The sequence below is a fragment of the Wolbachia pipientis genome (assembly GCA_023052945.1).
GTDB lineage: Bacteria > Pseudomonadota > Alphaproteobacteria > Rickettsiales > Anaplasmataceae > Wolbachia.
In genome coordinates this window covers 346,029-1,268,774 of sequence record CP095495.1, presented here as the reverse complement: position 1 = coordinate 1,268,774, position 922,746 = coordinate 346,029, and the positions used below count along the sequence as shown (strand labels likewise).

The 922,746-nt window shown below is 34.8% G+C and carries 785 protein-coding genes, 19 tRNA genes, 3 rRNA genes, 2 other RNA genes and 119 pseudogenes (2 of these 928 running past the window's edge); 446 read left to right on the top strand and 482 right to left on the bottom strand.

What is annotated here, in order from left to right:
- On the top strand, positions 1-1,890 hold the 3' portion of the coding sequence (gene thrS, locus MWH06_06255) for a threonine--tRNA ligase (GenBank protein ID UPA54852.1). It extends 12 nt beyond the left edge of the window; the window shows 1,890 of its 1,902 coding nt (coding positions 13-1,902); the start codon falls outside the window, past its left edge; its stop codon occupies positions 1,888-1,890.
- A gap of 12 nt (positions 1,891-1,902) precedes the next feature.
- Positions 1,903-2,421 carry a translation initiation factor IF-3 gene (infC, locus tag MWH06_06250; GenBank protein UPA54851.1) on the top strand — a complete coding sequence of 173 codons (519 nt, stop codon included), beginning with the start codon at positions 1,903-1,905 and terminating at the stop codon, positions 2,419-2,421.
- Positions 2,422-2,449: 28 nt separating this feature from the next.
- Here infC and nuoF read toward each other — a convergent pair whose 3' ends face one another.
- Positions 2,450-3,703 carry an NADH-quinone oxidoreductase subunit NuoF gene (gene nuoF, locus MWH06_06245; GenBank protein UPA54850.1) on the bottom strand — a complete coding sequence of 418 codons (1,254 nt, stop codon included), beginning with the start codon at positions 3,701-3,703 and terminating at the stop codon, positions 2,450-2,452.
- Positions 3,704-3,977: 274 nt separating this feature from the next.
- Here nuoF and MWH06_06240 point away from each other — a divergent pair, with 274 nt between their 5' ends.
- Positions 3,978-4,316 (top strand): IS5 family transposase, encoded by a 339-nt coding sequence (locus MWH06_06240; protein ID UPA54849.1) that lies wholly within the window; start codon positions 3,978-3,980, stop codon positions 4,314-4,316.
- Here MWH06_06240 and MWH06_06235 read toward each other — a convergent pair.
- Positions 4,283-4,669, bottom strand: a pseudogene (locus MWH06_06235) (transposase). The gene MWH06_06240 and the pseudogene MWH06_06235 overlap by 34 nt on opposite strands.
- A 79-nt stretch (positions 4,670-4,748) precedes the next feature.
- Between MWH06_06235 and MWH06_06230 the strand changes: the two are divergent.
- Positions 4,749-5,129, top strand: a pseudogene (locus MWH06_06230) (transposase family protein).
- Positions 5,130-5,197: 68 nt separating this feature from the next.
- Here the strand turns inward: MWH06_06230 and MWH06_06225 are convergent.
- The gene (locus MWH06_06225) at positions 5,198-6,013 is read right to left on the bottom strand and encodes a transposase (GenBank protein ID UPA54848.1); all 816 of its coding nucleotides are present in this window, start codon (positions 6,011-6,013) and stop codon (positions 5,198-5,200) included.
- A 164-nt stretch (positions 6,014-6,177) separates the two neighbouring features.
- Positions 6,178-6,312, bottom strand: a pseudogene (locus tag MWH06_06220) (phage tail protein).
- A gap of 116 nt (positions 6,313-6,428) precedes the next feature.
- Between MWH06_06220 and MWH06_06215 the strand changes: the two are divergent.
- Positions 6,429-7,757: an IS4 family transposase gene (locus tag MWH06_06215; GenBank protein UPA54847.1), complete on the top strand. Its 1,329-nt coding sequence runs from the start codon at positions 6,429-6,431 to the stop codon at positions 7,755-7,757.
- A gap of 163 nt (positions 7,758-7,920) precedes the next feature.
- Here the strand turns inward: MWH06_06215 and MWH06_06210 are convergent, their stop codons facing one another.
- Positions 7,921-9,096 (bottom strand): aspartate aminotransferase family protein, encoded by a 1,176-nt coding sequence (locus MWH06_06210; protein ID UPA54846.1) that lies wholly within the window; start codon positions 9,094-9,096, stop codon positions 7,921-7,923.
- Positions 9,097-9,161: 65 nt separating this feature from the next.
- Here MWH06_06210 and MWH06_06205 point away from each other — a divergent pair, with 65 nt between their 5' ends.
- From MWH06_06205 to MWH06_06005, 41 genes and pseudogenes are all read left to right on the top strand, one after another.
- Positions 9,162-10,580, top strand: coding sequence for a HAMP domain-containing histidine kinase (locus MWH06_06205; protein ID UPA54845.1), 1,419 nt, complete (start codon positions 9,162-9,164; stop codon positions 10,578-10,580).
- 280 nt (positions 10,581-10,860) lie between these two features.
- Positions 10,861-11,138: pseudogene (locus MWH06_06200) on the top strand (IS630 family transposase).
- Positions 11,139-11,405: 267 nt separating this feature from the next.
- A pseudogene (locus MWH06_06195) lies at positions 11,406-12,727 on the top strand (IS110 family transposase).
- A 14-nt stretch (positions 12,728-12,741) separates the two neighbouring features.
- Positions 12,742-12,953, top strand: a pseudogene (locus MWH06_06190) (winged helix-turn-helix domain-containing protein).
- Positions 12,954-13,038: 85 nt separating this feature from the next.
- Positions 13,039-13,854 carry a transposase gene (locus MWH06_06185; GenBank protein ID UPA54844.1) on the top strand — a complete coding sequence of 272 codons (816 nt, stop codon included), beginning with the start codon at positions 13,039-13,041 and terminating at the stop codon, positions 13,852-13,854.
- A gap of 561 nt (positions 13,855-14,415) precedes the next feature.
- Positions 14,416-15,507: a glutamine-hydrolyzing carbamoyl-phosphate synthase small subunit gene (gene carA / locus MWH06_06180; protein UPA54843.1), complete on the top strand. Its 1,092-nt coding sequence runs from the start codon at positions 14,416-14,418 to the stop codon at positions 15,505-15,507.
- Positions 15,508-15,621: 114 nt separating this feature from the next.
- A tRNA-Tyr gene (locus MWH06_06175) sits at positions 15,622-15,703 on the top strand.
- A gap of 4 nt (positions 15,704-15,707) precedes the next feature.
- A tRNA-Gly gene (locus MWH06_06170) sits at positions 15,708-15,778 on the top strand.
- A gap of 78 nt (positions 15,779-15,856) precedes the next feature.
- On the top strand, positions 15,857-17,029 hold the full coding sequence (gene tuf / locus MWH06_06165; protein UPA54842.1) for an elongation factor Tu: 1,173 nt from the start codon (positions 15,857-15,859) through the stop codon (positions 17,027-17,029).
- A gap of 14 nt (positions 17,030-17,043) precedes the next feature.
- Positions 17,044-17,364 (top strand): 30S ribosomal protein S10, encoded by a 321-nt coding sequence (gene rpsJ, locus MWH06_06160; GenBank protein UPA54841.1) that lies wholly within the window; start codon positions 17,044-17,046, stop codon positions 17,362-17,364.
- A gap of 9 nt (positions 17,365-17,373) precedes the next feature.
- Complete coding sequence (gene rplC / locus MWH06_06155) at positions 17,374-18,093, top strand: 50S ribosomal protein L3 (protein ID UPA54840.1); 720 nt, start codon at positions 17,374-17,376, stop codon at positions 18,091-18,093.
- 2 nt (positions 18,094-18,095) lie between these two features.
- On the top strand, positions 18,096-18,710 hold the full coding sequence (gene rplD, locus MWH06_06150; GenBank protein ID UPA54839.1) for a 50S ribosomal protein L4: 615 nt from the start codon (positions 18,096-18,098) through the stop codon (positions 18,708-18,710).
- Between the two features lie 81 nt (positions 18,711-18,791).
- Complete coding sequence (locus tag MWH06_06145; GenBank protein UPA54838.1) at positions 18,792-18,995, top strand: 50S ribosomal protein L23; 204 nt, start codon at positions 18,792-18,794, stop codon at positions 18,993-18,995.
- A 1-nt stretch (position 18,996) separates the two neighbouring features.
- A complete protein-coding gene (gene rplB, locus MWH06_06140; protein UPA54837.1) occupies positions 18,997-19,821 on the top strand; it encodes a 50S ribosomal protein L2 in 825 nt (274 codons plus the stop codon).
- 3 nt (positions 19,822-19,824) lie between these two features.
- Positions 19,825-20,109 (top strand): 30S ribosomal protein S19, encoded by a 285-nt coding sequence (rpsS, locus tag MWH06_06135; GenBank protein ID UPA54836.1) that lies wholly within the window; start codon positions 19,825-19,827, stop codon positions 20,107-20,109.
- A gap of 5 nt (positions 20,110-20,114) precedes the next feature.
- A complete protein-coding gene (gene rplV / locus MWH06_06130; protein ID UPA54835.1) occupies positions 20,115-20,465 on the top strand; it encodes a 50S ribosomal protein L22 in 351 nt (116 codons plus the stop codon).
- Positions 20,466-20,504: 39 nt separating this feature from the next.
- Positions 20,505-21,118 (top strand): annotated as a pseudogene (rpsC, locus tag MWH06_06125) (30S ribosomal protein S3).
- An 11-nt stretch (positions 21,119-21,129) separates the two neighbouring features.
- Positions 21,130-21,543: a 50S ribosomal protein L16 gene (gene rplP, locus MWH06_06120; GenBank protein ID UPA54834.1), complete on the top strand. Its 414-nt coding sequence runs from the start codon at positions 21,130-21,132 to the stop codon at positions 21,541-21,543.
- Between the two features lie 11 nt (positions 21,544-21,554).
- Complete coding sequence (gene rpmC / locus MWH06_06115) at positions 21,555-21,758, top strand: 50S ribosomal protein L29 (GenBank protein ID UPA54833.1); 204 nt, start codon at positions 21,555-21,557, stop codon at positions 21,756-21,758.
- A complete protein-coding gene (gene rpsQ, locus MWH06_06110; protein ID UPA54832.1) occupies positions 21,751-21,987 on the top strand; it encodes a 30S ribosomal protein S17 in 237 nt (78 codons plus the stop codon). Before rpmC ends, rpsQ begins: the two co-directional genes overlap by 8 nt.
- A gap of 13 nt (positions 21,988-22,000) precedes the next feature.
- Entirely contained in the window at positions 22,001-22,360 is a 360-nt protein-coding gene (gene rplN, locus MWH06_06105; GenBank protein ID UPA54831.1) for a 50S ribosomal protein L14, read from the top strand.
- Complete coding sequence (gene rplX / locus MWH06_06100; GenBank protein ID UPA55766.1) at positions 22,357-22,677, top strand: 50S ribosomal protein L24; 321 nt, start codon at positions 22,357-22,359, stop codon at positions 22,675-22,677. The genes rplN and rplX overlap by 4 nt, the downstream gene beginning before the upstream one ends.
- Before the next feature lie 6 nt (positions 22,678-22,683).
- Positions 22,684-23,217 carry a 50S ribosomal protein L5 gene (rplE, locus tag MWH06_06095; protein ID UPA54830.1) on the top strand — a complete coding sequence of 178 codons (534 nt, stop codon included), beginning with the start codon at positions 22,684-22,686 and terminating at the stop codon, positions 23,215-23,217.
- A gap of 16 nt (positions 23,218-23,233) precedes the next feature.
- The gene (rpsN, locus tag MWH06_06090; protein ID UPA54829.1) at positions 23,234-23,542 is read left to right on the top strand and encodes a 30S ribosomal protein S14; all 309 of its coding nucleotides are present in this window, start codon (positions 23,234-23,236) and stop codon (positions 23,540-23,542) included.
- A gap of 21 nt (positions 23,543-23,563) precedes the next feature.
- A complete protein-coding gene (rpsH, locus tag MWH06_06085; GenBank protein UPA54828.1) occupies positions 23,564-23,959 on the top strand; it encodes a 30S ribosomal protein S8 in 396 nt (131 codons plus the stop codon).
- Positions 23,960-23,975: 16 nt separating this feature from the next.
- Entirely contained in the window at positions 23,976-24,521 is a 546-nt protein-coding gene (gene rplF / locus MWH06_06080) for a 50S ribosomal protein L6 (GenBank protein UPA54827.1), read from the top strand.
- Between the two features lie 5 nt (positions 24,522-24,526).
- Positions 24,527-24,898, top strand: coding sequence for a 50S ribosomal protein L18 (gene rplR, locus MWH06_06075; protein UPA54826.1), 372 nt, complete (start codon positions 24,527-24,529; stop codon positions 24,896-24,898).
- Between the two features lie 12 nt (positions 24,899-24,910).
- Positions 24,911-25,423, top strand: a complete 513-nt coding sequence (gene rpsE / locus MWH06_06070) for a 30S ribosomal protein S5 (protein UPA54825.1) — start codon at positions 24,911-24,913, stop codon at positions 25,421-25,423.
- 3 nt (positions 25,424-25,426) lie between these two features.
- Complete coding sequence (rplO, locus tag MWH06_06065; protein UPA54824.1) at positions 25,427-25,897, top strand: 50S ribosomal protein L15; 471 nt, start codon at positions 25,427-25,429, stop codon at positions 25,895-25,897.
- A gap of 3 nt (positions 25,898-25,900) precedes the next feature.
- On the top strand, positions 25,901-27,229 hold the full coding sequence (gene secY / locus MWH06_06060; GenBank protein ID UPA54823.1) for a preprotein translocase subunit SecY: 1,329 nt from the start codon (positions 25,901-25,903) through the stop codon (positions 27,227-27,229).
- On the top strand, positions 27,226-27,867 hold the full coding sequence (locus MWH06_06055) for a nucleoside monophosphate kinase (GenBank protein ID UPA54822.1): 642 nt from the start codon (positions 27,226-27,228) through the stop codon (positions 27,865-27,867). The genes secY and MWH06_06055 overlap by 4 nt, the downstream gene beginning before the upstream one ends.
- Before the next feature lie 59 nt (positions 27,868-27,926).
- The gene (rpsM, locus tag MWH06_06050; protein UPA54821.1) at positions 27,927-28,295 is read left to right on the top strand and encodes a 30S ribosomal protein S13; all 369 of its coding nucleotides are present in this window, start codon (positions 27,927-27,929) and stop codon (positions 28,293-28,295) included.
- A gap of 24 nt (positions 28,296-28,319) precedes the next feature.
- Positions 28,320-28,694, top strand: a pseudogene (rpsK, locus tag MWH06_06045) (30S ribosomal protein S11).
- Between the two features lie 32 nt (positions 28,695-28,726).
- Positions 28,727-29,795: pseudogene (locus tag MWH06_06040) on the top strand (DNA-directed RNA polymerase subunit alpha).
- Positions 29,796-29,802: 7 nt separating this feature from the next.
- A complete protein-coding gene (gene rplQ / locus MWH06_06035) occupies positions 29,803-30,231 on the top strand; it encodes a 50S ribosomal protein L17 (protein ID UPA54820.1) in 429 nt (142 codons plus the stop codon).
- Positions 30,232-30,254: 23 nt separating this feature from the next.
- A complete protein-coding gene (locus tag MWH06_06030; protein ID UPA54819.1) occupies positions 30,255-30,605 on the top strand; it encodes a YraN family protein in 351 nt (116 codons plus the stop codon).
- A gap of 41 nt (positions 30,606-30,646) precedes the next feature.
- Positions 30,647-31,207 (top strand): ATP synthase F1 subunit delta, encoded by a 561-nt coding sequence (atpH, locus tag MWH06_06025; protein ID UPA54818.1) that lies wholly within the window; start codon positions 30,647-30,649, stop codon positions 31,205-31,207.
- Positions 31,204-32,745, top strand: coding sequence for a F0F1 ATP synthase subunit alpha (gene atpA, locus MWH06_06020; GenBank protein UPA54817.1), 1,542 nt, complete (start codon positions 31,204-31,206; stop codon positions 32,743-32,745). Before atpH ends, atpA begins: the two co-directional genes overlap by 4 nt.
- Before the next feature lie 9 nt (positions 32,746-32,754).
- Positions 32,755-33,249, top strand: a complete 495-nt coding sequence (greA, locus tag MWH06_06015; protein ID UPA54816.1) for a transcription elongation factor GreA — start codon at positions 32,755-32,757, stop codon at positions 33,247-33,249.
- A 29-nt stretch (positions 33,250-33,278) separates the two neighbouring features.
- Positions 33,279-33,908, top strand: coding sequence for a 3,4-dihydroxy-2-butanone-4-phosphate synthase (gene ribB, locus MWH06_06010; protein UPA54815.1), 630 nt, complete (start codon positions 33,279-33,281; stop codon positions 33,906-33,908).
- Positions 33,909-33,979: 71 nt separating this feature from the next.
- Positions 33,980-35,260, top strand: a complete 1,281-nt coding sequence (locus tag MWH06_06005; GenBank protein UPA54814.1) for a M48 family metalloprotease — start codon at positions 33,980-33,982, stop codon at positions 35,258-35,260.
- A 21-nt stretch (positions 35,261-35,281) separates the two neighbouring features.
- Here the strand turns inward: MWH06_06005 and MWH06_06000 are convergent, their stop codons facing one another.
- Together MWH06_06000 and fabG are read right to left on the bottom strand one after the other, a co-directional pair.
- Complete coding sequence (locus MWH06_06000; protein UPA54813.1) at positions 35,282-35,623, bottom strand: TrbC/VirB2 family protein; 342 nt, start codon at positions 35,621-35,623, stop codon at positions 35,282-35,284.
- Positions 35,624-35,732: 109 nt separating this feature from the next.
- On the bottom strand, positions 35,733-36,467 hold the full coding sequence (fabG, locus tag MWH06_05995) for a 3-oxoacyl-[acyl-carrier-protein] reductase (protein ID UPA54812.1): 735 nt from the start codon (positions 36,465-36,467) through the stop codon (positions 35,733-35,735).
- 266 nt (positions 36,468-36,733) lie between these two features.
- Between fabG and MWH06_05990 the strand changes: the two genes are divergently transcribed.
- On the top strand, positions 36,734-38,254 hold the full coding sequence (locus MWH06_05990) for an HlyD family type I secretion periplasmic adaptor subunit (protein UPA54811.1): 1,521 nt from the start codon (positions 36,734-36,736) through the stop codon (positions 38,252-38,254).
- A 52-nt stretch (positions 38,255-38,306) separates the two neighbouring features.
- Here the strand turns inward: MWH06_05990 and MWH06_05985 are convergent.
- The 3 genes and pseudogenes from MWH06_05985 to MWH06_05975 form a co-directional block, all read right to left on the bottom strand.
- A pseudogene (locus MWH06_05985) lies at positions 38,307-39,203 on the bottom strand (HaeIII family restriction endonuclease).
- Entirely contained in the window at positions 39,200-40,072 is an 873-nt protein-coding gene (locus MWH06_05980) for a DNA adenine methylase (protein ID UPA54810.1), read from the bottom strand. The pseudogene MWH06_05985 and the gene MWH06_05980 overlap by 4 nt, the downstream one beginning before the upstream one ends.
- 482 nt (positions 40,073-40,554) lie before the next feature.
- On the bottom strand, positions 40,555-41,370 hold the full coding sequence (locus tag MWH06_05975; GenBank protein UPA54809.1) for a transposase: 816 nt from the start codon (positions 41,368-41,370) through the stop codon (positions 40,555-40,557).
- Positions 41,371-41,621: 251 nt separating this feature from the next.
- Between MWH06_05975 and MWH06_05970 the strand changes: the two genes are divergently transcribed.
- The 5 genes and pseudogenes from MWH06_05970 (at position 41,622) to MWH06_05950 (ending at position 46,247) form a co-directional block, all read left to right on the top strand.
- A tRNA-Arg gene (locus MWH06_05970) sits at positions 41,622-41,699 on the top strand.
- Between the two features lie 82 nt (positions 41,700-41,781).
- Positions 41,782-42,915, top strand: a complete 1,134-nt coding sequence (gene dnaJ / locus MWH06_05965; protein ID UPA54808.1) for a molecular chaperone DnaJ — start codon at positions 41,782-41,784, stop codon at positions 42,913-42,915.
- Positions 42,916-43,107: 192 nt separating this feature from the next.
- On the top strand, positions 43,108-44,742 hold the full coding sequence (locus tag MWH06_05960) for a ribonuclease J (GenBank protein UPA54807.1): 1,635 nt from the start codon (positions 43,108-43,110) through the stop codon (positions 44,740-44,742).
- Positions 44,743-44,751: 9 nt separating this feature from the next.
- Entirely contained in the window at positions 44,752-46,014 is a 1,263-nt protein-coding gene (locus MWH06_05955) for a Tol-Pal system protein TolB (protein UPA54806.1), read from the top strand.
- A 146-nt stretch (positions 46,015-46,160) separates the two neighbouring features.
- Positions 46,161-46,247, top strand: a pseudogene (locus MWH06_05950) (transposase).
- Between the two features lie 52 nt (positions 46,248-46,299).
- Here MWH06_05950 and MWH06_05945 read toward each other — a convergent pair.
- The 5 genes from MWH06_05945 to MWH06_05925 all read right to left on the bottom strand — a co-directional run bounded on the left by MWH06_05945 (position 46,300) and on the right by MWH06_05925 (position 50,982).
- A complete protein-coding gene (locus tag MWH06_05945; protein UPA54805.1) occupies positions 46,300-46,893 on the bottom strand; it encodes a Maf family nucleotide pyrophosphatase in 594 nt (197 codons plus the stop codon).
- Positions 46,871-47,134 carry a translation initiation factor IF-1 gene (gene infA, locus MWH06_05940; GenBank protein UPA54804.1) on the bottom strand — a complete coding sequence of 88 codons (264 nt, stop codon included), beginning with the start codon at positions 47,132-47,134 and terminating at the stop codon, positions 46,871-46,873. Before infA ends, MWH06_05945 begins: the two co-directional genes overlap by 23 nt.
- A gap of 96 nt (positions 47,135-47,230) precedes the next feature.
- Positions 47,231-49,390, bottom strand: coding sequence for a hypothetical protein (locus tag MWH06_05935; protein UPA54803.1), 2,160 nt, complete (start codon positions 49,388-49,390; stop codon positions 47,231-47,233).
- Positions 49,369-49,548, bottom strand: a complete 180-nt coding sequence (locus MWH06_05930) for a hypothetical protein (protein UPA54802.1) — start codon at positions 49,546-49,548, stop codon at positions 49,369-49,371. The genes MWH06_05935 and MWH06_05930 overlap by 22 nt, the downstream gene beginning before the upstream one ends.
- A gap of 156 nt (positions 49,549-49,704) precedes the next feature.
- Entirely contained in the window at positions 49,705-50,982 is a 1,278-nt protein-coding gene (locus MWH06_05925) for an adenylosuccinate synthase (GenBank protein UPA54801.1), read from the bottom strand.
- A gap of 180 nt (positions 50,983-51,162) precedes the next feature.
- On the opposite strand from MWH06_05925, the gene MWH06_05920 reads away from it, so the two are divergent.
- The gene (locus MWH06_05920) at positions 51,163-52,758 is read left to right on the top strand and encodes a hypothetical protein (protein UPA54800.1); all 1,596 of its coding nucleotides are present in this window, start codon (positions 51,163-51,165) and stop codon (positions 52,756-52,758) included.
- Positions 52,759-52,808: 50 nt separating this feature from the next.
- On the opposite strand, the gene ccmC is transcribed toward MWH06_05920, so the two are convergent.
- Positions 52,809-53,519 carry a heme ABC transporter permease CcmC gene (gene ccmC, locus MWH06_05915; protein ID UPA54799.1) on the bottom strand — a complete coding sequence of 237 codons (711 nt, stop codon included), beginning with the start codon at positions 53,517-53,519 and terminating at the stop codon, positions 52,809-52,811.
- Between the two features lie 135 nt (positions 53,520-53,654).
- On the opposite strand from ccmC, the gene MWH06_05910 reads away from it, so the two are divergent.
- From MWH06_05910 to MWH06_05900, 3 genes are all read left to right on the top strand, one after another.
- The gene (locus MWH06_05910; protein ID UPA54798.1) at positions 53,655-54,473 is read left to right on the top strand and encodes a kinase/pyrophosphorylase; all 819 of its coding nucleotides are present in this window, start codon (positions 53,655-53,657) and stop codon (positions 54,471-54,473) included.
- 69 nt (positions 54,474-54,542) lie between these two features.
- On the top strand, positions 54,543-54,671 hold the full coding sequence (gene ykgO, locus MWH06_05905; GenBank protein UPA54797.1) for a type B 50S ribosomal protein L36: 129 nt from the start codon (positions 54,543-54,545) through the stop codon (positions 54,669-54,671).
- A 49-nt stretch (positions 54,672-54,720) separates the two neighbouring features.
- Positions 54,721-55,035 carry a septum formation initiator family protein gene (locus tag MWH06_05900; GenBank protein UPA54796.1) on the top strand — a complete coding sequence of 105 codons (315 nt, stop codon included), beginning with the start codon at positions 54,721-54,723 and terminating at the stop codon, positions 55,033-55,035.
- A 158-nt stretch (positions 55,036-55,193) separates the two neighbouring features.
- On the opposite strand, the pseudogene MWH06_05895 reads toward MWH06_05900, so the two are convergent.
- Positions 55,194-56,008, bottom strand: a pseudogene (locus MWH06_05895) (transposase).
- A 378-nt stretch (positions 56,009-56,386) separates the two neighbouring features.
- Here MWH06_05895 and MWH06_05890 point away from each other — a divergent pair.
- The 8 genes and pseudogenes from MWH06_05890 to MWH06_05855 all read left to right on the top strand — a co-directional run bounded on the left by MWH06_05890 (position 56,387) and on the right by MWH06_05855 (position 62,127).
- Positions 56,387-57,139, top strand: a complete 753-nt coding sequence (locus tag MWH06_05890; protein ID UPA54795.1) for an ankyrin repeat domain-containing protein — start codon at positions 56,387-56,389, stop codon at positions 57,137-57,139.
- Positions 57,140-57,673: 534 nt separating this feature from the next.
- The gene (locus MWH06_05885) at positions 57,674-57,931 is read left to right on the top strand and encodes a hypothetical protein (protein ID UPA54794.1); all 258 of its coding nucleotides are present in this window, start codon (positions 57,674-57,676) and stop codon (positions 57,929-57,931) included.
- Positions 57,870-58,928, top strand: coding sequence for a group II intron reverse transcriptase/maturase (ltrA, locus tag MWH06_05880; GenBank protein ID UPA54793.1), 1,059 nt, complete (start codon positions 57,870-57,872; stop codon positions 58,926-58,928). The genes MWH06_05885 and ltrA (MWH06_05880) overlap by 62 nt, the downstream gene beginning before the upstream one ends.
- A gap of 393 nt (positions 58,929-59,321) precedes the next feature.
- Positions 59,322-60,137: pseudogene (locus MWH06_05875) on the top strand (transposase).
- Positions 60,138-60,248: 111 nt separating this feature from the next.
- Complete coding sequence (locus tag MWH06_05870; protein UPA54792.1) at positions 60,249-60,434, top strand: phage gp6-like head-tail connector protein; 186 nt, start codon at positions 60,249-60,251, stop codon at positions 60,432-60,434.
- Between the two features lie 217 nt (positions 60,435-60,651).
- The gene (locus MWH06_05865) at positions 60,652-61,053 is read left to right on the top strand and encodes a DUF3168 domain-containing protein (GenBank protein ID UPA54791.1); all 402 of its coding nucleotides are present in this window, start codon (positions 60,652-60,654) and stop codon (positions 61,051-61,053) included.
- Positions 61,053-61,307 carry a hypothetical protein gene (locus tag MWH06_05860; GenBank protein UPA54790.1) on the top strand — a complete coding sequence of 85 codons (255 nt, stop codon included), beginning with the start codon at positions 61,053-61,055 and terminating at the stop codon, positions 61,305-61,307. The genes MWH06_05865 and MWH06_05860 overlap by 1 nt, the downstream gene beginning before the upstream one ends.
- 64 nt (positions 61,308-61,371) lie before the next feature.
- Positions 61,372-62,127 (top strand): hypothetical protein, encoded by a 756-nt coding sequence (locus tag MWH06_05855; protein ID UPA54789.1) that lies wholly within the window; start codon positions 61,372-61,374, stop codon positions 62,125-62,127.
- A 328-nt stretch (positions 62,128-62,455) separates the two neighbouring features.
- Here MWH06_05855 and pth read toward each other — a convergent pair whose 3' ends face one another.
- Together pth and MWH06_05845 are read right to left on the bottom strand one after the other, a co-directional pair.
- The gene (gene pth, locus MWH06_05850; protein UPA54788.1) at positions 62,456-63,004 is read right to left on the bottom strand and encodes an aminoacyl-tRNA hydrolase; all 549 of its coding nucleotides are present in this window, start codon (positions 63,002-63,004) and stop codon (positions 62,456-62,458) included.
- A gap of 2 nt (positions 63,005-63,006) precedes the next feature.
- Complete coding sequence (locus MWH06_05845; GenBank protein UPA54787.1) at positions 63,007-63,615, bottom strand: 50S ribosomal protein L25/general stress protein Ctc; 609 nt, start codon at positions 63,613-63,615, stop codon at positions 63,007-63,009.
- 145 nt (positions 63,616-63,760) lie between these two features.
- Between MWH06_05845 and MWH06_05840 the strand changes: the two genes are divergently transcribed.
- The gene (locus tag MWH06_05840; protein UPA54786.1) at positions 63,761-64,060 is read left to right on the top strand and encodes an ETC complex I subunit; all 300 of its coding nucleotides are present in this window, start codon (positions 63,761-63,763) and stop codon (positions 64,058-64,060) included.
- A gap of 51 nt (positions 64,061-64,111) precedes the next feature.
- Here MWH06_05840 and MWH06_05835 read toward each other — a convergent pair whose 3' ends face one another.
- Positions 64,112-64,417, bottom strand: coding sequence for a hypothetical protein (locus MWH06_05835; protein ID UPA54785.1), 306 nt, complete (start codon positions 64,415-64,417; stop codon positions 64,112-64,114).
- A complete protein-coding gene (rsmH, locus tag MWH06_05830) occupies positions 64,414-65,304 on the bottom strand; it encodes a 16S rRNA (cytosine(1402)-N(4))-methyltransferase RsmH (GenBank protein ID UPA54784.1) in 891 nt (296 codons plus the stop codon). The genes MWH06_05835 and rsmH overlap by 4 nt, the downstream gene beginning before the upstream one ends.
- Positions 65,305-65,524: 220 nt before the next feature.
- Here rsmH and MWH06_05825 point away from each other — a divergent pair, with 220 nt between their 5' ends.
- Positions 65,525-66,736 (top strand): MFS transporter, encoded by a 1,212-nt coding sequence (locus MWH06_05825; protein UPA54783.1) that lies wholly within the window; start codon positions 65,525-65,527, stop codon positions 66,734-66,736.
- Between the two features lie 50 nt (positions 66,737-66,786).
- On the opposite strand, the gene map is transcribed toward MWH06_05825, so the two are convergent.
- The 4 genes from map to ftsA form a co-directional block, all read right to left on the bottom strand.
- Entirely contained in the window at positions 66,787-67,569 is a 783-nt protein-coding gene (gene map, locus MWH06_05820; GenBank protein UPA54782.1) for a type I methionyl aminopeptidase, read from the bottom strand.
- Between the two features lie 15 nt (positions 67,570-67,584).
- Positions 67,585-67,746, bottom strand: coding sequence for a hypothetical protein (locus MWH06_05815; protein UPA54781.1), 162 nt, complete (start codon positions 67,744-67,746; stop codon positions 67,585-67,587).
- A 356-nt stretch (positions 67,747-68,102) separates the two neighbouring features.
- Positions 68,103-68,390 carry a nucleoside triphosphate pyrophosphohydrolase gene (locus tag MWH06_05810; GenBank protein UPA54780.1) on the bottom strand — a complete coding sequence of 96 codons (288 nt, stop codon included), beginning with the start codon at positions 68,388-68,390 and terminating at the stop codon, positions 68,103-68,105.
- 41 nt (positions 68,391-68,431) lie between these two features.
- Complete coding sequence (gene ftsA / locus MWH06_05805) at positions 68,432-69,670, bottom strand: cell division protein FtsA (protein UPA54779.1); 1,239 nt, start codon at positions 69,668-69,670, stop codon at positions 68,432-68,434.
- Between the two features lie 138 nt (positions 69,671-69,808).
- Here ftsA and def point away from each other — a divergent pair, with 138 nt between their 5' ends.
- Positions 69,809-70,348 (top strand): peptide deformylase, encoded by a 540-nt coding sequence (gene def, locus MWH06_05800; protein UPA54778.1) that lies wholly within the window; start codon positions 69,809-69,811, stop codon positions 70,346-70,348.
- Positions 70,338-71,129, top strand: coding sequence for a uracil-DNA glycosylase (locus tag MWH06_05795; protein UPA54777.1), 792 nt, complete (start codon positions 70,338-70,340; stop codon positions 71,127-71,129). The genes def and MWH06_05795 overlap by 11 nt, the downstream gene beginning before the upstream one ends.
- Positions 71,130-71,225: 96 nt before the next feature.
- Here MWH06_05795 and MWH06_05790 read toward each other — a convergent pair whose 3' ends face one another.
- From MWH06_05790 to MWH06_05770, 5 genes and pseudogenes are all read right to left on the bottom strand, one after another.
- On the bottom strand, positions 71,226-72,392 hold the full coding sequence (locus tag MWH06_05790; protein ID UPA54776.1) for a porin: 1,167 nt from the start codon (positions 72,390-72,392) through the stop codon (positions 71,226-71,228).
- Between the two features lie 62 nt (positions 72,393-72,454).
- Positions 72,455-73,270, bottom strand: a complete 816-nt coding sequence (locus tag MWH06_05785) for a hypothetical protein (GenBank protein ID UPA54775.1) — start codon at positions 73,268-73,270, stop codon at positions 72,455-72,457.
- A 220-nt stretch (positions 73,271-73,490) separates the two neighbouring features.
- A pseudogene (locus MWH06_05780) lies at positions 73,491-74,305 on the bottom strand (transposase).
- A 1,152-nt stretch (positions 74,306-75,457) separates the two neighbouring features.
- Positions 75,458-76,387 (bottom strand): permease, encoded by a 930-nt coding sequence (locus tag MWH06_05775; GenBank protein UPA54774.1) that lies wholly within the window; start codon positions 76,385-76,387, stop codon positions 75,458-75,460.
- Between the two features lie 210 nt (positions 76,388-76,597).
- Positions 76,598-77,919: pseudogene (locus MWH06_05770) on the bottom strand (IS110 family transposase).
- 443 nt (positions 77,920-78,362) lie between these two features.
- Here MWH06_05770 and MWH06_05765 point away from each other — a divergent pair.
- Positions 78,363-79,691 (top strand): IS4 family transposase, encoded by a 1,329-nt coding sequence (locus tag MWH06_05765; GenBank protein UPA54773.1) that lies wholly within the window; start codon positions 78,363-78,365, stop codon positions 79,689-79,691.
- Between the two features lie 26 nt (positions 79,692-79,717).
- Here the strand turns inward: MWH06_05765 and MWH06_05760 are convergent, their stop codons facing one another.
- Both MWH06_05760 and prfA read right to left on the bottom strand, forming a co-directional pair.
- Entirely contained in the window at positions 79,718-80,266 is a 549-nt protein-coding gene (locus MWH06_05760) for an acetyltransferase (protein ID UPA54772.1), read from the bottom strand.
- Positions 80,267-80,419: 153 nt separating this feature from the next.
- Complete coding sequence (prfA, locus tag MWH06_05755; GenBank protein ID UPA54771.1) at positions 80,420-81,499, bottom strand: peptide chain release factor 1; 1,080 nt, start codon at positions 81,497-81,499, stop codon at positions 80,420-80,422.
- 95 nt (positions 81,500-81,594) lie between these two features.
- Between prfA and yihA the strand changes: the two genes are divergently transcribed.
- Both yihA and argB read left to right on the top strand, forming a co-directional pair.
- Positions 81,595-82,191: a ribosome biogenesis GTP-binding protein YihA/YsxC gene (gene yihA / locus MWH06_05750; GenBank protein UPA55765.1), complete on the top strand. Its 597-nt coding sequence runs from the start codon at positions 81,595-81,597 to the stop codon at positions 82,189-82,191.
- The gene (gene argB / locus MWH06_05745; protein UPA54770.1) at positions 82,166-83,107 is read left to right on the top strand and encodes an acetylglutamate kinase; all 942 of its coding nucleotides are present in this window, start codon (positions 82,166-82,168) and stop codon (positions 83,105-83,107) included. Before yihA ends, argB begins: the two co-directional genes overlap by 26 nt.
- 36 nt (positions 83,108-83,143) lie before the next feature.
- On the opposite strand, the pseudogene MWH06_05740 reads toward argB, so the two are convergent.
- Positions 83,144-84,465 (bottom strand): annotated as a pseudogene (locus MWH06_05740) (IS110 family transposase).
- Between the two features lie 843 nt (positions 84,466-85,308).
- Here MWH06_05740 and MWH06_05735 point away from each other — a divergent pair.
- Positions 85,309-86,124, top strand: a complete 816-nt coding sequence (locus tag MWH06_05735; protein ID UPA54769.1) for a transposase — start codon at positions 85,309-85,311, stop codon at positions 86,122-86,124.
- 448 nt (positions 86,125-86,572) lie between these two features.
- Here the strand turns inward: MWH06_05735 and MWH06_05730 are convergent, their stop codons facing one another.
- Positions 86,573-88,702: a transketolase gene (locus MWH06_05730; GenBank protein ID UPA54768.1), complete on the bottom strand. Its 2,130-nt coding sequence runs from the start codon at positions 88,700-88,702 to the stop codon at positions 86,573-86,575.
- A gap of 105 nt (positions 88,703-88,807) precedes the next feature.
- On the opposite strand from MWH06_05730, the gene rpsD reads away from it, so the two are divergent.
- From rpsD to MWH06_05690, 8 genes and pseudogenes are all read left to right on the top strand, one after another.
- Positions 88,808-89,422, top strand: a complete 615-nt coding sequence (gene rpsD / locus MWH06_05725) for a 30S ribosomal protein S4 (protein UPA54767.1) — start codon at positions 88,808-88,810, stop codon at positions 89,420-89,422.
- A gap of 10 nt (positions 89,423-89,432) precedes the next feature.
- Positions 89,433-89,519 (top strand) — tRNA-Leu (locus MWH06_05720).
- Between the two features lie 30 nt (positions 89,520-89,549).
- Positions 89,550-89,749, top strand: a pseudogene (iscX, locus tag MWH06_05715) (Fe-S cluster assembly protein IscX).
- Between the two features lie 801 nt (positions 89,750-90,550).
- Complete coding sequence (locus MWH06_05710) at positions 90,551-90,892, top strand: DUF721 domain-containing protein (protein UPA54766.1); 342 nt, start codon at positions 90,551-90,553, stop codon at positions 90,890-90,892.
- A gap of 37 nt (positions 90,893-90,929) precedes the next feature.
- Positions 90,930-91,244 carry a 50S ribosomal protein L28 gene (gene rpmB / locus MWH06_05705; GenBank protein UPA54765.1) on the top strand — a complete coding sequence of 105 codons (315 nt, stop codon included), beginning with the start codon at positions 90,930-90,932 and terminating at the stop codon, positions 91,242-91,244.
- On the top strand, positions 91,237-92,115 hold the full coding sequence (lipA, locus tag MWH06_05700) for a lipoyl synthase (protein ID UPA54764.1): 879 nt from the start codon (positions 91,237-91,239) through the stop codon (positions 92,113-92,115). Before rpmB ends, lipA begins: the two co-directional genes overlap by 8 nt.
- 38 nt (positions 92,116-92,153) lie before the next feature.
- The gene (gene ubiE, locus MWH06_05695) at positions 92,154-92,870 is read left to right on the top strand and encodes a bifunctional demethylmenaquinone methyltransferase/2-methoxy-6-polyprenyl-1,4-benzoquinol methylase UbiE (GenBank protein ID UPA54763.1); all 717 of its coding nucleotides are present in this window, start codon (positions 92,154-92,156) and stop codon (positions 92,868-92,870) included.
- The gene (locus MWH06_05690; GenBank protein UPA54762.1) at positions 92,867-93,982 is read left to right on the top strand and encodes an FtsW/RodA/SpoVE family cell cycle protein; all 1,116 of its coding nucleotides are present in this window, start codon (positions 92,867-92,869) and stop codon (positions 93,980-93,982) included. Before ubiE ends, MWH06_05690 begins: the two co-directional genes overlap by 4 nt.
- Positions 93,983-94,175: 193 nt before the next feature.
- Here MWH06_05690 and MWH06_05685 read toward each other — a convergent pair.
- From MWH06_05685 to MWH06_05650, 8 genes and pseudogenes are all read right to left on the bottom strand, one after another.
- Positions 94,176-94,415: pseudogene (locus tag MWH06_05685) on the bottom strand (transposase).
- Positions 94,416-94,417: 2 nt separating this feature from the next.
- Complete coding sequence (locus MWH06_05680) at positions 94,418-94,759, bottom strand: transposase (protein UPA54761.1); 342 nt, start codon at positions 94,757-94,759, stop codon at positions 94,418-94,420.
- On the bottom strand, positions 94,728-94,892 hold the full coding sequence (locus MWH06_05675) for a transposase (GenBank protein ID UPA54760.1): 165 nt from the start codon (positions 94,890-94,892) through the stop codon (positions 94,728-94,730). The genes MWH06_05680 and MWH06_05675 overlap by 32 nt, the downstream gene beginning before the upstream one ends.
- A gap of 52 nt (positions 94,893-94,944) precedes the next feature.
- Positions 94,945-95,259 (bottom strand): IS630 transposase-related protein, encoded by a 315-nt coding sequence (locus MWH06_05670; GenBank protein ID UPA54759.1) that lies wholly within the window; start codon positions 95,257-95,259, stop codon positions 94,945-94,947.
- Positions 95,260-95,663: 404 nt separating this feature from the next.
- Positions 95,664-96,425 (bottom strand): ankyrin repeat domain-containing protein, encoded by a 762-nt coding sequence (locus tag MWH06_05665; protein UPA54758.1) that lies wholly within the window; start codon positions 96,423-96,425, stop codon positions 95,664-95,666.
- 55 nt (positions 96,426-96,480) lie between these two features.
- Positions 96,481-98,187, bottom strand: a complete 1,707-nt coding sequence (gene argS / locus MWH06_05660) for an arginine--tRNA ligase (protein UPA54757.1) — start codon at positions 98,185-98,187, stop codon at positions 96,481-96,483.
- Positions 98,188-98,352: 165 nt separating this feature from the next.
- Positions 98,353-98,469: a DUF4423 domain-containing protein gene (locus tag MWH06_05655; protein ID UPA54756.1), complete on the bottom strand. Its 117-nt coding sequence runs from the start codon at positions 98,467-98,469 to the stop codon at positions 98,353-98,355.
- Between the two features lie 430 nt (positions 98,470-98,899).
- Positions 98,900-100,615 (bottom strand): ABC transporter transmembrane domain-containing protein, encoded by a 1,716-nt coding sequence (locus MWH06_05650; protein UPA54755.1) that lies wholly within the window; start codon positions 100,613-100,615, stop codon positions 98,900-98,902.
- Positions 100,616-100,873: 258 nt separating this feature from the next.
- Between MWH06_05650 and MWH06_05645 the strand changes: the two are divergent.
- Both MWH06_05645 and MWH06_05640 read left to right on the top strand, forming a co-directional pair.
- A pseudogene (locus tag MWH06_05645) lies at positions 100,874-102,082 on the top strand (IS4 family transposase).
- A 74-nt stretch (positions 102,083-102,156) separates the two neighbouring features.
- Positions 102,157-103,245, top strand: a complete 1,089-nt coding sequence (locus MWH06_05640) for an IS481 family transposase (GenBank protein ID UPA54754.1) — start codon at positions 102,157-102,159, stop codon at positions 103,243-103,245.
- A 460-nt stretch (positions 103,246-103,705) separates the two neighbouring features.
- Here MWH06_05640 and MWH06_05635 read toward each other — a convergent pair.
- From MWH06_05635 to MWH06_05610, 6 genes and pseudogenes are all read right to left on the bottom strand, one after another.
- Positions 103,706-104,521: pseudogene (locus tag MWH06_05635) on the bottom strand (transposase).
- 58 nt (positions 104,522-104,579) lie between these two features.
- Positions 104,580-104,897 (bottom strand): head-tail connector protein, encoded by a 318-nt coding sequence (locus MWH06_05630; GenBank protein UPA54753.1) that lies wholly within the window; start codon positions 104,895-104,897, stop codon positions 104,580-104,582.
- Between the two features lie 129 nt (positions 104,898-105,026).
- Positions 105,027-105,338 (bottom strand): hypothetical protein, encoded by a 312-nt coding sequence (locus tag MWH06_05625; GenBank protein UPA54752.1) that lies wholly within the window; start codon positions 105,336-105,338, stop codon positions 105,027-105,029.
- A gap of 417 nt (positions 105,339-105,755) precedes the next feature.
- A pseudogene (locus MWH06_05620) lies at positions 105,756-106,568 on the bottom strand (integrase core domain-containing protein).
- A gap of 39 nt (positions 106,569-106,607) precedes the next feature.
- Positions 106,608-107,489, bottom strand: a complete 882-nt coding sequence (locus MWH06_05615; protein ID UPA55764.1) for an IS3 family transposase — start codon at positions 107,487-107,489, stop codon at positions 106,608-106,610.
- Between the two features lie 14 nt (positions 107,490-107,503).
- A complete protein-coding gene (locus tag MWH06_05610) occupies positions 107,504-107,764 on the bottom strand; it encodes a transposase (GenBank protein ID UPA54751.1) in 261 nt (86 codons plus the stop codon).
- Positions 107,765-107,837: 73 nt separating this feature from the next.
- Here MWH06_05610 and MWH06_05605 point away from each other — a divergent pair.
- From MWH06_05605 to MWH06_05585, 5 genes and pseudogenes are all read left to right on the top strand, one after another.
- Positions 107,838-108,128: pseudogene (locus MWH06_05605) on the top strand (hypothetical protein).
- A gap of 245 nt (positions 108,129-108,373) precedes the next feature.
- Positions 108,374-110,245, top strand: a complete 1,872-nt coding sequence (locus MWH06_05600; GenBank protein ID UPA54750.1) for a hypothetical protein — start codon at positions 108,374-108,376, stop codon at positions 110,243-110,245.
- A 175-nt stretch (positions 110,246-110,420) separates the two neighbouring features.
- Positions 110,421-110,681: a transposase gene (locus MWH06_05595; protein ID UPA54749.1), complete on the top strand. Its 261-nt coding sequence runs from the start codon at positions 110,421-110,423 to the stop codon at positions 110,679-110,681.
- Positions 110,682-110,695: 14 nt separating this feature from the next.
- On the top strand, positions 110,696-111,577 hold the full coding sequence (locus tag MWH06_05590; protein UPA55763.1) for an IS3 family transposase: 882 nt from the start codon (positions 110,696-110,698) through the stop codon (positions 111,575-111,577).
- A gap of 40 nt (positions 111,578-111,617) precedes the next feature.
- Positions 111,618-111,812, top strand: a pseudogene (locus MWH06_05585) (recombinase family protein).
- A gap of 281 nt (positions 111,813-112,093) precedes the next feature.
- Here MWH06_05585 and MWH06_05580 read toward each other — a convergent pair.
- The 3 genes from MWH06_05580 to MWH06_05570 form a co-directional block, all read right to left on the bottom strand.
- Positions 112,094-112,480 (bottom strand): hypothetical protein, encoded by a 387-nt coding sequence (locus MWH06_05580; protein ID UPA54748.1) that lies wholly within the window; start codon positions 112,478-112,480, stop codon positions 112,094-112,096.
- Between the two features lie 113 nt (positions 112,481-112,593).
- A complete protein-coding gene (locus MWH06_05575) occupies positions 112,594-114,936 on the bottom strand; it encodes an ankyrin repeat domain-containing protein (GenBank protein ID UPA54747.1) in 2,343 nt (780 codons plus the stop codon).
- A 471-nt stretch (positions 114,937-115,407) separates the two neighbouring features.
- Positions 115,408-116,985 carry a hypothetical protein gene (locus MWH06_05570; GenBank protein UPA54746.1) on the bottom strand — a complete coding sequence of 526 codons (1,578 nt, stop codon included), beginning with the start codon at positions 116,983-116,985 and terminating at the stop codon, positions 115,408-115,410.
- A gap of 322 nt (positions 116,986-117,307) precedes the next feature.
- On the opposite strand from MWH06_05570, the pseudogene MWH06_05565 reads away from it, so the two are divergent.
- Positions 117,308-117,538, top strand: a pseudogene (locus tag MWH06_05565) (exopolysaccharide biosynthesis protein).
- Between the two features lie 46 nt (positions 117,539-117,584).
- Here MWH06_05565 and MWH06_05560 read toward each other — a convergent pair.
- Both MWH06_05560 and MWH06_05555 read right to left on the bottom strand, forming a co-directional pair.
- A complete protein-coding gene (locus MWH06_05560; GenBank protein UPA54745.1) occupies positions 117,585-118,025 on the bottom strand; it encodes an Hsp20/alpha crystallin family protein in 441 nt (146 codons plus the stop codon).
- A 163-nt stretch (positions 118,026-118,188) separates the two neighbouring features.
- Positions 118,189-118,932, bottom strand: a pseudogene (locus MWH06_05555) (transposase).
- A 460-nt stretch (positions 118,933-119,392) separates the two neighbouring features.
- Between MWH06_05555 and MWH06_05550 the strand changes: the two are divergent.
- The gene (locus tag MWH06_05550) at positions 119,393-120,223 is read left to right on the top strand and encodes a hypothetical protein (GenBank protein UPA54744.1); all 831 of its coding nucleotides are present in this window, start codon (positions 119,393-119,395) and stop codon (positions 120,221-120,223) included.
- 165 nt (positions 120,224-120,388) lie between these two features.
- Positions 120,389-120,558, top strand: a pseudogene (locus tag MWH06_05545) (IS982 family transposase).
- Positions 120,559-120,642: 84 nt separating this feature from the next.
- Here the strand turns inward: MWH06_05545 and MWH06_05540 are convergent.
- Complete coding sequence (locus tag MWH06_05540; protein UPA54743.1) at positions 120,643-121,134, bottom strand: P44/Msp2 family outer membrane protein; 492 nt, start codon at positions 121,132-121,134, stop codon at positions 120,643-120,645.
- 560 nt (positions 121,135-121,694) lie between these two features.
- Here MWH06_05540 and MWH06_05535 point away from each other — a divergent pair.
- The 4 genes from MWH06_05535 (at position 121,695) to MWH06_05520 (ending at position 125,593) form a co-directional block, all read left to right on the top strand.
- On the top strand, positions 121,695-122,282 hold the full coding sequence (locus tag MWH06_05535) for a hypothetical protein (GenBank protein UPA54742.1): 588 nt from the start codon (positions 121,695-121,697) through the stop codon (positions 122,280-122,282).
- Positions 122,283-122,424: 142 nt separating this feature from the next.
- On the top strand, positions 122,425-122,868 hold the full coding sequence (locus MWH06_05530) for a hypothetical protein (GenBank protein ID UPA54741.1): 444 nt from the start codon (positions 122,425-122,427) through the stop codon (positions 122,866-122,868).
- Positions 122,869-123,254: 386 nt separating this feature from the next.
- On the top strand, positions 123,255-124,439 hold the full coding sequence (locus MWH06_05525; GenBank protein UPA54740.1) for a hypothetical protein: 1,185 nt from the start codon (positions 123,255-123,257) through the stop codon (positions 124,437-124,439).
- Positions 124,440-124,504: 65 nt separating this feature from the next.
- On the top strand, positions 124,505-125,593 hold the full coding sequence (locus MWH06_05520) for an IS481 family transposase (GenBank protein UPA54739.1): 1,089 nt from the start codon (positions 124,505-124,507) through the stop codon (positions 125,591-125,593).
- A gap of 15 nt (positions 125,594-125,608) precedes the next feature.
- Here MWH06_05520 and MWH06_05515 read toward each other — a convergent pair whose 3' ends face one another.
- Both MWH06_05515 and MWH06_05510 read right to left on the bottom strand, forming a co-directional pair.
- Positions 125,609-125,830, bottom strand: a complete 222-nt coding sequence (locus tag MWH06_05515) for a hypothetical protein (GenBank protein ID UPA54738.1) — start codon at positions 125,828-125,830, stop codon at positions 125,609-125,611.
- Between the two features lie 215 nt (positions 125,831-126,045).
- Entirely contained in the window at positions 126,046-126,987 is a 942-nt protein-coding gene (locus MWH06_05510) for a helix-turn-helix transcriptional regulator (GenBank protein ID UPA54737.1), read from the bottom strand.
- A gap of 385 nt (positions 126,988-127,372) precedes the next feature.
- Between MWH06_05510 and MWH06_05505 the strand changes: the two genes are divergently transcribed.
- Positions 127,373-128,299, top strand: coding sequence for an Rpn family recombination-promoting nuclease/putative transposase (locus MWH06_05505; GenBank protein UPA54736.1), 927 nt, complete (start codon positions 127,373-127,375; stop codon positions 128,297-128,299).
- On the opposite strand, the gene MWH06_05500 is transcribed toward MWH06_05505, so the two are convergent.
- Complete coding sequence (locus tag MWH06_05500) at positions 128,288-128,644, bottom strand: hypothetical protein (protein ID UPA54735.1); 357 nt, start codon at positions 128,642-128,644, stop codon at positions 128,288-128,290. The two genes, MWH06_05505 and MWH06_05500, sit on opposite strands and share 12 nt — an antisense overlap.
- Before the next feature lie 144 nt (positions 128,645-128,788).
- On the opposite strand from MWH06_05500, the gene MWH06_05495 reads away from it, so the two are divergent.
- Positions 128,789-129,049, top strand: a complete 261-nt coding sequence (locus tag MWH06_05495; GenBank protein UPA54734.1) for a transposase — start codon at positions 128,789-128,791, stop codon at positions 129,047-129,049.
- 14 nt (positions 129,050-129,063) lie between these two features.
- The gene (locus MWH06_05490; protein UPA55762.1) at positions 129,064-129,945 is read left to right on the top strand and encodes an IS3 family transposase; all 882 of its coding nucleotides are present in this window, start codon (positions 129,064-129,066) and stop codon (positions 129,943-129,945) included.
- Positions 129,946-129,984: 39 nt separating this feature from the next.
- On the opposite strand, the gene MWH06_05485 is transcribed toward MWH06_05490, so the two are convergent.
- The 10 genes and pseudogenes from MWH06_05485 to MWH06_05440 form a co-directional block, all read right to left on the bottom strand.
- Positions 129,985-131,127, bottom strand: a complete 1,143-nt coding sequence (locus tag MWH06_05485) for a hypothetical protein (protein ID UPA54733.1) — start codon at positions 131,125-131,127, stop codon at positions 129,985-129,987.
- A 101-nt stretch (positions 131,128-131,228) separates the two neighbouring features.
- Entirely contained in the window at positions 131,229-131,879 is a 651-nt protein-coding gene (locus MWH06_05480) for an ankyrin repeat domain-containing protein (GenBank protein UPA54732.1), read from the bottom strand.
- 107 nt (positions 131,880-131,986) lie between these two features.
- Positions 131,987-132,199: pseudogene (locus MWH06_05475) on the bottom strand (IS5/IS1182 family transposase).
- 39 nt (positions 132,200-132,238) lie between these two features.
- Positions 132,239-133,120: an IS3 family transposase gene (locus MWH06_05470; GenBank protein UPA55761.1), complete on the bottom strand. Its 882-nt coding sequence runs from the start codon at positions 133,118-133,120 to the stop codon at positions 132,239-132,241.
- Between the two features lie 14 nt (positions 133,121-133,134).
- A complete protein-coding gene (locus MWH06_05465) occupies positions 133,135-133,395 on the bottom strand; it encodes a transposase (protein ID UPA54731.1) in 261 nt (86 codons plus the stop codon).
- A gap of 74 nt (positions 133,396-133,469) precedes the next feature.
- Positions 133,470-133,754 (bottom strand): annotated as a pseudogene (locus MWH06_05460) (helix-turn-helix domain-containing protein).
- A gap of 74 nt (positions 133,755-133,828) precedes the next feature.
- Complete coding sequence (locus MWH06_05455; protein UPA54730.1) at positions 133,829-135,349, bottom strand: ankyrin repeat domain-containing protein; 1,521 nt, start codon at positions 135,347-135,349, stop codon at positions 133,829-133,831.
- 794 nt (positions 135,350-136,143) lie between these two features.
- Entirely contained in the window at positions 136,144-136,722 is a 579-nt protein-coding gene (locus tag MWH06_05450; protein UPA54729.1) for an RlmE family RNA methyltransferase, read from the bottom strand.
- Between the two features lie 76 nt (positions 136,723-136,798).
- On the bottom strand, positions 136,799-137,374 hold the full coding sequence (locus tag MWH06_05445; GenBank protein UPA54728.1) for a DUF2497 domain-containing protein: 576 nt from the start codon (positions 137,372-137,374) through the stop codon (positions 136,799-136,801).
- A 19-nt stretch (positions 137,375-137,393) separates the two neighbouring features.
- Positions 137,394-138,616: pseudogene (locus MWH06_05440) on the bottom strand (TolC family protein).
- A gap of 132 nt (positions 138,617-138,748) precedes the next feature.
- Between MWH06_05440 and rplM the strand changes: the two are divergent.
- The 3 genes from rplM (at position 138,749) to MWH06_05425 (ending at position 140,131) form a co-directional block, all read left to right on the top strand.
- Complete coding sequence (rplM, locus tag MWH06_05435; protein UPA54727.1) at positions 138,749-139,207, top strand: 50S ribosomal protein L13; 459 nt, start codon at positions 138,749-138,751, stop codon at positions 139,205-139,207.
- Between the two features lie 10 nt (positions 139,208-139,217).
- A complete protein-coding gene (gene rpsI, locus MWH06_05430) occupies positions 139,218-139,673 on the top strand; it encodes a 30S ribosomal protein S9 (protein ID UPA54726.1) in 456 nt (151 codons plus the stop codon).
- 146 nt (positions 139,674-139,819) lie between these two features.
- On the top strand, positions 139,820-140,131 hold the full coding sequence (locus MWH06_05425) for an HU family DNA-binding protein (GenBank protein ID UPA54725.1): 312 nt from the start codon (positions 139,820-139,822) through the stop codon (positions 140,129-140,131).
- Here the strand turns inward: MWH06_05425 and MWH06_05420 are convergent.
- Positions 140,124-140,831 carry a pyridoxine 5'-phosphate synthase gene (locus MWH06_05420; protein UPA54724.1) on the bottom strand — a complete coding sequence of 236 codons (708 nt, stop codon included), beginning with the start codon at positions 140,829-140,831 and terminating at the stop codon, positions 140,124-140,126. The two genes, MWH06_05425 and MWH06_05420, sit on opposite strands and share 8 nt — an antisense overlap.
- Before the next feature lie 262 nt (positions 140,832-141,093).
- On the opposite strand from MWH06_05420, the gene odhB reads away from it, so the two are divergent.
- Entirely contained in the window at positions 141,094-142,266 is a 1,173-nt protein-coding gene (gene odhB, locus MWH06_05415) for a 2-oxoglutarate dehydrogenase complex dihydrolipoyllysine-residue succinyltransferase (protein UPA54723.1), read from the top strand.
- 67 nt (positions 142,267-142,333) lie between these two features.
- On the opposite strand, the gene MWH06_05410 is transcribed toward odhB, so the two are convergent.
- Positions 142,334-143,662 carry an IS4 family transposase gene (locus MWH06_05410; GenBank protein ID UPA54722.1) on the bottom strand — a complete coding sequence of 443 codons (1,329 nt, stop codon included), beginning with the start codon at positions 143,660-143,662 and terminating at the stop codon, positions 142,334-142,336.
- Between the two features lie 101 nt (positions 143,663-143,763).
- Between MWH06_05410 and MWH06_05405 the strand changes: the two are divergent.
- Positions 143,764-144,732: pseudogene (locus tag MWH06_05405) on the top strand (IS4 family transposase).
- 38 nt (positions 144,733-144,770) lie between these two features.
- Here MWH06_05405 and MWH06_05400 read toward each other — a convergent pair.
- From MWH06_05400 to MWH06_05385, 4 genes and pseudogenes are all read right to left on the bottom strand, one after another.
- Positions 144,771-145,094, bottom strand: coding sequence for a hypothetical protein (locus MWH06_05400; GenBank protein UPA54721.1), 324 nt, complete (start codon positions 145,092-145,094; stop codon positions 144,771-144,773).
- A complete protein-coding gene (locus MWH06_05395) occupies positions 145,063-145,245 on the bottom strand; it encodes a tetratricopeptide repeat protein (GenBank protein ID UPA54720.1) in 183 nt (60 codons plus the stop codon). Before MWH06_05395 ends, MWH06_05400 begins: the two co-directional genes overlap by 32 nt.
- Positions 145,227-145,496, bottom strand: a complete 270-nt coding sequence (locus MWH06_05390) for a tetratricopeptide repeat protein (protein ID UPA54719.1) — start codon at positions 145,494-145,496, stop codon at positions 145,227-145,229. The genes MWH06_05395 and MWH06_05390 overlap by 19 nt, the downstream gene beginning before the upstream one ends.
- A 4-nt stretch (positions 145,497-145,500) precedes the next feature.
- A pseudogene (locus tag MWH06_05385) lies at positions 145,501-145,553 on the bottom strand (hypothetical protein).
- Positions 145,554-145,663: 110 nt separating this feature from the next.
- On the opposite strand from MWH06_05385, the gene MWH06_05380 reads away from it, so the two are divergent.
- On the top strand, positions 145,664-146,479 hold the full coding sequence (locus tag MWH06_05380; GenBank protein UPA54718.1) for a transposase: 816 nt from the start codon (positions 145,664-145,666) through the stop codon (positions 146,477-146,479).
- Here the strand turns inward: MWH06_05380 and MWH06_05375 are convergent.
- Together MWH06_05375 and MWH06_05370 are read right to left on the bottom strand one after the other, a co-directional pair.
- A complete protein-coding gene (locus tag MWH06_05375) occupies positions 146,476-146,958 on the bottom strand; it encodes a tetratricopeptide repeat protein (GenBank protein UPA54717.1) in 483 nt (160 codons plus the stop codon). The two genes, MWH06_05380 and MWH06_05375, sit on opposite strands and share 4 nt — an antisense overlap.
- Positions 146,959-147,000: pseudogene (locus tag MWH06_05370) on the bottom strand (hypothetical protein).
- Between the two features lie 96 nt (positions 147,001-147,096).
- Between MWH06_05370 and MWH06_05365 the strand changes: the two are divergent.
- Entirely contained in the window at positions 147,097-148,185 is a 1,089-nt protein-coding gene (locus tag MWH06_05365; GenBank protein UPA54716.1) for an IS481 family transposase, read from the top strand.
- Between the two features lie 186 nt (positions 148,186-148,371).
- On the opposite strand, the gene MWH06_05360 is transcribed toward MWH06_05365, so the two are convergent.
- Positions 148,372-150,342 (bottom strand): NB-ARC domain-containing protein, encoded by a 1,971-nt coding sequence (locus MWH06_05360; GenBank protein UPA54715.1) that lies wholly within the window; start codon positions 150,340-150,342, stop codon positions 148,372-148,374.
- A 249-nt stretch (positions 150,343-150,591) separates the two neighbouring features.
- On the opposite strand from MWH06_05360, the gene secA reads away from it, so the two are divergent.
- Both secA and MWH06_05350 read left to right on the top strand, forming a co-directional pair.
- On the top strand, positions 150,592-153,243 hold the full coding sequence (gene secA, locus MWH06_05355) for a preprotein translocase subunit SecA (GenBank protein ID UPA54714.1): 2,652 nt from the start codon (positions 150,592-150,594) through the stop codon (positions 153,241-153,243).
- Between the two features lie 26 nt (positions 153,244-153,269).
- On the top strand, positions 153,270-153,590 hold the full coding sequence (locus MWH06_05350; protein UPA54713.1) for a hypothetical protein: 321 nt from the start codon (positions 153,270-153,272) through the stop codon (positions 153,588-153,590).
- On the opposite strand, the gene MWH06_05345 is transcribed toward MWH06_05350, so the two are convergent.
- From MWH06_05345 to MWH06_05310, 8 genes and pseudogenes are all read right to left on the bottom strand, one after another.
- Complete coding sequence (locus tag MWH06_05345; protein ID UPA54712.1) at positions 153,580-153,912, bottom strand: hypothetical protein; 333 nt, start codon at positions 153,910-153,912, stop codon at positions 153,580-153,582. The genes MWH06_05350 and MWH06_05345 overlap by 11 nt on opposite strands.
- 148 nt (positions 153,913-154,060) lie before the next feature.
- On the bottom strand, positions 154,061-154,408 hold the full coding sequence (locus MWH06_05340) for a hypothetical protein (protein UPA54711.1): 348 nt from the start codon (positions 154,406-154,408) through the stop codon (positions 154,061-154,063).
- Between the two features lie 19 nt (positions 154,409-154,427).
- Positions 154,428-154,910, bottom strand: coding sequence for a hypothetical protein (locus tag MWH06_05335; GenBank protein UPA54710.1), 483 nt, complete (start codon positions 154,908-154,910; stop codon positions 154,428-154,430).
- 466 nt (positions 154,911-155,376) lie between these two features.
- A complete protein-coding gene (locus MWH06_05330; GenBank protein ID UPA54709.1) occupies positions 155,377-155,856 on the bottom strand; it encodes an RDD family protein in 480 nt (159 codons plus the stop codon).
- 66 nt (positions 155,857-155,922) lie between these two features.
- Positions 155,923-156,192, bottom strand: a complete 270-nt coding sequence (locus tag MWH06_05325) for a hypothetical protein (GenBank protein UPA54708.1) — start codon at positions 156,190-156,192, stop codon at positions 155,923-155,925.
- A 112-nt stretch (positions 156,193-156,304) separates the two neighbouring features.
- A complete protein-coding gene (locus tag MWH06_05320) occupies positions 156,305-157,816 on the bottom strand; it encodes an RDD family protein (protein UPA54707.1) in 1,512 nt (503 codons plus the stop codon).
- Between the two features lie 83 nt (positions 157,817-157,899).
- Positions 157,900-158,946 carry an ATP-binding protein gene (locus MWH06_05315; GenBank protein UPA54706.1) on the bottom strand — a complete coding sequence of 349 codons (1,047 nt, stop codon included), beginning with the start codon at positions 158,944-158,946 and terminating at the stop codon, positions 157,900-157,902.
- A 939-nt stretch (positions 158,947-159,885) separates the two neighbouring features.
- Positions 159,886-160,759 (bottom strand): annotated as a pseudogene (locus tag MWH06_05310) (IS481 family transposase).
- A gap of 102 nt (positions 160,760-160,861) precedes the next feature.
- On the opposite strand from MWH06_05310, the gene mnmG reads away from it, so the two are divergent.
- From mnmG to MWH06_05290, 4 genes and pseudogenes are all read left to right on the top strand, one after another.
- On the top strand, positions 160,862-162,883 hold the full coding sequence (gene mnmG / locus MWH06_05305; protein UPA54705.1) for a tRNA uridine-5-carboxymethylaminomethyl(34) synthesis enzyme MnmG: 2,022 nt from the start codon (positions 160,862-160,864) through the stop codon (positions 162,881-162,883).
- Between the two features lie 5 nt (positions 162,884-162,888).
- Positions 162,889-164,556 carry an aminopeptidase P family protein gene (locus tag MWH06_05300; protein UPA54704.1) on the top strand — a complete coding sequence of 556 codons (1,668 nt, stop codon included), beginning with the start codon at positions 162,889-162,891 and terminating at the stop codon, positions 164,554-164,556.
- 119 nt (positions 164,557-164,675) lie between these two features.
- A complete protein-coding gene (locus MWH06_05295) occupies positions 164,676-165,041 on the top strand; it encodes a hypothetical protein (protein UPA54703.1) in 366 nt (121 codons plus the stop codon).
- An 865-nt stretch (positions 165,042-165,906) separates the two neighbouring features.
- Positions 165,907-166,226, top strand: a pseudogene (locus tag MWH06_05290) (transposase).
- Positions 166,227-166,305: 79 nt separating this feature from the next.
- Here the strand turns inward: MWH06_05290 and MWH06_05285 are convergent.
- Both MWH06_05285 and MWH06_05280 read right to left on the bottom strand, forming a co-directional pair.
- Positions 166,306-166,656: a hypothetical protein gene (locus tag MWH06_05285; protein ID UPA54702.1), complete on the bottom strand. Its 351-nt coding sequence runs from the start codon at positions 166,654-166,656 to the stop codon at positions 166,306-166,308.
- A gap of 155 nt (positions 166,657-166,811) precedes the next feature.
- Positions 166,812-167,375, bottom strand: a complete 564-nt coding sequence (locus tag MWH06_05280) for a hypothetical protein (protein ID UPA54701.1) — start codon at positions 167,373-167,375, stop codon at positions 166,812-166,814.
- A gap of 298 nt (positions 167,376-167,673) precedes the next feature.
- Between MWH06_05280 and MWH06_05275 the strand changes: the two genes are divergently transcribed.
- A complete protein-coding gene (locus tag MWH06_05275; protein ID UPA54700.1) occupies positions 167,674-168,489 on the top strand; it encodes a transposase in 816 nt (271 codons plus the stop codon).
- Positions 168,490-168,600: 111 nt separating this feature from the next.
- Positions 168,601-169,386, top strand: a complete 786-nt coding sequence (locus tag MWH06_05270; GenBank protein UPA54699.1) for an SDR family oxidoreductase — start codon at positions 168,601-168,603, stop codon at positions 169,384-169,386.
- Here the strand turns inward: MWH06_05270 and secD are convergent.
- Complete coding sequence (gene secD / locus MWH06_05265) at positions 169,383-170,741, bottom strand: protein translocase subunit SecD (GenBank protein UPA54698.1); 1,359 nt, start codon at positions 170,739-170,741, stop codon at positions 169,383-169,385. The genes MWH06_05270 and secD overlap by 4 nt on opposite strands.
- Here secD and MWH06_05260 point away from each other — a divergent pair.
- The 4 genes and pseudogenes from MWH06_05260 to murB all read left to right on the top strand — a co-directional run bounded on the left by MWH06_05260 (position 170,728) and on the right by murB (position 174,639).
- On the top strand, positions 170,728-170,982 hold the full coding sequence (locus MWH06_05260) for a hypothetical protein (GenBank protein ID UPA54697.1): 255 nt from the start codon (positions 170,728-170,730) through the stop codon (positions 170,980-170,982). The genes secD and MWH06_05260 overlap by 14 nt on opposite strands.
- Before the next feature lie 600 nt (positions 170,983-171,582).
- Positions 171,583-172,310: pseudogene (locus tag MWH06_05255) on the top strand (transposase).
- Between the two features lie 557 nt (positions 172,311-172,867).
- Positions 172,868-173,746, top strand: coding sequence for a hydroxymethylbilane synthase (gene hemC / locus MWH06_05250; protein ID UPA55760.1), 879 nt, complete (start codon positions 172,868-172,870; stop codon positions 173,744-173,746).
- Positions 173,737-174,639: a UDP-N-acetylmuramate dehydrogenase gene (gene murB, locus MWH06_05245; protein ID UPA54696.1), complete on the top strand. Its 903-nt coding sequence runs from the start codon at positions 173,737-173,739 to the stop codon at positions 174,637-174,639. Before hemC ends, murB begins: the two co-directional genes overlap by 10 nt.
- Positions 174,640-175,217: 578 nt before the next feature.
- Here the strand turns inward: murB and MWH06_05240 are convergent.
- From MWH06_05240 to MWH06_05220, 5 genes and pseudogenes are all read right to left on the bottom strand, one after another.
- Positions 175,218-176,032 (bottom strand): annotated as a pseudogene (locus MWH06_05240) (transposase).
- A gap of 162 nt (positions 176,033-176,194) precedes the next feature.
- Entirely contained in the window at positions 176,195-176,953 is a 759-nt protein-coding gene (locus MWH06_05235; protein UPA54695.1) for an FtsQ-type POTRA domain-containing protein, read from the bottom strand.
- Positions 176,934-177,887, bottom strand: coding sequence for a D-alanine--D-alanine ligase (locus tag MWH06_05230; protein ID UPA54694.1), 954 nt, complete (start codon positions 177,885-177,887; stop codon positions 176,934-176,936). The genes MWH06_05235 and MWH06_05230 overlap by 20 nt, the downstream gene beginning before the upstream one ends.
- 132 nt (positions 177,888-178,019) lie before the next feature.
- A complete protein-coding gene (locus MWH06_05225; protein ID UPA54693.1) occupies positions 178,020-178,175 on the bottom strand; it encodes a hypothetical protein in 156 nt (51 codons plus the stop codon).
- A pseudogene (locus tag MWH06_05220) lies at positions 178,175-178,861 on the bottom strand (TerC family protein). Before MWH06_05220 ends, MWH06_05225 begins: the two are co-directional and overlap by 1 nt.
- Positions 178,862-179,129: 268 nt before the next feature.
- On the opposite strand from MWH06_05220, the gene MWH06_05215 reads away from it, so the two are divergent.
- The 4 genes from MWH06_05215 (at position 179,130) to MWH06_05200 (ending at position 184,651) form a co-directional block, all read left to right on the top strand.
- Positions 179,130-180,296: a Fic family protein gene (locus MWH06_05215; GenBank protein ID UPA54692.1), complete on the top strand. Its 1,167-nt coding sequence runs from the start codon at positions 179,130-179,132 to the stop codon at positions 180,294-180,296.
- Positions 180,297-180,473: 177 nt separating this feature from the next.
- Positions 180,474-181,292 (top strand): ankyrin repeat domain-containing protein, encoded by an 819-nt coding sequence (locus MWH06_05210; GenBank protein ID UPA54691.1) that lies wholly within the window; start codon positions 180,474-180,476, stop codon positions 181,290-181,292.
- Positions 181,293-181,771: 479 nt separating this feature from the next.
- Positions 181,772-184,282: a DNA mismatch repair protein MutS gene (mutS, locus tag MWH06_05205; GenBank protein ID UPA54690.1), complete on the top strand. Its 2,511-nt coding sequence runs from the start codon at positions 181,772-181,774 to the stop codon at positions 184,280-184,282.
- Positions 184,283-184,441: 159 nt separating this feature from the next.
- Positions 184,442-184,651, top strand: a complete 210-nt coding sequence (locus MWH06_05200; protein ID UPA54689.1) for a hypothetical protein — start codon at positions 184,442-184,444, stop codon at positions 184,649-184,651.
- 75 nt (positions 184,652-184,726) lie between these two features.
- Here MWH06_05200 and MWH06_05195 read toward each other — a convergent pair whose 3' ends face one another.
- Positions 184,727-185,722, bottom strand: coding sequence for an IS481 family transposase (locus MWH06_05195; protein UPA54688.1), 996 nt, complete (start codon positions 185,720-185,722; stop codon positions 184,727-184,729).
- Between the two features lie 166 nt (positions 185,723-185,888).
- A pseudogene (locus MWH06_05190) lies at positions 185,889-186,704 on the bottom strand (transposase).
- Positions 186,705-186,811: 107 nt separating this feature from the next.
- Here MWH06_05190 and MWH06_05185 point away from each other — a divergent pair.
- Positions 186,812-187,807: an IS481 family transposase gene (locus MWH06_05185; GenBank protein UPA54687.1), complete on the top strand. Its 996-nt coding sequence runs from the start codon at positions 186,812-186,814 to the stop codon at positions 187,805-187,807.
- Positions 187,808-188,275: 468 nt separating this feature from the next.
- Here the strand turns inward: MWH06_05185 and guaA are convergent, their stop codons facing one another.
- The 4 genes from guaA to MWH06_05165 all read right to left on the bottom strand — a co-directional run bounded on the left by guaA (position 188,276) and on the right by MWH06_05165 (position 192,118).
- Positions 188,276-189,838 (bottom strand): glutamine-hydrolyzing GMP synthase, encoded by a 1,563-nt coding sequence (guaA, locus tag MWH06_05180; protein UPA54686.1) that lies wholly within the window; start codon positions 189,836-189,838, stop codon positions 188,276-188,278.
- A gap of 102 nt (positions 189,839-189,940) precedes the next feature.
- Positions 189,941-190,471, bottom strand: coding sequence for a DUF2924 domain-containing protein (locus tag MWH06_05175; GenBank protein UPA54685.1), 531 nt, complete (start codon positions 190,469-190,471; stop codon positions 189,941-189,943).
- A gap of 377 nt (positions 190,472-190,848) precedes the next feature.
- Positions 190,849-191,202 (bottom strand): Asp-tRNA(Asn)/Glu-tRNA(Gln) amidotransferase subunit GatC, encoded by a 354-nt coding sequence (gene gatC, locus MWH06_05170; protein ID UPA54684.1) that lies wholly within the window; start codon positions 191,200-191,202, stop codon positions 190,849-190,851.
- Complete coding sequence (locus tag MWH06_05165) at positions 191,192-192,118, bottom strand: ribose-phosphate diphosphokinase (protein UPA54683.1); 927 nt, start codon at positions 192,116-192,118, stop codon at positions 191,192-191,194. The genes gatC and MWH06_05165 overlap by 11 nt, the downstream gene beginning before the upstream one ends.
- A gap of 282 nt (positions 192,119-192,400) precedes the next feature.
- Between MWH06_05165 and sdhA the strand changes: the two genes are divergently transcribed.
- Positions 192,401-194,206, top strand: a complete 1,806-nt coding sequence (gene sdhA, locus MWH06_05160) for a succinate dehydrogenase flavoprotein subunit (protein ID UPA54682.1) — start codon at positions 192,401-192,403, stop codon at positions 194,204-194,206.
- A gap of 357 nt (positions 194,207-194,563) precedes the next feature.
- Here sdhA and MWH06_05155 read toward each other — a convergent pair.
- Positions 194,564-195,378, bottom strand: a pseudogene (locus tag MWH06_05155) (transposase).
- A 216-nt stretch (positions 195,379-195,594) separates the two neighbouring features.
- On the opposite strand from MWH06_05155, the pseudogene MWH06_05150 reads away from it, so the two are divergent.
- Positions 195,595-195,915: pseudogene (locus tag MWH06_05150) on the top strand (transposase).
- A gap of 60 nt (positions 195,916-195,975) precedes the next feature.
- On the opposite strand, the gene MWH06_05145 reads toward MWH06_05150, so the two are convergent.
- From MWH06_05145 to ychF, 7 genes and pseudogenes are all read right to left on the bottom strand, one after another.
- On the bottom strand, positions 195,976-197,064 hold the full coding sequence (locus MWH06_05145; protein UPA54681.1) for an IS481 family transposase: 1,089 nt from the start codon (positions 197,062-197,064) through the stop codon (positions 195,976-195,978).
- A gap of 73 nt (positions 197,065-197,137) precedes the next feature.
- The gene (locus MWH06_05140) at positions 197,138-199,078 is read right to left on the bottom strand and encodes an ankyrin repeat domain-containing protein (GenBank protein ID UPA54680.1); all 1,941 of its coding nucleotides are present in this window, start codon (positions 199,076-199,078) and stop codon (positions 197,138-197,140) included.
- A 376-nt stretch (positions 199,079-199,454) separates the two neighbouring features.
- Positions 199,455-200,269, bottom strand: a pseudogene (locus MWH06_05135) (transposase).
- Between the two features lie 160 nt (positions 200,270-200,429).
- The gene (gene gmk, locus MWH06_05130) at positions 200,430-201,038 is read right to left on the bottom strand and encodes a guanylate kinase (protein ID UPA54679.1); all 609 of its coding nucleotides are present in this window, start codon (positions 201,036-201,038) and stop codon (positions 200,430-200,432) included.
- Positions 201,022-202,827: a pentapeptide repeat-containing protein gene (locus MWH06_05125; GenBank protein ID UPA55759.1), complete on the bottom strand. Its 1,806-nt coding sequence runs from the start codon at positions 202,825-202,827 to the stop codon at positions 201,022-201,024. The genes gmk and MWH06_05125 overlap by 17 nt, the downstream gene beginning before the upstream one ends.
- Positions 202,820-204,028: a hypothetical protein gene (locus MWH06_05120; protein UPA54678.1), complete on the bottom strand. Its 1,209-nt coding sequence runs from the start codon at positions 204,026-204,028 to the stop codon at positions 202,820-202,822. The genes MWH06_05125 and MWH06_05120 overlap by 8 nt, the downstream gene beginning before the upstream one ends.
- A gap of 73 nt (positions 204,029-204,101) precedes the next feature.
- Positions 204,102-205,196: a redox-regulated ATPase YchF gene (gene ychF, locus MWH06_05115; protein ID UPA54677.1), complete on the bottom strand. Its 1,095-nt coding sequence runs from the start codon at positions 205,194-205,196 to the stop codon at positions 204,102-204,104.
- Between the two features lie 107 nt (positions 205,197-205,303).
- Between ychF and MWH06_05110 the strand changes: the two genes are divergently transcribed.
- Both MWH06_05110 and MWH06_05105 read left to right on the top strand, forming a co-directional pair.
- Positions 205,304-206,182, top strand: a complete 879-nt coding sequence (locus MWH06_05110; GenBank protein UPA54676.1) for a hypothetical protein — start codon at positions 205,304-205,306, stop codon at positions 206,180-206,182.
- Positions 206,183-206,264: 82 nt separating this feature from the next.
- Positions 206,265-207,437 carry a CCA tRNA nucleotidyltransferase gene (locus tag MWH06_05105; GenBank protein UPA54675.1) on the top strand — a complete coding sequence of 391 codons (1,173 nt, stop codon included), beginning with the start codon at positions 206,265-206,267 and terminating at the stop codon, positions 207,435-207,437.
- Positions 207,438-207,755: 318 nt separating this feature from the next.
- Here MWH06_05105 and MWH06_05100 read toward each other — a convergent pair whose 3' ends face one another.
- From MWH06_05100 to MWH06_05055, 10 genes are all read right to left on the bottom strand, one after another.
- A complete protein-coding gene (locus tag MWH06_05100; protein UPA54674.1) occupies positions 207,756-208,571 on the bottom strand; it encodes a transposase in 816 nt (271 codons plus the stop codon).
- Between the two features lie 42 nt (positions 208,572-208,613).
- Positions 208,614-208,979, bottom strand: coding sequence for a hypothetical protein (locus tag MWH06_05095; GenBank protein ID UPA54673.1), 366 nt, complete (start codon positions 208,977-208,979; stop codon positions 208,614-208,616).
- A 142-nt stretch (positions 208,980-209,121) separates the two neighbouring features.
- The gene (locus tag MWH06_05090) at positions 209,122-209,880 is read right to left on the bottom strand and encodes a hypothetical protein (protein ID UPA54672.1); all 759 of its coding nucleotides are present in this window, start codon (positions 209,878-209,880) and stop codon (positions 209,122-209,124) included.
- Positions 209,881-210,019: 139 nt separating this feature from the next.
- The gene (gene ltrA, locus MWH06_05085; GenBank protein ID UPA54671.1) at positions 210,020-211,267 is read right to left on the bottom strand and encodes a group II intron reverse transcriptase/maturase; all 1,248 of its coding nucleotides are present in this window, start codon (positions 211,265-211,267) and stop codon (positions 210,020-210,022) included.
- Between the two features lie 510 nt (positions 211,268-211,777).
- Positions 211,778-212,746: a reverse transcriptase N-terminal domain-containing protein gene (locus MWH06_05080; GenBank protein ID UPA54670.1), complete on the bottom strand. Its 969-nt coding sequence runs from the start codon at positions 212,744-212,746 to the stop codon at positions 211,778-211,780.
- 719 nt (positions 212,747-213,465) lie between these two features.
- Positions 213,466-214,482 carry a DNA polymerase III subunit delta gene (gene holA, locus MWH06_05075; GenBank protein UPA54669.1) on the bottom strand — a complete coding sequence of 339 codons (1,017 nt, stop codon included), beginning with the start codon at positions 214,480-214,482 and terminating at the stop codon, positions 213,466-213,468.
- A 5-nt stretch (positions 214,483-214,487) separates the two neighbouring features.
- A complete protein-coding gene (locus tag MWH06_05070) occupies positions 214,488-214,673 on the bottom strand; it encodes a hypothetical protein (GenBank protein UPA54668.1) in 186 nt (61 codons plus the stop codon).
- Between the two features lie 131 nt (positions 214,674-214,804).
- Entirely contained in the window at positions 214,805-215,605 is an 801-nt protein-coding gene (locus tag MWH06_05065) for a metal ABC transporter permease (protein ID UPA54667.1), read from the bottom strand.
- 1 nt (position 215,606) lies between these two features.
- Complete coding sequence (locus MWH06_05060; protein UPA54666.1) at positions 215,607-215,963, bottom strand: Mth938-like domain-containing protein; 357 nt, start codon at positions 215,961-215,963, stop codon at positions 215,607-215,609.
- Positions 215,964-215,967: 4 nt separating this feature from the next.
- Entirely contained in the window at positions 215,968-216,834 is an 867-nt protein-coding gene (locus tag MWH06_05055) for a 4-(cytidine 5'-diphospho)-2-C-methyl-D-erythritol kinase (GenBank protein UPA54665.1), read from the bottom strand.
- 81 nt (positions 216,835-216,915) lie between these two features.
- On the opposite strand from MWH06_05055, the gene MWH06_05050 reads away from it, so the two are divergent.
- Positions 216,916-220,272, top strand: coding sequence for a UvrD-helicase domain-containing protein (locus MWH06_05050; GenBank protein UPA54664.1), 3,357 nt, complete (start codon positions 216,916-216,918; stop codon positions 220,270-220,272).
- A 44-nt stretch (positions 220,273-220,316) separates the two neighbouring features.
- Here the strand turns inward: MWH06_05050 and radC (MWH06_05045) are convergent, their stop codons facing one another.
- Positions 220,317-220,991: a DNA repair protein RadC gene (gene radC / locus MWH06_05045; protein UPA54663.1), complete on the bottom strand. Its 675-nt coding sequence runs from the start codon at positions 220,989-220,991 to the stop codon at positions 220,317-220,319.
- Entirely contained in the window at positions 220,966-221,175 is a 210-nt protein-coding gene (locus MWH06_05040) for a hypothetical protein (protein ID UPA54662.1), read from the bottom strand. Before MWH06_05040 ends, radC (MWH06_05045) begins: the two co-directional genes overlap by 26 nt.
- Positions 221,176-221,740: 565 nt before the next feature.
- Between MWH06_05040 and MWH06_05035 the strand changes: the two genes are divergently transcribed.
- The 3 genes from MWH06_05035 (at position 221,741) to MWH06_05025 (ending at position 223,616) form a co-directional block, all read left to right on the top strand.
- On the top strand, positions 221,741-222,847 hold the full coding sequence (locus tag MWH06_05035; GenBank protein UPA54661.1) for a D-alanyl-D-alanine carboxypeptidase: 1,107 nt from the start codon (positions 221,741-221,743) through the stop codon (positions 222,845-222,847).
- A 108-nt stretch (positions 222,848-222,955) separates the two neighbouring features.
- Entirely contained in the window at positions 222,956-223,270 is a 315-nt protein-coding gene (locus MWH06_05030) for an SMR family transporter (GenBank protein ID UPA54660.1), read from the top strand.
- A 16-nt stretch (positions 223,271-223,286) separates the two neighbouring features.
- Complete coding sequence (locus MWH06_05025) at positions 223,287-223,616, top strand: multidrug efflux SMR transporter (GenBank protein UPA54659.1); 330 nt, start codon at positions 223,287-223,289, stop codon at positions 223,614-223,616.
- Here the strand turns inward: MWH06_05025 and MWH06_05020 are convergent.
- Positions 223,576-224,421, bottom strand: coding sequence for an ankyrin repeat domain-containing protein (locus MWH06_05020; GenBank protein ID UPA54658.1), 846 nt, complete (start codon positions 224,419-224,421; stop codon positions 223,576-223,578). The two genes, MWH06_05025 and MWH06_05020, sit on opposite strands and share 41 nt — an antisense overlap.
- A gap of 59 nt (positions 224,422-224,480) precedes the next feature.
- Positions 224,481-225,585 (bottom strand): peptide chain release factor 2 gene (gene prfB, locus MWH06_05015; protein UPA54657.1). Its coding sequence is split into 2 segments (ribosomal slippage): positions 224,481-225,509 and positions 225,511-225,585, totalling 1,104 coding nucleotides; the frame shifts between segments, so codons are not numbered across the junction.
- A gap of 154 nt (positions 225,586-225,739) precedes the next feature.
- Here prfB and mgtE point away from each other — a divergent pair.
- Positions 225,740-227,110, top strand: a complete 1,371-nt coding sequence (mgtE, locus tag MWH06_05010; protein ID UPA54656.1) for a magnesium transporter — start codon at positions 225,740-225,742, stop codon at positions 227,108-227,110.
- A 117-nt stretch (positions 227,111-227,227) separates the two neighbouring features.
- On the opposite strand, the gene MWH06_05005 is transcribed toward mgtE, so the two are convergent.
- Positions 227,228-228,661 carry a TrkH family potassium uptake protein gene (locus MWH06_05005; protein UPA54655.1) on the bottom strand — a complete coding sequence of 478 codons (1,434 nt, stop codon included), beginning with the start codon at positions 228,659-228,661 and terminating at the stop codon, positions 227,228-227,230.
- Positions 228,662-228,964: 303 nt separating this feature from the next.
- On the opposite strand from MWH06_05005, the gene MWH06_05000 reads away from it, so the two are divergent.
- Positions 228,965-229,669 carry an ankyrin repeat domain-containing protein gene (locus tag MWH06_05000; GenBank protein UPA54654.1) on the top strand — a complete coding sequence of 235 codons (705 nt, stop codon included), beginning with the start codon at positions 228,965-228,967 and terminating at the stop codon, positions 229,667-229,669.
- A 173-nt stretch (positions 229,670-229,842) separates the two neighbouring features.
- Here the strand turns inward: MWH06_05000 and MWH06_04995 are convergent, their stop codons facing one another.
- Positions 229,843-230,859, bottom strand: coding sequence for a substrate-binding domain-containing protein (locus tag MWH06_04995; protein ID UPA54653.1), 1,017 nt, complete (start codon positions 230,857-230,859; stop codon positions 229,843-229,845).
- Positions 230,860-231,000: 141 nt separating this feature from the next.
- Here MWH06_04995 and dcd point away from each other — a divergent pair, with 141 nt between their 5' ends.
- Entirely contained in the window at positions 231,001-231,558 is a 558-nt protein-coding gene (gene dcd / locus MWH06_04990) for a dCTP deaminase (GenBank protein ID UPA54652.1), read from the top strand.
- 5 nt (positions 231,559-231,563) lie between these two features.
- Here the strand turns inward: dcd and MWH06_04985 are convergent, their stop codons facing one another.
- Positions 231,564-232,598, bottom strand: coding sequence for a hypothetical protein (locus MWH06_04985; GenBank protein UPA54651.1), 1,035 nt, complete (start codon positions 232,596-232,598; stop codon positions 231,564-231,566).
- Positions 232,599-232,840: 242 nt separating this feature from the next.
- Between MWH06_04985 and MWH06_04980 the strand changes: the two genes are divergently transcribed.
- A complete protein-coding gene (locus MWH06_04980) occupies positions 232,841-233,104 on the top strand; it encodes a hypothetical protein (protein ID UPA54650.1) in 264 nt (87 codons plus the stop codon).
- Between the two features lie 16 nt (positions 233,105-233,120).
- On the opposite strand, the gene MWH06_04975 is transcribed toward MWH06_04980, so the two are convergent.
- Positions 233,121-233,936, bottom strand: coding sequence for a transposase (locus MWH06_04975; protein UPA54649.1), 816 nt, complete (start codon positions 233,934-233,936; stop codon positions 233,121-233,123).
- 162 nt (positions 233,937-234,098) lie between these two features.
- On the opposite strand from MWH06_04975, the gene MWH06_04970 reads away from it, so the two are divergent.
- The 4 genes from MWH06_04970 to MWH06_04955 all read left to right on the top strand — a co-directional run bounded on the left by MWH06_04970 (position 234,099) and on the right by MWH06_04955 (position 238,315).
- Complete coding sequence (locus tag MWH06_04970) at positions 234,099-235,421, top strand: phage tail protein (protein ID UPA54648.1); 1,323 nt, start codon at positions 234,099-234,101, stop codon at positions 235,419-235,421.
- Positions 235,422-235,659: 238 nt separating this feature from the next.
- Positions 235,660-235,995: a hypothetical protein gene (locus MWH06_04965; GenBank protein ID UPA54647.1), complete on the top strand. Its 336-nt coding sequence runs from the start codon at positions 235,660-235,662 to the stop codon at positions 235,993-235,995.
- Positions 235,996-236,019: 24 nt separating this feature from the next.
- A complete protein-coding gene (locus MWH06_04960) occupies positions 236,020-236,997 on the top strand; it encodes an ankyrin repeat domain-containing protein (protein ID UPA54646.1) in 978 nt (325 codons plus the stop codon).
- Between the two features lie 142 nt (positions 236,998-237,139).
- Positions 237,140-238,315: a multidrug effflux MFS transporter gene (locus tag MWH06_04955; GenBank protein ID UPA55758.1), complete on the top strand. Its 1,176-nt coding sequence runs from the start codon at positions 237,140-237,142 to the stop codon at positions 238,313-238,315.
- A 154-nt stretch (positions 238,316-238,469) separates the two neighbouring features.
- Here the strand turns inward: MWH06_04955 and MWH06_04950 are convergent, their stop codons facing one another.
- Positions 238,470-239,285: a transposase gene (locus tag MWH06_04950; GenBank protein ID UPA54645.1), complete on the bottom strand. Its 816-nt coding sequence runs from the start codon at positions 239,283-239,285 to the stop codon at positions 238,470-238,472.
- Positions 239,286-240,044: 759 nt separating this feature from the next.
- Here MWH06_04950 and coxB point away from each other — a divergent pair.
- The 5 genes and pseudogenes from coxB (at position 240,045) to MWH06_04925 (ending at position 246,821) form a co-directional block, all read left to right on the top strand.
- Complete coding sequence (coxB, locus tag MWH06_04945; protein UPA54644.1) at positions 240,045-240,809, top strand: cytochrome c oxidase subunit II; 765 nt, start codon at positions 240,045-240,047, stop codon at positions 240,807-240,809.
- Between the two features lie 15 nt (positions 240,810-240,824).
- The gene (gene ctaD, locus MWH06_04940; GenBank protein ID UPA54643.1) at positions 240,825-242,375 is read left to right on the top strand and encodes a cytochrome c oxidase subunit I; all 1,551 of its coding nucleotides are present in this window, start codon (positions 240,825-240,827) and stop codon (positions 242,373-242,375) included.
- 1 nt (position 242,376) lies between these two features.
- Positions 242,377-243,264: a heme o synthase gene (locus MWH06_04935; GenBank protein UPA54642.1), complete on the top strand. Its 888-nt coding sequence runs from the start codon at positions 242,377-242,379 to the stop codon at positions 243,262-243,264.
- A gap of 176 nt (positions 243,265-243,440) precedes the next feature.
- Positions 243,441-243,878 carry a ribonuclease HI gene (gene rnhA / locus MWH06_04930; protein UPA54641.1) on the top strand — a complete coding sequence of 146 codons (438 nt, stop codon included), beginning with the start codon at positions 243,441-243,443 and terminating at the stop codon, positions 243,876-243,878.
- Positions 243,871-246,821 (top strand): annotated as a pseudogene (locus MWH06_04925) (DUF3971 domain-containing protein). Before rnhA ends, MWH06_04925 begins: the two are co-directional and overlap by 8 nt.
- 286 nt (positions 246,822-247,107) lie before the next feature.
- Here the strand turns inward: MWH06_04925 and MWH06_04920 are convergent.
- The 3 genes from MWH06_04920 to MWH06_04910 form a co-directional block, all read right to left on the bottom strand.
- Positions 247,108-248,571 (bottom strand): hypothetical protein, encoded by a 1,464-nt coding sequence (locus MWH06_04920; GenBank protein ID UPA54640.1) that lies wholly within the window; start codon positions 248,569-248,571, stop codon positions 247,108-247,110.
- A 269-nt stretch (positions 248,572-248,840) separates the two neighbouring features.
- Entirely contained in the window at positions 248,841-249,608 is a 768-nt protein-coding gene (tatC, locus tag MWH06_04915) for a twin-arginine translocase subunit TatC (GenBank protein UPA54639.1), read from the bottom strand.
- Positions 249,605-250,702, bottom strand: coding sequence for a glyceraldehyde-3-phosphate dehydrogenase (locus MWH06_04910; GenBank protein UPA55757.1), 1,098 nt, complete (start codon positions 250,700-250,702; stop codon positions 249,605-249,607). The genes tatC and MWH06_04910 overlap by 4 nt, the downstream gene beginning before the upstream one ends.
- 547 nt (positions 250,703-251,249) lie before the next feature.
- Here MWH06_04910 and MWH06_04905 point away from each other — a divergent pair.
- Positions 251,250-251,390, top strand: a complete 141-nt coding sequence (locus tag MWH06_04905) for a hypothetical protein (protein UPA54638.1) — start codon at positions 251,250-251,252, stop codon at positions 251,388-251,390.
- A 65-nt stretch (positions 251,391-251,455) separates the two neighbouring features.
- On the opposite strand, the pseudogene MWH06_04900 reads toward MWH06_04905, so the two are convergent.
- Positions 251,456-252,777, bottom strand: a pseudogene (locus MWH06_04900) (IS110 family transposase).
- A gap of 526 nt (positions 252,778-253,303) precedes the next feature.
- Between MWH06_04900 and MWH06_04895 the strand changes: the two are divergent.
- The 7 genes from MWH06_04895 (at position 253,304) to pstB (ending at position 260,243) form a co-directional block, all read left to right on the top strand.
- The gene (locus tag MWH06_04895) at positions 253,304-253,837 is read left to right on the top strand and encodes an HK97 family phage prohead protease (GenBank protein UPA54637.1); all 534 of its coding nucleotides are present in this window, start codon (positions 253,304-253,306) and stop codon (positions 253,835-253,837) included.
- 127 nt (positions 253,838-253,964) lie between these two features.
- On the top strand, positions 253,965-254,525 hold the full coding sequence (locus tag MWH06_04890) for a hypothetical protein (GenBank protein ID UPA54636.1): 561 nt from the start codon (positions 253,965-253,967) through the stop codon (positions 254,523-254,525).
- Positions 254,526-254,928: 403 nt separating this feature from the next.
- On the top strand, positions 254,929-255,897 hold the full coding sequence (locus MWH06_04885) for a reverse transcriptase N-terminal domain-containing protein (GenBank protein UPA54635.1): 969 nt from the start codon (positions 254,929-254,931) through the stop codon (positions 255,895-255,897).
- A gap of 510 nt (positions 255,898-256,407) precedes the next feature.
- Positions 256,408-257,655, top strand: a complete 1,248-nt coding sequence (ltrA, locus tag MWH06_04880; protein ID UPA54634.1) for a group II intron reverse transcriptase/maturase — start codon at positions 256,408-256,410, stop codon at positions 257,653-257,655.
- 139 nt (positions 257,656-257,794) lie between these two features.
- Positions 257,795-258,553, top strand: coding sequence for a hypothetical protein (locus MWH06_04875; GenBank protein UPA54633.1), 759 nt, complete (start codon positions 257,795-257,797; stop codon positions 258,551-258,553).
- 149 nt (positions 258,554-258,702) lie between these two features.
- Entirely contained in the window at positions 258,703-259,488 is a 786-nt protein-coding gene (gene dapB, locus MWH06_04870; protein UPA54632.1) for a 4-hydroxy-tetrahydrodipicolinate reductase, read from the top strand.
- Positions 259,485-260,243 (top strand): phosphate ABC transporter ATP-binding protein PstB, encoded by a 759-nt coding sequence (pstB, locus tag MWH06_04865; protein ID UPA54631.1) that lies wholly within the window; start codon positions 259,485-259,487, stop codon positions 260,241-260,243. Before dapB ends, pstB begins: the two co-directional genes overlap by 4 nt.
- A 43-nt stretch (positions 260,244-260,286) precedes the next feature.
- Here pstB and MWH06_04860 read toward each other — a convergent pair whose 3' ends face one another.
- The 3 genes and pseudogenes from MWH06_04860 to MWH06_04850 form a co-directional block, all read right to left on the bottom strand.
- A complete protein-coding gene (locus MWH06_04860; protein ID UPA54630.1) occupies positions 260,287-261,543 on the bottom strand; it encodes a hypothetical protein in 1,257 nt (418 codons plus the stop codon).
- Positions 261,544-261,755: 212 nt separating this feature from the next.
- Positions 261,756-263,088 (bottom strand): annotated as a pseudogene (locus MWH06_04855) (DNA recombination protein RmuC).
- Between the two features lie 446 nt (positions 263,089-263,534).
- Positions 263,535-263,858, bottom strand: a pseudogene (locus MWH06_04850) (hypothetical protein).
- A 419-nt stretch (positions 263,859-264,277) separates the two neighbouring features.
- On the opposite strand from MWH06_04850, the gene MWH06_04845 reads away from it, so the two are divergent.
- On the top strand, positions 264,278-265,606 hold the full coding sequence (locus MWH06_04845) for an IS4 family transposase (protein UPA54629.1): 1,329 nt from the start codon (positions 264,278-264,280) through the stop codon (positions 265,604-265,606).
- Here the strand turns inward: MWH06_04845 and MWH06_04840 are convergent.
- The 7 genes and pseudogenes from MWH06_04840 to MWH06_04810 form a co-directional block, all read right to left on the bottom strand.
- Positions 265,593-266,195, bottom strand: coding sequence for a hypothetical protein (locus MWH06_04840; protein UPA54628.1), 603 nt, complete (start codon positions 266,193-266,195; stop codon positions 265,593-265,595). The two genes, MWH06_04845 and MWH06_04840, sit on opposite strands and share 14 nt — an antisense overlap.
- Before the next feature lie 547 nt (positions 266,196-266,742).
- Positions 266,743-267,480, bottom strand: a complete 738-nt coding sequence (locus MWH06_04835) for a phage major capsid protein (protein UPA54627.1) — start codon at positions 267,478-267,480, stop codon at positions 266,743-266,745.
- Positions 267,481-267,486: 6 nt separating this feature from the next.
- A pseudogene (locus MWH06_04830) lies at positions 267,487-268,302 on the bottom strand (transposase).
- 428 nt (positions 268,303-268,730) lie between these two features.
- The gene (gene pyrF / locus MWH06_04825) at positions 268,731-269,402 is read right to left on the bottom strand and encodes an orotidine-5'-phosphate decarboxylase (protein UPA54626.1); all 672 of its coding nucleotides are present in this window, start codon (positions 269,400-269,402) and stop codon (positions 268,731-268,733) included.
- Between the two features lie 13 nt (positions 269,403-269,415).
- Positions 269,416-270,795, bottom strand: coding sequence for a hypothetical protein (locus MWH06_04820; protein ID UPA54625.1), 1,380 nt, complete (start codon positions 270,793-270,795; stop codon positions 269,416-269,418).
- Between the two features lie 164 nt (positions 270,796-270,959).
- Positions 270,960-271,919 carry a hypothetical protein gene (locus MWH06_04815; GenBank protein UPA54624.1) on the bottom strand — a complete coding sequence of 320 codons (960 nt, stop codon included), beginning with the start codon at positions 271,917-271,919 and terminating at the stop codon, positions 270,960-270,962.
- Positions 271,920-271,987: 68 nt separating this feature from the next.
- Positions 271,988-274,525 (bottom strand): valine--tRNA ligase, encoded by a 2,538-nt coding sequence (locus MWH06_04810; protein UPA54623.1) that lies wholly within the window; start codon positions 274,523-274,525, stop codon positions 271,988-271,990.
- Between the two features lie 235 nt (positions 274,526-274,760).
- Between MWH06_04810 and MWH06_04805 the strand changes: the two genes are divergently transcribed.
- Together MWH06_04805 and MWH06_04800 are read left to right on the top strand one after the other, a co-directional pair.
- Positions 274,761-275,549: a hypothetical protein gene (locus MWH06_04805; protein ID UPA54622.1), complete on the top strand. Its 789-nt coding sequence runs from the start codon at positions 274,761-274,763 to the stop codon at positions 275,547-275,549.
- Positions 275,550-276,012: 463 nt separating this feature from the next.
- Positions 276,013-277,218 (top strand): MFS transporter, encoded by a 1,206-nt coding sequence (locus tag MWH06_04800; GenBank protein UPA54621.1) that lies wholly within the window; start codon positions 276,013-276,015, stop codon positions 277,216-277,218.
- 136 nt (positions 277,219-277,354) lie between these two features.
- Here the strand turns inward: MWH06_04800 and MWH06_04795 are convergent, their stop codons facing one another.
- The 4 genes from MWH06_04795 to secG all read right to left on the bottom strand — a co-directional run bounded on the left by MWH06_04795 (position 277,355) and on the right by secG (position 279,962).
- Positions 277,355-277,477 carry a hypothetical protein gene (locus tag MWH06_04795; GenBank protein UPA54620.1) on the bottom strand — a complete coding sequence of 41 codons (123 nt, stop codon included), beginning with the start codon at positions 277,475-277,477 and terminating at the stop codon, positions 277,355-277,357.
- Between the two features lie 156 nt (positions 277,478-277,633).
- Positions 277,634-278,041, bottom strand: a complete 408-nt coding sequence (locus MWH06_04790) for a nucleoside deaminase (protein ID UPA55756.1) — start codon at positions 278,039-278,041, stop codon at positions 277,634-277,636.
- A gap of 41 nt (positions 278,042-278,082) precedes the next feature.
- Positions 278,083-279,687, bottom strand: coding sequence for a CTP synthase (locus MWH06_04785; protein ID UPA54619.1), 1,605 nt, complete (start codon positions 279,685-279,687; stop codon positions 278,083-278,085).
- The gene (gene secG / locus MWH06_04780) at positions 279,687-279,962 is read right to left on the bottom strand and encodes a preprotein translocase subunit SecG (protein UPA55755.1); all 276 of its coding nucleotides are present in this window, start codon (positions 279,960-279,962) and stop codon (positions 279,687-279,689) included. Before secG ends, MWH06_04785 begins: the two co-directional genes overlap by 1 nt.
- Before the next feature lie 189 nt (positions 279,963-280,151).
- Between secG and MWH06_04775 the strand changes: the two genes are divergently transcribed.
- Together MWH06_04775 and MWH06_04770 are read left to right on the top strand one after the other, a co-directional pair.
- A complete protein-coding gene (locus MWH06_04775) occupies positions 280,152-280,667 on the top strand; it encodes a gamma carbonic anhydrase family protein (GenBank protein UPA54618.1) in 516 nt (171 codons plus the stop codon).
- 1 nt (position 280,668) lies between these two features.
- Positions 280,669-280,886, top strand: a pseudogene (locus tag MWH06_04770) (IS256 family transposase).
- 86 nt (positions 280,887-280,972) lie between these two features.
- On the opposite strand, the gene trpS reads toward MWH06_04770, so the two are convergent.
- The 5 genes from trpS to MWH06_04745 form a co-directional block, all read right to left on the bottom strand.
- The gene (trpS, locus tag MWH06_04765; protein UPA54617.1) at positions 280,973-281,965 is read right to left on the bottom strand and encodes a tryptophan--tRNA ligase; all 993 of its coding nucleotides are present in this window, start codon (positions 281,963-281,965) and stop codon (positions 280,973-280,975) included.
- Positions 281,966-281,982: 17 nt separating this feature from the next.
- Positions 281,983-282,552, bottom strand: a complete 570-nt coding sequence (locus MWH06_04760; protein ID UPA54616.1) for a nucleotide exchange factor GrpE — start codon at positions 282,550-282,552, stop codon at positions 281,983-281,985.
- 61 nt (positions 282,553-282,613) lie between these two features.
- Positions 282,614-283,600: a polyprenyl synthetase family protein gene (locus MWH06_04755; protein ID UPA54615.1), complete on the bottom strand. Its 987-nt coding sequence runs from the start codon at positions 283,598-283,600 to the stop codon at positions 282,614-282,616.
- Positions 283,601-283,620: 20 nt separating this feature from the next.
- A complete protein-coding gene (gene rpsP, locus MWH06_04750; GenBank protein ID UPA54614.1) occupies positions 283,621-283,932 on the bottom strand; it encodes a 30S ribosomal protein S16 in 312 nt (103 codons plus the stop codon).
- A gap of 225 nt (positions 283,933-284,157) precedes the next feature.
- Positions 284,158-285,957, bottom strand: a complete 1,800-nt coding sequence (locus MWH06_04745) for a peptidylprolyl isomerase (protein ID UPA54613.1) — start codon at positions 285,955-285,957, stop codon at positions 284,158-284,160.
- A 355-nt stretch (positions 285,958-286,312) separates the two neighbouring features.
- On the opposite strand from MWH06_04745, the pseudogene MWH06_04740 reads away from it, so the two are divergent.
- Positions 286,313-286,890: pseudogene (locus tag MWH06_04740) on the top strand (DUF1013 domain-containing protein).
- Positions 286,891-287,089: 199 nt separating this feature from the next.
- Entirely contained in the window at positions 287,090-288,493 is a 1,404-nt protein-coding gene (gene rho / locus MWH06_04735; protein UPA54612.1) for a transcription termination factor Rho, read from the top strand.
- 121 nt (positions 288,494-288,614) lie between these two features.
- On the opposite strand, the pseudogene MWH06_04730 reads toward rho, so the two are convergent.
- The 3 genes and pseudogenes from MWH06_04730 to MWH06_04720 form a co-directional block, all read right to left on the bottom strand.
- A pseudogene (locus MWH06_04730) lies at positions 288,615-288,767 on the bottom strand (IS4 family transposase).
- Between the two features lie 325 nt (positions 288,768-289,092).
- The gene (locus MWH06_04725) at positions 289,093-289,989 is read right to left on the bottom strand and encodes an aspartate carbamoyltransferase catalytic subunit (GenBank protein UPA54611.1); all 897 of its coding nucleotides are present in this window, start codon (positions 289,987-289,989) and stop codon (positions 289,093-289,095) included.
- 203 nt (positions 289,990-290,192) lie between these two features.
- Complete coding sequence (locus MWH06_04720; GenBank protein ID UPA54610.1) at positions 290,193-291,224, bottom strand: extracellular solute-binding protein; 1,032 nt, start codon at positions 291,222-291,224, stop codon at positions 290,193-290,195.
- Between the two features lie 782 nt (positions 291,225-292,006).
- On the opposite strand from MWH06_04720, the gene MWH06_04715 reads away from it, so the two are divergent.
- Positions 292,007-293,398, top strand: coding sequence for a hypothetical protein (locus tag MWH06_04715; GenBank protein UPA54609.1), 1,392 nt, complete (start codon positions 292,007-292,009; stop codon positions 293,396-293,398).
- 429 nt (positions 293,399-293,827) lie between these two features.
- Here MWH06_04715 and MWH06_04710 read toward each other — a convergent pair whose 3' ends face one another.
- The 10 genes from MWH06_04710 to MWH06_04665 all read right to left on the bottom strand — a co-directional run bounded on the left by MWH06_04710 (position 293,828) and on the right by MWH06_04665 (position 300,719).
- Positions 293,828-294,916 (bottom strand): IS481 family transposase, encoded by a 1,089-nt coding sequence (locus tag MWH06_04710; GenBank protein UPA54608.1) that lies wholly within the window; start codon positions 294,914-294,916, stop codon positions 293,828-293,830.
- 61 nt (positions 294,917-294,977) lie between these two features.
- The gene (locus MWH06_04705) at positions 294,978-295,862 is read right to left on the bottom strand and encodes an SGNH/GDSL hydrolase family protein (GenBank protein ID UPA54607.1); all 885 of its coding nucleotides are present in this window, start codon (positions 295,860-295,862) and stop codon (positions 294,978-294,980) included.
- Between the two features lie 207 nt (positions 295,863-296,069).
- Positions 296,070-298,013, bottom strand: a complete 1,944-nt coding sequence (gene rpoD, locus MWH06_04700) for an RNA polymerase sigma factor RpoD (GenBank protein UPA54606.1) — start codon at positions 298,011-298,013, stop codon at positions 296,070-296,072.
- 121 nt (positions 298,014-298,134) lie between these two features.
- Positions 298,135-298,461, bottom strand: a complete 327-nt coding sequence (locus MWH06_04695) for a cation:proton antiporter subunit C (protein UPA54605.1) — start codon at positions 298,459-298,461, stop codon at positions 298,135-298,137.
- A complete protein-coding gene (locus MWH06_04690; GenBank protein ID UPA54604.1) occupies positions 298,458-298,877 on the bottom strand; it encodes a Na(+)/H(+) antiporter subunit B in 420 nt (139 codons plus the stop codon). The genes MWH06_04695 and MWH06_04690 overlap by 4 nt, the downstream gene beginning before the upstream one ends.
- Positions 298,870-299,397, bottom strand: coding sequence for a DUF4040 domain-containing protein (locus tag MWH06_04685; protein ID UPA54603.1), 528 nt, complete (start codon positions 299,395-299,397; stop codon positions 298,870-298,872). Before MWH06_04685 ends, MWH06_04690 begins: the two co-directional genes overlap by 8 nt.
- Before the next feature lies 1 nt (position 299,398).
- The gene (gene mnhG, locus MWH06_04680) at positions 299,399-299,686 is read right to left on the bottom strand and encodes a monovalent cation/H(+) antiporter subunit G (protein UPA54602.1); all 288 of its coding nucleotides are present in this window, start codon (positions 299,684-299,686) and stop codon (positions 299,399-299,401) included.
- A 6-nt stretch (positions 299,687-299,692) separates the two neighbouring features.
- Complete coding sequence (locus MWH06_04675) at positions 299,693-299,893, bottom strand: monovalent cation/H+ antiporter complex subunit F (GenBank protein UPA55754.1); 201 nt, start codon at positions 299,891-299,893, stop codon at positions 299,693-299,695.
- A gap of 73 nt (positions 299,894-299,966) precedes the next feature.
- Positions 299,967-300,362 carry a DNA-directed RNA polymerase subunit omega gene (gene rpoZ / locus MWH06_04670; GenBank protein UPA54601.1) on the bottom strand — a complete coding sequence of 132 codons (396 nt, stop codon included), beginning with the start codon at positions 300,360-300,362 and terminating at the stop codon, positions 299,967-299,969.
- A 60-nt stretch (positions 300,363-300,422) separates the two neighbouring features.
- Positions 300,423-300,719 (bottom strand): helix-turn-helix domain-containing protein, encoded by a 297-nt coding sequence (locus MWH06_04665; protein ID UPA54600.1) that lies wholly within the window; start codon positions 300,717-300,719, stop codon positions 300,423-300,425.
- Positions 300,720-301,154: 435 nt separating this feature from the next.
- Between MWH06_04665 and purE the strand changes: the two genes are divergently transcribed.
- From purE to MWH06_04640, 5 genes are all read left to right on the top strand, one after another.
- Positions 301,155-301,646, top strand: a complete 492-nt coding sequence (purE, locus tag MWH06_04660) for a 5-(carboxyamino)imidazole ribonucleotide mutase (GenBank protein UPA54599.1) — start codon at positions 301,155-301,157, stop codon at positions 301,644-301,646.
- Between the two features lie 7 nt (positions 301,647-301,653).
- The gene (gene mutL, locus MWH06_04655) at positions 301,654-303,504 is read left to right on the top strand and encodes a DNA mismatch repair endonuclease MutL (GenBank protein ID UPA54598.1); all 1,851 of its coding nucleotides are present in this window, start codon (positions 301,654-301,656) and stop codon (positions 303,502-303,504) included.
- Between the two features lie 634 nt (positions 303,505-304,138).
- Positions 304,139-304,954: a transposase gene (locus MWH06_04650; GenBank protein ID UPA54597.1), complete on the top strand. Its 816-nt coding sequence runs from the start codon at positions 304,139-304,141 to the stop codon at positions 304,952-304,954.
- Positions 304,955-305,473: 519 nt separating this feature from the next.
- A complete protein-coding gene (locus tag MWH06_04645; GenBank protein ID UPA54596.1) occupies positions 305,474-306,670 on the top strand; it encodes an ankyrin repeat domain-containing protein in 1,197 nt (398 codons plus the stop codon).
- A gap of 77 nt (positions 306,671-306,747) precedes the next feature.
- Positions 306,748-309,393 (top strand): 2-oxoglutarate dehydrogenase E1 component, encoded by a 2,646-nt coding sequence (locus MWH06_04640; protein ID UPA55753.1) that lies wholly within the window; start codon positions 306,748-306,750, stop codon positions 309,391-309,393.
- Here MWH06_04640 and MWH06_04635 read toward each other — a convergent pair.
- Together MWH06_04635 and MWH06_04630 are read right to left on the bottom strand one after the other, a co-directional pair.
- Complete coding sequence (locus MWH06_04635) at positions 309,386-309,985, bottom strand: TIGR02217 family protein (protein UPA54595.1); 600 nt, start codon at positions 309,983-309,985, stop codon at positions 309,386-309,388. The genes MWH06_04640 and MWH06_04635 overlap by 8 nt on opposite strands.
- Positions 309,986-310,193: 208 nt before the next feature.
- Positions 310,194-310,943, bottom strand: a complete 750-nt coding sequence (locus tag MWH06_04630) for a DsbA family protein (GenBank protein UPA54594.1) — start codon at positions 310,941-310,943, stop codon at positions 310,194-310,196.
- 322 nt (positions 310,944-311,265) lie between these two features.
- Here MWH06_04630 and MWH06_04625 point away from each other — a divergent pair, with 322 nt between their 5' ends.
- The 3 genes and pseudogenes from MWH06_04625 (at position 311,266) to MWH06_04615 (ending at position 314,520) form a co-directional block, all read left to right on the top strand.
- Positions 311,266-312,735 (top strand): ATP-binding protein, encoded by a 1,470-nt coding sequence (locus tag MWH06_04625; protein ID UPA54593.1) that lies wholly within the window; start codon positions 311,266-311,268, stop codon positions 312,733-312,735.
- Between the two features lie 3 nt (positions 312,736-312,738).
- A pseudogene (locus MWH06_04620) lies at positions 312,739-314,225 on the top strand (UbiD family decarboxylase).
- A gap of 43 nt (positions 314,226-314,268) precedes the next feature.
- Positions 314,269-314,520 (top strand): annotated as a pseudogene (locus tag MWH06_04615) (phospholipase D family protein).
- 61 nt (positions 314,521-314,581) lie between these two features.
- On the opposite strand, the pseudogene MWH06_04610 reads toward MWH06_04615, so the two are convergent.
- Positions 314,582-315,397 (bottom strand): annotated as a pseudogene (locus MWH06_04610) (transposase).
- Positions 315,398-315,476: 79 nt separating this feature from the next.
- Here MWH06_04610 and MWH06_04605 point away from each other — a divergent pair.
- Both MWH06_04605 and MWH06_04600 read left to right on the top strand, forming a co-directional pair.
- Positions 315,477-315,758 (top strand): annotated as a pseudogene (locus MWH06_04605) (phospholipase D-like domain-containing protein).
- A gap of 109 nt (positions 315,759-315,867) precedes the next feature.
- Positions 315,868-316,425, top strand: a complete 558-nt coding sequence (locus tag MWH06_04600) for a hypothetical protein (protein ID UPA54592.1) — start codon at positions 315,868-315,870, stop codon at positions 316,423-316,425.
- Between the two features lie 81 nt (positions 316,426-316,506).
- Here the strand turns inward: MWH06_04600 and rnc are convergent, their stop codons facing one another.
- The 5 genes from rnc to MWH06_04575 all read right to left on the bottom strand — a co-directional run bounded on the left by rnc (position 316,507) and on the right by MWH06_04575 (position 322,064).
- Positions 316,507-317,205 carry a ribonuclease III gene (gene rnc / locus MWH06_04595; protein ID UPA54591.1) on the bottom strand — a complete coding sequence of 233 codons (699 nt, stop codon included), beginning with the start codon at positions 317,203-317,205 and terminating at the stop codon, positions 316,507-316,509.
- 90 nt (positions 317,206-317,295) lie between these two features.
- Complete coding sequence (locus MWH06_04590; GenBank protein UPA54590.1) at positions 317,296-318,354, bottom strand: quinone-dependent dihydroorotate dehydrogenase; 1,059 nt, start codon at positions 318,352-318,354, stop codon at positions 317,296-317,298.
- 365 nt (positions 318,355-318,719) lie between these two features.
- Positions 318,720-318,791: transfer RNA gene (locus MWH06_04585), tRNA-Cys, on the bottom strand.
- A gap of 5 nt (positions 318,792-318,796) precedes the next feature.
- The gene (locus MWH06_04580; GenBank protein ID UPA55752.1) at positions 318,797-319,693 is read right to left on the bottom strand and encodes a class I fructose-bisphosphate aldolase; all 897 of its coding nucleotides are present in this window, start codon (positions 319,691-319,693) and stop codon (positions 318,797-318,799) included.
- A gap of 64 nt (positions 319,694-319,757) precedes the next feature.
- Positions 319,758-322,064: an AAA family ATPase gene (locus MWH06_04575; protein UPA54589.1), complete on the bottom strand. Its 2,307-nt coding sequence runs from the start codon at positions 322,062-322,064 to the stop codon at positions 319,758-319,760.
- A gap of 220 nt (positions 322,065-322,284) precedes the next feature.
- Here MWH06_04575 and MWH06_04570 point away from each other — a divergent pair.
- Positions 322,285-323,099: pseudogene (locus MWH06_04570) on the top strand (transposase).
- Between the two features lie 127 nt (positions 323,100-323,226).
- On the opposite strand, the gene MWH06_04565 reads toward MWH06_04570, so the two are convergent.
- The 12 genes from MWH06_04565 to MWH06_04510 all read right to left on the bottom strand — a co-directional run bounded on the left by MWH06_04565 (position 323,227) and on the right by MWH06_04510 (position 335,683).
- Positions 323,227-324,453 carry a DEAD/DEAH box helicase gene (locus MWH06_04565; protein ID UPA54588.1) on the bottom strand — a complete coding sequence of 409 codons (1,227 nt, stop codon included), beginning with the start codon at positions 324,451-324,453 and terminating at the stop codon, positions 323,227-323,229.
- Between the two features lie 35 nt (positions 324,454-324,488).
- Positions 324,489-324,740: a cold-shock protein gene (locus MWH06_04560; protein UPA54587.1), complete on the bottom strand. Its 252-nt coding sequence runs from the start codon at positions 324,738-324,740 to the stop codon at positions 324,489-324,491.
- Positions 324,741-324,914: 174 nt separating this feature from the next.
- The gene (locus tag MWH06_04555; GenBank protein UPA54586.1) at positions 324,915-326,249 is read right to left on the bottom strand and encodes a TldD/PmbA family protein; all 1,335 of its coding nucleotides are present in this window, start codon (positions 326,247-326,249) and stop codon (positions 324,915-324,917) included.
- An 18-nt stretch (positions 326,250-326,267) separates the two neighbouring features.
- Entirely contained in the window at positions 326,268-327,140 is an 873-nt protein-coding gene (gene atpG / locus MWH06_04550; GenBank protein UPA54585.1) for an ATP synthase F1 subunit gamma, read from the bottom strand.
- A 209-nt stretch (positions 327,141-327,349) separates the two neighbouring features.
- On the bottom strand, positions 327,350-328,570 hold the full coding sequence (locus MWH06_04545) for a heme biosynthesis protein HemY (protein UPA54584.1): 1,221 nt from the start codon (positions 328,568-328,570) through the stop codon (positions 327,350-327,352).
- Positions 328,567-329,298, bottom strand: a complete 732-nt coding sequence (locus tag MWH06_04540; protein ID UPA54583.1) for a hypothetical protein — start codon at positions 329,296-329,298, stop codon at positions 328,567-328,569. Before MWH06_04540 ends, MWH06_04545 begins: the two co-directional genes overlap by 4 nt.
- Positions 329,291-330,520 carry a lipoprotein-releasing ABC transporter permease subunit gene (locus MWH06_04535; protein UPA54582.1) on the bottom strand — a complete coding sequence of 410 codons (1,230 nt, stop codon included), beginning with the start codon at positions 330,518-330,520 and terminating at the stop codon, positions 329,291-329,293. The genes MWH06_04540 and MWH06_04535 overlap by 8 nt, the downstream gene beginning before the upstream one ends.
- Positions 330,521-330,653: 133 nt before the next feature.
- Positions 330,654-331,952, bottom strand: coding sequence for a sugar phosphate nucleotidyltransferase (locus tag MWH06_04530; GenBank protein ID UPA54581.1), 1,299 nt, complete (start codon positions 331,950-331,952; stop codon positions 330,654-330,656).
- A 112-nt stretch (positions 331,953-332,064) separates the two neighbouring features.
- The gene (locus tag MWH06_04525) at positions 332,065-333,273 is read right to left on the bottom strand and encodes a hypothetical protein (protein ID UPA54580.1); all 1,209 of its coding nucleotides are present in this window, start codon (positions 333,271-333,273) and stop codon (positions 332,065-332,067) included.
- Positions 333,274-333,349: 76 nt separating this feature from the next.
- Positions 333,350-333,706 carry a succinate dehydrogenase, hydrophobic membrane anchor protein gene (sdhD, locus tag MWH06_04520; GenBank protein ID UPA54579.1) on the bottom strand — a complete coding sequence of 119 codons (357 nt, stop codon included), beginning with the start codon at positions 333,704-333,706 and terminating at the stop codon, positions 333,350-333,352.
- On the bottom strand, positions 333,703-334,011 hold the full coding sequence (sdhC, locus tag MWH06_04515) for a succinate dehydrogenase, cytochrome b556 subunit (protein UPA54578.1): 309 nt from the start codon (positions 334,009-334,011) through the stop codon (positions 333,703-333,705). Before sdhC ends, sdhD begins: the two co-directional genes overlap by 4 nt.
- Positions 334,012-334,179: 168 nt before the next feature.
- Positions 334,180-335,683, bottom strand: a 16S ribosomal RNA gene (locus tag MWH06_04510).
- A 153-nt stretch (positions 335,684-335,836) separates the two neighbouring features.
- On the opposite strand from MWH06_04510, the gene MWH06_04505 reads away from it, so the two are divergent.
- Complete coding sequence (locus MWH06_04505) at positions 335,837-336,454, top strand: hypothetical protein (protein UPA54577.1); 618 nt, start codon at positions 335,837-335,839, stop codon at positions 336,452-336,454.
- An 829-nt stretch (positions 336,455-337,283) separates the two neighbouring features.
- Here MWH06_04505 and MWH06_04500 read toward each other — a convergent pair.
- The 5 genes and pseudogenes from MWH06_04500 to MWH06_04480 all read right to left on the bottom strand — a co-directional run bounded on the left by MWH06_04500 (position 337,284) and on the right by MWH06_04480 (position 342,974).
- Positions 337,284-337,752, bottom strand: a pseudogene (locus MWH06_04500) (transposase).
- A gap of 52 nt (positions 337,753-337,804) precedes the next feature.
- Positions 337,805-338,619, bottom strand: a pseudogene (locus tag MWH06_04495) (transposase).
- Between the two features lie 470 nt (positions 338,620-339,089).
- Complete coding sequence (ubiH, locus tag MWH06_04490) at positions 339,090-340,238, bottom strand: 2-octaprenyl-6-methoxyphenyl hydroxylase (protein ID UPA54576.1); 1,149 nt, start codon at positions 340,236-340,238, stop codon at positions 339,090-339,092.
- A 504-nt stretch (positions 340,239-340,742) separates the two neighbouring features.
- Positions 340,743-341,753 (bottom strand): Mrp/NBP35 family ATP-binding protein, encoded by a 1,011-nt coding sequence (locus MWH06_04485; GenBank protein ID UPA54575.1) that lies wholly within the window; start codon positions 341,751-341,753, stop codon positions 340,743-340,745.
- A 405-nt stretch (positions 341,754-342,158) separates the two neighbouring features.
- Positions 342,159-342,974 (bottom strand): transposase, encoded by an 816-nt coding sequence (locus MWH06_04480; GenBank protein ID UPA54574.1) that lies wholly within the window; start codon positions 342,972-342,974, stop codon positions 342,159-342,161.
- Between the two features lie 62 nt (positions 342,975-343,036).
- Between MWH06_04480 and MWH06_04475 the strand changes: the two are divergent.
- From MWH06_04475 to MWH06_04460, 4 genes and pseudogenes are all read left to right on the top strand, one after another.
- Positions 343,037-343,557: pseudogene (locus tag MWH06_04475) on the top strand (transposase family protein).
- A gap of 118 nt (positions 343,558-343,675) precedes the next feature.
- Positions 343,676-344,173, top strand: a complete 498-nt coding sequence (locus MWH06_04470; protein UPA54573.1) for a hypothetical protein — start codon at positions 343,676-343,678, stop codon at positions 344,171-344,173.
- 73 nt (positions 344,174-344,246) lie between these two features.
- Positions 344,247-345,419 (top strand): 1-deoxy-D-xylulose-5-phosphate reductoisomerase, encoded by a 1,173-nt coding sequence (gene dxr, locus MWH06_04465; GenBank protein UPA54572.1) that lies wholly within the window; start codon positions 344,247-344,249, stop codon positions 345,417-345,419.
- A 98-nt stretch (positions 345,420-345,517) separates the two neighbouring features.
- Positions 345,518-346,082: pseudogene (locus MWH06_04460) on the top strand (IS4 family transposase).
- A gap of 41 nt (positions 346,083-346,123) precedes the next feature.
- Here the strand turns inward: MWH06_04460 and MWH06_04455 are convergent.
- The 4 genes from MWH06_04455 to MWH06_04440 all read right to left on the bottom strand — a co-directional run bounded on the left by MWH06_04455 (position 346,124) and on the right by MWH06_04440 (position 349,414).
- Complete coding sequence (locus MWH06_04455) at positions 346,124-347,212, bottom strand: IS481 family transposase (protein UPA54571.1); 1,089 nt, start codon at positions 347,210-347,212, stop codon at positions 346,124-346,126.
- A 61-nt stretch (positions 347,213-347,273) separates the two neighbouring features.
- Positions 347,274-347,501, bottom strand: coding sequence for a hypothetical protein (locus MWH06_04450; protein UPA54570.1), 228 nt, complete (start codon positions 347,499-347,501; stop codon positions 347,274-347,276).
- 57 nt (positions 347,502-347,558) lie between these two features.
- On the bottom strand, positions 347,559-347,930 hold the full coding sequence (locus tag MWH06_04445; protein UPA54569.1) for a hypothetical protein: 372 nt from the start codon (positions 347,928-347,930) through the stop codon (positions 347,559-347,561).
- 80 nt (positions 347,931-348,010) lie between these two features.
- Positions 348,011-349,414, bottom strand: coding sequence for a nitronate monooxygenase (locus tag MWH06_04440; protein ID UPA54568.1), 1,404 nt, complete (start codon positions 349,412-349,414; stop codon positions 348,011-348,013).
- A 96-nt stretch (positions 349,415-349,510) separates the two neighbouring features.
- Here MWH06_04440 and MWH06_04435 point away from each other — a divergent pair.
- Positions 349,511-350,372: pseudogene (locus MWH06_04435) on the top strand (DDE-type integrase/transposase/recombinase).
- A 229-nt stretch (positions 350,373-350,601) separates the two neighbouring features.
- Positions 350,602-351,225 carry an AAA family ATPase gene (locus tag MWH06_04430; protein UPA54567.1) on the top strand — a complete coding sequence of 208 codons (624 nt, stop codon included), beginning with the start codon at positions 350,602-350,604 and terminating at the stop codon, positions 351,223-351,225.
- Here MWH06_04430 and tsaB read toward each other — a convergent pair.
- Positions 351,220-351,816, bottom strand: a complete 597-nt coding sequence (tsaB, locus tag MWH06_04425) for a tRNA (adenosine(37)-N6)-threonylcarbamoyltransferase complex dimerization subunit type 1 TsaB (protein UPA54566.1) — start codon at positions 351,814-351,816, stop codon at positions 351,220-351,222. The two genes, MWH06_04430 and tsaB, sit on opposite strands and share 6 nt — an antisense overlap.
- Entirely contained in the window at positions 351,816-352,946 is a 1,131-nt protein-coding gene (locus MWH06_04420; protein UPA54565.1) for a dicarboxylate/amino acid:cation symporter, read from the bottom strand. The genes tsaB and MWH06_04420 overlap by 1 nt, the downstream gene beginning before the upstream one ends.
- 45 nt (positions 352,947-352,991) lie before the next feature.
- Here MWH06_04420 and MWH06_04415 point away from each other — a divergent pair, with 45 nt between their 5' ends.
- The 3 genes from MWH06_04415 (at position 352,992) to MWH06_04405 (ending at position 354,498) form a co-directional block, all read left to right on the top strand.
- Positions 352,992-353,195, top strand: a complete 204-nt coding sequence (locus MWH06_04415; protein ID UPA54564.1) for a hypothetical protein — start codon at positions 352,992-352,994, stop codon at positions 353,193-353,195.
- 146 nt (positions 353,196-353,341) lie between these two features.
- A complete protein-coding gene (locus MWH06_04410) occupies positions 353,342-353,602 on the top strand; it encodes a transposase (protein ID UPA54563.1) in 261 nt (86 codons plus the stop codon).
- A 14-nt stretch (positions 353,603-353,616) separates the two neighbouring features.
- Positions 353,617-354,498: an IS3 family transposase gene (locus MWH06_04405; protein ID UPA55751.1), complete on the top strand. Its 882-nt coding sequence runs from the start codon at positions 353,617-353,619 to the stop codon at positions 354,496-354,498.
- 43 nt (positions 354,499-354,541) lie between these two features.
- On the opposite strand, the pseudogene MWH06_04400 reads toward MWH06_04405, so the two are convergent.
- Both MWH06_04400 and MWH06_04395 read right to left on the bottom strand, forming a co-directional pair.
- Positions 354,542-355,863 (bottom strand): annotated as a pseudogene (locus tag MWH06_04400) (IS110 family transposase).
- 296 nt (positions 355,864-356,159) lie between these two features.
- The gene (locus MWH06_04395) at positions 356,160-357,149 is read right to left on the bottom strand and encodes a ribonucleotide-diphosphate reductase subunit beta (protein UPA54562.1); all 990 of its coding nucleotides are present in this window, start codon (positions 357,147-357,149) and stop codon (positions 356,160-356,162) included.
- A gap of 166 nt (positions 357,150-357,315) precedes the next feature.
- Here MWH06_04395 and MWH06_04390 point away from each other — a divergent pair, with 166 nt between their 5' ends.
- A complete protein-coding gene (locus tag MWH06_04390) occupies positions 357,316-357,618 on the top strand; it encodes an outer membrane protein assembly factor BamE (protein UPA54561.1) in 303 nt (100 codons plus the stop codon).
- Between the two features lie 104 nt (positions 357,619-357,722).
- Here the strand turns inward: MWH06_04390 and MWH06_04385 are convergent.
- Positions 357,723-358,342: pseudogene (locus tag MWH06_04385) on the bottom strand (hypothetical protein).
- 172 nt (positions 358,343-358,514) lie between these two features.
- On the opposite strand from MWH06_04385, the gene MWH06_04380 reads away from it, so the two are divergent.
- The 3 genes from MWH06_04380 (at position 358,515) to recO (ending at position 360,461) form a co-directional block, all read left to right on the top strand.
- Positions 358,515-359,237 carry a PDDEXK nuclease domain-containing protein gene (locus MWH06_04380; GenBank protein ID UPA54560.1) on the top strand — a complete coding sequence of 241 codons (723 nt, stop codon included), beginning with the start codon at positions 358,515-358,517 and terminating at the stop codon, positions 359,235-359,237.
- A 13-nt stretch (positions 359,238-359,250) separates the two neighbouring features.
- Positions 359,251-359,544: a DUF1016 domain-containing protein gene (locus MWH06_04375; GenBank protein UPA55750.1), complete on the top strand. Its 294-nt coding sequence runs from the start codon at positions 359,251-359,253 to the stop codon at positions 359,542-359,544.
- A 194-nt stretch (positions 359,545-359,738) separates the two neighbouring features.
- The gene (recO, locus tag MWH06_04370) at positions 359,739-360,461 is read left to right on the top strand and encodes a DNA repair protein RecO (GenBank protein ID UPA54559.1); all 723 of its coding nucleotides are present in this window, start codon (positions 359,739-359,741) and stop codon (positions 360,459-360,461) included.
- A gap of 136 nt (positions 360,462-360,597) precedes the next feature.
- Here recO and MWH06_04365 read toward each other — a convergent pair whose 3' ends face one another.
- From MWH06_04365 to MWH06_04340, 6 genes and pseudogenes are all read right to left on the bottom strand, one after another.
- On the bottom strand, positions 360,598-361,980 hold the full coding sequence (locus tag MWH06_04365; protein ID UPA54558.1) for a PleD family two-component system response regulator: 1,383 nt from the start codon (positions 361,978-361,980) through the stop codon (positions 360,598-360,600).
- A complete protein-coding gene (locus MWH06_04360) occupies positions 361,952-362,131 on the bottom strand; it encodes a hypothetical protein (GenBank protein UPA54557.1) in 180 nt (59 codons plus the stop codon). The genes MWH06_04365 and MWH06_04360 overlap by 29 nt, the downstream gene beginning before the upstream one ends.
- A gap of 122 nt (positions 362,132-362,253) precedes the next feature.
- A pseudogene (locus tag MWH06_04355) lies at positions 362,254-366,968 on the bottom strand (NAD-glutamate dehydrogenase).
- 27 nt (positions 366,969-366,995) lie between these two features.
- The gene (locus MWH06_04350; GenBank protein ID UPA55749.1) at positions 366,996-369,671 is read right to left on the bottom strand and encodes an AAA family ATPase; all 2,676 of its coding nucleotides are present in this window, start codon (positions 369,669-369,671) and stop codon (positions 366,996-366,998) included.
- A 119-nt stretch (positions 369,672-369,790) separates the two neighbouring features.
- A pseudogene (locus tag MWH06_04345) lies at positions 369,791-369,946 on the bottom strand (transposase).
- Positions 369,947-370,240: 294 nt separating this feature from the next.
- Positions 370,241-371,866: a recombinase family protein gene (locus MWH06_04340; GenBank protein ID UPA54556.1), complete on the bottom strand. Its 1,626-nt coding sequence runs from the start codon at positions 371,864-371,866 to the stop codon at positions 370,241-370,243.
- A gap of 348 nt (positions 371,867-372,214) precedes the next feature.
- Here MWH06_04340 and MWH06_04335 point away from each other — a divergent pair, with 348 nt between their 5' ends.
- Complete coding sequence (locus MWH06_04335; GenBank protein UPA54555.1) at positions 372,215-373,411, top strand: hypothetical protein; 1,197 nt, start codon at positions 372,215-372,217, stop codon at positions 373,409-373,411.
- Positions 373,377-374,489 carry a hypothetical protein gene (locus MWH06_04330; GenBank protein ID UPA54554.1) on the top strand — a complete coding sequence of 371 codons (1,113 nt, stop codon included), beginning with the start codon at positions 373,377-373,379 and terminating at the stop codon, positions 374,487-374,489. Before MWH06_04335 ends, MWH06_04330 begins: the two co-directional genes overlap by 35 nt.
- A 434-nt stretch (positions 374,490-374,923) precedes the next feature.
- On the opposite strand, the gene MWH06_04325 is transcribed toward MWH06_04330, so the two are convergent.
- From MWH06_04325 to MWH06_04305, 5 genes are read right to left on the bottom strand one after another with little or no spacing between them, the layout of a single operon-like run.
- Positions 374,924-376,987, bottom strand: a complete 2,064-nt coding sequence (locus MWH06_04325) for an AAA family ATPase (GenBank protein ID UPA54553.1) — start codon at positions 376,985-376,987, stop codon at positions 374,924-374,926.
- Positions 376,988-377,002: 15 nt separating this feature from the next.
- Positions 377,003-378,226 carry an AAA family ATPase gene (locus MWH06_04320; GenBank protein UPA54552.1) on the bottom strand — a complete coding sequence of 408 codons (1,224 nt, stop codon included), beginning with the start codon at positions 378,224-378,226 and terminating at the stop codon, positions 377,003-377,005.
- Entirely contained in the window at positions 378,223-378,711 is a 489-nt protein-coding gene (locus MWH06_04315) for a hypothetical protein (protein UPA54551.1), read from the bottom strand. The genes MWH06_04320 and MWH06_04315 overlap by 4 nt, the downstream gene beginning before the upstream one ends.
- A gap of 23 nt (positions 378,712-378,734) precedes the next feature.
- Positions 378,735-379,532: an ATP-binding protein gene (locus MWH06_04310; protein UPA54550.1), complete on the bottom strand. Its 798-nt coding sequence runs from the start codon at positions 379,530-379,532 to the stop codon at positions 378,735-378,737.
- A gap of 51 nt (positions 379,533-379,583) precedes the next feature.
- Positions 379,584-380,075: a sigma-70 family RNA polymerase sigma factor gene (locus MWH06_04305; protein ID UPA54549.1), complete on the bottom strand. Its 492-nt coding sequence runs from the start codon at positions 380,073-380,075 to the stop codon at positions 379,584-379,586.
- An 876-nt stretch (positions 380,076-380,951) separates the two neighbouring features.
- Between MWH06_04305 and MWH06_04300 the strand changes: the two genes are divergently transcribed.
- From MWH06_04300 to MWH06_04145, 32 genes and pseudogenes are all read left to right on the top strand, one after another.
- Complete coding sequence (locus tag MWH06_04300; protein UPA54548.1) at positions 380,952-381,422, top strand: Holliday junction resolvase; 471 nt, start codon at positions 380,952-380,954, stop codon at positions 381,420-381,422.
- 132 nt (positions 381,423-381,554) lie between these two features.
- Positions 381,555-382,034, top strand: a complete 480-nt coding sequence (locus MWH06_04295) for a hypothetical protein (protein UPA54547.1) — start codon at positions 381,555-381,557, stop codon at positions 382,032-382,034.
- Between the two features lie 18 nt (positions 382,035-382,052).
- On the top strand, positions 382,053-383,537 hold the full coding sequence (locus MWH06_04290) for an ankyrin repeat domain-containing protein (protein UPA54546.1): 1,485 nt from the start codon (positions 382,053-382,055) through the stop codon (positions 383,535-383,537).
- On the top strand, positions 383,534-385,366 hold the full coding sequence (locus tag MWH06_04285) for a phage terminase large subunit family protein (protein UPA54545.1): 1,833 nt from the start codon (positions 383,534-383,536) through the stop codon (positions 385,364-385,366). The genes MWH06_04290 and MWH06_04285 overlap by 4 nt, the downstream gene beginning before the upstream one ends.
- Entirely contained in the window at positions 385,359-385,583 is a 225-nt protein-coding gene (locus MWH06_04280; protein UPA54544.1) for a gpW family protein, read from the top strand. The genes MWH06_04285 and MWH06_04280 overlap by 8 nt, the downstream gene beginning before the upstream one ends.
- An 87-nt stretch (positions 385,584-385,670) precedes the next feature.
- A complete protein-coding gene (locus tag MWH06_04275) occupies positions 385,671-387,890 on the top strand; it encodes a phage portal protein (protein UPA55748.1) in 2,220 nt (739 codons plus the stop codon).
- Positions 387,883-388,254 (top strand): head decoration protein, encoded by a 372-nt coding sequence (locus tag MWH06_04270; GenBank protein ID UPA54543.1) that lies wholly within the window; start codon positions 387,883-387,885, stop codon positions 388,252-388,254. Before MWH06_04275 ends, MWH06_04270 begins: the two co-directional genes overlap by 8 nt.
- A gap of 33 nt (positions 388,255-388,287) precedes the next feature.
- A complete protein-coding gene (locus MWH06_04265) occupies positions 388,288-389,292 on the top strand; it encodes a major capsid protein (GenBank protein UPA54542.1) in 1,005 nt (334 codons plus the stop codon).
- Positions 389,293-389,375: 83 nt separating this feature from the next.
- Positions 389,376-389,696 carry a hypothetical protein gene (locus MWH06_04260; protein ID UPA54541.1) on the top strand — a complete coding sequence of 107 codons (321 nt, stop codon included), beginning with the start codon at positions 389,376-389,378 and terminating at the stop codon, positions 389,694-389,696.
- A complete protein-coding gene (locus tag MWH06_04255; GenBank protein UPA54540.1) occupies positions 389,689-390,186 on the top strand; it encodes a phage tail protein in 498 nt (165 codons plus the stop codon). Before MWH06_04260 ends, MWH06_04255 begins: the two co-directional genes overlap by 8 nt.
- Positions 390,167-390,640: a hypothetical protein gene (locus MWH06_04250; GenBank protein ID UPA54539.1), complete on the top strand. Its 474-nt coding sequence runs from the start codon at positions 390,167-390,169 to the stop codon at positions 390,638-390,640. Before MWH06_04255 ends, MWH06_04250 begins: the two co-directional genes overlap by 20 nt.
- Entirely contained in the window at positions 390,627-391,082 is a 456-nt protein-coding gene (locus MWH06_04245; GenBank protein UPA54538.1) for a phage baseplate assembly protein V, read from the top strand. The genes MWH06_04250 and MWH06_04245 overlap by 14 nt, the downstream gene beginning before the upstream one ends.
- An 8-nt stretch (positions 391,083-391,090) precedes the next feature.
- Positions 391,091-391,345 carry a PAAR domain-containing protein gene (locus MWH06_04240; GenBank protein ID UPA54537.1) on the top strand — a complete coding sequence of 85 codons (255 nt, stop codon included), beginning with the start codon at positions 391,091-391,093 and terminating at the stop codon, positions 391,343-391,345.
- A gap of 5 nt (positions 391,346-391,350) precedes the next feature.
- Entirely contained in the window at positions 391,351-391,686 is a 336-nt protein-coding gene (locus MWH06_04235; protein ID UPA54536.1) for a GPW/gp25 family protein, read from the top strand.
- A gap of 9 nt (positions 391,687-391,695) precedes the next feature.
- Positions 391,696-392,493 carry a baseplate J/gp47 family protein gene (locus MWH06_04230; protein ID UPA54535.1) on the top strand — a complete coding sequence of 266 codons (798 nt, stop codon included), beginning with the start codon at positions 391,696-391,698 and terminating at the stop codon, positions 392,491-392,493.
- Between the two features lie 6 nt (positions 392,494-392,499).
- Positions 392,500-393,717 carry a phage tail protein gene (locus tag MWH06_04225; protein ID UPA54534.1) on the top strand — a complete coding sequence of 406 codons (1,218 nt, stop codon included), beginning with the start codon at positions 392,500-392,502 and terminating at the stop codon, positions 393,715-393,717.
- Positions 393,718-393,738: 21 nt separating this feature from the next.
- Positions 393,739-394,422 (top strand): hypothetical protein, encoded by a 684-nt coding sequence (locus MWH06_04220; protein UPA54533.1) that lies wholly within the window; start codon positions 393,739-393,741, stop codon positions 394,420-394,422.
- A 16-nt stretch (positions 394,423-394,438) separates the two neighbouring features.
- A pseudogene (locus MWH06_04215) lies at positions 394,439-396,372 on the top strand (DUF4815 domain-containing protein).
- On the top strand, positions 396,344-397,564 hold the full coding sequence (locus tag MWH06_04210; GenBank protein UPA55747.1) for a hypothetical protein: 1,221 nt from the start codon (positions 396,344-396,346) through the stop codon (positions 397,562-397,564). The pseudogene MWH06_04215 and the gene MWH06_04210 overlap by 29 nt, the downstream one beginning before the upstream one ends.
- Before the next feature lie 4 nt (positions 397,565-397,568).
- Positions 397,569-397,763: a hypothetical protein gene (locus tag MWH06_04205; GenBank protein ID UPA54532.1), complete on the top strand. Its 195-nt coding sequence runs from the start codon at positions 397,569-397,571 to the stop codon at positions 397,761-397,763.
- Positions 397,760-399,235, top strand: coding sequence for a hypothetical protein (locus tag MWH06_04200; protein UPA54531.1), 1,476 nt, complete (start codon positions 397,760-397,762; stop codon positions 399,233-399,235). Before MWH06_04205 ends, MWH06_04200 begins: the two co-directional genes overlap by 4 nt.
- A 10-nt stretch (positions 399,236-399,245) precedes the next feature.
- Positions 399,246-399,806 (top strand): hypothetical protein, encoded by a 561-nt coding sequence (locus MWH06_04195; GenBank protein ID UPA54530.1) that lies wholly within the window; start codon positions 399,246-399,248, stop codon positions 399,804-399,806.
- Positions 399,799-400,983 (top strand): phage tail sheath subtilisin-like domain-containing protein, encoded by a 1,185-nt coding sequence (locus tag MWH06_04190; protein ID UPA54529.1) that lies wholly within the window; start codon positions 399,799-399,801, stop codon positions 400,981-400,983. Before MWH06_04195 ends, MWH06_04190 begins: the two co-directional genes overlap by 8 nt.
- 15 nt (positions 400,984-400,998) lie before the next feature.
- Entirely contained in the window at positions 400,999-401,505 is a 507-nt protein-coding gene (locus tag MWH06_04185; protein ID UPA54528.1) for a phage major tail tube protein, read from the top strand.
- 36 nt (positions 401,506-401,541) lie between these two features.
- A complete protein-coding gene (locus MWH06_04180) occupies positions 401,542-401,796 on the top strand; it encodes a phage tail assembly protein (protein UPA54527.1) in 255 nt (84 codons plus the stop codon).
- Positions 401,797-401,917: 121 nt separating this feature from the next.
- On the top strand, positions 401,918-402,178 hold the full coding sequence (locus tag MWH06_04175; protein ID UPA54526.1) for a hypothetical protein: 261 nt from the start codon (positions 401,918-401,920) through the stop codon (positions 402,176-402,178).
- A 17-nt stretch (positions 402,179-402,195) separates the two neighbouring features.
- Positions 402,196-404,202: a phage tail tape measure protein gene (locus tag MWH06_04170; GenBank protein UPA54525.1), complete on the top strand. Its 2,007-nt coding sequence runs from the start codon at positions 402,196-402,198 to the stop codon at positions 404,200-404,202.
- Complete coding sequence (locus tag MWH06_04165) at positions 404,202-404,549, top strand: phage tail protein (GenBank protein UPA54524.1); 348 nt, start codon at positions 404,202-404,204, stop codon at positions 404,547-404,549. The genes MWH06_04170 and MWH06_04165 overlap by 1 nt, the downstream gene beginning before the upstream one ends.
- Before the next feature lie 2 nt (positions 404,550-404,551).
- Positions 404,552-404,761: a tail protein X gene (locus MWH06_04160; GenBank protein ID UPA54523.1), complete on the top strand. Its 210-nt coding sequence runs from the start codon at positions 404,552-404,554 to the stop codon at positions 404,759-404,761.
- Positions 404,762-405,697 (top strand): phage tail protein, encoded by a 936-nt coding sequence (locus MWH06_04155; protein UPA54522.1) that lies wholly within the window; start codon positions 404,762-404,764, stop codon positions 405,695-405,697.
- 52 nt (positions 405,698-405,749) lie between these two features.
- Positions 405,750-406,286: an ankyrin repeat domain-containing protein gene (locus MWH06_04150; protein ID UPA54521.1), complete on the top strand. Its 537-nt coding sequence runs from the start codon at positions 405,750-405,752 to the stop codon at positions 406,284-406,286.
- A gap of 67 nt (positions 406,287-406,353) precedes the next feature.
- Complete coding sequence (locus tag MWH06_04145) at positions 406,354-406,572, top strand: hypothetical protein (GenBank protein UPA54520.1); 219 nt, start codon at positions 406,354-406,356, stop codon at positions 406,570-406,572.
- On the opposite strand, the gene MWH06_04140 is transcribed toward MWH06_04145, so the two are convergent.
- Positions 406,573-407,094, bottom strand: coding sequence for a phospholipase D family protein (locus tag MWH06_04140; GenBank protein ID UPA54519.1), 522 nt, complete (start codon positions 407,092-407,094; stop codon positions 406,573-406,575).
- Between MWH06_04140 and MWH06_04135 the strand changes: the two genes are divergently transcribed.
- Complete coding sequence (locus MWH06_04135) at positions 407,093-408,016, top strand: patatin-like phospholipase family protein (protein UPA54518.1); 924 nt, start codon at positions 407,093-407,095, stop codon at positions 408,014-408,016. The genes MWH06_04140 and MWH06_04135 overlap by 2 nt on opposite strands.
- Positions 408,017-408,062: 46 nt before the next feature.
- Here the strand turns inward: MWH06_04135 and MWH06_04130 are convergent, their stop codons facing one another.
- The 7 genes and pseudogenes from MWH06_04130 to MWH06_04100 form a co-directional block, all read right to left on the bottom strand.
- A complete protein-coding gene (locus MWH06_04130) occupies positions 408,063-408,395 on the bottom strand; it encodes a hypothetical protein (GenBank protein UPA54517.1) in 333 nt (110 codons plus the stop codon).
- A gap of 450 nt (positions 408,396-408,845) precedes the next feature.
- Positions 408,846-409,832: a helix-turn-helix domain-containing protein gene (locus MWH06_04125; protein UPA55746.1), complete on the bottom strand. Its 987-nt coding sequence runs from the start codon at positions 409,830-409,832 to the stop codon at positions 408,846-408,848.
- Between the two features lie 46 nt (positions 409,833-409,878).
- Positions 409,879-410,799, bottom strand: coding sequence for a helix-turn-helix domain-containing protein (locus MWH06_04120; GenBank protein UPA54516.1), 921 nt, complete (start codon positions 410,797-410,799; stop codon positions 409,879-409,881).
- Positions 410,800-410,873: 74 nt separating this feature from the next.
- Complete coding sequence (locus MWH06_04115; protein ID UPA54515.1) at positions 410,874-412,067, bottom strand: hypothetical protein; 1,194 nt, start codon at positions 412,065-412,067, stop codon at positions 410,874-410,876.
- A gap of 170 nt (positions 412,068-412,237) precedes the next feature.
- On the bottom strand, positions 412,238-412,708 hold the full coding sequence (locus MWH06_04110; protein UPA54514.1) for a JAB domain-containing protein: 471 nt from the start codon (positions 412,706-412,708) through the stop codon (positions 412,238-412,240).
- Between the two features lie 17 nt (positions 412,709-412,725).
- Complete coding sequence (locus MWH06_04105; protein UPA54513.1) at positions 412,726-412,911, bottom strand: hypothetical protein; 186 nt, start codon at positions 412,909-412,911, stop codon at positions 412,726-412,728.
- 171 nt (positions 412,912-413,082) lie between these two features.
- Positions 413,083-414,003 (bottom strand): annotated as a pseudogene (locus tag MWH06_04100) (helix-turn-helix domain-containing protein).
- Between the two features lie 113 nt (positions 414,004-414,116).
- Between MWH06_04100 and MWH06_04095 the strand changes: the two are divergent.
- Positions 414,117-415,040 (top strand): Rpn family recombination-promoting nuclease/putative transposase, encoded by a 924-nt coding sequence (locus MWH06_04095; GenBank protein ID UPA54512.1) that lies wholly within the window; start codon positions 414,117-414,119, stop codon positions 415,038-415,040.
- On the opposite strand, the gene MWH06_04090 is transcribed toward MWH06_04095, so the two are convergent.
- The 3 genes from MWH06_04090 to MWH06_04080 form a co-directional block, all read right to left on the bottom strand.
- Positions 415,022-419,605 (bottom strand): ankyrin repeat domain-containing protein, encoded by a 4,584-nt coding sequence (locus MWH06_04090; protein UPA54511.1) that lies wholly within the window; start codon positions 419,603-419,605, stop codon positions 415,022-415,024. The two genes, MWH06_04095 and MWH06_04090, sit on opposite strands and share 19 nt — an antisense overlap.
- Positions 419,606-419,976: 371 nt before the next feature.
- A complete protein-coding gene (locus MWH06_04085; GenBank protein ID UPA54510.1) occupies positions 419,977-422,166 on the bottom strand; it encodes an NB-ARC domain-containing protein in 2,190 nt (729 codons plus the stop codon).
- Between the two features lie 17 nt (positions 422,167-422,183).
- Entirely contained in the window at positions 422,184-424,175 is a 1,992-nt protein-coding gene (locus tag MWH06_04080) for an ankyrin repeat domain-containing protein (GenBank protein UPA54509.1), read from the bottom strand.
- 670 nt (positions 424,176-424,845) lie between these two features.
- Between MWH06_04080 and MWH06_04075 the strand changes: the two genes are divergently transcribed.
- On the top strand, positions 424,846-426,243 hold the full coding sequence (locus MWH06_04075; protein UPA54508.1) for a cytochrome ubiquinol oxidase subunit I: 1,398 nt from the start codon (positions 424,846-424,848) through the stop codon (positions 426,241-426,243).
- Positions 426,236-427,257, top strand: a pseudogene (gene cydB / locus MWH06_04070) (cytochrome d ubiquinol oxidase subunit II). Before MWH06_04075 ends, cydB begins: the two are co-directional and overlap by 8 nt.
- A gap of 360 nt (positions 427,258-427,617) precedes the next feature.
- Here the strand turns inward: cydB and MWH06_04065 are convergent.
- From MWH06_04065 to MWH06_03945, 25 genes are all read right to left on the bottom strand, one after another.
- Positions 427,618-429,102 (bottom strand): recombinase family protein, encoded by a 1,485-nt coding sequence (locus tag MWH06_04065; protein UPA54507.1) that lies wholly within the window; start codon positions 429,100-429,102, stop codon positions 427,618-427,620.
- Entirely contained in the window at positions 429,095-429,535 is a 441-nt protein-coding gene (locus tag MWH06_04060; GenBank protein UPA54506.1) for a DUF2924 domain-containing protein, read from the bottom strand. Before MWH06_04060 ends, MWH06_04065 begins: the two co-directional genes overlap by 8 nt.
- Before the next feature lie 4 nt (positions 429,536-429,539).
- Entirely contained in the window at positions 429,540-430,013 is a 474-nt protein-coding gene (locus MWH06_04055; protein ID UPA54505.1) for an ankyrin repeat domain-containing protein, read from the bottom strand.
- 25 nt (positions 430,014-430,038) lie between these two features.
- Positions 430,039-430,767, bottom strand: a complete 729-nt coding sequence (locus MWH06_04050; protein ID UPA54504.1) for an ankyrin repeat domain-containing protein — start codon at positions 430,765-430,767, stop codon at positions 430,039-430,041.
- A 168-nt stretch (positions 430,768-430,935) separates the two neighbouring features.
- Positions 430,936-432,096, bottom strand: coding sequence for a phage tail protein (locus MWH06_04045; GenBank protein ID UPA54503.1), 1,161 nt, complete (start codon positions 432,094-432,096; stop codon positions 430,936-430,938).
- A 286-nt stretch (positions 432,097-432,382) separates the two neighbouring features.
- Positions 432,383-433,183 (bottom strand): baseplate J/gp47 family protein, encoded by an 801-nt coding sequence (locus tag MWH06_04040; protein UPA54502.1) that lies wholly within the window; start codon positions 433,181-433,183, stop codon positions 432,383-432,385.
- 2 nt (positions 433,184-433,185) lie between these two features.
- Positions 433,186-433,521 (bottom strand): GPW/gp25 family protein, encoded by a 336-nt coding sequence (locus MWH06_04035; protein ID UPA54501.1) that lies wholly within the window; start codon positions 433,519-433,521, stop codon positions 433,186-433,188.
- A gap of 2 nt (positions 433,522-433,523) precedes the next feature.
- Positions 433,524-433,772 carry a PAAR domain-containing protein gene (locus tag MWH06_04030; GenBank protein ID UPA54500.1) on the bottom strand — a complete coding sequence of 83 codons (249 nt, stop codon included), beginning with the start codon at positions 433,770-433,772 and terminating at the stop codon, positions 433,524-433,526.
- 7 nt (positions 433,773-433,779) lie between these two features.
- Positions 433,780-434,244, bottom strand: coding sequence for a phage baseplate assembly protein V (locus MWH06_04025; protein UPA54499.1), 465 nt, complete (start codon positions 434,242-434,244; stop codon positions 433,780-433,782).
- Positions 434,231-434,707 (bottom strand): hypothetical protein, encoded by a 477-nt coding sequence (locus MWH06_04020; protein ID UPA54498.1) that lies wholly within the window; start codon positions 434,705-434,707, stop codon positions 434,231-434,233. The genes MWH06_04025 and MWH06_04020 overlap by 14 nt, the downstream gene beginning before the upstream one ends.
- A complete protein-coding gene (locus MWH06_04015) occupies positions 434,704-435,216 on the bottom strand; it encodes a phage tail protein (protein ID UPA54497.1) in 513 nt (170 codons plus the stop codon). Before MWH06_04015 ends, MWH06_04020 begins: the two co-directional genes overlap by 4 nt.
- Entirely contained in the window at positions 435,209-435,520 is a 312-nt protein-coding gene (locus MWH06_04010) for a hypothetical protein (GenBank protein UPA54496.1), read from the bottom strand. The genes MWH06_04015 and MWH06_04010 overlap by 8 nt, the downstream gene beginning before the upstream one ends.
- Positions 435,520-436,524 carry a major capsid protein gene (locus MWH06_04005; GenBank protein ID UPA54495.1) on the bottom strand — a complete coding sequence of 335 codons (1,005 nt, stop codon included), beginning with the start codon at positions 436,522-436,524 and terminating at the stop codon, positions 435,520-435,522. Before MWH06_04005 ends, MWH06_04010 begins: the two co-directional genes overlap by 1 nt.
- 16 nt (positions 436,525-436,540) lie before the next feature.
- Positions 436,541-436,915: a head decoration protein gene (locus MWH06_04000; protein UPA54494.1), complete on the bottom strand. Its 375-nt coding sequence runs from the start codon at positions 436,913-436,915 to the stop codon at positions 436,541-436,543.
- Between the two features lie 11 nt (positions 436,916-436,926).
- Positions 436,927-437,952 (bottom strand): IS110 family transposase, encoded by a 1,026-nt coding sequence (locus tag MWH06_03995; GenBank protein UPA54493.1) that lies wholly within the window; start codon positions 437,950-437,952, stop codon positions 436,927-436,929.
- Positions 437,953-438,274: 322 nt separating this feature from the next.
- On the bottom strand, positions 438,275-439,738 hold the full coding sequence (locus tag MWH06_03990) for an ATP-binding protein (GenBank protein ID UPA54492.1): 1,464 nt from the start codon (positions 439,736-439,738) through the stop codon (positions 438,275-438,277).
- A gap of 104 nt (positions 439,739-439,842) precedes the next feature.
- Positions 439,843-440,919, bottom strand: a complete 1,077-nt coding sequence (locus MWH06_03985; protein UPA54491.1) for a S49 family peptidase — start codon at positions 440,917-440,919, stop codon at positions 439,843-439,845.
- Complete coding sequence (locus MWH06_03980; protein ID UPA54490.1) at positions 440,916-442,334, bottom strand: phage portal protein; 1,419 nt, start codon at positions 442,332-442,334, stop codon at positions 440,916-440,918. Before MWH06_03980 ends, MWH06_03985 begins: the two co-directional genes overlap by 4 nt.
- Positions 442,331-442,936, bottom strand: a complete 606-nt coding sequence (locus MWH06_03975) for a glycoside hydrolase family 25 protein (GenBank protein UPA54489.1) — start codon at positions 442,934-442,936, stop codon at positions 442,331-442,333. Before MWH06_03975 ends, MWH06_03980 begins: the two co-directional genes overlap by 4 nt.
- Positions 442,937-442,950: 14 nt before the next feature.
- Positions 442,951-443,175, bottom strand: a complete 225-nt coding sequence (locus MWH06_03970; protein UPA54488.1) for a gpW family protein — start codon at positions 443,173-443,175, stop codon at positions 442,951-442,953.
- Positions 443,165-445,000, bottom strand: a complete 1,836-nt coding sequence (locus MWH06_03965) for a phage terminase large subunit family protein (GenBank protein ID UPA54487.1) — start codon at positions 444,998-445,000, stop codon at positions 443,165-443,167. The genes MWH06_03970 and MWH06_03965 overlap by 11 nt, the downstream gene beginning before the upstream one ends.
- Positions 444,997-446,478, bottom strand: coding sequence for an ankyrin repeat domain-containing protein (locus tag MWH06_03960; GenBank protein UPA54486.1), 1,482 nt, complete (start codon positions 446,476-446,478; stop codon positions 444,997-444,999). Before MWH06_03960 ends, MWH06_03965 begins: the two co-directional genes overlap by 4 nt.
- 3 nt (positions 446,479-446,481) lie before the next feature.
- Entirely contained in the window at positions 446,482-446,964 is a 483-nt protein-coding gene (locus MWH06_03955) for a hypothetical protein (protein UPA54485.1), read from the bottom strand.
- A gap of 15 nt (positions 446,965-446,979) precedes the next feature.
- On the bottom strand, positions 446,980-448,194 hold the full coding sequence (locus MWH06_03950; GenBank protein UPA54484.1) for a DNA modification methylase: 1,215 nt from the start codon (positions 448,192-448,194) through the stop codon (positions 446,980-446,982).
- Between the two features lie 109 nt (positions 448,195-448,303).
- A complete protein-coding gene (locus tag MWH06_03945; protein ID UPA54483.1) occupies positions 448,304-448,771 on the bottom strand; it encodes a Holliday junction resolvase in 468 nt (155 codons plus the stop codon).
- Between the two features lie 225 nt (positions 448,772-448,996).
- On the opposite strand from MWH06_03945, the gene MWH06_03940 reads away from it, so the two are divergent.
- The 4 genes from MWH06_03940 to MWH06_03925 all read left to right on the top strand — a co-directional run bounded on the left by MWH06_03940 (position 448,997) and on the right by MWH06_03925 (position 453,024).
- Positions 448,997-450,229 (top strand): hypothetical protein, encoded by a 1,233-nt coding sequence (locus MWH06_03940; protein ID UPA54482.1) that lies wholly within the window; start codon positions 448,997-448,999, stop codon positions 450,227-450,229.
- The gene (locus MWH06_03935; GenBank protein ID UPA54481.1) at positions 450,195-451,079 is read left to right on the top strand and encodes a hypothetical protein; all 885 of its coding nucleotides are present in this window, start codon (positions 450,195-450,197) and stop codon (positions 451,077-451,079) included. Before MWH06_03940 ends, MWH06_03935 begins: the two co-directional genes overlap by 35 nt.
- Positions 451,067-451,300 (top strand): hypothetical protein, encoded by a 234-nt coding sequence (locus MWH06_03930; protein ID UPA54480.1) that lies wholly within the window; start codon positions 451,067-451,069, stop codon positions 451,298-451,300. The genes MWH06_03935 and MWH06_03930 overlap by 13 nt, the downstream gene beginning before the upstream one ends.
- Positions 451,301-452,706: 1,406 nt before the next feature.
- The gene (locus tag MWH06_03925) at positions 452,707-453,024 is read left to right on the top strand and encodes a hypothetical protein (protein UPA54479.1); all 318 of its coding nucleotides are present in this window, start codon (positions 452,707-452,709) and stop codon (positions 453,022-453,024) included.
- 416 nt (positions 453,025-453,440) lie between these two features.
- Here the strand turns inward: MWH06_03925 and MWH06_03920 are convergent, their stop codons facing one another.
- The 7 genes from MWH06_03920 to MWH06_03890 all read right to left on the bottom strand — a co-directional run bounded on the left by MWH06_03920 (position 453,441) and on the right by MWH06_03890 (position 459,784).
- A complete protein-coding gene (locus MWH06_03920) occupies positions 453,441-453,599 on the bottom strand; it encodes a hypothetical protein (protein ID UPA54478.1) in 159 nt (52 codons plus the stop codon).
- Positions 453,600-453,709: 110 nt separating this feature from the next.
- Positions 453,710-455,839: an AAA family ATPase gene (locus tag MWH06_03915; GenBank protein UPA54477.1), complete on the bottom strand. Its 2,130-nt coding sequence runs from the start codon at positions 455,837-455,839 to the stop codon at positions 453,710-453,712.
- A 39-nt stretch (positions 455,840-455,878) separates the two neighbouring features.
- Positions 455,879-457,075 carry a helicase RepA family protein gene (locus MWH06_03910; protein ID UPA54476.1) on the bottom strand — a complete coding sequence of 399 codons (1,197 nt, stop codon included), beginning with the start codon at positions 457,073-457,075 and terminating at the stop codon, positions 455,879-455,881.
- Positions 457,072-457,575 (bottom strand): hypothetical protein, encoded by a 504-nt coding sequence (locus tag MWH06_03905; GenBank protein ID UPA54475.1) that lies wholly within the window; start codon positions 457,573-457,575, stop codon positions 457,072-457,074. Before MWH06_03905 ends, MWH06_03910 begins: the two co-directional genes overlap by 4 nt.
- 26 nt (positions 457,576-457,601) lie before the next feature.
- Positions 457,602-458,408, bottom strand: coding sequence for a helicase RepA family protein (locus MWH06_03900; protein UPA54474.1), 807 nt, complete (start codon positions 458,406-458,408; stop codon positions 457,602-457,604).
- A 22-nt stretch (positions 458,409-458,430) separates the two neighbouring features.
- Positions 458,431-459,243 (bottom strand): ATP-binding protein, encoded by an 813-nt coding sequence (locus MWH06_03895; protein UPA54473.1) that lies wholly within the window; start codon positions 459,241-459,243, stop codon positions 458,431-458,433.
- A gap of 52 nt (positions 459,244-459,295) precedes the next feature.
- Positions 459,296-459,784 carry a sigma-70 family RNA polymerase sigma factor gene (locus MWH06_03890; protein UPA54472.1) on the bottom strand — a complete coding sequence of 163 codons (489 nt, stop codon included), beginning with the start codon at positions 459,782-459,784 and terminating at the stop codon, positions 459,296-459,298.
- Between the two features lie 251 nt (positions 459,785-460,035).
- Here MWH06_03890 and MWH06_03885 point away from each other — a divergent pair, with 251 nt between their 5' ends.
- From MWH06_03885 to MWH06_03805, 17 genes and pseudogenes are all read left to right on the top strand, one after another.
- Positions 460,036-460,719, top strand: coding sequence for a hypothetical protein (locus MWH06_03885; GenBank protein ID UPA54471.1), 684 nt, complete (start codon positions 460,036-460,038; stop codon positions 460,717-460,719).
- A 6-nt stretch (positions 460,720-460,725) separates the two neighbouring features.
- A pseudogene (locus MWH06_03880) lies at positions 460,726-462,662 on the top strand (DUF4815 domain-containing protein).
- Between the two features lie 11 nt (positions 462,663-462,673).
- The gene (locus MWH06_03875; protein ID UPA54470.1) at positions 462,674-463,855 is read left to right on the top strand and encodes a hypothetical protein; all 1,182 of its coding nucleotides are present in this window, start codon (positions 462,674-462,676) and stop codon (positions 463,853-463,855) included.
- A gap of 4 nt (positions 463,856-463,859) precedes the next feature.
- Positions 463,860-464,054, top strand: a complete 195-nt coding sequence (locus tag MWH06_03870) for a hypothetical protein (GenBank protein ID UPA54469.1) — start codon at positions 463,860-463,862, stop codon at positions 464,052-464,054.
- On the top strand, positions 464,051-465,472 hold the full coding sequence (locus tag MWH06_03865; protein UPA54468.1) for a hypothetical protein: 1,422 nt from the start codon (positions 464,051-464,053) through the stop codon (positions 465,470-465,472). The genes MWH06_03870 and MWH06_03865 overlap by 4 nt, the downstream gene beginning before the upstream one ends.
- A gap of 6 nt (positions 465,473-465,478) precedes the next feature.
- Positions 465,479-466,042, top strand: coding sequence for a hypothetical protein (locus MWH06_03860; GenBank protein ID UPA54467.1), 564 nt, complete (start codon positions 465,479-465,481; stop codon positions 466,040-466,042).
- Positions 466,043-466,076: 34 nt separating this feature from the next.
- Positions 466,077-467,264, top strand: coding sequence for a phage tail sheath subtilisin-like domain-containing protein (locus tag MWH06_03855; GenBank protein ID UPA54466.1), 1,188 nt, complete (start codon positions 466,077-466,079; stop codon positions 467,262-467,264).
- An 11-nt stretch (positions 467,265-467,275) separates the two neighbouring features.
- Positions 467,276-467,782 (top strand): phage major tail tube protein, encoded by a 507-nt coding sequence (locus MWH06_03850; protein ID UPA54465.1) that lies wholly within the window; start codon positions 467,276-467,278, stop codon positions 467,780-467,782.
- Positions 467,783-467,819: 37 nt separating this feature from the next.
- Complete coding sequence (locus tag MWH06_03845) at positions 467,820-468,074, top strand: phage tail assembly protein (GenBank protein ID UPA54464.1); 255 nt, start codon at positions 467,820-467,822, stop codon at positions 468,072-468,074.
- A gap of 115 nt (positions 468,075-468,189) precedes the next feature.
- Positions 468,190-470,491: pseudogene (locus tag MWH06_03840) on the top strand (phage tail tape measure protein).
- Entirely contained in the window at positions 470,491-470,835 is a 345-nt protein-coding gene (locus MWH06_03835) for a phage tail protein (protein UPA54463.1), read from the top strand. The pseudogene MWH06_03840 and the gene MWH06_03835 overlap by 1 nt, the downstream one beginning before the upstream one ends.
- Entirely contained in the window at positions 470,832-471,041 is a 210-nt protein-coding gene (locus MWH06_03830; GenBank protein UPA54462.1) for a tail protein X, read from the top strand. The genes MWH06_03835 and MWH06_03830 overlap by 4 nt, the downstream gene beginning before the upstream one ends.
- A gap of 1 nt (position 471,042) precedes the next feature.
- Positions 471,043-471,993, top strand: coding sequence for a phage tail protein (locus MWH06_03825; GenBank protein ID UPA54461.1), 951 nt, complete (start codon positions 471,043-471,045; stop codon positions 471,991-471,993).
- A 54-nt stretch (positions 471,994-472,047) separates the two neighbouring features.
- Positions 472,048-472,662, top strand: a complete 615-nt coding sequence (locus MWH06_03820) for an ankyrin repeat domain-containing protein (protein ID UPA54460.1) — start codon at positions 472,048-472,050, stop codon at positions 472,660-472,662.
- Between the two features lie 60 nt (positions 472,663-472,722).
- A complete protein-coding gene (locus MWH06_03815; GenBank protein UPA54459.1) occupies positions 472,723-472,944 on the top strand; it encodes a hypothetical protein in 222 nt (73 codons plus the stop codon).
- 15 nt (positions 472,945-472,959) lie between these two features.
- A complete protein-coding gene (locus MWH06_03810) occupies positions 472,960-473,880 on the top strand; it encodes a patatin-like phospholipase family protein (GenBank protein UPA54458.1) in 921 nt (306 codons plus the stop codon).
- Positions 473,862-474,476, top strand: a complete 615-nt coding sequence (locus MWH06_03805; GenBank protein ID UPA54457.1) for a hypothetical protein — start codon at positions 473,862-473,864, stop codon at positions 474,474-474,476. Before MWH06_03810 ends, MWH06_03805 begins: the two co-directional genes overlap by 19 nt.
- Positions 474,477-474,551: 75 nt before the next feature.
- On the opposite strand, the gene MWH06_03800 is transcribed toward MWH06_03805, so the two are convergent.
- The 6 genes and pseudogenes from MWH06_03800 to mutL (MWH06_03775) form a co-directional block, all read right to left on the bottom strand.
- A complete protein-coding gene (locus MWH06_03800) occupies positions 474,552-475,547 on the bottom strand; it encodes a transcriptional regulator (protein UPA55745.1) in 996 nt (331 codons plus the stop codon).
- A 20-nt stretch (positions 475,548-475,567) separates the two neighbouring features.
- The gene (locus MWH06_03795; GenBank protein UPA54456.1) at positions 475,568-476,464 is read right to left on the bottom strand and encodes a helix-turn-helix domain-containing protein; all 897 of its coding nucleotides are present in this window, start codon (positions 476,462-476,464) and stop codon (positions 475,568-475,570) included.
- Positions 476,465-476,609: 145 nt separating this feature from the next.
- Complete coding sequence (locus tag MWH06_03790) at positions 476,610-477,803, bottom strand: hypothetical protein (GenBank protein UPA55705.1); 1,194 nt, start codon at positions 477,801-477,803, stop codon at positions 476,610-476,612.
- Between the two features lie 158 nt (positions 477,804-477,961).
- A complete protein-coding gene (gene radC / locus MWH06_03785; protein ID UPA55704.1) occupies positions 477,962-478,627 on the bottom strand; it encodes a DNA repair protein RadC in 666 nt (221 codons plus the stop codon).
- Positions 478,628-478,799: 172 nt separating this feature from the next.
- Positions 478,800-479,720, bottom strand: coding sequence for a helix-turn-helix domain-containing protein (locus MWH06_03780; protein UPA55703.1), 921 nt, complete (start codon positions 479,718-479,720; stop codon positions 478,800-478,802).
- A 67-nt stretch (positions 479,721-479,787) separates the two neighbouring features.
- A pseudogene (gene mutL / locus MWH06_03775) lies at positions 479,788-481,595 on the bottom strand (DNA mismatch repair endonuclease MutL).
- A gap of 239 nt (positions 481,596-481,834) precedes the next feature.
- Between mutL (MWH06_03775) and MWH06_03770 the strand changes: the two are divergent.
- A pseudogene (locus tag MWH06_03770) lies at positions 481,835-482,041 on the top strand (Rpn family recombination-promoting nuclease/putative transposase).
- Here MWH06_03770 and MWH06_03765 read toward each other — a convergent pair.
- Positions 482,039-482,197 (bottom strand): annotated as a pseudogene (locus tag MWH06_03765) (helix-turn-helix domain-containing protein). The pseudogenes MWH06_03770 and MWH06_03765 overlap by 3 nt on opposite strands.
- 121 nt (positions 482,198-482,318) lie before the next feature.
- Here MWH06_03765 and MWH06_03760 point away from each other — a divergent pair.
- Positions 482,319-483,236 (top strand): Rpn family recombination-promoting nuclease/putative transposase, encoded by a 918-nt coding sequence (locus MWH06_03760; GenBank protein UPA55744.1) that lies wholly within the window; start codon positions 482,319-482,321, stop codon positions 483,234-483,236.
- A 157-nt stretch (positions 483,237-483,393) separates the two neighbouring features.
- Here MWH06_03760 and MWH06_03755 read toward each other — a convergent pair whose 3' ends face one another.
- Together MWH06_03755 and MWH06_03750 are read right to left on the bottom strand one after the other, a co-directional pair.
- Positions 483,394-494,139: a hypothetical protein gene (locus MWH06_03755; GenBank protein ID UPA55702.1), complete on the bottom strand. Its 10,746-nt coding sequence runs from the start codon at positions 494,137-494,139 to the stop codon at positions 483,394-483,396.
- Between the two features lie 102 nt (positions 494,140-494,241).
- Positions 494,242-495,477: a hypothetical protein gene (locus tag MWH06_03750; protein ID UPA55701.1), complete on the bottom strand. Its 1,236-nt coding sequence runs from the start codon at positions 495,475-495,477 to the stop codon at positions 494,242-494,244.
- Between the two features lie 888 nt (positions 495,478-496,365).
- Here MWH06_03750 and MWH06_03745 point away from each other — a divergent pair.
- From MWH06_03745 to MWH06_03730, 4 genes are all read left to right on the top strand, one after another.
- Positions 496,366-497,727, top strand: coding sequence for a hypothetical protein (locus tag MWH06_03745; GenBank protein ID UPA55700.1), 1,362 nt, complete (start codon positions 496,366-496,368; stop codon positions 497,725-497,727).
- 9 nt (positions 497,728-497,736) lie between these two features.
- Positions 497,737-498,312: a hypothetical protein gene (locus tag MWH06_03740; GenBank protein UPA55699.1), complete on the top strand. Its 576-nt coding sequence runs from the start codon at positions 497,737-497,739 to the stop codon at positions 498,310-498,312.
- A complete protein-coding gene (locus tag MWH06_03735) occupies positions 498,309-500,213 on the top strand; it encodes a hypothetical protein (protein ID UPA55698.1) in 1,905 nt (634 codons plus the stop codon). The genes MWH06_03740 and MWH06_03735 overlap by 4 nt, the downstream gene beginning before the upstream one ends.
- A 328-nt stretch (positions 500,214-500,541) precedes the next feature.
- On the top strand, positions 500,542-501,996 hold the full coding sequence (locus MWH06_03730; protein ID UPA55697.1) for a hypothetical protein: 1,455 nt from the start codon (positions 500,542-500,544) through the stop codon (positions 501,994-501,996).
- Positions 501,997-502,690: 694 nt separating this feature from the next.
- On the opposite strand, the gene MWH06_03725 is transcribed toward MWH06_03730, so the two are convergent.
- From MWH06_03725 to MWH06_03710, 4 genes are all read right to left on the bottom strand, one after another.
- On the bottom strand, positions 502,691-502,867 hold the full coding sequence (locus MWH06_03725) for a hypothetical protein (protein ID UPA55696.1): 177 nt from the start codon (positions 502,865-502,867) through the stop codon (positions 502,691-502,693).
- Between the two features lie 298 nt (positions 502,868-503,165).
- Entirely contained in the window at positions 503,166-503,570 is a 405-nt protein-coding gene (locus MWH06_03720) for a helix-turn-helix domain-containing protein (GenBank protein UPA55695.1), read from the bottom strand.
- A 34-nt stretch (positions 503,571-503,604) separates the two neighbouring features.
- Complete coding sequence (locus tag MWH06_03715) at positions 503,605-503,937, bottom strand: helix-turn-helix domain-containing protein (protein ID UPA55694.1); 333 nt, start codon at positions 503,935-503,937, stop codon at positions 503,605-503,607.
- Positions 503,938-503,988: 51 nt separating this feature from the next.
- On the bottom strand, positions 503,989-504,912 hold the full coding sequence (locus MWH06_03710) for a hypothetical protein (GenBank protein UPA55693.1): 924 nt from the start codon (positions 504,910-504,912) through the stop codon (positions 503,989-503,991).
- A 198-nt stretch (positions 504,913-505,110) separates the two neighbouring features.
- Here MWH06_03710 and MWH06_03705 point away from each other — a divergent pair, with 198 nt between their 5' ends.
- Positions 505,111-506,184: a hypothetical protein gene (locus tag MWH06_03705; GenBank protein ID UPA55692.1), complete on the top strand. Its 1,074-nt coding sequence runs from the start codon at positions 505,111-505,113 to the stop codon at positions 506,182-506,184.
- Positions 506,185-506,483: 299 nt separating this feature from the next.
- On the opposite strand, the gene MWH06_03700 is transcribed toward MWH06_03705, so the two are convergent.
- From MWH06_03700 to MWH06_03670, 7 genes and pseudogenes are all read right to left on the bottom strand, one after another.
- Entirely contained in the window at positions 506,484-506,846 is a 363-nt protein-coding gene (locus MWH06_03700) for a helix-turn-helix domain-containing protein (GenBank protein UPA55691.1), read from the bottom strand.
- A 1-nt stretch (position 506,847) separates the two neighbouring features.
- The gene (locus MWH06_03695) at positions 506,848-507,141 is read right to left on the bottom strand and encodes a helix-turn-helix domain-containing protein (protein UPA55690.1); all 294 of its coding nucleotides are present in this window, start codon (positions 507,139-507,141) and stop codon (positions 506,848-506,850) included.
- A 103-nt stretch (positions 507,142-507,244) separates the two neighbouring features.
- Entirely contained in the window at positions 507,245-507,904 is a 660-nt protein-coding gene (radC, locus tag MWH06_03690; GenBank protein ID UPA55689.1) for a DNA repair protein RadC, read from the bottom strand.
- Positions 507,897-508,061: a hypothetical protein gene (locus tag MWH06_03685; protein UPA55688.1), complete on the bottom strand. Its 165-nt coding sequence runs from the start codon at positions 508,059-508,061 to the stop codon at positions 507,897-507,899. Before MWH06_03685 ends, radC (MWH06_03690) begins: the two co-directional genes overlap by 8 nt.
- Before the next feature lie 739 nt (positions 508,062-508,800).
- Positions 508,801-510,122, bottom strand: a pseudogene (locus MWH06_03680) (IS110 family transposase).
- 217 nt (positions 510,123-510,339) lie between these two features.
- Positions 510,340-511,098 carry an ATP-binding protein gene (locus MWH06_03675; GenBank protein UPA55687.1) on the bottom strand — a complete coding sequence of 253 codons (759 nt, stop codon included), beginning with the start codon at positions 511,096-511,098 and terminating at the stop codon, positions 510,340-510,342.
- Positions 511,099-511,188: 90 nt separating this feature from the next.
- Positions 511,189-512,004: pseudogene (locus MWH06_03670) on the bottom strand (transposase).
- Between the two features lie 135 nt (positions 512,005-512,139).
- Between MWH06_03670 and gltX (MWH06_03665) the strand changes: the two are divergent.
- Together gltX (MWH06_03665) and MWH06_03660 are read left to right on the top strand one after the other, a co-directional pair.
- Positions 512,140-513,510: a glutamate--tRNA ligase gene (gene gltX / locus MWH06_03665; protein UPA55686.1), complete on the top strand. Its 1,371-nt coding sequence runs from the start codon at positions 512,140-512,142 to the stop codon at positions 513,508-513,510.
- Positions 513,511-514,428: 918 nt separating this feature from the next.
- Positions 514,429-514,605, top strand: coding sequence for a hypothetical protein (locus MWH06_03660; protein ID UPA55685.1), 177 nt, complete (start codon positions 514,429-514,431; stop codon positions 514,603-514,605).
- Positions 514,606-514,621: 16 nt separating this feature from the next.
- Here the strand turns inward: MWH06_03660 and purH are convergent, their stop codons facing one another.
- From purH to MWH06_03635, 5 genes are all read right to left on the bottom strand, one after another.
- Positions 514,622-516,142: a bifunctional phosphoribosylaminoimidazolecarboxamide formyltransferase/IMP cyclohydrolase gene (gene purH / locus MWH06_03655; GenBank protein ID UPA55684.1), complete on the bottom strand. Its 1,521-nt coding sequence runs from the start codon at positions 516,140-516,142 to the stop codon at positions 514,622-514,624.
- Between the two features lie 80 nt (positions 516,143-516,222).
- On the bottom strand, positions 516,223-517,122 hold the full coding sequence (gene fmt, locus MWH06_03650) for a methionyl-tRNA formyltransferase (GenBank protein ID UPA55683.1): 900 nt from the start codon (positions 517,120-517,122) through the stop codon (positions 516,223-516,225).
- Positions 517,123-517,134: 12 nt separating this feature from the next.
- Positions 517,135-517,500 carry a 50S ribosomal protein L20 gene (rplT, locus tag MWH06_03645; GenBank protein ID UPA55682.1) on the bottom strand — a complete coding sequence of 122 codons (366 nt, stop codon included), beginning with the start codon at positions 517,498-517,500 and terminating at the stop codon, positions 517,135-517,137.
- Positions 517,501-517,520: 20 nt separating this feature from the next.
- Positions 517,521-517,727, bottom strand: a complete 207-nt coding sequence (gene rpmI, locus MWH06_03640) for a 50S ribosomal protein L35 (protein UPA55681.1) — start codon at positions 517,725-517,727, stop codon at positions 517,521-517,523.
- Between the two features lie 98 nt (positions 517,728-517,825).
- Positions 517,826-518,269: a PAS domain-containing protein gene (locus MWH06_03635; protein ID UPA55680.1), complete on the bottom strand. Its 444-nt coding sequence runs from the start codon at positions 518,267-518,269 to the stop codon at positions 517,826-517,828.
- Between the two features lie 305 nt (positions 518,270-518,574).
- Between MWH06_03635 and alaS the strand changes: the two genes are divergently transcribed.
- On the top strand, positions 518,575-521,184 hold the full coding sequence (gene alaS, locus MWH06_03630; GenBank protein ID UPA55679.1) for an alanine--tRNA ligase: 2,610 nt from the start codon (positions 518,575-518,577) through the stop codon (positions 521,182-521,184).
- 735 nt (positions 521,185-521,919) lie between these two features.
- Here the strand turns inward: alaS and MWH06_03625 are convergent.
- Complete coding sequence (locus MWH06_03625; GenBank protein ID UPA55678.1) at positions 521,920-523,704, bottom strand: ribonucleoside-diphosphate reductase subunit alpha; 1,785 nt, start codon at positions 523,702-523,704, stop codon at positions 521,920-521,922.
- A gap of 58 nt (positions 523,705-523,762) precedes the next feature.
- Positions 523,763-524,839: a methyltransferase domain-containing protein gene (locus MWH06_03620; protein UPA55677.1), complete on the bottom strand. Its 1,077-nt coding sequence runs from the start codon at positions 524,837-524,839 to the stop codon at positions 523,763-523,765.
- A gap of 335 nt (positions 524,840-525,174) precedes the next feature.
- On the opposite strand from MWH06_03620, the gene MWH06_03615 reads away from it, so the two are divergent.
- Positions 525,175-527,939 (top strand): 23S ribosomal RNA (locus MWH06_03615).
- A 66-nt stretch (positions 527,940-528,005) separates the two neighbouring features.
- A 5S ribosomal RNA gene (rrf, locus tag MWH06_03610) occupies positions 528,006-528,112 on the top strand.
- Positions 528,113-528,128: 16 nt separating this feature from the next.
- Here rrf and MWH06_03605 read toward each other — a convergent pair.
- The 3 genes and pseudogenes from MWH06_03605 to rpmH form a co-directional block, all read right to left on the bottom strand.
- Entirely contained in the window at positions 528,129-528,353 is a 225-nt protein-coding gene (locus tag MWH06_03605; protein UPA55676.1) for a hypothetical protein, read from the bottom strand.
- An 89-nt stretch (positions 528,354-528,442) separates the two neighbouring features.
- Positions 528,443-528,709 (bottom strand): annotated as a pseudogene (gene rnpA, locus MWH06_03600) (ribonuclease P protein component).
- A 75-nt stretch (positions 528,710-528,784) separates the two neighbouring features.
- Positions 528,785-528,919, bottom strand: coding sequence for a 50S ribosomal protein L34 (gene rpmH / locus MWH06_03595; GenBank protein UPA55675.1), 135 nt, complete (start codon positions 528,917-528,919; stop codon positions 528,785-528,787).
- Positions 528,920-529,026: 107 nt separating this feature from the next.
- Here rpmH and pstC point away from each other — a divergent pair, with 107 nt between their 5' ends.
- The 4 genes from pstC to fsa all read left to right on the top strand — a co-directional run bounded on the left by pstC (position 529,027) and on the right by fsa (position 533,038).
- Complete coding sequence (pstC, locus tag MWH06_03590; GenBank protein UPA55743.1) at positions 529,027-530,115, top strand: phosphate ABC transporter permease subunit PstC; 1,089 nt, start codon at positions 529,027-529,029, stop codon at positions 530,113-530,115.
- 101 nt (positions 530,116-530,216) lie between these two features.
- Entirely contained in the window at positions 530,217-531,644 is a 1,428-nt protein-coding gene (gene atpD / locus MWH06_03585; GenBank protein ID UPA55742.1) for a F0F1 ATP synthase subunit beta, read from the top strand.
- A gap of 12 nt (positions 531,645-531,656) precedes the next feature.
- On the top strand, positions 531,657-532,001 hold the full coding sequence (locus MWH06_03580; protein ID UPA55674.1) for a F0F1 ATP synthase subunit epsilon: 345 nt from the start codon (positions 531,657-531,659) through the stop codon (positions 531,999-532,001).
- 395 nt (positions 532,002-532,396) lie between these two features.
- Positions 532,397-533,038 (top strand): fructose-6-phosphate aldolase, encoded by a 642-nt coding sequence (fsa, locus tag MWH06_03575; protein ID UPA55673.1) that lies wholly within the window; start codon positions 532,397-532,399, stop codon positions 533,036-533,038.
- Between the two features lie 10 nt (positions 533,039-533,048).
- Here fsa and guaB read toward each other — a convergent pair whose 3' ends face one another.
- Complete coding sequence (gene guaB, locus MWH06_03570) at positions 533,049-534,542, bottom strand: IMP dehydrogenase (GenBank protein ID UPA55672.1); 1,494 nt, start codon at positions 534,540-534,542, stop codon at positions 533,049-533,051.
- Between the two features lie 31 nt (positions 534,543-534,573).
- Complete coding sequence (rsmA, locus tag MWH06_03565) at positions 534,574-535,392, bottom strand: 16S rRNA (adenine(1518)-N(6)/adenine(1519)-N(6))-dimethyltransferase RsmA (GenBank protein UPA55671.1); 819 nt, start codon at positions 535,390-535,392, stop codon at positions 534,574-534,576.
- Between the two features lie 78 nt (positions 535,393-535,470).
- Between rsmA and MWH06_03560 the strand changes: the two genes are divergently transcribed.
- Together MWH06_03560 and MWH06_03555 are read left to right on the top strand one after the other, a co-directional pair.
- Positions 535,471-535,543: transfer RNA gene (locus MWH06_03560), tRNA-Thr, on the top strand.
- A gap of 22 nt (positions 535,544-535,565) precedes the next feature.
- Complete coding sequence (locus MWH06_03555; GenBank protein ID UPA55670.1) at positions 535,566-536,294, top strand: triosephosphate isomerase; 729 nt, start codon at positions 535,566-535,568, stop codon at positions 536,292-536,294.
- 220 nt (positions 536,295-536,514) lie between these two features.
- On the opposite strand, the gene dprA is transcribed toward MWH06_03555, so the two are convergent.
- Positions 536,515-537,603 carry a DNA-processing protein DprA gene (gene dprA, locus MWH06_03550; protein UPA55669.1) on the bottom strand — a complete coding sequence of 363 codons (1,089 nt, stop codon included), beginning with the start codon at positions 537,601-537,603 and terminating at the stop codon, positions 536,515-536,517.
- Positions 537,604-537,664: 61 nt separating this feature from the next.
- Here dprA and MWH06_03545 point away from each other — a divergent pair, with 61 nt between their 5' ends.
- The gene (locus MWH06_03545) at positions 537,665-538,039 is read left to right on the top strand and encodes a ferredoxin family protein (protein ID UPA55668.1); all 375 of its coding nucleotides are present in this window, start codon (positions 537,665-537,667) and stop codon (positions 538,037-538,039) included.
- Positions 538,040-538,573: 534 nt separating this feature from the next.
- On the opposite strand, the gene MWH06_03540 is transcribed toward MWH06_03545, so the two are convergent.
- Positions 538,574-539,068, bottom strand: a complete 495-nt coding sequence (locus MWH06_03540) for a Smr/MutS family protein (GenBank protein UPA55741.1) — start codon at positions 539,066-539,068, stop codon at positions 538,574-538,576.
- A 92-nt stretch (positions 539,069-539,160) separates the two neighbouring features.
- Between MWH06_03540 and rlmB the strand changes: the two genes are divergently transcribed.
- The 3 genes from rlmB (at position 539,161) to MWH06_03525 (ending at position 541,272) form a co-directional block, all read left to right on the top strand.
- Entirely contained in the window at positions 539,161-539,916 is a 756-nt protein-coding gene (gene rlmB, locus MWH06_03535) for a 23S rRNA (guanosine(2251)-2'-O)-methyltransferase RlmB (GenBank protein UPA55667.1), read from the top strand.
- A 96-nt stretch (positions 539,917-540,012) separates the two neighbouring features.
- The gene (locus MWH06_03530) at positions 540,013-540,735 is read left to right on the top strand and encodes a Bax inhibitor-1/YccA family protein (protein ID UPA55666.1); all 723 of its coding nucleotides are present in this window, start codon (positions 540,013-540,015) and stop codon (positions 540,733-540,735) included.
- Positions 540,736-541,272, top strand: coding sequence for a cytochrome c oxidase assembly protein (locus MWH06_03525; GenBank protein UPA55665.1), 537 nt, complete (start codon positions 540,736-540,738; stop codon positions 541,270-541,272).
- A 243-nt stretch (positions 541,273-541,515) separates the two neighbouring features.
- Here MWH06_03525 and MWH06_03520 read toward each other — a convergent pair whose 3' ends face one another.
- Positions 541,516-542,331, bottom strand: coding sequence for a transposase (locus MWH06_03520; protein ID UPA55664.1), 816 nt, complete (start codon positions 542,329-542,331; stop codon positions 541,516-541,518).
- Positions 542,332-542,408: 77 nt separating this feature from the next.
- Here MWH06_03520 and MWH06_03515 point away from each other — a divergent pair.
- Positions 542,409-543,576 (top strand): annotated as a pseudogene (locus MWH06_03515) (IS4 family transposase).
- Between the two features lie 116 nt (positions 543,577-543,692).
- On the opposite strand, the gene MWH06_03510 reads toward MWH06_03515, so the two are convergent.
- The 5 genes from MWH06_03510 to rsfS form a co-directional block, all read right to left on the bottom strand.
- Entirely contained in the window at positions 543,693-544,169 is a 477-nt protein-coding gene (locus MWH06_03510) for an SWIM zinc finger family protein (GenBank protein UPA55663.1), read from the bottom strand.
- Between the two features lie 466 nt (positions 544,170-544,635).
- Positions 544,636-545,244 carry a hypothetical protein gene (locus MWH06_03505; protein ID UPA55662.1) on the bottom strand — a complete coding sequence of 203 codons (609 nt, stop codon included), beginning with the start codon at positions 545,242-545,244 and terminating at the stop codon, positions 544,636-544,638.
- A gap of 32 nt (positions 545,245-545,276) precedes the next feature.
- Positions 545,277-546,527 (bottom strand): tyrosine--tRNA ligase, encoded by a 1,251-nt coding sequence (tyrS, locus tag MWH06_03500; GenBank protein ID UPA55661.1) that lies wholly within the window; start codon positions 546,525-546,527, stop codon positions 545,277-545,279.
- Between the two features lie 15 nt (positions 546,528-546,542).
- Complete coding sequence (locus MWH06_03495) at positions 546,543-546,680, bottom strand: hypothetical protein (GenBank protein UPA55660.1); 138 nt, start codon at positions 546,678-546,680, stop codon at positions 546,543-546,545.
- Positions 546,671-546,997 carry a ribosome silencing factor gene (gene rsfS / locus MWH06_03490; protein UPA55740.1) on the bottom strand — a complete coding sequence of 109 codons (327 nt, stop codon included), beginning with the start codon at positions 546,995-546,997 and terminating at the stop codon, positions 546,671-546,673. The genes MWH06_03495 and rsfS overlap by 10 nt, the downstream gene beginning before the upstream one ends.
- A gap of 181 nt (positions 546,998-547,178) precedes the next feature.
- On the opposite strand from rsfS, the gene MWH06_03485 reads away from it, so the two are divergent.
- Genes MWH06_03485 through MWH06_03475 form a run of 3 tightly spaced genes read left to right on the top strand, consistent with a single transcriptional unit; the run spans position 547,179 to position 549,083 of the window.
- On the top strand, positions 547,179-547,796 hold the full coding sequence (locus tag MWH06_03485) for an ATP-binding protein (protein ID UPA55659.1): 618 nt from the start codon (positions 547,179-547,181) through the stop codon (positions 547,794-547,796).
- Entirely contained in the window at positions 547,789-548,277 is a 489-nt protein-coding gene (locus MWH06_03480) for an RNA pyrophosphohydrolase (protein UPA55658.1), read from the top strand. The genes MWH06_03485 and MWH06_03480 overlap by 8 nt, the downstream gene beginning before the upstream one ends.
- Entirely contained in the window at positions 548,274-549,083 is an 810-nt protein-coding gene (locus tag MWH06_03475; GenBank protein ID UPA55657.1) for a TatD family hydrolase, read from the top strand. The genes MWH06_03480 and MWH06_03475 overlap by 4 nt, the downstream gene beginning before the upstream one ends.
- Here MWH06_03475 and mdh read toward each other — a convergent pair.
- From mdh to MWH06_03445, 6 genes are all read right to left on the bottom strand, one after another.
- On the bottom strand, positions 549,058-549,954 hold the full coding sequence (gene mdh, locus MWH06_03470) for a malate dehydrogenase (GenBank protein ID UPA55656.1): 897 nt from the start codon (positions 549,952-549,954) through the stop codon (positions 549,058-549,060). The genes MWH06_03475 and mdh overlap by 26 nt on opposite strands.
- Before the next feature lie 68 nt (positions 549,955-550,022).
- Complete coding sequence (locus MWH06_03465; GenBank protein UPA55655.1) at positions 550,023-550,595, bottom strand: NADH-quinone oxidoreductase subunit C; 573 nt, start codon at positions 550,593-550,595, stop codon at positions 550,023-550,025.
- On the bottom strand, positions 550,588-551,103 hold the full coding sequence (locus MWH06_03460) for an NADH-quinone oxidoreductase subunit B (GenBank protein ID UPA55654.1): 516 nt from the start codon (positions 551,101-551,103) through the stop codon (positions 550,588-550,590). The genes MWH06_03465 and MWH06_03460 overlap by 8 nt, the downstream gene beginning before the upstream one ends.
- A gap of 3 nt (positions 551,104-551,106) precedes the next feature.
- Positions 551,107-551,460 carry an NADH-quinone oxidoreductase subunit A gene (locus MWH06_03455; GenBank protein UPA55653.1) on the bottom strand — a complete coding sequence of 118 codons (354 nt, stop codon included), beginning with the start codon at positions 551,458-551,460 and terminating at the stop codon, positions 551,107-551,109.
- A gap of 18 nt (positions 551,461-551,478) precedes the next feature.
- Positions 551,479-551,847 (bottom strand): HIT domain-containing protein, encoded by a 369-nt coding sequence (locus tag MWH06_03450; GenBank protein UPA55652.1) that lies wholly within the window; start codon positions 551,845-551,847, stop codon positions 551,479-551,481.
- A gap of 3 nt (positions 551,848-551,850) precedes the next feature.
- Positions 551,851-552,816: a hypothetical protein gene (locus MWH06_03445; protein UPA55651.1), complete on the bottom strand. Its 966-nt coding sequence runs from the start codon at positions 552,814-552,816 to the stop codon at positions 551,851-551,853.
- 179 nt (positions 552,817-552,995) lie between these two features.
- Between MWH06_03445 and MWH06_03440 the strand changes: the two genes are divergently transcribed.
- Positions 552,996-554,372, top strand: a complete 1,377-nt coding sequence (locus MWH06_03440) for a UDP-N-acetylmuramoyl-tripeptide--D-alanyl-D-alanine ligase (GenBank protein UPA55650.1) — start codon at positions 552,996-552,998, stop codon at positions 554,370-554,372.
- Positions 554,373-554,422: 50 nt separating this feature from the next.
- Positions 554,423-555,373: a complex I NDUFA9 subunit family protein gene (locus MWH06_03435; protein ID UPA55649.1), complete on the top strand. Its 951-nt coding sequence runs from the start codon at positions 554,423-554,425 to the stop codon at positions 555,371-555,373.
- 8 nt (positions 555,374-555,381) lie between these two features.
- Here the strand turns inward: MWH06_03435 and MWH06_03430 are convergent.
- Positions 555,382-555,455, bottom strand: a tRNA-Arg gene (locus MWH06_03430).
- Between the two features lie 397 nt (positions 555,456-555,852).
- Here MWH06_03430 and MWH06_03425 point away from each other — a divergent pair.
- A pseudogene (locus MWH06_03425) lies at positions 555,853-557,174 on the top strand (IS110 family transposase).
- Here MWH06_03425 and tmk read toward each other — a convergent pair.
- A complete protein-coding gene (gene tmk, locus MWH06_03420) occupies positions 557,163-557,768 on the bottom strand; it encodes a dTMP kinase (GenBank protein UPA55648.1) in 606 nt (201 codons plus the stop codon). The pseudogene MWH06_03425 and the gene tmk overlap by 12 nt on opposite strands.
- 102 nt (positions 557,769-557,870) lie before the next feature.
- On the opposite strand from tmk, the gene MWH06_03415 reads away from it, so the two are divergent.
- Together MWH06_03415 and MWH06_03410 are read left to right on the top strand one after the other, a co-directional pair.
- A complete protein-coding gene (locus MWH06_03415) occupies positions 557,871-558,443 on the top strand; it encodes a thioredoxin family protein (protein ID UPA55647.1) in 573 nt (190 codons plus the stop codon).
- Positions 558,444-558,448: 5 nt separating this feature from the next.
- Positions 558,449-560,167 carry a monovalent cation:proton antiporter-2 (CPA2) family protein gene (locus MWH06_03410; GenBank protein UPA55646.1) on the top strand — a complete coding sequence of 573 codons (1,719 nt, stop codon included), beginning with the start codon at positions 558,449-558,451 and terminating at the stop codon, positions 560,165-560,167.
- Here the strand turns inward: MWH06_03410 and MWH06_03405 are convergent.
- The 3 genes and pseudogenes from MWH06_03405 to MWH06_03395 form a co-directional block, all read right to left on the bottom strand.
- Positions 560,145-560,779 (bottom strand): annotated as a pseudogene (locus MWH06_03405) (SURF1 family protein). The gene MWH06_03410 and the pseudogene MWH06_03405 sit on opposite strands and share 23 nt — an antisense overlap.
- 1 nt (position 560,780) lies before the next feature.
- On the bottom strand, positions 560,781-561,257 hold the full coding sequence (gene bfr / locus MWH06_03400; GenBank protein ID UPA55645.1) for a bacterioferritin: 477 nt from the start codon (positions 561,255-561,257) through the stop codon (positions 560,781-560,783).
- A 544-nt stretch (positions 561,258-561,801) separates the two neighbouring features.
- On the bottom strand, positions 561,802-562,440 hold the full coding sequence (locus MWH06_03395) for an HAD family hydrolase (protein ID UPA55644.1): 639 nt from the start codon (positions 562,438-562,440) through the stop codon (positions 561,802-561,804).
- 157 nt (positions 562,441-562,597) lie between these two features.
- On the opposite strand from MWH06_03395, the gene MWH06_03390 reads away from it, so the two are divergent.
- Positions 562,598-563,416 (top strand): hypothetical protein, encoded by an 819-nt coding sequence (locus MWH06_03390; protein ID UPA55643.1) that lies wholly within the window; start codon positions 562,598-562,600, stop codon positions 563,414-563,416.
- A 583-nt stretch (positions 563,417-563,999) separates the two neighbouring features.
- Here MWH06_03390 and MWH06_03385 read toward each other — a convergent pair.
- On the bottom strand, positions 564,000-565,292 hold the full coding sequence (locus MWH06_03385) for a cbb3-type cytochrome c oxidase subunit I (protein UPA55642.1): 1,293 nt from the start codon (positions 565,290-565,292) through the stop codon (positions 564,000-564,002).
- On the bottom strand, positions 565,285-566,580 hold the full coding sequence (locus MWH06_03380) for a sodium:proton antiporter (protein ID UPA55641.1): 1,296 nt from the start codon (positions 566,578-566,580) through the stop codon (positions 565,285-565,287). Before MWH06_03380 ends, MWH06_03385 begins: the two co-directional genes overlap by 8 nt.
- A gap of 115 nt (positions 566,581-566,695) precedes the next feature.
- Between MWH06_03380 and MWH06_03375 the strand changes: the two genes are divergently transcribed.
- From MWH06_03375 to MWH06_03365, 3 genes are all read left to right on the top strand, one after another.
- Positions 566,696-567,511 (top strand): transposase, encoded by an 816-nt coding sequence (locus MWH06_03375; GenBank protein UPA55640.1) that lies wholly within the window; start codon positions 566,696-566,698, stop codon positions 567,509-567,511.
- Positions 567,512-567,730: 219 nt separating this feature from the next.
- A complete protein-coding gene (locus MWH06_03370) occupies positions 567,731-568,246 on the top strand; it encodes an ABC transporter transmembrane domain-containing protein (GenBank protein UPA55639.1) in 516 nt (171 codons plus the stop codon).
- Positions 568,247-568,342: 96 nt separating this feature from the next.
- Positions 568,343-569,521, top strand: coding sequence for an ABC transporter ATP-binding protein/permease (locus MWH06_03365; protein ID UPA55638.1), 1,179 nt, complete (start codon positions 568,343-568,345; stop codon positions 569,519-569,521).
- On the opposite strand, the gene lon is transcribed toward MWH06_03365, so the two are convergent.
- From lon to MWH06_03340, 5 genes and pseudogenes are all read right to left on the bottom strand, one after another.
- Entirely contained in the window at positions 569,518-571,971 is a 2,454-nt protein-coding gene (gene lon, locus MWH06_03360) for an endopeptidase La (GenBank protein ID UPA55637.1), read from the bottom strand. The two genes, MWH06_03365 and lon, sit on opposite strands and share 4 nt — an antisense overlap.
- A gap of 15 nt (positions 571,972-571,986) precedes the next feature.
- On the bottom strand, positions 571,987-573,264 hold the full coding sequence (gene clpX, locus MWH06_03355; GenBank protein UPA55739.1) for an ATP-dependent Clp protease ATP-binding subunit ClpX: 1,278 nt from the start codon (positions 573,262-573,264) through the stop codon (positions 571,987-571,989).
- A gap of 9 nt (positions 573,265-573,273) precedes the next feature.
- A pseudogene (gene clpP / locus MWH06_03350) lies at positions 573,274-573,891 on the bottom strand (ATP-dependent Clp endopeptidase proteolytic subunit ClpP).
- Between the two features lie 11 nt (positions 573,892-573,902).
- Positions 573,903-575,237, bottom strand: coding sequence for a trigger factor (gene tig / locus MWH06_03345; GenBank protein UPA55636.1), 1,335 nt, complete (start codon positions 575,235-575,237; stop codon positions 573,903-573,905).
- A 158-nt stretch (positions 575,238-575,395) separates the two neighbouring features.
- Positions 575,396-575,477, bottom strand: a tRNA-Leu gene (locus MWH06_03340).
- 140 nt (positions 575,478-575,617) lie between these two features.
- Between MWH06_03340 and MWH06_03335 the strand changes: the two genes are divergently transcribed.
- The 4 genes from MWH06_03335 to ltrA (MWH06_03320) all read left to right on the top strand — a co-directional run bounded on the left by MWH06_03335 (position 575,618) and on the right by ltrA (MWH06_03320) (position 578,982).
- Entirely contained in the window at positions 575,618-576,208 is a 591-nt protein-coding gene (locus MWH06_03335; GenBank protein UPA55635.1) for a BON domain-containing protein, read from the top strand.
- Between the two features lie 60 nt (positions 576,209-576,268).
- Positions 576,269-577,315, top strand: coding sequence for a glutathione synthase (gshB, locus tag MWH06_03330; GenBank protein UPA55634.1), 1,047 nt, complete (start codon positions 576,269-576,271; stop codon positions 577,313-577,315).
- Between the two features lie 412 nt (positions 577,316-577,727).
- Positions 577,728-577,985 carry a hypothetical protein gene (locus tag MWH06_03325; protein ID UPA55633.1) on the top strand — a complete coding sequence of 86 codons (258 nt, stop codon included), beginning with the start codon at positions 577,728-577,730 and terminating at the stop codon, positions 577,983-577,985.
- The gene (ltrA, locus tag MWH06_03320) at positions 577,924-578,982 is read left to right on the top strand and encodes a group II intron reverse transcriptase/maturase (GenBank protein ID UPA55632.1); all 1,059 of its coding nucleotides are present in this window, start codon (positions 577,924-577,926) and stop codon (positions 578,980-578,982) included. The genes MWH06_03325 and ltrA (MWH06_03320) overlap by 62 nt, the downstream gene beginning before the upstream one ends.
- Positions 578,983-579,059: 77 nt before the next feature.
- Here ltrA (MWH06_03320) and murG read toward each other — a convergent pair whose 3' ends face one another.
- Positions 579,060-580,091 (bottom strand): undecaprenyldiphospho-muramoylpentapeptide beta-N-acetylglucosaminyltransferase, encoded by a 1,032-nt coding sequence (gene murG, locus MWH06_03315; protein UPA55631.1) that lies wholly within the window; start codon positions 580,089-580,091, stop codon positions 579,060-579,062.
- Between the two features lie 61 nt (positions 580,092-580,152).
- Here murG and MWH06_03310 point away from each other — a divergent pair, with 61 nt between their 5' ends.
- Positions 580,153-580,545 (top strand): hypothetical protein, encoded by a 393-nt coding sequence (locus MWH06_03310; GenBank protein UPA55630.1) that lies wholly within the window; start codon positions 580,153-580,155, stop codon positions 580,543-580,545.
- A gap of 5 nt (positions 580,546-580,550) precedes the next feature.
- On the opposite strand, the gene lpdA is transcribed toward MWH06_03310, so the two are convergent.
- Positions 580,551-581,924, bottom strand: a complete 1,374-nt coding sequence (gene lpdA, locus MWH06_03305; protein ID UPA55629.1) for a dihydrolipoyl dehydrogenase — start codon at positions 581,922-581,924, stop codon at positions 580,551-580,553.
- A 749-nt stretch (positions 581,925-582,673) separates the two neighbouring features.
- Here lpdA and MWH06_03300 point away from each other — a divergent pair.
- Positions 582,674-582,736, top strand: coding sequence for a hypothetical protein (locus MWH06_03300; GenBank protein UPA55738.1), 63 nt, complete (start codon positions 582,674-582,676; stop codon positions 582,734-582,736).
- A 440-nt stretch (positions 582,737-583,176) separates the two neighbouring features.
- Here MWH06_03300 and MWH06_03295 read toward each other — a convergent pair whose 3' ends face one another.
- The 6 genes and pseudogenes from MWH06_03295 to MWH06_03270 all read right to left on the bottom strand — a co-directional run bounded on the left by MWH06_03295 (position 583,177) and on the right by MWH06_03270 (position 590,084).
- A complete protein-coding gene (locus MWH06_03295; GenBank protein UPA55628.1) occupies positions 583,177-583,857 on the bottom strand; it encodes a hypothetical protein in 681 nt (226 codons plus the stop codon).
- Positions 583,858-584,123: 266 nt separating this feature from the next.
- A pseudogene (locus MWH06_03290) lies at positions 584,124-584,938 on the bottom strand (transposase).
- A gap of 526 nt (positions 584,939-585,464) precedes the next feature.
- Complete coding sequence (gene gyrB, locus MWH06_03285; protein UPA55627.1) at positions 585,465-587,852, bottom strand: DNA topoisomerase (ATP-hydrolyzing) subunit B; 2,388 nt, start codon at positions 587,850-587,852, stop codon at positions 585,465-585,467.
- A 217-nt stretch (positions 587,853-588,069) separates the two neighbouring features.
- On the bottom strand, positions 588,070-588,669 hold the full coding sequence (locus MWH06_03280; protein UPA55626.1) for an SCO family protein: 600 nt from the start codon (positions 588,667-588,669) through the stop codon (positions 588,070-588,072).
- Between the two features lie 44 nt (positions 588,670-588,713).
- A complete protein-coding gene (gene dnaQ, locus MWH06_03275) occupies positions 588,714-589,409 on the bottom strand; it encodes a DNA polymerase III subunit epsilon (protein UPA55625.1) in 696 nt (231 codons plus the stop codon).
- Positions 589,410-589,433: 24 nt separating this feature from the next.
- Positions 589,434-590,084, bottom strand: a complete 651-nt coding sequence (locus MWH06_03270; protein UPA55624.1) for a Tim44/TimA family putative adaptor protein — start codon at positions 590,082-590,084, stop codon at positions 589,434-589,436.
- Positions 590,085-590,248: 164 nt separating this feature from the next.
- Between MWH06_03270 and secB the strand changes: the two genes are divergently transcribed.
- The 4 genes from secB to putA all read left to right on the top strand — a co-directional run bounded on the left by secB (position 590,249) and on the right by putA (position 596,912).
- On the top strand, positions 590,249-590,752 hold the full coding sequence (secB, locus tag MWH06_03265; GenBank protein UPA55623.1) for a protein-export chaperone SecB: 504 nt from the start codon (positions 590,249-590,251) through the stop codon (positions 590,750-590,752).
- Between the two features lie 76 nt (positions 590,753-590,828).
- Positions 590,829-591,065, top strand: a complete 237-nt coding sequence (locus tag MWH06_03260) for a hypothetical protein (GenBank protein ID UPA55622.1) — start codon at positions 590,829-590,831, stop codon at positions 591,063-591,065.
- A complete protein-coding gene (gene acnA / locus MWH06_03255; GenBank protein UPA55621.1) occupies positions 591,062-593,644 on the top strand; it encodes an aconitate hydratase AcnA in 2,583 nt (860 codons plus the stop codon). Before MWH06_03260 ends, acnA begins: the two co-directional genes overlap by 4 nt.
- Positions 593,645-593,771: 127 nt before the next feature.
- Positions 593,772-596,912 (top strand): bifunctional proline dehydrogenase/L-glutamate gamma-semialdehyde dehydrogenase PutA, encoded by a 3,141-nt coding sequence (gene putA, locus MWH06_03250; protein UPA55620.1) that lies wholly within the window; start codon positions 593,772-593,774, stop codon positions 596,910-596,912.
- Between the two features lie 373 nt (positions 596,913-597,285).
- On the opposite strand, the gene MWH06_03245 is transcribed toward putA, so the two are convergent.
- On the bottom strand, positions 597,286-598,101 hold the full coding sequence (locus MWH06_03245; GenBank protein ID UPA55619.1) for a transposase: 816 nt from the start codon (positions 598,099-598,101) through the stop codon (positions 597,286-597,288).
- A gap of 785 nt (positions 598,102-598,886) precedes the next feature.
- On the opposite strand from MWH06_03245, the gene MWH06_03240 reads away from it, so the two are divergent.
- The 11 genes and pseudogenes from MWH06_03240 to MWH06_03190 all read left to right on the top strand — a co-directional run bounded on the left by MWH06_03240 (position 598,887) and on the right by MWH06_03190 (position 611,349).
- Positions 598,887-599,528 (top strand): protocatechuate 3,4-dioxygenase, encoded by a 642-nt coding sequence (locus MWH06_03240; GenBank protein UPA55618.1) that lies wholly within the window; start codon positions 598,887-598,889, stop codon positions 599,526-599,528.
- Positions 599,529-599,625: 97 nt separating this feature from the next.
- Positions 599,626-601,128, top strand: coding sequence for a leucyl aminopeptidase (locus MWH06_03235; protein UPA55617.1), 1,503 nt, complete (start codon positions 599,626-599,628; stop codon positions 601,126-601,128).
- 245 nt (positions 601,129-601,373) lie between these two features.
- The gene (locus tag MWH06_03230) at positions 601,374-601,586 is read left to right on the top strand and encodes a hypothetical protein (GenBank protein UPA55616.1); all 213 of its coding nucleotides are present in this window, start codon (positions 601,374-601,376) and stop codon (positions 601,584-601,586) included.
- Positions 601,587-601,591: 5 nt separating this feature from the next.
- A pseudogene (nuoG, locus tag MWH06_03225) lies at positions 601,592-603,639 on the top strand (NADH-quinone oxidoreductase subunit NuoG).
- Positions 603,623-604,648 (top strand): NADH-quinone oxidoreductase subunit NuoH, encoded by a 1,026-nt coding sequence (nuoH, locus tag MWH06_03220; protein UPA55615.1) that lies wholly within the window; start codon positions 603,623-603,625, stop codon positions 604,646-604,648. The pseudogene nuoG and the gene nuoH overlap by 17 nt, the downstream one beginning before the upstream one ends.
- Complete coding sequence (gene hemB, locus MWH06_03215) at positions 604,641-605,645, top strand: porphobilinogen synthase (GenBank protein ID UPA55614.1); 1,005 nt, start codon at positions 604,641-604,643, stop codon at positions 605,643-605,645. Before nuoH ends, hemB begins: the two co-directional genes overlap by 8 nt.
- A gap of 137 nt (positions 605,646-605,782) precedes the next feature.
- Positions 605,783-606,541 carry a phosphatidylglycerophosphatase gene (locus MWH06_03210; protein UPA55613.1) on the top strand — a complete coding sequence of 253 codons (759 nt, stop codon included), beginning with the start codon at positions 605,783-605,785 and terminating at the stop codon, positions 606,539-606,541.
- Between the two features lie 44 nt (positions 606,542-606,585).
- The gene (locus MWH06_03205) at positions 606,586-607,425 is read left to right on the top strand and encodes a glycine--tRNA ligase subunit alpha (GenBank protein UPA55612.1); all 840 of its coding nucleotides are present in this window, start codon (positions 606,586-606,588) and stop codon (positions 607,423-607,425) included.
- A gap of 3 nt (positions 607,426-607,428) precedes the next feature.
- A complete protein-coding gene (gene glyS / locus MWH06_03200; GenBank protein UPA55611.1) occupies positions 607,429-609,522 on the top strand; it encodes a glycine--tRNA ligase subunit beta in 2,094 nt (697 codons plus the stop codon).
- Between the two features lie 7 nt (positions 609,523-609,529).
- Positions 609,530-611,212 carry an excinuclease ABC subunit UvrC gene (gene uvrC / locus MWH06_03195; protein ID UPA55610.1) on the top strand — a complete coding sequence of 561 codons (1,683 nt, stop codon included), beginning with the start codon at positions 609,530-609,532 and terminating at the stop codon, positions 611,210-611,212.
- Positions 611,212-611,349 carry a hypothetical protein gene (locus MWH06_03190; GenBank protein UPA55737.1) on the top strand — a complete coding sequence of 46 codons (138 nt, stop codon included), beginning with the start codon at positions 611,212-611,214 and terminating at the stop codon, positions 611,347-611,349. The genes uvrC and MWH06_03190 overlap by 1 nt, the downstream gene beginning before the upstream one ends.
- A 50-nt stretch (positions 611,350-611,399) precedes the next feature.
- Here the strand turns inward: MWH06_03190 and MWH06_03185 are convergent, their stop codons facing one another.
- From MWH06_03185 to MWH06_03150, 8 genes and pseudogenes are all read right to left on the bottom strand, one after another.
- A complete protein-coding gene (locus tag MWH06_03185; GenBank protein ID UPA55609.1) occupies positions 611,400-612,005 on the bottom strand; it encodes a CvpA family protein in 606 nt (201 codons plus the stop codon).
- Between the two features lie 57 nt (positions 612,006-612,062).
- The gene (locus MWH06_03180; protein ID UPA55608.1) at positions 612,063-612,659 is read right to left on the bottom strand and encodes a riboflavin synthase; all 597 of its coding nucleotides are present in this window, start codon (positions 612,657-612,659) and stop codon (positions 612,063-612,065) included.
- Positions 612,660-612,899: 240 nt separating this feature from the next.
- Positions 612,900-613,646, bottom strand: a pseudogene (locus MWH06_03175) (hypothetical protein).
- Positions 613,647-613,711: 65 nt separating this feature from the next.
- Positions 613,712-614,526: pseudogene (locus MWH06_03170) on the bottom strand (transposase).
- A 42-nt stretch (positions 614,527-614,568) separates the two neighbouring features.
- Positions 614,569-614,934 (bottom strand): hypothetical protein, encoded by a 366-nt coding sequence (locus MWH06_03165; protein UPA55607.1) that lies wholly within the window; start codon positions 614,932-614,934, stop codon positions 614,569-614,571.
- Between the two features lie 142 nt (positions 614,935-615,076).
- A complete protein-coding gene (locus MWH06_03160) occupies positions 615,077-615,835 on the bottom strand; it encodes a hypothetical protein (protein ID UPA55606.1) in 759 nt (252 codons plus the stop codon).
- 139 nt (positions 615,836-615,974) lie between these two features.
- The gene (gene ltrA / locus MWH06_03155; protein UPA55605.1) at positions 615,975-617,222 is read right to left on the bottom strand and encodes a group II intron reverse transcriptase/maturase; all 1,248 of its coding nucleotides are present in this window, start codon (positions 617,220-617,222) and stop codon (positions 615,975-615,977) included.
- A gap of 510 nt (positions 617,223-617,732) precedes the next feature.
- Positions 617,733-618,701 (bottom strand): reverse transcriptase N-terminal domain-containing protein, encoded by a 969-nt coding sequence (locus tag MWH06_03150; GenBank protein ID UPA55604.1) that lies wholly within the window; start codon positions 618,699-618,701, stop codon positions 617,733-617,735.
- Positions 618,702-619,175: 474 nt separating this feature from the next.
- Here MWH06_03150 and MWH06_03145 point away from each other — a divergent pair, with 474 nt between their 5' ends.
- The 6 genes from MWH06_03145 (at position 619,176) to MWH06_03120 (ending at position 623,472) form a co-directional block, all read left to right on the top strand.
- On the top strand, positions 619,176-619,730 hold the full coding sequence (locus tag MWH06_03145) for a hypothetical protein (GenBank protein ID UPA55603.1): 555 nt from the start codon (positions 619,176-619,178) through the stop codon (positions 619,728-619,730).
- A 96-nt stretch (positions 619,731-619,826) separates the two neighbouring features.
- Positions 619,827-620,333 (top strand): inorganic diphosphatase, encoded by a 507-nt coding sequence (gene ppa, locus MWH06_03140; GenBank protein ID UPA55602.1) that lies wholly within the window; start codon positions 619,827-619,829, stop codon positions 620,331-620,333.
- A 479-nt stretch (positions 620,334-620,812) separates the two neighbouring features.
- Positions 620,813-620,903, top strand: a tRNA-Ser gene (locus tag MWH06_03135).
- 172 nt (positions 620,904-621,075) lie between these two features.
- Positions 621,076-622,221, top strand: coding sequence for a SurA N-terminal domain-containing protein (locus MWH06_03130; GenBank protein UPA55601.1), 1,146 nt, complete (start codon positions 621,076-621,078; stop codon positions 622,219-622,221).
- Positions 622,222-622,316: 95 nt separating this feature from the next.
- Positions 622,317-622,937, top strand: a complete 621-nt coding sequence (locus MWH06_03125; GenBank protein UPA55600.1) for an oxidoreductase — start codon at positions 622,317-622,319, stop codon at positions 622,935-622,937.
- A complete protein-coding gene (locus tag MWH06_03120; GenBank protein UPA55599.1) occupies positions 622,921-623,472 on the top strand; it encodes a 5-formyltetrahydrofolate cyclo-ligase in 552 nt (183 codons plus the stop codon). Before MWH06_03125 ends, MWH06_03120 begins: the two co-directional genes overlap by 17 nt.
- Positions 623,473-623,523: 51 nt before the next feature.
- On the opposite strand, the gene MWH06_03115 is transcribed toward MWH06_03120, so the two are convergent.
- On the bottom strand, positions 623,524-624,513 hold the full coding sequence (locus tag MWH06_03115; protein UPA55598.1) for a hypothetical protein: 990 nt from the start codon (positions 624,511-624,513) through the stop codon (positions 623,524-623,526).
- Positions 624,514-624,660: 147 nt separating this feature from the next.
- On the opposite strand from MWH06_03115, the gene elbB reads away from it, so the two are divergent.
- Together elbB and MWH06_03105 are read left to right on the top strand one after the other, a co-directional pair.
- The gene (gene elbB, locus MWH06_03110) at positions 624,661-625,368 is read left to right on the top strand and encodes an isoprenoid biosynthesis glyoxalase ElbB (GenBank protein UPA55597.1); all 708 of its coding nucleotides are present in this window, start codon (positions 624,661-624,663) and stop codon (positions 625,366-625,368) included.
- Between the two features lie 170 nt (positions 625,369-625,538).
- Positions 625,539-625,847, top strand: a complete 309-nt coding sequence (locus MWH06_03105; GenBank protein UPA55596.1) for a hypothetical protein — start codon at positions 625,539-625,541, stop codon at positions 625,845-625,847.
- 2 nt (positions 625,848-625,849) lie between these two features.
- Here the strand turns inward: MWH06_03105 and MWH06_03100 are convergent, their stop codons facing one another.
- Positions 625,850-627,493, bottom strand: a complete 1,644-nt coding sequence (locus tag MWH06_03100) for a penicillin-binding protein 2 (GenBank protein ID UPA55595.1) — start codon at positions 627,491-627,493, stop codon at positions 625,850-625,852.
- A gap of 2 nt (positions 627,494-627,495) precedes the next feature.
- Between MWH06_03100 and ispH the strand changes: the two genes are divergently transcribed.
- Positions 627,496-628,425, top strand: coding sequence for a 4-hydroxy-3-methylbut-2-enyl diphosphate reductase (ispH, locus tag MWH06_03095; GenBank protein ID UPA55736.1), 930 nt, complete (start codon positions 627,496-627,498; stop codon positions 628,423-628,425).
- 229 nt (positions 628,426-628,654) lie between these two features.
- Here the strand turns inward: ispH and MWH06_03090 are convergent, their stop codons facing one another.
- Positions 628,655-629,632, bottom strand: coding sequence for a quinone oxidoreductase (locus MWH06_03090; GenBank protein UPA55594.1), 978 nt, complete (start codon positions 629,630-629,632; stop codon positions 628,655-628,657).
- Between the two features lie 118 nt (positions 629,633-629,750).
- Between MWH06_03090 and MWH06_03085 the strand changes: the two genes are divergently transcribed.
- The 3 genes and pseudogenes from MWH06_03085 to MWH06_03075 all read left to right on the top strand — a co-directional run bounded on the left by MWH06_03085 (position 629,751) and on the right by MWH06_03075 (position 631,032).
- Positions 629,751-630,149: a hypothetical protein gene (locus tag MWH06_03085; GenBank protein ID UPA55593.1), complete on the top strand. Its 399-nt coding sequence runs from the start codon at positions 629,751-629,753 to the stop codon at positions 630,147-630,149.
- A 139-nt stretch (positions 630,150-630,288) separates the two neighbouring features.
- Entirely contained in the window at positions 630,289-630,450 is a 162-nt protein-coding gene (locus tag MWH06_03080) for a hypothetical protein (GenBank protein ID UPA55592.1), read from the top strand.
- Between the two features lie 290 nt (positions 630,451-630,740).
- Positions 630,741-631,032, top strand: a pseudogene (locus MWH06_03075) (IS66 family transposase).
- A gap of 220 nt (positions 631,033-631,252) precedes the next feature.
- Here MWH06_03075 and MWH06_03070 read toward each other — a convergent pair.
- Positions 631,253-631,755, bottom strand: a pseudogene (locus tag MWH06_03070) (IS110 family transposase).
- A gap of 801 nt (positions 631,756-632,556) precedes the next feature.
- Between MWH06_03070 and MWH06_03065 the strand changes: the two are divergent.
- From MWH06_03065 to MWH06_03050, 4 genes are all read left to right on the top strand, one after another.
- On the top strand, positions 632,557-632,787 hold the full coding sequence (locus MWH06_03065; protein UPA55591.1) for a DUF4143 domain-containing protein: 231 nt from the start codon (positions 632,557-632,559) through the stop codon (positions 632,785-632,787).
- A 217-nt stretch (positions 632,788-633,004) separates the two neighbouring features.
- Positions 633,005-634,087 (top strand): Fic family protein, encoded by a 1,083-nt coding sequence (locus MWH06_03060; GenBank protein ID UPA55590.1) that lies wholly within the window; start codon positions 633,005-633,007, stop codon positions 634,085-634,087.
- A gap of 229 nt (positions 634,088-634,316) precedes the next feature.
- Positions 634,317-635,132, top strand: a complete 816-nt coding sequence (locus tag MWH06_03055) for a transposase (GenBank protein ID UPA55589.1) — start codon at positions 634,317-634,319, stop codon at positions 635,130-635,132.
- A gap of 179 nt (positions 635,133-635,311) precedes the next feature.
- Positions 635,312-636,640 (top strand): IS4 family transposase, encoded by a 1,329-nt coding sequence (locus tag MWH06_03050; protein ID UPA55588.1) that lies wholly within the window; start codon positions 635,312-635,314, stop codon positions 636,638-636,640.
- A gap of 103 nt (positions 636,641-636,743) precedes the next feature.
- Here the strand turns inward: MWH06_03050 and MWH06_03045 are convergent, their stop codons facing one another.
- From MWH06_03045 to MWH06_03035, 3 genes are all read right to left on the bottom strand, one after another.
- Positions 636,744-637,481 carry a hypothetical protein gene (locus MWH06_03045; protein ID UPA55587.1) on the bottom strand — a complete coding sequence of 246 codons (738 nt, stop codon included), beginning with the start codon at positions 637,479-637,481 and terminating at the stop codon, positions 636,744-636,746.
- Positions 637,482-638,475: 994 nt separating this feature from the next.
- Positions 638,476-638,548: transfer RNA gene (locus MWH06_03040), tRNA-Gly, on the bottom strand.
- Positions 638,549-638,715: 167 nt separating this feature from the next.
- A complete protein-coding gene (locus MWH06_03035) occupies positions 638,716-639,531 on the bottom strand; it encodes a transposase (protein UPA55586.1) in 816 nt (271 codons plus the stop codon).
- Positions 639,532-639,687: 156 nt separating this feature from the next.
- Between MWH06_03035 and MWH06_03030 the strand changes: the two genes are divergently transcribed.
- The 8 genes from MWH06_03030 (at position 639,688) to MWH06_02995 (ending at position 644,552) form a co-directional block, all read left to right on the top strand.
- Positions 639,688-640,308, top strand: coding sequence for a ribonuclease D (locus tag MWH06_03030; protein UPA55585.1), 621 nt, complete (start codon positions 639,688-639,690; stop codon positions 640,306-640,308).
- Between the two features lie 114 nt (positions 640,309-640,422).
- Positions 640,423-640,746, top strand: coding sequence for a thioredoxin (gene trxA / locus MWH06_03025; GenBank protein UPA55584.1), 324 nt, complete (start codon positions 640,423-640,425; stop codon positions 640,744-640,746).
- Positions 640,747-640,788: 42 nt separating this feature from the next.
- Positions 640,789-640,865 (top strand) — tRNA-Ile (locus tag MWH06_03020).
- 78 nt (positions 640,866-640,943) lie between these two features.
- Positions 640,944-641,603 (top strand): CADD family putative folate metabolism protein, encoded by a 660-nt coding sequence (locus MWH06_03015; protein UPA55583.1) that lies wholly within the window; start codon positions 640,944-640,946, stop codon positions 641,601-641,603.
- Between the two features lie 31 nt (positions 641,604-641,634).
- The gene (locus MWH06_03010; GenBank protein UPA55582.1) at positions 641,635-642,030 is read left to right on the top strand and encodes a dihydroneopterin aldolase; all 396 of its coding nucleotides are present in this window, start codon (positions 641,635-641,637) and stop codon (positions 642,028-642,030) included.
- Positions 642,030-643,319 (top strand): dihydropteroate synthase, encoded by a 1,290-nt coding sequence (gene folP, locus MWH06_03005; GenBank protein UPA55581.1) that lies wholly within the window; start codon positions 642,030-642,032, stop codon positions 643,317-643,319. The genes MWH06_03010 and folP overlap by 1 nt, the downstream gene beginning before the upstream one ends.
- A complete protein-coding gene (locus MWH06_03000) occupies positions 643,316-643,786 on the top strand; it encodes a dihydrofolate reductase (protein UPA55580.1) in 471 nt (156 codons plus the stop codon). Before folP ends, MWH06_03000 begins: the two co-directional genes overlap by 4 nt.
- A gap of 1 nt (position 643,787) precedes the next feature.
- Entirely contained in the window at positions 643,788-644,552 is a 765-nt protein-coding gene (locus MWH06_02995; GenBank protein ID UPA55579.1) for a putative folate metabolism gamma-glutamate ligase, read from the top strand.
- A gap of 80 nt (positions 644,553-644,632) precedes the next feature.
- Here MWH06_02995 and MWH06_02990 read toward each other — a convergent pair.
- Positions 644,633-644,959 (bottom strand): annotated as a pseudogene (locus MWH06_02990) (tRNA (guanine-N7)-methyltransferase).
- A 76-nt stretch (positions 644,960-645,035) separates the two neighbouring features.
- On the opposite strand from MWH06_02990, the gene MWH06_02985 reads away from it, so the two are divergent.
- Entirely contained in the window at positions 645,036-645,851 is an 816-nt protein-coding gene (locus MWH06_02985) for a transposase (GenBank protein ID UPA55578.1), read from the top strand.
- Between the two features lie 61 nt (positions 645,852-645,912).
- Here MWH06_02985 and MWH06_02980 read toward each other — a convergent pair.
- Positions 645,913-646,257 (bottom strand): annotated as a pseudogene (locus tag MWH06_02980) (tRNA (guanine-N7)-methyltransferase).
- Positions 646,258-646,404: 147 nt separating this feature from the next.
- On the opposite strand from MWH06_02980, the gene MWH06_02975 reads away from it, so the two are divergent.
- The 3 genes from MWH06_02975 (at position 646,405) to zapA (ending at position 648,764) form a co-directional block, all read left to right on the top strand.
- On the top strand, positions 646,405-648,057 hold the full coding sequence (locus MWH06_02975; protein UPA55577.1) for a 30S ribosomal protein S1: 1,653 nt from the start codon (positions 646,405-646,407) through the stop codon (positions 648,055-648,057).
- A gap of 29 nt (positions 648,058-648,086) precedes the next feature.
- Positions 648,087-648,365: an integration host factor subunit beta gene (locus tag MWH06_02970; GenBank protein UPA55576.1), complete on the top strand. Its 279-nt coding sequence runs from the start codon at positions 648,087-648,089 to the stop codon at positions 648,363-648,365.
- 72 nt (positions 648,366-648,437) lie between these two features.
- The gene (zapA, locus tag MWH06_02965; GenBank protein ID UPA55575.1) at positions 648,438-648,764 is read left to right on the top strand and encodes a cell division protein ZapA; all 327 of its coding nucleotides are present in this window, start codon (positions 648,438-648,440) and stop codon (positions 648,762-648,764) included.
- Here zapA and MWH06_02960 read toward each other — a convergent pair.
- Positions 648,739-649,017: a succinate dehydrogenase assembly factor 2 gene (locus tag MWH06_02960; GenBank protein UPA55574.1), complete on the bottom strand. Its 279-nt coding sequence runs from the start codon at positions 649,015-649,017 to the stop codon at positions 648,739-648,741. The genes zapA and MWH06_02960 overlap by 26 nt on opposite strands.
- A gap of 153 nt (positions 649,018-649,170) precedes the next feature.
- Here MWH06_02960 and rseP point away from each other — a divergent pair, with 153 nt between their 5' ends.
- The 10 genes from rseP (at position 649,171) to surE (ending at position 661,883) form a co-directional block, all read left to right on the top strand.
- Positions 649,171-650,235 (top strand): RIP metalloprotease RseP, encoded by a 1,065-nt coding sequence (gene rseP, locus MWH06_02955; protein UPA55573.1) that lies wholly within the window; start codon positions 649,171-649,173, stop codon positions 650,233-650,235.
- A gap of 7 nt (positions 650,236-650,242) precedes the next feature.
- Positions 650,243-652,579 carry an outer membrane protein assembly factor BamA gene (gene bamA / locus MWH06_02950; protein ID UPA55572.1) on the top strand — a complete coding sequence of 779 codons (2,337 nt, stop codon included), beginning with the start codon at positions 650,243-650,245 and terminating at the stop codon, positions 652,577-652,579.
- Positions 652,580-653,131: an OmpH family outer membrane protein gene (locus MWH06_02945; protein UPA55571.1), complete on the top strand. Its 552-nt coding sequence runs from the start codon at positions 652,580-652,582 to the stop codon at positions 653,129-653,131.
- Positions 653,132-653,135: 4 nt separating this feature from the next.
- Positions 653,136-653,576, top strand: a complete 441-nt coding sequence (gene fabZ, locus MWH06_02940) for a 3-hydroxyacyl-ACP dehydratase FabZ (protein UPA55570.1) — start codon at positions 653,136-653,138, stop codon at positions 653,574-653,576.
- A gap of 29 nt (positions 653,577-653,605) precedes the next feature.
- Positions 653,606-656,533 (top strand): FAD-dependent oxidoreductase, encoded by a 2,928-nt coding sequence (locus MWH06_02935; protein UPA55569.1) that lies wholly within the window; start codon positions 653,606-653,608, stop codon positions 656,531-656,533.
- Positions 656,534-656,877: 344 nt separating this feature from the next.
- Positions 656,878-657,999 (top strand): cation:proton antiporter, encoded by a 1,122-nt coding sequence (locus MWH06_02930; protein ID UPA55568.1) that lies wholly within the window; start codon positions 656,878-656,880, stop codon positions 657,997-657,999.
- Between the two features lie 188 nt (positions 658,000-658,187).
- Complete coding sequence (locus MWH06_02925) at positions 658,188-658,436, top strand: hypothetical protein (protein UPA55567.1); 249 nt, start codon at positions 658,188-658,190, stop codon at positions 658,434-658,436.
- A complete protein-coding gene (ffh, locus tag MWH06_02920; GenBank protein ID UPA55566.1) occupies positions 658,421-659,764 on the top strand; it encodes a signal recognition particle protein in 1,344 nt (447 codons plus the stop codon). The genes MWH06_02925 and ffh overlap by 16 nt, the downstream gene beginning before the upstream one ends.
- A 261-nt stretch (positions 659,765-660,025) precedes the next feature.
- A complete protein-coding gene (locus tag MWH06_02915; protein ID UPA55565.1) occupies positions 660,026-660,841 on the top strand; it encodes a transposase in 816 nt (271 codons plus the stop codon).
- A 289-nt stretch (positions 660,842-661,130) separates the two neighbouring features.
- On the top strand, positions 661,131-661,883 hold the full coding sequence (surE, locus tag MWH06_02910; protein ID UPA55564.1) for a 5'/3'-nucleotidase SurE: 753 nt from the start codon (positions 661,131-661,133) through the stop codon (positions 661,881-661,883).
- A gap of 20 nt (positions 661,884-661,903) precedes the next feature.
- Here surE and hisS read toward each other — a convergent pair whose 3' ends face one another.
- Together hisS and MWH06_02900 are read right to left on the bottom strand one after the other, a co-directional pair.
- Positions 661,904-663,130, bottom strand: coding sequence for a histidine--tRNA ligase (gene hisS, locus MWH06_02905; protein ID UPA55563.1), 1,227 nt, complete (start codon positions 663,128-663,130; stop codon positions 661,904-661,906).
- Positions 663,127-663,699, bottom strand: a complete 573-nt coding sequence (locus MWH06_02900) for a NifU family protein (GenBank protein UPA55562.1) — start codon at positions 663,697-663,699, stop codon at positions 663,127-663,129. The genes hisS and MWH06_02900 overlap by 4 nt, the downstream gene beginning before the upstream one ends.
- Before the next feature lie 196 nt (positions 663,700-663,895).
- On the opposite strand from MWH06_02900, the gene MWH06_02895 reads away from it, so the two are divergent.
- The 3 genes from MWH06_02895 to MWH06_02885 all read left to right on the top strand — a co-directional run bounded on the left by MWH06_02895 (position 663,896) and on the right by MWH06_02885 (position 666,192).
- Positions 663,896-664,120, top strand: a complete 225-nt coding sequence (locus MWH06_02895; protein UPA55561.1) for a DnaJ domain-containing protein — start codon at positions 663,896-663,898, stop codon at positions 664,118-664,120.
- Between the two features lie 108 nt (positions 664,121-664,228).
- Positions 664,229-665,431 (top strand): cytochrome b/b6, encoded by a 1,203-nt coding sequence (locus tag MWH06_02890; GenBank protein ID UPA55735.1) that lies wholly within the window; start codon positions 664,229-664,231, stop codon positions 665,429-665,431.
- Positions 665,431-666,192, top strand: a complete 762-nt coding sequence (locus MWH06_02885) for a cytochrome c1 (GenBank protein ID UPA55560.1) — start codon at positions 665,431-665,433, stop codon at positions 666,190-666,192. Before MWH06_02890 ends, MWH06_02885 begins: the two co-directional genes overlap by 1 nt.
- 224 nt (positions 666,193-666,416) lie before the next feature.
- Here MWH06_02885 and MWH06_02880 read toward each other — a convergent pair.
- Positions 666,417-666,845, bottom strand: a pseudogene (locus MWH06_02880) (IS5/IS1182 family transposase).
- An 80-nt stretch (positions 666,846-666,925) separates the two neighbouring features.
- Here MWH06_02880 and MWH06_02875 point away from each other — a divergent pair.
- Positions 666,926-667,741, top strand: coding sequence for a transposase (locus MWH06_02875; protein ID UPA55559.1), 816 nt, complete (start codon positions 666,926-666,928; stop codon positions 667,739-667,741).
- A gap of 16 nt (positions 667,742-667,757) precedes the next feature.
- On the opposite strand, the pseudogene MWH06_02870 reads toward MWH06_02875, so the two are convergent.
- Positions 667,758-668,622 (bottom strand): annotated as a pseudogene (locus tag MWH06_02870) (IS481 family transposase).
- A 761-nt stretch (positions 668,623-669,383) separates the two neighbouring features.
- On the opposite strand from MWH06_02870, the gene polA reads away from it, so the two are divergent.
- Both polA and MWH06_02860 read left to right on the top strand, forming a co-directional pair.
- Positions 669,384-671,966 carry a DNA polymerase I gene (gene polA / locus MWH06_02865; GenBank protein ID UPA55558.1) on the top strand — a complete coding sequence of 861 codons (2,583 nt, stop codon included), beginning with the start codon at positions 669,384-669,386 and terminating at the stop codon, positions 671,964-671,966.
- Positions 671,967-672,001: 35 nt separating this feature from the next.
- On the top strand, positions 672,002-673,108 hold the full coding sequence (locus MWH06_02860) for a hypothetical protein (protein ID UPA55557.1): 1,107 nt from the start codon (positions 672,002-672,004) through the stop codon (positions 673,106-673,108).
- A gap of 35 nt (positions 673,109-673,143) precedes the next feature.
- Here the strand turns inward: MWH06_02860 and MWH06_02855 are convergent, their stop codons facing one another.
- The 4 genes and pseudogenes from MWH06_02855 to MWH06_02840 form a co-directional block, all read right to left on the bottom strand.
- Positions 673,144-673,923: an exodeoxyribonuclease III gene (locus MWH06_02855; protein UPA55556.1), complete on the bottom strand. Its 780-nt coding sequence runs from the start codon at positions 673,921-673,923 to the stop codon at positions 673,144-673,146.
- Positions 673,923-674,629 (bottom strand): annotated as a pseudogene (locus tag MWH06_02850) (uroporphyrinogen-III synthase). The gene MWH06_02855 and the pseudogene MWH06_02850 overlap by 1 nt, the downstream one beginning before the upstream one ends.
- 218 nt (positions 674,630-674,847) lie before the next feature.
- A complete protein-coding gene (locus MWH06_02845) occupies positions 674,848-675,381 on the bottom strand; it encodes a DUF4231 domain-containing protein (protein ID UPA55555.1) in 534 nt (177 codons plus the stop codon).
- A gap of 57 nt (positions 675,382-675,438) precedes the next feature.
- Positions 675,439-675,523, bottom strand: a tRNA-Leu gene (locus MWH06_02840).
- Positions 675,524-675,585: 62 nt separating this feature from the next.
- On the opposite strand from MWH06_02840, the gene tldD reads away from it, so the two are divergent.
- The gene (gene tldD / locus MWH06_02835) at positions 675,586-677,004 is read left to right on the top strand and encodes a metalloprotease TldD (protein UPA55554.1); all 1,419 of its coding nucleotides are present in this window, start codon (positions 675,586-675,588) and stop codon (positions 677,002-677,004) included.
- 870 nt (positions 677,005-677,874) lie between these two features.
- On the opposite strand, the gene MWH06_02830 is transcribed toward tldD, so the two are convergent.
- Both MWH06_02830 and MWH06_02825 read right to left on the bottom strand, forming a co-directional pair.
- Positions 677,875-679,839: a hypothetical protein gene (locus tag MWH06_02830; GenBank protein UPA55553.1), complete on the bottom strand. Its 1,965-nt coding sequence runs from the start codon at positions 679,837-679,839 to the stop codon at positions 677,875-677,877.
- 111 nt (positions 679,840-679,950) lie between these two features.
- Positions 679,951-680,094 (bottom strand): hypothetical protein, encoded by a 144-nt coding sequence (locus MWH06_02825; GenBank protein UPA55552.1) that lies wholly within the window; start codon positions 680,092-680,094, stop codon positions 679,951-679,953.
- A gap of 130 nt (positions 680,095-680,224) precedes the next feature.
- Between MWH06_02825 and MWH06_02820 the strand changes: the two genes are divergently transcribed.
- The gene (locus MWH06_02820) at positions 680,225-681,574 is read left to right on the top strand and encodes a phosphomannomutase/phosphoglucomutase (protein ID UPA55551.1); all 1,350 of its coding nucleotides are present in this window, start codon (positions 680,225-680,227) and stop codon (positions 681,572-681,574) included.
- A 194-nt stretch (positions 681,575-681,768) separates the two neighbouring features.
- Here MWH06_02820 and MWH06_02815 read toward each other — a convergent pair whose 3' ends face one another.
- Positions 681,769-682,584: a transposase gene (locus MWH06_02815; protein ID UPA55550.1), complete on the bottom strand. Its 816-nt coding sequence runs from the start codon at positions 682,582-682,584 to the stop codon at positions 681,769-681,771.
- A gap of 79 nt (positions 682,585-682,663) precedes the next feature.
- Positions 682,664-683,139: pseudogene (locus MWH06_02810) on the bottom strand (hypothetical protein).
- A gap of 121 nt (positions 683,140-683,260) precedes the next feature.
- On the opposite strand from MWH06_02810, the gene dnaE reads away from it, so the two are divergent.
- From dnaE to MWH06_02780, 6 genes and pseudogenes are all read left to right on the top strand, one after another.
- On the top strand, positions 683,261-686,701 hold the full coding sequence (dnaE, locus tag MWH06_02805) for a DNA polymerase III subunit alpha (protein ID UPA55549.1): 3,441 nt from the start codon (positions 683,261-683,263) through the stop codon (positions 686,699-686,701).
- 48 nt (positions 686,702-686,749) lie between these two features.
- Complete coding sequence (gene rpsF / locus MWH06_02800) at positions 686,750-687,532, top strand: 30S ribosomal protein S6 (GenBank protein ID UPA55548.1); 783 nt, start codon at positions 686,750-686,752, stop codon at positions 687,530-687,532.
- Positions 687,532-687,807 (top strand): 30S ribosomal protein S18, encoded by a 276-nt coding sequence (gene rpsR / locus MWH06_02795; GenBank protein UPA55547.1) that lies wholly within the window; start codon positions 687,532-687,534, stop codon positions 687,805-687,807. Before rpsF ends, rpsR begins: the two co-directional genes overlap by 1 nt.
- 7 nt (positions 687,808-687,814) lie before the next feature.
- The gene (gene rplI, locus MWH06_02790) at positions 687,815-688,360 is read left to right on the top strand and encodes a 50S ribosomal protein L9 (protein ID UPA55546.1); all 546 of its coding nucleotides are present in this window, start codon (positions 687,815-687,817) and stop codon (positions 688,358-688,360) included.
- Positions 688,361-688,448: 88 nt separating this feature from the next.
- Positions 688,449-689,740: pseudogene (purB, locus tag MWH06_02785) on the top strand (adenylosuccinate lyase).
- Positions 689,740-689,812, top strand: a tRNA-Met gene (locus MWH06_02780). The pseudogene purB and the gene MWH06_02780 overlap by 1 nt, the downstream one beginning before the upstream one ends.
- Positions 689,813-689,999: 187 nt before the next feature.
- Here the strand turns inward: MWH06_02780 and MWH06_02775 are convergent.
- On the bottom strand, positions 690,000-691,337 hold the full coding sequence (locus MWH06_02775) for an iron-containing alcohol dehydrogenase (GenBank protein ID UPA55545.1): 1,338 nt from the start codon (positions 691,335-691,337) through the stop codon (positions 690,000-690,002).
- 42 nt (positions 691,338-691,379) lie between these two features.
- Here MWH06_02775 and dapE point away from each other — a divergent pair, with 42 nt between their 5' ends.
- The 3 genes from dapE to MWH06_02760 all read left to right on the top strand — a co-directional run bounded on the left by dapE (position 691,380) and on the right by MWH06_02760 (position 694,516).
- A complete protein-coding gene (gene dapE, locus MWH06_02770; protein ID UPA55544.1) occupies positions 691,380-692,585 on the top strand; it encodes a succinyl-diaminopimelate desuccinylase in 1,206 nt (401 codons plus the stop codon).
- Between the two features lie 646 nt (positions 692,586-693,231).
- Entirely contained in the window at positions 693,232-693,759 is a 528-nt protein-coding gene (locus tag MWH06_02765; GenBank protein ID UPA55543.1) for a cytochrome c family protein, read from the top strand.
- 1 nt (position 693,760) lies between these two features.
- The gene (locus tag MWH06_02760) at positions 693,761-694,516 is read left to right on the top strand and encodes an alpha/beta hydrolase (protein UPA55542.1); all 756 of its coding nucleotides are present in this window, start codon (positions 693,761-693,763) and stop codon (positions 694,514-694,516) included.
- A 4-nt stretch (positions 694,517-694,520) separates the two neighbouring features.
- On the opposite strand, the gene MWH06_02755 is transcribed toward MWH06_02760, so the two are convergent.
- Positions 694,521-695,111, bottom strand: a complete 591-nt coding sequence (locus MWH06_02755) for an Rpn family recombination-promoting nuclease/putative transposase (GenBank protein ID UPA55734.1) — start codon at positions 695,109-695,111, stop codon at positions 694,521-694,523.
- A gap of 46 nt (positions 695,112-695,157) precedes the next feature.
- On the opposite strand from MWH06_02755, the pseudogene MWH06_02750 reads away from it, so the two are divergent.
- Positions 695,158-695,973, top strand: a pseudogene (locus MWH06_02750) (transposase).
- A gap of 61 nt (positions 695,974-696,034) precedes the next feature.
- Here the strand turns inward: MWH06_02750 and MWH06_02745 are convergent.
- Positions 696,035-696,370 (bottom strand): annotated as a pseudogene (locus MWH06_02745) (Rpn family recombination-promoting nuclease/putative transposase).
- Positions 696,371-696,534: 164 nt separating this feature from the next.
- Positions 696,535-696,936, bottom strand: a complete 402-nt coding sequence (gene apaG / locus MWH06_02740) for a Co2+/Mg2+ efflux protein ApaG (GenBank protein UPA55733.1) — start codon at positions 696,934-696,936, stop codon at positions 696,535-696,537.
- Between the two features lie 96 nt (positions 696,937-697,032).
- Here apaG and MWH06_02735 point away from each other — a divergent pair, with 96 nt between their 5' ends.
- Positions 697,033-698,100, top strand: coding sequence for a 5-(carboxyamino)imidazole ribonucleotide synthase (locus MWH06_02735; protein ID UPA55541.1), 1,068 nt, complete (start codon positions 697,033-697,035; stop codon positions 698,098-698,100).
- A 10-nt stretch (positions 698,101-698,110) separates the two neighbouring features.
- Here the strand turns inward: MWH06_02735 and MWH06_02730 are convergent.
- Positions 698,111-698,933: pseudogene (locus MWH06_02730) on the bottom strand (DDE-type integrase/transposase/recombinase).
- 125 nt (positions 698,934-699,058) lie between these two features.
- Here MWH06_02730 and coaE point away from each other — a divergent pair.
- A complete protein-coding gene (gene coaE, locus MWH06_02725; GenBank protein ID UPA55540.1) occupies positions 699,059-699,646 on the top strand; it encodes a dephospho-CoA kinase in 588 nt (195 codons plus the stop codon).
- A 197-nt stretch (positions 699,647-699,843) separates the two neighbouring features.
- On the opposite strand, the pseudogene MWH06_02720 reads toward coaE, so the two are convergent.
- The 11 genes and pseudogenes from MWH06_02720 to MWH06_02670 form a co-directional block, all read right to left on the bottom strand.
- Positions 699,844-700,791, bottom strand: a pseudogene (locus MWH06_02720) (IS110 family transposase).
- Positions 700,792-701,088: 297 nt separating this feature from the next.
- A complete protein-coding gene (locus MWH06_02715; protein UPA55539.1) occupies positions 701,089-702,267 on the bottom strand; it encodes a ribonuclease D in 1,179 nt (392 codons plus the stop codon).
- Between the two features lie 680 nt (positions 702,268-702,947).
- A complete protein-coding gene (locus tag MWH06_02710) occupies positions 702,948-703,094 on the bottom strand; it encodes a hypothetical protein (GenBank protein ID UPA55538.1) in 147 nt (48 codons plus the stop codon).
- A 294-nt stretch (positions 703,095-703,388) separates the two neighbouring features.
- Positions 703,389-704,099, bottom strand: a complete 711-nt coding sequence (locus MWH06_02705; GenBank protein ID UPA55537.1) for a class II aldolase/adducin family protein — start codon at positions 704,097-704,099, stop codon at positions 703,389-703,391.
- Positions 704,100-704,162: 63 nt separating this feature from the next.
- The gene (locus MWH06_02700; protein ID UPA55536.1) at positions 704,163-705,413 is read right to left on the bottom strand and encodes a citrate synthase; all 1,251 of its coding nucleotides are present in this window, start codon (positions 705,411-705,413) and stop codon (positions 704,163-704,165) included.
- A gap of 80 nt (positions 705,414-705,493) precedes the next feature.
- Positions 705,494-705,763, bottom strand: coding sequence for a 30S ribosomal protein S20 (gene rpsT / locus MWH06_02695; GenBank protein UPA55535.1), 270 nt, complete (start codon positions 705,761-705,763; stop codon positions 705,494-705,496).
- Between the two features lie 51 nt (positions 705,764-705,814).
- Complete coding sequence (locus MWH06_02690; GenBank protein ID UPA55534.1) at positions 705,815-706,402, bottom strand: 1-acyl-sn-glycerol-3-phosphate acyltransferase; 588 nt, start codon at positions 706,400-706,402, stop codon at positions 705,815-705,817.
- Between the two features lie 193 nt (positions 706,403-706,595).
- The gene (locus MWH06_02685) at positions 706,596-707,582 is read right to left on the bottom strand and encodes a tyrosine-type recombinase/integrase (GenBank protein UPA55533.1); all 987 of its coding nucleotides are present in this window, start codon (positions 707,580-707,582) and stop codon (positions 706,596-706,598) included.
- 339 nt (positions 707,583-707,921) lie between these two features.
- A complete protein-coding gene (locus MWH06_02680; protein UPA55532.1) occupies positions 707,922-708,737 on the bottom strand; it encodes a transposase in 816 nt (271 codons plus the stop codon).
- Positions 708,738-708,938: 201 nt separating this feature from the next.
- Positions 708,939-709,574, bottom strand: coding sequence for a DnaA/Hda family protein (locus MWH06_02675; protein ID UPA55531.1), 636 nt, complete (start codon positions 709,572-709,574; stop codon positions 708,939-708,941).
- Between the two features lie 129 nt (positions 709,575-709,703).
- Positions 709,704-710,768, bottom strand: a complete 1,065-nt coding sequence (locus tag MWH06_02670; protein ID UPA55530.1) for an AI-2E family transporter — start codon at positions 710,766-710,768, stop codon at positions 709,704-709,706.
- Between the two features lie 484 nt (positions 710,769-711,252).
- On the opposite strand from MWH06_02670, the gene ispF reads away from it, so the two are divergent.
- From ispF to MWH06_02655, 3 genes are all read left to right on the top strand, one after another.
- Positions 711,253-712,572: a 2-C-methyl-D-erythritol 2,4-cyclodiphosphate synthase gene (ispF, locus tag MWH06_02665; protein UPA55732.1), complete on the top strand. Its 1,320-nt coding sequence runs from the start codon at positions 711,253-711,255 to the stop codon at positions 712,570-712,572.
- A gap of 352 nt (positions 712,573-712,924) precedes the next feature.
- Positions 712,925-713,185: a transposase gene (locus tag MWH06_02660; GenBank protein ID UPA55529.1), complete on the top strand. Its 261-nt coding sequence runs from the start codon at positions 712,925-712,927 to the stop codon at positions 713,183-713,185.
- Between the two features lie 14 nt (positions 713,186-713,199).
- Positions 713,200-714,081, top strand: a complete 882-nt coding sequence (locus tag MWH06_02655; protein UPA55731.1) for an IS3 family transposase — start codon at positions 713,200-713,202, stop codon at positions 714,079-714,081.
- 122 nt (positions 714,082-714,203) lie between these two features.
- Here the strand turns inward: MWH06_02655 and MWH06_02650 are convergent, their stop codons facing one another.
- The 4 genes from MWH06_02650 to trmD all read right to left on the bottom strand — a co-directional run bounded on the left by MWH06_02650 (position 714,204) and on the right by trmD (position 717,578).
- Positions 714,204-715,001, bottom strand: coding sequence for a phosphoribosylformylglycinamidine synthase subunit PurQ (locus tag MWH06_02650; GenBank protein UPA55528.1), 798 nt, complete (start codon positions 714,999-715,001; stop codon positions 714,204-714,206).
- A 6-nt stretch (positions 715,002-715,007) separates the two neighbouring features.
- Complete coding sequence (locus MWH06_02645) at positions 715,008-716,258, bottom strand: phosphate ABC transporter permease PstA (protein ID UPA55527.1); 1,251 nt, start codon at positions 716,256-716,258, stop codon at positions 715,008-715,010.
- Between the two features lie 248 nt (positions 716,259-716,506).
- Positions 716,507-716,884: a 50S ribosomal protein L19 gene (gene rplS / locus MWH06_02640; GenBank protein UPA55526.1), complete on the bottom strand. Its 378-nt coding sequence runs from the start codon at positions 716,882-716,884 to the stop codon at positions 716,507-716,509.
- Positions 716,868-717,578: a tRNA (guanosine(37)-N1)-methyltransferase TrmD gene (gene trmD / locus MWH06_02635; protein UPA55525.1), complete on the bottom strand. Its 711-nt coding sequence runs from the start codon at positions 717,576-717,578 to the stop codon at positions 716,868-716,870. The genes rplS and trmD overlap by 17 nt, the downstream gene beginning before the upstream one ends.
- Positions 717,579-717,652: 74 nt before the next feature.
- On the opposite strand from trmD, the gene MWH06_02630 reads away from it, so the two are divergent.
- Entirely contained in the window at positions 717,653-718,375 is a 723-nt protein-coding gene (locus MWH06_02630; protein ID UPA55524.1) for a phosphoribosylaminoimidazolesuccinocarboxamide synthase, read from the top strand.
- On the opposite strand, the gene purM is transcribed toward MWH06_02630, so the two are convergent.
- Complete coding sequence (purM, locus tag MWH06_02625; GenBank protein ID UPA55523.1) at positions 718,372-719,409, bottom strand: phosphoribosylformylglycinamidine cyclo-ligase; 1,038 nt, start codon at positions 719,407-719,409, stop codon at positions 718,372-718,374. The genes MWH06_02630 and purM overlap by 4 nt on opposite strands.
- Before the next feature lie 133 nt (positions 719,410-719,542).
- Here purM and MWH06_02620 point away from each other — a divergent pair, with 133 nt between their 5' ends.
- Positions 719,543-719,836, top strand: coding sequence for a hypothetical protein (locus MWH06_02620; GenBank protein UPA55522.1), 294 nt, complete (start codon positions 719,543-719,545; stop codon positions 719,834-719,836).
- Between the two features lie 83 nt (positions 719,837-719,919).
- A complete protein-coding gene (locus MWH06_02615; GenBank protein ID UPA55521.1) occupies positions 719,920-720,123 on the top strand; it encodes a hypothetical protein in 204 nt (67 codons plus the stop codon).
- Positions 720,124-720,257: 134 nt separating this feature from the next.
- Here the strand turns inward: MWH06_02615 and MWH06_02610 are convergent, their stop codons facing one another.
- Entirely contained in the window at positions 720,258-720,587 is a 330-nt protein-coding gene (locus MWH06_02610; protein ID UPA55520.1) for a hypothetical protein, read from the bottom strand.
- Between the two features lie 79 nt (positions 720,588-720,666).
- Between MWH06_02610 and MWH06_02605 the strand changes: the two genes are divergently transcribed.
- The 3 genes and pseudogenes from MWH06_02605 (at position 720,667) to MWH06_02595 (ending at position 725,017) form a co-directional block, all read left to right on the top strand.
- On the top strand, positions 720,667-721,482 hold the full coding sequence (locus MWH06_02605) for a transposase (protein UPA55519.1): 816 nt from the start codon (positions 720,667-720,669) through the stop codon (positions 721,480-721,482).
- A gap of 956 nt (positions 721,483-722,438) precedes the next feature.
- Positions 722,439-723,456, top strand: a pseudogene (gene hemE, locus MWH06_02600) (uroporphyrinogen decarboxylase).
- A gap of 745 nt (positions 723,457-724,201) precedes the next feature.
- The gene (locus tag MWH06_02595) at positions 724,202-725,017 is read left to right on the top strand and encodes a transposase (protein ID UPA55518.1); all 816 of its coding nucleotides are present in this window, start codon (positions 724,202-724,204) and stop codon (positions 725,015-725,017) included.
- Positions 725,018-725,414: 397 nt separating this feature from the next.
- Here MWH06_02595 and MWH06_02590 read toward each other — a convergent pair whose 3' ends face one another.
- Entirely contained in the window at positions 725,415-726,776 is a 1,362-nt protein-coding gene (locus MWH06_02590) for a bifunctional folylpolyglutamate synthase/dihydrofolate synthase (GenBank protein ID UPA55517.1), read from the bottom strand.
- Complete coding sequence (locus tag MWH06_02585; protein ID UPA55516.1) at positions 726,773-727,363, bottom strand: ABC transporter substrate-binding protein; 591 nt, start codon at positions 727,361-727,363, stop codon at positions 726,773-726,775. The genes MWH06_02590 and MWH06_02585 overlap by 4 nt, the downstream gene beginning before the upstream one ends.
- 118 nt (positions 727,364-727,481) lie before the next feature.
- Between MWH06_02585 and ssrS the strand changes: the two genes are divergently transcribed.
- From ssrS to MWH06_02570, 3 genes are all read left to right on the top strand, one after another.
- Positions 727,482-727,642, top strand: a non-coding RNA gene (gene ssrS / locus MWH06_02580) — 6S RNA.
- A complete protein-coding gene (locus MWH06_02575; protein UPA55515.1) occupies positions 727,632-728,123 on the top strand; it encodes a type II toxin-antitoxin system RatA family toxin in 492 nt (163 codons plus the stop codon). Before ssrS ends, MWH06_02575 begins: the two co-directional genes overlap by 11 nt.
- 53 nt (positions 728,124-728,176) lie before the next feature.
- The gene (locus MWH06_02570) at positions 728,177-728,872 is read left to right on the top strand and encodes a DsbA family protein (GenBank protein UPA55514.1); all 696 of its coding nucleotides are present in this window, start codon (positions 728,177-728,179) and stop codon (positions 728,870-728,872) included.
- A 28-nt stretch (positions 728,873-728,900) separates the two neighbouring features.
- Here MWH06_02570 and MWH06_02565 read toward each other — a convergent pair whose 3' ends face one another.
- The gene (locus MWH06_02565) at positions 728,901-729,179 is read right to left on the bottom strand and encodes a DUF2671 domain-containing protein (GenBank protein UPA55513.1); all 279 of its coding nucleotides are present in this window, start codon (positions 729,177-729,179) and stop codon (positions 728,901-728,903) included.
- 258 nt (positions 729,180-729,437) lie between these two features.
- On the opposite strand from MWH06_02565, the gene MWH06_02560 reads away from it, so the two are divergent.
- The gene (locus MWH06_02560) at positions 729,438-730,085 is read left to right on the top strand and encodes an O-methyltransferase (protein UPA55512.1); all 648 of its coding nucleotides are present in this window, start codon (positions 729,438-729,440) and stop codon (positions 730,083-730,085) included.
- A 1-nt stretch (position 730,086) separates the two neighbouring features.
- Here the strand turns inward: MWH06_02560 and MWH06_02555 are convergent, their stop codons facing one another.
- Positions 730,087-730,740: a glutathione S-transferase family protein gene (locus tag MWH06_02555; GenBank protein UPA55511.1), complete on the bottom strand. Its 654-nt coding sequence runs from the start codon at positions 730,738-730,740 to the stop codon at positions 730,087-730,089.
- A 213-nt stretch (positions 730,741-730,953) separates the two neighbouring features.
- Here MWH06_02555 and ffs point away from each other — a divergent pair.
- The 4 genes and pseudogenes from ffs to MWH06_02535 all read left to right on the top strand — a co-directional run bounded on the left by ffs (position 730,954) and on the right by MWH06_02535 (position 734,084).
- Positions 730,954-731,043, top strand: an RNA gene (ffs, locus tag MWH06_02550) — signal recognition particle sRNA small type.
- A gap of 21 nt (positions 731,044-731,064) precedes the next feature.
- Positions 731,065-732,666 (top strand): DNA polymerase III subunit gamma/tau, encoded by a 1,602-nt coding sequence (dnaX, locus tag MWH06_02545; GenBank protein ID UPA55510.1) that lies wholly within the window; start codon positions 731,065-731,067, stop codon positions 732,664-732,666.
- 3 nt (positions 732,667-732,669) lie between these two features.
- Positions 732,670-733,002, top strand: coding sequence for a YbaB/EbfC family nucleoid-associated protein (locus MWH06_02540; GenBank protein UPA55509.1), 333 nt, complete (start codon positions 732,670-732,672; stop codon positions 733,000-733,002).
- Between the two features lie 940 nt (positions 733,003-733,942).
- Positions 733,943-734,084, top strand: a pseudogene (locus tag MWH06_02535) (IS110 family transposase).
- A 42-nt stretch (positions 734,085-734,126) separates the two neighbouring features.
- On the opposite strand, the gene MWH06_02530 reads toward MWH06_02535, so the two are convergent.
- The 8 genes and pseudogenes from MWH06_02530 to MWH06_02495 form a co-directional block, all read right to left on the bottom strand.
- Positions 734,127-735,008: an IS3 family transposase gene (locus MWH06_02530; protein ID UPA55730.1), complete on the bottom strand. Its 882-nt coding sequence runs from the start codon at positions 735,006-735,008 to the stop codon at positions 734,127-734,129.
- A 14-nt stretch (positions 735,009-735,022) separates the two neighbouring features.
- A complete protein-coding gene (locus tag MWH06_02525) occupies positions 735,023-735,283 on the bottom strand; it encodes a transposase (protein UPA55508.1) in 261 nt (86 codons plus the stop codon).
- A 175-nt stretch (positions 735,284-735,458) separates the two neighbouring features.
- A complete protein-coding gene (locus MWH06_02520) occupies positions 735,459-735,878 on the bottom strand; it encodes a DedA family protein (protein UPA55507.1) in 420 nt (139 codons plus the stop codon).
- Positions 735,879-735,884: 6 nt separating this feature from the next.
- The gene (gene cysS, locus MWH06_02515) at positions 735,885-737,252 is read right to left on the bottom strand and encodes a cysteine--tRNA ligase (GenBank protein UPA55506.1); all 1,368 of its coding nucleotides are present in this window, start codon (positions 737,250-737,252) and stop codon (positions 735,885-735,887) included.
- Positions 737,245-737,901 (bottom strand): exopolysaccharide biosynthesis protein, encoded by a 657-nt coding sequence (locus MWH06_02510; GenBank protein UPA55505.1) that lies wholly within the window; start codon positions 737,899-737,901, stop codon positions 737,245-737,247. The genes cysS and MWH06_02510 overlap by 8 nt, the downstream gene beginning before the upstream one ends.
- A 97-nt stretch (positions 737,902-737,998) precedes the next feature.
- Positions 737,999-738,654: pseudogene (locus MWH06_02505) on the bottom strand (exopolysaccharide biosynthesis protein).
- Between the two features lie 166 nt (positions 738,655-738,820).
- Positions 738,821-738,988, bottom strand: coding sequence for a twin-arginine translocase TatA/TatE family subunit (locus MWH06_02500; protein UPA55504.1), 168 nt, complete (start codon positions 738,986-738,988; stop codon positions 738,821-738,823).
- Positions 738,989-739,161: 173 nt separating this feature from the next.
- Positions 739,162-739,890, bottom strand: coding sequence for an ABC transporter ATP-binding protein (locus MWH06_02495; protein UPA55503.1), 729 nt, complete (start codon positions 739,888-739,890; stop codon positions 739,162-739,164).
- A 148-nt stretch (positions 739,891-740,038) separates the two neighbouring features.
- On the opposite strand from MWH06_02495, the gene MWH06_02490 reads away from it, so the two are divergent.
- Positions 740,039-740,115: transfer RNA gene (locus MWH06_02490), tRNA-Arg, on the top strand.
- A gap of 953 nt (positions 740,116-741,068) precedes the next feature.
- Here the strand turns inward: MWH06_02490 and lepA are convergent.
- Both lepA and MWH06_02480 read right to left on the bottom strand, forming a co-directional pair.
- Positions 741,069-742,865, bottom strand: a complete 1,797-nt coding sequence (gene lepA / locus MWH06_02485; GenBank protein UPA55502.1) for a translation elongation factor 4 — start codon at positions 742,863-742,865, stop codon at positions 741,069-741,071.
- Between the two features lie 79 nt (positions 742,866-742,944).
- A complete protein-coding gene (locus tag MWH06_02480) occupies positions 742,945-744,348 on the bottom strand; it encodes a malonyl-CoA decarboxylase (protein ID UPA55501.1) in 1,404 nt (467 codons plus the stop codon).
- A 1,177-nt stretch (positions 744,349-745,525) separates the two neighbouring features.
- Between MWH06_02480 and MWH06_02475 the strand changes: the two genes are divergently transcribed.
- Positions 745,526-746,341: a transposase gene (locus MWH06_02475; protein ID UPA55500.1), complete on the top strand. Its 816-nt coding sequence runs from the start codon at positions 745,526-745,528 to the stop codon at positions 746,339-746,341.
- 315 nt (positions 746,342-746,656) lie between these two features.
- Here MWH06_02475 and MWH06_02470 read toward each other — a convergent pair whose 3' ends face one another.
- The 8 genes and pseudogenes from MWH06_02470 to pgsA all read right to left on the bottom strand — a co-directional run bounded on the left by MWH06_02470 (position 746,657) and on the right by pgsA (position 752,402).
- Positions 746,657-747,379: a thiamine diphosphokinase gene (locus MWH06_02470; protein ID UPA55499.1), complete on the bottom strand. Its 723-nt coding sequence runs from the start codon at positions 747,377-747,379 to the stop codon at positions 746,657-746,659.
- 5 nt (positions 747,380-747,384) lie between these two features.
- Positions 747,385-748,230: an SPFH domain-containing protein gene (locus MWH06_02465; GenBank protein UPA55729.1), complete on the bottom strand. Its 846-nt coding sequence runs from the start codon at positions 748,228-748,230 to the stop codon at positions 747,385-747,387.
- Between the two features lie 7 nt (positions 748,231-748,237).
- A pseudogene (locus tag MWH06_02460) lies at positions 748,238-749,175 on the bottom strand (M23 family metallopeptidase).
- Positions 749,172-749,912 (bottom strand): YebC/PmpR family DNA-binding transcriptional regulator, encoded by a 741-nt coding sequence (locus MWH06_02455; GenBank protein ID UPA55498.1) that lies wholly within the window; start codon positions 749,910-749,912, stop codon positions 749,172-749,174. The pseudogene MWH06_02460 and the gene MWH06_02455 overlap by 4 nt, the downstream one beginning before the upstream one ends.
- 59 nt (positions 749,913-749,971) lie before the next feature.
- The gene (locus tag MWH06_02450) at positions 749,972-750,679 is read right to left on the bottom strand and encodes an outer membrane protein assembly factor BamD (protein ID UPA55728.1); all 708 of its coding nucleotides are present in this window, start codon (positions 750,677-750,679) and stop codon (positions 749,972-749,974) included.
- 62 nt (positions 750,680-750,741) lie between these two features.
- Positions 750,742-751,479 (bottom strand): hypothetical protein, encoded by a 738-nt coding sequence (locus MWH06_02445; GenBank protein UPA55497.1) that lies wholly within the window; start codon positions 751,477-751,479, stop codon positions 750,742-750,744.
- A gap of 46 nt (positions 751,480-751,525) precedes the next feature.
- Positions 751,526-751,759 carry a hypothetical protein gene (locus MWH06_02440; GenBank protein UPA55496.1) on the bottom strand — a complete coding sequence of 78 codons (234 nt, stop codon included), beginning with the start codon at positions 751,757-751,759 and terminating at the stop codon, positions 751,526-751,528.
- A 100-nt stretch (positions 751,760-751,859) separates the two neighbouring features.
- A complete protein-coding gene (pgsA, locus tag MWH06_02435) occupies positions 751,860-752,402 on the bottom strand; it encodes a CDP-diacylglycerol--glycerol-3-phosphate 3-phosphatidyltransferase (GenBank protein ID UPA55727.1) in 543 nt (180 codons plus the stop codon).
- A 130-nt stretch (positions 752,403-752,532) separates the two neighbouring features.
- Between pgsA and MWH06_02430 the strand changes: the two genes are divergently transcribed.
- From MWH06_02430 to grxD, 3 genes are all read left to right on the top strand, one after another.
- A complete protein-coding gene (locus tag MWH06_02430; protein ID UPA55495.1) occupies positions 752,533-753,855 on the top strand; it encodes a malate dehydrogenase in 1,323 nt (440 codons plus the stop codon).
- A 78-nt stretch (positions 753,856-753,933) separates the two neighbouring features.
- Positions 753,934-754,152, top strand: a complete 219-nt coding sequence (locus MWH06_02425) for a BolA/IbaG family iron-sulfur metabolism protein (GenBank protein UPA55494.1) — start codon at positions 753,934-753,936, stop codon at positions 754,150-754,152.
- A 15-nt stretch (positions 754,153-754,167) separates the two neighbouring features.
- On the top strand, positions 754,168-754,521 hold the full coding sequence (gene grxD / locus MWH06_02420; GenBank protein ID UPA55493.1) for a Grx4 family monothiol glutaredoxin: 354 nt from the start codon (positions 754,168-754,170) through the stop codon (positions 754,519-754,521).
- 31 nt (positions 754,522-754,552) lie between these two features.
- Here grxD and MWH06_02415 read toward each other — a convergent pair whose 3' ends face one another.
- The 3 genes from MWH06_02415 to dnaG all read right to left on the bottom strand — a co-directional run bounded on the left by MWH06_02415 (position 754,553) and on the right by dnaG (position 757,789).
- Positions 754,553-755,635, bottom strand: a complete 1,083-nt coding sequence (locus MWH06_02415) for an efflux RND transporter periplasmic adaptor subunit (protein UPA55492.1) — start codon at positions 755,633-755,635, stop codon at positions 754,553-754,555.
- Between the two features lie 254 nt (positions 755,636-755,889).
- The gene (locus tag MWH06_02410) at positions 755,890-756,045 is read right to left on the bottom strand and encodes a hypothetical protein (GenBank protein UPA55491.1); all 156 of its coding nucleotides are present in this window, start codon (positions 756,043-756,045) and stop codon (positions 755,890-755,892) included.
- On the bottom strand, positions 756,035-757,789 hold the full coding sequence (dnaG, locus tag MWH06_02405; protein ID UPA55490.1) for a DNA primase: 1,755 nt from the start codon (positions 757,787-757,789) through the stop codon (positions 756,035-756,037). Before dnaG ends, MWH06_02410 begins: the two co-directional genes overlap by 11 nt.
- 175 nt (positions 757,790-757,964) lie before the next feature.
- Between dnaG and ubiG the strand changes: the two genes are divergently transcribed.
- Both ubiG and metG read left to right on the top strand, forming a co-directional pair.
- Entirely contained in the window at positions 757,965-759,134 is a 1,170-nt protein-coding gene (gene ubiG / locus MWH06_02400; GenBank protein UPA55489.1) for a bifunctional 2-polyprenyl-6-hydroxyphenol methylase/3-demethylubiquinol 3-O-methyltransferase UbiG, read from the top strand.
- Between the two features lie 45 nt (positions 759,135-759,179).
- On the top strand, positions 759,180-760,772 hold the full coding sequence (gene metG, locus MWH06_02395; protein UPA55488.1) for a methionine--tRNA ligase: 1,593 nt from the start codon (positions 759,180-759,182) through the stop codon (positions 760,770-760,772).
- Here metG and MWH06_02390 read toward each other — a convergent pair.
- The 3 genes from MWH06_02390 to MWH06_02380 all read right to left on the bottom strand — a co-directional run bounded on the left by MWH06_02390 (position 760,746) and on the right by MWH06_02380 (position 763,433).
- Positions 760,746-760,991: a hypothetical protein gene (locus MWH06_02390; protein ID UPA55487.1), complete on the bottom strand. Its 246-nt coding sequence runs from the start codon at positions 760,989-760,991 to the stop codon at positions 760,746-760,748. The two genes, metG and MWH06_02390, sit on opposite strands and share 27 nt — an antisense overlap.
- A gap of 125 nt (positions 760,992-761,116) precedes the next feature.
- A complete protein-coding gene (locus tag MWH06_02385) occupies positions 761,117-761,800 on the bottom strand; it encodes a hypothetical protein (protein ID UPA55486.1) in 684 nt (227 codons plus the stop codon).
- A 193-nt stretch (positions 761,801-761,993) separates the two neighbouring features.
- Positions 761,994-763,433: a replicative DNA helicase gene (locus MWH06_02380; GenBank protein ID UPA55485.1), complete on the bottom strand. Its 1,440-nt coding sequence runs from the start codon at positions 763,431-763,433 to the stop codon at positions 761,994-761,996.
- Positions 763,434-763,544: 111 nt separating this feature from the next.
- Between MWH06_02380 and MWH06_02375 the strand changes: the two genes are divergently transcribed.
- A tRNA-Leu gene (locus tag MWH06_02375) sits at positions 763,545-763,627 on the top strand.
- Positions 763,628-763,651: 24 nt separating this feature from the next.
- Positions 763,652-764,248, top strand: coding sequence for an RDD family protein (locus tag MWH06_02370; GenBank protein ID UPA55484.1), 597 nt, complete (start codon positions 763,652-763,654; stop codon positions 764,246-764,248).
- Between the two features lie 33 nt (positions 764,249-764,281).
- Here the strand turns inward: MWH06_02370 and lysS are convergent, their stop codons facing one another.
- Positions 764,282-765,946 carry a lysine--tRNA ligase gene (gene lysS, locus MWH06_02365; protein ID UPA55483.1) on the bottom strand — a complete coding sequence of 555 codons (1,665 nt, stop codon included), beginning with the start codon at positions 765,944-765,946 and terminating at the stop codon, positions 764,282-764,284.
- A 116-nt stretch (positions 765,947-766,062) separates the two neighbouring features.
- On the opposite strand from lysS, the gene MWH06_02360 reads away from it, so the two are divergent.
- The 8 genes and pseudogenes from MWH06_02360 (at position 766,063) to rsmD (ending at position 781,581) form a co-directional block, all read left to right on the top strand.
- Positions 766,063-766,359: a type IV secretion system protein VirB3 gene (locus tag MWH06_02360; protein ID UPA55482.1), complete on the top strand. Its 297-nt coding sequence runs from the start codon at positions 766,063-766,065 to the stop codon at positions 766,357-766,359.
- 9 nt (positions 766,360-766,368) lie between these two features.
- Positions 766,369-768,774 (top strand): VirB4 family type IV secretion/conjugal transfer ATPase, encoded by a 2,406-nt coding sequence (locus MWH06_02355; GenBank protein UPA55726.1) that lies wholly within the window; start codon positions 766,369-766,371, stop codon positions 768,772-768,774.
- Positions 768,767-771,301, top strand: a complete 2,535-nt coding sequence (locus MWH06_02350; protein UPA55481.1) for a type IV secretion system protein — start codon at positions 768,767-768,769, stop codon at positions 771,299-771,301. The genes MWH06_02355 and MWH06_02350 overlap by 8 nt, the downstream gene beginning before the upstream one ends.
- 56 nt (positions 771,302-771,357) lie before the next feature.
- The gene (locus MWH06_02345; GenBank protein ID UPA55725.1) at positions 771,358-773,772 is read left to right on the top strand and encodes a type IV secretion system protein; all 2,415 of its coding nucleotides are present in this window, start codon (positions 771,358-771,360) and stop codon (positions 773,770-773,772) included.
- Positions 773,769-776,746: pseudogene (locus MWH06_02340) on the top strand (type IV secretion system protein). The gene MWH06_02345 and the pseudogene MWH06_02340 overlap by 4 nt, the downstream one beginning before the upstream one ends.
- 90 nt (positions 776,747-776,836) lie before the next feature.
- Positions 776,837-780,274, top strand: coding sequence for a type IV secretion system protein (locus MWH06_02335; protein UPA55480.1), 3,438 nt, complete (start codon positions 776,837-776,839; stop codon positions 780,272-780,274).
- A gap of 2 nt (positions 780,275-780,276) precedes the next feature.
- Entirely contained in the window at positions 780,277-780,909 is a 633-nt protein-coding gene (locus MWH06_02330) for a hypothetical protein (protein ID UPA55479.1), read from the top strand.
- Positions 780,910-781,032: 123 nt separating this feature from the next.
- On the top strand, positions 781,033-781,581 hold the full coding sequence (gene rsmD / locus MWH06_02325) for a 16S rRNA (guanine(966)-N(2))-methyltransferase RsmD (GenBank protein UPA55478.1): 549 nt from the start codon (positions 781,033-781,035) through the stop codon (positions 781,579-781,581).
- Here rsmD and MWH06_02320 read toward each other — a convergent pair.
- The 6 genes and pseudogenes from MWH06_02320 to MWH06_02295 all read right to left on the bottom strand — a co-directional run bounded on the left by MWH06_02320 (position 781,578) and on the right by MWH06_02295 (position 787,572).
- Positions 781,578-782,462 carry a hypothetical protein gene (locus MWH06_02320; protein ID UPA55477.1) on the bottom strand — a complete coding sequence of 295 codons (885 nt, stop codon included), beginning with the start codon at positions 782,460-782,462 and terminating at the stop codon, positions 781,578-781,580. The two genes, rsmD and MWH06_02320, sit on opposite strands and share 4 nt — an antisense overlap.
- A 218-nt stretch (positions 782,463-782,680) precedes the next feature.
- Positions 782,681-782,923 carry a hypothetical protein gene (locus MWH06_02315; protein ID UPA55476.1) on the bottom strand — a complete coding sequence of 81 codons (243 nt, stop codon included), beginning with the start codon at positions 782,921-782,923 and terminating at the stop codon, positions 782,681-782,683.
- Between the two features lie 96 nt (positions 782,924-783,019).
- Positions 783,020-783,834: pseudogene (locus MWH06_02310) on the bottom strand (transposase).
- 131 nt (positions 783,835-783,965) lie between these two features.
- Positions 783,966-784,607 (bottom strand): COQ9 family protein, encoded by a 642-nt coding sequence (locus MWH06_02305; GenBank protein UPA55724.1) that lies wholly within the window; start codon positions 784,605-784,607, stop codon positions 783,966-783,968.
- Positions 784,581-786,116: pseudogene (locus MWH06_02300) on the bottom strand (Mur ligase family protein). Before MWH06_02300 ends, MWH06_02305 begins: the two are co-directional and overlap by 27 nt.
- Before the next feature lie 640 nt (positions 786,117-786,756).
- Entirely contained in the window at positions 786,757-787,572 is an 816-nt protein-coding gene (locus MWH06_02295; GenBank protein UPA55475.1) for a transposase, read from the bottom strand.
- Positions 787,573-788,086: 514 nt separating this feature from the next.
- Between MWH06_02295 and MWH06_02290 the strand changes: the two genes are divergently transcribed.
- Genes MWH06_02290 through MWH06_02280 form a run of 3 tightly spaced genes read left to right on the top strand, consistent with a single transcriptional unit; the run spans position 788,087 to position 789,841 of the window.
- Positions 788,087-788,446 carry a ferredoxin family 2Fe-2S iron-sulfur cluster binding protein gene (locus MWH06_02290; protein UPA55474.1) on the top strand — a complete coding sequence of 120 codons (360 nt, stop codon included), beginning with the start codon at positions 788,087-788,089 and terminating at the stop codon, positions 788,444-788,446.
- A 2-nt stretch (positions 788,447-788,448) separates the two neighbouring features.
- A complete protein-coding gene (locus MWH06_02285; GenBank protein ID UPA55473.1) occupies positions 788,449-789,480 on the top strand; it encodes a hypothetical protein in 1,032 nt (343 codons plus the stop codon).
- On the top strand, positions 789,464-789,841 hold the full coding sequence (locus tag MWH06_02280; GenBank protein UPA55472.1) for a cytochrome c-type biogenesis protein CcmH: 378 nt from the start codon (positions 789,464-789,466) through the stop codon (positions 789,839-789,841). The genes MWH06_02285 and MWH06_02280 overlap by 17 nt, the downstream gene beginning before the upstream one ends.
- 127 nt (positions 789,842-789,968) lie before the next feature.
- Here the strand turns inward: MWH06_02280 and gltX (MWH06_02275) are convergent, their stop codons facing one another.
- Entirely contained in the window at positions 789,969-791,291 is a 1,323-nt protein-coding gene (gltX, locus tag MWH06_02275) for a glutamate--tRNA ligase (GenBank protein ID UPA55471.1), read from the bottom strand.
- Between the two features lie 182 nt (positions 791,292-791,473).
- On the opposite strand from gltX (MWH06_02275), the pseudogene MWH06_02270 reads away from it, so the two are divergent.
- The 4 genes and pseudogenes from MWH06_02270 to MWH06_02255 all read left to right on the top strand — a co-directional run bounded on the left by MWH06_02270 (position 791,474) and on the right by MWH06_02255 (position 796,587).
- Positions 791,474-792,255, top strand: a pseudogene (locus MWH06_02270) (transposase).
- 61 nt (positions 792,256-792,316) lie between these two features.
- Positions 792,317-793,405 carry an IS481 family transposase gene (locus MWH06_02265; GenBank protein UPA55470.1) on the top strand — a complete coding sequence of 363 codons (1,089 nt, stop codon included), beginning with the start codon at positions 792,317-792,319 and terminating at the stop codon, positions 793,403-793,405.
- Between the two features lie 273 nt (positions 793,406-793,678).
- Positions 793,679-795,676 (top strand): NAD-dependent DNA ligase LigA, encoded by a 1,998-nt coding sequence (gene ligA, locus MWH06_02260; GenBank protein UPA55469.1) that lies wholly within the window; start codon positions 793,679-793,681, stop codon positions 795,674-795,676.
- A 398-nt stretch (positions 795,677-796,074) separates the two neighbouring features.
- Positions 796,075-796,587: a hypothetical protein gene (locus MWH06_02255; GenBank protein UPA55468.1), complete on the top strand. Its 513-nt coding sequence runs from the start codon at positions 796,075-796,077 to the stop codon at positions 796,585-796,587.
- On the opposite strand, the pseudogene dapA reads toward MWH06_02255, so the two are convergent.
- The 8 genes and pseudogenes from dapA to tsaD all read right to left on the bottom strand — a co-directional run bounded on the left by dapA (position 796,584) and on the right by tsaD (position 804,473).
- Positions 796,584-797,508: pseudogene (gene dapA, locus MWH06_02250) on the bottom strand (4-hydroxy-tetrahydrodipicolinate synthase). The gene MWH06_02255 and the pseudogene dapA overlap by 4 nt on opposite strands.
- A gap of 9 nt (positions 797,509-797,517) precedes the next feature.
- Positions 797,518-797,991 (bottom strand): single-stranded DNA-binding protein, encoded by a 474-nt coding sequence (gene ssb / locus MWH06_02245; GenBank protein ID UPA55467.1) that lies wholly within the window; start codon positions 797,989-797,991, stop codon positions 797,518-797,520.
- Between the two features lie 67 nt (positions 797,992-798,058).
- A tRNA-Arg gene (locus MWH06_02240) sits at positions 798,059-798,132 on the bottom strand.
- A gap of 110 nt (positions 798,133-798,242) precedes the next feature.
- Positions 798,243-799,058, bottom strand: coding sequence for a hypothetical protein (locus MWH06_02235; GenBank protein ID UPA55466.1), 816 nt, complete (start codon positions 799,056-799,058; stop codon positions 798,243-798,245).
- A gap of 4 nt (positions 799,059-799,062) precedes the next feature.
- Positions 799,063-799,671, bottom strand: coding sequence for a hypothetical protein (locus tag MWH06_02230; protein UPA55465.1), 609 nt, complete (start codon positions 799,669-799,671; stop codon positions 799,063-799,065).
- Between the two features lie 4 nt (positions 799,672-799,675).
- Positions 799,676-801,115 (bottom strand): hypothetical protein, encoded by a 1,440-nt coding sequence (locus MWH06_02225; protein UPA55464.1) that lies wholly within the window; start codon positions 801,113-801,115, stop codon positions 799,676-799,678.
- Positions 801,116-801,430: 315 nt separating this feature from the next.
- Complete coding sequence (locus tag MWH06_02220) at positions 801,431-803,176, bottom strand: type I secretion system permease/ATPase (protein ID UPA55463.1); 1,746 nt, start codon at positions 803,174-803,176, stop codon at positions 801,431-801,433.
- A gap of 289 nt (positions 803,177-803,465) precedes the next feature.
- Complete coding sequence (gene tsaD / locus MWH06_02215; GenBank protein UPA55462.1) at positions 803,466-804,473, bottom strand: tRNA (adenosine(37)-N6)-threonylcarbamoyltransferase complex transferase subunit TsaD; 1,008 nt, start codon at positions 804,471-804,473, stop codon at positions 803,466-803,468.
- A 228-nt stretch (positions 804,474-804,701) separates the two neighbouring features.
- Here tsaD and prmC point away from each other — a divergent pair, with 228 nt between their 5' ends.
- Positions 804,702-805,541: a peptide chain release factor N(5)-glutamine methyltransferase gene (gene prmC / locus MWH06_02210; protein UPA55461.1), complete on the top strand. Its 840-nt coding sequence runs from the start codon at positions 804,702-804,704 to the stop codon at positions 805,539-805,541.
- A 161-nt stretch (positions 805,542-805,702) separates the two neighbouring features.
- On the opposite strand, the gene MWH06_02205 is transcribed toward prmC, so the two are convergent.
- From MWH06_02205 to MWH06_02170, 8 genes are all read right to left on the bottom strand, one after another.
- The gene (locus MWH06_02205; protein ID UPA55460.1) at positions 805,703-806,539 is read right to left on the bottom strand and encodes a P44/Msp2 family outer membrane protein; all 837 of its coding nucleotides are present in this window, start codon (positions 806,537-806,539) and stop codon (positions 805,703-805,705) included.
- A gap of 115 nt (positions 806,540-806,654) precedes the next feature.
- Positions 806,655-808,697: a type IV secretory system conjugative DNA transfer family protein gene (locus MWH06_02200; GenBank protein ID UPA55459.1), complete on the bottom strand. Its 2,043-nt coding sequence runs from the start codon at positions 808,695-808,697 to the stop codon at positions 806,655-806,657.
- A 30-nt stretch (positions 808,698-808,727) separates the two neighbouring features.
- A complete protein-coding gene (virB11, locus tag MWH06_02195) occupies positions 808,728-809,720 on the bottom strand; it encodes a P-type DNA transfer ATPase VirB11 (GenBank protein UPA55458.1) in 993 nt (330 codons plus the stop codon).
- Position 809,721: 1 nt separating this feature from the next.
- Complete coding sequence (locus MWH06_02190) at positions 809,722-811,221, bottom strand: type VI secretion protein (GenBank protein ID UPA55457.1); 1,500 nt, start codon at positions 811,219-811,221, stop codon at positions 809,722-809,724.
- Between the two features lie 16 nt (positions 811,222-811,237).
- Entirely contained in the window at positions 811,238-812,038 is an 801-nt protein-coding gene (virB9, locus tag MWH06_02185) for a P-type conjugative transfer protein VirB9 (protein UPA55456.1), read from the bottom strand.
- The gene (locus MWH06_02180) at positions 812,025-812,705 is read right to left on the bottom strand and encodes a type IV secretion system protein (protein UPA55455.1); all 681 of its coding nucleotides are present in this window, start codon (positions 812,703-812,705) and stop codon (positions 812,025-812,027) included. Before MWH06_02180 ends, virB9 begins: the two co-directional genes overlap by 14 nt.
- A gap of 72 nt (positions 812,706-812,777) precedes the next feature.
- The gene (locus MWH06_02175) at positions 812,778-813,860 is read right to left on the bottom strand and encodes a GTP cyclohydrolase II (GenBank protein UPA55454.1); all 1,083 of its coding nucleotides are present in this window, start codon (positions 813,858-813,860) and stop codon (positions 812,778-812,780) included.
- A gap of 31 nt (positions 813,861-813,891) precedes the next feature.
- Positions 813,892-813,979 (bottom strand) — tRNA-Leu (locus tag MWH06_02170).
- Between the two features lie 175 nt (positions 813,980-814,154).
- Between MWH06_02170 and MWH06_02165 the strand changes: the two genes are divergently transcribed.
- Positions 814,155-815,429, top strand: coding sequence for a metallophosphoesterase (locus MWH06_02165; GenBank protein ID UPA55453.1), 1,275 nt, complete (start codon positions 814,155-814,157; stop codon positions 815,427-815,429).
- Positions 815,430-815,456: 27 nt separating this feature from the next.
- On the opposite strand, the gene dnaA is transcribed toward MWH06_02165, so the two are convergent.
- Complete coding sequence (dnaA, locus tag MWH06_02160) at positions 815,457-816,839, bottom strand: chromosomal replication initiator protein DnaA (GenBank protein UPA55452.1); 1,383 nt, start codon at positions 816,837-816,839, stop codon at positions 815,457-815,459.
- A gap of 326 nt (positions 816,840-817,165) precedes the next feature.
- Between dnaA and MWH06_02155 the strand changes: the two genes are divergently transcribed.
- Positions 817,166-817,903: a glutamine synthetase gene (locus MWH06_02155; protein ID UPA55451.1), complete on the top strand. Its 738-nt coding sequence runs from the start codon at positions 817,166-817,168 to the stop codon at positions 817,901-817,903.
- A gap of 77 nt (positions 817,904-817,980) precedes the next feature.
- Here the strand turns inward: MWH06_02155 and MWH06_02150 are convergent, their stop codons facing one another.
- Positions 817,981-818,655, bottom strand: coding sequence for a hypothetical protein (locus MWH06_02150; GenBank protein ID UPA55450.1), 675 nt, complete (start codon positions 818,653-818,655; stop codon positions 817,981-817,983).
- A 207-nt stretch (positions 818,656-818,862) separates the two neighbouring features.
- Here MWH06_02150 and MWH06_02145 point away from each other — a divergent pair, with 207 nt between their 5' ends.
- From MWH06_02145 to ubiA, 5 genes and pseudogenes are all read left to right on the top strand, one after another.
- A complete protein-coding gene (locus tag MWH06_02145; GenBank protein UPA55449.1) occupies positions 818,863-821,904 on the top strand; it encodes an efflux RND transporter permease subunit in 3,042 nt (1,013 codons plus the stop codon).
- Positions 821,905-821,992: 88 nt separating this feature from the next.
- The gene (nusA, locus tag MWH06_02140; GenBank protein UPA55723.1) at positions 821,993-823,555 is read left to right on the top strand and encodes a transcription termination factor NusA; all 1,563 of its coding nucleotides are present in this window, start codon (positions 821,993-821,995) and stop codon (positions 823,553-823,555) included.
- Between the two features lie 9 nt (positions 823,556-823,564).
- Positions 823,565-825,888: pseudogene (gene infB, locus MWH06_02135) on the top strand (translation initiation factor IF-2).
- 9 nt (positions 825,889-825,897) lie between these two features.
- Entirely contained in the window at positions 825,898-826,314 is a 417-nt protein-coding gene (locus tag MWH06_02130) for a ribosome-binding factor A (protein ID UPA55448.1), read from the top strand.
- A 3-nt stretch (positions 826,315-826,317) separates the two neighbouring features.
- Entirely contained in the window at positions 826,318-827,184 is an 867-nt protein-coding gene (gene ubiA / locus MWH06_02125; protein UPA55447.1) for a 4-hydroxybenzoate octaprenyltransferase, read from the top strand.
- A 649-nt stretch (positions 827,185-827,833) separates the two neighbouring features.
- On the opposite strand, the gene MWH06_02120 is transcribed toward ubiA, so the two are convergent.
- Positions 827,834-828,649, bottom strand: coding sequence for a transposase (locus MWH06_02120; GenBank protein UPA55446.1), 816 nt, complete (start codon positions 828,647-828,649; stop codon positions 827,834-827,836).
- Positions 828,650-829,350: 701 nt separating this feature from the next.
- A complete protein-coding gene (gene ndk, locus MWH06_02115) occupies positions 829,351-829,770 on the bottom strand; it encodes a nucleoside-diphosphate kinase (protein ID UPA55445.1) in 420 nt (139 codons plus the stop codon).
- A 105-nt stretch (positions 829,771-829,875) separates the two neighbouring features.
- Here ndk and MWH06_02110 point away from each other — a divergent pair, with 105 nt between their 5' ends.
- From MWH06_02110 to MWH06_02100, 3 genes and pseudogenes are all read left to right on the top strand, one after another.
- A complete protein-coding gene (locus MWH06_02110; GenBank protein ID UPA55444.1) occupies positions 829,876-830,637 on the top strand; it encodes a hypothetical protein in 762 nt (253 codons plus the stop codon).
- Positions 830,638-831,584: pseudogene (hemH, locus tag MWH06_02105) on the top strand (ferrochelatase). It abuts the gene before it with no gap.
- Between the two features lie 78 nt (positions 831,585-831,662).
- On the top strand, positions 831,663-832,481 hold the full coding sequence (locus MWH06_02100; GenBank protein UPA55443.1) for a hypothetical protein: 819 nt from the start codon (positions 831,663-831,665) through the stop codon (positions 832,479-832,481).
- A gap of 3 nt (positions 832,482-832,484) precedes the next feature.
- On the opposite strand, the gene gshA is transcribed toward MWH06_02100, so the two are convergent.
- The gene (gene gshA / locus MWH06_02095; protein UPA55442.1) at positions 832,485-833,645 is read right to left on the bottom strand and encodes a glutamate--cysteine ligase; all 1,161 of its coding nucleotides are present in this window, start codon (positions 833,643-833,645) and stop codon (positions 832,485-832,487) included.
- Between the two features lie 115 nt (positions 833,646-833,760).
- Between gshA and hslV the strand changes: the two genes are divergently transcribed.
- Positions 833,761-834,315, top strand: coding sequence for an ATP-dependent protease subunit HslV (hslV, locus tag MWH06_02090; GenBank protein ID UPA55441.1), 555 nt, complete (start codon positions 833,761-833,763; stop codon positions 834,313-834,315).
- 1 nt (position 834,316) lies between these two features.
- Positions 834,317-835,807 carry an ATP-dependent protease ATPase subunit HslU gene (hslU, locus tag MWH06_02085; GenBank protein UPA55440.1) on the top strand — a complete coding sequence of 497 codons (1,491 nt, stop codon included), beginning with the start codon at positions 834,317-834,319 and terminating at the stop codon, positions 835,805-835,807.
- 69 nt (positions 835,808-835,876) lie between these two features.
- On the opposite strand, the gene MWH06_02080 is transcribed toward hslU, so the two are convergent.
- Together MWH06_02080 and MWH06_02075 are read right to left on the bottom strand one after the other, a co-directional pair.
- A complete protein-coding gene (locus MWH06_02080; protein ID UPA55439.1) occupies positions 835,877-836,818 on the bottom strand; it encodes an FKBP-type peptidyl-prolyl cis-trans isomerase in 942 nt (313 codons plus the stop codon).
- Positions 836,811-837,602 carry a polyprenyl synthetase family protein gene (locus MWH06_02075; GenBank protein UPA55438.1) on the bottom strand — a complete coding sequence of 264 codons (792 nt, stop codon included), beginning with the start codon at positions 837,600-837,602 and terminating at the stop codon, positions 836,811-836,813. The genes MWH06_02080 and MWH06_02075 overlap by 8 nt, the downstream gene beginning before the upstream one ends.
- Positions 837,603-837,726: 124 nt before the next feature.
- On the opposite strand from MWH06_02075, the gene acpP reads away from it, so the two are divergent.
- From acpP to thyX, 4 genes and pseudogenes are all read left to right on the top strand, one after another.
- Positions 837,727-837,987, top strand: a complete 261-nt coding sequence (acpP, locus tag MWH06_02070; GenBank protein ID UPA55437.1) for an acyl carrier protein — start codon at positions 837,727-837,729, stop codon at positions 837,985-837,987.
- Positions 837,988-838,000: 13 nt separating this feature from the next.
- Positions 838,001-839,271, top strand: a pseudogene (gene fabF / locus MWH06_02065) (beta-ketoacyl-ACP synthase II).
- 122 nt (positions 839,272-839,393) lie between these two features.
- On the top strand, positions 839,394-840,671 hold the full coding sequence (gene murA, locus MWH06_02060) for a UDP-N-acetylglucosamine 1-carboxyvinyltransferase (protein ID UPA55436.1): 1,278 nt from the start codon (positions 839,394-839,396) through the stop codon (positions 840,669-840,671).
- 9 nt (positions 840,672-840,680) lie between these two features.
- Entirely contained in the window at positions 840,681-841,535 is an 855-nt protein-coding gene (gene thyX, locus MWH06_02055) for an FAD-dependent thymidylate synthase (protein UPA55435.1), read from the top strand.
- An 83-nt stretch (positions 841,536-841,618) separates the two neighbouring features.
- On the opposite strand, the gene MWH06_02050 is transcribed toward thyX, so the two are convergent.
- Positions 841,619-843,355, bottom strand: a complete 1,737-nt coding sequence (locus MWH06_02050; GenBank protein ID UPA55434.1) for a hypothetical protein — start codon at positions 843,353-843,355, stop codon at positions 841,619-841,621.
- Between the two features lie 183 nt (positions 843,356-843,538).
- Between MWH06_02050 and MWH06_02045 the strand changes: the two genes are divergently transcribed.
- Positions 843,539-844,354, top strand: coding sequence for a transposase (locus MWH06_02045; GenBank protein UPA55433.1), 816 nt, complete (start codon positions 843,539-843,541; stop codon positions 844,352-844,354).
- Between the two features lie 259 nt (positions 844,355-844,613).
- Here MWH06_02045 and nth read toward each other — a convergent pair whose 3' ends face one another.
- Both nth and icd read right to left on the bottom strand, forming a co-directional pair.
- The gene (gene nth / locus MWH06_02040; protein UPA55432.1) at positions 844,614-845,261 is read right to left on the bottom strand and encodes an endonuclease III; all 648 of its coding nucleotides are present in this window, start codon (positions 845,259-845,261) and stop codon (positions 844,614-844,616) included.
- 27 nt (positions 845,262-845,288) lie between these two features.
- The gene (gene icd / locus MWH06_02035) at positions 845,289-846,707 is read right to left on the bottom strand and encodes an isocitrate dehydrogenase (protein UPA55431.1); all 1,419 of its coding nucleotides are present in this window, start codon (positions 846,705-846,707) and stop codon (positions 845,289-845,291) included.
- Positions 846,708-846,834: 127 nt separating this feature from the next.
- On the opposite strand from icd, the gene MWH06_02030 reads away from it, so the two are divergent.
- On the top strand, positions 846,835-847,347 hold the full coding sequence (locus MWH06_02030) for an RDD family protein (GenBank protein ID UPA55430.1): 513 nt from the start codon (positions 846,835-846,837) through the stop codon (positions 847,345-847,347).
- A gap of 231 nt (positions 847,348-847,578) precedes the next feature.
- On the opposite strand, the gene sucD is transcribed toward MWH06_02030, so the two are convergent.
- From sucD to hemF, 8 genes and pseudogenes are all read right to left on the bottom strand, one after another.
- On the bottom strand, positions 847,579-848,451 hold the full coding sequence (gene sucD, locus MWH06_02025; protein ID UPA55429.1) for a succinate--CoA ligase subunit alpha: 873 nt from the start codon (positions 848,449-848,451) through the stop codon (positions 847,579-847,581).
- Between the two features lie 3 nt (positions 848,452-848,454).
- Positions 848,455-849,606 (bottom strand): ADP-forming succinate--CoA ligase subunit beta, encoded by a 1,152-nt coding sequence (gene sucC, locus MWH06_02020; GenBank protein UPA55428.1) that lies wholly within the window; start codon positions 849,604-849,606, stop codon positions 848,455-848,457.
- Positions 849,607-849,635: 29 nt separating this feature from the next.
- On the bottom strand, positions 849,636-849,836 hold the full coding sequence (gene rpsU, locus MWH06_02015; protein UPA55427.1) for a 30S ribosomal protein S21: 201 nt from the start codon (positions 849,834-849,836) through the stop codon (positions 849,636-849,638).
- A gap of 155 nt (positions 849,837-849,991) precedes the next feature.
- Positions 849,992-850,065 (bottom strand) — tRNA-Pro (locus MWH06_02010).
- Between the two features lie 225 nt (positions 850,066-850,290).
- Entirely contained in the window at positions 850,291-850,977 is a 687-nt protein-coding gene (locus MWH06_02005; protein UPA55426.1) for a 16S rRNA (uracil(1498)-N(3))-methyltransferase, read from the bottom strand.
- 28 nt (positions 850,978-851,005) lie between these two features.
- A tRNA-Glu gene (locus MWH06_02000) sits at positions 851,006-851,077 on the bottom strand.
- 45 nt (positions 851,078-851,122) lie between these two features.
- Positions 851,123-852,353, bottom strand: a pseudogene (locus tag MWH06_01995) (hypothetical protein).
- 48 nt (positions 852,354-852,401) lie between these two features.
- The gene (gene hemF, locus MWH06_01990; GenBank protein UPA55425.1) at positions 852,402-853,226 is read right to left on the bottom strand and encodes an oxygen-dependent coproporphyrinogen oxidase; all 825 of its coding nucleotides are present in this window, start codon (positions 853,224-853,226) and stop codon (positions 852,402-852,404) included.
- A gap of 160 nt (positions 853,227-853,386) precedes the next feature.
- Here hemF and MWH06_01985 point away from each other — a divergent pair, with 160 nt between their 5' ends.
- From MWH06_01985 to MWH06_01965, 5 genes and pseudogenes are all read left to right on the top strand, one after another.
- Complete coding sequence (locus tag MWH06_01985; GenBank protein ID UPA55424.1) at positions 853,387-855,867, top strand: ATP-binding protein; 2,481 nt, start codon at positions 853,387-853,389, stop codon at positions 855,865-855,867.
- 90 nt (positions 855,868-855,957) lie between these two features.
- Positions 855,958-856,800 carry an AAA family ATPase gene (locus MWH06_01980; GenBank protein ID UPA55423.1) on the top strand — a complete coding sequence of 281 codons (843 nt, stop codon included), beginning with the start codon at positions 855,958-855,960 and terminating at the stop codon, positions 856,798-856,800.
- Entirely contained in the window at positions 856,797-857,648 is an 852-nt protein-coding gene (locus tag MWH06_01975; GenBank protein ID UPA55422.1) for a ParB/RepB/Spo0J family partition protein, read from the top strand. The genes MWH06_01980 and MWH06_01975 overlap by 4 nt, the downstream gene beginning before the upstream one ends.
- A gap of 657 nt (positions 857,649-858,305) precedes the next feature.
- Positions 858,306-859,120, top strand: a pseudogene (locus MWH06_01970) (transposase).
- A 62-nt stretch (positions 859,121-859,182) separates the two neighbouring features.
- Positions 859,183-859,320: a hypothetical protein gene (locus tag MWH06_01965; GenBank protein ID UPA55421.1), complete on the top strand. Its 138-nt coding sequence runs from the start codon at positions 859,183-859,185 to the stop codon at positions 859,318-859,320.
- A gap of 194 nt (positions 859,321-859,514) precedes the next feature.
- Here MWH06_01965 and MWH06_01960 read toward each other — a convergent pair whose 3' ends face one another.
- On the bottom strand, positions 859,515-859,844 hold the full coding sequence (locus MWH06_01960; GenBank protein UPA55420.1) for a TrbC/VirB2 family protein: 330 nt from the start codon (positions 859,842-859,844) through the stop codon (positions 859,515-859,517).
- Positions 859,845-859,980: 136 nt separating this feature from the next.
- Here MWH06_01960 and MWH06_01955 point away from each other — a divergent pair, with 136 nt between their 5' ends.
- A complete protein-coding gene (locus MWH06_01955) occupies positions 859,981-860,796 on the top strand; it encodes a YihY/virulence factor BrkB family protein (GenBank protein ID UPA55419.1) in 816 nt (271 codons plus the stop codon).
- On the top strand, positions 860,783-861,538 hold the full coding sequence (locus MWH06_01950; GenBank protein UPA55418.1) for an SDR family oxidoreductase: 756 nt from the start codon (positions 860,783-860,785) through the stop codon (positions 861,536-861,538). Before MWH06_01955 ends, MWH06_01950 begins: the two co-directional genes overlap by 14 nt.
- Before the next feature lie 132 nt (positions 861,539-861,670).
- On the opposite strand, the gene MWH06_01945 is transcribed toward MWH06_01950, so the two are convergent.
- Positions 861,671-861,853 (bottom strand): hypothetical protein, encoded by a 183-nt coding sequence (locus MWH06_01945; protein ID UPA55417.1) that lies wholly within the window; start codon positions 861,851-861,853, stop codon positions 861,671-861,673.
- 138 nt (positions 861,854-861,991) lie between these two features.
- Here MWH06_01945 and carB point away from each other — a divergent pair, with 138 nt between their 5' ends.
- The 4 genes from carB to MWH06_01925 all read left to right on the top strand — a co-directional run bounded on the left by carB (position 861,992) and on the right by MWH06_01925 (position 867,488).
- Positions 861,992-865,210, top strand: coding sequence for a carbamoyl-phosphate synthase large subunit (carB, locus tag MWH06_01940; GenBank protein UPA55416.1), 3,219 nt, complete (start codon positions 861,992-861,994; stop codon positions 865,208-865,210).
- Between the two features lie 130 nt (positions 865,211-865,340).
- On the top strand, positions 865,341-865,604 hold the full coding sequence (locus MWH06_01935) for a hypothetical protein (protein UPA55415.1): 264 nt from the start codon (positions 865,341-865,343) through the stop codon (positions 865,602-865,604).
- Positions 865,604-866,110 carry a hypothetical protein gene (locus tag MWH06_01930; protein ID UPA55414.1) on the top strand — a complete coding sequence of 169 codons (507 nt, stop codon included), beginning with the start codon at positions 865,604-865,606 and terminating at the stop codon, positions 866,108-866,110. The genes MWH06_01935 and MWH06_01930 overlap by 1 nt, the downstream gene beginning before the upstream one ends.
- A 289-nt stretch (positions 866,111-866,399) precedes the next feature.
- Entirely contained in the window at positions 866,400-867,488 is a 1,089-nt protein-coding gene (locus tag MWH06_01925; protein ID UPA55413.1) for an IS481 family transposase, read from the top strand.
- A 22-nt stretch (positions 867,489-867,510) separates the two neighbouring features.
- Here MWH06_01925 and MWH06_01920 read toward each other — a convergent pair.
- The 8 genes and pseudogenes from MWH06_01920 to MWH06_01885 all read right to left on the bottom strand — a co-directional run bounded on the left by MWH06_01920 (position 867,511) and on the right by MWH06_01885 (position 874,630).
- Positions 867,511-868,293, bottom strand: a pseudogene (locus MWH06_01920) (transposase).
- A gap of 232 nt (positions 868,294-868,525) precedes the next feature.
- Positions 868,526-869,332 (bottom strand): SDR family oxidoreductase, encoded by an 807-nt coding sequence (locus MWH06_01915; protein ID UPA55412.1) that lies wholly within the window; start codon positions 869,330-869,332, stop codon positions 868,526-868,528.
- A gap of 5 nt (positions 869,333-869,337) precedes the next feature.
- Positions 869,338-870,018 carry an alpha/beta hydrolase gene (locus MWH06_01910; protein UPA55411.1) on the bottom strand — a complete coding sequence of 227 codons (681 nt, stop codon included), beginning with the start codon at positions 870,016-870,018 and terminating at the stop codon, positions 869,338-869,340.
- A gap of 261 nt (positions 870,019-870,279) precedes the next feature.
- Complete coding sequence (folD, locus tag MWH06_01905; GenBank protein ID UPA55410.1) at positions 870,280-871,158, bottom strand: bifunctional methylenetetrahydrofolate dehydrogenase/methenyltetrahydrofolate cyclohydrolase FolD; 879 nt, start codon at positions 871,156-871,158, stop codon at positions 870,280-870,282.
- The gene (locus tag MWH06_01900) at positions 871,142-871,807 is read right to left on the bottom strand and encodes a UbiX family flavin prenyltransferase (protein UPA55409.1); all 666 of its coding nucleotides are present in this window, start codon (positions 871,805-871,807) and stop codon (positions 871,142-871,144) included. The genes folD and MWH06_01900 overlap by 17 nt, the downstream gene beginning before the upstream one ends.
- Complete coding sequence (locus MWH06_01895; protein UPA55408.1) at positions 871,800-872,066, bottom strand: DUF2312 domain-containing protein; 267 nt, start codon at positions 872,064-872,066, stop codon at positions 871,800-871,802. The genes MWH06_01900 and MWH06_01895 overlap by 8 nt, the downstream gene beginning before the upstream one ends.
- Positions 872,067-872,079: 13 nt before the next feature.
- Positions 872,080-873,363, bottom strand: coding sequence for an HlyC/CorC family transporter (locus MWH06_01890; protein UPA55407.1), 1,284 nt, complete (start codon positions 873,361-873,363; stop codon positions 872,080-872,082).
- 88 nt (positions 873,364-873,451) lie between these two features.
- Complete coding sequence (locus MWH06_01885; GenBank protein UPA55406.1) at positions 873,452-874,630, bottom strand: aspartate aminotransferase family protein; 1,179 nt, start codon at positions 874,628-874,630, stop codon at positions 873,452-873,454.
- 222 nt (positions 874,631-874,852) lie between these two features.
- On the opposite strand from MWH06_01885, the pseudogene MWH06_01880 reads away from it, so the two are divergent.
- A pseudogene (locus MWH06_01880) lies at positions 874,853-875,233 on the top strand (transposase family protein).
- A gap of 68 nt (positions 875,234-875,301) precedes the next feature.
- Here the strand turns inward: MWH06_01880 and MWH06_01875 are convergent.
- Positions 875,302-876,117 (bottom strand): transposase, encoded by an 816-nt coding sequence (locus MWH06_01875; GenBank protein UPA55405.1) that lies wholly within the window; start codon positions 876,115-876,117, stop codon positions 875,302-875,304.
- Between the two features lie 13 nt (positions 876,118-876,130).
- Here MWH06_01875 and MWH06_01870 point away from each other — a divergent pair, with 13 nt between their 5' ends.
- Positions 876,131-876,883 (top strand): hypothetical protein, encoded by a 753-nt coding sequence (locus MWH06_01870; protein ID UPA55404.1) that lies wholly within the window; start codon positions 876,131-876,133, stop codon positions 876,881-876,883.
- Positions 876,884-877,063: 180 nt separating this feature from the next.
- Here MWH06_01870 and MWH06_01865 read toward each other — a convergent pair whose 3' ends face one another.
- The 6 genes and pseudogenes from MWH06_01865 to MWH06_01840 form a co-directional block, all read right to left on the bottom strand.
- Positions 877,064-877,426 carry a helix-turn-helix domain-containing protein gene (locus MWH06_01865; protein ID UPA55403.1) on the bottom strand — a complete coding sequence of 121 codons (363 nt, stop codon included), beginning with the start codon at positions 877,424-877,426 and terminating at the stop codon, positions 877,064-877,066.
- Between the two features lies 1 nt (position 877,427).
- On the bottom strand, positions 877,428-877,763 hold the full coding sequence (locus MWH06_01860) for a helix-turn-helix domain-containing protein (protein UPA55402.1): 336 nt from the start codon (positions 877,761-877,763) through the stop codon (positions 877,428-877,430).
- A gap of 102 nt (positions 877,764-877,865) precedes the next feature.
- Complete coding sequence (gene radC / locus MWH06_01855) at positions 877,866-878,525, bottom strand: DNA repair protein RadC (GenBank protein UPA55401.1); 660 nt, start codon at positions 878,523-878,525, stop codon at positions 877,866-877,868.
- Positions 878,518-878,721, bottom strand: coding sequence for a hypothetical protein (locus MWH06_01850; GenBank protein UPA55400.1), 204 nt, complete (start codon positions 878,719-878,721; stop codon positions 878,518-878,520). The genes radC (MWH06_01855) and MWH06_01850 overlap by 8 nt, the downstream gene beginning before the upstream one ends.
- Positions 878,722-878,759: 38 nt before the next feature.
- Positions 878,760-879,926 carry an aspartate kinase gene (locus MWH06_01845; GenBank protein UPA55722.1) on the bottom strand — a complete coding sequence of 389 codons (1,167 nt, stop codon included), beginning with the start codon at positions 879,924-879,926 and terminating at the stop codon, positions 878,760-878,762.
- A gap of 54 nt (positions 879,927-879,980) precedes the next feature.
- Positions 879,981-880,400, bottom strand: a pseudogene (locus tag MWH06_01840) (hypothetical protein).
- Positions 880,401-880,485: 85 nt separating this feature from the next.
- Here MWH06_01840 and recJ point away from each other — a divergent pair.
- Positions 880,486-882,225 carry a single-stranded-DNA-specific exonuclease RecJ gene (recJ, locus tag MWH06_01835; protein ID UPA55399.1) on the top strand — a complete coding sequence of 580 codons (1,740 nt, stop codon included), beginning with the start codon at positions 880,486-880,488 and terminating at the stop codon, positions 882,223-882,225.
- An 18-nt stretch (positions 882,226-882,243) separates the two neighbouring features.
- Here recJ and MWH06_01830 read toward each other — a convergent pair whose 3' ends face one another.
- Positions 882,244-883,416, bottom strand: coding sequence for an NADH-quinone oxidoreductase subunit D (locus tag MWH06_01830; protein UPA55398.1), 1,173 nt, complete (start codon positions 883,414-883,416; stop codon positions 882,244-882,246).
- A gap of 1,067 nt (positions 883,417-884,483) precedes the next feature.
- Positions 884,484-885,298: pseudogene (locus tag MWH06_01825) on the bottom strand (transposase).
- Positions 885,299-885,379: 81 nt separating this feature from the next.
- On the opposite strand from MWH06_01825, the pseudogene MWH06_01820 reads away from it, so the two are divergent.
- A pseudogene (locus tag MWH06_01820) lies at positions 885,380-885,808 on the top strand (IS5/IS1182 family transposase).
- 36 nt (positions 885,809-885,844) lie between these two features.
- Here the strand turns inward: MWH06_01820 and MWH06_01815 are convergent.
- Positions 885,845-886,219, bottom strand: a complete 375-nt coding sequence (locus MWH06_01815) for a hypothetical protein (GenBank protein ID UPA55397.1) — start codon at positions 886,217-886,219, stop codon at positions 885,845-885,847.
- Positions 886,220-886,417: 198 nt separating this feature from the next.
- On the opposite strand from MWH06_01815, the gene MWH06_01810 reads away from it, so the two are divergent.
- The 4 genes from MWH06_01810 to MWH06_01795 all read left to right on the top strand — a co-directional run bounded on the left by MWH06_01810 (position 886,418) and on the right by MWH06_01795 (position 888,639).
- Positions 886,418-887,341: a hypothetical protein gene (locus MWH06_01810; GenBank protein ID UPA55396.1), complete on the top strand. Its 924-nt coding sequence runs from the start codon at positions 886,418-886,420 to the stop codon at positions 887,339-887,341.
- 51 nt (positions 887,342-887,392) lie between these two features.
- Complete coding sequence (locus tag MWH06_01805; protein ID UPA55395.1) at positions 887,393-887,725, top strand: helix-turn-helix domain-containing protein; 333 nt, start codon at positions 887,393-887,395, stop codon at positions 887,723-887,725.
- A gap of 34 nt (positions 887,726-887,759) precedes the next feature.
- The gene (locus MWH06_01800) at positions 887,760-888,164 is read left to right on the top strand and encodes a helix-turn-helix domain-containing protein (GenBank protein UPA55394.1); all 405 of its coding nucleotides are present in this window, start codon (positions 887,760-887,762) and stop codon (positions 888,162-888,164) included.
- Between the two features lie 298 nt (positions 888,165-888,462).
- A complete protein-coding gene (locus tag MWH06_01795; protein ID UPA55393.1) occupies positions 888,463-888,639 on the top strand; it encodes a hypothetical protein in 177 nt (58 codons plus the stop codon).
- A 693-nt stretch (positions 888,640-889,332) separates the two neighbouring features.
- On the opposite strand, the gene MWH06_01790 is transcribed toward MWH06_01795, so the two are convergent.
- The 3 genes from MWH06_01790 to MWH06_01780 all read right to left on the bottom strand — a co-directional run bounded on the left by MWH06_01790 (position 889,333) and on the right by MWH06_01780 (position 892,387).
- A complete protein-coding gene (locus tag MWH06_01790) occupies positions 889,333-890,787 on the bottom strand; it encodes a hypothetical protein (protein ID UPA55392.1) in 1,455 nt (484 codons plus the stop codon).
- A gap of 443 nt (positions 890,788-891,230) precedes the next feature.
- Entirely contained in the window at positions 891,231-892,112 is an 882-nt protein-coding gene (locus MWH06_01785) for an IS3 family transposase (GenBank protein ID UPA55721.1), read from the bottom strand.
- A gap of 14 nt (positions 892,113-892,126) precedes the next feature.
- Positions 892,127-892,387 (bottom strand): transposase, encoded by a 261-nt coding sequence (locus MWH06_01780; GenBank protein ID UPA55391.1) that lies wholly within the window; start codon positions 892,385-892,387, stop codon positions 892,127-892,129.
- Between the two features lie 146 nt (positions 892,388-892,533).
- Here MWH06_01780 and MWH06_01775 point away from each other — a divergent pair, with 146 nt between their 5' ends.
- Complete coding sequence (locus MWH06_01775; GenBank protein UPA55390.1) at positions 892,534-893,568, top strand: hypothetical protein; 1,035 nt, start codon at positions 892,534-892,536, stop codon at positions 893,566-893,568.
- Positions 893,569-893,734: 166 nt separating this feature from the next.
- On the opposite strand, the gene MWH06_01770 is transcribed toward MWH06_01775, so the two are convergent.
- The 5 genes and pseudogenes from MWH06_01770 to MWH06_01750 all read right to left on the bottom strand — a co-directional run bounded on the left by MWH06_01770 (position 893,735) and on the right by MWH06_01750 (position 897,319).
- Positions 893,735-894,643: an Rpn family recombination-promoting nuclease/putative transposase gene (locus MWH06_01770; protein ID UPA55389.1), complete on the bottom strand. Its 909-nt coding sequence runs from the start codon at positions 894,641-894,643 to the stop codon at positions 893,735-893,737.
- A gap of 179 nt (positions 894,644-894,822) precedes the next feature.
- Positions 894,823-895,035 (bottom strand): annotated as a pseudogene (locus tag MWH06_01765) (IS5/IS1182 family transposase).
- Positions 895,036-895,074: 39 nt separating this feature from the next.
- Entirely contained in the window at positions 895,075-895,956 is an 882-nt protein-coding gene (locus MWH06_01760; GenBank protein UPA55720.1) for an IS3 family transposase, read from the bottom strand.
- A gap of 14 nt (positions 895,957-895,970) precedes the next feature.
- On the bottom strand, positions 895,971-896,231 hold the full coding sequence (locus MWH06_01755; protein UPA55388.1) for a transposase: 261 nt from the start codon (positions 896,229-896,231) through the stop codon (positions 895,971-895,973).
- A 206-nt stretch (positions 896,232-896,437) separates the two neighbouring features.
- The gene (locus MWH06_01750; GenBank protein ID UPA55387.1) at positions 896,438-897,319 is read right to left on the bottom strand and encodes an Rpn family recombination-promoting nuclease/putative transposase; all 882 of its coding nucleotides are present in this window, start codon (positions 897,317-897,319) and stop codon (positions 896,438-896,440) included.
- A 128-nt stretch (positions 897,320-897,447) separates the two neighbouring features.
- Between MWH06_01750 and MWH06_01745 the strand changes: the two genes are divergently transcribed.
- Together MWH06_01745 and radC (MWH06_01740) are read left to right on the top strand one after the other, a co-directional pair.
- Positions 897,448-898,368, top strand: coding sequence for a helix-turn-helix transcriptional regulator (locus MWH06_01745; GenBank protein ID UPA55386.1), 921 nt, complete (start codon positions 897,448-897,450; stop codon positions 898,366-898,368).
- Positions 898,369-898,553: 185 nt separating this feature from the next.
- Positions 898,554-899,222 (top strand): DNA repair protein RadC, encoded by a 669-nt coding sequence (gene radC / locus MWH06_01740; GenBank protein ID UPA55385.1) that lies wholly within the window; start codon positions 898,554-898,556, stop codon positions 899,220-899,222.
- 390 nt (positions 899,223-899,612) lie between these two features.
- Here radC (MWH06_01740) and MWH06_01735 read toward each other — a convergent pair whose 3' ends face one another.
- Positions 899,613-900,494 (bottom strand): IS3 family transposase, encoded by an 882-nt coding sequence (locus MWH06_01735; GenBank protein UPA55719.1) that lies wholly within the window; start codon positions 900,492-900,494, stop codon positions 899,613-899,615.
- A gap of 14 nt (positions 900,495-900,508) precedes the next feature.
- Entirely contained in the window at positions 900,509-900,769 is a 261-nt protein-coding gene (locus MWH06_01730; protein UPA55384.1) for a transposase, read from the bottom strand.
- Between the two features lie 279 nt (positions 900,770-901,048).
- Here MWH06_01730 and MWH06_01725 point away from each other — a divergent pair, with 279 nt between their 5' ends.
- Positions 901,049-901,990: an Rpn family recombination-promoting nuclease/putative transposase gene (locus tag MWH06_01725; protein ID UPA55383.1), complete on the top strand. Its 942-nt coding sequence runs from the start codon at positions 901,049-901,051 to the stop codon at positions 901,988-901,990.
- Between the two features lie 233 nt (positions 901,991-902,223).
- On the opposite strand, the gene MWH06_01720 is transcribed toward MWH06_01725, so the two are convergent.
- On the bottom strand, positions 902,224-903,105 hold the full coding sequence (locus MWH06_01720) for an IS3 family transposase (protein UPA55718.1): 882 nt from the start codon (positions 903,103-903,105) through the stop codon (positions 902,224-902,226).
- A gap of 14 nt (positions 903,106-903,119) precedes the next feature.
- Entirely contained in the window at positions 903,120-903,380 is a 261-nt protein-coding gene (locus MWH06_01715; protein UPA55382.1) for a transposase, read from the bottom strand.
- A 73-nt stretch (positions 903,381-903,453) separates the two neighbouring features.
- On the opposite strand from MWH06_01715, the pseudogene MWH06_01710 reads away from it, so the two are divergent.
- Together MWH06_01710 and MWH06_01705 are read left to right on the top strand one after the other, a co-directional pair.
- Positions 903,454-903,744, top strand: a pseudogene (locus MWH06_01710) (hypothetical protein).
- 245 nt (positions 903,745-903,989) lie between these two features.
- Positions 903,990-904,625: a hypothetical protein gene (locus MWH06_01705; protein UPA55381.1), complete on the top strand. Its 636-nt coding sequence runs from the start codon at positions 903,990-903,992 to the stop codon at positions 904,623-904,625.
- Here the strand turns inward: MWH06_01705 and MWH06_01700 are convergent.
- From MWH06_01700 to ltrA (MWH06_01690), 3 genes are all read right to left on the bottom strand, one after another.
- Positions 904,597-904,785 carry a hypothetical protein gene (locus tag MWH06_01700; GenBank protein UPA55380.1) on the bottom strand — a complete coding sequence of 63 codons (189 nt, stop codon included), beginning with the start codon at positions 904,783-904,785 and terminating at the stop codon, positions 904,597-904,599. The genes MWH06_01705 and MWH06_01700 overlap by 29 nt on opposite strands.
- Positions 904,786-905,051: 266 nt before the next feature.
- Positions 905,052-905,810, bottom strand: a complete 759-nt coding sequence (locus tag MWH06_01695; GenBank protein ID UPA55379.1) for a hypothetical protein — start codon at positions 905,808-905,810, stop codon at positions 905,052-905,054.
- A 139-nt stretch (positions 905,811-905,949) separates the two neighbouring features.
- A complete protein-coding gene (gene ltrA, locus MWH06_01690) occupies positions 905,950-907,197 on the bottom strand; it encodes a group II intron reverse transcriptase/maturase (protein ID UPA55378.1) in 1,248 nt (415 codons plus the stop codon).
- 611 nt (positions 907,198-907,808) lie between these two features.
- On the opposite strand from ltrA (MWH06_01690), the gene MWH06_01685 reads away from it, so the two are divergent.
- From MWH06_01685 to MWH06_01675, 3 genes and pseudogenes are all read left to right on the top strand, one after another.
- Positions 907,809-908,069, top strand: a complete 261-nt coding sequence (locus tag MWH06_01685; protein ID UPA55377.1) for a transposase — start codon at positions 907,809-907,811, stop codon at positions 908,067-908,069.
- 14 nt (positions 908,070-908,083) lie between these two features.
- Positions 908,084-908,965 carry an IS3 family transposase gene (locus MWH06_01680; GenBank protein UPA55717.1) on the top strand — a complete coding sequence of 294 codons (882 nt, stop codon included), beginning with the start codon at positions 908,084-908,086 and terminating at the stop codon, positions 908,963-908,965.
- Between the two features lie 131 nt (positions 908,966-909,096).
- Positions 909,097-910,070 (top strand): annotated as a pseudogene (locus MWH06_01675) (IS110 family transposase).
- A gap of 381 nt (positions 910,071-910,451) precedes the next feature.
- On the opposite strand, the pseudogene MWH06_01670 reads toward MWH06_01675, so the two are convergent.
- The 6 genes and pseudogenes from MWH06_01670 to MWH06_01645 form a co-directional block, all read right to left on the bottom strand.
- A pseudogene (locus MWH06_01670) lies at positions 910,452-913,281 on the bottom strand (hypothetical protein).
- The gene (locus tag MWH06_01665) at positions 913,262-915,616 is read right to left on the bottom strand and encodes a type VI secretion protein (protein ID UPA55376.1); all 2,355 of its coding nucleotides are present in this window, start codon (positions 915,614-915,616) and stop codon (positions 913,262-913,264) included. The pseudogene MWH06_01670 and the gene MWH06_01665 overlap by 20 nt, the downstream one beginning before the upstream one ends.
- Before the next feature lie 55 nt (positions 915,617-915,671).
- Positions 915,672-916,031, bottom strand: a pseudogene (locus MWH06_01660) (hypothetical protein).
- Positions 916,032-916,132: 101 nt separating this feature from the next.
- Positions 916,133-917,227: a hypothetical protein gene (locus tag MWH06_01655; protein UPA55375.1), complete on the bottom strand. Its 1,095-nt coding sequence runs from the start codon at positions 917,225-917,227 to the stop codon at positions 916,133-916,135.
- Positions 917,228-917,329: 102 nt separating this feature from the next.
- Positions 917,330-918,370, bottom strand: a complete 1,041-nt coding sequence (locus tag MWH06_01650) for a nitronate monooxygenase (GenBank protein UPA55374.1) — start codon at positions 918,368-918,370, stop codon at positions 917,330-917,332.
- Positions 918,371-918,375: 5 nt separating this feature from the next.
- On the bottom strand, positions 918,376-918,897 hold the full coding sequence (locus tag MWH06_01645) for a cytochrome b (protein ID UPA55373.1): 522 nt from the start codon (positions 918,895-918,897) through the stop codon (positions 918,376-918,378).
- A gap of 1,046 nt (positions 918,898-919,943) precedes the next feature.
- Between MWH06_01645 and MWH06_01640 the strand changes: the two genes are divergently transcribed.
- A complete protein-coding gene (locus MWH06_01640; GenBank protein UPA55372.1) occupies positions 919,944-920,297 on the top strand; it encodes a TrbC/VirB2 family protein in 354 nt (117 codons plus the stop codon).
- 2 nt (positions 920,298-920,299) lie between these two features.
- Here MWH06_01640 and MWH06_01635 read toward each other — a convergent pair whose 3' ends face one another.
- Both MWH06_01635 and MWH06_01630 read right to left on the bottom strand, forming a co-directional pair.
- Positions 920,300-921,298 (bottom strand): pyruvate dehydrogenase complex E1 component subunit beta, encoded by a 999-nt coding sequence (locus MWH06_01635; protein ID UPA55371.1) that lies wholly within the window; start codon positions 921,296-921,298, stop codon positions 920,300-920,302.
- A 239-nt stretch (positions 921,299-921,537) separates the two neighbouring features.
- Positions 921,538-921,723 (bottom strand): helix-turn-helix domain-containing protein, encoded by a 186-nt coding sequence (locus MWH06_01630; protein UPA55370.1) that lies wholly within the window; start codon positions 921,721-921,723, stop codon positions 921,538-921,540.
- A 73-nt stretch (positions 921,724-921,796) separates the two neighbouring features.
- Between MWH06_01630 and MWH06_01625 the strand changes: the two genes are divergently transcribed.
- Entirely contained in the window at positions 921,797-921,985 is a 189-nt protein-coding gene (locus MWH06_01625; protein ID UPA55369.1) for a hypothetical protein, read from the top strand.
- Here the strand turns inward: MWH06_01625 and MWH06_01620 are convergent.
- Positions 921,982-922,746: the 3' portion of a transposase gene (locus tag MWH06_01620; protein ID UPA55368.1), read on the bottom strand. 51 nt of this gene lie beyond the right edge of the window; 765 of the gene's 816 nt are visible here — the last part of the coding sequence; its start codon lies beyond the right edge, outside the window; its stop codon occupies positions 921,982-921,984. The two genes, MWH06_01625 and MWH06_01620, sit on opposite strands and share 4 nt — an antisense overlap.

Here is a 922,746-nt window from a genome sequence, read left to right as displayed (position 1 = left end):
TCTTTTCCGATTGAAAAAAGAATAGAGGAATATGACGATAAAGTCACTGGCTTTGATATATTACAACCGTATGCTTTGAAAGAAGCAGTTGCATTGAAAATAAACGGTGAGTTGTATGATCTCTCACGTGAAATTGAATCTGATACAGAGATAGAGGTGATACAACTGAGTGACGAAGCGGGTTTAGATATAATAAGGCATGATGCTGCTCACATAATGGCGCAGGCAGTGAAAGAGCTATTTCCTAATACTCAGATTACTATCGGCCCAACAATTCAGGACGGTTTTTACTATGACTTTGCTACAAGTCGTGCCTTTACTACGGACGATCTTACCGCAATAGAAAAGAAAATGAAAGAGATTGTAAAAAGTAACCACAGATTTGTTCGAGAGGTTTGGACTCGCAAACAGGCAATTGATTTCTTTAGTGATGTAGGCGAAAAATATAAGGTTGATATTATCTCATCCATACCAGAGGGTAAAAACCTAACTGTTTATAGACAAGGCGATTTTGTAGACCTATGCCGTGGTCCGCACTCACCATCAACCGGCAGAGTTAAAGCGTTTAAACTTATGAAAGTAGCGGGTGCATACTGGCGAGGTGATGCAAAGGGCCCAATGTTGCAGCGAATATATGGCACAGCATGGAGAAATAAGGATGAATTAAACGCTTATCTTGAGTGTCTCAAAGAAGCAGAGAAACGTGATCACCGCAAAATTGCCAAGGATATGGATTTATTTCACATCCAAGAGGAAGCTGTCGGGCAGGTTTTTTGGCATGAACAAGGATATATTTTATATAATGTTCTTGAGTCTTACATCAGAAAGAAGCTAATAAATAATGGCTATTTTGAGGTAAAAACCCCTATTTTAGTAAGCAAGGAACTGTGGGAAAAGTCGGGACATTGGGATAAATTTCGTGAAAATATGTTTATTGTTGATGAATCTGAAAGCAAAAAGCTAGCAATAAAACCTATGAATTGCCCTTGTCATGTGCAGATTTTTAATTCTCACACCAGAAGCTATCGCGATCTACCAATACGTATGGCAGAGTTTGGCACATGCCATAGAAATGAAAGCTCAGGCTCATTGCACGGACTGATGCGAGTGCGTGGTTTTACGCAAGACGATGCACACATTTTTTGTATGGAAGAACAAGTGAATTCTGAGACTATAAAGTTTTGTGACCTTTTAAAAGAAGTATATTCAGAGCTTGGATTCAATGAAATTTTTGTGAAATTTTCAGACCGTCCAGATATTAGAGCAGGTAATGATGAAGTGTGGGATAGAGCTGAAAAAGCGCTGCTTGAAGCCGTTAAAGAAGTGGGCTTGAGTTATAAACTTAACCCTGGTGAAGGTGCATTTTATGGTCCAAAGTTAGAGTTCGTTTTGAAAGACGCAATAGGCAGAAATTGGCAATGTGGAACATTACAAGTTGATTTCATTTTACCAGAACGTCTGGGAGCTTTTTATATAGGGGCAGATGGGCACAAGCATCACCCTGTCATGTTACATAGGGCAATTCTTGGGACTTTTGAGCGTTTTATCGGAATTTTGATAGAAAATTATGCAGGAAAATTTCCAGTTTGGCTTGCTCCAACGCAACTTGCTATTCTGACCATTACAAATGAAGCTGACGATTACGCCACAGAAATTAGCAATATTTTAAAAGAACAAGGTGTGAGAGTCAAGACTGATTTGACCAATGAAAAAATTAGTTATAAGATACGTTTGCATAGTTCAAACAAGGTTCCTATATTGTGGATTGTAGGCAAAAATGAAGTTACAAGTAAAACTGTGTCAGTAAGAAATTTAGGATCGGAAAGACAGGAGTCTTTTTCTTTGGAAAAGGCTACTGAATCGCTGTTAAAAAGTATTAATTTGAATTAAGGGAGTTAAAGTTTGCAAGTTAAAAAGAACAATAAAAACAGAATTAATGGATTCATCACAGCTAAGGAGGTACGCTTAGTTGATCATAGTGGTGAAATGGTCGGAATCGTGCCAGTAGAACGAGCTTTGGAATTTGCACAGAGTGTTGGTTTAGACTTGGTGGAAATTGTACCTGATTCAACCCCTCCAGTATGTAAAATTCTGGATTATAGCAAACAAAAGTATGATATAAAAAAGAAAGCAAGTGAAGCAAAAAAGAAACAAAAAACATTAACTATAAAAGAAATTAAACTGGGTCCTAATATTGGTGACCACGACTACGAAACAAAATTGCGTCAAACAAGGGATTTTCTTGTGCATGGACATAAAATTAAAGTCACAATGAGATTTAGAGGGAGAGAGCTTATAAATACTGATGTTGGACTGGAAAAATTAGAACGGCTAATTAGAGACACTGAAGATATTGCAAAGGTAGAATTGGCACCTAAAAGAGAAGGGAATCAATATTTTTTAGCTCTGGTTGCTAAGTAGCAAAACGGCTTAAGAAGTATAAGTAGAGTTAAATTATCGCTCTTTCTCTGATAACATGGCGAAAATGTCTTATTAATCCTTGAATTGGCCAAGCTGCAGCATCGCCAAGCGCGCAAATTGTATGTCCTTCTATTTGAGTCGTAAGATCAAGCAGTTTATCTATTTCATCAGGCTTAATATCTCCTGCCACCATCCTCTTCATAATCCTCCACATCCATCCAGTACCTTCACGGCATGGTGTGCATTGTCCACAGGACTCATGCATATAAAAGTGTGATAACCTCTCTATTGCAGCTATTATATCAGTTGATTTATCCATCACTATTACAGCAGCAGTACCAAGCCCTGATTGTGCGGTTCTTAATGAATCAAAATCCATTTCAATAGTATCACATATAGATTTTGGAATTAATGGCACTGAAGACCCACCAGGTATTACAGCAAGTAAATTATCCCAACCCCCTCGCACTCCACCTGCGTATTTTTCAATCAATTCACGTAGTGGAATTCCGAGCTCTTCTTCAACATTACACGGGTTGTTTACATGTCCTGAAATACAAAAAATCTTAGTACCAGTATTATTTGGTTTACCAAGAGATGCAAACCATTCTCCTCCGCGATTTAGAATATCTGGAACCATGGCTATAGTTTCAACGTTGTTTATTGTGGTTGGACAGCCAAAAAGTCCAACACCTGCGGGAAATGGAGGTTTCATGCGAGGAAAGCCCTTTTTTCCTTCAATTGATTCGAGTTGAGCTGTTTCTTCCCCACATATGTAAGCTCCTGCACCCCTATGGATAAACACATCAAGATCATAACCTGATTTGCAGGCATTTTTTCCAATTAAGTTTTCTTTATAGGCTTCCTCAAGTGCTTTTTTTAGAACTAAATATTCATTATAAAATTCACCCCTGATATAAATATACGCAACTGATGCGCTGATCGCTTTGCCGGCTAGGAGAATTCCCTCAAGTAACTTATGTGGCTCATATCGCAATATATCTCTATCTTTACATGTACCAGGTTCTGACTCATCTGCATTGACTACTAAATATGCTTTTGGGAGATTTTTGGGCATAAAGCTCCACTTAAGTCCGGTGGAAAATCCTGCACCCCCTCGACCTCTCAAACCAGATTTCTTTACTTCATCAATGATCTTTTCTGATCCTAAATCTAGTAACTCCTTTGTTTTTTGCCAGCTACCACGTTTTTTTGCACCCTTAAGTAGTGGAGTTTCTTTACCATTTAGGTTGGTGAATATTTTGTCTTGTTCTTTTAGCATGTTTTTCAAAATTTGTGAGTGAAGGAGTAACACTAAAAAAGAACTCCTCTCACGCTTGCTTGTCAATTTGACAAAATTAGCGATATAGAATGCATTTTATTAATCTTTACTCACGTAAGGATACACACCCAGTTGAGAACTTACAAGAAAAATTAAAGCAAATTTGTAGAATAAAATAGAATTGAGTCAATAAAAGATTTTTTGTTGTTACTAGGTAGTGTAGACATTCAACATAGTTAGAGTTATAATAGCCCCTTTGAAAAAGGGAAAGAGAATGTTATACGACTTAAAAAATGAGCAATGGGAGAGGATAAAAGACAGCTTGCCAGGAAAAGAAGGGGATAGTGGTAGAAGCGCAAAAGATAATAGGAAGTTCATAGCAGCAGTAATGTGGATAGGTAGAACTGGAGCACCATGGAGAGCATTGCCTACAGAATATGGAAAATGGTCAAGTGTGCATAAACGCTTTATAAGATGGGCAAAATCTGGTGTTTGGCAGATGATTTTCAACACGTTAGCTGTTAATGAAGACACAGAGTGGCTGATGATAGACTCAACAATAATCAGGGCACATCAACTCTCTCCTATCCCTGGAATAGTCAGTAGAAGTTGAAAATTTTCTAACAACTCTTTGTGTTGCTTTAATAGTTCACGTATGGAGTTTTTTATTTTTTCTATTTTTTGAGATATATTTATTGCAAGGTCTTCCCAAGCATTTGCAACTTCTTTAGGCAGTCTCTCTTTTTTTTCTAAATGGTTATTTACTAATGCCAATTCATCTTTTAACGCAGCCAAACAACGATAAAGATGTTTTAATTTTTTCTTTTCGGGAGAAGGTGGTGCCCAGCGAGTTGGTTCCTGCCTTTGGCAATAATCTGCAATAATTTCTGCATCAGTTTGATCATTCTTTTGTCGTACAAGCTTACTCCTTGCATAAGATTTTATGCAATAAGGATTTACAACACTAGACCTGCTGAAAAAGGTGATTGGAAAAATGATGTGAGAGAGGTAGAAGAAGAATAAGCAGATCAAGTAAGGAAAAAAAATGAGCTTTAGTTACTATAATATGAAAAAACACCCAAGAAACTTTCGTAATATAACAGGTTTAACTATAGAGGAGTTCGAAAAAGTAGTGGAAAAAGTGAGGTCTGGATAGGAAAAACAGAAAAAGTATCATGGTAGAAGATCAAAACTACCAACTCTGGAAGATAAGTTGTTTTGCGTAATTTTGTACTATCGCACTTACATAACACATAGATTTTTAGGATGCCTATTCAATGTACACAACGCAAATGTATGTAGGTTACTTAAGAGAATAGAGCCATTACTCGCCAAAAAAGTGACTATAACAAAAGATAGAAGTATGACGCCAGAAAAAATACTGAAGATTTTGGCTGATGTTACAGAACAGCAAATACAGAGACCAGAAGATAAGACCTGCTGCGAATCAAGCGATAAAAAAAAGGAAAGGAGGGTGACTAAAATCAAGGTTAACTAAAAGGCGTGCTTAAGATTTACAATACCAGCAATAATATTGAACCTCAGGTTATATTTTTTCTGAAAATTGCGATAAACATTCGACATAATCTTAAATATCTTTATCTCTCGGATCTTGTTTTCTACTCTCATTCTAAATGATGCTAATCTTCTATTATGCTCTGGAGTTAATGGCTTTTTACGATACTTTTTATATGGAATTATAACATTGCTTTGCAATTTTTGCCAACCTTGATATCCAGAATCGGCATGTTTTATGCTATCAAGTGGTAAATATTTTTCTTGTTTCCTTATGCGGAAATCACTAATTCTACCACGGTATGACTTTGACACTGATAAAATTCTTCCTCCTTCTTCGATAATAATCTCAGTTTTCATAGTGTTGGTTCTTTTTTTTCCTGAATATGATTTCTTCCGTTTTTTACTATCTTCTGGTCTCTGTATTTGCTGTTCTGTAACATCAGCCAAAATCTTCAGTATTTTTTCTGGCGTCATACTTCTATCTTTTGTTATAGTCACTTTTTTGGCGAGTAATGGCTCTATTCTCTTAAGTAACCTACATACATTTGCGTTGTGTACATTGAATAGGCATCCTAAAAATCTATGTGTTATGTAAGTGCGATAGTACAAAATTACGCAAAACAACTTATCTTCCAGAGTTGGTAGTTTTGATCTTCTACCATGACACTTTTTCTGTTTTTCCCATCCAGACCTCACTTTTTCCACTACTTTTTCGAACTCCTCTATAGTTAAACCTGTTATATTACGAAAGTTTCTTGGGTATTTTTTCATATTATAGTAACTAAAGCTCATTTTTTTTCCTTACTTGATCTGCTTATTCTTCTTCTACCTCTCTCACATCATTTTTTCAATCACCTTTTTCAGCAGGTCTTATTTTTCCTGCATAACCTCTACCATCTACGAATACATTGAAATTCTTTAAAATCTTTGGTAGCATCTTTTCCCCTTTGTAAAATTTACAATATTTCGCTATTCACGAGATGCGAACGGAAAGTAATCTGTTCAGCCAGATATGGTGGTGTAAACTCAAAGTCAAAATACACTTTGCCGTTTGCAATATTTGCCGGTGTATTTAACTCTGGTGTCGCATAGGGAGTGTTAAATAAACCATACGCGTCAAGTTAAGGAAAAGTGAGAGGAAAATTAGCAGAGAGAAGGAAAAATAGGGTATAAGTTCTCTTGGATAGCTTAATAGAGAGAACTTACAATGGACAGAATAGCGTGCTTGTCAAAAAAACTCAAAGAATTCTTCAATGAAAAGGCAGATGAAATATCAGATGAGGTAGGTTTTATAAAAAGGAAAAGAAAGCTTAGAGGATCGTCGTTTATAAAAGCAATAGTTTTTGGTAATATAGGAGTTGATAATTGCAGCATAGAAACGATGTGTCAGTTACTCAACGAAGACTCAATAAAAATAACAAAACAGGGTTTAGATTGGAGATTTGCTGAAGAAGCAGTAGAATTTATGAGAAGAATGTATAATGAATCCTTATTAATATTTAGGAATAGCTTACAAATTGATTGTAAAATTTTAAAGCAATTCAAAAGCGTCAAATTATTGGACAGTAGCTACATTAGCTTGCCTAATAATATGGAAAATATGTACAAAGGATACGGCACTAGCTATAGTGATTATGAAAGCAATGCTAAGTCTAGAATAAAATTACAGATACTTTTTGACTACTTAAACCAGACGCTGGATCAACTTAATCTTACGGAAGGAATAAGGTCAGATCAGGGCTATAGAAGCCATTTAAGCAATATATCAACTAATGATCTGTTAATATCAGACCTGGGCTACTTCGTGCCAGCTTCTTTTAAACAAATTGATGAAGCTGGAGCTTATTTTGTTAGCCGTTATAAATCTGATACAAACACATATGACATCGAAACAAATCAAAAAATAGAGTTATTGGAATGTTTAGAAGGTCAATCCTTTCTAGAAAGGGAAGTGCTATTAGGGAAAGAAGTAAAAATTAAAGCCAGAATTATATGTCAAAAATTAACTGAAGAACAGTCTATAATCAGAAGAAGAAGGGCTAATAAGTTAGCAAAGTCACATGGATACACATCTTCTCAAAAGAATCAAAAATTGCTGGATTGGTCGATATTCATAACTAATGTTCCAGAAAGTAAAATTAGCGCTGAGCAGGTCTTAACAATTTACAGAGTAAGGTGGCAGATTGAATTATTATTTAAATTGTATAAGAGTCACATCAGGCTTGATGAACTTAAAGGAAAGTCATACAGAGTATTATGTGGGCTATATGCTAAATTGTGTGCAATTCTTATATTTCATGGAATATTTGGCTGTACAAAGCTGAAAGAGAATACAGAGCTGAGTTTAACAAAGGCCTTCATTGAACTAAAAAGAAGGATTAGGGAGTTGTTTTTAGCGTTAAATAGTAAAATTAATAACCTGAGAATTTTTCTGAAAAAACTTACCACAGACTGGTCACAATTTTCTATAAAGGACAGGTATAGGAAGACCAGGTTATCTACTTTAACTTCCCTAAACTTGCTTACAACTTCTTAACTTGACGCGTATGGATAAGCAAACAGTCTGAAGTTAAATGCATGAATGAGGTGGCTAATGATGTTAATTTCATTGCTACTGACCTATCTTCAGTCCTGATACAGCCAATACCTCATGAAGCGAAATCTCCTTATGTGTCTTGCACCTGCTTGATACGTAGCGCTTAATCAGAAGATTTCTCAGATAAGTATTGTCTAAGAATCTCAACTCCTTCATCAATCTCATTTTCAGTGATAATGAGTGGAGGTAAAATTCTCACAACGTTATCTGATGTTACCCCAACAGTCAGCAAGCCGCGGTGACTTAACTCTGCTGCAAACTTTTGATTGTCTGCTTTCACTTTTATTCCAAGCATTAACCCCTTTCCTCTTACTTCTTCTATCATTGAAAACTTACTTGCCAGGTCTTCTAATTTATGTTTTAAATACTTACCTCTAATTTCAACATTTTTCAAAAAGCCAGGACTTAGCAATTCTTCAAGCACAACATTGCCTATTGAAGTTGCAAGCGGATTGCCACCAAAAGTGGAACCGTGCATACCGACCGCCATGTATTTAGCAGCCCTTTCAGTTGCAAGACAAGCCCCTAGCGGGAGGCCTCCTCCTATTCCCTTTGCAAGAGCACATATATCAGGTTCCACTCCTATATGTTCGTATGCGAATAATTTTCCTGTCCTACCAGCACCGCATTGTACGCAATCAAAAAATAGCAATATGTCATTTTCATCACACAGCTTTCTTAGTTCTTTCATAAAGACTTCATTCATTACTTTGATACCACCTTGCCCTTGTATCGGTTCTATTAATATAACACCTATACCACTTGAAATTGCTTTCTTTACACTCTCAATATTGGGCTCGATATTATCACACCAATCAATACAGGGACTCAGTAATTCAGAAAATTTCTGTTTATCGTTTGCAGCACAAGTTAGGAAGGTTCTTCCATGAAATGCACCATGGAATGTTAAAATTCTGTGACGGTTTTTATTGCCTTTTCCGTTTTGATAGACCCTAGCAACCTTAAGCCCACATTCTACTGCCTCTGATCCAGAATTTGAGAAAAATACAGTGTCAGCGAAACTGTTGTTTATTAATTTTTCTGCAAAATTATTGGCAGCAGGTATATTATAGGTATTTGATATATGCCATAATTCTTCTCCTTGCAATTTTAGAGCACTAATTAATCGCGAATTGGTGTGACCTAAGCTACTAACGGCTATTCCAGAGTGAAAATCTACGTAGCGCTTACCGTCAATATCATACAAGTAAATACCTTTACCATAAGAAAAATTTATGTTAACAGGAGAATAAACTGGCAAAATAGGAGAAATTGTCATAAAATGTTATATGCTAAATTTTATTATTAATAACATAAAAACCGTTGTTTCACAATAAGAAGGATATGTATAAGCTAATGTTTTCTGCACTGGGGAAAAACAAATACACAAAAGTTATTGCATTACTCTCATCGATCTTTATGATTTTATTCAGTGTGATATATTGTAATTATTTACTAAGGAGTAATTTCCTTTCTTCTTACCGTGATTCAAGTGTAAACTTAAAAAGTATACTGGAAAATGGCATAATAAAAAAATACCATTATTTACTAATAGAAAAGCATCACATTAAATACAAAAGTTTTGATTACATAAACCAACTGGTAAAACTGCGTGCTGAATTATTACAATCAGTGAGCAAAGTAAAGGATTTCAGCTTAATACTGTATGATCAAAACGGCAGAATAATATTCAGTAATTTTAACACTCAAGATTATGATTATGAACAGTTACTTACAAACGATGAAATTGATGAACTATTAAGTAACCAAGAAATATTTGATACTACAGGAAATACATTAACTTCTATTTTTCCTATATTCCATGAAAATAGCGTTAAACCGTCGTTTTTTTTGAAGATTCTTCGAAACTACAATAATTCTTATGTTATAGCATATGGCCTATCTTTAACATTTTTTGGCTTATTATTAATAATTTTAATATTAATAATGTTCTATTTGCACTTTTCTAATACCCAAATGCTAGCCAAGCAACATAAAACTAACATTGAATTACAGCAGATAAAAGAGGCATTAGAGCAAGAAAATGCAAATAAGTTAAAATTTTTTGCAAGCGTTACACATGAATTACGCACACCTCTTAATGCTATTATTGGATTTGCGGAGTTGATCAAAAATGAAACTTTAGGTTCAATGGATAACTCTCAATACAAGGAGTATGCAGACGATATATATAATGCAGGAACACACTTACTTACCTTAATTAATGATGTGTTAGATTTTTCAAAAGCTGAATCAAGTAGTTTAACAGTAGAAAAAGTGAAGTTTAACCTGAACAAAATAATAGATTCATGCGTAAATATGCTATTACCTAAATTAAAAGAAGCAGGGATTAATTTAAAAAAAGAGATGACTAATAAACAATTATTAGTCATTGCAGATCCTAAGAGAATGAAACAAGTTATAATAAATTTATTATCAAACTCAATCAAGTTTACTCCCAAAGATGGTTTAATAAGAATGGTGATAAAAGAAAATATAGAAAAAAACTTATTAACTATTGAGTTTCATGACAATGGAATAGGAATAATGCAGCAGGATATATATAAAGTTATGTCTGTTTTTGGCCAAGCAGATTCGGGATATAGAAATGAAGGTACGGGCATCGGATTACCGCTAAGCAAGAAATTAGTAGAGTTAATGGGTGGAACTTTCGACATTAAAAGTGAAGCAAAACTTGGTACTACGATAACATTGAACTTCTTTTATGAAGAACAAACATGTGAAGATTCGATTGATTTTTAATAGGATCTATTTGATATGGTCTTGAAAACCACACTTTATCAAAAGCAGCAAGCCGAGAAGGTAGATACTTTCTGGCTAGTCAACAAGAAAATTATAAAAATTGAATCTCAAGCTGTATTGTAAAATCAAAAAATACTTCTAACTGTGTAGCGGTATACAGATTACAGTTAGTGGATATGTTGATAAGTAAATTAGTTATACCAATTCCCGCTATACAAGTAACGGATAGACAATAATGGAAAAAAAGCCATACTGGAGTAAGTAAAATAGCGAGGTTTAAATAGCATTAAGATCAAAATTATTGGATGAAAAAGTGAGCAAAAGAAATACTGAAGAAAGTAAGAAATAATGCATGTGTTGCAAAAAAACTAAATGCTGTAATTGCAGCAAAAAAGCATAGTATAACAGCAGTAGCAAAAATATGTTGCATTTCAAGAAAGGCACTTACTGCATGACCTAAAATTTGGCAGAGAAGAGAAATTATTTGCTCCACCTCAACGCCGTAGAAAAACTATATTGAACCAAAGCCAACTTGAACAAGTTGAAGCATGGATGCAAGCATCGAACAGACGAAATCTGTCAAATCAGAAAGAAACACACAAATTTAAGTTTTTAGTAGTTTTCAAGTATAGTTGTACAGGGAGCGCCTTTGCAGTTATGACCGACATTTTCAATGGTGCCTAAGTGCCCGTATGCAAGCATGGTTTTGGAAGGAACGGTCAAATCATTGATGGAGTCATTTAGACTACCTCGGTTAGGAGATTGTACTATCAACCGTTCCAAGCTGAAGCGTTTCCCTATTACAAATTATATGTAGGGGTTACCATGAAAAAAGCAAAAAGTAAATTAGAAATAGTGAATCCTAATGCAGCAGGAATAGACATTGGTTCAGCTGTACACTATGTGTGTGTACCTGAAGGAAGAACGCGTTCAGAAATTTGGCTGCTTTACTGAAGACCTTCATAACTTAGCACAGTGGTTGAAAAAGTGTAAAGTTACAACAGTAGCTATGGAATCAACAGGAGTATATTGGATTCCTTTATTTCAAATACTTGAGTCATACAAATTCGAGGTAAAATGCACGGCATGTAAAGAATGTACCTGGTAGGAAGTCTGACGTTCAAGATTGCCAATGGCTCCAACAACTGCATAGCTACGGACTGCTTCATGGATCGTTTAGGCCAGATAATCAGATGTGTGTATTGCGCAGTTACGTGCGGCAACGCAAAAATCTCACTGAAAGTGCATCTACACATATTCTGCGTATGCAGAAGGCATTAATTCAAATGAATATACAATTACACAAGGTTATTAGTCATATTACTGGGATAACTGGTATGAAAATCATTGAAACTATAATTGAAGGCGAAAGAGATTCTGAAAAATTGGCAGAATTCAGGGACGTGCGAATGAAAAATGATCAGTCTACTATTGCAAAAGCGTTAGCTGGTGACTATAGAGAGGAACACTTATTCACGCTAAAGCAAGAATTTGAACTATATAATATTTATCAAGAAAAAATAGCAGAATGTGATAGAAATATTGAAGCCTATTATAAAACGTTTGAAACAAAGTCTTGTGAAAGCAAACAGCTAAGTAAGCAAAAGAATAAAAATAGCAAAAGTAAGCCAAGCTTTGCTTTGTATGAGGAACTGCACCGAATAACTGGTATGGATTTCACTAAAATTCCTGGATTTGATGTATTAAGTATACAAACCATAATTTCAGAAGTTGGTATAAACCATAGTAAATGGCCAACAGAAAAGCACTTTTCATCGTGGTTGGGACTCAGTCCTGCTAATAAAGTTACAGGGGAAAAAGTGTTTAACACAAGAACACGTAAAGTCATTAACCGTGCTGCAAATGCTTTGCGAATAGCTGCTCATTCTGTAGGAAATAGTAAAAGTGCGTTGGGTGCATACTACAGAAGATTGAAAAAACGACTAGGAGCACCAAAAGCAATAACAGCTACTGCAAGAAAAATGGCATGCATATTTTATAGTATGCTCAAATACGGACAGGAATATGTAGAAAAAGGAATGGAATACTATGAAACACGCTATAAAGATAGAACTGTAAAAAATTTGATCAAAAAAGCGAGCGAATTTGGCTACATATTAGTTCAACAAGAAGAGTTAGTTGAGTGAGTTTCTTAGGAGAAAATCCCAACATTACCATTAAAGAAACGAGAATAAGAATTCAGGAAAAGTTTGGTTTAGCAAGTCTACAGTACACCGTAATATGCAAAGAATGAAATTCTCATATATCACACCAAGACCAGTGCATAACGGACAAGATAAAAGTAAACAAGAGGAGTTTAAAAAAAATCTTAATGAAACTATTGTCGTGTATCCTGAAAAAGAGCTGTTTTTCTTCGATAGACCTGCTGAAAAAGGTGATTGAAAAAATGATGTGAGAGAGGTAGAAGAAGAATAAGCAGATCAAGTAAGGAAAAAAAATGAGCTTTAGTTACTATAATATGAAAAAACACCCAAGAAACTTTCGTAATATAACAGGTTTAACTATAGAGGAGTTCGAAAAAGTAGTGGAAAAAGTGAGGTCTGGATGGGAAAAACAGAAAAAGTGTCATGGTAGAAGATCAAAACTACCAACTCTGGAAGATAAGTTGTTTTGCGTAATTTTGTACTATCGCACTTACATAACACATAGATTTTTAGGATGCCTATTCAATGTACACAACGCAAATGTATGTAGGTTACTTAAGAGAATAGAGCCATTACTCGCCAAAAAAGTGACTATAACAAAAGATAGAAGTATGACGCCAGAAAAAATACTGAAGATTTTGGCTGATGTTACAGAACAGCAAATACAGAGACCAGAAGATAGTAAAAAACGGAAGAAATCATATTCAGGAAAAAAAAGAACCAACACTATGAAAACTGAGATTATTATCGAAGAAGGAGGAAGAATTTTATCAGTGTCAAAGTCATACCGTGGTAGAATTAGTGATTTCCGCATAAGGAAACAAGAAAAATATTTACCACTTGATAGCATAAAACATGCCGATTCTGGATATCAAGGTTGGCAAAAATTGCAAAGCAATGTTATAATTCCATATAAAAAGTATCGTAAAAAGCCATTAACTCCAGAGCATAATAGAAGATTAGCATCATTTAGAATGAGAGTAGAAAACAAGATCCGAGAGATAAAGATATTTAAGATTATGTCGAATGTTTATCGCAATTTTCAGAAAAAATATAACCTGAGGTTCAATATTATTGCTGGTATTGTAAATCTTAAGCACGCCTTTTAGTTAACCTTGATTTTAGTCACCCTCCTTTCCTTTTTTTTATCGCTTGATTCGCAGCAGGTCTGATGAATCGCGGTTTGGCACACATTCAAAGATTGGACACGGGTGGTTTAAAAAAGGCATTAGGACACAGGTTAAGGTAAAACTACTATAAGGACTATCTTGTACGTTGGGATCAGCTCCCTGATTTAACAAGCATTGGACTAGTGGTGCACATGCAGCACTTTTCCTGCATTGAATGGCAATGTGCAGTAGCGTTGTTTCTACTTCATAACCATCATCTAATTTGAATCTGAAGTTTGGATTAAATTCACTACTTTTCCATTCTTCATATACATTATTAAGTTCTTCTCTCAGCTAATTTTTTACTTCATCATAAATCTCAATAGAATCACCCTTACCAGAAATATGAAGGTAGTCAACTATATATTTATATGAAAGATTGTATTAAAAGTTTTTCATGTTATTTTTTGCTGCTTCATAGTTAAATTTGGAGTTTTAGAAAGAGTTACGTATTATTTGAAATTCTTATATAATACTTTAAATGAGTTAAGAGAGAGTTAAGTGCAGAGTGCGGTTTTAGTTTTACAAGATGGCAAGTGCTTTTGGGGAAAATCAGTAGGTAAAAAAGGCAAGTGCATAGGTGAGGTCTGTTTTACCACTGGTATGACTGGTTATCAGCATACTATAACTGATCCTTCTTTTGCCGATCAAATTATAACATTTACTTTTCCTCATATTGGTAACATTGGAATAAACCATAAAGATAATGAAGGAGAGAAAGTTTTTGCAAGTGGCATGGTTGTACGGGAGCTTTCGCCTGAGTCGCACCCTTCTTCATATATTAGTTTAAATGATTGGTTAGAGAGAAATAACGTGATTGGGATATCAGGAGTTGATACTAGAGCTTTGACGAGACATTTGAGAAAACATGGATCTCAAAATGGAATGATATGCCCGTCAAGCAAGACGCATGTGTTGGATGAATTGAAGAAATACAAATCTGTAAATGGAATAGAAATAACCAATAAAGTTAGCTTGCATAGTAATTTTAAAAGTGACCTTAATGCAAAATATAGGGTTGTAATCGTTGATTTTGGCGTAAAAATCAGTATAGTTTCGCGCTTAATAGAACTTGGTTGTATAGTTGAATTAATCAAACCAAGCACAGGTTTTGCTCAAAAAGTGTTGAGTATGAATCCAGATGGTATAGTGCTTTCAAATGGTCCTGGTAATCCGCAAGAAATAGGAGAAAGTGTAGTTTCAGAAATAGACATTATTATAAAATCTAAAATACCAATCTTTGGCATATGCATGGGTCATCAATTACTTGCGATTACTTTGGGAGCAAAGACCATCAAGATGGATATTGGTCACCGAGGGAGTAACCATCCAGTTTATGATGTAGTTAGTGGAAAAGTTGAGATCACTAGCCAAAATCATGGTTTTGTTGTTGATTCAGCTTCTCTTCCAAGTAATGTTGAAATTACTCACATTTCTCTATTTGATAATAGTGTAGAGGGAATAATGATGAAGGATTACTCAGTCTTTTCTGCGCAATATCATCCAGAAGAAGCGCCAGGTACGCATGATTCGCATTATTTGTTTAGACGTTTTATTGGCAATATTGTGTTGTATAAAATGAAATCTGCATGATTTTAATCAGGGTAGGTTTTATTGCTTGATTTTTTAATTTTAGGCGTTTAGTATTAAATACAATAAAAGCTTGATTTAAGGTACTAAAATAGCGTTCTCTTAACAAATTTTTGTGGAGGAGTGACCGAGTGGTTAAAGGTAACAGACTGTAAATCTGTCCGCATTGCGTACGTAGGTTCGAATCCTACCTCCTCCATTGTGCGGGTATAGCTCAATGGTAGAGCTCTAGCCTTCCAAGCTAGTGACGTGGGTTCGATTCCCACTATCCGCTCTTTTTTTTGTTGTATTTTTATAAAATCAACATATTATTTATTGATGTATTTGTATTTTAGGTAGAAAAGTTTAAATTATGACAGCAGTAGTGGAAGCATTTGGAAAGCCGCATGTAAATGTGGGAACAATAGGACATGTGGATCATGGGAAGACAACGTTAACAGCGGCGATAACAAAGCATTATGGAAATTTTGTAGCGTACGATCAGATAGATAAGGCGCCAGAAGAAAGGAAAAGGGGGATAACGATAGCAACAGCGCATGTTGAGTATCAGACGGAAAAAAGGCATTATGCACACGTTGATTGTCCTGGACATGCTGACTATGTAAAGAACATGATAGTAGGTGCAGCACAGATGGATGCGGCGATATTGGTAGTGTCGGGGGTTGATGGGCCAATGCCACAAACGAGAGAGCATATATTGCTAGCGAAGCAGGTAGGTGTTGGATATATCGTGGTGTATATAAATAAAGCTGATGTTGCTGATGCTGATATGATAGATTTGGTGGAAATGGAAGTGAGGGAATTGCTGAATAAATACGGATTTCCAGGGGATGAAGTGCCTGTGGTAGTGGGGTCTGCATTGAAAGCGCTGGAGGATGATAGTAGCGAATATGGAAAGAAATCAATAGATAAATTGATGGAGAAGTTAGATGAGTATGTGGAGGTTCCACCAAGGCCTGTGGATTTACCATTTTTATTGCCAATCGAGGATGTATTTTCGATATCGGGGCGAGGAACGGTGGTAACAGGAAGGATAGAGAAGGGAGAGATAAAGACGGGAGAAGAGATAGAGATAATAGGTCTGAAAGCGACGCAAAAGACGATATGCACAGGTGTAGAAATGTTTAAGAAGTTGTTGGATAAGGGAAGTGCAGGACTCAATGTAGGAATATTGCTCAGAGGAACAAAAAGAGAAGAAGTGGAGAGAGGGCAAGTATTAGCAAAGCCGGGGACGATAACGCCGCATAGAAAGTTTAGGGCGGAGGTTTATATATTAAAGAAAGAGGAAGGAGGAAGGCATACACCATTTTTTGCGAATTACCAGCCACAGTTTTATTTAAGGACAACGGATGTAACTGGGAGCATAAAGTTGCTAGATGGGAAGGAGATGGTAATGCCAGGAGATAATGTGAGTGTAGAAGTAGAATTGCAAGTACCGATAGCAATGGATAAGGGATTGCGTTTTGCGGTAAGAGAGGGCGGTAGAACTGTTGGTTCTGGTGTTGTTTCTGAAATTTTGGAGTGAGTGTAGTAACTAAGATGAAGCAAGATATATATATTAACATTAAGGCTTTCGATTGTTCTTTATTGGAGGAGTGTGTTCGAAAATTTGTTGATGAATTAAAGCGGTCCAGTGCAAAATTATCTGGTCCGATTGCGTTGCCAAGAAAAGATTCTAAATTTATTGTTAATAGATCTCCTCACGTTGATAAAAAATCTCGTGAACAGTTTGAAATGAGAACTTCTAGGCGTTTGATTGTTTTACATGATCTTACTCCTACTATGATGCAGATGCTTACAGGTTTATCTTTTTCTGCTGGCGTAGAAGTGGATTTAAAAGTCAAGGAAGTTAAGGTTTAGGAGAAGGAAATGAAGAGAATAAATTCACGGAGAATTGGTTTATTAATGACGAATATTGGTCATACTGCTATATACTCTGACAATAGTCGCATGGCTGTAACTTTATTGCATCTCAGCGAAACTCATATTGTTGATATAAAAGGACAAGATAAATGTGGCTATAATTCAGTCATTTTAGGCACAGGAGATTTTAAAAATATAGCAAAACCTCAGTTGGAATATTTAAAGAAAAAGGGTATAAATAATAAATGTAAGTTATACGAAAGTAGATTAAATGACCTGTCGGGAATAGAATGTGGTAAAAAAGTGGGAATCAATCATTTTGTGGTTGGTCAATATCTTGATATTACAGGTTATTCTATAGGTAAGGGATTTGCTGGTGTGATGAAGCGGTATAACTTCAGTGGGCTTAGGGCATCTCATGGTGTTTCTATTGCTCACAGATCACAAGGTTCCACTGGTCAATGTCAGGATCCTGGTAGAGTATTCAAAGGAAAGAAAATGGCTGGTCATTTAGGTAACAGCAGAATAACTGCACAAAATATGAAGATATTATCCATTGATCATGAAAATAGTATAATTGCTGTGAAGGGTAATAATGTTCCTGGGTTTAAAAACTCCTATGTTTTTGTAAGAGATGCAGTTAAAAAATCTTTACATAAAGATGTTCCTTTTCCGGTAGGTTTACTGTTAGATGTAAATGATGATGCTAGTAATTTGGTAAGTTAGTTATGGAATGTAATTTAGTTAATCTATCTAATAATAATGTAGGTACTGCTCAGCTCAATCCTTTGATATTTTCTGCTAAGCAAAAATTGAGTATTTTGCATGATATAGTGAGATGGCAATTAGCGAAGAGAAGAGCTGGTACTCATAAAACAAAAGGTATCAGTGATGTCTCTGGTACAACAGCTAAACCTTATGGTCAAAAACGTACCGGTAGGGCAAGACAAGGGAGCTTGCGATCTCCTCAATTTAGAGGTGGTGGGATTATTTTCGGCCCTGTTGTGAGGAGTTATACTTATTCTCTTAATAAGAAGGTACGCAAATTTGGTTTAAAAATTGCTTTATCTCTAAAGTATTTAAATAATCAAGTGATTATTCTGGATAATTTAAATATTGATGTGAAGAAAACGTCTGAAATGTGTAAATGTATTAAAAATTTTAAATTTTCTTCCTTTTTGATAGTTGGTGATTATGGAGATGATTTGTTGCGTGCTGTTAGAAACTTGCATTATGTAGACTTAATCAAACCTATTGGGTTAAATGTCTTTGATATATTGAATCACGAATGCGTGATGTTGACAAAGGATACTTTAAAGCATCTTGAAGGTAGATTGTTATGATCAAATATAATAATATAATAAAATCTCCTATAATTACAGAAAAGGCCTCTTTTTTTGAGGGAGAAGTTTAATAAATATTCTTTGTATGTTTTTGTAAATGTAAATAAGCGTCAAATAAAGTTGGCAATAGAGTCTCTATTTGATGTTAAAATTTCTTCTATAAATGTTGTTAGAATTAAGCCTAAATATAGGCGTTTCAGGGGTGTGATTGGTTGTGAAAAACAGAAAAAGAAAGTTTATTTTTCTTTGATAGATGGTCAAAAATTAGATATAATGAACGTTTAATATGGGTATGAAATTTTTTAATCCTGTTACTCCGTCTTCTCGTGGGACTGTGTTGGTAAGTAAAGTTGGTTTATCAAAAGATGAGCCAGAAAAGTCTCTTACATCCGGTAAAAAGTCCAGTGGTGGAAGAAATAATTATGGTAGAATTACAACTCGTCATAGGGGTGGTGGTCACAAAAAGAAGTATAGAGTTATAGATTTTAAGCGTAATAGAAGTGGTCAGGGTATAGTTGAAAAAATAGAGTATGATCCAAATAGAAGTGGGTTTTTAGCGTTAATATCATATAAGGAAGATGATATTAAGTCTTATATATTAGCTCCTCAAGGTATGAAGCCTGGTGATATTGTTACAGCTGGAGATGATGCTGATATTTTGCCAGGTAATTGTTTGCTACTCAAGTATATACCTGTTGGTTCTTTCGTTCATAATGTTGAGCTGAAGCCAGGTAATGGTGCTGCGATTGCTAGAGCTGCTGGTTGTTATGCGCAAATCGTTGGTCGTGATGGCCAATATGTTTTATTACGACTCAGGTCTGGTCAAATTAGGTTGATTTTATCTTCTTGCAAGGCTACTGTTGGTGTAGTATCTAACCCTGACCATAAGAATAGAAAGCTGGGTAAAGCTGGAAGAAGTAGGTGGCTTGGAATTAGACCTACTGTGCGTGGGGTTGCAATGAATCCGGTTGATCATCCTCATGGAGGTGGGGAAGGAAAAACCTCTGGTGGTCGTCATCCTGTTACTCCTTGGGGTGTTGCAACAAAAGGAAAGAAAACTCGGAGGAGAAATAAATCTAGTGATAAGTATATAAAACAATTGAAAGGTTAGTTTATGAGTAGATCTGCGTGGAAACCTCCTTTTTGTCATCCTTCTATATTAAAGTCGGTGAATAATGCTTTAAACAAGGGGTTTGTTAACATGGCTATAAAAGTTCATTCCAGGGCTTCTGTAATTCTTCCTAATTGTTTAGGTTTAAAGTTTGCTGTTTATAATGGTAAGGATTACATCCCTGTTAATGTTAATGATCAGAATATGATAGGTCATAAGTTTGGTGAATTTTCACCCACTCGTAAATTTACTGGGCATAGTGGTGATAAAAAGGCGACAAGAAGGTAATTGATATGAAAAACAGAGATGTAATAGTTAAAGCTGGTTCTAGGGTTTTAAAATCAACTCCTCGTAAATTGAATTTGGTTGCTGGTTTAGTACGTAATAAAAAAGTTTCTTTTGCCACTGTGCAATTAAGATTTTGTGAAAAGAAAGCTGCGGGTCTTGTAAGGAAGGTATTAAATTCTGCGATTGCTAATGCTCAATATAATTATGGATTGGATATCGATAATTTATATATAAAAGAAATTTCAATAGGTAAGTCTCTTACTTTGCGTAGGGTATGTCCAAAAGCTATGGGTAGAGCTAATAGAGTTAGTAAACGTTATAGTAATATAACTGTAAAATTGGGGGAAATTATATGATTCATAAAAATAGAAAATTAATAAGGAAAGTGCAAAAGTATGGGAAACGTTAATCCTAAAGGATTTAGGTTAAAAATAATTAATATTTGGTTGTCTGTTTGGTATGCTGAGAAGGGTTATAAACAAGGGCTGCATCAAGATTTATCTATTCGCAGTTATATAAATGAATCTTTTAAGCATGCTGGTGTTTCTAAAGTAATTATAGAGCGTACAGTCGATTTGGTGTCTGTAATAATACATTCTTCTAGACCTGGAGTGATAATAGGTAAGAAAGGCTCAGATATTGAGAAGATAAAGCAAAAAATAGCTGAAAAAGTAAAAAATAATGTGGAAGTGAATGTAGTAGGAGTTAAAAGGTCTGAAATAGATGCAACTTTAATATCAAACAGCATTGCGCAACAGTTAGAAAAAGGGGTTCATTTAGAAGAGCGATGAAAAAAGCTATTCAAAGTTGTTTGAGGATGGGTGCTAGAGGTATTAAAGTAAGTTGTTCTGGGCGCCTTGGCGGAGCTGAGATAGCTCGTACTGAATGGTATAAAGAAGGTCGTTTGCCTTTACACACTTTACGTGCTAATATAGATTATGCTTTTTGTGAAGCAAAAACTATATATGGTATTATAGGAGTTAAGGTTTGGGTTTATATTGGTAATTAAGGTATATTGAGATGTTTGTTCCCAAAAAGAGTAAATATAAGAAGGTATTTAAGGGGCGAATTAAGGGTAATACAAAAGGTGGTAGCACATTATCTTTTGGAAATTATGGCTTAAAAGCTGTAGAAGCAGGTAGGATTCAGTCTAAGCATATTGAAACTGCAAGGCGTGTAATATCTAGAACATTAAAACGCTCTGGTAAAGTGTGGATAAGAATTTTTCCTGATACCCCTGTTAGTAAAAAACCGGCAGATGTACGTATGGGTAAGGGAAAAGGTAGTGTTGAATTTTGGGTGTTTAAAGCTAAGCCCGGTAGAATGTTGTTTGAAATTAGCAGTGATGTTTCCATGCATTTAGCAAGATTGGCGCTTGAAAAGGCAACCGCTAAGCTTCCTATGAAGTGTAAATTTGTATCTAATCATAATTAAATGGAGTTGCAATGGATATAGCTGACATTGAATCGAGGTCTTCACAAGAATTGTATGAAACTCTTGTAAATTTGAGAAAAGAGTTTGTTAATTTGGTTTTTCAAAAGAAGTTGGGGCAGTGCAACAATATTTCGCGTTTTAGCTTAATAAGAAAGAGCATAGCTCGTATTCTAACTACATTAAATAAAAGAAGAAGAGAGGAAAAGAATGCCTAAAAAGGTTTTTTGTGGTACTGTAACTAAGGCTAAGTGTGATAAGACTGTAAAGGTTTCGGTATTACAAGTGTATAAGGATGAGCTGTATAAAAAGGTTATAAAAAAATACAAGAAGTATACAGCACATGATGAGAATAATAGTTGTAAAGAAGGGGACAAGGTTTTAATACAAGAACATAAGCCTATTTCTACTACTAAAAAATGGGTTGTTGTTAATAGCTCACATTGAATAGGATATTTATATGATTCAAAAAAATACATTGTTGGAAGTAGCTGATAATTCTGGTGCGCGTGCAGTACTTTGTATTGGTTTATTGGGTGGTAGAAAGTCTGCATCTATAGGTGACACAGTTATTGTATCTACTAAATCTATTACTCCAAGAGGGAAGGTTGAGAAGGGAAAAGTATATAGAGCAGTTGTGGTAAGGGTGAAAAGCCCTATTAGAAAATCTGATGGTTCTGTAATTCGTTTTTCTAGCAATGCTGTAGTTTTGATTAACGATCAAGGTGAACCACTTGGCACTCGGGTATTTGGTCCGGTAAAAAAGTTATTGTCTGGTTCTTTTATGAAGATAATGTCATTAGCTGTTGAGGTTTTATAATGAGTGCTAAAATAAAAAGTGGTGACGACGTTATAGTTTTAACTGGTAGAGATAAGGGAAAAATTGGTAAAGTGATTAAAGTTGTGGCATGTGATGCTAAAAAGAAAGTAATTGTTTCTGGGGTAAATGTACATAAGAGACACACTAAACCAAAAGCTGGTAGTAGTGGTGGTATATTAAATAAAGAGTTAGCTATTGATATATCCAACGTTGCAACATTGGACCCTAAATATAAAACTCCAACTAGAGTGGGGTTTAAGGTTATAGACGGTAGAAAAGTGCGTTTTGCAAAAATTTCTGGAGAAGTGATAGATTAGGTTGATATGTTTAAAGAATTGTATAAAGATAGCATAGTAAAGTCCTTAAAGGATAAGTTTAATTACAGCAATATAATGCAAGTGCCTAAACTTGTCAAGGTGTGTATCAATATGGGCGTTGGAGATGCTGCTACAGATAGTAAAGCAATAAATGAACCACTTGATAGCCTATATTTGATTGCTGGGCAGAAGCCTTTATCAACTTTTGCAAAAAAATCTATTTCTGGCTTCAAGATCAGAAAAGGTGCTACAGTAGGTTGCAAAGTAACTTTGCGTAGAGATAAAATGTATGAGTTTTTAGAAAGATTGATATATATTGCTTTGCCAAGGGAAAAAGATTTTAGAGGATTTAGTGTGAAGCAATTTGACGGTAATGGTAATTTTTCCTTTGGTATAAAGGAACATATCTCGTTTTTAGAAATAGACTATGATAAAATAAGTAAAATTAGAGGTATGGATATTAACATTATAACAAGTGTAGTTAGTGATAAGGAAGCAAAGGAATTATTACTGGCTCTTAAATTTCCTTTTTTTGATTAATTGAGAGGAGAAATATATGGCAAAAAAATCTATGATAGAAAGAAATCTTCGCAGAATAAAGCTGTGCGATCAATATAAAGAAAAAAGAGAGAAATTGAAATCTATAATAAATAATAAGAATTTGTCTATTGTAGAAAGGTTTACAGCTCAAAATAAATTAATTAAAAAATTGCCTAGAAATTCTTCTAAAACCAAAATTAGAAATAGGTGTGCTTTAACTGGGAGACCAAGAGGAGTATATAGAAAATTTGGTTTATGTAGAATTGTTTTGCGTGATTTATGTTCTTTTGGGCAAGTTCCAGGAGTTACAAAGTCTAGTTGGTAAATATAATATAAGGAGTATATTGTGGCGTTATCTGATAGTATTGGTGATTTTTTAACAAGGATACGTAATGCTCAATTGGCAATGCATAGAACAACAAGAGTGTTGTTTTCTAAAGTGAATTCTTCTATACTAAAGGTTTTAAAAGATGAAGGGTATATCCTTGATTATGAAAAGCAAGTTGTAGATAATTTACCTTCTTTCATTGTAAAATTGAAGTATTATGAGAAGTCACCTGTAATTAGTGACATAGTTAGGGTGTCAAAGCCTGGTTGTCGTTGTTATTCTAAGTATAAGGACATTTCTAAAGCATATAATGGTCTTGGTATTTTTATTATATCGACACCCAAAGGAGTGATGACTGATTATAATGCACATAAGTTAAAGGTTGGAGGAGAAGTTTTGTGTCGTGTGTTTTAAATAATAGGAGAAATTCATGTCTCGTATAGGTGCTGCTCCTATCAATATTCCTGCTGGTATTTCAGTTGAATATAATAATGGTAGGATGTTAATAAAGAGTGCTAAGGCTGAAAAAGAGCTTAGCTTAATCAGTGATGTTGTGTGCCGGATTGTTGATAATCAGCTACTCCTTTCTGTGGATCAAGATAAAGATGATTATGATGAAATAAAGCCTATGTGGGGCACTTATAGGAGTAATATTAATAGTATCATCAACGGCATGGTTGATGGTTTTTCTGTTAATCTTGAGATTAACGGTGTGGGATATAAGGCAGAGTGTGATGGTAAGTATTTGACTTTGTATCTTGGTTATAGCCATAATGTAAAATATAAAGTGCCTAAAGATATTGAGATTAAGTGTATAAAGCCAACTCACTTAGTAGTTAGTGGTATGGATAAGCAAAAAGTCTATATGGTGGCATCTGATATATGCAGGATTAGGAAGTATGATCCTTATAAAGGTAAGGGTATTGTAATAAAGGGTAAATTTATGTTGCGTAAAGTTGTAAGTAAAAAGAAGTAATTAAGATGAGAAGGTTATATAATTTTTTAAGTAACTATGAAAAAAGGAAGTTGCGTAATAGAGCGAAGCTTGACAAGAGCGCTGAACGTTCGCGTATATCCATATTTAAATCTAATAGGCATTTTTATGTCCAGTTAATTAATGATGTAAAAGGAGTAACTCTCACTTCAGCTTCTACTTTGGATGCTAAAATTAAGGATGTATGTAAAGGAAAAGTCAATGCTGAAACTATAAAACAGGTTTCTTCTTTAGTGATTGAGCGCTTATCTGGTCTGAAATTAGAACAAAAGCTAGTATTTGATCGTGGAGCGTATAAATATACAGGATTAGTTTCTCAATTTGCTGAGGCTTTAAGAAGTTCTGGATTTGAGTTTTAGAAGGTTTTGAATATGGCTATAAAGAATTTACAAAATAATAATGATTTATCAGAGCTTTTAGTTTCGGTACGAAGAGTGACAACGGTTACCAAAGGTGGTAGAAGATTTTCATTTTCAATTTTGGTTGTTGTTGGCGATGAAAAGGGCAGGGTAGGATGTGGAATAGGTAAGCACGCAGAAGTTGCTGAAGCAAGAGTCAAAGCTGTAAATGCTGCAAAGAAATCGATGATTAGAGTGTACTTGCGTGAAGGTAGAACTTTGCATCATGATATTAAAGCTAAATTTTGTTCTGGTGAGATAGTTTTAAGAACCGCAAGAGTTGGAACAGGTATTATTGCTGGTGGAGCGATTAGATCAGTTTTTGAGGTGTTAGGTATAAAGGATGTGGTAGCTAAATCTACTAGATCAAATAATCCTCATAACGTTATATGTGCGGTGTTTAAGGCTTTTGATAGTATGTTATCTCCTCGTCAGGTAGCAAGCAAAAGAGGCAAAAAAATTAGCGAGATAGTTGGAAACAGGTAAAGTATGAATAATGCTGTAAAATTAAACTCTATATTTACTAAGTTATCTAAGAAAAAGAAGCCTAAGTTGCTGGGTAGAGGTATCGGTTGTGGTAAAGGTAAAACATCCGGTAGAGGGCATAAAGGGCAGAAGGCTAGAAGTGGAGTTTCCATAAACGGTTTTGAGGGTGGACAACAGTCTATATATACTCGTTTGCCTAAAAGAGGTTTTAAGCCTATACGTAGGAACATATATTCTATAATTAATGTTGGCGATATACGGCGCTTAATGGAAGCTAAAAAAATAGTGAAAGACTCTGTTATAGATAAGGAGAGACTGTATAAATTAGGTTTTATAAAGTCTATTAAGGATAAAATTAAACTTCTTAATAAAGGTAAGTTGAGCGAAAAATTTGTGTTTCATGTTGATTTTGCGTCAGAAGCTGCAAAAAAATCTATAGCTTCAGTTGGTGGTAGTGTGGAAATACTATCGTAAATCATGGGCAATAAATCCGCATTTAATAGCTTGGATCCTACGTTGTTATATAAAGGCGATTTATTAAAACGTATATTTTTTACGCTAATAGCTTTAATTTGCTATCGCTTGGGTACTTATGTGCCTATTCCTGGAATTAATCTTGATGTAATTAATGATATATTTCCAAAAGAGGGCTCAGGTGTTTTTGGAGTATTTAATTTATTTTCTGGTGGTGCATTGGCTAGAATGACAATTCTAGCATTGAACGTTATGCCATATATAATGGCTTCTATCATTATTCAGTTGCTTTCTTCTGCGATTAAAGGAATGAAGGAAGTTAAGAATGATGGAGAGTCAGGCCGTAGAAAGATGAATTCTTATATACGCTACCTGACCATAGTAATTTGTGTATTTCAATCAATTCCAATTTTGGTTGGATTGGAAGGGATGAATAGGGAAGGGGTATTGGTTGTAATCGAACCTGGTGTTATGTTTCGTACAATAGGTGTTTTCAGCCTTTTAGGTGGAACTATGCTTTTAATATGGCTTGGTGAACGAATCAGTGCTAGCGGTATAGGCAATGGTATCTCATTAATCATTTTCACGGGTATAATATCAGAGTTACACAGCGCTTTGTCATCTCTGTTAACGTTAAATAAAAACGGTAGCGTATCGTTATTTATTATCCTTTTTGTTTTGGTATTGTTTTTTTTGCTGCTAGCCTTAGTCATTTTTGTAGAGTCTTCTTATAGAAAAGTTATTGTTCAACATCCTAAAAAACAATTTAAAAGATTACATAATGACGATTTTACTTATATTCCATTGAAGATTAATTTATCTGGTGTAGTACCAACCATTTTTGCTAATGCAATTTTATTGACACCTATTTCAATTGCAAATTTCTATAAGGGGCACGCTTTTTCTGATTTTATTTTAAATTACTTTATGGCAAATAAAGTAGTATATATTGTAGCCTATTTGGTGCTGATAGTATTTTTTAATTTTTTCTATACCAATTTTATATTTAATCCAGAGGAAAACGCAGATTTTCTTAAAAAAAATGGTGGTTTTATACCTGGTAGAAGGCCTGGGAAACATACTTCTGATTACCTTCAAGATATAGTTTTTAAGTTGACATTCATTGGCTCTGCGTATTTGGTAGTCATATGTACTGTACCTGAAGTTATGAGATATTATTATGATATACCATTTATTTTTGGTGGGACGAGTTTACTGATTATAGTGAACGTTATTACTGATACTATTATGCAAATACAATCTTATATTTTTTCGAATAGGTACGATAGCTGGATAAAGAAATATGAGTCTAAAACGAGGAAAGTAAGATGATCATTACGATTTTTGGTCCTCCAGGTTCTGGTAAAGGTACTCAGTCAAGCTTGTTAATAGCAAAATATAATTTAAAATTAATTTCAGTGGGAGATTTATTAAGGAATATTATATCTGATGGCAGTGAGTTAGGTAAAAAAATAAAGGGTACCGTGGAATCTGGTAATTTAATTCAAGATGAAATTATATGTGGATTATTGCATGACCAGCTTGCATTAATGGATGATAATTGCTTATTAGATGGTTTTCCGAGAAATTTAAACCAGGCTCATTTTTTGACTCAAGTTTTGCAAGAAAAATATAATAGGGATGTTGATATTGTAATTGAACTGCAGCTTGACGATAATATTGCAATCGATAGATTAAAAAATCGTCTCGCGTGTTTGGACTGTAAAAGCATATATAGTGTATCTTCTTTTAAGAGTACTACTTGTGCTAAATGTAAAAGTACGAGGTTAGAGAAAAGAATTGATGATGCTGATATGTCTGCAATTAATAAGAGAATAAGTGAATATCACCTTCAAATGAAAGGTTTACGCGAGTATTATAAAGGCAAATTATTAACAATTGACGCTAATTTGAGTGTTGATGAGGTAACGCAAGAGATTGAAAGTAAAATTTCTTGTAATTTGGTTTGACTCTGAGTTGTTTTATGGTATAAATTAAGAGTTGTTATTAATAAAGTATCGAGGTACCAGTGGCACGTATTGCAGGCATAAATATTCCAGTGAGGAAATGTGTTCCTTTTGCATTAACTTATATATATGGTATAGGTATTGCTACTGCGAATGTAATTTGTCACGCTTGTGAAGTTGATAAGCGCAAACGTGTTTCAGAATTACGAGATGAAGATATAGAAAAGATCAGCAGTTTCATTAGACAAAATTATGTTATAGAAGGTGAGCTCAGGAAAGAAGTGGCTATGAACATAAAATCTTTAGTGGAAATGGGATGCTATAGAGGAGTGAGACATAGAAAAGGTTTACCTGTGAGAGGGCAAAGGACTCATACTAATGCTAAGACTCGTAAAGGTAGATCTCGGTTGCCTATTGCTGGGAAAAAATAAAATTTATTATTATTGTGAGTTTTAATGAAAAAAGTCAAAACGGTTGGTAAGAGTACAAAGGAGTTTATTACTGGTGTTGTTCATATTCGTGCAACTTTTAATAATACTTTTGTAAATGTAACTGATGTTCATGGTAATACGCTATGTCAAACTTCTGTGGGTGCATGTGGTTTTTCAGGTTCGAGAAAATCCACACCTTATGCTGCAGGTAAGGCTGCGGAGGCTGCTGCGAAGAATGCAATGGAGAGATTTGGTATGAAGGTTGTCTCTGTAATAATTCGTGGTCCTGGCTTTGGTACCGAAGCTGCGGTTAAAGCATTTCAGAGCTGTGGGTTGAATGTGACTTCAATTGCAGATAAAACCGCAATTCCTCATAATGGGTGCAGGTTAAGAAAAAAAGAAGAGTATAGGATATTTGAAAAGGTTGTTTTATGTATTATAATAATGATGTTTCTCTCTGTAGCAATTTAGATAAATTGATTAAACCTAGTTCAGTTAAGGTAATATCAGATGATTCAAGTGAAAAAAGTGATATAGTCCTAGAACCGTTGGAAAGTGGTTTTGCTTTAACATTAGGTAATGCATTAAGACGTGTAATGTTATCTTCTCTTAAAGGTAGTGCTGTTTATGGAATAAAAATTGAAGGTGTAACTCATGAATTTACTTCAATTCAAGGGGTAAGAGAAGACGTAACTGATATAGTATTAAATATGGGCATGTTGAGGTGTAAATTAAATGGTGCTTCTAATAAATGCTTAAATTTAAACGCTAAAGGGGCCTTGCCAGGTGTTAGCTGGGATGATAGAAACTGGTGATCAATGCTCTATTGTTAATAGGGGTTTGTTAATATGTACGCTGGGGCAAAATGTAGAGCTTAACATGACCATATATGTGGCTAGCGGAAAAGGTTATCTTCCTGTAACTAAGTATAAAGAAAATGAACTTGTGAAGCTTATGAATGAACAGGATTTAATTGGTTTTATTCCAGTTAATGCTTTGTATAGCCCTGTCAACAGGGTTTCGTACAGGGTAGAGAATAGTCGTGTTGGCCAAGTGACTGATAAGGATAAGCTGATATTGTCAATTGAGACTGATGGTACAATCTCTCCAAGTCAAGCTGTTGACTCTGCTGCAAGAATATTACAGGAGCAACTTCAGCCCTTTATTAGTTCTGATGTAAGTTATAAAAAATCGCAGGTTTCTTCGTCTAGTGGTGCTAAAGATTTGGGTTATGACCCTGTCTTATTGCGTAAGGTAGATGAAATGGAGTTATCTGTCAGGTCTCATAACTGTCTGAAAAATGAAAACATCACTTATATAGGTGATCTTGTGCAAAAGACAGAAGGTGAAATGTTAAGAACTGCTAATTTTGGCAGGAAGTCTTTGAATGAGATTAAGGCAGTTTTGGCTAATTTTGGCTTGTCTTTGAGTATGAATGTGCTAAACTGGCCACCTAAGGATATAGATGAGTTGGCTAAACAACATACTGATGAAGATTAGGTGATATATGAAACATGGAATAAAAAAACGTAAGCTATCTCGTTGCACTGAACATAGATTATCGACATTAAAGAATTTATCTATCTCATTAATTAACCATGAGCAGATTGTAACTACTTTACCAAAAGCTAAGGAACTTCGTCCATATGTCGAAAAGTTTATTACAATTGCTAAGAATAAGAATACTTTACATGGTAGAAGACTTTTGCTTTCACGCCTTCATAATAGTAAGTTAGCAGTTGATAAGTTATTAAACGTCTTAGCCAGCCGTTATCAAGATCGTAAAGGTGGGTATTCTAGAATAATAAAATTTAGCACTCGAAAGGGTGATTGCGCTTCAATGGCAGTAATAGAATTGGTTAATAGGGATATTGCAGCAAGAGGTAAGGTTTATAGTAAAAATAGAGAAGGAGGCAAAGTAGTTACACAAAGTTAATTGTTATCATAATTGTTCTTCTTATGGTAAGTAGGTTACGCTACTTTGTAGGTTACTTTGGCGAATTGTTAGTTTTGGCATATTTAAAGCTGAAATGGTATAATGTTATAAAACGCCGTTACCGTTGTAAGTTCGGTGAAATTGACTTAATTGTATCTAAAAAAAAGGAGCTGATTTTTATAGAAGTTAAAACAAGTTTACTTGGAAAAGAAATACCGATATCTCATCTTCAATGTCAGTCTATTATAAATTCTTCTAAGTATTTCTTAAGTACAAACCTTAGTTTTTTAGATTATTCAGTCAGATATGATTTATGTTTTCTTTCCTTAAAGAGAGGACCTGTTTATATAAAAAATGCTTGGATTGAAAAATAGAAGATTTGTAGCTGAATTAATTTAGATTTGCTGGATTTAATATGAAAAAGACCCAATACAATAATTTAGTTTCATCTTACGCTAGAGTGCTGTTTCATGTCTCAGGAAGCAGGTTAGGTATTATAAGGAAAGAAGTAGAATTTTTATTGGCTTTTTTTAAGGATCAACGTGATGTTTTTGTGTACCTATCTCATCCTATGATTTCTTTTGCACACAAAAAAGAAGTGATGCTTTCTATAAATGAGCACTTGAGTGAAAATTTAGTAAAATTTATTATGGTTATATTTGCAAACAAACGCTCTAGTTTATTGATCCTTATATTAGAAAAATTCTTAAGTCTTGCAAAAGAAAATGAAAATGAATTCGAAATTACTATAAAGTCAGCAGAAGCTTTAAAGGAATCTGATATAAAAATAATTACTGAATCTTTGAGCTTTCTTGGTAAAATAATAAAAGTAAGCAATGTGGTTGACTCTTCTATACTAGGTGGCTTCGTAGTTAGGTATGGTTTTAATTTGATCGACGCTTCGCTAAAAAGTTACTTAGATAGGTTAGTTGACTTAAGTAAAATGGAAATATTAAAAGTAAGGAATTTTGTATGAAGAACAGTATGAATGTTTCTGAGATAGCAAGTGTAATAAGGGAAAAAGTTGAGACGTTTGATAATCCTATAAAGCGAGAAAATATAGGTGAAGTAATTTCAGTAACAGATGGTATCGCATTGGTTTATGGGCTGGAAAAAGCAAAATTCGGTGAAAAGGTATTTTTTGCAAGCGGTGTAGAAGGAATAGTTCTTGATTTAGATCATGATACGGCTGGAATAGTTGTGCTTGGTAATGACCGTGATGTGAAAGAAGGGGACGTTGTAAAATGTAGTGGTGATGTTGTGCAGGTGCCTATAGGGCATGAATTGTTAGGGAGAGTTGTAAATGCGTTGGGCCATCCTATAGACGACGGTGGGGAAATTGGAGCCAAAAACAGAATGGATATAGAATCTAAAGCGCCAGGCATTATTGATCGTAAGTCTGTGCATGAGCCACTGCAAACAGGAATTAAAATTATAGATTTGCTAATTCCAATAGGTAGAGGGCAGCGTGAATTAATTATTGGCGATAGACAAATTGGTAAAACTACTATTGCGCTTGATACTATTATCAATCAGAAGAAGATTAACGATGAGGTAAACGAAAATCAAAAAATTTACTGTGTTTATGTTGCTATTGGACAAAAAATTTCAACAGTAGCAAAAGTGGTAAATAAGCTGAAAGAAAGCGGAGCATTAGAGTATACAACTGTAGTTGTGGCTAGTGCATCTGACTGCGCGCCTATGCAATTTTTAGCACCTTATGCTGGTTGCACTATTGGGGAATTTTTCCGTGACAATGGAATGCATTGTTTGATTATATATGATGATTTATCTAAGCATGCTGTGGCATATAGGCAGATGTCTTTATTGCTCAGACGTCCTCCTGGTCGTGAAGCTTACCCTGGAGATATATTCTATGTACATTCTCGCTTGCTTGAAAGAGCTGCTAAAATGTCTGATAAAAAAGGGCAGGGGTCTTTAACTGCTTTGCCGATTGTCGAAACTCAAGCTGGTGATGTATCTGCGTATGTGCCAACAAATGTTATTTCAATTACCGATGGGCAGATCTTTCTTGAGTCTGAATTATTTTATAAAGGATTTCGACCTGCAGTAAATATAGGTTTGTCAGTTTCACGGGTTGGTTCTGCTGCACAACTAAAGTCTGTGAAGAAAGTTGCTAGTTCTATAAAGCTAAGCTTAGCTCAGTATAGAGAATTAGAAGATTTTGCAAAATTTGGTTCTGATCTTGATGCTAGTGTTCAATTATCCTTGAATAAGGGTAAATATCTTGTCGAGTTATTAAAGCAAAAACAACATTTACCTATGTCAATAGAAGAGCAGGTAGTGCTGATGTATATTTTTTCTAACCTATATAATCAGTTAAGTAAAATACGAATAAGTTACATTAATAAATTTGAACATGATCTTATTAATTATTTTCATACTGTACACCCTGGGGTTTTAAAAAAGTTGTCAAATGACATGAGTAATGATATAAAAGGTGATATTTTTAACATTGTGAGTAATTTCGTTACTCAATTTAATTGCGTTTAGGTGGTGATTATGGCTTCATCCATTATTAATAAATTTCCTATGACGAGGGAAGGTTTTGAGAATATGCAAGCCGAACTTGAAAAATTAAAGGAAGAAAAACCTTCTGTGATACAGGCTATTTCTGATGCTCGTGATCAAGGTGATTTGTCTGAAAATGCAGAGTATCATACAGCACGGGAAAGGTTAGGTTTTATTGAAGGCCGTATAATGGAGATAGAAAGTAAGCTCTCACATGCGGAAGTAATAGAAGTAAAAAATTTGTCTGGTGATTCAGTAATGTTTGGTGCAACTGTGACATTAAGCATGCTGAGTGATGATGACAGTGAAGTAGAATATACTTATAAAGTTGTTGGTGAATATGAAGCGGATGTTTCAAAGCGGTTAATATCTACTAGTTCACCACTCGGGAGTGCCTTAATCGGCAAAAAAGTCGGTGAGTATGTGGAAGTGACAGTGCCAAATGGAGAGAAATTGTATAAAATAATTAAGATTGAATTTAAGTAAATTATTATGGTACAGCCACTTATGCTTCAATGAGTCTACCCGGTATTTCTTCTGTGGAAGATGTATTGGAGGATGCTCGTTCCGGTAAATTATTCATTTTAGTTGATGATGAAAATAGAGAGAATGAAGGTGATTTGCTTGTCTTAGCTGAAAAAGTAAAACCAGAACATATGGCTTTTATGGTTAGGTATGGTACTGGCATTGTATTTTTAGCTATGACAAAGCTTCATATGAATAAACTAAATCTTGAGTTTATGAAGAGAAGTAATGTGGATGAAAAGCTTACTCCTCATACTGCATTTACTACATCAATTGATGCGCGTTATGGCATTACAACAGGTGTTTCTGCTCATGATAGAACACATACGATACTTACCGCCATTGATGAAAAGAGTACTAAAGATGATATTATTACTCCTGGGCATGTTTTTCCTATTATTGCAAATGATGGTGGGGTTTTAGCACGTAATGGTCATACTGAAGCAAGTGTTGAAATAGCAAAGTTAGTTGGCTTTAGTCATGCAGCTGTAGGGTGTGAATTGGTGAATGATGATGGCTCTATGATGCGCTTACCTCAGTTACTTAAATTTGCTGAACAACATAAAATTAAGTTAACTACCATCGACAAACTTATCAGTTACGTTAAAAAATTAAACTAGCATTTATAAATTTGTATAATTTAAGTGTTAAAATATAGAATTCCTATAAATTATACAAGCACAGAATTTCCATGTTTAGAATTGCTAAGTTTTTGACCTTATTGTTCTTTTTTGCATATTATAATAATGCTTACTCTATTAACATTATTAGAGATAGTGAAGTGGAAGCAATAGTGAAAGAGCTAGCGCAACCTTTATTTTTCGCTGCAAACATTGATAGTGACCGAATGAAAGTTTTTATAATTAATGATAATTCGATTAATGCTTTTGTAATTAACAACAACAGTATCTTCGTTCATTTAGGACTTTTACAATACTCGGCTAAACCTTATGTTCTGCTTGGTATATTAGCGCATGAGATTGCTCACATATCTGCTGGTCATATATTGCAAATGAGTAGTGCTATGGGTTATTTTCAATCGATAGCAATGATTAGTTATATGGTAGGATTAGTTTCTAGTATTATCATTAACCCTCAGGTTGCTGGTGCAATTTTGCTTAGTGGTGTAGCACTCAGTTCAAGGCTATTTTTTAACTATTCTCAAGAGCAAGAAAGTGTAGCAGATAGCTATGCTTTAAGGTACCTTGATGAATCTGGCTATGATAATTCAGGTATGAAAGAGATTTTTGATTATTTTAAAAGTATTGAGCATGAGAACACCGAGGAGTATTTCCGCACTCACCCACTTAGTGAGAAACGCATATTTGCTGTGCAAAATTATAAGGTCAAAAACAACGTAAAACCAATTTTTGCAGATAAGTTACTAAAGTTTGAGCGTGTGGTTGCAAAGTTAGACTCTTTCTTTGCTCCTATTCATGTGTTATCTAATAAATATGAAAATAATTCTGAGTATGTAAATGCTATAGTTTGCCATAGGCAAGGAAAGATAGAAGAGGCTATTGCTAAAGTTAATTCATTGATTCAAGAGTCACGCAATGACCCATACCTATATGAATTAAAAGCAGAAATGCTATATAAGGCCGGAAATTTAAGTGAAGCAATAAAAATGTATGAGGAATCGCTTAGGTATTTATCTGAGAAAAACAGTTATTTAGTGAAACTTGCATTATCTCATACTTTATTATTACACGGTGATGCAAAAAAGGCGATTTTTTACCTGGAGCAGATTTTGAATGTAGAACCAAATAACGCTTTTGTCTGGAAATATTTAAGCATTGCATATAAATGTGAAGCTGATACGGCAATGCATTATTTTGCCTTGACAAAAAAGGCTTGTATTGAAGGTGATTTAAAGCAATTTACAAAATATGCTGAGCTAGCTGTTAAAACTCTACCAAAAGATAGTCCTTATTTGTTGCAAGTTGAAGATATGAAGCGATTTAATGGATAACAAAAAAGCATTTCTGCACTTTTATGGGTTTTTTCCACACTTTTCCAACATAGCTTTTGCTTCATCACTTACGTTGGGCATAATTTTCGTTATGATAGCTTTAGCGCCAAAAAATACACCACAGAACATGCCTAGAGCAAAGAGGGCTGGCCACGGCATCCTGCCAAATATTGCAAGCAAAGCTGCACCAATTATTACTACCGTCATAAGTGGACCGCCTATTCCCCAAACGTAACCAATAATATTGCATATTACTTTAGTTGTGTCATCCATATCAGGACTAGTGGTAGCTGCATAACCTGAGAAAGAGAAAAGTAATACTACACAAAAAACACTAAAAAATCTTTTTATTATAGAGCTCATTTTCTTACCTTTAAATAATAAATTAACGCAAACGCAAACCTACACATACTTTTATTTTAAAGTAAATATTTTAAAGTAAAAATTATAATTTGTCCATACATAAGTGTTGCTACATAAATAACCCACCATTAATGTTAAGCACATGCCCTGTTATATATTTTGCTTCATCACTTGCTAAAAATAAGACCCCTGCTGCTATTTCTTCCCCTGTTCCCATTCTTTTCATTGGAGTATTATCTAATATTTTTCCCTTTTGTCCTTCATTTAAAACTTCAGTCATTTTAGTATCTATAAACCCAGGAGCAATACAATTTACTGTTATATTACGACTTGCAACTTCTTTTGCTATAGATTTGCTCATAGCTATTATTCCAGCTTTAGACGCTGCATAATTTGCTTGCCCGGCGTTTCCTGTCAGCCCTATTATTGAGGAAATATTTATAATTCTTCCCCAATTATTCTTAATTAGTCTCTTACATGCTTCTCTACTCAGCTTAAATGTAGAGCTCAAGTTAGTATCAATTACTTTTTGCCATGCTTCATCTGTCATTCTCAATAATAAACTGTCTCGCGTAATGCCCGCATTGCATATAAGCCCGTCAAAGCCTTCCATCAACTCGCTTGCTCTATTTACTAGTTGATTTACTTCCTCAGCATTTGATAAGTCACAAGGGAGTATTTGCATATTTTTTTCATATTGTTTAGCAACTTCTTCGAGCACTTCTTTTTTTGTGCCAGAAATACATAAAGTTGCTCCGGCTTTGTGCATAATTTTTACAATTGCTTGCCCTATTCCGCCTGATGCGCCAGTGATCAGGAACTTTCTGCTTTCCAATCTAAACATAATAACTTTATATTATCTTAATTCCTAACAGAATATTGACTGGTTGGCAATAGATTTCTTACATAATATAAGTAACTCAGATATTCACAAAATAAAGGAAAAGTTATAATAAAGTTAAACGTCAAAAAATTTTAAAAACATAGTTGATGCAGGAATTGTTACTAAATAGTTTATTCTGGTGCTCTGCAGTCTAAATGGAATGCCTAAATTATAGATTCTTTGTTTTTGTGTGTTATCTTGAGTTAACACAAATTCACAGTAGTATTATGATAAGTAAGTTGAAAAAGCTTAGCACTGGATTTTCTTTGACAGGCCTGATTAGCCATAGTGATAATATAAATATGCAAGGAGCAAAAAATAAAAAGAAGAAGTACCCAAAATTTTTGGATAAGACGTTTGCATTGATTGATGCAGTGATAAATTTTATTTTAAAACGCGAAAGTAATAACGTAAATGAAGTTCTGAGAGTAACATGGGGACCACTATTTTTTGGTCTGGTAGTAATACTCATCTTTTTTGGGGTAGGTGGTATTTGGTCGGCTATAGCTCCAATTGACGGTGCGGTGCATGCAAGTGGAGAAGTTATTGTATCTTCAAATAGGAAAATAGTTCAACACTTGGGCGGAGGAATAATAAGCAAAATTTTAGTCAAAGAGAGCCAAGCAGTTAAAAAAGATGAGCCTCTAGTTTTGTTGAGTGATGTTAACGAGAAGGCGAATTTAAGTATTATCAAAGAGAAGCTCTTATCATTTTTAGCAACAGAAGCAAGGCTTATTGCAATCAGAGGAGATTTAGACACGCTCGAGTTTTCTGATGAGGTTAAAAAATTATCTCACGATGAACTTGTAAATAAAGCGATAAAGAATCAAGTAAAGTTGTTCAACTCTCAGAGAAAGAGCATATTGGGAAAAACAGACATACTGCAACAACGTATAAAGCAGTTAAATGATGAATTAGCTGGACTAAACTTTCAACTAAATGCAGCTCATAAGCAATATGACTTGATAACTGAGGAGTTGGAAACAAAAAGGCAATTACTTGATAGTGGCCATATAAGCAAACCGCACATTTTAGCTTTAGAAAAACAGTTTGCTGAAATTGAAGGCAGAGTTGGACATTACCGTTCTGCAATATCTCAAGTGCAGCAAAAAATTGGAGAGAACGAATTAGAAATTATAAACGTGAGAAATGATTCTCAAGAAAGAGCAAACGCTGAACTTAAGGAAGTTAGTACGTCTATTGCAGACTTGAAAGAGAGGCTGATGGTTGCTGAAGATTCATTAGCACGTACAATAATTAAATCCCCTCAAGATGGGATAGTCACAGATATAAGATACCATACTGAAGGTGGTGTTATACAATCTGGAGTTCCAATCATGAGCGTAGTGCCATCGGATGATGACCTAATAATAGATGCTAAAATTCAGACCAGAAACATAGAAGAGGTACTGTCAGCACAAAAGAAAGATAGCAACATAGTCTCTATTGATGGGCTAGAAGGGCTAAAGGTTAAAGTCCGGCTGAGTGCTTACAGTGCACGTCGTTTAAGTTTAATTAGTGGTATAGTAAGCCATATTTCTCCTGATGCTCTTGATGATCCAAGACTAGGGCGTTATTATTCAGTGCGTGTAGTGATACCAAAGTCAGAGCTTGCTCAATTTAAAAATGTATACCTATACCCTGGTATGCCAGCAGAAGTGTACATAGTTACTCAATCCCGTACTCTTTTATCATTCTTGTTTACGCCTATAATTGCAACAGTCGATAGGTCTTTTATAGAAAGGTAGCTCACTCGTTAAAGTAGTAGTGAAAGTGCCGTAATAAAATTTAGGTATATAGTTAGACAATATCAATAACATGTAGCCCTACACTACTTGCAATCCCTATAAATTGAATATCGAATTTTAAAGAAGGCTCTGTTTTGCTACTTGCATTATGAAGCCTAAAAGAAATAGTCCATCCACCCTCAAACATTATTTCTATTGTACTTGACGAGCCAGACTTTCTTTCTATTACTCTTATTCTTTCAGGTATTTTCCATTTTGAACCGTATTCTAATGTGCCGCCAATATTGACGGACTACAAAGAGACTGTTTTTCTTTTACATGGTGTTTTTAACATAATCTTATAAAAATCATGACGCCCAAGTGAATATCTGAAAAATTTTTCAACAAATACACCTCTAAAACTTTCACATAGCCGTTTAAGCTCATCCTCAAACGCTGTTAAAACTGGCAAATAAATTCTTGTTTCTTTTCCTTGAATATCTCTAAATAGCATATTCTGAGCACGCATTTCTCTTAATTGCATAAATACAGGCTGAATAGTCTTAAAATATTTTTTGCCACATGGATGATCTGTCCATTCTTTACCAAAATCAATTTTATCTGAAAGTCGAGAATGTTTTATTGCAGCATGATTGTATTTAGCTGAAATTCCAATTTGACCTTTAGGGACTTCAATCACAATATCTCGAACATCACCCTGTATTCCAACACCGTCATCTTGAAGCAAAATAGAACGTGCGTTTGTTACTCTAGCATCATGTGCTTGCAAAAACATTGCTGCCTCACTGGAGGCTTTTTCTAATATATATTTATGTAAATCTTCTAAACTTCTATAGCAATTTTTAGCTACCTCAAAAGAAGAATTTTCTTGAATCTTTGCTTTTGTTATTTGATAAAATGCTATAGCTAATGTATACTCAAACGCCTTTCCGTTTATGTTTTGCTTCATGCTATCTTCCTATAGTCTTTGCTCAAGATTAAAACCTCATTTGATTTTTTAGAGTTACCCATCCCATAAGTCCACTTGGGTGTAATAATACGATACCCTGTATACATATCCCGTATTTCTTCGCAATCATTGTACGACAAAATCCATCCATCACGAGTCGCTAAAAGTTTGGCAAGTCCTTTATGATCAAAATCTGTGTGTTGATCACCTCTTTTTCCATATAGTTTTTGATCAATTAGATAGGGAGGATCACAATATAAAAAATCATTTGCATGTTTAGGAATACTTTTTTTAAAGTCAGCTGAATTCACAGTAAGATTTTTAATTGAGAACTTTGCCAATCTTTCTATTGAACTTGGTGTAAAACGTGGGTGTCCTGGGGACATACCGCCCGACAATGTTGTACCGCTAAAAGATGAGCGATTTAATGCAAAAAATGCTGCAGCAATTTCAACTCTATCTTTCAAGGTGAAAAATGTTTTTTGTAAGTTATAAAACATGATGGATGTCATATTTTGATACTTCCGCACCACCTCTGCAAGGTAAGAAGCATCTTTTAAAAGCACCTGCCAAAATCTTACTAATGGTTCAAAGGCATCATAACCATAAACTTTTGTTCCTATGCTGGCTAACGCTAACTCTATTGATCCTCCGCCTATAAAAGGAGAGCAAAGCTTAGGTAACCCTTTTGGAATATATTCATTAATGATTTGGGAAACAGCACGACTCTTACCACCAGGATAACGAAGAGGAGACTTTACAGGCAAAACAACTTTATTTGTTTCTTTTTCTTTGTTTGGTTTTTTCCCTACACTAGCAAGCATTAATTCGTTAAAAGAAGCATTTATTTTAACTTTCTTTTCATTCATATAGTTGGCTCAAAATATGTGGTCCTTTTCCGAATTTCGGACCATATGTGTTAAAACATTCATTAAAGTCCATGTAAACGTATTATGCCGGTTGAAAATTCATCTACATAGCGATTTAAATATTTAACACTGAAGTGATAAAATGTACCATGCTTTAGAACAACCCAAAAACTTTCAACTCCATCAGTGCTTGCTTGTTGTTTAACATATTTACCGGCAGAATGCCTAACACTTTCATAAGTACAATTTCCTAAACCTAATAATCTCCATAATCATTGTCGATTCCTATTTCTCCTAGAAACATAACATTTTCAATTGTCCATGATTCCCTAACTCTTTGCAACATACACCACGCCGTCTTTTGAGTTATGTGTTAAAAACTACTTGTCTAATTATGCATATAAATTCCAAAATTTTCTATAGACCTGCTGCGAATCAAGCGATAAAAAAAAGGAAAGGAGGGTGACTAAAATCAAGGTTAACTAAAAGGCGTGCTTAAGATTTACAATACCAGCAATAATATTGAACCTCAGGTTATATTTTTTCTGAAAATTGCGATAAACATTCGACATAATCTTAAATATCTTTATCTCTCGGATCTTGTTTTCTACTCTCATTCTAAATGATGCTAATCTTCTATTATGCTCTGGAGTTAATGGCTTTTTACGATACTTTTTATATGGAATTATAACATTGCTTTGCAATTTTTGCCAACCTTGATATCCAGAATCGGCATGTTTTATGCTATCAAGTGGTAAATATTTTTCTTGTTTCCTTATGCGGAAATCACTAATTCTACCACGGTATGACTTTGACACTGATAAAATTCTTCCTCCTTCTTCGATAATAATCTCAGTTTTCATAGTGTTGGTTCTTTTTTTTCCTGAATATGATTTCTTCCGTTTTTTACTATCTTCTGGTCTCTGTATTTGCTGTTCTGTAACATCAGCCAAAATCTTCAGTATTTTTTCTGGCGTCATACTTCTATCTTTTGTTATAGTCACTTTTTTGGCGAGTAATGGCTCTATTCTCTTAAGTAACCTACATACATTTGCGTTGTGTACATTGAATAGGCATCCTAAAAATCTATGTGTTATGTAAGTGCGATAGTACAAAATTACGCAAAACAACTTATCTTCCAGAGTTGGTAGTTTTGATCTTCTACCATGACACTTTTTCTGTTTTTCCCATCCAGACCTCACTTTTTCCACTACTTTTTCGAACTCCTCTATAGTTAAACCTGTTATATTACGAAAGTTTCTTGGGTATTTTTTCATATTATAGTAACTAAAGCTCATTTTTTTCCTTACTTGATCTGCTTATTCTTCTTCTACCTCTCTCACATCATTTTTTCAATCACCTTTTTCAGCAGGTCTATTTGTAACTTTGCTTGACTTATCCGTTTTTTTTGAGCTTGACCATAAAATGATTCTTAAGAAAATAAATGCAATTTTTTGCAGGTTTCACGTATGATAAAAATTAACAGTTTTATTTTTAGCCAAATTAATTGAATCAAGCTATAAAACCTGCTAAAGTTAACTTTATGAAAGCACCCTTAGCTCAGTTGGATTAGAGCATTTGACTACGGATCAAAAGGTCGGGCGTTCAAGTCGCTCAGGGTGCACCACATTTTATAGGAAACAGAAGTCACACTTGAAATTAATATATGCAATACCTATCTTTAAAGGTTAAACACTAAACTATTATATATGAGCAAAAAAGACTACTATGATCTGCTGGAAGTAGGAAGAAATGCCAGTATTGATGAGATAAAAAAAGCGTATAAAAAATTAGCGTTAAAATATCATCCTGATAGAAATCCTGGCAATCAAGAAGCAGAGGAAAAATTTAAAGAAGTAACAGCTGCATATGAAGTTCTATCTGACTCTGAGAAAAGGGCAAGCTATGACCGTTATGGCTACGAAGGTGCTTCTGGTGGGTTTCAAGGCTTTAGCTCTGCAGGAGATTTTAGCGACATATTCAATGACTTCTTTGGTGGAGGATTCGGTGGTGGTGCAAGTAGATCAAGAGCAAAAAGGAGCACAACAGGAGTGTCTGGAGCAGACCTACGTTATGATCTTGAAATTACCTTAGAAGATGCATTTAAAGGAATACAAGCGCCTATACATTATGTGACAAATGTAAAATGTGATACATGCCAAGGCACAGGTAGCGAAAGAGCAATTAAACCAGTTCAGTGCCCCACATGCCAGGGAAGCGGTAGGATTAGAACTCAGCAAGGCTTTTTTACCATCGAAAGAACATGTACTACATGCTATGGGGAAGGAGAAGTAATACAAAATAAATGTAAGAAATGTGGTGGAAGTGGACGTAGAAGAGATGAAGTAAATATATCCGTTTCAATTCCAAAAGGCATAGAAGAAGGAGCTAAGGTAAGGATAAGTGGTAAAGGAGAAGCTGGAACAAGAGGTGGAAAAAGTGGAGATTTACACGTATACGTGAAAATAATTTCCCATAAAATCTTTACTAGAAATAAAGCAGATTTACACTGTAAAGTGCCTATAAGAATGATACTAGCAGTGCTTGGTGGCGAAATCGATGTCCAATCAATTGATGGAGCTAAAATAAAAGTAAAGGTCCCTGAAGGCACTCAAACTGGTACCAAACTACGTTGTAGGGAAAAGGGTATGCCATACATGAACTCACATGTTCGTGGTGATTTATATGTACAGGTAATAGTTGAGACTTTAAATCCAAAAAATTTAACTAAAAAGCAAATTGAACTATTAAAAGCACTTGAAGAAGAGGAAAATGCAAGTGTACAACAGCAATCTGAAGGGTTTTTTAGTAAAGTAAAAAAAAATAAGAAATCTGCTAAATGACATAAAGGGGTAACTGTTTACGGGTTTTCATTTAATCCTGCAATTCTTTGACCTTATTAATGGAAAACTTAACAATAGTGTTATTATTAGCCAACAGAAACTTCTTAGTTCCTTAAAACTATGTAAAAGCAATAAATTTCTTTATTTAAGGTCGAAGTTTTGCTATTCTCAGGTTTTAATAATTTAAATTTAATGGATATAAACAAAAATGAGTTTTTATTTCTTCCGCTTGGGGGAGTAGGAAGAATCGGGATGAATGTTAGCCTATATCATTACCAAGGTAAGTGGATTATGATCGACCTTGGTGTTGGTTTTGCAGATGAAACTATGCCAGGTGTTGAGCTGCTCATTGCTGATGTAGATTTTATTGCTCAAAGAAAAAAAGATTTGCTTGGAATAATAATTACACATGCACATGAGGACCACTGCGGTGCAGTGCCCCACTTGTGGGAAGAGTTGCAGTGCCCCATATATACAACAAAATTTACGGTTAATTTTCTTAAAGAGAAACTAAAAGAATTTCGATTGGAAGGTATAGTGCCTGTGAAAGAGGTAGACATAAATGGCAGCATAAATTTGGGTCCTTTTACCGTCGAGTTTATAAATGTAACTCATTCAATTCCTGAGGCAAATTCAATATTAATTAGCACTGAAATGGGTAGTGCACTCCATACCGGAGACTGGAAATTTGATCCAAAACCTGTTGTTGGATTAACTTCTAATATGGAGCGTCTAAAAGAAATTGGCGATAAAGGTGACCTGCTTGCAGCAATTTGCGATTCAACCAATATATTAAGCAAGCATCACCCTGAGTCAGAAGGTGAAATTTATAATAATATTTATAACATAATAAAGCGGTCTAAAAAATTAGTTGCTGTTTCGCTATTTGCTTCAAATGTGGCACGAATTGAAACGATAAGCCAAGCTGCAAAAGCACTAAATAGAAAAGTAGTTTTACTTGGTAGATCTTTATGGAGAATAGTGAAAGTTGCGCAAGATAGTGGTTATTTAACTGATTCTCCTCAGTTTCTTGAAGCAAAGGAAGCAGTAAATTTTCCAAGGGAAGAACTGGTGCTACTTTGCACAGGTTGTCAAGGTGAGCCACTGGCAGCAACTTCAAGGCTTGCTAATAAGAGTCATCAAGCATTTAAAATGCAGCAAGGTGATACCATGATCTTTTCGTCAAAAATCATTCCTGGAAATGAAACTCGTGCGCACAACATGCTCAATGCCTTTATTGAGATGGGGGTAGAAGTTGTTACTGAAAAAACAGAGCATGTTCATGCTTCTGGGCATCCAACAAGAGAAGAGCTAAAGGAAATGTATTCCTTGATAAAACCGAAGATGTCTATTCCAGTTCACGGTGAATATATTCACACGCATGCACATGTAAAATTTGCTAAAGAGTGCGGTGTGGCAAAAGCAATAATGATTGCACCAGGTGATATTATTAATTTGGAGAACGGAGAAAAGGTTGATTCAATTGATGTTGACTACTTTGGCATTGATGGCATGCTGTTACGTCATCCGGAGAGCAGTGTTATAAAAATGCGTAAAAGAATGAGAGATGCCGGAGTTATTGTGGTAACAGCAGTTGTAAACAAGAAAAATAAATTGCTTACTAAACCGAAAGTATTTGTACCTGGTGTTTTTGAAGTGCTAGAAGATGCAGCTATTATACAGAAAATTGTCAAGAAAGTTGAGTCGTTGTTTAGTTTGCAGCTAACAAAAAAAATTAAAAATAAGATTGAAAGTTCAATATTGAGTATCTTAAAGGAATATTTACTAAAAAGACCTATAATTAAGATCCAGATAGAACAGGTATGAAATGAAAGAATGAAGTTATTCGTTCAACTAATATTGCTTGTTTCGTTATTTATTCCTTATTTTACAAAAGCTGCTTTATATGTTGATATAAAAAAAAGCAGTGTTGGTAACATTGGTCTTGTTGTATCTAAATGTACATGTAAAACAGCGCTGGAAAGCGAATTAAGCGAAAATATTGCAAAGGTAATAGGAACAAATTTATCTAATTGTGGCTTATTTAATGTAAAACGTGGCGCGGAAGCTGAATCTAAATCTTGGAAAAGCGATACTGTAGTCACAGTAAGTTTAAGCGAAATATCTGGTAGTGCATTAGAGCTATCATTTCGTTTGTTTGACACTTTTACAAAAAGAGAATTACTTACTCAGTCAGTTGTTTTTCCAGCAAAAGACTGGAGAAAAATTGGTCACCTCGTTTCGGATGTGATACATGATAGATTGATTGGTGAGAAAGGGCACTTCAACACAAAAATCACGTATATTGCTGAAGAAAAAGATAGCAATTATAAATCCGTACGTAAAATTGCTGTGATGAATCAAGATGGAAGTAATATAAAATACTTAACAAATGGCGATAGATTTGTGTCAACACCGAGATTCTCACCAAATGGAAAGGGTATTGTTTATATCTCATACGCAAATGGTAAAAGTTATATAGTATTAAAAAATTTAAAAGACCACACTGAATCAATAATCAGCGCATTTGAAGGAGTTATTTCTGCACCAAGATTTTCTCCTAATGGTAAATCTCTTTTAATTTCCCACTCATTGGGTGGTGAAACGAATATATTATCTTTGGATTTAAGTAGTAAACGGACAAAAAAAATTACTAAAGGTTCAGCTATAAGCACTTCTCCCTCCTTCTCTCCAGATCAAAAATATATGGTTTTTAGTTCTGATATAAGTGGAAGTCAGCAACTGTATGTTATCGATTTTACTAACAAAAGTAAAAAACCTAAAAGAATTAGTTTTGGAAGTGGAAGATATGCTACGCCTGTTTGGTCGCCAAAAGGAGATCTGATAGCTTTCACAAAGATTCAGTCAGGAAAATTTTACATAGGAGTTATGAAGCCAGATGGCAAAGAAGAACGTCTACTTTCAGAAGGGCATAAAATTGAATCTCCGGCATGGCTACCAAATGGTAGAGAAATCATTTTCACAAGAACAGAATCACCAAGCAACTCTAAACTATATTTAGTAGACTTAGTAAAGAAAAATCAAAAAATGGTTTCCACTCCCACAAATGCTTCTTTACCGGATTGGTCTTATTCTTGAACTACTGAGCTGCATGCTCCACAGCATTGATTTATTGCCACATTAATAAGATATCCCGCTACACCACCTACTATAGTACCAGCGATTCCTGACAACACAACAGTTGCAATTACTCCAATAGCAGCAATTTCAGGTATAATCCCATTGATAGGTATGCGGTTTACAACTACTTCAGTGACGAAAAAAGACAGATTTGTTGGGCACACTTGTTAAGGGATTTTGAAAGGCTATCTACCCACTTTAAATGGTGCTATATTGGGCCTTAACTTGATGCGTATGGTTTATTTAACACTCCCGGTTAAAATAATTACTTAGCAAACAATAGGTTTCATGTAATGGTAACCCTATAACGGAAGAGTAGGAGCCGCGTAAGAACAATACGAACATTCCAGCTAGGCCTTGTATATTGCATCCCCCTGCTCTATTTTTCCACTCTTCTGATGCTAAATAATACTTAATTTCTTGTTCACTGAGACGTTTAAATTTCACTATCGTAACCACAGTTCTAATATGTTGTTTAGATTGATCGGGAGTTAATAGACACACACTGGTATATACTCTATGCCTTCTTCCTGATAACAAGCGGATGCATTTTTCTGCTTGCTCAACGTTTTCAGCTTTAAGCAATATCCTTCTACCACAAGCAACAACTGTATCAACACCAAGCACAAAGTAATTTGGATTTGAACTTTGTATTTTCTCAGCTTTACTTTTTGCCATACGGATTGAGTAATCCTTCGGAAGTTCCTTTTTCAAAGGAGTTTCGTCTATATCTGCTGGCAAAACTAAGCCTGGCTTAATATTGATTTGTTTTAGTAAAGCTACACGTCTTTCTGATGATGAAGCAAGAATAAGATTATTTAGAGATCGTTCTGTCACTTGTACCTTTAAGCCTTCTAATGATCCGACCTTTTTTTGCATTCCTATCGTAAATGCTCATCTCAACTAACACCCTATCCCCGATAATGATGCGTATTTTACTTCTTCTCACTTTTCCTGATACATGACAGATAATCTCATGTTCATTATCCAGTTTCACTCTAAATTCTGCTGCAGGTAGTAAAGCAGTTACTGCCCCTTCCACTTCAAAAATTGTTTTCGATTTCTCGTCTTTTATCATATGTTATATTATAATTTAATAATCTTTTTCAGTCTACTATAGATTTTAAATTATTATCAACACAAAAGACCTTTTGCACCCCACTTAAGTTGCTACTTAACCTCCAATAACCTTACCTACGTTTCCTCTCTCTGCCACCTTCTCAACAGAACTTATAGAACTTATGTTGGAAGATAAATCATTATCACAATTTTCCTCATTGCTATCATATGCGCTATCATTGTCCCCTTCCTGTGGAACATAAGACTCATTATCAGATTCACTATCAAAGCTTAAAGATCTGAATAACTCTATCTTCTTTCGTGGAACATTATCAGGCTCACTAGAAATGTCTCCTGTTAGATTATAAAATCGATGGTTGAAGCTTCTTTGTTCAATAGAACTTATGTTAGAAGATAAACCATTATCACACTTTTCCTCATCGCTACCATATCCGTCATCAATGCTTAAAGATCTGAGTAATGTTGTCTTCTCTCTCAGTGGAACATAAGACTCATTATCAAGGCTTAAAGATTTGGATAACCCGCTCTTCTTTTGTGGAGCATTACCAGACTCATTAGAAATTTCTCCCGTTAATTGATTGTTGAAGCTCCTTTGTTCATCAGCACGAATTTTTTCTTCCAGTCCATCAAGCATTCCTACCAATTCATCACCCCATTCATTTTCTTCTTCTAATAATTGTTTACACTTTTCTTCCTCACGCTCTAGCTCGTTTCTTAACTCTTCGACTTTATCTTTATCTTCATCTTTAGTGAGTTCAAGTGTAAGCACCTTATCTCCTGGAAATTCCTCGTACTCGTTTTCTAGCTCTTCAATGTTGAGTTTTAGTCTCTCTTCTCCAAGTGTATCTTGTAAATCGCTATCCTGCCTATCTGATTCTTTAATCTTTTGCTCAATTTCTACTTGTACCTTATATTCCTGATCTAATTCTCTTAGCTGATCTTTCAAGCGCTCTTTCTGCTGGCGTCGTTCAACCATTATCTGTTCCGCATCTTCTCGTACTTGATTTAGCTCTTTTTCCAAATTCTTCTTTCCTGCATTAACAATTTTCAGCTCTTCCTTTAGCTTTCTTTTTTCTTCATATACACCTTTAAGTTCTTGTGCTTTCCCTTGTAGCTCTTTTAACACACCTGCTAATTCTTCATTTTTTTGTGCCAGTTCAGTTTGCAATTCCGTGTTTTTTTGCTCCTCTTTTTCAAACCTGTCTTGTAAATTGCTATTCTGCTTCTCTAACTTTACAATTGTTTGATTAGCTTCTGCTTGGGTTGTTTCTAGTTTCTCCTGTAGTCGCTGATTTTCTTGTATTAATTCATGGTGCTTTTTATTTATCACTTGCAACCCTGCTTCTATTTCTTGCTTCAATTCAACAGCTTCTTTTTTCAAATTTGACATTTCTTGCTTCAATTCAACGTTTTTTTCGGACAGCATCTGATTATTTAAAATCAATTCATCCATTTGTTGTGAAGCAAATTCTGTCTGAGTTCCAGTGTGCTGTAAATTGACTTCCATTTGAGTCGATGTATCGCTATTAGCAACAGGCACAACATCAGGCAATGTCTCTTCTGTTTGAGTTGACTCATCTGTAAAAGAAGGAGTAGAAGCACCATTTTCAAGGTCTCCTTGCCCCCCATCCTTATTGACCCTGATAGATTCATTACTCTGCAAATCATTATTAGCAACGGGCACAACATCAGGCAATTTACCCTTTTCTAGTACAGCATCATGTAAGACGAGGCCTTGAATATATAATTCATCGTTTTGCTTTATTAATTCTAGGATCTCCTCCGATGGCACAAAATCTTTACCATTAAATTTTAGTACTTCAGTTATGCCATCGCTACTCACATTCATAATCATGGTACGCATTCTGGATCCATTCTCTACAGGCCAAGTGCTTATCATTTTATAACATGCGCCTTCTTTAATTTCATAATATCTTTTCTTACCTTCTTGATGAGCATATATTTCATGTTTTTTATTGCAATAGATATTCAATTCTTTAATATCTTTCTCTTGCTGTAAAATGTCACTAATTCTTGTTGGCTCACTCTTATCGTAATGAATAAGGTTAACATTCAAAACTCTATTATTATTAATTTCTTCACAGTAAGCTTGAAAATTCACTTTCCATTTTCCAAAATACCTACTTATAATTTCTTTTCCTTCCTCTACTAATTTTATGTATTTACCTATATTTTCCTCAAAGTACTCACTATCAGGTTTTTCTCTTTCTTTTACTGCTTGATCCTCATACATTCGCTTAAAATCATTATACCTACTAGATCGCTAAAACGCCAATTATCATAAGCTTTTTGTATATCAGCAAAGTCCATCCTTTTTCTCAAAAGCTCTAATAACCTTCTCTTATCTTCCAAATTTTCTGTTTTTTCTTCCTTAGTCAAATCTGCAATCATAATATGCCTCCTTTAGCTATATTTATATTATAATAATCAACATATATTAAAAAAAATCACACTGCTCACTATACGTTTACACTACTACTTTACATAATAGACTATTCGAAGTTACGCAAGTATTTTTTTTATTGGATAAAAGTTAACAAGACGTCTTCATAGATTTTTAAGCTTAATAATATCCTCTCTCTTTGGACTAGTTGAAATTAGATGAATTGGTACGCCTATTAATTTTTCTAACCCTTCTATATATTTTATTAAATTGATAGGCAATGCTTCAATCGACCTTTTACCTTGAGTATTTTCTTTCCAGCCAGGAAACTCTTCATATACTGGCTCTAATTCCTCTTGTATTGAATGCGATGCGGGTAAATAATCATACATTTTCCCGCTATACTTGTAATCAGTGCATATTTTAATTGTATCAAAAGAATCAAGCACATCTAATTTGGTTAATACAACGCTTGAAACTCCAGAGAGTTGCACAGCCTGGCGCACTAAAACTGCATCAAACCATCCGCAGCGCCTTCTTCTATTGCTTACTGTTCCAAGTTCCTTGCCTATAGTAAATAAGCTATCCCCCACTTCGTTCTTTTGCTCAGTAGGGAATGGACCATTGCCCACTCTGGTTGTATAAGCTTTCGCCACACCAATAATGTGAGCATTGGAGGATAATCCTGAGCCTGTTATTGCTTGCGATGCTACGGTATTACTTGAAGTAACAAAAGGGTAAGTTCCGTGGTCGATATCTAAAAATGCGCCTTGGGCACCTTCAAATATTATTTTCTTACCTTCTTTCATCAAGTCATTTAATATCTTCCACACAGGTTTTTTATATGAAAGAATTTTTTCTGAAACCTCTCGAATTTCCTTTAATATTTCTTCTTTTTTAACCACTTGGTAGTTAAGGCCTTTTCTGATAGCATTGTGGTAATTCAAAAGAGTATCCACTCTTTTATTGAGCTCATCTGCGTTTTCTAAGTCACAAAAGCGTATAGCTCTCCTGCCAACTTTATCTTCATAACATGGCCCTATCCCTTTGTTTGTTGTACCAATTTTGCGATTTCCGTTTAAATCTTCAAATAACTTTTCCTTGTCCTTATGTACGCTAAGTACTAGTGGACAGCTTTCAGATATTATCAAATTATTGGGATTGATATCCATTCCTTTAACTTTCAATAACTCTATTTCTGAGATTAGAGCATGTGAATCAAGAGCAACACCGTTTCCTATGATAGATATTTTGCCTGGCCTCAAAACAGCGGAGGGCAGTAAATTTAATTTATAAACCTCATCACCTATTACTATAGTGTGCCCTGCATTATTTCCTCCCTGAAATCTCACAACTACATCTGCATTCTCAGAAAGATAATCTATTATTTTACCCTTGCCTTCGTCACCCCATTGCAGACCAACAATTACAATGTTATTCATCATTATTTTCTAAATTAATACATAAATATTAATGCAATACGCCACAAATGGAAAGAGAAATCTATGCCTTTCCTGCACCTCTTAAATAAAGAAATATACTGTCGATTTTCTTAATATATTACCAAATTATTCATCATTATATGATACAACTTACAACATATTTACAGTAAGGTGTTATTTATGAAAGAGGCAAAAGAAAAAAATAATAAGAGTCCAGTAGTTAGATTAAAGGCCACAGCTAAAGAGTGCAATTTTAGTAAATTAAGAGCAGATCAAGATAATGAATTAGCAAATTCTGGTGAAACAATGTTCTTAGATTTTCAAAGGATGAATTTTATTATTAACGGAAAAGAAATAGATAAAAATCTTATTATTGCATTTAAGGAAGGAGCTAAGCACCGCAAAAGCGAACTTTTTAATAGTGATGATATATATAATGACGAAATATTTAACAAAAAAGGAACAAGAGAAATAGATACGGATCATGGCAAAGCTTTTGTTGCTTCAGTACTCAAAGATATTGAGAAAGAGCTTGTAAGTAATGCATTGGGTGAGCTATGGAAAAATCACTGTGAAAATCCCAAAATTGCTGATCATCAAAAAACCGATTCATATAAGAAAGAATTTGAAGAATTTTACAATGCTGGCCAACATCTATTACCAACAGAGAAAGATGAAAACAAAGACTACCGTTCCTTTGCAAAAGAAGTTTTCAAGAAAATGTTCAGATACGCTGGGGCAGAAGTTCCAAGTAATGCTATTTTAGAAGAGCTAGTCACCAATTGTAATCAAGCAGGGTATGAGGCTGCTCCATTTATACAAACCCAACTTGCACTTGGACAGTCGTTCATAGTAGAAAATCCTAAAAAAGTAATAAACATTGATTGTGCTAACCAAAATAATGTGAGAATTAGATCTGATATGAGGCTACCAATACTCTCTGTTAAAAATCAAGTTATGCATGGTGATAAGATATGTGATCTGTCTAACTCATTAGAATTTACACTTGAGTCTCAAGATGGTAAAGACTTTGTAACATACAAAGATGGTAAATTGTCACTTACTATTCCTAAAGAGTTAAAAAATTATAAAGATAATGGCAAGAGCTTGTTTGACATTATTAAAGAATATTTTCAGAAATTCTGTGCAAAATTAGGATTTAAACCTGAGACAAAAATACAAATAGAGCATAGCTTAGGTACTCAAAGTAACTATTTAGATGGTACAATATCTACTACAGGATCGGATGCAAATGAAGAGTTTATCAATCTTTTAAGCAAAAATCTCAGAGAGAGGTTATTAGAATCAGGAGTTGCTCTAGGAGATGAAGATGTTGATGATATTATTGAAGTTAGAGTATCTACAGTTATGGATCTATTGAGTGATTATGCTAAATTGGAAGATAATAAAGAACACAGAGAGTTATTAATAAGTGAAGTAGCAGATAATTTAGGACTTTCCACTCAAGATAAAACAGCACCAGAAGTATTGATGGAATTAGGCTCTTTACCTTCTTTGATAAAAGTTCAGGTTAATCATAATCAAGTGCAGTCTGTTGTAAATACTTTTATTAAGTTAATCATTGAAGGAAAAAGAGAAGTATACGAAAAAAAAGGTGCGATTAATGCAATTGATGCAATTTATCAGAAGGTAGATAAGGCAATTGTTGAGCAAGAAAAAAAAGCAACCAACAAACAAGATATAGAAAATGATAAATGGACAGATAGAATAAAAAAACAGAGATTATCTATGGAATCACATGAGCATTTACATTAAAGACACTGGTAGGCTCTCTAGCATATTCTTTCATAGAGTTGTAAGACTATCTAATACCGCACACTAATTTCTCTCTTTATTTTGTAAGAATTAATCAAATGGAGGGCATTTAGTATCCACACTACTAAAAAAAATGTGGTACAAAACATAAACATTACAATGAGTGGCAACAGCAAAGAGCTTTCTATTGCTACTCCACCTCTTCTTAGAATACTTGCTGGCTGATGGAGAGTAGACCATAAATTCACAGAAAATTTTACTATAGGAATATTTATAGCACTAAAAATGGCAAATACTGCTGCTGATTTTTCTGCTCTTGCTTCATTATCAAAAGCGCTCCACAATGAAAGGTATCCAGTATATAGGAAAAATAAAATCAGCATTGAAGTAAGCCTTGCATCCCATACCCACCAAGTGCCCCAGGTTCCTTTTCCCCAGATGCTGCCTGTGATTAAGCATATTGTAGAAAAAACTGTCCCTGCAGGAGCAGCAGCATGTGCCAAGATACTGGCAATGCTATTGTTCCACACTAATGAAATGAAACTGAGTGATGCAATGAGTCCATATATTCCAAGAGCAAGCCATGCAGAAGGCACATGAATGTACATGATTCGTACAATTTCTCCTTGTTTATAATCTTCTGGGGAGAAGAATAACGCTAAAAACATTCCAATTAAAAAACATGCGAAACAAATAACCCCAAGCCAAGGTAGTGCTTTTTTAGAAAAAGAAGTGAAATTTGTAGGCTTTAATAAAAACATTCATTTTGAGAATAATTGTGTTAAGAATTTACCAATTAGTTTGAGTTTTATCAACAGGATAGTTTTTCTATATTTACGTAGGTCAACAAATTAGCATAATTTGAGTAGCTTGCTATTATTTTTAGTATAACGTTGATGACCCTTAAAAAGCTTAATTTACACTTAGTATCAGATTCAAGTGGTGAAACTGTTATATCAGTTGCAAAATCAGCTCTGAAACACTTTCGTTCTGTAGAAACAATCGAATATGTTTGGTCTTTTGTGAAAGGAGAAGAGCAGGTTGACAAAATTTTGGAGGAAATTAATAAGAAAAGTGATGAGCATAACTTTGTTATATGCACTATTACTGATGATGAGCTAAGAAAATATCTAAAAGATAACTGTATAAAGTTGAAAATTCCCTATAGAGCAATATTATCACATATTATTAGAGAAATTTCGTCCTATCTTGAAATTGAAAAAGACGAAAAGCTTGACTTGCATACTGAGATAAATAACGAATATTTCCAGCGCATTGAGGCAATAAACTACACTATTAATCATGATGATGGACAAAGTATTCAAGATATTGATAAAGCAGATATAATTTTGGTTGGAGTTTCACGTACATCAAAATCTCCCACCAGTACGTATTTAGCTTATCGAGGCTATAAGGTTGCAAATATTCCTTTTGTTAGTGGAGTACCCTTTTATGTCGACTTGGCAAAATTAAAAAATAAACTAACGATAGGGGTAACAATAGACGTAAGTAGGCTAATAGAAATACGCAAAAATAGACTTACTTCAATTAACAACGAAGATAATAATATATATGCTAACCCTGAGAAAGTAGAAAAGGAAATTAAAGAAGCAGAGGAACTATTTAAGCAGAATAACTGGCCAATTATTGATGTCACGCAAAAGTCAATCGAAGAAGTATCAGCAACAATTATACAGTATTTTAATAAAATGTGAAAAATTTATCAATTGACTAACTCTCTGTAAGTGATCATAATGTAAGGTAATTTAATTCTTACTATAGATATGAAAGTCAAAGGGTCGCTAAAATCTCATCGTAACAGAGATAAAAATTGTAAAGTTGTGAAAAGGGGTGGTAAGATTTACATTATAAATCAGGTAAAGCCAAGATGTAAAGCACGTCAAGGTTCTTAGCTTTTTGTTCACCTTTTAATATTATACATTTCTTGTATGTGAAAGTACGGTGCTTATATCTAAAAAGAAGCAAAAGTTACTGTGTTTAAGCGCAGCCCTGCTCATTTCTTCTCTTACATTATATTTTAGCATTAGCACAATTACAGGTAAACGTGGTTTATTGACGCTAATAGACTTAAAAAAAGAAATCGAGTACAATAAACTTTTGCTAAAGGATGTCTCTTCTGAAAAGAAAAAGTTGGACAACAAAGTATTTGGCTTATATGAAAAAAGCTTAGATTTAGATCTGCTTGATGAGCAAGCAAAAAATGCTTTAGGTTATGTGAACCCTAATGAACTTATGGTTGTTCTTGACGTGGAATAGCGGTAGACTTCTTGCGTTACCTACTGTCATCCCAGTACTCCTTTCTTGTCATTCCAGTAGCTGACACTGTCCTCCTTTGTCATCCCAGTACCCCTAAAGACCTGCTGCGAATCAAGCGATAAAAAAAAGGAAAGGAGGGTGACTAAAATCAAGGTTAACTAAAAGGCGTGCTTAAGATTTACAATACCAGCAATAATATTGAACCTCAGGTTATATTTTTTCTGAAAATTGCGATAAACATTCGACATAATCTTAAATATCTTTATCTCTCGGATCTTGTTTTCTACTCTCATTCTAAATGATGCTAATCTTCTATTATGCTCTGGAGTTAATGGCTTTTTACGATACTTTTTATATGAAATTATAACATTGCTTTGCAATTTTTGCCAACCTTGATATCCAGAATCGGCATGTTTTATGCTATCAAGTGGTAAATATTTTTCTTGTTTCCTTATGCGGAAATCACTAATTCTACCACGGTATGACTTTGACACTGATAAAATTCTTCCTCCTTCTTCGATAATAATCTCAGTTTTCATAGTGTTGGTTCTTTTTTTCCTGAATATGATTTCTTCCGTTTTTTACTATCTTCTGGTCTCTGTATTTGCTGTTCTGTAACATCAGCCAAAATCTTCAGTATTTTTTCTGGCGTCATACTTCTATCTTTTGTTATAGTCACTTTTTTGGCGAGTAATGGCTCTATTCTCTTAAGTAACCTACATACATTTGCGTTGTGTACATTGAATAGGCATCCTAAAAATCTATGTGTTATGTAAGTGCGATAGTACAAAATTACGCAAAACAACTTATCTTCCAGAGTTGGTAGTTTTGATCTTCTACCATGACACTTTTTCTGTTTTTCCCATCCAGACCTCACTTTTTCCACTACTTTTTCGAACTTCTCTATAGTTAAACCTGTTATATTACGAAAGTTTCTTGGGTATTTTTTCATATTATAGTAACTAAAGCTCATTTTTTTTCCTTACTTGATCTGCTTATTCTTCTTCTACCTCTCTCACATCATTTTTTCAATCACCTTTTTCAGCAGGTCTTAGGATATTTTATAGGAACTGGGCCATTTACATTTAAATATAAAGATCTTAGTTATCGTGTATACCCTCCACTCTTTGGCTCTTCGGATGATGAGGAATCTTTCCTTAACAACCCCGAAGTTTTTAACTTCTCACCAACAGAAGTAAATAAGATTATAGAAGATATCAAAGAATCTCATCAATCAATAAAAAAGAAAATTGCTAAATCATTAGGAGAGAATTTTGCTGAAAATAACGAAGGTTACATAAAGATAAAGGCTGATATCGATAAAACCAGCAGTGTAAAGAATTTTATTGATGTGTCCTACATCAGCAGAGGTAACAACCAGATACAGATAGAAGAAGCATTTATTAAAGAAGAAGAGCGTAAAAATGTAGGGAATCTCTTGCATTTATGTGTTTACACAAACAGCAAAGATCTTATGGAGCAGTTTTTAGACGTGATCGATGTTAATGAAGTAAACAAAAATGATAGGACTCCTTTACATTTAGCCGCCAAATATGGCAGAAAAGATATGGTAGAAATGCTATTAAATAAAGAGGCGAAGGTTGATGTAGTAGATAATCGTGGTAGGACTCCTCTACATTTAGCTGCTCAATATAACGAAAAAAAAGAGATAGTAGAAATGCTATTAAATAAAGGGGCGAAGGTTGATATAGCAGATAACCGTGGTAGGACTCCTTTACATTTGGCTGCTGCAAATGACCATAAAGAAGTGGTAGAAGTTCTATTAAAAGCAGAAGGAATCAACGTTAATGCAGTAGATGAAAATGGGAAAACTCCTTTTGATTTAACTACTAACGGAGAAATAAAAGCTCTATTAAAAAAAGCCGCAGAAAAAACTGATCCAGTGGATGAATCATCGACAGATAGTAAAGGGAATCAAGAGGAAGATGCTGAAAAAGAAAAGCAAGAAGGTAATGTTCAACCAGGATCAGACATTACAGAACAAAATTCAGATAATACTGAACCACAATCAGACAATAACAAAAAAGAAGAGGAAAAAACCAACACCATCAGTGCAGAAAAAGGAACTGATAGTGTGCCGTAGAGACACAAAGGATGTTCATAAAAGGGCAAACTAAGTGCAAAAGCTGCGCAGTAGATGAGGGTGGGCCCCTCGGAGCCGGTTTACAAGAGCAGGCTTCAAACAACCATAAGCTGCTTTGGTAAAGAGCCAAGGTAGTGAGCGTTATGGAAAAGGCATAATTATATGTCATGTAAGGAATGGAGAGATGAACGAAAGTGAACCACTGATGAAGTGTCGAAACCTTTTAAATGACGTCAAAACCAGGGGGTTGTCTGTAACCTGGGATAAATCTATCGGGAGCTTGTTTACTGGATAGATGGCGTCTGGCATAAAGGTGGCATGAATCTATTTCAGGCTATTGTGTGGAACTACGGGAACCTGTCGTTTCGATGATAAGGGAGAAATCCAAGGAGCTAAACTCTAAGGATGAGAGTACCGATGCGAAAAACAGGGGCGGATCAGCTCGTAGTAGTGAAGAAGTTTCTGTAATGGAAATGGAGAGAAGGGGCTGAGTTATTTAGTTTTAATTATTTATCAACCGAAAGGGAGGAGTTAATGAGTAAAACAAAGTCTTTTGATATATCAAAGCAACTTATTTGGAGAGCTTATAAACAAGTATCGAAAAATAAAGGTGCTGCTGGTGTGGATGAGGTTTCGATAACAAAGTTTGAAGAAAATCTAAAAGATAATCTGTACAAACTATGGAATAGGATGTCATCCGGAAGTTATTTTCCAGAAGCTATAAAAGCTGTTGCAATACCTAAAGATACAGGAGGAGGACAAAGCAATCTTAGGTGTTCCTTCAGTATTTGACAGGATAGGGCAAACGGCTGCTGCTATGTATCTGGAGCCGCTAGTAGAACCAAAATTCCATGATGATTCATATGGTTATAGACCAAATAAATCTGCACTGGATGCGGTAGATACTGCGCGTAAAAGATGCTGGAGGTACAATTGGTCAATAGATCTTGATATATCTGGATTTTTCGACAATTTGGACCACGAGTTAGCATTGCAAGCTATCAAAAAGCACACAGACTGCAAATGGGTCATACTGTATGCTGAAAGATGGATGAAAGCTCCAATTCAGCAAGCAGATGGCAGTAAGGTAGTTAGGGATAAAGGAGTTCCACAAGGAGGTTCAATAAGTCCGATGATCTCAAACATATTTATGCATCATGTATTTGATGAGTGGATGAGACAAAAGCACCCGACAATACCATTTGAGAGATATGTAGATGATGCGATAGTGCACTGCAGAACTAAGAAGCAAGCGGATTTTATGCGAGACGTAATTGAAGAAAGACAGGCCAAGTATAAGCTAAAGCTACATCCGGAAAAGACACAAATAGTGTATTGTAAGGATAACAGAAGGAAAGATGAGTATACTATACAAAGTTATGATTTTCTAGGTTTTACATTCAGACCTAGACTAGCGAAGAACAGTAAAGTAGGGAATTATTTTCTTTCATTCATACCTGCAATTAGTAATAAGGCCAAGAAGAAGATTAGTCAAACCATAAGGTCATGGAAAATACACAGACAAACATCTACAACTCTGGAGGGGATATCAAAGAAAGTAAATCCAATAGTCAGAGGCTGGTATCAGTACTATGGCAGGTTTTACAGGACAGAGATATACAAACCTCTGAAGAACATAGAGCGGCAACTTGAAAAGTGGGCAAGAAGAAAGTACAAGAAACTTCAAACTCGTGGAGGACTAGCAAGGCAACTTCTAGGAAAAATGAGAAAAGAAGGACCAGACACTTTCTACCACTGGACATTAGGTTTGGGACAAAAGGCTGAATAATGGGAGCTGTGTGAGTCGCGAGGTTCATGCACAGTTCTGCGAGAGACTGGTGGGGAAGGTCCGCCGGTCTACTCTCCTAAAAGTTGAAGGTGTGAAGGCTATTGCTCCCACAGAATCTAACGCACCCATACAAAGCGGTGATGTTCAAGGAACTATCAGTACAGGAGAAGAAGGAACTGCAGCACCCACACAAAATAATGGAAGCACCACCAGTGCAGAAGAAGAACAGCCGAGCTCTTTTTTGGTAGTTTGTTTAGTATACTTATGAAGCCTTTTTCATTAATTGCATCATTTTTTGGTGGTTTTTTTTTCATGAGACCTGCTGAAAAAGGTGATTGAAAAAATGATGTGAGAGAGGTAGAAGAAGAATAAGCAGATCAAGTAAGGAAAAAAATGAGCTTTAGTTACTATAATATGAAAAAATACCCAAGAAACTTTCGTAATATAACAGGTTTAACTATAGAGGAGTTCGAAAAAGTAGTGGAAAAAGTGAGGTCTGGATGCGAAAAACAGAAAAAGTGTCATGGTAGAAGATCAAAACTACCAACTCTGGAAGATAAGTTGTTTTGCGTAATTTTGTACTATCGCACTTACATAACACATAGATTTTTAGGATGCCTATTCAATGTACACAACGCAAATGTATGTAGGTTACTTAAGAGAATAGAGCCATTACTCGCCAAAAAAGTGACTATAACAAAAGATAGAAGTATGACGCCAGAAAAAATACTGAAGATTTTGGCTGATGTTACAGAACAGCAAATACAGAGACCAGAAGATAGTAAAAAACGGAAGAAATCATATTCAGGAAAAAAAAGAACCAACACTATGAAAACTGAGATTATTATCGAAGAAGGAGGAAGAATTTTATCAGTGTCAAAGTCATACCGTGGTAGAATTAGTGATTTCCGCATAAGGAAACAAGAAAAATATTTACCACTTGATAGCATAAAACATGCCGATTCTGGATATCAAGGTTAGCAAAAATTGCAAAGCAATGTTATAATTCCATATAAAAAGTATCGTAAAAAGCCATTAACTCCAGAGCATAATAGAAGATTAGCATCATTTAGAATGAGAGTAGAAAACAAGATCCGAGAGATAAAGATATTTAAGATTATGTCGAATGTTTATCGCAATTTTCAGAAAAAATATAACCTGAGGTTCAATATTATTGCTGGTATTGTAAATCTTAAGCACGCCTTTTAGTTAACCTTGATTTTAGTCACCCTCCTTTCCTTTTTTTTATCGCTTGATTCGCAGCAGGTCTTTAGGTATTATTTTAGTAATGTAGGAAGCTACATTGAACTTTTCAATTATTTGAATGTAACAAGAACTGGTATTGTATACGAAGCTGGCTATGACAGTGTTCCTGAGCAGATAAAGCTAGGTATTATGCAGCATGTTTCTGCTCTTTATAAAAATCGTGAATCGGAGATAAATAGACATTTATCTGAAATAAAGAAGGTGTATTTTCCATTCCGAGAACCAAAGGTTGTTTTGTAGATAAGGATGAAATATAGCTAAAGTAAATAAGACTTGCCAACGTCATACCGCCGCGGTATCTCTTAGCATAGATTCCGCTAACAAGCAGCGGGATGACGATAATGTAGCACTACGTCATACCGTCACGGTATCCCACATAGATCCCGCTAACAAGTAGCGGGATGACGAGTTTGTATCACTGCTTATGTTTGAGCTATATATCTTTCGAGGATTAATTATGGAAAAAATTCAAGTTATAAATGAGTTGTACAATACTATTTATGCAGCACTAAAGGCAGACTTTGATTTAAAGAAACACGTTACTAACATTTATGATTACCTACCTAAACAGGTTACTATTCCTTACCTGAGATTGCGTATGGTAAATTATAACAACCTGCATATGCTATCTAACTTTGCTACAAGGGCAAGATTTTCATGTGACATATATACTTATCATGTAGGTAGCATGTTTGCCATTATAAGACATATCAACTTGGTGCTTAAGAGCATTAAAGGTGAGACTATTTTAGAGAGTAATTGTGCTATGGATCAGCACGATGAAATTTTACATTCAACAATTAATTTTGATATTTTTATAAAAGGAGGTGATAATGAGCAAATTACAGCTAAAAATTAGTGCTCGATTGTGCTGGAAGCAGGCACATTACAATAAAAATTAATGGAATTTTAGATTCTGTATTAGCTGATGAATTATTACGTAATTCTGCTATGCTAAACTCTAATAATGATTATGAAATCAGTTTTAACACTAAGGAAAAGATTAGGCTCAGATGTTCAGTTGAATTGTATGAGAGGTATTATGACCCCGCTGCTTTTGACAGTTTTACTGTAGTTTTAGCCAGTGCTGAAGTTGTAAACGCTTTTCATTAATGTTAATTTAATTTTTTCATATATAATACTAACTGGTGAGAATTTTAACTAAATTAAAAAGATCATGAACGACGAAGACCTTTTCGAGGAAGACGGTGATAATATTGAAGAAAATAACGATGATAAAAGAGAGAAAAGTTTAGAAAATGAAAATCAGCTAGAAGAGCAGCGCAAAGAGATACAAGACTATTTAAAACTTTTTGAGGATATTTTAAGTCAAATTGATGAAGGAATCGATAATTTAGATAGTTACGAAAGGACTATGCAAATAAAGCGAAGCATAGACAGGCTCATAGAGACTTTATATAGTCAGGCTGCATCTGAAGATATTGATGCAGAATTTGAAACCACAAAGCATACTCGCGATAAATCAGAATCTATGAAAAGAGTTAGAGAGGAAAGAAGGAAGCAAGCAATAGAAGAAGTATTAAGTAGCATGTTTGCCCAGCAACAAAAGGAGCTAATGAACGCTAAACACTTAAGTCATGGACATGAAGCAGCAAGTGACGGAGATATTCAAAAGGCACGAATGAAGTCTTCAATCAGGGGAGTGCTATTTTCAGTTATTGCTCATAGGATGGACCCAAGAAGGAGAGCAGGAGAAACTGCTGACGATAACGAAAAACAAGCTCATATATATGGCAGGGAAGCAGTTGGTGGAGCTTTAGGTGCATTGTTAAAAACATTTTTAACAGCAGTTACTGCTGTTGTGCGCGAAATTGCTAAGCCACTTCAGCATATCAGCAAACAGGAAACATCTTTTGCAAAACAAGTTGAAGAAAGCAGAAACGCAGATTCACAAAAAGGTCGATCTGTGTAGACTTTTCCTTGTAATAATCTTTCGATTCTACTGTCTGTTAATTCATAATTAGGGTTATATAGCTAACTGAAAAAAGGTTACCCCAGAAGGGATAAAAAGGTGTAAAATGGCTTTAGATAAGGTAGAATGATGCCAAAGTGAGGATCTGAGGGAACGTGTTTTGAAAGTAGTAGACGAGAAAAAAAATGACTATGGAGAAGATAAGCAAGAGAAAAGATAATTGAAAAATTTGGCAATATGTGCAAAGACAAAGATACTCGCCGGATTTAAATCCTTACTATTACCTGTTATTTTAATTGTGTGAAATTTAGTTTTGTGTTTCGTAATATTATACAATCAAATTGATAAAAGCTGTATTATCTCCTTGCAGCATTAAGTGTATATTTTTTGCTATTTTTTCCACTAAGGGAGTAACGTTATCAAGATTTGAAAATTTTGATAATACATAATCTGCTAAACTTTTTTCATCTTCAGGTCTACCCACTCCAAATCTCAAGCGCCAATAATCGTTGCCAATAAAACTATCTATGGATTTAAGTCCATTATGGCCAGCAGAGCTACCACCTTTCTTTATTTTTATTCTTCCAAGTTCCAAATCAGCGTCATCATGTATGACAATGATATTATCTAGCGATAATTTGTAAAAGTTTCGTATTTTTGCAACAGGAATGCCTGAATTATTCATAAATGAATAAGGCTTTATTAACATGATTTTATTATCATTAATTATGCCAGAGGTTATTAGATAATCGGCTTTTTTAGAAAACGACTGGAAATTCCAATATTTGTAAATTTTATCAACTACGATGAAGCCGATATTATGATGAGTTAACTCATATTGACCACCAGGGTTACCAAGTCCAACTATCAGATGCACTATTACTCTGTTTCTGCTTGAGGTTCTTCAACGTCACTATCAGCAGCAGAAATTGTAACAATAGTAAAATTTTCTTCTTCATGAGCTACAAACTTAACACCTTCTGGTAATTTTACATCGTTGATATGTATAGATTGGCCAATCATTTTACCAGATAAATCAACTTCTATAACCTGAGGTATTTTATCAGGAGAGCATTTAACAGTAATAGAACGACACAAAACATTAAGCACTCCACCTAACTTGATCCCTGGAGCTTTACTTTCATTCACAAATGATAGAGGTATGTCTATTTTAATTTCGCTGCCTCTATCAACAAATTGAAAATCAACATGTTGCACAGTATCCTTTACTACATGCAATTGGATATCGCGAACAAGAGCATATTCCTTTTTGCCCGAAATATTCAGCTCTATCAAATGTGCAGAAAGAGAGCCTGATTTATATTGCTTCGTGAATTCCTTTGCAGACAATGTTAAATTTATATTATCATGACCCTTTCCATATATGATTCCAGGGATGTTTCCTTTCTTCCTTAGAGAATGCATCGCTTTTGTTTTTGTTATATCACGTAACTCTGCATTAATTGTTACTATTTCTTGTTGCATCATCGATTACTCCTATTTAGCTAATCCTTTTAATATAATTTAATAATAATATAACATAAAAATATTTATTTCAAACTTCATTCTTTCATACTAATTGTTTGTGAAAGGATTTATTTAGATATATATTTAAGCTTATTTAACAAGAACTATGGGCATTGATGATAAAGTAGTTTTTAGGATTTATAAACCAACAAAAACTGCAACACAATCTGGTTTAGGTAATACAAATCTCTGGCACCTGAAAATTGAATCTGGTTCTTACTACATTGAACCTTTAATGGGGTGGATTGGCTCAAAAGATCCAAAAAAACAGATTGTATTAAAGTTTGATTCTCTTGAAAAAGCAGTATTCTACGCAAAAAAACGCAACGTTAAATACGTAATTGAAATGCCAAAAAATGTTAAGAGGCTGCCAAAATCTTACGCAAGCAATTTCATACTAAAGTAAGGTTTATTGTGGTGTGCTTATCTGTAAAAGATAAAGCTTAGTATAACCAATTTAACTCTGGCTTTTAAGTTGTGCTAACACACTGCGGCCATTTAAAGAGTCAAGATTTTTAACCTGGCTAGCCAGTATTAAAGAGTTATTTTTTAGGTATTTCTTTACAAGGCTTGCAAGTCTTTTTGGATTATTCAAATAGCTCCACTCTGCTTGTAAAACTTTTATATCACTTTGTACTAAACTAATTTCACTTTTTATTTTTATTAGCTCTCTATTTAATGACTGAACATGTAGTTTTATCTTAAATAGTCCTACAATGCTAAGAAAAAACATAACTATTGAGATGATGCAGAAAGTTCTCATGACAACTTCTGTATAGCTCTTAGTTTTGCTGAGCGTGAACGCGGATTTGCACTTACTTCTTCTATACTTGCTTTGATCACTTTTTTATTTAGAAGAGAGAATGTCTTACAATCAGTAGATCTTGGCTCACATAGATCTTTAAAAAAAGTTTTGACTATACGATCTTCTAAGGAATGAAAGGTGACGACAATTAATTTGCCATTCTCACTTAAAATGTCAGATGCAGCTTTAATGCCCCTCTCAAGTTCTCCCAGCTCATCGTTTACCCATATTCTGATTGCCTGAAATGTTCTGGTTGCAGGATCAATTTTGCTTTTTCCACGAAATACCACAGAACGTACAATGTTCGCAAGCTCAAATGTAGTTTTGATAGTTTTCTTCTTCCGTGCACTTACTATTGCTCTTGCGATTTTGCGAGAATGATGCTCTCCTCCGTAGTTATATATAGTATTTGCAATTTCTTCTTCGCGTAAAGCATTAACAAATGTTGAAGCGTTTATATAAGAAGAGTTATCCATGCTCATATCGAGTGGACCATCATGCAGAAATGAGAACCCTCTATCTCCGTTATCAAGCTGCATAGATGAAACTCCGATGTCAAAAACTATTCCACCGATACCTCTAATATTGTTGCTATCTAATAAATTTTTAATATTACTAAACTTCTCAATAGATAGGTTTATTCTATCGGGATACTTAACGCTTAAATCATCATAAAACTTAGTTGCCGTTTCATCTCTATCAATTGCATATACCTTGCAATCAGCTGACTCCAATATTGCTTTGCTATACCCTCCAGCTCCAAATGTGGCGTCCACGTATATACCACCATCCTGCGGTGATAGTAGTGATAGCATCTCTTTTAACAAAACTGGAGTGTGTGTCATAGTGCTCCATCAAGAGACTCTGTGCATACAAATAAAAATAACTTCCCACTAAAACATATGGAAACATATAGGCAATAATATAAAAATACTTGAACATGGTCAATGATATAAAAATATTAAGATTTAATAAGATACTATTATTAATATAATGTTCAAATTTTTCTATTATATAAAAAAAAGTAATGTATACTACTAAATACTAAACAAACTATAGAAAATTATGCAGCAAATAACAAAAGTAATATTTTCAAGTTTGATTTGTAACACTTTATTGTGGTATGACCACATGCTTTTTAGCCACTTAATAAACATAATAGGTGGTGTGTTTTTTCCATCGGATGATCAACTAACCAGCGTGTTGAAGGCTTTTGGAGTGTTTGCAGTGGGTTTCTTAATGAGACCAGTCGGCGCTGCTATATTTGGTCACATTGGTGATAAGCATGGCAGAAGAGTTGCCTTATTGCTCTCGATTATATTAATGACTTTATCAACTGTATTAATTGCTTTTGTTCCAGGTTATCAAAGCATTGGAATACTAGCGTCAATGCTGGTAGTTTGTTTAAGATTATTGCAGAGTATATCCCTTGGAGGAGAAGCAGGAAATGCACCATTTTTAATAGAACACGCTCCTAAAAACAAAAAAGGATTTTTTGGCAGCATTGAAGTATTAAGCGCAATTTTTGGTTCAGTATTAAGCCTGATAGCAGTACTCATATGCAAAAAAGTATCTGATTTTGAATCTTGGGGGTGGAGATTACCTTTCATTTTCAGTTTAGCAATGGGATTAATCAGCATATATATGAGATATATACTTGATGAAAGCCCAGAGTATAAAAGACAAGAAAAACGATCTGAACTGCCGTTAAAAGAACTATTAAATGGCTATAGAAAACCTTTTCTGATATCAGTAGGAGTTGACATAGTTGAAAATGCATCTCTTTACATATATCTAGTGTTTTTCAATGTACTTGCATCAACAATAAACACTCAATTTAATCACACAGTAGAAATATTGAATCAGGTCGCGCTTGGAGGGTTAACAATATTGTTTGCAATACTTTCTGATAAGGTAGGAAGAGAAAAAGTTATGAAATTTGCATTTATAGCTTTTGTAATAGTGAGTTATCCAGTTTTCTCAATGTTATGTAGTGGCAATTACTTACTCACTTTTACAGCACATATTCTTTTTATAATTCCAATAGCTGCATCGCTTGGGCCTGTTAGTGCACTGATGTGTGAATTATTTCCAACAAAGATTCGGTACAGCGGATTTGGCTTGTCAAGAAATATAGCTGCTGGATTTTTTGGTGGCCTTGCACCATTTATATGCACAACAATTATCAAGGTTACAGGACAAGAGACTTCAGCTAGTTTTTACATGATTTTCTGTGCATTAATTGGGCTAGTTGCTATATCGCAAATTAAGGATTAGCTTTCTTCAAGATCCAAGTATAGTTGCAGTATAGCAGAGTTGAAAAAAATCTAATTATATGGTGGGAAGTGCCAGTTCTTAGGTGATAATGTGAATATTTCAGCACCATCTTTTGTTACTCCGAGTGTATGTTCAAATTGAGCAGAAAGTGAAAGATCGCGTGTTGTCACTGTCCAGTCATCGAGTTTACTGAGCAGAGTCTCATATTTTCCAGCATTAATCATTGGCTCTATTGTAAAAAACATACCTTCCTTCAAGACGAGATTTTCATCTTGATCATAGAAATGCACTACATTTGGTGGAGCATGAAAGACTTTTCCTATACCATGTCCGCAGTAGCTGCGTACGATAGAATATCCAAAATCTCTAATATATTTTTCTATAGCAAGCCCTATTTCATTTAACTTATTGCCGGGCTTAACTTGTTTAATTGCTTCCATCAACGCATTATAAGTAGCGTCACACAAGCGTTTTGCTTTTATTGATGGCTTGCCAACCCAAAACATGCGACTTGTATCACCATGCCAGCCATTTAAAATCACCGTGACATCAATATTTAAAATATCTCCATCTTTAAGCGGTTTATCATCGGGAACACCATGGCACACAACTGCATTTTTTGAAGTGCAAATCGATTTTGGATACCCCCTATAGTTTAGTGGCGCTGGAATTGCACCTGCATTAATTATAAAATCATGACATAGATCATTTAACTCATTAGTTGTCACTCCTACCTTTACGTACGGTGCAATGAAATCAAGAGTTTCAGCAGCAAGCCTGCCAGCCTTGCGCATAAATTCAAAATCTTCTTGTGAGTGTATAGTTATGTTCATATTTTCCATTTCTTATTATAATTCACGTCTTGCGTAGTAGACTCCACTGCTTGACATATAATTGTACGAACATTGAAGCTTTGAATGCAAAAGTACAAAAAATGGTGTCATCCGAGTGCCTTCTTTCCCTGTCATCCCAGTGCGTGACACTGGGATCCAGCCTATTTTATCTTTCATCATGGATATTGTATGCTCCTAGAATCTGTTGTTCATTGAATGATTTGAAAATATTTTGATACCTAGATCCCAGTGTCACGCACTGGGATGACAAGAGGAGGGCTACTTGGATTGGAGGCAAGAACTGCACGGCAACCAACAACGTTTGTACAATTGTATGCTTGACATAGGTTTTATTGTGAAATTTCATCATACAAACCCTTCCATTTTTCTATTACTCGTTCAATCAGTTTCATTTTCTCTTCCATCTCTTTAAAAATTTTTCTCTAGCAAAAATAAGTCCCATGGATCCTAGTGTCAAGTCATTTGTATGAAAGGTGGTCAAGGTAGATACGATTCTCAAAACCACCTCTCTCTTATTTTTTAGAGATATGCTTTTCTTCAATTTGTTCTATTGATAGGCCACTTTCTTTGCCTAATGCATGTATGACCTCAAGTAAATCAGCTAACTCTTCAAGGGTTTCATCTGAGGTTTTAGAGGCAATAACTTCCTTTGCTTCTTCTAAAAGTTTATCTTTGAGACATTCAATGTATTCATCTTTTTCCATCACCCTCTCATAAACAATAATTCCGTGGGAACGTATAATTTCAGTCATATGATCACGAACAAGTTTATTAATTTTGAAACAATGTTTTTTATTCATAATGTTTCCTTTGATAGATATAAGAACTTTATTCAGTAAAATTAAACTGTAACTTTCGATTTAACCCAATTGTACAACTTACTTATTTTACCATCTTGACCGAGCATTCCAGAGTTATTCTTATAAAAAGTGTCAACTATTAGCTTTATAGAACCTATAGCAGCAGAAAATACAGGATTTTTATCATATTCGCCATCAAGACCGCTACAAGACTCAGGGCACCCAATTCGAACTTGTTTATTGAATATATAGCCTGCAATTTCCTTCATGCTTGTGAGTTGACTAGTTCCACCTGTGATCACTACTTTATTAATTGGATCTTTCTGCTCTTGAAATTGCTCTCTTACCATTTCAAGTATTTCTTCAACTCTTGGTCTTATGATGTTAATAAGCTCAGATTTGAATACTTGAGTAGGTTCATCATTTTCACTATTTTGGACTGTAATATATTCGTTCTCATCTATTGAAGTTACGATAGTGCTACCATACAGTATTTTTATATACTCTGCACGTTCTATGCTTGTGCATAGCCCGTAAGCAATATCTCGAGTGATATGAACGCCACCAATTGGAACGCTGCTTGCATACACAAGTTTCCCTCTTTTGAAAATTCCAATTGCAGTGCATCCACCGCCTATATCAACAATAGCAGTCCCGAGCTCTTTTTCATCTTCACTCAGACAGGCAAGACCTGCAGAATATGCAGAAGCAATACAACCTGCCATATTTAATCCACCATTATTGGTAATACAGTTTTCAATATTGGTAAGCGCTGGACGCGAAGCAGTGACAACATTAACATCAACAGATAGTCTTTTTCCGTACAATCCACCAACTTCTTTTATGTCAGTCATGTCATCTAAGTGATATTTCAGTGGTATATTGTGAATGATAACATTTTCTTCAATATATTTCTCAAACGTCTGAAAAACTACACGTTTTATATCCCGGTCAGAAATTTCATGATTAGCTGCAATAATTTCATTATGTACATTAAAAGATGAGATGCCACATCCAGCAATGTTCACATATATCTGGTCTATAGTTTCCTCTGACACTTGCTCAGCTAAACCTATAGTTGATGAGATGGAGTAATTTGCGTGTTTTACATTAGTTATCGACCCACCGTTTACACCTTCTGCAATCTTATAGCCCGTTCCTGTTACTTTATAGCTGAAGTTGCCATTTATCTTAACGATTAGACAAATAATCTTTGTTGTACCTATGTCTAAAACAGCAAAAACGTTTCTCTTTGGTTTTGCTATTACTGCAGAGTACATTAGTTAACCTTATTACGCAATTTCATTTAAATTGTAGCTTTCTTTAATAATTTATATTTCTATTATAGATATAGCAACATTTTAATATACACTAAATTCTGGACAAAAGGAAAAGCAAAACATAGAATTATAATTTTTATGTCCATTTTACCAATTGTAATTGCCCCTGATGAAAGACTAATCACACGTGCCAGTGAAGTAACAGATATAAATGATAAAATTAAAGAATTAGTAAACGACATGTTCGAAACTGTGTACGATGCAGAAGGTCTTGGCCTTGCTGCAGTGCAAGTTGGAGTACTAAAAAGAATTTTTGTTATGGATGTTCAGCTAGAGGACATTGAAGGCGGGCCAGCAGGATATGAATCGAATGGCAAATTTTGCATGATTAATCCTGAAATCACGGAGTTATCTGATGAACAAATAATTCTCAAGGAAGGATGTCTTTCAATTCCAGAACAAAGTCACGAAATTAAACGTCCAAAGTATTTAACTGCAAAATATAGAGACTTAAATAATGAGGAACGGACGCTAAAAGCCAGTGGTTGGCTTGCGAGATGTATCCAACATGAGCTAGATCACTTAAATGGTATATTATATATTAGACATTTGTCTAAATTGAAGTATGATATGGCCATAAAAAAAGCACAAAAGATCAAGAGGCACTATGAGCGATGAGGATTTAGAATTATTAAAATTTTACCATGAAGTGGGCGTTAATTGCACGCTAACAGAAGGTGAGAAAGAAAAAAAAGTGGAAAATGAGGAGGATAGCAAAGCTGTGCAGCCTCCTGCCATCCAACAAAAAAAAGAACAACAAACCATGTTTCCAAGTGACTGGATAATTGAAGCAAGGAAACTTGCAAGTAAATGCAGTAGTGTGGATGAGCTAAGAAGTGCAGTTGTATCATTTGAAGGTTGTGAAATAAAGAAAACTGCAACCAATACTGTTTTTTCTGATGGTAATCCAAATGCGAAAATTATGCTCGTTGGTGAAGCTCCAGGAGCAAATGAAGACCTGCAAGGCATACCATTTTGCGGTGCAAGCGGGATGTTGCTTGATAAAATGCTCGGTGCAATTAATCTTGATCGTACCAAAGTTTACATAAGCAATACCGTATTTTGGCGTCCGCCTGGTAACAGAAAACCAACTGACCTAGAACTTGATATGTGCAGGCCATTCGTTGAAAAACATATTGCACTGGTTTCACCGCAGATTCTAATTCTGGTAGGAGGAATCGCATGTTATAGCCTACTTGATAGCACAAAAACCATATCAACCCTGCGTGGCAGGTTTCATACGTATACTAACCAATATTTATCTCACTCAATCACTACATCTGTTATATTTCACCCAGCTTACCTACTGCGTCAGCCAATGCAAAAACGTTTAGCCTGGGAGGATTTAAAGAAGATTAGGGAGTATCTTAATAATACCAATAACTGTATGAATACTTAACACCACTGGTGTCAAGTAAGTTTTTTCGTTTCTATGTTATCCGCTACTTGGATGACAGAAAAGAGTGCTGGGATGACAGGAGACAATGTAACCTCATTAAAAACTTAATTTCAGTCCAGTCAAGAGCACATAACCAGAGTTGCTATTTTCTACTTCAGGCTCTTTGGTACTAAATTTTACAATATCGAAATAATATGAAGTGCCCATAAAAAATGGATATTCAAGGCTTAAAGCATATGATGTTAACTCGTTTGTATCTTTGCTTGCAATGTTCCTACCACTATTGAAATATGTTAAACTCAATTTGCGAGAATCAGAATGGTAAGCGATACCTGCATTCATATAATACGTATTATTTATTTCAGGATTACGCTTCTCGCCTGATTTACCACCATTACCATATGAAAAAATGCAATCAAGATCAAACAATTTTAGCTTCAAACCAAAATTCCAGTGCAGTAATTGATTACGACATCCATAGCCTTCAGGAGTTCCATTTAAGCAACCAGTTAAATTTTCTCTTGCAAATTCACCAGTTAAGGCAGTAGTAAAATTTATATCGTCTGATAGGCCATTTTTATAGGAAAGGCCAGCAGCAATTAGATTGCTATATTGTAAGTTATTTTTTCCTGGGACATAACTGAACCCGAGTTGAAAGTTATAGATTTCAGGGGAGATATAGTTAATTGATGGTTGTTTTAACCCTAATTCGAGTCCATTATACTCACTGTAAATGTTGGGTTTTACCCAAAATACCTTGTCTTTATCATATCCAGGGCCATTATCTCTGTTTTCGTTACCACGCAAATTTGCATAGTTTGTCCAATGGCCATTTACTCCTCCAGCAGCTGCATAAATTTTTGAAGTGTTAATTAACATGCTCTGACTAACTAAACTTCTTTTACCATATTCAATTGATCCAAGTTCCTGATTTTTAATGATGAAATACCATTCCTCCATGTCTAACTTTTCTATGTCTAACGCTTTTAGGTTTGCAATACCAGAAACTCCTGCTTTAACATTAAACCCCATTTGAGTATTTGGATAAACTTGCTGTAAATAAAGAAAGCGCAAGTATGAATAACTTGAAGTTTTATCCTTAGCCTTAGCACTGAAAGAATCTCTGTTGAAGGCGTAGCCGAATCTTAAATCCACTTCCCCATCTAGTTCTGCATAAAATGTTTCCTTATCCAGAATTGTTCTAGCACTACTCTGCAAAAATAATAATGAAAGCAGTGCTACCAGGTAGTACCTTAACTTCATAAATAAACTTAAATTTTTATAAAAACTTAAGTTTAAACTCAATATAAATAAAAAACAACTTTTCAGAAGGTGCCTCTGGTAAATTTTGCTGCCCGTTTTTGAGCTATATTCCCATAAATTATTGATACACTTGGTAATTTTCGCTTTAATAACTGCTTATTAATGGCAGAATGTATACGATTAATTATTTTAGACGTACTTTTTACATCGCAGTTAATCAAAACAAAAAGCACTTTATTCTCATCAATATACCCTAGAAAATCATCACTACGGCAATTTTTATAAAAATGTTCTATGATAACTTTCAGTGCATCATTTATCTCACTACAGCTACTATTTAAGCCGATCACTCCTATAGCTGCATTAATTTGATGTTGAAAGGCAAAATTTAATATAACATATAACTCTAGAATAGTAGACTCATTGTTTGGTATATCGAATAAGTTATGGTTTTTATATTTTTTACCCATTAGATATTCATCTCTAAAGATTCCTAATTTATGAGACAAGCTGATATCACGTATCAATAACTCATAATTTATTTTATTACTAGCAAATTGTGTAGTGCGGAAAACTTTTACTTTTGTCTTTATATCTTCTCCTTTAGCATCAGTTAAGGAAAAACCTATCACTTTAGGTAATACATCAAGTAAATCGTGTCCATTTTCGGTATACTCTAAATAACTCTTCATGTCGTCAGCTGCTCTTGCACTTAAAATATTGATTAACGGCTTATTAAGTAAATTCCCTTCCTCGTATTTTAACAAATTCCTTGCGGTTTGATTAAGCCCTAAAATTAATACGTTTTTTTTCTTATTATCCTGACAAACAGATACCACAGCATCATCTTTCCTTCTTGCAGTTATGAAATCATCCATACTTTCATTCTATACAGCATATTTATAAGTATAATAAGATTATATTAAAATTTGCTTACTTATTAATATGCTTGATTAGATATAGATAAAATGTCATACGGGATGGCTTTGTTAGCTATTTTAGGTGGTAATAAATGGATAGTCAAGCAAAATTACATAAGACCTGCTGCGAATCAAGCGATAAAAAAAAGGAAAGGAGGGTGACTAAAATCAAGGTTAACTAAAAGGCGTGCTTAAGATTTACAATACCAGCAATAATATTGAACCTCAGGTTATATTTTTTCTGAAAATTGCGATAAACATTCGACATAATCTTAAATATCTTTATCTCTCGGATCTTGTTTTCTACTCTCATTCTAAATGATGCTAATCTTCTATTATGCTCTGGAGTTAATGGCTTTTTACGATACTTTTTATATGGAATTATAACATTGCTTTGCAATTTTTGCCAACCTTGATATCCAGAATCGGCATGTTTTATGCTGTCAAGTGGTAAATATTTTTCTTGTTTCCTTATGCGGAAATCACTAATTCTACCACGGTATGACTTTGACACTGATAAAATTCTTCCTCCTTCTTCGATAATAATCTCAGTTTTCATAGTGTTGGTTCTTTTTTTCCTGAATATGATTTCTTCCGTTTTTTACTATCTTCTGGTCTCTGTATTTGCTGTTCTGTAACATCAGCCAAAATCTTCAGTATTTTTTCTGGCGTCATACTTCTATCTTTTGTTATAGTCACTTTTTTGGCGAGTAATGGCTCTATTCTCTTAAGTAACCTACATACATTTGCGTTGTGTACATTGAATAGGCATCCTAAAAATCTATGTGTTATGTAAGTGCGATAGTACAAAATTACGCAAAACAACTTATCTTCCAGAGTTGGTAGTTTTGATCTTCTACCATGACACTTTTTCTGTTTTTCGCATCCAGACCTCACTTTTTCCACTACTTTTTCGAACTCCTCTATAGTTAAACCTGTTATATTACGAAAGTTTCTTGGGTATTTTTTCATATTATAGTAACTAAAGCTCATTTTTTTCCTTACTTGATCTGCTTATTCTTCCTCTACCTCTCTCACATCATTTTTTCAATCACCTTTTGCAGCAGGTCTTATGATGTCATTCCAGTCTGGGATCCAGGTTGCTCACAAGTAAACTAGCATAGAAAGTGGTTACAATAGACTTCTTGCATAACCATATGACGAACTTTTATTGGGAATAGAGACGAAAAAACCTCTTGACAAACTCCGCCAGCCCCCTTATCATGAAAGTGAAGCTATTTTATTTAACTTCGCAATCTCTGCAGCAGATTAAAATGACAAGAAAACTTGTATTTGGCGTACTATTGTTTAATTTTTTGCACTATGTGCACCGTATGTCTTTATAAAATTTCTAGGTTTTTACCTACATAAGCTGAAACGCGCTTATAAAGCGTTCAAGACATCGCCCAACGTCAAATTTTAAAATAGAGAGTGTAATAACTAGCTACCACGGGTTTTCTATGCCTTTTTTTTCTGCCTAGTAAATTTCTTAAATATTAAAGCTAAGGTTAGTTGCCGTTTAAAAGCAGCTAAATTGCAGCGTTTAAGACTTAAAAAACGCCAATACTGAAAATAGACAATGACTAGGGCTTCTTTTGCCTTTTTTTTCGTTTGGTGAATTTCTTAAATATTTATGGCTAAAGTAATTTAGGCCTACCGACAACCGTCATCCCGCTACGTGTTAGCGGGATCTATGTTAAGAGATACCGCGGCGGTATGACGGTTAAGTAGGGTGTCATCCCAGTGCCCAGACACTGGGATCTCATTTCGTAACTTCATAGTATAAATTATTTCAAATTGTATCTATTTGCAAGTATATAAATATAATAATTTTGCATAAAAAATTAGATCCCAGTGTCACGCACTGGGATGACAAGAAGAGGGCACTGGGATGACAAAGAAATAGGCACTGGGATGACAAAAATAAGAAGGCTACTCGGATGACAGGAGAAGGCACTGCCGTCATAAAGGAACCAGTGTCAGCTACTCGGATGACACCTTTTTTCTGCTTAGTTTAGGTTATGCAAGAAGTCTAATGTTTTCGATGAGATTGCAGGAAGGCTGGATTCCAGCGTCACGCGCTGGAATGACAAAAGAGTGGGCTATTGGTTTTTCATATGGTTATGCAAGCGCTTAAATTTTTGATCAAAAAGGAACAAGTTTAGAGAAAAACAATGATATTATTAGTGGAACATAAAATAGTCCTACTGCAGTACTAATTAGAAGCAACAGAGTAGCTTTATCTGGTTGATAATTCAAAATATTAGCAAGTATTATACTGGACCCAGAAACTGGAATAATAGCCAGCAACATCAGTGCTTTATATATGCTCTCATCGTATATACCTATAACATGCTTGTCTAAAAGGACAATTCCTAAAACAAACAGTGGCCAGAATACGTACTTTGCTGTAATAGTGATCAAAGCAAGCTTCCAATCTATTTTAAAGCTTGCAATATTCGCAATGCTCACTCCAAGTAGCACCATTCCTAATGTGACAAATGTACTTCTAATATTCATCATAACATCTGTTAAAAAAGTAGGTATTTGTATATCATATATACTTAAAAAGAAGCCCAGAACCATCGCATAAAGCGAAGGAAGTTTGAACAACTTTAATATGCATTCTTTTGCGGTATAAATACCATTTGCAGCTATATAAAATCCTAAGCTGTTTTCAAATAGCGCCATTCCTATATAACAAACAACATATACAGATACTGAATCTTCATCAAATAAAGCCATGGCAATCGGCAGGCCAAAATAACCCATACTTGTGCTGCCCGAGCTAAATGCTAATATGTTTCTCGTGTTATCCTTAAATAAAAAAGAAGAAAGATAATACACTGATAAGGACATAGTGCTACCTATAAACCATATCAAAATCGGCAGAGAAATTACTTTTAAATTAACTTCTGTATGAGAGACTCCATATAAAATCACTATTGGATTAGCTATATAAAAGAGTATTTGAGATATAGTGTTTCTGTCAATTTTAAGACATTTTCCTGCTAAACAACCAATAAATATTGTAATATAAATAGGTAATATTTTTAGGAAAAGAGTAAGGAACATACTAGCCTATTGTGATACTTTTGACTGATAAAGTGATATTAGATCTTAAGGTATTATAAAAGTAAACAAAATTTATTTTCCAATTTATCCAGCTCATAGTTAGTTAAAAGAGATTCACTTAGTGCCAAAATTTGTTTTTACATAGGACTTAAGAATGACATTTTTATGATAAAATTATGTTAAGTTTCTATGAAGCTTCTCCTAAGAAACTCACTCAACTAACTCTTCTTGTTGAACTAATATGTAGCCAAATTCGCTCGCTTTTTTGATCAAATTTTTTACAGTTCTATCTTTATAGCGTGTTTCATAGTATTCCATTCCTTTTTCTACATATTCCTGTCCGTATTTGAGCATACTATAAAATATGCATGCCATTTTTCTTGCAGTAGCTGTTATTGCTTTTGGTGCTCCTAGTCGTTTTCTCAATCTTCTGTAGTATGCACCCAACGCACTTTTACTATTTCCTACAGAATGAGCAGCTATTCGCAAAGCATTTGCAGCACGGTTAATGACTTTACGTGTTCTTGTGTTAAACACTTTTTCCCCTGTAACTTTATTAGCAGGACTGAGTCCCAACCACGATGAAAAGTGCTTTTCTGTTGGCCATTTACTATGGTTTATACCAACTTCTGAAATTATGGTTTGTATACTTAATACATCAAATCCAGGAATTTTAGTGAAATCCATACCAGTTATTCGGTGCAGTTCCTCATACAAAGCAAAGCTTGGCTTACTTTTGCTATTTTTATTCTTTTGCTTACTTAGCTGTTTGCTTTCACAAGACTTTGTTTCAAACGTTTTATAATAGGCTTCAATATTTCTATCACATTCTGCTATTTTTTCTTGATAAATATTATATAGTTCAAATTCTTGCTTTAGCGTGAATAAGTGTTCCTCTCTATAGTCACCAGCTAACGCTTTTGCAATAGTAGACTGATCATTTTTCATTCGCACGTCCCTGAATTCTGCCAATTTTTCAGAATCTCTTTCGCCTTCAATTATAGTTTCAATGATTTTCATACCAGTTATCCCAGTAATATGACTAATAACCTTGTGTAATTGTATATTCATTTGAATTAATGCCTTCTGCATACGCAGAATATGTGTAGATGCACTTTCAGTGAGATTTTTGCGTTGCCGCACGTAACTGCGCAATACACACATCTGATTATCTGGCCTAAACGATCCATGAAGCAGTCCGTAGCTATGCAGTTGTTGGAGCCATTGGCAATCTTGAACGTCAGACTTCCTACCAGGTACATTCTTTACATGCCGTGCATTTTACCTCGAATTTGTATGACTCAAGTATTTGAAATAAAGGAATCCAATATACTCCTGTTGATTCCATAGCTACTGTTGTAACTTTACACTTTTTCAACCACTGTGCTAAGTTATGAAGGTCTTCAGTAAAGCAGCCAAATTTCTGAACGCGTTCTTCCTTCAGGTACACACACATAGTGTACAGCTGAACCAATGTCTATTCCTGCTGCATTAGGATTCACTATTTCTAATTTACTTTTTGCTTTTTTCATGGTAACCCCTACATATAATTTGTAATAGGGAAACGCTTCAGCTTGGAACGGTTGATAGTACAATCTCCTAACCGAGGTAGTCTAAATGACTCCATCAATGATTTGACCGTTCCTTCCAAAACCATGCTTGCATACGGGCACTTAGGCACCATTGAAAATGTCGGTCATAACTGCAAAGGCGCTTCCTGTACAACTATACTTGAAAACTACTAAAAACTTAAATTTGTGTGTTTCTTTCTGATTTGACAGATTTCGTCTGTTCGATGCTTGCATATTTTTTAATAATGACATATTTACTAAAAATTAAACTGCTTGTAGTAATTTAGACGGACTGTTGAAAAAACCATACGCGTCAAGTTAAGGAAAAGTGAGAGGAAAATTAGCAGAGAGAAGGAAAAATAGGGTATAAGTTCTCTTGGATAGCTTAATAGAGAGAACTTACAATGGGCAGAATAGCGTGCTTGTCAAAAAAACTCAAAGAATTCTTCAATGAAAAGGCAGATGAAATATCAGATGAGGTAGGTTTTATAAAAAGGAAAAGAAAGCTTAGAGGATCGTCGTTTATAAAAGCAATAGTTTTTGGTAATATAGGAGTTGATAATTGCAGCATAGAAACGATGTGTCAGTTACTCAACGAAGACTCAATAAAAATAACAAAACAGGGTTTAGATTGGAGATTTGCTGAAGAAGCAGTAGAATTTATGAGAAGAATGTATAATGAATCCTTATTAATATTTAGGAATAGCTTACAAATTGATTGTAAAATTTTAAAGCAATTCAAAAGCGTCAAATTATTGGACAGTAGCTACATTAGCTTGCCTAATAATATGGAAAATATGTACAAAGGATACGGCACTAGCTATAGTGATTATGAAAGCAATGCTAAGTCTAGAATAAAATTACAGATACTTTTTGACTACTTAAACCAGACGCTGGATCAACTTAATCTTACGGAAGGAATAAGGTCAGATCAGGGCTATAGAAGCCATTTAAGCAATATATCAACTAATGATCTGTTAATATCAGACCTGGGCTACTTCGTGCCAGCTTCTTTTAAACAAATTGATGAAGCTGGAGCTTATTTTGTTAGCCGTTATAAATCTGATACAAACACATATGACATCGAAACAAATCAAAAAATAGAGTTATTGGAATGTTTAGAAGGTCAATCCTTTCTAGAAAGGGAAGTGCTATTAGGGAAAGAAGTAAAAATTAAAGCCAGAATTATATGTCAAAAATTAACTGAAGAACAGTCTATAATCAGAAGAAGAAGGGCTAATAAGTTAGCAAAGTCACATGGATACACATCTTCTCAAAAGAATCAAAAATTGCTGGATTGGTCGATATTCATAACTAATGTTCCAGAAAGTAAAATTAGCGCTGAGCAGGTCTTAACAATTTACAGAGTAAGGTGGCAGATTGAATTATTATTTAAATTGTATAAGAGTCACATCAGGCTTGATGAACTTAAAGGAAAGTCATACAGAGTATTATGTGGGCTATATGCTAAATTGTGTGCAATTCTTATATTTCATGGAATATTTGGCTGTACAAAGCTGAAAGAGAATACAGAGCTGAGTTTAACAAAGGCCTTCATTGAACTAAAAAGAAGGATTAGGGAGTTGTTTTTAGCGTTAAATAGTAAAATTAATAACTTGAGAATTTTTCTGAAAAAACTTACCACAGACTGGTCACAATTTTCTATAAAGGACAGGTATAGGAAGACCAGGTTATCTACTTTAACTTCCCTAAACTTGCTTACAACTTCTTAACTTGACGCGTATGGTTGAAAAAACACTCATCTTGCATGGTTCTCAGGAATTCTTGCCTTGATCATTAAGATTGTACCATTACTTTCCCTAATTTTTTTAAATCCAACTTTTTCGTAAACACGGATTGCACGAACATTTGCTGTATCTGGGTCAACAAAAGCATTTTCAGAAACTTTAAAGACAAATTCGTTTAAAAATATATTCAAAGCTTGTGGACCAATGCCTTTGCCCACATAATCCAGCTCTCCGATATACCAGTCTATAGCAGCACAGCTTTCTGGAAGCTCAGAAGTATCGTAGCCCTGCTCAGGTAGAAAATCATGTTTGTTATAGTATTGAATATAACCAATATCAACTCCGTCACAATTAATAATGAATGCATGCATTGGTTTTTCAATAATTTGTGTCTTAAGTTTCAAACGCTTTGATATATTGCTATATTTTTTCTCAATTAACTCTGGTGTCCAATTTATATCCGCATCCCACCACTTCTTTACGTGAGGTGTTTCTAACCATTTTAATAACAGTAAAAAATGTTCTTCTTTCAACGCTTTAAATGTGATATTTTTATTCATTAATTAAAAATCTCAAATGTTACTACCATTTCTGTTAATCCTGTCTCTAATTGCCAAGTTCATTGAAATTGACATTTCCGTACCTAGTTTTCCTGATATGGTGCACTATTTTAACATATCAGAAGGCACAATTCAATTTACAGATGTGAGCGATTAACTTTCCCCGACCAATCTTTCTGCTTCATTACGTGAGATTAGTGCCTCAATAAATTCATCTAGTTCACCTTCTTTTATAATCTGCTCTAGCCGATGTGAAGTTAGATTAATTCTGTGGTCTGTTATTCTTGATTGTGGAAAATTATATGTTCTTATGCGCTCGGAACGATCACCAGAGCCAATCTGACTTTTTCTCATTGTTGACCTTTCCATTTCTTTTTTTTGTCTTTCAATTTCGTATAGCCTTGCCCTCAATACTTTAAGCGCTTTAGCTTTATTTTTGTGCTGCGATTTTTCATCTTGCTGTATTACAATTATCCCTGTTGGCAAGTGGGTGACCCTTACTGCGCTGTCAGTTGTATTCACTGATTGCCCTCCAGGACCACTGGATCTATAAACATCTATTCGTAAGTCTTTTTCTTCTATTTTAAAGTCAACTTCTTCTACTTCAGGTAATATCGCAACAGTAGCGGCAGAGGTATGTAACCTTCCTGAGGATTCAGTTTCTGGTACTCTCTGTACTCTGTGTGCTCCTGATTCAAATTTCAACCTTGCAAAAACTTCTGTTCCATTAATGAGTGCAGAAGCTTCCTTATAGCCACCTATACCTGTATTAGAAATGCTTATTGGCTCGAACTTCCAATTTCTTCTTTCTGCATATTTTTGATACATACGAAATAACATTGCTGCAAATAATGCTGCTTCTTCTCCTCCTGTACCTGCTCTGATTTCCAATATTGCATTTCTTGAGTCATCTTCATCTTTAGGCAATAATGCTAACTTTAGTTTTGCTTTTACTTTTGGTAATAATACCTTGTGCTTTTCGAAAAATTCTTCTTTTGCTAACTCTTTTATATCACCTTCGCTGTTTTCATCTTTCATTATTTCCTCTAAGTCTGAAATTTCCTCTTTCAGCGTGTTATATTCATCAATTATCTTGATTATTGGCCTGAGCTCAGAGTATTCCTTTGAAAGGGTAATGAATTCTTTTTGACTTAGATTGGTAAGGTTTTCCAAGTTCCTTTCTATATCACTAAATTTTTTCTTTAAGTCTTGTAAATTATTCTCTATATTCATATAGTACAGATCTAGCTAAGTAATATATACTGAAATAAAAAATTTCTTATATCAAGCAATAACACTATAATATATCTACTACCTTCTACTTGAATATAATGGCAAGACAGATAACATCAAGCTGCAATTTCATATTTGGAGCTTCGGACATAAAATCATTACCAGATGAGTCGGCTCCAGAGATTGCGTTTGCTGGTAGATCAAATGTAGGAAAATCCAGTTTGATCAACTTACTGATAAACAGCAAAAAAGCTGCCAGAGTTTCCTCTAAACCTGGATGCACTAGACAAATAAATTTTTATTCTATGTACAATGATAAGTTCAGACTTGTTGACCTACCAGGGTATGGTTATTCTCATGCAGGTAAGGAGGAAATTATACAATATTTAAACTTAATTGAGTATTATCTAATTCAAAGAAAAAATCTAAGAAGAGTGTTTGTGTTGATAGATAGCAAGGTAGGATTAAAAGAAATAGACAAAGACTTCATTTATTGGTTAATATATAATAATATTAACTTTAACGTTGTGCTAACAAAAATAGATAAAGTAAGTCAAAAAAGCTTAGGTGCTGTTATAGAAGATACTCAAAAATGGATTAATAATGAAAATGTGTCAATTCATCAAATAAGCATCCGTGTTAAGCATAAAATAATCAAGGTAAGAGATGAGTTTTTCAAGTTTACAAGATAAAAAAATGAAAAGTAGTGAATTTTTAAAGGGTGAAGTATCATTTGAACAAAAAGCAGAAATATTACTTGAAGTGCTGTCTAGCATACCTAGCTTTGTGGGTGAAACTTTTGTTATTAAATGTGGCAGCGTAACGATCTCAGATGAAACACTATTCTATACTTTTGTGCATAATGTTGTCTTATTAAAGCAGCTTGGTATAAATCCGGTGATAGTTCATGACGGAGAATATGAAATTAACTCAGTGTTAAAAATGCTGGGTATGGACAGTAAGTTTGTGAATGGTATCAGACTTACAGACAAAGACACTATGAAAATCATTGAAATGGCACTGTGTGGTTCAGTTAATAAAAAAATTGTTCAGCATATAAATTCTGCTGGTGGTTCAGCTATTGGATTATGTGGAAAAGACGGCAACTTAATAAAAGCTGAAAAGATAAGCACTACGCTTAAGGAAGACAGATCAAATAACATCGGAAAAATACTAGACATGGGATTCATCGGTAGGCCCACTGAAATCAATCCTGATATATTATTTTTTATTGAAGAATCAGATTTTATACCAGTTATTGCACCAATTGGTCATGGAAAAAATGGGGAAACATATCATATTGATGCCGATAGCACTGCAAGCACAATTGCAATTGCAGTTTCTGCATCTAAAATGATAACCTTTAGCGATACAGGTGAAGAAATAGATAAAATTGGTGGCAGGAAGATATCTGTTAAAAATTTAAATGCATCGATTGATTGTGGCAAAATTCAAGGAGAAAAATTTATTGGAAGGCTTATGGCATATACTAAAATGGTAGAGGAATGTGCTGGAGTTGTTCACATAGTTGATGGTAGAATACCTAATATTATGCTTGATTTATTTACTGAGAATAATTCGAGCATATCAATTGTGAGTGATTTATAATTAGACAACTACACGAATAGACTTCTCCTAAGAAACTCACTCAACTAACTCTTCTTGTTGAACTAATATGTAGCCAAATTCGCTCGCTTTTTTGATCAAATTTTTTACAGTTCTATCTTTATAGCGTGTTTCATAGTATTCCATTCCTTTTTCTACATATTCCTGTCCGTATTTGAGCATACTATAAAATATGCATGCCATTTTTCTTGCAGTAGCTGTTATTGCTTTTGGTGCTCCTAGTCGTTTTCTCAATCTTCTGTAGTATGCACCCAACGCACTTTTACTATTTCCTACAGAATGAGCAGCTATTCGCAAAGCATTTGCAGCACGGTTAATGACTTTACGTGTTCTTGTGTTAAACACTTTTTCCCCTGTAACTTTATTAGCAGGACTGAGTCCCAACCACGATGAAAAGTGCTTTTCTGTTGGCCATTTACTATGGTTTATACCAACTTCTGAAATTATGGTTTGTATACTTAATACATCAAATCCAGGAATTTTAGTGAAATCCATACCAGTTATTCGGTGCAGTTCCTCATACAAAGCAAAGCTTGGCTTACTTTTGCTATTTTTATTCTTTTGCTTACTTAGCTGTTTGCTTTCACAAGACTTTGTTTCAAACGTTTTATAATAGGCTTCAATATTTCTATCACATTCTGCTATTTTTTCTTGATAAATATTATATAGTTCAAATTCTTGCTTTAGCGTGAATAAGTGTTCCTCTCTATAGTCACCAGCTAACGCTTTTGCAATAGTAGACTGATCATTTTTCATTCGCACGTCCCTGAATTCTGCCAATTTTTCAGAATCTCTTTCGCCTTCAATTATAGTTTCAATGATTTTCATACCAGTTATCCCAGTAATATGACTAATAACCTTGTGTAATTGTATATTCATTTGAATTAATGCCTTCTGCATACGCAGAATATGTGTAGATGCACTTTCAGTGAGATTTTTGCGTTGCCGCACGTAACTGCGCAATACACACATCTGATTATCTGGCCTAAACGATCCATGAAGCAGTCCGTAGCTATGCAGTTGTTGGAGCCATTGGCAATCTTGAACGTCAGACTTCCTACCAGGTACATTCTTTACATGCCGTGCATTTTACCTCGAATTTGTATGACTCAAGTATTTGAAATAAAGGAATCCAATATACTCCTGTTGATTCCATAGCTACTGTTGTAACTTTACACTTTTTCAACCACTGTGCTAAGTTATGAAGGTCTTCAGTAAAGCAGCCAAATTTCTGAACGCGTTCTTCCTTCAGGTACACACACATAGTGTACAGCTGAACCAATGTCTATTCCTGCTGCATTAGGATTCACTATTTCTAATTTACTTTTTGCTTTTTTCATGGTAACCCCTACATATAATTTGTAATAGGGAAACGCTTCAGCTTGGAACGGTTGATAGTACAATCTCCTAACCGAGGTAGTCTAAATGACTCCATCAATGATTTGACCGTTCCTTCCAAAACCATGCTTGCATACGGGCACTTAGGCACCATTGAAAATGTCGGTCATAACTGCAAAGGCGCTTCCTGTACAACTATACTTGAAAACTACTAAAAACTTAAATTTGTGTGTTTCTTTCTGATTTGACAGATTTCGTCTGTTCGATGCTTGCATAACCATATAACATTGGGAATAGAAACGAAAAAACTTACTTGACAAACTCCACCAGCCCCCTTATCATGAAAGTGAAGCTATTTTATTTAACTTCGCAATCTCTGCAGCAGATTAAAATGACAAGAAAACTTGTATTTGGCGTACTATTGTTTAATTTTTTGCACTATGTGCACCGTATGTCTTTATAAAATTTCTAGGTTTTTACCTACATAAGCTGAAACGCGCTTATAAAGCGTTCAAGACATCACCCAACGTCAAATTTTAAAATAGAGAGTGTAATAACTAGCTACCACGGGTTTTCTATGCCTTTTTTTTCTGCCTAGTAAATTTCTTAAATATTAAAGCTAAGGTTAGTTGCCGTTTAAAAGCAGCTAAATTGCAGCGTTTAAGACTTAAAAAACGCCAATACTGAAAATAGACAATGACTAGGGCTTCTTTTGCCTTTTTTTTCGTTTGATAAATTTCTTAATGTTTGTAGCTAAAGTAACTTAAGACCTGCTGAAAAAGGTGATTGAAAAAATGATGTGAGAGAGGTAGAAGAAGAATAAGCAGATCAAGTAAGGAAAAAAAATGAGCTTTAGTTACTATAATATGAAAAAATACCCAAGAAACTTTCGTAATATAACAGGTTTAACTATAGAGGAGTTCGAAAAAGTAGTGGAAAAAGTGAGGTCTGGATGGGAAAAACAGAAAAAGTGTCATGGTAGAAGATCAAAACTACCAACTCTGGAAGATAAGTTGTTTTGCGTAATTTTGTACTATCGCACTTACATAACACATAGATTTTTAGGATGCCTATTCAATGTACACAACGCAAATGTATGTAGGTTACTTAAGAGAATAGAGCCATTACTCGCCAAAAAAGTGACTATAACAAAAGATAGAAGTATGACGCCAGAAAAAATACTGAAGATTTTGGCTGATGTTACAGAACAGCAAATACAGAGACCAGAAGATAGTAAAAAACGGAAGAAATCATATTCAGGAAAAAAAAGAACCAACACTATGAAAACTGAGATTATTATCGAAGAAGGAGGAAGAATTTTATCAGTGTCAAAGTCATACCGTGGTAGAATTAGTGATTTCCGCATAAGGAAACAAGAAAAATATTTACCACTTGATAGCATAAAACATGCCGATTCTGGATATCAAGGTTGGCAAAAATTGCAAAGCAATGTTATAATTCCATATAAAAAGTATCGTAAAAAGCCATTAACTCCAGAGCATAATAGAAGATTAGCATCATTTAGAATGAGAGTAGAAAACAAGATCCGAGAGATAAAGATATTTAAGATTATGTCGAATGTTTATCGCAATTTTCAGAAAAAATATAACCTGAGGTTCAATATTATTGCTGGTATTGTAAATCTTAAGCACGCCTTTTAGTTAACCTTGATTTTAGTCACCCTCCTTTCCTTTTTTTTATCGCTTGATTCGCAGCAGGTCTATGGTTGTTTGGGTCTGACACTGACGAATCTACATCACAAACCGATGCTAGATGCGAAGGAGAGAGTAGTAGTTGCGATTACGATGCAACGAGAATAGATGAGTAGGATAACGCAAGAGATCTCTACAAGGAAGGGTGTCATCCCAGTGCTTGACACTGGGATCCAGGAAACTTAATTGCAAGTAATGCATTGGGTCTGGTGAGTATGGGTTTTGCGTTATAGAATGAAGCACTTTTGGTGAATTTGTAAAGAAAACTGGATCCCAGTGTCAAGCACTGGGATGACACCTCTGGGCACTGCCGTCATAAAGGAACCAGTGTCAGCTATTCGGATGACACCATCTTGGATGGAAATAGAGAGGGCTTTCATATGGTTATGCAAGAGGTCTACTGAATGTAAACCAGTTTCTCACACACACATTTTACTACATGATTTGCGCTGATATTAAAATGCTTATAGAGTGCTTTATAAGATGCTGATTCTCCAAAGCTTTTCATGCCAATAAATATACCGTTTGAACCTACATATTTATGCCAACCCATTTCACTTCCGGCTTCAATTGCAACTTTGATGCTGTCATTATTTAATATCGCCGCTTTATATTCATCACTTTGCTCATCAAAAAGCCTCCAGCATGGCATAGAAACAACCCTTGTACCTATACCCTTTTCCTGCAATTTCTCCCTTGCCTCAACTGCAATTTCAACCTCGGACCCCGTAGCAAATATTGTCACTTTTAATTCTTTTGAACATTCACACAAAATATATGCACCAAACTTCGATAGATTAGTAGATTGATCGATATCAAAATAGAATTTGCGCATGTAATTGACATTTTGCCTTGAGAGCGCAAACAGTGCGGGTGACTCTTTTTTTTCGAGTGCAATGCTAACACACTCTAGAGTTTCAACTGCATCGGCTGGCCTAAAAATATACAAATTTGGTATAGCGCGCAAAGAAGCTAAATGCTCTATTGGTTGGTGAGTTGGGCCATCTTCTCCTACTCCAATTGAGTCATGAGTCATGACATAGATAACCTGCTGTTTCATCAAAGCTGAAAGACGTATAGCAGGGCGGCAATAGTCGGAAAATACCAAAAAAGTGCCACCATAAGGAAGAATCGCGCCGTGAAGTGCCATGCCATTCATACATGCTGCCATAGCGTGTTCTCTCACTCCATAGTGGACATAAGAACCACTATAATTATTACTATCTATTACCTGCATGTGCTTATATTTAGTGCAATTTGACCCAGTAAGATCAGCAGAACCGCCAACTAGTTCTGGCATATGTTGTGCTAAAAGCTCCATCACCCTGCCAAAAGAAGATCGAGTAGCTTTACTTGGCATTAGCTCACATATTTGTTTCTTGAGACCAGCAAAAACACTATCGATATTATCTGGTAAACGTTTCGCAAGTCTTCTTTGCAGTTCTTTATTTTCACTGGATTCCAGTGTCACGCACTGGAATGACACCGAATTGTTGATATTATCCGGCAAACGCTGTTTTTGAAGTTCTGCGTAATCCTCTGTTATCCCAGTTTCACTCTTTGTCATCCCAGTGCTTGACACTGGGATCCATTCTTTTTCTTCTTCACTGGTCAAGTGCTGGAACGACATCGAATTGTAATTTTGTTTTGCTCTCTCAACAGTTTTCATCCAGGCATTTTTTACATCATCTGGCACATGGAATGGTTCATAATTCCAGTTTAATTTCTCTCTCATCTGTTTGATGTCTTCCTCCGAAAAAGCACCACTATGAGCAGAGGATGTGCCAGCACGGCTTGAAAATTTTCCGATAATGGTTTTGCAGCAAATAAGCGATGGCTTTTCTGATTTTTGTGCTCGCTCTATTGCCAGGGATATGGCATCAAAATCATGGCCATCAATTTTGTCAACATTCCATCCATACGCTAAGAAGCGTTTCTCTACATCATCAGAGCAGGAAAGGCAAGTAGCGCCATCTATAGAGATGTCATTATCATCAAAAAGGGCTATTAATTTATTCAATTTAAGATGCCCAGCAAGTGATGCTGCTTCATGGCTTATTCCTTCCATAAGACAGCCATCCCCTAGCATTACGTAAGTGTAGTGATTGATTCTAAATTGCTTTTTAAGGATTGATTCAGCAAGTGCCATGCCAACAGCAGCGGCAAACCCCTGACCGAGCGGACCTGTTGTTGCTTCTACCCCGGAAATCAAGCCAAACTCTGGATGACCTGGGGTCTTGGATCCCATTTGCCTGAAGTTTTTTAGCTCATCTATGCTAGTATAACCTGTCAAATATAATATTGAGTATAGTAACATTGACCCATGACCGTTTGATAAAACAAAGCGATCTCTATTGAACCATTTAGAATCATCAGGATTATGATTCAGATATTTAGCAAACAAAATAGTTGCAACATCCGCCATGCCAAGTGGCATACCTGGGTGTCCAGAGTTTGCTTTTTGTACTGCATCAATTGATAAAAAACGGATGGCGTTTGCCATAGATTCCAAAAGTAGATGATTCATAGAAAAACTTAAAAATAAAGTATAAAAGATTATACCAGCAAAAACAAGTTGACACTGAGTGCTGAAATCCTTAATAATCTAGAGTTAAATCGTGAGAATTTTTATATGACAACTGTTATCACTAGAAAGTATAGAATCAGCCGTAGGCTTGGTGTAAATTTATGGGGTAGAGCTAAAGACCCAGTAAACAAAAGGAAATACCCTCCAGGTCAACATGGTACTCTTGGATTCAAGAAGTTATCTGACTTTGGTAAGCAGTTTGCTGCGCATAAGAAATTTAAGTTTTACTATGCGATTTCAAGTAAGCAGCTCAGACGTACATTTTTAGATGCTTATAACAGAAGGGGTTATACGGCTGATAATTTTATCGGTATTTTAGAATCAAGGCTCAGTTCTGTTTTATACCACTCTAGTCTTGTGCCAACAATTTATGCAGCGAAACAGCTCATATCTCATAAGCACGTTACAGTTAATGATAAGGTGGTCAACATATCGAGTTATCGAGTGAAACCAGGTGATATAATAAAAATAAGAGAAAGGGCAGCAAAAATCCCTGTAGTAGTAGAGGCTGAACAAAAACAAGAGCGCAAGGCTCCGGATTATTTAGAGACAGATAGTAAAGAGCATTCAGTGAAGTATTTGAGGTCACCTCAATATTCTGAGGTTCCTTATTCAGCAGACATGGAAGTCAATTTAGTAGTAGAGTTTTACTCTAGATAGATAAAAAAAAGCCCGTGTGGCGGAATCGGTAGACGCAGCGGACTTAAAATCCGTGGGTTTTGCGACCTTGGGAGTTCAAGTCTCCCCATGGGCACCAATTTAGCTTAGCAGATAAATACAAAAAAGTATGAAATGGCTTGATATAGAAGATATTGTAGAAGCTCTAGAGGAAAAATTTCCAGATGAGAATATAATTAATATCAGATTCACTGAGCTTAAAAAAAAGGCCTTGAGTTTAGAGGAATTTGATGATGATGAAAAACGCTGTAACGAGAAAATACTCGAGCCATTCAAGCAGCTTGGATTGAGGAAAGATTGACCACATAGCAATAAACCATACGCAAATGTGATTTCTATTGCAATTTGCATATTGATTATGCTATTTTTTGGATCTAGCCTGGCAAGTTAATAATAATTTAACTAATTACAATTAAAACAGCTAGAAGGTTAATTCTGAGGCAAAGATGGCAGCACAAAAATTTTTGAATAGAACGTGATTACGACTTGCCTGACAAGTGCTACGTTGAGATAAATTTTACATAAAAATACTGCTTTTACGGTGTGAGGCTAGAGGGTAGAGTTATCGTTAAAGCAGCTACAATCCCAGTTGTAACACTGGGATTGACAAACAATTGTACTCTATGTCAAAGTTATAGAATGATAAAAATTGATTTTTGAGGTTATTGTGTTTAGATTATATCAATATTGCATACATTCTAGATTACTAAATATTTGTTTAATATTGTCTATAACTGTGTTACTAACCGGTTGCTTTGCAACAATGTTTTCCGGTTCTACACAAGCAATTCAAATGAAAGTAGTAGATGATAATGGTGACTTGATAGAAAAAGTTAGATGCATCGTACATGACCCATCTGGAATGAGCCATTCTATCACATCTAACCCTGGGGTAGTGGTTATTCAGCGAGGTTCGGGTCATTGTTTGTTGACTGTAAAAAAGCAGGTTATAAACAATTAAATGTGATGGTAGGTGAAAGTTTTAATAAGGTTGTTTTGTTAAACCTACTGTGGTGGCTGGTTTTGTTATTGACACAGTTACTGGAGCTTATAAACAATATCCATCACACTATGTTGTAACCATGGAAGAGTCTGGTTCATAGCAGAAAAATGCTCAAACGTAGCGGGCCAAAGAAATTAAAGTCTATAATTGAAAATTATGCATTAAAATGCATGAAAAATAAGATTAGCAAAAATGAAATACGTCTGATTTTAAACTGGCGAAATATAGTAGGGAAAGAAATAGCAGAGTGTACAAAACCGAAAAAGATCTCATATGCACAGAATGTAAATTCTGGTGTATTGCATCTAGTAGTAACAAATGGCAGTAAAGCATTAGAAATTCAGCATATGATTTCTCTTATAATAGAAAAAATTACGATATTTTTTGGCTACAAAGCAGTATATGGTATAAAAATTAAGCAAGAGAGTATTGACTATTTGACTATATAAGGTAATCTAAGTACATAGAATAATTTGGTATATTAAAGTGAGTAGAGTTTGTGAATTAACAAATAGAAAAAAATCTTTTGGTAATAAGGTATCACATTCGAATCGTAAAACAAAGCGTACCTTTCTTTTAAATTTACATAAGGTTACGTTGACAAGTGATATATTGAATAAAAAGTTTAGATTTCGTGTGGCAACAAGAACTTTGAGAACTATAGATTACAAAGGTGATTTAGATGCTTTTTTGCTCAACACAAGAACGATTAAACTAAGTGAGAAAGCACAGAAGATAAAAAGAAGGTTGAAAAAAGTTTTAGTAAAGCAAGAGGTAGAGTTAGCCGTTTCAGATGCATAGCAAACCTCAATGGCTCAGAGCAAAAGCTCCGACCGGTGAAGTATTCAATGAAACTTTAAACACCGTTAAACTGCATAACTTACATACGGTATGTGAAGAAGCTGCCTGTCCAAATATTGGTGAATGTTGGAATAAACGTCATGCTACTGTGATGATTCTTGGTTCTGTTTGCACTCGTGCTTGTGCATTTTGCAACGTTGCAACTGGCATTCCTGATAAACTAGACCCTCATGAGCCAGAAAACTTAGCAAAAGCGATAAAAAAGTTAAACTTAAAACATGTTGTCATTACCTCTGTTGATCGTGATGATTTACCAGATGGTGGCGCAAATCAGTTTATACAGTGCATAGAAGAAATTAGAAAGATAACTTCAGAAACAACAATAGAGATTTTAACTCCTGATTTTTTAAATAAGAAAGGAGCATTTGAAGCAATTGCTGTTGCATCACCTGATGTCTATAACCACAATATTGAAACAGTACCGAGATTGTATGCAAAAATAAGACCACGAGCTCGCTATTTTCATTCACTATATTTGTTGAAGATGGTAAAGCAGATTAATCCTAAAGTTTTCACAAAGTCAGGGCTTATGGTTGGTCTTGGAGAAACAAAAGAGGAAATACTTCAGGTTATGGACGATTTGCGCAGTGCTGAGGTTGATTTTATTACAATTGGTCAATATCTACAACCAACTCCAAAACATGCAAAACTTGATAGGTATGTTACCCCAGAGGAATTTGAGCATTATAAATACGTTGCTTACTCCAAAGGTTTCTTAGTGGTTGCATCAAGCCCACTGACTAGGTCATCATACCATGCTGAAGAAGATTTTAACAGGCTCAAGGCCTGTCGTTATGTTAATTCAAATTAATTTTTACTAATTATAAAGGAGTTGAGCGACTTTACGTAATGTCTACTATAAAAATCGAGAAGAAATCACAATTAGTTAAAGAGGTATTCGATTCCGTGGCAAGTCGCTACGACACCATGAATGATATAATGAGCCTCGGAATGCACAGATTATGGAAAGATAAGATGGTAAATAGTGTGCATTTTACAAAAAACTCTAAGATTTTAGATGTTGCTGGAGGAACTGGAGATATAGCAATAAGAATAGTAAGAAAAGAGCCAAGTGCTAAGGTTACAGTATGTGACATAAATCAAAATATGCTAAGCAGAGGACGTGATAAAGCTATAAATTCAAACCAAATTAATTTTGATTGGGTATGTGCAAGTGCAGAAAGTTTACCATTTGAAGGCTCCGAATTTGATTATTGCACAATAGCTTTTGGCATTCGAAATGTTTCTGACCGCAAGAAGGCTTTAAATGAGGCGTACAGAGTGTTAAAACTACATGGGAAATTTATCTGCTTAGAATTTGCCCCTATGCACTATCAAAATGAGATATTTACCAAACTTTATAACTTATATTCATTTAAAGTAATTCCTAAAATTGGCAGCATAGTTGCTAAAGACAAGAGTTCTTATGAATATTTAGTGAAGAGCATCAGAGAATTTCCAACTCAGGCTGATTTTAAAATGGAAATTGAAGAGGTAGGCTTTAAGAATGTTGAGTTTCATAATATGAGCTATGGAATAGTGGCATTACACATTGGAACAAAATGAACATTAAACTCTGGTATAGAACGCTGGACTATTATCTTATCCTTCCAGTGTTTTTTTTGCTCACTATAAGTTTCATTCTTGTTTATTCAGCAAGCCCTGTAATTGCGCAGCGTCTTTCTTTACCACAAGATTATTTTGTACGGCGCCATACAATTTATATAGTTCTGTCACTGATTACCTTAGTAACATTTTCTTTTCTTAATACAAAAACTATACTTAACCTCTCATTCGCAGGTTTCACTTTATTTACTATTCTAGTAGCAACTGCGATAATACTTGGTATAGAGGTAAAAGGTGCGAAAAGATGGTTACATATTGTCAAAATTTCAGTTCAACCATCTGAGTTCGTAAGGCCATTTTTTTCTGTCGTTATAGCTAGTATCTTGGCCAGCGAAATGAAGTTTAAAATACACATATCAATCATAATATTTCTGTTAGTTTTTGTGTTGTTACTTTTGCAGCCTGATTTCAGTATGTCTATGCTTTTAACATATTCTTTTATTGGTCAAATGTTTATTGCATGTATACCATTTTTATACTTTCTATGTATAGTAGGAATGGTCACATCTGGAATTACAACAGCTTACTTATGCCTCCCACATATAAAGCAAAGGATTTACAACTTTGTCTTTTTTACGCAGCGCGATAACTTTCAAGTCACAAAATCATTGGAAACATTCAAAAGAGGTCAATTAACTGGAGTTGGGCCCGGTGAAGGTAGCGTAAAAACCTCTCTTCCTGATTGTCATACAGATTTTGTATTTTCTGTTTTAGCAGAAGAATTTGGTTTGATTACGTGCTTAGCCACATTGATGTTATTTGGTATCATTTCCGCCCGCTTGCTTTACGTTGCATATAGGGAAAATGAATTATTTAATCTGTTAGTGATTCTCGGTATCTCAATGCAATTCATCACACAATTCATAATAAACATAGGGGTAACACTAAGTGTTTTTCCTACCACCGGCATAACCCTGCCACTACTTAGCTATGGTGGCTCTTCTCTTTTATCTTCGAGCATCGCACTTGGCATAATGCTATCTTTCAGTAGAAATCAAGCTATTGCATTAAATCTTCGTGAGCGTGTTATGCTTGGAAGGTATATGGACTAAACTTGTACCGCTCACAACTATTATTGGTATCCCTCCAAAATGGGTATCTGTTCAGATGAGTGCAAGAGATATTATGAAATCTGAAAGAGTTATGTGGAAATTTTTCAGAAAATATTCCACTGACATGCTAAACAACAAATACATCACTATGTCGTTTATCGCAAAAACTTATATTTTTCGTAACCATTCACACTTAATTCTGCAATTCTTTCATGGAAAGACCAGTAGTTTGAGCTATGATATCAATAGAAACCCCTGCTTTAAGTAGATTTTTTGCAACTTCAATTTCCCTTTCTTTTCTACCTTCCTCTTTAGCAAGATCAAGTCTGTATTCAAGAATGGCTTCTTCTTTGCGCAGATCCATTATTCTTTCTTCATAAGCTACTAGATCTTTTTCATTCCAGTGAAACTTATCTAATTCATCATATGCTATAGCTAACCAAAGTAAGATTTCCCCGAGCGCTGAAAGACAAAATCAATAGCCGAATTAATATTGGGCCAAAAGCTTGGCAGCACTTTTCTTATGATATGCTTAATAGCAAACCAGAACTTCTCAATCGGATTTAAATCCGGTGAGTATGCCGGCAAGAACAAAATTTTACACCCAACATTTTCTATCAAATTTTTCGTTCTTGCAGATTTATGAAAGCTTGCATTATCGAGAACAATAGTCTGCCCAGGTTTTAATATAGGAACAAGTATATTTTCTACATAAGCATCAAAAATCTCGCTGTTGCAGTAGCCCTCAATTACCCAGGGTGCTTTCTTTTCCTTCATTTAGGGCTCCTATTATGCTTACCCTCTTTCTTTTAAACCCTGGTTTATCGGCAAATAACCTCTTGCCTTTTTGAGACCACCCATATTCATAAAATCTGTTGTCTTCTACTCCAGACTCATCTATGAATATCAAGTTTTCTTTTTCTATTCCTTCTATTTTTTTTATGAACTCCTTGCGTTTTTCCTCATTCCTTTCCTGATAAAGAAAAGTTTTTTTTATATGTATAGTTTACTTTTTTAAGATAATTGTAGACTGTGTCTTTACACATGTTGCCAAATTTTTCAATTATTTTCTCAATCGTAATATCTCGGTTTTCATCCAGAAATTTGACAAAGCCATCTAAGTCTTTAATTTTATGACTATGTCCCTTTTGGTAGCCTGAAGACGGTTTTATACTTCCTGTTTCTTCTCTTCTTTTCCTCCACCAGTATATAGTTTTTCTATCAATTTTGAACATCTTGCCTACTTCTTCCATAGTCATTTTTTTCTCCTCAACCACTTTTAAAACTCGTTCCCTCAGATCCTCACTTTGGCATCATTTTACCTTAATTAAAGCAGTATTATACCTTTTTACACTCCTTTGAGGAAACCTTATTTTGGTTAGCTATAGCTATACCGCCGCGGCGCTAACACGTAGCGGGATAACGGTTTTTCAAATTGTCGATAAATCTAAGTCAGTTTAGCTATAATTTTTTGCATTTAATTTGAAATTAAAAAGAGTCCAAAGGAAAGAGGAAAATAAAATACAAGGTAGTTGTTTTTATACTCACCATATAGCTGCTCATCCCCAATTATGCCTTATTCTCCTTCCACTTCATCTATTTTAGTACTAGGCTTTAACATCATATATGTGATTACCATCAACTGCCAGTGCTGTTGCTGCAATTGCACCCACTGCTATTACTATAATTCAACTGCAACTGTTCCGGTTACAAAAAGTGCCACTGCTGCTGCAGTGCCTAATAATGCGGTTGCACCACCGGCAGAAATACTTTTATTAAGTGCTTGCTGCTTCAGTTGTTTTTCTTCTGCTTCTTTCAGAAGCTTCTTTATAAAGTCACGTTCAGCTAAATCTCTCGGAGTTTTACCATCTTTATTCTTTAATAAAGGATCTGCACCATTTGCTATGAGAATTTTTACTACTTCTGTATGGCCATGATAAGCAGCCAAATGTAAAGGAGTAAATCTATTTTCGTCTTCAGCATTAACATTTACTTCATTTTCTATTAGAGTATTTACTATCTTTGTGCGGCCATTTCTAGCAGCACAATGTAAAGGAGTCCGCAAATATGATGTATGTACTGCATTAACATTGATTCCCTCTGCTTTTAATAGAGCATTTATTGTATTTCCTAGATTATTGTAGACGGCTAAGTATAATAATGTGAGACCATTATCTTTAGGTTGAGTGAATGCATTATCTTCGAAATCCTCATCTTCAAAATCTTTAAATAGAATGAGTGAACCATCTTCACATTGAATGAACACATTACTTTCAACCTCAAACAGGTAATTTACACCAAAACCAGCTTTTTCCCACTTTTTATACCAATTTTTGTCTTCTGCTTTTAATTCCTCTTTTATTTTTTCAATTACGTTATCCCTATTTAAATCTTTCTCTTTCTCAATTGCACTTAATATTTTCCACCACTGCTCATCTTTCATAACTCTACCTACAAATTCAATAATACTTTAATTATTATACATTATGGCAAAAAGGTCAACTCATCTCTTCCAAAGGCTCTATATTGAAGATAGAAAGTCCAGAAGCGATGACGTGCGCTAAGGCTTGGACGAGAAACATTCTTGCAGAAGTAAGACCTAGATTGTCTTCCAGTATGAACCGCATGTTTAAATCACTCTTGCCATATCCCCATAAAACGTGAAACGCTTCTGCAACTTCAAGTAAGTAGAAAGTAATTCTGTGTGGCTCACAAAGCCTTGCCGCTGTTTCTACTACATCTGGCCACTTTGCTAAGATTTTTATGAGGAAGAGCTCTCTACCTGTCCTCAAAAGTGAAGGATCTGCTGTTGGGAGCTCTTTTGGAGCATTACGCATTAACGAATGAGCACGAGCATGCGCATATTGCACGTAAAAAATAGGGTTGTCTTTTGACTGTTCTTTAACTTTAGCAAAATCAAAGTCCAAGACCATATCATTCTTGCGTGTCAGCATTATAAAACGAGTGATATCCCTGCCAACTTCCTCCACTACATCTCTTGCTGTTAGGAAGTTTCCTGATCTTTTGGACATCTTAACAGGTTTGCCATTCTCAAAAAAATTCACAATATTATGCAGTTTTACCTCTATTTTTGCTTGATCATCACTTAGCGCAGAGACGACTGCTTTTAGCCTTTTGACATAACCACCGTGGTCACTACCAAGCTCTACGATCATATTGTTAAAACCACGTGATATCTTATCAAAATGGTAAGCGATATCCGAGGCAAAATAAGTCCAACTGCCGTCCTCTTTTTTCAGTGCGCGGTCAACATCATCACCAAATTTTGTAGAACGAAATAACATTTCTTTTCTGGAAGTCCAATTTTCGCTTTCTTTGCCTTTTGGTTTCTCCAAGTACCCTTCATACACTAGACCCTTGTCAGACAATATCTTTATACTCTCTTCAATTTTGCCACTTTTTTGTAGCTCATACTCTGAAGTAAAAACATCATGACTTACCCCAAGTAAGTTCATGTCTTCCTTTATAAATTCTAAGATAGAACTTAAAGTATATTCTCTAATCACCTGATTATCTTGCTTTTCTAGAAGCTCCTTGCCATATTTTTTGGCCAGCCCATTCCCTATCGGTTTTAAATATTCACCTGGGTATAAACCTTTTTCGATGCTGATTTTTTCTCCCAGAGCTTCCTTATACCGCAAATATACTGACTTTATTAGTATATCTATCTGCGCTCCAGCATCATTAATATAGTATTCCTTAGTAACTTTATAACCAACTTTTTTCAATAAATTTGCCAGAACGTCACCAAATACTGCCCCTCTTGCATGACCAATATGCAGTGGACCAGTTGGATTTGCCGATACAAACTCAACATTGATGGCCTGATTGTTCCCTATATCTAGGGTGCCAAACTCTGTTTTCAGCTCATTTATTTGTTTTAAAATTCCATGCCATACTTCTATTTTTAAGTGCATGTTGATGAAACCAGGACCTGCTATTTCCACTTTTACAACTTCATCAAAAGGTTTAAATTCTCTTGCTAACATCCCTGCAATCTCGACTGAATTCTTCTTTTCATGTTTTGCAAGCACCATAGCAACGTTTGTGTAAATATCTCCATGTGCTTTATTGCTTGGAGGCCCTACGATAAAGTTTGTTGTATCCGTATTTATAACACCCCTTTGCTTCAACTCATTTAATTTGCTGGAAATTAGAGAGGAAACCTGTTTGAAAATGTTCATCAACTAGAAAAACTATGAAAACCTCCAATAATATAGCAAATAAGTGGAGCTAGTTGAAGGTTTATCTTAACTATTTTACTTTCCTGGATTAGGAAAGTTATAGTTTATATTAAGTCGTTACCGTAACCATGGTAAGAGAAAGTCATACCTTCGCTGTAACTAAGATCATTCGCATCCAGACCTCACTTTTTCCACTACTTTTTCGAACTCCTCTATAGTTAAACCTGTTATATTACGAAAGTTTCTTGGGTGTTTTTTTATATTATAGTAACTAAAGCTCATTTTTTTCCTTACTTGATCTGCTTATTCTTCTTCTACCTCTCTCACATCATTTTTTCAATCACCTTTTTCAGCAGGTCTATAGTAATTATGATACGTATCAAAATGGTTATGACATGGATTAATAGTATAAGGTCCCTGTGCAGGCGTATAAGGCGTACACACTGGTAAAGTTGGTATTTGCAAGTTAGAAGCTGTACATGGATTAATAGCATAAGGTCCCTGTGCAGGCGTATAAGGCGTATACACTGGTAAAGTTGGTACTTGCAAGTTAGAAGCTGTACATGGTAGTTTTGCTAAATTACTGTAATGATAAGTCATAATAATCCTAAAAAAAATACTATGAGATTATTATAAATCAAAATGATTAAAAATTTAACAACTTTAATTACAAATCTAGCATATCAACTAACGGTATGATTTAAATTTTCTTTCAATTCCACTGTATCTTCGCCAGTTTTGTATACAGCCCATCTTTACTCATTAGAGAGTTATGAGTTCCTACTTCTTCTACTTTTCCGTGATTAATTACTATAATCTTGTCAGTTTTGAGTGCGGTTGATAGCCTGTGCGTAATTATAATTGTTGTTCTGTTTTGCATTAACTTGCTCAACGCTTTTTGCACGAGGTTCTCACTTTTATAATCAAGGGCAGAGGTTGCTTCATCCAGTATTAAAACCTGAGGGTTTTTGAGTATGGCTCTTGCTATTATAATACGTTGTTTTTGCCCTTCAGAAAGTTTTAATCCTCTTTTTCCTACAAATGTATCAAATTTATCAGGCAGCTTATCAATAAATTCCATCGCATAAGCGCTGATAGCTGCTTGCTTCACTTCTTCATATTCAGCACCAGGTTTGCCATATAGTATATTTTCCATTATTGAGCAAGAGAATATTATGTTATCTTGTGGCACTAAGCCAAACAACAATCTGAGGTCATTTAACGCAATTGACTTAATATTGTGCCCATCGATAGTAATGCTACCTTTGTTTGGATCATGAAAACGGAGCAGAAGCTTTAAAATGGTGCTCTTACCACTGCCAGATGGGCCAACAATTGACACTGCTTGACCTGCCTCTATAGAAAATGATACGTTATTTAACGCTGGCTTATCAGACTGAGATTCATAAAAAAATGTTACGCCATTAAACGAAATTCCTTTTTGAACACTACAAATTTTTATAGGATCATCGGGATCTGCTATAGAGCTTTTCATATTTTTAAATTCAAATAAACGCTCTACTATTCCAAGACCTCGTTGTAAATCACTGATATTATCGCTCAAATTATTTATAGCTCCTGCTGCGAGCGCTGAATAAAACACAAATGAGGAGAGTTCTCCAATAGTTATATTATTGCTTAAGACTTCTTTAATACCAAAGAAGAGCAAAACAACTAGTGAACCGATCACACATGTGATGACCATAGTTACTAGGGTAGCACGCAAAAATACTAATTTTATGTATGATTTTGATACTGAGTTTAAATGTTCCTTAAAACGGATTTTTTCGTTTTCTTCGAGTACAAACGATTTGATGGTTACGATAGACCGAAAATTTTCCTCACTAAGTGATGCAAGCTCACTTAATTTATCCTGGGCAAAGCGTGCATGGCTACGCACTTTTTTTCCAAGTGAGGTCATGATAATGAGTAGTATAGGTATTATTGCGGCTGCATACGCAGTTAGTTGTATATTTGTATATAATAACATGGCAACACTACCAATCAGAATCACAAAATTTCGTAATATGGTGAGTAGGCTGCTATTTATTATTGATTGCAGCACAGAGGTATCAGTAATGAGTGCTGAGATAACATCTTGTACACCTGTATCCTCAAAGAAACTTGGTTGCAAGTCAGTGATACTGCTATATAAGTCGTATCTGATTCTTGCGATAACTTTCTCGCTGCCAATGCCAATGAAATATAACCGAGTAAATGCAGTGAGAGAAATGGCTAAAACTATAAGTATTGCAACTAATAGCTTGGTAGTAAAATCGTGCTCTGTGCCAGAATCAATTATATTGCTTAAACCTCTGCCAAAGAGGAGGATCGTTAAGGCTGAAAATAAAACTGCAATAAAAGCTATGATGAAATAAGATAGATTAGGCTTTATATAGCAAAATAACTCTTTAATATTAGATCGCATCGTGTTTTGAAGTTTCTAAAGTTAAGTATATAGATTTTAGTTTCAGGGGAAAGGGGAAAGGTGTAGCACAATAGCTAACGTCATACCGTGTACAAACGTTGCAATTTTTAAGCAAAGTGATGTTGTTCAAGTAGCTGACACTTGGGGTCTATGTTTTACCATACGCGTCAAGTTAAGGAAAAGTGAGAGGAAAATTAGCAGAGAGAAGGAAAAATAGGGTATAAGTTCTCTTGGATAGCTTAATAGAGAGAACTTACAATGGACAGAATAGCGTGCTTGTCAAAAAAACTCAAAGAATTCTTCAATGAAAAGGCAGATGAAATATCAGATGAGGTAGGTTTTATAAAAAGGAAAAGAAAGCTTAGAGGATCGTCGTTTATAAAAGCAATAGTTTTTGGTAATATAGGAGTTGATAATTGCAGCATAGAAACGATGTGTCAGTTACTCAACGAAGACTCAATAAAAATAACAAAACAGGGTTTAGATTGGAGATTTGCTGAAGAAGCAGTAGAATTTATGAGAAGAATGTATAATGAATCCTTATTAATATTTAGGAATAGCTTACAAATTGATTGTAAAATTTTAAAGCAATTCAAAAGCGTCAAATTATTGGACAGTAGCTACATTAGCTTGCCTAATAATATGGAAAATATGTACAAAGGATACGGCACTAGCTATAGTGATTATGAAAGCAATGCTAAGTCTAGAATAAAATTACAGATACTTTTTGACTACTTAAACCAGACGCTGGATCAACTTAATCTTACGGAAGGAATAAGGTCAGATCAGGGCTATAGAAGCCATTTAAGCAATATATCAACTAATGATCTGTTAATATCAGACCTGGGCTACTTCGTGCCAGCTTCTTTTAAACAAATTGATGAAGCTGGAGCTTATTTTGTTAGCCGTTATAAATCTGATACAAACACATATGACATCGAAACAAATCAAAAAATAGAGTTATTGGAATGTTTAGAAGGTCAATCCTTTCTAGAAAGGGAAGTGCTATTAGGGAAAGAAGTAAAAATTAAAGCCAGAATTATATGTCAAAAATTAACTGAAGAACAGTCTATAATCAGAAGAAGAAGGGCTAATAAGTTAGCAAAGTCACATGGATACACATCTTCTCAAAAGAATCAAAAATTGCTGGATTGGTCGATATTCATAACTAATGTTCCAGAAAGTAAAATTAGCGCTGAGCAGGTCTTAACAATTTACAGAGTAAGGTGGCAGATTGAATTATTATTTAAATTGTATAAGAGTCACATCAGGCTTGATGAACTTAAAGGAAAGTCATACAGAGTATTATGTGGGCTATATGCTAAATTGTGTGCAATTCTTATATTTCATGGAATATTTGGCTGTACAAAGCTGAAAGAGAATACAGAGCTGAGTTTAACAAAGGCCTTCATTGAACTAAAAAGAAGGATTAGGGAGTTGTTTTTAGCGTTAAATAGTAAAATTAATATGTATTAAATAAGACTTGATCTGACACTTTAAAAAAGTAAGTTATAAAATAATAAAAGAAAGGAGTGTTAGAAATGAGTACAATACAAACAAAAATACTAAAACCAAAGCTAGGGTTATTAGAACTAGCAAAACAACTAGGAAATGTATCTCAAGCATGTAAAGTGATGGGATACTCAAGAGATACATTTTATCGATTTAAGGAGTTATATGAAAATGGAGGAGAGGGAGCATTACATGAAATAAGTAAGAAAAAACCGCTATTAGCGAACAGAGTTTCCGATAATATAGAAAGAACAGTGATTGGTATAGCAACAGAATTTCCAGCATATGGGCAAGAAAGAGCTGCAAATGAACTGAGAAAAAGAGGTATAATAATTTCTCAGGGAGGAGTAAGGTCTGTATGGCTAAGAAATGACCTTGAAACTCTCAAAAAGAGACTTAAAGCACTAGAGACAAAAGTAGCTCAAGACGGAATCATTTTAACTGAAGAACAACTTGCAGCTTTAGAAAAAATGAAAGAACAAAAGGAAGCTCATGGTGAAATTGAGACGCAACATCCAGGTTATTTGGGTTCTCAAGATACCTATTATGTGGGCAATATCAAAGGTATAGGGCGAATTTATCAGCAGACTTTTGTTGACACTTATTCCAGGGTTGCAATGGTTAAACTTTACACGGACAGAACAGCTATTACAGCTGCAGATCTTCTCAATGATAGGGTTATTCCATTTTTTGATGAGCAGAAAATTCCATTATTACGCATTCTAACTGATAGGGGTACGGAATATTGTGGCAAGCCAGAAAATCACGCTTATCAGCTATATTTGGGAATCGAAAATATCGACCATTCTAGAACCAAAGCCAACTCTCCACAAACTAATGGCATATGTGAAAGATTTCATAGAACTATGCAAGATGAGTGTTACAATATTATCTTTAGAAAGAAAATCTACAATTCTTTGGAAGATCTACAGATTGATGTTGATTGTTGGTTGCGTTCTTATAATGATACAAGACCTCACTCTGGTAAGTACTGCTATGGAAAAACACCTATGCAGACTTTTCTTGATAGCAAACATATTGCTTTTCAGAAAAATATTAGTAGCATTAAACAAGAGACTGATATTAGTTTTAACTACCTCAATTCTTCTGTCAGTTAATTCTTGTCTATCAGATTAAGTCTTATCTTTTACAATTAATAACCTGAGAATTTTTCTGAAAAAACTTACCACAGACTGGTCACAATTTTCTATAAAGGACAGGTATAGGAAGACCAGGTTATCTACTTTAACTTCCCTAAACTTGCTTACAACTTCTTAACTTGACGCGTATGCTATGTTTTACACTCTGGAATGACAAAGTGAGCGTGCGTAGGTGTCATCCCAGTACTCCTTTCTCGTCATCCCAGTGCCTATTTCTTTGTCATTCCAGTGCCCAGACACTGGTTTACTTTATGATGATGTCATGAAAGTAGCTGACACTGGTTCTTTTTTTCTAGATCCCAGTGTCACGCACTGGCTGTAGCCCTACGTCATATCGCCGCGGTATCTCTTAACATAAGACCTGCTGCGAATCAAGCGATAAAAAAAAGGAAAGGAGGGTGACTAAAATCAAGGTTAACTAAAAGGCGTGCTTAAGATTTACAATACCAGCAATAATATTGAACCTCAGGTTATATTTTTTCTGAAAATTGCGATAAACATTCGACATAATCTTAAATATCTTTATCTCTCGGATCTTGTTTTCTACTCTCATTCTAAATGATGCTAATCTTCTATTATGCTCTGGAGTTAATGGCTTTTTACGATACTTTTTATATGGAATTATAACATTGCTTTGCAATTTTTGCCAACCTTGATATCCAGAATCGGCATGTTTTATGCTATCAAGTGGTAAATATTTTTCTTGTTTCCTTATGCGGAAATCACTAATTCTACCACGGTATGACTTTGACACTGATAAAATTCTTCCTCCTTCTTCGATAATAATCTCAGTTTTCATAGTGTTGGTTCTTTTTTTTCCTGAATATGATTTCTTCCGTTTTTTACTATCTTCTGGTCTCTGTATTTGCTGTTCTGTAACATCAGCCAAAATCTTCAGTATTTTTTCTGGCGTCATACTTCTATCTTTTGTTATAGTCACTTTTTTGGCGAGTAATGGCTCTATTCTCTTAAGTAACCTACATACATTTGCGTTGTGTACATTGAATAGGCATCCTAAAAATCTATGTGTTATGTAAGTGCGATAGTACAAAATTACGCAAAACAACTTATCTTCCAGAGTTGGTAGTTTTGATCTTCTACCATGACACTTTTTCTGTTTTTCCTATCCAGACCTCACTTTTTCCACTACTTTTTCGAACTCCTCTATAGTTAAACCTGTTATATTACGAAAGTTTCTTGGGTGTTTTTTCATATTATAGTAACTAAAGCTCATTTTTTTCCTTACTTGATCTGCTTATTCTTCTTCTACCTCTCTCACATCATTTTTTCAATCACCTTTTGCAGCAGGTCTTAAGTTTTTGATTTTTAGCAGTGGCCAATATTATCTTATTCACAGGGCCATAGCTTAAATAGATCCTATGAGGTACATAATCTTCATATGAAACTTGCCATGTTTGTTTCACCAGTGACTTTTCCATATGCCACTCAGCATAATCAGTTGCCATAAAAATTAGATCTGAAATCAACTTATCATCCTGGTCGTTCTCAATACGTAAAAAAGATTTAACCTCTGCTAAAGTAACTGGAAAAGACTTAGGCTTAGATTTACGTTGTATATTTATGATCGGATATTCTGGTCTTGTTGACATAACAACCCCCCTTTTCTGTATGTAGCTAAAATAAGTAAGGTTTACCGCAGGGCAAATCTTACTTACTTTAGCTATGCAGTTTGTATTCGATATTAAGTTGCAGCAGCAACTCTGAGTGCTTGAAATTCTTTACCGTACGAATATATTGAGAAGAGAACGTATTAAAGCTGTTTCTCCTTTTTTATTGATAAAATTTGAACTTATAGCATATTCAACTAGGCTGGATTTTAGTAGATTAACATTTTGAGAATGAATATTATTGAAGATGGAGTTTAACTCTTTAGCAAGCAGACTGCGAAATTTTTGCACACTGTCATATGCGATATTTTCAAGTTCATGTGCAAATTTATCTTGAGCTATAGTTGTGATATCTTCAAATTCCTTATTAAACTCCTCTAGCTTTTTTTCGTTATTTTTAAAATTTTTCGTAAAAGTTTTCATATCAATTAAACTCAACTACTATTATGATTATAATGATAATGAAAAACTACCGAAGTAAAAAATTCACACTACTGTGTACTTATAACTGTACGAACATTGCAATTTGGGCCTACCAGGAGGGCAATGCCTCTTATCCAAGTACCCTCTTCTTGTCATGCAAGTAGCCTCCTTTTCCTGTCATCCCGCGCGGAACAATTAACCGTCATACCGCCGCGGTATCTCATCCGCTAGCACGTAGCGGACCGTCATACCGTCACGGTATCTCTAGATCCCGCTAACAAGTAGCGGGATGACGATTGCCAGGGTGTCATGCAAGTAGCTGACACATAACTGTACGAACATTACCTCCTGGGACAATGTTCGTACAGATGTAGGTGCTAAGTTGTAAAAGATAAGACTTAATCTGACAGACAAGAATTAACTGACAGAAGAATTGAGGTAGTTAAAACTAATATCAGTCTCTTGTTTAATGCTACTAATATTTTTCTGAAAAGCAATATGTTTGCTATCAAGAAAAGTCTGCATAGGTGTTTTTCCATAGCAGTACTTACCAGAGTGAGGTCTTGTATCATTATAAGAATGCAACCAACAATCAACATCAATCTGTAGATCTTCCAAAGAATTGTAGATTTTCTTTCTAAAGATAATATTGTAACACTCATCTTGCATAGTTCTATGAAATCTTTCACATATGCCATTAGTTTGTGGAGAGTTGGCTTTGGTTCTAGAATGGTCGATATTTTCGATTCCCAAATATAGCTGATAAGCGTGATTTTCTGGCTTGCCACAATATTCCGTACCCCTATCAGTTAGAATGCGTAATAATGGAATTTTCTGCTCATCAAAAAATGGAATAACCCTATCATTGAGAAGATCTTCAGCTGTAATAGCTGTTCTGTCCGTGTAAAGTTTAACCATTGCAACCCTGGAATAAGTGTCAACAAAAGTCTGCTGATAAATTCGCCCTATACCTTTGATATTGCCCACATAATAGGTATCTTGAGAACCCAAATAACCTGGATGTTGCGTCTCAATTTCACCATGAGCTTCCTTTTGTTCTTTCATTTTTTCTAAAGCTGCAAGTTGTTCTTCAGTTAAAATGATTCCGTCTTGAGCTACTTTTGTCTCTAGTGCTTTAAGTCTCTTTTTGAGAGTTTCAAGGTCATTTCTTAGCCATACAGACCTTACTCCTCCCTGAGAAATTATTATACCTCTTTTTCTCAGTTCTGACCTTACCCAGGAAAAGTGGAGAGAAAGTTGGGAATGTTTTTACAAAGAGAATGATGAATCAAAAAGCTCAGGGATGCAATAGTTAATAGTAGAATGTCTGCGTTGTTTGTTATAAAAAATTTCTATATATTCAAATATAGCAGTTTTAATAGACTGTTTGGAGTACTTAGCAGTATTTATTAATAACTCTCTTTTCAGAGAACTAAAGAAACTTTCTACAACGGAATTGTCGTAACAATAGCCTTTGTGACTCATGCTAGGAACTATGTTCTTTATAGCTAGTAGATTTTGGTAATTTTTTGAAGTATATTGTGAACCTTGATCGCTATGTAATAGTAGATTCTTGGGATGGTTACGCTTGTAAATGGCCATTAACAAAGAGTCAATAACCAACTGTTTATTTATTGAGCTACTCATCGACCAGCCAACTACCATACGTGAATATAGATCGATTACTACTGCCAAATATAGCCATCCTTTCTTGGTTCTTATATAAGTAATATCAGTCACCCACACTTTATTTGGTTGATCGGTAATAAAATTTTGATCTAATATATTGGGAACTATGACTCTATTGTCAGTTTGCCGTTTCTTGGTTTTAAATTTTCTTTTAAGTATAGCCTTAATGCCATTTTCTTTCATAACATTTTGCACTGTTTTGATGTTGTAATTTTTATCTAAAGCTTTCAATTCAGCATGAATTTTAGGGGCACCATATCTGCATTTAGAAACTTGATGTATTTTTTGAATATCTGCTAATAGATCTTTTTTTGCCAATTCCCTATTGCTTATTTTTTTAGCAAGCCATTTGTAATAACCACTAGCAGATACACCAGAAATTCTACATAATTCTTGTACTTTATAGCAATTGCTATGCTCTTTTATAAAAAGATATTTTACTCTTTTTGACTGGCAAAATATCCCAGGGCTTTTTTTTAAATGTCTCTTTCCCTTGTTACTCTTGCTAACTCTCTCTTTAAGTCAAATCTCTCTTTATCATAAGGCGCTACGTTACCCCTGCCCGGAAATGCATTTACTGCTGACTTTTTCTCGTTATACTTCTTTATCCACTTACCTAATATACCGGGATTTATACCTAGATCCCTTGCTATTTGTGAAATTGTTTCTCCCCTTTCTCTGAAAAGTTTTACAGCTTCTTCTTTGAACTCTGCTGTATACTCTCTTCCATTTGTCATATTGCACCTCTTTATGAAAACATTTTTTACTATAAAAACGTCTCAACTTTCTCTCCACTTTTCCTGGGTAAGGTCACTTTCCACAATGTTGCTAAAAACGCGGATAAAAAATGAAATGGAGCGGGGAAGATTATTGGAGGCAAAGGCAAAAGCTGAGATAGGAGAACTTGTAGCAGTAGAAGAAGTAAAAACAGGAGCATTTAATGTAGCAAGAGTTATACATAATAATTTACTTAATATTCCAGAAAGAGTATCGAAGTTGCTGGCATTGATGAATGATACAGAGAAGATACATGAAACATTGAGTGAGCAAATAAAAGGTGCATTGGAAGGGTTGATGAAAAATACATTTTATAGTAAATAGTTTAAAATGACTAGAAAAGTTCTTTATTAATTTAGTAAGCCTAATCCATATATTAGTTGTGATACTCATTTTAAACAAATCTTCGGCGGATACTTATTGCAGACAAAAATCGTCTTTTGCCTTAAGTGGCGTGAAAGTGGAACAATTGCATCAGGTAAAACTATAAGAGTTAGTGTAACTGGTATATACCGTATTTTAATGAGTTTAGCGTAATAAATAATTTTGGATTAAATGTGATGTACTCAATGAATCAAGCAAAGACGTTAGCTGGAGTAGTAACGTCGCAAACAAATAATGAAGCATCGTTTTCTGAAGAAGTAGAAAATAATATTTCAAATTCTACACTATCTGTTAAGGAGAGAATTGAATTGTTTGAAAAAGGTACGAAGCAAGAACCTGACCTGAACACTGAATGCAAACTAGCTTCTTTAAATGTGATTAGCAATAGTAGCGATAGCAGTATTACAGCAAAAATAGACGAAGCAGGTGCTGATTTTTCAGTGAGTTGTTCTTCTTTAGTGTTGGATGATGGTAAAGACATAGAGGACGAATTTAATGCAGTTTGTGAGGCAAATGGAATAAGATATAACGGTGGGTATTCTCCTGATCAGTTTAATGTGGCATTCAGCACATCTTCCAACTATCAAACATATAACACAATAGATGTGCATGAAGAGGATAGAAAATCATGGGATAAGTCAAAGTCATTTCCTAAAATCGTACGGCAGGACAATAGTAGGAGTGTGGCTCCACCTTCACCTAGAACAGCAGAAAATCATCAGTTGAGTATTATTCAGAATATTGCACCACCAAAGCTACCACATTCTTCTTTCCAATTAAATGGAGAAAAATGTGATGAGCAAGAAGCTATAGGAGAACCTATGTATGCAACTATAGACAAAAGTAAAAAATTCTTGAAAAGAGGTTTAGATGGTGAAATAAACGATCAAAGTCCGGAGATGGAAAAGTCAAATTCTGAAGAAACACCAATTAAGAAAGGATCAGAAGATATAATTGATGAACCTAGAGATCTGAATACAAAATTTTTAAAAAATAGTTTGGAAGGAAGTGATAGTGGAATAGACAATAGAAGTGCAGAGATGACAAGATCAAACTCTCAAGTAACAGAAATGAGTGAGTCTTGTGGTGTTCAAGGATGTGAGGATATATCATTAAATCATGATAGTATAGTTACACTTTCAACTAGCTCACCAGAAAAAAATGATAATGAAGAAACTCCGTTAATTAAAAAAGAAAAGAAAACAAATAGAGTTTTGCCAAGAGTAAAATATGCAGTGCAGCAGAAGGAATTTCTAATTTTCGGTGTAACTGTGATTTTACTTAGCGCATCTGCAGGTGTACAAGACAAAGCAAAATTTGTCACGTTTTTTGCAAACAGCCCTCTCTACATTACTATGCCGATGATAGCGATTACTTCATTGCTTGCAATTAGCACAATATTTTGTGGAATAAAGCAATTTAGAGATACTGAAGAGTGTCAAATAGGGGGAAAGAATGCGAATGAAACTTTGAATCAGGTGCTAAAGTATCAACCAAAAGATAAAGTAATAAAATCAGTCAAACTGGAATACAGCAATGGTACTCATTCACATTTTACACTTAACGCTTGGAAAGGTAAGAACAACTTCATTAATATTGACGACAAAGTCATTAGTAGAAGAAATAAAGTAGAATCAGTAATCAAAGATAGGCCATTATTTACAGCATTATTAAGCAGTTTGGTTGCTGCAAATATAGTATTGCCTTTATTACTGTATGTAGAAGGTGGTATTAGTAGTGTACAGAAGTTTTACCAGAACGCTTTGATTAATAACGTAGGGCTATCACTACTTGTAGGCTCAAGTATACTTGTACTATCATTGATATTCCTTGGAGTACATTATTACAGAAAAACAAATTGCACAAATCTTGTATATTGTGAGGAAAGAATTGAACCAGAAAAAGTTAATGGAAAGTTCATTGAGGAAATAAAGGAAGCAAGGACAAAAGTGCTTGAAGAAAACCATAGTAAAGATGCTAAATGCAGCAGTTTAACGCTAGAGCAAGTAGTGGTTGAATCTCATAACTACAAAGATGTAATTTATAGTATTAGTTGAAAATAGCCAAATTTCACTATATAAAAAGAAAGCAGCTATAAACCGGAGTACTTCGCTTTATGTTAGTAAAATATCTCTAAAACATTGGCAAGTATAAACTGACCTTACCCAGGAAAAGTGGAGAGAAAGTTGAGACGTTTTTATAGTAAAAAATGTTTTCATAAAGAGGTGCAATATGACAAATGGAAGAGAGTATACAGCAGAGTTCAAAGAAGAAGCTGTAAAACTTTTCAGAGAAAGGGGAGAAACAATTTCACAAATAGCAAGGGATCTAGGTATAAATCCCGGTATATTAGGTAAGTGGATAAAGAAGTATAACGAGAAAAAGTCAGCAGTAAATGCATTTCCGGGCAGGGGTAACGTAGCGCCTTATGATAAAGAGAGATTTGACTTAAAGAGAGAGTTAGCAAGAGTAACAAGGGAAAGAGACATTTAAAAAAAAGCCCTGGGATATTTTGCCAGTCAAAAAGAGTAAAATATCTTTTTATAAAAGAGCATAGCAATTGCTATAAAGTACAAGAATTATGTAGAATTTCTGGTGTATCTGCTAGTGGTTATTACAAATGGCTTGCTAAAAAAATAAGCAATAGGGAATTGGCAAAAAAAGATCTATTAGCAGATATTCAAAAAATACATCAAGTTTCTAAATGCAGATATGGTGCCCCTAAAATTCATGCTGAATTGAAAGCTTTAGATAAAAATTACAACATCAAAACAGTGCAAAATGTTATGAAAGAAAATGGCATTAAGGCTATACTTAAAAGAAAATTTAAAACCAAGAAACGGCAAACTGACAATAGAGTCATAGTTCCCAATATATTAGATCAAAATTTTATTACCGATCAACCAAATAAAGTGTGGGTGACTGATATTACTTATATAAGAACCAAGAAAGGATGGCTATATTTGGCAGTAGTAATCGATCTATATTCACGTATGGTAGTTGGCTGGTCGATGAGTAGCTCAATAAATAAACAGTTGGTTATTGACTCTTTGTTAATGGCCATTTACAAGCGTAACCATCCCAAGAATCTACTATTACATAGCGATCAAGGTTCACAATATACTTCAAAAAATTACCAAAATCTACTAGCTATAAAGAACATAGTTCCTAGCATGAGTCACAAAGGCTATTGTTACGACAATTCCGTTGTAGAAAGTTTCTTTAGTTCTCTGAAAAGAGAGTTATTAATAAATACTGCTAAGTACTCCAAACAGTCTATTAAAACTGCTATATTTGAATATATAGAAATTTTTTATAACAAACAACGCAGACATTCTACTATTAACTATTGCATCCCTGAGCTTTTTGATTCATCATTCTCTTTGTAAAAACATTCCCAACTTTCTCTCCACTTTTCCTGGGTAAGGTCAAGAGCTGAGTGCCAAAATTAATATAGGTACAAGACGTGTGCAACAAATTTTAAGGCTGAATTATTTAGCACCAAAGATTAAAGAAGATATAGTAAATGGGAGGCAACCAAGGAGTTTGAGGTTAGCTGATTTGAAGGAAATACCGATGTTGTGGAGTGAGCAATTGAAGAAATTCCATGGTCTTAATTTATAAAAGCAACAGTATGCGCCAGAAAACTGACACTTTAAAAATTTTGGTAAATCAGTTAAAAACTTAATTATATAATGAAAATAGTAAAGATCTTTAATTCGTGTGTAAAAAAGCTAAAATAGAAATCACTGTGCAAGACAAAACCCTTCTAATAAACTTTCTTCCAAATCATATTTTGATAGTAAATCTGGCAAAGAAAATACTACAGGTGAAAAAGAAAAACCGCTAATGCTACAAAGTCTGGCTGGTAGCCTGCTATTGGTAGATGGAATTTACTGTTCTTACTATATACAACGACTTACTGTTTCTTTGAAACTTGAAACTCCTATTATTTTGTCAAGCTTTGTCAAAGGCGTTTTTTCATTAGATTGACTTATTGATTCAGAATGCATTAATTTTCCAGATCTTTCAAAATATCCTCGCTTAATAGCATAGTAGACCCAATACTCACCGAGCCCGCAATCATTGCCTAACTCTTCTTCGCGACCTTTGAATTTTTCTAATATTTCCTCTCTATTACTCACTTCTACTATAATTTTGCTTTTATCTTGTACGTCAGGATACAGTCTAACGTCTATATTTCCCAAACTGGTATAGAAAGTTAATACTATACTGCTGCCTTCTGTAAGATCTGTGTAATACCTTATGCCGTTTTCGGTTATAATTTCCACCTCACTTTTGCCAATTTTTATTATATCCCTTCTATATGATTCCTGAATTAGTTCCAGATTTCTTGTTCTATCTGTGATTCTTGCGACATCTATTATACTATCCTCTGAGTATTCTAAGTAAGATACATTATTATCGATTTTTCCATCATATAGTTGACCGCTGGTAGCAGCCTTTGCAATTCTAAAAATTCCTCAGTATTACTAACATACTCTAAATGAGCACTGATCATATTAGCCTTATGAGCTTTGAACTTTAATTCTATTGTATCAATGACTTTTAAACTTTCTAACCTTTTTAACTTTGCTCCTCTTGATATTAATGTACATACTATATTACTAGCAATTTCATAATTTTCTCCTAGTTGAACAATTTTTTCTAGTATTTCATCTGTGCAATAATACTCTTCATCCTTAGTCAGATTTAGTCTTATTCCAGAAGATATGACTTCATTTACAACTTCTTGTAATTCAATCATGCTTTTAGCTTTTACTACCTTACTTAAAAACTCATTGCGTTTAGCAAGGTAATTTATTTGATAAATCTCTGATAAAAAACTATCGCATTTTTCATAATTGTCTTGTTTTTTACCTATAAAATCAGCTGCTCCTGCTTTTAAGAGCAAGGCTTTTACATTAGGAAATTGACGAGATGGCGAATCAAGAAGTACTGAACTATCATCCTTAACATTTAAAACTATCTTTAAGTCGTTGTCATTTTCATATTGATTTAAAAACTTTCTTAGATTTTCAACCTCTGGATCATAAGCATTATCCCAATCTTCATCAGAACTTGTAGCGAGAAGCATTTTACCTAGTTGCTCTCTTAATTTTTTTTGACTATTAGTTAATAAACATCCTATAATGTTGTCATTATCAATTGCAACTTGCAGTGGAGTTTTTCCATCGTTATTTTTTATGCTTAAATCAGCTCCTTTGCTTATGAGCAAATCCATAGTTTTTCTGCTTTGATCACTACACTTAGCAGCATAATAGTGTAAAGGTGTGTTACCTTTTTCATCTTGTATATTTGGATCAGCTTTTGCATCTAAGAGATACCCAAGATCTTCATATCCACTAGAATAAATAGCAGTATCATGCAAAAGTGTTTTACCTTTATTATCCTGCATATTTAGATCAGCACCAGCTTTGAGAAGAGAAGGAATAACTTCGTCGTATTCGAGAAACACGTTCAATATTGTTGTTCCTAGATGTCCTCTTTTTAGATTAAGAACGTGCCTAAGGTCTTCATTTTTCTCATTACTTTCTAAAAAGTGCTTAAGATTTGAAAATGAGTAATAATTCTTCAGATTGAAATCTTTTAGAATACTATTTAGTAATGCTTGATTTAGCTTTTTTTGACTCTCTTCCAGTTTTAAGTTAGGTGAATGAATAAACCACTCGTCTACTAGATCTTCCAGATACTTTTTATCATCTATCAAACTTCTATCAGCCCAAAGTAAACCTTCCTTAATGAATTCATAATAACTATCTACTGGTGATTCAGTTGTTTCTGTTTCCGGATTACCTATTTCTGAATACTCTTGCCTAGTACTCAACTCTGATTCTATCCTTTGGTCAAAAGAATCATAACCTTTATCTAGTAATTCATCTTCTTTGTAAATTTCTTTCTGATTATACCCACTTTTATCATAGCCATTCTCCTTCTGATTGAATCTGTCTACCTTAATATTTGACTCACTTAGCTCATCCAATAATGACCTTTTTTGCTGAAGATATAGAAGCTTAGATTTTAAATCATCATTTTCTTTTTGTAATATACTCAACTCTCTAATCAAATTCTGATTTTCTAATGTCTTTTTATTTAGATAACTTCTTAGGTGTTCAATTTCTGATAAATCCTTATTACCATCTGAGAATTCCTTTGTAAAATTCTCTACTAAATCTTCCAACTGCTTTTTCTTCTTTTTTAACTGATTCATTAAAACCTCATCTTGATCTAAATCTTTGTTTAGCTTTTCATTTGCTGTATTCATGAAATAAATTTCATCTTTTTTATCTTTTAGTTCCTGATTTAAGAGATGAATCTGAAAATTCCTAATTTGTAGTTCTGCATCTAATTTCTTTACCTGTTGTTTTAATTCTTCATTTTCTTCTTGGACTTTATATATTTCGTTTTGCAATTTTTCCATTTTGACTTCACTATCTTTAATTTTCCTTTCTATGATTTGCTTTTCCTTGGTAAGTAAACTTACTTCTTCATCGTACTCTTGCGCTATTTCCTGATAGTGTTTCTGTGAATCTATACTCCTTTTAAGATCACAATTTTCTTGTAGTAGCTTTTCTCTCTCACTTTCTAAACTATCTATTGCTTGACTTTTTTCATTGATAACCTCAGATACTTCTTCGGGCAAACCTTCAAATTCACAAGATAGAGTATTTTTAAAACCATTACTGCCAAATAAGCTATGTTGTACTACCTGCTTTGAATTAAACATACCTATACCCCCTACTAAAACAAACATATGATATATTATACGTACTATATGTCATAGGTACAACTGATTTAAGCATAATCTATTAACTCATTTATATTTTGAATTCTTAGGAATAGATTTATATGCAAAATATTATGATACGGTTAAAGCAATGCGCAGTCTTTTTGGAAGAATAACTTTAGTGAAAGTATAGAGTCGATTATTTATAATATACAGCTTGCACGTAAGCATAACCAAAAATTGATAGGCTACCTACTTTATGGCTTGCTAACTATAGCTCTTTCTGAAATAATCCGAGCAGATTATAATAATACAATCCTTGCTTACAATAGCTATAAAGATGTTTTCATCTCCGTTCAGATCATTATTATAAGAAGTGCTATAGGATCCAAAACCTGCATTGTAAAGTGAATGTAAGAAATAAAAGGACATTACTAAATAAGTAACATCCTTTTGAAGAAGATGAATTGTTTACTTCCCATTTATTTTTGAAGCTTGATGTTCCAAATCAATGTCACCAGTTATTTCTGAAGAAGGTCCCACCAATTTCTCCAAAGAACCTGTATTTCTTAAATTAGCTTGGGTTTTTAATTTGCCATTTTTCTCAGTGAATATTACATGTTGTGGAGAAGAATTGGGTGAATTGAATCCACTATCAGAACCACTACGGTAAATAAAAGAACTGCTTTTAGATGCAATACTGTCATCCATATCACTCAACTTACTACTAGTACTTAAGTAGCTACTATCAGGACCTAAGCTACTATCAGAATTACTACGAATTGGAGCTCTACTATCAAGACTTTGTTTTGCAATAGGATGATTGAAAACATCTTCACTTAGAGAATTTTGTAGCAATGAGTACTTAAGCTTATTTAAATTAGTTAGTGAGGCACTTATAGTTGGTAATTCTGAAGTGAATGCATCATTAGTAAGGTTACCAGTGCTATTACGTCGCGTTGCTCCTGTTCTACCTTCAGTTGTTGCAGCTGGTGTTGCACCTAAAATTTGATATTTAACATTAGTATCTTTTGTTGCTTCTTTGCTTTCACCATACTTTCTTGCTACTTTATTAAGGTTCTCTATGGAGTTAGAGAGTTTATGCTCTATTTTACATTCTCCTATAATTCTCTTAAATTCATCATGATATTCAGAGAAAATTTCATAGAGATTGTTATCATTTTGAGCCAATAAATTTTGCAACTTCTTATCGTCCAGTTTATTGACAAAATCTGCTTGCTGTTTCAATTCATTGATTAACTGGTCCTTTTTGAAACTTTGTTGACCATTAATAGAATAAGCTTTTTCCAATATTTTTTCCTTCAATTGGGAGAATATTTCCTTAGTTAAAGCAGATTTATTTACAGTCTTATCTTTCAAAATTTCATTAACAAGCATCTCCTTCACACTATTGAAGTTTTTCGTTTTTTCTTCTGTTTTTAAAACAACAGTTTGATCTTCATTGTCTATTGAATATGGGATGCCATCTAAACTAGATACGCTTGCACCACTATTACTCATCTTTCTCCCAAGTTTTTGAACGCTATTCCCCATTGTTTTTAATGCAGAACTAGTTCCTTCTCTTGTTGCCTGTCCTACAGAACTTGCAGCTTCTTTCAGCGAATTCTTAGCGTACATAGCACCATCTTTAATTTTCTCGCCAATATGCTTCGCCCCTTCAACCGTTTTTTCAGATGACCATTTGAGACCCTTATATCCAGATTGAACTGCTTTTATAGCAACTTTTACAGCAAAATATAAAGTAAGACCAACTATAGCACCTGGTATGGCAAGTATTGTACCAACCACCAAAAGTGGTAGCATTGCTGTAAATAACCCACTTGCTGCACCTATTACAAGAGCCTTATCTCCTTGTTTCATTCGAGAGAATTCTGTATCTCCTTTTAACAGGTCAGTGATTCTTTCCTTTAGCTTTTTGTGATTATTAACAATCTCTACATTTGATTGATCTTCAATAATTTTATTTAGACCAAGATCATTTTCTTGTTGAGTTGTAATATAATCTGAATTTGTTTGATTGGATAACATTTTTAACCTCACTATTAATCAAATATATTAGATTGTACATCTTTGATTATTAAGTTAGTATTAATTTAATTGCTAGTATTGATATATCTTAAAACAATTTGGCTTGACATGATTTTTAGGACTTTAGAAACTGAGATTTATGACTCTTGAGCGTAATAAGTGTAAATGTCTCAAGAGACTTTGTCAACGTAAATGCACAGCTGATAAGGCTATATACAAAATGTCAGTGAGTTATTCTAAGAATAGTATCAAATCAAGAACAATATTGGAATATAAGAGTAATTATGCTATTCATTAGAAATGATTTTGTTAAAGAGTGATTGTGCAAAAAAGTGAGAATTTGACTGAGGATAAAAAATTAGCATCTGATATTCTACAAGAAGTTGCAGATACTGGTAATACTAATAGTGATAAAGTGACGTTGTTTGAAATTAAAACAGCTCTACAAGAATGTGGTTTTGGTATTTTAATAATTATTTTCTCCTTGCCACTGTCTGTACCCATACCAGTTCCACTTGGCTATACAACTATACTTTCCATACCTTTAATCTTACTCCATCTATAATAAATTAAGCCTCGAACTAGAAGCCTGCTATTATTTACTTTACATCAATTTTCTTAATGTGTTTCTCTGACTTAGGTATGGTTACATGCAATACCCCATCTGAGAAATTAGCAGATACCTTATCTTGCTCTACATTTACTGGAAGCTGAATAGACCTATAGAAAGAGCCATAGTATCTTTCTCGATGATAAAATTGCTTATCTTTTGACTCATTATCACACGTCTTTTCACCCTTCACTATTAAGCTATCGCCAGATATACTAATGTCTATGCTTTCTTTGGAAATACCAGGTAACTCTAGTGACAGACAATAGCTTTCATTTGTTTCATAAAAATCGCAAGCTGGTCTACCTCTTCTGGAAAGCTCTGAGTCCCATCCTGTAAAGAAGCTATCAAATATGTTATCAACAGCTCTTTGTAATCCTCTTACACCATCACGGTTATTGTTTTTATTTAAATGAACTATATTACTCACGTTGTACCTCCTTTTACTAATATATGCATTACATAATAATTCCACTTACTAATTTCAATCCTAAATCTAAAGTTTGTTAGATATGAAAAGCTGTCTTACTATAGACCTGCTGCGAATCAAGCGATAAAAAAAAGGAAAGGAGGGTGACTAAAATCAAGGTTAACTAAAAGGCGTGCTTAAGATTTACAATACCAGCAATAATATTGAACCTCAGGTTATATTTTTTCTGAAAATTGCGATAAACATTCGACATAATCTTAAATATCTTTATCTCTCGGATCTTGTTTTCTACTCTCATTCTAAATGATGCTAATCTTCTATTATGCTCTGGAGTTAATGGCTTTTTACGATACTTTTTATATGGAATTATAACATTGCTTTGCAATTTTTGCCAACCTTGATATCCAGAATCGGCATGTTTTATGCTATCAAGTGGTAAATATTTTTCTTGTTTCCTTATGCGGAAATCACTAATTCTACCACGGTATGACTTTGACACTGATAAAATTCTTCCTCCTTCTTCGATAATAATCTCAGTTTTCATAGTGTTGGTTCTTTTTTTTCCTGAATATGATTTCTTCCGTTTTTTACTATCTTCTGGTCTCTGTATTTGCTGTTCTGTAACATCAGCCAAAATCTTCAGTATTTTTTCTGGCGTCATACTTCTATCTTTTGTTATAGTCACTTTTTTGGCGAGTAATGGCTCTATTCTCTTAAGTAACCTACATACATTTGCGTTGTGTACATTGAATAGGCATCCTAAAAATCTATGTGTTATGTAAGTGCGATAGTACAAAATTACGCAAAACAACTTATTTTAAAGGAGTAAACAACTCAATTCTTTATAACACTAATTACTATGGTGCTTTCATTAGACCTGCTGCAAAAGAAAAGTTGTTGTTTGTATGGTAGTCTATTTTCAAAAAAAATCTGATTTTAAAGTACATTACAGAAGCAAAATATGATACCTTGGTCAATTTTAACCCTTAAAAAATACTCCATTTTTGTTTTGCAGCAAGTCTATTAAAGTTATCCTTTCAAAAAGAAAGATTGTGCATTATAAATCTGTTTTGATGGTATTATAACATTTTGCACATAAACCTATCCCGTAAAAACTCATAATATTAATAAGTAAAAAAATTGTGTTCAAATGTTTATTTTAGTAGAGTATTAGGTATGCTTTGTTCAAAGCAGGTAGTATACTGATACTTATTTGGTAGTAATGGCCTTAAAGGCACTTCATCTTGTAAATTTGAATATTTTCCTAAAGAAGTACTTGAGATTAGTAATGAAGAAAATCAAATTAGAGCATAGACAACAATATTTGCTTCAGTTATACTGGAGGCTTAATTGCACTATGAGGTGATATGGATACGTACAGAGGCTTTAAATTCTCTTTTGAATATGGAATTCAGCCAAACTATGAGCCTAAAGGTAAACTTGAGGCTGAAGTAATTAAAATTTTGCCTAATAAGCATACATTTAATGTTTGTGGGAGCGACTTAAAAGTGGAAGTTTTTTACAAACACTTAAGAGGATTGAAGGAACGCGTACATCTTAATGCCTTAGGGTGCTGCGATGACAACAGGTTAAGTGAAATTCAAAAAGTTATTGACGATACTTTTAAAAAGTGTAGTGAATATTATGATATCTCTAGCAATGAGCAAGCAAATTTTCGTATATTTATATTCGAAGATAAAAGTCAACTTTCAAAAATCTTCAAGGAACTTAATTGTTCTATAGCAGAATTAGGAAATTTTGCAGGTTTTACTACTGACACAAATCTTGACGGAGATGAGAGTTTATCAAATTCTGACGTGTTCCTTTGCAAGGAAAAGGGAGATGCTGGATGGTTTTTTAAGCACTATTTTTTTGATGAAGCACTCGATCGTGCAATTTCACGCGAGTTTACTCACTGTATACAATTTCTTAAAGGCACTCTCCCAACAATGCACTTGCCTTTTGTTGAAGGTTATGCAGAGTTTACTGCATGCGAGGCAGTGAGCAATGGAGTGAATGTAGATATCTGTGAAGAGCTTACAAAATGTGGTATTGAGGAAATAAAATCTAAAAATCTAAGTTTATATGATATATACTATGGCCATAGCAAAAGTCCGCAGCTGGATAGTCCTTGTGAAACTGGTACTGTGTTATTAAAGTTTTTAAGCGATGCGTATCCTGAAATAATTAGTGAATAAGTTAACTGTCTTACACATGCAGATTATAAACATCATCATGATCTGCACAACAGGATATGGGAAATTAGTGCAACTGAAGAATTTACAAAATGGCTAGATGATCAATACATACAGTATAGTTCTGTGAATAACATTATATAAATTCACTGACCTTACTTAAAAAGTAAAAGATCGATTATTGAGAAGGTTTTCGACTTCTTGAGAAATAGGTTTGAGATTGGACATACAAGACACGGATTATCAACAAATTTTCTAATTCATGTTTTTCTGTTCTGATTTTGTATTCCGTGCAGTCGAAAAAAACCTCTATTTCCGCGCTTTTCTTTGTTGGCTAATCCATAGTGGGGGGTAATGAAGATTTAACAAAAACTCAATCTTCTATTTAAAAAAATATCGCATCTTTCCCATTCAATCATAGCTTAAAAATTATAACTCATTCCAAGTTCAATCCCATGCGAAATTTCATGAAATTTGTAAAGCTTATAACCAGCAAAAATATTTGTTGTATCAGAAAGTGGAAGATTAATACCAGAACCTATTTGATAGGAAAAAAATTTTTCTACATTTATGCCAAGACCTTGCTCTACTGGTAGAGATATTTTGGTGCCACCTCCTACACCAAAAGTAATATAAGGGGTAATATCTGTACCTTCAATTTTATAATGATAATGAAGCTTTGCCATAAGTAGTACATCTAAAGCCATTTTATCTGCAATAACAAATTTGACTGTAGGGCCAACTGAAATTTTAACGTTATCTGTATAATGATAGCCAAGATCATAATTAAAACCACGCAAGCCATATAACGATTTAGAAGTATAGAACCTATCTCTAATCCAATCAACTCCAAAACATGGTGCTGACAAAGAAACAGCAGGCAATATAGCTACTAAAGTAAGTAATTTTTTCATTTTTACTATCCAAATATTGATACACGCATGTATACACATATAAACATTAAGGAAGTATTAAATAAACCATACGCGTCAAGTCAAGGAAAAAGATATGAAGGAGATAGAATAATAAGATACAAGTTCTCTCAGATGATCTTCCTGGCAGATGAGGGTTATTGAGAATTTATATATTAAATTAAGTATATAATGGATTGTACTGGTAAAATGTATATGATAGCATGCTCAAAGTCATATGAAGCTACAGTAGGAGAACACAACTCTCTAAAAAATATGAAAAATTATACTTGCATTGGCTTTTATTTATGCTAATTATTGTACATAATGTATTTATAGATTGAGGGAGTATGGTGTTAGAATATATCTCAAAGGATGAGCAGGTCTGTGTAAGTGGTGGGTTAGCTACTGAAGAACAGCATACGGAGCGTTTTGGTCAGCACACTCTTGAAGGAGGCACATCATCGTTAAGTCAAGAATAAACTGATGACTGGCATGAGTCCGTTGTTGAAGACGACAATACTGTTGTTGCAAGTTCTTTTATTCCAGAAAACTCAATTTTAATGGATTTAACAAATTTATTAACTGAGAGCGAAAAAGTTTCGATTGATGAATTTCATGAAAAGATGGAAAATATAATGAAAAAGTTTTACGAAAATAGATCAGAAAATTCTGCAAAGGTTATTCTGGAGAAGATGGAACTTTTAATAGATGAATATTTGAAAAAGAAAATAAAGCCAAATCTATGCTGTGATCAATATGAATGCACTGTGTCGAATTTTATATTAAAAAAAATAATTGACATTCCTGATGCTAGCAGTGTTATGCGTATAACGCCTACTACTAGGTCACGATATAAAGATAATGAAGAAGAGGTGGATGAGTGGGAAGAGGGTTTACAACCTTTATTTAATATTGTCAATAAGCTATTATTAGCAGGTGCAAAAATAGAGTCTGATCTTTACAATGATAGTATGATAGGTGAAATTATGTGGGAATGGGAAAATGATGAGCCTATTTTTATAGAGTGTAAAAAAATTAAGGACAAACTGAAAAGTATCGCATATGAAGGTTTAATAAATAGGAATGAACAAGTTCAAGATGATGATCTGACTTGTTCTTTTCAGGTAGCCACAAAACAGTATTGTTGAAGTTGCAAAGGTTATGAATAATAAGGTAACCGAAAATTTCAGTATAGAAAGTAGCATCTTATAGATCGGGAAAAGTATAATAAGAGTTGAAAGCATAGGAAGAAAAAGAAATTATACAGATGTCTTAGGAGGTAGCATTGAAATGTTCTTTATCACTGAAGTAGGCAAGATTAGTATTCATCTATGTCCTAGTGGTAAAGGTAGTAATATAATAGAAGTAAAGCTTGATGGAGAGAGCCAGGAGAAATTTGACAAATTAAAAGATCAATCAAGTCTAGGGGAAAGCTGCCTTTTAGGAGGAAAAAGTGTTCTACAAGCTATAAAAGATAAAGGTTTTGAAAGAAACGGTGGAATACTTATAGAGTTAGCTGAAGCTATTAAACAATCAGATTTTGTAGTAAAAGAATCAGGTGTTCCGTCTATTCTTATGAGGCCAGTCGATAGTTTAGAACAGCTAAAAGATGGAAGCTTCGAGAGAAATATTAGTGTGTTCATAAAGTCAACCAAAATTATAAAACAAAAGAAAGGTCTTTGGGGTAAAAAATTGATGTATTTTCAAAGCAAGACTCTTGGAGGTATTCAATAAACTATGTGCTCAAGGTTAGGGTGTTACTGTTCATATAAGGCAAATACAGCACTTAGTGATGTCGATAGTTAAGAATGGTGTTGATCCTGCTGTGAAGGGTTTAAATAGCTCAAGGTAATGAGAAACAGCAGGGGTACGAGATAGATGTTGTGTTAATAATTTAGATAGTATTCTCAATTAAAAAAAATTGTTGGACATATCCTTTCATGCTGGATTTAAAGAAATAAACCTTTTCTCTCTATTTAAACTATGATATAGTTACAAGAAAATTAGAGTATGATATATTATCCTTCGAATTGCATTAGCCCTTCGTTGAGGGATAAAGTCGTAATGAGCTGCCTGAGTAGGATGTTCTGGTTTTCATGAATAATGGGAGCATTTCTAATTTGGATGAGTCAGTTTTCCTTGATACTTCAAGTGAGTCAACCAGTCGAAGTGATGTAGACTTGTTTAGCCTATATGACATGATTGTCTCGAGCAGCCCGATTTCCGTGAGTAGATCGTGCAATTCAATTGATGAGGCTGAATTGAGTGGCAGGATTGGTGTTGCTGGTGTAAGTAGACTGGCTCGTCCGATGAAAGTAATCACAGAAATACTGAACGAGCTGAAAGGGGTAGAGGGCAGGTCATCGTTGTCGACATACTTAGACGCATTGGAAGAGGGTATTACAGATCTTGTGCGTGAGGTAGAAGAACTAATTAAGAATGATGATAGCCAGACTTGCCATAAAAATAAGCTTGAAGGTCTATATCAAGATATCCACAGAACCAAACGAAAATTAGAGTCAGAAGAAAAATTAAAAGCTTCTTTATATAGAGAAAATCAATCGTTATCAAAACAAAAAGATCAATTAAAAGAAGAGAACAAAAAGCTTTCAGCCATAAATTGTAAGCTAGATACAAAGTTAGGTATGGCAAATACAGAAAGAGAAGAATTATTTGAGAAATATACGTGTTTAAAGGTAAAGATGGAGGCAGCTCTAGGTAAAGCGGCTGAAGAGAATAAGCTATTGACACAAGAGAAAAACGAGCTCGATGACAGATACAAACACGTTTCAAGACCAAAAGAGACAAAAGATCTGGGTATACAAACAGAGGGCATAGATACATTACAAGAAAGAGCCGAATTAAATGACAACCATGAAAGAGTAATAGAGTTGGAAGAAAAGCTCAATATAGCAAATGAAGAGAATGCACAATTAACATCAAGTAATATTATTTTAAAAGAAAATGCAAAACAATCAGAAGAAAGATTGAAAGTATTTGAATCTTTACAACCCAATTTTACAGAGAAAAGCCTTTTTGATGCAATAAAAGAAGCTGATCATGGGCAAATCTGGACTCTTGATAAATCAATTCAAGTGGTAATTGAGTATGAATGTAATTCCGAAGCCACAGTACCTATAAAGAATGAAGAGCTGAGCACTGCTATAGGGGCGCTAAATACCCAACTTACAGAGCAGAAGGAAGCGCTAGATAGTGCAAATCAAGAAGTGACTCAACTCAAAGGCATAGGAGGTCAACTTAAAGGTGATATAGAAAAACTTGAAAACAAAAATAAAGTGTATTAAATAAGACTTGATCTGACACTTTAAAAAAGCAAGTTATAAAATAATAAAAGAAAGGAGTGTTAGAAATGAGTACAATACAAACAAAAATACTAAAACCAAAGCTAGGGTTATTAGAACTAGCAAAACAACTAGGAAATGTATCTCAAGCATGTAAAGTGATGGGATACTCAAGAGATACATTTTATCGATTTAAGGAGTTATATGAAAATGGAGGAGAGGGAGCATTACATGAAATAAGTAAGAAAAAACCGCTATTAGCGAACAGAGTTTCCGATAATATAGAAAGAACAGTGATTGGTATAGCAACAGAATTTCCAGCATATGGGCAAGAAAGAGCTGCAAATGAACTGAGAAAAAGAGGTATAATAATTTCTCAGGGAGGAGTAAGGTCTGTATGGCTAAGAAATGACCTTGAAACTCTCAAAAAGAGACTTAAAGCACTAGAGACAAAAGTAGCTCAAGACGGAATCATTTTAACTGAAGAACAACTTGCAGCTTTAGAAAAAATGAAAGAACAAAAGGAAGCTCATGGTGAAATTGAGACGCAACATCCAGGTTATTTGGGTTCTCAAGATACCTATTATGTGGGCAATATCAAAGGTATAGGGCGAATTTATCAGCAGACTTTTGTTGACACTTATTCCAGGGTTGCAATGGTTAAACTTTACACGGACAGAACAGCTATTACAGCTGAAGATCTTCTCAATGATAGGGTTATTCCATTTTTTGATGAGCAGAAAATTCCATTATTACGCATTCTAACTGATAGGGGTACGGAATATTGTGGCAAGCCAGAAAATCACGCTTATCAGCTATATTTGGGAATCGAAAATATCGACCATTCTAGAACCAAAGCCAACTCTCCACAAACTAATGGCATATGTGAAAGATTTCATAGAACTATGCAAGATGAGTGTTACAATATTATCTTTAGAAAGAAAATCTACAATTCTTTGGAAGATCTACAGATTGATGTTGATTGTTGGTTGCATTCTTATAATGATACAAGACCTCACTCTGGTAAGTACTGCTATGGAAAAACACCTATGCAGACTTTTCTTGATAGCAAACATATTGCTTTTCAGAAAAATATTAGTAGCATTAAACAAGAGACTGATATTAGTTTTAACTACCTCAATTCTTCTGTCAGTTAATTCTTGTCTGTCAGATTAAGTCTTATCTTTTACATCGATTTCTCGCCCTAAAATTTCTCCTATTCCTGGGCAATTGTCCATTAGATTTTTAGTAACATCTTGAGCTTGGGCCCTGTCATGAACTGCCCCTAGAAGTACTGCCACTATTTCACGATCAAATAGAGCACTTCCTCCTCCGCTTTGTAGTACTCTCTCAATTTCTTCTATAAATTTTTCACTATTATTCTTGTTATTCATAAAATATACCATTCATTAATAATAAATTGTTTTTAAATGTTTACTGCTATTTTTTTTAGCAGTATTGGCATAAAGCCATCCATTTTGGCGGAAGTCAAGTCAATTTTTTCGATTTTTTTTTGTTTATTTTTTTTATGAAGATACAAAAGATATTAATAGATGTTTATTCCCTTAAGCGATAGATCCGTGTTAAAAAAAATAAGTATCGTTTAAGGCTACTCTGCAGGCAAGTCAGTTATTGAAGAAATAGCATCAACAGAAACACCTAGTATAAGTAGATTATTTGCTACTTTGATTCCCTCTATTTTATCAATCTTTTCTTTGTAAATTCGCTTTCTTTGCAATAAAAATTCTACCCATATATCCAGTTCATCTTGTGATTCTTGATTGTTAATTTTTCTATATTCTCTTGCCCAACTTAATAATTCATTTTCTGTTTCACCATCTTCGCAATCATTTTCTTTGTATTCCTTTATCAGATCTTCAGCATCTACTGATAATTCTTTTGCTATTTCCCATAACCTTTCACTTAAAAGAGTAACACTACCTTGTTCATAATGATGTACCTGCGAGGGTCCTACATCTAGCTTTTTTGCTAATTCTTCTTGAGTATATCCCCTTATTATTCTCCACTTTTTTATCTCTTGTCCTCCGTTTGGCTCGTATCTCTCTTTATCAGCATATTCTTCAGTTGATAAGCCTGTTGCTCGATAGATAATCTCAGTATCAAACCCAGCCTTAACTAGATTCTTTGCAATTCTTATTCTTGCTGCTTTTATGTTACTTTCCTCCTCAGCTCGGACAGATTTGGTTAATGCATAAATTGCTTTGTGTCCCCCCGTTTTTTTGTATTTTTCTATGAAATTATACATTTCCCGGCTCTTAGCTTTGTCAAAACAACTGTTTTCTTTTAGTACTTTTTGTCTTGGAAAAAGATTTCTAAAAAGATTTCTAATAGGAATTGATAATGCGTCCGCTATCAATTTTAGCCTTTCAGTTGGAATGCCACATTTTCCTTTTACATACCTTAGAAGCGTATAGTATTCTATACCTGTTTTATTTGCTAAATCTTTTACAGTATATTTCCGCTTTAATATCCAGCTTCTTACATTCTGCGCTATTTCGTATCTTATGGAGATAGTAGTACGTTTTGCCATGCCGCTAACAGAAATAAACTACACATTATTACACAGGTGAGCATAAATTTACCATGAAAATGTTGACTTCAAGCTCTTTATTATGAAAGGTGAGAGAGCTCGATGGTAGGTTTACGCTCGCACTTTTATTAAGCTCTTGCACCAAAAAGCGTTAAAAATGGTCCTTGACAGATGCTAAAGTCATGGCATCCATTTGCTGGGCTTTTAAGGTAGCAGGGTTGATAAAAGATGTACAAAAGGCGTCTAAAGCAGAGGATGCTATTCTAAGCCTACCTCTGAAGGTCATTTTTTCTCGAAGCTTAAAAAAACAAGATTTCAATATAAAAAAGTTGAATATTTCTTCAGAATTGTGTATAATTATTAATGCTTTTTAGGTATTCTTGCTATGGCTCTTTCGAAATTTCTCGATCCTAAATTTGACCTGTCCTTCAAACGAGTGTTTGGCACTGAGAAAAATAAGAATATCCTTATTCACTTTTTAAATGACATCTTAGGGTTTACTGGTGTTAACACAATTCAAGATGTTGAGTTTCTTAGCACTATCATGAATCCTGAAATTGCTTCTGATAAACAAAGCATTGTTGATGTTCTTTGTAAAGATTTATACGGAAATAGGTATATTGCGGAAATGCAACTCGCTCGTGATAAAGGCTTTGAAAAACGTGCCCAACTTTATGCTGCTAAAGCTTACTCAAGACAATCTGGCAGTTACATTGATTTTAAGAAAGTATTCTTTATTGCTATTTCTAATAGTACGCTATTTCCTCCAGAGGTTGAATACATTTCCACTCATAATATACGAGAGATAAAAACTAATGGCCATTATCTAAAGGATTTTCAATTCGTCTTTATTGAGTTGCCTAAATTTACAAAAAATAGAGTAGAGCAACTAGAGAGCACAGTAGAAAGGTGGGTTTTCTTTTTTCGGTATGCAGAAAATACTACAGATGAAGACCTAAAAGATATTGCAGAGAAAGCCCCAGTAATCAAGTTAGCATATGATGCATTAGACAAATTTAGTTGGAGTGAAAAGGATCTAGCAGCATACGAAGAAAGAGTTTTGAGTGTACAGAAAGAAGCTGCTATTTGGGAACAACGCCTTGATGATGCTTCTGCTAAAGGTAGACTAGAAGGCATCCTTATCGGACATGAAAAAGGCAGAGCTGAAGGTAAGCAGGAAGGTAGGGAAGAGGGCGAAAAACAGGCTAAAATAGCTGTGGCCAAAAACTCACTCAAGGCCGGTGTCTCTATTGATGTTATCGCTCAAATTACCGGCCTTTCCCTCGATGAAATCAAAAAGTTAAGGAATTAGAATTTTACCTTGTTTTCTTAAATCCCTATCCTGAATTAAATGACCTTGAACAGAGGTATTATTTAGATAACTTCTAGGCTCCAAGCTTATTTGTTGTTCTTTTACGTTACTTGCTTTTAACATATTGTCTCTGCTTAATATCTGTTGCATTGATTGATCTATTACTGGATCTATTCTGCTATTAAATTCAGTCATAAACTTACCAAAATTTTTCTTACTTAATCTTTCAGGGTCTCCCGGTTCTCTACCAGGCAATGCTTTCTCTACGTGTGATTTTAAAACCCCTGAAATCTCATTAATTTTATCACTCATGACTTTTCCAGTAATCTCTTTTCGTATTTCCATAAAATCAATATTTAACCGGTGCATTGATATACCACTTTTTGACGCAGCTTGCTCTACTATTTTCTTACTGACCTTACCCAGGAAAAGTGGAGAGAAAGTTGAGACGTTTTTATAGTAAAAAATGTTTTCATAAAGAGGTGCAATATGACAAATGGAAGAGAGTATACAGCAGAGTTCAAAGAAGAAGCTGTAAAACTTTTCAGAGAAAGGGGAGAAACAATTTCACAAATAGCAAGGGATCTAGGTATAAATCCCGGTATATTAGGTAAGTGGATAAAGAAGTATAACGAGAAAAAGTCAGCAGTAAATGCATTTCCGGGCAGGGGTAACGTAGCGCCTTATGATAAAGAGAGATTTGACTTAAAGAGAGAGTTAGCAAGAGTAACAAGGGAAAGAGACATTTAAAAAAAAGCCCTGGGATATTTTGCCAGTCAAAAAGAGTAAAATATCTTTTTATAAAAGAGCATAGCAATTGCTATAAAGTACAAGAATTATGTAGAATTTCTGGTGTATCTGCTAGTGGTTATTACAAATGGCTTGCTAAAAAAATAAGCAATAGGGAATTGGCAAAAAAAGATCTATTAGCAGATATTCAAAAAATACATCAAGTTTCTAAATGCAGATATGGTGCCCCTAAAATTCATGCTGAATTGAAAGCTTTAGATAAAAATTACAACATCAAAACAGTGCAAAATGTTATGAAAGAAAATGGCATTAAGGCTATACTTAAAAGAAAATTTAAAACCAAGAAACGGCAAACTGACAATAGAGTCATAGTTCCCAATATATTAGATCAAAATTTTATTACCGATCAACCAAATAAAGTGTGGGTGACTGATATTACTTATATAAGAACCAAGAAAGGATGGCTATATTTGGCAGTAGTAATCGATCTATATTCACGTATGGTAGTTGGCTGGTCGATGAGTAGCTCAATAAATAAACAGTTGGTTATTGACTCTTTGTTAATGGCCATTTACAAGCGTAACCATCCCAAGAATCTACTATTACATAGCGATCAAGGTTCACAATATACTTCAAAAAATTACCAAAATCTACTAGCTATAAAGAACATAGTTCCTAGCATGAGTCACAAAGGCTATTGTTACGACAATTCCGTTGTAGAAAGTTTCTTTAGTTCTCTGAAAAGAGAGTTATTAATAAATACTGCTAAGTACTCCAAACAGTCTATTAAAACTGCTATATTTGAATATATAGAAATTTTTTATAACAAACAACGCAGACATTCTACTATTAACTATTGCATCCCTGAGCTTTTTGATTCATCATTCTCTTTGTAAAAACATTCCCAACTTTCTCTCCACTTTTCCTGGGTAAGGTCAGTGTAAAGTAGTCCAACTTTTTGAGAGTCGATCTTTGATTACAATATAATCCGGACTTCTTTCAGCAGTTTTATCAAGGAAAAAATTGACTATATCCCATTCACCATTTCTAGCAGCTTCATTGACAAGATATCTTAATTCTTTCCTTGGATCAACTTCCCTTGACTCAAGGTAGACAGGATGTTCCTCCTCTTGTAAAGAGTTCCTATGGTGTTGTATATCACGTATCTCGCGAGTAGATCCACAATTTTCAACCTTCCACTTAAATTTATCACCCCCTAGATTTGAAGGCCAGGTAAACACACGCCGCCGTTCACTGTCAAATTGGAAATCCTTATAATCATTAGGTGAATATAAGTACCTTCCATATTCAACATTCTTTAGATATACACTATCACCATTAAGTTCAACCTTCCACTTAAATTTATTATTCCCTAAATTTGAGGGCCAGGTAAACACACGCCGCCGTTCACTGTCAAATTGGAAATCCTTATAATCATTAGGTGAATATAAGTACCTTCCATATTCAACATTTTTAATACATACCTTTGACGAAAATACTAGATTCCCCAATGACTCTGGTAATTCTTTTTTTATTTCTTCAAGCTCAGATCTTTTTTCTGAATTGACACTACTGTAATCACCTGCTTCCATAACTTCCTTCACATAAAAGGCCAAATTAAACACTGCATTATTGTTAAGGTTGTTCTCCCTTTTCATCTTATCAAACACAGCTACATAACCTTGAATTCTCTGTGTAGCAAAATTATAGCTACGTATAAAGCTTAACACTTCTTCTGTATCTATTTCTTTATATAAATCATTCACAACTTTTTTGATTATTTCACCAAACAACTTTCCATCAAATTTGTAAATCTTATTAGCAAGCTCAGTAGTTGAAGCATAACTATCATCTAACATATCATTCTTTAACTCTTTTTTTGCTATACCCTTTATCGAATCTCTCAGACTACTTACATAAGATGCCAACCATTCTTTTACATTAGATGGAGTATTTGCTCGACTAATAATTTCCTTCTCTAAACTTCTAATCAGTTTCATCATCTTATATGGGTTACCATCAATATTTTCACCAAAAAAAGATTTGACCACATCTAACTTATCTTCCTTGACAGCCAAATACAGAGGTGTCTCATTCCTCTTACTCCTAGCTTCAATGTTGGCACCTTTATCTATAAGAAACTTGACATATTAGGTTCATTATAACAAACAGCATAGTGTCATGGTGTCCAATACCATTTGTCTTTAGCATTGATATCACCAACTTTGGCTAGCAGAAGGTCGAACACACCATTTACTAGATTCAAATTACCGTTGTAAACAGCATAGTGTAACAAAGTCCAACTTTCTGACCATTTGTTTTTATTCTCAATATCGGTACTGCTCCTGTTAGCAGTCTCATCAAGAAAAGCTTTAACTTTATTCCATTCACCTTCCTGAGCTAATTTGCTTATCAAGGGCTTAAATCCTAAAGTTACCACTAACTCATTACACTGACCTATTGCATTTTGGTCATAACCACTCAGTAAAAGGTCCTCTTTTAACTTTTTAAGTAGCGTTAAAACTTGATCACTATTTTGCATTTTATTTTTGAATTCCTCAATTTGCTCTACACTGCAGAGCTTTTCTGTAAAGTTAATTTGATCTTGTAGTGAAGAAAAACCTAAACACTCATATGTTTTATTTCCACTCTCAAAGCCATTAACTGACACTAAACACTTAAAATCATTTTCCGTTTCTGTGCCATCAGCTCTGTTTTGATAATTTTCTGAAGCTTTATCAATCAAGGTTTGTATTTCTTCCACATTAGATAAGCTAAACCTATTCAACCTACGAATTACTATTGGATCCAAGCCTAAATCAAATTCCAATGTAGAAATTCTGTAAGATTCAGAACTATCCCAGTTTTTTATATTAAGACCTGCTGCGAATCAAGCGATAAAAAAAAGGAAAGGAGGGTGACTAAAATCAAGGTTAACTAAAAGGCGTGCTTAAGATTTACAATACCAGCAATAATATTGAACCTCAGGTTATATTTTTTCTGAAAATTGCGATAAACATTCGACATAATCTTAAATATCTTTATCTCTCGGATCTTGTTTTCTACTCTCATTCTAAATGATGCTAATCTTCTATTATGCTCTGGAGTTAATGGCTTTTTACGATACTTTTTATATGGAATTATAACTGACCTTACCCAGGAAAAGTGGAGAGAAAGTTGGGAATGTTTTTACAAAGAGAATGATGAATCAAAAAGCTCAGGGATGCAATAGTTAATAGTAGAATGTCTGCGTTGTTTGTTATAAAAAATTTCTATATATTCAAATATAGCAGTTTTAATAGACTGTTTGGAGTACTTAGCAGTATTTATTAATAACTCTCTTTTCAGAGAACTAAAGAAACTTTCTACAACGGAATTGTCGTAACAATAGCCTTTGTGACTCATGCTAGGAACTATGTTCTTTATAGCTAGTAGATTTTGGTAATTTTTTGAAGTATATTGTGAACCTTGATCGCTATGTAATAGTAGATTCTTGGGATGGTTACGCTTGTAAATGGCCATTAACAAAGAGTCAATAACCAACTGTTTATTTATTGAGCTACTCATCGACCAGCCAACTACCATACGTGAATATAGATCGATTACTACTGCCAAATATAGCCATCCTTTCTTGGTTCTTATATAAGTAATATCAGTCACCCACACTTTATTTGGTTGATCGGTAATAAAATTTTGATCTAATATATTGGGAACTATGACTCTATTGTCAGTTTGCCGTTTCTTGGTTTTAAATTTTCTTTTAAGTATAGCCTTAATGCCATTTTCTTTCATAACATTTTGCACTGTTTTGATGTTGTAATTTTTACCTAAAGCTTTCAATTCAGCATGAATTTTAGGGGCACCATATCTGCATTTAGAAACTTGATGTATTTTTTGAATATCTGCTAATAGATCTTTTTTTGCCAATTCCCTATTGCTTATTTTTTTAGCAAGCCATTTGTAATAACCACTAGCAGATACACCAGAAATTCTACATAATTCTTGTACTTTATAGCAATTGCTATGCTCTTTTATAAAAAGATATTTTACTCTTTTTGACTGGCAAAATATCCCAGGGCTTTTTTTTAAATGTCTCTTTCCCTTGTTACTCTTGCTAACTCTCTCTTTAAGTCAAATCTCTCTTTATCATAAGGCGCTACGTTACCCCTGCCCGGAAATGCATTTACTGCTGACTTTTTCTCGTTATACTTCTTTATCCACTTACCTAATATACCGGGATTTATACCTAGATCCCTTGCTATTTGTGAAATTGTTTCTCCCCTTTCTCTGAAAAGTTTTACAGCTTCTTCTTTGAACTCTGCTGTATACTCTCTTCCATTTGTCATATTGCACCTCTTTATGAAAACATTTTTTACTATAAAAACGTCTCAACTTTCTCTCCACTTTTCCTGGGTAAGGTCAGTTCATTTGCAGCTCTTTCTTGCCCATATGCTGGAAATTCTGTTGCTATACCAATCACTGTTCTTTCTATATTATCGGAAACTCTGTTCGCTAATAGCGGTTTTTTCTTACTTATTTCATGTAATGCTTCCTCTCCTCCATTTTCATATAACTCCTTAAATCGATAAAATGTATCTCTTGAGTATCCCATCACTTTACATGCTTGAGATACATTTCCTAGTTGTTTTGCTAGTTCTAATAACCCTAGCTTTGGTTTTAGTATTTTTGTTTGTATTGTACTCATTTCTAACACTCCTTTCTTTTATTATTTTATAACTTACTTTTTTAAAGTGTCAGATCAAGTCTTATTTAATACAGCTAAGTTTTACAAACACCATGTTGTGCTGAACCTTGAATATCCACTTCTTTCAATTCAGTGTCAGGAGCAATGGGTTTTGATATTGTGTATGTAATGCCACCGGCTATCAGTGCAGATACCACAGAAGCTGCAACTATTAATAGAGCAGACAATCCGGAAGTAATACTAAGAGCAGCACCTACTGCTAACATAGCTGCAAGGCTCGCACAGGCAACTTTTGGGGAAAATTGTCTTTTTTCTACTTTTTCTAGTGACACTTCATTTGTTTTAGTTTTTGTTTTGCCTAATGCACCCTTAAGTGTTGTGTTTTCATTTTTCAGATTTTTTATTTCTTGTCTTAGTGATTCATTCTCTTTATTGAATTGTTTCAACTTAGTCTCATGTCCAGCTATGCAACTTTTTGATTCTTCTAGTTCCTTTTGCGTTTTTTCTAACAACGCTTTTGCTTTAGTTTCTGTTTTGTCTAATTTATCCTTAAGCGTTGCATTTTTACTTTCTAGATCTTGTATTTTTTGTTTTAGTGATTGATCCTCTTCATTGAGTTCCTCCAGTACTTCCAATTTAGTCTCGTGTCCAGTGATATAACTTCTCAATTCTGTTAGTTCCTTTTGCGCTTTTTCTAATGGTACTTCGTTTTTTTTAGTTTTTTCTAATTCACCCTTAAGCGTTGCGTTTTTACTTTTTAGATCTTGTATTTGTTGTTTTAGTGATTGATTCTCTTCCTTTTGAGATCGCAGTGCGTTTTCTAGAGTCTGATTATCAACATTTTCCTCAACATGATTTGCCCCATCATGATTTATTTCGGAACGGGAAGAGGTATTAGATGCAGTCTCAAGTCCTAATTCTAGACCGCTGTCCTCACTATCACTTTCATCAGTAAGAATCCGTTTATCACTATATGTAGCATTTGGTTTTTTCAGTAACTCAATTTCTTCTATCCTACTCTTAACACTAACACATGATTGCTCATCTACTGTACTGTTACTACTTTCATCAGTAGAATTTAAAGAGGTCCGTTTATTACCATTTTCTAGTGCAGCAGTTGCATTATTTCCCTTCACAACTAAATCTTCTGGAATTTCATTCGCTTTCGTTATGATATCTCTTGAAGTTTTGTCTTTATTCTTTTCTAATTTAGGATTTGCGTTAGCATCTGATAAAAGCTGAACTATCTCTTGATTACCATTAGATTTAGCAATGTCCAAAGCAGTTGGTCCATCATTAGATCCATCTTTGACTCGAGTTTTAACACTTGCTTTCTTTTTCAGTAGAAGTTCTACTGTCAATAAATTGTTACACGCTGCAGCAAGATGTAATAATGTCCAATCTTCTATTTTGTCTGAAATTTTTATACTGAATTGATGCTCCTTACTAAAATTACGTTTAAACTTGTCGTATTCTGCATAATCTTTTTGATGTAACTCACCTTTTATTTTTTGGAGCAAATTATTCTTATTCAAACCTTTACTCTCACTCACATTGCATATTATTTCAAAAAACTCTTCCTTTTCTATTGGCATAACCTTTACACCTAATTTATTTATTATTGCTGAACAATCCCACAAAAAAGTTAAATTTACCTAAATCCTATATTTGATCTAAAAATTAGTCATAAACATTTTCTATGCAAGTAGCTGACACTGGTTTGCTCTATAATGGTATCACAGCAGTCCTACGTCATACTGCCGCGGTATCTCTAGATCCCGCTAACAAGCAGCGGGATGACAAGATTATCGTCATTCCGCCGCAGACCGTCATACCGCGATTCATTCGCGGTATCTCATCCGCTAACAAGAGATCCCGCTAACACGTAGCGGGATGACGGTTGTCGTTTAGCTATAAGTATTAAGAAATTCACCAAACGAAAAAAAAGGCAAAAGAAGCCCTAGTCATTGTCTATTTTCAGTATTGGCGTTTTTTAAGTCTTAAACGCTGCAATTTAGCTGCTTTTAAACGGCAACTAACCTTAGCTTTAATATTTAAGAAATTTACTAGGCAGAAAAAAAAGGCATAGAAAACCCGTGGTAGCTAGTTATTACACTCTCTATTTTAAAATTTGACGTTGGGTGATGTCTTGAACGCTTTATAAGCGCGTTTCAGCTTATGTAGGTAAAAACCTAGAAATTTTATAAAGACATACGGTGCACATAGTGCAAAAAATTAAACAATAGTACGCCAAATACAAGTTTTCTTGTCATTTTAATCTGCTGCAGAGATTGCGAAGTTAAATAAAATAGCTTCACTTTCATGATAAGGGGGTTGGCAAAGTTTGTCAAGGAAGTTTTTTCGTTTCTGCGGGCTACCTGGATTAAGATTATATAGAAGGTTTGCTATCAATAAAGCCTAAACTTACCAAATACATTTCTGTAGATTCAGATCTACTTGACTTTGGTTTAAAGTATTTTACTGTTTTAAACATTTTTTTTAGCTCGTTACAAAAATCTTTATCAGATTCTCCTTGGAAAATTTTTACTACAAACGTGCCACCATGACTCAAGAAATGCTTTGCAAAATTGAGTGCTGCCTCACATAAAAGCATAATTCTGATATGATCCAACGATTTTAAACCACAAGATTCGGGCGCCATGTCAGATAAAATTACATCAAATTTTTGATCCTTGAATTTTTCTCTTAAAATTTCAAGCCCATTGATAATATCGCATTGTATAAACTCTACTCCATTAATTGCGTTCATTGGTTTCATGTCAAGAGCAACTACATTTGCACCTTTCTGAGACGCAACTTGTGACCATCCACCAGGAGAAGCACCAAGATCAATAATTTTTTGCCCTTCTTGAAATAATTTAAATTTATTATCCATTTCTACCAGCTTATATGCTGAGCGTGACCTATAACCATCCTTGCTAGTTTTTCGCACATACTGATCATTCAAATGACGATGTAGCCACCTTGTTGAAGATAGTTTTTTGCCTCTAGCCGTCTTTACTCTAGTTTTTATTGCTAATACCCTACTTATTATTGATTATATCTTTGAGCTCTTTTTCAACTACTTCTTTTACCAGTGCATGTAGATATTTATTCAGCCATTCTGAGAGCTGAGGTTTTAAAAGAGATGTAACTAATTCTTCAACAGTAAGATTCGCTCTTTTTTGTTGTTTATGCTGCAATTCGTTTTGCATTTTTCCAAGCAGCGCTTTGATCTCCTCCATATTCTCTTTTAAAACTAGATGATCATTATTTTGCGCTTGTAAGCCGCTATTACTCGTTTTGTTATTACTCATTTGGATATTATCGTACAAATAAATATCTTTTTTTTCTTCTGAATTGTAGCTATGGCCATTAAATTGGTTATTGTTGCAAGCCATTTCCTTACTTTGGTCATCATTATCAATGTCCTCTTTTTCACTATTTTCTTTTTTGCCATCTTCTTCCATGTCTTCTAGGTACTCTTCTTCAAGGCATAGCACATCATCATTTTCATCCTTTATTTCTGCTTTATCGTTACTTGCGTTTTTACCCGATATAGCTTTTTTTATATCTTCTAGAATATCTTTTACAGATTGATTGCCTTGTTCATCATGCATAGTGCTAATACCATTAAATTTAGAGATTTATACTATTTATTATAAAAAGCAAATTATAAACACTAATCACATAATTGCTTTTTGCTTCAACTAAGTCTGAACGTGCTTTAAATAATGCATCTTCAGTGTCCAAAAGGTCAGATGTACTCTTTAAACTTAAGTTTACCTCTCGCTCAACTCCTTCCAATGCTAAAGCTGCTGCTTTTTCCGCTTCTTGACTTGCTTTGATAATGGCCTTTGCTGTCAACACATTATTCCAAGCATTTACAACTGCTTGTTCTATATTTTTTACCGTTTCATAATAATCGTAGGTAGATTTTTTTGCATCCATTTTAGCTTTACTGACACCAAAAGCATTCACTCCTCTTTTAAAGATTGGAACATCAAGAGTAAAAACAACACTGACATTTTCTAATAGCTTGTCTAATTTCATATCCCCCCCAAATTTTTTCTTGCTATTAGATTTAAAGAAGGAAGCCACTTGGAGCTTTCAGCGATCACTTCCATTCCGGCTGCTCTTTTTTTATAAACTGCTGCTTTTAGAGATAAATTATTGGTTTTTGCTAACTGTAAACATTCATTTAGTTCTGGAACAGAAGGTAGTTTATCATTAGCTTCAGAAAGGTCATCAGCATCTTCGCCAATCAAATGATAATAAGCAATATTTGCCAACTTTAATTTACCTTCAGCATCAACTCTTTCGGATATAGAAGACGAAAATTTTGCTTTTGCTAGCAAAACTTCAGCGTTAGTAACTTCTCCAAGGAAAAAGCGTTTTTTCATAGCTGATAAATGTTCCAAAGAAACGCGTTCTTTATGTTCCCTGAGCTTTAACATTTCTGTCTTTTGTAGAACATCAACATATGCTCTCACAGCATTTAGTGCAACTTCTTGCTTCGACCGCTGAAACCGCATTTTTTCCGCTTTGAGAAGATGACTGAATTTACTAAATGTGGCAAAGGTGCCGCCGCCATCTATTATCCTTTGGCTTAACTCCAGGCGTCTTCCAGATGGATTAAAAAGATTAGAATTGCTATCGAAGTCGTACCGCAAACTAATGTCAGGTAGAAACCCAGCCAACCCAGAAGATTTATAGCGTTTTTCTTCGCTTTTATATTGGTAAAATTGAGACTTTATTTTTGAGCTATTTTTGATCGCTTTGCTTATAACTTCTCCCACATCGGTTGCATAGCAACTTATAGTACCAAAAATGATCGCAAGTGTAATAATCAATCGAAACATTCTACTTCCTGTGCATATTGGTTGCGCAGCTCAATTACTAACATAAATTACTTTAATAATCAATAACTAATATTGTTGACACTATTGAGAAATTAAGTATATAGTAGCTTACTATTGTTTAGTTAAATTACAATGAAAACTTTTTTCTTAAAAGAGAAACAAATCAACAAAAAATGGTTTGTCATAGATGCAGAAGGATTAGTGGTAGGAAGGCTTGCAGCATTTGTAGCGACACTGTTGCGTGGAAAGCATAAACCTGAGTATACACCTCATATGGATTGTGGCGATAATGTAATTATTATCAACGCAGAAAAGGTGCATTTTACCGGGAAGAAGCTTAAAGATAAAATTTACTATAAGCATACAGGTTATTCTGGTGGTTTGAAGAAAACTACTCCAGATAATATTTTAAATGGCAAATTTCCTGAGCGTGTAATAAAAATGGCAGTGAAAAGGATGCTTGATGATGGCCCTATGGCACGTAGACGCTTTGAAAATTTGTATGTTTATTCTGGTTCAGAGCATAAGCATCAAGGGCAGCAACCTGAAAAGATAGATTTTGCCTCTTTGAATCGTAAAAATAAAAAGTAATGGAGTAAAAATGAAGAGTTCTACAATAAATAATAATGACTGGTCAGAAAAGACAATTAAATCAGCAGTTGATTCGCTTGGTCGTTTATATGCTACAGGCCGAAGAAAAGAATCTGCAGCAAGAGTATGGATAAAGCCGGGAAGTGGAAAATTTAGTGTTAATAAAAAAGGCGATCTAATTTCTTATTTTAAAAGAGAATCGGTGTGCCAAATAGTGAAAATGCCATTTATAGCAACTTCTACGTTAGACAAATATGATGTATTTGCAACTGTAAAAGGTGGAGGGCTATCTGGTCAAGCAGGTGCTCTAGCTCATGGAATAAGCAGAGCTTTAAGTAGCGTAAGCCAAGATTTGCATTCTATATTACGTAATGGTGAGTTCTTAACTAGAGATTCACGTGTTGTTGAACGTAAGAAATATGGTCAACATAAAGCTCGGAAAAAGTGTCAATTTTCTAAGAGATAGTGATTTTATAGTGGTGTTTTTTTGTAAGTATTATACAAATATTTGCAAAAGTGTATGATACTCTCTATTTTTGTGATGAATTTAGTTGACTATCGGTGTCAACATAATATGCTATTTGTGTGATTTTTTCAATATTAAGGTAATTTATGAGTAAAGAAGATATAATAAAACAATTAAAGGAAGATTGTTCTGATCAGAATATAGATATAACAAAATCTGATTTGAGCAAGATTCATGATGCGTTTATTAAAATAATAAAGGATGAGCTGCATGGGAAAGGTGAAATACGTTTGCATGGAATAGGAACATTTTCTACTGCTATCAGTCAGGAAAAACAATGTCGTAACCCTCAAAATGGTGAGATCATGACTGTTCCTGAAAAGACAAGGGTAAAATTTAAAGCAAGCCAAACTCTTTTAAGTATTTTAAATGAGAAGGAAAAAGCAGCAGCTAGTTAGACATTGTCATTTTCATTGTTTTTACTACGCTGTGTAAGCCGTAAGATACAGCTTCGCTAATTAAATAGTGGCCTATGTTAAGAGCTGAGATGTGAGGTACTCTTGTCATTTTCTTAGCGTGTTTATAAGTTATGCCATGTCCTGCGTGGCATTCTACTCCTAATTTATTGACGTACTCTGCAGCATTAGTAATTAACTGTAACTTTTTCTCTGATGGATTATCACAGTAATCTCCTGTGTGAATTTCTATTATGTCAGGTTTTATCTCTAGCTTCTCAAGATATTTTAGTTGATTAATATTTGGATCGATAAACAGTGAGACTTTTATGCTAGAGCTATGCATTTCCTCTATTATACTAGAAAGTTTGCTGTGCATATTAATGATATCTAGGCCACCTTCGGTTGTTAATTCTTCTCTTTTTTCTGGTACTATACTAATCGAATAGGGTTTTACCTTTTTTGCTATTTCAAGCATTTCTTCCGTGGCTGCAATTTCAAGATTTAGCTCAGTGCTAATGCTTTTTTTTAGGTTAAATACATCTTCATCTCTAATATGCCTTCTATCTTCTCGTAAGTGTACAGTAATAAAGTCTGCTCCAGCGTCAATGGCTACTTCTGCTGCTTTCAATAGATCCGGGTAGGAAGTTCCGCGTGCGTTGCGGAGGGTTGCGACGTGATCAATATTAACACCTAGTTTCACAATCTACCTCAAAAATTATTTATGGATTATACATGTTATTAGGTCTTTTGCATAGTCATTGTTTGATTAGCAATACCATAGCCGAGAGACGGGGTTGGCGAAATGTGTCAAGATGGCCTGGCATCACGCGCTGGAATGACATTTGGGAGTATGTTATCCGTTTGTCACTTCTAAATGATAAGAGCCTCAATGAATTTATTAGTTTATTACATGTCTCTTTTCATGTATAAATCTATAGAAAGTTTTATACGGAAATTGTTTTATGAGCAAAATTATAGAAATCAGAGCGCCAAAGACTCTTGGTGGTGAGTCAGTTACGGAAGGTATAGTAAAAATAAAGAAAAGTATTGGAGAAGCAGTAAAAGTAGATGACTTGATCTTTGAAATTGAGACTGACAAAACAGCACTCGAATTAACTGCAGAAGCTTCAGGGCAAATAACTGAATTTCTTGTAAAGGAAGATGATGTGATAAGTCCTGATCAATTGTTAGCGAAGCTTTCTGTGGGGGAAGTAAAAGAGGAAGCGAGAAAAGAAGATAAAAGCGAAAGTTCTGCTAAAAAAGATGCTCCATCAGCTCGGAAAATTATGGAAGAAGATGCAATTAATGCAGAAAGTGTCAAAGGAACTGGCATGGGAGGCAGAGTAACAAAGGCAGATGTGATAGGCCACATGAACAAAGCTGAACAGCCTGCAATAAAACAATATGAATTGCCAAAAAGTATAGTAAGTGGAGAGCAAAGAGAGGAACGAGTAAAAATGAGCAAAATAAGGCAAGTAATTGCCGCTCGTTTGAAGGCGTCGCAAAATACTGCTGCAATACTGACCACATTCAATGAAATTGACATGAAAAATGTCATGGATCTAAGAGCAAAATATAAGGACACTTTTGAAAAAAAATATGGAATAAAACTTGGTTTTATGTCGTTTTTTATAAAGGCAGCGGTGCAAGCACTGAAAGAGATCCCTGAAATTAACGCTGAGATCTCAGGCGATGAAATCATATATAAACATTACTATGACATAGGTGTTGCTGTTGGCACTGACAAAGGCCTTGTTGTGCCAGTTATTCGGAGTGCCGATCAGATGTCATTTGCAGAAATTGAGGTGACTTTAGTTGCTCTTGGCAAAAAAGCTCGCGAGGGTAAATTACAAGTATCAGAAATGGAAGGTGCAACATTTACTATCTCAAACGGCGGAGTATATGGCTCGCTCCTTTCCACCCCGATAATAAACCCTCCGCAATCTGGAATACTTGGAATGCATTCAATACAAAACAGGCCAGTTGCTGTAGGTAATATAGTGGAAATCAGACCTATGATGTACATTGCCCTCTCCTACGACCACAGAATAGTTGATGGCAAAGGAGCAGTAACTTTCCTCGTTAAAATAAAAAATTATATAGAAGATCCAAATAGATTAGTTTTGGAAGTGTAGCTCAAATGAGTTATTGTTAATCTAGTGTTGCTAAAAGGGGAGTGTTAAATAAACCATACGCGTCAAGTTAAGAAGTTGTAAGCAAGTTTAGGGAAGTTAAAGTAGATAACCTGGTCTTCCTATACCTGTCCTTTATAGAAAATTGTGACCAGTCTGTGGTAAGTTTTTTCAGAAAAATTCTCAGGTTATTAATTTTACTATTTAACGCTAAAAACAACTCCCTAATCCTTCTTTTTAGTTCAATGAAGGCCTTTGTTAAACTCAGCTCTGTATTCTCTTTCAGCTTTGTACAGCCAAATATTCCATGAAATATAAGAATTGCACACAATTTAGCATATAGCCCACATAATACTCTGTATGACTTTCCTTTAAGTTCATCAAGCCTGATGTGACTCTTATACAATTTAAATAATAATTCAATCTGCCACCTTACTCTGTAAATTGTTAAGACCTGCTCAGCGCTAATTTTACTTTCTGGAACATTAGTTATGAATATCGACCAATCCAGCAATTTTTGATTCTTTTGAGAAGATGTGTATCCATGTGACTTTGCTAACTTATTAGCCCTTCTTCTTCTGATTATAGACTGTTCTTCAGTTAATTTTTGACATATAATTCTGGCTTTAATTTTTACTTCTTTCCCTAATAGCACTTCCCTTTCTAGAAAGGATTGACCTTCTAAACATTCCAATAACTCTATTTTTTGATTTGTTTCGATGTCATATGTGTTTGTATCAGATTTATAACGGCTAACAAAATAAGCTCCAGCTTCATCAATTTGTTTAAAAGAAGCTGGCACGAAGTAGCCCAGGTCTGATATTAACAGATCATTAGTTGATATATTGCTTAAATGGCTTCTATAGCCCTGATCTGACCTTATTCCTTCCGTAAGATTAAGTTGATCCAGCGTCTGGTTTAAGTAGTCAAAAAGTATCTGTAATTTTATTCTAGACTTAGCATTGCTTTCATAATCACTATAGCTAGTGCCGTATCCTTTGTACATATTTTCCATATTATTAGGCAAGCTAATGTAGCTACTGTCCAATAATTTGACGCTTTTGAATTGCTTTAAAATTTTACAATCAATTTGTAAGCTATTCCTAAATATTAATAAGGATTCATTATACATTCTTCTCATAAATTCTACTGCTTCTTCAGCAAATCTCCAATCTAAACCCTGTTTTGTTATTTTTATTGAGTCTTCGTTGAGTAACTGACACATCGTTTCTATGCTGCAATTATCAACTCCTATATTACCAAAAACTATTGCTTTTATAAACGACGATCCTCTAAGCTTTCTTTTCCTTTTTATAAAACCTACCTCATCTGATATTTCATCTGCCTTTTCATTGAAGAATTCTTTGAGTTTTTTTGACAAGCACGCTATTCTGTCCATTGTAAGTTCTCTCTATTAAGCTATCCAAGAGAACTTATACCCTATTTTTCCTTCTCTCTGCTAATTTTCCTCTCACTTTTCCTTAACTTGACGCGTATGGTAGCTACATTAGCTTGCCTAATAACATGGAAAATATGTACAAAGGATACGGCACTAGCTATAGTGATTATGAAAGCAATGCTAAGTCTAGAATAAAATTACAGATACTTTTTGACTACTTAAACCAGACGCTGGATCAACTTAATCTTACGGAAGGAATAAGGTCAGATCAGGGCTATAGAAGCCATTTAAGCAATATATCAACTAATGATCTGTTAATATCAGACCTGGGCTACTTCGTGCCAGCTTCTTTTAAACAAATTGATGAAGCTGGAGCTTATTTTGTTAGCCGTTATAAATCTGATACAAACACATATGACATCGAAACAAATCAAAAAATAGAGTTATTGGAATGTTTAGAAGGTCAATCCTTTCTAGAAAGGGAAGTGCTATTAGGGAAAGAAGTAAAAATTAAAGCCAGAATTATATGTCAAAAATTAACTGAAGAACAGTCTATAATCAGAAGAAGAAGGGCTAATAAGTTAGCAAAGTCACATGGATACACATCTTCTCAAAAGAATCAAAAATTGCTGGATTGGTCGATATTCATAACTAATGTTCCAGAAAGTAAAATTAGCGCTGAGCAGGTCTTAACAATTTACAGAGTAAGGTGGCAGATTGAATTATTATTTAAATTGTATAAGAGTCACATCAGGCTTGATGAACTTAAAGGAAAGTCATACAGAGTATTATGTGGGCTATATGCTAAATTGTGTGCAATTCTTATATTTCATGGAATATTTGGCTGTACAAAGCTGAAAGAGAATACAGAGCTGAGTTTAACAAAGGCCTTCATTGAACTAAAAAGAAGGATTAGGGAGTTGTTTTTAGCGTTAAATAGTAAAATTAATAACTTGAGAATTTTTCTGAAAAAACTTACCACAGACTGGTCACAATTTTCTATAAAGGACAGGTATAGGAAGACCAGGTTATCTACTTTAACTTCCCTAAACTTGCTTACAACTTCTTAACTTGACGCGTATGGTTTATTTAACACTCCCACTAAAGCCTAAATATCATCTAGTTCTGCCAGCAGTTTAGCAACTTCCGGGTGATTCGAGTCGCGATGTTTCTTAAAGATGGATAAGGTTCGTGTAATCAACTCCTTTTGTTTCTTACGGTCACCTAGAGCACCATAAGTGTTAATAAGGTTTACTATTGTTATGGCAGCTTGAAAATGATTATAGCCGTAATGTCTTTTAACATTAGATAAAAAAGCCTGTTCAAGTTGCTTCTTTTTATGATCATCACCTAAGGCACCATGATTAATACTTAGTTCTGCCAATAATTGAATGATAACTTCAAAAATGATCCGAGTCACAATGTTTTTCAAGGATAAATAAGGCCCGTTCAAGCAACTCCTTTTTTTTCTTATGATTACCTAAATCCCCATAAGTAATACCGAGGTTTGTCAGCGTTCTAGCAACTTGAAAGTGATCGGAGCCATAATGTTTTTCTTTAATTGTTAAAGCTTGTTCAAACAACTCCTTTTTTTCTTACAGTCACCCAAAGCACCATAAACGATACCAAGGTTTTCTAATATTATAGCAACTGTCAAGTGATCAGATCCATAATATTTCTCAAGAATAGGTAAAGCCCATTCAAGCAGCTTTTTTGCTTTCTGGGGATTACCTAAAGCATCATAAGCGATACCAAGATTTGCCAGTGTTCTGGCAACTTCAAAGTGATCAGGACCATAGTGTTTCTCCTGAATTACTGAAGCCTGTTCAAGCAACTCTTTTGCTTTCTGAGGATTACCTAAAGCGTAATAAGCGTTACCAAGATTTGTCAGTGTTCTAGCAACTTCAAAGTGGTCAGGTCCATAGACCTGCTGAAAAAGGTGATTGAAAAAATGATGTGAGAGAGGTAGAAGAAGAATAAGCAGATCAAGTAAGGAAAAAAATGAGCTTTAGTTACTATAATATGAAAAAATACCCAAGAAACTTTCGTAATATAACAGGTTTAACTATAGAGGAGTTCGAAAAAGTAGTGGAAAAAGTGAGGTCTGGATGCGAAAAACAGAAAAAGTGTCATGGTAGAAGATCAAAACTACCAACTCTGGAAGATAAGTTGTTTTGCGTAATTTTGTACTATCGCACTTACATAACACATAGATTTTTAGGATGCCTATTCAATGTACACAACGCAAATGTATGTAGGTTACTTAAGAGAATAGAGCCATTACTCGCCAAAAAAGTGACTATAACAAAAGATAGAAGTATGACGCCAGAAAAAATACTGAAGATTTTGGCTGATGTTACAGAACAGCAAATACAGAGACCAGAAGATAGTAAAAAACGGAAGAAATCATATTCAGGAAAAAAAAGAACCAACACTATGAAAACTGAGATTATTATCGAAGAAGGAGGAAGAATTTTATCAGTGTCAAAGTCATACCGTGGTAGAATTAGTGATTTCCGCATAAGGAAACAAGAAAAATATTTACCACTTGATAGCATAAAACATGCCGATTCTGGATATCAAGGTTGGCAAAAATTGCAAAGCAATGTTATAATTCCATATAAAAAGTATCGTAAAAAGCCATTAACTCCAGAGCATAATAGAAGATTAGCATCATTTAGAATGAGAGTAGAAAACAAGATCCGAGAGATAAAGATATTTAAGATTATGTCGAATGTTTATCGCAATTTTCAGAAAAAATATAACCTGAGGTTCAATATTATTGCTGGTATTGTAAATCTTAAGCACGCCTTTTAGTTAACCTTGATTTTAGTCACCCTCCTTTCCTTTTTTTTATCGCTTGATTCGCAGCAGGTCTCATGATGTTTCTCAAGAATTGCTAAAGCTTGTTCAAGCAACTCTTTTGCTTTCTGGGGATTACCTGAAACCCTATAAGCAGTACCAAGACTTACTAGTATGCTAGCAATTTCAAAATGATCATGGCTATAATGTTTCTTAAGAATAGGTAAAGCCCGTTCAAGCAACGCCTTTTGTTTCCGGGGATTACCTAAAGCACCATAAATGTTACCTAGATTTGTCAGTAGTTTAGCAACTTCAAAGTGATTAGAGCCATAATGTTTCTTAAGAATAGGTAAAGCCCGTTCAAGCAACGCCTTTTGTTTCTGGGAATTACCTAAAGCACCATAAGCATTGCCGAGATCTCCTAGTATTATAGCAACTGTAAAATGATCAGAACCATAATGTTTCTCAAGAATAGGTAAAGCCTGTTCAAGCAATTCCTTTTGTTTTCTAGGATTACCTAAAGCGCCATAAGCGATACCTAGGTTTCCTAGTACTATAGTGTATTAAATAAGACTTGATCTGACACTTTAAAAAAGTAAGTTATAAAATAATAAAAGAAAGGAGTGTTAGAAATGAGTACAATACAAACAAAAATACTAAAACCAAAGCTAGGGTTATTAGAACTAGCAAAACAACTAGGAAATGTATCTCAAGCATGTAAAGTGATGGGATACTCAAGAGATACATTTTATCGATTTAAGGAGTTATATGAAAATGGAGGAGAGGAAGCATTACATGAAATAAGTAAGAAAAAACCGCTATTAGCGAACAGAGTTTCCGATAATATAGAAAGAACAGTGATTGGTATAGCAACAGAATTTCCAGCATATGGGCAAGAAAGAGCTGCAAATGAACTGAGAAAAAGAGGTATAATAATTTCTCAGGGAGGAGTAAGGTCTGTATGGCTAAGAAATGACCTTGAAACTCTCAAAAAGAGACTTAAAGCACTAGAGACAAAAGTAGCTCAAGACGGAATCATTTTAACTGAAGAACAACTTGCAGCTTTAGAAAAAATGAAAGAACAAAAGGAAGCTCATGGTGAAATTGAGACGCAACATCCAGGTTATTTGGGTTCTCAAGATACCTATTATGTGGGCAATATCAAAGGTATAGGGCGAATTTATCAGCAGACTTTTGTTGACACTTATTCCAGGGTTGCAATGGTTAAACTTTACACGGACAGAACAGCTATTACAGCTGAAGATCTTCTCAATGATAGGGTTATTCCATTTTTTGATGAGCAGAAAATTCCATTATTACGCATTCTAACTGATAGGGGTACGGAATATTGTGGCAAGCCAGAAAATCACGCTTATCAGCTATATTTGGGAATCGAAAATATCGACCATTCTAGAACCAAAGCCAACTCTCCACAAACTAATGGCATATGTGAAAGATTTCATAGAACTATGCAAGATGAGTGTTACAATATTATCTTTAGAAAGAAAATCTACAATTCTTTGGAAGATCTACAGATTGATGTTGATTGTTGGTTGCATTCTTATAATGATACAAGACCTCACTCTGGTAAGTACTGCTATGGAAAAACACCTATGCAGACTTTTCTTGATAGCAAACATATTGCTTTTCAGAAAAATATTAGTAGCATTAAACAAGAGACTGATATTAGTTTTAACTACCTCAATTCTTCTGTCAGTTAATTCTTGTCTGTCAGATTAAGTCTTATCTTTTACAGATAAGAACGTTTCTAAATGTGGTAACAACTGTCGTTTCTTAGCATAATCTTCTAATTTGTCACTACCATAAGGGAAGCTTTCTTTCAGTAACTCAAAAGTCTTCTTCACAACCTTGTCCTTACCTTGTTTTTCTAACTCTATCCTTGTTACTTACTGTACCAACCTGTGAATATTGACTGAACTTTGCTCTTCTCCTGAGTTGATCATTGAATACTGTTTAAGTAGTTGGATAGCATCACCTAACTTTTCTCTATTGCGCTCTAATCCTAAAAACATTTCTACAGGAATATTGTCAGAGGCAATATAGGCAATGATATCCAAAATTTCTTTGGCTTGCTGACCATATTCTGCGTTGTCTTTGATTTTATTAATAGTAATTCTCCAGGTTATAAAAGTTGTCTCGGTGTAACTATCATTGCTGTCTTCAGGAAATTCAAAATCAAGTAACTTTTCTGCTTCCTCTTTATACCTCTTTAAATAATCACTGATTTCAAACCTCAAGCCTACATTCTTTAATGCTATGTCCCTTTCTTTTATATATGCAACTGCCTGCTGCAGAGCTAAAGGAAAGTGCTGTAATGTTTCTGCTAGATTCTTTATTTCATTTTCTTGTGACCCATCTTTTATACCCAGTGCTTTTCTAATGAAGTCTATTGATTCTGGTTCAGTAAATGTACCCAATGTTAATGGTTTTATGTCTCCCCATTTCTGATTACGAGAGGTAATCAGAACACTAGGTTTATTATTGTCAGATGATAAAAAGTGAGACGGTAAAAATTGACTAATACCAGCATCTTGACCTTCACTTCTATATTCTTCTGCATTATCAAAAACAAAGAGACTTTTTCTCTTTGCGAAAAAAGCGTATATGTCTCTTACAATAGATTCAATATCCCTATCTTCTGTAGGAATGCCTAAAAGACCTTTAGCCAACTTCAGAAAAGACTGCGCCATGGTTTCATAGGTTTCAGCATTTATCCATATAATATTATTGCTATAATCTTTACTGTGTTTCTCAATATATTTTCTAGCCAGCTCAGTCTTACCTACTCCTCCCAAACCACTGATAATAGCTAGCTGCGATATTATTGTGGCTACACCTCGACTTTCTTGTATTGACTCGTGCAGTTTTTCTAGTTCTGTTTTTCTTCCAGTAAACGATCCTACTGGATTTCTCACCTCAAATCGAAAGCCTCCTAAGATTTCTTCTTTCATCTTGCGAAAGAATTCTCTTCCGTCTTCATGTGTAAGAAAACGTCTCCCTTTTTCTTTCAGCCAATCTAGCATTTTTTCTTGGAAGCGAGCGTAAACATTTTTTCTGTCAATATCATTAAATTGCTCACCCAGCTCGCTTTTGATAATATCCGCTAGTTTTATTTCATTAGGCTGATTTACTGCAAATACTAACTTATCAAAAAATTCTTTTATATTGTCTTCTAACCTACCTTCATTCATCATTCGCCCAAACTCGCGTTGCCACGTCTGATTTCTTTCCAATTTCCTTTTTGAGTCTTTATCTGACTTGTTTTGAAGTTTTTTTATCTCCTTTTCTAATTCTTTTATCGTCTCTTTCACAGCACTCTTAAATGCCGGTTGCATTATTGAAATCATGTTATTGTGAATATAAGAGAACTTATATCTAGTGCCACCATCTTTAAAAAAGACATCACTAGTGTCGATTACTTCAACTAAAATTTCTATTTCCTCGTTTGGTCCTAAAGTTTTTACCTTCAACTTCTTCACTGTGTTTCGTGCTGTGCTTTGATCCAGATCAAAATCGATATTAGTACAGATAATAAAATCTTTCAGGTTACCATCTGCAAAATCTTGATTATTTTTGATCTTTAGGTAAGAAACAAAATACTTTGCTAATCCAAACTCACCACTTTTATCTTTTGTAAGTAAGTTCCCTACTCCAATTTTCTTGTTATCTTCATCTTGTGTGTGTTTAGCCTGCAAAAAACGGTATACTTTCTTACTACCTTGGGTACATTCAAATACTAAATCATCGAACTTTCTGGCCTCTTCTATTTCTGTACCTAAGCGAAAAGAGTGCTGATAGAGCACTCCACGATGCAAAAATAGCATCAATACCTTTAGCTGGTAGATATTACCGTGCATAACTAGTTACCTCATACAGGCTGCTATAAATTTGTTTGATCTAGAATTAAAGATTACCAAACACCTAAAATAATGCAATAGAGTCTTTATGTGTTGATAGAAAGGCCTTCGAGGGTAGGAATTGCCTGGCAAACTCTTAATTCTTGATTTAAAAAAAACTTTCCAAAGACTCCCCAAATCTAATATGTCATTGCTGTAGGCTGCATTTAGTAATATAATCTCATATTAAATAAGACTTTACTTAAGTTTATGCTAGATTCTCCGCTAATTTTGACAGCCATTCTTATATTTTTTATTTTTACGTTGTCATTCTTTTTTATAAGAAAGATATTTGGGTCAACAAACAAGAAGATAATAAAATCCTTTAGGAAAATTGTTCAGCAAATAAATGCATTAGAAACAGAAATGCAGAGTTTATCTGATGAGGAGCTTGCTGATAAAACCGAAGGATTCAAACAGGAATTGAGAAATGAAAAAACGTTAAATGATCTTCTCGTACCTGCATTTGCGGTTGTGCGCGAAGCCTCTCGAAGGTTTCTTAACATGAGACACTTCGATGTTCAACTGATCGGTGGAATGGTGCTCCATAACGGCATGATATCAGAAATGAAAACAGGAGAGGGAAAGACACTCGTTGCAACTTTAGCTGCATACCTTAATTCTTTAGAAGGGAAAGGCGTGCACGTCGTAACTGTTAACGATTATCTTGCAAAACGAGACACAGAGTGGATGAGCAAATTATATAATTCTCTTGGGGTTTCTGTTGCGTTTATCACGAATAACTTGACAGACGAAGAGAGAAAAGAGGCTTACAGTGCAGATATCGTGTATTCCACAAATAACGAGCTTGCCTTTGATTACCTGCGAGACAATATGAAATTTTCTCAAGAAGACATGGTTCAGAGAGGCTTTCACTACGGAATAGTTGATGAAGTAGACTCAATACTCATTGATGAAGCTCGCACTCCGCTTATTATTTCTGGCCAGATTGAGGAAAACAATCAGATATATAAGCATATCAATAAAATAGTAACCAAATTAGTTGACTCTGATTATGAGGTGGATAAGAAGGGTAGGGTAGTGTTCCTTACTGAAGATGGTATTTCACGAGTGGAAGAACTACTCAGGTCATACAATCTCATTCCTGAAAATTCCTCGCTCTATGATACTGACAGCATGATAATGACTCATTATATAGACCAAGCATTACGTGCACATAAGCTGTTTACTGCTGATAAAGATTATATAGTAAAGGATGGCAAGGTAGTGATTATTGATGAATTTACTGGGCGTATGATGGAGGGCAGGAGATATTCCGATGGTCTTCATCAGGCACTTGAAGCGAAGGAGAATCTTGAAATTCAGCATGAGAATCAAACTTTAGCTTCAGTTACATTTCAGAATTACTTCCGTATGTACAATAAACTTTCTGGAATGACTGGAACAGCAGCAACAGAGGCAGAAGAGTTTCATGATATATACAGACTAAATGTAGTAAAAATTCCAACTAATGTACCTGTAAAAAGAATAGACATCGATGATGAGATTTACGGTACAGAAAAGGAAAAGTTTAATGCTGTATTAAAATTTATAGAAGAATGCCACAAGCGCCTTCAACCAGTCCTAGTTGGCACGGTAAGTATTGAAAACTCTGAGAAACTTTCTGCGCTTTTGCAAAGTCATTCTCTTAAGCATTCAGTACTAAATGCTCGTTATCATGAACAAGAGGCGTACATAATAGCACAAGCTGGGGTGCCAGGCAGCATTACTATAGCAACTAACATGGCAGGACGTGGAACTGATATTCAGCTTGGTGGAAATGCTGAAATGATTGCAAAGGTAGAGCTGAAGAAGATAAAAAATGATGATGAAAGAGTAAAAAAATACCAAGAAATAGTCGAAAGAGTAAAAAAAGATAAGGAAATTGCTATAAAAGCTGGTGGTTTATGTGTGGTTGGAACCGAAAGGCATGAAAGCAGGAGAATAGATGATCAGCTGCGTGGCCGTTCTGGCCGTCAAGGTGATCCTGGACTTTCTAAGTTCTTTTTATCACTTGAAGATGATCTAATGAGAATATTTGGTTCTGATAGAATGAGAAGCTTTTTACAAAAAGTAGGGTTAAAGAATAACGAAGCTATTCATCATCCATGGATCAATAAGGCACTTGAGAAGGCGCAGAAGAAAGTTGAAGCTAGAAATTATGATGTGCGGAAGTCTTTGCTTAAGTTTGATGACGTAATCAACAACCAACGTAAAGTTATTTTTAAACAGAGAAACAATATTTTAGGCAACGAAATTAATAATTTACTTGAAGTATATAGCGAAGTAAATGAGAGCGTAATAGAAGGTATAGTCCAAAGTGGCTATTATGAGGATTATATTGAAGATATAGTCAAAGAATTCCATACAAAGTATGGAATAACGCTTGATAAAGAAGATTTAGCAAAGTTTTTAAACAAACAAGAAGCTTTGGATTATATAAATGATAAGATACAAGAATTTTTTACTGAGAAAGAAAAATATTTCAACAGTCAGCACACTACAGATTTGTGGAATACGATAGTGAAGCAAGTAATGATTATGACACTCGATCATTTATGGAGGGAGCACCTTTCAACTTTAGAAAGCTTAAGACAAAGCATAAGCTTACGTGCCATGGGGCAGAAAGATCCACTGAATGAATTTAAACGCGAAGCTTTCTTGATGTTTGAGTCAATGCTTGAAAAATGGAAGGAACTCACCATTCACCGCCTAGCGCACTTTAAGCTACAAGAAATAGGCAATAGGTTACATTCTGCGAGAAATAGCAGACTTCCCAAAGTCTCAAGAAACGACAAGTGCCCTTGTAACTCAGGGAAGAAATACAAACATTGCCATGGTGCGTTTACTGTGGTAAATTAGCAGCTGTAGTCTGCTCACTTATATCATTGTATCTAGCCTCTTTTAACTCGTTCGATAAATTCTGTGATTCCTCCTCTGTTAGTCGAGAAGGCTTTTTCTCTGATGACTTCATTAGTTTCGTAATTTTATCTAATGCAATAGCTATTCCAATTGCAGTTACAATTGGAAGTACTGGTGCTGCAAACCCTATTGCTATTAAAGAGTTCATCGTAGTTGATAAAGACGATAAAGAATCTACTTTAACTATTGGAGCAAACACTACCAAGGACACTCCAACTGCAACACTTCCAATAAACAAACCAGCTAGACATGCAATTTCTTTTAATATGAAATCACTTACACGATGACCTTTGCAATCTGCAAATTTGGAGCAAACACTACCAAGGACACTCCAACTGCAACACTTCCAATAAACAAACCAGCTAGACATGCAATTTCTTTTAATATGAAATCACTTACACGATGACCTTTGCAATCTGCAAATTCGGACAAGGGCGTTTTTATGAAAGTTACAATTAATGGCGCTACAGAAATAGCACCAACAATTCCACCTATCATCAGAGGTGAAAGACTAGTCAAGGTACTGAGTGCTAGACCTGTTAAAATACTTACTATAGCCCCTATTACTACAGCTATTCCCAGAATTGCTAAATAAATTATCCCTAGCATTTTGCTCCTTTTTATACTTGCAGTCTTTCCAGACCTCAGAATTTTATTATGGTATATGAAGTGAATTATGTCAATCTAGAAGTTGTTTCTCTAAAAAAAATACAAACACTGCCACGGCGCAGTTACTGTGGTGAACTAAAAATTATGGTTATACAGTTTGTTTATTTCCATCAACATTACTGCAGCTAACCTCACTTAGCTTACTGTTTAATGAATGCTCTGATGACTTATACGCAACTCCATAGGAAATTCCACCAACAATCAGTGCAGATGCTACAGTAATTCCAATTATTGCTAGTGCAGATAATGCAGTAGCACAAATAAGTACTAATGGAGCAACAATGGCAGCTAATATACCCACAGTAATTCCTGCTGTTATAGCTTTAGGTCTATGAATAAATGATGGATCTGCACCATAATTTAGTAGAAGTTTTGCTACTTTTGGATGTTGATAATTTAGCCATTGGATGTTCACCATGAGTGTAATAAACAGCATAATATAAAGGAGTTCTTCCTTATACATCAACACCCGCATCTCCTTTTAATAGAGCCTCTGCTATTTGTGTAAATTGCTCTTCATTTGTTTCAAAAAGCCCAGTTCGTCTAAGATCCTCCATAGTATCCATAATATCTTTACCCTCTAAAGCCTTATCGATTAAATCCATAACTATCTCACGTCCACGTTGTGTACTTAATACACGGTACATGATTAACGCGAAATCCGATGCACCCAACGCTAAACCTAGTGAACCTAACGCTACAGTCTGTACACCTAACATAAATACAGGGAGGAGTAGACTGGGTAGATTTCGCTTTGAACGACGAAGTTCACCCGTATTATCTTCGCTTAAACTTATAATATCATCTATTAATCTGCTTATTTCTTCATGACTAATTTTATCATTAAGATTTCTTTGCTTTAAAACACTAGACTGTAATAGTTGAAGAATAATGTCTTTTTTAGCTGTATTACTTGATTGTTGTTGACCTATACCCATTTCACCCCCCTTAAGTATAACTAGAAATTGCCCTCACTATAAAATCAAATGGTCGTAAACAATTTATGTAAATACCAAATACGGGCTAATCTGTAACACAGATATTTCTAGTGTCAACAATTTTTTCCATGTTGATTAGAAAATTGATTTTATTGCAAGAAATCACATTGTTTATTTTGGAACTAGCATTGAAAGAGTCACATCAACTACAGTAGGCACACATTAATCAACATATAGCAAGGAGAAAAATTATCTTGAAGATTTGTGGTATATTGCCACTGTCTTTGCAATTTTATCATAAAAAAACTGCTTTCGTTTATCAAATATTGCAAATATAAAAATTAGTATTATAGTTGTAAAGGTTAAGTCTGTTAAAGGATCAAACCACCATTTAGAAGTATACTTACCAAGCGAATCAAAAAATATATTCATCGTGAATATAGAATCCAATATCAAAGTAGTAACTTCAAACAAAACACATCTGATTGCTGCTTGCATTAGGGTAATATTTCCAAGTGTATTTGCATCTTTTATGTATACTGCATAATAATTGTCCTGGAGTACCGCTAAATCTTCTTATCATGTATACTCCAAATACTATTGGTAGCAAAAAAGATAAGCATGTGTCTAATAGTTCAGCTCTAACAGGGTCAAAAGTCATTTCTGCAAAATAGAAAAAGACTAAAGAAATACCCGTAATAATAAAACGGTCAATAATGTATGCTACCACGCGCCTAGTTATTCCTACATAGTTTAAATTTAAGTGATGTTTTTCAGGTTTATAATCGATTACTACTGTTTTTGCAATTTTGTCGTAGAAAAACTGCTTGCGTTGGTCAAATATTGCAAGTAATAGGGCCAATATTGGTAAGACTAAAAACCATTCAGAAATATAGCTAGATACCCACAAAAATACCTTAAAACTATTCCTTATTACTGCTTGCATTAAAGTAGCGTTTTTAATTTTGTTTGCATCTTTTATACATATACCACATAAAAATTTCCCTGGAGTTCAGCCAAGTTTTGTTATCATTAATGCTTCTAATACTGTAGACATTAGTGCTCCTAACACTTCATCTTGTACTGACATAAAGGTTGTATAAGAAAAAATAGCGTCAAATAGGTCAGCGTTGGACAAATCAGCGTAGGGTGATCTGTTTAATGTGAATAAAAGTAATAAACCAAAAATTAGATAAAATATCATTTGGTCAACTACACATGCTGCAACACGCTTAGTAACTTTTGCATAGTTTACTTTAGTATCCATTTTTGTATCCAACACGATTGCCTAACATACCAGACTAGCAGTTAAATAATAGTAACTTTGTATTACTATGAAGAGCTACATTAATTAAAGTCAGCATATATTAATGAACCCACAACTGGAGAAGGAATCAGCTTGAAGGCTTATAGTCTATTGCCACTGTCTTTGCAATTTTATCATGAAAGAACTGCTTGCGTCGGTCAAATATTGCACATATGAAAATTAGTATTATGGCTACAAAGGTTAAGAATGATAAGGGTTCAAACCACCATTCGGAAGTATATGTCTCAAAAAAGAATAGATTAATAATGAGCATAAAAATCAATATGAAGTTAATAATTTCAAACAAAACATACCTGATTATTGCTTGCAGTAGAGTAATATTTTTAAGTGTATTTATGTTCTTTATACAGATGCGGCACAGCCATTGCCCTGGGGTGCTACCAAATCTTCTTGTTATAAATACTCCGAGTACCATTGATAGCAAAAAAAATAAAGAAATGTATACGACTAAACGTGTGAATTTGTCAGGATGAAAAATAATTTTTACAAAAATCAAACAGAATGAAACTATTCCCATAATAGTGCAGCGGTCAATGATGTATGCTACTGCACGCCTAGTTATTCCCACATAGTTTAAATCTAAGTGATGTTTTTCAGGTTTGTAATCAATTACTACTGTTTTTGCAATTTTATCATGAAAAAACTGCTTGCGTCTATCAAATATTGCGGATATAAAAATTAATATTATAACTACAAATGTTAAGGTTAATAAAGGTCCAGACCACTGTTGAGAATTATGCTCATTATAAAATTCTTCTAGAGCAAGAATATAACCTGGTATGAATATGTTAAAAGCTTCAAACAAAATGTACCTGACTGTTGCTTGTGTCAGAGTAATATTTTCAAGTGTATTTGCATCTTTTATATGAATACCGCATAACAGTTGTCCTGGAGTACCGCTGAATCTTCTTATCATAAATGCCCCAAATGTTATTGATAGTAGAAAAAATAAGCATGTGGTTAATAGCTCAGCTCTAGTAGGGTCAAAAGTTATTTCTATAAAAGAGAAAAAGGTTAAGGAAATTCCAATAATAATAAAATGATCTATAATGTATGCTACTGCACGCCTAGTTATTCCCACATAGTTTAAATCTAAGTGATGTTTTTCAGGTTTGTAATCAATTACTACTGTTTTTGCAATTTTGTCATAAAAAGTCTGTTTATGTCGATCAAATATTACAAATATTAAAACTAAAATTGGTAAAATATAGAACCAGTCAGAAATATAGCTAGGTACAAACAAAAGCGCCTTGAAAGTACTTCTTATCAATACTTGCATTAAAGCACCGTTTTTAAGTGTGTTTGCATCTTTTATGTATATACCAAATAGTAATTTTCCTGGAGTCCAACCAAACTTTATTATCATTAATGTTTCTAGTGCTGTAAACAGTAATGTTCCTAATACTTCTTCTTGAATTGACGTAGAGATTGTACCAGTATCAGAAAAGATATAATGAAAAAATTCAGCAAAGGGTTTATCTGATGATATGAACAAAGTGAATAAATAAAAGGCTAGAAATATTATTGCATCAACTACATATGCTGCAACACGTTTAGTAGTTCCCGCATAGTTATCCATTTTTGTACCCAACACGATTGTCTAACATACCAGACTAGCAGTTAAATAATAGTAAATTTGTACTCCTTGTCTTCTTCTTGCTTTCAACCAAGCAACTGGGTAAGTTGATCTATTTCATTTATTGGCACAAGTTTAACTTTTGCGTGTGAACCATTCTGCTGACCTGTATAGATTAAATACCCCTTAGCTGTTTGAGAGAGTTCACAGAAATACTGTACATTTTTAAAAAAATCACTCTGAAGCGTGGAACCAGCCTTAATTTCAATAGCATGAATGTTACCACCCCATTCTGCTAGTAGATCTACCTCATGTCCCGTTCGGTCACGCCAAAAGTATATATTGGCAGGTAATCCCTGATTGAGGCGCTTCTTGAAAATCTCCAAAACAATCAAATTTTCAAACAGAGCTCCTTTAAGGTAGTGTGTTTCTAGTTGACTCTCCTTTTCAAGGCCAAGGAGCGTACAAGCAAGACCAGTGTCATAGAAGTATAACTTTGGCATCTTGATTAAACGCTTGTTGAAACTTTGGTGAAATGGTTGAAGAAAAAATATTAGGTAACTAGCTTCCAAAATATTCAGCCACTGCCGTACGGTTGTATGAGAAATACCACAATCTTGAGCAAAAGATGATAAATTAAGGATCTGCCCTACTCGACCTGCACACAATTTGAGGAAGGTTTGGAATCTACCAATGTTTTCAATGTTTTTAAGTTGTCGAACGTCTCTCTCAATGTAGGTTTGGATATAACTAGGATAGAAATCCAGTGGGTGCATGTTAAGGCTATGTAACCCAGGGTACCCTCCCTTAAAAATAGCTGAATTAATGTTTATAGGCATACCAAGCTCAGATAAACTAAGGGGCAATAGTGTTGTCATGCCTATGCGCCCTGAAAGAGATTGAGAAACATGATGACTAAGAGCAAAATTTTGAGACCCTGTTAGTACATATCGACCCTTTACAGGAGACTCATCAGCTATTTCTTGAAGATATGATAATAACTCAGGCACGTGCTGTACTTCATCAAAAATAGCGCCCTGCTGATAATTAGCTAGAAATGCCCTAGGATCATTTTGCGCTTGAAAACGAGTGTCAATATTTTCTAAAGATACGTACGGCAAATGCTTAAACAACGTTTTTGCAATAGTTGTTTTACCAGACTGTCTAGGTCCTGTAATACCCAAAGCAGGATAAAGCTTAGAAAATCTTTCTAAAACTGGGGTTATAGAACGTAAATACATAAATTGAATTTTATAGTTTCAATATGCAAGAATACTATAAAAGGTTAAAGATGGCAACACTTACACGAACATTATGGTTTGAAAACAGAGTTTCGCATAAGGCTTGCTGAACTTCCTACAAGTTGATCTCTCTGGCGATAACGTCTATCGACCCTGAGCCCTCCCTCCTGATCCATTCTCTACCTTGAACCGGAGGTTCCTCAAACTCTAAATCTTGTTTTCGTCACCTCTTCCCCTAATTATATACTATATTATATATAAAATATAATATAGTATATAATTTATAGGGGGGGATAGCAAAAAAAATGAGCTTTTTTTGAGCTGAGCAAAGCCACCTAAGGTAGAGAATGGATCAGGAAGGAGGGCTGTATAATATTGACCTTACCCAGAAAAAGTAGAGAGAAAGTTAAGACGTTTTTGTCATGAGAATAAATTGTGCAGGAATGCAATAATTAATAGTAGAATGCCTACGTTGTTTGTTATAAAAGATTTCTATGTATTCAAATATGGCAGTTCTGGTTTGTTGAGCGAGAAGTATCAATAAGCAGCTCCCTTTTGAGTGAACTTTTCTGCAACAGAGTTATCGTAACAACATCCCTTATGGCTCATGCTGGAAATGATGTTTTTTGTGTTCAATAGAAATTGGTAATTTTGAGAGGTATACTGTGACCCTTGATCACTATGTAACAGCAGATTTTTATCGGGTTTGCGCTTATTAACGGCCATCAATTTGGCTGATCAGTGGTGAATCTTTGATCCAATATGTTCGGAGCCACAACTTGGTTGCTTATTTGCTGTTTTTTATTTTTGAACCTTCGTCTAAGTTTGGCTTTAATGCCATTTTCTCCTAGGCTCTGTGGACAAAATTTTAGAGAAGCCATATAAGATGTACAGTCCCAGAGTGTGATGGTAAGGATTTAGTATAAACAATTCAGGAGCACTGAGAACATATAAATTCAAAAGAAGTAAGACCACTAAGAGTTTTGAGTCTCTTTGCATAATTGTAAGCCATATAAAGATGCTTTGTGAATTGCTGATGTGATTGGTAGTAGTATTTTTTAAAGTTTCGTTCAACTTGCCCAAGATTTTTGTTAGACGATGTTCAATATTATGTTCTTTACAAACTCTATCAAATATGTGTTGGAAAGCGTGTTTATGGCGTTTCTGGTTGGTAAATTGTATATCGTTGTCTGTCAAAACAGTGTGCGGTAGAATTTTAATCAAATTACGTAAAAACTCAGCAGCTATGGGTTTTGTAGCACGTTTATGTAACTCAACATAGGTGAATTTGATCTATAGCAACAAATAGATATAGTTTTCCCTCCTCTGTTCTGACTTCTGCAATATCAATATGCTATAGGATATTTCTTAAATTTCTTTTTTGGTTTAATCAACATCTGGCAGTTTGCTAATGTTATAACAGCGATGCAGGCTAGAAGTGCGGAATTGTAGACTGCAAGGCAATCATCTAATGGTAGAAGTGTATGCTTCCGAAATGCGATCTTCTTCTAAAGTTAGAACAGTTGATCTTGGATGTTTTGAGCGTCTTTAGTAAATGAGCGTTTTCTCCATTTGACAATAGTTTTTGGATTAAGGTTTGGAAAGCTTTGCTATACTATTTTGTATTGCTCTACGCTGTTGTCCGGGCGCACCCATGTAACCATAATTCCTCCTTCGATGGTATTTTTTTCTTACATTTTATCATACCATCACACTCTGGGATTGTACATCTAACATTGGAATAACAAGATTTGACATTAACCGTTGATAATCGGAATATTAGTAGGGTACGAATTACTTAAAAAGCATGCATAAATATGACGTAGTGGTGGTAGGTGGTGGTCATGCAGGGTGCGAAGCTGCTGCTTCGGCAGCTCGCCTTGGTGCAAACACACTGCTTATAACTCATAAAATTTCAACTATAGGAGAAATGTCCTGCAATCCAGCAATTGGAGGAGTTGCAAAGGGCGTTGTAGTCAGAGAAGTCGATGCTCTTGATGGAATAATGGGAAGAGCAATCGATCAAGCAAGCATACACTCAGTCATTTTAAATAGCAGCAGAGGTGCAGCGGTATGGGGCCCACGTGCACAGGCAGACCGAAAATTATACAAGCAAGCAATACAGGAAATTATTCTAAATTATAACAATTTGACGGTAAAAGAAGAGTCAGTTGACAATTTTCTTATAGAAAGTAATGGCAATGGAGAACCGTGCATTAAAGCTGTAATGATAAGCTCAGGTGAACGTATACCAACAAGTAAAGTCGTTCTAACTACAGGGACTTTTCTGCGGGGTGTGATTCATATAGGAGAGCAAACAACTCCTTCAGGAAGAATGGGAGATAAGTCTGCAGTAGAACTTGCAAATACGCTCAAGAGATATGATTTTAGATTAGGTAGACTGCGTACCGGAACTCCACCAAGGCTTGATCGTAATACTATAAACTGGTCAATATTGCAAGAACAAGTAGGTGATAACCCACCTGTGCCGTTTTCTTATCTCACAGAAAAAATTAACCAACCTCAGGTATCATGCTTTATTACCCATACTAATGAAAATACGCATAAAATAATTAGAGAAAATCTTCATAGGTCAGCTTCTTCGTATTTGGATGACATTGTTGCACCAAGATACTGCCCATCCATTGAAGTTAAAGTTAATAAATTTGCAGAAAAAAGTAGTCACCAAATATTTTTAGAACCAGAAGGGCTGGACGATGATACTGTATACCCAAACGGAATTTCAAATTCATTGCCTGTTGAAGTGCAAAATAAAATGATAAAGAGTATCAAAGGACTTGAAAACGCAGAAATATTGAGGTCTGGATATGCAGTTGAGTATGACTATATTGATCCACGAGAACTAAGCCATACTCTTGAAACTGAGAAAATTAAAGGTCTATATTTTGCTGGCCAAATTAATGGCACCACTGGATATGAAGAAGCAGCAGGGCAAGGAATTATCGCCGGAATTAATGCAGCACTCTCTGCATCTGAAAAAAAAGAAAGCTTTGTTCTTCACCGCACAGATTCATATATCGGTGTAATGATAGATGATTTGGTCACCAAAGGGGTGATCGAGCCTTATAGATTATTTACCTCACGTGCAGAATATAGGCTAGCTATCAGGTCAGACAATGCGGATAGAAGATTAACACAAAAAGGTTATGATATTTCCCTTGTTTCGCATGAGAGATACTCTGTTTTACAGAATAAACTTAAATCCATTAAGCAGCTTGAAGAGAAGTTAGGGAGTCTGACGATTACTCCTGAGCAGCTTAGGTCTTATGGTATCAAAATATCTTATGATGGGATAAGAAAAACGGCACTAGATTTACTCAGCTATCCAAACATCGACTGGAATAAATTACAAGAAATATGGCCGGAGTTAAACAGCATCACACGCTGCACAACGGATACTGGATCCTCTTCCGTCATCTCAGGACACTCTCACATCATCCGAGTAGCTGACACCGGGATCCAGGAAAAAAGCAGCGTTACGCGCTGGAATGACGCCGCAATGGGTAGCATAACTAAGAATGAAATATGCGAAGCAGTTGAAATTGAAGCAAAATACAAACCTTATCTAATAAGACAAGAAGCAGATATGAAGTTTTTACGAGAGGAAATTAACACTCAAATTCCAATCGATTTTAACTACTCACAAGTTAAAGGCCTGTCAAGTGAAGTAATAGAAAAGTTGCAGACGATAAAACCAGCGACGATTGGCATTGCAAAGCAAATACAAGGCATCACTCCCGCAGCGATAGTGAGCATATTAGTGTACCTTAGGAATAAGAAAACGAAAGTAGCTGCTAGTTTTGCGTGAGGTATATGTCAAAAATCAAAGAATTTCGTTCTTTTATGTGTGAAACAAATGTTGACGCATTTATGTTGCATACTAAAGATGAATATTTAAATGAGTATTCAGAGGAGCTAACAAAGCTGTGTGGCTTTACAGGAACAAATGGGCTACTTATCGTTACAAAAAACAACAAGTGCCAATTTTTTACAGATGGACGCTATATCACACAAGCTCACAATCAGTTCGATCGGGGCAATTTTCAAGTATATAATATACAAGAAGAGGATCCACGCGAATGGGTAAAAGCAAACTTAACATTGACCACCTCACTAGGTTACTATTTGCAATATTTTACCGTAAAAGAGATAAGAAAATATGAAGATATTTGTAAATTGGTACCATATTCAATTAAAAAAGAAATTAGTCGTAGAGAACAAAAGATAGTTTCGCATGCAGCTGGTGAAAGTAGTAAGAATAAATGTGAAAAAGTCGCTAAAAGCATAGATAAAGAAGCTGATGCAGTGCTTTTGACTGATCCAAATTCAATTTCATGGTTATTAAATTTAAGAAATGAAAATGCTAAATATACTCCATGTATATTGGGTCGTGCTATATTATATAAAAGCGGCAATGTTGATTTGTTTGTTCAAGACAAAGAACATTCAACTATAGAAGCAAATTTAGGCAATCATATAAATATTTTTGATATTAGTGAGCTAGAAAATTCGCTGCACAAGCTAAATTCAATAGTTATAGATCCAAACACAACTCCAATGAGTATCATGGCTGTAATAAAAGATAAACAGGTAGCTGAAAGAGAAGATCCTTGTCTAATTTATAAAGCAGTAAAAAATCAAATTGAAATAACTGGGGCTATAAATGCACATATCAGAGATGGAGTGGCAGTTACAAACTTTCTACATTGGCTTGAAAATAATATTGGCAATGAAGTCACTGAACTTAATGCTGAAGAGAAACTCTTAGAATACAGAAAAGAGCAGGATTTGTTTAAGCAACCAAGTTTTCCAACAATTTCTGCATTTAATGAAAATGGTGCAATAATTCACTATCGTGCAAGCAGTAAGACGAATAAGGTAATTCAGAAAAGTGGACTATATTTGATTGACTCTGGTGGCCAATACCTTAATGGCACAACTGATGTGACAAGAACTGTAGCAATTGGCAATCCAACCAGTGAACAGATAGCCCACTATACGATAGTACTCAAAGCTCACATTGCTGTGGCAAATGCCGTCTTCCCTCTTGGCACTACTGGCGGAGAATTGGATATTTTGGCACGTATTCACCTATGGAAATTTGGAATAGATTACATGCATGGTACAGGGCATGGAGTAGGAAGTTACCTATCAGTACACGAAGGACCACAAGCAATATCAAAGGGCAATAAAGTGAAACTCACGCCAGGAATGATACTTTCCAACGAACCTGGTTATTACATTCCGGGAGAGTATGGAATAAGAATTGAAAATCTGATGTATGTCGACAGACAAGAAAATAGCTTTTTACATTTCAAACAACTGACCTTCATTCCATATGATAGAAGGCTAATAGATGTGCAAATGCTTACTAAAGATGAAATTGAATGGATAAATAGCTATCATCAATTTGTCTATGAAAACTTAGAAAATAGCGTAAAAGATAAGGAATGGTTAAAGAAGGTATGTGACCATTTGTAAGCAAAGGAGCATTTTTTATTGTTTAAAAAGTATTAATGCAATTTGTGATAGGTATTTTGTATTGTTTTTAATTTAAAAACGATATATAATAAAGGATAGTATTTTTAGGTAGACATATTATGATAGACAAAGGACAAGAAGATGAATTTATGAAGCAGTATATGGATACTTGCAAAGAGCAAATAGAAAAATTAGCCAAGGATCCTGAATTGCTTAATCAGACTTTAAAACCATTTATGCAAATGTCCCAGCAGCTTATGGCTGGCGGTATGTTAGAAGGGGCTATGCCTGGCATGGTACCTGATTTGGGTAGTATAGATGTTAACAAGATGATTGCTCAGATGAAGGAAATGATTGACTACATAAGAGGTAACTATAAGGAACTAATGAAAGAGCATAGCTCGCAGATTCAAGAGCTTGATGAATCCAGTAAAAAGCTAAGAGGCTTAGTTAAAAAATTGATAGAAAAGATCGAAAGTAAATAAACAATATCTAACGCAAGTCTCTTCTGTCATTCTATGCACATCTGCATAAGTGTCTAGTGACCTTACCCAGAAAAAGTAGAGAGAAAGTTAAGATGTTTTTGGAGTAAAATAAAACGTTTTTTCAAAATATGGCAAATAGAAGCAGCAGGATTCAAATTAGAAGCTGTTAAGTTGGTTAAAGAAACAGAAGTACAAAAATAGAAAAAGATCTAGGCATAGATGGCAGTATGTTAAGTAAGAAGATATGATGGAAAAATGTCAGAAGCATACGCATTTCCAGATAAAGGCTCCTTATGACAAAGAAAGATTTGATCTAAAAAAAGAACTAGCAAGAGTAACAAGAGAAAGAGACATAAAAAAAAAGCCCTGACCAAACAAAAAGAGTAAAGTATTCTTTTATATAGAAATTGCTATAAACTATGTAGGGTTTTAGACATATCTGCTGGTGGTATGGGTTGCTAAGGGAAAAAGCAGTAAGGAATTAGCAAGAGATGGGCTTCTAGCAGATATTCAAAAAAGCATCCAAATGCAGATCCCTAAAATTCACGCTGAATTAAAAGCTTTAGGCAAAAATTAAAACAGTACAAAGTGTGATGCAAGCATCGAACAGACGAAATCTGTCAAATCAGAAAGAAACACACAAATTTAAGTTTTTAGTAGTTTTCAAGTATAGTTGTACAGGGAGCGCCTCTGCAGTTATGACCGACATTTTCAATGGTGCCTAAGTGCCCGTATGCAAGCATGGTTTTGGAAGGAACGGTCAAATCATTGATGAGTCATTTAGACTACCTCGGTTAGGAGATTGTACTATCAACCGTTCCAAGCTGAAGCGTTTCCCTATTACAAATTATATGTAGGAGTTACCATGAAAAAAGCAAAAAGTAAATTAGAAATAGTGAATCCTAATGCAGCAGGAATAGACATTGGTTCAGCTGTACACTATGTGTGTGTACCTGAAGGAAGAACGCGTTCAGAAATTTGGCTGCTTTACTGAAGACCTTCATAACTTAGCACAGTGGTTAAAAAAGTGTAAAGTTACAACAGTAGCTATGGAATCAACAGGAGTATATTGGATTCCTTTATTTCAAATACTTGAGTCATACAAATTCGAGGTAAAATGCACGGCATATAAAGAATGTACCTGGTAGGAAGTCTGACGTTCAAGATTGCCAATGGCTCCAACAATGGATAGTCAAGCAAAATTACGTTTGTAACTTTGCTTGACTTGTCCGTTTTTTTTATGTCTTTATTACAATCATAACCTCTAGCTCAAAATTACACCCCTTGCTGTATTAGATAGAGGTAGAGCAGAATTAAAATTACTGCTTAGTTTTGAATCTTTCGGTTGCAGGGTAGGGTTGCAAGCTTCTTCGTATGATGGTGGTTGTACTTCTGAAAGATCTGCTGGCTGCTTAGGTTCATCGCATGGTGGTGCCGAAGGTTTTTTACCATAATCGCCTACTACTGGGTCTTTTTGTTCTAATTTCTTCACATCTTCAGTATTAGTTGCTTTATCTACATATTTTGGTCCTTCTACAAAGTCTTGCATTTCTTTTGCAAAACTATGCTCTAGAACACAACTTGCTAAGTAAGCTACACCTGCTATTATAAGCATTAATGCCATAACAATGAAAGGTGAAACTGCTATATACCTAAAAACCGTTACTGCATGCATACTCATATGAGTGGGTGGTGTAATGGCTATTATTATTGGGCCAAGGAAGACTATAGGAGTAAGTATGAATACTATAGCAGTTATAGGTAAAGATCCTAATTTTGATATATTTCATGAATGTTAGTGTTGTTAGTATAGTCTTCTAGTTCTTTTGAAATCTCAGCCTTTAATTTTGCAACCTCATTTTCTAGTATAGAATAGTATTTTTGCTTCAATTGATCACTCAATACTGATTTACCGCCACTAAGAACATTTAAAATGTCTTGTTTGCGTACCTCAATTTCTTTAGAAATTTTAGAATTGTTTTGTAGTTCCGCTTCTTGTATATCTTGATCCATTTTGGCCTGTAATTTTTTACTGATCTCACCAAAATCTTTGGATAAATCCCTATGAGCAAGATATTTTAATATAACAGGTAAAGCTAGCGCATTTTCTTTATAAAGTGAAGACAAAAGCTCTAAAGCGAAAGAATTAGGTATTGCCTCTCTTGGTAGAGTTAAAGTTGAATCGTAGGGATTCTTGATAACTAACTTTACTGAAGAATCTTTGAATCCTTTTCGATCATCTATATGAAATACCTTTGCAACAAAGAAGTTTTCTAATTTCTCAAAAGGACAACAGTTTTTCTCTAATTTTACTTTTATAATACTGCTTAACATTGAAACCTCACTGATTATTTTATACACGTAGTTTAACACTATTTTAATTACTTGTCAAGAAAGTGTAATTATTAACTATAATATTTAATTAATAAAGCTTTATTTTTTTTAATAAGAAGCAATCTAAGATAGACAACTGCTAGAAAATCTCATCGCTGCCTTTTTGTTAACAGTGGTATTAGACTTCAAGTTACTGCAAAAAATGTTTTAAAACATAATTAGACCTGCTGAAAAAGGTGATTGAAAAAATGATGTGAGAGAGGTAGAAGAAGAATAAGCAGATCAAGTAAGGAAAAAAATGAGCTTTAGTTACTATAATATGAAAAAATACCCAAGAAACTTTCGTAATATAACAGGTTTAACTATAGAGGAGTTCGAAAAAGTAGTGGAAAAAGTGAGGTCTGGATGCGAAAAACAGAAAAAGTGTCATGGTAGAAGATCAAAACTACCAACTCTGGAAGATAAGTTGTTTTGCGTAATTTTGTACTATCGCACTTACATAACACATAGATTTTTAGGATGCCTATTCAATGTACACAACGCAAATGTATGTAGGTTACTTAAGAGAATAGAGCCATTACTCGCCAAAAAAGTGACTATAACAAAAGATAGAAGTATGACGCCAGAAAAAATACTGAAGATTTTGGCTGATGTTACAGAACAGCAAATACAGAGACCAGAAGATAGTAAAAAACGGAAGAAATCATATTCAGGAAAAAAAAGAACCAACACTATGAAAACTGAGATTATTATCGAAGAAGGAGGAAGAATTTTATCAGTGTCAAAGTCATACCGTGGTAGAATTAGTGATTTCCGCATAAGGAAACAAGAAAAATATTTACCACTTGATAGCATAAAACATGCCGATTCTGGATATCAAGGTTGGCAAAAATTGCAAAGCAATGTTATAATTCCATATAAAAAGTATCGTAAAAAGCCATTAACTCCAGAGCATAATAGAAGATTAGCATCATTTAGAATGAGAGTAGAAAACAAGATCCGAGAGATAAAGATATTTAAGATTATGTCGAATGTTTATCGCAATTTTCAGAAAAAATATAACCTGAGGTTCAATATTATTGCTGGTATTGTAAATCTTAAGCACGCCTTTTAGTTAACCTTGATTTTAGTCACCCTCCTTTCCTTTTTTTTATCGCTTGATTCGCAGCAGGTCTATTGACTTTATCTAGTTAATACTTCAAATTATAAAAAAGCAGATAGTTCTATGACGGCAAGTCTATTACAAGGCAAAAAGGGATTAATAACCGGAATAATAAATAAGAGATCGATAGCATACGGTATAGCAAAAACTCTCTCAGAGCACGGAGCAGAACTTGCAATCACCTACCAGAATGAAATAATAAAAGAAAAACTATCACCAATAGCAGATGAATTAAATGTGGAGCTAATATTACACTGTGACGTTTCAAATGAAAAAATCGTAGATAACGCTTTTGAAATAATAGAGAAAAAATGGGGTACTCTTGACTTTTTGGTGCATGCAATAGCATTCTCCGATAAAAATGAGTTAGATGGTAAATATGTCAATACTTCACTGAATAACTTCCTCAATGCAATGCATATATCGTGCTATTCTTTCACTGCTTTAGCGCAAAGAGCTGAAAAAATGATGTCAGGTGGTGGTAGTTTACTTACTTTATCTTATTATGGCGCTGAAAAAGTTATGCCAAATTATAACGTTATGGGTTTATGTAAAGCAGCACTTGAAGCAAGTGTAAAATATATAGCATGTGATCTCGGGCCACAAAATATCAGAGTAAATGCAATTTCCGCCGGTCCAATCAGAACTTTAGCATCTTCTGGAATAAGCGATTTTCACTTCATATCAGAATGGAATAGAAATAATTCTCCACTTAGACGCAATGTTACAATAGAGGATGTTGGCAAGGCAGCGCTATACTTATTAAGCGACTTAAGTAGTGGCACTACTGGAGAAATTTTGCACGTCGATTCAGGATATAATGTTGTGGGAATGAAGGTGGTTGACTAACAAAGCGCTAGTTTCTTCGGGTTCATACACAACTCTATCAGGAGTTTTGTGACTGTGATTGCAGAAAACATCGAACATAAAATTCCTATTGATAAAGTGACAGAAAAGCCTCTAATTGCTCCGCTGCCAATAATGAACATTATTCCTGCAACAATGAGTGTTGTGATATTTGAATCCAGTATTGTCTTTATAGCGTTTTTAAACCCTTCTTCAATAGCACGTTCCACTCTCTTGCCAGATTTGATTTCCTCACGAATTCGCTCAAATATTAAAACATTTGCATCCACCGCCATACCGACAGTGAGTGCAATACCTGCAATTCCAGGTAAAGTTAGAGTTGCTTCAAGCAGAGTGAGAATTGATAATATAAGAATTACATTAGAAAAAAGCGCAACAGAAGCTAATATACCTAATTTGCCGTAAGTGATAATTATAAATAAAGCCACGGCTATAATAGAGATTGTTGCTGCCATTTCCCCTTCCTTTATTGATTCTTCTCCAAGGCTTGGGCCAATGTTTTTTTCTTCAATTATTTTAAGTGGTGCTGGCAGTGCTCCAGATTTTAAAAGTATTGCAAGTTCGCTTGCTTGTTTTTCAGTGAAATTACCGCTAATTTCTCCCTCTCCATTTAAAATTGGCTCACGTATTGTAGGTACTGTTAAGACTGTGTTATCCAGAACAATTGCAAAAGGTTTTCCCACATTTTCTTTAGTGATTTTCGCGAATCTTTTACTCGCTATGCTGTCAAATTTAAAATGCACTGTTGGTTTACCTAAGTGACCAAATCTAACTGATGCGTTAACCAGCGAATCACCACCTATTTCAGTTTTGCGGAATATTGGATAAGAATTACCTAAAGAATCCTTGAGCATGACAGTAGTTTCGTGATCTACATCCTGCATTTTAGCCACGCTGGTGTTTGCTAAATGGAAAGCTAGCTTAGCAGTTTTGCCAAGCAGAGATTTTATCTGCTTGGTGTCTTCTACTCCAGGCACCTGCACTAATATTTTATTCTGCCCTTGTTTTTGAACACTGACTTCCTTTGTGCCAAGTTTATCCAAACGGCGCTGGACATTGTTTATTGATTCTACAACTACTTCACTGATCAAAGAATTTTTATAATGGGGTTTATACGAAATGAGAATTGAAGAATCTTTCTTATTTAGCTCTAAATTTGGATTTATCGCATTAATCAACGCAGATGCTTTTTTATAATCATCAATATTATTTAAAGTTACAACGCTATTTTGTACGTTAGATTCAATATTTTTTGTTAGCAATGTCTCTTTTATCTCACCTGCTAACATGCTTAGCTTTTCCTTAAAATAGAAGTCTAAGTCTATGTTTAAAAGCAAAGATGCCCCTCCTTTCAGGTCAAGGCCTAAGTTTATTCTTTTTTTCGAAATAAAAAGCTTATTATCAAAGAAATTTGGCAGTGTTATGTATAAAGCAAGTAAACAGATGCATAATACTGAAAAAGATTTGACTATAAGCCTGTTGTACATAAGTTGTAGGTTTAAAATTGTAATAATTGATTGTAAGTTAAAAATAGATTTTTGTAAAATTCTCTATTGTCCAAATAACCTATCCAAGTAGCTATAGAAACGAAAAAACTTACTTGACAAACCCCGCCAGCCCCCTTATCATGAAAGTGAAGCTATTTTATTTAACTTCGCAATCTCTGCAGCAGATTAAAATGACAAGAAAACTTGTATTTGGCGTACTATTGTTTAATTTTTTGCACTATGTGCACCGTATGTCTTTATAAAATTTCTAGGTTTTTACCTACATAAGCTGAAACGCGCTTATAAAGCGTTCAAGACATCGCCCAACGTCAAATTTTAAAATAGAGAGTGTAATAACTAGCTACCACGGGTTTTCTATGCCTTTTTTTTCTGCCTAGTAAATTTCTTAAATATTAAAGCTAAGGTTAGTTGTCGTTTAAAAGCAGCTAAATTGCAGCGTTTAAGACTTAAAAAACGCCAATACTGAAAATAGACAATGACTAGGGCTTCTTTTGCCTTTTTTTTCGTTTGGTGAATTTCTTAAATATTTATGGCTAAAGTAATTTAGGCCTACCGACAACCGTCATCCCGCTACGTGTTAGCGGGATCTATAGACCTGCTGAAAAAGGTGATTGAAAAAATGATGTGAGAGAGGTAGAAGAAGAATAAGCAGATCAAGTAAGGAAAAAAAATGAGCTTTAGTTACTATAATATGAAAAAACACCCAAGAAACTTTCGTAATATAACAGGTTTAACTATAGAGGAGTTCGAAAAAGTAGTGGAAAAAGTGAGGTCTGGATAGGAAAAACAGAAAAAGTGTCATGGTAGAAGATCAAAACTACCAACTCTGGAAGATAAGTTGTTTTGCGTAATTTTGTACTATCGCACTTACATAACACATAGATTTTTAGGATGCCTATTCAATGTACACAACGCAAATGTATGTAGGTTACTTAAGAGAATAGAGCCATTACTCGCCAAAAAAGTGACTATAACAAAAGATAGAAGTATGACGCCAGAAAAAATACTGAAGATTTTGGCTGATGTTACAGAACAGCAAATACAGAGACCAGAAGATAGTAAAAAACGGAAGAAATCATATTCAGGAAAAAAAAGAACCAACACTATGAAAACTGAGATTATTATCGAAGAAGGAGGAAGAATTTTATCAGTGTCAAAGTCATACCGTGGTAGAATTAGTGATTTCCGCATAAGGAAACAAGAAAAATATTTACCACTTGATAGCATAAAACATGCCGATTCTGGATATCAAGGTTGGCAAAAATTGCAAAGCAATGTTATAATTCCATATAAAAAGTATCGTAAAAAGCCATTAACTCCAGAGCATAATAGAAGATTAGCATCATTTAGAATGACAGAGTAGAAAACAAGATCCGAGAGATAAAGATATTTAAGATTATATTGCTGGTATTGTAAATCTTAAGCACGCCTTTTAGTTAACCTTGATTTTAGTCACCCTCCTTTCCTTTTTTTTATCGCTTGATTCGCAGCAGGTCTATAGTTAAACCTGTTATATTACGAAAGTTTCTTGGGTGTTTTTTCATATTATAGTAACTAAAGCTCATTTTTTTTCCTTACTTGATCTGCTTATTCTTCTTCTACCTCTCTCACATCATTTTTTCAATCACCTTTTGCAGCAGGTCTTATGTTAAGAGATACCGCGGCGGTATGACGTAGAGCTACAGGTGTCATCCCAGTGCCCCTTTTTTTGTCATCCGAGTAGCTGACACTGGATAGGGGCGCTGCCGTCATAAAGGAACCAGTGTCAGCTACTTGGATAGGGGGCACTAGAATCCAGTAAGCTTATTTATGCATATAAAAGATTATTATTTTGTAAAGTCAAAGTTGCTTTTGGTTTTAAGTTAAAGTACAATAAATGCAAAGGTTTATATAATGAATTAAACTGGATCCAAGTAGTCAGCTACTTGAATGACATCAGACAAACAATCGTACACATGCTAGTCAAAATAGGTACCAGAGGAAGCAAGCTTGCAGTTGCCCAGGCTTTGGAAGCAAAACAAAAGTTGCTGGATTCTTTTCCTAACTTATCTATTGAGATTGTTAAAATAAAAACTTCTGGAGATAAGTATGCAAACGCAAATCTTGCTGAAATGGGAGGCAAAGGATTATTCATTAAAGAAATTGAGACTGAATTGCTCGAAAATAATATAGATATGGCAGTTCATTCACTAAAGGATGTGCCTGCGTTTTTCTCAGGGGATTTAACAATTCCTTGTGTTTTAGAAAGGCTAAGTCCATGCGATGCGTTTATTTCTCATAAACACAATAGCCTTGAGTCTTTGCCACAGCAGGCTACTATTGCCACTTCTTCAATAAGAAGAAAAGTTCAGTTGTTAAATGTTAGACCAGATTTAAATATAGTACCGCTACGTGGAAATGTAACAACTAGATTGCAAAATCAAAGTTTTGATGGAATAATTTTAGCTGAAGCTGGACTCATAAGATTAGAAAAGCATCACTTAATTACAGAGGTATTGCCACCAAAAGTTATGTTAAGTGCGGTGGGACAGGGAGCGATTTGTATTCAATGTAGAAGGAATGATGTAAAAATTATCGATCTTTTAGAGAAAATTAATAATAATATGTCTTTTATAAGAGTGAAATCAGAGCGCAGTTTTATGAAGACAGTGAATGGTTCATGTTTTACACCACTTGCAGCTTTGGCTGAATATGTAAACGAAAATATGCTATACCTTTGTTGTATGTTAGCAAGTGGAAAAAATATATACTTCACTGAGCGCACTTCATTTATAGAAGATGCGGAGAAAATGGGTATGGATGCAGGACTAGAGTTGAAATCAAAATGCTTATAAGCTTACCTAAAGTACGTGGAGTCTATCGTTATGACATCTTAATGTCTAAAGCGACGTGGTTAAACGTCGGTGGACGAGCTGATGTGTTATTTAAACCATGTGATATTGAAGATTTAACATACTTGATTAAAAATACTGAACTGCCAGTTAGTGTTATTGGTGCAACATCCAACATAATAGTACGAGATAGTGGCATTCGAGGAATAACAGTAAAATTAGGTAAGGAGTTTGCATATATTAAAAGTAAGGGTAACAACTCTATTGTAGCTGGGGGAGCTGCGCTGCTCAGGAACCTTGCTTACTTTGCAGGAGAGCGACAAATTAGTGGACTCGAGTTTCTAGTTGGAATTCCAGGAACAGTTGGTGGCGGAATAGAAATGAATGCAGGTGCGTATGGTAGTGACATCGCAAGCGTTGTACAATCCATAAAAGCAGTGAATCTAGAGGATGGAAACCTATATGAGTTCTCCAGCGAAGAAATGGGGTATTTTTACCGTGGACATAGCCTAAAAGGAAATTGGATTTTTGTTGAAGCTGAGTTTAAAGGAATAAACTCAGAGTATGAGCTTATATTGCAAAGGTTAAAGGAAATTGTTGAGAAAAAAAATAAAAGCCAGCCAATAAGAGGAAAAACTGCTGGGTGCATATTCAAAAATCCAAAAAACTACCGAGCATGGGAGTTAATTGATAAATCTGGCTGCCTAGAGTTAAATATTGGTGGAGCTAGAATCTCTAAGAAACATTGTAACTTCTTGCTCAATTACGATAATGCAACTGCATCTGACTTGGAAAACCTTGGCAACAGAGTAAAAGATGCAGTGAAGGATAAATTTAATGTTGAACTTGAGTGGGAGATAAGGGTTTTGGGTAGCGCTATTAGACAGTTTTTATAGCTTCTGTATATTCTAATCTTTCCTAATGACTCAGCATGATCGTAACCTTTCACACTTAATTAAACAGACTAAATTCTGTAATTTTGGGATGTTGAAAAATTTACCTTACGTTGTTATTCCAGCGCATAACGCTGAAATCCAGATTTATAGAAACGGATTAAACGAAAAACTACTTGACAAGCCTCGCCAGCCCCCTTATTATGATAATAAGGGTATTTATGACTCAAAACTTGTTTTTGACCTGCAGGCTCAATGACAAAATTCAGTAAAAAACTCAGAGTATTTATTGGCGGATTACATAAAATTATAGCGGCTGCATGTCTTTTTTATTTTTTCTACATTCAGCCAAATCGCGCTTATTTTAAGCGTTAGCACATTATTACAGCGCCACTTACAGTAATATAGAGTCAAAACTCGCTACTCGGGGCTTCTTTTGCCTTTTTTTCGTTTGGTAAATTTCTTAATATTTGTAACTAAACGACAACCGTCATCCCGCTGCTTGTTAGCGGGATCTATAAGACCTGCTGCGAATCAAGCGATAAAAAAAAGGAAAGGAGGGTGACTAAAATCAAGGTTAACTAAAAGGCGTGCTTAAGATTTACAATACCAGCAATAATATTGAACCTCAGGTTATATTTTTTCTGAAAATTGCGATAAACATTCGACATAATCTTAAATATCTTTATCTCTCGGATCTTGTTTTCTACTCTCATTCTAAATGATGCTAATCTTCTATTATGCTCTGGAGTTAATGGCTTTTTACGATACTTTTTATATGGAATTATAACATTGCTTTGCAATTTTTGCCAACCTTGATATCCAGAATCGGCATGTTTTATGCTATCAAGTGGTAAATATTTTTCTTGTTTCCTTATGCGGAAATCACTAATTCTACCACGGTATGACTTTGACACTGATAAAATTCTTCCTCCTTCTTCGATAATAATCTCAGTTTTCATAGTGTTGGTTCTTTTTTTCCTGAATATGATTTCTTCCGTTTTTTACTATCTTCTGGTCTCTGTATTTGCTGTTCTGTAACATCAGCCAAAATCTTCAGTATTTTTTCTGGCGTCATACTTCTATCTTTTGTTATAGTCACTTTTTTGGCGAGTAATGGCTCTATTCTCTTAAGTAACCTACATACATTTGCGTTGTGTACATTGAATAGGCATCCTAAAAATCTATGTGTTATGTAAGTGCGATAGTACAAAATTACGCAAAACAACTTATCTTCCAGAGTTGGTAGTTTTGATCTTCTACCATGACACTTTTTCTGTTTTTCCTATCCAGACCTCACTTTTTCCACTACTTTTTCGAACTCCTCTATAGTTAAACCTGTTATATTACGAAAGTTTCTTGGGTATTTTTTCATATTATAGTAACTAAAGCTCATTTTTTTCCTTACTTGATCTGCTTATTCTTCTTCTACCTCTCTCACATCATTTTTTCAATCACCTTTTTCAGCAGGTCTTATGCTAAGAGATACCGCGGCGGTATGACGGTTCGCGGCAGCATGACGATAAGCTCGTCATCCCGCTACTTGGATGACAGCAGATCACCTCTTCACAAAAATTTTATCAGTAATACGCATATCAATAATACTCCAATCGCTGAAAGTAAAATCAGTTGTATTGTGTAAGTGGTTTAAATAGTCCCATGCACTAGAAGGGTTATCTTCAGGCAGTTTCACTGTGGAATCGTTATCAAGTATGATATTCCATCTTCTATTCCCTATATAAGCAAAAGAAGAAATGTGGTCACTTAATTGAGTTTTACTCTCTAACACATCTCTAACAAATTCTAGGTTTGATAACGAGTTTTGTCCTGTAATTACAACAAGATCATCTACTGGATAGTCATCTACGATCACTTTGCCTTCGAAATCAATTACCGAGGTTTTGTTATTATCTTTCCAGAGAGCAAATGGTTTATGCTCATCTATATTAATATGTAGGGTATTGGGTAAAATTCTGTGAACTCTTACGTATTTTATCCATCTGCTTACGGATTGTATGTTACCGGCAAGCTTTGAAAGTGATATATACATGATAGGTTGCGTTCTATCTGTCAAACTTAGAATATCCTTTTTGTTTGTAAATTTATTGCCGCTCACGACTACTTCGTCGATTGAAAATCCACTACTGAGTAATAAACTAGATAGGCAGCCATTATACCAAGTAAAGTAGTAATTAAATCGATTTATTATTTTATCAAGTGAGCTGTAGAGTATTAGCGTAAGAAAAAGTGCTGTGATAATAACCAAGGCACACTTACGCAAAAAACTCCTTTGGCTTCTAGTAATACTGCTCAACATGACTTAAATCCCTAATATTTTTGTGCTGCAAACTATCTTCAATAATAATTTTAACTAATTCATTAAAATTGATTCCTTTTGCCAATTTTGCAATTTCTGGCACTAACGATAACTCAGTAAAGCCAGGATGTGTATTAATCTCAAGCATTTTTAAAGTGTTATTTTTGGGATTATAACGGAAATCTGAGCGGGAAATAGTTTTGCATCCTAAAAATCGATGAACTTTCAGTGCGTGTTCCAAGGTCATTTTATATATATTGTCAGGAATTTCAGCAGGAAATATATGTTCTGCAAATCCATCTGTATACTTTGCTTCATAATCATAGAATTTATTTTTTGGTCGTATTTCCATAGTGCCAATTGCTTCATCTAGCAATACAGCAGTGTGTAACTCTACACCTGGAATGTATTCTTCTATGATCATTTTTTCCATGATGGTAGAATTGCCATCTTTTAGCTTCAAGTAATCCTCATGCGAGAAAATCATATGTACTCCAATGCTAGAACCTTCGTTAATTGGTTTTAAAACGTACGGATAATCGATTTTAATATTATTTTTTAGTAGATCTTCTCGGCTAATTACATAACCTTTTGGAGTGTCAATACTAAGGGATCGAAATATATGTTTTGACATCACTTTATTCATAGCAACAGCAGAAGCCATAACTCCTGAGTGTGTATATTTTATACCTAAAATCTCCAATAAACCTTGAATGCAGCCATCTTCACCATAAGGTCCATGCAGAGCGATAAAAGCAAGGTGGGGATTGATTTTTTTAAGCTTTTCAGCAATGTTGCTGTCAACATCTATTTCTATTGCATTATACGAAAGGCTATCAAGCGCTTTCTTTACTGCTTTTCCACTCATAAGCGATATTTCTCTTTCGCAAGAAAATCCACCACTTAAAATTGCTATAGTTGGAATCATGAGCATTCTATATAATTTTTATGCTAACGTCTGCATTTTAAGTTATAATATGGACTTACGCACATATTTTCTATATAAATTATACCTACTCTACCATGTCTTTTAGACTGCATACAGGTTTTCATACATGTTAAATCCTTAAAAGTTAAAATTTACTCCCACTTCCGGCCCATGAAGGTAACCACGACTTAACAAACCTCTCTCTAAGTAATAGCCAACAGAAACATTACTACTTCCTCTTATTACCTTAAATCCATAGGAAAATCTCGCTTGAGTGAGACTATATCTACACACTACGTTTTCTTTATTTTGCTTATAACTTCCACAAGCAGTGCAAACATAAATGAAGAATACAAATATCCTTTTGGTAATTCTATATGAAATCCATGAAGTATGAGGTACACACCGACAAGTAAAATAAATAAGATAGCAATTACTTTTAAACCTGGATTAGATTTGATTAACTGGGCGGTATAACTTGATAAAAACAGCATTGCTAGCATGGAAAATGTAAACGCTGTGGCAATTATTATCATGTTATAAGTTAGTGCTATAGCAGTTAATATCGAATCAACTGAAAAAACTAAATCTATTAATATAATTTGTAGCACAACTAAAAAAATTTTGATTTAACGTTTGCTTTCTTTTTATTTTTCTTACATACAAAGATGTCATCTCGTAACTCCATAGAGCTTTTAATAATAAGGAATAATCCCCCTGCAATCATAAGTAAATCCCTTGCTGAAATATTTAGCGATGCAGTGTGAAATATAGGTTTTTGCATTAACAATATAGATGATGTAAAAAATAGTATTACAAAACGCATTAATAGCGCTAATCCAAGGCCCCATAAGGCGCACTCTTTCTCTCAGCACATTTGGTACCTTATCTATTGCTAGAGAAATAAAGATTAAATTGTCTACACTAAGTATAGTTTCAAGTAGTGTAAGTGTCAGTAAAGTCCAAGTATCAGCTAGCATTTTTGTCCCAAATTCGGCTCTTTTTACTCTACAATAGATGTGTAAAAATTAAGTGACTTCACTCAGAAGTTTTATAGCAGTTCTCCAGAAAAACAGGATAACTGCTAATATAAAGCTCAGCAGCCTCTTCTATTTTCGTTTTTGAGCAAAATCAATAATAAGAGAGTTTCTTATTTTCATACACGCAAATAAGATAAAGCCTTATTTTCATTTTTGACTTTATTTGAAAATAATATATACTGTAAAAATAGTGTGCTAGGTTGAATGAATGTATATTAAAGGATCACCATCAGGCAAAGTTGTTAGAGCATTCGCTGGTTATCAGGCATTTATACCAAGCCCCTTGCCACCAAAATTTGAATGGGACAATGATTTAGTTAATAGTCTTTCCAGAGCAGATCATATTTTGGGTATGTTATCCATGGAAGGAGCTAAATTGCCTAACCCTCATCTTCTCATGCGACCCTTTATAGTACGTGAAGCGGTTCTTTCAAGTAGAATCGAGGGAACTCAAGCAACTCTTGGTGAAATTTTGGCTCAAGAAGCAGGTGCTAATGTAGATCGCAACCCCGATGATTTACAAGAAGTACGCAATTATATATCAGCGCTCGATTATGGACTAAAACGTTTACAATCTTTTCCACTGTCGCTTCAGTTGGTTAAAGAAATTCACGGAAAACTTATGCAAGGCGTAAGAGGTTCTCATGCAACTCCAGGAGAATTTCGCCGAGTGCAAAATTGGATTGGAAGCCCAGGATGTACAATAGACACAGCAAAATATGTGCCACCAATGCCAGGTGAACTGATGGGTTGCTTGAACTCTTTTGAAAAGTTTCTACATGATAGAACATTACCCTCACTTATACATATAGCTCTATGTCATTATCAATTTGAAGCGATTCACCCATTCTTGGACGGCAATGGACGTATTGGACGTTTATTAATAACATTACTTCTGATCGAAAGAAAATTATTACAATCACCTCTATTATACTTAAGTGCATTTTTTGAAGCTACAAGAAGTGAGTATTATGACCAACTTTACAATATAAGCAACAGAGGCACGTGGCATGATTGGTTCTCTTATTTCTTAAATGGTGTAGTACTGCAATCATTGGATGCATTGTCAAGAGCAGAACGAATTAACATTTTGATTGCAAATTGGCAAACTGAAGTTAGTTCTAAAACTGAAGGAGTTGCAAGTGGTATTGTAAGGTATCTCGCTGTAAACCCTTACTTTACTATAAGGAAAGTAGTTGAAAACTTAGGTGTCGTATTTACAACAGCCCAAAGAGCAATCGTAAAGCTTGAAGATTTAGGCATCGTTTCACAAACTTCTCAAGGAAAGAGAGATCGGGTTTTTTGTGCAACTGATATTTTGAATATTCTAGAAGAACCAACTAAGATTACAGAGAACTTCGATAGCACATTGTAGCTATTGTGATGAATAAAACAGCAAGCTTAAAGAGTCTGATCCAATGGACATGCTGAACAAAAAGTAAGGAGCTCCTTTTGGAAGATTATATTAACTTATTAATCAATTGCTTGACTTTTAGCAGGATTTATTATATTATTTTTTAATGAGCAATGCAATCAAACCAAGGAGGATAGCATGACTGGTGACGATAACAGAAAAACTTTACAATCGATAATTACTAGCGAAAATAACAGTATAAATAGAGTTGGAAAGTTAAAAGATTTCCTTAAACAAAACAAAGAAATAACTATTAATAAAGACACATTTGCATGTGCTTTACGATGCCCAAAAACTACAAAGGAAGCGATAATACACGAAATTCTGCTTCATTTTATACAAAATCCTGGCGAGCAATCACTAGAACAAGTAATACAATACTTAGATGGAGCAATACAATCTAGGATATATGCAAAAAACAACCCAATAAGAAATCTAGATGAAGAATTTCGTACTCATATAAACTTTAAAGATGAAAAGGGAAATACATTACTACATCATGCAGTTATAGGTAATAAAACTGAAGAAATAATCACCCTTCTTGTTACACATAGTGCAAATCCTTTGATACAAAACACGGATAATAAAATTCCTTTAGATTTAGCTCAAGGAAAAACAAAAGAAGTGCTTATTAAAAGTATGAAAAAACAAGCTAATACGAAAAAAGAAAGCGCTATGATAGGCAGTTTGGTGCCTGGCGTAATAATTGGTGGTTTTCTTGGTGTTACATTTGGAGCTGGTGTGTGTGTTGCAGTAAGTCTTTCTGGTGGTATGATACTAGGTGTAATGATAGCATCTTCTCTTGTTGCTAGTATAGCTATTGGACTGGCCATGTATTTTTTGAGTCAAGACTATGAACAGGCTAAAGCGATAGAAAAAACTGTTAGCTCTGAAATATCTGTTGATGGTGCAACTGCCGCAAATGATAAAGAAGGGCCACAACTTACATATAGCTGACCCAAGCAACACGTCATACCGCGATTCATTCGCGGTATAGATTCCGCTAACTAGTAGCGGAATGACGAATGCGTCGTTTTTCAAATTGTCGTAAGTCACTTTAGCTATAATACACACAAGGAGGGTGTCATCCCAGCGCCCCTATGATGTCATCCCAGTGCTTGACACTGGGATCCAGAAAAGTTTGCTTGTGAACAAGCAAACTAGCATGGAAAGTAGCTGATCTTACACTAAATGAATGTTTTTGATGAGGTTGCATAGAAGCTGGATTCCAGCGTCACGCGCTGGAATGACAACTGCGTTTTTTGTTTTTTTGTCATCAAATACTCCTACTCTTTATGTCATCCAAGTGTCCTGACTACTTGGATCCAAGAAATTTAATTGTTTTAAATTTTTCCCTCTATACACCTATTTAAATTTTATGTATGTGCAATATAATCTATAATAACGTTTATCAATACAATATATTAAAAAATATTATGAGCTTCGTGAAAGAAAAAAACACCCCTGTGATGGAGCAGTATTTGAACCTGAAAGCTCAATACAAGGATCATCTGCTATTTTATAGGCTAGGAGATTTTTATGAGTTGTTTTTCGATGATGCTATTAAAGCTGCGAAATTGCTGAATATAGTGCTAACCAAAAGGGGCAATTCAAATGGGCAAGAAATACCAATGTGTGGAGTACCAGCACACAGTAGCGAATCTTACCTACACAAGCTAATAGATTTAGGATTCAAAGTAGCAATCTGTGACCAATTAGAAACTGCTGATGAAGCAAAAAAGAGGGGCTATAAATCCATAGTAAAACGTGATGTAGTACGAGTTGTAACTCCAGGTACAATTATAGAAGATTCGCTACTGGAGGATAAAAGCAATAATTATCTCGCATCCATAGTTGAACAAAATGACGAATATGCTATTAGTTGGCTTGAATTATCAACGGGAAAATTTTTTCACACTTTAACGAATTTGAAAGCTCTAGATAGTGATTTATTGCGTATATCACCAAGAGAATTATTAATTTCTGAAAAATTCATTGAGGACGAAAAAATTAGATCGATTTTAAAAAATTATAAAATATCAATTACACAACACGCACAGAGTTTTTTTGAGTACAGTAAATCTCACAGAACGTTATGCGAGTTTTATAAAATCAGGGAACTTGGGAGTATAGGAAATTTCAGCAAAGTAGAAATCATAGCGTGCGGTGCACTGCTTGAATATGTCAGAGTAACACAAAGGGGCTCCATTCCAAGGCTTGAATTCCCAAAAACCTATAAGCAACAAAATTTCATGCTTATTGATGCTTCAGCAAGGAGAAATCTTGAGTTGTTTACAACTCAATTTGGTGAAAAGAAAGGTTCACTAATTTCAGTTATTGATCACACAGTTACAGCCTCTGGTGGACGCCTGCTCAAACAAATGCTCGCTTCACCACTTGCTTGCTCCAAGGCAATCAATTTGAGGCTCAGCACCGCTCAATTTTTTGTAAATAATCATGAGCCACGCAGAAAAATACGAGAGATATTATCTAACATTCCGGATATTGAGAGGTCTTTATCGCGCTTAATACTAGGACGTGGTTCACCAAAGGATATGAACCTATTAAAAATAGGCCTAGGAAAAACTTTAGAGTTATCTGAGTTTCTGTCTACCTTGCATAATTATTGTTTAAGTGAAAAACCAGCAATTAACTCTCAGATATCATTCCAGTGCTTAACCAGAGAAAAGGAACCAGTGTTTACTACTCAGGTGATAAGTAGTGACGAGAGTGAACTAAGCACAATACATAAAAGTCTTGGTAATCATAAAGATCTATTCGAGCTTCTAAACAGCGCTATACTTGATAACAACCTCAGTTCCGTAAAAGAAGGAGGATTTATCAATCCAAAATACAACTCAGAATTATCTGAGTTATCTTATATATTGAACAACAGTAACAAGTTGGTAACTAAGCTCCGTGAGTCTTATCGCAACCTAACTGGCATTGCCGCACTCAAAATACTACACAACAATATACTTGGTTATTACGTTGAAGTGTCAGCAAATCACAAAATAACTTCGGACATATTTATTCATAGGCAAAGCTTAGCAAATAGCATGCGCTATACTACTAATGAATTGAAAGAACTAGAAAATAAAATTCTTACGGCACGTGATGCTGCAATCGGCTTAGAAGTGAAAATTTTTAGCGAACTGTGTAGTGAAGTCGCTAAAGAATCTGAAAAAATTGCTCTTGCTGCAAATGCTTTGGCAAAACTTGATATTAGAGCCACGTTTGCGGAGCTTGCAGTGCAAAATAATTACGTAAAACCCATTATCGATGACAGTAAAGAGTTCAATATCTGTAGTGGAAGACATCCAGTGGTTGAAGTTAACGATAAATTCATTGCAAATAGCATCAATTTAGCTGGTATACATCTAATTACTGGGCCTAATATGGCGGGAAAAAGCACTTTTTTGAGGCAAAACGCTCTCATTGCAGTTTTAGCTCACATGGGGTCATTTGTGCCAGCAGAAAGTGCGCATATTGGAGTGATTGACAAGATATTTAGCAGGGTTGGTGCAACAGATAATATAACAGCTGGTTATTCTACCTTCATGGTAGAGATGATCGAAACAGCAACGATAGTAAATCAGGCAACAGATCGTTCCTTGGTGATACTTGATGAAATTGGCAGGGGCACAGGAGTGTATGATGGCCTGTCTATTGCTCAGGCAGTAATTGAACACATTCACAACATAAATAAGTGTCGCGCCATTTTTGCAACTCATTATCATGAATTAACTAAAGTAAGCAAATACTTGAAGAACGTGAAATGTTTTTGTGTAAAAATAAGAGAGTGGAACGGAGAGGTTATCTTTCTACATGAAGTAATTGAAGGCATTGCAGATGAGTCATATGGAATACATGTAGCAAAACTTGCTGGTTTTCCTGATTCTGTTTTAAATAGAGCAAATGAAGTATTTGAGGAGCTAAAGGCTTAAGAGGAAATTCTGACCTTACCCAGAAAAAGTAGAGAGAACCCTATGAATGGCTACTGACACAAAGTTAACAGACTACGAAGTAGGGAAAAAATTAAAATATGAGAGGGAAAAGCAAATCAGGCAGGTCTAGGGAGTAAAGTCGGAGTATTAGAGAAGCAAATGTCCAGATATGAGCGAGGGGAAAATCCGATTTCGATCATTACATTCTGTATGATAGTAGTGGAACTAATGATTGATATGGCAAAATTACTGCCTGAATCGACAGCATCAGAGAAAGGTGAGGTAGAAAAAACATTAAATCTAGTTAGAGAATGTAAAAAATTTAGGAACCAGGAATTATGTAAAGACCTGCTGCGAATCAAGCGATAAAAAAAGGAAAGGAGGGTGACTAAAATCAAGGTTAACTAAAATGTAAAAGATAAGACTTAATCTGATAGACAAGAATTAACTGACAGAAGAATTGAGGTAGTTAAAACTAATATCAGTCTCTTGTTTAATGCTACTAATATTTTTCTGAAAAGCAATATGTTTGCTATCAAGAAAAGTCTGCATAGGTGTTTTTCCATAGCAGTACTTACCAGAGTGAGGTCTTGTATCATTATAAGAACGCAACCAACAATCAACATCAATCTGTAGATCTTCCAAAGAATTGTAGATTTTCTTTCTAAAGATAATATTGTAACACTCATCTTGCATAGTTCTATGAAATCTTTCACATATGCCATTAGTTTGTGGAGAGTTGGCTTTGGTTCTAGAATGGTCGATATTTTCGATTCCCAAATATAGCTGATAAGCGTGATTTTCTGGCTTGCCACAATATTCCGTACCCCTATCAGTTAGAATGCGTAATAATGGAATTTTCTGCTCATCAAAAAATGGAATAACCCTATCATTGAGAAGATCTTCAGCTGTAATAGCTGTTCTGTCCGTGTAAAGTTTAACCATTGCAACCCTGGAATAAGTGTCAACAAAAGTCTGCTGATAAATTCGCCCTATACCTTTGATATTGCCCACATAATAGGTATCTTGAGAACCCAAATAACCTGGATGTTGCGTCTCAATTTCACCATGAGCTTCCTTTTGTTCTTTCATTTTTTCTAAAGCTGCAAGTTGTTCTTCAGTTAAAATGATTCCGTCTTGAGCTACTTTTGTCTCTAGTGCTTTAAGTCTCTTTTTGAGAGTTTCAAGGTCATTTCTTAGCCATACAGACCTTACTCCTCCCTGAGAAATTATTATACCTCTTTTTCTCAGTTCATTTGCAGCTCTTTCTTGCCCATATGCTGGAAATTCTGTTGCTATACCAATCACTGTTCTTTCTATATTATCGGAAACTCTGTTCGCTAATAGCGGTTTTTTCTTACTTATTTCATGTAATGCTCCCTCTCCTCCATTTTCATATAACTCCTTAAATCGATAAAATGTATCTCTTGAGTATCCCATCACTTTACATGCTTGAGATACATTTCCTAGTTGTTTTGCTAGTTCTAATAACCCTAGCTTTGGTTTAGTATTTTTGTTTGTATTGTACTCATTTCTAACACTCCTTTCTTTTATTATTTTATAACTTACTTTTTTAAAGTGTCAGATCAAGTCTTATTTAATACAACTAAAAGGCGTACTTAAGATTTACAATACCAGCAATAATATTGAACCTCAGGTTATATTTTTTCTGAAAATTGCGATAAACATTCGACATAATCTTAAATATCTTTATCTCTCGGATCTTGTTTTCTACTCTCATTCTAAATGATGCTAATCTTCTATTATGCTCTGGAGTTAATGGCTTTTTACGATACTTTTTATATGGAATTATAACATTGCTTTGCAATTTTTGCCAACCTTGATATCCAGAATCGGCATGTTTTATGCTATCAAGTGGTAAATATTTTTCTTGTTTCCTTATGCGGAAATCACTAATTCTACCACGGTATGACTTTGACACTGATAAAATTCTTCCTCCTTCTTCGATAATAATCTCAGTTTTCATAGTGTTGGTTCTTTTTTTTCCTGAATATGATTTCTTCCGTTTTTTACTATCTTCTGGTCTCTGTATTTGCTGTTCTGTAACATCAGCCAAAATCTTCAGTATTTTTTCTGGCGTCATACTTCTATCTTTTGTTATAGTCACTTTTTTGGCGAGTAATGGCTCTATTCTCTTAAGTAACCTACATACATTTGCGTTGTGTACATTGAATAGGCATCCTAAAAATCTATGTGTTATGTAAGTGCGATAGTACAAAATTACGCAAAACAACTTATCTTCCAGAGTTGGTAGTTTTGATCTTCTACCATGACACTTTTTCTGTTTTTCCTATCCAGACCTCACTTTTTCCACTACTTTTTCGAACTCCTCTATAGTTAAACCTGTTATATTACGAAAGTTTCTTGGGTGTTTTTTCATATTATAGTAACTAAAGCTCATTTTTTTCCTTACTTGATCTGCTTATTCTTCTTCTACCTCTCTCACATCATTTTTTCAATCACCTTTTGCAGCAGGTCTTAGGAAATGTATCTCAAGCATGTAAAGTGATGGGATACTCAAGAGATACATTTTATCGATTTAAGGAGTTATATGAAAATGGAGGAGAGGGAGCATTACATGAAATAAGTAAGAAAAAACCGCTATTAGCGAACAGAGTTTCCGATAATATAGAAAGAACAGTGATTGGTATAGCAACAGAATTTCCAGCATATGGGCAAGAAAGAGCTGCAAATGAACTGAGAAAAAGAGGTATAATAATTTCTCAGGGAGGAGTAAGGTCTGTATGGCTAAGAAATGACCTTGAAACTCTCAAAAAGAGACTTAAAGCACTAGAGACAAAAGTAGCTCAAGACGGAATCATTTTAACTGAAGAACAACTTGCAGCTTTAGAAAAAATGAAAGAACAAAAGGAAGCTCATGGTGAAATTGAGACGCAACATCCAGGTTATTTGGGTTCTCAAGATACCTATTATGTGGGCAATATCAAAGGTATAGGGCGAATTTATCAGCAGACTTTTGTTGACACTTATTCCAGGGTTGCAATGGTTAAACTTTACACGGACAGAACAGCTATTACAGCTGAAGATCTTCTCAATGATAGGGTTATTCCATTTTTTGATGAGCAGAAAATTCCATTATTACGCATTCTAACTGATAGGGGTACGGAATATTGTGGCAAGCCAGAAAATCACGCTTATCAGCTATATTTGGGAATCGAAAATATCGACCATTCTAGAACCAAAGCCAACTCTCCACAAACTAATGGCATATGTGAAAGATTTCATAGAACTATGCAAGATGAGTGTTACAATATTATCTTTAGAAAGAAAATCTACAATTCTTTGGAAGATCTACAGATTGATGTTGATTGTTGGTTGCGTTCTTATAATGATACAAGACCTCACTCTGGTAAGTACTGCTATGGAAAAACACCTATGCAGACTTTTCTTGATAGCAAACATATTGCTTTTCAGAAAAATATTAGTAGCATTAAACAAGAGACTGATATTAGTTTTAACTACCTCAATTCTTCTGTCAGTTAATTCTTGTCTGTCAGATTAAGTCTTATCTTTTACAAATCTACTTAAAGCGGGTATTTCTGTTGATATCACTCTCCAAACAACAGGCTTGTCTAAAGATGAACTTAAGAAGCATGATAAAACAGAGATAGTTTATGCTCTCTTTACTATTTTGTATTGCTCTACGCCGTTGTCCGGGCGCACCCATGTAACCATAATTCCTCCTTTGATGGCATTTTTTTCTTACATTTTATCATACCATCACACTCTGGGACTGTACATCTAAGGGATACCGCGGCGGTATGACGTAGGGGTTGCCGAGATTCCAGTGCTTGATGCTGGAATCTAGTTCTTATTGTACATTTACTTGATGTAGAGTTAAGTTTCCTGGATCCAAGTAGTCTGGGCACTGGGATAACACCCTGACAATCGTCATTCCGCTACTTGTTAGCGGCTAAGAGATACCGCGGCGGTATGACTAGACTTTTTGATTTACTCCCACTCAATGGTTGCTGGTGGTTTAGAAGTTAAGTCATAGACAACTCTATTTACTCCGGAAACGTTATTAACAATTATACTGCCAACATTCTGTAAAAAGTCCCAAAACACTAGCGAATGCTGATCCTTATCTTCAAATGGAAATGCATCAGCCGTCATACCATCGGACGATGTTACAGCCCTTAAAGCACAAACATATCCGTATGTACGACCATCTCCCATGACGCCTACAGTTTTTATTGGTAATAATACAGCAAAAGCTTGCCATATCTTATCGTATAGATCGTAATTTTTCATCGTATTAATATATATTTCATCTACTTCTTGCAATATTCGCACCTTTTCTTCATCGACTTCACTTATAATCCTCACTGCAAGTCCGGGTCCAGGAAATGGATGTTGAAATATTATCTCGTCTAAAAGCCCAATTTCTTTTCCAAGTAGCCTTACCTCATCTTTAAAGAGGTAGCGTAAAGGCTCTACTAGCTTCAGGTTCATCTTTTCTGGTAACCCACCAACATTATGGTGAGACTTAATTGTACTAGTGTTGTCTGAGGCATGCCCTGACTCAACTACATCAGAGTAGATGGTACCTTGCATCAAAAAATCCACATCACCTATTTTTTTTGCTTCTTCTTCAAACACTTCAATGAAAGCGTTACCGATAATTTTTCGCTTTTCTTCTGGATTAGTTATTCCCTTTAACCTACTCAAAAATAAATTTGATTTATCAACGTAGTTTATCGGAATCTCTTTCAACATAGCAATAGTCTGGTTCTTGCGTAACAACCCAGTATCGATAAAAATACAGTTCAATTGTTTTCCTATAGCTTTATGTGTGAGAGCCGCTGCAACACTTGAATCAACCCCACCACTTACTGCAGCGATTACTTTTTTCTCTCCTACTACATTTTTGATTTTTTCCTTCTGCTTTTCAATAAACGATTTCATTGTCCAGTCTCTCTCGCAACTTGCAATATCCAAGAAGTTAGAGAGCAATTTACTGCCATTTGTTGTGGGCCTCACTTCAGGATGGAACTGAGTACAGTAAATCTTCCGCTGTTCGTTAACAATCATTGCAATTGTTTGATTTATCACACCTGATGCGATAACAGTAAATCCCTGTGGTATAGTATCAACACTGTCCGCATGGTTCATTAATACATCCACTTCAGAATTAACATCCCAGGTATCCTTTATAATGGGGGATTCTTTTAGTATCTTGATTTTAGTTCTGCCAAACTCCTGTTTGAAACTCTTTTTTACTTTTGCTCCAAAATAATGACAAATGAGTTGCTGTCCATAGCATATTCCAAGTATAGGAACGTTTGTTGCCTCATTAAGTTTTATAATTTCATGTACTACTCTACTTGTTTCAGAACAATCATCATTTACAGATTGTGGTCCTCCAGAGAGAATAAACCCATTGAATTTTGATATTGTTTCAAAACTGATGTTGCTTGGAAATATTTCGCAATACACACCCATTTCCCTGACTTGTCTTGCGATAAGCTGTGTAAACTGTGAACCAAAATCAATAATAGCAATTGCTGACAATGTGCTCCTCCATATTATTTAAAGCAATGTTTGATAATAAAGAAAATAATGGAGTAAGTAAACTAAGACCTCTTAAAAGCTTTGATGTATGGCGTGCGTTTGCTATGATTTATTTTGAGTTGACAGAAACTTTGCACGGTGGTGACTCAGAGTCCTCAGTTTTTCTTTGGGGTCAAGGCATACTTTAAAAAAATCCCAACCGTTGCAACTTTTACCGGTAATTCTTGTGCCAGCCGTAGAAGGAGCACTATATTCTTCCCCATTGTAAATAAACTTTCCCTCATTACTGACTGTAACTTCATACATTTTCTTTTTATATTCTCCAACAAGTGTTCTACCTATAAAAAGAGCTTTAATAACTTTTTGATTTTGTGTTAAGCCATCATCATCAACTTGCACAATTTCTTTAGGTTTATCTATTTTGAGCTCATTTAGTGGCTCATTACCCACCATATTGTTTAATACTTTATTTATTATATATGTTACTGCCTCATCTTTGACTTCTTCTACCCTTTTATCTACATATTTTTCTACTTCACTACGCACATGCCTTTTCAAACTTTCAAGCAAATCCTGTAAGTCGAGTAAAGTTAATTCAGATGTTTCCATAAAAACCCCCAGTTTTATTATCACGTATCAATAATACATCTAGTATACTTAAAATATCTTTAAGAAAGGCGACTCTGACCCTCAGGTAGCTAATGTTAACTACCGATATCGTACGCGAACCAAAATCAATAATGGCAATTGCTGACAATGTGCTCCTCCATATTATTTAAAGCAATGTTTGATAATAAAGAAAATCATGTGGCAAGTAAACTATAGCTAAAGTGACTTAGGTTTACCTACAATTTGAAAAACAACAAATTCGTTATTCCGCTACTTGTTAGCGCCGCGGCGGTATGACGTAGGGAAACCTTCTTGGGTTAGCTATACCTGTTTTGCCACTCTGCTGAACGGATACTTTGAAAGTAGATCTATTATAGAATTGATATGAGCCTTATTTCACCCTAATCGTTTATAACCTTTGGCACTACGAAATACCCATGCTCAGGTTTTGTATTGGACAATATCTCTTCTTTAATGTTTTGAGAATTTATAACATCATCACGTACATGAATATCCTTGTCTATACTGCCATAACGCATAGGAGAAACGCCTTTAGTATTAACTTGCAATAAAGTATCATGTATCCAATCGAGCATTGTCAGTTCTTTAGAGTAGTGCTTAACCTCGTCATCCGATAACTTGATCCTTACAAGCTGTGCAATTTTAAGCATTTCTTCTCTGGTAATTGTTATTTTTCTCTTATTTGCAAATTCTATTAGTGAAGTAATAACGTCTTCTGTTGACTTAGCTGGCATCTTTACCTCCTTGGATGAAGTGAGTTAAAATATCTACGACCGAAACAACTTTTATTTTACCAGTTTTTTCAAGTTTGTGAAGTATAGTATCCGTAATCACTAATTTATCTAAAGAAGAGGAAGAAATTTTTTCAACTGCACTTCCTGAAAGCACGCCATGTGTGATGCATGAAATTACGGACTTTGCTCCGCAATTTTTTAAAGCAAGAGCTGCATTACACAATGTTCCACCAGAATCGACTATATCATCAACAATGACACAATTTTTATTCGCAACTTCTCCTATTATGTTCATTACCTGAGATGTGCCTGCTTTCTCCCTATATTTATCTACTACAATAATCTTATCACTTAACCCTATCTTGTACTTTTCCTCTAAAGTCTTTGCAAAAGCACGTGCTCTGCCAATTGCTCCAACATCAGGTGCAACAATTGCCAAATTTTCCGTGTGTATACAGTCAACAAATGCTTCAAAGCAGTTCAAATTAGTTATCGGTACATCAAAGAATCCTTCAATTTGACTTGAGTGCAAATCAATCACTGCAACACTACTTGCACCTGCAGTTTGAATAAGATTTGCAACTAATTTGGCATTTAAAGCAGATTGCATATCATTGTTCTTGATAATTCTATCTTGCCTGCTATATCCATAATAAGGAATAATTACTACTATCCTTTTGGCTCCTAATCTATTTACTGCATCAATTATAAGCAGAAGCTCCATAAGGTTATCATTCACAGGGGGAGAAAGAGATTGTACTATGTATACTTCTTGATTATATAGATCATTTGCTACTTCTACATTTACCTCGCCATCGGTAAACTTTGATATCCAAGCAGAGGATGGTTGAACATCTAGCCGGTTAACTACTGATTCCCCTAATTCTTTACTAGCATTACCTATTATTATCTTCATAATGTACCAATTGAGCTTGTAAGATTATACAGAAATTATGAAATAATTGAAATGTAAGTTTCTTTATCTAGCATTCTTGTCGACAAATTAGGTACCTCTTGTACAATGACCTGTCATTTTCACGCATTGTTTCAATATACAGACCCAAATTGAAACAACTATACAAAATCCTGCTTATGTTTCAAGATAAATGACTTTAATGAAATATAAGCTATAGAAAACTTGTATAGATTTTTTCTACTTCTGTGATATCATAAGCCTGTAATAATAAAATAAGCAAATATGGATAAGTCAGCGTATGAGATCATAGAACATGAGTATGATGTGGTAGTAATAGGTGCAGGTGGAGCAGGGCTCAGAGCAACGCTTGGGATGGCTGCAACTAATTTTTCAGTTGCCTGCATTTCTAAAATTTTCCCTACACGAAGTCATACAGTTGCAGCACAAGGCGGAATTAGTGCAGCTTTAGGTAATATTGGTGAAGACGATTGGCGCTGGCATGCATATGACACAATAAAAGGTTCAGACTGGCTTGGTGATCAAGATGCAATAGAATATATGTGTAAAAACGCTGCTAAAGCTGTTATTGAACTTGAAAATTTTGGCGTACCTTTTTCTCGTACAGAAGATGGCAAAATATACCAGCGCTCTTTTGGTGGAATGACAACTCACTTTGGTAAAGGAAAATCAGCTCAACGCACTTGTGCAGCGGCAGATAAAACTGGGCACGCAATCCTTCACACTCTATATCAGCAGTGTCTTAAATTCAACGCTGAATTTTTTGTTGAATACTTTGTGATTGATTTAATTATGGATAGCGAAACCGGAGCATGCTGCGGAGTTCTTGCTTGGTCGCTATGCGACGGTACATTACATAAATTTCGCGCGCATAGGGTGGTGCTAGCAACAGGTGGATATGGACGTGTTTATTTCTCTGCAACAAGTGCGCATACCTGCACAGGTGATGGTAATGGCATGGTGGTGAGAGCTGGGTTACCACTTGAAGATATGGAATTTGTACAATTTCATCCAACAGGAATATATGGCTCAGGGTGCTTGATGACAGAAGGGTGCCGTGGAGAAGGGGGGTATCTCGTTAATTCTCAGGGCGAAAAGTTTATGGAACGTTACGCACCAAAAGCAAAAGATTTAGCTTCCCGTGATGTGGTAAGTCGTGCAATAACAATTGAAATTAGAGAGGGAAGGGGAGTTGGCCTGAAAAAAGATCACATGTATTTAACTATAGCACATCTTGATCCGGAAGTAATAAAACTCAGATTGCCGGGCATTAGCGAAACCGCAAGAACTTTTGCTGGAGTTGATGTCACTAAAGATCCAATACCGGTCATTCCGACTGTTCACTATAACATGGGTGGCATTCCAACCAATTATCATGGAGAAGTGATCACGCTGAAGCAAGGTAAGGAAGAAGTGGTAGATGGACTATTTGCAATTGGAGAAGCTGCGTGTGTCTCTGTGCACGGTGCAAATCGACTTGGTTCTAACTCGCTTCTTGATCTTGTGGTTTTTGGTAGAGCTGCAGCGCTCAGAGCAAAAGAGAAGCTAAAATCCGGTACACCACATAAAAAATTGAGCTCAGATTGTACAGATTGGATAATAGATAGGTTTAATAAAATGCGATTTGCTTCCGGTGGGCTAAAAGTAGCAAAAATACGCAGCGAAATGCAGAACACTATGCAAAAGTACGCATCAGTGTTCCGTGTTGCTGAAGTTTTAGAAGAAGGCAAAAAAGCTATAAAAAAGGTAGCAAAAATGATGCCTGATATTTCACTTGAGGATCGCAGTATGATGTGGAATAGTGATTTAGTTGAAGCACTGGAGCTTGCTAACATGATCCCACAAGCGGTTATTACCATGGAATGCGCAACCAATCGAGAGGAGAGTAGAGGTGCTCATGCTCGTGAAGATTTTCCTGAGCGTGATGACAAAAACTGGATGAAACACACCATAGCGTGGCTTGAAGAAAAGAAAGGGCAGATCAATGTAAAAATTGATTATAAAAAAGTGGCTGAAAAAACTCTGAGCGATGAAATTGACTTCATCGCTCCAGAGAAGAGGGTATACTAGCTTATAACTAGGAAACCTTCAACACATTTGTGTGTTGCTCTTTAATAGATGTATCTTTTACTTCACTTTTTGGTCTTCTTGCACGTTTTCTCTGTTGTTTATTGTCAGTAGAGTTCTTTGTTTTATTAGTTAGTTTTTCAAAACATTTCTTAACACCACTAAACCCTAAAGTAAGAGCAAGACATATAGCTATAGCAATAGCTGCGAGGAATAAAGTGGCAAGGGCCCCAATGTAACCCTGAGAGACACCATATGCTACAGCTGAAATGAAAATAACCGTTGTTATGGATACTAATAGACCTGCTGCGAATCAAGCGATAAAAAAAAGGAAAGGAGGGTGACTAAAATCAAGGTTAACTAAAAGGCGTACTTAAGATTTACAATACCAGCAATAATATTGAACCTCAGGTTATATTTTTTCTGAAAATTGCGATAAACATTCGACATAATCTTAAATATCTTTATCTCTCGGATCTTGTTTTCTACTCTCATTCTAAATGATGCTAATCTTCTATTATGCTCTGGAGTTAATGGCTTTTTACGATACTTTTTATATGGAATTATAACATTGCTTTGCAATTTTTGCCAACCTTGATATCCAGAATCGGCATGTTTTATGCTATCAAGTGGTAAATATTTTTCTTGTTTCCTTATGCGGAAATCACTAATTCTACCACGGTATGACTTTGACACTGATAAAATTCTTCCTCCTTCTTCGATAATAATCTCAGTTTTCATAGTGTTGGTTCTTTTTTTCCTGAATATGATTTCTTCCGTTTTTTACTATCTTCTGGTCTCTGTATTTGCTGTTCTGTAACATCAGCCAAAATCTTCAGTATTTTTTCTGGCGTCATACTTCTATCTTTTGTTATAGTCACTTTTTTGGCGAGTAATGGCTCTATTCTCTTAAGTAACCTACATACATTTGCGTTGTGTACATTGAATAGGCATCCTAAAAATCTATGTGTTATGTAAGTGCGATAGTACAAAATTACGCAAAACAACTTATCTTCCAGAGTTGGTAGTTTTGATCTTCTACCATGACACTTTTTCTGTTTTTCCCATCCAGACCTCACTTTTTCCACTACTTTTTCGAACTCCTCTATAGTTAAACCTGTTATATTACGAAAGTTTCTTGGGTATTTTTTCATATTATAGTAACTAAAGCTCATTTTTTTTCCTTACTTGATCTGCTTATTCTTCTTCTACCTCTCTCACATCATTTTTTCAATCACCTTTTTCAGCAGGTCTAATGTTTGACGGGTTCTCTTTGCTGGATCTATGTACTTTCCAGCAGCAGATACTGCTTTTCCTGTGGGAATGTTCAAAAAAGTGTGTCAAACCGAAAAGTAAAAATATAATAGAAACAAAAAATGGAGGTTTGATATATGAATCAAAGAATAGCAAAAAGAACTACCGGATTGGTGGATTATGAGGAACTAGAAACAAATGTACTGTCAGCGGTAAGAGAAGGCAGGCCGTTGACTGGGAGAGATGGAGCATTAACGCCATTGATAAAAAAGCTGCTGGAGGTGAGTCTAGAGGGTGAAATAGAAAATCACTTATCTGCTGAAGGCGAAGAAAATAATCGAAGAAATGGGAGAAATGGAAAGACTTTGCGTACAAGTGCAGGTTCATTTGAACTGTTAACACCAAGAGATAGAGAAGGAAGTTTTGAACCCCAAATAGTCAAAAAAGGCAAACAAACTTACGTTAAACCTCACTTCAACGATTATGTAAAAGATAAGACTTAATCTGATAGACAAGAATTAACTGACAGAAGAATTGAGGTAGTTAAAACTAATATCAGTCTCTTGTTTAATGCTACTAATATTTTTCTGAAAAGCAATATGTTTGCTATCAAGAAAAGTCTGCATAGGTGTTTTTCCATAGCAGTACTTACCAGAGTGAGGTCTTGTATCATTATAAGAACGCAACCAACAATCAACATCAATCTGTAGATCTTCCAAAGAATTGTAGATTTTCTTTCTAAAGATAATATTGTAACACTCATCTTGCATAGTTCTATGAAATCTTTCACATATGCCATTAGTTTGTGGAGAGTTGGCTTTGGTTCTAGAATGGTCGATATTTTCGATTCCCAAATATAGCTGATAAGCGTGATTTTCTGGCTTGCCACAATATTCCGTACCCCTATCAGTTAGAATGCGTAATAATGGAATTTTCTGCCCATCAAAAAATGGAATAACCCTATCATTGAGAAGATCTGCAGCTGTAATAGCTGTTCTGTCCGTGTAAAGTTTAACCATTGCAACCCTGGAATAAGTGTCAACAAAAGTCTGCTGATAAATTCGCCCTATACCTTTGATATTGCCCACATAATAGGTATCTTGAGAACCCAAATAACCTGGATGTTGCGTCTCAATTTCACCATGAGCTTCCTTTTGTTCTTTCATTTTTTCTAAAGCTGCAAGTTGTTCTTCAGTTAAAATGATTCCGTCTTGAGCTACTTTTGTCTCTAGTGCTTTAAGTCTCTTTTTGAGAGTTTCAAGGTCATTTCTTAGCCATACAGACCTTACTCCTCCCTGAGAAATTATTATACCTCTTTTTCTCAGTTCATTTGCAGCTCTTTCTTGCCCATATGCTGGAAATTCTGTTGCTATACCAATCACTGTTCTTTCTATATTATCGGAAACTCTGTTCGCTAATAGCGGTTTTTTCTTACTTATTTCATGTAATGCTCCCTCTCCTCCATTTTCATATAACTCCTTAAATCGATAAAATGTATCTCTTGAGTATCCCATCACTTTACATGCTTGAGATACATTTCCTAGTTGTTTTGCTAGTTCTAATAACCCTAGCTTTGGTTTTAGTATTTTTGTTTGTATTGTACTCATTTCTAACACTCCTTTCTTTTATTATTTTATAACTTGCTTTTTTAAAGTGTCAGATCAAGTCTTATTTAATACACTATAGAACATTCCCTACTAGCTTATTCATGAATTGACGTAATATTGATACATCGCTCATTTTAGTAGCTGGGTTTTCTGTATATTCTGATTGACTTGATGACTCTTGTGTTTTCGAGTTCTTGGCATTTTCAGAACTAGGAGAGCTTTCAGTATTTTCTGGTTGATCTGATGACTTTTGCGTTTTCGAGTTCCTGGCATTAAGAGCATTCTCCAATTTTAAGTAAACAGGGTAACACATTGCACAAACCGCTATGGTAACCGATAAAGCAGCTGCAGCTATCATGTTTCCTGCTAAAGCACAAAATACTGTTGCAAAAATTAAACCTCCAAGTATCCACCCTACTGGGAGGTTTATATTCTTATGAGCATTTTTCTTAGAAAAACGCTCTTCAAGCTCTTCTTGTGTTTCCTGGTCAGGGCTAACACCTGTTATATCTTTGATTCTTTTTATAGTCTGATAATATTTTTGCTTACGATGCTCTTTAGGTATTGTTATATGGTCACTTTTATTTTCAGCACAATTTTGTAACAGTTCTGCACAAAATTTAGCAGTGTAATAATGTTTTGTAGGCCTTGATCTAACTCGCCTAGAAAAGTCTTTTAACTTACTAGGTATCTTCTCTGTTTGTCTGATTAAAGCAATTTGCGCTGGATATTTATCATCTTCATTTTTGGCGTTTATAGCCTTATGCAATTTTTCTGAAGATATTATTCCTTTTTTTTCGAAATCTAATATTAACTTCAAATATTTGATTTTATATTCTCCTTTAAGTAAAGCAATGTGATGTAAGGCATTATTTTCCTTTGTACCTTCAAGGCTAATATCTGCCCCTTTTTGCAATAACTCTCCAAAAAGTTCTTTATCATTATCTTTAATTGCTGAATGTAATAAATTACTATCTGGAGTATTTATGGTACGTGGTATAATTTCTTTAATTTTTATTTCTATATTGGTTTTTATTTCTGGTTCTAATTTAGACTTCTTTACTAACTTTACCAATTTTTCTAAGAAGTTAAGATAATATATTTTTTGTTTTTCGCTTAACTCCTGTAATTCTTCTGTAGATAATCCTAAATTATCAGAGCTGGCTCCATGCTCTAACAATTTTGTAAGAAACTTAAGTGTGTTATCATTATTTTGGATCGTATGAGACTCATGTTTTTCTTTTGTTATCTTGTTAATTAGTGCTACCTGAAAAGCGTCCTGATTTTCACTATTAATGAGTTGTGCTAGATCCTCCTTGGTGACCGTTTTTATTAGGGTACCCAGAAACTTGCATTTCTGTTTCTTTTTGAGCGACGCAATGAGGTGTAAAATATTATTTCCTTTTTCATCTTTTATGCTGCTAATATCCGTACAATCTTTTAGATATTTTTTAAATTTCCTGTTATTTCCATTTTTGATCGCTTTTAGTAATAGAGCATTGCTATTTGTTATTTCGTTGCTTATTTCTACTTTATGATCATCTTCAATATCGCTACCGTAGCCACTTTCTGCTTCACTATCTTCACTATTCCTACGATCATTTTGGTTGTGGGTAAAACAATATTTGCTATTATAAGTAATTTCTGAAATTGCTTGCTTTACTTGCTCCTTTGTTTCATTTGGTGTTTTTTTCGATCGTTCTATTACTTCATCTAGCACTGGAAGGAAGCATTGGACATAGTACCTATAATATTTTTCTTGTCCTCTAAGTGATTCTTCTAATTTAGTTAATACTTCAGGACTAGCACCTTCCTTGAATAACCTTTTACACTTCTTGAGGGTTCCATCTTGACCTCTTGGTTTTTCACGCTTGTGTTCTTCTTTTTTTACCTTTCTCTCTATAATGCCATACAATTGTTCGTCTTTTCTACCCCGCTCTTGCTTTTCATTTTTATCTATGTATTCATCTAATTTTTTTGCATTAGTAGCTAGTGCACTTAGATCTATACTCATACTAAAACCTCAATATTAAAAGCTATTTAAGTTGTCAGCACTAAACTAACAACCAAGAAGTTTGACTTTTAATTTGAGCTAAACGTTGTATATGTGATCGAAATATAGGTGGAAAGGCAGAAAATTAATTTCTGTAAGAAAGTTTGCCGTCATAGTTAAACCTCACTTGAACAGTTGTCTACTATTTTAACCATTTAATCTTAAAAAATAATAAATATAGCTAAACTGCGAAACGTGCTATTGGCTAAAATATAGCTAAACTGACTTACGACAATTTGAAAAACCGTCATTCCGCTACTCGTTAGCGGAATCTATAGACCTGCTGCGAATCAAGCGATAAAAAAAAGGAAAGGAGGGTGACTAAAATCAAGGTTAACTAAAAGGCGTGCTTAAGATTTACAATACCAGCAATAATATTGAACCTCAGGTTATATTTTTTCTGAAAATTGCGATAAACATTCGACATAATCTTAAATATCTTTATCTCTCGGATCTTGTTTTCTACTCTCATTCTAAATGATGCTAATCTTCTATTATGCTCTGGAGTTAATGGCTTTTTACGATACTTTTTATATGGAATTATAACATTGCTTTGCAATTTTTGCTAACCTTGATATCCAGAATCGGCATGTTTTATGCTATCAAGTGGTAAATATTTTTCTTGTTTCCTTATGCGGAAATCACTAATTCTACCACGGTATGACTTTGACACTGATAAAATTCTTCCTCCTTCTTCGATAATAATCTCAGTTTTCATAGTGTTGGTTCTTTTTTTCCTGAATATGATTTCTTCCGTTTTTTACTATCTTCTGGTCTCTGTATTTGCTGTTCTGTAACATCAGCCAAAATCTTCAGTATTTTTTCTGGCGTCATACTTCTATCTTTTGTTATAGTCACTTTTTTGGCGAGTAATGGCTCTATTCTCTTAAGTAACCTACATACATTTGCGTTGTGTACATTGAATAGGCATCCTAAAAATCTATGTGTTATGTAAGTGCGATAGTACAAAATTACGCAAAACAACTTATCTTCCAGAGTTGGTAGTTTTGATCTTCTACCATGACACTTTTTCTGTTTTTCCCATCCAGACCTCACTTTTTCCACTACTTTTTCGAACTCCTCTATAGTTAAACCTGTTATATTACGAAAGTTTCTTGGGTGTTTTTTTATATTATAGTAACTAAAGCTCATTTTTTTCCCTTACTTGATCTGCTTATTCTTCTTCTACCTCTCTCACATCATTTTTTCAATCACCTTTTTCAGCAGGTCTTATGCTGAGATACCGCGGCGGTATGACGGTTTGCGGCGGTATAGCTATAGGATAAGAAACTATAGCTGCAGATCGATGCTTTTATAAATCTTCCAGACTTGGTTTTTCTTTTAGTTTTTTAAGTCTTTCTTTATTTAGTATGGAGCTTATCTCTTCTACACTTTTATCAATATCATCATTGATTATTACATAATCATATTTATCACGTTTGCTTATCTCTTTTTGAGCTTCGGCTAATCTGTGCTCTATTTCGCTTGCATCATCACTATTACGCTTTTGCAAACGCAACCTAAGCTCTTCCATTGAAGGGGGAAGTATAAAAACACTCACAACTTTTTTTCTCATGAGCTTGAATAAGTGAAATGCTCCTTGCCAGTCTATGCTTAGTAAAACGCTTATTCCACTGCTTAAGTTTTGCTCTATAAAATCTTTTGGTATACCATAAAAATTCTCAAAAACTTTGGCGTATTCAAGCATCTGACCAGCTTCGCATAACTCGTGAAATTTTTCTTCGGTAACGAAAAAATAGTCTTTTCCATTTATTTCGCCGGAGCGAGGCCTGCGCGTAGTCATAGAAACAGACCTAACTAAATTAGTTGATCGCTCAAGTAATTTTGCTGATATAGTAGTTTTTCCAGCTCCAGAAGGGGAGGATAGAACCAATAATACGCCCTCACTTTTTACGGTCATTTTTCTTTGCATTTTTTAACATGGCGCTTTTTTGATCAGAGTTTAAAAAGCTAGAACCTTCTAAATTAGAATTTGATAAGTTGGTGCCAATGAGAGAAGAGTTATCAAAGACAGTATAGCGCAAATCGGTCTTTTCAAAATTTGCCTTATTCAAATTAACGTTTACAAACTTTGCCCTACTCAACGTTGAATTAGAAAAATCAGCATTTTCTAAATCCATACTCTTAAATTCAAAGTAAGAATAATTTACATCAAATTTTTCACCCTGTGATATTTTCTCTTGCAAATCTCCAATTGAAGTTATAGCATCTTCTAACCCTGCAAGTTTTTTCTGCCCTTGATTGTCAATCAAAATTGAATTATCAAACTTGCAATCTGTTAAATGAGCATCAGCAACTGAACTTTTATATATGCTTGAAGAGTGAAAAGACACATCACTAATTGTTGAATTGCTCAAATTGCTAAGAAAAAAGCTAGTTTTCCTAAAAGCATTAGCGTGAAGCAAAGAAGATCTGAAATCGCTTTCAATAAAATTTGAATTAGTTACTTTTAAATTGGACCAGCTCGAATTATCAGCTAATAAATTAAAGAATGTTGAATTTTCTATTTCACTGGAATCAATATTATGGTGAGAAAGTGTACTGTTATAAACTTGAGAGTCTTGGATTTTTATCTTATACATTGAAGTTGTAGAAAGGTCTGAATCTTCTATCTTTGCAGAGGTAAATAGTGAATGGTCAAAAAATGAGCCATTCATGTTAGAATTCGCAACTTTAGTATTATGAAACTTTCCGTGACAAATATCAGCATTAGAGACATTAACTTGATGCAGTTCACTAAAACTAAAATCAATATTGGATAAATCAGCATCCTGAAGACTTGCTTCAGAAACATATACATGTCTTATCTTGGAACCATTTAGTATAGATTGAACAAAACTTGAATTATCGTCACTCACATAGGAAATTTGTGTGTTGCTTAAATTAGCTTCGTCGAAGTTACTGTTAATTATGATAGAAGAATTAAGGCAGGCATCGGAAAGATTGCTACCTGTAAAGTCTGATTCTTTTAACTCTGCACCATATATGTTAGCATTTTTTAATGAAGAAAATTGTATCTTTAATTTATATGCATCCACTCCAAAGAAACTTGCATTATCAAGGTTATTTTTCTGCATAACAGTATCGTTTATTTCACTATCATTAAAATTTACGTAGCTAACATTCGAGTTTGATAAGTTGGAGAGACTCATTTTCACATTCGAGAAATTAGTATGCAAACCAATTACGTTGTGCATACTCACTTTTTTAAGATCGGAATTGATAAAATCAGCATAACTAACATTAGACTGATCAAATACGATATCTGTTAAGTTTGCAGAAACAAATTTTGTAAAACTCAAATTTGTACCTTTTATTTTAATGCCATGTAAATTAGCATTGGAGAAATTAGCACCACGTAAATCAACATCAATGAAAGACACGTCGGATAAATCAGTATTAGAAAAATCAGCACCAATCAGACTTACTCCATCAAAAACAGATCCACTTAGGTACAATTGGCTAAAATTAGCTCCATTTAAGTTAGAACCAAAACCTTTCTTAAAATCTTCTGGCACGCCATCTTTGTGGCACTGCACCAAAAATTCAGTAAAGTCTTTTTTACTGTAAGATACGTATTTTACATCATGCAGAGCGTTTAAAAAATCACTAATCTGATTTTTTTCATCATTTGTTTCGTTTCCATAACATAAATGACCAACTAAAATTAATATCAAAAATCTAATCATCTTGCTTATCGCACTGCAACTCATTGTTTTCTTTCGTTTTCACAGCCCAATCGTACATTGCTGAGCTTTCTTTATTGTCTATTTTTCTATCCTCCAAAAGGTGTGGCATCATTTCGGCAATCGCATTTATTATATTGATCTGCTTTTTTTCGATTGCTATATCAATTGGGGATTGAAAATTATTATTAACTACTCTAAGATCAGCGCCTTGTAATAAGAGAAAGCGCACTATGTCTACCTCACCTTGTTTAACTGAATAAATGAGAGGAGTATCACCCAATTTATTTCTAAACCTTAGTATCTCTTGAGTTGTTAATCCAATTTTTTCTAGCTTACTCATTATTCCTCTTAAGCAAGGTAAGTTATTTTTCTTAATACAGTAAAAAAATTGCTTACTGTAATCATCAATAAATACAGTTGTAGGAAGATGCTCATTAAGGCTATCATATTGTCGTTTATATATTGACTTGCTTTGTATATCTTTATGACCCCATTCTTTTATTGGTTCTCTGTTTAGCTTTGTCCATTTTTGTAAATTTTTCTTTCCACTTTGCTCTTCTTCATCTTTTTTAGTTATAGGTTTTACTCTATTGCGGTCCTTAGAATTATTGTTTGTTTCTTTCACTTTTTTTTCTTCAAACTGATTCTCTACTTTTTCTTTTTTTCCCTCTAATAATTGACTCGCATCACTTTTTGAAAGTTCATTATCTTTTATATCAATCTTCTGATCAGCTTGTAGATTTTTTTGCGGGTCAGTTGTATTCTCATTTAAATCAGCACTTAAAGGCAAAGGCTCTGGTTTCAAATCTTTATTCACTTCTTTATTGGCCACATTTGGTAAATTTCGAGCAAATTCGCCTGTACTTTCTTCTAGCTGGTCATTTGGCAAATCTTTATCAATCCTTTCACCTTCACTTATAGTTTTTCCAACCACAGAAGCTTTATTCTCGTTGTGTCGCAGCTTCTCTTTATCGGCTACTCTTTTGCTCTCAGCCTCTTGTGTTTGTTTAGCATCGACGTTGCTTTTCAACTCATCTTTTTGATTTGTGCTATCTTGCTTCCTTACACCTACATTTTCGTTTTTTTGAACTGATTCAATTTTCTTTTCTTCAAATTGCTCTACAGCAAATAGGCTCAGTGATCCAAATACAACAACTAATAATACAAAGTATAAAATACTCTTCATAAATATTCCAAGCATAAGCTTAATTAAAATGATACTATAATCAAATGATTAATCTACAGTAAAAAATGCCTTAGATAAAAAACCAAAGCTACACATTAAACCTAAAGTGCATTATATCGCCATCTTGCACGATATAATCTCTGCCTTCGAAGCGGATTTTGCCTGCGTCTTTGCAAGCTAATTCGCTTCCATACTTTATGTAGTCTGCAAAGCTTATTGTCTCTGCTTTTATAAAGCCTTTCTCAAAATCAGTGTGGATTACACCTGCTGCCTTATCAGCTGTTGATCCTATTTTTACTGGCCATGCCCGTGCTTCTTGAGGGCCCACAGTAAAGAAAGTTATCATACTCAGCACTTCATATATAATACGCGCTACTCCATCAAGGCCTGATTCTTGTAAGCCAAATTCTGACAAGAAACTCTGTTTTTCCTCTTCGCTATCAAGGTTTGCAATATCTGCTTCAAGTTTTGCTGAAATGCAACAAAATTTGCTTTTATTTTCTTTTGCCATTCTCTCTACCTTTTTAGATAATTCATTGCCAGTTATAACATTTGTATCTTCAACATTGCAAACGTACATAACGGGCTTTGTTGTCAGCAATTGAAGCGACTTCATCTCATCTCCATCGATATTCTTCAAACTTCTTGCAGATTTACCTAATTTTAAAGTAGCTAATACCTCTTGCATTAATTCAAGTTGTCTCTTTAGCTCTTTATCACCTTGCTTTGCTTTCTTTTCTAATTGAGGAAGCCTTTTTTCTATGCTATCAATATCAGCTAGGATTAATTCCACTTCTACCACTTCAGCATCTGATATTGGATCTATTTTACTGTGTACGTGGCTAATATCGTCATCCGTAAAGCACCTGAGCAGATGAACGATAGCATCAACTTCTCTGATATGGCTTAAAAATTTATTGCCGAGCCCTTCACCCTTGCTTGCGCCCTTTACCAGGCCTGCAATATCCACAACTTCTAATTGGTTGTAGATTATCTTCTCTGAGCCTGCAATTGCTGCGATTTGTTTCAAACGCTGATCTTTTATCAAAATCTTGCCTATATTTGGCTCAATTGTGCAGAAAGGATAATTTGCAGCTTCGGCTGCACTTGACTCTGTAAGTGCATTAAATAAGGTTGATTTTCCTATGTTTGGTAACCCAACTATACCGCAGTTAAAGCTCATATTTGCTATTTAAAGCCATAATTATTGCATAATTTAAAAATTTCTGCTATACTTAATTAGTTACAATTTTGTTGGTATAGTAATATATATTAAATTGAGGTAAAACCATGACTACAGCTAAGGAGCAGAAGCCACTAAGTGACTTTCACAATGTTGAGAGTGAAGTAACTTCTTTAAATAGTAATTCTTACCCTGACAATTTCCATATAGGACAAGCAATTGGTAATGGAAGCTGCTTTTTTGACTCGTTCAGACAAAGTTTAGAGCAACAAAAGGGGATAGAAGTTACTGTTGAGCAGTTACGAGAAGACTGTAAAGAATTTGTGCAAAAGAATCCGCCAGAATGGTTTGTACATTCTATTGCTAACAGTTACGATAATAATGGCCAGCACCGTAGTGAAACTATAGATGATTATACAGCAAACATTATGCGTAACGATAGGTGGGGTGATCCTGAAGTTGAAGGCAGAATACTTTGTGAGAAGTATGATGTAAAATTGCATGTTATAGAGAACCAGACTGTTGATAACCAAGATCTGTCTTTGCATCAATTAATAGACAATTCAGGCTCAAAAAATGCAGGTGAGTACAATAAAGTTAATTATGACGACAGTAGTGTTTTGCATGTAATAAACAAAGGCTATGCGCATTTCGAACCATTGCTTGATAGGAAAAAAAGTTTAGCAAAACAAGAACAAGAAGATTTCCTATTAGCAAAAAAACTTCAGGTAGATGAGATCTTGGAATATTGTAACCTTTCAAAGGATATCTCTGAGAGAGCAGAGGTTGAGAAGAGATTTGATGAGTTATTGGCAGAAAATGCTGATGGAAAAATTTGTGATGTTGTAGAACAGTGCGTTAGTGATATAAAGCAGCACATAGAGCGTTCTGAAGAGCAAAACCCTTCAAGTTTACTAAGTTCAAGATATGGTACGGAATCGATGGCAGAACAACCATTTCATCCACAACAAATACTTGTAAAATAAATCTTCATAGCCCTGTATATTTTTATATAGGGCTTTTGCAAGCATTTCATATAATATGAACTTGCAGTACGTACTAACCTAAATGCAAGTTGACCATGAGACTAGTTTAATTATTGATGCTATAGAGAAATTTGGTGGTGAGGCAAGGCTTGTCGGTGGGTGTGTAAGGGACTCAATTCTGCAGCGTGACATTCACGACATTGACCTCGCTACCAATCTACTTCCTAATCAAGCGATTGAAGCGCTAAAACTCCGTAATATAAAAACTATTCCAACTGGCTTAAAACATGGAACTATCACTGCAATCTTAAATCAGAGGTCTTTTGAAATTACAACACTAAGACATGATGTGAAATGTGATGGCAGGCATGCGAAAGTAGAATTTACTAATAATTGGCAAACAGATGCTTCAAGGCGTGACTTTACATTTAACGCTCTATATGCAAATAAGCATGGCCATATATATGACTACTTTGGTGGTATAGAGGATTTAAAGGCGCGAAGGTTAAGCTTTATAGGCAACGCTGAAGATAGAATCAAAGAAGACTATCTACGTATTTTAAGAGCATTTCGTTTTCATGCAAAAATATGTATCGGAGATTTGAGTGATGAAATACTAAGCATATGCAAAAAGCATTCGCACAAGATTTACAACCTCTCTGGAGAGAGAATAAGAGATGAAATACTTAAATTGCTGGAGTGCAATGATCCTTTTCCAACACTTAAGAGCATGCAAGAATCTGATGTTTTGCAAAAGATTATCCCGAAAGAAGTAAAATGCGAAATTCTGTCTTCGTCACTTCTTTTCGGCACTGATGCACTAGTAAAATTAGCGTTACTCCTTAGGACCACCAAAAATGACAGGCTAAGTCTTGGAGAATACGTAAGTAAGTTTCTACGTCTTTCAAACAAGCAAAAGAAAAAGCTGTTATTTTTATTATCCAACGATATCAAAACAGAACTCTCAGAAAAAGAGCAAAAAAAATACATATCTTTATTTGGTAGAGAATTATATTGTGATTTGGTAAAAATTTGTGGTGTTGAGTCTGGAGAAAATGTTGATAAATACATTTCGTTTGCTAACACATTCAATATTCCAAAATTTCCTTTATCTGGCGATGATTTAATAAGTATAGGTCACCAGCCAGGAAAAAGTTTAGGTAGGAGCTTGGAGTTGCTAAAACAACATTGGGAAGACAGCTCCTACACTTTAACAAAAGAGGAGCTGGTGCTTTATGCTAAGAGCCTACTTTAACTATTTTCTGGCGGTTTAATGAATGTATGCTTGCAACACTGCTAGTGCGACTCAGAAAAGAGTTAGGTGTGTATTTTTTTTTAACTTCATCTTCTAAAGGTAAAGAGTCTGTATGAGACTGTACAAATTTTTCATTATACTTATTGTCCAAACTCACTACACCTGCCTTGTAAGATTTTGTTTGTTCTTGTGTATCTTTCTCTCCATTTAGTTGTTTATCTTCAGCTGGTGAACTTTCAATATGCTGATTTTTTAATAGACCTGCTGCGAATCAAGCGATAAAAAAAAGGAAAGGAGGGTGACTAAAATCAAGGTTAACTAAAAGGCGTGCTTAAGATTTACAATACCAGCAATAATATTGAACCTCAGGTTATATTTTTTCTGAAAATTGCGATAAACATTCGACATAATCTTAAATATCTTTATCTCTCGGATCTTGTTTTCTACTCTCATTCTAAATGATGCTAATCTTCTATTATGCTCTGGAGTTAATGGCTTTTTACGATACTTTTTATATGGAATTATAACATTGCTTTGCAATTTTTGCCAACCTTGATATCCAGAATCGGCATGTTTTATGCTATCAAGTGGTAAATATTTTTCTTGTTTCCTTATGCGGAAATCACTAATTCTACCACGGTATGACTTTGACACTGATAAAATTCTTCCTCCTTCTTCGATAATAATCTCAGTTTTCATAGTGTTGGTTCTTTTTTTTCCTGAATATGATTTCTTCCGTTTTTTACTATCTTCTGGTCTCTGTATTTGCTGTTCTGTAACATCAGCCAAAATCTTCAGTATTTTTTCTGGCGTCATACTTCTATCTTTTGTTATAGTCACTTTTTTGGCGAGTAATGGCTCTATTCTCTTAAGTAACCTACATACATTTGCGTTGTGTACATTGAATAGGCATCCTAAAAATCTATGTGTTATGTAAGTGCGATAGTACAAAATTACGCAAAACAACTTATCTTCCAGAGTTGGTAGTTTTGATCTTCTACCATGACACTTTTTCTGTTTTTCCCATCCAGACCTCACTTTTTCCACTACTTTTTCGAACTCCTCTATAGTTAAACCTGTTATATTACGAAAGTTTCTTGGGTGTTTTTTCATATTATAGTAACTAAAGCTCATTTTTTTTCCTTACTTGATCTGCTTATTCTTCTTCTACCTCTCTCACATCATTTTTTTAATCACCTTTTGCAGCAGGTCTAATGTCAAATTTTCGTCAAGTGTTTTTGTATGCTCTTCAATAGACGATATTGCAATATTTCTTACTCTTTCTCTTTCTGCATTCAGACGTTCAACTTGTTCTTGTAACCTAGCAACCTCATTTTTTGAGTCTTCTCTCTCTTTTACTGCAGTGCTTAATTGTCTTTTTAATTCTTCAATTTCAGTTGAGCGCTTTTTTTCTGTTTGATCTGAAACATCTCCTAGCTCTGTATAGTCCTCTTCGTATCCTGCAAGTTGCAATTTTAGTTGCTCGTTTTCTATTGTTACCTCAGATTTTTCCCTCTCAAGTTCTTCATTTTTAAATTTCAACTCTTTAATTTCCTCTTTTAGAAAGAAATTTTGTGAACGTTCAAGTTGTTATCTAAGTGGAGAAAGTCACCTCTCCCCACTCGACTGCAGAACCGTACGTGACAGGTTACCGTCATACGGCTCCTCTGCAATTTGGTGCTTGTCATGCACACTTTCTGTGTAAATTATCATGGCAATGTCCATGTAACAAAGATAAGTTTTTGGTTATATTGTTTTTCTTATTTTGGTCTTTGTGATGTACTTCCAAAATATCATCATTTTTAAACCAAAGTTGACAATAATCACACTTACCTTGTTGTAACTTCAATAAATTTGTTACTCTTGTTGGCTTATCTGGTACTCTCTTCAGACGATTACTCCAGTATACCCAATCACCATCATATGGTGTCTTGGTTCCTTTCACCTTGGTATGCCGTTTAATAACGTAATCTCCATGTCTGGTAAGATTTACTCCATTACTTGTCATAAATCGCCAATTATCGTTACCATACTTTTTAAAGTATTTTTCCTTGATCCAGCGGTTTCCTTTGTTATGGTGTTTATATACTGCCCATTTCCAAAGTTTTCCAAACATAATGTGATCTAACAAACTAAATATCTTACATGATACTACTGAAGTGTAATATTGACACCATCCTTTAATAATTGGGTTAATGTGTTTTATTACTGCTCCCTGCGATTCACCACGCAATTTCTTCAGTTTGTGTTTGATGACCCATGTATGCTGTTTCACGGATTCGCGACTTGGCATAATTATTGTTTTATGGCTTCTCTTACCACGATTTACTGGATATTGTCTTACCGTAAACCCCAGAAAGTCAAAACCTGGCTTTTCTCCCTTTAGAGTATGAGTTATCTTGTTTTTGATGGCTTTAGCTCTAGACCTATGGTTTTTAACCATTCTTCAACCAGAACTTTCGCCTTAAGAATAATTTCTTCACTCTCATGTATGATGACAAGGAGAGTAGACCGGCGGAGCTTCCCCACCAGTCTCTCGCAGAACTGTACGGAAACCTCTCGGTTTATACAGCTCCCATTATTTAGTCTTTTGATCCTAACCCAAGTGTCCAGTGATAGAAAATATTTGGAGACCTCTTTCTCACTTTTCCTAGAAATTGCTTTGCTAGCCTTCCGTGATCTCGAAGTTTCTTATACTTGGTTCTGACCCATCTTATGAGGTATCTCTCTATATTTCTGAGAGATGGATACATCTCTGATTTATAAAACCTGCCATAGTACTGAAACCAGCCTCTGACTATTGGATCTATTCTCTTCGATATTTCCTCTAATGTGGTCCACGTGACCCGATGTATTCTCCATGACTTTATGGTTTTCTTGATCTTCTTTTTGGCTTTGTTACAAATTGCTGGTAGAAATGAGACAAAATAATTCCTCATCTTATTCTTTGCTATTCTAGGTCTGAAAGTATAGCCTAGAAAATCAAAGCTTTGTATGGGATATTCTTCTTTTCTGTCGTCGTCCTTATTGTACACAATCTGTGTCTTTTCAGGACGCAACTTCAATTTACACTTGGCCAATCTTTCTTCAATCATTGCTTTCATAAACTCTGCCTGTCTTTTAGTTCTGCAGTGTACTATCGCATCATCCACACATCTTTCAAATGGTACCGTTGGGTAATTTTGTTTCATCCACATATCAAATGCATGGTGCATAAATATGTTTGAGATGATTGGACTTATTGAACCTCCTTGCGGAACTCCTTTATCCCTAGCTACCTTGTTGCCATCTGCTTGCTGAATCGGGACTTTCATCCACCTTTCAACATACAATATGACCCATTTGCAGTCTGTGTGTTTCTTGATAGCCTGCAGTGCTAAATCGTGGTCCAGATTGTCAAAAAATCCAGATATATCAAGATCTATTGTCCAATCATTTTTCCAACATCTCTTCCGTGCTGTATATACCGCATCCAATGCAGACTTATTTGGTCTATAACCATATGAATCCTTATGAAATATCGGCTCTACTAACGGTTCAAGATACATTGTAGCTGCTGTTTGCGCTATCCTATCTGATACTGAAGGAACACATAAAGTTCTTTGTCCTCCTCCTGTACCTTTCGGTATTGCAACAGCTTTTACTGGCTCTGGAAAATAACTTCCGGATGACATCCGATTCCATAGTTTGTATAGATTATCTTTTAGATTTTCTTCAAACTTTGTTATCGTAACCTCGTCTACACCAGCCGCTCCTTTATTCTTCGATACTTGTTTATAAGCTCTCCAAACAAGTTGCTTCGGCATATCAAAAGACTTTGTTTTATTCATTAACTCCTCCCTTTCGGTTGATAAATAATTAAAACTAAATAACTCAGCTCCTTCGCTCCATTTCCATTACAGAAACTTCTTCACTACTACGAGCTGATCCGCCCCTGTTTTTCGCATCGGTACTCTCATCCTCAGAGATCGGCTCTTTGGACTTCTCCCTTATCATCAAAACGACAGGTTCCCGTAGTTCCATGCAGTAGCCTAAAATAGATTCACGCCACTTTTATGCCGGACGCCACCTACCCAGTAAACAAGCTCCTGGTAGATTTATCCCAGGTTAACGACTACCCCCTGGTTTTGACGTCGTCCCTACGCTTTCGACACCTCATCAGTGGTTCACTTACGTTCGTCTCTCTATTTCATACATGACACATAATTGTGCCTTTTCCATAACGCTCACTACCTTAGCTCTTTACTAAAGCAGCTTATGGCTGTTTGAAGCCTGCTCTTGCAAACCGGCTCCGAGGGGCCCTCCCTCATCTACTGCAAGCTTCAACACTTCCCGTGTCTCTACGGCGCACAATCATCTGCGTAAAAGATTACGCTTATTGATTGTTTTACCTCTTCATACGATCCCTGACCACGCTTCTTTTTCATAAATTGAAAAAGTTCATTTGTTAATGCTTGTTTGACATATTGTTCTAATCCATATAATGCAACACATGCAAGTAACGGTGATATCGTTCCTCCTTGTATAGTGCCACGTTTTGTGGGTTTAAACTTTCCATCTTCCATAACACCTGCCTTCAACCATCCTCTTATTATCTTTCTAAAAGTTGGTGTGGTATTGAGTTTCTTTAGCAAGGCGTTTTGGTCAATTTGGTCAAAGCATCCGGAAATATCAGCATCTAATATAAATGCTGTCTTACCTCCAAGAGCTATGAATATAGCCTCTATTGCATCATGACATGATCTACCAGGTCTAAAACCATATGTGTTTGGCTCAAATTTTGCCTCCCACTCTGGTTCTATCGCCATTTTCATAAGTGTTTCTTTTGCTCTCTCTGAAATAGTAGGTATGCCTAACGGCCTTTTCTCAGTTTTCCCAGGTTTTGGAATCCAAATACGTCTTGATGGTTTAGCTTTCTCTCTTATATCCAAAGAATATGCTAATTGCAATCTTTCTTCTTGATTAAGATTAGCCTTTCCATCAATACCTGCTGTCTTCTTTCCTCTGTTATCCTGAGTTACCTTTCTAACAGCTAGCAATTTTGCACTCATTGAGTTAAGTAATAATCTTTGAAGTTTATGTACCTTCTTGATATCATCACACTTTGCAGCTTGGTAAATTCGCTTTTGTAACTTGAATACAAATTTCTCTAACTTACGCCAAGGAATTGTACGCCATTTATACCTAACATTTTGTTGGTCTATAACATATTTATTACTATTCACAACTTTACCTTCCAAACTACAGTGTTTACGTCTGCATATCCCAAATATTACTTCGGGCATTAGCTTCTTAAACAATCCTTCCACATAGAAGCATTCGGTTGGCTACCTTCTTGATTATCCTTTAAATAAAGAATAATAAGAGCTTCCATGTGGTTACTCCGTTCCATGGTTTCGTTTCACGTTAAACTTAGGTTCTTACTATTTGCCGGAAGCTGAAAACATCCATAATCAAGCATCAAAACCTTGATTCTTCTTGTGCTTCATACCATTTTGGTCCATGCGTATCAACCTTATTTCGCATATTGATATTGACGACAATTCAAACATAAGTTCCTCTCGTAACCATATCTAACTCTGTTTGCAGGGATTTACCATAAAGGTTAGGTATTACCTGCTTTTGTCTCATGCTTGCATCCCAGAGGTTGCCATTCTCCAAGATGTGAGACATACATTATCCCCGATGTCTAGGGAAGATGGAATTTAACCATCACAAAACCACGACTATTCGGATCGCACTCTGATCTATATTCTATAGCTAACACGTCATGCCGTTGCGACGCTAACTAGTAGCGGAATGACGATTGTCGGTGAACCTAAGTTACTTTAGCTATAGCTGACCTAAGCAACACGTCATACCGCCGCGGCGCTAACTAGTAGCAGAATGACGGTTTTTCAAATTGTCGTAAGTCAGTTTAGCTATAGGCAGCAATTTTCTATATTTATTTTAAATTGAAGAAAGCTCAAATGAAAGATCGTGCTTTGCTAAAAATCACAGAATGCAGTCTGGTTACACCTTATCTTTGTTAGCTATAGCAAGTAATTGTATTTGTAATATGACAAATCACCTGCTGAAAAATCATTTTATGATCTAAATCAGTTTTTTTACAGGTAACTTCTAAGCTTATCAATTTTTCCAAAATCTTTTTAAGTTCTGAAAGTTGCAAACTTTTCAAATGAGATTTAAAGCTCTGCAATTGTTTAAAAAACAATGGAGGGTTTAGCTGATCAATCGCAGCCTGCTCACTCATTCCGCCTTGCACTGACAGCAAAACGGTTTCAAGGCGTAGGAAATAATTTGATATAATGCGAATTAGTGCTATCGGTGAAAAATTTTCTTGCGATATCAATGCATCAGAAATTCTAATGAAACGCGACATATCTTTACTTGCTATGGCAGAGCATAGATCATCAAGTGTAGCATAGTCGTTGCCGGAAGTTGAAAAGCATAATTCTATATCAGTAAGTTTTAGGTCTTTTCTCTCCCCTAAGTATAAAACTAACTTCTCAAGTTCTGAACATATAGGCAGCTTGCTATGATTAAAGTAAGATTGCAAATGGTAGATTATCTCATTTGTGCATTTTATATCATTTTGTTTTAAGTAACTTGATATAATATCATAAAGATTACTGTTGCTGTCCTTATAGCAAGCAATTACACCAAAAATTTTTGAACTCTCCATATAACTTTTAGTTGCAGAATTATATGGAAGATCACTTGCTACCATCATTACATAGTGATCGCCTGCATTATAATCTAATACATTTTTTAACTCTTTGGATATACTCCCACTTACATTTATCAGCTTAATTAATTTTTTGCTGGTAAACATCGAAATGTTTGCCAACTCAGAAAACAGTAAACCGGGTGACTTATTCACTATTGCAAAATCCATCACCTGAACTGAATACTCATCCAAATTGGCAATTATTTCTTGTACATAAAAACCAACCCTACTGTTATCACTTCCATGAATTAACACACCACGTAAAGCATCAGGTTTCTCTAGGAATCTTTTAACTTTGGATGGTGTAACCCTCATGCCACCTATATGATATCATTCTCATTTGATTGTACATGAGTATCCAAAGACTCTGAGCTTTCTTGTACAATATCATCTGCCGTACTCTGCACATTATCTGACGCATCCTTCTTCCAAAAAGAAGCACACTTATTGTAAAAATTTTTCATAGGTTGTACTATATATTTAGAAAAAAATCCTTCTTCGCTCATATTGCTTACTCCATAAAATTAACAGCTTATCATTAGCATATAAATAATAGTATAGCAAAAACTATTTTGTGCTAAAATAGTGATGTTTTATAATGAGTATATTACAAAATTATTAACATTCGAGACTAAAATCAAGCCAACCTGCTTAATACTAACCTTATAAAATAAGCGATAATTAAATATACGGCTGCAACAAGTATAATTGCAGGGCCAGTTAACAAATCAAAACTTGCAGATAACATCAGACCTGATATCCCAGAAATCACAGAAAAAACTGTTGCAACAATAATCATCTGCATTGGAGTTTTCGAAATGAGCCTTGCAGATGCTGCTGGTATTAGCAAAAATGCAGCAATGAGTAATATTCCTATTAATTGGGCAGCAATTGCTATAAATATAGCAAGAGTGATTAAAAATTCTAGTCTAACAAAATTAACATTAATCTTCTCAACTACTGCTAAATCTTGATTAATTGAAATCATTAACCAATAACGCCATCTAAATATTAATATCAAAGTAACTATTACAGAGATTAAAAAAATCAATATTATATCACTTTGATCAAGCGTTAATATATCACCAAACAGTGAGCTAATAATACTATTATTGCCCGATGGAAGAAAAGACATAAGTATTAAACTCGATGATAAAACTACATTGGTAACAATGTTCAATATCGTATCAACAGAATATAATCTGTTAAAATTAAGAGAAAGTAGTATAGCAAATGTAATTGCAATGAGCATTATGCTAAGCGATGGGCTAATCTTAAAGATTAAAGCAAGTGCAACACCAAGCAACGAAGAATGAGACAAACTATCACCAAGATAAGATAACCTTTGCCATATCATAAACGATCCTAAAGCGCCTGTTACTAGGCTAATTACGACTACTGCAACTAGACTATTGATGAAAAAGTCCTGGGTAAGCATGCTATATGGCTATTAGATAACTGACAACAAATCTATCTTCGGATATTAAAACGTTATGGGTTCTGCATGCTGCACCGGTTGTCATAAATTCAAAATTTAAACCTTTTTGTTCCATAAGATAGGACTTCACTGAAGAACTTAGTATATTGCATGTTTTACCAGTACCTATTATCAAAATTTCTATTTCCTCTGTTAAAAAAGATTCAAAATGTTCTTTGCTATTTATGTCACTTTCTTTCAATTTAATCACCTTTTCAGGAAAAATTATGATTGAGCCATAATATTCTCTATTATTCACCAAAAATTTTCCTTTCCTGTAACCATTTATAAGATTTTTATTCTCGGAAATTAAGGGCATAAAGTTAAACTATTAATTGAGTGTCACATACCCACCATTCTGGTTGCTTTTTTCTGATATTAGCTGCAGCAGCTTTTGCATTTTCCTCACTATCGAATATTCCAAAGCATGATACACCACTGCCTGACATGCGAGAAAGTATAGAGCCTTCTTGTGACTCAAGTGTTGATATCACATCCTTAATTTCAGGTACAAGGCTTATTGCTATTTCTTGAAGATCGTTTCTCGTCTCTTTAAGAAGCTTCAACAAATCCTTTTCAGCGTCATCGCTCCATTTAATTGGCTCAGAAAATTCTCCTTCATGTTTGGAAAATACCTCTGGTGTACTCAAAAACCTTTTTTTCGGTTTCACAAGCACCACATTCGTGGGTAAGGAAAATTTTTGGACATAGCACAATTCTTCGCCAATACCTCTAACAAAAACAGGCTTGCTATCTACACTTGCAGGAACATCAGCACCAATGTTTAAGGCTATTTCATTTAAAATCGTCCTATCAATCTTCCACAGCTTCCCTAGCGTACGTACCACAGCTCCAGCATCTGAGGATCCGCTACCGAGTCCTGCAGCAATTGGTATGTTCTTTACAACTCTAATAGAAACTTTAGTACGCACTGGAGCCTGTCTAAGCAGCAGATTAACCGCTTTCGTTATAGTGTTATACTGGTTATTTATTCTAGACTCGGAGTTTATAAATTCAACTGTAGAGTTATCGTATCTAGAGTCCTTCTCACCTACTTTTATTTCCAAAAAATTAGAGAGATTAGCAAAGACAAATAAACCTTCAATCAAGTGATATCCTGTTTCCTTCTTATTTACAACATGCAAAAAAAGATTGATTTTTGCAGGCGCCTTTACACAAAAACTTTTCATTATATATCTTCACTAAGATTATTTTTACATTATATGTATAATGCTATTTTAGTCAACTTCTATAAGGTTTTCGCACTTCTGATGAGAAAAAATGCCATAAATCCTAATTTCTCTGTGTGGGTAAATGCATCTGCTGGTACAGGCAAAACAAAAATCTTAATAGACAGAGTATTGAGACTTTTATTAGAAAACAAAAGAAATATTCTTTGCTTAACATTTACCAACGCTGCAGCAAACGAGATGGAGAATCGCATTCACAGCATACTCAGTAAGTGGGCAATATGCTCAGAGAGTGTGTTGATAGCAGATTTAGAACAATTAGATTTCTTTCCGATGCCATCCCAGCACCCCTACTTGTCATCCCAGTGCGTGACACTGGGATCCAGAAAAAATGAAGCACTTGATCGTTATTTAGCAAGAGCAAGAAGGCTTTTCTCTGAATTGGAAAATCTTGGCCTAACTATACAAACCATACACGCTTTCTGTTACAAGTTAATTTCCAACTTTCCCATAGAAGCTGGCATCGCCCCAAATTGTACGCTGAGTGAATGTAAAGAATTACATTCCATCATATTCAATAAAGTGCTTCATAACGAAACTGTGCAGAATGATATCAACCTTATTGCAACTGAAATTGATGAAAATAAACTACGCGATTTGCTTTATACTTTATGTGTAAAGAGATCGATGTCAGCAAATGATTCGGAATATATCAAAGATAAACTCAATGCTCCAGATGGAATTCATGATTTACAAAGTGGAACGACTGAGCATATAAAAAGATTAGCAGAGATATTAAGTGAAGGCAGTAAAAGAGATCAGAGTTATAGTGCAATGTTCTCTGATTGGTGTGACAGCACCAATAAGGAGGATATAGAAAGTCTAGCCAAGGTATTTCTCAAATCAGAATCGCACGAAAAAAAGAACATATCATCCATTGCAACAAAAAGTATTTTGGAGAAATTTAGAGATGCAGAGCAAATAATAGAGAGCGTTCAGAATGTAGTGTTTACTCATATAAAAAACATGAACTCTTATCAAATATTCAAGAGAACGAGTAGCTTACTTGGTATATTTAAAGTATATATTGATCTATATAATAGCGAAAAATCAAAAAATGCACTGCTTGACTACAATGATATAATTGACTTAGCAACAAATCTTCTCAGCAATCCAAACTACAAAGATTGGGTATTGTTTAACTTGGATCAAAAAATAGATCACATTCTTGTTGATGAGGCGCAAGACAATAGCATCAGCCAGTGGAAAATTATAACAAATCTCTGCGATGAATTTTTTGCCGGTAATGATGAAAAGCGAACCTTATTTGTAGTTGGTGACGTAAAACAATCCATATACAGATTTCAAGGAGCAAATCCCCATCTATTTAACTATATGCAACAATACTTTCATACGAAAACTGGTGGTAGAGATTGGATATCATGCCAACTTGAAAAGTCATTTCGTTCAACTCCAGAAGTTTTGATGCTTGTAGATAGAATATTTAACAACTTCCGCGCAGAAATATCTTTTGTTGATAATGAAATAAAACATGTTCCACATAGAGAAAATGATCAAGGGTATATTGAAATTTGGCCAGCGTTGCCAAAGTGTAAAGAGAAAGAACAGCGAGCTTTACAAATTCCTCTGACATGCAAGGAAGGTTATACAATAGCAGATCGATTACTTGCTCAGGCAATAGCCCACAAAATTCACAACTGGTTAAACGAAGGGCGGATTTTAGTCGCTAAAGATTGCCATATAGAGCCAAGGGACATTGTGATTCTGGTACGGCAACGAAACGTGTTAGTTGATTACATAATAAGCGAACTTAAAAAAGCAAACGTGCCAGTTGTAGGCCGAGATTATTTTAGAATTATGGATTATATAGCCGTGCAGGACTTAATAGCTTTGGCCGAATTTTTACTCCTCCAGGCAAATGATCTAGCTCTTGCAAATGCTTTAAAATCACCACTATTTAATTTTACCGAGGATGATTTATTTAACATTGCATACGACCGCAAAGAACAGTCGTTATGGGAAAGACTTCAAGATTATCATGGGGTTATCTATAGTGAATTAAACTATCTCATTAACTTATCTCGCATAGAGTCTCCTCTTGCACTATTTACACATATATTGCGTACAGGTAAGAAGAAATTTGCTGCAAGGCTAGGTCTTGAGTGCTTCGAGGTTCTAGACGAATTTATGAACCTTGTGTTGCAATTTAAAAACCCATCTCTTCAAGCATTTGTTCAATGGATCAAGGAGAATAACCCAGAGATTAAGAATGATATGCAATCAGAACGCAATGCTGTGCGAATAATGACGATTCACAAATCAAAAGGCCTGCAAGCTCCCATAGTATTTTTGGTTGATACAAACACAGTGCCAAGAGACAGTGAAAGCATTATCTTTGATGGAACGGAAGTGCCATTTTGGTGTGGAAAAAACAATAACGTTTATTGTGATCAAGTAAAAAGGGAGAAAAAACTAGAGGATTATAATGAATATTTGCGTTTATTATACGTAGCACTCACGCGTGCTGAAGATGAGTTATACATCTTAAGTAAAGAGCCAGTGCAAAAGGGCTCTTGGTATGATCTAATCACTCAGTATGGAACATCATATGAAAAGAAACAAGCATACTTACAGCCAATATTTAAAGAAAAAGTTGAAGTGCTATGTGTGAACGCAAACTACCCTTACATTTATAAAAAACGTGATTACTTTGACGTTCCGGTCATTTCCCTTCCACCAGCTTTAGCCCACTCTTCGGTGTCATCCCAGCGTCTTCCCCTGTCATCCCAGTGCTTGACACTGGGATCCAGTAAAAAAGAAGAAAAGCCAGCATCAGCTACTCACTCTTCGATGTCATTTCAGCACGTGACGCTGGAACCTGGAGAAAAAAAGCCAGTGTCAAGCACTGGGATGACAAATAGGGGTATTGGAATGACAGATGAGAGTGCTGGAATGACAACAAGGAGCATTGGGATGACAGATGGTTATGCAAGAGGCCTGATTATTCACAGCATATTGCAGTATATGCCCAAGATAGAAAAAGAAAGGAGAAAAAATTGGGTCAGAAAATACCTTGATAACATCAGTGAAGATAAGGATGAAATTTACAGTAAAATATTAACCTTTAATGAAAAATATGGCTATTTGTTTGACTTGGAAGGCAAATCAGAGATTACACTGAGTGGAACAATTGATGGCAAGTCAGTATTAGTACGACTAGATAGGCTATGCATAACGCGAGATAAAGCAATCATAATTGACTACAAATCACACCGTAACGTTTCTGTTTCCTTATTAAATGAAATAAAAAAACAGATGTTAATCTATAAAACCTTAGTACAAGAAATATATCCAAACAAGCAAGTAGAGTGCGTGGTTATTTGGGTGGAAGATTTAACTCTGCAATCTGACTTTTGATGAAACTTGATTGCAAGAGTGCGGTAAAAAGAATCTACAGGTTTTCACAACAGCCTATTTTCCTTGAAACTAAAATAGCTACTGAATGTAATAATAATGTGATCTATTAATTCTATTCCTATACTTTGGCAAGCTTCTGCTAGTTGTCTAGTGAGAGATATATCGCTATTTGAAGGTTGTGTATCTCCGCTTGGATGATTGTGAGATATTACAATGGATGTTGAACCAATCAAAAGTGCGCGCTTGATGATCTCTCTGACATAAAGAGGAGTTTGATCTACTGTACCAATATTTTGCAGGTCTTCCGCTATTAGACGATACTTTTTATTCATATAGATGACGCGAAAATTTTCCTTATTGAGGCTTCCTATACTTATTCTTAAATAATCAAGCAATTTTTCCCAGTTATCGATTACAGGCAGGTTTTTTATTTCTTCTCTTGCAGAACGAACAAAGGTTTGTTTTACACAAAAGATGGCAGATATCGCTGCATTGCTGACACCATCAACGTTTTGCAGCGCTTCCAGGTCAGCATTAAAAACTTTATTTAAGCTGCCAAAACTTTTTATCAAACTCTTTGCCACCGGTTTTACATCAATTCTACTATATGCTGAATATAAAATGTGCTCTAAAACTCCATAATCAAGTAATGATTGTCCATTATCTAAAATAATTTTCTCTCTTAGGCGCTTTCTATGCCCCTTTTTGTAATTTTTCATCATCAATGAATTGCTTATCTCTTGTATAATAAGAAATTAGATTTTTAAGTAAAATATTTAATAAAGCGTATGACACACAATTGTAAGAACATTCATTTTTAAAGACAGCAAATGGTGTCATGAAAGTAGCTAACGCGAGCTCTACTTCATACCGCCGCGGTATCTCAGCAGATCCCGCTAACACGTAGCGGGATGACGGTTGTCGGTAGGCCTAAATTACTTTAGCCATAAATATTTAAGAAATTCACCAAACGAAAAAAAAGGCAAAAGAAGCCCTAGTCACTGTTTATTGTCAGTATTGGCGTTTTTTAAGTCTTAAACACTGCAATTTAGCTGCTTTTAAACGGCAACTAACCTTAGCTTTAATATTTAAGAAATTTACTAGGCAGAAAAAAAAGGCGTAGAAAACCCGTGGTAGCTAGTTATTACACTCTCTATTTTAAAATTTGACGTTGGGTGATGTCTTGAACGCTTTATAAGCGCGTTTCAGCTTATGTAGGTAAAAACCAGAAATTTTATAAAGACATACGGTGCACATAGTGCAAAAAATTAAACAATAGTACGCCAAATACAAGTTTTCTTGTCATTTTAATCTGCTGCAGAGATTGCGAAGTTAAATAAAATAGCTTCACTTTCATAATAAGAGGACTGGCGAGGTTTGTCAAGGAATTTTTATACAAGAGATCTATTGAAATGCCCCTGTAAAATTATACTATTAATTAGTGCACTGTAAATTTAAAATTATAGATATGTTAAGCAGATTGGTAATTTTGCTATTAGTTTTTATACTTCCTTTTTCTTCATACTCATACCAGTTTAGAACCAAAGCAAAGCAAGCAGTAGTCTTAGATTTAGCTTCAGACTCGCTTATTTTTGACCATAATTCCGATGAAAAAATGGCCCCATCTTCAATGAGTAAGTTAATGACTTTATATATAGCCTTCGATTATCTAAAAGCTGGAATAATAAATATGGAGGATAAATTTCGAGTAAGCAGAAAAGCGTGGGAAAGAAAAGGCTCTTCTATGTTTTTAAAAGAAGGTCAATCCGTTACGGTGAGGGAATTACTCGAAGGAATTACAATAGTCTCAGGTAATGATGCCTGCATAACACTAGCCGAAGGTATTGCAGGATCAGAAGAGAATTTTGTGGCTGAAATGAATGAGGTTGCACAAAATTTGAACCTGAATGACAGTCATTTTGTCAACTCAAGCGGGTGGCCAGATGGAGATCATTTTATGAGCGCAAAAGACTTGGTAATGCTGGCAAAAAGGATTTTCACTGATTTTCCTGAATATTACGATTTATTTTCTGAACAATATTTGACATATAACGAAATTGCACAAAAGAATAAAAATCTTCTACTTTTTCACGACATTGGGGTTGACGGTTTAAAAACCGGTTATACGAATGCTGGTGGTTATGGCATTGTAGCATCTGCAAAACGAAATGATAGGAGAATTTTTGCTGTCGTAAATGGTTTAGACACTGAGAAAGGGCGAATAGAAGAAGCAAAAAGACTGATACAATACTCCTTAAATCATTTTAATACTAAGAAAATATTTGCTAAAGACAGTGTAGTTGAGGAAGTAAATGTTCTCTATGGAAAAGATAAAAAAGTGCCTATTACAGTTGCAAACGATGTTGCCATAACTTACAACCGCAAATTGCACGACCAAATTAAGGTGCGTATTGAATATAAAGATATGATACCTGCACCCATTAAAAAAGGTCAAGAAGTGGGCAAAGTTTTTGTAGAAATACCAGGTATTGAGCAACAAACTACACCTCTTTATGCAGCAAATGACGTACAGGAATTGAATTTCATAGAAAAGTTTTTTAGAATGTTATTTTAAGTTTAATATATTGGCTTTCAAAGCAATTTCGAAAGAGAGATCTATTGCACTTTAGCATAGCCTTAGCTAACAATTTCTGTTACAATACAAGATTGAAATGTTACGAAAATGTGCTGGTTATATTTGTTGCTGTCTAGTATCCTAGAGATACTGTGGGCTGTAACGTTAAAGTTTAGTAACAGTTTTACTAAAGTTGTGCCTTTGATTGCAACATTGGTAATTATGATCATTAGCATTTACTTTTTATCTCTTGCAGCATGCTTTCTACCTATTAGAGTATGCTATGCAGTTTCCTCTGGGATATGCACAATTGGAATAACTATAATTGGTGCAACCGCTTTCACAGAGAATATTAATTTATCTCAAGTTTTATGTATCATTTTAATTGTAATAGGAACCATAGGGCTGAAGCTCTCTATTTAAACCTAAAAATTTATGCATGAATTGGATATATTTACTCTTATCGTCACTAATTGAAGTGTTCTGGGTCATAACACTTAAGCATAGTTGTGGATTTACTCATCTCGTACCATCAATAATTAGCATATTCTCCATGGCTCTTAGTACGTATTTACTTTTGCTCGCTATACGTTCTATACCTATCGGAGTATGCTATGCAATTTGGACTGGAGTAGGTGCTATAGGAGCTTCGATACTTGGAGTTTACCTATTTAATGAACCAGTTAATTTATTCGAAGTAATATGCTTTATTTTAGTTACATTCGGGATTATAGGATTAAAATTGTTTGATACTGCAAAACAAAATTAGGAGATACTTCCTGCCCATTTACGTTTTGCGCTTCTTTCGTTTCATCCATTTTAGTACTAGGTTTTAATATGCTATATGTAATACCACCAACTGCTAGCGCTGCTATTGTAACTGCAGCTACTGCTATCATTATGGGCATCAATTCAACTGCAACTGTTCCGGTTACAAAAAGTGCCACTGCTACAGCAGTACCTAACAATGCGGTTGCACCACCGGCAGAAATACTTTTATTAAGTGCTTGCTGCTTCAGTTGTTTTTCTTCTGCTTCTTTCAGAAGCTTCTTTATAAAGTCACGTTCAGCTAAATCTCTCGGAGTTTTACCATCTTTATTCTTTAATAAAGGATCTGCACCATTTGCTATGAGAATTTTTACTACTTCTGTACGGCCATTTGGGGCAGCCAAATGTAAAGGAGTCCGCCCATTCTTCCCTTTTGCATTAACATCAGCCTCTTTTGCTAATAGAGCGTCAACTATCTCTTTATGGCCATTTGGGGCAGCAAAGTGTAAAGGAATCCACCCATCCTTCCCTTTTGCATTAACATTAATTCCTTCTACTTTTAATAAGGCACCTGCCACATTTCCTAGATTACCACAAGTAACTAAGTGTAACAATGCGCATTGAATATTTCCGACTTGAAACAGGTAATTTACATCAAAATCAGTTTTCTCCCATTCCTCATATGCACTTGAATCTATTACTTTTAACTTCTCCTTTACTTTTTCAATTACATTATCTTTACTTAAATCTGCTTCATTATCGATTGCACTTAATATTTCTTTCCACTGCTCATATTTCATTGTCATAACTCTACCTCAAATAATATTTTAATTATTACATATTACAGAAAAAAAGTCAACCCTACCTAATTCTTATTAGCGAGCACACTAACTATGAAACAGTCTATGTTACCATCAAAAACGGAATTTGTATTCCCCATTTCATATCCGGTTCTTAAATCCTTCACCATTTGATATGGATGCATAACGTACGATCTGATCTGATTACCCCAGCCTATATCGCATTTTTTACCATATTCTTCAGCCATCTTTTGTTCTTTCTTTTCCAGTTCAATTTGGTATAAACGGCCTTTAAGTAATTTTAACGCCTCATCTTTATTTCTGTGTTGAGAACGACCATTTTGGCATTGAACTACAACACCAGTTGGAATATGCGTAATGCGTACCGCACTTTCAGTCTTGTTCACGTGCTGACCGCCTGCTCCAGAAGCTCGGTAGGTGTTGATCTTTAGATCCTTTTCATCCACAGCAATATCCATTGAATCTTCGATCACTGGAGTTACTCCTACACTTGCAAAACTGGTATGACGTTTACCATTTGCATCAAACGGCGATATTCTAACCAGCCTGTGAATTCCACTTTCACTTTTTGCCCACCCGTAAGCTTTTTCTCCAACGATTTTTATCATTGCAGACTTTATACCAACCGACTCTCCTTCTAATTTTTCTATAACTTCAACTTTAAAGTTGTGATAAATTTCTGCCCATCTTACATACATGCGCATGAGCATCTCAGCCCAATCATTGCTCTCTGTTCCGCCAGCTCCTGAGTGGATTTCTAAAAAACAATTATTATTATCTGCTTCACCAGTAAATAAGGATTCTGTCTCTTTAAGTTTGATTAATTTCTCTAGCTTAGCTAATTCACTTTCAACTTCAGAGAAAAATTCTTCATCATTCTCATCAATAGCAGACTTCATTAAGCTAATGGCATCGTTGTAATCGCTTTCCAGCTTTAAAAACAACTCTATGTCATTCTTAATTTTAGAACGTTCTTTTAAAATTTCTTGTGCCTTTTGATTGTCTTGCCACAGATTATCATTCGACGCCTGGGAATCCAGCTCTTCAAGACGCAACTTTAATTCTTCTATGTCAAAGACACCTCCTTATAAGAGAAATACTTTTATTTAAACCTTGAAAGTATTCGAAAATTTCTGAATAAGTTTTCATTATACTTTAGATTTTAATATATTTACTATTACTAATAATAACAGCAAACAAAATAGAAATTTAACCATATGATAGTTAATTCAAAATAATTTCATTATACTTTAATGTTTAAGGAAATCAAGTGTGTGTATTTATTAAAAAATAAGGTAAAGTAATGAATATTAAAATAAGTTCTCATTATGGTTTAGACAAAAAGGCTATTGATGACTTAATAGAGTCACTTGATAACGAGGAGCTAGAAAATGTTCGTAATATTGTAAAAACGATAGATAGCGTTCAGTTAGCTTATTTTTTATCTACTTCAATCAGTGATCACAGGGAGAAATTAGTTAATATCCTCGATCAACATTTGTTAAGTGATGCCCTAGTGCATGTAGTGCCAGATTTACAAAGAGAGATCATAGAAACATTGGGAATAGAAAATACAGCAAAGTTACTAATGCTCCTTGATGTAGAAGATGTAGTAACCATAGTGAAAGATTTGGATAGAAAGTCTATAGAAAACATACTTAACTACTTACCCAATGCAACTCAAAAATTAGTAGAGGAGTTGCTATCATACCCAGAAGAAAGTGCAGGAAGGCTGATACATAAAGATATGGTTATAGCTCCATATTATTGGACAATAAATCAACTGACAGAATTTGTGTGCAACTATAAAAAAATACCAGAAAGATTTCACCAGATATTCATTATCAACTCAAAATTAGAGCCTATAGGCAGTGTTAATTTAAATAAGGTAATATCTCACTCAGGAGACACAATAATAAAAGAGATAATGGATCATGAAATAAAGATCATTAAAACTGGAGTAGACCAAGAGGAAGTAGCAAGAATATTTAAAGATTACTCTCTATTATCGGCTCCGGTAGTAAATAAGAATGGTAAAATTATTGGTGTGATCTTAATTGAAGATGTGATAAAAGTTGTTCAACAAGAAACAGAAGAGGATGTACTCAAAATAAGCGGTGTATCTTCTAAAGCCGATATAAATGCCCCTATACATAAAACTATAATTAAAAGGCTACCTTGGTTACTGTTTAACCTCTTAGCTGCAACAATGTGTTCCATAGTAGTTGGCTTTTTCGATGATGTAATAAAAAGTTTTATAGTACTACCAATAATCATGCCGATAATTGCATCAATGAGCGGAAATGCAGGATCCCAAACAGTAACGCTAACCATCCGGGCAATCGCAACAAAATATCTAACTGAGCAAAATGCAAAAAGAGTACTGATGAAAGAATTTTTAATAGGTCTTATAAACGGGGTAATTTTATCTACCATTTCACTCGTAGTATTAGCAATAAGATTTCACAATTTCAAAGTGGAGATGATTTTTGTGGTCTCCATGATTATGATGTCAATTATTGCAACGTTCATCGGAACTTTCATTCCTATAATACTTCACCGTTTAAAGTCTGACCCTGCAGTTTCTTCTTCAATTCTAACATCGGCAACAACTGATATTCTCTCAGCTCTTATATTTCTTGGTTTAGCTACGATCTTTTTATTAAATAGCTAATACTATCTATAGCTATACCGCCGCGGTATCTCGGCATAGATTCCGCTAACAAGTAGCGGAATGACGGTTTTTCAAATTGTCGTAAGTCAGTTTAGCTATAATATCAAGTTTCACCAACTATTTCCTTCTATTAAATAAGAATAAATTACCTATACAAAAATAGATTGGCAATATTTCAAGTCTACCAAGCAGCATCAAAAACGACAAAAATAATTTTACTTCATTACTGAAAGAAGAATAGTTACCTGAAGGGCCTATTAAATTACTAAATCCCGGGCCAGAATTTGTAAGCGTTGCAGAGACTGAGCTGATGCTAGTTATAAAGTCTGCATTGCTTAAGTAAGACATCACTATTGATGAAATGGTAAACGTTAACATGAAAATTGCAAAAAATATAAAGACAGAGTGAACTTCATCATTCTCCAGGGTTTTTCCGTTGAATTTTACCATATTACCTGCACCTGGGTTTAATAAAAGGCGAAAGTGATTTCCTATAGACTTTAGAAAAATGATCAAACGAAAGATTTTGATGCCACCACTTGAAGAACCACTACATCCACCAACAAAGGTTAGAAAAAAAGCTAAGACTGAAATGAAGCTCCAATCTATATGATTACAGATTGCATAACCAGTTGACGTAATCAAGGAGGTGATGGTAAATATGCTGCATCTAAATGATAATGACACTCCTAAATCAACATTTTGATACAACCAAAAACAAGCAAATAAAGATGAAACAATAGCTACCCTTACAAAGTAAGAAACCTGTTCATCATGGCAAATGTCTAACCGTCTTATAATTTTTAAATAGCTAAGAAAAGGCAGAGAACCCAAAATCATAAAAATGATCGTTATGACTTCTAACATAGGGTTATTATAGTGCCCTATAGAATCATTATAGTTAGCAAATCCACCAGTCGATACAGCGGACATTCCGTGACATATTGCATCAAACAGTGGCATACCAGCCAGATAATAGGAAAATATACATAACAAAATTAGGCCATAATATATTGCTGTAATATGAATTACTACGCTTCGCGTGTTCGGCAACTTCCTTTTTGTAGCATCTGAATATTCAGAATAAAGTAAATTATTTAGGCTGAGAATCTTAAACATAGGAAAAACTGCAATTCCTAAAGTGATTACACCAAAACCCCCTATGCCATGTAGCATTGCTCTCCATAGCAGTATTCCTGGAGATTGTTTTTCAATATCATTAAATATAGTTGCCCCTGTGGTTGTGATGCCAGATATCGTTTCAAATAATGCATCAACATAGCTCAGATTATCAAAATAGAAAGGAATAGCTGCAAACAAAGACAAGGCAATCCAGGTGCAACTAGTAATCGCAAAAATTGCCGGCATGCCATTTAATTTACCGAGTAAAATAAAAATTACGCCAGATGTGCAGGTAATTATGAATCCAGCGAGAAAATTTTTCCATTCGTAGCTGAGACATTTATTAATAATAGCAGGAATAAGCATTGCTAAGCTAAACAGCAATAGGAATATTCCCACAATAAATACAATTGAACGTAAGCGTTCCATAGAGTTACTTTTTAGCTATACAAAACCATAAAAGCTATTCTAACGTCAAGCACTTTGTTGGCCTTTATTAACAGTTATTAACAATATACTTGACTTACTTGTAAATATGTGTGATAATTAAGATTATTATAAAAAATAGAGGTAAAATATGAACAGTTTTCAGCAATATACAACGCATTAAAGTCCATAAGTTCTGACGAAAGTCTGAATCAGGATAACGTAATTGGAGCAATAAAAAGTCAATTACCATCAGATTCAGATGCATGTAAAGAGTGGGAAAAAGGGGAATTTAGTTTAGATCATGTGTTTACTACTGTTAATGATTACGGAGCAGAATCTAAACACACATTATTAACGGTTGCTTTTAACCGTGCAGATTCAAAGGTGGCAAATTTTCTAATAAAAGTAGGGGCTAATGTTAATGCAGTGGGTGAAGATGGATTGACTCCATTGATTATTGCTATTGAAAAGAAATTTGATAATCCTACTAATAAAGCTTTAGTAGATCTTCTAATAGGAAAGGCTGATGTTAACGCAGCAGGTGCAGATGGAATGACTCCAATATCTAAGGCTGTTGAACGTGGCGATTTAGAGACATTCGAAGCTCTAAAGAAAAAAGGGGCTAATGTTAACATACAGGTATATGGAATGACTCTATTAAAGTGGGCTGAGGATCATCAATCCGATTCACAGATAAAGAAAGAAGACATGGAAGAGATAATAAATACTCTTTCAAAAGAAAAGGAACAAAACAGTGAGTCTACTGACAAACAAACCCTAGAAAAGAACGATACAACCTTCTGGAGTGAGCACAAGAGGAAGATTGCTCTAGGTGCCACTGTCGTATGCACAGCTGGTGCTGTTGCAGCCTATGTGCTAGCGTATCCTGCAGTTGCACTGGCTTTAGCAGTTTTGGCAGCAGTTATATTAATGGGTGCTGGTATTGCTAAGGTTTTAGAAGATCCAAGTGTAGAAGGATTATCTACATCAAAGGAACAAAGAGCGTAGCATTAATCAATATAATGTGATATATAGTAAACGATGTCATTCCAGTCTGGAATTCAGGAAACTTTAGCAAGCAAACTGATTTGGTGAGTATAAAAAATGGAAACCTGGATCCCAGTGTCACGCACTGGGATAACAGAAAAAGGAGGGATGACAAGGAGAAGGAAGTGTTGCCGTCACGTTATATCATAAACTTTTGCTGAAGCTTTCTTTATATCTTCACTTGAAAGTGGGATTAGACCAAGCCTAGATAGGTACCCACCTTCAATACCGGTCGAATCTATAATTTCTTTTATGAATTCTCTTAATCCATCAACAGTATCCAGGTGTTCTTTCTTTATATAAAGGTATAGAGGTCTTGCTAATATATATTTTCCCGATGATATATTTTCGTAAGTTGGCTCAATTCCTGCAATTGTGCTCCCTTGTATTTTATCTTGATTCCTCATTAAAAAGCTAAAACTAAATATCCCTAAAGCGTTCTTATTACTTTTCAATTTTTGTATTATTATGTTTTCATTAATTCCAACTTCTATATACCTTCCGTCATCCCTTATATTACCACATGCTTTCTTTCTTTCTTCCTGATCTTTATAATTCTCTTTGAAAATTCTCGAGTTCATGCATGAATATTGATTGAGCATAATAGAATTAACCAAAGTTTCGTATGTGCCTGTATTTTGATGTGGACCATAAATTTCAATTTCTGTTTTTGGTAAGGCTTGATTTACATCAGACCAAAACTTCTTATTATTTTTTACTAATTTATCATTTTCTTGAGAATATGCAGATAAAGTTTCAAATAAGTCCTTCTTTGTGAAATCAAATCTATGGCTTTGATTTGAATTTGCAATGACAATTCCATCATAGCCAATGATGATCTCTATCACTTCATTAATTTTATTTCTTTTACATAGTTCTCTTTCTACTTCCTTCATAGGACGAGATGAAGTGGTGATGTCTGGTGTGTCTTCCCCTATTCCTGAGCAAAACATTTTGAACCCTGATCCACTTCCTATCGATTCCACAACTGGAGTCTTAAAAGAGAATACACGATTGAACTCCTCGGCTACAAATGAGATAAAAGGAAAAACGGTTGAAGATCCAACAATTCTGATGTATTTCCTGGCATCAGCATTTGACAGCGGCGTGAATAATACGAATACAAAAATCAGGAAAAAGTTTCTAAGCATTATTTTTAGTTAAGAACATAAATCTAATTATTGTAATAAAAAATCAAACTGAAAAGCTTTAATTGCATGACAAAAGCTACAGTTTACATTTAAATTTTATTTTATATTATTGTAAGTATTATATAACTTCAAGGAACAGTTATGGCAGTTATGCCAGATAAATGGATAAGAGAAAAAGCTGAAAATTTTGGAATGATAGAGCCTTTTGTGGATCACAAAAGCAGTAAAGGTGTCATATCTTTCGGACTATCGTCTTATGGGTATGATGCAAGAGTGGATAATAAATTTAAAATTTTTACTAACGTTAATTCAGCCATCGTGGACCCTAAAAATTTCTCTGAGAATAGTTTTATAGATAAAGAAACAGACGTATGCATAATTCCACCAAATAGCTTTGTGCTTGCAAGCACAGTGGAATATTTTCGTATACCAAGAAATGTACTGGTCATTTGTGTTGGTAAATCAACTTACGCAAGGTGTGGAATTATAGTAAACGTTACTCCCTTAGAACCTGGATGGGAAGGTCATGTCACACTCGAATTCTCAAACACCACCCCACTTCCTGCAAAAATTTACGCTAATGAAGGCGCATGCCAATTCGTATTTTTAAGCGGCGAAAGTGAGTGTGAAAAATCATATGATGATATGAAAGGAAAATATATGAATCAGCACGGTATCACTTTGCCGCTGGTAAAGTGATTACTTTAGGTAAAGCAAGATATTGTGCTATTGTACTGAAGATTACTAAGATGAGTTTTAACTAATTTGTCGCATTCTTTATCACCTAAAACTGCACGTGCAGAGTGGTTTTTAAATGACTCTACATAGCTTGAAAAGAAATTTGTAGAAGGAGGATTACTTAAAGCTTCTGCAACTTCTTTTCTTTCTTTATCATTAGAAAGCTGATTAAATAGTTCTTCTCCCTTTTTTTGCAGCTCATTTTCAAATTCCTGCTTTATAGTATTCTTATCTGCTTTTTGCAAGAAGGAAAACTCTTCAAAAGTGTACAAGGAAGAGACAATACTGTTGAAGGTACCAGTAAAACATGCACTTGAACCACGACCACCACGCACTCCGTATTCTGTTTGCGATTCTACTAAATGTTTAACCAGTTGATATTTTCTCTGTAATATGCGGGTATTAATATCTATATTATAATCAGCATTTGCTCTAGTTTGATCGTTGCAAGCCTTCCAAGCTAAATTTAAAACTTGCTTCAATGTTAACCCGCTTCCACTATGTGTACTAGGGTTATTTTTCATACGCTCCAAGCACTCAAGTGCATGTTTTTTCTCATCTTCTGTAAGTTGATCTTTATCTGCAGCTTTTTGTGTGCCATTTGCTATGCACTCTAACTGATCAATAAATCCTTCTATTTCCTCTATAAACTTATCATCAACATCAGGCTCGCTATAGTTTTCTTTTAGCTTTTGAACGTTAATATTAATTGCATCATTTACATCAGTATCATGCGTTGTTTGTGGGATACGTGCTGCCTCCATAAATGCTTCAGCTCTTTGCTCTAACCATTCCGGCATTTTGCCTCCTGCAAAAAGATATAGCTTAATCAATACCTTGGCGATTAAGAAAAACACCAGGAGAGAAATAACAAATATTATCAAAAGTACTGCAGATAAACCTATGATTAGCCACCTTACAGGAGCTAGCAGAATTTCTTTTGCTTTTTTTAATTTTGACGGTCTTTGTATGTTGTCTGGTGTATTTACTACTGTTGGCATAATTAGTTCAAGTTTATATCAATATTATTAATGTACTATATTTTTTCTTATTTTGTCAACTCAAATTTCTACTTCCACACTTTTTCATTGTTGCTTACAATAATTATAGCTACACGATTTACTCATGTATTTTTCTTAATTAAAAACTTCAATTATTCATTACAAGTTATTGAATTTCTTGTCAAATTAATTATCATTCCAGTGCTTGGCACTGGAATCCAGAAATAAAAAGGAGGATTATCATGTCTACAATAATTTTATCATCAATTTTTGGTCAAGCAGGCAGCATTTTTGGGCCAATTGGCCAGATTATCGGCTCAGAACTCGGTGCTCTTCTTGGTGCGCAGCTTGATGGTGCGATGTTTAGCCTTGATGCTGAGCAGAAAGTAACGCATGGTGCGAGACTAAAAAATCTGCAAGTTCAAACCTCAACCTATGGAAGGACGATACCAATTATCAATAGACCTGCTGCGAATCAAGCGATAAAAAAAAGGAAAGGAGGGTGACTAAAATCAAGGTTAACTAAAAGGCGTGCTTAAGATTTACAATACCAGCAATAATATTGAACCTCAGGTTATATTTTTTCTGAAAATTGCGATAAACATTCGACATAATCTTAAATATCTTTATCTCTCGGATCTTGTTTTCTACTCTCATTCTAAATGATGCTAATCTTCTATTATACTCTGGAGTTAATGGCTTTTTACGATACTTTTTATATGGAATTATAACATTGCTTTGCAATTTTTGCCAACCTTGATATCCAGAATCGGCATGTTTTATGCTATCAAGTGGTAAATATTTTTCTTGTTTCCTTATGCGGAAATCACTAATTCTACCACGGTATGACTTTGACACTGATAAAATTCTTCCTCCTTCTTCGATAATAATCTCAGTTTTCATAGTGTTGGTTCTTTTTTTTCCTGAATATGATTTCTTCCGTTTTTTACTATCTTCTGGTCTCTGTATTTGCTGTTCTGTAACATCAGCCAAAATCTTCAGTATTTTTTCTGGCGTCATACTTCTATCTTTTGTTATAGTCACTTTTTTGGCGAGTAATGGCTCTATTCTCTTAAGTAACCTACATACATTTGCGTTGTGTACATTGAATAGGCATCCTAAAAATCTATGTGTTATGTAAGTGCGATAGTACAAAATTACGCAAAACAACTTATCTTCCAGAGTTGGTAGTTTTGATCTTCTACCATGACACTTTTTCTGTTTTTCCCATCCAGACCTCACTTTTTCCACTACTTTTTCGAACTCCTCTATAGTTAAACCTGTTATATTACGAAAGTTTCTTGGGTGTTTTTTCATATTATAGTAACTAAAGCTCATTTTTTTTCCTTACTTGATCTGCTTATTCTTCTTCTACCTCTCTCACATCATTTTTTCAATCACCTTTTTCAGCAGGTCTCATGATATTCAAACGGAGAGGTAAGCTTTCTTGCGCAGAGAACGGCAATCGAAGGAACGCTAAAGAAGTGGCAAAATTCAGAAATGGTGGAGAAAATGTTTCTCTGGGCATGGGATGCAAGACCATTTCCTTATTTTCCCAATTTATGTGATATGTGGGCTGATTGCCATAACTGGCAGACAGGCCATTGGATTCAGGGAAAGCTTTCACAGCTTAGTATTTCTGATGTTTTATCGGATCTATTACAAAAAGCAGGTTTAAAAAGCGATCAGTTCGATACAAGCAACGTCAAAGGGTTATTGTCTGAATATGTGATAAACGACCAGCAACCCGTACGTTCAATTATTAAAATGCTGCAAAGTTGCTATTTTTTTGATGTGGTTGAACAGGACTCTAAACTGAAATTTGTCCAAAAGGGCAGGGGAGTTACAACTGTAATGCCAATTGGTGAAACGGTTTTCAGTAACAATTCAAAACTTGTTAATATTAGTCAACTGGATTTAAACAATAAAGTTAACGTCGTTTATTTTAATCGCAATTTTGGCTATCCAATTGATGTTAAATATGCTGAGTTGCCAAAGCAAGGCACTGCTATAACAGTTGAAATACCGCTCATTATGGAGGAGGGAGAGGCGCAAAATATAGCTGAGGTTTTACTTTATTCTTCGTGGCAAGAGAGAAATATATACAATTTCAAGCTGCCGATAAAATATGCGTGGCTTGTGCCAAGTGATGTAATAACGATTTTAGACGGTGAGAAAAAGCATACGGTGAGAATTATAAAAACAAAATTTGAAAGCATGGCCATTCAAGTAATTGGCGTTGGTTATGACAGCTCCATATATAAGCTTTCTTTTCTTTCAACAAGGTCACTTATGCTGAAGGAATACCCTCCTTCTCACATCAGTAAAACCATCATAGAAATGATAGATTTACCGCACATTAAAGATAATATTGCAAGCTTTACTTTAACTGGCGAAGAGGAGAATTGGAGGGGAGCAACACTCTTTATTTCGTACAACGATAAGGATTATAAGCCTATCGCAAGCACAAATAAACAATCTACTTACGGATATGTAATGGAATCTACCGATGAGGGGCTTGTAATAGTATTACGTTTTGGTAAGCTGTCAAGCATGAGCCCAATTGCAAACTCAAATTTAGCACTAGTTGGAAAAGAGGTAATAAAATTCCAGAATGCTGAACTCATAGATAAAAATAAATACAAATTGAGTGATCTTACCAGAGGACAAAAAGGCACTAAAGATGCCACAGGTGAAAAATTTGTTCTACTTGATGATTCAATAATATCTTTCGAAGTGCAAAGAGGAAAAAAGTTTTACCTAAAAGCAGTCACTTACGGTGATTCATTGGATAACACGGAGGCGAAGGTCCTGAATAATTGATGCTCAGTATTTAAACTTAAACTTAAATAATTGAAGACAAGATATTGAAATTCCTGCTTTTATAGCTTTACTAAAAACATGTAGCTGATATCTTCACTCATTTTCTAAGAAAATAAAGCAAAAAGATTTTTTTAGAGAGATTCATAATCCACTGACTTTATTGTTCGATATTAAAATTATTGCATTTTCGTTAAATATATGTATAGTTTAAGTATGCATTTTAATTTTGAGGTATAGTGTGGTAAGCTTTATAGAAAACGAATTTGAGGTAATATTACAGGAGTTAGAGCGTAACTCAAATATATACAGCAACGATATAGTTACAACGATAGCAGATGAATTACAAGAGTATAACTCAAGAAGGTCAAGTGAAATCAATGGATGCTGTGAATCTATTCACCATAGAATGCAGCTGCTGAATTACGACCACAATAGAGAGATACAGTCATTAAGTGAAGATTACAACAGGAAGATAAATTTGTTACACCAGTCCGATAGTGAGTTATTAAAGAGACTATACAGTGATGGTAAATTCAATGATAAACCGGAATACAATGCACCGGACTATGATTAGGAGTATACGAAATATAAGAATAGTTTGAAAGATAGTGAAGTAAGGTTTGATAGAGAATTGGAGAAATATGAGAATGAGCTCAAAAAATTAGAACAGGAACGTTATAGTATAAAACACGTGATGCATGAATATGATCAGTGGAAAAAATGCGGGTTTGATGTAAATTATGTTTTTAAAGACAGCTCAAAAGAATTTACGTTATTACACTTTGCTGCGAATTTTGGAGATACAAATGTTACAAAATTGCTGTTAGAGGAAGGAGCAAATATTGATATAAAAGATCAAAACAAAAATACTCCCCTGCACTTAGCTGCTTCCAATGGTCATACAGATATAGTAAAACTTCTAATGGAAAAAGAACCAGACCTTAGTGTAGTGAATAAAGAAGGAAATACTTCTCTGCACTTAGCTGCTTCTAATGGTCATACAGACATAGTAAAGCTTTTAGTGGAAAAAGGTTCAGATTTGAGTGCGGTAAATAAGGATGGAGGTACTCCTTTACAGATAGCTTTCTATAATAATCATACAGAAATAGTTAAGTACCTAATGGAAAAAGAGCCAAGAATGAAAGAAGTCTTAGAGCATTTAGTGAGATGTGTAGTAGAAAGCAAAACGCATAAGTTACTAAAAGGTAGTACTCCTTTACATCTAGCTGCTGTTTATGACTGTACAGAAATAGTAGAATCTTTACTGGAAAAAGGGAAAAATCCTTTATCGAAGGATATTGATGGTAAAACTCCAAGAGAGTTAGCTACAGACAAAAATTTGGTACAGATTTTTAGGGTTGCAGAAATAAAACAACAAGAATATGATGCGACCAAGTGGGGTATTGTTAGTGGTGGATCAACAGCAGCACTTGGTGCAACTGTAGCGGCAACGCTCTTTGCAACAGTATTTACAGTTGGATTTCTGCCTATAGTGGGAGCAGTTGCTGCAATTACAACATCTGCGTTAGCAATTGGTGGAGCTACATATATGGTTTTGAAGCCCAATACTGAGTAAACTCCTTTTCTCGAATAGCTACCCTTAATTTCAGTAGTTAAATTAATATACTAATGAAAAAAATATATTATAATTAAGTATATTTAATCCAGTAAATCATTAAGTGAAAATAGCTCTTTCGCAAAATATCATCTCTCTTATTATGATATTGTCTGTAGCAATTGTCGATATGGCAACTGACCTATACTCAGTTGCACTACCAAGCATTGCCAATTATTTTAAAGTAGAAGGCAGTGTAGTGCAGCTTACAATTAGCTTGAATCTAGTTGGATTTGCAGTATCTGGATTAATTTATGGGCCATTGTCAGACCATTATGGTAGGCGTCCAATGATGCTGATTGGTATGACAATTTTTACTTTGGCAAGTGTCATGTGTTATATAGCCGACAGTATTATGCTCTTGATACTAATTCGCTTCATACAAGGAGCAGGGGCTGGTGTTGCAGGTGTTGTTGGGTATGCAGCAATAAGGGATATGTACTCGGGTAGTGAATACTCGAGAGTAATTTCAAAGTTAAATATGGTAGTGGCACTCTCACCTGGAATAGCTCCAGTGGTGGGCAGTTATATAATTTCACATGGGTACAGTTGGAAATTTTTGTTTTTTATTATGTCACTTGTGGCAATTCCTATGCTTATTTTTATTTACTTTAAGTTACAAGAAACACTCACTGTGAATAAAAATGAAACCAGTATAACTACTAATATCTTCAAACAATATATATCAATATTTAGAAATTATCGTTTCCTTGGGTTTTCAGCCATTCATGGATTAACTTTCATGTGGCTTTGGGCATACGTTGCTAACTATCCTTTCATATTTGAATCGATGGGCATTAAAGTACAGTATTTTGGCTACCTCATATCGATCATAGTTATATTTTACATAATTGGAACTTTAATTAATAGAAGGTATGTACTAAAAGTAGGGGTGAGCAAAATGCTAATAATAGGTTTGGTGTTACCGATAATATCCGATAGTTTATTGGTATATTTTTATTTCGCGGACAAGTTAAATATATTAATTCTTCAAGTTGCCTGGATTCCAGCCAATATTGGGCTTGCATTAATAATAAGTAATAACGTAACTTCTGCTTTAGAAACGATCAAAGGTATAGGGCTTGGTAGTGCAGTCCTCTCATTCTGCAATATGATGTTTGGGGCTATTGGAATATATATAGTAGGAAAATTTTTTCGCTATGGTATTTTACCAAATTTACTATTAACAATAGCATGCTCTACAATTGCGATTCTTATGTACAGCCTGCTCAAATGTACTGAAAAACACGGGCATTATTTGCGTGATCCAGGAACATAGAGTTCATGGGTTATTAATGATTTTGCCGTGATAATATAATTTTACAGGAGGTGTGGGGTGTTAATTATTAAAGAACAAGGAATAGACTACTATAGACCTGCTGCGAATCAAGCGATAAAAAAAAGGAAAGGAGGGTGACTAAAATCAAGGTTAACTAAAAGGCGTGCTTAAGATTTACAATACCAGCAATAATATTGAACCTCAGGTTATATTTTTTCTGAAAATTGCGATAAACATTCGACATAATCTTAAATATCTTTATCTCTCGGATCTTGTTTTCTACTCTCATTCTAAATGATGCTAATCTTCTATTATGCTCTGGAGTTAATGGCTTTTTACGATACTTTTTATATGGAATTATAACATTGCTTTGCAATTTTTGCCAACCTTGATATCCAGAATCGGCATGTTTTATGCTATCAAGTGGTAAATATTTTTCTTGTTTCCTTATGCGGAAATCACTAATTCTACCACGGTATGACTTTGACACTGATAAAATTCTTCCTCCTTCTTCGATAATAATCTCAGTTTTCATAGTGTTGGTTCTTTTTTTTCCTGAATATGATTTCTTCCGTTTTTTACTATCTTCTGGTCTCTGTATTTGCTGTTCTGTAACATCAGCCAAAATCTTCAGTATTTTTTCTGGCGTCATACTTCTATCTTTTGTTATAGTCACTTTTTTGGCGAGTAATGGCTCTATTCTCTTAAGTAACCTACATACATTTGCGTTGTGTACATTGAATAGGCATCCTAAAAATCTATGTGTTATGTAAGTGCGATAGTACAAAATTACGCAAAACAACTTATCTTCCAGAGTTGGTAGTTTTGATCTTCTACCATGACACTTTTTCTGTTTTTCCCATCCAGACCTCACTTTTTCCACTACTTTTTCGAACTCCTCTATAGTTAAACCTGTTATATTACGAAAGTTTCTTGGGTATTTTTTCATATTATAGTAACTAAAGCTCATTTTTTTTCCTTACTTGATCTGCTTATTCTTCTTCTACCTCTCTCACATCATTTTTTCAATCACCTTTTTCAGCAGGTCTTAGGTTCTGTGGGCAAAAATGTAATAGGAGAGAAGATGAACATATTTATAAAACGTCCATAATTGAATATTTTTTTGTCAAATCAGGAATTTTAGCGTATTTTGCCTTGTTTTGGCGAAAGACCTTCATGAAACTTTGCCCATTTGGCTTCTCTAAAGATTTCGTTTACAGAATCTAGTAACTCAGCTATGCAGAATGAAAAAAGTTTGTATGGTATACAAATATAGTGTGTTTTTTTATAATTATTTTCTATAATGCGTAAACCTTTGGTCCAAGCTGTAAATGCTACCATAGGCATTAAAAGTTAATTAACAAACTGCAATGTATAATAAAATAAAGAAACTTGTAAGATTTTGATCTTACAGATTATAAACTTGTCATAAAGTTTAATAGTGTCTGTTACTGCTTTTAGGTGTGAGGCTAGAGGGTTATTAGCAGTAACAGACACTATTAAACTTATTATAGAATTTACTTAAAGTAAATACTTAATTTAAAATATTATAATATTTTTACTTACAATAGATTTATGTAAATGCTTTTTTACTCAAGTTAGTATTGTACTATTATACTTGTTGAATGCTAAAAAATTATTAACCATCACTAATCTCTATTTGCATAGTAAGTTTATATATACTATTATACAGTATATCATTTAGTTTTATAGCAAACAAACAAAAGATATGGTGAAGTTATTTGCACTATTGATAATATTTTACTCAAATATATCTGTTGCCTCTGCTCCTACTTCCTGGCAATTTGGATTTCCTGCTCCTGCAACTGAAGTAATGGAGGCTGTAGTTAGGTCACATTCGTTTGTAATGGTTGTGATGATTGCAATAATGCTTTTTGTGTGGGCGCTGCTTGCTTATGTAGTATTTCGCTTTCGTAAAAGCAAAGTGGCAAACGTAAGCCAAACTAACCACAATGTCCTTTTAGAAATTGTTTGGTTTGTTATACCAACGATTATTGTTGGTATATTAGCCTTTGAAAACGCTAAATTACTGAAGCTACAGGAAGAAATACCGAAAGCTGATATAACACTGAAAGTTATTGGCCATCAATGGTATTGGAGTTACCAATATCCAGAATATCAAGGTGTGTCATTTGATAGTTATATTAAGGGAAAAGAAGACTTTATCGAAGGAGATTTAAAGCTATTCTCTGTTGATAACAACATCGTTTTACCCATTAATACTAACGTTCGTTTACAAGTTACAGCAGGAGATGTGATACACAGCTGGGGAGTACCAGCTTTCGGTGTAAAAATTGATGCGATACCAGGTAGGCTGAATGAGGCGTGGTTTAATATCAAAAAGTCTGGTGTTTATTACGGGCAGTGCTATGAATTGTGTGGTCAAGGCCATGGATTTATGCCAATTGTTGTTGAAGCAGTAAGCAAAGAAGATTTTAATAAGTGGATTGAAAATAGAAAATTAGTGAGTTAAATTTGGAGTATAGATATGAGTGACGTACCAAAGGGCATAAAGCGTTGGTTGTTTTCCACTAATCATAAAGACATAGGAACACTGTACATTATTTTTTCCATATTAGCTGGAATTATTGGTGGATTGTTATCGGTGATTATTCGCACTCAACTAATGCACATTAATATACTTAACAATAATTATCAATTATATAACGTAATGGTTACAGGGCATGCGTTGATAATGGTGTTTTTTATGATAATGCCAGCCCTCATGGGAGGATTCGGTAACTGGTTTGTACCTCTCATGATTGGCGCACCAGATATGGCATTTCCTCGTATGAATAATTTAAGTTTTTGGTTGTTAGTGTCATCTTTTATTTTGCTCATTCTCTCAGTGTTTATTGGTGAAGGTCCAGGTACAGGTTGGACTTTATACCCACCTTTATCACAGGTAATGTCCCATCCAAGTGCAGGAGTTGACATTGCTATACTTGCACTTCATGTTGCTGGTATGTCGTCAATTGTTGGGGCGATCAACTTTATAGTTACTATATTTAACATGCGCATAAAAGGCATGTCATTAACTAAGATGCCACTGTTTGTTTGGTCTGTCTTGCTAACAGCATTTATGTTGATTGTTGCTTTACCAGTGCTTGCCGGTGCTATAACTATGCTTCTTACTGATCGCAATGTTGGTACTTCCTTTTTTGATCCTGCTGGTGGCGGAGATCCTGTGTTATTTCAACATCTATTTTGGTTTTTTGGTCATCCAGAAGTTTACGTAATTATTTTTCCTGCATTTGGCATCATAAGTCAGGTTGTATCAACTTTTTCTCACAGACCTGTATTTGGTTACATAGGGATGGTTTATGCAATGATAGGTATAGCAGTATTTGGCTTTATGGTTTGGGCTCATCATATGTTCACTGTCGGGCTTAGTGTTGACGCTGCTGCATTTTTTAGCACTACCACAATTTTTATCGGTGTTATAACTGGTGTAAAAGTCTTTAGCTGGATTGCAACTATGTGGGGTGGAGCAATTGAGTTTAAGACCCCTATGCTATTTGCACTAGGTTTTATTTTCATGTTTGTTGGCGGTGGCATAACGGGAATAATTCTTTCTCATGGTGGAATAGATAAGCTTCTGCATGATACCTACTATGTTGTTGCTCACTTCCATTATGTCATGTCACTTGCTGCATTATTTGGAGCTTTTGCTGGCTTTTATTATTGGATTGGTAAGATGTCGGGTAAACAATATAATGAGCGCTTAGGTCAAATCCACTTTTGGCTTACTTTTATTAGTACCAATATCACTTTTTTACCTCAACATTTCTTAGGATCAGCTGGCATGCCAAGGCGTATACCTGATTATCCTGATGCGTTTATCCCTTGGAATTATATATCCTCAATTGGCTCATATATGTCCTTTGTTTCAGTTATATTTTTTGTGTTTATAGTTATACATCTCTTTAAATGGGGCAAAAAAGCTGGAGATAATCCTTGGGAAGGTGACACCTTGGAATGGACGGTATCTTCACCACCACCTTTTCATACTTTCGAAAAGCCACCAGTGGTAAAATAGAATGTACACAAGTGTTTTGCTAAATGTTGAATCAACAATACTGGATTTTTGGCGTTTGCTGAAGCCAAGGATAATGTATCTTGTGGTATTTACTGCAGTTGCTGGTATGGTTACTGCACCAGGTAGTATGCACCCTTTTCTAGCACTAATATCTCTTATATGTGTTGCTCTTGGCTCAGGATCTGCAGGTGCTATAAATATGTGGTATGACAGAGACATAGATCTGCTCATGAAAAGGACAAAAAACCGCCCTATACCCTCAGGCAGAGTTCTTGCAGAAAGTGCGCTTGAATTTGGTATAACTCTTGGAATATTGTCAGTATTTATCATGGCAATAGCAGTAAACTATATTTCTGCTGCTTTGCTTGCAGTTAGCATATTATTTTACGTTTTCATATATACAATTTGGCTAAAAAGGCGTACTCCGCAGAATATCGTTATCGGTGGTGCAGCTGGTGCTTTTCCTCCAATGATTGGCTGGGCAGCTGTGACTAATTCTGTCAGTTGGGAAAGTTTCATTTTATTTTTAGTAATTTTTATGTGGACTCCACCACACTTTTGGGCCCTATCTTTAAATAGGTCTGAAGACTATGCAAGTGCATCGATTCCAATGTTCAATATTGTTTATGGTCCGGAAAAAACAAGGAAATATATATTAATTTATAGCGTGTTGCTGGTATTAACCAGCTTGCTTCCAGCTCTATTTTTGAAAAAGGCTTTACTTTATCTAAGCATAGCAATTTTTGCAGGTTGCATCTTTATTTGGTACGCTATATCAATTCTCAGATTCAAGAACCACAACTCACAGAAACAAATGTTTTCTTACTCAATTTCTTATCTATTTTCCCTATTCGCCAGTATTATTTTTTGTTCTATTGATTTATTTTAGTTATGAAAGAACGGCAGAAACATAAAAACTATTTTTTCCTTTTCCTTTTGGTAATGCTCGTTGTCACACTTTTTTTTGTTTCTATAATAAAATTTAAAGGTGCAGCTTAAACTATCTTTAGAAATTGTGCTTTCATAGAAGCAACTATATACTTTATTAATTCATTACAGTTAAAGATGAGCAAAAAGGAAGTGACAATATACACAGATGGGGCGTGTTCTGGTAATCCTGGAGCGGGAGGATGGGCAGCTATCATATTATTTCAAGATTACAGAAAAGACATTTATGGTAGAGAAGAAAATACCACAAACAATAAAATGGAGTTAACAGCGGTGATCAATGGGCTGAAAGTATTGAAATTTTCTTGTAATATTAATTTATATATGGATAGTCTTTATGTTAAACATGGCATAACAGAGTGGATAAATAAGTGGAAAATGAATGGCTGGAAAACAAGTAATAAAAAATCAGTAAAAAATATGGAATTGTGGAAAGAGCTAGACAACGTTGCTTCACAACACGAAATTGATTGGAAGTGGGTTAAAGCACACAGTGGCGATAAGTATAATGAGGAGGCTGATAGTTTAGCAAGAAAAGCAATAATCGATGCTTAAAAAAATCACTATATCACTTTCCATAGTTCTACTGTTCGTATTCTGCTTATTTGTCTTTTTTAAGGGTGAGAGTCCTTTAGAAATCAATATTAATTATATTAATTTTTATGTTAAACATAAAATATCAAAAATATTTGTTGGCTCAAGCGTTAATATGGAGAATACCTCAGTTGTTTGGCAGAAAGATGCGTATTTAGTCATTACAGATTTGGCAATAGCAAATCCTAATTTTACTATAAAAGTTCCTGAGCTTTTTGTACATTTTAAGTTAAGTTCCTTATTTAAAGCTAGCACAAATCTCTCTCAGGTTTCAGCTGATAATGTGCATGTATGTATCAATCAGAAAGAAGCTGACTTTAAAGCAGTAAATTTTAATCTGCAAAACTCAGTAAAAACAATAAGGGAATTTTTTTTGACTTAAATGCGGATTCAAAAATTGAATTTACTAACATCGCTATTGATAAAAGCACAGAAGATGAATTTTTTATTGATAAATTATATATAGGGAAGGGGAAAGATTTTAATATTTTAGATATTCATGTGAATACAAAAGATGGAAAGGGATTTTTGGATGATTTATCAATTACAATAAAAAATCGCAACAATTTGCTCAATGTATACGGGACATTTTATAATCTAAAATTGGGACTATTGAGCGAGTTTTCTACATTGGTTAGAAGCTACAATTTGGACAAAAATATGGGATTCAAAGGAAGCTTCTCAGTGAAAATTAATAAAAAGGATGAAATTGTAGATGGAAATATATACGTATTGAATACAGAAAATTATTTGAACAAAAATTTAGCCTTAACTAATGTAAATATAAATTTAACATATAGTGATGGAATTATTAGTGTAAAAAACTTCCATTTTAAGTTAAATGACACGTATCTCTCTTTAATAGGCAAGATGAACTTTAGTACAAGTCATGCTTTGCTTAGAATCAATATTAGCAAGTTTGCTGCAAAGGATTTATGTACTTATGTACCAGATGGTGTAGTGAATAGTAAATTTAAAAGCTGGTATTGTGATAATATTAATGGGGATGTTTTAAATACCATTGTAAGTTTCAATGGCAAAATTAACAATTTGGTTGATGACGATCTGTCAGACATTATAATTGTTGCTGATATAGAAAATGGTAGCGTAAAATTTGATGAAGATTGTGAGCAAGTAAAGGAACTAAAGGGTGATTTGATCATCAAGAATAACGATCTTGAGATTACTGTAAATAGCGCTAAATTTCAGAGTTTCACTATTAATGGTGGTGATATTGAAATGAAATCTCTCAATAAGGAAAATTCAGTTCTAACCATTAATGGCCAAGCTGTAAGTGATGCGTATGGTTTATATGAGCCTATAAGATTTAAGCTGGATGATGTGGTGAAGGTTGAAAGGGATAAAGTAAGTGGAATGGCAAAATCTGTATTTAATTTTCGCATTTTTAATCTAAATGCTGATGACAAAAAAGTAGACTTCTCAGCAACTTTTCATTCTGAAATTGACAATTTGGCCGTCTATAATGCAAGTCTTGGTAAATATGACATTAAGCTTAGTTTTGGCAGTGACTTTATAGATTTAAATGGTAGTGGTATGGTGAATAACACACAGCTATTATTTGACCTGAAAAGTAGCAATAGGAATGAAAGTTTTGCCTGGAATTTGACCGGAGATTTGCCCGCTCAAATACTTGATTTTGATGGAAATATAGGTGGCTATGTCAATACAAATATAGAATCGGTGATAAATCAAGATAAGACGGGACATGTTAATGGTAATATGGATTTATCAGAGCTTGAATCACGTTCAAGTTATTTTGGGTGGAAAAATCGTTTTGAAGATCACAATAAAGTTTTGTTCTCTGTAAAATTAAAAGGTGCCGATGAATTGTTAATAGACAAATTAGATGTCATAGGAAATGACCTAGATATAAAATTCAGCGGAAGAGTAGGAAATGGAAATTTATATTTAAATTCTAGTAGTTTTAAATTGCCTGATAATGATTTTAGTATAGAAATTGAATCAGGTAAGGAAAAAAATGCCATAACTATTTATGGTGAGAAAATCAATTTGAGTGATATTTTAGGCTTGCTTGGCAAAAACAATAATGGATTAAACAAAGATATAGAAATTAGTATGAATGTTGACAATGTAATTATGAAAGAAGGCGTCGTTATCAAAAATGCTAAGCTGAATGTAACCTGTACTAAAGGTAATTGCAATGGAAGTCAATTTACAGGACAGTTTCTAGAAGATAGCAGCAACATACTAGCGGAATACAGTGGAATAGGGCTCGAAATATATGCGGATAATGCAGGTATACTTTCGCGTTCCTTAGGCATTAGTAAATCAGTAAAAAATGGTAAACTTTCTCTTTATCTATCTCCTCAAAGAGAAAATGAAGAACATTATGGCATGTTATCTATTAGTAATTTTTATATCAAAGATGCTCCACTACTCACTACTTTATTATCGATGTCTTCGCTTCCTGGTATTGTAAACGCTATAAAGGATGAAGGTGTATACTTTTATAAATGTAATGTACCTTTCTCATACAAAGATGGCTCTGTCGAAATTGAAGAATCTTGGCTTGAAGGGTCGGAATTAGGCATTAGCACTAGCGGTAAGCTTGACATTAGAAATTATAAATTCCAAGTTGAAGGACAGGTAATACCAGCATATCCAATTAATAAATCTTTGTTAAAAATTCCTATAATTGGAAAACTTCTCACTGGCGGAAAAAGTAGGGGAATCGTTTCAATAGACTATAAAGCAAGTGGTGATGACAAAAACAATAACGTATCTGTTGATCTTATCTCTTCGCTAACTCCAAACCTATTAAAGAGGTTATTGGGAGTGTTTGATCGCATTATGACAAAAACTAACGAAGCTGTCATCGGTGGCTTAAAAGGTGGTGTGAAAAAGAAATTTGGTTCGACATGACCAAAAGGGAAGTTGTTTACAAAATTATGGATAAAAATGCAAGAATTTCAGAATGATCCGCCTGGTTTTTTATTTAGTTGTTTAAGTAATACCACTCTCTTTTTGGAAACTTGATTATGATAAAGTAAAAGTTATTTCTTTATAAAATTATAGACAGAAAATGCAAGAATTTCAGAATGATCCACCTGGTTTTTTATCTAGTTATTTAAGTAATACCACTCCCTTTAGCTTCTCTATATTTGCTGAACAATTAGAAAGGTAGGGAAGTGGCTATAAAATAGTTTCACTACATGAACTCATCATAATGATTATAATTGTCTGATAAGTGATCTCTAACATCGTAACCTAACTCATTAGCATCAGGCTTAACGTTGTGATCTAACTCATTAGCATCGAGCTTAAACAAAGAAGGATTATCATCGGATTGTTCTTCTGATAAGTTAAGCAAAGAAGAATTGTTATCAGATTGTTCTTTCTCTTTAGACCCAAATAACCATGAAAAGAGTGATGAGATAGAATCAATAATGGATTTAATTGCTGGAAAAATAATACTGGATAAGAAGTTACTTGGTTGCTGAGTATCCTCTTCGGGTTCTTTTCCTTCTGTGTAATCTACTTCATCCACATCTTGTTCAGGTTTACTTCTGCTTATATCTTCTTCGGGTTCTTTTTCTGATTCTGGTTCAGGCTCTTCTCCTGGTTTTGGATCTGCGTCATCCACATCTTCTTTAGATTTACTTCTGCTTATAAGTGTCTTATCTAACCATTTAGATATATTCTTGTCGGGATTATGAAAATACATTTGACTTATCTCCTTATTTTCATCAAAGTAAATCAATAAAGTTGTATTCTTATTCCCCAATCCATCACATTCACTAACGAGCGATTCATGAGAGTTCTTAATGTCTTTGATAATTTGAAATTTTTCTTCTTCTGAAAAGTCCTTGCATCTTACGTTATAAGTGGTGCCTTTGTATTTAAAACTAAATATCCATCCATGGTCTTTATATTCATCTACACCCATCTGCTTGCAAATAGCTTTATAATTTTTTTCTTCTACCTCAAGTCCAATTGCATTTGCCATCAGCTGACCATTTACAAAGTCCAATTCTCTTACTTTTGCTTCGGAAAGCTTAAATTGAAACACATGACCGAATTCATGAGCTAAAACGTTGTCCGTATAAACATCTTTATAGAGTAATACGCTTTCTCCATTTGTCATCCCACCAGAAGTATTGAGCGAAGATTGACTCCGTGAAAACCCAGGAACCAAAGTGCCATAGCTCCTATAATCATCTCCATTATTAAAAATATAGGTATGCACAGTAACTTGAATATTATTAGCAATACAAAACTTTGCTTTATATGCTTCATAAGCATTTTTAATATCGAGCTTCATTTGCTCCTGCTCTTGTTGCGATACATTGTCATAATGTATTACACAATTCAACTTTCCGTGTTCAAAATTAAATTGATTAGGCAGCACATCTTGTAATCTTACGTATTTTGTATTCTCACCAAAGTTTTTTGATTGTGCAGTTTTATATAGATTATTATAGTATGTAATAGAGTTTCCGTTAGGCAACTTAGGTATCTGTGTGATCGTTCTTCCATGGTTATCGTAGAAAGAAATGTCAGAATTACCAATCCTAAAATCCGTTATAGATTGCCCGCAAGTACCATCGTTTGCACAATCGTGATGATTTGGGTCAGTCTTCTTATAAAACCATGCGTTGGTGTATTTTCCCATTTTGATACCTCACTACCAAACCTTACTATATTATTATCTTGGTAAAAATCATAATAATTCGTTAACTTGTATTTTAAATCTGTATATCAAATGTACTTTTCTCATAAAGCGCCAATTGTGAAGCTAATGAATTTTATTTGTTTAAAATTTTGCTGAAATAGCTCTTTATTATGTGATTTTATTTTTAGCGTTGCTTCTTATGTTATGTAATTTTATTTTCCATAATATATATTATGTAATTTTCTTGGAATGACAGCTATAATGGCTTTTTATTTATCAGAATTTTTTGCTTTCCTCTCAATATACCTACATATCAAAATGGACAATTCATATAGAATCAGCATAGGTATTGCAAGCCCTACTTGGCTTAGTACATCAGGTGGAGTTAAGATTGCGGCAATAATGAAAATTACCACTATTGCAATTCTCCGTTTGTTTGACAAACTTTGTGCAGTGAGCAGCCCTACTCTCACCATTAATGTGAGTATGACTGGAATTTGAAATGCGGTACCAAACGCAAACATGAATTGGAGAACAAGGTCTAAATATTCGCTAACCGACGGCATAAACTCTATTGGTATACCGAAAGATTTCCCACTATGTTCAAAAGTGATGAAAAACTTCCAGGCTAAAGGAAATATATAGTAATAGACTACAGTAGCTCCCGTTACAAATAAAACCGGTGTTGCAATTAAGTATGGCAACAACACTGCCCTTTCACTTTTATATAACCCAGGTGCTAAGAACATATAGAATTGCCATGCAAACACAGGAAAAGAGAGCAAAAGTGCACTCATTATTGCGACTCTAAGATACACAAAAAATGCCTCTGTTAAGTCTGTGTAAATTAAAGAAAAACCTTTGCTATCTTTTGTTACTTCTATTAAAGGTGCAAGTAAAAAACGGTATATATTTTCCTTAAAGTAGTAACAAAAACCAAAAGCAACGCAAAAAAATAGAAAGCAAAAGATAACTCTTTTTCTGAGTTCCGCAAAGTGCTCACAAAATGAAGCATATTTGTTTGGGTTTCCATTCATACTTTACTATGGCTCAATAATGCTATGTCTAACATTCTCAGCGAAAAAGCCCACTCATTGTCATACCACGCTGCAACTCTACAGATGTTGCCTGTAACATATGTACCAGTTAAATCCACAATTGCGCTATAAGGGTTATGCACAAAGTCTATTGAAACTAAAGGCTCCGTGCATATAGAAAGTACATTTGACATTGGATAACCCTCTGTCATCCTAGTACCCTCTGATGTCATCCCAGTGCTTGACACTGGGATCCAGAAATTAGATTCCAGCGTCACGCGCTGGAATGACGTAGAGGAGAGAGCTGCATCTTTAAACATTTCATTTATTTCTTTAACGGTCGCTTTCTTATCAGGTGTAAATTTAAAATCAACCATAGAAACATTGCTAACTGGAACTCTGACGGCAGTGCCATCTAGCTTTCCCTTTAATTCAGGAATTATAGAACCGATTGTTTTTGCTGCCCCGGTTGTAGTTGGCACCATAGATAATCCGCAAGCCCTTGCTCTACGCAAATCTTTATGATTACCATCAAGAACATTTTGATCATTCGTATAGGCGTGTATAGTAGTCATAAAGCCACTTTTTATACCTAGATTAGAGTGTAGGACTTTCACAATTAGAGCAAGGCAATTTGTAGTGCAAGAACCTGCTGATATCACTTTATGCTCTTTTTTGAGCATATCATTATTCACACCATACACTATAGTTACATCAGCGTCTGGTACTGGAGCAGAAACAATAACTTTCTCTGCATTGTGTCTTATTGCTTCTTCACGCTTGTTAAATGCACCAGTACATTCAAGTATTACATCAACATTCCAAGGAATATTTTCAGGGCTCCGTTCTCTATATAAAGAAAATTTTCTGCCATTTATAGATAACCAATTTTGAGACTCATTAAAGTCAATATCACCACTGAATTTGCCATGAACAGAATCATATTTAATCAAATGTGCATGCTGCTTTGCACTGAGCGATCCATTCACAGCTACAACTTCTATTTGTTTGCTATATTCTTCTATTTCGAAAATAGCACGCAATACGCCTCTGCCTATTCTACCAAGACCATTAATTCCTACACGAATCGTCATCTCTTCATTCAAAAAATTTAATTATAGAGGATATCACTTGATATTTCATTCTATTCTTTTGCTTTTCTATCGATATGAACATTATAGCAAGGAGACAGGGCTAAAAACTTACTTGACAAACTCCACCAGCCCCCTTATCATGAAACTGAAGCTATTTATTTATCTTCGCAATCTCTGCAGCAGATTAAAATGACAAGAAAACTTGTATTTGGCGTACTATTGTTTAATTTTTTGCACTATGTGCACCTCATGTCTTTATAAAACTTTTAGGTTTCTACCTATACAAGCCGAAACGCGCTTATAAAGCGTTCAAGACATCACCCAACGTCAAATTTTAAAATAGAGAGTGTAATAACTAGCTACCCTAGGGTTTCTTTGCCTTTTTTTTCTGCCTAGTAAATTTCTTAAACATTTATAGCTAAGGTTAGTTGCATTTAAAAGCAGCTAAATTGCAGTGTTTAAGACTTAAAAAACGCCAATACTGACAATAAACAGTGACTAGGGCTTCTTTTGCCTTTTTTTTCGTTTGGTAAGTTTCTTAATATTCATGGCTAAAGATTGCACGAATGTTGCAATTACAAAAGCGTTTCTACTAGGAGGGTGTCATCCCAGTGTCACGCACTGGGATGACAAAAAAGAGGCTACTCGGATGACAAGAAAGGAGCACTGCTATTATAGAGTGAAATGAGATCCCAGTGTCAAGCACTGGAATGACATCATAGGGGCTTGCATGACATCATTCTCCTAAGAAACTCACTCAACTAACTCTTCTTGTTGAACTAATATGTAGCCAAATTCGCTCGCTTTTTTGATCAAATTTTTTACAGTTCTATCTTTATAGCGTGTTTCATAGTATTCCATTCCTTTTTCTACATATTCCTGTCCGTATTTGAGCATACTATAAAATATGCATGCCATTTTTCTTGCAGTAGCTGTTATTGCTTTTGGTGCTCCTAGTCGTTTTTTCAATCTTCTGTAGTATGCACCCAACGCACTTTTACTATTTCCTACAGAATGAGCAGCTATTCGCAAAGCATTTGCAGCACGGTTAATGACTTTACGTGTTCTTGTGTTAAACACTTTTTCCCCTGTAACTTTATTAGCAGGACTGAGTCCCAACCACGATGAAAAGTGCTTTTCTGTTGGCCATTTACTATGGTTTATACCAACTTCTGAAATTATGGTTTGTATACTTAATACATCAAATCCAGGAATTTTAGTGAAATCCATACCAGTTATTCGGTGCAGTTCCTCATACAAAGCAAAGCTTGGCTTACTTTTGCTATTTTTATTCTTTTGCTTACTTAGCTGTTTGCTTTCACAAGACTTTGTTTCAAACGTTTTATAATAGGCTTCAATATTTCTATCACATTCTGCTATTTTTTCTTGATAAATATTATATAGTTCAAATTCTTGCTTTAGCGTGAATAAGTGTTCCTCTCTATAGTCACCAGCTAACGCTTTTGCAATAGTAGACTGATCATTTTTCATTCGCACGTCCCTGAATTCTGCCAATTTTTCAGAATCTCTTTCGCCTTCAATTATAGTTTCAATGATTTTCATACCAGTTATCCCAGTAATATGACTAATAACCTTGTGTAATTGTATATTCATTTGAATTAATGCCTTCTGCATACGCAGAATATGTGTAGATGCACTTTCAGTGAGATTTTTGCGTTGCCGCACGTAACTGCGCAATACACACATCTGATTATCTGGCCTAAACGACCCATGAAGCAGTCCGTAGCTATGCAGTTGTTGGAGCCATTGGCAATCTTGAACGTCAGACTTCCTACCAGGTACATTCTTTACATGCCGTGCATTTTACCTCGAATTTGTATGACTCAAGTATTTGAAATAAAGGAATCCAATATACTCCTGTTGATTCCATAGCTACTGTTGTAACTTTACACTTTTTCAACCACTGTGCTAAGTTATGAAGGTCTTCAGTAAAGCAGCCAAATTTCTGAACGCGTTCTTCCTTCAGGTACACACACATAGTGTACAGCTGAACCAATGTCTATTCCTGCTGCATTAGGATTCACTATTTCTAATTTACTTTTTGCTTTTTTCATGGTAACCCCTACATATAATTTGTAATAGGGAAACGCTTCAGCTTGGAACGGTTGATAGTACAATCTCCTAACCGAGGTAGTCTAAATGACTCCATCAATGATTTGACCGTTCCTTCCAAAACCATGCTTGCATACGGGCACTTAGGCACCATTGAAAATGTCGGTCATAACTGCAAAGGCGCTCCCTGTACAACTATACTTGAAAACTACTAAAAACTTAAATTTGTGTGTTTCTTTCTGATTTGACAGATTTCGTCTGTTCGATGCTTGCATCCAAGTAGTCAGGGCACTGGGATGACATCATAGAGGCACTAGGATGACACCTTGACAATCGTCATTCCGCTACTTGTTAGCGCCGCAGTGGTATGACGTAGAATTTTATAACCCAGTGTCCAATCTGGATTCTAGTTAGCGTTTTTAGTAACTAAGAAAAGTGCTTCCCCCTTTTAGAACACTGCATATAATAGAATTATATCGCAGTGTATTGCGAAACAAAATTCCCAATACTTAATCTACAGGAGGTTTTATGAGTAAGAAATTTCTCTATTCACCATTATCAATAAAAAGTATAGAAGAAAACGGCGTGTTTTCTGGTTATGCAAGCGTTTTTAATATAGTTGATAAACAAAATGATCTGATATTGCCTGGAGCATTTAAGAAAAATTTAAGTAAAAACAAGATAAAACTTCTTTGGCAGCATAATCCAGGTGAGCCTATAGGTAGTATCATAGATATTCATGAGAATGATGTTGGCCTATACATGATTGCACATTTACTTTTAGGTATCCAAAAAGCAGAGGAAGTATATTTAATGCTTAAAACTGGAGCTATTAATGGACTTTCCATCGGCTACATACCTATAGAGTATGATGTTGATCATAAAAACGGAGCTAGAGTGTTAAAACAAGTGGAATTGTGGGAAGTCAGTTTGGTCACTTTTCCTGCGAATTTAGCTGCCCAAGTAGTTAATGTAAAGAGTCAAGACAATGAACAGGAAATGTTGATAAGAGCAATAAAAAAAGCAAATGATGTGCTTACAAATACGTATATTTCTGCTTAAAGTGTATTAGGCAGGCAAAAGCTTTGCCATAGTTTGATACCTGCGTTAGTATTTATTTAATATTTACACTAATATATATAACTTTATTACTATTAAAATTTTCTGTAAATTGAAGTTAAAAAATAAGATGCTAAATACTAATAATACGGTTAATTATGAAATTAATGTTAAGCAAAAATACAGTTGGTCTACTGTGTTTGCTTGGTTGTACTTAAAAACGATTGGACGAATACTACCAAAGAAATGGAACAAATGGGCAGAAAATATTCTATATTACAATACAACTACTGGAAGTGATGAAACTCATACTGATAAAATAACAGATGAAAGTGCTCAAATTGATTTAAGACCTAAAATTACAGTAAAAGAGAGCCAGAGTGAAATAATAAGTAAGGATGAAACTACATTTCAAAATACGAAAATGCAGACCGAGTATGTTGAAACAACGGATAAAAATATTGGAGCTGACTTAAAACCTGAGGTTGCAGAAAAAGGGAGCCAGAGTGAAGTAATAAGTAAGGATAGAGAGGTTCAAACTGAAGAAAATAGTGAGTTCACTGATGAGAGTTGTTTTAGTACTGGAGTAAATGGTGAATTCATTGATGAAGACTACGATAGTATGGAAGAAATAAGCACAGAGGAGGAGGATATAAGTCAAAGTGCGATCCGAATAGTCGTGGTTTTGTGATGGTTAAATTCCATCTTCCCTAGACATCGGGGATAATGTATGTCTCACATCTTGGAGAATGGCAACCTCTGGGATGCAAGCATGAGACAAAAGCAGGTAATACCTAACCTTTATGGTAAATCCCTGCAAACAGAGTTAGATATGGTTACGAGAGGAACTTATGTTTGAATTGTCGTCAATATCAATATGCGAAATAAGGTTGATACGCATGGACCAAAATGGTATGAAGCACAAGAAGAATCAAGGTTTTGATGCTTGATTATGGATGTTTTCAGCTTCCGGCAAATAGTAAGAACCTAAGTTTAACGTGAAACGAAACCATGGAACGGAGTAACCACATGGAAGCTCTTATTATTCTTTATTTAAAGGATAATCAAGAAGGTAGCCAACCGAATGCTTCTATGTGGAAGGATTGTTTAAGAAGCTAATGCCCGAAGTAATATTTGGGATATGCAGACGTAAACACTGTAGTTTGGAAGGTAAAGTTGTGAATAGTAATAAATATGTTATAGACCAACAAAATGTTAGGTATAAATGGCGTACAATTCCTTGGCGTAAGTTAGAGAAATTTGTATTCAAGTTACAAAAGCGAATTTACCAAGCTGCAAAGTGTGATGATATCAAGAAGGTACATAAACTTCAAAGATTATTACTTAACTCAATGAGTGCAAAATTGCTAGCTGTTAGAAAGGTAACTCAGGATAACAGAGGAAAGAAGACAGCAGGTATTGATGGAAAGGCTAATCTTAATCAAGAAGAAAGATTGCAATTAGCATATTCTTTGGATATAAGAGAGAAAGCTAAACCATCAAGACGTATTTGGATTCCAAAACCTGGGAAAACTGAGAAAAGGCCGTTAGGCATACCTACTATTTCAGAGAGAGCAAAAGAAACACTTATGAAAATGGCGATAGAACCAGAGTGGGAGGCAAAATTTGAGCCAAACACATATGGTTTTAGACCTGGTAGATCATGTCATGATGCAATAGAGGCTATATTCATAGCTCTTGGAGGTAAGACAGCATTTATATTAGATGCTGATATTTCCGGATGCTTTGACCAAATTGACCAAAACGCCTTGCTAAAGAAACTCAATACCACACCAACTTTTAGAAAGATAATAAGAGGATGGTTGAAGGCAGGTGTTATGGAAGATGGAAAGTTTAAACCCACAAAACGTGGCACTATACAAGGAGGAACGATATCACCGTTACTTGCATGTGTTGCATTATATGGATTAGAACAATATGTCAAACAAGCATTAACAAATGAACTTTTTCAATTTATGAAAAAGAAGCGTGGTCAGGGATCGTATGAAGAGGTAAAACAATCAATAAGCGTAATCTTTTACGCAGATGATTGTGCGCCGTAGAGACACGGGAAGTGTTGAAGCTTGCAGTAGATGAGGGAGGGCCCCTCGGAGCCGGTTTGCAAGAGCAGGCTTCAAACAGCCATAAGCTGCTTTAGTAAAGAGCTAAGGTAGTGAGCGTTATGGAAAAGGCACAATTATGTGTCATGTATGAAATAGAGAGACGAACGTAAGTGAACCACTGATGAGGTGTCGAAAGCGTAGGGACGACGTCAAAACCAGGGGGTAGTCGTTAACCTGGGATAAATCTACCAGGAGCTTGTTTACTGGGTAGGTGGCGTCCGGCATAAAAGTGGCGTGAATCTATTTTAGGCTACTGCATGGAACTACGGGAACCTGTCGTTTTGATGATAAGGGAGAAGTCCAAAGAGCCGATCTCTGAGGATGAGAGTACCGATGCGAAAAACAGGGGCGGATCAGCTCGTAGTAGTGAAGAAGTTTCTGTAATGGAAATGGAGCGAAGGAGCTGAGTTATTTAGTTTTAATTATTTATCAACCGAAAGGGAGGAGTTAATGAATAAAACAAAGTCTTTTGATATGCCGAAGCAACTTGTTTGGAGAGCTTATAAACAAGTATCGAAGAATAAAGGAGCGGCTGGTGTAGACGAGGTTACGATAACAAAGTTTGAAGAAAATCTAAAAGATAATCTATACAAACTATGGAATCGGATGTCATCCGGAAGTTATTTTCCAGAGCCAGTAAAAGCTGTTGCAATACCGAAAGGTACAGGAGGAGGACAAAGAACTTTATGTGTTCCTTCAGTATCAGATAGGATAGCGCAAACAGCAGCTACAATGTATCTTGAACCGTTAGTAGAGCCGATATTTCATAAGGATTCATATGGTTATAGACCAAATAAGTCTGCATTGGATGCGGTATATACAGCACGGAAGAGATGTTGGAAAAATGATTGGACAATAGATCTTGATATATCTGGATTTTTTGACAATCTGGACCACGATTTAGCACTGCAGGCTATCAAGAAACACACAGACTGCAAATGGGTCATATTGTATGTTGAAAGGTGGATGAAAGTCCCGATTCAGCAAGCAGATGGCAACAAGGTAGCTAGGGATAAAGGAGTTCCGCAAGGAGGTTCAATAAGTCCAATCATCTCAAACATATTTATGCACCATGCATTTGATATGTGGATGAAACAAAATTACCCAACGGTACCATTTGAAAGATGTGTGGATGATGCGATAGTACACTGCAGAACTAAAAGACAGGCAGAGTTTATGAAAGCAATGATTGAAGAAAGATTGGCCAAGTGTAAATTGAAGTTGCGTCCTGAAAAGACACAGATTGTGTACAATAAGGACGACGACAGAAAAGAAGAATATCCCATACAAAGCTTTGATTTTCTAGGCTATACTTTCAGACCTAGAATAGCAAAGAATAAGATGAGGAATTATTTTGTCTCATTTCTACCAGCAATTTGTAACAAAGCCAAAAAGAAGATCAAGAAAACCATAAAGTCATGGAGAATACATCGGGTCACGTGGACCACATTAGAGGAAATATCGAAGAGAATAGATCCAATAGTCAGAGGCTGGTTTCAGTACTATGGCAGGTTTTATAAATCAGAGATGTATCCATCTCTCAGAAATATAGAGAGATACCTCATAAGATGGGTCAGAACCAAGTATAAGAAACTTCGAGATCACGGAAGGCTAGCAAAGCAATTTCTAGGAAAAGTGAGAAAGAGGTCTCCAAATATTTTCTATCACTGGACACTTGGGTTAGGATCAAAAGACTAAATAATGGGAGCTGTATAAACCGAGAGGTTTCCGTACAGTTCTGCGAGAGACTGGTGGGGAAGCTCCGCCGGTCTACTCTCCTTGTCATCATACATGAGAGTGAAGAAATTATTCTTAAGGCGAAAGTTCTGGTTGAAGAATGGTTAAAAACCATAGGTCTAGAGCTAAAGCCATCAAAAACAAGATAACTCATACTCTAAAGGGAGAAAAGCCAGGTTTTGACTTTCTGGGGTTTACGGTAAGACAATATCCAGTAAATCGTGGTAAGAGAAGCCATAAAACAATAATTATGCCAAGTCGCGAATCCGTGAAACAGCATACATGGGTCATCAAACACAAACTGAAGAAATTGCGTGGTGAATCGCAGGGAGCAGTAATAAAACACATTAACCCAATTATTAAAGGATGGTGTCAATATTACACTTCAGTAGTATCATGTAAGATATTTAGTTTGTTAGATCACATTATGTTTGGAAAACTTTGGAAATGGGCAGTATATAAACACCATAACAAAGGAAACCGCTGGATCAAGGAAAAATACTTTAAAAAGTATGGTAACGATAATTGGCGATTTATGACAAGTAATGGAGTAAATCTTACCAGACATGGAGATTACGTTATTAAACGGCATACCAAGGTGAAAGGAACCAAGACACCATATGATGGTGATTGGGTATACTGGAGTAATCGTCTGAAGAGAGTACCAGATAAGCCAACAAGAGTAACAAATTTATTGAAGTTACAACAAGGTAAGTGTGATTATTGTCAACTTTGGTTTAAAAATGATGATATTTTGGAAGTACATCACAAAGACCAAAATAAGAAAAACAATATAACCAAAAACTTATCTTTGTTACATGGACATTGCCATGATAATTTACACAGAAAGTGTGCATGACAAGCACCAAATTGCAGAGGAGCCGTATGACGGTAACCTGTCACGTACGGTTCTGCAGTCGAGTGGGGAGAGGTGACTTTCTCCACTTAGATAACAGTGACAGAGCTTAAAAAAAGGCCTAATATTCTTAATAAACGCTAGAAAGCTTTATGAAAATCAGAGTTGGAGTAATAGGCTGCTTAGGCAAAATGGGCAAGAAAATACTCAATGAATTAATTACAAATACCAAAGTGGAAATAGCAGGTGCTGTTGCCCGTTCAGGCAGTAAGTACATAGATTCAGATATTGGACCAATTATAGCCAATCTAGGAATCAAGGTTACAAGTTCTATTAGTGGCATATTTGAGTCATCTGACGTTGTAATAGATTTTACAACTAAAGAATGTATGTTAGACTGCCTTAAAGCAGCTGTAAAATTTAAAACACCGCTAGTTAGTGGCACAACTGGAATAGAAGGTGTCGATTTAAAAGAGTATGCTGCTGAAGTTCCGATATTATGGTCAGCAAATATGAGTGTTGGGGTTAATGTGTTGCTGAAATTGGTAAAAAAAGCTGCTGAGCTTTTAGGTAATGAATATGACGTTGAGATTTGGGAAATGCATCATAACTTAAAAAAGGATTCACCATCTGGAACAGCTATAGAACTTGGCAAAACAATTGCTAACGCTTCAAAAGTGGATTTTCAGTCCAATCAATATTTACATAGTGGTTCAAACATAAGGAAAAAGGGGGGAATAGGTTTTGCAGTATCTCGTGGAGGTGGAGTAATAGGAGATCACAGCGTGATGTTTGTTAATTCTGATGAACGGATAGAACTAAACCACAAAGCAATTGATCGCACAACATTTGCTAGAGGAGCTGTTCAAGCAGCAGTATGGCTATACGAAAATAAAAGAGAAATTCCGGGGCTCTATTCAATGCGGGATGTGATATGAGCAATACACGTGCCTCTGTTAAAGATTTAAATCTCTGGTATGGCTCTAAGCAAGTTTTATTCGATATAAATTTGAATATTTATAAAAGAAAAGTTACTACTTTTATCGGACCATCCGGGTGCGGTAAATCAACATTTTTGCGTTGTTTTAATCGTATGAATGACTATGTACCTGGATGCAAAACTGTTGGTGAATTAGATATCGATGGGCTGGGTGATATATATTCATGCGATATGGATGTTGTGCTACTCAGAGCAAAAGTTGGCATGGTATTTCAAAAGCCAAATCCTTTTCCAAAATCAATATATGACAATGTTGCTTATGGGCCAAAACTGCATGGTATGGTGAAGGATAAGCAAAAATTGAATGAGATGGTGGAAAATAGTTTAATTAAAGTTGGCTTATGGGAAGAATTAAAAGACAGATTGCAAGATAGTGCACTCGATTTATCTGGTGGCCAACAACAGAGGCTATGCATCGCTCGCGCAATTGCAGTGAAGCCAACTATTTTATTAATGGATGAACCGTGCTCCGCTCTTGATCCAATGGCAACCAATGCAATCGAAAATCTTATACAAGAGCTGAAATTAAGGTTTACTATAATTATGGTAACTCATTCAATGAAGCAAGCTAAAAAGTTATCTGATAGTATAATTTTCTTTCATAATGGCAGAATTGTTGAGTCTGGAAGTACTCAAGAAATATTCGAAAATGCTCAATCTCCCTTAACAAAGGAGTATATCCTGGATCATTAGGTTTCTGTCATCAAAGTAGCTTGGCTAGCTTTGTTTATCTGTTTTAACGCTCCACTAAACGGATACCCAATTGTTCAACACTATCAATTTCAATTTGTAAAGTGTCCTTTATAAATTCATTAGCCTGTCCTATGCTCATCGTAATTATATATTTATTTTCTTGAATACGTGGTAAATAGCTACATCTATGTGAGTCTAAAACTTCAATAAATTTGCTGCGATCATCTCTATAGTGAAAAATTACATTAACACCCACAGCTTCTTTTTTATTATATTTAATATCAATTTTTGGTTTATGGCCATAATTTGCTCCAATAACTCTTCTTACTGAGTGTTCTGTTGCCATTTTTATTGTTTGAGAGTCTGAAATAGGCACTGATTTATAATTATGAGCAACTACTTTAGCATAAACCGACTGGCTTTCTAATTTATCTGAGTATTTTTCATTACATTCTTTTACCCCTTTAAAATGTCTTTCATATTGAGTCAATCCATCTTTTCCTTTTTTCTCCATCCTTTGCAAGAATTTCTCTACTGGCTCTTGTTTGGCTGGAATAATTTTGCGTATAAACGGAATTTGTTTTTGCAAGCTAACCCAATATGGTAAGCAGACAACTTTTGCATCTTTCGAAAATAGACCCTCTAATTTTTTCACTGCATTGTATAAGTTTGCTGATTCTGGTTTATAATGCCCACTATTATTGTCTATATAAGTTATTTTACCATTTACCACTTTTATTAAACCAGAACATAAAACTGGCCTACCACCTGCAAGAGTTGAATGACGATAAGCCCATTCGCTTTTATTAACATTAATATGTTCATGAGTGACTAGCTTTCCATCAAGCGTGATCACATAAGCTACACAACCTTTTTCTCCCTTACTAATTTTATTAGTTGTATCATATAATTTGCCTCTAAAGTCTTTTAACTTATTACCTTCTATTTCTGGCATTAAGTCTATGTATAATTTTCCTTTATAAGTAATTTTAGCATGTTCCATTTGATCATCTGGAGTAAAATACTTAACCTTTGTATTAGTTCCAGGGATTTTTCTTTCTTTAACTCCAACTTCTGGAAATAAATTATAGCGTGGAAAAAAATATGTAAATTTACTTTCTATCCAGTATAAAATTCTGTTTATAATACCAAAAACTTTTTTGTTACCTAAATCAATAGAGAGTTGCTGTTCTTTTGATACTGTTTTATGATTGGACTTTGTACCAGATTTGCCAAATTCTTTGGCAGCATATTTAAACTTTTCTAGTAAATATTCCTTACGCTCTTTTGATATTGACATTTTTACCTCACCAACTATTATTTTATATTATTTTAGACAAAAAGTCAATTTTTCTTTAATATGTCAATAAAAGAAAAAGCGGCAGCAAGCAGGAATTAGATAAGCTATATATAAATATTAAAAAAACGTGAATCTTGCTTGTGTTAATCACAAATGCTAAAGCTAGATCTAAAACGCCTATGGTCTGGCTCTTGAATGGTTATGTAAGAAGTCTAATCTACTTTCAATTCCCCAGTATGTAAACTGCGCGGTAGGGACTCTAATTCCTTTGCAGCACTTAAACTTTTATTTTTTGCATGTATACCAAGCTTATTGAATTCTCGGGCAGCAGGAAACACCCTTGCTTCAAGCGAACCAGCAGTTTTATTATAATGATCGACAGCACTTTTTAAGCTCCTGCGCAAATTATCAAAGTTTTCGCCCATTGTGCAAATGCGCTCATATAAAATATGACCTAGTTCACTGATCTTTTTCGCGCTTTCAGCTATCATCGTCTTGCTTCCATCCATACGCTATTGCTCTCAGCAACGCAATTAGAGTGATCGGTGTTGCAATGATCACTTTTTTTTCCACTCCAATCTCTATCAAAGCAGGCTCATATTCCAGTGCTGCACTAAAAACCCCCTCCCCTGTTAAGAAAAGCACCACAACGTTCTGGCGTATTTTCAAATTGATTCCAATACTCTTTTTTACCCAAGTCATTTATGTGTTTTTTTATTGCCAGGGAATGATTCTTTAATTTCTCCTTTTGTATTTGCAAATCATTTTGTGATATAGCATCCATGTAGGAATCCAGTGGCACTTTAGCATCTATTATTATTTGCTTTCCAGATGGCATTTAATTATTAAATCAGGACGCAATAAATTATCCTCGTTTTTATCAATCACTGAGGCTTGAGTAAAAAAATCGCAATATTCAATCATTCCTGCTATTTCTACCACTCTTTTGAGTTGCATTTCACCCCACTTTCCTCTAATGTGGGGCTTTCTCAAGGCATTAGCAAGGCTGGAAGTTTGGTTCATCAGTGCTCCAATTTGCTCCTTTAAACCTTCATAGGCCCCTACCCTCTCTTTTTCTAGCTCACGTATTTCATTATCGAATTTTTCTAATTTTTCTTTTATCGGAGTTACAACTTCGTTAATCGTTGCTTGTCTTTTTTTAAAATCGCTTTCCGTTTCTTTTAATTTACTATCAATTACTTCCTTCGCTAAGTTCAGAAAATTATTGTTATTTGTCTGCAAAGCATCAAGAGAGAGCGCTTTAAAAGTGTTTGTTAATCTCTCCTCTGCTTTTGTCAGTAATTCTATTTCTTTTTTCTTTTCCTCACGTTCTTTTTGCAGAGTTACTTCAAGTTCTGCTCTTTTGATCTTTAAATCAACTATTTCTTCATTCTTCGTAAGCAAACTTTGCTTTGTTTCTTGCTCTAATTTACATAAATTAACTTCAAGGTTTGCTTTCTCTTTACTCAGTTTTCTATTCTTTTTTATGATAATACAGAGAAATAATAGTAAAGAGAGGCTAAGAACTATAGAATTGAAAAGCATCAGAATAAAAAAGCTGCATTTACAATTCTATATGATTTCTGTGTGTATAAGAAAGAAAAAAAGAGCACCTGAAGTGGTGCTCCTTCATAAAAAGTTTGTTATTGTGACTGTGATTTATGAGACAGATCATTACTAGCAGTTTGTACTTCAGGTTTAGCAACTAATGAGTTTGGTCCGTCATCATTTGCAGGCGCTTTTTGGTCAGCTTCTGATTGTCTAGCTAGTTCTTTATCTTCATCAGGTTCTTGCAACTCATCTGGTGTTGTCTCTTGACTAGAAACAATGTCGAAACTCGAGCTATCAGTTGGTGCACTACCATTTGCAGAGATTTCAGGTTGAGGATTGTCAGCCTCTTTATCATCATCTTTAACAGATTCATTATCAAAACTTGACTGATTAGGCTCATCACCAGACCCCTGAGCTTGACCATCAGGTTTAGCCGAAGGTTGATATTTTTGTATAGAATCTATTACAACAAATGTCGACCCTTTCTTAAAGCCTAAGGAGCTTTCAATTTTATTTATATCATTAAGTACTTGTTTATCATTTATTTTGCACAGCGTGCTAATAAATAGAGATACGGAACCATCCTCATTTTCCTTCTTACTAAAATTAATGTTAAAATCACCTTTACTGCAGTGTATTTTCATACGATATTTACTATTATTTTTTGGGTTCTTATAATCTTCTAGCTTTTGTTGAATATCATCTGCAAGACGTAGCTCTAAGCCTCTGTTAAAAACGTTGATAGTAGAAGATTCTCTCTTCAATTCCTTAGAGTTTGGTGTTTCTTCTGTCTTACTTGAATCCTGTGCTGAAACTTTATCAACTAAGCATACCATTAAATTTTTCACTTCTTCATCAACTTCCACATTGCTAACCTCTGGTTGTACTTCCTCGTTACTAGCAGCATTATTAGGCTCACCTTTTTTCTTATGTGCATTAACTAAAGTTTCTCGAAGTTCATTTTGCACTGCCGATGGTGTTGTTTGATCAATAGTTGTATAATTGTTAACCACTTGTTGTGTCGTAGTAGTATTGAGCTTAGGTTGTTCCAACGTTGGAGCTTCAAATGGGCTGTTAGATATACCATACGCGTCAAGTTAAGGAAAAGTGAGAGGAAAATTAGCAGAGAGAAGGAAAAATAGGGTATAAGTTCTCTTGGATAGCTTAATAGAGAGAACTTACAATGGACAGAATAGCGTGCTTGTCAAAAAAACTCAAAGAATTCTTCAATGAAAAGGCAGATGAAATATCAGATGAGGTAGGTTTTATAAAAAGGAAAAGAAAGCTTAGAGGATCGTCGTTTATAAAAGCAATAGTTTTTGGTAATATAGGAGTTGATAATTGCAGCATAGAAACGATGTGTCAGTTACTCAACGAAGACTCAATAAAAATAACAAAACAGGGTTTAGATTGGAGATTTGCTGAAGAAGCAGTAGAATTTATGAGAAGAATGTATAATGAATCCTTATTAATATTTAGGAATAGCTTACAAATTGATTGTAAAATTTTAAAGCAATTCAAAAGCGTCAAATTATTGGACAGTAGCTACATTAGCTTGCCTAATAATATGGAAAATATGTACAAAGGATACGGCACTAGCTATAGTGATTATGAAAGCAATGCTAAGTCTAGAATAAAATTACAGATACTTTTTGACTACTTAAACCAGACGCTGGATCAACTTAATCTTACGGAAGGAATAAGGTCAGATCAGGGCTATAGAAGCCATTTAAGCAATATATCAACTAATGATCTGTTAATATCAGACCTGGGCTACTTCGTGCCAGCTTCTTTTAAACAAATTGATGAAGCTGGAGCTTATTTTGTTAGCCGTTATAAATCTGATACAAACACATATGACATCGAAACAAATCAAAAAATAGAGTTATTGGAATGTTTAGAAGGTCAATCCTTTCTAGAAAGGGAAGTGCTATTAGGGAAAGAAGTAAAAATTAAAGCCAGAATTATATGTCAAAAATTAACTGAAGAACAGTCTATAATCAGAAGAAGAAGGGCTAATAAGTTAGCAAAGTCACATGGATACACATCTTCTCAAAAGAATCAAAAATTGCTGGATTGGTCGATATTCATAACTAATGTTCCAGAAAGTAAAATTAGCGCTGAGCAGGTCTTAACAATTTACAGAGTAAGGTGGCAGATTGAATTATTATTTAAATTGTATAAGAGTCACATCAGGCTTGATGAACTTAAAGGAAAGTCATACAGAGTATTATGTGGGCTATATGCTAAATTGTGTGCAATTCTTATATTTCATGGAATATTTGGCTGTACAAAGCTGAAAGAGAATATAGAGCTGAGTTTAACAAAGGCCTTCATTGAACTAAAAAGAAGGATTAGGGAGTTGTTTTTAGCGTTAAATAGTAAAATTAATAACCTGAGAATTTTTCTGAAAAAACTTACCACAGACTGGTCACAATTTTCTATAAAGGACAGGTATAGGAAGACCAGGTTATCTACTTTAACTTCCCTAAACTTGCTTACAACTTCTTAACTTGACGCGTATGGTTAGATATACTATCTACTTTAATCTTTGTTACACCATCACTCAATCCTAACATTTTTTTCACATTCTCAATCCCGTCTTCAACAAACATTGTATTGCTATCGATATAATTACCATCTTCGTTCTTCTTTAGTATTGATTTTACAATTACATATTCAGAAGAACCATGGTAATTATTACCTCCACCAGTAATGCGATATTCTCCTTTATCACATCTTAGATATAGAAGAAGCTCAGGAGAAAACCCGTCCTCGTTTACACTTTGACTATCTTTATAATTCTCGATTTTCACAGACTGTTCCAACCACAGTATTAAGCCATCCTTTTCAAGCTCAAGTTTACCTGCTTTTTCATGTTTATCAACTACAAGTTCTTTAGGTTTACCTGGTGGTGGTGTTTGATTAGGAGTCCCTAGTATAGGCTCATCACTTGGAGCTTTTGGTAACGTATTATCTTTTGATTGACTGCGTGTTTCTTGTCTCTCATTGCCTGAAGGCCCCTCTTGCTGTGATGTATTTTGTTGAGTAGCATTTGCTTTACCACCAAACAACCTGATGAAATTTTTCTTGCAATCCATGAAATTCCTGTGTGATCAGCAATCCATTTAAAAAAGTTTTTTATTTTTTCCCACATATTTTACTCCTATAATTAATAAAAAATAAATAATGTTTAAGTGTTACACATTAATTTCAACTTGTCAATTTTTCTCTTGTGGAAAGAAAGTATATGGTATAAAAAGAAGTAAAAAGGTTCTATAGCTAAACTGACTTACGACAATTTGAAAAACCGTCATTCCGCTACTAGTTAGCGGAATCTATACCGCGCATAACTGTACGAACATTGTGATTTTAGGGCAATCCCTACTTAAATGGGTGTCATCCCAGTACTGGGATCCAGTTTTCCATGCAATCTCGCAAAGACATTTGTTTGAGTATAAGACAGCTACTTTTACGCTCACCAGTTTAGTGTGCTTCTTACAATAAGATTTCTGGATCCCAGTACTGGCATGACACCATCTGTTGTGCGAACTACCTCAACAAAAGCAAATGTTCGTACAGTTATGGAATGAGTCGCGGTATGACGTGTTGCTTTGGTCAGCTCTAAAGATGATGCTGTGGAAGTTTTTAGTACTTGCTCGCAACTTTCAACAATTTAATAGCACTGGTGTTTACAACCTCTCCGCCGACACGCTTAGTGACAAAGAACCTCACATAAGGTTTATTCGTATAAGGGTCTCGTAATATTCTCATTCCTCTGTTATCTACAATCTTATAAGCTTGTTTGAAATCCGCTATCGCAATTACCGGTAGCTGATTGTTTGGTACCGGTGGCATATCGGCAGATTGATATACTGGTATCCCCATTAAGGTATCTGGAGCTTTAAGCGACAAACTTGGTTGCCAGAGATATTGGCCCTCTTGAGATTTGAGCAGCCTAATGTTTTTCAACGTACTTCTGTTCATCAAAAATGATGCATTTTTAGAGTAATACTCATTTAGAGAATAGTACAATATCATTATTGAATCGCTATCTAATTTTTCAGTTTTAACTTGCTCTATTTTATTGTAGCCCTTTCCATCATCATAAGCTAAAATTCCTTTGGGTTGAAAAGTACCCTCACCCTTAATGAAGGCTTCGCTTTCTTCCTTACTAAAAGTCTCGGCAATCTTTTCCACCAGCCAACTCTCAACATCAACAAACGCATCATCGAGTAACTTTTGTGATATCTGTGGTTGAGCATATAACTCGTAAGTTGTTACGGAAATTTTTTGGATTTTAGGTGTGTCCGTATCTTTTGCAAAATCATAAGACCTGCTGCGAATCAAGCGATAAAAAAAGGAAAGGAGGGTGACTAAAATCAAGGTTAACTAAAAGGCGTGCTTAAGATTTACAATACCAGCAATAATATTGAACCTCAGGTTATATTTTTTCTGAAAATTGCGATAAACATTCGACATAATCTTAAATATCTTTATCTCTCGGATCTTGTTTTCTACTCTCATTCTAAATGATGCTAATCTTCTATTATGCTCTGGAGTTAATGGCTTTTTACGATACTTTTTATATGGAATTATAACATTGCTTTGCAATTTTTGCCAACCTTGATATCCAGAATCGGCATGTTTTATGCTATCAAGTGGTAAATATTTTTCTTGTTTCCTTATGCGGAAATCACTAATTCTACCACGGTATGACTTTGACACTGATAAAATTCTTCCTCCTTCTTCGATAATAATCTCAGTTTTCATAGTGTTGGTTCTTTTTTTTCCTGAATATGATTTCTTCCGTTTTTTACTATCTTCTGGTCTCTGTATTTGCTGTTCTGTAACATCAGCCAAAATCTTCAGTATTTTTTCTGGCGTCATACTTCTATCTTTTGTTATAGTCACTTTTTTGGCGAGTAATGGCTCTATTCTCTTAAGTAACCTACATACATTTGCGTTGTGTACATTGAATAGGCATCCTAAAAATCTATGTGTTATGTAAGTGCGATAGTACAAAATTACGCAAAACAACTTATCTTCCAGAGTTGGTAGTTTTGATCTTCTACCATGACACTTTTTCTGTTTTTCCTATCCAGACCTCACTTTTTCCACTACTTTTTCGAACTCCTCTATAGTTAAACCTGTTATATTACGAAAGTTTCTTGGGTGTTTTTTCATATTATAGTAACTAAAGCTCATTTTTTTTCCTTACTTGATCTGCTTATTCTTCTTCTACCTCTCTCACATCATTTTTTCAATCACCTTTTTCAGCAGGTCTATAGATTCCGCTAACGAGTAGCGGAATGACGAATTTGTTGTTTTTCAAATTGTAGGTAAACCTAAGCCACTTTAGCTATAGCATTAGACTTCTTTTGAATTTTGCAGGCAACTGTGTTGTAATTTGAAGACAACAACCCTGTTGTTACAATAACAACTACACTTCAGCATGAAAAAAAACCAAAGAAAACTTATTTGTTGAGAATATAAAGCTAGAAACAGCCTGGCACTTTGTACCACGCCTAGTACTGTAAGCTTAATTCAGTAATTAAATTAAGCGAGGTAAAACAAAAGATAACAACACTATATAACGTTCGTTTTTTTGTGTCAAGCACTTTTTTTTATCTGCTTCAATTAGTAAGGGATTTCAATATTAATTCTGCACTACCTGCAGTTTTTGTAATGGGCCTACCAATTACGATATAATCAGCTCCTAAATTTATTGCTTCTCTTGGTGTTGCTGTCCTTTTTTGGTCGTCATGACCTGGATCTATACGAATTCCTGGAGTAATAATTTTAAAGTCTTCACCGCATTCTCGGCGCACTTCTTGAGCTTCTAGTGCAGAACAGACTATTCCATAGAGCCCAATCTTTTTTGCAAGCTTTGCAAGCAAAATTACCTGTGATTTTACCTCTCTTGCTATTCCAAGCTCGTTTAAATCCTCATTGCTCATACTAGTTAGCATTGTTACTCCAATCAGCTTTATTTTTGTGCCTTGCACCACACTTAGCGCTTCTTCAAGCATTTTTGTTCCACCGCTGATGTGCAGAGTTAACATTTCAACGCTCAGAACTTTTATTACTTCAACTGTTTTAGCTACAGTGTTTGGAATGTCATGCAATTTCAGATCTAAAAAAATTGGTACATTGCATTTTGCAACTTCTTGCACTCCAGAGAGACCATGAGCAGCAAAAAATTCTAATCCCAGCTTTACCATGCCAACTTTACCACGCAGAGTATTAGCTAGAGAAATAGCCTTATTTAAGTCTTGTGTATCCAGTGCGCATATTATTGGGTTCATTATCTTGCATGATTTATTTTATAATAAGACTAATTGTTGTATTGTCAAGTTCTACATTCCGAAATTGACTGCGTTTACAACGTTCTGCCCATGGTAAATCTGGCAATTTGATCGGAGTGGATGAGCGACTTACATATCCAAGATCCTCCAGTGAAAAATCAAATGTTTTCTCTGATGGTGATTCATATCTATAATCTTCACCTGGCGTGAATTGCATAATTTCCTTCAATATAAACTTTATTTTTCGAGTCTCCTGTAATATTATTTTTCTACTATGATCTCCGATCGCTTCATTAGCGTTTACTAATTTTTCTACCTCGTCTACCACAGGTTCTAACATTTCCAGTAAATAACCCTTTTTCTCTTCTGCATTTCTCAACAAATCTTCTTCAAGTTGTCCTATTTGACTGTCTCGCTCTAAAAGTGAATTTTTTAAACTTTTCACCTCATTGTTACAATCTTTTCTTATTCCGTCTAACTTAAAAGACTGATTTTCAATTAAATCATTTGCTTCATCTAACTCTTCAAATTTCTTTTTTAATTCTTGAGATAAATTTTCCTTTTCTTTATTGATTTTTCTGATTTCACATTTTAGGTCATCTAATTTTGTATGCAACTTTTTTTCTTCCTCATATAGTATATCTCTTTCTTTACAAAGTGTGTCTTCTTTCTTACGTAATATATCCCTTTCTTTATAAAATTTGTCTTCTTTCTCGTATAACTCCCTTATTTCTTTACGTAATTTTTCTACTTCCTCATTCAATTTTTTATTTTCTAATTCTTTGCGTTGATTATTGTCTATTTTCCCTTTCAATTCTGTTATACGTTCTTCTTTTTCTTGTAACTGTTCACGTAAACGCAAGATTTTAAGATGTAATTCTTCTTCTCGTGCAACAAGCTTATCTATTTCCTCTTTTGTTTTGCCCAATTCATTGTCTATTTCAAACGTACGATTCTTTGCTGTTTCTAATCTTTTCTCTAAAGATTTTTTTTCTTCAAGAAGAGATTCTCTCTCAACTTCTGACTCATTTACTTTCTGAGCCAATTTTTTTGCTCTCTTGTCTAAATTTTGCTTTTCTTGAGTTAATTCATGTTTTAATTTTTCCACTTCTTTGTTTGCAGCTTTTTCAGCTTCCTTTCCTAGAGTTATTTTATTTTCTAACTTTTGTTCTTTCTGAGCGAATTTACTTCTCTCAACCTCTATTTTTTTATTATTACTAATTATTTTATACGAAAGTGCAAGCACCAAAACAGATAATGCAGCTAAAGCAAGAATTAGAGGAAGAGGCACATTAGAAGTTACAGTAAGCGCTAAAGATGTAAGTAACGTAAGAGTAGCTAAGGAACTAGCTACAAAATAAAATGTGTTAGCTTTGTTAAACAAATTGCTCATTACTCCCCTCCCCCCACGCACAAAACTTCAGCAGTCTTGTATATATTTATTAAAATTCTCTTATCTGTGGAGGGATTATAGTGCTGCACCTACAACAAACTTCCCATTTTCAGTCTGCTAGCTAAAAATGGCTAAGGTCTTATGTATCGAGTGTACAACTGTACTCAAAATGTGTGGTAGCTATTGGTCGAGGTAAAGCATCCACTAAAATATCCAGAATCACATGAAGCGTCATTCAGCTCTGTATATGGCGGTCTTATTGGAATGGATATATAAGGTGATTTTGGTTTCGAGAATTGTTTATTAGCAGACGTATTTTCATCTGTTCCTTCAAATCCTGATGGATGTTCACTGCTTAGATCCTTTATCATTTCCAGTGAATTAGCTGCTTCTTGTACTGCATTTCCTTGTAATAAATCTTGTCCCAGCGTGTTTAGCAGTTCCTCTGCATTGTTAAGACGTTCGTTGTGCTTCTCTTCCGTTTTTAGAGATTTATCAAAAAGAGCTTTATCAATATTAGAATTTTCAGATGAACGCTTTTCGTTTTGTTTATGTAAATCAACATTTTTACTTGTCATATTGTGGTATGCCTTCAGACGTTCTATTTCTTTTTCTATCTCTTCATTTTTATTTTCATCTCCGCCTTTCCCTTCTGATTCATCATATAGTTCTTCTTGTTGGTCCTCTAACCACCCTATTTTCTCGTTTAGCCTTTCAACTTCACTTTCTAAATTCTGCTTCTCTTGAGCCAGTTCATTCAATTGATTCTGTAATACTTTCACTTGTTCATTTGCAGCTTCTTTAGCTTCTTCTCCCAGAGTTATTTTATTTTCTAACTCTTGTACCTTACTCTCTAATTGTTGTCTTACATTAGCTAGCTCTTGCTCTTTTTCAGCAAATTTATTTTTCTCAACCTCTATTTTCTTAATCATCTTGCATGAAAGTGCAAGTATCAAAGTAGATAGTATAGATAAACTCAAGGCAACAGGAAGAGCTACATTAAAGGCTGCAATTGGAGATAAGAATGTAACATAAGGAGCAACAGCAAGTGTCCCAGATGCAAGCAATGCCAAAGTAGCAAAAGCACCAGCTATAAGATATGGTGCATTGGTTTTACTATACAAATCCCTCATCCTCACAACTAATAATGATTATAATAGCATGGATATCAAAGGAAATAAAGCTATAAAAATCAGTATAAGTCTATATTCACTATGTATTTCCCGTCTTCAGTTTCAAGCTCAGACTGCATCCACTCTATCGTTTCCGCACTGCACACTGCCTGCAAATCATCCTGTGCAGATTGATCCAACTTATCCTCTTGTACGCTCGCTTTTATCACTAATTTCTTTATCAAATGCTTAACTGATACATTATTATCTGCTTTTATCTTTCTGATAATGTTTAATATCTGCACGCAATTGTCTCCCATTTCCTCTGAATATTTATCGTAGATAAGCTCTTCTTTGCTCGGCCAATTACTTTGATTGTGTACAGAATTATAACTATACAACTGGTGGTATATCTCTTCTGTAATGTAAGGCAAAAAAGGTGCAAATAACCGCAAAATGGTATTTAGCACATATGCTAAACTTTGTTTCGCACTTGAATCATTTTCGTACGCACGTTTCTTTACTAGTTCCAAATAATTATCACAAAAATCCTTCCAGAAAAACTCCTCTACTGCCTCCAAAGCTTCACAGTATTCAAACTGTAATAGGTTATTTGTTGCTCTTTCTATAACTTTGTATAACTTAGACAATATCCACTTATCCATTGTCTCGTGAGCAGAATTTATGCTCATTACTTGATGCTTTTCCATGAACATGGAAACAAACTTGCTAGCGTTCCAAAGTTTTGTAACTAGGCGCTTGCCAATTTTGAATATATTTTCAGAGTAGACTGTATCAACTCCCAGCCTTGAGTTCGCTGCCCAATAGCGTACTACATCAGCTCCATAAGTTTCAAGTATTACATGAGGAGTGATGATGTTACCTTTTGATTTACTCATCTTTTTCTTATCATCGGCTAAACACCAACCGCTGATCATAATGTTTTTCCAAGGTAAAGAATCTGCATGATAATGTGCCTTTAAAATAGTATAAAAAGCCCAAGTTCTTATTATCTCATGGCTCTGGCTGCGCAGATCTGCAGGAAATATCGTATTATAGCGATGATTTGGTAAGCTAAACTCACTATTTACTGCCAGTGCACTTAGTTGAGGAGTAATTGAACTTGTGGCCCAGGTATCCATTACATCTTGATCTGGAATAACCTCTTCTTTGCTATACCCTTTTGGCAAATCTTTGAGTGGATCTATAGGTAGGGCCTTTATCTCAGCTAGAATAATTTTACCTTCTTCTCCCTTACGTTTAGAATACCATGCTGGAAATGGCACACCAAAATAGCGCTGTCTTGAGATGCACCAGTCCCAATTTAGCCCTTCTATCCACACTTCCATGCGTTTACGCATATTGCTTGGGTGCCAATTGCATTCTTTTACTTTATCTAATACTTGAGCTTTTTGCTCTAAGGTCTTGATAAACCATTGATAAGTAGGTAATATCTCAAGTGGTGCACCAGATCTTTCTGCACACTTGACAGAATGAGAAATGTTAGTGCTTTCTATCAAAAGTCCTCTTTGAGTTAGGATTTCGATTATCCGCTTTCTTGCTGCTGTAACTTTCAATCCATTTATTTCATTTAGTATATCGTCTGTCATCCGAGTAGCTGACACTGGGATCCATTCTTCTTTCTGATCACACCCACCCTCCTTTGTCATCCCAGTGCGTGACACTGGAATCCATATTTCTTCCTTCTGACCATGTACTGAATGAAGGTTCATCCCCCCATCCTGATCGATGATAATTTTCATCGGTAGATTATGCTTTTGCTGCCAATATATGTCGAGTTCATCACCAAACGTACAGCACATAACAAGCCCAGTGCCTTTATCTATTTTGACCTTATCGTCAGCAATGATTAGTACTTTTTCCTTTGTTATTGGCACCACCGCTGTTTTTCCGATCAGATGAGTGTAGCGCGCATCCTCTGGGTGGCAGAAAACCGCAACACATGCGGGAAGTAATTCAGGCCGCGTGGTCGCAATATTGATCTGCTTATTTTCTTGAGTAGAGAAAACTATCGTGTTCAAGGATGACTCAAAAACTTTATCTTCTATTTCTGCTTGCGCAATTGCGGTTTTATCAACTGGGTCCCAAAGGATAGGCTGCATCTTTCTATATGCATATCCCTTATTATATAGATCAATAAACGACATCTGTGAAAGCGTCACAGTTTCCTTGCTGATCGTGTGATATTCCAAATCCCAGTCATAACTAATGCCGACCGATTTAAATAGTTCCTTGAATTCTTGCTTTGATTTTTCAATAACCTCATGGCACATCTCTATAAATTTTTCCCTGCCAACTTCTTTTGCGCGGGTTTTATAGGTTTGCTCAACCAATCTTTCAGTGGGAAGCCCATTATCATCAAACCCAATTGGATAAAACACATCTTTTCCCAGCATGCGCTGAAACCTTGCAATAAAGTCTGTATGGCAATAGCTGAATATATGGCCGATATGCAATTTACCCGATATTGTTGGTGGAGGTGTGTCTATAGTGAAAGTGTTATCCTTTTCACCATTCCACTTATAAACTTTACTGCCTTCCCATAATATGTTGTATTTGTCTTCAATTTCTTTAAAGCCGTATTTTTCTTTTAACATAAATATTTCTCAATTTTAAACTTCAAGCTAGCAACGTCATACCGCCGCGGTATCTCTTAGCCTGCTAACAAGCAGCGGGATGACGATTGTCGGTAAACCTAAATTACTTTAGCTATAGCACAATTAAGTAAAGACGGCTATGCCAAAATTTATAACATACTATGGAAAATATTACTTGACGTTAAGTTTTAAAGGCATCATACTACCTTAAATATTATTTATATTGAGGTTCTCTATGTTAGATTCAAATGAAAATCAAAATTCTTCACCTAAAGTAACCTTACCAACTGATACAACATCTGATCAAGTAGAAGCTATAAATAAAAACTCTATTGAATCAGAAACAGAGCAGTCGTTACAAAGTTCTTTAGCTGGTATTCAAGATTCTTTAGCTGGTTACGTTGATGCGAGAGAAGACAGTCCTGATAATACGGAGAAGTTGTTAGGTAATTGCCATCTTACAAGCAGTAGCACGCCATCAGATCCTATATCTACAGGGATTAATGGTACAACACAGATTGCCAATGATGGTGATTTACGTGCAAGTTCTCTTAATGAGGTTACGTTGGGCAATGAAGATGTTGCTGCTCAGTTACAAGCTAAAGAGGATAAGATAAAAGAATTAGAAGCTAAAATAAACCAACTAAATGCTGAAATTGCAAACCTTAAGGAACAATTACAAACTCAATTGAATCAAGCTAACGCGGGAAAAACAGAATTAGAAGCTAAATTGACTGAAGCTGAGAGGAGAAATAAAGAATTAGAAGCTAAAAACAAAACAACTGAGCAACCAAAACAAAGCAATGGAGCACGGTACACCGCTACTGTTGGTATGGGTCTTGCTGCTGGACTGATAGCATTTACTGCACTTGAACGTACAGTTAGGTTAGAGATGTTAGTAATGATTGGTATAGCAGTAACATCTGCACTCGTAGTTGGTGGTATTACATATGCAGTATTACCTAGTACTCAAGTAGATGGAGTGAAAGCACAAGAAGTAAATGAGAATGGGAAAAGCAAGTAACAAAGAGAAGTAACAAAGGCACTGGGATGACACCATCATAAAGGAACCAGTGTCACACTACTAGAATGACACCCTGACAATCGTCATCCCGCTACTTGTTAGCGCCGCGGCGGTATGACGGTTAATTATTCCGCGCGGGATGACGCCTCACCATGTCATTTGAGTAGCGGACACTGGAATGGCTTTGTTGCATCGCTAGCTATGATGGATTAAAGATAAAAAAGATGGAGAATATCAGTAGCTTATTATTCTGGTGTTTATAACAAGAACGGTCAGTGAATACCTAAATTTTAACAATCTCAATTATCACATACCATAATAAAAAAGTCAACCCACATCTTAGGTTGCAAAATCCCAAAAAGCAGCCAGAATAGAATAAGCAAACATTTACGAATTGAATTTAGTGCAAACAAGGGTGTTGATATCAACCATACTCTGCAGAATCACAATATGGTATGACTACATGCTCTTTATTGATTTGATTAACATAATCAGCAGAGAGTTTTGTTTTGCAAAAGATGTCTACAGTAACATACTGCAATTATTTGGAATTGTAGGGCTAGGCGCAATTGTAAGGCCACTTGGTGCATTCATATTTGGTCACGTTGGTGACAGGTACGGAAGGAGGATAGCATTAATAATTACTATCTTGCTAATATCGATACCATCAAGTCTTATTGCATTTATTCCAAGTCACAATCAAGTAGGTATAATTTCTACTATATTGCTTCTTGCAATCCATATAACACAAGGAATTGCACTTGGTGGTGAACAAGGAAGTTCTGTTTATCTTATAGAGCATTTATCCAGTAGGAAAGAAAACTTAGGGATGTATTTTGGAATAATGGGCTTTGGTCGTTCCATTGGTGTCTTGCTTTCTGCGGTGATAGTAATTATCTGCAAAAAAACTACTGATTTTTGCATCTGGGGTTGGAGATTGCCATTTATTTTCTCAGCTATTTTAGGATTAATTAGCGCGTATAGTATATACACATTGGGAGAAACTCCAGCATATGAAAAAAATCGAAAACAAAGAAATTTACCTGATTTGCCAATAATAGAGCTTATAAAGCGCCACAAGAGAGCTCTTATACTTGCTATTTTAATATCTGTACCTGTTAATGTTGCTGTCGGATTTACCATATTTCTTCGAACACTCGCAAAGGAAATAGCATCAGTGGATGTGTATGTAACGACATATATCAACGAAATTGTATTGATTACAACCAGTGTATTAATGCCGATATCTTCAATAGCGTTTGGAATGTTGGCTGATAAAGTTGGAAAAGAGCGCACTGCAATCTTATTTATAGCAATTACAATGGCACTGTGTTGTCCTGCGTTATCTATTGCATATTACTACAAAAATTATCTTGTGATTGCGTTGAGCGTAATGGTTCTCTCTATAATAGAAAGGGGTATAGTTCCCATAGGAATAGTTGCATCTGAACTCTTTCCTACCAATGTTAGATTTAGTGGTGTGAGCTTATCACGCAATATCTCTTATGCGTTACATGGAGGATTTACTCCTATGGTTTGTATTTGGTTGACTGTAACATTTCCTCAAACAAACCTTGCTGCTGGGCTTTATATAGTCTCCTGCTTGTTGGTCAGTGTGGTAGCAATATTGCAAATAAAACCGCAAGATAAAAAATGTGATTGGTATTAGTTTTCTCTTATGTGATTTGATAGTGATCTCCACCGGGAAAGGGTTTCATCTAAGTAGCTGACACCCTGACAACCGTCATCCCGCTGCTTGTTAGCGGGATCTAGAGATACCGTGACGGTATGACGTAGGACTGCTGTCATTCCAGTCTGGAATCCAGAGAAAAGAATGATGTCATTCCAGTGCTTGACACTGGAATCCAGCCTTTATTATGCAGCCACTTGGTTAAAATTAAGTCTTCTGGATCCCAGTGTCTGGGCACTGGGATGACAAAGGAGGGCAGTGTCAGCTACTCGGATGACACCCTCCTGGTAGACAATGTTCGTACAGCTGTGTGTCAGCTACTTGCATGACACCCTCTGTTGTATGTCACGTACTGGAATAACAGAAAAGTCTAATGATGCTTGGTAATTCTAAGTTAGGCTCTTAGTTTCTCAAAAAAATCCTTTAATAAAAAAGAGCATTCTGTTTCTAATATCCCACCATAAACTTCAGGTATATGGCTGCAAAATTGAAATATCTTAGCACCATTTTCAATTCCTCCACCTTTTGGATTATAAGCTCCAAAGTACAATCGTTTAATTCTGGCAAAGGAAATAGCTTGAGCACACATCGGACATGGTTCTAATGTTACGTACATATCAGCATCACAAAGCGTGGAAGTTGAAAATGCTTGTCTGATCGCTAACATCTCTGCATGTGCAGTTGGATCATTGGATATATTGTGTGCAGAAGAAACAACATTGCTTCCACTAACTATTACAGCACCTATGGGAACCTCATCATCTTTCTGAGCAAGTTTGGCTTGCTCTATGGCAAGCTCCATATATTGATGCTTGAACACTTTCCTTTGCTAATCTTCTTCTTTTAAATTTTATTAACTGCTGCCTTAATAAATGATACAAAAAGAGGATGAGGAGAAAACGGCTTTGATTGAAACTCTGGATGAAACTGCACACCAATAAACCACGGATGACTCTCTAACTCCACTGCCTCTATGCACGTTCCATCTTCTGATATGCCACTGCATAGCAGTCCATTTTTTTCCAAATCATCTTTATAATCTGAATTGATTATGTACCTATGCCTGTGTCTTTCTGAAATAGTAGTGTTACTATATGCATCCATCATTTTAGAGCTTGCATTTATATTACATTTGTATGCCCCAAGTCTCATGGTTCCACCAAGATCGTCATCTTGATCGCCAGCCAACTTAACAATTGGATGTTTACAGTTATGAAATTCTTCAGAGTGTGCATCTTCAAGCTTAACAACATTACGAGCAAACTCAATAATTGCAAGCTGCATACCAAGGCAAATTCCAAAAAACGGAATATTATTTGTACGGGCATAATTTATTGCTAATATTTTACCCTCTACTCCGTCATCACCAAACCCCCCTGGGACAAGGATTGCATGAGAATTCTGTAACTTCTCCCCTATAAGCTTTTCATTTATAGGTTTTTCTTCCTTCTCTCTTGAGTTAACCCAATTTATCTTTACTTTGACTTTATTACTAATTGTACCATGATTTAATGCTTCAACTAGTGATTTATACGCATCAGGGAATTTGGTGTATTTTCCCACTATAGACACAGTAACTTCCTGTGTTGGGTGCCTTATGGAATGCACTATTTGATCCCATTCAATCAAGCTTGGTTTTGGCTCACTTAAATGAAAGTGCTCCAAAATTTGCGTATCAAGCCCACATTGGCTATACAACACCGGTAACTCATATATATGACTCACATCAGGAGCAGGTATCACATTGGACAAAAAAACATTGCAAAGCTTAGCTATTTTCTCTCTTTGATTATCGAAAATTTCTTTCTCACTGCGGCATAATATAATATCTGGTTGTAACCCCGCGGAATTTAACTCTCGAACTGAATGCTGCGTTGGTTTTGTCTTTAATTCTTGCGCTACGGTAAGATATGGTATTAAAGTTAAGTGAATAAGGATAACTCTTTGTTTTCCTAATGTGTAGTTAACTTGGCGTATAGCCTCCAAAAATGGTTGGCTTTCAATATCACCTACAGTTCCTCCTATTTCACATATTACAAAATCCAAACCTTCCGTACCATTAAAAATGAACGATTTGATTAAATCTGTCACATGAGGAATGACTTGCACAGTTTTGCCCAGATAATCACCACGCCTCTCTTTCTTCAACAACTCATGATATATCTTACCAGTTGTTATATTGTCATCTTTTGTTGCTTTAATTCCAGTAAAACGCTCATAATGCCCAAGATCCAAATCAGTTTCAGCACCATCCTCAGTAACAAATACCTCTCCGTGCTGAGTTGGGTTCATTGTCCCAGGATCAATGTTGAGATACGGGTCAAGTTTTCTGATACGGATCTTAAAACCATAAGCTTGAAGAAGCGCACCAACGCTTGAAGCAACTAAGCCTTTACCAAGCGATGACACAACTCCACCTGTGACAAAGATAAATTTAGCTTCCTTCATTAATTTTCAAATGGAACAGAAGTAGGTTCACTTTCTTGCTTTTTTTCTAATATAATTTTCTCTGCAATCGATTTTTTATGTACGTCTTTTGAATATAATCCTGACAATAGCAATGTGTTTATAATAAACAATCCAGCAACAATAGCCGTTATTCTGCTGAGCGGGTTTTCAGAAGATTTCACCGGAATCATCGAATTGACTCCCTGTTGTGTATTACTAAAACCACTTAATGAACTACTCCCAGGTGGCTGCAAGAGCACTAAAATTACTAACACAACAACCAATGTTATTTGAAATATACTTAATACCGCTACTGACATTATAGATAGGGCTGAAAATAAAAATCTTAGCAGTACAAAGCACGTAAGTCAAGAACATCTGTCACCCAAGTAGCTTGAAATCTAAGTATGTATTTACTGCCTACCTTATTTTGATTAACATATGCATAAGACTTTGGGCTTAATATGTATCACATTTTAAAATACAAAAATTATGAACCAAAAATAGACGAAAGTGCTTTCATCGCAGGTGGTTCGCATATCATAGGCAAGGTTGAAATAGGAAGAGATGCAAGCATCTGGTTTAATTGTGTGGTCAGAGGGGACATTGGATCAATAAAAATAGGTGATGGAACAAATATTCAAGATGGAACGGTAATTCATGTGGATAGAAACCTAGGTGGTGACACAATTATTGGCAGTATGGTAACAGTGGGACATTTTTGTATGTTGCATGCATGCACGGTGCATGATAAAGCGTTTATTGGTATGGGCTCTACCGTGATGGACCATGCAGTTGTGGAGTCTGAAGCTATGGTGGCTGCTGGCTCACTAGTGACACATGGAAAAGTAATAAAAAGTGGGGAAATATGGGCTGGTAGGCCAGCAAAATTCTTCAAAAAAATGTCAAATGAAGAAATTAAACATATTACACAATCAGCACAAAATTATATTATGCTAATGAAAGAATATAAAAATTAAAGTTCGCGTGAGGCTAATTTATACTACCAACCCTATTGAGGAACTGCATAGACAGATTAGAAAATTCACTAAAACTAAGGGCTCATTTACTAGCTTGTACAAACAGGTATATTGTGCTATAAAAAAGGTAGAGCAAAATTGGACTATCCTAATTGGGCTTTAACTATATCTCAACTTGATATTTTCTTTCCTGGTAGATTGAAAATTGAGTTGAGTTAAAAATGCGGTTTGACACACTTTTTTGAATATTCCCTTATTGCCTGTTTTTACAATTTTGAATTGATTCCTTAGGTTATGCAAGAGGTCTATTGAGCAAATCCAATAATATCCTTGATTTCTTTTATATTATGGGTTGCAATTTCTGCTGCTTTCTTTGTACCTTTTTTTAATATTTCATGTAAATGGAATTGGTCTTTTAAAAGATCATTCATCCTCTCACGTATGGGTGATATAACACTGATAATTAAATCAGCTAACTCTTTTTTAAAGTGTTTCATGTCATGTTTGTTCACTTCTTCACACACTTTTTCCACATTTAAATTACTAAGCACTGAATAAATGTTTATCAAATTGCTTATTTCTGGTCGGCACTCTAAAGTAGCAAAGCCTAGAATTGAATCTGTTTTTGCTTTTTCTACTTTTTTAACAATTAAGTCATCCGTATCATCAAGGTTAATGCACGAATGTCCTGAAGGGTCAGATTTACTCATCTTGCTTGTACCATCTCTTAAGCTCATTATTCTTGATGTGCAATCCAAAGTTAAGATTTCAGGTACGATGAAATAATCCAGTTTATAATGATTGTTAAAAGCTGATGCAATATCACGTGCAAGCTCCAAATGCTGTTTTTGATCATCACCAACAGGAACGTATTTAGTTTGATACAACAATATATCTGCAGCCATAAGTACTGGATAACTATATAATCCAAGAGAGACTTTTTGCTTATCATTGCCAGCCTTGTCTTTAAATTGAGTCATGCGACTGAGCCAACCAATTGGCGTGTAGCACCCAAGTAGCCAACAGAGCTCTGCATGCCCACTAACTGTGGACTGATTAAAAATAATGGACTTCTCTGGATCTATTCCACATGCAATATAAGCTGCTGCTGTTTTGAGAATATTACTCTTTAACTCACTTGCGGAAAGTTTATTGGCTGTGATTGCATGTAGATCGACAATACAAAAAAGAGATTTGTATTTATCCTGTAAGTCTATCCACTGTTTGATTGCACCAAGATAATTACCTAAATGTAGTACGCCACTTGGCTGGATACCTGAAAAGACAATACTTGTCATTATACATCTACCTCATGTTAATCGTTTCCACAATCAGCAGATTTCTTGGAAAGAATAACCATTGCAGGACGGAGCAACCTATTTTTGATAGTATAACCAGTTTGTAGTACCTCTACAATGGTGCCAGGCTCTTTTTCATTGTCTTCTCTTTCCACAATAGCTTGGTGTAAATTACTGTCAAAAAGTTCACCAAGTGGATCTGCTTCCTCTATTCCATGTTTTTTCAGATCATTTATAATTTTCTGATAAGCTACTTTAATCCCCTCATGAACAGGATCACCATCTTTCAAATTTTCCATTACTTTTTTTAAATTGTCGCACGAGTCGATCATATCACGTGCAAATTTTGTGACTGCATAGTCACTTGCATCGCTAATTTGCTTTTGCATTACACGTTTGACGTTTGCATTATCTGCAACAGCGCGGCGTAAATGATCTTCAAGCTGAGCTGCACGTTCTTTTAATATATTAAGGTCTTCATTTAAATCATCAGTTTGCTTATGGTTATCACTTTGTTGGTCGTCACCTTTCTGCCTACTTACCATATCAGCAAACTTCTTCTTTTTCTCTTTACTGCTATCTGACATATTATTACCCTTAAGAATCTAATAAATATATAGCAATTAATTCGAAAATATCAAGCGCCAGCTACATTCGTCTTTCTATGCTCGCATTTAAAAAGTCAATTAAAGTAGTTTTATAAAAAGAATCAGAAAAAGTACTAATATCATTTTGTGCCATATTAATGTAGTGTCTAGCTTTTTCCATAGAAAGCTGAATGGCATTATGGCGATTAATATAGTGTAATGCTTGGTCAAAATTGTGTCTAGCTGAAGAAAAGCATTTTTCCCAGAATTTTTGCTCTGCTGGACTGCCCTTTTCATATGCTATAATAGCAGGTAAGGTGACTTTACCTTCGAAAAAGTCTTTTCCGACTTGTTTTCCAGAAGTGCCTTGATTAGCAGTATAATCGAGCATATCATCAACTATTTGAAATGCCATACCAAAATTAAAACCAAAATTCTTTAGCCTCTCTGTTTCGTCATTTATTGCACCAGATACTGTAGATGCAGCTTCACAGCATGCAGAAAATAAAGATGCTGTCTTTTCTCCAATGATATCAAAATAATTTTCCCTGACTGTGTGGGGGTCAAAACGTGTTGTCATCTGCTTTATTTCACCCTTCACAAGTAAATGCGATGCTTTAGATAAAATAGAGAGAATATTTAAATTTCCACACTCTATAAGCCACCTAAATGCTAGAGTCAACAATAGATCACCAACTAAAATGCTTGATTTATTTCCCCAAATCTTATTCGCTGTTTTAACTCCATGGCGTGCCTCACTTTCATCGAGCACATCATCATGAAGTAAAGTAGCATTGTGTATAAACTCTACCGATGCAGCAACGTTGATCCTATCCTCCCCAGAATAGTTTAGCATTTTACATATAATAAAAACTAGTTTAGGCCTTATTTTTTTTCCACCTGAACTAACAAGATGAGATATAATATCAGTAGCAAGCTTAGCACCTTCATCATTGACATTTTTGAAGATAAAGTCCTTCATAGCTGATAAATCAGAAGATACGACATCGTCTAATTTACCATTATTTGTTAAATCAGTATTTAGCATTTTAAAGAGACTTATGCTTCTTATCCCTGTGCTTTCTCGTTCTCTACTTTCTTCTTTTCTGTTTTCTTTGGTTCTGTTTCTAAAGTTACTATGCCTTTTTTAATGAACCATAGTACTCTTTCAGTTGCTTGCGCGCCTACGCTTAGCCAACGTTTTAATCTATCAGCCTTCACCACAACACGATTTTTATTGTCTTTTGGTAACATTGGATCATATTGTCCTATTTTCTCAATAAAACGCCCATCTCTTGGTGCTCGTGAATCAGCTACAACTATCCTATAAAAAGGGCGTTTCTTTGCGCCAAACCTCGCCAACCTTATTTTAACTGCCATGTTAACCTTTATTCATATATTAGTCACAATTTTATACAATGGGCCGTTTTAAGTCAAATGAATTATACAACTTTATAATATAATTACCAATAATGTAGGGCAGCACCGGGCACTGGAATCTAGTTTGCATCATGCAGCCACTTAGTAAGTTTCTGGGTCCAAGTTCGGAGCACTGGATGCGTTTGAGGTAAAACAGGTTCTTATAAGGATTTAATTCTTATCTGGCTATATATCATCAAGTATAGCGTGATTAACTTCGACTTTATACTTTGATTCCAGATAGCTAATTAATTGCTCTTTTAGCGATATCATCACACGTTTTCCGGTGTCAAGCGTGTTTAATTTACCATTTGATGAATGCATTTCTTTTAGAACACCTATTATAATTTCATTATTGTATTGAATAGGGTCTGTCACTGAACCAGTTGTTTTCATATTGAAAATCTCTTCTACAAAAGAAAAGGGGTAGTTTTGTTCATTGCGGTGCATCTGCTGACCTTTAACTAATTCCATACCTTGAATTTCTTCCAAATCTGTTTTTTCTCTTAGTTGAACTGCAACCTCTTGCCCAATTTTAAACATTCTTTCTTTTATAAACTCACTACGCCAAAGCTCTACCACTAATGCCCTGCCTTCTTCAAAACTTTGCAATTTGGGTGGAACGATATCAATGATTTTTACACTAACAACAGCGTCCCCAACGCCCTTGAAATAACCTTTCTGATCCTTTTCTCGCGAAAAAATGAAAGAAATCAAATCACTAGAATTTCCTACGTTATTACCGCTTTGATCTTTTCCACTCGCATCTACTGGACCAATAGTTTGTATAGGTAAACTATATTCACTCAATATTTCTTCAATTGCTGAACCATTGTATATCTTATAGTTCACTTGGTTTATGAAATCATTGACTCTTTCAAAAGACTTTTGGTTAGTTAGAACTGACTTCATGTCTTTTTTTAAATCAACTAAGTCTTCATCAGAGATTTGATGCGCACTTTCCACTTTTATTATGTGCCAACCAAAACTGCTTGCTAAAACTTCACTTACTTCACCTACTTTGAGAGCAAATACCTTTTCCCTCACGTCTTCTGGTAAAAAATCCTTAGTTATATTATTTACTCTAGTTTCCTCAAGTTTTGCTTTGCCAAACTCTCCTACTATCTGTTCAAAGCTTGTTTTACCCTCCTCAAATGCTCTTCTTGCTGCCTCAGCTTCTTCTTTGGTAGAAAATATTACATTGAATACATCTCTTTGATCTTTAAGTTCTTGTTGTTCTATTATACCATCAACTTCTTCATCTGAGATCTTGATTTGATCTTCAAAATACTTTTGGCCTAGGGAAATATATTGCGCAGTTCGATACTCAGGATAATAAAAATGGGATTTATTTCTTTCGTACAAATCAAGTAAGGCTTGATCATCTGGTTCAGGAATGTTTGTAACTGCATCTTCAGTTATTTTAACAATATCAACTACTCTAGTTTGGTAGCGACTTTTGTATATCTGCTCATCAATTTTCTCGCCAAAAGTTACTGGATAATTATCTTTAAATAATGAAGTCATGAACATCATTGCAGGCAGGACTTTCTCTAGCTTTGCTATATACTCTTTTTCTGTCATATGCAGGTCATTTAGCGTTTCATGGAATTTATTTTTGTCAAATTCGCCTTTATCATTTTGAAAGTATTTGGTATTTTTAATATGGTTTTTTATAGATTCTTCTCCAACTGTCAACCCCAGCTCACTAATTAGGTTAAACAATAATTTTTGCTCTATAAGTGCGTTAAGCAAATCATATTTCAGCTTTTTTACTTGTTCTCTACTCGCATCAGATCCAGAAATTTGCTTTTTATAATTTTGATATAGTGATTTATACTCATCTGACGTTATAACTTCTTTTCCAACCCTAGCTACCTCTTCTTTTTCATCATCACCTGATAAAAGGTTGCCAATTCCCATGAAGACTAATAAGCAAGCTAAAAGGACAACGGTTACTTTAGTGAAAAAATTTTTAACATTCATTTTAAACTCAGTTAATTAATGGTTAATTATAGAATAGTGATAATTTAATTCTTGTAAACCTGTTGCTTTATTAGCCAATATATATAATATTACAATATATTAACTTAAAATTTAACTCTCTAATCTTAAGTAGGAACATATGTTTAACTGAGTTATACTATACCTTAGGAAGGGGAAATATTTTGTTTGAAATATGCTTAAAGGTAAGCGCATTTAATTAACTTAAGAGGTGGGAAGTGACAAACAAAAAGTTATTGAATGACAAAATTAATGCTTTTTTAGTTTTAATAGTTTATATTTTAGCTCTGTATAACAGTAAGGGATACTTTAAATGGGAGATGCTTTTTTGATGTCAATGGAATCTTCTAAGGGCAATAACGATAGAAATAAACAGTTTCTAGTACAAATAGCTGCTTGGTTAGTAGACAACACTGGTTTAACTTTTAATCAAATAGCACAATGTTGCAGATTGGCCCTTGAAGAAGTACAAGACATAGCTGATGAGGAAATAGAAGTAGAAAAATATAACCCTATTATTTCTGGAATAATTACTGAAAAAGAAATCGATGATTGCAAAAAAAATCCAAATCGTGTACCAAATTTGATTATAAAAAATATAAAAAAAGGAGTAAAGCGATTGGTAGCATTCTTGGCTTTGCCTCTACGGCAAGACGTAGAGATAAACCTGATGCGATTTATTATTTAGTAAAAAAATTTCCTATCTTGGACAATAACGTTATAGCTAAATTAATTAGTACAACAAATTACACAGTTGAGCAGGTAAGAGATGGATCTCATCATAGCATGCAAAATATAAAACCCCAAGATCCTGTACTACTTGGCTTATGTAGTCAAGAAAATTTAGAAGCAGAAGTGGAAAAAGCAAAAGTAGAAGAGGAGAAGCAAGAAAGGTTAAAAAAATATAAAGAATAGCTATTGAAAATCCTCAAATTTTTGTGCTTTGTTAACATTAAATTAACTTGACTTGCTAGTGTTTATGAGTATAATGTAAGTAAAGTACGGGGTTTAATGATAATTAAGCTCAATACGCACTGAAACTAACTCAGCCTAATTTATTATCTTATAGTCACATTTTAGGTTAGTAAGCATCAATTAAAATTTTTGGAGGATTATGACAACAATCAATGAAGATGTTTTGGCAAAAGGAAAGGTTACAGCTCAACCTGAAAAAAGTGAGCAAATTTACAATAACGATACAGTAAAACAGATGGTCAATGAAGGTACTGAGAAAAACAGAAAAACATTAGATCTGAGCGAATTAAAAGAGAAAACAGCAGAAGAATTGTTAGAGTTAGCTGAAGAAAGAAAAATTTCAACTAACGGTAAAAGCAATGGTAGAATGCTAAAGCAGGAAATAATATTCAGCTTAATGAAAAAAATGAGTGAAGAAGGAGGCATAACCACAGGTAGTGGAATAGTGGAAATATTGCCTGATGGTTTTGGTTTCTTACGTTCAGCAAGTGCAAATTATGCCCCAAGTACCGATGATGTTTATATTTCTAACGGGCAAATAAAGAAGTTTAATTTACGTACAGGAGATATGGCATATGGAGAAATAAGGCCACCTGGTGATAAAGAGAGATATTTTACTTTAACTAAGGTTCAAAGTATAAACTCTACTGAAGTAAGTGAATTAAGAAAGTACGTCCATTTTGATAATTTGCTTCCTCTTTATCCTGAGGAAAGCATAGTACTTGAGTGTAATAATGGTGATGATAAAAAAGGCTTAAGCATGCGTGCTATAGATATAGTAGCTCCTCTTGGAAAAGGGCAAAGAGCGTTAGTAGTTGCTCCACCTCGCACAGGAAAAACTGTATTGCTTCAGCAAATGGCTAACTCTATAGCTATAAATCACCCTGAAATAGAATTAATAGTGTTACTTATAGATGAAAGGCCTGAAGAAGTAACAGATATGATACGTTCTGTAAAAGGTGAGGTAGTAAGTTCTACGTTTGATGAGCCTGCTTACCGTCACGTACAGCTTGCTGAAATAGTAATAGAGAAAGCTAAAAGAATGGTTGAGCATAAAAAAGATGTGGTAATTCTACTTGACAATATTACTAGACTTGCACGTGCTTATAATGCTGTTATTCCTTCGTCTGGAAAAGTTCTAACTGGTGGTGTAGATTCAAACGCACTACAGAGACCAAAACGCTTTTTTGGAGCAGCTCGTAATATTGAGAATGGGGGTTCTTTAACTATAATCGCCACAGCTCTTATAGAGACTGGCTCAAAAATGGATGAAGTTATTTTTGAAGAGTTTAAAGGTACAGGAAATGCTGAGATCATACTTGATAGAAAACTTTCTGATAAACGTATATTTCCAGCTATTGATATTACAAAATCCGGAACAAGGAAGGAAGAGCTATTAGTTGATAAGGCTATACTAAATAAAATATGGGTGTTGCGTAGAATACTCAATCCTATGGGACCTGTTGAAGCAATGGAATTTTTACGTGACAAACTACTTTTAACAAAGAGCAATGCTGACTTTTTTAACTCCATGAATCACTAAAAGTAAGCCAGTTATGATGGATATGCTGAGCAAAAAGTGAAACGCTTTTATAGTTAAAATAATTGTATCCGTTCAGGCAATGGCGAACTTAGGGAGCGTTAAATAAACTATACGCGTCAAGTTAAGAAGCAAAGGTAAGAAAATTCAATGAACTTAAGGTGGATACTCTAGTCTTTCTATATCTGTCTTTCACAGAAAATTGTGACCAGTTTGTGGTAAGTTTTTTCAGGAAAATTCTCAAATTATTAACTTTGCTGCTTAACACTAAAAACAAGTAACCGTTCACGGATTGTGAGAATGAGTAAAGAACTAAGCAGTCGTAACTTTTGGAAGGGATTTTGGCCATTGAGACGTGATGTTAAAAATATCGACAACATTCTTCCACGAACCTTTCCCCACGTTCCAACCAGGTGAAAAAGCTGTTTTTACGATAGCCGTCTAATTTGCCGTTCTGCAAGGTTGTTGATTGACTTCAGGCTTTCGTAAAAACTTCCACACCATATCCTTGGCCTTAACATCTTAATGGCCATTCTCAAACCATTCTCGTCATTTCATGAAAAAACCCTTCTTTCGCATTAGTTGTGTAGCATCTTTTAATATTAACAAGGCCTATAATAGTGCAGCACTGCCTTACGTATTGCCAATCCAAATTCTACTTGCTGTAAAATAACACAATCTGCTACATCGCTGCTAATCTCAATCCCTCTATTTATTGGCCCTGGGTGCATAACAATCGCATCTGGTTTTGCGTATGATAGCTTTTGTGAATCAAGTCCATACAAATGAAAATATTCTTTCTCTGAAGGAACAAAACAACTATTATTCATGCGCTCTTTCTGCAGTCTTAAAAGCATGATTACATCAGCATCCTTTATACCTTCAATTAATGAATAATGGACTGAATCTACTTCAGGAAAATGCTTACAAATCAAAGTTGGTGGTGCGACCAAGCTTATCTCTACTCCAAACATTTTTAGCAACCTTATATTTGACCTTGCAACTCTGCTGTGCAGAATATCTCCACATATCACAACTTTGAGATCCTTTATTTGCTTTTTATGACTGCTGATTACAAGATAATCTGCAAGAGCTTGAGTTGGGTGTTCACTGCTTCCATCGCCTGCGTTGATTAGCGAGCAGCTAACATTCTTAGCCAGCATATTAACAATACCGCTATTTTTTTGCCTGATTATTATATAGTCAGGATTCATTGCATTTAATGTTTTGATCATGTCTTTTAGATCTTCTCCCTTGTTAATAGAAGAAGATCTTATTGGCAAAGTTACAACATTTGCTCCAAGGCTTTTTGCTGCTATTTCAAAAGACGCAAGTGTACGCGTCGAATCTTCAAAGAATAAATTTATTACTGTCTTATTTTCCAAGATATGACTATTTGCAGCTTCTTTTTTAAGGTACTGGTTAGCCAACTTAGTTATATTTTCTACACCATCGACTGTAAGGTCTGAGATGTTTAACAAATTCCTTCTCTTGTGCATAGTTTCCTTTTCAACTACTTGAACCTATTCTACTTTCTTATTATTATTTTTCAATAGACCTCTTGTGCAGCAATTGTTTTGGTGAAAGAACAGAAAAAGACAGTAAAGTCAAAATTAAGTTAGAAGGAAGAAAAAGTTCAGCGAGTCAAGAGTAAGGTACATTAGCATAAATCCTTCATCCCAGTGTTCAGTGGCACTGGGAATTACTTCCACTTACATTCATCCGCTATCATAACAGCCTCAAAAAGATGCTTCTCAAGTTCACTTAGAGGTAAATCATTTTGTGGATAATTTCCCCAAGACTTTAGTATATCGGAAGTTTCAACGCCTTCAATAATAGGGTATTCTTGGTTTTTTTTAGCGTATAGCTCTTGAGCCTGTTTGCTTACTAAAAATTCCAGCAAAGCTATAGCATTTTCTCTGTTTTTTGTATTTTTTGTTACTGCTGCACCGCTAACGTTCACCATTACGCCATGATCGTTACGATTAGGAAAAAAAGCCCCTAGTTTGTCTGCAACATTCTTTTTATTTTTATGTTCTGATGAAAGAATTCTTGCAAAATAATAACTATTTACTATTGCAACATCTCCTTCACCAGCAGCTACAGCATAAATTTGGTCAGTATCACCACCACTTGGTTTTCTTGCCATATTACTCACAATTCCACTTACCCATTCTTTCGTCTTTTCAAAACCATTATTTGCAATCATAAAAGCAATCAATGACCGGTTATATGGACTTGTAGAAGAACGCACTAATACTTTTCCTTTCCATTTTTCATTTGCTAAATCTTCATAAGTACTTAAGTTTTTAGGATTTACTGACTCTTTATTATAAACCAATATTCTGGTTCTTTTTGTAAGGCCAAACCAATAATCTTCACTATCTCTAAATTTTGCAGGTATAACACTTTTTAAAATCTCTGAATCCACTTGAGACAAAAGCCCTCTTTTTTTTGCCAAAATCAGGTTCACTGCATCTACAGTTAAAAGTAAGTCAGCTTCACCGCCATTTTCCATGCGTGAAAGTAGCTGAGAATAATCATCAATGATGTAACGTACTTTAATGCCTGTATTTTTTGTAAATTCATCAAATAAAGTACGTACTAATTCTTCTTTGCGCGATGAATAGACATTTACCACTTGTGAGTCACTAGTTCCGTCGTTTCTGTATAAATAAGTAATGACTATTAATACAACTGCTATTAAGGATGTGAATATAAAGGCTTTTTTCATATTGGATAAAAAATAACTTCTTTCAGTTAAAGATACTCAAATAGCGCAATCTTAGCAAGTGTAAAATTCGTTAGATGTAGCTAATATAATTTGGATTTACCGAAGTCAATGTATGAAATAATCGAAATTGTCATTCCAACGCGTGACGCTAGGCAATAAAACTTACTTGACAAACTCCACCAGCCCCCTTATCATGAAAGTGAAGCTATTTATTTATCTTCGCAATCTCTGCAGTGGATTAATGACAAAAAAACTTAATGTATCTGGCGTAAATCATGCTTAATTTTTTGCACTATGTGCACCTCATGTCTTTATAAAACTTCTAGGTTTCTACCTATATAAGCTGAAACGCGCTTATAAAGCGTTTAAGACAGTAAAAGACGTCAAATAGACAAGGGAGAATTTGAATACTAGCTACCCTAGGGTTTCTTTGCCTTTTTTTCCGCTCAGTAAATTTCTTAACGTTTATAATTTAGGTTAATCGCATTTAAAAGCAGCTAAATTGCAGCGTTTAGAATAAAAAACGCCAATATTTTGAAGTACATGTAAATAACTAGTCACCAACGGGGCTTCTTTTGTCTTTTTTTTCGTTTGGTAAATTTCTTAATATTTATAGCTAAACGACAACCGTCATACCGCTACGTGTTAGCGGCTAAGAGATACCGCGGCGGTATGACGTATTACTTATTATAGCTATAGTTCTACATGAATTACAAAAGTAATATTTACTAGATCTTAATATTTTAGATCTATATTTTAATAAATAATGAGCTGTAATTAGTATGAATGATCCATTCAAAAGTGAGAACTATAAAAAAAATCTTGACTCCTTGATAGAAGCTATAAAGCTGAAAAATATTGGTGAACAATATAATAAAACAGTGAGAGATTTATCCCAGACATTAGAGAGTTTTACAGATAAGGCAGAAGATGTAGCTAAGTTTGTTATATGTAGTGACTTGAATAATTATATAGAACCGGTGAACAAAAAGCCATCAGGTTTTTTGGGAATATTCAAGGAAACATTTAATAAAATCTTGGGAAAAAATGCTTCAATTCAGGATAACGATATAAGAAATTTTGCTAATGATAAATTGCCCAGTCTTGCTGAAAAAATAACATTCGAATACCTAAATGTTTTAAAGAAAATTTCAGATTTAGAGCAAAGTAAAAAAAATCAGGAGGAACATGGATTGTATGGAGTGAACTTAGAGGATAGAACAGCGTCAAAGCAAGAAGAAAATCCTTTATATGATCTACAAGCAGGAGATTCAGGCTATGGAAGTTCTTTAAATGAAGAGCATGAATATGAAGACATATCAAATTATCAAGAGAAAAAGCAAAAGGAAAATCCTTTATATGAGCAGAGAGAAGATTTAGGCTATGGAAGTTCTTTAAATGAAGAGCATGAATATGAAGACATATCAAATTATCAAGAGAAGAAGAGTAAAATTTTAATAGAAAATTCGCAGAGTTCAAAATCGCCCAAAGAAGAGCCAATTTATGCAACAGTTTCTAAAGAACATATAGAAGCAAAAAGAAAACGTAAGCAGAAACAACAACCTCAATCCCTCGTGCTACCAAAACCACCAAGAGCACCGCAAGTGCCAAAAAAAATGTTTACTACTGGTCAAGAAATTAGACAAGAATCGAAAGTGGTAGTCAAAGATAAACCTGCAGTACCGCCAAAGCCTAAAAATCTAAGCCGTGCTGATCAAAAAGTAAGCACAGAGCCAAAAGTAGTAGAAGTAATTCTTAAAAAATCAGCTGAAAGAGTACCACTAAAATCTGAAAATCAAGACAATAGGAAATCAGCACAAAAAGCTGCTGGTAAGGCGATACCAAAAGTAGCAGCAGCTACTATGAAAGGAGGAGCTAATCGCGAGATGGGCAGTAAAGTAAAGGCATTAAAAGAAAAATTTGAGCAAAATCAAGCAAAAGGAAATGCTAATGTACGGCTTGCTGAAAGCAAAACTACCCCAGCAGCACAAGCGGATATCGGTATGAAGAAAAAACAATCTCATTCATTTCTAACAGAGAATAAAAGATCTGCAACGAAACACATAACAGCAAAATCTGATCCAAAATCTCATGTCAGCAAAAATCCTCCTTCCACACAAGTAAGTGTTAAGGAAATGGTTGCACAAATTGAGAAAGGAAAAGGAGGAAGATAGTAACATTTGGGAAAAAAACATATGTGTCAAGTCAAGAGATTGTGAGCAAACTTAGGAAATTATAGCTAAACTAACTTACGACAATTTGAAAAACCGTCATTCCGCACTAGTTAGCGCCGCGGTGGTATGACGTAGGAAAACCTTTCCTGGGTTAGCTATAGGCAGCAATTTTCTGTATTTATTTTAAATTGAAGAAAGCTCAAACGAAAGATCGTGTTTTGCTAAAAATCACAGAATGCAGTCTGGTTACTATTTAAAAGGATATGTTCAAAAAACTGTGTCAAATCAACTCATACATTTCATTACCAACTTCATGATGAAGTTCTGCAGTTGGATGGAAATAATCAAAAAAGAAATAATCCTTTAGTGTTTCTTCGCTACACCCAGGGTTATAGTGTAAAAGATAAGACTTAATCTGACAGACAAGAATTAACTGACAGAAGAATTGAGGTAGTTAAAACTAATATCAGTCTCTTGTTTAATGCTACTAATATTTTTCTGAAAAGCAATATGTTTGCTATCAAGAAAAGTCTGCATAGGTGTTTTTCCATAGCAGTACTTACCAGAGTGAGGTCTTGTATCATTATAAGAATGCAACCAACAATCAACATCAATCTGTAGATCTTCCAAAGAATTGTAGATTTTCTTTCTAAAGATAATATTGTAACACTCATCTTGCATAGTTCTATGAAATCTTTCACATATGCCATTAGTTTGTGGAGAGTTGGCTTTGGTTCTAGAATGGTCGATATTTTCGATTCCCAAATATAGCTGATAAGCGTGATTTTCTGGCTTGCCACAATATTCCGTACCCCTATCAGTTAGAATGCGTAATAATGGAATTTTCTGCTCATCAAAAAATGGAATAACCCTATCATTGAGAAGATCTTCAGCTGTAATAGCTGTTCTGTCCGTGTAAAGTTTAACCATTGCAACCCTGGAATAAGTGTCAACAAAAGTCTGCTGATAAATTCGCCCTATACCTTTGATATTGCCCACATAATAGGTATCTTGAGAACCCAAATAACCTGGATGTTGCGTCTCAATTTCACCATGAGCTTCCTTTTGTTCTTTCATTTTTTCTAAAGCTGCAAGTTGTTCTTCAGTTAAAATGATTCCGTCTTGAGCTACTTTTGTCTCTAGTGCTTTAAGTCTCTTTTTGAGAGTTTCAAGGTCATTTCTTAGCCATACAGACCTTACTCCTCCCTGAGAAATTATTATACCTCTTTTTCTCAGTTCATTTGCAGCTCTTTCTTGCCCATATGCTGGAAATTCTGTTGCTATACCAATCACTGTTCTTTCTATATTATCGGAAACTCTGTTCGCTAATAGCGGTTTTTTCTTACTTATTTCATGTAATGCTCCCTCTCCTCCATTTTCATATAACTCCTTAAATCGATAAAATGTATCTCTTGAGTATCCCATCACTTTACATGCTTGAGATACATTTCCTAGTTGTTTTGCTAGTTCTAATAACCCTAGCTTTGGTTTTAGTATTTTTGTTTGTATTGTACTCATTTCTAACACTCCTTTCTTTTATTATTTTATAACTTGCTTTTTTAAAGTGTCAGATCAAGTCTTATTTAATACAGTTATAGTGAACATCAAGTTCCCCTGTAAATATCAACTTTAAGAGTATTTTTATATTTTCTTTAAATCTCCCAATTTGGTCTGCAATGTTCGATGTGCATGCATCTTGACAATTTAAACCTCTGCTCTTGTATTCGCTAAGCATACTTTTCATTTTAGAGTTAAGATCAAATGCTTTTATTTCAAGATTTGTACTTTTCTTCATATAATTTAAGCCATTAGCCAATTTTGCATTGAAACTCTCTGTGAGCTTCGTAGCTAGTTCCCTTGCTTCTTCATCTCTATTAAAAGCTGGTATTGAGCCAACTTCAGGTGCGTTTGCAACAACTACATGCTTAACACCATGTTCATTTAGAACCTTAAGTGCATTACATATTTCACTCACTGCTTGTTCCAACACTTCTTCCGCTTTAGTATCGTCATAAGCAGTGGCAACCATAACATCATTTCCGCCGATTATGATACAAAATAAATCTTCTTTACCTATATCTGGATGATGTTTAATTACCGCATCTAGCTGGTTAGCTAAACGAAATTTATTGAAGAAATAAGAAAAAATAGGGTCAAAAATTTCAGATGCTGTTGCACATGAAACTGCATAGTTTTGACCTTGCTGTTCGTGGCATCTACCAAAAAATGAATAACTCCACCCAGGTTTAAATTCGTCTAAATCTAAATATTTTGCTACATATTCAACAGCAGTAGGGCCATTGCTAAAAGATCCTCCTTGATAAAAAGGGTCATCAAACTTTACGCTTTTTGCAAAGGATAAGTTATTTAAAATTCCAATGATTGCGCCATTATCGGATAAACTATCACCCAGAACATAAAAATTTCTATACTTTGAATTAGAATTGTCATTTTTGTTTGTCATAATATTTACCGTAGATTAGCATGCTGTTTCATTAGATTCATAAAAAAAAATAGCGGTGCAACTTTTTCACAACCCCCATTTTAAACTTTATTGTGCATTTCCTTCATATCATACTTTTTTGAAAAAACGTTTTATTTTAAAAACGCTCTGACTTTTTCTCCACTTTTTCCAGACAAAATCAGCTTCTTCTTAACTTGACACGTATACTTAAAAGAACCCTCTAAGTTTTCTAGCGCGGCTTGGATGTTTCAACTTGCGCAGTGCTTTTGCCTCTATTTGCCTAATTCTCTCACGTGTTACATTAAAAATTTTTCCTACTTCTTCTAAGGTATGCTCCTTCCCATCTTTACCAAGGCCAAAACGCATTCTTAGAATTCTTTCTTCCTTTGGTGTTAAAGTTGCAAGAACATTGGTTGTAATGCCACGCAAGTCAGCAAGTATTGCAGCATCCTCTGGTCTGGAGACTCGCTTATCTTCTATACAATCACCGAAGGTACTACTATCATCCTTTCCTGTTGGAGCTTCAAGACTTACTGGGTCCCTTGCTATTTTCATAACTTTGCGTATTCTTTCCAGTGGCATTGTCAGTTCTACACTTAATTCCTCTAACGTCGGCTCTCTTCCCATCTCATGAGTCATTTTTCTTAATGCTCTGTTGATTTTACTGATAATTTCCACCATATGAACTGGTATTCTAACTACTTTAGACTGCTCAGGTATTGCCCTAGTGATTGATTGTCTTACCCACCAAGTGCCATAAGTTGAAAATTTATATCCGCGTTTGTAATCAAACTTATCCACGGCCTTCATAAGACCAATATTGCCTTCTTGTATCAAATCAAGCAGATCAAGGCCTCTTTTTGAATACTTCTTAGCAATGGAAACTACTAGCCTTAAGTTAGCCTTAATCATTTCTTGCTTTGCTTCAGAGACTTCTCGTTCGTGTTTTTGTATTCTCTTGATTAGCTCCTTAAATTCTTGTACGTTATCTTCCTGTATATGCTGCTTAATGCTGTTCAAGGTACTAGCTATATGTTCAAAGTTATCGTCTATAAACCTTAAAAATTTGTTTTTTAATTCACCTGCGAAAGAGGACTGATTTTCATTGATCTTTAAAAGACTTATCTCTTTTAACTCGTGCTTTAAAAGCATGTCATCATAAACTTCATAGAAACTTTCTCTATCGATATCGTATTTTCTAGCCCCAGCGATAAGATTAGCCTCTTCAAACGTGATAGATCTATTTATCTTATAAAGTTCTCGTGTAATTCTGGCAACAGCAGCATCACTTAACTTAATTTGTAATGCTATAGACCATATTTGACTATATAAATTCTCTAGTTCATCAGAGGAATCTTTAGAATTTTTTCTTAATACCAACGCTTCATTTGTTAAAGTAATTATCTCATCCAATGCAACTATGACCTTTGGCAACAAGTCACTTTCCATTTCAAGAATAGAAACATTTAAATTCGCTGAATTTACATCTTCATTATCACCGTCTTTCTCATCATCACTTTTTTTACTATCTTTCTCATCATCACTGCAGTACTCAGCATCTTCAGAAACATCCTCAGAATCCTCAACATCTTCAGCACTTTCTTCACTCTCTTCTTTGGATACCACATTAAAGTCAGAGTTATAAATTGCATCCAGATCTATAATTTCTCTCAGTAAGAGAGCTCCACTACTTAAATCATCACGCCATACTTTTATCACCTTTAATGTTACTGATGTTTCAATTATTGCACGTAACATGTTATGCTTTTCAGATTCAATTTTTTTTGCTATCTCGATTTCATCTGCCCTTGACAAAAGCTTTACAGAGCTCATATCTTGTAAATAAATCCTTACTGGATCATCATTTTGCATTAAAGTCGCAGTAACATTTAACGATGTATCATCATCATCAAGTTTACTATCATCGCTGTTGGAAGAAATATCTTCTTCATCTTCGTTACTTTCAAGCACATTAATTCCGGAATCCTGCAATAAAGATATAGCATCATCTATAAAGTCAGACGAAAAATTTTCATCTGATAATTTATCATTTATATCATCAAAAGTGATAAAACCACCCTTTTTTATACTTTTAGTTACAAGATCTCTGATAATTTTTTTCTTATCTTCTGCATCATTAATAGTTGACATCATTACCTTTATAGTTTATAATTTTCCCTTATTAACAAACAAACTTACAACAAGCAAGTCTATAATTTTACTTTTAACTTGTGGCTATTTGTTACTTCATATAGTTTAAGATACTGTTAATTTATGTACACTTGTCTTGATCAATTGTTCCATACTTTTCTTCCATTTTTACTGCTATGGACAATCCAACTGAAAATGTTGCAATTCCAACCACTATAGCAGTAAGCATTAAAACATGAGGTATAGGATTGCTATATGAATAAAAATTTGAAACCAATATAGGAGGCAAAGAACTTTTTATATATCCTAGAGATATGTAAAACAACAAAACAGATGCTTGGAAGACGCTTACCCCTATCATTTTCTTGATTAAATTTTTATCGTTTACAATAATATATAAACCTAGTACCATTAATACAATAATAATCGTATAATTATATAAAGTCATTGTTTTTTCCTACGAGCAAAATTCATATATATAATTAACATAGAGGAGCAGACAGTAAATGCTACACCTAATTCCACAAAAAAAATACCCAATTTTTGACCGGTTCTATTATTGGCTGACAAGATATCATAAGATAAAAAATTTTGGCCAAGTAAAGTTGTTGCAACGCCCGTTCCTCCATAAATTAAAATACCTAACACGTTAGTCAATCTAATCACAGAATAAGGTATTGCTTTTAGAGTTGTAGATACACCAAATAGCATTGAATATAATATTATCCCGGAGGCAATAATTATTCCTGCTTGAAAACCTCCACCAGGAGTATAATCACCGTGAAATTGTATGTATAAACCAAATAAAATGATAAAAGGTATCATCAAAAATGTTACTGCATTTAATATCGGATCTTTAATCATTTTCTTTTTCTTCTTTTAATATCAACGTTATACAAAGCGCAGCAGTAAAAACTACTATAGTTTCTCCAAACGTGTCATAACCACGAAAGCTTGCCAAAACAGCTGTCACTATGTTAGGAATACCGGTAGCTTTTTCGGTATTTTCCACATAATAAGGAGCAACATGCAAGTGGATCGGAGCATTGTTGCTGCCAAAATCTGGCAATTGAATCATAAAATATGACAAACATACAGCCAGAAATAACATGAAAAAAAGCGTTATAGGGTTATGAGATAGATTTACTTTATGATTCTTTATCAAGGAGAGTGCTGCAAACGTAAAAATCGTACTGAGCCCCGCACCAACAGAAGCTTCAGTAATTGCAACATCAGGTGCATTCATAATTAAGTATATAAGTGCAATAAGTGAACTAAATACACACATTAGAACAGCACTTACAACTAAATGTCGCGAGAAGACTATAAAAACCGTAACTGTTAGTAACAACAAAAGTAGCACTACATTTAATATTTCTAACACCTTAACCTTCTTTAACAGTTTTTTTCTTAACTTTATAATAAGTGCACGCTAAAATATAGCTATTAGTTGAGTTAGCTACCCATATTATAAGAATTAATAATATTATTTTAATAGTATTGATTGAAAATTCATTCTGCAGAGCAAAACCAATTAATAACAATGTTGCACCGCTAGAATCTGTAATACCTGCTGCATGTAATCTAGTATAGAAATCAGGAAATCTGATCACCCCTATATTTGAAATAATTATCAAACAAATACCTAAAAATATGAAAATGGATCCTATCATAAATTATTAAAACAACATTAATCTCATTAGTGCTATAGTTGATATAAAGCTAACGCTAGCATATAACAATGCTATATCAATTAAAAAAAAATTATTCAGAATGATTGATATTGCTGTTATGAGTACAACTACTTGCGTTGAGAAATTATTGAACGCTAAAACCTTATTGTACACATCACTTGACTTAGACACTATGCGGCACAACATTATACTCATACAGAACAACAGTGTATAGATAGCAATGTGAAGCATTTAAAGACTATGTAACTTCAGTAGATTTCTAAACGGATACTTCTTCATCGCCATCTTGATCATTTATTTCATCATCCACTTCATAATCTTGGCTTTCTTGACTTGCATCAAGATCTGTGTTATCAGAAAAATTTAATAAATTCGCTAGCTTACTTGTATTACTGCTGTAAACATTATTCATATTTCCTTTCATGTACTCCTTGCATCTACCTACCAAAAGGTTAAATAGCTCATGAGTATCCACCTGTTTTTCTGCTATTTCATGTAAGGAAACTATGGTATTTTTATGGTCTTCAAACTGAGCTGTTTGAACTGGATTACTTGCTCCTGTATTTAAATCATGTGTTCTTTGACTTGCCAACAGAACCAATTTGAAACGGTTACTTACCTGTTCTGTACACTCTTCTACAATAGATTCAGCCATAAGATACTACCTTAATAAGTTTTATACTATATCACAAAAAACAAGTTGTCAACTTTGTATCTATTGCGATTCAACTTCATGTTTCACTTTTTCTGCCTCAGATTTTATTTCTTGGCTTTCTGTCATCGTGATTGTTATTTCATGATCAAGTTTTTTTAGAAATCCTAACAATCGCTCTAAAGAAAAACCATCTATTTTACCATTTTTAATTTGTGATACCTTTGGCTGATCAATACCAAGTTTCTCAGCTGCAAAAGCCTGAGTCCAAGCATTTTTTTCTATAATTTTATTTATTATATAAAGCAACTTTGTTTTTATTCCTGCACTGTCTAAGTTATTTAACGATATTATTTCCATAATTCTTACACTCACATATCAATTAACTTTATTAAACACTATAATATAATATTTAATATACCAAGATATTAATATCATATAACTTGTCAATAATTATATGATATCAAATTTAAAACTTTAAGTTGATTGTATATTAATATTTCAATCAAATTTCTAGTAATTTTAAATTACCATTTTACTATCAGCCTATCTGAAAAAATCATTTACAGAAAGAACAAGCTAAAATTACAAAGCTTGAAATACAAAAATAATTATTTTATAAATTTATCTTACATAAGAAGTTTATATCTCTATATCTTCACATAGATATTTATTTAAATTTTTAAAATTTCTATTTTAACGAGAATTCTATATATTATATTTATAATATAACTTAAATATTTGTTGCTTTTTAGCTGGAACATTATTTAGTTAGTAAGTAAAATTGTGTTGAATATGACAAAAATAAAAAAAGATGTTGCTGTTATCATGGGAAGTGAGTCAGATTACACCACTATGGTCCATACCGTCAATATGTTAAAAGCATTAGAAGTTTCACATGACATATTCATAATATCTGCACATAGAACACCAGAAAGGCTCTTCGATTTTGCTAAATCTGCACAAGAAGGAGGTTTTAAGGTTATTATAGCTGGTGCAGGAGGTGCAGCTCATTTACCTGGTATGGTTGCGTCACTAACTTGTTTACCAGTTATCGGCGTTCCTGTGCATAGTAAACAATTAAATGGGCTGGACAGTCTACTCTCTATAGTTCAAATGCCAAAGGGTGTTCCAGTTGCAACCATGTCTATAGGAGAAAATGGAGCATATAATGCTGCCATTACCGCCGTATCTATATTGTCAATTTCCAACAGTGAAATTGCAGGTAGGTTAAAAAAGTGGAGAGAGAGACAAACCAAAGAAGTAAAAGAAAAACCAGTTTCATAATAAATCTATGGCAATAATTCTTCTAGACACAAAAACCATAAACCGTATAGCAGCGGGGGAGGTGATAGAAAGGCCTGCAAGTGTAGTAAAGGAATTAGTGGAAAATGCAATAGATGCTGGAAGTTTAGAAATAGAGATCAAAATAGAAAGTGGTGGGCGTAACCTTATTATTGTGACAGATGATGGTAACGGAGTAGAAAAAAACGATTTAGAACTTGCGTTTATGCGCCATGCTACTTCAAAATTGAGCGATAGTGAGTTGATAGAAATCAAGCATCTTGGCTTTAGAGGAGAAGCTTTACCTTCAATTGCAGCAGTAAGTAGGATAAAATTATCGTCTAAAGCAAGCGGAGCAAGTGAAGCATGGTCTATAAGTTATGAGGGTGGAGAAAAGATGGGGGAGCTAACTCCTTACTCTTTATCACAAGGGACACATATTGAAGTACGAGATTTGTTTTTTGCTACCCCAAATAGACTAAAATTTCTAAAAACCGAAAGAGCAGAAACTCAAAGCATTGTTGATATTGTAAATAACCTAGCAATGATTAACTATCATATAGGGTTTACTCTCACTTCAGGTAATAAAAAGCTCTTAAAATACGCTAAGCAGACTTCGTTATTTCATAGATTGTGTGAAGTAGAAGAAGAATTTCAGGGCAATTCTTTGGAGGTCAATGAAGAAGAAGACGGGATTAAACTTACAGGACACATCTGTAAACCTACTGTTAATCGTGGTAAGTCAACTCAGATCTATACATTTGTTAATGGAAGGCCAATTAAAGATAATCTACTTATTGGTGCGGTTAGGTATGCATATCATGATTTTATTCCAAGCGATAGGTATCCTTTTGCAGCGTTACATTTAGAGATACCTTATGATCAAGTAGATGTAAATGTGCATCCAAATAAGTCAGAAGTAAGGTTTCAGAATAAGAAGCTCATATATGAGATAGTGACAAGAGGATTAATCAAAGCGTTGTCAAGAAGGATAGGCACCTTTCCAGCTAGTGACCAGAAAACTACTAATACGATAGAGGGTTTTTTGAAAGGTTCATTATCAGATTCTTTTGATAAACCTGATGTTCAAAATGAATTTTATGAAAGAAGGCCAAGTCCTTTTGAAAATCAACTAATAAAAGAATTTGCTTCTCCAAATGAAAAAGCAAAAGGCTTATCAGAACAGTCAAAATCGTTTGATTATACCAGCATACAGAAATCCCCATCACAAGCGGAAATTATGGTTCTAGAAAAAAAGGTGTTAGAGCAAGTTGATTTGATAGAGAGCCACCCGCTCGGGTTTGCACGCTGTCAGGTCTATAATACTTACATTATTGCCGAGGTAAGAGACAAATTGATTATAGTTGATCAGCATGCAGCCCACGAAAGACTAGTATATGAATGCCTAAAACAAAAATCAAGTATAAAAAGACAAAAACTACTTCTTCCTGAAACGGTTGAAATCAAAAATCAAGCCGGAATGGAGATGATTGAAGTTTATAAAGATAAGTTATTTGAAATGGGTTTTGATATTGAGATCAAATCAGAAAATAAAGTGATAGTAAAAGAAATCCCTGCAATTTTGGGAGCAATAGATGTGAAAGAGATGCTAATTAATATAGTCGATAGATTAACGGAAATAGAAGATACATTGCCAGTAGAAGACAAAGTGAACAAGATATTGGCTACTATCGCTTGTCATGGATCAATTAGAGCAGGCAGGAAAATGAGGTTAGAGGAGATGAATGAGCTGCTGAGACAAATGGAAAAAACCCCATATTCCGGACAATGCAACCACGGAAGGCCAACTTATATAGAAATGAAATTGAGTGATATTGAAAAACTTTTTGAGCGTAGGTAATGAGGTTGCCATAAATATGTAAGTGCTCTTTCCTCGTCATCCAAGTAGCTCATAGAAACGGATTAAACGAAAAACTACTTGACAAGTTTCGCCAGCCCCCTTATCATGAAAGTGAAGCTATTTTATTTAATTCGCAATCTCTGCAGCAGATTAAAATGACAAGAAAACTTGTATTTGGTGTACTATGTGCACCGTATGTCTTTATAAAATTTCTAGGTTTTTACCTACATAAGCTGAAACGCGCTTATAAAGCGTTCAAGACATCACCCAACGTCAAATTTTAAAATAGAGAGTGTAATAACTAGCTACCACGGGTTTTCTATGCCTTTTTTTTCTGCCTAGTAAATTTCTTAAATATTAAAGCTAAGGTTAGTTGCCGTTTAAAAGCAGCTAAATTGCAGCGTTTAAGACTTAAAAAACGCCAATACTGAAAATAGACAATGACTAGGGCTTCTTTTGCCTTTTTTTTGTTTGGTGAATTTCTTAAATATTTATGGCTAAAGTAATTTAGGCCTACCGACAACCGTCATCCCGCTACGTGTTAGCGGGATCTATAGACCTGCTGAAAAAGGTGATTGAAAAAATGATGTGAGAGAGGTAGAAGAAGAATAAGCAGATCAAGTAAGGAAAAAAAATGAGCTTTAGTTACTATAATATGAAAAAACACCCAAGAAACTTTCGTAATATAACAGGTTTAACTATAGAGGAGTTCGAAAAAGTAGTGGAAAAAGTGAGGTCTGGATGCGAAAAACAGAAAAAGTGTCATGGTAGAAGATCAAAACTACCAACTCTGGAAGATAAGTTGTTTTGCGTAATTTTGTACTATCGCACTTACATAACACATAGATTTTTAGGATGCCTATTCAATGTACACAACGCAAATGTATGTAGGTTACTTAAGAGAATAGAGCCATTACTCGCCAAAAAAGTGACTATAACAAAAGATAGAAGTATGACGCCAGAAAAAATACTGAAGATTTTGGCTGATGTTACAGAACAGCAAATACAGAGACCAGAAGATAGTAAAAAACGGAAGAAATCATATTCAGGAAAAAAAAGAACCAACACTATGAAAACTGAGATTATTATCGAAGAAGGAGGAAGAATTTTATCAGTGTCAAAGTCATACCGTGGTAGAATTAGTGATTTCCGCATAAGGAAACAAGAAAAATATTTACCACTTGATAGCATAAAACATGCCGATTCTGGATATCAAGGTTGGCAAAAATTGCAAAGCAATGTTATAATTCCATATAAAAAGTATCGTAAAAAGCCATTAACTCCAGAGCATAATAGAAGATTAGCATCATTTAGAATGAGAGTAGAAAACAAGATCCGAGAGATAAAGATATTTAAGATTATGTCGAATGTTTATCGCAATTTTCAGAAAAAATATAACCTGAGGTTCAATATTATTGCTGGTATTGTAAATCTTAAGCACGCCTTTTAGTTAACCTTGATTTTAGTCACCCTCCTTTCCTTTTTTTTATCGCTTGATTCGCAGCAGGTCTTATGTTAAGAGATACCGCGATTCATTCGCGGTATGACGTAGGGCTACAGCCAGTGCTCCTTTTTTTGTCATCCGAGTAGCCCTCTTCTTGTCATCCCAGTGCGTGACACTGGGATCTAATTTTTTATGCAAAATTACTATATTTATATATTTGCAAATAGATACAATTTGAAATAATTTATACTATGAAGTTACGAAATGAGATCCCAGTGTCACGCACTGGGATGACAAGAAAGGGGCACTGGGATCTAGTCTTTATTATGCAGCCACTTATTTAAAGTTAAGTTTTCTGGATCCAAGTAGTCAAGGCACTGGGATAACACCCTTTCCTAGATGGAGATAAATCACAATATTTGTACAGTTATGGAATTGCTCAACAGGCACAGCTTGACGTAAAAAGCTTTACTTTTAAAATTTTGGGTTATACTTAGCTTAAGATATTCCGGTAGGAGGTTTATTATGAATAGAAAGGAAGCTTTAGAAATATTAGGTTTTAGTCCAAGTGAATACGAAATTAGAAAAGCATATAGAAAGTTAGCCCTTGAATATCATCCTGATAAACATTCACATGAGAGTAAGGATGTGCAAAAACAAAACGAGGAGAAATTTAAAGAATTAGGTGCTGCGTATAACCTTCTCACTGACAAAGGTACAGAAGAGGTTACAAAGTTAACTGACAAAAATTTGGATGAAATTAATTCTCCTGGAGATTTAAAGTTCTACTTATATATGGCTCTCCTTGAGGAGGATATAGCATTTCTCAAAAAGCTCTTTTCTAAATTCAAGAGCAGTAAAGATGGAAGATTTGGTGACTATATTAATGATAACATATATGGCTATCTAGCACTTGTCTTTGCTGTAGATGAAGGAGGGAAGATTGAAATTATAAAGCTACTCTTGGAGAATGGTGCTAATTGTAACACACAAGACAAATACGGTAATACTGCACTATATGTGGCTTGTAAAAGTGGGTATAATGAGGTTGTAGGATTACCCCTGGAGCATGGTGCTGATCCTAATATACAAGATAAATATATGGGTGCTCCATTACGTGTAGCGTCTCTTCAAGTGCATTATAAAATTGTAGAACTGCTTTTAAAACATGGTGCTGGTAAAGAAAGTGAAAGCCTCAATGAGGCATTACTTGCAGCAGTGGAATGTCGTAAACATTGGCATGAGAGAGAAAAAGTTGTAGAACTACTCCTGAAATATGGTGCAAATCCTAATGCAAGTAGAGAATATCACACAGCAAGAGTAATAGAGCGTGATTCATATCTTGCTAGTAATAGTGTAACAGGTTTTATTAAGATATTTTTTTTACCATACGGCAGCAATAACAAAGCTAGAAAGTTGATGGCCGAATATGGTGGCGTTGGTAGAGATTATATTTTATTTCAAGCGATATTTACTTGTTGTTGCTTGATAGTAGCTTCTGCTGCTTTATTTAGTATAGCTTCTCCTTGGTGCTATGTACCAACAGCAGTGTTTGCACTTGCTGCATGTTTTTTCATTAAAAATGCTGTGCATGCCGCATTTTTCGCAAAAACAAAAGAGCTTTCTCCTGAATTTGCTGAAGTTATTACTGAAAAAGTAGTAAATAATGTTGGGCTAAATGCAGAGGACAATTCTCAAGAAACTGGTAATGCATTAGCTTAATCTACAGAGATCAAAAAAGTTCTTTAAAAAAAAACTTAAGGTATACTTATAAGTGTTTGATATTTTATATAGTAATTATGTCGAGTTTAAGCTGCCTTCATGGTGATAATGCAGAATTTGTGGAAGAAATGTATAGCCGTTATCTGCAGGGCGACAAATCAATCGGAGAAGATTGGTATAGAATTTTTTTAAGCAATTTAGAAGTTAATAAAGCGGAGTCTTGTGGTGCACAGCGTGCAACTAAGGTGGATGATTCAGTAGCAAATTTCTTCAGATCTTATGGTCACTTTTTTGCAGACTTAAATCCATTGTCACCAAATGAAAATCAAGAAATAGATTATCAAAAATATTCAAATCTATCTCCAGCACGTGACACTGGAATCTATAGAGATATTTACTGCAAGAATATCGGTTTTGAATTTATGCATATCTCCTCTTATGAGGAGAGAATATGGCTGCAGGAAAAGATCGAAAATCAAACCTATACGCTGAGTTCACAAGATAAAAAGGAAATCCTGAGGCACTTGATCGAATCTGAGATGTTCGAGCAATTTCTCCATATGAAATTTCCTGGATATAAACGTTTTTCTATCGAAGGTGGAGAGTCAACTATTGTTGCAATTGAGAGAATTATTAGTGATTCTGTGGCTTTTGGTATTGAAGAGATAGTTCTCGGTATGGCTCACCGCGGACGACTCAATGTTCTAACCAAAGTTATGGGCAAAGAATATGCGGCAATGCTATCTGAATTTCAAGGCAACCTTGCATACCCAAGTGGTCTTGAGGTGTCTGGTGATGTTAAATATCACCTTGGTTACTCTTCTGATCGAGCACTTGCCGGTGGTAAAAAAATACATTTAAGTTTATGCCCTAATCCATCTCACCTTGAAGCGGTAAATCCGGTTTTGGCTGGAAGAATAAGAGCAAAACAGAATATAAGGTCTGTGCTTGGCATATCAATTCATGGTGATGCGGCTTTTATCGGTCAAGGTGTCATTGCCGAGACCTTGAGCCTAAGCAACATTGAAGGTTATAAAGTGGGTGGTATTGTGCACATTGTCATTAATAACCAAGTTGGTTTTACTGCAAGCCCAAGCTGCGCACGATCCTCTTTTTATTGCACTGACATAGCAAAATCAATAGAAGCTCCAGTGTTTCACGTTAATGGAGATAACCCAGAAGCGGTGAGTTTTGCTGTAAGTCTGGCGATGGAATATAAGCAGAAATTTAAAAAGGACGTGGTGATTGATATAATATGCTACCGCAAATACGGCCATAATGAAGGCGATGAACCGAATTTCACTCAGCCACTTATGTATAAGACGATATCAAAGCATAAAACTCCTGGAACATTGTATGAAGAAAAATTGACTGCAGAGAAAGTATTAAGTGGTGATGAGGTAAATAAATTACGCAGTGAATTCAGGGCAAGATTGGATAAAAGTCTTGCTGAATCAGCGGCTTACACTCCAAAAAAAGCTGACTGGTTCGGTGGAGTGTGGTTAAAACTAAGAAGAGCAAAGCTGAATGATTTGAACGAATACTACACGAATTCTGGTGTTTCACCGAGTGAGCTAAAAAAACTAGGTGTGCATATAAATAGCAATATCCCAAGCGGTTTTAATATCAACAATAAGGTTAGAAAAATACTCGATGGAAGAATAGACAGCATAAATTCTGGTAGCAATATAGACTGGGCAACTGCCGAAAGTCTTGCATTTGCGTCACTGCTTACAGAAGGAATAGGAGTGCGTTTATCAGGCCAAGACTCTGGTCGTGGGACTTTCTCGCACCGTCATTCAAGGCTTGTTGATCAGGCAACAGAAGAAGCGTTTATTCCGCTAAACAATATAAATGAAAAGCAAGCTCACTTTGAGGTCATAGATAGCGCTTTATCAGAGTATGCTGTAATGGGCTTTGAATATGGATATAGTCTTGATTCTCCGTATTCACTGGTGCTCTGGGAAGGACAATTTGGTGATTTTGCAAATGGTGCGCAAATCATGATCGACCAGTTTATTGCATCTGCAGAGACAAAGTGGTTGCGATCAAGCGGTCTAGTTCTATTGTTGCCTCATGGTTATGAAGGGCAAGGACCTGAGCATAGCTCCGCACGTATAGAGAGGTTTTTGCAACTCTGCGCAGAGGATAATATGCAGGTAGTTAATTGTTCCACTCCGGCAAATTACTTCCATGTCTTACGCAGACAAATGCATAGAGACTTTCGTAAGCCTCTGGTAGTATTTACACCTAAATCGCTACTGCGTCATAAAAGAACAGTTTCTAACCTATCTGACTTTGAAGGAAAATTCCTCACGGTGATCCCAGAATGTAGAACAGGTTTAGTTTCAAATAATGAAATACGTAAAGTTGTAATATGCAGTGGTAAAGTTTACTACGACATAATTGAAGTATGTGAAGCACAAAAAATAAACGATATAGCAGTAATACGTTTAGAACAATTCTATCCGTTTCCAGCCGATAAATTAAGTAGCGAACTTGAAAAGTACAAAAACGCTGAAGTTATATGGTGCCAGGAAGAACCGAAAAATATGGGAGGATGGTTTTTTGTCAACCCATTGATAGAAGAAGTGTTGTCCAATCTCGATATCCAAGCAAAAAGACCTAAGTGTATCGCAAGACCTGCTGCTGCATCTCCTGCATGTGGTTATACTAGTGTTCACACTCAGCAACAGGAGGAAATTTTAAAGCAGCTTAACTAAACTTCACCTCCACTAGTGGAATGTTGCTCCAACTGCTGCTACCGTAGTTATCAATAGAAGCGTTTAAATAATCTGTATCAAAGCGCACGGGCACATCAAATTCGAAGCTCGCAGTGATTATCGCATCTTTTACCGGTGGCTCCATAAATGTTATTTCTCCCGTTGAATAATTTACTGAATATTCACTCTCTTCTTTACCATTTAAATAAATCTTTACTGTCCCATGTACTGGCTTTTTGATCATGCGTATATGCTTATCTTCCCCACTTACATAAGTTTTAATTAGCTGAAAAGTCGTTTTTTTGTTATCTCCTATACCAATCTTTTGATTAATGGCTATAAAATCTGACCAATCCTTAAAACGAAACCCTATTGCTTTACCTTTTCGTGCATGAAAAAATGTTATGAGTTCTGTTAGCTGCTCGTTTGATCTGACCCCGTAAGCTATGTTGTATCTAGTGCGTGCATGAGACCAATTGATGTTGCGCTGTTCACAACCGTTATGAGTTGTTACAACGTCAGTGGAAAATTCAGGTCCTCCAGTGGAACCATAAGATATATTTTCTGGAAATCTAATTTCTGTGAATGACATATGTCCTCCTATGAAAGTAAAATTAAAGTAATTTGAGCTAAATAACACCAGGTCATCCTGATTAAAAAGTACAATTATTGATGTCTGTGCTTGAGAGAAAACTTGCTAATTGAATAGTATCTTAAGTGTAATTTAAACACCACACCTACGGTACATTGTACTCAGGTTCATTTGAGTTGTCAAGCAAAAAAATAAAATTTTATGGCAATTAGCCTTTTAATTCATCTACTTTTTTGCGTAGTACATTTAAATCAGTTGCTCCTACGAACAGGCTATCCCCAATTATTAAAAAAGGTGTGCCACCTACTCCCAAATCTCTTACTAGGAGCTTGCTGCCATTTATCATTTGCTCAATTTTGTCTGCATTATTTTTCATGGAACTATTAAAATCGTCCTCATCAATCCCTATGCTTTTCACTATATCCAATATGCTTTCGTCTGAAAATCCTCCTTTGTGACTTAAAGCAGCATAGTGAAAATCGAAATATTTTTCTTTATCAATAAAGTAAACAGCTAAAGCGCTTTTTGCTGCCCTTAAAGAGCCATGACCAAGTATTGGAGCATCTCTAAAGATATACTTAATTTTACCGTTGTTAATTAACTGCTTTATATCATTCTTCATAGCTTTGCAATATCCACAAGAATAGTCAAAGAAGCCTGCAGCTACAACACTACTATTTTCATTTCCGGAGTAAGGATAAGTAAGGTCAAATATTTGATCCTTGTATTGTGAAATTTTACTTTTGGTTACATTATCTCGAGCAACGTAACTACTTTTAATCGACTCCTCTTTGAGAGTTTTTACGATCTTATCAAAATTTCTACTTATATAATTATCTAATTTCTCACCTATATAATCATCGCTTAGCATTTGGCTGCGATTTGAGAGCCAATTATTTATTATTGGCAAACTTGCTATTACTATTATTAAAATCAATAGAAACGATATTCTAGACATACATTTGTTAAAGGACCTGCAGTATAAAATTTTTAGTACCTGTATATTGAAAAAAGCATCTAATATTAATATATAAAAACATTTATATCAAGTGTATTTTATAACCGGTTTTGCCGCAAGTGCAAACTTTACGCAAGGAAACTCAGGCACAAAACTCATCAGAAGATTTTATAATGCAAGTAGCCAAAGCACGCCAGAATAGCCAATTATGAGATGCTCTATCTTTTACCGCCGCGTATAACAACTGTAAATATGGCGGTAAAAAAAGTTGATCATCTTATAACCGCCGTGTATAATGCTAACAAATGCGGCGGTAAATTATATGAGCGAACCAATAATTGGTAGAGAAAAGGAAATAGCCATTCTAGAAAGTAAGCTTCTCTTTTCCCCATTTGCTGAGTTTATTGCAGTGTATGGTCGGCGTCGTGTGGGTAAGACGTACCTAATAAAACAATTTTTCAGTGAACATGCCGATATTTTATTTGAACAGACAGGCCTTAATAATGGTACTATGCAAGAACAGCTTAAAATCTTTACACAGTCATTATCAAATACTTTTTACAAAGGTGCAAAAATGGCTTTGCCTGAAATGTGGCTGGATGCATTACAACAATTAACACTTGCTATTGACAACACACATGAGAATGAACACATTGTCTTATTTTTTGATGAACTTCCATGGTTAGCTACGAGAAAGTCTCGTTTTCTAGAAACGTTAGAATATTTTTGGAATATACATTGGACAAACCGAAAGAAGCTTATCTTGGTTGTATGTGGTTCAGCAGCTTCTTGGATGTTGGAAAATATAATTTATACCAAAGGGGGGTTGCATAACCGCATTACCGCAAGGATACCTTTGCAGCCTTTTAACTTACGTGAAACTAAAGAGTACCTAAGATATTTAGGAATCAACCTTAATCACCAGCAGATATTACAGATCTATATGGCTATTGGAGGAATACCACATTACCTTAAGGAAGTAAGTAAAGGATTATCAGCAGCACAAAACATTAATATGATCTGTTTTCAGAAGGGTGGTTTGTTATTTGATGAATTTGATATGTTGTTTCACTCCTTGTATGAAGAGCCAGAGACATATCTAAATATCATTCGTGCGATTGCAAAAAAGCCAAAAGGGATAAGCAGAAAAGAACTTATAAAAGCGACTAAAATCACTGAGGGTGGTCGCTTAACTGCTAAATTAAGGAGTTTAGAAGAAGCAGGATTTATTGGTGGTCTTTTACCATTGAACAAGGAAAAGAGAGGAGTATATTACAGGGTAATGGACGAATATGTATTATTTTATCTAACGTGGATTGAGCCGTTTAAGGAAGTAACAAAAAGGGCAATAATAAGTGATGCTCACTATTGGGAGTTAGCAATAAAGAAACCAGCTTGGCAAACATGGACAGGGCAAACATTTGAAGCAGTGTGTTTTAAACATGCCAATGTAATTAGAAAAAAATTAGATATAGAGCATATAGCAGTTATATGTGGAGATTGGCAATATCAACCGGAAAAATACAGTAAAGAGTCTGGTGCTCAAATAGATCTAGTTTTCGATCGAGAAGATGGATGTGTAATGCTCTGTGAGATAAAATATAGTGATAAACCTTATACAGTAACAAAGGAATTTGTCGAACAATTAAAAAGAAAAGAAGCAGTTTATAGAGAAAAAACGAAGTCAAAGAAGCAAATATTCTGGGTGTTAATTACTGCAAATGGAGTTTCTGAGAACCAATATCTAAAAGATACGATACATCATGTAATTACGCTGGAAGACTTGTTTTGAGCTATGTACAACAACTTACGCGATTTCATCTCTGCTTTAGAAGAAAAAAAAGATCTGATTAGGATTAAAAAGGAAGTTTCAACAGTTCTTGAAATGACAGAAATTCACCGTAGAGTTCTGTTAAGCAAAGGACCAGCAATCATTTTTGACAATGTTGTCACAGAAAACGGCAAAAATTCGATTTCAGTTTTGGTAAATTTATTTGGCACTATCAATAGGATAGCTTTAGGGCTGAACATAAATCCTGGTGAACTAAGAGATCTTGGTAAACTTCTGGCGTTTTTGCAATCTCCTGAGCCACCAAAAAGCCTCAAAGATGCTATGAAGATGTTTCCTCTGCTAAAAGTTGTGTTGTCGATGCGAAGTAAAGTCGTGAGCAAAGCTCCATGTCAAGAAGTGGTGCTAACTGGGGATGAGGTGGATCTCAGTTTACTACCTATTCAAACGTGTTGGCCAAATGAACCTGCACCGCTTATCACCTGGCCGATTGTGGTAACAAAAGGCCCAACGGAAGACAAGCAAGATAATTTCAATCTTGGAATATATCGTATGCAGGTCGTAGATAAAAAAACGACTCTAATGCGCTGGCTTGCACATCGTGGAGGGGCAGGTCACCATAAACGGTGGAAGGAAAAGGGGCAAGGTATGAAGTTTCCTGCTGCTGCTGTAATCGGCAGCGACCCTGCAACGCTTATTGCTGCGGTAACTCCAGTGCCAGAAACATTGTCAGAATACCAATTTGCTGGATTGCTGCGCAAGAAGCCGCTTGAACTTGTAAACTGTAAAACTATACCACTTCAAGTGCCAGCTCATGCGGAGATTGTTCTGGAGGGCTATGTAAGTTTGGATAGCTATCGAGATGAAGGGCCATACGGAGACCACACCGGTTACTATAATGCTGTTGAGCAATTTCCTGAGTTTAACATTACTGCAATTACTATGCGCAAAAATCCAATTTATCTCAGCACTTTCACTGGCAAGCCACCAGATGAACCATCAATTCTTGGTGAAGCACTCAACGAAATCTTTGTGCCGATTCTTATCAACCAATTTCCAGAGATAGTAGACTTTTATCTGCCACCAGAGGGTTGTTCATATAGAATAGCGGTGATATCGATAAAAAAGTCTTATCCAGGGCAGGCAAAAAGAATTGTTATGGGCACACTTTCCTTTCTAAAGCAATTTTTATACACGAAGTTTATTATCGTTGTTGATGATGATATAAATATACGCGACTGGAAGGAAGTAATGTGGGCAATATCAACAAGAATGGACCCTGTGCATGATACAATCATGATAGAAAATGCACCTATTGATTATTTAGACTTTGCTTCCCCTGAAAGTGGCTGGGAGGTAAGATGGGATTTGATGCAACAAATAAAATCCCGCCTGAAACCAAACGAGAATGGGGAGAGAAAATTGAAATGAGCGAAGAAATAGTAAGAAAAATCACGGAGAAGTGGGAAGAATATGGATTGACAAGTGATTAAATTATGATGTAGCCTATCGCCGTATATCCGGGGGTGGGTTGTTGTGAGGCTTTTTCACTTTTTATTCTTGTTAATGTGTTTTTCTCTGTATTACTATGCGGGTTTTATATTTTCGCCCTGCCCAAAAGCTACGGTTTGCTTTTCACCTGGAGAAGATTGTGCTGTACCGATAATCAGCGTAATAGATCAGTCTAAAAAATCTATCTTAGTTCAAGAATATACATTTACTCTTGGAACAGTTGCAAAATCTTTGATTAATGCTAAAGAACGCGGTGTTGATGTTAAAGTCATCTTAAGACCTGCTGCGAATCAAGCGATAAAAAAAAGGAAAGGAGGGTGACTAAAATCAAGGTTAACTAAAAGGCGTGCTTAAGATTTACAATACCAGCAATAATATTGAACCTCAGGTTATATTTTTTCTGAAAATTGCGATAAACATTCGACATAATCTTAAATATCTTTATCTCTCGGATCTTGTTTTCTACTCTCATTCTAAATGATGCTAATCTTCTATTATGCTCTGGAGTTAATGGCTTTTTACGATACTTTTTATATGGAATTATAACATTGCTTTGCAATTTTTGCCAACCTTGATATCCAGAATCGGCATGTTTTATGCTATCAAGTGGTAAATATTTTTCTTGTTTCCTTATGCGGAAATCACTAATTCTACCACGGTATGACTTTGACACTGATAAAATTCTTCCTCCTTCTTCGATAATAATCTCAGTTTTCATAGTGTTGGTTCTTTTTTTTCCTGAATATGATTTCTTCCGTTTTTTACTATCTTCTGGTCTCTGTATTTGCTGTTCTGTAACATCAGCCAAAATCTTCAGTATTTTTTCTGGCGTCATACTTCTATCTTTTGTTATAGTCACTTTTTTGGCGAGTAATGGCTCTATTCTCTTAAGTAACCTACATACATTTGCGTTGTGTACATTGAATAGGCATCCTAAAAATCTATGTGTTATGTAAGTGCGATAGTACAAAATTACGCAAAACAACTTATCTTCCAGAGTTGGTAGTTTTGATCTTCTACCATGACACTTTTTCTGTTTTTCCTATCCAGACCCCACTTTTTCCACTACTTTTTCGAACTTCTCTATAGTTAAACCTGTTATATTACGAAAGTTTCTTGGGTGTTTTTTCATATTATAGTAACTAAAGCTCATTTTTTTTCCTTACTTGATCTGCTTATTCTTCTTCTACCTCTCTCACATCATTTTTTCAATCACCTTTTTCAGCAGGTCTTTAGATAAATCGCAACTCTACTCAAAATATAGTGTTATAAATGAATTATTTTCAGGTGGAGTACCAATTTGGATCGATGATAAGCCAAAGATTGCTCATAATAAGATAATGATTGTTGACAATCAAAAAGTCATCACAGGGTCATTTAACCTTAGTAAGACAGCTAAAAAAGGAAATGCTGAAAATTTATTAATTATTACAGATTATCCTGAATTGATTCAGCAGTATGTGAAAAACTGGGAGGCACGAATGTCACAATCTTATAAATACGCTCCCAACTAATCGAGAGCGCTTGCTCAAAATCGGTTTTAAAAACAGCAAGGGAGAGCTTTTTTGATTGATTGACATAATGATTATGATATAATGAACTAAAAGTTTAAGGAATAAAGTAATGGATTATATAAATGATGCTGCCGGTAGCTACACTGCCATTCATGATTTTTTTCAAAACAACGGTGTTGGAGATTACAAAGTTCAATGCAGTTATGGCGGGGTGCCGTATGCTACTGATGAGTACGTGCATTCTGGCGATAAATTTTGGAGTAATAATTTCATAAACTCACATTTTGGCAGGGAAATAAAAATGTATCCTCAAAGTGAACTTTTAGCTAAAGAATATGCTGGAAATACGTTGCCAGTTTCAATATCACTAGATAAGGATTTAATAAAAATGAAGGAATGTCAGAAAAAAACGAAATTTGTGGAACTAGAAAGGGAGTCAGGTGATTTAGTGTATGATAAGCAAAAGTATGTAAAGTGTTACACAACAAAGCTATCATATGATGATGTACATATTTACAATAACGATAAAGTTTCAACATTTAGCATAAAATACAACGTGCCAAATGATCCGAAATACAGTTTAAATATAACATTTACAAAGGTTAATGATAATAAACCAGGATTTTGGCAAAAATTTAAAAACATGTTTAACGTGACCATTCACTAGACTTCTTTCAAAATTGTTAGAGGGAGTGTAAGATCAAGTATTGAAAGCATGAAATATAGGAAATAGAAAAGCCTATTTTGCCTAAACTGAAGCGTCTTTTCCAATTTTTTCTAGCATCAACTCAGCAGCTTTTTGTTCAGCAATCTTTTTACTAGAAGCACATGCAGAAACTTTACCATAATCTTCTATGCAAACTGATATAGTAAATTCAGAATTGTGCGCTGGTCCAGTTTGTTTTACAAGCTCATACTCTGGTAAAGGCAATTTGTTTTTCTGAGTCCACTCTTGCAGTGAGGTTTTAGGATCTTGAGGGGGGTCGAGCATGCCTTTAGCTAGCTTTTCCCAATATTGGATAATAAATTTTTCAACATTTTCAAGTCCGCCATCAATATAAATTGCACCTATTAGTGCTTCAAGCGAGTTTTCTAAATTTTTTAGATTACATCTCCCTCCATTGCAGCGTTCACTATTATTCATGATGATAAAGCTGCCTAATTTTATTTCTTTAGCAATATTAGCAATGGTGTTGCCACAAACTAAATCCGTCTTTCTTTTTGCCAATGCTCCTTCTTTTTCTTCAGGAAATAGTTTAAACAGTATGGCAGATACGACCATATTCAAAACACTATCGCCCAAAAACTCTAGTCTTTCGTAGCTTACAATTTGGTTTTTGCTATTCCTTTTATTTACGCTTGGGTGAGTTAGTGCCTCTTCTAATATTGCATAATTTGTAAATTTATAATCAATGATCTTAGATATTGCATCATTCAAACTCTTCATACCCATTATTTAAAAGAAAAACACTTCCTACCACCTTTATACCAGAGAATTAGTTTTATTTTATTAAAATAATACCACCAACTTCCAAAATTAATGTATACAACCCACCACCTCACTAATGTTACTAAATCCATCTCTCCTTATTAGTTCCACAAGTTCTAGATTAATTTTGTTTACAACTTGAGGTCCGTGGTATATGAGAGCAGTGTACAACTGCACCAAAGAGGCTCCTGCCTTTATTTTTTTATATGCATCAACACCACTTGAGATTCCTCCGCACCCTATCAATAATATTTTGCCCTTAGTAAATTTGTACATATCGCCCAATAACTCGGTTGAAAGTTTGAACAGTGGTTTGCCACTCAACCCGCCACTCTCATTATGGTGGGAATGCAAATTATCTCTACTTACCGTAGTGTTGCTTACTGTTAATCCGTCAATTTCATATTCCAATGCAAGCTCAGCAATATTTTCTTTCGTTTGTTGATCTATATCTGGTGAGATTTTTAGTATTATTGGTGTGAATTTGGAATTATCAATCGCTTTGCGGATAGCTTCCAGTAATTCCGATAATTCTTGTCTATTATGCAAATTGCGTAAATTGGGCGTGTTTGGGGATGAAATGTTCAGCACTATATAATTGCTTTTTCCATACACCATCTTTATTAAATCAACATAATCACTAATTTGGTCTTTCGATGCACTATTTTTTCCTATATTTATGCCAAAAATACAGTCATCAAGCTTGGTTTCATCTATTTGTTTAAGAAAATAGTCTATTCCTTTATTATTAAACCCCAATCTATTGATTATCGCTTGATCATCAACTAACCGAAAAATTCTTGGTTTTTTGTTTCCATATTGTGGATTACGAGTTACAGTACCAGCTTCAATAAACCCAAAACCAAATGAGAGCATAGGTCTTATAACTTCTGCATTTTTGTCAAAACCTGCAGCAAGACCTACGGGGCTCCTCAGCTTATTACCAAAGAAATTCATACTTAAGGATTCTGGTAGGTCTATAGGTTTTCTATAAGGAATTTTTCTCAATGCCATAATTGCCAAAGAGTGAGCAACTTCGGGCGGTAGTAAAAATAGTAAATTATGTTTGTAAAACACTTTGCTTATTTTTAGTTTATTTTCTACCACTAAACACTATAAGAGTATACTTTAAAAATTTGAAAAACGCAGCGGTAGCAAATTTAGCTAAAAAAATTACTTCCGCACACTCAAAAATCTCATTATATTGACAGTAGAGGTACTTTAAGAGCTCGAAATCTATCTCTGTCTGCAGACTTTCTACTAAATAACCAAATTCAGTAAAAAATGTAGCGTAGCCTACTTCAGTGTATGTGGGTGCACACACGTGCTTAATTTCTGTCATAAGGTGCGTTGCATTTTTTCTGAATCTTTTTTATATGGGGATTTTATGCCTTGACTTTATAGCTAAAGTGTTACCGACAACCGTCATTCCGCGGCGGTAGGGCTTTGGTTAGCTCCTAATTGAAGTTAAGAGGCCGGGACCGGAATTGAACCGGTATAAAAGGATTTGCAGTCCTCCGCATAAGCCATTCTGCCACCCAGCCATTTTTCATGTGTAGATACCCATTATATCTTTTAGCATAGATAAAGCTTCCTCCCCTTTGCGTTGAAAAGTGTTACGGCCAATAATTGAACCATTACCACCACCCTGCTTAATTTCTTTCGCTTCATTGCATATGTCATCTACTTCCTTCGATTCACCACCAGAAAAAACTACTATTCTTTTCCCTGCAAAACAAGATCTTTTAACATATTCAATTCTTTTAGATAATGATTCAATATTTTCTGCTTCTATTTTCTCCCTTTCCAAATATTTAGTTGGAAGTTTTACTTTGATTATATTAGCGCCAAGCAAAGCTGCCATGTGTGCAGCATAGGCAATAACATCAACCGCTGTTTCACCTTCTTTGGAAATTCCTTCACCGCGTGGATAAGACCATAACACTACTGCAAGCCCATAAGATTTGGCTTCAGCTACGATTTCACGGGCTTCTTCCATCATATCGAAACACTTAGCAGAACCAGGATATATAGTAAATCCAACAGCCAAGCAGCCCAAACGCAGTGCATCTTTCACAGAAGAGGTTATTGCTTGATCAGAAGTCAGATCTTTTGAATGTAAGGAGTTGGAACTATTAAGTTTCAAAATAAGTGGGAGCAGTCCAGCATAAGTCGAAGCACCAGCTTCAATCATACCAAGTGGAGCAGCATATGCACTTACTCCCGAATCAACTGCAAGCTGAAAATGATAATGTGGGTCATAAGCATCAGGGTTAACTTCAAAGCTTTTTATTGGCCCGTGCTCAAATCCTTGATCTACTGGCAGAATCACTAACTTGCCAGTACCGCCAAGCTTTCCATGCATGAGAATACGAGTAAGATTTGCTTTTACCCCGGGGTTTTCACTTTCGTAGTAGCTTAGAACTTGTTTTACTTTATCACTTATCACTATAATTCAAATTAAATTTAAGTTATAAATTGTAACAAAGATGAAGTTCAATACAAGGATTTTAAACTATATCAAAAGCAATTTTATCTTCTACTTTATTCATATAGATTCTTAATTTCCTTCCTTTTGTTAATTTACGATTCAGTATTTCTTCCGCTAAGTAACTTTTTATCTCTTTTTCAATAAGTCTCTCTATCGGACGTGCTCCCATTTCCTTGCTATAACCCATTTGTACAAGATAAGATTTTACTTCGTCTTCTACTGAGCAGTTTATGCCTTTTTGCGTCAGTTGCTTTTTCAGTTCTAGGACAAATTTATCCACAATATGCAAAATCACATCCGTACTTAAGTCAGAAAAAGAAATAATCGCATCAAGACGATTACGAAATTCAGGGCTAAAAACCTGTTCTATTGCTTTTTCGCTATCACCAATGTTAAAATTTTTATGCCCAAAGCCAACAAAACTTTTGCTGCGTTCAACTGCTCCTGCATTGGTTGTCATAATTAAAATTATATTGGAAAAGTTAACTTTACGTCCGTAAGTGTCTGTAACACAACCATAATCCATAATTTGTAGCAATATATTATAGATATCGCTATGGGCCTTTTCAATTTCATCAAGCAGCACAACACTATATTGATTGTTAGATACAGACTCTGTGAGTAATCCACCCTGATCATAACCTACATATCCAGGAGGAGAACCAATAATCCTTGATATCGTATGGGATTCAATATATTCGGACATATCAAAGCGTATAAGATTCATGCCCATGCTTTCTGCTAATTGTTTTGCTAGCTCGGTTTTACCAACACCGGTTGGCCCTGCAAAAAGATAATTTGCTAAAGGCTTATTGTAATTTCTCAACCCAGATTTAGCAATTTTAATAGAATTAACAAGAGATTCTATTGCCTGCTCTTGGCCAAAAATCACCTTTTCTAGATTAGCTTTTAAAGACTTTACTTTCTGCAAATCATCAGATTCAGATCCGCAAGGCACATTTGTAATTCTAGTAATGGTATTTTTAATATCTCTACTATTTACAATTTTACCCCTGTTTCTTAGCAATTTACAATATGCCCCTGCCTCATCAATAACATCAACCGCTTTATCAGGTAATATTCGCCCAGTAATATACTTATGCGAAAGTTCAGCCGCAGACCTAATGGCATTCTTTGTATAATATACTCCATGATACCCTTCATAGTAGTGCTTTATGCCATCTAGTATCTTTATCGTTTCATTAACAGAAGATTCTTTAACATTAATTTTTTGAAACCTTCTCGCTAGTGCTTTATCTTTTTCAAAACTAGTGCTGTATTCTCTATATGTAGTTGCACCTATACAACGTAGTGTACCTCTTGCAAGCGCAGGTTTGAGTAGGTTACCTGCATCAAGAAAGCTACCACTTGTAGAACCTGCTCCAATGATAGTGTGTATTTCGTCAATAAAAAGGATAGCACCTGGTTTTACCTCAATCGCTTTTATTATAGATTTTATTCTCTCTTCAAAATCACCTCTGTAGCGTGTCCCTGCAAGGAGTGATCCTAAATCCAAAGCATAAATTATACTGGACCTGAGCGCACTCGGAACACTGCCTTCAATGATCTTCAATACCAAACCCTCAACTATTGTTGTTTTGCCAACACCTGGGTCTCCAACATATAAAGGGTTGTTTTTTCTACGCCTCAATAATATTTCTATAGTGCGATTTAATTCATAATCACGACCAATAACATAATCTATTTTTTTGCTTCTTGCATAGTCATTTAAATTTTTACAATAACTTTGTAGAATTTCCTCATCTTTTAGTAGCTCACCTTTATTTACTGTAGTAGAAGCGTCATTATTTTTATCAAGTTTTACTTTATGATTGGTGGTGTATTCATCTATATCGTTAGAGTATTTCATATTAGATATATGGTAAATCAAATTGGAATCTTTCGCACTTTGTTTCTGCAATAGATCTTCAACGTATAAATCTTGCCCAGACAAAATCTCTACTAGAACACTTGCTCCATTTATTTCTTTTTTCCCCAAGCTATGAGACCGTATTATTGCTCTGTGTATTATGCATTGAAACATTGAGCTAGGTTTAACTCCATTGATAATCAATTCAGAACTGCTTTGTAAAAACCCTTTTATATTATTATTATAATCATTAGCCTTAATATTGCATCTTGATAGAATGTTATCCATATTGATGATTTCATCGGCTCTGATATTACATCTTGATAAAACGTAATTTACATCCACGTCTTTAGTTAACGCCAGCAATAAATGTTCTACTTTCGCATATTTTAGATTAAAATTAGAAGCAATAAGTAGCGCCCTATTCAAACTTGCCTCTAAGTTTTTGGAAATCATCGCCTATTCTCTTTAAAAGTGGGAACTCATATATAATGAATAGCACACAATTATTAAAAAAATTGAAATCCAGCAGTTCGCTGTAGCCAATTTGAATCCCCACTCTGGATCTACGTCATAGCACCGCGATATCTCAACATAAGACCTGCTGAAAAAGGTGATTGAAAAAATGATGTGAGAGAGGTAGAAGAAGAATAAGCAGATCAAGTAAGGGAAAAAAATGAGCTTTAGTTACTATAATATAAAAAAACACCCAAGAAACTTTCGTAATATAACAGGTTTAACTATAGAGGAGTTCGAAAAAGTAGTGGAAAAAGTGAGGTCTGGATGGGAAAAACAGAAAAAGTGTCATGGTAGAAGATCAAAACTACCAACTCTGGAAGATAAGTTGTTTTGCGTAATTTTGTACTATCGCACTTACATAACACATAGATTTTTAGGATGCCTATTCAATGTACACAACGCAAATGTATGTAGGTTACTTAAGAGAATAGAGCCATTACTCGCCAAAAAAGTGACTATAACAAAAGATAGAAGTATGACGCCAGAAAAAATACTGAAGATTTTGGCTGATGTTACAGAACAGCAAATACAGAGACCAGAAGATAGTAAAAAACGGAAGAAATCATATTCAGGAAAAAAAGAACCAACACTATGAAAACTGAGATTATTATCGAAGAAGGAGGAAGAATTTTATCAGTGTCAAAGTCATACCGTGGTAGAATTAGTGATTTCCGCATAAGGAAACAAGAAAAATATTTACCACTTGATAGCATAAAACATGCCGATTCTGGATATCAAGGTTGGCAAAAATTGCAAAGCAATGTTATAATTCCATATAAAAAGTATCGTAAAAAGCCATTAACTCCAGAGCATAATAGAAGATTAGCATCATTTAGAATGAGAGTAGAAAACAAGATCCGAGAGATAAAGATATTTAAGATTATGTCGAATGTTTATCGCAATTTTCAGAAAAAATATAACCTGAGGTTCAATATTATTGCTGGTATTGTAAATCTTAAGCACGCCTTTTAGTTAACCTTGATTTTAGTCACCCTCCTTTCCTTTTTTTTATCGCTTGATTCGCAGTAGGTCTATAGATTCTGCTAATGAGTAGCGGAATGACGAGTTTTACACTTATCAAGTTGTAGGTAAATCCTATTTAATATGCTTTTTCTAGTACTCTGCTTTTCTTTTTAAATGCATTGATCTTTTTTCTACCGTATTTAGTCTTTAACGTACTTGGCCTTTTAAAGACCTTTTTGCTATTACGTTTTTTAAATTGCACACTACAATCAAAATTTGGCTCTCCTTCTTTGTCTGCCAATGCAGGCAGTCTTCTCTTATCTTGAGGTGTAACAAAAGATAGCGCATGCCCTTCAGCTCCAGCACGTGCAGTTCTGCCTATACGATGAATATAGTCAGCTTGCGATTGTGGTGCATCATAATTGATAACATGTTGAATGTGGGGAATATCAAGGCCGCGAGAAGCAACATCTGTTGCAACCATGATTTGATTGCGGCCACGACGAAAAGAATTAATGACCCTTTCGCGCTTGTGCTGCCTTAAATCACCATGAATTGCTAAAGCGCTATAGTCATCTTTGTACAATCTGCTAGCTAGCTGATCCGCTCCTTGCTTTGTTTTGACAAAGATAATGATTGATCCTTCGCGCTGACATAGTTGTGTAACAAGCTTTTCATATTTTTCTGATTCTGATGCATAAACAATCTCTTGCTTAATTTTTACAGAAGTTGTAGTCTCACAATCAACAGAAATACGTTCTGGTCGATTAAGGTACTTCTCAGTAAGTTTAACTATATCACTAGGAAGAGTTGCAGAAAACATAAGAGTCTGCCGTATTTTTGGCAGATATTTCATGATCCCTTCAATTTGAATTCCAAAGCCCATATCAAACATACGATCCGTTTCATCAAGCACAAGAACGCTAACATTGCGAGTAATCAAAGTTTTACGCTCAATATGGTCTATAATACGACCAGGAGTACCTATTACAATTTGTGGTTTTTTCTGAAGCTGATTTAGCTGCCTAAAAATAGGCTCACCACCAATCAATAAAGCGACCCTTAGTGCAGAATTTTGAAATAAGAGTTTTCTTATCTCATTTGTTACCTGATGCGCAAGCTCCCTGGTTGGCACGATGACTAAAGCTGAACCAGTGTTAGGCTCATTCAGCAAATTAGCAACCAACGGAATAGCAAATGCCAAAGTTTTTCCAGTTCCCGTTTGAGCAGACCCAAGAATATCTTTACCTTGTAGCGCTAAGGGAATCGCTTGTATTTGAATCGGAGTTGGGACGAAAAGATTATTTTTATCTAGAGCTTGTGTAAGCGAAGCTGGGAGACCCATCTCATGAAAATTATTCACAATACGTTAACCCTATTAAAAGACTTCATAATAGATTAATCTTCCAATCTTAAATTTATTGCAGATTTTTTATCTTCTCCGTTTCTACCGCGCTCCTCTTTAACCTCATAACTCACCCTTTCTCCTTTTATCCCCTTCTCTTTATTCTCTCCTTTAAGTGTCTCAGGCCTTATTCCTGAACGTTCCAACGTGCTAATATGTACAAAAACATCACCCCCTTTACCTTCTGGCTTGATGAAACCATAGCCTTTTTCGGCATTAAACCATTTTACATTACCAAATTCCATTTAAACAACTCCTAAATTATTAACTAACATTACTAATGTGATGAAAAACTTTGAAATTACGATTGAGAATGCTTTAAGCTTAGCTATTGAAACTAAACCTTTATACTCCATAGTCTATTCTTAACATTACATGACAATAATACACAATTGCTGTACTTAATGCAAATAAATTTTTTAATCGTTAAGCGAACCTGCAACCGTCATTTCGCTAACTTTAATCGTTGGTGAATTAAATTGCCCACAAAAAGTTAGATCATCTGCAACGACTAAATTGCTAAACATATCCTTCAAATTGCTAGCAATGGTAATCTCATGTATTGGATACGTTATTTTTCCATTTTCTATAAAAAATCCGGAAGCGCCTTGGCTGTAATCGCCATTGATTAAATTAACACCAAAACCAAATAAATCAGTTACATATATTCCCTCTTTCACTTCCTGAATTAATTCTTCAAACGATACATTACCATTCTCAATGTAGAGGTTACTAGCTGCAGGAATAACTGCAGCATTACTTGCACGAGTTGCACTTCCGGTTGTTTCTGAGTCTAATTTTCTAGCCGAGTATAAGTCTAAAATCCAATTTTGTAATATTCCGTTTTTTACAAATATATTTTTCTTGCTAGTTATCCCTTCTCCATCAAATGGTCTCGATGCTATGCCTCTTGGCAACAATGGATCATCGATAATATTAATTCTATCGTTGAAAATCTGAGCGTTTAAACTACCCCTCAAGAAAGAACTGTTGCTTATAATACTGCTCCCATTTATAGCAGAAGCAAAACTTTTTACTAGCCCTTTTGCTGCTCTTTTTTCAAAAATAACTGGAAATTTACCAGTTTTAATTGTACGTGAATTCAATTGATCAACTGCTCTTTTTGCTGCTTCTTTTCCCATTAACTCTGGCAACTTTAAATCACTAAAATTACATGCTATATCATAATCGTAACCAACCTTCATTTCACTTTCTCTTCCAGCAACAACAGAGACCTGATTAGCAAAGGTTGATTTACTAAACGAGCAAATAAAACCAGAAACAGTCGATAATACTGCATTCACTAAAGCGTATGAAGAAGAGGCTCCTTCAGAATTAGTGATACTCTTATGTGCAAGGGCTGAATTTTCTGCAGCTTCAGCAATTTCTTTTAGGCTATCAACGGTTACAACATTATTATCTGAGATACTTAAATCTGCAGAAGAGATATAATTACTACCATTTACAGCAAAATTAATGCAAGGATCTTCTGGCGCATTCTTTGCCATTTCTACCACTTGGCTTACCGTATCACTAAGATTATTCAAATCGTTTGTAGAAATATACGCAGCTTTGTTTTTACCTGCTATAGCTCTGATTCCTACAGTGCAATTTTTAGATTGTGATATTTGCTCAATTTTTGATAGACGCTGAGAAACTGAAGTCTTATTAGTTCCATATATTGTAACTTCCGCATCTTGATTCTGCTTTTTTATTAATTTAGTGATATCTGCTGCAATATTTAATATATTCATTTTCTACTCCTTAGATTTTTATAAAGACTCTGCACCACCTATAACTTCAATTAAATCAGTTGTAATTGCTGCTTGACGAGAACGATTATAAAGCAATGCTAGTTTGTTCAGCATCTCTTTAGTGTTTCTGTTTGCTGATTCCATAGCAACCATCCTAGCACTATTCTCACTTGTTGCACTTTCAAGCAAAGCAGAGTAAAGAGCAATTACAACGTAATCTTGGACCAAAGATTTTAAAATAAATTCAATATTTTGTGGTTTATACTCATAGCCGTAATCTGTTGTTGGACCAGCCAGAGAGTTGTCAATCAAGGATGAGTCTTCACTCCATGGTTTTATTGTTTCCAACATTGGCTTTTGCGTGAAGGTATTATAGAATTTACTATAAAAAACTTTAACTTTATCGTATTTACTTAAATCTATACCATCAACCAAAGCTTCTACGTACTTTAACGTGATCCCCTTACTATTTTCAATTTTTAAGATACTTTTAGAGTCAAATCTATTTTTACCTACATCAAAAGCTTTTTTACCAAGAAATACAATATCTACTTTTTTGCCATTTGCGATTGACTTATTTACACGCTCTTGACTAAATTTGACAATAGAAGAGTTAAAGTTGCCGCACAAGCCACGATCAGACGCAACAATGAATACTAGATAAGAACCGTCGTTACTGACATTTAGAATTTTTGCCAGTAATTTTTGATCAACTGATAGCATTAATGAAGAAATAATGCTATGCAGCTTAGATATATATAATTTTGAATTTGATAATTTCCTTTGGCTTTGTAATAACTTTGCTGCAGAAACCATTTGCATTATTTTCGTGGTCTTCTGTACAGACCTAATATTCTTAATTCTTAAGGATAATTCCTTTAAGCTCTTCATTTTATATACAACTCTGATTTATTAAAATATATAATTGTTAGTGTCTAAAAGCAAGTTTTTTTGACATTAGAACCAAGTCTAACTAAAAAACTTGCAGGTTTATTATTTTGAAATAAGGGTTATATTAAGAGATCTACTACAAAAATTGTTCAATAGAGGCCTTTGATGGTAATTTCCCATATATTATTATCATCACACTTTGTGGAACCTTATAATATATAACAAACGCAATTAAAACTATTGCAATTTGAACATTTATGATCCCATTGCTTTAGTTCTCTGTTACAATTTTTACACTTCCAGCCCGGATCAGGCAAAGCTTCTGAGCCCATCTTGTTTAGCCAATAAATTACCTTGTCGTGTTCTTGCAATGTAACCTTGAGTTGTATTACAATAAAGTAGATTGACATGTAATTAGCTTTTTTCATAGCAGTGTCTAAATATTGACTTACAAGATCATATTTACCTGAACTCATTGAGGACAAAGCAAGTAAACAGTAACTAAAATAATAATCAGGGCGTAAGTTGTATAGTCTTTCAGCACCTTTACTATTTAAATTGATGTACATTCTAGCTGACTGAGGAGTAGGATTTACTGCATATTCTGTCTCTAGCACTGCAGAAGCTTTTCTGATTTTTCCAAGTTTAATATATAATTCTGCTTTTAAATAATTGATGGACCGAAAGGTTGCATAATAACTTTGTGCTCTGAATAAAGACTTTATAGCTCCTTTAAAATCCCCTCTACTTTCATATTGTTTTGCCAAAGCACAATAAAAAACTGCAAACATTTCTTTATGGTCAAAGGGAAGAAAAATATTGAACTTAACTGCTTCCTTTAACCTCAAAATTGCATTAATCCAATCTTCTTTCAATATGCAATGCTCTATTTGAAAGGGAATAGATAGCATTTTATCATTAATTGAACTAGAGCAATATTCTATAAATTTTTGAAAGACTACTTTTTCTTGTTTGAGGTGAACAATCAGCTTATTGGCCAGAAGTAGAGCTAAGTTACGATTTTTATTTGCAATATTTGTTAAACCGTTACTGAAAAAGCTGTAATTTCCCGTCTTACCTGAGTTAAAGAGCTTTATTAAAGATAACCTATTGCTTTTTTCATTTAAACTTTTAACTACCTTTTGAGCGTTCTCTATATTGTCTAAGTCTATGCTAAAGAAAGCTTCAAAGAGAAGCAATTCTTCCCTATCTCTTCTTCTATTTCTTATGTTGGCAAATGTTGATAAAATGGAGGAAAAAAAGCGTACAAGTGTAATTAATAAAAATAATAAAACTACACAAGTAAAAATAATGAAATATAGATCAATACTTATAGTGTAATTGCCTAATTCCAATTTTATTACTTCACCACTTACCTTGACCCATATGCCAAATAAAAACGAAAGAGCGAAAATTATAAAATAAATCATGAGATATATTGTAATAAGTGATGATATATTGTTGAAATATTCTTAGAAGCTACAATAAAACCATTCAATTTATTCAGCCATGGCTTGAATTCTGAATGCGTTAAATTGCTTACTGTAACAGTTATATTTTGCCAATCATTATCGTTTATTGACTCCTCAATTTCTGCGAATTTTGCCCTTAATGGGTCATTTTTATCTTGTATTCTAATCCAGTTTGAAATGATTTTTTTAGACAATGTACTTTTATTGTAGTTAATAACAGCAATGGTCTTCTCAAAAGATAACTTCAACTCACGTAAAGTATCTACCTCTTTCAAACTTTCCAATTCATTTACTGCATTTTCTATCTCTGGATCATCAAGCTCTGATATCAAAGGCTTTATTGAATTTATATGATTATCAAATTTTGCTTCTCGCAATAACGAATTCTTCATTTTAACTACAAGTAGCAGCAATCTTGCGAGGTTCTTATGCCTTGAGCTACCATCACCTTGCTCACATTGAGTGTGCAGAACTCTCTTTAAGTCAAATATCTTTTTTTCTACCCTGGATTGATTAACTTCAAGTGACATTCTGAATTCATCTATTTTTTCCGTTAAAACATTTATATTGTCTTCGCTTTCTTGCTGAATTATTTTTAAAAAGATTATGTTATTTATTGTGATGTAACCGGTAAATAACAATACAATTAAGAACCAGCCTATGTACTTTTGCTGAGTATCATTCATAACGTAGTATCTCCGCAGGATCTTGTGCAGCTGCCTGCAATGCAGGAGCAATTGTCGCTAAAAATGATAAGAGTAACGCAAGCGCAGAAATACTTACTACATCTTGAGGGACTAATATCACCGGTAAACTTGAAAAAAAGTATATCATAGGATCAAACAGCTTGACGTTAGTAATGTTTTCTAAAAACACTCTAATACTTTCGATATTGAGAGAAAAAACGACACCTATAATACAACCAAGACAAGTTCCCGTAAAACCGATTAATAGACCACAAGCGCAAAATATGCGCATAATGCTTCCACTTGTTGCACCAAATGTACGCATAATTGCAATCGCGGATTTCTTTTCTTGCACTATCATCATTAAATTTGAGATAATATTAAACGCTGCTACAACTATAATCAAAGTAAGAATTAAAAACATCACATTTCTTTCAGTTTTTAAAGCACTAAAATAATGGCTTTGCTGTAATTGCCAACTTTCAGCTTTCATTCCTATTTCTTTTTCTATAGCATCTGCCAGCTTATCAGCTCTAGTAACGTCGTCTACAAGTACTTCTATATTTTTTATGCTATTTTCATAATTAAAAAAGGCTTGTGCTGATTTTAGAGGTATATATATCAAGGTATTATCATACTCAAACATACCCATATCAAATATTGCTATAACTTTATATTTTTTCATTCGCGGCATTTCACCAAGTAATGCATCAAATTCTTCAGATGATATAAACGTAATTTTGTCGCCATAGTCAACGTTCAAAGCTTCTGCCAATCGTGCTCCTATTATTATCCCTTCATCAAATTTTTTTACATCACCTATAATTACATTATTTGTAATGGTAGTACTATCAAGCAAATCTTTAGTTGACACACCTCGCATTACGCTACCTGCAATTTTACCATTTGCTACAATAATAACTTGATCATTGGTCATAGGAGTAGCTTTTAATATACCAGGAATTTTCTCAATAGATTTCGAAACTGTGCAGTAATCTGAATTTATGTTCTTATCAAAATAAACATTAATATGGCCATCAATGCCAAGTATTGAGTCAAGCAACTTTGCTCTGAATCCGTTCATCACAGACATCACCACTATTAGTGTTGCAACTCCAAGGGCAATGCCGATAATAGAGAACAAAGTCATTATAGAGCAAAATCTGGCATTTTTCGCTCGCAAATAGCAAGCAGCCATAGTAATTTCAAAGGCAATGGACATTACAAAATATTTTGAGGTTAAACATTATATTCTTGAAACTTCGTATAAGTGTAGACTTTTCTTTATTTGAAAACTAGATATTTTTACTCCTTTAAATTTAGCAGACTTATAGAGTATCTTTAACATTAGAATTTCAAAATCTTCCATATACATCATCCAATCTCACTATATCATTATCAGATAAATGCTCTCCTATCTGAAATTCAACTATTTCAAGTGGAGAGCTTGTGCTTCTATTTTCAATCCTATGGGAAACTTCCCTTGGGATTTCTATCATATGGTCTTTTACTATAGCATATTCTTTGTCGCCTAAACTAACATACCCAACTCCTGATAGTACTATATGGTATTCATCTCTATAGTGATGGAATTGCTTAGAAGTGCAGCTTAATGGATTTATAAAAAGATATTTTATAAGAAAATTTTCGCTCATTAAAATTATACTATAAAATCCCCATGGCTTGATTTCTCTTCTTATCGCTTTTGCTTTCTTAACCTTATTAATAAACAATATTAGGCTTTTGTTTGGTTGCTTATAAGCTCCACCCAATAAATTTTTATTACTTTCTGTCGTTAAAACTGGTTCTTTTTCTCTAATCACATGCTGAAATGACACCGGTTCTTTGCTAAACTTCTCACTCAATTCTAAAACTGAATTCCAAGTTCCAACATCCAACCAATCGAAATTAGCCTCTACCATTGTAATGTTCTTTGCTTTTTCCATTACCAAGTAATCAATGGATATGCCTTCAATTCCTGCAAAATCTCGTTGTTTTAAATACAGAAATCTCTCTTGCGGTATGAAATGTTTCACACTTGCAAAACATAAATTATAAAGACTTGGGGCAGATTTTTTGATCTCATCTATATAGCGTTTTGCTTTAAACACAAATATTCCAGAGTTCCAATAATGATCGTTACTTAACTTACGCTCGGGTTTTTCTGTAAAATCTTTCACTATATGATATTTTTCTTTCTGATCATAAACTGCATTTATATAACCGTATTCAGAATTGAATTCATTAGGCTTAACCCCAAAAGTGACTATAGAGTTAGTTTCAGAGGCTAACTTAGACGCTTTTTGAGTAGAAGCATAAAAACTATTCAAATCACCTATGAAATGATCTGAAGGCAGAATTAACATTGTCTCGTTTTCATTGCAGAGAAGCGCAGCAATTAATATTGCCGCTGCTGTTCCAATTTTCACTGGTTCGAAAATCACTTTATATTCTTGCAGTGCATGCAATTCCTCCATCACTAATGACTCGTACTGTATATTTGTAGCAATTATGGGCGGCATATAATCGCTTTTTAGCCTCAACAAAGTGTTGTGAAACATAGTGTTCTGACTAAATATTTTCTGAAATTGCTTTGGCTTAGATAAAGGCCAAAGTCTGCTACCACTACCACCACACAATATTACAGGGCGCATTTAGTTAAGATATTAATTAAATAATTAATATCTTATACTGAGGGCAAAATACATGCAAGTTTTTGTTGTGGAATAGTTAATAAAGAAAGTAAATGTTGATTTAAAGTAATTGCTAATGAGAGTGATCATGTGTAGCGCCTTGCCCTTGCTGTGAATTTCTTCTATTTTGTAATTCCTCAACATGACCTTTTCTTTTATCACTTAATATTTCATTACCCTTATTTTGTTCTTCCTCAGGACTCTTTAGTATTTCATTACTCTTGCTAACTTCTTTATCATTCCCTTGTTTCTTTGGCCTTCTAGCGTTAAGCTCATCCCATGTGCCCACTATACTAAGTGGCTTATGATCCTTTTGCCCTGGCTTTAGCCTTTCTTCACCTTTAATAACATTAAAGTCACTTTTTGCTTCTTCCCAACATCCTTTCAACTGGTGTTTCCACATAGTGAAGTAAGCATCACCATACTTCTTCTTATCTGCTACAAATAATAAAATTGGAGCCTTAAGTATGGTAGCTCCCATATTTACTAAATTTTTTACTGCCATTGCAGGGGTGAACAAAAGATAGCCAAAAGACTTTGCAATTGGGTTTTGTTCGCTTATTAAATACTCCCCTAACTTTATAGGAAGAGAGGTCAACAATTTAGTACAAACTTTAGCCAAGCTTGTAGCAAAAACGATAGGAACAGATATAAGACTTTTATCTAGCTCTAGATTACCATCCTGATCTCTAATTTCTGAAAAATGGGTGCTTAGCTTCTTGTAATTACTAGTGTATAATAATTCTCCATTTCTTCCTTTTTCATCTCTATCTTTCTCATCAACTTCTCCCGTGTCATCATTGATGAAGCAACCTTTTTTAGCAAGAAAAGAAGAATTAGTTAATCTAAGTAACTTAGTATCAACCTCAAAGACCGGCAAGTGTTTTTCAAGATCTATTTTTGAAAACTTAAATGGCTTATAAAATCTACTATAATCATTAACCTCACGCCTACCTTTACTAACTAAAAAGTTAATGGTAAAATAAGACCTATCGTCCGTTTCCTTGACAAGAGTCAATTCAAAACTTGGTTTTCTTCCATCTGTGTCTGTCTTGCTATATAAAAGTTTATATATAGTCTCACCCTCGCTATTCTTAGCTTCTATAATTTTCCCAGATTTTACAATTTCATCGTAATTTTTTGGGTACCGGCATTTTCTCCCATCCTTATATACCATTACCTTTCTGAGGTCTTTGACATAAACTTGAGATTCAGGTGAAGTAAACAGATCCTTCACTTTTAGCGTAAGATCCGTTCCCCACTTTTTCAATGTCTCTAACATATTGTTAAACCAAAATCGCTATAGTTCAATGATAAAACTAGTACACTAATAATATATTAACACAGCACCGGTGATTTTACAAGAAAATATGCCTGTAAAAGAAAAAAATTGTGAAGGCAAGAACTATATAAATAATGCTTGATAAGTACTTTATGCATGTAATCGTAAAAACTCTTAGAGGTACACTGTGTATATAATCTTCACACACTACCTGCATTCCAAGAACTGCGTGCCAAAAAATGCAAAACAACAATACAACAAAAAATAAAAGCTCTAGAGGGTGATTAATAAATTTTTCACTAAAAGACAAAGAGCTACCAGTATAAAATGCGCAAGAAAATGAATAGATAAACCAAGGAAACAGGAACAGTAAAATTACCGCAGAAACACGCTGAACCCACCAATGATGTACTGAATTTCCAGATTGACTCATATAAACATAAATAAAAAAGCAATAGTAGAAAGAAGTAGCGTTACTGTCAGCAGTATAGCACTCCTTGAAACGCCAGTAATTTCTAAATTAAGCCCAACATCCCACAATAAATGACGAATACCATTAAGAAAATGATATACAAAACTTATAAAACATAAGACATAAGCTAATTTAGCAACAGGAGTGAATAATAATGCATTTAAGTACCTTACTATAAGTAACTCAGGAAAGTAAACATGTAATATGAAATACCAAGAAAGTATCATTAATAAAAGGAATAGCAAGATACCAGTCAGTCTGTGCATAATAGAGAAAAAACTAGTAACTTGTACTTTATATATTTGTAAATGTGGAGAAAGAGCCTATCACTCATAAAATTCCGTTATTGGGAAATTAAAATAAAGTAGAAGTAAAGACAGCAGTATAGCACATAACAACACCATCATTAAAAATGGTAAGTTATGTGCAAAGCCTAAGGAGGTAATCCAGCTGCAGATTCCCCTACTGCTACCTTGTTACGACTTCACCCCAGTCACCGATCCCACTTTAAATAACTCCCTCCTTGCGGTTAGGTCGTTAGCTTCGAGTGAAACCAATTCCCATGGCGTGACGGGCAGTGTGTACAAGACCCGAGAACGTATTCACCGTGGCGTGCTGATCCACGATTACTAGCGATTCCAACTTCATGCACTCGAGTTGCAGAGTACAATCCGAACTGAGATGGCTTTTAAGGGATTAGCTTAGCCTCGCGACTTTGCAGCCCATTATAGCCACCATTGTAGCACGTGTGTAGCCCACTCCATAAGGGCCATGATGACTTGACATCATCCCCACCTTCCTCCAGTTTATCACTGGCAGTTTCCTTAAAGTCCCCAGCATTACCTGATGGTAACTAAGGATGAGGGTTGCGCTCGTTGCGGGACTTAACCCAACATCTCACGACACGAGCTGACGACAGCCATGCAACACCTGTGTGAAATCCGGCCGAACCGACCCTATCCCTTCGAATAGGTATAATTTCCATGTCAAGGAGTGGTAAGGTTTTTCGCGTTGCATCGAATTAAACCACATGCTCCACCGCTTGTGCGGGTCCCCGTCAATTCCTTTGAGTTTTAATCTTGCGACCATAGTCCCCAGGCGGAATGTTTAACGCGTTAGCTATAATACAGAAAGTAAACTCCCCATATTTAACATTCATCGTTTACAGCGTGGACTACCAGGGTATCTAATCCTGTTTGCTCCCCACGCCTTCGCGCCTCAGCGTCAGATTTGAACCAGATAGACGCCTTCGCCACTGGTGTTCCTCCTAATATTTACGAATTTCACCTCTACACTAGGAATTCCTCTATCCTCTTTCAATCTCTAGACTAGCAGTTTTAAAAGTAGTTCCAAGGTTGAGCCTTGGGATTTCACTTTTAACTTACTAACCCGCCTATGCGCCCTTTACGCCCAATGATTCCGAATAACGCTAGCCCTCTCCGTATTACCGCGGCTGCTGGCACGGAGTTAGCCAGGACTTCTTCTGTGAGTACCGTCATTATCTTCCTCACTAAAAGAGCTTTACAACCCGAAGGCCTTCTTCACTCATGCGGCATGGCTGGATCAGGCTTTCGCCCATTGTCCAATATTCCCCACTGCTGCCTCCCGTAGGAGTCTGGACCGTATCTCAGTTCCAGTGTGGCTGATCATCCTCTCAGATCAGCTATAGATCATTGTCTTGGTAAGCCTTTACCTCACCAACTAACTAATCTAATATAGGCTCATCTAATAGCAATAAATTTTTCCCCCGTAGGGCGTATACGGTATTAGTTGCCGTTTCCAACAATTATTCCGTACTACTAGGTAGATTCCTATACATTACTCACCCGTCTGCCACTAAGTTATACCATAGCAAGCTACAATATAACTCCGTTCGACTTGCATGTGTTAGGCCTGCCGCCAGCGTTCATTCTGAGCCAGGATCAAACTCTCAAATTTAGACTTCAACCTATAAAAGGTTGAGGATACATCGAATAAATCCGACAAAAAATAATTTAGCTTAATACTGCTGTCTTTATTTCTACTTTAGAAATATTTTAATCTCCAACTATTCAAACAACTTTGAGAATATTATTATGTGATATAATCACTATGTCAATATGTTTTTGCAAATCAAAAGCATTAATGTATAAATATATAACTATTTGGAATATTACCATGAAAAAATACATCTTTCTGCTTGCACTCGCGCCAATGTTAGTCGGCATCACATTATACTTATTGCGCAACATTGATAACACAAAACAATCTATAACTGCAGGTGACAAATTTTACGAAGTATTATTCTTAAAAAAAGATAGTAAGCCGCTGCTAGAAGAAATAGATTCAAATTGGGGGTATTTAGCAAATTTTGAACACGCATTCAATCATATCTCAGATTCAATGCCAACAGACACAGCATCTATTATTTATAATGATTTGGCAGATGATAAAGATGCTCCTAATGTTTTGCGTGAGTTAGCACAATACTTAGAGGTAATGAGCTTACTTCACTCCAACGGTGAAAAAATAAATAAAGATAAAATTGATAATTTAGAATCAAGTGCAGTGTATCCTTATTCAAGCCAAGAAGCTATCGCTGTAGTAAAGATACATAATAACGACATTAAAGGTGCAACTGAAATATTGCATTCCCTATTAAATGACAGAAAATGCCCTATCCTAATCAAAGCTAATGCACAAGAACTACTCAGGATATATGAAAGTTAACTCATTAGACTTCTTGTATAGTTTTTGGCAACAACCGTTAGAAACGAAAAAACTTGCTTGACAAATTCCGCCAGCCCCCTTATCATGAAAGTGAAGCTAATTATTTATCTTCGCAATCTCTGCAGTGGATTAATGACAAAAAACTTAATGTATTTGGCGTAAATCATGCTTAATTTTTCGCACTATGTGCACCTCATGTCTTTATAAAACTTCTAGGTTTCTACCTATATAAGCTGAAACGCGCTTATAAAGCGTTTAAGACAGTAAAAGACGTCAAATAGACAAGGGAGAATTTGAATACTAGCTACCCTGGGGTTTCTTTGCCTTTTTTTCCGCTCAGTAAATTTCTTAACGTTTATAATTTAGGTTAGTTGCATTTAAAAGCAGCTAAATCGTAGCGTTTAGAATAAAAAACGCCAATATTTTGAAGTACATATAAATAACTAGTCACCAACGGGGCTTCTTTTGTCTTTTTTTTCGTTTGGCAAATTTCTTAATATTTGTAGCTAAACGACAACCGTCATCCCACTACGTGTTAGCGGGATCTATGCTAAGGAGATACTGCGGCGGTATGACGTAGATACCGTCTTGTCAGTCAAAAAAAAATTATAAAAATTGAACCTTAAGCTGTATTGTAAAATCACAAAATACTGCCAACAGTTTAGTGGTATAAAGATTATTATAGTTAATGTATATGTTGATAAGTAAATTCCTGCTGTCTTATATATAAAACTAATTTACTTATCAACATATCCACTAACCAACTACATTCAATAAATTCGTGTAAGATGCCATTTTATATGAGATGGCTTAGAAGCATTTTTTGATTTTAAACTCCAGTCAACCTCTTAGCCCTATAGTTTTTCTGGATCAAAAGCCTTCTTTGAGCTTAGAACACCAAAAACAATATGGAGTAACTTACGCATCGCAGCTCCCACAATGGCCATATTATGCTTGCCTTTTTCTTTTAATCTCTTGCAAAAAGTTATAATAATAGGATTGTGATTTTTAGCTACTATAGCAGGAAAATACATTGCCTTACGTAGTGTTCGTGAACCTGATTTACTTAATCTGGGCTTGGCATATACAGATGAACCTGATGTTATATTTCGTGCCAGCGTATGCTGCCAATTGCCTGGCATGTATAAAAGCCTTTATGTCAGGAATTTCCGCTAAAATAGCTATTCTCTCCTATACCTGAATAGGAGTTGAAAATCTTCCAACAATTCTTTGTGTTGTTTTAATAGTTCACGTATGGAGTTTTTTATTGTTTCTATTTTTTGCTCTATAGACCTGCTGCGAATCAAGCGATAAAAAAAAGGAAAGGAGGGTGACTAAAATCAAGGTTAACTAAAAGGCGTGCTTAAGATTTACAATACCAGCAATAATATTGAACCTCAGGTTATATTTTTTCTGAAAATTGCGATAAACATTCGACATAATCTTAAATATCTTTATCTCTCGGATCTTGTTTTCTACTCTCATTCTAAATGATGCTAATCTTCTATTATGCTCTGGAGTTAATGGCTTTTTACGATACTTTTTATATGGAATTATAACATTGCTTTGCAATTTTTGCCAACCTTGATATCCAGAATCGGCATGTTTTATGCTATCAAGTGGTAAATATTTTTCTTGTTTCCTTATGCGGAAATCACTAATTCTACCACGGTATGACTTTGACACTGATAAAATTCTTCCTCCTTCTTCGATAATAATCTCAGTTTTCATAGTGTTGGTTCTTTTTTTCCTGAATATGATTTCTTCCGTTTTTTACTATCTTCTGGTCTCTGTATTTGCTGTTCTGTAACATCAGCCAAAATCTTCAGTATTTTTTCTGGCGTCATACTTCTATCTTTTGTTATAGTCACTTTTTTGGCGAGTAATGGCTCTATTCTCTTAAGTAACCTACATACATTTGCGTTGTGTACATTGAATAGGCATCCTAAAAATCTATGTGTTATGTAAGTGCGATAGTACAAAATTACGCAAAACAACTTATCTTCCAGAGTTGGTAGTTTTGATCTTCTACCATGACACTTTTTCTGTTTTTCCCATCCAGACCTCACTTTTTCCACTACTTTTTCGAACTCCTCTATAGTTAAACCTGTTATATTACGAAAGTTTCTTGGGTGTTTTTTCATATTATAGTAACTAAAGCTCATTTTTTTTCCTTACTTGATCTGCTTATTCTTCTTCTACCTCTCTCACATCATTTTTTCAATCACCTTTTTCAGCAGGTCTTATGGTAAAAAAGCTACTTGAAATATGTTGATTTAGTTGCGGTGGTTGAACCAGCTAAGTTACCTAGTTTAGTGCCCTCTTTCAATCAAAGGTATCTTGCTGTTTTTCCCTTGTAAAAATTTAGCTTGTCTTTTGCATTGAAATAGCATTAACATGATTTGCCTTTTTTTGGATGTAGGAATTTTCTAGGAATTGTCTTCTTGAACTCTATGGTATTTCGTGTAACATTGTCTAAAGAGTCTGGGCACTGGGATGACACCGTCATAAAGGAACCAGTGTCAGCTACTTGGATGACAGGAAAATGACACCCTCCTGGTAGGCCCAAATTGCAATGTTCGTACAGTTGTGGATACCGCGGCGGTATGACTTGCATTAGCTATAAAATAGTGGTTTATCTAAATCCCATAGCATGCCGAATAAAGCGTTTTTTGAGAAAATCTGAATTTTCAACTGCAATTAAGCCAAGATTTCTTAGTGCTTTAGCGCAGAATATTCTGTTGGAGAACATCCTATTTAATCCATCAGTTGCAAGCGCCATTGTAAAATTATCAAAGTATCTGTTACGTGAAATTTTCTTTAATAAATAACTACTGCCAACATCAATACCAGATGCTTTTGCAGCAACTATGTGCTTTATAACACTTTCTACATCTCTAATTCCAAGATTAAGCCCTTGACCTGCAACTGGATGTATTGAATGTGCTGTATCGCCGATAAGCAAAACTCTACCCTTATATAACTTTTTTGCGAAAACAAAACTTAAAGGATAAAGTTTTCTTTCACCCTCTAATTTTATCTCTCCTAAATAAGAACCAAATCTTTTTTTGAGCTCTATAATAAATTCTTCTTCAGACAGATCCATTAGCATTTTTGAAATTCCAGATTTTTCTGTCCAAACTATCGAAGAAGTATAGCCACCCTTCATCGGTAGAATTGCAAATGGACCGCCAGGAAAAAAACGCTCTACAGCTAAGTTTTGGTGATGCAGTTCATGCTTTACATTAAATACTATGCTACTTTGTTTATAATCAAATTTCACTGTCGGTATAGAAAATAACTCTGGTAGTTTAGAGTTCTTGCCTTCAGCGCAGATAAGTAGCGATGATATTAATTCTTGGTTATTATCAAGAATAACTTCCACATATCCTGAATCACAAGCAATTGTTTTATAGGAATGTGGAGAGTATATATTTAGTTTATTCAAAAAATTATTGTTGATTGCATTCCATATAGTAGCATTGTTAATAACATAACCCATTGGTTCTTCACCAACCATTTTATGATTGTAATGCACAGTAACCGCATCTAATATGCATATATCAAGTATTGGCTCAGCTTCGCTTTCTATAAACTGCCAAATCCCTAATTTTTCCAATATTTTTTTCGAGCCTTGAGAAATAGCAAATGCTCGGTTGTCATCTACTACACGTGGTAGACTATTTTTTTCAATCACAGCTACAGACATAGAGTCACAACTGAGGCCAATTGCAGTAATAAGACCAAGTAACCCACCACCTGAAATGATTACATCGTAATTCATTTTATTCACGCTAATTGTAAAATTATATTTTATCTATTTTGAAAATAGTTTAAACAAACTTTGTACACTATGAGTAAAAGACTTTAAGGTTTTCCTATATACAAATTAAGTCTCTTAGAACCTGTCTTGAAAATGGCTAAGCATAGAAGTAATCATATTAGATTTCTTGCATAACCCAAACTAAGTAGAAAAAAGGCAACTCCCCTGTCATCCCAGTAGCCCTTTCTTGTCATCCCAGTGCGTGACACTGGGATCTCATTTTACTTTATAATGATGTCACGAAAGTAGCTGACTGGTTCACCTTATGACGGTGTCATCAGCCCTCTTCTTGTCATCCCAGTACTGGGATCCAGAAAACTTAACTTTAAATAAGTGGCTGCATAATAAGGACTAGATCCCAGACTGGGATGACACCCTTCTGGTAGAAAATGTTCGTACAGCTATGCGCGGTATAGATTCCGCTAACTAGTAACGGAATGACGGTTTTTCAAATTGTAGGTAAACCTAAGCCACTTTAGCTATAACATCTTTAGCAATGTCTTCATAAATCTCTGCCAAATCTTCACTTAGCATTAAAGGATTTCCACAATCAGAAGCATGACATATTTGTGGATCCAGAGGAATCCTGCCTAGGAGTTTGATGCCCAGCTCCTCAGACATTTTTTTTGCGCCGTCTTTTCCAAATATGTATATTTCTAAGTCATTTTGAATGAAATAACTCATATTTTCCACAATTCCAATAACCGGTACGCTGAGCTTTTTAAGCATATCATAAATTTTGCGAGCATCGATTAAAGAGAGCTCCTGTGGAGTTGAAACTATTATCGCCCCGGTTAAGTTAAAATTTTCCATAAGACTTAAATGCACATCGCCAGTTCCAGGTGGTGTATCAACTATCAAATACTCCATATCGGACCATTTTGTTCCCATGAGCAGATTATAAAGTGCTTTTGTGATCATAGGGCCACGCCATATTGCTGCACGATCTTTATCAACAAAATAGCCGACTGAAATAGTATGCAGGCCATACTTTTCTATAGGCATTGCTTTCCCATCCCGTATCTCTGGCTTTAATTTTTCAGCACCAAGCATTTTAGGAATTGAAGGCCCATATATATCTGCATCAACCAGCGCAACTTTATGTTTCAACTTTGCTAATGAGAGAGCAAGATTTAGCGCAACTGTGGACTTGCCCACACCGCCTTTACCAGAGGCCACAACGATTATATTTTTCACTCCTTCGATATGTAATTTAGCTTTTTGTTGCCCAGTTTGTTTTTGACAAGTAGCAACCACGATCACTTTTGTCACCCCTGGTATAGCTTTAACAGCTTGCTCACAATTTCTTCTTAATTCTTCGTTTGCTTGCGTGTTACCGGCAACTTCAAGCGCAAAACCAATGTCCCCGCCTTTAACAATGATTGAGGATATTATGCCAAGAGCGATCACATCTTTACCGCTTTTTTGCTCTATGACTTTTTTTAAGTTCTCTCTTACAATTTCTTCGTTGATCATTAGACCTCTTACATAGCAGATCCCAGTGCGGAACATTTGTTTCGGAAACAGTATGTAAATGTTATAGCAGGTTTTGCCTAGAACACAAGCCAAGTACTGGTTCACTTTATGACAGTGTCATGAAAGTAACCTCTTTCTTGTCATCCAAGTAGCCCCTTCTCCTGTCATCCGAGTAGCTTGACACTGGTTTACTTTATGTAGCTGACATTGGGATCCAGAAGACTTAATTTCAACCAAATAATAAAGGCTAGATCCCAGTGTCACGCTACTCGGATGACAAAAAAAGGAGCACTGGCTGTAGCCCTACGTCATACCGCGATTCATTCGCGGTATCTCTTAACATAAGACCTGCTGCGAATCAAGCGATAAAAAAAAGGAAAGGAGGGTGACTAAAATCAAGGTTAACTAAAAGGCGTGCTTAAGATTTACAATACCAGCAATAATATTGAACCTCAGGTTATATTTTTTCTGAAAATTGCGATAAACATTCGACATAATCTTAAATATCTTTATCTCTCGGATCTTGTTTTCTACTCTCATTCTAAATGATGCTAATCTTCTATTATGCTCTGGAGTTAATGGCTTTTTACGATACTTTTTATATGGAATTATAACATTGCTTTGCAATTTTTGCCAACCTTGATATCCAGAATCGGCATGTTTTATGCTATCAAGTGGTAAATATTTTTCTTGTTTCCTTATGCGGAAATCACTAATTCTACCACGGTATGACTTTGACACTGATAAAATTCTTCCTCCTTCTTCGATAATAATCTCAGTTTTCATAGTGTTGGTTCTTTTTTTTCCTGAATATGATTTCTTCCGTTTTTTACTATCTTCTGGTCTCTGTATTTGCTGTTCTGTAACATCAGCCAAAATCTTCAGTATTTTTTCTGGCGTCATACTTCTATCTTTTGTTATAGTCACTTTTTTGGCGAGTAATGGCTCTATTCTCTTAAGTAACCTACATACATTTGCGTTGTGTACATTGAATAGGCATCCTAAAAATCTATGTGTTATGTAAGTGCGATAGTACAAAATTACGCAAAACAACTTATCTTCCAGAGTTGGTAGTTTTGATCTTCTACCATGACACTTTTTCTGTTTTTCGCATCCAGACCTCACTTTTTCCACTACTTTTTCGAACTCCTCTATAGTTAAACCTGTTATATTACGAAAGTTTCTTGGGTATTTTTTCATATTATAGTAACTAAAGCTCATTTTTTTCCTTACTTGATCTGCTTATTCTTCTTCTACCTCTCTCACATCATTTTTTCAATCACCTTTCTCAGCAGGTCTATAGAAGTATGACGCCAGAAAAAATACTGAAGATTTTGGCTGATGTTACAGAACAGCAAATACAGAGACCAGAAGATAGTAAAAAACGGAAGAAATCATATTCAGGAAAAAAAGAACCAACACTATGAAAACTGAGATTATTATCGAAGAAGGAGGAAGAATTTTATCAGTGTCAAAGTCATACCGTGGTAGAATTAGTGATTTTCGCATAAGGAAACAAGAAAAATATTTACCACTTGATAGCATAAAACATGCCGATTCTGGATATCAAGGTTGGCAAAAATTGCAAAGCAATGTTATAATTCCATATAAAAAGTATCGTAAAAAGCCATTAACTCCAGAGCATAATAGAAGATTAGCATCATTTAGAATGAGAGTAGAAAACAAGATCCGAGAGATAAAGATATTTAAGATTATGTCGAATGTTTATCGCAATTTTCAGAAAAAATATAACCTGAGGTTCAATATTATTGCTGGTATTGTAAATCTTAAGCACGCCTTTTAGTTAACCTTGATTTTAGTCACCCTCCTTTCCTTTTTTTATCGCTTGATTCGCAGCAGGTCTATTGATATTTTGCAATATTTGTGATAAAATAATAGCTTAAGGTTGAGAGTAAAAATTTATGAGTGAAGCTCAAGGTCCAAATATTGCAGAATGGCAAGCGCAGCAGCAACACCAAGAAGCCGCTGATGAGAAAAGTGGTTTTGGTCTTGGTCATAGTGACTCTGTTTCAACAGTCGTGGATGGAATGAAATGGTTGTTCAACTTTCATGAAGGGGCGATTGCTGCTTATAGTAACGTGTTTGAAAGTTTGGTGAGTGGCAGTAGTCTAGTAACACTGTTTGGAAAATCAGGTAATATGCTTGGCATAAAATTTCTTGAAAGCCTTGGAGAACATTTTTCAGGTGGAGGTGGGGAAGATATGCCATCAGAAGGAATGGATATGGCTCATGGTGATGATGGACATCACTCAGATGATTACCCTCATGCCAATAACGAAATAGCTCATAATGCTGATGGTTTGCAAGACATGCATGATGCAGGTGATCACCATGGTCAATCTTTTTCACCTGGTCCTTCACCATCTGTTGGCGATGACCACGGACATGAACTTGGTTAAACGCTTAAAAACTGCTGAATAGTATGCGAGAAGACCTAATAAGAAAAATTGCTATTGTTATGAGTTTGTCTTAGTGAAAAAGGTTTCAGTTTTAGGATCAACAGGAAGTGTTGGAAAAAAGACTGTAGATTTGCTCTCAAGGAGAAAAGAAGAATACCAAGTGGAAGCACTAAGTGCCCATTCAGATTTTGCTCTACTGGCACACCAAGCAAAACTGCTGAATGCAAAATACGTTGCTATCTTCGATGAAAGGTTTTACAAAGATTTAAGAGAAAACCTACTTGGTACAGATGTAAAAATAGCAATTGGCGCTGAAGGTCTAGTAAATGTTGCTTCCCTACCCGTTGATCTCTCAGTTATTGCAATAGTTGGTATTGCAGGCCTTGGGCCAGCTATAGAAGTCATAGAAAGTGGCACTAAAGTCATTGCACTAGCGAACAAAGAAAGCATTGTTTGCGGTGGAAAGTTATTACTCAAAAAAGCTAAAGAAAAAAACGTACAAATAATCCCTATCGACTCTGAACACAACGCAATTTTTCAAGTTTTGCAAAATGACGACAAATGCGTAGAAAAGATCATACTTACTGCTTCTGGTGGACCATTCTTAAACTATAGTTCTGAGCAATTAAGAAATGTCATGGTAGATCAGGCGCTTAGTCACCCCACTTGGAATATGGGAAAGAAAATCTCGATTGATAGTGCAACAATGATGAATAAGGCACTAGAGATAATAGAAGCACATAACTTGTTTAACATCAGCCCGGATAAAATTGAAGCAATAGTGCATCCTGAGTCAATAGTACATGGAATTGTAACTTATAAGGATGGGTTCAACTTTGCTGTGCTTGCAGAAACTGACATGGCAATTCCTATTTCATATGCTTTGTCTTGGCCGGAAAGATCAGCTTTAAATCGTAAATTAGATTTAACAAAGCAAGAAAAATTGACCTTTCAAGAACCAGACCATAAGCGTTTTCCTGCGCTAAAGCTTAGCATGGCAGTGTTAAACTCTTCTGCTCCACAAACAAACAGTATTGTGCTCAATGCTGCAAATGAAATAGCTGTTAATGAATTTTTGAAGTCACGAATTGGCTTTTTAAAAATAGTAGAGATAGTGGAATCAACAATGGAAAGTTTTGATAGTTACACTGATATTAATTCACTATCTAATATAATAAATATTGATTGTGAAAGTCGTATTATTGCTAATAAAATCGTTGAAAGTAAAGTTATTGCGTATAGCTAGAGTAATGTAACCAGACTGCATTCTGTGATTTTAGCAAAACACGATCTTTCATTTGAGCTTTCTTCAATTTAAAATAAATACAGAAACTAGCTATCTTCAAAAATTATGATTTGGGAGTAGATTTTATTTTTCGCTTGCAAAAAAGAAATTATAGCAAGCTATGGGAACAAATTTTATCTGGAGAATTAGATTTTGATTTTATATTAGAAAATGAAAAGCTAAAAAATAAAATGAAAGGACAGAAAGTAAGAGTTATAGTGCTGACATTAGCTAACGGAGAAACAGAGCTTTTTATCGAGACTTTGGAAGATATCAGTAAAGCTTATGTATTAAGGTGGCACATAGAGGAAACGACTCAAAGTAGGAGCAGAGTTAGAGAATTTTTCTGGAGAGGCTGTATTACAAGAATTTTGGGCAAACTTGGTCATGTGCAATATATTATCGCTTCATATGTGATGCATAAGGGCCTTCCCAGATCAAATTGCTGAGAAATTTTTCAGTTTTATTTGGTGTGATGAGGCAATCAAGTGCTTGTTGCACCAAAAAACTTTCAAGCCCTTTTTAAGTATACGCACTAAAGTTAAGATCCGACCGGGAAGATTGTATAGCTGCGATAAAGTAGATAAGCCTAAACGCCATCATGTCTTTAGGAGAGTTTGCTAATGAAGGTTGTAAAAGATAAGACTTAATCTGACAGACAAGAATTAACTGACAGAAGAATTGAGGTAGTTAAAACTAATATCAGTCTCTTGTTTAATGCTACTAATATTTTTCTGAAAAGCAATATGTTTGCTATCAAGAAAAGTCTGCATAGGTGTTTTTCCATAGCAGTACTTACCAGAGTGAGGTCTTGTATCATTATAAGAATGCAACCAACAATCAACATCAATCTGTAGATCTTCCAAAGAATTGTAGATTTTCTTTCTAAAGATAATATTGTAACACTCATCTTGCATAGTTCTATGAAATCTTTCACATATGCCATTAGTTTGTGGAGAGTTGGCTTTGGTTCTAGAATGGTCGATATTTTCGATTCCCAAATATAGCTGATAAGCGTGATTTTCTGGCTTGCCACAATATTCCGTACCCCTATCAGTTAGAATGCGTAATAATGGAATTTTCTGCTCATCAAAAAATGGAATAACCCTATCATTGAGAAGATCTTCAGCTGTAATAGCTGTTCTGTCCGTGTAAAGTTTAACCATTGCAACCCTGGAATAAGTGTCAACAAAAGTCTGCTGATAAATTCGCCCTATACCTTTGATATTGCCCACATAATAGGTATCTTGAGAACCCAAATAACCTGGATGTTGCGTCTCAATTTCACCATGAGCTTCCTTTTGTTCTTTCATTTTTTCTAAAGCTGCAAGTTGTTCTTCAGTTAAAATGATTCCGTCTTGAGCTACTTTTGTCTCTAGTGCTTTAAGTCTCTTTTTGAGAGTTTCAAGGTCATTTCTTAGCCATACAGACCTTACTCCTCCCTGAGAAATTATTATACCTCTTTTTCTCAGTTCATTTGCAGCTCTTTCTTGCCCATATGCTGGAAATTCTGTTGCTATACCAATCACTGTTCTTTCTATATTATCGGAAACTCTGTTCGCTAATAGCGGTTTTTTCTTACTTATTTCATGTAATGCTCCCTCTCCTCCATTTTCATATAACTCCTTAAATCGATAAAATGTATCTCTTGAGTATCCCATCACTTTACATGCTTGAGATACATTTCCTAGTTGTTTTGCTAGTTCTAATAACCCTAGCTTTGGTTTTAGTATTTTTGTTTGTATTGTACTCATTTCTAACACTCCTTTCTTTTATTATTTTATAACTTACTTTTTTAAAGTGTCAGATCAAGTCTTATTTAATACAGATAACTAAACCCCACACTGGTAAGACTGGGTAGACAGCGCAAGCTATCAAAGCTGCTAAAGAAATAGCGCTAACCGCAAATTCTATATTTCTGAATGTTTTAAGTTTATTATCGAGATAATCTATTTTTTCTTCTTTTCTAGCCGCTTTTCTGCTGCTGTTATACCAAAAACACATACCAGCATGGAAAGCAACACACACAACTGCAGCTACCATACCTAAAGCTAATAGCTTTCTACTGTCTTCTGAGTCTTTTTTCTTATTTTCTCTGCTTTAATGGCTACCACTACTGAAACCAGAGTTATTTATAACTGTAGTATTACCACCAAACAGGCTGCGAAGTAATAAATAATCCCAAAAATCTAAACCTTTATCATTGTGTACATGTACGTGTGTAACCTGAGGGCCTGTAGGTTGCCTGTTATCCCCTGCGTTATATTGATTATTTCTGCTTTCTGTATTGCGTCTATTAGTTGAGTTTAGATGTGTATGCTCTTTATACGCCTCTGCAAATGTATCCTCGTCCCAAGTTAAATTCCGTGTATTGTTAAAATACCGCAAAAACTCTTTAACATCACTGTTACCACCTAATTTCTTTATATAGGCTAACGCATACCTTTTTAAAACACTATCACTTGCTACCATAAATACCCTCTTAAGTTAAGACTAAATTAATAAATACTTATTATAATAAAGTAACGTCTTCTTTTCAAATCAATCATAACTTAATACCCAGTTAATATCCTTTCCACCAGCTCTTTTACTGTCGGCACGTAGCCATCCCCATAAAATGGATCTTGTTTAAACTTGTATACATTGTGACCGGAAAACATGAGTTCGTTTTCAATATCGCCGTCATGTATAATGTCTTGCAGTGTTTTTTGTATACAAAAACTTCGTGGATCTGGCTTTCGTCCCGTTGAATGGTCGCCGTGATCCTTCCAATTGCTAAACAAACAATGACTTAAGCATCCCATACAATTGATTTGATCTTGTCTTATCTCTGCAAACTTGCCTGGCGTCACAAAAATAACAGTTGTATCTGGAGTTTTCATTACTTCTGTATACCCTGCTTTAGTCCATGTATTTGCCAGCTCTTTGTCTTTTGCAGTAAGGTAAATCTTTCTACCTCTGCTACCCATTGCAAATTCACTACTAAATTCTTCGCTGGCATTTTCTGAAAACTTTATTTGACATGAATTCCGTTCCTGCAACTCACGTATGAAGTTATTTTTTACTGCAGATGAGTAAAACCCTGTTGGACTGAATTTATTTAAAAATACATCACCTTCTTCTAAAGTGAGTAGCTTCTTTTTCCACTCTGCAGAAATTGGGCTTTCTTTCGTCAAAAGTGGACGAGTGCCAAACTGAAAAGCTATAGGGCCAATTTGCAAATTGTCAAACCAATGTTCCCAATCTTTCAAATGCCACACTCCTCCTGCCATAACAATTGGTGTTTCTGAAAGACCGATCTCGTTCATGAAAGACCTAAGCTCTGCAACTCTTTCAAATGGAGCCTGTGGTAGCTCTGGGTCTTCACTGTTACTGAGTCCATTGTGCCCTCCAGCAAGCCATGGATCTTCATACACTACTCCACCAAGCAAATAGGAAGATATTCTTTGGTAAGTACGCTTCCATAATGCTTTAAAAGCACGCACCGATGAGACAATAGGGTAATAATAAACCTGATATTTAGCTGCAATTTCTCCAAGCCTATAAGGCATACCAGCACCGCAGGTAATACCATGAACTAAGCCTTTTACTTTTTCTAATATGCCATGAAGCACGCGTTCTGCTGCTCCCATCTCCCAAAGCACATTCATATGTATTCTTCCATGACCTTTTGATATTTCATTCGCTATTTTTGCCTGACTGATTCCCGCTTTAATACTATACTCAATCAATTCACTGTGTTTTTCATTTCTTGTTTTGCCTTTGTAAATCAGTGGCACTAACTCACCATTATCATCAATAAGCTTAGCATTTGCACCAGAAAACGTACCCACAGCATCTGCTGCAGCAAATGCTCCACTTGACCTTCCATCACTGATTGCGATGCCTTTGCCGCCCTCGATGATTGGCCACACTTCTTTTCCTGAAATTACTATCTTTTTTATCCTATTTTTCAAAGCTTCCTCGTAATCTTTTATTCTATTCTACTTAATTACTAAAAAAATAATAGCTGTTTATTTTTTCTTAGATGTACAGTCCCAGAGTGTGATGGTATGATAAAATGTAAGAAAAAAATACCATCGAAGGAGGAATTATGGTTACATGGGTGCGCCCGGACAACAGCGTAGAGCAATACAAAATAGTATAGCAAAGCTTTCCAAACCTTAATCCAAAAACTATTGTCAAATGGAGAAAACGCTCATTTACTAAAGACGCTCAAAACATCCAAGATCAACTGTTCTAACTTTAGAAGAAGATCGCATTTCGGAAGCATACACTTCTACCATTAGATGATTGCCTTGCAGTCTACAATTCCGCACTTCTAGCCTGCATCGCTGTTATAACATTAGCAAACTGCCAGATGTTGATTAAACCAAAAAAGAAATTTAAGAAATATCCTATAGCATATTGATATTGCAGAAGTCAGAACAGAGGGGGGAAAACTATATCTATTTGTTGCTATAGATCAAATTCACCTATGTTGAGTTACATAAACGTGCTACAAAACCCATAGCTGCTGAGTTTTTACGTAATTTGATTAAAATTCTACCGCACACTGTTTTGACAGATAACGGTATACAATTTACCAACCAGAAACGCCATAAATACGCTTTCCAACACATATTTGATAGAGTTTGTGAAGAACATAATATTGAACATCGTCTAACAAAAATCTTGGGCAAGTTGAACGAAACTTTAAAAAATACTACTACCAATCACATCAGCAACTCACAAAGCATCTTTATATGGCCTACAATTATGCAAAGAGACTCAAAACTCTTAATGGTCTTACTCCTTTTGAATTTATATGTTCTCAGTGCTCCTGAATTGTTTATACTAAATCCTTACCATCACACTCTGGGACTGTACATCTTAGAATCTTCTGAAGATTTATACACGAAAAAAGGCTTGTAGTAAACTAATAAGTCTATTCCACTCTGTCTTGCTCTCTGAATACCAAACACTTTTGTGTTGTAGCTTGCTTAAAAATAGTTATCGTTATTATAGAGTTTATATACAGAATTTACGTTTCTAAATTACATAATATCTTAACTATAAAAATAATTTTCTATACAATATTTCATATGTTTTAAAGCTTTATTTTTATGTTATTATAAATGTAAGTTTCAAGATTGAAAATAATATGGTAAGTATTAACACAAAAAAACAGCCAGCAGGATTCTTCATATATCTCTCTGGTCTTTCAGGAAGTGGTAAACTTTCCACAGCAATAGAATTGTCCAATATGATAGACGCATTAATTGTAAATAGTAAGTTCTATAACAATGTTCAAATTTGCTCTATATACAATAGTGTCTTTGAACGTGATCAAATACCTAAAGAAGTTCAAGATAGAATATATGGCATTATGCAAATTATGCTTCAGGTAATAGAAAATTATCCGATTCACTCAAAAAATTACATATTTATTGATGGGCTGATGGAAAATAATGACCAGAACATGAGGATGTATGATTCAATAGTAAGGCTTAGTAAAAAAATGAACACAGAAATCCTTCCTGTGGTACTTAGGTGTGATCTACCGACATTACAAAAGCGTATTGCATTAAAAAGGCAAAGAAAAAATAGGAAGGTGACTAATGTAAATAGCATGATAGAGCAATTTAGGATTAACAATTTATTTATACCACCGAGTGCCATAGAGATAGAAAATTCAGATATGAGTATAAAAGAAGTAGCTCAAGAGATAGTAAACCAGATGCACAGGCTTAGCTACATTGCGTGTACGCGAAAGAATAGTCTATAATGATTTCATATACTGAGGCTCATTTAAATATAGAGCTTCAACTTCTTTTAATTTTTGCTTATTCTTCAGTCTATAATGAACTAATAGTCCTGCATGGCTAGCATTTAAATTGTAGTCCATATATGTAATGTCTGCTCCCAGACACTGGGATTCAACATCGTAATGCGCTGTAGATGGATCTGATAATGGCAATAAATTGAAATCAAATAACTGCGTATAAAACCCTTGAGCATTTTTGATTATAGCTCTGATATTTTTTTTGCTATTTGTACAAAGCAAAGATATTGCATAGGCTTGAACTTCCAGCGCACTAACTCCGTATAATGGCTTATTTGTAGCAAGATTTATACCTTGTGCTGCTGATATACCAACTCTAATTCCAGTGAAACTTCCTGGTCCAACTACTACCACCAAATGATCTATTTTATCATAATTATAATTGTATTTATCAAACAAAGTATTCAGAATTTGAAAAAATGATTCTGCATGATTGTTGCCGGCGGAATTGCGCTCTATAAAACAATTACCATCATAATCAACGATTGCTATTGAATTACCAGTGCCTACAGTATCAATTGCTAAAATAGACATTACTTAAGCTTATCATAGAGTTTTGCAAACATCATAGTAAAGGCACCATTACCTATAACATTTGCTGAAGTGATTATTGGATCAAACACTATATACAAGGCTGTGATTAACGAAAGCATTTCTGGAGAAAATTTGAGGTATTTCTCAAGAATAGGTAGCATTACCATAATTCCTCCTGCCGGCACTGCAACGATAGCAAACTTAAATAACAAAAAATAGAGAAGAAAAGTTACATAGTCCGTTGTGGACAATAAATAACCAGAAGTAATTACCATTGATAATATTATAACAAAAAAGCAATCACCTACTAAATGGAAGCTAGCAGTTATTGGTATAACAGACGATGCTATATCAGGTTGCTTTACATTTTTTTTGCTTCCTTCAAGAGTAAGCGGCATAGTTGCATTACTAGACATTGTGCTCATTGCAGTAATAAATGCCGGTATCATATTGCCTATACTAGCTATCCAGCTTGTGATCTTGAATGAATTTGCTGCTCCATATAAGAGGAAAACATAAAGGTAGGTTGCAGATGCTATAATAATGAAAATTATTGAGTAATCCTTAAATATTATAGATAAAACTTGATCATGTTGCATTTTTAAAGCAAGCCCAAGTACAAACATTGGAATAATCGGCGTCAAAAACGTCTTCAAAATAAAGAGAGTTAAATCTAACATTTTGTTCGAAAGCTCTTTGCTTTTCTTAGGTAGCAGTATAGACACTACTATGCTGGACACAAATCCACAAGCAAGAGCATGCAAGTTAGAAAGGAGTAGCGGAAGCCTAAACGACCATAAAGGAACAATTGTTTCTTCATACGTTATATCTTGTATTGAATAAGTGTTTTGTATGATAAAATGCCCAACAGAATAAGCTATTAAACTTGAAGCCAGATTCGATAAGAAGATCATTATAATAAGTAACAATATAAACTTTATAGCTGACTGCTTAAGATTGTTAACACTGCTAAAGATTAACGCAAAAATAATAAAAGGCATTATAAATAGCAAAACCTCTTTTATACTCAGGCTCGTTGAGTACAAGAAGGTTTTTGCTTCCATTGGAACTAAATGACCAAAGAATGCAACTGAAGTGATGACCGTGAGTAAGATTAATAGTTGTAGCACGTTCTTATATACCAATGTCCTATGGACATATATATGGTAAGTTAGTTGTTAAGTAAAGCAAAACTGCCTATTGCTACGAAACATTATGAAAGACAAGCAGCTTTTGTTACTCCCGCGCGTACTGCACGAATATTATCTATTAGATCCCAGTGCCTTGACTACTTCGATCCAGGAAATTTGATTATGCACTATACAACATTCTCGATCAAAAAACTGATTCCAGTGTCAGCTACTCCTAAGATGTATTAAATAAGACTTGATCTGACACTTTAAAAAAGTAAGTTATAAAATAATAAAAGAAAGGAGTGTTAGAAATGAGTGACCTTACCCAGGAAAAGTGGAGAGAAAGTTGAGACGTTTTTATAGTAAAAAATGTTTTCATAAAGAGGTGCAATATGACAAATGGAAGAGAGTATACAGCAGAGTTCAAAGAAGAAGCTGTAAAACTTTTCAGAGAAAGGGGAGAAACAATTTCACAAATAGCAAGGGATCTAGGTATAAATCCCGGTATATTAGGTAAGTGGATAAAGAAGTATAACGAGAAAAAGTCAGCAGTAAATGCATTTCCGGGCAGGGGTAACGTAGCGCCTTATGATAAAGAGAGATTTGACTTAAAGAGAGAGTTAGCAAGAGTAACAAGGGAAAGAGACATTTAAAAAAAAGCCCTGGGATATTTTGCCAGTCAAAAAGAGTAAAATATCTTTTTATAAAAGAGCATAGCAATTGCTATAAAGTACAAGAATTATGTAGAATTTCTGGTGTATCTGCTAGTGGTTATTACAAATGGCTTGCTAAAAAAATAAGCAATAGGGAATTGACAAAAAAAGATCTATTAGCAGATATTCAAAAAATACATCAAGTTTCTAAATGCAGATATGGTGCCCCTAAAATTCATGCTGAATTGAAAGCTTTAGGTAAAAATTACAACATCAAAACAGTGCAAAATGTTATGAAAGAAAATGGCATTAAGGCTATACTTAAAAGAAAATTTAAAACCAAGAAACGGCAAACTGACAATAGAGTCATAGTTCCCAATATATTAGATCAAAATTTTATTACCGATCAACCAAATAAAGTGTGGGTGACTGATATTACTTATATAAGAACCAAGAAAGGATGGCTATATTTGGCAGTAGTAATCGATCTATATTCACGTATGGTAGTTGGCTGGTCGATGAGTAGCTCAATAAATAAACAGTTGGTTATTGACTCTTTGTTAATGGCCATTTACAAGCGTAACCATCCCAAGAATCTACTATTACATAGCGATCAAGGTTCACAATATACTTCAAAAAATTACCAAAATCTACTAGCTATAAAGAACATAGTTCCTAGCATGAGTCACAAAGGCTATTGTTACGACAATTCCGTTGTAGAAAGTTTCTTTAGTTCTCTGAAAAGAGAGTTATTAATAAATACTGCTAAGTACTCCAAACAGTCTATTAAAACTGCTATATTTGAATATATAGAAATTTTTTATAACAAACAACGCAGACATTCTACTATTAACTATTGCATCCCTGAGCTTTTTGATTCATCATTCTCTTTGTAAAAACATTCCCAACTTTCTCTCCACTTTTCCTGGGTAAGGTCACTCACTCAACTAACTCTTCTTGTTGAACTAATATGTAGCCAAATTCGCTCGCTTTTTTGATCAAATTTTTTACAGTTCTATCTTTATAGCGTGTTTCATAGTATTCCATTCCTTTTTCTACATATTCCTGTCCGTATTTGAGCATACTATAAAATATGCATGCCATTTTTCTTGCAGTAGCTGTTATTGCTTTTGGTGCTCCTAGTCGTTTTTTCAATCTTCTGTAGTATGCACCCAACGCACTTTTACTATTTCCTACAGAATGAGCAGCTATTCGCAAAGCATTTGCAGCACGGTTAATGACTTTACGTGTTCTTGTGTTAAACACTTTTTCCCCTGTAACTTTATTAGCAGGACTGAGTCCCAACCACGATGAAAAGTGCTTTTCTGTTGGCCATTTACTATGGTTTATACCAACTTCTGAAATTATGGTTTGTATACTTAATACATCAAATCCAGGAATTTTAGTGAAATCCATACCAGTTATTCGGTGCAGTTCCTCATACAAAGCAAAGCTTGGCTTACTTTTGCTATTTTTATTCTTTTGCTTACTTAGCTGTTTGCTTTCACAAGACTTTGTTTCAAACGTTTTATAATAGGCTTCAATATTTCTATCACATTCTGCTATTTTTTCTTGATAAATATTATATAGTTCAAATTCTTGCTTTAGCGTGAATAAGTGTTCCTCTCTATAGTCACCAGCTAACGCTTTTGCAATAGTAGACTGATCATTTTTCATTCGCACGTCCCTGAATTCTGCCAATTTTTCAGAATCTCTTTCGCCTTCAATTATAGTTTCAATGATTTTCATACCAGTTATCCCAGTAATATGACTAATAACCTTGTGTAATTGTATATTCATTTGAATTAATGCCTTCTGCATACGCAGAATATGTGTAGATGCACTTTCAGTGAGATTTTTGCGTTGCCGCACGTAACTGCGCAATACACACATCTGATTATCTGGCCTAAACGACCCATGAAGCAGTCCGTAGCTATGCAGTTGTTGGAGCCATTGGCAATCTTGAACGTCAGACTTCCTACCAGGTACATTCTTTACATGCCGTGCATTTTACCTCGAATTTGTATGACTCAAGTATTTGAAATAAAGGAATCCAATATACTCCTGTTGATTCCATAGCTACTGTTGTAACTTTACACTTTTTCAACCACTGTGCTAAGTTATGAAGGTCTTCAGTAAAGCAGCCAAATTTCTGAACGCGTTCTTCCTTCAGGTACACACACATAGTGTACAGCTGAACCAATGTCTATTCCTGCTGCATTAGGATTCACTATTTCTAATTTACTTTTTGCTTTTTTCATGGTAACCCCTACATATAATTTGTAATAGGGAAACGCTTCAGCTTGGAACGGTTGATAGTACAATCTCCTAACCGAGGTAGTCTAAATGACTCCATCAATGATTTGACCGTTCCTTCCAAAACCATGCTTGCATACGGGCACTTAGGCACCATTGAAAATGTCGGTCATAACTGCAAAGGCGCTCCCTGTACAACTATACTTGAAAACTACTAAAAACTTAAATTTGTGTGTTTCTTTCTGATTTGACAGATTTCGTCTGTTCGATGCTTGCATGACAAAGAAGAGTGAATTAGCACTCACCTATTATTCGTGTCGTTTTCAGTAAAAGCCTCCTCCCACGTGCCTTGAGTTGCTGCACGACTATACTCTGTTACTCTATTTTCAAAGAAATTCGTATGTTCAACGCCATTTAGTATTTCATCGAGCCATGGAATAGGATTATCATTGACATCATATATGGACTCAAGACCTAATTGCATTAACCGTCTGTTTGCTACGTAGCGTATGTAATTGCGCACTTCTTCTGCGGATAGTCCTTCAACATCTCCTAAATCAAAGGCAAGCTTTATGAATTCATCCTCAAGCTCAACAATAGTGCGGCATGCAGAATATAATTCCTCTTTAAATTCTTCGTCCCAAATTTCATTATTCTCTTTAATAAATGTATTAAATAACATAATAATTGAATTGGTGTGCAAAGTTTCATCACGGGCTGACCAGGCGATTATCTGCCCCATGCCTTTCATTTTTCCAAAGCGTTGGAAATTGAGCAAAATTGCAAACGATGCGAATAACTGCAACCCCTCGGTAAATGCACCAAACACTGCTAGAGTTTTAGCTACATGTTTTTTATCGTGTTTTTTGCTTTCCTCAAATTCTAGCATGTATTCATATTTCTTTCTCATAGCATCATACTTTAAAAATGCTTGATACTCGCTTTCTGGCATGCCAATTGTGTCTAAAAGATAAGAATAAGCTGCAATGTGTATGGTTTCCATATTGGAAAAACTTGCAAGCATCATGCATATTTCTGTTGGCTTAAATATATTTGAATAATGCCTCATGTAGCAGTTATTTACTTCAATGTCCGCTTGAGTAAAGAATCTAAAAATCTGAGTTAGTAGATTTTTCTCTACGTTTGAAAGTTTAGTTTTCCAATCCTTCACGTCATCAGCAAGCGGAACTTCCTCAGGTATCCAATGGATTCTTTGTTGCTGCAGCCACGCATCATACGCCCAAGGGTAATTAAAAGGTTTGTATATTGGATCTGCTTCTAACAATGACATAAGACACCTATTATTTTCTAAAGTAAATATTATATTAAGTGATATTGAGAATCAGTCAATTTAACTTTTTGAAATTTGACGGCAGGTAATTTATTAGTGTATTATAGCTTCAAGTAATTTATCAACAGAAATGCGAGTATTAATATCTTTTATTTTATTATTTACAGTGAGCTGCACACACACTATCCACAACCACGGAGCTCCTGGCATTAGTGTTGAATTGTGGAGCAAGATAAAAGCAGGTGACGATAAAGAAAAAGTGGTTCACACTTTAGGATCACCAATATTAGTATCAAAGTTCGATGACAATGTTTGGTACTATGTCTCATATAAAATTAAACAAGCTAACTTCTTAGGAAAAAGGAAGTATAGCAGTAAGTCTCTGCAAATTTCATTCGATCAGGACGGTAAAGTTGCAGATACAAAAGAAACTGACATCTTAGAGAGATCTTTGGCTGTTCCCGATTGAAAGTTTGCTCAGATCTTCCTACGTCATACCGCCGCGGTATCTCAGAATAGATTCCGCTAACAAGCAGTGGAATGACGGCTTATTAAATTATAGAATTACTTTAGCTATAGAATAAAGTCTAGTGTTACTTCACGCCAAATGTGGTGGTGCTGAGTAGGCAAGCCAGTCAATGGGCTACATTTATATACTGCACGCATTGCATTATCTGCTATCGACCTGAAAAGTGGATTATTTCGATAGGAATCACTGTCTGCTACATCGGCCATAATTATCTCGCCTTGACTGGATAATAATAAGTTAATTTTTATATTGAAATTTTCTTTGTAAGCTATGCTTTCAGGAATGCTCCAGCACTTTGTAAGTTTATCTCTTATAGAGTTAATAATTTCTGTTACAACTAATTCATCCTTTTTATTCTCAACGCTTTTTTCGTTTCCTATTTCATTTTTTGCCTCTCTAACATCCCTTCTTAGTTTCTTCCCTACACTTTTTTTCTTTTTGGAACCGGAATGAATTCTTTACCCTCGTTAATAATGACTTCTTCTTGCATTTCGATAATTTGTCTTGGTTGTGCTACAACAGTGTGCTCAACTGTTTCTTTTTTCCTTTGTGGTATAGGAACAACGGACGTATCATTCGTTTGGGCTTTTGTTGAAGGTAACGAAAAAAGCAGAAAACAACATAAAGATAAAAAAAGAATGTAATTAGAATAGAAAAAACGCATATGTTAAGCAGCTTGTTTTACTGGTTTAAAGCTAATATTGCACATAAAGTCAATATATTTTAGTTGATGGACGAGTTTGAAGTAAATAAGGAATCCCTTCAAAGTTGCAGGCAAGCGAAAGATTGTCTTCTCGACAGACAAAGGAATTGTATAATGGATTAAAAGGAACCGTATGACAAAAATTATAGCAAAAGAATATACAGAATTTTTAGAGCAGTTGAAAGATCGTATTGCAACAAACCGTTATAAGGCAGCAAGAACAGTAAATAAAGAACTGCTACTGCTTTATCATTATATTGGAACGCGGATTCTAGAAAAACAAAAGAGTCAGGGTTGGGGAGCTAAAGTAATTGAGCAGTTAAGTAGAGACTTAAAGGCTGAATTCCCGGAAATGAAAGGATTTGGTATTGCTAACTTGCATAATATGAGGCGTTTTGCGGAGATTTATCCTAATCCTGAATTTCTCCAGCAAGTTGCTGGAATATTACCATGGTATCATCATGTTGTTTTAATGGAACGAGTAAAAGATCACGAAGCAAGGCTATTTTATGTAAGAAATGCTTCAGAGTATGGTTGGTCACGCGCTATAATGATACATCAAATAGAACTTGGCCTTCATAAACGGCAAGGTAAAGCAATTACAAATTTTAAAGAAAAACTGCCTTATCCAACATCAGATCTAGCAAATCAAACTCTTAAGGATCCATATATTTTTGATTTTTTAAGTATAGGCAAAGACGCTCATGAGAGAGAAATAGAAAAAGGGTTAGTGGCACATATTGAGAAATTCCTACTGGAACTCGGCGCTGGTTTTTCTTTTGTTGGGCGCCAATACCATTTAACAGTTAGACAAAAATTACTACTTAGATCTCCTATTTTATCACTTAAAGCTTAGGTGTTTTGTAGTAATAGAAATTAAAGCAGTTGAGTTTGAACCAGAACATTCTGGAAAGATGAATTTTTACTTATCAATGGTTGATGACTTGCTAAAACATTCAACAGATAACCCTTCAATAGGATTAATTTTATGCAAATCTAAAGATAATGTACTTGCTGAATATGCACTCCGAGACATGACCAAACCAATAGGTCTTGCAGAATATCAAATCACTGAGAATCTACCAGAAAACATAAAAACAGCTCTGCCAACAATAGAAGAATTAGAAGCTGAATTATCGAAAGTTTCAGATAAGGAAAAGTAATGCTACTAAAATCATTCAAACAATTATTTAGCAAACCAAAAGCTCAGCATGGAGGCTCAGGAAGAAGAGTGGCAGCCAATAACTTACTCTCTCATAGCCTTGAAACTTTGGAATAGTAACGGAGTAAGTGATTTTTATGGATTACAAGCTCTAGGTGTACTATCCTATAATATCATACGGTCAATATACTCTAAATGAGATGGAAAGATGAAGGCATCATTATAGCTGCTAAAAAATACGGCGATAAAAACTTAATTCTCTCTCTGTTTACAAAAAATCATGGAAAGCGCAGGGGATTAACTAAGCTAACAAACAATAGCAATTATAAGTTTCAGATAAGTAATCTATTACATGCAGAATGGAGTGCTAAGTTACCTGAAAATCTAGGTTTTTTTAAGTGCGAATTAATCGAATCTCCATTCCATCATTTCTTTCAAGATAGGTTAAAAAGCATTACTATTGTTTCTTTCTCCTCTATTTTAGAAAAAGTGCTTCCAGAAAGTGAACCCTGTGCCATGCTGTATGACAATTTTCGATATTTCATCGATGTAATTAAACACAACAATCAGTCTTGGCAAAGCCATTATCTTAACTTAGAGCTTCTGCTTCTTACGCAATTGGGATTCAAGTTAGACTTATCCAAATGCGCTGTAACAGGTGTTAAGGAAAATCTGCAATTTATTTCTCCAAAAACTGGTAGAGCAGTGTCAAAAAAAGCAGGAGATTATTATGCAGATAAACTCCTACCTTTTCCACAAATGTTGCATGATGTATACAATAATAACCTACAAAACAGCTACTCATTCCAAGAATTTCAGTTAGGACTGAAAGTCACAGGATATTTTTTAAATAAGTATATATTTTTGCAGTTAAACATGAAATTTCCAGAGCTGAGAAACCTCATGTTGTCGCTTTAACCTTAGTTATCATTTTTTTGAAATCATTTCAGAAATCTATAGCTAACCCAAGCAACACGTCATACCGCGATTCATTCGCGTTATAGATTCCGCTAACGAGTAGCGGAATGACGGTTGTCGGTAAACTTAAGCCACTTTAGCTATAGCCAGTAACCACTCTATTTCTACCACTGTTTTTTGCCTTATATAAATATTTGTCAGCACGTACTATAAATTTTTTAATATCGTCAAGGTCAGATCCTTGCATTTCTGCAATTCCAATGCTCACAGTTATGTTATGGGTTGCATTTTTGTCCGCAAGTATAAAAGGTTCTTTAGCAATAAATTTTCGTATTCTCTCCGCAATAGTATACGCATCTGATACATTGGTATCTGGCATTACAACAACAAACTCCTCACCACCAAACCTAGCTAGTAAATCTGTCACTCTGATATTTTCAGAAATTCTTTTCTGTACTTGCTTTAAAAGTTCATCTCCAGCACTATGCCCAAAACTGTCATTCACCATCTTAAAATAGTCTATATCAAGTATCATAAGAGACAACCTTCTATCCTTTTCCACAGAGTCCTTAACAATGTTTCTTAAGTGTGCATCAAAATATCTTCTATTATAACAGTTAGTTAATGGGTCCTTTATAGACATTTCCGCATTATTAAATAAATTCATTCTCAAGGCATCTTGATATCTTTTGCGTTTTACTTGCGAATTAACCCTTGCTATTAACTCACCCTCATCCAAAGGTACTGTTAAATAATCATTAGCACCTACATCAAGTGCTTTTACTAAATTGTTTTTATCATAATCCTCAGAAAGAATCAGAATTGGTGTATAGCGTGTTTCTACTTTACTACGAAACTCAGAACACAAACGCAGGCCATCAGTTTTTGAAAACTGCATATCAGAAATGATCAGGTCGTAATTATTCTTAATACCAACCTTTAATGTCTCCACTGGATCACTCAGTATTTTAATTGACCTAAAGCGGTGCTTCAGTACATTATATATCTGCTCTGCTTGAAAGACATCTTCATCTACAACAAGTATGTTAGCATCAAAAATCTGATTAGAATAATCCATAATACTGTTTCCTGCTACTCCGCCAATCTCAGCGTTGGTTTCTCCTCTTAAACGCAATTCATCTATAATCATTTTTAAGCGCGTGAGAGACTTGATCCTTGCAGATAAAGCAGTTTCGTCTATTGGTTTAGTCAGAAAATCATCTGCACCAGCATTAATGCCCTGTACTCTATCATGAGCGTCATGCAGCGCAGTTACCATAATTATTGGAATATGAGTTGTCAAGGGATCATTCTTTAGCTCCTTACAAACTTCAAAGCCATTCATTTTTGGCATCATAATATCGAGTAATATAATATCGGGCTGCTGTTTTGCTACTAAATCCATGGCTTCCTCACCATCATAGGCCACGATAACCGTATAGTACTCTGCTTTTAGTCGAGCTTCTAAAAGCTTAACATTACATAGTACATCATCTACTACTAGGATCTTTGCTGTCATTATCTTTGGATGTATTATCTATATCGTAAGTAGGATAAAGCTTACCATTTTTACCAACTATGTAATTTACTTTCTCAGTATTACACTCTTTGTATAAGTCTTCAATCCCTGCGTCTTTCAATAACCTCCTAACTTTTGATTTTATAATCATAAGATACTTATATGTATTCCTAATAAGATCAATAAATACAGGCACCTTATTTCTATCAAGAACAATTATGCTCACTAAAGCAACGACCAAAATTTCTGAAAGACCTATATTAAACATTTTTCCTATGAAGCAAGTACTTTAATCCTCCTGATTATAAATATTAATTTGCTTAAATCAAGTTTGGAAGCAACCATCTCATCTAAAAAACTATTATAACGTTCTATGTAGTCCTTATCATTACAAGCCCAGATTTGAACCTTATCTTTGGGGTTATCAGTAGCTTTTATGACTTCAACAGCTAGCTTGTGATGGTAATTGCTTAAATCGTCCAATAAATCATTAACTAAGCTGCGATCCCAATAAGAAGAGCGGCTTTTCATCTTGATGGCAATTGCTCTAATCAGATCGAATCTTAACAGCGACTTTAACTCAAAGTATATTTTACCAGCATCAAGAATGGACAAAGATGTCTGTTCAGCAACAGATATAATGTCCAGTGCATAAGCAAGAACGCATAGATCAGCAACTTTTTTTGCTAGATCTTTATTTATATTAAGTTCTACTAAAGAAGTTGATTCATGGCTATAGACCTTTAATAGGTGTTCATCTAAAACATCAGTTAAGTTCTGGCCTAAAGTTTCAATTGCGTCTTTAAATTTTGTAACATCATCCAACTCTACAAAGCTAAGCTTGCCAAGATTTTTCACTAACCAAAACGATACTCTGCCAATAAATTTCTGCACGTTCCTCACTATTTGTAAGTATGAGTTAACATCAATTTTTCCATCCAATTCATCAATTTTCTGCCACAGGCTGTTTAAATCATACAGGTGGTTAACAACAATATATATGTTAACCGCTTCTTGTACCTTAATTCCAGTGTTCTCAGCCAAATTATTGATGAATATACAGCCCATTCTATTCACTACATCATTTGCAATGCAAGTAGAGATAATTTCTCTACGAAGTTGGTGTTTTGATATGAAATCCTTAAACTTTGTTATCATCTTTTTAGGAAAATAACCTAGCAAGTAGTCATTAGATATAAGATCTTTTTCAGGCAGATCGGAATGTATAATTTCATTTTTTATTGCTGTTCTAGCATAAGACATTAGAATAGAAAGCTGAGGAGAACTGAAACCTTCTGCACCAGTTAACATCCTTGCTATCTCTTCTTCAGTTGGAAGAAATTCTACGCTTCGATTTAACAGCCCAGATTTTTCTAAACTGAGCAGTAACCTGTGGTGCTGCTCCAATCTCTCTTTAGCTTGCAAACACTCAAGAAGTAATGCTTTTGTTTCAATTCTGTTGTGGTTCTCAAGCACTTTGGATGCAACTTCGTCCACCATACTTGCCAGTATTTCATTCCTTTTTTCTAAAGAAACACCCCCTGCTTTCATAGCTGAAACAAATGCAATCTTGATGTTAACTTCAAGGTCCGAACATATCACTCCGGCTGAATTATCAACAAAATCTGCATTGATATATCCACCTCTTTCAGCATATTCTATTCTTCCAAGCTGTGTGCATCCCAAATTTCCGCCTTCTATAAACATAGAAGCTCTAATATCTTTACCATTTACTCTTAACTCATCGTTTGCTTTGTCACCGACCATGCTATGATTTTCACTCTTTGCCTTAACAAACGTGCCAATTCCTCCATTCCATATGAAGTCCACTTCTGCTTTGAGTAGATATCTAATCAAATCACTTGGAGGTAGCATATCTTCTTTTATATCAAAGCGTTTTTTTATTTCTTGAGAAATGTTTATTTGCTTGCTGCTACGCTCAAATACTCCTCCACCCTTAGAAATCAAATCTTTGTTATAATCCATCCAAGTTGAAAATGGTAACTCAAAAAGGCGTTTACGCTCTGTGAAACTCTTTTCTGCACTAGGATTTGGATCAATAAAAATATGCATATGGTTAAATGCGCCGATTAAATGTATATTTTTTGAAAGCAGCATACCATTTCCAAATAAGTCGCCAGCCATATCTCCAATTCCAACAACAGTTGCATCTTGGTAAATATCCTTATTCATTTTCCAAAAATGCCTCTGCGCTGCAATCCATGCACCTCTGGCTGTAATACCCATTTTTTTGTGATCATAACCTGCTGATCCACCAGATGCAAATGCATCGCCAAGCCAAAAATTGTATTCAGAGGCTATTTGGTTGGCATAATCAGAAAATGAAGCAGTGCCTTTATCAGCAGCAACCACGAGATATGGATCATCCTCATCATACCTAATCACATTCTCTGATGGAATTATTTTGCCATTAACTACATTATCAGTAATGTCAAGCATTCCCCTGATAAAACTCTTATAGCATTCAACACCTTTCTCTCTTAAAATATCTTTGTCTTTATAAACTTGCTTAATTACAAACCCACCCTTTGCGCCAACAGGTACAATAACCGCATTTTTTGTCATCTGAGCTTTCATGAGCCCCAAAACTTCAGTGCGAAAATCTTCCGTCCTATCCGACCACCTTAAGCCACCACGGGCCAATTCCCCTCCTCTTAGATGTATTCCCTCAAAAAGATTTGAATAAATATACAATTCACGATATGGACGAGGATCAGGCAAACCATTTATTTTATTTGAGTCAAATTTTGTAGATAAATATGGTTTATCGTCTTGATAATAACTGGTCCTTAAAATAGCCATTATCAAGTTAAATATCGAGCGCAAAACGTAATCATGTGAAACATTGCTGATCTCTTTTAGAAGTTCCTCAATCTTTTCTATGAAAATGTCCGTGGTTTCTGCTCTATCAATGTCTATGCTAGGATCAAATCTTGCATGAAATAGTTGTATCAAATACTTTACTATTTTTGGATACTCTGAGACTACCTTTTGGATATATTCTGGATTGTAGTTAAATGACGTCTGCTTTAGGTAAGCACTTAACGCTCTAACCAGAAGCACTTCTTTCCACTCCAGTCCAGCAATAATGACCAAACTATTGAAATAATCATTTTTAATTTCCTTTCTAAACACTTTCGCAAGTGTTATTTCAAATTGCTCTTTTAGAGTAATGTTGTCTATTAATTCATCAACTCTTGACAACACAAAATGGTGTATCCATATTCCGCCGTTAATTTCTATGTAATAGCCATTATGAGATAGAATCTTAGCTCCCAAATTCTTAGTAATTCTTAATATCTTCGATAATTCAAGACCTCCATTGCTCGAAGTGTAAACCTTTAATTGATAATTAAGATTGTCACGAGTAAGTCTTAAATCGACCTCGCTAACTCTTTTTTTCCTCACTATCTCCAATTTTTTCATATCGTAATATGCGTCATGAGGTTCGAAACTCTCTTGATAGCTTATCGGAAATGCCTTGCAATAACGGATGAATATATCCTCAACAGTACTAAAAGTATTATATAAATTGTCTATAAAACGATCTTCCCACTTTTCCGTAATGTTCCTTAATTTGTTTTCGATACGCAAAACTTCATCATCAAGAACGCTAGCATTTTTGGTCTTTAGCACTACATGCAATTTCATCAAATCATATTCATTGATAATGTGATTGTTATAAATATCTGAACTCTCTGCACTTGTCTCATCCTTCAATATATCACGTATCTTGAACATTAGCCTAGCGCTAGCATAACGCATCGGTATCAGCACTATGCAACTAATAAAATCCCCTCCTCTTCTTAAAAATAACCTGACCCTTGGTCTAATCGCAAGAGACATGATCGAAATGCAAATTTTAAATAATTCGTCTTCATTTGATTGGAATAATTCATCACAAGAGAATGTTTGTAAAATAGAAATCAAAGCCTTGTTATTGTGACCCCCGGTTACAAACCCTGCATTTTTTTCTATAATTTTAACTTTATCTCTTATTATTGGAATAGTTCGAATATCTTGGACTTCCGCTACAGAAGTAAATAAACCAAAAAAACGCCGTTCCCTTACCACATTACCCTGGTTATTAAATTCTTTTACTCCTATACAATTCATGTATGTACGCCGATGGACTATTGAAACTAGATCTGACCTAAATATATACAAAGAACCTAGATCCTCAGATGAGATCGATGCATTTTGATACTCTTCACTTGCTCTCATCAAACCAAGATTTTCCTTGCTAGTAGCAAGGAATTTTTCATCCTGATTTGCGGTGCATTCTTGATAACCCAGAAATACAAAATTATTGTTTTTTAGCCAATCTAAGAAATCCTTTCCTGGTGTCACTCCAGCATCAGGCGCTGGCTGCTCGATGGCAAAAAGAAGACTTTTTGCTTCATCAAGTTTCTTGAGCATTAAGTGCCAATCTTTCACAACGCAATTAACTGCTTTCAGCGTTTTTTGTAGAGATTCTTTTAATATATCAACAAAACTGTCACTTATACCTTTGATAATTACATATATAACTGACTCTTTGGCTCCATTGCTTTCTTCCAAAGAGTAAATCTCGTCTATGAGCCATCTTTTCTTTTAATGTTAATTATGCTGTTGCTGTAATAGCATATGGTTAAATTGTGCGATTTAATAGTTGCAATAACAGAATCAACCAAAAATGACATATCATCGCTTGTTATCTTAATCGCGGTAAAATCGCCTTCTATTCCTGGTATATCATCTATATTGCTTACTACTAACTTACTTTCATCTTTCTCTTTTTGAGAAACAAAATTGTAAGCATCGTTTACAATATATAGCAAAAACTTATCGTTGGCTTTCAGGTCGCTTTTATAAACAAAACTATAAAAATACTTAATAAATTTTTTAATTTTTTCTTTATCTTGTTGATTTTCTTGATCAGCTAACTTAAATAAAGACTCAGTGTCAACATTATGATCTATACACATTTTTTCTAACAAAAATACACAGTGAACTTAAACCTTCTTAACTAAGATTTCATTATCAAGAGCGTACACTATTAGCTCATCATTTTCTACTACTTCCCCTGATAAAACTAATTTAGCTAAATTATTTTGAATACACTCTTGTATAACCCTTTTTAGGGGCCTTGCTCCATATTCAGGGTAATAGCCAGTTTGTGCTATTAGTTCTTTAGCTTCCTGTGACAAACTTATACTCAGTTTACGCTTAGCAAGTGTTTTTTGTAAATAAGAAAATTGAACATCTATAATTTTATAGATGTCATCTCTGGTTAAACTGTGGAATATAATAATTTCATCCAGCCTGTTTAAAAATTCTGGACGAAATGCTAATTTAACTATTTGCATCACTTCGCTTTTTACAGAGTTAGCAACTCCTCCTTCCGATGTCATTCCAGTGCGTGACGCTGGAATCCACTTTTTTTCCTGGATCCCAGTGTCAAGCACTGGGATGACAGAGGGCTTTTCAAGAGAGCCATTTTCTTTTGCTCCTTTAAGCATTCTCTCAGCGCCAAGGTTAGAAGTTAAAATCAGTATGGTATTGCGAAAATCAATTAATTTGCCATGACTATCAGTGAGTCTACCCTCATCCAAGATTTGCAGCAATAGATTAAATATATCCGGATTTGCCTTCTCTATTTCATCAAACAGAATAACCTGATATGGCCTTCTTCTTACTGCTTCGGTTAATCTGCCACCCTGCTCATAGCCAACATACCCTGGAGGCGCGCCAATTAGCTTTGAAACAGAATGTTTTTCCATATATTCTGACATATCAAAACGCAAAAGCGCTGATTGATCGTCAAACAGAAATTCAGCAAGGGCTTTTGCCAGTTCCGTTTTACCAACCCCGGTTGGGCCTAAGAATAAAAATGAACCGAAAGGTCGATTAGTATCTTGCACACCAGAGCGAGAGCGCCTAACCGCATTACTTATTGCTTCTATCGCGCCTTTTTGCCCTATTACTCTTTTTCCTATTTCATTCTCCATGTTAAGAAGTTTTTCCTTTTCGCTGTGCATCATGTTATCAACTGGAATTCCTGTCCACTTTGAAACAATGTTTGCAATATCATCTCCAGTCACTTCTTTCTTTAAGAAACTATCAGTAACCTTTTCCTGATTTTTTAATTCATTCTCAAGCTGAGGAATCACACCATACATCAGCTCTCCTGCTCTTCCCAAATTCCCACTACGCTGAACTAATTCCAACTCTTTTCTAGCGTTATCTAATTTTTCGGCTGTTTCTTGTATTCTAGCTATTTTATTCTTTTCCATCTGCCATTTGCTGTTCAAGTCAGCAAATTTACTGTTTAGGTTTTCGATCTCTTCATTTATCTTTTTTAAACGCTGTTTAGAATTTTCATCACTTTCTTTTTTTAAAGCCTCTGCTTCAATCTTTAGCTGTATAACCTTTCTCTCAAGTTCATCAATAACTTCAGGCTTGCTATCCATTTCAATTCTCACCCTGCTTGCTGCTTCATCAATCAAATCAATTGCTTTATCAGGTAAAAACCTATCTGTTATATATCTATTGGACAACGTTGCAGCAGCAATTATTGCACCATCTGCAATTCTTATACCATGATGCACCTCATATCTTTCCTTCAAACCCCTCAGTATTGAAATGGTATCAGTTTCAGTTGGTTGAGAGATAAACACAGGCTGAAAACGCCTTGCAAGTGCAGGATCTTTTTCTATATGTTCACGATATTCATCTAAAGTTGTGGCTCCTATACAGCGAATTTCTCCACGCGCAAGAGCAGGCTTCAGCAGATTTGAAGCATCCATTGCACCGCTTGTTGCTCCTGCTCCAACTAAAGTATGAAGCTCATCTATAAACAAAATAACTTTTCCCTCTGCTTTTGAAACATCATTGATTACCGCTTTTAGTCTTTCTTCAAATTCTCCTCTAAATTTTGTTCCAGCAATTAATGCGCCAAGATCGAGGGCCAAAACCTTTGCATCACGCAAACCAAGTGGCACATCGTTTGCAACAATTCTGTTTGCAAGCCCCTCGACTATTGCAGTTTTTCCAACACCAGGCTCACCTATCAGCACTGGATTATTTTTTGTCCGCCTCAGTGATACCTGCATAGTCCTTCTGATCTCTTCATCACGACCAATTACAGGATCAAGCTTGCCTTGCATAGCAAGCTCTGTAACATCTTTTGTATATTTCTTTGCCGCGTTTAATTTTTCCTCACTGTTTGGCGAGTCCGCACTGCTGCCTTTTCTCATTTCTGCAATAACTGAGTTCAGTTTTTGTGGAGTCACACCACTCTCTGCCAGAATTTTGCCTACAGTATCATCTTTTTGTGCAGTGAGGCCCTGCAGTAAACGCTCAACGGCAACAAACGAATCTTTATTCCTCCGAGCAATACCAATTGAATCTTCAAAAACTTTTGCTATTTCTCTTGAAAGTTGAAGGCCACCACTTCCTGGCCCTTCAATTACTGGCAACTTTTTTATTGCGTTATCTACAGCATCAGAAATACTTTGCACATTTCCACCACAAGCGTTTATCAAATCCTGAACTAAACCTAATTCATCCTCAAGCATTACTTTTAGTAAATGCTCAGGCATAAAAATCTGATGCCCAGCTCCCAACGCTTTCATCTGAGCACTTTGAATTAGACTTTTTGCTTTTTCAGTAAATTTATTTAAGTCCATAACACCAGTTAAATCCGTATTTGCTGATGTATATAACAACTGATTTCATAAATTTAAACCTAAAGTTGTTTATTGTTAGGTATGGTCTGCAAAAATTTAAAACTTTCTTAAGAACCTGTTTAAAATCTTCGTAATAGGAGAGAAATGAAGGAAAGGACAATCATTTGCAAGTTGGTATTGAGTTTACGTTCGCAATTTTTCCACAACCGCCTACACTTTTCCAACCAAGCAAAAGAGCGCTCAACGACCCATCTCTTTGGCAATACAACAAAGGTCACTGGGATCCAGAAAAGTTTGCTTGTAAACAAGCAAACTAGCTGATCTTATACTAAATGAACGTTTTTGATGAGGTTGCATAGAAGCTGGGTTCCAGACTGGAATGACAGCAGTCCTACGTCATACTGCCGCAGACCGTCAACCATCACGGTATCTCTAGATCCCGCTAACACGTAGCGGGATGACGATTGTCAGGCTAGTACCTTTTTTTGTCATCCCAGTGCTTGACACTGGGATCCAGGAAAAAGAATGGTGTCATGCAAGTAGCTGACACTGGTTCCTTTATGACGGTGTCATCCGAGTAGCCCCTTTTTTGTCATCCCAGTGTCTGTACTCCTAGTACAACATTGCATAATTCTATTATGGCCATTTTGATCAAAATTTGCAAGACTTTTTATGCGAAATACTATATACAAGTGATTGTGATTGATTTCAATTTGATGAATTAACATTCTAATAATATTTTGCTTAGTCTGCCAATCTACTAGATCAAGTTTTGACTCAACACTTGAAGAAAAGTTTTTCAAGTTACCTGTAACAAGGCTCAATTCTTGTTGTAACTTCTTTTGATTGAGTGTTCTTTCTTTCTCTTCTTCAATTTCTTTCAAATGCTGTTTCATTGTTGTAATTCTTGGTTCAAATTCTTCTTGACTTATAAACCCTTTGGCATAGCTATCAATAAATTTTTTGATACTTAATCTTAACTTACTTTCTTGCTTTTCACGTGTTTGATTATGTAGAGGTTTTTTGTTCTCTGACAATCTACGTTGATATTCATTTGCAATCCTATCTGGCTCTTTTAATATACTCTTAACTTCTTCCCATATAACTGTATCAAGTACATCAGTACGTATTGCTTTATTGTCACATACTCTGTTACCATTAAACCTGCAGCCAGAGCAACGGTAGTAAGAATACCGCTTATTTCTACTATATGCACCACAATAAGTATATTGGCAACGCTGACATACTGTTAAACTTCGCAACAAAAACGTTTCTTTTCTTTCACGTGCTCTTGCCCTTTGTCTATTTTCAGTTAGCTGTACTTGCACTGAATCAAATAAATTATCATTGATTATTTTTGGCACTGGAACATAAATCCAGTTCTCTTTATCATTACTAAAATGACCATTTTTTAGTTTACCACAAGTTCCTTTTTTGGATTTCCTTACTTGTGGCTTTGAGCATGCCTTAGTTTTACCATAAGCTGCTCGTCCTATATAAGCAGGATTTCTTAACATTTTCCAGATAGTACTTCTTTTCCAATATTCTTTTCCTGTTTGTGTTATTACTGGTATCTCGTTAAGTCTACGTATAACTTCATTGATGCTCATTCTTTCTTGACCAACCCAATTAAATATTTTGTACACTACATCTGCTTCTTCTTGATTAACCTCAAACTGAGCACTTCCTTCACCTACATGTTTTGCTATGTAGCGATAACCATAAGGTGCATTACTCATTACACTTATACGGCCAGTTTTAGCTGCGTGAAGTTTTCCCCTACGATTACGTTCCATAATTTTTGCACGTTCATACTCTGCTACTAATCCTTGAATCCCTAAAAACATATTGGATTCTGGATTATCCTCAAATTTATGATTTAAGAAAATAACCTCTGAGCCTGCTTTTCTAAACTCTTCGAGTAAGAGCGCTTGGTATGCAGATTTTCGTGATAGCCGATCAGGTGAATGAATGTATATCTTATCAATCTTACCTTCTGCTACTCTATCACGTAAACTCTCTAAACCAGGACGTTCTAAGTTTGATCCACTGTAGCCATTATCAACAAACCTGTGCTCATCTAATAACTCATATCCATCACTACCAATGCGACGCTCCAATTCTACAATCTGACTCTCTATCGTATTCTCCTGGGCCTGTTGTCTTGATGAAACTCTTGCATACAAGCTTACCATTGTCATCTTTTTCTACCTCCTTTGTTTTATATTTCAACAATTGTTCATAAGCATCTGCCAAATATGTACCTGCCAACCGACTAGGCTCATAACGGCAATAAATAGTTAAATCCCCTTTTTGCATGTTTTTCTTCCTGTGAATTTTCTTATAGGTTAGGAGAATTCTTATCACTAGCTAAAAGAAAACGTTTACCATTTTAAACTAAACCAATGAATACCTTATTCAAGGTAGCTGTTTAGCTCACACAAATTCTCCCTAATTAAATATACAAGATTTGAAGAAATTATGTCCAAAAAATCTTTGCTTGAATTGTCATATTATGTATAATATAGCTTATTTTATGTAATATGAATGTTCATCCAAGCCATGAATTTTGGGAAAGCGATTTAGAAGTTCCTGTTAATCTTTTATTAGATCGTTTTCAGGATTCTAATATACGTCAATCTTGGTTAGATTCCCTTTCTGGTAAACAACTAAGCATTATTTTTCAGCATTGCTTTAAAAATCATTTAAATGGACAACTTTTTCAAGACGGAGACTACGATGATAGATCCACTCAACAAAAACGTAAGATACTTGCCAGTTACTCTGACTCTCTTTTTAACTATTATCTCATTAGCTACTTTGATCGTACAAAACTTGAGGCTACAGTTAGTGAAGTAGCAAGATTTGCCCTTACTCAAGAGTTAATGAGATCATACCTGATAAAAAATAACACTAAGTATGATAAAAGATCCTTATTATTTTTACTATTTCACATAAATTGCAAACTTCTAAAATCTGTCTATCACTTTGATAAAGTACAAAAGAAAGGTTTCGTATCGTTTGCTCTACAGAAATCACCAAGACAAATAAATACTTCATTTAAGGAATTTATGTCACAAGAAGCCGTAGAGCAGATACTCAAGGATGATGACCAGTTGCAGGGTTTTTTCCATCATCAAGATCGAATATATATGTTTGTACGTCGAGGAAGTGACATGGATTTACTGCTTAATTCAAACAAAGTTGTTCATGGTCATAAACCTGAGTGGATGATTTTAGATTTTTCGCTTGATGGTACAAAGGTTAATCTCTGTGCTAAAAATACTAATAAAGCTGTGGAAATAGCAAATAGCATTGTAAGTTGCTATTTCGACTGCGAATGTACTTTTGTAAATATACAAGATAAGAACTTTCCACTACAAGTGCACAAATTTCTTCAAGCATGTATAGAGGGTTCTGATCCTAATATTTGTATATTTGAGTTAAATTTTAAGTCAGATTATTTTAAAAATAGTAATACACATCTTACTTTAAGTGTAAAGCCGTACGATCCTATTGCACCAGAGTTACATATTTTAAAACCATCTATTGGCAACATACTACAATCTATTCAATCAGCTAAAGTAATGTTTCAAAGCAAAAAGGTAACATTTTCTTTCAAAGCAAGTGGGGAAATTTATTACTCAGAGCATCCACTCAATAAAAAAGAAAGAGAGTACCTGAAGAAACATATGGAACAATCTTATGGTCTTAAAATCCTTTCACGAGCAAATTGCTGATCTTTTAAGTTCAAATAGTTCCTGGATTAATCCAAGCCAAAATCATATTAAAGCAGCAAGATACTTATTCGATCTTGGATTGATAAAAATGCAAGAAAGGTATTATATTGTTTGCTCTCGTGAAGAAGATCATCTTGATTGGCCAAATGTAATTGATCCAAGTTGTAGCAATGAGATTTTTATCGATCCAGACTTTGATGAAGCATGTGATGACGCTATTTGTGAAAACTGCTCTCGTCATATTTTGCCTAATACTTATCAAAAACAGAGATTTCATCTTTTATCGATATATTTAAATACAGAGAGAATCTTAGACTGGTTTGAAACAAAGTTGAATGATTCAAAACTTATGTGGGAAAAAGTGGAAAAAGGAGTTTATTATATTTGTAATCAAGGTCGTATTGTAAACCTAATAATCCTTGATTTTTGTACTGATGCGATATTTTTAACTATAGATAAACTTAGAGTCCACCCTACAGTTCTCATCACTCTAAAAAAAGATATACCAAATCTATTACTGAATCTATATGTAGTGCCAATGGTGAAACTATTTTGTCAGCTTAAGACTGTAACTGAGATATTCCAAGAGGCAGCTAAAAAAGGAGTACCAGAGGTAGTAGAAAATACTTCTTTGCAAGTTTTACCAGCTTCATATATTTCGCTTAAGCGTGTTGAACCAATTATACCAACAAAGCTTTTGGAGTTACAGGTAGTTAAAGGTATGGTATACGTTAATAGCGTTGAAGTTATAAATAAAAAAGCTGTGTCATGTCTTAATATTTTTCGAATATTGTTCAGGCAATTTTTACATGACTGCGAGAAAGAGCTGCCACCTGAAAAACATACGCTTCTCAACATTAATCAGTTAGAAAAATATTTAGGACTTAGTTTAGAAGCAGACTTAGAACAACAAATCAGAAAACCATTAAATAAAATGCAAAGAACAATCAAAGCTATACTTGCTGAGAAATTAGGATTAAGTATTGAACGCGATGATGTAATACAAACCCTTGGTTGGCAAAGATCATCACATGGTTATCGCATTAATCCTTTTACTTTGACTATAAAAAAATACTAAGGATTCTCTTATGTAGCACAATTTATAATTATAATATACTATGATATAATCATAGTATATTTATATATATAAGGTAATTTGCCAATCTGCCAACTTGCTGAAACCAGCCTGAGGAGAGCGTTTTTGACTGTTTCTTCTAGTTGGCAACTTTTTGCCATTCTGCCAATCTGATGTTTGCACAAAACTATATAAGATATTGATTTTCTTGTATTTTTACTAAATTCAGATTGGCAAGATGGCAAATTCTTCAGTTTGCCAATCTGCCATTCTGCCAATCTAATTTGGTAAGATTATGCATAACACAAATATCTGAACAGGTCTACATACAGAGTGTAGCAAACTTTTCAGATATCTGATAAGCTGGAACGCAATATATACTTATATATATTTGCCATTCTGATGTTTGCGCAAAATTATGTAAGATATTGATTTTCTTATGTTTTTATTAAGTTAAGATTGGCAGATTCTTCAGTTTGCCAATCTAATTTGGCAGAATCACGCATAACCCAAACATCTGGATTTTCAACAGGTAGAATTACTCCATTGTTTGATGAGAGATAATAATCTGGTTTTACTAGTGTATATTGATTTTCAGCAATCTTCAGCTCCATATCTCTTACACACAAGTAACCATACTTTGACCTTGTACTTGATCTTACAGCCTTTTTAAAGAATTTTATATAACCTATGGTTGCAAGATGGCTAATTCTTTCACGAATGCTGCGTTCACTACCAAGTCCCAATTTTCCTTCAAAGCATTTTGCAAAGCTAGCTGCAGTATACACTTCTCCTTTATATGCTTCATTGGCAATTAATTCTAGAATTACATCGTGTCTTCTCAAGCGCTCTAAATCCAGTTTATTATTATAATCATCCCTTACTACCCTTTCTGAATTCAAATTTGTATCATATTGTAAAAATGATCCATTTTGCCAACAAAATGAAATCTTATTTTCTTCTGATGCAGAATAATTAGATTTCATTTGGCAAAGAACACGATCATTGCCAGTCTTTTCTTGTTTTGACAAATACCATCTAGATCGAACGGAATTATTCCATGCTGTTGAACCTCCTGTGCCAGTTTTGCGTATTATTCCAGAATCCGAAGGATGTGCACATAACAAAACAGCCCCTTTAATTATCTGCGCTATTCTACCACAACAGTTTTGTATAAATTGTCTCACATGAGAGCGATCATTTTCGTTACCTCCAAACAAATCTGCTGCTGTATCCAGAACCACAAGTTTTGGCTGAAATGATTTGATATCTTCAAGTAATTCCTGAAAGTAAGTAGTCAATTGTCCTGTACTTTTACTATTGAACACCATCAGTAAATTATCTTCTCCTGTACGAGATGATAAGCAAATGTTGTTAAGAAAATCAGGAGATTTCATATCAAGCTGATATAATTTATTTATTGCACATTGCCGACGCCAAAGTTCTTCTGTATCGTCTTCGCAAAATACACCATATGTCTTGATTCGCTCAATTGCTATCCCTAGCCAAGATTTACCAGTACCAGCAGCTGTCATTAATTGCTGAGCAAGAAGTGATTTTCCCATACCTCCATCACCATAAAGAGCTGTAACGCTGCCAACAGGAAGCCAATCCTTTACAATCCATTCCCTTTCTGGAGCAATATTAGTCCAAGCTCTAGTATCTATTCTGAGTAGCTTTTTATGACAAAGACTACTTGTGCTAAGGATAAATTCTTCAATATTTATCCCCTCTAATACACAATCAGCAGCATCCCAACTCCTTGGTTTGTTTGATGGAATCTTAAGCGTAGCAAGTGATGCAACACCAAGTTCTAAAAGTTTCTTTTCAGCGTTTTTGGCATATTTATTACCTGCTTCATCGTTGTCCGGCCAAATGATAATATGTTTACCTTTTAGCGGAGTCCAATCTGTTTTATCAAGGGTAGCATTTGCTCCAAACATTGCTGTTGTTGCAGTTATTCCTTTCTCTATAAGTGCTTCTGCGCATTTTTCTCCTTCAACCAGAATAACCTTATCGGACTTTAAAATACCTGGAATATTATAGAGAGGTCTTATCTCTGGCTCTTTGAATCTTTGTTTTTTAACATCAAATGGTTTAAACTGTTTTTTCTCTAAAGGAGGATCATAACGATAGACTATTACGATTAGTTGGTTATTTTCATCGTAGTAATTCCAACTACAAGTCAGATATTGTTCTAGATTTCTGATATTGTTTTGTTTTTTAAGACCAAGCCATTCACTTATTGAAGCCATTACTTCAGGAAATTCTACTCTGGCATTCTTTCCATGTACAGCTGCCCAAAGATCAATAATGTCACCACCTTCTCCCGTTGCAAAATCCTTCCATAACCCAGCTCTTTTACTTGTTAACTCTATTACCGTGCTTTTGCCTTTGTTACCCTGTACATCACCTACATAAAACTTATCGCCACGAAATGTTCCTCTTGGTAGTAGATGAAAAAGACAAGATCTGATGTTTTGCAGAAGCTGAGTTTTCACGTTTTTGCGGACAGGTTAAGCTGTAGCTATAACTTTAGAATTCTGCCAACGCCCATTTACTCTGCTAATAAATTTTGCTGGTATTGCTTTACCATTTCTTAGTTCATATACTACCTGCAAGACATTTGCACGTTTACTTGGTTGAAACATTACAATACCAGATGTATAAAAGCTTCTTAAAGCATTAGCACCAATTAAAGCTTGAAAAGGACTTTTTGCGAGTGTAGCTGTGGATACTTTTCTGGTATGACGTGTGATAATTATTCCAGCCGTAGGATTAATTACAGAACGTAGTTTTTCTATTCTGCTTTGCAGGCCAGAAAATATATTTTCATAGTCCAGAGAATCCAAAACGATAAGGTCTATCGTTTTAAATTTTTCTCCTATGATATCTTTTATTCTCTCTATACCTTCATCATTTAAAGTTAATCTCATCTTTGTAGTAACAATCAAGTTTTCTTCTGCTAGATTTGGCAGCCTTTGATTAGTTATGATTTGTTGTATGCGTTCTCTGATGTAATTGTACTCCATCTCATTTTGCAGATAGACTATTTTTAGCGGTCTTGCTGACTTCATCTTAAGAAACGACACTCCTGCTGCAAGATGTGCAAGCAAAGAGAGAAGAAAATAACTTTTGCCAACCTTTGGCGTACCACCAATGACTAAAAGACCACCTGGAGTGAGAATTCGTGGAGCTATTATATCTTCTGGTATTGGTGATTGATCACTCAAATATTGCCTTACAGAAAATATTTTTTCTTTCTTTTCCCTATTTTTTTCTCCACTTTTTGATTTCTTATTGAGCCACTTTCTAGCAGAATATATATCGCCTTTAATTAAAACCCAAAGATCAATAATATCACCGCTAGTTCCTTCGGTAAAATTACGCCATTCACCAGCTTCCTTACCTACTATTTTAACTGTAATTGTATTTCCATTTAAGTCTCCAATATAAGTTTTTTCTCGGTAAAACTTACCATTTGGAAGTAGGTAAGAAACACACTCCTTGATATTATCAATCAATAACATCTTTAACTCTTTTTGCTTTTTAGACATAAAATTCCCATACATATTTTTCATACGTGTAAAGTTGAGATTAGCTAGCTCACAAACAGTTTCAAAAGATTTTGAATTCAGCCAATTAATTGCTTCTTTTTTTAGCTTTTGGTTTTTTCCTACTGCATCCTGAATAGCTCTAGTAATGACAGCAGACCAAAGCTTTTCCTCGTCGTACTTCAAAATGGTACTCTGTCAATTTCATAATTTTTGCGGTATTCTGGAGTAACTACCGAAGCAATTTTGTTCTTTTCTCCATATTCATCAGTTATAACGCCCACCTTTACTGTAAATTCCAAACCATTTAACTCTGCAATTGAATTTAGCTTACGAGCAAGGATTGCACTTTCTGAGTTATCATGTGGATGAATATCACGCGCAGATTCCAAGATACTGCGAATCATAGAGCGACCCATTTCTCCCCAAATATCTTCTGCTTTACTACTTTTTATACCAATTATCTGATAAATCTTGTATTTCGCATATGGGTCTTCAATAACGGTAAATTCTGTATTTAAATAAATATTACCAGTAGTGGGGCTTTTCGTAAACCAATGTTCATAACCTCCAGGCTTAATTGTCATTTTTACCTTTACTATTGTCCCTTTAGGTATTAGTCTACTTTGCGGTTTTACAGTGTTAAAATCAGTTAATAGGTTTTGTAACATATATCACTCTCCATGTTTAAATTTTAAAACTTGCTTTTAATCTTTGTAAGCAGCTTACCTAAGTGTGGTTCTTCAACCATACTCAGACGTCCACTACGATCCTTAGCTGGGTATCCCCAGGGATTTAAAGTGTGGCAAACAAAAGAGCGCTTTTCCGTTCCATCATCTTTCTTGATTCCAACCATACTGATTACTTCGTCAACTATCCCAGGAATTTCACTAGCAGTTTTAGTTCCTTCGCATTGAGGTAGCCAAATTGGACGATTGAAGTCATCGAGATATTGACCTAAAGTGCCAACTATGATGATGTCTTTGTCTCTGATGTGTTGAAATTGATTGAGCCAAGCCATCATCTCCTGAGCAAGTAATCCATAGGCAGCTCTCATGTCCTGTTTTCCCGATCTCTCAGAAAAAGCTTCAGGTTGCATTTTTGCCCATAACAGACATAAACGTGAAGCAACGGTTATACTATCTACAAAGATGCATTGGTATTTAGAAAACTCAGAGAAAAGATCTTTGTACTTACCAGATACATGTTCATGGTGTCTTTGGCTATATGCTTGATCAGACTTCAGCGCAGGATTAGGCCCCCCTATAAGACAAGCAATATCTCTAGCTTCATTCCAAGTGCGAAGACTAATTGAATCTCCTTGCCAATCTTGAACAGCAAGAAGCCCTGCTTCAAAATCAAGGCAAAGTGTTGGTTCATCTACGGTCTTTAGGAGACTTGTTTTACCAATACCATAAGGACCAAAGATGACCATTTTTACAGTTGATATTGTTTGCAATCTTTCATTATTATTCAAAATTTTAAGAACCATTATTTATCCATGCTACGATGTATATATATACAAGAAAGGCAAAAATTTTGTTCAATTTTTCTTTTTGCCTTCGTAGTAAATAGGAGAAAGTTTGGCACGTATCTTCTTGATAATATTGTTTAAAGTGGTTCTTGAAACGTTGTTCATTTTGGCAACTTCATGTAAGTTAAAAAATTTAAGTTGCTCACATATATTTTGCCATTCCTTTGGTAAAACCGAGATCATATAGTCTACATCAATGCGTTTTGTTATTTCACCCTCAAATAGCTCTGTTACATCAATACTAATGTAATTGTTGATATCACGTTTTGCACATCGCTGTTTCTTTAGCAAGTTAATAGCTTTATTTTCAGTTAATCTTGCTACAAAGGTATTAAAGCTACTTTTGTCTTCATCATACTGGTCAAGATATGGCCAAATTTCACAGAAGAGTTCTTGCTCAAGATCTTCGTGAGCTTCATTAATAAAGCACTTAGCAAGTTTCAGTCTATAAGCTTGATATTTTACATTTTTAATAACTATATGGTAGTTTTGTAATTTCATAACTTTCCTTAAAAACAAATTGATGCTTTTAAGGATGAGAGTTATTAATGCTATTATGTAGGACAGGAGCAAAAATAAATAATACTGATGCGATTTTTAATCTATTGATATTCTGTTATTTTTTTTGAGAATAATACTGATGCAATTTAAAATAATACAGTTTAGGTTTTTGGAATCTATTTTAAATGGATTTCAATATTTTTAAGAATGGGTAGCTCAGGCTTCCTAAAGTTATATTAAAAATATATAAGAATTTCATATTTTGAAATTCAATATCACCTAAAGAGCTAAAAATGTGGATTTCGCTATTAAAAGAATAGCTTAAATTTTTAAGAGGAAAATAGTTGAAAAGTATGCTCTCTATAACCTTAAGTTCCGTTCCTAATTACTGGCTTCCTAAATCAGGAATTAGGAATCTAGAATTAGCCTGTATGGCGGGTTTTCACCATGCGTTCCTAAAACCGTTCCTAGGAACGGCATATCTGAAGTCCGCCAATATGGAGGATTCTAGCTTCCTGAAACCCTTATATATAATATATATATATAATACATATATAAAAATATACACATATATAAAAACATATAAAATATAAGAGTAGAATAATAAAAACCTCTAAAAGTAGAGAAACCCGTTTGAAAGGTCTTCAAATTCAAGAATTATAAAAAAAATTCCTAAAAATTTGAAGATTTTTTGGACGAAAATTTTTCAAATCTTGTATATATATGTACACAACAATTGAAAGCTCACTGGATCTTGGTAAACAAACTGGCTGTAAAAGAGTTTTTATGTTAGTTGTTAAATTTCGAAAATTAAAGATTTTTTGGACGTAATTTTTTCAAATCTTGTATATATATGTACTCGGCAATTGAAAGGAAATGCTCACCCTAGATCTTGGCAAACAAACCGGCTGGACTATTTTAAATGATGGAATAGTGCAAAGTGGAAGTAAGAGTTTTCATGTTAGCAGGTTTAGTGGTGGTGGAATGCAGTTTTTAAATTTTCGTAATTGGCTTAATTCACTTAAGTATAAATTTCCAGGCATTGAAGTTGTATACTTTGAAGAAGTGAGAAGACACTTGGGAACTGATGCTGCACATATCTATGGAGGGTTTTTAGCACACCTTTCTGCTTGGTGCGAAGAAAGTAATATTCCCTATCAAGGTGTTTCGGTTAAGACTATTAAACGTTTTATAACTGGCAAGGGCAATGCAAGTAAAGCTGATGTAATTGAAGCAGTGCAGGAAAAGGGTTTTTGTCCAACAGATGATAATGAAGCAGATTCTTTAGCATTAATGTTCTATGTTATGAATTTTAGTAAAGATTTCAATACGTTGGAAATATCATAAAAAGTGGGTCCTTTTGGCCAGGCTGGCGGGTTTGGTGGTCCTGACTTCGGGACTTCTTTAGCGTTAGATATATTTCAAATGTTAACTACTTACGAAATTATAGCTGAGCAGTGCTAAAAAGGAGAAAAAAAGGTGAGAATTACGCAAGCAGAGTGGGCAAGGGAAAAAGGGTTTTCGAGGCAATATGTCTGTTATTTAGTAAAAAAAGGAATAGTTGAGCTGGAAGATGGACTTATTGACCCTGAACAAGCAAATGAAGCGGTAGCAGCAATAAGAGATCCAAATCAGCCACTTAGGAGAAAGAATAACCTAGAGCACGAAGAAAAACTTTCAACGATATTGCTAAAAACGCGAATAAAAAATGAAACGGAGCGTGGTAAACTTTTGGAAGCTAAAGTGAAAGCTGAAATAGGCAAATTTGTGTCAATTGAAGAGGTAAAAACTGAAGCATTTAACGTAGCAAGAGTTGTTCGTAATAATTTGCTTAATATTCCAAATAGAGTTTCAGCACTGCTTGCATCACTGAGTGACACCGAAAAGATACATATGGCGCTGACTGAAGAGATTACAAACTCACTCCAAGAATTATCTAACAATAAATTTCAAATATAAAAAGATTTTGAATGTAAAATGGCTGATAACTTAAGTTTAGAGTTAATAAAGTGTCTCATCAATCAACCTGGATTAGATGTTAATGTTAGAGGGTTGAATGGAAAGACACCACTACATTGTGCTATAGAGTTTGACGAATTAAGTATGGTAGATTTGTTACTCACAAAGAAGAACATTAATCCTTTTGTAGAAGATAATGACGGTAAAACATCTCTTGATTACGCCAAAGAAGGGAAAAAAGCAGAAATATTACAAGCACTAATTAATAACAAATACGGATCAGAACAAGATAGCTTACTTCATTTAGCTGCAATGATAGGTGAAGTTCATGCAGTTAGATATTTGATCAGAAAAGGTATTGACGTTAATGCACGAAATGCTTTGCATCATACTCCATTACATCTAGCGGCAGGCATAGGACATGAGAATGTTGTCAAAATTTTAGTGGAAGAAGGAAAAGCTGAAATAGATGTCTTTGATGCACGAAATCAGACACCAATGCACTATGCAGTTAATAACAAAAAGTTGGAAATAGTAAAGTTACTGCTAAAGCTTGGAGCAGATGTGAATAGTGCACGTATGGGACAAAACTCAATGAAATTGTCACCTGTGCATATAGCTGTAAGTAATACTAATTATGATGAAAGGGATTTATGTCTTGATATTCTCAAATGCTTAATAAAGGAGCCTAATGCTCAAGTCAATTTGCAAGACTACGAAAATAAAACACCACTACATTATGCTGAAAGACTTAAAACAATAGAAATTTTACTGACACGAGAAGATATAGACCCTCTGGTAAAAGACGATAGGGGTAAAACACCATTTGATTACGCTAAACCTGAGATAAAGAAGGCTTTGATGAGTAATAAATACGGTTCTGAAAAGAATAGTCTACTCCATTTAGCTGCACAAAGAGGAGAAATTGAGATTGTAGATGCAATTTTAAAAGAAGAAATCAATATTGATATTGTAAATAATAAAGGTCTATCACCGATTTATCTTGCTGCAGAAAAAGGGCATTTACATGTAGTAAAGTTATTGCTGAAAAAAGGAGCAAATTATACACCTGTTTTTCACTTAGCAATCAAATCAAACAATTTAGAGTTACTTAAAGTTTTGTTTACTGAAAAAAATGGGTCTTTGCTCTGCAGAGATACCGTTGTTAATTTTCCAACCCTTCATAATAAATATATAGCACAGAGAGAAATAGCAGATAAAAGGACGAAAAAACATAATAATATTATCTGCATCTATACTACAGTCAGCGCAATAGCAGTAGCAGTATATATAGGGTTGATAACAACAACAATAAGCAGTGCGATCATTTTTGCAACAATAACAGGAGTATTTGCGCTTGTTATAGCAATAATGATAAGTGAGATGAGCAAAAGATATATAGAAAAGGAATTTCAGAAAAAGATGCTTATGGAGATGGAGGAGTGTAGTTCTACTGTTAATGATGTTGAGATAGAACCAATTGTGAGTAGATGCAGACAATGATATACGCCACATCTTTTTCTGAAGGTTTAAGACCAGACCCGCAACTTAAAGTATCAGAGTGGGCGAATGAGTATCGAGTTTTAGCAGCAACTGCAGCATCAGAGCCAGGGAAATGGAGAACGGAAAGAACTCCTTATTTAAAAGAAATCATGGATTCACTTTCTCCGTCCTCACCAGCAGAAAAAGTAGTATTCATGAAAGGAGCGCAGATTGGGGGAACAGAAGCTGGCAACAATTGGATTGGCTATATCATCGATCAAACACCAGGTCCAATGCTGGTAGTACAGCCAACAGTTGAAATGGGAAAACGTTGGTCGAAGGGAAGATTTGCACCGTTAATAGAGAGTACACCATGTTTAAAAAGTAAAGTAAAAGACCCAAGATCAAGAGACTCAGGCAATACTGTGCAGAGTAAGGAATTTCCAGGTGGAATAGTAGTAATAACCGGAGCAAACAGCAGTGTAGGACTGAGATCTATGCCAGTAAAATATCTCTTTCTTGATGAAATAGATGCCTATCCAGGAGATTCAGGAGGAGAAGGAGATCCAGTACTGCTCAGTATTGCTCGAACTAATACATTTGCACGGCGAAAGATTTTTTTAGTATCAACACCAACGATTCATGGAATAAGTAGAATTGAGAAGGAATTTGAAGCAACAGATAAGCAGTACTTTTTTGTTCCCTGTCCGCATTGTAATTATTACCAAGTATTAAAGTGGTCACAAATAAAATGGGAAAATAATGACTCAAGAACAGCACATTATGTCTGCACTGAATGTAGCGGCAAAATAGAAAATCATCAAAAGACAGAGATGCTAGACCGTGGAGAATGGAGAGCTACAAATCAAGTACACAATAGCAAAGTAATAGGATTTCACCTTTCAAGTCTTTATAGCCCAGTTGGGTGGTATAGTTGGCAACAAGCAGTAGAGGATTTTCTGCATGCAAAGGAAAGTGAACAATTACTGAAAGTTTGGATCAACACAACGCTTGGAGAAACCTGGGTAGATAAGGGAGAAGTACCAGACTGGAAGCAATTATTCAACAGAAGAGAATTTTTTCCCGTAGGCACAGTGCCTAGGAGAGAAGTGGTACTTACTGCAGGTGTTGATGTGCAAAAAGATCGTTTAGAAGTAGAAGTTGTAGCATGGGGAAAAAGCCGCGAAAGTTGGTCAATAGACTACCGAGTATTTGAAGGAGATACAGGAGGAGGAGAAGTATGGAAAAAGCTTTCAGAGCTACTCAATCATCATTTTATCGGTGAAAGTGGGCTTGAATACATGATAAGCATGATGGCAGTTGATGCAGGGTATGCAACGCAGGAAGTTTACAACTGGGTGAGAAGTCATCAAGGGTCTGGAAGAGTAATGGCAGTGAAAGGTGTAAATAAAGCACTAGTGCCGCTGAGTAGCCCAAGTAGAGTAGATATAACAGTTGGTGGTCAAAAGCTAAAGAGAGGAATAAAGCTCTGGCCAGTAGGAGTATCGATATTAAAGTCAGAGCTTTTTCAATTACTTAATATTTTAAAAGAAGAAGAGGGAAAATCTCTACCTGGATATTGTCATTTTCCAGAATATGCACCTGAATATTTTAAGCAGTTAACGGCAGAGCAATTAGTCAGCAAAGTGGTGAAAGGGTACACTAAACAAGAGTGGCAAAAGGTAAGAGAAAGAAATGAAGTATTAGATTGCCGAATTTACGCAAGAGCTGCATCGATAGCACTGGGAATAGACAGATGGCCAGAGAGTAAATGGAATAGTTTAAGTGGAAAAATGGAAAGCAAAAAGCCTAAAAAAGTGAGACAGAGTAAGTGGTTGGAAAATGTATAACAAAGAGTATTTAGTTAAAATTGAAGAAGCGATAAAGAAGCTTCAGAGTGGCGAAAGAGTAGTATCAATTGCATATGGTGACCATGTGGTGAGATATGCTGAAGTGCAGATAAAGGATCTACTGAGCTTAAGACAACGTATTAAAGCTGAATTGAAAATTGCAGGTATGAAGCCAAAGAGAAAGATTATTTTTTCAACCAATAAAGGAATTTTATAAATGCTGCTAAAAACCTTCAAGCAATTGTTTAACAAAAAAAAGATAAAAAGCTCAGCCTGGGACGCTGCAGGGTCAGGAAGAAGGGTAATGTATTGGCAACCGGAGAAAAGTAGTATAAATAACTTACTTTCTCAAAGCCTTGAGCACTTGCGTAGTAGATCACGTGATATGGTGAGAAAAAATCCATATGCAACAAATATTATTGATACAATAGTGAGCAACTCTATTGGAACAGGAATAAAACCACAATCAAAAGCAAGGGATGCAGAATTTCGAAAGAAAGTACAAGAATTATGGCTAAAATGGACAGATGAAGCAGACAGTAACGGAGTAAGTGATTTTTATGGATTACAAGCTTTAGTGTGCAGAAGTATGATAGAGGGAGGAGAATGTTTTGTACGTTTAAGAACGAGAAAGCTGGAAGATAGATTTTCTGTACCATTACAACTGCAAGTACTTGAGTCTGAACATTTAGATAATAAAACAAATCAAACTTTAGGAAATGGTAATGTAATAAGAAACGGGATTGAGTTTAACAGGCTTGGGCAAAGAGAAGCATACTACCTATTTAAAGAACACCCTGGTGAAAGTATGTTTGGAGAATCAGTGAGAGTGCCAGCAAATGATGTTTTACATATCTATAAACCACTGAGACCTGGGCAAATTAGAGGAGAGCCATGGCTTTCTAATATACTGCTAAAGCTCTACGAACTTGATCAATACGATGATGCAGAGCTGGTAAGAAAAAAAACAGCAGCAATGTTTGCAGGGTTTATCACAAGACTTGATCCAGAAGCAAATATCATGGGAGAAGGTGAAAGTAATGAGCAAGGAGTAGCACTATCTGGCCTGGAACCTGGAACAATGCAGCTTTTAGACCCAGGTGAGGACATAAAATTTTCAGAACCGTCAGATGTTGGAGGAAGTTATGAAGCGTTTATGAGACAGCAACTGAGGGCAATAGCGATTGGTACAGGGATAACATATGAGCAACTAACAGGAGATTTAACCGGTGTTAATTATTCATCAATCAGAGCGGGATTAATAGAGTTTCGTCGTCGATGTGCTATGCTGCAACACAACATTATAGTATTCCAATTTTGCAGACCAGTATGGAGTAGATGGCTAGAACTTGCCACTTTATCTGGAGAGCTTTCTACAACAGATAATCAAATATTTAAAGATGTAAAATGGATACCACAGGGATTTGATTGGGTGGATCCACTCAAAGACCAGCAAGCACAACAGATGGCAGTAAGGAATGGATTTAAGAGTCGAGCAGAAGTAGTATCAGAAATGGGTTACCATCCCACGTTTAAAAACATAAAGCACTCCATCAAAAGTAACGTAGAAAGAACTGCAATTATACCAATTCATGGAATCTTGACTAAAAAACCAGGTGCGTTTGATGAAATGCTCGGGATGACATCATATGAGCAAATAGAAGTACAAATTACACAAGCATTAGCAGATAGTAGCATAGAGACAATTATACTGGAAATAGATAGCCCAGGAGGGGAAGTAAATGGTATATTTGACCTAGCTGATTTTATCTACAAAGCAAGATCAAAAAAAAGGATTATTGCAATGGCCAATGATGATGCATACTCTGCTGCATATGCTATAGCCTCTAGCGCTGAGAAGGTATTTGTGAGCAGAACTTCTGGTGTTGGCAGTATTGGAGTAATAGCAAGTCATATAGATCAAAGTAGATTTGATGAAAAACAGGGAATAAAATATACGACAGTATTTGCAGGAAGTAAAAAAAATGATTTAAATCCGCACGAGCCAATGACGTCTGAAAGTCTGGAAAGCTTACAAAAAGAAGTAGATCGACTATATGAAATGTTTTTGCAGCTAATAGCAAGAAATAGAGGTCTTTCAATTGAAAAGATTCGATCAACAGAAGCAGGGCTATATTTTGGTGAAAATGCAGTAGAGATAGGCCTTGCGGATGGAATGACAATTCTTTCATCTATTAATAAAAACAGGAGTATTACTATGAACGAACAAACTATAACTGACCTAGAAACTAATAATTTAACTAAGTATCGTACTGAAGTTGTTGAATTAATACGTTTGTGTAACTTATCACGAATGCCAGAGAAAATAGGAGAATTTATTGAGCAGGGTGTAAGTGTTGAGCAAGCAAGGGAAGTTTTAATGGAATTACTTGCAGAAAGAACAAAGAAGACAGAGATAATAAGTACAATACCACAGAATTCAGGAGAAGAGTTGATGATGCAGGTAGCGAAAAGTCGTAGGCATTTAAAATATATAACAAAAGGAGAAAAGCAAAATGAGTAGTATAACAGAACAAAATAATCTAGGTGACTTATTAAAGTATGAGGCATCAAGCCTGTATTCAAGAGACTCAATAGCAGTAGCTAAAGGTCAAAATCTTAAACTTGGTACAGTTGTTGGTCGTGATAAAGACAACATGATTAAGGTAATAAATCCAACTGCCACAGATGGCACACAAACAGCGATAGGTGTAATAACAAGCGATGTAAATAGCAAAGATGGAGATACTAAAGCAGTAATAATTACTCGTATTGCTCTTCTTGCCGATCATGCAATTGTATGGCCAGCAAATATCACTGAAGAGCAGAAAGCTGCAGCAATAAAGCAACTTGAAGCACGAGGAATCATCATCCGCAAGGGAGTTTAACTAAAATTAATAGGAAAAAAGGGGGAGAAAAAAATGCAAAATCCATTTACAAATACAGCATTTAGCATGACGGCACTAACAAATGCGATAAATATATTGCCGATAAATTATGGACGAGTTGAAAATTTAAATTTATTTCCAAGTAGGTCAGTAAGATTTAGACATATTACCATAGAAGAGCAAAATGGAGTATTAAGTTTACTACCAACGCAAGTTCCCGGAGCACCAGGAGCAGTAGGAAAAAGAGGAAAAAGAAAGGTAAGAACATTTACGATTCCACATATTCCACATGATGATGTAGTGTTACCAGAAGAAGTACAGGGAATAAGAGCATTTGGATCAGAAAGTGAACTTAAAGCGCTGGCAGATGTAATAACTGACCATTTGCAGCTAATGAGAAATAAACATGCAATAACGTTGGAGCATTTGCGGATGGGAGCGCTGAAAGGAATAATTCTGGACGCAGATGGCAGTGAATTGTTAAATCTGTACAACGAATTTGAAATAACACCAAAAGTAGTAAATTTTGCACTAGGAACTGCAACAACTGATGTAAAACGTAAGTGTATGGAGGTATTGAGGCACATAGAGGATAACCTAAGTGGTGAATATATGACAGGAATTCATGCTTTGGTAAGCCCTGAGTTTTTTGATGCACTTACTTCTCATACTAAAGTGAAAGAAGCATATGAAAGATGGCAAGAAGGAGCAGCACTTCGAAATGATATGAGATCAGGATTTACGTTTTGCGGAATAACGTTTGAGGAATATAGAGGGCAAGCAACTGATCCTGAAGGAACCGTGAGAAGATTTATAGAAAAAGATATAGGTCACTGTTTTCCACTAGGAACAGCAAGCACATTTACAACATACTTTGCACCAGCAGATTTTAATGAGACAGTGAATACTCTTGGACAGCCACTCTATGCAAAACAAGAGCCAAGGAGATTTGATAGAGGGACTGATTTGCATACGCAGTCAAACCCTCTGCCAATGTGCCACCGTCCAGCAATACTAGTCAAGATCGTTGTAACATAGGTAGAGCAAATATAAAGCGGTGTGAGGCAGAAGAATGCTTTACCTCTTCTTAGCATATAAATGTTAGTATATAGCGGAGAAATGTGCAAGAGAATATTAAGAGATTATTTAAAGATTGTTTTGCCCATTTAGGAGAAGTGGCTTGTTATAAATCAAAGGATAAGTCATATATGGTACAGGTATTAAAGCAACAGCCAGATAAATTATACGAGATTGGTGAAGGACAATTTGTGGGAGAGATGCTTTTTCTTGAGGTAAATGTTTTTGATGTACTGAGGCCAATGGTGGGAGATATTTTTGTTATTGATGGTCGTAAATATAAAGTATATTCTCCACCACTGCGAGATAATTCAGGAATAGTATGGAATATAAAATGTACAGTACTTGGAGAGAAGGATGTTTAACATTGAGGTTAATGCAAATATTGAGAGAATTATTCACAACATTGATGCTAACAAAGCCAAAATAGAATTGGCAACGGTAAGAGCGCTAAACAAAACGGCATTATGGTTAAAATCTCAGGCTGTCCGAGAAATCAGTGAAGAAAAGCAAATTAGGCTAAAAGTAATTAGAAAAAGACTAAGAATTATCAAGGCAAGGAAAAGCACTTTGAAGGTTTTAATTAGAGCATATCTGTATGATGTGAGAATGAGAAATATAAAACAAGCAAAAATAAGAACAGCATTTAATGATGCATTTATGGCAACGATGCCAAGAGGCTATCGTGGTATTTTTAAACGTGTAGGAAGAACAGCACTACCGATACAGGAGGTTAAACTACCACTTGAACCTGAGGCTTCAAGGATAATAGAAAATCTTGTTAATTATGAAGTTGAAAGGATATTTGAAAAATATTTTACACATAAGTTATTTTATGACGGCATTTTGGACTAATTTACATGAGGCAGTCTGTAATACGCTAAAGGCAGAGATACCAGCAATTCAAACTTGTGAAGTTTATCCAGCAATAAGGAAAGAGTTAGCAGCTCCAGCGGTATTTATAGAATTGTCAAGTCTAGAGCAAGGAAAAGATCCAGGAACAGAGGAGCTAGCGCTGAGAGCAAAATTTGAGGCACGAATAGTGATCGATAGCACAATAGAAAATGCCCCTATTATTGTCAGATCATTAGCTGCTGAGGTTGCCAGAGTAGTAAATAAAAATACTTGGAACGTGAAAAATGTTTCACCAGGAGAATTTATATCAGGAGGAGGAGATGATTTTAGGCCAGAGCTCGATGCATATTTAGTGTGGATAGTAGACTGGGCGCACGAATTGCATGTAGGGCAATCGATTTGGGAAGTGAGTAAAATAAAACCTCATTTAATCGATGTGAATGTTGGAAAGTAATTTTGCAATTTCAGAATTGCGGAGGAAATTGGCCAACATTGTCCGTATAGGCATTGTCGAAAAAATAGATTATGAAAAAGCTAAAGTAAAAGTTAAAATAGGTGAACTTGTAACAGATTTTCTTCCATGGATAACAAATAGAGCTGAAAGTTGGTCACCACCAAATATTGATGAACAGGTAATAGTATTATCACCATTGGGAGAATTGTCTTTGGGGGTGGTTTTACCGGCAATATATCAGGAAAAATACCCTCCTCCAGAGAATAAAAAGGAAGTAAATAGTGTAAAATTTCAAGATGGGACAAGATTTACATATGATAAAGAGAAACATCATTTAGAGATTGAAGTAGTAGACAAGATAACACTGAATGTTGGGGAATCAAGTGTAGAGATAACAAAGAGCGAAATAAAACTAAAAGCAAAAAGAGTAAATCTAAATTAGGGAAAGGAATGAATAAATCAGTTATACGCCTAGGAGATCACTGTGAAGGAGCGTTGCTGCATTTTTGTATAAGTAGAAGCAGAGATGTATTTATAAACGGAAGACCTGTCTGTAGGCAAGGAGATAATTTTAGTGAAGGAAAAGTAATGACACAAGGGTCGAAAGCAGTGTTTGTAAATGGCAAAGCCATTGCTCGTACTGGTGACCTAATTTCCTGTGGAGCAATAGCAGAAGAAGGGAGTGATAACGTTTTTGCAGGGTAAATAATATGCGTGGTATGAGTTCTGAAACTGGTAAAACAATAAGTGGTATAGAGCATTTAAAACAATCAATAGTTGATATTTTAACTACGCCAATTGGCACTCGTGTTATGCGCCGAGATTACGGATCAAGGTTATTTGAGCTGATTGATCATCCAATTGTACCTGGTTTTGCACAAGAACTTTATGCAGCAGTTGCAGAAGCATTAGAAAAGTGGGAGCGTCGATTTAAGCTTAAACGTGTACAAATAACAGAAATAAAAGAAGGTAAAGTAACTCTCATTTTAGAGGGAATCTATCTGCCAAATGGAAAGCTGATCCGCCTTGATGGTATTATAGTATAAGGTAGTAGGATGAAAACACCAAATATTGTCGAAACATTAAAATTTGAGGAAATCTTTTCGCGAATGAAAGAAGAGTTAGTGCGTCGGAATGCAAGTTTTTCTGCACTAACTGAGAGTGATCCAGCAATAAAGATACTGGAAGTAGCAGCCTGGCGTGAACTTTTGCTTAGGCAAAGGATTAATGATGCAGCACAGGCAAATTTACTTGCTTTTGCAAGAGGTAATGACCTTGATCACTTGGCTGAATTTTATGGTGTGCTGAGAAAGGAGTCAGAGAATGATGAATCCTTAAGGAAGCGGGTAAAAGCCAAAATTGTTGGTTGGTCAACAGCAGGAAGCAAAGAACATTATCGCTATCATGCATTATCTGCTGACACAAGAGTAAAAGATGCGCAAGTGGTATCACCTGTACCAGGAAGTGTACAGATTTCAATACTTTCTACAGAAAATGATGGAGTACCTTCAGAAGAATTGCTAGAGATCGTCAGAAATAACGTTATTCGCGATGATATTCGTGTATTAACAGATACGCTTACAGTTATTGGCTGTGGTATTATTCCCATTACTATTCATGCTAAAGTGCATATTTACCCTGCTGCATCAAAAGATGTTATCGCAGCTGCAAAGGAACAATTTATCAAAGGTCTTGAGTCTACTAAAGGTTTAGGGTGGAATGTAACCAGGTCCTGGATTATTGCTCATCTTTTTACAGAAGGTATACAAAATATAGAGCTTACAGAGCCGATAGAAGACATCGTCGTGCAAGATAATGAATGCGTTACTTTAAATAATTTAAGTGTTAGGTAAAAATTGGTGATACTTCCTCCAAATGCTTCAAAGCAAGAGCAAATACTTACAGACATAATTAATTATTCTTTTGATGCAAATTCTCTACGGGGATTTAAATTTAACCCACAGACTGAAATGTTGCCGTGGCTAGTAGCGGAATACGGCTTGGGAGAAATTTTATCCTGGGGTAAGAAAGCTACTAAGAGTGCATTAAAAGAATGGGTCTTAGCTAAGCAAAACGGAATAAGATTTCAACGTTTGCGCGGTACACCACAGTCACTGAAGATGGCGCTGAAGTGGGCAAACATTGATAATATTACCATTCAAGAAGAACCACCAGGAGAGCATTTTGCTGAATTTCAAATTGGCATCTCTGATGTTCCTAATGACTTTTTTGTCGATAGTGTAATTGCTCTGGCAAAATTTTCTGCACCGGCAAGATCTCGATTAATGCGAATATTCAATGACTATTACAATGCTCAGCGGTTTATGTTAGATGAAAGTATTTTTGGAGATCTTCTTTCAGACTACTCAGGTGTAAAAATAGCAAAAGAAGGACCAGTATTATCGTTTGGAAGAAAAAACTCATTTGAGCTGAAAATGGGAAATCCAAGATTTAAATTTGGCACTTTTAGATCACATTATGATAGAAGTTACAGTAATGATTTATATAGGTTAGATGTTGCAACATTAGGAGAGACAGAGCCTCACACGAAGAATTACAACGGTACATATGAAAGAAATCATGAGTGGTACAACTTAGAAGCACTATATCCTCTACCACAGAGTTTATTGCCAGAAATTAAGTTTGCTAAAGCATTGATAGTATTGTCAGATAGTTGGAATTTAGGGGATATCAATGCTTGTTTTGCATCAACTACTTATGAAGAAATAGAGCATACATTTCACTTAAGTGAAGATAAACTTTCTGAGCAGATTTGGAATTTTCAACGTACACCAATTTTAGAGCGATTTAGTATAACTTATTACTATGAAGCGAAGAATTTTACTGATCAAAAAATAATAGAGTCTAATTTAGTGGAATATCACGTTGATTGTAAAAATGATTCAGATTCAAAACAGAAAGATCCCATTCATGAGCTAGAAAATTACGTAGCAGCATTCTATCTAGGTATGGTTACTTGGCATGAACATCGCCACTTAAATCGCCCTTGGAAAGATTTTGATCCTATTATTGCAAAAAAATTGGACGTTTTTTCTACGGATCTTGTATATACATAATATCAACTGCACAAATCAACTATGTCAGTACTCACACAATCAGGCAGAGCAGCTATTGCTGCGAGCATAAGAGAGCAACCGATACATCTTGCTTGGGGAACAGGTGATTCAAGCTCTGGAAGTAGCCATCAGGTCGAAAAAGTTTTTGTTGAGGGTGAAATAGCTCTAGATCACCACACTATTAAAGATGTAAGGGTTTTTACAGGACAAACAACTTATCAGCCAAGTATAGATTATATAGTTGATAGCAGTAGTGGCGTAATAAAACGTACGGAAAATAGCTCTATCAGGGCAAATAGTGCAGTTACTGTAGAATATAGTGAAAGCACACCACCAGAGCTGATAACTTCTGAAAAACTGCTCAATGAGCTTGGCAGACGTACTGCGAACGAAGTGCTCTTCTGCACAGGTGATGAGAATGGAGAGCTTTTGACCCCTTCTGGAAGGTTTAGGCCCTCAAATGTACCAACTAATAATCTCTATCTTAAATTTACTTTCGATTTCACGGACGCAGCAAATCAAGTGATAAGGGAATTAGGGGTTATGGTTGGTACTAAAATAAAAGAAGGATTACCTGAAGGACAGAGATATTTTGAACCAAAAGACGTGGAAAATCCTGGAATTTTGTTAGTTTTAGAACATACAGTACCACTTATTAGAACTGCAGCAACTCGGGAAACTTTTTCATTTGTTGTAACTTTTTGAATTTTTCTAGCATAAAATGACTTTAAACGCCTATTATAACCGCTTTAATCCTGACAAAGAGTACGAAAAAAGTTTGTTCCTTGCAGGAAGAGGTCTACAGTCTGCAGAATTAAATGAGACTCAGGAATATGCTCTTTCTAAGCTTAAAGGCATAGGTGATGCAATATTTCGTGATGGTGATGTTATAACGGGAAGCAATTGTATTATAGATAGAGAAACTGGTAAAGTTACGCTTGAATCAGGAAAAATCTATCTTCGTGGAGCAGTTAGAAAAGTCGAAAAAGAAGAATTTATTATTCCACTGAGTACCACAGTTCGTATAGGTGTTTATTATCTAGAATCTACTATTACAGAGCTTGAGGATGAAAATCTTCGTGATCCTGCAGTTGGTACAAGAAACTATCAGGAAGTAGGAGCAGCAAGACTTAAAGTTTCTACCATTTGGGGTTATCAATCTGAAGGTCTTTCTCCACGTTTTTCTGAAGGAGAATTTTATCCAATTTACAATATTGAAAATGGAGTATTAATAGAACATTCACCACCACCACAAGCAAATATAGTAACTACTGCTCTTGCTCGTTATGACAAAGAAGCAAATGGTTCCTATGTCGTAAATGGCCTTGAAGTAATGTTCCTGCAAAAGGAAGTGGGAGAAAGAGGAAAAAAATATTTGTGATTAATGAGGGCAAAGCTCATGTTGATGGTTATGAGATTGAACTTCCTCACAGTATTCGTGTTTCTTTTGATGCAGATCCAGATATAAAATCAGTTGAATCAGAACCACATACTTTTCAGCCAAATAGCCAAAGAGTAATGGAACTTAAAGTTAATGATTTTCCAATAAGTGAAATCAAAAAAGTAGATATAACTATTCAAAAAACTATTACCATTACTCATGGTTCATATTCAGGAGCTGTTGATCCAATATCTGACTCTGCAGTACTTGAGATTATTCAAATAAAGCAAGGGAATGTAATCTATGAAAATAGTGTAGATTATAAACTAAACGCAGGAAACGTTGATTGGTCATTACCTGGCAAAGAACCAGCTCCTGGAAGTAGTTATCAAATAACCTACCGCTCTCGCACTCATGTAAGCCCTGAAGATATAAGTGAAGAGGGATGTAAAGTAAGAGGTGCAGTTGATAACAGCTTGGTTTTGATAGATTATACCTGGAAAATGCCCCGCTTTGATTTAATTACTATAGATGCAAAAGGCGCAATAAGAAGGATAAAAGGCATAGCTCACCCTTGGCGACCATCGATGCCTAAAGCACCCTCTGGACAACTTTTGCTCTGCTACATTCACCAAACATGGAAAAAAGGCGAAAAAGAAGGGGTGAAAATAGTGAATAATGCTATTCATGCTGTACCGATGAATGAGCTTGAAGCAATGAAAAAAGGAATAAATGATCTTTATGCGCTGGTTGCAGAGGAACGTTTACGCAATGATGCAAATTCAAGAGAACCTACTACCAAGAAAGGAGCATTTGTTGACCCATTCTTTGATGATGATATGCGTGATCAAGGAATTTCGCAGTCTGCAGCAATAGTAAACAAGGAACTAATTTTACCAATAGATGTAACGATTGCTGATATTGATGGGGGAGAAAAAACTTATTTGTTGCCGTATGAACTTGAACCGGTACTGGAGCAGCTTTTACAGACTACAGGAGAAAAAATTAATCCGTATCAAGCTTTTGATCCAGTACCAGCACAAATTACTTTAAATAAAAACATAGATCACTGGACGGAGGTAAAAACAAATTGGAAAAGTCCAGTAACCAGAGTATTTAATGTTAAAGAAACAACAGAGCTGCTGTCAAGTACTTCATACGAAACTGAATTTATGAGAGAAGCAGTACAGAATTTTGAGATCGAAGGTTTTGAGCCAAATGAAAAACTTAAAGAAGTAAAATTTGATGGCATTTCTATTACACCTATGGCATAGAGGAAAAAAAGTGGAAGCTAACAATCAGGGAAAATTAAAAGGAAAGGTGAAAGTGCTGGCAAATATTCCAGCAGGTACTAAATTGGTGCAATTTTATGGAGATAAAGGAAGCTATGGAGAAGCAACGTATACTGGTAAAAAAACAATTACCATAGAAGAAAGAAGAAGAGTTATTGCAGCAAGACGAGTTGATCCTTTAGCGCAAACATTTACTCTAAATGAAAGCAGACACATAGGAGGTGTGGAGCTATGGTTTATAAATAAAGGCAAAAAACGTGTTGTTGTGCAGATTAGAGAAACGGCAGTAGGAATGCCCTCACAAACTGTCATTGCTGAAAGCTATATTGAGCCAAAAGATATAAAGATAGATGGTACGGCAACACGTATTACTTGGTCACCAGTGTTTTGCCATGCAGGGCAAGAATATGCAATAGTTTTACTTACCGATGATTCAGAGACAACAGTCAAAATAGCAGAACTTGGCAAATATGATGCAGTAAATAGCCGCTGGGTAACAAGTCAGCCATATCAAGTAGGAGTATTACTTTCATCTAGCAATGCAAGCACTTGGACTCCACATCAAAATTTAGATTTAACGTTTCGATTACTAGCTGCAAAATTTAGCGAAGTTTCTCACATTATTGATCTTGGCAAAGTTACTGCAAATAACGTATCAGATTTAATTGTTTTGACGAACGTCGAAAAAGTAGCATTTGATACCAATGTAGAATTTATCTTAACAGATGAAGAGGGAAAAGAAAACTTTTTGTCTGATAATTTACCGCTTGCACTGCGTGAAAGAATAAATGGGGAATTAACGGTAAAAGCAATCCTAAAAGGAGGGCGAGAAAAAAGTCCAGTTCTTTATCCTGGGTTACAGTTAGTTATGGGTAATCTTTCAGAGTCTGGAGATTATGTTACAAGAAGCATTACAGCAGGAGCTAACACTAAGATTACCATAACATATGATGCGCTAATACCTGGCACTGCAGATGTTAAAGCATATGTGCAAAAAAATGTGGATTGGCAATTAGTAAATTTAACATCAGGAAAACCTATTGGAGAAAATTGGGTAGAGAGAACTCATGTGCTATCAAATTTTAATGGTAATGAGACAAGGATAAAATTGGTTTTAAGTGGAACGGTTATCTATCGTCCTAAAGTAAAAAATTTGCGAGTGATTATTACTTGAATCAATGCCAAATGACCAAAGCAAACGAGGATATACACTACCACATCCAGAAAACATTGCAGTGGAAGATGTAGTACGTATTCGCAGAGCTATAGAAAAAATAGATGAAGATATTACCGAAAGAGAAGATGAGCATAATCAACTAAAAAATAATTTTAAACGATTTAGATTTGAAACTTTTTTGAATTTTTGGGAATGAAAGAAGCAATAGAAGCGTTACATCAAAGGATAAAGGATTTAGCAGCAAACAGCACACCTGATCAACTGGCATATCTTGCAAAATCGCTGGAGTTGATAGCAGATAAAAAAGCTATTGCTGACATTGTGCAGATGACTGAGGTAAAAGAGATAATTGATGCACTACAAAAGAGGCTTAAGGATTTAGCAGAAAACAGTACACCAGATCAATTAGCATATCTTGCTAAAGCATTGGAATCAATAGTCGACAAAAGTGCAGTTTCTGAAATTGTACAGATGACTGATGGTAAGCTAAAAGAACTTCTTGATAGTGCAAGAAAACACTTAAATGACATAAACAGCAACAAAACAAACTCAATATCGGCAATAACTGCAGCAAAAACAGATTCCGTCAATGAAATCAACAAGCTTAGGGATAATTCCTTAAACACTTTAAAAGCATCATCAGATTCTCATATATCTCTACTTGATACGAGAAAGAATGCAAATATTGCAGCAATAAATAGCATTAGTAACAGTCATAAAGATGGTCTTAAAGGTTTAGTAGAAGATTTTCGTGCTGTTAATAATGTACCATCTGGCTCATCAATTATTAGGGAAATAGAAACTCGTGATAACCAATTAAAAACATCCCTTACAAACGAGATAAAAACTAGAGATGATGAGCTGAAAGCATCGCTTACACAAGAAATAAGAAAGCGCAATATGGTTGAACCAGGGTCATTACCTTTCTTATTTGGTGTACTTGGCAGAAAAAATAATTATTTTGGCCACGGAACTTTTATGACAGAGCTTGGAAAGTGGAGTAGTGATATAACAAAAACTGACTATATGTTACAACTACTAGCAGGTAGCCATACGTACAATACAGATTACGTTAGTTTTTATCGGCCAAGACAACTAAGTTTTATAGAGGGAAGCAAGGGAACATTTATTTACGGAGAGTTATGCACAAAAAGCTTTTCGGGTAGTTATGATGAGATATACTATTACCCATATGCTGCACTTGGAGTAGTATTTATAAAAAATACAACGAATGTGAACATAAATAAAACAATAGAATTTGTTGGATCATCGTACTCTAGTACGGAGTACGGGGGTGCAGGACTATTTGTGGGAACACCAGATAATACCAATTCTAATAAATCAAGTATTTCAAGAATAATATGGAAAAATGTTTACCAATACACGAGTTCTGATAGCAAATTAGCTGGATCTGGTAATGTGGAGATTCCAGCAGGAAAAACAGTTGCAATATTACTTTACACATCATCTTACCTGTATTCCAGAACACAAGTTAGTCAAGGTATGCTTGCATCAAATTATGTACACAACTATGGTCAATTTATTCAGTGGGGGATTTATAACATACGTAGCAATGTTCTAACTACAGGGCTTGAGGTGGACGTAGAGAGAACGCTAAAAGCTTGGCAATGTCCAGGATTAGAACGAACTGATCAAATATGGCAATGAGGAGGAATTTGTGACTATTTATATACGTTTTGAAAACCACAAGCAGATTGAAACAACAACACTTGAAAACAAGCCAACTGGAAATGATTGGTATGAAGCGCCAAAGAATTTTGATTGGCAAAAAAGCTATTGTTTAACAGAAGGAGGCAAAATTGCTCAGCGAAATCAAGAAGACATTGAATTGGAGTTACTGCAAAATGCGAAGTTTTCTGCACTTTCTAATCTTCGTGCTTATTATGATAACTATACTCACCAATACGCAGGGCATTCTCACCAAAAAGCTAAATCTTATGAGATTCAAGCGAAAGCCGCAGAGAACATTTTAGCAGCACCAGAATCTATGAATGAAAAGGATGTGGAAATTATAGAGCCATTAGCAAAAGTCCGTGGTATTACAGTTATTGAAATGGCAAAAATAATTGAGGAAAAAGTGAAAAAAGCAGTAAAAGAAATAATTAAATGTGAAGAGTTGGAAGACATTACCAAGAAGAAAATTGCAGAAGCCAAAAGTGAAAATGAGCTAGAGAACTTACTAAACGATTTTAAACAAAAGATGCAAAGAAATGGCTGAAGAATTTTTACATGGTGTAAATGTTATTGAGGTAACCTCAGGAGCAAAGACAGTACGTACAGCTAAATCATCAGTGATAGGTGTAATTGGTACTGCTCCTGAAACTGATGAGCAAAAATTTCCGCTAAATAAACCAGTGTTAATTGCAGGAAGCTTAAAGGAAGCAGCAAAGCTCGGAAAGAGTGGCAGTTTACCTTCTGCAGTAAATGGAATATTTTCCCAAATCGGTTCAACAGTAGTAGTTATTCGAGTTAAAGAAAGTGAAAACAGCGATCCAAAATTAAAAGAAGAAGAGACACTGAAAAATATAATTGGCGGTGTTGATAAAGAGACTGGAGAGTATCAAGGGATTCAAGCATTCCTCAGTAGTGAAAGTATAGTTCATGTTTCTCCAAGAATATTAATTGCACCTCAGTTTACTCATCAGTTACCTGAAATAGATGGAGTAAATTCAGTAGTGAGTGCTTTAATTTCCATAGCAGAAAAATTAAGAGCAATTATTGTTGCAGATGGACCAAATACTAATGATGAAGAAGCAATAAAATGGAGAAAAAGTGTAGGCAGCTCAAGAGTTTACGTGGTTGACCCATGGATTAAGTTATTTATTGAAGGAAAAGAAGAAATCTTGCCATCGAGTCCATTTGTAGCTGGTTTAATAGCGAAAGTAGATAGCGAACAAGGATTCTGGCACTCACCTTCAAATAAAGAAATAAACGGTATTGCTGGCACAAGCAGGCCTATTGATTTTATGCTCGGTAATACAAATTGTAGAGCAAACCATTTAAATGAAAATGAGGTAACAACTATAATTCATCAAAATGGCTACAGGCTTTGGGGAAATAGAACGTGTTCAAGCGATCCAAAATGGGCTTTTCTATCAGTAAGGCGCACTGCAGACTTAATTAACGACAGTCTACTTAGAGCTCATCTATGGGCAGTTGATCGCAATATTACCAAAACTTATATAGATGATGTGATTGAGGGGGTGAATTCTTATTTGGCCAATTTGAAAGCGCAAGGAGCAATTATCAGCGGAAAATGTTATGCAACACCAGAGCTCAATACACCGGCAAACATTGCAAGCGGGAAAGTGTCTTTTGACTTCGAGTTTACACCACCATATCCAGCAGAACAGATTACTTTCAGGTCACATCTTGTGAGTGGTACAATATTATAAAAATGGGAGAAAGAGATGTTACCGAAGATTTTAAAGAATTTTAATGTATTCGTCGATGGTCGGGGTTATGCAGGAAAAATTGATGAGATAACGCTACCAAAGCTTACCATAAAAACAGAAGAGTACCGTGCTGGTAGTATGGATATTCCAATAAATATTGACATGGGTATGGAAAAGTTAGAAGCAGACTTTACTTTTTCTGAATACGATACAGAACTCTTTCGGCTATTTGGCTTGATAAATGGAAACTCGGTTTCTTTGACACTTAGAGGTGGAATGCAAGGAAGTGGTAGCAATGATATTGAAGGAGTAATAATCAATTTAAGAGGCATTTTTAAAGAATTTGATTTTGGCAGTTGGAAGCCAGCAGAAAAAGCCACTCTAAAATGCACTGTAGCTGCCCATTATTATAAACTTACCATAGGTGGCAATGAGCTGATAGAAATCGATGCTGAAAATATGATTAGAAAGATAAATGGTATTGATCAAATGGCTTTGTTGCAAACGATTTTAGGAATATAAAAACTTATTTGAAATTTTATTTTTAAGGAGGCGATAATGCACACTATAACACTTAATAATCCAATTACAGTTGATGGAATTTCCGTCTCAGAATTATCGATGCGTGAACCTAAAGTAAGAGATTTACTTGCTATAGAACGCATAGAAGGCGAAGCTTTAAAAGAAGTAGCTTTAATTGCTAATCTAACATCCATACCAAAAGAAGTAGTTGAAGATTTATGTATTAAAGATTATGTAGAAATACAGAAGGTGCTAAAAGATTTTTTGTCGCCGCTGGAACAGAGAACTTAAAGTATAATGTACTACTACTCAGTTCTATTTCAGGAAGTGGAATTGAGCAGATTACTAATATGGATGTAAATGAATTTTTATCCTGGATAGAAATAAGTAAAGGAGTAGCAAAAAAATGTCAATGCTTTCAATAAAAATAGGTGCAACTTTAGATGGAAGTTTTAACAATGCAATGACAGGTAGTGCAACAAAGCTTTCTAAGTTGGGTGATAGTATAAAGCAACTTGATTCGTCAATGAAATCTGTTTCCAAATTTAAGCAACTAAACCACGATGCCCTTGAAGCCATGAAAAATTGGAAGGAAGCGGAGAAGAAAGCAAAAAAACCAGCTGCAGTAATTGCTAAAGAAAAGAAGGAAAAAAAGAACCAAGCAAAGCACTGAAAAATGAATTTGAAAAATTGAAAGCATCAGCATCAAAGGCAAAAGAGGCTTATATTAAAAAGAGAGATGCACTTCACACATTAAATGAAGAAATCAGAAAAAGTGGAAAGGATATTAAATCTTTAGTGAGGGATCAAACTAAACTTGGTTCATCTATTGAAGTACTTAAAGGAAAATACAGTAAATTAGGATCTGTAATACAAAAACAGCAAAATGCTTTGGCAAAAAAAGCGCATTATAGATCACAAGTAATGGAGACTGTAGGGCTAGGGCTTTCACTTGCAGCGCCAATTAAAGTTGCGATTGACTTTGAAAGTGCTATGGCTGATGTTAAAAAGGTAGTAAACTTTACTCAGAACACAAATGAGGCCGAAGAATTTGCTCAAAAATTAAAGAAATTATCCCGTGAAATACCATTATCGGCTGCAGAGTTAGCAAAAATAGCTGCAAGTGGTGGTCAGCTTGGTATCGACAAAGATAGGCTGCTTGAATTTACCACAATAGTAGCTAAAATGGCCACAGCATTTGACATGTCTGCTGAGCAAGCTGGTGATTCTATAGCTAAACTCGCTAACATTTATGGAATTGCAGTAGAGAAGATGGAAGGAGTTGGTGATATTATAAATTACCTATCAGATAATACTGCAGCTAAGGCAAACGATATGATTGAAGCACTCGCTAGAGTGGGTGGTAATGCAAAACAATTTGGTTTAGATATTAATCAGACAAGCAGTTTAGTAAATGCTTTCATTAGTTTAGGTAAACAACCAGCAAAAGCAGCAACTGCAATAAACGCTCTACTTAGTAAACTTCAAACTGCTGAAGGGCAAGGAAAAGAGTTCAAGGCAGCATTGGAATCGATAGGTATCACTGCAGAGGAAATGTCACAAAAAGTTGCTGAAAACGGTCAAGAAGCATTACTCTACTTTTTTAAAACTTTAGAGAAAATAGATAAACAAGAACGTTCACAAATCCTTCTCAATCTCTTTGGTCAAGAATATCAAGATGATATTGCATTGATAGTTGGGAGTTTGGAAGAATATAAAAAAGCAATAGGTTTTGTGGCTGATAAAGAAAAGTATAATAAATCTATGCAAAAGGAATTTAATAACCGTGCAAGTACTACAGCAAATAATTTGCAACTACTCAAAAATACAATAGCAGAACTAGGGATGAACTTAGGGTCAGTTATGCTACCTCCTTTAAATTGGATAAGTAAGATTTTGAGGTCTATATCTACAGGTATAGTTTGGTTCGCAGAGAAGTGTCCAATTTTGACTACAGGAGTTATGAGCATAATTTCAGCTCTTATTATTGGTAAGATTGCAGTGGTAGGTTTTGGTTATGCATTTGCATTGGCTGGAGGTGGAATATTAACTTTTAAGGCTATTTTGCAGGGAACACTTTTGCCAGTATTAACTTCGTTATCAGCTCGAGTAATTCCCGCAGTGATCATGGGACTGAAAGCTTTAACGCTAGCTGTGGCTACCAATCCTATAGGAGCTGCTATTGCTGGACTATCAGTTGGTGCAGCGCTTGTAATCGCTAATTGGCAAAAGGTAAAGGACTTTTTCTCAAGTATCTGGAAATCAATTGCAAAACCTATAGAAAATTGGATTGGTTTGGGAAAATTATTTAATGATAGTCCAATAAAAGCATTAGAGAAACCAGTAAAAGCAAAAATAGGCGGTACAACTAAGATAATCAGTAAAAATAATGTTTTTAGTAAAGAAAATCCTTTACTGCACAATAATGCTTTTAGTGGAATTTCGAATAGTAGAACGAATATGATTGAAAGTGCTAGTGTAATTACAGAAAAAAGTTCCGTAGCAGATAATTCAGAGAAAGTTTTAAAAGACTGTGAAAAGTGTGAACAAAAAATTTTCAATCAAACTTTTACATTTAATATAAGTATAAAAGCAGAACCTAACCAAGATGTACGTAGTCTTGCTGATGCAGTAATAAAAAGAATAAGGGAAAAATCACGTGATGTTCTGTTTGATTCAATAGAGCCAATTTACTAATGCTATCACTTGGTCAACATAAGCTTTCTCCAACAAGTGTAAGGTGCAGTAAAGAAAATCGTTGGAGTACAATTGAGTGCATTGGTAAACTACCTTCATTGCAAAATATTGGCCAAGGTACAGAAAATATAGACTTAGAAGGAATAATTTATTTCCATAATCTCAATGATTTAAATCAATTAAAAAGTATGAAAGAAGCAGAAGAACCACATACTTTAGTAGACAGTTTAGGTAATGTTTTAGGGAGGTTTGTGATTGTACGGATAGAGAAAAAACAAACATCATTTTTTCCTTGTGGATTACCAAAAAAGGTTGAGTTTAGTTTAAGTTTGAAGAGATTTAACTAAAAATGACAACATATTACTGGAGTAAGGAAGGAGAGATGATAGATCTAATTTGCTGGAGGCATTATGGAGCAACTAGAGGAGTAGTGGAAGTAGTTTTAGAGGCTAATCCTGGTCTTGCAGAGTATAGTGGTTCTTTGCCATCTGGGTTAAGGATTAAACTGCCTTTAATACAAGAGCAATTAAAAAAATCGAAGTTAAAAGTGTGGGAATAAATGAAACCTGAATTTAGCATTGAGGGAATAAAAGATCATGTAATATCAGTGCATCTTACTGATGAATCTGGTACTATAGATGATGTTGCAGAGGTATGTGTTGATTATGGTAATGAAAATGTAGAAATTCCAAATGAATTAAACATAGCACTAGGTTATAAGGAAATTGGAATCTTTCCAATGGGTATATATACAGTCAACGAAGTGACTATACAGGGTCCACCTAAAACTCTACTAATAAAAGCTCATGCAACAAATTTAAGAATATCTTTAAAGGCAAAAGTATCAAAAGAATGGCACCAAATTACCATAGAAAACTTAGTAAAAGAAATAGCCCAAAAACATGGATATGGATATAAAGTTGCTGAGGAATTTAAGAATGTATTAATACCCCACATTAATCAGGTAGATGAAAGTGATATAAGTCTGTTAACAAAGATTGCAACAGAGCGTGAAGCAATGGCAAAGTTAGCTGGTGGGTATATATTGTTTATTTCAAAGAATATGGCAAAATCAGCCACAGGAAAAGTTTTAGGAACAACAACTATTAGACCTCAAGACACAATTAATTGGAAAGTGCATTTTACCGTACGTGATAAGTATAATTCAGTAGTAGCAAAATGGCACAGCTATGAAAAGGGCGAAACTATTAAAGAAACAGTTGGTAGTAGCGAGCCAAGTTATATTATGCTGGAACTTTACTCTAATGCAGAGTCAGCGCTGAGTGCAGCAAATGCCAAGTTGAAACAATTGAAGCGTAACAATGAAATTTTAGATATAACTATGCCTGGTAATCCAGAGCTATTTGCAGAAGCTAAACTTAATCTTATAGGTTTTAATCAAGCGGTAGATGGTGAATGGATAGTTAATAGAGCGGAGCATACTCTAAATAGCTCAGGTTATCTTACTATGTTATCAGCATCTTTGAGTAAGTAATGTTAAGGAAAAATAAGTACATAGTCTATTCAATGTAAAGAAACTACTGAATATGAGTCAACTAAAATGTAATGAAAAGGATAAAATACATTTTGTATGGTGTATAATATTAGTGGTATGTGTCATTATTACATATTGCTATCAAAAATCTAAAGCTACAGATAATTACAAAACGATCTTACGCATTGCTTCTGAAAATTGTAACCTAGATGTAGTAAAGTTTTCAGTAAAGAACCTATTGAGCATTAACACACAAATTCCTAGATTAACAGCGTTACATTGTGCAGCAGAGGGAAAATGTCTAAAATTAGTAAAATTTCTAGTGAATGAAGGAGTTAATATAAATGATACGGGTAGATATAAAGGATGGACAGTATTACATTCTGCCGCATACGGAGGCAATTTAGAGATAGTTAAGTTCTTATTAGAAAGAGGTGCTAATCCTAATATTAGAGATACAGATGGAAAAAATCCTCGAGATGTAGCTGTAATAGAATCAAGGCACAACAAAGATAAGCCCTACGATCAAATAGTAAAGCTACTTGCAGAGGCAGAGGATCAATACGAATCAACAAAAAGTAATTACTAAAGCTGTAAGTTTTCTATAATCTGCATATAAACTTCCAAAATTACCCATAATAAGTTAATATTTTCACATGGAAAAGCAAAAAATCCCAATTACGGTAATTATTACCATATTAATCCAAACCGTAGCATTGATATGGTGGTTATCCAAGCTAGACTCAAGGGTACAATTTCACGATAAACTTATTGAATATGGTTTAATGGAAAAAGTGTTAGTACTTGAGGAAAGGGTAAAAAATCTTTCTGAAGAACTGGATGATTTTAAAGCTAGCAACTTAAAATGTGGGTAATCAATTTACTATTAATGGCGTATAAGGCCTAGATTGCGATTGACGATCTCTCCAATTTTCAACATATTGTTCAACTAGTGGAGAATCTCCTGTTATGATGAGTAGGTTTTCAGCATTTCTTTGCTGAGCAGCATCTGAAAAGTTAAATGATCCAGTTATGACTTTTTGATCATCAATAATAATTACCTTGCTATGAGCAATAGCGGGTTTAAAATCAATCCATATCGGGATTTTGTGCTCAAATAATTCGTTAATTACACTATGTTTTGAACTAATTTGTGATTCATCGAGGATAACCTTAATATCAACACCACGTTCCTTAGCTTCGATTAGCGACTTTGCAATAGATTTAGAAGTAAATGAATATGCTTGAACCAACACAGACCCTCTAGCATGCTCTACGGAATCAATTATTAGATTGGTGCAATTTTCTCTAGGAGTGAAACATACAGTAGTACTTGGACAAGAAACACAACCTGATAAAAGAGAACAAGTTAATAAAATCAATAAATATCTAACCATGACCAAATACATCCTTTCAGTAGACGGTGGAGGCATAAGAGGCATCATACCAGCGATAATATTAGCAGAAATAGAAAAAAGAGCAAGGAAACCGATAGCTGAAATCTTTGATTTGATGGCAGGAACCTCAACCGGTGGAATTGTTGTAGCAGGATTATGTAAAAAAGATGAACGGGGAAATCCCCAATACTCAGCCAACGACCTAGTTGAGCTTTACCAAAAGTACGGAGCATATATTTTTAAGTCTTCATTTTTTAGGCGATCAATATTATCTTGGTTTAACTGTGCACAATATCCACACAAAAACATCGAATCGATATTAGAAAAATATTTTGGTGATAATACTCTACAAAACACTTTAAGTAATGTGTTGATTACGAGTTACGATATTCAGAATAACTGCCCATTTTTCTTCAAAAGTTGGAAAGAAGGTAATATTAAGCTAAAAGATGCACTCAGAGCTGCAACGGCTGCACCCACTTATTTCATACCAAAACATCTAAAAATTGACCAGATAAACAGAGTATTAGTGGATGGCGGAGTGTTTGCCAATAATCCAGCAGCTTGTGCATATGCAAGTGGTAAAAGGTTATTTCCAAATGGTGACATTCTAATATTATCGATAGGTACTGGCAGAACAGATAGAAGCATAGAGTATGCCAATTCAAAGAGATTTGGAAAAATAGGCTGGATAAAACCACTATTACATGTGATGTTTGCTTCAAGTTTAGATGCAGTGAACTACCAGCTCGATCAAGTTATAGGTAGTAAGTATTTAAGAATACAGTCACAGCTAAAAATAGCATCACCTGACATGGATAATATTACATCAAAAAATATCAAATCTCTTCAGCAAGAGGCAAAGCCAATGATAGAGGAAAATCAAAAAGTAATCGATAAATTTTGTGACATTGTATCTTAATTTACATCAAGTAAAATAAGCAAATTTGCCTTGTTGAGAAATCTTATTATCTTTGCGTACTACTTTCTTTTTCACTACTGAAAAATCCACATAAATGGTTAAAAACCTTTTCAACAAAAAGCTCGCTTTCCTCTCCTGTAAAAGCTTCTTTTATTTCATGGAAACTACTTGTTACCTTATTACTATTTTTTATGACTGAGTAGCTCTCAATAGCTTGGCAAGCAGACAAAATAGTTATTGCCCCTATTATAGTTGAAACAACTATAGCAATTAAAGGCGCTACTGTCGTAAGTATTGCTGCAATTAACGAGAGGCCAGCACAAAACGTAACAACTGAAATACAAAATGCTACTTTATGTTTTTTTTCATGACTAACCATACACACCTCCTCAATAAACCTGTTAAAAGGATAACTTATTTTTTTAGTACCGTCAATATTTTTAGAAAAATTGGCATACTCAAGATAGCTGCTAAATTTCTAGTACCTACTTTAGTTAATTCACTTAAATACCTTTCTATTTGAATATTATATATTGAATATAAAAGCACAAGAATTTCATTTAGTAATGAATGTATATTAAATATATAACTAATTCTGATAATGTTTTAATATATTCTTTATGAATAAGTAAAGCACTAATTTAGGTTAAATTTTAAAAACACGATTCTCAAGCTCATCAATCGATAAATCTTTTATTTTAGAAATGGCATCAATAGAAACATCCAGCATACGTAGATTATTTGCAACCTTTATTTATATTAAGTATATAACTACTTTTACTTATATCTTAATATATTACCTAACACTCCCAACCGTCTTTAACACAATTCAATTTTCACAATCACCCAACTCATCAGCAGTTAGGCCACTTGCTCGCACAATAATATCACTAGCAACACCTGCCTTAACTAGATCTTTTGCAATCTTGATTTTCTCTGCTTTTTTAACCCTTTCTTTACCAGTTTGTATTCCTTCAGATAAAGATCTAGCTACCGTATCCAGTAATTCTTGATCCTCAATTTTTTCGCATTTACCTACAAACCTCAAAACTGGCTCATTTTCATATTCTGTTAGTCCAAGAGCTTTAATGTTAACTGATAATGTCTTTGCTATCTTATATAATATTTCAATTGGAATGTCTGTATATCCTCGTTCATAGTCGTGTATTTCTTTAGGTGTTGAACCGATTTTATTTGCCAAGTCCTCCTGAGTGTATTCCCGTATTAATCTCTGCTCTTTTATCCTTTTTCCCACTTTGTAAAGTATAGAATCAGTACAAATTTCTTTCTCTATATCATCATATTCGTAAATAGATAAGCGAGTCACTTGGGAAATAATATCAACTGAAACTCCTTCTTTCACTAGATTCTTTGCTACTTCTATTTTCGCTTCTTCTTGACTAATTTTCTCGCTAATATATACAAACCTTACTAATGGATACAGCTTCTTGCGTAATTCCTGATCCTTAATTTCTCTATGTATTTTTGTTAGGTAGACTATTTCTTTATCCTCATCTTCGTACCAACCGTTTTCTCTTAGTACTGTTGGTCCTGGAAGTAGATCTATAACATTGACTGACAATGCTCCTGCTATTATATACGATTCTTTGATTGTAATAGCCTTGCACCCTAGTTCAAAATTATGTATTTCCTTATGTGTTAAACCAATTTTGCTTGCTAATTTTGCCTGAGTATACCCTTGTACTATCCTACAACCTTCTATTTTTTTCCCTAGCTCGTAGCTTACTGAGCCAATATGCTCTGAATTATCATAGATAAATCCTCTAAAAGCTGTTTTTCCTACAGAAGCAAACATATATTCTATCACAAAAAAATCCACTATTGGCTAAGTTTTTATGAAATCACAAAAATTTCTCAATCATATAATTTGATAAGCCTGTCGTTTGCAAGATAATATCAACAGAAATTCCTTCTTTCACTAAATTCCTTGCAACTTCAATCTTCTTTTCCTCTCTGACCTTTTCTCTACAAACATGTATACCTTCAAATAAAGACTTGATTAGCATATCGCGTAATTCCCGACTCTCAATCTTTTTGTATTCTTCTATCAAGTTTGATAGCTTTTCTTCCGCTTCACTATCCTCGTCTGATTCGGGAAGTAGATCTATGACACTGATTGATAATACCTTTGCTATTTCATCTAACATTTCAAGTGAAACAGCAGCTCTCCCTTGTTCATACTCGTATATTCCTTGATTTGTTATGCCAACTTTATTCGCTAAATCTTTTTGAGTATATCCTCGTATCAATCTCCACTCTTTTATCCTTTGCCCTACTTTGTATGGAATGGGAATTTTGTTCTCCTCATACTCACCAATAGATAAGTTAGTTGTTCGAGAGATAACATGAGCAGAAACTCCTACTTTCATCAAACCCCTTGCTACTTCTATTTTTACCGCTTTTCTGCTTCTTTCCTCGCTCAAACGAATAAATTTGGTTAATAAATAAAATACCTCGCTTAATTCTTTATCCTTATACCCCTTTACTAAATTTAATATTTCTTCATCTTCAAAATATCTTTTTTCATTTGGTAGTGTTTCTCCACAAACTAGACCTTTCACATTCACTGATAGTGCTTCTGCTATGGCATATAACTTCTTAATTGGAATTTTACGGTTCCCTTTCTCATATTGCAGTATTACCCAGTACTTTACACCCACTTTCTCCGCTAAATCCTTCTGAGTATACCCTCGCTCTAACCTCCAACTTTTCACTTTTTGCCCTACTCCATAATCTAGACTTCTTTCCACGAAAAGAACCATATATATAATATTTTCTACTATAGCTCAAAGGCTCCAGATATAATAGCAGACTCTGGAACCTTAAAATAAATGAATTAAAGTTCCCTAAAGGTTTCTTTACTACCTCCACATACCCTATTTACCCATGAAGACAATACTTCATCATTGCTAATCTCTTTTATAGCATACTTTTCATTCCATATGCCACATCTAGTGAAATTACCTCTCTCTACTGCTTCTTTAAGCTTTACTCCAGCAAAAAGACAATTTTTTCCTATTTCTTCGCCTCTTTCTTGTAATTTAGACCACATTTCCTTGTTTTCTACTCTGACTTGTACTTGATCATATTTTTTTACATCGTGGTACAATATAATATTTAGCTGACCAATGCTTGTAGGAAATTCTAATATAATAGAGCTTTCATCTGACATATCGATATAGTTTCTTATACCTCCCTTCTCACTTTTAACCTCAACTGCATCATTGCCAATTTTTAAAATATTACTTCCTAACTCTCTTTTTGCTTCCAGTATTTTGGCTACCTCTACCTTGCTATCCCCAGAAAATTCTATATATGATGTTGTATTATCTATCTCAACATCTATTAATTCTCCTTCTTGCACAGCACTTTCGCCAGCTTTCTCTAGTTCTTCTAGTCTCTCATCTATCTGTGGCTGAACTTCTGGTTGTAGCTCATTATAGATTTCACCTATCAATTTATTCTCCAATAAAGTATCATGAAACTCTGCACCGTTTAGCATTAATTTACGTATTAGCTTTTTACGATCAGCCTTATCAAATTTATGAAAATGTGTGCCCAGTATCACATATTCCGCGAAGCTCCACTCTCCATCATTACATGCATTTAGCCTCGCTCCAGCAGCTAGTGCTTCGTCTACAACCTTGTGCAGTTCATTTGGACTTTTTGCTCTTACCACAGCACCCTTAAACCAGCTCAACTTTTCTGCACTTGGCTTTATTTTTTTCAAAGCTGAAGCAAATGGATTTTTATCTTCTTGATCACTTACAGGTTTTGTGCCATAAACATAGTCAAATCCTTTCCCATAGTTGATTTGGTTTTCGCGAACTTCTCTACCAGGGAAAGGTGCTATTTCTTCAGGCTTTTTAGCCTTATTAATTTTGCTTACAAAGGTGGATTGCTCCTTAGTACGACCAATTCCTACAATAGCATTTAACACCTCACCTTTTGATAATCTATCAAGATCAATGTTTAACTCGTAAGTACCTCCTTCTTGATCATCAAAAGGTACAATTATTTTATTACTCATATTAGCCTCCGCTATTAAATATACTTTACTAAGCCTACAACCGACTTTATTACTTTATTATTAATTTAATATATACTTTCTCATTAATTATAAGCAATGATTAATGCACTTGCAAATACTTTCTTCATTCAAGTAGTTAAACAACTCATGAAAATCTTCAAACATCTGCTTTATAACAGTCCTTGCTCTTTAAAGCTAAAATACCCAACACTTGTGATGATAATGTGATCCATTAACCTAATCCCTATAGTCTGACAAGCTTTAGCCAAGTCTTTAGTTACAGCTTCATCCTCATCAGATGGCTTTAACTTTCCTTCCGGGTGGTTATGCGATATTATTATTGACGTCGCTTTTCTTATTAATGCCTTTCTTGTTACTTCTCTTATGTAAAAAGGTACCTTATCCACTGTACCAGTAAACACTTCTTCCCCCTTTAAACGGCACTTTTGATCAAAATATATTATTTTCATCTTTTCCTTCTCTGAGTAACCAATACTCACCCTTAAATATTTTACTATGGTTTCCAAGTTATCCATTACAGGTCCTTTCTTTAACTCTTCTCTTGGTACTCTCTTTGCAGCTTCCTTTAGGCATAAAATTACTGCTACTGTAGAGTCAGTTATCCCTTCTATAGTTTTCAAGTCATCTATTTCCTGGCCTAAACTCCTCCTATTCCAAAATTATCTATTAGCTTTCTAGCAATAACTCGAGCTTCTTCTCTGTCATGCACTGCACTTAGAAACGTTTCTATTACTTCACGATCAAGTAGAGCTTTACCGTTGCTTTCTAATGCTCTGAACTCTATTTCTTCTCTACGATCTCTACTACTTTTCTTATTATTCATAAAAATTACCCTTCACTAATAACAAAATGTTTTTATATATTTACTGCTGTTTTTTTGTCAGCATTGGCATAAGGCCATAGCTTTTGAGTGAAGTCAAATCAATTTTTCAATCTTTTTTACTTATTTTTTCATTAAAAAGTAAAGATGTTAATAGATACTGATTTCTTTATTTTAAACTTGTTGAATTTCGTTCAAGGAGAGGCCTACTGTTTTTAAGATAATATTGATAGAAATTCCTTCCTTAACTAAATTCCTTGCAATTTTCATCCTTTCTACTCTCTTCACTTTCTCTTTGCAAACTTGTATGCTTTCAAACAGAGATTTTATTAGTATATGACGTAGTTCTTGGCTTTTAATCTTTTTGTATTCTTCTATTAACCTTGATAGTTCCACTTCACTATTCTCATTTTCTCTTGTTTCTGGAAGCAGATCTGTAATATTAATTAATAGTACCTTTGCTATTTCATCTAACATTTCAAGTGAAACAGCAGCGCGTCCTTGTTCATATTCATATATTCTTTGATTTATTATGCCCACTTTACTTGCTAAATCTTCTTGAGTGTATCCTCTTCTCAACCTCCATTCTTTTATTCTTCAACCTACTTTATACGGAATAGAAATTTTTTTCTCATCATTATCATATTCACCAATAGATAAATTAGTTGTTCGAGAGATAACATGAGTAGAAACTCCTGCCTTAACTAAACCCTTTGCTACTTCTATTTTTACCACCTTTCCACTTTCTTCCTCACTAATATGGATGAATTTAGTTAATAAATAAAACGTTTCACGTAATTCTTGGTCCTTAATCTCTTTATGTCTTCTTACTAGATTTAATACCTCTTCTCCCTCATACCCTTTCTCATTTGATACTTCTTGTCCGCAAGCTAGATCTCTAGCAGTTGTTGATAATGCTTCTGCTAATTCATATAACTTCTTAATTGAAATTCTGCGTGTTCCTTTTTCATATTGTAGTACTATTTGATATGTTACACCGATTTTTCCCGCTAAATCTTTTTGAGTATAACCTCGCTTTAACCTCCAGCTTTTTACATTTTGTGCTATCTGATACCTTATTAAGATGTTTGCCATAAATATTATGCAGGTTAATACTACAAAATAAAGATATACAAAATGTTTGCATTTTAGTTGAATATTTCTTCAAAATTGTGTATAATAATTAATGCTTTTTAATTTACTTTCTCATGGCTCTTTCCAAGTTTCTTGATCCAAAATTGGACTTAACTTTCAAGAAAATTTTTGGTACTGAAAAAAATAAGAATATCCTTATTCACTTTCTAAATGATATCTTAGGCTTTACTGGAGTCAATACTATTCAAGATGTTGAGTTCCTTAGCACCATTATGAACCCTGAGATTGCTTCTGATAAACAAAGTATCGTTGATGTCCTCTGTAAGGATTCTCTCGGAAATAGGTATATTGCGGAGATGCAGCTTGCTCGTGATAAAGGCTTTGAGAAACGTGCCCAACTTTATGCTGCTAAAGCCTACTCAAGACAGTCTGGCAATTACTTAGACTTTAAAAAAGTATTCTTTATTGCTATTTCTAATAGTACTCTTTTTCCTTCAGATGTTTATTATATTTCCACTCACAATATACGTGATATAAAGACTAACGGACACTATTTAAAAGATTTTCAATTTGTCTTTATTGAACTACCTAAATTTACAAAAAGTAAAGTAGAGCAGTTAGAAACTACGGTTGAGAGATGGTCCTTTTTCTTTAAGTATGCAGAAGAAACTACGGATGAAGATTTAAGAAAAATAGCAGAAAAATCACCAATAATAAAGTTAGCATATGATGAGTTAGATAAGTTTCATTGGAATGAGAAAGATCTTGTAGCTTATGAAGAAAGAGTAATGGATTTACAGAAAGAAGCTGCTATCTTGGAACAAAAACTCGATGATGCTACTCACAAAGGTAGACAAGAAGGCATCCAAATTGGCCGTGAAAAAGGTAAAATTGAAGGTAAAATTGAAGGTAAAATTGAAGGTAAAATTGAAGTTGCAAAAAACTCACTCAAGGCCGGTGTCTCTATAGATGTTATCTCTGAAATCACTGGCCTTTCGGTAGATGAAATTAAACAACTTCAGGAAGAAATAGCATAATATGACTCTTGTAGCTGTTTGTCCACTGTTGTATTATTTAAATAGCTTCTAGGCTTATTATCAACAATGTCGTTAGCTTGATATTTACTATTAATTATTTCCTGCTCATCAAACATCTTTTCAATATTACCTTTTAAAATATTCAGAAACTTCTCATTTTTCAGACATGCTTCTTTTGCAACTGAATATAAAGTATGTGGTATTTGAGAGTACCTCTCGTTTCTTACGTGACCTGCTACATCTAAATATACTTTAAAAAAGTTAACATCTTTTACTAATACATCAGATTGTTTAGCTGTTTTTTTAAGTGTCTTTTTAAATTCTTCTACGATATTCAATGTGTTAGCCAGAGCTTCTTCAGGAGTAACAGAACAAAACTTAGGAAGAGGATATTTTTTATCTAGGAAACTCTGTAATAAGAAAAATCCTAAACCAGCATTGTTACTTATACAAACTTCACTGCTAAATTGGCTAGTACCAGATTTATTAGAATAATTTTCTGAGATTTCAGGTAGAGTAGCTCTAAAACCTAATAACCCACTCACAGAGCTTTTTACCCAACCAAACAAATCATTTATCCATGAAGATGGTCTTGCTCCACTACTTGTTATATTCTCACTGCGGCGATGACGAGTCCTGTGTCTGCTGTGTTCATGTCTATGCTTATGGTCCATAGGTTGATCAGCTACCATAATAACTTCTGGCTCACTTTTTATACTATTGAAAACATCATTGTAAACTTGATCACTGTGCTCTTTTTTCACAATGTTCATGTCTCTTGCAGTGTTTATTTGTTCCTGATGATCTTTCAAGACTATTTCTTTATCAGCAAACTTTACAGATAATGTTTCCATCTTAGGTTCCTCATAAAACTTACTAAGCGTAATAGTACAGAGATCTTCTTTAGTGATATTAGCGTCAAAAGCATTCGTTATCATTAGATTAGTTCCATGGTCACGAATAAATGTATAGTTTCCTCCTTTCTTAGGTATGATAAGCTCAGTATTCTTTTCTACGTCTTGACCTGTTACAATAATAACTTCTTTATCCTTTTCAAATACTAAAGGCTGTGGTTTTAAACTCCACTCATTGTTATCTAGGTTGATTCTCATAGGAACTCTATCCACAATTACATGAGTTCTATTATACCAATTAACCCCATCTTTTAACCTAACTGTAAAATATTCATGCTTTCCTATTTTACTCACAGATGAATCTTCTGTTTGCTCCATTTCAACTACCGTTGCCTTTAATAATAAATCATTTGCAGATTCAAGAACTTTTAATTCAAAACTATCTTTATTTGAAAACTTACTCCTTGCTTGTTGTACTAAGTTTCTTAAGTCAATCGTATCCACTGAACTTTCTTTATCAAGATCGTAAATAACTACTTCAGGTAGAGGAATTTCAAATCTTTTGCTTTCAGAATCAATCACATATACATTTTCACCACCATTCCCCACTAAATGACTCCTATACGCTGGATTATTATGTATTACTTCATGATTTCCACTTCCTATTACCACTGTCTCATTACTTAAAAGTGATTGGATAAAAAATGACATTTTATTTAGTCGACTTGCTAGAGGTAAATAGTTCTTGATAATTTCTTCAGAAGACTCATTACTACTTTGTAGCATATACAAGTTATCTTTATTCCCTATTTTGATTTCACCATTCTTTCCTAGTCTGTAAGAAGGATTTTCTGCATAAGGAATCGTTACGTTAAACTCTTTTTCTGACTTGATAAAATTGAATTTTACTTCATGTTCAGTCCTGTTAAAAATATTTACATACCTCACATTAATACTTTTTATATCAACTGGCTCATATCCAAACCAAAACGTATTATTAACGTTAAACCTTTCAGGACCAAAAATAAAAATAAACTCTGCACTTCCACCTTCATTTAATGGTACTAGATAATCAAAGTTTCCTTCTAATGCTCGATTGTATATTACAGTGTTAGGCCTTACTATTACTTGCATTTGATAACTGCAGTGATTATCAACTATATTTATTTTATCCTTTATTTCTTTATTACCACTTTGACCATCTATTAGTTTTACATTACTATTACAACCATTGCATGAAACAGTTATTGTCTCTGCTCTATTTTCTCTTCCTATTACCTTATTGATATCACATACTCTTAACCAATTATCACGTGAGTAATCTACAATTTCTCCTATATCTAACTGAATATTTAATGGTTCTTCCTGAAATGCAAATGACGTTGTATCTAAAGTATTAATTCCACCTTCCCCAGATAAATACCCCTTGACATAACCTGCCTGTAAAACAAATATATCATCTTTATTTCCTCCATAATATTCTTTAGAACCATTATTCACTACAAAGATATTTCTACTATCTGTAAATCCTTTAACGTTATCTTTGCCTTCTCCCAAATTAATTAGGGTGTAACCTCCAGTTTTATTAGCAGATAAATCAGTTACACCTATCGCACTTTCACATAAATAAGATCCATAATTTGGAGCAGGTTCATAATCTCCTTGTGGTAAACAAAATACCTGACCTCCATCTGGATTATCTGGTTTTGCTCTGCTCCATTTTACGTCAGTTCTTTTTCTCTCTAGTAGCACTGTATTATCTAAATCTACCTCAAACTTAGTTGTGCATTTCTCAGTATAACATGTAACTGTACGTCTCGCAGAACACCAATTAAATCCACCACTACATATGCTCTTTTGATATGGTACATCACGACAAGAATCTACAACTGACTTACCAGTAGGAAAAACATATCTTTGAATATTGCTATGTTGCTGTAAGTATTCAAGTCCTTGCTTTACTAATTGGTTACTAAGCTGTTTTTCTTCCATTAATTCTTCTATATACCGTTCAGGTTGCATACCGATAAATGCACGTAATCCTTCAATAAACCTTTCATTTCCTTTGAGATGGATAATCTGATCAATTTTATCAACTCTTTTTACTGCCATGTAAACATCAGTACCAACAAATACTACAGCGCCAATTGTAGCTCCAATAGGGCCAGTAACACTTGATACTCCTTCTAGAACCTCAAAAGCTTCAGCAACTTCCACACCAATCTCTGCAGCGTCAACTCCCAAGTAAATACTATCTCCTACTACACCAACTAGTACTTCTTCTGTACCATTTTTAAATGCTTTTATCTGATTTACTAGATCATAGACAACAAAAGCAGAAGTACCACGAGCAAGAAAAGGAGAAGCTGCTCTTAAAGATCTACCAACTAATAACTTTCCCTCTTGAGCTAGCTTTAGCCCTTTTAGAGATGCAGCTTCAGCAACTTTGGCAAACCCTTGACCACCTGCTATAAAACCAACATTAACTGCTACACCTTGATAATCTCCATTTAAAAAGTCAGCTAACACATTTTTAGCCATCATTCCATGCATAGTCATACCCGAGATTCTTCCCACTCTATTTAGATGAGACATGACTTTTTGATTACTAATGAGCTTACTTACAAGACCTTGAGAATTACCTGCAACCCTAACTTCATCTGCCAGCTGAATCAGTTGACTCTGCTTCGCCTCTGGCAAATCTTTAATGTAACTGACAAACTTTTCACTATCTATTTTCATTTTACTAAAATCTCTTTTTTCATCTTTTTCCTCATTGAACTCATCTACGTCTTCCCATGTAAATAAACACTTTTCACCAATAGCTTCTCTTTTCCTTCTTCCTGAACTTGGTCCTGGTAGACATTCCCCAGCTGAAACTTTACCTCCTTGTTTTACAGCTTCTTGCTGCTGATCAGAAGACGGAACATTTCTTAGTTTTTCTATAAGCAAGTTTGTAATATCTCTTTTCTCATTACCAGCAACTTGTAGAAGTGTTCTTTTATCACGATCACGAGCGTTGAGAATTGATTTAAGTACATCAGAACCTTTTCCCTTTAGTAAATAATCAAGCTCATCCTTTTTACCATCCAGAACAGCTTTAAATGATAGAGATATAGATTCTAGTAAACTTTCAACATCAGATCCAAGTTCTGCCATATCAAGAGGAGTACTCCTTTCATCATTAATAGCTCTATAGATGGCACCTTTTTGTAGTAAGAGCTTTACACTTTCTAAGTGATTTTCCTTTGCAGCAATGTGTAAAGGAGTATAGCCTTCATCATAATTCTTAACGTGTCTTACAATATTCGCTTCAGCACGCGAGACATCACAAAGAGGTTTAGCAAGATGAGACTTAGCATTAACATCAGCACCGTAATCTAGAAGCATTTTGACAATACTAGCAGAACCATGTTCTGCAGCAAAATGTAATGGCGTCATTCCAAAAATATTTGCATCTTTTACAAGAACAGAATTTTTTTCCAAACAATATTTAACGATCTCTTCAATATCAGAAATATGCTTCCTACATTTGTTCAAATGAGAGAGTACATAGTGCAGAACGTTATAATCGTGTGATTTGTCCTTTAAAAGAATATTAGCATTGTTGTTTATTAGGAGTTCTATAAAATCCTTTCTAGCATATAGAGCAGCATATAGAATAGGAATTTGACCACCTTTATTAGGATCTGCTCCTCTTTCGCCTACCAAATATTGTAATACATCTAATTGATTACCTAAAACAGCAATAAACGTCGGAGTATTTTCTGAACCACGAGTGATAAAATTAATATCAACACCTTGTTCCTCTACAAGATATTTTACTATCTCCTTGTGACCATTAAAAGCTGCTGAATGTATAGGAGCATAACCAATTGCATTATACTCATTTACCTTATCTATTAATTTACTTTTTTCTATGTTTTTTAATATAGACTCAATAGCTTCTTTTTTACCGTTTATGGCAAATAAATTTATTGGTGTATTTGCTTTCTCACCATAGGTAGAATAAAAATCTTTAATTAATTGATCATATTTACTTGCATAACTCCAAATATATGTAGTGCATTCTTCACTGTTGCTTAATTTTCCATCTTCTGTACAAGGATAAAAAATACACTGAGATGGACTTTTACTTTTTTTTCTGAATTATCACTCTTTATTAATTCAAGAGCTTTTCTTAATGTTTCTTCCTCTCTCTTTTTATCCATAAGATTTATTCTTGTTACTTGCTGTACCAATTTGTGAACATTTAGTGTTTGTTCTTGTTCTGAATTAACCATCGAATATTGCTTAAGTAACTGGACAGCATCACCTAATTTTTCTTTATCATCACCTATCAGTTCTGATCCTAAAAACATTTGTACAGGAATGTTATCAGGAGCAAAATAAGCAATAATATCTAGAATCTCTCCGGCTTGCTTACCATATTCATTATTTTCCTTTATCTCATCAACAGTAATTCTCCAGGTTGTAAAGACGGTTTTGGAATACAAATCACGACTACTATCTGGAAATTTGAAATCAAGTAATTTTTTTGTCTCTTCATCATATCTCTTGAAATAATCACTAATTTTAAACTTCGAACCTACATTCTTTAATACTTTATCCCTTTCTTTTATATATGCAACTGCCTGCTGCAGAGCTAAAGGAAAGTGCTGTAATATTTCTGCTAAATTCTTCATTATTTCATTTTCTTGTGATTCATCTTTTATACCTAGTGCTTTTCTAATGAAGTCTATTGATTCTGATTCGGTAAATATACCCAATGTTAATGGTTGTATATCTCCCCATTCCTGGTTACGAGAAGTAATAAGAACATAAGGTTTATTAACACTAGAAGGCAAAGAGGGCAAAAATTTATCTATACCTTCATTACCATACTCTCGAGTTCTACACTTTTCAGCATTATCAAAAATAAAAAGACTCTTTCTATTTGAAAAAAATCCATATACATCTTCAACAACTGACTTTATATCCTTTTGATTTCCTTCTATACTTTTCACATTGATTCCTAACTTATCCTGAGCTAACCTAAGAAAAGATTTAACAAGAGTTTGATAGCTTTCAGCATTAATCCATATAACATTGCCATCATAATCATTTCTATGATCATAAGCATACTTTCTAGCCAATGCACTTTTACCTATACCACCAAGACCAGTTATAGAAGCCATCTGTGATACTACTGCCTCACCTCCTTCTTGTAGTATTTTATGTAAATCTTCTAATTCCCTAATTCTTCCAGTAAACAAAGTTACAGGGTCTTTTACATCAAACCTAATGTTAAACTTAACTATATTTACAAAAAAATCATCACCCTTTTCTAAATAATACTCACCTTTTCTCCAATGCTCTTCTGCCTTATCTCTTACCTTGAGAAAACTCTCTTTAGCCTCTTCTTCAGTTAGCTTATATAAATTCCTTATCTCATCTTTAATGATCTCTTTTAACTCTAGATCGCTAGCTTGACCTGTAAGAACTTCCAATTTATTTAAGAATTCTTTAACATTAGTTCTATCCTCATCATCAGTAACCAATGTCTCCCTAGGAAAATTCTTAACTTTTATGTCAAATCTATAACTAAAGACGTCTAGACTTTTTGATTGAGCAGTACTTTTTAGGTTTGTGATGAACTCCAGAGTATCTCCATTAAAACTTCCTTCTGCTAATTTTAGCATTTTTTTCTTCTTATCAAATATGAGCAAATTACCAACAAGTTTTCCTATATTTTTTATATCTCCAACAGTTAAACTTTTCCCATGACCAACTATATTATCATCTATCTTGATAATTTTTGAGAATTTATATTCCTCAAATAACTCAACTAATTTTTTGATTAAATGTTCTGGTTTCTTGAAACTAGGACTAATATTACCAAAATCAACATGGAGCTTTAAAGTCTCTTTTTCTGTTTGTTCTTTCAATACTTTTTTTACAAGTTCATATGGAATATCAAACTTATAGTCTGCAAGTTTACTAACTTTACTTTTTAAATCTCTTATAAACTGTTTAGCGCTCTCATCCTTTATTTTCTCTTGATCAGCAAACTTTAATTGTTTATTTTTTGTATCTAATATAATAATACTTCTACCTAATTTTTCAATTACATCTTCATCCACTTTTTTAGACGACTCTAACGACTCAACTACTTTATTAACTAAAACATTTCGTTCACTCACATCATCTAACCCTGAACTAGATTTTTCATTAAATATTACGTTCTTTGCATACTCATACAGAACTTCTTCTTTAAGTACTTTTTTGAACAAATCTTCGTTATCAATATTCAGAAAATTGTGATTGATTTCACCTTCTCGATACTTATTTTTTTTCCGTCTTCTTTAATTTCTTCTCTAACGTCAATGACGTTTTTTGCCAAGAAAACATGGTAAGTTGAAAAGAATTCATTTCCCATCATGTTGTTATAATTTAGTTTACCACTAATACAGCTAACAAGAGCCTTTGCTAACAACTTTATTCTTTCTTGACCAGAAACACTCTCCAGTATTGAAATTACATCATGGTTTTTATCATCTAGACTAAATTTAAATGCCTTATCCTTATCTTCCTTGGACTTCGTAGAAAAAATACTATTATCTATATCAATTTTCCTATTTTTATCGAATCGTTCATCTAGAATAGCATTAGTGTAAATAATGTACTTAACCCGAGAATTACCCTGAAATACAGGATCTTCAGATTTGTCATTAAATTTTTCTCTACTGTTTAAATAGTCCGAGAAATACTTGCCTAAATAAAATTTATCGCTCTTTGGATTTGTAAATTTTTCAATGGTAACTTTACCTTTTTTAGAATCATCTACATGCTTGGCTTGCAAAAGAATTGTTGTTGATTTTTCCTCTTCACCATTATTTTTCCAATACCTAATCACTACATCATCAAAAGCACCTAACCCATCTATATTTGTTGATGAGTAAAATTTATTTATATTTATATCTCTATCTCCTCTCAATTTACCTAAAATTAATAAGTCAATTTCATAAAAATGTCCATCTAGACCACCTGTAGTGCCTTGCCTTTTCTGAGTTTTGTACTTTCCTGAATTTTGCTTTGAGGTAAGTTTTTTTGGTTGGTTAGAAGATTGCGTGTTATATCTTTGCCCACTATTTGATCCAGAACGAAGATTTTCTTGAAACTGCTGCCGGTTTGCTGTTTGTTCTTCAACAGAAGCTCGTAGATTTGGCTGAATTTGTGATTCTAATATTTCTACAATATCTTGCCTTTCAAGATGCTTAGCAGCATCCAGTGGAGTTCTATTTTTTTTGTTCCTCACGCTATCATCATTAACCTTTGCTCCTTTTTGTACAAGTAAATCAATAACTTTAAGCTCCCCTTTTTTGCTTCTACGAACAGCAATATGCAAAGGTGTATCATTATCTTTGCCTTGAAAATTGATATCTGGTTTCGGTTCTTTCTCAAAAAGCCTTTTGATCTTTGCTAGTTTTTCTTCTTCTAAATCATTGCTTTTTATAGTATTAATTAGTTCTTCTTCAGGTGTTATCTCATCATCATAGTCTGAAGGGTCGGGGGATTGTCGTTTGTGCTTGATTCTTTGTGTATACAATATTGGTTTAAAGTGTCCTTTTCCTTCATTTACCATATGAATAGTATTTATATCATTGTAATCTGGGTTTTCTGCAGATCTAGATCCAGTTTTATCCACAACTTGATGTAGCCACAATTCATCTACAGGAAACTTCTCGATAAGATGCAATTTTATATTATATTCTTTGCAAATCATTTGACCTTCAATATCAGGCCTTCCCCATATAGGTACCTGTAATGTATTTCCATACTTTAAGCTAGTTAATGATTGATATAAACTTGGGTTATCAACTTGCATTTTACTTATATCATCATTAGTATGTTCAATACTAGCTAAATAAGCATTCCAAAGTTCATCATCACTAATACTAGGATCTGGAAGTACTACTGTGGAATCGTGATTATTTTTAGCATCTCTAATAACCTTATCTCTTAACTGCTGATTATCTATAGCAAGTCTTTTACAAACTTTTCTTAATTCTTTCACAGTAAAGTCCATTTCTGGCTTCAATAGTTTAAGTCCTTGAGCAATTGAATCAAAGAAACAATCTCCCCCACCAATTGCTTGTCCTGCCTTAAAATTTTCTGGTAATTCTGGATTATCATCTGAGCGTTTGAAGCGGAGAGTTTTCCGTTGCGAAGTTATCTGCTTTACATGCCGTACTTCTTCTAATGCTTCTGAGCTGATTTTCTCTTTTTTAAAATAATCCATTGGACGTCTCACCTTCAGCATAAAACCCTCGCCTATTTTACATAAAAACCTAAGATTATATTAGATTTGGTTATATGATAATAAATAAATTTGGCAATGCAAGTAATTTTTATATATACTTTAAAATTTTATTTTTACGCCATTTTATTTACGTTTTTGAGCTGGAAACCAGTGTTGATCTTTATTTACCTCTGAATTCTGTTTCTGCTATGAATTACCTCAATTTTTCTTTAATTATTATTAACTTAGTAATATATATTACTAATAACTTAAGTTAAAATAACTATTTCTAGTGGTTAAAATCAAGGAACGTGAGAAGAGTTTGTTTTGGGATGGGATGGTCTACCATGTGTACTATACGAACTTTTTATTATAGCAACTTTATTATACGCTGAAATCAGCTATATTGGCTTACTTTTGCTAAATTTACATACGAACCAACTTGTCTAATTTTATTGCAATAATTTCAAACTTTTATTTTCACAGCCCTATTTTTATACAACGCGTTCTCGCAAATATACGATCTTTTTTATGTTTTTTGGAAAAGTAAATAATTAAAACTTTTGTGATACTAATTGACTTACGTTTTTGTTGAAAATATTTTGTGAAAAAGTGGATTGATTTATAGGTAGACTTAACTATTATTTATAATATGTAGGTATCAGGTAAAATGTTTGAACTTAGTCCTATGCTGCTGGCTCGAATTCAGTTTGCCTTCACAATAGGCTTTCACATTATATTTCCTGCTTTCACGATCGGACTTGCAAGTTTTCTAACCTTTTTGGAGTGGTGTTGGCTTAAGACTGGTAATACACACTTCCGTGATGTTTATAAATTCTGGATCAAGATTTTTGCTGTTACTTTCGGTATGGGAGTGGTATCTGGTGTTGTTTTATCTTATCAACTTGGTACAAACTGGTCAGTGTTCTCTGACCGTATAGCTAATGTTCTTGGTCCTCTGTTTTATTTTGAAGTTCTAACAGCTTTTTTTCTAGAATCATCTTTTTTAGGCATTATGTTGTTTGGATGGAATAGGGTAAGTCCTCGTATGCACTTTGTTTCTACTTGTATCGTTGCAGTGGGGACGCTTATTTCAGCTTTCTGGATTATTGCAGCCAATAGTTGGATGCAAACACCCGCTGGATTCTCAATTGGCGAGAACGGTCTCTTATATCCAACCAATTGGTTAGAGATTATTTTTAATCCTTCTTTCCCTTATCGCTTTATTCATATGGTAACAGCAGCCTATCTTACAACAGCTTTTGTGGTTGGTGGTGTAGGAGCATTTTATCTTTGGAGAAAACTACATGCTCCTCAAGCAAGAATTATGCTTGGTATGGCAACCATTATGGTAGCTTTAGCTGCACCGTTTCAGCTATTCGTGGGGGATAAGCATGGATTAAATACTCTAAAGCATCAACCTGCTAAGATTGCTGCAATGGAAGGTATATGGGAAACTAAAAAAGGAGCTGGCTTACTTTTATTTGCTTATCCAGATCAGCAAAACGAAATTAATCACTACGAGATAAAAATTCCCAATCTTGCCAGCTTAATCTTAACACGCGATTTTTCAGGAGAAGTAAAAGGGTTAAAGGAATGGAAAAAGGAAGATAGACCGCCTGTGGTATGGGTATTTTGGTCCTTCCGTGTAATGGTTGGAATCGGAATTTTAATGATTATGATTGGATTAGTTAGTGTTATACAATACTTTCGTGGTAAGCTATTCCAAAGTTGTTTCTTGCATGGATTGTGGATGTTAATGATGCCATCTGGGTTCATAGCGTTACTTGCAGGTTGGTTTACTACTGAAATTGGCCGTCAACCTTACACTGTATATGGAATTATGCGCACAATTGAATCATTTTCACCTGCGATTACCGGTCCTCAAGTTGCATGGTCTTTGATTGCATTTATCGTTATGTATACCCTTACATTTGGAGCAGGCAGTTACTATATCCTAAAACTTATATACAAAGGAATTCCTGTCATTAAAGAAGAAGAGCAATTTTATAAACACGGTATTGGAGCTTCAGTAATTGAATCTGGAAAGGGCAACAATCATGTTTGATTTTTCTTCCTTAATTAATTTACCCCTAATCTGGGGATTACTAATTGCCATAGCTGTTTTACTGTATGTTTTAATGGATGGGTTTGATTTAGGTATTGGTATTTTACTTCCTTTTGCACCGTCAGATAAATGCCGTGATCACATGATAAGCTCAATTGCACCATTTTGGGATGGAAACGAAACATGGTTGGTATTAGGTGGTGGAGGGTTGTTTGCTGCCTTTCCTCTTGCATATTCAATATTAATGCCTGCTTTTTATATTCCAATCATTATTATGCTGCTTGGCCTTATAGTGCGCGGAGTATCCTTTGAGTTTCGTTTTAAGGCAGAAGGGCAATATAGGCAATTATGGGATTATGCCTTTCATTTTGGGTCACTTGGTGCTGCATTTTGCCAAGGCGTGATTTTAGGCGCATTCATACATGGTGTAGAAGTAAACGGACGCAACTTTTCTGGCGGCCAATTTGATTGGGCAAGTGCTTTTAGTGTAATGACAGGCATTGCTGTAATATTTGGATATGCGCTTTTAGGTTCTACATGGCTCATAATGAAGACAGAAAGTATAACACAAGGGTGGACACGCAAGGTTGCTTCCTATACGCTTGGTTTTGTGGGCATCTTCATGGCACTAGTTAGTATAGTGACACCATTTTTAAATGAAAGTATTAAAGGCTTTTGGTTTAGTGTGCCGAATTTTTATTATTTATTTTCTATTCCACTGCTAACATCTTGGCTATTTTTCATGCTGTGGTTTGATCTCCAGAATGCTAAACGGGAGTACCGTCCATTCTTTCTCAGTATTGCCATTTTTTTTATGGGGTATTTAGGTTTAGGAATTAGTCTCTATCCGTGGATCGTACCTTTTCGATATACCATTCTTGATGCGGCTGCTTCCGGCCAAGTTTATCTTTAATGCTTATTGTTATAATACCGCTTTTACCGCTCATTTTAACTTACACTGGTTATTCCTATTATGTCTTTCGTGGAAAATCAAATTATGAACACACATATTAATAAGTTAGTAGTCTCATGGCTAAAACGCCATCCTCAAGTTAAACAATGGTTATGGTTTGTTGCTTTGTGGGTTAGTGGTCTGTTAGCAGTATCGATATTAACTTATCCGATCAAATTGATAGTTAATTTTTGTAAATAACATGTTTCTCGTACTTAACTGTTCCATACAAGTCAAATTGAGAGAAAGTAGCATCTGTATGAAGAAAGATAGTGTAAGTTAATGGCTTAAAGGCTATTCTAAAAAAGTTATCTTCTTTTGTTTCTTTTTAAATTTACTTGACGTGCATGGCTTGCAAATAGGTCAAAATGGCTATTTCAATTTGCAACTACCTTGCTCTCCACCCTTCAAACGAATAACATCTATAAGATGCTAAACTTCTTTAATTGCTCGCTCCATAACATCGATATTTCTCTCAAGTCAACTAATTTTAAACCTTTGGGTTGCCTTCCATTTACTACGTCTTCTTTAATTTTTGGTGCTAAATAATTTAATCTCAAAATTTGCTGTATACGTCTTGTACCTACATTAATTTTGATACTCAGTTCCTTCACACTTGCATATTTTCCCTCTTCCAGTTGTCGTTTCCACAGATGAGCTCTTACCACTGCTCTCAGTAGTGCATTGGTTGTTTTTCCTTCTGACTCTACTACTGTACATTTATTTCCTTTCTTCTTTAAATTCATTGGTATAAATTTTTCCTCTGATTCAGAACGTACCTCTATTCCATCTTCTCTCACCAACACTGTTCTTATTAACTTTTTCACTACTTCTTTCTGTTTTCCAAAACTTAAATTCTTCCACTCCTCCGCTTTTTCTCCCCATTTTTCATACAACTGTTCAGCTTTCTTCATCACTTCTTTTTCCACTTCTCCTGCTACTATTGTTCGATTTGTTGATTCACAATTTTTTCCTCTTAAATGGTTATTACATATATAATATCGGTACCTTTTATTTTCTTTTTTTGCATACGTCAACGTCATGTTTACACCACAGCTCTTGCACTTAATTATTCCTCTAAGCAGCGCTTCCTCATATTTTGCTTTTCTATATGGTTGATTCCTTATCAATTCCTGCGCTTTTTGCCATTTTTCTTCTTCTATTATCGCCTCATGCTTTCCTTCATACTCTTTCTCATAATGTCTGATTTTTCCCATATATATTGGATTTGTTATTATTCTTCTCACCGTTGCCTTTTTAAAGGTATCTGATTTTGTTCTGTAACCTTGACTATTTAGCTCCCTTGCCAGTTCTGCCATTGACTTCAGCTCCATATATCTTTCAAATATGTGCTTCACTGTCTTTGCTTCTTTTTCATTTATTATTAATTCCTTCTCTTTTACATAATACCCAAGCGGCAAAGTTCCACCCATCCATAGACCTTGCTCCTTTGATGTTGCTATTTTATTTTTTACTCTCTCTACAATCATCTCCCTTTCTAGTTGTGCTGCTCCTGATAATACCGTTTGTACAAACTTTCCCATTGGCGTATTATTATCAAATATTTGTGTTACTGCTATAAAATTTACTCTATGCCTTCTAAAAAATGACGTTACTTCGATGCTGTCTTTTGTTTCCCTTGATAACCTGTCTAATGTATATACCACTACACAATCTACTTCTCCTCCTTTGACATCTTCAAATAATTCCTTTATCGCTGGTCTTTCTAAATTCTTTCCTGAAAAGCCTCCATCATCGTACCTTTTGGCCAATGCTACCCACCCTTCTTTGCTCTTTATATATTTCTCACATGCTACTCGCTGTGCATCTAAACTGTTAAACTTCTGCTCTAGACCATCTTCATTTGACTTTCTCATATATATTCCACATCTTATCCCTTTACACATTTTCCCTTCCCTTTTGATCACGCATTCCAAATAATAAAGGTCCGTTGTAACTCATTCCCATTATTTTTCCGGCTACTGCTGACAATGATGTATAAAACTCTTCCCTGTAGATTAAACCCTTATCTGTTACCATTACCGCATGCGTCTCTTCACCTCTCTCTAATATTAATTCTGTCCCTTCTACTGGTAATTTATCGCTACTTATTCTTTTTCCCTTCTCTAGCCGATCTGCCAGATACTCTAGTCTTTTTGTCCCCTTTCTTGACATTTCTCCATACGCTTTTTCCTGCATTCTATAAGCTAATCTTGGTATCAGATATTTCTTTGAGTATCTAGGCGCTTCTTCTCCATATACCTTCTTCCATATTTTTCTCAGCTCATCCAAAGGTTTTCTCTCTAAATTCATTACTTTCTTTTCTATTTCTTTCTCCATATTTTTAGCCCTTCATAAATAACTTTTCAATTCTGTCTGTTTCTTTCTTCAACACCTCGGTTACTTCTTTACTATTTTTCGCATAATCCATTGCTGTCATTCCAAATTTATCTGCTTGCTCTATTTCAGCCCCTGCTTTTACTAGCTCCTCCACTATTTCTTTTTCACCTACCATACATGCAAGGTGCAACGGCGTGCATTTATTTCCATATTCCTCAGCATTTACGTCTGCTCCTGATTTTATCAATTCCCTCACGATTTCTAGACGTTTCTCCGTTACTGCTACGTGTAATGCTGTATATCCTTTCACATCTGCTGCATTTACATTCGCTCCTTTTTCAACTAATACCCTCACTGTTTTTGCGTCTACTGCATAATGTAGAGCTGTTCTTCCCTTTTCGTCTCTTGCATAAATATTTTTATATGAGTTCTCTAATAATTCTTTTGCTGATTTATTAAATTTGCCAAGCTTTAACATAATCCACCTCACCTTTTCTTTAAATTTAAATCCCTCTTTTCGCTACCTCATCTATCATTTCGTTCACTTGGTTCATTATTTTGTTTGCTAAATTTTGACATTCTTTCTTTATTAGCGATTTGTCTCTCTTCCTTATTTCTCCTATCTCTATTATTTTTAGCTCCGGCATGTAGCTTCCATTCAACATGTCTGCTATTTCTCCCACTAGCCCCTCTATTCCATAACACGTCAGTTCTCTACTTTTTGTTATTCCACCTTTTTCTCTTAAAAATTTACTTGCCTTTTCACTCTCTTCTCTATCACACAGAGAATACTTTTCACTTTCCCAGATATAGTACATTGGTGTTGCACCGTACTTATTCAGTTGATTAACTTCAGCTCCGGCCTTTACTAGCTCTTTTATTATTTCAACTCCTGCTCCTCCTATTTTGCACGCAGAGTGCAGTGCCGTACATCCAGTGACATACTGAGTAGCATTTACTTCTGCTCCTTCCCTTAGCAGCACTTTTACATTTTCTAAACTTTTTGCGAATACTGCACAGTGTAGTGGCGTATAACCATTTTTATCTCTTGCATTAACCTCTGCCCCTTTTTTTATTAATAATCTCACTGTTTTGTAATCGGAGATTTCTACTGCTTGGTGCAAGATCGTCTCTCCTTCTTCATTTCTTTTATTAATATCTTTAAATCTGTTGCTTGATACTTCCTTCAAAAACTTACTAAAAGATTCTCTCTTTTCTTTGCTGAAACTCATTTTATACCTCACAAAATTAGCTTTTCTAGCGTCAGATAAATTTCTTATATTTACCTGCTGCTATTCAAGTCATGTCTGTTTTAGCATGAAAAAGCAAGTCTTTTTCTTTTTATTTCATACACTTTAAACTATTATTAATATAATATATGAGGATCTAAATATAAGTATTTAACTTATTATGCATATTGCTTGACTATTTTTCCAACTTCTGTGCAAATGTTGATGTTCGTGCCATTTCAGTACTCCTGGGTAAAACACTAAAATGTAATTTTCCAGTTCGTGTATTGAGTCTTTTTGCTCTAAATCATTTTTATAGTAAATGTTGTGTTCTGCTAAAACATATTTTGTGATCTTTTGATCAGTATAATTTTCTACTTTGTAATCATGGGTAACGCTAAACCTTTCTAAAATTGGTTTGTGTTTTAAATTCCAACGTTGCCCTGAAAGCTTATCGTTTCCCAATACAAATTTATTTCCTCTTTCCTCTATACTACCAACTGGAAAACATGTGTTTATTTTTCCTAAATTCCAACTATCCGATAATACTATCTGCGCTTTTGCAAATTTAATCGATGGTAATAAACTCTGTGGTAATGGATATAGTGCTTTTAAGTTGTACCACAAATGATCTCTTTCATAGATGCCTTTGTAATCCTTTGTGTGAGGCTCTGTTTCTCCAAGTACTGCTACATCTAACCGATATATGTCATTACTAAATGCTTGCTCATAATGGTTGCGTAGATAACTCTCTATAACCTTAATTGATGTACCACTAAACCTAAAAAAATTTACTCTTCCAAACGATAATACTGGTCCATCCTTTTCAACCTTTATGCCTGAGTAATCCGATAACAAATTTCCAAAAAAACTTTCATCTAAAATAAACCTATCAACGTTGTAGTAATCATTAAACATCCTCATTAGCCGCGATCTTGCTGGTAATGATAGTTTTGCAAGTTCTACTACTGCATCTACAAAAAAGTCATTTGGAACATCCCTTATCCCTATCTGTAACTCAAAGAAATGCTTTCCAGGTGGCTCTTCGATAATTGTAATATCTTCTATATTTGCCCATTTCAGTGCTATTTTAAGTGATGCAGGCGTTCCACGTAGTCTTTGAAATTTTACTCCTTCTACTATAGCTCTTCTTTTATTTTTTACCCAACGCAGTATCTCTTCTAAACCATATTCTTCTATTATCCACGGCAGTATTTCATCTTTAAGACTAAATTTAAATCCCCTGATGCAACTTGGATCAACTTTGTAATCGATTGCATCAACCAGTGCTTGCTCTTGCTTTGTTGCGTTTGGTGGTAATAAATTTTTCATTTGTCTTTTCTTTCAAGTTGCTTTAATTTCCTTTATTTAGATAGCTTATGAGTAAGCAAGAGATCATTGCAGAACTGATCAAAAATAAAGATGTTCTTAATATCGAAAATACTTTCCATAATATTTGACCATATTATCCATACTTTAAAAAACAAGTTACAACTTCTGGAAGAAAATCAATACTTTCGTCTCCCTAACATTGGGCATTTTTATCCAGTAAACCTTAAACCACTTATTGCACGCAATCCCCTCACTGGTACAATTCCACAAAACAAAAAAATACGTTTTAAATCCTATCTAACTTGACGTAGCCAAGCACTGCACACTCATTCCCCAGTACTACAACATCCTCTTTTGGTTCTATTAATTCCACATTTTCTACACCATCTACAAATAGATTCGCTATTATCCAAGATCTTGTTACACTCCACCCTAATCTTTTTGCTAATTCAAACTTCTTAATAAACTGCTTCTTGATTTCTTCCTCTGATATTACAGGACTTATGCTCATTCTGCTGTGAATATCTATTTCCGTAATATTGCAACCAATTACTGTTATCGTATCTGTTAAAACCCTTATATCATCTCTAGTAACCTGCTTTTTTACAATTTTAAGTAGTTCTTCTGACACTATGCCAGTTGTGGATAATTGTGTTGATAAGATTGAAATTTGTACTTTTCCTGGTATAGGTGATTCTACTAATGCATCTTTTACTCTACTATCTGCCGACAGTGCATGATACCTATAATACTCCTTGCTTCCACACGTGCTTGAGCCTACTATCTTTGCTTTAATTCTTTTTCTAAATCGTTCATCCTCTTCTTCTTTCTGCCTCTCCACTCCATAAAACTCAGCTAAATTATCAAGATCTTCTCCCGTTGCAAATTTTAGTAAATTGCTCTTTACTAATTCATTTATTCTTTGTCTTAGTAACAATTCCCTCCATGCTGCTACTTCTAATACCTTCATCGCTGGGTCACTTTCTACTAATGCTGTAAAACTTGCATCACACTTCACTAACTCTTCCTTCATCCGAGAAAAAATCTCTTCAAAGTTCAGTGGTTCGATAATATTTGGCTGCCGCATTTTTAAACAACTACTCCATTAATATTTATGAACTTACCTTCTGAAAGATAGACACCTTCTAAATTCAATGTTACTCTCCCTTCTTTTACTCCTTCAACTTTTACTTTTTCTAACTTAAATCTCCTCTCAAATTTCCCCAGTGCTTCTGCTGTTGCTGCGTAAATTTCTAGTGTTAAATCTCTATTTATTGGCTTATCCACTAATTCAAATAATCTTGAGCCATAATCTCTCCTCATTATTCTACTGTTAATAGGAGTGGTTAATATATCAATTATTGATTGTTTCAGATGTCCTATTCCTTCTAATTCCTTACCTGTTTCTTTATTCATTCCTTTCACTCTTAGCCTGCAAATGTACTATTGCTACCACTGATCACCTTGGAACCACAAGAAACCATATCACCAACTCTTCCCACTCCAAACCCATTGGCAAAAACTGTTTTTGATCCTTCAATCAATACTCTTCCTTCTGTAAAATTATCTCCTTTACGGCAAACTGGCTTACCATTCACAAAAACATTGTTACTGCCACTAATACAAAAATGCGGTATAGCTTCTCCGCACTGATTTCCTAGATGTACTATCTTCACCTTTTCCTCAATTTAGATTTATTCTTTTCGCTTTTAGGCTTATTTCGCTCTTTGTCATTTCTATACTCGATTCCCCAGCCTTCAGTGTTATTTTGTCTACTACTTCAATCTCTAAATGATGTTTATCTTTATCGTACAACAACCTCGTCCCATCTTGAAATTTTATACTGTTTATTTCTTTTTTATTCTCTGATGCAGGGTACTTTTCCTGATATATTCCTGCTAACACCACTCCTAATGATAGTTCACCAAGAGGAGAAAATACCATAACCTGTTCATCAATACCTGGAGGACACCAATCTCTATCTTTTCCTGCTTTGCTCGTTACCCATGGCAGATAATCTGTTAAAAATTCTCCTATTTTCACTCTTACTTTTGCTTTTTCATAATCTATTTCTTTAACTAGGCCTATACGAATAATGTTTGCTAGCTTCCTATTCATCTCTGAAATCGCAAAACTATGATCCAACATTTATATTTCCTACGTTTATGATATGTGGATTAATTTTTCCCTCTAGCCAGACTGATTCTCCCAAATGCAGATAGTGGACCCATTCAACCAACCACACTAAATACGCATCTAATTCGGGTCTAAATCCGTCAACTTCTGCAGAGATAAATTCTCCTGGTGAAACATTTTTCACGTTCCAAGTATTTTTATTTACTACTTTCGCAACCTCAGCAGCTAATGTTCTGATAATAATAGGTGCATTTTCTACCGTGCTATCAATGACAACTCTAGCCTCAAATTTAGCTCTTAAAGCCAACTCTTCTGTTCCTGGATCTCTTCCAGACTCTAAACTTGCTAGTTCTACAAACACTGCTGGTGCTATCAATTCTTTCCTTATTGCTGGATATACTTCGCAAGTTTGAATTGCTGGTATTTCTTCCTTTAATTTATTGCAGATTGCGTTATGCAAATCTTTAAAATTCATACATTTTCTGTAATATCACGTTCAAAAAATTTTGTAAAGACTTTCTCAATCTCATAATTAACAAGATCTCTTATTACTTTTGATGCTTCTGGTTTCAATGGCAACTTAACTTCCTTTATTGGCAATGCTGCTCTTCCTTCACGTTTAAACATACCGCTATTTCCTTTTGGCATAACTGCTGCAAATCCTCCTATAAATTGGTGCTTTCCTACTTTCGATCCTCTTCTTGTTTTTTGTATTTTACCAATTGTCGATGCTCTAATGTCATAGAGATTTGTTCTAATTAACACTTCTAATCTGCTAGTTTTTGCCTTAAAAATTCTTAATCTCTTTCTTATCAAACTTAATTTTATTCTCTTTTCCTCACTGATTTCCTTAGCTGCTTGTGATTTTAGCCATATTGCTGTTTTGTTCAGCGCTTTTATAGCTGCCAGTTTTATTTTCTGCTCTTTTCTTTCAATATTGGAGATTATTTCATTAATATTGTTACTAGTTTTAATATCAAACACTTTCTATTGCCTCAATTTTCAATATTTTACCTGAAGAATCTTTCAATGGTGGTTCAAAAATCTTGTAGAATCTTTTTTCAATCTTGATATAATCACCTATGCTAAAGGAAGTAACGTCCTGATCACGTATTTCTATAGAAGCAATTTGCTGAGTTAATGCTCTATCTGCACCTAGAGAGTACGTAGTGTCAGGACGTTTAATTAGCACTTTTATTTTACGAATACCCTCCTTATTTTTATTACAATATGTGGCTTCCACTCCTAAATGCTCAAAACAATCCTCCAATAATTTTCCTATATTCATCAACTAGAACTAATTTTTACCAAAACGCCCGGACGATGGCACATTGGCAGAGGATTTGACTGTGTATGTAAATCTGTTCCTCTATCAAACCTCCTTGGTTCTTGCTTTGCATATAGTGGCTGTCCTAGAGTATTTACTGTCTCATTAAAATCTGCTGGTGCAAAATATGTTGTAAATGTGCTCGCTGTTCCTACTGGAAAACAGTGCCCTGTATCTCTCTCAATAAATCTTCTCACGGTTCCTTCAGGATCAGTTGCTTGCCCTCTATATTCCTCAAATGTTATTCCGCAAAATGTAAATCCTGATCTCATGTCGTTCCTTAGTGCTGCACCTTCTTGCCATCTTTCATATGCTTCTTTTACTTTAGTATGTGAAGTGAGTGCATCAAAAAACTCAGGGCTTACTAAGGCATGAATTCCTGTCATATATTCACCACTTAAGTTATCCTCAATATGCCTCAATACTTCCAGACACTTACGCTTTACATCAGTTATTGCTGTTCCAAAGGCAAAATTTACTACTTTTGGTGTGATTTCAAATTCGTTGTACAGATTTAATAATTCTGACCCGTCAGCATCTAAAATTATTCCTTTCAGCGCTCCCATACGCAAATGCTCCAACGTTATTGCATGTTTATTTCTCATTAGCTGCAAATGATCAGTTATTACATCTGCCAGCGCTTTAAGTTCACTTTCTGATCCAAATGCTCTTATTCCCTGTACTTCCTCTGGCAGCACTACATCATCATGTGGAATATGTGGAATCGTAAATGTTCTTATTTTCCGTTTTCCACGTTTTCCTACTGTTGCTGGTGCTCCTGGTATTTGTGTTGGTAGTAAACTTAATACTCCATTATGTTCTTCTATGGTAATATGTCTAAATCTTACTGACCTACTTGGAAACAAATTTAGATTTTCAACACGTCCATAATTTATCGGCAATATATTCATCGCATTTGTTAGTGCCGTCATGCTAAATGCTGTATTTGTAAATGGATTTTGCATTGAATTTCTCCTTAAATTAGACTGTTTTGCGAATGATAATTCCACGTGTTTCTAGTTGTTTTATTGCTGCTGTTTTTTGCTCTTCAGTTATATTTGCTGGCCATACAACAGCGTTATCAGCAAGTAAAGCTATTCGAGTAATTATTACTGCTTTTATGTCTGAATCTTTGCTGTTTACATCATTTAAAATTACTCCTATTGCGGTTTGTGTGCCATCGGTTGCTGTTGGATTTAAGACCCTAATAAAACCATCTTCAGTCTTTTTAGCAACTACTGCACCAAGTTTGATATTTTGACCTTTAGCTACTGTTATTTGGTCTCTTGAATATAGACTTGATGCCTCATACTTTAATATGTCACCTAGATTATTTTGCTCAGTTATACAACTCATAAATTTTTCTCCTATGATTGCTGTCCAGTAAAAAATTCAAATTTTGTAAAATCTTTGAAAACCCAGTTGTTTTTAAGAGTATAGAAAATAGTTGTTAGAAACTTCCTAGCAGTTGCAATAATAGCCTTAGCAGCACCACGCTTTTTTTTCACATGCTCGTAAAAACTTCTCAAATAAGGGCTATAACGTATAGCAATCCAAGTACACTGCACTAAAGAAGTACGACCTATTTTTGGTCCACGTTTGGTAATCCTTCCAATTGTACACTGTTGATTAGATTGAGAAACTCGCGGTACAACTCCAAAATAAGCTGTAAGTTTTTCAGGATTACTAAAATTGTTAATATCACCAATTGTTGCAACAAAAACTGCTGCAGAAATTGCACCAATACCTTTAATGCTGATGAGACCATTAAATCCAGGAAGTTGTTTAGCAAAAGCTATAATTTCCTTTTCAAGTTTTTTGAGACTTTCTCGAATGACTTCCAGATTACTGTTAATCACTTCAATTTCGACCTTTTCTAAAAGCTCCCAATTATGCTTCTGAATAGAACGCTCAAATCCCACTTTAGTTGTAAGTACTTCCTTTTTAATCTTGATCCCGTGGTAATTAAAAAGATCATGCATTTTATTGATTAAAGATACCCGTGATTTTACTAACTGATCTCTTGTCTTAAGAAGAGAAGCTAACTGTTGGCATTGTTTGCTTTTGCATTTCGCTTCAGGTAGCATATCTTTGCTTAGAAAAAAAGCAATAGCTCTTGCATCGTGTTTGTCTGTTTTGTTCACAGAACGGCGAACAATTTCAAACTGTCCGGGAGCAATTATTACCACACGCTTAACGTAAGGTGACACTTCATCATAGAAGAAACAGCTATTACCTGTTGCCTCAAAAGCTACTTCATCTGTTTCTCGAAGATCTTTAATAAAATTATCTAAATCCTGTAAGCGAAATGTTTTAATATACTCTGGTTTTTCCTGTTCTAAATAACAAACAGTAAAACTATTAGTGTGTAAATCAACACCTATATAACGCATAAATTTTTCCTCTTATTGAATACTACAACATATCAGAGTAGAATATTACCGGTTGGTCCATTCTCCTATACGCGGTCACTAAATTTTATAGGCCGCACGATGGTTTTCGGTGGCAGGGGCGATTAATCTCCTTCACGAGGTCTTTTTCCTATATACTGCAAAAAGCAGAAAGGGCCTCAAAAAATGTTCAATCTGCCACCTATCCACTCTGAGAAGTTATTATCTTCTCATGCTTCCAACCGAGCAATAACTATTCATACCACCTCCTCCTATGTTTGTTATAAAAAAACTGCGTAAGTTTTTCTAAAATTTCGATGTTAAGTTAAAGTAAATCTTCTAACGTAATCACTTTGTCGATTATGTCTTTCAAGTACTGGTTTTCTTTTGCTCCGTTTGCAGCAATAAGCACCCAGAATATTTGCTTTCTTGATCTAGCTTTTTCTTTATAAATTGCCTCTTTTTTTCTTAATTGTTCTTTATATTCTTTTGTTATTATATAAGGTTTGTCACTGTACTTTATTTCACATAGAGTTGTACATTCATCTTCTCGCTCAAACACTAAGTCAATTTGAGCACCTCTTTCTTTACTGTTTTTCTCTGGGTGATATTGCCAATCTCCACATATACTCCATATATGCCCTATATTTAATTTTTTTCTAATTGTATTCGCATGTTTTAAACACACTGTTTCAAATGCTTGTCCTACCCATGTTTGCCACGCTGGTTTTTTTATTGCTAACTCCCAATAATGAATATCACTTGTTATTGCCTTCTTCATTACTTCTCTGAATGGTTCAATCCACTCTAGATAAAATAACACATATTCGTCCATTACCCTGTAATATACTCCTTTTGTTGCTTTATTCAATGGTGTGAAACTTCCTATGAATCCTGCTTCTTCTAAACTCTTTAGTTTAGTAGTTAAGTACCCTCCTTCAGTGATTTTTATTGCTTTTATCAGTTCTTTTCTGCTGATTCCTTTTGGCTTTTTTGCAATCGTGCGAATAATATTTACATATGTCTCTGGTTCTTCATATAAAGAGTGAAACAACATATCAAATTCATCAAATAATAAGCCATCCTTCTGAAAGCAGATCTCATTAATATTTTGTGCTGCTGACAGTCCTTTACTTACTTCTTTTAGGTAATGTGGTATTCCTCCCATTGCCATATAGATCTGTAACATCTGCTGATTGTTTAGATTAACTCCTAAATATCTTAAATACTTTTTAGTTTCACATAGGTTAAAAGGCTGCAATCGTATTCTTGCAGTAATACGATTATGTAATCCACCTTTATTATATATTAAATTTTCTAACATCCAAGAAGCTGCTGAACCACACACAACCAATTTTAGCTTTTTTCGGTATGTCCAATACACATTCCAAAAGTGTTCCAGTGCTACTAAGAATCCTGATTTTCGTGCAGCTAGCCATGGTAACTCATCAAAAAATATCACAACTTGTTTATCCCTATACATATCAATCGAAAGAGTTAATTGATGTAACGCATCCATCCAGTTTTTAGGCGTAGTCATTCTTACGCCATTGTAAAAAGCTTTAGATAATGATTCTGCAAAGATCTCAAGCTGCGCCTTTAAGTTACCTTTGTTAAGGCCTGTCTGCTCAAATAAGATTACATCACGTTTGCTAAAAAATTGTTTTATTAAATATGTTTTTCCCACACGACGTCGACCATACACTGCTATAAATTCAGCAAATTGTGAGCGAAGCCTACTTTCTAAAATAGCTATTTCTTTTTCTCTACCAATTATTGGCTCGTTCATACAATTTGTCGCGACGTATGCTAGCATTATATTCTGCAGTTATAAGATAATCAATTTTATTTTACCGCGGCTTATGTTAGCGTGATATACCGCGGTAAAGAGTCTCAAATTCCTGCTCGATTTTTCGCTACCTGTATCATCAAGTCTTTTGCTGAATTCTGTGGTATTGTGCTCAGTATCTCTGTCTTCTTCGTTCTCTCCGCCAGTATTGACATTAATATCTCTTGGGCTTGCTTTGCATTTACATCCTGTTCGATAAATTCCCCTATCTTCTCTGGCATCTTTGATAAATTACACAAACGTATTAATTCAAGAACTTCAGTACGATACTTGATTTTATTAGTTAAATTATCAGTTTCTAGGTCAGTTGTAGTTTGTTCATTCATAGTAATACTCCTATTTTTATTAATAGATTTAAACTCCGAAAGAATTGTCATTCCGTCTGCAAGACCAATATCCACAGCGTTCTTGCCAAAATATAGCCCTGCTTCAGTATTTTTTATTGCCTCTACAGAAAGGCTTCTATTCCGTGCTATTAGCTCAACCAGCATTCCATACAAACGATTCACTTCGCTTTTCAGGTTTTCTAAACTTTCTGATGTTATTGGCTCATGCGGATTTAAATCGTTTTTTCGACTTCCTGCAAAAACAGTTGTATATTTTATCCCTTGCTTTTCATCAAATCCACTTTGATCTATATGACTTGCTATTACTCCTATACTTCCAACTCCTGATGTTCTGCTTACATACACCTTTTCAGCACTTGATGCAATTGCATACGCTGCAGAATACGCATCATCATTTGCTATTGCTACGATCTTTTTCTTTTCCGACTTTCTTGCCTCATAAATAAAATCAGCCAGGTCAAAAATACCGCTTACTTCTCCTCCTGGACTGTCTATATCCAAAAGAATTGTTTCGACTTTTTCATCCACTAAAGCTTTCTCTATCTCCTCACGTATCTTCTCATATGATGTCATCCCCAACACATCATCAAAAGCTTCTGAATTCTTCGTCAAGATTCCATGTATTGGTATTACTTTTATTCTACTTTCACTATTTCTTACTGCATGTTTTATGTTTTTAAACGTGGGATGCTTTCCGGCATGTAATGATAATAGTTCAAAACTCCTTGGTTCTACCATTACAGCTTTATTTAACCAAATTGCTTGTTGTTTCATATTACCTCAGCGTTAGAATTTATGTCGGTATCAAAGCTTAAACCTAGGTCATTAGCACGTCTTTGGTCCTCAGCTATTTCTTGGTCGATTTCTTCTACATCGTAACCCATCTCTGACACTACTTCTGACCTACTTTTGAAGCCATTTCTTACTGCCATTTGTTGTGCTTGCTGATCTTTGAGTGGATCCACCCAATCAAATCCCTGTGGTATCCATTTTACTTCTTCTTTCGCTGCTTTTACTACTTTTTCATCTATACTCAATTCTCCAGAAAGTACTGCTAACTCTAGCCATCTATTCCAAATAGGTCTACAAAACTGGAACACTATCACGTTATGCTGTAACATTGCGCACCTTCTGCGAAACTCTATCAGCCCTGCTCTAATGGATGAATAATTAACACCTGTTAAATCTCCTGTTAGCTGCTCGTATGTTATTCCTGTGCCTATTGCTATTGCCCTTAGCTGCTGTCTCATGAATGCTTCATAACTTCCTCCTACATCTGACGGCTCTGAAAATTTTATATCTTCTCCTGGGTCTAAAAGCTGCATTGTTCCAGGTTCCAGTCCAGATAGTGCTACTCCTTGCTCATTACTTTCACCTTCTCCTAAAATATTTGCCTCAGGATCGAGTCTTGTAATAAACCCTGCAAACATCGCTGCTGTCTTTTTTCTCACTAATTCTGCATCATCGTATTGATCAAGCTCATAAAGCTTTAGTAGTATACTCGAAAGCCATGGTTCTCCTCTAATTTGTCCAGGTCTTAGTGGTTTATAGATATGTAAAACATCGTTTGCTGGTACTCTCACTGACTCTCCAAATGAGCCTTCGCCTGGATGTTCTCTAAATAAGTAATATGCCTCTCTTTGCCCAAGTTTGTTAAACTCAATCCCGTTTCTTATTACATTACCATTTGCTAAAGTTTGATTTGTTTTATTATCTAAATGTTCAGACTCAAGTACTTGCAGTTGTAATGGTACAGAAAATCTATCTTCCAGCTTTCTCGTTCTTAAACGTACAAAACATTCTCCTCCCTCTATCATACTTCTGCATACTAGAGCCTGCAGACCATAAAAATCACTTACTCCACTACTGTCTGCTTCATCTGTCCATCTTAGCCATAATTCTTGCACTTTCTTTCGAAATTCCGCATCTCTTGCTTTTGATTGCGGTTTTATTCCTGTTCCAATAGAGTTACTTACTATTGTATCAATGATATTTGCTGCATATGGATTTTTCCTTACCATATCTCGAGAGCGACTACGCAAATGCTCCAGGCTTTGAGAGAGTAAATTATTTATGCTTCCTGTTTCTCCTTGCCAATACATCACCCTTCTTCCTGAGCCAGATGCATCCCAGGCTGAACTTTTGATTTTTGGCTTGCTAAATAGTTGTTTGAAATTTTTCAGCATCATACTAACCAAAATTCTCTTAATTCTTTCAAAGTTCCGTTAAATTTATTTCTGTCACATTTTCCGATTCCACTTACTTCATGTGGCTCTGGGCCTTCATTACCATCTGTATATTGCCATAAAATCCAATCATTCCAGCCTTTTGGTAAAACTGGTTTTTCTCCCCATCTTGCTATCCATAACGGACATTTTGTCAAGATAGGTGTAGAAATTCTTTCCAAAAAACACTTACTTCCATAAATAAGTGGATATCGACCTGTAACTTTTAAAATCTCTTCTACAAAGTCTTCTACTTCCTTTGATGACATATTTTGACCATTTTGATTTTCTTCAAGGTCAAGAATAAGAATGGTATCTTTAGTTTCACCAACTACTTCTAAAAAATGATCAGCTTGGTCCTTTCCTTTCTTTTCTCCTACACCAAAGTGAAATGATCCCCATAACAACCCTTCAACTTCAGCAGCTTTTCTTCTTTCAACATATTTTGGATCTATGTACTTTACACCTTGAGTTGCTTTATGAATAACAGCAATAATTCCATCTTCTTTAGCTAACTTAAAGTCTACATTTTTCTCCCAATGTGAAAGGTCTATAATTACATTCAAATACTCTTTCATATTTACATAACCCCCTTACTAGTAGCAAAAATAATTCTTCTTTTTGGTTTTTGACCTGCAATCTTGAACTCAGCTTTTATTCTTTGCCTTAAATTCAAAAGATCTTTTATTTGTACTTCTGCGTATCTCACAACATGATCACCATAAGCAATCGAGACAACTCTTTCTCCGCTTTGCAGTTTTTGAATTGCTTTCTCAACTTGAGTTAAATATTCTTCACTGTACATTTTGACTACTAAGCCATTTACTCTGTCTTAATTTTTTGGGCTTTTTGCTTTCCATTTTTCCACTTAAACTATTCCATTTACTCTCTGGCCAACGATCGATTCCAAGCACAATAGATGCTGCTCTCGCATAAATCCGGCAATCTAGTACTTCATTTCTTTCTCTTACCTTTTGCCACTCTTGTTTGGTATATCCCTTTACTACCTTGCTGACTAATTGCTCTGCCGTTAGCTGTTTAAAATATTCAGGTGCATATTCGGGAAAATGACAATATCCTGGCGGTGTTTCTTCATCATCTTTTAAAATATTAAGTAATTGAAAAAGCTCTGACTTTAATATCGATACTCCTACTGGCCACAGCTTTATTCCTCTTTTCAGCTTTTGCCCGCCAACTGTTATATCTACTCTACTTGGGCTACTAAGTGGTACTAGTGCTTTATTTACACCTTTGACTGCCATTACTCTTCCAGAGCCTTGATGACTTCTCACCCAATTGTATACTTCTTGTGTCGCATATCCTGCATCTACTGCCATCATGCTTATCATATATTCAAGCCCATTTTCACCAATAAAATGATAATTGAGGAGCTCCGAAAGCTTTCCCCATACTTCTCCTCTTCCTGTATCTCCTTCAAATACTCGGTAGTCTATTGACCAATTCTCACGGCTTTTTCCCCATGCTACAACTTCTACTTCTAAACGGTCTTTTTGTACATCTACTCCTGCTGTGAGCACTACTTCGCCTTTTGGTACTGTGCCTACGGGAAAAAATTCTCTTCTGTTAAATAATTGCTTCCAGTCTGGTACTTCTCCTTTATCTACCCAAGTTTCTCCTAAAGTGGTATTTATCCAAACTTTCAGTAATTGTTCACTTTCTTTGGCATGAAGAAAATCCTCTACTGCTTGTTGCCAACTATACCAGCCTACTGGGCTATAAAGACTTGAAAGATGAAATCCTTTCTTCTCACCTTTTATTCGATTAGTAGCTCTCCATTCTCCACGTTCAAGCATCTCTGTCTTCTGATGATTTTCTATTTTTCCGCTACATTCAGTGCAGACATAATGTGCTGTTCTTGAGTCGTTATTCTCCCATTTTATTTGTGCCCATTTTAGAACTTGATAGTAATTACAATGCGGACATGGTACAAAAAAATATCTCTTATCTGTTGCTTCAAATTCTTTCTCAATTCTGCTTATTCCATGAATCGTTGGCGTTGACACTAAAAAAATCTTTCGCCGTGCAAATGTATTAGTTCGAGCAATACTGAGCAGTACTGGATCTCCTTCTCCTCCTGAATCTCCTGGATATGCATCTATCTCATCAAGAAAGAGATACTTTACTGGCATAGAACGAAGTCCTACACTGCTATTTGCTCCAGTTATTACTACTATTCCACCTGGAAATTCCTTACTTTGTACAGTATTCCCTGAATCTCTTGATCTTGGGTCTTTTACTTTACTTTTTAAACATGGTGTACTTTCAATCAGTGGCGCAAATCTTCCTTTTGACCAACGTTTTCCCATTTCAACTGTTGGCTGTACTACTAGCATTGGACCTGGTGTTTGATCGATGATATAGCCTATCCAATTATTTCCTGCTTCTGTTCCTCCAATCTGCGCTCCTTTCATGAATACTACTTTTTCTGCTGGTGAGGACGGAGAAAGTGAATCCATGATTTCTTTTAAATAAGGAGTTCTTTCCGTTCTCCATTTGCCTGGTTCTGATGCTGCAGTTGGTGCTAAAACTCGATACTCATTCGCCCACTCTGATACTTTAAGTTGCGGATCTGGTTTTAAACCTTCAGAAAAAGCTCTAGCATATATCATTGTCTGCATCTACTCATAATTGGTTCTAATTCAATATCATTAACAGTAGAACTACACTCCTCCAATTCCATAAACATCTTTTTCTGAAATTCGTTTTCTATATATCTTTTGCTCATCTCACTTATCATTATTGCTATAACAAGCGCAAATATTCCTGTTATTGTTGCAAAAATGATAGCGTTTCCTATTGTTGTTATTAATCCTATATATACTGCTACTGCTATTGCGCTGGCTGTAATATAGATGCAGATAATATTGTTATGTTTTCTCATCCTTTTATCTGCTATTTCTCTCTGTGCTATATATTTATTATGAAGGGTTGGAAAATTAACAACGGTGTCTCTGCAGAGTAACGCTCCATTTTTTTCAGTAAATAAAACTTTAAGTAACTCTAAATTATTTGACTTGATTGCTAAGTGCAAAACAGGTGTATAGTTTGCTCCTTTTTTCAGTAGTAATTTTACTACATGTAAATGTCCTTTTTCTGCAGCAAGGTAAATCGGTGATAGACCTTTATTATTTACAATATCAATATCGATTTCTTCTTTTAAAATCGCATCTACAAGCTCAATTTCTCCTTTCTGTCCAGCTAAATGTAGTAGACTATTCTTTTCAGAACCGTATTTATTACTCATCAAAGCCTTCTTTATCTCAGGTTTAGCGTAATCGAATGGTGTCTTGCCGCTATCGTCTTTTACCAGAGGGTCTATATCTTCTCGCGTCAGTAAAACTTCTATTGTTTTAAGTCTTTCAGCGTAATGTAGTGGCGTTTTATTTTCGTAGTCTTGTAGATTCACTTGAGCATTAGGCTCCTTTATTAAGCATTTGAGGATATCAAGACATAAGTCTCTTTCATCATAATTAGTATTACTTACAGCTATATGAACAGGTGACAATTTCATTGAGTTTTGTCCCATACGTGCACTATTTACATCTGCTCCAAGCTTGAGCAGTAACTTTACTATCTCTAACTTTTTGTTATTAACTGCATAGTGCATTGGTGTCTGATTTCGTGCATCAAAGACATCTATTTCAGCGTTTCCTTCTCTTATCAAAATCTTTACAACTTCTGCATGTCCTATGCCTGCCGCTAGATGTAATGGAGTATGATGCAAAGCATTTCGCGCATTAACGTCAATACCTTTTCTGATCAAATATCTAACTGCATTAACTTCACCTATCATTGCAGCCAAATGAAGTAAGCTATCTTGTTCTGACCCGTATTTGTTATTAATTAGTGCTTGTAATATTTCTGCTTTTTTCCCTTCTTTAGCATAGTCAAGAGATGTTTTACCATCATTATCTTCTACGAAAGGATTAATATTCTTTTTTGTGAGTAGCAGATCTACCATGCTTAATTCGTCAAATTCTATAGCGCAATGTAGTGGGGTTTTTCCGTTTAATCCTCTAACATTTACATCTACTCCTGGTTGATTGATGAGACACTTTATTAATTCCAAACTTAAGTTAGCAGACATTATTTAAAATTTAATATTAGATAACTCTTCAAGTGAGTTTGTAATTTCCTCAGTCAATGTTCCATGAATCTTTTCAGTGTCACTCAGTGATGCAAGCAGTGCTGAAACTCTATTTGGAATATTAAGCAAATTATTACGGACAACTCTTGCTACATTAAATGCATCGCGCTTTACTTCCTCTACTGCTACAAGTTCTCCTATCTCAGCCTTAGCTTTTGCCTCAAGCAGTTTACCTCGTTCCATTTCATTTTTTATTCGCGTTTTTAGCAACATCGTGGAAAGATTACTTGTGCTTTCGTTCTCTGAATTGTTTTTCCTCCTCATCGGCTGACTTGGATCTCGTATTGCTGCCACTGCTTCATTTGCTTGTTCTCTATTGATCAAACCATCCTCCAACTCAACTATTCCTTTCTTTACTAAATAACAGACATATTGCTTTGATACTCCTAGTTCTTTTGCCCATTCCATCTGCGTGATTTTTTCCACTCTTTTCGCTCCTTTTTACGAGTTTTCTTCTTGAGTCTCTGAAAAGGTTTTACCAGTATCGGCTAAAATGGCATCTCTTCTCGTGTATAATTGCCAACGTTTTATGGTTACATCTACAAACTTTGAATCTAGCTCTATTGTCCTACAAATTCTTCCCGTTCTCTCACATGCAATCAGTGTGCTGCCAGAACCGCTAAATGGATCAAGTACTATATCTCCTGGTCTGCTGCTGTTTACTATTGCTTTCTCCATTAGCTCTACTGGCTTCATCGTTGGGTGCAGTGAGTTGTGTGTTGGCTTATCATAAAACCACAGATCACTTTGATTTCTACCACCATGCCACTCACGTTTATTACCACTTTTCCATCCATAGAGCATTGCTTCGTATTGTCTTTGATAATCTGATCTTCCTAGCGTAAAATGATTCTTTGCCCAAATGATAAATGTCGACCATTTTCCTCCTGCTTCTTCAAAGACTTTTTGCAATGTTGAAAACTCTGATGATGATATGCAGATGTAAATTGCACCTTTCGTATATGCTAAAATATGGGAACAGATGTCGTAGAGAAAAAGTTCGTACTTTTCACCTTGATTATCGTTTAATATTTTTTTATCTTCTCTCTCTTGGCTACTACCATAGTCAACGTTATATGGAGGATCACAAACAGTAATGTCTGCCATTTTATCATCTAACAGCGCTTTATATGATTCAACTACAGAGCTATCACCACAATAGATTCTATGATCACCTAAAATCCATAAATCCCCTGGTTTTGTTACTTTTTTGTCATCAATAGCTAAGTCAGAAAAATCTTCTTCTTCACTATCTAAATCATCAAGGAAATGTTGAACTTTTTCCAATTCAAATCCAGTCATTTTAAGGTCAAACTGTAAATCTTCTAGCTCTTGAATTTCCACTTTTAAAAGTTCATCATCCCACTTTGCCCAGTTAGCTGATTGATTGGCAAGTAGTCGAAAAGCTTTGGTTTGTGCGTCATTTAAATTATCACTTAAAACAACTGGAATACTCTCCATACCAAGTTTTCTTGCTGCTTTAAGTCTTAAATGACCATCAACCACAGTACCATCGCTTTTTGCAACTATTGGAATACGAAAGCCAAATTCTCGAATAGAAGCACACATTCTGTTTACTACGTCATCATTTTTACGAGGATTACGCTCATATTCGACGAGGTTTCTAGTAGGATAATAGTGGATTGCTAAATTCATATAATTACTATACTCATTAAAAAGTTAATATTCAAAATATCTCTGACGCTAAAGAAGGCCTGGGGTCAACCCTACCAAATCCGCCATTATGGCTGAAAGGACCCACTTTTTATGGATTTTTTTTCTTATTAATATCTTTACTGAAATTCATAACATAGAACATTAATGCCAAAGCATCGGCCTCATTATCATCTCTAGGTAAAAAACCTTTTCTCTTTACAGCTTCAATAACTTCACTCTTACTTGCATTACCTTTGCCTGCTATAAAGCATTTTATAGTTTTAACATTAACACCTTTGTACGGCACATGATGTTCTTCACACCAAGCAGAGAGAACAGCCAGAAAACCACCGTAGCAATGCGCTGCATCAGTTCCTAGATGTCTTCTCACCTCCTCAAAATACACTGCAGTGAACTCATGTTTCAAAGAATTAAGCCAATTGCGAAAACTTAAAAAACACATTCCACCTCCACTGAAACGGCTACCATGAAAACTTTTGCTTCCACTTTCAATTATTCCATCTGTTAGAATTGCCCAGCCCGTTTGCTTGCCGAGGTCCAGTGTTAGGATTGACATTTATATTCAGAATTTGTTTCGCTAGAGTACGTGAAGCCTATATAATATATATTCAGGATTTGAAAAATTTTTGTCCAAAAAATCTTCTTCTTAAGCAAACTTTTTAGAAAAAACTTGGTTAAAAATCAGTAAACAGCCCTTGCATAATTATTGGTCAAGACTTTTAGATTTCTATCTTAACTATTTAAATAGTCTATTATGCTATTATGGTGTGGTTAGTTTCTTATGAACATTTATCCAAATCGTAAATTTTGGGAAGATGATTTAGAAGTCCCTGTCAACCATTTGCTTGATCGTTTTCACAATACAAAAATACGTCAGTCTTGGATAGATTCACTTTCTGGTAAGCAATTAAATATTATTTTTCAAAACTCCTTTAAAGATAAATTAAATGCTCAACTCTTTGATGATGAAAGTTACGATAATACATCTGTACAATACAAACGTAAAGTGATTGCTAATTATTCCGATTCTCTCGTTACTTACTACTTGATTACCTGTTTTGACCGTGCAAAACTAGAAGTTACTGTCAGTGAAATTGCAAGATCTGCATTAACTACAGAACTCATGAAATCCTACCTTGTAAAAAATAATAATAAATATGATAAGAAGTCTTTGTTGTTTTTACTGTTTCATGCAGATTACAATCTTTTAAAGTCTGTCTATCACTTTGAAAAAATACAAAGAAAGAGCTTCATGTCTTTTGCCTTACAAAAAATACCAAGACGACCAAGTACTCCATTTAAGGACTTTATCTCAGAGGAAATCATACAACAAATACTGAAAGAAGATAACATTAAGAGAAATGACAGTTTCGAGAATCAACTACAAGGTTTCTTCTATCATCAGAATCGTTTATATGTGTTAATACGCAAAGCTAGTGATATGGATTTGTTGTTAAATTCAAACAAAGTCATTCATGGCCATAAGGCAGAGTGGATGATTTTGGATTTTCTACTAAATGGCACTCAGGTAGATCTTGGTGCTAGAAATATTGATCAAGCTATAGAAATAGCAAATAGCATTGCAAGTTGTTACTTTGGTTGCGAATGTATTTTTGTAGATGTGCAGGATAAAAATTTCGCGGAACAGGTACATAAATTTATAGAAACTTGTATTAATGAATCTGATTCAAATATTCGTGTTTTTGAGTTAAAGTTTCAGTCAAATCGTTTCAATTACAGCTATATTAATATCACTTTGACTGTTGCTCCATATGATCCTATTGCACCGGAATTGCATGTTTTAAAGCCATTTGTAGGAGACATAGCGCCATTTATAGAGTCGATTAAAGTAATATTTCAAGGCAAAAAGATAGGATTATTTTTCAAGCGAAGTAATGAGTACATAGCAATTTACTACTCTGAACATCCTCTGAATAAAAGGGAAAGAGAGGATTTTAAAGCATACATAAAACAATTTTATGGTCTTACAATCTTGCCAAGAGCAAATCTCTGATCTTCTTAATTCTGGTAGCTCTTGGGTTAATCCAAATCAAAACTACATTAAAGCAGCAAAGTATTTGTCAGATCTTGAATTAATTAAGATGCAAGAGAGGGCCTATATTATCTGTTCTCATAGACAAGATAAATTAGATTGGCCAAATATAGTTGATCCATACTGTAACAATGAGATTTTCATTGATGAGGATTTTGATGAAGTATGTGATAATATAATTTGTGAAAATTGCAACCGTGATATTTTACCTAATACCTACAAGAAGCAAAGATTTCATCGCTTATCTGTATATTTAAACCCAGAGAAAATCATGCATTGGTTTGAAGGTCAGCTAAGTAATACGCATTTCATGTGGCAAAAGGTGGAAAGAGGAGTTTATCATGTTGGTGGCCAAGGTGAATTTGTAAATCTCATTGTTCTTGATTTTTGCACCAATCCAACATTCTTAACCATAGATAGGCTAAGAGTCAATCCAACCGTATTAGTAATACTGAGAAAAAACATACCAGACATACCTCTTGATTTGCCTATAGTAGAAATGGTTGACCTTTTCTGTCAGCGTAGGACTTTAATTGAAATATTTCAAGAAGCAGTACAAAGAGGAGTACCAGAGTTAATACCAAATACTTCAATGCAAATTTTACATACTTCACTTGAGCAAATTGAACCTGCTAAAGAGAAAGAATTACTAGAATTACAATTGGTAGAAGGTTCTCTTTACGTAAACAATATAGAGATTCTGAATAAGAAAGCTGTAGCATGTATGAAAATTTTCGCATATTATTTGAACAATTTTTGCATGATTGTAAAAAGGAATTACCTCCTGAAAAACACACATTGCTTAGCATAACTCAAATAGAAAAACATCTAAATCTTGATCAAGAAGCAGATCCAGAACATCACATCAGAAAACCATTAAACACAATTCAAAGGACAATAAAAACCACCTTAGCTAAAAAGTTAGGACTCAACATCGAACGTAATGATGTGATTCAAACAGTTGGTTGGCCTGGATCATCGCGTAGAGATTATGGTTACCGTATTAACCCTTTTACTGTGGTAGTTCGTTAACTGTGTTGACGAGAAGTAAAAGTAGTATATTTTACCCTAAAGTCACATCTAGCTTTAAAATACAGTTTTTGTCTTATCTAAAAAAATACAAATTCTCAATTACGTAAAAGCCTAAATTTCTTTTGCTTTCTTCAATCTTTTTGTTTGCCAACTTTTGTGTTTGAAGTACATCTACACTCAATGCCGTTACCTAAGGAGAGAAAGTCACCCTTCTCTCCTCGGCTTCAAAACCGGACTTAACAGTTTCCCGTTATCCGGCTTCTCTCTAATTTGGTGTCTGTCATACATACTTATCCATGTATTAACATTTCAAAGCTTGGTAAATTTACTTTAGTGGCTTAAACACAGTATTCTTTACCAAAGAAGTTGTGTTCATTCATACCTAACACTTAATGTTGGCTCATAACATATTAACCACTACTCACAACTTTACCTTCCAAATTACAGTGTCCACGTCAGCATATCCTAAACATTACTTTAGGCCTTGGCTTCTTAGACAATCCCTTATTATAGATGCATACGGGTGGCTCCCTGCTTAACGAAATAAGAACATCTATAATGTTACTCTGTTCCATGAAACCGTTTCTCGATTAGACTTAGGTCCTTACTGTTTGCCGGAAGATCGGAAACATCTTGATCAGAATATAGGAGCCTGATCATCCATTTCTTCGCACCTTTTGGTCTATGCGTGTCAACTTTATTTCGCATATTATATTTTACGACAATTCAAACATAAGTTTCTCTCGTAACCATATCTAACTCTTCTCAGGAGGATTTATCATAAAGTTTGATATTACTCCTTTTTAATCCATGCTTGCATCCTAGAAAGTTGCCATCTTTCTAAAATGTGGATTACGATTTTAACCTGATGTTAAGGCAAATGGAATTTAACCACTACGGTTTCATGACATCAGATCGCACCCTATACTAATATATACCGGATTTCTCACTACTTTTTCCGGAATTTTCTAAAAAAAAGTTAAAATAATTTCAAAACTGTTTATCAGATAAAGCTCTATTTTTAATGTTTCACAGTTGCTTGTCTCTTTCACAAATAACCTTATATCTCTGCTTTTTATCTACCAATAATATAGTGGAAATTTTGTCTCCATTGTACGTGATAAAATTAGAGACGTAAATAAATAAATTTCGATCTTTGTCTCCATTTTGAACTATTAAGCGGGTTACGAGCTCTGTAGCTTCTGTTTCTTCTTCTATGGCAGTAACTTTTTTCTTTTAGCTTCACCTACAATTTGCTGATTTCATTACTGAGAGTTTTGCAATTAATTGCTCAGAGGTTTGCGATAAAAGTTGTTGTATTCCCATAATAGTCTCCATAACCCCTTATACTCATCATAAGTTGTTCAATCTTTTTTGAAAAATTTTCTTTGCAAAGTGTAAAAAATGTGTTAAACTTACTAGTAAGTTTATTCTGCAATAGTAAGATTACTAAAGATGCCTTTTATTTGCGTTTTAAAGGGCATTATAAGCGTTCTTTAGTGTGGCTAGTAAAGTTATACCCTAAAGTTACAGATAGCTTTAAAATGCAGCTTTTGCCTCATCTAAAAAAAATTAAGAATATAAAGCTGTTTATTTTGCTTTCTTCAATCTTTTCTACCTCAAGTCTTCATCGCGCTTGCATAAAAGCCTTATTAAAGCAACTAGACCCAGCTCACTTGGAAGTTATTGAGTATTCCGGAAAATCCGGAGATCTGAATTCTTAGTTCAGCTATTAAACTCAGTAGACCAGCGTTATGCGTTTGTTAAAAAAAAGATGAGGGTCAGAGCCTCTGTTAAACTTATGGTAGAAGTAAAGCTATTGCAAAAATAATGTTTCAAAAAGTCTACTAACCATTTGTTCTTTAGGTTCGAAAAATTTTCTTTGCAATCAACAAAAAGCATGATAGACTAATTGTAGGGTTTCTTCTAATAAATAAAAGTTTGGGGTATTAAGAATGCCTCGTAATCGAGTTTTAAGCTACCCTACATGAGTAACTTAGGTCTTGGTGGTATAATTGTACCCTGAAGTCACAGGATCGTCTTAAAACGCAATTATGGATTATTTGTTTTTCACTGCCTTTACTTTATATTTTTATTATAGGTTGCAACTCCATAGAAAAAGCAAAATTATGAAAGGACATCAAAAAACGTCAAGTTCTTCTCTTAACTGATATATACTATGTACTATAGCATAGTATATATTTATATATATATAGATTTTTGCCATCTTGCCAACTTCCCTAAACCCGCTATAGAAGAGGACTTTACCCATGCTATCTAGTTGGCAACTTTTTGCCATCTTGCCATCTTACTATTTCTTTAAGCTGTTGATTTTCTTGTGTTTTTATCAATTTAAGTTGGCAAGATGGCGAATTCTTAAGTCTGCCAACTTACCATCTTGCCAACTTACTATACTATTTTGCCATCTTGTTTTGTAGAATTATGCATCACCCAAACGTCTGGATTTTCAACTGGTAAGGTTACTCCGTTATTTGGTGAAAGATAATAATCTGGCTTTACCAGCACATGTTGATTTTCAGAAATTTTTAACTCCATGTCTTTAACACATAAATAGCCGTACTTTGATTTAGTCCTTGATACTTTATATCCAAGAGCTTCCTTAAAGAACTTTATATGGCCAAGAGCTGCAAGATGGCTAATCCTTTCACGAATGCTACGTTCACTTCCAAGGCCTAGTTTTCCCTCAAAATACTTAGCAAAGTGTGCCGCGGTGTAAGTTTCACCTTTATATGCTTCATTAGCAATTAACTCCAAAATAATGTCATGTCTTCTTGAGCGTTCCAAATCAAGTTTTCGATTATAATTATCTCTTACTACTCTTCCAGAATCAAAGGTTACATCATGTTGCATAAATGACCCGTTGTGCCAATACAATGAAATTTTATCTTGTTCAGATGCAGAATAATTAGATTTCATTCGGCAAAGAACACGATCATTAGGGCAAGTACCAGCCTTTTCTGGTTTTGACAAATACCATCTAGATCGAACAGAATTATTCCACGCTGTTGAACCTCCTGTACCTGTTTTACGTACTATCCCTGAATCAGAAGGATGGGCACACAACAACACAGCTCCTTTTATTGCTTCTGCTATGCGACCACAACAGTTTTGAATAAATTGTCTTACATGGGAACGATTATTTTCATTACCTCCAAATAGATCTGCTGCTGTATCCAAAATCACTAGCTTTGGCTGAAACAATTCAATATCTTCAAGTAACTCTTGAAAGTAATGGGTCAATTGACCTATATCTTTGTTGTTAAAAACCATAAGTATATTATTTTTCCACACTCGAGACGACAAGCAAACATTGTCATGAAAATCAGAAGATTCCATATCCAATTGATAAAGTTTATGTATTGCACATTGCCTGCGCCAAAGTTCTTCTTCCTCATCTTCACAAAACACACCATATGTTCTCATCTGCTGAATATCTATACCAAGCCAAGATTTACCAATACCAGCAGCAGTCATTAATTGTTGAGCAAGAAGAGATTTTCCAACTCCACCGTCGCCGTAGAGAGCTGTAACACTTCCCACAGGAAGCCAATCTTTAATAATCCATTTTCTCTCTGGAGCGGTGTTGGTCCAAGCTGTAGTATCAATTGTTTTTGACTTTCTAGGGCTTTTGTTGTTAAGAATAAATTCTTCAACGTTCGTTCCTTCTAATACACAATCAGCAGCATCCCACCCTTTCGGTTTACCTTGTGGAATCTTAAGAACAACAAGTGATGCAATTCCAACGTCAAAAAGCTTTTTTTCAGCATTTTTTGCGTATTTATTACCTGCTTCATCATTATCTGGCCAAATAATAATATTTTTACCTTTAAGGGGTGACCAATCAGTCTTTTTGACATCTGCATTTGCTCCAGACATCGCTGTTGTTGCAGTTATTCCTTTCTCTATCAGCGCTTCTGCACATTTTTCTCCCTCAACAAAAATAACTTTATCGGACTTCAAAATACCTGGAATATTGTACAAAGGTCTGATTTCTGGTGCAGTAAAAGTAGATTTTTTCACATCAAAAGGACGATATTCTTTTCCTTCGGGAAGATCATAACGGTAAACTATAACAATAACTTGGTTGTTTTCATCGTAATAATTCCAGCTACAAGTCATGTATTGTTCTAGATCTTTGATACTTCTTCTCTCTCTAGTATGTTTCTTTCCAAGCCATTCACCTATAGAAGCCATTACTTCAGAAAACTCTGTTCTGGCATTTTTTCTATGCACGGCTGCCCAAAGGTCGATAATGTCACCACCGTCCCCGGTTGCGAAATCATTCCATAAGCCGGCTTTACTGCCACTTAGTTCTACTCTTAAACTTTTTCCTCTATTACCCCAGATATCACCTACTCGAAACTCATTTCTGCAAAAAGTGCCATTAGGTAGTAGGTACGAAAGACAAGATCTGATATTTAGTAAAAGTTGATCTTTTAACTGCTCTTTCTCCTCTAATGGCTTATAATGTCCATTCTTTAGTGGAGTTGCGGTATTAAAATCACAATAGACATCCATAAAATCCTCTAAATATATTTTAAATTTAATTAATTGAAACTAAGCAGTAGCTATAGTCTTCCAACACCCATCAGTCCTGCTAATGAATTTTGCTGGTATTGGTTTTCCGTTCCTAAGCTCGTATGCTACTTGTAGGATTTCTTTGTATCTATTAGGTTGAAATATCACTATGCCAGATGTATAAAAACCTCTCAGCGCATTAGCTCCAACTAAAGCTTGAAATGGATTCTTTTTTAACGTGGTTGTTGACACTTTTTTGGTGTAATGTGTAACTATTACTCCAGCCGTAGGGTTAGTTATAGAGCGTAGTTCATCAATACCATTTTGCAGAAAAGAGATCATACTCCTATAATCAAAAAGAGAGTCTATCACTATAAGATCAACTGTTTTTACATCGAGATTTTCCGACATAATTTCTTTTATTTTTTCCACATTCAAAGTTAACTGTACTTTTTTAGTAATAACTAAGTTTTCTGTTCCTTCATCAAGGGTTTTCTTGCTGATTCTTAGCTTCTGTAAGCGCTCTCTTATGTAATCATATTCCATTTCATCCTGTAGATAGAATATCTTAAGTGGCTTTGCAGGCTTCATACCAAGAAATGATACTCCAGCAGCTAAATGTACCAACATGGAAAGTAGAAAATTACTCTTTCCTATTTTAGGAGTTCCACCTATCACCAAAAGACCGCCTGGAGTTAAAATTCTTGGGCCTATTATATCTTTTGGCATTGGTGATTTATCATTTAAGTAATGCCTTGCTGAAAACGATGTAATTTTATGTTCTGTTGTGTTTTCTTTAGTATTTAACCACTTCTTAGCGGAATTTATATCACCTTTAACTAAAGTCCAAAGATTAATAATATCACCACTGATTCCTTTAGTAAAATTACGCCAATTTCCAGCTTCTTTACCCACTATTTTAACTGTAATCGTATTCCCATCACAATTGCCAACATAAGTCCTCTCTCGATAAAAATTACCGTTTGGAATTAGGTAAGGTACACACTCCTTAATATTATCAATCAATAATCCTTTTATTTCCTTTCTCTGCATAAAACCCCCATACATACTTTTCATACGTTTAGAGCTGAGATTAGCTAGCTCACAAACAGTTTCAAAAGACTCTGAATCAAACCATTTAATTGCTTCTTTCTTTAGCTCTAGATTTTTTCCTGCTGCATCTTTGATAGCTCTCTCAATTACAGCAATCCAGAGCTTCTCCTCGTCGTACTTCAAAACGGGACCCAATCAGATTCAATGCTATTGTTTTGTTCTGGAGTAACAACTGCAGTAATTTTGTTCCTGTTTCCGTATCTACTATCAGCTTCAATACCAACTTTTGCAGTAAATTCTAACCCATTAAAATCAGCTATAGAGTTGATCTTTCTAGCAATAACTGCTTTTTCTGAAGTGTCATTTGAATGAATGTTCCGTGCTGACTCTAAAATACTTCTAAGCATAGAACGACCAGATTCTGCCCAAATATCTTCTCCTTCAACGCTTGCTTTGCCACTTTTAATACCAATTACTTGAAAAATCTTACGTTTTGCATATAGACCTTCAGTGACAATAAATTCAGCGTTTAAATAGATGCTGCCAGTAGTGTAGCTTTTCGTGAACCAATTCTCATAACCTCCAGGCTTTATTGCCATTTTTACCTTGACTATTGTACCTTTCGGTATTAAATTGCTCTGCAGTTTTGCGTTATTAAAATCAGTTAAAAAATCTGATAACATATTGTCTCCTATAAATTAAGTAAAAATCAGTTACTCCATTGGTCTACAAGCTGCCAATGACCATTTATCTTATCAACAAGCTTGCTTGCTACACGTTCACCATTGCGCAGTTCAAATACTATTTGACGTGCAGTACTTTCTTCATCATGAGCAAACATTACCATGCCAGTACTATAAAATCCCCTCAAAGAACCAGCTCCGCTCAAACCCTGAAATGGATCTTCTTCCAGCATCTTTTTCGATAATTTTTTTGTATGATGAGTAAGTACAATGCAAGCATCTGGATTGACAGCACTGCGTAGCTTTTCAAGAGTCTTTTGCAGAAAGAATAACATAGCACTATTATCATTTTCATTTCCATACTCGCTGCTAAAGATGTTACGCAATGGATCTATGGCCAAAACATCAGGTTTAAAGCGTTCATTCACGATTTCCTTGATTTCACTTATTTCATCATGATTAAATGATAAGTGCACCTTTGGCGTAATGATTAAGTTGTTAGCAGCTACATTCAAAAGTTCGTTATCAAGTTGAAGTTGTTGCAACCGTTCTTTCATATATTCATATTCAATTTCAGTTTGCATGTAGAAAATTTTCAAAGGTCTATTTGGTGTCATACCAAGAAATGATCTACCAGCAGCCATGTAGACAAGCCAAGAGATCAAAAAGTCACTCTTGCCAATTTTAGGTGGGCCACCCAGTACTAATAGACCTCTTTTTGTCAGAATCCTTGGTGAGATTATATCTTCTGGTATAGGCGATTGATCATTCAAGTATTCTTTCACACTGAAAAAGGGAATTTTTTGACCGATGTTGAAAAAGCTTTGTTCCATATTACTCCTTTTAAAATTAAATTTAGGTAACAGAAGCCAAGGTTTTGGCTTTAATTTTCGCAAGTAATCTACCAAGATGAGGTTCTTCAACCATATTCAGGCAACCACTTCGATCTTTAGCAGGGTATCCCCAAGTATTAATAGTCTGACAGACAAATGAACGTACTTCTGTGCCATTATCTTTCTTAATTCCAACCATGCTGATCACCTCATCAACAATGCCTGGAATCTCACTAGCGGTTTTAGCTCCTTCACATTGAGGTAGCCAAGTTGGACGATTGCAGTCATCGAGATATTGACCTAATGTGCCAACTATGATGGTGTCTTTATCTCTGATATGTTGAAACTGATTGAGCCAGGCCATCATCTCTTGAGCAAGTAACCCATAAGCAGCTCTTTTATCTTCTTTTCCTGATCTATCAGAAAAAGCTTCAGGTTGCATCCTTGCCCATAATAGACATAAACGTGAAGCAACGGTTATACTATCCACAAAGATGCATCGGTATTTAGAAACTTCAGAAAGAAGATCTTTGTGCTTGCTACAGACATGCTCATAGTGTTTTTGACTATAAGCCTGATCAGATTTTAGTGCAGGGTTCGGACCACCAATTAGGCAGGCAATATCCCGAGCTTGATTCCAAGTACGAACACTAATAGAATCTCCCTGCCAATCTTGAACAGCAAGCAGACCTGCTTCAAAGTCAAGACATAGTGTTGGTTCACTTATAGTCTTTAAGAGACTGGTTTTACCAATACCGTAAGGACCAAAAATTACTACTTTTATGCCTGTAGTTGTTTTCAATCTTTCATTATTGTTTAAAATTTTAAAAGTCATTTATTCACCTCAATGGTATATGTTATATATTCAGGAAAGGTAGAATTTATGTTCAATTTTTCTTTTTGCCCTTGTAGTAGATGGAAGAGAGTTTTATACGTATTTTTCTTACCATAGTATTTAAAGTAGTTCTTGATATGTTGTTCATCTTAGCAACTTCATATAAGTTAAAGTACTTGAGTTGTTCGCATATCCTCTGCATCTTTCTTGGTAGCGTTGAAATCATGTAATCTACATCAGTACGTTTTGCTACTTCATCTTCAAAAGCTTCTGTTTTCTCAATATTGATGTAGTTATTAATATTGCGTTTTATACATAGTTGTTTCTCTAATAAGTTGTTGGCACGACGTTCAGTTAATCTTGCTACAAAAGTGTTAAAGCTACCTTTACTTTCATCATATCTATCAAGATAAGTCCAAATTTCACAGAAAAGTTCTTGCTCAAGATCTTCATGAGTTTCATGAGTAAAGCATTCAAAAAGTTTTAATCTCCTAGCTTGATACCGTATATTTTGAACAACTATGGCAGTTTTTAGTTTCATAACTTTTCCCTAAAACAATTAATGCTTTAAGGATGAGAACCTATAGGTGCACTTTGTAGGGCAGGGGCAAAAATAAATAATACAGATGCAATTTTTAAACTACTGATATTCAATTACTTTTCTTCAAGAATAATACACATCCAAATTTAAATAATACTGCAACAAAAAATTAGGCAAAAATTCATTTTTTTTGGACAAAAATTTTCCAAATCCTGAATATATATTATATAAGCCTTTCAAACTCATCACAGGTGTCAATTCTTACACAATCAGGAAGAGCAGCAATAGCAGCAAGCATAAAAGAGCAAGTTATACATCTTGCTTGGGGTAGTGGTGATGCCAATTGGGAAAGTAGCCATCAGATCGAAAAAGTTTTTGTTGAGGGTGAAATAGCTCTAGATCACCATCCCATTAAAGACGTAAAAGTTTTTATCGGACAAACAACTTATCAGCCAAGTATAGATTATATAGTTGATAGCAGTACTGGTGTAATAAAACGTACGGAAAATAGCTCTATCAGGGCAAATAGTGCAGTTACTGTAGAGTATAGTGAAAGCACACCACCAGAGCTGATAACTTCTGAAAAACTACTCAATGAGCTTGGTAGACGTACTGCAGATGAGGTTCTCTTTTGCACAGGTGATGAGAATGGAGAGCTTTTGACTCCTTCTGGAAAGTTTAGGCCCTCTAATGTACCAACTAATAATCTTTTTCTCAAATTCACTTTCGATTTCACGGACGCAGCAAATCAAGTTATACGGGAATTAGGGGTTATGGTTGGTACTAAAGTAAAAGAAGGGTTACCTATAGGACAGAGATATTTTGAACCAAAAGACGTGGAAAATCCTGGAATTTTGTTAGTTTTAGAACACACCGTACCACTTATCAGAACATCTGCAACTCGGGAAACTTTTTCATTTGTTGTAACCTTTTAGAATAAAATGACTTTAAACACCTATTATAACCGCTTTAATCCTGACAAAGAATATGAGAAAAGCTTATTTCTTGCTGGAAGAGGTCTACAGTCTGCAGAACTAAACGAGACTCAGGAGTATGCTCTCTCTAAACTTAAAGGCATAGGCGATGCAATATTTCGTGATGGCGATGTTATAACAGGAAGCAATTGTATTATAGATAGAGAAACTGGTAAAGTTACGCTTGAATCAGGAAAAATCTATCTTCGTGGAGCAGTTAGAAAAGTAGAAGCAAAAGAGTTTATCATTCCGCTTAATACCATAGTTCGCATAGGTGTTTATTATGTAGAATCTACGATTACAGAGCTTGAGGACGAAAATCTTCGTGATCCTGCAGTTGGTACACGTAATTATCAAGAAGTAGGCGCTGCAAGGCTTAAAGTTTCCACCATTTGGGGATACCAAGTAGAAAGTGTTACTGTTAACTCTACAAATGGCGAATTTTACCCAATTTACAATATTGAAAATGGAGTATTGATAGAACATTCACCGCCACCACAAGCAAACATAGTAACTACTGCTCTTGCTCGTTATGACAAAGAAGCAAATGGTTCCTACGTTGTAAATGGCCTTGAAGTAATGTGTTTGCAAAGAGAAGAAGGGGACGAAAAGGGAAAAAAATATTTGTGATTAATGAGGGCAAAGCTCATGTTGATGGTTATGAGATTGAACTTCCTCACAGTATTCGTGTTTCTTTTGATCAAGATCCTAATATAAAATCAGTTGAATCAGAACCACATACTTTTCAGCCAAATAGCCAAGGAGTAATGGAACTTAAAGTTAATGATTTTCCAATAAGTGAAATCAAAAAAGTAGATATAACTGTTCAAAAAACCATTACCATTACTCATGGTTCATATTCAGGAGCTATTGATCCGATACCTGACTCTGCAGTACTTGAGATTATTCAAGTTAAACAAGGCAATGTTATTTATGAAAATAGTATAGATTACAAATTAAACGCAGGAAACGTTGATTGGTCATTACCAGGAAAAGAACCAGCTCCTGGAAGTAGTTATCAAATCACTTACCGCTGTCGCACTCATGTAAGCCCTGAAGATATAAGTGAAGAGGGATGTAAAGTAAGAGGTGCAGTTGATAACAGCTTGGTTTTGATAGATTATACCTGGAAAATGCCCCGTTTTGATTTAATTACTATAGATGCAAAAGGCTCAATAAGAAGGATAAAAGGCATAGCTCACCCTTGGCAACCATCGATGCCTAAAGCACCTAGTGGACAACTTTTGCTCTGCTACATTCATCAGACGTGGAAAAACGGAGAAAAAGAAGGGGTGAAAATAGTGAATAATGCTATTCATGCTGTACCGATGAATGAGCTTGAAGCAATGAAAAAAGGAATAAATGATCTTTATGCGCTGGTTGCACAGGAACGTCTACGCAGTGATGCAAATTCAAGAGAACCTACCACCAAAAAAGGAGTATTTGTTGATTCGTTCTTCGATGATGATATGCGTGATCAAGGAATTTCGCAGTCTGCAGCGATAGTAAACAAGGAATTAATTTTACCAATAGATGTAACTATTGCTGATATTGATGGGGGAGAAAAAACTTATTTGTTGCCGTATGAACTTGAACCGGTACTGGAGCAGCTTTTACAGACCAAAGGAGAAAAGATCAATCCATATCAAGCTTTTGATCCAGTCCCGGCACAAATTACTCTAAATAAAAATATAGATCACTGGACAGAGGTTACCACGAATTGGAAAAGTCCAGTAACCAGAGTATTTAATGTTAAAGAAACAACAGAGCTGCTGTCAAGTACTTCGTATGAAGCTGAATTTATGCGAGAAGCAATACAAGATTTTGAAATTGAAGGTTTTGAGCCAAATGAAAAACTTAAAGAAGTAAAATTTGATGGCATTTCTATTATACCTATGGCATAGAGGAAAAAAAAGTGGAAGCTAACAATCAGGGAAAATTAAAAGGAAAGGTGAAAGTGCCGGCAAATATTACAGCAGGTACTAAATTGGTGCAATTTTTCGGTGATAAAGGCAGTTATGGAGAAGCAACTTATACTGGTAAAAAAACTATTACCATAGAGGAAAGAAGAAGAGTTATCGCAGCAAGACGAGTTGATCCTTTAGCCCAGACATTTACACTAAATGAAAATAGGCATATAGGAGGCGTGGAGCTATGGTTTGTAAATAAAGGCAAAAAACGTGTTGTTGTGCAGATTAGAGAAACGGCAGTAGGAATGCCCTCACAAACTGTCATTGCTGAAAGCTATATTGAGCCAAAAGATATAAAGATAGATGGCACAGCAACACGTATAGAGTGGTCACCAGTGTTTTGCCATGCAGGACAAGAGTATGCAATAGTGCTACTCACTGATGATGCAGATACTGCAGTAAAAATAGCAGAACTTGGCAAATATGATGCAGTAAATAGCCGCTGGGTAACGAGTCAGCCATATCAAGTAGGAGTATTACTATCATCAAGCAATGCAAGTACTTGGATACCACATCAAAATTTAGATTTAACGTTCCGATTACTAGCTGCAAAATTTAGCGAAGTTTCTCACATTATTGATCTGGGTAAAGTTACTGCAAATAATGTATCAGATTTAATTGTTTTGACGAACGTCGAAAAAGTAGCATTTGATACTAATGTAGAATTTATCTTAATAGATGAAGAGGGAAAAGAAAACTTTCTGTCTGATAATTTGCCACTTGCACTGCGTGAAAGATTATCTGGAGAGCTAACGGTAAAAGCAAGCCTAAAAGGAGGGCGAGAAAAAAGTCCAGTGCTATATCCTGGGTTACAGTTAGTTATGGGTAATCTTTCAGAGTCTGGAGATTATGTTACAAGAAGCATTACAGCAGGAGCTAACACTAAGATTACCATAACATATGATGCGCTAATACCTGGCACTGCAGATGTTAAAGCATATGTGCAAAAAAATGTGGATTGGCAATTAGTAAATTTAACATCAGGAAAACCTATTGGAGAAAATTGGGTGGAGAGAACTCATGTGCTATCAAATTTTAATGGCAATGAGACAAGGATAAAATTGGTTTTAAGTGGAACTGTTGTCTATCGGCCAAAAGTGAAAAATTTGCGAGTGATTATTACTTGAATCAATGCCAAATGACCAAAGCAAACGAGGATATACACTACCACATCCAGAAAATATTGCTGTGCAGGATGTTGTTCGTATCCGTACCACAATTGAGAAAATAGATGAAGATATTACCGAAAGAGAAGATGAGCATAATCAACTAAAAAATAATTTTAAACGATTTAGATTTGAAACTTTTTTGAATTTTTGGGAATGAAAGAAGCAATAGAAGCGTTACACCAAAGGATAAAGGATTTAGCAGCAAATAGCACACCTGATCAACTGGCATATCTTGCAAAATCGCTGGAATTGATAGCAGATAAAAAAGCTATTTCCAACGTTGTGCAGATGACAACAATAAAAGAAATAATTGATGCACTACAAAAGAGGCTTAAGGATTTAGCAGTAAATAGTACGCCAGATCAACTAGCATATCTTGCTAAAGCATTGGAATCAATAGTCGACAAAAGTGCGGTTTCTGAAATTGTGCAGATGACAGATGGTAAGCTAAAAGAACTTCTTGATAGCGCAACAAAACACTTAAGTGATCTGGATACTAAAAAAACTGGTTCTTTAGCAAGGATCTCTGAATCAGAGAAACAATTATTAAAGAAAATAGATGAAAAAGGAACAACAAATTTATCGCTACTTGATACGAGAAAGGATGCAAATATCGCAGCAATAAATAGTGTTAGCAACAGTCATAAAGATGGTCTTAAGGGTTTAGTAGAGGATTTTCGTGCTGTTAATAATGTACCATCTGGCTCATCAATTATAGGAGAAATAGAAACTCGAATTGAAAACATCTCTAATGAGGTAAAAACTCGGGATGAACAGTTAAAAGTGTCTCTCATAAATGAAATAAGAAAGCGCAACATGGTTGAACCAGGGTCATTACCTTTCTTATTTGGTGTACTTGGCAGAAAAAATAATTATTTTGGCCACGGAACTTTTACGACAGAGCTTGGAAAGTGGAGCAGTGATATAACAAAAACCGACTACATGTTACAACTACTAGCAGGTAGCCATACATGCGATACAAGTTATGTAAGTTTTTATCGACCAAGACAACTCAGTTTTATAGAGGGAAATAAAGGAACGTTTATTTACGGAGAGTCATATACAAGCAGTGATTCCACGAGTCGTGATCAGATATATTACTATCCATATGCTGCACTTGGAGTAATGTTTGTAAAAAACACCACAAGTAGTGATATAACAAGAACATTAAACTTTGTTGGTACATCTTATTGGAGTTCAGGATACGAAGGAGCAGGAGCATTTGTGGGAACACCTGATAATACCAATAAATCGAGGATTTCAAAAATAACATGGAAAAATGTTTACCAGTACACGAGTTCGAGTAGCAGATTTGCTGCATCTGGAAATGTAGAAATTCCAGCAGGAAAAACAGTTGCAGTGTTACTGTATACATCATCCTATTTAGATTCCAGAGGAAAAGTTAGTGAAGGTATGCTTTCAGGTAACGTATATATCTATGGTCAATTTATTCAGTGGGGAATATATAACATACGTAGCAACTTTCTGACTACAGGACTTGAAATCGATGTAGAGAGAACATTAAAAGCTTGGCAATGTCCAGGATTATCTGAAACCTATGAGCTCTGGAGGTAACAAAGAATGCCAATTTATATTAGATTTGAACATAACAAACAAATAGAAGTAACAGTACTTGAAAATAAGCCAAAAGGTGAAAATTGGTATGAAGCACCAAAGAATTTCGACTGGCAGAAAAGTTATTATTTAACCGAAGGAGGAGAAATTGTTGAGCGTACTAAAGAAGATATACAAAAGGAGTTACTGGATAATGCAAAGCTCTGTGCATTTGACAATATTCGCACTTATTTTAATAACTTTACTAGTAGATTCTCGGGGCACTCTCATCAAAAGGCTAAGTCGTATGAGATACAAGCAAAAGCCGCGAAAAGTATTCTAGCAGCTCCAGAATCTATAGACAAAAAAGATGAAGAAATTATAGAGCCTTTAGCAAAAGTCCGTGGTATTACAGTTATTGAAATGGCAAGAATAATTGAGGAAAAAGTGAAAAAAGCAGTAAAAGCAATAATTAAATGTGAAGAATTGATGGATATAGCTGAAAGGGAAATCAGTGAAACTAAAAGTAAAGAAGAACTGCAAACTTTGCTAGATGATTGTAAACAAAAAATGCAAAACCTAGAAAGTTAAATTCTTTTCAAAAATCAGCGTACAAGGGAAAAAAATGACAGAACAATTTTTACATGGTGTAAATGTTATTGAGATAACCTCAGGGGCAAGGACAGTACGTACAGCTAAATCATCAGTGATAGGTGTAATTGGTACTGCACCTGAAGCAGATGAGCAAAAGTTTCCACTTAATAAACCAGTATTGATTGTAGGAAGCTTAAAAGAAGCAGCAAGGCTTGGAAAGAGTGGAACACTACCTTCTGCAATAAACGGAATATTTTCCCAAATTGGTGCAACAGTAGTAGTTATTCGAGTTGAAGAAAGTGAAAACAGTGATTCAAAATTAAAAGAAGAAGAGACGCTGAAAAATATAATTGGCGGTGTTGATAAAGAGACTGGAGAGTATCAAGGGATTCAAGCATTCCTCAGCAGTGAAAGCATAGTTCATGTTGCTCCAAGAATATTAATTGTACCTCAGTTTACTCATCAGTTACCTGAAATAGATGGAGTAAATCCAGTAGTGAGTGCTTTAATTTCCATAGCAGAAAAATTAAGAGCAATTATTGTTGCAGATGGACCAAATACCAATGATGAAGAAGCAATCAAGTGGAGGAAAAGTGTAGGCAGCTCAAGAATTTACGTAGTTGATCCATGGGTTAAGGTATTTATTGAAGGAAAAGAAGAAATCTTGCCAGCAAGCCCATTTGTAGCTGGTTTAATAGCTAAGATAGACAGCGAGCAAGGCTTCTGGCACTCACCTTCAAATAAAGAGATAAACGGTATTGTTGGAACAAGCAGGCCTATTGATTTTACGCTCGGTAATACAAATTGTAGAGCAAACCATTTAAATGAAAATGAAGTAACAACGATAATTCATCAAAATGGCTACAGGCTTTGGGGCAATAGAACGTGTTCAAGCGATCCAAAATGGGCTTTTCTGTCAGTGAGGCGTACTGCAGACCTTATTAATGACAGCCTACTTAGGGCTCATTTATGGGCAGTAGATCGAAATATTACCAAAACTTATATAGATGATGTGATTGAGGGGGTGAATTCTTATTTGGCTAATTTAAAAGCGCAAGGAGCAATTATCAGCGGAAAATGTTATGCAACCCCAGAACTCAATACACCAACAAATATTGCAAGTGGAAAAGTATATTTTGATTTTGAGTTTACACCGCCATATCCAGCTGAGCAAATAATATTCAGATCCCATCTTGTAAATAATAGTGTAATAAGTTAGGAGAAAGCGAAGTGTTACCCAAAATACTGAGAAATTTTAACGTATTTGTAGATGGTCGTGGTTATGCAGGAAAAATAGATGAAATAACGCTACCAAAGCTTACCATAAAAACAGAGGAGTACCGTGCTGGTGGTATGGATATTCCAATAAATATTGATATGGGGATGGAGAAACTTGAAGCAGATTTCACTTTTTCTGAATATGATACAGAGCTCTTTCGGCTATTTGGGTTGATAAATGGAAATTCGGTTTCTTTGACGCTAAGGGGCGGATTACAAGGCAGCGGAAACAATGATATTGAAGGAGTAATAATCAACTTAAGAGGCATTTTTAAAGAATTTGATTTTGGTAGCTGGAAACCGGCTGAGAAAGCCACTCTCAAATGCACTGTAGCTGCTCATTACTATAAACTTACTATAGGTGGTAATGAATTAATAGAAATCGATGCTGAAAACATGATTCGCAAGATTAATGGTGTTGATCAAATGTCTTTGTTACAAACGGTTTTAGGCATATAAAAACTTATTTGAAATTTTATTTTTTAAGGAGACAATAATGCAAACTATAACACTTAATAACCCAATAACAGTAGATGGTATTTCTGTTTCAGAATTATCTATGCGTGAGCCTACAGTGGGAGATCTGCTGGCTATTGAGTGTGTAGAAGGTGAAGCCAGAAAAGAAGTAGCTTTAGCTGCTAACCTAACATCTATGCCAAGGGAGGTAATAGAGAAATTACTTATCAAAGACTATGTAAAAATACAAAAGGTACTCAGGGATTTTTTGTTGCCTTTAGAACAGAGGACTTAAGATTCAATGTTTTAAAGCTTAGTTCAGTAACAGGAAGTGGAATTGAGCAGATTATTAATATGGGTATAAAAGAATTTCTAAAATGGTTAGAAGTAAGTAAAGGAGTAACAAACAAATGTCAATGCTTTCAATAAAGATAGGTGCTGCATTAGATGGTAGCTTTAATAGCGCAATGATAGGTAGTACAGCTAAGCTTTCTAAGCTGGGTGATAGTATAAGGCAGCTTGATTCGTCAATGAAATCAGTCTCCAAATTTAAGCAACTAAATCATGATGCCCTTGAAGCCATGAAGAATTGGAAGGAAGCGGAGAAGAAAGCGAAAGAATTAGCTACAGTAATTGCTAAAGAGAAGAAGGAAAAAAAGAACCAAGCAAAGCATTGAAAAATGAATTTGAAAAATTAAAAGCATCGGCATCAAAGGCAAAAGAGGCTTATATTAAAAAGAGAGATGCACTTCACACATTAAATGAAGAAGTAAGGAAAAGTGGAAAAGATATTAAATCCTTAGTGAGGGATCAAACTAAACTTGGTTCATCTATTGAAGTGCTAAAAGGGAAATATAGTAAACTAGGATCTGTGATACAAAAACAGCAAAATGCTTTAGCAAGAAAAGCACATTATAAATCACAAGTAATGGAGACTATAGGGCTAGGGCTTTCACTTGCAGCTCCAATTAAAGTTGCGATTGACTTTGAATCTGCCATGGCTGATGTTAAAAAAGTAGTGAGATTTGCTAAGGATGATGCAGCCCATAACCAAGGAGCCGCAGAATTTGGTCAGACATTAAAGGAATTATCCCGTACAATACCACTATCTGCTGCTGAGTTAGCACAAATAGCTGCAAGTGGTGGACAACTTGGTGTTAAAAAAGATGATCTGATTAAGTTTACGACAACAGTGGCTAAAATGTCCACAGCATTTGATATGTCCGCAGAACAGGCAGGTGATTCCATAGCTAAACTTGCTAATGTTTATGGAATTGATGTAGACAGGATGGAATGGGTGGGTGACATTATAAATCACTTATCAGACAAGACTGCTGCTAAAGCAGGAGATATGGTTCAAGCGTTGGCTATAGTTGGTGGTACTGCAAAACAGTTTGGTTTTGGTATTAAGGAGATAAGTAGTTTAGTAAATGCCTTCATTAGTTTAGGTAAACAACCAGCAAAAGCAGCAACTGCAATAAATGCTCTACTTAGTAAACTTCAAACCGCTGAAGGACAGAGCAAAGAGTTCAAAGCAGCATTGGAAGACATGGGAATAACTGCTGAAGAGATGACACAAAGGATTAGCGAAAATGGCCAAGACGCACTACTTTATTTTTTTGAAACTCTGGAGAAAGTAGATAAGCAGGAACGTTCTCAAATCCTCCTCAAGCTATTTGGTCAAGAATATCAAGATGATATTGCATTATTAGTCGGAAGCTTAAAGAATTATAAAGATGCCATAAATCATTTAGCTGATGAGGAAGAATTTAAACAGTCTATGCAAGAAGAGTTTAACAATCGTGCAGCAACTACAGCAAATAACTTACGATTACTGAGGAATGCGATAGCAGAGGTGGGAATGAACCTGGGCTCAGTCATGCTACCTCCTTTAAAGTGGATAAGTAGTCTTTTAAGAGAGATAACTAACCCCATAGCTCGGTTTGCAGAAAAGTTTCCAGTTATTACTACAGGAATAATGAGTATAATTTCAGCTCTTATTATTGGTAAGATAGCAGTAGTAGGTTTTGGTTATGCATTTGCATTAGTTGGAGGTGGAATACTAACTTTTAAGGCTATTTTGCATGGAACGCTTTTGCCAGTGTTAACTTCATTATCAGCACGGGTAATTCCAGCAGTAATTATGGGACTGAAGGCTTTAACGCTAGCCATGGTTACTAATCCTATAGGAGCTGCTGTTGCTGGGCTATCAGTTGGTGCAGCGCTTGTAATTGCTAATTGGCAAAAGGTAAAGGACTTTTTTCTAGCATCTGGAAATCAATTGTAAAACCTATAGGAGAATTTTTCAATTGGATTGGTATAGGAAAATTGTTTAATGATAGCCCGCTAAAAGCATTTGAGACACCAGTAGAAACAAAAATTGGCAAGGTAGTTGCTGAAAGTAATGTTTTGAGTAATAGAAACCCTTTATTAAATAATAAGGAAATTTCTGAAAGCGGAAAGAGTATTGTTGGAAATACTAAAATCGGTAGCGTTGTTGAGAAAAAAAGTTCTGTAGCAGATGACTTAGAGAAAGTTTTAAAAGACTGTGAAAAGTGTGAACAAAAAATTTTCAATCAAACTTTTACATTTAATATAAGTATAAAAGCAGAACCTAACCAAGATGTGCGTAGTCTTGCTGATACAGTAATAAAAAGAATAAGGGAAAAATCACGTGATGTTATGTTCGATACGGTAGATCCTATTTACTAATGTTATCCCTTGGTCCATATAAAATTTCCCCAACAAGCTTAAAGTACAGCAATGAGAAGCGTTGGAGTGTGGTCGAATGTATTGGCAAACCATTGCTACAGAATATTGGTCAAGGGGCAGAAAATATAGATATAGAAGGGGTTATTTATCTCAATAATTTAAGTGAATTAAAGGACATGAAAGAAGCAGAGGCAAACCAAATACCCCGCACTTTAGTTGATGGCATGGGAAATGTTTTAGGACAATTTGTAATTACTCGTTTTGAAGAAAAGCTAACGTCATTTTTCCCTTGCGGGTTGCCAAAAAAAGTTGAATTTAATTTAAGTTTAAGGCGTTATTTATGACTATATATTACTCGACAAAAGAGAAGGACATGTTGGACTATATTTGCTGGGAACACTACGGATTTACTTCGGGAGCAGTAGAAATAGTATTAGAAGAAAACCCTGGACTTGCGGAATATGGAAGCTTTTTACCAGCAGGACTGAAAATTAAGCTGCCTATAATTGAGAAACCTCTACAAAAATTAATCTTAAAGATTTGGGGATAAGATGCAACCAGAGTTTATCATTGAAGGGTATGAATTAGCAAAAGATCGCTTAGTGTCAATGCATATTACTGATGAATCAGGGACTATAGAAGATGTGGCTGAAATATGTGTCGATTACAGGGATGATAACATAAAGGTTCCAAAGGAGCTGAAAATTGCTTTAGGATACAAAGAAACAGGAGTATTGCCTATAGGTGTATATACAGTCAATGAAGTTACAGTACAAAGTCCACCAAAAACCTTAACGATCAAAGCTCATGCAACAAATTTGATGATATCACTAAAGGAAAAAGCATCTAGAGCATGGGACCAGATTACACTGGGTGATTTAGTCAAAGAAATAGCAAATAAACATGGATATGGGCACAAAGTTGCTGAAGAATTTAAAGACATATTGATACTACACATTGACCAAACTGAAGAGAGCGATATAAGTTTGTTGACTAGAATAGCTATAGAGCGCGAAGCCATGGCAAAACTGGCAGGAGGGTATATATTGTTTATTCCAAAAGGTACAGCAAAGTCAGCAACGGGAAAAGCTTTAGGAACAACAACTATTAGACCTCAAGACACAATTAATTGGAAAGTGCATTTCACTGTGCGTAATAAATACAACTCAGTGATAGCGAAATGGCATAGCTATGAAAAGGGAGAGACCATATCGGAAAGAGTAGGTAGCGGCGAACCAAGTTACGCCATACAGACAATTTATTCAAGTGCAGAATCAGCAATTAGTGTAGCAAAAGCCAGATTTAAACAATTACAACGTAATAATGAGACTTTAGAGATAACAACACCAGGAAATCCAGAGTTATTTGCAGAGGCAAAACTTAATCTTGTAGGGTTCAATCAAGATATAGATGGTGAATGGGTAATTGATAGAGCAGGACATATTCTAGACAGTAGAGGATACCAAACTACGGTGGAAGCAGCAAGAAGCAAAGTTAATTAAGGGAAACTTAATTCAGTGATAGTCTAATGCTAAGCAGAAATGATATAGATATATATGAACAAGCATTTAAGACGGTTTCTTCGTGCAACTTCAGGTCCAAGTTCAAGTTATATACAATCAGGTGTTACCATTGTTTTAGCATTGGTAATATTCCTTGTTTTTTGGATTATCAGTCTTTTTAATAGTTATAAAGAAGAAATTAAGTCAGCAAATGCTAAAGCCGCTAAGAATTATGAATCGATATTATGGATTGCTGCTAAAAGTTGCAGTGTAGAGGTTGAAAAATTCTTGGTAACAAACTTAGTAAATATTAATGATACTCGAGATTTCGGAATAATGTTATTACGGTACGCTACAAAACAAGGGTGTTTAGAAGCTGTTCAATTTTTGATAGAAGAGAAAGTTGATATCAATTCTACAAGCGGTAGCTTAGATAACAGAACAGTTTTGCACTATGCTGCAGAGCAAGGTAATTTAGAAGTTGTCAAATTTCTATTACAAAAAGGGGCAAACCCAAATGCCAAAGAATTTAGGGAAAGAAAACCAAGAGATTTAGCCAGAGGCCGAGTAACTGTGATGTTGCTGAATAATGAGAATAGCAATAAGCCTTACAGAGAGATTATAGATCTTCTTGACAAGGCGGAAAAACAGTATAAGCCAGAGCAATAAACTGTACATACAACAAACAGTACGAATTTTCAACAATTATCTACAATAAATTATTAAATTATGCAAAATCAAAAGATTCCAATAGCAGTAATAGTAACGATGTTAATACAGACGGTAGCGGCGATATGGTGGCTCGCCAAGCTAGATTTACGAGTACACATGCATGATAAATTTGTAGAACAAAACCAAGGACTAATAGAAATAGTTTATCGACTTGAAGAGAGAGTGAAAAACCTCACTGAAGAAGTCAATGAACTTGAAGCTATTCACAAACACAAATAACTACTGAATGTCACAATGACTAGATATATTTTGTCCGTTGACGGCGGAGGCATAAGAGGGATAATTCCTGCCATTACTCTCACAGAAATAGAAAAAAGAGCAAAAAAACCGATAGCTGAAATCTTTGACCTAATGGCTGGTACTTCAACAGGCGGAATTGTTGTTGCTGGATTGTGTAAGAAAGATGATCAAGGAAAACCTCAGTACTCTGCAAATGATTTAGTTGAGCTTTACCAAGAGTATGGAGCATATATTTTCAAGTCTTCATTTTTTAGGCAATCAATACTATCTTGGTTTAACTGCGCACAATACCCATACGAAAACATTGAATCAGTACTGGAGAAGTATTTTGGTGAGGATATTCTTAAAAACACTTTAAGTAAGGTGTTGATTACAAGTTATGATATTCACAATAACTACCCATTTTTCTTTAAGAGCTGGAAGGAAGATAAAAATTTTATCAAGTTGAAAGATGCACTCAGAGCCACAACAGCAGCACCAACATACTTTGCACCTAAGTATTTAGAAGTTAAGCAAGAAAAAAGAGTGTTAGTTGATGGAGGGGTATTTGCCAATAATCCAGCAGCTTGTGCGTATGCAAATAGTAAGAAACTTTTTCCCAACGAAGAAATCGTTCTGGTGTCAATTGGCACAGGTCGGCTATCTAATCGAATAAAGTACAGAAAATTAGGAAAAATAGCTTGGATAAAGCCTTTACTAAATGTGATGTTTGCGTCGAGCCTTGATGTAGTAAATTATCAGATGAGTAATGTAATGGACGACAGATACATCAGGGTACAATCACAACTGACAATAGCGTCGGCTGAGATGGATAATGTAACACCTAAAAATATTAAATGTCTTCAGCAAGAGGCAAATGCAATGATAGAAGGTAATCAAAAAGTAATCGATAAATTTTGCGATATCGTATCTTAATTTACATAAAAATGCCAAGCAAACTGAAGAAATTATACCACAAAGCAAAGAAAGGTTTAAAAAACATAGTTTCGCCCAAAAAGCATACTAAGGGCCAAGAAGCTAAAATTTCAAACGATAAGCCAAAACCGCTCTCTGAAATTGTGTTGAAACCTAACCTATGCTCCTCTAAAGCAAAAAAAGATAAAAAAGGAATAAAAGAAAAAATAAAAAGCTTAAAAATAAAACCCGTAGAAAAAGAGCTGAAAAAGGGTAACATATTCAAAAAAGGCTTCAAAAAGCTAAAAGGAAAAATAAAAAGCCTAAACCCCATAAAGTCCAAGAAAAACAAGATAATCGGGAGCAAGAAGTTAGCATTTTTACTGACATCTGCTACAATCGTGGCAATTTTACCAACATTCAGTCTAGCTCCTCTGCCAGCGTTGGCCATAACTTCAGCATGTGTTTTCAGTATTAATTTTATAGCTGTGAAAACGTTGAAGAAAGTTATCAAACAACGGAAATTAGCAGTAAGATCCGAAGCTGAGCCAGAAAAGCTAGAAGAGGTATCTGTTGAACAACCGAAATCTAAGCAAATTTTCAGAGATGGTAAATAGATTTATTAAATAAACAATTACTTTTGCTTATATCTTAATATAATATCTCTGAGTACCCTGTTTTTAATCCAGAATTCAATTCATTTTTGGACACTCATCCAACTCATCAGCAGTTAGGCCAGATGCTCGCAAGATAATATCAATAGCAACACCTGCCTTAACTAGATCTTTTGCAATCTTGATTTTCTCTGCTTTTTTAACTTTTTCTTTGTCAATTTCCATACTTTCAGATAAAGATTTTACTAACCCATCTAATATAGCTACTGATTTTTGATCTTCAGTTTTTCTATACTTACTTAGAAAACCCAATAGTCTATTTTCTTCCTTACCATCCTCATTTTTTCTTGTTTTAGGCAGCAAAACTTTAATGTTAACTGATAACAACTCTGCTATTTCATACAATTTGTCAAATGAAACGGCAGTGTATCCTCTTTCGTATTCGTGTATTTCCTTAGCTGTTAAACCAACTTTATCTGCCAAATCTTTTTGAGTATTTCTCCTTATCAACCTCCATTCTTTTATTCTCTGCCCTATTTTATAGTATATAGAATCAGTGCAAATTTCTTCTTCTGCATTATCATATTCATAGATAGATAAGCCGGTTGTTTGGGAGATAATCTCAACAGACACTCCTTCTTTAACTAGGTTCTTTGCAATTTCTATTCTTGCTCCCTCTTGATTAATTTTTTCACTAAGGTAGACAGACCTAATCAATGGACGTATTACCTTGCGCAGCTCTTGATGATCCTCATATATTCCTGTTAGATAGAGTATTTCTTCATCCTCATCTTCGCAATAACTGTCTTTCCTTACTACTACTGGTTCAGGTAATAGATCTATAACATCAACTAATAATGCCTCTGCTATTTTATATGATACTTCAATTGGAATAAGAATATATCCTAGTTCATAGTTGTTTATTTCTTGGTATGTTAACTCGGTCTTACTTGCTAGCTCTACTTGTGTATATTCTTGCATTAACCTACAATTTTCTATTTTTTGCCCTATCTCGTAGCTTATAGAGCCAACTAGATTAACGTAGTCGCTAACTTTTCTTACAGGAACAAACATAAACTTAATGTACAAAACTTTCAAATCATGCTAGCAGATATACCAAGTGTTTGCAAAATAATATCAATCGAAATTCCTTCTTTCACTAGATCCTTTGCAACCTTGATCCTTTCTGCTTTTCTTGCTTTTTCCTCGCAAATCCGTATGCCTTCAAATAAAGATTTAATTAGTGCGTAGCGTAATTCTTGATTCTCAATTTTTTTGTATTCCTCAATTAAACTTGGTAGCTCATTTTCTACCTCATTCTCGGTTGATTCAGGTAGTAGATCTGTAATACTAATCAATAATGCCTCTGCTATTTCATATAATTTGTCAAGTGGAACAGCAGTTTCTCCTTGCTCATATTTGCTTATTTTGTGACGTGTTATGCCAATTTTCTTCGCTAAATCCTTCTGAGTGTACTCTCGCACCAGCCTCCATTCTTTTATCTTTTTCCCTATTTTGTAGTGTATAGAACCATTGGTACATTCATTAGCGAATAAGCCAATTGCTTTCGAGACAATATCAACAGAAATTCCTGCTTTGACTAGATTCTTTGCTATTTCCATTCTCTCTGCTTTTCTACTGCTTTTTTCACTAAGCTGGGCAGATTTGGTTAGTAAATAAAATACCTTGCGTAATTCTTGGTCATTAATCTTTTTATAATTTCTTACTAGATTTAATATTTCTTCTCTCTCGTCTTCAAGACAACTTTTTGATACTCTTTGTATAGGAATGAGATCTGTAATACTGACTGATAATGCCTCTGTTATGGCATATAGTTTTTCAATCGAAATTCTACGTGTTCCTTTTTCATATTGTAGCATTACCTGACGCGTTATACCGATTTTCTCCGCTAAATCCTCCTGAGTATACCCTCGCTCCAACCTCCACCTTTTTACTTTTTGTCCTACTTCGTAATCTAGGGGGGTGGTCACTTTCCTTCACAAAAAAATATACTATTACAGGATTTTTTGTTATAGCTCAACTTTGCTGTGAATTTAAAAGTTGTCTACTTCAACTTAGTTGAAAATTCACACCCCAATTTTACGAATAGGTGGAGAGAAAAACCCTCCAATTGGTCTAACGTGCCCTAAAGGTTTCCTGACTACCTCCATGTATCCTATCTGTCCATAAAGATGAGGACAGTGCTTCACTAACCACCTCTGGGGCCTTATTTTCACCCAAAAAGCAACTTCTCGTGAAACTTCCTCTTTTTACTGCTTCTTCGATTTTCATTCCCCCAAAGAGACAATCTTTCGCTACTTCCTCGCCTTTTGTTTGTAGTTTAAACCACATCTCCTTATCTACCACTCTTACTTGTACTTGTTTTTCGTCATTGTACACTGCAATTCTTAGCTTACCGATACTTGTAGGAAATCCTATCTCGAATCTACCTGATATATCAATGTAGTTTCTCTTACCTCCTTCTTCATTTCTAATCTCTATTTCACCATCACCTATTTTTATTATATTGCTTCCAAGTCCTCTATTGGCTCCTGTACCTTCCAGCGCTTTTGCAACTTCTACTGTGCTCCCCTCAGAAAATTCCCAAAGAGATGTGTCGTTATCCATTTCCATACCTACTATGCTTCCCCCTTGAACAGCATTTTCACCAGCTTTTCTCCGTTCTTCAAGTTGCTTATTTATCTGTGGCTGAACCTCTGGTTGCAGTTCTTTGTAAATTTCACCTACGAGTTCATTTTTCAATAAAGTGTCAAACTCTGCGCCACTCAGCATTAATTTACGTATTATCTTTTTCTGATCACCTTTTTTGAACTTGTGAAAATGCATACCCAATATCACATACTCAGCAAAGCTCCGGCCTCCCTCATGACACCCATTCATCATCATTCCAGCAGCTATTGCCTCATCTACAACTTTGTTCAGCTCACTTGGATTTTTTGCTGTTACAATTGCACTTTTTAACCAGCTCAACCATTCACTTTCCCTTGCACTTAGCCTTATTTTTTGCAGGCCTGAGGCAAATGGATTTAACCCCTCTGGATAATCTGCTTGATTACTTGCTGGTTTTGTGTCATAAATGCGATCTAGTCCTTCTCCGAAGTTGATTGACTTTTCACGAGTATCTCTACTAGGGGAAGGCATTGCGCCTCCGGGCTTCTTAACCTTATTAATTTTGCTCACAAAGTTAGAATGTTGTATATCAGTACAGCTTATGCCTTCAAGATCACTTAATATTTTGTCCGGTAATTTGCTAAGATCGATGTTGAACTCACGAGTATTACCAACTACTGTAATTTTTTTACTAGTCATATAAAACCTCTTATTAAAAATACTTTCTAAGTGTACAACTAGCTTTGTTACCCTATTATTAACTCGATGTACACTTTCTAGCTTATTATAAATAATAATGAGCAGATTTGTCAACATTTATCACTCTAGAGTTTTGAGCAACCTCACTGCTCTTTGGACTATAACAGCCCTTTTTCCCTGAAACTAAAATGGTCTGCGCTTGCTACGATAATGTGATCAAGCAATCTAATGCCTACAGTACTACATGCTGAAGCTAATTTTTTAGTTGCTGCTTGATCTTCATCAGATGGCTCTGCACTCCCTTCTGGGTGGTTGTGCGATATTACTATTAATATTGCATTTTTTATTAATGCTTTTCTTGTTATTTCCTTTATGTACACTGGTGCCTTTTCCACTGTACCAGTAAATACTTCCTCCCCTTTTAAACAGTGCTCTTGATCCAAATATAGTATTTTTACCTTTTCCTTCTCTGAACAGCCAATACTCACCCTTAAATATTTTACTATGGTTTCCATGTTACCCATTACAGGTCCTTTCTTTAACTCTTCTCTTGGTGCCCTCTTCGACGCTTCCCTAAGGCATAAAATTACTGCTACTGTGGAGTCGGTTATTCCTTCTACAGTTTTCAGGTCATCTATTTCCTGACCTAAAATTCCTCTTATTCCAAAACTATCTATTAGTCTTTCAGCAATAATCCGAGCTTCGTCTCTATCATGCACTGCACTTAGAAACGTTTCTATTACTTCACGATCAAGTAGAGCTTTGCCGTTGCTTTCCAATGCTCTGAATTCTATTTCTTCTCTACTTTTATTCTTATTTTCCATATAATATACCCTTCACTAATAATAAATTTTTTTTAAATGTTTACTGCTGTTTTTTTATCAGCATTGGCATAAAGCCATAGCTTTTGGGTGAAGTCAAATCAATTTTTCAATCTTTTTTATTTATTTTTTTATGAAAGGGTAAAGATATTAATATATAATGATTTTTTTTATTTTAAATTTGTTGAATTTCATCTAAAGAGATTCCTACCGTTTGCAAAATAATGTTGATTGGAATTTCTCCTTTCACTAAATCCTTTGCAATTTTCATCTTTTCTGCTCTTTTCACTTTCTCTTCGCAAATTTGTATGCTTTCAAACAGAGATTTCATTAGTGCATTACGTAGTTCTTGGCTTTCAATCTTTTTGTATTCTTCAATTAAATTCGGTAATTCATTTTCTACTATCTCATCTTCTTCTATTAGCAAATCTGTAATACTAATTGATAATGTTTCTGCTATTCCATATAATTTATCAAGTGGAACAGCAACCCTTCCTTGCTCATAGTTACTCATTTCGTGGCGTGTTGTACCCATTTTCTTTGCTAAATCTTCTTGAGTATACTCCCGCACTGCCCTCCATTCTTTTATCTTCTTTCCTATTTGGCAGTAGATAGAACCAACTTTTTCTTCAACACATTCATCAGCAGGGAGGCCTATTGCTTGTGAAACAACATCAACAGAAATTCCCGCTTTAACCAGACCATTTGCAATTTTTACTTTCTCTGCTTTTTTACTACTTCTCTCACCAACCTGAACAAATTTGGTTAGCAAACAAAACATCTTACGTAACTCCTGATCGTTAATCTTTTTATATTCTCTTATTAGATTTAGTTCTTCATTTTTAAAGCAGGCTTTCTCATTTGATACAGTAATTAGGTCTATAATATTAACCGATAACACTTTTGCTATAGCATATAACTTTTCAATCGAAATTTTACGTATTCCTTTTTCATATTGTAGTACTATTTGATACGTTACGCCGATTTTTCCCGCTAAATCTTTTTGAGTACATCCCTTCGCTAGCCTACAACTCCTTACTTTCTGCCCTACTACTTTATAATCTAAAAAATTAGAGTAACTATTCTCTTTTTTCACATTTTATACTCATAATCAGAAGAGCTGTTACGTATGCTTAATTGAGAACCTCTTTGACAAACTAAACTCATCTCCTTTCAAACAATTTTTCAATATCACTCAATTTCATTTCTATATAAGTTGGTCTTCCGTGGTTGCATTGCCCGGAATATGGGGTTTTTTCCATTTGTCTCAGCAGCTCATTCATCTCCTCTAACTTCATTTTTCTACCTGCTCTAATTGATCCATGACAAGCGATAGTGGCCAATATTTTGTTCACTTTATCTTCTATAGGTAGTGTATCTTCTATTTCGGTTAGTCTGTCAATTATGTTAATTAGCATCTCTTTTACATCTATTGCTCCCAAGATTGCAGGGATTTCTTTTACTATTACTTTATTTTCTGGTTTTATCTCAATATCAAAGCCCATTTCAAATAACTTATCTTTATAAATTTCAATCATCTCCATTCCGGCTTGATTTTTGATTTCAACCGTTTCAGGAAGAAGCAGTTTTTGTCTTTTTATACTTGATTTTTGCTTTAAGCACTCGTATATCAATCTCTCATGGGCTGCATGCTGATCTACTATAATTAATTTGCCTTTAGCCTCAGCAATAATTAAGTATTGTAGACCTGACAGCGTGCATATCCCAGAGGATGATCCTCTATCAAATCAATTTGCTCCCTTTCTAGAACCACAGTTCCCTTTTGGAGGGAAGATTCTCCATATTTAAGCACTTCTGGTAAGCTTTGCCTTCTTTCATCTGGTGCATTGAATTCTTTCATTAGACGATTTTCTAAAAGACTTGGTCTCTTTTCATAAAACTCTTTTTGATTTTTTTCCTCTTTACTGTTAACCTGCTCTTGGCTGTCAAACTCTTCAATACTTTGAGACTCAACATCACTTGCTGCGAACCTAGTCGATAATGCTTTTATTATCCCTCTTCTCACTATTTCATATATGAGCTTCTTATTCTGAAACCTTACTTCTGACTTATTTGGATGCACATTTACATCTACTTTATCATAAGGTATCTCTAAATGTAACGTCGCAAAAGGATACCTATCGCTTGGAATAAAATCATGATATGCGTACCTAACTGCACCAATAAGTAGATTATCTTTAATTGGCCTTCCATTAACAAACGTATAGATCTGAGTTGAATTGCCACGATTGATAGTTGGTTTACAGATGTGTCCCGTAAGTTTGATGCCTTCTTCTTCCTCTTTAACTTCCAGCGAATTGCTCTGAAATTCTTCTTCTTTTTCACATAATCTGTTAAATAATAAAGTTTGCTTAACATATTTTAAGAGCTTTTTATTACCGGAAGTGAGAGTAAACCCAATACTATAATTAATCATCGCTAAGTTATTTACAATATCAACTATAGCTTGTGTTTCTGCCCTTTCGGTTTTTAGAAATTTTAGTCTATTTGGTGTCGCAAAAAATAAGTCACGAACTTCAATATACGTACCTTCCAATAGAGAACAAGGGATAACCTCTCCTACTTTTTCTCCTCCTTCATAACTTATAGACCATGCTTCACTTGCTCCTCTTGCCTTAGACGATAACTTCATTCTGCTTACTGCTGCAATTGAAGGCAAAGCTTCTCCTCTAAACCCAAGGTGCTTGATTTCTATTAACTCATTATCGCTTAATTTTGAAGTAGCGTGGCGCATAAACGCAAGTTCCAAATTTTCCTTTTCTATTCCATTTCCATCATCTGTCACAGTTATAAGGTTACGCCCACCACTTTCTATTTTGATCTCTATCTCTGAACTTCCAGCATCTATTGCATTTTCTACTAACTCCTTTACTACACTTGCTGGCCTCTCTATCACCTCTCCCGCTGCTATACGGTTTATAGTTTTTGTGTCTAAAAGAATTATTGCCATATTTTTCACTCTCAGCCTTATGAAGATATAGCTTCAATGTTAATAAAAATCAATCTCTATTAGGCATCTTCACTAATTTCAAAACAGAAATAATTGTAATAAAGATGTATAGAAACCCTATAAAGCCTAAAATGCTAGTCCTTCTGAGTAGATCATTCTCTGACTAACATGTTTGCATTTTAGTTGAATATTTCTTCAAAATTGTGTATAATTATTAATGATTTTTATCCTACTTTCTCATGGCTCTTTCCAAGTTTCTTGATGCGCGCAATGATTATGCATTTAAAAGAATATTTGGCACCGAAAAGAATAAAGATATTCTCATTCATTTCTTAAACGATATTTTAGGCTTTACTGGCTTAGCTGCTATTCACGATGTTGAATTCTTAGCTACCATTTTGGATCCTGAGATTGCCACTAAAAAGCAGAGTATTGTCGATGTTCTTTTTAATTGAAATTCTGCGTGTTCCTTTTTCATATTGCAGTATTACCTGATATGTTGTTCCGATTTTTTTTGCTAAATCTTTTTGAGTATATCCCTTTGCCAACCTAAAACTTCTTACCTTTTGTGCTATCTGATACCTTATCGAGATATTTGCCATAAATATTATATAGGTTAATACTACAAAATAAAGATATACAAAAACTTCTATGTTTGCATTTTAGTTGAATATTTCTTCACAATTGTGTATAATTATTAATGCTTTTTATCTTACTTTACTCATGGCTCTTTCGAAGTTTCTCGATCCAAAAAATGATGTTGCGTTTCGGCGTATCTTTGGTACCGAAAGGAATAAAGATATCCTCATTCACTTTCTCAATGATATTCTGAGCTTTACTGGTAAAAACGCAATACAGAATATAGAGTTTTTAAGTACTATTCAAGATCCTGATATTGCTTCTAAAAAACAAAGCATTGTTGATGTATTATGTAGGGATTCCACAGGAGTACAATGGATAATTGAGATGCAGGTCGCTAAAACTAAAGGCTTTGAGAAACGTGCACAGTACTACGCTGCTAAAGCCTATTCAAGGCAGGCTGATAAAGGTGATCAATATCATGATCTTAAGGAAATTATCTTTATTGCTATAGCAGATTGTATCCTATTTCCTGATAAATCCGAGTACAAATCAAAGCACACTATTCGAGATGAAGATACTAATGAACATGATCTAAAAGATTTTTACTTTATATTTATTGAATTGCCTAAATTTCCAAAAACCAAAGAAGATCAGCTTTCAAGTATAGTTGAAAAATGGGTCTACTTTTTTAGATATGCAGATGAAACTAGTGAAGAAGAGCTAGAGAGAATAATAGGAAGTGATCTAATAATCAAAAGAGCATATGAAGAACTAAATAGATTCAACTGGTCAGAAAAAGAATTTATTGCTTATGAACAGGAAATAAAACGTATTCTTGATGAAAAGGCTATTCTTGCTCAAAAACTCGATGATGCTACTCAAAAAGGTAGACAGGAAGGTATCCAAATCGGCCATGAAAAAGGTAGGAAAGAGGGAGAAAAACAAGCTAAAATAGCTGTGGCAAAAAACCTACTTAAAGCTGGTGTCTCTACTGATATCATATCACAAACTACAGGTTTTTCTCATTCTGAAATTTTACAACTCAGGGAAAAAACATAATATTCCTACTTATTCACTTCAACATTTATGAGAACCTTTCCTAAGTTGGACACACCCCTAATTAAGAGTCTAATGAACTGTCTAAAATAGCTACAAAGATTGCACATAGAATTACATAGATTACTACCATGACTAACGCTTCTATTCAGCCTTCAATTTATTTCCCGATTTCAGTCTTATTGCCTATAATTTCCACTTCATCCATGTTAGTGCCAGGAACTCCAAACTTTTGCTTACCTTGCTGTATAGCTCTTATAATCATATCCTCATCTATAGACCTCATTGATCGTTCTCTTGGTGATAAAAGATTTTCATGAATCGGTTGTTTATGTCTCCTCCCATTAACAAGACGAACAGCTAAGTCACCTAATATTAGTGCACTATCTACCACAGCGGTGTTTATTTCTGGTGCAATTGTAACATTTGATCTTACTTTTTCCCGATTAGAAGACCAGCTCCTATTTGGAATATTTCCTTTCGGTGCATCTAGTGACTTTCTAGACTGTAGTATGGTAGCACTATACATCTTTTCTAACCCTGCAGAACATACATCGGTATCTCTAGGTTTAGAGTTTTCCAATTCCTTAGTAGAAAATTTGTTTGCCACACTTGATATTAGTCCACCACCTTTTTCTTTTATCCAATCAAGTAACCCTTTTATCCATGAAGGTGGTCTTGTACCACTACTTGTTACTATTTCTAGTTGATCTACATAGTAGTGGCTATCTTGATAATTAGTGTTACGCTTCTGTACTCTATGATTCCTATGTCTTATAAGATGCATACCATCTTCGTGTCTACTATGATCCTTATGTCTTTTGTGCCTAATAGGGTGATGACTACTTGCAGTCTCTGAAGGTGTAGAACTTTCTTGTAACTTAACGATAGAACTAATGTAGTCATTAATACTATCCGCATTGTTTATTTTATCCATTTCATCACTTAACAATATTTCTGTATCATTAAATCTTATAGATAATGTTTCCATTTTAGGCTGCTTATAAAAACCTTTAAGACATATAGTACAAAACTTATTTCTTTCCATATCAGCATTAAGAACGTTGGTAATCATTAAGTCATATCCAGAATAAAGAAAAGTATATTGCCCTGCTTCTTTAGATATAATTAATTCACTTTTTTCTTCTACGTCTTGAGGTGTGACTACAATTACTTCTTTATCCTTGTCAAATATCAAAGGTAGTAGTTTTAATTCTAATTCAGAACTTATTTTCATAGGCGCATTGTTAAGAATAACTTGTAATTCCTTATACCAGTTATTTACAAATGCATCTTTTAGTCTAACCGTTATTACATCTTGCTTTAAGGCAGTAGCTGATATAGATAACTTTATCAACAAATCATTTCTATCTTCGATAATCTTTGATATTGGCTCTATACTCAAATCACCATTTATTTGTCGTACTAACTGACGTAAATCTAATGTATCCTTTAGACTGTTCTTTTTATTGAAGTCGTCATAAATTATAACTTCTGGAATAGGAAGGTTTTCTATATCAAGTATCTCATGACCTGAAGTAATCACATATACATTTTCACCACCACTGCCAATTAAATGACTTTTTTGTAAAAAATTATTATTAATTATATCATGATTTCCATGCCCCATAACAACAGTCTCATTGTTTGTACTTATAAAAATAGACATCCTTAAATGATCTGCTATAGTTGGATAATTTTCAACAATCTCATCAATAGTTTTATCAGTACTATGCATTGCATATAAATTGTTTTTTCCTATTTTTATCTCAGTATTGTCACTCAGTATATAAGAGGCATTAGCTGGAATATCTGAAATGGTTATATCAAACTTTTCATTAATAGACTTACCTTTCGATAAAGTTGACAGGAAACTAAAAGTAACATTTCTTATTGTATGAGTCATATTTCTATAACCAGCATGCCAATGATTGATATCTTTAATGTTTTTAATATCAACGCTTGCTAAGTCAAAAAGGGTATAGTTAAATAAAAAATTATGCTTTCTTTGTCTTGTAAGAGAGAAATCAGGTTCAATATTAATGTTAGCTTTTCCCTTATCAGGAAGAATAATGTAATCAAAAATTCCTTCACTTGATTGGTCTAAGTTATTTATTTCAGTACTAGGTCTTACTATTATTTTCTTCTCACTAGGTCTATAACAATATGGTATGGTGATATTATCAGGACTGTTATTACTTAAGCCGCCTTGACTATCTATATATCTTACATCGCATCCACAATCCACTATATCCTGTTTTCCTTTCCTACCATAAATTATATTCATATTTTTTATTCTAACATCATTAGAGGACGAGGATATTGAACTATCATTTTTATGGGAGCCAGGTTTAATGTTCAGATTCTCATTCAAAGAAAACTCTGCTAAGTTTAGCGTATTATTTCCACCACCTCCATCTAACCTTCCTGTAACCTTATTACCTACTAGGATGAACAAGTCATCTTTATTACCTCCAGTAAAGTCCTTATTACCATCTTCTACCAAGAAAACATTATGACTATATTTAAACCCAACTGCTCTATCTCTCCCTTTTCCCAATGCAATTAAAGCATAATCTCCTGTTCTATTTGCCTGATAATCTAAACCTATTGCATCATGACAAAGGTAAGCATTTTCACCTCCGCTTTCAGGACGTATTGGATCAGTTGGAAGACAGAATAATTTCCCTTCATTTGGATTATCTGGCTTTGCTCTGTCATAAATTACATTACTTACTTCCCCATCCAAAAGTGCCACATTATCTAAATCATATTGAATCTTTTTTTGGCATTTTTCATGTTTTGTAATAGAAGGAATACAAAATTCAATAGGAGCAACACACAGTTCTCTTGTCTCAATGGTAGCGCAATTAACCTTCACTGACTTTCCACTAGGGAAAACATATTTTTGGATATCATTATGTTGTTTTAAATATTCAAGCCCTAGCTTTACTAGTTGATCGTTAGCCTCTTTTTCTTCCATTAATTCTTCTATATATTTTTCAGGTTCCATACCTACAAATGCACGTAACCCCTCAATAATTTTTTCTCCTCCAGTTAAGTGCACTATCTCATCAATTTTATCAACTCTTTTTACTGCCATATAAATATCAGTACCAATAAATACTACAGTTCCAATTGTAGCACCAATAGGACCAGTAACGCTTGATACTCCCTCTAATACTTCAAAAGCCTCAGCAATTTCTATACCAATCTCTGCAGCATCAATTCCCAAATAAACACTATCTCCTATAACCGGTATTAGAGCATCTTTATCACCGCTTTCTAGCTCTTTAATTTGATTTGCTAAATCATAAACAACAAAAGCTGAAGTACTACGAGCAAGAAAAGGTGAGGCTGCCTTTAAAGATCTACCAAGAAGTACCTTGCCATTTGTAATGAGACCAACTCCTTTAGTACTAACAGCTTTTGCAATTTTAGTAAGCCCTCGACCTCCAGCAATAAATCCTAAATTAATTGCTACTCCTTTGTAATCATCATTTAAAAAATCAGCTAAAGCATTTTTAGCCATCACACCATACATTAGAGCACCGGAAACTTTCCCTACCTTGTTTAAGTGGCTTATAGCCTCTCGACTACGAACTATCTTATTGACTAAACCTTGGAACTTGCCTGTAACTTCAACTTGACTTGCTAAATCAATTAACTGAACACGTTTACTTTCATCTTCTACACCTTTTATATAATAAACAAATATTTCGCTATTGATTTTAATTTTTTTAACGTTTCTTTTCTCACTCTTTTCTTCATTAAATTTGTCTATATCTTTCCATAAAGCTAAACAGCGATTAGTATCTCTTTTTCTTCTATGACCCAAACAACTACCTAGATTTAACCTACTTTTTGGTTCGCCTAATGACCTTCCTGAAGTAGCAGCTATAGGATGTACGAGAGTAAACTCTTCAACACTTTTAACCATAGAAGATATTTTACCTGCTACTTGCTGATTGTTTTCCTCAGCCAATATTAATTTAGAGCACTGATCTACTACATTTTGATCATAACCATTTAATGAAAGATTATTTTGTAACTTTCTTGATAACGCTGAAATCTGAGTGCTATTCGATTTATCTCTAAATTCAGTAAATTGTTCTAAACTACAGAAATTTTCAGTAAAGCTAATTTGATCTTGGAGTGAAGAAAAGCCTAAACATTGATATGTTGGTTCTTTGTTTTCTCTTTTAAAACCGTCAACTGATATTAAACATTTAAAGTCACTTTCTACTTTCGGAGTATATTTATCCCTATTTTGATAATTTTCTGCAGCTTTATTAATCAGATCCTGTATTTCTGCTATATTGTACACACTAAACCTATCTAATCTACGGATTATTATTGGTTCTAAGCCTAGATCAAACTCCAATATAGAAATCCTATAAGACTTATTATTCCAACCTTTTATGTTGACCATACGATTGGACCTCTTATCACGAAATATCAGATCTGTACTACTACTAGAAACTTCAACCTGATCAGGAGCAATATTCTTTAATATCATTACTCCTATGCGTTCCTCCTCTTGCCCTATAAAAGTTGAAATATTTCCTTCTAATTTTTGATTATGCTCAATATTAGTAGAGTGACTAAAATCTATAATGTATTCTTTTATAACCTTTTTATAGTCATCTCGAAGTTTGTCCTTATACTCCATTACATTATCAACGTTCCCTAATAACCCAAGAGATGGAAAAAGATCATTGTTATTCCAGAGAGAATAAGAAATATTTTCCCATTTACTTCGATCAGTATAGAACCCTTCTATTCTAATGATAAAAGGATTTTCACTTTCTCTTATTAATAAGAGATCATCTTTATCTTTGTATTTCTCAATATCTTCAAGACGAGAATCTATCACTACATGATCACCTTGAAAGTCCTTAGGCAATAAAAACATATTCTGAGTTTGTGTAGCTTGTAAAAAAGGAACTAATTTCCCTTTTCCTGAAGAAGAACATGACATTGATTGTATGTTAGGGATAAAAGCTTCTCCTTTTTTGTTCATAATTATAAAATGCCTATGATTATGATCTTGCAGGTAGTTTTTTACTTGAATACTAATGTTGCTATAATTTAAATGCAAGTCACATTGCTGGATTGAAAAACCTTTTTCAACCTCTGGTATAAATAATGTGTCCATCTTTTCATCATCTGAATTATTATCAATCTTAACTTCTTTATTATTTATATCATCAGTAATAACATATACGTCCCTTCCTTTTCCTCCTCTTGCAAACATGGTACCTTGGTCGAAGTTGATTACATCATCTCCTGAAGAACCGAAAACCATATGTGGAACTACACTATTATCTTGACTTTGTGTTTTTCCTCTAATAACACCTAAAACTTTATAACCCTTATTATTCTTTAGAATCTTTTTGTAATGATTTTCAACATCCTGAAAATTACCTAAAGAATGTTCTGAATGTAATTCAAATGAATTAATCTTTATAGTTGCCGAGTCTGATCTCTCAATCTTAGGAACAATATTACTACCATTTTTATCTATTAGTACAAAGTGAGGTTTATTACTGCTTTGTTCAACATAATTTTTTATATCAAGAGTAAATTGATTATTCTGACCAAAATTTATTTTTAAAGATAAAGTATTACTGTCTTTAGAGTAGGTTATCTGATCACAATCACTTAATAAATCAATCTCTGGAAAAACTACAGTTCCTGTTCCATCTACATTAATTTCTGAATATAAATAACGACCTTTATAGTCTGCAGTTTTTACGTAAAAAGTATAATTGCTTTTTCCACCTTCGACTGTAGTATACGGCGAAATGATAACTTTTCTGCAATTTTTGACTGCATCTTTCTTATTTCTACTAACACCGCCACCACTATCTATGATAACGTCACGATCATCGATTCCTGTAAAGTGCTCAGAGTAACCCATGCACAAAATCTCATCCACCTTGTTCTTTCTTCCAATATAATGGTAATTAAAGAAGTTGCTACCGACATAATCATCAATCAACAAACGATTATTTATTTTTATCTTTAATTGTCCATGGGCACTAGGTTTAAAACGATAGTCAATCACACCTGTAACTTTATCTTCTGCTAATTGGCTTAAATCAAGTATATTAGTAGAGTTATTTCCACCAATAATCTTGCCTGAAAAGCTAGGGTTATTTACAAGAACAAACCTGTTTGCTACATTATTGCCACCAGTTATTCTTTCTGTGCCTAAGTAAATTAAAAAGTTATTATTCCATACATCACTCCCAACAATGATACCTTTGTTTACATTTTGTAGATCGCAAACAACTGTCTTATCTCCTTGCTTCATTTTTACTCTATTATCATGGCTAATAACCATTGCATTTTCACAGTAGTATACAGACGAATTAACTGAGCTTTTAATACCTTTTTCATAATCTTGATTAGTAATCTGTGGCAAACAAATCCTGCTAGCACCTTCAATATAATCAGGTATAACACGCGAAAGATTTTTTGTATTGGCATTTGTTCTATTCATCATAATCGTTGCGTAGTCCGGACGAAGAGTATTACCACTTACTTTTCCAAGACCAACACCATAAGCGACAACACTATTAGGACTATTATTTAAAGCTTTCCAAATTTGTTTAGCTAAACTATTAACTGTGTTTTTTCTATCTGCAAGGTGTTGCACATCAGATGCCATATCTTGAAACAGAAGTGTTCTCCAAAATATGCTCCAGTTTTCTCCATGGGTTGTATCGTACTTTTTCTTGTACTCCACGATATTGCTAACACCACTATAAATTCCATAACCTACCATGAGCCCAAACCCAACTGCAATACCAACTACCGGCATACTAGCGGCTGTAAGAGCAACGCCAGAAACAAATGACACACCAGAAAAAGATATAGATGCTATATTGTCTCTTATTTCCTTCCCTCCACATGGATTATCACTATTTTCTCTATTTTTACAGTTTATAAGATTACTTGCTGATATGCCTATAAAGATAATATCAAACGCACCAGCTACAGCTCCTGCAGCACCCTTTGCTAGTGTACTTCCAAATTTTACTCCCGCCAATTCAATAGCAAATTTTGTCTGTCTACCTAAAGCACCTGGTATAATTTTTCCTACAATGTTTCCAGTTGATGCTACAACTTTTGGAGTAATTCTAACCATTGCATTCCCAATTGGTTGAGATGCAAAAGACCATCCTATTCCGCCTAGATTTAATCCACAATCTGTTGCTGTTCCATCCTTGCAAGATACAATAGCACCATGAATTCCTCTTATTAATTGTATTCCACCTGCAGCATTCATTAACCTGCTTTTTAATTTTGGATTTTTTGTTAAACCACTATTTTGCTGTAAAACATCACCTTGCAAATCCTTAATACGCTCATTCTGAATATAGCGCTCATATCCTTGATCTCCAATCACCCTATCAACTAAATATTTATAGTCACCTTCAATATTTTTATCTCCAACAAACTCTACTAGTTGAGCATTTTTCCCTTCATCTTGACTGTTTTTAACATAAGTTAGAAACCTTTCACTATCAATTACAATTTTGTCTACATTATTTTCATCTATATTTCCTTTACTAAACTTTTCTACATCATCCCTTGAAAATAAGCAGTTATTAATGCTTCTCTTGCTTCTACTACCTCGCCCTACACAAGCATCTAGGTGAGATCTGGGTTGTTGTGTTTCAGCAAGTACAGCCTCTAAGTTAGCTATACGTTGTGGATCTATACTTAATCTATCTGAAATATCTTCTCTCGTACGTATAAAATAATCTTCATTTCTTCCTTGAACTTGCAAACGGTTACGTATTTCATCAGAAATATCATGTGATCCACTTATTTGCAATACAGCATTAATATCTCTAGCATTTTCTAACGCCCACAAGCCGCAATTATAACTATCTCTTTGTTGAGTAACAGAAACATCATTAACGGTAATTTGAGCTTGTTGTAAAACTTGACGAATACTATCTGGAACATTATTACCCAACGAATCTACATAGTACCCATTATACTGCCCATTTTGATGAGAGATGACTAACGTAACCCAATGATCATTATTTAGATTAACAATTAAAGTTAACGGCCTTCTTTCACCTCTTGTCGTTACACTATTTTGAAACTGTTGCAATTGATTTACTATGTGCTCTGGTGATCCCACTATTTCAAACAATGTGTCAGCTCCATAGCCATATTCTATTCTTGCAATATCAGCTATATCATGTTGTTGAAGCCAGTAATGATAATCTGCTGCTGCTGTTGCAGATTCTAATGTACGTAAATTCTCTTCTTGTATACCCATATCTTTGAGTCTCTGGGTTACTTCTTGTATTCCTTCTAAATGTTTTCTCTTAGCGATGTCAATAGAACTGTGCACTACCAGAGCAGGAACAAACTCATCACTCGTCAATATTAAAGAACCTTTATCCTTAGCCTTCACATTAACAACTACACCCATGAAAAACATTTTATCACTGTCTGTTATTGTTTTCAGTGCTGCACCTTTAGCATATCTAATATTTTGTTCTTTTGTTAATTTATCAACCTCTTGCCTCAGCTGATCTTGACCTAAATTTTTATCTATGAGCTTGAATTCCAGTCCCATAGGAGTATATTCTTTAGTACCCTCAGGCAAAGGACCAATACCTTGAATGACCATATCAACACGGCCACCCGCTCCTGTTTGAAATTCAGGTATAATTACAACTTTTCCAGAAGTCTCTTGTAGCCTTAAGTCACTATAACTACTAAACAAACCATTAAGAACAGCTTGTAATCGGGCTTCATTAGTGATTAAGTCTTTAATAGGATAAATTCCATCAGCTATCTTAGCAAGTAATCCTTTATAAGCTAATAATGAATCCTCACTATTAGAGGAAGTAGTATGCTGAGAAGTAATTGCCTGATCAAATTTTACTTTTAACTCATCAGAACTAGGTATCTTAAGAAAATTACCTGTAAATTGATCATTAGTATTACTAGGATTATATTTACTTATTTCTTTTATTTCAAAAAGCTCTTCAAAAGACAAACCCGTTTCATATTTTTTTAAACTCATTTTAATTTCTATGACATTTTCTATTCTTCCAACTTCAGGTATGTCTAGTACTGGAATTTTTTTATCTGCATAGAATTCTTTTGTATTCGACTCTCGTATATGAAAAATGAATGCTGTTTTTTCTTGTCCTTCATTACCTTGAATGAATATTAATGTCATAACCGGGCTTTTGGATAAAGTGTACTCCGTTCCCCCAGACCAATTTAGTGGATACTCATTGTATGAATATATATATTTTTTTACGTTATCCTGATCTTGACCAATCTTGTTGATTAAAATTGATTGACCTAATATGTCTCGACTGAAATAGTAATGATCTTTTGTCTCCTTATTTGCTGGAAAAATATGGTATTCACTTGATAACAAATCCGCTATTTCTTGCTTAAAATCTTCTTCAGAAATTTGCTGATTATTCCATCTATGAGATAACTTTATAAATTCTTCCATCAAAGGAGAAGAAGGTTGTTTAATAGGCCTTACTTCAGTTTTAAATGGTTCCACGTCATCTAAATTTAACCCAACAGCAATAACATTATCTGCATTGGTTAAAATCCTCATCTTATTCGGTCTAAAACCTTCAATGTAACCTTCAGCTTGCTTCAGTGCATCACTTGGAGTAACTTGCCCTTCAGTTCCAGCCTTAAGTTCAATAAGAATTGGAACTGAATCAATAGCACGATCTGGCCCACGAACAAGCAAAACAATATCTGCATAACCTCCTCCAGCAAATTGTTCCAAGTATACTTTAGTGTTATCACGATATCGAAAGTTATCAAATATTCCTGCTACAAAACCATGTTGATCAGCTTCACGAGCCTTAATGCCATAAACATTAGCTTGTAAGTCTAAATTGGTATGAACTTTCTTAATATAATTTAGAATGTCTTCGAGATTTTTCCTAGCTTGACGTGTACCTGAACTGACAAGCCTTTCTATATAATTCTCTAAATAGACAGATTTACCTAACTTTTTCGTCACTTCTTGAAACTTTACTGTAGGCTCGATGGGTTGATCTACAATCTTCTTTTTACTTTCTACCTTAATGTTTATTTTTTCACCTTCTCCGTCACTCTTTAAAGTATATCCCTTTGCTGATACAATTCTTGATATTTCCTTACTAAAATCATCACTAAGGTTTTTATCTGAGCTATTTAGAAACTGCTTAGCTTTCTTTAAAAATTCATCTTGAGGTAAATAATGACCTTTTAATTCATCAGGATCAATTTGCATTGTTTGAGTATTGCCATATACATCCTTAGCTTTACACTCCAACACGTTATTCTTCAGATATAAATATAACTTCTTCGACTTAACATCTTTGTCTGACTTCGGTCTGCTTTTTATTAACTCATACTTATCTTTCAAAATTTTTATCACATCAATTTGAAGCTTGCGGGCATCCAATTCAGTATAATCCCTACCCATTACATCCTTCCACTCACCTGTGGTGAATTCAAAATTCTTAGTATTTGTTTGTTTAGAATGTTGAGCTTCTATATCTTCAGTGAAAATAAAAACATGTGTTTTGGATTCTGTTTCTGCTACAACCTTTAAAGTTCTTGCTCCCTCAAAACGAAAGTGCAACTTCTTTATGCCTAGGTTGTTATTAAGCTTAGTATCTAATACACTGGAAAACCAACCTAAAAATCGATGAGGGAAAAAGCCAGGCTTTTCACTAGAGTGCAAATAAGATTGTATTTGATCAACCAGTGATTGAAACCTTGCTTCAAAGGACTTGTCTAGTAGATCTGCTGCATCGGAAGTTGAAGAGTCTACTTTCCCAAAAAGCAGCTCTATCAATTCAAAATCTTGTGGTTTTTCTTGTTGTTGATTGTTATTGACCATAACTACCTCCTGATTTTAACCTTTTACAATTTTTACCCTTACTTAAACTCTTTGCTTACTTTCGTTTAAGCCTAAGTAACTGGATCTCATAAAACAGAAACACTATACTTTGCTTCTAATATCAGTAACTTTCTGTTGTACAGCTTCCACATCTAATGATGAACTTGGTAACTGATTATCACCTCCTCCACTATCTAATTGTCTGCCTCTAATTCTAGTAAATATTTCATATATTGACCTATCTTCTTCCATAATAGAGTGCATTTGCTCTTGATTAAGAGATTTAATAATTTTCGGCAATACCTTAATATCCGCATTCTTTTTTATCAGACAAACAATCCTATTTCTAGATGCGTATCCGATACTCAACTCATCTAAAAAGTGTTGTCTATGAGCTTCAAAGCCAGGATGATTCCACATAGAAGAGAGCATGTCACTACCAGACTTAATAAAACTATCATCTGGTACAGAAACAAGTGAATCCAATGCTCCAAACATCGATGTACTATAACCTTCAGGAGATAAATCTTCTGACTTTAAATTTTCAAATAGCTTTTTGGCACTTTCGAAAAAGTAACTTCCTGTGAGCTTACTTAACGTATAATGATACTTATTTTGTTTAAAATCTCTTTTTAATAATTCATGATATCTGTTAGGATCAAGATGACGTAGGCAAAAATCAACCATACCAACATCATCAGTAGAAAAACGTCCTTTATTGTATGCTACTTCCATTAATAAATCTTCTTTCCTTTTTGAAGATACAGAATCGATAGATTGTAGCTTATTCCAAAAGAATTCTAAAGCTTCAACATGCTTTTCTAGCATCGCACATTTAAAAGCGTAAACGTACGGATGTTCATTATTTAATTCTAACTGATGTTCCTGATTATTTATGGCATGTGACCAGTAGATCATTAAAGCCCCTTTATTACATCCTTTAACTAAACTCTCTACTGGCTTGCTACCTAATGTTGATTTAAATTCTTCAAAAATGGCTCTTATCTCGTCCTCAAAACAACACCAGCAGGCAATTCTGTAACGATCAAAGGAATCAAGAAGAGATTTCTGTCCATCTTCAGCTTTCAAGCCTAACAATTTTTTCCCTAGTGAATACCTATCAAGCTTAACATGATCTAAGGTGTCATCGGCTTTCCAACAAATTTCGCTTTCTAAAATTTCCTTAACAAAGGGTGTTATTATTGTCCTATCCCATTCACGCAATAATGTCTGATATGCAATACAATACCTCTTAATCTCTAACTCTTTAAACCCTTTATGAGGATCATCTTCTTTGATAGAAGTCAATAATACCCTTTGTACATTTTCGTAATCCATACCTAATCCTTGTATCTATAATTTAATATATTTTAGGCATATTACTCCATCTTAAAAACTTGTCAATCACTATTTTAGAAAAATCTTCTAACCTAAAGTAATTTTCGGTAAAAGGCTCTTAACAGGCTCAATATATGATCTTTTATTCGCTTTTAAGGCCTGTTTTTGTTATAAATTCACCTCAATTCTTTTTTTTCTTAACTCTTAAATAAATTAATGTTAATTTAGTATTGTATATCACTAAAAACTTAAACGATACAACCATTTCCAGCGCTCAAAACCAAGGGCCGTGAGAGCTTTTCGTTTTGGGATCATGTGGTCTACTGCTTGTTCTATGCGAACTTTTCTTTATAGTAACTTGACTATACCCTAAAATTAGCCGTATTAGACCACTTTTACTAAATTTGTGTACGAACTAATTTGTCTAACTTTATTACAACAATTTTGCATTTTTATTTACACAACCCTATTTTTTGCAATTTGTTCTCACAAACATAGGTACTTTTTTCGCGCTTTTGGAAAAAGTAAATAAATAAATTCATTGTAACACTAAATATATGTATTTCTTAAAAATTACAATTAAGGATAAAGTAGCCAAGTTTCTTGATCAGGTAAAAGAATGTCTTAATAATTGCTAAGTTACTAAAGAGGAGAAAATAACCAAATGGAAGTACTATGTTGCTCCTTATCTTTGCATAAGCAAGATGTATATAGAAAATTCCTTATGATTGTAGATCTTTTATAAATTCCTGAAAGTCTTCAATCTATGACAAGATGTTAACAAAAAATTTACTGTTGTGAAATGGTAAAATTTGAAAAAAATGATTGTTGACAATAATAATTTATTATACTAAGAGATATATAAAAATATAAATGGGGGTAGTGAGTATGGAATCTGGTTTAGATCATAATTACAATGCAATACTCAGTAGATTAACAAGTACTGTCAGAGATGGTAATAAACAGACCGAAGCAAGAAAACGCTTAAGAATCGAAAGATGGTTAAGAGTTAATATTCAGTTGATTGAAGATTTTAGTGGAATAGAGCTAGAATTTTTCTCTGACATATTTTTTGATGATGTTTGTTGGGATGGAGTAGAATTAAAAAATAAAATTGTTGGCGCAAAACTGATCGAAGAAAAGAATCAAAATGGAAGAGAAAATCCACTTGATCTTTCTGATAGATATTACTTAGCATGTAAATATTGCTTAGAAGATATGGTACCTGGGTTGTTTGAGCAAGTATTTACGAAGTTTAAAAATAGCGCATTTGAAGAAAATATTTCTGATGATAAGCTAAAGGATGAGCTTTTGGATCATCATAAAGAGAGTAGCCCTATAAAGGCTTTTTGGTCTTCCCATATCGATAAACAGTCTGGAAAATTGAAGGAATATAAACCAGTTGAAGGTTTGAAAGAAGCTATAAAAATAAACTCTAATAAAAACTGGGGAGAAGGTATAGAGTTCTTTTATAATAAGATTCACAATGACAAGAGCATTTATAATAAAGGTGGTTTATTAATTAATGCGGCTTTATCTGCAGCAAGGGGTTACAAAGATACGGATATTTTAGAGTTTTGTCTACTACATATGAGTGATAACCAAAAGAATGAATTATTGAAAAGAGATCTTAAAGAAAATACATATCATGCAGTGTTAAGTGAATTAATTGATGGGTATTGCTTTAGCTCTTTTAAGAATTTATTTCACTCCCTCGAACCTAAAGCCCTTTCACCCAGGCAGTATGGAGTGATATTGTCATCTTTATCAGGAAAAATGCTTTTAAATTCAGATTTAGCTGAGCAAGCTAAGGAAGCTATCATGTACGTTTGGAAACATAAAAGTTTTGAGAAATGTAGAAAATCTGTATTTAAAGATTATTCAATTAAATATGTAGTTGCAGATTTGATTGTAGATTTGCGTAAAGAAGAAAAAGAGAAGGGAGTAAGAGAAATACTAGAAATATTGAAATATTCTGAGGTTACACAGAGACAAGAGCTCAAGGATTCTCTGATAAGAACAATGAGTGCATTACATGGAGTTGGTGAAGAGCAACTTACCAAAGATCAACAATTGATAAAAAAACTCTTTTCTGAATTAGGTAAGTTATCTGAGTGTGAGAAAGAGCATTCAGTTGCTCAAAGTAGTGGATCAGATATTGGAGCTGGCGAGCCATCTGGTTTGCCGCAAACAAATCTTAGCCTGACTGGTGTCCCACATAATGTGAAATTTTCAAGCCCTAGTAAATAGGGGAATTATATGCAAAGTACTACAGAGCCATTTGAATTGGTGCAGCTTTTATTGATGGAAAATACATCAAAGGACGAGTTTTTGGATTTTCAAAAGAGATTTCAGTCATTTATTGATCAGTCTCCTTCTTTTTTACACTCAGTTGGAAAGAAAGGCTTTTTCCCTAGTTTCTTTTTTGGCACTTTTACTACTTTGTTGGATTCAGGTCTTGCTGACTTTAGAGATGTTAAGGTTAAGGAAATTTGCTTTCGTTTTGATGATCATGGTACTTTGAAGCTAGCTGTATTAACTGAAGATTCTAAGACAAAAAGTGAAAAAATAATCTGTATTGCAGTATCTGATAAAGAGAATGCTAAATTAGAATTTGATCGAGAAGAATTGGCAAACATAGATTGTCATTTCTTTTTTGGCCGAGGTCAAGATCAAAAAGTTCAGTTAAGATATGAAAAACATACAAAAGTTGGATATGGTGTAACAATTGAGAAGGAGAAAAAGAAAGTTGCTTGCAGTTCGATAAAACTTGATGGCCATGTTTCACCAGGAGTAAAAGAATTTACTTTAATAAAAAGAAAAAAGAAAACTTGAAAGACTTAATTGAAGAGTTAGCAAATAAAGGTCACGGGGAAGTAATAAATACGATGAAAGAAGTGCTTGACTATATTACTAGTATCTATAGTGAATATAAAAATAATAGAGAAATTAAAAAACAATTTGATGGTAAAGAATCAAGTTATCATGGTTTTTTAGCAGGATTCTTAATGAATTTCAAATATCGTTATCATCTAAAACTGTATCTTGAATTATTTGCAGGAAAAGGTCAGGCAGATGTTATTTTGCTTGTACGTGGCATTGATAAATCACTAAATGCTATTCCCATTATTATTGAACTTAAAGCAAAAACAGATGAAGCAAACACACCTCAAAGAGCAATGGAGCAAGTTCAAGGTTATGTTAAAGGGTCTTTTTCTAACTTTGTCAGAATGGTTACCTTAGCCAATGAAGTGGTTTGTGTAGGGTTGAATTTTGAAATGAATCGTGTTGCTAAATATTCACTTTATGCACAAGAATTCTTGGATAGAAAAAATAATTCTGTAGTAGAAAAGTTGCTTAGCATTCCTCAAATTATGGTATCAACTACTAAAACAGTGGAAGACCAACTAGGAAGTTCATTGAAAACTCGAGCAAAAGAAATAAATAAAGACGCTATAGAAAGTCAATTAGGAAAATTAGGTAAAGGAGAGGAAATTGGTGAAATAATAAAAAGCCAATTAATGGGTTTATTTAAAGAAAACAAAGATAAAGTTGATAAACAGCGTTTAAAGAAACTTTTGGAAAATTTACCTAATATTTGTGTCGCTCAAATCATAAGAAAACAGTTAGAATACCTATATTATGGAATCGTTTGGAGTAATGGAGGTAGTGATAATATACATTACGTAAGTCAGTTTATTTTAGGCCAGTTAATACTTATTTCTGATATGATTAAAGATGAGAAATCAAGAAAATATACTTTTATTTATAATAAGGATGGCAAAATGGTTGAAGGGTCACAAGCACGTCCAGAATCAGCAGAAGAAAGTATTGCAGATTGTGTTACAACTATAGTGTTAACTGTAGGCAAGAAGGTGTTTATACTCAACATAAACGAAAAAAATAAATTTGCATTGAGAATGCCAGATGGTAAAAGGATTCCAATTGAAGAAATTCAGAACATTAATGACATAAAAATACAAGAAATCACTTGTAATTTGTACAGTACACCTAGTAATAAGAACCCATTTAATCAATACTGTAGGGAGAATGAGGGATTAACAGTAAACACATACAACTCATTGGATGAATACAAAAGAAGTGGTGAAGCTTTTCAAGGTAATTTCTTACCACCAATTGGTCAAAACGAGAAGTTTAAGGTAGCTATGAAAGAAGCTATAAAATCTGGTGGTTATGGTAATTACAAAAAAGTATTTAAAGAAATTTCTAATATATTGTATCCTTTCAAATCATTAATAAACAATGAAGCTACATTTCAAGCTCTATTACATGGTTTATTTAGTAGCTACAGCGAAGATAATATAAAGGTTATTACTGAATTTCAAATAGGTGGTGGAGAGAAGTTGGACATTATGTTAATTATAAAAGCTACTGACAGAGCAAAAGAGTACCCTCCAGTTGGAATAGAGCTAAAATTTGCTAAGGTGGGAGAATTAAACAAAAAAGAAAAAGAGGCTAAGGATCAGTTGACAAGATATGAAAAAGGTGAAGCGTATAAGGTAATTACTGATGCTGACAAAGCGAAATTGATGTATGCTGTTTTTGATAAAGGCGCAGCAGATAAAGATTCTCTTATAAAAATTGGCGATAAGTTTGTAGATGTAGAGGTAAAACATAGTTCCGATATGATGCTTCCTAGTCAGCAACCAGCTAGTAATGTTCAGCAGCCAATTGCTCAGCAGGCAGGTCCATCTAAACGAGCATTTAATCGATGATTAGTTTAAAATAAATTATTTAAATAAGATAGGATGTAGGTAAATGCTAACCTTACTTTAGTAGTAAAAGGCATTTTATTACTGCATTTTAGTGAATTATATATTTTTTTTAAATTATCTTACTCCACTCTCTCAAAAAACAAGTGTAATAAACAACTCCAGAGGCTAGATGATAATAGTTACTAAAACAAGTATTTTCATAGCAGACCTCACTATAAAAATAGTACTTGAAAAGCTTTATCAAGGTATGCTATAGTCAATATTACATTGCATAATAATATAATAAAATTAAGTAAAGTTGGACAAAAGGTATTTCAAGGAGAGAGTTATGCCTATTCTATCTAAGCTATTGGATTCACAGCAACAAAATACAGAATATTTAAAGCACTCTGGTGGCCATTCAACTTCTGAAAATAATGTAGCAGATTTGGACGATTATAATTTGTTTGTTCAAGGAATAAGCAACCGTCCTGAGTTTTATGACTTTGATCAGACACATGAAACTGAAAAGACTTCTGACACATGTGTAGAGAATATATTGTCGTATCAAAGCAAAATTGATGACAGCTTAACTGATAACAGTGATTCAGATTTAGAAAGCGATTATTATTATCCTATTAGTCCAAAGGACTCAGCTTTGATGGACCTAGACTTACCATTAACCGGAGATGAGAAAAGTCTAATTGATGAATTTTGTAAAGAATTAGAAGATGTAGTAGCAAAAAATGATCAAGGTTATAGGGATAAGCATGAAAATTTTACAAACATTGCTTTAAAACGTATAGAGTGCATAACAAGTAAATATTTGCAAAAAGGGATAAGGCTCAATTCAAGATGTAACGATGATGAGTATACTATAACAAGTTTAATTTTTAAGGAAATAAGAAATATCCCTGATAGAATACGACAGCATAAGGGATTACCATCTTATGAGAGTTTATCAGACGATAGTGAGACTATAACAAGTTTAGTTTCTAAGGGAATAAGAGGTATTCCTGCCTATGAGGGTGTATCAGATGACAAAAATATAGGTATTATACGCAATATCATGAATAATTTACTATTAAAAGGTGGAAGGGTAAAACGCAGTTCCTTCTATGATAATAGGTTATTGTATGCAACTTATGGGTTCAGTTATGAGATTTTTGCAGAACGTGAAGAAATCGATAACAAGCTAAAAAGCGTAGCAAATGAAGGTATTATAAACAGTAGTGCCAAAGGCAAAGCTTTACACACAGAAATGGATAATGGATATTTTTATGTAAAATATTCGCAAGATAGCACTGTTGAGGTTGCAAAAGTTACAAATAATCCAAAAGTGAAAGATTTAAGTTTTAGACATCATATATTTCATATTGGAGAGAGTATAGTAAGAATTGAAAATGTAGGAGGAAAAAGAAATTATACAGATGTCTTAGGAGATGGCATTGAAATGTCTTTTACTACTGAAGTGGGAAAGATTAGTATTCATCTATATTCTAGTGATAAAGATAGTAATATAATAGAAGTAAAGCTTGATAGAGAGAGCCAAGAGAAGTCTGACAAGTTAAAAAATCAATCAAGTTTAGGGGAAAGTTGCCTTTTAGGAGGAAAAAGTGTTTTACAAGCTGTAAAAGATGGAAATTTTGAAAGAAATGCATCTATAGAGTCAAGTGAAACTATTAAGCAATTAGATTGTGTAGTAAAAGAATCAGATGCTCCGTCTACTCTTATGATGTCAATTGATAGTTTAGACCAGCCGCAAAAGATTGAATCTTCAAAAGAAATAATAGTGTGTTCATAAAGTCAACTAAAATTATTAAACAAAAAAAAAGGTTTTGGAGGGGTAAAAAAAATTGATATATTTTTAAAGCAAGATTCTTGGAGGTATTCAATAAACTATACGCTCAAAGCAAGGAGAAATAGCATGAGGATTTAGAGAAATTGAGTTAATAATTAAAAGATTATTCTAAAGAAACTATTTTCCTTTCTTGATGTTTATTCCTTTTTGGACATAACTTTTTGTGCTGGATTCAGGAAAGACTGGCTGCTTCACACTTTCTACTTTTTCGAGTTTTGTATTTGATTGAATTGACTTTTGTGATGTCCACAGAATTTCCTTTAATCAGACCAACTACATGATTCAGCGGAAGAAGGGCTATAAGAAACATTAGGCTCTTATGAAATAATTTTGAAGCTCTTAGGTCGTTTCACATATAAATTAAGATTATCACTATTTTTATTATATAATTAAGCTTTTAACACTGATTTCCCTCAATTTCTGGCACATCTATCTCCTGTGGCTTTTATAAATTAAGACGTCAGTCTATATAATTTCTCCAACTGCTCACTCCACAGCACCGGTATTTCTCTCAAATCAGCTAGCTTCAAACCTCTTGGCTGCCTCCCCTTTACTATATCTTCTTTAATCTTTGGTGCTAAATAATTTCACCTTTTCTTTCCCTATTAAGAACTTCACAAACTCAAGATTTTCATGGTTATAACTGACAGCATGGTGCACAGCCATCTTCTCGACGTACATAATTAACATTAGCCCCTTTATCAAGTTGAGCTTCTACTCCACTGCGGTCTTTTCTCTTGACAGCATCAAGAAGTAATTCATTTCTTAGTAAATTTTCAACTTCTTCATGTCCTCCATCATTTGCAAGTTCCAATGGTGATCTATTATTGGAATTTTTAATATCAATTCTTGCTCCTTTTTCTATGAGAAACTCTACAGCTGGTAAATGTCCTTCCTTGGCAGCATAGTAGACTGATCTGTGGTTTTAGAATTAATAAATGATTCTTGTTGTTGCTTTTCTATTAGAAGCTTTACAATCCCTATATTTTATGGTGCAAGTTTTTATTTTTAAAACATTATACTTTGTGTAGGGATAACTACACGCATCAAAGTTAAAGAAAATCGAAAGCAAAATGATGAAGAAAATGAAAGTTTAAGTTTTCTTCAACAAGTCAAGGAGAGAATTTACCCATTTGTGCTTTAAAGCCTGTGTTAGCAAGAGCCTTAATCACTAAATGAACAATTTCACGCAAAGTTTCATCTTTAATTTTTCTATACTCTCTTACTAATCTTGATATTTCTTCGCTGCTCACATCGCTACGGAAGGCCTTATCATGCAAGTCTTCAGAGGCTTTGGTAAAAAAATATGACATATCAACAGACAAAGCTTCTGCTAAATTATACAATCTATCAACTACAAGCCTTACCTCTCCGGTTTCATATCCTTGTATATGCTGAAATGAAATTCCAAGCTTTTTTCCTAAATCTCTTTGACTAAAGCCACACATTAACCTTCTTTTCCTTATTCTTTCACCTATTTGTTTATCAATAGGGTACTGTTCAGCTTGCACAATCATTTATTAACATCTTAATTTATATATCAAAGCAATACTAACTCTCATTGTAACTTTGAGAAAAAGATTTTACTAATATATAAACCGCACTACGTAACCTTTTGCTCTTAATCTCATTATATCCTTTGACTAGCTTTAACACCTCTTCATCGTAAACTTCATGTGAGCCGGCATGCACATCAGTAAAAAAGTTAGCAACATCAATCGATAGGGCTTTTGCTAAATCATATAATCTACTAGCCAAAACACAATTTGAGCCATTTTCGTACCTTTGTATCTGTCTATATGAGACACCTATTCTTTTTCCCAATTCGGTCTGCGTTAAACCATGATCTAGCCTTAATTGTTTTATCTTTTTACCTAATTGCACTTTTCACCTCTTATTCAAATTTACAACAAATTTTATGAAGTGGAAAAAAAGCTAGCAAAGTAATTGCTTTAATAATTTCTGCCTCTCGCTAATTAAATTGTTTGGCCTTACGTATTTTTTCTCAATTTCCCTCATCTCTTTTTCTCGTTCTGCAATGCTATTTCGTATTACTTCAGCCGAATATCTGCTTTTGCCAGATGCAAACTCTGATCTTAATCTTCTAACCTTATATTCGAGCTCAGCAAATCTTTCATGCTGCTCAAGAAGCTCTATCATGTGTTTGATTTCAGAATTTAGCTTTTTTTCCTCAACATCTCTCACAATAAAAGAAAGCAGAAGCTTATCTATTTGGTAATCAATATTTGGTTGAGTAGCAAATAGATTGATCATAGCTTTTACATCAGTAGGATTTGCAACTAATAAGCTAAAATTACTACATAAAAAACTATAGAACTTTATCGTCTTTACAAGATAATTTTTCATATCTTGTGATAATTGCAATTCTTTGTGAATTCCTGACAGCAATATTTTCAATTCTTCCAAGTATTCTACATCAAAATTACCTACTTCTGTAGGTAAAAGGATCATTAGCAGCTTTTTTACAAGCTCAACATCATTTGATTTTACTGCATTATAAAGAGCTTTATCCTTATCTTCTTTTAAATCATAAAGCTCTGACGAGTTATCTATGCTGAATAGATGTTCAGTATTTCCCTGAGGAGAGTAGATTAAAATGTCCACTTCTCTTAGCGGGTGGTCATCATTAAACTTTTCTAGTAACTGCTGATCGGTGGTTTCCTCTATTGCTACAGCAGCTTTACTGATCTTTTTCAGTTCAGAAACATTATCTCTTGAATTTTCAAGTATGTCTTTAGCCTTGTCTAGCAGCTGCTCATATAGAATTACTTTTTCTTCATCATCAAGTAGCTGACAATGCTTCTTCAGCTTTGCAGTGGAATAAGACAGGAGATCCATTTCTTTCAATTTTACAATCACAGTACCCAACTTTTATTGAAATTGAAATAATTTTTACGAGATATGTTTTTCTAGCGTAAATGCCCGTAAAGTTTGTTACTATAATTTATAGTAAATCAACAAGTCGTATAGTGTTAACAATTAAATAACATTTATCACGTTATGATCGAATAGTAATGAAATTAAGTGAGGGTTACAATGAAAAAAATAAATAGTAAAAAATTGTCTAGTAAAATGTTAAAAGCGGTAGAGCGAATAGCAAAAGAAGGGTTGTTACCTAATTTTATAAAAGCTGCTCCAACAGCAAATAAAAAGATTAGTAAATTACCTGTCTTAACATATCCTGAGGAGCTCAATCCATTTCAATCAGCTTTATGCAAAATAAGGCTAAGTGAATATGAAAATATGAAACTAAATGAATTTTTGGAAAAAGCTATTGCAGCTAAAAATATAAACGAGTTAAGTAAAGTTGTCGATGAAGCTTTGGATTTAGGAATAAGAATAAATGCTGCCAATAAAAATGGCTTTAGCTTCGCTAACGTTACAATGTTTAAGATGTATCGTGATGAATTCAAAGAAAATAAACAAGAAGATATAATCAGAAAGTTAGCCTTACATGGAGCAGATTTTAATGTACAAGTTGATAAGAAAATAGCTGAAAAAGTGCAAAAAGAAATTGAGCCACAAATATATAGTAGGCTCAAGAAACTTAGGGAAGTTGGAGAAGACGCTACTATAGAAGGAACTGTTGAAGATGTAGAAATTGATAATAAGACCTTCTATATTGAATTTTCACATAGCTGCATAGTTGATGTTGCCAAAGTTGTAGAAGGTGCAAAAAATTTGGGCTTAAGTAAAGGAGACTTAAACCTTGGCGGTAATATCATAAAAATAGGTGATGGTGAAGTTGAGGTCAAAACCGGGAAAGACGGTAAAAGAAATTATGTAGATATATCCGATAACAGCGCTTTTACAGTAACACTTTGCACTAGCCTAGGAGAGCTAAATTTAATGGTATATCACGATACAGAAGACTATCATCAAGTACAAGTTGAGGTGGAAGATGAAGAAATGTGGAATGAGTTGCAAAAAATAGGAGAAATCATAGGACAGGGGTGTTTATTTGGTGGAATGTCTGTTAAAGAAGCAGTAGAAAGAGGCAGTTTTACTAGGTGTGGAAGGTGGGGTGACCAAAATTCTAAAAGTAGTGAGACTTTTTCTTGGGTAAACAAATTAAAAGATACCAAAACGACATCTGTAGGACGTTCTTAATTGGAGGCTATGTAAAACATAGCCTTGAGGAATAAGCTATTGCAAAGACTTATATAAAGTGGTTCTTGAATTTTGATTAAAATTAGGGAATGTTAGATAATAAGATTAATAGCTTAAAGATTTTTCGTGAAAAACTTACCATAACTTGGTCAAGATTCTCCTTGAAAGACAAGAACTAACCTTTACTCCCTGAATTTGCTTTTAACTTGACACTTATGAACACTTCCCAAAATCACCATAAAAATTTACCTTGATTAGTATTGCTTGTAGAAGTGGGTTAGAGATGCATTTAGATATTATTATTTATTGGCAAGCGCTTTTGTTACTGAATGAACTATGTTACACAATGTTTCATCTTTAATTTTTCTATATTCTCTTACTAATCTTGATATTTCTTCGCTGCCCACATCGCTACGGAAGGCATTATCATGCAAGTCTTCAGAGGCTTTGGTAAAAAAATATGACATATCAACGGACAGTGCTTCTGCTAACTTATATAGCCTATCAACTATAAGCCTTACCTCTCCAGTTTCATATCCTTGTATATGCTGAAATGAAATTCCAAGCTTTTTTCCTAAGTCCCTTTGGCTAAAACCACACATTAGCCTTCTTTTCCTTATCCTTTCACCTATTTGCTTATCGATAGGATGTTGTATGGTCATTTTACGTATCAGAACTACGTAACCTTTTGCTCTTAATTTCGTTATATCCTTTGACTAGTTTTAGTATTTCTTCATCGTAACTTTCATGTGAGTCAGCATGCATACTGGTAAAGAAATCAGCAACATCAATCGATAGGGCTTTTGCTAAGTCATATAGTCTACTGGCTAAAATGTAATTTGAACCATTTTCGTACCTTTGTATCTGTCTATATGAAACACCTATTCTTTTTCCTAATTCAGTTTGTGTCAAACCACAGTATAACCTAAGTTCCTTTATTTTTTTGCCTAATTCCACCTTTCATTACTAATTCTAGCTGTTCAAGCTTACATTAAATTTTTTAATTTATGAAGTAGAAAAAAAGAAGGAAAGTTAGAGAACTTTCCTTCTGGTTTACAGATTACAATAAACCACTGTCATAAAAACTAAAGTGGCTCTTTTGTGTTACGATTATATGATCTATCAATTTCATTCCTACATTTTCACAGGTTGCAGCTAATGTAAGTGTGTTATCTTCATCCTCCTTTGATGGCTCTATATCTCCGCTTGGATGATTATGTGAAATTGCAATAGATGCTGCATCAATCAGTAATCCCTGTTTTATTATTTCCCTCACATACAGAGGTACTCTGTCTATAGTTCCACAGTCTTGAATATACTCATATATTAAATGACCACTTCTATCTAAGTATATCACTCGTAAGCTTTCCTTTCTTGACTGCCCTATTGCTGCTTTAAAGTATTTTAGTAGCTCTTCTCTATTATCAAGAATCGACAGCTTTTTTAACTTACCTTTCAATATCCTATCAAAAATCTCTTTCAGGCAAAAGATACTTGCTATTGCTCCATCGTTCATTCCTGTAACATTTTTTAGCTCATGAAAATCAGCATTAATTACTCTCCCTAAACTACTAAAGAGCTCCATTAGCTTTTTGGCAACTTCTCTTCCTTCTGTGTATGCAGATAGATTACGTTCCAGTAGCTCATAGTCAAGCAAAGATCTACCTCTGCTTGATAGAATACGAGTTTCTAATTTCTCTTTTCTCTCACTATTATTCATAAAAACCTCCAAGATCAACATTATATACAAATTCAACGCCAGCTTTCTGACGCAGTAGTTCTCGAGGAATAACCCTTTTGAACTCTAAATTTGCAATGTTGTCCTTGTTGCTTGGGCACTGGGATCCAGCTTCTTTTTTTCTAGATCCCAGTGTCACGCACTGGCTGTAGCCCTACGTCATACCGCCGCGGTATCTCTTAACATAGATCCCGCTAACAAGTAGCGGGATGACGAATATACTGCCACGAACCGTCATACCGCCGCGGTATCTCCTTAGCATAGATCCCGCTAACACGTAGCAGACCGTCATACCGCGATTCATTCGCGGTATCTCATCCGCTAACAAGTAGCGGGATACTTGACCTTTACAGGGATGACGGTTGTCGGTAGGCCTAAATTACTTTAGCCATAAATATTTAAGAAATTCACCAAACAAAAAAAAGGCAAAAGAAGCCCTAGTCATTGTCTATTTTCAGTATTGGCGTTTTTTAAGTCTTAAACGCTGCAATTTAGCTGCTTTTAAACGGCAACTAACCTTAGCTTTAATATTTAAGAAATTTACTAGGCAGAAAAAAAAGGCATAGAAAACCCGTGGTAGCTAGTTATTACACTCTCTATTTTAAAATTTGACGTTGGGTGATGTCTTGAACGCTTTATAAGCGCGTTTCAGCTTATGTAGGTAAAAACCTAGAAATTTTATAAAGACATACGGTGCACATAGTGCAAAAAATTAAACAATAGTACGCCAAATACAAGTTTTCTTGTCATTTTAATCTGCTGCAGAGATTGCGAAGTTAAATGAAATAGCTTCACTTTCATGATAAGGAGGCTGGTGGAGTTTGTCAAGCAACTTTCTATATAATATTTTTAAAATAAATAGACTTCTCCTAAGAAACTCACTCAACTAACTCTTCTTGTTGAACTAATATGTAGCCAAATTCGCTCGCTTTTTTGATCAAATTTTTTACAGTTCTATCTTTATAGCGTGTTTCATAGTATTCCATTCCTTTTTCTACATATTCCTGTCCGTATTTGAGCATACTATAAAATATGCATGCCATTTTTCTTGCAGTAGCTGTTATTGCTTTTGGTGCTCCTAGTCGTTTTTTCAATCTTCTGTAGTATGCACCCAACGCACTTTTACTATTTCCTACAGAATGAGCAGCTATTCGCAAAGCATTTGCAGCACGGTTAATGACTTTACGTGTTCTTGTGTTAAACACTTTTTCCCCTGTAACTTTATTAGCAGGACTGAGTCCCAACCACGATGAAAAGTGCTTTTCTGTTGGCCATTTACTATGGTTTATACCAACTTCTGAAATTATGGTTTGTATACTTAATACATCAAATCCAGGAATTTTAGTGAAATCCATACCAGTTATTCGGTGCAGTTCCTCATACAAAGCAAAGCTTGGCTTACTTTTGCTATTTTTATTCTTTTGCTTACTTAGCTGTTTGCTTTCACAAGACTTTGTTTCAAACGTTTTATAATAGGCTTCAATATTTCTATCACATTCTGCTATTTTTTCTTGATAAATATTATATAGTTCAAATTCTTGCTTTAGCGTGAATAAGTGTTCCTCTCTATAGTCACCAGCTAACGCTTTTGCAATAGTAGACTGATCATTTTTCATTCGCACGTCCCTGAATTCTGCCAATTTTTCAGAATCTCTTTCGCCTTCAATTATAGTTTCAATGATTTTCATACCAGTTATCCCAGTAATATGACTAATAACCTTGTGTAATTGTATATTCATTTGAATTAATGCCTTCTGCATACGCAGAATATGTGTAGATGCACTTTCAGTGAGATTTTTGCGTTGCCGCACGTAACTGCGCAATACACACATCTGATTATCTGGCCTAAACGACCCATGAAGCAGTCCGTAGCTATGCAGTTGTTGGAGCCATTGGCAATCTTGAACGTCAGACTTCCTACCAGGTACATTCTTTACATGCCGTGCATTTTACCTCGAATTTGTATGACTCAAGTATTTGAAATAAAGGAATCCAATATACTCCTGTTGATTCCATAGCTACTGTTGTAACTTTACACTTTTTCAACCACTGTGCTAAGTTATGAAGGTCTTCAGTAAAGCAGCCAAATTTCTGAACGCGTTCTTCCTTCAGGTACACACACATAGTGTACAGCTGAACCAATGTCTATTCCTGCTGCATTAGGATTCACTATTTCTAATTTACTTTTTGCTTTTTTCATGGTAACCCCTACATATAATTTGTAATAGGGAAACGCTTCAGCTTGGAACGGTTGATAGTACAATCTCCTAACCGAGGTAGTCTAAATGACTCCATCAATGATTTGACCGTTCCTTCCAAAACCATGCTTGCATACGGGCACTTAGGCACCATTGAAAATGTCGGTCATAACTGCAAAGGCGCTCCCTGTACAACTATACTTGAAAACTACTAAAAACTTAAATTTGTGTGTTTCTTTCTGATTTGACAGATTTCGTCTGTTCGATGCTTGCAACGGTAACTTTTCTATCTTCAAGTGGTTGGCGCAGAGAATCAAGCACAAGTCTTGGAAATTCAGGTAGCTCATCAAGGAATAACACGCCATTATGAGCCATGGTAATTTCTCCGGGTTTTGCATTCTTTCCTCCCCCTATCATTGCTGGCATAGAGCATGAATGATGAGGTTCACGAAAGGGACGCGCTACTTTGAATATTTCATTACCAGTCTTTATTATACTGGAAATAATATTAACGTCAATCATCTCCTGTTCGGTCAAATCAGGCAGCAATCCTATAAAGCGCTTAGCAAGCATTGATTTTCCAGTACCAGGAGGGCCAACAAGAAGCATATTATGCCCACCTGCTGCCGCAATTTCGGCTGCTCTTTTTGCAACAACTTGGCCTCTGATATCCTTCATATCGGGAACCAATCTTTTTTCTTTGGGTGCAGCGCTATAGTTAAAAGTTACCGGCTGAATTAATTGCTCACCCTTAAAGTGTCTGATAATATCAGTTAATTTCTCTATAGCCAGAATTGAAACATTCTTCACCCATACAGTTTCTACACCATTTCCTCTCGGGCAAATTACTCCTTTATTGTCCTTTTTTGCATTAATTGCTGTTGGCAGCACACCTGAAACTGGAATAACTCTGCTGTCCAGTGCAAGCTCACCCATGATTATATAAGACTGAACTTTTTCAACTGGTATCACATTCATTACAACAAGTAGTCCAATAGCGATAGCCAAAGACCTGCTGCGAATCAAGCGATAAAAAAAGGAAAGGAGGGTGACTAAAATCAAGGTTAACTAAAAGGCGTGCTTAAGATTTACAATACCAGCAATAATATTGAACCTCAGGTTATATTTTTTCTGAAAATTGCGATAAACATTCGACATAATCTTAAATATCTTTATCTCTCGGATCTTGTTTTCTACTCTCATTCTAAATGATGCTAATCTTCTATTATGCTCTGGAGTTAATGGCTTTTTACGATACTTTTTATATGGAATTATAACATTGCTTTGCAATTTTTGCCAACCTTGATATCCAGAATCGGCATGTTTTATGCTATCAAGTGGTAAATATTTTTCTTGTTTCCTTATGCGGAAATCACTAATTCTACCACGGTATGACTTTGACACTGATAAAATTCTTCCTCCTTCTTCGATAATAATCTCAGTTTTCATAGTGTTGGTTCTTTTTTTTCCTGAATATGATTTCTTCCGTTTTTTACTATCTTCTGGTCTCTGTATTTGCTGTTCTGTAACATCAGCCAAAATCTTCAGTATTTTTTCTGGCGTCATACTTCTATCTTTTGTTATAGTCACTTTTTTGGCGAGTAATGGCTCTATTCTCTTAAGTAACCTACATACATTTGCGTTGTGTACATTGAATAGGCATCCTAAAAATCTATGTGTTATGTAAGTGCGATAGTACAAAATTACGCAAAACAACTTATCTTCCAGAGTTGGTAGTTTTGATCTTCTACCATGACACTTTTTCTGTTTTTCCTATCCAGACCTCACTTTTTCCACTACTTTTTCGAACTCCTCTATAGTTAAACCTGTTATATTACGAAAGTTTCTTGGGTATTTTTTCATATTATAGTAACTAAAGCTCATTTTTTTTCCTTACTTGATCTGCTTATTCTTCTTCTACCTCTCTCACATCATTTTTTCAATCACCTTTTTCAGCAGGTCTATTGTTACAAACGTGGATTTTGGGTATCATAGCCTATACTTTACTGTAACAATAACATGCCAGACGTAGTCACTAGATTCGCTCCATCGCCAACAGGGTTTTTGCATATTGGTGGGGCTCGTACTGCGTTATTTAATTGGCTCTACGCGAGGCACCATGGTGGCAGGTTTTTGCTAAGGATTGAGGACACCGACAGAAAACGTTCAACACAAGAAGCAATTGATGCAATTATAGAAGGGCTAAAATGGCTCGGTGTGAGTTATGATGGAGAAATAGTATATCAGTCAAAAAGAATAGAGCGGCATAAAGAAGTAGCAAACCTTTTAGTTGAAAAGGGTAGGGCGTATCACTGTTATTGCCCTGAAGATGGAGTTGCAGAAAAAAAGGCAAAAGCAAGAGAGGAAGGAAAAATATATAAGCACAAATGTATTAGTGTGACATCAAACGTAAAGCCTGTTGTCCGCTTTAAAGTGCCAGACTCGCAAGAGATCGTCATTGATGATAAAATATACGGCCAAATCAAAGTAAATAGCGAGCAGCTTGATGATATAGCGATCTTACGCTCTGATAACACTCCAACATATATTTTTGCCGTAGTGGTTGACGATCATGATGCTGGAATAACTGATGTAATACGTGGCTCTGACCATCTCACTAATACCTTTAAACAGCTGCTAATATACCAGGCTCTTGATTTTGACATTCCACGCTTTGCACATGTGCCGCTTATCCATGGGGAAGATGGGAATAAGCTATCCAAAAGGCATGGTGCCACAAGCGTTTGCGATTATGAAAAGATGGGAATATTGCCAAAAGCGATGCGTAATTACTTGCTGAGACTTGGCTGGAGTCACGGCAACGATGAGATTATTAGCGATGAGCAAGCAATAGAGTGGTTTAATTTAGAAAGTATTGGTCGTTCACCTGCACGGCTCGATTTCAAAAAACTGGAGCATTTAAATAACCACTATATTAGTAATATGAGCAATGAAGATATTCTGACTCTAATGCTTAGAGAAAATACTCTAACTGACAAAAAAAAGGGCTATTTACTGCAGGGACTGACAGAGCTGAAAAAAAGAGCAAACTACCTGACCGAATTATTGGATTTAGCAAAATTTTATATTCAAGATCCGCCACTTGATTTAAGTGAAGAAGCTTGTCAAATTGTTAAATCTAACCTCAATATAATTAAGTTACTCGCATCATTTCTGTCAAAGATCGGTGATGAAAATTGGAATAAGGGTTTTTTATCTTCTCAGATCAAGGAATGTGCAAAATCACATGATATGAAAGTAAGCGGTGTATACCACTCATTACGTGCCCCTATAACTGGAGTAATGGATGCACCTGGAATCATTGATATAATGGTGATTCTTGGCAAAGACGAGTGTATAAGAAGGTTACAAGCAATTAAAATGAAATAAGAAAATTCCTTGACAAGCCTCGCCAGCCCCCTTATCATGAAAGTGAAGCTATTTATTTATCTTCTCTATACAGATTAAATGACAAAAAACTCACGTATCTGGCGTCTCATGTTTAATTTTTTGCACTATGTGCACCTTATGTCTTTATCAAATTTCTAGGTTTTCAAGCTGAAATACGCTTATAAAGCATTTAAAACATAAAAAAACGCCAACTTAAAAAATGGATAGTGAATAACTAGCTACCCTAGGGTTTTTTTGCCTTTTTTTCTGTTTAGTAAACTTCTTAAACATTGATAACTAAAGGTTAGTTGCATTAAAAAGCAGCTAAATCGCGGTTATTAAGCGTTTAGAATAAAAAAATGCCATACTTGAAAGTATAATGTAAGTAATTGGCCAACCACGGGGCTTCTTTTGCCTTTTTTTTACTTGGTAAATTTCTTAAATATTTATAGCTAAACGACAACCGTCATCCCGCTACGTGTTAGCAGGATCTCTTGTTAGCGCCGCGGCGGTATGACGGTTAGCGGTGGAATGACGATAACTTTGTCATTCCGCTATGTGTTAGCGGATGAGATACCGTGAATAAATCACGGTATGACGTAGGATTGCTGTCATCCCGCTACGTGTTAGCGGGATCTATGCTAAGAAGATACCGCGGCGGTGTGACGTAGGACTGCTGTCATTCCGGTGCTCCTTTTTTGTCATCCCAGTGCGTGACACTGGGATCTAGCCTTTATTATTTGGTTGAAATTAAGTCTTCTGGATCCCAATGTCAGCTACTTTCATGACATCATCATAAAGTAAACCAGTGTCACGCACTGGGATGACAGGAGAAGGTACTGGGATGACAGGAGAAGGCACTGCCGTCATAAAGGAACCAGTGTCTGGGCACTGGGATGACAAAAAAGGAGCACTGGAATGACAGGAGAAGGAGGCGCTGGGATGACAAGAAAGGAGCACTGCCATTATAGAGTGAACCAGTGTCTGGGCACTGGGATGACAGGGGAAGGAGGCTACTTGAATGACATCCTCCCTTGTGGACTCAAATCACAATGTTCGTACAGTTATGGTGGTATGATATGGAAAAATCTCTAGCCATAAGACACAAAGCCTAATGGAAAAAACTGCGAACGCCAGTGAAAAACATAGCAATTTTATTTTCATTTGCAGCTTTTATCACATCTTGATCTTTCAGCGAGCCGCCGGGCTGAATTATAGCTGTAATCCCATGTTTTGTGCTTTCTACTATGCTATCTGAGAATGGGAAAAATGCATCTGAAGCAAGCACCGCACCTTTGCACTCTTCACCTGCTTTTTTCACTGCAATGTTCACACTATCTATTCTGCTTGTTTGCCCTGCACCGATGCCAATAGCACAACCATCTTTTGCTATAACTATTGCGTTGGATTTCACATGTTTACATATTTTCCAGGCAAAAATAAGATCTTCCTTTTCTTTTTCTGTTGTAGTACATTCTGTTACTCGGCTCATTTCTTCTGCTTTTATTGTATGGTTATTATTTTCTTGCACCAAAAACCCACCAACAACATTTTTAATTTGGTATTTCACATTTTGTTGAAAAGATTTATGAATAATCACTCTTAAATTTTTCTTTCTTTGTAAAATTTTTAGTGCCTCATTGTTTACTGATGGTGCTATCACTACTTCCAAAAATATCTCGTTTAATTTTTCTGCTAGCTTTAAATCTATCTCCCGATTTAAAGCGACTATTCCGCCGAAACTGCTTATTTCATCACACGATAGAGCCTTTTCATATGCCTCTAAAGCATTATCACCAATAGCAGCGCCACATGGGTTATTGTGCTTTATTATCACTGCTGCAGGTTCTTCAAATTCAGAAATTATGTTAAGTGCAGATTCTATATCTACTATATTATTATAACTCAGCTCTTTTCCATGTATTTTTTCCAACGGATATTTGGTAAATTGATTGCTATAAAATGCAGCTTTTTGATGAGGGTTTTCACCGTACCTGAGTTCTTGTGCTTTATGTCCATATAGTGCAAAAAACTTTGGCAACTCATTATTTTTACTCTGGGATAAAAACCAACTGTGAATGTTAGAATCATAGTGTGCAGTGAGAGCAAACGCTTTAGTTGCCAAATGTTTTCTATATTCCAATGTTGTTTCATTGTTATTTTTTATCATCTCAGCTTTTAGTGCTTCATAGTCTTGAATGCTAGAAATGACTGAAGTAAAATAAAAATTTTTTGCTGCAGCTCTAATTAACGCCACTCCACCGATATCTATTTGTTCTATAATTTGCTCTTCATTTGAGCCGCTATTCACCATCTCCCAAAATGGATATAGGTTAGTTATAAGCAGGTCTATTGGCTCAACACCTAGATTTTGCATTTCCGTTTTGTGCTTTTCTCTATTGCAAAGTATTCCTCCATGAATTTTAGGGTGTAAAGTTTTCACTCTACCACCTAGTATCTCTGGAAATTGTGTGTAATCTGAGACCTCTTGTGTTTTTATTCCGGCATCAGATAGTGCTTTATAAGTATTTCCCGTTGAGAGAATTTCTGTTTGTTGCTGCATTAAAAACGATGCAAGATCAGTTATATTCGTTTTATCATATACCGATATTAAAGCTCTTTTGATTTTCATTTTTGTACAGAAAGTTTTTTAAGATTATATCTAAGAAAAGGAAATTTAGCTATTACATTTCTACACTAATTTAAAGCAGTCTATTCTATAAATTTTTTTACCATGCTTGATTTTAAGCCACGAATAAAATCTTCAATACTGCAAGGATTTCTCCCTTCCATTTGTACAACTTTAGGAATTAAAATGCCACCTTTTAAACTCATGTGCATGTTATCATTAATGATCTTACCTTGTTCTGAAGCGAGAGCTTCAAAGTCAGCATCAAGTATCCTGATACGTTTATTCTCTATCTTGATGAACGCTTTTGGGTAAAACGCTTTAACCTTTCTATAAGCAACCTCACAAGCATCACTTGCATAAATTTTATAATCTTCCACTTTGTCAGCGTAACATGCATCATTATCGTTCTGTTTTAAGGGAACCTGTTTTTCAATTTCGTTTAGCACTTTCAGCAGTAAATCACTGCCTAGCTTAGATAATTTATCATGCAATGTCTTGTAATTATCGTTCTTTTCGATAAGAAATTTTTCCTGTTTTAAAATAGGGCCGGAATCTAATCCTTCATCCAATTGCATAATGCTAACCCCGGTTTCTTGATCTCCTGCTAAAATTGTGTGCTGTATCGGAGCTGCACCACGCCACCTTGATAGTAATGAAGGGTGAATATTAATACAACCATATTTGGGAATATTCAAAATTTCTCTTGGAAGTATCAATCCATACGCAGCAACAACTGCAACGTCTGGTTTGAAATTTCTAAATTTTTCTTGCTCTGCCGAAGACTTTAGAGAGATAGGAGTACATACCTCTATGTTACTTTCTTCAGCGATAACATGTACTGGAGATTTCGTTGGCTTCTGTCCACGTCCTGAAGGTTTTGGAGCCTTAGTGTATACTGCTACCACTTCGCTCTTTGATTTCAGTAACAAGCTCAGAGAATTAACAGCAAATCCTGGTGATCCCATGAAAATAATTCTCATGGTGTTTTTGCTTTAAGAATTCTCCGCTAGTTTACCACTTACAGCTTCTACTAATTTGGCAAAATCATCCTTATGATTAACGGCCATCTCAGCAAGAATTTTTCTATTTAAATCAATGCCGGCAAGTGTAAGACCATGCATAAACCTACCATAAGTAAGCCCATGCTCTCTTGCTGCTGCATTAATACGTATTATCCATAAGCTACGGAAATCACGTTTACGGGTTCTTCTGTCTCTGTAAGCATATTGCAGTGCTTTTTCAACTCTTTGTAATGCAATTCTATAACAGCTTTTTGCACGTCCTCTATAACCCTTTGCCAGTTTTAATATTTTTTTATGACGAGCGTGAGTAGTGACTCCACGTTTTACCCGAGCCATTTTATTTTACCTCCATTTTGTTAAATACCATAAGGCATATAAAGCTTAACTATACGCGAGTCAGATTTACCAAGAATCGTTGTACCGCGCTGATTACGAATATTAGATTTACTTCTCTTTACCATGCCATGCCTTTTGCCTGACTGAGTAGAAATGACTTTACCCTTAGCTGTAAGGTGAAAGCGCTTTTTAACAGAAGATTTGGTTTTTAATTTTATTCTCTTCATATTCCAAATAAATTTACAAACACTACTATTGAGTTCTTTAATAGTAATTAAGCATTAGTATAAATAATTTTATTAAAGAATCAAGTTAAAATTGTATATTAAAGGAGTTTAAAAGTAATTACGCCCAATATGTGTGTTATACCTTCTTTATTCCCAAGTGGCAACAATACTTGCCTCATTTTAACACTTTCACTTTCTTCCTCTTCGTTGATTGGGCACTTACTATCTATTATAGCATCAAGTTTATCAATAACTGCATCTATTTTATATAGTCGCAAAAATGGTGCATCAATTGCATACTTATTATCAATGCGCGTCTTTTTCTCAAAACCATAGAATTCAACAGCCTTTTCTCCTGCATTTTCACAAATATAACCTTGATCCTTGACTTCAATGATAAAACAATGCTGCCATGACTCCATTATTTCTGCAGTGTCTATTTCGTGCCTTTCTGGCCAATCTCTGTCTGGTCCTTTTATGTCACTCCAGTGCTCAGTTACCACATTTGCTATTCTTTTTTCTTTGCCTACATAAATTTCCATTCTAATTTCCACATATAAAACACAGATGTGAGGTAAATTTATCGTGAATATATTGATTTTTTCTTACCACAAGGTGCATGTCACTAGAAGTTCTGAGATCTATAGCTAAAGTGGCTTAGGTTTACCTACAATTTGAAAAACAACAAATTCGTCATTCCGCTACTCGTTAGCGGAATCTATGCTGAGATACCGCGGTGGTATGACGTAGGGAAACCTTTCTTGAGTTAGCTATAGAGAGTGGTGGTATTGTAATTGATTTTATTTCCATTGCAGCTTATTATTCATGAATAATCTCAATAAAAATAATGAAGTTAAGTGAAATCAGAGAAAGATTTATAAAATTTTTTATAAGTAATGGCTACGAACAGGTTTCTTCTTCTCCTTTGATTCCAGAACATGACCCAACACTCATGTTTACAAATGCTGGTATGGTACAGTTTAAAAATATTTTTACTGGTGCTCAAAAAACTGAAATGAAACGTGCTGTCTCAAGTCAAAAGTGCCTAAGAGCAGGCGGTAAACACAACGATCTTGAAAATGTTGGCTATACAACTCGGCATCACACATTTTTTGAAATGCTCGGAAATTTTAGCTTTGGTGATTACTTTAAGGAAACTGCGATAGAATTTGCGTGGAAATTTATCACTAAGGAGTTATCTCTTGATAAAAACAGACTATCCATAACTGTCTACCATACTGATGATGAGGCGTACGAGATTTGGCGTAAGATAAGTGGCTTTTCAAGTGATAAAATCATAAGAATTGCAACGGATGATAACTTTTGGAGTATGGGAAGCACTGGTCCATGCGGTCCATGTTCTGAAATTTTTTATGACCATGGGAGTCCTAATTTACAAGACGACGATAGAATTGTTGAAATCTGGAATCTGGTATTCATGGAATTTAATAAAGATGAAGAAGGTAATTTACAAAAATTACCAAAAAAATGCATCGATACTGGAATGGGTCTTGAGAGAATAGCTACTGTAATGCAAAATGTCCATGATAACTATGATATTGATCTATTTTCTGCTCTGATCAATAAATCTCAAGAGTACTGTGGAAGAACGGAAAATAAAATAGCGCATAAGATCGTAGCAGATCATCTTCGCGCGGCTGCATTTCTCATTGCAGAAGGAGTGCTTCCTGGAAATGAGGGCAGGAATTACGTATTACGCAGATTAATTAGGAGAGCCGCGCGTTATATCCACCTGCTTGGATATAATGATTCTCTACTCCATCGCATTTTTCCTGCGCTGATAGATAGCACGAGTTCGGCTTATATGGGAGATGTTTATCCTGAATTAGTCAGAGCCAAAAGCTTGATAGAAACGACGTTAAAATCAGAGGAAGAAAACTTTAAAGACACTTTGATGAAAGGTATCAATCTTCTGGAGAAATTCACTACAGATTTAAAATCGGGCGATACTTTGCCTGGAGAATCAGCATTTAAGCTATATGACACCTATGGGTTTCCTTTGGATATTACACTTGATGTTTTAAAAGAGAAAAAAATAAATTTTGACCAGAAGGGTTTTGATAATGCAATGGGAGAACAAAAAGAGAGAGCACGTGCTAAATGGGCTGGATCTGGTGAAAAATCTGTTGAGCAAGTATGGTTTGATTTGATCAATAAATTTGGCAAAACAAAATTTGTTGGTTATGAGTTCAATGAAGTAAGTGATGCGAAAATACTAGCTATAGTTTCCTCTAAAAGTGAAGTAATTGATTCTGCAAAGGAGGGAGAAAAGATAATCATTATACTTGATAAAACACCTTTTTATGGCGAGTCAGGTGGACAGGTGGGGGATACTGGCAGTCTGATCAAACCTGGTAGAAGTATTATTATAGTCAAGAATACCCATAAGGTTAATGACCTATATTTGCACAGATGCATAGTTAAATTCGGCTCAATTTGTAAAGGTGATGTAGTTACAGCAAGCATCGACAAGGAAAGAAGGCAAACCTTAAGAAGAAATCATTCGGCTACGCATCTTCTGCACTTTGCATTGAGGAAAATCTTGGGTGATCATGTCACTCAAAAAGGTTCCCTAGTTGCACCAGATAGACTGAGATTCGACTTCAGCCATAACACTCAAGTGACTCAAGATCAGTTATTCTGGGTAGAGGATATGGTAAACTCTCTAATCAGAGAAAATCTTTCTGCATCTACAGAAATTCAAAGCATGAATCAGGCAATAGACGAAGGAGCCATGGCGTTGTTTGGTGAAAAATATGGTGATCAGGTTAGAGTTGTAAATATTGGAGATTCGAAAGAGCTATGTGGTGGCACGCACGTTGAACATACTGGAGAAATCGGTTTATTTAAGATAGTAACAGAAAGTTCTGTTGCTTTTGGAGTGAGGAGAATTGAAGCTTTAACTGGTCAGGAAGCAATCAATTATGTACGTGATAATGAAATTAACTTAAAAAAAGTTGCAGAATTCGTAAAAGTGCCAGTAAGTGAAATAACAAGCAGATTAAGTGTTTTAAGTCAAGAATACAAAAAATCCGAAACCAAAATAAGAAACCTATATAAAAAGCTTGTGAGTGCAGAGAATATAAAAAGCACTGAAATAAATGGGATAAATTTTATAAGCCACACTTTCACTGATATTCCAGCAAATGTAATAAGAGAGTTTATTTTGCAGCAACAAAAACCAAAAATGGTAATAGCTTTCACGGCAACAGAAAAAGATAAAACAGTTTTGATTATTAAAGTAAGTAAAGACTTAATCAATAAGATTAGCGCAAAAGAACTAATATCAATAGCAGTTGAAAAGAACTGTGGTGGGAATGCTGAACTTGCACAAACAGGCTGTGATAGCAATAAAATAGATGATGCCATTACAGCTATTTATAGCAAAATAACTGCTTCTAAGCACTCTACGTCATACCGCCGCGGTATCTCTTAGCCGTTAACAAGTAGCAACTGTTCTCCCTCGTCATACCGTAACGGTATCTCTAGATCCCGCTAACAAGCAGCGGGATGACGAATATACCGCCACGAACCGTCATACCGCCGCGGTATCTCCTTAGCATAGATCCCGCTAACACGTAGCGGGATGACGATTGTCGGTGAACCTAAGTTACTTTAGCTATAAATATTTAAGAAATTCACCAAACGAAAAAAAAGGCAAAAGAAGCCCCGTTGGTGACTAGTTATTTATATGTACTTCAAAATATTGGCGTTTTTTATTCTAAACGCTACGATTCAGCCGCTTTTAAATGCAACTAACCTAAATTATAAACGTTAAGAAATTTACTGAGCGGAAAAAAAGGCAAAGAAACCTCAGGGTAGCTAGTATTCAAATTCTCCCTTGTCTATTTGACGTCTTTTACTGTCTTAAACGCTTTATAAGCGCGTTTCAGCTTATATAGGTAGAAACCTAGAAGTTTTATAAAGACATGAGGTGCACATAGTGCAAAAAATTAAGCATGATTTACGCCAAATACATTAAGTTTTTTTGTCATTAATCCACTGCAGAGATTGCGAAGATAAATAATTAGCTTCACCTTCATGATAAGGGGGCTGGCAAGGTTTGTCAAGTAAGTTTTTGTTTCTATTCTATTTGCCATATTTTGAAAAAACGTTTTATTTTACTCCAAAAACGTCTTAACTTTCTCTCCACTTTTTCTGGGTAAGGTCACTATTGACATGACAAACATTCATCGTAGTCAATATCTGTTTTTTGTTGCAATATTTCACTTTTTTTGAATATGTCATGCGAGACCTTATCGGCTCTCTGCATTGATTGTGATCTGCAGTAATATAAGCTCTTCAATCCTTTTTTCCAAGCAAGCATGTGTATTTTGTGCAAGTAACGTTTATGTACGTTGGCAGGTAAGAACAGATTTACTGATTGAGACTGACAAATATACGAAGTTCTATCGCTTGCATGTTCTATAATCCATCTTTGGTCAAGCTCGTACGCTGTTTTAAATGTCAGTTTTTCATGCTCACTAAGAAAATTTAAATGCTGAACGGAACCCTCGTTTGTTGAAACTGAAGACCATATTTTATCATTGTCTTGATTTTTTTCTGCTAATAGTTTTTGCAAGAATTTATTTCGCACTACAAATGAGCCTGTAAGTGTCTTTTGTATGAATACGTTTGCTGCATATGGCTCTATTCCAGGAGAGGTATTACCTGCAATAATGGAGATCGAGGCAGTAGGAGCAATAGCGAGCTTGTGTGTAAATCTTTCCATTAGATCAACTTCTTTGGCATCAGGACATGCCCCCTTTTCTTCTGCTAATTTTTTAGAAACTATATCTGCTTGCTCGCGTAAATACTTAAATATTTTTTTATTCCATTGTTGTGCTGTTACTGATTCAAAAGGAACCATTTTGCTTTGTAAAAATGAGTGAAAGCCCATCACGCCAAAACCAATACTGCGTTCTCTTATTGCAGAATATTTTGCTCGCTGTATTTCACTTGGCGCTTTATTTATAAAATCTTCCAATACATTATCAAGAAAGCGCATTATATCTTCTATGAAGAGTTTATTGTCTTTCCATTCTTCGTAGTACTCAAGGTTTACGGATGATAGACAACACACAGCAGTGCGTGACTTATTCAGGTGATCATAACCTGTAGTTAAAGTTATTTCACTGCATAGATTTGACATCTTGATGTCTAAGTTGAGCTTTTTGTAAGATTCTGGCTTATTGTTATTTGTTGCATCAAGGAAAATAATGTAAGGTTCTCCAGTTTCAACTCTTGCTGTTAATATTTTGACCCATATGTCGCGTGCTTTTACGGTTGAAATAACCTTGTTGTTGTGAGGGCTTATTAAATTCCATTCTTGATCATTCTCAACAGCTTGCATAAATTTGTCTGTTACTATTACAGCATGATGTATATTTAACGCTTTGCGATTTGGGTCACCGCCTGTTGGCTTGCGTAAATCCAGAAACTCTTCTATTTCCGGATGAGATACAGGAAGATAAACTGCTGAACTTCCTCGCCTTAAGGATCCCTGACTAATTGCAAGCGTTAGAGCATTTTGTACCACAATAAATGGTACAATTCCTGATGTTTTACCACTACCTTTTACACTTTCACCAATTGAACGTAAATTTCCCCAATAACTACCTATGCCTCCTCCACGTGCAGCAAGCCAAACATTTTCATTCCATAAGTCAACTATTCCCTGCAAGCTGTCTTCGGTTTCATTAAGAAAGCAAGAGATAGGCAACCCTCTCTTGGTGCCACCATTGCTGAGTATTGGTGTTGAAGGCATGAACCACAAGTTGCTCATGTAGTCATAAAGACGCTGCGCATGTTCTTTGTTATCAGAATAGTAATTAGCAATACGTGCAAAGAGGTCTTGGTAACTTTCATTTTCTATTAAATACCTGTCTGATAGAACTGCTTTTCCAAAACCGGTTAATTTGCTATCCTTTGCGTAATTAATAGTAATGTTATTCATAAAATTCCTTTTATTCTTTTATTATATATAGATACTTAAAAGCCACTTTGAGCGATTTTTAAGTTAGTTTTTTCGGATTTTCTTGTTGATGCTGTAGTGCAAACAAGATACCGTCAACCTGACTGCCATATATTTTACAGTAACTCATATAACTTATCTGCATATTTATTTTTTTTGCAACATGTTGAACATAACTTTCTGAGTGACGAAAATAGTCTCCTTTGTTTACAAAGTCAATACCTTCACCTTCCTTTCTTCTTATTAAACATATAATAACCCCTTTTTTGCTCGTAGATCTTTTTGCTAATTCCAATTCTTCTTGAAAGTCATGTAGATAATGTAGCACTTCAGCAAAGATAATTACATCATACTGCTGGTTTTTCTCTTGTTTAAGAAACTCTTTCATTTCCATATGTATTAATTCATTGTAAATAGGATTACCTTTTATAAAGCATCCTCTTGCGATATTTAGCATTCTACTTGAAATGTCAATTCCTGTTATGTGGCTTCCAGTACTATTTATTTTCAAGAAATGACCACATATTCCAGTCCCACAACCAAGGTCAAGTATATTGAGCTCAGAAGTGGAGTTGTTGAAGATTTTTGTAATTATCATGTGTACAAGTTCATGCCCTCTATACTGTTTAGCAATCAACCAATGCTCAACAAAATATTCACCTGTGTAATTAAAATATTGTCTTATGAGGTTTTTTGGCAATTCTGTAATAGGCGCTGAGTTTGTCATTTTTTTTATATAGTAAGATGCCTCTTCGTGATCACTATCTAATTTTAGTGTCTGTGTTAAATAATTATAAGCTTTGTTAGTATTCCCTACCGCAAAATGACACCTTCCAATGTTATACCAGACTATGGGTAAATGGGGGTAAAATATGCTAATTAACCAAAATCGTAACTTTGCATCTGATATGCTACCTTTATAAAAGTGATATAAACCGATTTCAATGTTGGTATTTAACAGGTTCTTAGATTTTTTAAGAAGCACTGTCATTTCTTTATGAAGAGTATTATATTTATTCACAATGAAGTGTTTTACTTTCTTAATATTTAATACGCCAATGAGCTTAGACATACAATTTAAAGCAACGTTTTTTATAAAAGAGAGATTACTTTTCATACATTAGAAATACTCCGAATGTTCATTATCATTTTTAGGCAATTGATTTTAACATATTTTATCTTACAAAATATCTTTTTCATTAATTTTTACTGTATATATAAGTTTACCGCATATTTCTCAGATTGTACTGTTTAGGATTGCTAGTATATTGTTGTTGATAATATAAGTAAATGTTTTGTGCAAAAAGGCGTTGACATATTATTTGTTAGGTTATAATATATAAAAGATTAATTTAGTTTTTAGATGTTTGACAAGTTTTATGGTAGAGATTAATTTAATCTCAATTCAATTTTAATAATATTTAACTCTGCATATTCTGCATATAGTTGGATAAATAAATCATTAAGAGCACTTGATGGATGCCTTGGCGTTAAGAGGCGATGAAGGACGTGGCAGGCTGCGATAAGCTGTGGGGAATTGTCAACAAGTTTTGATCCGCAGATTTCCGAATGGGGAAACCCAGCTAGCTTAGCTAGTTATTACATACTAAGTATGTAAAGTAAACTTGGTGAACTGAAATATCTAAGTAGCCAAAGGAAAAGAAATCAACCGAGATTCTGTTAGTAGTGACGAGCGAAAGCGGAAAAGGCTAGTGATTTAAGAATAAGAATTAGAATACTCTGGAAATAGTAACCATAGAAGGTGATAGTCCTGTATAAATAGAAAGTTTTTAAATCCTTGAGTAGAGCGGGGCACGTGAAATCCTGTTTGAATATGGGGGGACCATCCTCCAAGCCTAAATACTCCTTAACGACCGATAGTGAACAAGTACCGTGAGGGAAAGGTGAAAAGAACCCCGTGAGGGGAGTGAAATAGAATCTGAAATCAAGTGCTTACAAACAGTTGGAGCTCTATATCAATTTATTGATGTTTAGGGTGACAGCGTACCTTTTGCATAATGGGTCAGCGAGTTAATCTATGAAGCAAGCTTAAGCTGTTAGGTGTAGGCGTAGCGAAAGCAAGTCTGAATAGGGCGTTTAGTTTTATGGATTAGACCCGAAACCAAGTGATCTAGTCATGACCAGATTGAAGGTGTGGTAAAACACACTGGAGGATCGAACCAGTTAATGTTGCAACATTATTGGATGAGTTGTGATTAGGGGCGAAAGGCCAATCAAACTTGGAAATAGCTGGTTCTCCGCGAAATCTATTTAGGTAGAGCGTTGTATGTATGTTGTTGGGGGTAGAGCACTGGATAGACTAGGGGGATTCACCGTCTTACCAAATCTAACTAAACTCCGAATACCAGCAATTAATTATACAGCAGGCACACTACGGGTGCTAAGTCCGTGGTGGAAAGGGAAACAACCCAGATCACTATCTAAGGTCCCCAAATTACAGCTAAGTGGGGAAGGAAGTAGAAAAACCATTACAGCTAGGAGGTTGGCTTGGAAGCAGCCATCCTTTAAAGAAAGCGTAACAGCTCACTTGTCTAAATAAGTTTTTCTGCGCCGAAAATGTACCGGGGCTAAAGTTGTATACCGAAGATGTGAGTGCTTATTGATTTCGATCAATAGGCGCGGTAGCGGAGCGTTCCGTAAGTCTGTGAAGGTGGTTTGTGAAAACTGCTGGAGATATCGGAAGTGAGAATGCTGACATAAGTAGCGTAAAAGAGTGTGAAAAACACTCTCACCAAAAATCTAAGGGTTCCTACGTTAAGTTAATCTGCGTAGGGTTAGTCGGTTCCTAAGGCGAGTCCGTAAAGGAGTAGTCGATGGCAATTAGGTTAATATTCCTAAACCTCTTAAGTGTGACGGGTTTCGTATTTGTATAGATCTTATTGGATTGATCTATGCTTAAAAGAAGCTCCAGGAAATAGCACTTATATTTATGAGGCCGTACCGCAAACCGACACTGGTGGATGAGTAGAGTATACTAAGGTGTTGAAAGAATGATGTTGAAGGAACTCGGCAAATTATACCTGTAACTTCGGAAGAAGGGTAACCTGCTTTTAGGCAACTATGAGTAGGTGGCACAAAATAGGGAGTAGCGACTGTTTACTAAAAACACAGGACTCTGCAAACACGTAAGTGGAAGTATAGGGTCTGACGCCTGCCCGGTGCTGGAAGGTTAATAGGAGGGGTGCAAGCTCTAAATTGAAGCCCCAGTAAACGGCGGCCGTAACACTGACGGTCCTAAGGTAGCGAAATTCCTTGTCGGGTAAGTTCCGACCCGCACGAATGGCGTAACGATTTCTCCTCTGTCTCCAACATCACTTCAGCGAAATTGAATTCCCCGTGCAGATGCGGGGTACCCGCGGTTAGACGAAGAGACCCCGTGCACCTTTACTATAGCTTTACATTGCTATTAAAAGTGTGATGTGCAGGATAGGTGGGAGACTTTGAAGTTATGGCGCTAGCTATAATGGAGTCAACCTTGAGATACCACCCTTTACACTTTTGATATCTAACTATGTTTCATTATCTGGAACTAGGACATTGTATGGTGGGTAGTTTGACTGGGGCGGTCGCCTCCTAAAAAGTAACGGAGGCGTGCGAAGGTAAGCTAGAGCTGGTCGGAAATCAGCTTGATAGTATAATGGCATAAGCTTGCCTGATTGCGAGGCTGACAAGCCAAGCAGAGACGAAAGTCGGTCATAGTGATCCGGTGATTCTGTATGGAAGGGTCATCGCTCAACGGATAAAAGGTACGCCGGGGATAACAGGCTGATGGTGTTCGAGCGTTCATAGCGACGACACCGTTTGGCACCTCGATGTCGACTCATCACATCCTGGGGCTGAAGAAGGTCCCAAGGGTTCGGCTGTTCGCCGATTAAAGTGATACGTGAGTTGGGTTTAGAACGTCGTGAGACAGTTCGGTTTCTATCTGCCGTGGGTGAAGGAAATTTGAGAAGATCTGACTCTAGTACGAGAGGACCGAGATGGATATACCTCTGGTGTACCAGCTGTTATGCCAATAGCATCGCTGGGTGGCTATGTATAGATGGGATAATTGCTGAAAGCATATAAGCAAGAAACCCTCTTCAAAAAGATTTCCCAATTAAGGCCGTGGAAGACTACCACGTTGATAGGCTAGGTGTGGAAGCATGGTAACATGTGAAGCTAACTAGTACTAATAGCCTGATTGATTTATTTGCTTTCTATATGTGTATATGCAGTGTTAAATATTAAGTTAAAATTGTTAAGTTAGAAATTTTTATTGACTTGGTGGCTATAGCAAAAATGAACCACCCGATCTCATCTCGAACTCGGAAGTGAAACTTTTTAGCGCTGATGGTACTTGAAAAGGGAGAGTAGGTCGCCGCCAAGTTTATAAAAATTTCTTTTTATCGTCTTTTAATAATTCTTTTATTACGAGAAGTCGCTTCTATATTCAAATCTAATAATTGCGGTCTAGGCTTATTCTTATTCTGCTCTAAGTATTGACTTTGCTCAAATGCTAATTCCCATTGTGTACGATAACTAGATTCTTTATATTCATAAAAATCTTCTTTAACATTATTTGTATTTATATTGAGATTTTTATCTTGTTCTTTTCTACTCTCTACCATTAAACATCCACACCCGTTAATTTATTTTAAAAATTTTACTTATGTTATCATAAAAAATATAGTTGTAAATACCTTAATTGAGATTTTTTTTATTTTATCTTTTTTAAGCAAATAGTTAGATCTTTTTGTAAGTTTTTATAACTTGCTTGCATAATGTTTCTATGAGTTAGTATTATGTAGTAGTGCCCTATATTGCTTATATTTAAAATGCTAATTTTAGCAAGCATTCGTAATTGCCTTTTTATTTTATTTCTTTTTGCTGCTTTTCCGGCTTTTTTACTGATAGCCAGACCTACTCTAATAGCATGAATGTACTTTTCAGGTTCTCTTTCTTTTATAGCGTATAATGATATATAAAGCCCACGATAAAAAAGACTGCTGAGTGCTAACTTATTTTTGAAAGCAAAGGAAAAATCTTTTTTTTATACTTACTATGCGCATAATTTGTTACACCCTAATGAACGGCGCCTATTAAGGATTTTTCTTCCAGCTCTTGTTGCCATACGTGAACGAAATCCATGTCTGCGCTTTCTTATCAAATTTTTTGGTTGAAATGTTCTCTTCATTGTTTTTATATTAGTATAATTATTTATTTTAAATTGTTTTACTTTATTGTCAAATGATGGTGAACTTGTATGACATTTTCGTAGAATAAAATTTGATGCATGGGAAAATGAATTCGGTGATAGTCATACCTGTCCTACTAATCTTTTTATTTTGTTTTAGTAGGTTTCAAGAAGTAAATAAGGTTAAACCTTATCTATATCTTAGTTGTATATGGATGCTAACTTGGTTGTTAATGCTCTATAATAATTGTTTTGTAACTTTTATTTCTATAGCGTTACTTTTTTTCATGCTTGCTTTTATCTTTAAAAATAAAAGAAATAAGATAAAAAAACTTTCGTTATTTGTGGCTTTAGCCATATCATTTTTTATCACTTTATTTATAATGCTATCTATTTTTATTCAATCTATTAATTTTTTTAATAAAGTAACTATTTCAGAATTCTTGTTTTGCGTGAAATGGGGCCACAATGTAGTCACTGTCAATAAAGAGAAGGTAGGATGTTTTGGTATAGCGCCGCTTTTAGTGGGTACATTACTTATAACTATTATAGCAATGTTAGTTGTCGTTCCGCTTGGTTTATTTTCTGCAATATATATTAGTGAATATGCGAGTGAGAAAGTGCGTTATATTGTTAATACAACTTTGCAAGTTTTATCTGCTATTCCTACGGTTGTATATGGATATTTCGCGGTTGTATTTTTGTCTTCCTTTATAAAGCAGGTAGCAAATTTTTTTGGTTTAAGTATACACTCAGAAAGTGCCTTAGTTGCCGGTTTATCGATTGGGATAATGATTCTTCCTTTTATTATTTCTTTACTCGAAGATGCCATAAGATCTGTTCCAAAAAGCTTGCGTTATGGCTTCATGGCACTTGGCGCAACTCCAGCGGAAACTATATGGCATATAACAATACCTTATGCAATGCCTACAATTTTAAGTGCAATTTTATTGTCAATTTCAAGAGTGATAGGTGAAACAATGATTGTGCTAATGGCCGTGGGAATCAACGCAAATTTGACTTTTAACCCTCTTAATTCAGTTACTACCATTACCGTGCAGATCGCTACATTACTTACCGGAGATCAGGATTTCAATAGTGTACAAACTCTTGCTGCTTATGCGCTTAGTTTAGTATTGTTTATTATTACTTGGCTATTAAATGCATTTGCATTGTTTGTAATGAAGCGTAACTAGTAAGCGTTTTAATGTTGCAAAATTTCTATTAATAATATAAGATTTATTTTCTTTAGAAGTTCTTTTATGGAATTATAGTGTTAGGTGATAAAAATAAAGAGATGAATATAGGTAGAGCGATTAAGGTAACTCAAGCAGTTGTTGATATAAAATTTGAAGGTGAATTGCCTAAAATATTTAATGCTTTAAAAAGCAAACTAAAATATAAGGGTAAGGAGCTGGTTTTAGAAGTTTCGCAACATATAGGTGACAATATAGTTCGTTGTATTGCTATGGATAGCACAGATGGCATGTCAAGGGGGGATGAATTTGTTGATACAGGTGCACCAATATCGGTGCCAATTGGGCGTTCAACTTTAGGAAGGATTTTTAATGTTGTTGGAGAGCTTATAGATGAGTGTGGTCCACTGAAGGGAAAATATAACTTAGAGCCTATACACAGAGCACCTCCAAGTTTTACTGAACAGAGAATACAGGAAGAAGTTTTAGTTACGGGAATAAAAGTTATAGATCTTCTTGCACCTTATCTTAAAGGAGGAAAAATCGGCTTATTTGGTGGAGCCGGTGTTGGTAAAACAGTCCTGATAATGGAATTAATTAATAATATAGCAAAAGCTCATAAAGGGTTTTCTGTGTTTGCTGGGGTAGGGGAGAGAACGCGTGAAGGTAACGATCTTTATCACGAGATGATCACTTCAAATGTAATAAATATAAATGAGCATGAAAAGTCTCAAGCTGTTTTGGTTTATGGTCAGATGAATGAGCCTCCTGGAGCAAGGGCTAGAGTTGCTTTAACAGCACTTACTATGGCAGAGTATTTTCGTGACCGTGAAAACCAAGATGTTCTATTTTTTGTGGATAATATCTTTAGATTTATACAAGCTGGTTCTGAAATTTCTGCTTTACTTGGAAGAATACCGTCAGCTGTTGGTTATCAGCCAACCCTTGCAACTGATATGGGTGCAATGCAAGAAAGAATAGCTTCAACAACTTCTGGCTCTATTACTTCTGTGCAAGCTATATATGTTCCTGCAGATGATTTAACTGATCCAGCTCCAGCAACTACATTCTCTCACCTTGATGCAACCACAGTATTGTCAAGGCAAATAGCTGAAATGGGAATATACCCTGCTGTTGATCCACTTGATTCAACTTCTCAGTCTTTATCTGCTGAAATCATTGGTGAAGAACATCATAAGGTAGCTTCTGAGGTGAAACGTATATTGCAAACTTATAAATCACTGCAAGATATTATTGCAATACTTGGTATGGATGAGCTATCTGATGAAGATAAAATTATTGTTGATAGGGCTCGTAAGATTCAGAAATTTCTTTCTCAACCTTTTCACGTTGCAGAAATATTTACTGGTATGCCTGGTAAATTTGTTTCACTTTCTGATACTGTTTCCAGTTTTAAAGAGATTGTTGAAGGTAAATATGATCACTTACCAGAGGCTGCTTTTTATATGGTGGGGAATATAGATGAAGCAATAAAAAAGGCTGAATTAATACAAGCTGAAGCTAAATAAAAGTTAAAGATTATGAATACTTTTAGAGTGCAATTTTTCTCTCCTAATGATCAAATTTCATTCAGTGGAGTGGTTTCTCTTTCAGTAACTGGGCTCGAAGGGGAGCTTATGATTTTAGCTCACCATGCTCCTTACTTAATTTATTTATTGCCTGGTATAATTACCATTAAAATGGGTAATCAAAAAAAAGAAAAAGTTGTAGTTGATAATGGTGTGTTGGAAGTTGCAGATAACAATTGTAGCATTATGGCGAACCAAGTTCAGATTTTTGATCATGTAATTCATGATGAGGAATCGTTGAAGAGCAAAAGAATTAGTATATGTTTAAGGTATCTTAATGAGAAACATCTTTCTTAGCTGCTTTAGGCAAAAAATCAATTATCATTCAAATGGCTGTAAGATCGTTGCTCCAAATGCTCTTTTTTCGTTATCCCAGAAACTCCAAGGTGTCATCCCAGTGCTCCGACACTGGGATCTATTTTGCAAACCAATAGGTTTCTTGCACTACCTCCTATCATTCCAGTGCATGACACTGGAACCTGTTTTCTTTTTTTTCTGGATTCCAGTGTCACGCACTGGAATGACAATGTCTGCTACGCAAATTACCTACAAATCACAATGTTCGTACAGTTGTGCGTCACGCGCTGGAATGATACTAAAGGGTGGGCTACTGGTTTTTCATGTAAACAATGGTTATGCAAGGAGTTTAATGACAAGATTTTGCAAGGGTATTTTTTTTATGGGAGATTAATATGGAAATTTTTCTTGATAGCGTTGATTTAAATGAAATTAAAGAACTAAAGGAGTTCATTGACGGCATAACAACTAATCCTTCTTTAATAGCAAAGTCCGGGCGTAAAGATAAATACGAGGATTTAGTGCGTGAAATATGCTCTATTATCAAGGGGCCTGTTAGTGTTGAAGTTGTTGCAAATAACCATGCAGATATGGTTAAAGAAGGCCTTAAGTTAGCGAAAATCGCTGATAATGTTGTGGTAAAATTGCCCCTTACATATGAAGGATTAATTTCTTGTAAAAAGTTGTGGACAGAGCATAAAATACCTGTTAACATCACATTATGTTTTTCTCCTGGACAAGCACTGCTTGCCGCTAAGGCCGGTGCTTGTTTTATTTCTCCCTTTGTTGGTCGCCTTGATGATATAAGCTATGATGGCTTATCGCTAATAGAAGATATATGTACTATATATTCTAATTACGGTTTTGATACTAAAGTTCTTGTTGCATCAGTGAGAAGCCCAGCACATGTAATAGAAGCTACAAGGCTTGGTGCTGATTCAATTACTGTGCCAGCAAAAGTACTTAGACAGTTAATTAATCACCCACTTACTGACCAAGGGCTAGCAATATTTGAAAAAGACTGGGGTGCAAAATAATAAACGGTCACTACTCTGAATCGGTTGACAAATTGGACGCTTGATAAGCGTAATTTGGAGCTTCTTGTGTAATGACTATATCATGAGCATGACTCTCTCTTAATCCTGATGCAGTAATAGTAACAAATTTACAATTTTTTTTCATCTCTTCTATATTCCTATTACCAGTATACCCCATTGCAGCTTGCAATCCGCCAATCAACTGATGGATTACTCCTGAAGCTGGACCTTTGAATGGAACTCTTCCTTCCACTCCTTGTGGAACTAATTTGAGTTTTGAATCTTTATCTTGAAAATAACGGCTAGCTGAACCTCGTTTCATTGCACTAATAGATCCCATTCCTCGATAGCCTTTATATGCTCTGCCCTTATACATGATAATCTCACCTGGGCTTTCGTCAGTGCCAGCAAAAATCGAACCAATCATCACAGAGTCAGCACCAGCTGCAATAGCTTTTGCAACATCTCCTGAGTATTTTACCCCACCATCAGCAATTAGTCTGACGTTTCTTGCTCTACACGCCTCTGCAACATTCTTGATTGCAGAGAATTGTGGCACACCAACACCTGTAACTATTCTGGTTGTACAGATTGATCCTGGTCCTATTCCGACCTTCACTGCATCAACACCCGCATCAATCAACGCTTCAGCAGCCTCCTTTGTTGCAATGTTTCCGCCAATGAATTGCGTATTAGGATACATCTTTTTTATTTCCCTAATGGTATTGATAACGTTTTCGGAATGACCGTGAGCAGTATCCACAACAACTACATCAACTTCTTCTCCGATCAAAGCTTCACATCTTTCTATACCATCTTTTTTACCAGTGCCAATTGCAGCGGCAACTCTGAGACGCCCTTTACTGTCTTTACATGAATTTGGGTATCTATTGTATTTTTCAATGTCTTTAACCGTAATTAAACCTATACAACAAGAATTTTCATCTACGACCAAAAGCTTTTCTATTCTATTTTCATGCAACAATTTCATTGCTGAGGCACTATTCACTCCCTGCTCCCGCACTGTCACTAACTTATCTTTTGTCATCACTTCGGAAACTTTTACATTCATGTTCTGGTCTTCAATAAACCTCACATCTCGGTTAGTTAAAATTCCAACTAACTTGCGTTGATCGACTACAGGAATGCCAGAATAATTGTGCTCTCTCATTAATGAAATTGCTTCCGCAACTGTTTTATCCGGTGAAATCGTAATTGGGTTATACACGATCCAACTTTCATATTTTTTCACCCTTCTTACTTCTAAAACTTGTTCATCTATTGATAAATTCTTATGTATGCAACCTATCCCTCCATGTTGGGCAATAGCTATTGCAAAGCCCGATTCAGTAACAGTATCCATTGCAGAGGATATGAGAGGGATATTTAGTTCTATATTATTTGTTAAATAAGTTTTTGTATCTGCATCGCAAGGCAATATATTAGAATAGGCTGGCAAAAGAAGTATATCGTCAAACGAATAACAAGCTTCCATTTTTTTCATAGGCTTTATTTAAAGCTTATACGCCAATTAATTAAATTGCAATAGGGCTTTTGCAAAATGAGCATTCTACATTATTTGCCAGCAAACAAAACTGCTCAATGGTTAAGTTTTCTGGACGCTGGTTTCCACTCAATTTAGCGTTTTCAAGGACAGTTTCAGCGTGGTTCGTTATATTTTGCAAGCTATTTCTCAGCATCTTTCTTCTTTGAGCAAAAACGGCACGTGTTAATCTTGTTAAGGTTTCCAAATTTACTGCAAACTTTGGGGTAGGCAAAGGATTTACTGTAATTACTGAAGAATGTATTTTTGGTCTTGGAAAAAACTCTTTAGGTTCAATATAAAATTCCTTTTTTATATCACATAGTAACTGGCTTAGCACTGATAAGGAACCATAATCTTTAGAATTGGGTCTTGCCGTAATGCGATCTGCTACCTCTTTTTGAAACATTAATGTCAAGTTCGTAAAAAATTTTATATTATTTAACCACTTTAAAAATAACACTACCGAGGTATTGTAAGGCAAGTTAGCAATAACTTTAACTGGGCGCTCTATCAGCTCTTCTTCTATAACATGCAGTGCATCCGCTTCTATAATTCTATACTTTCCTTGATGCTCATTTAGCAGTTGGTCATGGTGTTTTACTAAATCTCTATCTTTTTCTATAGAAAGTAGAGACTTTGGATTATGCACCAATATTTCTCTTGTTAATGCACCATATCCAGGACCAATTTCAATGACATTAAAATTTTCCAGACTACCAGCTAAAGCGACGATTTTTTTTGTTATCTCACTCGATAAAATAAAATTTTGCCCTAGACTCTTTTTTGGCTTCAGTAAAAATTTTCTCATATTATTTTCATTATATAGTATTTTAAAAATCAGTTGACTAAAATCCATTGATAATTGTATATTATTAATGTGTTTAACGCCGGCTTAGCTCAATTGGTAGAGCAACTGACTTGTAATCAGTAGGTTGTCAGTTCAAGTCCGACAGCCGGCACTCTCACTCATAAGTAAAGTTGATGTCCTTTTTAATAGTAGCAAATTGGAAAATGAATGGAATGCGTTCTTCATTTGTTGACTTTATAGGCAAACTTAACAACAAGAGCAACGAAATTACCTCTAAATTAGTAATTTGCCCTCCTTTTACATCATTTCCAAGCAGTATAGAGTTGAACAATAATATTAATATAGGAGCACAGAATTGCCATCATAAAAAGTTCGGTTCTTACACAGGTGAAATTAGCGCAGAAATGTTGAAAGAACTAGGGTGTACTTACGTAATACTTGGGCATTCTGAAAGGGCCAATGAAAAAGATAGTGAAATAAAACTTAAGTCGGAAATAGCAATAGAATCAGGCTTACACCCAATTATCTGTGTAGGTGAAAATTCAGAAGATTATAAGAATGAAAAAACAAAAGAAGTAATAGAATATCAATGCAAAAACCGTTTGCCAACACACGGTGAATATACCGTAGCATATGAGCCAATATGGGCAATAGGCACAGGTCATGTGCCAAATAATGATGCAATTGCTGAGGTGATAGAGGTAATAAAATTGTGTACTGGTAAAAAACACATTACATATGGTGGTTCAGTCAATTCAGAAAATATAGAAAATTTGTTAAATATTTCAAATTTATCAGGAGTTTTAATTGGCAGTGCAAGCTTAGATTTCGATCACTTTGATAAAATCATACAACAAGTTGAAAAAAAGTTTTCTCTTATCAATTCTAAAATCAGCAACTAAGAATCCTATAGCAAATGGCATCATTCCAGTGTCAAGCATATATCTGTACGAACATCTAGTAAAACGACATACTGACCTATAGCTAAAGTGACTTAGGTTTACCGATAATTTGAAAAACAAAAATTCGTCATTCCGCTACTTGTTAGCGGAATCTATGCCAAGATACCGCGGCGGTATGACGTAGGAAAACCTTTCTTGGGTTAGCTATAGCTAAAGTAATCTAGAAAATTAACGATATTTTATTCCCCGGTGAACGCTCTATTTTGTTTTCCAACTCTAGTTCCAAAAGAGCCATTAGAGCTATGTTGGTAGAAAGTCCGCTTGCTAATATAAGTTCATCTATATCAACAGGTACAGAGTTAATATGATCAACTATAACAGATTTTGCCTGTTGTAATTTTTCTTGTTTTTGGTTAACAAAATGGTGCTCAACATCAAATAGGCTTTTTTGCTGTGGAGGTAAACTAAACCTAATACTCTCTATTATGTCATCAGCGGATTCGATAAGCTTAGCACCGTTTTTAATTAAATAATTACTACCACTACAGCGTGAATCTAAAGGGAAACCAGAAACTGCAAACACCTCTCTCCCTTGATTTAAAGCAAAATCTGCTGTTATTAGAGAGCCAGAACGTTTCGATGCTTCAATCACTACAACACCCAGTGATAGACCAGATATAATTTGATTCCTTTGAGGAAAATACTGAGGCTTTGGTTTAGTAGCAAATGGAAGCTCAGTAATTACTAAACCACCGTTCCCAGTGATTTTTTTGTATAGATCAAAATTCTCTTTTGGATACACCACATCAATTCCGCTTGCTGTAACAGCAATAGTGGGGTGATTTTTGTATATTACACTGTTTGCTGCAGTATCGATTCCTTTTGCAAGTCCAGAAACTACGATGAAACCAGCTTCGCTTAAATCAAGTGCCAACTTATTAGCAAAATTTCTTCCATTCATTGAAGAGTTACGCCCACCGATTATTGCAATTATCTCACGGCTTAATAATGATACATCACCAAGTGCAGTTATTATAGGAGGACAACTAGAGATATTTCTTAAAAGATCAGGGTAATCTGGGTCACATACGGGTATAATTTTAGCTCCAATTCTTTCTGCATTATTGATTTCTTCTCGTGCATCTTGAATGCCATACATCTTATTATTAGCCACCCTATTGAGATATTTTAGCACCTCATCTAGCGATCCATGTGTTCCTAGTATACTAAAAAACTTTATTGGTCCTATGGTTCTAGCCAGGCTTAACCATACTTCTAATTCTTTGTTGTTCAATTTATTTATCTTCATAAAGAGCTTGAATTTCTTATCAATTTAGTGTACCCAAGATAATGCAAATATACAGTGTTTTATGACGCATTTTGTTACAGATAAATGCATAAAATGTAAATATACAGACTGCGTGGAAGTATGTCCCGTTGACTGCTTCTATGAAGGTAAAAACATGCTCGTGATTAACCCAGATGAATGTATTGATTGCGGAGTGTGCATACCTGAGTGTCCAGTAGATGCAATTGTAACTGATGATTCCATAAAAGGTGTTTTAGAACTAGATGAAGAGTTACTGAACAGTGAACAAAAAACTTTCAAGTTATTTTACGATATAAATGTAGAATACTCACAAAAATGGCCAAATATCACAGCTAAGAAGCAACCTCTCTATACTGCAGAAGAGTATAAGGAAAAAAAGGATAAAACAGCTTATTTTGATGAAAATTTAGAATAATGCTACTGAAGGAAAAGAAACTTTTGTATTTCAGGGTTGTTGTTTTTGGTTGCTGAAAGTGGCTGTATTATTTAAGTTATTAATAATACTTACTGCTAAATTACAACTTCTTTGTCACTACCGTGTTCCGTGTTGTTGTATTATTCTTAACATTTATATGTGTATACATACACGTACCAATATTTGAGAGGAAGAAATGGTGCGCCAAGAAGTGCTTGGAGAACAGTTGGTGAAAATCCAACATAAACAAAGTCATTTGATAAAGACATAAGGTACACATAGTGCAAAAAATTAAACATGGGACGCCAAATACGTTGAGTTTTTTTGTCATTTAATCTGTACAGAGAAGATAAATAAATAGCTTCAGTTTCATGATAAGGGGGCTGGAGGAGTTTGTCAAGGAAGTTTTTCGCTTCTGCGGACTACTTGAATGACGGCTACAATGTTTGTACAATTGTGCGTAACGCGCTGCCGAACACTGGTTTTTATATGGCTATACAAGAAAAATTAAGGCTTAAAAGGAAACTTAAGCAGCTAATAGGGCCTAAGCCTTCTTAATAAAACATAAAAAGCCCCTTTACCACCATGTTTTTTCGTAGCTTGCTGGTAGTATAGAACCATATGCTGGATTTTAGTATCATTTAACCACTTATTTAAGTTATTCTTTATAGTGTCTGTTTTACTTGTTGCACTGCCGTATCCCGTAATTACCAATAAACATCTATTTCCTGCTCGATAATTTTTGATAATAAAATCTATCAATTTACAGTAAGCATCCTCTATACTATAGCCGTGCAAATCGAGCTTATCGCTTATAAAATATTTACCCCTATCAACTTTTGATTTTGTGTTTTGGTCAAGACAAAATGATGAGTGACCATTATTGGTATTAAGAAAATTCCTTTGTAAGTCGGAGGTACCTTTATCAACCATAGACTTTATATTTACTTTATGATCAACTTTCAAAGTAACTTTTCCACATTCTATTGGCTTAACATTTTTTTGCCAATCCAACTCATCGTCCGACATAAACGCATTAATCGAATTGTATAATTTTACAACAATATCCAAACATAGTAAAATGTTGCTTATTCTATAAAAACCAGATTTTCGATAATACGATGAAATCGTCAAAAACTAATGAGAATTTTTGGCTGTACGGAAAGCACACCTGCATTTCAGCACTGAAGAATAAAAATAGGCGGTGTATAGAACTGTTAGTAACAGAAAATTTCTATAGAGAACATGAAAAAGAAATTAGGCAATGTGTAAATAGTAAGGGCATTAAAGTTCGATTAGTAGAAAACAAAATACTTAATGACGTTTTATCTAAAGGTGCTAACCATCAAGGAATTGCTTTAAATGTTGCCCCTATTCTTTATAACTTAAGCATCGAAGAAGTAGCTGAAAGCTCAAACGACAGCTCTGCTATAGTCATTTTAGATCAAGTCACTGACACGCACAATATTGGATCAATTTTAAGAACTTCAGCTTGTTTTAATGTCGACGCATTGGTTTTACCACATAATCATTCACCTGGCGAAAATGCATCTATTGCAAAAGCAGCAAGTGGAGCATTGGATATTGTTCCGCTAATATACGTTACAAATATAGTAAAAACTATGCAGTATTTAAAAAAGGTCGGCTACTGGTGTTACGGGTTTGATTGCAATACTAAAGAAAATATAGATGAAATAAAGAGTTTTGGAAAAAAAATAGTGATCATTTTTGGTTCTGAAGAGAAAGGAATGCGGAGGTTAGTTAAAGAAAATTGTGATTATCTTTTAAAAATACCAATGTCAAATGCAATTAACAGTTTAAATGTTTCAAATGCAGCAGCAATAGGACTATACTCCATCTACATAAAACAAAAATAATTGCACATTAGTTGCAACAAAAAATGATTTTATGCTTGATAAAAATGTGGTTTTATATTATAATGTGTTAAATAACGGACAAAAGGAGTTATATTTATGTCTTACATGAGAAATGAACAGGATATCCGCTCTCAGGGCGTTTATTATAGCGCTGGGCTCAGAAGTTACCTAACTAAAGTATATAACTACATGGCTTTAGCTTTGGGCGTTACAGGGCTTGTTGCATTTCTAACGGTATTTTCTGGTCTTTTTCAGGTAATTCATTCCAATCCTGTTCTGTTGTATGCGATAACATTTTCTCCACTTGTGCTAGTGCTTTTTGTATATCCAAAAATCTTACATCTTAGTGTTCAGTCCGCGTTTACCGTGTTTTTCACGTTTTCGGTGCTAATAGGGCTCTCCTCATCTTATATTTTTGTGTTTTACACCGCGGAAAACATAGCAAGAGCGTTTTTCATCACATCGATCATGTTTGGTTCCATGGCTTTATATGGCAATACTACAAAAAAAGATCTGACTAGTATGGGTTTTTTTTTGAGAATGGGAGTCTTGGGGTTAATTATCGCGTCTATAGTAAATTTATTCCTTGGAAGTAGTCCTCTCTATTTTGCAATATCGTTCATATCAGTAATAGTATTTACCTTGATGACTGCATATGATGCTCAGAGAATCAAAGACGTTTATTATAGATATAATGATGGCTCAGAGGCTGCAGCCACTAAGCTGGCGATACTTGGTGCAACTAGTCTTTACCTCAACTTTATCAATATATTCCTCGATTTACTCAGGTTACTTAACTTGTTCAACAATAGAGATTAAATGTTCTCCTTTTTAAGGAGAAATGATAAAAATTCTATAGTCTTCTTTTTAATATCTTTGGTTGTGTTGATGTTATGTCTTGCATATGCATCAGTGCCTCTATATAGCATTTTTTGTAAAGCTACTGGATATGGTGGTACAACAAGAAAAGTGACTAACACGACAATAAGTGCAACTGACCAAAAAATCAGAGTTCACTTCAATGCTGATATAATGTCCGATCTACCTTGGGAATTTAAATCAGAAACTAACTACGTTGATGTAAACATAGGAGAACAAAGTTTAGCTTTTTATTACGTAAAAAATCTATCTGATCATCTTTCATTTGGTATGGCAGTATATAACGTTACGCCTTTCAAAGCAGGTAAGTATTTCAATAAAGTTGCATGCTTTTGTTTTGAAGAGCAAATGTTGCTACCAAAACAAAAAGCAGCTATGCCCGTATCTTTCTATATAGATCCTGAGATAATGCTTGATAGTAATACGAAAGATTTAAGTGAAATAACGCTATCATACACGTTTTTTAAGCTTAAGTAACGAACTTTTTGTATCCGTTCAGGCAATGGCGTCAACTTAAGGGATGTTAAGGAGTAGAATACTACAAGAAACAGCACTTTTGTTTCTATTTTATTTCAACAAAAAAGTTTAAAATGTGTCCTTTTTAGAGGATGCATGCAGAAAGGAAAAAATCTTATCTTACAAATTAAAAATACGATATAAGACCTGCTGCGAATCAAGCAATAAAAAAAAGGAAAGGAGGGTGACTAAAATCAAGGTTAACTAAAAGGCGTGCTTAAGATTTACAATACCAGCAATAATATTGAACCTCAGGTTATATTTTTTCTGAAAATTGCGATAAACATTCGACATAATCTTAAATATCTTTATCTCTCGGATCTTGTTTTCTACTCTCATTCTAAATGATGCTAATCTTCTATTATGCTCTGGAGTTAATGGCTTTTTACGATACTTTTTATATGGAATTATAACATTGCTTTGCAATTTTTGCCAACCTTGATATCCAGAATCGGCATGTTTTATGCTATCAAGTGGTAAATATTTTTCTTGTTTCCTTATGCGGAAATCACTAATTCTACCACGGTATGACTTTGACACTGATAAAATTCTTCCTCCTTCTTCGATAATAATCTCAGTTTTCATAGTGTTGGTTCTTTTTTTTCCTGAATATGATTTCTTCCGTTTTTTACTATCTTCTGGTCTCTGTATTTGCTGTTCTGTAACATCAGCCAAAATCTTCAGTATTTTTTCTGGCGTCATACTTCTATCTTTTGTTATAGTCACTTTTTTGGCGAGTAATGGCTCTATTCTCTTAAGTAACCTACATACATTTGCGTTGTGTACATTGAATAGGCATCCTAAAAATCTATGTGTTATGTAAGTGCGATAGTACAAAATTACGCAAAACAACTTATCTTCCAGAGTTGGTAGTTTTGATCTTCTACCATGACACTTTTTCTGTTTTTCCCATCCAGACCTCACTTTTTCCATTACTTTTTCGAACTCCTCTATAGTTAAACCTGTTATATTACGAAAGTTTCTTGGGTGTTTTTTTATATTATAGTAACTAAAGCTCATTTTTTTTCCTTACTTGATCTGCTTATTCTTCTTCTACCTCTCTCACATCATTTTTTCAATCACCTTTTTCAGCAGGTCTATACTCGAAAACTTTTCAGAAACTCCACTGTGTTGGAAAAAATAGTTTCACACGAACAAGAAAACTTCCTTTTACGACAGTATTTTCTATGATTTTAAAGTTAATTAAGAAAAGTTTAGGAATAGAATGTGAGCTTATGGATCCATTGACTTGTACCCTCAAAGCAAGCTTTTTCTAAAGCAAGATATAAGATTTGTCATATAGGTTTTAAAGAATTTAAGCATCCAAACAGCCTATCAAGATGAGCCTGAGTTGGAGAGGCTATAGGCTTATTGCAGCAGATGGTTCTGGTATTCGATTACCGAGCTCTGAAGAAATTGTATCCGAGTTTGAACCAAATGGAACAACAGGTATAATGCCACCATTAGCAATTTGTTTGTTGATTTATGTACTTCGCTGATTTGCAGTGCTCGCCTTGCGGCTTGGAATGTGGGTGAGCAAACGTTAGCAGAAGAACAATTACCTGAAGTCGTTACTCAAATGCGTTCATTAAATCAAGATAGATTATTATTTATCTACGACCGTCTTCATTAAAATTCATTCAGCAGCATTATGAATTGAAAGTAGACTTTATTTTTCGCTTGCAAAAAAGAAATTATAGCAAGCTATGGAAACGAATTTCATCTGATGAATTAGATTTTGATTTTATACTAGAAAATAAAAAGCTAGAAAATAAAATGAAAGGACAAAAAGTCAGGGCTTACATTAGCCAATAGAGAAACAGAAGTGCTGATTACCTCACTTTTTGACCGAGAAAAATTTACTTTGGAAGATATCAGCAAAGCTTATGTATTAAGGTGGCACATAGGGGAAACGACTCAAAATAGGTGCAGAATTAGAGAATTTTTCTGGAGTAAATTTAGAGGCTGTATTACAAGAATTTTGGGCGAACTTAGTTATGTGCAATATATTGTCGCTTCATATGTGTGATGCACAAGGGCCTTGGAACCCAGATCAAATCGCTGAATATCGTTTAAATTTTTCAGTTTTATTTGGTGTAATGAGACAGAAACTCTATCAAGTGCTGGTCGGAAATTGTTCGCCAAAAGATTTTCAAGCTCTTTTTGATAGAGCAAGTATACGTGCTAAAGTTAACAGAAAGATTGTATAGCCGCAATAAAGTAGATAAGCCTAAACGCCATCATGTCTTTAGGAGAGTTTGCTGATGGAGGCTCTTAAGTTGACGCCATTGCCTGAACGGATACGTGTTAGCGCCGCGGCGGTATGATGCCTTCCTTGGATCAGCTATAGATTACCTGATCTCACCATCTTTCCAATCACTTTATACATAATTCTCGGATTTTGAAAACTTACTTTGAGTGAATTGCTCATATTCTTCATCCTCTAGTTCTTCAAAAATTTCTGGATGTTGGTCACCTAGACGAACAATTATTGAAATGAGCTCTTTGTTTGTTTTTTTAAGTAAAAACCTTTCAAGGAGAGTTTGTTCATCAACATATCCCGGGCACATAGATGATCGATACTCCTTTCTGTCAAGATCAATCAAAGCAAAACCCGTTGCAGCCATATGCTTGCACGGACCATAATATACAAATGCAGGACAGGAACACTTTCCACTAAGGAATGGACCATCGTATTCTAGTTTTATCCGATATACACTTGATCCAACTACCTCTGATTTAGCGTGAGATTTGTTGATAGATACGTTCCGTACTTTTCCTTTGTTGAAATAATCTCTTCCGCTAGAGAGGTAAGATTCTTTAAGAAGATTTTTGATATCTTTATAATATAATCTCATTTTTGCCTCCTTATTTCATATATAAAGCCCTCAATTTTCTAATATATCCTTTCTTCCATAAAAATTTATTAACCCACCGCGACTTTTATATGGCCCTGCGGACAATTTTATAGTGCTATAGCTGACTCAAGAAAGGTTTCCCTACGTCATACCGTGATTCATTCCACAACTGTACGAACGTTGTAGTTTGGGCCACCAGTGGGGCAGTGCCCAGACACTGGGATCCAGCTTCTATGCAACTTAATTAAAAACGTTTGTTTTAGCGTAAGACAACTACCTTTAGCTCATCAGCTCAGTTATAAGCAAAATTCCTGGATTCCAGACTGGAATGACACCATTTGCTGTGCAATTTACCTTCAAAAATGAATGTTCGTACAGCTGTAGATTCATTCGCGGTATCTCAGCATAGATTCCGCTAACGAGTAGCGGAATGACGAATTTGTTGTTTTTCAAATTGTAGGTAAACCTAAGCCACTTTAGCTATATATAATAGAATTTCGCTTTCTACTATCTTTCCAATCGCTTTATACATAATTCTCGAATTTTGGAAATTTGCTCCATGTTGTACGGTATGTTTGGGTAACCAGTTCTCAATAAATTGTTTATGCTTTTCTACTTTGTAGTTTCCAAGATGTTCGGGCTCAATTTTCTCTTCCTCTGTCAGTTCTAGTGAGGCACTATTTTCTGGAAAAGTTATATCAATAATTCGATTTTTATAACGAAGGTAGCAGTGCATTTCCGGAATTTGCAACAAGTTATACTCATTTAGAACTGCAGAGATTTTTGGAGTGTTTACTTTACTCATCATAAAAACTGCTATGTGTAACGTCATAGCAACTTCGCACTCAAAACTTAACTCATATATAAGTGCATGCTTTGTGCTGCATGTACCACATTTCTCACTAATTACCGATAAATAATCTGTACGATTGTTATTACGTCCGTAAGGCAGTTCATGTACATACTTTAATGCTTCACGGAATGTAGTAATACCCAAAGTTAAAAAAAGATTTGATATAGGCTTATGATGAGATAAATATATTTGACTTAAGTCATTCGTATCATAATTTCTCACTTGTACAAAATTTGTTTTCTTACCTTCGAGACCTAATCTGCCACAACTTTAACATGACGCTTCTTTCCTGCAGATAATTTTATAAATGACTGACCTTTAAAGCTCTCGGAATTTATTATATAGTTAACATCGTTTATGATATTATCATTAACTTTGCATCCATTGCCCTGTATTAAACGCTTTGCAGCGCCTTTTGATGGTTCAAAACCGATGTTATGCAGTAGGTTTACTAAGGATATGCCACTTGCAACTTGTTCTTTTTTTATGATGTAATCAGGAAGTAGTGAGCTATCTTCATTCTCAAAAGCAGAGACTGCAGCAGATAGTGCAAGTTCCGCTTCTTTGTTACCATGACATATTTTTGTCACCTCTGTTGCTAAAACTTTTTTTGCTTCATTTATTTCCTGGTCTTTTAAGGATTCTAACTTTTTGATCTCATCAATTGACACATCAGTGAGCAATCTCAAAAAACGTCCAACATCTTGATCATCAACGTTGCGAAAATATTGCCAGTAGTCGTAAGGCTTTAGCATATTATCATCAAGCCACACTGCTCCACTTTCAGTTTTGCCCATTTTTACTCCTTGAGCATTCAATAAAAGAGGGACAGTAAGGCCAAACAGCTCAGGTAAATTCAACTTTTTTCCAAGCTCAATTCCGTTTACTATATTTCCCCACTGGTCTGACCCTCCAATCTGCAGACGACAGCCATGCTTTTTATTCAACTCAACAAAATCATAAGCCTGCAATAGCATGTAATTAAATTCCAGAAAGCTTAAGGTTTGCTCTCTATCCAGCCTGATTTTCACACTATCAAAACTTAGCATACGATTTACAGAAAAATAAGCTCCTATATCACGCAAAAAATCTATGTATTTTATGTTATCCAACCAATCTGCGTTATTTACTATCATTGCACCAGTCTTGCTGTCATTAAAAGACACCATTTTCTCTAATATTCTCCTTATGCTGGATGTATTTTGATTGATGTTCTCTACGGGCAAGATGCTTCTTGCTTTATCTTTGAAGGATGGGTCACCAATTTTTGTTGTGCCACTTCCAAGTAAGACTATCGGCTTATAACCAAATTTCTGCAGGTGACGGAGCATCATAATCTGAATTAGGTGACCAGCATGAAGACTTGGTGCTGTGCAATCAAACCCAATGTATGCGACTATATGATTATTTTCGGATAATAGCTGATCTAACCCTTCAATATTTGTACATTGGTATAGGTACCCTCTTTCTTGGATAAAATTTAAAAACTCGGACTTGTGTTTCATTTTATAAACCCCAGCCTATCCTGTCATTAATGCCGAAGGTAACCCTAATAGAGAAGCCTCAGCTACTTGAATGACACCACCTGTGCAGGAGTTGCCTTCAAAATTACAACGTTTGTGCAGTTGTGTACCAGCTATCCAGGCAATCAGTTCCATAACTCTTCTATTTTATAATACTCCCTTACTTCTGACCTGAATATGTGAACCATTATGCCTTGAAAATTCAAAATTACCCAATTGCCTTCATCCATACCTTCTACATCTATTTTATCATGTCGCTCGAGACTTTTTATTACGTGTTCAGCTAACGCTTTCACATGGCGACTTGAATCACCAGATGCAATAATCATATATTTTGCAATAATGGTTCTATTCTGCACATCGAGAGTAACTATATCGTGACCTTTATTTTTATCTATTATACTTACAATCATGCTTTTTATTGATTCTGTATCACTGGATACATTAGTCATCATCTTAAATTATTTAATTTACTTATAATTATACACTCAAAATCTCTAAATATAAACTATTTTCAACGCGACTGTTCGTTAAAAAGGTATTACCTGCATCTATTTTATCATCATGTTTTTAGCATGTACAATGTATATACTTTTATGTATAATTGAGAATAGCTTTTTACTAATATTCATTATGGGCAAGACTCTCATCTACTTAATCGGCTTTCCAGGCAGTGGTAAATTTACTACTGCAAAGGAACTGTGTAAAATCATTAGTGCGGTGATAGTAAGCAATAATCTATTCAATAATATTATATTTGATATTGTTAAATTACAAGATGCTGAAGTTCCAGATGATCTGTGGGAAAAGATTTTTGCAGTCAGAGAAAATATGTTAGCAATACTGGAAAAACACTACATAAAATCAAAACATTATATATTTACAAATGAATTGACAGAGGGTGATTCCTATGATCAAAGATTGTACAACTCAGTGGTAAATTTAAGTAAAAAAATGGGCGTAAAAATTTTTCCTGTAGTATTACATTGTAATAATGAGGAACTAGTAAGACGTGTTCAATCAGAAGAAAGGCACCAGGAAAATAAAATTACTTATTCGGATTTTGCTATGAAAAAAATTGAGGGGAAAAGGCTATTTATACCAGAAGGTACACTTGAAATTGATAACTCGAACTTAAGTGCAAAGGAAGTTGCAAAGAAAATTGTTGAAGAGATGAAGGAAGAAAAAAATGGAAAATTAATTAAAACTTCTGTAATAAATCATTTAAAAACAGAGCGTACTCGTGGTTGAGCAGAAAGATAAGTATCGTCCTTGTGTTGGCATAATGCTATTTAACAGACAAGGACATGCCTTTATTGGAAAACGCTTTGATAGCGACTCTTACTGGCAGATGCCACAAGGAGGGATTGATGATGGTGAAGAGCCGGAACATGCAGCGCTACGTGAGTTGCTAGAGGAAGTTGGCACTGATAAAACAGAGATTATAGCCGAAAGTAAGGGTTGGATATACTACAACTTACCTGAGGAATTTATACCAACTTGTTGGAATGGGAAGTATTCTGGACAAAAGCAGAGATGGTTCTTAATGAGGTTTTATGGGGAGAACCAAGATATTAATATTAACTATACTGATCATCCAGAGTTCAAAGAGTGGCGTTGGCAAAGTATAGATGATTTAGTAGCCAATGCTATATCATTTAAAAAAGAAGTTTATAAGACAGTGATAGAAGAGTTTTCTTCTATAATAAAAGCCTCAACAATAAGCTCATGATAGTAGATTCTCATTGCCACTTGATTTATTTTTCTGATGATGAAATACCAAAAGTAATTTCAAGGGCAGAGCAAAATGGTGTAAAAATTTTGCATAACATATGCGTAAGCATTGATGATATCCCTAAATTATTAAAAATTTCTTCATCATACGATCAAGTCTACTTCTCTGTTGGTATACATCCACTTGATGCTGCTATAGAAAACGGTGAGTGTATACATGCTGATGAATTAGTTGAATTTACTAAGAATCAAAAGGTAATTAGTATCGGTGAAACCGGGTTAGATTTTTATAAATCTGACAACAAAGACAATCAGAAAAAAAGTTTTGCATCACACATAGAAGCAGCAAGAATAACTGGGTTGCCCTTAGTTATTCACACTAGAAATGCTGATGATGAGATGATTGATATATTAAAATCAGAAATGAAAACTGGCACTTTTGGTGGAGTAATGCACTGCTTTGCTTCCTCTAAAGAGCTTGCTTATCAATCTATAGATTTAGGGTTATATATTTCATTTTCTGGAATCATTACTTTTAAAAATGCGAGCTTACTCAGAGGAATTGCACAAGGTGTACCACGCGAACGTGTTTTGGTTGAAACTGATGCACCGTATCTATCACCTGAGCCTTACAGAGGAAAAAAGAACGAACCAGCAATGGTAAAATATATTGTGGATTGTTTGGCAGAGTTATGGAATGAGTTACCCGATAAAGTAGCAGAAATAACCACAAGCAACTTTTTTAGGTTGTTTACGAAACTTGAGCTACAGGGAAATTCTATAAAACCATTGATTTGCTTATGAGCCTAAATAGTTCTTTCACTGCATTCACAGATTTATCGAACATTTCTCGTTCACTATTATCCATCTTAACTTCTAGGACCTTTTCAACTCCATTTTTTCCAATAATTACAGGAACACCAATAAACAAATCTTTTACACCATATTCACCATTAAGGTAAGCAGCACATGGTAATATACGCCTTTTATCTTTTAAATATGATTCTAACATGCATATAGCTGAAGATGCAGGAGCGTAGTATGCAGATCCAGACTTAAGCAGATCAACTATTTCTTTACCGCCATTGCGAGTGCGCTTCACTATTTCATCAACTTTTTTCTGCGTAATGAGACCCATATTGATAACTTGGGTAAGTGGAATGCCAGCGATAGAAGTGCAATTAATGAGTGGTACCATAGTGTCACCATGTCCTCCAAGCACAAAGGCAGACACATCCTCAACTGAGATATTTAGCTCTCTTGCAAGAAAATAACGAAAACGGGAAGAATCAAGCACTCCTGCCATTCCAACAACCATATTAGCTGGAAGGTTTGAAAATTTATGCACCACTGAAACCATGGCATCCAGAGGGTTGGTAACCACTATTACAAACGCGTTTGGAGAATATTTTTTAATATTTTCGCCAACCTCCTTCATTACTTTAGCATTGGTTTGCAGGAGGTCATCCCTGCTCATTCCTGGTTTTCTGGCAATGCCAGCGGTTATTATAATTGCATCAGAGTCTTTTATGTCTTCATACTTATTTATACCAACTAAGTTAACATCAAACCCATCAATGGAAGATGACTCTGCTATGTCGAGTGCTTTACCTTGCGGTATTCCATTACTAATATCAAGTAAAACAACATTGCCGAGTTCCCTTAGTGCAATCATATGGGCAAGAGTTCCACCGATATTTCCTGCACCGATTAAAGATATTTTTTTCTTTGTACTGTCATTTTCTACTCCTTTGTATTTACTTTTATGGTTTTACCTTCCCAAGGCGATAGGCTATCAAGCATACGAAAATCTTGCGATAAATCTATAGGATTATATACAACCTTTTTTGCCTCTATATCGTATCTTACTTCCTCATAACCAGTGAGAGGGAAATCTTTTAACATTGGATGACCTTTGAATCCGTAGTCTGTTAGAATCCTACGCAAATCAGGGTGATCAGAGAATTCTATTCCATACATATCAAACACTTCACGCTCAAACCACGAAGCTGTGCTAAATACCTTTGCTATGCTTGGAGGCATATCGCCCTCACATAATTGAAGTTTTATGTGTACTCTAATATTATGCACAATGCTGAGTAAATTGTACACTAACTCAAAGCGCTTTTCTCGATCTGGATAGTCAACCCCAAAAATATCAACTAATAGTTCAAACCTACACTTTTCATCATCACGTAGAAAGGATAGGTGCTTTTCAATTTCATCTAAAGTTGAATATATTACAATAATGCCATCATCTTTTTGAATGCACTCACACTTGGTCTTTTTTTGTATATGCCTTGCAGTTTTATCCATGCTTTATATTCTGAGTTCGTTTTATTTTGTTTTGTAGGCATAGCATTCCATATAGCAACGCCTCAGCGGTTGGTGGGCATCCAGGGACATACACGTCAACTGGCACAATTCTATCACAGCCTCGGACTACTGAATAAGAGTAATGGTAATAACCACCACCATTTGCACAACTTCCCATAGAAATAACATACTTCGGGTCTGCCATTTGATCATAAACCTTGCGCAATGCTGCTGCCATTTTATTAGTTAGTGTGCCAGCAACAATCATTACATCTGATTGACGTGGGCTTGCACGAAGCATTATGCCATATCTATCAAGATCATAACGGCTGGATGCAGTATGCATCATCTCAACTGCGCAACATGCAAGACCAAATGTCATTGGCCACAATGAACCAGATCTTGCCCAATTCATTACATAATCTATTAAATCACCAAATTTAGTAACAAGAAACCCTTCTTTTTTATAACGACCCCAGTCATCATTAGATAGAATTTGATTTGTCATAAACTACTCCCACTCTAATGCACCTTTACACCATTCATAGATAAAACCTATAGTGAGTATTGCAAGAAATACCATCATAGACCAAAATCCACCATAGCTTATCTTAGATAAAGAAACAGCCCAAGGAAAAAGAAAAGCAATTTCTAAGTCAAATATTATAAATAATATTGAAACTAGGTAAAATTTAATGTCAAAATTTTTTCTTGCACTGGATAGTGGATTGAAGCCACACTCATATGTGGAAAGTTTTTCACCATCTGGCTTACTCACTGCAAGAAACATAGGCAATATACCTAAAGCAAAAGATACTACAATTGATACGCAGATAAAGATTACTATGGTTAGATACTCGCTCATTTAACAAAACATATAACACTATGAGTTTACATGCTTTCCTAACTTTTTACCACCTAAAATATGCACGTGAAAGTGTGGTACAACCTGCTCTCCATTTTCACCGTAGTTAGTGACCAGTCTATATCCTGTTTTTTCTAAATTATATTTATGTGCTATTTCTCTGACAATTTTGAAAAAACTTACTATCTCCTCTTCGGAAGCTTTTAGAATAAAATCATCGTATGAAATATATTGATTTTTTGGTATAACTAAAATGTGAACTGGTGCGTCAGGATACTTATCACGAAAAGCTAGTACATTTTCATTTTCATGTACCTTCTCACAAGGTAACTCACCTCTTAATATTTGAGCAAAGATGTTATTGCTATCATAAACTTCATTGCTCATATTTTAAGAGCGACCTTTTCCTCTTCCTTTATTTCTTTCTACATCAGGCGTAGATAGTGGTTTTATTACTTCACCAGAGGCATCTTCAAAATTCAAAAAAGTACTTTCCAATCCTTCTACTTGCTTTTTGATATCTTGTTCTGATAACTGCATATTTTTTATAGGAGAAATAGCTTCTTTACTTTTACCAAAAGGAAACTCGCTAGGATTAGTGATGTTAAAAGATTTTACTAATTCATCTGTACTTGTAACAGTTTCTGAAGACTGCCCTGGTGACTTTCCAGTTTGTGCTGACCTTAGAGTTTCTGATGGTTTGTTCTGATTATCGTATTCTCGATACAATTTTTCTGCAATACCATACAGCAATTTTAAGTCTGTGTGAACTTTAAATTCTCCACCAGTGATTTCTGCAAACTTCTTGAGGTCGCCTTCAACTTTATTAGCAATTCCTTTAAGAACAAGCTCTTTTATTTCTTTCTCGCTCTTGCCTTTATTATCAGGGTTAGTTTTAATAGTGTTAGCTATTTCCTTAACGTTAATTTCAATTACAATTTTGTTTTCTTCTCTGAAAATAGTTACATTCGGTAAACCTACTTTTATTTTGCCCAATTGTTCATCGTTCAAATAAGGTATATCTCCCGTCAGAGTCCTTGACGCTAAAAAAGCTACCTTTCCTGTCCCTTTCTTTTGCTCTGTTATTTCTACACCAAGATTCTCACTAGCTTGTGTGGTTTTTATGGGTGGATCATATTTTTCAAGCTCGCTGCCAATAACATAGCGCCCGCCATTTTTTATGTTGTGCCCCATTTCATCCCAGGACTTAAACCAATTCTTTGGCCATATAGGGTATACTGCACCCTTGGCTAGGACTTTTACACCTCTACCCAGAAAACTTCCTACTCCCGAAGCTGCATTACCAACTTTAGCTAGTATAGAAGTAGATTCTTCATTTTGGTCGTTTTTTCCCATACACACCTCCAAGTTACTTTCTACAACTAAGTATATTTTAATTATAGACGAAAAAATTTAAACTTCTATATCCATTATAAGATAGAATTATAGGGATTGCAACCATTATTTATACATTGTCTAAAACATGTGGTATTTGCTACTTTATTCAATTTACTTTAAAGAGTACTCTCTAAATTATGTTTAAATGGAACACAAATAATATCATTGATGCAACTGGCGGAAGAGACGTAAATGGTTGTAATTGGACACATAGCTCAAATATTTCAACAGACACAAGAAGCATAAAAAAAGGTGATTTATTTATTGCACTCAAGGGAAAGAATTTTGATGGCCATAATTTTTTGCATGAAGCGTTTTTAAAAGGGGCTGCCGCTGCAATAGTAAGTGAGGGTAAATATAAAAATTTCCCTCTCATTATTGTACAAGATACCCTGAAAGCTTTGCACGATATGGCATCATACTATATTAGAAATATTCTTGTTGATGCTAAAGTTATTGCAATTACAGGCAGTGTCGGGAAAACCACTACAAAGGATATGCTGCACACTGTTTTATCGCAATATGGAGTGTCCCATGCAAACGAAGGTAACTTAAATAATAATATAGGATTGCCTTTGACAATTCTAAAAGCTCCAAAAAACTGCCAGTACTTAATCCTTGAAATGGGAATGAATAAAGCTGGTGAAATAAAAGAATTATCAAAGATTAGTAATCCAAATATTGCAGTTATTACCAACATCGAACCTGCACATACTGAAAATTTTTCATCACTATTTGACGTTGCACAAGCGAAGTTAGAAATTCTATATGGTATGAAAAGTAATGGTACTTTGGTCTTAAACAGAGATAATAAATATTATGATTATCTCTCATCACATGCCAATAGAAATGTAATAAGCTTCGGTAAAGATAAAAATGCTGAAGTTTGTTTGTTGGACCTAATAAGAAATGATGACGGGCTAAATTTAAAAATCAGGCTGAGTGATAATCAAACTATAAACTGTAATTTACGTGTGCAAGGTGAGCATTTTGCTTATTCGCTACTTGTTGTTGCAGCAGTTGTGCAGAGCCTCGGACTTGATTTATCAAAATTACCACTTGCACTTAAGAATTTTAGTGTAACGAAAGGTAGAGGCAATATTCATAAGGTCAAATACAATAAAAAATATATACATTTAATTGATGACTCCTATAACGCCAGCCCTGCTTCGATGAAAACTGCAATAAAAACTTTGAGTACATATTCTAATCAGAGAAAAGTAGCTTTGCTTGGTGATATGTTGGAACTTGGTGATAAAAGCATAGAATTTCATACAGATTTGGTTAAGATTGTCACAGAAAATAATATAGATAAAATTTATACAGTTGGTAAATTTATGTCAGAATTGCATGAGCTTTTGCCAGATAATATAAAAGGCGCGCATTTTAATGATTCTAATCAATTGAAAAGTGATTTAGCTAACATTATTCAGAATAATGACGCAATTCTAGTTAAAGGCTCACGAAGAATGAAAATGGATCTTATTGTACGGGAATTCATAATAGAATATTAAGCAAAATCATTGTATTAATTTACAGTAACAAATTATTAGGAACTTTAATCGTGACAAAACGTGTAATTATTTTTGGTGGAACGGGGTTTATAGGGAAACACATCGTGAGACGCTTGGCAGCAGAAGGATATTTAATAAAGATATTCACTCGTAATCAGGAAAAAGCTGCTTGTTTAAAATTGTGTGGCAATTTGGGACGAATATCAATATTTAAAGGCGATTTTTTTGATGAAAAATCAGTTCTAGAGGGTATGGAAGAATGTGATGTAGCCATAAACTTAGTGGGAATATTATATGAAGCAAAAAAGCACGATTTTTACGCTGTTCACGTTAAAATAGCTGAAAGGATAGCAAAAGCTGCAAAAATGAAAAATGTACCCATGATGATACATTTTTCCGCTATGGGAATAGAAAATAGCAAGTTGTCAAAATATGCCAAAAGTAAATTGGAAGGTGAAAAAGCTGTAACTTCAGCATTTCAAGAAGCAATAATAATTAGGCCAAGCCTTGTATTTGGTAAAGAAGATAACTTCTTTAATAAATTTGCAAGATTAGCAACTGTTCTTCCTTTTTTGCCGCTAATTGGCAGTGGAACGACTAAATTTCAGCCAATATGTGTAACAGACTTAGCTGAAGTGGTATATCGTATTATCAGTTTTAATAAGCAAGACAAGAAAATTTATAACATGGGTGGACCAAAGGTTTACTCTTTCAAAAGCTTATTGAAGTTTATTCTGAACGTTACTAACAGAAAGTGTTTGTTGATCAATGTATCTTTTCCAATGGCAAAGTTAATAGCTTTCTTTTTAGAAAATAAAATTATTTCTATGCTGCTAAAACCAATAACCAGAGATACGAACCCTGTGCTTACTCAAGATCAGGTGAAAGTTATGATGAATAGCTCAATCGAAAAGTCAGCTGACCTTGAAACAATGAAGGTTCGACCATTAGCAATTGAAAATGTGGTGCCAGAGTACTTGAAGATTTATAGAAAGTATTGATAGAAGAGTGTGCCCGGTAGGATTCGAACCTACGACCCACAGCTTAGAAGGCTGTTGCTCTATCCAGCTGAGCTACGGGCACACAACATATATAAAATGCTTCTTAGTACAAGTGAAGTCAAGTACTTCGTGTGAATATGATGTTTATGGTAATATCTTACAACACCTTGTCATTGCAGTTGTGCGTCACGCGCTGCCAAAGTTGGATGCAAGCATCGAACAGACGAAATCTGTCAAATCAGAAAGAAACACACAAATTTAAGTTTTTAGTAGTTTTCAAGTATAGTTGTACAGGGAGCGCCTTTGCAGTTATGACCGACATTTTCAATGGTGCCTAAGTGCCCGTATGCAAGCATGGTTTTGGAAGGAACGGTCAAATCATTGATGGAGTCATTTAGACTACCTCGGTTAGGAGATTGTACTATCAACCGTTCCAAGCTGAAGCGTTTCCCTATTACAAATTATATGTAGGGGTTACCATGAAAAAAGCAAAAAGTAAATTAGAAATAGTGAATCCTAATGCAGCAGGAATAGACATTGGTTCAGCTGTACACTATGTGTGTGTACCTGAAGGAAGAACGCGTTCAGAAATTTGGCTGCTTTACTGAAGACCTTCATAACTTAGCACAGTGGTTGAAAAAGTGTAAAGTTACAACAGTAGCTATGGAATCAACAGGAGTATATTGGATTCCTTTATTTCAAATACTTGAGTCATACAAATTCGAGGTAAAATGCACGGCATGTAAAGAATGTACCTGGTAGGAAGTCTGACGTTCAAGATTGCCAATGGCTCCAACAACTGCATAGCTACGGACTGCTTCATGGGTCGTTTAGGCCAGATAATCAGATGTGTGTATTGCGCAGTTACGTGCGGCAACGCAAAAATCTCACTGAAAGTGCATCTACACATATTCTGCGTATGCAGAAGGCATTAATTCAAATGAATATACAATTACACAAGGTTATTAGTCATATTACTGGGATAACTGGTATGAAAATCATTGAAACTATAATTGAAGGCGAAAGAGATTCTGAAAAATTGGCAGAATTCAGGGACGTGCGAATGAAAAATGATCAGTCTACTATTGCAAAAGCGTTAGCTGGTGACTATAGAGAGGAACACTTATTCACGCTAAAGCAAGAATTTGAACTATATAATATTTATCAAGAAAAAATAGCAGAATGTGATAGAAATATTGAAGCCTATTATAAAACGTTTGAAACAAAGTCTTGTGAAAGCAAACAGCTAAGTAAGCAAAAGAATAAAAATAGCAAAAGTAAGCCAAGCTTTGCTTTGTATGAGGAACTGCACCGAATAACTGGTATGGATTTCACTAAAATTCCTGGATTTGATGTATTAAGTATACAAACCATAATTTCAGAAGTTGGTATAAACCATAGTAAATGGCCAACAGAAAAGCACTTTTCATCGTGGTTGGGACTCAGTCCTGCTAATAAAGTTACAGGGGAAAAAGTGTTTAACACAAGAACACGTAAAGTCATTAACCGTGCTGCAAATGCTTTGCGAATAGCTGCTCATTCTGTAGGAAATAGTAAAAGTGCGTTGGGTGCATACTACAGAAGATTGAAAAAACGACTAGGAGCACCAAAAGCAATAACAGCTACTGCAAGAAAAATGGCATGCATATTTTATAGTATGCTCAAATACGGACAGGAATATGTAGAAAAAGGAATGGAATACTATGAAACACGCTATAAAGATAGAACTGTAAAAAATTTGATCAAAAAAGCGAGCGAATTTGGCTACATATTAGTTCAACAAGAAGAGTTAGTTGAGTGAGTTTCTTAGGAGAAATCTAATAATTTCACTGTACACTTGATTATCATTTTTTGTTTCAATTTCAGTGATGACATGGCACCTACCGGGCTCTTTTATGGCGATTTCTTTAAACCCTTTTCCAACTTTATTATAAAAATTAACATCCATTTCTTCATATTTATTCTTGTCTTTCGCTCTACTTAACCCAACTTTAACATCAATATCTAGAATAAATGTAATATCTGGATATCTAACTCCAGCCAACCTGTGCAAATCTTCTATTAGTTTTAAATCAACTCCAAACCCATATCCTTGGTATGCAATGGTTGAATCAATAAACCGATCACAAATCACTATTTTCCCTTCTGCAAGAGCTGGTAATATTAATTTTTTCATATGTTCGTGCCTCATCGAGATAAGTAGCAAGAGTTCAGAAATAGGATCAATATTATTTGTTAATAACACTCCTCTTATCTTTTCTGCAAAATCAGTGCCACCTGGTTCTCGAGTCGACACTACATTATTTTCGCCGTGAATTTGCTTAAAATGATTTGCAAGTAGCTTAGATTGTGTTGTTTTACCAGAGCCGTCTATTCCTTCGAAAGTTATGAACATAAGTTTTATAATACTAAAAAAGAATATGCAAACAGTATACATAGAAACCGTTTGACATTTAAATAATAAGACCGTAAATTACATACGGTATAATAATAGTCTATGGTTGCTCTGAATACTCCTAAAGTCGATTTTAGTTTTACTGCAAAAGATTTTAATCTTTTGGGAGTAGACAATAAATACTATACATTAAGTGACTGTTGTGGAAAAAATGGTCTTATTGTAATGTTTATATGCAATCACTGTCCTTACGTTCAGTCAATTATTAGCAATCTGGTAAGCGATGTTGATCAATTGAAAAAAGATTATCAGGTAAACACCGTTGCAATAATGTCAAATGATGTAAATGAATATCCAGAAGATTCCTTTGAAAATATGATTAATTTTGCCAAAGAAAATAAGTTTACATTTCCATATTTAATTGATAGTGCACAGAAAATAGCTAAAGAGTATGGTGCTGTTTGTACTCCTGACTTTTTTGGTTTTAATGCTAATTTAAAACTTTGCTATCGTGGACGTTTTAACGACGCAAAAAAAGAAAAGGTTCAAAACTATAAAATAGGAAGTAGTGATTTATTTCAAGCTATGAAATTTGTTGCAGAAACTGGTAATCCTCCGGCTGACCAAAAGTCAAGTATTGGTTGCTCAATTAAATGGTCTGATCCTACAGGTTAAATATCATGCACAGCAGCTCTCAGCATTTGTTTGATATTATAATTCTACTTTTCGCTGCTGTGTTTATAGTCATAGCGTTTTGGAAAATGAATATCAGCCCAGTGCTCGGTTACTTCGTTGCAGGCGCGTTGATTGGTTCTCATGGATTTAATCTGATACATTCAGCTGAAGCAATGGATAATTTTGCAGAATTCGGCGTAGTTTTTCTATTATTCATTATAGGCCTTGAGTTGACCTTTGAACGCCTTATCGCCATGCGTATCCATGTATTTGGATTTGGTTCCCTTCAAGTTATAGTTACCATGGTAGCGATATGGTGCATTGCTCTTGCTTTTGGAGTGAACACTAAAATGGCAGCAGTTATCGGCGGTGGGCTTGCATTGTCCTCAACGGCAATAGTGTTACAGGTTCTGCAGGAAAAAGGCTCCCAAGCAAGTCAAGTTGGTAGGTTGTCAATAGCAGTACTATTAATGCAAGATTTTGCAGTGGTACCGCTAATAGTGTTAGTACCCTTACTTACTGGCAATTCTACAAATAGTCTGATAAGCTCACTAGTAGGTTCACTAGTACAAGCAGCTATTGCATTAGTGTTGATATTTATAACTGGTAGGTTATTACTCAGACCCTTATTTTCGGTTATTGCTAAAATGGAAAGTAACGAGGTCTTTATATCAACAACACTCTTAATAATACTAGGAGCAGCATTTATTACCGAACAATTTCATTTATCAATGGCACTGGGCGCATTCGTTGCTGGGTTATTAGTTGCAGAAACAGAACACAGGCACTCAGTGGAACACGCGGTATTGCCATTTAAAGATTTGTTTCTCGGCTTATTTTTCATGACTGTCGGTATGTCTATCAATATTGACCTTTTACTCAATAAATTGCCGCTAATTACTTTATTGTCGATCATTCTTATCGTTTTAAAAACATCTATCATATACGTATTGTGTAGATTTTTTGGATTTAAGAGTGCACCTGCCATACAAGCTGGATTATTGCTTGCACAAGGTGGTGAATTTGCATTTATCCTGTTTCGCTTAGCAGATGAGTTAGACGTACTACCAAGTGAAATCGCTCAAGTGCTTATGATGGTAACTACGGTAACTATGGCTTTCACTCCTCTTCTATCGGGACTTGGAGATTGGATAGCAAATTCATCTAGCATTGAGAAAGTAATACTAGATGATGAAGCCATTGAAACAGACACACAAGACCTTTATAACCATGTAGTAGTTGCTGGATTCGGTAGGGTAGGATATATGGTAACAAAAATGCTTACCGCAGAGCATCTAAGCTATGTTGTTGTAGATATTCAATCAAAGATAGTCAAAGAAGGGAAAAGTGACAGCTTTCCTATATATCTTGGAGATGCCACGAGATATGAAATTTTAAAATCAGTAGGAATAGAAAGAGCCCAAGCTCTCGTAATCTCAATAAAGAACGAAGTTACTGTAAAGAAGATTGTTTCTCTAGTTGCAACAAATTTTCCATATGTAAATATTATAATACGCCTACCAGATCTGAGTAATGTAGAAGCTTACAAAGATCTAGGGGCTAGTAAAATTATTCCGGAGACATCTGAGATTGGGTTGCAGCTTGGTGGAGCAGCACTAAGCCTAAGTGGTATTAGCGAAAGCGGAGTTGCGTCTCTAAAAAGTAGGTTTAGAAAAGGCAATTATGGCATGATAAAGGATATCAGCAGCGATATTGATGAGTAGAAATGCAAGAGGTATGTCTATAATAGAATATGCACATAATTAACCAAGTTAAGGAAAGTGCAAACCAAGTGATTGCATATTCCAAATGCTTCATTGGCTGTATGGCTAATTTGCTGCCAAAATTGTTCGGCCACAATATACACTTCTCTAGCTTAATACCTAACTCATTGGAAATTTCTTCTGTACTCAGGGTAAACCATGTATTCGAAGCAGTATCGTTCTTGATAAACCAATTTTTGCTTTTATTGCTATCGCAATATAAAGTTCCATCTGCAACTACTTTTTCAATTTTTACTTTTTCCTCTTTTTTTCTTTAACTATTCCTTTGTTCACTAACATATAATTTCCAGTAGTAAGCAGCATGGGAGACAGCACATAATAGCCGCGTTGCCCTGCAAAAACGTATAGCTCTATGTCACTTAAAATCCCACCAATCTTGACATGCCTATAGTTAAATTTTTCAAGGTCGTTATTGGGCAACAGATAGACAACTGAAAGATTCATATTTTTGATAATATTATTCTTCCAGTTCAATCTGAATACTTGCCATAATCCTAATAAAAAAAGGAGCAAACAAGGTACAATTAAAATAAATACTATCTTTTTTAACACTCTATATTTGTGTTCTTAAATAGTTTTCAACACCCATTAGTTCAATAAGATCGATCTGCTTCTCAATCCAATGGAAGTGCTCTTCTTCATTTTTTAACATCTCTTCTAATAACATTACACTAACAAAATCTTTTTCTTTCTCAGCGATAGAAATCGTTTCTTTGATATCCTTAATACCTTTTCCCTCTAATTTCAAATTAGCTTCTAAGATTTTTTGTATTGTATCTTTTGTAAACTTTCCATCATACTTTGAGATTCCATTTGTATCTTGAAAATTTGGGACTCCTTTAAACAACAAAATTCTTTCTGCCAACTTGCTTGCATGTTCAAGTTCTTCGTTAAGCTCATTTTTTACCTTTTCTGCAAGCCTATTAATTCCATTGTTTTTGAGAACTGCAAAATGCAAAAGATACTGGCGTACAGAAGTCAGCTCATTGGTCAATAATTTGTTCAAATGTTTTACTATCTCTTCATTCATAATCTTCCCTGAGTTCAATTTATCAGCATAATTTACATGATAACGATAGTTATAGCAACTCATTTAATAGTTCCTTTGATAACAACCGTATTAAATAGCATGTCGTGGTATGTCTGTTTTTTCTTAGAGAAGCAAGCAACTAGATACCAATAGAGGGTGAGCAGCACTATAATTACTTTCAATGCACTCAAGACATTCACTAATACCTCCTGATCTTGCAAAAATTCAGTAAGGACAACTACTACACTGTTTAACAAAGGAAGAAAAACTGGGAAGTGCTTCTGTCAAACGCTAAATTCAAGTCTATTTTAGAATCATCTAAATTGATAGTATATATATTCATCAACTGCTGACCTGGAGTTGCTTGGGCCTTTTGAAGATATAAAATATGTGAAGTAACTACAATTTACACACATGTATGATAGATGTAAGATCAACGGAGAATCCTCTAATAGCAGTATAATTAATAAAGTTGGAATTAATAAAATTGCTACATCTATTAAATATGCGCAAAGGCGCCTTTGTATACTGGCAATCTCTGTCATTACCTATCTTCTAAATACTTTATTATAAAATCTGTAAGTTTATCAAAATGCTGAAAACATAACAAATCTTCGTATCCACTTATTGATTGGCCATATATAATAGGTAAACAATTAGCATTTTGTGCACACAGAACATCTGTGATGCTATCACCAATGAAAAACACATTTTCTTTATTTATAGGCAACGTACTCTCCTCTAGTGCAAATAGCAGTGGAGTTGCAGATGGTTTATCTTCCGCAGTATCGCATGAACCAACTACTCTTTCAAAGTAAGAATCTAATTTAAAATAGGCAACTTCTTTACGTAAATTAGTATTTTTCTTATTGCTAACTATTGCTAGATAAATATTGTGGCTTTTCAGTGTCTGCAACATTTTCTCTACTCCTTGATTCAAAGCAATGTTTTGCAATAGTGCATCATCTAAATATTGTTGATATATCTGATTTGCTTTTTTCCACTGATCGCCAAATAAATTGACCATATAGCTCTTTCTCGACTCATGGGAATTTCTATCAGCAGCTTTATTACTATACCCCATTGAGTTTATGGTATGCTTAATAGCATTAAAAATGTTATCTTGAGTGTCAACTAAGGTATTATCCCAATCGAATACTACTGCTAATGGACTATTTCTCATTTCTACATTGTTACGTATTTTAGGTTAATAAGTAAATAGCATTTTAATAAAAAAAATATAAATAGAACGCTCTTACTCTTTACCACAAGTTATGTTAACTGTTTTTTATATAATTAGCTAATATACTGGTTATATTGTATGCTTTAAGGTAGTAGGTATGACTGAAGTTAAAAATACACCTCAAACAGGTGTAGAAAAAAAATTTAAAGATGTTTTTGAGCGTTCTCCAGGTGCTTTTCCAGAGGGAACCTCATTAGAGGAGAAGGTTAATTATATTGCAGAAGCAACAGAGGCTCAAAAGGCTATGAGGAGTGGAGAGCTTGAGAACAAAATGAAAAACGTTGCTGAATTAAGCAAAGAACTTGAAAGTCGAAAGAGTCATGCAGCTGAAAAAGTACATCAAGATTTTGAAAGAATTGCTGAGCTTGACCGCCAATATAAAGGCAAGGGTATTTTCAGAAGTGAAAAAGTTGCAGGACCAAAAAGTGACAAAAAACTCCAAGATTCTCCGAAAAAGCCTATAGCAGAAGGTAAAAGCTTTGAGCAAAGTAGACAAAAAGAGACTTCTGTACAAACAGATACACAGCCATCAAAGCATGATGTTAGTCCCTCAGTGAGCAAGAGTTCTGTAAAAGAGAAGCTCAACACTGAGCTAGGCAAAAAAGATAACACACCTCAACCACAAGAAAATCAGAAAGAAGAAGGGTTCTTGAGTCTTCTGAAGCGCTTTGTTAAGAAAGTATTAGAAAAACTTTTAGGTGAAGATGAAAAGAGTGTAGAGAATGCTCGTGGCATGAGAGAAGGTGCTCAAAGAGATATGTCAAATAATGAAGTGCAACAAAAGAGTAAGCAGCTTGATAAAATTTTAAATCAGGACCAAAGTGTAAGCGAGGGTTTGAAGCAGGCAACAAAGCTTGAGAACCCGGCGATAACGCCTGTTAATACTCCTGAAGTAAATACAAGTCGTGAAAGGTGATCCTCTTTCAAGCTTCATTATACCACCACGAATCATCATACCGCCGCGGTATCTCCTTAGCATAGATCCCGCTAACACGTAGCGGGATGACGGTTGTCGGTAGGTCTAAATTACTTTAGCCATAAATATTTAAGAAATTCACCAAACAAAAAAAAGGCAAAAGAAGCCCTAGTCATTGTCTATTTTCAGTATTGGCGTTTTTTAAGTCTTAAACGCTGCAATTTAGCTGCTTTTAAACGGCAACTAACCTTAGCTTTAATATTTAAGAAATTTACTAGGCAGAAAAAAAAAGGCATAGAAAAGCCGTGGTAGCTAGTTATTACACTCTCTATTTTAAAATTTGACGTTGGGTGATGTCTTGAACGCTTTATAAGCGCGTTTCAGCTTATGTAGGTAAAAACCTAGAAATTTTATGAAGACATACGGTGCACATAGTGCAAAAAATTAAACAATAGTACGCCAAATACAAGTTTTCTTGTCATTTTAATCTGCTGCAGAGATTGCGAAGTTAAATAAAATAGCTTCACTTTCACGATAAGGGGGCTGGCAAGGTTTGTCAAGTAAGTTTTTTCGTTTCTATGAGTTAGTTGGTACGCGCTTTGCCTTTTAACAGATGTAAAAGCACAATTATTACGAACAACATTCCACCAATAACTGATATAGCTCCACCCGCAATAAAACAAGCACGTGCCAACATTGATGAAATACTTGGCAGATCTGCAACTTTTCTTAAGGCACCATATCCACCAAGCCACACAAGGCCAGTGATATGGAGAAAATGCCCTATACTGTAGGCATAAATCTGTAATTTCACAATAGAGTTTTTTACCTCTTTAAAGTTTAATTTAGGTAACAGCCAATAAATGAAATTCATAAAAGCTATAGTGATCCCAACTACAGAACCGTGATAATGAGCGGGAATGGTGACATTTCCTTCAATAGTCAACACTCCGAGCACATCTCCATAAGTGAACAACAAAAATGAATGTAATAAATAGTTGCTTTTATCATTAATAAAAGTCCTGATGTTGCAGCACACTAATATTACCAAAAAGCACGGCAAAACTGCTCCAGCAATTCTCATATGCCAAGTAAAAAACTGTATTAACTTGGCACTATCAACTGGATAAACAAAATATACAAACGGTGCACCTATAGCCAAAATCGTGTTTATAAACAGCGGTAAAATAGTAATTTTATTGCTTGAAGCTAAACTAACATCACTGATTATTAAATACACTAAAAACATTCCTTGAGTAAAAGCAAACTGCAATAAATGTCCGCTTCCCCAAAAGAGATATTCGTAAAATAAATTATTATCTGAGTGATATAGACCTGGAGGCATATTATTATATGCTAAAACAAAGCAAAGAAATGACGATACAAGTATAATAACCAGTCCAATTTGTCCCATGCAGAGGTATGAGGCTTGCTTATTTGACATATATGCAAGAACTGCATTTATTAATATGCTGGCAATAAATAAACTGAGTCCAAGTAAAAATAATTTGTTTTGTAACACGGGAATATAGTTACTTTTGATAACTTCAGTGTTTGGAACGAATGCAGATACAAACATGAGCAGCATCGAAAGGGTTGATAGAACCCATAAAAAGTTAAACCAACTGTTGGTATTTTGTAGGTTTATGATAAAGAGCAGAGATATTATAGAGCACATCCACACCAAAATTGACAAGTTCACGTGTATTACCAGCGCATTATCAAAAATATATTGTGCAAAAGGAACAAGAGAGGAGATAAAAGGCAATCGTAGAAAAATAACAATTATTGACAGCAATCCAGAGCAAGAAAGGGCACATACTGCTAAGAATATCCATTTTCTACAGAGTGGAGCGTTGTCTTGTATATTAAGCACAATCTTTTTTCTCAATTTTGTTCAATACAATATATAACACTGCAATAATACCTAAAACATAGCAATAGTATACGTGTGGCACGACTGCCAAAGGTGAAACTCCAGCAATAGTGCTAGCCAAAAGCAATTGAGCGCCATACGGTATTAATCCTTGAAATACACAAGAAAATATGCCTAGCCATGCTGCACTATAGTGAGGCGGTATTTCATATTTCTTAGCAATATCTCTAGCAATTTCACCGCTAAAAATTATAGCGATGGTATTATTTGCAAGTAAAATATCAAATATGCTGACTATTTTTGCAATAAATAATTGCGCAGTTTTTTGTCCACCACGTTGTATCATAACCCAAGATGAAAGTTTATCTGCAAACTCCTTAGAATTTTTACCTACCAGTCCTGAAAGCCCGCCAACCATCAATGACAGTAGCATAATTTCATGCATACTCATAAACCCCTTAGTGATGTTTTGGCTTAAAAACAATAAACCATAATTGTTGTTATTTATAAATCCAATGATTCCAGCAAAAGTTATGCTTAAAACCAATGCCGTAAATACATTTATTCCAAAGTTTGCAAGCAATATAAGTATTATGTAAGGAGTCACAAGCAATAAAGAATACTCCTTAACTGAAATAGCAGCACTATTGCTTGAGCTATAAAATAATATAATTATTGTGAATATAGAAGCAATTAGTGCCACTTTTGCATTCAGTTTTAATTTTTTCTTTATATCAGCCTTTTGAGACATCACAGATGCAATTGTAGTATCAGAGATAATAGATAAATTGTCACCAAACATTGCTCCTCCTACAACGGTTGCAACTCCTAAGGAAGGAGAAATCCCAGCTTGTGTCAGTTCAACTGCAATAGGAGCAATTGTTGCAATGGTGCCCATTGATGTACCAATAGCAGTGGAGATGAAAGCTGCTACAAAAAATAATCCTATGAGTAAAAATTGTGTTGGTATAAATGAAAGAGCCAAATTAACTGTGGCATCAGCACTACCGATTGCTTTAGTTACTTCACTGAATGCACCTGCAAGTAAGAAAATGATACACATAGTGATAATATTACGATCTCTTACCCCATCTAGAAAGGCATACATTTTTTCCTCAGTATTGCCCTTGTATAAAACCCAGCCCAGAGCTATGGCAGGAGCAATGGCTACCAGTGGAGATAACTGATAAAAAGCATTTGACACGCCAAGAACAGTAAAATATATACCACTTCCTACAAAAAGAAATAGGAACAGTAAAATAGGCAAAAAATTTGTAAGATAAAACATACCTCTACTCCAGCTCTGATAAACGCAAATCAACTATAGACCTGCTGAAAAAGGTGATTGAAAAAATGATGTGAGAGAGGTAGAAGAAGAATAAGCAGATCAAGTAAGGAAAAAAATGAGCTTTAGTTACTATAATATGAAAAAACACCCAAGAAACTTTCGTAATATAACAGGTTTAACTATAGAGGAGTTCGAAAAAGTAGTGGAAAAAGTGAGGTCTGGATGGGAAAAACAGAAAAAGTGTCATGGTAGAAGATCAAAACTACCAACTCTGGAAGATAAGTTGTTTTGCGTAATTTTGTACTATCGCACTTACATAACACATAGATTTTTAGGATGCCTATTCAATGTACACAACGCAAATGTATGTAGGTTACTTAAGAGAATAGAGCCATTACTCGCCAAAAAAGTGACTATAACAAAAGATAGAAGTATGACGCCAGAAAAAATACTGAAGATTTTGGCTGATGTTACAGAACAGCAAATACAGAGACCAGAAGATAGTAAAAAACGGAAGAAATCATATTCAGGAAAAAAAAGAACCAACACTATGAAAACTGAGATTATTATCGAAGAAGGAGGAAGAATTTTATCAGTGTCAAAGTCATACCGTGGTAGAATTAGTGATTTCCGCATAAGGAAACAAGAAAAATATTTACCACTTGATAGCATAAAACATGCCGATTCTGGATATCAAGGTTGGCAAAAATTGCAAAGCAATGTTATAATTCCATATAAAAAGTATCGTAAAAAGCCATTAACTCCAGAGCATAATAGAAGATTAGCATCATTTAGAATGAGAGTAGAAAACAAGATCCGAGAGATAAAGATATTTAAGATTATGTCGAATGTTTATCGCAATTTTCAGAAAAAATATAACCTGAGGTTCAATATTATTGCTGGTATTGTAAATCTTAAGCACGCCTTTTAGTTAACCTTGATTTTAGTCACCCTCCTTTCCTTTTTTTTATCGCTTGATTCGCAGCAGGTCTTATGATATGATTTATATTATTATAAACCACAGTTAGCACCTTGACCAAGGTTTTTCTAGAAAGCAATCTACCAGAAAAGGTTTCCATGAAAAGGACTATTATAATATGATTGTTATCATCTACTTGAATAAAACTGGGAGATAGAATAAGTAAAAAATATGAATGACATAACAACAAAGCAGGTTGTATCTTTCATCTTGAAAATGCTGCGTCCATTTCTGTTTCATATTGGGATAGTATTACTGACAGCATTAGTCTGGGCTATCGATATTTCCTTTAATCCATATTTAATAAAAGTTATTATAGATCGTATCAGTGCAGATGATCTTTTTCGTAGCATAGCAACTCCTGCTATATCCTATGTACTAATACTATTTTTACTTGAGTGTATGAGTAGATTATACAACTATTTTTTTGAAATTAAGATGATCCCTAATCTCCGTAAAAACATTGTTGAATCGAGTATTGCCATATTATTAAATCAGGATAATAGCTACTATCAAAATAACTTCTCCGGCAGTCTTGCTAACAAGGTTAATGATTTGACAAATTATATTCCAGATATCATGCAAATTATGGCTGACAGGGTCATGGGTCGTGCATTAGCGCTTAGTATCGCAATTTACTTTTTATGGCAAGTAAATATTAATTTTGCTTTATTGATGTTGACTTAGTCTACATTATTTGTTCTGTCTTCCCTCTTACTTGCAGGAAAGGTAACGCGTCTTGCAGATGCATGGTCAGAGCTTGGCTCAAGCATTACTGGTAAAATGGTAGATGTCTTCTCAAATATCATGTCTGTAAGGTTATTTGCCAGCAAATACCAAGAAAGATTATCTTTGCGAGCTACTCATAGCGAAGCTGTTAAAGCAGAGCAAAGACTTCAGTGGCTGTATACGTGGATTTTTACTTTCTATGGCTTCTTATTTCTAATCATGCAAACACTTAATTTATATTTCCTAATTAAAGGAAGAGGGCAAGGGTCAATTACTGCTGGAGATTTTGCTTTTGTTCTTACTGTTAATATAGCAATAGCTAATTTTCTTTGGATGATAGCTAAAGATTTCTCACAATTCTCTAAGTCATGGGGAAGGATTACTCAAGCTTTGAGAACAATTACTTCAATCCCTGAAATCCAAGATCAGCCAAATGCAGCAGATCTGGTCGTTAAAAAGGGGGAAATTAGTTTTGATAAAGTTCATTTTCATTATAAAGATGCAGAACCAATATTTGAAAACAAATCCATAATAATTAAACCTGGTCAAAAAGTAGGACTTGTTGGTTATTCTGGTGGTGGTAAATCAACATTTGTAAACCTGATTCTTAGGCTTTATGACATAAAATCTGGAAAAATTTTAATTGATGGACAAGATATTCGTAATGTAAGCCAGGATTCTCTACACAAAAGTATTGGAATGATTCCACAAGATCCATCGCTTTTTCATAGGACTCTGATGGAAAATATTCGCTACGGCAAAGCAGATGCTAGTGATAATGAAGTGGTAGAGGCTGCCAAACGTGCGCATGCCCATAAATTTATTTCAAAATTACCCCAGGGTTATGAGTCACTCGTTGGCGAAAGAGGTGTAAAACTTTCAGGAGGACAAAGGCAACGCATCGCAATTGCCAGAGCTATTTTAAAAGATGCCCCTATATTAATTCTAGATGAAGCAACTTCACAACTTGATTCTGTGACTGAAAGTGATATTCAAAAGTCTCTATGGGAGTTGATGCAAGGCAAAACTACAATAGTAATAGCCCATCGCTTGTCTACACTTTTACATATGGATCATATTTTAGTGTTTGACCAGGGCAAGATTGTAGAAGATGGCACGCATCAGGAACTTCTTGATAAAAATGGAATGTATAAAACTCTGTGGGATGCACAAGTTGGTGGATTTTTGCCGGATAAAAGAGAAATGGAGATTGATAATATTTTTTTAATCTAATGCTTCAATGTTTCCGACATAGGAAAAGTATCATCTTTACTTCCTATAGAGGAAGGCACACTATTTTGATTATCATCACCATCAATTGGAGTAGTAGGGTGCATTAAAGCAACTTTCATAACTTCATCAATATTCTTAGCAAAAACTACATTGATCCCCTCTTTGATGCTTGCAGGAATCTCTTGCATATCTTTCTCATTTTCACTTGGTATAATCACAGTTTTGATTGATCCTCTGAGTGCTGCAAGCAATTTTTCTCTCAAGCCCCCAATAGCTAAAACTCTACCACGCAATGTCACTTCGCCTGTCATAGCAACATTTTTGTTAACTGGTATATTTGTCATAAGAGAAACAATAGACGTACATACCGCGCCGCCAGCAGAAGGGCCATCTTTTGGTACAGCACCCTCAGGTACATGCAAATGTATATCATTATTTTGGAATTTTTCGGGCTTTATACCAAAAAATAAGCAATTTGATCGAATATAACTATACGCAGCTTTTATAGATTCTTGCATAACCTCTCCAAGCTTTCCTGTGTATTTTATTTCTCCCTTGCCTGGAATTAGTACTGATTCTATCATCAAAATATCACCACCTGTTTCAGTATAGGCAAGCCCAGTTACTACTCCCACTAAACTCTCATTTTCTGCAATACCAAAGGTATATTTACGTACCCCTAAATAATCTTGTAAATTGTCAACCCCTACGGATATTTTCTTATTTTTATCAGTCAATATTTCTTTAACGGCCTTTCTCATGAGCTTTGCAAGCTCCCTTTCCATACTCCGCACACCACTCTCACGTGTATATAAACGTATCAATTCATATAGCGCCTCATTAGTTATGCTCCACTCCTTCTGATGCAAACCATGCTCCTTCTTTAACTTCGGAATAAGGTGGTGTGTAGCAATACTGATTTTTTCATCTTCAGTATACCCGGACAATTGTATAATTTCCATCCTATCACGCAAAGGATGTGGCAAATTTAAGCTGTTTGCCGTAGCTACAAACATTACACTTGAAAGATCAAACTCAACTTCCAAGTAATGATCCGTAAAGTGTTTATTGTGCTCAGTATCTAAAACCTCAAGTAATGCAGATGCAGGATCGCCACGCGAATCAGAACCCATCTTATCTATTTCATCAAGCAGAAAAAGCGGGTTGCATGAATTAGCTTTTTTCATATGTTGAATAATTTTACCAGGCATTGAGCCAATATAAGTTTTCCTATGCCCTCGTATCTCGGACTCGTCACGCACACCACCAAGAGCTATGCGAACAAAATCTCTTCCTACTGCTCCTGCCATAGACTTAGCTAAAGAAGTTTTACCAACACCTGGCGGTCCAACCAAGCAAAGTATAGGACCTTTTATCTCTTTTACTCTTTTTAATACTGCTAAAAATTCTATTATTCTATCTTTTACTTTCTCTATGCCATAATGATTTTCATCTAAGATTTTTTTAGCTGCATTTAAGTTAATTTTTGCATCTTTGTACTTTCCCCACGGCAAATCAAGTAACCAATGCAAGTAACTAGATATAACTGCAGCTTCAGGAGAAATGGGATTCATTTTCTTGTATCTCTTCAAATCAGTTATAGCTTTCTCTCTTGCTTCCTGAGAAAGCTTTGTTTCATTTATCTTTTTTTCAAATTCATTGAGTATATTCCCTTCATCACCATTCTCAAATTCGCCTAATTCTTTCTGTATAGCTTTCAATTGCTCGTTAAGGTAGTAAACTTTCTGAGTGCTTTCAACTTGCGATTTAATTGTCTTATATAAACAGTTTTGTGCGTTCAAAATACTTATTTCTCTCTCAATAAAAGCAAAAGCTTTTTTTAAACGCTCTTTTGGGTCATAAGCCTCAAGTATGCTTTGTTTATCCGATACTTTTATATTTAAATGTGAAGCTACCGTATCTACAAGTTGACCAACTTCTTTGATTTGATCAATGGGGTTAATGGCAACTTCAGGCTGATTTTTCTTGTTTAGCTTACACCAGCTATCGAACGCGCCTATAACAGATCGCCTTAAAGCTTCTAAATCAATATTGTCTTCATCTTCCTTATAATGATTGTCTAACTCTACTCTGGCTTGTAATAAAGCATGAGAGCTAATATATTCTACAACTTTTCCCCTTCTTATCCCCCGGATTATAACTTTTACTGCATTGTCAGGCAATTTTATTAATGGTTGTATAATGTTTGCTAACACACCTACTTCATAAAGATCTTCTGGCTCCGGATTATCAACAGAGCCATCTTTCTGTGCTACAAGAAAAATCTCATTTTGGTGACTACTACTACTTGTTGCATATTCTAGTGCATTAACAGATTTTTCTCTACCTATGAATAAAGGCACCATTATATTTGGAAAAATTACTACATCTCTTAAAGGTAATACTGGCAATGCAGTAAAACTAGAGCTCACAGCACGTTCAATGTTCATAATATATGCCTCAAATTAATCATTAACCGTTATAACATTGCCATTATTATTATGATTAACCGTTGCTTTTCCTAATTCTACCATTTTCTTAGTGATTACTATAGTGCTACCTTCAAAATCTCCGTTTCCAGCTGTATACATAACGTCAAGCAAAAGTGACTCCAAGATAGCACGTAACATTCTTGCACCTGTTTTATAGCTTATAGCCTTTTTAGCAATAGCTGATACTGCTTCATCTGAAAACTCAAGGTTTACTTTGCTAAATGCAAGCAACGCTTTGTACTGTTTTATTAGTGCATTCCTTGGCTCTGTCAACACATGTATTAAATCTTCATGATCCAACTCATCTAAAACAGCAGTTATTGGAACCCGCCCTACAAATTCGGGTATTAAACCGAATTTGATTAAATCTTCAGGTTGAACATCATGTAAAGCATTCTTTTTCTTTTGCTCTTTAGACTGACTTATATCTGCTCCAAAGCCAACTGACGTTCCCTTTTTTCTCGCTTCAATAATCTTATCGAGGCCTTCAAAAGCTCCTCCACAAATAAATAGTATGTTACTAGTATCCACTTGTATAAACTCTTGTTGTGGGTGTTTTCGCCCTCCTTGTGGCGGAACATAAGCAACTGTACCCTCCATAATCTTAAGCAGAGCTTGCTGGACCCCTTCACCTGAAACGTCACGGGTTATTGAAGTGCTTTCAGATTTTCTTGTAATCTTGTCTATTTCATCTATAAACACTATACCACACTGTGCTTTTGCAACGTCATAATTTGCAGCTTGTAATAAACGCGACAACACGCTTTCTACATCATCACCCACATAACCTGCCTCAGTTAAAGTTGTCGCATCAGCCATAGCAAATGGCACATCTGAAACTTTAGCAAGTGTTTTGGCTAGCAAAGTCTTACCAGAACCAGTGGGACCAATAAGCATTATATTTGACTTCTCGATTTCAATATCACTTATGGCATGAAATTGTACCATGGACTGACAATGGTTATACATAGCTACAGATAAAACGTGTTGCGCGTGTTCTTGACCTACAACATGCTTGCTGAGAAAATTTTTTATATCCTCAGGTTTCTTTAGTAATAGCTTCATATCAGATATACGATCTGGATTAAAAGATCTATCTTTCTTTTGACTTATTGCTTTATGGGATAATTCTATGCACTCATTACAAATAAACACCTTTAAACCATCCGAGGAGTTAGTAATCAATTTATCTACTTCATCTTGCGCCTTGTTGCAAAAAGAACAGTAGTGTAAATCATTATTGTTATCCATTAAACCACCTTTTTGTTTAACTTTAATATTTTCAATTTCAATATCTGTACGCTCAGCTATCACCCTGTCAATTAAGCCAATTTTCCTTGCTTCTTCAGGATCCATGAATTTATCTCTTTCCATCATTCCTTCAATTTTCTTCAGTGAATTTCCAGTATGTTTTTCATAAATTTGATTTAGTTTTTTCTTAACTCGCAAAATTTCATTAGCATGTATTTCTATATCAGTTGCTTGACCATGATAACCACCTGATGGCTGATGTATCATAATTCTTGAATGAGGTAGAGAGTAGCGCTTACCTTTCGCACCAGCTGCAAGCAATAAAGAACCCATAGATGCAGCTTGACCTATACACAAGGTTGAAACGTCTGGATTTATATACTGCATTGTATCGTAGATCGACAAACCAGCAGTTACAACACCACCTGGTGAGTTAATATACATACAAATGTCTTTATCGGGATTTTCTGATTCTAAAAATAAAAGCTGTGCTACTATTACACTGGCCATGTTGTCCTCAATAGGACCTGTTACGAAAATTATTCTTTCTTTCACTAGTCTTGAATATATGTCATAAGCGCGCTCACCGCGACTAGTTTGTTCAACTACAATTGGTATAAGAGTCATACCTTTTCCTATTAAATATTACCAAACAATTCCTTTAATTCTTTCACAGAAATAATCTGCTCTTCTTTACTAACTTTTTCTATTATATAATCTGTCACTTTATACTCAAGCGCTTGCCCTCTAACTAATTCTTGAAATTGTTTATTTGATTCAAGATGCTTAAGTACTCTGTCAAACGGTACATCCTTACTGACATATTGATTTACAATAACATTCAAAACATCATTTTGAGTTAATGATATTTTATTTTCTGCACTAAATTTCATAAATAACATAGCAAGCTTTACACGTTTTTCAGCTTCTTTACAAGAATCATTTTGAGCACCCAGTTCTCCTTCCATTCTTTGTTGCTCCTGTTTTACTATGCCTGTGGGTAAATCAAAACTATAATTAGCATCCAAATAATCAAATAGCTCCTTTTTAATTAAGAGATTTCTCATTTCGGTGCACTGATCACCAATCATTTTTTTTGCATGACTTATTAGCAAAGAATAATCTTTAAAACCAATACTCTTAGCTATTTCATCATCATTTTCAAAATCTTTGGCAATTTGAATCTCATTAACTCGCACAGAAAAATCAGCTTCCTGTCCTGCAAGGGGAATGGCTTGGTAATTTTCAGGAAATTTCAACTTAAAGTCCTTTGTTTCTCCCTTTTTCATACCAGTTAATTGATCTTCAAAACCATTAATAAATGTGCCAGACCCTAAATTAACGGCAAAATTTTTGCTACTTCCACCCTGAAAGAGCTTATTCCTAATCCGCCCTTCAAAATCAATTATCAATTTATCCCCATCTTTCGCTTGATAAGAAGCATCATCAACAGAGGCGAAATTGGGGAACTTTGTTTTAATAGAATCAATAAATTCTTTTATATCTTCCTCTTCAATTTTTGCTTCAATTTTCTTTAAGTTTATTTTGTCAAGATCTATCATCGGTACTTCAGGCATCGACTCAAAAGATAGCTTGTATACAAAATTGCCCTCCTCATTTTCTTTGCCCAGATCTGGTAATAATATAACATCAACCTTAGGATAAATGTGAGACTTGACTTCAATTTTTTTCATCAAATCACTTGAGCAATAATCAATTGTATTATTTATCGCATATTCCAAAGCTTCGTTTTTATAATTTGCAACAACAAGGTCATAGGGCATCTTTCCAGCCCTAAATCCAGGTGATTTTGCATTTTCTGCTATCTCTTGCAACCTGGAATTTACCTTTTGTTTTATATAATCACTACCAACTGTGATTTCATACTCATACTTTAGTTTATCTATACTAAGCTCTTTGTAGGTATATACGCTACTTACTTCGACTGTATTTTGAGGTATATTATTAGACATCATAATTCATTTATTAACATTTTAATCCATATCTTAATAGAGTCATTTTACCAGAATTTAGGTTAAACACAATCCTTAAGAACAGGTTTTTATACAAACAAAAGTGTATTTAGTGATTATAAATTTTCCCTTAAAACCTAAGTTACATGACTTTAAAGTGCGGATAGAGGGACTTGAACCCCCACGAGCAAGCTCACCAGGACCTAAACCTGGCACGTCTACCAATTCCGCCATATCCGCAAGAAATTTTTAGTATCATATTATAGGTATTCCATTAAAAATATTCAAGGTTTAAAGTCTTACTTAATTTATAGTATTTACACAATCAAAAAAGCTTATTAACATTTCTTAATGAAAACTCTAAATCCTGAAAATCAATAATGAGATTAATAACAAGTTTCTTACTTGCAATTTTTTTGATTACACAAAGTGGTTGCACAACCCTTATAATAGGTGGTGTGGTGGCTACAGCGACAGCAATAACAATGCAGGACAAATCCTTGGGAAATATCATTGATGATACGACTATGGTCATCAGAATTAATAAGGGGCTCTTAAAACATGGGCTATTCTCATCCATAAAAGTTAAAGTAAGTGAAGGAAGAGTATTGCTCATTGGAAGTGTTGACACTCCTGAAAAACAACTTACAGCAGAAAAAATAGCTTGGCAGCAAAAAGAAATTAAAGAAGTGATAAATGAAATAAGAGTAATACCAATTCAAATGGCTTCCATGCTAGACACTACTGTAGATGGCATGATAACAGCGGAAATAAGAACAAGACTTCTGGGGAAAAGAAATATTAAATCAATTAATTATAGCGTTAATACGGTTGATAGAGTTGTTTATTTGATGGGTATAGCCCAAAATAAAGCGGAATTAAAAGCTGTAATATCAATTGCAAGAAAAGTAAAGGGAGTAAAACAAGTTGTAAGTTATGTACGATATAAGTACAGTAAATTACGCCATTAGGCAAAAATCGCCTTCAAATTATAACATTTGTACAGTTGTGACAATAGGTGGAGAACATAAATGAAAGTTGCCTTTCAGATGGATGAAAATATAAATTTTGAAACTGACACTACATTCGTGCTAATAAAGGAAGCACAAAGGAGGGGGCATGAAGTTTTTGTCTATGCTCCTAACAATTTAGCACTAAAGCTAAACCATCCAATTGCTCTTGCTCAGAAAGTCAGCATTGATGATTTTAGTTTTATCTCTAAAGAGGATGTAGCAATCAACTTGAATGAAATGGACATCATATTTATCAGGCAGGATCCGCCCTTTGATATGCGCTACATTACAACAACCTATATCTTAGAAAAAACCAGCGCATTGGTAATTAACAATCCAACAGAAATAAGAAATTGTCCTGAAAAATTGATAACTTCATTATTTCCAGAGCTAATTCCGCCGACTTTGATCACTGAAAATATATCGATGATTAGAGATTTCTACTACAACTATCAAGATATTATTCTGAAGCCATTGTATAGCTATGGCGGAAATGATGTAATAAGAATACGAGATGAGAATAGTATTCAAGTAGTAGTGGATCTCATGACAGCAAAATACGAATGCCCTGTGATTGCACAATCATTTTGTAAAAACATAGATAAAGATAAAAGAATGTTGCTACTTTATGGTCAACCAATTGGAGTAATGAAAAGAGTTCCAAAAATCAGTGGAGAGATCAGAACAAACATGCGACTTGGAGCAAGTTTTGAGCCCGCTCAAATGAACGATAGAGACAATGAAATATGTAACAAAATTGGTCCTGAATTAAAGAAAAGGGGGCTAATATTTGTTGGTATTGATATTATAGATGACTTCCTGCTCGAAATTAACACAACTTCACCCACGGGAGTAGTTTATATCAATAAATTATATAATATATCACTAGAAAAAGACCTTTGGGATGTGTTTGAAGAAAAAGCAAGCAGACAGTGTGCCGTAGAGACACAAAGGATGTTCATAAAAGGGCAAACTAAGTGCAAAAGCTGCGCAGTAGATGAGGGTGGGCCCCTCGGAGCCGGTTTACAAGAGCAGGCTTCAAACAACCATAAGCTGCTTTGGTAAAGAGCCAAGGTAGTGAGCGTTATGGAAAAGGCATAATTATATGTCATGTAAGGAATGGAGAGATGAACGAAAGTGAACCACTGATGAAGTGTCGAAACCTTTTAAATGACGTCAAAACCAGGGGGTTGTCTGTAACCTGGGATAAATCTATCGGGAGCTTGTTTACTGGATAGATGGCGTCTGGCATAAAGGTGGCATGAATCTATTTCAGGCTATTGTGTGGAACTACGGGAACCTGTCGTTTCGATGATAAGGGAGAAATCCAAGGAGCTAAACTCTAAGGATGAGAGTACCGATGCGAAAAACAGGGGCGGATCAGCTCGTAGTAGTGAAGAAGTTTCTGTAATGGAAATGGAGAGAAGGGGCTGAGTTATTTAGTTTTAATTATTTATCAACCGAAAGGGAGGAGTTAATGAGTAAAACAAAGTCTTTTGATATATCAAAGCAACTTATTTGGAGAGCTTATAAACAAGTATCGAAAAATAAAGGTGCTGCTGGTGTGGATGAGGTTTCGATAACAAAGTTTGAAGAAAATCTAAAAGATAATCTGTACAAACTATGGAATAGGATGTCATCCGGAAGTTATTTTCCAGAAGCTATAAAAGCTGTTGCAATACCTAAAGATACAGGAGGAGGACAAAGCAATCTTAGGTGTTCCTTCAGTATTTGACAGGATAGGGCAAACGGCTGCTGCTATGTATCTGGAGCCGCTAGTAGAACCAAAATTCCATGATGATTCATATGGTTATAGACCAAATAAATCTGCACTGGATGCGGTAGATACTGCGCGTAAAAGATGCTGGAGGTACAATTGGTCAATAGATCTTGATATATCTGGATTTTTCGACAATTTGGACCACGAGTTAGCATTGCAAGCTATCAAAAAGCACACAGACTGCAAATGGGTCATACTGTATGCTGAAAGATGGATGAAAGCTCCAATTCAGCAAGCAGATGGCAGTAAGGTAGTTAGGGATAAAGGAGTTCCACAAGGAGGTTCAATAAGTCCGATGATCTCAAACATATTTATGCATCATGTATTTGATGAGTGGATGAGACAAAAGCACCCGACAATACCATTTGAGAGATATGTAGATGATGCGATAGTGCACTGCAGAACTAAGAAGCAAGCGGATTTTATGCGAGACGTAATTGAAGAAAGACAGGCCAAGTATAAGCTAAAGCTACATCCGGAAAAGACACAAATAGTGTATTGTAAGGATAACAGAAGGAAAGATGAGTATACTATACAAAGTTATGATTTTCTAGGTTTTACATTCAGACCTAGACTAGCGAAGAACAGTAAAGTAGGGAATTATTTTCTTTCATTCATACCTGCAATTAGTAATAAGGCCAAGAAGAAGATTAGTCAAACCATAAGGTCATGGAAAATACACAGACAAACATCTACAACTCTGGAGGGGATATCAAAGAAAGTAAATCCAATAGTCAGAGGCTGGTATCAGTACTATGGCAGGTTTTACAGGACAGAGATATACAAACCTCTGAAGAACATAGAGCGGCAACTTGAAAAGTGGGCAAGAAGAAAGTACAAGAAACTTCAAACTCGTGGAGGACTAGCAAGGCAACTTCTAGGAAAAATGAGAAAAGAAGGACCAGACACTTTCTACCACTGGACATTAGGTTTGGGACAAAAGGCTGAATAATGGGAGCTGTGTGAGTCGCGAGGTTCATGCACAGTTCTGCGAGAGACTGGTGGGGAAGGTCCGCCGGTCTACTCTCCTCAACTAAACCTGTGAACAATTACCTTAACAAACTCAGTAGTCCCATTCTTTATCCCTGTTTTTTTTGTATTATTGGTCATATCACGCAATTTTTGAGAATTATTTAATAGATCAAATAGTACCTCTGTTAGATTTTTTTTTGCTTCACTATTCTGCTCAACTATTACAGCTGCTCCCGAATCTTCAATATATTTTGCGTTATAAAATTGGTGATTATCTTTTGAGTCAGGGTAGGGAATGTATATAGCAGCGCGCCTAGCAAGAGTGATCTCTGCTATTGAAGTTGCTCCTGCTCTGCTAATTACCAAGTGAGCATTGGCCAATCTATTTTCCATATCATCAAAAAATTCACTCAATTCACAATCGATCTTTTCACTTTTGTATAGACTCTTGACCTTGTTTACATTTTTCTTCGTACATTGCTGCGTCACTCTAATTTTCTTTTTCATTTTAATAGGCAAATTACAAATTACGCTGCTTACTACATCATCAAAAAAATTTGCACCTTGGCTACCTGCTATGACTAATATGTTTAGGGCTTTCTCAGTGCTAGAATGGCTCTGTGCTTTTATATCAATAAAATTTCCTGTAAAAATACATTTATTACTTTCTGCATATTTAGTTTCCGGAAAGCTGGTTGCAATTAATTTTGCACTCTTGAAAAAGAATCTATTTACTCTTCCTAAAACTGTATTTTGTTCATGTAAAATTATAGGTATAGAAAGAACCCTTGCTGCAAGAAGAGTTGGAAAAGAAGCATAGCTACCAAAACCAATTACTAATCTTGGCTTCAATTTTCTGATTTTATATATTGCTGGCACACAACTATACATTAATAAAAGGAAAAACTTAAATTTGTTGCCGCTTGGTCTACGTAATGGTAAAATATAGCTTTCTATGTCGATATTTTTATTTGTTTTTTTATCAGTGAATAATATGCAATTGTATCCTTGTGTCTTTAGTGCTTTTGCTAAGGCTATGGCCGGAAAGATATGCCCACCTGTGCCACCTGTTGCTAAAATAATATCCATCTGTAAATCTAGATTGTTAACTGTTATTTAATAATTTGCACGTAGAATTTTATTAAGCTTTATGATAGTTGAGTTAAAAATGCCTAAAAGTAATAGTAAAAAAGAACCTAATGAGAAAAATAAATCTCAAGAACAAAGAAAAGGAAGAAGCGGAGGTTTTTTAGAACTGCTAAAAAATATAATAAAAATTCTTTTCAATTCGGTTGTTGACCTACCTGAGCACGAGCAGCATAATAAAATGAAAAGCACTAATCTACAACAAGATTTGGATACTAAAGGAAAAGGCCCAGAAGATCTTCATCCAAAGGCAAAGCTTGAAGTCAAAAAAGCAGCTAAGGGATTGAAAGAAGAGTTACAGAATTCTGATGCTGGTGGTAATCAATCTATTGAAACTAAAGCGCCTAATCAAACTGCTACCCAAGACATTGACAACTCTAAAACAATGGAACGTTAGTTCAACTATTTAACATCTGCAGCAAGCACTGATTCGTGTATCATCTCTGAAATGGTTGGATGAGGAAAAATCGTAGATTTTATGTCGAAGTCTGTTCCTTCTAGTTGCTTTGCAAGAGCAAAATTGCTAATTAACTCCGTTACTTCTGCACCTATCATGTGGCTACCCAGAAGTTCGCCTGTCTTTTTGTCTATAATTGTTTTCACTAACCCTTCAGTTTCACTGAGTGCAATAGACTTACCATTAAAGTTAGAGTGAAATTTTCCTATTTTTACATCATACCCACCTTTTATTGCCTGTTCCTCAGTAAGGCCGATGCTCGCTATTTGTGGATGAGAATAAGTGCAATTTGGTATGCATTCTTTTTTTAACGCATGAGCACTTTTACCAGCAATCTTTTCAACGCAGATCACAGCTTCATGGCTCGCTTTATGTGCTAAACATGGTGGGCCAGCTACATCACCTATTGCATACACATTTGATTCACTAGTTTCATACCATTCATTCGTTTCAATAAAGCCAGAAGGGCTTAATTTAATTTTTGTATTTTCTAAACCTATATTTTCAATATTTGCTTGAATTCCAACCGCAACAATCACCCTATCAAATTCTTTGCTCTCACCACTACTTAGTAGCACTTGAGCAGAGTCTTTACTTTTAGTAAGAGCTTTTACGCTACTGTTTGTATATATTTTTATCCCCTGTTTTGTGAATATTTCTTGTGCTAAATCTGAAATGTCTTTATCCTCCAGCGGCAAAATAGTGCTCTTTATCTCTATGATTGTTACATCAACCCCCAAAGTACTATAAAAACTTGCAAACTCTATTCCAATTGCACCAGATCCTATGATTAGTAGTGATTTTGGTAATTTGCCCGGCATCATAGCATGCTGCGCATTCCATATTAAATCTCCATCTGCCTCTATTCCAGGCAGATTCCGTGCCCTCACTCCTGTTGCTAAAATGATATGCTTGGAAACAATTTCTTGTTCTTCCTTATCGCCAGCAACTTTTATAGTACTATTGCCTGCAAGTTTACCAAAGCCTTGATGAACTTTGATGTTATTTTTTTTCATCAAATATGCAACACCACTTGACAATTTATCAACAACGTTTCTTGAGTATTTCACTATTGATTGTATATCAAAACTCGCTCCCTTTACTTCTATACCGAACTCTTTTGATCTTTTTATTAGCCTATAAATCTCAGATGCTCTAAGTAGTGATTTTGTTGGTATACATCCCCAATTTAAGCATATACCGCCTAAATTTTTTTCTTTTTCTACAATTGCAGTTTTAAACCCAAGCTGTGCTGCCCTAATTGCTGCTATATAACCACCAGGACCGCTACCTATAACCGTAATATCATACTCATTCATCAGTTTTCTTCGTATTCAAAAAGATTATATATAACAGATGGAAACCGTATGATCAATATTCAGGTAGCTGACAACGTAGAAACGAAAAAACTTGCTTGACAAACTCCACCAGCCCCCTTATCATGAAAGTGAAGCTATTTATCTTCGCAATCTCTGCAGTGGATTAATGACAAAAAAACTTAATGTATTTGGCGTAAATCATGCTTAATTTTTTGCACTATGTGCACCTCATGTCTTTATAAAACTTCTAGGTTTCTACCTATATAAGCTGAAACGCGCTTATAAAGCGTTTAAGACAGTAAAAGACGTCAAATAGACAAGGGAGAATTTGAATACTAGCCACCCTGGGGTTTCTTTGCCTTTTTTTCCGCTCAGTAAATTTCTTAACGTTTATAATTTAGGTTAGTTGCATTTAAAAGCGGCTGAATCGTAGCGTTTAGAATAAAAAACGCCAATATTTTGAAGTACATATAAATAACTAGTCACCAACGGGGCTTCTTTTGCCTTTTTTTTCGTTTGGTAAATTTCTTAATGTTTGTAGCTAAAGTAATTTAGGCCTACCGACAACTGTCATCCCTGTAAAGGTCAAGTATCCCGCTACTTGTTAGCGGATGAGATACCGCGAATGAATCGCGGTATAACGGTCTGCGGCGGAATGACGATAATCTTGTCATCCCGCTACGTGTTAGCGGGATCTATGCTAAGGAGATACCGCGGCGGTATGACGTAGGGCTACAGGTGTCATCCCAGTGCCCAGACACTGGGATCCAGAAAACTTAACTTTAAATAAGTGGCTGCATAATAAAGACTAGATCCCAGTGTCAAGCACTGGGATGACATCATCATAAAGGAACCAGTGTCAGCTACTTTCATGACACCCTGACAATCGTCATCCCGTTGCGTGTTGGCGGGATCTAGAGATACCGTGATGGTATGACGAGGGAGAACAGTTGCTACATGTTAGCGCCGCGGCGGTATGACATAGGGAAACCTTTCTTGGGTTAGCTATAAAACTAATCAGCATCTTGTTTAGCACATACAAATTAAACTTCACAAATATAGGTAAGATCTTGAAAACATGTTATAGCTACTCCTTTCAATTTAGTGGTGGGTTTTGACAGTACACATGCCCTTTCACTAGCTATCAACTTAAATACCACAGAAGTTACAATCGTTTTAAGTATCGCAGAAGTTGCAATCATTGCATTTATATTCTGTGCTTTAACATTTACTCTACTTTCTATTGGAAGCTTTACCCCCCTACATCATTACGTACAGCAGTATGATTTATTTCATTTTCAATTCCACTACTATGCTGCAACAAGATATCCCCATTAACTTTTATTTCAACATTTTTGTCACTACTACCATTGTTAAAATTTAATCCCTCATCTCTTCTACTTTGTCTTTTTTGTCTTTTTTCTCTTAATTTTAATTCAGTTTCTCTTTTATCAAGGCTAGGAAATGGGATGTGAGGTTTTTCCTGACCATCTTGATTTATAGCTCTTGTTATATTGAAAACTTCGTTGCTTTGACATGATATTGTATAAGTAAGTGGTGCGTAGATTTTTTCTTCACTATCTTGATATTTTATGGTTATTGTTGCGTTAAGAATGTCTTTCAGAATATCGTTTTCTCTAGCTATGTCTAAAATTTTTTGAATAACTTTGCGATCATGTAATACGGCAAGTACTTTATCAGTTACTTCTTGATTATTTTGATGTTTTATGGTTATTGTTGTGTCAAGAATATCTTTCAGAATATCGTTTTCTTTAGAGGCTTTTAAAATTTCTTCAATAGCTTTGCTATTTTTACATAATATGGCATAAGTAAGTGGTGTGTAAATTTCTTCCTGACCATCTAGACATTTTATAATTGTTGTTGCGTCAAGAATGTCTTTCAGAATATCGGTTTCTTTAGCTACTCTTAACATTTTCTCAACAGCTATACTATCTTTACGTAGTATAGCATAAGCAAGTGGTGTAACAGTTGGTTCTTTATCCCGATGTTTGCTTACTTCCGTAGTAAGAATCCTTTGTTTTTCCTCTTCAGATATTTTTTCTAGTTTTTCAACAGTGCTACTTTTTTTGCCTTTTATTTTTGATGCTAATTTTAAAATACTTTTTTCATCTTTCTCAAGACCTGCTGCGAATCAAGCGATAAAAAAAAGGAAAGGAGGGTGACTAAAATCAAGGTTAACTAAAAGGCGTGCTTAAGATTTACAATACCAGCAATAATATTGAACCTCAGGTTATATTTTTTCTGAAAATTGCGATAAACATTCGACATAATCTTAAATATCTTTATCTCTCGGATCTTGTTTTCTACTCTCATTCTAAATGATGCTAATCTTCTATTATGCTCTGGAGTTAATGGCTTTTTACGATACTTTTTATATGGAATTATAACATTGCTTTGCAATTTTTGCCAACCTTGATATCCAGAATCGGCATGTTTTATGCTATCAAGTGGTAAATATTTTTCTTGTTTCCTTATGCGGAAATCACTAATTCTACCACGGTATGACTTTGACACTGATAAAATTCTTCCTCCTTCTTCGATAATAATCTCAGTTTTCATAGTGTTGGTTCTTTTTTTCCTGAATATGATTTCTTCCGTTTTTTACTATCTTCTGGTCTCTGTATTTGCTGTTCTGTAACATCAGCCAAAATCTTCAGTATTTTTTCTGGCGTCATACTTCTATCTTTTGTTATAGTCACTTTTTTGGCGAGTAATGGCTCTATTCTCTTAAGTAACCTACATACATTTGCGTTGTGTACATTGAATAGGCATCCTAAAAATCTATGTGTTATGTAAGTGCGATAGTACAAAATTACGCAAAACAACTTATCTTCCAGAGTTGGTAGTTTTGATCTTCTACCATGACACTTTTTCTGTTTTTCCCATCCAGACCTCACTTTTTCCACTACTTTTTCGAACTCCTCTATAGTTAAACCTGTTATATTACGAAAGTTTCTTGGGTGTTTTTTCATATTATAGTAACTAAAGCTCATTTTTTTTCCTTACTTGATCTGCTTATTCTTCTTCTACCTCTCTCACATCATTTTTTCAATCACCTTTTTCAGCAGGTCTTCTTTCAATTTCGAATCATTTACCTGATAAGTCGTTTTTTTTCTCAAGATCTTTCTTATTGCACTAAACATAACATTTCCTCTCTTCGTGGTTATAATATTTGCTTTTATGAATCAGTTGTGTTGATAATGTATTAATTGCATAGTTAAAACACTGTTTTATAAAGTAAAATTTTAGTAGACCACCTTACAAGAACGTTTCTTGCTAATTCTGAATCAGAAAAAAAGACGCAGTAAAGTCATTTGTAAGGGAAGAACGAAACTTGTAGCTAGCGTGAATCAGATTTACCGACAATTTGAAAAATGACAAATTCGTCATCCCGCTGCTTGTTAGCGGAATCTATGTTAAGAGATACCGCGGTGGCATGACGATAAGGTTCCAGTGTCAGCTACTTGAATGACACAGCTTTTGCTTAAACCCGTAGCGTTCGTATATTTTGCTAAAAGTTCAAATATCAACATCATGCACGTTGAGCGCATTGCTATTAATAAAATCACGGCGTGGTTCAACTATATCACCCATTAATATTGAAAATATGGAATCAGCTTCTTCACAATCTTTTATTTCAACCTTCAATAAAGTTCTAGCCTCAGGATTTAACGTAGTATCCCATAGCTGATCAGCATTCATTTCACCAAGACCTTTAAATCTCTGCAGAGTTAAACCCTTTTTACCATAGTCCATTATTATTTTTGCAAGCGTACTTGGAGAAGTGATTCTTATTTCAGTTTCTTGTGACTTTAAAAATGAATCACCATTAAATAAATTACTTATACCATCAAGCAAACTTAATATGTTTTGCATATCTTTGCCTTCAAGCATACTAAGTGCAAATATATATTTGTCTGCCAATCCTTGAAATAATTTAGAGATGTGAATTTCTTTTTCTTCATCTTTCATTTCTACTTCCCAAGTGTATTCGCTATACATTAACTTCAAATATTTTAATATTTCATTAGCAGATAACAGTGCTTTCTTTTTGCTTAAAATTAGCAATGATTCTAAGAGATTTTGTGGTATTTCTCTATCATAATTTTTGCTAATATTAGAAATGCTAACGCATTTATTCAAAATAAGGCGCAAGTTGTTAAATTCTGTAGCTGTACCACTTAGTGTTAATCTTTTAACTGCTGAGTTTATTATATACTCTTCAAAAGTTTCGTCATCTTTAATATAAGTGTCTTTAGCATTCTTTGTAACTTTATAGAGAGGTGGCTGTGCTATGTATAAGTAGCCTTTTTCAATAACTTCACGCATGTGTCTAAAAAAGAAAGTTAGAATCAAAGTTCTGATATGTGAACCATCAACATCTGCATCTGTCATGATGATAATTTTATGATATCTAGCTTTTTCAATATCGAAGTGTTCACTCCCTATTCCAGCACCAATTGCAGTAATTAAAGAGCCTATTTCTGCAGATGAAAAAATACGATCTAAACTTACACGTTCTACGTTTAGAATTTTTCCTCTTAAGGCAAGCACTGCCTGTGTTTTACGATTACGCCCCTGCTTTGCAGTACCACCTGCTGAATTACCCTCTACTATAAATAATTCCGATAACTCAGGGGCTTTTTCCTGGCAATCAGCAAGCTTTCCTGGCAGAGTTGCAATATCAATATTGTTTTTGCTTTTAACTAACTCCCGTGCTTTTCTTGCGGCTTCTCTTCCTTTTGCTGACCTGATTACTCTTTCTACTATGCTTGCTGCCAATTTTGGATCAGTTTCAAGTATCGTGCTTAATTTATCAGAAACTACGCTCTCCACAACTGCACGTGCTTCAGAACTAACTAGTTTATCTTTTGTTTGTGAAGAAAACTTAGGATCAGGCATCTTGAGAGATAAAACACAAGTTAAGCCTTCTCTAACATCCTCTCCAGTTAAATTTACTTTTGCTTTCTTTAAAAACCCTTCATTAGTTGCATAGTTATTGATACATCTAGTTAGTGCAGATCTAAATCCTGCCAAATGCGTACCACCATCTCGTTGCCTTATATTATTCGTGAAGCATAACATATGTTCATAGTAGGAATCATTCCATTCCATCGATATTTCCAAGCTGATGCCAAGATCTTCTGCATCTCCTTTCATACTGGCAATTTTAGTTACATGTGTCTTATTCTTATCTAAGTACCGCACAAAATTCGCTGTACCAAAATTGTCTTTAGATTGATTGCTCTGATTGAAATGAGATTCTGTATATGGTTCATTGCGCAGATCACGTAAAGTAATGTCGATATTTGAATTTAAAAATGCTAATTCTCTTATACGACTTTCAAGCGTTGAGTAACTGAAATTAATGCCATTAAAAGTCTCTGTTGATGGCATGAACGTGACTTTAGTTCCTCTTTTGTTTGTATTTTCGTTGACTACCTTTAAAGGTTCAATAGACTCACCATCTTCAAAGCGCATAAAGTGTTCTTTCTTATTGCGCCAAATAGTTAATTCCAACCGGCTTGATAATGCATTCACAACTGAGATTCCAACACCATGTAATCCCCCAGAAACTTTATAGGTATTACTGTCAAATTTACCACCAGCATGGAGTTGAGTCATTATTACCTCTGCTGCTGATATTCCTTCTTCTTCATGAAGGTCAGTTGGAATGCCACGACCATTATCAGTTACAGATACTGAACCATCTTTATTTATGCTAACTTCAATTTTATCACAATATCCAGCTAAAGATTCATCTATTGCGTTATCAACAACCTCATATACCATGTGGTGCAAGCCAGATCCATCGTCAGTGTCACCAATGTACATACCTGGACGTTTCCTTACAGCATCAAGACCCCTTAAGATTTTTATTGCATCGGCATTGTAACTATTTTCCATGGTATTGCTTCGTTTATGAATGTTAATTAATATTACATTCATATATGCTGATTAGCAACATTTTTAAACTGATAACCCATGTTAAAAGCACAACTTTACGAATGCTTATTTTTGAAGACAGCAAATAGTGTCATTCCAATGCGTCTTCCCGGTGGAGATTAAATTATAATGCTCATGCAGTTGCGTGCTCGACTAATTAACAGAAAAATCTATAATTTCAGTTTACGTATTTTCTTATCTCAGCCAAAATCTTATCCGATTGACTTTCATCTGAATTTAAATCAGCTGCAAAGTGTGTAACATATTTTCCTCCAGGGCCAATAAGATATATTATCGAAGAATGGTTGATTTCGTCTTCTCCATCTACTTTGCTTGCGTATACTTTATATTTCGCAACTACTTCGTCTATTTTTTCTCTTTCACCAGTTAACATTTGTATTCTATGGTCAAATTGCTGCTGAAATTCTTTGAGTTTTTCAGTGCTATCGCGCTCAGGATCAACTGTGATGAAGAATGTTTGTAGCTTGTTGTTAGTTTTCTCATCTAACTTTGCAAGTGTTTCTGAAATTATCCCAAGGTTCATAGGACAAATTCTTTTACATGAGGAAAATCCAAAGAAAATCATCATGTATTTATCTTTAAAATCACTACTGCGCAGGATCTGTCCGTCCTGATTAATTAAAGAAAAATCTCCGCCTATCTTAACTTCTGCGTTGTGTGGGGCAAATATGCCTTTTTTAGTGAAATAACAATAACCTAAAAAAACAACTGCTAATGCTGCTAGCACATTAGATAACAATCTTATAAGCCTTACCATTAGAATGCTCCCAGTAAAATCAAATTGTATCTTTATTGGTTAACCTATTCAATATATTTATTCCAAAGTGTATTGTTAATTTTGTCTAACAGTTTCTTATGTTCATCAATTTCTTCACTATTTGGTGAATGTTCTCTGGGAGTTAGATTACGCACTTTATGCTGAACGAATGTAGAGTTACTGTCCTGATTGCATTCATTATCAAACAGAAAGGTTTGTAACCCTCCTGTAAGTTCAACATATACCTTTGCAAGCAATTGAGCATCAACTAGTGCTCCGTGCAATTCTCTATTCTCTAGCGATATATCAAAACGCTTACATAATGCATTCAAAGAAGCAGGTGATCCTACGAATTTTTTCCTCGCAAGAGGTAATGTATCTAGCACTCTATCTGAGGAAATTAACCCAGCATTCAGCTTGCTTAACTCCATGTTAAGGAACTTAACATCGAATTCAGCGTTGTGAATTACCAAAATATCATTAGATATAAAATCAAGAAATTCAAGTGCAACATCTGAGAATAATGGTTTATTTTCTAAAAATTCTTCACTAATACCGTGAATCTTAAACGAGTGATAAGGTATATCTCTTTCTGGGTTAAGGTACCGATGGAATACTTTACCTGTTGGAATACGATTAATTAATTCCACACACCCTATTTCAATAATTCGATGACCAGATCCAGTGTCAAGACCTGTCGTTTCAGTGTCAAGTACTATTTCGCGTAGCTTGCTTTCCATGGTTAACTCTAAATAAAACTAATCTTACTTGTCATTTGTCTTATCGTTATTTGTCTTTTTATAGTTAATAGAAACAAGCAACCAGCTTGGGTCTGATGAATTAACATTTTTTTTGAATTGCCATACATCCTCAACTTTATTAATGGTGGATGTACTACCTGATATGATATCTCCTTCATTGTTCTTAACGAAGTTAATTTGCTCTGAAAGGAAATATACTGCAATAAACACTGTGTTTTTTACTAGCTTTATTTCTAAAATCTTTTGTGAAACGATAGAAACAATTATAGACTCGTGCACCTCTTTACGATGTTTAATCTTCTCTGCAAAATTATCATATAAGTCTTTATCGAGAAGTGGTTTTAACTGAGATAAATTTCCTTGATTGAAATACTTTATTATTAATTCAAAAGCTATGCTTGAACCTTCTATAAAGTGGGAAATAGAAAAATCTTTGTTTTTTTTTAATATTTGTTCATAAGTAACTTTTATTGAATTTTCATCATTGCTATCAATATAACTCTCAATGTTTTCTACTACATCTTCTTTACTTCGACTTACATCCAATACATTAGTTAGCTTTTTTAGGTTAAGATTGGTTGACCTTCCTAAAGAATTATACAAACGTGAAAAAATGAATGCCGCTAATAAAGTATATATTACAAGCTCTATCATAGTAACTCAACTCCTTGGCATATAAAGTATCTGAACATTATTAATTATTAATGAAAATATGTTTTTCATATCAACTTATAATCAGGTTTGCTATTCATTTGTAAATGAATATATTATATAAGAAAGTATTAAATATCTCAACTCAATTAAAGGAGACGTAAGAAATGCCACAACAAAAAATGAGAATTCACGGTCAATATGTTAAAGATCTATCGTTTGAGAATCCGAATTCGCCATTCCTTTCTTCAAATAAAGCTCCCGATATTAATGTAATGGTTAATATCAATTCAGCGAAATTAGAAGGAATGGAAAACAAAGAAGGAGTGAATGAAGAAAAATCTTTCCATGAAATTACTTTGCATATAGAAGTTAAAGCAACAGTGAAAGATGAAGGTATAAAAGATGGCGTAGCTTTCATTTGTGAAACGAAATACTGTGGCATTTTTTCAATAGAAAATCTAAAAGAGTTGAGTGAGGAAGAGGTAAGACAAGTTTTGTTTATTGGTGGCCCTACTTTTCTTTTCCCTTTTGCAAGAGAAATAATTGCAAGAGTTACAAGCAGTGGTGGATTTCCCCCACTAATGCTAGATCCTATAGATTTTGAAACTATGTACGAGCAGCAAAGTCAACAACAAAGAAGTAACGGTAGTAATTCCAATTTTAACTAATGTAGTGTAATATATAGCTGAAAATAGCTGTGCTACTGAGGTATCAAAGGAGGAAGTATCTGAAATGAAGCAGAATATGTGTAATGATTTTGAAGGTAGTCTGTATGTCCACCAGTGCACACCGTTTTTGTCATTCCAGTGCGTGACACTGGGATCCAGGTATAGAAGTGTTTGCAAATCATACAATTTGCAGGGGATCCTAGGAACATATGTCAAAAACAATGTCTATGATGAAATAGGCTGGATTCCAGCGTCACGTGCTGGAATGACACCATTAGTTGATTTTTCACTTAAAAATGGTTATGCAGGATGAATAATTCTTTAAACGCAAAAACAACTTTAAACATTGACGGGAAATCATACAACTATTTTAGCCTAAGTAGTGCTAGTGAATTTTTAGGAATAGATGTGACTAAATTGCCCTGCTCACTTAAGGTTCTGCTTGAAAATTTATTGCGCAATGAAGATGGAGTAAACATAAAGCTGGATGATATAAAAATACTAGCAAGTTGCGTTAATAAACACGCTAATCATGAAATTAGCTACAAGCCAGCAAGGGTGTTGATGCAAGATTTTACAGGGGTTCCTGCTGTCGTCGATTTAGCTTCTATGCGGAGTTATGTCAAGAAAAATGGAGGCGATCCAAGCAGCATAAATCCGTCTGTGCCCGTTGATCTTGTGATCGACCATTCTGTTCAAGTAGATAGTTATGGAAGTGTTTACGCATTCAGTAAGAATGTTGAGCTAGAAGTAAAAAGAAATTTGGAGAGATATCAATTCTTAAAGTGGGGAGAATCATCCTTCACAAATTTTAGAGTAGTACCGCCAGGTACTGGAATTTGCCACCAAGTGAATCTTGAATATTTAGCACAAGTTGTATGTAACGATAGCGGAGTTGTATACCCAGATACCTTAGTTGGTACGGATAGCCATACTACAATGGTTAACGGGTTATCAGTCCTTGGTTGGGGTGTTGGAGGCATAGAAGCTGAGTCTGTGATGCTTGGTCAACCAATTAGTATGGTGATTCCAGAAGTAGTTGGATTTAAATTAATTGGCAGACTGCCGGAAGGAGTAACTGCGACTGATTTAGTGCTGACGGTTACCAATATCCTAAGAACAAAGGGTGTTGTTGGTAAGTTTGTAGAATTTTATGGTGATGGTTTAGATTATTTATCTTTGGCAGATAGGGCAACTATAGCAAACATGGCCCCAGAGTATGGCGCAACTTGTGGATTTTTTCCAATTGATCAGAAAACGCTAGATTATTTAAGCTTAACCGGAAGGCCAGAAAAGCTAGTTGAGGCTTATGCGAAAGAGCAAGGATTGTGGCGTGGCAATAATGAGTTAGCATTTTTTGACACACTAGAGCTTGATTTATCAAGCGTGAAGCCAGTAATGGCTGGTCCCAAAAGACCACAAGATAAGGTTTTTCTTTCACAAGTGACAGAGTCTTTTTCTAAATCATTTTCAGTTGACGAATCAAAGGAAAGTGATAAGCTTCAAGATGGAAGTGTAGTTATTGCAGCAATAACAAGCTGCACTAACACCTCAAATCCAAGTGTAATGATTGCTGCAGGTCTTGTAGCTCGTAATGCAATTAAACTTGGATTAAAATCAAAGCCTTGGGTTAAAACTTCTCTTGCTCCAGGGTCACAAGTTGTAACAGAATATTTAGAAAAGTCTGGATTGCAGGTAGATCTAAATGCTTTGGGTTTTAATCTAGTTGGATATGGTTGCACAACTTGCATTGGGAATTCTGGTCCACTAAATAGTGATATAGAAGATGGCATTAAAAACAAAAATTTAACTGTTGCTGCAGTTTTATCTGGTAATCGTAACTTTGAAGGAAGAATTCATCCGTTAGTCAAAGCTAATTACTTGGCATCTCCGCCACTTGTTGTTGCATATGCACTTGCTGGTACTGTGCAAACTGATTTGACAAAAGATTCAATATGCAAAGATAAGAATGGAAATGATGTCTATCTCAAAGATATATGGCCAACAAACAATGAAATCGAAGATTGTGTTAAAAATGTGGTAACACGTGAGATGTTTATACAAAAGTATAAGGATGTTTTTTCTGGTGATGAACATTGGCGAAAAATAAAGTGTGAAAAAAGTGAAATCTATAATTGGGATGCAAACAGCACTTACATACAAGATCTGCCCTATTTTGATAATTTATCACCTAAAAATAATAAAATCGATATAAAAGGTGCACAAATATTGGCAATGTTTGGCGATAGCGTAACTACTGATCACATTTCCCCTGCTGGAAATATTGCTTCAAGTAGTCCTGCAGGTATATATTTAAAAAGGCTTGGAGTTAAACCACAGGACTTTAATTCATATGGGTCTCGTCGTGGTAACCACAATGTAATGATGCGTGGAACTTTTGCTAACATTAGAATAAAAAATGAAATGGTAAGCATCGAAGGCAGCTATACAAAATATATTCCTTCTCAAGAAACTATGTCGATTTTTGATGCAGCAACGCGCTACAAAGAAAGTAATGTTCCTCTCATCATTGTGGCAGGAAAGGAGTATGGCACAGGTTCAAGTAGGGATTGGGCAGCAAAAGGTACTTTATTGTTGGGGATTAAAGTTGTAATTGCAGAAAGCTTTGAGCGTATACATAGGGCCAACTTAGTCGGTATGGGTGTTCTTCCACTTATATTCCAAAATGGAATAACCAGAAAGATATTTGATGGTAGTGAGATAATAAGCATAAAAGGTGAAATAGTACCAAATGGAAATCTAGAATGTATCATTAAAAGACAGGATAGTTCTGAACAATCAATTCAACTCAAATGCTGTGTACAAACTGCAACTGAGGTTAAATACTTAATGAGTGGTGGAGTATTGAGCTACATACTTCTCTTGACTTAGTAAAGTTAAGTAAGTACTAGACTTCTTTTAGCCAGCCCTAGCCCTTTTATAAATAATAATTTATTCTATGCGAAGTTATGATATAATTTTACCTTACATATGGTAACAGAGTGTTTTATAGATAATTATGATTAGCTCTATACAAGAACCTAATGAACTAAGGAAACGTTTACAAAGATTTTATCGTACTGATGAAAAAAACTATGTACGTTATCTTGTAGAAAAAGCAGAGCTTTCAGCCGATTCAAAAAGTAGAATTTATAATATTGCAAAACAAGTTATTGAAAAAATCAAACACAATAAATTAAGTATTGTAGATTCCTTTATGCAGCAATACTCGCTTTCCAATGATGAAGGAATAGCATTGATGTGCCTTGCTGAATCACTACTTAGAATACCAGATGATTATACAATAGACGAAATAATCAAAGATAAAATTGCCAATCAGGAATGGAATAAATATTTAGGGCACTCTTCTTCGTTGTTTGTCAATGCTTCCACATGGAGCTTGATGATAGGTAGCAGTATATTGAGAGATAATGAAGGCGATTCGAAGTTCTATTACGCAATTTCTAAGTTACTTAAGAATTTAGGAGAACCGATCATTCGCAAAGCAGTAAAACAAGCAATGTCTATGCTTGGTAATCATTTTGTTGTTGGAGAAACCATAGAAGAAGCTTTAAGGTATGCAAAACTAGATGACAATAGTAAGTTTTTATACTCTTTTGATATGCTTGGCGAAGCTGCTCACACAGCTGAAGATGCAGAAGAGTATTTTAATTCATACATGCACTCAATAAAAGCTATAGGTGAATCCACTGAAATAAATGATTGTTTTAAATCGCATGGAGTTTCAATCAAATTGTCTGCGTTACATCCACGTTATGAATTTGGTCAATTCGATAATATAGCTGAAGAGTTGAGAGCTAAACTGCTAGAGCTTTGTCATGAAGCAAAAAAATACAACATTTCATTATGCATAGATGCAGAAGAAACAGAAAGGCTTGAAATGTCCTTAATCTTGTTTGAACAATTACGGCTTGATGAATCACTTTCTGAGTGGGAAGGGCTTGGCTTGGCTGTACAAGCATATCAAAAACGTGCTTTGTCTGTTCTTGACTTTGTAGAGGATGTTGCTATTCGATCAAATCATAAAATTGTGGTCAGACTTGTAAAAGGTGCATATTGGGATTCAGAAATCAAGCGTACGCAAGAATTGAGATTAAATGATTACTCAGTATTTACAAGAAAAAGCTATACTGACGTATCTTACCTCGCGTGCGCACAGAAACTTTTGAGTAAACCAAACAGCTTTTACCCATGCTTTGGAACTCATAACGCCTATACTTTTGCTTCTATCATGGAGCTTGCTGATAAAAATCATCCTGGATTTGAATTTCAACGTTTACATGGCATGGCAAAAGACTTATATGATTATGCAATGTCAGAGCTTGCAACAAATGTTAGCTGTCGTGTCTACGCACCAGTTGGTAAACATAGTGACTTGTTGCCTTATCTTATAAGATGCCTTCTTGAAAATGGAGCTAATAGTTCGTTTGTTAATCAAATAAATGATTCTAACATTAAAATTGATGAGTTAATTTCAGATCCACTGGAAAAAGCTATAAGTTTCAATTATGAATCTCATCCAGACATTCCATTACCACAAGATATTTTGGGACCAGAAAGAAAAAATTCTTTGGGAATGGATATTAGTGACTCGGTGATAGTCTCACAATTTGCAGATGATATAAAGAGCTTTAGTGAAAAAAAATGGCAAGTTGGGCCAATAATTGACGGACAGTCACTTTTTGATGATGCCAAATTTACTGAAGTGGTGAATCCTGCACATTTAGAAAATGTAATTGGAGAAGTGTTAAATACAACAAGTGCTCAAGCTTTAAACGCTCTTGAAATAGCACATAATGCTTTTACTAAGTGGCAGAATGTTTCAGCAGAAAAGCGCGCTAAATGCCTTGAAAAAGCTGCAGATTTGCTTGAAGAAAGGATGAAAGAGTTGATTTACATTCTGATCGTAGAAGCAGGAAAAATTTTATCTGATGCAATAGCGGAAGTAAGAGAGGCAGTGGATTTCTTACGTTACTACGCAACGATAGCAAAAAATGAACTGAGCGACTGGAAAAAATTGCCAGGTCCAACAGGTGAAGATAACTTCATCTTTTTTGAAGGTAGGGGAGTTTTCCTGTGTATATCACCGTGGAATTTTCCACTTGCTATCTTCATTGGGCAGGTTTCAGCTGCACTTGCAGCAGGTAATGCAGTGCTGGCAAAACCGGCAGAGCAAACGCCGATTATTGCCTACGAAGCTGTTAAGATACTACATGAAGCTGGGATACCAAAAAATGTGTTACACCTCATTCCTGGGGATGGTGGATATTTAGGCAAAATATTAGTTCCAGACAATAGAATTGCTGGAGTAGCTTTTACTGGCTCAACACAAACTGCTCAAATAATTAACAAAATGCTTGCAGATAGGGATGGGCCTATTGTGCCGCTTATTGCTGAAACAGGAGGGCTCAATGCTATGATTGTTGATAGCTCCGCTCTCTTAGAGCAAGTGACTACAGATGTTGTACTTTCTGCGTTTCGCAGTGCCGGCCAACGCTGTTCTGCACTTAGAGTGCTGTTTATTCAAGAGGACATAGCAGAGAAGCAGATAAAAATGATATGTGGTGCAGCACAAGAACTCAAGATTGGTGATCCAATGCACTTAAGTACCGATATTGGGCCAATCATTGACAAAACGTCTCTCGATGTGCTGATCCAACATACGCAAAAAATGTCAGAGGACGAAGATTCAAATCTGTTATTTAAAGTACCCATGGATACAAATTCTCATAATGGTTATTTCTTTCCTCCATATATTTATGAAATACAAAAAATTTCGCAATTAAAGCAAGAAGTATTTGGGCCTATTTTGCATATCATACGTTTTAGCAAGTCACAATTAAATGAAGTTATAAGTGATATAAACAATACAGGATATGGGCTTACATTTTCTTTGCAGAGCCGTATACAAAATCAGATCGATTTAATAAGCAAAAAAATATCAGTTGGAAATGTCTACATCAACCGTAACCAGATAGGTGCAGCAGTTGGGATACAACCATTTGGTGGTAGAGGACTATCTGGCACTGGGCCAAAAGCTGGTGGTCCTCATTATTTACAGCGTTTTTCTACAGAAAAAGTTGTAAGTGTTAACAATACAGCATTCGGTGGTAACACTACACTTATGTGTTTGGATTAATTTGCGGGCCCTAATTTTTCTTACCCCTAAACTAGACGTTCGTGCAAACAGCGCTAAGATCCGAAAAGGACCAGCTCATGCACTAGACTTCTTGCATAACCTAAACTAAGCAGAAAAAAGGTGTCATCCGAGTAGCCTTCTTATTTTTGTCATCCCAGTGCCCAGACTACTTGGATCCAGAAAAAAGAATGGTGTCATCCCAGTACTCCTTTCTCGTCATCCCAGTGCGTGACACTGGGATCTAATTTTTTATGCAAAATTATTATATTTATATACTTGCAAATAGATACAATTTGAAATAATTTATACTATAGACCTGCTGCGAATCAAGCGATAAAAAAAAGGAAAGGAGGGTGACTAAAATCAAGGTTAACTAAAAGGCGTGCTTAAGATTTACAATACCAGCAATAATATTGAACCTCAGGTTATATTTTTTCTGAAAATTGCGATAAACATTCGACATAATCTTAAATATCTTTATCTCTCGGATCTTGTTTTCTACTCTCATTCTAAATGATGCTAATCTTCTATTATGCTCTGGAGTTAATGGCTTTTTACGATACTTTTTATATGGAATTATAACATTGCTTTGCAATTTTTGCCAACCTTGATATCCAGAATCGGCATGTTTTATGCTATCAAGTGGTAAATATTTTTCTTGTTTCCTTATGCGGAAATCACTAATTCTACCACGGTATGACTTTGACACTGATAAAATTCTTCCTCCTTCTTCGATAATAATCTCAGTTTTCATAGTGTTGGTTCTTTTTTTTCCTGAATATGATTTCTTCCGTTTTTTACTATCTTCTGGTCTCTGTATTTGCTGTTCTGTAACATCAGCCAAAATCTTCAGTATTTTTTCTGGCGTCATACTTCTATCTTTTGTTATAGTCACTTTTTTGGCGAGTAATGGCTCTATTCTCTTAAGTAACCTACATACATTTGCGTTGTGTACATTGAATAGGCATCCTAAAAATCTATGTGTTATGTAAGTGCGATAGTACAAAATTACGCAAAACAACTTATCTTCCAGAGTTGGTAGTTTTGATCTTCTACCATGACACTTTTTCTGTTTTTCCCATCCAGACCTCACTTTTTCCACTACTTTTTCGAACTCCTCTATAGTTAAACCTGTTATATTACGAAAGTTTCTTGGGTGTTTTTTCATATTATAGTAACTAAAGCTCATTTTTTTCCTTACTTGATCTGCTTATTCTTCTTCTACCTCTCTCACATCATTTTTTCAATCACCTTTTTCAGCAGGTCTATAGATCCCAGTGTCTGGGCACTGGGATGACACCCTACTTAACCGTCATACCGCCGCGGTATCTCTTAACATAGATCCCGCTAACACGTAGCGGGATAACGAATATACTGCCACGAACCGTCATACCGCGATTCATTCGCGGTATCTCAGCCGCTAACAAGAGATCCCGCTAACACGTAGCGGGATGACGGTTGTCGTTTAGCTATAAACATTAAGAAATTTATCAAACGAAAAAAAAGGCAAAAGAAGCCCTAGTCATTGTCTATTTTCAGTATTGGCGTTTTTTAAGTCTTAAACGCTGCAATTTAGCTGCTTTTAAATGCAACTAACCTTAGCTTTAATATTTAAGAAATTTACTAGGCAGAAAAAAAAGACAAAGAATCCCCGGAGTAGCTAGTTATTCCACTCTTTATTTTAAAATTTGACGTTGGGTGATGCCTTAAACGCTTTATAAGCACTTTTCAGCTTATGTGGGTAAAAACCCAAAATTTTTATAAAGACATAGTATGCACATAGTGCAAAAATTAAACAATAGTACGCCAAATACAAATCTTCTTGTCGTTTTAATCTGCACAGATTGGGAAGTTAAATAAAATAGCTTCACTTTCATGATAAGGGGGCTGGCGGAGTTTGTAAAGTAATTTTTTCGTTTCTATTCCCAATAAAAGTTTGTTATATGGTTATGCAAGAAGTCTATTATAAATGAAATGAATGTGAAAAATATCTTATTAGCGCTTTTAGTACAAACGGTATTCAGTTTGCCGCTATTTGCGGCTGATCCTGTTTTGCTCAACTGCATTGAAACTCCAGAAATATATGACCTTGATGTAAGGCCAAAAAATTTTAGCTCTTCAAACAATTTAAGAAGGAAGCCTGGTTCTCCAAATAGTGCAACAGGAGAATTAATACACATAGTGGGTAGAATTACTGATATAAACTGTTTACCAATACAAAATGCTGTAGTTTCTATATGGCACGCGAATTCACGCGGCGTGAACCATTACGATAAGAATATAGAGGATGATCCGAATTTTGCTGGATCAGGAAGGTTTGTAGTGAATAATCTTGGCTATTATAATTTTATTACGATAGCACCTGGTAAAATTGGTGATAGAGCTCCACATATTAACTTTCTAGTTCAACATCCAGATTTTCCAGAATTCACAACGCAAATGTTTTTTGCTGACCATAATTGCAATAATTGTGCTGATCCTGTTCTTGAAGATTTTGTTAGTAACGGGCTTGCAAGCCTTCTCATAACACCATTTACTTACAGTGATCAGGTCATAAAAACCTATACGTTTAACATTACCTTGAGCGGATATAATAAGTTCTCTAATAAAAGATAAAAAACCCTTGCATGTAAGGGAGTCCATAGTAAACTTGAGTGTTATTGTACTTAGGATGTATATGAAAAATATCTTACTGATGTTTTTGCTATGTTTTATGTACAGTTTACAATTATTTGCAACGGAGATGCCAGCAATGAAAATAACAATTTCTAAAATTTCGCCCGATTTTAAAACAATAGTAATGGGTTTATTTGAGGACAACGAAACCGTAAATGATGGCGGAGTTTTGCAAGGAAAACAGATCATAGATAATATAAAGCAATTTAGCGATTTTAATGGAAGCTTTGGTGAATTTTCTTCTACCATTTTACCAGAAGAAAAAAATGTCATAGTTGTTGGACTTGGTAAGAAGGATGAATGGAATGGAAATAAGGAATTAAATATTGGCGGTAAAATATATTGTGAGCTAAGCAGATTAAAAATTAAGAAAGCAGCGGTTTTAATCGAAGGTAGTGCAGCAAATGTTGCATATGGTGCGTTTCTGCGTAGTTTTAAGTTTGATAAGTATAAAACTAAAAAGGATGAGAAAATTACAGAGGTAGAGGAGATTACCGTATTAGTAAAAGATAAGCAATTAAGTAATGCTGAAAGATCATTTGAGCACTTAAGGCAAGAAGGTGAGAGTATATTCCTTGCGCGCTCTTTTATAACAGAGCCTCCTAACATTCTATATCCAGAATCCTATGCTGATCATATAAAAAAAGAACTTACTAAGCTTGGCCTTGAAATCGAAGTGCTTGATAAAAAGCAGATGGAAGAGAAAAAAATGGGAGCCTTGCTTGGAGTTGCACAAGGAAGTAGTAAAGAACCAAAATTAGTAGTGATAAAATGGAATGGAGCTGCTAAAGAACAAAAGCCAATAGCTTTTGTTGGTAAAGGTATAACGTTTGACACTGGTGGAGTATCACTCAAACCTTCACGTGGTATGGAGTCGATGAAATATGACATGGCAGGCTCTGCTGCTGTAGTTGGGGTGATGCATGCTTTAGCAGGACGAAAAGCAAAAGTAAATGCAATCGGCGTGGTTGCACTTGCAGAGAATGCAGTGGGTGGTAATGCTCAAAGGCCGAGTGATGTAGTAACTTCAATGTCTGGACAGACGATAGAAGTGTTGAACACCGATGCAGAAGGAAGGCTCATACTTGCAGATGCTTTATGGTATACGCAAGACAGATTCTCACCAAAATTTATGATTGATCTTGCAACTTTAACTGGTGCTATAGTGGTTGCACTTGGAAATAACGAATATGCTGGTCTTTTTTCAAATAATGATGAATTAGCAAACCGTCTGATTGATGCAGGAAATGAAGTAAGTGAGAAGTTATGGCGTTTTCCTATGAATGAAACTTATGACAAAATTATTGATTCACCGATTGCTGATGTTCAAAACATCGCTCCTGCAGGCTCTGGTGGAGATAGCATAATGGCTGCACAGTTTTTACAGCGTTTTGTGAATGAAACTTGCTGGGCACATTTAGATATCGCAGGCACTGCTTGGCACGAAAAAGGTACTGACATTTGTCCAAGAGGAGCAGTAGGTTTTGGTGTAAGGTTACTTAATAAGTTGGTTGAAAAGTACTACGAAGCCAATGATTAAAGGTCTTTATACTGGATTTATGGCTTGACTCACAGCTACATGAACGTTTATTTTCGAGGCGCAGCAAATGAAAGTAACTGATGCATATTTCTTTTTTTCTGGTCAAGCACTGGAATGATATCAAGGAGTAACTTTTTATTTAAACAATGATTATAATAAGAGATCCATTGAAATTTTAAAGTTATTAAATATTGACGCTATATACTTAAGTGTTAAAATAGAATGAAAAGTTTTTAGGAGTTTATATGGCAGCAGGTGGGAAAGCAAAGACAGCTAGTAAAAATAACCCTACTCAGCGTAAGAAGGCCGAGCAAAAAATGTATAAAGATAAACCGGTAAAACCTGTTAGATATATAGATCGTGACTCGCGCATGAATTATATGTCTGCTCAATATGACAACGGCAATCTGGTTGAAGATGAGGTAAGCGGCAATCCTATAAAGTGGGAAGCTGTATAATAGTTGTGGTTAAAGTTACTATTAATTCTAAGGAATGTGAAGTAGAGCATGGGCTCACTATAATTCAAGCTTGTGAAGTCGTGGGCGTTGAAATTCCACGTTTTTGTTATCATGAGCGTTTAGCAATTGCTGGTAATTGCAGAATGTGTTTGGTTGAAGTTGAGGGTGGGCCTCCAAAACCAGTAGCCTCTTGTGCAATGCCAGTTGCAGAAGGGATGGTTATTCACACTGATACCCCTAAGGTTAAAAAAGCACGTGAAGGTGTGCTTGAGTTTTTGCTAATTAACCACCCGCTTGATTGCCCAATTTGCGATCAAGGTGGTGAATGCGATTTGCAAGATATCACGATGGCTTATGGGAAAGGAACCAGCAGACTTGATGAGCATAAGAGGGCTGTGCCAAAAAAACACTTCGGACCACTGATTGAGACTGCGATGAATCGATGCATTCATTGCACTCGGTGTGTTAGATTTTTGTCTGATGTTGCAGGTACAAATGAACTTGGAGGAATCGGAAGGGGAGAAAATGTAGAGATTAGCACTTACACAAAAAGGCATATTAGTTCTGAATTATCTGGAAATATCATAGATCTCTGCCCGGTAGGGGCTTTAACTTCAAAGCCTTACTCCTTTACAGCGCGTCCATGGGAGCTATCACATTGTGAGACTATAGATGTGCTAGATGCTGTGGGAAGTAGCATTAGAGTTGATTATCGTGGCTGGAAGTTATGCGAATATTACCAAGACTGAGCGAAGAGGTAAATGAAGAATGGATATCAGATAAAACCCGCTTTGCCTATGATGGACTAAAAGTTCAGCGTCTTGATCAACCTTATGTAAAAAAAGATGGTAAATTAGCCCCAGTTGATTGGAATGAAGCATTAACTATTGCTGCAAAGAAATTAAAGAATACAAAATCAAATAAAATAGCTGCAATTGCAGGTGATTTAGCAGATTGTGAGTCTATGCTTCTACTCAAAGAAGTGATGCAGAAGCTCGGCTCGGGGAATATAGACTGCAGACAAGATGGTGCAAAGCTTATACCAAGTAATCGCGGATCTTATGTGTTCAATACCACTACCCAGGGTATAGAGAATGCAGATTTGTGTCTGCTTATAAATACAAATCCAAGGATAGAAGCACCGATCATTAATGTAAGATTGAGAAAGAGATATTTACAGGGCAACTTCCCTATTGCAAGTGTTGGTCCTAACATTGAATATTTGTATCATGTTGAGAAATTGGGCGATAATCCTGATGTTTTGAGTAAAATAGCAAATGGAAATCATAAGTTCTGTGAGCTGCTGGTAGCCGCCCAAAACCCTATGCTGATCATTGGTCAAGATGCATTAATAAGAGATGATTCTGAATCAATTCTAATTCTAGCTGGCAAAATTGCAGAAAAATTTAACATGGTCAGAGACGACTGGAATGGCTTTAATATGCTGCATAAAGCTGCAGCAAGAGTTGGTGGTTTGGACGTTGGATTTGTTCCTGAAAAAGGTGGAAAAGACACTAATCAAATACTGGAGCATACAGAAGGTGGCAAGATAGAAGTCATTTATCTTCTTGGTGCAGATGAAATTGATACGTCAAAATTAGAAAATACATTTGTAATTTATCAAGGTCATCACGGTGATAAGGGTGCACATGTGGCAGATGTTATCTTGCCTGGTGCTGCATATACAGAAAAATATGCAACTTATGTAAATACTGAAGGTCGAGTGCAAAGAACAAATTTAGCTGTATTTCCTCCAGGTGAAGCAAAGGAGGATTGGTTGATTATTAAAAATCTTTCACAATATTTAGACCTTTCTTTACCGTATGATAGTTTATTTGATGTGAGAAAAAAATTAGATACTATCGGTCCACAGTTTAGAAATGCCGATCAAGTGGTAAAAAACACATGGGTGCCAATTAGCAATGATGGGATAAGCTTAAGTAATACACCTTTCACTTTAAAGGAGTGTAATTTTTATATGACGGATTCAATAAGTCGCGCTTCAAAAATAATGGCAGATTGTACTAAAGCTTTTTATGAACACGCTAGTTAATATTTTATTTATTTTAGTACCGCTACTACTTTCAGTTGCGTACTTGATATACTTTGAGCGTAAGGTTATTGGTGCAATTCAACTGAGACACGGCCCAAGTGTAGTTGGACCTTTTGGGCTATTGCAGCCATTTGCAGATGCTATTAAGCTACTGATTAAAGAGCCGATAATACCATTTAGAGCGAGCACCATACTGTTCATTATGGCTCCAATGCTTACCTTTATCTTGGCATTAATTGCCTGGGTAGTTATACCGTTTGGTGCTGAAGTAATTGTAAAAAATGGCCAGCAAGTAGTGATTCCTAAGGTTATAGCAAATATTAATGTTGGAGTGCTTTATGTGCTAGCTATATCGTCGCTGGGAGTATACGGCGTAATTATTGCAGGCTGGTCAAGCAATTCTAATTATGCATTTCTTGGCGCTATACGGTCGGCTGCTCAGATGATTTCATATGAAGTTTCAATAGGCTTAATAGTTGCTACAGTTGTTGTTACAACTGGTACGTTGAACCTTGGAGAGATGGTGGTAGCGAAACACAATATGCCATTTTGGGTTGATTTGCTACTAATGCCTATAGGAATAATATTTTTTATTTCTTTGCTTGCAGAAACTAATCGTCACCCATTTGATTTACCAGAAGCTGAAGCAGAGCTTGTCTCTGGATATAACGTTGAATATTCATCCATGCCTTTTGCCCTCTTTTTTCTTGGAGAATATGCAAATATGATTCTAGCAAGTGCTATGATGACGATATTTTTTCTAGGAGGATGGTATCCGCCGCTGGAGTTTAGTTTACTTTACAAAATTCCAGGTTTGATTTGGTTCGTTTTGAAGATAGTTATACTTTTGTTCGTATTTATTTGGATTAGAGCAACAATACCTCGTTATCGATATGATCAGCTAATGCGCCTTGGTTGGAAAGTGTTTCTGCCAATATCGGTGCTTTGGGTGGTACTCATTTCAGGAGTGTTGCTCTTTACTGGGAATTTACCTGGATCCAATGTTTAATTTTCCAAATACAAGATTAAGGCGCAGGCGCTCGAGCAAATGGGTTCGCAATTTAACAAGTGAAAATAGTTTATCAGTAAATGATCTGGTTCTTCCTCTGTTTGTTCACAACAGAGAAGAAACAACTGAACCAATTTCTGGCTTACCAGGCGTAAAGTGTTATTCAATAGATGGATTAGTGTCTATAGTTAAGGAAGCTAAAGATTTAGGAATTAATGCTGTTGCAATTTTTCCTGTAGTTGATAGTAAACTAAAATCTGAAAACGCTGAGGGAGCATATAATTCTGACAACTTAATCTGCAAAGCAATCCGTGCTGTAAAATTAAAGGTACCTGAAATTGGTATTATTGCAGACGTTGCACTGGATCCATACACTATTCATGGCCATGACGGCATTTTAAAAGATGATCAGATGGATGTAGAAAACGATGAAACTATATCAGTACTGTGTAAGCAAGCACTTGCTTTAGCGAAGGCAGGATGTGATATAGTTGCTCCTTCTGATATGATGGATGGTAGAATAGGAAGAATCAGAAAATCATTAGATGATAATAACTTTCAAGACGTATTAATATTATCTTATGCGGTGAAATATTGCTCTAGTTTCTATGCTCCATTCAGGCAAGTCGTTGGTTCATGTGGGCTATCACATTCTATAGACAAAAGTGGTTATCAAATGGATTATAAAAATGCGCACGAAGCAATGTGCGAAATTGAAATGGATATAAATGAAGGTGCAGATTTTATTATGATTAAACCAGGTATGCCATATTTAGATATTATCAAAACAGCAAGTGATAAGTTTAATTTTCCGATTTTTGCTTACCAAGTAAGCGGTGAGTACGCAATGATAAAAGCTGCTGCAAATAATGGCTGGCTAGATTATGACAAGGTGATTTATGAATCTTTGATTGGTTTCAAACGTGCGGGTGCAAGTGCAATATTCACTTACGCTGCACTTGATATTGCAAAAAATTTAAGTGCACAAGCCCTATAAAATTACTAAATTTTTGGCGCATGTTCTTCTACTGTTGCTGCATATTACCTAAAATTTTCCAATACATGTTTTAAGTTATTGATAAGTCCATTACAATACAGTATTATAAATAATATAAGCCAAGTGTTACTTAGAGCATGGGGATTTTTTTTGAATTTTTGGGAAAGATGCTAGGTAAGGTTTTTCCTGCCAAAACAGTAAGCTCTTTTTTGGGAATAGGATATTTACCAGGTTGGCAGAACTATTGGTCTTCTTTTTTAATATTATTTATTGTCGATGTTATATTGATTTTTACATATGGAGGCGAATATTTACTATATAAAATGCCAAATTCAGGAATGGTTGTAGCTGCTGTTTTTACAAAATTGGCAATAGTTATGTTAGTAATGCAATTAATTGGAATATTTATTTTTCATGCTCAGGACCCTTCAGCAAACAGTGGTGAAGACATAGTAATACAAATAGCGTCAGGGCAAGTATTGACTGTAGCACTTTCAATGCCAGCAATAATGTCAATTTATTATGCTGTAAGTAAACTCTATGGGAGTATATGTAAGCAGATGTTTCAATGCCCATTTTGGTTTAATGATTTTATGCACTTTTTCTTTTTTCTTATGATACCTTACGTATTTTTTAATGTCGTAGAAGTGATAAAACCATGGCCAATAAGTTCAATACAGCTCAGCTATAATAATGCAATATCAATCACATTTGAGGGAATTTTTCACACATTTTATGCGGTGATTTTACTGTATTTAACAGCATTTATATTCTGCGATTTAACTATGCATGATGCAATTGTCCTAAATAAAAGCATAATTCAGTATGTGAGGGAAAGTTCAGCAGTTTTAGGTGATTATTTACATAGTGCTGCAAAAAAAATAAATATTGAATAGTACTTATTTATTTATATATTTAGTATAAAAAGTGTACAATTTGTGTGAACTTACAAAGTATAATAAAAGAGTTACAAGATTTTTGGGCTAGTGAAGGGTGCGTTATACTTCACCCATACACATCTGAAGTTGGTGCTGGCACATTACATCCTGCAACAATTATGTCTGCAATTGATACAAAATCGACAAAAATTGCATATCTACAACCAGTAATTAGGCCAGCAGATGGACGCTATAGTGATAATCCTAATCGCTTGTATCAACATCACCAATATCAAGTTATAATAAAGCCATCTGGTAATAATTTACAAGACGTCTATTTAGATAGCTTAAAAGCTCTTGGCATATCTACAGAAAAATATGATATTAAGTTTGTTGAAGATGATTGGGAAAATCCAAGTGTCGGTGCATCAGGACTTGGATGGGAAGTTACATGCAATGGAATGGAAGTAACACAGCTTACTTATATACAGCAAGTTGGAGGGATTGACTGCAAGATGATTCCTGGTGAGGTGGCATATGGGTTGGAACGTTTAGCAATGTGCATACAAGGTGTAGATAATGTTTACGATATAACTTGGAACGATAACGGTGTAACTTACGGAGATATTTTTAAACAAAGAGAATATGAATTTTCTTATCTAGCGTTAGATTATTATGATACTAAAGTGGTACAGCAGCAATTTGAAGATACGGAAAAATTATGTAAGTTCCTTATTGAAAAGGAGCTACCAATGGCAGCTTATGACCAATGTATTAAAACTAGTCACCTACTTAATCTGCTTGATGCAAGAGGTGTGCTTGGTGTAAATGAACGTACAGCTTATATTGGTAAAGTTAGAGAGCTAACAAAAAAATGTTGTGAATTGTACATGAGTAAATAGCGTATGCCGTTGCAGTTGTTGTTTGAGTGTCTTTCAGAAGAAATACCACCAAGGATGCAGAATGTAGCTGCAGTTCAAGTTAAGAGTTATATTACCAGTGCTTTTAATAAAAACAATTTAAGATTTGCATCTATAGAGGTTTTTGTAACGGCACGTCGCATCACTCTTTTTGTCGACAACATAAGTGCTTCGGAGCTAAAGGATTCCAATAACGAAGTTAAGGGACCAAACGTTAACGCACCAAAGAGTGCTATCGAAGGTTTTTTAAGAAAACATCAGAAAAATGAAGAAGATTTGCTCGTTCGAAAAGTAAATAATGAAGATTTTTACTTCATTAAAAGAGAAAGCTACTCATTTAACATCAAAGAATTTCTCAAAAATCAACTAGAAGGGATGTTAAAGGATTTTTCTTGGCCAAAAAGTATGAGATGGGGCGAAGGAAAAGAAAGATGGGTTAGGTCAATTAAAAACATTTTATGCATTTTAAATGACGAAATAATACCTGTGTCTTTTGCAGGGATCACAGCATCTAACACAACATATGGCCATCGATTTCTCTCAAGTGATGCGGCGTTAACTATTAAAGCACCTAAAGACTATTTTGAATTGCTAGAAAAAAACAGTGTAATTCTCCAATTGGACAAAAGAAAGCAATTTATACTAGATCAGATTAATAAATTCACAAAAGAGCAGAATTTACAACTTGAGAAAAATGATTATTTACTAAATGAATTGACAGGGCTTATAGAATGGCCAATTGTACTATTTGGTAAAGTGAATCAGGAAAAATCATTCGGATTACCGAAGGAAGTAATTCTTAGTATAATTAATACGCAGCAAAGATATCTTGCTTTGAGTGATGGACAAAGAATTTCGTATTTTGTTACTGTTGTTAATGTCAACAATGATAAAGTTGTTAAAGGGCACGAAAGAATATTAGAAGCACGTCTTGCTGATGCCCAATTTTTAATATCTCAAGATAAAAAGGAAAATCTAGATTATTATGTCAAAAAATTAGGTTCGATATTATTTCATGCTTCACTTGGCAGCGTGGGGGAAAAGGTGAAGCGTATTACGGCTCTGTCAAAGTATATAGCTATATTTATTCCACATGCTTCGCTGATAAAAGTTGAACGTGCTGCATATTTGGCAAAAGCTGATTTGGCAACATCGATAGTAAGAGAGTTTCCAGAATTACAAGGAGTAATGGGTGGATATTATGCTTCTTATTTTCAAGAAGATAGAGAAATAGTGGAAGCTATAGCTGAACACTATAAGCCAATCGGGCCAGAGCAGGAGTGTCCTAAATTCCCTTCAGCAATTGCTGTGTCAATTGCAGACAAAGTGGATAGCTTAGTTGGTTTAATTGCAGCAGGTGAGAAAATCTCTGGTTCGTATGATCAGTTTGGTTTGCGGAGAATGACAATTAGTATAATTAGAACAATACTTGAAAATAATTTGCATATTCCAATTAGGCTATTGATAGATAAGTCAGTATTTTTATATTCAAGGCTTCTATTTAATGAAAATACAACGTCAGTTGATAAGCCAAATAGAAAACAAATTTTAGAGCTAGTATTTAGATTCTGCTTAGAAAGATTCAAGGTTATTTTAAAAAATAGAGATATAAGGCAAGATGTTGTAGATTCAATACTATATAAAATCGATATTAATGATCTGCTGACAGCAGAAAAGCAAACTGTTATATTGGATCGTTATCTTAGTACTCCAGAAGGTGAACAAATTCTAAGCACTTACAAAAGAGTCAGTAACATGATGAGCAAAGCAAGGAAAAGTGATGGCACTACTTATAGTGCATCTTACGGTAAGAGGTTTTTGATTGAAAGTGAAGAAATTGCGCTATCAAATTGTGCTATAACTGCTTGTAAAAACATAAAACAAGCGATAAAAAATAACCACTTTAATGTAGCACTTGATGAACTTGCTGGTTTTGCTCCGTTTATCAATCAGTTTATGGACAGTATAAAGATTAACTGTGATTCTGATAAGCTGAGAAGAAACAGATTATCTTTACTTGAAAATGTAGTTTCCATCTTTCATTTAGTAGCAGATTTTAACCTCATACAAGTCAAGTAATGGATAAATGTTCAAGCAATATAAAGAACAGATAAAATTATCTCCGCAGTCTTGTGGTGTGTATAAGATGATTGGAGATAAGGATAAAGTTTTATACATTGGTAAAGCAAAAAACTTGAAATCGAGATTATCTGACTACCTTCAATTCGAAAACCTTTCTGAACGAATTAGAGTTATGCTCTCACAGGTTGTTAAGGTTGAAATATTCATCACTGAGAATGAAATCGAAGCACTGCTTCTTGAAGCACAGTTAATAAAATCATTGAAACCACTTTATAATATTGTGCTCAAGGATGGAAGATCTTATCCTTATATAAAGATTTCCAAGCACGATTATCCAAGAATAGCAAAATATAGAGGCAAATTTAAGAAGAATGAGTTTCATTATTATGGTCCCTTTACATCTGCCTCTGCTGTTAAGCAAACTATATTGTCATTGCAAAAAGCTTTTCTCCTAAGAGTATGTTCAGATCAATACTTTTCCTCAACAAAAAGACCATGTATTGAATATCAAATTAAGCGCTGCTCAGCACCATGCATAAACAAAATCACAAAAGACGACTACTGCCAATCAGTAAAACAGGCACGAAATACATTGCTTGGAAGAAATAAGGAAGTGAAAGAACAGTTACTTTTCACAATGAGAAAGTGCAGCAGTGAAGAAAACTATGAGCTTGCTGCTATATATAGAGATCGGGTAAAGTTTCTTGAGCAAATTCAAATACAGCACACGGATTTTTCTTTTGAAAAAGATGCAGATTTCTTCAGTATTGTACGTGAAGAGGATCTAGCATGTATTAGTGTGTTATCGTTCAGAAATAAAGACAACTACGGCAGCACTCCTTACTTTGCCGAGAACTGTGGTGATCACTCAAATGATGAAATTTTATCCACCTTTTTGGTCAATTTTTATAATTCAGCTAACATACCTCCAATACAAATTTACGTTCCAGATTCTATTGTGGATAAGGAAATTATAGAACAAGCACTATATAAGGTTGCTCAAAAGCCAGTAAAAGTTCTACATGCAAAGAATAAAAAAGAGCGTGATTTATTGAAATTTGTTTATGATAACTCTCAGCATAGCTTAGAGCAGAAGCTTATCGATTATAGAAATAACCTAGAAAAGCTTAAGGAGCTTAGCAAAGTTTTCTTGTTACCAAGTATTCCAAAGCGTATCGAGGTTTATGATAATAGCCATATTTCTGGAAGCCAGCAAATTGGTGTAATGGTTGTTGCAGGGCAGGAGGGTTTTTTAAAAAGTGAGTACAGAAAATTTACTATAAAGGAAAAATTTTCAGGCGATGACTATAAAATGATGAGGGAAGTGCTAACCAGACGTTTCTCCGGCAATATAAAAGGCATAATACCTGATTTTTTACTGATTGATGGCGGACCAGGACATGTTTCCATAGTACAGAATGTACTGGAAGTATTGAATATAAACGTTCCTTTTGCTTGTATGGCAAAAGGTCCTGATCGTAAAGCAGGAAATGAAACATTTTATATGCTGGGCAGGGAAGAAGTCAGTCTGGCAAATGACAGCAAAGTCATGCTTTACTTACAATTGCTGCGTAATGAAGCCCACCGTTTTGCGATAACTTCACATAGAAAGAAACGCGATAAACAGTTTATAGTTTCACAATTAAGCAAAATACCCGGCATTTGCAACAAAAGAAAAAAGCGTTGATGTCTTATTTTGGTTCAGTGAAAAATATAAGCAAAGCTTCTCTGGCTGAAATTCAAAACGTACCTGGAATTAGTAAAGGTTTAGCAGAAGTCATTCTTAAATACGTGAATTATAAGAGAGGAGTGCTCTTAACCTGACACATATGGCTTTTTGAATACTCCCAATGAACATATTTATAAATAAATATTTACTCTTCTTTTTTATTGTTTTTGGGTTTTTCTTGATCAACCATTTCTCCACCGATCTCTTTTATTTTTAGTATCAACGACTCTGGCACATACATGTCAATTACTTCTTCTGCTGTCACAAATAAAGCCTGATAAGAGTGTGAATTTATTATCCAATTAGGCAATATGTCTTCTGCTTTTATTTCAGAATGTTCCTCTTTTTTGCCATATTCTTTTTTGTCATATACTGTGTAACAATATAAGTACACAGCAAAAAATAGTACATAAGAGAGCAATATTCCTTTAAGCACTCCGAGAAAGATTCCAGTAACTCTATCGATAAACCCCAACCTTATGGGTGATAATATGTACATTAGCCAGTTGTTTATTATCATGAATATAAGATTAAGTATAATAAATACAGAGATTGTAGAAAGTATGTTTAGTATAACTTTAGAATCAAAATATTTACTATAATTTGGAGTGAAAAAATCATAGTGATTAGCTGTCAGAAAAATTGATAAAAATAGAAACATTAGTGCGCATAGCTCTTTTATAAAACCTCTAGTTACCGAGATTATTACACATAGAACAACAATGAAGATAATTAAGCTATCGAAAAGCATATTTTATATCTATATGGTTTTCAAGATATAATAGTTGTAAATAATAAGGTTGTAAAATTAATTGTATTTATGCTGCATCAATTGATCTAAATACCTAGCGATCATGTCAATTTCTAAATTCAGATAATCATTTATTTTGTTGTACTGAAAAATTGTATTTTCCCATGTATAGGGAATTATATTTACTATAAATTCCTGATTAATAACTGAATTCACTGTGAGGGAAACCCCATTTAGTGTAACGGAGCCTTTTTTTGCAACAAATTTAATTAATTCTTGTGGGCACGATAGTTTGATTTCATGAGAATCTAAATTTCGTTCGATTGTTAAAATTTTTACTATCCCATCAACATGACCCTGAACTAGGTGGCCATCGATCTTATCACTTAATCTCATTGCTTGTTCGAGATTTATTTTTTTGCCTATCTTCCACGTATTTAAGTTAGAAATCTTCATAGTTTCTTGAGACGTTTGGACTGTAAATATGTCGCTCATCATATCAACAACAGTTAAACACACACCAGAGCAAGCTATTGAATTTCCTTTGTTTATAGAGGGTAAATTTTGTGTTTTGATATGGAAAATTTGATCAGAGTTGGAGTGAATAGTGGTATCAATTATAGTTCCGATATCCGTAATAATTCCTTTAAACATATGGTGAAAATAAATAATTTTACCATGAAAAATTTTTTACAACAACTTACTTCTATTTTGTTATAGCTAAAGTAATTCTGGTTTACCGACGATTTAAAAAACGACAAATTCGTCATTCCGCCGCTTATTAGTAGGATCTATGTGAGATACCATGACGGTATGACGTAGGACTGCTGTCATCCCGCTGCTTGTTAGCGGGATCTATCCGCGGCGATATGACGTAGGAAAACTGAGCCTGCACTAGCTATAGGTGTGAGAAAGGGGATCGTTTTTACTTACTTGCTTAACAGGTTCTATAGAATATTCAGAATATATAAAGTAAGCTAAACTCAAAACACATAATGTAATCAATGTTGGTAACCCTATGTTCAATGCTAACCCAATATTTTCTCTTTTTTCTGGTGGCACTAATCCTTTTAACATTGATACTTTTCCTAATGGAAAATGCCATAAGCAAAGTGTTGATGCAGATGCTACTATTATAAATAGACAAAAATAAGCCTTTTTTGAGGAAAATACAGTTTTTAACGGTGATTTGAGTATAATGTTAGTAGGTGGTAGAGTTTTAGCTTCATTTGTTGCTGGTGAAGGATCTTTAATTGGTAAAGGGTTTGTAGATTTATGAAAAGTATTTTTATGTTGCGTAGGAGGTTGTTGTATATAAACACCTGAAACTAATTGCTCTTTTTTTCTATATACTTGCTTTTGTAAATACTCTTTTGGAAAAAAAGACTTGCCAGCTGGTTGTGGTATTTCTAGTATTTCTAATACTTCTGATATCTCACCTGACTCTAATATTTCATGTAATTGTTTATCTTGAAAATAAACAATATTGAATATTGAGTTAAAAACATTGCGAAATGTTTCTGGATCTTGATTTTTGTATCCATTTATCACTTCAATAAATATTTCATCGAGTTTTTTTCCCCTGCGCTCAATCTGGTTATCTATCATAGCTACTCTAGCATCATTTTGAGCTTGTTTTATGATAAGACCTGCTGCGAATCAAGCGATAAAAAAAAGGAAAGGAGGGTGACTAAAATCAAGGTTAACTAAAAGGCGTGCTTAAGATTTACAATACCAGCAATAATATTGAACCTCAGGTTATATTTTTTCTGAAAATTGCGATAAACATTCGACATAATCTTAAATATCTTTATCTCTCGGATCTTGTTTTCTACTCTCATTCTAAATGATGCTAATCCTCTATTATGCTCTGGAGTTAATGGCTTTTTACGATACTTTTTATATGGAATTATAACATTGCTTTGCAATTTTTGCCAACCTTGATATCCAGAATCGGCATGTTTTATGCTATCAAGTGGTAAATATTTTTCTTGTTTCCTTATGCGGAAATCACTAATTCTACCACGGTATGACTTTGACACTGATAAAATTCTTCCTCCTTCTTCGATAATAATCTCAGTTTTCATAGTGTTGGTTCTTTTTTTCCTGAATATGATTTCTTCCGTTTTTTACTATCTTCTGGTCTCTGTATTTGCTGTTCTGTAACATCAGCCAAAATCTTCAGTATTTTTTCTGGCGTCATACTTCTATCTTTTGTTATAGTCACTTTTTTGGCGAGTAATGGCTCTATTCTCTTAAGTAACCTACATACATTTGCGTTGTGTACATTGAATAGGCATCCTAAAAATCTATGTGTTATGTAAGTGCGATAGTACAAAATTACGCAAAACAACTTATCTTCCAGAGTTGGTAGTTTTGATCTTCTACCATGACACTTTTTCTGTTTTTCCCATCCAGACCTCACTTTTTCCACTACTTTTTCGAACTCCTCTATAGTTAAACCTGTTATATTACGAAAGTTTCTTGGGTGTTTTTTCATATTATAGTAACTAAAGCTCATTTTTTTTCCTTACTTGATCTGCTTATTCTTCTTCTACCTCTCTCACATCATTTTTTTAATCACCTTTTGCAGCAGGTCTAATGTCAAATTTTCGTCAAGTGTTTTTGTATGCTCTTCAATAGACGATATTGCAATATTTCTTACTCTTTCTCTTTCTGCATTCAGACGTTCAACTTGTTCTTGTAACCTAGCAACCTCATTTTTTGAGTCTTCTCTCTCTTTTACTGCAGTGCTTAATTGTCTTTTTAATTCTTCAATTTCAGTTGAGCGCTTTTTTTCTGTTTGATCTGAAACATCTCCTAGCTCTGTATAGTCCTCTTCGTATCCTGCAAGTTGCAATTTTAGTTGCTCGTTTTCTATTGTTACCTCAGATTTTTCCCTCTCAAGTTCTTCATTTTTAAATTTCAACTCTTTAATTTCCTCTTTTAGAAAGAAATTTTGTGAACGTTCAAGTTGTTATCTAAGTGGAGAAAGTCACCTCTCCCCACTCGACTGCAGAACCGTACGTGACAGGTTACCGTCATACGGCTCCTCTGCAATTTGGTGCTTGTCATGCACACTTTCTGTGTAAATTATCATGGCAATGTCCATGTAACAAAGATAAGTTTTTGGTTATATTGTTTTTCTTATTTTGGTCTTTGTGATGTACTTCCAAAATATCATCATTTTTAAACCAAAGTTGACAATAATCACACTTACCTTGTTGTAACTTCAATAAATTTGTTACTCTTGTTGGCTTATCTGGTACTCTCTTCAGACGATTACTCCAGTATACCCAATCACCATCATATGGTGTCTTGGTTCCTTTCACCTTGGTATGCCGTTTAATAACGTAATCTCCATGTCTGGTAAGATTTACTCCATTACTTGTCATAAATCGCCAATTATCGTTACCATACTTTTTAAAGTATTTTTCCTTGATCCAGCGGTTTCCTTTGTTATGGTGTTTATATACTGCCCATTTCCAAAGTTTTCCAAACATAATGTGATCTAACAAACTAAATATCTTACATGATACTACTGAAGTGTAATATTGACACCATCCTTTAATAATTGGGTTAATGTGTTTTATTACTGCTCCCTGCGATTCACCACGCAATTTCTTCAGTTTGTGTTTGATGACCCATGTATGCTGTTTCACGGATTCGCGACTTGGCATAATTATTGTTTTATGGCTTCTCTTACCACGATTTACTGGATATTGTCTTACCGTAAACCCCAGAAAGTCAAAACCTGGCTTTTCTCCCTTTAGAGTATGAGTTATCTTGTTTTTGATGGCTTTAGCTCTAGACCTATGGTTTTTAACCATTCTTCAACCAGAACTTTCGCCTTAAGAATAATTTCTTCACTCTCATGTATGATGACAAGGAGAGTAGACCGGCGGAGCTTCCCCACCAGTCTCTCGCAGAACTGTACGGAAACCTCTCGGTTTATACAGCTCCCATTATTTAGTCTTTTGATCCTAACCCAAGTGTCCAGTGATAGAAAATATTTGGAGACCTCTTTCTCACTTTTCCTAGAAATTGCTTTGCTAGCCTTCCGTGATCTCGAAGTTTCTTATACTTGGTTCTGACCCATCTTATGAGGTATCTCTCTATATTTCTGAGAGATGGATACATCTCTGATTTATAAAACCTGCCATAGTACTGAAACCAGCCTCTGACTATTGGATCTATTCTCTTCGATATTTCCTCTAATGTGGTCCACGTGACCCGATGTATTCTCCATGACTTTATGGTTTTCTTGATCTTCTTTTTGGCTTTGTTACAAATTGCTGGTAGAAATGAGACAAAATAATTCCTCATCTTATTCTTTGCTATTCTAGGTCTGAAAGTATAGCCTAGAAAATCAAAGCTTTGTATGGGATATTCTTCTTTTCTGTCGTCGTCCTTATTGTACACAATCTGTGTCTTTTCAGGACGCAACTTCAATTTACACTTGGCCAATCTTTCTTCAATCATTGCTTTCATAAACTCTGCCTGTCTTTTAGTTCTGCAGTGTACTATCGCATCATCCACACATCTTTCAAATGGTACCGTTGGGTAATTTTGTTTCATCCACATATCAAATGCATGGTGCATAAATATGTTTGAGATGATTGGACTTATTGAACCTCCTTGCGGAACTCCTTTATCCCTAGCTACCTTGTTGCCATCTGCTTGCTGAATCGGGACTTTCATCCACCTTTCAACATACAATATGACCCATTTGCAGTCTGTGTGTTTCTTGATAGCCTGCAGTGCTAAATCGTGGTCCAGATTGTCAAAAAATCCAGATATATCAAGATCTATTGTCCAATCATTTTTCCAACATCTCTTCCGTGCTGTATATACCGCATCCAATGCAGACTTATTTGGTCTATAACCATATGAATCCTTATGAAATATCGGCTCTACTAACGGTTCAAGATACATTGTAGCTGCTGTTTGCGCTATCCTATCTGATACTGAAGGAACACATAAAGTTCTTTGTCCTCCTCCTGTACCTTTCGGTATTGCAACAGCTTTTACTGGCTCTGGAAAATAACTTCCGGATGACATCCGATTCCATAGTTTGTATAGATTATCTTTTAGATTTTCTTCAAACTTTGTTATCGTAACCTCGTCTACACCAGCCGCTCCTTTATTCTTCGATACTTGTTTATAAGCTCTCCAAACAAGTTGCTTCGGCATATCAAAAGACTTTGTTTTATTCATTAACTCCTCCCTTTCGGTTGATAAATAATTAAAACTAAATAACTCAGCTCCTTCGCTCCATTTCCATTACAGAAACTTCTTCACTACTACGAGCTGATCCGCCCCTGTTTTTCGCATCGGTACTCTCATCCTCAGAGATCGGCTCTTTGGACTTCTCCCTTATCATCAAAACGACAGGTTCCCGTAGTTCCATGCAGTAGCCTAAAATAGATTCACGCCACTTTTATGCCGGACGCCACCTACCCAGTAAACAAGCTCCTGGTAGATTTATCCCAGGTTAACGACTACCCCCTGGTTTTGACGTCGTCCCTACGCTTTCGACACCTCATCAGTGGTTCACTTACGTTCGTCTCTCTATTTCATACATGACACATAATTGTGCCTTTTCCATAACGCTCACTACCTTAGCTCTTTACTAAAGCAGCTTATGGCTGTTTGAAGCCTGCTCTTGCAAACCGGCTCCGAGGGGCCCTCCCTCATCTACTGCAAGCTTCAACACTTCCCGTGTCTCTACGGCGCACAATCATCTGCGTAAAAGATTACGCTTATTGATTGTTTTACCTCTTCATACGATCCCTGACCACGCTTCTTTTTCATAAATTGAAAAAGTTCATTTGTTAATGCTTGTTTGACATATTGTTCTAATCCATATAATGCAACACATGCAAGTAACGGTGATATCGTTCCTCCTTGTATAGTGCCACGTTTTGTGGGTTTAAACTTTCCATCTTCCATAACACCTGCCTTCAACCATCCTCTTATTATCTTTCTAAAAGTTGGTGTGGTATTGAGTTTCTTTAGCAAGGCGTTTTGGTCAATTTGGTCAAAGCATCCGGAAATATCAGCATCTAATATAAATGCTGTCTTACCTCCAAGAGCTATGAATATAGCCTCTATTGCATCATGACATGATCTACCAGGTCTAAAACCATATGTGTTTGGCTCAAATTTTGCCTCCCACTCTGGTTCTATCGCCATTTTCATAAGTGTTTCTTTTGCTCTCTCTGAAATAGTAGGTATGCCTAACGGCCTTTTCTCAGTTTTCCCAGGTTTTGGAATCCAAATACGTCTTGATGGTTTAGCTTTCTCTCTTATATCCAAAGAATATGCTAATTGCAATCTTTCTTCTTGATTAAGATTAGCCTTTCCATCAATACCTGCTGTCTTCTTTCCTCTGTTATCCTGAGTTACCTTTCTAACAGCTAGCAATTTTGCACTCATTGAGTTAAGTAATAATCTTTGAAGTTTATGTACCTTCTTGATATCATCACACTTTGCAGCTTGGTAAATTCGCTTTTGTAACTTGAATACAAATTTCTCTAACTTACGCCAAGGAATTGTACGCCATTTATACCTAACATTTTGTTGGTCTATAACATATTTATTACTATTCACAACTTTACCTTCCAAACTACAGTGTTTACGTCTGCATATCCCAAATATTACTTCGGGCATTAGCTTCTTAAACAATCCTTCCACATAGAAGCATTCGGTTGGCTACCTTCTTGATTATCCTTTAAATAAAGAATAATAAGAGCTTCCATGTGGTTACTCCGTTCCATGGTTTCGTTTCACGTTAAACTTAGGTTCTTACTATTTGCCGGAAGCTGAAAACATCCATAATCAAGCATCAAAACCTTGATTCTTCTTGTGCTTCATACCATTTTGGTCCATGCGTATCAACCTTATTTCGCATATTGATATTGACGACAATTCAAACATAAGTTCCTCTCGTAACCATATCTAACTCTGTTTGCAGGGATTTACCATAAAGGTTAGGTATTACCTGCTTTTGTCTCATGCTTGCATCCCAGAGGTTGCCATTCTCCAAGATGTGAGACATACATTATCCCCGATGTCTAGGGAAGATGGAATTTAACCATCACAAAACCACGACTATTCGGATCGCACTCTGATCTATATTCCTGTATGTACTTTTATGTGTTAGCTGGAATGCTGAGTGTAATTGAACCAGGTAAAAATGGATTGGCTGTGCATGGATTGAATGACTTTCATATAGGCAGTACTAGGTCAACTTTTCCTAATCTTTTTTATTTGGATAGTAATAGGTCAATATTACCTCCTTATTATCATTGTAAATGTGTTGAAAATTTTTATATTGATCCATCGTACCGTACACACTATAAAAATATGTCATATAATATTCCAAAAGAGTTACTCAAAAACCAAGATAAGTTTGAATTTGAAAAGATAGTGAATAGAAATGCGTATTGTGTAACTAGACAAGAAACAAAACACATGGAATACAGAAACACAGTCTGTAAACTTATTTTGGGTATGTTTGTATTATCTGTTGGGTTATATGTTGCTGATTATTTCCTTATGGAGCAAAAATTGTTCAACTCAATGAAAAATATTTTGCCACAAACTAATCTAATAATTGCTGCTGTGCTGACTATTGTAGTAGTATATGCTTTATTTCAACTATTGAAATCACCACAGGAACCACCACTTTCAACAGTCGATGATGTGCAGAATAAAAATTAGAACCGCTCCATGCAAAACAAGCTTAGAACTACATAAATCTAGCAACTTAAAAGTACATATTGTATAATGCTTATTCTTAAGTTAAGAAGGTAATTTATGGATTTAAGTAAAATAACAGCGGTACCAAATGCGGTGAATGTGGTAATTGAAATAAGTGCAAATGCTGAGCCTGTAAAGTATGAATTTAATAAAGAGCTTGGGTTGTTACAAGTTGACAGATTTTTGTCTACCTCAATGACTTATCCTTGCAATTATGGGTTTATACCAAATACCTGCGCAGGTGATGGTGATCCTGTGGATGTTTTGGTGCTAACTCAATTTCCCTTAGCATCTAGTGTTTTAATATCGGTGCGTCCAATAGGCGCATTACTCACTAAAGATGAAAAAGGAGAAGATGAAAAGATATTAGCTGTGCCTGTTTCCAGTGTTGATAGCTATTATGACAATATAAAGGACTATTCTGACTTATCTAAAAACCTATTAGATAAAATTGCTCATTTCTTTTCTCATTATAAAGATCTAGAAAAGGGAAAAGCGGTAGCAGTTGGAGAATGGGTTGGTGTAGAAGAAGCAAAGAAAATCATTGAAAAAAGCAGAAATTAGTTTTTATTGATTTATAGCTAAAGTGGCTTAGGTTTGCCTACAATTTGAAAAACAACAAATTCGTCATTCCGCTACTTGTTAGCGGAATCTATACCGCGCACAACTGTACGAACATTCATTCTTGAAGGTAAACTGCACAGCAAATGGTGTCGTTCCAGTCTGGAATCCAGAAATTTTGCTTATAACTGAGCTGATGAGCTAAAGGTAGTTGTCTTACGCTAAAACAAACGTTTTTAATTAAGTTGCATAGAAGCTGGATCCCAGTGTCTGGGCACTGGGATGACATTCTTCTGGTAGGCTCAAATTGTAATGTTCGTACAGTTGTGCGCGGTATGATGTAGGGAAACCTTTCTTGGGTTAGCTATAGATTTTTGTACCACAGATCTAAAAATTACAGTTGTTCGGAAAAATGTTGCTGTTAAAAGCATTAGACAGGCGGTAGAGGTCTTGGTATTATATAATCTTTAGGTTCTAAATTTGGAAGGGTGGCCGAGCGGCCGAAGGCGGCGGTTTGCTAAACCGTTATACGACCCAAAAGTCGTATCGAGGGTTCGAATCCCTCTCCTTCCGTATACTGTTTTAGCACGGTCTGAATTTGCTATATTGGCATGTTTTTAGCCTGTTTACCTGATTCTTGTTACAATGGTTTCTTTTTATTTCCGTCTTTAACTATTAAAAAGTTGGCTAGCATTGACTCAGTATTTATTATAGAATTGGTTATTAACTAAACAACTTTACTTGTATGTATAAAATACTAATTTTACTGTTGATAGTGTTGCCACTTAGGTTGCTTGCAACCGAGATTGAAATTGTTGCAGATGTAAATGGTGAGCCAATTTCAAATTTAGATATCGAAAAACGCATCAACTTTATAAATTCATTATTTGGCATCCAAAGTGTTAATCAAAAAGAAGCAAAACCTCAAATTCTTAGGGAGCTAATAGACGAAATTATCATTATCAATGAAGCGCAGAGGCTGAGTATAAAATTGAGCAATGAGGAGTTAGATAATGCTATCATATTATTTTTAACCCAAAGTTTTAAACTTAAGGCTAATGAAGTTGATCAATACATAAAAAAGCATAATATAGATCTTAGTATTTTAAGAAAACAAATAAAATGTCAGTTACTATGGAGCAAAATTATTGAAGTAAGAATTGTGCCATTTATTAATATAAGCGATAAAGAAGTAGATGATGTAAAAAGGCAAACAGAAAAGCCGGATTATCTTATCACGTTCCAAGAGTTTATAATTCCTGATCAAAAAGACAAGGACGTTTATGGTATAGCTGAAGATCTAGTAAAAAAATTACGCAATAGTAATAACCCAGAATCTCCAATAAAGATGCGTAAAGCAACAGTTAATTTAAGTCAGCTCAAAGATAAACTTAAGAGCGTTTTAGAAAGACTAGAAGCCGGCGATATAGCAGGTCCAGTTAGTTTCAGCGGAAGTTACTCCGTTATAAAAGTCATGGATAAAGTACAGCTTAGTTATGCGTTGCTGGAAAGCACTTTAAAATTAAAACAGATTGTGGTTGAAGGTTCAGAAAGTTTATTCTCTAATTTTAAAGAGCAAAAGGTCAATTGTTTAAATTTTGACAAATTAGCAGATGATTTTAAGTTGCCAAATGTAAAAGAGTTTGAAATAAAAATGCGAGATTTAAATCCTGATTTACAGATTTTATTTAGTAAAACAAGTGTGAATGAAATAGTAGAATTGAGAGAAAATGGCACTGCAAAGTTGATGATGTTGTGTGATATCAAGAGTAATGTAGCGGATATAGAAGCAATTAAACAGCAGATGTACCAACAAAAGATTATGATACAAAGCAACCTGCTATTGGATAGTATGCGTAAAAATGCAGCTGTCAGTTATCGGTATAGTTGAAGTCAGAGAGTGTTCTTGTCTCTGTCTTTGTGTGCGAAAATTACTTTATTCTATAAAATTTCAAAAAATTTGAACAAATGTAGTTAAAGTAGCACATGAAGAATATAATGCTAATTGGTGGTGGAGTTGGAAATGCAGTGTTATTTTCGATAGGGAAGGCATGTCTTGAAAATAATAACAAGGTTTTGTACTTCGCTGGCTATAAGAAGTTAAGTGATGTATTTAAACGAGCACTGATAGAGCGTGCATCAAATGCAGTAGTTTGGGCATGTGAAGAAGGATTGATAGAAACAAGCAGAGATCAAGATAAATCCTTTCATGGTAATATAGTTGATGCAATAGTCTCTTATCAACAAGGAAGATTAGGTATTAATTTGAACGTTATAGATAAAATTATCACTATTGGTTCTGACAAAATGATGAAAGCTGTGAATGAAGCTAGAAAAACAATTTTAAAGCCATATCTGAAATCAGGCCACATAGCAATATCATCAGTTAATTCTCCTATGCAGTGTATGATGAAAGAAATCTGCGCTCAGTGTGTGCAGCAACATATAAATGCAAAAACAGGAGAAAAGAGTTTTGTTTATAGTTGCAGTAATCAAGACCAGGATATGGAATTTATTGACTTTGATTTTTTAAGTGAGCGCTTAAAGCAAAATAGTTTACAAGAAAAACTCACTGCGAAATGGATAGATCATGTTCAAAGATATTAAACAGCACAAAAAGAAAATAAGAGAGCAATATAGAGCTATAAGAAAAGATATTGATGAAAGTTACTCCAGTTATGCGGCAAATTCCCTTATTAATCTCTTTAATCAGAACTTAAGCTACGTTAAAGGTAAAACAATTGCGGTTTATATTCCAATGGATGGGGAAATAAATGTTGTGCCTTTGATGTATAGCTTATTCGATTTAGGTTATAAAATAGCGGTTCCTGATAAAAATCAGTTACTAAAATTTGAGGGATGGAACGAAACAAATGAAGATGTAATTCCTGACACAATCATTACTCCTGTTATTGCTTTTGATGATCATTTTAATAGATTAGGTTTTGGCGGTGGTTGGTATGATACAATGACAGAAAAACTGCGGCCACTTGGAAAAATATTTATAGGTGTAGCCTATGAGAAACAATATTGTAAAGATTTACCTGTAGAAAAACATGATCAAAAATTGGATATTATAATCACTGAGATGTGTGTTAGATTTGAAAGTGGATTGCTCAAAAAAGTGGATGGAAAGGAATAGCGTATCCCACTTTCTAATAGTAATTTTTGCGTCAAACGCTCCTCAAATGCATCAACTCGGTCCTATGATTCCTTTTTCACTCACTCGTTCAGCACTTGAACTACCTAATTGAGAATCTGGCTTTATTTCCTGAGCTTTCTCATTAACTTTTATGTCACTACCAATTGCCATAATTGCAGGTTGAAATTCGCTCATAAAATCTACAAGTTTCTCCATGTCTTCCTCATGAGTACTAGTACCCTTGCTCATAAGATTGTTCAAAAGACCAGCCTTATCTTCCCCTATTAACTGTCCTATGGCTGCTAGTTGCTCTTGATTCTGAAGCATTTTTATTATTTTTATTTCATTACTAAGCATTGTTCTTTCTCCTTCATCAGCTTCAAGATTCTTTTCCATTAAATTGCTTATTAACTTTTCAAAATTATTTTCTCTTCTTTGAACCTCAGGTAATTTATCTATTAAATCCTTATATGAACTTTTCACTGCTTTTCCTGCTTCAATCGCTCCTTCTTTTATTTTTTCCCCTGCCTTTCCTATACCTATTCCTACATAACGCGCTCCAATAGCTACAAGCGCTATTAATGTAGCAAGCACAATAAGCGGAGAAAATGCTACTCCCAATACTATTCCGGTAGAAGCTATTCCAATTTTTTTATTTGCAGATGCTGATTTAAAATAATTGACTAGATTGTCCAGCGGACCTTTATTATTATTTATAACGTTACTTATTGCTTGCTGATTAACAGATTTTAACGCCTCTTCTATTATTTTTGAGTCAACGTTTTCAGAAGTTAACCCTTTAAGTGCTTCTTCAATGAGTTTTATAAATAATTCTTTATTTACCTCCTTTTGCAAGCCTTGGTCATTAATTGCTAAACCTAAATCTTTGAGATTCATCCCTCTAACTTGTTCTGATAGGGCTTCAAACAACTTCCCTTTTTCTTCCTGTGGGGACTGTACAATGCTTTCTATTATATCTGAAATAGCTTTTCTTAGCTCTGGGTAGTCAGTGTCAAAAAACGTACTGTTTGTAGGTGCCATATTCAACTTCATCAACTATAAATATGCCTAATTATATACCAATTATTAATTATATTATAATAAATATGAGATGATTAATATAATAACCTCTTTCCAAATATAGAATTTGTATTAAAATATCTAGATTACATGAAATTAAGGTACTTTATGGGTGAAAAAAAATTAAAAGCTGCTGTGGTTTTATCAGGGTGTGGTCACCTTGACGGTACAGAGGTAAGAGAAGCGGTTTTAAGTCTGCTTGTGCTGGATCAGCAGGATGTGGATGTTAAATGCTTTGCACCTGATATCAATATCACACAAGTTATGAATCATAAAACAAAAGAGGCAACAAAAGAAAAAAGGAATGTACTTGTGGAAGCAGCAAGAATCGCAAGAGGTGAAATATATGACTTAAAAGAAGCCAAAGCTGAAAATTTTGACATGCTAGTTGTACCTGGTGGATACGGGGTTGCAAAAAATTTGTCTGACTTAGCTGAGAATAAAGACATGGTGACAGTAATGCCTGAATTTGAAAGATTAGTTTCAGAATTTTTTGTTACAAAAAAGCCGATAGGAGCGATATGCATATCTCCAGCCATCATTGTTTCAATTTTAAGTGGCAAGATAGGTAAAGAAGAAAGTAAGGTTAAGGTAACTATAGGAGATGACAGAGAACAGTTGATAGAGAAGCTTGGTGGTGAACACATAAAGTGTGATACAGGGTTATCAATAGAAGACGAAGAACATAATGTATTTTCCTGTTCTGCTTATATGCGTAGCGACGAAAGTATATACTCTGTATATCAAGGGATAAAGCATATGATTGACAGCATGGTAAAAAAGATTAACAAAAAAACTAAACAGCCATTCCTCTAAGATGTAGTAATTTAGACTTCCTTACACAATTAACTATTGAATTTTACATTCCTAGCTGTATTATGGTTATATAGCTAAAGTGCTCTAGGTTTACGACTATAGCGGCGTGGCGTAGGGCTGCACTAGCTATATATATTTAGCTCTTTTTTTATAAACGCAAGGTGTTTTATATGTCAGACCTTTTCTATATTGAGACTACGTGTTGTGTGGACGGTCAGTGTGATGTCTATACAGGGGAAGTAAGTTTTAATGATGTCATGTTAGGCAAGTTCAGTCTAAATTCGTGCAGCGGGAAAGAAGCTATGATAAATCTAGACGTTATTACATTCGATATTAATATCGCTATCGATGGTCAAAATGGAAAGACAATGAAAAGAAATCTTAAAGGTCTTGAATTTGTAACTAAAGATGATGGTTCTTGGTATATTAATAAGGATTTTGGCAATGATAGATTTGAAGTTATAGTAAAGCAATCATAATTTTACATCTCAGGTGTAACATTTAGTATAGGTGCTATTTTATTTATAATGTTCTTTACTATAGGCGCAGCAATTATTCCCCCGGTATGGTGTATCCCTTGAGGTTCATCAATAGCAATTAGCACTATATACCTTGGGTCAAGCATAGTTAGCACTCCTATAAATGACGCTATGTTTGCATCTTTGCTATATTTACCATCTACAACTTTTTCCGCCGATCCAGTCTTTCCCCCTATTGAATATGCCTTTATTTTTGCTTTTCTGCCAGTGCCATCTGTTACTGCTGCGCGTAATAATTTTCTCATTTCCCTGGAAGTTCTTCTTGAGATAATTTGCTCTCCTATACTTCTCTTATTCAACATCAAGGTTGCGTTATGAAATACCCCATTGTTGATTAATGCTGCTGCAGTTTGTGCAAGATGTATAGGAGTTACAGCTATGCCATAACCATAAGATGCTGTTATTAAAGTGTTTTCACTCCATTTATCCGGGATTATCGGTGTAGATTTTTCTGGTATTTCTATTTTCAAAGGAGAAAATAGCTTCATAGCTTTAAAGTATTCTACTTGTTTTTCAATACCTAATTTAACTGCAATTTTTGCTGCACCAATGTTGGATGATTTCACAAATATATCTCGCACAGTGATTTCCGGAATCTTAAATTCATGAAGATCATAAATTTTATATTTCCCAATAGTGATTGGCTTTGACACGTTATATAAATCATCAATTTTTACAACGTTTGCATCAAGCGCTGCGGCTATTGTAAAGAGTTTTAATACCGACCCCATCTCATACACCCCAAGACTGGCGCGATTAAACTTTTGTACGTCTTCTGCCTTATTCTGTAGGTTGGGGTTAAAATCAGGCAGACCGACCATTGAGATGACTTCACTATTTCTCACATTTAAAACAATTCCTACTCCGCCGAGTGCCTGATATCTGCTTACAGCTTTAGTTAGCTCTTCATGCACTATGCTTTGCACTCGTGTATCTAAGGATAGTTGAATACCCTGGTAAGGTGTTATTCCAGCGCGTAATGCTGGAATCCACGTATTTTTTTTCTGGACCCCAGTGTCAGCTACTTGGATAACAGAATGTTGTTTGTTTTTACTTATATATGCCTCAATTCCTGCAATACCGTTGCCATCTATGTCAGTGTAACCAAGCACGTGTGAAAATAAATTACTGTGAGGATATATACGTTTTACATCGTTATAAAAGTTTATTCCTGGCACGCCGGCATTTTTTATTGCTAACAGTTCTTTTGGAGTCAAGTGCCGCTTTACCCAAGCAAATTTCTTTTTTGAAGTAAGTACTCTATATGAATTCTCGTATTCAAGATCATTCAAAATAGAACACAGTTGTGCTGCTATACTTTCCGGATTCTTTACTTTAGTTGAATCTATATATAGTGATGTTGTGGGCACATTTGTTGCTATTACCACTCCATTTCTATCCAAAATATCAGGTTGTTTATGTACTATATTATTTTTTCTAAAATTTTCTGAAGTAGTAAGTTGATCAAATGTTAAAGAGAATATGCGAAAAATAATTATTATATAAAATATAAATAATGGTACTATAAAACATAGTGAGCGGAGCTTATTTTTAAGTAATGCTTGCATGTTTACTTGATTTGACAAAAATGGAAATCATCTTAGCTGAGCCACGAGGTTTTTGTGCCGGGGTAAAAAGAGCTGTGGACATATTAGCTATTACTTTAGAAAAATACAAAAACAAGTGCCAAGTTTATGTGCTACATGAAATTGTTCACAATAAATATATAGTAGAGAACTTTAAGAGACAAGGAGTGGTTTTTGTGAACAGTATTGAGGAAATTGAAGATAATGGAGGAATACTGATCTTCAGCGCGCACGGAGTGTCAAAAAATATAGAAGATGAGGCAAGAAGAAAGGGTATTCAAGTGATTGATGCAACATGTCCTTTAGTTAGCAAAGTGCACAAAGAGGCAAAAAGGTATGAAAACAGCGGTAAAGAATTAATTCTCATTGGGCATGAAAATCATCCAGAAGTTAAGGGAATTAGAGGAAGAGTAAATAATCCTATCATTTTAGTGCAAACTGTGCAGGACGTACGCAATTTAAAAGTTACAGATCCAGATAATTTATCTTATGTTACACAAACCACGTTAAGCATCGACGATACCCATGAAATTATTGCTGCCCTGAAGCTCAGGTTTCCAAGCATAACAGGTCCAGATTTAAAGGACATATGCTATGCAACGCAAAACAGACAAAATGCTGTTAAAAAGCTAGCTGAAATTGTAGACATGGTGTTAGTTGTAGGAAGTAAAAATAGCTCAAATTCAAACCGCTTATTAGATCTGTGCACTGCCAGAGGAAAAAGAGCCTACTTGATTGATAATTGCAGCTATGTGAATAAAAGCTGGTTGCAGGGTGTAGAAAAGATAGGAATCACTGCAGGTGCTTCCGCTCCTGACATATTGGTTGATGAATTAATAGACTATCTAAAAGTAAGCATGGATGTAAAAGTTTCAGTTATGCCAGGTGGTATTACTGAAAATGTTCAGTTTAAAATACCGAATCTGGTTTAAAACACAACTTATCTACTAAGCTTCTCTTGAAATTACTGGGAGCACACAAACCAGCATCTATAGCTAAGACGTCATACCGCCGCGGCGCTAACAAGTAGCGGGATGACGGTTGTTGGTAAGCCTAAGTCAGTTTAGCTATATGCTTTTAATTTCCCCAAAAGGAGAATTAAATATGTGAAGCTCTAGTTGATATGATTTAATGAATGGTTAGTTTAAATTACTAATTTATTTAAGAGATTTTGATAATATTTAACCCACTCGCTTTTCTATTTTCCATATCGCGATGAGCTTGAATTATTTCATCAAATTTATATTTTTTATTGATCCGTACAGTTAAAAGTTTTTTTCTTATCATCTCGAAGATTTCCATTGTGGTAAGCACTAATGTGAATCTATTATGCTTATAATGGTATATTGAGGTTCCAGTTGCAAATAACGAACGTGAACTAAGTAAAGAAAAACTAACAGGAGCGTTACCTGATATCTGCCCATAGGAAACGTATATGCCGAACCTGCCTAAAGATTCAAAAGAAAGCTTGCTTGTAGCGTAACCTATAGGGTCATACACTGCACCTACTCCTCTGTTTTGCGTAATCTCCATAACTTTAGAAACGAAGTCTTTATCATTGTAGTTTATTGCGTATGTGCAGCCACTTTGTAAAGCTATCTTCATTTTTTCATCAGAGCTTACAGAACCTATCACTACACCTTTTTTATCCTTTGCCCATTGGCATATTATTTGTCCTAAACCACCATTAGCCCCATGAACTAGCACGAAAGCACCAGGCCTAACTTTATAAGATTGATTAACTAAATAGTGAGCTGTCATACCTTTAAACAGCACTGCAGCAGCAACTTCATCAGATATGTCATCTGGAATTTTTATCAGATATTTCTGGTGTATAATGCACTTTTCACAATATGCCCCTGGAGGAGCTGTGCAATATCCAACTCTGTCTCCAACTTTGAATCCACCACTGATTTTTTTACCAAGTTTTTCAATAACCCCAACTGCCTCCACTCCAAGCACTGATGGTAAATTTTTAATTTTGCGTGTACCTTTTCTGTGCTCTAAATCATAACGATTTAAGCCGATAGTTGTATGACGTATTAAGACTTCTTCGCCTTTTGGCTCACCTATATTCTTATCTACAAATTCTAATACTTCTGGTCCCCCAGTTTTTTTTATTTGTATAGCTCTAACCATGATGAATGTAAGATAAAAACTTTGATTATGTTATCTAACAATTAATATTTTGCAAAATGTTATTTAGAGTTTATATACTACATAAGTGTATATTAATAGTTTTAAGGTATAAATTATAATGAATAGAGAAACTTGGCTTTATAGTGCTTTGTGTAATGTGTTGTATAAAGTGAATGAAGATCACGATTTAGATATTAGTAATGTAATAGAAAAAATAAAAGAAAGGCTAGAAAGTAGAATGCAAACTTCAAGCAAAGAAAACTATTATAAAGATTTACACACTTCTTGGGAAGAAAAAGGTTTTGATATTAATCACAAATTTGATTTGAAAGACTATGATGGCTTTCCAGTAGATAGTCTTTTTTCTATTGCTATTAATTACAAACCTTGCGCTTTACCAAATCTAGCGCAAGTTTTAATAAAAGCAGGGGCTAACGTGCAAAATGAGAAAGGATATTTACATGCCTGCGCTTTGGCTCGTTCTCCAGACGTGTTAAAGGCTCTCATAGAAAAGTGATTGCCCACATGAACACTACGGTGGAAACACCGCTTTAGATTGTGTTACTAAATTATATGGTACAGATAAGTCAATTGAATGCAAAGATTGCTGTAAGATTCTAATTAAGCATACATTAGAACAAAATCCTAATGAAAAAATGCCAGATTCTGTAAAAAATAATAAGGAATTGGCTCAATGTTGGAATGCTTGTGAAGCAAATAATGAAGGATGGGAATTGATTGATTTAGCAATACCAAGCACTGAAACACAAGTAGTCAGTGCGCAAAAAGCAAATAAGAGCTCCTGCTCAATTCAATAGATCTGTTGCATAACTATTATTTAAATAACAACGCACTCCTTCTATAGCTGACCCAAGCAACACGTTATACCGCCGCGGCGCTAACTAGTAGCGGAATGACGAATTTGTCGTTTTTCAAATTGTCGGTAAATCTAAGTCAGTTTAGCTATAGCTCACGCTGCTTGGATGACAATAGGAAAAAGTTGTATCCGTTCAGGGGTGTGGCAAGGATAAAAAATAATTGACATAATATATTGAAGTAGTAATAACACAAAATGTTGATAGTAATGTAAGGCTAGATGCTTCAATTGTTGATCAGTATTGTAGAGTTATGTAAAAACTTAGAGCAGAAAGCTTGAAGAAAAAAATAAAATCTTAGAAATAGAGAATGCTGAACTAAGAGAGAAACTTGGCTTAAACTCAAGGAATTCATCTTTACCAAGTTCAAAAGAGCTGTACAAAATAAAAAAAGACACACCAGAAGATAAGTCAGAGGGCGGCAGGAAGATAGGTGAACATAAGGGAAATTGCCGAGCTAAAATGGAAGCAGATGAGGTGGTGAAGGTAGAGTTGCCAAATAGATGCGAGTGCGGTGAAGAAATCAAGACCTGCTGCGAATCAAGCGATAAAAAAAAGGAAAGGAGGGTGACTAAAATCAAGGTTAACTAAAAGGCGTATATAGTTAAACCTGTTATATTACGAAAGTTTCTTGGGTGTTTTTTCATATTATAGTAACTAAAGCTCATTTTTTTCCTTACTTGATCTGCTTATTCTTCTTCTACCTCTCTTACATCATTTTTTCAATCACCTTTTTCAGCAGGTCTCCAGTAATATGACTAATAACCTTGTGTAATTGTATATTCATTTGAATTAATGCCTTCTGCATACGCAGAATATGTGTAGATGCACTTTCAGTGAGATTTTTGCGTTGCCGCACGTAACTGCGCAATACACACATCTGATTATCTGGCCTAAACGATCCATGAAGCAGTCCGTAGCTATGCAGTTGTTGGAGCCATTGGCAATCTTGAACGTCAGACTTCCTACCAGGTACATTCTTTACATGCCGTGCATTTTACCTCGAATTTGTATGACTCAAGTATTTGAAATAAAGGAATCCAATATACTCCTGTTGATTCCATAGCTACTGTTGTAACTTTACACTTTTTCAACCACTGTGCTAAGTTATGAAGGTCTTCAGTAAAGCAGCCAAATTTCTGAACGCGTTCTTCCTTCAGGTACACACACATAGTGTACAGCTGAACCAATGTCTATTCCTGCTGCATTAGGATTCACTATTTCTAATTTACTTTTTGCTTTTTTCATGGTAACCCCTACATATAATTTGTAATAGGGAAACGCTTCAGCTTGGAACGGTTGATAGTACAATCTCCTAACCGAGGTAGTCTAAATGACTCCATCAATGATTTGACCGTTCCTTCCAAAACCATGCTTGCATACGGGCACTTAGGCACCATTGAAAATGTCGGTCATAACTGCAAAGGCGCTCCCTGTACAACTATACTTGAAAACTACTAAAAACTTAAATTTGTGTGTTTCTTTCTGATTTGACAGATTTCGTCTGTTCGATGCTTGCATATTGAAACTATAAAATTAAATTTATGTACTTACGCGCTATAACCCCAGTTTTAGAAAGATTTTCTAACTGCTTTGGGCATTACAGAGTCTGGTAAAACAACTATTGCAAAAACGTGTACGTATCTTTAGAAAATATTGACACTCATTTTCAAGCGCAACTAGGGCATTTCTAGCTAAAGGGCGCAATTTTTGATCCTGAGATATCTTTAAGAACCTGCAAAGTGTACTAACAGGGTCTCAAAATTTTCCCTATATCTCTTTCAGGGCGCATAGGCATTCCAGTTTATCTGATGCCTACAAACATTTATTTTTAAGTCCTGGCCTTAACATGCATCCACTGGCTAGTTATCTACATTGAGCGAGACGTTCGACAACTTAAAAACATTGTAAACCTTAGGTTGAGTAGCTTATCTTTTGCTCAAGATTGTGACATTTCTCATACAACTATGCAGCAGTGGCTGAATATCTTGGAAGCTAGTTACCTAATATTTTTTCTTCAACCATTTCACCAACAAGCGTTTAATCAAGATGCCAAAGTTATACTTCTATGACACTGGTCTTGCTTGTACGCTCCTTGGCCTTGAAAAGGAGAGTCAACTAGAAACACACTACCTTAAAGGAGCTCTGTTTGAAAATTTGATTGTTTTGGAGATTTTCAAGAAGCGCCTCAATCAGGGATTACCTGCCAATATATACTTTTGGCGTGACCAAACGGGACATGAGGTAGATCTACTAGCAGAATGGGGTGGATGCTATTGAAATTAAGCACGCTTCAGAGTGATCTTTTTAAAAATGTACAGTATTTCTGTGAACTCTCTCAAACAGCTAAGCAGGTCAGCAGACACGCAAATTGTGCCAATAAATGAAATAGATCAACTATCCAGAAAGTAATCAACAGTATTCAGATTTGCAAATGTTGCGTTATCTGCATTTTATCAGCATAATATAGAAGTAATGTAATGCAGATATTACGCCGATGAAGTTTATACCAAGTTATACGATTACCTCCAAGATTGCTAGCTGCCTTATAAGAATTGAGGCAGCAAAGGAAAAAGTGTTACATTTACCACTCACTGTATCAATGCTTTCATCTCTTCGTGAAACTGCAAGGCTCTATACAACACACTACTCTACTATGATTGAAGGAAATCGACTTGAGCCTAAACAGATTGAAGAGATTTTAAAGCATAAAGGTCACTTCCCAAGGTATAAGAGAGATGAAAATGAGGTTAAAGGATATTATGCAGCCTTAACTCGAATTGAACAATGGGCAGCAAGGAGAATACCCATTACCGAGAAAGCTGTTCAAACACTACATGCTCTAGTAATAGCAAGTGGAAAATCTAAAATAAAACCAACACCTTATCGTGATGGTCAAAACGTTATTCGTGATAGCCGTACACGTGCAATAATTTATATGCCACCTGAAGCAAAGGATGTACCAAAGCTCATGAGCAGTATGATTGATTGGATTCGTGACAGTGAGCAAGTGCCTTGCCCAATTATTGCAGGTATTGCGCATTATCAATTTGTAACAATTCACCCTTACTATGACGGTAATGGTCGTACTGCAAGATTGTTGACTACATTAATTTTACACCTTGGTGGATATGACCTAAAAGGACTTTATTCATTGGAAGAATATTATGCCAAGAATCTAGGAGCGTATTATGAAGCAATCAGTATAGGTCCATCGCACAACTATTACATGGGAAGAGCTGAAGCAGATATTACCAAGTGGATAGATTATTTTGTGGAAGGTGTGGCAATTGCATTTGAGAATGTTTTACAGCGTATAAACGAGGAAGGGCACAGAACTGACCAGACTGATCTTATACGTAAACTTGATCCTAAACAGCGTAGGGCTCTTGAGCTCTTTGGGGAATTTTCCATGATTACAGCTAGTCAAGTAGGCAAATTATTTAATTTTAAGCCTCGCACCAGTGCTCAGCTTTGTAAAAAGTGGGTAGAAATGGGATTTATTGAGGTTGTAGACTTTTCCAACAGAGGAAGAAAATACAAGCTTAGCAAGCAATATGAGGATTTGATTTCAAACTAAAAACTGTTTCTAATCTAGAATTCGGGTTAAAAGCACGCACTCAAGGCAAGTAGGGCATCGTAGGACATGAGTACTAGCAGAATGGGGTGGATGCTATTGAAATTAAGCACGCTTCAGAGTGATTTTTTTAAAAATGTACAGTATTTCTGTAGACCTGCTGAAAAAGGTGATTGAAAAAATGATGTGAGAGAGGTAGAAGAAGAATAAGCAGATCAAGTAAGGGAAAAAAATGAGCTTTAGTTACTATAATATGAAAAAATACCCAAGAAACTTTCGTAATATAACAGGTTTAACTATAGAGGAGTTCGAAAAAGTAGTGGAAAAAGTGAGGTCTGGATGGGAAAAACAGAAAAAGTGTCATGGTAGAAGATCAAAACTACCAACTCTGGAAGATAAGTTGTTTTGCGTAATTTTGTACTATTGCACTTACATAACACATAGATTTTTAGGATGCCTATTCAATGTACACAACGCAAATGTATGTAGGTTACTTAAGAGAATAGAGCCATTACTCGCCAAAAAAGTGACTATAACAAAAGATAGAAGTATGACGCCAGAAAAAATACTGAAGATTTTGGCTGATGTTACAGAACAGCAAATACAGAGACCAGAAGATAGTAAAAAACGGAAGAAATCATATTCAGGAAAAAAAAGAACCAACACTATGAAAACTGAGATTATTATCGAAGAAGGAGGAAGAATTTTATCAGTGTCAAAGTCATACCGTGGTAGAATTAGTGATTTCCGCATAAGGAAACAAGAAAAATATTTACCACTTGATAGCATAAAACATGCCGATTCTGGATATCAAGGTTGGCAAAAATTGCAAAGCAATGTTATAATTCCATATAAAAAGTATCGTAAAAAGCCATTAACTCCAGAGCATAATAGAAGATTAGCATCATTTAGAATGAGAGTAGAAAACAAGATCCGAGAGATAAAGATATTTAAGATTATGTCGAATGTTTATCGCAATTTTCAGAAAAAATATAACCTGAGGTTCAATATTATTGCTGGTATTGTAAATCTTAAGCACGCCTTTTAGTTAACCTTGATTTTAGTCACCCTCCTTTCCTTTTTTTTATCGCTTGATTCGCAGCAGGTCTATGGTTATTCGTTAATGCCCATACGCGTCAAGTTAAGGAAAAGTGAGAGGAAAATTAGCAGAGAGAAGGAAAAATAGGGTATAAGTTCTCTTGGATAGCTTAATAGAGAGAACTTACAATGGACAGAATAGCGTGCTTGTCAAAAAAACTCAAAGAATTCTTCAATGAAAAGGCAGATGAAATATCAGATGAGGTAGGTTTTATAAAAAGGAAAAGAAAGCTTAGAGGATCGTCGTTTATAAAAGCAATAGTTTTTGGTAATATAGGAGTTGATAATTGCAGCATAGAAACGATGTGTCAGTTACTCAACGAAGACTCAATAAAAATAACAAAACAGGGTTTAGATTGGAGATTTGCTGAAGAAGCAGTAGAATTTATGAGAAGAATGTATAATGAATCCTTATTAATATTTAGGAATAGCTTACAAATTGATTGTAAAATTTTAAAGCAATTCAAAAGCGTCAAATTATTGGACAGTAGCTACATTAGCTTGCCTAATAATATGGAAAATATGTACAAAGGATACGGCACTAGCTATAGTGATTATGAAAGCAATGCTAAGTCTAGAATAAAATTACAGATACTTTTTGACTACTTAAACCAGACGCTGGATCAACTTAATCTTACGGAAGGAATAAGGTCAGATCAGGGCTATAGAAGCCATTTAAGCAATATATCAACTAATGATCTGTTAATATCAGACCTGGGCTACTTCGTGCCAGCTTCTTTTAAACAAATTGATGAAGCTGGAGCTTATTTTGTTAGCCGTTATAAATCTGATACAAACACATATGACATCGAAACAAATCAAAAAATAGAGTTATTGGAATGTTTAGAAGGTCAATCCTTTCTAGAAAGGGAAGTGCTATTAGGGAAAGAAGTAAAAATTAAAGCCAGAATTATATGTCAAAAATTAACTGAAGAACAGTCTATAATCAGAAGAAGAAGGGCTAATAAGTTAGCAAAGTCACATGGATACACATCTTCTCAAAAGAATCAAAAATTGCTGGATTGGTCGATATTCATAACTAATGTTCCAGAAAGTAAAATTAGCGCTGAGCAGGTCTTAACAATTTACAGAGTAAGGTGGCAGATTGAATTATTATTTAAATTGTATAAGAGTCACATCAGGCTTGATGAACTTAAAGGAAAGTCATACAGAGTATTATGTGGGCTATATGCTAAATTGTGTGCAATTCTTATATTTCATGGAATATTTGGCTGTACAAAGCTGAAAGAGAATACAGAGCTGAGTTTAACAAAGGCCTTCATTGAACTAAAAAGAAGGATTAGGGAGTTGTTTTTAGCGTTAAATAGTAAAATTAATAACCTGAGAATTTTTCTGAAAAAACTTACCACAGACTGGTCACAATTTTCTATAAAGGACAGGTATAGGAAGACCAGGTTATCTACTTTAACTTCCCTAAACTTGCTTACAACTTCTTAACTTGACGCGTATGGTTTATTTAACACTCCCTTTGTATCATTGTACTGAGCGTGTTAGCGCCGCGGCGGTATGACGTAGGAAAACCTGCACTAGCTATACTAAGCTAATCATCATCTCCAAATATGGAGCTAATTTTTTTGCCCCCAGGAGAAAATTTATTAGTCCAACTGCTTTGCACTTTGGTTACGTCTTTAGTGGCGGTTTTATTGCTGTATTCCTTGATTTCCTTATCTATTCTATCCATCATTTGTGGATCTAGGCAGCTCTTTTTCCATTGATCAGTAGCAAGGAACACTTTGTTTAAATCTTGAGTGCGAATTAAGTATTCTTTATCCTTAGGATAAACCTCTTGTGCCCAAGCAAATAGCTCAAAATAGCGTGCAAACAATTCAGATGCGCGTGACTTTGCAGTTTGATAAGCTTGTATCTCCTTAAATATAACTTGGCTAATAATTTTCTGCACAAGAATATTTGCTTGCTTTAGGTTCTGCTCAACATCTTGATAAACTTTATGGAGAAATTCCTGCTCCAGGCTCAAGTGAAGCTCATTTTCAACCATATGTGAAAGTTCATGCACTATAATGTATGGATTTGACCTTCTCAGCACAATAACATATCTGTTTGCACTGCAAGACTGAATTGTCTTACACACCCCTTCTTCCATATCCATTAATCCCTCTTGATATATCTCAAACGAAAGCCTATTTTGCTTGATTAGTGACAAAGTGAGGTTTAATGTGTTTCTAAACTTCTCAAATTGATAGAGATATTCTATATAACATATAGTATTCTCACTGTTTCCAACTCGAGTTGCTTGCTTTATTAAATTCCCAATTAGCATGCTCTATTATTAAAGGAATATTTTTTATATTCAAGAGCTACAAAGTGTTTTTAGGGAGCCTGATTGCATGGCTAAAGTATTCATGTTTACTGATAACCGTCATCCCGCCACGGTATCTCTTAGCCGCTAACACGTAGCGGGATGACGAGATTATCGTCATTCCGCCGCAGACCGTCATTCCGCCGCGGTATCTCTTAGCCGCTAACACATAGCGGAATTACGAAGTTATCGTCATGCCACCACGAACCGTCATACCGCCGCGGCGCTAACAAGAGATCCCGCTAACACGTAGCGGGATGACAGCAATCCTACGTCATACCGTCACGGCGCTAACACATAGCGGAATGACGAAGTTATCGTCATGCCACCGCAAACCGTCATACCGCCGCGGTATCTCTAGATCCCGCTAACAAGTAGCGGGATGACGAATATACCGCCACGAACCGTCATACCGCCGCGGCGCTAACAAGAGATCCCGCTAACAAGCAGCGGGATGACGGTTGTCGTTTAGCTATAAACATTAAGAAATTTACTAAACGAAAAAAAAGGCAAAAGAAGCCCCGTTGGTGACTAGTTATTTACATGTACTTCAAAATATTGGCGTTTTTTATTCTAAACGCTACGATTCAGCCGCTTTTAAATGCGATTAACCTAAATTATAAACGTTAAGAAATTTACTGAGCGGAAAAAAAGGCAAAGAAACCCCAGGGTGGCTAGTATTCAAATTCTCCCTTGTCTATTTGACGTCTTTTACTGTCTTAAACGCTTTATAAGCGCGTTTCAGCTTATATAGGTAGAAACCTAGAAGTTTTATAAAGACATGAGGTGCACATAGTGCAAAAAATTAAGCATGACTTACGCCAAATACATTAAGTTTTTTTGTCATTAATCCACTGCAGAGATTGCGAAGATAAATAATTAGCTTCACTTTCATGATAAGGGGGTTGGTGGAGTTTGTCAAGTGATTTTTGACGAAATGATTTTGAAAGTAAAGAGCGGAAGAAGGGGTTCGAACCCTCGACCTCAACCTTGGCAAGGTTGCGCTCTACCAACTGAGCTACTCCCGCAATTAAATCAACCTAAATTTACTTAATTATAGGCATATACAGCGATTTGTAAACCCCGTGTACACGAAAAATGTGAGAGCCCATAAATTTGCGTGGTTCCTTCTATAGACCTGCTGCGAATCAAGCGATAAAAAAAAGGAAAGGAGGGTGACTAAAATCAAGGTTAACTAAAAGGCGTGCTTAAGATTTACAATACCAGCAATAATATTGAACCTCAGGTTATATTTTTTCTGAAAATTGCGATAAACATTCGACATAATCTTAAATATCTTTATCTCTCGGATCTTGTTTTCTACTCTCATTCTAAATGATGCTAATCTTCTATTATGCTCTGGAGTTAATGGCTTTTTACGATACTTTTTATATGGAATTATAACATTGCTTTGCAATTTTTGCCAACCTTGATATCCAGAATCGGCATGTTTTATGCTATCAAGTGGTAAATATTTTTCTTGTTTCCTTATGCGGAAATCACTAATTCTACCACGGTATGACTTTGACACTGATAAAATTCTTCCTCCTTCTTCGATAATAATCTCAGTTTTCATAGTGTTGGTTCTTTTTTTTCCTGAATATGATTTCTTCCGTTTTTTACTATCTTCTGGTCTCTGTATTTGCTGTTCTGTAACATCAGCCAAAATCTTCAGTATTTTTTCTGGCGTCATACTTCTATCTTTTGTTATAGTCACTCTTTTGGCGAGTAATGGCTCTATTCTCTTAAGTAACCTACATACATTTGCGTTGTGTACATTGAATAGGCATCCTAAAAATCTATGTGTTATGTAAGTGCGATAGTACAAAATTACGCAAAACAACTTATCTTCCAGAGTTGGTAGTTTTGATCTTCTACCATGACACTTTTTCTGTTTTTCCCATCCAGACCTCACTTTTTCCACTACTTTTTCGAACTCCTCTATAGTTAAACCTGTTATATTACGAAAGTTTCTTGGGTGTTTTTTCATATTATAGTAACTAAAGCTCATTTTTTTTCCTTACTTGATCTGCTTATTCTTCTTCTACCTCTCTCACATCATTTTTTCAATCACCTTTTTCAGCAGGTCTTATGATCTTTTCGTATACTTAAGGCTCATTTTTGATTATCATAGGTTTTCAACTGTGCCAAAAAATGCATTAATTTTATGGGAATATTTTTATATAAAGACGACTTGCCAGCTAGTTCAATACCAGATGATATAAGGTCTATAGCTGTTGATACCGAGGCAATGGGGCTACTTCATAGCAGAGATAGATTATGCCTTGTGCAGCTCTCTTTTAATGATGGCAACGTTCACTTAGTTCAACTCAAGAACGATTACACAGCGCCAAATTTGAGAAAAATATTAGAGGATAAAAATATAACTAAAATATTTCACTTCGCGCGATTTGATCTGAGCATAATACATTATTACTTGGAAACTTGGGCACTTCCGTGCTATTGCACAAAAATAGCTTCACGGTTAGTTCGCACTTACACAGATAATCATAGCTTAAAAGAACTGTGCTTAGAACTACTTGATACCAAATTAAATAAGCAACAGCAATCTTCTGATTGGGGAAATGAAAATTTGACAGACAAACAAAAAAGTTATGCTGCATCTGATGTTTTGTATCTCCATAAGATAAAGGAAAAGCTAGATTTAATGTTGGAACGTGAAAGTAGAAAAGAATTGGCCCAAAAGTGCTTTGAATTTCTTCCTACTCGCATTGAGTTAGACTTAATGGGTTGGGAAAACGTGGATATCTTTAATCATCAGATATAACCATTTGTGAGAAGTTTTTTGTTTGTGCAAGACACTTTAGGGCAATTTTTCAGAAGAATTTAGTTGATTAACTGTTGATTGATGCGCTATATTTTACAAAAATTTAGGTATTTTATGAGTGATGATATTACATTGGTAAATGATCAAAATTTCAAATCTGAAGTCACCGACTATAAAGGGTTTGTTCTGATAGACTTTTGGGCAGAATGGTGTGGGCCATGTAAAAGTCTAATGCCGCGTATTGAACAGTTGGCTAAAGACAGAAAAGGCAAGATTAAGATCTGCAAGTTCGACATAGATGAAGGGACTGAAGTGCCAAGTAAGTATGGAGTGCAATCTATACCCACTTTAATCATATTTCAAGATGGTAAGGAAATTGCACGCAAAATTGGTGCAACAAATGATTTGCTAAGTTGGGTTGATAGTGAAATAAGCTAATAGACAAATTTGCTTTTGTGTGTATTATAAATATTGATAAAAGGGATTGTAGCTCAGTCGGTTAGAGCAGTTCGCTCATAACGAATTGGTCGTAGGTTCGAGTCCTACCAATCCCACCATTGTGTTAATCTTAGCATGATCGTAACAATGAGAAAACTATAGTATATGAATTATATATTGATATAATAGAGGAAATAATGGAATTTACTAAACTTTTGAATAATAAGTTAGATGAGTTGCACTTACTAAATCATCCATTCTACCAATCATGGAATACAGGAAGCTTAAGCTTGCAAGCTTTACAAACCTATGCTAAAGAATATTATCACCACGTTGCTGCGTTCCCTCGTTATATCAGTGGTATACATTTTTTGTGCCCAGATCTAAAAATGCGACAGGTTTTGCTTGGTAATTTGATAGAAGAAGAACAAGGTGATGAAAATCACCCAGAGTTATGGAAACGTTTTGCTGAAGGGCTTGGTGTAACACGGTCTGATCTCCATAAGGATGCACAGATTAAAGAGACACAGGAGTTAGTTGATGGTTACTTTGATATTGTACGATCAGACTTTGCTTCCGGTTTGGGTGCACTTTATGCTTATGAACGTCAAACTCCAGAGGTTTCTAAGTCTAAAATTGAAGGTTTAAAAAAACACTATTCAATAAGTGATGAGCGTTCTCTTCAATTTTTTACGGTTCATATGCATGCTGATGAATGGCATTCTGAGGAATGTGCAAATCTTATTGCAGACTTAAGCGAAGAAGAGCAAGAGAAAGCCATGCAAGGCGCTAAAAAAGGAGCAAAACTCTTGTGGGGTTTTCTTGACGGGATGATGAACGCTAGTATGTGTCATTAATTGTAAGTAGATTAAACTCAGTGATATTAAAATGCAATGTAATCTTCTTATATCTGACCTGCGGCTTTGGGTTCATTTAGGATGTAGTGCAGAAGAGAAGTTTCATTCTCAATTAGTTAGTGTTAATATTGATTTTACCTTTAAATCCTCCCCTTTAGGACTTACAACTGACCGGCTTGAGGATACTATATGCTACTTGGAGGTAGTTCAGAGTATTCAATCTCTCGTTCAAAGCAAGCAATTCAATTTAATCGAGCACTTAACCCATGATATATACAGAGCCATTAATAATCTTTTGGTGCAAAAAAAACATATTATTTCTTCCATAAGAGTGACTACTCACAAAGTTGCACCACCCGTTCCCGGTGTGCATGGAGGTGTTCTCTTTACTTATTGTAATACATTACAAGAACAGGAAGATAACTAATGATCTATATTTCTATTGGCTCAAATATAGGAAATCGCTTTTCCCATTTACAAAGGGCTGCTCAGTTACTAAAGGAACGCTATTTTAAAGATTTAAAGTCTTCGATCATTCTAGAAACTAAGGCCATTTTACCAAACGGTGCTCCACCTGAGTGGGATAAGCCATTTCTCAACATGATTGTCTATGGAAGTTGTTCTTCTTCTCCCGAAGAGTTATTAAAAGGTCTAAAACAAATTGAGTGTGATATTGGCCGCCTGCAGGTCTATGAAAAGTGGGCACCTCGCGTTATTGATTTGGATATTTTGTTATGGGATGATCTAACGCTCGATACACCCTACCTTAGAATTCCTCACCCAGAATTGATAAACAGACCATTTTTGCTTCACTTGATGGCAATGCTGAACCCTATGGATAATACTCCAATAATCAACAAGACGTTCGGTACTGTTGCTTACGATATCCCTAACATTCAAGATTGTTTTTTAAAGAGTTTTACGCTTTCGCCAGAGCTTGTGGGTATTGTCAATATTACTCTTGATTCATTTTCAGATGGTGGTCTTTATTATGATGCAGATCAAGCAACCAAGCAAGCACTGCAACTGGTATCAGACGGTGCAAGTATAGTTGATCTTGGTGCTCAATCAACAAGACCTGGATCTTTAATGCAGATCCCAGAGGAAGAGTATGCACGTCTAAAGCCAGTACTTGATAATCTTAGCAATTATATGAAAGCTGGCGATATTAAAGTTAGCATTGATAGTTTCTGGCCAGGTGTTATTTTGAATGTTTTAAAACACTACAAAATTACCTGGGTAAACGATCAGAAGGGAGATCTAGATGATAATACCTTAAAAGCAGTTGCTAGCAGTGGATGTAGCATCGTTATTATGCATTCGCTCTCCATACCACCACATAAGGATAACATTATTCTAGATGACACTAGTATCATAAACCATTGGGCAGAAAGGAACATTAATAGATTACTAGCTCTAGGTTTTGATCAAAGTTCAATAATTATTGATCCTGGTATTGGTTTTGGAAAATCTCTATATCAGAATATCTGGCTTTTACGCAATATAGAAGCATTGCAAAGTTTTGGCTGCAAAGTTCTGGTTGGTCATTCTAGAAAGTCATTTATTTCTTCTTTTTCTACAGAACCTGTCTTTAACCGAGATTTAGAAACAATTGCTTTATCATCTGCATTGCACAACAAGGTTGATTTCCTTCGAGTGCATAATGTGCGTGATCACATGCGATTTTTTGTAGCTCAAGCTGCTTTACAGGAATGAAGATTATCGGAATTATGGCTGTTGATCCCAATGGGGTGATTGGAATAAATAATGGATTGCCCTGGCATTATCCAAGTGAGTTAGATCATTTTCGTCAAGTGACTGACAAACAAGTTATGGTGATGGGAAGAAAAACATTTGAAACAATACCACAAAACATATTAAAGCCTATTGTTTTTTCTCGTAACAAATTAGGTCCTTGTTTTAATAAAGGCATAGAATGCACTATTGTTTCTTCCATGCAAGAGTTTTTGTCAATCCAAAGTAGTTCTAAAGTCTTCGTGATTGGTGGAGCACAAATAGCGCACCTTTTTTTGAAGTATGATTTAATCTCAGAGTTTATCATAACAGAAATTCACAGACCTCATGAAGGTGATGTATATTTCAACTTAACACTTCTTGATAGATGGAATAAAACTATTCTTACCAAAACAAAAGACTATACTATATGCAAGCTAACACGTTAATATGCATATTGAAGCAATTTATACCCACCGCATTGAATGTGGAGAAGTATTAGAGCAGGTTCTTGATCGCTATGTTTCAGAGTTGCTAAAAGAGGAAGTTGTTCTTGCTATCACATCGAAAATCATTTCCATTTGTCAAAAACAAGTGGTTTGCAAAACTGCTTGTTCTAAAGAAGAGCTAATCAAGAGAGAAGCTGATGCAATTGTTGATATGGCTCACAGTATCTGTTTAACGATTAAAGATAATATCTTAATTCCATCTGCTGGTATTGATGAATCAAATGGTAATGAGGTGTATATTCTATATCCAAAAGATGTTCAGAAAACAGCTCTATCAATATGGAACTATCTCAAGACAAAACACTGCATAAAACATCTTGGTATTTTGATTACAGATAGTAATGTAACACCTATGCGTCGTGGGGTTACAGGCATTGCTCTTGGTTGGTGTGGATTTGAGCCACTTTATTCTTATATAGGCAAACCAGATCTTTATAGCGAGCCACTTAAAGTAACACAAGTCAATCTTCTTGATGCACTGGCAACATCTGCTGTTTTAGTTATGGGAGAAGGGGCAGAGCAAACACCAATGGCAATAATTAGTGGCGCACCAAAGGTTCACTTTCTTACTTGTCCGCCAACTACAAAAGAAGAAAAAAGTGTTAAGATATCTATGAAAAAAGATCTTTACTCTCCTCTCCTCATGGGAGCCCGTTGGTTAAAGAGAAACTTAAAAAATTTGCTATTTCTTCATAAGGAGAAGTAGTTAAAGGAATTTACTCTATTTCTCCCTCTTTTTTTATTATTTTTAATCTATAGTTAACGTAAAAGAGATATGCAAAAACTCTATTGATCCATAGTCTGCAAATTATTAATAACACTTACTTTAAAGAACCTTACTTTACGCTGATCTTTGAGCGCTCTTTTGTGGTATTTTGTAAGAGTATAACTTGTGAAATCGTCTTCCCTATAGATCAAAGAGTTACACTGCTTTATATGTGATGCTATCCACTCTGCATAGTCCTGATGATCGGTTGCAATGAATATTTCCCCTGTTATAAGTATTTTTTTTGCTAATAAATTTAAAAATTCCGTATTAATTAATCGTCTTTTATTGTGACTTCTTTTTGGCCATGGATCTGGAAAGAGGATAAAGAATCTTTCAACACTAGACCTGCTGCAAAAAGTGATTGAAAAAATGATGTGAGAGAGGTAGAAGAAGAATAAGCAGATCAAGTAAGGAAAAAAAATGAGCTTTAGTTACTATAATATGAAAAAACACCCAAGAAACTTTCGTAATATAACAGGTTTAACTATAGAGGAGTTCGAAAAAGTAGTGGAAAAAGTGAGGTCTGGATGGGAAAAACAGAAAAAGTGTCATGGTAGAAGATCAAAACTACCAACTCTGGAAGATAAGTTGTTTTGCGTAATTTTGTACTATCGCACTTACATAACACATAGATTTTTAGGATGCCTATTCAATGTACACAACGCAAATGTATGTAGGTTACTTAAGAGAATAGAGCCATTACTCGCCAAAAAAGTGACTATAACAAAAGATAGAAGTATGACGCCAGAAAAAATACTGAAGATTTTGGCTGATGTTACAGAACAGCAAATACAGAGACCAGAAGATAGTAAAAAACGGAAGAAATCATATTCAGGAAAAAAAAGAACCAACACTATGAAAACTGAGATTATTATCGAAGAAGGAGGAAGAATTTTATCAGTGTCAAAGTCATACCGTGGTAGAATTAGTGATTTCCGCATAAGGAAACAAGAAAAATATTTACCACTTGATAGCATAAAACATGCCGATTCTGGATATCAAGGTTGGCAAAAATTGCAAAGCAATGTTATAATTCCATATAAAAAGTATCGTAAAAAGCCATTAACTCCAGAGCATAATAGAAGATTAGCATCATTTAGAATGAGAGTAGAAAACAAGATCCGAGAGATAAAGATATTTAAGATTATGTCGAATGTTTATCGCAATTTTCAGAAAAAATATAACCTGAGGTTCAATATTATTGCTGGTATTGTAAATCTTAAGCACGCCTTTTAGTTAACCTTGATTTTAGTCACCCTCCTTTCCTTTTTTTTATCGCTTGATTCGCAGCAGGTCTACTGTTGTCAGGAAAATTTGCAATCAATTCTCTTGCATCTTCTGTCCATATTAAAATGTTTTTTATGTTTTGTATTTCTATGCTTGTTAGCAAGCGAGAAACCCCCTTTAAGTAGGGCTCACATCCTATAAATAATAGATCAGGTTCATTGAGCACCTGGTAAAGCATATTTTCACCGTTGCCAAAGCCTCTTTCTACCCATATTCTTTTTCGTGAATTTACAATCTTCTCTATAGATTCCTTGCTGTTTTGAATAGAATATTTTTCCAATATTTCATCAACATCCGGTTTTAACCTGGACCTTCTGGAGAACGATCTAATCCACTTGCTATTCTTAAATAGCATATTCTTGATACATATATAATTTTCTCACTATATTTTATATAGCTTAAACAATTCTCGAAATGAATTAACGAAAAATTACTTGTCAATAATTATTAATATTATATAATATATGAGTTCTAATAAAGTTTAAATTAAAGGTCACATTGCATGAATAATAATGATCCAGTTGTAAATCTACCGGTTACTATCAGAAAGCTATCATCAAACAAGTTTATAGAAGAGATATGTCAAGGCCAATTTGAGGATCAAGATAATGCCTTGTTTGAAGGTTCTTTTGTTAACAAAATTAAAGAAGGAGATGTGGTAGAAGGTGTAATTACAAGAATAAACCCTAACGACGTTGTGGTTGATATTGGTTTAAAGTCTGACGGGAGAATTCTGATCAAGGAACTCGGTTGTAATGATGAGATCATTATTGGCTCGAAAATTAGAGTTTATGTGGAAAGAATTGAAGATTATCATGGTAATGTTGTTCTTAGCCGTGAAAAAGCAATTAGAGACGAGAAATGGAATAAGTTGGAAGAAGATACAGTTACAAGAGCTGAAGTAAGCGGAGTTATTAAACGCTCAATTAAATGTGGTTTTATTGTTGATCTTGGTGATGGAATAAGCGCTTTTTTACCGCTGAGTCATGTGGATTTGAAGCAAGTAAAAGACGCGAATCACCTTATTGAAACTGAACAAAAGTTCATCGTGCTTAAAATGGATAAGAAGCAAGGTAATATTGTAGTATCAAGAAAGCTGGTGTTAGAAAAATTGCACGCTGGTGAAAAAATTAAATTTTTAGAATCTTTAAATGAAGGCGATATAATAGAAGGAAAAATAAAAAGCATCACTCATTACGGTGTATTTGTCGGTATTCATGAATCAGATGTAGTGGGAGTTATAGATGGGTTGCTACATATTACAGATATCTCTTGGAGTAGAGTGAGTCATCCATCTGCAGTTTTTGCTTGTGGCCAGACTATAAAAGTTAAAATTATAAAAATAGATAAGGAAAATGCTAAAATTTCCTTGGGTGTGAAGCAGCTAGAAGATAGCCCTTGGCAAGATGCAGAGTCAAAATATCCAGTTGATAGTGTGCATAAGGGTTATGTAACAAGCATAGAAGATTATGGATTGTTTGTTGAGCTTAGACCTGGAATTGAAGGTTTAGTGCACTCGTCAGAAATAACTTGGGTTAAGAGTAATTTACCAGTTAGTAGTCTCGTAACAAGGGGACAAGAAGTATATGTAAAAATTCTCAGTATTGACATTGCTAAGAGTAGGATGAGTTTAAGCATGAAAAGGTGTGTAGACAACCCTTGGCAAGTATTTATCAATAAATATCCTCCTGGTTCTATTGTTTCTGGTGAAGTGAAGAATAATACCGGCTCATATGTATCTGTTGCTTTCAATGATTCTGAAATAGATGAGAACGTAGAAGGGACAATATATGTGAAAGATTTAAGTTGGTCTAAAAATAGCTCAGATGAGATAAAGAAGTATAATGTAGGTGATAAAATAGAAGCAAAAGTAATAAGGGCTAACGTGAATCGGGCAAGAATTTATCTTGGAATAAAACAAATAGAGTATGATCCTCTTGAAGAACTGATAAAGAAAGTTAAGGTAGGCGATAAAATACAGGTTATTGTAGGTAAGAGAGAAGATAATGAACTAGTCGTTGAAGTTGAGAACGATGTAACCCTTCTAATAGATCAAGAGCATTTACCGGAAAATAAAAAGTTCTCTATATCAGAAAAAATAGAAGTTGAAGTATTGGGTGTTGAAAAATATAACATAGTATTATCTGCTAAGTGATAAGGTTTACTTATTTTGGCTTCATATAAATGGCAACAAAGTCTGATATAATAGCGAGGGTAGCAAAAAGACATCCTTTTTTAGATAAGATTGTTATAGCAGCTATAATTGATAGATTTTTTGGGATACTTTCAAGCACATTGAAGCATCATAATAGAGTTGAAATTAGGGGGTTTGGTTCTTTTTCAGTTAGAAGTTATAACTTGAAAGAAACAAGCCATTTAATGTTACAGAAGTTTACAAAGAATCAATACTTTAAAACATATTTTCGTAGCAGTAAAAAATTATCTGATTTGATAAATGAATAAAAACTTATACCATAAATAAGATGAAAGTAGGGGTTTGAGTTTATACTGTACGATAGAAATTTTTAGCACCATATGCAAGTAGTAGAAATAGTTATACGTAATAACACATACAAAATATCTTGCGAAAGTGGGAAGAAGAGCCATTTATTACGTCTTGCTAATAGTTTTGACAAGCTAGTTGGTTCTGTATCTCAAAAAACTGGAGGTAAGGGTTCAGATGCATTAAATTTCTTACTTGCAGCGCTAATTCTTGAGGATAAAATTTTAGAATTAACAAAGCGGTTGGATGAAGCAAATCAAGAGCGCGAAAAGTATAGAAACGAGAAAAGAATAGAATATATTGAGGTACTAGATAAGGTAAATAAGATTATCACTAATCTTGAGTGCATAAAGGATTAGCTTCAATAAAGCAAGCAATTAAATTGACTATCTGACTATTTAAGCCAGGAGGGAGGTTTGTCTTACAAGTTATGTAACAATATAATTCGTAATCATCAAGATCAACTATTTTTTCGTATTCGATTAGTTTGCTCAAGGAAAATTTATCAAGATACTTCAATGCAAAATGCCCTAAAAGTATATCGGTTTCTTTGCAACCCCTATGCCAGCTTCTATACATCAATTTTCTTCTGAGTAGTGAGGTATCTGTCATTACAATTAAACTTTTTTTAATTTAAAAGTTAAACTAAATACTTGTCAAGCGAGGCGCGTTTTAATATACTTAACATTTGTTTAAGATCTAAATACACAGGTGGAGTTAATTTCGAATTTCATTCATCAGTTTGGCAATGGAATATATTGTTTTTTGTCATTTGCCTTAATCATTTCTGTTATAGTGTTTGTGCATGAATATGGGCATTATGTTGTTGCCAAAGCATGCAAAGTTAAAGTTGAATTTTTTTCTATAGGTTTTGGTCCTGAAATTTTTGGTTTTAACGATAAGTCTGGAACTAGATGGAAATTAAGCGCTGTTCCATTGGGTGGTTATGTTAAAATGTTAGGGGATACTAATGCAGCGAGTGTCCCAGCTGATCAAAAAGAATTAACTGAAGAAGAAAAGTTGTATTCATTTCATACAAAACCGCGGTATAAAAAAGCAGCAGTGGTTTTTGCAGGACCTTTTGCAAATATGATACTTGCTGTTATAGCTTTTACAATATTTTTTAGCACGGCAGGTTATTACCGCACTCTACCGGTGATTAGGGATGTAATTGAAGGAAGTGCAGCCAAACAAGCTGGCCTATTACCAGGTGACACTATTACACAAATCAATGAACATAAAATAAAATACTTTGAAGATATCTCACGTGTGATAATGTCGAACCCCAAGACGAGAATGGAAATTAAATATAGCAGAAATAATGAGGAGCGTAGAACTAGCCTGACTCCATTGACAATTGAGAGTAGAGATGTTTTTGGCAACATAATAGAAAGAGAAACTATAGGGATTATTTCAGTCAATACATTAAAGCAGTCATCTTTTCTTGGGGCTGTGAGCTTATCAGTAAGTGAAACTTACCACACTATGTGCTTAACGATCAAAGCTATCTTTCAAATTATCGTTGGTAAGAGAAGTGCAAGTGAAATAGGTGGACCAATAAAAATTGCAAAATATTCAGGGCAATCAGCCAAAAAAGGATTTATTATGGTTGTGTATCTCATGGCAATTATTTCAGCTAATTTAGCTGCGATTAACTTGCTACCAATTCCGCTACTGGATGGTGGGCATTTATTTCGTTATATTATAGAAGCAGTTATACGTAGAGATTTAAGTTTGAAATATCAAAAATATGAGGCTACCTTTGGTGCTTTCATTTTGTTCTTGCTGATGGCAATTGCAATTTCGAATGATATTAGGAGTCTTTTTTAAAATAAATATGAAAAAGCTATTTTACATACTAATAGTAATTTTTATCTCCTTTCCCGCTCTACTTGTTGCTTTAGAAAATAAGGAAAAAGTACAGATAAAAGATATCAAATGCATTGGCAATGAGCGAGTAAGCAATCAAACAGTAGGGTTTTATATAAAGTTAGAACCTGGTAGCTATGTAGACGACGATGATATAGATTCGATTATAAAAGGTTTATATAAAACAAAGTTGTTTGCTAGTGTTAACGCTTATATCGATGATAAAAAAAATTTAGTAGTAAAAATTCAAGAAAATCCACTAATTAACAAGATAATATTAAAGGGTAATAAATTATTTAACAGCAAAGAGCTGCTAAATAATGTAATTCAATCAAAATCGCTAACTATTTTCACTGAAACAAAATTGCAAAACGATTTAATGAATTTAATCACTACTTATAGAAATAATGGTAAGGTTGGTGTTAAAATTGAATATGAGCTGAATAAGCTTGATAGTAATAGGGTCAATCTAATTTTTAAAATAAAAGAAGGTAAAACCTCTAAAATTAAGGATATGAGATTTATAGGTAACAAAAACTTTTCTGAAAACGAGCTAGAGCAAGCTATTAAAGTGCATAGTAATGACATATTTAGTAAGTTATTTAGAGCCATGTTTAAGGGCAGAACTCGTTATTCACCACAGCATTTATTGATTAACATAGAATTGCTCGATCGTTTTTATTCATCTAAAGGATATATTCAAAATAATATTCAACCGATTGTTGAGGTTGATAATAATAATCAGATAGAATTGACTTTTTTGATTGACGAAGGACAGCAATATTTGTTTGGAAATAATGAGGTTAATATTGAAACTGAAATTCAGGATTTAAGCCTAAAAGAAGAAATATTGGACTTTATAACAGAGGAAAACGATAAGGTATTTAATAGAGTTAAAATTAATAATACAGTAGAAAAAATAAACAAGTATTTAAATGAGAAAGGATATATATTTGCAAAAGTTAATCCAGAGTATGCACAACGTGACAATGTTGTAGATGTGACCTACAGAGTGCTGCCGGGTAAAAAGATTTATATAGATCAAATTACAATTGATGGTAACGATCGCACTTTAGATAAGGTGATCAGAAGTAAGCTAAGTATAGCAGAAGGTGATGCGTACAATATATCTGAGATTCAAAAATCACGTAAAAAACTAATGAGTAGTGATTTTTTTGAAACAGTGAAAGTAAATAGTTATGCAGTTAATGACAATGCAGTAAATCTTGACTTAAATGTTAAAGAAAAAAGAACTGCCTCATTATCTTTAGCAGGAGGTATGTCCTTTCCTGGCGGAGCATTTGTAAAAACTGATTTCACAGATCGTAATTTATTTGGTAGTGGTAAAGAGCTCTCTTTTGCTCTTGAAAAAAATAAATATTCACTTTCTACTAATGTAGAGGTTGTTGAAAATAATTTTAACGATTCTGATACATCACTAGGTGTGGGCGTATTTTATGAAAAACAAGATAAACCACACACTAGCTTCGACAGTTGTGACATGGGATTTTCAACAAAATTATCATACAAAGTTATAGAAAACTTAACTAATTCCATTCGCTACTCTTACAAGTATAACCGTATACACATGGATAATAAGGGTGGAAAAGACAATGACATCTCTGATATAATAAAGAGGCAAGGAGGTGAACATCAGATTTCATCAGTAGGATACACATTGGCATATAATAAACTGGATAATCTTTATGCTCCAAAAGAAGGATATTTATTGCGTATAAGTCAGGATATTTCAGGATTGGGAGGGAATGTAAACTTCCTAAAATCTGAGTTCTTGTCTTTTTACACGCATCCTATATTAAGTGAAATTGACGATAGCATAATACTGCGCTTTAAGATGGCGGCAGGTCATATTTTTTCTTATACCGATGAAGATTTAAACATTGGCCAGCACTTTTTTAAAGGGGGTAATGAGATTAGAGGGTTTGATTTTTCTGGTATCGGACCAAGAGCAATAGACAACAATAAAAGCTCGTTAGGAGGCAAAACTTATTTTAATTTAACACAGCAAGTAGATTTCCCACTACCAAAACTATATGACTATGCTGGTATCAACGGCTCATTATTTGTTGACTATGCAACACTTTTTGGCTTAGATGATAAAAATGAGAAATATAAAGATCCATATAATGATAGTAAGCTTATAAGAGTGTCACCAGGTTTTGGCTTTTCAATGCCTTCTCCTTTTGGTAGACTTAGATTAGATTTTGGGTTTCCTTTAGTAAAGGAATCTTATGATATAATACCATTACCAAATGTTAAATTTTCTATTGAAGCGGGGATTTGAATGAAATATATACAGTTATTTATATCAGTTATTGGCTTAATTATTTCCTTATTTGTGGGGTATAAGTTTGCAGGATATCAACCTCAGAACACAAAGGCTGCCATTATTGATAGTGATAAAGTTATCAATGAATCTCTTGCTCTGCAAAACATACAACAACAAATAAAGGAGCAGAATTCTAGATTACAACAAGAATTTGAAAGTGAGTTAGAAAAACTTAAGCCATCAAAAGAAGAATTTGAACTTTTGTCAGAAGAAGCAAAAAAGGAAAAGACAGAGCAGTTTAATAAGCATACTGTAAATGCTAGAGATGCTTACGCTAAAAAAATGTTGTATTTAGAAGAAAGTTATAGAGATGCAGTAGAGAGTGTTTTTAACAAGATAAAAGAAGTTGCTAAAAAAACGGCAGAAAAAGACAACATAGATTTGGTACTATTTATTTCAAAAAAGAACCAAGTTTTATACTCTATGGATGAAGTTGATTTATCGGATATGGTATTAAACAATATAAACAAGGAAATACCTGAATTTGCTTTAAAAGGCATTGAGTAGGCTTATGCAATTTAATATCAGTGATATTATAAAAATACTACCACATTCTTATCCGTTTCTCTTAGTAGATAGGGTTATAGAGTGTGATCCTGGTAAAAGTATAAAAGCAATCAAAAATGTGACTTTCAATGAGCCATTTTTTATTGGTCATTTCCCTGGTCATCCAATAATGCCAGGAGTCTTGATAATTGAATCTCTAGCTCAAGCATCTGCTATATGTGTTCTTGGTAAAGAAAGTCAAGGTACAATAGAAAACAAAGCTATTTACTTTATGTCTATTGAAAATGCAAAATTCAGAAAGCCAGTCACTCCAGGGGACACACTGATTCTGCAAGCTAATGTTAAAAACGCACGTTTAAGTGCATGTAAATTTGAGTGTATTGCATGTGTTGGTGAAGAAAAGGTTGCAGAAGCAACGATTTTAGCTATGCTACAAAATACGTAATATACAAAAGACAGTGTGCATACTGTATAATGCAGCTTAATATCTCATTTTCAAATTTATATACTCGCAGTGGATTAATAAAATTGGATGAGACATTTTTGAATTATATTAAATCATGTGATGAAAGCTTGTTTTGTTCATTAATTGAAGCAAGGGAAAATCAGATTGGTGATAGCCAGTTAATAATAGACCTCTCATATTTATTTGACGAGTTCATTGCAAAACTTTTCAACATTGAAAAAGAAATAGAAGAGCTAAAGAAAAAACATAATAACTTTGCTGTGATATATAAATGCAAAAGGTTATTTATCCAACGCTACGCATTGAAGAAATACATTAATGTGGCGAATATAGATATTACTAACAAACTAAGTCATTTTCTCACTTTGCCAACAACAGAAAAAAATTTTGCCGAGCAGGTGATGCATTGGTTTGAAGATAAAGAGAATCACAAAGAAGAAATAGAACTTGCGGCACAATATGCAGTGTGGAGAGTAAAAAATAAACAGAGTATATTATTCAGTATTCATAAAAAAATCGACCACGAAAACCTCATGCCATTTTCTAAAAAAGAAGTGGACAAAGTTGAAGTGCTGTATTCAAATGAAGTAAAAAGACGATATGGTTTTGATCTAACAAGCAAAAAGATGAGTTTGAACAAAGCATTAGATAACGCTCACTACTGCATATTCTGTCATAAGCAAAATAAGGACAGCTGCTCAAAGGGGCTAATTAATAACGACAATACTTTTAAACAGTCCCCACTAAAAGTTGAGCTGCATGGCTGTCCACTAGAACAGAAAATATCAGAAATGAATCTGGTGAAAAGTAAAGGTTACAGCATAGCAAGCCTTGCAATTGTGATGATAGATAACCCATTATGTGCGGCTACTGGGCACAGAATATGCAATGACTGCATGAACTCGTGCATATATCAGAAACAAGAACCCGTGAATGTGCCAATGATTGAAACAAGGATTTTGGATGATGTGCTTAGTTTACCGTACGGATTTGAAATATATTCTCTGCTCAGCCGTTGGAATCCTTTAAATTTTCAGCGTTCATTGCCAAGAGAAAACACCGGAAAAAACGTTCTAGTTGTAGGCCTTGGTCCTGCTGGTTTTAATTTAGCTCATCATTTGTTGAATGATGGGCATAACGTTATCGCCATTGATGGGCTAAAGATTGAACCTTTAATCGATAATTTCCAGCTAATTAAAGATTTTGAACACGAAAAATTGAGTGAACGCACGGCAGGTGGGTTTGGTGGAGTGGCAGAATATGGCATTACTTCTAGGTGGGATAAAAATTACTTAAAGATTATTAGATTACTGCTGGAAAGACGTGAGAATTTCGCACTTTATGGGGGCATTCGTTTTGGTGGCACGATTAATGTTGATGACGCATTCAACTTGGGTTTTGATCACATCGCTTTAGCGCTTGGCTCTGGCAAGCCACGAATGATCAAAATAAAGAATATACTAGCTCGTGGAGTGCGTATGGCATCTGACTTTCTTATGTCGTTACAACTGACTGGCGCTCTTAAATTTGATTCTATAGCAAATCTGCAAGTTCGTATGCCGATAATTGTCATAGGTGCGGGGCTTACTGCGATTGACACTGCCACTGAAGCTTTAGCGTATTATCCAATTCAAGTAGAAAAATTTCTTCTTCGTTATGAGATATTAGTTGATAAGTATGGAGAGGACTATGTTGAAAAAGATTGGACAGAGGAAGAACACAAAATTGCAAATGAGCTCATATCGCACGCACAGTTGATCCAAGCAGAACAAGAGTTAGCAAAAAAAGAGAATAGAGAAATAAAAATATTAGAGTTAATGCAGAGCTTGGGGGGAGTGAAAGTTGTATATAGAAAAGAGCTAAAAGATTCACCAAGTTATCGATTAAATAGCGAAGAGGTGGAAAATGCACTGTCAGAAGGGATTTACTTTGTTGAAAACTTAGAGCCAGTTGAAGTTGTGACGGATAAATATAACCATGCTGAATCAATAAAACTAATAGACACAAAATCCGGCGAAATCAAATGCATGAAAGCACGTTCTATTTTTATAGCAGCAGGTACTGAGCCAAATACAGTTATTGCAACAGAAGATAAAAAGCATTTTAAATTAAGTAATGGGTATTTTACTCATTTGAATTCATCAGGAAAAGAAATAGATCCAATATTTTCTCCTAAGATGCAGGATAAAGACAGAATATTAGTATATAGGCAAGGCAATAAAACAATTAGCTTTTTTGGTGATCTTCATCCTTCGTATAGCGGCAGCGTCGTGAAAGCTATGGCAAGCGCTAAGAATGGTTACCCTATCATTTCTCAGCTTTTGAATAGAGTTAATAGCTTTATTTCTGTCACCCCAGCTAGAATCTCGGAGTCATATGCACAATTGTATGAATGTTGTAATGTAAGAGTAACTTTCACCAAAAAAGATGTCATCCCAGTGCCCAGACACTGGGATCCAGAAAACTTAATTTTAAGTGAGTATGCCAGGTGGTTGTATAATAAGAACTGGATTCCAGTGTCAGCTACTTGCATGACACCACCTGCTATGCGAATTACCTACAAATTGCAGCATTTGTACACTAAAGTGCTACGCGCTGGAATAATGTCAGAACACCTGGCTAACAAAGAATTTTTCAATAAAATCAAAGAGCAATTCACTGCAAAGGTTATAAAAGTTCAATATTTAACAGACAAAATTGTGGAAATAGTGATCAAAGCACCACTTGCGGCAAAGAATTTTAAACCTGGACAATTCTTTAGGTTGCAAAATTTTGAAACCAATAGCAGAAAAGCCAATAATACAAACCTTGCTATGGAAGGTATAGCAGTAACCGGCACTGAAGTAGACAAAAAAAAGGAATTATTTCCTCTATTGTGCTTGAAACTGGCGGTTCCACTAATTTATGTAAATGTTTTAAAGAAGGTGAACAAGTAATTCTTATGGGTCCAACTGGCAGCCCTACTGAGGTTTACTAAGTCTGGATATTAAAGTGATGCCAAATTTTATTTCAAAAAGTAAATAATTTACTAACGCTCGTGCACAAATTAAAAATAAATTATGCACGAGTGTAGCATTGTGAATTAAGAATGCTATATTAAAGCTTACCTCACTATTAAAGCTATCGGTCAGATTAGATTAAAAACCTAATCTGACCGGTTTCTCTATAACCCTCTAAACTCTGATATAATTATATGATAATTAGTTTAATTAGTGGTTAATATGCAAATTGATTTTATTCATATATTGAGATAGCATAAACCATATTGGTTTAAATTATTGTGCAACTTTATAAATCGTCACTGTTACTTCTACTGACTGTATTAATAGTTATAGTCCTAAAATTACCTAAAAATTTGAGCATTGCAGTAAATTGGTCTCTCCCAATTCTGGATTTTGATTTATCTTTTCGTATCATACTAATATCTTTTTTATCAGTTGCATTTTTAGCTGTTCTACCAGCACAAAATTTGACTTTTTCAGAGATGCTATCTTTTGCTGCTTACACTATTAGTTCACTTTATGCAGTTTTATCTGAACATATGATATTGGTTATAATATTCTGTGAATTAATGACCGTCAGTGCATTTTTTACTATCGCAGCTGGCTGTAGAGATAGTGGACCTGCAATAAGGTACGCTTGTGTACACTTTTTCGTTGGAGTTATATTAACAGCAGGATTGGCACTGCAAAGTACTAACCTGATAATTTTAGGTTTATTGATAAACTGTGCTTGTTTCCCTTTTTCGTTTTGGATTGTTGATGCATATCCTGCTGCATCGCTACATGGCACTACATATCTCTCTTTATTTACCACTAAAGTCTCTTTTTTAGTGATGCTTTTACACACTTATAACCTATGGCAAGATTGTACTGAAATATTAGCGCTTGTAGGTGCCATCACTGCAATTTACAGCATTATATTTGCTTCTCTTGAGCAAAACATTCGTAGATTTTTATGCTATAATATTGTAGGACAAATGGGCTTGCTGATTATTGCAGGAGGTTTACTCAGCCCTTCGGAAAAGGCAATACCAATTTTGATACTGCATATAATCCTCTCTCTTGTTTATCAATCATTATTGTTTGTGGTCAGCAATTCGATTATTTCACGAACAAAAACAATTAGTTTTAATGGAGTAGGTAAACTGATGTCAGTGGAAGGCATGTGTGCTATAATCGCAATACTTACAATGGCTGCATTTCCTGGAACCGCTGGATTTATCAGTAAATCATATATCACAGTTGAAATTGAAATGAACACTGTTGCCTTAAAAGGGTATAAAAATTTATATAAGGTTCTAAATTTGCTGCTTCATTTAAGCGTGGGGCTAAAGTTTCTTTATTACTTATTTATTGCAAAAAGTAAGTCAAAACCTTTAGCAGAGAGGGGGGCAAAATGACTATGATCATTTTAGCATTTATATGCGTAATCACTGGCAATCCTTACTTACCTATTTACAATAAATCTTCGATTTTCGATTTTGTGTACAACACAAAAAATATTTTGTCGCAATTTAATTTGTTACTATGTACCACTTTATTGTTTATTCCTTTACGCAAGTTATTTTACCCGAGAATAAATTTTAAAATGGATGTTGATTGGACTTTTAGAGCTTTCATACCCTATATTGTCTTGCTGTTCAATCAGTTAGTCTCTAAAACTAGAGAAATGTTTGCCAGCATAGTGCAAAACTTGACTAATTCACTTGCTGGTTTATACTTTAATAATATTACTAAACTTAAAGAAGTGCTGGATTATAACTCAGTGAGTTTTGTTTCAGCTTCTTCTCTCTTTTTAATGAGTATTCTACTAACGCTATTATGTTTAAATCGTTAACTAAAAGTTTAAATTCTGTATTTAGTAAACTGAGAGGAAAGTCAATCATTTCTGAAGATGATTTTAATCTTGCCATGCGTGAAATACGTATAGCTTTAATTGAAGCTGACGTTTCACTTGAAGTTGCGAAAAAATTCATCAATGACATTAAAGATAAAGTGATTGGGGAAAAAGTCATAAAAAGTGTTTCTCCAGCACAAATGATAATTAAAATTGTGCAGGATAATTTAGTTGCAGTTCTCGGATCAGAGAAAAGTGACTTAAATCTAGCAGTTAAACCCCCTGCTGTGATTATGATGGTGGGCTTACAAGGTGCAGGTAAAACAACTACCTCAGGAAAGCTTGCTTTAAAGCTAAAAAAGCAAGAGAAAAAAGTGATACTCGCTTCTTTAGACATTTATAGGCCGGCTGCCCAGAAACAGCTTGAGGTATTGGGTAAACAAGTAGACATACAAACTTTACCTACAGTAATAAATGAGGGGCCTATTGCAATTACAAAAAGGGCACTGGCAGCAGCAAAGAACGATAATTATGATGTATTAATACTGGACACCGCAGGCAGGCTTCATATTGACAATAATATGATGAATGAGTTGAAAGCCGTAAAGGAAATAGCTTCACCTGCAGAAGTTATTTTAGTAGCCGACGCAATGATAGGCCAGGATGCGGTCAACATTGCCAAATCATTCAATGAGGCAATAGGTGTAACCGGCATTATTCTTACCCGTGTTGATGGTGATGCACGTGGTGGTGCTACTCTTTCTATGAAAATGATCGCCGATTGTCCAATTAAATTTATTGCTTATGGTGAAAAATTAAGTGACCTCGATGATTTTTACCCCGATAGAATTGCAAAAAGGATACTTAGTATGGGTGATGTTGTCTCATTGGTTGAAAAAGCTGCTGAGATTGTTGGTCAGGAAGAAATTGATAAGTTACAAAAGAAAGTAAAAAAGGGTAAATTCGACCTAAACGACCTAGTGGGAATGTTAAAAACTCTCAATAAAATGGATGGTATTAGCAACATAATGAAATTCATTCCTAGTTCATTCACAAAAAAGCTAAGTAGCAGTGTGCCAGATGACAATAAAGTGAAAAAATATATAGCTATCATAAACTCAATGACTGAAAAAGAAAGGCAAAATCCAGATATTTTAAATGGCAAAAGAAGACTTAGAATTTCTAAGGGGTCCGGAACAAGTGTAACTGAAGTTAATCTTCTGATTAAGCAGTATAATCAAATGAGCTCTGTGGTAAATAAGTTCAGTAAAGTTGACCATAGTAAACTCAAAGAATCTGATTTGATGGATATGCTAAGCAGAAAGTAAGTTAGCAGGCAGTGGAATGAGACGATTGTCAGTAAACCTTTAGCTATATCAAAAGTAGCTTAGGTCTCGCAAAAAAATTTACAGTTTCTTGCTAGCCAAGAAATTTATTATTAATTTTAGGAAATACTATAGCTAACCAAGAAAGGTTTCCCTATGTCATACCGCCGCGGTATCTCAGCATAAGACCTGCTGAAAAAGGTGATTGAAAAAATGATGTGAGAGAGGTAGAAGAAGAATAAGCAGATCAAGTAAGGAAAAAAAATGAGCTTTAGTTACTATAATATGAAAAAATACCCAAGAAACTTTCGTAATATAACAGGTTTAACTATAGAGAAGTTCGAAAAAGTAGTGGAAAAAGTGAGGTCTGGATGCGAAAAACAGAAAAAGTGTCATGGTAGAAGATCAAAACTACCAACTCTGGAAGATAAGTTGTTTTGCGTAATTTTGTACTATCGCACTTACATAACACATAGATTTTTAGGATGCCTATTCAATGTACACAACGCAAATGTATGTAGGTTACTTAAGAGAATAGAGCCATTACTCGCCAAAAAAGTGACTATAACAAAAGATAGAAGTATGACGCCAGAAAAAATACTGAAGATTTTGGCTGATGTTACAGAACAGCAAATACAGAGACCAGAAGATAGTAAAAAACGGAAGAAATCATATTCAGGAAAAAAAAGAACCAACACTATGAAAACTGAGATTATTATCGAAGAAGGAGGAAGAATTTTATCAGTGTCAAAGTCATACCGTGGTAGAATTAGTGATTTCCGCATAAGGAAACAAGAAAAATATTTACCACTTGATAGCATAAAACATGCCGATTCTGGATATCAAGGTTGGCAAAAATTGCAAAGCAATGTTATAATTCCATATAAAAAGTATCGTAAAAAGCCATTAACTCCAGAGCATAATAGAAGATTAGCATCATTTAGAATGAGAGTAGAAAACAAGATCCGAGAGATAAAGATATTTAAGATTATGTCGAATGTTTATCGCAATTTTCAGAAAAAATATAACCTGAGGTTCAATATTATTGCTGGTATTGTAAATCTTAAGCACGCCTTTTAGTTAACCTTGATTTTAGTCACCCTCCTTTCCTTTTTTTTATCGCTTGATTCGCAGCAGGTCTATAGATTCCGCTAACGAGTAGCAGAATGACGGTTTTTCAAATTGTAGGTAAACCTAAGCCACTTTAGCTATATACTTTCCAACCTGTTTTCACTCCTAATCTTTTCTTATTGATTTACAGCAGGTTCTTTGTTACAGTTCATAGTTATGCAAAGAAACCTAAAGCCTTATGAGTTTATTTACAGCCAGTGATTTACATAATTTGGAACTGTATAGCTGAGTATTGTATATGATAATATTGATAACAAACGATGATGGCTTTGGAAGTAAAGGAATAAAATTACTCAAAGAGATTGCACGGAATTTTGCGTCAGAAATATGGATAGTGGCACCAGATACTGATAGAAGCGGGGCTGCAAGATCTCTTGATTATCCGGTGAAACAATCTATTGGAATAAACCAACATAGTGAAAGGGAATTTAGTGTGTCTGGTACTCCTGCAGATTGTGTCATTATTGCGCTAAATAAAGTTATGAATAAAAAACCAGACTTAATATTGTCCGGAGTAAATATTGGATCAAATGTCGGGGACGATATTTGTTATTCAGGAACAATTGGTGCTGTAATGGAAGGTGCTGCAAGGTCTATACCTTCTATTGCGCTGAGCCAAGTTTATCATGATAAAATAGACTGGCACAATACAAAGGTTTTTGCACCAAAGGTTATTGCCAAGCTAGTTAAGGTTGGTTGGCCTAAAAACATAGTGATGAGTGTAAATTTTCCTGCTACGGAAAAAGTAAAAGGAGTAGAATTTGCTGAACAAGGTGAATATAACATTGATGGGGATTTAACTTTTACTGAAAATTCGAATGGCTCTTTTAGCTTAAATTGGTCTCGAGAGCACTCAGGCAGTGGTAGTGTAAATAAAATAAAAGAAGGATTTATTACTATCACACCAGTAAAATTAGATTTTACAGATTATGATACATTGAATGCTATGAAAAATTCTTGTGCAGACGAATTTTCTTCTATAGCTGACTAAGAAAAACATTTGCATTGCTCCTAATTGATGTTTTCTATTGTGTTATCGCGAGCAATTATTTTTTCTTCACCTGTATCCATGTTTTTAATCTTTAAAGTTTTACTACTCAATTCTTCATCGCCAAAGATTAAAGCAACTTTTGCATTTGCTTGATTTGCTTTTTTCATGCGAGTTTTAGGCGTTCCACTATATTCGTGAATCACATACAAACCATTTCTGCGTAATTCATTCGCAAGTGTTAGAGCATGTTCATCAGCCTCTCTGCCGATCGGAATTAGGTAAATAGGTCGCTCTTCTTTCGGAGAATAATTGATTAACTCCATTATGCGTTCAATACCTCCTGCAAATCCTATTGCTGGAGTGTGTTTTCCACCTACTAAAGATACTAGATTATCGTATCTTCCACCGGCAAAAACTGCCCCTTGTGCACCTAAATCTTCTGTGACAAATTCAAATACTGTGTGACAATAATAGTCTAAACCTCGAACTAATTTGCTATTTACAGTGTAAGGTATGCCAAGAGCTTGCAGTCCATTTAACACCTGGTCAAAGAAATATGAAGATTCTTTTGTATAGTGATCACTGATTTTAGGCGCATCAGAAATTATTAATCTATCTTTCTCATCCTTAGAATCCAGTATTCTGAGTGGATTTTTGATCAACCTATTTTTGCTATCTTCTGATAGATCGTTTTGATACTTTGTAAAGTATAAGATCAAAGCTTCTCTATACTGAGTTATTGTTTCACTATCACCCAGAGAGTTGATTTCCAGCTTTACATTTTTATTGATGCCAAATTCAGTTAGTAAGTGCTGAGCGAGTGATATCAATTCAATATCAGCTTTTGGATCTTCTATGCCAAAAACCTCAAAATTTATCTGATGAAATTGCCTTTGTCTTCCCTTTTGCGGTCTTTCATAGCGAAATGCAGGCCCTATTGAAAATAATTTTATCGGCGTTTGCAGTTTTTTTTCAATTAGTAGCCTGACAACTGCTGCAGTGAACTCAGGACGTAAAGTTATGCTCTTTCCCCCTTTATCATTAAAGGTGTACATCTCTTTAGTGATGATGTCTGAGCTATCACCTAAAGTCTTTGTGAAAACTTCCGTATATTCAAATATCGGAGTTTGAGCAGGCAAAAAGCCATATAGACTTGAGATTCTGCTTGCTGTTTGCTCTATGTGTTTAAACTTGTACCATTCATCAAACAGGAGATCTTTTGTTCCTCTAACCGTTTGATTAGTCATAGTGTGGTCTCTATACCTGCAACCTCTGGTATGTGGTAGCTCAGCATATTCTGCACTCCTTGCTTTAAAGTAATTGCAGCACTTGGGCATCCGGAGCAAGCTCCTTGTAACTCAACATAAACTATCCCGTCTTTATAGCCACGAAATTTGATATCGCCACCATCTTGAGCAACTGCAGGTTTGATATAACTTTCCATCAATTCTTTTATTCTATTTACAACTTCTATATCATTTTTATCAAAAAATTCTTCATCCGGTATATTATTATCATTTACTCCTTCTTTATCTAGTGCTTTTCCACCTGAAGTAAAGTGATCCATGATTGTAGTTAAAATTTCTACTTTTAATGTATCCCAATTAATTCCACCCAATTTTGTTACTGAAATAAAATCATGACCAAAAAACACTCTTACCACATGTCCTATTTGAAAAAGATTTGCTGCTAACTTGGAGTTTTTTATTTCATCTGCGTTTGAAAAATCAGCCGTTTCTCCTTCGTTTAGAATTGCAAATCCAGGGAGAAATTTCAGTGTGTTTGGATTTGGTGTTTCTTCAATCTGGATGAACATGTTATTTACCATGACAATTATAATTGTTACTATTTAATCATAAAATGATAAAAAAATATACATGTCATTCATCTTTTTTCTTTTTTTAGTATTCATAGTAATTACGTTTGTTTTGCCTAGCGTTGTTGTATTTTTTCTTTTCCTGACAAAAAAAAATAACATAAGTTTCATGATGAACTCTATATTGAGTAAATTTTTGAACGAATTTAATAGCAGTAGAAGTTATACTGAAAATTACACTGGTGATAACATGTCCAAAGATGAAGCATTAAAGATACTGGGGCTGAATCCTGAGGCAAGTCAAAATGAAATTAATAAAGCATATCAAAATTTAATGAAATTAGTTCACCCAGATAAGGGAGGCTCAGAGTATTTTGCACAGAAATTAAATGCGGCACGTGATAGGTTGCTGAAGAGGTAGTAATTAATACCGCTTTAAACTTTTTATTTGTGTGTAAAGGATAAGTTGCTACAATAAAACGAGTTAAAGGTAGAAAAAGCTTTAAGTTATGCAGAAAAAAAAACAACGATAGAAGAAGAAAAAGGCATATTAGGATGGATAGAATATAGACTGCCTATATTTTCTTTTCTAAGACACACTGCTTCTTACCAAGTGCCAAAAAACTTAAATTATGCTTGGAACTTTGGTTCTTTGGCTGGTATAGCGCTAATTTTACAAATAATAACAGGCATATTTCTTGCTATGCACTATACTCCGCATGTTGATTATGCGTTTAATAGTGTAGAGCGCATAATGCGGGATGTGAATTACGGGTGGTTAATACGCTACACTCATGCTGTTGGAGCATCGCTCTTCTTTATGGTAGTCTATGTTCATATAATGCGTGGATTATATTACGGATCTTATAAAAGACCGAGAGAGATGGTGTGGTTTGTTGGTATATTTATATTTTTTGCAATGATGGCAACTGCCTTTATGGGATATGTTCTTCCTTGGGGACAGATGAGTTTCTGGGGTGCAACAGTCATAACTAACTTATTTTCAGCTATACCTTTAATTGGCAATAAAATAGTTATATGGTTATGGGGTGGTTTTTCAGTGGATAACCCAACACTTAACCGTTTTTTCGCTCTGCATTATCTTCTGCCTTTTGTTATTATTGCTTTAGCTATGCTTCATGTGATAGCTTTGCATAGGTTTGGCTCTGGTAACCCAAGTGGAGTGGAGGTAAAATCAGATAAGGATACCATTCCTCTCTATCCTTATTATATAGTCAAGGATTGCATAACTTTTGGTCTGTTTTTTGTAGTTCTGTTTGCATTTGTTTTCTATGCTCCTAATTATCTTGGACATCCAGACAATTATATAGAAGCTGATTCTATGGTCACTCCGGTACATATAGTGCCAGAGTGGTATTTTTTACCTTTTTATGCAATGCTACGTTCAATTCCAGATAAACTTACTGGTGTGCTTACCATGTTTGCGTCTATTTTAGTGTGGTTTTTGTTACCTTGGCTTGATAAATCAAAAGTTAAAAGTGGTACTTATCGCCCGGTATTCAAGAAATTTTTTTGGGTTTTTGCAATAAATTTTGCACTTCTTGCCTGGATTGGAGGACAAGAGGTGAAAGAGCCTTACATCACTATGAGTAGGCTATCTACTCTTTATTATTTTGCATACTTTGTAATAATTTTACCTCTGCTTAGTAAGTATGAAAAGCCAGGAGAACCACCAAAAACCTTAAGTGATTCTGCGTCGGGGATGAGGTAATGTTGGTTAAAAATATATTTGCTGTGTTTTGTGCATTATTTCTTGCTAATTATGTATCTGCAGAAGAATTCAAGCCATCACCAAATAAGAAAATGGACTGGAAATTTGATGGAATTACCGGATCTTTCGATAGAGAGTCAATTCAGCGTGGCTATAAAGTGTATAAGGGAGTCTGTGCTGCTTGTCATTCAATGAATAGAATAGCGTTTCGTAATTTGCAAGATGTTGGTTTTTCTGAAGAAGATATAAAACAGATTGCAGCTTCTTATCAAGTTAAAGATGGTCCGAATGATTTGGGTGAAATGTTTGACAGACCTGGAATACCTTCGGATTATTTTATTGCACCTTTTGATACAAAAGAAGCAGCTGCAGCAAGCAATAATGGTGCTATTCCACCAGACTTATCATTAATTATTAAAGCAAGGCATGATGGTGCAAATTATGTCTATTCACTTCTGACAGGCTATCAAAACGGCGAGCACGATGAGAATGGTTTGTATTTTAATCCGTATTTTCCAACAGGCAGATTAGCTATGGCGTTACCACTTTCTGAAGGAATGGTGGAATATGATGGTGCAAGACAAGCCACAGTTGAAAATATGGCGTATGATGTGATAAATTTTTTACAATGGGCAGCAGAGCCAGAACTAGAGCGCCGGCATAAACTTGGATTAAAAGTAGTGGCGTATTTTATAATTTTAACAGTGTTTTTTGTATTAACTAACAATAGAATTTGGAGCAAGCTCTATAAAAAGAAGTGATAGTCAATTTTGCCTCAAATACAATGGTTGTCATCCAAGTAGCTAACACTGGTTCCTTTATGACGGCAGTGCCCAGAGGTATCATGCAAGTAGCTGACAACATTGAAACGAAAAACTTACTTGACAAACTCCGCTAGCCCCCTTATCATAAAACTGAAGCTATAGACCTGCTGCGAATCAAGCGATAAAAAAAAGGAAAGGAGGGTGACTAAAATCAAGGTTAACTAAAAGGCGTACTTAAGATTTACAATACCAGCAATAATATTGAACCTCAGGTTATATTTTTTCTGAAAATTGCGATAAACATTCGACATAATCTTAAATATCTTTATCTCTCGGATCTTGTTTTCTACTCTCATTCTAAATGATGCTAATCTTCTATTATGCTCTGGAGTTAATGGCTTTTTACGATACTTTTTATATGGAATTATAACATTGCTTTGCAATTTTTGCCAACCTTGATATCCAGAATCGGCATGTTTTATGCTATCAAGTGGTAAATATTTTTCTTGTTTCCTTATGCGGAAATCACTAATTCTACCACGGTATGACTTTGACACTGATAAAATTCTTCCTCCTTCTTCGATAATAATCTCAGTTTTCATAGTGTTGGTTCTTTTTTTTCCTGAATATGATTTCTTCCGTTTTTTACTATAGATCTGCTGCAAAAGGTGATTGAAAAAATGATGTGAGAGAGGTAGAAGAAGAATAAGCAGATCAAGTAAGGAAAAAAATGAGCTTTAGTTACTATAATATGAAAAAATACCCAAGAAACTTTCGTAATATAACAGGTTTAACTATAGAGAAGTTCGAAAAAGTAGTGGAAAAAGTGAGGTCTGGATGCGAAAAACAGAAAAAGTGTCATGGTAGAAGATCAAAACTACCAACTCTGGAAGATAAGTTGTTTTGCGTAATTTTGTACTATCGCACTTACATAACACATAGATTTTTAGGATGCCTATTCAATGTACACAACGCAAATGTATGTAGGTTACTTAAGAGAATAGAGCCATTACTCGCCAAAAAAGTGACTATAACAAAAGATAGAAGTATGACGCCAGAAAAAATACTGAAGATTTTGGCTGATGTTACAGAACAGCAAATACAGAGACCAGAAGATAGTAAAAAACGGAAGAAATCATATTCAGGAAAAAAAAGAACCAACACTATGAAAACTGAGATTATTATCGAAGAAGGAGGAAGAATTTTATCAGTGTCAAAGTCATACCGTGGTAGAATTAGTGATTTCCGCATAAGGAAACAAGAAAAATATTTACCACTTGATAGCATAAAACATGCCGATTCTGGATATCAAGGTTGGCAAAAATTGCAAAGCAATGTTATAATTCCATATAAAAAGTATCGTAAAAAGCCATTAACTCCAGAGCATAATAGAAGATTAGCATCATTTAGAATGAGAGTAGAAAACAAGATCCGAGAGATAAAGATATTTAAGATTATGTCGAATGTTTATCGCAATTTTCAGAAAAAATATAACCTGAGGTTCAATATTATTGCTGGTATTGTAAATCTTAAGCACGCCTTTTAGTTAACCTTGATTTTAGTCACCCTCCTTTCCTTTTTTTTATCGCTTGATTCGCAGCAGGTCTTATGTACAGTTCCAGAGTGTGGTGGTAAGGATTTAGTATAAACAATTCAGGAGCACTGAGAACATATAAATTCAAAAGAAGTAAGACCACTAAGAGTTTTGAGTCTCTTTGCATAATTGTAAGCCATATAAAGATGCTTTGTGAATTGCTGATGTGATTGGTAGTAGTATTTTTTAAAGTTTCGTTCAACTTGCCCAAGATTTTTGTTAGACGATGTTCAATATTATGTTCTTTACAAACTCTATCAAATATGTGTTGGAAAGCGTGTTTATGGCGTTTCTGGTTGGTAAATTGTATATCGTTGTCTGTCAAAACAGTGTGCGGTAGAATTTTAATCAAATTACGTAAAAACTCAGCAGCTATGGGTTTTGTAGCACGTTTATGTAACTCAACATAGGTGAATTTGATCTATAGCAACAAATAGATATAGTTTTCCCTCCTCTGTTCTGACTTCTGCAATATCAATATGCTATAGGATATTTCTTAAATTTCTTTTTTGGTTTAATCAACATCTGGCAGTTTGCTAATGTTATAACAGCGATGCAGGCTAGAAGTGCGGAATTGTAGACTGCAAGGCAATCATCTAATGGTAGAAGTGTATGCTTCCGAAATGCGATCTTCTTCTAAAGTTAGAACAGTTGATCTTGGATGTTTTGAGCGTCTTTAGTAAATGAGCGTTTTCTCCATTTGACAATAGTTTTTGGATTAAGGTTTGGAAAGCTTTGCTATACTATTTTGTATTGCTCTACGCTGTTGTCCGGGCGCACCCATGTAACCATAATTCCTCCTTCGATGGTATTTTTTTCTTACATTTTATCATACCATCACACTCTGGGACTGTACATCTAAGGGATACCGCGGCGGTATGACGTAGGGTTTGCCGAGATTCCAGTGCTTGACACTGGAATCTAGTTCTTATTGTACATTTACTTGATGTAGAGTTAAGTTTCCTGGATCCAAGTAGTCTGGGCACTGGGATGACACTCTGACAATCGTCATACCACCACGAACCGTCATACCGCCGCGGTATCTCTAGATCCCGCTAACAAGTAGCGGGATGACGGTTGTCGGTGAACCTAAGTTACTTTAGCTACAAACGTTAAGAAACCTACCAAACAAAAAAAAGGCAAAGAACTCCCGTGGTGCGAGTTTTGACTCTCTAATACTTTAAATTGGCGCTGTAATAATGTGCTGACGCTTAAAATAAGCGCGGTTTGGCTGAATGTAGAAAAATTTTAAAAGACATGCAGCCGCTATAATTTTATGTAATCCGCCAAAAGATACCCTAAGTTTTTTACTGAATTTTGTCATTGAGTTGCAGGCCAAAAACAAGTTTTGAGTTACAAATACCCTTAATCCTATGGTAAGGGGGCTGGCGGAGTTTGTCAAGTAAGTTTTTTCGTTTCTATTCCCAATAAAAGTTCGTCATATGGTTATGCAAGAAGTCTAATGAGAATTGGTATAACCATGCATGAATGCTATTTTCGGCAAAATCTCTTACAATGCTCAAAAGCAGAAAAACAAAAACTTGATTTTCGCAGCTAAATAGTGGACCATCAAAAACACGTATAAATATCTACAATGAAAGAAAAAACTTTTACAATCATCGATGGCTATGGTTTTCTTTTCAGAGCTTACTATGTACTACCTCACTTAATTACCACAACAGGAATGCCAATAGGTGGTGTATATGGCTTTCTGAATATGGTTCTTAAGTACATTGCCCATTCGGACTACTTAACTATAGCACTTGATGCAGGAAAAAAGAATTTTAGGCACAATTTATATCCTGAATACAAAGCAAACAGAGTAACGCCTCCTGAGGATCTAATTCCACAGTTCACCATACTGAGGGAAGCTGTAGAAGTTTTTAACCTCAGCTATGAAGAAATTGAAGGCTATGAAGCAGATGACATAATCGCAACACTAGCTGCAAAGTATGCCGACCACCAAGACTTTAAAGTGGTAGTAGTTTCATCAGACAAAGATTTGTTTCAGCTTTTGAATTACAATATTCTAATATTTGATCCCATTAAAAATATATACATAGATGAAAAACAAGTAATAGAAAAATTTGGTGTAAATTCAAACAAACTTCTTGATTTATTTTCCTTAACTGGTGATGCATCTGATAACATTCCAGGTGTTCCAGGGATAGGCCCAAAAACTGCAGCTAAACTGCTGGATGAATTTGATTCGTTGAATAACATTATAGAAAACATTGATAACATCGAACAAACGAGGGTTCGTAATATCCTTACTGAACATAAAGAGAAAGCACTAACTTCAAGAGAACTTTTATTACTATGCGAAAAAGTAGATCTTCAGCATGATATTGTAAAATATGAAGTTCATCCTCCAAATATGGAGAAATTGTTGTCCTTTCTAAAGAAGTATGAGTTTAATTCATTGATAAACAAAGCAGAGAAGCTTTTTTCCTATAATAAACCCAGCGCGGAAAAGAAACTAGAATATAGTAGTGAGGAATTAGAAAAATTTTTGAGATATTGCAGATATGGAGGCAAAATTGCAATTCATTGCCACTTTGAAAACAACGCGTTAAACAAAATCTCTTTGTCTTGCAGTGAAGATAATATTTTTTATGTAGAGCGAGACAGTATACAAGATGCACTCATTACAATCAACTCAACTTTACTCTCAAATGGGGTGCTTAAAATAATACATAACATTAAAGAGATGAGAAAAATCTTCCCTGCAGTGGAGAAGATGCTAGATTCAGTTGATGATTTGATGATAATGTCATATAGCTTAGATACAGGAAAACACGACCACAGCATTCCAAACATAGTTGCGTATAATTTGAGTGAAAATGCAGAAGTTTTTTCAGCAAAAACTTTAATAGCGATCCATGAAAAGCTAACACAAAGATTGTTCCAGGAAAAGCTTTTTACAATTTACGAGCGCTTCGATAAGCCACTTATGAAAGTAATATTTGATATGGAGAAAAATGGAATACTACTGGACATGCAAAAATTACAGGAGCTGTCCGATAAATTTCAGCAGGTAATTGCCGTGCTTGAAGATGAGATATATAACTTAGCAGAGGAAAGATTTAATATTGCGTCACCAAAACAATTAAGTGATATTTTATTTAATAAAATGGGGCTAAGTAAAAAGAAGAAGTCAAAATCTGGGTCTTATAGCACAAACTCTGAAATTCTAGAGGCACTCGAAGAGGAAGGAGCAGAAATCGCAGGTAAAATTTTAAGCTGGCGACATTTAAGTAAATTAAAGGGTACCTACACTGATGCATTAATAAAGCAAGTTGATCCACTTGACGACAGAATACACACAAATTTTTCGATAACTATAACTGCAACTGGAAGACTTAGCTCCAGCAATCCTAACTTACAAAATATTCCTATCAGAAGCAAAGAGGGAAATTTTATCAGGCAAGCATTTGTTGTGCCAAAAGGGTGCAAGATGATCTCTGCTGACTATTCACAAATAGAATTGAGACTCTTGGCACATGTTGCAAACGTTGCAGCATTTAAAGAAGCTTTTGCAAACAGACAAGATATTCACGACATCACTGCAAGGCAAGTCTTTGGAGTGCAAGAAAGAGATGAACAATTAAGGCGCAAAGCAAAATCTATCAATTTTGGGATTATATATGGCATTAGTCCGTTTGGCCTTGCAAAACGACTTGGAATCACCACTGCGGAAGCTGCTGAATACATTAATTATTATTTCTCTTGTTACCCAGAGATAAAGATCTACATGGAAAAAGTAGTGTCTATTGCAAGGCAACATGACTATGTAGAAACCTTGTTTGGTAGGAGATGTTTTGTAAGAGATATACACAATAAAGTTCCTTACATGAGACAATTTGCAGAAAGGGCAGCAATAAATGCACCGCTGCAAGGAACTGCTGCTGATATAATAAAAAGTGCAATGATTCGACTTTTTGATCAGTTAAAAGCTGGTAAAATAATCCTCCAAGTTCACGATGAGCTACTGGTCGAAGTAGAGGATGAAAAGGTACAAGAAACAGCAAAACTTGTGAAAGACATAATGGAAAATGCAGCAAAAATTTCTGTACCGCTTGAAGTAGAGGTGAAAATTAGCGACAACTGGGGCTCAAATTTTCTTAATTATGATTTAAACACTGCAGATTCCAAGAGTATAAATCATTTGAACTAATATGAAAAATATGCTACAATTAAAGTATAGTAAATGTGAATAAGTCAGTTATGACAGGAACACCAACTCCGCAAACAAAGGATTCGAAACCTTCTGTTCAGTTAACTAACGAAGATAAGAAAACTTTTGAAAAAAAGGAACATCAGTTAATCTATCGTGCTTTTCTAGATACTTTAGAAGATCCAGAGAAGCAAACACAACAGGAGATAAATAAAATACGAGAGGAGCGGCAAGAAAAACTTTCAGAGCAGGAAAAAGAAAAATTACAGCGTGATCTGCAGTCATTAGTGAAACTGTTGGGTCAATTACAGAGTCTGAATGAAAATGAAAAGAAAATTTTTACTTTTACATTTGAGAATAGTAAAGATATATTCAAAAATGTTGATCCAGAAGATATAAAGTCACTTAGTGAAGAAAATTTCCTTCAGTTTTTAATTTCCGTATTTGAGAAAATTAGAGAAAAAAATTTAGCTAGCGGAGAGAATTTAGAGAATGGCGAAATAGGAAAAATAGTAAAGGGGTGTGTAGTTGATATACGCGGTACAGAAGCTAAAGATTCACTAATAAAACTTATTGGTTTGCCACTTGGAATAAAAATAGACCCGAAAAACATTTCTGGCTCTTTTATGAGTGGGCTAAAAGAAAAAATACCATTTTTAGGTGGAGGTAAAGAAAAAGATGAACCACCACTTAGTGACAAAGAGATGGCAACAACGTTCTTACGTAAATCTTTACTTCCTGTTGCTCTTTTTGCTTTTACGACATTGATCTTTGGCACTAGCCCAATCATGCTAAGTATTGCTGTTGTTGGACTTTTAGTCACTGAAGTAAATGCAGTCAAAAGTCTCTTTTCAAATAACAGGAAAGGTACTTTATATAACCCTAATACTGAGAAGGAGAAAGAACGGGGTAGTGAAATTAGCGATGGTATCAATACAATTTTAGAAACCCCGGTCAAAAGAGTTGAGAAAGGCACCCCTGTTTCTGAACAAAATTCCCAAGGAAAAGAAAAGAGTGAACAACAGCCTGTTCCTGAGAAAGTTTCCCAGAAAAATGAAAAGAGTGAACAACAACCTAACCCTATGCTTGAAAAAATTAGTGTTGGTCCGCAAGCTGAAAACACAGGGCGACAACCTACTTAGGTTTGCCAAAAGTGAATTGTGTAAGAGGTCTGCTATTATTCTATAATGCATACAACAGGAGTATGATCAGACGGATTTTCTAGCTTACGCAATCTATCATCTACGTAGCATGTTTCCAATTTATCTACAGCTTGTGGCGATAATAGCATATAATCTATTCGCATTCCTTGATTGTTTCTGAGTGAATTGCCTTGATAATGCCACCAAGTGAATTGTTGCAAATTGGGGTGGGATATTCTAAACGTGTCTTTAAACCCAAGATTCAAGATTGCTCTTAACTTCTCACGTTCTTTTATATGAAAGCACACTTGGCCATTCAATAAATTTGAATCAAAAACATCAATTTCATCCAGTGCAACATTATAATCGCCAGCTATAATAGTTAACTCTTCATTTTTCAACAAAGTGCTCATCCTTTCATATAGGTTATCAAAAAACTTGAGTTTATACTCAAACGTATGAGAGTCTAGGCTTTGGCCGTTTGGCACGTATACACTTCCTACCCTTACCTTCTGATTAGTGTGTTTTATTACACATTCTATATAACGTGCTTCTTGATGACCTTCTACAATGTCAATTTTTAGTTTTTCCAGTATCGGATATTTAGATAAAACACAAACGCCATTTCTTGCAACTTGTCCATAGATAGCATATTCATATCCTAACTTTTCTATCTCTGCATAAGGAAATTGCTCTTCCGTACATTTTATCTCTTGCAGCAAAACTATATCTATCTGACTATCAACTATAAAACTATAAAGTTGATTGACTCTTTTACGTATGGAGTTTACGTTCCAAGTTGCAATCTTTAGCATCAACAATCCTTATTAATTATATCAATTAAACTCTCCCCAGTAGGCAACCTCGATGTTATAATTTTTTTCCACTTGATTAACTTTAAACTATCAGCAATGTTTTTACTCATGGTATATGCAACTGTATTATTCATCACAGGAGATAGCCCACTTTTTAGAACTAATGAACAAAATACCCTTGCTGTCTGTGAGGAAAAAAAAGCAACACTATCAATTTTACCATCCAACAGCAAATTTTTACACCTATTAGTTAGACTCCTTTTAATAATTGTTTTATAGAGTACAACTTCTCTTACGTTAAAATCTTCTTCAGATAATCTCTTTTTTAGGTCACATGATACTTCTTGCCCCCTTATATATAAGAACTTTACTGCATTTGAATAATGAGCTTTTATGAATGATATCAGACCATCAACGTTGCTGTCTGCTGAGATTATATCAGAAAATCCCAAATTTTTTGCAGCCTGCATGGTTGAATTACCAACCGTAATAATCGGAAAGTCATCCACTTTGCATATTTGACTAAAAGCCTTTACACTGTTTTTACTTGTAGATATTACAACGTCAAATTCGTGTGCAGATATATCAGGATTTAAGTACTTTATTGTGAATACTGGTTCTATAAAAACTTTGTATCCATACTTTCTCAATATATTTCTTGTATTGAACGAGTCCAATAAAGGCTCGTTAATAAAATAGACTTCATTCTGATTTATTTCACTACTAGTAAAATAGTACCCTTTATACACAAATTACTGAATAAAAATTTTTATTTTGATGGCTTGAGCAACTATTCAAGTAATTGATGTTGAAATTAAGCTTTAAATTCACTTATACTTTTTTAATGCTAATTACATTAAACTCTTTTGAATGGCTCCCTTCAATGGAATTATATAGCTAATATTCCTGTATAAGTCGAATGGGTTAATTTATTGATGCATGATAATTATACCCAGCTATCGCGGGTTGAATGTTAAAGTGATCACTAGCTTTGAGATTATCATTTTTATCTATTTGTGGCTTACTAATCATAGTCCGAACGATATTAGTTGCCATAAAGGCACAGCCTAGAATAAAAAAGGCAGTGGAAACAAAAGGAATGATAGGAGATTCGAGAGGCAATATAGATGCAATTCCTCCTATTAAAAACGAAACGTTAGATGTAATATCAAGACAGATCTTTGTTAGTTTTTTTTGTTCCGGAGTGTTTTTTACGCCAAGTTGCTTATTAAGATCTTGCTTTCGAAAATGATCAGTTAATGACCATGTATTTAAGATAAACGAAAACGCACTTAATACAGTACCAACAATAACAAAATGAAAACTTAAGGCAGACATATTAAAGACTAATGCTGCTATATATCCAATAAGAAGGGCAGTAGATAGTGTAGTAACTAAGCGCTTTGAGTAGGTTCGTATTTTCTTTCTGTAATCTAACTCTTCTTTTTTATTACACATAGCTTAAGGTTTACTTAATATATTATAGCACTAATTAACTCAAAAATCAATATAGAGTGCCCGAGAGAAGACTTGAACTTCCACAACTTAAAAAGTTACTAGCACCTGAAGCTAGCGCGTCTACCAATTCCGCCACCCGGGCTTTTTATAGTTTACTATGTTAAAGTTAAATAATATACTTAAACAATTTTTAGTTCAAAAGTAATGCCAAATCTAGATCAAATATTTTTCGCTCAAAACAATGTTGATATTAATAACGTATATAAAATAGTCAATAACGCTTTGAGCAATAGCGATGGTGGTGAGCTGTTTCTAGAATTTTGCCAGTTGGAGTCCCTAGTTTTTGATGACAATATATTAAAACACGTGGATTTGAATACCAGAAGGGGATTTGGTTTAAGGTCTTTTTGTGAGGATAGTACATCTTTCGTTTGTTCTTCTGAGATTAGCGAAAAAGAAATTAGTAATGCTGCTTCTATGGTAAAAAGCTCAGTGTCTTTAAACAAGACAAATTCAATAAATTTAAACGAAGAGACAAAAAGCTTATATTCGAGGATTAACCCTACAAATGAAATGGATCTGAATTCAAAGATTAAACTACTCAATGAGGTTAATGAGTATGTAAGGTCCAAAAATAACTGCGTGAAGCAAGTAAAAATAACTCTAAGTGGAGAATGGCAAGTCGTACAAATAATAAAGGGTGATCACAGACTAAGCGATATCAGGCCTCTAGTACGTTTTAATGTGCTAGTCATTGTAGAAGAAGATGGTCGTACCGAAAGGGGTTCTGCAGGGCATGGTGGAAGGGATTCTTATAGTAAGTTTATTTCTGAGAAAAAGTGGAAAGAAGTTGCAAACCAGGCTTTGGAACAAGCACTGGTAAATCTTGAAGCAATTCCAACTCCAGCCGGAGAAATGACAGTCGTTTTAGGTCCAGGATGGCCGGGAATATTGTTACATGAAGCTGTGGGTCATGGACTTGAGGGCGACTTCAATCGCAAAAAAGTCTCAGCATTTTCAAATTCTGTGGGTAAACAAGTAGCAGCTAGTGGCATCACAGTAGTTGATGATGGAACTCTGCCTAATTTGCGTGGCTCTATCAGCGTAGACGATGAAGGCACTCCACCTGGTTATAATGTATTGATAGAGGATGGAATTCTCAAAGGCTACATGCAGGATCATATGAACGCTAAACTCATGGGTGTGAATCCAACTGGTAATGGTAGAAGAGAAAGTTATAAAGAAGTTACTATGCCGCGCATGACAAACACCTATATGTTACCAGGGAAACATACGCCGGAAGAAATAATATCTAGTGTAAAGAAAGGTCTGTATGCAGTAAATTTCGGTGGTGGGCAAGTTGATATAACGTCAGGGAAATTTGTTTTTTCATCTTCAGAAGCTTACTTAATAGAAAATGGTAAAATTACACAGCCAGTCAAAGGAGCAACACTAATTGGTAATGGGCCAACAGTGCTAAAAAAAGTATCCATGGTTGGCAACGACTTAAAGTTGGACCCCGGTGTTGGCACATGCTCAAAAGATGGACAAAATGTGCCCGTTGGAGTTGGTCAACCAACACTCAAAGTCGACGCAATAACTGTTGGTGGAACTGAGATATAGATAAGGGCTAAAACGGGTTCCAGCGCATGACGCACAATTGTACAAACATTGTAGCCGTTATTCAAATAGCCCGCAGAAACGAAAAAACTTACTTGACACCCTTCACCAACCCCCTTATCATGAAAGTGAAGCTATTTATTTATCTTCGCAATCTCTGCAGTGGATTAATGACAAAAAAACTTAATGTATCTGGCGTAAATCATGCTTAATTTTTTGCACTATGTGCACCTCATGTCTTTATAAAACTTCTAGGTTTCTACCTATATAAGCTGAAACGCGCTTATAAAGCGTTTAAGACAGTAAAAGACGTCAAATAGACAAGGGAGAATTTGAATACTAGCTACCCTAGGGTTTCTTTGCCTTTTTTTCCGCTCAGTAAATTCCTTAACGTTTATAATTTAGGTTAGTTGCATTTAAAAGCAGCTAAATTGCAGCGTTTAGAATAAAAAACGCCAATATTTTGAAGTACATATAAATAACTAGTCACCAACGGGGCTTCTTTTGCCTTTTTTTTCGTTTGGTAAATTTCTTAATGCTTATAGCTAAACGACAACCGTCATCCCTGTAAAGGTCAAGTATCCCGCTACTTGTTAGCGGCTGAGATACCGCGAATGAATCGCGGTATGACGGTTCGTGGCGGTATATTCGTCATCCCGCTACTTGTTAGCGGGATCTCTTGTTAGCGGCTGAGATACCGCGAATGAATCGCGGTATGACGGTTCGCGGCAGTATGACGATAACCTCGTTATTCCGCTACGTGTTAGCGGCTAAGAGATACCGCAGCGGTATGACGGTTAATTATTCCGCTACTCGTTAGCGCCACGGTGGTATGACGTCTTAGCTATAGTTAACAATAGAAGCAAAAACTCATCATTTTGGAAGAGGAGGAGATTTTTCCGAAACCTCAGCGGGGATTGATTTTGGATCTGATAATTTTGTATTTACCTTGATTGGCTCTAATGGAGTTTTCTGCTCTTCCGGTTTATCGTCTGGAATTGGAATAGGCCAATCCATAATGTTTTGCGGTATAACTTCTTGTTTTAGTTGTTTATTTTCTTCTTGTAATTGCTTTAAATTTCTCTTTAACTCGTCAATCTCTCTTATTTTTTGTTTTAATTGCTTGGATATAGTTAGTTTGTCTCTAGTCAATTTTTTGTTTTCTTGTCTTAACCCACTAGCTATTCTGCTTGAGTTGTTGTTTACAGCTTGTATACCTTGGTCTTGCTGCTGCATGCTTGTTCCTCTACTTTCATATTCAACTTCAGTTTGAGTTGCCTGACCTTTTTCCTGCTGTAATATGTTCTGCAGTTGCTCTAGACTCTCCTTGACAGATGCCAGCTCTTCCCGTGTACACATTAACATCCCTTCCTTTTCCTTAAGTTGATATTGAAGTTTTTCTATTTCCCTCTTCTTATTTTCTTCGCTTAGCTCATCTGCAAGTGATCTTCCAGGTTCAAGTTGTCGAATTTCCCTCTCTAAATCTTCCTTTTCTCTCTGTAATTCATTTAATTCTTTAGACAATCGGTTCGCCGTTTCAGCCAATGTATTGTTTTCCTTTTTTGTTTCCATTAACTGTTCTGCCAACTGCTTTTCATGTACTTTCTTCAGGTCATTCTCCAAATCTGCATTCTTTTCCTTTAGTACAGTTAAATTAGCTTCTCTTTGCTTCAATTTTTCCTGTAGTTCTTTATTTATCCTAATTACTGATTGAACTTCATCTTCCTTATCTTTCAACTGATCATTTAAGCTCTTTATTACATCATTTTCCTGTAGTTCTTTCTCTATCTTTTGTGTTAACTGCTCAATATTTTGATTCTTCCAAGCTAATTCTTGCGCCATCCTTTTCAATTCAGCTTTAAGTCTTTCAGCTTCTTCTTCCCAAATTTGTTTTCCCTCACTTAATGCGCTTATTTGTGTATCACCTTCCTTTTCTATCTTTTGATTAAGTTCTCCTAATTTTTCGAGTTTCTCTATAAGTGACTCAATAGAAGCATCTTGTTCCTTTATTCTTTGATCTCTTTCAAATATCGCTCGCTGTTGTTCATTAACTTTATCTCTTAAGGAGTTGCGCTCTAATCTTAGATTGTCACGCTGCTCTGCAAGTTTGTTAATTTCATTTATAGCCTCATCTACACCTTGTAATCCTTCTTGTTCACACTTTTTCTTATAATCTTTGTGTATTTCTTGTTCATCGTAGTCATCGTCAATGTATTCATCAGTAATTTCAGACTCTTCATCACCAATCTCACTTTCAACAGAAAAAGAACTTCTACGTGAAGAAGGTGTGCTAGGAGAGGAATACCCACTGCTGCTTGGTGTAGGTGACTGATGTGGATCTTTTGTAAATATTTCCTCTGCTAATACTCGCTGATTGCCCACACCTTTGCCTATGTTAGCGAAAGCCTGATATAGAGTTTTTCCGTTAATAAAAGCTTCTTTATTCTGTTCAACTAATTTTAATATTTTATCTTTTGTTTCCTCTGGTGTGAACTTTAAATCACCAAATTTTGGCTTACCAATCACTCTTTTTATGCCCTTAGAACTCACTTCTACAGTCATGCTACAATCTACGCTGTTGCCTTCAGAATCCTTAACCTGCCAATTAATGGTCATTTCACATGAACCAGAGCCAGCAAGATCATAGTGCCTTTCACTGCCTTTTTTGGTTGCAGTTATTTGACTATCTTTCCCTAAAGATATGTTATAAACCTTACCTTCACTGCTGGCCCTTAAAATATTGCTAATTTCTATTGATTTTTCTTCATTTTCAAATCTAATTTTGAAATCATTATCTTTTGTTGAATACGCTAAGAAATTTTGACCATATAGAGGCAACTTAAGTTCTTTATGCGTTGCATCTATTGATTGCTCAAATTTTTGGAACTCCTTTTCCCACTTTAAATTTATCTGTCCTGTAATGTCCTCATCTTTGCGTAAAGGACCAGATTAAGTTTTTTTCTCCAATTGTTTTATAGTCTCCTGAAAGCTGCTGCAAGATTCAATCACATCTAAGATGTCCTTTTTCTGCTGTTCACCTACATTTAGATTTTGACTTTCAGCTATAAATACATTTTCGTTTTCCTGCGGCATAATTTTACACCTTTAAAAGATATACTATAATATTAACAGATTTTTTTAAAAAGTTAGCTAATCGTTGAGTAAATAAACTTGAGCACTTGTCCATTATGTTATATAGTAATTACTCCTTAAGCAGTGCAGTATGGATAACACCATTATAAGAAAATACGATATTAGAGGTATAGTAGGCAAAGATTTGCAGATTAATGATGGGTACGAGGTAGGTAGAAAGTTTGGCCAAACCGTAGCTAGTGTTTGTGTCGGCTACGACAGCAGAATAGATTCACCGGGTATAGAAAGAGAATTAATTAGGGGTTTAACTTTATCTGGAGTAAATGTTATACGCGTTGGGCTATGCTCTTCACCTATGCTCTACGCTGCAACACAAATCACACAGGCGGATCTGGGTATCATAATAACTGCCTCTCATAACCCCAGCGAATATAATGGCTTTAAATTTTTTAGTAATAAAAAAGTCTTCTCAGATCAAGAGATAAAGGAAATTATAAGCAGTCCAATTAAAAACAGTACAAGAATTGGAAGCTTAATTAACATAAATATATATAGTGAGTACATTCGCATATTAAAAAGTGCAGTGAAGAATAATACTACACAGAAATTAAAAATAGCCTGGGATTGTGGAAATAGTCCAGCAAGTGGAATTATAAGGTGTATTGAAAAGATCTTGCCTGGTCATACGCATATCGTAACCAATAACTCTATAGATGGGGCATTTCCACTGCATGATCCAGATCCCATAGAGGAAAAAAATCTCGCTCAATTAATTGACATTGTGAAGGAATATGGATGTGATCTTGGCATTGCGCTAGATGGCGATAGCGATAGGGTGCGCTTAATTGATAATAAAGGCAACGTTGTTTCCAATGACCATTTATTTATAATTTTTGCACGTGAAGTGCTGGAGGAATATCCAAAAAGCAAAGTTATTGCTAACGTAAAAATGAGTATGAAGGTGCATGATTTTGTTAGTAAGTTAGGAGGGCAAGTTATTACCTGCGCTACTGGACATTCACTAGTTAAGAAGAAGATGGTAGAGGAAGAGGCAAGGTTTGCTGGTGAGTTAAGCGGGCACTTCTTCTTTTCTGAGCTAGGTTTTGATGATGGGCTATATTCTGCTGTTAAAGCAGTTAACATTTTGCTTAAGAAAAACCAAAGCCTATCTCAGGTGATTGAGGATTTACCGAAGTTATATATCACTCATGAAGTAAAGATTGTAGTGAAAGATGAGAAAAAATTTCAAATAATTGAATCAATAAAGAAAACACTAGAGAAGCAAAATATTGTATTTTCAGATCTTGATGGTGTTAAAGTAACCGATAATAAAGGTTGGTGGCTTCTTAGGGTATCAAATACGCAAAACTGCATTACAGCAAGATGCGAAGGAGAGACTTTAGAAGGTTTTGAACTTACTAAAAAGGTTTTGTTCCATTACATTGATGAAGCAAGGTCTTTAAATTGTAGCTACTCATAGAAAAATTAACCCTATCTCTTAAATAGAGCCACTTAAGGTGGCTGCTCCTGAAACCCGATTTTGAAGGATTTTCCTTCGTCTTCAATAAAACAAACATTACTTTGTTTGTTACTGCAGCACACCATTATTCTTAAGACCTGCTGCGAATCAAGCGATAAAAAAAAGGAAAGGAGGGTGACTAAAATCAAGGTTAACTAAAAGGCGTGCTTAAGATTTACAATACCAGCAATAATATTGAACCTCAGGTTATATTTTTTCTGAAAATTGCGATAAACATTCGACATAATCTTAAATATCTTTATCTCTCGGATCTTGTTTTCTACTCTCATTCTAAATGATGCTAATCTTCTATTATGCTCTGGAGTTAATGGCTTTTTACGATACTTTTTATATGGAATTATAACATTGCTTTGCAATTTTTGCCAACCTTGATATCCAGAATCGGCATGTTTTATGCTATCAAGTGGTAAATATTTTTCTTGTTTCCTTATGCGGAAATCACTAATTCTACCACGGTATGACTTTGACACTGATAAAATTCTTCCTCCTTCTTCGATAATAATCTCAGTTTTCATAGTGTTGGTTCTTTTTTTTCCTGAATATGATTTCTTCCGTTTTTTACTATCTTCTGGTCTCTGTATTTGCTGTTCTGTAACATCAGCCAAAATCTTCAGTATTTTTTCTGGCGTCATACTTCTATCTTTTGTTATAGTCACTTTTTTGGCGAGTAATGGCTCTATTCTCTTAAGTAACCTACATACATTTGCGTTGTGTACATTGAATAGGCATCCTAAAAATCTATGTGTTATGTAAGTGCGATAGTACAAAATTACGCAAAACAACTTATCTTCCAGAGTTGGTAGTTTTGATCTTCTACCATGACACTTTTTCTGTTTTTCGCATCCAGACCTCACTTTTTCCACTACTTTTTCGAACTCCTCTATAGTTAAACCTGTTATATTACGAAAGTTTCTTGGGTGTTTTTTTATATTATAGTAACTAAAGCTCATTTTTTTTCCTTACTTGATCTGCTTATTCTTCTTCTACCTCTCTCACATCATTTTTTCAATCACCTTTTTCAGCAGGTCTTTAGATGTACAGTTCCAGAGTGTGATGGTAAGGATTTAGTATAAACAATTCAGGAGCACTGAGAACATATAAATTCAAAAGGAGTAAGACCATTAAGAGTTTTGAGTCTCTTTGCATAATTGTAAGCCATGACAAAGTCATAAAGATGCTTTGTGAGTTGCTAATGTGAAATGTTATGTCTTTGTAAACAGCGATGCAGGCTAGAAGTGCGGAATTGTAGACTGCAAGGCAATCATCTAATGGTAGAAGTGTATGCTTCCGAAATGCGACCTTCTTCTTCTAAAGTTAGAACAGTTGATCTTGGATGTTTTGAGCGTCTTTAGTGAATGAGCGTTTTCTCCATTTGACAATAGTTTTTGGATTAAGGTTTGGAGAGTTTTGCTATACTATTTTGTATTGCTCTACGCTGTTGTCCGGACGCACCCATGTAACCATAATTCCTCCTTCGATGGTATTTTTTTCTTACATTTTATCATACCATCACACTCTGGGACTGTACATCTAGATTTGAGAAATCTTATAGGCTTTTGTTCTCATGAAAATTATGTTCTCATGAGTAAATTAATGTTATCCTTTTTTGTTGATCTAAAGTTTTTTATGTTCATACACTTACGTGTTCATAGTGTTTATTCGCTGCTTGAAAGCTCGGTTAAAATTGAGGAGCTGATAGGCCTTTGTTTGCGAAATAAAATGCCGGCGGTTGCAATTACTGATTCAGGCAACTTGTTTGGCTCGCTCGAATTTTCAGAATATGCAGCAAGTAGGGGAATACAGCTAATAATAGGGTGCAATATTATAGTTAAACATTCAGAACAAAATTTACCTATATTATTGCTTGCAAAAAATGAGCAAGGGTACACTAATTTAGTCACTTTGGTGAGTGAGTCTTTTAAAAAGCGCAAGAATAACAGCGATATTCCTTACGTTGATTTTGATGAGCTATTGAATTTAAGTATGGGTCTGATCGCTTTAACCGGTGGATGTTTGGCTCAACTATTATTGGGGCAAGATAAAGAAACGGTTGAAAAACTGCTTTCAGCATTCGATGGTCATTTATATGTTGAATTGCAGCGTCATGGGCTGAATAAAGAGCTAGAGCTTGAAGAAGCTTTAATAGATTTTGCTTATCAGCGCAATGTACCACTGGTTGCAACGAACGATGTGTTTTTTCCAAATAGGTCTGATTATGAGGCTTATGACATATTAACGTGCATATCGGAAGGGAGTTATGCCCTGGAGAATAACAGAAAGAAGTTAGCTACCGAGCATTACTTCAAATCTGTGGCAGAAATGGAGGAACTGTTCAGCGACATTCCCGAAGCAATTCATAACACTTTAGTGATAGCTAAGCGGTGCTCTTACATGCCAAGAAGCAGGCAGCCTATCTTGCCTAAATTTCCTTGTCGAGAAAATAAAACTGAGAATGAAGAACTGAGGGAGCAGGCAGTTGCAGGGTTGAAGCTGCGTATTGCAAAATCCTCTTCTGTCACCAGAACACCCTCCACTGTCATCCCAGTACTTGATACTGGGATCCAGAGAGATCCCAGCGTCACGCGCTGGAATGACACCAAACCAGATGATGACACACAACATGATATCGATATCAAGCAATACTACGACCGGTTAGATTATGAACTAAGTGTAATAACTTCAATGAACTATGCTGGTTATTTTCTAATAGTTTCTGATTTCATTCGTTGGAGCAAAGCAAATGGCATTCCAGTTGGGCCAGGAAGAGGTTCAGGAGCTGGATCAATTGTTGCTTGGGGCTTACAGATTACAGACCTTGACCCAATAAAGTTTGGCCTAATATTTGAAAGATTTTTGAATCCTGATCGTGTATCAATGCCTGACTTTGATATCGATTTCTGCCAAGAGAAAAGGGACCTGGTTATTGATTATGTTCAGAAAAAGTACGGTTATGTTGCTCAAATAATCACTTTTGGAAAATTGCAAGCAAGGGCAGTATTGCGTGATGTTGGTAGAGTATTGCAAATGCCTTACTCTCAAGTGGATAAAATATCTAAAATGGTTCCATTTAATCCAGTAAATCCTGTAACTTTATCGCAAGCGATAGAGCTTGATCAAAACCTGCAGAAAGAACGAGATAGTGATGAGGTAATTGCAAAGCTTCTTGATATATCACTAAAGCTCGAAGGAATATATCGTCACGTTTCAACTCATGCTGCTGGAATTGTAATATGCGATCAAAAGTTAGAAAATTTTGTTCCTGTTTATTATGATCCAAATTCGGCTCTGCCAATCACTCAATACAGTATGAAATATGTGGAGAAAGCTGGACTGATAAAATTTGATTTTCTCGGACTTGGTACGCTAACGCTAATAGATCATGTATGTCGTTTAATTAATCGTAATGAAAAAAAAATTGATATTTCTTCTGTTCCTTTGAATGATCAGAGAACCTATGAAATGCTCTCAAGAGGTGATTCAATTGGAGTGTTCCAGCTTGAAAGTTCGGGAATGAGAGAAGCTTTAATCAAGTTAAAACCAGACTGCATTGAAGATATTATCGCTTTAATTTCCCTTTATCGTCCAGGGCCCATGGATAACATTCCAACTTATGTTGCAAGAAAGCATGGCCTTGAAAAGCCAGATTATATTCATCCGTTACTTGAAGGAGTGTTAAAAGAAACATTTGGAGTAATAATCTACCAGGAGCAGGTGATGGAAATAGCCCGTATTCTTTCCGGGTATAGCTTAGCGGAAGCAGATTTGCTGAGACGTGCCATGGGTAAGAAAATTAAGGAAGAGATGGATAAACAACGTGCACTTTTCATCCAAGGGGCAACGAAGAATGGCGTTGATTATGACAGGGCAAGTTATATCTTTGACCTTGTTGCAAAATTTGCTGGTTATGGATTTAATAAATCTCACGCAGCTGCATATGCGGTTATATCTTATCAAACGGCTTACCTTAAAGCTAATTATCCATTAGAATTTTTTACAGCACTAATGAATCTAAATATTGATGATAGAGATAAACTGAATTTATTTTATCATGCAGCAAAGTTTAGTGGCGTTACCGTTCTTCCACCTGATATAAACAAGTCTCAAGCTGAATTCTCAATAGAGGGTGAGTGCATACGTTATGGTATTGCTGCCTTGAGGAATGTTGGTTTTTCTATAGCAGAAGGAATAGTGAATACACGTTCAAGCGCTTATAAGGACATATGGGAATTCATTCAAAATTCAGGTCATATAATAAATAAGAGGGCGCTAGAAAGCCTAATTAAATCCGGGGCATTCGATAGCGTGCATAAGAACAGAAAGCAGCTATATGAGTCAATGGACATGCTGATTTACTTTGCAAATAAAAACAAACAGGATAGGGAATCAAGTCAAGCTGCTTTGTTTGGTAGTCTTGATGTACTCAAACCGAAATTTGAGAATGTGGAAGATTTTGATGAAGAGGAAAAATTAGAGCATGAGTTATTTTCACTAGGATTTTATTTAACTAATCATCCACTTGAAAAATTTGGAATTCTTCTGGAAAAGTTAAATATTGGGTTTATCGGAGAAAATAGAACAGCAAAAACTGCTGGGGTAATATTAAATGCACGTATGAGAACTTCAGAGCGTGGAAGGTTTGTTATACTCACACTTTCTGATCCCCATAACGTTTCTGAAATAGCATTTTATAATAATGAAATAATAGAAGAAAAAAGAGATTTATTTTCACCAGGAACATTTGTGATAATTGATCTTGAAGCTTCGGAAAATACGACAAGATTAGCAGGCAAGGATATATCTGAGTTTACAAAAAGAATCGCTTCTACAATAAAGGAATTAGTTCTCACCACTGAGTGCACGAATTCACAAAAAGCCGCTATGGAATTAAACACAATATTGAAAGATGAAGGCAGAACCAAAATAATGCTAAAACTTCTTCTCGAAAAACATAAAGTGAGCATCTTATTACCAGGTGCATACTCAATTGCTCCTCAAGTTATTTATGAAATATCTAACTTAAGCTGGATTAAAGGCGTAGAAATTAATACAAATAACTTGCTTATATAAAAAAGCTTTATATAATGAAATATTTAATCGGTATTAAAGGAAGATATAGTGAATCTTTATGAATTTACTTTTATAGCACAACAAGGATTGTTACAGCAAGAAGTAGAGGAGATGGTACAAGAGCTAGCTGTTTCATTGAAAAATATTAAAGCAGATGTTATTTTCCAGAAGATCAAGAGTCTTATGGAAAGGCAAAATAGTACGCTTACAAAACAAGAGTTAGAAACGCGTGCTGAAAACATTAAAGAAGGTCTAGTTGCTTACTCTGATTTCTTGGAAGATCTTACAAAAATTTTATGGGTTGAATTGGAAGAAGATCTTTCAAATTTGAAAGAAGTGAAGTCAAAAATCGATAAAGAGTTGAAAGATGACCTAAAAGATTTAGGAATAACGCAAGATTTTATAAAATTTCTAGGAGGCAGTGAGCAAATTACTAAAAGTGCGTTTATCCATAATGCAGTAAATGCTTTGAAGAGAAATATTTCAGAACATCTAATAAAGATTTTTCAAGATATTTTGAAAGATTTTAGAATAAACGGTCCAACTCAATCGAGCAAAGCATTGGAGATGCTTTTGGAAAACATTGAAGCATCGGGATTAATCAAGTATGAACATTGGGGTCTTTTGGATTTTGCATATCCAATAAATAAGATGAAGAGCGGTCATTATTGTATAATGTGCATAAGTTCTACTGCAAGCATTCTGGATGAATTTGTGCGTAGAATGAAACTTAATGAGAACATTATTCGCCACTTGTCTGTGCAGGTTGATAAATTTTTTAAAGGTAAATCTTATATGATGAATAAACAAATTGAGGAGCAAAGCGCATAATGATGAAAAGACGAAATAGTTTTAATAATTCTTACGTATCTGTAAATAATAGGACTGGCTTTAGGCGTTCTAAAGTTTGCCCTCTTGCTACGTCTAAAGATGAAGACATAGATTATAAGAATACAGATTTATTATCCAAGTTTACCTCTGACTATGGTAGGATATTACCTAGAAGATTAACAGGCGTATGTGCAAAAAAACAAAGGAAGTTACGCTTAGCGATCATAAGGGCACGTTTTTTAGCTCTTGTTCCTTACTGTACTAAAAAAGTTTAGGTAATTTATGTTGATAATTTTAAAGGAAAATATAAGGACTTTAGGTAAGTTTGGTGAAGTTGTCAAAGTTAAACCAGGTTATGCACGTAATTTTCTTTTTCCACAAAGAAAAGCGGTGAAGGCTACCAAGGAGAATTTAGCAAAACTAGAAGAACAACGTTTATTGCTGGAGAAAGAGAATACAAAAAGATTAAATGTAGCAAAAGAGCTTGCATTGTCACTACATGATAAGTTTGTGGTATTGATAAAGCAAGCTTCAGAGGATGGTAAAATTTTTGGTTCTGTAACAACACGTGAAATTGCGAAAGTTTTACTACAAGAAGGACATGCGATAGATCACCGTAGTTTATCTTTTGGTGGAATAAGCATCAAAAACTTGGGTGAATACCAAGTAAACGTAGAATTACATAGTGAAGTAGTAGTACCAATTACTATATACGTCGTGAAATCCGAAACAGATGCAAATGAGCTAAGGCAAGTAAAATTGCAAAATCAGAAGTCTGAGCAACAAGAAGGTGAAGCAGTGGAGCAAGAAGATGCAAATAACAAATAGCAGTGAATAAAATATATCAACTATTCCTGTCATTCCAGTGCGTGACACTGGGATCTAGCGTATTCAAAGATAAGACGGGGGTCATTTAATGATCCCACGCTATAGCCAAAAAGAAATGTCTTCCATTTGGGAGGAAAATAATAAATTTAATATATGGCTTAAAATAGAAAATTTAGCGTGTGAAGCTCAAGCAGAGTTAGGAGTGATTCCAAATAGTGTTGCTCAGAAGCTTTCTGGTGCTATTGAATTTGATATTGAACGTATCAACGAAATTGAATCCATTGTAAAACATGATGTTATAGCTTTTCTGACATATGTTGCTGAAAAAGCGGGAGTTGATGTTCGTTATCTCCACTATGGAATGACAAGTTCTGATGTTTTGGATACATGCCTTGCGGTGCAGTTGAAAGAGTCATGTGATATTTTACTCGGGAATCTAGAAAATTTACTTGCAGTATTAAAAAAAAAGCTGAGGACTATAAAGATATTGTTTGTGTTGGGCGCAGTCATGGAATGCATGCAGAACCAACAACTCTTGGATTAAAATTTGCTAGATTTTATGCTGAATTTAAACGCAATTATCAGAGATTAATTAGCGCACAAAAAGAGATCTCAATTTGTAAAATATCAGGTGCAGTAGGTAATTTTGCAAATGTTGATCCGTTTGTTGAAGAGTATGTAGCGAAAGAAATGGGACTCATACCTGAAACCATATCGTCTCAAGTCATTCCTCGTGATAGACATGCCATGTTCTTTTCGGTTTTGGGAGTGATTGCAAGCTCAATAGAAAATATTGCAATTGAAATTCGTCATTTGCAAAGAACTGAAATCGGCGAAATTTCTGAGCATTTTTCCATTGGGCAGAAGGGAAGCTCTGCTATGCCACATAAATGTAATCCTATTTTAAGTGAAAATCTGACGGGACTCTCACGTTTAATACGCAGTTATGTTTTTCCTGCGTTAGAAAATGTTGCATTGTGGCACGAACGTGATATATCACACTCGTCTGTGGAAAGATGCATTGCTCCTGATGCTTGTATAACAATGGATTTCGCTTTAGTGCGATTAACAGATTTGATAGATAAATTGGTAATCAATAAGGAAAACATTGAAAATAACTTAAATTTTTCAAAAGGTTTAGTTTTCTCACAGCGTGTATTGCTTGAGTTAGTAAATAGTGGTTTGGCGAGGGAAGAGGCGTATAAAATTGTTCAGAGCAATGCAATGAAAGTGAAACAAAACAACAGCGATTTTCTGGCCGAATTGAAACAAGATAAACCTTTACTTAAGGTTATTAACTCGGAAAAACTTGAATCTTTGTTTGATTTGAAATATTATACAAAGCATGTAGGTCACATATATAGCAAGGTTTTCAATTAGGCTGAGTAGCTCAGTTGGTAGAGCAGGAGGATCATAATCTCTTGGTCGGGGGTTCAAGTCCCTCCTCAGCCACTCGAACTAAACTATGTTTAGCAAGATAGTGCTATTGGTGAAGTAGTGCGACCCAGTGTCAGCTACTTGGAATGGTTACGTTCAGTCACTTAGGTGTACAGTTTAGAGGACAATAGATAAGAGATTGTGAAAAGGGTTTAGCTTTTGGCCTATGATCTCTTTAAATGACAGAATTTCACTACAAAACTTAACTTTCTTCTATGCAATTAGCTAAGTCAAGAAAGGTGAATCTATCTCTTGTTGCAAACGCAAGATCAACCACTTTACAATATTGTTCTTTATTCCAACTGAGGTGCTCTGGTAAGTGCGGAATTGATAGATCTTCAAATATTTTTTGCAGGTATTTTGCAGGTAGTAAATTTTGCTTAATTAAATTGGAAATATTAGTCCATTCTTTACAAATAATCTCTTGGATTTTTTGCTGCATAATTTGCTTCTGTTCAAAAGTTCTTACAAATTCGATATTATCAAAGCACTGAGTTATATGTTTTACATCTAAAGTGGTCGGGTTGATAATCGGGTTTTGTATTGATAATATCTTTTCCTGCAAATTAGCCATGGTAATCGTTGTAACAGCAATTTTTTCGCCATGTAGTGAGGAATGATCTCTTGTTACCATTTCCATTGCGTGAGCTACCATATGCTCTCCTTGGCTTGCAGAATAGCTGCCTTTTGATATTACCATTCCAAGTCCTGAAATGAGTAGAACTTCCATAAGTAATAGGACCACTTTTCTACTTCTTTTAGTAAGCGCCGTATACTCTCTTAGCAAAATTTGCTCCAAATCGCGAACAAGTGTAAAAGGTAATTCATTGTATTCTGTGCCAAGCAACAGATGAGATAGTAGCCAGTCAGCCTGGACTGTCGAACGGCAAATGAAATCTGCAAATCCGCTTAATGTGAGGCGCAGTGGTGCATTGGTAAGTATGTCTATATCTATATATATCGCTCTTGGAAGATGTGCTTTGAACGATTTTTTGTATCCATTTACTAATATTGAAGCATTTGCGGATGTATATCCATTCATGGAAGCGGCTGTTGGGAACGATATATAATCTTTTTTCTCGAGGTAGCTTGCATATTTGCAGATGTCGTTAACGGTGCCGCTACCAAATGCAACTATTAAGTCACTGTCTTTTGCTTTATTTCTCACTAGATTTATGGTTTCAAGAGAGGCAAGTGAAAGATTAGTACCCATGGTTGGTGTCATTCCAGCGCGTGACGCTGATTTTTTTTCCTGGATCCCAGTCTCGGAGGACTGGGATGATAAAATGTAGGAAGCATCCGAAATGATATGAGGTTTTGCAAGAGGCCTAATGGTATTGCTCGGGATAATTAAGTGAGAAATTTTATTAAATACGTTTTTGTTTAAAAGTTTTGCTGTATTTTCATCTGCAACTAGAAAGATGTCATTTCCGTGTCGTGTGCATATTTTATAGATATCATCAGCAAGGTGGTAATCTGTTATTACTTCCCTTAGAAAAGTTTGTTCGGCTTGATGTAATATTTGTTTTAAATAGTGCATAGAGTGTTTACAATATAGCAATATAAGTATTTTAAGATTGACATGAAAATTGACCCTGTAGAGCTAACTAAGAAATTGATCTCTTTTGAGAGTATAACACCAAGGGACGGCGGGGCAATAGAACATATAGCAACAATCTTTAAGAAAAGTGGCTTTGACTGTGAGATTTTAGAATTTGGTGATGATGGAACTAAAGTTAAAAATCTTTATGCGAAATATATAAACGGAGTACCAAATTTGTGCTTTGCTGGGCATGTTGATGTTGTATCACCGGGTCAGTTAAAAGATTGGGCATTTGGTCCATTTAATCCAGAAGTTAGAGATGGAATGCTATATGGAAGAGGAGCAGCTGATATGAAAAGCGGAATAGCTGCATTTATTGCTGCTATGGCAAATTTAATTGCAGAAAAGTTTCAATTTAATGGTTCGATAAGTGCATTGATTACCAGTGCTGAAGAAAGCACGGAAGAATATGGAACAAAGGCAGTTTTGGAATGGATGAAAAGTAAGCAAAAAAAAATAGATTTTTGTGTAGTTGCCGAACCAACCAGTAGTGAGAAATTAGGTGATACCATAAAAATAGGCAGAAGAGGTTCTGTAACATTTGAATTAATTTGCCATGGAAAACAAGGACACGTTGCCTACCCAGACCTAGCAGATAATCCAATATATAAGGTAATATCGATATTGAGTAAGGTAAAAAATACTACTTTTGATCATGGTAATAAATATTTTCAGCCTTCACATTGCGAAGTTACTACTATCGATGTTGGAAATAATACTAGCAATCTAATACCTAGTTCAGCAACTACACGTTTTAGTATTCGATATAACAGTACACAAACACCTGACGGCTTATATAAGCTGATTGATGAAATATGCTCCAGTGTAACTAACGATTATAAACTTTCTATGCATAGCAGCAGGGACGTTTTCCTCTCTACTCCTGATAGAAATACTGATATTATGCTTGATGCGATAAATAAAGTTACCAGTATTGATGCTGTGCTGAGCACAAGTGGTGGCACATCTGACGCTGCGTTTATCAAAGATGTTTGTCCAGTGATTGAATTTGGTATAATCAACAAAACCGCACATCAGATAAACGAATGCGTATTAGTAAATGATATACACAAATTAACAGCTATATATAAGGAATTTATAGAAAATTATTTCAATCCCACTAATAAAATATTGAATCAGATCAACGTAGTTAGTAATATACCTAGTGGTCCATTGTTAGCTTAGATGTAATCAGATCTCTTGCATAACTGTTGTTTGAGTAACAACTGCCAGCGTGTGACGTTAGAATCCAAAAACCATGAGAGCTACAAAAACCACTTGACAAACTCCGCCAGCTCCCTTATCATGGAAGCGAAGCTATTGTATTTGCTTTCGCCAATCTGCAGATTAAAAGGTAAGGATTACTTAATGTATCGGCGTCTTATGTTTAATTTTTTGCAGTATATAGATACTGTATGTCTTTACAAAACTTCATCTACATCTAGGTTTTTATCTAAATAAGCTGAACGCGCTTATAAAGCGTTACAAGACATCAAAAAATGCCAATACTCGACAGAGATAGTAAAAGACTAGCTAACTCGGGGATTCTTTGTCTTTTTTTCTGCTTAGTAAATTTCTTAAACATTTGCAGCGTAGGTTAGTTGCAATTAAAAGCAGCTGAATTTCGCTTGTCAAGCGTTTAAAACATAAAAAACGCCAATATTTTAAAGCGGATAATAACCACGGGGCTTCTTTTGCCTTTTTTTCACTTGGTAAATTTCTTAATGTTTGTAGCTGGAGACTCTCATCTTTAGCGAGCTTCAAGGTAATTGGTTGCTATTTGCGAAAATATTCGCATAATTTAAGTAACATTACTTAATAAAAATTAACTATGGAGTTTAATAAGATTGCAGCATCGATTTTACTTTCTGGGCTAATCATTATGATAGTCAGCAACGTAGTTGATATGCTGTATAGTCCAGAGGAATATAAGATTGAACACCAAACGATAGTAACTGCTGGTAACAATGAGTCCCAGCAAAAAATCGAGCAAGTGGCGCTCGATATTGGAGCGCTCATGCAGAATGCTAGCTTTGAAAAAGGTAAATCAGCAGCAAAAAAATGCATAGCCTGCCATAGTTTTGAGAAAGGTGGAATGAATAAAGTAGGACCAAACTTATGGAACGTAGTTGGAAACAAAAAGGCCCATCTTGGCAACTCATTCAATTACTCAAAAGCAGTGCTTGAAAGAGGTGGAAAATGGGGGTATGAGGAGCTATTTGCCTTTTTAAAGAACCCAAAAGCCTATATAAAAGGTACACGTATGGCATTTGCAGGTATTTCCAATCCACAAGAAATTGCAGATCTAGTCAGCTATTTGCGTTCGATGAGCGATAGTCCGGTTGCTTTGCCAAAGTAGTATGAATTATTGTAAATTGTTTGATGGAAATAATGGTCACATAGCATATCAAAAGCTACAAGGGAAGAAAGCTTCTGTAGTTTTTTTCGGTGGGTTTGCATCTAATATGGATGGAACTAAAGCAACTGCTATTTACAAGTTTTGCCAAGAAAATGATGTAGCACTTGTGCTATTTGATTATTTTGGTCACGGTCATTCAAGTGGTAATTTTATTGATTACACGATAAGTGATTGGCAAAAAAATTGTGCTAAAGTGATGAGTGAATTAACTAGCGATAAACAAATAATTATAGGTTCAAGTATGGGAGGATGGCTGATGCTGCTCACTGCCCTTCAATCTTCAGAAAAAATTGCAGCATTAATCGGCATATCGCCTGCTCCTGACTTCACTGAAGATTTGATATTCAAGCAATTGTCAGACAAGCAAAAAGAAGAACTAGATTCTAAAGGTGTAATAGATTTTACTTCAGAGCATTGTACATACAAAATAACTAAACATTTGATCGAAGATGGCAGAAAGAACCTTCTTTTAAACAGAGAAGCAATAGATATAAACTGTCCTGTGCGCTTATTGCATAGCATTAATGATAAAGATGTTCCTTATCAAACTTCATTGAATTTAGCTGAAAAAATTAAGTCAACCGATGTTGAAGTATACTTGATGAAATCAGCAGAGCACAACATGTCTGACAATCACTCACTGAAAGTTTTATTTAAGACCATTAGAGAATTTTTGCCAGCAAAAACATATAGGTAACCGTTCACAGATTTCCACTTAATTCTTCAATCTCACTAATAGAAAGGCCAGTAAACTTGACAATAGTATTGACATCAACATTATTAGCCAGCATCGCTTTTGCAACTTCAATTTTCCCTTCAATTTTTCCTTTCTCTATACCTTTTTGTATACCTTTCTCTTCAGCAAGATCAAGTCTGTATTCAAGAATGGCTTCTTCTTTGCGTAGATCCATTATTCTTTCTTCGTAAGCTACTAAATCTTTTTCGTTCCAACGAAACTTGTCTAATTCATCATATGCTAGCTTTATTATTGGCGCTTTTTCTGCTATCTCTTGTAAGTCCTCTTCTGTTGTTTCTTCTGCGTATTTAAAAAAGAAACACCACCTTTCTACTATACTTTCTAACTGCTCTACTTTATTTTTTGCGAATTTAGGCAACTCAATAAAGACAAACTGAAAATCTTTTAAGTAATGGCCGTTAGTTTTTATATTACGTATATTATGAGTAGAGATATAATCAACTTCTTCAGGAAGTAAGTTACAATTTGATATAGCAATAAAGAAGACTTTCTTTAAATCAATAGACCTGCTGAAAAAGGTGATTGAAAAAATGATGTGAGAGAGGTAGAAGAAGAATAAGCAGATCAAGTAAGGAAAAAAAATGAGCTTTAGTTACTATAATATGAAAAAACACCCAAGAAACTTTCGTAATATAACAGGTTTAACTATAGAGGAGTTCGAAAAAGTAGTGGAAAAAGTGAGGTCTGGATAGGAAAAACAGAAAAAGTGTCATGGTAGAAGATCAAAACTACCAACTCTGGAAGATAAGTTGTTTTGCGTAATTTTGTACTATCGCACTTACATAACACATAGATTTTTAGGATGCCTATTCAATGTACACAACGCAAATGTATGTAGGTTACTTAAGAGAATAGAGCCATTACTCGCCAAAAAAGTGACTATAACAAAAGATAGAAGTATGACGCCAGAAAAAATACTGAAGATTTTGGCTGATGTTACAGAACAGCAAATACAGAGACCAGAAGATAGTAAAAAACGGAAGAAATCATATTCAGGAAAAAAAAGAACCAACACTATGAAAACTGAGATTATTATCGAAGAAGGAGGAAGAATTTTATCAGTGTCAAAGTCATACCGTGGTAGAATTAGTGATTTCCGCATAAGGAAACAAGAAAAATATTTACCACTTGATAGCATAAAACATGCCGATTCTGGATATCAAGGTTGGCAAAAATTGCAAAGCAATGTTATAATTCCATATAAAAAGTATCGTAAAAAGCCATTAACTCCAGAGCATAATAGAAGATTAGCATCATTTAGAATGAGAGTAGAAAACAAGATCCGAGAGATAAAGATATTTAAGATTATGTCGAATGTTTATCGCAATTTTCAGAAAAAATATAACCTGAGGTTCAATATTATTGCTGGTATTGTAAATCTTAAGCACGCCTTTTAGTTAACCTTGATTTTAGTCACCCTCCTTTCCTTTTTTTTATCGCTTGATTCGCAGCAGGTCTAATGTAGTTGCCAGATTTATCTAATTGTCTTGAGTAGGCTTTAGCGGCATATAATTGAGCGCGTTTTTCGAAGCCCTTGTCTCTAGCGAGCTGCATTTCTGCTATATATCTATTTCCATGAGAATCCTTGCAGAGAACATCAACAATACTTTGTTTATCAGAGGCAACTTCGGAATCCATAATAGTGCTAAGAAACTCAACTTCTTGTATTGCATTTATCTCAGTAAACCCTAGAATATCGTTCAAAAAGTGGATCAGGATATTCTTATTTTTTTCCGTTCCAAAGATTTTTTTGAAACACAAATCATTGCGAGGATCGAGAAATTTTGATGGCAAAAATGCTTGAAAATATTAATAATTATACACACAATTATTCAATCATATTTTTGAAGATAGCTAATTTCTGTATTTATTTTAAATTGAAGAAAACTCAAATGAAAGATCGTGCTTTGCTAAAAATCACAGAATGCAGTCTGGTTACAAATAAACTATTTTGACAGTTAATGGGGTCTAGTTTTGACGTATGGACTATCCAAAGAAAAGGGTGGTATCATAACCTCAAAAATTTTTATGCTTTCTTCATTCAGAAACTCATACTTACCCTGCATTATTCCTGACGGTGCATTTAAGTATGTTCCACTTGTGTATTTAAATACCTCTCCAGATTTTATCACAGGTTGTTCTCCGATAACACCAACTCCGGCAATCTCATTTATTTTTCCCTTATAATCTATTATTTGCCAATGACGACTTAATAATTGAATAGTTGATTGGCTTTTGTTTTTTATCTTAACGTTATACATCCATACATAGCAATTTTCATAAGGAATGGATTGCTCTTCAATATAAATTGGTAAAACTGTAACTTCAACAAAGTTGGTAGTTAGTGTGTACTCTATCATTATAGAATATTCATGATAAAAAGATAGTATTTTAATCATATACTTTTTTCATAGATTTTTCAAGTATACTTTAATTAGGAAATATCAATTTATAGTATGAACGAACCAGATGCGCTTAGCAAAAAAGTAATAGGAATAATAGGTGGTGGACAATTAGGTAAAATGACTGCTATCGCTGCAACAAAACTTGGACAAAAAACACATGTTTTTGCCAGTGCTAAGGACGATCCGGCTTGCTCTGTTGCTGATGATTTCACAATAGCAGATTTCTCTGATAAGAAAGCGCTTGAATCTTTTGCACAGAGTGTGGATTTGGTCACTATTGAGTCTGAAAATATTCCATGTAGTGCAATTGATATCGATGTAAATTTTTATCCGGGTAAAAAAGCGTTACACATTTCGCAAAACAGACTAAGAGAAAAGGATTTTATTAAAAACTTGGGTGTAAAAACTGCTGATTATAAGAGTATACAAAATTATAATGAGCTATTAGAAAGCAGTAGAGCTTTTGGCTATCCAACAAGGCTGAAAACAACAGAAATGGGTTACGATGGAAAAGGGCAATATGTGCTTGAGAATGATTCTGAAGTGAAGCAATTTGCTTCCTTTGATTGGAATACAGAGTACATACTTGAAGCAAGTGTTGATTTACTGAAAGAGGTTTCAATAGTTATTGCAAGAGATAAAAACGGTAAAGTAGCTTTTTTTCCTATAGCAGAAAATTACCACGTTGATGGAATACTTGATACTTCAACAGTGCCAGCTAAAATAGATAGCAAATTAACTCAAGAGGTACAACGAGCTGCAAAGAAAATAGCAAATGCGCTCGATGTAATAGGAATTCTGGCTATTGAATTTTTTGTTACTAAAGATAACGAGTTGTTAGTTAATGAACTAGCTCCAAGACCTCACAATTCTTGCCACTGGAGCTTGGATGCATGTAACGTTAGTCAATTTGAACAGCTGGTTAGGATAATATGCGGGCTACCTATGCAGGAAGTAGTATTACGCTTTCCTTGTATGACGAAAAATATAATAGGTAACGATATATATGATTCTCATAAGTATTTGAGCAACGAAAAAGCTAGTTTAACCATATATGGGAAAAAAGAGGTTAGAGATAAGCGTAAAATGGGACATGTCAATATAGATTTAAGTTATTGAGTCTCTCTTATTAGATGTACAGTCCCAGAGTGTGATGGTAAGGATTTAGTATAAACAATTCAGGAGCACTGAGAACATATAAATTCAAAAGGAGTAAGACCATTAAGAGTTTTGAGTCTCTTTGCATAATTGTAGGCCATATAAAGATGCTTTGTGAGTTGCTGATGTGATTGGTAGTAGTATTTTTTAAAGTTTCGTTCAACTTGCCCAAGATTTTTGTTAGACGATGTTCAATATTATGTTCTTCACAAACTCTATCAAATATGTGTTGGAAAGCGTATTTATGGCGTTTCTGGTTGGTAAATTGTATACCGTTATCTGTCAAAACAGTGTGCGGTAGAATTTTAATCAAATTACGTAAAAACTCAGCAGCTATGGGTTTTGTAGCACGTTTATGTAACTCAACATAGGTGAATTTGATCTATAGCAACAAATAGATATAGTTTTCCCCCCTCTGTTCTGACTTCTGCAATATCAATATGCTATAGGATATTTCTTAAATTTCTTTTTTGGTTTAATCAACATCTGGCAGTTTGCTAATGTTATAACAGCGATGCAGGCTAGAAGTGCGGAATTGTAGACTGCAAGGCAATCATCTAATGGTAGAAGTGTATGCTTCCGAAATGCGATCTTCTTCTAAAGTTAGAACAGTTGATCTTGGATGTTTTGAGCGTCTTTAGTAAATGAGCGTTTTCTCCATTTGACAATAGTTTTTGGATTAAGGTTTGGAAAGCTTTGCTATACTATTTTGTATTGCTCTACGCTGTTGTCCGGGCGCACCCATGTAACCATAATTCCTCCTTCGATGGTATTTTTTTCTTACATTTTATCATACCATCACACTCTGGGACTGTACATCTTATATCATCAGAGCCTCTGCATAGCCAAATTTGGGTTTTGAGTAGACACAGCAGCTACTGTAATATAGTTTCGAAAGAAGTCTAATGTATTTTGCTATATGATCATAGGTCTAACAGGCGGAATTGGGGTAGGAAAGAGCTTTGTAGCTAGTTGCTTTCAAGAGTTTGGTGCTGCTGTGTTTGATGCTGATTCTGTTGTACACCAACTTTATAAAGTGGATAAAAGCATAATAAGTTATGCAGAAAAAAATTTTCCTGGAGCGGTAGTAAATGGTGAAATAGGTGGAACAGTACTGTCTAAATATTTCTTAGTCTACGATGAGAATTGGAAACAATTTCAATCTTTGGTTCACTCTGCTGTACTGCGTGAATTAGAATTTTTTATTGCCAAGGAAAAAAAGATCGATAGAAAGCTTTTAGTTTTAGATGTGCCACTTCTATTAGAAACAAAATTTCATTCATACTGTGACCTTATTATTTTTATCTATGCAGATAGCGTTGTGCAAGCTCAAAGACTTAACGAACGCAACATAGATAAAGAAAAGCTAAATTTAATCTTCAATGTTCAGTTATCTATTGAGGAGAAAAGGAAGATGAGTGACTTTATTATCAACACCAGTGTAAGCAAAGAGTATGTTTTTTCTCAAGTAAAAGATATAGTGGATTCATTAAACCTAAACACGTAGCTAATGCAGCCCTACATCATATCAACTATGTTTTTTTAAAAATTTTTTATTTGTGTAATTCTGTAACTTTGTTCAATTATGTGGGCAATAAAAACCCGCGTGTCATAGAAATAAAATTTTATATCAAACAGCTGTCACAACAATTTCTGCTTAGCTAATGAATATGTGCTTTAAGTCTGTGTGGACGCACATATTCATTAGCCAATTTCAGTTACCATTGTAAGAGTATGCAAATTAATTGCTTCTTTAAGTCTTGTATTAGCAATTACTATAATTTTTCGCATTAGAGCTGTTATAGCCACCATTTTCTTCTTACCACTTTCAACAAGCTTGGAATAAAAGGCACCAAGTACAGATTTGGACCTTGCAGCAGACATGGCAGCTATAAAAAGCTTTTTACGGACATTACTTCTACCACCTATAATCCTTCGATAACCAACAGCTTTACCACTTTCCCTAGGATGAGCCAGCAAGACTTGCTACTTCTCTTCTGTTTAAGTAACCAAGCTCTGGTATTAAACACAGAAAGTCTTGTGATAACTTTTTACCTATTCCAGGAACTGTTTTAAGGATTTTTTGATGTTTTTGTAACTCATGGCTTTCATCAATGATTTTTTGTATAGTATTACTGAGTTCATCTATTTGGCTATTAAAGAATTCAATAGTTTTTTGACAACTTTCCCTTATATGGTCGTTTTCAGGTGCTTCCAGTCTACATTTTTCCTGAGTTCTCATTTGCGTGATGTCATCACGACGTTGACAAAGTGCAACCAAGGTTGATTGTTTTTCAGAAGTAGGGAGAGAGAGTTCTATGGCGCATATTGAGCAAGAGCCCTTGCATCTGATTTATCGGATTTTGCTAAAGTTCCGTGAGATAAAATAAAACTTTTTACTTTGCGGGTATTAGCTCGATGTACGGTGATATTCTTGTCAATAAGAAAATGCGACAAACCAAGCTCATATTTTCCTGTGTTTTCTAAAGTTACTAAAGAATTAGGTAAGATATCTGAAAATTTTTGAAACAATTGTTGCCAACCAGAAGTATTATTGTCAAATTCGACAGCATTTTTCTCTTTGTGAACCGCAACAACATTCTTGAATTTTCCGATGTCAATGCCAATAAAATTTTGATAAGATGTAACCATGATAACCTCGATAGTTTTATTAATTTAAGATTGTAAACGGGTGCATATATATGTCCCACACAACTATTCAAACGTATCGAGGGATGGGGCTAGTGTACCTTGATATGAACGGTTGTTAACACCAACGCCGCATCGGTCGCACACGCCCGTGATAGCTCTATTCCTATAGTGAGTAGAGTTATCTTCCCTCTTGTTTCTTTTATAACCTATTTTTAACTTACAACCGCCGCGGTATCTCTTAACATAGATCCCGCTAACACGTAGCGGGATGACGATTGTCGATAAATCTAAGTTACTTTAGCAACAGTTATTCTCCACCACATTACTCCGAATTTTAGTTGTATTATTTGCAGATTTCACTGCTGAAATCTCAAATTTTGAGCTTGTGTTCAGAAATAATTCGATTGACCTGCCAAAAAAATCGTATCTCCACCCCTTGAATAGTTTATCTATCTGCCCAGATATTGACCCGGTTAACTCATCTTTTGAAGAAACTAATTTCCTTGATATATTACTTTCTTTACATTTACTATCTAAAATAATTGAGAGTATATCGAATACAGATTTGTCACAATTATTCGGTAAGATGCTGTTTTGCTGCATCCAATTTTTTTCATTTTCATTAAAAATATTCACAAACTCTAGTAAATCTGCATCTTTTATATTTTTTGCATTCCTCTTGAGATCATCTAAAATCTCATCAACATGCTCTACATTTTTTTCAATAAAACCAGCTATGACAGCATTATTAATTACTTTATTACGATTCATATTATAGCGCTGTGCTAAGGTCTCTTGCCATTCACTAACTGCTTTAACAGTTAATACCAATCTTGGATTTGCTTCATAATTAAATTTAATTCTCTTCCATGCATCTTTTGGACTATGTAAATACTTATTTATATTAACTATTGATTCCATCTCTTCTTGAAACCAACACGTCCTATTATTTTCTTCAAGTTTATTGCACAATATTTGGTATAAGTCATATAGGTGTACCACGTCGTTTATTGCATAGTCTAACTGATCCTTGGACAACGGACGCCTTAACCAATCTGAATTTTTAGCTTTAATTTTATCCAGCACTACTCCTTGATATTGCTCTACTACTTTTGAGTAACCAATAAAGTCATGATAATAATGACAAAACATAGCGGCAACTTGGGTATCAAAAATGGGAGTGGGAATACATTTAAACACAGTGAGTAAGGATTCTATATCCTGCCGGCAGCTATGAAACACTTTGGTTATCCCCTGATTTAGCATTATTTTCTTAATGAATGATAAATCAATTTCTGGCACTAATGCGTCTACAATAAAACTCTTCTCTCCGTAAGAAATTTGAATTAACGATAATTTTGGGTAGTAGGTTAAATTATTTCTAATGAACTCCGTGTCAACTGCTATAAATTTCGGCTTTTTTGCTATTAATTCTTCACACGTATCTTCCAGCTCTGATGTTGTACTAATTAGCATATATTTTTCACTTGGTGGTTCTACTTTATCTGACCTTACCCAGAAAAAGTAGAGAAAAGTTAAGACATTTTTATCATGAGAATGATGCATCAAATTGTACAGGAATGCAATAATTAATAGTAGAATGCCTACGTTGTTTGTTATAAAAGATTTCTATGTATTCAAATATGGCAGTTCTGGTTTGTTGAGCGAGAAGTATCAATAAGCAGCTCCCTTTTGAGTGAACTTTTCTGCAACAGAGTTATCGTAACAATATCCCTTATGGCTCATGCTGGAAATGATGTTTTTTGTGTTCAATAGAAATTGGTAATTTTGAGAGGTATACTGTGACCCTTGATCGCTATGTAACAGCAGATTTTTATCGGGTTTGCGCTCATTAACGGCCATCAATTTGGCTGATCAGTGGTGAATCTTTGATCCAATATGTTCGGAGCCACAACTTGGTCGCTTATTTGCTGTTTTTTATTTTTGAACCTTGCATCACACTTTGTACTGTTTTAATTTTTGCCTAAAGCTTTTAATTCAGCGTGAATTTTAGGGATCTGCATTTGGATGCTTTTTTTGAATATCTGCTAGAAGCCCATCTCTTGCTAATTCCTTACTGCTTTTTCCCTTAGTAACCCATACCACCAGCAGATATGTCTAAAACCCTACATAGTTCCTGTATTTTATAGCAATTTCTATATAAAAGAATACTTTACTCTTTTTGTTTGGTCAGGGCTTTTTTTTATGTCTCTTTCTCTTGTTACTCTTGCTAGTTCTTTTTTTAGATCAAATCTTTCTTTGTCATAAGGAGCTTTGTCTGGAAATGCGTATGCTTCTGACATTTTTCCATCATATTTTCTTACTTAACATACTGCCATCTATGCCTAGATCTTTTTCTATTTTTGTACTTCTGTTTCTTTAACCAGCTTAACAGCTTCTAATTTGAATCCTGCTGCTTCTATTTGCCATATTTTGAAAAAACGTTTTATTTTACTCCAAAAACGTCTTAACTTTCTCTCTACTTTTTCTGGGTAAGGTCAGAGTATCCACTTTAACCTCTCTAAATTTGCTCATAACCTCTTAACTTGACGCGTATGATTCCCTACTTGGATGACAGATAGTAGTGCGAAAGCCTCTTACAACTTACTTTTAATTAGTCTAACCCATGCGTGCCAATCCCTCTCACCAAGATTGCTTTCAAAAGATAGGAGATCCTTTACAGCTTTTGAGCAAATTTCTTCACTTGGAATTGATAACTCCCTATTCATTGCTAACGTTAAACATTGAGTTTTGCACGCTTGTTCTAAATGATATGTGTAAAACATTGCTTCTTGTATAGTACGACCACACGTTATAGATCCATGATTGCGCATTAACATGACAAAATTTTCTTTCAGATCAGCTATTAACCTCTTTCCTTCTGTATTGCTAAGTGCTAGGGAGTTATAATTATGGTAAGAGATTTTATTGTAAAAGTGCAGTGCCCATTGACTTATTGGAAGTAGTCCATCTTTTAGAGAAGAAACTGCTACAATAGAAGGTGTATGCAGGTGAAAAATTGCTTGAATGTCTTTCCTTGCTTGATAAACAAAACCATGAATTATATAGCCAGTTTTATTATATTGATATTCTGTACCCTCAATCACATTTCCATCTAGTGATATTCTCATCAATGAATTTTCATTCACTTCGTCAAAGCGTATACCAAATGGGTAAATATAAAACGACTTTTGATCTTCAGAACGTACCGAGAGGTGAGTATATGTATGATCATCCAGTTTAAGGTAAGACAAAATCTGATAGGCATAGACTAGATCCCTTTTTACTCTGCTCTTTGTTAACAACACAATCCTCTGTTAGAACCTGTACATGATCTCAAAGAAGGAATAAAGAATGAAGTAAAAATAAATTTATTTACCAAAATAGAGTTGCCTTGGTCTACAGATCTTAGTTTCTTTATCATTTATCATTTCATACCACTGAGTAACCCAACCAGTGGTTCTTGCAAGTGCAAAAATAGGCGTGAACATATTTGAGGGAATATCGATAGCATTCATTATTATACCTGAGTAAAAATCAACATTTGGATATAACTTACGCACGATAAAATATTCATCCTTTAAAGCTATTTCTTCAAGTTTTTTTGCAATTTTGAGCAATTCATTATTTTGTTCTAGTTTACTTAGAACCTCATGACAAGCATCTTTCAATATCCGCGCGCGCGGATCATAATTTTTATAAACACGATGTCCAAATCCCATCAATTTAAATGGATCTTTATCATCTTTAGCTTTTTCGATGAATTCATCTATATCTTCACTTTGCTCTATCTCTTTTAGCATATTTATAACTGCTTCATTAGCTCCACCATGTGCTGGTCCCCAAAGTGTAGCAACTCCTGCAGAGAGGCTTGCAAACAGATTAGAACCAGCCGATCCCACCAATCTGACAGCCGCCGTAGAAGCATTCTGTTCATGATCAGCATGGAGAGTAAATATTTTATCCAGAGCTTTTGCAAAAAGGGCACTTTTATCATTATCGACAGCATCGCAAAATATCATCTTTAAGAAATTTTCACTGTAACTTAATTCATTGTTAGCATTTATGAATTCCTGATTGTTGATATGCCTATAAATCATTGCAACAATTGCAGGAACTTGTGCTATTGCAGAAATTCCAAAATCTAAATCTTCACCATTGGCATTGTTGCCATGTGTTTCATGGTAAGATGCTGACAAATTTGCAAAACATGCAACTAAAATCGACATAGGGTGAGCAGTTTTTGGAAATGCTTTGATTACATTTGTAACTTGCTCTGATACTTTGGATGATTCTTGTATTTTGAGAAGAAATTTTTTGTGTTGCTCTGAATTGGGTAGTTCACCATAGAGTAATAAATAAATCACAGCAGTAAAACTATTATTCTCTGCCAAATCAGCTATATCATGTCCCCTATATTTAAGAACTCCTTCATCTCCATCAATAAATGTAATCGAAGAAGAACATGAAGCTGTGGAAACAAACCCCGGATCATAAGTGAATAATCCTGTCGTCTTATATAAATCCTTGATATTTAACACGTCAGGACCTATTGTTCCACTTAATATGGGTAGCTCAATTTTTAATCCATTACTTAGTTCTAATAGCACTTTTTTATCCATTACTTAAGCTACTTAAATTTTATACAGAATATACAAACTGAAGAGTATATATTAATACAGTTAACTTTACATTAACCGTATTAAGCGGTCATCAATGCTTTTACTTTTGCATTTAAGCGACTTATTTTACGCGCAGCAGTATTCCTATGAATAACACCTTTATTCACACACTTGTGTAAATTAGATTCAGCATTCCGAAATGCCAGAACAACATTTTCTTTGTCGCCAGACTTGATTATATCAACCAATTTTCTAATAGCGGTGCGAGTTTTACTTTTCCGCATCTTATTTATTAAAGTGCGCTTTGCTATTACCTTTATCATTTTTTTAGCACTCTTATGATTTGCCATATATTAATACCTAAAATACTGTACTTTTTTTTTAATTATAAAGTTTTTTTGTTAATTTGCAATATCAGTTTTTTCTATGGTTAATCTACTGCTTCTCTCTTCAATAATTTTTTCTAAATTTTGCAAGAATTCATTTTTGTTTAACCCAGGATATATTGGGGGCAATATTTCTATTACTGCCTTTCCGGGATTCTTTCTCAGAGAAAGTATGCTTTTTAGCCAAAACAAACCAGTGTTTAAAGCAACCGGTAACACAGGAACAGATAATACGCTATATAAAGCAGCAATACCTGGTTGATATTTTATATTTTGGTTTATAGTCGTTCTTGTACCTTCAGGAAATATTATTATGCTTCTATTTTCTTTTATACGCATTTTTGCTAGTTTAATTATATGGCGTATAGAACTGATACCATCTGAACGATTAATAAAAATCATTTTCAGCGCTATAAGATGCAAACCAATGAATGGAATCCATTTCAATTCACGTTTTAAAATAAAAACCGCTTTTCTAAATAGTAGTATAAAAATAAATGTTTCAAATGGAGATTGGTGTTTAGATGCAATGATAAAAGGTTGCTTAGGAATGTTTTCCATTCCCCTCACTTCATATTTAATGCCACATAATAAACGCAGCATGAGTAATACAACTTTCACCGAACAGACGAGGAAAATGGTTATTACGTACTCAGGAAAGAAAATTACAGGGAGAGCAACTAAAGTATAGAATACTTCCCATAATATAAGGAAGAAATTAAACAATAAACTTGAAATCACAAACTCACATAAACTTATTTGAATTTAACTTTACTACAAATTAAAAGCAATAAGTTTAATTATTGCTCATCTGAGTAATAGGATGCGAATCAGCTAATTTGTCCTTTAACTTTTCGTTAGCAATATGAGTATATATTTGTGTTGTAGAAAGGTTAGTATGGCCAAGAACTTTCTGTATCAACACAATATTTGCTCCGCTATCCAGTAGATGGGTAGCAAAAGAATGCCTAATCACGTGTGGAGAGATCTTATTTTCATCAATATTGCATTTTCTTGCTAACTCCTTCATTAATTGACCGACCCTCTGCCTTGTAATTGGTTTATTAGGTTTATCACCTGGGAATAGCCAATCGGATTCCTTTCCGTTAAGGATCAGATTGTCACGAACTGATAAATAATTTCTAAGGCTCTGCAATGCTTGTTCATTAAAAAGAATTTGCCTCTCTCTACCACTTTTTCCTTTTATTATTATATAGCATTCTTTGTTATTACTGTTTATTAAATGTGACACTTCACATAACTTCATATCAATTAGTTCAGAAACACGCATTCCAGAAGAGTAAAGGATATCTAAAATCGCACATAGCCTTTTACTGCTTATCTCTTTATTCGATTCGCTTGCTGATTTTCTCACTGTGTCCATTAGCAAAAATATTTCTTCGACATTTAAATACTTAGGCAAAGGACGAGAAACTTTTGGATTCTTTAACTCAACATCATTAGCCGGTGCTGGATTAAAATCTATTATTCCGTCATTAAATAGACACTTATAGAAATTTTTCATAGCGGATATTTTTCTTGATATAGAGCTACTTTTATATTTTTTTTGTGTACATAGAAATTTCACATAATCTTTAATATTGGTTTTGTTTGCGCCAACCAAGGTAGTGTCGCTTTCTAATAAAAATTCTTCAAACTGGTGTAAATCCGAACGATAACTTTCCAGAGTATTTTGTGTAGCGGACCTCTCTGAAGCTAAAGCATCTATGTAATATGTTATGTAAAGATTTTCTTTTTTATTTTGCGACTGTTTATTTTTCATTACCAGCTCCTATATTTATTTCTTTGGCTATAATTTGATTAGAAGTATTCCCTGTGTTTCTTATGAGAAAATATGAGACAAATAAGGCATTTATCAATAGAGTGAACATCACAAACTTTTGCTTTAACCTTTTTTTAAATTTAATCTTACTTTTATCATAGTTAAATTATAACGTCAAATCTATAAAAAACACCTTATAAAGTGAGCTCTACTATAAATATAGAATACTTCTTAGCTGTATCTATATTTATTATAATATTTATTATAATTCTAACATAAGACCTGCTGCGAATCAAGCGATAAAAAAAAGGAAAGGAGGGTGACTAAAATCAAGGTTAACTAAAAGGCGTGCTTAAGATTTACAATACCAGCAATAATATTGAACCTCAGGTTATATTTTTTCTGAAAATTGCGATAAACATTCGACATAATCTTAAATATCTTTATCTCTCGGATCTTGTTTTCTACTCTCATTCTAAATGATGCTAATCTTCTATTATGCTCTGGAGTTAATGGCTTTTTACGATACTTTTTATATGGAATTATAACATTGCTTTGCAATTTTTGCCAACCTTGATATCCAGAATCGGCATGTTTTATGCTATCAAGTGGTAAATATTTTTCTTGTTTCCTTATGCGGAAATCACTAATTCTACCACGGTATGACTTTGACACTGATAAAATTCTTCCTCCTTCTTCGATAATAATCTCAGTTTTCATAGTGTTGGTTCTTTTTTTTCCTGAATATGATTTCTTCCGTTTTTTACTATCTTCTGGTCTCTGTATTTGCTGTTCTGTAACATCAGCCAAAATCTTCAGTATTTTTTCTGGCGTCATACTTCTATCTTTTGTTATAGTCACTTTTTTGGCGAGTAATGGCTCTATTCTCTTAAGTAACCTACATACATTTGCGTTGTGTACATTGAATAGGCATCCTAAAAATCTATGTGTTATGTAAGTGCGATAGTACAAAATTACGCAAAACAACTTATCTTCCAGAGTTGGTAGTTTTGATCTTCTACCATGACACTTTTTCTGTTTTTCCCATCCAGACCTCACTTTTTCCACTACTTTTTCGAACTCCTCTATAGTTAAACCTGTTATATTACGAAAGTTTCTTGGGTGTTTTTTCATATTATAGTAACTAAAGCTCATTTTTTTTCCTTACTTGATCTGCTTATTCTTCTTCTACCTCTCTCACATCATTTTTTCAATCACCTTTTTCAGCAGGTCTATAGACAGATAGAGATTTCAATTACGTTAGTGTTATGGGTGTTAATAAATTTTTAATATATACCTTTACAAAAGAAGAAATCAAATGACATCTTTTTTTAATAAAGTGCTAATAAGAAGAAATCAAATGACATCTTTTTTTAATAAAGTGCTAATAAAAGGAACGGTCACATTTGACCCTATAGATTCATTATCTATCTTCTCTATAATTTTATCAATGCTATAGAAAGAACGTTCTATTCTTGCTAAAATATAATTAATCACTTTTAAATCAATTTTTAACTGTTTATCTGAAAATCGTTTTATTAGCATAATTCTTAATAATTCCTCGCTTGCAGGCAAAATTTTTACGCTGGTAGTTGACAATATTCGGGAGCTTAAATCTCTTAGTTTGAAGTTAAGCTTTTTTGGTGAAATTGAAGAAGTGATTAGCAGCCTCTTGTCACTTTCTTTCATGTAGTTGTAACAATGTAATAACATTGCTTCATCTTTAATGTTTTGTACGTCTTCTAAAATAAAAGTATCGCTATATCTAATCTCGCTTACGAAGTTATTCACATTGATAAAAATTGCATCGTTTATTGATTGCCAAATATGAGCAAGATGAGTTTTACCGGAGCTTTTAGGTCCAAAAAGAATCAGACATTTCCAAGATAAATCATCAATTACTGAATTATATATGTGCTTATTTTCATCTAAGATGATGTAATTTTGCCGACTATAATCAGCTTGATTGTTGTTAAATAAATTTAATTGCACATTAAACCTCTTACGTAACCTCTTTCTGGTAGTAATTTTTGCACAAAAATTTACTTACACTCCTCAAATGTGTCAGGTATTCTGGATTCATTTCTCCTCTTACCATAAATTGATTATACAAAAGGTCTGTTAGCCGTTTTTATAAAGCTCACTTTTAAAATATTTATTGATTGCATATTCTACTGATACATTGAACATTGCTATTATTGGAATAAAAAGTAATATACCTGTAAATCCAAAATATGAAGCGCATATAGTAATTCCCAGAATAATTACAGCTGGATGTATATGAACTTTTTTTCCTATTAATAAAGGAACTAATATGTTTGAATCTATTAATTGTCCAATACCAAATAATAGCAAAACAGCAGCACTTTCAAACCATCCACTAAATTGAGTGATAGCGCTCAAAAAACCAATAATGGTATATAATAATGGTCCTACGTAAGGTATAAATGTTAATATTCCTGATAAAATTCCAATAACAATAGAGTGTTTCAATCCGATTATGCTCAGGCTCACAGAGTAAAAGACCATCATGACAATACATACATTTACCTGCCCCTTTAGATAACTAGATATAATGAAATCTACTTTGGAAAAATAATCTGCAATTTTTCCCCTGTAAGGAATAGGGATTAATTTATTAGCTTTTTCTATAATTAAAGGCCAATCACGTAATATATAGAAAAACACTACAGGAGTAATCACCATTAATGATACTGTGTTAAAGCTTGAACTTAACACTTGGATTATAAAGTTACTAGCGATATCAAGAGCATTCATGAAATAAGATACATAGTTGCTGTAATTTTCTGCTAGGTTTTTAGATAAGTGATCAAATAAGCTATCCTCGATTTTTATATTAAGAAATTCTAATACAGAGGGGATTACTTTAAGCTTTAATGAAGGCACTTTACTCACTAAGAAATTTAATATTGAGGTAATTTGAACATATATAATAGGTAAAACATATGTTATAACTAGTATAAAAGCTATTAATAAAACAAGTATTATAAAAATTACAGAATATAAACGCGGTATTCTATACTTTTCAAACTTGACTACTAGCGGATTAAATAAATATGCAACAACAATGGATATTAAACATGGAAAAATCATAGGACGCATCAGGAATAACACCCCTATTATAAAAAGCAGTATAAAACAAATAGTTATATGACGTTTTTGCATGCTTTTAGCATAGTCAATTTACTGAAAAATATGCAATTTATTTTTCCTATGTTGAAAGTATTTGACGATTTGTAATACTATTTATTACTTCTGTTAAGTAGTAGTTTTTTGTTAAGAATATGGAATTTTAGGCATAGAATTCCCCCATGTGAAAAAAGATTCAGAAAAAATGCAGTGCCATACGACAGAGATTAAGCATGTGTGTGCACCCACATACGCTGAAGAAGATACGCTACATTTTTAACTGAATTTTAGATGCGTAATAGAAAGGCCTGCAGGCAAAGATAGATTTTGAGCTCTCTAAATATCTCTTTTGCTATTATAATTATGCTAATTAAGTAGGGGAAGTAATTTTTTATATAAAGTCAAAAATTTTTTTGAAAAGAATTTGGGGTAAAGAGGGAAGCCTCTGCAAAGAGAAAATAGGCTCTTCTTAATCCTATTGAAATTTTAGGTAGCCTGCTATTATACACTTATGCTGAAAATGATAAATATGCACACTAACAGACTTAAGAAATACAAAATAGCAGCATTAATAGTTGCAGCAGGAGTAGGCAGTAGATGTAGTAACACAATTCCTAAGCAGTATACAAAACTTGCAGGTAAATCTGTTTTATTTCATGCAATTAAAAGATTTCTGGCTAACCAATATATAGATTACATAAGAATAGCAATTAATAGAGACCATGAAAGTTTTTATAGGGAAGCGGTGGAGCTCTTGTACAATCATTATTTAAGTGAAAAATCAGCGGTACACTCCTTCCAGCGCGTAACGCTGGAATCTAGAAAAAAAGAAACAAGTAGTCAAGCTACTTGGATGACAGGAGGTGTAGACACTAAATTACTAAGTCCAATATATGGAGGAGAAAGCAGGCAAAGTTCAGTTAAACTAGGGCTTGAAAGCTTACAAAAAATTAACCCAGATTTTGTAGTTATACACGATGCTTGTAGGCCTTTTGTGTCAAATGTTCTGATAGATAACTTGGCTCAGTCCATGATTAATGATCAATATACAGGAGTAGTACCAGCAATAGAAGTCGAAGACACTATGTCATTGGTGGGTAATAATTTCGTTGAATCTACGATTTCAAGAGGAAAACTCAGAGCCATACAAACTCCTCAAATTTTTAATTTCAAAGAATTATTATCGTGCCATCAATCAGACAAAGAATTTACTGACGATTCATCACTAACGGTAGAGCACAAAAAACATGTTGCGATTATTAAAGGTGAGAAAAGCAATTTTAAGTTAACCACAAAAGAGGATATCAATATGGCAAAGCTTCTCTTTGAAGAGCCAAAATTTCGTGTCGGAACTGGTTATGATATACATAAGTTCATTAAAGTTCAAAATGGTGCTGAGAGCTTTATAAAAATTTGCGGTGTGAAAATTGAACACAACATGGCAATAGAAGCGCACTCTGATGGTGATGTTGCAATACATGCAATCGTTGATGCAATACTCGGAGCACTGGGATGTGGCGATATAGGAGAGCACTTTCCTCCTAGTTCCTCTGAATGGAAAGATTGCAATTCATCTCACTTTCTTGACTTTGCTGCTAAAAAAGCAAAGGAAAAAGGGTACAGCGTGTCTAATTTAGATATTACTATAGTTTGTGAGGAGCCTAAAATATCGCCTTACAAAGTAGAAATGAAGAAATTCATATCAAAAGCATTAGAAATTGGTGATGAATTTGTAAATATTAAAGCAACTACTGCAGAAAAATTAGGTTCTATTGGAAGAAATGAAGGAATAGCAGCACATGCTTCTGTGTTATTGCATACAAACTTTTATTGGAAATAGAGACGAAAAAACTTACTTGACAAACTCCACCAGCCCCCTTGTCATGAAAGTGAAGCTATTTTATTTAACTTCGCAATCTCTGCAGCAGATTAAAATGACAAGAAAACTTGTATTTGGCGTACTATTGTTTAATTTTTTGCACTATGTGCACCGTATGTCTTTATAAAATTTCTAGGTTTTTACCTACATAAGCTGAAGCGCGCTTATAAAGCGTTCAAGACATCACCCAACGTCAAATTTTAAAATAGAGAGTGTAATAACTAGCTACCACGGGTTTGACCTTACCCAGGAAAAGTGGAGAGAAAGTTGAGACGTTTTTATAGTAAAAAATGTTTTCATAAAGAGGTGCAATATGACAAATGGAAGAGAGTATACAGCAGAGTTCAAAGAAGAAGCTGTAAAACTTTTCAGAGAAAGGGGAGAAACAATTTCACAAATAGCAAGGGATCTAGGTATAAATCCCGGTATATTAGGTAAGTGGATAAAGAAGTATAACGAGAAAAAGTCAGCAGTAAATGCATTTCCGGGCAGGGGTAACGTAGCGCCTTATGATAAAGAGAGATTTGACTTAAAGAGAGAGTTAGCAAGAGTAACAAGGGAAAGAGACATTTAAAAAAAAGCCCTGGGATATTTTGCCAGTCAAAAAGAGTAAAATATCTTTTTATAAAAGAGCATAGCAATTGCTATAAAGTACAAGAATTATGTAGAATTTCTGGTGTATCTGCTAGTGGTTATTACAAATGGCTTGCTAAAAAAATAAGCAATAGGGAATTGGCAAAAAAAGATCTATTAGCAGATATTCAAAAAATACATCAAGTTTCTAAATGCAGATATGGTGCCCCTAAAATTCATGCTGAATTGAAAGCTTTAGGTAAAAATTACAACATCAAAACAGTGCAAAATGTTATGAAAGAAAATGGCATTAAGGCTATACTTAAAAGAAAATTTAAAACCAAGAAACGGCAAACTGACAATAGAGTCATAGTTCCCAATATATTAGATCAAAATTTTATTACCGATCAACCAAATAAAGTGTGGGTGACTGATATTACTTATATAAGAACCAAGAAAGGATGGCTATATTTGGCAGTAGTAATCGATCTATATTCACGTATGGTAGTTGGCTGGTCGATGAGTAGCTCAATAAATAAACAGTTGGTTATTGACTCTTTGTTAATGGCCATTTACAAGCGTAACCATCCCAAGAATCTACTATTACATAGCGATCAAGGTTCACAATATACTTCAAAAAATTACCAAAATCTACTAGCTATAAAGAACATAGTTCCTAGCATGAGTCACAAAGGCTATTGTTACGACAATTCCGTTGTAGAAAGTTTCTTTAGTTCTCTGAAAAGAGAGTTATTAATAAATACTGCTAAGTACTCCAAACAGTCTATTAAAACTGCTATATTTGAATATATAGAAATTTTTTATAACAAACAACGCAGACATTCTACTATTAACTATTGCATCCCTGAGCTTTTTGATTCATCATTCTCTTTGTAAAAACATTCCCAACTTTCTCTCCACTTTTCCTGGGTAAGGTCATAATGTCGTTGCCCGGTTTGTCTTGATGAATTTGGTTGAGACTTTTCACAATTTTAACCATAAACCCCTACCAATAAATTTTAACAAAAATACTTTAGTGCATTTTCAAATATAAGCATTCCATCACCATATTTTGGCACAGCAATACCTAAACGCTTGCTCTTTTCTTTTTCAAGAGGCCAATTATCTTGCTGAGTAAAAAATATTCCCCTCTCTGGATGGGGCATTAAAGCTAGCACTCTTCCACTTTTATCTGATAAAGCTGCTAGGTCGTATGTAGATCCATTCGGATTGTAAGGAAATTGTAGGTTAGCATAGTTGCCATTTTCATCAATGTAACGTAATGCGGTGGAATTGCTCTCAATCAATTGGTTCAAAATATCTTGATCCATAAAAAATTTGCCTTCTCCATGAGCAATAGGGAGATATAGTTCACTCAGGCCCCGTAGCCAAACAGAATTACTCTGCGGATTAACTCCCACTCTAATCCAACGGCATTGATAATTGCCTATATCATTATGGATTAAAGCTAGACTAGAGAACTCTGGAATTAATTTTACTAATATCTGACAACCATTACATATTCCTATAATCAGCTTGTCCTGAGATAAAAACTCTTGAAATTCATCCAACAAGTTGTTTTTAATACGTAAAGCAAACGCATTACCAGCACCAGTGTCATCACCATAGGAAAAACCTCCTGGAATTGCAAGTATATTGCTTAATTTCAGTTCACTTGGATTATCTATGATATCATTAATGTGAACGATTTTTACTTCAATATTACTAATACCAAGTTTTCTGCTGCATTCCATAAATGCAAATGCGGTTTCTTTTTCGCAATTTAAGCCATAACCAGATAGGACTGTGATTTTCATGAATTGCTAAAAATTAAAAAATTCGAATTTCTTTTTTACAAAATTTGCTACTAAATTTAACGCAAACAACACCAATAATAAAGCTATAATTGCAATAGCAGCAAGTTCAATAAATGCAATTTCAGGACTACTTGACCATATGTATATTTGTACAGGCAGAACAGTCGCCGGATCGAAAAAAGACGTAGGTGTATCAGCAATAAATGCCACCATACCTATCATAAGTAAAGGGGAAGATTCACCTAAAATCCTTGCAATTGCAAGCACAGTACCATGTATTATTCTTGGTAACGCAATCGGTAAAGAGTGATCTAATATCACCTTGATGTGAGGCGCACCAAGCGCAAACGCTGCATCTTTTATCGTAATAGGAACATTCGCAAAGGCATTTTTTGTTGCAATTATAATATTAGGTAACATCATAAATGAAAGAGTCATTCCACCAACAAGTGGTGAAGAGCGTGGTAGCCCAAATATGCCAAGATAGAGAGTTAAGCCCACTACACCAAATATTATTGAAGGCACTGCAGCAAGGTTATTCATGCTAATTTCTACAATATTAGTCATTAGCCTATTTTTAGGCATAAATTCGTAAAGACAGATGCCCGACATAATTCCTATTGGTAATGCTAATGCTAGGCACACTATAATTGTCATTAATGAACCGATAAATGCCCCTAAAATTCCTGCATTTTCAGGTTCACGAGAGTCAGATTTAAGGAATAAAGACTTATTAAAAAATTTTTTCACTCTCCTCTTTTCTTTTAGCCAACTAAGTAATTTAGCATAACGATCATTCAAATGTTTATCTTTATTTATTGAATTAATTATACTTGACGCGGTAAACCAGATCTCATATTCACCACTATCTTTTACTTTCTTACGAAAAAATTTCTCTAGTTCTTTGTAAGAATTACGACTTAAAATTTCGTCACTGTCTTTAAAATCAGTTCCTTTAAACACCTTACGTAAAGAATCGTTGAGTAAGCCAATGGACTTATACCGCAAATCACTAGGATTATTTGTTAAAGTAAGATCAGCACTTATTTCAATTGGCAATAAAACTTTCGTTACTGTTAAGGCACTGTAAGAGTTAACTAATATACTCAACAATATACACACAGGACAGCCAAGTGAGATAACTAGTGCCGTGAAAGAGCAAAAGCGTAACGCTCTGTTCTTTTTATTTTTCCTTTTTATACGAGCATGTACACGCCTTGACTGAAGTAATTTTAGGAATTTTTTCTTTATACTCATTTATTTTTCCTGGATCCTATCGTCAAGCCCACAGCTGTACAAACGTCAGTTTAATAAATGTTGATGTCATGCAAGCAGCTGACACTGGAATCCAGTTATAAAAATATTTACAAATCAGGCAATTGGTAACAGGCTCCATGCTAAAAACAACATCCATGATATAGAATAAGGTAGATCCCAGTATCAGTTACTTGGATGACACTGGGGAAGTGCTGGGATGACACAATTGACATCACTCCCTATTATATCTACTTAGATTTCTTTTTAACATAAGTAGTACGCTCTTTGATCCTTGCAGCTTTTCCAAATAGTTTGCATAGATAATACAGTTTTGCTCTACGAACCTTTCCTTTTCTTGTCACTTGCACTGAAACCAGTGCAGGAGAATAAACAAAAAATTGAGACACTATACTTTCTCCATGGCTCACTTTTCTGACTGCAAAAGAAGAATGTAACCCGCGATTCCTTTTTGATATACATACACCTTCAAATATCTGTATACGTTCACTTGCACCGTCAACTACTTTAAAAGTGACCTTCAAATCATCGCCGGGACGAAATTCTGGTATTTCTCTAGCTAACACTTGCATTTGCTGTTCGTTAAATTTTTTAAGTAAATTTGTCATTTATCTCTCCATTCAATAATTCAGGCCTACGCTTTTTTGTTATAACATGAGACTGCTTCTGCCTCCAATCACTTATTTTTTTGTGATTGCCAGATAACAAAACCTCAGGTACTTTATATCCCTTCCACTGCTCAGGTCTAGTATATTGAGGATATTCAAGTATACCACCACCATAATTAAAACTTTCTTCAGTAATACTATCGGTATTATTTACTACACCTGGAAGAAGTCTAATGCATGCATCGAGAACCACCATCACAGCTGGCTCACCTCCCGAAAGTATATAATCTCCAATACTTAACTCATAAGGAGTATACGCATCAATTATCCTTTGGTCAATACCTTCAAATCGACCACACAATATTGTTATATGAGGAAACTCTAATAATTCTCTGGCAATATTCTGATTAAACTTAGTTCCAGATGGAGTCATGTAAATAAACTTAGTGTTTTTATGAACAGAGAACATACTATCTACTGCATCACCAATTACATCAGAACGCATAACCATTCCTGCTCCACCTCCATATGGAACATCATCCACAGTTGAATGTTTATCTTTCGCAAAAGAACGAATATTTATTACTTCAAGGTTCCATATTTTTTTCTCTAACGCTTTTCCGGCAAGAGAATAGTTCAAAAACCCGGGGAACATTTCTGGAAATATGGTTAATATTGTAACATTGAATGCCATTAAGGTTTATTTTAAGTTATTTGGGGCTATACTCTAAGAACAGTAAATTGATATAATATATAGTTAAATTAAATATGTCACTGAATAAAACGATATATGAAGGTAAAGCCAAAGCCATTATTGAAACTGAAGACTCATCAACTGTTATACAGCACTTTAAAGATGATGTTACAGCATTCAATAAGGAAAAATATGAAATTATTGAGGGCAAAGGAATAATTAATAATCATGTTAGTGCTTTTATCATGGAAAAACTTGAGAAAGCAGGAACTAGCACGCACTTTATAAAAACTCTAAACGAAAGAGAACAGCTAGTCAAAAAGCTCAAGATAATACCTCTTGAGGTGGTAGTTAGAAATGTTGCAGATGGCAGCTTTTGCAAACGTTTTAATATCAAAGAAGGTGAGGCACTTACATCTCCTATAATCGAGTTTTTTTACAAAAATGATGACCTAGCCGACCCAATGGTGAATGAAAATCACATACTGTATTTTGATTGGCTATCTAGCAAAGAAATGGATGAAGTTAAAACTACAACTTTAAAAATCAACGAAATCTTAGTCCACCTATTTTCAAATGCAAGTATATATTTAGTTGATCTCAAGTTAGAATTTGGCAGATTAATAAATGACAGTACTAAAATCATTTTAGCCGATGAAATCAGCCCTGATAACTGCAGGTTATGGGATAAAAATACTTATAAAAAGTTAGATAAAGACGTCTTTCGTTTGAATTTAGGAGATTTAAAGGAAGCGTACCTAGAAGTTGCAAAAAGACTGTCAGTAAAGTTAGACTAACTAAATACTACTCTATCAAGTGGAGGGTTACATGCCTCATCAAGTTTTCCAATAATTTCAATTTTTTCTCCACGTTTTTGGAAATGATTTTTCACGTTTTGCATATTCTCAGGACTTACGATCAATACCATGCCAATACCACAATTAAATGTTTTTAGCATTTCTTTCTTCTCTATTTTACCCTCCTTTGTTAGCCATAAAAATATATCTGGCCATTTCCAGGAATTAATGTCTATGTTTGCAAATAAGTTTTTTGGAAGAATCCGCAGAATATTATCTATCAAGCCACCACCTGTTATATGTGCGATGCCTTTTACCTTTGGCATAATAGGCAACAAAGAATCAACATATATTTTTGTTGGTTCGAGCAACACTTCTTTCCAAAGCTGATTATTCCATGGAGATGAGTCGTTATAATTTATACCTAAGCCTTTGAAAATATGGCGCACCAAAGAAAACCCATTTGAGTGAATTCCACTTGACTCTAAGCCAACTATATAATCACCTACTTTCATCATGCTACAGCTTGGAAGAATTTGCTTTCGATCAACTACACCAACCACAAACCCTGCAAGGTCATAGTGATTATTATCATACATTCCAGGCATTTCTGCAGTTTCCCCACCAACCAATGCTATTTTAGCTCGCTTGCACCCCTTTGCAATGCCTTGGACCACAGATAATAAAACGTCTTTGCTCAAAACGCCTGTTGCAAAGTAATCAAGGAAAAATAAAGGCGTTGCTCCTTGTGCAAGTAAGTCATTTACACACATTGCAACTAAATCTATACCTATAGTATCATGCCTATTCACTTCTTGAGCTATCAACAGTTTCGTACCTACTCCATCAGTTGAGGAAACAAGCACTGGATGGTCATATTTCTTACTTAGTGCAGCAAAATCAAACAACGCAGAAAATGAACCTATTTCGCTGATTACTTCTTCTCTAGTAGTTTCTTGAGCAATAGGCTTGACTTCTTTTATTAACTTATTATATAGTTCAAGATCTATTCCTGATCTGGTATAAGTATTCATAATCCTTCTATAAATTTTAAAATTGTTAATACTATATTAATGCCTTGATATAAAAAGTGCAACGAAACTTTCTCTTAATTGACTATTATATGCTTACCAATATAGGGTAACTTAAATCATTTATAATTATCCAATGAATAAAAATACCAAAAACATACTGTTAATAACGGAACTGCTATCAGGACGGCTGCTTCATGACTTTGCTAACTCTATGAATGGAATAATGTTTGGCTTAGAAGAGCTTGAAGTAATAGATAAGAACGATGCTGATGCGCAGAAGGAAGCGTTGTCGTTGCTTAAAGAAAGCTCCGATGATTTAATATATAAACATAAAGTTATGAAGCAGGCATATTCTTCTTCAGCAGATAATTACAGCTTTGATCAGACCAAATCTAATATCGAAAATTATTTATTAAAAAAAAAGTAAAGCTTACGTGGAAAATAGACGCACACTCTGCAAAAAATAAGGAAGATTTAATTGAAAAGATAAATAAGATAATTTCTAATATGGTGCTAACTATAGCCAGCGCAGTGGCGGAAGTTGAACTAGTGTCTGTTTTACTGAGTCAAACAGAAGATAAAATGCTATTAACTATAAAAATTCTAAATGAACACAAACCAATAAGCAAATCATTAGTAGACAAATTAATCAAAAAAAATGACACTAATTTAAATACAAAAGATATTAATATCTATATGGCTCTTTATTATTAGAGTACTATAACACTGAAATGCATTGTACTTGCGAAAATAATTTGCTGGAGATAGGTTTAACTATAACTTGAGTTGCATATTTGGTTATTACAACTTTTTCTTCGTTTCAAGGCAACCGACAAAGGGTACCAAATCTAATTTTTGTAATCACTTAAGTCTAGTACTATTTTATTAATGTAGCGCTCATTTGCATCTTTGATGATAAACTTCATACCATTTTTATATTTAATGACTTCATCTACAGAAGGCACTTTACTAGCAATCGAAAGAATCAAACCACCAAGTGTAATATAGTCTTCTTCAGGGTCACGTAATTCTATTTTTAGATCCTCTTCTATATCCTTTATAATAACCCTTACTGACACTTCAAACTTATTTTGAGACAATTCAGTAATGGTATATTCTGAATTTATTTCGTTCTCACTATCAATGTTTGGTATTAGCTCCTCTATAAGATCGGTCATAAGACCTGCTGAAAAAGGTGATTGAAAAAATGATGTGAGAGAGGTAGAAGAAGAATAAGCAGATCAAGTAAGGAAAAAAATGAGCTTTAGTTACTATAATATGAAAAAACACCCAAGAAACTTTCGTAATATAACAGGTTTAACTATAGAGGAGTTCGAAAAAGTAGTGGAAAAAGTGAGGTCTGGATGGGAAAAACAGAAAAAGTGTCATGGTAGAAGATCAAAACTACCAACTCTGGAAGATAAGTTGTTTTGCGTAATTTTGTACTATCGCACTTACATAACACATAGATTTTTAGGATGCCTATTCAATGTACACAACGCAAATGTATGTAGGTTACTTAAGAGAATAGAGCCATTACTCGCCAAAAAAGTGACTATAACAAAAGATAGAAGTATGACGCCAGAAAAAATACTGAAGATTTTGGCTGATGTTACAGAACAGCAAATACAGAGACCAGAAGATAGTAAAAAACGGAAGAAATCATATTCAGGAAAAAAAAGAACCAACACTATGAAAACTGAGATTATTATCGAAGAAGGAGGAAGAATTTTATCAGTGTCAAAGTCATACCGTGGTAGAATTAGTGATTTCCGCATAAGGAAACAAGAAAAATATTTACCACTTGATAGCATAAAACATGCCGATTCTGGATATCAAGGTTGGCAAAAATTGCAAAGCAATGTTATAATTCCATATAAAAAGTATCGTAAAAAGCCATTAACTCCAGAGCATAATAGAAGATTAGCATCATTTAGAATGAGAGTAGAAAACAAGATCCGAGAGATAAAGATATTTAAGATTATGTCGAATGTTTATCGCAATTTTCAGAAAAAATATAACCTGAGGTTCAATATTATTGCTGGTATTGTAAATCTTAAGCACGCCTTTTAGTTAACCTTGATTTTAGTCACCCTCCTTTCCTTTTTTTTATCGCTTGATTCGCAGCAGGTCTATTGAAATTAAACCATCAGTTCCACCATATTCATCCAATACAATAGCTAAGTATGATTTAGAAGATTTCATCCTAACAAAAAGATTAGTTGTCTTCATCGAGGACGGAACAAACACTACGCTTTGTATAATATTTCTCAGATTAAAATTTTTGTCCCCATTAAAAATAACATCTTTTATATAAAAAAAGCCTATTACGTTATCAAAGTTATTTCTATAAATTGGTATTTTAGTGTGGCAAGTGTTTTTTTTATCTTCTTTACTATTTCACGCTCGCTTGACTCAATGCCTACTGCGCATATCTCTGTACGTGGAGTCATTATATCCATTATACCACAATCGCGGAATTTTAATAGACCATTAAATATATTAAGGTCTAGCAGATCTTTCATTCATGCTTCGGTCGCACACTTTTTCAACACAGAAGCTTTTTTGAAAAGGAAGAGAAAAATTCCATATGCTATTTTTTCTACTAAGGTTCCTTTTTTACTCAATTTATTCCCTGTAATGGCAAAAACGTTTTCAGATCAGATTTATCAAGAAAACTGTTATTAAATGTTTAATAAGCATGTGAATAATGTCAAATTAATTTGTGAATTATTTGTTGATATAAAATATCAACAATTGATCAACAATTTTTTCAACGACATATACATAGTTATGTAACAATGCATAATGGTAAAATGTTTTCCATAAAAGAAAATTACTAACACTCTGAATATCTTACTTATACACATAAATCATAACAGAAAATCAATAGCATATAGAAGTTGTTAACATATTTATCCACAAATTAAACAACGCCAATTTTTACTGAATTTTAAGTTAGTAACAAGTTGTTGATAGAACTATTATTACTGCTATACTTTAATATACAGAAGAATAGGTAAAATAGATTGGAAAGCAGCAAAACAACAATAGTAGAAATTATCAAACAAAATGAGCCAGGTGAAAGAGTGCCTATTTGGCTAATGCGTCAGGCTGGCAGGTCTCTTCCTGAGTACCGCAAAGCAGTGGAAAATATGAACAATTTTATGGAGATATGCTACAACACAGATTTAGTGACAGAATTGACGTTACAGCCAGTGATAAGATTTGACGTGGATGCGGCGATAATTTTTTCAGACATTTTAATAATAGCTGATGTTTTGGGTTGTAACGTGAATTTCCTGCGCAATGTGGGCCCGAGAATAAAACCTATAAAGAATCCTAAAGAATTGAGAAGTCCACAAGACATTGAAGCTAAAATTTTACCAATTCTAAACGCTATAAAGAAAGTCAGAAGTCAGCTATCAAAAAAAAAGCCTCTTATAGGATTTGCTGGTGGACCCATGGACAGTAGCTTCATATCTCATAGAAGGTGGAAGCAGTAAAACTTTTTCCAAAGTATTAAATTTTTACCCTTCTTATTTGAAGGAAATAATTGAACGAATAACGGAAGCAACGATTATTTATCTAATTAAACAGATAGAATTTGGAGCAGATGTTATTCAGCTATTTGACAGTAATGCTGGTGCATTATCGGAACCATCGTTTAAAGAATATGTTATCGAACCAACAAAGAGAATTACCTTGGCAATCAAGGATAGATTTTCTGATTTTCCAATAATAGGATTTCCAAGGTCTGCTGGAAATCTTTATAAGAATTACTGCGAACAAACAGGTGTATCTGCAGTAAGTATAGATTATAATATTCCAATAGAATGGGCGGAAGCGAATCTAAAAATCCCTCTACAAGGAAATCTTGATCCTAATCTTTTAGCCTATAATAAAACGGAAGCAATAAAAGAAGCAAAACGTATAATAGATTGCTTTAGAGATTCACCCTTCATATTTAATCTCGGACATGGAGTACTCCCTGATACTCCAGTTGAAAATATTGCTGAGTTAGTGGATTTTGTAAGGAATTACTAAAACCCCTACATGAAAAGCCTTTATTGTGGTGAAACGAAAAACTTCCTTGACAAACTCCACCAGCCCCCTTATCATGAAAGTAAAGCTATTTATTTATCTTCGCAATCTCTGCAGTGGATTAATGACAAAAAACTTAATGTATTTGGCGTAAATCATGCTTAATTTTTTGCACTATGTGCACCTCATGTCTTTATAAAACTTCTAGGTTTCTACCTATATAAGCTGAAACGCGCTTATAAAGCGTTTAAGACAGTAAAAGACGTCAAATAGACAAGGGAGAATTTGAATACTAGCCACCCTGGGGTTTCTTTGCCTTTTTTTCCGCTCAGTAAATTTCTTAACGTTTATAATTTAGGTTAGTTGCATTTAAAAGCGGCTGAATCGTAGCGTTTAGAATAAAAAACGCCAATATTTTGAAGTACATATAAATAACTAGTTAACCATGGGGCTTCTTTTGCCTTTTTTTTATTTGGTAAATTTCTTAATGTTTATACGGAAGGTGTCATTCCAGCGCTCTTTTTTTGTCATCCAAGTAGCCCTCTTCTTGTCATGTCAGTGCTCCCTTTCTTGTCATCCCAGTGCGTGACACTGGGATCTAATTTTTTATGCAAAATTACTATATTTATATACTTGCAAATAGATACAATTTGAAATAATTTATACTATAGACCTGCTGAAAAAGGTGATTGAAAAAATGATGTGAGAGAGGTAGAAGAAGAATAAGCAGATCAAGTAAGGAAAAAAAATGAGCTTTAGTTACTATAATATGAAAAAACACCCAAGAAACTTTCGTAATATAACAGGTTTAACTATAGAGAAGTTCGAAAAAGTAGTGGAAAAAGTGAGGTCTGGATGGGAAAAACAGAAAAAGTGTCATGGTAGAAGATCAAAACTACCAACTCTGGAAGATAAGTTGTTTTGCGTAATTTTGTACTATCGCACTTACATAACACATAGATTTTTAGGATGCCTATTCAATGTACACAACGCAAATGTATGTAGGTTACTTAAGAGAATAGAGCCATTACTCGCCAAAAAAGTGACTATAACAAAAGATAGAAGTATGACGCCAGAAAAAATACTGAAGATTTTGGCTGATGTTACAGAACAGCAAATACAGAGACCAGAAGATAGTAAAAAACGGAAGAAATCATATTCAGGAAAAAAAAGAACCAACACTATGAAAACTGAGATTATTATCGAAGAAGGAGGAAGAATTTTATCAGTGTCAAAGTCATACCGTGGTAGAATTAGTGATTTCCGCATAAGGAAACAAGAAAAATATTTACCACTTGATAGCATAAAACATGCCGATTCTGGATATCAAGGTTGGCAAAAATTGCAAAGCAATGTTATAATTCCATATAAAAAGTATCGTAAAAAGCCATTAACTCCAGAGCATAATAGAAGATTAGCATCATTTAGAATGAGAGTAGAAAACAAGATCCGAGAGATAAAGATATTTAAGATTATGTCGAATGTTTATCGCAATTTTCAGAAAAAATATAACCTGAGGTTCAATATTATTGCTGGTATTGTAAATCTTAAGCACGCCTTTTAGTTAACCTTGATTTTAGTCACCTTCCTTTCCTTTTTTTTATCGCTTGATTCGCAGCAGGTCTTATGTTAAGAGATACCGCGAATGAATCGCGGTATGACGTAGGGCTACAGGTGTCATCCCAGTGCCTAGACACTGGGATCTAGCCTTTATTATTTGGTTGAAATTAAGTCTTCTGGATCCCAGTGTCAGCTACTTTCATGACATCATCATAAAGTAAACCAGTGTCACGCACTGGGATGACAAGAAAGGAGCTTGCATGATAGGAGAATTGGATTTGAGCTACTCAGATGACCCATGCAAACTGCAACCCTAAATGTTGAAGCACTGTCATACACTAAAGGCTGTAATGACAATTTTGGTTGCTTCACACAATACTATAAAGTTATTTTTCCATCGATCAGTCAATATCATCAAAGTTAGTATTCTCCATAGCGAAGTCTCTAGCTAGGAACAATGAGCCACAGATCAGTATGGTTTTGACGTTTTGGATAGAGGCTTTTAATATGTGATTGGATATTGCATCGCCAATTGATTCACATTCAACTGCTTTTATCCCTATGTTATTGGCTTTTTCCCTAATCAAATTTGTATTTGTTGCTTTGGGCTCAGATTTAACACAAACCGCACATAGTAGTTTGATATATGGCTTTAAGTGCTCTAAGAACTCTTCCACATTTCTGTTACGGGTAACACCAAAAACCACATAGATACCTTCAGCAAAATTATCTTTTACCCACTGAGATAGCACTCTAGCACCGTCATTATTGTGTGCACCATCTAAAAATAATTGCCAATTTTTTGGTAATAAAGAAATTAAATTGCCCTCTTTTATACGCTCCAGTCGTGCAGGCCAGTAGGTACGCTGTAAACCTGAAGTGATATCCTCTTCTCCAATATCAAATCCATATTTTCCACTTAAAATACTACATGCTGCAATAGCATTGCCTGCATTAATCACCTGATGATCACCCTTTAAAGATGGCAAAGAAAATTCTATTGATTGAATAGCTGATTGAAAAATCATTTGAGCTCCAGCACGTGACCTCTCATTTTTTTGTTTCTGGATCCCAGTTTGGATGACAGATAGTCGTTTTTTGCAATTCCATTCAAGGCCTCCTCTATACAGAGGAGATTTCTTATTTATTGCGTAGTGTTCTAGCGTGTTCATTACAGATTTTTCTTGTGGTGCTATTACGCAAGGAACATTAGGTTTCATTATTCCAGCTTTTTCACCTGCTATGGTTTCTACGGTAGGGCCAAGATATTCTGTATGATCAAGGGCAATGGAAGTAATGATTGTTAAAATCGGATTATCTATAACATTTGTTGCATCAAGCCTTCCACCCATACCCACTTCAACTAAAGTTATATCGGCTTTATGACGAGAAAAAGCTAAAAAAGCTGCAATAGTTGCAGCTTCAAACAAAGTGATAGGTTGTTCTGCAATTACGGCACGGCATTCTTCTAACAAGCTATATAATTCATTATCGTCGATATAACTGCCTGCAATAACTATTCTTTCATTAAAATTCACCGAATGTGGAGAAGTGTATGCGTGTACCTTATACCCTGCTGCTTGCATTATATATCTTATAAATGCTAGTGTTGAGCCTTTCCCGTTAGTTCCAGCTATATGAATTGTGGGCGGCATTTTTTTCTCAGGATTGCCCAATTTATTTAGAAAGCTTTTCATGCGATCAAGAGAAAAATCCTTTGGTCTACTACCAAGCGGTTTAGGCCAATGAGGCATATATATCATGGATTGTTATTGCATTTTAATTCAGCTATAACGTTTGCTATGCCATGCGTGTCGATTTTTTCACTAAATTGAGAACGTTGATTAATAGCAATACTTATTCCACTCATTACAACATCACTTATCAAGAAAGAACTGTTATTTTTAGTAACTTTAAAATCGATATTTGTAAATTCTTCATCACCGTAAGAAAATCTTGTACCAATTAAGCAAGTTTCATCGTCAACTGCTTTTGTACTCATTATGATCATTTCACTATCATGCATGTATTTATATAAAATTTTAACGCACAAACGCATAAGATACACTTCATACTCTCTTAAAAAATCTTCTTTTTCTTTTTGTTTAACTAAAGCCCAATGTTTCCCTATAACGAATTGCGATATTCCTTTGAGGTTAACATTATTCTGAATGAACTCCTGAAGCTTTTCGTGTACATGCCCTAGGTTTTTTCTATTTCCTTTTGTAGATATACCATCCACTTGTTGCTTCATAGTATGCACAAAAATTTTATGATCTGTACAACTAGTGTAAGCTCTTGAAGAAATTACAATAAAAACAATAATGATTAAAACTTTAGTAATATTCATAAGATATATTTATTAACTATGATACTTAGAATGCAAAGTTTAATAAAGATTAAATAATAATCGCTGACTTTTAATATACCTATAGACATGCCTTGTGTAAATCATCTATAATTCAAGTAAGGGTCTGTGCTATGCGTTATGAGTTAAGTTAAATTTCCCGAGCGATAATTTCTAGTCAAGGGAATTGCCTCTATTGATTTCGTTGAAATTAATACGCGATGCCCACCTTAACTTTAGTCTCAGGAATCTACTAAGGCTGACGGTAGATATGGATCCTATTTTGATTGGTTTAACATTTATGCTTCATCAATGCAGAGAACAAGGTACCTTCCTATGTTTGCCTAATGAGGTATTCCAAATTGTAATTGATGTTGAAAGGTATCCTGATTTTGTTCCTTGGTGCAAAGCCGTTTATATAAAAGAAAAAATTGACAACCAAATGGTTGTGGATCTTCTCGCAGCTTTTCATGGAATTAAAGGAAAGTACACATCAGAAGTAACCTTTCTTTCTCCAAGTGGAACAAATGAAGGTTGGATAAAAGCTGTATCATCAAATGGAATATTTAAACATCTATGCAATGAATGGCAATTCATTCCCATAGATGAAAATAAAACTATGGTAAAGTTTTATATAGAGTTTAAGTTTAAGTCCAACTCATTTTCCACTTTATTAAACTCAGTATATAAATATACACAGAGTAAAATAATTGCTGCATTTAAAGATAGGGCTGAAAGCCTTGCTAAACAAAAGTTATCTTGACATTATTAATATAAATATGTAATTTTTTTAGTAAGTTAAGTGTTTGTATTGTAATGACTTTCAGACTATTGTTTTTACTAATTCTTATGAGTGTTAATTCTTATGCAGTTGTTAAATCCAGTAACCAACATATTCAAAAAGAAACTAATGAAATAACATCAAAGGAGTTACTATCACTATTACCTGATGATAAATTATTAGGAGATCCAAAAGCACCAATTCTAATGATAGAATATGCTTCATTAACTTGCTATCACTGCTCTCTTTTTCATAAGAATGTTTTTCCTAAAATTAAAGAGAAATATATAGATACAGGTAAGATGTTATATATATTTCGTCATTTTCCTTTGGATTACAGAGGGCTAAAGGCTGCAATGCTAAGTCATTGCTACGAAAAACAAGAAGACTACTTTAATTTTAACAAAGCTGTTTTTAACTCAATAGATTCGTGGAATTACTACAATTTAAGTGATTTGACTTTACTACAAAGAATTGCTGCACTAAGCAACTTAAAGCAAGATGCATTTAACCAATGCATTAATGATAAGAAAATTATGGATAAAATCGTAAATGATAAATCACTGGCAATCAATAAACTTGGTATCACAGCCACTCCAATATTTTTCATCAAGCTTAACGATGGTAAGTCATATATAGAGCATAATAAAGTTAAACATGAAGGGTATAAAGAGCTGAAATATCTCACTGATGTGATAGATAAATTATATGAAGAAGCTATAGTGAAGTAATACCACTGTAGCTTACCATATAAAGACTCTATTCTGGGTCATTGTTTTTCACTACTGTTTGATGTTTTTTACGCTCAAACTCTCTTTTTTTACTGTGCCAAGTGTAGTAATACATAGCGATTTTATTCTCTATTAATACTATTGTCCCATCATAAAACTGAACCATATCCATAACTTTTCTCTGAGCTTCATTAAAACGTTCTTTATACTTTTCACGATAAGCTGGATTATATAGTAACGTAACCCCTTCATTCTTGTTAGATTTTTTGTTTAACGTTTCAACTTCACTAGCAATAGTATAAGACATATAACCCCCTCTAATTGATTATAAAAATTATATTTTAAAAAGAGAAATGCGCATAAACAATCCCTTTAATTCTAGTATAATAATCGATTGTTTATTATACTAGTTAACTATAGTACGATATATAATAATTTTTGTCACTTAAAATTTTATACTATGAAATAATAACTTAAAATAAATGTTTTTATTATTTTAAACTATATTATTATATTTATAAATTGTGTATGAATTAAGCCTCCCTAATTTATAATATAAAACGTAATGCGTAATAATTCTAGTATAAAATCGTCATATATAAGAAATCTATTTGCAAAAGAATATAAAAAAATAGGAGGATATTGTATTCTTGAAAAAAAGCAACATATTCAGATTGGCCCTGAAGAAGGAAAGCTATTAAGTTTATTTATAAAAATCCATAAAATCAAAAGTATTGTTGAGGTTGGCACATTATACGGTTATTCGTCGATTTGCATGGCAAAAGCTCTACTAGAAGACGGTCATATATATACAATAGAAAATAATCCTCAACACTCAAGAATAGCAAAAAAAAATTTTAGTGCTTTTAATCTAAGTGATGAAATTACTCTAATAGAAGGTGATGCACTGGAAAAAATTAATGAATTATCAGCAAAGGCACCATTTGACATGATATTCATCGATGCTGACAAAAGTAGTTATCCTAAGTATTTGGATTGGGCAGAGTCATACATTAAACAAGATGGGCTAATCGTTGCAGATAACACTCTATTATTTAATACAGTATTTTTAGAATCGCCTCCAAAAGAAGTATCAGAAAAATCATGGCATGCTATGAGGGAGTTTAATAATAGATTATCAGATGAAAAGAAATATTTCTCTATATTGATTCCAACTGATGAAGGAATGACTGTAGCTTTAAAGCTAACATAAGTTAAAAATCAAGGTCAGCGTAATGTTTAGGAGGGGTTAAACCGGAAACTCTCTCTAATAATATCTCACGAAAACAAGGCTTTGATTTAACAATGGAGTACCATTCTTTTAAAATTTTACTTTTTTCCCATGGAAAACTACTTACATAATCCATTATGGAAATATGCGATGCTAAAGCAATATCAGCCAAAGTGAACTTATCAGTTGCAAGCCAAACGTTCTTGTTAATTAAGTGTTCGATGTATTCCATATGGCAAGGCAGGTTATGCTGAGCTGCATGAAGAAATCTAGAGTCAGGGCTGCGGTTAGTAATTACTTTTTCATTCATAATATACTTAGTAACTTCATTGTAAAATTTGTTGTCGAACCAATTGATTAGAGCGCGTATTTTAGACTTAATAATAGTGGATGAACCAAGTAATTTGACGTCGCTATTGTAAGTCTCTTCTATATATTCACAAATGGCATTACTATCCGCTATTACAAAGTTATTATCTATTAATACTGGTACTTGCCCAGTTGGATTGATCTCCATAAATTCATTCCGTTTTTCCCACGGATTTTCATACACTAGATCGCAGCCTAATTTTTTTTCTTTTAGAAAGGTTCTAACTTTTCGTGAAAATGGACAAAGAGGAAAATGATATAAAATCATAATATTCCTCTTTTGTTATCCCAGTACCTATAGGTTATTATTCCAGTGTGTGACACTATCTTTTTTCTCTGGATCCAAGTTGGAATGACAAGAGAAGAGTATTTTAGGTAACAGTTGTTTACTCCAAAGTAATGTTGCAAGAGATCTAACATATAAATTATTAAGGTTAATATAGGATATACCTTGCTAAATAAAAAAAAAGTATAATATTTTATAAGGTATGCAGGCAAAAACTCTGTAATTTGGTCAGATCAGAAATGAAGCAGCCATATCAGAACCTTTTTGGGTTGCATACCTATTTCATTATTTGTTTTATCCGAGGCTATGAATATAGCATTAAAACATCGTCCTAGTAGCTTTAAGGATCTAGTAGGTCAAGATATATTAGTGCGTATATTAGAAAATGCTTTTATTTTAAACAAAATCCCACAGTCTATACTGCTCTCTGGTAGTAGTGGAGTTGGTAAAACCACCACTGCAAGGATAATAGCTTTATGTTTGAATTGTTCCCTGGGGCCAATTTTTGAACCTTGCGGATCATGTGAAAATTGTCTAGCAATAAAAAATTCAAGCCATCCAGATGTAATTGAAATCGATGCGGCAAGTCACACTAGCATTGACGATATTAAAGTAATCCTGGGAGATATTTGCTATTCACCTATAAGCTCTAAATTCAAAGTCTACATTATAGATGAAGTACATATGTTATCCAGCAGTGCATTTAACGCATTACTTAAAACCCTAGAAGAGCCACCATCTAGTGTAAAATTCATTTTAGCAACTACAGAAATAAAAAAGATACCAATAACTATTATTGCACGTTGTCAAAGATTTGACTTACACAACATTCCTGTAGCTAAAATAGTGGAACGTTTAAATGATGTTGCACAAAAAGAGAGTTATTCCATTGAAAAGGGAGCATTAGAATTAATTGCACGACACTCTGGAAATTCAATGCGTAACGCCTTGTTTTTGATGAATCAAGCAGTGCTACATAGCAAAGATGGTGCAATATCCACTAAAAATGTGACAGACATACTTGGCCTAGTGGATAAAGATATTATATTCGATCTATTAGGAGCAATATTAGAAGGTGATTTACAGGAAGCTCTATCAGTGTTTGACAAGGCGATGAAAACAGCAAACCCACTTAGTATTTTTGAAGGTCTATTGCAAACAATTCAGCTAGTATGCCGTTTTTTGATTACAAAAGAAATTGATAATGCAGTTACAGAGTATGAAAAGAACAGGATAAAAGATTTAAGTATAAAGAAGTCTTTAATATTTTTTTCGAGATTGTGGAAGGTGTTGCTTAAAGGTATTCAAGATATAAAAACTTCAACATGCAATGATGTTGCTGCTGAAATGATGCTAATTAGTCTTTGCTATCTCTCTGATCTACCTTCTCCAGAACAGGTGATCAAAAAAGTTCTTTCACAGAATGTAAAGCAAGGAAATAGACAGGGCAGACCTGTTGCACCTTCCCCCTCTGTTATCCAAGTAGCTGACTATTCGGATCCAAAAAAATATGTGGAAAGTAAACAACAACCCCACTCTGTCATCCCAGTGCGTGACACTGGGATCCATGTGGAAAATAAACAACAAAATTACGATTTTGATAAGATTTTGCAACTATTAAGGCGGAGTAACCAAATTTATCTTTACAAACAACTGTGTAATAATCTACAATTAATAGATTGTAAACCTGGATATTTAAAATTAAAAGCTGTATCTAAGTTGGATAGTAATTTTTGCAATGATTTAAAAAATTACTTAAACCAGGTGACTCAGCAGGAGTGGGTTATTACAGTTGATACGGGTTATATAAATAGGGAAGTGAGTAATTTAAATTATGCACCTGCAGTTAAGGATATACTTGATACATTTAAAGGTGCAAAAGTAGTTAATATAGAAAATAAGGAGTAAGTTGTGGATTTTAGTCAAATAATGAAACAAGCGCAAGAGATGCAAAAAAAGCTTGCAGAAGCTCAAAAAAAATATATTGGGAAAGAGTTTCAAGGTATTTCTGGTGGTGGCAAAGTTTCTGTATTAGTGGAAGTCATAAAAATAGGTAGCTATAAAGCTAAAAAGGTGAACATAGACTTAGAACTTATGAGAAATGAGGAAAAAGATATAGTAGAGGATTTAGTGACAGCAGCATTTAATGATGCCATTAAAAAGGCAGAAGAAGATATGGCAAATGCAACCTCTGATCTTGCAGGTATGATGGGTTTACCACCTGGGTTCAAACTTCCTTTTTGAATTTACTACTGAAGTTTCTTTTAGTGTAAGTATTTCTTTTTTAATATTTCTCGCTAGTACTTCTTCATATAATGCGCCTATAGCTAGCACAGCCTTACGTCATACCGCCGCGGTATCTTCATCCGCTAACACGTAGCGGGATGACGATTGTCGGTGAACCTAAGTTACTTTAGCTATAAATATTAAGAAATTTACCAAATGAAAAAAAAGGCAAAAGAAGCCCCGTTGGTGACTAGTTATTTATATGTACTTCAAAATATTGGCGTTTTTTATTCTAAACGCTACGATTCAGCCGCTTTTAAATGCAACTAACCTAAATTATAAACGTTAAGAAATTTACTGAGCGGAAAAAAAGGCAAAGAAACCCCAGGGTAGCTAGTATTCAAATTCTCCCTTGTCTATTTGACGTCTTTTGCTGTCTTAAACGCTTTATAAGCGCGTTTCAGCTTATATAGGTAGAAACCTAGAAGTTTTATAAAGACATGAGGTGCACATAGTGCAAAAATTAAGCATGATTTACGCCAAATACATTAAGTTTTTTGTCATTAATCCACTGCAGAGATTGCGAAGATAAATAAATAGCTTCACTTTCATGATAAGGGGGCTGGCGGAGTTTGTCAAGCAAGTTTTTTCGTTTCTATTCCCAATAAAAGTTCGTCATATGGTTATGCAAGCATCGAACAGACGAAATCTGTCAAATCAGAAAGAAACACACAAATTTAAGTTTTTAGTAGTTTTCAAGTATAGTTGTACAGGGAGCGCCTTTGCAGTTATGACCGACATTTTCAATGGTGCCTAAGTGCCCGTATGCAAGCATGGTTTTGGAAGGAACGGTCAAATCATTGATGGAGTCATTTAGACTACCTCGGTTAGGAGATTGTACTATCAACCGTTCCAAGCTGAAGCGTTTCCCTATTACAAATTATATGTAGGGGTTACCATGAAAAAAGCAAAAAGTAAATTAGAAATAGTGAATCCTAATGCAGCAGGAATAGACATTGGTTCAGCTGTACACTATGTGTGTGTACCTGAAGGAAGAACGCGTTCAGAAATTTGGCTGCTTTACTGAAGACCTTCATAACTGACCTTACCCAGGAAAAGTGGAGAGAAAGTTGGGAATGTTTTTACAAAGAGAATGATGAATCAAAAAGCTCAGGGATGCAATAGTTAATAGTAGAATGTCTGCGTTGTTTGTTATAAAAAATTTCTATATATTCAAATATAGCAGTTTTAATAGACTGTTTGGAGTACTTAGCAGTATTTATTAATAACTCTCTTTTCAGAGAACTAAAGAAACTTTCTACAACGGAATTGTCGTAACAATAGCCTTTGTGACTCATGCTAGGAACTATATTCTTTATAGCTAGTAGATTTTGGTAATTTTTTGAAGTATATTGTGAACCTTGATCGCTATGTAATAGTAGATTCTTGGGATGGTTACGCTTGTAAATGGCCATTAACAAAGAGTCAATAACCAACTGTTTATTTATTGAGCTACTCATCGACCAGCCAACTACCATACGTGAATATAGATCGATTACTACTGCCAAATATAGCCATCCTTTCTTGGTTCTTATATAAGTAATATCAGTCACCCACACTTTATTTGGTTGATCGGTAATAAAATTTTGATCTAATATATTGGGAACTATGACTCTATTGTCAGTTTGCCGTTTCTTGGTTTTAAATTTTCTTTTAAGTATAGCCTTAATGCCATTTTCTTTCATAACATTTTGCACTGTTTTGATGTTGTAATTTTTACCTAAAGCTTTCAATTCAGCATGAATTTTAGGGGCACCATATCTGCATTTAGAAACTTGATGTATTTTTTGAATATCTGCTAATAGATCTTTTTTTGCCAATTCCCTATTGCTTATTTTTTTAGCAAGCCATTTGTAATAACCACTAGCAGATACACCAGAAATTCTACATAATTCTTGTACTTTATAGCAATTGCTATGCTCTTTTATAAAAAGATATTTTACTCTTTTTGACTGGCAAAATATCCCAGGGCTTTTTTTTAAATGTCTCTTTCCCTTGTTACTCTTGCTAACTCTCTCTTTAAGTCAAATCTCTCTTTATCATAAGGCGCTACGTTACCCCTGCCCGGAAATGCATTTACTGCTGACTTTTTCTCGTTATACTTCTTTATCCACTTACCTAATATACCGGGATTTATACCTAGATCCCTTGCTATTTGTGAAATTGTTTCTCCCCTTTCTCTGAAAAGTTTTACAGCTTCTTCTTTGAACTCTGCTGTATACTCTCTTCCATTTGTCATATTGCACCTCTTTATGAAAACATTTTTTACTATAAAAACGTCTCAACTTTCTCTCCACTTTTCCTGGGTAAGGTCATCCCATGACTATTGAAATTTTGCATTTAATTTATAGCTCAGCCTCTGTCAGGGCATAGGATGACAGAAGTGGGCTTCAATAGCTGTAGTACTATAGCTGTTATACTCCAAAAGTAAGTATTAGATATAATAAATAGAAGAAATTAGATAGAATGATTAAAAGGGCAAGGATATAAAGGTTTAACTTGAAATAACCTGATAAAATTTGAATCACACTTCCAAGTGCTGGCACCCATGAAAGTAATGCAACTGCACAAATCAGTAAATTTCTTACGACTTTTGGTGTTGTGTGCTCGTTCTCTAGTTTGTGGTATGATTTTCGTATAGAGATTGTTATTCTACCTAAATACCAGTTAACTATTCCACCAAGGCTTGATCCTAGTACTCCAAAAAATAACATAAGTAGTGGAGTGTAATACGACCTGAAATAAAGCATATTATTGAACACAAAACCTCGACGTATGGGTAAGATGAGTGACGATACTAGACTATCTGTAAATAACAGGAAGTAGCTTTCCATATGAATTTACCAGGTTGTTGTACCATCTTCATTGTCAGAAATTGTAATCCCCATTTGTTTCAATTGATCCCTTATTTTGTCTGCAGTATCGTAATTTTTATTTTTTTTTGCAATTTTTCTTAAGTCTATCAACCTTTTTATTTCTTGATGACTTACACCAGCAGTAAACCACTCTTGATAACTTGACTCAAGAAGACCAATAAATCTGGCACTCTTAATAAAACTTTCAGTTAATTTAAGCTTTTCACTTTCATTACTCATTTTGTTAATTTTTGTAGCCATTTCATGTAATATAGCTAGAGCTTCAGGAATGTTTAAGTCGTTTTTTAAAGCGTCTATAAAATCTTTAGAAATCTCTGCGTTACTTTCATTTATTGTATCTAAATCACGTAATAACCGATAAAATTTATTTAAGGTTTCCTGTGCATCAGAAATAACGTTTTCTGTCCAATCAAGTGGTTTTCTGTAGTGAGTTTTGAGCAGTGCATAGCGTATTACTTCACCCTTTATTCCATTATCTAGCAAATCTCTTACTTTGACTATATTAAATAAGGACTTGCTCATTTTTTCTTCATTTACTGTAAGAAAGCCGTTATGTATCCAGTATTTTGCAAACATTGATCCAGCAAATGCAGACTTACTCTGTGCAATTTCATTTTCATGGTGAGGAAATTGTAAATCTATGCCGCCACCATGAATATCAAAATCTTTGCCAAGATAAGCATATGACATTGCTGAGCATTCTATATGCCATCCAGGCCTGCCCTCTCCCCATGGGCTATCCCAATAACTTGAAAGTTTGTAGTCAATATCACTTGCAGGCTTCCACAGCACAAAATCTCCAGGGTGCTTTTTATTTTCATTAACTTCAACTCTGCTACCTGGAACCAATTCATCGGTTTTTTTTCCTGATAAAGCACCATATCCATGGTAAGATTCTATATCAAAATACACGTGTTTGTCAGATTCGTAAGCGTGGCCTGATTGCAGTAAATGTTCAATTAATTCTATAATATAATCTACGTTTTCCGTTGCTTTTGGCTCGTGTGTTGGCTCTTTACAATTTATGCTTTCCATATCATCATGAAAAGCTTTAATGTAATATGTGGTTATACTTTCTATGTTGCTATTTTTTTCACTTGCTGCATTAATTATCTTATCATCAATGTCGGTTATGTTACGCACATAGGTAACTTTGCCATAACAAAACTTAAGTAGCTGAAATAACACATCATACACAACAACAGACCGTGCATTGCCTATATGTGCTGTGTCATATACTGTTGGTCCGCAAACATACATTTTCACATGATCTTTATCGATAGGTGTAAAAAGCTCCTTTTTTTTTGTTAAGGTGTTATAAAGCCTAACCATATACGAAGCTTTTGAGAAAAGAAAATGCCCCAATGATAAGTTGTGGCCCTTTGACTACTACAACAAGAGTAAGCAATAGCCCACACAATGATATTAAAACTCCTAATATGGATAGAAACCCATCTTTACTCATAATGCCAAGCGAAATAAGAGTCGTACCAATTGCAGGAATGAAGTTAGTAAGAGGTAGTGGAAGAGCTATCGATAATGCACAAAGCAACATTACAAAAGCTAAAATCTTTTCACCTGGCCCATAGAAAATAAAAGACATTCTTGGCTTCATGAATTTTTCTATTTTTCTTAATGCTGGAGAAGTTTTCTCCACCACAAGAGCTAGTGTTGAACGCTGAAAAGATTTTCTTTCTAGCCAACTGGGCATCCAAGGAGAATCAAATCCAAATAGAAGCTGCAGTGAGAATAAGATTAAAGGTATAGAAAGAATAGTTGTATAACCAGGTGGAACCGGTATAGGCACCGATAGCGGCAAGGAGAAGATGATTATTAAAATACCAAAACCGCGCTCATGCAAAGCTGCTTTAATGTCAAACAAAGTTACTTTATCGCTATCATTGTTATTGGTATCTGCAACCTCTTTTAGAATATCAGAAGCTAATTTTTTATTTTCGGTCAGTTTCTTACTTTTTTGCACAAGTTACTCTTTAATACAACTATTCTTTCTAACTAACATAATTATTGCCATATTTCAATATGCATTATTCATTTTGCGCTAGTAATTCGTTCTTTTGTTAAAGTGTTGCAAAGCTTTTAAGAAGAGAAAGTGCTCCAGTTATAAGTTGTGGTCCTTTGACTATTACAACAAGAGTAAGCAACAACGCACACAATGACACTAAAACTCCCAATATGGATAGAAACCCGTCTTTACTCATAATGCTAAGTGAAATAAGAGTTGTGCCAATTGCAGAAAGGAAGTGAGTAAAAGGTAATGGAAGAGCTATTATTATTGCACAAAGCAACATCATAAAAGCCAGAATCTTCTCACCAGGCCCATAGAAAATGAAAGACAGTCTTGGCTTCATGAATTTTTCTATTTTTTCTAATACAGGGGAAGTTTTCTCTACCACAAGAGCTAGTGTTGAACGCTGAAAAGATCTTCTTTCTAGCCAACTGGGCATCCAAGGAGAATCAAATCCAAATAGAAGCTGCAGTGAGAATAAGATTAAAGGTATAGAAAGAATAGTTGTATAACCAGGTGGAACCGGTATAGGCACCGATAGCGGCAAGGAGAAGATGATTATTAAAATACCAAACCGCGTTCATGCAAAGCTGTTTTAATGTCAAACAAAGTTACTTTATCGCTATCATTGTTATTGGTATCTGCAACCTCTTTTAGAATATCAGAAGCTAGTTTTTTATCTTTAGTTAGTTTCTCACTTTTTTGCACAATTATCCTTTAATAAAATATTCCTCCTAAGCTAACATAGTTGTTGCTGTATTTCAATATTTGTTATTTATTTCATACCAACACTTCATCTCTTTCATTTTTTAACCTGACTAAGTTTTTAAACAGATGACATGCACTAAGGTGCATGTCACGAAGTATGAGGACGCTAATGATCTGGTTCATTAGACGATAATTTTTCTGAGTCCTTAAGCTCCTGTTTAAGGTTTTTGATGCCTTTTCCTAAATCACCCATAACTTGCGGTAATCTGCCTGCACCAAACAGAACTAAAATTATTATCAAGACTAGAAACAATTGCCATGGTCCTAAACTCATTTTCACCTCCATTTAAAATATTGACCTTTAAATATTAAAACTTGACTGAAGTCAAGTAACACATAGATTATATCACCTTTATTTAATTATAAATCAAGGTTTTTTAATTATTTTATAACAATTCCAAACTAGATTGTTTTCTTGCAGCGAATAAGTGGAAACTTTTCGCTTAACTATAGAGTAGAGGAGAGCTCACTAAAAAACTTTGCTAGCGTATCATCTTTAGGCCTATGGTATATATCGCTAGAAACCCCTGATTGAATAATTTTACCATTTTTCATTACGTAGATAAAATCTGCAACTTTCAATGCTTCTTGCGGGTCATGAGTTACCATTAGCACAGGGATATTTTTACTTCTAAAAAGGGACAATATATGTTGTCTTATTCGGCACTTGAGCAGTATATCCAAATTAGAAAATGGTTCATCTAACAACACAACATCAGGGTTTTGTGCCATCACTCTTGCTATTGCAACTAATTGTTGCTGTCCTCCAGATAAGGCGTTAGGGTACATATTTTCATATTTTTCTATATTGAGTAACTTCAAGATTTCCAATGCAATTAGGTGCTTTTCTCTCTTGGAAGAGCTGCGGATAGCAAAGGTTATATTTTCTACTACTGTTTTGTGAGGAAATAATGCAGAATGCTGAAAAATCAATCCGATATTTCTATGCTCTATAGCGATTGATGCCTTATTGCTTGCAACTAACCTATCATTTATAAAAATAGTTCCAGATTTTGGATTTTCTATCCCTGCAATTAATTTCAAAATTGTTGACTTGCCACAGCCAGAATGCCCCAATAAACATGCAACACTTCCTTTTTTTACTTTAATGTTTATATTGCTTAAAGCAAAGTCGTCTTGATTGTTATAGAAATAACCAATGTTGTTAACTAGCATTAATCTTACTTAAACCATGTTATTAAATATAATAGCATTATACTCAAGAAGTACAGAAATGTTTCTTGTCGTCATAAATTGGTTATGCAAGAAGTCTAGAAAAGAGAAGGATTTTTTGCTATAACTTTACATAAATGGTAGGAAACACGGGACTATAGCTCAGCAGGATAGAGCGTTGGACTCCTAATCTGAAGGTCGTGCGTTCGAATCGCACTAGTCCCACCACATTGCTTCACAAATTTCATGAAGATTTTTTTTTCACAAATACACACACCTATTCCAGTGTCAAGCGCTGGAATCTCGGCAACCCCTACGTCATACCGCCGCGGTATCTCTTAGCCGTTAACAAGTAGCGGGATAACGGTTGTCAGGCCAGCGCCCCTATGATGTCATCCCAGTCTGGGATCCAGGAATTTTATTAAGTATAAAAGTAGCCGTTTTATGTTAAAATGTAACGTTTTGATGATTATGAAAAAGTTGGATTCCAGACTGGAATGACAGCAGTCCTACGTCATACTGCCACGAACCGTCATACCGCCGCGGTATCTCTTAGCCGCTAACAAGCAGCAGACCGTCATACCGCGATTCATTCGCGGTATCTCATCCGCTAACAAGTAGCGGGATACTTGACCTTTACAGGGATGACAGTTGTCGGTAGGCCTAAATTACTTTAGCTACAAACATTAAGAAATTTACCAAACGAAAAAAAAGGCAAAAGAAGCCCCGTTGGTGACTAGTTATTTATATGTACTTCAAAATATTGGCGTTTTTTATTCTAAACGCTACGATTCAGCCGCTTTTAAATGCAACTAACCTAAATTATAAACGTTAAGAAATTTACTGAGCGGAAAAAAAGGCAAAGAAACCCCAGGGTGGCTAGTATTCAAATTCTCCCTTGTCTATTTGACGTCTTTTACTGTCTTAAACGCTTTATAAGCGCGTTTCAGCTTATATAGGTAGAAACCTAGAAGTTTTATAAAGACATGAGGTGCACATAGTGCAAAAAATTAAGCATGATTTACGCCAAATACATTAAGTTTTTTTGTCATTAATCCACTGCAGAGATTGCGAAGATAAATAGCTTCACTTTCATGATAAGGGGGCTGGTGGAGTTTGTCAAGCAAGTTTTTTCGTTTCTAACGGTTGTTGCCAAAAACTATACAAGAAGTCTTTTAAGATTAATCACTTATCTTCAAAGCTTGAATAAAAGCATTCTGTGGAATATTTACGTTCCCTATAGAATGCAACCTTTTTTTACCCTTCTTTTGCTTTTCAAGTAGTTTCATTCTTCGCGTTACATCTCCACCATAGAGTTTAGCTGTTACATCTTTTCTATATGGATTAATCGTTTCTCTGGCAATAATTTTCCCGCCCACTGCCGCTTGAATCGCGATTTTATATTGCTGACGTGGTATTAGATCCTTCAAGCGTGCGCATATTTCACGCCCCCTTTTTTCTGCTCTGCTTTTGTGAGCGATACAAGCCAGTGCATCTACGGGTTCTCCATTAATTAAAAAGCTTAATTTATCTATTTGGCTTACCAGATAGCTGGAAATTTCCCAATCCAAACTTGCATACCCCTTGGAAATTGATTTTAATCGATCATAAAAGTCAAAAACAACTTCAGACAGTGGTAACTTATATCTTAACAATGCTGTTGTTGTGTTACCAATGTAAGATAAATCTTCCTGTTCTCCCCTTCTCTCTTCACATAATGATAGAATCTCACCTAAATATTGGTCAGGGACCATTATGGTTGCAGTAATCCACGGCTCTTTTACCATTTCAATCTTTGTTGGATCTGGCATGTCACTAGGATTATGAATGCTAAGAACTTCACCACCTTGCGTTGTAACCTTATATATAACACTCGGTGCAGTTGCTGTTAGATCTAGATCAAATTCTCTCTCGAGCCTTTCTTGAATAACTTCAAGATGCAACATTCCCAAAAAACCACAACGAAATCCATAGCCTAGCGCATTTGAAGTTTCTGCTTCAAAAGTAAAACTTGCATCATTCAAATGTAATTTTTCCAGTGCTTCTCTTAAATATTTAAAGTCGTCCGTTTTATTAGGAAAAATACTACAAAATACCACAGGGTGCACTTCTTTAAAACCAGGCAATGCCTCGCTGCACGGTCTTTTCTCTTCAGTAATAGTGTCTCCCACTCTACAGTCTGTAACTTCCTTCATTGAAGCAGTGATAAAACCAACTTCACCTGCTGAGAGTTCACCTGTCATTACTTTTTTAGGAGTAAAAATACCGATATTGTCCACTTGGTATGTAGAGTTATTAGACATCATAACAATCTTCATGCCCTTTTTTAGCACTCCATTTTTAATTCGTACTAAAATTACTACTCCCAAATAAGTGTCATACCAACTATCAACTAAAATTGCCTGTAGTGGAGCATTCACATCACCTTGAGGAGCTGGAAGTTTTGTCACTATAGCTTCTAATACATCCCTTATTCCAAGACCAGTCTTGGCTGATATTAAAACTGACTCACTTGCATCAATGCCAATTACTTCCTCAACCTGGAGTTTTACCTTTTCTGGATCTGCAGCAGGGAGATCAACTTTATTGAGTACAACTATTATTTCATGATTGTTGTCAATTGCCTTGTATACATTTGCAAGAGTCTGAGCTTCAACACCTTGACTGCTATCTACCACTAAAAGTGAGCCTTCACACGCTGCTAAACTTCGACTTACTTCATACGAAAAGTCAACATGACCTGGAGTGTCCATGAGATTTAAGCAATATTGATTACCATCATTTGCAGTATAGTTGAGCCTTACCGTCTGTGCTTTAATTGTAATCCCACGTTCGCGTTCTATATCCATCAAATCAAGCACTTGATTGGTCATTTCTCTTGCTTCAAGGCCGTTACATTTCTCTATTAAACGGTCAGCAAGCGTTGACTTACCGTGGTCTATATGCGCTATTATTGCAAAATTTCTTATGTTGTTCATTTATTGCCCACTATACTTAATTAGTGAAACTATTTTACATTTTAAGTGTTGTGAGGGCAATTATTTATTAAGAGACTATTTACTCCTTCAACATAGACGACACTTTTTTCGAGCAGGAAATAACCTTATTAACCATATAGTTTTCATGATTATTATCTATTTTAGGCAACTCATACAGATAATTTACCATCATTCCAGCCGACTGACTAATACCCTTTTCAGAAGTATCCGCCATCCAGTTTAGTTGTCTTATCGATGCACCATTGCTTAAATGAAAATGCGCCACCGGGTCATAAGCATTTCGATTACTATTGTTCACTTTTAGTAAATAATATACACATAGTTTAAGCAAGCATTGTTTTACTGCACTTTCACATTCAATGTTAGTTTTTAATTGCTCTGCACTTTCTAAAATTTCTGCACTAGATTGTTTTATATTTAGTTTGCCCAATAAAGTGACATCTTGGTTTAGATTGTTTTTTAGCCATTTCGTAAAGCCAGGTATTGGAGAAAGAGTTGCGTATGTTTTTATACTTTTAAACTCTTGTGATAGCTTTTCTACAACCCTTTTGATCAAAAAATTACCAAGGCTGATTCCAGATAACCCTGCTTGAGTATTTGATATTGAGTAGAATATAGCAGTGTTTGCACTACTTGGGTCACTTGAAGGCACTGATTCATCTAAAAGGTGTTGGATGCTATCTGCAATCTTATTCACCAATGCAACCTCTACAAAAATTAGAGGTTCGTTCGGTATCTTGTAATGAAAAAAAGCAAAACAGAGACGATCAGAATCTAGTCTGTTTTTTAAGTCATCCCAAGAGGAAATTTTATGCACAGCTTCATATTTTATAAGTTTTTCTAGCAATGATGCAGGTGAATCCCAGGTGATTTGACGAAGATCGAGTAGATCAACATCAACCCAAGTATAGAGTATATTTTTTAATTCATTCTCTAGTGGATTCAAGCTTCTATATTGGTTCTTTAGCTTAAGCACATCAGAACGCATATCAACAATAAACTTGAGGCCTTCTGGTAAAGAAATAAATTGCTTTAATATTTTAGAACGTGGTGATTCAAGAATTTTTATTAAATCCTGCTCAAATTTATAGTTTAACTCGGGATCTTGGTTTTTCTTATACTCTTTAATTTTCTCATCTATTTCCGCTTTATTCGGATTAAATTTTTCTGCCAGGGTTTGTAGAAATTTTATTTTACCTTTCTCTGATAAGCTCAAGTACAAATTACCAAGAGATACAGCGTTCTTACGTGCTGAAACCTCCCCTCCCTTTGGGTTTAAGCACTCGTTCATCTTCAAGGCTAAACTATCGATATCGCGACTGTTGCTTAAATCAGGACCGATGTTACCAATCCACGATCTTACAGCATCTGCCACTTCACCTAGTATTTTAAAAAAGCTTCTTACCGCTTTTTTGTCTTCAACTTTCACTATATCAGTTTTTACCAATGATTCTTTTGTCATAGATTTCCTTTATTATACATGGCTAATGCAAGTCAGGTTTCCCTACGTCATACCGCCGCGGTATCCCGCTAACAAGCAGCGTGATGACGAATTTGTCGTTTGTCAAATCGTCGGTAAACCCAAGTTATTTTAGCTACATATAGCTTAAGTTAAAGGAAAATTTTAGCTACATAGCAGGCACTATTACTGAATTATTAATAATTCAGTAATACAATAGACTTCTTGCACTACCTCCCAAGCCACAACTGTCATTCAGTAGAAACGAAAAAACCTACTTGACAAACTCCGCCAGCCCCCTTATCATGAAAGTGAAGCTATTTTATTTAACTTCGCAATCTCTGCAGCAGATTAAAATGACAAGAAAACTTGTATTTGGTGTACTATTGTTTAATTTTTTGCACTATGTGCATCGTATGTCTTTATAAAATTTCTAGGTTTTTACCTATATAAGCTGAAACGCGCTTATAAAGCGTTCAAGACATCACCCAACGTCAAATTTTAAAATAGAGAGTGTAATAACTAGCTACCACGGGTTTTCTTTGCCTTTTTTTTCTGCCTAGTAAATTTCTTAATATTTATAGCAACATGAACTGGGCAGGAAGGTGTCATTCCAGTGCTCCTTTTTTTGTCATCTGAGTAGCCCCTATGATGTCATTCCAGTGGGTGACGCACAACTGTACGAACGTTGTAGTTTGGGAGCAATTCCCACCAGTGGGGTGTCATCCCAGTGCCCAGACACTGGGATCCAGCTTCTATGCAACTTAATTAAAAACGTTTGTTTTAGCGTAAGACAACTACCTTTAGCTCATCAGCTCAGTTATAAGCAAAATTTCTGGATTCCAGACTGGAATGACACCATTTGCTGTGCAATTTACCTTCAAAAATGAATGTTCGTACAGTTGTGCGCGTGACGCTGGAATCTAGTTCTTATTGTACATTTACTTGGTGTAGAGTTAAGTTTCCTAGATCCCAGTGTCTGGGCACTGGGATGACAAAAAAGGGGCTACTCGGATGACAAGAAAGGAGCACTGCCATTATAGAGTAAACCAGTGTCAAGCACTGGAATGACATCATAGGGGCTACTTTCATTACATCATAAGACCTGCTGAAAAAGGTGATTGAAAAAATGATGTGAGAGAGGTAGAAGAAGAATAAGCAGATCAAGTAAGGAAAAAAAATGAGCTTTAGTTACTATAATATGAAAAAACACCCAAGAAACTTTCGTAATATAACAGGTTTAACTATAGAGGAGTTCGAAAAAGTAGTGGAAAAAGTGAGGTCTGGATGGGAAAAACAGAAAAAGTGTCATGGTAGAAGATCAAAACTACCAACTCTGGAAGATAAGTTGTTTTGCGTAATTTTGTACTATCGCACTTACATAACACATAGATTTTTAGGATGCCTATTCAATGTACACAACGCAAATGTATGTAGGTTACTTAAGAGAATAGAGCCATTACTCGCCAAAAAAGTGACTATAACAAAAGATAGAAGTATGACGCCAGAAAAAATACTGAAGATTTTGGCTGATGTTACAGAACAGCAAATACAGAGACCAGAAGATAGTAAAAAACGGAAGAAATCATATTCAGGAAAAAAAAGAACCAACACTATGAAAACTGAGATTATTATCGAAGAAGGAGGAAGAATTTTATCAGTGTCAAAGTCATACCGTGGTAGAATTAGTGATTTCCGCATAAGGAAACAAGAAAAATATTTACCACTTGATAGCATAAAACATGCCGATTCTGGATATCAAGGTTGGCAAAAATTGCAAAGCAATGTTATAATTCCATATAAAAAGTATCGTAAAAAGCCATTAACTCCAGAGCATAATAGAAGATTAGCATCATTTAGAATGAGAGTAGAAAACAAGATCCGAGAGATAAAGATATTTAAGATTATGTCGAATGTTTATCGCAATTTTCAGAAAAAATATAACCTGAGGTTCAATATTATTGCTGGTATTGTAAATCTTAAGCACGCCTTTTAGTTAACCTTGATTTTAGTCACCCTCCTTTCCTTTTTTTTATCGCTTGATTCGCAGCAGGTCTATTCTTTTTCCTGGATCCAAGTAGTCAAGCTACTCGGATGACAAGAAAGGAGCACTGCCATTACAGAGTAAAATGAGATCCCAGACTGGAATGACAAGAAGAGGGTACTTGGATAAGAGGCATTGCCCTTCTGGTAGCACAATGTTCGTACAGTTGTGTGCTTGACACTGGAATGACACGTCATAAAGGAACCAGTGTCAGCTACTTGGATGATACCTTTTTTCTACTTAGTTTGGGTTATGCAAGAAGTCTATTTACTTCTTAACTTGACGCACATGATGTCTTGCAGCATCATCTACTGCTTCTAAATAAACCATCGCCAAACATATACCACTGTGTACTTCTATAGATAACTTATTGCCTAAACTTCGATTAAAGCAAGAATTCTTTCCTGGAAAAGCAAGTTTATTAAGACATAGTTCCCATTTTAACCCTTTAGTTGATATTTGTGCTGTGGGCATACCAAGTAAAGATATCTTAGTACCTTTCGGCAAAGAAAAATGGGTAATACTTTTTTGTAGGATGTAACCTACCATGGGAGGTGAAGGTGTGTAAAAGATACTGCCCGTACTTAGAAAAATGTTAATATTCTGTAGTATGTGATCAATTGCTCCTCCAGTAATACCCGTTACTATTGATGGCAATAACTTTACTGTTTTTAAGTGAGCCATTGCTTTAGAAAAGTCGCAATAATCTTGATCAGGTAGATATATCGTATTCAAATTAGCACGTAAATCCGGATTTACGCTATCCAAATCTCCTACTACAAGATCAGGTTTCACGCCAATTGATAGAAGTTTGTTTGCTCCTCCATCTACAGCAATAATAGGTATATCTCGTTTAAAAAACGATGAGCTCGGTATTTCTCCATTTAGCACTACAATAGAACGATATTGTTGTTGTGTACTGCAGTGCAGCACATGATCATGGTGCAGGTTTTGCATCGTAGTAACATTTTTGAATATTGATATTAGCAATTATTCTAATTATTATCCAAACTAATCGTTGGTTGTGCATCTTGCTCAGAGATCAGGGCAACCAACAAATTATTTATCAATTGAACCTTTTGCTTGCCATCTAATTGTAAGCTTTTGTTTTTTTCAAAATGAGCTATTACTTCCTCAATAATCCCTATTGCATTTTGCACTATATGCCTTCTTGCCGAAGTGATAGCATGTGCTTGTTGACGCCTTAACATTGCTTGTGCAATCTCGGACGAATACGCCAAATGCGATATTCTTGCTTCTGTAATCTCAATTCCTGCAATATCTAATCTTTGTTGTAACATTGACCGCAATTCATTCGAAATTTTATCAGAATTTTTACGTAAAGATTCCTCATCGCTTTCGCTATCATACGGATAATTGCTTGCTAATTCTCTTATTACTGAGTCACTTTGTACAAAAACAAATTCGTGATAGTTGTTAACATTATAATACGCCTTTGCAGGGCTGTTTACTCTCCAAACAATTACTGCAGAAATCTCTATTGGACTTCCATTTGCATCATTCACTTTTATTTTTTCTGTGTTAATATTCTGAAATTTTAGGGAAACTATATATTTGCTTGAAAAGGGAAGCGTTATACATATTCCAGACTTAAAATAAGTTCCAATATAATGACCAAAAAACTCTATCACTCTTGCTTCATTAGGGTCATTAATAAAAAATCCTTGAAGAAAAGTCAAAATTAAAACAGCAGCAACTCCAAGCGCAATTGTGCTGTCATATGCAAAAAAAAGCAGCGATAAAATTAATCCTAGTGCTATTAGTACAGGAAAAAACCGGAGTTGACTTAAATTTCTATCGTTTATCGTATTCTTATCCATATTGTCTTTAAACTTCTTTTTCACTTGAACCCTCTCTGTTGATCGTTTTATTTATCTTATTTATAAATAGTTTAAACTCTCTTAATTCATGATCAGGCAATTTTACTTCAGTTTTATGCGCTATCGTAAGCGGATCGATGTGTTTGCCGTTATATATAACTTCGTAATGTAAATGAGGGCCTGTTGCAACACCAGTGCTACCAACATAGGCGATGACCTGCCCCTGCTTTACTTTAGAGCCTAACTTTATATCGCCACTAAATCTACTTATATGCGCATAACAGGTTGAATATTCATTTTTGTGTTTTATTTTGATATAATTTCCATAGCCACCATTCTTTCCTATATATTCTACCACACCCTCTGCAGCAGCGTATATGGGAGTGCCAGGCTTAGCTGCATAATCCACTCCTTTGTGAAAAGCAATTTTACCGCGAACAGGATGCTTTCTATTGCCAAATTTTGAGGATATGCGATAATCTCCATTTAAAGGATTTGCAAAAATTTCGTCATTTTTTAAGCTTATTCCTTCTTTATTAAAATACTTTTCTTTGCCGTCTTGCGATTTATAATGATATAAACTAATAGCTTTCTTGTTTATTGTCAGTGAAGCATATAAAATCTTTTCTTCAGTCTTCTGATTACTGAGCGATCTCTCAAAAAGAACCTCCAATTTACTCTTCGGCACAATGTCTTTTTTAAAATCAACACCAAAATCTTTATATATGTTGATCAATTTTACCACTGTATTTGGCGCCAACCCTTCTGTGTCAAAAAAAGAGGATTTTATGTCACTAGATATGAATAACAACTTTCCATCACTTTCTGTCGTCAAAGTAGCTTTTTTTTTCTAATTCCATGCTGGAATGGCTGTGCAAGATCTGTTGATGTTTCAGTAGCATATGCTGGTAAAATACAAAGCAATACAAATATTACTAGCCTCATAGCTTATCAACAAAAGTAAAATTACCTTCCACATACTGTACATCATCATTATCTTCTAGCTCTTCAACCAATGCAGATAATTTATCAATCAACTCTTTATCGCTAATTTCAATCAGATCTTTTGGCTGCCATGAAAGACGAGCAAGTTCTGGTTCTCCGAATTTTGCATAAAAGGCATCACGTACTTTACCAAAATCTTTTATTTCACAAGTTATAACGTGTAATCCTTCTTTGTCATTTTCCTCAACATTCAATACTTCTAACTCGATCCCATAATTAAATAAATCATCAAAATTCACACCCTCTGCTTTATAGACGATTAAGCCTACATGATCGAAAAGGTAACTAACACTTCCTGTTTCTCCTAAGTTTCCACCTTTACGAGAAAAGATATAACGTACCTCAGAAGCAGTACGGTTGCGGTTGTTAGTCAAGGCATGGACAATGAGTGCAGTGCCAGAAGGGCCATGACCTTCATATTGGATTTCCTCATAATTTTCTCCAGCAACATTACCAGTTGCATTTTTTATTGCTGTTTCTATTTTATCTTTTGGTAGATTTTCCTTGCGTGCAGCAAATATAGCAGAGCGAAGGCGCGGGTTGAGTTCTGGATCGGGTAGCCCTTGCTTTGCAGCAACTGTTATTTCTCTAATCAGCTTCGTAAATTTTTGAGAGCGCTTTGCATCCTGAGTGCCTTTCCGATGTTTTATATTTGAAAATTGTGAATGACCGGCCATATTCAAATAGTTAAAAACCTAATTATATATCAAAGCATAGAAAAAACTAAAGCAAATTTTCAAGCCTCCGGCTTGGCATCTTGCAGGTTTTCTGCTAATAACATACTTTCATACTGCTCAGCTTCTAAGTCAAGGCCAAGAGCTGAATAGGCTGCTATTAAATAGTTAATAGACTTAGAAAAATATTTAGAATCCTTATAGCTTGCTATATTCTGGAAACGCTTAATTGCTGCTAAATATTCACCACGCCTTAGGTAAAATTCGCCGATAGAATACTCTTTTGTTGATATATGTTCTGTGATTAATTTTGCTTTTTCCTTGATCTCATCTATATATTCGCTGTCTGGGAAAAGGTTAATGTACTCTGTAGCCAGCTCTAAAGTTTTATATGCGGTTTGCTGTCCAAGTTGCACTTTATTAATTTGCATGTAACAAGATAATACTCTTAAGTAGTATACATATGGTAAATCTTCACCATTTGAATAAACATATATATAATCATCCATATCACTTGCAGCACTGCTATAGTTACCCATATTATAATGAGACACACCAGATAATAATTTTGCTTTCCTTGCCCAATAAGAGAAAGGGTACAAATCCTCTATCTTTTGAAATGCCCTAATAGCTTGTTTATATTTTTTCTGGTCAAAAAGTTCAACTGCTTCTTCATATAGTTCAGTTTCAGTTTTTTCAAGATCATTCGCATACGATTGTGTAAAGGAGCAAATTAGAAAAATAAAGCACGTGATTAAAGTCTTATACATAAGATTTTTTTCGATCAAAATAAAGTATAGACCTAAATATTACTTAAATAAATAAATTTCTACTAGGCAATAGCCGGCCCTTCCTCTTTATAACTACGGTCAGAACTACCTGCATTCCTCGATTTACCTTGTCCTTCCACTTTTGGATCTTTCAGCGTTTTGCTGTAGGAACGTATAGTTAATATCTGTACAACCATAAAAGGTGCAATACCTATCAAGCCTAAAGTAGGCCCAACAGCAGGATTTAAGGATGATGCTAATGCCATTAACATTATCCTTCTTATTAAAAATATAGAAGAACCAGCAAGCGCCAATCCGGCTACAGACATATTGCTAGTTTTCTTGCTAGATTTCTCATCAAGATTAGATTTTTCTGTTTCCTTTTTCTTATTTTTTTCATGCTCACCAATATAAGAAGCAAGAGTTGCAAGAAAAGCAATTGCATTGGCAAGAAATAAAATTGCATCCTCTGCTGCTTCAAGTGAAGATGTTTCACCCATTATCATACCTACAATAACCAGTGCAGTTGTTATAGCCTCAATATAGATCAAATACTGACCTATATCAGAAATATTGTGCTCTTTTTTCTTTACTTCCTCTCCATTTTCAATATTCTCCAACTCTTGTTCTTTTTGTGCTATTTTCCTATTATTGTAAATTAAATATAGCGTACAAATAAGAGATAGGACCATAAAAGGTAATATAGTGTGGCTTAGCGCACCACTTATCACGCCAAGTAATACCTGATCGCTACATGTTTTTTCCAGTTCAATAGCCATAAATAATGCAAATGGAACCATTGTTACCAATGATACACATTGTCTATATAGCTCTCTTTTTTTAGTGTTAATAGTTCTTGTTCGAGTTTCTTCTTTTTTTCACCTCTCCTTCCTTTAGTGTCAGTAACTCTTGTTCAAGTTTCTTCCTTTTTTCTGCTTCCTCTTTTAGCGTTAATGACTCTTGTTCTAGCCTTTCCTTAGACTCTTTCTTAGGGTTCTCTTCATAACCACTTGGCTTTACAGAATCATTTGTCATAGGATTCTTTACGTAGAATTTGCTATTATCCACTTCATATGTCATATAAACCCTATTAACTAATATATTATACAGGATTTTAACTATTCAGTCAATATCATAAAAATGTTAACCACTTTTGTATATTAACTGTTTCTCAAGAAATTCAGTCAATCTGTTTGATGCCGGCTAGGATATAATTATAGCCTGACCACATAGTTATAATAGCTGCAATCCATAAACAAATCGCACCTGTATATTGAATCATATAATAATCGTTCATTATTAGCGCTACTACAGCAACCATCTGTAGAAATGTTTTAATTTTTCCAGCTTTGCTTACAGGTAGGCTAATATTTGTAGCTATCAAAAACTCCCGCAAACCTGAAACTAGTATCTCCCTACAAACGATTATAACTGACGGCACTATTGTGTAATCATTTATCTTATGCTTATAAACTAGCATAATTATTGTTGAAACTACTATTAGTTTATCAGCAATTGGATCAAATAGCATGCCAAATTTTGATTGGACTTTCCATGCACGTGCTAGGTAACCATCAAAAAAATCTGTTATGCACGCAAATATAAAAATCGATATTGTTATCGAGTTCGCATATTTATTTTCTATATAAAAACTTAATATTATTGCTGGTATTGCAAGTGTACGAGAAATTGTCAGTAAATTAGGTAAGTTTCTCTTAAACATGCAGCGTAATTCCAATGCAGTATGGTAAGCTTATACAGGAGTGGTGTACAATTTGCAAGCTAATAGTTTGCAATTGAACATTTACTCCATATACTTAAAAGTCATGAGCCTAAGACGTAAGGATGTAATAATGAACGATGATTTAGATAGTACCACAAAGCAAGAAGCACTTAAGTATCATAGTAGAGGTGGTAATCCTGGTAAAATATCTATCTTGCCAACAAAGCCCTTATCCACTCAGTATGATTTATCGCTTGCCTATTCCCCCGGAGTTGCAGCTCCATGCCTTGAAATAGCTAAAAATCCTGAGGTTGTTTATGATTATACGGCAAAAAGCAATTTTGTAGCTGTTATTTCAAATGGCACTGCAGTGCTTGGGCTTGGTAATATCGGTCCTCTTGCTGCAAAACCTGTCATGGAAGGCAAAGCTGTTTTATTTAAGCGTTTTGCTGATGTTGATGCAGTTGATATAGAAGTTGATACAGAAAATATAGAAGATTTCATCAATGCAGTAAGGTACCTTGGACCAAGTTGGGGGGGAATAAATTTAGAGGATATAAGATCTCCCGATTGTTTTATAATAGAGAAACGTCTGAATGAACTGATGGATATCCCAGTGTTCCATGATGACCAGCATGGAACTGCAGTGGTTGTTGCAGCTGGTATAGAAAATGCTCTTGACATTGTCGGAAAGAAATTAGAGGACGTTAAGATCATTATGAATGGTGCTGGAGCAGCCGGTATTGCATGTTTAGAAATACTAAAGTCCATGGGCGCTAAAAATATAGTGCTGTGTGATAAGCAAGGAGTAATATACAAAGGTAGAAACGAGGACATGAATGAGTGGAAGGAAAAATATGCAATTGATACTTCCGAACGTTCTCTACTTGATACAATAAAAGGCGCCGATGTATTCATCGGATTATCTGCAAAAGATGTGTTAAATGAAGAGATGTTAAAGAGTATGAGCAAAGACCCGATTATTTTCGCTCTCGCCAACCCCGATCCAGAAGTAAGGCCTGAGTTTGCAAAATCTGTGAGGCCAGATGCAATAATCGCAACTGGCAGGTCAGATTACAACAATCAAGTCAACAACGTAATGGGATTTCCTTATATATTTAGAGGAGCGCTTGATATACATGCAACAACAATAAATGATGAGATGAAAATTGCAGCTGCAGATGCAATAGCAAAGCTTGCCCGTGAGCCAGTGCCTGACGAGATATCTGCAGTCTATGGCGGTCGTAAAATGAGCTATGGACGTGAATATATAATACCTACTCCATTTGACCCAAGATTAATTTCTATAGTATCTCCTGCTGTTGCAAAAGCTGCAGTTTACTCAGGTGTTGCAAGAAGGGCAATACAAGATTGGAGTAAATATGAAAATCAATTGAAATCTTGCCTTGCTAGTGCACTTAACACGCTGAATCTACTGTCTTCACAATATTAATAACCATATAATCAATAATTCAATTGCACCCAGTCGTTTTAGATTTATAATGAAAATATTGTAATTTAAAGCAAATCAATGACTATTGCAATTCACGAATTAGAAAGGATCATCAAACAATCGTTCCCCGACGCTGATATAAAAGTTCATGACCTTGCTGGAGATGATGATCATTATCATTTAAAAATAACCTCCAAGCGCTTTCTTGAAAAGACAAAAATAGAACAGCATAAAATGGTATATAAAGCTCTGGAAGGTCAGTCTATACACGCCTTGCAACTAGAAACTAATACTTAAAAATAAGGTAAATTTATGAGCAGTTTTGAACAAGTAAAAAAAGATATAGCGGAAAATGATGTGGTGTTGTACATGAAAGGCACTTCTGATTTTCCTCAATGCGGATTCTCTGGACTCGTCGTGTCAATCCTAAAAAAATTGAACGTGAAGTTTAAGTATATTAACGTGTTGGAGAATGATGAAATACGTGAATCTATAAAAAAGTTTTCTGATTGGCCAACAATTCCACAATTATATATAAAGGAAGAGTTTATCGGTGGTTGCGACATCACTCGCGAGATGTATGAAAAAGGCGAACTGCAAAATTTATTGAAGGAAAAAAAATTACTGCGGAATAAGTACCAAGAAACGTGCCCAGACGCTGGATAACGTAGTATACTATGAAAAGGGATCTTATGTCTTAAACCTTATCACCAGGCTTAACAAATAGGTGGCCCAATACTATTAACTTTATGGGTTTACCTTCGTTATTTGCTACTATCCAAACCCCATCGCTCTCATGGTCAACAATTTCTATTGGTACAAATATTACATAATTATTGTCGTCAACAATCTTTATTCCAAGAGCACCCTCGTCACTTAAACTCAGGGCTGAAGAAGGAACTTTATATGTAAATCTTTCGCCTGAAGGTAGCCTTACGTTGGCAGTTAGTCCCTGCAAGGATATCATTTTATTATTAGTTACCTTCACTTCTACCCTATAAGACCCAGTTTTAGGCTCAGCAATTTTACTAATAAAACTTACTTCACCTGCCAATTCTTTTCCATCCAGCAAATTAATTTGAGCTGTGCTGCCTAGCTCTATTTTATTTACTTCATTTTCCGAAATGTATAATACTACAAGAATTTGATCGAAATTAACCACGTCAGCTATTTTTTGCCCAGCATTAACAAAATCCCCTTCGTTTGCATTGATTTTATCAATATAACCATCTATAGGAGATGTGACTGCAGTATTTTCTAAATCCAATTCTAGCCTTTTTAGGTCAGCTTTTGCACTTTGTAACGCAGTAAAAGCTGCTTCTACTTGTATTTGTGCTCTATAACCTTTTTTATTCAGTTTGTGAGAGGAATCATACTCAATTTCACGCTGCTTTAATAAAGCTTTAGCTTTTTGAGCTTGCTCAATCCTGCCATAATCTTCTATCTTTAACACTACATCATCTCTTTTTACCTTTTCACCATCAGGTAAATAAATAGCAATAATCTTACCACTTATTTTTGGGACAAGGCTAGCTCTATGTAAGGGATTTACTGTACCAGAAAAATTTAAATATATAGTGCGGTTTTGCGGCGCACATTCTTGAATTTTTACTGAAAAGCTACTAGTTGCATTACCACTATGAACCGCCTGATCTTTTTTTAAAAATGCACTGCTGCTAAAAAACAGTAGAATAAAAGCAATACTGGAAATGATGATTACTTTATTTCTCATCTTTAAACAATAGAATTTGTTAACTAATTTTGTTAGAAACAACTGCATAAATTTTCGAATCAGAAATGTAAGTATAATACATGCACCATTGTCACTCCATAAATAATTTTATATGAGAACAAACACAAGATTTTCCTACAATAAGTAAGTTTTTTATTGCAAAAATGCAATTTTTAATCGAATAAAAATGTAAAATTGCAAATAAAGTTGTGCATAAGACTGAAAATTTCCATCAAATGATATTATGGAAATAAGAATATTGTAACAAAACTCAGTATATTAGTATATATTTAAATAGAGTTTTAACGCTCCATTAAACGGGTACCCAATTGTTTAACACTATCAATTTCAATTTGTAAAGTGTCCTTTATAAACTTATCAGCCTGGTCTATGTTCATTGAAACTCTATATTTATTGAGATTTGGCATGAATTTTTTTATAACAGCTCTACTTTTCAATAAATTCCATTTGCATTTCTTGTATATTACTTTCTATTTGCTCTATTTGTTCTATCAACCTTTCTTCTAAGTCAAGATTACCGCTCAGCCTCGCTTCGGTTCTTTCTTTTCGTAATGCATTTAATTCTTTTAGTAACACTATATTATTCCACACAATTTCTGCAGACTTTCTCTCGCTTAATTGACTGTTTAGTACGCTAGTTTTTTCAAATATAAACCCTATGACTTCATCAATGTTAAATTGCTCTAACTCTTGTAACAAAACCTCTTTATTGGGCTCACTTCCACTATCTGTCAAATCAATTACATGCTGTTGTAAGTTCTTCATTTCTGCATTAGTAAATTCAAAATGAGAAAATTGCTCAAAAAATATAGGATGGTGTAAGATCTCGGGGAATTCTATTATTATACGCAGAATTATAGCCTGGTTTTGCTCTGCTTCAATTAGCTCTGGAGATTTGTTATGAAGATACTCACCTTTTGTTGCTTTGCTATTAAAAATCAGCTTTTTAAAGCTTCTTCTCAGTTCACTGGCCTTATTATAAAAATAATCTCTGTAATACCTTCTAATACTGCTGTTGCTAATAGCATTTACATATTCCATGAACCTGTGCTCAAGAACTGAATATTTTTCTGGAGCAAGTTTTTCGTAGCTTTGCAGACTATTATTGACTATGTGATGCCATAAATATTCAGAATGCAGTTTTGTTGAATGGTCAAGAGCAGTCAACACGTCTTCTTTCTTGTATGCCAGTTCGTTACATATATCGTATGGATCTTTATTACTCGGCAAAGTTACAAACTTTAACGTGTATCCAGGCTCTAATATTGGCAGAGCAAGTTCTGCAACTCGGGTAGCAGCATGACGTCCAGCACTATCTCCATCCATACAGATGGAGATTTCTTTAGCAAATCTCCATAGATTTTTTATCTGTTCTGCAGAAATTGCGGTACCAAGTGGAGCAACTGCATTACTAATTCCCGCTTGATGTAGCGCTATAGTGTCCATATATCCTTCAACAACAAATATGTGCTGTTTTTTACGTATTTCGCTTAAAGCAAAGTTTAATCCGTATAAATTCTCCCTCTTCTTGAAGAGCTGACTCTCTGGGCTATTTAAATATTTTGGCTGTTGCTCAGGACTCAGCGCACGTCCGCCAAAACCAATAACTCTTCCTGCAATGTTGTATATAGGAAATATCAGCCGGTCATAAAAATAATCATGAAAATTTTTGTTTACTAATCCAATATCAATTAAAATTTTGTCTTCAATACCTGAAGAGTTTAAATACTCTTTCAAACCAGAGCTTGGTGCATAACCTATCTTAAATTTATCTATGATTTCAGGTAAAATCTTGCGCTGCTTTAAATAATCTACAACGCCCTGATTTTTTTGTGCAAACCAATTTGCAGCTAAATCAAGCGCTAAAAATAGTTTATTGTCCCCTTTTGTAATACTAAGACTTTTGGGCAGTTCAACACCTGTAACTGATGCTAATCTTTCCAATGCTTCTTTAAAGCTTAATCCTTCAGTTTGTGAAATAAATTCAAATGCATCACCACTAGCTGAACAACCAAAACAGTAATATAACCCCTTAGTATTGCTCACCGAAAAAGATGGGGTTTTTTCGTTATGAAATGGACAGAGCCCAACAAAACTATCTCCTCTTTTTATTAGCCTGACTTTTTTACCTACTATGTCAGATAATAATAATTTTGATTTTATAATATCTATGTGATCCATCTTATTGAATTAGTAGTAGGATAAAAATTATATAGAATTTATACATATCTGACTCGAAATTTATTTCAAGCTTTAGGACTCCCGAAAGATCAGGAGTATTAAAACGGCTTGACAGAAAGATCAAAATAAATTACCCATATAAATATCCTTAAGTTATGCAAGATCAATTTTTTATATGTCAGATATAATATCAATTGCCTCAGATCATGCTGGTTATGAATTAAAATCAGAAATAAAATCCTACCTGGAAACCCTGGGTTACATAGCGGTAGATCAAGGTTGCACTGCTCAGCAAAAGTGTGTAGATTACCCAGATTACGCTGTTAAAGTTGTAGAAGATATAACAAGCAGAAAAGCAAATTATGGGATATTAATTTGTGGTACAGGTTTGGGCATGAGTACTGTGGCAAATCGTTTTGAAGGAATCTACGCTGCTTTATGCAATAGTGTTGAGATCGCAAAATTAGCTCGCGAGCATGGCAACGCAAATGTACTGTGTCTTGGTGCAGGATTTACTGCGAGTGGATTAGCAAAAGACATAGTCAAACAATTCCTAGAAACAGAATTCTCAAAAGAAAGCAGACATAAAAAACGCCTTGATAAACTCAGCAATATAACCTCTAAGAAAAGAAAAACAAAAACTTATAACGAAGATGAAATATCAAAATTCGCTAAAATGGCAGGTGAATGGTGGGATGAGAACGGCAAATTTAAGCCATTGCACATGATGAATCCTGTGAGAGTATCTTACATTATCGAGAAAATAAAAGAGTTAAAAAAATGCGATTTAAAGAAATTATCATTGCTTGATGTTGGTTGTGGTGGTGGCATTTTGTCAGAGTCAATGGCACGTGTTGGTATTAACGTTGTAGGAATAGATGTGTGTGAGGGAAACATAAAAGTGGCACAATCACATGCGAAAAAAGTAGGGTTAAATATAGAATATACGCACACCAGCATTGAAGAGCTAAGCAATGACAAGAAGTACGACGTGGTTCTGTTGATGGAAGTAGTCGAGCATGTAGATAACTTAGAATTCTTTATGAGAAGAGCAGTAGAACTGCTTAAACCAGAAGGGCTGATCTTTGTATCCACAATAAATAGAACTATCAAATCCTTCTGTCTTGCAATAATTGGTGCAGAGTACATATTAAATTGGCTGCCAAAAGGTACGCATAACTGGAATAAATTTCTCAAGCCGTCAGAAATTGCAAATCACTTAAGAGAAAATAATGTAACGCTGCAAAACATGGCTGGCATGGAGTATAACGTAATAAAACGTGAGTGGAATTTAACTAAAGGTGTAGATGTGAACTATATACTTTGTGGCGTGATAGCCTATTGATTTTCACCACTAGTGCAGATACGATAGAGCTTTAAGCACTAGATAATGAAGCAATTCGAGAATTTCTACATCACCACGCCAATATATTATGTAAATGACAAGCCGCATATCGGTCACGCATATACTTCTCTCATCTGTGATGTTACAGCTAGATTTATGAAACTAGCTGGAAAAAAAGTCAAATTTGCTACCGGCACGGATGAACATGGACAAAAAATCGAAAAAGCAGCTAAAGCAAAGGAAATGCAGCCAAAAGAATTTACAGATGAAGTAAGTGTTTCATTTAAAAAGTTGGCTAAGTTCATGAATTTTGAGTATGATGATTTTGTTCGCACTACAGAGGAACGTCACAAAAAAGCAGTGGTAGCTTTATGGAATAGACTTGAAGAGAGAGGACAAATATATTTGGATTCTTATTCAGGTTGGTATTCAGTTCGTGATGAAGCATTTTATCAGGAGTCAGAACTGATAGATGGCAAAGCACCAACAGGCGCAGAAGTTCAATGGATAAAAGAAGAAAGCTACTTTTTTCGTTTGTCGGATTGGCAGAATAAATTACTGGAGTTATATGAAAATCAGCCAGATTTCATCTTTCCTGAGAGCAGAAAAAACGAAGTGGTATCGTTTGTAAAATCAGGACTTACTGACCTTTCAATCTCTCGCACTAGTTTTAACTGGGGAATAAAAGTGCCGGGAAATGACAAACACGTAATCTATGTTTGGATAGATGCATTAACCAATTATCTTACATCAATAGGTTTCCCTAGTACTGAGGGTAAAGAATATAAGAGGTTTTGGGCAGAATCCAAAACGCAGATTCCAGTGTCAAGCACTGCAAACCTAGCTGACAACTCTTTCAATGTTCATGTAATCGGCAAAGACATATTGCGCTTTCACGCTGTATATTGGCCAGCGATTCTCCTTGCAGCAGATTTGCCACTGCCAAAACAAATTGCAGTTCATGGTTGGTGGCTAAACGAGGGAGAAAAAATATCCAAGTCCCTTGGTAACGTCATAGATCCAATCGGTTTAGCAGAGGAGTTTGGTGTTGATCAATTACGCTATTTTCTCCTTCGGGAAGCAAGTTTTGGCCAGGATGGCAACTTTAGCAAGAAGAATATGATCAGCCGCATAAACTCAGAACTTGCAAACAATATAGGCAATTTAGTGCAAAGAACAATTTCATTTTTACACAAGCAATACTTGGGAATTGTACCAACAATCGATCAAAGTCTACTTAAAGGTGATGAAAGTCTTCCAAGTTGTAAAGCTATACTAGATCAAGTGATGAACCATCTTGCAAGGTATGAATTTAATCACATTATACTTTTAATGATCAACATCTCCTCTGAAGCCAATGCTTATATAGATAAAAGTGCACCCTGGACACTAAGCAAAACTGACAGAGAGCGCATGAATTTAGTAATCTATAAATTACTCGAATATATCAGAATAATTGGCATTTTATTGCAGCCAATTGTTCCCAAGTCAGCGGAAATGATACTTGATCAATTGCAAATTCCAAAAGAACAACGAGATTTAAAATCTCTGTGCGACGCGTGCGTAAGTTCAGGCATAACATTGCCTAAACCTACGCCGGTTTTTCAAAAGTTAATGCTTAGCAGCACTATAGACTGAAGGGTGAGCTTCTGTTAGTTTTTTCAACTCAACAGAATCAACAAGAGTATCTGGTTGTTTTAATGTGTTTATACCATTATCTACTCTAGGGAAAGATGTACTATCAAGACATGTAGCCTCTTTTGCTGGTATATTCATTTGATTAGATCCAACAGTTTTACTACTCTCAGCACTATTACCTTTTCCAGAAAACAGATTAGGAAGAATATCACAATCCACAACATCCTCTAGGTACTACGATACCCCCATCAAGCCCACAACTCATAAAGACAATGCTTATATAGTTGGGACTAGTAAATATAAGTATGAGGTATCATCTTCTGTGCTATCAACAGGATTGCTTACTATACTAGACGAGCTGTCAACAACACCAAGTCCACCATTTCTGCGCTATTAACAGGATTGCCTACTGCACTAGACGAGTTGCCAGCAATATCAAGTCCAACATTTGCAGCAACATATGTTAACCATGCTACTCCTGCTCCTATCTTAGACTTGTTTTGCCAAGCCCATGCACCCCAGCTTTGACCATTCCCTTCTTTAGCTGGCTGATTTTCTGGGCTAGGAGTCTCAGTATCTCTTTCATCATCAGATGCTTTTTTGATATTCTTCATTGCTTGCGGAACAAGAGTTTTCTTGTGTTTAAGTTCTTCTATTTCTTTTTTTTGATTATCAATCTCCTCATTTTTTTTATTAATTTCAATTTTTTGCTTAGAATTTTCCTCCTCTTTAGCTTTTACTTCCACTTCTTTTTTAGTCAGTTGGTCATTTTGCCCAGAAATTGTTTGCTTTTGAGCCTGTACTTTATCTTCTTCTTTGGCTAGTTGAGCATCTTTTTTAGATATTTTTTCTACTTTCTCAGCCAGTTGAACATCTTTTTCAGCAATAATTTTGTTTTTGCTAATTGCTTTATACGAAAGTGCAATAATTACAGCAGAAAATATAGCGCCACCAATAATAAACGGAAGGCCAACACTCAAAGCTGCAACTGAAGCTAAGAACTGAGCATAAGGAGCTACAGCAAACACTCCAGATGCTAATAAAGTGAAAGTAGCCAGAGTTCCAGCCATATAATAGGGCACATTGCCTTTACTTACCATGATTATTCCTCATGTATTATAAAGTATAATACCATTATAAAAGGATTTTTAAGAAACTGTCAAGCTACCTTTACGTAAAAAAATAATCAACGAGCTTGGGAACAAGAAAATTGCTGCCAAGCTACAAACTATGCCTTTCCGTGTAATCTTTAAATGCACCTCTGTTAGAGTCAAAATATAGCTTCACACTGCCAATAGGCCCATTTCTCTGCTTTGCAATAATGAGCTCTGCAATGTTTCTAATTTTTTCCATTTTCTCTTGCCATTCCCGATGTTTATTGTTTCCTTCATTTGGCTGCTTTCTTAATTCATAGTATTCTTCTCTATAGAGGAACATCACTATATCTGCATCTTGCTCTATGCTTCCTGAATCACGTAAATCAGAAAGTTGTGGTTTTTTATCATCCCTCTGCTCAACAGAACGAGAGAGCTGAGATAGTGCAACAATGGGAATATTCAGCTCTTTTGCAATTGCTTTCAAACCCTGCGTCACTTCCGAGATTTCTTGTACTCTATTTTCATTACTTCTTTTTGTTGTTCCTCTGATTAGCTGCAAATAATCAATGAATACCACTTCTACATTATATAATTGATACAGCAAGCGTATTCTGGTGCGAAGGGCACTAATTGATAGCGCAGGGGTGTCATCTATGATGAAAGGCAGTTCAGATAATTCTGTACTAGCATTGATAAATTCATGCAATTCAAAATCACTAATTCTCCCGGTTAATGCCTTATAATAACTAATCCCTGAATCTATAGTGATCAGCCTTGCGGTTAATTGTTCTGCCGACATTTCAAGTGAGAAAAACGCTACATAGTGTTGTTTATCTGCTCTTTTTTGCAACATCTTACAAGCATTAAGTGCGATGTTTAGCGCCAGTGCTGTTTTACCCATAGAAGGCCTCGCAGCTAAAATTAATAAATCAGATTTTTGTAGGCCACCAAGAAGCTGATTTAGATCTTGAAGTCCGGTTGTAACGCCCAGCGCTTCTGGATTATTTTTCAGTGTGCTGATCTTCTCAACTACGTCTTTAATTGAACTTGCAAGTTTTATATATGTTTTCTCACCTTGTTTTTTTACTGCTAAGTTGAACAATTTTGTCATTGCTTGTTCGATTTGCATCTGTGCAGGATTTTCAATGTCGTAGTTATAACTATCGTCAACTATCTCCTGCCCGAGCTTGATTAAACATCTCCTTAAGTAAGTATCACGGATTATTCTAGTCAAACTATAGATATCAAGTGCAATACTTGCCTTCGCTGCAAGCTTTGCTAAATACTCTACCCCACCACACTCGGTAAACGCTTGGTCGTTCTCAAAAAACATTTTGAGGCTTAGTTCATTGGCAACTATACCGTGTTTCCTGGTTTTGGATATCTGCGTAAAAATACTTTGATGTAATGGATCATAGAAATTCTCTGCTGTGATTGTGTCTTCAACTGCATCACAGATTCTATTATCACGAATCATTGCACCAATAAGCATTTGCTCGGCTTCTAAATTATGCGGTAATTTACATATTTCCTTGTCTACACTTCTTGAACTGAGGTAATTCATTCATTTTAAGTTTTGAGAGTAACTGTTGATTATTGTAGAATATTTAGTCCTCATTTGAAAGACATATAAAATTTGACTAATTCCGTGTTGCCTATAGCATTAAAACTTAATGCCTCTGTGGTGGAATGGTAGACACGGCAGACTCAAAATCTATTGCTTGCAAAAGCATGCTGGTTCAAGTCCGGCCAGGGGCACGTTAAATATTGGAAAGTATATATATGTTACATAAATTTTTTAATCGTTTATTTTCTATTTTTTCTTCTATAAATGTTATTCAAAAGGTAAAGAAAGATGAAAATGGGATATGTTATGTAACAGGACTTAGGCGCTATATATCAGTATTGCTTGATTTGATTATTATCGTTTTGTTCTTGCAGTTTTGCAGCCAAGCCTTAAATAAGCTCTTTATGAACTCAGAGGATAGCAAAATATTAAGTCAAATTGCTGCAAAATACCAAATGCAAGCGACACTGTCTGCAGAAGAAAAGACAACGCAGAGTAGACTTATAAAATTACAAATCCTAAATCAAATAGTCCAATGTATTATGCTCTTTTGCTATGTAACATATATGTGGGTAAGGTTTGCTGCTACACCTGGAAAACTATTACTTGGGCTTAGAGTTGTGGATGCACAAACTTTCGAAAGGATGACCCTAAGACAAGCAACAAAGAGATTTTTTTCTTTTATATTGTCAGCTGCACCATTATTCTTGGGCTTTTTATGGTCAAATTTCAACAAACGCTGTCAAACTTGGCACGACAAGATCGCAGGCACAGTGGTTGTCACGAGTAAAAGCCTTAGAAGGCAGAACTAAAAACTAAAGAGCTCAAACGAAAGAAGGTAAACTCTAAAGTATACATTTAGTAGCGCTTTCTATGAGAGAAATCGTATTATCTATTCCATAAAGCTTTATGAAAGATCCCATTCTTGGACCGGTTTTTTGGCCAAGTAACGTTTCATATAATAGCTGAAACCAGTCACGTAAGTTGGTATAATCATATTTTTTTCCAATAGAAAATACCTGAGATTGAATTCCTTCAGCAGTAACGGTTGTAGATAGAGAATGTAAAGTGTCCTTCAAATCTAGTAACGCTTCTTTCTCTTTTGCATTTGGAGCTTTATATGATTTTGTTGGTTTGATAAAATCGTGGTAATACTTTACTGCAAAGTCTGAAAGTCTATCAAGCATTTTATTATTTTCTGGTGTGACGTTCGGTGCATAAGAGGATATAAAACCCCATAGGATCTCTTTGTTTTCAGCATTACAAGCCGCTGCTAGGTTTAAAAGTAGTGAGAAATTTATGCCTGAAGTTTCTATATTGGGAACATTGCCCTGGTGGATATGCCAGGCAGGGTTTGCTTCTGATGGCAATTTTGTCGTTAAAGCTTGCTTGCGTTCCTCAAATACATTTGAGTATTCTGCGGTGCTCACCTGCACTTCTCTTAGAAATTTCTCATCATAACCAGGTTCTGTATGAAATTTACTATTTGTGTTTTCCCCGTTGTTCTCATTATAACGCTTAACAAACTCTAGATACTCATCAGTTGATTTTGGTATCACATCAAAATATAAACGTTTAGCTTTTTTAGGACTCTGAAAAATGTACAATGCTAAGCTCTCTGTTGGTGCGTAAGTTAACCACTCTTCAATTGAAATGCCATTTCCTCTTGATTTTGATATTTTCTTTCCTTCTTTATCAAGGAAAAGCTCGTAGCAAAACAGAAGTGGTGGCTTTTCTCCAAGTATTTCACATATTTGACTTGAAAGCATAGCAGATGGCGTTAAATCTTTTCCGTGAGCTTCATAATTTACTCCAAATGCAGCCCACCTCATCCCCCAATCAGGTTTCCATTGCAGTTTACATTTTCCTTTTGTCACTGGAACTTCTATTTTTTCCCCGTTTGGGTCTTCATACGTGATTGTTCCTTTATCTGTATTTGTTTCAATTACTGGAACTTGTAAAACTTGGGAAGTTTTTGGGCATATCGGCAAGAATGGACTGTAAGTCTGCTGCCTTTCTTCCCGAAATGATGGAAGCATTACGTCCATCACTTTATCATAATTTTTCAGCAGGAGTAAAAGTTTTTCATCGTAAACGCCAGATTTATAACACTCTGTTGCACTCCTAAATTCGTATTCAAATTCAAACAAATCAAGAAATTTACACAACAACGAATTCATGTGATGACCATAACTCTCATGAGTGCCAAATGGATCGGGTATCATAGTCAATGGTTTATTTAAGTGCTCCCTTAGCATCTCTTGATTTGGCACATTATCTGGTATTTTTCGCAAACCATCCATATCATCTGAAACTGCAGTGATTTTGGTTTTTATACCAGGAGCTATTTTTTTTAATGCATTTACAACAACTGTAGTGCGGAAAACCTCTCCAAAGGTTCCTATGTGGGGTAAACCAGAGGGTCCATAACCAGTTTCAAATATTATTTCTTTTTTATTAGGAAACTCTTGCAATATTTTTTCTGCTTCTTGAAATGGCCAACTTGTCATTATCTGGGTTAAATTATTAATCAATGTATCTTAACTTAAAGTGCTACTAGTTTCAATGGATTTTTAATATAATGATATAGTATTAGTGTTAGAGCTATTATTAGAAGGTTAAAGATATGTCCACAGGGAGTATACAAACAGATCAATTATTTAAAGGTCTTACAAGACCTGCAATGCTCTTTGGTGTGAGTTATATGTTTGCAATATTAAACGTCCTGATTTGCATGCTAATTTTCATTAATTCAAATGATTTGAGAGTGATTCTATTGATGTTACCAGGGATACATGGCCTTGGTTACATAGCTTCTGCAAAAGAACCGTTGTTTATTGAATTATTTATGGTAAAATTAGGAAAGTGCTCGAAATGTTTAAATCGTTTTTATCATGGAGCCAATTCTTATGATATTGCTTAACGTTGTGTGATGCTGAGGTTTAGGGCTGTTCAATCAAAGAATAAATCTACTCTGAGCAGGGAAGTTCACGCTGCTGAATTTATTCCTTATTCTTGCTATTGGAATAGCACAACCTTGATAACAAAAGAAAATTGGTTGGTTAAGGTTATAAAATTAAGTGGCTTTGCATTTGAAACCGCCGATGACGAGGATTTAGTCATACAGAACAACATCAGGAATCAGATGCTAAGAAGCATTTCATCTCCGGCATTTAGTTTATATTTTCATACTATCAGACGTAAGAAAAATATTTTTTCTGATGAATTTGCAAGTCAAGGTTTGCCGAATTTTTTCGCTAATCACGTAAATCTAAAATGGAGAGAAAAACACGCAACAAGGCAATCATTTATTAATGACCTATACATTACGATTATCCGTAGAGCAGACACAAAAGGAGTAGAATTTTTGTCATATCTACTAAAAAAATTCGGACATGTAACTTCAAAACATGCTTGGGAAAGTGATATGCGTGCCACGTATGAAGATTTAGAGGAAACGGCAAATCGTGTAGTGACAAGCCTTAGAAATTATTCGCCTAAAATTCTTGGAGTAAAAGAAACTCCCAATGGCCTATTTTGTGAAATAATGGAATTTTTATCCAGAATTGTAAATTGTGGCTTCGTTACAAATACACTTTTTCCGCTGAGAACTGAAATATCAACGTATTTGCCAGTACACAGATTGTTCTTTGGTCGCAAGATGATACAGGTTGTGACTCACAATGAAAGCAAATATGCTGGAATAGTTAGTATCAAAGAATATGGAAATCATACTTCTGCAGGAATGCTTGATTCGTTTTTACAACTTCCTTACGAGTTTATAATTACGCAATCTTTTCAATTTATAAACAGGCAAATGGCGATTGGAAAAATGCAGATACAGCAAAATCGAATGATACAGTCTGCAGATAAAGCTGTTTCTCAAATAGCAGAAATTTCTCAAGCGCTTGATGACGCAATGAGTGGTAAGATTGCATTTGGTCAACATCACCTGACTATTTTATGTATAGAAAAAAGTCCTAAATCATTGGATAACGCTCTGTCGTTGGTAGAATCAGAGCTTTCTAATTGCGGTGTTTACCCTGTCCGTGAGAGAGTTAACCTTGAACCAGCATTTTGGGCGCAAATTCCTGGTAATTTCGATTATATAGTGAGAAAAGCTACAATAAGTAGTCTTAATTTGGCTGGATTTGCATCTCAACATAATTATCCTACTGGCAATAAATTCAATAACCACTGGGGAGATGCTGTTACAGTTTTTGACACGACATCTGGTACTCCATTTTTTTTCAACTTTCATATAAGGGATGTTGGGCACACTATGATAATTGGCCCAACTGGTGCTGGTAAAACTGTTTTAATGAATTTCTTATGTGCTCAAGCGATAAAATTTTCTCCAAGGATATTCTTTTTTGACAAAGATCGCGGTGCAGAGATTTTCTTAAGAGCACTTGGTGGTATCTATACTGTAATAGAACCAAGAACTAAAACAAATTTTAATCCTTTGCAACTTGATGACACCTCTGATAATAGAACATTTTTAATGGAGTGGGTAAAGTCTTTAATTTCGGTATATAATGATAAATTTACTTCAGAAGATATTGCACGAATTAATGATGCAATTGAAGGAAATTTTAAATTAAGAAAAGAAGACAGGTTCTTGAGAAACCTTGTACCGTTTTTAGGACTTGCAGGTCCTGATACTCTAGCTGGGGCAATGTCTATGTGGCATGATAATGGTTCTCATGCTGCAATATTTGATAATAAAGAAGATTTGCTAGATTTTTCACGAGCAAGAGTATTTGGTTTTGAGATGGCTAGCTTGCTCAAAGATCCTGTTGCCCTTGGACCAGTATTGATTTATTTATTTCATAGGATTAGTATATCTCTTGATGGCACTCCATCTATTATCGTTCTTGATGAGGCATGGGCATTAATAGATAGTCCAGTTTTTGCACCCAAGATAAAAGACTGGTTGAAGGTACTGAGAAAACTAAATGCTTTTGTGGTTTTTGCTACTCAGAGTGTTGAGGATGCAAGTAAAAGTGCTATTAGCGATACGCTTGTACAACAAACAGCGACACAGATTTTTTTACCAAATCTGAAAGCTACTAGTGTCTATCGGGATGTTTTTATGTTAACTGAACGTGAATATATATTAATTAAGCACACAGATCCAAGTACTAGATTCTTTTTGGTGAAACAAGGAGTTAATGCTGTGGTAGCTAGAATAGACTTAAAAGATCTGGATGATATAATCAATGTATTATCCGGACGTGCAGAAAGTGTCATACTGTTACATGATATATTAAAAGAAGTTGGGGATAACCCAAAAGTATGGTTGCCTATATTTTATCAGAAGGTAAAAAATGTTTAAGACTAAGCTGTCATTGCTATTAATTGCAATATTTTTATTAAATATAGATTTTCTACTTTCTTATCCAGTGTTTGCAGATGAGGTGAGTGGCACTAAAAAAACTGAATTTGTTAGTAGATTTAATTCTACTGGCAGCTTCAATCGTGCCTCTAATCCTGATTGTGGAGCGTTTAAAACGGCTGCGGCACTTGCTGGAATAGCGATTGCTGTTGGTGCAATATTTACTAGTATTGTTTTGATCGTTTCTTCTGCTGGTTTATTTACTGCTCTTGTCATTGTTGGAATGATAGCTGCAATTGTTGGGGTTTGGAAAGCGATAGGAGGGCTTGTTGTTTGTGAACATAGTTTTGTTAAACACCCAGTTGCACGTGATCATGATGGAAAATACAAAGATTTTAAATTAGAAGACACAGGTTATAGTGGCTGTACCAATAAAAATTACCAAACAGAAGATGAATATTTTTCTTGTTTGCAAGATAAAGCTCGGGAAGGCGTGAACAAAAAAGACTATGACGGAAAAAGAGCAGAAAAAGAAGCCTTAAATTCTAACGTTCAGGAGAGTACAGAAAGTTATTACTGGCCAAAAAACGGTGTGCAATACAGTGAATATATAGAAGTATGCCATAGAAATCCTTTAACATTTAGCAGATTGTTTTGGTTAGATACATCAATAAAAGCAGACTTTGATGTTAGAGAGAAGGACACTGGATATGAAGGTGGGTCATGGTCTCCAAAGGTTGATGGTGAGCTGCAATGTAAAGTTCTCAAAGCAGGACAGAGCGAAACCATACATGGATCAACATTCAAAGCAGTGAGAAAAATGGGTAGGTTATGTGTGGAATTAGCTGAGATTAGCACACTTGGTATCAGAATGACTCCTTGGCCGCAAGGGGTTGATATGGGATGCACAGAATTGCCACCTGACCCACTTGCTCCTATGTGTGAACAATCTGTGATGATATTCAAAAATAAAGATGGTACAGGAAAGGAAAAAGTTCCTATTGGTAATGATGATGATTATAAAACTACCATAAAAAATAAGGAAAAAGGAGGAAAAATTTTTGTAGGTTACGACAACAAAGGTTGTTTTCAAAGTTACGTTTCTGAAGCTTGTTATAACCAGGCTGGAAGTAAATCATTAGCTCCTATTCCCATAACTTCTATGATAGTGCAATGCATTAAGGAATCGTTAGATAATTTAGTGGCAGGTATTGATTCAAGTGGCAACTCACTTAAGGACAAAAATGGACATAATAAGGGTAGTTTCTTGTCTGTGGCTCAAAAAAAGCTGAAGAATACCGTAACTGCTGTTTTGGTTCTAGCTTTAATACTATTTTCTATAAAAGCCATGTCTGGTGGAGTTCGTAGCCCACAAGAAATGTACATGTTGATTATTAAATTCGCTTTAGTGATTTACTTCACAACAGGCAGTACCATGTCTCATTATTATGGAGAATTAACTCGTCTCTCAAATGGTTTGTCAGAGATAGTGCTAAAAGCGTCATCTGAAAGTAAAAATATATGTAATTATGAGGCAGGTAGGGATTATGAATACATGCGTCATGGGAAGAAAATATCTTACAGCTACCTTGCACCTTGGGATAGGCTTGATTGTAGAATTTTATTTTATTTAGGCGCCCCTTTAGATGGAATTGGTGGCAAAATTGGTACTGGAGGTGTTGTAACGTTAGCAATCTTGCTTGGTACTGCCCCTGTCTTGTTAGTTGCAGGTTCGATAATCGGTATTATTTTTGCTGGTGGACAGATTTTAGTAGCTATTGTCTGTATATTTATGGCCGTTTTGATGATGATGGTTATTTTGTGGCTGTGCTATGTATTTATTTTATCTCTAGTTGCTTTAAGTGTAATCGTCATTTTATCACCTTTGTTCATTCCTATGGTTTTATTCCAACATACCAAAGGATATTTTGACGGCTGGGTGAAAGAGTTGATTACATATAGCCTATACCCGGTTATCCTTTTTGCGTTTTTGTCCTTTATGTTCATAGCATGTGATAAAATATATTTTAAAAATTTGAAATTTGAATCGGATAAGCTATATGAAGAGAATCAAGCAGAAACCTCAGATAGTAAGAAAAAACAGTGGTTTAAATTGGAAGAAGGGAAATGTGATGAAAATGAAACTACTCTTGCATGTATGATGCAAAATTATAGCTTTAAAAAGAGCAACATACTTGGTCTATTTTATTTTACATACATGGAATTTGGCAGCTATCTCATCGGGGAATTATTAAAATTGTGTCTGGTATTATTCCTCTTTTACCACTTTTTAAACATTCTTCCTAACATGGCTGCTGAACTTGCCGGTAACCATAGAGCAGCACTCGGTTCTGGTAGTACGCCTGGACAAATGGTGGGCAAAGCTTTATCTGCTGCCAAAGCTGCTGCTGGAGGTGTTGGTCAAGCTGCTGCTGCGGCTGTCAAGAAAGCAAGAGGTAGTGCTGGTGGAGGAGCTGACAAAGGGGGTGGGGGCTCTAGCGAAACTATGAAAGCTACTAGAGGGTGATTCTTGAAGTGGTTAATAAATGCCTAAATGTTCAGAAAGAAAGTTCCAGATGGGTTATGCATAAGTTTTTGTTAATAGTCACGCTTTTTTTACTGTCCGGTTGCAGTGATCACTGTATTAAGCCAGAAAATTTATCAGGTTTGCGTGAAAAACTAGATATAGTGTCAACAGAGCAGAAGTGGGTTGATTCTGGTGTTTACATCTCAGATGGGATAAGAAGCGTAACAGAGATTAATATAGTGCCTAGCAAGATTAATTTTTGTCCTAAGCAGTATGGAGATTTTGCAATTGGGCCTGGGAGAAATGACATTACATTACCATTTGCACTTGAAGCTGGTGATACGATAAGCTTTAGTGTTATTGGAAATAAAGTGTGTAAAGATAGAGAGAGTGAGACAAAAATCAGGTATGTAAAAATTGATGAAAAGTGCAGCGAGCAAGAAACGGAACATTTTGCACATGTTTTAAATCGAGAAGGATGTCAAGGTAGTATTCAAGATGGAATATGTCCTAATAAGTACATACAAAGCAATGAATACTGGCTGCATCAAAATGGAAAAGAATATCAGAGTTCAGATTTTTCAAGATCAGATCAAGATAAAAGAAGAAAGGAGATTGAAAATATTGTCAATTCTATAAAACAACAAGGAAAAGATATAGACTGCAGCTCGCTTTCAAGTGGTCAAGCAAGCAAGATAGATACATATATCTTAGACCTAACCTGTAAATATAAATGCCTTGATGATCGTGGAAAACAACTTTGTTTGCCTAATAATGTACAGAATGCTACAAAACGCAATCTGGGTATATCCATTACAAGTGCTTTAAAGCCTGTTAATGACGAATCTGTTGGTGAGGCTATTAGTGACATTTTAAAGGATGCAAAAATAGAAACTGATGTTCAATACTTAAGTGTTTATATGGATGGTGAAAGGTTTAAAAATGTGCAAAATGGTGGTATATGTACTAGTTGTGATCATGAGATAAGTAATAGCCATGCAATAAACTCAGAGTTAGTTTTTACGTTAGGTGATGGCAAGGGCGGTTTCAACATAAGAGTAACGAAGAACCATAGCCTAGAAAATAACTTGTATATAAGTGTTTCTGATAAATTCCCTGAGCATAAGCCTGGTGAAAATCAGGGAGATATACCTGTAGACATTGGCAAAGTTTATGACACTCAATATATGGAAGGCTTAAAAGAAAAGTTAAAAGACAAAACAGGCACCATATATTATGGAATAAGAGACCATGGCTGCGATTACAAAAATGAAGGTCAGTTTAGCATTAACCTAACAACTAAAGAGCCACCTACAAGAACTTTTAGTGCAATATATAATTTTTTTGATGAGAAAGTGAAAACTGCATTTTTCGGCTCTAATTATAAAGACCCTAACACAATTCACTCTGATACTAGTCCTGTAAAGTCTCTTTACGAAAGTTTTATAAAATCAAGCAGAACAAATACCATTAGATCCACGATAATATCGCTGTTAGTATTATACATAACCTTATATACCCTTTACTACTTTTTTGGTTTAACTCATATTTCTATATATGAGTTTTTAATTGTGTGCGTAAAGATAGGAATCATCGTCCAGCTATTGCAGGATAATAGCTGGAACTTTTTTTATAACAATGCATTCTCTATGCTTATTAACACTCCAAAACAACTAATAGAAATAGCAAATTTTAGAGGTACGACATCAAATGTTTTTGAATTCCTTGATTTGCCGCTCAATAGGTTCTTGTCATCGCATTCAGTATTGTTAATAGTATCTCTTATATTTTCTGGCCCTTTGGGCATTGTATCTTTTTGCTTGGTGATTTGGGGTTTAATCACAGTGAGCTTATCTATTTTTAATGCTTTATTTTCTTTTATTACATCTATAGCAATAGTTGCGTTATTACTTTCTTTAGCACCTATTTTTATTATTTGTCTTTTATTTGCGTATACTAGGCAGATGTTTCACAACTGGGTTAAAAATTTAGCAAGATTTGCGATTCATCCAGTAGTGCTTTTAATTTTTATATCACTGATAAGTCAGGTTATGGATTATATCATATATTCAGTATTTGATTTTGAAGTCTGCTCTACGTGTATACTTAGTATTAACCTAAAGATTTTTAACCCTTGTATCTTCTATGGTTATGCTTCCAAATATACACCTAATATTACCGCTATGATGGCTTTTGTTATCTTAGGTCATGCTATGAAAGCTTTAGTTGAAGCTTCTTCGACAATATCTGACTCGTTGTTTGGTGTTTATGTAGCAAGCGAACCTGGAAGACAGTATCAACAAAGCTTAATGGGAACAGTAGGGTTAGATGAACAAAGCGTTCAAAGAAGAGGAGCAGAAGGCGGAAGAGGAGGAGGTGCTTCTCAACAGTCAGGTACGTCAAGACCTCAAATACCACAAGAGACTCAAAGGTCAACGCCTCAGATACCACAACCAGGAAAACAGCAATGATAAGTAAAAGATCACTATTATTGATACTGTGTCTTGCAATCACTGGTTGTAACATGGATTGTGTCGAACCTGGGTTACAGAGCAGAAACACTAGTGTTAACGTGGATGTTCCAGTTCATAAAGCAGATGAAGGAGTTAAAATTCATTGGGTTGATTCTGGTCAGATAATTAGCAAGGGTAAGGAAATCAAATTCACCCTCGATGGATCAGTAAATTTTTGCCCTTTTAAAGGAGACAAAAATCCAAGGAAAGTACTTGTACCTGCTAGCTTTTGTGTCGACGGTTCAGAACCAAATTACAATAAAGCTGCAGATATTAATAATGTGCCTAATAATTATGGCGTTGATGAAAAAGGCGTAAATGAAAACGAATTGTGCGGCGGTAAAGGATTTGGCAGCAATAGACGTTATGTAGACACTGGAATTAAAGTAAATCGTGGTGATAAGTTAAGCTTCAGTTTAGTTCCCAGAAAGATAACAATTGATTATGACAATCCAGGAGGGAAAGGTATCAGCTTTGATGATAATTGTTATAGAGCTGAAGAAGGAGGTGAAAAAGTGTCAGCAAGTGAAATATTGAATGTTAGCAAGCAAGAGGGAGAGGAATTTTTTTGTGAGGGCAAGGATGGAAAGAGAAATAAAATAAAATTTTTACCTCTTGATAAAACAAAAGCAAAGGAAAGCAAAGTGCTAGTTGGCAATGGGTATACCCCATATGATAATAAGGTACATTTTAATAAAGGTTATATTCAAGACAACGAACCATGGAGATATGGTTCACTACTTGATTTGCGCCGCGCTAAAATAGGATTGAACGAGTTATGTGATGGAAAAAACTGTAGTCTTGATGAGAGAAAAAAGTACTCCTCCTATGAGCTCAACTGTTACCATCAAAATATATGCTATACTGAGAAGGGTATATGGAGTTATACATATAAAGACAAAGAACGGAACTGTGTCTCTTCTATAAGGTATAGCAAATATGATAAAGGAAATAGATGTGATATGTATTCTCACCTTAAAGAGGTTGAAGATAAGCTTAAGCAGATTAATGTTGATTTTACATCAAACACTGAAGAAGATATTTCCTGGGCTGAGGCTCTTGTTGCAAAAATTGGTGATCTTGATAATCAAGGTACTGCTAAAGGTATGCAATGTCTTCCAGATAATGAAGTAGGTGCAAGAAAGGATAATGTGTGTTCGCAAATTAGTGATAATTTTAAGGATTTTTCTCTGAAATTAAATAGTGACTATACAGTAAAAAATGTAACATCTGGTAGTAGTGTGATGCTCGCTATTGCAGGTTATGGTCACTATGGAGCTAATAGGGGTGGGTACCATGTTAAAGTGACTAGATCATGTCAATACATTAATGGCGAAAAACTGTATGTGTATTTGGGTGATGAGCCACCTAAAGATCTGCATGGTGTGGGAACTGATGATTTCAAAGTGGTAGGAGTGAGAGAAAGAATAAACGGAAAAGATGAGTACACCATATTAGATGTAATAAGCGGAGAACACTTTCAGAACAAAGAATCTAAGAAGATATATTTCGGTATTGATGTAAGCAATGTAGAGAAAGGTGATATTACGAACAAATATGGCAAATATTATGAAAATAATAAGTACACAGTAACTTTATTTGTCAAAAGAAAAATTAATGATTTTATTTCATCGAATGTAAACGGGGTATTTAAACTTATAAAAGAAGAAGTAATTGGGGACAGCGTTAAAGATTCATACAAAGGATATGCAAAAGGTCTTCTTCAAGGAGTAAGAGCTTTGCTTACTCTATACGTTATATTTACTGTCGTTGGCTATATGCTTGGAACAATACAGCTAAGTAAATTTGATTTCATTGTAAGAATGTTCAAGATAGCATTTATAGCTTTTGCCTTTAGCGATAGAAGCTGGGAACTTTTTGGTACAACTTTATCCAGACTTTTTATAGATGGTAGCACTTATTTAGTTGATAGCTTTTCTGGCTATATAGGGGAAGGGGGAGAAAATTTGCATTCTTAGACTTGACAGCAGGAGTATTATTCACAGCAGAAACTTGGTTAAAGTTTTTATCGTTGATGCTCTCTGGTCCTTTTGGCTTTATTGCATTTTTGGCAATACTCTACGCTACTTTTGCGTTTTTAAAATGCATTATTAGCGCTACGTTTAAATATGTAATATCTACTGTTCTAGTAGCGTTTTTACTGTCATTAACACCTTTGTTTATCGTGTTTATTTTATTTCAACAGACTAAACCCTTGTTTGATAACTGGATAAAAACGCTGGCTCACGTTGCAGTACAACCAGTTATTTTATTTTCATCTTTATCTCTTTTAAATCAGTTGATGTATTCAGTTTTATATAACCTCACAAATTTTTCTGCATGCTATCAATGTTTAATTAGCGTAAATTTCTTATCGTATGATCTGTGCTTGATGAAATCAATACTGCCTCTTGGATACAGTCCTGACACTAATGTTGATGTTGCACTCAGTACCGGAGAAAGGGCTGGTGGGCACTTTGCAGCGTTGCCCATAGATCTGATCCAAGCATTTATGTACTTAATTATTGCTAGTGCAATGGAATTTTTTGTTTCCATATCGGAAGCTATGGCACAAGCACTATTCAGCTCTGGTTGGGGAGTTGCTGGCAGTGTTGGTCAAGTTGCCACAAGCGCATCACAATCTATACTGTCGGCTGCTGGCCTTGATAATAAGACCCAAGGTATGATACAGAACATTAGGCAACAAGTGGGTAGAGATCGGACGGGAGTTGACGTGAAGGATAATTCCATGAGCCCTAAATCTGAAATACCAGAACAATCAGGTCAGCAAGAAGGTCCTGATAAAAAGGAGAGGGGGAGCTCTAAACCTGAAGCACCAAAACAATCAGGTCAGCAAAAAAATCCTGATGAAACAATAAGAAGTGATCCTAGTGATAAAGCTAAAAACAAGGAAGGAAATGGAGAGAAGTAAGATATGAATGATGTTATGGAGTAACTAATTAAAAAGATATTTTAAGTAAAGTTTTAGAAATTTATTTCTATATTTGGAAAAAGTTTAGATATGCAATCACGCTTAGGCAAATGTTGGTTTAGGGTATTACTTCTTGCAGCTTATATGCTGATCACAGGTTGTAGTAAGAATGATATGCCTTTTCCAAGGTGCATATCTGCTGACTATTTTGGTCCTAAACCTATTGCAGTAAGCGCTCATTTTTCAAGCGACCACGATGCGTTTATTCCAGGAGATGGAGAAGTTATTGATCCTGAAACTGGCGAAATTAATTATGGTTTTCACCATAACCAAGTGGTGAAGTGGGAGGATACCGGACTCGAAACCAATGGAGATAGCTTAATAGTGCGAGTTAATGGTGCATGGACATCTTGGAGTAATAATAACAAGAAGGAATCTAAAAAAGGCAGTTATACCTTACAAAGCTTGGAGCAGTTAAAATATGCAACTAAATTTGAAGGCAAGTCAGGTGATAATAGTCTACCCGACTTTCACTTAGTTTGTAATGATTATAAACCTAGCATACAAAAATTTTCAAGTAAGCCTAATGCAAGTTGCACTGTAAATTGCAAGTGCATTAATGAAGATGATAGCGCAAATACAGTATCACGTGGTGCTCCATGCTGGTTTACCAATGGTCATGGTGCTTACCTTTTGTTTCAAACGGGGAAAGATGATCCTAACGAAAATCTAAAGTTAATGCGCGATCCTCAATATCCTACTGTACATCTAGGTTATAACTCCACAGCAGAGGGCGACAATGGACTTTTTACTTTAGACAGAGATAGCACTGAATTAAAGGACAGAAATTGTAATGAGTTGAAGTTAGAAAAGGGATGGAAAATATATGTAAAAATATTAGATAGATATTACTTAGATAATGTAGGTGGCTACTCTTTTGAGTTTTTGGGTGGAGTACAAAAACCAAGTACCTTTGGATTTTTCAATGAAGTTTATCATTATCTAAAAGACACTTTATTGATCTCACCTAATAAAGATTGTAAAGGTAGTGAGTGTGCGGCTGCGCAAACTATGTTCGAAAATATAGCTGAAAAAAATACGAGCTTTCACAATTTTGTTCTTTCCTTGCTTGTTCTATTTGTAATGATTTCATCGCTTCTTTATCTTTTTGGCATGATACGAGAAACTAAGCATGATATGCTCATCAGAATGATGAAAATCACTCTAGTAATAGTGCTTATATCTCCTGGAAGCTTTAGATTTTTCTATGATCATTTTCTCGTTCTATTCGTTAAAGGTCTTGAACAACTGATAAGTATAATTACTAATTTTGCTCCCAACATGAACACCGGAAGTATTGCTCAAGGAGATGAAGCTAAGTTGTTTAGCTTCATGGAGGACATGTTCAATAAGTTTTTTGCTTATTCTGTTTGGAAAAAGTTTGCAGCGTTTTTAAATTACCAAATGTGGGCAAGCTTACTTATGATACCAGCAATTTTCATAGGGATAGTTTTATATTTCTTGCTGTGCTTATATGCTTACATAATATTTCTCTCTGGTTTTATGGGTATAGCTTTTCTTATAGCTATCATGCCATTGTTCCTGATCTCTATTTTATTTTCACCGCTGAAAAGTCTGTTTGAAGGTTGGATAAAATTCTGCATCAGCTTTTGTTTACAGTCGATTATGATATTTGCTCTCTTGTCATTACTGGCTTCCATTATAATGAATACCTTTTATAGGCAGTTAGGTTTTACTGTATGCTACAATAAATGGTTTGAGGTAAGGTTATGTGCTCCAAAATGGGTGTTTGGCGGTTTTTGTATCGTTGATAAGCAGTACTTTGGTTGGACCCCAGGGCAAATTTTCGTACCTTACACTCTTGGAGAAGCTTCTCCGCTGAACGTAGATAAGAACATAGAAGGTATAGAAAAGATAAGCAGAGAAGGTGGTACAATAAAATTTACTGGCGGTGCTGGGTATATCCCTCTTCCACCGGATTACATTGAAAAAGGTTTTCGTTATATAGATTACCCTTTCTTTAATCCAATTCCTGGCACTAAAAAGAATCCAGCAGACCACTATATTGCGGAAAGTGATATGATAGTTAGTAATGGCTGTAGTGCAAAAGATCTAGTACGCTTAACAAATAGTTTATCACATGCAGTGGAAAAGACTGATATCTTATTGCTGATTAATAGTATAGATAGAGGAATAGATATAGACAGTAAAATAAGAGAATTTTACTGCAGGTCAGTAGATGAGAAATGCAGCAATTATCGGGAGATGATGAATGATTATAGAAATGGTACCATAAGACCAGATCTTAAAAGAGAGATAAAGTCTTTAGTGGAAAAGGTGATTAAAAGTGGTAAAAGCTGTAAATTGGAAAATTTCTCTGACTTAAATAAAGATTATCAAAATAATAGCGATTACCAAAGGGTGCAAGACATACAGAGAGGTTATTTAATTAATGCAGGGGAAATCTTTGTGTTATTCTTGCTTTCATTTTTAATGTTCTCCTTACGCGAGTTCGTACAACAAATGGGCTCAAGTATAGCTGGTGGTGGATTCAGTGTTTACAATATATCTAGAATGTATGAAGCATCGCCTTTGGTTGACATAATGGAAGGATTCAAACGGAAGTGGCAAAATTTTGCTGGTGGAAAACTAGAGTCTTTAGGCAGTTGGGTTACTCATTTACCAGACAGATTAGCTGAAGATGCGGCTAATCTGCTAGGTGAAATACCAAGAGTTGGAGGAGTGCTGAAATATGCTATTGATGTACCGCGTAAGCTTGTAGGTGCTACTATTGAAGCAACAAAATTTGCAATATCACCTAAAAATGACGTTGATAAGCTTGAGGAAAAAATCTACAGGGCGTTTGGAGTTGATGAAGAAGATATTACACATAGAAGGATTGGTAAATATTTAGATTATTACAAAGGATATGTAGGGTCACATTTGGGCTATACAATAGAAGATGCTATGAAGTTTACTTGGGAACATGGCCTTGATTCTATAGGAAAGCATGGCTATGATCATAACCTACTCTATAGAGCAAAATCACATAGACGGGAATTCTTAGAAAAACTTCATGATCACACCATAGGACGCAAGGGAGAACCAGAAGAAGACAAGCCTAATCAACCACAGCATGATCAGCCAACAGAAGAAGATAAGCCTGATCAATTAAATAAAGTAGCACAAAATTTAGACACGGAACCAAAAAGTCCAGAAGAATATATTAATACTCCAGAAGCTAGAGAAAAACGTGCTGAAAGAGCTAGAAGAAAAAAAGAAAGAGGAGATCGAGAAGGCAAAGTTTATAATCTTAAGCCTTTATTTAAAGAACCAAAAAGTCCAGAAGAGTACGTTAAGGCACTTTTTGAAATGAATACCAAGGAAGCTTTAGAAAAACGTGCTGAAAGAGCTGAAAGAAAAGAAAAAAGAGATCGAGAAGACAGTAAAAGGAAATTACCGGAACCAATGAGGAAACCAGATACAAAAGGAGATAAAGAGGATTGAAGATGAAGACTAATAAAAATTTCAAAGGCTTTGATTATTATAAATTGCAGCAAGACGATGATGGCAATATAAAGTTAAATGACTATGATGACATCTTGAATGCGCGCAGAGCAAGAGTGGATCTATTATTAGATAATACATTGCCAGATAACGACATCGACTTCGTTAAATTGAATAAAGCTTTGAGTGAGAAATTTGTAGATAATCATAGTTTATTGTCTGAATTTGATAAGGAAGACAAAGAGATTGCACAAGAAAGGCTTAAGGTGTTTAGTATTTTAGAAAGCCTTGAAGACCTTAAAAGCGTGAAAAGTGAAGATCTATTAGAGATTAGTTTATTACTGTCGGATCTTAGCTTCATAGAGAGAAATGTTGTACTAAATACCGATCAGAATTCTGATCTTGCAGAGTTTAAAAGTCTATTTATCGAAAAAAAGGCATCTGGTGAGGAATATAGTAATGAAGAATGTAAAGGTTTTCTAGATGATATAGATAAAATCAATACTATAATTAAGTTAGAATTAGAAAGCAGAATTGAAGGGATAAATCGTGGTGAAAGAAATGATTATGGTGATTTACAAGATGAGATTGGTCAAGCAATAAATGCAGCAGGCAAATCAAAGAAAAACAACTGATGGTCTTGTGTTTGTATTCTTCTTGTAAGTAACTCTGATAGCTTCTTTCTATTAAACTGCTAAAGCCATATTGACGTTAAATATGTATTATTAAATAATTAGTTAATTTGGAGCTCATTTAGTATGCTACGTGTTATTGCAGGCAAATATCGTGGAAGAAAAATAACTACAGGCAAGCATTTAGCTGCACGGCCAACTATGAGTGTTGTCCGAGAAGCAATATTTAGTATACTTTCCTCAAGAAAACCTATTTATAACTTGAATGTACTTGATTTATTCTGCGGAAGTGGCTCTTTTTCATTTGAAGCACTTTCTCGCGGCGCTAAACATGCATTCATGGTGGATTCAGATTATTACAATTTGCAACTGCCTAAAAAAACAGCAGAAGATTTTGGAATTACGGACAATGTTACGCTAATTTGTTGCAGTGCTAACGGATTACCAAAACCTATTTCAAAGTGCAACATAGTTTTTATAGACCCACCTTATAATAGTAATTTAGTTGAATCAACGTTGAATGGATTAGCTCACTCAGGCTGGTTAAGTGATGATGCGTTGATAATTCTAGAGATTAGGAAAAACGAAGGTTTTGAGTGCAATAAAAACTTTAGTATAATCTTGGAACGTACCTATGGTATAGCAAGAATAATTTTTCTTTCTCTATTAACTTAAACTTGCATATGCTCTTCATTGATGGGTTCCAGTTCTATTTCCGTCAATTTTTCAAAGAAACCACTTTTTCTGTACTTCTCTAGATCAAAATTTTTATTAAATTCAGAGTCTATTAAATATTCACGTGCTTCTTCAATAAATTTATTTTCTTTTTCTTCATACTTTTTTATACTACCGTTATCTTCATGGTAAACTAAATGTTCTTTATGATCAGTATGAATATTTTTGCTCTTACACTCCGTGTTTTGAGGATCGTGTTCAAGTACTATATTCCATCTAAACCGTTCAGATGTGGATGAATCTGGAAGTTTACCAACGAGTTGTGCTTCCTGTGGAATTACAGTATCACCTTTTCTACCAACAATCAATACAGGACATTTTGTATTCTCTATAACCTCTTGTGAATTAAATTCCAATCCGCAACAACTAAACCAAAAATTCAAGAATTTTGCAGGAAGCCGTCTCATGAAAAAATTCCCTACCCCATGAGGAAAGTTATTAGTTGCATCCTTAATCGAGCTATAAGAATTACTATGAATTAGCGTTAAATAAATCCCTTGCTTTTCAAACCTTTTTAAAACTTCTGCTGCAATTCCTCCTCCAAGAGAGTTAGTATCCAAAATTATATCGTTTGGACGCACACCTTTCACAAGTAACATGTTTACCATTGCCATTCCAGCTTGAACCAACTTTTCACCGTTTGTTAGAAATTCATATAGCGCTACAATTTTCTTTCTTTTCAAGAAGAACTCTACAATATCTTCTATATCTTTATTTTCTCCTAACTCTTGATCGTGAGCTTCTGCATCCACTTTCTTATCGTCACCTACAAGTTTTTTTTTGTAACGCTTTATCCACTCAGGGCTGACTTCATTTTCCAAAAGGCTTTTGATTCTATGTACAACGAACCTTTCCTTAACAAAGTCAAAAAGCATCCATAGGCAAAATACGATAAAACATATGGTAGCCAAAATTGATAGAACTACTGATGCAAAAACTAACCCTGTAAGTGCCTTTTTTGATTTTTGATTCTGGTATGCCAAGTATGACGATACAATAGAAGCAGTGGACAATATAGCAAAACATAACCATAGTGATACTATTCTCCTATTGAATTTTTTTCTTCAGCATTTAATTCTTTTTGAAAGGATTCTGGATTAACAATTCTAGAAAAATAGGGATAGTCAAAGTAGTGCTTAACTAACTTACTTCCTTGCTTCTTATGTGGATTTTTATCACGAGCATTAACCTTAATACACCCAAGTACTCCAAAAAAGTTTATCACGTGTTTTGTATTTTCTTCTGGCTTGATATTACCATTGGTGTAATAAATAACTTTCATTTTATTGTTAATAAATATTAAGCTATTTTAACATAAGACCTGCTGCGAATCAAGCGATAAAAAAAAGGAAGGGAGGGTGACTAAAATCAAGGTTAACTAAAAGGCGTGCTTAAGATTTACAATACCAGCAATAATATTGAACCTCAGGTTATATTTTTTCTGAAAATTGCGATAAACATTCGACATAATCTTAAATATCTTTATCTCTCGGATCTTGTTTTCTACTCTCATTCTAAATGATGCTAATCTTCTATTATGCTCTGGAGTTAATGGCTTTTTACGATACTTTTTATATGGAATTATAACATTGCTTTGCAATTTTTGCCAACCTTGATATCCAGAATCGGCATGTTTTATGCTATCAAGTGGTAAATATTTTTCTTGTTTCCTTATGCGGAAATCACTAATTCTACCACGGTATGACTTTGACACTGATAAAATTCTTCCTCCTTCTTCGATAATAATCTCAGTTTTCATAGTGTTGGTTCTTTTTTTCCTGAATATGATTTCTTCCGTTTTTTACTATCTTCTGGTCTCTGTATTTGCTGTTCTGTAACATCAGCCAAAATCTTCAGTATTTTTTCTGGCGTCATACTTCTATCTTTTGTTATAGTCACTTTTTTGGCGAGTAATGGCTCTATTCTCTTAAGTAACCTACATACATTTGCGTTGTGTACATTGAATAGGCATCCTAAAAATCTATGTGTTATGTAAGTGCGATAGTACAAAATTACGCAAAACAACTTATCTTCCAGAGTTGGTAGTTTTGATCTTCTACCATGACACTTTTTCTGTTTTTCGCATCCAGACCTCACTTTTTCCACTACTTTTTCGAACTCCTCTATAGTTAAACCTGTTATATTACGAAAGTTTCTTGGGTATTTTTTCATATTATAGTAACTAAAGCTCATTTTTTTTCCTTACTTGATCTGCTTATTCTTCTTCTACCTCTCTCACATCATTTTTTCAATCACCTTTTTCAGCAGGTCTATAGAGAATATAAAAGAGAATATAAATATGAATAATCAGTATGATGAAAAGCTTATAAAAAATTTCCTATGATTCCTTTTAAGCGAGTTTTGAATTTTTGAAATGTCATGACATTGTTGATACGGTTATCAAGAAACGATAAAGTATCCGCAAAATCTTCTGAATAATCATTGATAAAAAAAAGTATCGTACTTAAGTACACTCCAGCTAATATTGCTCTTTTTGTATAGTAGTTAAAATCTGTTGATTGATCATGAATGCCATACCAAATTGTGCTAATAGTTCTGTATAAAAGTTTACTAGAAAAATATGTATTTTTTGGTGATACGGAGAATGATAAAACATTTTTTAAAAGTTCTCTATAATTCGGTAGCTTAGCGTAGTTCGAAAGGCGTATTTGAATAGCTAACTTTACCCGCTCTCGCACTTTCATATCTTCTAAATTGGAATTTCTTAGTTCAGCTTCCATTGAGTTATTTAAGTCCTCTGCTATGTGTTCCAAAGCGCTATATATTCCATTCTGAAATTTGCAAAAGCTATTAGCTAGATTAAGGTCTGTGCAAATTTTTAATAGGATTTCATTGCTTATCCCTTCAAATGGAATAACCCTAATTAGCTTATCTATTATTAACTTTTGTTCCACGCAACATTGTACTAAACAGCATGTGTGATTGTACCTGAGATTTTCAAACATTCTACAAAATGCTTCACCACGTTCCTCGAAATTTTTCCATTGATCAAAAGAAGCACACGCGGGAGAAAGTAATATAGTTACTTCTTCTGCGCTATTTAAGGCCTCTTCAAAAGCCAATCTGAATGCATCTTCTAGATTGCAACATCTAACATAATCTACTTTATTCTCCATAGTGTTTGCAAAGGCTTCGGTTGATTCCCCAATAAGAAAAGCTTTTCTAATCCTCGTGAAATGCTTGCTTAATGATTCTATTCCACCTTTTTTGCTTCTTCCACCAACGATCCAATTTATGTTTTCATAAGATAGGACCGCCTTTTCGCTCGACTTTGCATTAGTTGCTTTGCTATCGTTCACGAAAAACACATTTCTTATTTTGCCAAGCAGTTCATTCCTATGCCTCAGTCCTGAAAAGGACTTGATTCCATTGATAATAGTGTTGCTATCTACTCCAAGTAGCTTACATACGGCATATGCGGCTGCTACGTTTTCTGCATTGGATATTAGGTTTATTTTCACGTCGCTTACTGATAAGCTATGATTCTCTAGTTTTAACGAGATCTTCTGAATCCCAGTGCCCCTTTTGTCATCCAAGTAGCTGACACTGGGATCCAGATAATTTCGATCTATACCAGTAATCTGTTCACTATAATCAAGCAAATTGTTACCTGCCAATGATATTAGATCTCTTGCACCACCCTCTGTCATCTGAGTAGTTGGCAATGGTTTTTCTTTTCTGGATTCCAGCGTCACGCGCTGGAATGACATCGGGGAATATGTTACTGAGATTGGAATTTTGTTTCCAGTGAATTTGTTGAATATGTCAGCAGTAATCTCATTGTTACATCCTATTACGGCAACCTCACTACCGTTTATCAGTTTTAATTTAGTTGCTATGTAGTTCTCCATACTTCCATGCCTATCTATGTGATCTGGTGTAATATTGAGCAGTGCTGAAATGTCCACGTTAATTTCATTCATCAACTCCAATTGAAAAGAGGAAAATTCAATTACATAAATTTCTGCATCTCTTTCTAGATCCAAAACAGGAACGCCTAAATTTCCACCAATAGCTACTTTTTTCCCTGCAGATTTTAATATGTGCCCTATTAGTGATGTAGTGGTTGATTTACCATTTGTTCCTGTGATGCCTATTACCTTCTGGTTCGTAGTTTTAGCTTCAAGAAATAGCTCAATGTCTGATTTTATTTTGCAATCAAATCTCCTTGCAAGTTTTACTATCCAATGTGGCTCTGTTGGCACCCCAGGGCTTAAAACCAATGCACTGATCTCATGCCAATTGTATTCCTTGGGATGAATAAAATTACATTTTTTATACATCATTTTTGCATTTGCTATTTGCTCTTCATGATCATCCCATGCATATACTCTTGCACCACTCTTTATTAGAGCGTTAATGGCGGATAAACCAGTTTTACCAAGACCAAAAACCGCGACGTTTTGATTTTTGTATTTGTTTAGTTGCACTGCTAGATAACTTATGCGAACCATTTTATAAAGATATCGTACAAACTACAACAGACTTCTTGCATAGGTCACAACTGTCATTCAGTAGAAACGAAAAAACTTCCTTGACAAACTCCGCCAGCCCCCTTATCATGAAAGTGAAGCTATTTTATTTAACTTCGCAATCTCTGCAGCAGATTAAAATGACAAGAAAACTTGTATTTGGCGTACTATTGTTTAATTTTTTGCACTATGTGCACCGTATGTCTTTATAAAATTTCTAGGTTTTTACCTACATAAGCTGAAACGCGCTTATAAAGCGTTCAAGACATCACCCAACGTCAAATTTTAAAATAGAGAGTGTAATAACTAGCTACCACGGGTTTTCTTTGCCTTTTTTTTCTGCCTAGTAAATTTCTTAAACATTTATAGTTAAGGTTAGTTGCATTTAAAAGCAGCTAAATTGCAGCGTTTAAGACTTAAAAAACGCCAATACTGAAAATAGACAATGACTAGGGCTTCTTTTGCCTTTTTTTTCGTTTGGTGAATTTCTTAAATATTTATGGCTAAAGTAATTTAGGCTTACCGACAACCTTCATCCCGCTACGTGTTAGCGGGATCTATAGACCTGCTGCGAATCAAGCGATAAAAAAAAGGAAAGGAGGGTGACTAAAATCAAGGTTAACTAAAAGGCGTGCTTAAGATTTACAATACCAGCAATAATATTGAACCTCAGGTTATATTTTTTCTGAAAATTGCGATAAACATTCGACATAATCTTAAATATCTTTATCTCTCGGATCTTGTTTTCTACTCTCATTCTAAATGATGCTAATCTTCTATTATGCTCTGGAGTTAATGGCTTTTTACGATACTTTTTATATGGAATTATAACATTGCTTTGCAATTTTTGCCAACCTTGATATCCAGAATCGGCATGTTTTATGCTATCAAGTGGTAAATATTTTTCTTGTTTCCTTATGCGGAAATCACTAATTCTACCACGGTATGACTTTGACACTGATAAAATTCTTCCTCCTTCTTCGATAATAATCTCAGTTTTCATAGTGTTGGTTCTTTTTTTTCCTGAATATGATTTCTTCCGTTTTTTACTATCTTCTGGTCTCTGTATTTGCTGTTCTGTAACATCAGCCAAAATCTTCAGTATTTTTTCTGGCGTCATACTTCTATCTTTTGTTATAGTCACTTTTTTGGCGAGTAATGGCTCTATTCTCTTAAGTAACCTACATACATTTGCGTTGTGTACATTGAATAGGCATCCTAAAAATCTATGTGTTATGTAAGTGCGATAGTACAAAATTACGCAAAACAACTTATCTTCCAGAGTTGGTAGTTTTGATCTTCTACCATGACACTTTTTCTGTTTTTCCCATCCAGACCTCACTTTTTCCACTACTTTTTCGAACTTCTCTATAGTTAAACCTGTTATATTACGAAAGTTTCTTGGGTATTTTTTCATATTATAGTAACTAAAGCTCATTTTTTTTCCTTACTTGATCTGCTTATTCTTCTTCTACCTCTCTCACATCATTTTTTCAATCACCTTTTTCAGCAGGTCTTATGTTAAGAGATACCGCAGCGGTATGACGTAGGGCTACAGGTGTCATCCCAGTGCTCCTTTTTTGTCATCCGAGTAGCCCTCTTCTTGTCATCCGAGTAGCTGACACTGGGATCTAGACTGCAAGTAATGCATTGGGTTTTGTGAATATGGGTTTTGCGTTATAGAATGAAACACTTTTGGTAAATTTGTAAAGAAAACTAGATCCCAGTGTCACGCACTGGGATGACATTATTAGGAGCACTCGGATGACAAGAGAAGGGCTACTCGGATAACAAGAAAGGGCTACTCGGATGACAAGAAAGGGGCTACTTGAATGACAAGAAAGGGGTACTTGGATAACAAGAAATAGGCACTGGAATTGCAAAGAGTTTGCAAATATTAGTTATTACCTGTAGGATATAGAGAAATTAGTAAGGATTTTAATAGGAATAATATGCCATCTGTTACTTTTGTTTTACCTGATGGGAGTAAGAAAAGCTATGAAGCTGCAGAGGGAGAAACTCTGCTTAATTTAGCCCACAGAAGTGATCCAGATCTGCTTGAAGGTGCATGTGAAGGCTCTCTTGCTTGTTCTACATGCCACGTGATTGTTGATCCAGAATTTTATGATGCTGTAGAAACGCATAATCCCATATCTGATGAGGAAAACGATATGTTAGATCTAGCATTCGGCTTAACAGAGATATCAAGACTTGGGTGCCAAATAAAAATCACAAAAGATATCGACGGTTTGTGTGTAACCATACCAAGGGGTACAAGAAATATATCATTGGATAAACAGGGAAATAATTAGCTATGCGTAAGATTTTTATCTATATTATCATCTCTTTACTTTTGTTTATTCCTGTAGCGTATAGTGGTTTTTGGTATTTTTCTGCATGTAAGGTAAAAAATCTTTTAGCTGAAGCAATACTATACATTAACGACGAAAAGTTCGATATTTCACATGATTTTAGTGGATTTCCTTCTAACCTAATTTTTCGTGTGACAAACCCAAAATTTTCCAATGAGCAATTAACCATCTCATCTGATGCTTTATTGATAAAAAATAGATTGTTTGATAAATCAGTATATATCTACATACCAAGCAATGAAGTCAACATTGTTGTTCATGGTGATGAGAAAAAGAATATAAAATGCCACACAAACGATAGCAGCCACTTTGTTGTTAGACTAAATGATTTACCATCTTCATTGCGATTCAACAGCGTGATAGACTATATAGATACACTTCGTTACGAAGATTATGGATTAAAATGTGATGTTTCAGAAAATCAGCAAAGTGTTATAACTGAAGTGAATGATAAAAGCAATTACATTCAATTTCACCTCGATAAAGCACTGAATGGAAATACTAAACTAGGATTTGATTTTTATACTTATCGGTATAAAAATACTGCAAGTCCTGAAAGTTACCTTAGTATCGACACTAAATTTGATTACGAATTTGTAAACCACATCTCAGCTTCCAGAGTTAATTTCAACATAGAGAAATTTTTAATTCAAAGTAATAATTTTTCTCTTGCTGCAGATGGTGGAGTGCAAAATTATAATTTGGTTACGTCTTCATTTAAAGACAAAATCAACGTGGCTATATCAAATTATAAAGAATTAATCTCGTTTATGATTGGTGACTCAAAAACTTCAGATGCGTTTGGAAAATTAATGTCTTTCTTATCAGAAAAAACAACTGATGACAGCGTTCAATTTTCAATAAAGTACGATGATGATGTAGGGTCAAGCTTTATTGGAAAGTTATCCATCACTGATTTTATGAACCAGCTCAGTAAAATAACCCAATTAACCAAGGATGAAAGCAGTAGTTAGTTTACTTTTCATATTGATATTCCACTCAGGCGTAAATGCTTTTACTCTGGATAATAAACTCAGAGATAAAAGCATGGAAAAACGAGCAACCAGTTTATTTGAAATAATAAGGTGTCCAATATGTTCTGGCGAATCATTGTCTGAATCTGGATCTCAGATCGCGTATGATATGCGAAAAGCAATTCGTAAAAAAATCAATGATGGATACACAGATGAAGAGATAATCTCAGAGTTAAAAAATTCTTACGGCAATTCAATTATAACTACCCCACCTAGCACTTACACTTTATGGTTTATTCCACTTACAACTCTGCTTATTGGGTGTTTTTTAATACAAAGATACATCAATACAACCACTTAAACCTTTTATATATAGCTAAAGTAACTTAGGTTTACCGACAACCGTCATCCCGCTGCTTGTTAGCGGGATCTAGAGATACCGCGGCGGTATGACGTACTGACTTGCACTAGCTATAATTCTTTGGTTTTCACTTTTCTTTTAACCTTGCAATGATATTTTCTTTGCCGATAAAAATTAATAATTTAGCAAGTTCTGGGCCTGTTTCTGTTCCTGTTAAAGCTAAACGCAACTGCGTAAATAGGTCTTTTGCCTTTATATCCACTGTTTGTCGAATGGCTTTGACCCACTCTGATAATGTGTTTTCATTACAATCGTCTTGAGGTAATGTATTGAGCACGATTTTTATAAGCTCCTTATCAAGAATTACAGGCTCTATATCAGATTTGCATATTTTCCACCACTTGGCCACCTCAGAAAACCTTTCTATATTGTTCCTTATAAAATACCAAAACTCTGAGGAGTCCGCTCTAATTTGATTTAAACGGTCTTGCACCATTTCAAATGGCATTTGTTGCAGCACTTTGCTATTTAGCTTGTATACTTCACTCAAGCTGAATTGTACAGATGCTGAGCTAAATTTTTTAATGTCAAATGAGTCAATCAAAGATTGCATACAGGCGCAAGCTTCAATTGGATTGGATGTTCCGAGCTTCACTAAATAACTAACTAGCGCCATTGGTTCAGTCTCATCTTCTTTTATAGATTTGATATCCAACCCACCTGCTCGCTTGGATATCTTACTATCGTCAAAATGTAGCAGAGAAAGGTGAGCAAACATAGGAATTTTCGCTTTTAATGCTTTAATCATTTGGATTTGCACTGCAGTATTAGTTACATGATCTTCCCCACGTACAACATGGGTTACATTAAGGTCAACGTCATCAATAACAGAAGGTAGCATGTATGTGTAAATTCCATCTTCTCTTTTTACCACAGGGTCACTGACGCTACTGGTTGCAATATTTATTTCACCTTTAACTTCATCATTCCATTTAACAACTTCATTTCTATCCAATCTAAACCTGAAATGTGGTCTTCGTCCTTCTTGCTCATAATGGATTTTCTCTTGCTCAGTTAGAAGCAATGCACTTCTGTCATAAACAGGAGGAAGTCCTTGTTTTAATTGCAACTTTCGTTTAATTTCTAACTCTTCTCTTGTTTCATAGCATGCATAAATATGCCCTTCTTTTATTAACTGCAAGAACACCTCGTTATAGCGCTCAAAGCGCTCTGATTGCTTAAAACTTGCATCCCAATCGATACCAATCCATTTTAGGTCTTCTATGATATTATTTATATATTTGACATCTGAACGCTGAAGGTCAGTATCATCAAAACGGAGTAAAAATTTTCCGTTTTGATTGCGTGTGTACATCCAACAAACCAAGGCAGTTCGTACGTTTCCTACGTGGAGGTAGCCAGTTGGGCTTGGAGCGAATCTTGTTAACATTTAAATAGCAACTTATTTACTCTAATTTTATATAAATGTACTGCTAAAGCAAGTGTTCCTACTCTTCTTTCTTGGCTGATTCATAGTTAGCGTTAAAGAACTATAGACCTGCTGAAAAAGGTGATTGAAAAAATGATGTGAGAGAGGTAGAAGAAGAATAAGCAGATCAAGTAAGGAAAAAAATGAGCTTTAGTTACTATAATATGAAAAAATACCCAAGAAACTTTCGTAATATAACAGGTTTAACTATAGAGGAGTTCGAAAAAGTAGTGGAAAAAGTGAGGTCTGGATGGGAAAAACAGAAAAAGTGTCATGGTAGAAGATCAAAACTACCAACTCTGGAAGATAAGTTGTTTTGCGTAATTTTGTACTATCGCACTTACATAACACATAGATTTTTAGGATGCCTATTCAATGTACACAACGCAAATGTATGTAGGTTACTTAAGAGAATAGAGCCATTACTCGCCAAAAAAGTGACTATAACAAAAGATAGAAGTATGACGCCAGAAAAAATACTGAAGATTTTGGCTGATGTTACAGAACAGCAAATACAGAGACCAGAAGATAGTAAAAAACGGAAGAAATCATATTCAGGAAAAAAAGAACCAACACTATGAAAACTGAGATTATTATCGAAGAAGGAGGAAGAATTTTATCAGTGTCAAAGTCATACCGTGGTAGAATTAGTGATTTCCGCATAAGGAAACAAGAAAAATATTTACCACTTGATAGCATAAAACATGCCGATTCTGGATATCAAGGTTGGCAAAAATTGCAAAGCAATGTTATAATTCCATATAAAAAGTATCGTAAAAAGCCATTAACTCCAGAGCATAATAGAAGATTAGCATCATTTAGAATGAGAGTAGAAAACAAGATCCGAGAGATAAAGATATTTAAGATTATGTCGAATGTTTATCGCAATTTTCAGAAAAAATATAACCTGAGGTGTATTAAATAAGACTTGATCTGACACTTTAAAAAAGCAAGTTATAAAATAATAAAAGAAAGGAGTGTTAGAAATGAGTACAATACAAACAAAAATACTAAAACCAAAGCTAGGGTTATTAGAACTAGCAAAACAACTAGGAAATGTATCTCAAGCATGTAAAGTGATGGGATACTCAAGAGATACATTTTATCGATTTAAGGAGTTATATGAAAATGGAGGAGAGGGAGCATTACATGAAATAAGTAAGAAAAAACCGCTATTAGCGAACAGAGTTTCCGATAATATAGAAAGAACAGTGATTGGTATAGCAACAGAATTTCCAGCATATGGGCAAGAAAGAGCTGCAAATGAACTGAGAAAAAGAGGTATAATAATTTCTCAGGGAGGAGTAAGGTCTGTATGGCTAAGAAATGACCTTGAAACTCTCAAAAAGAGACTTAAAGCACTAGAGACAAAAGTAGCTCAAGACGGAATCATTTTAACTGAAGAACAACTTGCAGCTTTAGAAAAAATGAAAGAACAAAAGGAAGCTCATGGTGAAATTGAGACGCAACATCCAGGTTATTTGGGTTCTCAAGATACCTATTATGTGGGCAATATCAAAGGTATAGGGCGAATTTATCAGCAGACTTTTGTTGACACTTATTCCAGGGTTGCAATGGTTAAACTTTACACGGACAGAACAGCTATTACAGCTGAAGATCTTCTCAATGATAGGGTTATTCCATTTTTTGATGAGCAGAAAATTCCATTATTACGCATTCTAACTGATAGGGGTACGGAATATTGTGGCAAGCCAGAAAATCACGCTTATCAGCTATATTTGGGAATCGAAAATATCGACCATTCTAGAACCAAAGCCAACTCTCCACAAACTAATGGCATATGTGAAAGATTTCATAGAACTATGCAAGATGAGTGTTACAATATTATCTTTAGAAAGAAAATCTACAATTCTTTGGAAGATCTACAGATTGATGTTGATTGTTGGTTGCATTCTTATAATGATACAAGACCTCACTCTGGTAAGTACTGCTATGGAAAAACACCTATGCAGACTTTTCTTGATAGCAAACATATTGCTTTTCAGAAAAATATTAGTAGCATTAAACAAGAGACTGATATTAGTTTTAACTACCTCAATTCTTCTGTCAGTTAATTCTTGTCTGTCAGATTAAGTCTTATCTTTTACAAACAGGAGGGACATCACTTGATTGATCATTCCAACTGTTGTAATTATATTTACTCATAATATACTTCTTAATTTAAAAATAATATTAATATTAGCATGTAAATATAAATGTTATATTAATATTAGTATGATTGCTTTTCAGAGCAGTAGTATACATGGCAAGTTGAAATCATTTATGGTACCTTTTTAGAAAAATTCATGACTTGACGACAAAGGCTAATGTAGCATTATATTGGTATCATGACTAACTTAGAAAAGATGAGAGAAAAACTACAAGATCAAATAAATTATCATAATGTTTTATATCACCAAAAAAATAAGCCAGAAATAAGTGATGCTGAATATGATGAGCTGAAGCGAAAGTTAGTTGAAATGGAGGCACAATTTTCAGAAATTGGTGAAACAGAAAATAGTGTTGGTGCTCCACCTGATGAGAGGTTTTCTAAGGTAGAACATCAAGAGCCTATGCTTTCCCTTGAGAATGCTTATGATGAACAAGGTGTAGAGAAATTTTTGTCTAAAATAAAGAGGTTTTTAATTGAGGATAAAATAGAGATATTATGTGAGCCAAAAATTGATGGGTTGTCATTTTCTGCAATTTATGAAGATGGAAGATTTGTTAAAGCTGCAACTCGAGGTGATAGTTTTGTAGGGGAAGATGTCACTCACAATGTTGCAACAATAAAAGGCTTTCCTAAGTTTTTGCAAGGTGTGCAAGGAAGACTAGAAGTAAGAGGTGAAATATACATCAGTAACAGCGACTTTTTAAAGTTAAATGAAAACGATGAATTTGCCAATCCTCGAAATGCAGCTGCTGGTTCTCTAAAGCAATTGGATGCAAACATTACAGCAAGTAGACCACTTAGATATTTTGCTTATTCTTTGATTGGTGGAGCAGAGAAAAGTCAAAGTGAAATACTAAATAAGCTTGAGGCACTTGGTTTTTGCGTAAATGAGCATCAGTCCTTAACGAGTAGTTTGGATGGAATGCTGAAGTTCTATAATGAAGTCTATAACTGTCGCTATAACCTGGATTATGATATTGATGGAATAGTCTATAAAGTAAATGATTTGGTACTACAAAATCGTCTAGGGAATACTCACAAAGCACCGCGCTCAGCACTTGCATACAAGTTTTCTGCGGTTTATGCAAAAACAAAGTTAAATAAGATATTTATACAGGTGGGCAGAACAGGGGTTTTAACTCCAGTTGCAGATTTAGTGCCAGTCAATATTGGTGGGGTGCTAGTTAGTAGAGCAAGTCTGCATAACCAAGATGAGATAAAACGTAAAGACATAAGAGAGGGAGATATTGTAACAATCAAAAGGGCAGGAGATGTAATTCCCCAGATCATTGAAGTAAGCAGAGATTCTCGTCTTCCAAATACACCTGAATTTGTGTTTCCTGGAGTATGCCCTGAATGTGGTAGTAAAGTACGTCAGGTTGAGGGAGAAGCGGCAGTAAGATGTCCTGAGGAATTTGCCTGTAAAGCTCAAATAATAGAAAAACTAAAGCATTTTGTATCGAAAGATGCATTTGACATTGTTGGCCTTGGTGATAAGCAGATAGAGTTTTTTTACGACCTTGATCTGATAAAACAAATCCATGATATTTTTACTTTAGAAGAAAAATTGGATGAATTTAATCTGGAAGGACAGTCTGGCTGGGGCGAGAAATCTATAGCTAATTTGTTAAATTCTATACAAAGCAGAAGGGTAATAACTCTAGATAGGTTTATATTTTCTTTAGGTATTAGATTTATTGGCCAAGTTGCAGCAGAATTGCTTGCAGATTATTATGTTTCTTATGATAATTGGTATAATTCGATGATTGAACTGTCATCAGATAATACTGAGCTAGTCGGTATAGACGGCATAGGAAAAAAAGGGGCTGAATCTTTGGAATCATTTTTTTCTAAGGAACATAATATCAAAATGTTAAATGATCTTACTGCTTGTCTTCAAATTCTTCCTGTGAGCTCCAACTCTAGTGACTCTGTTTTAAATAATAAAATTATAGTGTTTACTGGTAAGCTACTTGCTATGAGTAGAGGAGAGGCAAAAGTAAGAGCCAAAACTCTAGGAGCAAAGGTCAGCTCACATCTTTCTGCTAAAACTGACTACCTAATTGCAGGAGAAAAACCAGGATCCAAATATAAAAAGGCAGTGGAATTAGGTGTAGAAATTTTAGATGAAGACCAGTGGCATAAAGTGATAAGTTTGGGAGTGTTCAAATGACACTTGGATTGTATATTAAATCAAAGTTGCAAGACTATAATGAGCAAGCTGTTAATTGGATTACCACAAAAAAACTCCTTTCTTTCTCTCCATTTTTTCTGGGTAAGGTCATGGTGCTGGTACAGATCCTATAGCTGACCTAAGCAACACGTCATACCGCGATTTATTCGCAGTATAGATTCCGCTAACAAGTAGCGGAATGACGAATTTTTGTTTTTCAAATTATTGGTAAACCTAAGTCACTTTAGCTATAGATCTGACATGTCTTATAGCTTAAGATATTAAAATTGTATAGACTGAAGTGCGCTCAAAGTCAATTAAAAACCCTCAGTTATATAATTGACATTGGTTGCAACATTATATAGCAATAAAGGATTATATCAATAAAGAGGGAATTTATGCCTAATCAAAAAAAGTTTGCATCATATGCAGCAGTAACCATAGGGTCTTTGGGACTCATAGCTAGTACCATAGCTCTTACTATGTGTAGTTCTAGTTTATCACCTCTTATTGTAGGAGGAATGATTGGCTCTATAATCCCGCTAGTTGGGTGTACGCTTGTTGGCATTCTTTTGCTTATCAATACCAAAAAAGTGTATGGTGGTATATACGACCAAAAAAGGATAAATGAAAAAGCTAAATTGTTTGATAGCTTGAGTAAGTATGTTGTACCTTTGATAGCAAGTGCTGTTGTTTGTTTTGGAATCGGAGCAGGATTGGTTGCTCTTGGCTTTACATCACCTGTAGCTATAATTGCTTTAACTCTAATAGCAAACGCAATTGTTATACAACTTTTTAGTAAAATAACTGAACGCTTTTCTTCTCCACCACCACCGAGTGGCTCGGTTGACAGCGATGTGAAAGTTGATGGTGTTGCAGATAAAACTCTTTTTCATCCTTATTGTTGTTAAAGACTAGCCAATTCTTTCCATCCAAGCATTCACTTGCCTCAATGTTTCAACAGAAGGCAAGTCTTCTGTGCTAAGTGGTAGGCGAACGGTTTTGTGTTCTATGAGCCCAATATCATGCAGAAGTGCTTTAGTAGGTATTGGGTTGCTGGCAATAAATAGAGCTTTGCAAGCTTGTTGCCAGATATCTGTTGAACTTTTTACGTCATTTCCTGTCATTTGAGGAGTTGTTTTTTTTCTAGTTACGTGCTGGAATGACAGTAGGCATTGCTTAACATATTCATGTGCTGCGTGTGGCCAAACATTGGAAGCAACGGAAACCAGACCAGCTACGCCATAAGCGGCCATATCGGATATCATATTATCATCTCCGCAAAAGACCTCAATATTTGGAGCAACTTTCTTATACTGAGCTGAAGTACCAACGGTGCCACTGGAATCTTTGATAGCCCAAAATTTTTCGTGGCTGGATAAGTTGTGTACAGTTTCAGCATGAAGACTCACTCCTGCTCTCGATGGAATATTGTAAAACATAGCCGGCACATGTGCTTTCTCAAGCAGCTTTTCAAACCATAAAGTCTGCCCCATAATTCCAGGCTTTGCATAAATGGGGGTTGTCATTAGATAGCCGTGAATAGGCATATCCTTGCAAAAATCAAGCCATTCAAGAGTCTGATATAGATTCACTCCTGGTACACCAATTACAATTTTTGTATTTAATTTTAGCTCACATACAAATTCAACTAATGTACGCTTTTCAGAATCAGTAAGCGATAGGCTTTCACCTGTGCTACCCAGTAACACTACGCCATTTTCAGCTTCAGCTTGTATTGTAAGTAAATGCTGCAAACTGCTATAATCTATGCTATCCCCATTGTAATTAAAGGGAGTAACACAAGCAGTCCATAAAAATGTAAATTTCAATTTAAATTGTTAAAATGGTATTTCATCGTCGATTAGTTCATCTTTTATATCGTTGTCAAAACTTTCGTGCTTATTTTTTTGTTCTGTTTCATTTTGCTTGTATTCACTTAGCTTGTAATCGGAATTTGGTCGCGAATCCAAGAGAGTAAGAGCGCTATTAAAATTATATAGAACCACCTCTGTTGTGTATCTTTCACTACCGTTTTGGTCAGTCCATTTTCTAGTTCTCAAAGAACCTTCAACATAAACTTTACTGCCTTTGCGTGCAAAATCTTTGACGATTTTTACTAATCCTTCACTAAAAATTACAATATTATGCCATTCTGTCTTTTCAGAGCGCATACCGGAAAGTTTGTCAGTCCAACTTTCAGACGTGGCTATTGAAAAACTTGCCATCTCTTTTCCATTTTGTGTAGTCCTAATTTCAGGATCTTTTCCTAAATTACCAACTAATATGACTTTGTTTATGGTACCACCAGACATAATTATGCTCTAAATAAATCCCTTTATTATCTTATGTGAAAGTACTATTGTCAAATTTAATTAAAAGTGCGCTTGGAGGGATTCGAACCCACGGCCTTTGCCTCCGGAGGGCAACGCTCTATCCAACTGAGCTACAAGCGCATATATAGCTACCCACCCGCGGTATCTATGTTGAGATCCCGCTAACGAGCAGCGGGATGACGGTTTTTCAAATTGTCGGTAAACCTAAGTCACTTTGGCTATATACTAAGTTATTTAATAGATAAGCTATCCAAGTCAAATTTTTGTTTTGGATAAAGCGTAAACATAACACTCCCATGTCCAAGATATACATTTTGAGAATCATTCGCATGCTTTTTTATTGCTTTTTGGTCTACGGCCCATACAAAAGTCACACAATTTTCAGTGACTGAGTGCACCTTTAAGTCCTTAGTATTTATAAACAGCTTTCCATTTACCCATACTTTCCATGTATCGGGAGAAAAATATAAAATTGAGTCTAAACTCACTACCTTACAGTTGAAATTATCTGATACCTCCTCTTTTGCAGCTCTTGAAGACCGTAAATTGAACTTTTCCATTTCATTGACCATTCTATTAACTGGCTCTTCATCAAAAAAAATGCTTTTTACGTTACTATATTGTGACAAAACGTCAAAGTCACTTTCCACTGCTTCTCTTATTATATCGTCCCGATCTGTATAGCTTAGTTTTTGATTGTTAATAAAGAAACACTCTTTTGCACGCAAATTTGCTATATCAATAAAATCATCGATTTCTTGATTGCCAACTTTAAGAATACTTTCAAAATATCTTTTTTCTATCATCATTCCATACTGAGAATGATGACAAACCATTTCATCATCACCTTGTTTTTCTATATATACGCATAAATTTCCACTATTTAATCCTAATATTTTATGCTCAATAAAATCTTCATTGCCAATATATTGTCGGCAAGAATACTCCTTACAAATTTCTATGCTTTCTATGATATCTTCACAACTGCAATATGCATTAACATTGGAAATGAGTAGCGTAAAAATAAAAAACAGCTTTATGTTCATCACCTTATCTACTTAATATAGTATACCAATCAAAGACTATATTAACTCTCACTATCTCTATCATATTACCATTCAAAATTTGATTCATAGTTGCAGCATCAATATTTCTCTGCTTGTTTAAAATAAGAGATTTGATCATAACATAACCGGGCAGATTTGGAATAGACTGTAGAAATAAAAAAATATGCTTATCGCTGATTGAACTTAAATTTAGGACCACTTCACTTTTTATTACTTTTGTGCGTTCACTTTTGTTGTAGAGCTCAACTTCTTCGGGTATAGAAATTGATATTTCAGGTTCTAATATAGAGTACTTTTTATATAACCTGCTAAGCTCGAAATTTAAATTTGCAATGTATCTGCTACTGTGTAAATTTGAAGAGGAAATTTTTTTCCATAAATCTAGGTTTTTATTTAGAACAACTTCCTTTTTTTGAATTCCAGTAATCTGTAAATTAATAGAACGTATTTTATCAATCGCAATTTGGTTTTTATTATAAACCTTTTCGTTATAGATAACAACATATGTTAATAACCCTATTAATCCAACAGATAATAACAAATACGATATAAACTGAATTGTAGCTTTTCTTTTTAATTGAGAGATAGTCATTAATCTACATTGCCTCTCCTATTTCAACATCAATAGATAGATTTTGCCCTTTAGCAGCAGGTAAGTTAGAAATATTAATGTCATAGGTACGAAAATTATCGTTTAAATTTTTTCGTAGTTTCTCGTATTGATAGGAAATATTTTTACCGGATTGAAAATTAAACCTTAAAGTTGTGGTAATATAACTTTTTGCCTCATTATAATTCCATTCAAATGATCGAAGCTCTATACCTGGTACTTTTAACTTTTCTACATACTTAACTTGTGTAAGAGGAGAGTATTCTATTTTTGATAAAATATTATTGATATTAATAAAATCATAAATTTCATCTATTTTTTTTACATTATAGCTTTGGCTAAGTTTTGTTAATTGGTTATTTAAGGTGCTCTGCTTTGCAGATAAATTATTAGCGACACTGAAGTTTGAATACAAATTTAGCAAACAAAGGGCGTTAATTACAACTAAAACCAAAGCGAAGTATAGAAAAATTTGAGGAGAGTTTAAATAAAGATAATTGAATAGATAAAATTCTTTAGTTTCCTTTGTATTAAAAATAGCTGCTAATTTATTCTTAAAGCTATGAAACAAAATTATGGTATCGCAAAAGTTATCTTTTTCACTTATAGCTAGTTCTGCTCCTAATAGTTTGCCTAACTCATATGGAGTTAATATGTTCACACTGTTCTCTAAAAAATTTATGACTGATAAACTAGCTTTAATATCTTCTGACACTATGATGCAAAGGTCGATAGGGTTATTTTTTTCAAACCCAAACTTAGTTAAGGATCGAATAGTATCTTGTACTTCCTGATATATTCCACCAGCAATAATTCCTGGTAAATTATCATTAGTAAATGGTACTAAACGCGTAAATATCATTTTATTCTCTTTAAGAACCACTTGTCTATAGCCTCCCGTTTTAGTTGCAGCAACTATAATTTTCCAATTATTAGGATCTTTATGTAGAATCTTTTTTGTTATATTACTTATTTCTATAGGAAACATTAATATTCCCTTAAAGTTGGAGCCTATCTCAACAAACACATTCAACCAATATTCTACTAAATGCTTTGCTTTTGATGAAACAAGAAGATAGCACCAGTTTTGATTGAATTTGTTTGGCTTCTCAACCAAAAAAACTGAACTTATGTCATTATTACGAGAAAAATGCTCCATCTTTGTTTTTGCTGATAGATAGGCACTAATCTTGTTTGCCCTTGTAATAAACTGTAGCGAGTAATTTTGATCTGCATGATTAAGCACTAGGTATAAAGGTGCTTTTTTATCTGACGAAAGACATGAAATTAAATCGGAAACTGCCTTATCGTTTTTGCCCTTAACAAAATACCTTTTATTTAAAGTGTTATTTTTAAAATACAGTAACATTATGCCTTCTTCTCCAATAGAAAGCATAAACTTACTTTTGGATTTTGAACTAAACATATTAACAAAACGTATACTTATCTAGAATTAAAAAGGCAATTTATTGAAATTCATTAAACGTTAGAGGGAAATATTGTTATAAATTTTCGCAGCAACATTATTTATATTATAATTTTTTCACAAAATCACTACTAATATTAAGCTATTTAGGTAATAGATTAAATTAATTAGAAATATACACTATCTGCCGATTAACTTTAATTAATAGGAGTTATTAGTCTATTTACTATTCTTGTAATATCATTTCTAATGGTAAACATTTCTAGTAATACTGGAACAGTTGTTATTTCAGATACAGAATTTAGTGTAAGTAGACTAACCATTTGCTGAAGAACGCTCATCTTTTGTGGTACTTGATGATGGAGCAACTAATTTGCTCAAAATCTCATCTTTTGGTCCCATAGCATAAATGACACCATCTGACATGAGAATCACTTTATCAACTACGGACAGCAGCGGTAGCTTATGAGTGATGATGACAGTGGTAGTATTTTGCTTTCTTGCAACATTGATTGCATTAATTAAGCACGCTTCCCCATTACTATCTAGGTTGGCATTTGGCTCATCAAGCACCAAAAGCTTTGTATTTCCATAAAAAGCTCTTGCAAGGCCGAGAAGTTGTTTTTGCCCACCAGAGAGCGTCACTCCTCCAGGCCCTCCTATTGTTGTATCATATCCATTTGGTAAGCTTAGTATTAGTTCATGTATTCCTGCAATTTGTGCTGCTTTGATTATTTCTTCAGGATTTGGATCTGGTCTCATGCGAGCAATATTAGCTTTAACACTAGTGTTAAATAACTCAATATCTTGAGGTAAGTAACCAACATAATTGCCAAAATTTTCCCGATTCCAAGTGTATACATCAGCGCCATCTAGTCTTACTACACCAGATATTGGCTTCCATACACCAACAGTTAATTTTGCGATAGTGGATTTACCAGAAGCACTTGCACCAATCACACCTACTACGTCCCCTGGTTCTATAATAAATGATATTCCTTTTACTGTTGGCTTATTGCTTCCATAAGGAGTAAAAAATACTCTATCAAATTCCAATTTTCCTTCAGGTTCTGGTAGAGCCATCGTTTGCTCTCTTTTTGGCGATGTTAATATAAGTCTTTGTAGCCTTCCATATGACATTCTAGCCTGATTTAAAAACTTCCAAGTATGAACCGCAGCGTCAAATGGTGCTAATACTCTACCCATTAAAATTGAAGCAGCGATGATGCTACCAGCAGTTTTATGAGCTGTAATTGCAAGTAATGCACCTGTTCCAATTACTGATATTTGCAGAGTTGAGCGCAAAAACTTAGTGATTCCAGTAATTACATTAGAACGATTTTGTGCTTTAATTTGCATTGCTCGATTCTGATCATTTCGTTTACACCAATCAGAGACTATGAATTCTGACATGCCCATAGCTTCAACTACTTCTGCATTTCTTGTTGCAACATCTATAGCATTGATATTCCGTATAGTTTCTTCGTTGGTTTCTTGTAATATTCGTTTAGTGGCAAGTTCATTCCATATTGCCATAGAGACTAATATAATAATTCCAGCAATAGCTATAAACCCCGTGGAGGTGTGTATCATGAAAATCACAACAAGGTAAATTAACGACCATGGAGTATCAAACAGTGAGAATATGCCATTTCCTGTAATGAAATTTTTTATTACCCCGAGATCTCGTATTGCTTCACCACTTGAAGTTGAGCTCTGCACTGACGTTAGCCTGATTGACCTTACTATCAGATCTGGTGTTGCAGTTTTATCGATCCAATCACCTATTTTTGCCATAGCTAAATATCGACAAGTTTCAAGCATTGCAGAACATGCAAATGCAGATAAAGTGATAATTGTCAGCATAGTTAGTGTTGACACACTTTCGCTTGATATCACTCGATCAAGCACTTGAGAGGTATAAAGTGGTAGGAATAACATTAATAAATTGATTCCCGCACTAAACCAAAAGATAAACCAAAATGCACTTTTGCATTTTTCTAGGCAAATATATAGAGTACTTTGCTTCAATTCTTTTTTTATTGATGGCGTAATTTCCACAATCTTCCTCTTAATTTGATTACATGCACCATATACAATTTTTATTACAAAAATATTAATAACGGCAGTTAGCCTGCTTTAAGTGAGTAAAATATTAATATATGTGAATAGGAAATATAAACAATGGTAAAAAGAAGTATAGTTAATATTTCCTTCATTGCCTATAGCTGAGCTACGTCATACCGCCGCGGCGCTAACAAGAGATCCCGCTAACACGTAGCGGAATGACGGTTTTTCAAATTGTCGGTCAACCTAAGTCACTTTAGCTATAATTCAGAATTGAGAGTTTTTAATAACTCTCCAATTCCCACTTTGGCCTTGGTGCAAAATTAAGTGGATCTATATAATTCTTCTGTAACCTTTCAATTCCTGCCCATCCAACCATTACTGCATTATCTGTACATAGGTTATTAGGGGGAAAAAATATATTTAAGTTTGTGTGTTTTTTCAATTTTTCTCTCAAGAAATTATTTGCTGCAACTCCGCCGGTAATCACAAAGTCATTGATTTTGATATTTAAAGATTCGGCCATAATGATCGCATTACTAACCCTGTCCAGCAGTATGTCACTAATACACTCTTGAAACGAAGCACACACATCACACACATCTTGCTCGCTCATTTTAAGTTCTTGCACCAAGTTTTTTACTGCTGTTTTGATTCCAGAAAACGAAAAATTACATCCAGAACGTTTTATCATTGCCCTTGGGAGCTTAAATCTTATACTATCTCCTTTTTTAGCCAAATTTTCAATTAATGACCCTCCGGGATAGCTTAAACCCAGCATCTTAGCAACTTTATCAAATGCTTCCCCTAACGAATCATCAAGTGTTTCTCCAAGTTTAATATATTTACCTACATCTTGTGCAATTAAAAATTGACAGTGACCACCTGATATTAGTAGGACTAAAAATGGAAATGTTACCTCATGCAGCAACCTAATAACCAATGCATGCGCTTCTAAGTGATTCACTGCAATGAACGGTTTTTGTGCTACATGCGCAATTGCTTTAGCCATCATTGTACCAACCATTAGTCCACCTATGAGTCCTGGTCCTGATGTTGCTGCAATTGCATTGAGGTCACAAAAGTTAAGGTTAGATTTTTCCACGGCGCTTTTTATTAGACCACTTAAATGCTCCATATGAGCACGTGAAGCTATTTCAGGGATCACCCCACCGCGTTTTTTGTGTTCTGTTTGAGAAAGAATCTCGTGAGCAAGGACCTGCTTTTCACTATTTACAATCGCTACTGCAGTTTCGTCGCAGCTTGTTTCAACAGCTAAAATGGTTTTCATGTATACTCGAACACTTTATTATAAAAACTATACCTTGAAACGCTATAGAAGTTAACTGCAAAGTTAACTTCTATAGCTAAAAGATTTACCGACAACCGTCATTCCGCTACGTGTTAGCGCCGCGGCGGTATGACGGTTAAGTATCCCAGTGCTTGACACTTGGATTTAGTGCAGCTACCCTAAATTGGAATTGCTATTCTTGGCTGAAAGGAACACATTTTTAGAATAATGAAAACAATCAGCACTTTAATTCAAGAAGGATCGGAGTTATTATCGTCACATAAAGTTGAATCACCACATTTAGATTGTGAAATCATCATGCAGCACGTACTTGGAGTGGAAAGATCATTCATAATTATGAATCACACTAATCAGGTACCAAGAGACAAAGAACTTTTATTTTGGAAATTAACAAAAAAAAGAGCGGAAAGATATCCAATATCGCAAATAATAGGTAATCGTGAATTCTGGAGTAAAAATTTTATAGTTAACCAGCATGTTTTGGATCCAAGACCAGATAGTGAAACACTAATCTCAACGGTGTTAAAATATTACCCAAATAAAAAGCAGAGACTAAAGATTGCAGATTTTGGTACAGGCACAGGTTGTTTATTGATATCCGTACTTAGTGAGTATGAATATGCTGTTGGGATCGGTTTTGAAAAAAGCTTGGAAGCATACAAAGTTGCCTATCAGAACACAAAGAAACATAATCTTCTCAGCAGAGCCAAAATATTTCCAAGCTCATGGACAGAGTGCAGAGGTTCATTCGATCTTATAATCAGTAATCCTCCATATATTAAAAGAAGCAAATTGAAAGACCTGCAAGCCGAAGTGCAAAAGGAACCAAGAATTGCTCTTGATGGTGGAATTGATGGTTTAAACTGTTACTTGAGCATTTTTCCAATATTAAGGAGGTGTCTTAAAAAAAATGGGTGTGCAATATTGGAGATAGGTGAAGATCAAAGCGATATTGACAAAGTAATCCCCTCATACGAATTAGCTTTTCAAGAATACGTATATGATTTAGCGGGAATGAAAAGGTGCATCGTTGTAAAAAGAACATAGCTAATGTTTTCTTCCTTCATCCCATATTATCCTATGTCATCCCAGCACCCTTTACCTCGTCATCCCAGTGCGTGACACTGGGATCTATATTTTACTAGATCCTATGGTCAAGCCATAGGATGACAGGAACGGTTTTATGCATTTTTTAAAGGGCAACATGTTTAAGCTTTGCTGGCAAAGTGGAAAGTAAGACCAGCTTCTATGCCGTGTGTGTGAAATAGTTGATTACCTACATTTATATTCTCTTCTAGTGCATCTTTTTCATCAATAATACTAGATGTACCATCTGCTTTTTTTACTTCTTTCTGCATTGCTTGAAATGTAAAATTGTTACCCATAACACCAAAACCTCTATATCCGATATGCATATTTACATCTTCATTTATGCGATAATCAAGGCCAGCTTTTAATTGACCTGCGGGTCTTATTGACGGTTTTTCAAACATCGTCATTCTTGTTGCACCGATTCCAATACCAACGTAAGGAGAAAAAGAGAAACGGTCACTTTTCCAATGATGATAAACATTTGCCATTACAGATATGTTCTCAATTTGGTCATGATTCACTATAGCACCATATAAATGTTTTTCTTCTGCACCATTTGTATCTTTAACTACTTTTACGTATGAAGCAGTCATTTGACTGCTTGCTAAACCAATATTATCCACTTTTACAGAAGAATACATCCCTTCCAATTCAGCCCTATAGCTGTTGTTACCCAATTCTCCTGTGTAACCAAGTGCCACATTTGCAGCAAAAGGTGGATTGTAATCTCCTTTATACTTACTTAGCAATTGACCTTTTGTATTCTGAGCACTCCTGTCATTTATAGACAAATTTTTGATACCTGTAGTGCTTGTTTTTAGTTCACCCGTACTATTAAAAAATTGACCATAATACCCACTGCCGAAGTAAAATCCTTCTGTTTCACTTGCAAAAGATTGTTGTGACAACAGCAAAGCAAGTGCTGTAACTGCTAACGTTTTTTTACTAATCATTACTACTCCCCTAGTTAAAATAGCTAATCTAATACTAATTAATTAAAAATGGCTTAATATGAAAAACCTAATTATCTTGCACTTTTCTAAGCTAAAAAATAGGCAAAATCAACCTTTATTTTTGATCATTTTTTAATTTATCGTCAATATCCTCATCTTCAAATTCATCCTCCTCGTCTTCGTCATCAAATTCATCCTCTTCTTTTTCGTCATCAAACCCATCATCGCTCCTCTCGTCATCAAACCCGTCATCATCATCTTCAAACTTATCGTCAATATCTTCATGATCAATATCTTCGTCTGCAAATTCATCTGATTCATCATACACTGCATCTTCTGTTTTAGTTTCAGCAGGATAATCAACTGAATTAGGCTCCTCAAGAGCATTATTCCCCTCGTTATTAACCTTATCTTTGCTCGCAGCAGCAGAAAGAACTTTGTTTGGGTCATATGGTTCTTGTGTAGGCACACGAGTTTGTTTAAGCAGCCTTCTTGTGAAGGTGGTATCACTGTAGTACAAAATTTTCTTTGATTTAATTGGGTAAGTCGACTCTATTAAAATTATCTGATCGTCGCGTGGCAACATAATAACTTCTTGAGGCAATAGCAATGCCCTCTGTGTTTCAGAGATATGCAACGACCTTGAAGCAGGATTTAAATCTAAAAATTTAGGCTTATTCAACGATTCTTGTTGTACAGTTTTGTTTCCTATAAGTTGCGATATTAAATTAGCTGTTTCAATATTATTGGCTGCAAAAGTTATTCTGTAAGTCGAGTTTGACAAAAAGGAGTTCATTCCTGCTTCTTCGTATATTCCTTTGAGCTGCTCAGTATCTTGAACAATTAAGAATAACCTAACTCGATAACCACGAAAATATGCAATACCTGTTTGAAATTGCTCCATTTTTCCAAGTGTAGGAAACTCATCCATTAAAAACAATACGCCATAAGGCTCGTCATCCGATGGCAATTTTCTACATAAAAACTCAGTTGCCTGTTGGTAAAAAACCTGCATTAAAGGCCTGAGCCTAGTCAAATTGTCAGGAGTTAAACCAACATAAACTGTAGTTTTCTTCTTTTTAAAATCTAAAATATTAAAATCACTTGACGCAGTTGCAGTATCAATCAATGGGTTTGCCCATAATTCAAGCGATGAGTTCATAGTTGATACAACACCCGACCTTTCCTTATCAGCTTTTTGTAAAAAAGCTGCAATATTCATATATGCTACAGGGTGTATTATTTTACCCATTGTATCAAGAGCAACAGCAAGATTATAAACTATGTCATCACTACGCATCGTACGCACAACTTCACCAAAAGATTTAACTTTCTCTGGTGCAGCAAGTAAGTATAACACCACTCCAACAAATAAGCTTCTTGCTTCATTTTGCCAAAAGTCTTGTTCAGGCATGATGAGGTTAGCTATTTTTTGCACATCGTCAACCATCTGTCCAGGTTTTTTACTAATCCATTGTAATGGATTGTAACAGTGACTTATTCCATCTGGCTGCGCTGGATTCCATACGTATACTTTTTGTCTTTGTCGTTCTCGCCAACCACTTGTTATTTCATAGTTTTCTAATTTTATGTCGTGTACAATTACCGAGTCAGTCCAAAATAATAAATTAGGAATTACAAAGCCAACACCCTTACCAGAACCTGTAGGTGCAAATAACAATGCATGCTGAAACCCATCAGCAATAAAGTATCCTCTTTTATCTTTACCAAGCAATAATCCCTTTTTGCTTCTTAATCCTGCTTTTCGTATGTCTTTCTCTGATGCCCACTGCGAGTCTCCATGAAGTGATTCTTTCTTTTTAAATGGTCGCCACTCAATTATCCTTTCTCTTAAATTCCATGAGATAATCATTAAAACAACAATAGGCATTGTAGAAGATAGAATTAATTTAAATTTGAGCTCAAGGCTATATAACTCTGGGTGGTGCCAACAATATTGTATATGATCAAAAATCGTTGGCCAAAGAGCTTGAGGGAAAGGCGTCAAACTAGGATTGATTGCCTTAAAATCCACAGCATCCGGACCGTCAACTAATAGAAAGAACAATATACCAGATAGATAGAAGCAAAACTCAAGTACGCTAAAAGCTACTACACCTCCTATGAGAATATTACGTAGGTGATTTCCATTACTCATAAACTACTCTTTTTTAACTTATGTATAAATTTAAGCATTTTCGCTCGCAGATCTAGTAAATAATATCTCAGAAATGCTTCTTTTGCCCCCACCGGTTCTTTTTAGCTGAATAACAATATCAATCACATTTCTAATGTATGGTATAATTTGGTCTGGAGGAATGCCAAGATTTGCCTGCATAACCATCAATTTTATTTGCTCAAGGGCCATTTTTGGACTATCCGCATGAAGGGTTGATATTGATCCAGGGTGACCAGTATTTATCGCCCTAAGAAAACTAAAAGCTTCCGCTCCACGGAGCTCACCAACTATTATTCTGTCTGGCCTTAAACGTAAGCACGCCTCTATCAAATCTTGAGAGGTTACTTTTGCTCTGCCCTGCCCTCCTTTGGAGGCAATCAGATGCACTCTATTTGGATGATCGTTCAAAACGATTTCCCTTGCATCCTCAACAGTAATAATTCTTTCCTCAGTTGGAATAGCACGCAAAGTAGCATTAGTAAAAGTAGTCTTACCAGTGGAAGTTCCACCGCTAATTATAATATTTTTCTTACTTATTACAGCGTATTCTAAAAACTCTTTTATTTTTTTTTGCCTTAACAGTAAATCCAAATGACGGTCAACTGGATTATCAGTTGCTTCTGTAACAGTTTCAGAAAAAGCCCCCATTTTTTCGTAATCATCGAGTGCTAATTGCATACTAGAAGGCTTACGAATCGACATGACTACTTTATCAGGTTCACATGCTGGTGGAAATACTATCTGTATACGATAACCATTTGGTAATGTTGCCGAAAGTAAAGGTGCTTCTTCGCTAAGTTTTTGTTCTGTAGCTTGAGCAATCAGTCTGCCAAGAGATTTCAAATGGTTAAGATCGAATACTTCTAATTTTTCACACCTTATTTCACCGCGATTTTCAATCCATACTTCCTTTGGCTTATTTATTGATATTTCATTTACGCCTTCTTCTTGAAATATGCCTTGTAATGGCTCCAAATATGTATCAAGTGCAGCATAATTCATTTCATTGATTTAATATTGCCTGTGAAGGAAATACTATATCTTGGTTAACAAATACTTTCAATGCGGTGCCTTGATCGACATAAATAGTTGGTTTTTTATCTGTATATCTGCCCACTATATCTCGCATGTCTTTAGAAAAATCATTGATTGACTTCCCGATTGCTTCATCATAAACAGATTTGCTTCTTTTCTGAGTTTGCCTCAACAGTTGACGTACATCGTCTAAAGTTATAACGATATTGTCACTAGTAATTGCATCAACTCCACTAGCTCCAGAACTTTTTATCACACTTACTATTTCTTCCTTTATTATTCTCAGTAAATCCTGATCACTTTTAGCATTCCGAATTTTTTCAATAGCCCTAAGACCCAATTTCCATTTTTCGTCTCCTACCTTCCCAACTTCAGTTTTTATTATAGCATCCTTCAATCTCTCAACAATAGCCCCTTTGAGAGAAGAAATATCTATTTCAGTTGCAGTGATGGATCTCACCGCATCCATAGCAGTTAGCGTATCAATAAGATTAGAAGCCTTTTGACCTACAACAGCTGAACCAATTGAAACACCAGCAAGTGCCACTGAAGAGAATAACGCACTTACTATTTTGTTATCAACTATTCCAGCTATTCCAGCTCTGCCAAGTTCATCCGTACCAAGTGATGAAATAGCAATATCTATTCCATGAGGAAGAATGACCCTACTCCAGTTTATATTTACACGAGCTCTTGCAACATTCGAGTCAAATGAATAACTACCTATCAATCTTGAGCCTTTAGGTATTAAAACTGTATCACCAGTTTCTGCATAAACATCTCTACTCACCACAGCACGCAGCATTCCTTGCAGATCAGAGTTTATTGCAGTTTCAAGAACAGCATCAATAATTTTACCTTGAGTAATCATTAAACCAAGCTTTCCTACTCTGGTAGCTTTGCTCGATTGTGCTGAAGTGTCAGATAAAATAGCATCAGCAGCCTTATTCTCTCCACCATCACTTGAAATTGTTAACATTTGTGCACTACGTCTGTCTCTAGGATAACCGCCACCCCCTATTGTAGGAAACGAGGTAGGTAAATTGCCCATAACATTACTAGAAGGAAAATTTTGCTTTGGCAAAATAGGTATATTTGACACAGGAGTTTCTTTTGGTTTCTCTTCTTCTTTCCTAATTTGTTTTATTTCTGGTATGATTGGTGGTGTAGAAAGAGGAGGTAAGGGCGGTAAGGGATCAGTTATTATTCTTTCAGGAACCATTACATTATCTGGAACTTGTTCTAACTTTCCCTTCAATTCTTGAACATTTTGCTTTGTTTCCTCTTTTTTAATAACTTCTGAACCCTCTTTATGAGAAGGACTAAAATAGAGATAATACACTCCACCAACCAGAAGCACTAAAATAATGACCATCAATGCCCTATGACCTTGATTAGAGCCAACTGTTACTACCTTGTTCTCTATTTCTGATTCATCTTCTGAATTGTTACGCCTTTCTTTATTCATATTGCATATACCACAGCTAAAGTGACCTATTTATAATTTCAACTTCACCATCTTCATAACGCATAAATAGCTTTTTATGTACTCCTTTTATTATAACATAATCATCAAATAACAGCCTTTTACAAGGTTTATCCTCCTCTTCTACAAAAATCTGAGGTATTTTATTATTATTTCTAAATTTTAAATAGGTTAAATAACCATCATCAAATAGCTCAATCGGAACTATATCCGCATTACCACCTTCATCAATATATGTATAATTGTACTTCGTATCATTTTCTTGTATTATTTTTTCTGGCTTGTCTGTAGTATATTGCATTTGAGTAGGTAAAGAAACCTCATCTAAATCAACATCAAATTCACCTTCTTCTTGAGGATAATAAAAACGTACTACGTAAGATATATCCTTTTCAGCAGAATAATCGTGACCCACTTTCTTAGCATCAGTATCTGGGTATTTATCGTAGTTTGGCCTTGAGATTAAATCAAAAATGTAATTTCTTTTTTTAGTTGTCGTAATAATCATGTTAGTGCGGCTACTAACTTCAAATGGCATGATAAGCAATTTATTGTCATAAGGATTAATTTTCCAACTTGATGCATCACCAACAGCGATATTTTTAACTTTTTCTCCTTCCGCAAATTCAATATAAGAATAGTAACCCTGACTAAAAACCACCGTAAATACTTCATTAGGGCTATACACAAAAGTCTTTATTCTACTATCTACAGAAATAGGCTCATTATAATTAATGGATGCGTTTAAATTGCCACTTACAAGTAAAGCTAAAACTAATAATATCCTATACATATTCATCATCTACTCTATATGAAATAACTTGAAATCCTAATGGGTTAATATATCTTTGCTGATCATCCATTTCAAGCGATGCATATCTATATGACATAATAACTATCTTATTTTTTCTTGTGGAACTTCCATCTTTCCGTATAAATTCCACAAAAAACCTCACCTGAAGAGCATCGTTACCCAATTTTTGAATTGAGCGAATTTTAAATTCACTTTTGGTATCTGAGTATAAATTAAAAAGATCATCCATATTCTGTGATCCTACATAATTTCTAAATTCATTATACACATTAGGTGAGGAAAACAACCTCACCTTTGTATAATAGTTATAATTATAATGATGTGGATCAAAAACCTCCCTTGCTTTTATATACTCTGAAATAAAATAATCGTTTAGCGCTTCATCTGCAGAATACTGCTTTACTGTGACAGGATCAACTAATTGCACTATTCCCGATTTCTTGTCAATTTCTATAACAAATGGCTCAATAGTGCTACTTGTGCTAATTTTAAATATGACTAATATGCTGATAGAGATCGTTGCTAATAATATTAATGCAAATAAAAGTAGAATATTCCTTTGAGCAACAACTGTGCTGTAGCGGTTTGAATTCCAATTTATATCCTTATCTAACAATTCAGCACTTTTTTCTCGCTTAAAAAATCTTAGCATTTCAGTACTCTTAAAAATCTTAACTTGTGTTAATAAATATAGCAAATTAACAAAGTAGTTACAACAAAAAAGCTAAAAAACTCTTAATCTATGGCCTAACTTACCAAACTTTGTCTCCATATATGAATCGTTATATTTATTACGTTCCACAATAAGTGGTAGACACTTTGTAACTCCTATACCATTACTTTCCAATTCTGATAATTTCCTATCATTGTTTGTAAGTAATTGGATCTTGTTAATGTTCAATTTCTTAAGCATTTTAGCTGCAACAACAAAACTCCTTTCATCATCTTCAAAACCCAATATTCTATTTGCATCAACAGTATCAAGATTATGTCCTCTTTGCACACTGTACGCTCTTAACTTATTAGTTAAACCAATGCCTCTTCCATCTTGCATCAAATACAATATAATACCACTTCCAAAGTCAGCTATCATTTGAATTGCTTGATGTAACTGACTTCTGCAATCGCATGATAAGCTATCCAACAAGTCACCCGTATAGCACGAAGAATGAATTCTTACTAATGGTTCGTCATCTTTATCTGGATTGCCAATGATAATTGCATGATGTTCTCTTCCACCACTTTCTGTTCTATAAGATATGATATTTACTTCTTGAGTCTGTTTTAAAAATAATGATGTTTTGCACACTTCATACACACTCTGATTTTGTTGAAAATTATTTACGAGTAACGTATCTAGTACAATAATGTCATTTTCTTCACACCAATTTCGCATTTCATGCTTATTCTCAAAAGTCATATCAGCCACTAACGCGTATGGCAATAATTCTGAGAATTTAAGCAAGGCAACAGCATACTCATCTATTGTCTTTGAGCATTGCAACTCTTTTATGCTATCTTCCTTTGAACAGTTTATTAAATGGAGCAGTTCATCAAAATTATTCACCAACAGACGTTTGCTGTTATGTTCTTTATTCTGAGATATGTATTTTACCTTACTTGAAGTTAAAGTAACATATACATTACTTGATATAAGCTTGTATTGATTAAATAAATCTCTTTCTAAAGCCTCAGCAGCAGCAAGCAATAGGTAATTACTTTTATCATATATTACAATTGGCCAGCCGCGCCTGATTTCGCTGATAGCTCTTTCTACCTTATTGCTACTCTGATTTCCTATAAACATTTTTACCCATATTAAGCAGCTATGAAAAAACTGGTGCGGCCGAGAAGACTTGAACTTCCAAGGCCTTATGAGCCACAGCGACCTCAACGCTGCGTGTCTACCAATTTCACCACGGCCGCACTACATTCTAGTTCTTATATAATTATTTTAAATTATTTAATCATTTTAGAATTTTTCATCTAGAGTGTCAATCTGATACTAGAATAATTTAGAAATTACTTGTATAATTTGATTATAAATTTTAATCATTTAAGACAACCTTACTACTAATTTTTAACTTAGGTTTTTATACAAATGAATGTAGCTAATATCTTTATTTTTTTAGCTCTCTCTCTTATAACTAGCTTTCATTTCGTCCATGCACAGATATTATACACATGGTCTCAAGTTATTCCAGAAAATAAATTAAGCATACGTGCAATTACAGACAATGACATGTGTCCCATTGTTTATGTCGATGGCGAGGAAATAGAAATGCTGAATCGCAGCTCAATTAACAATGGTGATCATAACGAAACAGTTTGTGAACTGACAGTACAAACAAGTGCCAAAAACATTAGTATTGAGGATCTACGAGTTCCTATATTACCAGAAAAGGTTAATAAAATTGCTTTTATTGGTGACACGGGCTGTAGAATAAATATGTTATTTCAGCAGGAATGTAATTCGGTAGATAGCTGGCCTTTAAAAAAAAATTTAGATTCAATCGCCCTGCATAAACCAGATTTAATTATCCATGTTGGCGATTATCATTATAGACAAACAAAATGTAGAAATACAAAAAAGTGTGGCGATATTTATGGATATAATAAAGAAGTTTGGTACGCTGATTGGTTTGAGCCTGCAAAGGATATTTTATCACAATCCCCTTTCCTTTTTGTTCGTGGAAACCATGAGAGTTGTAATAGAGCTTATGAAGGATGGTTCAGGTATCTAGATTCATACCCCTTTTTGTCTGAAAAATGTGGAAACTTCGTTTCTAGTTGGTCCTTAGATGCTGGACCGATGAAATTTTTTATCTTCGACTCTTCATCCGGTGAGGATATTTTTACAACCCAAAGCACAATTGATGCTTTTGAGAGGCAATTTGATAAATTGATACAAAATAGTTCTGACAAGCCCACGTGGTTTTTAACTCATAAACCGCTTTGGAGATCTCCAAAAAAAGAATTTTTGACATTAAAAAGCCATGGTAATCTTACACAAATCGAAGCTTTTGGAGATAAGTTTCCAAGCAATGTTACTACCATAGTTTCTGGCCACATTCATATAGCCCAGATTTTATTAATGGATAATGTTCCAGACCAGATTATAGTTGGAAACGGTGGTGCATCATTACACGCTCAAGATCAAGAGCCTGTTTATCAAAATGTAGAATTTGACTATTCAAATGATAGAAACTACTTAGCACACGAGGTTAGAAACTTTTTTGGCTTTGGCTTTGCAATACTAAACTTAGATGATTATAAATTTACCTTCTATAGCCAAGATAATAAGGAAATACATTCTGCGAAGCTAACAGAAGATTTTAAACTTAAAGCGGATAAAACTATAGCCGACTCATTTTAGGATTTGTTATTAGCTATTTTAAAAACGCTACTTAAACATCTTTTTTAATCGATTGATTTCATCAGCAAATTTTGAGTCAGTTCTTATAAAATTTTCTACTTGTTTTACTGCATGTATAACGGTAGCATGGTCTCTGCCACCAAAGTTTCTCCCAATATCTGGTAGACTTTTTTGCGTAAATTTTTTGGCAAAATACATAGCTATTTGTCTTGGCCTTGCAAGACTGCGAAGTCTTCTATTGGATTGCATATCTGCAACCTTTATATTGAAAAATTCAGCTGCTTTTTTTTGTATTTCTTCTATTGTGATTGACCTATGATTTGACCTAAGAAGATCGATTAGGGTTTCACTAGCTGATTCTACCGTCATACTTCTTCCAATTAATGAGGTATGGGTAACCTTATTTAATGCTCCTTCTAATTCTCTTATATTAGATTTTATGTTCCTTGCTAAAAACTCTAGGACATCTTTCGGAACATACATATTCATCTGCTCCACTTTTGCCTGCAATATACCAAGCCTTAATTCAAAAGTTGTTTCATTAATATCTGCCACCAACCCCCAACCGAGTCGTGATCTTATTCTTTCTTCCACTCCATCAAGATCACTAGGAGACCTATCAGCTGATATAACCAATTGCTTATTTTGGTCTATCAATGCATTGAAAGTGTGAAAAAATTCTTCTTGTGTACTATCTTTACCACTGATAAATTGCACATCATCTACCATCAATACATCTACTGATCTAAATTGCTCTTTAAATAACATAATATCTTTGCTTCGCAGCGCTGTAATATATTGGTACATGAATTTCTCTGCTGATAAATATACTACTTTTCTTTTTTCTGATGGGGAATTGACTATGTGCCAAGCTATAGCATGCATTAAATGTGTTTTACCAAGTCCCACTCCACCATATAGAAACAAAGGATTGCTGCCTAATATTGGATCTATAGATTCTGCCACACGCTTTGCCGCCGTAAATGCTAATTCATTTGGCTTTCCCACTACAAAATTATCAAAGGTGAACCTTGGATCCAGCGGCGAACCAAGATTATGATTACTTTCCTCTCTGTTTTTTAATATAACATTAAAATTTGAATTCCTTTCCTCAATTACTTGAATATCAATAGAACGTATGCTTTTATCTTCGCTTTGCCATAATGATAATATTTTTTTCATGTAATGAACTGTAATCCACTCTTTTATAAACCTTGTTGACACGGATAAAAGAACTTTCCCATTTCTGCTACTGACAAATTTTAGCGAACTCATCCAGCTGTTATATGTTGCTTCTCCATAAAGATTATAAAGACAATTTTGGATTTTTTCCCAAGTAACATTGTGATCTGTTACTGTAATAATCTGATCAAAAAACATAGTAGAAACCTTAGGGCTAGTTAAGTTCATATACCACACCAAGAAAAAAGCAATAATTAGAAAAATATAAGACAATCAATAGTTTACTGCAAAATGAAAAGCTAATACTACTTAATACATACTAAAAATTATGGTGATTTTTTGATGGGTTGTAAAGGGTATAAAAACACTAAAATTAATCATTTTTATTTCAAAAAAATGAAAAATTTGTAAATGTCGCTTGTATCGAGGATTAGAAGCATGCTATTAAAAATAGTAATACATTATGTATAAATAAGATGTTAAACTTACTGGCAAATAAGTAAAGTATTCATATAAATATAGCTAACCTAATATAGATTTACTGAAGCAAATTTATGATTATATTAAGTAATTTGAGTTGTCATGCTGTATTCGGTATTGAACTAGAGTTTTACATTGAAGGAATAGAAAAAGAATATTTATTTCTGAGTAGCATCAAAAATAAAATAGCATCTCTTGAATTTTCTTGCGAGAAGGAGAATTCTACACATCAATATGAGATAAAAAGTGGTTGTTATACGAACTCCGACAATTTAATTAAGCATTTTGAGTTAGCGAAACAATTACTTACTGAAACAGTCCAGAAACTAGGCGGGAATGTTTCTTTTAAAGCAAAGCCCTATTTGGATAGAGCAGGCAGTGCATTAAATGTGCATGTTAATTTAGTGAATTCAAATAACGATAACTTATTTTATATCAATGAGCAAAAGTATAGTGATTATTTGATTCATAGTATTGGTGGATTATGCGCAATGATGAAAAAACATATGTTGTTTTTTGCTCCAAATGATGATTCATATTTAAGATTTCAGTACCCGGATATTCATACTCCAACTACGATTAGTTGGGGGGTAAATAACAGAACTGCTGCGATAAGAATTCCCTATTTTGGCAACGATTCCAAAAGATGCCGCCTAGAGCACCGTGTTCCTGGAGCAGACTGTAACCTTGAAAAAGTACTCACAGCAATAATTGAAGGTATAGTTTTTGGTATAGAGAACAAAATTGCTCCGCCAAATAGAGTGTATGGCATTACATCTGATTCTCAATATAAGATGGAGAGTTTGATATAGCAACTACCCCTCAAACCCTAACCCGTTAAACGGCCGTTGAATAATTGGCTGTTTTAGCACTTTCGTCACATTATCATTTACATTCCCGTACTGTAATAGCCACTCTGCAGCAGGTAGTTTCTGCGTCCTTTTAGACCCAAATCTACATTGATAAGGTTGCTCAGTGGCTGCTCAGGAAGTGGATTACCAAACACATACATGTATTCAGGGAGAGATTTCATCTGATTCTTTATAGAGCTATTTTGTGTAAGAGTTTTATCATCTGGCATGCCAAGAATAATTTTCTCAGGCACTACCATAGTTTTTGTATAATCAACAGGATTACTATTTCCAGTATCTATAATTTCATCAAGAATTGGTTCGCCAAATGCATTTATAGGGCCACCAAGTGATCCTTTCTCCATGCGTTCTTGTGCTCTTTTATTTTTTAATTCTTCTTCTAACTCAGCCTCAGTTTTTTCTGATTCTTTTACAGTATCTTTTTCTTCACCTTCATCAACACTGCTATACCCTTCATCTTCTGAAACTTTCTCTTCTGAAACACCAATAATTTCAGCAGGCTGTTCTTTTTTAGTTCTTATTTTATGAATCAGCGAAAGTAATAAGTAAGTAACTGCAGCAGCAGCAACTATAATGGCTATCTTTGCAGCAATGTGAATTGCTGTTAAAAATATTAAAGCTGATAAAGCCCCAGCTAGTCCAGACACAATAACTTTATTTTTGCCTTTTGTTATGTTTAGAATTGCCACCATAATAACCTCTCAAATACTGTTCCAGAATTATTATACAGAAATTTTCTTATACTTGCAACTTTGCGAAAATTTTAATTATTCGCGTAAGGTTTTAAGCTATACAAGGATTAATTAATATGCAACGTATCTCGACTATAATATTGTACAAACGCACATATTTAGTTAACATTCAACATGCAGAGCTTACTCATAGAGCGAAACAGGGCGGTGGTATTATTACTTATAGTAATTTTTATCTTCGGTTCATACGTTTATGTAAAAATGCCAAGGGAAAGTAACCCTGATATACAGATTCCTATAATCAGCGTGTTCGTTGGACTTCCTGGGATTTCTGTTCAAGATAGTGAAAAGCTATTAGTGCTTCCTATAGAAAATGAACTAAGATCCATTGAAGGTGTAAGAGAATTGAGAGCTTTTGCAACTAATGATGGTGCTCACATGATACTCGAATTTGGAACAGAGTATGATAATAAAGAAGTGCTCGATAATGTCCGTTCAAAGCTTTCAAATATAAAAGCGAAATTACCTGTTGAAGTGGAATCTCCAATAATCAATGAAATAAATTTGAGTCTATTTCCCATATTAAATGTTGGCTTAATTGGTAATTTGCCAGAAAGAGCCTTAACTGAAATAGCACGCAAGCTAAAGAAAGAAATAGAATCTCTGCCAAATGTTCTCAAAGTTGAAGTGGCGGGTATGCGTAAAGAAACAGTGGAAGTTATAATTGAGCCCACAGTTCTAACAAAATATAACATTCAATCAAACGAAATATTCCAAGCTATATCAAGCAATAATAGACTAGTGGGAGCTGGGTCACTGGAAAACGATATCGGTAAATATTCGATTAAAATATTAGGGTTATTAAAAGATATAGAAGATATTATGAATATTCCTATTAGATCTCAAGGCAATGCAGTTTTGAGAATCAAAGATATAGCAAAAGTATACCCTAGGTTTGAGGATCACCAAGGGTTTGCTCGCATTAATGGATTACCTAGTGTCGTGCTAGAAATTTCAAAACGTAACGGAAAAAACATAATAGACACAGTAAATCAAGTAAAATACTTAATGGATAAGGCAAAAGATCAATTACCTGAAAATTTAAAAGTGGTGTACTTAAATGACCAGTCAAAAAACGTCCGCGATGTGCTTGATGACTTGGAAAACGGCATAATATTCGCTGTGTTGTTAATATTGATCATAATGATGCTTTCTATGGGAACAAGGATTGCTATTCTTGTGGCACTCTCGATACCCGGTTCCTTTCTCATTGGGATAATAGCTCTTTACTTTATGGGCATAACCTTAAATATTGTTGTGCTCTTCAGTTTAATTATGGCTGTTGGCATGCTGGTTGATGATGCAATTGTGATTAGCGAATATGCTGATAGAAAGATGATCTGCGGAATGGACAAAATAGAAGCCTTTCACACTTCAGTTCGTGATATGTTTTATCCGGTTCTATCATCGACGTTAACTAAATTAGCAGTGTTTTTTCCTCTATTATTCTGGCCTGATACTGTTGGTAAATTCATGCAGTACATACCAATTACAATAATTCTAACTTTGACTGGATCGCTCATTATGGCTTTGGTTTTTATACCAACACTTGGTGCAATATTTGGCAAGCCTTCGATAACTTCAAAAAAAGAAATAAAAAAAATGAGTGCTATAGAAAGTGGTGAGATAAAAAATGCTGGGCCTATAATAAGAGCTTACACACGCATGCTAGAGAAGGTTTTAGATCATCCTAAAAAATTCATATGTGCTACTGTATTCGTCCTGTTTTCATTTAGTGTGCTGTACTTGACCTTTGGTCCTGGAGTGAAGTTTTTTCCGAAAGTGGATTCAGATAATATTTTAATCAGTGTTAAAGCAAAAGAAAGCTTATCAGCTAAAGAACGAGATCTGATACTCAAAGAAGTGGAAGAACGCATTTTGAGCGTTGAAAAAGAAATTCATGTTTCTTATGCTAGATCAGGAGCATTTTCAGACAACATTATCGCCAGAATTCAACTAGAACTTATGGATTGGCGCTTCAGGCGCAAAGCTAAGCACATATTAAACGATATAAGAAGCAGTGTGCAAGACATGAAAGGAATAATAATTAATGTTCAAGAGGAAAAGTTAGGACCGTCGGCTGACAAGCCAATACAAATTAACCTCAGCGGAAGTGCATCCAATCTGAATTTAGCAGCAGAGAAAATTCTAAAAATTATGGACCAACCTTCATCCGGGTTTATAAATATTCAAGATAGCAGATCAGCACCTGAAATAGAGTGGAATATGAGTGTTGATAAGAGTAAGGCTACAAGTTCTGGAGTAAGTGTTGCAACCATTGGCGATTTTATAAAGATGGTTACAAATGGAGTGTTGATTGGAAAATATAGACCAAATAACACGGATGAAGAAATCGATATTGTACTCCGTTTCCCCAGAAGGGACCGCAACATGAAGACTATAGATAATCTTTTTATCAATACAGTTGATGGCCCGCATCCTATGAGCAACATAGTAAAATATGCTCCCGAAAAAAAGGTAAACAAACTAAATAGGATTGATGGATTACGTACAGTGACAATTTCCGCTGATGTGGATACAGGTTATCTTGTTAATGAAAGAGTAAAGTTCATTCAGAATTCTGTTGCCCAGGATTGGGACAAGGGAGTAAAAATTGATTTTAAAGGCGACCAAGAAGATCAACAAAAATCAGGAGCATTTTTGTTAAAGGCTTTTATATTAGCGATTACACTAATGATATTGGTATTAGTGACACAGTTTAATAATGTATACCATACATTTATCGTAATGACAGCAGTGTTTTTATCTACAACATGTGTGTTTTTTGTTTTCTTTCTTATCCAACAAGTTTTCGTAGTTGTTATGTGTGGAGTGGGGATAATTGCTTTGGCAGGAATTATAGTAAATAATAACATACTATTGCTTGATGCCTTTCATCACCAAATTAAGGTACACAAAAATGACATCAAGCGATGTGTAATAAACGCTGCAATTTCTCGCATTAGGCCAATATTGCTTACCGTTGCAACCACAGTTCTTGGTTTAATACCGATGATTACCAGGTTAAATATCAATTTTTTTACGCTACAAATCACATATGATGCTCCATCAAGCCAGTGGTGGGTTGACATTTCAACAACCATAGCAAGTGGAATATTGGCTGCAACGGTCTTAACTTTATTCTTTACTCCTGCGTTGCTTGTCATACAAAGACATGAAAAAACTTGACTTAAATTAGCAATCATTTAACATTTAAGATAGCGTTCTTTGCCCGTTGAAGCTATAATTATAACTAATTACATTGGATTTATTTATTATGATTGCTAATCGTAAAAGCAGTGTTAAGCAGAAAAGTAACAAGAATAACATAGTTGGAAGCCTTGATGTAATAAAAACAGCAGGAGAACTTTCACTTCAAAAAGGTTTAGATTTTAATGTTGTAATAAAGGCACTAGAAAGTGCTATAGAAGCAGTGGCTTACCAAAAATATGGTAGCAAAAGTAAAATTGTAGTTAATATAGATAGAAATACAGGCAAAGTTACTTCATACAGAAAACTAAAAGTTATTGATGACGAATCAGATGGAGAAAAGAATACTGAGTATGAATCAATTACGCTGACACAAGCTAAATTAATAAAAGGAGATGCAAAAGTTGGAGATACTGTTAGTGAATTGCTCTCTCTTAACACTGATCTTGCTTCAGCAAGGATTGCCCAGCAAAAGATTGCTCAAATAATTAAAGATGAAGAGTCAAAAAAGCAATATGAGGAATTTAAAGATAAGGTGGGAGAAATAAGGTATGGTATTGTTAAACAAGTAGAATATTCAGATCTTATTATAGACATAAATGGCACTAGGGCATATCTTCCATTGCGAAATTTGACCGGTGGTGAATCATTTCGTGAAGGCGATAAGGTTAAAACTTACATACAGACCGTTAAGCGCTCTGATGATGGACGTCAAATTATTCTTTCTAGGACTCATGAAGGCTTTTTAGAGGCATTATTAAATCAAGAAATACCAGAAATTGCTGACGGGTTAGTAACAATTAAAGGTATAGCTAGAGACGCCGGCTCAAGGTCTAAGGTTGCTGTTTTCTCTCCTGACAAGAACATTGATCCAGTAGGTGCTTGTGTTGGAGTCAAGGGAGATAGAATAAAAACTATTATACACGAATTAAATGGTGAAAAAATTGACGTTATAAATTACTCCTCAGATTTGGGTCAATTTGTTATTAAAGCCATTACTCCTGCAGAAGTATCGAAGGTTATTATTGATGAAAATGAAAATTGCATAGAGTTAATAGTTGCTGAAGATCAATTGAGTTTAGCTATAGGAAAAAAGGGCCAGAATGTAAGATTAGCTTCAGAGCTTGTTGGATGGAAAATTGAGATATTAAGCACTCAGCAAGAATCAGAAAGGCGAAGTAAAGAACTTAGTCAATGTTCAGCTTTATTTGCTGAAGCTTTAAACTTAGAAGAGATTATGGGTCAGCTATTGGTAACAGAAGGTTTTTCAAGCGTAGAAGATATATCCAGCGCTTCAATTAAAGAGCTTGCTTCAATAGAGGGCTTTAATGAAGATATTGCAAACGAACTTCACAATAGAGCAAATAAGTACCTGAAAGCAGAAAATGATAGAAAAATAGAAGAGCTAAAAAGTTTAGGTATGGAGGATGATGTAATCAATTTAACTTTATCAATAGACAATAAAATTGCTCTTAGTAAACATGATATTAAGACTTTAGAGGACATAGCAGATTTATCAAGTTATGAGTTTTGCAGCATACTCTCTTCCTCAGCTGATAGTAAAGAAAATCTAAAAGATACAGTAGACTCAATAATCATAGAAGCACGTAAAAAGCTTGGGTTAATATAATAAAATAATATGAATAATGAAGATATCAGTAATAAAAAATTAACGCTCCAAGGCTTAAGCAAGCTTAAATTAGACCTCAATTTAAACTCTTCAGCTAGCCCAAGTACTGGAGCTGCAATAGTAAAAAAAGAAGAAAAAAATCTCATGATGCAGAAGAACATAATTTATTTGACGAGAGTAAATTAGGTTCTTTAACAGAGAAAGAACAAATTTTCCGCATTAATGCTGTGCAGAATGCTGCTTTGCTGAAAGAAAGAAATCAGAGAGAAGAAAAAGAGAAAACAGCAAAAGAAGACAGCAATAAAGAGATTGACGAGAAAAATGAAGCGGACACTTTATCTAAAGAAATAAATAAGAAAGTTTTAAGTAATACTCACTTAGTTGAACTAAGAGAAGATAATATTGACTATGAGAGCGACGATAAAAAGTCTTCTAAAGTCAACAAAGATATATATTCTAAGCATTCTAAACTGGTAATTGCACAGGCAATAGATGAAAAAACTGAACAACCCCCTGTATTTAAGCAAAGATTTGGTATAAGAAGTAGAAAGTCAAAGTTTACTAAGGGTAAAAATATATCAAGAGAAGTTATTATACCAGACAAAATAACTATCAGGGAGTTATCTATTCGTATGGCAGAAGATAGCAAGAGTGTGCTAAAAATGTTCAAAGAAGAAGTCGGTGAGAGTTATAGAGTAGATGATCTGGTGGATCCAGATATAGCATCTGAAATAGTGGAAAAATTTAATCATACGGCTAAACGAGTGAGCGATACCAACAGAGAAAAGGATTTATTTTTTATAGAAGGCAGAGAAAGCCTGCCTAAAAAACCTAAACCACCAATTGTCACTTTTATGGGACACGTTGATCATGGTAAAACCTCATTGCTCGATGCATTTCGTGAATCTAATGTTGCAGAAAGAGAGTCAGGTGGCATAACTCAACACATAGGTGCTTATCAAATAACGACAAAAGATAAGCAAAAAATTACTTTTATTGATACACCAGGACATGAAGCGTTCACTGCGATGCGTGCATGTGGTGCCAATATTACTAATATAGTTGTAATAGTAGTTGCAGCTGACGATGGAATCATGAAACAAACAGTTGAAGCAATAAATCATGCAAAAGCAGCAAATGTTTCTATTATAGTTGCTATTAATAAAATTGATAAATCTGAGCCTGGTGATGTAGAAAAAATAATTAATAGTTTGCCTCAATACGATCTCATCTCTGAAGAGCTTGGTGGTGATATTATGATTGTGCCAGTATCAGCAAAAAAGAAAACTAATTTAGATAAACTAGAAGAGGCGATTTTGTTAATCGCTGAGTTAATGAAGCTAGAAGCAATAGAAGATTGTCGAGCACTTGGATGGGTAATAGAATCCAAAATAGATAAAGCGAAAGGAATATCAGCTACATTGATAGTTGAGGAAGGAACGTTAAAGGTTGGTGATATATTGGTAGTTGGTACAACATACAGCAAAGTACGTAGTATGGTTAATCACCTTGGTCAAAGAGAAAAAGCAGCACTACCCTCCGCTCCAATTGAAATTACTGGTCTAAATGGTGTGCCAAATGCTGGAGATAAATTTGTTGTTGTAAACTCTGAAAAGCAGGCGCGTGAAATTGTTGAATACAGGCTAGAGTTGATCAAGAAAAAGAAAGAAGATTCAGACGACAATAATTTAGATATATTCAGTCGTAATAACAGTGAAACAGAAGAACTATCTGTAGTTTTAAAATGCGATGTAACTGGTTCTATTGAAGCAATATCAAGTTCAATTGATAAACTCGGTAAAGACCAAGTGAAATTAAATATCCTACACAAAGCGGTAGGAGGGATAACAGATTCAGATGTGCTGCTTGCAGAAGCATCAAGTGCAGTAATTTTAGCTTTTAATGTAAAAGTGGACTCAAAAATAAGGGACTTGGCAAAACAAAAAGGTGTAGAAATACATACTTATAACATAATATACGAGCTCATTGACGACATGAGAATGTATTTAACTAAAATGTTAAAGCCTGTTACACGAGAGGTTCGTGTTGGCTTTGCATCTGTGAGGCAAATATTTAACGTATCTAAAGCTGGTAATATCATTGGATGTTACGTAAGTGATGGAGTCATAAGAAAAGATTCTTTAATTAAGGTAATGCGTGGTGGCAAATTGGTGCATGAAGGAAAGTTAAAAGCACTACGTAGATTTAAAGATGATGTTAAAGAAGTAGGTGTAAACTTTGAATGCGGAGTATCACTAGAGGGTAATATCGATATTAAAGTTGGAGATATTTTGGAAGCTTATCAATTAGTGCAAGAAGAAAGGGTGTTATAGTAGATGGATATGAAAAAGGAAATTAGAAACCTAAAAATAGCATCGGTATTGCATAGAGCAATATCAAGAGTCCTAATGGAAGGTAAGGTGTTCAATAAAAGTGTAGCGGTATCTAACGTAAAATTAAGTAAAGATTTGAAAAAAGCAGATGTATATATTGTGTTATCTTCATTGAATATTCAGGTAGCTGACTACTCAGATCCAGAAAAAAGTACGTGGATTTCAGCATCATGCACTGGAGATCCTTCTGAGAATAATTGTGATATTAACACTGTTGTTAATGAAATGAACCAATCTGCATGGTCAATACGTAAATCTATATTGTGTTATGTTGATTTGCGATTTATACCTGAATTAGTTTTTAAGCCTGATTTAGCGTTCGATAATTTTGTTAATGTAAGCAAAATATTACATAATCACACTTAATTAATGTATTTCAACCATTACTTTTCATTAATGAGATTGCACAGTTTAACAGGTTTGTGGCTTGTGCTATTTCCCAGTTTGAGCGGTATTCTTTTAGCCTCAACTTCTCTATCGTATCAGGCTCTTTTTCTCCTTGTTTTATTTACTATAGGTGCATTTTTAATGAGACCTGCAGGGTGCATAATCAATGACATTTCCGATAGGGAAATAGATGCGCACGTTGAACGAACAAAATATAGGCCACTTGCAAGTGGTGCATTAAACATAAAGCAGGCTTTGGTTTTACTCTCACTGCTACTATCTATCGCCTTGGTAATTTTATTGTTAACTAATAAAACCACACTCATACTTGGAATAATCTCAATGTGTATGATAGCTACTTACCCTTTATTAAAGCGGTATGTTTGGTGGCTACAATTGTTCTTAGGGTTTACCTTCAATATGGGATCGCTCATGGGCTCAGCAGCAATAATAAACCAGATCAGTATAGAATCCTTGCTGTTTTATATAGGATGCGTCTTTTGGACACTTAGCTATGACACCATATACGCTCATCAAGATAAAAAAGATGATGAAAAACTCGGAATGAAATCTACCGCATTATATTTTGGTGATACAACAAAATCTTGGTTGAAAAGATTTTATTTAATATCTCTTATGACGTGGCTATATGCTGGTATCTTATCATCATTAAATAACATCTTTTATATTGCTCTACTTGCTGTAGGGTTCATATTTCACCGCCAATACAAAAATTTCAATCCTGATGATCCCAGTCAATGCATGTCCATATTTAAAAATAATTCCTACGTAGGGTTGCTTCTCTTTTTTGGCATCCTTTTAGATAGAATTGTAAATTCTATCTCTTAGAGTTTTGGCTCTAATAAACTCAAGTAGCCCGCAGAAACGAAAAAATCACTTGACAAACTCCACCAGCCCCCTTATCATGAAAGTGAAGCTATTTATTTATCTTCGCAATCTCTGCAGTGGATTAATGACAAAAAAACTTAATGTATTTGGCGTAAATCATGCTTAATTTTTTGCACTATGTGCACCTCATGTCTTTATAAAACTTCTAGGTTTCTACCTATATAAGCTGAAACGCGCTTATAAAGCGTTTAAGACAGTAAAAGACGTCAAATAGACAAGGGAGAATTTGAATACTAGCCACCCTGGGGTTTCTTTGCCTTTTTTTCCGCTCAGTAAATTTCTTAACGTTTATAATTTAGGTTAGTTGCATTTAAAAGCGGCTGAATCGTAGCGTTTAGAATAAAAAACGCCAATATTTTGAAGTACATATAAATAACTAGTCACCAACGGGGCTTCTTTTGCCTTTTTTTTATTTGGTAAATTTCTTAAACATTTATAGCTAAACGACAACCGTCATCCCGCTACGTGTTAGCGGGATCTAGAGATACCGCGGCGGTATGACGTGGTGGACTTGGCGAAAGTAACTTAAGACCTGCTGCGAATCAAGCGATAAAAAAAAGGAAAGGAGGGTGACTAAAATCAAGGTTAACTAAAAGGCGTGCTTAAGATTTACAATACCAGCAATAATATTGAACCTCAGGTTATATTTTTTCTGAAAATTGCGATAAACATTCGACATAATCTTAAATATCTTTATCTCTCGGATCTTGTTTTCTACTCTCATTCTAAATGATGCTAATCTTCTATTATGCTCTGGAGTTAATGGCTTTTTACGATACTTTTTATATGGAATTATAACATTGCTTTGCAATTTTTGCCAACCTTGATATCCAGAATCGGCATGTTTTATGCTATCAAGTGGTAAATATTTTTCTTGTTTCCTTATGCGGAAATCACTAATTCTACCACGGTATGACTTTGACACTGATAAAATTCTTCCTCCTTCTTCGATAATAATCTCAGTTTTCATAGTGTTGGTTCTTTTTTTTCCTGAATATGATTTCTTCCGTTTTTTACTATCTTCTGGTCTCTGTATTTGCTGTTCTGTAACATCAGCCAAAATCTTCAGTATTTTTTCTGGCGTCATACTTCTATCTTTTGTTATAGTCACTTTTTTGGCGAGTAATGGCTCTATTCTCTTAAGTAACCTACATACATTTGCGTTGTGTACATTGAATAGGCATCCTAAAAATCTATGTGTTATGTAAGTGCGATAGTACAAAATTACGCAAAACAACTTATCTTCCAGAGTTGGTAGTTTTGATCTTCTACCATGACACTTTTTCTGTTTTTCGCATCCAGACCTCACTTTTTCCACTACTTTTTCGAACTCCTCTATAGTTAAACCTGTTATATTACGAAAGTTTCTTGGGTATTTTTTCATATTATAGTAACTAAAGCTCATTTTTTTTCCTTACTTGATCTGCTTATTCTTCTTCTACCTCTCTCACATCATTTTTTCAATCACCTTTTTCAGCAGGTCTATAGATCCCGCTAACACGTAGCGGGATGACGGTTGTCGGTGAACCTAAGTTACTTTAGCTATAAATATTAAGAAATTTACCAAACGAAAAAAAAAGGCAAAAGAAGCCCTGGTCATTGTCTATTTTCAGTATTTGGCGTTTTTTAAGTCTTAAACACTGCAATTTAGCTGCTTTTAAGTGCAACTAACTTAAGCTATAAATGTTTAAGAAATTTACCAGCAGAAAAAAAAGACAAAGAATCCCCGGAGTAGCTAGTTATTCCACTCTTTATTTTAAAATTTGACGTTGGGTGATGTCTTAAACGCTTTATAAGCGCTTTTCAGCTTATGTGGGTAAAAACCCAAAATTTTTATAAAGACATAGTATGCACATAGTGCAAAAATTAAACAATAGTACGCCAAATACAAGTCTTCTTGTCGTTTTAATCTGCACAGATTGGGAAGTTAAATAATATAGCTTCACTGTCATGATAAGGGGGTTGGCGGAGTTTGTCAAGTAAGTTTTTCGTTTCTATGTTGTCAGCTACTTGGATGATGCCACCTGTCAATTACAACGTTCGTACAGATGTATGCTTGACATAGGATCCAGAAAATTTAGTTATATATAGGAAAATCTGAGTTGACTACACCAACTCACGTTCAGCAAAAAAGAAAGCTATCTCCTTACGAGCATTTTCCAGACCATCCGAGCCGTGAACTCTATTTTCACTAATGTCATCAGCAAAATCACCCCTGATTGTACCTTTCTCTGCCTGCTTTGGATCGGTAGCTCCCATGATTTGTCTGTATTTACTTACTGCATTTTCACCAACTAAAACTTGAACTATCACAGGACCAGAAGTCATAAACTCTACCAATTCCCCAAAAAAAGACCTATCTTTATGAATTTCATAAAACAGCTCTGCTTGTTTTTTTGTCAGTAACATCATTTTTTGTGCTATGATTTTGAGCTCAGAGCTTTCAATGTATGAATTTATCTTGCCTGTAGTATTATTTTTTACTGCATCAGGTTTTAATATCGAAAGTGTTCTCTCAATTGCCATATTGTTTCCTTATATAAAATTTATAGATTTATTTTATTACGGATTTTCATTTCATCAAAGTGATTTTTGGTTTATAGTTAGAAATAAACCATTAAGGAGTGTTGTATGGGTTACTGTCGTAAAAAACTAGCAAATAACCTTAAGTCATCAATTTTTTGCGGGACAAAAGGATTTTTGACTTTCAGCTTGGCTTTTTTGAGTTATTTGGAGTATAGCGCACATCGTAATACAAAATTAAAAGAAGGCGCTGCCTTTGCAATGAAAAGGAACACTATTCCATTTTTTGAAATGGCTATCATAGTGCCATTTGTTTGTTTTGCACTGCCAGCTATGCTAGGCAGTATGAGCCTCATGCAATGCGCACTTATATGCGCTGCGTTGATGGTTGCTACATGTTTTGTTGTAAGAACTTGGCATGGGCGTGAGTGGTTACTAGAAAAAATTACTGACCACAATAGAAAAGAAATAGACGCGGAATTTAAGAAAGATACTATAAAATTTCCTATCTTTAATCAAAATAGAAAACACACCGAGTATAATTCGCCTAACTCAGGGCAACTACTGGATGAAACAAGTAGCACCTCTCTTTTCGTTGAAGTTTCACTTTTTCCCCTAAAGGTTCTTTTGAAGGTCCTGCAAAGTTGTATAATGCTATCTTTAGCTGCTGTTGAACTTCTTGAAACGGTACCAAGTCTTTTTGTCGATACATTTTTCGATTGGAGCTTCACATCCACCAAGAGTAACCTGCAGAGATCAGGCCATTTATTGTATGCCAGTGTAAGAAATTTAGTGCCTATAACTAAATTTGATGAGTGTGTAGTTAATTTTATAGGCACCCCAGAAGTAACTTGTTGTAGTAGTGCGTAGGTGAAAAAGGCAGTTATCTTATTTAATCTTGGCGGGCCTGATTCACTAAATGCGGTCCGTCCTTTTTTATTCAACCTTTTTTATGACAGGAGAATAATCAATTTACCGAATCCCTTTCGGTTTCTTTTAGCAAAGTTTATATCTGCGAAACGAGAAAATATCGCACGAAAAATATACGAAGAAATTGGAGGTAAATCGCCAATTCTGGAAAATACAAAAGCACAAGCTGATGCTTTAGAACTAAAATTAAATGAAGATGAAAATCATGTATACAAGGTATTCATTTGCATGCGCTATTGGCATCCGTTTGCTGACGAAGTTGTTAAAAGTGTAAAACAGTTCGATCCTGATGAAGTAATTTTGCTGCCACTATATCCTCAATATTCAACTACCACAACTTTGTCATCCATCGAAAATTGGCAAAAAAATGCTAAAAAGCACGCCTAAAATGCAATACAAAAATAATTCATCATTATTATGACAATGAAAACTTTATTGAGGCTCATGCTAACTTGATAGCCAAGTACTACAAATTAGCCAGCAGGATTGGTAAGCCAAGAGTCCTATTTTCAGCTCATAGCTTGCCCCTTAGCGTTATTAAAAAAGGCGACCCTTACGCTTCACAGGTAGAAAGAAGCGTAGGGTTAATAGTAGAAAAGTTAGCTATCAATAACTTAGATTGGTCAATATGTTATCAGAGTAAGATTGGTCCTGTAAAATGGCTAGAGCCAAGCACTGAAAGTGAGCTATCACGTACAAAAGCTGATGGTGTACCTGTAGTTTTATCACCTATATCTTTTGTTTCTGAGCATTCAGAAACTCTAGTTGAACTTGATATAGAATATAAAGCAATTATCAAGGATGGATATTATTTTCGCGTACTAACTCTCAGTACGGATTTTTTGTTTATAAAATGCTTGGCCGATTTGTGCATAAATCCCCCTTAAAGTCCTGATTTATAGGACTTTTCTTTAAGGATTTTATGTGATAGAATAAAAGGGAGTTATTGTTTTATTAACTATTTTATGTCAAGCAAGCCAAAAAAGAAATCGAGCACGTTCGCACAAAGTATACATGATGTTCACAATCATGATCTTAGAAAGATGTATTGTATTGCAGTAGGTTTAACAGGCATATTGTGTAAGATTTCACTACAATTTTGTTGCGAGTTTATTGACAATAACAGATCCAGTATTTCTGCTGTATCAGATATTGCCAAGTTTATGAAATTACCAACATCAACATTACTCGTTCTTCATTCTGGGCTCAAGTTAGCTGGATATAAATCTCAAAATGATAAAGATGAACCTAAAAACCTGGTACAGGTTATAGGTAGCTTAGCCTTCTTGACACACTGTATCATAGGAATATTGATGCAGACAAAAATCATTCATTTCTTAGCTGGAAACAATAAAGATATAATAAGTTATATTGGTTTAACATCAACAGTCCTATTTCTATTTTCAGAATTCATAAGCTGTTATTATACATGGAAGAAGTATCTGGATAATAAGGATCCTGAAAAGTCTGCTGAATATGGGAAGGACGTTATTTTCAGCACAATAACTTTGTCATTGGGCTTGTCAAGCTTCATATTAAAAAGAATGGAAACTGCAACCATACCAATCAACTTTGGTAATGGCATAATCTATAATTTCAATTTAAGCGTAACAGTTAGTATAATACTGAGTCTAGCATATTTAGTATCAAACATCGATAAGCTTGTCAATCAACCTAGTAATGGTACTGATCCTTCTACTGAACTTGATAATGCTGGCCATAACCATATTCAGCCTGGTAATGATGGTAATGATCTGCCCGATGGCAACGCTGTGGGAATGTAAGGGTTAGAGGTGAAAAGATTTTATTTCTACTGCCAACGCTAGTACTGCTAATTTGCTAACAATACTCCAAAGTGACAGAATTTTACCTTCCACAACCTGGCTAACATCATGAAACTCACAGTCAGTGGCATTCAAGCTAGAATATACATCTTTCCTACTATTACATCGGTATAAGTAACATGTTGGAGTATCTCCTATATAGTATATTAGCGGTTCTGCAGAACTGCTTTTAAATATGTCAATGGTTGGTACACCTTCTTGTATAATAACACTATTGATTGCTATTCCTTCTTTTATCTTTTTCATTTTATGACGCTTTTTTTTATTGAGATTTAATATTTCCTTTCCACTTGTTGCTGTTATAATGCCCATCCCATATGTGCCATTGCTTGCTTTGATAAAAACGTAAGGTTGTGTTTTTATTTCATATTCCTCATATTTTTTTTGCACTAGAGATAATATTTGGTCAACTTTAGTCGCTACTGCTCCTAGTGATGAATCATCATTAAAGTCAACTCCATTACAGCTTTCTGTAAGCACAGAAATAAGCCATGGGTCCATTTTAAATTCGCCACAAAATTCGGACACTAATTTTTGATAGATTTCAAAATATTGAAATTTCTGCCTACTGTGCCAGCCATATAATGGACTTGGCACTATCTCTTGTTTTACGTTTTCTAGCGTGTCTGGAATGTGGCTCGTCATATCACGGTTCAGTATAATAACATCAGGCATAAATCCTGAAGTTGTCTTCAGCAAAGAGTTTTCTTTCACAACAGTTTCATACTGTTCTATTAAATTGTACGTTTCATTATGAAAGAGGCCAATTCTAGTTTCAAAACCTGCGAGTTGCAGTACTTTCTCTATAACAAATACGTTTTCTATATACATTTTATTTCGTGTGTAATTCTCCGGTATTATAAGAGTCTTTTTATATTGTTTTGTTTCAAAATAACTTTTTATTAGTTTTGCTGCTGTTGCTCTTGATGTCTCACTTAGATTGTTGAACCCTGCAGGAAATAAATTAGCGTCCACTGGGGCAATTTTGTAGCTGGAGTTTCTAAGATCTATAGAGCTATAAAATGGTAATGTAAGGCCGTTAAATTTTGCCTCAAACCAATTATTTATACTTTTTTCCAAATCTGGGCGAATTATGTTTTGCATCTACACTTTAAATGTTATAAGGAAGGTATTATATTATAAGCTATAATTAAACATATTTAGCAAATTTGACTAAAGATTAAAGTATAATGAGATTCTTATTTAAAGTGATAGAAAAATGATTCAACACGATAACAATAAAATGTATGGAACTACTATACTGTCAATTAGAAAAGATAAAAGCGTAGTAGTAATAGGTGATGGACAGGTTTCACTGGGCCACACTGTTATAAAATCCGGAGCAAAAAAAGTTAGGCGTCTTTCCGGTGATTCTGTAATTGCCGGTTTTGCTGGAGCAACAGCCGATGCATTTACTCTCTTTGAAAGACTAGAATCTAAACTTGACAAGCACCCAGGGCAATTAATGAGAGCATGTGTTGAACTTGCAAAAGACTGGAGAATGGATAAATATCTAAGAAAATTAGAGGCTATGATGATTGTTGCAGATAAATCTATTTCATTAGTAATTACGGGAACAGGTGATGTTCTTGAACCTGAAGATGGAATCGCAGCTATTGGCTCTGGGGGAAATTTTGCTCTATCTGCAGCAAGAGCTTTAATTGACACTAAAGGAATATCAATAGAAGAGATTGCAAAGAAGGCTATGAAGATAGCTGGCGATATATGTGTTTATACAAATCATAATGTAGTTATTGAAAAGATAGAGGAGTGATATGTCTTCCAAGCAAAAAACTTTGTGCACTAATTTTTCCAATCAGCCTATAACCCTTTCAGAAGGGTGGTCTTGTAGTAATGACACCTACGATGAAAAAGATGACCTCTATAAAGATACTAAGAGTGGTTTTGATTCAAATGACAGCGATGTTCAAGTTAATGACAGTACTCAAGTTTTGTTAGATGACCTGCCACCACAGAAGATAGTTAAAGAATTGGACAGATTCATAATCGGACAGGATGATGCAAAGTGTGCTGTTGCTATTGCGCTCAGAAATCGTTGGCGTCGCAATCAGGTTCCATTTCCATTGCGTGATGAAATCATACCTAAGAATATATTGATGATTGGTCATACAGGGGTTGGTAAAACTGAAATAGCTCGCCGCTTAGCAAAACTTGCTGGTGCACCGTTCATAAAAATTGAGGCAACGAAGTTTACTGAAATAGGATACGTTGGACGTGACGTTGATTCGATAATACGCGATTTAGTTGATGCAGCAATAGTTTTAGTTAAAGAGAAAGCCCGTAAAGCCTTAGCTAACAAGGCTTTAATTTTAGCTGAGAAAACAATAGTAAACTCTATGGTAGGCGAAGATGCAACCGAAGAGAGTAAAAAAATTTTTAGAGAAAGGTTGAGGAATAAAGAGTTTGAGAACGGAGAAGTTTCTATTAACGTCAGAGAGAGCAAGAGTATGTTACCTACTTTCGATATACCAGGCATGCCAGGTGGGCAAGTTGGTGTGATGAATGTAACAGAAATAATGGGCAAGATGTTTAACGGGAGCAAAAAAACAAAAACTATTACGGTGAAGGTAAAAGAAGCGCGTGAAATATTAATTAATGAAGAAAGTGAAAGACTAATGGATGAAGATAAGATAATCAAAGAAGCCATTGATCTTGTTAGTAATGACGGTATAGTATTTTTGGATGAAATAGACAAAATTGCAGCACGTACAGAAGTAAAAGGTGAAGTAAACAGAGAAGGAGTGCAACGCGATCTGTTACCATTACTTGAAGGAACAACTGTTACAACTAAGTATGGCCATGTAAAAACAGACTATATATTATTTATTGCATCTGGTGCTTTTCATCAGTCTAAACCATCTGACCTCTTACCGGAATTGCAGGGCAGATTACCGATCAGGGTAGAACTTAAGGCACTTACTCAAGAGGATTTAATAAGAATATTAAAGGAACCAGAATCTAGTTTGTTAAAGCAGTACATAGCTTTAATGAAAACAGAAAATGTGACGCTTGAGTTCACTGATGATGGTATAAAAACCATAGCTGAAATAGCGTTTACAGTTAATAGGCAAGTGGAAAATATAGGCGCAAGAAGGCTTCACACTATCATGGAGAAGCTTTTAGATGAAATAAGTTTCATTGCTTCTGAGAAAAATAGCGAAAAATTCATTATAGACAGCAAGTATGTAAAAGATAAACTTGAGTCAATTTCGAAGCAGCTTGATTTATCTAAGTTTATACTTTAGGAAAAACAAAAAGCCTACTTTAAGTAGTATAGAGAGTGTTCAGAAGGTCAGCCAGTAAGCCTAAAATTTTCAGCTATATTCTTTAGGCTGTTTTTCAACAGTAGAATGGTGTGCTGCGACCTCTTGCTTAATATCTAAGCTTAAGTCAATTATTGAGATATTTTCTTCATCATAATCTATGTCTTTTATTAACATATCGTCAGTAATAGTCAAAAGGTCAGGCGGGGAAAGAATAGTTCTTTTATTACCAGCTCTCATTCCCACAACTCCAAGCTCTATAGCAAGTGGTATTTTTTTATCGCCAACCCTAAATTGCACTGTTTGATCTTTGACTATATATTCCCCATTATGCTCCTTTACGCTATATTTAACTGATATCTCATCACCGCACCTTACTTGTTTTCCAGTCTTGTTAATTAAGTCATTAAAAACCATCAGATTATTCACTGAGTCGGGATATTTATCCTTTACTTCGATCAGTTTGACGTAATAAGAATTAAAATTCACTTTGTTATCATTGGCAATAGTAACTACACGCTCTCCGCCTTCTTTCATACCTATCACCCCTAAACCCACTTCTTTTAGGTCATCTTGACCTATTTTCAAAGTAACATCAGAAACTTTGCTAGGGAGTGTTGTTAAGTTATTATTAGAAATTTTATATATTTGCAGTAGGACTTCCAGGCCGCAGAAAGCCTTGCTGCCACTGCCTTCAGTAATTTCATAAAAATTTATCGAACCTTCTTCCTTTTGCTGCGTCATTTCTTCTAAATATTCTGTTAGCCCATGCTTTTCAATATAGCGGTCGAGTGCTGATTCAAGTATTGGCTTCACTAGATAATGTGCTATTGTCTGTATCAAACCACCATGCGTGGCACTTATCTCATAAAGCTTGTCCTTTTTTTCCGGTTTACCTTTGTTTATATAGACAATAGTAAACATAAAAGCAGAGGTTAAAGTGAGAATCATTACTATGGAAATAAGCATTTGTAATATAATTTTTCTAACCATCTTTCCTTACTTGATTCAATAAATCATATAAATAATTAGTATCCCCTGAAAGCGCACTCAAATTATCCAAGCCTTGTTTAAAGAGGGCGTCTATATAGTCCTCTACTTCACTTTTACCAAGTACAGACATTAGATTATTTGTTTTATCTTGTTCGTAATCTTCAATATCATCCTTAGCTTGAAAGATAAGCCCTAGGTTTATCCCGTAGTTATATAACGCTTTACGTTGCTTATCTGTAGCATTCCCTATTATAGCACCTATTTCACATGAAGCTGCAAATAGTTTTGCGGTTTTCATCAAATGAATTTCTTTTATTTTGTTAAAATCTGCACCAATATCTAAAACCTGTCCTCCTACCATTCCCCTAATTCCTATTGCTTGAGAGAGCACTTTTATGATCTCACAGCGTTTCTCATTTAACGAAGATAATACCTCAAAAGCCAGAGTAAGTAGTCCATCTCCGGCAAGCACTGCTGTTGCTTCATCAAATTTTTTATGGCAGCTTAGCTGGCTTCTGCGAGTATCACTGTTGTCCATGCACGGTAAATCATCGTGAATTAGAGAGTAAGCATGAACAAATTCAATTGCTGCAGCAACTGATATTACTTTTTTAGCTTCCGTGTTAAACACTCGCGATGAAGCTACGACTAAAAAGGAGCGTATATGTTTTGCAGGAGCAAGGAGTATATAACGCATAGCTGATATAAGCTTATTCTCGCTATTTTCTGGTAAAAGTTTATTTACTTCTACAATAAGCAAATTTTTTGTTGTTTCGTCTAGCATTTTTGAATTGTTAATTGTTTAGCACGTAACGCTAGCCAGCTGTAGTTTACCAGTTATAAAAGATATTGCAAACATGAAAATTTTTTATAACATCAAAGAATAGGTTATTTTTTTGGTAAGAAATGTGAATAGCGAACTAGCAAAGAGCACTAGAGAAGACATAGAAGAGAAAGTGAAAAAGATTATACTAGAGCACATTAGTAAGGATGTAGAGAAATTCAATAGCTCTTCAAAGCTTTCGGAGCATGGTGCAGACAGTTTAGATGCAGTTGAAATCATCATGGCAGCAGAAGAAGAGTTCGGAATAGAAATTCCAGATGAAGACGCACAAAAAATGGAAACTATGGAGCAAATAGTTGAGTACATTAATAGTAAAAAAGGCTAATAGTTAGTGTTAAATGAGCAGAAGAGTAGTAGTCACTGGTGTCGGGTTAATCACTCCACTAGCGGCAGATGTTGATAACACTTGGTCAAGGCTAATAAAAAGTGAGTCTGGCATAAAAGCAATCAATGCAGATAGATTTGACTCTTCTGATCTTGCTTGTAAGGTTGCAGGGCAGGTGCCTGTGCAATCCGATAACATTGAGAATTACTTTAATCCTGTAGGTTATATTTCTGAAAAAGACTCAAAAAGGACAGATCATTTTATCCATTATGGTATTGCAGCAGCTATTCAGGCAGTAGATGATTCATTAATTTTGGAAAGCCAAAATATCAATCGAGAGCGTATTGGTGTGACTATTGGCTCTGGTATAGGTGGTCTACCATCAATTCAGGAAAATGTTATTACCATGCAGGAAAAAGGGCCCAGACGTGTCAGTCCATTTTTTGTCCCTGCAAGTCTAATAAATTTGATATCTGGCCATATTTCTATTAAATATGAATTTACAGGTCCAAACGATTCAGCAGTAACCGCATGTGCAACAGGTGCGCATGCAATCATAAATTCAGTAAGAACTATAAAACTTGGTGAAGCGGATATTATGATTGCAGGTGGAGCAGAAAGTGCACTGTGTAGAGTTGGAATTGCAGGTTTTGCGTCTATGAAGGCATTATCAACTAAATTCAATGATAAACCGGAAGAAGCTTCAAGGCCATGGGATGCAGAACGCGATGGTTTTGTTATGGGTGAAGGAGCAGGTATATTGGTGCTGGAGGAATACGAACATGCAAAAAAAGGGGGGCAAAAATACATGCTGAACTGGTTGGGTACGGACTCACAGGAGATGCGCACCACATTACAGCACCACATCCAGAAGGAAGAGGCGCATTTAAGGCAATGCAGCTTGCCTTAAAAAGTGCGCAAATTAATCCAAATCAAGTAGGATATATCAATGCACATGGAACTTCAACGCCACTTGGAGATAAAATTGAAGTAATAGCAATGAAACAGTTATTTGGTTACTACGTTTATAAAATACCTGTTTCTTCAACTAAATCTTCTATAGGACATTTACTTGGTGCTGCAGGGAGCGTTGAAGCAATATTCAGTATTCTTGCGTTAAATAATGGAATTATTCCGCCAACCTTAAATTTACATAAACCTTCAGAAGGATGTGATTTAAATTTTGTACCGTTTAAAGCTCAGGAGCATAAAATTCGATATGCACTTTCTAATTCGTTTGGTTTTGGTGGCACTAATGCATCGCTCATCTTTGGACAAGTGTAATCAATTTTGCTGCTGAATAGCTAAAATGTACGAACATTATGATCTGTGATAGCTATATTATCTGTAATTTGCCTTTTACTGTCGATTTACTATACTTATTTGGTAAGATCTAGCTTAATTAAATGCACAAAATATTAGTAAGTAGTAACCATAAACCTCTGGTCGGAAAAATCAAGATTAATGGCTCAAAAAATGCTGTTTTACCAATAATGGCAGCAAGTCTATTGAGTAGCTTCTCGGTGATTTTGCATAATGTACCTGATTTAATTGATGTGCATCTAATGTCTAAGCTGCTTGAGAGTCTTGGAGCGAAAGTGAATTTTACACGCAATAAAGATTATAAAGCAAATCATACTTTGGAAATTGACTGCAGTAATATCAACAATCACATAATGTCACACGAAACTGCAAGTAAGCTGCGAGCATCTCTTTTAATGCTAGGTCCAATTCTCAGTAGATTTGGTAAAATCATAACAGTCTTTCCTGGTGGATGCAATATTGGAAAGCGTCCTGTTGATATGCATATCAAAGCATTAGAAGAAATGGGAGCTAAAATTGAAGTTGAAGGCTGTAATATAATTGCAACAGTGAAAGGAAAGCTACAAGGAAAAGAAGTTATACTTGAGAAAATAAGCGTTGGTGCAACAGAAAATGTAATAATGGCAGCAACACTTGCAGAAGGAGTGACAATAATAAACAATGCTGCAACGGAGCCGGAAGTTCTTGATTTAATAGAGTTCCTAAAGAAAATGGGTGCTAATATTGAGATTAGTGATACAAGGATCACAATAACAGGAGTTGAAGAATTAAATGGATGTGTTCATAAAATAATACCAGATCGCATAGAAGCAGGCACCTATGCACTAGCTGCTATAATAACCGGTGGTAAGTTGGAGTTAGAAGGAATAAGTCTATCTGATATAAGATGCATTGTGAATGAATTGAAGGCTATAGGGGCTAATGTTGAAATATATAATGAGGGGGTTATGATTTCCAGAAAAAATTGCTCTATTAGGTCTGCTAACATTGCAACAGATCCATACCCCAACTTTCCCAGTGATATGCAACCACAACTGATGTCTGCAATGTGCATCGCTGATGGGATATCAGTAATTGAAGAGAACATTTTTGAAAACAGATTTGCACATGTAGATGAATTAAGAAAGTTAGGTGCTAATATCAGCATAGAGAAAAATAAAGCCACTGTAAATGGAATAAAAAGCTTATCTGGAGCTAATCTGTGTGCCACTGATTTAAGGTCAACAGCAGCTTTGGTACTTGCTTGTTTGGTAGCTGGTGGAGAAACTACAATAAATAATTCGCATCATTTATGGAGAGGATATGAAGTAATGCATGAAAAACTTAATTCATGTGGAGCTGATATCTCTATTTCATCTTGAGGACATACTATGAATGAAACAACTAAACGAGTCACAGTGAAAGAAATAGATGAAATCTTATATGAAGAACATAAGGTATTAGACCATGGATTTATTCGAGTAGTGGATTATATGGGCTCTGATAGCGCTATAGTTCAAGCTGCTCGTGTTTCTTATGGCAAAGGAACAAAACAGATAAGTCAGGATGAAGCACTTATAAAGTATTTAATGAGACATCATCATACAACTCCATTTGAAATGTGTGAAATTAAGTTTCACGTGAAACTTCCAATCTTTGTTGCAAGGCAATGGATAAGGCATAGAACTGCAAATGTGAATGAGTATTCAGCAAGGTATTCAATACTTGATAATGAATTTTATATACCAAAACCAGAACAGGTTGCAAAACAATCTGATAATAATAAACAAGGTAGCGGGGAAGCTTTTGATTCGGGCATTTCAAAGGAAATAATGGATTCTCTAACAAATGACTCTAATTTAGTATATTCTCATTATGAGAAATTTATTGAGCAGGGGCTTGCAAGAGAAATTGCCCGAACCAACCTAACGCTTAATTACTACACACAATTTTATTGGAAGATAGATCTGCATAACCTTCTTCATTTTTTGAAGCTCAGAGCTGACAAGCATGCTCAGTATGAAATTAGAGTCTATGCAGAAGTTATGCTGGATATAATAAAAAAATGGGTTCCACTGGCCTACAATGCCTTTGTTGAATATTGCTTAGAATCAGCTTGTATTTCAAGAACTGGTCTAGAAATAATTCGCAAATTAATTAAAGGAGAAAATGTTACTAGAGAAGAAAGCGGAATTGGTAAAAGGGAATGGGACGAGCTGATGTTTATACTCGATAAGAAACCTTAAAGGTAAAAATATGCATCAGCTTTCTTTATCAGTTAATTCTCGTCCGCCAAGTTGAATCTAGCCCTTCACATCATACGAACTCATCACTTTATATAAAACATTTCATTGAAATCATGCAAAGTTCCAAAATCTCTATCCTGAATAAACAGGTGACCATCTGCAACATATGCTTCAGGAAGAAGCATCAGCTTTCCATCGTGACTAGAATCTCGTGCATAAACTTTATTATATAGAACCGTCATTTGATCATAACTGTATTTCCCAGTGGTATACTGACTACTTAAGTTTTGATAAAAATTATTTATGTCTTCGCCTGTAGCTTGCAGCTCCACTTTATATTTTCCTGTTTCAAGAAGCTCACCTTTGTTTATTTTTAAGGGGTGTTGCAGGTGATCCTCTTCCTTATTATCTTTCATACTGTTTATAACACTTGTTATAACAGCTTCTTGTTCATTTTCTGTTGGCTTTTCTCGCTCTTCAGTTTTATTACTTTGATTTTCAGTTTTTGTAGCTAACTTTCTTGTTTCCATATCTTGTTTAGCTCTCTGATTGTTTTGTTCATGCATTTTGTCTTTATATAATGGCTCCTGTAGAGTTTTTTCCATATCATCACGCAAAGCTGGTTGATCTTCAACATAACTACTACCATCATCTGCTTGCATTTGATCTATATAATTAGATTCTTCTTCCTGTATAGTATTTTTTGCGTTATCCTCACCAACCGTTCCTTTCTCCCCAGACTTGGCTTCACTCTCTACCACAACTTCTTCGTCTACTTGCTCATCATCAATTGTAAATTCAGTACCTATCTGATTGCTATCTTCCTCCAATTCATTAGATAATTTTTCAGATAGCTGGTCACCACTCAAATATGGTTCCTTTGAATATTTAGCATAATTATGGGGATCGGTTCTGTTTTCTGAATAAAACCCACTTTCAAAGTCTGAGTAGGAGCTTTGATTGAGCACAAAAAATAAGTTTTCATAATTAACCAGCATATCACTATCAGGGCTAACAAAATTTAAATATTCATCGCCTTCCCATTCTGGGTGGTGTCTATACTCTGCTATGTAGTATTTACTAGAGTCGAGAGGTATCTTGTCACCTTCTTCCCCATCAAGTTGTAAAACTACTGCTGAATGCCCATTACCTAAATCATTACCTTTTACCACTTTGAATATTTTAATCTCATCCTTTTCTACAAGTTCTTTTAACTCCTCGTTCTTTTCATTTAACTCTTCCTCCCTTTGTCTTTCTGCTTCTCTTTCTCTTGCCAATCTTTCTGCTTCTTCATCAGCTTTCTTCTGCAGTTGTGAGAATACATTTTGTAATATATCTTGTGTGGTTAAGCTATTTGTGTTGCTTAAAAAATTATCTAACACATTTGATGCAATTGGTGACAATTCACCGTGATCATCAAATACTTTTTCCTTTGCTTTATTATAGTGATTTGGGTTATAGATTGCATACAGAGGATAAAAACCATAATCTGCAATTGACGCTCCGTCAGGTGATAGTTCCATTGAGAATCCATAGTAATTAAGTGGAAGATTGGAGGTTAAATATTTACCATTATCATCCCTAACGTATAGCTCACTTCTACCATTGTGCTCACTATATTTGTTGTAGTAGATATAAAAATTCTCATGGTTAAGATTGAAGTGATCATCTAGATTATCGAATTGAATTGTACTGCCAAGCTTCTCGCGCAAAAGATTTTTGCTTTCATCTGTAAGCTTTATATGTGCAGAAAAGTAGTATCGATCTATAGGTTCGCCTTTTTCTATTTCAAAGTTCAAAGTAATCTTGTCGTTGACCATTGGTAACCTCCACAAATTCTATAAATCATTTTATTTATCAATCATACGGTGTGTACTATGAAAAATGTGTTAAGTATTAAGATTTTTTTTCTGTATCTAGATAAAGACCTGCTGAAAAAGGTGATTGAAAAAATGATGTGAGAGAGGTAGAAGAAGAATAAGCAGATCAAGTAAGGAAAAAAAATGAGCTTTAGTTACTATAATATGAAAAAATACCCAAGAAACTTTCGTAATATAACAGGTTTAACTATAGAGGAGTTCGAAAAAGTAGTGGAAAAAGTGAGGTCTGGATGGGAAAAACAGAAAAAGTGTCATGGTAGAAGATCAAAACTACCAACTCTGGAAGATAAGTTGTTTTGCGTAATTTTGTACTATCGCACTTACATAACACATAGATTTTTAGGATGCCTATTCAATGTACACAACGCAAATGTATGTAGGTTACTTAAGAGAATAGAGCCATTACTCGCCAAAAAAGTGACTATAACAAAAGATAGAAGTATGACGCCAGAAAAAATACTGAAGATTTTGGCTGATGTTACAGAACAGCAAATACAGAGACCAGAAGATAGTAAAAAACGGAAGAAATCATATTCAGGAAAAAAAAGAACCAACACTATGAAAACTGAGATTATTATCGAAGAAGGAGGAAGAATTTTATCAGTGTCAAAGTCATACCGTGGTAGAATTAGTGATTTCCGCATAAGGAAACAAGAAAAATATTTACCACTTGATAGCATAAAACATGCCGATTCTGGATATCAAGGTTGGCAAAAATTGCAAAGCAATGTTATAATTCCATATAAAAAGTATCGTAAAAAGCCATTAACTCCAGAGCATAATAGAAGATTAGCATCATTTAGAATGAGAGTAGAAAACAAGATCCGAGAGATAAAGATATTTAAGATTATGTCGAATGTTTATCGCAATTTTCAGAAAAAATATAACCTGAGGTTCAATATTATTGCTGGTATTGTAAATCTTAAGCACGCCTTTTAGTTAACCTTGATTTTAGTCACCCTCCTTTCCTTTTTTTTATCGCTTGATTCGCAGCAGGTCTATAGAGGCACTACCATTATAGAGTGAACCAGTGTCTGGGCACTGGGATGACAAAAAAGAGGCTACTCGGATGACACAAATGGGTAACTTGGATGATATTCCACACTGTGTCATTCAAGTAGCTGACACTGGCATCTAGAAAAAAAGAACCAATGTCTAGGAACTGCCGTCGTAAAGGAACCAGCATCAGCTACTTGAATTACAAAAGAAGAGATACTAACCTCTTGCATTCAAACTCACATAAATCATGAATTATGCACGTTTCACACGAAGGCTTTTGCGCTTTGCAAACATATCTACCATGCAAAACTAGCCAGCGATGAGCATAAAGTAGGTATTTTTTTGGAACCACATTCAAAAGAGATTGCTCTGTTTTAAATACATCTTTTCCTTTCACAAGCCCAACTCTATTGCTTACTCTAAAAACATGAGTATCAACTGCTAATGTTGGAACACCAAGTCCTGAATTTAAGAACACATTAGCGCTCTTTCTCCCAACCCCTGGTAAAGATACCAAATCATCGAAATCAGTAGGCACTTTGCTATTGTACTGCTCAATCAATATTTTGCTGAGCCCGATTATGTTTTTTGCTTTGGAATTATATAAACCAATACTGCTTATGCATTTTTTCAGCTCATTTTGTCCAAAGCTCAGCATTTTTTCTGGCGTATCAGCGATATTAAATAGTTCTCTTGTAATTTTATTAACGCTTACATCGGTTGTCCGCGCTGACAAAACTATCGCAACCAGCAATGTAAAATGATTGGTATAATTTAGCTCTATTTTCGGTATAGGGTTCGATTGTTGAAACTTTTCAAATATCAATTCTACTTTTTTTGAGTCCATTTTACTTATCACACCTCTTTTAAATATTTAAACGAAGAACCCCTCCTTTCCATCATATAAATACAACTTATCCATTCTCACCACATCAAAATTGTGTTCCTCAAATTTGATTAGCAAGTTATTCACATCACTATTTGTAATTTTATTATTTGCAATGAACCTGCAGGTTATTTGGTCACTTGAAGATTTTAAGCCTCCTGGCCAAATTGCAAGTCCTTTTGAGTATATTGCTATCATTTGCGGATTACTCGGTTCAAATAATCCTACCATTTGATCAAAATTGTTGGATTTGTTCCAAGCAAGCGTTATATCACTACCAACCAGCTTTCTAACTTTGTAGTCCTGTTCGTAGCTATTTTGCATTTCACTCATTTTGCTACTTGCACCACTGTCAATTATAAGCTCAGATAACGTTGTGGGTTTTTTCCCTAGATTATCTATAACAGCTTTTGCAAATTCTTTGGTACCAACTTTCTGCTTACTCCTTTTCTTCTTATATAAATCGGCAGTGTGTATTCCATCCTCCAAAGTCTTCAGCCACGCATCGTAAATTAGTTTTGCAGTATCTACTTGACCCATGTAAATTAGCATATGCACTGCAGCATTTAAAAGCCCTGAAGGATTAGCCATGTTTTTTCCTGCAATATCAGGAGCAGAACCGTGCACTGCTTCAAACATCGCATATTCATTACCTATATTGCTACTTCCTGCAAGCCCTACAGAACCTGAGGTTTGTGCCACTATGTCTGATAATATGTCGCCATATAGATTTTCAGTTACTATAACATCGAAATTCTCGGGTTCTGTGGCAACACGTGCCATTCCAATATCAACTATATAATGTTCCGCCTTTATATCCGGATATTCTTTTGCAATACGATCAAACGCTGCATGAAAAGCGCCGTCGGTCATCTTCATTATGTTATCTTTAGTTAGGCAAGTTACTTTTTTTCTGTTGTGTTTTTTCGCGTATTCAAAAGCATACCTGCATATCTTCTCTGAGCCAGATCTAGTAATAATTTTAGTGCATTGGTAAGAATCACCAGTGAGCCTATGCTCTATTCCGGTGTAAACGTCCTCTTCATTTTCACGTATTACTACAATATCAAACTTATCAAATTTATTTTCTATGACAGGATGATATGAAATACACGGCCTGATGTTTGCATATAACCCTAGATTTTTTCTGAGTGCAACGTTCAAGCTTTTGTGGCCTTTACCTTGAGGAGTTGTTGTCGGAGATTTGAGTAATATCTTTGTCCTTTCAATAGACTCCCAGCCACTTGGAGAAATGCCGTGAGACCATTCCTTACTATAAACACGCTCCCCTATTTCAATAATATCTATTGAGATCTTCGCTTCTGCTTCACGCAATATCGACAGCACCGCTTCCATAATTTCCGGCCCGATACCGTCACCATATGCAACTGTGATTGGTGTTGACATAACTTCCCTAACTGTAAATGATTTAATGTTAATTCAAATAATAGAGTGGGTCAATATTATCCAAATTTACGGTTATTTAATAACGTATTTTTATACTAGTTACGTCACAGTAGAACATGGGCAGAGTATGGATACTAAAGTAAGTTATGCAGGGATGTTTAGGCGAGCTTTTGCATATGTAATTGATATTGTTTTATGGGTAATAATAGCCTTTATTATAATCTTTTTTCTATATTTTCTACATCATTCATCTACATCATACAATGATGCAGACGATACTTACAAGACAGTTATCCACATGATAGTTTTTATAGTGATACTACCAATATATACAATTTTTAATATACTAATGACAACAAGACTTGGCGGCACTCCAGGGAAATTACTGTGCGGCATATATATAAAAGATGCACATACATTTACAAATGTTACCCTAAAGCAAGCAACAATAAGATACTTTTTTAAGGACGGCATTTGGACTATTTGTAATTTTCTATATGATCCTCTTCCTGGCTATGTTTCTGGATGTCTTTTTATCGTACAAGTCTCAGTTTTAATGTTTGCAATATTCGACCAGCACAAGCAGACTTTTTATGATAAAATTGCAAAAACAGTAGTGATAGACTATAAACCTAGTTGATATTTTTCTTTAGTTGTTACCACCGTACCATCCCAGTAGTCCCCATGATGTCCATAGGATGTCATCCCGGTGCTTGACACTGGGACCTAGAAAAAAAGAAATTTAGATTTCAGACTGGAATGACAGGAAGAGGTGTTGAGATTCCAGTGTCAGCTACTTGAGTGACACCCTTTCTAGCAGAAACTGCCCCTCAAATCACAACGTTCGTACAGCTGCGTTTTAGATTAGGCACTAATGCATTACTTCCAATACCTTCTTACCAATCACTGCAGGGGTTTCAGCAATTGCAATCCCGGCGCTCCGCATAACTTCTAGTTTTGCACCAGCACTTCCACCACTGGAAGAGATGATTGCTCCAGCGTGTCCCATACGTCTTCCTGGAGGTGCTGTTTGACCTGCTACAAAACCAACGATTGGCTTTTTAGTTTTTTCTGTTTTCACAAAATGTGATACATCCTCTTCTTCGTTTCCACCTATTTCACCAATAACTACAATACCATGAGTATCGTCATCTTTTAAAAAGAGCTCCATACAGTCGACAAATGTCATACCATGAACTGGATCCCCCCCAATTCCGATACACGTGGATTGACCAAGACCAACAGCGGTTGTTTGTGCTACTGCCTCGTAAGTTAAAGTTCCGGAGCGAGACATAATTCCTATGTGTCCACGCTTATGGATATGGCCAGGCATAATTCCTATTTTGCACTCTTCAGGCGTAATAATTCCCGGGCAGTTGGGACCAACCAATCGACTTTTTGAATCAACAAGCGCGCGCTTAACTTTCACCATATCAAGTATAGGAATGCCCTCTGTAATACAAACTATCAATTCTATTTTTGCATCTATTGCTTCAAGTACTGCAGCAGCAGCAAATTTAGCAGGTACATATATTACCGTGGCATTCGCATCAGTTTTTTCTCTAGCTTCTGCTACAGTATTAAAAACCGGTAAATTAAGGTGAGTGCTACCACCCTTTCCAGGAGTTACACCGCCAACCATTTTCGTCCCGTAGTCAATAGCTTGCTCTGAATGAAACGTACCTTGTGCACCAGTAAAACCCTGGCATATTAATCTTGTATCTTTATTTACTAAAACGGACATGCTTTATTTTACCTCTTTTACTATCTTTTGCGCAGCATCACCCAGTTCATCTGCAGCAATAATATTTAATCCTGACTCTTCTAAGATTTTTTTTCCTTCCTCAAAATTAGTACCTGATAACCTAACCACTAAAGGAACTTTAATGCTCATTTCTTTTGCAGCAGCAACAATTCCACTTGCGATAATATCGCAACGCATTATACCACCAAATATGTTAACCAAAATTCCTCTTACGTTGCTATCAGACAATATGATTTTAAATGCTTCAGTTACAGTTTCTTTACTCGCTCCACCACCAACATCCAAAAAGTTAGCAGGCTCTGCTCCGTAGTATTTTATTATATCCATTGTTGCCATAGCAAGACCTGCACCATTTACCATGCAACCAATACTGCCATCCATTTTGATGTAACTGAGCCCATACTTTGAAGCCTCTATCTCTTCTTTCACTTCTTCATCATAATCACGAAGTTCCATAACTTCTGGGTGACGATATAAAGCATTATCATCGAAATTGATTTTCGCATCGAGTGCAATAAAATCTCCAGAATTTGTTTCAACTAGTGGGTTGATTTCAATTTGGCTCGCATCAGTTGCAATAAACGCATCATATATATTTTTTGCAACATTTGTTATTTTTTCTATTTGTTCTGAACTCAAATTAAAACTGCTGCTTAACTTGCTGCTATCAAAACTTGTAGCAAGATCAATATCAAATTTCACAATTTTTGCGGGAGAATTTTTCGCCACTTCTTCGATGTCCATCCCACCTTCTGAGGAAAATATGAATATTGGCCTACTGAGCTTCGGGTCAATTACCAGGCTTAAGTAATACTCTTTCTTAATACTTGAGCCTTCTTCAATGTATACTCTTCTTACTTGCTGCCCGCTTGGCCCTGTTTGATGAGTAACTAAAGTCATACCAATCATGTCTTTTACAAACTGTTGAGTTTCTTCATCTGACTTTGCTAGCTTTACGCCACCGGCTTTACCCCTACCACCTGCATGAATTTGAGCTTTAACCACAAACACATCAGATTTTAATTGACTTACTTGAGTCTTTACTCCTTCTGCAGACATAGTGACAAAACCTTTTGGCACCGGGACATTAAATTTATGCAAAATCTCTTTTGCTTGATATTCGTGAATATTCATAAAACAACCAATGATAAACTATTAAAAAATTACCAACCGTAACGCTGCCTTCTGCATTCTTGCTGATGCCTCTTTTTTCTCGCTTCAGCTTTCTTTTTAGCTCTTTTTTCTGATTTTTTTTCATGATATTGTTTTTTCATTTTCAACCCTCTTCCTTCCTTTTGAATTGTTTTTTTCAATACTGGAAGAGCTCTGTCTACATCACCATAATGGACTGATACTTCAATCAAACTCTATACCTCCTTCGGTAATCACTTCAAAATTTATTTATAAATTAGAAAATTAACATTGTCAATTATTTTATAAACTTGAGCGTTAAACTGCAATATGAACGAAATGCCTTTAAAAGCTCTAACTATTAAAAGCGTTAAAACTTCTGCTAGCATCGGGGCGGAGAGATTTGAACTCCCGACCCTTTGGTCCCAAACCAAATGCGCTACCAGGCTGCGCTACGCCCCGACTTCTTTACTCAGAGTATCAATAACTCAGGCAAAATGCAAGATTCATTTGTTTATTTTAGAAAAAATATAATATAAGATTTAATATTATTTTAGAATATGTTTTTTATTAGCTCCTCTTTAGTAGCAAACTGCTTCGCAGGCGGCCTATAGAGTTTGTACAGTTAGCGCGTGCAACACTGAATCAGATTTCTCTATGGCCCAAACCTTAGCCATATTTAAAAATCTAGCTACACCAATTGGTGAAAGTTAGTGCAGCAACCACAGCAGTATCGACCCTTAAAATTCTTTTTCCTAGACTCAATTTTTGACAAAACTTATCGGCAAGATCAAGTTCATAAGATGAAAAACCACCTTCAGGGCCAACAATAATAGCAACATTTTTCTTACCTTTCAGCACTTTATCAGCTTTACCTGTTTCATCACATAAAACAAAATTTTTACTCTGGGAATCAGGTAACTCACAAAAGTTAATAGGAGGCAAAATCTCTGGTATACTCATCCTACCGGATTGTTCCACAGCTTCGATTGCCTGTAATTTTGCTCTACTTAGGTTAATGTTTTTTACTACTGTACGTTCCGTTGAAATAAATTGAATGCAGGTTACTCCCATTTCAGTTGCCTGTCTTACTATGTTGCCTAAAGCACCACTTTTTACCATGGCACAATATAAGTATAAATTTTCCTCATATTGCTGTTGTTTAGTGCATTCTTTGAGTGTAACTTTTGTTAATTTACGCGATATATTAACTACTTCTCCTAACCATTCTCCATCCTTTCCATTAAAAAGAGAGAGACTATCATACTTCTTAAGCCGCATTACATTGCAAATATAGTGACTTTGTTGTGGATTAAGTGCTAAACTCACGCCTTGTGATAAAGCTTCTTCAAAATAAAGCCTAATTTTTCCCATTCAAAACTTTAATTATATTCTACTTGAGTGACTCTTACGGGATTTGAACCCGTGTTACCACCGTGAAAGGGTGGTGTCCTAACCACTAGACGAAAGAGTCAACGCGAATTAACTCAAGTTATATTGATTATGCACATAAAGTCAATTATTTTATGGCGCAAACGTCTTTCTCTATTCCATATTTAATATTCACTGAATTTATTTCAGATTTAGGAGTTTTAGATCCTAATTCTAATTGTTGTTCAACTTTTGTATCGGAATCATAGCCAGAATCGTAGCCAGAATTTCTACGCCCATATTTCTGCTTTATTTCTTCTACACTAAAGCCAGCCTTGGTCTTAATTTTTTGATCATTAGTCTGTTGCTGACCTATCGGCTTATTAGCACTTAGCTTCACTTGCTCTTGCCAATCATTCACTTTATCCTGCACTAACCCATGGTAAGTTCCAGAATTGGCTTTTACATCTTTTGCCTTCTTTTCTGCTCTTTTCTTGGACAAATCTACCCTAGCATAAATAGGTTCTGACAATTGTTCTGGCTCTTTCTGTTTTAGGCTAGCAGGCTTTTTTGTTCTGAAAGATCATCTATAGTGCAATAAATAGGTTCTTCTGATATACTCAAATAACCACTATCGTCCAATGATGAATTTTCAGTAGATTTTTTATGTGAATCATATATTTCAGCATAAATAGATTTTTCTGATACGTTCAACTCCCCTAATGAGTTACTAACCTTAGTGTCATACACCTCAGCGTAAATAGACTCTTTTAAAAGAAAATTACCATTGCCAGTACTCTTTGACTCATACTCAAAAGTTCTAGGGGGTTTTTAGGTGGTATCATGTTACCAACCGAGTTAGCCTCAAATTTCAGCTTCACTACTTCTTTAAACTCATCAAAACCTTCTCTTTCTTTGAAAATGTTCAATATTTTTTCCTTTTCTTCAACATTTCGAGGCATTGCACCATTTATTACTAACTCACCAAGTATAAAACAACATTTTTCCTTATAGTCTTTGAGATCATAGTGCATAACCCTTTTCTCATGAGCAAGCGCTCTCTCATATTTATAAATTACACTTCCTATACTGTTGATGCCTATTGCATTAACGTTGGCGCCAGCATTAATAAGTAATTCCATTACATCATAATCAAGACTTTTTACTGCATATCCTAAAGCCTGATTTAAAGCTTGATTATTATTTATATCAAATAATCCTGTATTCTTGAAAAACATAGTCTTTGAAAAGAATTTTCTAAAACTATTTAGTGCATTGTAGAGACTTAGAGTCAGTTTAACACCTTTTATGTCATTGTTTTTGACAGATTTAATTAAAAAATTATCTATTATACCCCCTATATAAAAGTTCACTATCATGGTACAACTTTAAACTATGATGATTTATTTTCTGCTAATAGCAGCTCTCTATAACCACTTAACAAGTGGTGGCATTGACATCATAATTGCATCTGGATTGCCGTCAGTCATTAAGCCAAACCTTGTGCCACGATCGTATAACAGATTGAATTCTACATATCTGCCACGTTTTATTAATTGATTTTCTCGTTGTTCTTTTGTCCAAGATTTTTGTATATGTTTACGTATGATGTGCAAATAAATTTCCAAAAAGGCTTCACCTACTGCTTTTGTGAACTCAAAATCATTTCTCCAATTGCCAGAACTCAGATTATCATAGAAAATACCACCAATGCCACGCGGCTCTTTTCTGTGTTGTAAGAAAAAATAGTTGTCACATTGCTCTTTAAATTTTGGATAATATCCGGTGTCAAATCTATCACATGTCATTTTGATTGATTCATGGATATACTTGCAATCTTCTTCATTTTTATATATTGGCGTAAAATCCATCCCTCCACCAAACCATTGTTTTGAAGTATATATCAGCCTTGTGTTCATATGTGCTGCAGGGATAAGGGGCGATTGCATATGAGACACCAAAGATATACCGCTTGCCCAAAACTCTCCGTTACTTTCACTTGCACCAGGAATTTCATTAATGGCTGAATCTGCAAATTTTCCGTGTACTTTTGAAACGTTTACTCCAACTTTTTCAAAAACATTGCCAAAAATAATTGTAGATTCACCACCTCCACCACCTGGGCGATCCCACTTTCTTTTTTCGATCTTTGGCTCTGCGGATGATTGTTTTTCAATTAATAAGAAAGATTCTATGATCTTATCTCTTAGTGCACAGAACCACTCAAATGCTTGTGTTCTTTGTTTTTCCATAATATCCCCTCGCTAGCTTATTAACATTGTTATATCTGATATTTAAGGAACTTAATTAGATTTGGATGATAATTATCTATCAAAGACGTTAATAAATCTATAATAATTAAATCAATATAATAAAACATTTTCGTATGTACAACGATGCCAAGTAACAATAATGAGTAAAAGATACATAGATAACAAAAAAGAGAACAGGGTTGACTTCATACTAAGAAATTATGGAATGTCAATTGTTGTGATGGCAGTTATTATGCTCTTACCTCCAGTAGCAATATCGATACTCTACTTTTTTGATATATATAGTCAGCATATTAATATAGAGATTAATTTATTAGTTGGCATTCTAACAACTCTCTTTATGATATATAATGTAAAACGCTACAGACACCTACTTAATACTATAGAATTTCAAAATGCAATATTTGCAAATGCACTAAATCATAATACAGAATTTTGCCTTATTTTACATAGAGATGAGGGTATTATTTATGCTGATGCAAGGTTCTACGAAAGGTTTAAAGATCATATAGATGATGACATTACGTTAGGCAAGATTTTTGAAATAGGAGATGTTTCAGAAGAAGACAAAAAAGTACTCTATCATGCACTAAAAAATAACTCTTCTGTACAAGTATGCATTTCCTTAAACAAGAAGAATAGAGTATCTAACTTTCTTTTGCTCTTTGAGCCGATACCAGATAATCCCCAAATTGCTATAAATAGTAATAAGATTTTAAATTTATTATTAGTGCCAATAGCAAGGCCAGATGGGTATTTTGTGTTAAAAGCAACACAGATAAACAAGGAGCAGATATATGAAGAGTTAATAGAAAAACACAGTATAGGAACTTACATTGCAAATGCCAAAGGGGTGATTTTATCTGTAAATAAAAGATTTTTAGATATATTTGAACTGAAAAAACTGGAAAAAGGTAGCTCAATCAGTGATTTTATATCTCAATCTAAATATAACAATACAACAACCGATAATGAAATTTTGTTTTTTACTATAAGTGGTATTCCATTCAAGGCTTATATGAGCACTGCTATATTTTGTGATAAATACAACCATAGCTATATATATGGCTTTATAACACCAACCGAATCAAATATTGTTGATTATCAATTACACCCTTGTTTTGCAAATTCATCAATTGCTATTGCACAATGTGACATAAACGGCAACTTTGTAAAGAAAAATACGGCACTAATAAAGCTTGCAGGGTCAGATAATAATTCAATCTTTACATTGATATTAGATAGTTATCATGTGAAAATACGTGAATATTTTTCGAGTAATAGAATAAATAATGCGTCCTTTGATGTACAGCTCAACGGCGATAATAACATAAAAATATATTTTAATAAGTTTCTTCATAATAAAATGATCTTCATACTTTGTTATTTTATTGACAATACTGAACACAAAAACCTAGAGATAAAGCTTGAGCATTATCAAAAGATGCAAGCTATAGGGCAGTTAGCAGGTGGTATTGCGCATGATTTCAACAATATATTGACTGGGATAATAGGATTTTGCGATTTGCTTTTACTCCAACATTCAGCTGGTGATCCATCTTTTGGAGATATAATACAGATACAGCAAAATGCAAAGCGTGGATCAAATTTAGTAAGACAATTGCTTGCTTTTTCAAGAAGACAGACCTTGCAGCCAAAAATTATTGATGTAAATAGTACTATAGCTAATCTTTATGAAATGATAAAAAGATTAATAGGTGAAAATATAAAGTTTAATATTTATTATGGTAGAGACTTGGGTGCTGTTAGGGCTGATCAAGGGCAATTAGAGCAAGTTATACTTAACTTAGCAGTCAATGCTAGTGCTGCCATGGAAAAGGGCGGAGAATTAACTATACGAACCTTTAATCAAAAGATTGACTCATTAAATTCTACATCTCAGGACATGTTTTCTCCAGATAAGGAAACGATCGAACATGGAAATTATGTTGTGATTGAAGTAATTGATACTGGATGTGGAATGACAAGTGATACAATTGAAAAGGCATTTGACCCATTTTTTTCTACCAAAGATATTACCTCCGGTACAGGTCTTGGCCTCTCTACTGTATATGGCATTATTAAACAAACTGAAGGATACATCTATGTTGCTAGCAAAGTAAATCATGGAACTAAATTTAGCATATTTTTGCCCATGGTTTACATATCAGATGAAAATCTGATAGAGGAAGATAGTGAAGAAAGAGAAAGACCGGTAGTAAGTGAAATTAAAGGTAATGGTATAATTTTATTGATTGAAGATGAAAATTCAGTAAGGGAATTCATCTCTAAAGCACTCAAAAGAAAAGGATTTGATGTAATAGAAGCGAGCATAGGCAGCGAGGCGCTAGAAATAATCAGTAAAAAAAATCAACACATAGATCTAATAATCACTGATGTAATCATGCCAGAGGTGAGTGGTCCAGAAATAGTTAAAGAAGCATTGATCCATAGGCCAAATATCAACGTTATTTTTATTTCTGGGTATGCAGAAGATGCTTTTTTAAAGAGTGATGACATCAATATAGAAGATTTTCACTTTTTGCCAAAACCATTCACTCTGAATGAATTAGGAAACAAGGTTCAAAGTGTGTTACACAAAGCAAAAAAGACAGTCTAATTTTAGTGTGATTAGCAACAAAAAAATTTTCTAATGCAAAAGTTTCTTGCATATATACAATAGAATTATTTTATACATAAGATAAAAGGCGTGAGCAAGATTATTGCAATAGTAAATCAAAAGGGTGGAGTTGGCAAAACCACAACTAGTATAAATTTATCGACAGCCTTTGCTGCTGTGGGAAAAAGCACTTTATTGGTAGATCTTGATCCTCAAGGAAATGCTAGCACCGGACTCGGGATTTCTTATCGTAGTAGGGAAGAAAAAAATATATACAAAATACTACTGAGCAGCGAAAATAAATTGATAGAATCGGCAGTTTTCAATATAAAGGAAATTCCAAATTTATCACTAATTTCGTCAGTAGTTGATCTGTCAGCTGCAGAAATTGAATTATCGCAACTTGAGCGAGGAAAATTTGTGCTAAAAAGCGCATTAGAGAAGATACGCGATAATTATGAATATATAATCATCGATTGCCCTCCATCTCTTGGGCTTCTAACCATAAATGCTTTGACTGCTGCTAATTCTATTATTGTTCCTCTTCAGTGTGAGTTTTTTGCTCTGGAAGGATTAAGCCATTTAGTTAAAACTGTAGAACTGATAAAAAGGAATAACCTAAACCCTTTTTTGGCAATAGAAGGGATCGTGTTAACAATGTATGACAGGCGCAACAAACTCAGTGAACAGATTAAAAACGATATTTGCCAGTATTTAAATGATAAAGTATACAAAACTATCATCCCATTGTATGAGACTGTTATTCCACGTAACGTACGGTTATCAGAAGCGCCTTCTCATGGAAAACCTGCTATTGTATATGATCTTAAGTGTCCTGGTGCACAAGCATATATAAGTTTGGCAAGGGAAATTTTAAAAAAGCACGCGAGCAGTTGTAAGGAGAAGAAGCTAGTGAGTGAGGGCGTGGTATGAAGGATGATAGACGCCTCGGCAGAGGTCTTGCTGGTCTCATAGGCGATAATTATGATAATAAAGAAGATCGACAAGAGTATCTGCCTATTTCATTACTGCACCCAAGCAAATTTCAACCGAGGAAACATTTTGACGAGGGGTCATTAAGAGAACTTGCAAATTCGATAAAGAAAAGTGGCATTATACAGCCTATCGTGGTACGCAAAGATTCAAATGATGATGGTTACGAAATAATAGCTGGGGAACGTCGTTGGCGAGCAAGCAAGATTGCAAATCTTGATAGTGCACCCGTTATCATAAAAGATCTGAGCGACAAGGAATGCTTGGAAGTATCCATTATTGAAAACATACAAAGGCAAGATATTAATCCAATAGAAGAAGGTGAAGCGTATAAGAGACTGATAGATGAGTTTTCCTATACACATGAAGAATTAGCTTCAACTATAGGCAAAAGCCGCAGTCACATAACTAATATGATTCGGATGTTGTCACTTCCTGATGGAGTAAAAACAATAATCAACGAAAAAAAACTATCTATGGGCCATGCAAGAGCGTTGATTAATGTTGAAAATGCGGAAAGTATTGCAGAAAGAATAGTTTCTCAGGGCCTGAGCGTTAGACAAACTGAAAAATTGATAAAAGACTTACAACAAAATAATAATCAAAAAGAGCATAAGTATACTAAAAATCAAGATATGGCAGCACTAGAAGGTGCTATATCTTCTCAACTTGGTTTAAAGATCAAAATTAATGACAGTAATTCTAAGGGTAAAGTTATGATACGATATAATAATCCAAATGAATTGAATTTAATATTAAAAATTTTAAATAGGAAACTTGAGTGCTAGTAGAGCAAAAAGATAATATAAAATACAACTGTTGGTGTCACCCAAGTAGCATGGAGAGACAAAAATCACTTGACAAACTCCACCAGCCCCCTTATCATGAAAGTAAAGCTATTTATTTATCTTCGCAATCTCTGCAGTGGATTAATGACAAAAAAACTTAATGTATTTGGCGTAAATCATGCTTAATTTTTTGCACTATGTGCACCTCATGTCTTTATAAAACTTCTGGGTTTCTACCTATATAAGCTGAAACGCGCTTATAAAGCGTTTAAGACAGTAAAAGACGTCAAATAGACAAGGGAGAATTTGAATACTAGCCACCCTGGGGTTTCTTTGCCTTTTTTTCCGCTCAGTAAATTTCTTAACGTTTATAATTTAGGTTAGTTGCATTTAAAAGCGGCTGAATCGTAGCGTTTAGAATAAAAAACGCCAATATTTTGAAGTACATATAAATAACTAGTCACCAACGGGGCTTCTTTTGCCTTTTTTTTCGTTTGGTGAATTTCTTAAATATTTATAGCTAAAGTAACTTAGGTTCACCGACAACCGTCATCCCGCTACGTGTTAGCGGGATCTATAGACCTGCTGAAAAAGGTGATTGAAAAAATGATGTGAGAGAGGTAGAAGAAGAATAAGCAGATCAAGTAAGGAAAAAAAATGAGCTTTAGTTACTATAATATGAAAAAACACCCAAGAAACTTTCGTAATATAACAGGTTTAACTATAGAGGAGTTCGAAAAAGTAGTGGAAAAAGTGAGGTCTGGATGGGAAAAACAGAAAAAGTGTCATGGTAGAAGATCAAAACTACCAACTCTGGAAGATAAGTTGTTTTGCGTAATTTTGTACTATCGCACTTACATAACACATAGATTTTTAGGATGCCTATTCAATGTACACAACGCAAATGTATGTAGGTTACTTAAGAGAATAGAGCCATTACTCGCCAAAAAAGTGACTATAACAAAAGATAGAAGTATGACGCCAGAAAAAATACTGAAGATTTTGGCTGATGTTACAGAACAGCAAATACAGAGACCAGAAGATAGTAAAAAACGGAAGAAATCATATTCAGGAAAAAAAGAACCAACACTATGAAAACTGAGATTATTATCGAAGAAGGAGGAAGAATTTTATCAGTGTCAAAGTCATACCGTGGTAGAATTAGTGATTTCCGCATAAGGAAACAAGAAAAATATTTACCACTTGATAGCATAAAACATGCCGATTCTGGATATCAAGGTTGGCAAAAATTGCAAAGCAATGTTATAATTCCATATAAAAAGTATCGTAAAAAGCCATTAACTCCAGAGCATAATAGAAGATTAGCATCATTTAGAATGAGAGTAGAAAACAAGATCCGAGAGATAAAGATATTTAAGATTATGTCGAATGTTTATCGCAATTTTCAGAAAAAATATAACCTGAGGTTCAATATTATTGCTGGTATTGTAAATCTTAAGCACGCCTTTTAGTTAACCTTGATTTTAGTCACCTTCCTTTCCTTTTTTTTATCGCTTGATTCGCAGCAGGTCTTATGTTAAGAGATACCGCGATTCATTCGCGGTATGACGTAGGGCTACAGGTGTCATCCCAGTGCGTGACACTGGGATCTAGCCTTTATTATTTGGTTGAAATTAAGTCTTCTGGATCCCAGTGTCAGCTACTCGGATGACAGGAGAAGGAGGCTACTTTCATGACACCATTCTTTTTTCTGGATCCAAGTAGTAAGGGCACTGGGATGACGAGAAAGGAGCTACTCGGATAACACCCTCATGGTGGGAATTGCTCTCAAATCACAAGTTCGTGCAGTGATGGTGCTCCTTTAAGAAGCACCATTTACTTAAGATTTTTCTAAGCCTGCAATACCTATACACATTTATTTTGACTAGAATTCCATGTTGTACCAGCAGAGCAATTGTGACTAGTACATACTTCTTGTCCTGTTATTGCCTTTACAACTGCAGGGGCACCAAAAAACGCAGCTGTGAACATGCCCAATGCAAAAAGTGCAGGCCACGGCATTCTGCCAAATATTGAAAGCAAAGCTGCACCTATTATCACTATCGTGATCATTGGTCCGCCTAGTGTTTTAGTATAGTCTATTATGTTGCATATTGTCGATGTTGTTGCATCATCAGCACTCGCATCAAACGCAAAGGAAAGAATTATAGCCACAAGTAGAAGAAAGTTTTTCATTATGCCTCCAATAATTTCTATTTAATGCTGGATTATCCTTCACTTTGATTAAATTTAAGTAAACGGTAAGGATTTTTTTGCTTAAAAGTATCCTTTATTTCATTTAGAATACTTTTCTTGGCTCGTTTATATTACAGTGCTACAGAAATTTTACAGCATCGTTTATTGCCTTTATTGTGCTTTGATTGACACAATTCATAACGATGGGGTGGAGCATGCAGGGTATTTATCATTTTTAATTCTGTTATCAATATTTCCTTTTCTCATCGTTTTAATGGCTGTGACGTCAACATTCGCAAATTTCTTAGACCAATATAACGTCGGCTGGGCATTTATTGTTGATAACATGCCACAGGATATCTTAGCATCTTTGATGCCGCGCATTAAGGAGATAATATCAGGCCCGCCGCAAAGCTTACTAACTTTAGCAATTGTAGGCGCTGTTTGGACCGCCTCGTCAACAATTGAAGGGCTAAGAACAATATTGAACAAAGCTTATAAAGTTCCGGTTTCGCCACCTTATATATTAAGAAGGTTGCTCAGTATACTACAATTTTTAGTGATCACGCTTATTATAACTCTAACTATAGTGTTCTCTACATTAGTGCCAATGCTAATTGATTTTTCCTATCAGGGGATTAGTTATACTAAATATCTCCTCATTGAATTTGTACTTTTCACAGTAGTCTCTTGGCTATATTTTATGTTGCCAAACATAAAACAAAATTTATCAGACGTCTTTCCTGGATCTTGTGTGGCTGTTATTCTTTGGACAATTTCCGCTTCAGCTTTCAAGCAATATTTCAAAGCTTCCTTTGACCAACTGAATTTGATATATGGAAGTTTAGGTGGTATGGTAGTGTCATTACTATTTTTTTATATGCTAAGTTTGATTTTTATATATGGAGCAAAATTTAATTTTCAGCTAAAATATTTCAATGAATCTCGCTAAGGAGAAAGAAATGGGTAAGTTAGAAGGTAAAGTAGCTTTAATCACCGGAGCTTCAGGTAAAATAGGCTCTGCTGTTGCAAAAAGGTTTGTAAGAGAAGGTGCATATGTGATTCTGATTTCAAGGTCTATTGATCACCTCAAGCCACTATATAATGAAATTGAAGAGCTTGAAGAATTTAAAGAAGGCTCTGTGAAACTAATTCAGCTTGATCTTTTAGACTTTGAGAATGCAAAGATACTGACAAACATGATAGAAAGCCTGAAATTATCAGAATCTGGAGCACTTGATATATTAGTTGCGTGTACTGGAATTTCAGGCAAACTGAACCCTATTCACGACTGTGAGATTGAAGAGCTACAGAACGTAATGAATACAAATTTTACTGCCAATTGGTACTTACTAAAAAATTTAGATCCAATGCTAAAGAAGTCTAATGCTGGAAGAGTGATATTCATGACCTCAGAGGTGACACTTTCTCCTTCCTCTTATCCATATTGGATGCCGTATGCTGCAAGTAAAGTTGCACTAGAAATAATGGTGCAGATATATGCATCTGAGACAAAACATACAAAATTATGTGTAAATGCTGTATACACGAAAGGACCTGTGGGTAGTGAGCAGGCATTTCCTGGATCTGGATTGGTGTTACCTGATAAACTAACAGACAAATTTGTGGAGCTCGCTTCTAACGATTGCAGCGTATCAGGAGAAATCTTACCGCTTAGCAAATCTCCCGAATAAATTACCATAGTATCTGCAAAGATACCGTTAAGCCCACAACTGTATGAACATTGTGATTTGAGAGTAATCTCCACTAGGAAGGATGTCACCCCAGTGCCTCTATGGTGTCATTCCAGTGCTTGACACTGGAATCTAGTCTTTATTATGCAGCCACTTATTTAAAGTTAAGTTTTCTGGATCCCAGTGTCTGGGCACTGGGATGACACCTCTGGGCACTGCCGTCATAAAGGAACCAGTGTCAGCTACTTGAATGACATCATTTGCTGTGCAATTTACCTTCAAAAATGAATGTTTGTACAGCTGTGTGTCAAGCACTGGAATCTGCCACGCAAATTGCAATGTTCGTACAGTTATGCGTCAAGCCTAAAAGTAATTAGCTAATAGGTTTAATAAAAATTCACATATACAGGAAAGATTGGTAACATTACTTGAATAGAGACCGTTATTGTAATTATGCCAAAACGTACAGATATAGAATCTATATTAGTAATAGGAGCAGGCCCAATAGTTATAGGTCAGGCATGCGAGTTTGATTATTCCGGAACGCAAAGCTGTAAAGTATTAAAAAGTGAAGGTTATAAAGTCATTTTGGTTAACTCCAATCCTGCAACTATAATGACAGATCCTGAATTCTCTGATGCAACTTATATTGAGCCGGTACTGCCTGAAATCATAGAGAAAATTATAATTAAGGAGATGCCAAATGCAATATTGCCAACAATGGGCGGGCAAACAGCACTTAATTGTGCAATAAAACTTGCAGATGATGGAGTGTTAGACAAATACAATGTAGAATTAATAGGGGTAAATAGAGAAGCAATAAAAAAAGCAGAGGATAGAGAGTTATTCCGCCAATCCATGGATAGAATAGGACTGAAATACCCCAAAAGTATCATTATAAAAAATCAAGAACAAATAAGAAAGGCTTTGGATTACATTGGATTACCAGCAATCATCCGCTCATCATTCACCCTTGGTGGTGCAGGTAGCGGCATAGCATACAATAAAGAGGAGTTTTTTAATATTGCAGAAAGTGCTCTCAAAATTTCGCCAATAAATGAAGTTCAGATAGATGAATCAATTATCGGCTGGAAAGAATATGAAATGGAAGTTATCCGTGATTGTAAAGATAACTGCATAATAGTCTGTTCGATAGAAAATATTGATCCAATGGGAGTGCACACTGGGGATAGTATCACGGTTGCTCCTGCTTTGACTCTGCGTGACGTAGAATACCAACAGATGAGAAATGCATCTATAGCAGTGCTAAGAGAAATTGATGTTAGTGCCGGTGGTGCAAATGTGCAGTTTGCAGTGAATCCTAAAGAAGATGGAAGCCTCGTTGTGATTGAAATGAATCCAAGGGTTTCTCGCTCTTCTGCACTTGCTTCAAAAGCAACAGGTTATCCTATTGCAAAAGTTGTAACTAAACTTGCTATCGGCTATTCACTCGATGAGATACGTAATGATTGCGCTCCAGTTATACCTGCTGCATTTGAACCAGTGATTGATTATATCGTCACTAAAATTTCTCGTTTTGAATTTGAGAAGTTTAAGGGGACGAATTGTGAACTATCAACTTCCATGAAATCAGTGGGGGAAGTGATGTCTATAGGCCGCACTTTTAATGAGTCACTACAGAAAGCTTTCCGTTCACTTGAAACTGGTCTTACAGGACTTGATGAAGTGTTTTCTGAAGACACAGATGTTAAATCTCAATTAGCAAAATTGCTGCCAAACAGATTACTGATTGCTGCTGACGCAATGCGTCATGGAATAAGCATAGAAGAAATAAATTCGATTACAGGATATGACTTATGGTTTTTGCAGAATATACAGCAAATTATATTAGCTGAACAAAAAATCAAGGAAAATGGCCTTCCTGAAACTGCATATGAAATGTTAGAGCTGAAAAAAATGGGGTTTTCAGATGCAAGATTGGCAAAATTAAGCAATAAGAAAGTAGAGCAAATTGAAGAAATAAGAAAAAAATTTGGCATTAATCCAGTTTATAAACGCGTAGACACCTGTGCAGCTGAATTTGAATCGAGCACTGCTTATATGTATGGCTGCTATGAGGGTGATGTTGAAAATAAAACGGAATGTGAGGCGAATATTTCGGATCGAAAAAAAGTTGTCATTTTAGGAAGTGGTCCAAACCGCATTGGTCAGGGTATTGAGTTTGATTATGCATGCGTACATGCAGCTTCTGCCGCCAAAGAAATGGGGTATGAAACAATAATGATTAACTGTAATCCAGAAACCGTTTCAACTGATTATGATACCGCTGATCGTTTATATTTCGCGCCACTCATTGCAGAGGATGTGCTTGAAATACTAAGCAAAGAGCAAGAAAATGGCACACTGGTTGGTGTAATAGTTCAAATCGGCGGGCAAACGCCTTTAAAGTTAGCCAAAGTGCTTAACGAGAGAGTTTTCAAAATTCTGGGAACTTCGTTTGATTCTATTGACCTTGCAGAAGATCGCATGAGATTTAAAAACCTTGCTTTGCAACTTAATTTAAAACAACCTGAAAGTTCTATCTGCCATTCAGTAAAAGAAGCGTTAACCAACGCAGAAAAGGTGGGGTTTCCACTAGTAGTCAGGCCATCATATGTCCTCGGCGGTCAGTCTATGTCGATTAGACACGATACTCAGAGCTTTAAAGAGTATGTCTTGAACCAAACCAAAATTTTTGAACACGGGTCACTGCTTCTTGATAAATTTTTAGTCAATGCAGTTGAGGTTGACGTTGATGCTGTATGTGATGGGAAAAAAGTTTTCATTGCAGCGGTCATGGAGCACATTGAAGAAGCTGGTATCCACTCTGGCGATTCAACATGCTCAATACCGACAAATACATTGAGTGACGAAGTAATAAAAGAGATCGAGCTCCAAACTGAAAGAATAGCATTAGCATTAAAAGTGAAAGGTCTGATAAACATTCAGTTTGCTGTTCAAGAGAGTGATGTATACATACTTGAAGTGAATTTAAGGGCTAGCCGTACAGTTCCTTTCATTTCCAAGGTAATCAACATTCCTGTTGCAAAGCTTGCCACTCAGGTTATTTTGGGTAAAAATTTGAATCAGGAAAACAAGCCTTTCAATCATTTTGCAGTTAAAGCTGCTGTTTTTCCATTTACCCGCTTTGCAGGAGTTGATACTTTACTTGGTCCTGAAATGAAATCAACAGGAGAAGTGATGGGAATTGACTTATCTTTCGAAGCTGCACTTGCAAAAGTGCACATGGCTGCAGGATACAAGTTACCAACAGAAGGAACAGCTCTGGTTTCAGTAAAAGATGATGATAAAGAGTATATATTGCCTGTTGTACGAATGTTGAAAGAACTGAGTTTTGAAATATATGCCACCAAAGGCACAGCTTTGTATCTGAACAATAACGGCATTGCTGCAAAAGCTGTAAATAAAGTGAGAGAAGGCAGACCCCACATAGTTGATATGCTCAAAGATGGAAAAATAAATCTAGTAATCAATACTTCAAAAGGCGTGAAATCAGCCTCAGATAGCAAAGACATCAGGAGAACTGCTATTTTGCAAAATATAGCTTATAGCACCACAGCTTCTGGGAGTAAAGCGTTAGTGCTTGCAATTCAATATGTAAAGAATAGCAAATTGGAAGTGAAATCATTACAGCAGATACAAAACGTTTAAATATCAAAACTAAAATAATTCATTCCTCTATCTCGAAATCGTGGTAGAGGAATGTAAGTCAAATTTCTTTACTGACTTGTCTATGTATTATAGTATTTGTCAAAGAATTAATGGGTAATGGTTATATAACATGACTTGTGAGATAAAAAAGCAACAAACAATAGATCAACAAAGTTTTGGAAGTAATATAAAAGATCCGATGGAGTTCTCTTGCAGTGATTTGTCAAACAAAACAGATGAACACGAAAGTGATAATCAACTACAGAACTCTAGTGATCATGATTCAGATGATAGTTCCGCTGATAGACGCCTTATACTGAATCAAGTGATTGGGACTCAAATTCGAGCTGTAGTTCAGATTATTCTTGTTTTTTGGAAGGTGGCTCACTTTTAATGGATCTAGAAATACCATTAACTAAAAATGAAGAGAAGCTGATTGATGAATTTTGTAAGGAAATAAAAGGCAAAATAGAAGAAAATGAACGAGAGTATAAAACAAAGATATCTAAGCAGGAAAGTATAGAAAATTGGACAGAGGGTGCTTTAGAACGTATTAAAAGCGTAGTAGATAAATACTTAGGAAAAGGGATAAAGTTAAATTCACGTTGTAATAGCAGTGAAGAAACTGTAGTAAACTTAATATTTAATGAAATAGAAGTAAAGCTTGATGAAAGTAGTGAAGAAGTGTTTGAAAAATTAAAAAAAAGTGGATTAAGTTTAGGAGGAAAAAGCGTTCTGGAAGCTATACAAGATGGAAATTTTGAAAGAAATAGAAATATAACAACTAGCGTAATTGAACAGCCAAATGCTGCAACGAATACTCCACAATCTTACCTAGAGAACATTTTCCTAAACGGACACAATGACAGAACTAAACGTATTGATTCAAGGCATGGCTAATGTGCAAATATTGAAGCAAAAGTGATCAGTGCTTGACACTGCTCTCCTTTGTCATCCCAGTGCCTTGACTACTTGGATCCAGGAATTTTATTAAGTTGGTGAGCATAAAAATAGCTGTTTTACATTAAAATACAATAGACCTGCTGCGAATCAAGCGATAAAAAAAAGGAAAGGAGGGTGACTAAAATCAAGGTTAACTAAAAGGCGTGCTTAAGATGTATTAAATAAGACTTGATCTGACACTTTAAAAAAGCAAGTTATAAAATAATAAAAGAAAGGAGTGTTAGAAATGAGTACAATACAAACAAAAATACTAAAACCAAAGCTAGGGTTATTAGAACTAGCAAAACAACTAGGAAATGTATCTCAAGCATGTAAAGTGATGGGATACTCAAGAGATACATTTTATCGATTTAAGGAGTTATATGAAAATGGAGGAGAGGGAGCATTACATGAAATAAGTAAGAAAAAACCGCTATTAGCGAACAGAGTTTCCGATAATATAGAAAGAACAGTGATTGGTATAGCAACAGAATTTCCAGCATATGGGCAAGAAAGAGCTGCAAATGAACTGAGAAAAAGAGGTATAATAATTTCTCAGGGAGGAGTAAGGTCTGTATGGCTAAGAAATGACCTTGAAACTCTCAAAAAGAGACTTAAAGCACTAGAGACAAAAGTAGCTCAAGACGGAATCATTTTAACTGAAGAACAACTTGCAGCTTTAGAAAAAATGAAAGAACAAAAGGAAGCTCATGGTGAAATTGAGACGCAACATCCAGGTTATTTGGGTTCTCAAGATACCTATTATGTGGGCAATATCAAAGGTATAGGGCGAATTTATCAGCAGACTTTTGTTGACACTTATTCCAGGGTTGCAATGGTTAAACTTTACACGGACAGAACAGCTATTACAGCTGAAGATCTTCTCAATGATAGGGTTATTCCATTTTTTGATGAGCAGAAAATTCCATTATTACGCATTCTAACTGATAGGGGTACGGAATATTGTGGCAAGCCAGAAAATCACGCTTATCAGCTATATTTGGGAATCGAAAATATCGACCATTCTAGAACCAAAGCCAACTCTCCACAAACTAATGGCATATGTGAAAGATTTCATAGAACTATGCAAGATGAGTGTTACAATATTATCTTTAGAAAGAAAATCTACAATTCTTTGGAAGATCTACAGATTGATGTTGATTGTTGGTTGCATTCTTATAATGATACAAGACCTCACTCTGGTAAGTACTGCTATGGAAAAACACCTATGCAGACTTTTCTTGATAGCAAACATATTGCTTTTCAGAAAAATATTAGTAGCATTAAACAAGAGACTGATATTAGTTTTAACTACCTCAATTCTTCTGTCAGTTAATTCTTGTCTGTCAGATTAAGTCTTATCTTTTACACCTCAGGTTATATTTTTTCTGAAAATTGCGATAAACATTCGACATAATCTTAAATATCTTTATCTCTCGGATCTTGTTTTCTACTCTCATTCTAAATGATGCTAATCTTCTATTATGCTCTGGAGTTAATGGCTTTTTACGATACTTTTTATATGGAATTATAACATTGCTTTGCAATTTTTGCCAACCTTGATATCCAGAATCGGCATGTTTTATGCTATCAAGTGGTAAATATTTTTCTTGTTTCCTTATGCGGAAATCACTAATTCTACCACGGTATGACTTTGACACTGATAAAATTCTTCCTCCTTCTTCGATAATAATCTCAGTTTTCATAGTGTTGGTTCTTTTTTTTCCTGAATATGATTTCTTCCGTTTTTTACTATCTTCTGGTCTCTGTATTTGCTGTTCTGTAACATCAGCCAAAATCTTCAGTATTTTTTCTGGCGTCATACTTCTATCTTTTGTTATAGTCACTTTTTTGGCGAGTAATGGCTCTATTCTCTTAAGTAACCTACATACATTTGCGTTGTGTACATTGAATAGGCATTCTAAAAATCTATGTGTTATGTAAGTGCGATAGTACAAAATTACGCAAAACAACTTATCTTCCAGAGTTGGTAGTTTTGATCTTCTACCATGACACTTTTTCTGTTTTTCCTATCCAGACCTCACTTTTTCCACTACTTTTTCGAACTCCTCTATAGTTAAACCTGTTATATTACGAAAGTTTCTTGGGTGTTTTTTCATATTATAGTAACTAAAGCTCATTTTTTTTCCTTACTTGATCTGCTTATTCTTCTTCTACCTCTCTCACATCATTTTTTCAATCACCTTTTTCAGCAGGTCTTATGTTTTTGATAATTATGGAAAGGCTGGATTCCAGTGTCAAGCACTGACCATTTGTTGCAAACTTACTTTTTTCTTGATTTTTTGGTTTATCTCGCCTACCTATTTTGCCACTTTGCTGAACGGATACAACTAAATAATAGGTCTATCTACTTCATTCTGATGTGATTTCAGTTTTTTTTACATGCAAACTCTCTAATCCCACCTTATAGTTAGGATAAATTAGAGAGACATTAAGATCTTTTTTAATTTTAACATTACTTACTTTTTTTGATCCTAAATAAAAACTCTGTGCATAATCTGGTAACTCAATTGGCTCTGGAGGACTAACATTGAGAAGTTTGGCTGCACACATTATCACTTCAGATTGTGTAGTGGGTAAATCATCTGCACAATTGTATATTTCACCAGGTTTTATGTTTTGCATGGAAGAAAATAGAATATTCGATATATCTTCAACGTGAATACGAGAAAAAAAATGCCCTTCTTTTTTCACATTTTTTGCTTTGCCAAGCTGCAAGTCAATTAACACGTTCCTACCAGGACCGTATATTCCAGCTAAACGAAAAATATGTACAGGCAGTTTGCTATTCAGCCACTTCTTTTCAGATCTAAGGCGCTTTTCTCCTCTGATTTCTATAGGTTTTGTTTCAGATTCCTCATTCACCCAATTACCAGAGTAATCACCATAAACGCTAGTTGCAGACAAATAACCAAACCATTTAACATTTTGCAGGCAATCACCATATCTCTCCATAACATCATCACCATCTGGAGGGATAGAAATTAAAATGTGCGTTGCGCTTTTAAGCAGATCTTGGTTGACTTTCTCGTAATCAAAAAGGGTTACATTTTGTATATTTTTACTTCTTGATGTGCCACTGACTTTCCAACCTAAGTTCAGCAGTTTTTTCGATAAAAATTTAGCCACATATCCATAACCAAAGCAAAACAAGTGCATGAAAATTAATTTTTAAAATTCTTCTTGATAAATTCTACTCCTAATTTTATCCCCTCTTCATTAATAATATGCCCTAATGCATGAATTGGGTGCCCTTCAACATTTATTCCATTTTCTTTCAAAGCTTTAACCGCTAAGTCGAGGGACGAAAAAGGTACCACGTCGTCAGCATCACCATGGATAACACATATGTTAGGTTTTGACTTGATCTCTGGTGCAGTTTTTGAAGGTGAAAGAAACCTACCAGAGTATGCAACAACTGATGCACAGGATTGAGAGCGGGTGAGAGCTGTATGTATTGCAAGCATTGCTCCTTGAGAAAATCCAACCAAAGAAAGTTGCGTATCTTTTAAATTAAGCTCCTTTAATTTTGTATCAATGAAATGATTTACAATTGATGTAGCATTTTTTACTCCATTATATAGCGCTTCCTCACTACGATCTTCCAAGCTGAACCACTGATAACCATCACCTATTTCTCTTTCAAACGGAGCATTGGGTGCTACAAAATATGACTCGGGTAAAAACTTGCTCATAACTTTAGCAAGGTGAATGAAATTATCGCCACTTGAGCCCCAACCATGTAAAAAAATAATCAAATTTTTCTTATTTCCGCCTGCACAAATTTCTCGGCCTTTAAGTTCAATCATTTCTTTTCCTTTTGCATTTATATCTTTATTTAACACTAATTTTCAAATTTGTAAAAACATACTGTGATTGCTGTTGAATGATGGAGAGACATACTCCATTATTTATACCTATAGCTAACTGAAAAAAGGTTACCTCAGAAGGGATAAAAAGGTATAAAATGGCTTTGGATAAGGTAGAATGATGATGATCCTAAATATTTAATAAATTTGACTACTGAGGAATTTCAAAAATCTCAATTTTTTATTAATTGTGAGATGTGGTACATTCTATCTTCATATAGCTTTCCTCTTCATACCTCAACTAATGAAATTAGAAGCATCAACTCCCTTCTGCAAGCAAGCAGCAATGACAGTGTTCATCATTAGAAATGCAATTGTCATTGGGCCAACGCCCCCGGGTACTGGGGTCATAGCTTTGGCTCTCCCTTTTATTTCCTCAAAGTCAACATCACCTACAAGCTCTCCTATATTAACACTATTTATGCCAACATCGATCACTATTGCCCCTTTCTTTATCCAGTCTGCTTGAACAAAATTTGGCTTTCCGACTGCTGCAACTACTATATCCGCTTTAGAGCAACATTCAGCTAAATCTTTACTCTGTGAGTGCAAGATGGTAGCAGTGCAATTTTCCTGCAGCAATAGGTGAAACATTGGCTTGCCCACGATATTTGACCTACCAATCACCACTGCGTTTTTACCGGAAAGGTTCTCTTCAATTGATTTAATTAAATGCAAAGAACCTTTAGGAGTGCAAGGTATAAGGCAGTTTTTTTCACCTTTAACTAATCTACCAACGTTTTCATCGTGGAAGCCATCTACATCTTTTTCAATACTTACTGCGTTAATTACTCTGCTTGCACTAATATGATTTGGTAAAGGCAACTGTACTAAAATGCCATGCACAGATCGATCTTCATTTAACTCATTGATTTTTTCAATCAATTCATCTTCTGAAATATTATTAGGCAAAACAATGGTCTCAGAACTTATGCCTATTGATTCTGCTTTTTTCTGTTTGTTGCGGACATAAACCTGACTTGCTGGATTGCTGCCCACGAGAATTACTTTCAGGCAAGGAAAAATGTTATACTCTCTCTTTAAAATATCAATTTTTTGTGATAGCCTCTCACATAGGTCGTTTGCTATTTTTTTACCATCAATAATAATTGTCACTTCCTTGCCACTCCTTAAAGTCAGGTAATTTGATATCAAATAAATCCAATACTTTGCCAACAGAATGATTAACAATATCATCCAACGATTTCGGTTTAATATAAAAAGCTGGCACTGGTGGAGCAATTATTGCTCCCATCTCCGTTAATTTTAACATATTTTGTAAATGCCCAAGATGTAGTGGTGACTCTCGCACCATAAGAATTAATTTTCTTCTTTCTTTTAGCGTTACATCTGCAGCCCTTGTCAATAGATTGGAAGTAACACCTGATGCAATTTCAGACATTGTCTTCATAGAGCATGGTGCTACAATCATTCCTGAGGTTTTAAATGAGCCACTTGCTATTTTTTCTCCTATTTTTTCTTCAGAATAGTAAAAATCTGCAAGTGATGTAATATCTTCAAGTTTTTCTTTAATCTCATGAGCTAGAGTTATTTTTCCAGCACGACTTATCACTAAATGAGTTTCATAACCAAATTTGCAGCGCGTGACGCTGGAATCTATATTTCTTTTTCCCTGGATCCCAGTGTCAGCTACTCGGATGACAGGGATAAGAGATCTATTAATATTTCTTAACACCTCTAAAATACGTACACCGTAAATAGAACCAGATGCTCCACTTATTCCGATTACAATTCTGCTATTCACTTAACTCTTCTTCGTAGCTCATTCCCAATGCACGTTTATAGGTATCAAGCAATATTTCCTGTTCCTCTCTGTCATCATCATCCATCTTCCTCAGCCTAATAATTTGTTTCATTACTTTTATATCCCAACCTTCATCTGCGGCTTTTACATATACATCACGAATGTGATCTTGCACATCCCTCTTTTCTTGTTCAAGTTTTTCGATTCTCTCTATATAACCCTTCAACTCTTCAGCCGTTATTTTTACTGTATCTTCCATGAAACTCCACTAATTAATTGCTGCTACTAGTATTACCAGTTTTTACTTGCACTTCAACAACAGTAATAATATTTTTATCTTTTTTTAAAATCTTAAAGCGAAAACCATACATGGAAAACTCCTCGCCTTCGTCAGGAATGCGCTCTATTTCATTCACAATCATACCTGCTAGAGCTGTAGCTTCTTTACTAGGGAGATTCCAGTGTAACTGCCTGTTAATATCTCTAATCGTGGATTCTCCTTCTATATAATACACATTGTCAGACATCTTCTTTATAAAATTCTCCGTAATCAAATCATGCTCATCGGAAATTTCTCCAACTATTTCTTCTAATATATCCTCAAGAGTTACAATTCCTTGCAATGCTCCATATTCATCAACAACAAGTGCAAAGTGTTTCCTATTCTTACGGAAATTGTGAAGTTGTACACTAAGCGGCGTACTTTCTGGTATGAACCAAGGCCTTGACATAACTTGGGTAATGTCAACTTCTTCCGCTTTATTATTCTTTTCACGCAAGGCATTTATTAGACCCTTCACGTGAATTACACCGATAATATCATCTGGTTCTTTTTGCCATAAAGGTATCCTACTATGACTGCTAGTTAAAATTTCCCTTATTAACTCTTCTTTACTTCGATTTATATCAAGAGAAAATAAATTTCTTCTATGGGTCATAATTTGTGATATTTCTGTCTCAGCCAAATCAAGTATGCTGCTTAGCATATCTAAATCCTGTTGTAACATAGTTCCTTCACTGCGGTGAAGAGTAATCATATTACGCATTGCATCCGCTGCAGATATTACTTCCTTATCTTTATGCAGCCCACATAATTTCAGGATGAGGTTAACAATAAATTGAATACCTAGCGTCAATGGAGAAAAAATCTTTACAAAAAACAATACAAAATAAGCAGAAAATGATGCAAATTTTTCAGGATTTTTAATAGCATAAGTTTTTGGTAGAACTTCGCAGAATAATAAAATACAAAATGTCATTATAATTGTTGATAGGAGAATGCCCTCATTTCCAAAAAGATTGATAAATATTGCTGTAAATAAAGCAGAGCAAGTAATATTAATAATTGTATTGCCGAGCAATACCGTTCCTATTGTCAATTCTTTCTTATTTAATAAGCAGTCTATTATCCTGGCTCTTTTGTTACCGTCTAGCTTTAGCTTATTAACTCGAGAACGGCTAATTGAGGTTAAGCCTATTTCTGCTCCTGAAAACAAAAACGATAAAATTAACAAAATAAAAATTGCTGATGATACTAAGACCAATAACCAATCCATTAAAGTACGATGTTATTGTGATAAAAAATAAAATTAATTTTACATATTATGAGAGGTATTTGCAAGCCTGAATTTATATTGCCAAATTTTATATATCTTTAATCTTAAAAAACAAATCACAAAGCATATTACACGCTGCGTTCACATGCTCATCCTCAATGATAAGTGGTGGGGTTATCCTTACTACTTTGTTGTTTAAAACCCTAGTTATTATTAAACCTTTATCAAGAGATCGACTAATAATTTTATCAGCTACAGGAGTTGCTAGTTCTATTCCCATTAGTAACCCTTCTCCACGAACTTCTGAAATCATCTCAGGAAATTCTTTAGCTAAAGGCAACAGCTTCTCTTTTAAATATTTACTAATTCTCTTAACATGATCAAAAAAGCCTTCTTTTAGCATTATATCGAGCACTGCATTACCAACAGTCATGGCAAGTGGATTGCCACCATAGGTTGATCCATGAGTTCCTGGAGTGATTGCTTCTGCTATGTAATCTTTTACTAAACATGCAGCTAGAGGAAAACCGTTACCCATAGCTTTTGCACAGGTTAGCATATCAGGTTCAATGCCGACATTTCGATAATAAAATAAAGAACCGATGCGTCCATATCCGCATTGCACTTCATCAAAGCACAAAATTATCCCTTGAGCTTTTGTTATTTTCCTTACTTTTTGAAGATATTCTACGTCTAGTGGATATACTCCGCCTTCGCTTTGTATGGGCTCTAAAAACACAGCAGCTGTTTCATCGCTGATTTTTTTCTCCAAAGCTTTAATGTCATTTCTTGGCACTTTATCAAAACCAGAAAGAAGCGGAGCAAAACCTTCGCGTGATTTTTCATTGCCTCCAGCAGAAATTGCAGCAATACTGCGGCCATGAAACCCTCCTTCAATTGTAACAATATGATTACGTTTTGCTTGCCCTTTTGAATAAAAGTAACGACGAATAAACTTAATTGCAGCTTCTGTTGCTTCAAGCCCACTTGAGCAGAAAAAAACTTTATCTGCAAAAGTAAGGGTTGTTAAACGGTCAGCAAGCCTTTCTTGCTCGGGAATAGTGAAAATGTTAGAGCAGTGCCATAGTGAGCTCAATTGCTCTTTCAGTTTGTCTGTAATGTATGGATGACAATGCCCTAAAGAAGTTGTAGAAATACCTGCAGCAAAATCTAAATATTTTTTACCATCTTTGTCAAAAAGATATGCCCCCTCTCCCCTAACTATAGGAGTGTCAAGTCTATTGTACGCACTAACAACATGATCCATTTTATAAGTATTGTGGTATTATCTGTATTATACCTGAAATGAATCCATTAACACAAAGCTTTTCCTTTAACCTCTTATGCTACCTCAACTAAAAATTTGGCTAATGCAGACCCTTTCTGTCATTCTATAGCTAAAGTGACTTAAGACCTGCTGAAAAAGGTGATTGAAAAAATGATGTGAGAGAGGTAGAAGAAGAATAAGCAGATCAAGTAAGGAAAAAAAATGAGCTTTAGTTACTATAATATGAAAAAACACCCAAGAAACTTTCGTAATATAACAGGTTTAACTATAGAGGAGTTCGAAAAAGTAGTGGAAAAAGTGAGGTCTGGATGGGAAAAACAGAAAAAGTGTCATGGTAGAAGATCAAAACTACCAACTCTGGAAGATAAGTTGTTTTGCGTAATTTTGTACTATCGCACTTACATAACACATAGATTTTTAGGATGCCTATTCAATGTACACAACGCAAATGTATGTAGGTTACTTAAGAGAATAGAGCCATTACTCGCCAAAAAAGTGACTATAACAAAAGATAGAAGTATGACGCCAGAAAAAATACTGAAGATTTTGGCTGATGTTACAGAACAGCAAATACAGAGACCAGAAGATAAGACCTGCTGCGAATCAAGCGATAAAAAAAAGGAAAGGAGGGTGACTAAAATCAAGGTTAACTAAAAGGCGTGCTTAAGATTTACAATACCAGCAATAATATTGAACCTCAGGTTATATTTTTTCTGAAAATTGCGATAAACATTCGACATAATCTTAAATATCTTTATCTCTCGGATCTTGTTTTCTACTCTCATTCTAAATGATGCTAATCTTCTATTATGCTCTGGAGTTAATGGCTTTTTACGATACTTTTTATATGGAATTATAACATTGCTTTGCAATTTTTGCCAACCTTGATATCCAGAATCGGCATGTTTTATGCTATCAAGTGGTAAATATTTTTCTTGTTTCCTTATGCGGAAATCACTAATTCTACCACGGTATGACTTTGACACTGATAAAATTCTTCCTCCTTCTTCGATAATAATCTCAGTTTTCATAGTGTTGGTTCTTTTTTTTCCTGAATATGATTTCTTCCGTTTTTTACTATCTTCTGGTCTCTGTATTTGCTGTTCTGTAACATCAGCCAAAATCTTCAGTATTTTTTCTGGCGTCATACTTCTATCTTTTGTTATAGTCACTTTTTTGGCGAGTAATGGCTCTATTCTCTTAAGTAACCTACATACATTTGCGTTGTGTACATTGAATAGGCATCCTAAAAATCTATGTGTTATGTAAGTGCGATAGTACAAAATTACGCAAAACAACTTATCTTCCAGAGTTGGTAGTTTTGATCTTCTACCATGACACTTTTTCTGTTTTTCCCATCCAGACCTCACTTTTTCCACTACTTTTTCGAACTCCTCTATAGTTAAACCTGTTATATTACGAAAGTTTCTTGGGTATTTTTTCATATTATAGTAACTAAAGCTCATTTTTTTTCCTTACTTGATCTGCTTATTCTTCTTCTACCTCTCTCACATCATTTTTTCAATCACCTTTTTCAGCAGGTCTCAAGAAGATATAATCAGGAAATTAGCCTTAAATGGAGCAGATTTTAATGTACAAGTTGATAAGAAAATAACTGAAAAAGTGCAAAAAGAAATTGAGCCACAAATATATAGTAGGCTCAAAAAACTTAGGGAAGTTGGAGAAAACGCTACTATAGAAGGAACTGTTGAAAATGTAGAAATTGATAATAAGACCTTCTATATGGAATTTTCACATAGCTGCATAGTTGATGTCGCAAAAGTTGTAGAAGGTGCAAAAAATTTGGGCTTAAGTAAAGGAGACTTAAACCTTGGTGGCAATATTATAAAAATAGGTGATGGTGAAGTTGAAGTCAAAACTGGGAAAGGCGGTGAAAGAGACTACGTGGATATATCGGATAACAGTGCTTTTGCAGTCACATTTTATACTAGCCTAGGAGAGCTAAATTTAATGGTATATCATGACACAGAAGACTATCATCAAGTACAAATTGAGGTAGAAGATGAAGAAATGTGGAACGAGTTGCAAGAAATAGGAGAAATCGTAGGAAAGGGTTGTTTATTTAGTGGAATGTCTGTTAAAGAAGCAGTAGAAAAAGGCTGTTTTACTAGATGTGGAAGGTGGGGCGACCAAAATTCTAAAAGTAGTGAGACCTTTTCTTGGGTGAATAAATTAAAAGATAACAAAACGACATCCGTAGGACGTTCTTGATTGGAGACAAGTGGCTATGTTTCACATAGCTACTTGTATATCAGAAATAAATGGTTAACTATTACAAAGTAAAGTAGTTTTTAAAACTTAATCCAATTTACCATAAATAATTTACTTTAATTAGTATTGCTTGTAGAAGTGTTTTATATTATAAAAAATACCTGAACTTTAAAATTTGTACTATTTGTTAGCAAGAGCCTTTATCACTGAATGCACAATATCACGCAATGTTTCATCTTTAATTTTTCTATATTCTCTTACTAATCTTGATATTTCTTCGCTGCCCACATCGCTACGGAAGGCCTTATCATGCAAGTCTTCAGAGGCTTTGGTAAAAAAATATGACATATCAACGGACAGTGCTTCTGCTAACTTATATAGCCTATCAACTATAAGCCTTACCTCTCCAGTTTCATATCCTTGTATATGCTGAAATGAAATTCCAAGCTTTTTTCCTAAGTCTCTTTGGCTAAAACCACACATTAACCTTCTCTTCCTTATTCTTTCACCTATTTGCTTATCGATAGGATGTTGTATGGTCATTTTACGTATCAGATAATATACTTTGAGAAAAAGATTTTACCAATATATAAACTACACTACGTAACCTTTTGCTCTTAATTTCATTGTATCCTTTGACTAATTTTAATATCTCCTCATCATAAGCTTCATGTGAGTCGTAATGCACATCAGTAAAAAAATCAGCAACATTAATCGATAGGGCTTTTGCTAAGTCATATAGTCTACTAGCTAAAATGCAATTTGAACCATTTTCGTACCTTTGTATCTGTCTATATGAAACACCTATTCTTTTTCCTAATTCAGTTTGTGTCAAACCACAGTATAACCTAAGCTCTTTTATTTTTTTGCCTAATTCCACCTTTCATTACTAATTTTAGCTGTTCAAGCTTATATTGAATTTTTTAATTTATAAAGTGAAAAAAAGAAGGAAAGTTGGAGAACTTTCCTTCTGGTCTACAGATTACAATAAGCCACTGTCATAAAAACTAAAGTGGCTCTTCTGTGTGACAATTATATGATCTATCAATTTCATCCCTACATTTTCACAAGTTGCAGCTAATGTGAGTGTGTTATTCTCATCCTCCTTTGATGGTTCTATATCTCCGCTTGGATGATTATGTAAAATTGCAACAGATGCTGCATCAATCAGTAATCCCTGTTTTATTATTTCCCTCACATACAGAGGTACTCTGTCTATAGTTCCACAGTCTTGAATGTACTCATATATTAAATGACCACTTCGATCTAAGTATGCCACTCGTAAGCTTTCCTTTCGTGACTGCCCTATTGCTGCTTTAAAGTATTTTAGTAGCTCTTCTCTATTATCAAGAATCGACAGCTTTTTCAACTTACCTTTCAATATCCTATCGAAAATCTCTTTCAGGCAAAAGATATTTGCTATTGCTCTATCGTTTATTCCTGTAACATTTTTTAGCTCATGAAAATCAGCATTAATTACCCTTCCTAAACTACTAAAGAGCTCCATTAGCCTTTTGGCCACTTCTCTTCCTTCTGTACACGCAGATAGATTACGTTCCAGTAGCTCATGGTCAAGCAAAGATCTCCCTCTACTTGTTAGAATACGAGTTTCTAATTTCTCTTTTCTCTCACTATTATTCATAAAAACCTCCAAGATCAACATTATATACAAATTCAACGCCAGCTTTCTGACGCAGTAGTTCTCGAGGAATAACCCTCTTGAACTCTAAATTTGCAATGTTGTCCTTGTTGCTTGGGCACTGGGATGACACCTTCATAAAGGAACCAGTGTCAGCTACTTGGATGACAGGAGAATGACACCCTCCTGGTAGGCCCAAATTGCAATGTTCGTACAGTTGTGGACGTCGAGCCTATCCTAGTGTTGCATATCAAGCTCATACTCAGTATGTAAATCTTTGACCAAAGCTACAACGTATTCTTTTTGAACAATTATACTGATTTTGATTTCGGATGTTGTGATAGAAAGTATTTCTATCTTTTTTTCGCTTAAAACCTTGAGTGTGCGGTGCATCACTTCAGTGTTAGACATAACACCAATACCAATTATTGAAATTTTAGCTACATTATCGTTTATAGCATAATTTTCATTCTTATTCAGTAACTTTTCCATTAAATCAATATCAAATTTGGAGATAACAAAACTTGACCCATGTATCATATCAATTTTAACGTTTGCCCCTACTATATCTCTTAAAGTACGCAAGTTATTTGCAAGGTTAGTGAAAGTTACAAGAGCTTCATTAGTGCTATAAGCTATTCCAGTAATTAAGTATCTCTCTAGTACATCCCTTTTGTGTAGTACTGTGGTGCCTTCTACTTCTTTAAAAGTGGATAGCACTTGCACTTTAATGTTATGCTTCATTGCAAGTTGTACTGAACGATTATGCAGTATTTTAGCACCAGATGACGACATTTCCAACATTTCATCGTAAGAGATAAATTTGAGCTTGCGTGCCTTTGGAACAATTCTCGGGTCTGCTGTATATATTCCATCAATATCAGTAAAAATTTCGCAAGTTCTAACACCAAAGGCTACCGTGAAGGCAACTGCTGATATATCAGAGCCTCCTCTTCCAAAAGTAGTGATTCTATCATCATTTATACCCTGAAAACCAGCGATGATCGCGGCAGTATAACCCTCAGCAAAAGATCTTTTCACACGGTCAATCTTTATTGTTTTTATTTTAGACTCAGAATAAAAATCATCAGTTACAATTGGTAACTGCCAGGCAAGCCACGATTTAGCATTAACTCCGATCGATTGGAGAGTGATAGCTAATAGACCGCAAGAAATTTGTTCTCCTGCTGAAAGCATAACGTCATATTCTGATAACTCTTGTCTGCAACTTAAATTTGAGATTTGCCTAGCCTGAAAAGCCATTTGGTCAGTAAATCCTGCAACAGCAGATACAACAACGATTACATTACAACCTTTCTCAATATCGTTTTTTATCAAACTTGCAACTCGGTTTAAATCAGTTAGCGAAGTCCCACCAAATTTTTTTATGATTATTTTGTCCATAGTTACAATATAACTCTCTTCTGAAGAAAAATATAGTTTTTGTAGAGATAGAGGTTGTCCGGCTTCTGTTCTAACTTCCGCGATATCAATATGCTATAGGATATTGTTTGAATTTCTTTCTTGGTTTAACTTCACCATCGACATCTGGTAGTCTGCTAATGCTGTAGCAACGATGTAGACTAGAAGTGTGGGATTGAGGTTTGCAAAGCGTAGATCTAATGGCAATAGAGTATGCTTACGAAATGCAACACTCCTCTTCTAAAGTTAAAACAGTTGATCTTGGATGCTTTGGACCCATACCAGCATCTTTGGTAAATGAGCGTTTTCTCCACTTAATAATAGTTTTTGGTTTAAGGTTTGGAAAGCTTTGCTATGCTCTCTTTATTATTTTGTATTGCTCTACGCTGTTGTTCTGGCGCGCCCATGTAACCATAATTCCTCCCTTGATGATATTTTTTTCTCACATTTTATCATACCATCACACTCTGGAACTGTACATCTAATACAATTATAGAACAAGTTTAAAAGTTCTGGTAAAGTAGTTTTATTTACAAAGAATATGCTACTTGAAATTGAAAAGCGCAGCATAACAAATGCATTGTGGAAGTTGCAAGAAGCAGATCAAAGGGAAATCTTAACTCTTATACAGAGATTTGAGTTGCCAGAAGTACTAGCAAGAATATTGGTTACTCGTGGTGTTAACATAGAAAATGCGAGCGACTTCTTATATCCACTAATTAGATCGCTATTACCAGATCCCTTTCACCTTCTTGATATGGATAAAGCTGTTTCTCGTATAATACGAGCAATAAAAAATAATGAAAACATTGCAATATTTGGTGACTATGATGTTGATGGTGCAACGTCGTCAGCATTGATTAACAGGTACCTGAGAACAATTGATATACACTCTATAATCTACATTCCAGATCGTGTTGATGAGGGCTATGGATTAAACACAGATGCTTTATTACAACTTAAAAAAAACGGGATCGATTTATGTATTTCCGTTGATTGCGGTACGCTTGCATATCAACCAATAGAAGATGCAAAGGTCTTTGGTCTTGATATTATAGTTGTCGATCATCATCTTGGTACGGAAAAGTTACCAAGCGCCGTAGCAGTTGTTAACCCAAACCGTCTTGATGAAAGCTCTCCTTATACTAACCTTGCAGCAGTTGGAGTGTCATTTCTGCTGATTATTGCTCTTAATAAAAGCCTACGTGAGCAAGGATTTTTTACCAACAAAAAAGAACCGGATTTATTCGATCTACTGGATTTAGTTGCCCTTGGAACTGTTTGCGATGTTATGCAGATTACAGGCCTCAATAGAGCATTTGTCTCACAAGGATTAAAAGTTATGTCAGCAAGAAAAAACGTTGGCTTGCGTGTTTTATTTGATGCTTTGGGGATCCTTGAAAAACCAAGTGTTTCACGATTAGGGTTTAATATTGGGCCATGCATAAATGCTGGAGGAAGAATTGGAGAAGCATCGCTCGGTGCAAGGTTGCTTTCCACCGATGATGATGAAGAGGCACATTCAATCGCGCTAAAATTAATAGATTTGAATAATACAAGGAAAGTGTTAGAAAATGAGGCTCTCTTGGAAGCTACAGCACAAGCGGAAAAGTCTGCCCAATCAGGTGCGAATTTTATAATGATAAGTGGCAATTGGCACCAGGGAATAATTGGTATAATTGCATCAAGGCTAAAGGAGCAGTTTCACTTGCCAACAGTAGTGATATCTTTAAACAATGGAATAGGAAAAGCAAGCTGTAGATCAATTTTGGGAGTTGATATCGGTGCTGCAGTCCTTTCCGCAAAGTTTACAAATTTAATTATTGAAGGTGGTGGTCATGGTATGGCGGCAGGATTTTCAATTAAAGAAGACAAAATAAATGATTTGCATGATTTTTTTACTGAAAGATTTTCAAACTCTATAAATGAGAAAACTTTAAAAGCTGATAGTATAGTAACTGCTAAAGCAATAAACTTATCTCTGTGGAACCAACTGCAACGCTTGGGACCATTTGGAGTTGGGAATTCTGAACCAAGGTTTATCATTCAGGGAGCAAAGATAAGAAAGCCTGAAGTTATAGGAGTTGACCATATAAAATGTTTTATTGCTGATGATAATGTTATGGTAAGAGCTATTGCATTTCGCTCTGCAAATACTCACCTTGGCTCTGCGATCATGCAGGGTAATGTTAAAGCCATTTTGGGTAAAATCTCTATGAATTACTGGAATGGCAATGAATTTGTACAATTTTTAATAGAAGATGTATTGACTATTAGTTGAGTTACTATTTTACAATAATTACCTATCAATCTCACCAAAAACTATATCGAGTGAGCCAATAATTGCTGCAACGTCGGCAAGCATGTGTCCTTTTGCCATAAAATCCAAAGCTTGTAAATGTGCAAAGCCAGGTGCTCTTATTCGGCATCTATAAGGTCTATTGGTACCATCTGAAACTATATACACTCCAAACTCACCTTTTGGTGCCTCAACAGCTGTGTAAGCTTCACCTTTTGGTACGTGATATCCTTCTGAGTAAAGTTTAAAATGGTGAATCAGAGCTTCCATAGATTTTTTCATCTCTGCTCTTGGCGGTGGAGAAATTTTTCTATCTTCAGTTTTTATTGGGCCTCCAGGCATTTTCTCTATACACTGCTTCACCAAGCTAACAGACTGCCTAATCTCTGCCATTCTAACTAGATAACGGTCATAACAATCGCCATTTTGGCCAATAGGTATATCAAAATCTAGCTGATCATATATTTCATATGGCTGGCTTTTTCGCAAATCCCAAGCAAGCCCAGCAGCACGCAACATTGGGCCACTAAAGCCCCAATCAAGTGCCTGTTTAATTGATATTTCACTGATTCCTACAGTGCGTTGCTTCCATATCCTATTTTCTGTTAAAAGTTCATCAACATCGTCTATATACTTTGGAAATTGCTCTATAAACTTTGCAATATCCTCAATCAAGCCTTCTGGAACATCTGCTGCAACTCCACCTGGTCTGATGTAAGCTGCGTGAAACCTTGCGCCTGAAGCTCTTTCATAAAATTCCAGTATTTTTTCTCTTTCTTCAAAGAGCCATAAAAGAGGGGTCATTGCTCCAACATCAAGCGCTTGAGAAGAAACGTTCAGTAAATGATTTAGTATTCTCGTCAGTTCACAAAACAAGACACGTAAATACTTTGCCCTAATTGGGATTTCGCATTGCAACAATTCCTCTACACATAGTGAATACGCATGCTCTTGTGACATTGGTGACACATAGTCAAGGCGATCAAAATAAGGCAAAGCTTGAAGATACGTTTTATGTTCTATTAATTTTTCAGTACCACGATGCAAAAGCCCAATATGAGGATCAGCTCTCTCAACCACTTCGCCGTCCATCTCTAAAACAAGGCGCAACACTCCATGTGCAGCTGGGTGCTGAGGACCAAAATTTAACATCATTGTCTTTAGATCGGGCATGTCCAGTAGTTTAAGATATTAAAATTGTATAGGCTAAAGTGTGCTCAAAGTCAATAGACTTCTTGCATATGCTACAACTGTCATTCAGTAGAAACGAAAAAACTTACTTGACAAACTCCACCAGCCCCCTTGTCATGAAAGTGAAGCTATTTTATTTAACTTCGCAATCTCTGCAGCAGATTAAAATGACAAGAAAACTTGTATTTGGCGTACTATTGTTTAATTTTTTGCACTATGTGCACCGTATGTCTTTATAAAATTTCTAGGTTTTTACCTACATAAGCTGAAACGCGCTTATAAAGCGTTCAAGACATCACCCAACGTCAAATTTTAAAATAGAGAGTGTAATAACTAGCTACCACGGGTTTTCTATGCCTTTTTTTCTGCCTAGTAAATTTCTTAAATATTAAAGCTAAGGTTAGTTGCCGTTTAAAAGCAGCTAAATTGCAGCGTTTAAGACTTAAAAAACGCCAATACTGAAAATAGACAATGACTAGGGCTTCTTTTGCCTTTTTTTTGTTTGGTGAATTTCTTAAATATTTATGGCTAAAGTAATTTAGGCCTACCGACAACCGTCATCCCGCTACGTGTTAGCGGGATCTCTTGTTAGCGGCTGAGATACCGCGAATGAATCGCGGTATGACGGTCTGCTGCTTGTTAGCGGCTAAGAGATACCGCGGCGGTATGACGTAGGGCTACAGCCAGTGCGTGACACTGGGATCTAGACTGCAAGTAATGCATTGGGTTTTGTGAATATGGGTTTTGCGTTATAGAAAGAAACACTTTTGGTGAATTTGTAAAGAAAACTAGATCCCAGTGTCACGCACTGGGATGACAAAGAAATAGGCACTGGAATGACAAGAAGAGGGTACTTGGATAAGAGGCATTGCCCTTCTGGTAGCACAATGCTCGTACAGTTATGGAATGAATCGCGGTATGACGTAGGGAAACCTTTCTTGGGTTAGCTATACAATGCTAATAAGTGGCGAATCGTTGGTAAAACTAAAGACCTGCTGCGAATCAAGCGATAAAAAAAAGGAAAGGAGGGTGACTAAAATCAAGGTTAACTAAAAGGCGTGCTTAAGATTTACAATACCAGCAATAATATTGAACCTCAGGTTATATTTTTTCTGAAAATTGCGATAAACATTCGACATAATCTTAAATATCTTTATCTCTCGGATCTTGTTTTCTACTCTCATTCTAAATGATGCTAATCTTCTATTATGCTCTGGAGTTAATGGCTTTTTACGATACTTTTTATATGGAATTATAACATTGCTTTGCAATTTTTGCCAACCTTGATATCCAGAATCGGCATGTTTTATGCTATCAAGTGGTAAATATTTTTCTTGTTTCCTTATGCGGAAATCACTAATTCTACCACGGTATGACTTTGACACTGATAAAATTCTTCCTCCTTCTTCGATAATAATCTCAGTTTTCATAGTGTTGGTTCTTTTTTTCCTGAATATGATTTCTTCCGTTTTTTACTATCTTCTGGTCTCTGTATTTGCTGTTCTGTAACATCAGCCAAAATCTTCAGTATTTTTTCTGGCGTCATACTTCTATCTTTTGTTATAGTCACTTTTTTGGCGAGTAATGGCTCTATTCTCTTAAGTAACCTACATACATTTGCGTTGTGTACATTGAATAGGCATCCTAAAAATCTATGTGTTATGTAAGTGCGATAGTACAAAATTACGCAAAACAACTTATCTTCCAGAGTTGGTAGTTTTGATCTTCTACCATGACACTTTTTCTGTTTTTCCCATCCAGACCTCACTTTTTCCACTACTTTTTCGAACTCCTCTATAGTTAAACCTGTTATATTACGAAAGTTTCTTGGGTATTTTTTCATATTATAGTAACTAAAGCTCATTTTTTTTCCTTACTTGATCTGCTTATTCTTCTTCTACCTCTCTCACATCATTTTTTCAATCACCTTTTTCAGCAGGTCTATAGTAAAAAACGGAAGAAATCATATTCAGGAAAAAAAAGAACCAACACTATGAAAACTGAGATTATTATCGAAGAAGGAGGAAGAATTTTATCAGTGTCAAAGTCATACCGTGGTAGAATTAGTGATTTCCGCATAAGGAAACAAGAAAAATATTTACCACTTGATAGCATAAAACATGCTGATTCTGGATATCAAGGTTGGCAAAAATTGCAAAGCAATGTTATAATTCCATATAAAAAGTATCGTAAAAAGCCATTAACTCCAGAGCATAATGGAAGATTAGCATCATTTAGAATGAGAGTAGAAAACAAGATCCGAGAGATAAAGATATTTAAGATTATGTCGAATGTTTATCGCAATTTTCAGAAAAAATATAACCTGAGGTTCAATATTATTGCTGGTATTGTAAATCTTAAGCACGCCTTTTAGTTAACCTTGATTTTAGTCACCCTCCTTTCCTTTTTTTTATCGCTTGATTCGCAGCAGGTCTATTGTAACATTAGCGAAGCTAAAGCCATTTTTATTGGCAGCATTTATTCTTATTCCTAAATCCAAAGCTTCATCGACAACTTTACTTAACTCGTTTATATTTTTAGCTGCAATAGCTTTTTCCAAAAATTCATTTAGTTTCATATTTTCATATTCACTTAGCCTTATTTTGCATAAAGCTGATTGAAATGGATTGAGCTCCTCAGGATATGTTAAGACAGGTAATTTACTAATCTTTTTATTTGCTGTTGGAGCAGCTTTTATAAAATTAGGTAACAACCCTTCTTTTGCTATTCGCTCTACCGCTTTTAACATTTTACTAGACAATTTTTTACTATTTATTTTTTTCATTGTAACCCTCACTTAATTTCATTACTATTCGATCATAACGTGATAAATGTTATTTAATTGTTAACACTATACGACTTGTTGATTTACTATAAATTATAGTAACAAACTTTACGGGCATTTACGCTAGAAAAACATATCTCGTAAAAATTATTTCAATTTCAATAAAAGTTGGGTACTGTGATTGTAAAATTGAAAGAAATGGATCTCCTGTCTTATTCCACTGCAAAGCTGAAGAAGCATTGTCAGCTACTTGATGATGAAGAAAAAGTAATTCTATATGAGCAGCTGCTAGACAAGGCTAAAGACATACTTGAAAATTCAAGAGATAATGTTTCTGAACTGAAAAAGATCAGTAAAGCTGCTGTAGCAATAGAGGAAACCACCGATCAGCAGTTACTAGAAAAGTTTAATGATGACCACCCGCTAAGAGAAGTGGACATTTTAATCTACTCTCCTCAGGGAAATACTGAACATCTATTCAGCATAGATAACTCGTCAGAGCTTTATGATTTAAAAGAAGATAAGGATAAAGCTCTTTATAATGCAGTAAAATCAAATGATGTTGAGCTTGTAAAAAAGCTGCTAATGATCCTTTTACCTACAGAAGTAGGTAATTTTGATGTAGAATACTTGGAAGAATTGAAAATATTGCTGTCAGGAATTCACAAAGAATTGCAATTATCACAAGATATGAAAAATTATCTTGTAAAGACGATAAAGTTCTATAGTTTTTTATGTAGTAATTTTAGCTTATTAGTTGCAAATCCTACTGATGTAAAAGCTATGATCAATCTATTTGCTACTCAACCAAATATTGATTACCAAATAGATAAGCTTCTGCTTTCTTTTATTGTGAGAGATGTTGAGGAAAAAAAGCTAAATTCTGAAATCAAACACATGATAGAGCTTCTTGAGCAGCATGAAAGATTTGCTGAGCTCGAATATAAGGTTAGAAGATTAAGATCAGAGTTTGCATCTGGCAAAAGCAGATATTCGGCTGAAGTAATACGAAATAGCATTGCAGAACGAGAAAAAGAGATGAGGGAAATTGAGAAAAAATACGTAAGGCCAAACAATTTAATTAGCGAGAGGCAGAAATTATTAAAGCAATTACTTTGCTAGCTTTTTTTCCACTTCATAAAATTTGTTGTAAATTTGAATAAGAGGTGAAAAGTGCAATTAGGTAAAAAGATAAAACAATTAAGGCTAGATCATGGTTTAACGCAGACCGAATTGGGAAAAAGAATAGGTGTCTCATATAGACAGATACAAAGGTACGAAAATGGCTCAAATTGTGTTTTGGCTAGTAGATTATATGATTTAGCAAAAGCCCTATCGATTGATGTTGCTAACTTTTTTACTGATGTGCATGCCGGCTCACATGAAGTTTACGATGAAGAGGTGTTAAAGCTAGTCAAAGGATATAATGAGATTAAGAGCAAAAGGTTACGTAGTGCGGTTTATATATTAGTAAAATCTTTTTCTCAAAGTTACAATGAGAGTTAGTATTGCTTTGATATATAAATTAAGATGTTAATAAATGATTGTGCAAGCTGAACAGTACCCTATTGATAAACAAATAGGTGAAAGAATAAGGAAAAGAAGGTTAATGTGTGGCTTTAGTCAAAGAGATTTAGGAAAAAAGCTTGGAATTTCATTTCAGCATATACAAGGATATGAAACCGGAGAGGTAAGGCTTGTAGTTGATAGATTGTATAATTTAGCAGAAGCTTTGTCTGTTGATATGTCATATTTTTTTACCAAAGCCTCTGAAGACTTGCATGATAAGGCCTTCCGTAGCGATGTGAGCAGCGAAGAAATATCAAGATTAGTAAGAGAGTATAGAAAAATTAAAGATGAAACTTTGCGTGAAATTGTTCATTTAGTGATTAAGGCTCTTGCTAACACAGGCTTTAAAGCACAAATGGGTAAATTCTCTCCTTGACTTGTTGAAGAAAACTTAAACTTTCATTTTCTTCATCATTTTGCTTTCGATTTTCTTTAACTTTGATGCGTGTAGTTATCCCTACACAAAGTATAATGTTTTAAAAATAAAAACTTGCACCATAAAATATAGGGATTGTAAAGCTTCTAATAGAAAAGCAACAACAAGAATCATTTATTAATTCTAAAACCACAGATCAGTCTACTATGCTGCCAAGGAAGGACATTTACCAGCTGTAGAGTTTCTCATAGAAAAAGGAGCAAGAATTGATATTAAAAATTCCAATAATAGATCACCATTGGAACTTGCAAATGATGGAGGACATGAAGAAGTTGAAAATTTACTAAGAAATGAATTACTTCTTGATGCTGTCAAGAGAAAAGACCGCAGTGGAGTAGAAGCTCAACTTGATAAAGGGGCTAATGTTAATTATGTACGTCGAGAAGATGGCTGTGCACCATGCTGTCAGTTATAACCATGAAAATCTTGAGTTTGTGAAGTTCTTAATAGGGAAAGAAAAGGTGAAATTATTTAGCACCAAAGATTAAAGAAGATATAGTAAAGGGGAGGCAGCCAAGAGGTTTGAAGCTAGCTGATTTGAGAGAAATACCGGTGCTGTGGAGTGAGCAGTTGGAGAAATTATATAGACTGACGTCTTAATTTATAAAAGCCACAGGAGATAGATGTGCCAGAAATTGAGGGAAATCAGTGTTAAAAGCTTAATTATATAATAAAAATAGTGATAATCTTAATTTATATGTGAAACGACCTAAGAGCTTCAAAATTATTTCATAAGAGCCTAATGTTTCTTATAGCCCTTCTTCCGCTGAATCATGTAGTTGGTCTGATTAAAGGAAATTCTGTGGACATCACAAAAGTCAATTCAATCAAATACAAAACTCGAAAAAGTAGAAAGTGTGAAGCAGCCAGTCTTTCCTGAATCCAGCACAAAAAGTTATGTCCAAAAAGGAATAAACATCAAGAAAGGAAAATAGTTTCTTTAGAATAATCTTTTAATTATTAACTCAATTTCTCTAAATCCTCATGCTATTTCTCCTTGCTTTGAGCGTATAGTTTATTGAATACCTCCAAGAATCTTGCTTTAAAAATATATCAATTTTTTTTACCCCTCCAAAACCTTTTTTTTGTTTAATAATTTTAGTTGACTTTATGAACACACTATTATTTCTTTTGAAGATTCAATCTTTTGCGGCTGGTCTAAACTATCAATTGACATCATAAGAGTAGACGGAGCATCTGATTCTTTTACTACACAATCTAATTGCTTAATAGTTTCACTTGACTCTATAGATGCATTTCTTTCAAAATTTCCATCTTTTACAGCTTGTAAAACACTTTTTCCTCCTAAAAGGCAACTTTCCCCTAAACTTGATTGATTTTTTAACTTGTCAGACTTCTCTTGGCTCTCTCTATCAAGCTTTACTTCTATTATATTACTATCTTTATCACTAGAATATAGATGAATACTAATCTTTCCCACTTCAGTAGTAAAAGACATTTCAATGCCATCTCCTAAGACATCTGTATAATTTCTTTTTCCTCCTACATTTTCAATTCTTACTATACTCTCTCCAATATGAAATATATGATGTCTAAAACTTAAATCTTTCACTTTTGGATTATTTGTAACTTTTGCAACCTCAACAGTGCTATCTTGCGAATATTTTACATAAAAATATCCATTATCCATTTCTGTGTGTAAAGCTTTGCCTTTGGCACTACTGTTTATAATACCTTCATTTGCTACGCTTTTTAGCTTGTTATCGATTTCTTCACGTTCTGCAAAAATCTCATAACTGAACCCATAAGTTGCATACAATAACCTATTATCATAGAAGGAACTGCGTTTTACCCTTCCACCTTTTAATAGTAAATTATTCATGATATTGCGTATAATACCTATATTTTTGTCATCTGATACACCCTCATAGGCAGGAATACCTCTTATTCCCTTAGAAACTAAACTTGTTATAGTCTCACTATCGTCTGATAAACTCTCATAAGATGGTAATCCCTTATGCTGTCGTATTCTATCAGGGATATTTCTTATTTCCTTAAAAATTAAACTTGTTATAGTATACTCATCATCGTTACATCTTGAATTGAGCCTTATCCCTTTTTGCAAATATTTACTTGTTATGCACTCTATACGTTTTAAAGCAATGTTTGTAAAATTTTCATGCTTATCCCTATAACCTTGATCATTTTTTGCTACTACATCTTCTAATTCTTTACAAAATTCATCAATTAGACTTTTCTCATCTCCGGTTAATGGTAAGTCTAGGTCCATCAAAGCTGAGTCCTTTGGACTAATAGGATAATAATAATCGCTTTCTAAATCTGAATCACTGTTATCAGTTAAGCTGTCATCAATTTTGCTTTGATACGACAATATATTCTCTACACATGTGTCAGAAGTCTTTTCAGTTTCATGTGTCTGATCAAAGTCATAAAACTCAGGACGGTTGCTTATTCCTTGAACAAACAAATTATAATCGTCCAAATCTGCTACATTATTTTCAGAAGTTGAATGGCCACCAGAGTGCTTTAAATATTCTGTATTTTGTTGCTGTGAATCCAATAGCTTAGATAGAATAGGCATAACTCTCTCCTTGAAATACCTTTTGTCCAACTTTACTTAATTTTATTATATTATTATGCAATGTAATATTGACTATAGCATACCTTGATAAAGCTTTTCAAGTACTATTTTTATAGTGAGGTCTGCTATGAAAATACTTGTTTTAGTAACTATTATCATCTAGCCTCTGGAGTTGTTTATTACACTTGTTTTTTGAGAGAGTGGAGTAAGATAATTTAAAAAAAATATATAATTCACTAAAATGCAGTAATAAAATGCCTTTTACTACTAAAGTAAGGTTAGCATTTACCTACATCCTATCTTATTTAAATAATTTATTTTAAACTAATCATCGATTAAATGCTCGTTTAGATGGACCTGCCTGCTGAGCAATTGGCTGCTGAACATTACTAGCTGGTTGCTGACCTTACCCAGGAAAAGTGGAGAGAAAGTTGGGAATGTTTTTACAAAGAGAATGATGAATCAAAAAGCTCAGGGATGCAATAGTTAATAGTAGAATGTCTGCGTTGTTTGTTATAAAAAATTTCTATATATTCAAATATAGCAGTTTTAATAGACTGTTTGGAGTACTTAGCAGTATTTATTAATAACTCTCTTTTCAGAGAACTAAAGAAACTTTCTACAACGGAATTGTCGTAACAATAGCCTTTGTGACTCATGCTAGGAACTATGTTCTTTATAGCTAGTAGATTTTGGTAATTTTTTGAAGTATATTGTGAACCTTGATCGCTATGTAATAGTAGATTCTTGGGATGGTTACGCTTGTAAATGGCCATTAACAAAGAGTCAATAACCAACTGTTTATTTATTGAGCTACTCATCGACCAGCCAACTACCATACGTGAATATAGATCGATTACTACTGCCAAATATAGCCATCCTTTCTTGGTTCTTATATAAGTAATATCAGTCACCCACACTTTATTTGGTTGATCGGTAATAAAATTTTGATCTAATATATTGGGAACTATGACTCTATTGTCAGTTTGCCGTTTCTTGGTTTTAAATTTTCTTTTAAGTATAGCCTTAATGCCATTTTCTTTCATAACATTTTGCACTGTTTTGATGTTGTAATTTTTACCTAAAGCTTTCAATTCAGCATGAATTTTAGGGGCACCATATCTGCATTTAGAAACTTGATGTATTTTTTGAATATCTGCTAATAGATCTTTTTTTGCCAATTCCCTATTGCTTATTTTTTTAGCAAGCCATTTGTAATAACCACTAGCAGATACACCAGAAATTCTACATAATTCTTGTACTTTATAGCAATTGCTATGCTCTTTTATAAAAAGATATTTTACTCTTTTTGACTGGCAAAATATCCCAGGGCTTTTTTTTAAATGTCTCTTTCCCTTGTTACTCTTGCTAACTCTCTCTTTAAGTCAAATCTCTCTTTATCATAAGGCGCTACGTTACCCCTGCCCGGAAATGCATTTACTGCTGACTTTTTCTCGTTATACTTCTTTATCCACTTACCTAATATACCGGGATTTATACCTAGATCCCTTGCTATTTGTGAAATTGTTTCTCCCCTTTCTCTGAAAAGTTTTACAGCTTCTTCTTTGAACTCTGCTGTATACTCTCTTCCATTTGTCATATTGCACCTCTTTATGAAAACATTTTTTACTATAAAAACGTCTCAACTTTCTCTCCACTTTTCCTGGGTAAGGTCATTTTTTGATTGCGTATATTTTTACACTAAGTCAGTATAGTATATATTCAGAAAAAAGTAGATTTTCCAGTATGCATATCAATAAAGGTGTAGAGACTGATAGCACCAATGAAAATAATAAATTACCAAAAAGACTACATAGTCATTCAGCAACTAGCCTCGTTAGTGAAAAAGATAAATTCATTCAAGTAATAGTTGGTGAAGTAAAAGCAGAGGCCTTGAAAGAATTTCTAAATACAGATAAAGGACAAAATATGTTTGATACTGTATGTGAAAATAAAGTTAGACGCAATATGTCCAGTATTTTGCATAAAGCAGGAGCTAAGGCTAAAGATGCTTTTCAAGGTTTATATGACCTTTGGTTTGATGATCAAGGAAACAAAACGAAATATTTAAAAACTCTAGAGAAAGAAGGAATAGATCTAGCTCGTATGTCCAGTATCCTAAGTGGAGCAGGAGCTAAGGTTAAAGATGCCTTCCAAGGTTTGTATTATCTTTGGTTTGATAATAAAGGAAACAAAACGAAATATTTAAAAACTCTAGAGAAAGAAGAAGTAAATCTAGCTCATATCTCCAGTGTTTTAAGTGGAGCAGGAGCTAATGCTAAAAATGCTTTTCAAGGTTTGTATTATCTTTGGTTTGATGATCAAGGAAACAAAACAAAGTATTTAAAAACTTTAGAAGAGGAGAAAATAGACCTAGTTCGTATCTCTAGTATCCTAGGTAAAGCAGGAGCTAAGGCTAAAGATGCCTTCCAAGGTTTGTATTATCTTTGGTTTGATGATCAAGGAAACAAAACGAAATATTTAAAAACTCTAGAAAAAGAAGGAATAGATCTAGCTTGTATGTCCAGTATCTTAAATGGAGCAGGAGCTAATGCTAAAAATGCTTTTCAAGATTTGTATGGTCTGTGGTTTGATGATCAAGGAAACAAAACGAAGTATTTAAAAACTCTAGAGAAAGAAGGAATAGATCTAGCTCGTATGTCCAGTATCTTAAATGGAGCAGGAGCTAATGCTAAAAATGCTTTTCAAGATTTGTATGGTTTATGGTTTAATGATCAAGGAAACAAAACGAAGTATTTAAAAACTCTAGAGAAAATCTAGCTTGTATGACCAGTATCTTAAATGGAGCAGGAGCTAAGGCTAAAGATGCTTTTCAAGGTTTATATGACCTTTGGTTTGATGATCAAGGTGAAAAAACAGAGTATTTTAATGGAATGCAGGTTATGAGGTAAATTAGCGCGCAGAATATTGCATACAGCAGTATCGTTTAAGCAATTTCTTCCTGAAGTTGTTTTATTTCAGCTTGAGGAAGGCCAGTAGATTCAGCTATTAAGTCAACAGATACGCCAGCTTTAAGTAGGTTTTTAGCCACTGCTAGTTTAGCCTGTTTTTCGCCCTCTTCTCTGCCTTTTTCATGACCTATTAGGATGCCTTTTTCAGTAGCATCATCAAGTTTTTGAGCGAGGACAGCCTGTTCATCAAGAATACGTTTTATTTCCTGTTCGTAGGCAATAAATTCTTTCTCTGACCAGTTAAATCTATTTAGCTCTTCATATGCTCTTTTAATTATTAGATCACTTCCTATTATTCTTTCTAGCTCTTCTTCACTAGTTTCGTCTGCATATCTGAAAAAGTATATCCATTTTTCAACTATACTTGAAAGCTGATCTTCTTTGGTTTTTAGAAATTTAGGCAACTCAATAAATATAAAGTAAAAATCTTTTAGATCATGTTCATTAGTATCTTCGTCGCGAATAGTATGCTTTGATTTGTACTCGGACTTATCAGGAAATAAAATACAATCTGCTATAGCAATAAAGATAATTTCCTTAAGGTCATGATATTGATCACCCTTACTAGCTTGTCTTGAGTAAGCTTTAGCAGCGTAGTATTGGGCACGTTTTTCAAAGCCTTTGGTTTTAGCGACCTGCATTTCAACTATCACTTGCAGCCCATTTTTATCTCTACAAAGAACATCAACAATGCTTTGTTTTTTAGAAGCAATATCAGGGTCTTGAATAGTACTTAAGAACTCTATATCCTTTATTGTACTTTTGCCAGTGAAGCCGAGGATATCATTAAGGAAGTGAATGAGGATGTCTTTATTCTTTTCAGTACCAAAGATGCGCTTGAACGATATATCATTTTTTGGATCAAGAAACTTTGAAAGAGTCATAGCAAGAGTACCTAAAAAACATTAATAATTATACACAATTCTGAAGAAATATTCAACGTTTTTATATTGGGTTTACTAAATCTTGTTTTTTTAGCTTCGAGAAAAAATGACCTTCATAAGACCTGCTGCGAATCAAGCGATAAAAAAAAGGAAAGGAGGGTGACTAAAATCAAGGTTAACTAAAAGGCGTGCTTAAGATTTACAATACCAGCAATAATATTGAACCTCAGGTTATATTTTTTCTGAAAATTGCGATAAACATTCGACATAATCTTAAATATCTTTATCTCTCGGATCTTGTTTTCTACTCTCATTCTAAATGATGCTAATCTTCTATTATGCTCTGGAGTTAATGGCTTTTTACGATACTTTTTATATGGAATTATAACTGACCTTACCCAGGAAAAGTGGAGAGAAAGTTGGGAATGTTTTTACAAAGAGAATGATGAATCAAAAAGCTCAGGGATGCAATAGTTAATAGTAGAATGTCTGCGTTGTTTGTTATAAAAAATTTCTATATATTCAAATATAGCAGTTTTAATAGACTGTTTGGAGTACTTAGCAGTATTTATTAATAACTCTCTTTTCAGAGAACTAAAGAAACTTTCTACAACGGAATTGTCGTAACAATAGCCTTTGTGACTCATGCTAGGAACTATGTTCTTTATAGCTAGTAGATTTTGGTAATTTTTTGAAGTATATTGTGAACCTTGATCGCTATGTAATAGTAGATTCTTGGGATGGTTACGCTTGTAAATGGCCATTAACAAAGAGTCAATAACCAACTGTTTATTTATTGAGCTACTCATCGACCAGCCAACTACCATACGTGAATATAGATCGATTACTACTGCCAAATATAGCCATCCTTTCTTGGTTCTTATATAAGTAATATCAGTCACCCACACTTTATTTGGTTGATCGGTAATAAAATTTTGATCTAATATATTGGGAACTATGACTCTATTGTCAGTTTGCCGTTTCTTGGTTTTAAATTTTCTTTTAAGTATAGCCTTAATGCCATTTTCTTTCATAACATTTTGCACTGTTTTGATGTTGTAATTTTTACCTAAAGCTTTCAATTCAGCATGAATTTTAGGGGCACCATATCTGCATTTAGAAACTTGATGTATTTTTTGAATATCTGCTAATAGATCTTTTTTTGCCAATTCCCTATTGCTTATTTTTTTAGCAAGCCATTTGTAATAACCACTAGCAGATACACCAGAAATTCTACATAATTCTTGTACTTTATAGCAATTGCTATGCTCTTTTATAAAAAGATATTTTACTCTTTTTGACTGGCAAAATATCCCAGGGCTTTTTTTTAAATGTCTCTTTCCCTTGTTACTCTTGCTAACTCTCTCTTTAAGTCAAATCTCTCTTTATCATAAGGCGCTACGTTACCCCTGCCCGGAAATGCATTTACTGCTGACTTTTTCTCGTTATACTTCTTTATCCACTTACCTAATATACCGGGATTTATACCTAGATCCCTTGCTATTTGTGAAATTGTTTCTCCCCTTTCTCTGAAAAGTTTTACAGCTTCTTCTTTGAACTCTGCTGTATACTCTCTTCCATTTGTCATATTGCACCTCTTTATGAAAACATTTTTTACTATAAAAACGTCTCAACTTTCTCTCCACTTTTCCTGGGTAAGGTCATTTAACTGATACGTAAAATTAGTGAGAAAATCAAATAGATCAGTAGAAGTAACAACAGAAGATCATATATATGCTTTAATATATAAAGAATTACAATAAGTTGAAAAGAGCTTTAAGGGAGTTACAGTACTTAGGCTTTTTCCTTAAGTTTTGAAATTTCAGCTTTAGGAAGACCGGTAGACTCAGCTATTAAGTCAACAGATACACCTGCTTTAAGTAGGTTTTTTGCAACTTCGATTTTTTCTTCTAGTCTACCTTCTTGTCTACCTTTAGCAGTAGCATCATCGAGTTTTTGAGCAAGAATAGCTTTTTCTTTTTGCACGCTCAATATTCTTTCTTCATATGCGATCAAATCCTTTTCATTCCAGCGGAACCTGTCTAATTCATCATATGCTAGCTTTATTATCGGAGCTTCTGCTGCTATCTTTTTCAAATCTTCTTCAGTTGTATCTTCTGCGTATTTAAAAAAGAAACACCATCTCTCTGTAGTATTCTCTAACTGCTCTACCTTATTTTTTGTAAATTTAGGCAACTCAATAAAGACAAATTGTAGATCTTTCAAGTAATGCCCATTGGTTTTGATATCGCGTATATTATGAGTAGAAATATAGTCGACTTCTTCAGGCAGAAGGTTACAATTGGAAATAGCAATAAAGAAAACTTTCTGAAGATCAATGTAATTACCAGATTTATCTAATTGTCTTGAGTAAGCCTTAGCAGCATAAAGTTGAGCACGTTTTTCAAAGCCCTTATCACGAGCGAGCTGCATTTCGATGACAAATCTATTACCAATAGAGTCTTTGCAAAGAACATCAACAATGCTTTGTTTGTCAGAGGCAATTTCAGGATCCATAATGGTACTAAGGAATTCAATTTCCTTTATTTGATCAGAACTAGAAAAACCTAAGATATTGTTGAGGAAGTGAATTAAGATATTTTTATTCTTTTCAGAGCCAAAGATCTTTTTAAAGCTCAAGTCATTTTTGGGATCAAGAAATTTAGAAAAAGCCATGACGAATTAACCTAGAAAGTATTAGTAATTATACATAATTCTGAGGAAATATTCAACTAAAATTCAAACATAGAAGTTTTTGTATATCTTTATTTGATAGTATTAACCTATATAATATCTATTTCTGTATGGCAAAGCATACTACTGTTTCCATAAGGTACCAAATAGCGCAAAAAGTAAGGAGCTGGAGGTTAAAGAGAAAATATACTCTAAAGGATTTAGCAGATAAGGCAGGCATAAACTATCACACACTGCTAAGATACGAGCAAGGAACATGTGGCATTCCAATTGAAAGGCTAAAAGTGATAGCAAATGCATTATCAATTCCTATTAGAAATCTCTTTCCAAGACGAAAAGTACTAAAAGAAAGTAATTGTTTCGACAAAGCTAAGACCCAGGAAATGTATAATTTTATAGAAAAATACAAAAGAATAGAAGGACAAAAAGCAATTTATGCATTAACCAAATCTGTTCGAGCTGAGGAAGAAAGTAATATAAAAGCAGCAAGAATAAGAATTGCAAAGAATCTAGTTAAGGCGGGGTTTGATACTGACATTATCTATCGAGCAACAGGCTTATCAATTGAAGAATATGCTGATAAAGAGAGAGACGAGCCAAACAGAGGACAAGAGATAAAAAAGTGGAGAGTAATCAGAGGCTATACGCAAGAAGAATTAGCAAAAAAGCTTAATGTAGGACCCTCGCAGGTACATCATTATGAACAAGGTAGTGCTACTATTTTAAGTGAAAGGTTGTGGGAAATAGCAAGAGGATTGTCAGTAGATGCTGAAGATCTAATAAAGGAGTACAAAGAAAGTGATTGCGAAGGAGAAAGTGAATTATTAAGTTTGGCAAGAGAATATAGAAAAATTGACAATCAGGAATCACGAGATGAACTGAATATATGGGTAGAATTTTTCTTGCAAAGAAAGCAAATTTACAAAGAGAAGATTGATAAAATAGAGGGAATGAAAGTTGCAAATAATTTACTCAAGTTAGGTTTTTCTACTGATGTTATTTCTAAAATAGTAACAACTTCTTTTACATAAAGAATTAGCTTTCAATTAGATAAAATAAGCATCTGTTAATATCTTAATTTTTTGATGAAAAAATAAGTAAAAAGGATTGAAAAATTGATTTGACTTCACTCGGAAGCTATGGCTTTATGCCAATGCTGATAAAAAACAGCAGTAAATAATTAAAAACAATTTGTTATTAACGAGGAGTATATTTTATGAATAATAGTGAAAAACTTACAGAAGAAATAGAGAGAGTATTACAGAGTGGAGGAGGAAGTGCTCTATTTGATCGTGAGATAGTGTCAGTGCTTCTAGGAGCAGTTCACGACAGAAAGCAAGCACAAGATGTTACTAAAACTCTAATGGATAATTGCCCAGGAATAGGAGAAATTTTAGGGAGAGAAATCGATGATCTGAAAATGATAGAAGGAATGACCGAACATGCAGCTGCAGCAATTGAATGTGTTAAAGAAGCTTATAAGAGGGCACTCAGAGAAGGGTTGAAGAGAGGTCCTGTAATGGATAGCCAAGAAAAGCTGATAGAATATGTAAGGGTAAACATAGGCTTTTCAGCAAAAGAAGCTGTCCTGATAATATACTTGGATAAACAGAACCGTCTGATAAGAGATGAAGTGTATTTTGGTACAATAGATGAAGTACACCTATCTGAAAGGAAAGTGGTAAAAAAGGCGTTATCAATGGAAGCAGCATCAATAATATTAGCTCATAATCATCCAGGAGGGAGTTTGGAACCGTCAGAAGATGATAAGGTTATGACTAGAGAATTAGTGTCAGCATGTCAAGGAGTGGGAATTGAACTAGAGGATCACATTATTATGACAGACAAAGGATATTGCAGTTTTAAGGAAAGAGAGCTGTTATAAACCAAATTCCAATTGCTTGAGAAGTTTGGCTACTACACAGTAGCAAAAAAACTTAGTCAAGAATCTGAAGAGCAAGAACTGCACAATATAAAAGATCTTTGTATAGCTTGTATATTAAGTCGTAATTAAAGAATAAAAGTCGCAAAAATCTATTGTTTTATTATAAATAGTTGCAAGATATACAAGATCTTTTTATAATTTGCGTATTAAGTTAATTATAAAGCAATAAGTTGCTCTATAGACTTGAATAATATGCTTAATATAGGAGGGTATATGACTACTAAAAAAACAGTATCATTTGATGATACAGATGGAAATACTTATGAGTTAATCATTGATTCTAAAAAGTTACCTTACCCAGGAAAAGTGGAGAGAAAGTTGGGAATGTTTTTACAAAGAGAATGATGAATCAAAAAGCTCAGGGATGCAATAGTTAATAGTAGAATGTCTGCGTTGTTTGTTATAAAAAATTTCTATATATTCAAATATAGCAGTTTTAATAGACTGTTTGGAGTACTTAGCAGTATTTATTAATAACTCTCTTTTCAGAGAACTAAAGAAACTTTCTACAACGGAATTGTCGTAACAATAGCCTTTGTGACTCATGCTAGGAACTATGTTCTTTATAGCTAGTAGATTTTGGTAATTTTTTGAAGTATATTGTGAACCTTGATCGCTATGTAATAGTAGATTCTTGGGATGGTTACGCTTGTAAATGGCCATTAACAAAGAGTCAATAACCAACTGTTTATTTATTGAGCTACTCATCGACCAGCCAACTACCATACGTGAATATAGATCGATTACTACTGCCAAATATAGCCATCCTTTCTTGGTTCTTATATAAGTAATATCAGTCACCCACACTTTATTTGGTTGATCGGTAATAAAATTTTGATCTAATATATTGGGAACTATGACTCTATTGTCAGTTTGCCGTTTCTTGGTTTTAAATTTTCTTTTAAGTATAGCCTTAATGCCATTTTCTTTCATAACATTTTGCACTGTTTTGATGTTGTAATTTTTACCTAAAGCTTTCAATTCAGCATGAATTTTAGGGGCACCATATCTGCATTTAGAAACTTGATGTATTTTTTGAATATCTGCTAATAGATCTTTTTTTGCCAATTCCCTATTGCTTATTTTTTTAGCAAGCCATTTGTAATAACCACTAGCAGATACACCAGAAATTCTACATAATTCTTGTACTTTATAGCAATTGCTATGCTCTTTTATAAAAAGATATTTTACTCTTTTTGACTGGCAAAATATCCCAGGGCTTTTTTTTAAATGTCTCTTTCCCTTGTTACTCTTGCTAACTCTCTCTTTAAGTCAAATCTCTCTTTATCATAAGGCGCTACGTTACCCCTGCCCGGAAATGCATTTACTGCTGACTTTTTCTCGTTATACTTCTTTATCCACTTACCTAATATACCGGGATTTATACCTAGATCCCTTGCTATTTGTGAAATTGTTTCTCCCCTTTCTCTGAAAAGTTTTACAGCTTCTTCTTTGAACTCTGCTGTATACTCTCTTCCATTTGTCATATTGCACCTCTTTATGAAAACATTTTTTACTATAAAAACGTCTCAACTTTCTCTCCACTTTTCCTGGGTAAGGTCAAAATCCTTCAGGGTACATTTTCGTTTTAATCTCCAGCTTCTCACTTTTTGTGCTATCTGATACCTTATCGAGATATTTGCCATAAATATTATATAGGTTAATACTACAAAATAAAGATATACAAAAACTTCTATGTTTGCATTTTAGTTGAATATTTCTTCACAATTGTGTATAATTATTAATGCTTTTTATCTTACTTTCTCATGGCTCTTTCTAAGTTTCTCGATCCTAAGAATGACATATCATTCAAGCGTATCTTTGGTACTGAAAAAAATAAAGATATCCTTATTCACTTTCTTAATGATATTCTCGGCTTCTCCGGAAAAAACACAATAAAGGATATAGAGTTTTTAAGTACTATTCAAGACCCTGAAATTGCCTCTAAAAAACAAAGCATTGTTGATGTTCTCTGTAGAGATGAAAATGGGCTGCAAGTGATAGTCGAAATGCAGGTCGCTAAAACCAAAGGCTTTGAAAAACGTGCCCAATACTACGCTGCTAAAGCTTACTCAAGACAAGCTAGTAAGGGTGATCAATATCATGACCTTAAGGAAATTATCTTTATTGCTATAGCAGATTGTATTTTATTTCCTGATAAGTCCGAGTACAAATCAAAGCATACTATTCGCGACGAAGATACTAATGAACATGATCTAAAAGATTTTTACTTTATATTTATTGAGTTGCCTAAATTTCTAAAAACCAAAGAAGATCAGCTTTCAAGTATAGTTGAAAAATGGATATACTTTTTCAGATATGCAGACGAAACTAGTGAAGAAGAGCTAGAAAGAATAATAGGAAGTGATCTAATAATTAAAAGAGCATATGAAGAACTAAATAGATTCAACTGGTCAGAAAAAGAATTTATTGCCTACGAACAAGAGATAAAGCGTATTCGTGATGAACAAGCCGTCCTTGCTCAAAAACTTGATGATGCTAAACATGAAGGTATCCAAATTGGCCATCAAAAAGGTAAGGTGGAAGGTATTAAAATTGGTGCAGAAAAAGGCAGGAAAGAGGGAGAAAAACAAGCTAAAATAGCTGTGGCAAAAAACCTACTTAAAGCTGGTGTCTCTACTGATATCATATCACAAACTACAGGTTTTTCTCATTCTGAAATTTCACAACTCAAAGAAAAAACATAATATTCCTACTTATTCACTTTAACATTTATAAAAACCTTTTCTAAGTTAGACATATCCCCTAATTAAGAATCTAGTGAACTGTCTAAAACAGCTATGAAGATTGCACATAGAATTATAAAAATTACTATCATAACATTACCCAAACTTCTATATCAAAGCTACGTACTGTAAGGTCAATATGGAAAACACATTGACCTTACCCAGGAAAAGTGGAGAGAAAGTTGGGAATGTTTTTACAAAGAGAATGATGAATCAAAAAGCTCAGGGATGCAATAGTTAATAGTAGAATGTCTGCGTTGTTTGTTATAAAAAATTTCTATATATTCAAATATAGCAGTTTTAATAGACTGTTTGGAGTACTTAGCAGTATTTATTAATAACTCTCTTTTCAGAGAACTAAAGAAACTTTCTACAACGGAATTGTCGTAACAATAGCCTTTGTGACTCATGCTAGGAACTATGTTCTTTATAGCTAGTAGATTTTGGTAATTTTTTGAAGTATATTGTGAACCTTGATCGCTATGTAATAGTAGATTCTTGGGATGGTTACGCTTGTAAATGGCCATTAACAAAGAGTCAATAACCAACTGTTTATTTATTGAGCTACTCATCGACCAGCCAACTACCATACGTGAATATAGATCGATTACTACTGCCAAATATAGCCATCCTTTCTTGGTTCTTATATAAGTAATATCAGTCACCCACACTTTATTTGGTTGATCGGTAATAAAATTTTGATCTAATATATTGGGAACTATGACTCTATTGTCAGTTTGCCGTTTCTTGGTTTTAAATTTTCTTTTAAGTATAGCCTTAATGCCATTTTCTTTCATAACATTTTGCACTGTTTTGATGTTGTAATTTTTACCTAAAGCTTTCAATTCAGCATGAATTTTAGGGGCACCATATCTGCATTTAGAAACTTGATGTATTTTTTGAATATCTGCTAATAGATCTTTTTTTGCCAATTCCCTATTGCTTATTTTTTTAGCAAGCCATTTGTAATAACCACTAGCAGATACACCAGAAATTCTACATAATTCTTGTACTTTATAGCAATTGCTATGCTCTTTTATAAAAAGATATTTTACTCTTTTTGACTGGCAAAATATCCCAGGGCTTTTTTTTAAATGTCTCTTTCCCTTGTTACTCTTGCTAACTCTCTCTTTAAGTCAAATCTCTCTTTATCATAAGGCGCTACGTTACCCCTGCCCGGAAATGCATTTACTGCTGACTTTTTCTCGTTATACTTCTTTATCCACTTACCTAATATACCGGGATTTATACCTAGATCCCTTGCTATTTGTGAAATTGTTTCTCCCCTTTCTCTGAAAAGTTTTACAGCTTCTTTTTTGAACTCTGCTGTATACTCTCTTCCATTTGTCATATTGCACCTCTTTATGAAAACATTTTTTACTATAAAAACGTCTCAACTTTCTCTCCACTTTTCCTGGGTAAGGTCACTTTCCACAATGTTGCTAAAAACGCGGATAAAAAATGAAATGGAGCGGGGAAGATTATTGGAGGCAAAGGCAAAAGCTGAGATAGGAGAACTTGTAGCAGTAGAAGAAGTAAAAACAGGAGCATTTAATGTAGCAAGAGTTATACATAATAATTTACTTAATATTCCAGAAAGAGTATCGAAGTTGCTGGCATTGATGAATGATACAGAGAAGATACATGAAACATTGAGTGAGCAAATAAAAGGTGCATTGGAAGGGTTGATGAAAAATACATTTTATAGTAAATAGTTTAAAATGACTAGAAAAGTTCTTTATTAATTTAGTAAGCCTAATCCATATATTAGTTGTGATACTCATTTTAAACAAATCTTCGGCGGATACTTATTGCAGACAAAAATCGTCTTTTGCCTTAAGTGGCGTGAAAGTGGAACAATTGCATCAGGTAAAACTATAAGAGTTAGTGTAACTGGTATATACCGTATTTTAATGAGTTTAGCGTAATAAATAATTTTGGATTAAATGTGATGTACTCAATGAATCAAGCAAAGACGTTAGCTGGAGTAGTAACGTCGCAAACAAATAATGAAGCATCGTTTTCTGAAGAAGTAGAAAATAATATTTCAAATTCTACACTATCTGTTAAGGAGAGAATTGAATTGTTTGAAAAAGGTACGAAGCAAGAACCTGACCTGAACACTGAATGCAAACTAGCTTCTTTAAATGTGATTAGCAATAGTAGCGATAGCAGTATTACAGCAAAAATAGACGAAGCAGGTGCTGATTTTTCAGTGAGTTGTTCTTCTTTAGTGTTGGATGATGGTAAAGACATAGAGGACGAATTTAATGCAGTTTGTGAGGCAAATGGAATAAGATATAACGGTGGGTATTCTCCTGATCAGTTTAATGTGGCATTCAGCACATCTTCCAACTATCAAACATATAACACAATAGATGTGCATGAAGAGGATAGAAAATCATGGGATAAGTCAAAGTCATTAACGCTCACTACCTTGGCTCTTTACCAAAGCAGCTTATGGTTGTTTGAAGCCTGCTCTTGTAAACCGGCTCCGAGGGGCCCACCCTCATCTACTGCGCAGCTTTTGCACTTAGTTTGCCCTTTTATGAACATCCTTTGTGTCTCTACGGCACACTGTCTGCTTGCTTTTTGATTAATAACCTCACTTTTTTTGGATCTGGCATCCCTACTGCATAATGCAACATCGTCCTCCCTTTTGTGTCTTTTTTATTAATATTTTCTATTGAGTTATCTAATACCCCTTTCCACGCTTTATTAAATTCTTCTCTTTCTTTTTTACTGAATTTTACCATAACTTTCCTCAGCTATTAATGTAATATAAAGTGCCTCCAATTTGGCTCACTTTAGCGCTTAGCAAATATTGTTTGTTTACTAGCTACTTTTTCACTTAGGGCTATTTTGGCATAAAAAGCAAGTTTTTTTTTACAAAATATACACATTTTTTTCGCATATTATGTTAAGATGTTATCTAAGTGGAGAAAGTCACCTCTCCCCACTCGACTGCAGAACCGTACGTGACAGGTTACCGTCATACGGCTCCTCTGCAATTTGGTGCTTGTCATGCACACTTTCTGTGTAAATTATCATGGCAATGTCCATGTAACAAAGATAAGTTTTTGGTTATATTGTTTTTCTTATTTTGGTCTTTGTGATGTACTTCCAAAATATCATCATTTTTAAACCAAAGTTGACAATAATCACACTTACCTTGTTGTAACTTCAATAAATTTGTTACTCTTGTTGGCTTATCTGGTACTCTCTTCAGACGATTACTCCAGTATACCCAATCACCATCATATGGTGTCTTGGTTCCTTTCACCTTGGTATGCCGTTTAATAACGTAATCTCCATGTCTGGTAAGATTTACTCCATTACTTGTCATAAATCGCCAATTATCGTTACCATACTTTTTAAAGTATTTTTCCTTGATCCAGCGGTTTCCTTTGTTATGGTGTTTATATACTGCCCATTTCCAAAGTTTTCCAAACATAATGTGATCTAACAAACTAAATATCTTACATGATACTACTGAAGTGTAATATTGACACCATCCTTTAATAATTGGGTTAATGTGTTTTATTACTGCTCCCTGCGATTCACCACGCAATTTCTTCAGTTTGTGTTTGATGACCCATGTATGCTGTTTCACGGATTCGCGACTTGGCATAATTATTGTTTTATGGCTTCTCTTACCACGATTTACTGGATATTGTCTTACCGTAAACCCCAGAAAGTCAAAACCTGGCTTTTCTCCCTTTAGAGTATGAGTTATCTTGTTTTTGATGGCTTTAGCTCTAGACCTATGGTTTTTAACCATTCTTCAACCAGAACTTTCGCCTTAAGAATAATTTCTTCACTCTCATGTATGATGACAAGGAGAGTAGACCGGCGGAGCTTCCCCACCAGTCTCTCGCAGAACTGTACGGAAACCTCTCGGTTTATACAGCTCCCATTATTTAGTCTTTTGATCCTAACCCAAGTGTCCAGTGATAGAAAATATTTGGAGACCTCTTTCTCACTTTTCCTAGAAATTGCTTTGCTAGCCTTCCGTGATCTCGAAGTTTCTTATACTTGGTTCTGACCCATCTTATGAGGTATCTCTCTATATTTCTGAGAGATGGATACATCTCTGATTTATAAAACCTGCCATAGTACTGAAACCAGCCTCTGACTATTGGATCTATTCTCTTCGATATTTCCTCTAATGTGGTCCACGTGACCCGATGTATTCTCCATGACTTTATGGTTTTCTTGATCTTCTTTTTGGCTTTGTTACAAATTGCTGGTAGAAATGAGACAAAATAATTCCTCATCTTATTCTTTGCTATTCTAGGTCTGAAAGTATAGCCTAGAAAATCAAAGCTTTGTATGGGATATTCTTCTTTTCTGTCGTCGTCCTTATTGTACACAATCTGTGTCTTTTCAGGACGCAACTTCAATTTACACTTGGCCAATCTTTCTTCAATCATTGCTTTCATAAACTCTGCCTGTCTTTTAGTTCTGCAGTGTACTATCGCATCATCCACACATCTTTCAAATGGTACCGTTGGGTAATTTTGTTTCATCCACATATCAAATGCATGGTGCATAAATATGTTTGAGATGATTGGACTTATTGAACCTCCTTGCGGAACTCCTTTATCCCTAGCTACCTTGTTGCCATCTGCTTGCTGAATCGGGACTTTCATCCACCTTTCAACATACAATATGACCCATTTGCAGTCTGTGTGTTTCTTGATAGCCTGCAGTGCTAAATCGTGGTCCAGATTGTCAAAAAATCCAGATATATCAAGATCTATTGTCCAATCATTTTTCCAACATCTCTTCCGTGCTGTATATACCGCATCCAATGCAGACTTATTTGGTCTATAACCATATGAATCCTTATGAAATATCGGCTCTACTAACGGTTCAAGATACATTGTAGCTGCTGTTTGCGCTATCCTATCTGATACTGAAGGAACACATAAAGTTCTTTGTCCTCCTCCTGTACCTTTCGGTATTGCAACAGCTTTTACTGGCTCTGGAAAATAACTTCCGGATGACATCCGATTCCATAGTTTGTATAGATTATCTTTTAGATTTTCTTCAAACTTTGTTATCGTAACCTCGTCTACACCAGCCGCTCCTTTATTCTTCGATACTTGTTTATAAGCTCTCCAAACAAGTTGCTTCGGCATATCAAAAGACTTTGTTTTATTCATTAACTCCTCCCTTTCGGTTGATAAATAATTAAAACTAAATAACTCAGCTCCTTCGCTCCATTTCCATTACAGAAACTTCTTCACTACTACGAGCTGATCCGCCCCTGTTTTTCGCATCGGTACTCTCATCCTCAGAGATCGGCTCTTTGGACTTCTCCCTTATCATCAAAACGACAGGTTCCCGTAGTTCCATGCAGTAGCCTAAAATAGATTCACGCCACTTTTATGCCGGACGCCACCTACCCAGTAAACAAGCTCCTGGTAGATTTATCCCAGGTTAACGACTACCCCCTGGTTTTGACGTCGTCCCTACGCTTTCGACACCTCATCAGTGGTTCACTTACGTTCGTCTCTCTATTTCATACATGACACATAATTGTGCCTTTTCCATAACGCTCACTACCTTAGCTCTTTACTAAAGCAGCTTATGGCTGTTTGAAGCCTGCTCTTGCAAACCGGCTCCGAGGGGCCCTCCCTCATCTACTGCAAGCTTCAACACTTCCCGTGTCTCTACGGCGCACAATCATCTGCGTAAAAGATTACGCCAGGAAAAGTGGAGAGAAAGTTGAGACGTTTTTATAGTAAAAAATGTTTTCATAAAGAGGTGCAATATGACAAATGGAAGAGAGTATACAGCAGAGTTCAAAGAAGAAGCTGTAAAACTTTTCAGAGAAAGGGGAGAAACAATTTCACAAATAGCAAGGGATCTAGGTATAAATCCCGGTATATTAGGTAAGTGGATAAAGAAGTATAACGAGAAAAAGTCAGCAGTAAATGCATTTCCGGGCAGGGGTAACGTAGCGCCTTATGATAAAGAGAGATTTGACTTAAAGAGAGAGTTAGCAAGAGTAACAAGGGAAAGAGACATTTAAAAAAAAGCCCTGGGATATTTTGCCAGTCAAAAAGAGTAAAATATCTTTTTATAAAAGAGCATAGCAATTGCTATAAAGTACAAGAATTATGTAGAATTTCTGGTGTATCTGCTAGTGGTTATTACAAATGGCTTGCTAAAAAAATAAGCAATAGGGAATTGGCAAAAAAAGATCTATTAGCAGATATTCAAAAAATACATCAAGTTTCTAAATGCAGATATGGTGCCCCTAAAATTCATGCTGAATTGAAAGCTTTAGGTAAAAATTACAACATCAAAACAGTGCAAAATGTTATGAAAGAAAATGGCATTAAGGCTATACTTAAAAGAAAATTTAAAACCAAGAAACGGCAAACTGACAATAGAGTCATAGTTCCCAATATATTAGATCAAAATTTTATTACCGATCAACCAAATAAAGTGTGGGTGACTGATATTACTTATATAAGAACCAAGAAAGGATGGCTATATTTGGCAGTAGTAATCGATCTATATTCACGTATGGTAGTTGGCTGGTCGATGAGTAGCTCAATAAATAAACAGTTGGTTATTGACTCTTTGTTAATGGCCATTTACAAGCGTAACCATCCCAAGAATCTACTATTACATAGCGATCAAGGTTCACAATATACTTCAAAAAATTACCAAAATCTACTAGCTATAAAGAACATAGTTCCTAGCATGAGTCACAAAGGCTATTGTTACGACAATTCCGTTGTAGAAAGTTTCTTTAGTTCTCTGAAAAGAGAGTTATTAATAAATACTGCTAAGTACTCCAAACAGTCTATTAAAACTGCTATATTTGAATATATAGAAATTTTTTATAACAAACAACGCAGACATTCTACTATTAACTATTGCATCCCTGAGCTTTTTGATTCATCATTCTCTTTGTAAAAACATTCCCAACTTTCTCTCCACTTTTCCTGGGTAAGGTCAGCTGGACGGTATCGTAGAAAAACCTAAATGGTTCTAATTCTGTATTCACAAGACTAGCCTTACTTTTCATTTTTAATGGTAACGTATATATGATCAACAACTTTTTAGGCATAGACGTATCGAAAGATCGCTTTGATGTTTTTCTCTCATTTATAAGCAAAAAAGGAAGACGTGAAACTAGAAAAAGGAGTTTTAAAAACGAGGATTCTGGGTTTCAAGGTCTACTTAGCTTTCTACAAAAACATAATGTAGAAGAAGTAAAAGCCTGCATGGAGGCTACTGGTTGTTATAGCGAAGCTTTGGCTGAGTTTCTGCACAACGCTGGACATTTTGTTAGTGTTCTTATTGCATAAAATCTTATGCGAGGAGTAAGCTTATACGACAAAAAAATGATCAGACTGATGCAGAAATTATTGCTGATTATTGCCAAAGACAAGAACCAACTCGCTGGACACCACCTGCTCCTGAGTTAAAAAAATTGAAACATCTTTATCGTTGCTCGGCTGCATTAAAAGATGAATTGACATTAGTAAATAACCACCTAGAAAAAAAGAGAGGCTACCTAAAGAAGTTGCAAATGCTTGGGAAGACCTCGCAATCAACATAGAGCAAAAAATAGAAACAATAAAAAACTCCATACGTGAACTATTAAAACAACACAAAGAATTGTTGGAAGATTTTCAACTCCTATTCAGGTATAGGAGAGAATAGCTATTTTAGCGGAAATTCCTGACATAAAGGCTTTTATACATGCCAGGCAATTGGCAGCATACGCTGGCACGAAATATAACATCAGGTTCATCTGTATATGCCAAGCCCAGATTAAGTAAATCAGGTTCACGAACACTACGTAAGGCAATGTATTTTCCTGCTATAGTAGCTAAAAATCACAATCCTATTATTATAACTTTTTGCAAGAGATTAAAAGAAAAAGGCAAGCATAATATGGCCATTGTGGGAGCTGCGATGCGTAAGTTACTCCATATTGTTTTTGGTGTTCTAAGCTCAAAGAAGGCTTTTGATCCAGAAAAACTATAGGGCTAAGAGGTTGACTGGAGTTTAAAATCAAAAAATGCTTCTAAGCCATCTCATATAAAATGGCATCTTACACGAATTTATTGAATGTAGTTGGTTAGTGGATATGTTGATAAGTAAATTAGTTTTATATATAAGACAGCAGGAATTTACTTATCAACATATACATTAACTATAATAATCTTTATACCACTAAACTGTTGGCAGTATTTTGTGATTTTACAATACAGCTTAAGGTTCAATTTTTATAATTTTTTTTTGACTGACAAGACGGTATCTTCCTTCTCGTATAGACGATAAGATATTTGTTTCTAATTCTTTATAATCTACCAATCCGGTTGTTCTGTTTACTATTTTTTGACTCATGTCAAACCTCCATTTTTTTATATCAATTTAGAGTTATATCTTTTTACCTTAACAATTCTTTTTTGATTTCCTCTTCAATCATCTTAATTATACTCGTGTCAGCATCACCTGTCAAAAAATCCCTAACATTCCCGAGATCATATCGATTTCCTATCATTTTTTCAATAGCATCATCTATTATGTTTATGTCAAATCCCTTTATAATAGGCGTTATCTTCACATACCCTGCAGAGCCTTTACCATAAATTCCTTTGCTTTTATCAATGCAACCACCTGCACCAGGTTTACTGCTTCTAAAACCACTGCTACACTCTATTGTTTCATACTTGATTTCACCATTTTCTATATATGCTATCCTATTATCTTCAGTATCCTGCAATCCTATTATTGTGGTTTTTTCTTTTAATTTTACACTATCATCAATTATTGTTTCCATATAATCCCTATACCGACCTTTATACTTATACTCTTTATAGATACCTCCACCTCCCATAGTGATTAAATCCTTGCACTCTTGTTTGCCTACACGACACTTTCTTATAAAAATAGGACCCCCATCCTTATCTGTGTATCTCTTTTCTCTGTTACCTCCTCCCTCTGAAACTTCAATGTTAATGATAGGATAATCAGGATCAATTTCCAATGCAGCTTTAATATAATCTCCTGGCATTCCTACTCTACTTTCAGTGGAATTAGGTGTGTAAGTGTAAGGTGTATCTTTTATGTGACCTGCTTCACCACATCCCCACACTTCTATTTCAACACGGCTAGATGTTATTTGTGAGCCATCCACATCATGATTTCTACTTCCAAAATCATGGGACTTTTCGCTCTTTTTTTCCAGTTCTTTCTCGATTATCTCTTTTAATTTCTCCTTTAATTTTTTCTCTTTTAATTTTTCTTTTAATTTCTTTTTGAGACCTTCTAAATCGAACCTACACAATTTATCAGCGTAAAAGACCTCTGTTCTGTTTGCTTTAATTGGTCGATCTTTTAATTGTGTACACTTCTGTACTTCATTTTTTTCGTTTCTCAATGTTTTGCCATCTTTGTCTTTACAATCCACTTTCTCATATCTTAAGTAAAATGGACTACCATCTTTTTTATTTAAATATTGCTCTAAATCTGTCAATTTATATACTACTTTCAGTCCTTTATCAGATGCAAATGCTTTGTCTATCTCATCATTTCTTTTTACACAGTAACTGCATTTTCCCTTCTCCTGTTTATTTTCGTCAGGGAAGAAAACATACCCTTGCCTGTTGAATATCATTCCATCCAACTGTTTTTGAGGTCTTTTTAATAGGTCGACTATTTCCTTTTCCTTGCTTGGAAGATAATAGAACTGATTTGATTCCTTTGAGTAAACAGCATTGTATTCAATATATTGTGTTCCCATTAATTTTAGTGGTATTATCTCATCTCCTCTTTTAAGGACAAACTCCTTTGGTTCTGGCTGCCATCCAGAAAGACAGAGCATTTTACTGTTAGAATTTTCTTTATACTTTACTTCTATTTCTGGTTGTCCTAAGTTGTTCAATTTGCATTTATTTCCTTGAAACTCTTTACATTCTGTTTCAATATCAGGAACATAGCCATATTCTTTCAGAACTTTAAATTGTTGCGGATTACTTTCTAATATACCTTCTATAATATTATCAATATAACTTTTTTCGTTATTACTATCAGTTGTTTTTGCTACTATTGCTGGTTGTACTACTTTTAAAGATAGAGGGCCAATGTTTGTAAAAGAACCAGCATTAACATTAAAAGCACAGAAACCATTGCTGTAGACTCCATGTGCTCTATAAATACAAGTGCTCTCGCTCATCTTCATTTCTATTTCTAATGTATTTGCATCCACTATCCTTAATATTTTAGGCTCTGGAGCAGGTGGTGCCGGGAAACAGCGGACGAACTGTGGATTTTTTTTATCTATACTTTGAGTTCCAAGGTATTCAGCGCAGAGCTTATCTTTTTCTCTATAAGTTTTGAAGTAGTACGTGATGCCATCTTTGTCTAAAATAGAGCGCCACTCAGCTTTATCTTCTCCATACCCTTTAGGGAAATCTAATTTTTCTCCAATCTTTCCGTCTTCTTTTATTAGATCACCAGCTATTACCTTAACCTTAGGATCAAAGTAATCATTGTCTTTATCTGTTATAGGAACAATTCTAACTTGTGGAGGTGACATCGCAAGTTGCTCGCAAAGCGGAGGGGGCCAGGTGCAAGTGGCACAGGAGCACATTTTATCTTCTTTTGGTAACAGGTGTCACAAGCTTTATCCATATCTCCAAGACGAAAAATATTTGCTCCCGAAAACACTTTAGCACCCCACGAAGAAATTCCTGACATACAAGCCCCTTTTTGACTGCAGGCGCATATCTTAGGAGAGTTAGCAAATCTTCTTTTTCTTCATCAGTAACATTGTCTGCCCATTCCCACTCAAGACTATCTGCTATTTTTGCATCAACAGATGTTTTATCTCCTTCCCAATCAATAAACACTGCTGCGGAGACTCCACCTCCTGTATCTTGTGTACCATATATCTGGCGGCAGGATGTCCCACTAGGTAATATATAACAATTATCTTTTCCTTCATAATCACAGACTTGAATCTTTGGATTAAAATAACCATTAACTCCTTGGTCTTTTATTGCTGTGACTTTGATATATTGCAATAATTTTTCATCAAAATCTAGATTGCTCCAATTGAAGCTAAAAAAATTCTTCAAGCCTTTTCCAGCCTTGTTAGCTGCAGCTTCAATTTCGGTATTACTTTCTACAAATGTTGAACAATCAGCATATCCTTGATACGAAAGACCAAATATCAAAAAGAACATCAATAAGAAATTAAGCTTTACACTTCTCATAAAACACCGGTAACCACTCATTAACTTCTTTTCCTTTTTCCTTTATTGCCTCGTACATATACTTTATAGTCTCTTTGTTAGCTGAAAGTACATGTATTTCTTGCATATTCTTTAAATCTAAATTTAAAGTTACTAACCCTTTATACTGTTTTATCAAAAATAAACCTTCCTGTGTTGGCGTCTGCAGAATTATATTCAGCTCCTCTTTTGATAAAGAAAATGCCTTCATGTATAATCTATTTGCATTGACGTTCGGCATTAAGATTCTTGTATCAACATGTTTATCTAAATATTGAGTAAATTTGCTAGCAAATGCGAGATTCAAATTTTCAGTACTTAGGATTACCACAACATTTAGTTCCGTCATTCTTTGCATCCAGTTATCAAACTCTTTCTCTGTAGGAAAGATATTACTTATCTCCCATGCTTCATCCAAAACAAGTATTGCAGGCGAGCCATCACATTTTGCCTCAAAAGAATATAAAAAATAGTAAAGTATCACGGACATACATTCTTTTCGTTTTGTGAGGTTTGCGGTGTTGAGAGATATAATTTTTGTTTCCCAGTCAATATCTGATTCATTACCATCTTGAAATAAGTAAGCAAACTCACCACCTTCACACCATCTACTTATTTTACCCCCGAGGAGCAAAAGCACCTCAGAAATTTGCGCAATAGAACGTGACTCCTTGGGTATAGCAAATATAGAATCCACAATTTTTCTTATCTTTTCTTCTACGTCCACCAAGCTCATATCGGCTACCATTCTTTTGATCAGTTCAACCAACATATTGCGATTGGAAGCACTATCTTCAATGTTTAGTGGATTAAATTTTAGGCTTTTGTCCTTATACTTCGGATCGATTATATAATATTTACCACTCACTGCTTTAGTAAAAATTATCGACTTTCCAGTGTTATCCAATATGACAATTCTTGGGTTAAACTTTCTTGATTCTGATAATAGGAAATTAATGAGTGAAGTTCTGCCTGAATTTGGAGCTCCAAGTATCGTAGTATGGCCATTATTTCTTTTTCCATGGAAATTAAAGAAGTAAGGATTTCCTTCTTTTGAGAAAAAAACTGTTACCGCTTCTTTCCACCTTCCTCCTTTTAATGTACCTGACGTAAAATCATGCAGCATAGCAAAACTGCAAGCATATTTTGCTAATATATTTTTCGGTTGTGTAATAAAGGTAAAATTGCCCGGAAGTTGTGCCCAAAAATGACTTTCCATATGTAGATCAGTTCTAAATATCATGAAGCCAATCAATGACATTATAGAGGATAAATCACCAATACTTTCAGCTAACTTATTCCTATCGTCTGTAAATATTGTAAAAATAATTTTCTGTTGGCAGAAGTCTATACTAGAGGTCTTTTCAAGCTCTATTATGTCTTCAATTCCTGAGCTTTTAAGTAAGGTATTATCCTCACTAATTTGCAGCATGTTAATTTGTTTATTAAATTCTTTTATTGCCTTACTATTACTAGTAAATATCATTATTTCTGTAATGATAAATTCAGATTCAAGCTGCAAGCACCTATCTATATTGCCTAAGGAGATTTCTCGGTATTCCTTTATGCTGAAAACAGAGCCAAATTTCTGTTGATTTTCAAAGATTGTCTGAAACGTATTGAAACCAAAAGCTATTTTAAAATTTCTAATATATTGCGACAGGTCCCTTTCATGTATTGGATAATCTTTGTGCGTTAATGTAACAATGTAGTGGAGAAATTCTATCATTTCAGAATATATTTTACCTTCACTAAATCTTAGACCCAGTTTTTTAGCTCCAAAAGGTCCTAAATCATCGTGAATTAAGTCAGTTATCTTTTGCAACTCCTGGTGACTTTCTTGTAAAGACAGCTTATGCTTATTCTTTATTCTATTTAAAAAAAATGAATTATTGGTATGCTTACCAAAATCGCTAAACAATATTACAATATATAATTCATTTATATACTGTAATTTACTATCAGTGAGTTTATCAAACCGCGCTGAATGTAACTTATCAGAGAAGTCTTCAGTTTTATTCCATTTTAAGCTCAATTTATTGCGCTTTCGGACAGTATGAATCCAAACGGTAAAATATAGGCTATTAATATTTTTTGATATACTTTTTCTAATTTCAGTTCTAAGGTCGCTGTAATTATCAACAGAAGAATAATCTTCTAACTTGATTATTTTTAACAATTCTCCCTGTTTTGTTAGTATAGTTTCTTTATTGTAATGACAAGCATAAGGAGTAAAATCTAAATCGATGCTTTCTAGTAATGCTAAGTTGTTCTTTTTTTCAAGCTTAGAGTTAACTGTTGGTACTTTTAACTGCATATGCGTATTCAATAAAGATAATTAAAAAAGATAAAAATACTACCTTAATTTTTATCTTTTTTTCGCTATCGGATTGTAACTTTATATCTTTTATAAAGTTAAATTTTTCTTTTAAGTAATCTGTTGCCTTTTCTGTGCTACCAAACATTATGACTAACACACCAAACATTATCATAAAAAAGATCAGACCTCTAAACACTATTGCAAGTATCACTGCAGCCATACACAACCCTATGATTGTTGAAGGACTCATATTTTCTACAGTATCTTTAATTGAAAATGAAGAAATAAAATCTTTTACCGTTTCTTGTACATCCTTTAATTCATCACTCACCGAAGCTTCGCTAGAATATGATGCAAAAATGAAACTTAATAAGGCTATAAAAACCAAAACTTTATTCAATTGAATGCGCATCAACTAAATACCCTTTAAATATTCCTCAAATATAACAACTTTTATATCAATAAGCAAGAACTGAATTCACTTATCCACTACAAGTAACACATATTTAATTTTTACAATGCTGTAAGCTCTTTATCATTAACAAGAGGACTCACATTAATGGATGTTAATTTGCTTGACAGAAAGTTTGAATGCAATTCAGCTACTGCTGCTATAGCAAACACTGCAGCCATAGCAAGTAGTCCTGCTCCTACCAGTCCTGATGTCATTGCTCCTGCAACAATGCACCCTATTGTAGAGAGAGCACAACCTGCTACAAGTGCAACGTGAAGATTTCTGTTATTGGGTTGTTTCTCAGGTGGCGTACCTTTACTATTGTTTTTGTTTGCAGAAGGTTTTTGCACAATGGAAGCGGTGTTCTTTTTTTCTTCAGGTTGCAATGGCTGACTACCTGTCATCTGAGTAGCCTGACCATCTGGGCCCATATTTTCTTTTTTTCTGGATCCCAGTGTCAAGCACTGGGATGACACCTGAGCTGGCTCTTCTTCTGCGGTCTGTTCTAGCAGCACTTTATTTCCAGTTTCTTCTTTTTGTGGATTACTATCTTCTTCAGTAGAGCTTAATGTTGAGCTTATACTGCTCCTTCTACTACTTGATGCTAAGCCAGGTGAACCCATTTCACTATCTGAGTCACTAGCACACACTTCTTCTTTAGTTAGACTTTCTAATTCCTGTTGAGTTTGATCCTGCGTCATTGGACTTTCTACATTATTTTCTGTCATCCCAGTGCTTGACACTGGGATCTCTTCTTTTATGGAATTAATAGGTTGTTCTTCTATTTTCGAATATTTATTGCTGCTCTTGCTAATAATTTCCGAAATTATTCGTCTTATTTCCTTTGCTTTTTCTTTGTCTAGTTTTGTTGACTCTGTTATTTCTACTTGCAACGCTGGAAGAAAGGTTTTGATATAATATTCTTTTTGCTCTATTAGTGATTCTCCTAGTTTAGCGAACATTTCAGGAGTAACTCCTTCCTTAATCAACCTTTTGCACTTCCCGGGAGCCCCTTTGTTTCTAACTTTCTCGTCTGAATAATCTTGATCTCCTCTTTTTATCTCTTCAAGTATTTCAGAAAGCTCATCAGCATTCATGTTTGCAACCGAACTTGGTTCTTTATTTTTCCAAAGGTTTACCAAAAAATTTCGCATAGCATTCCTCCATACATAACAAAATGTATAGATACCTCATCAGCGTTAAATTTACATTAAAACTGGGCAATGATGCCCTATAATGGACTCTTTCAGAGATAATTATGACTTGCTTGCGTTAACTATTTGCTTTGTTGCTTCTACAGATTTGCTCTCAATATAATTGTTTGCCTGTTGAATTAATATGTCTATCACTTCTTTTACGGGTCTTTCCCTATCAACCATGCCAACGCTTTGACCGGCCATTAAAGATCCTGTTTCAATATCTCCTTCAATCACTGCTCTTCTTAAAGCTCCAGCCCAGAATTTTTCTATTTCAAGCTGCCCATCTTCTTTTGAGATCTGGCCCTTTTGGTATTCATCAATAACTTTTTTTTGATGCTTCATAAAATCATCACTTGCTTTGTTGGCTATAGCTCTTACTGGAATTACAGGAAAATCAGCACTTATCTGCATAGAAGGTATTGCATTACGTGCGGCTGATTTAATAAACACTTTCTTAAAATTTTTGTGGGCAATTGACTCATTTGTGCAGACAAATAATGTACCTATTTGACAGCCACTTGCCCCCATTTCTAAGTAATTAACTATCATTTCACCTCTTCCTATTCCGCCGGCAACAAATACTGGTGTTTGTTCATTTTTAAAATGAGGCAATATCTCTTGTGCAAGAACAGAAGTGCTAACTGGCCCTATGTGCCCGCCTGCTTCCATTCCTTCTATTATTAACGCATCTACTCCCATTTTCACTAACCTTTTCGCAAGGCTTAATGCTGGTGCAAAGCACATAACTTCAATGCCTGCACTCTTAATTTTTTCTATATTAGGCTTCGTTGGTAATCCGCCAGCAAGCACTATATAGCTCACTTTCGTTTCAATGCACACATCTATCAACTCACTCAACTTTGGGTGCATAGTAATTAGGTTTGCACCAAATGGTTTGTTAGTTAATTTCTGTGTCTCTATGATTTCTTTTTTCAATAGGTCTGGAAACATTGCACCACATGCAATTACACCGAAACCACCTGCGTTTGAGATTGCCGAAACCAAGTTTCTCTCTGAAACCCAGCTCATAGCACCACCCATTATCGCAAACTCACTACCAAGAAAATCTGTTCCTTTTTTCCAGAGGCTACTTAACATATAACCTATATCATACGTTTAAAAATGTTTTGCTTATCTATAAATGTGTGTTTCAAAGCGCCAAGTATATGCAAGATTATAAAGAGTACCATAAAACATGCAAGCATCGAATGTAGCTGATTAGCCGTGTTAGCTAGATCTTTGTTTTGATTAATCAACAAAGGGATATGAAAAAAATACTTGATCTTTTTGCCAGAAGCAGAAGACATAACATAGCCAGATAGTGGCATTAGCACCATCAAAGAATACAAACCAAAGTGTACTGTTTTGCTTACATTGATTACAAATCGAGAAAAATTTGCTGGAAGTCGTGGAACATAAGTAAAGACGCGAAAAAATATGCGTACTATGATTAATCCAAGAATAGTGATACCGCAAGCCTTATGAATAGCGTATATGTTGAACTTAATTTCATTGCTAAGTGGTAAGCTTTTCATATAAAGTCCAGAGCAAAGCATACCAATAATAAAAGCAGCCATCAACCAATGGATAACTCTTAAACCTAGGCTATATTTATCGTCTTCCATTCTGATTACTCTAAAGTAGCATTTATATAATAGAAAAACTATTTTTCAATCAAAATTATTAAAGCAATTTAGATTTACCGACAATGTAGCTATACAAATTCGACCCAGCCGAGAGTCAAGTAGCAGGCACTGGCATCTAAGTCATAGAAACGGATTAAATGCAAAACTTACTTGACACATTTTGCCAGCCCCCTTATCATGAAAGTGAAGCTATTTCATTTAACTTCGCAATCTCTGCAGCAGATTAAAATGACAAGAAAACTTGTATTTGGCGTACTATTGTTTAATTTTTTGCACTATGTGCACCGTATGTCTTTATAAAATTTCTAGGTTTTTACCTACATAAGCTGAAACGCGCTTATAAAGCGTTCAAGACATCACCCAACGTCAAATTTTAAAATAGAGAGTGTAATAACTAGCTACCACGGGTTTTCTATGCCTTTTTTTTCTGCCTAGTAAATTTCTTAAATATTAAAGCTAAGGTTAGTTGCCGTTTAAAAGCAGCTAAATTGCAACGTTTAAGACTTAAAAAACGCCAATACTGAAAATAGACAATGACTAGGGCTTCTTTTGCCTTTTTTTTGTTTGGTGAATTTCTTAATGTTTATACGGAAAGTGTCATCCCAGTGCGTGACACTGGGATCTAGACTGCAAGTAATGCATTGGGTTTTGTGAATATGGGTTTTGCGTTATAGAATGAAACACTTTTGGTGAATTTGTAAAGAAAACTAGATCCCAGTGTCACGCACTGGGATGACATTATTAGGAGTACTGGGATGACAAGAAGAGGGCTACTCGGATGACACCGTCTTGGATGAAAACCAGTGCCAGCTGTTTGCATAACACCCTCCTTTTTCCTGGATCCAAGTAGTCAGGGCACTGGGATGACATCGTTTACTATGTGATATCGTGCCATATTACAATGTTCGTGCAGTTATGTGTCAACTACTTTTGTGGCACCGTTTGTTATTCAATCTTTATACTAGTTTTACTAAAAATTATAGTATTTTAGGTATAATTGCAATATCTAAATTTAAGGTATAGGGATGAACCCTAGGAAAGTTTTTAATATTCTTTTTATAGTATTATTTATTTCTTTTTCTCATGTTGGGAGTGCTGCTGACGCTAATGACGATACAACTGCTCAAGTAATATGTAATATTATTGGCTACGTTTGGGGAATAGGCGGACCGCTTATGACCGTAGTGATAATAGGTGCAGCTTTGCTTGCGATATTTGGTAGAATGCCATGGCCAGCTCTTTTTGCACTCGGTATATTTTGTGCTGTATTTTTCGGTGCTAAAACTATTGTGACAAAAGTAATGGGTGGTATAGGCAGCACTGGAAATACTTCCTTGATGGACCAATGTGGAACAGGAGACACAAAAAAGAACCAATAGGGTTATTTTTTTCTAAAGCAGACCTGATGCACGGCTTCAACTATATCTTCCACTTGCGGTAATGCTTTTTTTTCTAGGTTTGCAGCATAAGGTAAGGGGATGTCCTTGCCAGTTACGCGCATAACTGGAGCATCAAGGTAGTCAAATCCTTGTTCCATAACAACGGCTGACAGCTCTGCTCCTATTCCTGCAAATGGCCATCCTTCTTCTACACTAACTAACCTATTAGTCTTCTGAATAGAGTTAATAACAGTTTGAGTGTCAAGTGGTCTTAAGGTTCTGAGGTCAATAACTTCAGCTTCTATACCTTCACCTGAAAGTAAATCTGCTGCGTTTAAAGCATCCATTAATTTCAGTGAGAAAGCAGTGATAGTTACATCCTTTCCTTTCCGTATAACAGCAGCCTTGCCTATCTCAAGTAGATAATCTTTATTTGACAGCTCAGAGTCAGAAACTTCATGTTCATGTCCGTAAGCTATTTCGTTTTCTAGAAATATTACCGGATTCAGGTCACGAATTGCAGCTTTAAGCAGACCTCTGCAATCGGAGGCAAAGTAAGGTGCTATTACTTTTAATCCCGGTATATGTGAATACCAAGATGCAAAGCATTGAGAGTGTTGTGCAGCAACTCTTGCTGCAGCACCATTTGGCCCACGAAATACTATAGGGCATCCAAGTTGTCCACCTGACATATAATTTGTTTTTGCTGCAGAATTCACGATTTGGTCGATAGCCTGCATAGAAAAATTAAAAGTCATAAATTCGACAATTGGCTTTAATCCAGCGAATGCTGCTCCAACAGCAAGGCCAGCAAATCCATGTTCGGTAATAGGCGTATCAACCACTCTATTTTCTCCGAACTCTTTCAGTAATCCTTTTGTCATTTTATAGGCACCATCATACTCTGCAACTTCTTCACCGATGATCAACACGTCAGGGTCGTTTTGCATTTCTTCTCTGATCGCTGTGCATAAAGCTTCTCTTACACTTAAGGTTGCCATTTATAAACTTTTATAGACTGTAACTAAAGTAACTATATCAGAATTACTAGGAAGCGTACAAATTAAGTTTTATAAACTGACCTTACCCAGATGATATGAATAAGTATTACTTGGTTGAAAGCAAGAGAAGATAATAACTTCTCAGAGTGGATAGGTGGCAGTTCTTTTGAGGCACTGTCTGCTCTTACATGGAGTGTAGGAAGAAGACCTCGTGACCCAGATTCTGCCACCGGTGAGGCTCAGTCACCTTTTTGATAGCCTGAAGATGGCTTTATGTTTCCTGTTTCTTTTTTCCTTTTCCTCCATAAATATATTGTTTTTATATTCAGTTTAAATATTTCACTAATTCTTTTTATCGTCATTGTTTTTTCATCAACTGCTTTGAGAACTTGTTCTCTGAGGTCTTCACTATATGGGCTTGGCATTTTTCATCTCTTTAATATGCCATTATAACCTATTCTATCCTTCAGGTAAACCTTTCTTGGGTTAGCTATAGCAGTGGGAATAGTAGTTGGAGCTTGTTGTCTGGTTGCTGCTGCAATCATATACTATTGTAATAGACCTTCAAATTCACTTGAAAATAGCAAGATCCAAGGGTTTTCTGGAAACCATGAACAACATAAGACCTGCTGCGAATCAAGCGATAAAAAAAAGGAAAGGAAGGTGACTAAAATCAAGGTTAACTAAAAGGCGTGCTTAAGATTTACAATACCAGCAATAATATTGAACCTCAGGTTATATTTTTTCTGAAAATTGCGATAAACATTCGACATAATCTTAAATATCTTTATCTCTCGGATCTTGTTTTCTACTCTCATTCTAAATGATGCTAATCTTCTATTATGCTCTGGAGTTAATGGCTTTTTACGATACTTTTTATATGGAATTATAACATTGCTTTGCAATTTTTGCCAACCTTGATATCCAGAATCGGCATGTTTTATGCTATCAAGTGGTAAATATTTTTCTTGTTTCCTTATGCGGAAATCACTAATTCTACCACGGTATGACTTTGACACTGATAAAATTCTTCCTCCTTCTTCGATAATAATCTCAGTTTTCATAGTGTTGGTTCTTTTTTTTCCTGAATATGATTTCTTCCGTTTTTTACTATCTTCTGGTCTCTGTATTTGCTGTTCTGTAACATCAGCCAAAATCTTCAGTATTTTTTCTGGCGTCATACTTCTATCTTTTGTTATAGTCACTTTTTTGGCGAGTAATGGCTCTATTCTCTTAAGTAACCTACATACATTTGCGTTGTGTACATTGAATAGGCATCCTAAAAATCTATGTGTTATGTAAGTGCGATAGTACAAAATTACGCAAAACAACTTATCTTCCAGAGTTGGTAGTTTTGATCTTCTACCATGACACTTTTTCTGTTTTTTGCATCCAGACCTCACTTTTTCCACTACTTTTTCGAACTCCTCTATAGTTAAACCTGTTAT

Excerpts from the sequence above, each read along its gene's own strand:
- ispH (UPA55736.1), top strand. The coding sequence starts at position 627,496 with ATGGAAATCATCTTAGCTGAGCCACGAGGTTTTTGTGCCGGGGTAAAA.
- MWH06_04555 (UPA54586.1), bottom strand. The coding sequence starts at position 326,249 with ATGAATATATTAAATATTGCAGCAGATATCACTAAATTAATAAAAAAG.
- MWH06_02775 (UPA55545.1), bottom strand. The coding sequence starts at position 691,337 with ATGCACTATTTAAAACAAATATTACATCAAGCCGAACAAACTTTTCTA.
- rsfS (UPA55740.1), bottom strand. The coding sequence starts at position 546,997 with ATGACTAATGTATCCAGTGATACAGAATCAATAAAAAGCATGATTGTA.
- MWH06_04075 (UPA54508.1), top strand. The coding sequence starts at position 424,846 with ATGTTTGAACTTAGTCCTATGCTGCTGGCTCGAATTCAGTTTGCCTTC.
- MWH06_04235 (UPA54536.1), top strand. The coding sequence starts at position 391,351 with ATGCGTGGTATGAGTTCTGAAACTGGTAAAACAATAAGTGGTATAGAG.
- MWH06_02295 (UPA55475.1), bottom strand. The coding sequence starts at position 787,572 with ATGAGCTTTAGTTACTATAATATGAAAAAATACCCAAGAAACTTTCGT.
- MWH06_03935 (UPA54481.1), top strand. The coding sequence starts at position 450,195 with ATGGTCTTACAATCTTGCCAAGAGCAAATCTCTGATCTTCTTAATTCT.
- fabG (UPA54812.1), bottom strand. The coding sequence starts at position 36,467 with ATGTTTAGATTGGAAAGCAGAAAGTTCCTGATCACTGGCGCATCAGGC.
- MWH06_03730 (UPA55697.1), top strand. The coding sequence starts at position 500,542 with ATGCCTATTCTATCTAAGCTATTGGATTCACAGCAACAAAATACAGAA.
- MWH06_01755 (UPA55388.1), bottom strand. The coding sequence starts at position 896,231 with ATGACAAATGGAAGAGAGTATACAGCAGAGTTCAAAGAAGAAGCTGTA.
- rpsE (UPA54825.1), top strand. The coding sequence starts at position 24,911 with ATGGCTATAAAGAATTTACAAAATAATAATGATTTATCAGAGCTTTTA.
- secA (UPA54714.1), top strand. The coding sequence starts at position 150,592 with ATGCTAGATTCTCCGCTAATTTTGACAGCCATTCTTATATTTTTTATT.
- MWH06_02345 (UPA55725.1), top strand. The coding sequence starts at position 771,358 with ATGCATAAGTTTTTGTTAATAGTCACGCTTTTTTTACTGTCCGGTTGC.
- MWH06_03310 (UPA55630.1), top strand. The coding sequence starts at position 580,153 with ATGATAGTTGAGTTAAAAATGCCTAAAAGTAATAGTAAAAAAGAACCT.
- MWH06_04130 (UPA54517.1), bottom strand. The coding sequence starts at position 408,395 with ATGGTTAGTCATGAAAAAAAACATAAAGTAGCATTTTGTATTTCAGTT.
- metG (UPA55488.1), top strand. The coding sequence starts at position 759,180 with ATGAAGCAATTCGAGAATTTCTACATCACCACGCCAATATATTATGTA.
- MWH06_03810 (UPA54458.1), top strand. The coding sequence starts at position 472,960 with ATGACTAGATATATTTTGTCCGTTGACGGCGGAGGCATAAGAGGGATA.
- secY (UPA54823.1), top strand. The coding sequence starts at position 25,901 with ATGGGCAATAAATCCGCATTTAATAGCTTGGATCCTACGTTGTTATAT.
- radC (UPA55385.1), top strand. The coding sequence starts at position 898,554 with ATGAATAATAGTGAAAAACTTACAGAAGAAATAGAGAGAGTATTACAG.
- tyrS (UPA55661.1), bottom strand. The coding sequence starts at position 546,527 with ATGAAACACAAGTCCGAGTTTTTAAATTTTATCCAAGAAAGAGGGTAC.
- MWH06_02305 (UPA55724.1), bottom strand. The coding sequence starts at position 784,607 with ATGTTTGAAAATCTCAGGTACAATCACACATGCTGTTTAGTACAATGT.
- ubiG (UPA55489.1), top strand. The coding sequence starts at position 757,965 with ATGTCAGATATAATATCAATTGCCTCAGATCATGCTGGTTATGAATTA.
- ltrA (UPA55378.1), bottom strand. The coding sequence starts at position 907,197 with ATGAATAAAACAAAGTCTTTTGATATGCCGAAGCAACTTGTTTGGAGA.
- MWH06_03635 (UPA55680.1), bottom strand. The coding sequence starts at position 518,269 with ATGGAAATTTATGTAGGCAAAGAAAAAAGAATAGCAAATGTGGTAACT.
- MWH06_03015 (UPA55583.1), top strand. The coding sequence starts at position 640,944 with ATGGAATTTACTAAACTTTTGAATAATAAGTTAGATGAGTTGCACTTA.
- MWH06_02945 (UPA55571.1), top strand. The coding sequence starts at position 652,580 with ATGAAATATATACAGTTATTTATATCAGTTATTGGCTTAATTATTTCC.
- MWH06_04010 (UPA54496.1), bottom strand. The coding sequence starts at position 435,520 with ATGAATATAGGAAAATTATTGGAGGATTGTTTTGAGCATTTAGGAGTG.
- tatC (UPA54639.1), bottom strand. The coding sequence starts at position 249,608 with ATGAATGGAAACCCAAACAAATATGCTTCATTTTGTGAGCACTTTGCG.
- MWH06_03510 (UPA55663.1), bottom strand. The coding sequence starts at position 544,169 with ATGAGATTATATTATAAAGATATCAAAAATCTTCTTAAAGAATCTTAC.
- MWH06_03580 (UPA55674.1), top strand. The coding sequence starts at position 531,657 with ATGAATACTTTTAGAGTGCAATTTTTCTCTCCTAATGATCAAATTTCA.
- hemC (UPA55760.1), top strand. The coding sequence starts at position 172,868 with ATGCTAGTCAAAATAGGTACCAGAGGAAGCAAGCTTGCAGTTGCCCAG.
- trpS (UPA54617.1), bottom strand. The coding sequence starts at position 281,965 with ATGACAAGTATTGTCTTTTCAGGTATCCAGCCAAGTGGCGTACTACAT.
- MWH06_05185 (UPA54687.1), top strand. The coding sequence starts at position 186,812 with ATGGGATACTCAAGAGATACATTTTATCGATTTAAGGAGTTATATGAA.
- MWH06_04315 (UPA54551.1), bottom strand. The coding sequence starts at position 378,711 with ATGTTACAAAACCTATTAACTGATTTTAACACTGTAAAACCGCAAAGT.
- MWH06_02520 (UPA55507.1), bottom strand. The coding sequence starts at position 735,878 with ATGGAAAGCTACTTCCTGTTATTTACAGATAGTCTAGTATCGTCACTC.
- MWH06_03410 (UPA55646.1), top strand. The coding sequence starts at position 558,449 with ATGCACAGCAGCTCTCAGCATTTGTTTGATATTATAATTCTACTTTTC.
- MWH06_03120 (UPA55599.1), top strand. The coding sequence starts at position 622,921 with ATGTTCAAAGATATTAAACAGCACAAAAAGAAAATAAGAGAGCAATAT.
- glyS (UPA55611.1), top strand. The coding sequence starts at position 607,429 with ATGCCGTTGCAGTTGTTGTTTGAGTGTCTTTCAGAAGAAATACCACCA.
- MWH06_04560 (UPA54587.1), bottom strand. The coding sequence starts at position 324,740 with ATGGAATTTGGTAATGTAAAATGGTTTAATGCCGAAAAAGGCTATGGT.
- MWH06_01685 (UPA55377.1), top strand. The coding sequence starts at position 907,809 with ATGACAAATGGAAGAGAGTATACAGCAGAGTTCAAAGAAGAAGCTGTA.
- MWH06_04055 (UPA54505.1), bottom strand. The coding sequence starts at position 430,013 with ATGTTAAAGCTTGGCAAATTTAATAAATCAGCAAAAGAATTATTAGAG.
- MWH06_02970 (UPA55576.1), top strand. The coding sequence starts at position 648,087 with ATGGCAACAAAGTCTGATATAATAGCGAGGGTAGCAAAAAGACATCCT.
- gltX (UPA55686.1), top strand. The coding sequence starts at position 512,140 with ATGCCAGACGTAGTCACTAGATTCGCTCCATCGCCAACAGGGTTTTTG.
- secB (UPA55623.1), top strand. The coding sequence starts at position 590,249 with ATGCCACAACAAAAAATGAGAATTCACGGTCAATATGTTAAAGATCTA.
- rplO (UPA54824.1), top strand. The coding sequence starts at position 25,427 with ATGAATAATGCTGTAAAATTAAACTCTATATTTACTAAGTTATCTAAG.
- MWH06_04270 (UPA54543.1), top strand. The coding sequence starts at position 387,883 with ATGAGTAGTATAACAGAACAAAATAATCTAGGTGACTTATTAAAGTAT.
- MWH06_06000 (UPA54813.1), bottom strand. The coding sequence starts at position 35,623 with ATGAGCTCTATAATAAAAAGATTTTTTAGTGTTTTTTGTGTAGTATTA.
- MWH06_01715 (UPA55382.1), bottom strand. The coding sequence starts at position 903,380 with ATGACAAATGGAAGAGAGTATACAGCAGAGTTCAAAAAAGAAGCTGTA.
- MWH06_03710 (UPA55693.1), bottom strand. The coding sequence starts at position 504,912 with ATGGATCTCCTGTCTTATTCCACTGCAAAGCTGAAGAAGCATTGTCAG.
- MWH06_04715 (UPA54609.1), top strand. The coding sequence starts at position 292,007 with ATGAATGATCCATTCAAAAGTGAGAACTATAAAAAAAATCTTGACTCC.
- MWH06_02630 (UPA55524.1), top strand. The coding sequence starts at position 717,653 with ATGTCACTGAATAAAACGATATATGAAGGTAAAGCCAAAGCCATTATT.
- MWH06_03260 (UPA55622.1), top strand. The coding sequence starts at position 590,829 with ATGTGTAATGATTTTGAAGGTAGTCTGTATGTCCACCAGTGCACACCG.
- MWH06_04200 (UPA54531.1), top strand. The coding sequence starts at position 397,760 with ATGAAAGAAGCAATAGAAGCGTTACATCAAAGGATAAAGGATTTAGCA.
- acnA (UPA55621.1), top strand. The coding sequence starts at position 591,062 with ATGAATAATTCTTTAAACGCAAAAACAACTTTAAACATTGACGGGAAA.
- MWH06_02935 (UPA55569.1), top strand. The coding sequence starts at position 653,606 with ATGCAGCTTAATATCTCATTTTCAAATTTATATACTCGCAGTGGATTA.
- MWH06_03475 (UPA55657.1), top strand. The coding sequence starts at position 548,274 with ATGATAGTAGATTCTCATTGCCACTTGATTTATTTTTCTGATGATGAA.
- MWH06_04115 (UPA54515.1), bottom strand. The coding sequence starts at position 412,067 with ATGAGTAATAAAATAATTGTACCTTTTGATGATCAAGAAGGAGGTACT.
- MWH06_04910 (UPA55757.1), bottom strand. The coding sequence starts at position 250,702 with ATGACGATTCGTGTAGGAATTAATGGTCTTGGTAGAATAGGCAGAGGC.
- MWH06_03750 (UPA55701.1), bottom strand. The coding sequence starts at position 495,477 with ATGGATTACGAAAATGTACAAAGGGTATTATTGACTTCTATCAAAGAA.
- MWH06_02900 (UPA55562.1), bottom strand. The coding sequence starts at position 663,699 with ATGTTCATCCAGATTGAAGAAACACCAAATCCAAACACACTGAAATTT.
- MWH06_03555 (UPA55670.1), top strand. The coding sequence starts at position 535,566 with ATGTCCTTTTTAATAGTAGCAAATTGGAAAATGAATGGAATGCGTTCT.
- MWH06_05925 (UPA54801.1), bottom strand. The coding sequence starts at position 50,982 with ATGAATAACATTGTAATTGTTGGTCTGCAATGGGGTGACGAAGGCAAG.
- MWH06_04445 (UPA54569.1), bottom strand. The coding sequence starts at position 347,930 with ATGGTAGCAAGTGATAGTGTTTTAAAAAGGTATGCGTTAGCCTATATA.
- gshA (UPA55442.1), bottom strand. The coding sequence starts at position 833,645 with ATGCAAAACATAATTCGCCCAGATTTGGAAAAAAGTATAAATAATTGG.
- def (UPA54778.1), top strand. The coding sequence starts at position 69,809 with ATGTCCATTTTACCAATTGTAATTGCCCCTGATGAAAGACTAATCACA.
- MWH06_04180 (UPA54527.1), top strand. The coding sequence starts at position 401,542 with ATGCACACTATAACACTTAATAATCCAATTACAGTTGATGGAATTTCC.
- rplE (UPA54830.1), top strand. The coding sequence starts at position 22,684 with ATGTTTAAAGAATTGTATAAAGATAGCATAGTAAAGTCCTTAAAGGAT.
- dnaE (UPA55549.1), top strand. The coding sequence starts at position 683,261 with ATGTTCATACACTTACGTGTTCATAGTGTTTATTCGCTGCTTGAAAGC.
- pyrF (UPA54626.1), bottom strand. The coding sequence starts at position 269,402 with ATGAACCCAATAATATGCGCACTGGATACACAAGACTTAAATAAGGCT.
- recO (UPA54559.1), top strand. The coding sequence starts at position 359,739 with ATGAGATGGAAAGATGAAGGCATCATTATAGCTGCTAAAAAATACGGC.
- MWH06_02480 (UPA55501.1), bottom strand. The coding sequence starts at position 744,348 with ATGACAAAAGAATCATTGGTAAAAACTGATATAGTGAAAGTTGAAGAC.
- gyrB (UPA55627.1), bottom strand. The coding sequence starts at position 587,852 with ATGGAAAATAGTTACAATGCCGATGCAATAAAAATCTTAAGGGGTCTT.
- MWH06_05035 (UPA54661.1), top strand. The coding sequence starts at position 221,741 with ATGTTAAGCAGATTGGTAATTTTGCTATTAGTTTTTATACTTCCTTTT.
- MWH06_01935 (UPA55415.1), top strand. The coding sequence starts at position 865,341 with ATGACTTGTGAGATAAAAAAGCAACAAACAATAGATCAACAAAGTTTT.
- MWH06_04005 (UPA54495.1), bottom strand. The coding sequence starts at position 436,524 with ATGCAAAATCCATTTACAAATACAGCATTTAGCATGACGGCACTAACA.
- MWH06_05280 (UPA54701.1), bottom strand. The coding sequence starts at position 167,375 with ATGTTAAGCAGTATTATAAAAGTAAAATTAGAGAAAAACTGTTGTCCT.
- MWH06_04980 (UPA54650.1), top strand. The coding sequence starts at position 232,841 with ATGTCTACAATAATTTTATCATCAATTTTTGGTCAAGCAGGCAGCATT.
- MWH06_05810 (UPA54780.1), bottom strand. The coding sequence starts at position 68,390 with ATGAATAAAAAACATTGTTTCAAAATTAATAAACTTGTTCGTGATCAT.
- MWH06_03485 (UPA55659.1), top strand. The coding sequence starts at position 547,179 with ATGGGCAAGACTCTCATCTACTTAATCGGCTTTCCAGGCAGTGGTAAA.
- MWH06_03815 (UPA54459.1), top strand. The coding sequence starts at position 472,723 with ATGCAAAATCAAAAGATTCCAATAGCAGTAATAGTAACGATGTTAATA.
- MWH06_04665 (UPA54600.1), bottom strand. The coding sequence starts at position 300,719 with ATGGAAATAATATCGTTAAATAACTTAGACAGTGCAGGAATAAAAACA.
- MWH06_02190 (UPA55457.1), bottom strand. The coding sequence starts at position 811,221 with ATGAATAAAGAAAGGCGTAACAATTCAGAAGATGAATCAGAAATAGAG.
- MWH06_04395 (UPA54562.1), bottom strand. The coding sequence starts at position 357,149 with ATGTCATTGTTAGAAGCAGATCCAATATACAAACCTTTTAATTACCCT.
- lipA (UPA54764.1), top strand. The coding sequence starts at position 91,237 with ATGCATAGCAAACCTCAATGGCTCAGAGCAAAAGCTCCGACCGGTGAA.
- MWH06_03890 (UPA54472.1), bottom strand. The coding sequence starts at position 459,784 with ATGAAACTAAAAACTGCCATAGTTGTTCAAAATATACGGTATCAAGCT.
- MWH06_01665 (UPA55376.1), bottom strand. The coding sequence starts at position 915,616 with ATGCAGTTAAAAGTACCAACAGTTAACTCTAAGCTTGAAAAAAAGAAC.
- MWH06_03090 (UPA55594.1), bottom strand. The coding sequence starts at position 629,632 with ATGGTTAGAGCTATACAAATAAAAAAAACTGGGGGACCAGAAGTATTA.
- MWH06_04725 (UPA54611.1), bottom strand. The coding sequence starts at position 289,989 with ATGCACAAGAGAAGGAATTTGTTAAACATCTCAGACCTTACAGTCGAT.
- MWH06_04840 (UPA54628.1), bottom strand. The coding sequence starts at position 266,195 with ATGGATTGCAAGAAAAATTTCATCAGGTTGTTTGGTGGTAAAGCAAAT.
- MWH06_01815 (UPA55397.1), bottom strand. The coding sequence starts at position 886,219 with ATGAAAAAAATAAATAGTAAAAAATTGTCTAGTAAAATGTTAAAAGCG.
- MWH06_03240 (UPA55618.1), top strand. The coding sequence starts at position 598,887 with ATGAATGTGAAAAATATCTTATTAGCGCTTTTAGTACAAACGGTATTC.
- MWH06_03185 (UPA55609.1), bottom strand. The coding sequence starts at position 612,005 with ATGCTTTTCGATAGCTTAATTATCTTCATTGTTGTTCTATGTGTAATA.
- MWH06_02285 (UPA55473.1), top strand. The coding sequence starts at position 788,449 with ATGCGTAAGATTTTTATCTATATTATCATCTCTTTACTTTTGTTTATT.
- MWH06_05920 (UPA54800.1), top strand. The coding sequence starts at position 51,163 with ATGAAAGAGGCAAAAGAAAAAAATAATAAGAGTCCAGTAGTTAGATTA.
- MWH06_05455 (UPA54730.1), bottom strand. The coding sequence starts at position 135,349 with ATGCCAATAGAAAAGGAAGAGTTTTTTGAAATAATATGCAATGTGAGT.
- MWH06_02555 (UPA55511.1), bottom strand. The coding sequence starts at position 730,740 with ATGATTTTATATCATTTTCCTCTTTGTCCATTTTCACGAAAAGTTAGA.
- MWH06_01770 (UPA55389.1), bottom strand. The coding sequence starts at position 894,643 with ATGACTCTTTCAAAGTTTCTTGATCCAAAAAATGATATATCGTTCAAG.
- MWH06_01915 (UPA55412.1), bottom strand. The coding sequence starts at position 869,332 with ATGCACTTGTTTTGCTTTGGTTATGGATATGTGGCTAAATTTTTATCG.
- MWH06_04690 (UPA54604.1), bottom strand. The coding sequence starts at position 298,877 with ATGATTAAAGATCCGATATTAAATGCAGTAACATTTTTGATGATACCT.
- coaE (UPA55540.1), top strand. The coding sequence starts at position 699,059 with ATGATCATAGGTCTAACAGGCGGAATTGGGGTAGGAAAGAGCTTTGTA.
- murB (UPA54696.1), top strand. The coding sequence starts at position 173,737 with ATGCTTATAAGCTTACCTAAAGTACGTGGAGTCTATCGTTATGACATC.
- MWH06_05680 (UPA54761.1), bottom strand. The coding sequence starts at position 94,759 with ATGAAGGAAAAGAAAGCACCCTGGGTAATTGAGGGCTACTGCAACAGC.
- rpsT (UPA55535.1), bottom strand. The coding sequence starts at position 705,763 with ATGGCAAATCATAAGAGTGCTAAAAAAATGATAAAGGTAATAGCAAAG.
- MWH06_01640 (UPA55372.1), top strand. The coding sequence starts at position 919,944 with ATGAACCCTAGGAAAGTTTTTAATATTCTTTTTATAGTATTATTTATT.
- MWH06_04480 (UPA54574.1), bottom strand. The coding sequence starts at position 342,974 with ATGAGCTTTAGTTACTATAATATGAAAAAATACCCAAGAAACTTTCGT.
- MWH06_05200 (UPA54689.1), top strand. The coding sequence starts at position 184,442 with ATGTCCAGATATGAGCGAGGGGAAAATCCGATTTCGATCATTACATTC.
- MWH06_04810 (UPA54623.1), bottom strand. The coding sequence starts at position 274,525 with ATGTTAAAAGAAAAATACGGCTTTAAAGAAATTGAAGACAAATACAAC.
- MWH06_01655 (UPA55375.1), bottom strand. The coding sequence starts at position 917,227 with ATGCGAAATTTTTTGGTAAACCTTTGGAAAAATAAAGAACCAAGTTCG.
- cysS (UPA55506.1), bottom strand. The coding sequence starts at position 737,252 with ATGGTTAGGCTTTATAACACCTTAACAAAAAAAAAGGAGCTTTTTACA.
- MWH06_03540 (UPA55741.1), bottom strand. The coding sequence starts at position 539,068 with ATGTCGGACGATGAGTTGGATTGGCAAAAAAATGTTAAGCCAATAGAA.
- MWH06_03995 (UPA54493.1), bottom strand. The coding sequence starts at position 437,952 with ATGCGTTATATAGGTGTTGATTTACACACTAATAGTTTTACTGTTTGT.
- MWH06_03085 (UPA55593.1), top strand. The coding sequence starts at position 629,751 with ATGAATAGAGAAACTTGGCTTTATAGTGCTTTGTGTAATGTGTTGTAT.
- MWH06_03700 (UPA55691.1), bottom strand. The coding sequence starts at position 506,846 with ATGACCATACAACATCCTATCGATAAGCAAATAGGTGAAAGGATAAGG.
- MWH06_02960 (UPA55574.1), bottom strand. The coding sequence starts at position 649,017 with ATGACAGATACCTCACTACTCAGAAGAAAATTGATGTATAGAAGCTGG.
- MWH06_04985 (UPA54651.1), bottom strand. The coding sequence starts at position 232,598 with ATGCCAACAGTAGTAAATACACCAGACAACATACAAAGACCGTCAAAA.
- MWH06_06215 (UPA54847.1), top strand. The coding sequence starts at position 6,429 with ATGGACAGAATAGCGTGCTTGTCAAAAAAACTCAAAGAATTCTTCAAT.
- MWH06_05120 (UPA54678.1), bottom strand. The coding sequence starts at position 204,028 with ATGCTTGGAATATTTATGAAGAGTATTTTATACTTTGTATTATTAGTT.
- MWH06_04165 (UPA54524.1), top strand. The coding sequence starts at position 404,202 with ATGCTATCACTTGGTCAACATAAGCTTTCTCCAACAAGTGTAAGGTGC.
- radC (UPA54663.1), bottom strand. The coding sequence starts at position 220,991 with ATGAAAAATTACAAAAAGGGGCATAGAAAGCGCCTAAGAGAGAAAATT.
- MWH06_03905 (UPA54475.1), bottom strand. The coding sequence starts at position 457,575 with ATGTTATCAGATTTTTTAACTGATTTTAATAACGCAAAACTGCAGAGC.
- MWH06_05665 (UPA54758.1), bottom strand. The coding sequence starts at position 96,425 with ATGAAAGATGAGCAGTGGTGGAAAATATTAAGTGCAATTGAGAAAGAG.
- MWH06_05975 (UPA54809.1), bottom strand. The coding sequence starts at position 41,370 with ATGAGCTTTAGTTACTATAATATGAAAAAATACCCAAGAAACTTTCGT.
- ctaD (UPA54643.1), top strand. The coding sequence starts at position 240,825 with ATGAGTGACGTACCAAAGGGCATAAAGCGTTGGTTGTTTTCCACTAAT.
- MWH06_03045 (UPA55587.1), bottom strand. The coding sequence starts at position 637,481 with ATGCTAATTGGGAATTTAATAAAGCAAGCAACTCGAGTTGGAAACAGT.
- MWH06_02825 (UPA55552.1), bottom strand. The coding sequence starts at position 680,094 with ATGCCGCAGGAAAACGAAAATGTATTTATAGCTGAAAGTCAAAATCTA.
- MWH06_05285 (UPA54702.1), bottom strand. The coding sequence starts at position 166,656 with ATGCTTATAATAGCAGGTGTAGCTTACTTAGCAAGTTGTGTTCTAGAG.
- MWH06_03545 (UPA55668.1), top strand. The coding sequence starts at position 537,665 with ATGACGCATTTTGTTACAGATAAATGCATAAAATGTAAATATACAGAC.
- MWH06_02620 (UPA55522.1), top strand. The coding sequence starts at position 719,543 with ATGAATAAAAATACCAAAAACATACTGTTAATAACGGAACTGCTATCA.
- uvrC (UPA55610.1), top strand. The coding sequence starts at position 609,530 with ATGTTCAAGCAATATAAAGAACAGATAAAATTATCTCCGCAGTCTTGT.
- purH (UPA55684.1), bottom strand. The coding sequence starts at position 516,142 with ATGAAAATCAAAAGAGCTTTAATATCGGTATATGATAAAACGAATATA.
- MWH06_05345 (UPA54712.1), bottom strand. The coding sequence starts at position 153,912 with ATGCTAGGGATAATTTATTTAGCAATTCTGGGAATAGCTGTAGTAATA.
- MWH06_02815 (UPA55550.1), bottom strand. The coding sequence starts at position 682,584 with ATGAGCTTTAGTTACTATAATATAAAAAAACACCCAAGAAACTTTCGT.
- MWH06_03065 (UPA55591.1), top strand. The coding sequence starts at position 632,557 with ATGCCAAAGTTATACTTCTATGACACTGGTCTTGCTTGTACGCTCCTT.
- lepA (UPA55502.1), bottom strand. The coding sequence starts at position 742,865 with ATGAACAACATAAGAAATTTTGCAATAATAGCGCATATAGACCACGGT.
- MWH06_04095 (UPA54512.1), top strand. The coding sequence starts at position 414,117 with ATGGCTCTTTCCAAGTTTCTTGATCCAAAATTGGACTTAACTTTCAAG.
- MWH06_01630 (UPA55370.1), bottom strand. The coding sequence starts at position 921,723 with ATGCCAAGCCCATATAGTGAAGACCTCAGAGAACAAGTTCTCAAAGCA.
- nuoH (UPA55615.1), top strand. The coding sequence starts at position 603,623 with ATGAACACGCTAGTTAATATTTTATTTATTTTAGTACCGCTACTACTT.
- MWH06_05105 (UPA54675.1), top strand. The coding sequence starts at position 206,265 with ATGCAAGTTGACCATGAGACTAGTTTAATTATTGATGCTATAGAGAAA.
- MWH06_05230 (UPA54694.1), bottom strand. The coding sequence starts at position 177,887 with ATGCTCATGATTCCAACTATAGCAATTTTAAGTGGTGGATTTTCTTGC.
- MWH06_02875 (UPA55559.1), top strand. The coding sequence starts at position 666,926 with ATGAGCTTTAGTTACTATAATATGAAAAAATACCCAAGAAACTTTCGT.
- MWH06_02985 (UPA55578.1), top strand. The coding sequence starts at position 645,036 with ATGAGCTTTAGTTACTATAATATGAAAAAACACCCAAGAAACTTTCGT.
- MWH06_04720 (UPA54610.1), bottom strand. The coding sequence starts at position 291,224 with ATGAAAAAAGCCTTTATATTCACATCCTTAATAGCAGTTGTATTAATA.
- rpmH (UPA55675.1), bottom strand. The coding sequence starts at position 528,919 with ATGAAGAGAACATTTCAACCAAAAAATTTGATAAGAAAGCGCAGACAT.
- MWH06_03720 (UPA55695.1), bottom strand. The coding sequence starts at position 503,570 with ATGATTGTGCAAGCTGAACAGTACCCTATTGATAAACAAATAGGTGAA.
- rplM (UPA54727.1), top strand. The coding sequence starts at position 138,749 with ATGAAAACTTTTTTCTTAAAAGAGAAACAAATCAACAAAAAATGGTTT.
- MWH06_01705 (UPA55381.1), top strand. The coding sequence starts at position 903,990 with ATGAATCAAGCAAAGACGTTAGCTGGAGTAGTAACGTCGCAAACAAAT.
- MWH06_03030 (UPA55585.1), top strand. The coding sequence starts at position 639,688 with ATGGGAATATTTTTATATAAAGACGACTTGCCAGCTAGTTCAATACCA.
- MWH06_04150 (UPA54521.1), top strand. The coding sequence starts at position 405,750 with ATGAGTCAACTAAAATGTAATGAAAAGGATAAAATACATTTTGTATGG.
- MWH06_05570 (UPA54746.1), bottom strand. The coding sequence starts at position 116,985 with ATGTTATCCAATCAAACAAATTCAGATTATATTACAACTCAACAAGAA.
- pstB (UPA54631.1), top strand. The coding sequence starts at position 259,485 with ATGAGCAATACACGTGCCTCTGTTAAAGATTTAAATCTCTGGTATGGC.
- MWH06_03190 (UPA55737.1), top strand. The coding sequence starts at position 611,212 with ATGTCTTATTTTGGTTCAGTGAAAAATATAAGCAAAGCTTCTCTGGCT.
- MWH06_02680 (UPA55532.1), bottom strand. The coding sequence starts at position 708,737 with ATGAGCTTTAGTTACTATAATATGAAAAAACACCCAAGAAACTTTCGT.
- MWH06_05640 (UPA54754.1), top strand. The coding sequence starts at position 102,157 with ATGAGTACAATACAAACAAAAATACTAAAACCAAAGCTAGGGTTATTA.
- MWH06_02885 (UPA55560.1), top strand. The coding sequence starts at position 665,431 with ATGTTGGTTAAAAATATATTTGCTGTGTTTTGTGCATTATTTCTTGCT.
- MWH06_01725 (UPA55383.1), top strand. The coding sequence starts at position 901,049 with ATGGCTCTTTCTAAGTTTCTCGATCCTAAGAATGACATATCATTCAAG.
- ltrA (UPA54671.1), bottom strand. The coding sequence starts at position 211,267 with ATGAATAAAACAAAGTCTTTTGATATGCCGAAGCAACTTGTTTGGAGA.
- nuoF (UPA54850.1), bottom strand. The coding sequence starts at position 3,703 with ATGCTAAAAGAACAAGACAAAATATTCACCAACCTAAATGGTAAAGAA.
- MWH06_04645 (UPA54596.1), top strand. The coding sequence starts at position 305,474 with ATGAATAGAAAGGAAGCTTTAGAAATATTAGGTTTTAGTCCAAGTGAA.
- MWH06_02735 (UPA55541.1), top strand. The coding sequence starts at position 697,033 with ATGAACGAACCAGATGCGCTTAGCAAAAAAGTAATAGGAATAATAGGT.
- MWH06_04190 (UPA54529.1), top strand. The coding sequence starts at position 399,799 with ATGGCTGAAGAATTTTTACATGGTGTAAATGTTATTGAGGTAACCTCA.
- MWH06_03945 (UPA54483.1), bottom strand. The coding sequence starts at position 448,771 with ATGTCAATCCTAACACTGGACCTCGGCAAGCAAACGGGCTGGGCAATT.
- hemF (UPA55425.1), bottom strand. The coding sequence starts at position 853,226 with ATGGAAAAACAAAGAACACAAGCATTTGAGTGGTTCTGTGCACTAAGA.
- MWH06_01895 (UPA55408.1), bottom strand. The coding sequence starts at position 872,066 with ATGGAAGATACAGTAAAAATAACGGCTGAAGAGTTGAAGGGTTATATA.
- MWH06_06205 (UPA54845.1), top strand. The coding sequence starts at position 9,162 with ATGTATAAGCTAATGTTTTCTGCACTGGGGAAAAACAAATACACAAAA.
- MWH06_05885 (UPA54794.1), top strand. The coding sequence starts at position 57,674 with ATGAGTAAAACAAAGTCTTTTGATATATCAAAGCAACTTATTTGGAGA.
- MWH06_05300 (UPA54704.1), top strand. The coding sequence starts at position 162,889 with ATGTCAAAAATCAAAGAATTTCGTTCTTTTATGTGTGAAACAAATGTT.
- rplD (UPA54839.1), top strand. The coding sequence starts at position 18,096 with ATGGAATGTAATTTAGTTAATCTATCTAATAATAATGTAGGTACTGCT.
- MWH06_02975 (UPA55577.1), top strand. The coding sequence starts at position 646,405 with ATGAATAATAATGATCCAGTTGTAAATCTACCGGTTACTATCAGAAAG.
- MWH06_03160 (UPA55606.1), bottom strand. The coding sequence starts at position 615,835 with ATGGTTAAAAACCATAGGTCTAGAGCTAAAGCCATCAAAAACAAGATA.
- MWH06_03990 (UPA54492.1), bottom strand. The coding sequence starts at position 439,738 with ATGAACGAGCCAATAATTGGTAGAGAAAAAGAAATAGCTATTTTAGAA.
- MWH06_02760 (UPA55542.1), top strand. The coding sequence starts at position 693,761 with ATGAATTATTGTAAATTGTTTGATGGAAATAATGGTCACATAGCATAT.
- holA (UPA54669.1), bottom strand. The coding sequence starts at position 214,482 with ATGAGGGTTACACCATCCAAAGTTAAAAGATTCCTAGAGAAACCTGAT.
- gltX (UPA55471.1), bottom strand. The coding sequence starts at position 791,291 with ATGTTAACAAGATTCGCTCCAAGCCCAACTGGCTACCTCCACGTAGGA.
- MWH06_03625 (UPA55678.1), bottom strand. The coding sequence starts at position 523,704 with ATGAATAACATTACTATTAATTACGCAAAGGATAGCAAATTAACCGGT.
- MWH06_05110 (UPA54676.1), top strand. The coding sequence starts at position 205,304 with ATGACTACAGCTAAGGAGCAGAAGCCACTAAGTGACTTTCACAATGTT.
- MWH06_02605 (UPA55519.1), top strand. The coding sequence starts at position 720,667 with ATGAGCTTTAGTTACTATAATATGAAAAAACACCCAAGAAACTTTCGT.
- MWH06_04065 (UPA54507.1), bottom strand. The coding sequence starts at position 429,102 with ATGTGTAAAGGGATAAGATGTGGAATATATATGAGAAAGTCAAATGAA.
- MWH06_03370 (UPA55639.1), top strand. The coding sequence starts at position 567,731 with ATGAATGACATAACAACAAAGCAGGTTGTATCTTTCATCTTGAAAATG.
- MWH06_04470 (UPA54573.1), top strand. The coding sequence starts at position 343,676 with ATGAGTGAAGCTCAAGGTCCAAATATTGCAGAATGGCAAGCGCAGCAG.
- MWH06_02335 (UPA55480.1), top strand. The coding sequence starts at position 776,837 with ATGCAATCACGCTTAGGCAAATGTTGGTTTAGGGTATTACTTCTTGCA.
- MWH06_04970 (UPA54648.1), top strand. The coding sequence starts at position 234,099 with ATGGTGGAGAAAATGTTTCTCTGGGCATGGGATGCAAGACCATTTCCT.
- MWH06_05735 (UPA54769.1), top strand. The coding sequence starts at position 85,309 with ATGAGCTTTAGTTACTATAATATGAAAAAATACCCAAGAAACTTTCGT.
- MWH06_06005 (UPA54814.1), top strand. The coding sequence starts at position 33,980 with ATGTTTAGAATTGCTAAGTTTTTGACCTTATTGTTCTTTTTTGCATAT.
- MWH06_05930 (UPA54802.1), bottom strand. The coding sequence starts at position 49,548 with ATGATTGCAGATTTGACTAAGGAAGAAAAAACAGAAAATTTGGAAGAT.
- MWH06_03920 (UPA54478.1), bottom strand. The coding sequence starts at position 453,599 with ATGGCAAAAAGTTGCCAACTAGATAGCATGGGTAAAGTCCTCTTCTAT.
- tmk (UPA55648.1), bottom strand. The coding sequence starts at position 557,768 with ATGTTCATAACTTTCGAAGGAATAGACGGCTCTGGTAAAACAACACAA.
- MWH06_02205 (UPA55460.1), bottom strand. The coding sequence starts at position 806,539 with ATGATTAGTAAAAAAACGTTAGCAGTTACAGCACTTGCTTTGCTGTTG.
- MWH06_03865 (UPA54468.1), top strand. The coding sequence starts at position 464,051 with ATGAAAGAAGCAATAGAAGCGTTACACCAAAGGATAAAGGATTTAGCA.
- putA (UPA55620.1), top strand. The coding sequence starts at position 593,772 with ATGATTAGCTCTATACAAGAACCTAATGAACTAAGGAAACGTTTACAA.
- polA (UPA55558.1), top strand. The coding sequence starts at position 669,384 with ATGAAAGAAAAAACTTTTACAATCATCGATGGCTATGGTTTTCTTTTC.
- MWH06_05960 (UPA54807.1), top strand. The coding sequence starts at position 43,108 with ATGGATATAAACAAAAATGAGTTTTTATTTCTTCCGCTTGGGGGAGTA.
- MWH06_04875 (UPA54633.1), top strand. The coding sequence starts at position 257,795 with ATGGTTAAAAACCATAGGTCTAGAGCTAAAGCCATCAAAAACAAGATA.
- surE (UPA55564.1), top strand. The coding sequence starts at position 661,131 with ATGATAATATTGATAACAAACGATGATGGCTTTGGAAGTAAAGGAATA.
- MWH06_05935 (UPA54803.1), bottom strand. The coding sequence starts at position 49,390 with ATGTATGAGGATCAAGCAGTAAAAGAAAGAGAAAAACCTGATAGTGAG.
- MWH06_01810 (UPA55396.1), top strand. The coding sequence starts at position 886,418 with ATGGATCTCCTGTCTTATTCCACTGCAAAGCTGAAGAAGCATTGTCAG.
- MWH06_04380 (UPA54560.1), top strand. The coding sequence starts at position 358,515 with ATGACAAAAATTATAGCAAAAGAATATACAGAATTTTTAGAGCAGTTG.
- prmC (UPA55461.1), top strand. The coding sequence starts at position 804,702 with ATGAAAACAATCAGCACTTTAATTCAAGAAGGATCGGAGTTATTATCG.
- apaG (UPA55733.1), bottom strand. The coding sequence starts at position 696,936 with ATGATAGAGTACACACTAACTACCAACTTTGTTGAAGTTACAGTTTTA.
- MWH06_05140 (UPA54680.1), bottom strand. The coding sequence starts at position 199,078 with ATGAGTATAGATCTAAGTGCACTAGCTACTAATGCAAAAAAATTAGAT.
- MWH06_05710 (UPA54766.1), top strand. The coding sequence starts at position 90,551 with ATGCTCAAACGTAGCGGGCCAAAGAAATTAAAGTCTATAATTGAAAAT.
- MWH06_05730 (UPA54768.1), bottom strand. The coding sequence starts at position 88,702 with ATGAATCATCTACTTTTGGAATCTATGGCAAACGCCATCCGTTTTTTA.
- ndk (UPA55445.1), bottom strand. The coding sequence starts at position 829,770 with ATGGCAATTGAGAGAACACTTTCGATATTAAAACCTGATGCAGTAAAA.
- argB (UPA54770.1), top strand. The coding sequence starts at position 82,166 with ATGAGTTTTTCAAGTTTACAAGATAAAAAAATGAAAAGTAGTGAATTT.
- dnaJ (UPA54808.1), top strand. The coding sequence starts at position 41,782 with ATGAGCAAAAAAGACTACTATGATCTGCTGGAAGTAGGAAGAAATGCC.
- MWH06_02235 (UPA55466.1), bottom strand. The coding sequence starts at position 799,058 with ATGAACATAAAGCTGTTTTTTATTTTTACGCTACTCATTTCCAATGTT.
- rpsQ (UPA54832.1), top strand. The coding sequence starts at position 21,751 with ATGCCTAAAAAGGTTTTTTGTGGTACTGTAACTAAGGCTAAGTGTGAT.
- rplT (UPA55682.1), bottom strand. The coding sequence starts at position 517,500 with ATGGCTCGGGTAAAACGTGGAGTCACTACTCACGCTCGTCATAAAAAA.
- MWH06_02670 (UPA55530.1), bottom strand. The coding sequence starts at position 710,768 with ATGCAAAAACGTCATATAACTATTTGTTTTATACTGCTTTTTATAATA.
- MWH06_02995 (UPA55579.1), top strand. The coding sequence starts at position 643,788 with ATGCATATTGAAGCAATTTATACCCACCGCATTGAATGTGGAGAAGTA.
- MWH06_05410 (UPA54722.1), bottom strand. The coding sequence starts at position 143,662 with ATGGACAGAATAGCGTGCTTGTCAAAAAAACTCAAAGAATTCTTCAAT.
- MWH06_02715 (UPA55539.1), bottom strand. The coding sequence starts at position 702,267 with ATGCTAATTAGTACAACATCAGAGCTGGAAGATACGTGTGAAGAATTA.
- gatC (UPA54684.1), bottom strand. The coding sequence starts at position 191,202 with ATGCCAGCTAAGTCAACAGAAGACGTTATTACTTCACTAATAGAATTT.
- MWH06_03415 (UPA55647.1), top strand. The coding sequence starts at position 557,871 with ATGGTTGCTCTGAATACTCCTAAAGTCGATTTTAGTTTTACTGCAAAA.
- MWH06_03915 (UPA54477.1), bottom strand. The coding sequence starts at position 455,839 with ATGGATGTCTATTGTGATTTTAATACCGCAACTCCACTAAAGAATGGA.
- MWH06_04160 (UPA54523.1), top strand. The coding sequence starts at position 404,552 with ATGACAACATATTACTGGAGTAAGGAAGGAGAGATGATAGATCTAATT.
- MWH06_03010 (UPA55582.1), top strand. The coding sequence starts at position 641,635 with ATGCAATGTAATCTTCTTATATCTGACCTGCGGCTTTGGGTTCATTTA.
- radC (UPA55704.1), bottom strand. The coding sequence starts at position 478,627 with ATGGAAAATAAGAATAAAAGTAGAGAAGAAATAGAATTCAGAGCATTG.
- sdhA (UPA54682.1), top strand. The coding sequence starts at position 192,401 with ATGGATAAGTCAGCGTATGAGATCATAGAACATGAGTATGATGTGGTA.
- rsmD (UPA55478.1), top strand. The coding sequence starts at position 781,033 with ATGCTACGTGTTATTGCAGGCAAATATCGTGGAAGAAAAATAACTACA.
- MWH06_03745 (UPA55700.1), top strand. The coding sequence starts at position 496,366 with ATGGAATCTGGTTTAGATCATAATTACAATGCAATACTCAGTAGATTA.
- MWH06_02465 (UPA55729.1), bottom strand. The coding sequence starts at position 748,230 with ATGGATAAGAATACGATAAACGATAGAAATTTAAGTCAACTCCGGTTT.
- MWH06_02500 (UPA55504.1), bottom strand. The coding sequence starts at position 738,988 with ATGAGTTTAGGACCATGGCAATTGTTTCTAGTCTTGATAATAATTTTA.
- MWH06_04845 (UPA54629.1), top strand. The coding sequence starts at position 264,278 with ATGGACAGAATAGCGTGCTTGTCAAAAAAACTCAAAGAATTCTTCAAT.
- MWH06_05550 (UPA54744.1), top strand. The coding sequence starts at position 119,393 with ATGGATACGTACAGAGGCTTTAAATTCTCTTTTGAATATGGAATTCAG.
- MWH06_06225 (UPA54848.1), bottom strand. The coding sequence starts at position 6,013 with ATGAGCTTTAGTTACTATAATATGAAAAAATACCCAAGAAACTTTCGT.
- sucC (UPA55428.1), bottom strand. The coding sequence starts at position 849,606 with ATGAATATTCACGAATATCAAGCAAAAGAGATTTTGCATAAATTTAAT.
- MWH06_04335 (UPA54555.1), top strand. The coding sequence starts at position 372,215 with ATGAATGTTCATCCAAGCCATGAATTTTGGGAAAGCGATTTAGAAGTT.
- MWH06_04800 (UPA54621.1), top strand. The coding sequence starts at position 276,013 with ATGCTCTTTATTGATTTGATTAACATAATCAGCAGAGAGTTTTGTTTT.
- MWH06_04230 (UPA54535.1), top strand. The coding sequence starts at position 391,696 with ATGAAAACACCAAATATTGTCGAAACATTAAAATTTGAGGAAATCTTT.
- MWH06_04145 (UPA54520.1), top strand. The coding sequence starts at position 406,354 with ATGGAAAAGCAAAAAATCCCAATTACGGTAATTATTACCATATTAATC.
- MWH06_02370 (UPA55484.1), top strand. The coding sequence starts at position 763,652 with ATGTTACATAAATTTTTTAATCGTTTATTTTCTATTTTTTCTTCTATA.
- MWH06_05210 (UPA54691.1), top strand. The coding sequence starts at position 180,474 with ATGACTGGTGACGATAACAGAAAAACTTTACAATCGATAATTACTAGC.
- MWH06_01960 (UPA55420.1), bottom strand. The coding sequence starts at position 859,844 with ATGAAAAACTTTCTTCTACTTGTGGCTATAATTCTTTCCTTTGCGTTT.
- dprA (UPA55669.1), bottom strand. The coding sequence starts at position 537,603 with ATGAAGATAAATAAATTGAACAACAAAGAATTAGAAGTATGGTTAAGC.
- mutL (UPA54598.1), top strand. The coding sequence starts at position 301,654 with ATGGCAATAATTCTTCTAGACACAAAAACCATAAACCGTATAGCAGCG.
- pgsA (UPA55727.1), bottom strand. The coding sequence starts at position 752,402 with ATGTTTAAGAGAAACTTACCTAATTTACTGACAATTTCTCGTACACTT.
- murA (UPA55436.1), top strand. The coding sequence starts at position 839,394 with ATGCACAAAATATTAGTAAGTAGTAACCATAAACCTCTGGTCGGAAAA.
- MWH06_03325 (UPA55633.1), top strand. The coding sequence starts at position 577,728 with ATGAGTAAAACAAAGTCTTTTGATATATCAAAGCAACTTATTTGGAGA.
- infA (UPA54804.1), bottom strand. The coding sequence starts at position 47,134 with ATGATAAAAGACGAGAAATCGAAAACAATTTTTGAAGTGGAAGGGGCA.
- MWH06_04000 (UPA54494.1), bottom strand. The coding sequence starts at position 436,915 with ATGAGTTGTATAACTGAGCAAAATAATCTAGGTGACATATTAAAGTAT.
- ffh (UPA55566.1), top strand. The coding sequence starts at position 658,421 with ATGTTTAAATCGTTAACTAAAAGTTTAAATTCTGTATTTAGTAAACTG.
- MWH06_02005 (UPA55426.1), bottom strand. The coding sequence starts at position 850,977 with ATGGGAAAAATTAGGCTTTATTTTGAAGAAGCTTTATCACAAGGCGTG.
- MWH06_05275 (UPA54700.1), top strand. The coding sequence starts at position 167,674 with ATGAGCTTTAGTTACTATAATATGAAAAAATACCCAAGAAACTTTCGT.
- MWH06_05295 (UPA54703.1), top strand. The coding sequence starts at position 164,676 with ATGATAGACAAAGGACAAGAAGATGAATTTATGAAGCAGTATATGGAT.
- ppa (UPA55602.1), top strand. The coding sequence starts at position 619,827 with ATGGATTTAAGTAAAATAACAGCGGTACCAAATGCGGTGAATGTGGTA.
- rplC (UPA54840.1), top strand. The coding sequence starts at position 17,374 with ATGAAGAGAATAAATTCACGGAGAATTGGTTTATTAATGACGAATATT.
- MWH06_03180 (UPA55608.1), bottom strand. The coding sequence starts at position 612,659 with ATGTTTAAAGGAATTATTACGGATATCGGAACTATAATTGATACCACT.
- pstC (UPA55743.1), top strand. The coding sequence starts at position 529,027 with ATGAATTCGGTGATAGTCATACCTGTCCTACTAATCTTTTTATTTTGT.
- mdh (UPA55656.1), bottom strand. The coding sequence starts at position 549,954 with ATGATTGCACTAAGGGAACTCGGCAATGTTGTTTTACTTGATATTAGT.
- MWH06_04860 (UPA54630.1), bottom strand. The coding sequence starts at position 261,543 with ATGTCAATATCAAAAGAGCGTAAGGAATATTTACTAGAAAAGTTTAAA.
- MWH06_04710 (UPA54608.1), bottom strand. The coding sequence starts at position 294,916 with ATGAGTACAATACAAACAAAAATACTAAAACCAAAGCTAGGGTTATTA.
- MWH06_04745 (UPA54613.1), bottom strand. The coding sequence starts at position 285,957 with ATGAATGTTAAAAATTTTTTCACTAAAGTAACCGTTGTCCTTTTAGCT.
- MWH06_01890 (UPA55407.1), bottom strand. The coding sequence starts at position 873,363 with ATGGATTGGTTATTGGTCTTAGTATCATCAGCAATTTTTATTTTGTTA.
- MWH06_05775 (UPA54774.1), bottom strand. The coding sequence starts at position 76,387 with ATGTTCCTTACTCTTTTCCTAAAAATATTACCTATTTATATTACAATA.
- MWH06_03620 (UPA55677.1), bottom strand. The coding sequence starts at position 524,839 with ATGAAAAGTAATCTCTCTTTTATAAAAAACGTTGCTTTAAATTGTATG.
- MWH06_04525 (UPA54580.1), bottom strand. The coding sequence starts at position 333,273 with ATGTTAGAGACATTGAAAAAGTGGGGAACGGATCTTACGCTAAAAGTG.
- MWH06_04785 (UPA54619.1), bottom strand. The coding sequence starts at position 279,687 with ATGAAGGAAGCTAAATTTATCTTTGTCACAGGTGGAGTTGTGTCATCG.
- MWH06_02560 (UPA55512.1), top strand. The coding sequence starts at position 729,438 with ATGCGTAATAATTCTAGTATAAAATCGTCATATATAAGAAATCTATTT.
- MWH06_06030 (UPA54819.1), top strand. The coding sequence starts at position 30,255 with ATGGTAAGTAGGTTACGCTACTTTGTAGGTTACTTTGGCGAATTGTTA.
- rplV (UPA54835.1), top strand. The coding sequence starts at position 20,115 with ATGAAAAACAGAGATGTAATAGTTAAAGCTGGTTCTAGGGTTTTAAAA.
- MWH06_04275 (UPA55748.1), top strand. The coding sequence starts at position 385,671 with ATGTATTGGCAACCGGAGAAAAGTAGTATAAATAACTTACTTTCTCAA.
- MWH06_02700 (UPA55536.1), bottom strand. The coding sequence starts at position 705,413 with ATGGATAAAAAAGTGCTATTAGAACTAAGTAATGGATTAAAAATTGAG.
- MWH06_04340 (UPA54556.1), bottom strand. The coding sequence starts at position 371,866 with ATGGTAAGCTTGTATGCAAGAGTTTCATCAAGACAACAGGCCCAGGAG.
- MWH06_02265 (UPA55470.1), top strand. The coding sequence starts at position 792,317 with ATGAGTACAATACAAACAAAAATACTAAAACCAAAGCTAGGGTTATTA.
- MWH06_03145 (UPA55603.1), top strand. The coding sequence starts at position 619,176 with ATGCTGAGTGTAATTGAACCAGGTAAAAATGGATTGGCTGTGCATGGA.
- rplI (UPA55546.1), top strand. The coding sequence starts at position 687,815 with ATGTTGATAATTTTAAAGGAAAATATAAGGACTTTAGGTAAGTTTGGT.
- sdhD (UPA54579.1), bottom strand. The coding sequence starts at position 333,706 with ATGAGTCAATCTGGAAATTCAGTACATCATTGGTGGGTTCAGCGTGTT.
- MWH06_04245 (UPA54538.1), top strand. The coding sequence starts at position 390,627 with ATGTTGGAAAGTAATTTTGCAATTTCAGAATTGCGGAGGAAATTGGCC.
- MWH06_01975 (UPA55422.1), top strand. The coding sequence starts at position 856,797 with ATGAAGGATGATAGACGCCTCGGCAGAGGTCTTGCTGGTCTCATAGGC.
- MWH06_03960 (UPA54486.1), bottom strand. The coding sequence starts at position 446,478 with ATGTCTGCTAACTTAAGTTTGGAATTAATAAAGTGTCTCATCAATCAA.
- MWH06_03530 (UPA55666.1), top strand. The coding sequence starts at position 540,013 with ATGTCTTACATGAGAAATGAACAGGATATCCGCTCTCAGGGCGTTTAT.
- MWH06_02440 (UPA55496.1), bottom strand. The coding sequence starts at position 751,759 with ATGACATATGAAGTGGATAATAGCAAATTCTACGTAAAGAATCCTATG.
- MWH06_03055 (UPA55589.1), top strand. The coding sequence starts at position 634,317 with ATGAGCTTTAGTTACTATAATATGAAAAAATACCCAAGAAACTTTCGT.
- tuf (UPA54842.1), top strand. The coding sequence starts at position 15,857 with ATGACAGCAGTAGTGGAAGCATTTGGAAAGCCGCATGTAAATGTGGGA.
- fmt (UPA55683.1), bottom strand. The coding sequence starts at position 517,122 with ATGAGAATTATTTTCATGGGATCACCAGGATTTGCTGTTAATTCTCTG.
- rpmC (UPA54833.1), top strand. The coding sequence starts at position 21,555 with ATGGATATAGCTGACATTGAATCGAGGTCTTCACAAGAATTGTATGAA.
- MWH06_05090 (UPA54672.1), bottom strand. The coding sequence starts at position 209,880 with ATGGTTAAAAACCATAGGTCTAGAGCTAAAGCCATCAAAAACAAGATA.
- MWH06_02570 (UPA55514.1), top strand. The coding sequence starts at position 728,177 with ATGACTTTCAGACTATTGTTTTTACTAATTCTTATGAGTGTTAATTCT.
- MWH06_02165 (UPA55453.1), top strand. The coding sequence starts at position 814,155 with ATGAATGTAGCTAATATCTTTATTTTTTTAGCTCTCTCTCTTATAACT.
- MWH06_03760 (UPA55744.1), top strand. The coding sequence starts at position 482,319 with ATGGCTCTTTCGAAGTTTCTCGATCCAAAAAATGATGTTGCGTTTCGG.
- MWH06_01875 (UPA55405.1), bottom strand. The coding sequence starts at position 876,117 with ATGAGCTTTAGTTACTATAATATGAAAAAATACCCAAGAAACTTTCGT.
- ssb (UPA55467.1), bottom strand. The coding sequence starts at position 797,991 with ATGTCTGGTGGTACCATAAACAAAGTCATATTAGTTGGTAATTTAGGA.
- lpdA (UPA55629.1), bottom strand. The coding sequence starts at position 581,924 with ATGAATGAGTATGATATTACGGTTATAGGTAGCGGTCCTGGTGGTTAT.
- MWH06_05365 (UPA54716.1), top strand. The coding sequence starts at position 147,097 with ATGAGTACAATACAAACAAAAATACTAAAACCAAAGCTAGGGTTATTA.
- MWH06_05515 (UPA54738.1), bottom strand. The coding sequence starts at position 125,830 with ATGAATAACAAGAATAATAGTGAAAAATTTATAGAAGAAATTGAGAGA.
- bfr (UPA55645.1), bottom strand. The coding sequence starts at position 561,257 with ATGAATGAAGAGATAGTAAAACATTTGAACAAATTATTGACCAATGAG.
- MWH06_05235 (UPA54695.1), bottom strand. The coding sequence starts at position 176,953 with ATGTTGAGCAGTATTACTAGAAGCCAAAGGAGTTTTTTGCGTAAGTGT.
- MWH06_02765 (UPA55543.1), top strand. The coding sequence starts at position 693,232 with ATGGAGTTTAATAAGATTGCAGCATCGATTTTACTTTCTGGGCTAATC.
- dapB (UPA54632.1), top strand. The coding sequence starts at position 258,703 with ATGAAAATCAGAGTTGGAGTAATAGGCTGCTTAGGCAAAATGGGCAAG.
- MWH06_04640 (UPA55753.1), top strand. The coding sequence starts at position 306,748 with ATGTCGAGTTTAAGCTGCCTTCATGGTGATAATGCAGAATTTGTGGAA.
- MWH06_03830 (UPA54462.1), top strand. The coding sequence starts at position 470,832 with ATGACTATATATTACTCGACAAAAGAGAAGGACATGTTGGACTATATT.
- rpoZ (UPA54601.1), bottom strand. The coding sequence starts at position 300,362 with ATGGCTGAATCTATTGTAGAAGAGTGTACAGAACAGGTAAGTAACCGT.
- MWH06_04755 (UPA54615.1), bottom strand. The coding sequence starts at position 283,600 with ATGCTAAATACTGATTTAACAAATAATGGTAAATTAGACGATGTCGTA.
- rpsD (UPA54767.1), top strand. The coding sequence starts at position 88,808 with ATGACAACTGTTATCACTAGAAAGTATAGAATCAGCCGTAGGCTTGGT.
- MWH06_02650 (UPA55528.1), bottom strand. The coding sequence starts at position 715,001 with ATGAAAATCACAGTCCTATCTGGTTATGGCTTAAATTGCGAAAAAGAA.
- MWH06_03870 (UPA54469.1), top strand. The coding sequence starts at position 463,860 with ATGCCAAATGACCAAAGCAAACGAGGATATACACTACCACATCCAGAA.
- MWH06_03455 (UPA55653.1), bottom strand. The coding sequence starts at position 551,460 with ATGAGCGAGTATCTAACCATAGTAATCTTTATCTGCGTATCAATTGTA.
- MWH06_05865 (UPA54791.1), top strand. The coding sequence starts at position 60,652 with ATGGAAAAAATTCAAGTTATAAATGAGTTGTACAATACTATTTATGCA.
- radC (UPA55689.1), bottom strand. The coding sequence starts at position 507,904 with ATGAATAATAGTGAGAGAAAAGAGAAATTAGAAACTCGTATTCTATCA.
- MWH06_05060 (UPA54666.1), bottom strand. The coding sequence starts at position 215,963 with ATGCCCTTAATTTCCGAGAATAAAAATCTTATAAATGGTTACAGGAAA.
- MWH06_01700 (UPA55380.1), bottom strand. The coding sequence starts at position 904,785 with ATGGTAAAATTCAGTAAAAAAGAAAGAGAAGAATTTAATAAAGCGTGG.
- MWH06_03675 (UPA55687.1), bottom strand. The coding sequence starts at position 511,098 with ATGAATGTGATACCAGTTGAAAAAGTTCAGTCTTATATAATCATGGGT.
- MWH06_01930 (UPA55414.1), top strand. The coding sequence starts at position 865,604 with ATGGATCTAGAAATACCATTAACTAAAAATGAAGAGAAGCTGATTGAT.
- MWH06_02475 (UPA55500.1), top strand. The coding sequence starts at position 745,526 with ATGAGCTTTAGTTACTATAATATGAAAAAACACCCAAGAAACTTTCGT.
- MWH06_02925 (UPA55567.1), top strand. The coding sequence starts at position 658,188 with ATGGATGTTGATTGGACTTTTAGAGCTTTCATACCCTATATTGTCTTG.
- MWH06_04305 (UPA54549.1), bottom strand. The coding sequence starts at position 380,075 with ATGAAATTACAAAACTACCATATAGTTATTAAAAATGTAAAATATCAA.
- MWH06_04205 (UPA54532.1), top strand. The coding sequence starts at position 397,569 with ATGCCAAATGACCAAAGCAAACGAGGATATACACTACCACATCCAGAA.
- MWH06_02290 (UPA55474.1), top strand. The coding sequence starts at position 788,087 with ATGCCATCTGTTACTTTTGTTTTACCTGATGGGAGTAAGAAAAGCTAT.
- MWH06_04050 (UPA54504.1), bottom strand. The coding sequence starts at position 430,767 with ATGAGTTTCAGCAAAGAAAAGAGAGAATCTTTTAGTAAGTTTTTGAAG.
- MWH06_02355 (UPA55726.1), top strand. The coding sequence starts at position 766,369 with ATGCTGAGGTTTAGGGCTGTTCAATCAAAGAATAAATCTACTCTGAGC.
- MWH06_05510 (UPA54737.1), bottom strand. The coding sequence starts at position 126,987 with ATGGCAAAACGTACTACTATCTCCATAAGATACGAAATAGCGCAGAAT.
- ribB (UPA54815.1), top strand. The coding sequence starts at position 33,279 with ATGAGTCTACCCGGTATTTCTTCTGTGGAAGATGTATTGGAGGATGCT.
- MWH06_03835 (UPA54463.1), top strand. The coding sequence starts at position 470,491 with ATGTTATCCCTTGGTCCATATAAAATTTCCCCAACAAGCTTAAAGTAC.
- MWH06_02045 (UPA55433.1), top strand. The coding sequence starts at position 843,539 with ATGAGCTTTAGTTACTATAATATGAAAAAATACCCAAGAAACTTTCGT.
- MWH06_03465 (UPA55655.1), bottom strand. The coding sequence starts at position 550,595 with ATGGATAAAACTGCAAGGCATATACAAAAAAAGACCAAGTGTGAGTGC.
- icd (UPA55431.1), bottom strand. The coding sequence starts at position 846,707 with ATGTCAACACCAATCACAGTTGCATATGGTGACGGTATCGGGCCGGAA.
- MWH06_04535 (UPA54582.1), bottom strand. The coding sequence starts at position 330,520 with ATGTCCATTGCCTTTGAAATTACTATGGCTGCTTGCTATTTGCGAGCG.
- MWH06_03660 (UPA55685.1), top strand. The coding sequence starts at position 514,429 with ATGACAGGAGAAGGAGGCGCTGGGATGACAAGAAAGGAGCACTGCCAT.
- MWH06_04950 (UPA54645.1), bottom strand. The coding sequence starts at position 239,285 with ATGAGCTTTAGTTACTATAATATGAAAAAATACCCAAGAAACTTTCGT.
- rlmB (UPA55667.1), top strand. The coding sequence starts at position 539,161 with ATGAAATCGTCAAAAACTAATGAGAATTTTTGGCTGTACGGAAAGCAC.
- MWH06_04695 (UPA54605.1), bottom strand. The coding sequence starts at position 298,461 with ATGACTTTATATAATTATACGATTATTATTGTATTAATGGTACTAGGT.
- MWH06_04905 (UPA54638.1), top strand. The coding sequence starts at position 251,250 with ATGGCTAAAGATTGCACGAATGTTGCAATTACAAAAGCGTTTCTACTA.
- MWH06_05260 (UPA54697.1), top strand. The coding sequence starts at position 170,728 with ATGTTTAAAAGCAAAGATGCCCCTCCTTTCAGGTCAAGGCCTAAGTTT.
- MWH06_01635 (UPA55371.1), bottom strand. The coding sequence starts at position 921,298 with ATGGCAACCTTAAGTGTAAGAGAAGCTTTATGCACAGCGATCAGAGAA.
- MWH06_02590 (UPA55517.1), bottom strand. The coding sequence starts at position 726,776 with ATGATATATATGCCTCATTGGCCTAAACCGCTTGGTAGTAGACCAAAG.
- MWH06_01800 (UPA55394.1), top strand. The coding sequence starts at position 887,760 with ATGATTGTGCAAGCTGAACAGTACCCTATTGATAAACAAATAGGTGAA.
- MWH06_03395 (UPA55644.1), bottom strand. The coding sequence starts at position 562,440 with ATGAGAAATAGTCCATTAGCAGTAGTATTCGATTGGGATAATACCTTA.
- MWH06_03130 (UPA55601.1), top strand. The coding sequence starts at position 621,076 with ATGTATAAAATACTAATTTTACTGTTGATAGTGTTGCCACTTAGGTTG.
- MWH06_04625 (UPA54593.1), top strand. The coding sequence starts at position 311,266 with ATGAGCGAACCAATAATTGGTAGAGAAAAGGAAATAGCCATTCTAGAA.
- MWH06_05070 (UPA54668.1), bottom strand. The coding sequence starts at position 214,673 with ATGAGCGAAGAAGGATTTTTTTCTAAATATATAGTACAACCTATGAAA.
- MWH06_03390 (UPA55643.1), top strand. The coding sequence starts at position 562,598 with ATGACTGAAGTTAAAAATACACCTCAAACAGGTGTAGAAAAAAAATTT.
- rpsS (UPA54836.1), top strand. The coding sequence starts at position 19,825 with ATGAGTAGATCTGCGTGGAAACCTCCTTTTTGTCATCCTTCTATATTA.
- MWH06_04895 (UPA54637.1), top strand. The coding sequence starts at position 253,304 with ATGAGTAAGAAATTTCTCTATTCACCATTATCAATAAAAAGTATAGAA.
- MWH06_04890 (UPA54636.1), top strand. The coding sequence starts at position 253,965 with ATGCTAAATACTAATAATACGGTTAATTATGAAATTAATGTTAAGCAA.
- MWH06_05270 (UPA54699.1), top strand. The coding sequence starts at position 168,601 with ATGACGGCAAGTCTATTACAAGGCAAAAAGGGATTAATAACCGGAATA.
- MWH06_04220 (UPA54533.1), top strand. The coding sequence starts at position 393,739 with ATGTCAGTACTCACACAATCAGGCAGAGCAGCTATTGCTGCGAGCATA.
- nth (UPA55432.1), bottom strand. The coding sequence starts at position 845,261 with ATGGACTCAAAAAAAGTAGAATTGATATTTGAAAAGTTTCAACAATCG.
- atpA (UPA54817.1), top strand. The coding sequence starts at position 31,204 with ATGAAGAACAGTATGAATGTTTCTGAGATAGCAAGTGTAATAAGGGAA.
- ychF (UPA54677.1), bottom strand. The coding sequence starts at position 205,196 with ATGAGCTTTAACTGCGGTATAGTTGGGTTACCAAACATAGGAAAATCA.
- rpsR (UPA55547.1), top strand. The coding sequence starts at position 687,532 with ATGATGAAAAGACGAAATAGTTTTAATAATTCTTACGTATCTGTAAAT.
- gshB (UPA55634.1), top strand. The coding sequence starts at position 576,269 with ATGAAAGTTGCCTTTCAGATGGATGAAAATATAAATTTTGAAACTGAC.
- MWH06_05020 (UPA54658.1), bottom strand. The coding sequence starts at position 224,421 with ATGACAATGAAATATGAGCAGTGGAAAGAAATATTAAGTGCAATCGAT.
- MWH06_03860 (UPA54467.1), top strand. The coding sequence starts at position 465,479 with ATGCCAATTTATATTAGATTTGAACATAACAAACAAATAGAAGTAACA.
- MWH06_05955 (UPA54806.1), top strand. The coding sequence starts at position 44,752 with ATGAAGTTATTCGTTCAACTAATATTGCTTGTTTCGTTATTTATTCCT.
- recJ (UPA55399.1), top strand. The coding sequence starts at position 880,486 with ATGCTACTTGAAATTGAAAAGCGCAGCATAACAAATGCATTGTGGAAG.
- MWH06_03000 (UPA55580.1), top strand. The coding sequence starts at position 643,316 with ATGAAGATTATCGGAATTATGGCTGTTGATCCCAATGGGGTGATTGGA.
- MWH06_02855 (UPA55556.1), bottom strand. The coding sequence starts at position 673,923 with ATGCTAAAGATTGCAACTTGGAACGTAAACTCCATACGTAAAAGAGTC.
- MWH06_03335 (UPA55635.1), top strand. The coding sequence starts at position 575,618 with ATGAGATTAATAACAAGTTTCTTACTTGCAATTTTTTTGATTACACAA.
- ltrA (UPA55605.1), bottom strand. The coding sequence starts at position 617,222 with ATGAATAAAACAAAGTCTTTTGATATGCCGAAGCAACTTGTTTGGAGA.
- MWH06_05855 (UPA54789.1), top strand. The coding sequence starts at position 61,372 with ATGAACGACGAAGACCTTTTCGAGGAAGACGGTGATAATATTGAAGAA.
- MWH06_06185 (UPA54844.1), top strand. The coding sequence starts at position 13,039 with ATGAGCTTTAGTTACTATAATATGAAAAAACACCCAAGAAACTTTCGT.
- MWH06_03985 (UPA54491.1), bottom strand. The coding sequence starts at position 440,919 with ATGAAACAACAAGCAATTTGGTTAAATAAAGCTGTAATGGTAGAACCA.
- MWH06_04760 (UPA54616.1), bottom strand. The coding sequence starts at position 282,552 with ATGTCAGATAGCAGTAAAGAGAAAAAGAAGAAGTTTGCTGATATGGTA.
- MWH06_05795 (UPA54777.1), top strand. The coding sequence starts at position 70,338 with ATGAGCGATGAGGATTTAGAATTATTAAAATTTTACCATGAAGTGGGC.
- MWH06_03800 (UPA55745.1), bottom strand. The coding sequence starts at position 475,547 with ATGTTTGTTCCTGTAAGAAAAGTTAGCGACTACGTTAATCTAGTTGGC.
- MWH06_02315 (UPA55476.1), bottom strand. The coding sequence starts at position 782,923 with ATGAAAGTTATTTATTACACCAATGGTAATATCAAGCCAGAAGAAAAT.
- MWH06_02280 (UPA55472.1), top strand. The coding sequence starts at position 789,464 with ATGAAAGCAGTAGTTAGTTTACTTTTCATATTGATATTCCACTCAGGC.
- MWH06_01865 (UPA55403.1), bottom strand. The coding sequence starts at position 877,426 with ATGACCATACAACATCCTATCGATAAGCAAATAGGTGAAAGAATAAGG.
- MWH06_01925 (UPA55413.1), top strand. The coding sequence starts at position 866,400 with ATGAGTACAATACAAACAAAAATACTAAAACCAAAGCTAGGGTTATTA.
- rplS (UPA55526.1), bottom strand. The coding sequence starts at position 716,884 with ATGACAAATTTACTTAAAAAATTTAACGAACAGCAAATGCAAGTGTTA.
- MWH06_02080 (UPA55439.1), bottom strand. The coding sequence starts at position 836,818 with ATGGTTAGAAAAATTATATTACAAATGCTTATTTCCATAGTAATGATT.
- MWH06_05335 (UPA54710.1), bottom strand. The coding sequence starts at position 154,910 with ATGGGTATAGGTCAACAACAATCAAGTAATACAGCTAAAAAAGACATT.
- virB9 (UPA55456.1), bottom strand. The coding sequence starts at position 812,038 with ATGAATATGTATAGGATATTATTAGTTTTAGCTTTACTTGTAAGTGGC.
- MWH06_03210 (UPA55613.1), top strand. The coding sequence starts at position 605,783 with ATGGGGATTTTTTTTGAATTTTTGGGAAAGATGCTAGGTAAGGTTTTT.
- MWH06_04485 (UPA54575.1), bottom strand. The coding sequence starts at position 341,753 with ATGATCAACGAAGAAATTGTAAGAGAGAACTTAAAAAAAGTCATAGAG.
- MWH06_04105 (UPA54513.1), bottom strand. The coding sequence starts at position 412,911 with ATGAATAATAAGAAAAGTAGTAGAGATCGTAGAGAAGAAATAGAGTTC.
- atpD (UPA55742.1), top strand. The coding sequence starts at position 530,217 with ATGAATATAGGTAGAGCGATTAAGGTAACTCAAGCAGTTGTTGATATA.
- purE (UPA54599.1), top strand. The coding sequence starts at position 301,155 with ATGACAAAAATAAAAAAAGATGTTGCTGTTATCATGGGAAGTGAGTCA.
- MWH06_03755 (UPA55702.1), bottom strand. The coding sequence starts at position 494,139 with ATGGTCAATAACAATCAACAACAAGAAAAACCACAAGATTTTGAATTG.
- MWH06_04290 (UPA54546.1), top strand. The coding sequence starts at position 382,053 with ATGGCTGATAACTTAAGTTTAGAGTTAATAAAGTGTCTCATCAATCAA.
- prfA (UPA54771.1), bottom strand. The coding sequence starts at position 81,499 with ATGAATATAGAGAATAATTTACAAGACTTAAAGAAAAAATTTAGTGAT.
- MWH06_01950 (UPA55418.1), top strand. The coding sequence starts at position 860,783 with ATGAATCTCGCTAAGGAGAAAGAAATGGGTAAGTTAGAAGGTAAAGTA.
- MWH06_02455 (UPA55498.1), bottom strand. The coding sequence starts at position 749,912 with ATGGCCGGTCATTCACAATTTTCAAATATAAAACATCGGAAAGGCACT.
- MWH06_04020 (UPA54498.1), bottom strand. The coding sequence starts at position 434,707 with ATGAATTTTAAAGATTTGCATAACGCAATCTGCAATAAATTAAAGGAA.
- MWH06_05535 (UPA54742.1), top strand. The coding sequence starts at position 121,695 with ATGGATTTAACAAATTTATTAACTGAGAGCGAAAAAGTTTCGATTGAT.
- MWH06_05380 (UPA54718.1), top strand. The coding sequence starts at position 145,664 with ATGAGCTTTAGTTACTATAATATGAAAAAATACCCAAGAAACTTTCGT.
- MWH06_05360 (UPA54715.1), bottom strand. The coding sequence starts at position 150,342 with ATGCACGGTAATATCTACCAGCTAAAGGTATTGATGCTATTTTTGCAT.
- MWH06_04140 (UPA54519.1), bottom strand. The coding sequence starts at position 407,094 with ATGGTTAGATATTTATTGATTTTATTAACTTGTTCTCTTTTATCAGGT.
- MWH06_03950 (UPA54484.1), bottom strand. The coding sequence starts at position 448,194 with ATGAATTTAGCAATCCACTATTATCCTACTAGAAACCTCGTCGAATAT.
- MWH06_05530 (UPA54741.1), top strand. The coding sequence starts at position 122,425 with ATGTTCTTTATCACTGAAGTAGGCAAGATTAGTATTCATCTATGTCCT.
- MWH06_05540 (UPA54743.1), bottom strand. The coding sequence starts at position 121,134 with ATGAAAAAATTACTTACTTTAGTAGCTATATTGCCTGCTGTTTCTTTG.
- clpX (UPA55739.1), bottom strand. The coding sequence starts at position 573,264 with ATGGATAACAATAATGATTTACACTACTGTTCTTTTTGCAACAAGGCG.
- MWH06_02820 (UPA55551.1), top strand. The coding sequence starts at position 680,225 with ATGGATAACACCATTATAAGAAAATACGATATTAGAGGTATAGTAGGC.
- MWH06_05520 (UPA54739.1), top strand. The coding sequence starts at position 124,505 with ATGAGTACAATACAAACAAAAATACTAAAACCAAAGCTAGGGTTATTA.
- MWH06_04185 (UPA54528.1), top strand. The coding sequence starts at position 400,999 with ATGTTACCGAAGATTTTAAAGAATTTTAATGTATTCGTCGATGGTCGG.
- MWH06_02450 (UPA55728.1), bottom strand. The coding sequence starts at position 750,679 with ATGTATAAGACTTTAATCACGTGCTTTATTTTTCTAATTTGCTCCTTT.
- ftsA (UPA54779.1), bottom strand. The coding sequence starts at position 69,670 with ATGTACTCTGCAGTAATAGCAAAACCAAAGAGAAACGTTTTTGCTGTT.
- mgtE (UPA54656.1), top strand. The coding sequence starts at position 225,740 with ATGAATATTAAAATAAGTTCTCATTATGGTTTAGACAAAAAGGCTATT.
- MWH06_04430 (UPA54567.1), top strand. The coding sequence starts at position 350,602 with ATGGTAAGTATTAACACAAAAAAACAGCCAGCAGGATTCTTCATATAT.
- MWH06_04155 (UPA54522.1), top strand. The coding sequence starts at position 404,762 with ATGAAACCTGAATTTAGCATTGAGGGAATAAAAGATCATGTAATATCA.
- MWH06_01645 (UPA55373.1), bottom strand. The coding sequence starts at position 918,897 with ATGGAAGACGATAAATATAGCCTAGGTTTAAGAGTTATCCATTGGTTG.
- sucD (UPA55429.1), bottom strand. The coding sequence starts at position 848,451 with ATGTCCGTTTTAGTAAATAAAGATACAAGATTAATATGCCAGGGTTTT.
- MWH06_05650 (UPA54755.1), bottom strand. The coding sequence starts at position 100,615 with ATGCGATCTAATATTAAAGAGTTATTTTGCTATATAAAGCCTAATCTA.
- MWH06_02230 (UPA55465.1), bottom strand. The coding sequence starts at position 799,671 with ATGACTATCTCTCAATTAAAAAGAAAAGCTACAATTCAGTTTATATCG.
- MWH06_05025 (UPA54659.1), top strand. The coding sequence starts at position 223,287 with ATGAATTGGATATATTTACTCTTATCGTCACTAATTGAAGTGTTCTGG.
- MWH06_04045 (UPA54503.1), bottom strand. The coding sequence starts at position 432,096 with ATGAAAAATTTATTACCACCAAACGCAACAAAGCAAGAGCAAGCACTG.
- MWH06_04350 (UPA55749.1), bottom strand. The coding sequence starts at position 369,671 with ATGGACTTAAATAAATTTACTGAAAAAGCAAAAAGTCTAATTCAAAGT.
- MWH06_04310 (UPA54550.1), bottom strand. The coding sequence starts at position 379,532 with ATGGTTCTTAAAATTTTGAATAATAATGAAAGATTGCAAACAATATCA.
- MWH06_05825 (UPA54783.1), top strand. The coding sequence starts at position 65,525 with ATGCAGCAAATAACAAAAGTAATATTTTCAAGTTTGATTTGTAACACT.
- MWH06_04630 (UPA54594.1), bottom strand. The coding sequence starts at position 310,943 with ATGTCTAGAATATCGTTTCTATTGATTTTAATAATAGTAATAGCAAGT.
- MWH06_04080 (UPA54509.1), bottom strand. The coding sequence starts at position 424,175 with ATGGATTATTTTAAAAAAGAGAAAATCAGCTCAGAAGCATTAGAAGAA.
- MWH06_02495 (UPA55503.1), bottom strand. The coding sequence starts at position 739,890 with ATGCTAGTTAACAACATTGGTTATTTCTATAACAATCAAGACGACTTT.
- MWH06_02130 (UPA55448.1), top strand. The coding sequence starts at position 825,898 with ATGAAAAAGGAAATTAGAAACCTAAAAATAGCATCGGTATTGCATAGA.
- MWH06_03080 (UPA55592.1), top strand. The coding sequence starts at position 630,289 with ATGCCAGATTCTGTAAAAAATAATAAGGAATTGGCTCAATGTTGGAAT.
- MWH06_04705 (UPA54607.1), bottom strand. The coding sequence starts at position 295,862 with ATGACAAACAAAAATGACAATTCTAATTCAAAGTATAGAAATTTTTAT.
- MWH06_05630 (UPA54753.1), bottom strand. The coding sequence starts at position 104,897 with ATGTCAACAAGACCAGAATATCCGATCATAAATATACAACGTAAATCT.
- guaB (UPA55672.1), bottom strand. The coding sequence starts at position 534,542 with ATGAAAAAAATGGAAGCTTGTTATTCGTTTGACGATATACTTCTTTTG.
- MWH06_04505 (UPA54577.1), top strand. The coding sequence starts at position 335,837 with ATGTCAATATGTTTTTGCAAATCAAAAGCATTAATGTATAAATATATA.
- ltrA (UPA54634.1), top strand. The coding sequence starts at position 256,408 with ATGAATAAAACAAAGTCTTTTGATATGCCGAAGCAACTTGTTTGGAGA.
- MWH06_02915 (UPA55565.1), top strand. The coding sequence starts at position 660,026 with ATGAGCTTTAGTTACTATAATATGAAAAAATACCCAAGAAACTTTCGT.
- MWH06_05065 (UPA54667.1), bottom strand. The coding sequence starts at position 215,605 with ATGCTTACCCAGGACTTTTTCATCAATAGTCTAGTTGCAGTAGTCGTA.
- MWH06_03970 (UPA54488.1), bottom strand. The coding sequence starts at position 443,175 with ATGTACAGTGAAGAATATTTAACTCAAGTTGAGAAAGCAATTCAAAAA.
- ubiA (UPA55447.1), top strand. The coding sequence starts at position 826,318 with ATGTATTTCAACCATTACTTTTCATTAATGAGATTGCACAGTTTAACA.
- MWH06_04360 (UPA54557.1), bottom strand. The coding sequence starts at position 362,131 with ATGATTATAAAATCAAAAGTTAGGAGGTTATTGAAAGACGCAGGGATT.
- MWH06_04265 (UPA54542.1), top strand. The coding sequence starts at position 388,288 with ATGCAAAATCCATTTACAAATACAGCATTTAGCATGACGGCACTAACA.
- MWH06_01695 (UPA55379.1), bottom strand. The coding sequence starts at position 905,810 with ATGGTTAAAAACCATAGGTCTAGAGCTAAAGCCATCAAAAACAAGATA.
- MWH06_03790 (UPA55705.1), bottom strand. The coding sequence starts at position 477,803 with ATGACTAGTAAAAAAATTACAGTAGTTGGTAATACTCGTGAGTTCAAC.
- trxA (UPA55584.1), top strand. The coding sequence starts at position 640,423 with ATGAGTGATGATATTACATTGGTAAATGATCAAAATTTCAAATCTGAA.
- MWH06_02380 (UPA55485.1), bottom strand. The coding sequence starts at position 763,433 with ATGAATTACCTCAGTTCAAGAAGTGTAGACAAGGAAATATGTAAATTA.
- MWH06_04240 (UPA54537.1), top strand. The coding sequence starts at position 391,091 with ATGAATAAATCAGTTATACGCCTAGGAGATCACTGTGAAGGAGCGTTG.
- MWH06_04455 (UPA54571.1), bottom strand. The coding sequence starts at position 347,212 with ATGAGTACAATACAAACAAAAATACTAAAACCAAAGCTAGGGTTATTA.
- MWH06_02155 (UPA55451.1), top strand. The coding sequence starts at position 817,166 with ATGATTATATTAAGTAATTTGAGTTGTCATGCTGTATTCGGTATTGAA.
- dnaX (UPA55510.1), top strand. The coding sequence starts at position 731,065 with ATGAATATAGCATTAAAACATCGTCCTAGTAGCTTTAAGGATCTAGTA.
- MWH06_02425 (UPA55494.1), top strand. The coding sequence starts at position 753,934 with ATGACTATTGCAATTCACGAATTAGAAAGGATCATCAAACAATCGTTC.
- MWH06_04805 (UPA54622.1), top strand. The coding sequence starts at position 274,761 with ATGTTAGATTCAAATGAAAATCAAAATTCTTCACCTAAAGTAACCTTA.
- MWH06_03460 (UPA55654.1), bottom strand. The coding sequence starts at position 551,103 with ATGACAAATCAAATTCTATCTAATGATGACTGGGGTCGTTATAAAAAA.
- MWH06_05785 (UPA54775.1), bottom strand. The coding sequence starts at position 73,270 with ATGGATGATTTCATAACTGCAAGAAGGAAAGATGATGCTGTGGTATCT.
- MWH06_04120 (UPA54516.1), bottom strand. The coding sequence starts at position 410,799 with ATGGTTCTTTTCGTGGAAAGAAGTCTAGATTATGGAGTAGGGCAAAAA.
- MWH06_02100 (UPA55443.1), top strand. The coding sequence starts at position 831,663 with ATGTCAAGCAAGCCAAAAAAGAAATCGAGCACGTTCGCACAAAGTATA.
- mnmG (UPA54705.1), top strand. The coding sequence starts at position 160,862 with ATGCATAAATATGACGTAGTGGTGGTAGGTGGTGGTCATGCAGGGTGC.
- MWH06_05505 (UPA54736.1), top strand. The coding sequence starts at position 127,373 with ATGGCTCTTTCGAAATTTCTCGATCCTAAATTTGACCTGTCCTTCAAA.
- MWH06_05840 (UPA54786.1), top strand. The coding sequence starts at position 63,761 with ATGGGCATTGATGATAAAGTAGTTTTTAGGATTTATAAACCAACAAAA.
- MWH06_05100 (UPA54674.1), bottom strand. The coding sequence starts at position 208,571 with ATGAGCTTTAGTTACTATAATATGAAAAAACACCCAAGAAACTTTCGT.
- MWH06_04135 (UPA54518.1), top strand. The coding sequence starts at position 407,093 with ATGACCAAATACATCCTTTCAGTAGACGGTGGAGGCATAAGAGGCATC.
- MWH06_01650 (UPA55374.1), bottom strand. The coding sequence starts at position 918,370 with ATGTTAAGTAGCCTCTGGAAAAAAGGAACAGATTTTCTTGGTAGTGAG.
- MWH06_02610 (UPA55520.1), bottom strand. The coding sequence starts at position 720,587 with ATGACCGATCTTATAGAGGAGCTAATACCAAACATTGATAGTGAGAAC.
- MWH06_04280 (UPA54544.1), top strand. The coding sequence starts at position 385,359 with ATGTATAACAAAGAGTATTTAGTTAAAATTGAAGAAGCGATAAAGAAG.
- MWH06_04255 (UPA54540.1), top strand. The coding sequence starts at position 389,689 with ATGTTTAACATTGAGGTTAATGCAAATATTGAGAGAATTATTCACAAC.
- MWH06_05655 (UPA54756.1), bottom strand. The coding sequence starts at position 98,469 with ATGAGCTTTAGTTACTATAATATAAAAAAACACCCAAGAAACTTTCGT.
- MWH06_02030 (UPA55430.1), top strand. The coding sequence starts at position 846,835 with ATGGATACTAAAGTAAGTTATGCAGGGATGTTTAGGCGAGCTTTTGCA.
- rplN (UPA54831.1), top strand. The coding sequence starts at position 22,001 with ATGATTCAAAAAAATACATTGTTGGAAGTAGCTGATAATTCTGGTGCG.
- rpsN (UPA54829.1), top strand. The coding sequence starts at position 23,234 with ATGGCAAAAAAATCTATGATAGAAAGAAATCTTCGCAGAATAAAGCTG.
- MWH06_03495 (UPA55660.1), bottom strand. The coding sequence starts at position 546,680 with ATGGAACTGATTGCCTGGATAGCTGGTACACAACTGCACAAACGTTGT.
- zapA (UPA55575.1), top strand. The coding sequence starts at position 648,438 with ATGCAAGTAGTAGAAATAGTTATACGTAATAACACATACAAAATATCT.
- MWH06_05845 (UPA54787.1), bottom strand. The coding sequence starts at position 63,615 with ATGATGCAACAAGAAATAGTAACAATTAATGCAGAGTTACGTGATATA.
- MWH06_01780 (UPA55391.1), bottom strand. The coding sequence starts at position 892,387 with ATGACAAATGGAAGAGAGTATACAGCAGAGTTCAAAGAAGAAGCTGTA.
- MWH06_04790 (UPA55756.1), bottom strand. The coding sequence starts at position 278,041 with ATGGAGCTTGCCATAGAGCAAGCCAAACTTGCTCAGAAAGATGATGAG.
- MWH06_04635 (UPA54595.1), bottom strand. The coding sequence starts at position 309,985 with ATGTCATTCACAGAAATTAGATTTCCAGAAAATATATCTTATGGTTCC.
- fsa (UPA55673.1), top strand. The coding sequence starts at position 532,397 with ATGGAAATTTTTCTTGATAGCGTTGATTTAAATGAAATTAAAGAACTA.
- MWH06_01845 (UPA55722.1), bottom strand. The coding sequence starts at position 879,926 with ATGGACAAAATAATCATAAAAAAATTTGGTGGGACTTCGCTAACTGAT.
- bamA (UPA55572.1), top strand. The coding sequence starts at position 650,243 with ATGAAAAAGCTATTTTACATACTAATAGTAATTTTTATCTCCTTTCCC.
- MWH06_03940 (UPA54482.1), top strand. The coding sequence starts at position 448,997 with ATGAACATTTATCCAAATCGTAAATTTTGGGAAGATGATTTAGAAGTC.
- hslV (UPA55441.1), top strand. The coding sequence starts at position 833,761 with ATGATTCAACACGATAACAATAAAATGTATGGAACTACTATACTGTCA.
- MWH06_05425 (UPA54725.1), top strand. The coding sequence starts at position 139,820 with ATGAGTAAAGAAGATATAATAAAACAATTAAAGGAAGATTGTTCTGAT.
- ubiE (UPA54763.1), top strand. The coding sequence starts at position 92,154 with ATGTCTACTATAAAAATCGAGAAGAAATCACAATTAGTTAAAGAGGTA.
- MWH06_03520 (UPA55664.1), bottom strand. The coding sequence starts at position 542,331 with ATGAGCTTTAGTTACTATAATATAAAAAAACACCCAAGAAACTTTCGT.
- MWH06_03125 (UPA55600.1), top strand. The coding sequence starts at position 622,317 with ATGAAGAATATAATGCTAATTGGTGGTGGAGTTGGAAATGCAGTGTTA.
- hslU (UPA55440.1), top strand. The coding sequence starts at position 834,317 with ATGTCTTCCAAGCAAAAAACTTTGTGCACTAATTTTTCCAATCAGCCT.
- MWH06_04410 (UPA54563.1), top strand. The coding sequence starts at position 353,342 with ATGACAAATGGAAGAGAGTATACAGCAGAGTTCAAAGAAGAAGCTGTA.
- MWH06_04935 (UPA54642.1), top strand. The coding sequence starts at position 242,377 with ATGTACACAAGTGTTTTGCTAAATGTTGAATCAACAATACTGGATTTT.
- MWH06_02150 (UPA55450.1), bottom strand. The coding sequence starts at position 818,655 with ATGGTGGCAATTCTAAACATAACAAAAGGCAAAAATAAAGTTATTGTG.
- MWH06_05600 (UPA54750.1), top strand. The coding sequence starts at position 108,374 with ATGAATCAAGCAAAGACGTTAGCTGGAGTAGTAACGTCGCAAACAAAT.
- MWH06_04060 (UPA54506.1), bottom strand. The coding sequence starts at position 429,535 with ATGGAGAAAGAAATAGAAAAGAAAGTAATGAATTTAGAGAGAAAACCT.
- MWH06_02585 (UPA55516.1), bottom strand. The coding sequence starts at position 727,363 with ATGAATATTACTAAAGTTTTAATCATTATTGTTTTTATTGTAATTTCT.
- MWH06_04540 (UPA54583.1), bottom strand. The coding sequence starts at position 329,298 with ATGAATGATACTCAGCAAAAGTACATAGGCTGGTTCTTAATTGTATTG.
- ykgO (UPA54797.1), top strand. The coding sequence starts at position 54,543 with ATGAAAGTCAAAGGGTCGCTAAAATCTCATCGTAACAGAGATAAAAAT.
- rplF (UPA54827.1), top strand. The coding sequence starts at position 23,976 with ATGTCTCGTATAGGTGCTGCTCCTATCAATATTCCTGCTGGTATTTCA.
- elbB (UPA55597.1), top strand. The coding sequence starts at position 624,661 with ATGGGTGAAAAAAAATTAAAAGCTGCTGTGGTTTTATCAGGGTGTGGT.
- MWH06_04450 (UPA54570.1), bottom strand. The coding sequence starts at position 347,501 with ATGGTAGCTGCAGTTGTGTGTGTTGCTTTCCATGCTGGTATGTGTTTT.
- tsaB (UPA54566.1), bottom strand. The coding sequence starts at position 351,816 with ATGTCTATTTTAGCAATTGATACTGTAGGCACTGGTAATTCAATAGCA.
- MWH06_05320 (UPA54707.1), bottom strand. The coding sequence starts at position 157,816 with ATGGATAACTATGCGGGAACTACTAAACGTGTTGCAGCATATGTAGTT.
- MWH06_02360 (UPA55482.1), top strand. The coding sequence starts at position 766,063 with ATGTCCACAGGGAGTATACAAACAGATCAATTATTTAAAGGTCTTACA.
- trmD (UPA55525.1), bottom strand. The coding sequence starts at position 717,578 with ATGGCATTCAATGTTACAATATTAACCATATTTCCAGAAATGTTCCCC.
- rpmI (UPA55681.1), bottom strand. The coding sequence starts at position 517,727 with ATGAAGAGAATAAAATTAAAAACCAAATCTTCTGTTAAAAAGCGCTTT.
- MWH06_01745 (UPA55386.1), top strand. The coding sequence starts at position 897,448 with ATGGCAAAGCATACTACTGTTTCCATAAGGTACCAAATAGCGCAAAAA.
- MWH06_04995 (UPA54653.1), bottom strand. The coding sequence starts at position 230,859 with ATGCTTAGAAACTTTTTCCTGATTTTTGTATTCGTATTATTCACGCCG.
- MWH06_01730 (UPA55384.1), bottom strand. The coding sequence starts at position 900,769 with ATGACAAATGGAAGAGAGTATACAGCAGAGTTCAAAGAAGAAGCTGTA.
- MWH06_02690 (UPA55534.1), bottom strand. The coding sequence starts at position 706,402 with ATGCTGCGTTTATTATGTGGCATTAAATATGAAGTGAGGGGAATGGAA.
- MWH06_02415 (UPA55492.1), bottom strand. The coding sequence starts at position 755,635 with ATGCAGTTGTTTCTAACAAAATTAGTTAACAAATTCTATTGTTTAAAG.
- MWH06_05030 (UPA54660.1), top strand. The coding sequence starts at position 222,956 with ATGTGCTGGTTATATTTGTTGCTGTCTAGTATCCTAGAGATACTGTGG.
- MWH06_04650 (UPA54597.1), top strand. The coding sequence starts at position 304,139 with ATGAGCTTTAGTTACTATAATATGAAAAAACACCCAAGAAACTTTCGT.
- MWH06_04955 (UPA55758.1), top strand. The coding sequence starts at position 237,140 with ATGATATTGTCTGTAGCAATTGTCGATATGGCAACTGACCTATACTCA.
- MWH06_03270 (UPA55624.1), bottom strand. The coding sequence starts at position 590,084 with ATGATAGAGCTTGTAATATATACTTTATTAGCGGCATTCATTTTTTCA.
- MWH06_02660 (UPA55529.1), top strand. The coding sequence starts at position 712,925 with ATGACAAATGGAAGAGAGTATACAGCAGAGTTCAAAGAAGAAGCTGTA.
- coxB (UPA54644.1), top strand. The coding sequence starts at position 240,045 with ATGGTGAAGTTATTTGCACTATTGATAATATTTTACTCAAATATATCT.
- MWH06_02330 (UPA55479.1), top strand. The coding sequence starts at position 780,277 with ATGAAGACTAATAAAAATTTCAAAGGCTTTGATTATTATAAATTGCAG.
- map (UPA54782.1), bottom strand. The coding sequence starts at position 67,569 with ATGAACATAACTATACACTCACAAGAAGATTTTGAATTTATGCGCAAG.
- ligA (UPA55469.1), top strand. The coding sequence starts at position 793,679 with ATGACTAACTTAGAAAAGATGAGAGAAAAACTACAAGATCAAATAAAT.
- purM (UPA55523.1), bottom strand. The coding sequence starts at position 719,409 with ATGAATACTTATACCAGATCAGGAATAGATCTTGAACTATATAATAAG.
- MWH06_05690 (UPA54762.1), top strand. The coding sequence starts at position 92,867 with ATGAACATTAAACTCTGGTATAGAACGCTGGACTATTATCTTATCCTT.
- MWH06_05445 (UPA54728.1), bottom strand. The coding sequence starts at position 137,374 with ATGCATGATGAACAAGGCAATCAATCTGTAAAAGATATTCTAGAAGAT.
- MWH06_03440 (UPA55650.1), top strand. The coding sequence starts at position 552,996 with ATGTTTAAATGGAACACAAATAATATCATTGATGCAACTGGCGGAAGA.
- rnhA (UPA54641.1), top strand. The coding sequence starts at position 243,441 with ATGAGCAAAAAGGAAGTGACAATATACACAGATGGGGCGTGTTCTGGT.
- lysS (UPA55483.1), bottom strand. The coding sequence starts at position 765,946 with ATGACAAGTTGGCCATTTCAAGAAGCAGAAAAAATATTGCAAGAGTTT.
- MWH06_04975 (UPA54649.1), bottom strand. The coding sequence starts at position 233,936 with ATGAGCTTTAGTTACTATAATATGAAAAAACACCCAAGAAACTTTCGT.
- atpG (UPA54585.1), bottom strand. The coding sequence starts at position 327,140 with ATGAAGAGCTTAAAGGAATTATCCTTAAGAATTAAGAATATTAGGTCT.
- MWH06_03705 (UPA55692.1), top strand. The coding sequence starts at position 505,111 with ATGAAAAAAATAAATAGTAAAAAATTGTCTAGTAAAATGTTAAAAGCG.
- MWH06_01775 (UPA55390.1), top strand. The coding sequence starts at position 892,534 with ATGCATATCAATAAAGGTGTAGAGACTGATAGCACCAATGAAAATAAT.
- MWH06_03375 (UPA55640.1), top strand. The coding sequence starts at position 566,696 with ATGAGCTTTAGTTACTATAATATGAAAAAACACCCAAGAAACTTTCGT.
- carB (UPA55416.1), top strand. The coding sequence starts at position 861,992 with ATGCCAAAACGTACAGATATAGAATCTATATTAGTAATAGGAGCAGGC.
- MWH06_04300 (UPA54548.1), top strand. The coding sequence starts at position 380,952 with ATGCTCACCCTAGATCTTGGCAAACAAACCGGCTGGACTATTTTAAAT.
- MWH06_05340 (UPA54711.1), bottom strand. The coding sequence starts at position 154,408 with ATGCTGTTTATTACACTCATGGTGAACATCCAATGGCTAAATTATCAA.
- nusA (UPA55723.1), top strand. The coding sequence starts at position 821,993 with ATGATTGCTAATCGTAAAAGCAGTGTTAAGCAGAAAAGTAACAAGAAT.
- MWH06_05495 (UPA54734.1), top strand. The coding sequence starts at position 128,789 with ATGACAAATGGAAGAGAGTATACAGCAGAGTTCAAAGAAGAAGCTGTA.
- dapE (UPA55544.1), top strand. The coding sequence starts at position 691,380 with ATGAAAATTGACCCTGTAGAGCTAACTAAGAAATTGATCTCTTTTGAG.
- sdhC (UPA54578.1), bottom strand. The coding sequence starts at position 334,011 with ATGCACAGACTGACTGGTATCTTGCTATTCCTTTTATTAATGATACTT.
- MWH06_05195 (UPA54688.1), bottom strand. The coding sequence starts at position 185,722 with ATGGGATACTCAAGAGATACATTTTATCGATTTAAGGAGTTATATGAA.
- MWH06_05005 (UPA54655.1), bottom strand. The coding sequence starts at position 228,661 with ATGGAACGCTTACGTTCAATTGTATTTATTGTGGGAATATTCCTATTG.
- tsaD (UPA55462.1), bottom strand. The coding sequence starts at position 804,473 with ATGAAAACCATTTTAGCTGTTGAAACAAGCTGCGACGAAACTGCAGTA.
- MWH06_02685 (UPA55533.1), bottom strand. The coding sequence starts at position 707,582 with ATGAAAAATAAACAGTCGCAAAATAAAAAAGAAAATCTTTACATAACA.
- MWH06_03965 (UPA54487.1), bottom strand. The coding sequence starts at position 445,000 with ATGATATATGCTAGAGCTTTTTCTGAAGGTTTAAAACCAGATCCGCAA.
- MWH06_02710 (UPA55538.1), bottom strand. The coding sequence starts at position 703,094 with ATGTCAGAAGCATACGCATTTCCAGACAAAGCTCCTTATGACAAAGAA.
- MWH06_05050 (UPA54664.1), top strand. The coding sequence starts at position 216,916 with ATGAGAAAAAATGCCATAAATCCTAATTTCTCTGTGTGGGTAAATGCA.
- MWH06_01790 (UPA55392.1), bottom strand. The coding sequence starts at position 890,787 with ATGCCTATTCTATCTAAGCTATTGGATTCACAGCAACAAAATACAGAA.
- MWH06_06240 (UPA54849.1), top strand. The coding sequence starts at position 3,978 with ATGTTATACGACTTAAAAAATGAGCAATGGGAGAGGATAAAAGACAGC.
- MWH06_02075 (UPA55438.1), bottom strand. The coding sequence starts at position 837,602 with ATGCTAGACGAAACAACAAAAAATTTGCTTATTGTAGAAGTAAATAAA.
- MWH06_04250 (UPA54539.1), top strand. The coding sequence starts at position 390,167 with ATGACGGCATTTTGGACTAATTTACATGAGGCAGTCTGTAATACGCTA.
- MWH06_04285 (UPA54545.1), top strand. The coding sequence starts at position 383,534 with ATGATATACGCCACATCTTTTTCTGAAGGTTTAAGACCAGACCCGCAA.
- MWH06_02120 (UPA55446.1), bottom strand. The coding sequence starts at position 828,649 with ATGAGCTTTAGTTACTATAATATGAAAAAATACCCAAGAAACTTTCGT.
- MWH06_01885 (UPA55406.1), bottom strand. The coding sequence starts at position 874,630 with ATGGATCATGTTGTTAGTGCGTACAATAGACTTGACACTCCTATAGTT.
- MWH06_03825 (UPA54461.1), top strand. The coding sequence starts at position 471,043 with ATGCAACCAGAGTTTATCATTGAAGGGTATGAATTAGCAAAAGATCGC.
- MWH06_03115 (UPA55598.1), bottom strand. The coding sequence starts at position 624,513 with ATGGCACCTACAAACAGTACGTTTTTTGACACTGACTACCCAGAGCTA.
- MWH06_01985 (UPA55424.1), top strand. The coding sequence starts at position 853,387 with ATGAGTAAAAGATACATAGATAACAAAAAAGAGAACAGGGTTGACTTC.
- hemB (UPA55614.1), top strand. The coding sequence starts at position 604,641 with ATGTTTAATTTTCCAAATACAAGATTAAGGCGCAGGCGCTCGAGCAAA.
- MWH06_04330 (UPA54554.1), top strand. The coding sequence starts at position 373,377 with ATGGTCTTAAAATCCTTTCACGAGCAAATTGCTGATCTTTTAAGTTCA.
- MWH06_04040 (UPA54502.1), bottom strand. The coding sequence starts at position 433,183 with ATGCGGCAGCCAAATATTATCGAACCACTGAACTTTGAAGAGATTTTT.
- MWH06_02110 (UPA55444.1), top strand. The coding sequence starts at position 829,876 with ATGGGTTACTGTCGTAAAAAACTAGCAAATAACCTTAAGTCATCAATT.
- MWH06_04575 (UPA54589.1), bottom strand. The coding sequence starts at position 322,064 with ATGATTTCCAAAAACTTAGAGGCAAGTTTGAATAGGGCGCTACTTATT.
- dnaG (UPA55490.1), bottom strand. The coding sequence starts at position 757,789 with ATGGATCACATAGATATTATAAAATCAAAATTATTATTATCTGACATA.
- MWH06_05980 (UPA54810.1), bottom strand. The coding sequence starts at position 40,072 with ATGAATGAAAAGAAAGTTAAAATAAATGCTTCTTTTAACGAATTAATG.
- MWH06_05125 (UPA55759.1), bottom strand. The coding sequence starts at position 202,827 with ATGATTAGATTTTTGATATTAATTTTAGTTGGTCATTTATGTTATGGA.
- rpoD (UPA54606.1), bottom strand. The coding sequence starts at position 298,013 with ATGTCAACTATTAATGATGCAGAAGATAAGAAAAAAATTATCAGAGAT.
- ubiH (UPA54576.1), bottom strand. The coding sequence starts at position 340,238 with ATGAATTACGATGTAATCATTTCAGGTGGTGGGTTACTTGGTCTTATT.
- mutS (UPA54690.1), top strand. The coding sequence starts at position 181,772 with ATGAGCTTCGTGAAAGAAAAAAACACCCCTGTGATGGAGCAGTATTTG.
- MWH06_03900 (UPA54474.1), bottom strand. The coding sequence starts at position 458,408 with ATGGAACAAAGCTTTTTCAACATCGGTCAAAAAATTCCCTTTTTCAGT.
- greA (UPA54816.1), top strand. The coding sequence starts at position 32,755 with ATGGCTTCATCCATTATTAATAAATTTCCTATGACGAGGGAAGGTTTT.
- MWH06_02225 (UPA55464.1), bottom strand. The coding sequence starts at position 801,115 with ATGTTTAGTTCAAAATCCAAAAGTAAGTTTATGCTTTCTATTGGAGAA.
- MWH06_04775 (UPA54618.1), top strand. The coding sequence starts at position 280,152 with ATGTATCACATTTTAAAATACAAAAATTATGAACCAAAAATAGACGAA.
- MWH06_05610 (UPA54751.1), bottom strand. The coding sequence starts at position 107,764 with ATGACAAATGGAAGAGAGTATACAGCAGAGTTCAAAGAAGAAGCTGTA.
- folP (UPA55581.1), top strand. The coding sequence starts at position 642,030 with ATGATCTATATTTCTATTGGCTCAAATATAGGAAATCGCTTTTCCCAT.
- radC (UPA55401.1), bottom strand. The coding sequence starts at position 878,525 with ATGAATAATAGTGAGAGAAAAGAGAAATTAGAAACTCGTATTCTAACA.
- MWH06_05595 (UPA54749.1), top strand. The coding sequence starts at position 110,421 with ATGACAAATGGAAGAGAGTATACAGCAGAGTTCAAAGAAGAAGCTGTA.
- rho (UPA54612.1), top strand. The coding sequence starts at position 287,090 with ATGACAACAATCAATGAAGATGTTTTGGCAAAAGGAAAGGTTACAGCT.
- lon (UPA55637.1), bottom strand. The coding sequence starts at position 571,971 with ATGAACATTGAACGTGCTGTGAGCTCTAGTTTTACTGCATTGCCAGTA.
- MWH06_05215 (UPA54692.1), top strand. The coding sequence starts at position 179,130 with ATGTATATTAAAGGATCACCATCAGGCAAAGTTGTTAGAGCATTCGCT.
- MWH06_04675 (UPA55754.1), bottom strand. The coding sequence starts at position 299,893 with ATGTTGTGCCGCATAGTGTCTAAGTCAAGTGATGTGTACAATAAGGTT.
- argS (UPA54757.1), bottom strand. The coding sequence starts at position 98,187 with ATGAACATTTTCAAACAGGTTTCCTCTCTAATTTCCAGCAAATTAAAT.
- MWH06_02255 (UPA55468.1), top strand. The coding sequence starts at position 796,075 with ATGCCTAATCAAAAAAAGTTTGCATCATATGCAGCAGTAACCATAGGG.
- MWH06_02445 (UPA55497.1), bottom strand. The coding sequence starts at position 751,479 with ATGGTTCCATTTGCATTATTTATGGCTATTGAACTGGAAAAAACATGT.
- MWH06_04210 (UPA55747.1), top strand. The coding sequence starts at position 396,344 with ATGGCATTTCTATTACACCTATGGCATAGAGGAAAAAAAGTGGAAGCT.
- MWH06_05330 (UPA54709.1), bottom strand. The coding sequence starts at position 155,856 with ATGCAAGCAGTAATAAGGAATAGTTTTAAGGTATTTTTGTGGGTATCT.
- MWH06_02050 (UPA55434.1), bottom strand. The coding sequence starts at position 843,355 with ATGGTCAACGACAAGATTACTTTGAACTTTGAAATAGAAAAAGGCGAA.
- rnc (UPA54591.1), bottom strand. The coding sequence starts at position 317,205 with ATGAAGAGTTTGAATGATGCAATATCTAAGATCATTGATTATAAATTT.
- MWH06_05990 (UPA54811.1), top strand. The coding sequence starts at position 36,734 with ATGATAAGTAAGTTGAAAAAGCTTAGCACTGGATTTTCTTTGACAGGC.
- MWH06_03740 (UPA55699.1), top strand. The coding sequence starts at position 497,737 with ATGCAAAGTACTACAGAGCCATTTGAATTGGTGCAGCTTTTATTGATG.
- dcd (UPA54652.1), top strand. The coding sequence starts at position 231,001 with ATGGCAGTTATGCCAGATAAATGGATAAGAGAAAAAGCTGAAAATTTT.
- MWH06_05760 (UPA54772.1), bottom strand. The coding sequence starts at position 80,266 with ATGAATAAAAATATCACATTTAAAGCGTTGAAAGAAGAACATTTTTTA.
- MWH06_05815 (UPA54781.1), bottom strand. The coding sequence starts at position 67,746 with ATGAAAGATAAAATAGGCTGGATCCCAGTGTCACGCACTGGGATGACA.
- MWH06_01965 (UPA55421.1), top strand. The coding sequence starts at position 859,183 with ATGTTAAGAGATACCGCGATTCATTCGCGGTATGACGTAGGGCTACAG.
- virB11 (UPA55458.1), bottom strand. The coding sequence starts at position 809,720 with ATGAATTATGCTGCACTTGATACATATTTGGAGCCATTACAAGGCATA.
- MWH06_03605 (UPA55676.1), bottom strand. The coding sequence starts at position 528,353 with ATGGTAGAGAGTAGAAAAGAACAAGATAAAAATCTCAATATAAATACA.
- grxD (UPA55493.1), top strand. The coding sequence starts at position 754,168 with ATGAGCAGTTTTGAACAAGTAAAAAAAGATATAGCGGAAAATGATGTG.
- MWH06_02175 (UPA55454.1), bottom strand. The coding sequence starts at position 813,860 with ATGTTTATAGGAAATCAGAGTAGCAATAAGGTAGAAAGAGCTATCAGC.
- MWH06_05055 (UPA54665.1), bottom strand. The coding sequence starts at position 216,834 with ATGAAAAGTTTTTGTGTAAAGGCGCCTGCAAAAATCAATCTTTTTTTG.
- ispF (UPA55732.1), top strand. The coding sequence starts at position 711,253 with ATGATAAATATGCACACTAACAGACTTAAGAAATACAAAATAGCAGCA.
- MWH06_02180 (UPA55455.1), bottom strand. The coding sequence starts at position 812,705 with ATGCTAAGATTTTTTAAGCGAGAAAAAAGTGCTGAATTGTTAGATAAG.
- ccmC (UPA54799.1), bottom strand. The coding sequence starts at position 53,519 with ATGTTTTTATTAAAGCCTACAAATTTCACTTCTTTTTCTAAAAAAGCA.
- MWH06_03855 (UPA54466.1), top strand. The coding sequence starts at position 466,077 with ATGACAGAACAATTTTTACATGGTGTAAATGTTATTGAGATAACCTCA.
- gmk (UPA54679.1), bottom strand. The coding sequence starts at position 201,038 with ATGACCGTAAAAAGTGAGGGCGTATTATTGGTTCTATCCTCCCCTTCT.
- MWH06_03380 (UPA55641.1), bottom strand. The coding sequence starts at position 566,580 with ATGTTTTATCTTACAAATTTTTTGCCTATTTTACTGTTCCTATTTCTT.
- MWH06_06055 (UPA54822.1), top strand. The coding sequence starts at position 27,226 with ATGATCATTACGATTTTTGGTCCTCCAGGTTCTGGTAAAGGTACTCAG.
- MWH06_01830 (UPA55398.1), bottom strand. The coding sequence starts at position 883,416 with ATGCCCGATCTAAAGACAATGATGTTAAATTTTGGTCCTCAGCACCCA.
- MWH06_03445 (UPA55651.1), bottom strand. The coding sequence starts at position 552,816 with ATGGGAAAAAACGACCAAAATGAAGAATCTACTTCTATACTAGCTAAA.
- MWH06_04365 (UPA54558.1), bottom strand. The coding sequence starts at position 361,980 with ATGACAGCAAAGATCCTAGTAGTAGATGATGTACTATGTAATGTTAAG.
- rplR (UPA54826.1), top strand. The coding sequence starts at position 24,527 with ATGAGAAGGTTATATAATTTTTTAAGTAACTATGAAAAAAGGAAGTTG.
- MWH06_03820 (UPA54460.1), top strand. The coding sequence starts at position 472,048 with ATGAACAAGCATTTAAGACGGTTTCTTCGTGCAACTTCAGGTCCAAGT.
- hisS (UPA55563.1), bottom strand. The coding sequence starts at position 663,130 with ATGACTAATCAAACGGTTAGAGGAACAAAAGATCTCCTGTTTGATGAA.
- tig (UPA55636.1), bottom strand. The coding sequence starts at position 575,237 with ATGTCTAATAATATACCTCAAAATACAGTCGAAGTAAGTAGCGTATAT.
- MWH06_05765 (UPA54773.1), top strand. The coding sequence starts at position 78,363 with ATGGGCAGAATAGCGTGCTTGTCAAAAAAACTCAAAGAATTCTTCAAT.
- MWH06_03105 (UPA55596.1), top strand. The coding sequence starts at position 625,539 with ATGTCAGACCTTTTCTATATTGAGACTACGTGTTGTGTGGACGGTCAG.
- MWH06_04920 (UPA54640.1), bottom strand. The coding sequence starts at position 248,571 with ATGGGAAAATACACCAACGCATGGTTTTATAAGAAGACTGACCCAAAT.
- rpsJ (UPA54841.1), top strand. The coding sequence starts at position 17,044 with ATGAAGCAAGATATATATATTAACATTAAGGCTTTCGATTGTTCTTTA.
- rsmH (UPA54784.1), bottom strand. The coding sequence starts at position 65,304 with ATGACACACACTCCAGTTTTGTTAAAAGAGATGCTATCACTACTATCA.
- fabZ (UPA55570.1), top strand. The coding sequence starts at position 653,136 with ATGCAATTTAATATCAGTGATATTATAAAAATACTACCACATTCTTAT.
- alaS (UPA55679.1), top strand. The coding sequence starts at position 518,575 with ATGAAGTTAAGTGAAATCAGAGAAAGATTTATAAAATTTTTTATAAGT.
- MWH06_06210 (UPA54846.1), bottom strand. The coding sequence starts at position 9,096 with ATGACAATTTCTCCTATTTTGCCAGTTTATTCTCCTGTTAACATAAAT.
- rplB (UPA54837.1), top strand. The coding sequence starts at position 18,997 with ATGGGTATGAAATTTTTTAATCCTGTTACTCCGTCTTCTCGTGGGACT.
- dnaQ (UPA55625.1), bottom strand. The coding sequence starts at position 589,409 with ATGGAAAGCAAGCTACGCGAAATAGTACTTGACACTGAAACGACAGGT.
- MWH06_05500 (UPA54735.1), bottom strand. The coding sequence starts at position 128,644 with ATGGAAATACGAAAAGAGATTACTGGAAAAGTCATGAGTGATAAAATT.
- rpsP (UPA54614.1), bottom strand. The coding sequence starts at position 283,932 with ATGGCAGTTAAAATAAGGTTGGCGAGGTTTGGCGCAAAGAAACGCCCT.
- MWH06_04600 (UPA54592.1), top strand. The coding sequence starts at position 315,868 with ATGGATTATATAAATGATGCTGCCGGTAGCTACACTGCCATTCATGAT.
- murG (UPA55631.1), bottom strand. The coding sequence starts at position 580,091 with ATGGATATTATTTTAGCAACAGGTGGCACAGGTGGGCATATCTTTCCG.
- MWH06_02525 (UPA55508.1), bottom strand. The coding sequence starts at position 735,283 with ATGACAAATGGAAGAGAGTATACAGCAGAGTTCAAAGAAGAAGCTGTA.
- MWH06_04545 (UPA54584.1), bottom strand. The coding sequence starts at position 328,570 with ATGATTTATTTTATAATTTTCGCTCTTTCGTTTTTATTTGGCATATGG.
- MWH06_02200 (UPA55459.1), bottom strand. The coding sequence starts at position 808,697 with ATGAGTAATGGAAATCACCTACGTAATATTCTCATAGGAGGTGTAGTA.
- MWH06_01750 (UPA55387.1), bottom strand. The coding sequence starts at position 897,319 with ATGGCTTTTTCTAAATTTCTTGATCCCAAAAATGACTTGAGCTTTAAA.
- MWH06_05835 (UPA54785.1), bottom strand. The coding sequence starts at position 64,417 with ATGAGAACTTTCTGCATCATCTCAATAGTTATGTTTTTTCTTAGCATT.
- MWH06_03845 (UPA54464.1), top strand. The coding sequence starts at position 467,820 with ATGCAAACTATAACACTTAATAACCCAATAACAGTAGATGGTATTTCT.
- rplP (UPA54834.1), top strand. The coding sequence starts at position 21,130 with ATGTTTGTTCCCAAAAAGAGTAAATATAAGAAGGTATTTAAGGGGCGA.
- MWH06_05790 (UPA54776.1), bottom strand. The coding sequence starts at position 72,392 with ATGAAGTTAAGGTACTACCTGGTAGCACTGCTTTCATTATTATTTTTG.
- MWH06_03980 (UPA54490.1), bottom strand. The coding sequence starts at position 442,334 with ATGATGCTGAAAAATTTCAAACAACTATTTAGCAAGCCAAAAATCAAA.
- dnaA (UPA55452.1), bottom strand. The coding sequence starts at position 816,839 with ATGAACTTAACTAGCCCTAAGGTTTCTACTATGTTTTTTGATCAGATT.
- MWH06_02430 (UPA55495.1), top strand. The coding sequence starts at position 752,533 with ATGAACGATGATTTAGATAGTACCACAAAGCAAGAAGCACTTAAGTAT.
- MWH06_03295 (UPA55628.1), bottom strand. The coding sequence starts at position 583,857 with ATGTTAAGAGTAGCTAAAGAAACCGATATTCTGAAAGACATTCTTGAC.
- MWH06_05145 (UPA54681.1), bottom strand. The coding sequence starts at position 197,064 with ATGAGTACAATACAAACAAAAATACTAAAACCAAAGCTAGGGTTATTA.
- MWH06_02645 (UPA55527.1), bottom strand. The coding sequence starts at position 716,258 with ATGAGTATAAAGAAAAAATTCCTAAAATTACTTCAGTCAAGGCGTGTA.
- MWH06_03050 (UPA55588.1), top strand. The coding sequence starts at position 635,312 with ATGGACAGAATAGCGTGCTTGTCAAAAAAACTCAAAGAATTCTTCAAT.
- MWH06_02845 (UPA55555.1), bottom strand. The coding sequence starts at position 675,381 with ATGTGTAATAAAAAAGAAGAGTTAGATTACAGAAAGAAAATACGAACC.
- rpsI (UPA54726.1), top strand. The coding sequence starts at position 139,218 with ATGAAGAGTTCTACAATAAATAATAATGACTGGTCAGAAAAGACAATT.
- MWH06_03035 (UPA55586.1), bottom strand. The coding sequence starts at position 639,531 with ATGAGCTTTAGTTACTATAATATGAAAAAACACCCAAGAAACTTTCGT.
- MWH06_03365 (UPA55638.1), top strand. The coding sequence starts at position 568,343 with ATGGTAGATGTCTTCTCAAATATCATGTCTGTAAGGTTATTTGCCAGC.
- MWH06_05465 (UPA54731.1), bottom strand. The coding sequence starts at position 133,395 with ATGACAAATGGAAGAGAGTATACAGCAGAGTTCAAAGAAGAAGCTGTA.
- MWH06_04175 (UPA54526.1), top strand. The coding sequence starts at position 401,918 with ATGCTTTCAATAAAAATAGGTGCAACTTTAGATGGAAGTTTTAACAAT.
- MWH06_05625 (UPA54752.1), bottom strand. The coding sequence starts at position 105,338 with ATGAAAACTTTTACGAAAAATTTTAAAAATAACGAAAAAAAGCTAGAG.
- MWH06_02565 (UPA55513.1), bottom strand. The coding sequence starts at position 729,179 with ATGTCTTATACTATTGCTAGTGAAGTTGAAACGTTAAACAAAAAATCT.
- mnhG (UPA54602.1), bottom strand. The coding sequence starts at position 299,686 with ATGATAGGATCCATTTTCATATTTTTAGGTATTTGTTTGATAATTATT.
- odhB (UPA54723.1), top strand. The coding sequence starts at position 141,094 with ATGAGCAAAATTATAGAAATCAGAGCGCCAAAGACTCTTGGTGGTGAG.
- MWH06_04125 (UPA55746.1), bottom strand. The coding sequence starts at position 409,832 with ATGTTTGCTTCTGTAGGAAAAACAGCTTTTAGAGGATTTATCTATGAT.
- rplQ (UPA54820.1), top strand. The coding sequence starts at position 29,803 with ATGAAACATGGAATAAAAAAACGTAAGCTATCTCGTTGCACTGAACAT.
- MWH06_04820 (UPA54625.1), bottom strand. The coding sequence starts at position 270,795 with ATGAGCAATTTGTTTAACAAAGCTAACACATTTTATTTTGTAGCTAGT.
- MWH06_02575 (UPA55515.1), top strand. The coding sequence starts at position 727,632 with ATGGATCCTATTTTGATTGGTTTAACATTTATGCTTCATCAATGCAGA.
- MWH06_03525 (UPA55665.1), top strand. The coding sequence starts at position 540,736 with ATGTTCTCCTTTTTAAGGAGAAATGATAAAAATTCTATAGTCTTCTTT.
- MWH06_04530 (UPA54581.1), bottom strand. The coding sequence starts at position 331,952 with ATGCGCCCTGTAATATTGTGTGGTGGTAGTGGTAGCAGACTTTGGCCT.
- MWH06_03280 (UPA55626.1), bottom strand. The coding sequence starts at position 588,669 with ATGGTAAGGCTTATAAGATTGTTATCTAATGTGCTAGCAGCATTAGCA.
- MWH06_03245 (UPA55619.1), bottom strand. The coding sequence starts at position 598,101 with ATGAGCTTTAGTTACTATAATATGAAAAAACACCCAAGAAACTTTCGT.
- MWH06_05910 (UPA54798.1), top strand. The coding sequence starts at position 53,655 with ATGACCCTTAAAAAGCTTAATTTACACTTAGTATCAGATTCAAGTGGT.
- MWH06_03450 (UPA55652.1), bottom strand. The coding sequence starts at position 551,847 with ATGAGCAATGAAGTTTATGATAGCAATAACATCTTTGCTCAAATATTA.
- MWH06_03060 (UPA55590.1), top strand. The coding sequence starts at position 633,005 with ATGAAGTTTATACCAAGTTATACGATTACCTCCAAGATTGCTAGCTGC.
- MWH06_02595 (UPA55518.1), top strand. The coding sequence starts at position 724,202 with ATGAGCTTTAGTTACTATAATATGAAAAAACACCCAAGAAACTTTCGT.
- MWH06_05575 (UPA54747.1), bottom strand. The coding sequence starts at position 114,936 with ATGTTTAATTCAAAGCAGGTAGTACAACATAGCTTATTTGGCAGTAAT.
- rsmA (UPA55671.1), bottom strand. The coding sequence starts at position 535,392 with ATGAGAAAATTTTTACTGAAGCCAAAAAAGAGTCTAGGGCAAAATTTT.
- MWH06_05165 (UPA54683.1), bottom strand. The coding sequence starts at position 192,118 with ATGAAGATAATAATAGGTAATGCTAGTAAAGAATTAGGGGAATCAGTA.
- MWH06_03895 (UPA54473.1), bottom strand. The coding sequence starts at position 459,243 with ATGACTTTTAAAATTTTAAACAATAATGAAAGATTGAAAACAACTACA.
- MWH06_03235 (UPA55617.1), top strand. The coding sequence starts at position 599,626 with ATGTACAGTTTACAATTATTTGCAACGGAGATGCCAGCAATGAAAATA.
- thyX (UPA55435.1), top strand. The coding sequence starts at position 840,681 with ATGAATGAAACAACTAAACGAGTCACAGTGAAAGAAATAGATGAAATC.
- atpH (UPA54818.1), top strand. The coding sequence starts at position 30,647 with ATGAAAAAGACCCAATACAATAATTTAGTTTCATCTTACGCTAGAGTG.
- MWH06_04025 (UPA54499.1), bottom strand. The coding sequence starts at position 434,244 with ATGTTGGATCATAGTTTTGCGATTTCAGAGATGAATAGGAAGCTAGCA.
- MWH06_02350 (UPA55481.1), top strand. The coding sequence starts at position 768,767 with ATGTTTAAGACTAAGCTGTCATTGCTATTAATTGCAATATTTTTATTA.
- MWH06_03230 (UPA55616.1), top strand. The coding sequence starts at position 601,374 with ATGGCAGCAGGTGGGAAAGCAAAGACAGCTAGTAAAAATAACCCTACT.
- tldD (UPA55554.1), top strand. The coding sequence starts at position 675,586 with ATGCCAAATCTAGATCAAATATTTTTCGCTCAAAACAATGTTGATATT.